We start from the raw sequence: 922,746 nt of genomic DNA, 5'->3' as shown, positions 1-922,746 counted from the left end.
ATTCCATGCTGACGTCGAACTGGTCTGTATAGAAGTACGGGATGGTGTTGAGCGTGGCGTCCTGGCCCATCATCGCCCGGGCTGCCACCTTGCCCCCGTTCAGGGCGTTGGACCAATGCTCGCTGCGGTGGTGTTGGCCGGTGAAGGGATGCATGGCGTTGGCGACGTCGCCGGCGGCATAGATACCGGGGTCGCTGGTCCGCAGTGAGGCGTCCGTGAGGATGCCGTTGTCCAGCGTCAGGCCGGCCGCCTGGGCCAGAGCCGTGTCAGGCACCACTCCCACGGCGATGATGACAATGTCTGCAGGGAGCAGTTCGCCGGCGTCCGTGATGACACCCGTAACAGCTCCGCCCTCTCCTGTGATTTTCCGCGCCGAGGCGGGAAGCCGGAAACTGATACCGTTCGCTTCGTGTAAATCCCGGAAGAAACGTCCGAGGTCCGGGCCGATGGCGCCCGCAAGCGGAATATCCTCCAGCCCCAGCAGGGTGACGTGATTACCGTACGTTGCCGCGGCAGCGGCCAGTTCCATCCCGATCCATCCCGAACCGACCATCACTACATTTTTCCCGCCTGCAGCGAGGCGTCCGCGGAGCTGCCTGCTGTCATCCAAGGTGCGGAACGTCGAGACTCCGGCCAGGTCACTGCCGGGCAGCCGCAGCGTCCGGGGCAATGCCCCGGTGGCCAGGAGCAGGGAGCCGTACGCCAGGGACGATCCGTCGTCCAGCTGCACTGTCCGCTCCGCCGCCCGGATAGCGGTGACCCGGACGCCGAGGCGGAGGCCGACGTCGTTCTCTGCGTACCAGCCGTGCGGCACCACCGGGACGGTGTCCTCTGCGGCCTTGCCCAGCAGGTACTCCTTGGACAACGGCGGACGCAGGTAAGGGTGGTGGTGTTCGGCACCGACAAGTGTCACCTGTCCGGTGAAACCTTCAGCCCGCAGGGTCTTGGCGGCGGTGGCGCCTGCCAGCCCGCCACCTGCTATGACGATGTCCTGAACAGCCATGTCCGCCCGCTTCCGATTTGCTCCACCGATTCTAAAACTGTTTACCCTGACTTTAGAAGCGGGGGGTGTGGCAGTCAAGGTCTTTTGGGTAGCATTCGGCGTGCCGATACAATAGTGCGGCAGGCATTGTGTTACTTGTGCGGCCGCCACTTGAACAGGGGGCCGCCACGGAGGCCTGCGGCCCCCTGATCCCAAAAGAAAGCCAGCATGCGAGTCTTAGCAGCCATGAGCGGCGGAGTCGACTCCGCCGTAGCCGCAGCACGTGCCGTTGAAGCCGGCCACGACGTCGTCGGCGTTCACCTTGCGCTGTCCAGGATGCCAGGCACCCTGCGGACGGGCAGCCGCGGCTGCTGCACCATCGAAGACTCGCGCGACGCCTGGCGCGCCTGCGATGTGCTGGGCATTCCCTATTACGTCTGGGACTTCTCGGAACGCTTCAAGGAAGACGTCGTCCAGGACTTCATCGACGAATACGCTGCCGGCCGTACCCCCAATCCCTGCATGCGCTGCAACGAGCGGATCAAGTTTGCCGCCCTGCTGGAGAAAGCCATTGCCCTGGGATTCGATGCCGTCTGCACAGGGCATTACGCGAAGGTGATCACCGACGCCGACGGGAACCCGGAGCTCCACCGCGCAGCAGACTGGGCCAAGGACCAAAGCTACGTTCTGGGCGTGCTGACCCACGAACAGCTCAAGCATTCCATGTTCCCGTTGGCGGAGACGCCGTCCAAGGCTGAAGTGCGGGCAGAGGCCGAGCGCCGCGGGCTCTCCGTGGCCAACAAGCCGGACAGCCACGACATCTGCTTCATCCCCGACGGCGACACCGCCGGTTGGCTCGCCGAAAAAATCGAGATGACCACCGGTGACATCGTGGATGAGACCGGATCCAAGGTGGGCGAGCATCCGGGTGCGAACGCCTTTACTGTGGGCCAGCGCCGCGGCCTGAAGCTGGGCACGCCCGCAGCGGACGGCAAGCCAAGGTTTGTGCTGGAAATCCGGCCCAAGGAAAACAAGGTAGTGGTGGGGCCTCAGGCGCTGCTGGCCATCGACGAGATCCGCGGCATCAAGGTCTCTTGGGCCGGGCTGCCGATTGCGGAAATCGAAACGGGTGCCGAGTTTGAGTGCCATGCGCAGGTCCGCGCGCACGGCGACCCCGTGCCGGCAACCGCGCGCATGGTGCCCGTTCCCGGCGAGGAGGCGCCACAGCTGCTGGTGACCCTGACCGAACCGCTGCGGGGAGTGGCTCCCGGCCAGACGGTGGTCCTATACCAGGGCACCCGTGTGCTCGGCCAGGCCACTATCGACGCCGCCCGTTCGTTGCAGCGCGCCGAACTTTAGGCTGCTCTGGTCAGCCCGAGCAGAATCTTCTCCATGCTCAGGTAAATTTTGTGTCTCAACTCACAAAAATGCCGGTTGATGAGTCCGGCGTCTGATTGAATCTAGGCATCAGGACAGCGCGCTGCCCGCTCGAGTAAACACCCCTAGGCGGGCGGCAAACGCGTACTCATCGAACAGAAAGTTCACAGATGACCAAGAGCACTAAAGCCTTGCGCAGCGCAATCGCGCTCGCAGGCGTTTCCGCCTTCGCCTTGACTGCCTGCACGGGCCCCTCCGGCGGCGGCGGAAACAGCGCCACACCAGGGGATTCCTCGGGAAGCACCATTACGTACGGCACCACCGATAAGGTCACCGCCCTGGACCCGGCAGGTTCCTACGACAACGGTTCGTTCATGGTGATGAACCAGGTTTACTCCTTCTTGTTGAATTCGAAGCCCGGCGGCGCTGAGCCGGTGCCGGACCTGGCGGAATCGTCGTCGTTCACGAAGCCCACCGAGTTCACCGTCAAGCTCAAGAGCGGACTCAAATGGGCCAACGGGCACGACCTGGATTCCAAGGACGTCAAGTTCTCCTTTGACCGCCAGTCGAAGATCAATGACCCCAATGGGCCGGCATCGTTGCTAACCAACATCGAGTCAATTGCGACGCCCGACGCCACCACCGTGGTGTTCACGCTTAAGCAAGCCAACGATCAGACGTTCGCCCAGATCCTGCAAAGCCCCGCCGCTCCGATCGTTGACGACGAAGTCTTCCCGGCAGACAAGCTCCTCAGCGACGAGGAGATCGTTAAGGCGAACGCTTTCTACGGCCAGTACGTCATCGACTCCTACAGCAAGAACACGCTTGTCAGCCTGAAGGCATGGCCGGATTACAAAGGCGTCCTGGGCAAGCCTGCCAACGCCGGGGCCACCATCAAGTACTACACCGACCAGACGAACATGAAGCTGGAAGTCAAGGGCGGCCAGATCGATGTTGCCAACCGCAGCCTGAGCGCCACGGACATCGACGACCTCAAGAAAGACTCCAACGTCACTGTCAATATCGGCCCCGGCGGCGAGATGCGCTATGTCGTTTTCAACTTCGACACCATGCCCTTCGGAGCGAAGACCGCGGAAGCGGATCCCAAGAAGGCGCTGGCGGTCCGCCAGGCGGTGGCCAACCTCGTAGACCGTCAGGCCATTTCAGACCAGGTGTACAAGGGCACCTACCTGCCGATGTGGTCCAACGTCCCGTCGGGTTTCCTGGGCGCCAATGAGTCCTTCAAGCAGGCCTACGGCGACGGCTCCGGCAAGCCCAGCCTTGACAAGGCCAAGAAGGTCATGTCGGATGCCGGCATCACCGGCCCGGTGACCATCAAGCTTCAGTACAACCCTGACCACTACGGCAAGTCCTCCGGCGACGAATACGGCATGGTCAAGGACCAGTTGGAGAAGAGCGGGCTGTTCACGGTGGATCTGCAATCCACTGAGTGGGTCACCTACAACGCGGCCTCGAAGAAGGACAGCTACCCGGTTTACCAGCTGGGCTGGTTCCCCGACTTTAGTGATCCGGACAATTACCTGACGCCCTTCTTCCCCAAGGGCGGCTACATCAACAACCACTACTCCAACACGGACGTCGAGTCGCTGATCGCCAAGCAGTTGGTCACGGCGGACAAGTCGGAGCGCGAGAAGACCATCCAGGAAGTCCAGAATCAGCTGGCCAAGGACATCTCCACGTTGCCGTTGCTGCAGGGTGCCCAGGTAGCTGTGTCAGGGAAGGGTGTGAAGGGCGTGGATTCCACGCTGGACGCATCGTTCAAGTTCCGGCTCGGCCAGGTTTCCAAATAGCAGGCAGGGTTCTCGTAGCACCAAATAACCAGCGTCAGGAGGTGGGGCTCGACGGCCCCGCCTCCTGCGTTTTGGGTCCACATTTTTCAGTTTCAAACCAAGCAGGGACAGCATGACCACCTTGATTGATGCGCCGCCGCCCACGGTTGCGGCCCCCAAATCCAAATCCGCGGGAGGTGGCCTGGGGAAGTACATCCTGGTCCGCTTCCTGTTGATCTTTCCCACGATCTTCATTCTCGTCACACTGGTGTTCTTCCTCATGCGGATCACCGGCGATCCCATCACGGCTGCCCAGGGCGGCCGACTTCCGCAAGAACAAATTGATGCGCTGGTGCACCAGGCCGGCTACGACAGGCCGCTCTTCATTCAGTACCTCGAGTATCTTGGCCAGATCGCCACTGGAAACTTCGGCCGCACCATTTCTGACGGCAGGCCCGTTATTGAGATGCTCGCCAAATTTGGTGCCGCCACCCTTGAACTGGCCATCAACTCACTTGTTGTGGCACTGCTGGTGGGTATTCCGCTGGGCATGTTCGCGGCACACAAGCGGGACAAGGTTCCCGACGCCTTGCTGCGGTTCTTCGCCATCCTCTGCTACGCCACGCCCGTCTTCTTTGCTGGCCTGCTCCTGAAGCTCACTTTTTCCGTGGGCCTGGGCTGGTTTCCCGTCGCCGGCCGCGCTTCCACCACAACGGAACTGGCCATGAGCCGGTTATCGGCGCCCACCGGAATCTACTGGCTGGACGCCCTGCGGAGCAACGATCTGGCAGCCTTCGGCGACATCGTCCACCATGCGGTCCTGCCCGCCGTCGCGCTGGGGCTTCTGACAGCCGGTGTCTTCCTTCGCCTGGTCCGCACGAACGTGATTGGTACCCTCGGCAAGGATTACGTCGAGGCCGGCCGGTCCCGCGGAGTGAGCGAATACCGGCTGGTGACCAAGCACGCCTATAAGCCTGCACTGATCCCCATCATCACCGTCATGGGCCTCCAGATCGCGCTGCTGCTTGGCGGTGCAGTGCTGACGGAGACCACTTTCGAGTGGAAGGGCCTCGGCTACCAGCTGGCCCAGTACCTGACGGCACGCGACTTTGTGGCCGTCCAGGGCATCGTGATGCTGCTGGCCGTCATTGTGGCGGCCACTAACTTCGTGGTGGATATCCTGGCCGCCCTGATCGATCCGCGGGTGAGGTACTGATGAGCACCGAAGCATTCACGCCAGCCAAAAAGTCCTTGCTGGACAGGCTGCCCGTCTCGTCCCACATCCGGCGCAGCGTTGGCCTGCAGCGCACCATGCTGCTGATCGGCGTCGTCTTGTGCGCCGTGTTCTTGCTGGCGGCCATTTTTGCGCCGCTGCTCGCACCGTACGGCTACTCGCAGATTTCCGACGACGCCGGGACGTTTCCTGCGCAGGCTGCACCGGGTGGCAAGCATCCCTGGGGTACCACCGTGGGTGGCTATGACGTCCTGTCGCGGGTGATCTGGGGATCGCAGACAGCGGCCACGGTGATCGTGGTTGCCGTCCTCATGGCCATCTTCGTGGGGGTCTTCCTGGGCCTGGTCAGCGGCTACTTTGGCGGCTGGCTGGACCGGATCCTGGTTGTGGTCGCTGACGCGATCTACGCGTTCCCGACCCTCCTCCTGGCCATCGTGGTCTCAATCGCTATCAACAAGGGACAGTCCGGCTTCTGGGGCGGAATCCTCGCCTGTGGGTTTGCCATCACCGCCGTGTTTGTACCGCAGTATTTCCGAGTGATCAGGGCTGAGACCATCCGGCTCAAGGCCGAACCGTTTGTGGAATCCGCCCAGGTGGTGGGTGCCTCAAGCGCACGGATCATCGGCAGGCACATCTTTGCCAACGCCACCCGCACGCTTCCCCTGATCTTCACGCTGAACGCCTCGGAGGCCATCCTCACGCTGGCCGGTCTGGGCTTCCTCGGGTTCGGTATCGAACCGAGTTCCGCTGCCGAGTGGGGCTTCGACCTCAACAAAGCGATGTCTGATGCCTCGTCAGGTATTTGGTGGACGGGCGTCTTTCCTGGTGCGGCGATCGTCCTCACAGTCCTGGGCCTGACCCTGGTGGGGGAGAGCATGAATGACCTGAACGATCCGCGCCTGCGTGGACGCAGACGCGCAGGTTCCAAGCGCAAAGGCACAGAAGTGAAGAACCAGACGGAGGTGTCCGCATGAGCGGTCCGGAGATCATCGAAACCAGCGCCGGGCAGCCCACGGGACATGTCCTGGAAATCGACCACCTCAAAGTCACGTTCGCCACCGACGGCGGAGACGTTTACGCGGTTAAGGATGTGAGCCTGGACGTCCGTCCCGGCGAAGTCCTGGCCATCGTGGGTGAATCCGGCTCGGGAAAGACGGTGACAGCGAAAACCATTCTGGGACTGCTGCCGGAGACCGCAACCAGCGGCGGCGCGGTCCTGATCAATGGGAACAATGTGATCACTGTGAGCGCCTCGAAGCTGAGGCAGATCCGCGGCCGCGATGTGGCCATGGTGTTCCAGGAACCGTCCACCGCGCTGAACCCGGTTTTCACCGTCGGCTGGCAGATCGCCGAGGGCATCCGTGCCCACGCCGCCGGCGGCAAGCGCGTCACGGCCAAAGAAGCTAAAGCCCGGGCCATCGAGGCGCTGCGCAAAGTGGGGATCCCCGACCCGGAGCATCGCGTCAACTACTATCCGCATCAGTTCTCCGGTGGTCAAAAGCAGCGCGTCGTGATCGCGGCGGCCCTGGCGCTCAACCCGGGCCTCATCGTGGCGGATGAGCCCACCACCGCCCTGGACGTCACCGTTCAGGCGGAGATCCTGGAGCTCTTGCGCGACCTGCGGGACAAGTACGGCACCTCGATCGTGCTGATCACCCACAACATGGGGGTTGTGGCGGACCTCGCGGACCGGGTGGTGGTGATGTACCAGGGTGACGTCGTGGAGGAGGCGCCTGTGCGCGTGCTGTTCGCGGAACCGAAGCAGGACTACACCAGGAAGCTGCTGGCCGCGGTGCCACACCTGGGCCGGAATTCGGCGTCGGAAGGCTTGACGGAACGCGCCCACAAAAACTCGCCGGTGCTGGTGGACGCTGCCAACCTGACCATCGAGTACCCCGGCCGGTTGGGGACACCGGCCTTCAAGGCCGTGGACGGCGTCAGCTTCACCGTCTCCGAAGGGGAGGTGTTTGGGCTGGTGGGGGAATCCGGCTCAGGGAAGACCACCATCGGCCGCGCCATCGCCGGTCTGAACCGGACCACTGGCGGCAGCCTGAAGGTGCTCGGCTATGAAATGCTGAACTTCAAGGAACGCACGTTCAAACCGCTCCGGAAGGACATTGGCTTTGTCTTCCAGGATCCGGCCGCGTCCTTTAACCCGCAGCTGACCATCGGGGACTGCGTGGCGGAGCCCATGCTCATCCACACCAATCCCAGCCCGGCTCAGGCGCGCAAACGCGTGGGTGAGCTGCTCGAATCAGTGCAGCTGCCGGCGTCGTACGCTGACCGCTACCCGCATGAGCTCTCTGGTGGCCAGCGCCAACGGGCTTCGCTGGCGCGTGCCCTCATCCTGAACCCCAGGCTGCTGATCGCTGACGAGCCGACGTCGGCACTGGACGTTTCGGTGCAGGCGAAGGTGCTTGAACTCTTCAAGGAGATCCAGGCGGAGTTCGGGTTTGCGGCACTGTTCATCAGCCATGACCTCGCCGTGGTGGACATCCTCTCGCAGTGGGTGGGCGTGCTGTACAAGGGCAAGCTGGTGGAACAGGGGATCGGCAGCCAGGTGATGGGGGCCCCGCAGCACGACTACACCAAGCGTCTGATCGCGTCCCTGCCGGTCCCGGATCCGGACGAGCAGGCACGGCGGCGGGCGGCACACCGGGCGCTGCTGGCCACATAGACTTGGACCATGACGCAGCAAAACCAGGATGTTCCCGATGCCGAAACCTACGACGCCACCGCAAGTTCGCTGGCCGGCCAGGTAGACAACTCGGTGATGGCGGAACTGCTGTCAATCCGGTCCAGCATCGACAACATCGATGCCACTCTGGTCTATCTCCTGGCTGAGCGGTTCAAAGCGACCCAGAAGGTGGGCTTCCTCAAAGCGGCGCACCGGCTCCCGGCCGGCGATCCGGGCCGCGAAAGCGCCCAGATCGCCCGGCTGCGGCGGCTGGCTGAGGATGCCCACCTTGACCCCGCGTTCGCCGAAAAGTTCCTGAATTTCATCATCGGTGAGGTCATCCGCCATCACGAAGCCATCGCCGAGGATCACCAGGCCGCTGCAGAGTGGAAGTAACAGCTACCGCGCTGGGGCCCTGGCCGGGGGAAGACCCGGTGGAGGCCGCGCGGATCATCCGCGGCGAACTCGGCAGCCCGCACCTTCCGTTCCTGGCCGAACTTCCGGACCGCGGTGTCGGTTCGGATGCCTTGGGCCGCACGGCTTCACTCCTGGTGGAGCTGGCTGTGGACGTGCAGCCGTATGGTTGGCGGCTCGTGGACCGGCCCGGCAAGGATTTCCGTCGGGCCGCGTCGGCGCTGTCCACGGACATCAATGTCCTGGCGGACGTGGCAGGCGGGGAGGATACTCCCACCGGCGAACTTAAAGTCCAGCTGCTGGGCCCGCTCAGCCTGGCCGCCGGACTGCATCTGCACAACGGCGAACGCGCCCTGATCGACTACGGCGCCCGCCGGGACATCGCAGCCTCCCTGGCAGCCGGCGTGGGCAGCTACCTGTCCCGGGTCGCCAGCGCGGTGCCGGGCGCGAAGCTGGTGGTCCAGCTCGACGAACCTGATATTGCCGCCGTGTTGGCCGGCACCATTCCGACGTCGAGCGGTTACCGCACGTTGCGCGCAGTGGGCGGGCAGGAGGTCACCGAGTCCTGGCAGTTGGTCATTGAGGCGCTCAGGGCCGCCGGCGCCGTCGAAATCGTTGTCGCAGCGCCCGAGGTGGAGGCCCCGATCGAAAGGATCGTAACGGCGGGTGCGGACGGCGTGGCCCTTCCGTTGAAGGCACTGACATCGAGGCAGTGGGAGCAGTTGGCCGCCGCCGTGGAGGCGGGCAAACGGGTCTGGGCCGGTGCACTGGACCCCAACGCCCGCACTTTGCCGAAAGTGGCGGACGCCGTCGAATCGGTGTGGCGGCCGTGGCACCAGCTGGGACTGCCGGCGTCGTCCCTGGGCGGTGTCCGGGTTACGCCGGCCGGGGGACTGGCGGGCCTCACGCCGTCGGCCGCAACTGCCGTGCTGGGCAGGCTGACCCAAATGGCCGACGGACTGAACCAGCGGGCGCACGGGTAACCCAGCGCTGGGATTGGGAGCTACATGCGGTCTTCCCAACGCTCCGGCTGGGCGTAGCGGGGCAGGAAGTTCTGCGCCGAGCTGCCGCCAACGTACGGGCGCAGCCGGTACTGCATGTGGCCTGCGTAGACCAGCACCTCCCCGATCTGCGGCTGGAGGACCTTGACCTGGATCCGGTGCCGTCCGTTGCCGTCGGCGTCCTCCTCCCACCACTGCTCGGCGTAGGCCTTGGCATCCAAGGCTGCGGGCAGCGGCAGGCGAAGATGGCCAAGGAACAGCCGGGAGTCCTCTGACACCCCGCGCAGCCTGCCCTCCTCTGTGACGCTGAGTTTCAGGTCGGTGACCATGCGCCGGAACCTGCCTAAATAGTCCACCAGCCGCGGACCGCCGTCGGATTCCACCAGGCTGGTGGTGTCCTGGAAGATTCTGCTGCGGCTCGGGAAGCGGATCTCGCGCCGCGCGGTGAGGCTGGGGCGTCCGAACGGATCGAGGTGCGCGTGGTTTTCGATCCGGAACGGGATGCTTGCCCCAAATTCCGGGAAGAACGCTTCTTCCCCTGACGTCAGCTTCAGCAGCGGCCGCAACCACGCCTGGCGGCAGCCGGCGACGTCGAAAACGCCTTCGCCAACGCCATAGTGTCCGGAGCCCGGCAGGAGCGAAAAGTACTCCTGCAGTTCCGGTTGCAGTCGGGTGAACTCGTTGCCCAAGGCCTGCTGGTAAATAGGGACGTTCATCAATGACCTCCTGGACGGTGCCGCCGGCGGCGCCGCGGTTGATTCCCAATGTACCGGCCGGGACGCAACGCACTCCCGCCGGCTTCGCCATGCCGGAAGGGCGTTGAACAGGACAAACCCAGTTCAATAAGGGAATATATAACTATGAAGGCACGCATTCTGGTAGTAGATGATGACGAAGCGCTGGCCGAAATGATTGGAATTGTTCTGCGCAACGACGGCTTTGATCCCGTCTTCTGCGCCGATGGCAGTCAGGCCCTTGACGTTTTCCGTTCATCGAAGCCGGACCTCGTGCTGCTTGACCTCATGCTTCCCGGCGTGGACGGCATTGAGGTCTGCCGGCAGATCCGTTCCGAGTCGGATGTACCCATCGTGATGCTCACCGCCAAATCAGACACGTCCGACGTCGTCCGCGGGCTTGAGTCCGGGGCCGACGACTATGTGCCCAAACCGTTTAAGCCCGCTGAGTTGGTTGCCCGCGTCCGGGCACGCCTGCGACCCGGCGATCAGAAGGCGCCCGAAACGCTGCGGATCGCTGACGTCACCATTGACGTTGCAGGCCACACGGTCAAGCGGGCCGACGAACGCATTTCGCTGACGCCCCTGGAGTTCGACCTCTTGGTGGCGCTGGCGCGGAAGCCATGGCAGGTGTTCACCCGCGAGCTGCTGCTGGAACAGGTCTGGGGCTACCGTCACGCGGCAGACACCCGGCTGGTCAACGTCCACGTACAGCGGCTCCGGTCCAAGATTGAGCGGGACCCGGAAGCCCCGGAAGTTGTATTGACGGTTCGTGGTGTCGGCTACAAAGCAGGTTCCTGAGTCCTCGGGACCAGAAGGCGCCCACGACCCGGACCCGGCCGCGGCCAAAGGGCCCGAACACACTGACGCGTTGGCCGCAGAGCTGGCGGCGTTGCCTTTCCGTGCGCGGATCTGGCGGCGCCGTGGCATCATCGTTGGAGTCCGGGTGGCGCGGCTGGTCCGTGTCGGGCTGAGTAGTTTCTTCCCGGCTGTGCGCTATCTGGGACGTTCCCTGCATCAGCGCTGGCGCCGGTCCCTGCAGTTCCGGACAGTCCTCACCACCCTTATGCTGGCCGTGACGTCCTTCGGCGTCGTGGGTGCGTACCTCTCCAATCAGATCGCCAACAACCTGTTCCAGGAGCGGCTGACGCAAGCTGAATCCGAGACCCGCTACAACGTCAAGCAGGTGCAGGAGACGTTCGACGGCGCCCAGGTCACGGACCAATCCAGCGTCATCACCCTGGTGTACGACACCCTGAACGCCGTGGAGGGCCGCGGTTCCGTCATCCAGCGCCGCTACGTCTTCGAAGCCAAGCCCGAGCAGACCAAACCCAGGAACCGATGGGTGGAGTCGCGGGCATCAGACCAGCTGACCGTCAGCGTCATCCCGCCCGACCTGCGGAAGGCCGTCCAGGATTCCGGCAAGGACCAGTACTGGGCATCCACCGTGATTCCCGTGGGTACCGAGGACAGGCCGGGCATCGCCGTGGGCAACCTGGTGACCTTTAACGGGACCGTGTACGAGCTGTACCTGATTTACGACCTCAACACCGCCCAGCAGACGCTTGACGAAATCCAGGGCGTCCTCCTGGCCGGCGGAGCCGTGCTGGTGCTGATGATCGGGGCCATCGCCTGGTACGTCACCCGTAACGTGGTCAGCCCGGTCAGCCACGCGGCCCTGGTGTCCGAGAAGCTCGCGGCCGGGCAGCTACAGGAGCGCATGGTGGTCAAAGGTGAGGACGAAGTGGCCCGCCTCGGTGCATCGTTCAACCACATGGCAGCCAGCCTCCAGGAACAGATCACGCAGCTGGCCACGCTGTCCCAGATGCAGCAGCGGTTTGTCTCCGATGTTTCACACGAACTCCGGACCCCGCTGACCACCGTACGTATGGCCGCCGAGGTGCTTTACGATGCCCGCCACGACTTCGACCCCATCAACAAGCGCTCAGCGGAACTTCTCTACAACCAGGTGGAGCGGTTCCAGTCCCTGCTGGCGGACCTCCTCGAGATTTCCCGTTTCGACGCCGGCGTGGCCATGCTCGACGCCGAGCCCGAGGACATCGTGCAGGTCATCGCCCATGTCATTGAGGGAGCAACTCCCGTGGCAGCGGAATACGGCTCGGAAATCATCCTGCACGCACCCGCCGGCGGCATCGTTGCGGAGATGGACGCCAGGCGAATCGACAGGATCCTGCGGAACCTCATCCTGAATGCGGTGGAGCACGGGGAGGGCAGGCCGGTCACGGTTACCGTCGCGGCCAACCAGACGGCAGTGGGAGTTGCTGTCCGGGACCAGGGGATCGGCATGACGCCAGCTGAAGCGGCCCGCGTGTTTGACCGGTTCTGGCGGGCGGATCCTGCCCGCGCCCGGACCACCGGAGGCAGCGGGCTGGGCCTGTCCATCGCCATGGAGGACACCAAACTCCACAACGGCTGGCTGCAGGCGTGGGGGAACAAGGGCAGCGGGTCCAATTTCCGGCTGACTGTCCCCTTGCGCCAGGGCGAGGAGATCGACCGTTCGCCGGTCCAGCTTGAGCCGGGCGACATCATCCTGCCGGGCGGGCACAACGATAAAAACATCCTGGTGGCTGGACCTGGAATTGTATCCGGACCCGAAGCTGGGTCCGCTTCCGGGCCCGACGACAGTGTCGCGGGAGCCGGCGGTACGGTCGGCAGTACGGCGCCCGGCGCCGCCAGCGCAGCGGCCGGGACCACCTCGACGAAGGACCAGTCATGACACGAACAAGCGTCACCGGTCCGGCAAAGCGCGGGCTGCTCAGAGCCTTGATTCTCCTGGTGGTGTTGTTCCTCCTCGCCTCGTGTGCCCGTATCCCCATCTCGGGACCGGTGGGAAAGAGCGAGGAAGGCAGTGCGGGCAACGTGAATGCCCCGGTGTTCCTGCCGGCCGCGCCTCAGGCCGGGGCAACTCCGGAGAACATCATCGATTATTTCTACCGTGCAGGCACCGGGTACGAGGGGGACTACGCGGTTGCCCGTGAGTACCTGACCCAGGCCGCATCCGTGTCCTGGAAACCCGATCAGCGGGCCCTCGTTTACCGTTCAGCAACCGTGGTGGAGACCGGCGTCGATAACGTTTACAACTACCAGCTGGACGTGGCCTACACCGTGGACGTCGACGGCATTGCCACACAGTCTCCGGAAGGAACCATCGAGAACATTCCGGTGACGCTCACCCAAGTGGACGGTGAGTGGCGGATTTCGGCCATCCCCAACGGGACGGCGATCCCTGAGGAGACGTTCAAGGTCATCTACGGCGCCTACCCCATCTACTTCTATGACCCCAGCTTTACTTATGCAGTTCCGGACGTCCGTTGGTTCATCAAGAACAAGACGGTCAAGGCCATGACCAGCGCCCTGCTGGCAGGTCCCGCACCGTATCTGCGCGGAGCCGTGGTGAGCGCGTTCCCGTCAGGTATGAAGCTGGCGCGCGAGTCCGTCCCGGTGGTGTCCGGGGCAGCCCAGGTGGACCTCTCCGCCAAGGAGCTCACCGAGGCGTCCACGGAGGACCGGCTCCGGATGCAGACTCAGCTGGCGCTTACCTTCCGCAGCCAGCCCGACGTCGTCAACGTTGAGTTGCGTGCCAACCAAGACCTGGTGCGGGTGGAAGACAACGGCTCCGTGCTGCCCCCTGTGCGGGACAAGAACGTGCCCGCGCGGGAGATTGCCATCAGCGGCAACGAACTGGTGCGTTACGAGAACAACAGGGTGTCCCCGCTTCCGGACATGCAGCCTGTGTCCTCGCTTGGCCCCCGCTACCCTGCAGAGTCGCCGGTGTCCCAGACGGTCGCCTTCCTCAATGAAAGCCGGACGACGCTTTACAGCCTGGTGCCGGGCCAGCCGGCGCGCGCCCTGAGCACCCGGAGCACCCTCACACATCCTTCATTCAGCCTTCATGACTGGGTATGGACCGCCGGCCCCGGCGCTACCGGCGGCACTGAGGTGGTTGCCTACCGGCCGGCCGGAGTGCCTGAGGGAGCCACCGTTCCCACTGTCACGATGACGCCGGCGTGGCTGGCCGGCAGGACCGTCAAGGATTTCAGGATCTCCCGGGAGGGCGTCCGTGCCCTGGTGATTTCGGAACAGAACGGCCAGACCAAGGTCCAGGTAACGGGAATCATCCGCAATGCTGACGGAACGCCCCGGGAATTGACCACCCCCATCACCCTCGTGACGGAAAGCAACCCGGAGCAGGGGGTTTGGGTCAGCGACACAACCGTTGCCGTGATGAAGGGGTCCGCCAGCGCCAACGTCACCCCGGAACTGTTGTCCCTCACTTCCGGGCAACCCCAGCAGTTGGCTCCCTGGCCCGGCCTGGTGTGGCTCAGCGCAGGCAACGGTCCCGAGGAAGTCTACGGACAGTCTGCCGAGGGTATTTTCCAGCGGCTGGGGAACGGCTGGTCGCCCCAGCTCAAGGGTCCCATCGATCCGTCCTTCCCGGGATAGCAGTTCTCCACATACGGCGCATGTCAGGTACCTTAGCCGCGGCGACCGGGCGAGCATGGAGGTGTGCGAAATGAACAGTCGCAGCGGCGTCCGGCGGGCAGTCCTGCCAAGGCGGTGGCTGCTCCGGATCCGGACCTCAGGCCGCCCCTGCCGTCTGCCAGGCACCGCGGCGGGCAGCCCCGTACGTGGTTGCGGGCCGCGGACCACGTTGCCGGCGCCGCGGCCGAGCTTCTGGCGCTTGCGGTTCCGGTGGACTGTGTCTGCTGCGGTGCAGAGGACCTGGCACTGTGCGTGGCCTGTGAACGGCAGGTGCGGCTCCTAACCAGGCACCCGTTCAGGGCCGAGCAGCAGGCGCCGGCGCTGATGAACGTCGACGGCGGCATCATCCTCCCCGTAGTCGCGGCCGGGGTGTATCGCGAGGAGTTGGCCCAAGCCCTTTTGTCGTTCAAGCGCCACGGACAGCACCAGCTCAAGGCAGTCTTTGCCAAGGGCCTGGGTCACGGCATTGCCGCAGCAGCTGCCGGGCTCGACGATGTCTGCCTGGTTCCGGTACCCAGCAGCGCCGGCGCATTCATCAAGCGGGGATTCAGTCCTATCCACCTGCTGCTGTCCGCGTGGCTGCACCTCCAGCACCAGAGCCGCACCCGCGCCGCACCGCAGATAGTGGACGTACTCAGGAAATCGCGGCGAGCGGCCTTGCAGCAGCTTCCCGGCGGCCAGAAGGGCCTTGGACGGGGAGCCAGGGCCGCCAGGGTAAGGGGGTCCATGAAGGTCCCGGGACACAAGCGGACGCAGGTCGCGGGACGCCGGTGCATCATCGTGGATGACGTCCTCACCACAGGCGCCACGCTTGCCGAAGCGGCCCGCGCTCTGCACCTCAGCGGAGCCGTTGTTGCCGGTGCCGTGGTCCTCGCGGCGACACGCCCGCCTGATTCAGCCGGGAGCGGAGCTGGAGCCCCGGCGGACGGCGGAATGCCGCCCGTCTTAGGAAAAAATAAACGAATAAAGGATGAATAAGCGGTGGCGATGAACTAACGTCGTTGGTGGGTACCAAGAACAAGTTGTACCTTTCGATGGCGGCTCGGAAAGGGGCTCGACTGTCAATCAGATCGGCCTCTGGCAAGTGCCGTCGTCGTGTCACCGAAGTCATTTGGAGGGCACCATGGAGTTTATGATCAGCGGACGAAATCTGACGGTCTCAGACCGATTCCGCGAATACGCCGGTGAGAAGATCTCGAAGATCGAGTCACTGGGCGACAAGGTCCAGCGGGTGGATGCGAAGGTGTCCAAAGAGACGAACGCACGCCAGACCGGCGACCAACTCACCGTTGAGGTAACTGTTCTGGGCCGAGGACCCGTGATCCGCGCGGAAGCCAGCGCCGCAGACAAATTCGCGGCATTTGATCTCGCCTACACCAAACTGCTTGAGCGCCTCCGCCGGGCCAAGGACCGCAAGAAGGTCCACCACGGCCGCCACACCCCCAAGGCAGTACGCGAAGCAACTGCTTCATTGGAGCCCGCCAGCACCAGTGAACCGCTTTATGTCGAGGCAAGCCATCGAAACGAACCGCAGGCAGCACCTGCCGAATCATCGCCTTATGACCTCGAAAACGACATTCCTGCAGGGGATTCCCCGGTGCTGATCCGGCGCAAGGTTTTCCCCGCTGCCTCCCTGAGCCTCGACGACGCCGTGGACAACATGGAGCTCGTGGGCCACGATTTCTACCTGTTTGTCGACAAAGCCACCAACACCCCCTCTGTCGTCTACCGCCGACGCGGCTGGACGTACGGGGTCATCACCCTCGACCACGAATGCGAACCTGGGGACACCGTGGTCGAAGAGAAGATTCTTGCTTACCGTTCCGACGATCAGGCTGCGAAAGTCTAGGGTGGTTCCCACCCGTCAATGAAGGGACTGATGTGCCAGCAACGCTGAGCCTTGACCAGGCCCGGCGGATAGCACTGGCAGCACAAGGACTCGACAAAGGACGGCCTGCCGGCCCCGTGACCTCACGGGCGGTGGGCCGTACCTTTGCCCGGCTCCAGCTGGTCCAGATCGACTCCGTCAATGTGCTGTCCCGAAGTCACTTGCTTCCCTTCTTTTCGAGACTGGGAAATTACGACCGCACCATCCTGCAGCGGATGTCCGGGACGCACCCCCGGCGCATGATGGAGTATTGGGCGCACGAGGCCAGCTTCATCCGGCCGGAACTCTTCCCGGACCTCGTCCTGTGGCAGAAACGCTCATGGGTGGGCGCCGGAGCGCTGGACCCCGCGCTGCGCGAAGGGGTGACCGGAAAAATCCTTGATGTCCTGGCCGCCGGAAAGCCCCTGACGGCAGCGGAACTGACGGCGAAAATCGGGCATGTCGAGGACCGCCGGACCGAGAACTGGGGATGGAACTGGAATGCCGTCAAACGGGTTCTCGAGCACCTCTTCGAGGACGGCCTGATCTCGGCGGCATCCAGAAGCGAGCAGTTCGAGCGAAGGTATGCACTCACCGAGCGGGTTCTGCCGGACCGGCTGGCGTTAGCGGAGAGTCAGCGGGACCCCGTAGACGCCATGCGCCGCCTCATCGACGCAGCCGCGCAGGCGCACGGTCTTGGCACTGTGCGCTGCTTCGCAGACTACTTCCGCACACCGGTCAAAGCTGCGGCCGCCGCCGTCGAACATCTCGTCAGTACCGGAAGGCTGGAGCCTGTCACCGTCACGGGGTGGGGCCGTAAGGTCTACCTGCACACGGATGCCAGGCTGCCGCGGCGGGCTGCCGGACGGGCGTTGTTGAGTCCTTTCGATTCGCTGGTATTCGAGCGGCGCAGGCTTGAGGAGTTATTTGGCTTTCACTACCGGATCGAAATTTACACGCCCGAGCGCTTACGGCGTTACGGTTACTACGTCCTGCCGTTCCTCCTGGGGGACAGGATCGTGGCGCGCGTGGACCTGAAGGCAGACCGTGCGGCCGGCAAGCTCCTGGTCAGATCTGCGCACGGGGAGCAGGACGCGCCGCCGGGGACCGCCGTCGAACTTTCCGAAGAACTGGAGCTCATGGCCGAGTGGCTCGGATTGGGGGACATCGTGGTCAGCCCGGTGGGGGACCTGGCCGAGCCCCTTGCGGCGGCATTCCGCCACGGTGTCAGGGGCGATCCGCTCTCAGGGAACACCGGCCGCGTGGCCTGTGTCTCTCCCGTAGACTAAAAACGCCAGAATTCGGCAGCATAAGACTGGGAGTATCTTCACGTGGCATCACTTATCGAAAAACTTCTCCGTACGGGTGACAAAAAAACCCTGCGGCAACTTCGGAACTATGCCGACTCCATCAATGCTCTCGAAGAATCGTTCCAAACCTTCACGGACGCGGAACTCCGCGAGGAGACCGACCGCCTCCGCGCCCGCCACCAGGACGGCGAGCAGTTGGACGATCTGTTGCCCGAGGCCTTCGCTGCCGTGCGTGAGGCGTCGTCGCGCACCTTGGGCATGCGCCACTTCGACGTCCAGTTGATGGGTGGCGCTGCCCTCCACCTGGGCAACATTGCCGAAATGAAGACCGGTGAAGGAAAGACCCTCGTGGCCACCGCTCCGGCTTACCTCAACGCCCTCACGGGCAATGGCGTCCACGTGATTACCGTGAACGACTACCTTGCCGAATACCAGTCGGACCTGATGGGCAGGGTCTACCGATTCCTCGGCCTGACCAGCGGCTGCATCCTCTCCAACCAGGATCCCGCTGTGCGCCGGCAGATGTACGCCGCGGACATCACGTACGGCACCAACAACGAATTCGGCTTCGACTACCTGCGCGACAACATGGCGTGGGACAAGTCGGAGCTGGTGCAGCGCGGCCACAACTTCGCCATCGTGGATGAGGTTGACTCCATCCTCATCGACGAGGCGCGTACCCCGCTGATCATTTCCGGCCCCGCCCAGGGCGACACCAACCGCTGGTACAGCGAATTCGCCAAGGTGGTCCAGCGCCTGAAAGCGGGCGAAGATTACGAGGCTGATGAGAAGAAACGCACGGTCGGTGTCCTGGAGAGCGGCATCGAAAAAGTGGAGGACTACCTCGGCATTCAGAACCTCTACGAGTCCGCGAACACCCCGCTGATCGGCTTCCTGAACAACGCCATCAAGGCCAAGGAACTTTTCAAGCGCGACAAGGACTACGTCATCCTCGACGGCGAAGTGCTCATCGTTGACGAGCACACCGGACGTATTCTCGCCGGCCGCCGCTACAACGAGGGCATGCACCAGGCCATTGAGGCGAAGGAAGCCGTTGAGATCAAGGCCGAAAACCAGACCTTGGCCACGGTGACCCTCCAGAACTACTTCCGCATGTATGCCAAGCTCTCCGGTATGACCGGCACGGCCGAGACTGAGGCCGCCGAGTTCATGAGCACCTACAAGCTGGGCGTTGTGGCCATCCCCACCAACCGGGACATGCAGCGCATCGACCAGTCGGACCTCGTCTACAAGAACGAGACCGTCAAGTTCGACGCCGTGGTGCAGGACATCGCCGAACGCCATGAAAACGGGCAGCCGGTCCTCGTGGGCACCACCAGCGTTGAGAAGAGCGAATACCTGTCCCGGCTGCTCGCCAAGGAAGGCATGCGGCACGAGGTCCTGAACGCCAAGAACCACGCCCGTGAAGCCGCCATCGTGGCGCAGGCGGGGCGCAAGGGTGCTGTCACGGTGGCCACCAACATGGCAGGCCGCGGCACTGACATCATGCTGGGCGGCAACGCCGAGTTCACGGCCGTGGCCGAACTGGCCAAGCGCGGGCTGGATCCAGAGGAAAACTCCGACGAGTATGAGGCCGCATGGCCTGCCGCCCTGGAAGCGGCCAAGCAGGCCGTCAAGGACGAGCATGAGGAAGTGCTGAACACCGGCGGCCTTTACGTCCTGGGGACGGAACGGCACGAGTCCCGGCGCATCGACAACCAGCTTCGCGGCCGCTCCGGCCGCCAGGGCGATCCCGGCGAGTCACGTTTCTACCTGTCGCTGACCGATGACCTGATGCGGCTCTTCAACTCAGGTGCCGCCGAGCGCCTGATGAACAGCTCCGTCCCGGACGACGTCGCGTTGGAATCCAAACTTGTCTCCCGCGCCATCGCGTCGGCGCAGGGCCAGGTGGAGGGCCGTAACGCCGAGCAGCGCAAGAACGTGCTGAAGTACGACGACGTCCTGAACCGCCAGCGCGAAGCAATCTACGGTGATCGGCGCCGGATCCTGGAAGGCGACGATCTCCACGAGAAGGTCCAGTTCTTCATTGAGGACACCATCACCGCGCTCATTGACGCGGCCACCGCTGAAGGCAACGGCGACGATTGGGACTTCACCCAGCTGTGGACCAACCTGAAGACGCTGTACCCCGTCAGCGTCACCCCGGAGGAGATCCTCGAGGAAGCCGGCGGCAAGTCCCGGCTCACCGTTGAATTCCTCAAGGAGGAGCTGCTCTCCGACGCCCGCCTGGTCTACCAGGCACGGGAAGAGACCATCGGCTCCGAGAGCATGCGTGAGCTGGAACGCCGGGTGGTGCTTTCTGTGATCGGCCGCAAATGGCAGGAACATCTCTACGAGATGGATTACCTTAAGGAAGGCATCGGCCTGCGGGCCATGGCCCAGCGCGACCCGTTGGTGGAATACCAGCGTGAGGGTTTCACCATGTTCCAGGCCATGATGGAGGCCATCCGCGAAGAGAGCGTCGGCTTCCTGTACAACCTCGAAGTTGAGGTCACCCCGGCGCAGGACGTTGTGGTGTCCGACGCCGCCGGTGGCCACACGGAGCACGTCGAACCGCAGATCCACGCCGCCGGCCTGGAAGCGCCGGAGAAGCCTGCGCAGCTGCAGTACACCGCCCCCGGCGAGGACGGTGCCACGCAGACCCGCGTTGAAGGGCGTGCTTCTTCACGGTCCGGCAACCCCGCCAAGGCAGCATCGCAGGATGCTGCTAAGCGGCAGACAAAGAAGAAGCGCCGCTGACCGCGGCGTGACGACAGGGGAAGTGCCCGGAGCATTAGCTCCGGGCACTTCCTGTTTTTGCCCGCACTCACCTCAGCCGACCACGAGTTCGGTCACACGCCAGACCTGCTTCTCCCGTTCCAGGCGGATCGCGACAGCGCGGGCGCGGACGTCGTCAACCACCACTGCACTTGCCTCGTAGATGCCTGGTGCGACCTCGCACGCGCGGACTGACCGGACCACGGAATTCTTGTGCAGCCGGGCCAGGGTAGGTGACGTGGAGCGGGCCAGTTCCCGCCGGATCAGGGTGGCGCGGTGCTGGAGCACGGCGAGGCAGCGCGGATCCAGTCGCCGGGCGAGCTGGTGGATGGGCCGGATCCCGGCAAGGACCTCCATGGCGGCCTGCACGGTACCGCGTGCAATGGCAAGGACCTCGGCATCGTTGTCCGCTGCCCGCAGCTGCTGGCCCGGTGCGTGGCCCGGTTGAAGGTGGACCTGGCGGACTGCTGCCGCTGGGGCCCCGTTGGCCCTTGCAGGTCGGATGGGCGTAACTGCGTTCATGTGATTCCCCTTGGTTTGTGGGCTGATGAATGTCGGAGTATCGGTTATGCGGTGGAGGGTGCTCTCAGGATCTGCCCGGGCAGCAGGACGTGCGGGTTTTCGCCGATCTGGGCTTTGTTGGCCTCGTACCAACGGGGCCAGTGCAAGGCGACATCGACATCCGAGGCAGTCGGTCCCAACTGCTGCGAAGCAATATCCCACAAGGTGTCCCCCGCCAGCACCGTGACCTCAAGCCCGGCTTGCGGTGAGCCCTGGGCGGCGCGGACGGGTTGGGCCGCCAACAGTCCGGGATCGGTGACCGGTGGACTGGGCCGCCAGTCGGGCCGGACTGCCGCCGACAATGGAACGTGGGGTTCCGGAGCCACCGGGGTGGACTGCAGCTCCGAGGGCACGCCGTGGTTCTCCGGGGCCGGCTGTGCCTTGCCGGTGGGGGCCCATTGGGCGTGGAGCGCCGCTTCCTGGGTCGGGGCCCAGGCCGGCCCGGCGGGCGGTACAGCCGCCTGGGCCATGGGAGAGGCGAGCAGCTGGGCGGACAACGCTGCCACGGCGAGCCGCCGCATAAAAGCCGGGCTAAACCGGCCTGCCCGGTCAGCGGCCCGCTGTCTGCCGCAGCGGGCAAGAACTGCAACTGCCAGGGCCACCAGCGCGGCGAAAATCCACCATGCGACGATGGCCAGCCCTGCGGCCACTGCGACCGCCCCCAGCAGGTCATCGACGCCGGGTGCTTGCCGCCGGGCTGCGGACACGTACCACCGGTCCACCAGGCCCATTCCGGTGACGCATAAGAAGGACCCCAGCAGAATGATGGATACGGCCATCCCGGCGTCTGCGCGAAGAATTCGTGCTGAGTGAACAGTCATGACGACTTCCTATTTGATGTTGTTTAATGCTGTTTGATGTATCTACGCTCAGTTTGACTCGTTTCTGTCGGGTTTGTCTAGGGAACGGAGTGAATTGACCCCCGGTAAAGCCGCCCCCTACGCTTGGGCCCATGCGATGGGATGCACTGTTCGGTGACATGGAGGCACAGTTTTCCGAGGACGCGAAGCTGGCAGTCGAAGCCGAGATCTCGGAACGTGCCAGGGTCGATGCCGCCTCCGTTGTCCTCACCGATAGGCTGCGGGGTGGCCTGGGTAGCCGGTTGGCTGTTCACCTTCTTGGCGGCCGGACGTTCGAGGGAATCCTCAGTCATGCAGGGGCAGACGCCCTGGTCCTGGATGAGGTGCGCCATCAGGTCCTGATTCCCTATGGTGCAGTGGCGCACTATGACGGCCTGGGGCGCATTTCCCTGGGGGAGCCTTCGCAGGTGCGGCGGCGGATCGGGCTGGCGCACGCCTTGCGTGGCCTGGCGCGGGACCGGGCGGGGCTTGCGGTCATCCTGCGGCACAGCCAGGCCGGCGACAGCGGTCTGACCGGAGTGATCGACCGGGTGGGCGCCGATTTCTTGGACCTGGCACTGGTCGGTGCGGGGGAGGTCCGGCGCGCATCACAGGTCCGGCGGGTTGCCACCATTCCCTTTGAATCGGTGGGCGCGGTCCGTTCGTGGCAGGCTGGAGAGATGTAGCAGGGCCCGACGCAGGCCCTCGGAGGGGGCTAGGGACCTGGCTTAGCCTTGCTTGGCTTTTGCTTCCTGGATCATGCGGCTGGCCTCGGCGTAACGCTCCTCGATGTACTGCTCCAGCATTTTCTCCTCCACGCGCCACTGGCCTCGGCCACCCACCTGGATGGCTTTGAGTTCACCGCTGCGAACCAGTGCATAGGCCGCCGGTGAGTTGATCTGGAGCTGCTCCGCAACATCGGCGAGGGTGAGGAATCTAGGCATGCAATCAGTTTGCCACTTAAGACGTCACGTGGTGCTGTTATCCACAGTTTGACACTGTTTGGTCTTATGACTTTTGTTCCGGGGCACGTGCCGCAACAATGAGGTGTCCGGGCGTGGTGCCGCCTGGCTCGGAACTAGGGGGAAAAAGCATGAGCCACGATGCAGGAACCACAGGTGCTGGCAGGCTAAAGCCTCCGTCGTGGAAGGATCCCCGGCTGCTGGTGGGTGTGCTGCTGGTGCTCGCATCCGTGGTGGGCGTCATCTCGCTCGTGGGCAGTGCGGACCAAACCACCGAGGTCTATGCGGCCAGGGACTCCATCGCCGTTGGAGAAAAGCTGACAACGGACAACGTAGTCCGGGCCAAGGTCCGCCTCGGGGATACCGAAGAGCACTACGTCACCGTGGAAGCGGGACTTCCCGAGGGGCTGGTTGCCGTGCAGAGAATCGGGAAGAGCCAGTTGGTGCCTAAGGAAAGCCTTGCAACAGTGGATTCCCTGGACCGCAAGCCCGTGGCGGTGACCATTGGCGAGCCGTTGCCTCCGCAGGCGGTGGCCGGTACCCGCGTGGACGTCTGGGTGGCCCTGCCTGATGCCCGGAACGGCTTCAGCGAGCCAAAGCTGCTGCTGCCCGGCGCGGAAATTGCCCAGGTGACTGCGGCGTCCACCACCCTCGGCTCTTCCCGCAGCACGGTGCTGATGGTGCTGGTCGCTGACAGCCAAATGCCCGCCCTGCTCGGAGCGCAGGCCAACCAAGCCAAGATCTCAGTCGTCTGGAACCCGGGCGGTGGCAGGTCATGAGCATCCCCGTGGTGACCGTGGGGCAGGCCCGGGAGGATGTGGTGGGCGGCCTGGAGCGGCTCCACGGACCCGTCACGGTGGTCCGCCGCTGCGCCGAACTCACGGAATTATTGGCTGCCTGCCAAAGCGGGCTGGCAAGGGCAGCCGTGGTGGCCGACGGCTCCGAGGGCCTCACCGCATCCTTGGTTGACCGGCTCGGGGCAGTGGGCGTGGCGATCATCGCCCTCACGGACAACGCCGAGGAAGCAGCAAGGCTGCGGGGAATCGGTGTGGCGTCCGCACTGACCGGAGTCGAATCGGCCGCTTTGGCAGGCAGGATCGCGGAGGCTGTTTCCCAGCTGACCGGAAGCCCACAGGGCGCCACGTCAGGAAGCGCCCTGGGCGACACGGGTGCCGCGCTGCGCCAGCTCCCCGCCGACGTGGCTGACGTACCGCCCGCCTCCGGGACCGGGAGGATTATCGCCGTCTGGGGACCGGCGGGCTCACCCGGGCGTACCTTCGTTGCAGCCAACATCGCGGGGGAGCTTGCCGCGGATGGGAAGTCCGTGCTGCTGGTTGACGCGGACAGCTACGGCGCCAGCATCGCTGCGGTCCTGGGCCTGTTGGATGAAGCCGCCGGCCTCGCGCAGGCCTGCCGGCTGGCGGACCAAGGGTTGCTGGACGCCGAGGCACTGCTGAAGGTGGCCACGCCGGTAACTACCAAGCTCGGAACCTTCCGCGTCCTGACCGGGATCACCAGGGCGGACAGGTGGACTGAACTGCGGGCAGCAGCTCTGTCCTTGGTTCTGGAGCGCGCCAAGGAGATTGCCGACGTCGTGGTGGTGGACACTGGCTTCTGCCTCGAGGCTGACGAGGAACTCAGCTTCGACACGATGGCCCCGCGCCGGAACGCTGCAACACTTCGCAGCCTGGAACTGGCGGACACGGTTTTCGCCGTCGGGGCCGCCGATCCGGTGGGTGTTCCACGGCTGGTCCGCGGGCTGGCAGAGCTCGAACTGGCAGTTCCGCAGGTGGCGCCCGTGGTAGTGCTGAACAAAGTGCGGGCCGCGGCCGTGGGCAGGTCGCCTGAGCGTCAGTTGAGGGACGCGTGGGAGCGGTATGGGCCGTCGTCGGCACTGAATGTCTTCCTGCCGGCGGACAACGCCGCGGCGGACGCGGCTCTCCTGGCGGGGTCGTTATTGCTCGAAACAGCCCCTGAGTCCAAACTCAGGCGGGCAATCGCAGAATTGGTTTGTGCACCTGTCCAGCGATCCGGCAGATCCTCTGGATTTTCTACCACCGCACTGCGCCGGCTAAAGGGTTAGGCTCGCCGTAGGAGCTGCAACGGTGCAGCGTCAAATTTTTGTGATGGAGGCGTTTGTCGATGTCGTCTGGATCCAGCGTGGAGGATCAGTCCGTAGCAATTGGAGACCAGGAGGGGTTCCTGGGGGACTATTACCAACATCTGGCTGACGAGGATGCCCGGAGCTACTCCCAGGACGTGCTGGCAAGCCGCGCGGCCACCCACCGGAACGTAGCTGCCAGCCGGCGCCCTGGCCAGGCGAACGTTGCCATCGTCAATGAGGAAGACAGCAGCGTCGTTTACGTTGTCACGGACGACATGCCCTTCCTCGTGGACTCGGTCAATGCCGAACTCGTCCGCCAGAAGGCAGCAATCCGTCTCGTGCTGCACCCGCTCTTTGTTGTTACCCGGAACAGGGAAACGGGGGAGCTGGTCAAGGTGGACCGGGTACCCTCCCACATCGGGATCTCCAGCGGTGATACCGCCGCCATGCCTCTGATGTCCCACCTCATCGCCCAAGGCGAGAATGCGTCGCACATGGAGTCCTGGATCGCTGTTGAGATCAACCGCGTTTCGGACGAAACCCAGGCGTCGCTGCTCGAGGGCCTGGACCGCGTCCTGGCAGACGTCCGGGCTGCCGTCGAAGACTGGCCCAAGATGCGGAACAAGGCCATGCAGATTGCGGCAAGCCTGGACCAGGTGGCGAATCCGGCTCAGATCGCCGAGCTGCGGCAGGCGAAGGACCTGCTGCGCTGGCTCGACGACGGCAACTTCACGTTCCTGGGATACCGCGAGTACGACCTCCTCAACATCGACGGCGAGGACGTACTGGAGCTGCGGGAGGACAGCGGACTGGGCCTGCTTCGTGAAAAGGCAGGGGCCCCGCATCTGCAGCACCTGACCGATGCCGGCCGGAAAAAGGCGCGCGAAAAGCGTGCACTGGTCATCACCAAAGCCAACTCCAGGTCCACTGTCCACCGTCCCGCGTATCTGGACTACATCGGCGTCAAGAGCTTTGACGCCGCGGGCAACGTCAACGGCGAGCGCCGCTTCATCGGCCTGTTTGCCACCAGCGCCTATGCAGGGTCGGTGCGCGAAATCCCCATTGTGCGGGAGAAGGTGGATGCGGTCCTGGGCAGCGCCGGGTTCCCGCCGGATTCGCATTCCGGCAAGGATCTACTGGGCATCCTGGAGACGTACCCGCGCGATGAGCTGTTCCAGATCGAAGTGGAGGACCTGGCGGCGACCGCGGCCGGCATCCAGAGGCTGCAGGAGCGGCGGCGGACCAGGCTGTTCCTCCGCCCGGATATTTACGGCCGGTTTATGTCCGCGGTGATCTACCTGCCGCGTGACCGGTACACCACCAATGTCCGGCTCCGCATCGAGCAGGAACTTCGCTCCACGTTCAAGGCGGAGAGTATCGACTACGAGGCCAGGATGACCGAGTCCGCCCTCGCCCGGCTCTTTTACCGGATCCGCCTGCCCAAGGACGCCGACGTCAGCCATGTCAACGCCGAAGAGCTCGAACGCCGGCTGGTCCGTGCGGCCCGCTCCTGGAGCGAAGGCGTCGCCGAAGTGCTGCGCAGCGGCGGGGCCGGCCAGCAGTCAAAGGAGCTCGCCGGCATCTGGTCCGAGGCCTTCCCCGCCGGCTACCGCGTGGATTACGAGGTTGAGGATGCCCTGGAGGACATCGCCAGGTTCGAGAAATACGGCGCTGAAGCGGAGCGCGTGGCCGGTACCCGGCAGGAACGTCCGGGCGTCCACGTCTACCTGCCCAAGGGGGCCGGGGAAGACCTGGAAGAGGACGCCCGCGTCAAGCTGTACATGCTCGAGCCCAAGAGCCTGAGCCAGATCCTGCCCTACTTCCATAACCTGGGACTCGAGGTGCTCGACGAGCGGCCCTTCGAAATCGAGACAGCTGACGGTCGCGACTTCTTCCTGTATGACCTCGGGCTGAAGTACCCTGCGGGAGTCGATCCCATCGCCACCGGCGAACTGCTGGCGGACTCGTTCGGGGCTGCCGTCTCCGGAGCGGTCGAGTCTGACAGCCTTGACCGGCTGGTGCTGCGCGAGGGCATCCATTGGCGCCAGATCACGGTTCTGAGGTCTTACGCGCGGTACTTGAGGCAGATGGGAAACACCAACTCGACGGGCTTTGTGGCGGACACCCTGCTGGCGAACCCTGACGTTACCAAGGCCCTGACGCAGCTTTTCGCGGCCCGGTTCGATCCGGCGCTGGGCGGGGACGAACGGCCCGCTGCCCAGGCAAAGGTCCGTGCGCAACTTTCGGCTGCCATCGAGGAGGTGGCAACTCTCGACGCCGACCGTGTCCTGCGCACCTTCGCCAACCTGATCGAGGCGACGCTCCGCACCAACTACTACCAGTACAAGCCGCACCTGAGCTTCAAGCTTGACCCCGCCATGATTGAGGGGCTGCCGTTTCCGCGGCCGATGTTTGAAATCTGGGTCTATTCCCCGCGGGTCGAAGGCGTGCACCTGCGCTTTGGCAAGGTGGCCCGCGGCGGCCTGCGCTGGTCCGACCGCCGTGAGGACTTCCGGACGGAAATCCTGGGCCTGGTCAAGGCGCAGACCGTCAAGAATGCGGTGATTGTCCCCACCGGAGCCAAGGGCGGCTTCTTTGCCAAGCGGCTCCCGGACCCCACGGCGGACCGGGCAGCCTGGCTGGCCGAGGGCATGGAAAGCTACAAGACGTTCATTCGTGGCCTGCTGGACCTCACGGACAACCTCGTGGCCGAAGGCGGGGCGGAAACTGTAGTGCCGCCGTCGGACGTCGTCAGGCACGACGACGACGATTCCTACCTTGTGGTGGCGGCGGACAAGGGGACGGCCACATTCTCGGACATCGCCAACGGGCTGGCCGCGGAGTACGGCTTCTGGCTTGGAGACGCGTTCGCCTCCGGCGGCTCGGTGGGGTATGACCACAAGGCCATGGGCATCACCGCCCGTGGGGCGTGGGAGTCGGTCAAACGCCACTTCAGCGAGCTGGACGTGGACACCCAGACCCAGGATTTCAGCGTGGTGGGCGTGGGTGACATGTCCGGTGACGTGTTCGGCAACGGCATGCTGCTGTCCCGGCACATCCGGCTGCTTGCAGCGTTCGACCACAGGCACATTTTCCTGGACCCGGCGCCGGACGCTGAAGCCTCGTTTGTGGAACGGCAACGGCTCTTTGAGTTGCCCCGCTCCTCCTGGGACGACTACAACAAGTCACTCATCAGCGAAGGCGGCGGCGTTTATCCCCGCCAGGCAAAGTCCATCCCGGTGTCGCCGCAGGTCCGGGCCGCTATCGGCCTGCCCGAGGGGACCACCGAAATGAGCCCGCCGGACCTCCTCCGGGCCATCCTGCTGGCACCCGCCGACCTGCTCTACAACGGTGGAATCGGGACCTACGTGAAGGCAAGCACCGAGACCAACGCTTCGGTGGGGGACAAAGCCAATGATGCCATCCGCGTGGACGGCAAGGACCTGCGGGTCAAGGTGGTGGGCGAGGGCGGCAACCTGGGCATGACGCAGCGCGGCCGCATCGAGGCGGCACTGCAGGGCGTCATCCTGAACACGGATGCGATCGATAACTCTGCCGGCGTGGACTGCTCGGATCATGAGGTCAATATCAAGATCTTCGTGGACCGGATGGTGGCTGCGGGCAAATTGTCGGCGGAGGAACGCGCAGGCTTCCTCGCGTCCATGACCGATGAGGTGGGGCGGCTGGTCCTTGAGGACAATGTGGATCAGAATATCCTGCTCCTGAACGACCGGCAGCGGGTGGCCGAGTGGAGCCCGAGTTATGAGCGACTGATGGACTGGCTGGAGAAGTCCGCGGACCTGAAGCGCGATCTCGAAGCCCTGCCGAGTACGGAAACCCTGCGCGAGCGGCTGAGCCAGGGCCAGGGGCTGACATCGCCGGAGCTTTCGGTGCTGGCGGCCTACGCGAAAATCGAGCTTGCTTCGGCGCTGCGCGACAGCAACCTGGCCGATGATCCGTGGTTCCGCGCCACGCTGCGCGCGTATTTCCCGGCGCAACTGCGGGAACGGTTCGACGCTGAGCTGGACACCCATCCGCTGCGGCGCGAGATCATCGCCACGGTGGTGGCCAACGACATGATCAACATGGGTGGCATCACTTTCGCGTTCCGGACCATGGAGGAAACCTCGGCGACGGAAGTCGCCGTGGCCAAGGCGTTCGTGGCCCTCCGTGAAGTTTTCGAACTGAACCTCATGGTGGATGAGCTGAACAGCCTCCCGGCGTCGTTCCCCACCGAACACTGGAGCGCCGTTCACCTGGACATCCGCCGCATCCTGGACCGGGCGGTCCGGTGGCTGCTGGCCCAGGGCGACAGTTCGCGTCCCATCGCGGAGACCGTCGCCGAGTTCAAGCCGCTTCTGGATCCGATGCGGGGCCGGTTGCTGGACTACCTGCGCGGCGATGACCGCGAGCGGGTGTCCGGCTGGCTGGAAAAGGCGCGCGGGTGGGAACTTCCGGAAGACCTCGCGGTGCGGTGGGCTGAACTGTTCGAGAGCTTCGTTTTGCTGGACATCGCCAAGATCGTGCACGCCCGCAGAGAACCGGTGGAGGAGATCGCGTCGGTTTATTACACGGTGTTCAACCGGTTCCACGCCGACGCGCTCCTGGAACGGATCACCAAGCTGCCGCGCCAGGACCGCTGGCAGGCGTTGGCGCGGGCAGCGCTGCGCGATGACCTGTATTCCACAGTTACTGACATGACGACGGCGGTGCTTGAGTCGACGGGGTCCGAGGACTCCGCTGAGAACCGGCTGAAGGATTGGGAAGGCCAGAATACCGAGCAACTGGGCAGGGCGAAGAGCATGTTCGATGAGGTCAACGCGCTTGAGGCCGACGACATGGCCTCACTGTCGGTAGCATTGAGGCTCTTGAGGTCAATCGTCCGACGCTAGGGATCCTGGCGTCGCAACTGGAGGTGCAGTGGCAATCTTTACGGACCCTATCAGGGAACATGCTGATTTCGGGCCGGGCGATGCCGAGTGGCTGCACCTCCTGGTGGGGGACTGGCAGATGGTTGCGGACCTGGCGTTCGCGGACCTGGCGTTGTGGTTCCCGCACCCAGACCACGGGTATGTTGCGCTCGCCCACGTGCGGCCGTCCACCACGCATACGGTCTTCCACGGTGACTTTGTGGGGGAACCCATCCGGGCCGACCTGCAGCCGCTGGTGGACAAGGCCTGGGCAAGCCGGGCCATCGAACGGTCCAGCGAGACTAACTGGAGCTCGGACATGGCGCTGCGGGTGGAGGCTGTGCCGATGGTCCGCAATGGCCGGACCCTGGCTGTGGTGACCACTCACATGGACCTGTCCAGTTCCCGGATGCCTTCCCGCCTGGAGCTTACGTACCGGCAGTGCGCCTACGATCTTCTCCGCATGGGAACGCTGGGGCTGTGGCCGGACTTCGCGTCACCCACGGGCTCGCGCCGCGGTGCTCCGCGTGTGGGGGACGGGCTCATCAGGCTTGATGCCGAGGGGATTGTGCAGTACGCAAGCCCCAACGGCGTGTCTGCATTCCGGCGGCTCGGCGACGGCGAGTCGCTGGAAGGCAGATCGCTGGCCGAAGTGACGGCAGGCCTGCTGAAGGATAGGCGCTTGGTGGATGAGACGCTGCCGCTGGTGGTCACTGGCCGGATGCCGTGGCGCAGTGAGATTGAATCCCGCGGCGTGAGCCTGTCCCTGCGCGCCATTCCGCTGCGTGATGAGCAGCAGCGCTTTGGTGCGCTGGTGCTGTGCCGGGACGTTTCGGAACTCCGCCGCCGGGAGATGGAGCTCGTCACCAAGGATGCCACCATCCGCGAGATCCACCACCGCGTGAAGAACAACCTGCAGACTGTCGCTGCCCTACTGCGGATGCAGTCCCGCCGGATGGTCAGTGACGAGGCCAAACAGGGGCTGGAGCAGGCGATGCGGCGGGTGGCCACCATCGCCCTGGTTCATGAGACCCTGTCCCAGGGTCTGGCGCAGAGTGTGGACTTTGACGAACTTATTGGCCGCCAGTTCAGGCTGTCGGCTGAAGTCGCGTCACCCTCCCAACAGGTCAAGACCGAACGATCCGGGCTCTTCGGCGAACTGCCAAGTGACTTCGCCACCCCGCTGGCACTGGTGATCAACGAGTTGGTGACCAACGCCGTCGAGCATGGGCTGGAGGGACGCACCGGGACCGTGTGGCTCATCGCGGACCGTTCCGAGGAGGAAGACGGTGAGGAGCTGCTGACGGTGACCATTGCCGACGACGGCGTGGGGCTGCCGGATACGCCGCACGTTGAGGGGCTTGGGCTGCAGATTGTCCGGACGCTTGTCACCAGTGAGCTGGGCGGCAGCATCCAGTGGCAGCCCCGCGAGGGCGGCGGGACGGCCGTCCAGATCCGCCTGAGCCTGGCTCCAAGGTAACCGAGTGACTTAACGGCGATGGCCGCGACCCGGATGGGGTCGCGGCCATCGCTTTGTGCAAACGATTTGGTGCGGTTTTGTGCTGGCGCCCTCGCATAAGCGCCGGTGGGATTTGTGCTTAGGAAGCGCGGCGGGCCCGGGCGGCGCGGCGCTTGAGGGCGCGGCGCTCGTCTTCGCTCATGCCGCCCCAGACGCCGGCGTCCTGGCCGGACTCGAGGGCCCACTGGAGGCAGGTGTCAACAACCGGGCAGCGGCGGCAGACGCTTTTTGCTTCCTCGATCTGGAGGAGAGCGGGCCCTGTATTTCCAACGGGGAAAAACAGTTCCGGGTCCTTGTCGAGGCACGCCGCGCGGTTACGCCAATCCATGCTGATCAGTTGCTCCAATTCTGGGATAAGCCGTTTGTGAAATTATTCACTAGGGGCTACAAAGGAAAAGGGCCCTGCGGGGCCCCATCGGTCTTCTTCATCAAGATTGTCATGTTAACGCTGTGTAAACAAGGGGTAATACAGCTTGAAATCCCCGGATTCCTGAGCGATACATCACATCCGTGTTGCCGACCCCCACCACTGTCCGACTATGTCCGGTAGGGTGCCAGTGTGTCAAGAGCCCCCCAAAACCCCTCAGATCCGCTGCCCGAACCTGACCGCGGGACGCAGGAGCGGCCGCGCGGAATCCTGGTGATCGCGTTGATTGTCGCGGCTGAAGCCACAGCCCTTTTGGTAGCCGCAGGCTGGTACGGCTACGAGCTGGTGACCGGAGCGCCTGTGCTTTCGTTCTGGGGGGCTGTCTTTACCTTGGGCCTGTTGCTGGCGTTCTCGGCCTGGCTCTATTCAGTAGGGCACTTCCTCTTCCGGGGGCGCCGGTGGACCAGGGCGGCCGCGCTGGTGGCCCAACTGTTTGTCCTGACCATCGGCTTTCCCACGCTCACGGCCGGCGTGGTGCTGGCCGGTCTGGCTATGGTGCTTCCGGCTTTGACCGCGCTGGTGCTTCTCTTTGATAAGCGCGTTATCAGCTACGCCTCCCGGACCGGCGGGCTGCCCCCGGCGCTGTAAAGCTGGAGGGACACTCTCACCTGTCGCGGGACTGCATGCCTTTGCCCCTTGTGGTGGGGACCGTGAGGCGGCCAGCCCATCACAGCGAATCGTCCGGTGGTACCCAGCAGAGCTGGACGGCCAAAGCGCGGCCGTTCTGGATGACGACACTCCGCCCCGGCGGAGGACTCGGTTCGGCCTCAAACCGCACCCCGAAAAGATCGCCGTCCAAGTACGTCCTGGGCGCGATCAGTACGCCAGTGCCAAGATTGCGCGCGTGGAGCGCGAGTGGAACCCGCTGGGGCAGCGCGGGACTGTAGCCGGCAGTCATGACAACGGTGGTTCCGAGGGCATTGAGTTCGACGATTTGGCGGTTTGCTTCGTACGGCAAGAGGTCTGCATCGTCCACCAAGGCCACGGCCCCCTTGGCGAGACTGCCGGCTGATGCCCGTTTCAGGACTTCGGACCAGTAGGCCGAGGGGTCGGTTTGCGGTTCGGGCTGGAGCCAGGGTCCAGCATCGGGTGTGCTGCGCGTCAGCAATCGGAGAAAAGATGACTTCCCCGACGACGGGCCGCCCAACACCGCCAGCACTGCACCTCTTGGTACGCGGACGGAGACCGGTTCGAGTTCATCGCCGCCCACGCCAACCAGGAACAGGCCGGGGTCTTGTCCGGTGTTGGCGGCTGCCCCGTCCGGCGCGCGGCCAGACGTGCCGTCCAGGCCTGGTATCTCCGTCTTACCGAAGATCTTGGACGCCGTGACCATGGAAGGCAGTGGCTCAACGCGGAAGGGCCGGTTGGCCGGGGCAGTTCTCTGCGCCTGGTCCGACAGCCTCCCATCCGTCTCCGCTCTGGCAGTGTAGAACTGGCAGACCGTTGTCTTCCCGGCGGATAGTGCACCAATGGCCACGCCCCGCCCGGCCACCGATGCGGTCGGAGGCAGTTTCGGCCAGGCAATCCGGCTCTCCTCGCTCGACCCCATAGGGAAGTAGACACGGTTGGGAATGGCGGCGAAGAACCTGGCCGTGACGAGTTCCCGCTGTCCGGAGATGATCACCGTGATGCCGGCCCTGCCACCATCGCGGATCAGGTCGTGCACCAGGTCCTCCGCCCAGGCGAGCGGTCCGGAACGAAAGGCTGACGCCCAGGAACCCCAACCGGCGACTACGAGTGTGAGGGGCGTGGTGCCGGCCGTGGGATCGGCTAGCCGGCGCGCTTGCTCCCGTGCGAGCCGCTCCAGAATGCGGACGGCGCGGCGAAGCTCGTGCAGCCCGGCTCTGGCACCCACCCGACCGTGCGAGGACAACCCCACGAACGAGCTGTCCGGATCCAGGATGTACAAGTGCGATTCGTGCCTGTGGGAGGCGAGACGTAGGACTGCCAGCCGCATCCCGTCACCTGCGCCGGATTCCGGTCCCCCCACAAACCCCACGTGTCCATGCGCCGAAGGATCCCAGATGAGCGGTGCCGTCCTCTGTTCCGAGGGCAGGTCCATCAACCCGAGCCTGACGGACCAACTCTCGCCATCCAGCACCGCGAAGTCACTCACCGTCACGTTCTGATCCTCCTTGGCGTCATCGTTAGTGCCGCCAGTTGCCTTGTCGGGACAGCGGGCTGGACTGGCGGACGGTACGGGCAGGACACAAGGGAGCGGGGGAGCAACCGGCTTCCGGACTGGAACGCCGTTCATGGCCTCCCACAACTCGGACATGGAACTAATCAACGGTGAGGTCGCTTGTGCCGGCGTCGGTTCAGTGCCTCCGGATGCGGGTTCACCCATAGCCGGCGGTGCGTCGATGAAGTCCGACGCGAGGTGTACGGAGAGGCTGGTCGGTTCGGACGTGACAGGCCCGCCAGTCAGTGAAGCGGTCTGGAACTCCACCGGTGCTTCGGTGCCACGCACCAGGTAGGCGCGGCCCGGCGTGTCTATGCTGATCCCGGCGGCGGCTTTCGAATTAATGATGTCCATTGACTCCATTTCGGATTGGACGCGCAACGCGATGCTGGTGGTCACGTTTGCGCGGATGTCCGCCGTCAGAGCGCCTTGGGGCCTTTGCGTGGCCATGATGAGGTGTATCCCGAGCGAACGGCCGATGGCGGCGATCCTCATGAGTTCACGGAGTGCTTCCGGGGCGTCTTCCACGAGCATGCGGAATTCGTCGATGACAATCACAAGGTGGGGGAGCGGGGACGCGAGGCCCGCCGGAGTCGCCCGGTAGGACGCCAGGTCGGGTGTCTGCACTGCTGCCAGGACTTCTTCACGGAATCTTATTTCAGCGCGGAGCGACTGCAGGTACCTCTCCAATTCGTAGCTGCTCAGGTCGGTAAGCATCCCTACACAGTGCGGAAGCCCCGTCAAGGGACCCAAACCTGAGCCTCCTTTGAAGTCCACAAAAAGGAAGTTGATGCGGTCCGGCGGGTAGCTGTGCGCCAAAGCAATGGTCAGGCTACGGAGGAGCTCAGACTTTCCCGAGCCCGTGGTCCCGGCAACCAATAAATGCGGCCCGTCGGCCTGGAGGTCCAGCGTCTGCGCGCCGCCCGAACTTAACCCCACGGGAACGGCCAATCCGGGCCGGCTGCTGCTTGTTTTCCACCGTCTGGCTAAGTCGGGTGTGGATGCCGGGAGTATATCCGTGAGCCGGCAAGACAGGGGGATGACTCCGTTGGCAGGGGCGCGCTTGCAGGCATCCCTTGCCTGACGGCGGCAAAACCCCTCGAAGACGTATGCGGGCGCCAGATCCGGCAGGAACCGGATGCTTTCGGTTCCTGTACTGAACACGGAGCTGCGATTATCGAGTTCGACGTCCGCAGCGAGCGGGGCGTCGCCTTCGTTGAAGAAGTGGAGCACCTGCCAATCATGTTCGAGAGCCCTTTCGATGATCGGCGTGTTCTCTTTGCCGTCCAAAAGGATCAGCACGCCATGCCCGTGTGAAGGCCTGAAGCCTCGCTTCAGCAGCTGATGGACCGCGCCCGGGCGGCTGGACAGCGTGACGTCTTTCAGAAAACGGGCGGCGAGAGGTAGTCGGTCTGCTTCTCCGTGGACCACCACAATGCTTCCCGCGCCTAGCGGGTAACCGGCGAATTGCATCAGGAATGAACGCACCAATCCCTCCGTCGCGTCATGCGGCCCGCGAACGATGGTGATAGGCCGTGCGGGATCGAGTGTCACCGGCAGCATGCCGGCCGAGGGCACTGCCCGGCCCGGATCGGGCGGTTCGAACTGGAGGTTTGCCGGCCGGATTGCCTGTCCCATCCGCAGCCAGATGCCATTCCCATCGACGCGTATAGTCGTGTTCCTTTCTGAGGTAACGCTCAGCGTAAGCGTGGACAGCGGCGGAGCGGCCCGTCGTCGTCGTTCCTTATCCATGGCGACGGCGTCCCGCACACCCGCGGCCAGTTCGCGCCGCTGCCGACGGCCGCCGATTATGGGAACAAGGATGGAGATCGCTGACACCGCGGTGAAGGCCAGAAACATCCACATTCCCGTGATGACGGCAAGGCCCACGCCCATGATCACCGGGAGAACTGCTGTCAGGAGAAGCACCGCGCGGTTCGAGGGATCGTCGCGCCGCCTGACGACTAACGGTTCATGGACATCAGTGCCTGCTTGATCCAGTTGGTTGTCCGGCTCCTCCAGGAATACCAGTGACATGGTCGAGTTGCCGCACCGGATCGTTGAGTTGGTCGTGACGACGGCGTTCCGCCGGCGCTCGCCGTCCACTTCAGTGCCGTTGGCGCTGTCCAGGTCTGCCAGCGTGATGGCGGTTTCGGTGACCACCAGTTGCGCGTGTGAGCGCGAAAGGCCGGGGTCGGGGATGCTTACATCGGCGTTGCTGCGGCCAATGGTGTAGGTACCTCGTCGCAGGGGGACCACGAGGCCGGCCCCGGCGCCGCTGTGCACGGCAAGTGCCAGCGAGGCGGGCGTTTCCGGCGTACGTACCCTGGATCGGCGGGCAGTAGCGTTCGCGGAATCGACGAGGATAGCCCCGTGGACCAAGGGAGGCTGCCCGAGAGTGAGGGAATTCACGTCGTACCCGTCGACGGAAACCCTTCCGGCAGCAAACCTGGCGGCCAACTCCTGCTGCAGGTCGGTGCCGGCGGCACCTTCCGGACCATCGATGGTCAGCTCTACGGGTGGTTCCTGCAGGGTTGCGCACGGGCCCCGAACGAGTGTGCAGTGAAGCGGCATGATAAAAAGTCCTAACAGTCAGCTTGCTTCCAAGCTAGCCATCAGACCGGCAGGTGTCCCGGCGTGATTTGTCGTATGTGGATAAAGGAATATGCCTCATGATCGGAGCCTGTCCACAGCCGGCAGGTCTCGGTTAGGATCAGTGGCACTACGCCTCACGCCTAAGCCGAGCCGCCCCGGCAGAAGGAGCGATCCCCATGATTTCAGTGGAAGCAAGCGCCGATGTTTCACCAGACTCGGACGTCGGTCAGGGGTCAAAAGTCTGGCACCTGGCGCAAGTCCGGGAGGGAGCCGTACTGGGGGAGAACTGCATCATTGGCCGGGGCGCCTACATCGGTCCCGGCGTGCAGTTGGGCAACAACTGCAAAGTGCAGAACTATGCCCTGGTCTACGAGCCGGCGGTCCTGGGAGAGGGAGTTTTCATTGGGCCCGCAGTGGTGTTGACGAATGACGTGTTTCCACGCGCGATCAACGCGGACGGGACGCTTAAGACAGAAGACGATTGGGACAAGGTGGGCGTCACCATCAAGGAAGGTGCCGCCATCGGCGCGCGCGCTGTGTGCATTGCCCCGGTGACCATCGGCTCTTGGGCAACCATAGCCGCAGGCGCCGTGGTGACACGCGATGTGCCCGACTTCGCGCTGGTGGCAGGCGTCCCCGCCAAACGCATCGGCTGGGTGGGCAAAGCAGGTCTACCACTGCGTGAAGACAACGGATCGTGGGTGTGTCCGCACACGGGTAGCCGCTACGAGGAGAGCGACGGCGGGCTCCGCGAGGTAGGGGATTAACGGTGGTTGGATGCCCGCTGGGTGAGGGAGCTGACTCGCCGGATTAGTAGGTCACGATGGGGTCTCGGGTAGTCTGGTTCAGCAGGCAATGCCGAACGTTGCGCTGCCCGCTTTCGAACCAGGAGATTTTGTGACCGCTGACCTCGTCATCGTAGGGTCTGGCTTTTTCGGCCTGACAATCGCAGAACAGGCCGCCACCGAGCTCGGCTTGAAGGTTGTTGTCCTCGACCGCCGCCACCACATCGGTGGAAACGCCTACAGCGAGAAGGAAGAGCAGACGGGGATTGAAGTGCACCGCTATGGCGCACACTTGTTCCACACTTCCAACGAGCGTGTGTGGGAGTACGTGAACCGTTTCACCACCTTCACGAACTACGTTCACAAGGTCTACGGCGTTCACAAGGGTGAGGTCTACTCTCTGCCCATTAACCTGGCTACGATCAATCAGTTCTTCCGAGCGAACCTGACGCCGGGCCAGGCGCAGGAGCTGATCCAGGAGCAGGCGGGTGAGCTCGCCGGAACCGATCCGCAGAACCTGAACGATAAGGGCATCCAGCTGATTGGCCGTCCGCTCTACGAGGCGTTCATCAAGCACTACACGGGCAAGCAGTGGCAGACCGACCCCAAGGACCTGCCCGCAGGCATCATCTCCCGCCTCCCGGTGCGCTATAACTACGACAACCGGTACTTCAACGACAAGTACGAAGGCCTGCCGACCAACGGGTACACGGCGTGGATTGAAAAGATGGCGGAACACCCGAACATAGAAGTACGGCTGAACACCGACTTCTTCGACGAGTCGCACGAGTACAGCAAAAACAAAGTTGTTGGCAACATCCCCGTGATCTATACCGGCCCGGTTGACCGTTACTTCGACTTCGCCGAAGGCGACCTTTCGTGGCGGACCATCGATTTCGAAGAAGAAATTCTCGACGTCGGCGACTTTCAGGGAACGTCTGTGGTCAATTACAACGACGCCGATGTGGCCTACACGCGCATCATCGAACCCCGCCACTTCCACCCTGAGCGCGAGTACCAGACCGAAAAGACCGTCGTCATGCGCGAATTCTCGCGCGCCGCCGAAAAGGGTGACGAGCCCTACTACCCGATCAACACCGCCGCTGACCGGGAACGACTGCTTAAGTACCGTGACCTGGCCGCTGCCGAAAAGGATGTCCTGTTCGGGGGCCGCCTCGGCACGTACAAGTACCTTGACATGCACATGGCCATCGGCTCTGCCCTGACGATGTTCGACAACAAAATCCGCCCGCATTTTGAGGGTGGCGCCAAGATTGAAAGCGGAGGCGTGGACGCATGAGTGTCTCGACTAACAGCACAACTGGAACCGAAACCGCTCACTCCAACGACGGCGAAGCTCGGTGGGACACGCTCCAGCGCGTGATTCTCCCCAACTCCAGTCAAATGGATACCGTGCCGCTGTACATGGACATGGGGACGGCCACAGGAATTCAGTTGCCCACTGTCGGGGATCGCGACAATAAGGCGAGCAAGCCTCGGACCATAAGTAGCCCGACGAAGGAAGCTCATGTGGAGGACTTCCTGTCGCGCTTCTCCACGTCAGTGCGATCCGGCGAGCGTGTCTCGTTCGGTAGCTACTTCAACGCCTTTCCCGCCAGCTACTGGCGCAGGTGGACGAGCGTGGAGAAAGTGCGCCTGCATGTCAGGACCCAGGGAACCGGTTCAGTAATCGTTTATAAGTCGAACGCACGTGGTTCGCTCCAGCGCGTGGACACACGCAGGGTGGAGGGGGTCTCTGAGAATCATTTCGACCTTTCCCTCGCTCCCTTCGGCGACGGCGGCTGGTACTGGTTTGACCTTGTTGCCGGTTCGGAGCCCCTCATCATGCTGGAGGCAGAATGGCAGGGGCCCGCCACCGAAAGCCAGCCTGGTTCAGTGACGCTGCAGATCACCACCCTTAACAAGACGGACTTCTGCCTCAACAACCTGCGGCTCCTTGCCGAAAACTCTGAAGCGCTGGAACACGTCGAGGAAATCCTCATCGTGGACCAAGGATCCCAGAAGGTCGCTGACGCGGATGGCTTTGCGGAGGTAGCGGCCTCCCTGCACGGCAAGCTCCGCATTATCAACCAGTCGAACCTTGGTGGCTCGGGAGGTTTTGCCCGGGGGATGTTCGAGGCTGTGGAGAACGGCAGCGACTACGTACTCCTGATGGATGACGATATCGTGGTCGAGCCCGAAAGCATCACTCGCTTGTTGACATTCGCAGACCGCTGCAAAACACCCACAATTGTCGGCGGGCATATGTTTGACCTGTACAACCGCACAGTTCTGCATACCTTCGGCGAAACTGTGAATCCCTACCGCTTCCAGCCGTCGCTGCCCAGCGAAGAGATGATCCTCGGGCACGACTTCATGTCCTCGAACCTCCGCCAGACTTCCTGGCTCCACCGTCGCTGTGATGTGGACTACAACGGATGGTGGATGTGCCTAATTCCCACCAAGGTCATTCGCGATATCGGTCTATCTCTCCCCATCTTTATTAAGTGGGATGATGCCGAATATGGTCTGCGCGCTAAGGCGAAGGGCTACCCAACGGTCTCCTTGCCTGGTTCTGCAGTCTGGCACGTGTCGTGGATTGACAAGGATGACCTGGTCGGATGGCAGGCTTACTTCCATGCCCGCAACCGCTTCATCGTTGGGCTGCTGCACAGCCCCTACGAATTCGGTGGCCGGGTACCGCGGGAGTCACAGTATGCAGATATTAAGCACCTGGTTTCGATGCAATATGCCACTGCTCACGGCCGGCGCTGGGCGCTCGAAGACGCGTTGAAGGGGCCGGAAGGTCTCCGGGACCTGCTTCCCACTAAGCTGCCCCAGATCAGGGAAATGATGTCAGGATACTCTGATTCCGTGTTCCGGCCGGACCCTGATGAATTCCCTGCCCCGAAGATGGACAAGCCTCCTCGCCGCGGCCATGGAATCTCACAACCATCAAAAATTTCCCTCATTCCTTGGGCAGCAAAAACCGTCATCCGGCAGTTGGCATCTCCGGTCAGCGGGTCGAGTTCCGAACGTCCGCAGACCACGGTTGCCCATCAGGATAATCGCTGGTGGCGGATGTCCCAGTACGACAGCGCTGTGGTTTCCAATGCCGAGGGGACGGGCGCCTCGTGGTATCGGCGTGACCCGAAAAAGCTTCGCAAGATGCTGGCGGAAAGCGCACGACTGCACGCCGAGCTCCTGAAGGATTGGCCTGCCCTGAGTAAGAAATACAAGGCAGCTATGGATGATCTCACGTCGATTGAATCTTGGAGGAAGACGTTCGAGCAGCACACTCAGAACGAGATCAAATGAGCGGAGCGAGTGCCGCGGAACTGACTGCGCCGGGGGTAAGCGGCGGACTACGTGACATCAGACAATCGGGCTTCCTGCTGAAACTGTTGGTACGCAAGGAGCTCAAAATTCGTTACCGAGGGTCTGCTCTGGGCCTGCTCTGGTCCTACGTCAAGCCCGGAGTTCAGTTCATCGTGTTCTACGTGGCCTTGGGCGTATTTCTCGGGTTGGAACGCAGCCCTAGGAATCCTGACGGATTGGCGAATTACGCCGTATATCTGTTTTCGGGAATAGTTCTCATCAACTTCTTTTCCGAAGCACTGGGAAATGCGGCGCGCTCAATAGTGAGCAACGGCAATCTTATTAAGAAGATCTACCTCCCGCGTGAGCTTTTTCCCGTGGCATCGGTCTGGGTATCGGCCGTGCATTTCTTTCCACAGTTAGTGGTCCTTGTTGCAGCCTGCCTCTTCGCCGGCTGGCGTCCGGATGCCCTCCAGCTGTTGACTGCACTCTGCGGATTCGTCGTGGTGGCGCTGCTCGCTACCGGGCTGGGCCTGCTGTTCGGGTCCGTGAATGTGTACTTCAGGGATTCCGAAAACATTGTTGACATGTTGCTTATGGTTGCCACTTGGGCGTCTCCGGTGATGTACGCATGGACCATGGTGCACGACAAACTTGGCCCTGTCGGATATACGATCTATCAGGCGAACCCGATCACCATTGGCGTCGAGTTGTTCCACTATGCGTTCTGGTTCCCGACGACGGATGGTTCGTCGGCGATACCGCCGAATTTGTTCGTCCTCTGGTTGCCTGTAGGGCTGGTAGTTTCCCTCGCGGTGCTCGTGTTGGGACAGTTCACTTTCCGGCGGCTTGAGGGCCGCTTTGCTCAGGAGCTGTGAGTGGCAAACGCAATTGAAGTCTCCGGCATAAGCAAGGAGTTCGTCCTTCGCCATACCCGTTCCATCAAAGAAGCGGTCGTCTGGCTGGCGAAGGGGCGACGCGGCGATATGTCCAAGAAGTTCCACGCCCTAAAGGACGTCTCTTTGGAAGTTAAGACAGGGGAGACCGTAGCCCTCTTGGGGCTTAACGGTTCTGGGAAATCCACTTTGCTGAAGCACATTTCGGGTGTCATGCTGCCCGACTCCGGCACTGTGCGCACCCGCGGTCGGGTCGCGGGGCTCATCGAGGTCGGGGCTGGTTTCCACCCCGATCTTTCTGGCCGCGACAATGTATTTCTAAATGGTGCCATCCTCGGCATGACTGAACAGCAGGTCAAGGACCGTTTCGACGATATTGTTGAGTTCTCAGAAATCGGCGAGTTCATCGACACCGAGGTGAAGTTCTATTCCTCGGGCATGTACCTGAGGCTGGCTTTTTCGGTTGCCGTCCATACGGACCCCGAAGTCTTCCTGATCGACGAAATCCTGGCCGTTGGTGACGAGCCCTTCCAGCGTAAGTGCATCGACAAGATTCAAGAGTTGGCGAAGAACGGTAAGACACTTGTAGTTGTGAGCCACGACCTGGACCTTGTCTCGCGCATTTGCTCCCGTGGTGTGCTTTTGGAGCACGGAAACCTTATGTTCGACGGACCGATTAGTGATGCGGTGGCCCTGCTGCGGGCGTGATGCCCACAGCAGGGCCGGCATGTGGATCAATCCGAGTCTGTCCGCGTAATAGCCGTGTGATAGTCGGCGAACTGCGCAGGCCATCTTGCCTGAATATGTTACGACGACGGCAAGGACGTCATTTGTGCTTCGGTTCCTTTAGGAAGCGCCTGATGATACCGAGCTGATAGGTCGTTACAACCAATTCAGAGGCAGTCACCGCCCATGCCACGCCGATAACATCCGTAGTGAGCGCGGCGATGACGATCAGAGGAGCACCGGCAAGCGCTCCGAGTACAGTCGATTTTGCGAGAGCCGCCCCACGTCCGATGACCACGAGGCAGGCCAGACCCAGAATCTGTGAGAGTGCAACTGAAAAGAAAGAAAGGGCAACCGGTGTGCTCAGCGAGGCCGGAATGTTCAACTTTCCATCAGAAAGCAACGACGAAACAGTGGGAGAGAGCAGGAGAATCGCTGCTCCTCCGAGCACGCCGAACATAACTCCGGCCTGAAGGGCTCGCTTCATTCGGTGTCGTAGCCCCTCGCTCCCACCCTCCGGAATCCAGCCCTGGATAAACTGCAGTATCGGCGAAAAGGCAGTGACGCTATACCTGAATATGCGATCAATCATGGCGTAGAGATCCAGTTGGAGCGGCAGCCACGCACTCACCACAATCAACGGCAGGTTGACGTAGAGACTCCCGGTGGCGGCGGTGATCACCCCGTGCCGTTGGTGGGCGAGCCTGCTGAAAGATTGCTTGAGATCCAGGTTGATGCGGAATAGGCCTTTGCCGTTACCCAGCACCACAAACGCGCTGACGATCACGCCGGTCAGGTTGAAGACCAACTGGCAGAGAACCAGCACCTCGATGCGTCCCGTCAGCGAGAGTCCGCCAATTCCAACGAGGGTGCCCAACAATTGTGGTGTGGCATCACAAAAGAACAGTCTCCCGGGCTTGGACTCACCGATGAAATACCAGGCAGCCCCGACAGCCGGCAGCAGGTACGCAAAGGAACCAAGAACGACGAGGTTCAGATAATCCGGTTGCAGTACGACCATCAGTGCCGCCATTGCCGGAGCACCGAGCACGAACAAGTAAAATCTGCTGGCTATTGAGTCAGCGAAGAGTTGGAACCTCTTGTCTGGCGGAGTGCCGGCCACCATTGACGGGCCAGTCGTTCCCCATCCGAATCCGACCAGGACAGCAAACAGTGAGGCCACGGACTGGCATACGGCCTGCACCGCCCATGCTTCGGTACCAGCTATCCGGATGACAATAGGAATGGCCAAGATGCCGACCAGGGTACTGACGCCAACTGTCGCAGCGAAGGTCGTCAACCGCCGTAGTGCGGAAAAAACCTGCTTCATCGGAGCTAGTCCTTCTATCAGTTGCCCGCCATGAAGCGGAATCGTAGATGATTGAGAACGGTCGGGATCTTTGATCGAGGGAGAGGCTCAGCGCCGCCCGGCAGGACGCGGTCCCTCAGCCAAAGTGTGTCCATCGCTGGGTGATATTAATGCTCGGCAGGAACGATTGAATATCGAGACCGAGTCGTAGGGGAAAGCTGCCGACTGACGGGCCTTCGAACATGGCCTTCTCAGTTACAGGCCGTAACTTTGTAAAGCTTTGCCTCTCCCTGATGGTCGATGAGCTTACCCACTCCCGAACTAACCAAATCGTCCAATCCGCGGAAGCCGTGGTCGCCCGCATGGACCTCCTTGTGACCGAAATCCAAGACGTAGTCAGCCCGGAGGTCGCGTACAACAGGGCAAATGCTCGCATCTGACCGCGCGTCCTTCAATCGCTCATAAAGGGCTTCTCCGCCCGCCGGTACTGCGCTGAGGATGTGCAGCTGCAGAGTCTTCCGACCCTCCAGAGCGTAGGCCAAAGGGCTTCCATTCCAAGGGTTTCCCAGCAAGATTGCGTCGGCCGGAACTTCGTCATCCAATCGGTTGAGGAGCGCCAGTTCATCTGAGGAAATCAACGGAGAATCAGCGGTGATTCGATACCCAGGGGCTGCCGCTGCCTGGGCTTCCCGGAGATTGGCTTGCTGGGTACCCCAGACCAGTCCGACCAACAGGACAACCGCTACTGCGTTGTTGACGTGCCTGGCCGCGAGAGTTGGCGCGGGGCCGATGCGCTGTCGGCGGGTTTGAAGAGCATCCAAGGCCGTGCGAACCCGCGAGGCCGCGAAGCCTGCAATTTGCCGCCCCCCGATGACCGCTGCTGGGAGGATGGCCACGGGCAGAAGTGCCGCCAGCCTGGGCGGATCGTTGTACCAAATGCCCGTTATGAACGTCCGGCCGTCTCCGAACGGCATGGCACTTGCAACGACGTAAAGCCAGCCCATAACGACGTACATTCCAACAACCCAAAGGTGTCGGCGGCGTTTCACGAGGGTGCCAAGTCCAACCAACGCCAGAATCGCTATGGCCCATGACACCGGGCGCCCGATCGCAGAACTTGTGATAACTTCGCCGATTGCGCGCCCCGTGGTTTGGAATGGTGGCCAAAATGAAGCGACCTCAGCCGGGCGAACGTATTCCCACGCGGTGATAAGGGCAACAACGCCAAGCAGCAAACCGAAGATCGACAGGCCGAGATACTTCCACTCGCTCCGCCAAGAGGTCAAGCGCGGTCGCACTTTTTCCCACCATAGTCCCAAAAGAACGGGGACCGAGATTATCGCGAGTGCCATGACACAGCTAGTGTGAGCCAGGGCGAGGCCGGGCAATACGGCAAGCAAAAGCAGGCAGCTTACCAGTTTCGGAACTGCACTCGACTTCGATTTGCCCAGGGCCTGCAGGGAAATGCCGACGGCAATGGGCAGCAAGCTAATACCCAGGGCCAAAGGATAGAGGACGCCGAAGTCCATCATCATAATAGGGAAGGCGCCGAATGCGGCCGAAAGAATTCCCGCCATCAAGCTGGCCAGCATTTTTCTTCCCACAATTTGCTGAACCAGAAAGATACATCCGATGGGCCAGACTAAGGCTCCCACCACGAGATTAATGACATTAACACCGACCGGGATCGGGGCCAAGGTGAAGCCAACCAGGAGGGAAACCAGATCGTGCCAGGCCGCGGGGTAGAACCCGGCTCCGCCGGTCATCCCGGCAATGCTGAAGGACGAGGCGGATCCTGTATCGAGGATGTACCGAATGGCATTCAGATGGAAAACATTGTCGAAGGTCTGGGAGAACGCCTCAGGCTCGCCGAAGACAAATATGAGGCGGCGACCTATGAGGATGGCCCCAATAAGAACGGCCGCCAACTCAATTATCGGCAATTTCCAGCCTATTGCTGGTGGGTGTTGTTTGGGCGAACGCCGGCTCAAGGCCAGGGCAACGACGAGTGCCACGACCGCGACGACGAAGGTAGTCACAAGGACTGGGACTAGGGACCAGGTGAGCCCTAGCAGGGGGGCCACCATCCCGGCCACGGCCACAACGCTGACGGTGAGGGCCGGTGCTATCGCCACCAGGCCGAAATCCCTGAGACCGCTGGCCCAGCCGATCAGGACTCCGGGGACGAACAGAATTGCCAACGCAGCAATCAGCAGCGGGAGTGTTGACCACCAGGACACAGAAAACCTTCCGAAAAATGAATATGCAGGCATCCGGAACTTCGACTGACGCCATGTATGTTGGGCGGGCACCCCTTTAAGATCCTACTTGACAATGACTGTGGGGTCGGGTCGTCCCAAGTGAGACCAATATTGCTTGACTCACCTCGCCGCCGATCGGCGGCTCCAGACCTGTCTGCCCGTGCATTGGCTTGGAGGGGCAGCCCGCTTCCAGTCTGCAACGGGCATGCCCTAGGCGATCAGCCCTTCAGCGATTCCAATGAATTCTTCTGCGCGCTTCTTCCAATCGAAGGTTTCGATGAGGCCTGGCGAAGGTGCATCCCAACCGCCTTCCAGGAGATCTCGAACTTCGGCCGACCATGCATTGGCGTCGTGGCTCTGCACGAGTCTTACCTCGGCACCTTCCTCTGCCAGGTACGTTGCAGCGGCCACCGGGGTGCTCACCACAGCAGCCCCAGAGGCTATGGCCTCCAACAAAGTTGTCTGAAATCCTTCAGCCAGGAGGGTCGGATTAAGCAGAATGCCATTTGAAAGCACGTCCCGGATACCAGCCGCGTTGAGGTAACCGTGGAACACGGCTTGGCTGCCAAGAGGTGACGATTCCAATGACTTGAGCAGCTTTTGGCGCTCTATTCCATCGCCGATAAAGTGAACCTCTAGCTCGGGGAAGTCGTTATAAAGTGACTCGGCAACCTTTAGGGTCTGATCCCATCCCTTGCCGGGCACAAGCCTTCCCAGGAAGATCAACCGCTGCCTGTGGCTGCTCGACAGTGGCGCACAAAAGGACTTTGTGTCTATCGCATTGTGAAAGAGCAGGCTCGGGCTCCCGGCGAGCCGCTGGACGAAATCCTTCGCACCTGTCGAGATAGCGAGAACAGTATTGGCACGACGGAGAATGTAACGTCCCATCGTCCGGTCGACGACCCTGCTGATAAAACCCACCAAAGGCGATACGCCTTTGACATGGTCGGAGCCATGCTCAGTATGGACCACCGGTACGTTCAGCGACCGACCCAGCCTCAGTCCCACGAACGACATCGGAAAGAACCTGGTGTGAACTGAGACCAAGGTTACCCCTTGGTCTTTAAGAACTCTCTGGAGAGACTGGGTGGTTCCGGGGAAAGGCGCTGAGAATACGCCTGCGATGGTCCGACTACCGCGCAGGCGATGGACCGTTACTTTGCCGACATCCACACCTATCCGTGAGTTATCGAGCGCAATTACTGTCACTCGATGACCTAGTTCGGCCACGTGGTGTGCCAGTTGCTGCACATGCTGTTCCAGTCCACCGATTTTCGGAGGGTAATTGTTGACGACGAAGGCGATATGTTGCTGACCGTGGTTCACGAACGCTTTAACCTATCTTCAATCTTATGCTTAGACCTGAGAGTTCTTCCGGCCGTCTAAAAGTCGGCGACTCATCTCATCAATATCAGACTGCATTTTTTCCGTAGTGGCACGAAGAATTGCCGTTTCTTCGGCCAACGTTCGCGTCTCATCCTCAACTGTGGACAACTCCCACGACAGATGCAGAGTCACTCCGACCAGAAGAACCAGAGCCATCGAAAAAATGAGGTTCGCTGGCACGACGACCCCAAATTGTTGGCTAGTCCACACTAGAATTTGCGGGAAACCCGTCAAGATGATCGTCAATATGCCCAAAAAGATCCACAGCACGGCATATTTTTCACGAAGCCGTCTTTGGCGAACAAGCCCGATAACCAGCCCCACCGTCAAGACCGCAACGCAAAAAGTGATAGCGCTCCCAATCATTGAGCACCAACTTCCACAATTAATCCTGATCGCTTGCGGGTGAGAGCCAAGAATAAGGCTAGAACGGACCTGGCCAGGTAGATGCTTGATTTAAGGGGATTGTGACTCGGGGTACCACCTTGGCGCACACGCATTTCAACCGGAACCTGAGTTACCTTGCATCCGGAGCGTGCGGCAACTACAAGTGAATCTATGGTATCGCCCAAATATTCGGCGGGATAATGATCCAGATATTGGGATATTGCTTTCGCATTTGCTGCGCGGAACCCGCTGGTCACGTCGGTCAATTTGGTTCTCGCCACTCTGGAAACGACGGCGGCCAAGAACTGCATCGACCACTTCCTCGGACCGGAGACTTGATAGGCTCCGCGCTCGGCAAACCTTGCACCGATGCAGATATCGGCGTGTTGGAGCCCTTCTAGGACGTGCGTTATGTCTTTCGGATCATGCTGGCCATCGGCATCCACTTGGATGACTCGCGTGTAGTTCATGCGGTGGGCGAACTTAAAGCCTGCCCGCATAGCCCCCCCGACGCCGAGGTTGAATGGAAGTACTAAGACCTGCGCCCCGGCTTCGGCGGCTACCTCGGCCGTTCTGTCTGTGGAGCCGTCGCTCACGACCAACACGTCGCACTCCGGAGCATGCTCCTGAACCTCCTGAATTGTGGAACGAATGACAGTTTCCTCGTTCCACGCGGGGATAATGACGAGAGGGTGGGCTTCTTGTGTAGGCACACTGTCAATGGTACCAACAACGATTTCAGACCGGGTGAGACTTCAGCCCGAGCCCCGCCAACCCGCCGTTGATCCTGGTGTCTTCAGAGACGGCTACAGGTCTAATGCCGTGGTTTGGGTATCGCTGGCCCGGCTGCCGTGGGCCACACCGATGCGCGTGGGCCCGTAGAAGTTCGCATCGAGTTTTGGCGGACAGAGTCAGAGCATCGGTGACCAGGCAGAGCGCGCCACGCGGATGCCGGAGAATCCGTAGAGCGGGCGATTCGCCTGCTCAGCTATGATTGGACGAACCCCGTTCTTGTAGGTCAGGAAGAATTTTGTCGGTAGCCGCAGTAGTTGTTTCATTCAATCGTGTTGAATATCTCAAGAAGTGCCTGCTCGCCCTCAGCCAGCAGACGCGCAAACTCGACGAAATCATTGTCGTCGAAAATGGGTCGACCGACGGAAGTGCCGAGTTTATCAAAGCCAACTATCCGAGCTTTACGCTGCACGAAACGGGGAAGAACCTGGGCGGCGCTGGGGGATTCGCCCTGGGCGTGGACCTGGCCATTGCGAACGGCCACGACGCCGCTTGGCTGATGGACGACGACGCGGAACCGCACCATGACGCCGTTGGATACCTGTGCAGCACAATGGATACTGCCCAGCCCAGGCCGGCGTTCGTGACATCACTCGTCGTCAATGACGAGGGCACCGCGAGCCGCGACCATGCCTTGGATGTTTCCAACGACACACGGTCGCAACTGCAAGCGGTGCAGCACAGTGCCATAGCTGTATCAAGTGCCAGCTTCGTGGGCGTGCTAATCGATCTTAAGCTGGCAGCAAGTCAGCCATTGCCTTACAGCGATTTCTTCATCTGGCTGGACGACGTCGAGTACACCCGACGCCTTGCCAGCCAATCCTGGGGTTTATGTGTGCCGTTGAGCAAAATCAAGCACCCCGAGAAGAACAATCGTGCTGACCTCGGAGGCCGACTTTTTTATCTCATTCGAAATTCCATCTGGCTGAGCAAACTCAGTCAGAGCCAACCCACGATCCTCCACCGTCCCACCGCAGTGGTGCTGGCCATGATGGTGTTGTCCCTGAAGCAGTTGAAAGCGGCAGAAGACAAGAGACAGTGGCTGAGATGTTCGGCGGCTGGCCTTTGGCAGGGCATATTTTCAGCGCCGAGAGCCGATATGCCTGGAAGCCTGGCCGATGACACCAAGTCATCGGCCGTGATGTAGGGGATAGGTCACTACTTGAGAGACACATCCGGCACGCCGCGCGTGGTGATTGCGGTTGTCGCAGCGTTCAATCCGGATGCGGACTTCATGACGCGGGTTGCGGACCTCCAGACCCAAGTCGATGAAGTCATTGTCGTCAACGACGGTTCGAGTGAAATGCATGAGGCGACATTTGAGGCGGTTTCCGCGCTGGGGTCTCCCGTCCTCCACCAGCCGAAGAATTCCGGTATTGCCGCAGCGCTGAACGCGGGTGTTCGTCGAGCACTTGAACTGGCGAGTCCGGACTTCATCCTGACGATGGATCAAGATTCGTCCCTTGACATCGATTACGTTCTGAGGGCAGTCGCGACCTACGAAGCCGCCCGGGCGGCGGACCTAAATGTCGGGCTGGTTTCCGCCGAGTCGTTCAATGGCGTTCCTGCGCTTAAGGACGGAACTGCCGGGGGTCGCTTCGAGGTCCCGTTCGATCCCTGGCAGTCGGGAATGTTGATCCCCTCGAGCGTTTTCGAGTCGGGTATTTGTCTCAATGAGGCGTACTTCATTGATAACGTGGATTCAGAATTCGCTTTAAATCTCAGGCTGAATGGCTATACGACCATAATGGGTGAGCGCTGCAACCTCCTCCATAATTTGGGTGAAAAAAGGACTGGCCGGTTGTTCGGGCGGGAGATTTCCTATACCTATCATTCACCGAAACGTATTTATTACATCACTCGGAATAGCTGCTTTCTTGCCCAAGACTACGGGGCAAAGCGCCCAACGTGGTTCCTTCGGAAGACGTTCCACGACATCCTCAATCAGTCAATTCGCTTGGTGCTGTCGGAAGATAAACGGTCCGTTGTGGGAATGATGACCGCAGGTATCAAGGATGGTCTGCGTCGACGAGCGGGGCGATTCGAGGACCGGTACACGCAGGCGAACTAGAACTGCAGCGGAACATGTCCACGAGCACTATGGACGCATCGTAGGTGCTTCGGGATGGGCCACGCGTCAGCTTTCCACTAGTGATAATAGGACTGATTTATGTCAGATGTTCAACATCCGGATCTGCCCGCCCCAACCGGCGCTGATGGAGGCGAAGCCTACGGGGTCGTTGCAATGGCAGCGTATCGTCCGAACAGTGATCTCTTCCGCCGGCAGATCGAGTCAATAAAGGGCCAGACCTACAAGAACTTCCACTGCCTTATCTCCGCCGATGGAGATGCGCAGGCGCTCAAGCGGGAGCTGGAGGGGATTGTTGGTAATGACCCTCGGTTCAAGGTGCTGGGATTTGAGGAAAGACTAGGCTTCTACGGAAATTTTGAACGTGTTCTAAAAAGCGTCCCATCGGCAGCACAATGGGTTGCGCTAAGTGATCAGGATGACTACTGGTATCCCAATAAGATTGAGAGGCTGGTCCCGCTACTTTCGGACTATCCGCTAGTGTCAAGCCAAGCGAGGGTAGTGGAGCACCCAAGTGGCCAGGTACTGTCCGAACGGACGCAACGCCGCAACGTGAAACCGCAAAGTTACTTCGTTGAGAACCAGTACACCGGGGGAGCCATGGTCTTCCGTCGAGACGTCCTGGACGTGGCTCTACCCTTTCCCAGATATGACTCCCCATCGGAGGTCCACGATCACTGGATTGCAGTCTGCGCATCGTCGCAGGGCAAATGTTTGGTTCTCGACGAAATTCTCCAAGATTATGTGCAACACGGGGAAAACGTTTTGGGCGAGGCTCAAAGCGGATTCAGTCCCTTGCGGAGTTATCGAAACCTGATCTCCCTTGCGAAGAAACGCCGGGGATCGACTTCGCCGGCCGACGTCCTACGAACCGTTTATGATGTGGGTGCCGGCTGGCGTGAAGTAATGGCGGACCAGTTGAGGGAGCGGACTCGCGATCTGCACGGCGACATTGCGGACGCCGTCCATATCTTCGGCTCGGGCCGTCACCGTAGGCGCACCTACTGGTCTGTTCTCGAAGGCTGGCGCTCCGGAGAGATCACGGTGCGCGCAGCCCTTGAATATGTTCTGGGCGATGCTGCCGCCTCGCTGGGAAGACGGACAACGTATGTCATGTCGGCTAAGGACGGACAATAGCCTTCCAAGTGGGTGCCCATGCTTTAAAGCTATAGCCGCTCTCTATAGCGCTACGTCCAGTCACCCCGAGTACCGAGCGGGCACGGGAGGAACTTGCCAGCAAGTCCCGGATGGCGTCTTCCCAATCCTTAGCGCCAAGGGCAGGTGCGCCCCCCAATTCGTCGAGGACCTTTTTGTTGGTGCCAACGGGGCTGCCAACAACAGGAAGCCCTGCCGCGGAGTATTGAAGGAGTTTATAGGCGCACTTTCCACGGGTAAATGGGGTATCAGGCAACGGCATTATGCCGATGTCGGCGTCTGCCAACTGGTTGGCGAAACTCTCGGCGTCCCACTGCGTCCGGTCAACGATCTGGTCCAAAGAACCCAAACTCCGGTGTCCACTTGATATTACGCGCAGGCGTATGGGTATCTCGGCGTTGATCCGCAGGAGCGGTTCAGTGAGGATCTCAAGAAAAGGTTCCGTCGAGGGTGACCCCAGCCAGACCAGTGTTGGTACTTCAGGCAGTTCGTAGTTGGACTTCAGCCGGTAGTCACCAGGATTAACGCAGCTCGGGATCATCGTCACCTGATGGCTGAGCTTGGCGGCCTCCTCGGCCAGATAATCGTTGCCCGCAATGATTTGTGTAGCTGCCTGGACTGAACGATGCCAGAGTTTTCCCTTGGGGTACAGGCTGTACGGGAAGGGTGCGCCGTTGTGGAAGATCGCATCGTCAAAGTCGTAGACGGAGAACTGGGCGGAGCGAAGTAGCCGGCTTTCCAAGCGGCCGTTGCTAAGCGGGGATGCCTCCCGACTCATCAGGAGTGTTTCCGTTGTGCCTGCCTGAGCTAAGGTCCGCAGGGATCGCTCCGCCGCTACCACCTGGGGGACGTGCCTGGAGAGCGTGCTGAAGCTGTTTTCCGCCTTGCCTAGATAGGCGTACTCCTGGGTTGCCGCGATTCCCAGATAGTCCAGCCAATCGTGCATCCGAACCCTGGCACTGCTGCCGTTCCTCCCATAGGTGGCGACGGTAATCACTAGGCGAGAGCACCCCGCTTAGCAACCTCAGCCTGCCACGCCGAGTCGACAATTTCAGTCAGTGACCGACGGGCGGTCCATCCCAGCGCTGACTCTATCCTGGCGACATCGGCAATCAACTTGGGAGGATCGCCTGCACGTCGGGGAGCGAAAACTGGCTCGAAACTGTGACCGGAAACATCGCCAAGAACGCTGAGAACCTCACGGACTGAGGCGCCCCGCCCCGTCCCGACATTCAGTACCGCTTCCAGGGGGCCGGTGCCGGCAGTTGAGGCCAAGGCGGCCAAGTGCGCGTCAGCCAGATCGGCGATATGTACGTAGTCACGGATGCAAGTACCGTCCGGAGTCGCGTAGTCGCTGCCGTAAACGACCGGAGGTTGCCCATCGAGAACTCTGTTAATCACGATCGGGATCAGGTTCAGGGCGGCGGGGTCAGCCAATGCAGCGGATTCGGCGCCGGCAACGTTGAAGTATCGCAGGTTTACGTGGCGGAGTCCCCACGCAGCTGCGGACGCAGCGGTCATCCACTCCCCAATGAGCTTACTCTCCCCGTAGGGGCTGATGGGGTGGGTGGGTGTGTCCTCCGTGACTGTTTCTACCTCGGGCATGCCGTACGTGGCGGCGGAAGACGAGAAGACGAAGCGTTTGACGCCGCAGTCCTCCATGGCGGATAAGACGGCGGTCATGCCGCCGACATTCTCTCGGTAGTAAAGCAGGGGATTGGCCATTGACTCGCCGACCTGTTTGAGCGCGGCAACGTGTATGACAGCTTCCACGTTCCGCTCGCGCATGACTCGTGCGAGTCGCTGCCGGGCATCAGGCGCTGCGAGATCTAATTCGACCAGCGAGGCCGTGCCAATCCGGTCAGCACGGCCCGTGGACAGGTTGTCCACGACAACAACATCCTCGTTGCGCTGTGCGAGTAAACTAACCACGTGCGCGCCGATGTAACCCGCGCCGCCGGTAACCAAAATGCTCATTGGCTGCACCTTCCGTTAATTTGCTGATTGGCGGCATCCGAAGACAGTTGGCGCACGTAGTCAGCAAGTCGTGGAGTAACTTCCTGAGTTACATAACCCGTATCGGTGATTTTGCGCAGGTCCAATGTGCTGTTGAGTGGGCGGGGCGCGGCGGCCTTTCCTGCGAAGTACTCGTCAGTGCTGACGCCGGTTACGGATTCCCGTGACGCTCCGAGGAGTTCGTAGACGTCAGCGGCGATGTCTGCCCATGACTGTTCCGGACCGTCGTTGGTGATGTTGTAGACGCCGTAGTCGGCTCCGGTGGTCAGCAGGTGTCGGATTCCTGCGGCGATGTCTGTGGTGAAACTGAGCCGGCCGAACTGGTCGTCGACGACGGATGGGCTGATCCCGCGGGCAGCCAACGATGACATGGTCCGAACGAAGTTGTTGCCCTCTCCGATGACCCAGCTGGTGCGCACAATGTAGTGTTTCGGAACGACACTGACCGCGGCGTCACCGGCCGCTTTGGTCTGGCCGTAAACGCCCAGCGGCGTCGGCGGCTCGTCCTCGCCGTGGGTCTTTGCCGTTCCGTCAAAAACGTAATCGGAGGAGACCTGAACGAGGATCAGGTCATGTTCGAGGGCGATCCGGGCGAGTCGCGCCACGGCGGTGACGTTGACATTCCACGCCGCAGCGCGGCCTTCCGGGGTTTCCGCGGTGTCGACCGCGGTGAAAGCAGCCGCATTGATGATCGTGGAATAGTTTTTCCAGTTGACCTTGGCCAGGAAGTCCGCTTCCGTCAGGTCAATCTGTCCCCGCGTGGCGAACTCAACTGATGTGTCGCCGTCGTAGAGGTCCCGAAGCGCTTTGCCGAGCTGGCCGTTGGCACCCAGGACGAGAATCTTCCTCGGCGGCATTGGCGTGACGTCCTGAAGGCGGGGGTGGGCCTTGTCCTTGTCGGAGAGTTCGGCCTGGTCGAGCGGGATGGGCCACTGGAGGGCCGCCGTTTCGTCGGCAAGGTTCAGGAAGGTGTATCGGCCCTGGGCATCGGCGGACCAGTGGTCGTTGACCAGGTACGTGTAGGCGGTGTTGTCCTCGAGCGTCTGGAAGGCGTTGCCGACGCCGCGGGGGATGAAGATTGCCTGGCTCGGATCGAGCACGGCGGTAAAAACGGCGCCGAACGAGGGGCCCTCCCGCAAATCCACCCAGGCACCGAAAATACGGCCGGTGGCCACCGAAATGAACTTGTCCCACGGCTCCGCGTGGATACCGCGCGTTGTCCCCGCCTTTTCGTTGAACGAGATGTTGTTCTGCACGGGCCGGAAATCCGGCAGCCCCAAAGCCACCATTTTCTCCCGCTGCCAGTTTTCCTTGAACCAACCACGGTTGTCACCGTGCACCGGCAGATCATAGAGAACGACGCCGGGGATGGGCGTTTCGCGGACGGCGAGCTTTTTTGAGAACTCGATGGCCATCGCGCTATTGGCCCTGTTCCTTGTACTTGGCTTCGGTCTGTTCCTTTTGCGGCCGCCACCAGTCTTCGTTGTCCCGATACCAGGTAATCGTGTCCTCGATGCCGGCGTCGAAGTTGGAGAACTGCGGTTCCCAGCCCAGTTCGCTCCGGAGCTTGCTGGAGTCGATGGCGTAGCGCAGGTCATGGCCCGCACGGTCCACGACGTGGTCATAGGCGTCCGGGGCCTCGCCCATGTGCTTGAGAATCAATTCGACGACGTCTTTGTTGTTCTTCTCCCCGTCGGCGCCGATCAGGTACGTCTCGCCGATCCGGCCCTCGGCGATGATGGCCAGCACGGCCGAGGAATGGTCATTCGCGTGGATCCAGTCCCGGACGTTCTCGCCCTTACCATAAAGCTTGGGCCGGACCCCGTCGATCACGTTGGTGATCTGGCGCGGGATGAACTTCTCCACGTGCTGGTACGGGCCGTAGTTGTTCGAGCAGTTACTGATCGTCGCCTGCAGCCCGAAGGAACGCACCCAGGCCCGGACCAACAGGTCAGAGCCGGCCTTCGTAGAGGAATACGGGCTGGACGGGTTGTACGGGGTCTCTTCCGTGAACCGCTCCGCGTCATCAAGCGCCAGATCCCCATAGACCTCGTCAGTGGAAATGTGGTGGAAGCGCTTGTTATGCTTCCGGGCCGCCTCGATCAGCGTGAAGGTGCCCACGATGTTGGTGTCCAGGAACGGGCGCGGGTCATGCAGTGAATTATCGTTATGCGACTCCGCGGCGTAGTGCACCACCACATCGGCGCCGGCGACAAGGCCGTCCACCAGGCCGGCGTCGGCGATGTCTCCCTCAACGAACGTGAAGCGCCCCTCCGGGAGCCCCGCCAGGGACTCGAGGTTGCCTGCATAGGTGAGCTTGTCCAAAACAGTGACGTGATCGCCAGTGTTCTCAAGAACGTAATGGACAAAATTTGAACCAATGAACCCGGCACCACCGGTAACAAGAAGTCGCTGCATAGTTCCCAAGACTACCGGATTTGCCGCGGCCATTAGCGAAGGGAAAGATGGGGGCATGCGCGGAATAATACTTGCCGGCGGTACCGGCTCTCGGCTTCACCCCATTACCCTGGGCGTCAGCAAACAACTGGTTCCTGTCTACGACAAGCCCATGATTTATTATCCGCTATCCACGCTGATCCTGGCTGGCATCCGGGACATCCTTATCATCACCACTCCGCATGATGCCGAGCAGTTCGAGCGACTCTTGGGTGATGGTTCCCGTTTTGGCGTGTCGATCACTTACAAGCAGCAGCCGTCTCCTGACGGACTAGCGCAAGCCTTCATATTGGGCGAGGAGCATATCGGTGATGACAGCGTGGCGCTCGTGCTGGGCGACAACATCTTCTATGGGCAAGGCATGGGCACCCAGCTCCGCCGCTTCAAGGACATAGATGGTGGGGCCGTCTTCGGATATTGGGTGAAGGACCCTGCCGCCTACGGCGTTGTCGAGTTTGACGAAAGTGGGAGGGCTTTGTCTCTGGAGGAGAAACCCCTTAAGCCCAAGAGCCATTATGCGGTACCCGGGCTCTATTTCTACGACAACAGCGTCGTGGACATTGCTAAAGGTCTCGAACCGTCCCCCCGTGGCGAACTCGAAATAACGGACGTCAACCGCATCTACCTGGAGCGGGGCAAACTCCAGGTGGAAATCCTGCCCCGGGGGACAGCCTGGTTGGACACTGGAACTTTCAACGATCTAAATGATGCGTCCAACTTCATCCGGACTGTCGAGAACCGACAAGGGCTAAAAATTGGAGCCCCGGAAGAGATTGCCTGGAGGCTCGGCTTCCTCAGCGACGATGAGCTCCGCACGCGAGCGGAGCCGCTGGTCAAGAGCGGCTACGGAACTTATCTCCTGGAGCTCCTTAACGAACAGTAACGCTCAAGCCTGACACGAGGTGGGGGACGATGCCGAGTGGCTTCGTCCCCCACCTCCTTCTGTTAGTAGCTCAGCGTCCGGCAGCCCAACTGGGAGTTGTTCGAGCTGAGAACAGAGACGGCCACACCATAAGTGCAAACAGTGTATTGCCCCCGTGCACTCACAGGTATGGAGGTGGTGTAACCATGATCCCCTACGGTGTTGAGTGCGGATTTGACGTCCGGACGCGACAGGTTTGCCGTAAAGGGGAACCCCTTCGTGCTGCCGTCCGGGTACGTCACATACACGTGAACTGGATTGGACGTGGCGGGAAATGAAGGGTCCAAGGTCCAGCCCGTGGTCTGGATGGAAGCTGCGCCGCTAGCGACTTGCACCGACGCACCGTCCAAGACGCCCATCGTCGGTGGAGTCGCCGGGGCGGATACGTCCTTGCAGCCGAGCAGAGTCGGGCCAGCCGATATTGGCTCTACCCCGAGTGCCTGGACGCACACGCTATACGTGCCTGCAGCCTTGATGGGAACGGAACCTTGGAACCCGTGGTCGCCGACTGTGTTCAAAGCAGCGTTAACATCAGGCCTTTTCAGACCTGCGGTGAACACTGTCCCCGAACCCACAACCCCGCGGTCGTCTTTGTAGGAAACGGTGACACTTATAGGGACGCTCGTCGCTGGCTGGGTGGGATCGAGGGCCCAGCCTTGGACTTGTACGCTGGCCGCGGTGGGAGCCGCGGTCAGTTTGATTCCGTCGTAGCTGCCGATGGGTGCTGGGCTTGCGTCGACAAGAACGGTCTTGCAGCCCAGTGGTCGGTTGGAGTTTTGACCAATCGCAAAGGTGCATGCCTTGTAGGCGCCAGGCGATGTAACGGGAATCTGACGGTCGAACCCGTGGTTCGTGCCCCACCCAGTGACCGATTGCACATCAGGCCGGGACGTGTTGGCGGTCTCGCGGTACCCCGTCGTGGACCCGTCAGGCGCCGTGATGTAAGTGTCCGCAAACGTAGAAGCACTAGGGTTTGCTAAATCCACAGCCCAGCCTTTGAGCTGTAACGTCACCTTGGTTGACGTACGGACCTGGCCCATGCTGTCGAAGGAACCTGTAGGCGCCTCTACGCCCGCAGCCGTGATGCTTTTGCATCCGAGCGGGGTGTTGCCGAAGCCTCCAATCGAATAGGCGCACACTTCGTACGTCCCGGACGCCGTGATCGTGACTTGGCCGTCAAATCCATGCGAGGAACCAAATCCAAACGCTTGATCGACGTCCGGCCTGGATTTGTTGGCCGTCCAGGGATAGCCGGTTCTGGTTCCATCTGGCCGCTTCACATAGACATGGGTCTCATTCGCCGCTGGCGTGTTGGCCAGGTCAACAGACCATCCCCCAGCTCGGAGCGAGACATCGGTGCCGTTGCGGATGACGGAGAGCTCGTCAAAGCTGCCAGTTGGCAGCTTAGCTCCAGCGAAACGCTGGAGAGATGCGTAGTCCCCGTTCCACACATTCGAATCGCCGGCGAGGGGTCCCGTACTGCTGTATTGCCAGACGCTGTAAGTGCTCCAGCTCCCAGTGGGAACTGCGCCTGCGTCGTTAGTCGGGGAGCCAGGGTACGCCGCAACCCACAGCGGGTAGTCGCCGAAGCCAGGAGGGTTGCCAAGGCACTGGTTCCACCAACCGGTGTTGGTGTAGATAACGGGCAGACGGCCGGTCAGCGACAGCATGGTGTTGCCGAAGTCGCGGACCCAGGATCCGAGCTGTGCTGGGGACATGCCGTAGCAGGTGTTGCCGAAATAGAAACCGTTGATGGTTCGGCCTTCGTACGGATTGAACTCAAAGTCAAGGACCGGCGGCATGGTGTATCCGTCAGCGGACCATCCGCCACCGTTTGCAACAAAGTACCGCGCCTGGTCGGCACCCGAAGACCAGTTTGGAATGGCAAAGTGATAGGCGCCCCGGATCATTCCTACGTTGCGTGATCCTTGGTACTGCGAGTTGAACTGGTCGTTGGTGAAGTAGTTGCCTTCGGAGGCCTTCACGTAGGCGAACCTGGCGCCCATATTCCACTGCTGCTGCCAGTCAACGCTCGGCTGGTGGCCGCTGACGTCGAGTCCCTGGACACCAAACGTTGGCATCCAAGTGCCCTCGGTGCTGACAGACTCCGTCTGCAATTTCTGTATTGAGGCTGACGGCGACGAGGCGGTCACTCGTTTCGACCGCTGGCCCATCTCTGCTCCGGCGGCGCCGATGACTTGCGCCATGGATTCATCCGTGACGGAAGGTATCGGCGCACGCGGGGGCGCCGCCGATGGAGGTGGGGCAGAGGCTACAGGAGCAGCTGCAGGAGGGGGCGCTCCGGCGGCAGGTGGAGGCGAGGGGGGCGTCGTCGGCGCCGATGTTGAGGACGGCGCTGGTGTGGGACTCGTGTCAGCGGCGAACGCGGCGCTCGCCAGTCCGGGGCCACATATGAGCGCGGCAGCCACGACTGCTGACCATAAGAACTGCATGACGGGACTACGGGACTGAGACGGGTTCCGCTTCATTATTGGCTCCGGAGACAATGACACGCTCGTGAAAGCTCATCGGGGTTGCCGTACCGGCGTTTCTCCCAGGAGACGCCGGACGGGAGATTTCTGACAAATATCGCGATCACCATAGCACTGGAGAAACGGGAGTGGCTAGTGATGAGGTTGTGTGGAATGAGGCTGTTGTGACATCTGTGGTCCAAGTAGAAGCAGACAGCTAGCTAGGTCTATGCCGCGCCTTGCAGTCAGGATCGCTATCGCCACGGGTGCCCCGCGTATCGACGCAAGCTCATTTTCGTATGGGAACGCTAATGAGATAACATCTATGCGGCGCAAGCAGCGCCAAGGTCTGCAGTGAAGGCCGTTAAAACCAATCTCGACGTATGCGTCGCATCAGTGGTCAATGAGGGACGATGAAAAGCGACGGCGATTTAGCTTGGAAGAATATCGGCTGGAGAGTCCTTGTAACTCTTGGTGCGGTCCTGGCAGGAACCTTTATCGCGCTTAGCCGGCTCAGCCCTGCTGTGCGGGGGACGGTATGGGCGGAAGATGGTTCAATCTTCCTTCAGGACGCGCTGAGTCGCCGCGGATTATTGGATATATTTGCGCCCTACCAAGGTTACCTTCATGTAGTCCCAAGGGCTGCAACAAAATTTGTGGTTCGGTTTTTTTCAATCGACGATTACGCAGTGGTGATTTCGTTGGTGACGTCTCTCCTGATGTCCCTCATCGCAGTCCTGGTCTTTAATTGCTCCCGAGCACTTACCGCGAATAACCTCGTCCGTCTTGCTTGGGCGTCGATTACTATTCTTGTGGCTCCTGGGGCGCTCGAAACACAAGGCAACTTCGCCAACTTCCATTGGTATCTCTTATGGCTGGTGCCATGGCTTCTAATTAAACCTGCGCAAACGAAGGCTGAAGGTGCCCTGCTGTTTGGCGCGGCGGCACTGGCTTCCCTAACTGAGATCCTGACTCTAATGTTCGTTCCGCTTTTTCTATACCGGCTCAAGGATAAGGCATTCCTTCCAGCTCGGCTCGGGTTGCTTGCGGGCATAACGTGCCAGATCACGGCAACCCTTTCCTTCCCTCGTTCCGCGCCGTTCCAGCCTGCCGATCTCCTGTCGGTAGCTGAGGGGTGGTTCTTGAACAGCTCCTCGGCTGTTGTATTCGGTACGTCGAATCAGATCCTACTCACCATTTTGAACTTTGGAATGCTTCCCATCATTTTGGCCGCCTTACCATTCTTCCTGGTCTTTCTATACCTTCTACTAAAGGGTACAGGGCAGGTCCGTGCACTGGCAGTCTTGTTTGTGGCTGCCTCTGTCGGAGTTTGGTCGGCGGCGACTATTCTAAATTTTTCTTATCACTTCGACTACTCCACCTTTGATGCAACCGAGTGGTCGACTTTTCTCTTAGGAAGATACAGCACAGTACCGTCAATGTTTTTGATTGCTCTGCTTCCATTGTTGGCGCTCAGTCTGGAAAAAGTTTCCAAAACTGCATTCTCTAGCGTTTTGACTGTTTTCCTGGTTCTACAATGCATTTATTTCTTTCCGTCGGCGGCGTTTCGTCAGGATGGACCGGTCTGGGCAAATGGCATTGCGGCAGCTAGGGATGCCTGCGTCGCTGACCCGGCGCTGGGCGAATTGGCCGTCGGAACCGCGCCCGGGACGTGGAAGGTACAGGTCCGCTGCGACGACCTGCGACCATGAAGGTCACGTAACTAAGTATTGTCAACATCGTCCGTTCTGCCTCGAGGAGTCATTGTGCCTAAGAACATCGAACCGCTTCCTTCTTGGGGCCGTCGGCTAGCAGGCATCGAGGGTTTACGCGCAGCAGCAGCCATCTCGGTGTTGGCTTATCACGTGGGCCTTATGACATCCGACCAAGTCCACTCGGGACCCTTGGGTAAGGTCGTACTCCCACTCCTGGGCCAAGGGCTTCCGCTTTTCTTTGTGTTGTCGGGGTTTCTGTTGTTTCGGCCCTTTGCGGCGTGCATCGTGAGCCGTAAAGTTTTTCCTTCGATTCCACGATATGCGGCCAATCGGCTTCTTAGGATTTATCCCGTCTACTTGGTCATTTTCGCGGCAGCCACCTTTGTTATGGGCTCCGTATATATCAAAGGAAGCACTCATGGTTTTGGTCCCGATAACATCGGGCGCCTTACGGAGCCGATAAAGTTCCTAGCCAATGCGTTTCTTGTGCAAATGTTTATTCCACAGTTTGTTATGAGTGGACTCCCTGTGGCGTGGTCACTCACGGCCGAAATTTCGTTTTACGTAGCTGTACCTTTAATGGCGCTGCTATCGGCGTGGCTGGTGCGGCGGGGAATGAACACGGCATTGGCTCTTGCAGTGATACCGGCGGCCTTGGTGGCGGTGGGACTGGGAGTAACTACCTGGGGCAAGGCGGCATCGGATCACTTGCCGTATGCCGCTCGTGTTGATTTTTCCTTTGGTCAAACAGGTTCTGCAGTTCTGCTGAGAAGTTTCTTGGGACAGGCTGACCTTTTCGCCTACGGAATCGCGGCGGCCCTAGTAGTCGTCTTCCTGAACGAGCGCGGAGTTAAGCGCATCACGCCGTGGCCCAAGTTGGGTCTAGTAGTTCTAGCGATTGTCGCAGTTTCCGTCGGAATGGTGGGGACGATGCCTTACCTGTCACACCTGACCGGCGTAGCTTCCGCTCTCATTCTGCTCGCTGTCGTGCTTCCGTCATCACGTGATGGAGGCGCCAACAGGCTCGCTTTGGTATTGGAGTGGCATCCGATACGTTTTACGGGCACCATCAGCTACAGCATCTACCTGTGGCACCTCCCGGTGATTTTTTGGCTTATGACGCACAAACTGACCGTTGGAGATTCTGCGGTGGCGTTTCTCTTTAATATTGTTCTCGTCCTCGGAATTGTTCTGCCGCTGTCTGCCCTTACTTATTATGTGGTCGAGCGCCCGGCCATGATGAGGAAAATGTCTCCCATCCTGGTGTCCGATAGGGTGCGTCAAGAACGTCGCGTTTCGACGGTTTCCTGATTCACGACGATGCCGTGTGCGCGCCTTTGCAAGGGCAGCGATAGCGAAAATACCCGCTCGTAGGGGAGCCGTCACTCTTGTCATCATGTCTGCCATCCATATGTTTGCCCCCTTGTTATCCACAACGCTCCACATTTGACTTGGCGGCATGCCCTAAGCTCCCTAGGCTGTACCCAGTTGAACTGCCTCCACCGGGGGCGGCAGTTGTATTGGGGAACTTATGGATGCCGTGCGCATCGTGGAAGACGAAGTCCGCGAGCTGATCCGCCGTCGGGGCCTGGATCCGCTGCGTCAGGCCGGCGAGGTCCGCCGCCTGGTGGAGGCGGCCGTCAGCGACTATGACGAGCGGGCCCTCATGGGACCGCTGCCGCCGATTGGGCCGCTTGAGACCGCACGCAGGTTTGTTTTCGACGCCGTAGCCGGCTTTGGCGTACTCCAGCCGCTGCTGGACGACCCCTCGATCGAGGAGGTCTGGATCAATGCGCCCAACGAAATCTATGTGGCGCGGAACGGCGAGTCAGAGCTGACGTCGCTGAGCCTCACGGACCAGCAGGTGCGCGACCTTGTGGAGCGCATGCTGAAGAGTTCTGGCCGGCGCCTCGATATGTCGTCACCGTTCGTGGATGCCGCCCTCCCCGATGGCTCCAGACTCCACGTGGTCATCCCGGACGTCACCCGACGCCACTGGGCAGTGAACATCCGCAAGTTTGTGGTGAAGGCCAGCAGGCTGGAACACCTGGTCGAGTTGGGCACTTTGACGCCGCAGTCCGCCCGATTCCTCGGTGCCGCTGTATCCAGTGGACTGAACATCCTCGTCTCGGGTGCCACGCAGGCCGGTAAGACCACCATGCTCAACTGCCTGGCCGCAAGCATCGGCAGCCGCGAGCGCGTTATTACTGTTGAGGAGATCTTCGAACTACAGTTTCCGCTCCGGGACGTGGTGGGACTGCAATGCCGGCAGCCCAACCTTGAGGGCGAGGGCGAGATTCCGCTGCGCAGGCTCGTTAAGGAAGCGCTACGGATGCGTCCGGACCGCCTGGTGGTCGGTGAGGTCCGTGAAGCCGAAAGCCTTGACATGCTTATTGCTTTAAATAGCGGCTTGCCAGGAATGTGCACCGTCCACGCAAATTCGGCTCACGACGCAGTGACCAAGATCTGCACTCTGCCTTTGCTGGCAGGCGAAAACATCTCTTCAGCGTTCGTTGTCCCTACGGTGGCGTCCTGCATCGACTTGGTGGTCCACTGCAGCCGGCACGCCAATGGACGCCGGCAAGTCACCGAGATCCTTTCCTTGGGCCGGCGGGTGGAGAACGGCATCATCGAATCGTCAATGGTTTTCGCGATGGCGGACGGTCAACTGCAGCCCCGGGCAAACTCCATGCCGGCGGCTGAGAAGTTTGCCCGAGCAGGGTACGACGTCGCGGCGTTGCTGGAGCCGCGCTGATGGCGCCGCTGTTCGGGGTACTTGCCGGAATTGGTTTGTTCCTTATCTGGTGGTCGTTCTGGGAGAAGCCGGCGGCGGTGAAGCGTCGCCCCAGGGTCAGTCGCATCGAGGACGTCCTGGCCGCCGCCGGCATCGAGAAAGTCACGGCCGCCGGCCTCGTCGCCTCCTGCCTGGGTCTGGGCGTATTTGTTGCATTGGTCTTCTTTGTCATCTCCGGGTCTTGGCCCATGTCCGTCTGCTTCGGGCTGTTCGGCGGCTGGCTTCCCGTCAGCATTGTTCGCTGGCGGGCCACTAAAAGGAGTGCTGTGTTGCGCCAGCTCTGGCCGGACGTCGTCGACCATTTACGGTCCGCCATCCGCGCCGGACTTTCCCTGCCGGAGGCTCTCATCCAGCTGGGGCAAAAGGGGCCCGAGGAACTCCGGCACGTATTCCGCGACTTCGGCGCCGATTACCGCGCCGGTGGACAGTTCGATCCGTCGCTTAACAAGCTCAAAGATCGTCTTGCCGATCCCGTGGCGGACCGAATCATCGAAGCACTCAGGCTGACCCGCGAGGTGGGCGGTTCAGACCTAGGCAAGCTCCTAGGCACTTTGGCCGAATTCCTGCGCGAGAACGCCCGCACGCGCAGCGAACTGGAAGCCCGGCAGTCCTGGACCGTCAACGCCGCCCGGCTGGCAGTTGCTGCGCCCTGGATTGTGATGCTCCTGCTGGCCACCCGCCCCGAGGCTGTGAACGCTTACAACACGCCGATGGGCGCAGGGGTCCTCCTGGGCGGTCTGGTGGTCTCTCTCATCTGCTACTCAATCATGCTGCGGATCGGCGCTCTGCCCCAAGATCAACGGGTGCTGCGATGAGTGGCATCTCGGCAGCCGCTATTGTTTGCGGCATCGTCCTCGGCGTCGGTCTGTGGATCTTGTTCGTCAGGTTGCCCTTCATGCGCCCACTCACCTTCGTCGAACGCATTGAGCCGCAGCTGAAGTCGCAGAACCTGGAATCCCGGCTGCTGCGCGCCAGCGGACATAACGCCACGCCCTTCGGTCCGTTGGAACGGATAATGCGGCCCCTTCTTCACGACGGACTCGCAGCCCTCGGCCGGCTGAATCTTGGTTCGAAGGCGCCGACCCGCCGGCTGGCGCAGGCGGGCATCAACAAATCACCCGTGGATTTCCGGGCTGAGCAGTTGCTCTGGGCAGCCGCCGGATTTGTTACTGCGCTGGCACTGGTGGTTCTGTACGCCGTGGCCGGCCGCTTCACTCCGTTCCTCGCGGTGGTTGCCGTGCTGGGAAGCGCACTCGGCGGATTCCTCTTCCGTGACTTCTGGCTGGGCGTCCAGATCAGCAAGCGTGAGACCAGGATGATGGCTGAGTTTCCCAGCCTGGCGGAACTGATGGCGTTGGCCGTCGGCGCCGGCGAGAGCGCTACCGGAGCACTGGACCGGGTGTGCCGCAGTGCGCATGGGGAACTGGCCAAGGAATTTTCCAAAATCCTCGCTGAAACCAGGGCAGGGAAACCCTTGGTGGAAGCGCTGCAGGAGTTTTCCGCCCGAACAGACCTTGGCCCGCTGGTCCGATTTGTGGACGGCATCATCGTCGCAGTCGAGCGCGGAACACCCCTTGCCGACGTCCTGAGGGCACAGGCGCAGGATGTCCGCGACACGGCAAAACGGGACCTGATGGAGTCGGCGGGCAAGAAAGAAATCGCCATGATGGTGCCCCTCGTCTTCGGTGTCCTTCCGTTAACGGTTGTGTTCGCCGTGTTCCCCGGCATTGCTGCCATCAGCCTTGGACTGTAGTCATGACCGTCACTCAACCGTCAGATACCCAACGACGTCTACCCTCTCGACAGCCGTACCACTTACTGAATGGAATGGAATGGAAATGAAAAAACTGGGAATCTCAAGCAGCGTGCTGTTCCTTACCTTGCTGGCCGGCTTCTGGGCATGGTCCGGCTCTTCCGTGTCAGGGAGAGGCCGTCGTCAGGCAAAGGCTGGCGTCGCGGCCTCCGATGGCCGGGAGGTGACAAACCACCACCACGTCCCGGACCGCGCAGACCTTCCTGACCACCCGGACCGTGGCGACGTGCCCGGCTGGGTCATGATCACCTTGATGTCAGCCGTCCTCGTGGCCGCATTGCTCGCCCTGGCCGGCCCGGCTCTGGAAGCTATGTTTAACCAGGCTATGGAAAAGGTCGGAAGCTAGGGCATGCCTGACGCTGGCCAGCGCAGTTCCAGTCGACGCCCTTACGGCGCAGGTGAAGACTGTCGCAGGGAGGAACGAGGGTCCGCGGTGGTGGACTTTGTACTGGTGGGCGGGCTGCTCACCATGTTCTTCCTGGCCATCATCCAGCTCACCCTGGTCCTGCACGTCCGCAATACGCTCATTGATGCGGCCGCCTCGGGCGCACGCTACGGAACGCTCGCGGACCGTGGCGCCTCAGATGCGGAAGAGCGGGCGGCAACACTGATAGGAACTGCGCTGAACGACGAGTTCGCGCAAGACATCACCACCGCCGAAGTGACGTTCCAGGGCCTGCGCACGCTCGAAGTGACCATCAGGGCTCCCATGCCCGTCATCGGGCTCATCGGACCACGAGACGTCTTGGAGGTGAAGGGCCATGCGGCCATCCAGCCTTAGCAATTTTTGCGCCTGCCCAAAGATTCGGGCCCGTCTACGCCACAGGTTCCGGGTGGCACTCTCCACGGAACACGGCGACCGGGGAAGTGCCGTCGTCGAATTCACGTTCCTGGCGCTGCTCCTGATGGTTCCCCTCGTCTACTTCATCATCACCGTCGGCCAAATCCAGGGTGGGTCCTTTGCCGTCGTTGGCGCCGCAGATCAGGCGGCGAAGGTATTCGTTGCCCAGCCCGATGCAGAATCGGGCCGCGCCGCCGCCGAGCAGGCTGCCCTCATCGCCCTCGCGGATTTCGGCCATGACGCCGGCACCGCCCGGGTCTCCACACGCTGCGATCCCACCGACTGCCATGCTGCCGGAACAGCCGTCACTGTCACCGTGAACCTCAACGTGCCGTTGCCCTTCGTTCCCTTCAATGACGACTTCAGGCTGCAGGCAAGCGAGGTTGAGGCGTCCTCCACCCAACTGGTCGGCAGGTTCAGGTGACCCCAGGATGAACCGTCACTCCGCCGTCGCAACCGCCCCCACAAGTGCCTCCACGAAGAGCCCGGACCAGCAGACAGAAGACGGGCAGATGATCGTCATGATCGTCGGCTACGTCCTACTCGCCCTGCTGGTGGTCACTGTGGTCATCGGCATCTCCAGTGTCTACCTCGAACACAAGCGGTTGCTTTCCCTGGCCGACGGCGCCTCGCTCGCGGCCGCTGACAGCTACACCCTCGGGGAGGTCGCGGGAGCGACAGGAAGCCCCTCGGCCGTCCTCGGTTCCGGGCGTGTCCGAAATGTGGCGTCGGACTTCGTGGCCAGGAGCCCGGCGTCGGCCCGCTTCGACGGTCTGGCCGTGACGCAGGGAACCGGCAGCCCCGACGGTTCCACGGCCGTCGTGGTTCTCAGCTCGTTGGTCCACCCGCCCGTGGTGAACTTCCTGGTGCCGGACGGGATCCGGATCGAAGCAGCGTCCACGGCCCGTTCCCGGCTCACCCGCTGACCGGAGGCCTCCGGCCGCACCGGGAACCCGACCCGTAACCGCCGCCCACGCCGGGAGCCCGGGCCCCGGCCCCATAGCGTAGGCTTAAACAACCATGGCCAATATTGATTTTTCCGCAGAAATCCGCGCCCTCCGCGCCACGTACAACTCCATCGAGCGCGTCAGCGATGTCGAGGCCCTGAAGGAAGACATCGCCGAACTGAGCGAGCGCGCGGGCGAACCGGACCTGTGGGACGACCCCGCTGCGGCCCAGAAGATCACCTCCCGGCTTTCGCACAGGCAGTCCGAGCTGGAGCGGCTGAACAAGTTGGTCTCACGGATCGACGACCTCGAAGTTCTGGTGGAACTGGGCCAGGACGAGGACGACGCCGACTCCATGGGCGAAGCGGCCACCGAACTTGAGTCAATCCGGAAGTCCCTGAAGGACCTGGAAGTGGTCACGCTGCTTTCCGGCGAGTACGACGAACGCGAAGCCGTGGTGTCCATCCGGGCCGGAGCAGGCGGCGTGGATGCCGCAGACTTCGCCGAAATGCTGATGCGGATGTACCTCCGGTGGGCGGAGCGCCACGGGTACCCCACCACGGTGATGGACACGTCCTACGCCGAAGAGGCGGGCCTCAAGTCCGCAACGTTCGAGGTCAAGGCCCCGTATGCCTTCGGTACGCTGAGCGTCGAGGCCGGAACCCACCGGCTGGTGCGGATCAGCCCCTTTGACAACCAGGGCCGACGCCAGACGTCGTTCGCCGCCGTCGAGGTTATCCCGCTGATTGAGTCCACGGACTCCATAGACATTCCTGACAACGAGATCCGCGTGGACGTGTTCCGCTCCTCAGGCCCCGGCGGTCAGTCCGTTAACACCACGGACTCCGCGGTGCGTCTCACGCACATCCCCACCGGCACGGTGGTGTCCATGCAGAACGAAAAATCGCAGCTCCAGAACCGGGCCGCCGCCATGCGCGTGCTGCAGTCCCGCCTCCTCCTGCTGAAGAAGGAGCAGGAGGACGCCGAGAAGAAGGCCTTCGCCGGCGACGTGAAGGCTTCCTGGGGCGACCAAATGCGCTCCTATGTCCTGAACCCGTACCAAATGGTCAAGGACCTCCGCACAGAACACGAAGTCGGCAACACGTCCGCAGTCTTCGACGGCGAGATTGACGACTTCATCGACGCCGGGATCCGCTGGCGGACCGACAACCGCAACGCAGCGAAGTAGCTCCCTCCCGGCGATCACCGCCGGCAGGTCACCACCGCCAACCCGCGACACACCCCTGAAAGCCCCGAAATACGGCAAAAAGACTGCGTATAGTCAAGGGGCCGGGGCCTCTAATTCCCCAAACGAATGCCCGCGCGCCGGCTGCAGATCTGGGCTGCATCAGCGGTGCCCTGCAGGGTAATTAGGGCCATGATCCGATTCGATAATGTCACCAAGGTCTACGACCAGACGGCCCGGCCTGCGCTGGACGATGTCAGCCTTGAGATAGACCGTGGTGAATTCGCGTTCCTCGTGGGCGCTTCCGGATCCGGAAAGTCCACTTTCCTCCGCCTGGTCCTCAAGGAGGACCGGGCCTCTTCGGGCGCCGTTTACGTGGCCGGCCAGAATGTCGCCAAGATTTCGAGCTGGCGCGTGCCCAGGCTCCGCCGCGGAATCGGCGTGGTCTTCCAGGACTTCCGTCTCCTCCCGCAGAAGAACGTGTTCGCCAACGTTGCCTTCGCCATGCAGGTCATCGGCAAGAGCCGCAGCGTTATTCGTGACACTGTGCCCGAAGTCCTGAAGACCGTGGGCCTCGAAGGTAAAGAGAACCGCCTTCCGCACGAACTTTCCGGCGGTGAGCAGCAGCGTGTGGCCATTGCCCGCGCCGTAGTCAACCGCCCCGGCATCCTCCTTGCCGACGAACCCACCGGCAACCTCGACCCCACCACCTCGATGGGCATCATGGGCGTCCTGGACAAGATCAACCAGAACGGCACCACGGTGGTCATGGCCACCCACGACGACGACATCGTCAACGAGATGCGCAAACGCGTGGTTGAGCTCAAAAACGGCATCGTCATCCGTGACGAAGCCAAGGCGCTCTACACCTCCATGATTCCGGTAGTGGGCCAGTCGCGCCGACTGCGGGACGCCAGCGGCCGGGACGAGGAACCGCCCACTCCGGGGGACCGCCAGCCCGGCGCAGGGGAGGGGCCGCGATGAGACTCGCCTTTATCCTTGGTGAGATCGGCAGCGGCCTGCGCCGCAACGTCTCCATGGTGGTCTCAGTCATCCTGGTCACCTTTGTCTCCCTGACATTCGTGGGTGCCGCCGGCATGCTGCAGCTTCAGATCAACCAGATGAAGGGCTACTGGTACGACAAAGTCCAGGTGGCCATCTTCCTCTGCAGTGACGGTTCGACGGCGGCCGGCTGCGCCACAGGTCCGATCACCCCGGAGCAGCAGGACAACCTACAGACACTGCTGGAATCGCCCGCCGTGGCCCAGTACGTCAACGACTTCCACTTTGAGTCCAAAGAAGAGGCGTACAAGCACTTCAAGGATCAGTTCTCAAACTCACCGATCGTCGATTCAGTGACGCCGGACCAGCTTCCCGCTTCCTTCCGGATCAACATGAAGGATCCGGAGAAGTACCAGATCATCAGCGAGACGTTCTCCTCGCAGCCGGGCGTCGAAACGGTCATCGACCAGCGCCAACTGCTGGAGCGCCTGTTCTCCGCCATGAACGCAGCATCGCTCGTTGCTGTCAGTATTGCCGGCGTCATGATTGTCTGCGCCATCCTCCTGATCGCCACCACCATCCGGCTCTCGGCCTTCAGCCGGCGCCGCGAAACTGGAATCATGCGCCTGGTGGGCGCATCCAAGATGGTCATTCAACTGCCGTTCATCCTTGAGGGCGTGATTGCTGCCGTCATTGGCGCCGCGCTCGCCTCGGGGACGCTGTGGGCCGTAGCGCACTTCTTCCTCGGCGAGTACCTCTCGAAGCAGTATCCGGACACGGCGTTTATCTCGCCCGGCCAGACCCTCATTCTTGCGCCAGCCTTGCTGATCCTTGGCGGATCTTTGGCAGGAATTTCGTCTCTCTTGACCTTGCGCAGATACTTGAAGGTTTAGGCTGTGGAGACCAACCAAGGAATCCTGATGAACGTATTGCACCGAACTGCGCCCCGCCACCGGGCTGAACGCCCGGCAAGCTCACGCCTGGCACCGGCACGCCGTCGCACCGGCCTCATCAGCGGCGTCATGGTCTTTCTCCTTGCTGCGAGCCTGGGCGCCTCGGCCCCGACTGCGTACGCCGATGAGCTCGATGACAAGCGCGCCGCCCTTGAAGCCGAGGCGGCCCGAGTGCAGCAGTCGCTGGAATTCGTGGACTCCCGCATCGCGAAGGCGGCCGGTGACCTGGTGATCTACCAGGGGCAGCTCCCCGGAGCCCAGCAGGCCCTCCTGGAAGCCCAGGGGCGCGTGGCCAGCGCAGTCAAGGAAGTCGAGGCCCTGACCGCAAGGGTTGACCTTGCGCAGCAAAACAAAGCCAAAATTACCCAGCAGCTGGATGCCGATAAGCAGAAGATCGCCGACACCAAAAAGCTCATTGGCCAGATCGCCACCCAGGCCTACAAGTCCGGCGGTGTGCCCTCCAACCTGACCCTGTTGTTCGGTGCCAACAGCGGCGGCAGCCTCACTGAAACCATGGACCTCGCGGACCAGGCCATGCGCAGCCAGAACGCCGCCATGGACAAGCTGTCCCAGCAGAGCGCCACCAACGTGAACTCCCAGGCCAGGCTGGAAGCGGTGGAAGCGGAGATCAAGGACCTCAAGGCCAAGGCGGACGCCGCACTGGAACGGGAAAAGGCTGCCCGCGACGAGGCCGAGGCGAAGAAAACACAGGTCGACCAGCTGATCGCCGACACGACGCGCCTCGACGCCGAGCTGCAGGCAGCCAAGCCAGGCATCCAAAGCCAAATAGCGGCAGTGGAGGCCAGCCAGAATGCCGTGGCCAACGAGATCGCTGAACGCGACCGCAGGCTCCGTGAGGCGTGGGAAGCAGAGCAGCGCCGGGCCGCCGAGGCTGCTGCTGCGGCCGCCGCAGCCAGGGCTGCCGCGCAGGGACAGGCCCCGCCGCCGCAGGTGCCGTACGCTCCGGTGACCGGTTCGCCGTCGGCCTTTGGCTTGCAGCACCCCTTCGCAGGCGGGGTGCCCATCACCTCCGGCTTCGGCTGGCGCTCAACTCCGCCCGGCACCATCGACTTCTATGGCCAGGGCGGCTACGTCCACACCGGCATCGACTTCGGCGCGGCGTGCGGAACCCCTGTCTACGCTGCGGCGGCCGGTGAGGTCTTCTCCTCAGGCTGGAACTCCGCGGACGGCGGCGGCTGGCGGGTGAAGATCTCCCACGGCGTAGTTCAGGGCAATTCCCTGACCACGATCTACTACCACAACAGCAGCATCGTCGTCTCAAACGGCCAGCAGGTATCGCAGGGCCAGCTCATCGCCTACTCAGGCAACACCGGCAACTCCACGGGCTGCCACGCCCACTTTGAAACCTGGCTCAACGGTGCTGCCGTCGACCCGATGCGGCTGCTGTAACGCGCGTCCGCCCCTGCCGTAGACTGGTATGACTCCGCGCCGGACCGGCCGGAGCCAACCAGGATCCAAGAACTGAGGAGTTCCACCGTGCCCAAAGAAAGTGGCCGTAAAGTGGTGGCCACCAACCGCAAGGCCCGGCATGACTACCTCGTGCTGGACACCTACGAGGCCGGCATTGCCCTGATGGGCACCGAGGTGAAATCCCTGCGCGAGGGGCACGCGTCCATGGTGGACGGGTTCTGCACCTTCTACAACGACGAGTTGTGGATGGAGGGTATCCACATCCCCGAGTACAACCAGGGCAGCTGGACCAACCACGCCGCGCGCCGCCGTCGCAAGCTGCTTTTGCACCGCGAGGAGCTCACGAAAATCTCCCACAAGATCAGGGAATCCGGTTTCACCATCGTGCCATTGCAGCTGTACTTTGTAGACGGCCGCGCCAAGGTGGAGATCGGCGTGGCTCGCGGTAAACGCGAATACGATAAGCGCCAGACCTTGCGTGAGCAGCAGGATACGCGCGAAGCGCAGCGCGTGATGCGGGAACGCAACCGCCGGTAAGCAGGACGGATGGAATGATTTCCGGCGCGTGTGCGTTATGATTAAGAGTCCGGCAGGGATGGTGCTCGCACCGCTCGGCCGGTTTGATAACAAAATACGGGGATGATCGGTTTCGACGATGTTAGTCGCGACAGGTGAAGCGGGCCGAGGATGCAGAATTATCTCGTAAACGCTGTCTGCAAAAAAATAATCGCCAATTCAAAACGCGATGACTTTGCTCTTGCTGCCTAAGCAGTAAGACAGTCCGTCAGCCCGAGGTTGCTATTGCCCCGGAACCTGGCGTCATTTAGATAGCCACTGCTGCTTACCCCCGTCATCGGGGTGAGCGGGACTCTTAGATGACTGGGCCCGGATCGGTCAGCTGTTTGCAGCATGACCGGGGCCGAGAAAATCCGACGCAAACTGCGCCCGGAGAAGCCCTGACAACACGACATCGGACGGGGGTTCAATTCCCCCCATCTCCACATTTTGAATGTCGCAAGACATTGCCAAAAGACCCGGACCTTGTGTCCGGGTCTTTTGGCGTTAAGCCTGTCGCCGCGGCCCCTGATTACGTCATGAGCGTCCGACCCAACCTATGCGGTGCCAGAGGTGTTCATCTGCGCGAGTCCGGTGCTGTCGACTTGGTGCATGGGGCCGCGTTAGATCAACGTAGTCGCACAACGTGCCCCGACAAGGAACCCGGAACTCTTCCCCGTCGCATCAAGAGCCTGCCCTCCTCTGAATCTGAGAAGCGAATAGGGTTGCCACGTAAGGCGGCCGACTAGGCCTGGAACCCAGGCCTCAACCGCCTTGTCCTTTGTGTTTTGCACACTACCCGCCCGTCAATAACTCCAGTCACTTTTACTACTTGGTTCCCTCTGGGGGTACTCAGGCTCAGGTTTATCTCCTACGCGCCTCCGCAGTCCCGTTACCTGTCTTTCGATCCATGCAACGTTTTGCGTATCCATTCGGCTTGTTGGGCGATTTTCGCCGTGTCACTCTGATACCAAAGCCGGATCATCCCGCATGGCACCGCAGCCTGGTCCCGCCGCGAAAGCACCAACGCAGCTGATGGGGAATGGAGAGCATCGTGGGGACAACTCCTGATTTGTCAGAGCCAATGTCTGGTTGTCTTAGCGGACTATTCGGGGTGGGGCGCAACAGCGTGCGGCTCGCTGCCGTCGATTTAGACGACTGCAGGATGCGGCGCACTTCGGAAATCCCGCTACGGGATCTCGGAAGCCCCGCCTCCAAACGCCGAATCGTAGAAATCCTTTGGGGCGACCTTGGAGTTGACCGGGACTCAGGAGAATACCGCACCTGCGGAACGGAGCGTTACCACCTGCGGCGTCCTTGCCGCCCAAGGGCAAATCATCGACGAAATCGGTATCGAGGTCCGCCTGGTGTCGCAGGCGTTCGAGCTTATACAGAGTCTGCGATCACTACACGGCGGCGCAACCCGGCGCTGTCACCCATCCGAACAGAACGGAAGTACTCATGACCAGAACCAGATTCGGCTTGCCGCGGGGGCGCGCCAAGCTCGTGCCCGTCGGGTTGGCCGTGGCGGCACTGTCCGCCGCCCTGCTGACGCCAGGAGTGGCGAACGCCGCGGTGGACAACCCTGCGCCCCAGCCGCTCGTGTCCTTCACGTTCGACGACGCACAAGCGAGCGCGATCACGCAGGCGGCGCCCGTACTTCAGAAGTACGGGCTGACCGGCACCAGCTACGTCCCCACCGGCTGCGTCGGCATGACAACCGTGCCGAACACGTGCCGAGCCAACCCTGATGTGCCTTACATGACGTGGGCCCAGATTACGCAGCTGCAGAACACCTACGGCTGGGAGATCGGGTCGCATACGGTCGACCATCAGTGCCTCGTAAGCGTCGGAGGCGACTGCCAGGCAACCAAACTGACGGCGGCCCAGGTTGACGCCGAGCTGGCCAACAGCAAGGCGACGCTGGCTACCAACGGCTTCAATGCGACCGCCTTCGCTGCGCCATACGGCGACTACGACATGTCGACAGTGGCCCAGGTAGCCAAATACTACACTTCGATGCGCGGGTTCGCCGACGTTGGCAACAACATCTGGCCGCTCGGCGATCTCCTGCTGCACAACACTCCAGCCCAAGAGGTGACCACCCCGGTCGCCGCCCTGAAGTTGAAGGTCGACGAGGCGATCACGAACAAGACCTGGGCAGTTTTCACCTTCCACGACATCCGGCCGACGCCAAGCCAGGTCCCGGACGACTACGAGTACGGCACAGCGGAGCTCGACCAGCTGGCCGCGTATGTTAAGACCAAGGTGGATGCCGGCCTCATCAAAAACGTCAACGTCAGCAAAGGCCTCGTGACTGGGACGCCGAACCTGATGCCGAATCCGACGTTCAACAATGGCCTCGGGGACGGTTGGACAACTGATGCTGCGGCGAACATCACGGCCGATGCGGGCAACAACGGCAGCTTCCCGGACTCCACTCGGTCCGTCAAGCTTGTTTCAAATGACGCCGCGCCTACCACCGCGTCGCACCTGTTCTCACCGAAGGTTGCCGTGAAGCCGGCAACAAACTACTTGTTCAAGTCCTTCCTTAACGTGGCGGCGCTCACCACGGGGACGGTCGGGTTCTACGTCGACGAGTACAACTCCGCCGGAACATGGGTCGGCGGAAAGAACTATAAGACGGAGAACTCGAGGTGGGTGGAAGCGATGAACTTCAACTACACACCGAGCTCCACCAATGTGGCCTCGGCGAGCCTGCAGGTTTCGGTGGCCGGAACCGGCGTCACCGCCTATGTCGACAACGTGCAGATGCTTGAGGTCACTGCGGGCACCACCACGCCGCCTACAACTCCGCCAGCTGACGCCACGAGCGCCATCAGTGCGGTGGCGGCAGCCAACCCCGGACTGGGAGCGCCATCGGGCGATATAGTCTGCGGTCTAATCAACGGCGGCTGCTACCGGAACTATGCGGCCGGTGCCGTCATTTGGTCCCCTGCTACCGGGGCACACTACTCCGTTGGTGCCATCCGCCAGGTGTGGGCGGCCACGGGTTTTGAGAGCGGAGGCCTCGGATACCCGACTTCGGATGAAGTTGGTGGACTGGTTAACGGCGGCGTGTACCAGAACTACCAGGGGGGAGCCATTATTTGGTCCCCAGCGACCGGCGCACGATACACCGTTGGTGCCATCCGCCAGGTGTGGGCGGCCACGGGCTTTGAAAGGGGAGGCCTCGGTTACCCGACCACGAACGAAGTTGGTGGGCTCATAAGGGGTGGCGTTTACCAGAATTATCAGGGAGGTGCCATTATTTGGTCACCTGCTACGGGCGCTCACTACACTGTTGGTGCCATCCGCCAGGTGTGGGCGGCCACGGGCTTTGAAAGGGGCGGCCTCGGCTACCCGACCACGAACGAAGTCGGCGGGCTGGTCAACGGCGGCGTCTACCAGAATTATGAGGGAGGTGCCATCATTTGGTCCCCCGCGACCGGTGCACGCTACACTGTCGGGGCCATCCGCCAGGCGTGGGCAGCAACCGGTTTCGAGAGGGGTCGCCTTGGGTACCCGGTCAGCAATGAGTATGTCTCGGGCAGCGGAGTAGCCCAGGACTACCAAGGGGGCCGCATCAACTGGAGCCCTGCCGGTGGCGCAGTTGTCACCTACAAGTAACGCTGAGCGACTAGGCAACCCCGCGGTCAATTAGCAACGGTTGTCACAAGGCACTAATGAACGGCTCCCGGCTTTAGCCCGGGGGCCGTTCATTGCTGTTCACCGACGGCGTAGCCCCCGCGGGACTACCCGCCGCCCCCGCATAGTTGTCGCCAATAGAACCCGGCAGCACCAAAATCCGTTGGCCGGAGTCGACAAAGGCAGCCAGGAGGTGCGCCATGGAACCGGCCCGTGAACCGCATGCAGAAGAGTACGACGACGATGCGCTGGATTCCTATTCGGCCACAGTGATGCGCGTGGCCGAGACAGTCACTCCGCACGTTGCGGCCATCGAGATGACCAGTAACCGAAAGAACGGCCGGTTCCGTGTGGGCGCCGGCTCGGCGGTGCTGTTCACCGAAGACGGTTACCTCCTGACGAATTCGCACGTGGTGGCCGGCACGAACCAGGGCCATGCAGCCTTTGCCGACGGCAGCCGGACCGATCTCGAACTGGTGGGCGTGGACCCATTGTCCGACCTCGCGGTGGTCCGCGGACGGGCCCAGAAAGTCGCCCCTGCACAGTTCGGCGATGCAGAGACGCTGCGGGTGGGCCAGCTGGTCATCGCCGTCGGGAACCCCTTGGGACTTGCAGGCTCAGTTACCGCGGGCGTGGTTAGCGGCCTCGGCCGGGCCATTCCCGTGTGGCAGGGGGGAAACAGGAGAGTCATCGAGGACGTCATCCAGACTGACGCGGCCCTCAACCCAGGAAGCTCCGGCGGGGCGTTGGCCGACTCGCACGGCCGGATCGTGGGCATCAACACCGCAGTGGCCGGCGCCGGGCTGGGCCTGGCCGTACCCATCAACGCCACCACACGGCGGATCATCTCGGCGCTGCTGAAGGACGGCCGCGTCAGGCGGGCCTACCTCGGCGTTGTCAGCACGCCCAGCAGGCTCAGCGCCAGCGCGGTGATCAGGACCGGACAGCGCGACGGACTCCGGATTATGGAAGTGCTGCCCGGATCGCCCGCGGAACGGGCCGGACTGCGGGCTGGTGATTTCATCCTGACAGCCGGAAGCCGCCCCGTCAGCAACGCTGAAAGCCTGCAGAAACTGCTGTTCGCTGACGCAATCGGCGAACCGCTGCCCGTCAGGGTGCTGAGGGACGGCAAAGAACTGGACCTTGTGGCCGTACCGGAAGAGATGGCAGCAAACGGGTAGTTGCTACCGGCGCTTCTTCAGGTGCGCCACGGGATCCTGTGCGCCCTCGAGAGGGCTCTTGGCCTTCTTGTCGGCGCGTTTTTCCTTGATGGTTTTGACCGGCTTCTTGTGCAGCTGCTGGTGAGGTGTTTTGTCCGGCATGGCGTGCTCCTTACGACACGGGACGGGGGCGTCCCACTTCGTAAACTACGCCTGATCGGCGCGGAATGTAATGCCCTGAATCAGGCCGGAGCGGGAACGTCCGCAATGCCCACAAAGCGGGTCCCGACGCCGTCGAATTCGCCCCGGATGAAGCCCTCTTGAAGCCTGGGCACTTCGTTCGGGGCATGGTGCTCGCACACAACATACGTGAATTCCGGCCACCACTTCTTGGGCCTGGCCGCTTCCTCGTAGCCGCAGACGGCGCATTCCAAATGGACCCACACGGGGCGCTTGCCGGTGCGGTTGGCCCGCGACTGGACCAGCCACGCCGGCGGGTTGTCCAGGATTTCGCCCAGCTCCGCCTCGGAGAGGCGTTTGGGAATGCCGTGGCGCTGGGCCATTTCCATCGGTACATCAAGGGCAATTGCCGCGTCGCGTCTGCTAATCATCAGAGTCAACGATACGGGACAGTACCAAACCCGACCCGTTGGCTGAGGAGAGGTGGCGGCGCGCTTACGAGGCGATGGCTATGCCGATTGCCGCCGCAGCAAAGCCTGCGGCCAGGTTGGCGCCCACGTTGAGGGCCGCGGCCCCGAACCGGGACTCACTCAGGAGCCGCACCGTAGCCGTCGTCCACGAACTGAAGGTGGTCAGCCCGCCGGCAAGACCCGTGGCGACGGCGGTCTGCCACTCGGGTGCCAGACCGAGCCTTCCGGTGATACCGATGGAAAGCCCAATGATGAGGCATCCGGTGGCATTGACAACCAGGGTGGCCCACGGCCAGTGCCGCGGCGTGCCGGCGGAACTTTCCGTGCGGTGGCCGGCGCTGCTGCCGCCATGCCGCTGGGTGCGGTGGGCGAACCAACTGTCGACGGCGAAACGCAGCAGGGCGCCCGCCACACCGAATACTCCCACCAGGGCAGCGCCCATCACCGGACTGCCTCCGTCCGGTCCACCAGGAGCCGGCCCGTCCGCCAGCCAGCGGCTGCGGCGCCCACGCCGAGCAGCAGCGACAGTCCCAAATAGATGAGCCACACCGGATGTTCCCCGGCCCGCGCCAGCTGGTCAATCGAGAAGACCACTGCCGAGAAGGTGGTGAAGGATCCAAGCAGCCCAGGGCCCAGGCCGGCGCGGAGCCAGAATGCCGTGTGCGGCCGGGCGATCCACAGCGTGGTGAGGGCAGCCAGGACGAAGCTCCCGGCAACGTTGATGCCCAGCGTGGTCCACGGTACTGCTCCGGCGGCGTCCGGAAATACGAGCCCCAGGCCGTACCGGAGCTCCGTCCCGGCGAGCGCTCCCGCGGCGACGGCCAGCCAGGCACGCCAGTCAGGCATCCCGGCGTGTTTCATTCAGCGGCCGCCGAGGGTGCAGCCTACGTGCGGCTGGTTGGTGTGCACCCAGAGCGCGGCCGTGATTTCGTCGGCGAGATCGTAGTCCCGCGTCCTGCCGGCGTTATGGATCCGCACCACCAGGGCCCCACCGAACGGCTTCCGGCCCATGACCTCCACGTCGGCGTCGAGGTCAATATTCTCTGCCGCAAGATAGCGGAGCAGGTCCGGGTTCTCATCGCTGATTCGGGTGATCCGGCCGGTGTGCCCGGGATCGAGTTCGCCGAGCAGGTGGGCATCGGGCATCAGGACCGCACCGTCCGCCGTCGGGATCGGATCGCCGTGCGGGTCGCGTTGGGGGTCGCCCAATTTGGCTGCCATGCGCTCAATAAAGGTGTCCGACACTGCGTGCTCAAGCAGTTCGGCTTCGTCGTGGACTTCGTCCCAGCTGTAGCCGAGTTCCTGCACAAGGTAGGTCTCAATGAGGCGGTGACGGCGGACCATGGACAGCGCCAGCCGGATGCCGGCGGGCGTCAGGGTGATGGCGCTGTATGGCTTGTGGTCCACCAGGCCCTGGTCTTTAAGCTTGCGGACCATCTCTGAGACCGAGGAGTTGGCCACGCCCAGGCGCTGCGCCAGCTGCGAAGACGTGATGGGCTTGTCCTGCCACTCCGTGAAGCCGTAGATGACCTTGACGTAGTCCTCGATCGAGGAAGAGGGGGCGCTGGTCTTCACGACTTCAAGCCTACCCGGTGGTCCGCGGCCCTCACGCCTTGACGGCCCGCCAGGTGAGGGTCAGATACGGCAGGTTGATGTCCTCGTCGGTGGCGTGTCCAAGGTGCTCGTGGAGGTACCAGTCGAGGTTGGCCAGGACTTTGTTTCGGGTGGCCTCGCCGGCACGCAGGTAATAGCTGCGCGACTTCGTCAGCTCCATGATGTCCGCGGTGCTGAGGCTGTCCTCCCACCGGGTCACGTGGCTTTCCAGGCCCTCGAACTCCGGCCCCACCACCGGCCGGAAGCCCGGCTTGTAGACATCTCCGGCGTGCATGATGCGCGAGAGGCGGTGCACCCAGGGAACGGAGGTGTCCAGCTGGTTCCAGATCACCCCCAGTGTTCCGCCGGGCCGCAGGACCCGCGCGAGTTCGGTGCTGGCCGGCAGCGGATCGCACCAGTGCCACGCCTGGGCAACGCTGACGACGTCGAACGCGGAGTCCGCCAGGCCGGTCGCCTCTGCAGTGCCTTGGGCTGCCGCAACCGTCGGATAGTGGGCACGCAACTGCTTCAGCATGTCAGCGGAAGGGTCAACGGCCGAGACGGCGAGGCCGCGCTCGAGCAGGAGCGCGGCAAATTTGCCGGTGCCGGCGCCCACATCCACGGCATCGCGGGCACCGGCCGGTACCAGCCAGTCGGCAGAGTCGCCGGGGTAGCCGGGGCGTACGCGTTGGTAGTGTTCGCCGCCGTCCTGGAAGCTCTGGCCGAGCTCCAGCCGGCGTCCGTGGTCAAGCCTGGGGCCACCCCGTGCCACGTGCGGCCTCCTTCATCTGTTGTCCATGGGTATCCTTCAAATTCAAACTACCTGATGCCAGTGAACCGTCGGCAGCCGCGCTGGCGGTGTTTACTGGAGGAGTGGGCTTTCCTCCGACGACACGCGCCCAGAGACTCGTCCTTTGGATTTCGATTCTCGCCTCTTTGGTGTCCTTTTTGGACAGCAGCGTCATCAACGTGGCATTGCCTGCCATTTCCCGTGATCTGGGCGGCGGCCTGACCACCCAGCAATGGGTTGTGGACGCCTATCTGATCACTCTGGGGTCACTCATCCTGCTCGCGGGTTCTCTCTCTGACGTACTCGGGCGGATACTCATTCTCCGCACCGGACTGCTGGGTTTCGGGGTGACGTCACTGATGTGCGCGTTCGCCCCCTCCGCTGAAATCCTGATCGTCTCCCGGGCCCTGCAAGGAATTGCCGGGGCTTTGCTCGTGCCCAGTTCGCTGGCGCTCATCACCTCGCACTTTGACGGGCCGGCCAGGGCCAAGGCCATTGGCCAGTGGACCGCCGGCACCACGGTGGCCTTCGTCGCCGGCCCCCTGGTGGGTGGCGTCCTGGTGGATTCTGTCGGCTGGAGGTGGGCGTTTGGCATTAATGTTCTGCCGATTGCGGTGACCTTGTGCCTGCTGGCCGTGCTTCGCGCCTCCGACGTCCGCGAGGCAGGGGTGGGCATTGATTATCCCGGCGCCGTGCTGTGTGTACTCGGGCTGGCCGGACCGGTCTATGCCCTGATCGAACAGGGCACACAGGGTTGGGGAAGCCCTGGCATCCTGTTGCCCCTGATCCTGGGAGTCGTTTGCTTCGCGGCCTTCATCTGGCGGCAGGCAACAGCGAAACAGCCGCTCATGCCGCTGAGTCTCTTCGCTGTCAGGAACTTCGCGGCAGGCAACTTGGCCACCATGTTCATCTATGCCGCGCTCTCCATCGGCGGATTCATCATCGTGCTCTTCCTGCAGCAGGTGGCCGGTTACTCGGCGACACTCGCCGCCCTCGCCCTGTTGCCCGTCAGCCTGCTGAGCATTTGCCTGTCATCGTGGTTCGGTTCACTCGCCGGCCGATACGGCCCGCGCTGGTTCATGGCCCTGGGCCCGGCCGGTGCCGGCCTCGGCTACTTCCTGATGGTGTCGTCGCAAATACCCGTCAATTACTGGAATCAGCTGCTGCCGGGAATCGTCCTCTTCGGGGCGGGGCTCTCGGCAACAGTTGCACCGCTGACCGCGGCGATACTGGGCTCGATCTCTGAGCAGCAGTCCGGCATCGGCTCGGCCGTAAACAACGCGGTTGCCAGGGTAGCGGGTCTGGTTGGCATCGCCTTCGTCGGACTCATCGCCGGGAAGCAGCTTAACCTGGACGGATTCCATCGGGTGCTGATCGCCACCGGCGTCCTCCTGGTCATCGGTGGCGCAGTCTCAGCATTGGGCATCAGAAACCCGGCCCGGATCGTGAAGCCCACAGATAGCGCCACCGCCCAGACCTAGCCGGCGAGGTCAGCCAGCGAGGTCAGTCGTCGAGGCAGGGAGCCGCGCCGGCAGTGCCTGGCGTGTTCGGGGCCCAGTGCGGGTAGGTGCGGGTGTCCTTTGCGGGCACCCAGCGGCCTGAATCAACCACGTAGTCCCAGCCGAGGCCCGTGCGGCGCAGCTGTTCGAGGCCGGTGAGCAGCCGTTCGGCGTCCTCCAGCCGGGAACCCACCCCGAAGCTGGCCCGCAGCGAACCGGAAGGGAGGCCGAGGCGTTTCAGCAGCGGGTGGGCGCAGAAGCGGCCGTCCCGCAGGCCAACGCCATGTTCTGCCGAAAGATAAGCGGCAACCAGTCCAGCGTCATAACCGGCCACCGAGAAGTTCACTACTCCGATGGTGCCGGTGCCGGGATCGGTGTCGGAGAAGATCTGGTGGACCGTCACGCCGTCGATCTTCTGCAGCCCTGCCACCAGGTAGGACCTGATGGCAGCCTCATGGGCGTGCCAGCGTTCCTGGTCCAATGACGCGATGACCTGGGTGGCGCGGGCCAGCGTGGCTGCACCCAGGACATTGGGGGAGCCGCCCTCGTGGCGGGCCGGGCCGGTGGCCCAGCTGACGCCGTCGAGCTTTGCCTCACGGACGGCGCCGCCGCCCGCCAGGTGCGGGGTGCCGGCGTCGAGCCAGTCCGTGCGCCCCACCAGGACACCGGCGCCGAACGGTGCGTAGAGCTTGTGTCCGGAGAAGGCCAGGTAGTCGACGTCGTCGGTGCTGATATTGATGCGCCGGTGCGGTGCGAGCTGGGCGGCGTCCACCACGATGCGGGCTCCGTACTCGTGGGCCAGCGCGGCGAGGGCGCGGATGGGGAGGATCTCGCCGGTCACGTTGGAGGCTCCGGTGACAGCCAGCAGGCTGACCTGGCCCTGCTGAAGTTCGGCGCGCAGGGCTGCGATGGTTCCGGCGATGGTGGGAGCGGCCACCACGCTGCGGTGCGGCACGCCCTGCCACGGCAGAAGATTGGCGTGGTGCTCGATGTCCAGGTACAGGACGTCGCCGGTGGCCTGGCCGTCCCCGTGCGGCAGGCAACCCGCCAGCAGGTTCAGCGAGTCGGTGGTGTTCCGCGTGAAAATGACGGAGTCATCCGGCCGGCCGCCCACGAAGTCCCGCACAATGTTCCGGGCGTTTTCGTAGACGGACGTGCTGATCTGTGACGCGTAGCCCGCACCGCGGTGGACGCTGGCGTAGTACGGCAGGATCTCATTGAGGTAGGCCGAGACAACGGAGAGGGCGGGGGCCGAAGCGCCGTAGTCGAGGTTGGCGTAGCGGATGTGGCCGCCCTGGATCAGCGGAGCCTGGATTTCAGCGCCGGTGACGGCGGACAGCGGTCGTCCGGCAACGGCAGCAAGTTCGCCGGTAAGTGCTGCGCTGTCTGCGGCGGCGGTGTTCTGAACGACGGGGGAGACGGTGGCAGTTGTCACGGAGACCTCACTTTAAAAGGACCCCCGGTACCGGGAATCCGCGCTTGCCGTGTCCATTGAGGACCGGCCTGGTCGTCACCCGGGGCACCCCACCGCGAATGGAGGGTTGCCGGCCAGCAAACCGGGGTTTAGCGCTGGCACTCGTGACCTGTTAAAGAGAGTAGGACATCTCCGCGGCAGCGGAAAAGCCCGGCGGAATGTTAAGACGTTTGTTACGGCTGTTTGATCATCCGCCGATTTGTCGAAGAAACGACGGCGGGCACCCCTTGCGCGGAGGCCCCGCCGTCGATCATTCGGGGATCAGGTTAAAGCAGATCGTCCAGATCCGGGTTCAGACGTTTGAGCACCTCGGAGTGCAGGATGGAGTTGGTGGCCAGCGCGTTGCCGCCGAACGGCCCGTCCTGGCCTTCCAGCGATGTAAAACGCCCGCCGGCCTCGACCACGATGGGGACGAGGGCAGCCATGTCGTAAAGGTTCAGTTCCGGCTCGCAGGCGATGTCGACGGAGCCTTCGGCCACCATGCAGTAGGACCAGAAGTCACCGTAGGCCCGGGTGCGCCAAACGTCCTCGGTCAGGCCCAGGAACTCATCCAGGTTGCCGCGTTCCTTCCAGCCGCCCAGGCTGGAATAGGACAGGGACGCATCGGCAAGGTTGGACACATTCGACACCCTGAGCCGGGTTGCTGCCGCGAGGGACTTGCCCATGTAGGCGCCGGCGCCCTTTGCGGCCCACCAGCGTTTGCCCAAGGCGGGCGCGCTGACCACACCCACCACTGGTTCGCCCTCGTCCACCAGTGCGATCAGGGTGGCCCAGACCGGGACGCCGCGGACAAAGTTCTTGGTGCCGTCGATCGGATCAATGATCCAGCGCCGGGAGCCGTGCCCGGAGCTGCCGAATTCCTCGCCGAGGACCGCGTCCCGGGGACGCGAGCGGGACAGTTGGCCGCGGATGGCCTCTTCGGCCGACTTGTCCGCATCCGTGACAGGCGTCAGGTCAGGCTTGGTCTCGATGTGCAGGTCCAGCGCCTTGAAGCGGCTCATGGTCTGGTCATCCACGGAATCGGCCAGCACATGGGCCAGGCGCAGGTCATCGTTGTAGCTCGAAGCGGGTTGGATCATGCTTCCAAACTACCGTCTAACGGCCGCAGGGTTGGGGACCTCGGCTTCCGGGCGCTAGCTGATGCTGCCCAGTTCCTTGGTTTCCTGACCCTCCAGCCGCGGGTCGGTGCCCAGCAGCCGCCGCAGCGAGGTGAGCCGGGCCGGCCCGGTGGGGCCGGCGTGCCCCTCGGCCACCCACGTGTCCAGCCCGCAATTGACGGCGGCTGCATTGTGTTTGCAGCCCCGTTCGCAGGCGTCCGTGCCCGGTTCCAAGTCCGGGAAGGACCGCAGGATCCGGTCCGGGTCCACGTGGGCCAAACCGAACGAACGGATGCCTGGGGTGTCAATGATCCAGCTTCCGGTCGGTGCGCCTGCGAGTTTCAGGGCAAGGGCCGACGACGATGTATGGCGGCCGCGGCCCGTCACAGCGTTCACGCCACCGGTAGCCCTTTCGGCGCCCGTGAGTGCGTTGACCATGGTGGACTTGCCCACGCCGGAATGCCCCAGCATCACCGTGACTTTGCCGTCGAGGTAGGCGCGGAGCTGCGACACAGCGTCAATGTCCAGCCGGGCCGAAAGGCCGTCGTCGGAGCGCGCATCGATGCCGGAGGCGGCGGAATCCGCTGTCCGGCTGATGATGACCGGAAAGTCCAGGTGCTCGTAGTTGGACAACAGTTCCGCCGGATCCTTGACGTCCGCCTTGGTGATGAGCAGCAGCGGTTCAATGCCGGCGTCGTACGCCGCCACCAGCGCGCGGTCGATGAATCCGGTGCGTGGCTCCGGATTGGCGGCGGCCACCACCACAACCAGCTGATCGGCGTTGGCCACCACAGCACGCTCGATGGGGTCCGTGTCATCGGCGCTGCGGCGCAGCAGGGTGCGGCGGTCCTGAATGCGTACCAGGCGCGCCAGGGTGTCGGGATCCCCGGAGACGTCTCCGACGAGGGACACGAAATCGCCGGCCACCACGGGGGAGCGGCGCAGTTCACGGGCTCGCGCGGCGATGATGATCCGCTCGTCGCCCGAGTCCTCGCCCACGACGGCGGTGTAGCGGCCCCGGTCCACCGTGATGATCCGGCCCGTCACGGCGTCGTCGTGGCTGGGACGGTCCTTGGTGCGGGGCCGCGAGCCTTTTTTGCTGGGCCGGATCCGGACGTCGGACTCGTCCCACGAATCAGTGCTGCGGGCCACCGCTGGAACCTTCCGTCCCGTCAGCGGGACCTGCGCCTTGGGCCACCATGTCCGCCCACATCTGCGGAAACTCCGGCATGGTTTTGGCGGTGGTCCCGATGTCCTGCACTTCAATTCCCGGTACAGCCAAGCCCAGGATGGCCCCGGCTGTGGCCATCCTGTGGTCCGCGTAGCTGTGCACGACGCCGGCATGCAACGTGGCCGGTCGGATCACCAGGCCGTCGGTGGTCTCCTCGGCGTCACCGCCGAGGCGGTTAATTTCGGTGACCAGCGCTGCCAGCCGGTCAGTTTCGTGGCCGCGCAGGTGGGCGATGCCGGTCAGCCGGGACGGACCACTGGCCAGCGCGCAAAGCGCTGCCACGGTGGGGGCGAGCTCGCTGGTTTCATCAAATTCGGCGCCCTTGATCTCGGCGCCGCCGGTGACGGTCAGGACGCCGTTAACCAAGCTGACGTCGGCGCCCATGGCTGCGAGGATGGTGCGCCACTGGTCGCCCACCTGGGTGGTTTCGGCCGGCCAGTTCGGGATCGTCACTGTCCCGCCGGAGGCCAGGGCCGCGGCCAGGAAAGGGCCTGCGTTGGAGAGGTCCTGTTCGATGCGCTGGTCAAAGGCGCGGATGGGGCCCGGGGCCACCACCCAGTGGTTTGGCGTGGAATCGTCCACGGAAACCCCGGCGCCGCGGAGTACAGCCACCGTCATGTTGATGTGGTCCAGGCTGGGCACCGGTTTGCCCACGTGCTCCAGGTGGAGTCCCTCGGTAAACCGCGCCCCCACCAGCAGGAGGGCCGAAACAAACTGGGATGACCCGCTGGCATCGATGACAAGGTGACCGCCGCGGACTTCGCCGGTGCCTTCAACGGTGAACGGCAGCGCAGAGGGGGTTCCGCCGTCGTCCGTTGTCAGGACCACGCCGAGCGCCTGAATCGCCTCGATGATGGCGCCCATCGGGCGCTTCCGGGCGTGGGGGTCGCCGTCGAAAACGCTGGCACCCTTCCGCAGCGCCGCCAGCGGCGGCACAAAACGCATTACCGTTCCCGCCAGGCCACAATCGATATGCGTGCGTGACGACGCCGCCTCCTGGCCTAGCGGCGTAACCTCAAGGTCGGGCCCGTAAGCGCCGTCGCCCGGTACCTCCGTGACGGTGGCTCCCAATTGGCGGAGCGCATCGATCATCAGGGCCGAGTCGCGGGAATGCAGGGGTGCCCGCAGTCGGGAAGGGCCATCAGCCAGCGCGGCCAGCACCAGGAACCTGTTGGTCAGCGATTTCGAACCCGGCACCGTGACGGTGGCGTTGATGGGACGGCTGGCAAACGGGGCAGGCCAGTTCGGGATGAGGTTGTCGGAATCGAGGGATGCTGGCGGGGTGCAACCGGTCATTCGGCCTTATGCCCCCGTTGCGTGCACGGCGCGGCGCACTGCTTTGTCCGCCTCGTGGAGCTTCTTGCCCGTGGTCTTTCGGGCCTCCGCAGCAGTCTTCCGGGCATCAGCAGCAATGTGCTCGGCACGCCAGGCGAGTCCGGGCTTGCCGGCGGTGTCCACCGAGGCCAGCAGGGCGCCACCGCTGAGGGAAACGTTTTTCAGCAGCTGGTTTCGGCGGGCTTCGCGGCCTGCCTTGGTGCTGATGTCAGCGCTGCGCCACTCCACGAAAGTGTTCAGGAGCGAAATGACTGTCAGCACGGTGGCAGAAAGGCGGCTGAACTTGCCCAGCCCAAACAGCACGCCGGCCCCCACCTGGGTCCCGCCGATCACCCGCGCCAGCATCTTCTCGTCAGCCTGGAACGGCAGCGACGCGGCGGCCTTCTGCAGGAGCGGAGAGAGCTGCTGCGCGGTGTCATCGGCGTTCTTCAGCTTGTCCAGTCCGGCGAGAACGAAACTGGAGGCCAGCATGGGCCGGGCAAGGGTGCGGACAAAGGACATGAATTTCCTCCTGGCTGGACGAACCGCGTCGAATGCGGCGAAGTCCGTTCTAGTCTTGCACTTTTGAGGAATATTTGCCCGCCAACCGCCGTTATGGATTTTGGGTCCGCCGAACACCGGCGGCAGTCGGTTTAGCTGGCCAGATACGTTGCCGGGAGCGCTGGCCTATCTCAAGTTGGCTTGGAAGAGAACGGAGTGGCCCTTGAGGTTGCTGAAAGACGGGCTGGAGACATCCGGTCCCCTCATACTGCAGGCTTTGGAATCAGATCCTCCGGAGTACGGCACGCCGCGCGCCAAGGCTGTCACAGTAGACTTGGGCGCAATGAGTACCGTGGATCCGGCCGTAGAGGCCATGTATGGGGCCCCGCAAAGCGGCGCCAAAACCAGCGGCGACGCCCAGTCCGGTTTGCCCGGGGCTGTGGCCGAAACGCCTGCGGCTGGGGCGGCAGCGCCTGTACCTGAAACGGCAGCGCCTCCGAAAGCCGAGCCGGAAGCAGGTGAAGCCGGTTCGGACGAACAGGCTGTGGACGTAGGCACCGAGTCCACCGAAGAACGCCGCATCCGTTTCGAGCGTGACGCCATGCAGTACGTCGATCAGCTCTACTCCGCCGCCATGCGCATGGCCAGGAATCCCGCGGATGCCGAGGATTTGGTGCAGGAGGCCTACACCAAGGCGTTTTCCGCATTCCACCAGTACAAGCCCGGTACTAACCTCAAGGCCTGGCTATACCGGATCCTGACCAATACGTACATCAATCTGTACCGGAAACGGCAGCGCGAGCCGTTGCAGTCCAATTCGGACACCATCGAGGACTGGCAGCTGGCCAGGGCGGAGTCGCACACCTCCCGCGGCCTGCGGTCGGCTGAGGCTGAGGCTCTTGACCATCTGCCGGACTCCGACGTTAAGCGGGCATTGCAGTCCATCCCCGAGGAGTTCCGCCTGGCGGTGTACTTCGCCGACGTCGAGGGCTTCGCGTATAAGGAAATTTCGGACATCATGAACACGCCAATCGGCACCGTGATGTCCCGGCTCCACCGCGGCCGGAAAATGTTGCGGGACCTGCTGGCGGACTATGCCGCCGATCGAGGATTCAAAGGCGCCGTCGAGTCACAGGAAGCGGCCGCGAGTACACAACAGGAGAACAAGAAATGAGCGACTGCCAAGGATTGGGCGACTGCGATGACACGCGGATGCAACGCATCTACGAGTACCTCGACGGAGCCTTGACCCGCGAGGACATTACCGAAATCAAGCACCATCTTGATGACTGTCCTGAATGCACCGAGCAGTATGACCTGGAGTGCGTGATCCGCAACATGGTCAAGCGCTCCTGCACCGAGGCTGCGCCGGAAAACCTGAAGAACGCCATCCTGGACCGGATCCACGCCATCCGCCCGGTGGACGCCTGACACCGCAGCCAGTGGGCAGCCGCGGCTGCCTGAAGCCGCGGTGGCCTGAGCAGCATTAGCAGTCGCAAAGACGAAAGACCCCGGAAGCCAGGTGGCTACCGGGGTCTTTCGCTTAAACCGTTACTCCAAGCATTGGCTTAGGTGTTGGGGCGCTTCCCGTGGTTCGCGCCGCCACGCTTACGGTCACGACGTTTACGTGCACGCTTGCTCATAGCTGGCCTCCTTAAATGTTGGTACTCAAAAGAGCTGCCCTCAAGTCTCCCACACCATGGGACACGCCGCGAAACGCAAAACGCCTCCCGTAACCAATGGCAGCCTGCGGTTCAGCTCGGCATTCAGTCTGGCAGGGAGTTGCGGATGGAGATGCGCGCCTGATCAAGCACGGTCCTGACCGTTTCCAAGGTGACGGGACTGAGCGGGTGCCTGCTGGCCTGAAGGCGAAGTTCCACACGGAGATCGTCCCGGAACGCCTGGAGCAGCATTTCGGCCTCTTTGAGTTCACGGATCCCTTCGGATGGCTGCCGGCCGCCGGCTTTCCGGAAGTCGGCGGCGCGGGCGGTGGACCGGGCTGCCTCGGCCGTGGCGGCGAGATCTGCCCGAAGGCCGCGCATGTTGGCGCGAATGTCCACACGAAGGTTGTCCGCAAGCCGCCGGACCGAGGCGGAAATGTCATTTTCGACGCCGGCAAGTTCGTCCCGGCGCTTGTTCAGTTCCGCGAGCCCCGCCGCAGTGATGCGGTAGTTGGTACGGCGGCCTGCTGTTTCGGTGGCAACCAGCCCTTCCTCCTCGAGCTTGCCCAAGCGCGGATAGATGGTTCCTGCGCTCGGGGAGTAGGTGCCGCCGAACCGCTCACTCAGCGCCTTGATCAGTTCATAGCCGTGCTTAGGCCCGGATTCCAGCAGCGCCAGAAGGTACAGCCGAAGGGCGCCGTGGGCGAACACCGGGGGCATTAGTGCCCCGCTTCCGGCTCTTGCGTAACGTCGTTTCGGGCCGGCTGGCCGTGGAAGATGGACGTCTTGCCGGACACCGAGTTGGTGCGGACCAGCATCAGTTTGCGGTCCGGGCCTGCAATCGTTTCTACCTTGCCGCCGGGCTGGGAGTACTGACGATCATCGATCACCACCACGCCGCTGGCAGATTTCGCCACGATGTCCACGCCGACGTCGTGCGGCAACCGGATGGTGACATCGCCTGAAACGGAGTTGGCACCAAAATCGTTCGTGAAGCTGAGCAGGTCGAAGCTCATGTCACCGCTGACGGTATTGGCCCGGATGTTCGTGAACCGGCCGGAGGCCGTGACCTCACCGGAGACGCTCTTGGCGGTGAGGACGCCGTCGTGGTTCCGGGCGATGACCTCGCCGCTGACGGTATTGACGTGCAACTGACCGGAGGTCCCGTCCGCCATCACAGAACCGGACACTGTGTTGAGCCGGGTGTGCCCGCTGATGCCGGACACCAGGCCGTCACCGCTGACCGTGCCGGCCTCCACCTCGACGCCGGCGGGCACGGCGATGCTGATGACCGCGGAATTGTTGCTGTTGTGGTTGACCGTGCCCATCAGGTTCTTGAACCAACCCTGCGGGCCGTGCAACTGATGGCGGACTTCAAGCCTGCCGTCCGTCAGCGACACGGCGACAGGATCGCCCTGGACGTCGTTGATCTCCAGGCGGACCACGGAGTCCCCGTGGGTGACGATGTCGAATCTCCCGCGGACCATGCCCAGCTTCAGCGACTTGACGTCATCGACGTCGATGACCTGCGGGCCGGTGACGGTCCAGTTGCTTTCTGACATGAATCCTCCAAAGCCGCGATATATCGTGATTGATTACCTCACGGTATATCGGGGTACGGCGAAGGTCAAGATATATCGCGAGTCCGGGAGGTGCCACTTGCGGAGAGTGAGAGAGGGTTCGGTAAAAACCCGCATTAAGTGAGAGAGCGTTGGGCGGCTTACTCGGGGGTGTCGATCTTGAGCCACTGGAACCAGCCCCGGTGCAGGACCAGCCAGGCCATCAGGCCATAGCCTGCCTGGCCCGGGGTCCCGCTGTTGGCGGCGAGGTCCTGGCGCCACTGCTCGTGGTTCAGCAGCGGCGAGAAGGTGTCCACATAGAGGTGTTTGCGCCGCGTGGTCACGTCCGCGAAGGCGGTGTTCAACTCGGCGAGGCGGCGGTTCTGGACGGGGTCCAGGGTGGGCGGCGGCCCCACCACGAAGACCTCGATCCGGTTCTGCGACGCGGTATCCAGGATGTTGGCCAGGTTCAGGCGGCTACGGGCGGTGGAAAGGCCGAACTCGATGTCCCGGCCCGAAAGGCCGATCACCAGCCGGTTCTCATGGGCGGCGCTGAACCGACGCCCGGCTTCTTCCAGCCACCGGGCGGCCAACCCCTCCGTGCCTTCCTGGGGACAGGGGAGGGCGTAGCTTTCCATGGCCACGCTGTCCTTCGGAGTGCGGGCCAGTACACGGCCCAGCCAGCCAAGCGCCCTGGGATCGCCCAGCCCGGCCAGCAGTTCATCTCCAACAGCTGCGAGCCGCAGCTTCCTGTCTTCCACAAGTCCCTCTTTACGTCCGTGCCGACTGACACCAGCCGGCGTGGCTATGATTCATCCCATTAAACAGAACTGCCCGGCCGGAGTCTGGTATTTCGACGTCCGGCCGGGCAGCCATTGGTGTTACTTCCGTGCAAATGCCTGCTTCAGCAGCGTATCCTGCTCGACGGCGTGCCGCTTCATGGAGCCGGCGGCCGTGGCGGCCGAGGCGGGACGCGACACGAGGCGGACGCGCCGGTCCAGCACGTCCGGCAGGTGCAGGCCCATAAACGGCCACGGGCCCTGGTTGGCGGGCTCGTCCTGGGCCCAGACAACCTCGGCGTTGGGGTACTTGGCCAGTTCCGCCGCGATTTCCTCGTGCGGCAGCGGGTACAGCTGCTCCACGCGGACAATTGCGGTGGTCTTGTCATCGGTCTTCTGCCGCGTGGACAGGAGATCGTAGTACAGACGCCCGGAGACCAGCAGGACGCGTTCGACGGCGTTGGCCGCCAGCTGCTCATGGTCACCGATGACGGGGCGGAAGCCGCCGGTGGTGAAGTCCTCCACGGACGAGGCGGCAGCCTTGAGGCGCAGCAGCTGCTTCGGGGTGAAGATGATCAACGGTTTCCGCGGACGGCTGTACGCCTGGCGGCGCAGCAGGTGGAAGTGCGATGCCGCCGTGGTGGGGTTGGCGACGATCATGTTCTCTTCGGCACACATCAGCAGGAAGCGTTCGATGCGGGCCGAGGAGTGGTCCGGTCCCTGGCCTTCGTAGCCGTGCGGCAGCATCAGTACCAGCGAGGAGCGCTGGCCCCACTTCTGTTCGGCCGAGGAGATGAACTCATCGATGATGGTCTGCGCGCCGTTGACGAAGTCACCGAACTGCGCTTCCCACAGCACCAGGGCATCCGGGCGTTCCACGGAGTAGCCGTATTCGAAGCCCATGGCGGCAAATTCCGAAAGCAGGGAGTCGTAGATCCACAGCTTGGCCTGGTTGTCCGCAAGGTTGCCCAGGGGCAGCCACTCGTTGCCGTTGGCACGGTCGTGGAACACGGCGTGGCGCTGCACGAACGTGCCGCGGCGCGAGTCCTGGCCGGCGAGCCGGACAGGAACGCCTTCCATGATCAGCGAGCCAAACGCGGCGATCTCGCCGAAGCCCCAGTCGATGCCACCCTCACGGGACATCTGCTCACGCTTCTCAAGCAGCTGCTTGAGCTTGGCGTGGACGGTGAAACCCTCGGGGATTTCGATGTGTGCCTGGCCGATCCGGGCCAGGGTCTCCGGAGAGATGGCCGTGGAAGCCGGGGCGTTCGTGCCGAAGTCTGCCTGCTGGGCGATGGGACGCTCAATGTCCGAGACCGCGGCCGAATCAGCGGTGATGATCGGGATCGGCGAGGTCTGGGCTGCATGCGTTTCGGCGAAGACCCGTTCCAGCCGTTCCTGGTAGTCGCGGAGCAGCTGCTCTGCTTCTTCCTCGGTGATGTCGCCACGGCCAATCAGGGCCTCGGTGTACAGCTTGCGAACGGAGCGCTTGGCTTCGATCAGGTTGTACATCATGGGCTGGGTCATCGAGGGGTCGTCGCCCTCGTTGTGGCCACGGCGGCGGTAGCACACCATGTCGATCACAACGTCCTTGTGGAAGCGCTGACGGAACTCGTAGGCGAGCTGGCCAATGCGGACCACGGCCTCGGGATCGTCACCGTTCACATGGAATACCGGCGCCTGGATCATCTTGGCGACGTCCGTGGAGTACGTGGACGAGCGCGAGGACGACGGTGCGGTGGTGAAGCCCACCTGGTTGTTGACCACCACGTGGATGGTGCCGCCGGTGCGATAGCCGCGGAGCTGGGACAGGTTCAGCGTTTCGGCAACCACGCCCTGGCCGGCAAACGCGGCATCGCCGTGGACCATGATGGGCAGGACCGGGAAGGCCTCGCCCAGGTCCAGGCGGTCCTGCTTGGCGCGGACGATGCCTTCAAGCACGGAATCCACGGCCTCGAGGTGGGACGGGTTCGCGGCCAGGTAAACCTTGGTCTCGTTGCCGTTTTCAGAGGTGAACGTGCCCTCGGTGCCGAGGTGGTACTTCACGTCGCCGGAGCCCTGCACGGAGCGGGGATCCTGCGTGCCCTCGAATTCACGGAACACCTGGGCGTAGGTCTTGCCGGCGATGTTGGTCAGTACGTTCAGGCGGCCGCGGTGGGCCATGCCGATCGCGACCTCGTCCAGTCCGTCGTCAGCGGCTTCGGAGATGACAGCGTCCAGCAGCGGAATCAGGGATTCGCCGCCTTCCAGGGAGAAGCGCTTCTGGCCTACGAACTTGGTCTGCAGGAAGGTTTCGAACGCTTCTGCAGCGTTGAGCCTGGACACGATGCGCAGCTGCTCTTCGCGGCTGGGCTTCGAGTACGGGTGCTCAAGCTGGTCCTGGAACCATTTGCGCTCTTCCGGCTCCTGGATGTGCATGTATTCGATGCCCGTGGTGCGGCAGTAGGCATCGCGGAGCACGCCGAGGATGTCGCGGAACTTGAGCATGGGAGCGCCACCGAAACCGCCGGTGGGCCACTCGCGGTCCAGGTCCCAGAGGGTCAGTCCGTAGGTCAGGACATCGAGGTCCGGGTGCTTGCGCTGGCGGTATTCCAGGGGATCGGTGTCCGCCATCAGGTGGCCGCGCACACGGAAGGAGTGGATCAGCTGCTGGATCCGGGCAACCTTGTTGATTTCGTCAGCGGGGTCTACCTGCAGGTCGGGGCTCCAGCGTACGGGCTCGTACGGGATGCGCAGGGATTCGAAGATTTCGTCGTAGAAGTTCTGCGCGCCGAGGAGCAGCTGGTGCACCAGCTTGAGGAACTCGCCGCTGCCGGCACCCTGGATGACGCGGTGGTCATAGGTGGAGGTCAGCGTGAGGACCTTGCTGATGGCGTTCTGCGCGATGATCTTTTCGCTTGCGCCCTGGAACTCGGCGGGGTAGTCCAGTGCGCCCACGCCGATGATGGCAGCCTGGCCCTTGGACAGGCGCGGCACGGAGTGGACGGTGCCGATGCCGCCGGGGTTGGTCAGGGAGACCGTGGTGCCCGAGTGGTCGTCAGCAGTCAGTTTGCCTGCGCGGGCCCGCTTGATGAGGTCCTCGTAGGTGTGCCAGAACTCGGAGAAGTTGAGGGTCTCCGCCTTCTTGATGTTGGGCACCATCAGAAGACGCGTGCCGTCCGGCTTGGGCATGTCAATGGCAATGCCGAAGTTGACGTGCGCCGGCTGGACAGCCACGGGCTTGCCGTCGATTTCGTCGTAGTAGACGTTCATGGAAGGGAACTGCGCCAGTGCCCGAATCACGGCGTAGCCGATCAGGTGGGTGAAGGAAACCTTGCCGCCGCGTGCCCGTGCCAGATTGGAGTTGATGACCAGGCGGTTGTCGATCAGCAGCTTGGCGGGAATGGCCCGGACGCTGGTGGCCGTGGGAACCTCAAGGCTGGTGATCATGTTCGTGGCGATGGCCTTGGCCGGGCCGCGAAGGACGGAAACGACGTTCTCTTCCGGGGCGGTGGGCGCCTTAAGGTTCTTGGGCAGCTGCGCAGGGATCGGCTGGACGGTGCTGCCGGGCTCGGCCTTCTTCGCGCCGTCGCGGGCGACCGTAGCGGGGGCTTTCTGTGCCGCTGCGGGAGCGGCCGCCGGTGCTGCAGGCTGTGCCGACGGCGCCGGTGCCGGGGCTGATGCAACAGGCGCCGCAGCTGGAGCTACGGCAGGCATTTCACGAGTGGCGGGATTGACTGCGGCGGCTGCCGAGCTCCCGTTGGAAGACGATTCGCTGCCCGAGTCGAAGGATTCGAACAAGGGCCACCACTTGGTGTCCACGGTGTTCTTGTCCTTTTGGTATTGCTCGTACAGTTCGTCAACGAGCCACTCGTTTCCGCCAAATTCCTCTGGTAGACGGTGGCTAGGCTGCTCTGGCACTTGAAATACGCCTCTTCCATGAGTTTGATGTCCCTCTGGCCGCCAAGTGCCTCAGCACAACAATCGAACCAGTTTCTGCGTCCTGAACCCGGACCTTTGCCAGTCTAATGAGCATTCTGTGTTAACTGCCAATAACGGTGACTCAAATCATGGAATGACATGGAGATCGCGAAATGTGGCGAAAGTTGGGGCCACACGGAAGGCGCAATCCGCTCCTGTAGACTGAACTTCTTATGGACAGTAAATCTAGGTGCCGGCCTGGGGGCTGTCAGCGGAGCATGAATCACAGCCTCGCGCAGTCCACCCGCAGAGCCGGCAAACCCCGAACACGCGCCCATCACTCTCCCTCGGTACACTCCGGCGGAGCCTTTATGGAAACAGGGTCCGCTTCGGCCGACCATCCTCCGCCGGGCAGTTTCCCCCGGATTCACTCCGCTTTCCCCGACCTTCAGGCGGGATGCTGAATGGAGTGGTTGCTCCTCGCGGCAGGCCTCCTGCTGATCGCCGGCACAGGCTTTTTTGTCGCCGTCGAGTTTTCCCTGATTGCCCTTGACCAAGCCACAGTCCAGAAGGCCATCGACAACGGTGACACCGGTGCCGTGCCCTTGCTCAAGTGCTTGAAATCCCTCTCAACCCAGCTGTCCAGCTGCCAGCTCGGCATCACCCTAACCACGCTCCTTACCGGTTACGTGATGGAACCGTCAGTGGGGCGGCTCCTCGAAGGCCCGCTGGCCGCCGTAGGAATTCCCGAGGTCGCTGCTGCCTCCGTTTCGCTGGTCATTGCCATGGCGCTGGCCACGCTGTTGTCCATGCTCCTCGGTGAACTGGTGCCGAAGAATATGGCCATTGCGCTGTCCTTCCCGGTTGGCAGGGCGCTGGCGCGGCCGCAGCTGATTTTTACAGCTATCTTCAAGCCCGCCATCGTGCTGCTGAACGGCTTTTCCAACAAGGTCCTCAACGTCTTCGGCCTTGAAGCCAAGGAAGAGATTTCCGGTGCCCGGACGCCGGCGGAGCTTGCCTCCTTGGTGCGGCGCTCCGCCGCCATGGGAACGCTTGACGCCGGTACGGCCAACTTCGTGGCGCGGACCCTGAACTTCTCGGCCCGGACCGCCGCCGATGTGATGACACCCCGTATCCGGGTGGAAACCATCGACGCCGACCAGCCGGTTTCGGACATCCTGGACGCCGCACGGCGCACCGGGTACTCCCGCTTTCCCGTCATCGGCGACTCCGCCGACGACATCAAAGGCCTGGTTCACGTCAAGAAGGCTGTCGCCGTGCCGTGGGACCGGCGCGCCAACCTGGAGGCGGGCGCCATCATGACCGATGTCCTCAGGGTGCCGGAAACCATCCATCTGGATGCGCTGCTGGCCGAACTGCGCGAAGGAAACCTGCAGCTCGCCGTCGTGCTCGATGAATACGGCGGAACCGCCGGCATCACCACCCTCGAAGACCTCGTGGAGGAAATCGTGGGCGAGGTGGCCGACGAGCACGACAAAGTTCGGCCCGGACTGCTTCAGAGCGCCTCCGGGGACTGGTACTTCCCCGGGCTGCTGCGGCCCGACGAGCTTTTCGAACAGATTCCCGGACTAACTGTCCCGGATGAGGCCGCTTACGAGACCGTCGGCGGGTATGTCATGAGCGAACTGGGCCGTATCGCCGCGGTCGGCGATACCGTCCCGGTTGGCGGCGGCACGCTGAGCGTGACGCGCATGGATGGCCGGCGTATCGAACGGATCTGCTTCCACCCGGCAGCTCCTGAGCCTGAGCACACAGACGACAGGAGCGCATCATGAGTGACTGGGCAGGCATAGCCTGGCTGGTGGTCCTCCTGCTGGGCAATGCGTTTTTTGTCGGCGCCGAGTTTGCGGTGATGTCAGCGAGGCGGAGCCAGATCGAACCCCTCGCGGACGCCGGTTCCAAACAGGCACAGACCACCCTGCGGGCCATGGAAAATGTCTCGCTGATGCTGGCCTGTGCGCAGTTGGGCATCACCGTCTGTTCACTGCTGATCCTGCAGGTCGCCGAACCGGCCATCCACCACCTGATGGCAGCTCCGCTGGAGGCCTTGGGGCTGCCGGTGGAGATCGCGGACGTCGTGGCGTTTGCCATTGCCCTGCTGGTGGTGACCTTCCTCCATGTGACGTTCGGTGAGATGGTGCCAAAGAACATCTCGGTATCGGTGGCTGACAAGGCTGCCCTGCTGCTCGCGCCACCGCTGATGTTCGTGGCCCGGCTGGTGAACCCGGTCATTTTCGTGCTGAACTGGTCCGCCAACCACATCCTCAAACTCCTGCGGATTGAGCCCAAGGATGAGGTGAACTCATCCTTCACGCTCGAAGAGGTCCAATCGATCGTGCAGGAATCCACCCGTCACGGGCTGGTGGATGACGACGCAGGGCTCATCACAGGCGCCCTCGAGTTTTCCGAATACACGGCGGCGGACATCATGGTGCCGGTGGACAAGCTTGTCATGCTGAAAGAGGCCACCACGCCGGTGGAGTTCGAAAAGGCTGTCAGCCGTACTGGCTTCTCGAGGTTCCCGATGGTGGACGAGGACGGCATGCTTTCGGGCTACCTCCACGTAAAGGATGTGCTCTCCATTCCGGACGAGGACTACCAACACCCCATCGCGGAGAGCCGGATCCGCTCGCTGGCCAACCTGGCTTTGGGCGACGAAGTTGAAACGGCCATGTCCGTTATGCAGCGCACCGGTTCACACCTTGCCCGGGTCATCGGCGCAGACGGGCAGACCCACGGTGTCCTGTTCCTGGAAGACGTTATCGAACAGCTCGTGGGGGAGATCCGGGATGCCACCCAGGCCACCGGCATCAGGCGGCTCGGCCAGCCCAACGGCAGCTAACCGCCGGGCTTGGGCAGCCGGGCCGGGAACAGGCGTTCACGGCCCGGCTGATCTAAATAGGAATCATTCCCATTTAGCGCTAGAATTTGGGGAGTCGTAAAAGTCCATCCCGTTTGATCTGAGGTTTCCGTGCGCCACTCCGCTGCCATCCGAACATCCCTCGCCGCCCTCGCGGGCTTCAGCCTTCTGCTGACCGCGTGCGGCACAGGTGGCGGCACACCATCGTCGTCTCCGAGTACTGATAACTCACCAGGACTCATCAATGTTGTGGCGTCCACCAACGTTTACGGGGACATCGCCGCCGTGATTGGCGGCGACAAAGTCAGCGTCACCGCCATCATCACCAAGACCAGCCAGGACCCGCATTCCTATGAGGCCACAGCGCAGGACCGCCTCGCGATCTCCAAAGCTGAACTGGTGATCGAGAACGGCGGTGGCTACGACGGATTCCTCCACAAGATGGCCGATGACAGCAACATCGGGCACGGCAACATCGTGACCGCCGTGGAGGTGGCCGGCCTGGCACCGGAGAAAGGCCACACCGAATCGGCCGCCGCCGATGATACGCACGACCATCAGCACGGTGCATTTAACGAACACGTCTGGTACAGCCTGGAAGCCATGGGCAAGCTGGCCGACTCCCTGGCGGCCAAAATGGGTGAACTGGAACCCGGATCAGCCGCCCAGTTCACCGCCAACGCAGCAGCCTTCAAGTCCGGGGTTGATGGACTGAACGCCAGGCTCGCCGCAATGAAGGCCAAGGCGGCAGGCGCGTCGGTTGCCGTGACGGAGCCGGTTCCGGTGTACCTCCTCGAAGCCGCCGGACTGGTAAACCGGACACCGGAGGACTACACGGCCGCCATCGAGGAAGGCTCCGACGTGCCGCCGGCCGTATTGAAGGCCGCCACCGAACTGGCGGGGTCTGCGGACATCAGGTTCCTTGCCTACAACGAACAGACAGAGGGGCCGCAGACGGAGGCGCTGAAGAAAGCCGCCGAAGCGGCCGGCGTTCCGGTGCTTGATTTCAGCGAAACCCTGCCCCAAGGCAAGACGTACCTGCAGTGGATGACGGACAATGTGGACAACGTCAGCAAAGTTTTGGAGAAAAATAGTTGAAACCGGTGGTGAGCCTCCGCGGGGCGTCCCTGCAGTTCGGCAAACGCACGCTCTGGGAGGATCTCGACCTGGACATCAGGCCCGGCGAGTTCTTCGCCGTGCTGGGCCCGAACGGTAGCGGGAAGACATCCTTCCTCAAGGTCCTGCTGGGCCTGCAGGACCTTCAATCCGGCACCGCAACCCTGGGCGACCGGCCGGTGGAACGCGGGAGCAGCCTGATCGGCTACATCCCCCAGCAGAAGTCGTTTGCTCCGGACACCCCCATGCGGGCCCGCGACCTGGTGGGGCTCGGGGTGGACGGGCACCGATGGGGCCTGCGGCTGGGCATGTCCCGGGTCAACCGCAGGATTGATGAACTCCTCGAACTGGTGGGAGCCACCGACTACGCCAAGGTTCCGGTAGGGCAGCTCTCCGGGGGCGAGCAGCAGCGCCTCCGCGTGGCCCAGGCATTGGCCACCGACCCCAAGGTCCTCCTGTGCGACGAACCCCTGTTGTCCCTGGACCTGCACCACCAGCAGGCCGTCAGCGCACTGATCAACACGCAGTGCCACGAGCAGAACAGCGCCGTGGTCTTTGTCACCCATGAAATCAACCCGGTCATCGATTACGTTGACCGGGTGCTGTACCTGGCCGGCGGCCGCTTCATGGTGGGAACCCCGGAGGAAGTCATGACCACAGAGGTTCTCTCGGAACTCTATGGCAGCCACGTTGAAGTCATTCACGCGAACGGGCGCATCGTCGTCGTCGGCCTGCCCGATGCCACCACGCACCACCACGCCGATGTTCATGCAACGGCCGGGGAGGTGGCCTGATGGATGCGGACAGCATCATCGCAGCGATCTTCAGCTTCGAAAACTACGGCGAACTCCTGGTCCTGGTCCAGAACTCCATTTGGGCCGGTGCCATCCTGGGAGTGCTCGGCGGCCTGGTGGGCACCTTCGTGATGAAGCGCGATTTGGCTTTCGCCGTGCACGGCATCTCCGAGTTGTCCTTCGCCGGCGCAGCCTTCGCGCTGTTGATCGGCGCCGATATTGTGTTTGGCTCACTGATCGGTTCGGTGGCGGCGGCGTTCCTCCTAGGCGTGATGGGGGTCAGAGCGCGGGACAAGAACTCGATCATCGGGGTGATCATGCCCTTCGGACTGGGCCTGGGCATCCTGTTCCTGTCCCTCTACCAAGGCCGCGCCGCCAACAAATTTGGCCTGCTGACCGGACAGATCGTCTCCGTGGACACGGTCCAGCTGCAGGTCCTCGGCGGCGCTGCCGTGGTGGTCATCGCGGGGCTGGTGCTCATCTGGCGGCCACTGAACTTCGCCAGCGTCGATCCTGAACTGGCCGAGGCCCGCGGGGTGCCCGTCCGGACCCTGGCGATCGTTTTTATGCTGCTGCTGGGTGTGAGCGTGGCGCTGTCGATCCAGGTGGTGGGCGCGCTGCTGGTGCTGGCATTGCTCATCACGCCGGCGGCGGCCGCCCTGCGTGTGACGTCCTCGCCCGTGGCCCTGGTGATCCTCAGCGTCATCTTTGCCGTCACAGCCACGGTGGGCGGAATCCTGCTTGCCCTGGGCGGACGCATCCCGATCAGCCCCTACGTCACCACCCTGTCATTCCTTATCTACGTGGTGTGCCGGGTCATCGGTGGCGCCCGTGCCAAAAAGGGCATCAACGGGCGGCTGGTGCACGCCCGCTGATGCGGTGATTGCCGGGGTGCGCCAGAACCGTCAGAGTTTGCCCGCGGCCCTGAGTGCAGTGCAGTCCGGGCAGAGCCCGAAGATTTCCACGGTGTGCGCCACCTCGGTATAGCCGTGTTCGGCGGCGGTCCTGGCAGCCCAGGTTTCCACCGCCGGGGCCTCGACCTCCACGGCCTTGCCGCAGTTGCGGCAGAGCAGGTGGTGATGGTGCCCGGTCTCGGCGCAGCGGCGGTAGACGGCCTCCCCGTCGCCGTTGCGCAGCACGTCCACCAGGCCGTCGTCGGCGAGGGACTGCAGGATCCGGTAGGCCGTGGCCAGGGATACCGAGACGCCTTTGTTCTGCAGGATGCGGTAGAGCTCCTGCGTGCTGACGAAGTCGTCCAGTTCGTCCAAGGCCGTGCTGACTGCCACGCGCTGCTTGGTGACGCGCTGCTCCTTGCCGGCGCCGGGACCGGATCCGGCCCCGGTAACGGCGGTGGAACCAGCGCCGGAGGAAACGTTCGACGGCGTCGCGTCAGCTTTGGTGCCGAACGGCATGGAGATACTCGCTTCCCTAAGGGACGATGGCAATCATCAAGATTACCAGCCGGCGCCGCGCGGCCGGGCCCTTGGAAGTCCCGGAGCCGGAACCTAGGCTGGCGCTATGAAGCTGACAAAATACACCCATGCCTGTGTCCGGCTCGAAAAGGATGGAAAGGTCCTGGTGCTCGATCCGGGAACATTTTCCGAGACAGCCGAAGCCCTGGAGGGAGCGCATGCCGTGCTCATCACCCACGAGCACCCTGATCACGTGGACGTCCCAGCCATGACCCGGGCGCTCGGAACGGAGGCCAGCCTGGCCGTGTTCGCTCCGGCCGGCGTGGCTGCCACCCTGCGGGAGGAAGCTCCGCAGGCAGCTGACCGGATCCACGCGGTTGAACCAGGCTCCACGTTTGACGCCGCCGGTTTCAGCGTTCGCAGCTTCGGCGGCCAGCACGCGCTGATCCATCCGCAGATTCCCATGGTGGCAAACATCGGCTATCTGGTGGATGGGAACGTCTACCACCCGGGGGACTCGTTCATCATCCCGGACGGCCTCAGCGTCCAGAGCCTCCTGGTTCCCATCCACGCTCCGTGGAACAAAGTGGGGGAGGTGGTGGACTTCGTGATCGGCGTCCGGGCGCCGCGTGCCTTCCAGATCCACGACGGGCTGTTGAACGAGACGGGCCTGAAAATGGTGGAAGGGCACGTTGCCCGCCTGGGCGGGAAATACGGCACTACGTTCACGCACCTCTCCCCGCGGGAATCGGTGGAGGTCTGATCGGCTACGCGTTCCAGCTGCCGGTCTCGAAAAACCGGCGGATGACGTCTTCGTGCGGCCCGGGGTCCAGGCCCTGGGCTGAGAGCCACTCCGGGTTGTAGTAGTTGCCCGCATAGCGGTCGCCGCCGTCGCACATCAACGACACGATGCTGCCGCGCTCTCCTTCCGCGATCATGCCTGCCACCAACTGCCAGACACCCCACAGGTTGGTGCCGGTGGAGGGACCGGCGTGCAGGCCGGCGAGGGTGTGCAGGTGCCGCATGGCTGCGATGGAGGCGGCATCGGGAACCTGGACCATGTGGTCGATGACGGCGGGCACAAAGCTGGGCTCCATCCGCGGGCGGCCGATGCCCTCGATGCGGGACGGCAGTCCGGTGACTACACCCGTACCGTTCAGCCAGCCGGGATAAAACGCTGAATTCTCAGGGTCCACCACCGCAAGACGGGTGTCGTGGCCGCGGTACCGCAAGTAGCGCCCGATGGTCGCACTTGTGCCGCCCGTCCCCGCACCCACCACAACCCAGCGGGGGATGGGGTGTTCCTCCAGGGCCAGCTGCCCAAAGATGGACTCCGCGATGTTGTTGTTGCCACGCCAGTCCGTGGCCCGCTCCGCGTAAGTGAACTGGTCCATGTAGTGGCCGTTGGACGTGGCAGCTGCTTCCGCCGCCGCCGCGTAAACGTCGGAGGCATGCTCAACCAGCAGGCACGATCCGCCGAACTGTTCGATCAGTCCAATCTTCTCCGGGCTGGTGGTGCGGGTCATGACTGCGACGAACGGCAAACCCAGGAGCTGCGCGAAGTAGGCCTCCGAGACCGCGGTGCTGCCGCTTGATGCCTCCACGATGGTGGTACCTTCGCGGATCCAGCCATTGACCAGGCCGAAGAGGAACAGCGAGCGGGCCAGCCGGTGCTTGAGGCTCCCCGAACGGTGCGTGGATTCGTCCTTGAGGTAGAGCTGGACGCCCCAGTGCCGGGGGAGCGGCACGGAGTACAGGTGGGTATCGGCGGACCGGTTGCTTTCGGCGTTGATCTTCCTGATGGCCTCATCAGCCCATGCCCGGTCCGCGCGTGCGTTCTTCACCGCACCAACTCTAGCCGCGGCGATCCGTCTGGCCCTTCCGGCCCGGCGCCTCGCCGCGGCTAGAGTTGGAGCAGCAAGTGAACCGAGCACAACAGCCAAGGAGCACCATGGGCCCACTGATGGACGTACCGGGCATGCAGGCCTTGCTGGCCTCGGGCCGGCGCACGGTTCTGCTCGACGTCCGGTGGGCTCTAGGGGACCCGCATGGCCGGGACCATTACCTTGAGGGGCACCTCCCCGGCGCCGTTTTTGTGGACCTTGCCGCGGAACTTGCGGCGCCTGCAGCTCCGGCGCGCGGACGGCATCCCTTACCGCCGCCCTCGGAATTCCAGGCCACCGCCAGGCGCTGGGGAATCAGCACGGGCGACGTTGTGGTGGCGTACGACAACAGCGGCAACATGGCAGCGGCCCGCGCCTGGTGGATGCTGCGCAGCGCGGGTTTCCCGGACGTCCACCTGCTCGACGGCGGCCTGGCCGGCTGGCGGAGCGCCGGGCTCCCGCTGGAATCCGGCCCCGTTGACGCCGTACCGGGCGATGTTTCCTTCAACGGGGTGGGCATGCCGGCCATTGACCTGGCTGCAGCCGCGGGCTGGGCCGGCACCGGCATCCTGCTGGATGCCCGGGCCAGTGAGAGGTACAGCGGCGAGTTAGAACCCGTCGATCCGCGCGCAGGGCACATCCCAGGCGCCCTGTCCGCCCCGACCACGGAGAACCTGGACGGGTCCGGGCGTTTTCTGCCGGCGGCGGAGCTGAGGCGACGGTTCGAGGATCTGGGCGTTCGGGACGACGTTCCGGTGGCCGTATATTGCGGTTCCGGCGTGACTGCCGCCCACGAGGTGGCGGCCCTGGAAATCGCAGGATTCCGTGCCGCGCTGTATCCCGGCTCCTTCTCTGAATGGTCCAACAACCCCGACCTTCCTGTGGCCACCGGAAACGCTCCGGGCACACCCCCAGGAACATGACGGGCCGGCGTGGTGCGCGCCAAGTGGAAAAGCCCGGGCCTGCGGGGGTAGCGTCGCAGGTATGACCCCAGGACGCCCCGTACCGCCGCCGCTTGCCCGCCCCGTGTTGCCCACCGATGCTCCTGTTTCCGATTCCGGCGCCGGCCTGATGGCAGCCGCGTACGGCGCCGTCTCCGCGGACAGCGGTTTGGTGCCGCTGACGCTGGCCCGGCGCGCGCCGAAGGCGGACGACGTGGAGATAGCCATCGAATTCTGCGGCCTGTGCCATTCGGATGTGCACGCCACCCGCGGTGAATGGGGTGCCCAGAATTATCCGTTAGTGCCGGGCCACGAAATCGTGGGAACCGTCAGCCGTGTGGGCGCAGAAGTGGAGGATTTCGCCCCGGGCGACCGCGTGGGTGTGGGGTGCATGGTTGACTCCTGCCGCGCATGCGACAGCTGCCTGGACGGCCTGGAGCAGTACTGCGAAAACGGCATGACCGGAACCTACGGGGCCAAGGATTCCCGGAACGGCGATGCGGTCACCCAGGGCGGTTATTCGTCCTCCGTGGTGGTGGACCGCCGCTATGTGGTGCGTGTGCCCGCGAACCTTGACCCGGCCGCCGTCGCTCCTTTGCTCTGCGCCGGAGTCACCACCTTTTCCCCGTTGCGTCATTTCGACGTCGAGGAAGGCGATGTGGTGGGCGTGGTGGGCCTCGGCGGGCTCGGTCACATGGCCGTGAAGCTCGCCAAGGCCATGGGGGCGCGGGTCTTGGTCTTCACCACGTCCGAAGCCAAGGTGCCGGCAGCCTTGGAACTCGGCGCTGACGAGGTCATCCTGTCCCGGGACGAGGACGCCATGACCGCTGCCGACCGCAGCATCGACCTCATCATCGACACTGTGGCCGCGCCGCACGACCTGAACCCGTATTTCCGTACCCTCCGGGTGGACGGTGCGCTGTTCCAGCTGGGGCTGCCCGCTGATGCGATGCCGCCGGTCAACCCCAGGTCGCTGATGCGGCGTCGGCTGGCATACTCCGGCTCGATGATCGGCGGCATTGCCGAAACGCAGGAGATGCTGGACTTCTGCGCAGAACACAATGTGGTGGCGGACATCGAAATGGTGTCCGCGGACCAGCTGAATGAGGCCTACCGCCGAATGGTGGCGGGCGACGTCAAATACCGTTTTGTGCTGGACACCAGCACCCTGCAGGCCCCGGCCGAGGAGGCAGACGCATGAGCACCCTGTTCACCAAGATCATCAACGGCGAGATCCCGGGACGTTTCGTGTGGCGCGAAGCGGACGTCGCGGCGTTCCTGACCACGGGTCCGCTGGCCGACGGACACACCCTGGTGGTACCCACGGAGGAGGTGGATCGCTGGACTGATGCTTCACCGGAAACCCTCGCGAAGGTGATGGAAGTGGCCCGGCGGATCGGCGCCGTCCAGCTGGACATTTTCCCCGCCGAGCGGGCCGGCCTGATCGTGGCCGGATACGAGATCAACCACCTCCACGTCCATGTGTGGCCGTCCCGGAGCATGGCCGACTTCGACTTTGCCTCGGTGGACCACAACCCGGACCCTGCAGTGCTTGACGCGAATGCGGAGAAGCTGCGTGCAGGGCTCCGGACCGCGGGCTACACGGAGTTTGTGCCGGAAAGCTAAACCGGCGCGAGTGCCTTGTTGAGGACGGCCCGGATGCGCTTTTCGGAGACGGAGTAGGCGGTTCCGAGTTCGACGGCGAAGAGGCTCACCCGGAGCTCTTCGATCATCCAGCGCACCTGGGTCAGCTCGGAGCCGATCCGCCGGCCGGGCAGCAGTGCTGACACGGCGTCGTCGTAGTCGTCCTCGAGCCGCTGGACGGCGGCCATGTTCAGGGCGTCGCGCTGGACGTTGCCGGGCAGGCGTTCGAGGCGTTTTTCGATGGCGGCCAGGTACCGGGGGAGCTGGCTCAGCTGGGCGAAGCCGGTGCGGGCCACGAAGCCGGGGAACACCAGCTGTTCGAGCTGGCTTTTGACGTCGTTGAGCGCACTGATCAACGCCAGGCTGGTGGTTCCCTTGAGCTGCTTTTCGATCCTGCGGGTGCTGACCAGGATGCGCTCTACCACGGCCGTCACGCTGAACACCGTGTCGATCAGTTCCGCGCGGACCTGCTCGTAGAGGGCGTCAAAGGACTGCCGGTCCCACGGGACTTCTGCCGGGGTCAGCTTGTCCACGGCGGCCAGCGCACAGTCGGCGATCAGTGCCGAGACGGAACCGTGCGGGTTCTGGCTGAACGTGAGTTTTTCGGTGTTGTTGAGGTGCTCCAGCACGTAGCGGTCCGGGGCCGGAACGCGCAGTGCCAGGAGCCGGATAACGCCGCCGCGCATGGCCGCCAGCTGTTCCGAGGACGTCTGGAACACGCGCAGCGCAACAGACGTTCCTTCATCCACGAGCGCAGGATAGCCGGTGACGGTGTGGCCGTTGACCGTGTTGCTCACCTGGCGCTGAACGGTGCCGAAGCTCCACTCGGTCAGTCCGGTCTGTTCCCGGAAGCCCGCGCCGTGGCCATTTCCGGCTCCGGCCATGGGTGCCGTCCCGCCCGCTTTGCCGGAGCTGGACTTTCCCGATGACCGGGGCGCGGTGGTGCCGGGAGTTGCCCCCAGGGATTCGGCGATGGCGCGGCGCGTTGCGGGCGCCAGGCGCTCCTGGAGGGCGGCGAGGTCTTTGCCCTCGTCCAGCACCTTGCCCTTGCTGTCCACCACTTTGAAGCTCACCCGCAAATGGGAGGGAACGGCATCCCAGTTCCATGATCCCGGCGGGATGACCTGGCCGCGGATCCGGCGCAGGGCCAGTTCCAGCGAGGCTTCCAGCTCATCGCTCGACGGGTCAAAGTCCGCCTGGAGCGCGGCCACGGCCTGGCGGGCCACGTCCGGGGCCGGGACAAAGTTCTTGCGGATCTGCTTGGGGAGGGATTTGATCAGGGCAGTCACCAATTCCACACGCTGGCCTGGGATCAGCCAGCGGAACGCCTTGTCGTCCAGCTGATTGAGGAAAAGCACCGGCACTTCGGCCGTGACGCCGTCGGACGGGTTGGGCAGTGAGCCCGGGGCCACAGGGTGGAACTCATAGGTCAAAGGAAGCTCGAAGCCCTTGTGCAGGAGCGTTTTGGGGTAGGCGGCCTCGTCGAGGTTATCGGCTTCATCATTGAGCAGCAGCGACTTGTCGTAGTCCAGGAGGTCCGGGTTCTTCTGCCGGGCGTCCTTCCACCATTTGTCGAAGTGCCTCTCGGACACCACATCGGGGCCGATCCTGGCGTCGTAGAACTCGAACAGGGTTTCGTCGTCCACCATGAGGTCGCGGCGGCGCATCCTCGCCTCGAGCTCTTCCACTTCGAGGAGGAGGGCGCGGTTGCGGTGGAAAAATTTGTGGTGGGTTTTCCAGTCGCCTTCTACCAGGGCGTGGCGGATAAACAGCTCCCGTGCCAGTACCGGATCCACGCGGCTGTAGTTGACCCGGCGCTGCGGAATGATGGGCACGCCATAGAGTGTGACCTTCTCATACGCCATGACTGCGCCCATTTTGGTGGACCAGTGCGGCTCGCTGTAGCTGCGCTTTACGAGGTCCGGCGCCACCTGTTCAGCCCAGACAGGATCGAATTTGGCGGCCACCCTGGCCCACAGCCGGCTCGTCTCCACGAGTTCGGCCGCCATCACGAACGTGGGGGACTTCTTGAACAGCGCAGACCCGGGGAAGATCGCGAACCGGCTGCCGCGGGCGCCTGCGTACTCGCGCTTGCGGTCATCGAGAATGCCGATGTGGCTCAGCAGCCCGGAGAGCAGGCTGATGTGGATGCCCTCGTTGTTGCCCACGGGATCAGCCAGGCGCTTGTTGTCCAGGCTGATGCCCAGGGGACGTGCCAGCTGCCGGAGCTGCGCGAACAGGTCCTGCCATTCGCGGACCCGCAGGTAGTTGATGAACTCGTTGCGGCACAGCCGGCGGAACTGGGTGGAGGAGAGCTCCTGCTGCTTCTCCTGGATGTAGTTCCACAGGTTCAGGAAACCGGTGAAGTCCGAGTTCTCGTCGCGGAAACGGGCGTGCTTCTCCGCGGCGAGCTGCTGCTTGTCGGTCGGGCGCTCCCGCGGGTCCTGGATGGTCAGGGCCGCGGCCAGGATCATCACCTCGCGGACACAGCCGCGCTTGCCCGCCTCCACAATCATCCGGCCCAGCCGGGGATCGACCGGCAGTTGGGCAAGCTGCTGCCCGACGGCGGTCAGCCCGCCGCTTTTCGCGTCGCCTGGTCGGACGGCACTCAAGGCACCGAGCTCGCGCAGGAGTGTGACGCCGTCGTTGATTGCCCGGGAGTCCGGCGGCTCCACAAACGGGAAATTCTCCACGTCCTTGGGCCCGCGGGCCACACCCATGGCGGTCATCTGCAGGATGACGGCGGCCAGGTTGGTGCGCAGGATCTCCGGGTCCGTAAAGAGCGGCCGGGACTCGAAGTCCTCTTCCGAGTACAACCGGATGGCGATGCCGTCCGACACGCGGCCGCACCGGCCCGACCTCTGGTTGGCCGAAGCCTGTGACACGCGTTCAATGGGCAGCCGCTGGACCTTGGTGCGGTGCGAGTAGCGCGAGATGCGCGCGGTGCCGGTATCGATGACGTATTTGATGCCCGGAACCGTCAGGGACGTTTCGGCAACGTTGGTGGCCAGCACAATGCGGCGCTTGCTGCCCGGGTGGAACACCTTGTGCTGTTCCTGCAGGCTGAGCCGGGCGAAAAGCGGCAGGATTTCCGTCCCGGCCAGACGGCGGTTGGACTGGATCCTCGCCTGCAGTGCGTCAGCGGCGTCCCGGATTTCGCGCTCGCCGGAGAAGAAGACCAAAATGTCACCGGGCGCTTCGTCAGCCAGTTCGTCCACGGCGTCGCAGACGGCGTCCAGGGGATCGCGGTCCTCCTCGAGTTCGTCATCGGACGAGTTGTCTTCATCGTCATCGGCGGCGCGCGCGCCGCCGGCGGGCTGTGACAGAGGCCGGTACCGGATCTCCACCGGGAACGTGCGCCCGGAAACCTCGATGATGGGGGAGGGCTCTTCGTCGGAGCCGAAGTGTTTGGCGAACCGTTCCGGATCGATGGTGGCCGAGGTGATGATGATCTTCAGGTCCGGGCGCTGCGGCAGGATGCGCTTGAGGTAGCCCAGGATGAAGTCGATGTTCAAGCTGCGCTCGTGTGCTTCGTCAATGATGATGGCGTTGTATTTGCGCAGCAGCTTGTCGCGCTGGATCTCGGCCAGCAGGATGCCGTCGGTCATCAGCTTGACCTTGGTGGCGCGGCTGACTTCGCCGGTGAACCGCACCTGGAACCCGACTTCCTGGCCGATCTCCACCCCGAGTTCCTCGGCGATACGTTCGGCGACCGTGCGGGCTGCAAGCCGCCGCGGCTGGGTGTGGCCGATCAGGCCGTTATCGCCCAGGCCCAGTTCGAGGCACATTTTGGGGATCTGGGTGGTCTTGCCGGAGCCGGTCTCGCCGGCGATGATGGTCACCTGGTTCGCTGCAATGGCAGCCATCAGGTCCTCGCGGCGCTCGGAGACGGGCAGCTCGGCAGGGTAGGAGATATGAAATGTCATGGCTGGTGCCAGTCTACTGGGGGCTGGGCTTGATTCCGGCGCCTGGCCCTCGGCCCGCAGTCCTCAGAGCGCGTAGTAAAGGATCCGGTTCTTCGGAGCCGGGTCCTTGTCAGCTAGTTGATGCCGTTCGGTAGTTTCTACCGTTCAGAAGATACGCAGCGTGTAGTTGGTGCTGGGCAGGTCCAGCGAGGACCATGCCTGGTCGGAGGTGACGGGAGGGGTTTGGCCGCGGCCGTCGCGCAAAAGGGCCGAGACCGCCGCTGCGAGAGCGATGAGGAGGAGGACCACCATGACTATTCCGAAGATTTCCATGCCATTTATGATTCTCCCCTGGCGGGTGCATCGACAGTGGCAGAAATGCCCAAAAAGAGAAGATTTCTGCCATAATTGAGACATGCTGAAATCGGTGGCAGTGATCGTCGTCCCCAACTTTTCGATCTTCGAGTTCGGCACGGCGAGTGAGGTCTTTGGCATTGACAGGTCTGGCCGCGGCGGCGGTGTTCCGGACTTTGACTTCCGCGTGTGCACACCCGTGCCTGGAAACGTCAGCATGACGTCGGGTCTCTCCATGAACGTGAGCCTTGGCTTGGAGGCGGCAGCCGATGCGGACCTGGTGGTCATGACCCCTTACGGCCGCGAAGAGGACGTCCCTGAGGCGGTGATGGAGGCTCTGCGTGCCGCGGCTGCCCGCGGCGCCTGGGTGATGTCAATCTGTTCCGGGGCGTTCGCCTTGGCCCGGGCGGGCCTTCTGGACGGCCGCCGGTGCACCACTCATTGGCGCAACTCCCATGAACTCGCAAGCCGGTACCCGGAAGTGCATGTTGATGAGAATGTGCTCTACGTGCAGGACGGCAACCTGATTACCAGCGCCGGCACCGCTGCGGGGATTGACGCCTGCCTGCACCTGGTGCGGGTGGAGCTGGGCGCGAATGTTGCCGCGGCGATTGCCCGCGACATGGTGGTACCGCCGCATCGCGACGGCGGCCAGGCGCAGTTCATCGACAGGCCCATGCCAGCCTGCGGGTCGGCGCCCATGGAGGAGTTGCTTCGCTGGATGGTGCAGAACCTGGACCAGGAGCACAGCGTCGGTGATCTGGCCAACCGCGTACACATGTCTGCCAGGACCTTTGCCCGCCGGTTCCGGTCCGAAACGGGGGCAACGCCTGCTGCCTGGCTGAACTCCCAACGTGTCCTGCGGGCCCAGGAGCTTTTGGAATCCACAGACCTGAACATCGACGAGGTGGCCCGCGAATCAGGCTTCGGTCATCCGGTCCTGCTACGGCACCACTTTGCCAAAGTGCTTGACACGAGCCCTCAGTCTTATCGACGGGCCTTCCGCGGCCAACTGGAGGCTGCGGTTTAGCCGGCGTCCTCTGACGCGGCCCGTGTGCTGTCGACGAGCACTCTCCACGGTCCGGTGACACTCTGCTCCGGCAGGGCCGCGCGCCGCTGCCCTGCCCGGATGGCGTAGATGAATCTGTCCGGCTGGCTGCCCTCCGCTGCGGCTGCTGCTGCCCGGACGGTCTTGGGTACCGCGTCCCAGGGGCATGCCTCGACGATCGGCTGCCACTGGTCCTTGGCGCGTTCGGTGTCCGCCGTGACCGTCCACACCCGTGTCAGCGCGGCAACCCCGCCGGTGCGCTCCACACTTATTTTCATCGCGCGGTTCCTGGGCTTTCCTGCAGCCTGGCTGCCGGCTGGCCGGCATCCATGCATTGGCTTTAGAGCTTGACCTTTACAGTTTCCCACGCCTTGCGGACGGCGTCATGCTCGGTTGAACCGGATCCGAACAGCTCCACCGCGGCCGCCGCCGTCGCACGCGCAAAAACGCTGAAGGTGGCGGTGGCTGGCAGGGAACCGCCGGTGAGGGTCTCGTACCAGATCCGGCCCGGAGCCTCCCAGGCATTGCCTCCCAGGGATTCCGCGGTGAGATAAAAGGCCCGGTTGGGGATGCCGGAGTTGATGTGGACGCCGCCGTTGTCGGCGCTGGTTCGCACATAGGAGTCCATCGAGTCGGGCTGGGGGTCCTTACCCAGCACGTCGTCGTCGTACGCAGTGCCCGGCGCCTTCATGGACCGCAGGGCTGAACCCTGGACCTGTGGCGTGAATAGTCCCTCGCCGATGAGCCAACTCGCCGTGGTGACGGACTGCTTCTTCACGTACTGCTCAACGAGGGCGCCGAAGACGTCTGACATGGACTCGTTGAGGGCACCGGCCTGGTTCCGGTAGGCCAGCCCGGCGGAGAACTGAGTGACTCCGTGGGTGAGTTCGTGGCCGATAACGCTCAGCGAACGTGTAAACCGTTCGAATACTTGGCCATCGCCGTCACCGAAAACCATCTGCCGGCCATCCCAGAACGCATTGTCGTAGAGCTTTCCGAAGTGCACGGTCGCATCAAGGGGGAGGCCGGCGCCGTCAATCGAGTTGCGGCCGAAGATGTCCGCGAACAGACGGTGGGTGTGACCCAGGCCGTCGTAGGCCTCATCCGCGGCCACATCTCCGGATTCCGGGTCACCTTCCTTGCGCACCAACTTTCCGGGCAAGGTCTCGGAGCCGGCAGCATCGTAAACGCTCCGGATGGGCGGGCCGGGCTGAACGTCGCGCAGGCCCGGCGGACCGGCTGGCCTTGGCGCTGTCCGGGCGGATTGGAACGACCGAACGTGGCTGAGTGCTTCCTTGGCCGCCCGCGCGGCAGCGGAAAATTGCGGCGCATCCTGGCGCGCCAGCCGCCGCAATATGTAGGGCGGGATGATGAAGCAACGGCCCTTTGAATGATCCCGGGCTGGCGAATGCTGGTCTGTCGACTGAATGATGAACCCCCTCGATCGGTGAATTCAGACTACGAGGGGGCGCTGACAATCCGAGGGAGGCGCACTCAATCGGGGATGGGCGATATCCGCCGCCTCGGCATCACCGCCACTCAGAGGCCTTTGACCCTATCGACTGGCCAGCCCGGCGCGGAGGATCGAAGGAACAACAGCAGGAGGCGGAAGGCGTCGATCATGATGTGGGGTTACGGACAGGGCATGGGCTGGATGTGGTTGTGGGGACTCATGACGCTGATAGGGATCGGGCTTCTCGTACTGCTTGCGGTCCGCATGTTTGCCGGCGGCATCCGCGGCGGAAACGCTCCGCAGGGCGGTCCGTGGTCCGGCGCGCCGCCCATGGGAAGGAGCCGTGCGCGGCAGATCCTCGATGAACGCTTCGCAGCGGGAGAGATCACAGCGGATCAGTACCGCGAACACCTCAAAGTGCTCGGCGAAGGTCCGTAGTGCAATCCACCAGCCGGCGCCAGGCGCTGCTGCTGGGAGGCCATGTCCCGGACCACGAAGACCTCGGCATGATGGGCGTCATCGGACGTTAAGGGCGACGTTTCCGGCATGGAAAAACCCCGCCGCTTCGTTGAAGTGACGGGGTTTTTCGCTGTGCCCTCGATAGGATTCGAACCTACGACCTTCTGCTCCGGAGGCAGACGCTCTATCCCCTGAGCTACGAGGGCAATTCAGGGATCCCGCCGATGCTGGCGGGACGTCCTAGAGCTTAGCAGGAACGTGGCCCGCAATGAAAAACGTGGCTTCGCGAGCCTGCCCGGCGCGCCGAAACCCCACGAACCGGAAACCTCAGTAGCCGGAAAACGAGTCCACATGGACCCTGCGCGCACCTGCGTTCCTGGCCGCTCGGCGCAGCGAGGCGACGCTCGCCGGGGACCCGGAGACGTAGACGGTGCGGTCTGCAATATCCGGAACAAGAGCCTTCAGCGATGGCCCGTCCACCCGGGATCCGGGGGCAGTTCCCGCCGGCACCGCTGCCGCGGCGTCAGTAATGAACGACGGCGGGATGGAACCATCGGCGAGGCGGGCAACGATCCGTGCACCTGACGCTTCCAGTTCCCTGGCGTAGGCGATCTCCCCGGCGTTCCGTGCGAGGAGCAGTAGAACGGCATCGCGGTCCCTGCCGGCGCCTGAGGCCAGGTGCGCGAGGTACGGTGTGATGCCGATGCCGGCGGCGATAAGCAGCACCGGAGTGCCGGGGTCGCGGGGCAGCACAAAGTCGCCGCCCACGGATGTCGCCGCCACATGGTCGCCGGGCTTCAGTGCCAGGAGTACTTTCTTTGCGGCCGACAGCGGCTCGGACGTCCGCACGCCGAACGTCACTGTCTCCGAACCCGGGGCACTGGTCAGGCTGAACACCCGGCGTCGGCCTTTGCCGTCCGAAGTGGCGTGCGGCAGGTCCAGCTCCATGTACTGCCCCGGAATAAAGCGGACCGGACGGGACGGTTTGAATGCGAACTCTGTGGTGCTTGGCGTCAACGCCCGGGAGCCTGTGAACGTCAGCTTCAGGCCGCCCCGCTGGCCCACCACAAACGCCAGCAGGTTGCCGACAAGCAGGGCCAGCTCGGGGGAGTTGGCAATGAACCCGAAGTTGTAAGGCACCGCAAACACCACACCAACAACGGCGGCAAGCGTGAGCTGCTGCCAGCGGCGCGGCGGCAGCGTCAGCGGCTCGGTCAGCATAAAGCCGACGAAAAAGAGCAGCGGCCGCTGCGCCAGGGCCTGCCAGAGGGCACCGCCCAAAGTCACTTCCGCCCGCAGCAGTTCCGAGGTAATAATCGAGATGGCCGCCACCAGGAACACAGCCGCCATCAGGAATTTGCGGGTGCGGTACAGCACCAGCAGGATGCCGGGTACCAGGAGCCACAGCATGGCAGGGGTCGCGGCCCACCAGGTGGCGACGTTGAGACCCGTCAGCCCGGTCACGAATGCTCCGGTGACGGCCGGGTTGAAGATGTGCCGGCCCCGCCAGGCGAGCGCGTATTTGGAGGCAGAAGCCAGCACGCAGGCCAGGGCCACACCCGCAACATCCATGGGCACAAACGATGGCCAGAAAAGGAAGTACAGCAGCAGACCAGTGATCAGAGACGACTCTGAATGCGGCCGCACGTGGAAGAGCGCGGCCAGGGCCCGGTTGGACGCATATGTCAGGCCGAGGCACAAGGCCAGGTGCACCAGCATCTGGGGGATGCCGAAGGTCAGCCAGCCCAGGGCGTTAAGAAGGAGGCTGTACACGGCAAGGGCCGCGAGTACCAGCAGGATCAGCCGGTACATCGTGTACTTGCCCAGCACGGTGTCCAGCCGGCCAACGGGTGAAACGGCCGTGGGGGTGTCAACGGGGCTCATGTGAACAGTGTCCCTTCAAATCCGGCCGAATAGGCGGCACTTCCATCCGAAAATACTGTCAGCCAGGAGAAATCGAAGGTGCTCTCCAGGTCGGCGCCGGGGACGAAGAACAGCGCCGTGGCCAGCGCGTCGGCCAGCATGGTGCTATCCGCCATGGTCCACGTGGCCACGGCCGTGGTGACGGGCAGGCCTGTGGTGCCGTCGAGGACATGGTGCAGCCCGTCGCCCCACGCCCGGCGGTTGGAGGCAGAAGCACATAATGCGCCGCCGGAGACCGGAACTGTGCCGATGGCCTTGGTGGGATCGTAGGGGTGCTCCAGGGCGACGGTGATGACGTCCGGACCGCAGTACAAGAGGTCTCCGCTGGCGTCGATGAGGAAGTTCCCGTGGCCGTGTGCACGCAATTCGGCGGCCAGGAGATCCACCAGCTGGCCCTTCCCGGCGGCGCCGATATCCAGGACAACGGGAACATGGTTGGTGAGGACGGTACCGTCCCAATCGAGGGCATCTTCCCAACGGGGTGGCGCCGTGGGGGAGCCCGAAGGCCGCAGCGAGTAGGTGGCGTCGTAGCCCAACCGCTCAAGGCTGCCGCCGATCAGCGGAGTCATCGCCCCCGCCGAGAGGTGGTACAGCGAGCGGTACAGCCCCCCAAGCGCCCCGGCCTCCGCGGGAAACTCATGCCGCCCCGGCTGGCGGGCCATGGCACTGACGGCTGAATCCGGACGGAACCGTGACCACTCGCCGTCGTACGCTTCCACCACGGCGAGAAGCCGTGCGCGGACCCCGGCCTGAAGCGGCCGGGGTGTGGTGATGTCCCAACGGGTGCCGATCCCGTCGAAGCGGAACTCCTCCCAGTCAGGCTGCGGCACGGCCTACTGGGCCTCCGACTTGATCTTTTCTACGGCCTGGTTGAACCCGCCGCTGGTCAGGGAGGAGCCTGCGACCTTGGACACCTTCAGCTCGTCAATGCTCTTGCCCACCACCTGCGACGCGATCCCGCCGGCGAACTCGCCCTGGAACTTGCGGGTGTTCGGGTTGGAGGGGTGCTGGGTGATGTTGACGGCCGTGACCGTCCCGGCGGCGAGCGTCAGCTCCACCCCCACGGTTTCGGTGCCGTTCGGGGAGACGTACGTGCCGTCGGCGCTGTACGTCCCGTCCTGGTAGACGGAACCGCTGCCGGCGAGCGATGACGAGGTGCCGGACGGCGTGGTGGCCCCTGCGGAACTGTCGTCGGCTGAGGGCGGGGTGGCCCCCTGTGTCGCCGTCGGCGCGCAGCCGGCGACTGTTCCGGCAAGGGACAGGCCGGCGATGCCGGCGAAAACACTCTTGCGGACTGACGGTCTCATAACGGGGCTCGTTTCGTGGGCTGGGTGCTTACGGTGTACTCAACGTCGGATTCAGCGTAATGGTTCACCCTGTGAACCCGCCGCGCGGCCGCTGTGCACCGTGATGCTTCCGGCGAAGGCGGCCCGGTCACCCTGCGGGCTCAAATTCCTCCACGTGGCGGGCGCCGGTAGGCTAGAGGGGTGACTCCCGAAGAACTCTCCCTCGCCATATCCGCCTGCCTGAAAGATGCCGTCGCCGCCGGCGAGATCGGACTTTCCGCCTCAGCTGTTCCTGCTGAGGTGCGCGTGGAGCGACCCAAGAACCGGGAGCACGGCGACTGGGCCACCAATATCGCCCTGCAGCTGTCCAAGCAGGCCGGCACCAATCCGCGCGAGTTCGCCACCATCCTGAGTGCCCGGCTGAAGGCCATCGCCGGCGTCTCGGCCGTGGAAATTGCCGGTCCCGGCTTCCTGAACATCACGGTTGACGCTGCCGCCGCCGGTGCCCTGGCACAGGTCATCGTCAACGCGGGAGCGGAGTACGGCACCAATACCGCGCTCGCCGGCCACACCGTCAACATGGAATTCGTTTCGGCGAACCCTACCGGCCCGCTGCATATCGGCCACACCCGCTGGGCCGCTCTGGGCGACGCCATTGCCCGAGTCCTGCGCGCGTCCGGCGCCGAAGTCACGGCCGAGTACTACATCAACGACGCCGGCTCGCAGATGAACACCTTCGCCCAGTCGGTCTACAACCGGCTCCACGGCCTCCCCGTGCCCGACGGCGGCTACCCCGGCCAGTACATCGCGGACCTCGGCCATGAGGTACTCAGCGAACACCCGGACATCCGTGAACTGACTGAAGTGGCTGCGATTCCCGTGATCCGCAATGCCGCCTACCAGGCCCAGATGAAGGACATTCAGGACACGCTCGCGGATTTCGGTGTCGAATTCGATGTGTTCTTCTCCGAGCAGGAACTGCACGACGCCGGCGCGATCGGAAGTGCTGTTGCCCGCCTTCGCGAGCAGGGCCACGTGTTCGACGACGGCGGTGCGGTCTGGCTGCGCACCACGGACTTCGGCGACGACAAGGACCGCGTCATGATCCGGGCCAACGGCGAGCCCACCTACTTCGCTGCCGATGCCGCTTACTACCTGTCCAAAAAGGACCGCGGCTATACGGAGAAGATCTACCTCCTGGGCGCCGACCACCATGGCTACATCAACCGGCTCAAGGCAATTGCGGCCGCGGCGGGCGACGATCCCGAGGTCAACATCGAGGTACTGATCGGCCAGCTGGTCTCCGTCAACGGTGCCAAACTGTCCAAGCGGGCCGGCAACATCATCGAGCTCAAGGACCTTATCGACTGGCTCGGCAAGGACGCCGTGCGCTACTCGCTGGCCCGCTTCCCGGCGGATTCTCCACTGACACTGGACCCGGACCTGCTCAAGAAGCACAGCAACGAGAACCCTGTCTTCTACGTGCAGTACGCCCACGCGCGTACCCGCGGCGCGGCCCGCAACGCCGTGGCCGCAGGTGTGGACCGCAGCGCCTTTGAGGCCTCGCTGCTGGACCATGCCACCGAAAACGAACTGCTCTCCTACTTGGGCAGCTACCCCTCCATCGTGGCCAAGGCCGCCGAGCTGCGCGAGCCGCACCGCATCGCCCGCCACCTTGAGGTCATCGCCGGCGCCTACCACCGCTGGTATGACGCCTGCCGCATCGCTCCCATGGGGGATGAGGCCGTCACCGACGTCAACCGCACCCGCTTGTGGCTCAACGATGCCACCAGCCAGGTCCTGGCCAACGGCCTGGACCTCCTTGGCGTCTCCGCGCCGGAACGGATGTGAGGCCCGTGGCACAAAATCCAGCAGAGAGCACCACAGCGCTTGTGCCCGCGGGTTCCCCGCTGGCCCCCGAATGGCTCGCCGTTCCCGCGGACCTGAACGCGCTCCACGAACCGCTGTGGGCCCAGGGCGTGCAAAGGAACGACGCCGGCGAGCTGACTGTTGACGGCATCACCGTCAGCGACCTCAAGGAACAGTTCGGCACCCCGCTGTTCGTCATGGACGAGGCCGATTTCCGCGCCAGGGCACGGTCCTTCAAGGACTCCTTCGATGAAGCCTTCGCTGACATCTGCGGGGGAGTGGACGTCTACTACGCCGGTAAGTCGTTCCTCTGCACAGCAGTTGTGAAGTGGGTGGAGGAAGAAGGCCTGCGCCTTGACACTGCCTCCGGCGGGGAACTCGCGGTGGCCGCGCGGGCCGGCATCGAGGGTTCACGCGTAGCGCTGCACGGCAACAACAAGTCCGACGCAGAAATCAACCGCGCCCTGGACATGGGACTGGGCCGCATCGTGGTGGACAGCCTGGACGAACTCGAGCGGGTGGCCAAAATTGCGTCCGGCCGCGGCGAGCAGGCCAAGGTCATGCTCCGGCTTACCCCCGGCGTTCACGCCCACACCCACGAGTTCATCGCCACCGCCCACGAGGACCAGAAGTTCGGACTCTCCATGGCGGAGGACACCACCGAGCAGGCAGGCCTGTCAGCAGCGGAGGAGGCCGTGGCGGCAGCAACGAGCTATCCCGGCATCGACCTGCTTGGACTGCACTGCCACATCGGTTCCCAGATTTTCGAGCCCGACGGCTTTGCCCTCGCGGCCGAGAAGCTCCTCCGCTTCCTTGCCGCCATGCAGGAAAAGTACTCCATCACGATGCCCGAACTGGATCTGGGCGGTGGCTACGGCATTGCCTACACCCCTGTGGACACCCCCCGCCCCGCAGCCGAGATCGCGCAGGCGATGGCCGCCGTCGTGCGCTCCACGTGCGCGGACCTTGGCATCAAGGCACCCCGGATTTCCATCGAACCGGGCCGCGCCATCGTGGGCAGTACCACGTTCACGCTGTACGAGGTGGGCACCCTCAAGACAGTGCGGGTGGACGCAGCCGCCGGTGGAACAGCTGAAACAGCTGAAATAGCGGGAACCGAGCCTGAAAACGTTACGCATCCGCGCCGCTATGTGTCAGTTGACGGCGGGATGAGCGATAACGCCCGCCCGGTGCTCTACGACGCGGATTATTCGGCCATTCTCGCCTCGCGCCCCTCCAACGCTGCTCCGCAACTGTCCCGAGTGGTGGGCAAACATTGCGAGAGCGGCGACATAGTTGTTAGAGATGTATATCTGCCCGAGGACGTGGCAGCCGGTGATCTGCTTGCTGTACCGGGTACCGGCGCCTACTGCTGGGCCCTGTCGAGTAACTACAACTATCTGGCCCGGCCGGGCGTTGTCGCGGTGCGCGACGGATCTGCCCGGCTGATTGTCCGCGGGGAAACCGAAGAAGATCTGCTCAACCGCGACATGGGAGTCTGAATGACTGAATTGCGAACCCTGAAGGTGGCCCTGCTGGGCTGTGGCAACGTTGGGGCCCAGGTTGCGCGGATTCTCATTGAGGACGCCGACGCCCTGGCCGCCCGTACCGGAGCACGCCTGCAGCTCAGCGGCATCGCGGTGCGAAACGTGAACGCCAAACGCGACGTGGAACTTCCGCAGGAACTGTTCACCACCGACGCCGAGACCCTGGTCAAGGACGCCGACCTGGTCATCGAACTCATGGGCGGCATCGAGCCGGCCCGCACGCTGATCCTGTCCGCACTCAGCAACGGCGCCTGCGTGGTTACCGGAAACAAGGCCCTGCTCGCCCAGGACGGCCCCACGCTCTACGAAGAAGCGGACAAGGCCGGCGTGCAGCTGTCCTACGAAGCAGCCGTGGCCGGCGCCATCCCCATCCTGCGCCCCATCCGCGACAGCCTGTCCGGCGACCGGATCACCCGCGTGCTGGGCATTGTCAACGGCACCACCAACTTCATCCTGGACCAGATGGACTCCACCGGCGCCCAGTTCGCCGATGCCCTCGCTGAGGCCCAGCGCCTCGGCTACGCAGAAGCGGACCCCACCGCCGACGTCGAAGGTCACGACGCTGCCGCCAAGGCAGCGATCCTGGCCACGCTGTCCTTCCACACCCGGTTCGCCCTGGAAAACGTCCACTGCGAGGGCATCACGTCCGTCACCGCTGACGACATTGCCGCGGCCAAGGACGCCGGCTTCGTCATCAAGCTGCTGGCCATCGCCGAAAAGCTCACGGATGCCGACGGCGTCGAAGGCGTTTCGGTGCGCGTGCACCCCACGCTCCTGCCGCGTGAGCACCCGCTGGCCGCCGTCCGGGGCGCCTTCAACGCGGTGTTCATCGAAGCTGAGAACGCCGGCGAGCTGATGTTTTACGGCCAGGGCGCCGGCGGCACCCCGACGGCGTCTGCCGTGCTGGGCGACCTTGTTTCTGCGGCCCGCCGCCTGGTGCTGGGCGGACCCCAGCGCACGGAAACCACCACCGGCCACATTCCGGCACTGCCCATCGAAGCCGCTACCACGAGCTACTACATCGGCCTGGACGTCGCGGACCAGCCCGGTGTCCTGGCACGCATTGCCCAGCTCTTCGCTGAACACGGCGTGTCCATCGAAACCATGCGGCAGACCATCCACACGGACGCCGAATCCAACACAGATTCGGCCGAACTGCGGATCGTCACGCACCGCGCATCAGAGGCTGCCCTCGCAGCCACCGTCGAGGCCGTCAAGGGACTGGACGTCATCAACTCAGTTACATCCGTACTGCGGGTAGAAGGAGTCTAAGTGGCTCACCAATGGCGCGGCGTTATCCGCGAATACGCTGACCGTCTGCCCGTGACGGAATCCACCAGGGTCATCACCCTGGGTGAGGGCGGCACCCCGCTGGTCCACGCGCAGAAGCTCTCCGAACTGACCGGTTCCACCGTGTACCTGAAGGTGGAGGGGATGAACCCCACCGGTTCGTTCAAGGACCGCGGCATGACCATGGCCATGACCGCCGCCGTGGAATCCGGGGCGAAGGCCGTTGTATGTGCGTCCACCGGCAACACGTCGGCCTCCGCCGCCGCCTACGCCACCGCCGCCGGGCTGAAGTGCGCCGTGCTGGTGCCCGAAGGCAAGATTTCCATGGGCAAGCTCAGCCAGGCCATTGCGCACGGCGCCACGCTGCTGCAGGTGGACGGCAACTTCGATAACTGCCTGGATATCGCCCGGAAGCTGGGGGAGTCCTACCCTGTGTTCCTGGTCAACTCCGTCAACCCTGCCCGCATCCAGGGCCAGAAGACGGGTGCGTTCGAGATCGTTGACGCGCTCGGTGACGCGCCGGACATCCACGTCCTGCCCGTCGGAAACGCCGGCAACATCACGGCGTACTGGAAGGGCTACAAGGAGTACTCGGCACCGTTCGAGTCCGCAACGGCCGGCACCCTTCCCGCCGTGTCCACCAAAACACCGCAGATGTGGGGCTTCCAGGCCGCCGGTGCTGCCCCGTTCGTGGCCGGGCACCCCATCACGGAACCGGACACCATCGCCACTGCCATCCGGATCGGCAACCCCGCATCCTGGGACGGCGCCATTGCCGCGCGTGACGAGTCCGGTGGCTTCATCGATGCCGTGACCGACGAACAGATCCTCGACGCCCACCGCTGGCTGTCGGCCCGGGAAGGCGTTTTCGTGGAGCCCGGCTCCGCCGCCGGTGTGGCCGGCCTGCTCAAGAAGCACGCTGCAGGGGAAGTGCCTGCCGGAAAGATCATCGTCATCACCGTAACGGGCCACGGCCTCAAGGACCCCCAGTGGGCCCTGCGAACGGAGGACGGCAGCGAAGTGCAGCCCGTCAAGGTCTCCAACGACGTCGTCACCGTTGCAGCTGAACTGGGACTGGAAGAAAAGTAGCCTTGGAAACCACCACGCCCACCACCGCTGTCCTGCCCCTCATTGAGGCAGGACAGCGCGTCACCGTCAGGGTACCGGCCACCAGCGCCAACCTCGGGCCGGGATATGACAGCCTGGGCCTCGCGCTGGCACTGCACGACACCCTGACGGTGGAAACCCTCGAAACCGATGAGCTCCTGTTCGAGCTCAGCGGCGAGGGTGCGGATAGCCTGCCGCGCGACGCCAGCCACCTCGTGGTCCGGGCCATGGAGGCTGCTTTCTCACGGCTGGGCTACCGTCACGGCGGGCTCCGGATTACCGCGACCAACGTCAATCCCCATGGTCGTGGCCTGGGGTCGTCAGCCTCTGCCGTGGTGGCCGCAGTGTCCGCCGCCAATGCCATGGTGCCGGCGGCGGAACAGCGTGGGCGGGACTGGATCCTGCAGCTCACCAGCGAGATGGAAGGCCACCCGGACAACGTCGCACCGGCGATATTCGGCGGATTGGCGCTGTCATGGCAGGACAGTGACCAGTACAGGAGCACATGCGCCACCGTTGTTGGTTCGGTCATCCCCATCGTGGCAGTTCCGGACTTTGAACTGTCCACCGAAGCGGCCCGGGCGCTGCTGCCGGCCTCTGTAGGCCACCACGCTGCGGCGATGAACTCCGGCCGGGCTGCGCTGCTCATCCACGCGCTGACCCGGAAGCCGGAGTTCCTGCTCGCCGGCACGGAGGATTACCTCCACCAGAGTTACCGGGCCGAGGCCATGCGCCCCAGCGCCGCCCTCATCAGGGCACTGCGCAGTGCAGGCCACGCAGCAGTGGTTTCCGGTGCCGGGCCCACCGTGCTTGCCCTCGCCGACGGCGAAGCCGAAGCCGCGGAAATACTTGCCCTGATCGAATCCTTCACGGCGGCCAACACGCCCGGCATCGGCTGGCGCGTGATGAAGCTGGCAGTGGACGTCGAAGGTGCTAAGGTGGACTTACACCGGCGGTAATTCCGCCTATCTGATCCGCAACTGCATTTCAGTTGTACCTGGTCTCCTACTGCGCAATATTTTCCGGTGTCACCTGCTTGGTCTGTCGCAGGAATCTGCAGCCTCCACATGTCTGCCCCTGGACCGTCAGCCCGGCGCCCCGCCATTAATCGGTGCGTGAGGTGAATCAGTATCCGGCCCTGCTGGCCGAAATCCAACCGGCAAGGCCGAAAATCCCGGCTGCAGATCTGAACTGCAGCCCAGATCAAATCATCGCGTCCAGCTCCCAGTCTGGACGCCGTCGAGGGGGAAGGATCCTTCGTGACCGAAACCACTGAGCTGTCTTCAGCTGTGGACACAATATCTTCTGCTGCCGGATCGTCAACGGCCGCACCCGCCAAGAGCAGTGGCCTTGCCGGCCTGAAGCTCGCCCAACTGCAGGCGCTTGCCAGCCAGTTGGGGATCTCCGGCGGATCACGCATGCGCAAGGGGGACCTGGTTACGGCCATTTCGGCCCACCGCGCAGGCACTTCGGCCACCAAGGCTCCGGCCAAGGCAACCGATGAAGCGACTGACAACCACATGACCGCTTCCGCGCCGGTGGCAGCCGCTCCCGTGGCTGCTGCACCTGAAACCGAGGCGCCAGCCGCCGAGGGGACCCGCGCCCGTGGCCGTGGCCGCAGCCGGCGCGCTGTCAGTGACGGCGTCGTTGCAGCTCCTGCCGCCGCCGCCGCTGAAGCCCCGGCCGCTGCCCCCGCTGAAGCTCCGGTGGCCGCGCCCGCTGAGTCCGGCGAAGCAGCCGAAGGTGCCGGCGAACGCCGCCAGCCGCGTACCCGCAACCGCCGTCGCGGTGAAGCAGCCGCACAGGCAACCGCTCCGCAGGCCGGCGAGGCCACCGAAGCACCGGCCGAGCAACCCGCCAACGATCACCGCCAGGCGGACCGCGCTGAAACCCAGCGGACCGAAACCCAGCGGAGCGAAACCCAGGGTGCTGAATCCGGCGACGGCCAGCGCACTGACCGTCGTGAAAGCGGCCGCACCCGCGGTGGCCGCGATACTAACGCCCGCGACACAAACGCCCGGGATACTTCCGATGGCGGCCGCGACAACGCCGGCCGCGACAACGCGGGCAGCCGCGACGCTGGCCAGCGTGAAGGCACCCGCCGCGATGACAGCCGCGATAACGCACGCGACAACGATGATTCCGACAGCGGCAGCCGCCGGAACCGCCGTAACCGGCGCGACCGCAACGACCGCAATGACCGCTCCGGCGGCCAGGACAGCCGGGACAACGCCCGCAACGATCGTTTCCGCGACCGCAACGACCGCCGTCGGGGACGCGCCCAGGGACCGGACGTCGATGACGTCGAGTTCACTGAGGACGATGTCCTGCTGCCCGTAGCCGGCATCCTGGACGTCCTGGAGAACTACGCGTTCATCCGCACCTCCGGCTACCTGCCGGGACCGAACGACGTCTATGTTTCCCTCGCCCAGGTCAAGAAGTACAACCTGCGCAAGGGTGACGCCGTGGTGGGCGCCATCCGTGCACCGCGTGAGGGCGAGGACCGCAGCCAGCAGACCGCCCGCCAGAAGTTCAACGCCCTTGTCCGCGTCACGTCCGTCAATGGAAAGACGCCCGAAGAGCTCAAGGACCGCGTCGAATTCGCCAAGCTGGTTCCGCTGTACCCGTCCGAGCGCCTGCGCCTCGAGACCGACCCCAAGAAGATCGGCCCCCGCGTCATCGACTTGGTTGCCCCGATCGGCAAGGGCCAGCGCGGCCTGATCGTTTCCCCGCCGAAGGCCGGCAAGACGCTCATCCTGCAGTCCATCGCCAACGCCATCACCACCAACAATCCTGAGGTCCACCTCATGATGGTGCTCGTTGACGAACGTCCTGAAGAAGTCACGGACATGCAGCGCACTGTCAAGGGCGAGGTCATTGCCTCCACCTTCGACCGTCCCGCAGACGATCACACCACCGTGGCCGAACTCTCCATCGAACGCGCCAAGCGCCTCGTGGAAATGGGCATGGACGTTGTGGTGCTCCTCGACTCGATGACCCGCCTGGGCCGTGCCTACAACCTGGCAGCACCGGCCTCCGGCCGTATCCTGTCCGGTGGTGTGGACTCCGCCGCGCTGTACCCTCCGAAGCGTTTCTTCGGTGCAGCCCGCAACATCGAAAACGGCGGCTCGCTGACCATCCTGGCAACGGCCCTCGTGGAGACCGGTTCCAAGATGGATGAGGTCATCTTCGAAGAGTTCAAGGGCACCGGCAACATGGAACTCCGCCTGTCCCGCCAGCTGGCAGACAAGCGCATCTTCCCGGCAGTGGACGTCAACGCGTCCGGCACCCGCCGCGAAGAGAACCTGCTTTCCCCCGAGGAAGTCAAGATCATGTGGAAGCTGCGCCGCGTCCTCTCCGGACTCGAAACGCAGCAGAGCCTTGAGCTGCTGACCAACAAGATCCGGGAGACCCAGAGCAACGTTGAGTTCCTGATGCAGGTTCAGAAGACGACGCTTGGTGCGAAGTCGGATAACGACAAGTAGGTGCGCTAGGGGTGGGGCCGTCGGTTGTTTCGTCGGCCCCACCCCTTTGTCGTTCGGGCCGCCGGGTATTTTTGCCGGCCCCGCCCCTTCGCGTTGCGGCTGACGTACTGCGTACGTCGGCCGCAACGCTCCGATAGGCCCGATGCCACTCCCTGGCCGGCAAAAATACCCGACGGCGTTTGCCCCGTCACCTATCGCTGTGGGCATCACTAAACTTAGATCCACGGCGTTGAAAGGTAATGAAAATGTTTGAGTCCGTACAGGGCCTGCTTGATGAGCATGACTCCATCCAGGCGCAGCTGGGGGATCCTGCTGTTTATGCTGACCAGCGGCTGGCTCGGAAGTTGGGGCGGCGGTCTGCTCAGCTCAACGGCATTGTGGAGGCGTATCACAAGTGGGAGGGCATCCGTGATGACCTTGCTGCGGCGAAAGAGATGGCTGCGGAGGATCCCGAGTTTGCTGCCGAGGTGCCTGAGTTGGAGGCTGCCCTCGAGACTGCGTCGGCCAAGCTGCGCCGCCTGCTGATCCCGCGCGACCCTGACGACGCCCGCAATGTGATCCTTGAGGTCAAGGGCGGTGAAGGCGGCGACGAAGCTGCCCTGTTCGCCGGCGACCTGCTGCGGATGTACACCCGGTACGCGGAATCACGCGGCTGGAAGACTGAACTTATCTCTGCCACCGAGTCTGACCTGGGCGGCTACAAAGACGTCCAGATGGCCGTCAAGGGCAGCTCGAACGACCCCGCCGAGGGTGTTTACGCGCGGCTGAAGTTCGAGGGCGGGGTGCACCGCGTGCAGCGTGTGCCAGTCACTGAATCGCAGGGCCGTATTCACACGTCCGCTGCAGGCGTCCTGGTGCTGCCCGAGGTTGACGAGCCCGAAGAGCTGGACATCAACCAGAACGACCTCAAGATCGACGTCTACCGCTCCTCGGGTCCCGGCGGCCAGTCCGTGAACACCACAGACTCCGCCGTCCGCATCACCCACCTTCCCACCGGCATCGTGGTGGCCATGCAGAACGAGAAATCGCAGCTGCAGAACCGCGAAGCAGGCATGCGTGTGCTCCGCGCCCGCATCCTGGCACACCAGCAGGAGATCATCGACGCCGAGAACTCGGCCCAGCGGAAGTCCCAGATCCGCACCATGGACCGTTCGGAACGCATCCGCACCTACAACTACCCGGAGAACCGCATCGCGGACCACCGCACCGGCTACAAGGCATACAACCTGGACCAGGTCATGAACGGCGACCTGGAACCGGTCATCCAGTCCGCCATCGAGATGGACGAACAGGCACGCCTGGACGCCATCGGCGACTAGCCAGTTGCTGGAAACTGCACCGATATGACATCCGGCCCGGAACAGTCACTGGCCGCTGCGGTCAGCGAGGCCACTGCGATCCTCCGGGACGCCGGCGTCCCCAGTCCCCGCGTGGACGCTGAGCTCTTGGCGGACCACCTGCTCGGCGTTGGCCTCGGCCGGCTCCGGGCGCTGATGCTGGGGGACTCCCCGGCGCCGCAGGGTTACGCCGAACTCGTCGCCGAGCGCGCGCAGCGCGTTCCCCTGCAGCACATCACCGGGGTGGCGTACTTCAGGTACCTGGAACTCGCGGTCGGTCCGGGAGTCTTTATCCCGCGCCCCGAAACGGAATCCGTTGTCCAGCTGGTCATTGACCATGTCAAGGGTATGCTGCACCCGCGGATTGTGGACCTGGGCACGGGATCCGGCGCCATCGCCGGTTCCATCGCCCACGAGGTTCCCGGCGCCGAAGTCCATGCCGTGGAGTACAGTACGTTCGCCCACGCATGGGCAGCCAGGAATTTGATCCCGCTCGGCGTCACGCTCACCCTGGGGGACCTGCGGGATGCGCTGCCGGAACTTAACGGAACGTTCGACGTCGTGGTTTCCAACCCGCCGTACATTCCCGCCGAGGCCATCCCCAATGAACCCGAAGTAGCCCTGCACGATCCTCCCGAAGCCCTGTACGGCGGGGGAGCGGACGGTATGGAACTTCCGACGGCGGCGGCCGCCTCGGCTGCCCGGCTGCTGGTTCCGGGCGGCTACTTTGTGATGGAACACGCCGAAGTCCAGGCTGCCTGGATTGCCCGCATGATGGAGCGCACCGGTGCCTGGACAGAGATCACCACGCACCTGGACCTCAACGGCAAGGAACGCGCCACCAGCGCCGTGCTTGCCGGTCCGCGCCACGACTGATGAAAGAATAGGCCAGTGACCACAACCTACAACTGCACGTCAGAGGACCAGCGCGCCCTGGGGCTGGAGCATGCACAGCGTGCCATCAGCGAAAAGAAGTGCGTTGTCTTCCCCACCGATACGGTCTACGGGATCGCGGCCGACGCCTTCTCGCCGCAGGCCGTCACCATGCTTTTGGTCTCCAAGGGGCGCAGCCGCGCCATGCCGCCGCCCGTGCTCATTCCCCGGATCAACGCCCTGGACGGGCTGGCCACGGATATCTCAGCAGACGCCCGCAAGCTGGCGGAAGCGTTCTGGCCGGGCGGCCTGACCCTGATCCTGCACGCACAGCCGTCGCTGGACTGGGACCTTGGTGAGACACAGGGAACGGTGGCGCTCCGGATGCCCGCCGATGAAGTGGCCCTGGAAGTCCTCACCCTGACCGGCCCGCTGGCCGTTTCCTCCGCCAACCGGACCGGCCAGGCACCGGCGCAGACCGCTGCTGAAGCGCGCGCCCAGCTCGCCGAGTCCGTTGAGGTCTACCTCGAAGGCGGCTTCCGCCCCGTGGAAGGAACTGACGCCGTACCTTCCACCATCGTGGACGCCACGGGCTCCGTCCTGCGGGTGGTGCGCGACGGCGCCGTGTCCCTCGGCCAGCTTCGGGAACATGTCCCCGGCGTCCTGGGCCTGGGAGAGGTTCCTACCGCTGAGCCTGCGGACGCGGTGCCTGCGGACGCGGTGCCTGCCGAAGACGCGGGAGAAAGCACACCGGACGTGCGGGAACCCGCAGCGCCCGCCGAAAAGGATCCGGAGGCATGATCCTTGGCCGCGACCGCCTAAATCTTTTGGACGTCGACGTCACTGCCGTGCAGGAGCACCGCATGGCAGAGGTTCTCAGCGGACTTATCGCAGCGGGGGGCCGACGCACGGTGGTCGGACATAACCTGCACAGCTGCTACCTCTATCACACGCTTCCGGCATTCAGGGAGCTGTACGACTCGGCAGATGTTGTGCTCATGGACGGTGCTCCTGTGTATGCGCTCTGGAAGCGGCAGGGCCACAGCGCTGCGCCCGACACCAGCTTCCGGGTGGGCTCGACGGACTGGATCCAGCACTTGGGTTCCGTTCAGGGCCTGGACCGCCTGGCTGTTGTAGGAACCAACGGAACCAGCAATGCCTTGGCGTGCCGCAAGCTTGAGACGCTCTTGCCCGGCGCCAAAGTTCTCGGCTGGGCCGGGGAGAACTGGGGCCCGGAAAGGGAAAGCAACGTCGTCGACGAACTTCAGGCCTTTGCCCCGAACCTAGTTCTCGTCGGGCTGGGAATGCCGCTGCAGGAAACCTTCCTGTGGCAGCGCCGCGATGATCTTCCAGCCGCAGTGTACGGTGCCGTCGGCGGAGCACTTGACCAGATTTCCGGACACCAGGTGCTCGCCCCGCGGTGGCTTGGCCGGCTCGGGTTCGAATGGCTATGGCGGCTCATGATCTCCCCCCGGAGGGTTTTCGGCCGCGTGTTCATTGAGCCCTGGAAGCTGGCCGCTGTCCTGGCCGGCAGGAAATTTCGATCCACGGAAACAGGGGCCAGCAAATGACCAAGAACGTCGTCGCCGTGGTTGTCACCTATAACCGGCGCGAACTCCTGGAAACCACCCTCCGCGGCATCACGTCCGGAACGGTGCAGCCTGCAACCATTGTGATCGTGGATAATGCCTCCACCGATGAAACAGCGGATTTCCTGGCCTCCTACGGCGGCCCGGTTCCAACGGACATCATCCGGCTCCAGCAGAACCTCGGCGGTGCCGGCGGATTTGTGGTGGGCATGGAGCGGGCCGTCCTGGACCATGCCGCAGACTATGTCTGGATCATGGACGACGACACGGAACCGCAGCCCGGCGCCCTCGCCGAGGCCCTGGCGGCCTCACTCGCCTACGCCGCTGCCTCCGGGGAGGAGCCAAGCTTTGTGGCCAGCCGCGTGGTCTGGACCGACGGACGGGACCATCCGATGAACCGGATGCGGCCGCGGCTGGGTGCCAGCGAGCAGGAGCGCGCCACCGCGGCCCGGGCCGGGGGAATGCAAATCAGGACCGCGTCGTTCGTTTCGATCCTCATTGACGCCGGTGAAATCCGCCGTCATGGCCTTCCCATTGCGGACTACTTCATCTGGAACGATGATCTGGAGTACACAGCCCGGATCTCCCGCCGCAGGAATGCCATCTCCGTGGAAAATTCCGTGGCGAGCCATCACACCAAGTCCTTTGGGGATGCCGGCGCTGATCCCGGCGCACGCTTCTACTACGAGGTGCGGAACAAGCTGTGGGTCTACACGCGCTCAGCGGCGCTTACCCCGTGGGAGAAGATCCTGTATTCGGGTGCCTCAGTGCGCAACTGGACCCGGACCATCGCCGGCTCGCCGAACAAGCGGCTTCTCCTCCGCGGCCTCCTGCGGGGACTGCTGCACGGCATGAAAGCCCCCCGCAGCAACGAACAGGTACTCAGCGGGATCTATCCGCTCCGCGACGTGCGCCTGACCGGGGGACCCGTCGCATGATCATGTACCTGCTGATGGGGCTGATCGCTGCGGTGGTGTCCTATGGGGCCACCTGGGCCGCACGCGTCGTGGGCAACAGGCTGGAACTCCATATGCCCATCCGCAGCCGTGACATGCACTCGACGCCGGTGTCCCGGCTCGGCGGTGTGGCCATCTTCCTCGGCGTGCTGGTCGCCCTCATCGTTGCCAGCCAGTCCTTCTTCGTCAAAGACATCTACCGGAACAATTTCTCACCCTGGGGCGTCCTGGCCGGCGCGGCGGTGATCGTGCTGGTGGGCGTCGCGGATGACCTCCTGGACATCCGCTGGTGGGTGAAGCTCATTGGCCAAAGCGCCGCGGCCCTGGTTGTGGCCATCTGGGGAGTCCGGATGACCATTGTGCCGTGGGTGCCGGAGCCGATCGTCCTTGAGAACGAGACGCTCCGGATCGTGCTGACGGCCGGGCTGATTGTCACCACGATGAACGCCTTCAACTTCATCGACGGTCTGGACGGCCTGGCAGCCGGCGCGGCCATCATCGGCGGAACCGCCTTCTTCGTCACGGCCTACTGGGTCCACCGCAATGCAGTCCTGTTGGATTACTCGGACCTCGCTACCCTGCTCACGGCAGTTGTTGTAGGCAGTTGCATCGGCTTCCTGCCGCACAACTGGTTCCCGTCCAAGATCTTCATGGGCGATTCGGGTGCCATGCTCATCGGGCTGCTGTTCGCTGCCGCCGGTATCGTTTCCACTGGCCAAATCACTTCAGGCCTGTACGACCGGGCCAACGGTATCTCCACGGTCATCCCAATCCTGCTGCCCTTCGCCGTGCTCTTCCTGCCACTGCTTGACCTGGGGCTCGCCGTCATCCGGCGGACGGCGAAGGGGCGCTCACCCTGGTCTGCGGACCGCGGCCACCTCCACCACAAGCTTTTGGACATTGGCTACTCGCACCGGACAGCGGTCATCCTGATGTATCTGTGGACCGCGGTGGTGTCCTTCGGCGGCCTGGCTTTCGCTGTGTTTCCGTGGCAGCCCGTCCTCGCTGTGGACCTCTTCGCCACGCTGGTTATGGGCCTGGTGACGGCTTGGCCGTACCTGCGTCGGGGGAGCGATGAGCCGGCCACATAGCCGTGTTCGGATTCATTTCTATCTCGTGTAGAATTTAGGGGCAGCCAAAGCTGCCCCTCCACCCAGCCCCAGGGCGCCGACGATTGGGATCTCATGACGTCCAACGCCGACCCCGGACCATCGTCCGGCAACGGATCCGCTGGCGTCTCTGGTCCCACCCAATCACTGTGGCTTCGCCTTCTGGCGCTGAGTTCAGCTTCCGGTGGGGCGGCAATCATTCTGGCCGGTATTCCTGCCGTCATCCTGAACGGGCCCGACGGCGTCATGTCCAGTACGTTGGGCGGCCTCCTGGTGATGGCGTTCTTTGCCATCAGCCTTCTGGTAGGCCACTTCATGGGACGCAATAATCCCTCTGGTGCCATCGGGATGTTCGTGGCCACCTACTTCGTCAAAGTGGTGGGGTTTGCGGTTGTCCTGTTCCTGATCGGAGCCCCCGCCTGGCTGCACGGCCGCTGGTTCCTGATAGGCGCCGTCGCCACTGTTGTCCTGTGGCAGGCCGCTGAACTTTACGGCTTCAGCAAGGCCCGCCTGCAGATTTACAACGACCCCGAGCCGAAGGAGCCAAACAATGTCTGATCGGAAACGAGCAGGGGATAGCGGCTCCTCCGCCTCCAAGAGCACGCCTTCCACACCCGGTGTGTCGGCCGATAACAGCGACGGCGGATACAACGCCGGCATGGCCGTATTCAGCTACATAATTGGCGGAATCATCGTCTGGAGTTTGATAGGGTGGGGTCTGGATAATCTGTGGGGAACCCGCTGGATTGTGCTCGCAGGCGCTCTGCTTGGAGCTCTCGGAGGATTTTATCTTTCCCATATGCATGGCCTTACCAGTTCCAGAAATACAGCCGGTAAGAGCGATGCGGACAGCGGTCCGTCCGCGGACGGAAACACTAATGCCAAATAATTTCACAGGGGGAACTGCGGACCAAAAATCCGTGGCTCCCTGCCCAACGCCCAATGATGGACACTGCAGAGAGGAAACGCGTTGATCGCGCTTGCGCTCCCGGCCCAAGATTCAGGAGAGTTCACTCCTCCTGGAATTGAAGAAATGCACCTGCCGGCAATCCTGCCGTGGGGGGCGGCAGACGGATTCTCCAAGCAGATGCTGCTGGTTATCCTGTCGGTCGTCATTATCGCCACATTCTTTCTGCTAGCTGCGCGGAAGCAGCAGCTCGTCCCCGGCAAGCTCCAGTTCGCTGGTGAGATGGCTTATGGCTTTGTCCGTAACGGCATTGCGAAGGACATTATCGGCGGCAAAGACTTCATGAAGTACGTCCCGCTGTTGTTCAGCCTCTTCTTCTTCATCCTGGTGAACAACATCTACGGCGCCATCCCGGTGCTCCAGCTCCCGAGCTTCTCGCACGTCGGCGGCGCCTATGTCCTCGCAGGCATTGTGTACATCACTTGGATTGCCATCGGCATCAAGAAGAACGGCCTGCGCTACTTCAAGTTGGCTACCGTACCCTCGGGCGTGCCGATCTATATCCTTCCCCTGATCATCCCCATCGAGATCATCTCGAACTTCCTGGTCCGGCCCGTAACCCACAGCCTGCGTCTCTTCGCCACCATGCTGGCAGGCCACCTCATCGTTATGATCGCCGGATCCGGCATCGAGTTCCTGATCATGCAGGAGAGCGTTCTGCTCAAGGGAGCTTCGGTACTCGTCCTGGCCGGCTCGATCGCCATGTACATGCTCGAGGCGCTCATCATGGCGCTCCAGGCTTACGTTTTCACGCTGCTGACTGCGATCTACATTGAAGGCGCGCTGCACGCGGATAGCCACTAAGGCACCCACAATCTTCCCCTCACGGGGATGAAGCAACCCAAACAACCTGCCACATGGGTGGCATCTTGAAAGGAAGAAAAATGGAAGGCTCCATCAACGGCTCCCTCAACCTCATCGGCTACGGCCTCTCCGCTATCGGCGGTGGTATCGGTGTGGGTCTCGTGTTCGCCGCTTACATCAACGGTGTGGCACGTCAGCCGGAGGCCCAGCGCGTCCTGCAGCCGATCGCATTCCTCGGCCTGGCGCTGACTGAAGCCCTCGCCATCCTCGGCCTGGTCTTCGCCTTCGTTCTCAAGTAAACCTTCAGAACCTAGCGAACATCCAGAACCGAGTAGAAAAGGACGGGTGAATTATGAACCAGGTGATCATCTCAGCCGCCACAGAGGGCGAGACTAACCCACTGGTACCCAACGTCTGGGAAATGGGCGTTGTCCTCGTCGGCTTTGCTGTCCTCATGTTCATCGTGGTCAAGTTCATTGTCCCGATGTTCGAGAAGACGTTTGCAGAGCGCGCTGAGGCAATTGAAGGCGGCATCGCCAAGGCTGAAAAGGCCCAGGCAGAAGCATCGGCTGCCCTCGAAGAGTACAAGCAGCAGCTCACGGACGCCCGCGCAGAAGCCAACCGCATCCGCGAGGAAGCCCGTGGAGAAGGCGCCCAGATCCTTGCTGATCTGAAGGAAAAGGCAGCCGCTGAATCGGCCCGCATCACGGCCCAGGCACACGTGCAGATCGAATCGGAGCGCCAGGCGGCAGTTGTGTCCCTGCGGTCCGAGGTGGGCACGCTTGCCACCACGCTGGCAGGTCGCATTGTTGGCGAAGCGCTCAACGATGACGAGCGTTCCGCCCGCGTTGTTGACCGGTTCCTGGCAGATCTGGAGACCCAGAACGCAGGTGCAGCTAAGTAATGTCAGGTGTATCGAGCCAATCGCTGACCACGGCACTGACCACGCTGGAAGCCAAGCTTCCGCTGGCCTCGCTGCAGTTGGCTAGGGAACTCTTCGGAATCCTGGGAACGGTGGACAGCTCGGCTGGCTTGCGCCGTGCCCTGACTGACCCGTCCCGCAGCGGTGACGATAAGTCGGCGCTGGTCAAGCAGCTCGTCGGCGGAAAAGTCTCCGCCGACGCTGCGGACATCGCGGGCGGACTGGCCAGTTCACGCTGGGCATCGGCCCGAGATATCGGCGATGCACTCGAGACGCTTGGCGCGACGGTGGTAATCGCCGTTGCTGAAAACAAGTCGGCCGTTTCTGCCTCCGGTGTCTCTGGGCTGGAAGAACTGGAGAACGATCTGTTCTCCTTCAACCAGGCCGTTGCCTCCAACCACGAGGTACAACGTGCTCTGTCGGAGCCGCAGGCCAGTGCTGCAGCAAAGATCAGCCTGGCTGAGAAATTGGTTCCCGGCGCAAGCGAGGAAGCGAAAGTCCTCATTGCCCAGGCAGTTTCTGCACCACGCGGCATCAAGCCGACCAAGCTGGTAGCCCGGTTCGCCGAGCTGGCAGCCAAACGGCAGCAGCGCTGGATCGCGACGGTCAGCGTTACGCGTCCCCTGACGGCGACGCAGTTTGCCCGCCTCCAGTCAGGGCTTAACTCCCTGTACGGTCGCGAGCTCAAGGTCAATGTCAGTGTTGATCCTGAACTGATCGGCGGAATCCGCGTCCAGGTGGGTGACGAAGTGCTTGACGCTTCGATGGTCACCCGGCTGGGCCAGCTCCACCGCCAACTGGCCGGTTAGCCGGACAAGCACAACTTAACGAAACGAAACCCCGGTCATCGTGAGCAACGATGATCACGAAAACAGGAGAGCAGGGACTGCAGATGGCCGAATTGACCATCAACGCCGACGACGTCCGTAATGCGTTGAACGAGTTCGCGGCGTCCTACGAACCCGGAAACGCTGAGCGCGTAGAGGTCGGCCGTGTAACAACCGCAGGTGACGGCATCGCCCGTGTTGAGGGCCTTCCCTCGGTCATGGCGAACGAGCTGCTTCGCTTCGAAGACGGCACGCTGGGCCTCGCCCAGAACCTCGACGTCCGCGAAATCGGCGTCATCGTGCTCGGTGACTTCACCGGAATCGAAGAAGGCCAGGAAGTTCACCGCACCGGACAGGTTCTGTCTGTGCCGGTTGGCGATGCCTTCCTCGGCCGCGTGGTTGACCCGCTGGGCCAGCCCATCGACGACCTCGGCGAGATCAAGGCCGAGACCACCCGTGCGCTGGAACTCCAGGCACCTGGCGTGACCCAGCGTAAGTCGGTCCACGAGCCGATGCAGACCGGTCTCAAGGCTATCGACGCCATGATCCCGATCGGCCGCGGCCAGCGCCAGCTGATCATTGGTGACCGCCAGACCGGCAAGTCGGCGATTGCCATTGACACCATCATCAACCAGAAGGCCAACTGGGCTTCGGGCGATGTGAACAAGCAGGTTCGCTGCATCTACGTCGCGATCGGCCAGAAGGCGTCCACCATCGCGGCCGTCCGTCAGACCCTTGAAGACAACGGCGCGCTGGAATACACCACCATCGTGGCTTCCCCTGCGTCTGACCCCGCAGGCTTCAAGTACCTGGCACCGTACGCCGGTTCGGCCATCGGCCAGCACTGGATGTACGGCGGCAAGCACGTCCTCATCGTGTTCGATGACCTCTCCAAGCAGGCTGAGGCCTACCGTGCGGTTTCGCTGCTGCTGCGCCGGCCGCCGGGACGCGAAGCCTACCCGGGCGACGTCTTCTACTTGCACTCCCGTCTGCTTGAGCGTTGTGCCAAGCTCTCCGACGAGCTCGGTGCAGGCTCGATGACCGGCCTGCCGCTCATCGAAACCAAGGCTAACGACGTCTCGGCTTACATCCCGACCAACGTGATCTCCATTACCGATGGCCAGATCTTCCTGCAGTCGGACCTCTTCAACGCCAACCAGCGTCCGGCCGTCGACGTGGGTGTCTCTGTGTCCCGCGTTGGTGGTGCTGCGCAGGTCAAGTCCATGAAGAAGGTCTCCGGCACGTTGAAGCTGGAACTGGCTCAGTACCGCGACATGCAGGCTTTCGCAATGTTCGCGTCGGACCTCGACGCCGCATCGCGCCAGCAGCTGACCCGTGGCGCACGCCTGATGGAACTGCTCAAGCAGGGCCAGTACTCGCCGTTCCCGATCGAGAACCAGGTTGTTTCCATCTGGGCAGGTACCAACGGATACCTGGACGAGGTTCCGGTTGAGGACATCAACCGCTTCGAAACCGAGTTCCTGGAGCACCTGAAGCACAAGTCCTCCATCCTGACCACGCTGGCGCAGACCAACGTTATGGACGATGACACCGCTGAAGCACTGAAGACCGCGATCGTGGACTTCAAAAAGGGCTTCTTCGGCGAGGGCGATAGCCAGCTGGTGGGTGCCGGCCACGAGGAGCATGACGCTATCTCGGGAGCCGAAGTCGACCAGGAAAAAATCGTCAAGCAGAAGCGCTAGTTTCGCTGGCAGGGGCTGCCGGGACCTTCAACGGTTCCGGCAGCCCCGGCCACCGGGATCTTAGGAAAGGATAAGTATGGGAGCCCAGATTCGGGTCTACCGCCAGAAGATCAGCTCGACCACGTCGATGCGCAAGATCTTCAAGGCGATGGAACTGATCGCTACCTCGCGCATTGGCAAGGCCCGCGCACGCGTAGCGGCTTCACTGCCTTACGCAAACGCGATTACGCGTGCCGTTTCTGCTGTCGCAAGCCAAAGCGAAATCGACCATCCCCTGGTCACCGAGCCGGAGCAGATCCGCCGGGCCGCCGTCCTGGTCATCACCTCGGACCGTGGCCTCGCGGGATCGTACTCGGCAACGGTGCTTAAGCAGGCGGAAGGCCTGCTTGAGCTGCTGCACGAAGAAGGCAAAGAAGTTAAGACCTACGTTATGGGCCGCAAGGCGCAGGCGTACTTTGACTTCCGGAATCGCCCCTTCGAACGCGCATGGACCGGCAACACGGATGCTCCGGTGTTCGAAGTTGCGCGGGAAGTCGGCGCGGCCCTGCTCGAAGACTTTGCGACCGCCTACGAAGAGGGCGGCGTGGACGAGATCCATGTCGTTTATACCCGCTTCAAGTCCATGGTGACCCAGGAGCCGACGGTTATCCGTCTGCTGCCTCTCGAGGTTGTCGAAGAGCAGGCCGCGTCCGAGTCGGACCTCCTGCCGCTCTACGAGTTCGAGCCGGAAACGGAGCAGGTTCTTGATGCTCTGCTGCCGCGCTACATTGAGTCACGCATTTTCGCCGCCATGTTGCAGGCCGCAGCTTCCGAGCTCGCAGCCCGTCAGCGGGCGATGAAGTCCGCCGGCGACAACGCCACGGACCTCATCAAGAAGTACACGCGTCTGCGCAACACTGCCCGCCAGGCTGAAATTACGCAGGAGCTTTCCGAAATCGTTGCCGGTGCCGACGCCTTGAACGCGTCCTAGCCTGCACGGTCCGGTCCAGCTGTACCTGCACCAAGAACAAACTTAGATTCCACGCCATCTACTGAGTGAAGTGAGAGAGATGACTGCCACTGCTACCGAACACGTAGCCGCAACGTCCGGTGCTACCGGCCGTATTGCACGTGTTATTGGCCCGGTTGTCGACGTCGAATTCCCGGCTGACGCAATCCCCTCGATTTACAACGCCCTCACCACCGAGGTAACCCTCAACGGTGAGACCAGGACCATCACCTTTGAGGTTGCCCTCCACCTGGGCGACAACCTCATCCGTGCCATCTCCCTGCAGGCGACCGACGGACTTGTCCGCGGCACCAACGTAGTGGACACCGGTTCTCCGATCACCGTCCCTGTTGGCGACGGCGTCAAGGGCCACATCTTCAACGTCCTCGGCAAGCCGCTGGACGTGCACGAGTCCGAGATCCAGGCTGCTGACTACTGGCCGATCCACCGCAAGGCTCCTGCCTTCGCAACCCTTGAAGGTTCCACCGAGATGCTGGAAACCGGCATCAAGGTCATCGACCTTCTCACCCCGTACATCAAGGGTGGAAAGATCGGCCTGTTCGGCGGCGCCGGCGTGGGTAAGACGGTTCTGATCCAGGAAATGATCACCCGTGTTGCGCGTAACTTCGGTGGTACTTCGGTATTCGCCGGTGTTGGCGAGCGTACCCGCGAAGGTAACGACCTCTGGGTTGAAATGGAAGAGGCAGGCGTCCTGAAGGACACGGCCCTTGTATTCGGCCAGATGGATGAGCCGCCGGGAACGCGCCTGCGCGTTGCACTGTCCGCGCTGACCATGGCGGAGTACTTCCGCGATGTGCAGAACCAGGACGTGCTGCTGTTCATTGACAACATCTTCCGCTTCACCCAGGCAGGTTCCGAGGTTTCCACGCTCCTCGGCCGCATGCCGTCGGCTGTGGGCTACCAGCCCAACCTGGCTGACGAGATGGGTCTCCTCCAGGAGCGCATCACGTCCACCAAGGGCCACTCCATCACCTCGATGCAGGCCATCTACGTTCCCGCAGATGACTACACCGACCCGGCCCCGGCCACGACCTTCGCACACCTCGACGCGACCACGGAACTTTCCCGTGAAATCGCCTCCCGTGGTCTGTACCCGGCCGTTGACCCGCTGTCGTCGACGTCCCGCATCCTGGATCCGCAGTACATCGGACACGACCACTACAACACGGCCGTCCGCGTCAAGCAGATCCTGCAGAAGAACAAGGAACTCCAGGACATCATCGCCATCCTCGGCGTTGACGAGCTCTCGGAAGAGGACAAGATCGTCGTGTCGCGTGCACGCCGCATCCAGCAGTTCCTCTCCCAGAACACCTACACCGCCAAGCAGTTCACCGGCGTCGAAGGCTCCACCGTTTCCATCAAGGACACGGTTGAAGGCTTCACCGCCATCTGCGACGGCGAGCTCGACCACATTGCCGAGCAGGCCTTCTTCAACGTTGGCGGCCTGGACGATGTCGAGCGCCAGTGGGCCAAGATCCAGGAACAGACCAAGTAATATGGCTGAGCTTGAGGTTGAGATTGTCGCAGCGGATCACTTCGTGTGGTCCGGAGCGGCCAAGATGGTCAAGGCCCGCACCAGCGATGGTGAAATCGGTATCCTGCCCGGCCACTCGCCCCTGCTGGCGATCCTGGCCGAAGGTGAACTGGCCATCGAGCCGGTTTCCGGGGAGCGCATTGCCGTTGTTGTTGACGGCGGATTCTTTTCCGTCGACAACAACCGCGTGGTGATTGTTGCTGACAACGCCCAACTGGGCGACGCGGCTACTGCTGGGATCCGCTAGCACCAACCTGATGGACGCACAGACTCTTTCGTTCATCGCCCTGGCAATCACTTTCGGATTGCTGATATTTGCACTGTGCCTCGTGGGGGTGCGCCGCTTCAACTTGCGGCGCGCCCTCGGCACCGTGGACGCCTCCATTTGCACGGCTGAAAACAGCTGGCAGATGGGGGTTTGTCGTTATCAGGACAACGACCTTGAATGGTTCCGCCTGGCGTCCCTGAGCCTGCGTCCCAAACACAAATTCAAGCGGAGCTCCCTGGAGCTTCTGGGCCGGCGCAAGCCTACCGAGGCCGAGGCAGTTAAAGTCCAGCCCGACGTCGTGATCGTCGAGCTGCGGTACGAGGGCCAGGACCTGCGGCTGGCGATGAAGTTCGATGCGTACACGGGGTTGTCCTCCTGGTTGGAAGCCGGGCCGGTCATCGGCGTGGGCACCTGGCGCTAGCTACGTGGACTGGATCGCGGATATCCGATTGACGGACGGGCCACTGTACTGGTCCGCCTGGGTTCTTGGCGCTGCCGCCGCGGTGCACCTGATCTGGCGCCCGCGCCCCCTTGGCCGCCGCCGCTGGTTCCTCAGCCTGGCCGCCGCGCTGGCCGTCGCCGCCGGCCTGGTGCTCGTAGTCCACTGGATCCTCATTTACCTCACGTCGGTTTTCCCTGAGGAGCTGCCGTCCCCTGTCCTGGCCTGGGTGTTTGCCGGAGTGGCCGCATTGTTGCTTGTACTGTTCCGGCTCCGCTTGGGCTCATGGCGGCGCCGAACCTTCGATGTGATTGCCCTCCTGGCCGTGGTGCTGCTCGCCGCTGTGCAGGTCAACGCCTACTTCGGCCTCAACCGTACGGTTGCTGACCTCACCGGAACGGCGCTGTCGCGCATCCCGCCCCTGGAACCCGAACTCCAGCGCCAGCCGGGACAGTCCGCCCAACCGCTTGCCGGGTGGTCCGCCACCGGCGACCTGCCCGCCGACGGCGTCATCCGCACCGTGTCGATTCCCGGCCCCGCCTCCGGGCTGCAGACCCGCACCTCCTATGTCTACCTTCCGCCGGCGTACTTTGCCGCGAACCGCCCCAGCCTTCCGGTCCTGGTGCTCGTTCCGGGCCAGCCCGGTGGTCCCGCGGACTGGCTCAGCGGCGGCGCTTTGCTGCCACGGATGGCGAGCTTTGCAGAGCGGCACGGGGGAGTGGCGCCCGTAGTGGTGGTGGTTGATCCCAACGGCAGCCAGTCCGCCAATAACCTCTGCATGGACAGCGACCTTGCCAAGGCAGACACCTATCTCTCCGTCGACGTTCCCCGCTGGATCGCCGCCACGCTGGACGTGGATACCGACCCCCGGCAATGGGCTGTGGGCGGCTTCAGCTTTGGGGCCACCTGCGCTATCCAGTTGGTCACCCGCCACCCTGATGTCTACACAGGATTCCTGTCCTTTGCCAGCGAGCGGGAGCCTGCTCTTGCCAAGGAACGCCAGAAGACCGTTGATGCTGCGTTCCATGGCGACACCGCCGCCTTCGATGCCCAGGTGCCGTTGACGCTCCTGAAGGAGCGCCGCTACGACGACAGGGTTGCCTACTTTGCGGCCGGGGCCACGGATCCGGAATTTGTGGCGAACCTGGAAACGCTTGCGACGGCGGCGCGCGCGGCAGGGTTCACCGTGGAGTCCGACGTGGTTCAACGGACGGGCCACTCCTGGGACATGCTGACTCCCGGCATGGACAATGGGCTTGAACTGCTGGCAACGCACTGGGGGTGGGAACGCTGAACGCCGTCCGTGAACGGAGTACCCCGGCGCTGTTTTGGGCCACCGTGGGGCTCCCTGCCGTCCAACGGCTCGCCGCCTACCTTCGCTCGGTGCCGTTGACCCTGGGCATCCTCGGGATCTTCCTGGCGGCGGGCGTGCTGACGGACAGCTTCCTGGACGGCCCACCGGAAGAGCTCCTGCCAGTCGCGGGGGTCAGCGCCCCCGGTTTGCGGGCGGGCAATTGGTGGTCGCTGGTGACATCCCTGTTCTTCGCCACTAATCCGCTGGCGTACCTGGTGGCTTCCCTGATGATTCTCTTGCTGCTGGGCCTCGCGGAAAGGAAGCTCGGCAAGCTGCGGACGGCGGCCCTGCTGCTGGGCGGCCAGTTTGCCGCTGTCACAGTTTTCCTGCTGGTCACCCAGCTGGCGCGGTTCGCCGGTGACGGCTGGCTGGGGCTGATGACGGACAGCGCGCTGATTGGTCCGTACGCCGCCGTCCTGGCTGTCTCCATGGCGTCCAGCGGCAAACTGCCGGTGCTCTGGCGACGCCGGCTGCGGACGGCAGTGCTCTCGGTCGCATTGTTGCTGGTTCTCTACGTGGGGCATGCCGAGACGGTCATTGGGCTGGTAGGTGCCTTGGTAGGTCTTGCCGCGAGCTGGTGGGCTGAGAGTGAGCACGGCCCGCTGCATGCACCCCGCTCGACCGGCCGCGAGACCAGGAACCTGCTCGCGCTCACCGTGGCTGTGTTTGCGGTGGGCCCCATCCTTACCACCATTACCCGGACGCCCACCGGACCGCTGGCGCTGCTGCGGGACGTGCTCCTGAATCCTGTGCCTACCTTGGGCCAGCTCGAAGCGAACTGCGGCTCCACGGTGGAGGCCTCATGCCTGGAAGTGGGGCGCACGGGTTTCGCCGGTCCGTTCGGGCTGGCCCTCGCGGTGGTCCCGGTGGTGCTGCTCCTCATCTGCGCCGACGGCATGCGCCGGGGACGCAGTATGGCACTTCGGATCACGCTGGTCATCCAGGTGGCCATCACAGCCCTGGCCGCCGTGTACCTCGCCCTCTTCGCTCTGATTCCGCACTATCCCTCCCGGCCGCAGACTGCTGCCATGGGCTCAGGCTTTGCCCACATCCTGCCCCTGGTGACAGTGCCCCTCCTGCTGGCGGTGCTGCTGTGGGTCAACCGGCGGCAGTTCCGCGTGGAGACCGTCCCCGCGGCCCGGCACAGATTGGCCTTGGTGGTCGGCGGGGTCTGGCTGGTCCTGGCCGGGGGCTACACCGTGGCCTGGTTGGCGGCCGGTGGAATGATGCGTGACGGCGGACCCCTGGGTTTGCTGGCAGAGCTGTCCAGGCAGTACCTTCCCGTGCCGCTGCCCAACCTCTACCGCAGGGTCTTTGCCGAACGGGACAGCATCGAGGCGTTGATCTTCGGCTATTCCGGCCCCCTCTTCTGGCTGGTGGCGCTGGCCGGTGTCTGGTCAGTGCTGGTGGGACGCCACCACGGCAGCGATTCCGGGCACAATGACAGGACCGCGGCGCGACGGCTGCTGCATCAGGGCGGCGAATCACTGTCATGGATGGCGCTCTGGGAGCCGAACCGGTACTGGTTCAATCCGGATGGACGTGGTGCCGTCGCGTACCAGCAGCATGGAACCGTTGCCCTGACCCTCGCGGGCCCTTTCGGGGCAGCGGAAAGCCGTGGACCGACGGCCCAAGGCTTCATCGATTACTGCGGCAGCCGGGCACTGGCACCGGCCTTCTACTCATGTGACGGTACTTTGTGGCCAATGCTCCGGGACCGGGGATTCCAGCGCGTCCCGGTAGCGCAGGAGACCAGGCTGTCCGTCCGCGAGCTCGACTTCAAGGGCAAAGAATGGCAGAACGTGCGAACGGCGCGCAACCGGGCGGCCAAGCTGGGTGTCACCGCGGTTTGGGGGACATACCATGGCCTGCCGTCGACGCTCCGCGCCCGGCTCAGCGAAGTGTCGGAGGAATGGGCGGCAGCCAAATCGATACCGGAAATGGGCTTCACCTTGGGCGGCATCGATGAACTGATGGACGAGGAAGTTCTTTGTTGCTTGGCCGTGGATACGGACGGGAACGTGCACGGGGTGACCAGTTGGCTGCCCGTTTACGACGGCGGGAAGCTGGTTAGCCGCACGCTGGACGTGATGCGGCGGGGTGCTGAAGGATTTCCCGGGGTGATGGAGTTCCTGATAGCTGCGGCGGTGATGGAGTTGCGGGAAACGGTGGAGGTCATTTCACTCTCCGGGTCACCGCTCGCCAGCCTGCCCGACGGCGACTCGACCCTGGAGCAGGTGCCGGCTGAGAACCTGCTGCGCATCCTCGATGTGGTGGGCCACGCCCTGGAGCCCGTCTACGGGTTCCGCTCGCTGGCCGCCTTCAAATCACGTTTTCAGCCGGAGTACAGGACGCTGTACTTGTACTACCAGGACCCGTTGCAGTTGCCTGCCATCGGCCGTGCTCTGACCCGCGCGTATTTGCCCGGTCTTTCCCTGCGGCAGGGAGCCCGGCTGGTCCGCGAACTGGTGGGTTGAGCAGGACTGGGATAACCAGGCCCGAAAGAACGACTCGGCAAAAGAAAAAATCCCCGGCACGAATGCCGGGGATTTCTTCGCTGGAAGCCGCAGCGCGGCGGCCTCCGGGCAGTGGTACTAGACCAGCGTTACGCCGGTGGCCTGGGGGCCCTTGGCGCCCTGACCGATTTCGAACTGAACACGCTGGTTCTCGTCCAGGGTCTTGAAGCCACCGGTCTGGATCTCAGAGTAGTGAACGAAGACATCGCCATCGGAGTCATCCGGGGTGATGAAGCCGAAGCCCTTTTCAGCGTTGAACCATTTGACGGTTCCCTGTGCCATTTATTTCTCCTCATTGTGGAACTTGTCTAAGTCCGGCACACCTCGTGCCGCACTTGGTCACTCCGCGAGAAGAATCCTTCACTGCCATCCGGAAGGGGACGGGCTGTGCAGGAGCTTCGCGCTCGCAACGTGTCTTGCGAGCATGAAAAAACACCTACACAAAGACTGATCTAAGAATTTCATGCCGACCCCGTCTGGTCAACGGCCTTACCGGGAAATTTTGGCCAAAAACCGAATGAATCCCCTTGTCAGGGGCGGATTCAGTGCCCGGCGGCGGACACGGCGTCAGAAGAGCCGGGATTCAGTGTCGTCCACACCGCGCATGGCATCGTAATCCAGCGTGATGCAGTCAATGCCGCGGTCGTTGGCGAGCACCTTCGCCTGGGGCTTGATCTGCTGGGCGGCGAAGATTCCACGGACGGGTGCCAGCAGCGGGTCCCGGTTCAGCAGTTCCAGGTAGCGGGTCAGCTGCTCGACGCCGTCGATGTCGCCGCGCCGTTTCAGCTCGATGGCCACGGTGGCTCCTGTGGCGTCCCGGGCCAGGATGTCCACGGGCCCAATGGCAGTGAAGTACTCGCGGCGGATCAGCGAAAAGCCGGTGCCGAGGGTTTCGATCTGGTCCGCGAGCAGTCGCTGCAGGTCCGCCTCCACACCGTCCTTGATCAGGCCGGGGTCCACTCCGAGGTCGTGGGAGGACTCGTGCAGATGCTCGTGGATATTGATGATCAGGCGGTCATCTGTCTTGGCGGACTGGACCGTCCACTGCTCTGTGACGCCAAGTTCCAGGTCAACGTCCTCCGGCGTGGACACGCGAAGGGATGCCGGCGGGCTCATCCAGTTCAGCGGCTTGTAGGAACCGCCGTCCGAATGGACCAGCACGGAGCCATCGGCCTTAACCAGCAGCAGCCGGGTGGCAAGGGGGAGATGGGCTTTGAGCCGGCCAACATAATCAACTGAACATCGGGCTATCACAAGTCGCACGCCGTACACACTACCGGGGCTAAGGCAGAATGGAGGCATGCCGCGTTCCAACCGTCCCCGCCGCCCTGCCTCCGGAAAGGGTCCGGCCGCTAAGGGGGGCGTTGCCGGCAAGGTGGCAGGCAAGAAGGGTAACGGCGAGGTCCCTGAGCTGGACCTGGAGCGGGCCCGTGCAGGCGTAGCCCGGCGGGAGAGCGCCCCCGACGGCGAGTGGATGGTCAGGACGATGACCGCCAGGAACGCTGAAAAAACCTACATCTGCCCCGGCTGTTCCACGGCGGTTGTTCCCGGTGTGGCCCACCTGGTGGTGTGGAAGGACGACCACCTGTTCGGCGCCGCGGCCGGACTGGCCGAGCGCCGCCACTGGCACACCAACTGCTGGCTCTCCCGGACGTACCGCTACCGCTGAGCGGCCCTCTGCTGCCGCGAAGGGGCCTGCTGTGCCGCGGCGGGACGGGGCAGCGTCCGGGACTCGCTAAGCTGGCAGGCATGACTTTTGATCCGGCGTCGTACGAATTCACGCAGCCCTCGGGCCCCTCACCAATCCGCGCATCCACGGTCCTGCCGGCGAAGCGGGAGAACATCGTGCTCCACACCGAGGACGGCCACAAACTTGTTGGGGAACTGGCTGTGCCGGAATCCGGACCCATCACCGCGACGCTGATCACCCTGCATCCCCTCCCGACCCATGGTGGGTTCATGGACTCCCACGTCTACCGGAAGGCGTCCTACCGGCTCCCGGCATTGGCCGGCGTGGCGGTGCTCCGGTTCAACACCCGGGGCACGGAATCGCCCCGGGGCACCAGCGCAGGTTCGTTTGAAGAGGGGATCGGTGAACGCCTGGACGTGGAGGCGGCGGTGCGTTTCGCCGTCGAACGCCAACTGCCCAACCGCTGGCTGGTCGGCTGGTCCTTCGGCACCGAGCTGGCGCTGATGTACGGTGCCGTGGAACCGGTGGCAAGCCAGGTTGAGGGTGCCGTGCTGCTGTCACCGCCGCTGCACCGGGCAACTGACGAGCACCTGCGGATGTGGGCGGCTGCCGGCAAGCCGCTGACGGTCCTGGTGCCTGAGCACGATGACTACCTCCAGCCCCCGGCAGCGGCCGAACGCTTCAGCCTGGTGCCGCAGGCCCGGGTGGTAGGAGTGGACGGCGCCAAGCACCTGTGGGTGGGGGAGAAGTACGCGTCCCGTGTGCTTAACGAGATCGTTGACGACGTCACCGAAGCGGGGTCGGGTCCACACGGCCTGCCGCAGGAGTGGAACGGCCCGGTCGCTACGTCGGCTGCCTAAGACCCAGCCGGTTTTAGTGCTTGTCCTGGCGGGCGATGTAGATCTCCTTGAGTAGCAGCAGGATGGCCGCCGCCGTGGGGATGGCGATCAAGGCTCCCAGAACCCCCAGCAGGCTGCCGCCGGCAATGACAGAGATAACAGCGACGGCACCGGGCACGGCCACGGCTTTCTGCATGATTCGGGGGGAGATAAAGTACGCCTCAAACTGCAGGTAGGCAAAGTAGCAGATGGCGTAGATTGCCGCCGTCTGCCAGCCCTCCGTTAGCGAGATCAGCACCACCACCACGCCCGCGATCATGCCGCCCACCAGCGGGATGAACGCCAGCAGTGCCACCACGAAGGCCAGCAGGAGGGCGAAGGGGACTCCCACGATGGACATAACGATGAACGCGAACATGGCGTTCAGTAGGGCCACGCATGCCTGGCCGATCACGTAGTTGCCCACCGAGCGGGTGATCTCCTCGGAGAGGGCGGCCACCCGCGGCCGGCGAGAGCGGGGCGCCAGCCGGTAGCCCCACTTTTTCATGGACGGAAGGGCTGCCAGGAAGTAAAGGCTCAGCACCAGGACAATCAAGGTGCCGAAGAGCCCGTTGGCAAGGGTGGAGCCGAAGCCCACCACGCCGCCGAAAATCCCGCCCATGGCAGCGGGATCATTGACAAATTTGTCCAGCTCTTCGGTGATGCGGTCGCGGATACCGAACTGGTCATCCACGCTCCGGAAGAAGTCGGAGTCCATGAAGTCGCGAACCCAGGTGGGCGCCTGCATCACGATCTCCGTGACCTGTTCCACGATGGTAGGTATGAGGGTGGCGAAGAAACCGGCCACGGCACCTATCAGGACCGCAACGGATACCAGGATGCCGGCCGGGCGCGGAATCTTGTGGTTTTCCAGCCATCCCACCACCGGCTCCAGGCCCAAGGCGATGAACAACGCGGCCACGATCCACAGGAGCAGCTGCGTGGTGTTGGAGCCGATCCAATAGACCAGGAGGGCGAGTCCCACCCCCACTGTGCCCATGAACCCCATGTACAGCGGATGCTGGGGGGAAATGCGAGGCCCGGGCTTGCCGAACTGGGGTGTGGTTTCGCCTGCCGCCGCGGCTTCCTCTTCCGCAACGTGGTACTCGGGCGGCAGGTCAGGCGGCATTTCGAAACGGAGCCGTGGCTGGGCGCCAGGCAACGGCTGGCGCAGGCGCCGCACCACGGAGCCCAAGGCTGCGGCTGCCCGCGCCCTCGGCTTTAGGGATCTCCCCGGCAGGGACGGAGCAGTGCCTGCGGCCGAGTAATTTTCGTGTCCTGTTGAGGACTCTTCGGTCTTGTCAGTCACTGGGTTTTGGGGCCTGTTCCGTGCGTGGCACCGCTTGCGCGGGCCGGTGTGATGATCATCGCAAACACTATCAGCAGCCTTGCTAACTGGGTGCGGGGGCGCCCGGTCCGGGCAACAAACGTTCGCCGCCGGCGTGCGTCCGGCGGACCTTATCCGGGGTTCTGGTAACAAAACGGTTACTATTGAAAGCAAACCCCCGCTGATGATAGGTGTTTCCTTTGCGTTTCAAGACTGCAGTCGCACTCGTGCTGCTCGGCCTCCTGACACTTTTAGCCGGTATCGGCCAGAAGACCATCTGGGCTCCCTCCGAGACCTTTACGGCCTCGGCCCCCTCGGACGCCGCCGTAGCACCCCTGACCGTCATTGACCAGAAACTGCGCACCCAGCAGGGGGGAACAGTAAAGATCAACGTCGAGAGCGACGGCAACTTCCTGCTCGCGGTCGGCCGGCCCGACGACGTGGCTGCCTGGGTAGGCCAGACCGCCCATAACACCGTTACCGGGGTTTCGGAGAAAAAGGACGCCCTCGTCGTGGAGCATGCCGCCGGCGACGCAACGGCCCCGAACCCGGCCGGATCCGATCTTTGGGTTTCCACTGAGAGCGCGAGCGGTGAACTGCAATACTCGTGGACGCCCCCGGCGGATGGCGAGTGGTCGCTGCTGCTGGCAACAGACGGCACCCAGCCCGCGCCGGCGTCGATCTCCATGACCTTCCCCAATGACACCTCCACACCGTGGGCGGTCCCGCTGATGGTCATCGGCGGACTCCTGATCCTCGCCGGCATTGCCCTGGCCATCCTCTCCGCACGCAAGCGCGACGGTGAAGGCGGCGGTCAGGGCAGCCCGTTCGCACGGCGTGCCCGGGCCAAGACTGAGGCGAAGTCCGGCCCCCGGCTTGGCATGGTGTCCGGCAGTATGGTCACCGCCGCCGTGACCGCAGCAGTGGTGGCCGGAACCGGCCTCGCGGCCAACGCCGCCACCACGCCCGCTCCGGCTCCCACCACGGAACCGGCCGCCGCTCCCGCCCAGCCGGCATCGCCCGTGCTCCTGGACGCCCAGTTCCGGCGCATCCTCGAGCAGGTCTCCAGCGCTACGGACGCCGGTGACGGCGCCAAGGATGCGGCCAAACTCGCAGAGCGCGTGGGCGGGACCGAACTTGAGGTCCGCACCCAGAACTACAAGATCCGTTCCCAGGTGGGCACCTATGAGGCCCGGATGCCGGTGCGATCCACCAAGCTCCTCACCACGGTAGTGACCAGTGACCGCAGCTGGCCCCGCTCCGTCCTTGCGGTGACGCAGGGTGACGGCAACGTGGTCCCGCAGCTGCTGACGCTGGTACAGCCCTCCGCCCGGGAGAACTACAAACTGACCGAGACCACTCCGCTGCAGCCGGGAACCACCTTCCCGGCCATCGACCGGAACGGCACGGAGACGCTGGCCGCCAACGACAAAGAGGGTCTGCTGTACAGCGGCGAAGAAGCCCTCGGCGGGCTGGCCGATCGCCTGACAAACCCCGAGTCCAGCTTCAAGGACAAGGTTGTGGAGGGCGAGTCCTCGCCCTACATCGCCGACACTCTCTCCTACCAGGCTGAAGTTGTCGCCTCGGGCGCCAACGGCAACTTCTCCTTCACCCACAAGGTGGTGCCGGAAAGCACCGTTGTGTTCCGCACCGCCGATGGTGGAGCACTGGTGATGGGCCGGATCAACTTCGGATTCGACGGCACGCCCAAGGCTTCCGGCGACAAACTCACCATCGGTGACGACGCCGCAGCGCTCGCCGGCGGCAAGGAAACCACCACAGGCATGGTGCTGAACTTTGCTGAATCGATGGCTGTCTATGTGCCGGCGGCCGGATCAACCGATCCCATCCGGCTGGTCGCCGCTACGCGCGGCCTGGTGGGCGCAAGCTTCAAGTAGCCCCCTAAGCGGTCTTCGTTACTCCTGGCAGCGGCCGGAGTGGCTAGAGTGGAAAGCATGAGTTCGCCAGCTTCCCGCCCAGTCCCTCCAGCCGCTGCCAGCCTGCTTAACCTGCGTGGCGCCGTCGACCTTTCATCCTTGAAGCAGCGCCAGGCACCAGGCGCGGCTGCCGGCAATCCGCCGGTGCCCGGTGGCGTGGGTGCCGGTACCGGTGCTGCCCCTGCCGCCAACGGAACCGCCACCAACGGCACTGCAGATGTGGGGGCCGCGCCGCTGCGGGTCAACGTCACGGAAGGAAACTTCCAGGAGCTCGTGGAGCTCTCCGCGCAGGTGCCGGTTGTCTTCGCCCTGTGGGCCGCCTATTCGCCGGAATCGGCCGCGATGGTGGACTCCCTCGAGCAGGTAGTCAACAGCTTCGGAGGCCGGCTGGTGCTCGGCGCCGCGGACATCGACGCGTTCCCGCAGCTGGCGCAGGCCTTCCAGGTGCAGGCCGTCCCCACCGCCGTGGCCGTGATCAAGGGCCAGCCGGTGCCGCTCTTCCAGGGTGGTGCCGACGAAGCCCAGATCCGCCCTCTCTTGGATGAACTGCTCAAAGTTGCCGCCGCCAACGGCGTGACGGGCAGCCTAGGTGCCGGGGGACCGGCAGATGCCGAACCGGCGCCGCTGCCGCCGCTGCACCAGGCCGCCTTCGATGCCATCGAAGCGGGGGACTACGAGGCAGCCGCCGTTGCCTACCGGCAGGCCCTGCTGGAAATGCCAGCGGATGCCGAAGCCAAGGCGGGACTGGCGCAGGTGGAGCTGATGGCACGCCTGCAGCCGCTTTCCGCCCAGGATACCGAGACCCTGCGCACGCGTGCAGCCGAAGAACCCGACAACCTGGATGCCCAGTTAAGCGTGGCGGACCTGGATGTGGCGGGTGGTCACGTGGAGGATGCCCTGAACCGCGTGGTCAGCTTCATCGGGCGGAACTTCGGTCCCGAGCGGGAGACCGCCCGGGTCCGGCTCCTGGAACTCTTTGACGTTGTAGGCACGCACGATGACCGCGTGGCGAAAGCCCGGCAGGGTCTGGCCAGGGTGCTTTTCTAGATGTCCGCGCTCTTCCAGCCGCTGAATCTCCGGGCTCTCGAGTTAGCACACCGGGGCTGGGTCTCGCCGATGTGCCAGTACAGCTGCGATCCCGACGGCGCCCCGGGGGTTCCGAACGACTGGCACCTGATGCATCTGGGATCGTTCGCCGTAGGCGGTGCCGCGTTGATCCTCACCGAGGCTGCGGCGGTCAACCCGGCAGGCCGGATCAGCCCGCGGGACGCCGGGCTGTACAGCGATGAACAGGCGGAGGCCTGGGCGCGGATCAACTCGTTTGTGCACCGCCATGGTGTCGCTGACACAAAGGTGGGCGTCCAACTGGCGCACGCGGGCCGCAAGGCGTCCACGTACTGGCCCTTCTCCGGCCAGCGGGGGAGCGTGCCGGAGTCCGACGGCGGCTGGGCCACTGTGGGGCCGTCCGCGTCGGCGTTTGAGGGTTATGCCGAGCCCGCCGCGATGACCGGGGAGCAGATCCAAGAGGTCATCGCCGATTTCGCCGCCGCCGCCGTGCGTGCCGTTGACGCAGGGTTCGACACCATGGAGATCCATGGCGCCCACGGTTACCTGCTGCACCAGTTCCAGAGTCCGCTGATCAACACGCGGACCGATTCCTGGGGCGGGGACGAAGCTGGCCGGAACCGCCTGACGCTTGCTGTGGTTGATGCGGTCCGTGACGTCATTCCGGAAGGGATGCCGCTGCTGCTGCGGATTTCGGCCACCGACTGGGCAGAAAACGGGATCGACATCGGGGCGTCGGTGCGCCTCGCCAAACAGGCTCAGGAACACGGTGTGGACCTTATCGATGTCTCCAGCGGGGGCGCAGTTGCGCACCAGGAGATCAAGCCCGGCCCCGGCTACCAGACCGGGTTCTCGGCACGCATCCGCCGGGAAACCGGTGTTCCCACCGGTACCGTTGGGCTGCTGACCACCGCCGGACAGGCCGAACACGCAGTGGCCACGGCCCAGGCAGACGGAGTGTTTATTGCCAGGGCCGCGCTCCGGGACCCGCACTGGTGGCTCCGGGCGGCGTTCGAGCTGGGCCACGACCTCAAGTGGGCTCCGCAATATGAACGTGCCGTCCCGCGGCATTCGTTCTGACGTGCCGGCTGCTTGATGGCAGACCGTCAGCGCGACGAGGCGAAGGCCCTTGGTGACAGGCCGGGGGACAAGATCGACGAGCAACTGGACGCCAGCATCCTGGAACTTTTGGCTGCCAGGGCGGCAACGTCCACCATCTGCCCATCGGATGCGGCCCGTGCTGTTGGTGACGAGAATTGGCGCGACCTTATGGAGCCTGCCCGCAGGGCCGCGCGGCGGCTGGTTGATGCAGGCGAAGTGCAGATCACCCAGGGCGGTTCGGTGGTTGACCCCTCCACGGCCAAAGGGCCCATCCGCATCCGCAAGGCCCGTTAGGAACAGTCGGCCCGGTTCGCCGGCTAAGCGGTCCTACGCCTTTTCTACTACTCCTTCAGGAGGACCCCGTCAGGGAAGCGGCGGGACTAGGCTGGCGGTATGACTGCTCCGCTACCCCACCCGGTGCCACCCGCCGGCCCGGTCCCAGCTCTGTCCATCCGCGGGCTCGCCAAGCGTTTCGGCGAAAAAATTGCCGTGGACGGCCTCAGCCTCGACGTCCCGGCCGGCTCGTTTTTCGGCATTGTTGGACCCAACGGGGCCGGCAAGACCACAACGCTGTCCATGGCCACAGGACTGCTGCGGCCCGACTTTGGCACGGCTGTTGTCCACGGGGTGGACGTCTGGGCCAGGCCGCTGGAGGCCAAGAAGCTTATGGGGATCCTCCCTGACGGAGTCCGCCTTTTTGACCGGCTCACGGGCGAGCAACTGGTCACGTATGCTGGGCTGCTGCGGGGCATGGATAAAGATGTGGTGGCCTCCCGCGTGGGGGAGCTGCTGTCAGCCCTTGACCTTGCGCAGGACGCCGGGAAGCTGGTGGTGGACTACTCCGCCGGCATGACCAAGAAGATTGCCCTGGCCTCCGCGCTGATCCACGCTCCGCGGCTGCTGGTTCTGGATGAGCCCTTCGAAGCCGTTGACCCCGTCTCCGCGGCCAACATCCGCTCCATCCTGGACAACTACGTCTCCTCCGGTGGCACGGTCATCGTCTCCAGCCATGTCATGGACCTGGTCCAGCGCATGTGTGACCACGTTGCCGTGGTGGCCGCCGGCAGGCTGCTGGCTGCCGGGACCGTGGACGAAGTCCGCGCCGGCGCTTCCCTGGAGGAAAGGTTCGTCCAGCTCGTGGGCGGACGCAGCCACACGGAAGGCCTGGAATGGTTGCGCACCTTCTGAGGCTGAAACTGACCCTGCTGCGCAACGGCCTGCGCCGGAGTCCGTGGCAGCTGGTGGGCATGGCCTTCGGCGGCCTCTACGCCCTGGGGCTGGTGGGACTCTTGGTGGTGGCCCTGATCCTGCTGCGCAATGCCGATCCGGAACTGGCACACACTGTTGTGGTGCTGGGTGGCTCGGCGGCCCTCCTGGGGTGGGGCCTCATTCCAGTGGTCGCGTCCGCCGCGGACCTGACCCTGGACCCTGCCCGCTTTACCACGGCCGCCATCCCCATGCGCCAGCTGCTCGCAGGGCTTGCCCTTGGCGGGCTGATCGGAATCCCCGGGCTGGCCACCGCTCTGGTAGCGCTAGCCACCGTGTGGACCTGGGCCCGTGGCCCCCTCCCCGCGGTCGCCGCGCTGGTGGGTGCCGCCGTCGGCGTTCTGACATGCATTGTCCTGTCCAAGGTGGTCACCACCGCCACCGCCAGCCTGGCGTCGTCGCGCCGGTTCAAGGATGTCAGCGCCATCGCGTTTATGATCCCGCTGGTCCTGATGGGACCGATCGTGGCTGGCGTGGGGAGAGGCATTTCCGCTTCTGCCGGTTTCCTGCCGGAGCTGGCTGCCACCCTGTCCTGGACGCCCCTGGGGGCCACCTGGTCCCTCGGCGGTGACCTCGCCGCCGGGCGCCCGGGAGCGGCAACACTGAAACTTTTGATCGCCGTCGCAACGCTCGCAGTCCTGGCCTGGTGCTGGAAACTGCTCCTCGAACGGGCCCTGGTCAACCCCCCTTACGCCGGCAGCGGGAGCCGAAAGGGCGGAAAGCTGGGGCTGTTCGGACTCCTGCCGGCCACCCCCGCCGGTGCCGTCACGGCGCGGTCGCTGACCTACTGGCTGCGCGATCCCCGCTATTCCGGTTCCCTGGTGGTGGTCCCGCTGCTGCCCATCCTGCTCGTCTTCCAGGGCAGCCAGTCCGGTGATTTCGGAGTGCTGGCGGTCGCGGCACCGCTGGCGGCGTTCCTGCTGGCATGGTCCATCTCCGCAGACGTCTCCTATGACAACACGGCGTTTGCCCTGCACCTGGCCACGGGCGTCCGGGGAGTTGACGACCGGCTGGGACGGGCGCTGGCATGCCTGGCGTTTGGACTGCCCGTGGTGCTGATCTTCGCGGTAGGCCAGTACTTCTTTACCGGCGATTGGGAAGCACTGCCGGGCCAGCTGGGCCTGAGCCTGGGCATCCTGTTCACGGGCCTGGGCCTGTCGTCCGTGGTGTCCGCCCGCTACACCGTGGCCGTGCCCCTGCCCGGCGACAGCCCGTTTAAGAAGCCCCCGGGCAACGTGGGCCAGACCCTGGCGGTGCAGTTCGCCGGCATGGGTATCCTGACCCTGCTGGTCCTGCCCGAAGTGGGACTGTTCATTGCGCAGCTGGCCACCGGGAACCAGGCCTTCGGGTGGGCCAACCTGGCCGTTGGCCTGGTGCTGGGGCTGGCACTGTTCGGGGCGGGCATCCGGCTGGGGGGAAAGTGGCTCGATGCCCGCGCGCCCGAACTCCTGGCCCAGCTGACCGTGAACCGCTGATCCAGCGGGACAACCGAAACCAGAACTCCAGAAAGGCGGCCGGCAGTGGAAGTTGTCATCCTCCCGGGCAGCAGGCAGATCGCGAAGCTCGTGGCAGACGCCGTCGAGGCACTGCTCCGGCGCAAGCCCAACGCAGTCCTGGGGCTCGCCACCGGGTCCTCGCCGCTGCCTGTCTACGACGAGCTGGCGGCGCGTCGCGAGCAAGGACTGGACTTCAGCGCAGCGCACGCTTTTGCGCTGGATGAATATGTGGGCCTGGCGCCCGGGCACCGGGAGTCGTACCGGGAGGTCATCGCGCGCGAGTTCACCAGCCGGGTAAACATCCTCCCCGGGAACGTCCACACCCCTGACGGGTCCGCAGCTGATATCCCAGCGGAATGCCGGGCCTACGAGGACAGGATGAAGGCGGTGGGGGGCGTGGACCTCCAGATCCTGGGCGTGGGGACCGACGGCCATATCGGTTTCAACGAGCCCGGCTCCTCGCTGGCATCCCGGACCCGCATCAAGACGCTGATCGAGCAGACCCGCCGCGACAACGCCAGGTTTTTCGCTGGCCTCGCCGACGTGCCCCACCACGTGGTGACGCAGGGACTGGGCACCATCCTTGAAGCCCGCCACGTTGTGCTGGTGGCCACCGGGGCGCAGAAGTCGCCTGTGGTCCGCGACTTCGTGGAAGGGCCGGTGTCCGCGATTTGCCCGGCCTCGGTCCTGCAGTTCCACCCGCACGCCACCATCCTGGTGGATGAGGCCGCGGCGTCGTCGCTGAAGCTCGCCGACTTCTACCGGCACACCTACGACCACAAGCCAACCTGGCAGGGGCTGTAACTCTTGCCACATTCGGGCGCTGCCCACCAGCGGATTCAGACGGAACTGCCGACGGCGGCGTGTGCGGTGCAGGCAAAACGGCACCTCCGGCGTCGAACGTCCACCGCCCCGGGACGCTAAGATGGATGCCATGACTAGCATGACGGACCCTCTCGAAAACGACCCGATGCGCGAGCTTTCCGGGGCTGGAACGTCCACGGCCACCATTGAGCGCGAAGAGCTGCGCCCGGAAGTTGAGCCCGGCGACCGGGAACGCTTCTCGCACTACGTGCGCAAGGAAAAAATCATGGAGTCCGCGCTGACTGGTGAGCCCGTGATTGCCCTCTGCGGCAAGGTCTGGACTCCAGGCCGGGATCCCAAGAAGTTCCCGGTCTGTCCCGAGTGCAAAGAGGTTTATGAAGGCCTCCGCCCGGGCAACGACGGCGGCAAGGGTCCCGGAGGGGACTCAGGCAACAACAAATAGTGACGGAGACGCTCTTCGGCGGCCCCACCCTGCCTCCGGCGTATCCGGAACGCGCAGCCTGGGGCACCGCCCAAAAACTCCGTGCCTGGCAGCAGGAAGCTCTTGACCTCTATTTCAGGGCCGCCCCCCGCGACTTCCTGGCCGTAGCAACGCCCGGTGCCGGTAAAACCACCTTCGCCTTGCGCGTGGCGTCCATGCTTATCGAATCCGGGGCAGTCAACCGCGTCACCATTGTGGCGCCCACGGACCACCTGAAGCGGCAGTGGGCTGATGCTGCCGCCAAGGTGGGAATAGCCATCGACCCGAACTTCAAGAATTCCGACGGCCAGCACGGCCGCGGCTTCGTTGGCGTAGCCGTCACCTACGCGCAGGTGGCCAGCAAACCCATGCTGCACCGCGCCAAAACGGAGGCTGCCCGCACGCTGGTGATCCTCGATGAGATCCACCACGGCGGCGAGGCACTGTCCTGGGGTGACGGTCTGCGCGAAGCGTTTGACCCGGCCGCCCGGCGGCTGTCCCTGACGGGTACCCCGTTCCGGTCCGACACCTCGCCCATCCCGTTTGTGGAGTACGCGGAGGACAAAGACGGCATTCGCCGTTCGAAGGCTGATTACACCTACGGCTATGGCAACGCCCTGCGCGATCACGTGGTGCGCCCGGTCATGTTCATGGCCTACTCGGGCCAGATGCGGTGGCGTACCAGCGCCGGAGAAGAGATGGCCGCTTCGCTTGGTGAAGCCGCGGTCACGAAGGACATCACGTCCCAGGCCTGGCGGACTGCTTTGAACGCGACAGGTGAATGGATCCCCGCTGTCCTGGCCGGAGCGGACAAGCGGCTCAGTGAAGTCAGGCGTTCGGTTCCGGATGCCGGCGGGCTGGTCATCGCCACTGACCATGAGGACGCCAGGGCCTACGCCGGGCAGCTGAAGCGGATCACCGGCGAGTCACCCACGGTTATTCTTTCCGACGATGCCAACGCCTCGGAGAAGATCGAGGAGTTCACCGCGAGCGAGAAGCGGTGGATGGTTGCCGTCCGGATGGTGTCCGAAGGGGTGGACGTACCCCGGCTTTCCGTGGGCGTCTATGCGACCTCCACGTCCACGCCGCTGTTCTTCGCCCAGGCTGTGGGACGCTTTGTGCGCGCCCGGAAGCGAGGGGAGACGGCGTCGGTCTTCCTGCCGTCAGTGCCGCAGCTGATGGCGCTGGCGAACTCCATGGAGATGGAACGCGACCATGCGCTGGACCGCCCGGAAAAAGAAGACAGCGACGGCCTCTTCAATCCCGAGGATTCCCTGATGGCCGAGGCCAACCGGGAGGACAAGGCTTCGGACAGCCTCACCAAGGGCAAGTTCGAGGCGCTCGATTCGCAGGCTTCGTTCGACCGGGTGCTGTTCGACGGCGGCGAGTTCGGCACGGGGGGAGAGGTGGGCTCCGAGGATGAGCTGGACTTCCTGGGCATCCCGGGCCTCCTGGACGCCGAGCAGGTGGGCACTTTGCTGCGGCAGCGCCAGCACGATCAGCTCAACCGGAAGAACCGGCGTGCACCTGCTGCTGAACCTGCCGCCGCGGCGCCGGCCATCCCGGACCACCGGATGCTGATGGACCTGCGCAACGAACTGGCGAAAAACGTGGCGGCCTGGTCCGCCCGGACCGGAACCCCGCACGGTGTGGTGCACACCAAGCTGCGGACCGTTTGCGGCGGCCCTCCCGTGGCCCAGGCCAACGAGGAGCAACTGCAGTCGAGGCTGCGGAAGCTCCAGGACTGGTTCATCGGCCGGAAATAGCAGCGTCCTGGAGCAGGAACGGCCTTAAAGGCGGGTGGCCCGGTGCACAGCACCGGGCCACCCCCGCGGTTAAGCGGACCTCAGGCGACGTCCACGCCGCCGAGCTCCATTTCGGCCACGGCATCGTCAAGGTCCTCAGCGATGCCTGCGGTGAGCGAACGCAGGACCGTCACGGAGTAGCCGGCCTGGACCGCGTCCAGGGCCGTCGCCATGACGCAGTAGTCAGTGGCAATCCCCACCACCACCACGTCTTCCACATCATGGCTTTGCAGCCAGTCGTCCAGGCCGATCGCATCATCTGCAGGGGCGAAGGCGTCTGCGTCAGCTGGCAGGGACCCGGGCTGACGGTCACCGGTGGGCACGGCATCCTCCGGAGCCAGCAGGCCCTCGAACCCGGAATAGGCCGCCGTGAACTGGCCCTTCTGGAAATAGGCCTGGATGTACTCGGTGTCCAGGTCCGGATGGAGCTCGGCGCCACGGGTACCGGCAACACAGTGCGGCGGCCAGCTATCCTTGAAATCGGGCGTTTCGGAGAAGTGCGCGCCTGGATTGATATGCCAGTCCTGGGTGGCCACAATGTGGTCGAACTCGCTGTGGTGGGCATCCACGTACTCGCTGATTGCCCCCGCCACGTCAGTGCCGCCGGCCACGGGGAGGGAGCCGCCCTCGCAGAAGTCGTTCTGGACGTCAACGATGATCAGGGCGCGGGACATCAGTTCTCCTCAGTTTTCTTCATAAAGAGTCGGGATAGCGGGCTCCCCGCGCTGCAGGCGGTTGACCACGGAGGGCAGTTCGGCCATGGTGTCGGCGTGCCGTTGCCTGGCCCGGACCACACCCTCGGGCCCCGTCCAGCCGGGCAGCAGTTCGCCGTTCTTCACGAACTGCTGCAGCAGCGGCCGGTCGTTCCCGTCATCTTCGGGCCGGTGGCCGATGCCCACAATTTCGTGCGTAGCGATGCCGCGCTCATTGAGCTTGCGCAGTGCATACTTCCGGCCGCCCATGCTGGCCTTGTTCTTGGCCGCCTTGGCCACGGACACAAAATCGCCGGCGTCGTCCGTGCGGCTCACCAGCTTGTAGACCATGCTGGCGGTGGGCGCACCGGAACCTGTCACCAGCGATGTGCCCACCCCGTACGAATCCACGGGAGCGGACTGCAGCGCGGCAATGGCGAATTCGTCCAGGTCAGAGGTGACCATGATCCGGGTGTGCTCGTTGCCCAGCTGGTCCAGCAGCTCGCGGACCCAGGAAGCCTGGGCCACGAGGTCGCCGGAGTCCAACCGGACGCCGCCCAGTTTGGGCCCTGCAAGCTCGACGGCGGCACGCACGGCCGCTTCGACGTCGTACGTATCAACCAGCAGCGACGTGCCCACGCCCAGCGACGCGATCTGCGCCTCAAAGGCGTCCCGCTCGGTGTCGTGGAGCAGAGTAAAGGAGTGGGCGGCAGTACCCACGGTCTTGATGCCGTAGCGGATGCCCGCCTCGAGGTTGGACGTGCTGTGGAACCCGGCGATGACTGCGGCCCGGGCGGCCGCCGCTGCCGACTCCTCATGCGTGCGCCTTGAGCCCATCTCGATGCAGGGCCGGTTGCCGGCCGCCGTGATCATCCGCGATGCGGCCGAGGCGATGGCGGAGTCATGGTTCAGCACGGAGAGCACATAGGTCTCCAGCATGCAGGCCTCGGCGAACGTCGACTCCACGATGAGGATGGGGGAGTTGGGGAAGTACGCCTCGCCCTCCGGGTAGCCCCAGATGTCGCCGCTGAACCGATAATTCGCCAGATAGTCCAGGGTTTCCTGGTTGACCACGCCGGTGCGGCCCAGGAAATCGAGTTCAACCTCGCCGAAGCGGAAGTCCGCAATTCCTTCCAGGAGCCGGCCTGTTCCCCCCACAATGCCGTACCGCCTGCCGTCCGGCAGCCGCCGCGCGAAGGCTTCGAAAACCGACCGGCGGTGCGCGGCGCCCGAATGGAGCGCTGCCTGCAGCATGGTCAGCTCGTAGTGGTCGGTGTACAGGGACGTGCGGGGATGGTCCCAGCCGGCAGAGGTACTCACAAAATTCACTCTAGTCCCCACCGGCTCCCACGTCTCGCTTCGCTTCGCCGCGGGGCCCTCGCCGGCGTGGGCCCACCCACCGGCTCCGACGTCTCGCTTCGCTTCGCCGCGGGCCCTCACCGGCGTGGGCCCACCCTCCCCATAGAATGGACAGATGAGCTTAAGCGTTGCGCCCGGCCCCGCTACACGGGAGGGCACCCGGACTGGTACAGAGTCGTCCACAGACTCCCTGACCGCGCCGGACATCCCCTGGAACCTGGTGATCTGGAATGATCCCGTCAATCTGATGAGCTATGTCAGCTATGTCTTCCAGAGTTACTTCGGCTACTCCGAGAGCAAGGCCAACAAGCTCATGATGGAGGTCCACAAGAAGGGCCGGTCCATCGTTGCCCACGGCAGCAAGGAACAGGTAGAACGCCATGCCGTGGCCATGCACGGCTTCGGGCTGTGGGCCACCGTGGAGAAGGCAACCGACGGAAACGGTGGGAATTCCAGGAACTCGGGGAAATCCGGCGGGTCCGGGCAGGGCAAGGGGAAACGTGGCTAAGGCATTCAAATACGGTCTCAAGGGCATCACCGGGTTCCTGGAGCCCGCCGAGCGTGAGCTGCTTCGCAGTCTGATCGGTGATGTCATCTCCATGCTCCAGCCGGCCGAACACACCAGCCAGGACCCCCTCGCGGCCCTGATCGGACTGGACATGGATGTCCAGGAACCTACGGACCGTGCAGTTAAGCGGCTCCTGCCCAACGTGATGAAGGACGACGACGGCGCGTCCCTGGAGTTCCGTCAGCTCACCGAGCGTTCGCTGCGGGAAACGAAGATCGGCGCGCTGCGGGCTGCCGCCCTTGATCTGGACAAGGACGAAGTGGTCCTGACCGCCGATGGCGCCAGGCACTGGTCCATGGCGCTGAACGATGTCCGCCTGGTGCTGGCGGAGCGCCTGGACATCCGGGACGAGGAAGATGCCGAGCACGTGCATTTGATGCAGGACTGGTCCCAGGCCGAGGACGTCGAAAGCTACCTCGCGCTGGTGTACAACTTCACTACCTGGCTGCAGGAGTCCCTGGTGCAGGCCATGCTGCAGTCCCTGGATTCGCGCCCCTGAACTGCGGTCCTGCTCCAGGATCCGTCTGCATGTGACAAATTCGACATGAGTGCAGCGCCACAATGTGATGGCTGCGGCCGCAGGGAAGACCTATCCTCGAATAATCATGACAACAGCCTCGAGCATGGACCCGGCAGCGACTGCAGCAGGGGTGTCCGCAGCCAGCAACAGCGCCGGCCTGGTGGGATCCCGCCCCATCGGCGTCTTTGATTCGGGCGTCGGCGGACTGACTGTGGCGCGGTCCATCATCGACCAGCTGCCCAACGAGTCCATCCTCTATGTGGGGGATACCGCCAACGGGCCTTACGGCCCGCTGCCCATCGCCGAAGTCCGGGCGAACGCGCTGGGCGTGATGGACGAACTGGTGGACTCCGGTGTCAAACTGCTCACCATCGCCTGCAACTCGGCGTCAGCCGCTGTCCTGCGGGACGCCCGCGAACGGTACACCGCCAAGTACGGCATCCCCGTCATCGAGGTGATCCAGCCTGCAGTCCGGCGTGCGGTTGCCGCCACCCGGAGCGGGCGTGTCGGCGTCATCGGAACCTCTGCCACTGTAGGTTCCCGTGCCTACGAGGACACCTTCGCGGCAGCTCCGGACCTGACGATCACTTCCGTGGCCTGCCCCGAGTTCGTCAATTACGTGGAGGCTGGCATCACCACCGGCCCGGAACTTCTCGCCGTCGCAGAGGAATACCTCGCCCCGCTGAAGGCCGCCGGCGTGGACACCGTGGTCCTGGGCTGCACGCACTACCCGCTGCTGACCGGGGTCATTTCCTTTGTGATGGGAGACGACGTGACCCTGGTGTCCAGCGCCGAGGAGACGGCCAAGGACGTGTACCGCGCGCTGGTCACCCACGACCTTCAACGCACCACCGCAGCGCCGCCCGAGCATCATTTCATTGCCACCGGAGACGCCGCCCAGTTCGAGATACTGGCCCGCAGGTTCCTTGGCCCGGAAGTCCTCTCCGTCCAGCACGTGGACCACGTGGCCGCCCAGTACCCCACCGGAAGCCTGGCCCGCATCACCCCGGAAATGATCGAGGCCGCCCAGCGTGCCAGTACCCGTTCCGGCAGCGCCGGCCAACGGATTTCCAACTTTGTGGGCGCCCGCCGGGCCGGAGGTCCTGCCCAGTGAAACTGACCATCGTGGGCTGCACGGGCTCGTTTCCCGGCCCCGGCTCGCCGGCGTCATGCTACCTCCTGACCGCCAATGACGGCGAGCGGACCTGGAAGATCGTTATGGACCTGGGCAGTGGAGCCCTCGGCGCCATCCAGCGTTACACCGATCTCGAGGACATCGACGCCATCTTCCTGACCCACCTCCACCCGGACCACTGCATGGACCTCTGCGGCCTGCACGTGGCTGTTCGCTGGAAGCCCGGCGGCTGGGGCCGCGGGCGGATCCCGGTGTGGGGTCCCGCCGCTACGGCGGACAGGATGGCCACGGCCTACGGGCTGGACCTTGACCCGGGGATGCACGAGGAATTCGACTTCACCAACTGGATTGAACGGGAGCCCGTCACTGTGGGCCCGTTCACCGTGACGCCGTTCACGGTCAACCACCCGGTGGAGGAGGCCTACGCCCTCCGGGTTGACGTCACCGAGCCGGACAAGGCCGGCAACCCGGTCGGACGGGTGCTGACGTATTCGGGCGATACCGATTCCTGTACCGGTCTGGAGGAGGCCGCCAAGGACGCGGACCTGTTTCTCTGTGAAGCCGCTTTTGAGGAAGGCCGGGACGACGCCATCAAGGACGTGCACCTGACCGGAAAGCGTGCGGGGGAGGCGGCGGCCGCCGCCGGTGCCCGCAGGCTCCTGCTCACGCACATTCCAGTGTGGACCTCGCCGAGCACCGTCATGGCCGAAGCAAAGGAAGTGTTCGGGCAGCACGTGGCAGTGGCCGTGGCCGGGGTGCATTACACCGTTTAAGGGCAGCCCTCCATTCTGGCTGGGCTGCCTGTGCCGGGCAGCCCATGGCGGGACGCCCCACAGCGAGTCGATAAGCTAAAGGCATGACTTCTGAAGCAACTGCAGTGCCCGTAGTGCGTGCCGACGGCCGCGCCCCCGACCAGCTCCGCCCCATCAGCATCACCCGCGGATGGTCCAAGCAGGCTGAGGGATCTGCCCTTATCGAGTTCGGCAACACCCGGGTGCTGTGCACGGCTTCGCTGACGGCGGGCGTACCGCGCTGGCTCAAGGGGGAAGGCCGGGGCTGGGTGACAGCTGAATACGCCATGCTGCCGCGCGCCACCAACACCCGCTCGGACCGCGAATCGGTCAAGGGCAAGATTGGCGGCCGGACCCACGAAATCTCCCGCCTGATCGGCCGGTCGCTGCGCTCGATCATCGACACCAAAGCCCTGGGCGAGAACACCATCGTGCTGGACTGCGACGTGCTCCAGGCCGATGGCGGAACCCGCACGGCCGCCATCACGGGCGCTTATGTGGCTCTTGCCGACGCCATCCGCTTTGCGCGCGACAACAAGCTGATCGCCAGGAACGCCCAGCCCCTGGTGGACACCATCGCGGCAGTCTCCGTGGGCATCATCGACGGCGTGCCCATGCTGGACCTGCCCTACGTTGAGGACGTCCGCGCCGAGACCGACATGAACGTTGTGGTCACCGGATCCGGGAAGTTCGTCGAAGTCCAGGGCACCGCCGAGGGCGCTCCCTTCGACCGTGACGAGCTCAACCAACTGCTGGACCTTGCCCTGCTGGGCACCACCCAGCTGGCGGCGATCCAGCGCGAAACCCTCGCGGACGTCCTGTGAGCGTGGCTGCCCCCGGCAGCGCGCTTCCGCGACTCGTCCTCGCCACCCACAACAAGGGCAAGCTGCGGGAGCTCCGCGAACTCCTGCGCGGCCAGGTTCCGGGGCTCGACGTCGACACCCAGGTGGTGGACGCGGCGGCGGCGGGTGCGCCGGACGTCGTCGAAACGGGCGTCACCTTCGCCGAGAATTCGCTCCTGAAGGCGCGTGCCGTGGCGGAGGCCACCGGGCTAGTGGCCATCGCCGACGATTCGGGCCTGGCAGTGGACGTCCTGGGCGGGGCGCCGGGGATCTTTTCCGCCCGGTGGGCCGGGCGGCACGGCGACGACGCCGCCAACCTCAGGCTCCTCCTGGACCAGCTCGCCGATGTGCCGGACGCGCACCGCGGTGCGGCGTTCGTCTGCGCGGCAGCGCTGGCCGTTCCCTCCGCGGACGGCACCGGCGGGGAGGTTGTGGAATACGGACAGCTTGAAGGCACCCTGCTGCGCGAGCCGCGGGGCGAGGGCGGCTTCGGCTACGATCCCGTCCTGCAGCCCTTTGGCGAGGACCGCAGCTGCGCGGAGCTCTCCCCGGAAGAGAAGAACGCCATCAGCCACCGGGGCAAAGCCTTCCGGGCGCTCCTGCCGGCGATCGTCGATGCTCTGGCGCGGCAATAGCGCCAGGCATTGCCGCGCGCCGCTGCGGTAGGCCGCAGCAACCAAATGACTGAGGGAGCCGCACACTGTGCGGCTCCCTCAATCGTTTCCGGGTTTAGGCCGGCTAGTCCAGGTTGGTCTTACGTTCCTCGCGGGGCTCATGCTCTTCGAGGAATTCGTCCACGGGATCCGTGTCGAAGTGCGATGCCTGGCGCTTCGCCGACATGCCCCGGAGTACTTCGATGCCGATCGGGAGCACGGAGATGATCACGATGGAGATAAAGATGATGTCGATGTTGTCGCCTACCCAGCTGAACTGGCCCAGCCACGCGCCCAGGAGCGTCACGCCGCCGCCCCACAGCACTGCACCGATGACGTTGTACAGGAAGAACTTTTTCTTGTCCATCTGTGCCACGCCCACAATGACGGGCACGAAGGTCCTGATGATGGGGACGAAGCGGGCCAGGATCAGCGCCTTGCCGCCGTGCTTTTCAAAGAACGCGTGGGCGCTCTGAACGTTCTCGCGCTTGAAGAGCCTGGACTCGGGCTTGTTGAAGATTGCCGGGCCGGCCTTGGACCCAATGAGGTAGCCGGTTTGGTTGCCCAGAATCGCGGCCACGATGATCAGCCCGCACATGCCCCACAGGTTGAACTTGATGGCGCCGGTGGACACCAGCAGGCCGGCGGTGAACAGCATTGAATCGCCTGGCAGGAAGAAGCCCACCAGCAAGCCCGTTTCGGCGAACACAATGGCGCAGACCAGCAGGACCACCCACGGTCCGAGCGGGGAGTCGCGAAGGAAGACATCGGGGTTCAGCCAGTCGGGCAGGAACGAAGCCAGCTGTGGCTGGATGGGTCCTGCACCGCCCAGCATGGGCACGGCAAAGTCACTGATCGCATGAAAGTTCACCTACTTAGGGTACTTGACACACCCGCGCCGCCCGGCGTCGGACTGGTGATATCCATGACAGAGCCGCCCCCGTGACACGGAAACGGCTTCGTCCGGCGGTAAAGTATGGGCCGTGGGACTGGACTTTACGGCGATCGACTTCGAAACGGCCAACGGCTTCCGGGGTTCGCCGTGCGCGGTGGGCCTGACGAAGGTACGGGGCGGGCGTGTTGTGGAGGAAGCGTCCTGGCTGATGCGGCCACCGGCCAACCACGACCACTTTGAGTATCACAACGTCCGGATCCACGGCATCCGCTCCGAGGACGTTGCCGGCTTTCCCCGCTTCGGTGAGCTGTTCCCGGAGATTGGCGCCTTTATTGGCGGTGACATCCTGGCGGCCCACAACGCGGCTTTTGACCTCGGCGTAATCCGTTCCGGCCTGGAGGTCTCAGGCCTGGCAGGCCCGGCCTACGAGTATGTCTGCACCGTGATGCTGTCCCGGCGCTGTTACTCCCTGGTGTCCAATTCACTGCCGTTCGCCGCTGAGGAAGCCGGCGTCCCGCTGGTCAATCACCACGACGCCGCGGAGGACGCCCGTGCGTGCGCCGGCATCCTGATCGACATCGCTGCCCGGAACAACGCCAACAGCATTGCCGAGCTTTATCTCTCGCTGGGCCTGGAGCTGCCCCGTCAGGACGCGTTCGACCCGGCACGCGGCGACATGTCCAAAGCCAGCCTCGCCGCACTGTCCGCCGCTGCGGCCGGCCTCAGCGGAGCACCCGTGCGCCCTTTTATGTCGGGCTGGCCGGAAGAGGGGGCCAACCCGCTCCCCAATGCGGACGCCGAGCCGTCCCACCCGCTGTACGGGCAGACGGTCGTTTTCACCGGGCAGCTCGCCATGGCCCGGCCGGAGGCCAAAGTCCGCTCGGCCGAGCTAGGCGCCCGGCCGGAAAGCCGCGTGACTGCGCGTACTACGGTATTGGTGGTGGGCGACGGGTTTGTGGCCTCCGACCTGCGGTCCGGAAGGCTCACAGGCAAGGCACGGCGTGTCCTGGAGCTACACGACCGTGGCCAGCCCATCGAAGTTCTTTCCGAAGGCGAGTTCCTGCAGATGGTGGGCGGCTACGCAGGTGCGGCGGCCGTCTAGTTCATCGGGCGCAATAAATCTTCCATGCTGCGGCCGCGGCTCCTAGCCTTGCACGATGAGCAAACTGACGAGCGGCCCACGTAGCGGCATCAACTGGTCCGCCGTGTTTGCCTTTCCCAATCCCGTCAATGAGTATGCGGCCCGGATCACCGCGGGCCTGGTGGTGCTCCTTGCAGGCGCCACCCTCCTCTCGGGTTCGGGCTGGGGGCTCCTCCTGATCGCTGCCGGGTTCTGGCTTCGGGTGCTTTTCGGGCCGCGTTTTTCGCCGCTGGCCCTGCTCTCCGTCAAGGTCCTCGCGCCACGGCTGGGCCCCGCCCGCCTGGTGTCCGGACCGCCGAAGCGGTTTGCGCAGGGCATCGGCACCGTGGTCTCCACCGCGGCCTTGATCCTGTTCGCCGCCGGCGCCGCCCCGGCCGCCTGGATTGTGCTGGCGGTCCTGATCGCGGCAGCGTCTCTCGAGGCTTTCGCCGGGTTCTGCCTGGGCTGCGTGATTTTCGGTGTCCTGCAGCGCCGGGGCCTGATCCCGGAGGACATCTGCGAGGCCTGCAACAACGTGGCGCTCAGGCGGTCGTAACACCCACCAGCAGATCGGCCATCCCGCGGATGACTTCAGGCGCCTCGAGGGCCTCGAGCCATTCCGCGGGTAGGGCTGCCTCGCCGTAAAAAGCGCCGAGGATGTTGCCCGCGATGGAACCGGTGGAGTCGCTGTCGCCGCTGTGATTGACTGCCAGCGCGATGGCTGCCCGGAAGTGGTCCCCGGGAGACGCCGCGGCGTCCACGCGGGGTGCCGTGGCCAGGACGGCGTAAAGTCCGACGGCGAACGCTTCCTCCGCGACCCAGCCCTCGCCGAGTTCCCGCACGAGTTCCTCCGGCGCGAGGACGCCTGATTCCGCCCACCGGATTGCCGCTGCCAGGCGCTCCGGAAGCTCCGCCGCCACATCCTTCAGGCCGCGCGCCTGGTCCAGGACCGCCTCCGCGGCATCCTGCAGGCTGTCCCCGGCGACGAGGCGGTGAATGAGGAGGCTGAAGCTGCCGGCACTTTGCCGGGCGGACGGGTGGCCGTGCGTCAGGGAGGCGGCGTCGGCACTCAACTTATAGACGGCGTCGGGCGCTATATGCGGGATTAGGCCGAACGGCGCCGAGCGCATCACGGTGCCGCAGCCTTTCGAGTCCGGGTTGACCGGCCGGTAAACCGTTCCCATTTCACCGCCGGCCAGCCCGCTGATGCACGCGTTCCCGGGGGCGCGGCGGTGCCGGAGAACCACGTTGCCGTCAATCCAGCGCTTTGGCTGCACCGGGGCCGACGACGGCACCGGCTCACCTTGGGTGTCCAGCCAGCGCAGGTACGCCAGCCACAGGCAGGCGTTGACATCGGCACCCACCCCATCATTGGCCCATTCCAGTGCCTCGACCAGTCCGTCCACCGTGTACAGCGTCATTTGCGTGTCGTCCGAAAAGTGACTGCCGCCGTCGAGCATTGCGAGGTCCGTCACGCCGGCGGTGCCGAAGCGCCCGCGGATCACCTCGATGGAGTCAAACTCCACCGCGTAGCCCAGCGAGTCTCCCAGTGCGCCGCCCAGGAGGCAGCCGTGGATGCGGGACTTCAGTGAGGGCGCGCCGGCGCCCGGGTCAATGCTCATACCAGCCAATTTACCGTGACCCGGAAGCGGACCGCGCCTGCTGCCCCGTGGACCATCAACTAAGCTCAGACTCAGCCAATGCCCAGAATTCCTTGGCACAATGCAGAGGCCGCCGCGGAACACTTCCCGCCGGCAGCGACACTTTGCCGCGCAGCGACGCCCCCAACGATAAGGACTGCCCACCATGACCACGTCTGTTCCCGTCCACCATGATTCCGCCTCCGGGCTGCCGGCCGGCAGCGGTGCCGGTGTCCGGCACGGGCTGGTGTCCAGGCTGTCCGCGGAAGCGTTTGGCAGCCTCTTTGTTGTGGTGGCAGGCCTGGGCGTGCCCCTGTTCTCCATTCCCCAGTCCAGCCCGCTGCCCGCCGCGCTCGCAGCCGGCCTGGCGGTGACCGCGGCCATGCTGGCCTTCGGCTACGTCTCCGGCGGTCACTTCAACCCGGCCGTGACGGTGGGCCACGCCGTCGCGGGGCGGATCCGCCTTGGTGACGCGGCAGCGTACATCGCCGCGCAGCTGGTGGGGGCGTTGCTGGGTGCGTTGGCGCTGTTCGGCATCCTCCGGACCCTGCCGGGCATCCAGGACAGCCGGACCGCGTTCGACACCGTGACCGCCGGCTTCGGCGAGCACTCCATCATTCAGGCCCCCATGGCCGCCGTGCTCCTGCTCGAAGTACTCGGAGCCGCCATCCTGGTTGCCGTCTTCCTGGGCACCACTGCCCGCAACAACCTGAACAAGCCGGCCGCCGCCATTGCCGTGGGGCTGGCCTTCGCAGTGTTGCTGCAGCTCGGCCTTTCCGTGGGCAACGCACCCTTCAACCCGGCCCGCGCCACCGCTTCGGCCGTGTTCAGCTCCAGCTGGTCCCTTGAGCAGCTGTGGCTGTTCTGGGTTGCGCCGCTCGTGGGCGCAGGCATCGCCGGGCTCGCCTTCCGTGGCTTCGCCACCGGGGACGCCCCTGCCGCTTCGTTGGCTGATGGTGCTGATGGTGACGGAATTGACGACTCCGAGGGCCTTGACGAGGCTGACACTTCCGACGCAGTGACTCCCGATGCTGTAACTCCCGGGGCCCCTCGAACGCCTGCAGCTGAAGCGCAGACTCGCCGCGATGAGGCCCAGGAATTCTTCGACGGAAAGCGCGGCTAGGAGCACAGGGGCGGACCCGTCAGCGGAGCCATCAGAGACAGTCTGCTGCGGCGGTTGCCTCAACTGTCGGTGGCAGCCGTTAGCGTAGGAATATGCGGTTATTGCACACATCGGACTGGCATTTGGGCCGGTCTTTCCACGGCGTCGGAATGCTGGACGCCCAGCGGTCATTCGTTGATCAACTCGTCAGCGCCGTCTCCTCGCAGGGGATTGACGTTGTCCTGATCGCCGGTGACGTCTACGACCGCGCCCTGCCAGGGGTCGACGTCGTGGGCCTGCTGGACGACGCCCTGGTACGGCTGACAGAGGCCGGCGCCACGGTGGTGCTGACCAGCGGCAACCATGACTCTGCCATCCGGCTGGGCTTCGCCTCCCGCCTGCTCGAACGCGGTGGAGTGCACCTGCGGACCAGGCTGGCGGACCTGGACCAGCCGCTGATCCTGCCCCTGGAGGCGGAGGGGGCTGCGCCCGCCGGTGGGGTGTCCGGCGGGGAGGCCGACGTCGGTGCAGGCGGCAATGAAGCGCCCGGCGCCGTGCTGGCCATCTACGGAATTCCTTGGCTGGAGCCGCGCCTTGTCGCCGAACAACTCGGTGCGGAGCCGGCAAGCCACTTCGCGGTCACGCGTGCGGCCACTGACCGGATCCGGGCTGACCTGGCCCGGCGCAGCGCAGAAGGAACGGTCCACTCAGTGGTCCTCGCCCACACGTTCGCCAGCGGCGGCATCAGCTCGGACAGCGAGCGGGACCTCAGCATCGGGGGAGTGGGCGCGGTCCCGCTGGACCTGTTCGACGACTTCAGTTACACGGCCCTGGGCCACCTGCACGGCCGGCAGACGCTGTCCCCGACGGTCAGGTATTCAGGCTCGCCCCTGGCCTACTCCTTCTCGGAGGCGAAGCACATCAAGGGAAGCTGGCTTGTTGACGTCGGTCCGGAGGGCGTCACCGGCGTCTCGGAGCTTTCCTGGGAGGCTCCGCGGAAGCTGGCGGTGCTCCGCGGTGGCATTTCCGACCTGCTTGAGTCCGGCGATCATGCGTGGGCCGAGGACGCTTACTGCCAGATCACGCTGACTGATGCGCAGCGCCCCCAGCAGGCCATGGAGCGGTTGCGGGCGCGCTTTCCGGACACGCTGGTCCTGGGTTTTGACCCGCAGGGCGGCTCCGCCAAGGCGTCCCCAAGTTACAGCACCCGGCTTGCCGAGGCCCAGGATGACCTTGCGGTCTGTTGCGGCTTCCTGGATCACGTCCGGGGCCGGGATGCGGACGACGCCGAGCGGCTGGCTCTCACTGCGGCTCTGGACAATGTGCGTCTCCAGGAGGCATCGCTGTGAGGATTCACCGCCTGACCATCTCCGCGTTCGGACCGTTTGCCGGCACCGAAGAGATCGACTTTGACAGGCTCAGCGCCCACGGCCTCTTCCTCCTGAACGGGCCCACCGGGGCTGGCAAAACCAGCGTGCTGGATGCGGTCTGCTTCGCGCTGTACGGGTCCGTGCCTGGCGCCCGGCAGGACGGCAAACGGCTCCGCAGCGATCACGCCGAACCGTCGCTGGAGCCTGCCGTCACCTGCGAATTTTCCGCCCAAGGCCGGCATTTCGAGGTCACCAGGTCACCGGCCTGGGACAAGCCGAGCGCCCGCGGCAAGAACGGCTTCACTACGCAACAGGCCAAAACGCTGCTCCGGGAACGCATCGCCGGGGCGTGGACGGACAAATCCGGACGCAACGACGAAGCCGGCGCCGAGATTACGGCACTGCTGGGCATGGACCGGGAGCAGTTCACCAGGGTGGTCATGTTGCCCCAGGGCGACTTCGCCGCGTTCCTGAGGTCCAAGGCGAGTGATCGCCTGGAGCTGCTGCAGAAGCTTTTCGGTACACAGCGGTTCGAAGCGCTGGAGCAGGAACTGTCGGCCCAGGCGCAGGCCGCGCGGAACGACGTCGCGAAGCTGAACGGGGAGCTTGAGTTGCTCGCGTCGCGTGCTGAGGCAGAAGCCTCAGCACTGATTGATGGCACAGCCGCTGAAGAGGCGGCTACTGAAGCGCCAGGGGCGGCGGGCGGGCCGGCACCTGAGGAACCAGGCGCCCGGATCGGCTGGCTGCAGGCAGCGGTGGCTGGGCGGGCCACAGGACTATCCTCGGCAGCGGAGGCTGCGGCTTCAAGGAGTAAATTCGCGTCAGCCCGGCTCGAAAAGGAAGCGGTGCGGCGCGAACGTCAGCGCCGGCTCACCGCGGCCGAGGCCCGGAAGGCTGCCGTTGAGGCTAGCCTGCCCGGCCTGGAGATGAAGGCCGCGACGCTCGAACGGCACCGCGGCGCCGAGGTGCTCAGCGGACAGCTGCAGGCTGTCCGGTCAGGGGAAACCCAGGTCCGGCACGCTGCAGGGGCCCTCGAAGCCGCCATCACGCTCTTGCGGCTGGCGGCGGGCGAAGACCCCGAACTCGAACAGCTGGACCTGTCCGCTTTGGATGCGGACGGTGCTGTGGACGCCGTCGTCGGTCTTGATCTTGCGGGCGAGCTCAGCCGGATCCGTTCCCTGTTGGCTGTGGTTGAGGCGCGGCTGCCGGACGAAGAGCGGCTCCACACGCTGGCCGCCAGACGCACCTCACTCGGGACCCAGCAGCAGGAACTCAGCCAAACAGATGCTGCGTTGGGCGAGCTTCTCGGAAACCTGCGGGCGGAGCAGTCGGACCTGACGGCCGGACTGCAGCAAGTGGAAACGCTGGCCTCGGCAGCGGTGCTGCATGCGAAGGAAGCAGCTGCAGCGGAAGAACTCCTGGACGTTGTCCGGCGGTACAAAGCGGCAGTCAAGTCGCAGGCGCAGGCTGCGCAGCGCCACTCGGCGTCCCGGGAGTTCCAGCTGGAGACGAAGGCCCGCTGGCTGGACCTGCGCGAAGAAAGGCTTGCCAATGCTGCCGCCGAACTCGCAGCCCAACTGGCCGAGGGGGAGGCTTGCCCCGTCTGCGGCAGCGAAGACCACCCCGCTCCAGCGGAAGCGGCAGCGTCAGCTCTCGGGCTCAGCCAGGCCGAGGAGGCCGCGCAACACGCCAACGAGAACGCGGAGGCCAAGCTGGCAGCGGACAGTACCGCGCTGGGCGACGCAAACCAGTTGGTGGCAGTCCTTGTCGGCCAGGGTGGCGATACCCCGGAGGAGGAGGCGGTGCAGGCGGTGGCGGCAGCCCGTCACGCCGCTGACCAGTCCCAGCAGGCCGTGAAGGAACTGGCAAAGCTCCGGCAACGGATCGACGCCCTGGATGCCCGGATTGCGGCGACGGAAGCTTCCAAGCACACCGGCGCCGCCAGTCTTGCTCAGGTCACTGCCGCGATTGCAGAGGTGGCGGAGAATCTGGCCTCCCTGGACCAGGCCCTGTCCGGCCTGCGCGGTGGCCACCGCAGCCTAGTGCGCAGGCTGCGGTCATTGCAGGAGGCCGCGGCCACGCTGGAGAAAGCCGTGGAAGCCCGGGCCCAGCTGGAGAAGGCCAACGCCCGCGCAGAGGAAGCCCGCCAGGAGCTCGAGCGAGCGTTGCCGGACGCCGGCTTCGGCACCGCCGAAGAAGCCAGGGCACAGTTGCTGGCGGGGGCAGGGGCGGCGGCCCTGCAGGCTGAGGTCCGTGCCGGCCAAGACGAACAGGCGCGCCTTGACGAGCTTTTCGCGTCTGAGGAGCTGGTGCTGGCATTGAAGGAAGCGGCTACAGACCCGGCAGTAGACGACGATCTGGTGGCTGAGCTCCAGGCCGCCGCCACGGGGGCCAGCCAGGAGGCCCGCGACGCCGACCTTGCCGCCGGAATGGCTGCACGCTGCGTCGAGTCGCTGGCTGCAATCGGCAACGAGTACGGACAGCTCGCCGGTTCGGCGCGGGGGCCGAGGGAACACGCCCTTCTACTCACGGCGCTGGCAGACGTCGCCGCCGGGCGCGGCGACAACACCTATCGCATGAGCCTGAACAGCTACGTCCTCGCGGCACGGTTGGAGCAGGTGGCGCTGGCCGCTTCGGAACGCCTTGTAGCCATGAGCGACGGCCGCTACCTGCTGCAGCATTCCGATGCCAAGGCAGCACGCGGGGCAAAGTCCGGGTTGGGCCTGGAGGTGGTGGACCAGTGGACCGGGCACCGCCGCGACACCTCCACACTGTCCGGCGGTGAATCCTTTATGGCGTCCCTCTCCCTCGCCCTGGGTCTGGCGGACGTTGTCCAGCAGGAATCCGGCGGCATCCAGATCGACACGCTCTTTGTGGATGAAGGCTTCGGCAGCCTGGATGAGCAGTCACTGGAACAGGTCATGGATGCGCTGGAAGGCCTTCGCGACGGCGGACGCGTTGTGGGCCTCGTCAGCCACGTGGGGGAGATGAAGCAGCGCATCGGAACGCAACTGCAGGTCCTGAAGGGAAGAAACGGTTCCACTCTCAGGATCTCCGACGCGGCCGACGTCCTGGTGTAATCCCGGTATAATTCGAGGGTTACCGGGTTTCGCGCATCGGGAGGAGGGACGATGCGCATGACTGAATGAGCCCGAAATCTTGAACCCCACACCTCTGTCTTCTGTGTCTGCCCCTGTGTCAATGCCCGCGGAAGCAACTCTTACAACGGCTGTCCCGGCTTCCTCCACCGCCTCGGCCCCGGCGCCTGCCGGCCGCTTCGCCAGGCTTCCGCACCTCGCGGGCCGCAGCTTCATCCCCCTGGGCCTGTTCGCCCGGCTGCCACTTGCCATGCTCACGGTGGGCGCCCTGACTCTTGTCACTTCGGCCACCGGTTCGTACGCCCTGGGCGGCATGGCAGCCGGAGCTGTAGGGATCGGCTCTGCCCTCGGAGCGCCGGTCTTCGGCGCCCTCGCAGACCGCCACGGGCAGCGTCCCGTGCTTCTGGTGGCCGCAGTACTTAACGCTTTGGCCGTCATGGGCCTGATCGGTTCGGCATGGATTCCCGCCAATGAATCCTTCCCCGCCGCGCTGACGGTAGCGGCCTTCCTCGCCGGCGCAACCTGCCCGCAGGTCGGGCCGCTTGCCCGCGTCCGCTGGATGGCCCTGACGTCCCGGGACGGGGGCAAACACGCCGGGCGGGATCTGGACACAGCTTTGTCCTACGAGGGCACGGCCGACGAACTGACCTTTGTCCTGGGCCCGGCCCTGGTGGGCATCCTCGCGAGCCTGGTGGCCCCCTGGCTGCCGCTGGCACTGGCCGTTGTTATGACCGTGACGCTGGTTCCTGCCTTTGCCGTGCACCCTACCCATAAAGCGGTTCCTTTGAAGCGAGCCACCGGAGCCGGGGTGGCGAGGATTCCTGCCGCCGTTGCCGTGCCCGTCCTGGCCATGGTGGCCATGGGGACTTTCTTCGGTTCCACGCAGACGGCCCTGAGCTCTTTTTCCGCCAGCTTCGCCAGCTCCGAAATCGCCGGCTTGCTGTATGCCGTGATGGGCCTGAGCTCCGCCGCTGCTGCCCTGTCTGTGGCCTACTGGTCCAGGCGGTTCAAGCCTGTGGCCCGCTGGATGGTCAGCGCGGCCGTGATGGCGGCCCTCTCCCTGCTGCTTGTGGTGCCTGACTCGCTGGGCGGGATGGTCGGCGTGTTGCTGGTCCTGGGACTGCCGGTTGGGCCCGTCATGGTCACGGTCTTTACCATCGGCGGAATCGTTGGCCCCGCAGAGAGGTTGGGAACGGTGATGACTGCCCTGGCCAGCGGGATTGTGGCGGGCACTGCGCTGGGAGCCTTCCTTGCGGGCCAGCTTGCCCAGGCGCAGGGCTACCAGGCGGCCTTTGTGGTGCCTGTTGTTGCTGCGAGTGCCCTGTTTGTGCTCGGTGTGGCCGCTGCGGCTTTGCTCCGGCACCGCCGGCACCAGGGGTCGAAAGCTTAGGCCCGCAGAAAGCTGATTGCATCCTCGTCGGTCAGCTGTTCGAAGTGCCGGTAGAAGCTTCCCACTGCGCGGAATTTACCTGGCAGATGCAGGCACAGCACGGCATCGCAAACCTGGGACACCGCGGTGTAGGCCTCCACTGACCCGACCGGGGTGGCGGCCACCACACTTGCCGCGCCGGCCGAACGGACGGCCTCCGCCGCGGCGCGCATCGTTGCTCCGGTGGCGAGTCCGTCGTCGATCAGGAGGACCGTCTTGCCCGCGAGATCGTGGCTGATCTCTGGGTACGTTTCCGTCCGGCGTAGGAGTTCGGCCCGCTCACGGGCCTCCACCTCATCCAGCCACTCCTGACGGACGCCGTGCTCAAGGACACGGGCCATAAGCGGACGGTTGAGGAGCCGCACTACGCGGCCCCCGGACCACGCCAGGGCACCGTACGCTGTTTCATCGTGGCCGGGAATGCCGAGCTTTCTGACCAGGACGGCCCCAAGAGGCAGATAGAGGGCCTTGGCCGCTGCGGCCGCAACCGGGATGCCCCCCCGTGCCAGTCCCAGCACGATGGCATCAGGGCGTTCCCGAAACTGCGTCAGCACCGCAGCCAGCTGCTCACCGGCATCGGTGCGGTCTTCAAAACGCGTGTTCATGGGCCCCTCTCCGGCTGTTTCCGCCCCGTTTCCAGCCTACCTTCTGCGGCCGCGGCGGGAGGCGGGTAGTCCGGCTGTGGGTCAGAAGAGGGCGGCGGTCACGGCCTCCGTGATGTCGTGGATCACTGCGGTCCGTTGCGGAACGTCTCCCAAGTCGGTGCCCTTGGTATAAACCACCAGCACGTAGCTCCCTGCTGAGGTTGAAAGGATGGCCGCGTCGTGGAGTTCGTCGTCGAGGAGCCCGTATTTGTGGAACACGGTCACGCCCGCCGGGACCGCCGCCGGAATGAGGTCTTCGAAGTTGGTGTCCTGCATGTAGGACAGGAGCTGTGCCGTGTGTGCCTGGTTGAGAAGCCTGCCTTCTGCCAGTTCCGCGAGGAGGTGCGCCATGTCGGCGGTGGAGAGCGTGTTCACCTCGGCGTCATAGGTGATGTCGAGGGAGGCCGCGTATTCCGAAAGCCTGGCCAGGCCCACGGCATCCATGAGCAGGCTCCATGAGTCGTTGTTGCTGTCCTGGATCATGGCCTGGATTTGGAATCCCGAGGTGAAGTCGCCCAGCTCATCCCCGAGCGAGGCCGAGCCATCCTCCACCAGGCTGTAATAGGCCGCGGCTGTCAGGACCTTCGCCGTGCTCGCTATCTGGAAGGGTTCCCGGACGCCGTACTGATGGAGTTGACCACCGACGGTATCCATCAGCGCGACGCCCACCTGATACTGGCTGTGGGCGGCGATGATGGCTTCTACGGCGTTGTCGAGGTCCGCGTCACTGGCCGCAGCGCCTGCCCCGGCGGCAGAGGCACTTGAAGTCCGCGATGCCCCGCCTGGCGTCGGCAGGGCATGTGCCAGGGTGTAGACGCAGGCAATCAGCGTCACGGCGAGGAACGCGGCGGCGGCCACCAGGACGGAACGGCGCCGCACTGCGGCTGACGCGCCGCGGGAGCGCAGGTGGTGTGGATCGTGCATGTGCCGATCCAAACAGGGGAACCTATGCGGGAGCTAAGAAAAACCTGTCAGGCGTTGGATGGCCGGAAACACTAGACACCCAGGAAGGAGATGGCACCCTGCTTGAATGCCCGGCTGGTGATGGCGTTGGTGTGGTTCCGGCCCAGCAGCACCAGCTGTTCGGCCATCGACCCCACCCCGAGGCCGAGCTCGGCAAGCTGGGGCATGGTGGTGGCGCGTTCGTCCTTGTCGCCTGCCACCAGGAGCATGGGCATATGCGGCACGGCTTCGGCCGGATCGAAGGGCTCGGCCTTGATGGCTTCCACCAATGAAAGCAGCGCGAAGATGTTGTTGCTGGGTAGGAGCATGGCCATTTTCAGCAGCCCGGCCGTGGACTCGTCCGCGATCGGCGTGCCGTCGGCGAGGTAGCGCTGGGCGCCGATGAGATCGAAGGCAGCCAACGGATCTGCGATGTTCGGTCCGCCCAGCACCATGCGGTGGACAAGCTCGGGCTGAGTGGCGCCGAATTCCCAAGCCAGCCGTGAGCCCAGCGAATAGCCCACGACGTCAACCCCGCTGGCGGGGTCGCCTTCGTGCACGGGCCGCACACCGGCGTCGAACACTATTTGCAGCAGATCCGCGCGGATCCGGCTGGGAGTATAGGAGTCAAGGTCCTCCGGGGCGCCGCTGCGGCCATGCCCGGGCAGGTCCACGGTAATCACGCGACGTCCTGCTTCCAGGAAGGCAGCCAGCCAGCCCGTATCCTCCCAGTTCAGCTTGCTGGAGGAGGAAAAGCCATGGAGTAGCAGGACGGGCCGGAGCCCTGCATCGGTGGCCGGATCATGCACCTCCACGTACAGCTGGGGGTCGGTGCCCTCCACGGTGTGCGAATGCATTTCGCCGGTGTGCCTGCCGCTCATAGTGTCAGTCCTCGTCAAATACGGCGCGCAGGCGGACCCGGCGCTTCGGTGCGTCATTCCCGCACCACTTTACCTGCCTGCGGACCGGGCCGTTCAACAGCGGATTTACCGGTTTCCACCCTCCCAACTGGGTAGCAGTAAGTGTCGTTTTGCGGGCTCATAACGACATGTGCTGCTACTTACTTGGGCTGGCGGCTCCGGGCGGCAACCCGGGCACCGAGCCAGCAGGCCCCGGCAATGCAGGCGACCAGGACAAACGTGCTCAGCAGTTGGAGCCGGCTGCTTTCGGCGCTGAAGCCGACGGCGAAGATCAAGGCAAGCAACACCAGTCCGAACACCGTCAGGCCGGGGAAACCCTTCATCCGCAGGGGCAGTCTGGTCCCGTCCCGGTCCGCCCGGCGCCGGAGAATCAGTTGCGAGACCAGGGCCGTGCCCCACACCACCAGGCACGTGGACCCGACAAGTTGGAAGAGTGCCGGCAGGATCCGGTCAGGGAACAGGAGTTCAAGGACGGTGGCGAAGAAACCGAAGGCCACGGAAACGGCCACCGCTGTCACGGGCACGCTGGCACCGCTCAGGCTCGCCAGGAAACGGGGCGCCTCGCCGCGGTCCGCTAGCGAGTACACCATGCGGGAGGCGCCGTAGAGGTTCGCGTTCAGTGCGGAGAGAAGAGCGACGACGGCCACAAGGGTGATGGCTGTACCGGCACCCGGGATCCGGGCCGCGTTAAGCACGCCCGCGAAGGGGGAGGCCAGGCCCTCCGAAGTGACCGGCAGGACGGCTGCGATGACAAAGACGGAGCCGATGTAGAAAATGAGGATGCGCCACAGCACCGTGCGGACAGCCCTGCCCACGCTGTGCTCCGGATCTTCAGTTTCCGCGGCGGCCACGGCCACGATTTCGGTCCCGCCAAAGGCGAAGATCACCACGAACAGTGCCGTGGCGATGCCGCCCAGCCCGGCGGGGGCAAAATCGGACGTGATGTTTGCCAGTCCCGGCGAGGCGACGTCGGGGAGGATGCCCAGCAACAGCGCAGCCCCGACGGCGAGGAACAGGACGATGGCGGCAACTTTGAGGATGGCGAACCAGAATTCGAATTCGCCGAAGTTGCGGACCCCGGTCAGGTTGATGGCGGTGAACGCCACCATAAAGATCAGCGCCAGTGCCCACACCGGGATGACAGGCCAGACGGTAAACAGCAGCCCTGCCGCGCCCAGGGCCTCGGCGGCGATGACCACCACCAGCTGGAGCCACCACAGCCAGCCCACGGTGGCGCCGGCCGTTTTGCCCAAGGCCCTTTCGGCGTACACGGAGAAGGCCCCGCTGTTGGGATTCGCCGCAGCCATCTCGCCCAGGGCCCACATCACCAGAATGATCAGCGTCCCGGCAACCAGGTAGGACACCAGAACGGCTGGCCCTGCTGCATGGACCCCGGCCCCGGAACCGAGGAACAGCCCGGCACCAATTGCACTGCCGAGGGCCATCATGGTGAGCTGCCGGGGTTTCATGTTGTGGCCGAGGTGGGATTCCGGACGCGCTGCTGTGGACTTCGATGTCATGCCTGTGAACCTTCTTGGGGATAGAGGCCCCCTGAAAAGGGACCTCTTGAATTTACCCCCTCCGCCGGTGGTCCGCGAAACATTTTGACTCGCAGGAAAGTGGTCGTAGAATTAGTTCTAGTCAAAGTGACTTTAACTAAGCGACGATGCGGAGCCCGGCAGCAGGAAGTGGGTGAGTAAGCATGTACACGAGTTCTGCCAACGTTTCCGAACGGGCCACGGCGGCACCACTGCTTGCCATCTCCACTGTCATCTTCGCCCTGCGCCCCAGCGAATCTTCGGGCCGCCCCACGCTGTGGATCCCGTTGGTCCGCCGCATTCGTGAGCCGTACAAGGGTTTGTGGGCACTTCCCGGCGGACCCCTGGCCCACAACGAATCGCTGCAGGACGCTGCCTCGCGGAACCTGCGGGAGACTACCGGGCTGGCCCCGAGCTACGCGGAGCAGCTCTACGCATTTGGCGGCCTGCACCGTTCGCCCTCGCAGAGGGTGGTGTCGATCGTCTATTGGGCGCTGGTCCAGCCCACCGAAGCTGCCTTGGCCGACGAATCGGAAAACGTGAAGTGGTTCCGGGCTGACAAGGTTGCGGAGCTGGCTTTCGATCACAACGCCATCGTGGACTACGCGCTCTGGCGGCTCAGGAACAAGCTGGCCTACGGTTCGGTGGCCTACCACTTCCTGGGGGAGTACTTCACGCTCGCCCAGGTCCGGGAAGTCTACGAAGCCGTCCTGGACACCCGCCTGGATCCGGCCAACTTCCGCCGCCAGCTCAAATCCACGCCGGAGATCGAAGAAACCGGCGAATACCTCCAAGGCGGCAAACACCGCCCGCCACGTCTTTACCGCTTCACCGGCCGCCCCGGCCTTGACCCCGATAACAGGAGCACACCATGAGCAGCGTCAACGCAGCCATCCAGCTGATCACACGCGAGCAGGCTGAGACCGCGGTCAACGCCGCGACCGGGCGCGCCGCCGCAGGCAAGGCGCCTGCCACCTGCGGCCCGGCTCTGGCGAAAGGCCCGTGGGAGTACGATCTTGCCGAGGCACGAAGGGGCGCCCCCGCCTACGGCCCCGGCGCCTCCAGCTCGGACGTTGCCCCGGCCGCGACCCCCCGCCAGGGCCAGCTGCCGGAACAGTACAAGCTCGCCAGTGATGCCGAGCTGGATGTCCGCATTCGCGCCGCCAAAGAAAAACTGGGCGACAGGGCAGTGGTCCTGGGCCACTTCTACCAGCGCGACGAGGTCATCCAGTACGCCGACTTCGTGGGCGACTCCTTCCAGCTTGCCAACGCCGCCCTCACCAGGCCCGACGCCGAGGCCATCATTTTCTGCGGCGTGCACTTCATGGCCGAGACCGCGGACATCCTCTCCACCCCGGACCAGGCCGTCATCCTGCCCAACCTCGCCGCCGGCTGCTCCATGGCGGACATGGCGGACACGGACTCCGTGGAGGAGTGCTGGGAACAGCTTGAGGAAATCTTCGGTACCGAGGCCGACGCCGAGGGGCGGGCTCCCGTCATCCCGGTCACCTACATGAACTCCTCCGCAGCCCTGAAGGCTTTCTGCGGCCGCAACGGCGGCATCGTCTGCACGTCCTCCAACGCAAAGCTGGTCCTGGAGTGGGCCTTCGAGCGGGGCCAGCGGGTGCTGTTCTTCCCCGACCAGCACCTGGGCCGCAACACAGCCAAGGCCATGGGCGTGCCGCTGGAGCAGATGCCCATGTGGAACCCGCGCAAGGAACTCGGCGGCAACGACGAACAAGCACTGCTCGATTCCCGCGTCATCCTGTGGCACGGCTTCTGCTCCGTGCACAAGCGCTTCAACGTCGGCCAGATCGAGAAGGCCCGTGCCGAGTTCGCCGGCGTCAACGTCATCGTCCACCCCGAATGCCCCATGGAAGTTGTCGACGCCGCAGACTCTGCCGGTTCCACCGACTTCATCAAGAAGGCGATCGCCGCGGCCACCGAGCCCACCACTTTTGCGATCGGCACCGAGATCAATATGGTCAACCGGCTCGCCGCCGAGTACCCGCAGCACACTATCTTTTGCCTGGACCCCGTGATCTGCCCCTGCTCCACGATGTACCGGATCCACCCCGGCTACCTCGCCTGGGTCCTGGAGGAGCTCGTGGAAGGACGCATCGTCAACCGCATCACGGTGGACGACGCAGTCCAGGACAACGCCAAGATTGCACTCGAGCGTATGCTCGCCGCCCGCCCGCTGTAGTACCGGAAACCGAAACGAGCCAGCCATGACAGCAGAGAGCCGAGCCACCGGGCCGCGTCCCCAGCGGCTGATCGTCGTGGGGAGCGGCATTGCCGGACTGTACGCCGCGCTGCTTGCCGCCGATGCCGGTGCGGAGGTAGTGCTGCTGACGAAGGGCGCGCTCGCGGACAGCAACACCTACTACGCCCAGGGCGGCATCTCCGCCGTCCTGGATGAGCCGGCTCCCGGGGACACCGTGGCCGCGCACATCGCGGATACGCTCAAGGCCGGGTCCGGCCATTGCAATGAAACGGCCGTCCGCGTGCTCTGCACCGAGGCCCGTTTCGACATCGCCGGACTGCAGCGGTTCGGCGTGCGATTTGATCTGGACGACGACGGCGATCCCGCCTTGGGCCTCGAAGCTGCCCATTCCGCGCCGCGGATCCTGCACGCCGGCGGCGACGCCACGGGAGCCCGCGTGGCCCAGGCACTGATCAGAGCTGTCCTCGATGCCCAGGCCGGTGGCCGGATCCAGGTAATCGGCTCCGCCCAAGTGACGTCCCTGCTTCAGAGCGGCGGCCGAGTCTCCGGGGCCAACTTCCTCCTCGACGGGCGGGAACTGGGCGTCCACGGCGACGCCGTCCTCCTCGCCACCGGGGGAGCAGGGCGGCTGTTCGCCCAGACCACCAACCCCGCCGTCGCCACCGCGGACGGCCTGGCCCTCGCCTGGCGTGCCGGAGCCGCCGTGGCAGACCTGGAGTTCTTCCAGTTTCACCCCACCTGCATGGTCCGGCCTGCCGACACCCGAGAACCCGATGACAACTGCGCCGGAACCAACACAGACCCCCTGCTGATCTCCGAAGCCGTCCGCGGCGAAGGCGCCGTCCTGGTGGACGCCCACGGCGAACGGTTCATGCCCGCCTACCACCCCGACGCCGAGCTCGCCCCCCGGGACGTGGTCTCCCGCAGCATCGCCCTGCACCTGGCCGCGCTCGGCGACCCCAACGGTCACGTGTTCCTCGACGCTCGCGTGATCGAGGCCAGCCGGGGCAAAGGGTTCCTCGCCAAGCGGTTCCCCACCCTCAGCGCCCGCACCCGCGAGGCCGGCATCGACTGGACCCGCGAACCCGTCCCCGTCGCCCCTGCGGCGCATTACTGGATGGGCGGGGTTGTCACCGACCTTCACGGGCGTACGTCTGTGCCCGGGTTGTTGGCTGCGGGGGAAGTTGCCTGCACCGGGGTTCAGGGTGCCAATCGTCTTGCCAGCAACTCTCTCCTCGAAGGCCTTGTCTTTGGACGCCGAGCTGTTGAAGCGTTCCTAGAGGACGCGTTGGGTTGGGTGTCGTCCGATGCTGTTCCTCCGCTCGCTGTCTCGGCCGCGGGCGGCCTCCCCTTGACGCTCGCTTCCGGAACACCCTCGGACGACGATCGGCCGCGGTACTTGGGTGCAACCACCGATGAATTGCTCTCCTTGAGTGCCTCGGCGCCCGCGCCGACTTCATGGCGGTTTGAAACTGGCCCGGCACCTGAGCCGGTTGAGATGTCGTTTGTTCAGACTGAACCCTTTTCCCGGGATGCTCTTCGGCGGCTGATGACTGCCAATGCCGGGGTGATTCGGGATGGGTCTTTGTTGCGGGAGGCGTCTGGTTTGTTGGGGGGATGGGCTGCTGATGTTGTTCCTTTGCAGGCGCCCGATTCGTTGGATGTGCCGGAGCATGAGGATGCCAATCTTTTGCTGGCTGCCCAGCTGCTGGTGCATGCAGCCCGGGAGCGGCCGGAGTCCCTTGGCGCGCATCACCGCAGCGACAGCCGGGCGGCCGCTGCCGCCGTCGAACCTTTTGACCAGCGTTACACCATGAGCCGGAAAGCGAGCCTCGTCCAATGACCAGCCTGACCCTCCCCGCCGCACCCGTCCGGGACATCCTGGGAAGGGCGTTTGCCGAGGACGCTCCCAGCGGCGACATCACCTCCCAGCTGCTGATCCCGGCCGAGGCCCGCGCCACCGCAGTGCTCAACGCCCGGGTTCCCGGGGTGTTCAGCGGGGGGACCGTTTTCCGGGATGCGATGACGCTGGTTGACCCGGACACCGAGGTGGAGTTGCTGCTCGCCGATGGTGAAGCGTTCGACGCCGGCACGCACCTTGCGCGTGTCACCGGCAGCGCGCGCTCGGTGTTGCTCGCCGAACGCGTGGCGCTGAACCTGGTCCAGCGCATGAGTGCCATCGCCACCAAAACGGCTGAGTTCGTGGACCTCGTCGAAGGCACGAAGGCCAGGATCACGGACACCCGCAAGACCACCCCCGGACTGCGGGTACTCGAGCGGTATGCCGTGCGCTGCGGCGGGGGAGCGAACCACCGCTACAGCCTGTCCGACGCCGTGCTGGCCAAGGACAACCACCTCGCCGTCATGACAGGGGGAGACCCCGCCAAACTCACTGGCCTGCTGGCTGCGGCGAAAGCACAGCTGGGGCACACCACGCACTTCGAGGTGGAGGTAGACAGTGCTGACCAGATTGAACCCGTGCTCGCCGCCGGTGTGGACACCATCATGCTGGACAACTTCACCATCGATGAGCTTCGCGCCGGAGTAAAGCAGGTCGATGGGCGGGCCATCGTGGAAGCCAGCGGCAACGTGAACCTGGGGACGGTCGCGGACATCGCCGCCGCCGGGGTGGACGTGATTTCGATCGGCGGGCTTACCCACAGCGTCGCCGCGCTGGACCTGGGCCTGGACGTCGAACTGAGCGCCGGCTGACCCGGCCATGATCTTCCTCGATGCCGCCGCCACCACACCCGTCCGCCGGGAGGTTCTGGAGGCCATGTGGCCTTTCCTGAGCGGTGATTTCGGCAACCCCTCCAGCCACCACTCGCTGGGCGAGGCCGCTGCGGCCGCGCTCGCGGATGCCCGCGCGGCAGTAGCCAAGGTGCTGGGCTGCCGGCCCGGTGAGGTCACCTTCACCTCCGGCGGCACGGAGGCGGACAATCTTGCCGTCAAGGGGATCGCGCTGGCCCGGCAGGCGGCGGACCCGTCGCTCAACCGGGTGGTGATCAGCGCCGTCGAACATCCCGCCGTGGAGGAGTCCGCACGGTATCTGGAGCGGTTCCATGGCTTTTTCGTGGACGTGGTCCCGGTGGATAGCACCGGGCTGGTGACGTCCCCAGCGCTCGCTGCTGCTCTTCGGCCGGAGACGGCGTTGGTGAGTATCATGTACGCCAATAACGAGGTTGGCACCATCCAGCCGGTTGCGGAACTGGCGGAACTGGCGCGCGCCCACGGCATCCCGTTCCACACCGACGCCGTCCAGGCCGCAGGGTGGCTGCCCCTGGATGTCAAGGCGCTGGGAGTGGATGCGCTGAGCCTTTCCGGCCACAAACTGGGCGCGCCCAAGGGCTGCGGCGTGCTGTTCGTCCGCGGCCGGACCCGCATCGAACCGCTGCTGCACGGCGGTGGCCAGGAGCGCGGCCGGCGGTCCGGAACCGAGAACGTGGCCGGTGCCGTGGGCCTGGCCATCGCCTTGGCACTGGCGCAGTCAACTCAGCTGCAGACCGCAGACCATGTGACTGCCCTGCGGGACGGCTTCATCCGCGATGTCCTCGGATCCGTTCCCGGAGCTCTCCTGACCGGTCACCCCGCCGAGCGATTGCCGTCCGTGGCGTCGTTCTGTTTTCCGGGGACCAGCGGAGAGTCGGTGCTTCTGGAACTGGAGCGGCAGGGGGTGGTGTGTTCGAGCGGGTCTGCGTGTGCCGCGGGCTCCGACGCGCCCTCTTCGGTCCTGACGGCACTCGGTTTCGAGGCGGAGGTCGCCCAGACGGCGGTGCGGTTCAGCTTCACCTCAGCGGTGACCGCAGCGGAACTGGGGCAGGCGGCGGAAGCCGTGGGCACCGCCGTCGGAAGCGTCCGGAACCTCGGCCGCGGCTAACGCCTCCCGCCGGCCCAAGTAAGTAGCGCTATCTGTCGGTTTGGGCCCTCAAAACGACAGATAGCGCTACTTGGTTGGGAGTGGGAGCTCAGATGTGGCGGGCGCGGCGGAAGATCCAGTGCCGCAGCAATGTGAACCGCACGGCCGTGGCAACAAACCCGGACAATGTGGTGGTCCAAAGCTCGTCGCTGACAGTGGCCGCCGGATGGACCGCGTGCAGGATCCCCAGGCTGCTTCCGGTGATGACCAACGCGATGGCGATGAGAATCAGCCCGTTCAGGTGATCCTGCGCCCGCTTCCGGTCGGACGTGATCTTGAAGGTCAGCCGGCGGTTCAGGGCGGTGTTCATGACGGATGTCACGATGAGCGCTGCTGCGTTGGCGAGCTGGGGATCAATCCACTGCCGGAACACTGCGTACAGTGCCAGCGAGGATGCGGTGCAGATGACACCTACCCCGGTGAAACGGATGAGCTGCCGCACCGCCGGAAACCTGAGGATTCCGCGATAGTGCCTGGTGGCTGGCGCGCGGCGGGCGGACTGCTGCGTCAGCTGGGCGCTGGGCGCAGGAGGGGATTCCATGGGTCCAGCCTGACAGATCAGGCGGCCGTTTCCTCCCAAGACGCAGCTTTGACGGGGTTGGCGAGTTCGCCGATACCCTCCACCCGGCACACCACGGTGTCGCCGGGGTGGATACGGGCGCATTCAGCCGGGAAGCCGGTGAGCACCAGGTCGCCTGCATGCAGGGTCATGAAGGAGCTGAGATAGACCAGAATTTCGTCCACCTTCCAGCCGAGGTCGGCGCTGCTGGCGGGCTTGAGCTCGGTGCCGTTGTGGACGATGCCAATGGAGAGGTTGGCGTCATCGAGTCCGGAGACGATCCAGGGCCCAACGGGGGTAAACGTGTCCTGGCTCTTGGCGCTGATCCACAGGTCATCCGACTTCTGCAGGTCCCGCGCGGAGACGTCATTTCCGATGGTGAAGCCCAGGACGGCGCTCCGGGCGGTTTCCAGCGTCAGGCCGCGGACGGTGCGGCCGACGACGACGGTCAGCTCGGCTTCCGGGTCGACGTAGCCAACGGTGGAGCTCAGCTCAATGGCGTCACCGGGGCCGATGACGCTGGTGGCGGCCTTGTGAAAAGCCTGCGGCGGGAGGTCCCGCCCGGGCTGGCCGGTGTTGTGTGCCATGCCCAGGACATTGGCGGGCACCGAGGGTGCCAGGAAGGTGAACGAGTCCTGCTCCACTACAGTGCCGGCCTCCCAGCCGGAGCGTGCCGGGCTGTTCGCGTTTGCCCGGGAAGCGGCGAAGGGGGACTCGACAACTGTCCAGGACCGTCCGGCCTCCGAACTGAAATCGGGGGCGTCGTTGGCCACGTAAAAATGCTCGTCGGCAGCAGCAGGTGACACTGGGCGGACGCGGGCAACACGGCGGAGGGCGGTGGAAGTCATGAAGACATCCTACGTCCTTGGGGATGTCTGACGGCGGCCGGACCCGAATGCGTGGCCAGCGGGAGCCGGCTCAGTACAGCTCGCCCACCGGGATCTCCACGGCCAGGCGGTTGGAGGGCCCGGGCAGCGGGCAGGCCCAGGCATCGTTGTACGCGCATGACGGGTTGTAGGCGAAGTTGAAGTCCAGGACGAACTCGGCGCCAGGCCCGGAGCCGTGGACTCCATGGAAGGCGCCCTTGATGGTGTCCAGAAGGTAGCGTCCGGCGCCGTAGGTGCCGCCGGGCTTACCGGCGGTGGCATCGCGGAACGGAACGAAAATTCCGCCCCCGTAACCGTGTAGCTTCCATACTCCGAGCTGGCCCAGTTCGGGAAGGTCGAACGTGCCGAGCCGGATGAACCGGATCAGGCCGTCCGTGGTGGTCTCGGCGGTCATCTCCCGCCCTGCCCCTTCAGGAGTCAGCGGAACGTAGAACCGGTAGACAGGATCGTAGTCCGCCGTCTTCAGGCCGGAGAACTGCGCCTTATCCTCAGCCGTGAGGGCTGAGGCCGGGTGCGTCGCGAACATGCGGTCGCGTTCATGCCGCCACAGCGAGTGGGCCTCGGCGGGGTCATCGGCGGCAATTCTCCGCACAGTCTCGTACAGGGCAAACGTCCGGAGCCGCCAGTCCGCGATCTCGAGGGCAGAGATATCCGCCAGGCCAACTTCTTCCGTGCCGTAATGCTCATCCCTCATGCTCCCCAGCCTAGCCCCTTGGCTGCGGGGAATGGCCGACGGCGACACGAGGCACCTGCCCCCGGGTCCCCCCTTCATCTGCCGATAGGCTGTTTGAATGACAAGCAGGGCGACATCCTGGGGCCTTCGGACCGCGACGCTTCTGATGGCCGGGGCGCTGGCTGCCGGATGCAGTGCCCCCGGCGGCAGTGGCCCGGCATGGACTGCGCAGCCGGGGGCGTCTTCCGGCTCCGCGCCCGGCGCGACAGGCGCGGGCAGCAGTTCGCCGGCGTCGGGGCCTGCTCCCGCGCCGAGCGGGTCGGCCCCTGCGACTCCCGGACCGGCCGCCACAGCAGCCGTGTGGAAAACCTTTACGGACCCCGGCCGCGCCATCAGTTTTGACCTCCCTGACGAATGGATCGCCCAGTCTGTCACCCCTGAGGACGGGGCCCTGCCCGGTGCGTTGAAGATCGAGGTGAAAAAGCAGGACGGCACCTTCATGGCTGCCCTGCGAACGGGACTGCCGCCGTCGGATCCGGCGTGCCCTGACGCCGGGAAGAAACCCTACGTTGTCATCAGCAGCGTGCCGGTGGCACCTCCCGGCCTGTCGGGCGAGGGCACCATTGCGCCGCACGCCGTGTACCGGGTGATCCAGGGCTACCGTTACTTCGGCTCGTACGGCATCACCAACATTGTTGGCGGTGCGGACGGGCAGGCCTGCGAACTGCGCAACGTGGTCCGCGGTCCGGCGGGCAAGGGAGACTACTCTTTTGGCGACGTCATTGCCCTGAAAGCCTTTGCCCCTGATGAGAAGGTGGCCCCGGCCAAGGCCTTTGACACCTTGGACCAGGCCGCCAAGTACGTCAATGAGGGTCCGGACTTCGCGAACGTGCAGCGGATGCTAATGTCTCTGGAGATCAAAAACTAGTCCCGCCCCCGGCGCCATCAGCGCCGGGGCAGAGCGGCTGTTCTGCCACTACCTCACACCCCGGAGATACATGGAACGCACCGTTGCCGCACGCATCGTTTTTAAGACCGTGGCTGACACCAAGGCAGCCTTGGCTATCGCCGTAGCCAAAAACAGCGGCTACACCTCCTTCGAAGAATCCCTCACCGTCACGGCTGGCGGGGCCGCTGTTCCGTTCCGGGAACTGGCCGACTATCACGGCGGCCGCCTCCACTACATGGAGTTTGCTGAGCCGGTCGAAGTGACGGTTGAGTACTCTGCGACGGTTGCAGGCAAGGCGGAGCCGGACGAGCCAACCCTGGCCGAGCTCATCCGTTATGTCCGGCCGAGCCGCTACGCGGAGTCCGATCGGCTCCTGCCCACCGCCTACGCCGAGTTCGGCGGCCTGCACGGTGCTGAACTGCTCCAGGCAGTCAGGAATTGGGTCTACGGCGAGTTGAGGTACGTCAGCGGCTCTTCGCGAGGCACCGACGGGGCGGTGGAAACGCTCCTGCACCGCCGCGGCGTATGCCGCGACTTCGCGCACCTGGCCATCGCGTTGCTCCGCTCCAAGGACATCCCGGCACGGCTCGCGGCCGTCTATGCGCCGGGGCTTGCCCCGATGGATTTTCACGCAGTGGCGGAGGCCCACGTCAATGGGGCCTGGCATGTCATCGACCCCACGGGGCTGGCCCCGCGGGAGTCGATGCTGCGGATCACGGCAGGCCGCGACTCATCCGACACAGCGTTCCTGTCCACCGTGGGCGGGCGCCTGACCCTGAACGAGCTGCGCGTCACCGCTGTGGTCAACGGCCAGCTGCCCGTCGAGGATCCGGCCAAGTTGGTGGCTCTGGGCTGAGCCCAGCGTTCACTTGAGTGGTTTGGCACCCACGGAATTGCGGAGCTTTTCGGTCAGCCGCTGAAGCTCTTTTTGCTCGGCAGCTGTCAGGGCCGGCCCCACCAGGCTGGAGATGTCCCGCACGTGCTCGCGGCCGATCTCCTTCTGCAGTGCCGCCCCTTCCTCGGTCAGCTTCAACAGGACGCCCCGGCCGTCGTCCGGGGCGGGCATCCGGTCCACGAGGCCGCGCTTTTCGAGCCTCTCCACCAGCCTGCTGAGGCTCGACTGGCTCAGCAGGACATGGTCATTAAGCTCATTAAGGCGCAGCCACCCGGACGGGCACCGGGAGAGCGTGAAAAGGACGTCGTACTCGTTGATGGCAACATTTCGGAAGGCTTTGCCTGCCTGGAGCCTTCGCATGACCGCAACCTGTGCCCGGAACAAGGACTCCCAGGTTTCCGCCGCCAGGCGGCTCGGAGCTTCCTTCCCTTCAGCGGCCATCATGCCTCCGAGGATGCTGTTTCATTGGCCTGGGACGCCATCAGAGCAGCTACCCGGCCGGCGTGGGTGGGGGGATCCGGCACATGGGCCGGCTTCTTGGCGGCATACTCCTTGCGCAGGACGGGGAGGACTTCCTCGCCGAAGAGATCCAGCTGCTCGAGGACGGTCTTCAGCGGCAGGCCTGCGTGGTCGATCAGGAACAGCTGGCGCTGGTAGTCACCGAAGTACTCGCGGAACGTCAGGGTTTTCTCGATCACTTCCTGCGGGCTTCCCACGGTGAGGGGAGTCTGCGAGGTGAAGTCCTCCATGGACGGTCCGTGGCCGTACACAGGTGCGTTGTCGAAGTAGGGGCGGAATTCCTTGACGGCATCCTGGGAGTTCTTGCGCATGAAGAACTGGCCGCCGAGGCCCACGATTGCCTGGTCTGCCGTGCCGTGGCCGTAGTGCTCGTAGCGTTCGCGGTAGAGGCCGATCAGCTGCTGGTAGTGCTCCTTGGGCCAGAAGATGTTGTTCGCGAAAAAGCCGTCGCCGTAGTAGGCCGCCACTTCGGCGATCTGTGGCGTGCGGATGGAACCGTGCCACACAAAGGGGGCGACGCCGTCGAGCGGCCGCGGCGTGGAGGTGAAGTTCTGCAGCGGGGTACGGAACTTGCCGGACCAGTTGACAGTGTCCTCATCCCAAAGACGGCGCAGCAGGCTGTAGTTCTCGATGGCCAGTTCAACGCCGTCCTGAATGTTCTTGCCGAACCAAGGGTAAACGGGGGCGGTGTTGCCGCGGCCCAGGACCAGGTCCACGCGGCCGTCGGCCAGGTGCTGCAGCATGGCGAAGTCTTCGGCGATCTTGACGGGATCGTTGGTGGTGATCAGCGTCGTGGCCGTCGAAAGGGTGATCCGCTCAGTCTGGGCTGCAATGTACGCCAGCGTCGTGGTGGGCGAGGAGGAGAAGAACGGGCGGTTGTGGTGCTCGCCGATGGCGTAGACATCCATACCGATTTCTTCGACCTTCTTGGCGATCGCCACGGACGCCTTGATGCGGTCGTTCTCCGTGGGCGTCCGGCCCGTAGTGGGGTCAGTGGTGATATCGCTGACGCTGAATACGCCGATCTGCATGGTTGGCCTTCCGTTCCTGGACTTCTCTGGGATTGCTATCAACATACCAGATGTTCATGCATTTGCATGTACCGCCAGATATAACGCAGCACGGAACCGAATATTCCCTGTTTTACTCGGGGTCGCCCGCGGCGGCGCGGCGGCCGCTGACCTTGGGCGTCATGCCGGTGGTCCAGTCGCTGAACTCTGCGTCGACGTCGTCCGCCCCCGCAAACTCGGGGCGCGCCTGCATGGCGCGAAGCAGCGTTTTGCGCTCACGCCGCCCTTCCACGAGCCGGTACAGCACGGGAACCAGAACCAGCGTCAGGGCAGTGGAGGACACCAACCCGCCGATGACCACCACCGCAAGTGGCTGGGAGATAAAACCGCCGCCCCCGGTCAGGCCCAGCGCCATGGGGGTCAGGGCGAAAACAGTGGCGAGGGCGGTCATCAGGATGGGGCGCAGGCGCTGGCGTGCGCCGTGCGTGATGGCGTCCGCCACGGTCATGCCCGGCAGGCCGTTCCGCGGCTGCCGGTATTGGTTGATGAGGTCGATGAGCACGATCGCGTTCGTGACCACGATTCCCACGAGCATCAGCATGCCGATCAGCGACGGCAGGCCCAGGGGAACGCCGGTCGCCAGGAGCAGCGCAACGGCTCCGGTGGCTGCAAAGGGAACCGAGACCAGCAGGATCAGCGGCTGGACCAGGGACTTGAACGTGGCCACCATGATGACGTACACAATGGCGATGGCCGCGAGGAGCGCCAGGCCCAACTGCCGGAAGGACTCCGCCTGCTGGGTGGTGGCGCCGCCGAGTTCTGCCGTAACTCCGGCGGGCAGGCTGACGTCCGCGAGGCGCTTCTGCACCTCTGCGTTCACCGCGCCGAGGTTGGAGCCCGACGGCGTGACTGACACTTTCGCGGTCCGCTGGCCGTTGCTGGCGGTGATGGAAACCGGTACGTCCACCTTCTCAACGGAGGCGATGCTGCCCAGTGTCACGGATCCGGCCGCGGCCGGCAACGCGATGCTGCGCACCGCGTCGATGCTGGTGAACCGGGTCCCTTTGCCGATCTGGACGGGGAAGTCATTGGTATCGATCCGGACCGTGCCGGCCGGGATGGGGCTGATCGTGGCTGCCAGGACGCCGGCCACCTGCTCCTCGTTGAGTCCGGCGGCGGCAGTTTTGGCGCGGTCAACCTTGACCTGTACCACTGGCTGGCTGGCCGCGAGGTTGGTGGTCACCTCACTGGTCTCCGGCACACCGGTCATGGCTTCCACCATGGCGTCACTGGCCGTGCGGAGGTTCTCGGACGTCGCTGCCTTGATGGTGATATCCACGGTGGAGGACGTGCCAAAGCCGCCCTGCTGGGAGCCGACAGTGACCTTCCCGGAATCGGCCACCTCGGCCAGTTTCTTGCGGACCGTTTCCTGAAGCTTTGCCTGGTTCACCTTCTCGTCCGTCACCACGGTGAACGTGGAGTTGGAGGAGCCGGATGAGGTGAGGGCGGCGAAGCCGGCCTGCGCGTTGCCGGAGGTGACCTGGACGTTCTTGACCCCCTCAATGCCGCGGAGGACTTCTTCAAGCTTTACCGCCGCGGAACTGGTGTCGGCAAGGCTCGTCCCCGCCGGCAACACCTGGCGGACCGTCATGCTGTTCTGGCCGGAATCGCCGAGGAGGTTTGTGGCCAGAAGCGGTGTCATGGCACCTGTCCCGCCGAGCACCAGGAGGGCGGCAACAAGGGTCCACACCGGATGCTTCTGGGTCTTGTTTAAGATTGGGAGGTACCCGCGCTGCAGCGGGCTCTTCTGTTCGGACTCGTGCGCCTTGGCCCGGGCGGTGGCAGCAGCTTCACGGGCGGCGGCGGAGCCTGCGGCAACGGCCGGGCTCTTGAGGAACCAGTAGGCGAGGACCGGAACGATGGTCAACGAGACCAGGAGAGATGCCAGCAGCGCCATGGTGACCGTCAGCGCGAAGGGCCGGAACAATTCGCCCGCGAGTTCGCCCACGAAGGCGATCGGCAGGAAAACGGCCACGGTGGTCAGCGTCGAGGCAGTGATGGCGCCGGCCACTTCGCGGATCGCGGTGAGGATGGCGGCCACTTTTTCCTCGCCGTAGCTGAGGTGGCGCTTGATGTTCTCGATCACCACAATGGAGTCGTCCACCACCCGACCAATCGCGATGGTGAGCCCGCCCAAGGTCAGGATGTTCAGCGAATAGCCCGTCGCCGAGAGTCCGATGAAAGTCACCAGGAGCGAAAGGGGGATGGACACCGCCGTCACCAGGGTGGAGCGGGCGGACATCAGGAAAACCAGGATGACGGCAACCGCGAAGCCCAGCCCCAGCAGGCCCTCGGTGGTGAGGTCCTTGATGGACTTCTCGATGAACGGAGCCTGATCAAACACGGCCGTGAACTTGGCGTTGGATCCCAGTTCCGCCTCAAGGGCGGGCAGCGAGTCGTTCACGGCGTGGGAAATGCCCACGGTGTCGCCTCCAGGCTTCTTGGTGACCGAAACCGCCAGCGTTTCCTGGCCGTTGGTCCGGGTAATGGAAGTGCGTTCGTTGTCTTTGAGGCTGACGTCCGCGACCGTCCCGATCGTTGCCGCGTTTTTGGCGCCGCCCAGCGGCAGCGACCTGATGGTGTCCAGGGAGTCCACCGGGCTGCCGATCTGCAGGGACAGGGTCTTGCCCTGTTCCTCGATGGTGCCCGCCGGGATCAATGAGCCGTTGTTCTTCAGCGCGTTCCGGATGGACTCTATGCTGGCGCCGCTGGCGGCCATCGCTTCGGGCCGCGGGAGGACCTCGATGTGCTGGGTCGCGCCGCCGGTCACGTCGGCGCCGCGGACGCCGTCGATCTTCTGGAGCCGGGGGACGGAGAGCCGCTGGAGGTCCGAGTTCAGTTCGCTGAGCGGCTTGTCCGAGGACACCGCGAGGAACACGATGGGGAAGTCGCTGATGCTGCCGGCGAACGCCTGGGGCTGGACATCTGCCGGGAGCGAACGCTTGGCGTTGGAGATGGCCCGGTCGATCTGGTTCCGGGCCCGGTCAAGGTTTGTCCCATAGGTGAAGACCATGGTGATCTGCGACGAGCCGTTGCGCGAGGTCGAGGAGGTTGACTCCAGGCCCTCCACACCGTTCAGAGCCGTTTCCAGAGGCGCACTGACCTGCTTGTCCACCACTTCGGGGGACGCGCCCGGCATGGGGGTCAGTACAGTGATCTGCGGGAACTCGATGGAGGGGATGAGTTCCTGCTTCAGCGATGACATGGTGATCACGCCGAACACCGATGCGAAGACGGTGATCAGCGCGATCAGTGCCCGGTTTGCCAGTGAAAGTTGTGCCAGCCGGAACATCGCTTGGTCTCCTGTGGGATTGACGGACTGCTAGTACCGGACCTGCCCGCCAGGCCGGCGGTGCATCAGTGGTGGGCGGGAACGCTTTCCAGCCGGAGTGCCTTGGCGGTGGCCGCTTCGAGTTCCGCAGCCAGGGCCGGGTTCTCGTCGAGCTTCACGCCGTAGCCGGGCATCATATCCTTCAGCTTGCCCTGCCAGCCCTTGAAGTTCTTCGGGAAGGCTTTCTGCATCAGTTCGATCATGATGGGTACCGCCGTCGACGCGCCGGGCGACGCGCCCAGGAGCGCACCGATCGAACCGTCGCGGCCGGCGATCACCTCAGTGCCGAACTGCAGCACGCCGCCCTTCTTCGGATCCTTCTTGATGATCTGTACACGCTGGCCGGCGGTGATCAGTTCCCAGTCCCCGTCCTTGGCCTCGGGGTAGTACTCGCGAAGCGCCTCCACCTTGTCACCATGGCGCTTGGCCACCTCTTTGACGAGGTAGGCCGTGAGGTCCATGTTGTCCTTGGCCACGGCAAGCATCGGAATGATGTTGCTGGGGCGGATGGACAGCGGCAGGTCCAGATACGAGCCGTTCTTCAGGAAGTTGGTGGAGAAACCGGCGTACGGGCCGAATAGGAGGGAGCGCTTGCCGTTGACGTAGCGGGTGTCCAAGTGCGGGACGGACATGGGCGGGGCGCCCACGGACGCCTGGCCGTAAACCTTGGCGCTGTGCTGGGCCGCGAGGGTCTCGTCCGTGCAGCGGAAAAACTGACCGGAAACGGGGAATCCGCCGTAACCCTTGCTCTCCGGGATTCCGGAGGCCTGCAGGAGGTGCAAGGCACCGCCGCCCGCGCCGACGAACACAAACTTGGCATGGATCTTCCCGTGCTCGCCGGAAGCCGGGTACTTCAGCGAAAGGTCCCAGCCGCCGTCGGACGCTTTGGTGATGCCGCTGACCTCGTGGCCGTAGTTGACCTCGACGCCGTTATTGCCCAGGTAGGTGGTCAGCTCACGGGTCAGCGCCCCGAAGTCGACGTCGGTGCCCTCAGCTGCCCGGGTGGCGGCGATGCGCTGCTTGGGGTCGCGGCCCTTGACGATGAGCGGCGCCCACTTGGCGATCTGCGCGTGGTCCTCGGAGTACTCCATGCTGCGGAACAGAGTGTGGGACTTGAGCGCTTCGTAGCGGGTCTTGAGGAAGTTGGTGTTGTTCTCACCGATCACAAAACTCATGTGCGGGACCGTGTTGATAAAGCCCTTCGGCGAGCCGATCAGCTTCTCGTCCACCAGATGGGACCAGAACTGCCGCGACAGCTGGAACTGTTCGTTGATCAGCAGCGCCTTGGCAGGATCCACCGAGCCGTCCTTGGCTGCGGGGGAGTAGTTGAGCTCGCACAGTGCGGCGTGGCCTGTTCCGGCATTGTTCCAGGGGTCGGAGCTTTCCAGACCCGGCTGGTCCAGGCGCTCAAACAGGGAAATGGTCCAGTTCGGCTCGAGCTGCTTGATGAACGCCCCGAGGGTGGCGCTCATGATGCCGCCGCCAATCAGTACGACGTCGGCATGTTGGGTCTTGGATATGAAGGTCACAATCAGTCTCCGATAGCAGCGGCTCTGGCTGTCACAGAATATCCCTGCCCGGGCCTCATACTGAAATTGGGCCCTGCCGTCAAGGCTTTAGCTGCACCTTCGTGAAAACTTCACTTAGTACCGGGGACGCCGGGTAGCTACTGACGCGGTCCGAGAGAGCAAGTGCCGAAATCGGGAAGGCGATGGGAACAGCCGGGACAGTGGCGGCAATTTGGGCATTGATGGTGTGGTACTGCTCATCACGTTCCTTGCCGGCGGGCAGGCCCCGGGCGCGGTTGATCTTGGAGAAGACCTGTGGATCGTGGTAGCCGAACTCGCCGTTCTTTTCCCCGAAAAGGGGCCCCACGAAGTTTTCGGCGTCTGAATAGGCGCCGTTCCAGCCGAGCAGGTGCAGGGCGTGGTCCCCGGGCGACTGGACCTTTTGGAGGTAGCCGTCGGACCAGTCCACCGGGACCGGCTTGATGTTGAACCCGACGGCGGTTAGTTGCCTGCTGAGCTCCGCATAGATTTTCTCCGGCGTGGGAAGGTAGGGCCGGGTGGCGTTCAGCGGGTAGTAGAACCGGAGCTCTTCCCCGGCGTAGCCCGCTTCGACGAGGTAGGCCTTCGCCTTGGCCGGATCGTGGCCCAATTCCGGGGCTTCGTTGTTGAAGCCGCTGATCTTGGGCGGCACGAACTGCGTGGCCTTTGCCGTGTTGTCGATGAAGAACTTGCGGATCAGGGTGTCCTTGTCGATCGCCAGCTCAATGGCTTGGCGGATCTTCAGGTTCTGGAGGATCGGGACTTCCTGGTTCATGCCCAGGTACATCACCGAGAACGGATCGCGCTGGACGATTTGCATGCCCCGTTTGACGAGTTGGTCGAAGTTCCCCACCGTGACGGCGTCGTAGCCGTCGATCTTGCCGTCCAACAGGGCCTGCAGGCGTGTCTGCGGGTGGTCGTACGTAACGAAATTTATGGTGGCTATCTGCCCGCGGTCACCCCAGTACTCCTTGTGGGTGACCAGGCGGACGCTGGTTTCGTCCCAGGCGGCCAGGCTGTACGGTCCTGTGCCCACGGGGTTGGTCGCAAATGCGGAGACAGGGTTGCCGTACCGCGTCTGGTTGAGCACATCGGCGGTGCCTGTGGTCAGCGCTGCGGGGGAGGCGACGGCAAAGGCCGGCAGGGTGAGTGCCTGCAGGAAGGCCGTGAAGGGCTGCGTGAGGTCGATCCGGACGGTGTCGGTGGATTCTGCGGTGCAGCTCTTGAAAATGGAGAGGGCAGCGTCGTCTGAATGGGCCTTGAACACGCTCTTGAAAGAGATTCCCGGCGCCTGCATGCGCAGTTCCGCGGGGAACGCGAACCAGCGGTTGAAGTTGTGGCATACGGCATCGGCGTTGAATGGCGTGCCGTCCTGGAAGAAAACGCCGGTGCGGAGCTTAAAGGTGTAGGTGCGGCCTTCGTTCGATTCGGTCCATTCCGTAGCCAGCAGCGGGGTGGGTTTTCCGGTGGTCTGGTCGACTCCCACCAGTCCCTCAAGGATCTGGCGGGTGATCCGGTAGCTTTCCACATCGCTTGATAGTGCCGGGTCCAGCCCCAAAGGCTGGGATGCTGTGCCGAAGGTGAACGTTTCGGTGGGCTCGGATGCCGTGGCCGGCGCTGTGGGCGACGTTGACGACGGTGACGGCGAGGGGGTGCCGGTACAGGCTGTCAGGCCTAATGCCATAAGAACGGCGCCGGTCTTGATGACCGTTCGCCGCGATGTACTGCTGGGCACTCGTCTATCACCTCTGGGCTATTTCTGGCCGGCGCCGCCTGCTGCGGGCCAAGGACACAGTCTAATTGACGGTGCCCGGTGTTCCCGGTAACGCTTTGCCCTGGGCATGGTAGCGGCCCGTTCCTGGTGGAAACGGGCCGCTGCGGGTCCCTGGTGCCGCCGGTGGCCGGTGGCAGTTCGGGTGTATTACTTGGGCATCAGCACCGAGTCGATCAGGTAAACGGTGGCGTTTTTGGTTTTGACGCCGCCGCAGATGACGCTGGCGCCGTCGACCTTAAGCGCATCCCCGCTGCCGGTCACGGTAACCGAACCGCCCTGGACTGTGGCGTGGGTGCCGGCGATCTTGTCAGGAGTGATCTGGCCAGGAACTACGTGGTAGGTCAGGATCTTGCTCAGCAGGGCGTCGTCGGTCTTAAGCGTCTCGATGGTTGCCGCGTCGATCTTCGCGAACGCATCGTCCACCGGGGCGAAGACCGTGAACTCGCCGCCGTTAAGCGTGTCCACGAGGTCAACCTTCGGGTTCAGCTTGCCTGAAACGGCGGCCGTGAGGGTGGTCAGGATGGGGTTGTTGGAGGCGGCCACCGCTACCGGGTCAAGGGCCATGCCGGCAACGGAGCCCGCGCCGGTGGGGACCTTCTCGGCGTAGCCGGCGCAGCCCGGTCCCACCAGGTTCGCTGCCGGGTCCATGGCGGCGGCGCTGGCGGTCATTGACGGTGAAGGGGCCATGCTGGACGTCATCGGTGCAGCTGACGGAGCGGAGGAGCTAGGTGCTGTTGTGGTTGATCCGCCACAAGCCGTAAGTCCAAGCAGGGCTGCAGTTGCAACGCCTGCGACGGTGAAGGATGTGCGCTTGAATGACTGCATTTCGGTTCTCCTAGTTATTTGGTTTCTGCCGATTTCTTGCCTGCCGCAGACGTGGCGCCTGCCGCGTGACCTGTTCCGACTATCGGGCACCTGCCCTTGGCTGGTGTCTCATGGGGTATTCGGGCGGAGTTCCGAAATGGATGGGTGGATCGAAAGGAGTTTCTTCAATCAGTCTGTTTTTGGGGTCAGCCGCTTAAATGCAGAGATCCCGGGCCGTAGAGCCCGGGATCTCTGGGTAACTGTGCGCAAGGGGGGACTTGAACCCCCACGCCCGAAGGCACAGGAACCTAAATCCTGCGTGTCTGCCAATTTCACCACTCGCGCTTGGCAGCTGACGGTGTTTTTGCTCCGGCCAGCGGGCTGGACCGGGAACAAAACGTACGACGGCGGATGCCAGTTTCCATTGTAGCCTCGGCCGGGTGCCGATCCTGTCAGCCCCCGGCGCTGTGGCGTTCTTGCAGACGTGTTGCCGCTATGCGTCCAGTTTGAGGTCGCGCCGCAGTTTCGCGACGTGCCCGGTGGCCCGCACGTTGTATTGGGCCAACGCCACCTTGCCGTCTGGATCGATGACGATGGTGGAACGGATCAGCCCTTCGTAGGTCCGTCCGTAGTTTTTCTTTTCGCCCCATGCCCCGTAGGCCTCGGCCACAGCATGGTCTTCGTCGGACAGCAGCGGGAAACTGAGGTCTTCGTTGGCGGCAAATGCGGCGAGCTTTTCGACGGAATCGGGGGAGACGCCCAGGACGCGGTAGCCGGCCGCGGTGAAGGACGCCAGATTGTCGCGGAAGTCGCATGCCTGTTTGGTGCAACCGGGGGTGGACGCCGCCGGATAGAAATAGACGATGGTACCGGCGCCGCGGCCCGGAGCCAGTGCCACGTCCTGACCCGACGAATCCTTCAAAGTGAAGCCGGGCGCCACGGCACCGGGCAGAAGTCTTTCAGCCAATGTTGATCTCCTTGTTGCAGGCGGGACATTCCACCCTAGTAAGCATCTGGAATCGATGCTAACCAGCCTTAGCTATACTTGCAGGTATGCCTGACATGGATCGCTGGCCCACAGGGCGCTTATTGTCCACCGCGGCGCGCCTCGTGGAACACTCCTGGAACGAAAAGCTCGGCGCCATCGGGCTGACGCATGCAGGCGTAATAGCCATTGAAGTGCTCGCAGCTCAGGGTCCTATGACCCAGGCACAGCTCGCCCAGTTTGTTCGGGTACAGGCCCAGACCATGGGGAAGACGCTCACGCGGCTGGAGGCCCACGGCCACATCGCCCGCGTTCGCAGCACCTCTGACCGACGCAGTCAGGTGGTATCCCTCACCGACAGTGGCCGGGAAGCGGCGGACGCCGCCGTTGAGATGGAGCGCTCAGTGCTGGCCGCGGCAACCATCGATCCTGACCTCCTGCGGCATGAGCTCCAGGCTGTTGTCCGCGAGCTGGCCAGTCAGTTCTCATCGCCGGCCACCCGCGCCCTGGTGGACGGCGCCCCGCTGGCCTAGGAGCGCCCGGCGAAAAAATTCGCCGATCCCCGGAAACTCACCGGCATCACTCCTGCAGATTCCGCAGCGGTGGTGCCGGTTTTTAGTTGGAGGATTTCGGGCACAAAAGAAACAGCCCCTGGCAGCGCTTCCGCGTGCCAGGGGCTGTTTTTCCCTTGGTGCACCCCCCGGGACTTGAACCCGGAACCCATTGATTAAGAGTCAATTGCTCTGCCAATTGAGCTAGAGGTGCATCTCTTTGCGGTGATCTTCGTGGCTTTTTCTTTCCCGGTTGATCTCCGCAACGACATGAAACTCTACACGAACTTCCGGTGCATGTGAAATCGACGGGCGGGGGATGAGGATGCTCAGGTCGGCGGGGCCAAAACCAGCACAAAATCAGGGTTTTGATTGTTGCTCAGCAGCCAAAACCCGCCATCGGGGGTCCGGATGACGTCCCGGATCCTGCCGTACTCGCCTGTGAAATAGGCCACAGGCGTGCCGGCGTCCTCGCCGCTGAGGGCAACGGTCCAGAGGCGCTGACCGCGCAGGGCGCCGAGGTAAGCCGTGGAGCCGGCAATCTCCAGGCCGCTCGGTGAGGAATCCGCCGTCGAAGGCCACACGACCTTGGCATCCAGGTACCCTTCGCGGTGTGGTGTGCCTGTTACCGCGGGCCAGCCATAATTGCCGCCCGGCAGGATGAGGTTCAGCTCGTCGTTTACGTCCGGGCCGAATTCGCTGGCCCACAGCCGCCCGTCACTATCCCAGGCGAGTCCCTGGACGTTGCGGTGCCCGAGGCTATACACGGCGTTGCCGAAGGGGTTGCCAGGGGCGGGCTGGCCATCAGCCGTGATCCTCAGGATCTTCCCACCCAGCGCGTTGGGGTCCTGCGGCTGTTCCCTGCGCTGGGAGTCACCTGTGCCCACATAGAGGTAACCGTCCGGGCCAAACCTGATTCTGCCGCCGTTGTGGGTTGATGCCTTGGGGATCCCGGTGAAAACAACCTCCGGCGCATCAAAGGTCAAGGGGCCGCCGGGTGTTTCTGCCAGCTTGACCCTGGCGATGCGGTTGTCCTGAGGAGACGTGTAGTAGAGGTAGAGGTAGCTGTCGGTTCCGAAGTCGGGGGAGAGGGCGAGGCCAAGCAGGCCGCCTTCCCCAGCGGGGCTGACGCCGGGAACCTGGCCCATCGTGGTGGCTCGGCCATCCTTCACGGCCTTGAGCAGCGCAGATTCACGTTCTGAGATGATGGCCGTGCCGTTCGGCAGAAATACGGCTGCCCACGGAATGCTGAGCTGCAGCTCAAGGCGCTTCAGGATTCTTGGGCCGGGGGCCGGGACGGCGGCGCTGCCCGTCCCGCTGCCCGCCCCGGTGGGGGCGGCGCCCGTCTCTGTGATACTTCCTGTTGGGCCGTCGTTTCCACTCCCCGTGCACCCTGAGAGGAACAATGCGAGGCACAGCGCCATGGCCCCGGCAGGGAGTCCTGCAGCCCGGAAGGACCGGGCCGATATTACGGCGCTGTCAGAAGCGGGTCCTCCTGGGGGCCCGGAATCCTGCGGCCTCCGCGTGGGCCGCCGACTCAAACCAGACTTCTGCCGTGGTCTGCTCATAGTCGGGGTGCCCTTCCTCGTAGTAGACCATCGCGCCGGCATCGCCCTTGACCACGTAATCAGCCGGGCCGCTGCCGTCAGGGCCGGGCGAGGCCGAGCCGGCGCCGTAGGGGTGCTCCGCCGCTAGGTGGCCGATCGGTTCAGACGCCGGTTCGTACCCGGTGGCCGACGCCGTTCGTGCCGCCGTCGCGTCATCCAACCGGACCGATTGCTGGCCTTCTACTGCAGAGCCTTCATCCGACAGGCTGCCCGACAGATCGCCCGAGACGTCGTCCGCAGCGGCTGTTTCGGCTCCAGGGAGCGTGGGGGCATGCGGATCGGTGTACTCGGCGTGATGGATGTAGTGGGCACTCTCGGTTGTCTCCGAGACGGACCCCTGACCTGGCGTCGGTTCGGCCAGCGGTGTGGCTGGAGCGCCCGTGGCAGAAGTGCCGGTGGCTGCAGCGCCGGCAAGTCCGGGGCTGGTGGAGTGGGCTGAGTGGGCCGACCCGCCAGCTTCTGACCACTGCGTTTCCCACTCGTCCTCCGCTTGCCGGGCCGCGAATCCCTCTCCGTTAGATGCATCCTCACGCGCCATCGCCTCGATCGGCGAGGTGGGCTCGGGGCTTGCCGCTGGTCCCTGGGCCGCCAGGGGTTCCTGACGAGCGAGAGGTTCCTGGGCCGCCAGGGGCTCCGCAGCAGGCGCGGTTTCCGCAGGAAGCCTCATCTTCTCGGGCTCCAGCGGCTCGGCCGCCCTGAAATCCTGGAGGGCGCCGGCATCCTGTCCTGCCATCGCGTTCTTTTCGCCGACTGCGTTTCTTTCGTCGATGGACTCCGGCGCGCCAACAGGTTGCTGGTGCCCTGGTGCACCCGACCGCTCCAGGTCGTCGTCGGCTGTAGTCGGGGGAGTGGGTTCCGCAGCGCTGCCGAAACCTGCAGCACTGGGGAGGCCGGCAGTGCCGGCCGCTTCTGCTGAGGCCGCCGCGCTTCCGCCGGACAGGCCGCCGTCAGTCCGGCGGGGCGTCGCGCTGCCCTTCTTCGTGGAGTTGCTTCGGTTCAGCAGCCACCACACAACGCCGACAATCAGCACGATCACAATGATCCAGATGACAAAATCCATAGCGGGGCCTTTCAGTCCTGATGGCATGGTTGCCGTTTCATGACGGTACGTCGGTGCGAACGGCACTGTCTAGGTCGCTGGAGGCAGGGCGGGCGGTTCGACGCCGGGACTGGGCTCGCCAGACTAGGCGACCGTGCCCCGTAGCGGCCACAGCCATCCTGAATCTCATTATTTGAGACACGAGTCCACTATTTGAACTGAATATTCTTGAAATAGACCAAAAGCTGCGCCGCCTGGTCGTCCGTATCAGCGTCATAGCCATAGACTTTGAGCCATGAGCGCCGACGCCCCAGCAACAACCGAGAACAAGCCCGACATCAAGCCCCGCAGCAGGGTCGTCACCGACGGGATCCACGCCGCCCCCGCGCGTGGCATGTTCCGTGCCGTTGGCATGGGCGATGACGACTTCGCGAAGCCCCAGATTGGCGTGGCAAGTTCCTGGAACGAAATCACACCGTGCAACCTCTCCCTGAACCGGCTGGCCCAGGGTGCCAAGGAAGGCGTCCACGCCGGCGGCGGATTCCCCATGCAGTTCGGCACCATCTCCGTTTCAGACGGCATCTCGATGGGCCACGAAGGCATGCACTTCTCCCTGGTCTCCCGCGAAGTCATCGCCGACTCCGTGGAAACCGTGATGCAGGCAGAGCGCATCGACGGCTCGGTCCTGCTGGCCGGCTGCGATAAGTCCCTGCCCGGAATGCTGATGGCCGCAGCCCGCCTGGACCTGGCCAGCGTCTTCCTGTACGCCGGCTCCATAATGCCCGGCTGGGTCAAGCTTGAGGACGGCTCCGAGAAGGAAGTCACCCTCATCGATGCCTTCGAAGCTGTTGGCGCCTGCGCCGCCGGCAAGATGAGCATGGAAGACCTCACCCGCATCGAAAAGGCCATTTGCCCGGGCGAAGGTGCCTGCGGCGGCATGTACACGGCCAACACCATGGCCTGCATCGGCGAGGCGCTGGGCATGTCCCTGCCCGGCTCTGCAGCTCCACCCTCGGCAGACCGCCGTCGTGATGAATTCGCCCGCAAGTCCGGCGAAGCAGTGGTTAACCTGCTCCGCCTGGGCATCACTGCCCGCGACATCATGACCAAGAAGGCGTTCGAGAACGCCATCGCCGTGACCATGGCCTTCGGCGGCTCCACCAACGCCGTGCTCCACCTCCTCGCCATTGCCCGTGAGGCCGAGGTTGAGCTGACTCTGGACGACTTCAACCGCATCGGCGACAAGATCCCGCACCTGGGTGACCTCAAGCCCTTCGGCCGCTACGTCATGACCGACGTCGACAGGATTGGCGGCGTGCCGGTCATCATGCGCGCACTGCTCGACGCCGGACTGCTGCACGGTGACTGCCTCACGGTCACCGGCAAGACGGTTGCCGAAAACCTGGCCGCGATCAACCCGCCGGACCTGGACGGCAAGATCCTTCGGGCCATGGACAACCCGATCCACAAAACCGGCGGCATCACCATCTTGCACGGCTCCATGGCTCCGGAAGGCGCCGTCGTTAAGAGCGCAGGCTTCGACGCCGATGTTTTCGAAGGCACCGCCCGCGTGTTCGAACGTGAGCAGGGTGCGCTCGATGCCTTGGACAAGGGCCAGATCCGCGCCGGGGACGTCGTCGTCATCCGCTACGAAGGCCCCAAGGGCGGCCCGGGCATGCGAGAAATGCTCGCCATCACCGGCGCCATCAAAGGCGCCGGTCTGGGCAAGGACGTCCTGCTCCTGACCGACGGTCGCTTCTCGGGGGGCACCACCGGTCTGTGCATCGGCCACGTCGCACCCGAAGCGGCCGACGGCGGCCCCATCGCCTTCGTCAGGGACGGCGACCGGATCCGCGTGGACATCGCTGCCCGCTCCTTTGACCTCCTGGTCGACGAAGCTGAGCTCGAGTCCCGCAAGGTCGGCTGGGAGCCTCTGCCGGCCAAGTTCACCAAGGGTGTGCTCGCCAAGTACGCCAAGCTCGTCCACAGCGCCTCCACCGGTGCCTACTGCGGATAGCACTTTCCGGTGGGCTCACCCCTGGCCGCTGGGTGGGCCCAACTAGGTAGCAGTAAGTGTCGTTATGAGCGCTCAAAACGACATTTACTGCTACTTAGTTGGGGACGGAGCCCAACTGGTGGACAATGGAGTCCATATGGTGAGATGCGCACCACCCTCGTTGACAGGCATCTCACCCAGAGGGAAAACTGAACGCATGATCGCATACGTTACTAGCTGCGCCGCTGCAGATGCAGTCGTCGTCCTTACCAAGCGCGTGGCAGAATAGCCCGACTGGTAACGTACCGTCACGCGCAACCCCTCGAAGAGCCATCAGGCTGAGGGGTTTTTTTATTTTCCGCAGTTTCGAGACAACAAATGATCCACAAGGAAGAGTCCGATGAGCAAAGGATCGCCGATCAGCCCCTCGCTGATGGCTACCAAGTCCGCTGGAGCCCCCAAGGCTCCGGAACGTGCCGACCGAACGGCTGACCACGCCGCTGTCGTCACTGATCTTGCCGCTGTCTCTCCTGTCCTTGGGCCGAACAACGTTGTACCCCCAACGGTGATGACCGGCTCAGAAGCTATTGTCCGCTCGCTCGAAGAACTCGGCGTGGACGATATTTTTGGTTTGCCCGGTGGCGCGATCCTGCCTACCTATGACCCCTTGATGGCCTCCAGGATGAATCACGTCCTGGTCCGTCACGAACAGGGAGCCGGCCACGCCGCGCAAGGCTACGCCATGGTTACCGGGCGGGTGGGCGTCTGTATTGCCACATCCGGCCCCGGTGCCACCAACCTCGTTACCGCCATCATGGATGCCCACATGGACTCCGTGCCGCTGGTGGCCATAACCGGCCAGGTATCCAGCGGTGTGATTGGCACCGACGCGTTCCAGGAAGCCGACATTGTTGGCATCACCATGCCGATCACTAAGCACTCGTTCCTGGTGACGGATCCCAACGACATCCCGCATGTCATGGCCGAAGCCTTCCACCTGGCCTCCACCGGACGTCCCGGTCCGGTGCTGGTGGACGTGGCCAAGGATGCCCAGCAGGGCCAGATGACATTCTCCTGGCCGCCGAAGATCGACCTCCCCGGCTACCGGCCGGTGACCCGCGGACACAACAAGCAGGTCCGTGAAGCGGCCAAGCTGATCGCGGCCGCCAGCAAGCCGGTCCTGTACGTGGGCGGCGGTGTAGTGAAGGCACATGCTGCTGCGGAACTCCGTGAGTTGGCTGAACTGACCGGCGCCCCCGTTGTCACCACCCTGATGGCGCGCGGCGTCTTCCCCGATTCCCACCCGCAGCACGTGGGCATGCCGGGTATGCACGGCACCGTTTCTGCCGTGACGGCGCTGCAGCAGTCGGATCTGCTCATCACGCTCGGAGCCCGCTTCGATGACCGGGTGACGGGCATCCTGAAGTCCTTCGCGCCGCACGCCAAGGTGATCCACGCGGATATCGACCCCGCCGAAATCTCCAAGAACCGCACGGCGGACGTTCCGATCGTGGGATCCGTCAAGGAAATCATCCCCGAACTCACCGAGGCGGTCCGCGCACAGTTCGAAACCGCCGGCACACCGGACCTCACCACCTGGTGGGCGTTCCTTAACAACCTTAAGGAAACCTACCCGCTGGGCTGGACCGAGCCGGAGGACGGGCTCAGTGCCCCGCAACGGGTCATCCAGCGCATCGGCGCCTTGACGGGCCCGGAAGGCATCTATGTTGCCGGTGTTGGCCAGCACCAGATGTGGGCGGCGCAGTTCATCAAGTACGAACGCCCGCACGCCTGGCTGAACTCGGGCGGTGCCGGCACCATGGGCTATGCGGTCCCTGCCGCCATGGGAGCCAAAGTGGGCGCGCCGGACCGTGTGGTCTGGGCAATCGACGGCGACGGCTGCTTCCAGATGACCAACCAGGAACTGGCCACCTGCGCCATCAACAAGATTCCCATCAAGGTTGCCATCATCAACAACTCCTCGCTGGGCATGGTCCGCCAGTGGCAGACGCTGTTCTACGAGGGCCGCTACTCGAACACCGACCTCAACACCGGCCATGAGACCGTCCGGATCCCGGACTTCGTCAAGCTGGCCGACGCGTACGGCTGTGCCTCGTTCCGCTGTGAACGGGACGAGGACATCGATGCAACCATCCAGAAGGCCCTCGAAATCAATGACCGCCCCGTGGTCATCGACTTTGTGGTGAGCCCCGACTCCATGGTGTGGCCGATGGTGCCCGCCGGCGTGAGCAACGACCAGATCCAGGTTGCCCGCAACATGACCCCGGAATGGGAAGAGGAGGACTGAACATGACCCGCCACACACTGTCCGTTCTGGTTGAAGATAAGCCCGGTGTTTTGACGCGCGTCGCGAGCCTGTTCGCCCGCCGTGCCTTTAACATCAATTCCCTGGCCGTTGGCCCGACGGAAGTTCCGGGCATGTCCCGGATGACCGTCGTCGTCGACGCCGATGGTGAACTGATTGAACAGGTCACCAAGCAGCTCAATAAACTGGTCAACGTGATCAAGATTGTTGAGCTCACCCCCGAATCTTCCGTACAGCGCGACCACATCCTGGTCAAGGTACGTGCGGATGCCGCAACTCGTCTGCAGGTGACCCAGGCTGCAGACCTGTTCCGTGCTTCAGTGGTTGACGTCTCCACAGACTCCGTGGTCATTGAAGCAACAGGCCACCCCGAAAAGCTCACAGCACTGCTTTCAGTGCTTGAGCCCTTCGGCATCCGCGAAATTGTGCAGTCCGGCACCCTGGCCGTTGGACGGGGATCCCGCTCCATGAGTGACAGGGCCTTGCGCAGCGCATAACAGGCCGGCGGAGCCCCGCTCCGCCCGTTGCGCAACGCCCGTGCAGTACCGCAGCACCACAGACTATTTACCTCGGAAATCCACTCAAAAGGAGTTACGCAAGTGACTGAAATGTTTTACGACGACGACGCCGACCTGTCCATCATCCAGGGCCGCAAAGTCGCAATCGTTGGCTATGGCTCACAGGGCCACGCCCACGCGCTGAACCTGCGCGACTCCGGCGTTGAGGTTGTCATCGCCCTCAAGGAAGGCTCTTCCTCGATCGCCAAGGCACAGGATGCAGGCTTCACGGTCAAGACTGTTGCCGACGCCGCCGAATGGGCCGACGTCATCATGATCCTGGCTCCGGACCAGCACCAGCGTGCCATCTACAACGACTCCATCAAGGACAAACTGACGGCAGGCAAGGCCCTGGCCTTCGCCCACGGCTTCAACATCCGCTTCGGCTACATCGAGGCGCCTGAGGGCGTTGACGTCATCCTGATCGCTCCTAAGGCTCCGGGCCACACCGTACGCCGCGAATTCGAAGCCGGCCGTGGCATCCCGGACATCATCGCCGTGGAGCAGGACGCCACCGGTTCCGCATGGGACCTGGCAAAGTCGTACGCCAAGGCCATCGGCGGCACCCGTGCAGGCGTCATCAAGACCACCTTCACCGAAGAGACCGAAACCGACCTCTTCGGCGAGCAGTCCGTCCTGTGCGGCGGCGTCTCCCAGTTGGTCCAGTACGGCTTCGAAACCTTGACCGAAGCCGGCTACCAGCCGCAGATCGCCTACTTCGAGGTGCTTCACGAGCTCAAGCTCATCGTTGACCTCATGTGGGAAGGCGGCATCGCCAAGCAGCGCTGGAGTGTTTCTGACACCGCTGAGTACGGCGACTACGTTTCCGGCCCGCGCGTCATCACCCCCGAGGTGAAGGAAAACATGAAGGCCGTCCTCGCGGACATCCAGAGCGGTGCCTTCGCCAAGCGCTTCATCGAGGACCAGGACAACGGTGGTGTCGAGTTCAAGGCGCTGCGGGCCAAGGCCGAGCAGCACCCCATCGAGGAAGTCGGCCGCGAGCTGCGCTCCCTCTTCGCCTGGCAGCAGCAGGACGCTGACTACGTAGAAGGCTCGGCAGCCCGCTAAGGCTGCTCTGCCGGCCCCCCTGTGGGGGTGCCCTCGTGAGGCCGGGTCCACTTAACAATGTGGGCCCGGCCTTTCCGTCCGCCTAGACTTGTTCCATCCCAAGGACTGCAACGCAGAGGATCACTCGTGTCAAAACCCGTAGTACTGCTCGCCGAAGAACTTTCGCCCGCCACCGTTGAGGCCCTGGGCCCGGACTTCGAAATCCGCCAGACTGACGGCTCAGACCGCTCCCAGCTGCTTTCCGCCATCGTGGACGTTGACGCCATCCTGGTCCGTTCCGCCACGCAGGTGGATGCCGAAGCCATCGCCGCAGCCAAAAACCTCAAGGTCATTGCCCGTGCAGGCGTGGGCCTGGACAACGTGGATATCAAGGCCGCTACCCAGGCCGGCGTTATGGTGGTCAACGCCCCGACGTCGAACATCATCTCGGCCGCTGAGCTGACCGTTGGCCACATCCTCAGCCTCGCCCGCCACATTCCGCAGGCAAGCTCGGCGCTCAAGGACGGCGAGTGGAAGCGCTCCAAGTACACGGGCATCGAACTGTTCGAGAAGAAGATCGGCATCATCGGCCTTGGCAGGATCGGCGCCCTGGTTGCGGCCCGCCTCAAGGGCTTTGACACCAAGATCCTCGCGTACGATCCCTACATCACCTCAGCCCGCGCAGCGCAGCTTGGCGTGCAGCTGGTCACCCTGGACGAGCTGCTGGCACAGTCCGACTTCATCACCATCCATATGCCCAAGACGCCGGAGACGGTGGGCATGCTCGGCGCCGAGGCGTTCAAGAAGATGAAGAAGACTGCCTACGTCATCAACGTCGCCCGCGGCGGCCTGGTGGACGAGGAAGCACTCCACGCTGCCCTGAAGGACGGCGAGATCGCCGGCGCCGGCGTGGACGTCTTCGTCAAGGAACCCAGCACCGACCTGCCGTTCTTCGAGATGGACAACGTGGTGGTCACACCCCATCTGGGCGCCTCCACCGACGAAGCCCAGGAGAAGGCCGGCGTCTCGGTGGCCAAGTCCGTGCGTTTGGCTCTGGCCGGCGAACTGGTGCCTGACGCCGTGAACGTGGCCGGCGGCGTCATCGCCCCCGACGTGCGGCCCGGCATCCCGCTGATCGAAAAACTGGGCCGGATCTTCACTGCGCTGACCCACGCGTCCCTGACCCAGTTCGACGTTGAGGTGGCGGGCGAAATCTCGTCCCTGGACGTGAAGGTCCTGGAACTTGCCGCACTGAAGGGGATCTTCGCGGACATCGTGACCGAACAGGTCTCCTACGTCAATGCGCCGGTCATCGCCGAGCAGCGCGGCATCAACGTCCGGCTAATCACCACGCCGGACACCGAGTCCTACCGCAACCTCCTTACCCTGCGCGGCGCCCTCAGCGACGGCTCGCAGATTTCTGTCGCCGGCACCCTTACGGGCCCCAAGCAGGTCCAGAAGCTGGTGGGAATCAATGGCTTCGAGCTTGAGATCCCCATTAGCGAGCACCTCGTAGTGGTCTCGTACGCCGACCGCCCGGGCGTGATCGGAACCATCGGACACATCCTGGGCATGAACAACATCAACATCGCCGGCATGCAGGTGGCACGCCAGGACGAGGGCGGCCAAGTGCTCGCCCTGCTCACCATCGACAGCTCCGTGCCGCAGCAGGTACTGGATGCCATCAAGGCTGGCATCGGCGCCGAGATGGTCCGCGAAGTCGATCTCGAAGACTAAAAGCATCACTAGAGTGAACAACGCGTGACCGGAGCTTAGCCCGGCCACGTATGATTGGCCGGTCTGCTTACAATGGCTAGGTCCTGTTTCAGGACAGCGCCGGCAGACCGGCCAATACTTTTTGCACACCCAGCAGGAAATCCATGATGTCCGCCGCCCGCGGACCGTGGTGTGCGCACGCAATCCAGGTTTCAGGGAGCCCAATGAACGCCGTCCAGAGGTTCATCAGAAGCAAAGTGCTGCTGTTGACCGCGGCCATCTTGATCGCAGCTATGTGCTTGTCGGTCCTCGTCCAAGGCCAGTCGCAGGCCGCGCTCAAAAGGACGGTGGATGAGAACTCGCGGGGACTCTACGACGTCCTCGTGCAAGCCAAGGCAGGGTCCTCGGCGCTTATGCAGCCGGAGATCGCCAACGGCGGGGGAGGCGTCAGCTTCGACCAGCTTGCGGAGATCCGCAAGCTCTCCGGAACCTCAGTTGCGGCTCCGATCAGCCTGGTCTCCCGTGTCACGCAGAACCTGGAAGCTCCCCGGCTCGATGCCATGGACTTCCTGGGCTACAACTCAGGGCTTGCAGGCACAGCCACCACGGACCAGGCAGCCGGTGCCACCGACCCCGCCAAGTGGCCCGCGGCCGAATCTGTCCTGAGCGACACACCAAAGAAGTATCGTCTCACCGCGAGTGCAGTCAGCTCGGACGGCGTGTCCGAGCAGGTGCTGTTCAAGTCCTCGGCCGAGGGATCGCTCGGCAAGGCCAAGCTCGTCGAGGAACAGACGGCCGGCGGCAAGAGTATCCGGATCGCAGCCCCGACAGGGGAGACGGGCATCAAGTTCCCCGCCCCCGCCGGCGGTTCCGAACACAACCTCTTTAACCTGTCGGTGTCCCTGCCTCTGTCACCGGAGGTGACCGAATCCGTCGTCGCCGTAGACCCTGTGGCCGAGCGCGCACTGCTTGGCTCCGCCGGTGACTTCCTCGCACCGCTGGAGAAGGCCCCGCCCGCTGACGCCCGCAACGCCGGAGCGATCGGCCGGCACTTCGAAAGCCTCTTCACTAACGGCATCAGCATGCAAGAGCTCGAAGAGGGACCTGACTTTCTTGGTGTCAAGCTTAAATACTGGGCGCCGCTGATGACCCAGTACCAGCAGGCCAAGCGCACCGGCCAGCTCACCGCTGACTCCCAGGGCATCCCGCTGATTGTGCGCTCCGGAACCTCCCTTGACCTTAAGTACAACGTCAAGATCGAGGAGATCGACTCCGCCGGCAAGGTAGTCAAGGACGTGGGCACGGCATCGCGTTCACTGGACAAGAATTACCTGCCTTTCGTTTCCAAGGACCCGTTCGCTTTGTCCTGGCCAGGCTCCACCGACCATTCATCGCTTTTGGGCGCCCAGGGCAACTTCAACCAGGGCCTCTACACTCCCGCCACATGGAGCACCGACTTTGCCGCCGCGCCGAAGTACACCGACGGCGAGAAGGCTGCCAACGGGGCGGTCGGGAAGACGGCCACTCCGGGGGACTGGGTCACCGTGAACCGCCTGCCGGAGAAGGGCGCCAACGGTGCCCCGGTGGACCAGACCCAGCGTGAACCGGTAGACGAACGGTCCTACCGCGAGGACCTCGCTACGGGTGCCAAGCTCGCCGCTCCGCTGGCCATGGTTTACGGAACGTTCGACCCCGCGGCTGTCGAAGCAGCCGCCGGCGACGTCAACCGGCTGCCCTTGGGCGGCTACGATCCGACGCCCCTGACCCTCACCAAAGATGCCGACGGCAAGGCCGTGGCAGCCACGGACCTCAAACCATCGCTCAGTGCCACGGGACTGGCCAGCCAGTCAGCGGGTGCCATCACGGACTACTACGGCCTTGCAGCCGCCCGCGGCTACAAGGACAACGCCGCGGTGATCGACGCTGTCCGGGTACGGGCCAAGGCCCCCGGCAGCTGGAAAGAAGCCCAGCCCGACGTCGAAAAACTCGCCGGTGAAATCCGTGACATGGGCCTGGAAGCCACCGTGGTGGCCGGTTCAGCGCGCGAAGACGCCAGCATCTTTGTCCCCGGATACTCCAAGGACGACGCCGGCAAGGAGTCGCCGCTGGGCACCGTCCAGCAGTCCTGGGTCCGGCAGAACGCGGCAGACGCCGTCACCGGCTCCCTGACGGGCACCAACGTCACGTTGCTGTTCCTCACCCTCTGTGGAGCCGCCCTGCTGACCGGCGCCTCCACTGTCAGCTACATCCGGAAACGCAAACGCGAAGCCGGCACCCTGCGTGCCATGGGCTGGACCCAGCGGCGGATCCGTACTTGGGTGCTGGAGGAATTCGCTGTCGGCGCGGCCCTGCTCGCAGTCGCCGGCATCGTGCTGAGCCTGGTGAGCTGGAGCCTGACCACGGCAGTGGTGTCCGCCGCCGTCCTGGCCCTTTATGCGGCAGCGGCCTTCTTCGCGGCACAGCAACTGCGGCACCGCGACGAGGTGGATCAGGAACCGCAGCACGATGAGCGGCTGATCCCGGTGGACTCACCGCTGACGTTCGCCAACCGCCAACTGAGCACCAACAAGTTCAACACCTTGTCTCTGGCAGTGGCAGTGGGCGTGTTCGGAGCCGCAGTGGGTGGTCTGGTGGCTTTGCTGATCGACATTCCACGCGCCGCCGGGGCGAGTGCCCTCAGCGGCCTGGCTGCGGCCAGCGTCGCCCTGCCGAGCATGCTGCTGGCCCTGGCCGGGGTCGCGGTCGGCCTGATATTGACCCTGGTGACCGGGAGATTTGAGCTCAACGCCAAACGCCAGTACCTGGGGATCCTCGAAGCGATGGGCTGGAATCCGGACATGCTCCGCCAGGTCCGCCTCTTCGAAAATGCGCTGGTGGGCACCGTGGCCCTGCCACTGGGCGTCCTCGGCGCGCTGGGCATCGGGCTCCTCCTTGCCCCGTATGCCGCACTGTGGGCCGGCGTCGCCGGCCTCGTGGCTGTACTTTGCTGGATACCGATTGCAACGAAAGTGGTCCAATGACAAACCAGACGAATGTTCACCGGAGCCGGAGGTCCGGCGCTGCTGACGCGCCCCTGCAGACCCGTGCCAACACCATCGTCAAGGCCGCGGACCACGAGACCCCGCTGGAACTGAGCGATATCACCATCCGCTACGGCGGCGGCAAGGGCGGTGCGGAAGCCGTCAGCGTCGTCGAGGGCTTCGACCTCACCCTGCACGCCGGCGAGATGCACTGCGTCGCCGGCCGCAGCGGCTCGGGCAAGACCAGCATCCTGACTGTCGGCGCGGGACTGACGCTGCCGACGTCGGGCCGCGTCTTCTGGGAAGGCGATTCGCTCGAAAGCATGGGCGACGACGAAATCGCGGACCGCCGTCGAGCCCTGATCGGTTACGTGGATCAGGGCGGCGCCCTGATTGACGGCATGAGCGCGCTCGAGAACGTCCTGCTCCCCGCGGTGCCCGACGGCGAGGTGGACCAGCGGCGCGACATGGCCAAGGACCTCCTGGACCTGGTGGGCCTCGGGCGCCGGATGCGTCACCGCCCGGCGCAGCTCTCCGGCGGTGAACGCCAGCGTGTAGCCATTGCGCGTGCACTGATCCTGGGCACGCGCGTGCTGGTGGTGGATGAGCCCACCGCCAGCCTCGACAGGGCATCCGCCAACCGCATTATCAGCATCCTCAAGGACACCACCTCGGACGGAATCGCGGTGCTGGTCGCTTCACACGACCATGAACTGGTCCGCCTGAGCGATACGCTGACTGAACTCATCTAGCCCGCCCCTCCGCACCAAAGGTACTGTCCGCACGTGACTGCTTCAGAGAAATCCCCGTTCTACATCACCACGGCCATCACTTACCCGAATGGCGTGCCCCACATCGGGCATGCTTACGAGTACATTGCCACCGACGCCATGGCCCGCTTCAAGCGGCTGGACGGGCATGAAGTGATGTTCCTGACGGGCACCGACGAGCACGGTATGAAGATTGCTCAGGCGGCGGAGAAAGAGGGCGTCACGCCCAAGGAGCTGGTGGACCGCAACGCCGAGGTATACAAAGCTGCGCACGCCGCTCTCGGCATCACGTACGACCGCTTCATCCGGACTACGGACGCTGACCACTACGCCGCCTCGCAGGCCATCTGGAAAAAGATGGAAGCCAATGGGGATATTTACCTGTCCAAGTACGAGGGCTGGTATTCCGTCCGGGACGAGGCGTTCTACGTGGAAGACGACACCGTGGTGAAGGACGACGGCGTGCGGTACTCCAAGGAGACGGACACCGAAGTGACGTGGACAGCGGAGGAGAGCTACTTCTTCCGGCTGTCTGCCTACCAGGACCGCCTGCTGGCGCTTTACGAGGCCCAGCCCGAATTCGGAGCTCCACAGTCCCGGTTCAACGAGGTCATCAGCTTCGTCAAGCGCGGTCTGGAGGACCTTTCCATCAGCCGCACCACCTTTGACTGGGGCGTTCCGGTACCAGGCAACGACAAGCACGTGATGTACGTGTGGGTGGACGCGCTCACCAATTACCTGACCGGTGTGGGCTACCCGGACGTTGAATCGGAGTCCTTCCGCAAGTTCTGGCCGGCTGACGTGCACATCATCGGCAAGGACATCTCCCGCTTCCACGCCATCTACTGGCCCGCGTTCCTGATGAGCGCAGGCATTGAGCTGCCCAAGCGGGTCATGATCCATGGCTTCCTCCACAACAACGGTGTGAAGATGTCCAAGTCCTTGGGCAATGTGGTGGCCCCGGCGGACTTCGTGGCACAGTACGGCCTCGACCAGGTACGCTTCTTTTTCCTCCGCGAAGTCCCCTTCGGTGCCGATGGCAGCTACAACCACGAGGCAATTGTGGGCAGGATGAACTCTGACCTGGCCAACAACTTCGGCAACCTTGCGCAGCGCTCCCTTTCCATGGTGGCGAAGAACTGCGAAGGCAAGGTTCCGGTGCCGGGAGCCTTCACCGCTGAAGACACGGCGATACTCAAGCAGGCCAACGGGCTCCTGGAGACCGCCAGGGCAGCCTTCGAAAAGCAGGAGTTCAGCCGCGCCTTGGAGGCTATCTGGGGCGTACTGGGGGACACCAACGCCTACTTCGCCGAGCAGGCCCCGTGGGTGCTGCGGAAGACCGACGTCGGACGCATGAACACAGTCCTGTACGTCACGCTGGAAGTGCTGCGGATTGTGGCCATCCTGGCGCAGCCGGTGATGCCGAATGCCACGGCGGCTCTGCTGGATACCCTTGGCCAGCCCGAGGGCGAAGCTCGCCAGTTCGCCGCGCTCACCGCGCCGATCGTCGCCGGAACGCCGCTGCCCGCACCCTCGCCGGTATTCCCCAAGTATGAAGAACCCGCCGAAGCCTAGGTAGGTCCGGGCAGACTACTTGTTTGTACCCGAACTGAGTACGGTTCGGGGAAAGACAGTATGAACAGTCCCAAAAAGTGGGTAACGAGTACTGGAGACATGCCCAAGTGCGCTGCATAGCCTTGTCGAGTTAGCAAACTGATGATTCGCATCTGGGAGAACCGTCGCACCGGTGCAATCTGTTTGCCTTTTTCGCCCTTGCATCGAGGCGTCGTTTTTCCTCCCGTCTGATCAGTTTGGACCAGACAATGGATGGAGACGGAAATGAAACGGATCCTTGCCGCCTTGGGCGTCACCGGCCTCGCATTACTCGGTGCCACCGCTCCGGCTGCAGCAGGTGGGGACGCAGAATCTGATCACAAGATCACGATTTGCCACGCCACAGGCTCGGAAAGCAACCCCTACGTGTCGGTGACGATCGACCTGCATGCGCTCAAAGCCCACGTGGACCACCAGAACTGGGACGACATCATCCCGGTAAACGACGTTCTTCCGGCGGGCCGGAACCTTGACAAGCTGGACATTTGGAAGGCTGGCTGCACCGTTGCCGACGACCACGGAAACGGCGACGACCACGGAAACGGCGACGACGACGGCCACAAGATCACGATCTGCCACGCCACCGGCTCTGAAAGCAACCCCTATGTGCAGATCACGGTTGGCTTTAAGGAATTGAAGGGGCACGCCCAGCACGGTGATGACATCATTCCCCCGACCGGCAAGTGGGAAGGCCAGAACTGGGACGATGAGGGGCAGGCCACCTACAACAACGACTGCGTTCCCTGCCCGCCTGAGGTCGTGACTCCGGAGACCCCTCCGGTGGTAACTCCTCCTGTGGAAACTCCTCCAGTGGAGACTCCTCCAGTGGAGACCCCCCCGGTGGTAACGCCTCCGGTCGAAACGCCAGTGGAGACTCCAGTTGAGACTCCCACCGGGGCCGTCGTCGTGGCGCCGCCCGTCGCGGCGGCTGTCGTGGTGGCAAACAATGCCGGATTCAATGTCCAGACCGCAGTGGCACCTGCTGACACGGGGCTTGCTCCCTGGGCTGCAGGGCTGATTGTGATGATGCTGGCAGCTGCGGGAGTGGCCGCCCGCAAGGTGCTGCAGGAAGGCGGCCACGCCGGGAACCGCAAGCACTAATCCCGGTAACTGATGCCCGCGAGGGCATTGCGGAACACCGTGGCAGGCGCCGTGCCCACAACGGCACGGCGCCTGCCGCCACCCAGGCACATTCCCGCCGAGCATGCGAGGGAACCATGGACAGCGACCCCCAGGCGCCCGCTGCAGATCCACCAACGGCCACCCGTCCGTCGGAGCCGGCTCCGGACACTCCGCGGCGGATTTTCCACGTCAGAAGCATCCTGTTTATAGTCCTTTGCGGGCTCCTTGCTTATCTCGCTGTCTCATTCCTTCCCCAGGTAACGGGTCCCGCGACGCCACCGGAAACAAATATTGTCCGGCCAACGCCCACGGCCCTGTCCGTGCCGACACCAACGCAAGTCCACACCCCAACGGCCGCGCCGTCCGTGCCGGCGGCTCCCGTCCCGGCAGGCCCGGCAGCATCCGCGCCCCAGCGGCTGATCTACCCTGCAGCGGACATGGACGTTCCGATCCACCCCTTGGAGCCCAGTGCCGCGGACCAGGCAAACCAGTCCATTGTCCCGCCAGCCACCATGGACGGTTACTGGCTCACCCCCTACGGAGTACCAGGTGCCGGCTCTACGAACACCACCTATGTGGCCGGCCACGACTGGGTGGACCGGGATGCACCTTTCAACCGGCTGAGCACGAAGGCCGCTGTGGGCGACCAGCTCACGGTCGCCACCGCCACCGGCGAACTGGCCTACCGGGTGGATTCTGTGACGACCTACAGCAAGTCAGGCCTGAAGGACAGTCCCATCTGGCAGGTGGCGCCCAACAGGCTGGTCCTTATTTCCTGCTACACGGATGACCCATGGGGCACCAACGTGGTGGTGGTCGCTTCACCGGATCCGAACGTTTCCCTTCGCTGACTCGCACGGATCACCACTTTCATCGCTGTAGTGGCCATCTCAGTAAGTGAGACTGATTGTCCGGCATGCGGATCCAGTTAATACTCTTGAACCATGAGCGCATCCACCATCAATCTCGCAGTTATTCCCGGTGACGGCATTGGCCCCGAGGTCATCGCCGAGGCCCTAAAGGTCCTCGAGAAGGTTGTAGCCGCTGAGGGCGTGGACCTTCAGCAAACCCACTACAAGCTCGGTGCCGAGCACTGGCTGGCCACCGGCGAGACCCTGCCGGACGATGTCCTGGCAGATCTGCGCACCAGGGACGCGATCCTGTTCGGTGCAGTGGGCGCCGCCCCCGGCGACACCAGGATTCCGTCGGGCATCATCGAGCGGGAGATGCTCCTCAAGCTCCGCTTCAGCCTGGACCACTACGTCAACCTGCGGCCCTCACGTTTGTACGGCTCGGTGGGCAGCCCGCTGGCCAACCCCGGCGTCATCGATTTCATCGTGGTTCGGGAGGGCACCGAAGGTCCGTATGTGGGCAACGGGGGCACTCTGCGCGCCGGCACGCCGCACGAGGTGGCCACCGAAGTCTCATTGAACACGGCACACGGTGTGGAGCGCGTAGTCCGCGATGCCTTCCGCCGCGCCAGCGCCCGGGAACGAAAGCACGTGACCCTCGTGCACAAGCACAACGTCCTGGTTTATGCCGGCCACCTGTGGAAGCGCACGGTCGAAGCTGTCGCGCAGGAATTCCCCGAGGTCACGCACGATTACCTGCACGTTGATGCGGCCACCATCTTCATGGTCACCGACCCGTCCCGCTTTGACGTGATCGTCACGGACAACCTCTTCGGAGACATCCTCACCGACCTGGCCGCGGCCATCACAGGCGGCATTGGGTTGGCCGCTTCCGGCAACATCAACATGGACCGCACCGCTCCGTCCATGTTCGAACCGGTCCACGGCTCCGCCCCGGACATTGCGGGCCAGCAGAAGGCAGATCCCACCGCGGCCATCCTCTCTGCTGCGCTCCTGCTGGACCACCTCGGCTATGCCGGGGCGGCACGGAAGATCGAGGCGGCCGTGATCGCCGACGTCGAAAACCGCGACGGCGGTGCCCGCAGCACCAGCGTCGTCGGAGACGCCATCGCCGCAGCGCTTTAGGCACGCACCGGGGGCGCTGCCAACGGGCGTAAGCTTGTTTCGAATTACCAACTGCTGCCCGGCGGTTCAATGCTGAATTTTGCGTCCCAAGGCAGCCGATCGTGGAGGAACCATGACTCAGACTGCCCATGGCGTCGAATTCACCCAGCAGCCTTCGGCAACCCCGAAGTCAGCTGAAGAGCGTGCAGCCATCCTGGCCAACCCGGGATTCGGCAACTATTTCACCGACCACACCGCTGTGGTGGACTACTCGGTCGATGAACAGGGCGCCGGTGGCTGGCACAACCCCCGGATTGAGGCCTACGGACCCATCTCCCTGGACCCGTCCGCAGCCGTGCTCCACTATGGTCAGGAGATCTTCGAAGGACTCAAGGCGTACCGCCATGCAGACGGTTCCGTCTGGACGTTCCGGCCGGAGGCGAACGCGGCACGCCTGAACAAGTCGGCCCGCCGGCTGGCGCTTCCCGAACTCCCCGTTGAGTACTTCCTGGGCGCAATTCGGGAACTGGTTGCGGCGGACAAGGAATGGGTTCCGGCCGGTGACGGCGAAGCCCTTTACCTTCGTCCTTTCATGATCGCCACCGAGGCGTTCCTGGGTGTCCGGGCCGCCCGTGAGGTCTCGTTCCGCGTGATCGCCTCGCCCGCAGGCAACTACTTCGGCGGCGAGCTGAAGCCGGTATCCATCTGGATTTCCCGCGAATACGCCCGCGCCGGCCGCGGCGGAACCGGTGCAGCGAAGTGCGGCGGCAACTACGCCGCATCCCTGATCGCCCAGCAGGAAGCGGAAGCCAACGGCTGCAAGCAGGTCCTCTTCCTGGACCACTTCAACGACGACGCCGTGGAAGAACTTGGCGGCATGAACGTGTTCTTCGTGATGAAGGACGGCTCGCTCGTTACCCCCGCACTGACCGGCACAATCCTGGAAGGCGTCACGCGTTCCTCGGTGATGCAGGTGGCCAAGGACATGGGCCGTGAAGTCGCCGAGCGCAAAATCACGCTGTCCGAGTGGCGCGACGGCGTCGCGTCCGGCGAGATCGCCGAGGTCTTCGCCTGCGGTACTGCCGCCGTGATCACCCCGATCGGAGTCCTGAAGGACACCACGGAGTTCATCGGCTCGGAGGACGCGAAGGCGGGGGAGACCACCATGGCCATCCGTGAGCAACTCCTGGGCATCCAGACCGGAACCGTGCCGGACAGGCACGGCTGGCTCACCCGCCTCGCGTAAGGAAGACCTACGCGCCCCCAGCACCACAACGCGGGGTCACCAAACGCCCGATATCCCCATCGGGACGGGCGTTTAGTGACTCTGCGTTGCTGTTTCCGGGCGGTCAGCGGCGGGCGGCCTTCCTGGCAGCGTTCTTGAGGGCCTTGCGCGAGACGGGCTTCAGCGCTTTTCGCGCGGCTTCATCGGCTAGGGCCTGGTTGCGGCGGGCATCGATGATGTCGTTCCACAGCGTTGTCGCAAAAACCCCGCCGTCCTGGGCGTAGACATCGTAGGGATAAGCCAAAAAAACGGACGACGGCGTGCCAGTGGTCAGTGCCGACCCGGACTTGCGTGCCACGGCATCCCCTAGGGCCCAGGCGCCGGTCAGATGCGGCGTCAGGTTCTCTTGCACGAAGACATTCGCGTCTCCGGACGCGGCGGCGCGCTCCAGCAGGTGTTTCAGCTGCTGCGCCAGCAGGGCAGCGGCTGCGTTCTCAAACGGCGTGCCGTCTTCCGTGGCAGCTTCCAGAAGGGCTTCCTGTTCGGTGACGGTTTTTTCCCAGTCCGACGTTTCGCGGAACTTCTTCCACGTGGGGAACCAGACAATGCTGCCCGTCGCGTGGTTGTGGATGTGCTGGAGTCCGCTGTTCTTCTCCGTTGCAGCATGGTCGTGCCCGGCGGCGTCTGCGCCGGCAAGGAGGTCTGCAAGGCTGATGGGTGTGGCGCTCATGGTGTGTGGTTTCGGCTTCCTGCTGGAGATCGTTCGGTCTTCACTGGTGGTCAACCCCGCCCGTGCTCTGTTCTATTCCGTCTGTGGAACGCCGGCAACGCAACTGGCGATGCAAACAGTCGATGCAAAGATAGGACGGTGACTTCAGCTTCCAACCCCGTCCTGCAGCGCAGCTCCGCCCTGACGCAGTTCCTCCTGGCGCCCAACCCGGGGCCGATGAGCCTCGACGGTACCAATTCGTACGTGATCTCGGCGGCCGATGCCAACGCTTCGGTTGTGGTGGATCCAGGTCCCGACGACGAAGGGCACCTCCGACGGCTCGCGGACCTCGGCCGCGTGGAACTGATCCTGGTGACGCACCGCCACGCAGACCACACTGCGGGCTCGAAACGGCTGCAGGAACTTACCGGCGCCCCGGTGCGTGCGGCGGATCCCCGGCACTGCCACGGCGGCGAACCACTGCGGGACGGTGAAACCATCAGGGCAGCCGGGGTCTCCATCCAGGTATTGGCCACGCCGGGACACACCTCTGATTCGGTGTGCTTCCGCCTGCCCGACGACGGCGCGCACGGCTCCGTTCTGACCGGCGACACCATCCTCGGCCGCGGCACCACCATGCTCGACTACCCGGATGGCGCACTGGGCGATTATCTTGAGTCTTTGGACCTGCTTGAAGCCTTCGGCGAGGCCACGGTCCTGCCGGCCCACGGCGCCGTGCTTCGCTCCGCGGAAGCCATCACCCGTGCCTACCGCGGGCATCGCCTCGAAAGGCTGGGGCAGATCCGGACATCGCTGGAACGGCTTGGCCGGGACGCCACCGTAGCCGCGGTGACAGACGCCGTCTACGCCGACGTCGAACCTTCCGTCAGGCGGGCGGCAGAGATGTCGGTGGCCGCCCAGCTCGATTACCTCCGTGGACGGGCCGAGGGCTGACCGGAACAAAGGGCAACGGGTCAAGACTGTAGGCTGTTCACCATGCGTATTGCCCGGTTTGTAGTCGATTCTGATCCCCTCTATGGCGTTGTTGAAGGCGAGCCCGGCAGTGAGGAGATCACTGTCATCAACGGCGACCCTTTCTTCAATGGCGTGGAACGCACCCACGTCAAGCACAAGCTCGAGGATGTCCGGCTCCTGGCCCCCATCATTCCGCGCAGCAAGGTCATCGGCGTCGGCCGCAACTTCGTGGAGCACGCCGCCGAGCTGGGCAACGAAGTCCCCGCCCAGCCGCTGCTGTTCCTGAAGCCCAACACCGCGGTCGTGGGGCCCAACGATCCGATCGTGCTGCCGGACTTCTCGGAAGAGGTTTCTTTCGAGGCCGAGCTGTGCGTGGTGATCGGGCGGATCTGCAAGGACGTCCCGGAAGAGCGTGTCGATGACGTGATTTTCGGCTATACCTGCGGCAATGACCTCACGGCACGCGATGTCCAGAAAACGGACCTGCAGTGGGCCCGCGCCAAAGGCTTCGACACCTCAGCGCCGCTGGGTCCGTGGATCGAAACCGAGCTGGACACCGAAGACCTCCAGATCCAGGGCCGGCTCAACGGAGAACTGCGCCAGGACGGCAGCACCAGCCAGATGATCCGTGGCGTCCGTGAACTGGTTTCCATCGTCTCCCGGGCCTTCACGCTGCTGCCCGGCGACGTCATCATGACCGGCACCCCCGCGGGTGTGGGACTGGTGCAGGCCGGCGACCGGTACGAAGTCGAGATCGAAGGCATCGGACGCCTCTCCAACCCGGTGGTCCGCCGCTGACCGGTCGCGCATTCAGCCGCGCCCGGTTACTCCGCGGCAAGCGGTAAAGTTGGAGCCACTATGACTACTGCTTCTGCGTCGACTGCTGCTTCTGTCCCGTCCGTCACTGCCGATACCCCGGTGCGTGTCCGGTTTTGCCCTTCGCCTACCGGAACACCGCACGTGGGGCTTATTCGGACGGCCCTGTTCAACTGGGCCCATGCCAAGCACACCAAGGGCACGTTCGTGTTCCGGATCGAGGATACGGACGCAGCACGTGACTCCGAAGAGAGCTACCAGCAGCTGCTGGAGGCCCTGAAGTGGCTGGGCATCAGCTGGGAAGAGGGCGTGGAAGTCGGCGGCCCGCATGAGCCGTACCGGCAGTCGCAGCGGCTGGACCTGTACAAGGACGTCGTCGCGAAGCTCCTTGAGGCCGGTTACGCCTACGAATGCTATTCGTCCCCGGACGAAGTGGAAGCGCGCCACCGTGCCGCCGGCCGCGACCCCAAGCTCGGCTACGACAACTTCGACCGCGAACTCACTGAAGAGCAGCTGACGGCCTTCAAGGCCGAGGGCCGGAAGCCCGTCCTCCGCGTCCGGATGCCTGACGAGGATGTGGTCTTCACCGACCTGGTCCGCGGCGACATCACGTTCAAAGCCGGAAGTATCCCGGATTACGTCATCGTCCGCGCCGACGGTTCGCCGCTGTACACGCTGGTAAACCCGGTTGACGACGCCCTGATGGGCATCACCCACGTGCTGCGCGGCGAGGATCTCCTTTCCTCCACGCCCCGCCAGGTAGTGCTGATCCGCTACCTCATCGAAATCGGCGTCGCCAGCTACCTGCCCCTCTTTGGCCACCTCCCGTACGTCATGGGGGAGGGCAACAAGAAACTCTCCAAGCGTGACCCTGAGTCCAACCTTTTCCTGCTGCGTGATCGCGGGTTCATCCCGGAAGGCCTGCTGAACTACCTCTCGCTGCTGGGCTGGAGCCTGTCGGCCGATGAGGACATCTTCACGGTGGACCAGCTGATTGAGTACTTCGACGTCAAGGATGTCCTGGCTAACCCGGCCCGGTTCGACATCAAGAAGGCCGAGGCCATCAATGGCACCCACATCCGCATGCTCGACCCCGAAGACTTCCGTGCCCGGCTTGTCCCATACCTGCGGACCGCCGGTTTTGTGGGGGACGAGCTCACGGCACGCCAGGAGGAGATCCTGACGGAGGCCGCACCCCTGATCCAGGAACGGGTAACCCTGCTGGGCGAGGCACCGGAGATGCTCGGGTTCCTGTTCAAGGCCGACGACGCCATCGACATCGCCGATGATGCCCGCAAGGGCCTGCCGGCCAACCTGACCGAAGTCCTGGACGCCGCCCTGGCGGCCCTGGAACCTGTCCAGGACTGGACCCCGGAGAACATCCAGGCAGCCTTGAAGCAGGCGCTCGTGGAGGACCTGGGGATCAAACCCCGGTTGGCCTTTGGCCCGGTGCGCACTGGCATCTCCGGACGCCGCATCTCGCCGCCGCTGTTTGAGTCCATGGTGATCCTGGGCAAGGACTCATCCCTGGACCGGCTCCGTACCTTCCGCGGCTGATGACCTTGGCAGGAACGTCAGTGGGCAGCGTCCTGAAGACACGCTTCGGGACCATCCGGGGTGTCCTCTTCGACATCGATGACACCTTGGTTGATCTGGAATACGCCATGACCACCGCCCTGCGGGAGGTCAGCGAACACCTCTTGCCCGGTCTGGACCAGCCCGGGTGGGAGCGTTTCGGCAGGATCTTCACGCATGAGACGACGCACTACTACGACAGGTACCTGACGGGTGAGCTGACCTTTAATGACCAGCGCCTGCTGCGGGGCCGGGCCGCCCTGGGGCACTTCGGGGTGGAACTTGCCGACGGCGAAGAGGCTCACCGGTGGCTGACCGCATACAGCGAGCTGCAGCCGGCGTATGTCCGTGCTTTTGAGGACGTCCTTCCGCTCCTTGACGTGCTGGACGCGGCCGGCATCCCCTACGGGGCCGTCAGCAACAACGTGCACGACTACCAGCGCGCAAAGCTCGACGCCGCGGGGCTGGAACGTGTGGGCCGCCTGGTTGGCACGGACACCGTTGGGGTGGCCAAGCCGGAACCAGCTATCTACCTCGAGGGCGTCCGACTCCTGGGGACCGCCCCGAAGGAGACGCTCTACGTGGGTGACAACAGGCTGCTGGACGCGCAGGGCTCGACGGCGGCAGGACTGGTGGGCGTCTGGCTTAACAGGGTTGGGGAGGCCGTGCCCGGGTTTGAGGGCCATGAGGTCGCCTCGCTAGATCAGCTGCTGGCCTGACTTTCCGCCCCACGTACGGGCTGTGCCCGGCGCCGGTTCCATAGCACCAGGTAGGTGCCGATGGAACCGAACACGAGCACGGCGACCAGTCCAAGTGCCACGGCCGTATCGGACTTACCCGCTACATTCGACGGCGAGACTGCAGCTGCGCCCGTGTACAGGGTGGCGGTTCCATCAGCGAGCCGGGCGTTGCCGTCTGCGAGTTTGTCTGCCCCGGAAGCCAGCTCCGTGGACCCCGAGGCCAATTTCGTATTGCCGGTAGCGAGCTCCGAAGCGCCGGCAGCGAGGGCCTGTGAACCCTTGAGGAGTCCGGGGTTGCCGGGGTCGGCGGGATCGCCCTTGATGCCGTTGTTCAGCGCGGACGTCCCCTCCGCCAGCCGCGAGCTGCCCTCGGTAATCTTGGCGACCGCGTTGATCAATCCTGGACGCTCAGGGTTGCCGGGGACGCCGTCCATGCCCGTCCGGATCTGGGACGTTCCAGCGGCGAGCAGTTCGGTGCCCAGCACTACACCCGGATTTGCAGGATCGCGGCTGTTGAGCTTTTCACCCAGGGTGGCGAACCCTGCGGTGAGGCGGCCCGTTCCCGCATGCAGCTGCACGGAGCCGTCGTTGAGTTTGCCCGCCCCTGCCTGCAAAGCAGAAGCGCCGGCGTCGAGCTTGTGCGCACCAGCCGTTATCTTGGCGATCTTGTCCTTGACGGCGGCGAGCGGAACCAGGCCCTGCAGCGGATCGGAGGCCGCGGCCTCCAGGAGCTCGAGTGCCTGCGCCAGAGCAGCGGTGCCGGTACCTGCCTCGGGGGAATTGTTAGCGCCCCGGTATCCCTTCAGCTGTCCCGTTCCGGCGGCCAGATCGCCGGCCCCTGACGCGAGCCGGGCAGCACCGGCGTCCAGGGCACCGGCGCCGTCAGCCAGGTTGTTCTCGGCATTTCCCGCTGGAGTAGCCGTGAGGGCGGCGGCCAGTTGGGAGGCTCCGGCTGCGAGTTTGCGCGCGCCGTCGTCCACCTTGTAGACGCCAGGCGCCAGCTTGTTGTTGACGTCGGTCTCAATTTTAACGGCCCCGGCAGTGAGCTGACTGGCTCCGACTTCGAGTTTTTCGGCGCCGGGGGCGAGTTTTTCGATGACTCCGAGAAACACTTTGTTGGCACCGGAAGACAGTTTGCCGGCGCCGTCCCCGGCCTTCCCGGCACCGCTTGCCAGTTGACCGGCGCCGTCTTTCAGTTGCTCCGCACCGGTGGCCGCCTGCCCCGCACCGTCCCGTAGTTTCGCGGATCCGTCGGCTATCCGTCCGGTCACCAAGGTGTAGAACCCAAGGAGTGCTATCAGCATCAGGGCCAAGACTGCGACGGCGATCTTTTGGGTGCGGGTCCGGGTGGGGGTCTGGGCGGAAGCTGCGGCACGACTCTGTGGCACGGATGAATCCTCTCGACATTGGTTACTAGTCAGTAACTTACCGAGAGTAAACTTACGAGGGTGCGGATGGCAAGGGTTGGAGCCTCGCTTGGCTGGCGCACGGCTCGGCCCGCCGATTTGTGCCAACGAAAAGTCTCGGGTAGAGTAATTTCTCGTGCTGAGGCGCACGGAGCGCAGGTTGAAGCCTAAAACTCCGGCCCGAAAGTATCATTGGGATATGGTGTAATTGGCAACACTACGGTTTCTGGTACCGTCATTCTAGGTTCGAGTCCTGGTATCCCAGCTCTGGTTCAGGCGCTGAAAATGTGCTGACAATCAGGGGTTTCAGGCCGGTTCGCCGATTTGAAACACTCGCCGAGTATATGAAATACTCACTGAGCAAACCGGCCAAAAACCGGTGGAAGCGCAAGCTTCCTGGAAGTACACGGCCCCATCGTATAGCGGCCTAGTACGCTGCCCTCTCACGGCGGTAACGCGGGTTCGAATCCCGCTGGGGTCACAATATGACGGTCCCGGGCATCAGCCCGGGGCCGTTTTTCTTGCGTTAAAACTTCGTTGAATTTGTGTAGCCAACGTGTGGACCTCCAATACTCTGAAGCCCTTCGACTATCTGGGGACACTATGCTGGGACACCGCTTCGCCGAGACCAAAAATTCGCTCAACGCCATCCGGCTGCTCCTGGCCGCACTCGTGATCGTGTCACATTCGTGGTGGCTGGGCGGCTACGGCCCCGAGCCCCAGCCCGGCGGCATTAAGTTGGGCAGTTGGGCGGTCATAGGGTTCTTCGGCATTTCCGGATACTTGATAACCCGAAGCAGGGTGCGGGCAACAACCTCCGCCAGTTATTGCCTTGCGCGACTGGTTCGAATCATTCCGGGTCTCACCGTCTGCGTGGGCGCGGTTGCCTTTGTGATTGCTCCAGTTACGGCAGGCCTGGCTGGCAACCGTTACTCACTGCCAGATGCGGTGTGGTTTTTCATTACCAATCTCTCGGCAGGGATGCCCGGTGTTGCGGCCCGGGGGATCCCGGGCAGCTTGGATGGCGTGAACGACTCAGGATCCTGGAATGGTCCGTTGTGGACACTCTTCTGGGAGATCGTCTGCTATGCGCTCGTCGGAATCGTCTTGGGAGCGTTGCGGCCTCAACTGGCGCGCATTGCGCTGCTGGTGCCCTTTTTGGCGGGTTCCATATTTGTCTTTACACTTGATGCCGGCTGGGGGCCAGTGCAGACTCCTCCCGACTGGCCTTTGATACCGATTCTTACCTTCTTGGCCGGATCTTTGATTTTTCTGTTTCAGGACCAGATTCCGGCAAATCGAATGTCGCTCGCCTATGTCGCAGCTGTGACCCTTGTTGTTGCCAGTACTGGATTCACGCCGTCGTTGATACACCTGCCGCTTAGTCTCTTCCTCATACTAGGTTCGTTGTATCTGCCGCTCGCCGGTGTCGGCTCACGCTATGACATATCTTTCGGCGTCTACATCTACGGCTGGCCGGTGCAACAGGTGTTGGCGTCTGTTGGATTGCCCGAACACGTGCCGCCGCTGGTATTTGCCGGGACGTCATTGCTGCTCGTGGCCCCGTTGGCCTGGTTGTCCTGCCGGTATGTTGAAGGGCCGTCCCAGCGCTGGCGCATTTCGCGGTATAGACCACAGTTGGCTCCTGAACTGGCATGATGATGCTGTGACCTCTTCCGACGGTTCGCCACCACAGCCTCCTCCGCCCCCGCTGCGCGCACCGCGCAGCCAGCCCGCCCGCCAGGCGGACCACGCTGCACAGGCGGCCGTGCAACTGCTCGAAGCGGTGCGGGAGGACCTTGCCGCCGTGTCACTGCCGCTGGCCCTGACGGACGTAGGGCAGGCCCGTACTGAGGTCCGGAACGCGGTGGCCCAACTGGATGACTACATCCTCCCGCGTTACCGCAGCCTGGACGCCCCGCTGCTCGCCGTCGTCGGAGGTTCCACAGGCGCAGGGAAGTCAACGCTGGTGAACGCCCTCGTGGGGCACCCTGTCACCCGTTCCGGGGCCATCAGGCCCACCACGCGGCAACCCATCCTGTTGCACCATCCCGCCGATGCCGGCTGGTTCGAAGGCCAACGCGTGCTTCCCAGCCTCAGCCGGATCCGGGGAACCATCTCGTCTGAACCACTCCCGGCCAGCCGGGCGGGTGCAACACCGGACGCGGAGGCCATTTCCTCGCTGGTGCTCGTGGCGGACCAGGCAGTTCCGCAGGGCATCGCGTTGCTGGACGCCCCCGACGTCGATTCCATCTCCGATGACAACCGCCGGTTGGCCGGACAACTGCTGGCCGCTGCTGACCTCTGGGTCTTCGTCACCACGGCTAACCGCTACGCGGACGCGGTTCCGTGGAAGCTGCTCCTGGACGCATCCTCGAGGGACATCATGGTTGCCGTCGTGCTGGACCGCGTGCCTGCCGAGGCCGAAGCCGAAGTCAGCGCCGACCTTCGCGGGTTGCTACAGAGGGAAGGCCTCGGAGCGGCCAGGGTGTTTGTGGTGCCGGAGACGGACCTGGATGGCCTGGGCATGCTGCCGCCCCATTCCGTGGAACCGCTGCAGGTTTGGCTGAGGGATCTTGCAGCTGACGCCGCGGGACGTTCAGAGATTGCCCGGCGGACGCTGAACGGGACGGTGAAGGCGTTGGCCGGCAGAGTCAGTGCTGTGGCTGAGGCGGTTCATGGTCAAGAGCGCGTCGCCGCGTCGCTCCGCGCCGACGCGCAGGCCGCCTACCGCGATGCCGTTGCCAGGATCCTGAATGCCACCAAGGACGGCTCGCTGCTTCGCGGCGAAGTGCTGGCGCGCTGGCAGGACTTTGTTGGGACAGGTGAGTTTTTCCGGACGCTGGAGCAGAACGTTGGACGGCTGCGGGACAGGTTGGGGGCGTTCTTCCGGGGCGAGCCCACGCCGGCCGTCCGCGTTGAGGTGGCCATCGAAACTGGACTGCAGGCCGTCATCCTGGATGAAGCCGCCAACGCCGGCGAAGATACGGACCAGCGCTGGCGCTCGGACCCGGCCGGCCGCGCGTTGTTGGGTACCGATGACCTGTCCGGAACCAGCCCCGGGTTTGCCGACGTGACCGCGGCCGAGATCAGGGCCTGGCAGGCCGGTCTGATGGAGCTGATCCGCACGGAGGGGCAGGGGAAGCGCACCCAAGCCCGGTGGCTCTCGTTCGGGATCAACGGGCTGGGCGCCGCTCTGATGATCGTGGTGTTTTCCATGACGGCCGGCCTCACCGGGCTGGAGATCGGCGTGGCCGGCGGCACCGCGATCGTGGGCCAGAGGCTGCTCGAGGCCGTATTCGGTGAGGACGCCGTCCGCAGGCTTGCGCAGACGGCCAGGGACGACCTTCATGCGCGCTGCCAGCGGTTGCTGGAAGCGGAGCAGCAGAAGTTCCTCGAGCGCCTCCCGGCAGGCGTTACGGATATCTCCCATACCCTCGCAGACCATTCCGCAAACCTCGCCCGGCTGGCGGAGCGCATATGAGCCGTCACGGCGCGGCCCGGGAAGCCTCGCAGCTGGATCGAAGGCTTGCGGCCCTCAGTGATGCCCGGGAACTGGCGGAGGGGGTCCTGCCCGATGCTGCCTTGGAGGAGGTGCTGCAGCTCCTCGACCGTGCCAGCTCGCGGCGGTCCCTGTCCGCGGACCACACCGTGGTGGGCTTCTTCGGTGCCACCGGAAGCGGCAAGTCGTCACTGTTCAATGCGGTGAGCGGCGCTGAAATCGCGACGGCGGCTGCGCGCCGGCCCACCACGTCGGAACCTTTGGCCGGTGTTTGGGGAGCGGACGGCAGCGAGCCGCTGCTCGATTGGTTGGAGGTGCGTAACCGCCACCATGCCGTTCCTGTTGCAGGCTTCGCCGATGAAGCCACAGGGCTGATCCTGCTGGACCTTCCCGATTTCGATTCCACCCGCGCGGCCAACCGCGAAATCGTGGAGCGCATGGTGGGCCTGGTTGACGTCCTGGTCTGGGTGCTTGATCCGCAAAAATACGCTGACGCTGCCGTGCACAACGACTTCCTCAAGCCCCTGAGCGCCCACGGGGCCGTGACGCTGGTGGTGCTCAACCAGGTGGACAGGTTGCCGGAACAGGACGTCGAGCCGGTGCTGGAGTCGCTCAAGGGAATCCTCGCACGCGACGGACTGGGCAAAGTACAGATCCTGGGCGCGTCCGCACTGACAGGCAAAGGAGTGGATAGGGTCCGGAGCGCGATCCGGGGGGTGGTCACACAGCGCCAGGCACTTTCGCAAAGACTTGGGGCCGACGTCACGCGCGCCTCCCGGCAGCTCGGTGACGTCTCAGGCGTGGGTGAGGCAGCCGGCGTCAGGCCGTCGTCCACTTCACGGCTCACCGATGAGCTGGCCACAGCAGCCAACGTGCCGCTGGTGGTCGACTCAGTGGCCACGTCCTACCGCCTGGAATCGACACGCCGCACCGGGTGGCCGGTCACCAGGTGGCTGTTGCGCTTCAGGTCCGATCCGCTGCGCCGACTTAACCTGAAGAGTTCCTCGCCATCCCAGCTCAACCGCACCTCGCTCCCGCCCGCCGGGGCCCCTGAACGCGCCCGGACGGATGCGGCAGTCCGCGAGTTCGCGGACGCTGCCAGTGAGGGCGCGCCGGGGCCGTGGCGGGCGGCCATCCGCGGTGCTGCCCGTGAAGGGCGGGATTCGCTGCCGGACGCCCTGGACCAGGCCATCGCGGGCACGGACCTGATGACCTTCCGGAGGTCCTGGTGGTGGGGCATGTTCAATGTGGTCCAGTGGCTGGCGCTGGCCATTGTCGTCGGTGGGTTGGGCTGGCTCGGCGTGCTGGCTGGACTCGCGTACCTGCAGCTGCCCGTGCCGGAAGTGCCGCGGGTCGAAGGGTGGCCCCTTCCCACCCTGATGATCGCCGGCGGCGTGGTTCTGGGGATCTTCCTGGCGCTCACCGGGAAGGTCATCGGTGCGGGAGCGGCGAGGGCGCGGGCGGCCAAGGCAAGGAAACGCCTCCGCGCGGCGGTCCGTGGGGTTGCCGGGGACCTGGTGGTGGAGCCGGTGGAAATTGAGGTGAGCAGGCTCAGTTCCTTCAATACCGCCCTCAAGGCCGCAGGCGGAACGTAGGGCCTATTGCGCAAGGGCTGCCGCGGCATCCCGGACCTTGATCAGGGTCCGGAGGTTCCGGGTGGTGGTGCTTGCCTTGAACTTCGCCTTGGCGGAGATCTTGCTGAAAGGGCTGTCGAGCGTTCCGCCGGCCGGAGCGAGCCAGGCCAGGGCCTCCGGGCCGAGCCGCTTCTGCTCCGTGCCGTCCAGTGCCGCCCCGGCTGCGTCCAGCTCGTCGAGCTTGGCGGTGTCCGAGGACAGCGTGATGTACGTGTGCGTCGCCTTGTCGTCTTCCGGGTACGGGCAGGCGTCCACCAACTCGGCCACGCGTTGTGCGGTGAGGACCACCACCCAGGCGTCGTAGCCGAAGGTCTCGCGCAGGCATTTCTCGAACGTCTGCTTTACAGCTGCCGGTTCATCCGGGCTGGCAATCACTACGTTGCCGCTGGCCAAGAGGGTCTTGACGCCCTCGAACCCCGCGGACGCGAGTGCATCCTTGAGCTCCGCCATTTTGATGTTGATTCCGCCAACATTGATGCCGCGGAGGAAGACTGCGTAGCTGTTCATGCGGACAGCTTAGCCATGGCAGGCCACCATGAGGCCGCTGACACAGACGCTAGCGCTGACGGTGCGGCAACGTGTCAGTCGTTAGTCTTGCGCAGTGCCTCAGTCAGAAGCCGGGCGGCGTTGCAGACCACTTCGGCGTGGAGCCGGCCCGGCTGGCGGGTCAGGCGTTCGATCGGCCCGGAGATCGAGACAGCGGCGATGACACGCCCGGACGGCCCCCGGACGGGGGCGGAGACGGACGCAACCCCCGGCTCACGTTCACCGAGGCTCTGTCCCCAGCCCCGTCGTCGTACGCCTGCCAAAACGGTGGGCGTAAAGCGGGCGGCCTGCAGGCCTTCAAGCAGCCGGTCGTGGTCCTCCCAGGCGAGCAGAACCTGGGCCGCGGAGCCGGCCTTCATGGACAGCTGGGTGCCGACGGGAATGGTGTCGCGCAGGCCGATGGGCCGCTCGGCAGAAGCGACGCAGACGCGCCACTCGCCCTGGCGTCGGAAGATCTGCGAGCTTTCGCCGGTGGCGTCGCGCAACTGCATCAGGATGGGCCCGGCCGAGGCAATGAGCCTGTCCTCACCCGCGGCGGAGGCCAGCTCCACAAGGCGGCTGCCCAGGACAAACCTGCCCTGGATATCCCGGCTGACCAGGCGGTGATGGATCAGGGCCAGGGCAAGCCTGTGAACGGTGGGCCGTGCCAGTCCCGTAGCGGCCACCAGCTGTGCCAGGGTGGTGGGCCCGGCCTCCAGTGCATCAAGCACATGGGCCGCTTTATCAATGACACCGACTCCACTAGAATTGTCCATGTAATGATATTGCCGTCTCATTATCTGAGATGCAAATCTTTTGAGTGGCATATTGTCCAGCCCTGCTGGTTCAGTGGAGCGTAACAGCCAAAACATGCAGTGAAGGGAGATGGTCGTGGCACAAACACTGGCCGAAAAAGTCTGGGACGCACACGTGGTGCGCAAAGGCGACGGTGAGGGAGCCAACGCCCAGCCCGATCTTCTCTTCATCGATCTCCACCTTGTCCATGAGGTGACGTCCCCGCAGGCATTCGAAGGCCTCCGCCTCGCCGGCCGCAAGCTGCGCCGCCCGGACCTCACCATCGCCACGGAGGACCACAACACGCCCACGCTGGACATCGACAAGCCCATCGCCGATCTCACCAGCCGCACCCAGATCCAGACCCTGCGCAACAACTGCGCGGAGTTCGGCGTACGGCTGCACTCGCTCGGCGACGCTGAGCAGGGCATCGTGCACGTGGTGGGCCCGCAGCTTGGCCTGACCCAGCCCGGCATGACCGTGGTCTGCGGCGACTCCCACACCTCCACCCACGGTGCCTTCGGCGCCCTGGCCATGGGCATCGGCACCTCCGAAGTGGAGCACGTCATGGCCACCCAGACGCTGTCCCTGAAGCCGTTCAAAACCATGGCCATCAACGTTGAAGGCACCTTGCGTCCGGGCGTCACCGCCAAGGACATCATCCTCGCGGTCATTGCCAGGATCGGCACCGGCGGCGGCCAGGGCTACGTCCTGGAGTACCGAGGCTCCGCCATCCGCGCGCTGTCCATGGAAGCCCGGATGACCATCTGCAACATGTCCATCGAGGCCGGCGCCCGGGCCGGCCTGGTTGCCCCGGACCAGACCACCTACGACTACATGTCCGGCCGCCCGCATGCTCCCCAGGGAGCGGACTGGGATGCCGCCGTCGAGTACTGGAACACACTGCGTACCGACGACGACGCCACCTTCGACGCCGAGGTGGACCTGGACGCCAACACGCTGGAGCCGTTCGTCACCTGGGGCACCAACCCCGGCCAGGGCGTGTCGCTCTCCGCAACAGTGCCGTCACCGGAAGACTTCGGCGACGAGAACGCCAAGGCTGCCGCCGAGCGCGCCCTGCAGTACATGGGCCTGACTGCCGGAACGCCGATGAAGGACATCCGCGTCGACACCGTTTTCCTGGGTTCCTGCACCAACTCGCGCATGGAGGACCTCCGGGCCGCTGCGGACATCATCCGCGGACGGCAGAAGGACCCCAACATCCGGATGCTGGTGGTCCCCGGTTCGGCCCGCGTGCGCCTCGAGGCCGAAGCTGAAGGCCTGGACAAGGTCTTCAAGGACTTCGGTGCCGAGTGGCGGTTCGCCGGCTGCTCCATGTGCCTGGGCATGAACCCGGACCAGTTGGAGGTGGGGGAGCGCTGCGCGTCAACCTCAAACCGCAACTTCGAAGGCCGTCAGGGCAAGGGCGGCCGCACGCACCTGGTTTCGCCGGTCGTGGCAGCCGCCACAGCCATCCGCGGAACCCTGAGCTCGCCGTCGGACCTTGATCCGGCCCCCGATTCCGCCGCCATCCGCACCAGCGCCGCCTAGGAGACCGCCATGGAAAAGTTCACCACCCACACGGGCATCGGCGTCCCGCTGCGCCAGAGCAACGTTGACACGGACCAGATCATCCCGGCCGTCTACCTCAAGCGGATCACCCGCACCGGCTTTGAGGACGCGCTCTTCTCCGCTTGGCGCAAGGATCCCGCCTTCATCCTCAACCAGGCCCCGTTCAACGCCGGCTCCGTCCTGGTTGCAGGTCCGGACTTCGGCACCGGGTCCTCCCGGGAGCACGCCGTCTGGGCCCTGAAGGACTACGGCTTCAAGACCGTGCTGTCGTCACGGTTTGCGGATATTTTCCGCGGCAACTCCGGCAAACAGGGCCTGCTGGCGGCCGAACTTGCCCAGGATGACATCGAGCTGATCTGGAAAGAGCTGGAGAACACTCCAGGTACCGAAGTCACCGTGGATCTGGTGTCGAAAACGGTCAGTTGCGGGAACATCGTGGCCCCCTTCGAAATCGACGACTACACCCGCTGGCGGCTCCTTGAGGGCCTGGATGACATCGGCCTCACGCTCCAGCACGAAGAGGATATTACGGCTTACGAAGCCACCCGTCCTGCCTTCAAGCCAACCACGCTACCGGCCCGGCTTTCCTAGGCATTCGCCGGGGCAACGCGGGGTCACTCAACGCTGGATAAAGTCGAATTATCGGGCCTGGGGTGACCCCGCGTTGCTTCTGGCGGGACTGGCGCAAAGCCGGAAGACGCGACGCCGCGCCGCAGGCTTCAACGCCGCCGTATTTCGGTTCGGTAACGTGACCTCCTATGCTTAGTTGGAGCCTTTGCAAGGACTTGGGGGCGAGTAATCGTAAGGAAACCGGTATATGAGTAGTGTTCTGACAATCCGAGGCGGAGTCCCGCTTACAGGCCGTGTCAACGTCCGTGGGGCCAAGAATCTTGTTCCCAAAGCGATGGTGGCAGCCTTGCTGGGCAACGAACCGTCGGTGTTGCGGAACGTTCCGGAGATCAAGGATGTCGAGGTTGTCACGTCCCTGTTGCAGCTGCACGGCGTGACGGTGGTCAAGGATCCTTTGAGCGGTGACCTCACCCTGGATCCGAAGGCGGCCAAGACCGCCCCGAGCACCGCTATTGACGCCCATGCCGGGGATTCACGGATCCCCATCCTGCTCTGCGGACCCCTCATCCACGCGATCGGTGAGGCTTTCATCCCGGACCTGGGCGGCTGCAAGATTGGCGACCGGCCCATCGACTACCACCTCAACGTGCTCCGCCAGTTTGGCGCTGTCGTAGAGAAGCGGCCCGGCGGCATCCACATCTCCGCACCGCGGGGCCTGCAGGGAGCCAAGATCTCCCTGCCTTATCCCTCGGTGGGCGCCACCGAGCAGGTACTGCTCAGCGCCACCCGCGCCGAAGGAATCACAGAATTGGCCGGGGCCGCCACCGAGCCGGAGATTATTGACCTGATCGCCGTGCTGCAGAAGATGGGCGCCATTATCAGCGTCCAGACCGACCGCACCATCCGCATCGAAGGCGTCAAGGACCTGGGCGGCTACAACCACCGTGCCCTCTCGGACCGCAACGAATCGGCGTCGTGGGCTTCGGCGGCGTTGGTCACCCGCGGCGACATTTTCGTCGAAGGTGCCTCGCAGCGGGACATGATGACGTTCCTGAACACCTACCGCAAGGTGGGCGGCGGCATGGACATCGGCGAGGACGGCATCCGCTTTTACCACCGCGGCGGAAAGCTCAATCCGCTGGTCCTCGAAACCGACGTGCACCCCGGCTTCATGACCGACTGGCAGCAACCCCTGGTGGTAGCACTGACCCAGGCCGAGGGCGTATCGATCGTGCATGAGACCGTCTATGAAAACAGGTTCGGTTTCACCGAGGCTCTCATCCGGATGGGCGCCAACATCCAGGTGCACCGTGAATGCTTGGGCAGCGTGCCGTGCCGCTTCGGCCAGCGGAACTTCCTCCACTCGGCCGTCATTTCGGGCCCCACCCAGCTCAAGGGCACCGACATCGACGTCCCGGACCTCCGTGGCGGCTTCAGCCACCTCATCGCTGCGCTTGCCGCAACCGGCACGTCCCGCGTGACCGGGATTGACATCATCAACCGCGGCTACGAGCGCTTTACCGAAAAGCTGGCCGGCCTCGGCGCCGACTTCGACATCACCTCGACGAAGTAGCGTTGGGGTCGTGAAGGAAACAGCCAAGAGCCAGGCCACATTCGTTGTGGTCGCAGCCATCGTGCGCACCCTGCTGAACGGCATGATGAACAAAAAGTGGGAGGGCCTGGAAAACCTCCCGGCCGGCGGCTTCATCGCCGCGCCCAACCATTGCACCGAGATCGATCCGCTTATCGTGGGCCACTTGCTGTACAACCAGAAGCGCGCGCCCCACTTCCTGGCCAAAGCCGGGCTGTTCAAGGTTCCCGTGCTGGGTGCCATCCTTCGGGCCACCCGCCAGATCCCGGTGGAACGCTCGACGGCGGGAGCGAACCGCTCGCTTCAGCTCGCCCAGGAGATCGTGGCCGACGGCGGGGCCATCATCATCTACCCTGAGGGGACGCTGACCCGTGATCCGGAGCTGTGGCCGATGAAGGGCCACACCGGGGCAGCACGCCTCGCGCTCGAAGGTGGAATACCCGTGGTGCCGATCGCCCATTGGGGTGCCCACGAGGTCTTCCCGCGTTACGCAAAGAGCTTCCACCTTTTCCCGCGCAAGACGTCCCGGGTAGTGGTGGGTAAACCGGTGGACCTCAGTCCTTTTATGGGCAGGGCGCTGGATAAAGCAACCCTCACCGCTGCCACCGATGCCATCATGGACGCCGTGACGGAACTGCTGGCAGGCATCCGGGGCGAGGTACCTCCGGCCGAGCGCTGGGATCCCGCCAAACACAACCAGGCCACGCACGGCCGCTTCGTTGACCGGAAACGGCCTGACGGCGCAGCGGATGCCACGTGACCGCTGACGGAAGCCGTCCCGGCTCGGCCCGGTCTGTTGCTGTCCTGGGAGCAGGTTCCTGGGGAACCACCTTCGCCAAGATCCTTGCAGACGCTGCCAAGGCGGCGGCCGTGGAACGAAGCATCCGGCTGTGGGGCAGGCGCAACGAGGTGGTGGCGCAGATCAACTCCTCCCATAGGAACGAGCAGTATCTGAAGGACACGGTGCTGCCCGCCAGCATCACAGCGTCCATGGATGTGCGTGAGGTCTTGTCCGGCGCGGACCTGGTGGTCCTGGCGGTGCCCGCACAGTCGCTGCGTCTCCAACTCCGCGAATGGAAAGCCCTGGTTGCCCCGGACGCGGTGGTGGTGTCCCTGATGAAGGGCCTGGAACTCGGAACGGATGCCCGCATGAGCGAGGTCATCAGCGAAGAACTCGGGATTCCCGATCACCGGATAGCGGTAGTCTCGGGGCCGAACCTCGCCTTGGAGATCGCCCGTGAAGAACCTACGGCCTCGGTGGTGGCGTGTACAGATGAGGCGACCGCGGGCTGGATTGCCAGGAGCTGCACCGCTCCGTACTTCCGCCCGTACACCACAGGGGACGTGGTGGGCGTGGAGATTGGCGGCATCGTTAAGAACGTCATCGCGCTGGCTGTTGGCATTTGTGAAGGTAAGCAGATGGGGGACAACACCAAGGCCTCCGTCATTACGCGGGGCCTGGCTGAAACGTCAAGGCTTGCCTTGGCCCTCGGCGGGGAGGCCCGGACCATGGCCGGACTCGCTGGCCTGGGGGACCTGGTTGCAACCTGCTCCTCGCCGCTGTCGCGGAATCATACAGCCGGCCGGCTGCTGGGCCAGGGCCTCACCCTTGATGAGCTGGCCCTGAAGATGACGCAGACCGCCGAAGGAATTAAGTCAGGCCAGGCCGTGAACGATCTCGCGGGCAAGCTGGGCGTGGAGATGCCCATCACCGCCGCTGTTGTAGCCGTCCTCGCCGGCAAACTGTCCGTTGACCAACTGGGCCCGCTGCTGCTGGCCCGGGACCTGAAACCCGAAGGCGATTACTGAGATGTCTGACGAAAACCTGGCCGCAGCGGATCCGGCGCGCCGGGCGAAACCCCGAGTTGCGGTGCTATTTGGTGGCCGGTCCAGCGAACATGCGGTCAGCTGCGTGACGGCTGCCGGCGTGCTGGGGGCAATCAACAAAGACAAGTACGACGTCATCCCTATCGGCATCGCCAAGTCCGGGCAATGGGTCCTGGCCTTGGCGGACACTTCCCAGTGGTCGCTGTCCGCGGCGTCGCTGCCGGAAGTTCCGGCGTCGTCCGAGACTGTGACCCTTGCCGAAATCGGCGGGGAACACCAACTGATTGTGGCCTCGCCGGACGCGGTTCCCCGCGAACTCGGCACCGTTGATGTGGTGTTCCCGCTGCTCCACGGTCCGTTTGGGGAAGACGGAACCATCCAAGGGCTGCTGGAACTCTCTGACACCCGGTACGTCGGCGCGGGAGTGCTCGCGTCCGCGGTGGGCATGGACAAGCACTACATGAAGGTTGTTTTCGAAGCCGCCGGCCTGCGGGTGGGGCCGTATGTCGCCGTCACGGACCGGCAGTGGCTCAACGACGCCGAGGACGTCCGCAAGCAGGTGGACCGTCTCGGCTTCCCGGTGTTCGTCAAACCGGCCCGGGCGGGATCCTCCATGGGCATCTCCAAAGTGGATTCGCTGGAGGAATTGGATGCCGCCGTCGAGGAAGCCCGCCGCCACGACCGCAAGCTGGTCATTGAGGCTGGCATCGTGGGCCGGGAAATCGAGTGTGCCGTCCTGGAAGGGCGCGGAACGTCAGCGCCGCGTACCTCCATGCCGGGCGAGATCTCCGTGGCAGGCGGCGGTCACGATTTCTACGACTTCAACGCCAAATACGTTGAGGACGACGCCGCTTCGCTCAGCTGTCCGGCCGACATCCCCGAGGACGCAATCGCGAGGGTGCGGGAACTGGCGGCAGTCGCGTTCGACGCCGTCGGGGCGGAAGGACTGAGCCGCGTTGACTTCTTCTACACCCCTGAGGGCGAGCTGATCATCAACGAGATCAACACCATGCCGGGGTTTACTCCCAAGAGCATGTACCCGCAGATGTGGGCAGCATCCGGCCTGGACTACGCGGACCTTATTGACGAACTGATCTACCTGGCGCTGAACCGGAAGACCGGCCTGCGCTGACCCCCTACTTGCTGGTCGGCAGGTTCTGCAGGTCTTCCTGGCCCACGCAGTTCCCGGTGGCGGGGATCTTTGCCGCGGCCCCGGAAAGATCAGCAAGGACGGTGGCGGAGCTGATGGTCTCCTGATCCTTCGCGAGGAGGATCTCGGTGGCCGGTTTGCGGCCGAAAGTGGTCAGGGTCCATGCCGCGTCCGCTTCCTTGATGACCCAATCGACGCCGTTGACGCTTACGCAGCGGTCCGTGGTCGGGCCCGGAACGTTAACACCGCAGCGCAGGATCACCTGGGAGGGGTCCCCCCAGGCAGCAGTGGCCTGGCTGTTGGTCTTCCGCAGCTTCGCGTCGCCGATGGCGTCCGGCAGGGCCACCATCATCGGCGCGCACGCGGGGTTGGCCGCGTCAGCGGCCGGGGCCACATCCACGGCGGGGGCGCAGCCGGAGAGAACAGCGCCGGCCAGGGCAGCGGTCAGCAGGCTCAGGGACACACGGACGGGTAAGAGCAAACGCGGATGGTGCATCCATCAAGCCTAGTGCCGCCGCGCAGTGGCGCCGCACGCCTGACGGTGACGCAGGATCAGCATTGTCGGTGCCGGGCTGTAGCGTAGGGGCGTGCCTGAAAAACCCCTGACCGACGAAACCCCCGCAGTCGCCGCCATGTCCGAATCCGGACTGCTGGCCCGGATCTTTCCCCGCCTGGAAATGGGCGGCGGTGCCCACGGCTCGGCCACACTGCTGGGGCCGGGGGATGACGCTGGGCTGGTGGCGGCACCGGACGGCCGGACGCTGATTTCCATTGACACCCAGGTCCAGAATCAGGACTTCCGGCTGCAATGGGCCAATGGCTACCGGACTACCGGTTTCGATGTCGGGTGGAAGGCTGCAGCCCAGAACCTGAGTGACATCAATGCGATGGGCGGCAAGGCCACCTCGCTGGTGGTCAGCCTCACCCTGCCGCCGGAGACACCCGTCAGCTGGGTCGAGGACCTGGCCGACGGCCTCACCGCGGCAATCAAGGAACTGGGGGCCACCGACTGCTCCGTGGTCGGGGGTGACCTGGGCCGCGGAACGGAAATCTCCGTGACCGTGGCGGTGCTGGGCACCTTGGAAGGGGGAAAGCCGGTGTTGCGCTCCGGTGCCCGCCCCGGCGACGTCCTGGCACTGGCCGGCACAGTCGGCCGGGCCGCGGCCGGCCTGGCGCTCCTGGAATCTTCAGCTCCCATGCAGGCCCTTGCCCCGGCGCAGCGTGCACTTGTCGAAACCCAGTGCCGGCCGAGGCCGCCCCTGGCAGCGGGCCCGCGGGCCCGGGAGGCCGGCGCTAGCGCCATGATGGATATCTCGGACGGTCTGCTGCGCGACGGCAGCCGTCTCGCCGCCGCCAGTGGCGTGGTGCTGGACCTGGACCCGCTGGAACTGAAGCGGCAGGCGGAAGGCCTCAGCCCGGCGTCGGACGTCCTCGAAGTGGACCCGGTGGCGTGGGTGGTGGGCGGGGGAGAAGACCACGGACTGCTTGCCACATTCCCTGCCAACATTCAGCTTCCGGCTGGATTCACTGCGATAGGCTCAGTACAAGCCCCGGGAACCGACACTGGCCCGGGCGTCACAATTGCGGGCCGCGTCGCTGGCGCCAGGGGATGGGATCACTTTGCAGACTAAGGTTGCCGCGAATGCCCAAGCGATGAAGCGGTGGTTGGACAAGGCCGAAACGGCCATCGGCAACCACAGCGACCGCATCAATGCCATCAACATTTTCCCCGTGGCGGACGGCGATACCGGAACAAACCTTTACCTCACCGTCCGGGCAGCTGCCCGCGCCCTGCACGGCGGCACGGCAAGCCCGGACTCAGCCGCCCTGTCAGATCCGGGCCAGGCGGATGTGGGAGCAGTGCTGGCGCATGCGGGCCGGGCGGCGATGGAGCAGGCACGCGGTAACTCCGGCACACTTTTCTCCGTGTTTCTCTGCGCCGCCGCGGAGCCGTTGGCCGGGCACACCCGCCTGACGTCAGCGCTGCTGGCCGCGGCGCTGAACCGCGCCCAGATCCGGGCGTGGTCCGCATTAAGCGATCCTGTACCGGGCACCATGCTTTCGGTGATGGAGGCCGCAGCCCGAGCCGCCGCGGCAGTGGACGCGGGTCACAACGGCGACGACAGCAACCTCGCCCTGGGTAAAACCCTGGACGCCGCCGTCAAGGGCGCCCTGCAAGCAGTGGTCAGCACAGAGAGTCAGTTGGCCGCCCTGGAAGCCGCACATGTAGTCGATGCGGGGGGCGTTGGCATGCTGCTCATCCTCGATTGCCTTCGCTCCGCTGTCCTGGGCGAGGGACTGCAGGGTGAACTCCTCGACGGCCTGCACGGCTACGACGTCCAGGACCCGCACATCCACACCAGCATGCCGGATGACGACGGCGTTGAAGTCATGTGCACCATCAGCCTCTCACCGCTGAACGCCGCCACACTCCGGCAGAGGCTGGACGAGATCGGCGACTCCGTCATCATGAGCCAGGTGGGCAACGCCGCGAATCCGGACGGCAACTACCGCTGGCGTGTGCACGTCCACGTCCCGGACGCCACGCCCGCCGTGAGCGTGATCCGCTCCCTGGGGCACCCTTCAGAGCTCACCGTCAGCGAACTTGCCGTAGCCCGAGATCCCGAACCGGCTCCAGCGAGCTCCTATGGGCATGAGCGCTGACCTCGGCCAGCGCCTCGAACGGCTGATCGGAAAACGGTCAGCGTCGGCCATTGAGAAACATTTGGGGATCAGCACCGTCGGCGGCCTGCTGAACTATTTCCCCCGCCGCTACCTGAACCGGGGTGAGCTGACTCCTATCGGCGAGCTGCCCGTCGATGAGGAAGTCACCCTCATTGCGCGGGTTCTCTCCAACAGCACCCGCAAGATGCATACGCGCCGCGGGTCCATTACCGATGTCATCATCACCGACGACGCCGCATCCCATGGCCGTCCGCGCCTTGCCTCCGTAGGGCCCGGCAGCGGGCACGGCACCCTCAAGATCACTTTTTTCAGCGGCTTTCGGGCACAGGCCGAACTCCTGCCCGGACGGCGCGTGATGTTCTCCGGCAAAGTGACCCGGTACGGCGCCTCGCTCGGCCTGACCAATCCGGACTTCAACCTCTTGGACGAAGACCCGGACATGCCGGGTATGGACCCCGAAAAGCTGGCTGCCATGCCCGTCCCGGTGTACCCGGCCACGGCCAAGCTCACCAGCTGGTCGATTCAGAAAGTGATCGACACGCTCCTCCAAACCGTCGATCTGGAGGCGTTGCCCGATCCGTTGCCGGACGACGTCGCCCGCCGGGAAAAGTTCCTGCCGGTGGCCGAGGCCTACCGCCTCATCCACAAGCCCGAAACGCAGGCCGACTGGAAGCGCGCCCAGGACCGGCTCCGGTTCCAGGAAGCCCTGGTCCTGCAGGCTGCCCTGGCCCGGCGGCGTGCACAGCTGGCAGCCGAGGAAGCCACCGCCCGACGGCCGGCAGCCGATGGGCTGCTGACGGCGTTCGACCGGCAGCTGCCGTTCACCCTGACTGGCGGCCAGGCTGCCGTGGGAAAAACCCTTGCCGCCGAACTCGCGCAGGACAGCCCTATGAACCGGCTCTTGCAGGGGGAGGTCGGGTCGGGCAAAACCATTGTGGCGTTGCGGGCCATGCTTCAGGTGGTGGACGCCGGCGGGCAGGCGGCGCTGCTGGCGCCCACCGAAGTCCTCGCAGCCCAGCACTTCGAATCCATCCGCCGCACGCTGGGTTCCCTTTCCCGGGATCCCATGCTGTCCGCGGACGGGCTTCTCGGTAGCCTGGCCGAAGGTGCCGTTCAGGTTACGCTGCTCACCGGTTCCATGCCCGCTGCCGCCCGCAAACGGGCCATGCTCGACGCCGCGTCCGGTGCGGCCGGCATTGTGATCGGCACGCACGCACTGCTGAGCGATAATGTCGCGTTCTATGATCTGGGCCTGATCGTCGTGGACGAACAGCACCGGTTTGGTGTGGAGCAACGTGACGTCCTGCGGTCAAAGGCCAACAAGCCGCCGCACCTGCTGGTCATGACCGCCACGCCTATTCCCCGGACCGTGGCGATGACCGTCTTCGGAGATCTTGAAACCTCCATCCTGGACGAGCTCCCCGCAGGCCGGGCGCCCATTTCCACTCATGTGGTGGGCCTTGCCGAAAACCCTGGCTGGGCAGGGCGTATCTGGTCGCGTTCGCGCGAGGAGATCGACGCCGGGCACCAGGTCTATGTGGTGTGCCCCAGGATCGGAACGGACGACGACGGCGATTTCAGTCCCGGCGAAGCGGAACCTTCCGCAGCTGGCCTGGCAGGCGACGGCGCTGAACGCGAACTCGCGTCGGTGACCGCCGTCGTCGACCAACTGCTCCAGGAGCCGGCCCTGTCCGGCGTCCCGCTGGCACCGATGCACGGCCGCCTGGACACGGCGGTGAAGAATGCCGCGATGGCCGATTTCACGGCCAACCGGACCAAGCTCCTGGTCGCCACCACCGTGATCGAAGTGGGCGTGGACGTCCACAACGCCACGTTGATGGTGATCCTCGACGCCGACCGCTTCGGCATCTCGCAGCTTCACCAGTTGCGTGGGCGGGTGGGTCGTGGCGGCCTCCCCGGAACCTGCCTGCTGGTCACCGGCCTGGAACCAGGGCACCCGAGCCGGCGCCGGCTGGATGCGGTGGCTTCCACCACGGACGGCTTTGAGCTGTCCCAGGAGGACCTCAAGCTGCGCCGCGAGGGCGACATCCTGGGCGCGTCACAGTCAGGCGGCCGATCCACCCTTAAGCTGTTGCGCGTGTTGGAGCATGAGGACATCATTGCCCGGGCAAGGCAGGACGCCCAGGATGTGGTGGGCGCGGACCCGACGCTGGCACGGCATCCCCGCCTCGCTGAGGCCATCAACGAATACCTGAATCCCGAGAAGGAGGCGTTCCTTGAGCGCGGATAGTAGGCGGGCATGAGCCGCATCATTTCGGGCGCCGCGGGCGGGACCCCGCTGGTCAGCGTCCCGGGGTCCATGACCCGGCCCACCACGGACCGCGTCAAGGAGGCGTTATTTTCCCGGCTGGATGCCTTCGGCATCATTGCCGGTGGCCGCGTCCTGGACCTCTACGCCGGCTCCGGAGCGCTGGGCGTGGAGAGCAGCAGCAGGGGCGCCGACGCCGTTGACCTGGTGGAATTCGATGCCAAGGCAAGTTCCGTCTGCCAGCGCAACGCTGATCTCATCAACGGCGTGCTGGCCCGCAAGGTCGTCACGGTCCACCGTTCCAAAGTGGAGTCCTTTTTGGAGCGCACATCAGAGGAGGTCCGCTGGGACCTCGTTTTTATGGACCCGCCCTACCCATTGGACGAGGTTGCCGTCTCGGCGGTTTTGGCCAAACTCGCAGGCCATCTCGCTCCGGCTGCGGTGGTGGTGGTGGAACGGTCCTCGCGCTCGCCGGAACCAGGCTGGCCGGCCGGCCTTGAACGGTTTGCGGAGCGGAAGTACGGGGAAACCAAGCTCTGGTTCGCAGAGCCCTCAGTGCTTCCGGAGGACTGAAATTCAGCCCTCGAGCCTGTCCAGGTCCACGCCCGCCAGGACTTTGGCGGGGTGGGGGCCGCGTGCCGTCAGTTCGGCGGTCCAGCCCTCGGGCCACGCCGTCTGCGTGCCGGTGAGGATGATGTTGCCGGGGTAGCGGCCCGCAAACATGCCCGTCTCCGCGAACGCCGCCACATCGGTCATGGCGCGGCGCATGGCGGCCACCTGGCTGCGGACCAGCGTGAGGCCAGGTTCATCGCCGACGTTGACGATCAGCAGACCTCCGGGGCTGAGCCGTGCACGGGCCTCTTCGTAGAACTCTGTGCAGGCAATGTGTTCCGGGGCGTAGGGCCCGGAGAAGATATCCAGGATGACGACGTCGAACTGAAGGTCCCCATCCAGCTCCGCCAGAGCGTCGCGGGCATCGCCGATGATGGTGTGCAGGTCGGTTCCGTCGGGCAGGGGGAGCTGCTGCAGGACATAGTCCAGGAGCTCCCGCTCCAGCTCCACCGCATACTGGACGGAACCGGGCCGGGTCGCCTGGATATAGCGGGCCAGTGTCAGTGCCCCGGCGCCGAGATGCAGCGCCGCGATCGGCCGGCCTGGGGGCGCGGCGAGGTCCACCACGTGGCCGATCCGCCGCAGGTATTCGTAAAAAATCTCTTCCGGGTGGGCCAGATTGACGTGGGACTGTTCGGCCCCGCCGATGCTGAGGACGTAGGCGCCGTCAGTGAAGGCATCAGGCTCGATGGCGGCATGTTGTCCGGTGGTGCGCAGAAACCTGGTGGACCGTGCACCGCCAGCCTCCGGCATCACAGCTTTCCGCTGAGCGTTGCCAGCCGGGCGGCCGCCTCCTCGAGGACTGCCACCTTTTTGCAGAAGGCGAACCTGAGCAGGCTGCGGGTCCGTTCCGCACCTTGCGGATGGCAGAAGACCGGCACGGGGATTGCGGCAACCCCCACCAGGGCGGGAAGACGGCGGGCAAGGTCCACGGAGTCGGCAATGCCGAGGGGTGCGGTGTCCACGTTGACGAAGTAAGTGCCCTGCGGGGTGAAGACATCGAAGCCTGCGGCGCGGAGGCCTGCGCTGAGGATGTCCCGCTTCTTCTGCAGCGTGGCTGAAATCCCGTGGTAGAACTCGTCCGGCAGTGCCAGTCCGGTGGCAATGGCTGCCTGGAACGGCGTGCCGGAACTGTAGGTCAGGAATTGCTTGACGGTGCGGACTGCCGCCACAAGGTGCTCCGGCCCGGTCAGCCAGCCGATCTTCCAGCCGGTGAAGGAAAAAGTCTTTCCTGCCGAGGAAATGGTGATGGTCCTCTCGGCGGCACCCGGCAAGGAAGCCACCGGGATGTGCCGGGCACCGAAAGTAAGGTGCTCGTACACCTCATCGGTGATGATCAGGCAGTCATGCTTGCGGGCAAGCTCAATGACGCGCTGAAGGACCTGACGGGGGAACACCGCGCCCGTGGGATTGTGGGGATTATTCAGCAATACCACCCGGGTACGGTCGGTGAACGCTGCTTCGAGTGCTGCCATGTCCGGGAAGAAGTCAGGGGCAAGGAGCGGGGCGGTGGTGTGGGTGGCGCCGGTCAGACCAATGACGGCGCCGTATGAGTCGTAGAACGGCTCGAACGTCAGCACCTCATCGCCCGGCCCGGTGAACGCCAGCAGGGCAGCCGCGATGGCCTCGGTAGCCCCGGTGGTGACGATGACCTCCGTCTGCGGGTCCAGGGTCAGGCCGTAGAACCGGCTCTGGTGGGCCGCGACGGCTTCCCGCAGTTCCAGGACGCCCTTGCCCGGCGCGTACTGGTTGGCACCCGCCTCGATGGCGGCCATGGCTGCGGCCTTGATTTCAGCCGGCCCGTCCTCGTCCGGAAAGCCCTGACCCAGATTGATGGCGCCCGTCTGCGCGGCCAGGGTGGTCATCTCCTCGAAGATGGTGACGCCCAGCTGGCCGGCAGGTCCCAGGAGGTTTGCGCCGGCCGCCGTCCGCTGCCACGGAGCCGGTGCTGCGGGCATGGAAAGTTCCCGTGGTGGATGCATTCAGTCATGGTATCCCGGCCTCCATGCGGTAGGTTCGGTGGATGAGACGCGCAGTCTGCCCCGGATCCTATGACCCCATACACAACGGTCACCTCGAGGTCATTGCCCGCGCGGCCGGCCTCTTCGATGAAGTGATTGTGGCTGTTTCCACGAACTACGCCAAGAAGTACATGTTCAGCCTAGGGGATCGCATCGACATGGCCCGGGAAACCCTGGCTTCGCTGCAAGGCATTGTGGTTGAGCCTGTGGGGGAGGGCCTCCTGGCCGAGTATTGCCGCCAGCGTGGTGTGTCCGCGATCGTGAAGGGTCTCCGTTCTTCATCGGATTTCGATTACGAACTCCCCATGGCCACCATGAACCGCCAGCTCAGCGGCGTTGAGACGGTGTTCCTGCCGGCAGAGGCGCACTACCTCCACCTGTCGTCCACCCTCATCAAGGAAGTGGCCAGCCTGGGCGGCAGCGTTTCCGACTATGTACCGCGTTCAGTGCAAAAAAGGCTGCTCTCAGGCGAGTCGGCGTAGGACCAACTCCCAAGAGGGTAGGCTTGTCCGGTACTTCGGCGGCTGTCCCGGCCCGGTTTGAGTCCCTGCGGCTCTTCAGGCTAAGATGGTACGTCGGTCATATGTTCAACAGGAGTTCTCATTAAACGAGATGCTAGTTCGCCCTTGGCGTTCGACGTCAAGGATCTCGGGCGCAGCCCGGGCAGCATGCGGACGCTGAAGGAACATGTACCCGCGCCAAGTGATTTTGGCGTGGCACTCATTGGCGTTCAGGAAGGCTCGGATATCGAGCTGGACTTGAGGCTTGAGGCCGTACACGAAGGAATTCTGGTATCAGGAACCGCGGTCGCCGAAGTTACAGGCGAATGCGGTCGATGCCTGGATCCCCTTGCGTATGACCTTGAGGTCAATGTGCAAGAACTTTTCTTCTATGAGGGCGTCCTGCTTTCAGATGAAGAAGACGAAGAAGAGCAACGTCGAGTCGAGCACGATCTAATCGATCTTGAACCGGTGTTGCGGGACGCAGTTGTAACCATGCTGCCGTTCCAGCCGGTGTGCCGGGAAGACTGCCAGGGCCTTTGCTCCGAATGCGGAGTACGCCTGGAAGACGAGCCGGGGCATCACCACGAGGTCGTAGATCCTCGCTGGGCCGCCCTGGCTGACTTGGCTAAGCCTGACCGGCAAAACTGATCTGTACGTGTTTGTCTAGAGAGAAATGAGTTAGCCGTGGCTGTCCCGAAGCGGAAAATGTCTCGCTCGAATACCCGCGCCCGCCGCTCCCAGTGGAAGGCAACCGCCCCCCACCTGGTGAAGACTGTCGAGAACGGCCAGGTTGTTTACAGCCTGCCGCACCAGGCAAAGGTCGTTACTGACTCGGCTGGCACTGCGCTGTTCCTTGAGTACAAGGGCCGCAAGGTCGCAGACGTCTAATCGGCCCCCAAGGCTGAGATGATATCTTCAACTGAAGAGCTTCTGAAGCGTCTCGGTGTCTCCATTGACGCCGGGACGCTTCGTCTTGCTCTGACACACCGTTCTTACGCCTACGAAAACGGCGGCATACCCACCAACGAGCGCCTTGAGTTCCTCGGCGACTCCATCCTGGGTTTCTCTGTGACGGACGCCCTGTACCGGGACAATCCCACGCTGCCCGAAGGCGACCTCGCCAAACGCCGCTCCGCGGTAGTCAGCACACGTGCCCTGGCCGGTATCGGCCGAAGCCTGGGCATCGGGGACTACATCTATCTGGGGCAGGGCGAAAAGCTTACCGAGGGCAAGAACAAGGCCTCCATCCTGGCGGACACCATGGAAGCACTCATCGGCGCCACCTACGTGTCCAACGACATCGAGACTGCACGTCAGCTGGTCATGCGACTGATCGGCCCGCTCCTGAAGGACGCGGCGGCCCTTGGTGCGGGAACGGACTGGAAAACCAGCATCCAGGAGCTCGCCGCAAGCCGGCAGCTTGGCACTATCTTCTACGCAGTCGAGGGAGCCGGTCCTGACCACGCCCGTACCTTCAAAGCTGTCCTGAACATCGGCGGCAAGCCGTACGGCAATGGCTCGGGCCACTCCAAAAAAGAAGCCGAGCAGGAAGCTGCCGCGGACGCCTGGCGTGTTCTCTCCGGAACCAAGGAAGCCGCGACCGGCGGATCAGCCGGGTCCGGTTCCGGCGCCTAGGTCCAGCCGTGCCCGAACTGCCTGAAGTTGAAGTGGTCCGCCGCGGGTTGGTGCGCTGGGTCCGCGGCCGGACCATCACTTCGGTCGACGTCCTGGACCCCCGTTCGCTCCGCCGCCACACACTGGGCCCCGAGGACTTCATGGGCAACCTCCAAGGCGCCACGGTGGTGGATGTGGTGCGGCGCGGAAAGTTCCTGTGGATGCCGCTGCGCGAAGCCGGGGATGTCGCCACTGCCGGTGGTGTCCCGGCGCCCGCCGAGCCGGCCGTCGCCCTCATGGCGCACCTTGGCATGAGTGGCCAACTGCTGATGCAGGATTCGTCCGTCCTGGACGAAAAGCACCTGAAAGTGCGCCTCCGGCTGAGCCCGGGTGAGGGCTTGCCGGACCAGCTCCGTTTTGTGGACCAGCGCATCTTTGGCGGCCTGTTTGTGACGGATTTGGTTCCCACTGACGACGGCGGTCCCGGCGGCATCGCGGAGTCACCTGTTCCCTTGATTGCCGCAGAGGCAGCGCACATCGCCCGGGACCCCCTCGATCCCGCATTTTCCTTCGAGCTTTTCTACAGCCGGCTCAAAAAACGCAGGACCGGCCTCAAGCGCGCCCTTTTGGATCAGGGGCTGGTCTCGGGCATCGGCAACATTTACGCTGACGAGTCGCTCTGGCGTGCCGGCCTGCATTACGCCCGGCCCACGGACAAGCTGGGCCGATCCGAGGCGCAACGCGTGATCACGTGCGCCCGCGAGGTCATGCTTGACGCGCTTGCGGCCGGCGGGACCAGCTTCGACTCCCTGTACGTCAACGTCAACGGCGCCTCCGGCTACTTCGACCGCTCCCTGAACGCGTACGGCAGGGAGGGGCTGCCCTGCCACCGGTGCGCCGCCGTCGGAATTAACTCCTTGATCCGCCGCGAACAGTTCATGAACCGCTCGTCCTACACGTGCCCCGTCTGCCAACCGCGCCCACGGAACGGACGCTGGTAGGAAGAAGCGAAAAGTGTGCGGATTCTGCGGTTCCGCAATGTGGGTTCCCTTGGCAGACTGAGCCCATGAAAGTCTGGGGTGTTCTTATCGCGGTGGCAGTGGCGGAGCCATGATCACCAAGAAACTGGTCCTCGCGGGAGTTGTAGCCGCTGCCTTGCTGGGCGGCGGAGCTGCGGTGCTTGACCAGGTCGCCCCGGCAGGCACAACCCCGCCTAATGCTGGCACGGGCAGCTCCTCTGCGGACGGCAGTATTCCGCACCCTTCGGGGACAGAGGCCGGCGGCACGGCCGGGTCTGGCGAGGGTACGGAGTCAACACCAGCCGCGGCATCACCGCCGGAAGGAACGCCGTCCGAAGCGGCCGCGCCGGATCCAGCGGGTCGACGTGTCCTGGAAGTTCTGCCGCCGGCCAGTGCCGCACCCACCGGCCTGCCCATGCCATCGCCTCCGGCCGCCTTGATCCGAACTCCGTTGCCGGCCTCGGCGTCAGCCCAAGGCAAGGTCGTGGAGGGCTTCCCCGTCCAGGTGGTGACCTTCCCCGAACGGACTGTCCTGGTGTCCACCAGTGTGGGCTCCGCTGATCGGACGCTCCAGGTCACCGCTGACGGTATCGCGGAGCTGAGCGTCGCGCAGGTAACGGGTCATTTTCAGCAGTCCCTGCTGGCCCTGGGCTTCCAGTCCGAAGCAGTGACATCCGGGGATGGCCGGCAGTCCATTCGCCTGTCGCGCGGAACTGACACCGTGACGGTGGCCATCACGACGACGGGGACCGGAAGCACGCGGTTCACACTGTTAGGCAGCCTCCATGCGTAAACGGACGACCAGCTGATGTATATCTCCGTGTCAGACCGCAACGGCGGCAAGAAGGACGAGCACGTTGCCGACGGCGGTCGAACCCGGCGGCCTGAAACGCGGTTCAAACTCTCGCACACCATCGTGTGGCTTGGCGTTGTCAGCATGTTCACCGACATCTCCTCCGAGTCAGTGGCCGCCATCCTGCCCCTGTACATCACGGGTTTCCTGGGGCTCTCGGTGATCGCGTTTGGTGTACTGGACGGCATCAACCAGGGGGCCAGCGCGTTGGTCAGGATCGCGGCCGGGTGGGCTTCTGACAGGATGGGCCATCCCAAGCGTGTTGCCGTCGCCGGGTATGGGCTTTCGATGGCCGCCAGGATCGGTCTTCTGTTTGCCGGCGGCTTTTGGTCCCTCACGGCGACCATCACCGGCGACAGGATCGGCAAAGGCATCCGCACTGCTCCCCGTGACGCGCTGATCACTGTTTCGGCGCAGCCTGAACATCTGGCAAGGCACTTTGGCGTCCACCGGATGCTCGACAATATCGGCGCCGCGACCGGGCCCCTCCTGGCCTTTTTCATTCTTATGCTCATCCCCAACGGCTACTCAACAGTCTTTGTGGTGTCGCTGGCATTCGCCGTCATTGGCGTGGCCGTGCTGGCACTGCTCGTCCCGGATCTGCGTGCCGGAAGGCCTCGCTCCGGGACGGACAGGCCGAAAATTCCGGCAGTTTCGTTCCGCTGGCCGATGCTCCGGGAACCAGGCCTTGGGCGACTGCTGGTAGTTGCCGGAATCCTGGGGTTGCTTACCGTGGGAGACGGCTTTATCTACCTCGTGCTGCAGGACAAGAATTCGTTCGCCGTGCAGTGGTTCCCGCTACTGTATGTGGGCACCAACCTCGTATTCCTGGTGCTTGCCGTACCGCTGGGCAGGCTCGCTGACCGGTGGGGCAAAGCCAAGGTTTTCATCTCAGGGCACGCGGCGCTACTCGCCTGTTATTTGCTGACAGCTATGCCGTTCGCGGGAATCGGGCCGACGCTCGGCTGCCTTGTCCTTCTCGGCGTGTTCTATGCCGCTACGGATGGGGTATTGGCAGCCCTTGCCAGCCAGCTCACCCCCCCTGAAAGGCTAGCAACGGGTATCGGCGCGGCGCAGACCGTAGTGGCGGTAAGCCGGATGGCTGCTTCAGCCGTTTTCGGGATTCTATGGTTCGCACTGGGTCCGGCGGCGGCGATGGTTGTGGTTGCCTGCCTGTTGACCGTTGCCGTCGTGGCGTCTCCGTTCATCCTTAACGGGATCGGGCATGAGAAGCGCGTGGCATGACCCGGCGCCGCTGGGAGACTGACGGAAAACTCCGTTGGGTCATCCTGTTGGTACTGACCGTGATCGTGGTTGCCGGCGCCGGAACGTATGCCGCTCAAGCGTTCCAGCGGTTCCAGGCTGCAAGCCTTGCGGCATCCTCGGCTGACATCGCGGCCGGCAGCTCTTCCCTGCCGGACCAGCCGTTTGTCCTGTTCCGCAACACCGCCTCCGGTGTGGGCTATGGCCAGGTGGCGACGGTCCTCCTGTCCGCCCCGGGAGCACAAAGGACGGTGGGCGGCGCCGCCTGCGACCGCGTTTACGGGACATCCGGTGAAGTGGTGTGCCTGCGGACCAACCGCGGTCTGATCACCAGCTATGAGGCGGCCATCTATGACAGGAACTGGCAGGAGATCCGCAGCTGGGCGCTGCGTGGGATCCCCAGCCGCACAAGACTTGATGGAGCCGGAAGCACCGCAGCAACAACAGTCTTCGTGACCGGGCACTCGTATGCGGGAACAGGATTTTCCACTGAGACGGTGATCAGTCCCGTGGACGGCGGCACCGGGACAGGAAGCCTCGAGGACTTCGCCTTGTGGGTCAACGGCGCCCAGGTCAGTCCTGCGGACAGGAACATCTGGGGAGTGACCTTTCTTCCGGGCCAATCCGATTCCTTTTACGCCACGGCAGCATCGAACGGCCGGATTTGGCTTGTCCAGGGAAGCATCTCGTCCCGTAAGCTCACCGCAGTCCACGACGGCGTTGAATGTCCGTCAGTCTCTCCCGACGGCAAACGAATTGCCTTCAAAAAGAACATGGCAGGCACCGTGACACCGCTCTGGAACATCGCGGTCCTCGATATTGCCACGGGCACTGAGTCACTCCTTGCGGAGACACGCAACGTTGATGACCAGGTTGAATGGCTGGACAACAACACCCTGCTCTACGGACTGGGCCGGGATGATGCTGCCGGAGACAGCGACATCTGGCGTCTCGGCACCAACGCCGATTCCCGGCCGGAACTCTTCATCGAACACGCCTGGTCTCCCTCCGTGGTGCGCTGAGACCATTTGGCTTCATGAAACAGACTGGCAGCGGGAGAGTAGCCCCTGCTGCCAGTCTGTCCTAAGCCATTCAGCTGGCCGGATCAGGCGCGAACACAACGTCAACGAAGTAGTTGGTGGCCCTGTCTGTCCGGTTAGGGACTGCTGTTCCTGTCCCTAACCGTAGAGCCCGTTCCTGGTGGGTGCGCGGAGGACGCCGCTCGACCAGACCTGGGTGAAGAAGTTGGCCGTGTACGAGTAGCGGCCCACCGGCGCGTTATAGGAAACAACGTACGTGGCGCCCACAGCCAACCGGATAGGGCTGGCCAGGACCGCGGTCTGCCACCCGCTGGCCGTTTCGTTGGCGAAGGCTACCCGGATCAGCCGGGCGCCCACCGGATCCCACAGGGATCCGGTGTGGACCCCTGTGTTGCTGGGACCTTTGTAGAACCTCAGCGCGGTGACCACGCCAGCGGCCGTCGTCTGGAACGCCGTGCCAAGCTCCATGGCACTCGTGTCAGTGGAAGCCGCGACTTGGGGGACCATAGAAGAAAACAGGGTCTGGGCGGCAGGCGCCGCGTTGACTGTGGTGAATTGCCACGAAGTGGGAGCGAGTGAGGCCCCTGTTGTGGAAATGACGTTGCTGGCGCTCGCGGTGATCTGCGCATTCGAAGGTAGCTGCTGCGCAGGGCTGAAGGTGATGGTGCGGGCATCCGCGGATAGTGCCGACGAACCGGCCACGTTGGCGCCTCCTGCCGACAGCACCAAGGCCGACCCGGGCTGCACCGCTGAGGACAGCGTCAGGCTCGGCTTAGCGCTCAGTGCAACACCGGTTGCGTTCGGCGCCGGTGACTGGGATGTGACAGTCAAAGGTGCCGGGGGTGGCGGTGCGGGGGTACTCCCGCCTTGCTCAAACACAAGATCCACCAGGTAGCTGGCATTGGACCCCGACGACGGGAAATCGCCGCTGTAGGAGTAGGAGCCGGAGCCCGCTGCCGTGCGGAGCGGACCGCTCGTGAACCCTGACGCGAACCCTCCAGGCGTGGCCGAGTAGGTGCCGCTGGGGGAGCGGTAGGCGGCGACGTATTCCGTGTCGGCCGCTATGGCCACCGGCTGGCTGAAGGTCGCAGTCTGCCAGCCTGCTGAGGTTTCCCCGGTGAAGGTGACCGTGGCGAGCTGTTGGCCTGTCACGGTGAAGAGGGAACCGGAATGTGTGCCGGTGTTTCCGGCAGCCTTGTAGAACCGGATTCCGGTAATGGTGCCGGCGGCCGAACTCGCGAACCTGACGCCCAGGACGAGCGGGATGCCGTCGTTGGACTCCATTACCGTTGGCGTGACTGTGTCCTGGTAGAGCGTGCAGGGGCAGGTCCCTTCTGTCCTGGGGGACGGGACCGTGGTGAAGCTCCAGGAGCCGCCGGCACCGAGTTGTTGACCCGTTGCGGACGTGGCTGTCAGTGTCGCGGTGTAGGTGGTGGCGGCAGCCAACGGGGCAGATGGCGTGAAGGTCATCTTGGACGTTGTGGCGTCGAAGGCCGTTGTACCGGGGACAGACGCCGTTCCTGGACCCGTGAGGGTGGCCTTCACCGTGGATGCTGTCACAGGTTTGGAGAAGACAGCCGACACCGTGCTGTTCAGCGCCACGCTTGACGAGCCGGGCAGCGGCGATTGGGCGGCGGCGGTGAATGGTGGATCCGGGTACTGGACCACAACATCGACCAGGTAGCTCGCCGTTGAACGGGCGTTCGGGAAATCGTTGGAGTATGAGTAGGCGCCTGCGTCAGAAGACGTCCTCAGGTTGCCGGCGCTTAGTCCTGGGCCAAATCCATTGACCGTCGCTGAGTAGGTACCGGTTGTGGTCTTGTAAGCCATGACGTACTCCGTGTTGGCGCTCATGCCAACAGGCTGGTTGAAGTATGCGGTCTGCCAGCCGGAGGTGCTTTCATTGGCGAACGTCACGGTGGCCAGTTGCTGGCCGGAGGCCGTGAACAGTGTGCCTGTGTGCGTACCGGTATTTCCTGCGGATTTGTAGAAACGGACGCCGGTCAGTGTGCCGCCGGTTGTGCTGGAGAACCGTATGCCCAGGGTGAGGGGTACGCCGTCCCTGACTTCCGGGATGCCCGGGAGCACCGAATCGTCATAGAAGCTGCAGGGACACGTTCCGGGCACCGGCGGAGAGGCAACCGTGGTGAAGGACCACGTTCCGCCCGAAGTTAGGGCTCCGCCGCTGGAAGCGGTGGCGCTGAGGGTCGCTGTGTACGTCGTGCCAAGTTCAAGGCTGGACGCAGGAGTGAACGTGACTTTCCGTGCCACAGCGTCGTAACCCGTGGTCCCGGCGACGTCGGTCCCGCCGGAGGCCGTCAGTTTCAGCTGGACGCTCGAAGCGGTTACCGGCTTGGAGAAGACAGCTCCCACTGTGGTGGACTGCGGAACGCTGGACGAGCCGCCTAGAGGCCACTGCCCTGAAACAGTCAGCGGCGTGGTGTCCGTCGTGTCAAAGACGGCGTCTACGAAATAGTTTCCGTTGCCGTAGCTGCTTGTTGGGTAGGCGTCCGGGCTGCCGTAGACCCCGGCAGGCGGGCTGGCGAAGCCCCCGGCTACAGTCAGGGGCGGATCGTTGAAGCCGAAGCTGTCCCACTGGCGGTCCTTGGCGGCGTAGTGGCCACGCGGGGCTGTGTACGACACGGTGTAGGTCTGGCCGGCCCCCACGGCGACAGGCTGGGAAAAGAGGACCTTCTGCCAACCCGTAGCTGTTTCCGCTGTGAAAGTTGCACTGGCCACACGCTGGCCGGCGGAGTTCCATAGCGATCCCATGTGGGTTCCGGTGTTTGCGGTGCTCTTGTAGAACCTCACGCCCGTGATGAAACCATCCACCGTCGGCGTGATCTTCAAACCCAGTTCGTAAGCTCCGCCATCCCCGGAGTCCGCCACAGCCGGCACCTGGGTGCCGAAGACCGTGTAAGGGCCGGTCAGGGTGAGATTGCGGGTTGCGGCGGCCCCGATATTGGCGGTGTCGTCCACGGCACGGACCTGCAACGTGGCGCTGGACAAGCCCTTCTGGATGTAGGTGTACGTCCAGTTCTGTTTTCCTTGCGCAGGATGCCAGCTGGCTCCGCCATCTGTGGAAACCTCCACCCCTGAAACAATGCCGCCGGTATCGGTGGCACTTCCGGAGGCCGTGACACTGGTCCCTTGCGGTATCGCAGCACCCTGGGCAGGAGAAGCAATGGTGACCACGGGGCCAGTGTTGTCAGTACTGGGAGTGGCCGGGGAAAGACCGGGGTCGCGCGTGCCCGGCTGGGCACCCATATCCGCCAAGAGGTTGATCTGGGCTTGCTGCATGCGGGGATCCGCTGGAGCTCCCGGGCCATCGTGCTCTTGGTCAAGGCCCCAGGTCCACTGGACGGTGCCCGCGGAGAATACCAGGGCCCCGCTGGCCGCACGGTAGAGCGTGACGTTGTGGGTGGTTGTGCCGGCTTTGACGGTGTTTCCGTAGTCCTGGAGGTACTGCTCTACCGGTCCTGTTGTTGTGGACAGCCGGATGAGTCCGGCGGGCCGGAAGCCGTTGTCCAGGTCTTCGTCGGATTCATAGCCCACGGTGTGCGGAGCCAGCTGGGCCGATGTCCCTGCCGCCAGGGTGGCGAGCGACGTGCCACGCCAGAGCCGGGACTTGCCTTCCGCAGCGTTCACGGTAATGGGCAGATCAGAGAAATTCGACATGTACAGGGTGCCGGTCAGGCCGTTCTCAGGCAGGCCGCCGCCATTGGCCTGTGAGGCATACCGGGGATCACGCCACGTGCCGGTCCATTCGTTGCTGGGATCGATCTTGCTGTTGGCCCAGGTTTCCTTGTACGAGGTGATGGTCCGATACGCGGCCCCGTCAACGGCGGACGGTTCGTAGCGAGTCCGCCAGTACATCTCGTTTCCGGAGAGGAACTGAAGGTTCACGCCCGCGTCCCGGGCCGCCGCCACATTGGTGCGCTGCGCACCCGACCAATATTCATCGTGCCCCACCGAAAGGAAGACTTTGTGGTTGAGCAGCAGGCCGCCGCTGCGATCGGTATCCACGCCGCTGATGTAGCTGACGTCGTAGCCGTTTTTCTCCAGGAAGCGGACCAGGGGGTATTCGTTGCTGAAGTAAAAATCCCGGCCGTCCGGTCCACCCCTTGTGTCAACGGGACGGTTGTAGCTGATTTTGTAGGCACGGCCGTTGACAGCGCCTTGATAAAAGTCAGCACCGCCGTAGGTGTTGTAGGCCTGCCACGACGTGTCGGAAGTTTGGAATACAACGTCCGAGTGGCTCGCGTCATTGCGGACAATAAACGTGATGTGGCTTTGGCTTCCATTGTCCGGGCGGGTCAGGAGGGCAAAGTACACGCCCGAGACTGCTGTCGAGGGCACCTGCCATGTGGCTGAAACGGCCCAGTTGCCGCAGTCGTACAGTTCCGTGGTGACGTCTGTGAGGCACTGCGGCTGGTTTTGCCGGAAGGCTGATGGGGTTACGGCGGCGATCTTGCGGGCCCCGAGGCCCTGGTACCAGCCTGTTCGGTAGATGTTGATGCTGTAGTTGGCGGCGTTGGTGTCCACCTTGAATCGGATGGGCTGCCCGGCATTGACACTGATCTCGGTTGCGAAGCCCTGAATATCGGAATCGCCGGCCCCCGAAATGTCCCACTCGGAGGCCGGGCTGCCCGGCTTTGAGTTCTCGCACGAGATGGCATTAATCAGCGGAGCGCACGGGTCCGCGGCCGACGCACTGGTGAGAAAATTCGCTGGAAGACCGACGGGCAACAGCGCAGCTACGAGCGCGAGAATCACCACCACGACGGTTCGCCGCAGGGGCTTCAGGGAACGCTCGGCTGGGTATGCGGGCATGTGAACTCCTGGATTGAGTACGCTGTTGCGAAGCAGGCCCGGAGCGAGTTGCTTCGGGCCGTCGCCGCTCCCCCCAGGGGCAGCCAAACCAAGACATTCAGTTGTCCGCAGGGCCGTGACGTCGGTGCTGCCTCCCCACCGTCTGCACCGGTGATGGATTTAGCATTGGCTGGAACCGGTCCTAAGACCCGTGAGAGACCGCCAAGCTAAGCCGCACAAAACAACCCTGTTGCTGCGATATTAGGCATGACATAAATAGGCAACAAGGAGATTGGCGCGCCTGCAACGAAGTCTGTGGAAACCCGCAGGACGAATCAGGGGGTCCGCAGCGTCCGGCCGCCGTAGTGCTTGGCCAGCTTCGCGAGACCTTCGTCCAGTGTGACGGCCGGGGTCCAGTTGAGGAGCTCGCGGGTCTCGCGCTGATCGAACCAGTGGGCGGTGGAGAGCTGCTCGGCGAGGAATCTGGTCATCGGCGGCTCTTCCTGCAGGGCGGCACGGACCCAGACCTTCTCCACTACCGATCCCGCCGCACGGGCAAACCTGCCCGGTACCCGCCACGATGGCGCGGGCACGCCGCCTGCGGCACAAATGCCGGCCAGCAGCTCACCAACCGGGCGGGGTTCGCCGTTGCTGACCACGAGCGCCCGGCCATGGACGTGGTCCATGCGGTGCAGCCCGGCGACGATGGCCGAGGCGGCATTGTCCACGTAGGTGGTGTCGATCAGGGCGGCACCGGCGTCGAGCAGCGGCAGGCGGCCGCGGCCGGCACGCTCGAGTACCCGTTCCACTAACTGCGTGTCCCCGGGGCCCCAAACGATGTGCGGGCGCACCGCCGCGACCCGGAATTCAGGCGAGTCGGCAGCCAGTGCCAGGAGTTCGGCAGCCGCTTTCGTGCGGGAGTAGTCGCCGTGGGCGCGGGCGGGATCTGCCGGCTCGGCACCCAGTCCGGCGATGGCGGCCCCGGAGTTGGCCACGGAGGGGGAGGAGACGAACACCAGGTCCCGCACACCTGCCTCGCGGGCCGCACGCAGCAGGCGGCGTGTCCCTTCGACATTTACGTCATCGAAGTCAGCGGCGTGGCCGGTGAAGGAGACCTTCGCGGCGAGGTGGATGACGCCCTCGGCGCCGGCAACGGCGCGGCGGACGGCGTCGTCGTCGGTAATGGACCCCGCAAGGTCCGTGGCGCCGTCGACGCCTGCGGCACGGCGCTGGAACGTCGTAACGGTGTGGCCCTGCTTCACCAGCAACCGGGCTACCTCACGTCCGAGCAGGCCGCTCGCGCCGGTGACGAGAACCCTCACGGCATGCCCGGACGGCCGCCGGCCAAAACGCGGGACGCCCACCGGGACAGGCGGGTCCTGTCAATCTTGGCGTTGTGGCGGATATCTGTCGGCTGGGAGGGGACAGCGAGCACGGCGGAGACGCTGACTCCGGCAAGGCGCGCAGCGTTCCGTACACGCCCGGCGAGTTGCGGCGCGGCAGGACCGGTCCGGCGTGCGGGAGGAAGGGTCTCAACGACGGCGACGACGGCCTGCGTCCCGGGGGGACCGACACCCACGACCGCGGCCAGCCCTACGTCGTCCAGGCGTTCGATGGCCTGCTCGGCGCCGACCGGTGTCACCACGGAACCCGGCGCCGTCACAACGTGCGCGAGGCGGCCCTCAACCCAGAGCCGGCCCGCGGCATCAAAGTGCCCGACGTCGCCGGTGCGGTGCCAGCCGGCCGTGCGGACGCTCTCCCGCTGGGTCAGCCAGAGCCTGTCGTAGGCGTCCTTCACATGCGGGGCGCTGACGAGGATTTCGCCGGTTACCCCCGCATCGGTGACGGGGTGGTTCCCCGGGGCGGTCCCGTTTGCGGCGAGGGGGATCAGGGCCACGCGCGCGCCGTGCACTGGCAGGCCCACACACACGCCGTTGCCGGCCCCGGCCACGGTCCCGGCGTCGGCATCCGCCTGCGCAGTGCGGATTTGTTCCAGGCTGATGTCGGTGACAGGCAGCGCTTCGGTCATCCCGTAAGGGGTGTGCAGGGAGGCCCGCGGCAGCAGCCGCTGCGCCTCCATGAGGAGGGGCTCCGGGACGGGCGCGCCGGCAGAGAGCAGCAGTTCCACGCGCTCCAATGCCTGGTGGCCGGCACGGCCCAAGCCATTCTTGGTGCTGAGCACGTTGCGCAGGGCCGCGGGTGAGGCGAAGACTACCGTGGCATCAACGGCAGCGGCCGCGTCTGCCAACGCGTTGGCCGTCAGGGTGCGGGGCGCGGTGACATCCATGGCGGGCGTCACCGAAACGGCTCCCAGTGCCGGACCCAGGAGGGCAAACGGCGCGAAGGCCGCCACCAGGCGTGCGCCCGGACGGATGCCCAGCGTGGCCGCCACGGTATCCCGCAAGGCCACCAGCTGCCGGTGGGTGTAGAGCACGCCTTTGGCGGGCCCGGTGGAGCCGGAGGTGAAGAGCACGGCCGCGGGCGCGTCGGGGCCCGGAGCCGCTGCCGGATCCGGAGCGTTCGACGGCGGTTCGTCGCTGGCGCTGTCCGTGCGGCGGGTGAGGGCGGCGAGCGAGGTCTCGACGCCGAGGAGCCGGCGGCGGGCGGCGGGCAATTCCCGCACGCTGATGCGCCGTCCCGGCCAGCCGAGCACCGAGGCAGCTGCCAGGGCCTTGTCGATTCCGATCAGGAAATCCGGGGTGGCACCCTTCACGGCACGGCTCAGGCCGCGTGTTCCGAGGCCCGCGTCGGCCACAACCACCACCGCACCGATCCGCAGGCAGGCGTAGAGGACCACGGTCAGATCCACACCGGGCGGAACCATGAGGCTGACCCTGTTGCCGGGCCGTACGCCGAGGTGGAGCAAGCCCGCCGCGAGGGCGGCAATGTTCTGTTCCAGTGTCCGCCAGTTGAGCGAACGGGAGACGCTACCGTCGGCGGCCATTTCCGCGACGGCGGTGTCCCCGCCGTTGGGTCCTGCCGCCAGTTCGGTGAGCGGCGCCCACAGAGGCGGAACGCCGGCATCTAGCCGGTGCGTGTCCGCCTCGTCGCGGGCACCGGTCATGACGCCCGTCCGTCGAACACCGGATGCGGTGTCCCGGCCGCGTTCGGCCAGCCATTCGAAGACGGGGGCGGCGATGTCGCGGTCTTCGGCAACGAGATGGCCGGCACCTTCGAAGCGGTGCACCTTCGCGTGTGGCAGCCGGCCGATGAGGTCCTTGAGGTAGCGGTCGGAAAAGATCGGGTCCCGCGGGCCCCACAGCATCAGGGCCGGAACCGTCAGCCCGGGCAGCCCTTCGGCGACGCGGCTGAGTGCCGGGTAGCTGGGATGGGACGGGTCCGCAGGAATGTCGGCGACAAAGTTTCCCACGCCGGCGCGGCGGTCGGCGCTGCGGTAGGGGGCCATGAAGGCGCCGCGTATGTCCGCGGCCAGCGGCGGGTGGGCCAGGGCATGGGTCACCCGCAGGAAGGCGTCCGACGTCGTTGTTCCCCAGCGGTGTACGGCGGGGTGAAGGGCCAGCCGCAGCGCCGGTGGGATGGGAGAACCGGCGGGCTGGTGGACGGCGGTGTTGGTCAGCACCACCCCGGCTAGCTGCTCCGGGTGCGCCAGGGCCCAGCCGAGGCTGATGACGCCGCCCCAGTCATGGCCGACGGTGACCACCGGCCCGTCGAGTTTCAGGGCGGCGGTGAGATCGCCCAGGTCGTTGATGCGGTCTTCCAGGCGCCGGAACGTGCCGGTGCGCTCGGAGAAGCCCATATCCAGCTGGTCTACCGCCACCACGCGCCACGGATGGGCGGGGTCAGCTCCGGCGGCCAGCAGGGTGCGCCAAAGGAAAGACCACGTCGGGTTGCCGTGTACGCACAACAGGGTGCCGGCAGGAACCAGGCCAAGGCGTGAGAGCTGTGGACCGTTATCGAGCAGGTGCCAGCTTCGCACGGCTCCGGGTTCATCCGCGGCGGAGGTGGACGCCACCTGGATTTCCCGGGACCATTCGGGGTCGACGCCGGGCCAGTCGGCGGCTACCACTCGATTTCCAGCAAGGCGGTGTTAAGGCCGGAACCGACGCCCATGCAGAGTACCCGGTCCCCGGTCCCGAGGGTCTGGGCTTCGGCGGCAAGGGTCATGGGGAGTGAGGCCGGCCCCACGTTGCCCCAGTGGGGGAACGTGATGGGGACCTTTGCCGGATCCAGGCCGATTGCGTCGATGATGGCCTGCGTGTAGGCGTTGCTCACCTGATGTGTGACGTAGCGGTCCATCGCGGCCCAGTCCCACTCCGGCTGGGCCTCGTGCCAGGCGTCGACTACCAACTGCAGGCCGCCGTCGAGCAGGCCCTTGGTGTCGGTGGCCATGCCGTCTATGCCGCCCACGCACAGCTCATGGTGCTCGGTACCGGCGCGCATCACGCCCCCGACGATCCGGTGGGCCCCCGGGTGCTGGTCCGCCGGGCCCAAAACGGCCGCGGCGGCTCCGGAACCCAGGGTGAGCGTGGCGAACTCACGGCCAAAGTCCTCGCGGGTGGTCTCCGGCCGCTGCAGCCGGGCGAGGGTGGCCTCCTGTGTGGCCTGGGCGTCTTCACCGTTAACGATCATCGCGTACTTGATCTGGCCGGAGTCGATCATGTTGGCCGCCAGCGTCAGGCCGTTGACGAAGCCGAGGCATGCGTTGGCGAGGTCGAAGTTCATGGCCGACGACGGCAGGCTGAGTCCGTGGTGGATCTTTACGGCCACTGACGGTTCGAGGCTGCGCCGCGTGACAGAGGTGTTGATCAGCAAACCCACCTCCGACGCTTCGACCCCGGACTCGGCCAGGGCCTTCGCGCCGGCCTCGATTGCGGCGTCGTCGAACGATGTACCCGGCGCCCACCAGCGCCGGTGGGTGATGCCTGCGACCCGTTCGAGCAGCCGTGGGGGAAACTTCAAGCGACGCAGGGTGGGGGCCAGCCGCCGGTCGAAATCGGCGGAACTGACGATCTTCGGAGCTTCGACGCTACTCACCGACAGCAAGGCGGTGTTGTTGTGCCGGAATGTTGCATTCCCTGTCAAAATAAAGCCCCTCATTCGTGTCTGCCTGCGCTCCAGCGGCTGACCGCACCATCGAGCACCAGCCCAAGTGCTTAACTATGCCGGGTCCGGGACAATTCCTGCACATGCAGCCGACGGTGGCCTCGGCGCCTTCGCACGGATCTGCGCAGAAATGTCTTAGCCCCGCAGTAGATTGTATGTAGCAGGGGCCGTCCCCCCGATACCCGTGCCCAGCCCGCCAAGCAGGAGACCCGAAACACCTTGCATCTCAAGAGCCTCACCGTCCGGGGATTCAAGTCGTTCGCGTCGGCCACCACGTTTGACTTTGAGCCCGGAGTCACGGCCGTGGTGGGACCGAACGGCTCCGGGAAGTCCAATGTGGTGGACGCCCTGTCCTGGGTGATGGGGGAGCAGGGGGCCAAGACGTTGCGCGGCGGCAAGATGGAGGACGTCATTTTTGCCGGGACGTCCGGCCGTGCGCCGCTGGGCAGGGCCCACGTCTCCTTGACCATAGACAACACTGACGGGGCTCTGCCCATTGAATACAGCGAAGTTACCATCTCCCGGACCTTGTTCCGCTCCGGAGGATCCGAATACGCCATCAACGGGGCCGGCTGCCGCCTGCTCGACATCCAGGAACTGCTCTCCGACTCCGGGCTGGGCCGGGAGATGCACGTCATTGTGGGTCAGGGGCAGCTGGACAAAATCCTGCACGCAACCCCTGAGGACCGCCGGGGTTTCATCGAAGAAGCCGCCGGAATCCTGAAACACCGCCGCCGCAAGGAAAAAACCGTGCGAAAGCTTGAGGCCATGCAGGCAAACCTGCAACGCCTGAACGATCTCACCGGCGAGATCAGGCGCCAGCTGACGCCGCTCGGCAAGCAGGCCGACGTGGCGCGCCGTGCCCAGCGGGTCCAGTTCGATGTCCGGGACGCACGCGCGCGGCTATTGGCCGATGATCTGGTCCGGGAGCAAAATTCCCTGGCACAGGACGTCGCGGACGAGGCAGCCCTGAAAGCCCGCAGGACCGCCGTAGAGCAGGAACTGGAGGTCGGCCGCCGGCAGCAGGCCGCCATCGAACAACTCGCTGCAGAGGCCACGCCAAGGCTCAACGAGGCGCGGGACACGTGGTACCGGCTGAACGCGGCGCGGGAGCGCCTCCGCTCCCTTGGCTCCCTGGCCCAGGAACGCGGCCGGCTTCTCGGCGCGGTTGACGCTGAACCGTATTCGGGCAGGGACCCGGAGCAGTTGGAGCGGCAGGCCGCCCGGGTCCGGGACGAACTGACAGAGCTCGAGCGCCACATCCTCGATCGGCGCAGCGCGCTGGAGTCAGCCACCGCCGCCAAGTCGGAGGCTGAACGGGCCGCGGCCGCCGAGGATAAACGGCTCACTGCAGTCCTCCGCGCCGCAGCGGACCGCCGCGAAGGGCTCGCGAAGCTGGCCGGCCAGGTTGGCGCGGCCAGGTCGCGGGTCGAGTCTGCCCAGGCTGAACTGGGCAGGCTCCGCGAGTCACTAGCAGCCGGGCAGGACCGCCGCAGTAAGGCCCAGTCCGAGTTCACTGCCCTCGAAAACCAGGTAGCGGGCGTTGAGGAAGGCGAGGAGACCCTCGACGCCGACTACGAGGACGCCAGCGCCGAACTCGACGCCGTGGTCCAGGAGATTGCCGGGCTGACGTCCGCGGGACGGGAAGCTGTCCGCGAACGCGACGCGCTGGTGGCCCGGCGTGATGCCCTGCAGCTTGGACTCAACCGCAAGGACGGAGCGGCCCACGTGCTCGGCTCCGGCCTCGACGGCGTTGCAGGCCCGCTCGCAGCGGCGCTCGCCGTTGAACCGGGCTACGAAACGGCCATCGCGGCCGCGCTTGGCGATGCTTCCGAGGCAATTGTGGTCCGGGATCCCGCGGTGGCGGCCACGGTGGTGCAGTTGCTGAAGGACGATGACGCCGGCCGCGCCGCCCTGCTGCTGGAATCGGCCGCACCTCTGGCGCACCCCAACCCCACGACGGCGGGTTCGTTGCCTGCTGGTGCCCGCTGGGCTTTTGACCTGGTCACCGCTGGTGAGGGCTACGGGCCGGCGGTGGCGGCGCTGCTGGCAGGAGCCGCCGTCGTCGACGATCTTGCGGACGCCTGCACGCTGGTCGCTGACCGGCCGGACCTGACTGCGGTGACCACGGCAGGCGACATTCTGACGGCGCTGACCGTCACCGGGGGATCCGCGAAGGCGCCGTCGCTGCTCGAGGTGCAGGCCGCCGTCGACGACGCCGAAACCCGCCTCGCCGCTGTCACCGCAGATCTTGAGCGGAACCGGTTCGCCCTCGCCGGTGCCGAAGCAAGGCGCACCAAGGCGCAAGCCAGGGCCGACGCTGCCCTGGACAGGCTCCATGACTCGGACGCCCGGCTGGCGGCCGTCGCCGAACGGCTGGGGCACCTGAACTCAATCCTGCGCAGCGCCGTCGGCGAAAGCGAGAGGCTGGCCGCTTCACTGGCCAAGGCTGAAGCGAACGTGCGGACCGAGGAGGAGGCGCTTGCAGCCATCGCCGCCCGGTTGGCTGCGGCCCAGGAAGCGCCCGCCGAGGAGGAACCGTCCACGGAACAGCGCGATGCCCTGGCCCGGGAAGCGTCCCTGGCCCGGTCCGCCGAGATGGAGGCGCGCCTCTCGCTCCGCAGCACCGAAGAACAACTGGCAGCCACCCGGAACCGGGCCGTCTCGCTCGAACGTGCGGCCGCCACCGAACGCAAGGCCCGGGAAGAGGCCGCGGAAAGGGCACGCCGCCGGCGGCTGCAGGCGCGGCGTGCGGCCGCAGTGTCGGCAGGCGTGGAACTTGCCATCCGGTTCATCGACGTATCCGTGGAACTGGCGCGTGAGGAACGCGATCTCGCCGAGGAGAACCGGGAGCAGCGGGACGGTGAGCTCCAGTCGATCAGAACGGGCAACGATTCGCTCGCCCGCGAACTGGCGGTGCTGACTGATTCGGTCCACCGGGACGAGCTGGCCCGCGCCCAGCAGCGGGCACGCATCGAAGCCTTGGAAACCCGCTCCATCGACGAACTTGGCATCACCCCGGACGTGCTCCTGGCTGACTACGGCCCCGACGTTCCCGTACCGGTCCCGGCGGAGGAAAAAGGCGACAAATGGGCCGCCCTCCGCGCACCCGTGGATGAGGCCGGCGCGGCGATCATCGAAGGCAAGCCGTTTGTCCGGGACGAACAGGAGAGGCGCCTCCGCAAGGCAGAACGGGACCTGTCTGCACTGGGGAAGGTCAATCCCTTGGCGCTGGAGGAATTTGCGGCGCTTGAGGAGCGGCACCAGTTCCTCAGCACCCAACTCGAGGACCTCAGGTCCAGCCGCAAGGACCTGCTGGACATCATCAAGGAAGTGGACGACCGGGTGCAGCGGGTCTTTGCCGAGGCCTTTGAAGACACCCAGGCACAGTTCGTCCGCGTCTTTGGCCGGCTCTTCCCGGGCGGCGAAGGCCGCCTGATCCTGACCGACCCGTCAGACATGCTCACCACGGGCATCGAGGTGGAGGCGCGGCCGGCCGGCAAGAAGATCAAGCGGCTCTCACTGCTCTCCGGCGGGGAACGGTCGCTCACCGCAGTGGCCCTGCTGGTGGCCATCTTCAAGGCCCGGCCGTCGCCGTTCTACGTAATGGATGAAGTGGAGGCCGCGCTCGACGACACCAACCTTGGCCGGCTCATCACCATCTTCGAGGAACTCCGGGAATCCAGTCAGCTGATCGTGATCACCCACCAGAAGCGCACCATGGAAGTCGCCGACGCACTCTATGGCGTCACCATGCGGGGCGACGGAGTGTCCACCGTCATCAGCCAGCGACTCGGAGTGGACGTCTAGATCGGTGCCGGTTGCGGCCGCAAGCGCCTGCCGCCTTTGTGAGAAGCTAGGGGAGTGAATGACATCCTCCCCATTATTCTGTCCATTGTTGCTGCCCTGGTGGTTATCGGCGGGCTGATTCCGGTCCTGATGAAGACGCGGAAAAATATCAACCAGTACCCGGGAACGCGTGACGCCAATGACCCCGTCGGTGGCGGGGGAACGCTGCTGGAGGACGCCCCCGTGGTCCCGGCGGAGCGGCAGGCTCCGGCCGGCGTCGACCTCGAAGACCTTGAAATCACCGACGTACCGGACGACGCGGCAGGCCTCGAAACCATCCGCGTGGAGACTCCCCTGCCGGTGGCCGGCCGCCTCACCCGCCTCCGTGAGCGCCTGGTCCGGTCCAACAACATCCTGGGCAAGGGCCTGCTCGCCCTGCTCTCCAGTGACAAGATCGACGAAGACGTCTGGGACGAAGTTGAGGAAACCCTCCTGCTGGCAGACCTGGGGACCGAACCCACCATGCAGCTGGTTGACGCCCTCCGGGAACGGGTGAAGGTCCTCGGCACCAGGACCCCCGAACAGGTCAAGGAATTGCTCCGCGAGGAACTCATCAAGCTCGTGGATCCCACCATGGACCGCAGCCTCAATACTCAGCGGCACGGGGACAAGCCGGCCATCGTGCTGGTGGTGGGCGTCAACGGCGTGGGCAAAACCACTACGGTGGGCAAGCTCGCCCGCGTGCTTGTGGCCGAGGACAAGGATGTCCTGCTGGGCGCGGCGGACACCTTCCGCGCTGCCGCGGCCGAGCAGCTGGCCACGTGGGGACAGCGCGTGGGCGTTCCCACGGTGAAGTCCGACGTCGACGGCGCGGACCCTGCCTCAGTCGCCTATGAGGCGGTCAAGGCAGGCATTGACCAGGAAGTCGACGTTGTCATGATCGACACCGCGGGCCGCCTGCAGAACAAGACCGGCCTGATGGACGAACTCGGCAAGGTCAAGCGTGTCATCGAGAAGCTCGCCGAGGTGGACGAGGTACTGCTGGTCCTGGATGCCACCACCGGCCAGAACGGCCTCAACCAGGCCCGGGTCTTCGCCGAGGTCGTGAACATCACCGGCATCGTCCTCACCAAGCTGGATGGCACGGCCAAGGGCGGCATCGTGGTTGCCATCCAGAAGTCGCTGGGCGTGCCGGTCAAGCTCATCGGGCTCGGCGAGGGCGCCGATGACCTGGCTCCCTTTGACGCCGAGGCCTTTGTGGACGCCCTGCTCAACTAAGGGCTGGGCCCGTCGAGGGGTGGGATCCCGCCGCTAAGCGCACGCTTTAGCGCTGGGATCTCACCCCTCGATGCGTTTAAGGGGTTCGCGTGTGACCGACCAGCAGGCGGCTGCTACCACCAGGACGCCGCCGGTGACGCCAAACGCCCAGCCGTACCCCAGCCGATCCGCGAGGAATCCCACCAGAACCGGCCCGGCAATCGCTCCGATGTCTGAGGTCATCTGGTAGGCAGCCAGGACCTTCCCGCCGGACCGCTCGCTCCCGATAACGTCGGCCACGGCGGCCTGCTGAGCCGGCCCCAGGAGGCCCGAGCCCACTCCGGCCACGGCGGAGGCAGTCAGGAACCAGCCGAGCTCCGAGGTGAAGCCGATGGCGGCCGTGGCCACCCCGGCCACAGCGAGTCCAGCGATCATCATCGGCTTCCGGCCCAGGCTGTCGGCCAGCCGTCCGGAAAATGTCAGTGCGGCCGCGTTGCCGCCGGCAAACACGGCCAGGGCCAGGCCCGCGGTTTCAGGGCCTGCCCCCAGCGCGGCAACAGCAAAGAGCGGGACGGTGGCCATCCGCACCCCGAATGTTGCCCAGCCATTGGCGAAGCTCGACACCAGCACCGAGCGGTAGGCACCCACTCCGAGGGCGTCGCCAAAACGCATGGCCGGGGCCCGGTCGCCGGCAGACCGCGCTGAGGACGGTGTGTGGCTGAGCTGGGTCTGCACCACGATGGCAGCAAGGACAAGTGCCGCGGCGTAGCAAAGGAATGGCACCCGCAGCCCGAACCCGGCCAGCAGGCCGCCGACCACCGGTCCCAGGACGCTGCCGACCAGGAAAGCGGAGGCGTAAGCGCCGGACACCCGTCCGCGGCTCTCAGGCGGTGCCAGTCGGACCACAAGCGCCATCGAAGCCACGGTGAACATCACCGAACCCACTCCGCCGAGGCCGCGGAAGATCAGGAGCTGCCAGTAGTTCTGGGCGAACGCACAGGCCGCCGTCGAGACTGCCACGATCAGCAGGCCGGACACATAAACGGGCCGTTCGCCGAGGCGGCCAATGAGGGCGCCCCCGGCCGGGGCGAACACCAGCCGCATGAAGGCAAAGATGCTCACGATCACCGCGGCGGCCGTCGCCCCGACGTCGAATGTGGTGGCAAATTGCGGCAGGACGGGCGCAACGAGTCCGAAACCGAGGGCGATCAGGAAGGCGGCGGCGAGCATCACCTTCACGTCGCGCGGGAGTGCGGGCCGGTCCGGCCGGATGACGGCGAAAATCCTTGAGGTGGCGCGGCTCACAGGGTGGCTGCCGTCATGATACTGGTTTCCTTGCAGGGCATAGGGCCAGGGGCCGGTGGAAGTGGTGAAACATAACCGTAACAAGACAGATATGCACCATTTACTTCCTAGAGGTTGTTGTAACAAACCAGCAATGAAATACCTCAGCGGTAGAAACACGGCGCAGACAAACTCTTTTCAGGACGCAAAAGGCGTTGGCAGGCGGAACATATCCGCAGCATCGATAAGAGGGAGGACGTGCACCATGGAACTTACCGCAGGTCACGTATGGCTCATGGTGGCAGCAGCACTCGTGCTGTTCATGACACCGGGTCTGGCATTTTTCTACGGCGGCATGACACGCGCCAAAGCTGCGCTGAACATGATGATGATGAGCTTCATCTCCATCGGCATGGTCGGTGTGGTCTGGGTGCTCTGGGGCGCCTCGATGAGCTCCGGGGAAGGATTCTTCCAGATCGTCGGAAACCCGTTCGCCACCTTCGGCCTTGAAGGCATCACCACTCCCGACGGCCTGATCAAGGTAGGTTACGCAGCCACCTTCGCCATCATCACGGTGGCCCTGATCAGCGGCGCGATCGCTGACCGCGCCAAGTTCGGCGCCTGGACCGTCTTTGTGCCCGTCTGGGTCACGCTGGTCTACTGCCCCTTGGCTTACATGATCTGGGGTGGCGGGCTGTTCGGCCCCGAGGGTGCCATTGGACAGGCGCTCGGCCCGGCCATCGACTTCGCCGGTGGCACGGTTGTCCACATCAACGCCGGTGTCGCGGCCCTCGTCCTCGTCCTGATCATCGGCAACCGCCGGGGCTTCGGCAAGGACCCGAACCACCGCCCGCACAACATCCCGTTCGTCATGCTGGGTGCAGCCATCCTCTGGTTCGGCTGGTTCGGCTTCAACGCCGGTGCGGCTACCACGGCGGAGCAGGGCGGCCTGATCTGGATCAACACACTCGCGGCTCCGGCCGCAGCCATGCTCGGCTGGCTCGTTACCGAACGCATCCGCGACGGCCACCCCACCTCCCTCGGTGCCGCCTCCGGTGTTGTTGCCGGCTTGGTCGCCATCACCCCTGCTTGTGCAAACGTCAGCCCCGTCGGTGCCCTCGGCCTCGGTGTGGTCGCCGGTGTGGCCTCCGCCTTGGCCGTCGGACTCAAGTTCCGCTGGGGCTTCGATGACTCCCTCGATGTTGTCGGTGTCCACCTGGTATCGGGCATCATCGGCACGGTTGCACTGGGCTTCATCGCCCTCCCCGCCGACGGTGTGGGCGGCGGCCTCTTTTACGGCGGCGGCTTCACCCAGCTTTGGGCGCAGCTCGCAGCAGCCGGCATCGCCATCGCCTACTCGGCAATCCTGACGGCGATCATCGCCCTCGCCATCCACAAGACCATGGGCTTCCGCGTCTCCCAGGAACAGGAAGCAGTTGGCGTGGACCTCAGCCTGCACGCTGAGACCGCCTACGAATTCGGTGTTGGCGGCCAGGGCGGGAGCTTCCAGCCCCTCCACGAACTGATCACCGGAAAGTCACCCTCCAGTGAAGGCGAGCTGTCCGCAGCCAAGAAGACGGAGCCGGCTGCCGGCAAGGAAAGCGTGGAAGCATGAAATTGATCACAGCCATTGTCCGCCCGGAGAAGCTCGAAGCCATCCGGGAAGGCCTGGAGTCCTACGGAGTCCAGGGACTGACGGTCAGCGCGGCCAGCGGTTACGGCCGGCAGCGCGGCTACACCGAGGTCTACCGTGGCGCCGAATACAACGTGGACCTCCTGCCCAAGATCCGGGTGGAAGTGCTCGCCACGGACGAACAGGCTGATGACATCCTGGATGTCATCATCGCCAGCTCCAACACTGGACGCGCAGGCGACGGCAAGGTCTGGACTGTGGACGTCTTCGAGGCGGTCAGGGTACGCACGGGCGAACGCGGCGTGGCAGCGATCTAACAGCCGCTGTCGCCGGGCGTATCGGCGACAAGAACGGACAGAGCGGGCAGGGAACCAGGTTCCCTGCCCGCTCTGTCCGTTGTGGCTTACTCCGCCGGCACAGAACCCGGCCAGCCTGCGGGACCTGCCGACCCGGCGTCGTATTCTTCCAGGGGTACCGTCCCGCGCTGCCAGGCCTTCAGCACCGGCTCGAGGATCCGCCAGCAGTCCTCCGCGGTGTCCCCGCGGACCGACAGCAGGGGATCGCCGTTCAGCACACCTTCCAGCACTTCGCCGTACGGCAACAGCTCCGAATCGCTGAGCTCCGCGTTCAGGGTGACCCGGCCCAGCGAGAAAATATTGCCGGGACCGTTGACGTCGACGTCGAACTGCAGCGTGTCCGGCCCGAAGCCGATCCGCAGCTGGTTGGGGGAGTCCACCCCGGTGAATCCACCCGGAAGGTGCGGGACCGGGAGGAACGTGACCACGGCCTCCTTGCGTTTGGTGCCGAGGGCCTTGCCGGAACGCAGGATGAAGGGCACTCCCTTCCAGCGCCAGTTGTCGATGTCCACCTGGACCTCCGCCAAGGTTTCCGTTTCCCGCGCTGCATCCACACCCTGCTCCTTGGCGTAGTCCGGGACTTTCTTGCCCGCGATCGAACCCGCCGTGTACCTGGCGCGGTGCGTGGACTTGGCGTACGGCGCGCTGATGCTGCTGGCCCGCAGCACCGTTGCCACCGCGTCGCGCAGGTCGCGTTCGCCGATGGTAGCGGGCGGTTCAATGGCCAGCAGCGCCATGATCTGCAGGAGGTGGCTCTGGATCATGTCCCGCAGCGCCCCTGCGGAATCGTAATACCGTGCCCGTCCCTCCAATGCCAGGTCCTCGTCGAAGATGATCTCCACCTTCTCCACGTGTTCACGGTTCCAGACGGGCTCAAGGAAATTGTTCGCGAAGCGCAGGCCCAGGATGTTCAGCACCGTCGCTTTCCCCAGGAAATGGTCCACCCGGTGGATATGGTCCTCCGGCACCAGCCCCGCAAGCGTGTGGTTCAGGGAGCGGGCCGAGGCCTCGCTGGAGCCAAAAGGCTTCTCCATGACCAACCGGGTGCCGGCCGGCACCTGGTCGCGGTGCAGGGACTCGCATGCCAGCTGGCTGATGCGGGGAGGCAAAGCGAAGTAGATGGCGGTGGGGCCTTCCAGCCCGGCCAGCAAAGCAGCCAGCGCTCCGTTCGCGGTGACATCAAGCTGATGGTAAGCCGTGGCTCCCTCCAAAGCCTTGAGCGCTTTCCTTCCGGCGGCGTCCGCCTCCTTCGAAGCAGCAGCGAAGGCGTCGTGGACCCGCGCCTGCCACTGGTCAGGACTCCAGGCATCAGAGCCGGCCCCCACCAGGTTCAGTCCTTCGGCGCGGCCCTTCGCCACCAGCCGGGCCAGGCCCGGAAGGAGCAGGCGGCCGGTCAGATCCCCGGAGGCACCCAGGATGAGCAGGGTTTTTACACTCGTTTGGCTCGTCACCTTGCCAGCATGCCATCATGCAGGCCCGTCTTGGTACCCTAGATAGTCGAGTCCCCCCTGTAACTCCACTGAAAGAAGTGCGCGGCGCGTGTTCAATTCACTCTCTGACCGGTTGACAGCAACCTTCAAGAACCTCCGTGGCAAGGGCCGCCTCACTGAGGCTGACGTTGATGCCACAGTCCGCGAGATCCGCCGCGCCCTCCTGGATGCCGACGTTGCCGTACCCGTGGTGCGCGAGTTCACCGCCCGCGTCCGTGAGCGTTCCCTGGGCGCTGAGGTCTCCGGGGCGCTGAACCCCAGCCAGCAGATCGTGAAGATCGTCAACGAGGAACTGGTGGAGATCCTCGGCGGCGAGACCCGCCGCATCCGCCTGGCCAAGACCGGCCCCACCATCATCATGCTGGCCGGCCTGCAGGGCGCGGGCAAGACCACCCTGGCAGGCAAGCTCTCCAAATGGCTCAAGGCCCAGGGGCACAGCCCTCTGCTGGTGGCGTGTGACCTCCAGCGCCCCAATGCTGTCACCCAGCTCCAGGTGGTGGGCAAACGCGCCGGCGTGCCCGTCTTCGCGCCGCACCCCGGAGCCACCTCCGAACTCGAGCACCCCGCCGGTGACCCTGTCGCCGTCGCCCGTGCCGGCGTCGAGGAAGCCCGCCAGAAGCTGCACGACGTTGTCATCGTCGATACCGCCGGCCGCCTGGGTGTCGACGCCGAGATGATGGAGCAGGCGCGCCAGATTCGCCGCGCCATCGTCCCCAATGAAGTTCTGTTTGTGATCGACTCCATGATCGGCCAGGACGCCGTGAACACGGCGATGGCGTTCGATGAAGGCGTCAACTTCACGGGCATCGTGCTGTCAAAGCTCGACGGCGACGCCCGCGGCGGTGCCGCGCTTTCGGTTGCGTCGGTAACCGGCAAGCCGGTGATGTTCGCATCCACCGGTGAAGGTGTGGACGACTTTGAGCTCTTCCACCCGGACCGGATGGCCTCCCGCATCCTGGACATGGGTGACGTCCTCACCCTGATCGAGCAGGCAGAAAAGAACTGGGACAAGGACGAAGCAGCCCGGATGGCGAAGAAGTTCGCCGACCAGGAAGACTTCACCCTGGACGACTTCCTGGCCCAGATGCAGCAGATCCGCAATATGGGCTCCATGAAGAAAATGCTCATGATGATGCCCGGCGCGCAGAATATCCGCCAGCAGCTCGAGAACTTCGACGAGCGTGAGATCGACCGCGTCGAGGCGATCGTCCGCTCCATGACGCCGCACGAGCGCGTGGCGCCGAAGATCATCAACGGCTCCCGCCGCGCCCGCATCGCCAGGGGTTCCGGTGTGCACGTATCCGAGGTCAACGGCCTGCTGGAGCGTTTCGCCCAGGCCCAGAAGATGATGAAGAAGATGGCCCAGGGCGGCGGCATGCCCGGAATGCCAGGGATGCCCGGCATGGGCGGTCCCGGTGGCGCGCGGAAGAATGGCAAGAACGCCCCGAAGAAGAAGGCGCGTTCCGGCAACCCGGCCAAGGCGGCCCAGGAACTTAAGGATGCCGAGGCCCGGCGCGCCGGTGCGGCCAAGGCCCTGCCGACCGGCGCGGCGTTCGGCCAGCAGTCCGGCGACTTCGATCCCTCACAGCTGAACCTGCCCAAGGGCTTCGACAAGTTCCTCGGCAAGTAACCCTTTCCACTCAACCAGGTAGCAGCAGGTGTCGTTTTGAACGCTCTAAACGACACCTGCTGCTACTTACTTTTGATGTCACTGCCGTGGAATAGGGTTGGGTCATGTTCAAGCAGAGGATAGTGTTCGTGCACGGCGCCGGACCCTTCGGTGCGGCGGCTTGGCCGCGGCAGCACGGCATGGCGCTGAAATACGATGCACTTTTCCTGCGGCGGCATGGTTTCGACCCCGTCGCTGAACCGGTTGAATCCTCCTTTGATGCGGACACCGCGATCGTGCTGAAATCCTTGGCGGATGATGGCCGGGGGGCAGCAGGCGGTCATATCGTAGCGCATGCCGAGGGTGCTATTTCCGCCATGTTGGCAGCCGTCCAACGCCCGGATCTGGTGTACTCACTGACGCTTGTGGAGCCGGCGTGTTTGTCGTTGACTGCTGAGCTGCCCGCCACGGCCGCGCACCGTGCCCTCATGCAACCGCTTTTCGATGTCAGGCATCAACTGGGCGACGACGACTTCCAGCGCGAATACGTCCGGCGCATGTTCGCCGTGGATCTTCACGAGCCTGCGTCCACGGAGGAGCGGCGTTCGGCGCGCCGGCTCCGGTTGCAGGCACCCTCGTGGGAAGCTCCGCTGCACATTGTGCCGGGCGTCGCCACCATGGTGTTGACCGGCGGATGGGAGCCGCTTTATGAGGAGATCGCCGGTTACCTGAAGGAGACCGGCGCCCTGCACCGCATTGCCGCGGGCGGGCACCGGCCTCAGGATTCAGTTGAAGGCGACCGTGCCATCCGGTCCTTCATTGCCGACGTCAGCCGGTCACACTCAGTCCAGGCCTCCTGAGGGCACGGCCCCGGCGGGCCGGGGGACCTGCGGTTCGGGCAGGTATACCTTCGCGCCCCTGGCCAGGAACTCCTCGCTTTTTTCCCGCATGCCGCTGTAAATCCCGGCAATGGCAGCCTGGGCATCAGCGGAGCCGTACTCGTCCCGGATGTCCTGGCTGATCCTCATCGAGCAAAACTTCGGACCGCACATGGAGCAGAAGTGCGCGGTCTTGGCGGGCTCAGCCGGCAGGGTCTCGTCGTGGAACGCCTCGGCGGTCACCGGATCCAGGGACAGCGCAAACTGGTCGCGCCAGCGGAATTCGAACCTCGCCTTGGACAGGGCATCGTCCCGCTCGTGGGCTCCCGGGTGGCCCTTGGCGAGGTCGGCAGCGTGGGCAGCGATCTTGTACGTGATCACGCCGGTCTTGACGTCGTCCTTGTTGGGCAGGCCCAAGTGCTCCTTCGGCGTCACGTAGCAGAGCATGGCGGTGCCGTACCGGGCGATTTCGGTGGCTCCTATGGCCGAGGTGATGTGGTCATAACCGGGTGCGATGTCAGTCACCAGCGGCCCCAGTGTGTAGAACGGGGCGCCCTTGCACAGCTCCTGCTGGCGTTCCACATTCTCCCGGACCAGATGGAACGGGATGTGACCGGGGCCCTCCACCATCACCTGCACGTCGAAGGCCCAAGCCCGCTGGGTCAACTCGGCCAGGGTGTCCAGTTCGGCGAACTGGGCCGGGTCATTGGCGTCCGCCGTCGCTCCCGGGCGCAGCCCGTCACCCAGGGAGAAGGCGACATCGTACTGGGCAAAGATTTCGCACAGCTCATCGAAGTGGGTGTAGAGGAAGTTCTCCTGGTGGTGGGCGAGGCACCAGCCGGCCATGATGGACCCGCCGCGCGAGACGATGCCCGTGACGCGGTTGGCGGTGAGGGGCACATAACGCAGCAGCACGCCGGCGTGGATGGTCATGTAGTCCACGCCCTGCTCGCACTGTTCGATCACGGTGTCGCGGAAAATCTCCCACGTCAGCTTGTTGGCCTCACCGTTGACTTTCTCCAGCGCCTGGTAGATCGGCACAGTCCCGATGGGCACGGGTGAATTGCGGATGAGCCATTCACGGGTGGTGTGGATGTCGTCGCCGGTGGAGAGGTCCATCACTGTATCCGAGCCCCACTGCGTGGCCCACTGCAGTTTGTCCACCTCCTCGGCAATGGAGCTGGTGACGGCCGAGTTGCCGATGTTGGCGTTGATCTTTACCAGGAAGGCCTTGCCGATGATCATGGGCTCGGATTCCGGGTGGTTGATGTTGTTCGGGATGATGGCGCGGCCGGCGGCCACTTCGCTGCGGACCAGTTCCACGTCGCAGTTTTCGCGGAGGGCCACGAACTGCATCTCGGGCGTCACCATTCCCCGGCGGGCATAGTGCATTTGCGTGACGGTTTTGCCGCCGACGGCGCGGCGGGGCACCGGCTGTTCGCCCTTCCACTCCGCGGAGGCGGCGCCGCGGCGGACGGCCGATTTGCCGTCGTCGAGCAGGTTCCGTTCCCGGCCGCTGTACGGCACTGTGTCACCGCGCGCTTCGATCCAGGCGCACCGGAACGGGCTGAGCCCCACCACCGGATCGCTGCCGGGACCGGCCGTGCGGTAGACCCGGAAGGGGCCGTTCTCCTCGCCGTTGGGTGACGGGTCGAGGGCGATTTCGGTGACGGGCACCCTGATTCCGGTACTTCCATCGCTGATATACGCCAGCGAGTGGGATTCCAAGGACCGGCTTTCCACGGGTTGGGCCGGCGTCGATGGGGATTCGGCCCGTGCGGTGCCCGCTTCCGCTCCCGCGAAGCCGGTGGCTGTCGCATTTTGGGCAGGAATGGGCCATGCTTTTTGCGTACTCAAGGGAATACTCACTTCCTTCGCCGGCATTACCCGGACAGGTTCAACGGTCGCAGGCCGCGTCAGCCCGATCTCAGCCCCTGCAAGGGCACCCGTGTGGTCAAGACGAAGCTACCACAGCCGATGCGGGATCCTTCGGAACACTTGAATTAAATTGAAGCTTCAAGTAAATTAGAGGCATAACGGTCTTCAATCCCGAAGGCCGGCGGATCGGGAGCGTTCACATGACTGCAGAAGCCACCAACCAGGATCTTCTACCTGCCGACCTCTCCATGGGCACAGTGATGCTCAAGGTGGGCGACATGAAGCTGATGACGGATTACTACCAGCGCGCCCTGGGCCTGGAGGTGGTCGCCGAAGAGGATGGTGGCGTTTACCTTGGCCGCCTCAACCGCCCCCTGGTCCACCTGGCGCCCGCGCCGTCCCTGCACTTGCCGGGCAGGGGAGAGGCCGGGCTCTTCCATACGGCTCTGCTCTTTGACGACCAGGCTGCGCTGGCTGCCACCGTGGCCACCGCCGCCCAGTTCGATCCCCGGCTTTTCACCGGCAGTGCCGACCACCTTGTCAGCGAGGCCTTCTACTTCAACGACCCCGAGGGCAACGGTATCGAGCTCTACTGGGACCGCCCCCGCAAAAACTGGTCCTGGAACGGCACCGAAGTGGTGATGGACAGCCTGGCGCTGCCGCCGCAGCGCTACCTCGAGCAGCACCTGTCCCAGGCATCCCTGGAGGGCCAGCTGGGTACCGAAGCGGGCGTGGGCCATATCCACCTCCAGGTGGGGGATGTCCAGTCCGCGCACGATTTCTACGTGGGCACCCTGGGCTTCGAAAAGACCGCAGGCTGGCATGGCCAGGCCCTGTTTGTCTCGGCCGGCCGGTATCACCACCACATGGCCATGAATGTCTGGAACAGCCGCGGTGCCGGGCCGCGCAAAGACACTCTGGGCCTTGGCGAGGTGCTCATCGAGGTGGCTTCCGGTGACGACGTCGGAGCCCTCGCTGACCGCTTGAAGGTCGCCGGGGTGGCCTCCCACCACACTGGCGCCGAGCTGCGGTTCGAGGATCCCTGGCGTAACAACATCCGGGTTGCTGTCCGCTGAGACCGGTGGCCGGAAGTGCGGGCTGCCATGCACTAGGCTGATTTCGAACGGCCGGGGCGGCACCCTATGCTGCCCGTCTGGGCCGCACCGTCGACGGAATGAGGGCTGTTCCCATGGGCTTCACTGAAATCTTTGTAGCTACCCACGACGCCGCGCTGAAGCGCGCCGGCGTCCTCGATGCCGGCGGCTCGCCGTCCGGCCCCGCGCTGCGGATACCTGGCGTCAGTGATTTCGAAATCGAACAGCTGGGCGATCTCGCCGGGGCCGCGGTCCACGCCGGTGGTGAGGGGTACGAACTCGCCATGGTTGACGTTTCCAGCGACTCCCTCCTTGGAGTTCCGCCGGCCATGGTCCGGGCTCTCGCGGACCTCCTCACCTATGAGACTGAGGGCGAGGGCAACGTGCTGGATGACGTGGCCGAAAAATGGGCCGCCCAGGACGACATGCCCTTCGGCGCGGCTGACGCCCGGACGTATGTCCAGCAGCTTGCCGAGCTCGCCGGCGGAATCGACGACGCCGATCGCACCGGTTTGTACGTCTGGTCATCCTAGACCCGCAAGAGGCCGCCGCGTCCGCCGGTCTGCCCCATCCCGACGTGTCAAGTCGAAATCCTGGCGCTGATCTGGCACAATAAACAGGTACTCGATCTGCGTGGCCCCTCTCTCCGCGTCCGGATCCTGTCCTTCGAACCCTCAAGTACGGCCCGCCCCACGGGTGCAGAACGTCGGTTCAACCCTTTTCTGAAACAGGAGTGACCACAAAAGTGGCCGTAAAGATTCGCCTTAAGCGCTTTGGCAAAATGCGCGCACCGTACTACCGCATCGTCGTCATGGACGCACGCTCCAAGCGTGATGGCCGTGCCATCGAAGAGATCGGCAAGTACCACCCCACCGAAGAGCCCTCATACATCGAGGTCGACACGGACCGTGCCCAGTACTGGCTCGGCGTCGGCGCACAGCCGTCCGAGCAGGTTGCCGCGATCCTCAAGATCACCGGTGACTGGCAGAAGTTCAAGGGCCTGCCGGGTCAGGAAGGCACCCTGAAGACCAAGGCTCCCAAGGCTGCCTTTGTTGCCCCGGAAAAGGGTTCCGTGATCATCCCGGAAGCCATCACCAAGAAGGCAAAGCAGTCTGACGCAGCCGAGGCTCCGGCCGAAGCAGAAGCCACCGAGGCTGAGTAGATTGCTGGCAGAAGCGCTCGAACACCTGGTCCGGGGAATCGTTGATTCGCCGGAAGATGTCAAGGTCAGCTCGAAGAACAACCGCCGCGGGGACACCCTCGAGGTCCGTGTTCATCAGGACGACCTGGGACGGGTGATCGGCCGCCAGGGCCGCACCGCACGTGCACTGCGCACCGTTGTGGCGGCACTGGCAGACGGCGAACCGGTCAGGGTCGACGTCGTCGACACCGACCGCCGCCGCTAAGCGCTCGGCAGTATCAGTTTTTTGCTCCGGCCCTTCCACCCGTCAAGGTGGAGGGGCCGGAGTGCTTTCATCAGAACACCGTGGATCATCCCACAACCGGAACAGAGGAACAGATGCAGCTTCAGGTGGCACGAATCGGCAAACCGCACGGAATCCGCGGGGAAGTGACGGTCCAGGTGCTCACTGACGCTCCGGCCGACCGGTTTGTTCCGGGTACCGAGTTTGTTGTGGAGCCGGCCTCTGCCGGGCCCCTGACTGTAGAGAGTGCCCGCTGGAACAAGGACATCCTGCTGCTCGCGTTCGAGGGAATCGAAACCCGCAACCAGGCCGAGACCCTCCGCGGCGCGAAATTGTTCATCGAAACCGAAGAGCTGGACGAGGACGATGACGAAGGCTGGTACGAGCACGAGCTGGTTGGCCTCGAAGCCCGTGTGGGCTCACGGGTGGTGGGCAAGGTTGCCGGCCTGCACACCATGCCGGTCCAGGACCTGCTGGTGGTCGAGGACGCCGACGGCAAGGAAATCCTCATCCCCTTCGTGGAGCAGATCGTGCCGGAAGTCAACGTGGCCGAGGGCTTTGTCCTGCTCACGCCGCCGGACGGACTCTTTGACATCAACTCCGACGACGCTGCCGCCGGTGACGCTGAGGGCAACGCGTAGATGAGAGTCGACGTCGTCAGCATCTTTCCGGAGTACCTGGCGCCCCTGGAGCTGTCCCTCATTGGCAAGGCCCGCCAGGACGGGCTGCTGGACTTGCACGTCCACGATCTGCGCGAGTTCACCACGGACAGACACCGCTCCGTGGATGACACCCCTTACGGCGGCGGCGCCGGCATGGTGATGAAGGCGGAGCCGTGGGCGCAGGCTCTGGCTTCCGTGGCCAGCGCCAAAGAAGCCACGGCAACCAAACCGGTCCTGATTGTGCCGTCGCCGGCAGGGGAGCGCTTCACCCAGGCCCTGGCACATGAGCTCGCCGAAGAGGAGCAGCTGGTTTTTGCCTGCGGCCGCTATGAAGGCATCGACGAGCGCGTCATGGAATGGGCAGCGGAACACTTCACCGTCCGGCCCATGAGCCTGGGTGACTATGTGCTCAACGGCGGCGAAGTGGCTGTCCTGGCCATGGTCGAGGCCATCGGCAGGCTGCTGCCCGGCGTTGTGGGCAACCCCGAGTCCCTGGTGGAGGAGTCGCACTCCGACGGACTGCTGGAGTACCCGGTGTACACCAAGCCCTCCAGCTGGCGTGACCGGGAGGTGCCGGCAGTATTACTGAGCGGCAACCACGGGAAGATCGCACAGTGGCGCCGCCACCAGCAGTACCAGCGGACTGCGGAACGGCGCCCGGACCTGCTGGAAACGTTCGACGCCGGCAAGCTGCCACGTGCCGACCGTTCGGCTCTCTACGACCTCGGGTACGACGTCGTCGACGGTCACCTCCATGCCCGCCGCACCGCCGCTACCCAAAACGACGCCGCTACGAGCAGCGATGCCGGAACCGACGTCTCCGCCTGACCTAAAGGCGGCAGTACACGCAATTGGCTGTAGGACTGCGAGTGTGGCAAAATTAGTCTTTGTGTCTGCTGGGTCCGCACCTGCCACAGGGGGAGCGCAACCAACAGCTGGACACCCCGGGTACCTTCAAACATTGAAGGAACCGGACCACTTAACTTTCGGCGGTAATTTCCGGGCGCGTCCTGCGCCCCGGGCTTGACCGCCGTGACCCAAAGTGAATGACCCGTGGCGTTCACCAGGAGTGCAATAATGCATATTCTCGATTCCGTAGATGCAGCCTCGCTGCGCACCGATGTTCCCGAGTTCCGCGCGGGTGACACCCTCAAGGTGCACGTGAACATCATCGAAGGCAAGAACTCCCGTGTCCAGGTATTCCAGGGCTTCGTCCTGGGCCGCCACGGGGATGGCCTTCGCGAAACCTTCACCGTCCGTAAGGTCTCCTTCGGTGTCGGTGTGGAGCGTACCTTCCCGGTTCACTCCCCGATCATTGAAAAGATCGAGGTCGTCTCCAAGGGTGACGTGCGCCGCGCGAAGCTGTACTACATGCGCGATCTGCGCGGCAAGGCTGCCAAGATCAAGGAAAAGCGCGACTTCCAGCCCAAGAAGTAAGTCCCCCGGGACCTACAAAACAGGCCCCAGCCGTACCAGGCCAGCGCCGGAGCCAACAGCAACAGCGCCCCAGGAAATACGGATCATGGACCAGACAAAACGCCAGCCCAGAAAAATGGGCTGGCGTTTTGCGTTCCTGGCGCTTCTCCTCGCCGTTGCAGTCAGCGGACTGGTCCGTTCGCTCTGGCTTGACGTCTATTTCATTCCGTCCGACTCCATGGAGCCCGTGCTTGAAGGCGGCGACCGCATCCTGGTCTCCAGGACCGATTTCCACAATGAACCGATCCGCCGGGGCGACATCGTGGTTTTCGACGGCAGAGGATCTTTTGCCCCGCTGAACAGTGGCAAGGGCCCGGTGCTGGACTCCGCCGCTGCGGCCGGCCAGTGGCTGGGCCTGACCGGCAGCGACACGACCTATGTCAAGAGGGTCATCGGGCTTCCGGGAGATACTGTGATCTGCTGCGACGCCGACGGGAAGATCACCGTGAGCGGGACAGCGCTTGAGGAGCCGTACCTCTTTGCGGGCGACAAACCAAGCGCCCAGGTCTTCACTGCCGTGGTCCCGGAGGGGAGGCTCTGGCTCCTGGGTGACCACCGCTCGGTCTCCGCTGATTCACGCAGCCTGCTCGGCGCACCGGGCGGCGGTATGGTGCCGCTGGCCAGGGTCATCGGCAGGCCGGTCCAAATCATTTGGCCGCTTGATAGATTTGCTGCAGTACCTCGGCCGCTCGCGGCAGGACCAACGACAGAGAACGGACCGTAGATGCCCGAGAACAATGCGCCGACACCTGAGACGCCTCGTGATGGCGCCGCAGAAAGTGCCGCTCAGCCGGTGACCGACGGCGGCGCTGAGGCATCGCCGGCGCCGGCACAGGGGAGGCACTCGGTATCTTCGAAGCCCAAGGACGGGGGGCCCAACCAGATTTTTGTCTGGTTGAAGGAAGTAGCCACAGTCGTGGTGATCGCCGTGGTGCTGTCCTTCCTGATTAAGACTTTCCTGTTCCGGGCGTTCTACATCCCGTCAGAGTCCATGGTGAACACGCTGGACGTTAACGACCGGATCTTTGTAAACCTCCTGGTGCCGGAGCCGTTCGCACTCTCGCGCGGTGATGTGGTGGTCTTCCGCGACACCCAGGGCTGGCTGGCCGCGGCACCGGAGAAAGAGACTGGCCCCTTTACCTGGGTACAGGACGGCCTGACCTTCGTGGGACTGCTGCCGGACAGCTCGGAACAGCACCTCGTCAAGCGCGTCATCGGACTCCCCGGAGACCACGTGATCTGCTGCGACGACGCCGGTAAACTGACCGTTAACGGAACTCCAATTGATGAAACCTACGTCAACACCGCCGAGGTAGCGCAGATCCGCCCCTTTGACGTTGTCGTTCCGGAAGGGAAGGTCTGGGTCATGGGCGATAACCGTAACCATTCGGCTGATTCCCGCTCGCACCTGGATGCCAACGGCGGATTTGTTGATCTGGTGGACGTGGAGGGCAAGGCGGCCGTCATCGCGTGGCCGCTCAATCGGATCTCTGTCCTGGAAAATTACCCCGACGTCTACCGGAACGTGCCCGCGGGGAAATAACTGTGTCTACAGCCACGCCAGCGCCTCCAGCTGCTCCTGCAAAGACGGCGGCCCGCCCAGCCTCGGGGCCCCGTTCCAAAGCCCCTACGCTGCGGCATGAGCGAACGTTCAAGGCCCAGGGTGCCCGCTACCTGGCCGGCGTCGACGAGGTGGGGCGCGGAGCCCTGGCGGGGCCTGTGAGTGTAGGGATTGCCGTCGTCGACCTCCTCAGCCAGAAGCCACTCCCCGGCGTGCGCGACAGCAAACTGCTCAGTCCCGCCGAGAGGGAGCGGCTGGAACCCTTGGTGCGGAGCTGGAGCGTGGCTTCGGCAGTGGGCCACGCCTCCGCCCATGAGATTGATGCCCTGGGCATTATCGCCGCGCTGCGGCTCGCAGGAACACGGGCCTGGCTGGAAATCCTCGCCGCTGGCGTGAGTCCGGACGTGGTGCTGCTCGATGGCAGCCACAACTGGCTCTCGCCGGCAGGTCAGCTGTCCCTGTTCGACGAGCCGGTGCGGGAACTCGGATGCGAGGCGCCGGTCCACACCAAGGTCAAGGCGGACATGCAGTGCCTCAGTGTTGCTGCCGCCAGCGTGATCGCCAAGGTGGAGCGCGATCAGCAGATGCGCGGCCTGCATACCGAATATCCCGGGTTTGGCTGGGACGTCAACAAGGGATACGCCACCGCGACCCACCGCGACGCCCTGCGAGCCGCCGGACCCACCCCTTACCACCGGGTGAGCTGGAACCTCCTCGGCGGCGAGCTCTGATTCCTGGCGCAGGGCGGCAACGCGCGATGCTGCGCCGGGGCGCCCGGGGCCTCCCCGATGGTGCAAGATGGAAGTATGAGCGCTGAGGATCTTGAAAACTATGAAACCGACATGGAGCTGCAGCTCTACCGTGAATACCGGGACGTCGTCGGGCTCTTCAGCTACGTTGTCGAAACTGAACGCCGCTTCTACCTCGCCAACCACGTTGACCTTCAGGCCCGCAGCGCCGACGGTGAGGTCTACTTCGACCTGACGCTGCAGGACGCCTGGGTGTGGGACGTCTACCGTTCGGCCCGGTTTGTGAAGACCGTCCGGGTGCTGACCTTCAAGGACGTCAACGTCGAAGAATTGCCGCGCAACGAGGAACTTGCCCTGCCGAAGGACGTTGACCTCGGCAACTGACGCCGGCCGAAGCCCCACTTCTCCTCCACACTGCTGCCACGGCGGCGGTTTCTGCTGAGGTTACCCACATAGGCGCATAGCTTTCTGCCGCCCGCTGTCCTGCCCCTGCAGGCTTGAGGCGGAGGTAGAAATGAAAGCCAAAGACCTGTTGGGCCAGCGCGGCGAGGAGCTCGCCGCCGGCTATCTTGAATCGCTGGGCATGCTGGTGGTGGAGCGGAACTGGCGTTGCACCGAAGGCGAAATAGACATCGTGGCCCTGGACGGGGACGCCTTGGTGATCACCGAGGTGAAAACCCGGCGCTCCCTGGACTACGGACACCCCTTTGAAGCTGTGGGTGCAGCCAAGCTCGCCCGCCTGCATCGGCTCGGTTCGGCGTGGTGCCGCGACCGGGAACTGCGGATGCCGTTGCGGCGCGTGGACGTCGTCGCCGTGGTGGATGACGGCTGCGGCGAACCCCTGGTGGAACACCTCAAAGGGGTGGGCTAGATGGCGCTGGGCCGGACCTATTCGGTGGCGCTGGTGGGGTTGAACGGGTACATCGTCGAGGTCGAAGCTGACATTGGCCAGACGTTGCCGGCGTTTGTAATCCTCGGCCTGCCGGACGCGGCCCTCAACGAAGCCAAAGAGCGGATACGGTCGGCCGCCAAAAATTCCGGTATTCCCTTGAGCAGACGGAAGATCACCGCCAACCTCATCCCTGCCTCGCTGCCCAAGCGCGGTTCGGGTTTCGACTTGGCTGTCACCATGGCGGTCCTGAGGGCGGCAAACGACATCAAAGCCACCGAGCGGACTGTCTTCATTGCCGAACTGGGTCTGGACGGCAGGCTGCGGCCCGTACGCGGCATCCTGCCCGCTGTGATGGCGGCTGTCAAAGCCGGCTACCCGGATGTGGTGGTGGCACAGGCCAATCTCGCCGAGGCAACTCTGGTGCCCGGGGCCAGCGTCCGGGGTTACCGGACCTTGGCCCGGCTTGCTCTCGACTTCGGAGCGGATCCGCAGGAACTGGCATTGGACTTCGAACCGGAGGATGAACAAGGTCACGGCGATTCCGTACAGGGCACCCTCGCTGCGCCGGACATGGCCGATGTCTCCGGCCAGGGCGATGCCCGGCGTGCGTTGGAGGTGGCCGCGGCCGGGGCACACCACCTTCTGTTGACAGGACCGCCGGGCGCGGGCAAGACCATGCTGGCGGAGCGACTGCCAGGGCTCCTGCCGGACCTGGCTGACAACGAGGCCATGGAAGTTACAGCCATCCACTCGCTGTGCGGGCTTCCCTCATCAAACGCCCAGCTCCTGCGGCGCCCGCCGTTCGAAAACCCCCATCATTCGGCCACCGCGGCCGCGATCATCGGCGGCGGTTCCGGCTTGCCCCGGCCAGGAGCTGCATCACGCGCCCACCGCGGGGTGCTGTTCCTGGACGAAGCACCGGAATACGAACGCAGGGTTCTGGACGCCCTGCGGCAACCCCTGGAGAGCGGGGAGTTGGTGATTCACCGTTCGGCTGGAACGGCCGCCTATCCTGCCCGCTTTCAGCTGGTCCTGGCCGCGAATCCCTGTCCGTGTGGCAAAGCTTCAGGAAAGGGTCTGGATTGCACGTGCACGCCGATGATGAGGCGCCGCTACGTAGCAAGGATGTCGGGGCCGCTTTTGGACCGGGTGGACATCCAGCTGCAGGTGGAACGGGTCTCACTGGCTGACTTTGGCCAGGCAGGGGCGGAGGAGGACACCGCTGCGGTGGCGGATCGGGTGCGGGACGCCCGCGGCCGGCAGGCTGAACGGCTGCGGCCCCTCGGCCTGGAAACAAACTCCCAGGTGCCCGGCCGGACTCTGCGCGGTGCCTTGCGGCTGCCGGCATCGGCCACCCGGATCCTGGACCACTCCCTGGAGCGGGGCGTGCTGACGGCCAGGGGCTACGACAGGGTCCTGCGGCTCGCCTGGACCCTGGCGGACCTGTCGCACCGCGACGCTCCGGACACCAATGACATAGGCCAGGCCCTCGGCCTGCGCCAGGCTGCCTCGGCAGCTGCATGAAGGACGGATACCCATGGATAACGAACGGATTGCCCGGGCCGCGCTGTCGCGGCTCATGGAACCCCAGGACGCCGCGGGCCTGGCGCTCGTGCAGGCGGCCGGCGCCCAGGACGCCCTGCGGATTGCCACGGGCCAAGCTACCCCCGGGCCGGCGCTGGAACAGGAGATCACAGGCCTGCTGGCTGACAACGGCGCCGGTGCCAGCTGGGGCGGCCTGAGGGCAGCACGGCAACGTTGGGCGCCGCGCATCCCCGATCTCGCACCCGAACGCGATCTCGCCACCATGGCCCGCCTGGGTGGCCGCGTGATTGTCCCGTCAGACGAGCTCTGGCCCGGACAGCTGGGCGACCTGGGCATTCAGGAGCCCATCTGCCTCTGGTGGCGCGGCCTGGAACACGAGCTGCCCGCCTTGTCCCGGAGCGTGGCGCTGGTGGGGTCCCGCGACAGCACCAGCTACGGCGCATCGGTGACCGGGGACCTCGCGTACTCCCTGGCGCAGCGGGGCTTCACCGTGGTTTCAGGAGGCGCGTACGGCATCGACGCCCACGCCCACCGGGCAGCGCTGGCCGGGGGATCAGGGCCGTTGCCCACCATTGCTGTCATGGCGGGTGGTGTGGACCGGTTTTACCCGTCCGGCAACGAGGACCTTCTCCGCGCCGTCTGCAACCAAGGGGCGGTGATCGCCGAGGTCCCGCCGGGATCGGCGCCAACCCGCTACCGGTTTCTGCAACGGAACAGGCTAATCGCTGCCCTGGCCGCCGTGACGGTGGTGGTGGAAGCCCGGTGGCGGTCCGGTGCGCTGAATACCGCTCACCACGCTGAAAGCCTGGGCCGGGCGGTCGGGGCAGTCCCTGGGTCCGTCCACAGCGCAAACTCGGCCGGCTGCCACCGGCTGCTCCGGGATGGCGGCGCGGTCTGCGTAACCGATGCCGCCGAGATCGCCGAGCTGGCTTCGCCCAGCGGTGATGGCCTTTCCGAGCCAGGCACGGGGCATGCGGCCGAGCACGACGGCCTGACCTTGGAAGACCTGATCCTCCTCGACGCTCTGCCCCTGCGGTCCACCACCTCGGTGGACAAACTCTGTGCCGTCGCAGGCCTCAGCCTCGAATCCGTTCGCGCCGGGCTGGGCAGGCTCGGCCTGCTGGGGCTCGCCGTGTCGGGACGGGGCGGCTGGAAACGGGCCAAGGATTCCGGCTAACAGCCTGTGTCCCGGACCGGATTTGCGGTGGCATTCTGGGACAGTGGAACGGTGAAGAATCAGGAACTGCCCCCGCCGTTTGAGCGGGCACTTGCCGGCTTCGGCCGGTATCTCGAGGCAGAACGGGCCCGGTCCGAACACACCCGCCGGGCCTACCTCTCTGACCTTCGAAGCTTCCTGGAATACGCCGTCTCGGAAGGAATCACGGATCTGCCGGCATTGGAGTTGGGGACTTTCCGCGGCTGGCTGGGAGCCCAAAGCCAAGCCGGGATGTCCCGTTCCACGCTGGCCCGGAGGTCGGCCACGGTACGGTCCTTCACCACCTGGGCCATGCGCGAAGATCTCATCGCCGTGGACCCCGCCCTCCGGCTCAGAGCACCGAAAGCCGAAAAGTCGCTGCCGGGCGTTCTCCAGTCGCAGCAACTGGTCCGGCTGCTGACAAGCCTGGAGGAAGCTGCCGCCGAGGGCTCGCCTATTCCGGTGCGGAACCGCGCCATGGTGGAAGTCCTGTACGCCACAGGGCTTCGGGTGGGGGAGCTGGCCGGCCTGGACGTGGACGACCTCAACCCGGACCGCCGCACCCTCCGCGTCATCGGCAAGGGAAACAAGGAACGGACCGTCCCCTATGGTGTTCCGGCTGCGGTCGCCGTCGACGACTGGCTCCGCCGGGGCAGGCCGCTCCTGGCAACGGGCCACAGCGGTCCGGCCCTGTTCCTCGGCTCAAGGGGCAACCGTGTTGACCAGCGCCAGGTCCGGACCGTGGTCAAAGACCTCTTCGACGCCTTGGGTGACACCTCAGCAACTGGCCCGCACGCGCTCAGGCACTCTGCGGCCACGCATCTGCTGGACGGCGGGGCGGACCTTCGGGTCGTCCAGGAAATCCTGGGCCACAGCAGCCTCGCCACCACCCAGATCTACACCCACGTATCGGTGGAGCGGCTGCGCAGAAGCTACCAGCAGGCTCATCCGCGAGCCTGACCACCGCCGGACGCCGTCCCAAGAAGACAGCACACCCCCTCAAGGCGCCTGTTCCGAATCGCACTGGCGTAATTACGCGGTGTACGGCACAATAAGAGTCACGTCCGGCAACTTTCAAGTTTCGCTTGAAGCTCCTTCGCTTCGCGCGTTACCGTGAGTCCGGACACAGTTTAATAAGCAGGCAGGAACACCACAGCTGGAAGCACAGCACAGGCAGTTTCATCCAGGCAGAGGTCGTTGGGGAAGACGTACCTACAGCTATGGAGGATGGAATGTCTGTTGCAATGACCCGCGGTGTGCTGTTCGTACACTCGGCCCCTACGGCACTGTGCCCGCATGTCGAGTGGGCCATTGGATCCGTCGTGGACAAGCGAACGGATCTTGAATGGACCCCTCAACCTGCCGCGCCCGGAATGTTTAGGGCCGAGCTTTCCTGGACGGGGACCCCGGGCACGGGTTCCTTGCTTGCGTCCTCGCTTCGTGGCTGGGCACATCTGCGTTATGAGGTCACAGAGGAACCGAGCCAAGGCGTTGATGGTGGCCGTTGGTCCCATACCCCCGAACTGGGAATCTTCCACGCCACCACGGACGTCCACGGCAACATCATGGTCTCAGAGGACAGGATCCGCTACGCCTACGAATCGGGCGCAGGCGATCCCGCCGCGGTGTACCACGAGCTCTCCCTGGCCCTCGGTGAGGCCTGGGATGAGGAACTCGAACCATTCCGCCACGCCGCCGAGGGCGCACCGGTCCGCTGGCTGCACCAGGTGGGCTGACCACCGCCGGACGCCCGACGGCCCGGAAGTCCCGCCGTCGTCCTTGCATCTCCATAGCCAAAGAGGAGGCCCCGCTATTGTGCAGTGCACAATAGCGGGGCCTCCTCTGGTGTCAGCGACGTTGCTGCTAGACACTGCGGACGGCAATGACGGCATTGTGCCCGCCGAAACCGAACGAGTTGCTCAGCGCCACGATGTCGCCGGCGGGCAGGTCCCGGGCCGAGGTGACGACATCCAGCGGGATCTCAGGATCCTGGTTTTCAAGGTTGATGGTCACCGGAGCCTTGCGTTCGTACACGGCCAGAACCGTGAGGACTGCCTCCACCGCGCCTGACGCGCCCAGGAGGTGGCCCATCTGCGACTTGGTGGCGGAGACTGCAACGTTGTCGAGGTGGTTCCCCAGAGCGGCGCGGAGGGCCGTGTACTCGGGCTTGTCCCCGACCGGGGTGGACGTGGCGTGCGCGTTGACGTGGACCACATCCTCGGCCTGGATGCGGCCGTCGAACATGGCTGCCTTGAGTGCGCGGGTTGCGCCCAGGCCCTGGGGGTCCGGAGCCGTGATGTGGTAAGCATCCGCGGTCACGGATGTGCCGGCCAGTTCGCCGTAGATACGTGCGCCCCGGGCGAGGGCATGTTCCTCGGCCTCCAGGACCAGCGCACCGGCGCCTTCGCCCATCACAAAGCCGTCGCGGCCAAGGTCATACGGGCGGGAGGCTCCCTGGGGGTCGTCGTTGCGGCGGGAGAGCGCCTGCATTGAGGCGAACGCAGCCAGGGGCATGGGGTGGATGGCTGCCTCGGCGCCGCCGCACATGACCACGTCGGCCTTGCCGGAGCGGATCAGGTCCAGGCCCAGGTGGAGAGCCTCGGTGCCGGAAGCACAGGCCGAAACGGGAGTGTGGGCGCCGGCGCGGGCACCCAGGTCAAGGCTGACGGCTGCCGCGACACCGTTGGGCATCAGCATGGGCACGGTCATGGGGAGGACGCGGCGGGGGCCCTTTTCCTTCAGGGTGTCCCAGGCGTCCAGGAGGGTCCACACACCGCCGATGCCGGTGGCGAAAGCCACTGCCAGGCGGTCGTGGTCGATTTCCGTGATGCCGGAATCTGCCCAGGCCTCGCGGGAGGCGATGACGCCGAACTGGGTTGAGGGGTCCATGCGCTTGGCTTCAACGCGGCTCAGGACCTCCAGGGCCGGAGTGGTGCAGCGGGCGGCAAAGTGGACGGGCAGCTCGTACTTGGCGACCCATTCGTCTTCCAGGGTGCGGGCACCGGAGACGCCCTTCAAGGCGTTCTTCCACATTGTCGGTACGTCGCCGCCGATGGGCGTGGTGGCACCCAGACCGGTAATGACTACTTTGCGTGTCATTGGATCACTCTCTGTCGGTGGGCAGGCCGTTCCGGTAACTCCGGCGGGGTCCCGCATGTTGGGCAGTTGGCTGCCCGGAAAAATAGGGTGGACTGCCGGCCCCGCCTCAGGGCGGGCCGGCAGTCCCGTCAGCCCTAAGGGCTGAAGCCTTGACTAGGCCTGTGCGCCGGCGATGAAGCTCACGGCGTCGCCCACGGTCTTGAGGTTCTTGACCTCTTCGTCCGGGATGCGCACGCCGAACTTTTCTTCGGCGTTGACCACAATGGTCATCATGGAGATGGAGTCGATGTCCAGGTCCTCGGTGAAGGACTTGTCCAGTTCTACAGCCTCGGGGGCAAGGCCGGTTTCTTCGTTTACGATTTCAGCCAAACCGGCCAGGATCTCTTCATTGCTAGCCATTGACGGCTCCTTTTCTTGTTATTGCCGGCAGGGGATGCCGGAAACGGTTCAGCCCGCGGGGGTGCGGCCTGTGTGGGACGTTTTATGGAAGGACGATTACTTGGGCACCGAAGACCAGTCCGGCGCCGAAGCCGATCTGGAGCGCGAGGCCGCCGCTGAGCTCGGGGTTTTCCTGGAGCAGGCGGTGGGTGGCCAGGGGGATGGACGCAGCCGAGGTGTTACCGGCATCGGCGATGTCCCGGGCCACGATGACGGATTCGGGAAGCTTGAGTTTTTTGACCATCTCATCGATGATCCGCATGTTGGCCTGATGCGGAATGAAGGCCACCAGGTCTTCGGCCTTGACGCCGGCCGCCACGAGTGCCTGCTCCGCCATCTTGGCCATTTCCCAGACCGCCCAGCGGAAAACGGTCTGCCCGTCCTGGCGCAGCGTGGGGTAGAGTTCCTGCGCTTCTTCCAGAAGGGCGAAGTCGCCGGATTCATCAGACTGGCGGGCCGCGATGCTGAGGTCGCGGACATCAAGCATGGATCGTGTCATGCCGATCGCGTCCCACTTGCTGCCGTCCGAGCCCCATACCGAAGGGCCGATGCCGGGGGTGTCCGAAGGGCCGATGACAACAGCGCCAGCGCCGTCACCCAGCAGGAAGGAGATGGTGCGTTCCCGGTTGTCGATGACGTCAGAGAGCTTCTCCGCCCCAACCACCAGGACGTACGTTGCAGCACCGGAACGAACCAAAGCATCAGCCTGTGCGATCCCGTAGCAGTACCCCGCACAGGCGGCCGAGATATCGAAGGCGGGTGCCGGTGTGGCCCCGATCCGGTCGGCCACGGCAGCCGCGGCTGACGGCGTGGCGTAAGGGTGGGTGACGGTGGAGACGATGACGGCGCCGAGCTGGGAGGCTTCGATGCCTGCCTTCTGCAGTGCCTCCTGCGCTGCACCTGCTGCCATGTCGATGACGCTAACGTCGGCGGGAGCACGGTGGCGCGTGATGATGCCGGTGCGTTGGCGGATCCATTCGTCCGAGGAATCAATCCACTGGCAGACGTCCTCGTTGGTGACGATGACATCCGGCCGGAAAGCGCCCAGGCCGAGGATTCGGCTGTACTGGTTGACGGGAAGCTGGTTCAGCGTGGGAACGCTCATGCGTCTCCCTCCAATTCTGCGAAGAGTGCCAGTGCGGCGGAGAGGTCGTCCGGGGTTTTGACTGCGACAGTCTTGACGCCGGGCATGCCGCGCTTGGCGAGACCTGCCAACGTGCCTGCCGGAGCAAGTTCAATCAGGCCGGTGACGCCGCGCTGCACCAGCGTTTCCATGCACAGGTCCCAGCGGACCGGCCGGGAAACCTGGGCAATGAGGCTCTCGACGGCTGCCCCGCCGTCCGTCACTTCGCGGCCGTCGAAGTTGGACAGCAACGGTACCTGCGGCTTCTGCGGCTTGAGGTCCGGCTTCAGTGTTTCGAGGGCACTCACTGCGGGGGACATGTGCGAGGTGTGGAAGGCTCCGGCCACCTTCAGCGGGATGACGCGTGCCTTGGCCGGCGGATTGTCCGCCAGGGCTTTGAGCTGCTCGAACGTCCCCGCAGCAACTGTCTGGCCGGCGCCGTTGACGTTGGCCGGCGTGGCGCCGGATGCTTCGATGGCGGCCAGTACCTCTGCCGGGTCCCCGCCCACCACAGCGCTCATGCCAGTGGGTGTCACGGCCGCAGCGGCGGCCATGCTGTTGGCGCGTTCCCGCACAAACGTCATGGCTTCCTGCTCGGTGAGCACTCCGGCCAGGGCCGAAGCAGTGATCTCACCGACGGAGTGGCCGGCAAGGATCACCGGGAGGGTGCCCAGTTCGACGTCGAACAGGGACTTTGCTGCGACCAGCCCGGCGGCGACAATCAGGGGCTGCGCAACGGCGGTGTCCTTGATGGTTTCCTCATCCGAGGTGGTCCCGTGAGCTGTCAGGTCGATGCCTGCAATCTCGCTGAGGGAGGCCAGCTGGCCTGCTACCGAAGGCAGTTCCAGCCAAGGGGCCAGAAAACCGGGGGTCTGTGAGCCCTGTCCAGGGCAGACTATTGCAAGCACTTAACCAGCTTTCCAAATTACTGTGTCATTCCGCGGTGTTTCTCTGCACCAAGCTCAAGGGGTCAGATTGTAGGAAGTCTACAACGACTCAGGTCTGGTTCCGCGCCGGATGACGTTCGGTGGGGGCTTTTGGCGGCGCCGCCAGACGCCCGACCACAAGGGCCGCCTGCAGCACAAACGCCTCGCGGGGAAGGAGCGGATCCCAGCCGGTGACGTCGCAGACGCGCTTGAGCCGGTACCTGACCGTGTTGGCGTGGACGAACAGTTCCCGCGCCGTCGCCTCCAGTGAATGGCCCAATTCGAGGTAGGTTCCCAGCGTCTCCACCAAGCCGTTGGAGGCGGCGACCAGCGGACGGTAGATGTTCTTGACGAGTGAACGTCGTGCGGCTTCGTCGCCGGAAATGACGCGTTCGGGCAGCAGGTCGTCGGCTGCCACGGGCCGGGGCGCGGAGGGCCAGGCGCGTGCGGCGGTCAGGCCGGCGAAAGCAGACTGGGCTGATCCGCTGGCTTCCAGCAGGGAGCTGGCCTCGGCGCCATAGACCACCGGTCCGGGGGCGAACATTTCGCTGAGCTTCAGGTATGCGGTCTCGCGGTCCTGGACACCGCCGAGGATCAGGATCAGCCGGTCACCCTGGATGCCCACCAGGGCGTCTTCCGCATAGCGGCCTGCCAGGCGTCGGAGTTCGCTGACATAGCTGGCGCTTGGCTCTGACGGGGAATTTCCCACCATGACAGTGAACCGCTCCTGGGCCTTCCAGCCCAGCGCGGCGATCCTGGACCGCAGCGCGTCGGTGTTTTCACCGCGCAGGATGGCATCCACAATCAGGGCCTCCAGCCGCGTGTCCCAGGAGCCACGCGATTCGGCGGCCCTCGCATAGACGTCCGCGGCGGCGAACGCCACCTCCCGCGAGTACCGTAGTACGGCTTCGCGCAGCGAGGGCTGGTCCGCTTCGGGGGCAATGACCGGCACCTGGTCCTCCACCACCTCCACCACGATCCGGATGAGCTGGAGGGCCTTCTGCAGGCTGATGGACCTGGTCAGCTCCGTGGGGGCAGTACCAAAGACGTCGGAGAGGATCCACGACGGCGAACTGGGGCGCTCATACCAGGTGACAAACGCTGCGATGCCGTTCTGCGCCACCATGCCCAGAGCCGAACGTTCGTCGGAGCTGAGCCGGGAGTACCAGGGGAGTGACTTCTCCAACTGCCGGAGGGTGGTGGTGGACAGCTGGCCTACACTCGCCCGGAGCTTTTTCAGGGTCTCGGACTTCTCCGGCGCGGTTCTGCGCGAAGCTGGCTTGCGCTTCGCGGTCGGGGTGGTTGACTCAGGCATCTTCCGAGCATACGGTGCCCGCCGCGCAAGCTCCATTTTGTGCAAAGGCTACAACCGCGGTGGACCTGCATCACACGGGGAAGTCCGCACGGCAAACGCAAGGGAACGACGACGGCGACCCTCACCTTTCGGTGGGGGCCGCCGTCGTCGTTCAGTTCCGCTGACAGCCAGTCAGCGGGAGCGGATCAGGACTCGCCGCCCGCATTGCCGGTGGAACCGGCGTTGACGTTGTTCAGCCGGTACTTTTCGATGGCCTGGACCGGGGCCTGGGCATCAACTTCACCGCGGCGCGCCAGCATCTCCAAGGAACGGACCACGATGGAGTGGATGTCGTTCTTGAAGAAGCGGCGGGCTGCTGCGCGGGTGTCCGAGAAGCCGAACCCATCCGCGCCGAGCGTTGCGAACTCGTTCGGCACGAACTGGCGGATCTGGTCCGGGACTGCCTTCATGTAGTCCGAAACTGCAACCACGGGGCCGGTGGCACCTGCGAGTTGCTGGGTCACAAACGGCACGCGGGCGGGCTTGCCCGGGTTGAGGAACGCTTCTTCCTCGGCGGCCATGCCGTCGCGGCGCAGTTCGTTCCAGGACGTGACGGACCAGACGTCGGCGGAGACGCCCCAGTCTTCGGCGAGCAGCCGCTGGGCCTCAATGGCCCAGGGAACCGAGACGCCGGAGGCCAGGATCTGGGTCCGGGGACCGTCGATCTTTGCCGGGGCCAGCAGGTAGATGCCCTTCAGGACGCCTTCGACGTCGAGATCCTCGGGTTCTGCCGGCTGGGTGATCGGCTCGTTGTAGACCGTCAGGTAGTACATCAGGTTCCGGTCAGTGGATTCCGGTCCGTACATGCGCTCGATGCCGTCGCGCATGATGTGGCCCATTTCGTACCCGTAGGCGGGGTCGTAGGTGACCACGGCCGGGTTGGTGGACGCGAGCAGTGGCGAGTGGCCGTCGGCGTGCTGGAGGCCTTCGCCGGTCAGGGTGGTCCGGCCGGCGGTGGCGCCGATGATGAAGCCGCGGGCCATCTGGTCCCCGGCCGCCCAGAAGGCATCGCCCGTGCGCTGGAACCCGAACATGGAGTAGAACACGTAGACCGGGAGCAGCGGCACGCCGTGGGTGGCGTACGCGGTGCCGGCGGCGGTGAACGCTGCCACGGCGCCTGCTTCGTTGATGCCCGGGTGGATCAGCTGGCCCTGCGCCGATTCCTTGTAGGCGAGCACCAGGTCACGGTCCACCGACAGGTAGTTCTGGCCCTTGGGGTTGTAGATCTTGGCGGTGGGGAAAAACGCGTCCATGCCGAACGTGCGGGCTTCATCGGGGATGATCGGCGCGATGTGCTTGCCGAAGTTCTTGTCCCGCATGAGGTCTTTCAGGAGCCGGACGAATGCCATGGTGGTGGCCGCCTGCTGCTTGCCGGAACCGCGCTTGGCGACTTCATACGTCTTCGCGTCGGGAAGGGCGATGTCCTGGTGCTTGGAGCGGCGCTCCGGCACGGCGCCGCCGAGCTCGGCCCGGCGTTCCATCATGTACTTGATCTCCGGCGCATCGCTGCCCGGGTGGAAGTAGGGCGGCTGGTACAGATCCTTCTCCAGTTGCTCGTCGGTGACCGGAATCCGCAGGTGGTCGCGGAACTTCTTCAGGTCATCGAGGGTGAGCTTCTTCATCTGGTGGGTCGCGTTGCGGCCCTCGAAGTGCGGTCCGAGGCCGTAGCCCTTGACGGTGTGCGCCAGGATGACCGTCGGCTTGCCCTTGAACTCGGTCGCGGCCTTGTAGGCCGCGTAAACCTTGTGGTAATCGTGGCCGCCGCGCTTGAGGTTCCAGATCTCATCATCGGAGAGGTCCGCGACCATGTCCTTGGTCTGCGGGGTCTGGCCGAAGAAGTGTTCCCGGACGAATCCGCCGGACTCGGCCTTGTAGGTCTGGTAGTCCCCGTCGACGGTCTCGTTCATGATCTTCACGAGTGAGCCGTCGTCATCCTTGGCGAGCAGGTCATCCCACTCCCGGCCCCAGACAACCTTGATGACGTTCCAGCCCGCGCCGCGGAAGAACGCTTCGAGTTCCTGCATGATCTTGCCGTTGCCACGCACCGGCCCGTCCAGGCGCTGGAGGTTGCAGTTGATCACGAAGTTCAGGTTGTCCAGATTTTCATTCGCCGCGAGCTGGAGCAGGCCGCGGGACTCGGGCTCGTCCATTTCGCCATCGCCCAGGAACGCCCAGACCTGCTGGTCCGAGGTGTCCTTCAAACCGCGGTTGTGCAGGTAACGGTTGGACTGCGCCTGGTAGATCGCATTCATGGGACCGATGCCCATCGAGACCGTGGGGAATTCCCAGAACTCCGGCATCAGCCTCGGGTGCGGGTAGGAGGACAGCGCATGGCCTTCCTTGGACTTCTCCTGCCGGAAGCCGTCCATGTCCTCCTCGGTAAGACGGCCTTCCATAAACGCACGTGCGTACATGCCGGGGGACGCGTGGCCCTGGAAGAAGACCTGGTCACCGCCGCCCGGGTGGTCCTTGCCGCGGAAGAAGTGGTTGAATCCCACCTCGTACAGGGTCGCGGCACCCGCGTAGGTGGAAATGTGACCGCCGACGCCGATGTTCGCCCGCTGCGCCCGGTGCACCATGATCGCAGCGTTCCAGCGCATGTAGGCGCGGTACCGGCGCTCGTATTCCTCGTTGCCGGGGAACTGTGCTTCCTGGTCGACGGGAATGGTGTTCACGTAGTCCGTGGTGGTCACCATCGGCACGCCGACGCTCTGCGCGCCAGCACGCTGCAGCAGGCTCCGCATGATGTATTGGGCACGCTCGGTGCCCTGTTCCCTGATCAGTGCGTCCAGGGACTCAACCCATTCGGCGGTCTCTTCCGGATCACGATCAGGCAGCTGGTTAGTCAACCCGCTGAGGATATGGGAGGTATCTTCTCCTGCAGCCACGTCCAACCTCTCTTTGCGCGCATGCATCGGCGCCCTCACACCGGGCAGGGTGACTGTCCGGGATGACTGCGACGTGTGCGACGTATCGGTTACAACAGCCCGGTCATGTGCGCCGGGCAGGGTCCTATCACGCCTATGTCTGCATTCAGTTCCAGGCGGTCGCCCCGCAGGCATAGTTGTCACCAGCCACTCTAGCTCTGACTTCAGGGCGATGCGTAGCCGCCCCCATGGCACTGCGGTTGTATTTCGCCGTCATACTGGTTGTGTGACGAAAGCCGCTGCAACGCAGGCTGGAGGCCCTGGATGTGACGCAGAATATGGCGGATCGCGGGGTTGGCAGCTTGAAGCGCAGGCACAAAGGGTGTTGGCTTGGGAGTAATGGAAATCACTATGCGAATTGCATGTATTAGGCATTGGAGGAACACGTGAGCGAGGCCGACGCCGCCACTTCGGTAAATGTGGCGGAAAAATTGGGTTTCAAAAGCGGGGATCTGATTCAGGAGTTCGGTTACGACGATGATGTCGATTTCGACTTGCGTGATGATATTGAGGACCTCACGGGGTCCGAGCTCCTGGATGAAGACGACCATGACGTTGTAGACGCCGTTATTTTTTGGTGGCGGGACGGCGACGGGGATCTGGTGGATACCCTCATGGATTCCCTGACCACCCTGAGTGAGGGCGGCGTCGTCTGGGTGCTGACGCCGAAGTCCGGCCGGCAGGGCTACGTGTCCCCGGCGGAAATCCAGGAAGCGGCTCCCACTGCGGGCCTGCACCTCACAACGTCCGCCGGTGTCTCCAAGGACTGGAGCGCAACCCGGCTGGTCAGCAAGAAGAACAAGTGACGCCGGCACTTTCCGTCGCCGCACCGCCGGTCCCGGCGGTGGGGGAGCCCGCCCCGGATTTTGAGCTGGTAAACCAGTTCGGGGAGCCCGTGCGGCTGTCCAGCCTCCGCGGACAGAATGTTGTCTTGGTGTTCTATCCCTTCGCGTTTTCCGGGATCTGCACCGGAGAACTCTGCGAAATCCGGGACAACCTGTCCGTCTTCGAAGATGCCCGGGCCACCGTCCTGGCAGTGTCCGTGGACAGCAAGTTCAGCCTGCGGGCGTACGCCGAAAAGGAAGCCTACGGCTTCGATCTGCTGGCCGACTTCTGGCCGCACGGGGCAGTGGCAAGCACGTACGGTGTCTTCGATCCTGAGAGCGGGATGGCCAAGCGCGGCACGTTCATCATCGATGCTGCCGGAACAATCCGCTACGTCGTGGTGAATCCGCGCGGGCAGGCCCGTGAGCTCTCCGAATACCGCGATGTCCTGGCAGGTCTGGACCGGGCCTGACGCCGAATGGACCAGCAGCAGCGGAGTGTTGGCGTAGGCCTGACGGGCTTTGCCAGCCTTCCTGCTGCTGGTCCCGCCGCGCTGGCGGATGAACATGTGCGGGAGATGGAAAGCGTCCGGGCGCTGCTGTCCGGCAAGCGCCTGGCATTGCTGACCGGCGCCGGGCTGAGCACGGATTCGGGCATCCCGGACTACCGTGGCCCGGACGCCGTGCCGCGCTCTCCAATGACTTACCAGGAGTTTGTGCGCGATCCCGCTAACCGCCAGCGGTACTGGGCGCGGAACCACATCGGGTGGTCGCATCTGCGTCACGCGGATCCCAACCAGGGGCACCGTGCTGTGGCGGAACTCGAACGGCGGGGGCTGCTGAGCGGGCTCATCACGCAGAATGTGGACCGGCTCCACGAAGAGGCCGGCAGCACCAACGTCATTGACCTGCACGGCCGCTACGACCAAGTGGTCTGCCTGGAGTGCAGACGCACCTACACCAGGCGCCTGCTGGCAGGGGTCCTGGCGGAACTGAACCCGGAATTCCTGGAGCGTGCCACCACATCGGGCCTTGTGGAAATGGCCCCCGACGCCGACGCAACTGTTGACGACGCCGCTCTGATCAGCAGCTTTGTTGTCGCGGCCTGCCCGGCCTGTGGAGGAACGCTCAAGCCTGATTTTGTGTATTTCGGCGAGAACGTACCCAAGGAGCGGGTTGAGGCGGCCTACGCCATGGTGGACCACGCCGGCGCCCTCCTTGTTGCCGGTTCATCACTGACGGTCATGAGCGGGTTGCGGTTCGTCCGTCACGCGGCCAAGGGTAGCAAGCCGGTGGTGATCATCAACCGCGGGGAGACCCGGGGTGACCCCCATGCCACCATCAAACTCCACACCGGTGTCAGTGAGTCACTGACGTGGCTTGCCGCCGAACTTCCTGACCTCTAAACCGAACCTGCGTCGCAAAACCGCGGCCCGGCAAATCCCCAGCCCCAAAGGCGTGAGCCACGGCCACCGCGCGTGGATTGGCTTTTGCTCCTGCACATCAGGTAGAGTTTATGTTCGTTGGTCGACGCGCTGAAGTGCGGAAACTGACGATTTGGGTCTTTAGCTCAGCTGGTAGAGCGCCACGTTTACACCGTGGATGTCATCGGTTCGATCCCGGTAGGACCCACCGCAAAACCCCGTTTGTTCCAAGACCTCACGGTCGGGAACAGCGGGGTTTTTTGTTTCCCCGGCTGTACCCGGGAGGGTCCGGCGTCCCGCCGCTTATTGTCGGTGCCCCTGCCTAGAGTTCCCGCTATGGATTATGTGGTGGTTAAGACGTCACGGGACGGCATCCCGACGGCGGTGGTCAGCGGGGGCAGGGAATGGGCCGTAGGTGCCGAAGCCGTGAGGTGGTTTGAGCGGGTGAGTTGGTGGGAGGAGCAGCGGCGAATGCCCAAGGGCCTGGGCCGTGTGGACGTTGAGGTTCTCCAGGTCCAGGTGAGGCTGGGACGCAACCCGCAGTCCGCGCTGACCACCATGGTCCTGGAACGCGATGGCCTCGGGGGCGGGTGGCGGCTGCGAGAGTCGGCCGCCGATGTTGCCTGACTAGCGGTCCCTGACGTTCCGGGGCATTGGAAAACCCTCCACCGCGACTATTGGGGGATGCCGCGGTGGAGGGTCTGACATGAATATACAGTGAACCGCCGGAAACAAACAAATGCCTCACGTCACGTGTCGGGCGCAGCGGCCGGGCACCATTTTTCTCCGCCGGACCGCCCTGTAGCCATTATGATGGTTACTGTTCAGTGGAATGAACAACCTATACCTTAAACGCTCCCGGCGTGCCGATTGAAGGAGAATCATGGTCGATTCCCGCACCCCCCGTTCCTCCGATGGTCTGGGGAGCACATCGCCGGCGCCGGCAGTCACCCGCGCCGCCGCCGTCATGGATGCCCTCGCGGCCTCCGCTACCGGCCGGCTGACACTGAGCGACCTCGCCCGCGAGCTGGGGATCCCGAAATCATCCACGTCCAACCTGTTGCTGGCCCTCGAAGAGGCCCGGCTCATTAGCCGTCAGGGCGCCGAGTTCACCCTTGGCCGCAAATTGGTGGAACTTGGCGCCGCCTACTTGAGCCGGCTTGACGAGGTGCAGGAGTTCTACCGGTTCTGCGAACAGGCGCCTACCCTCTCCGGTGAGACGGTGCGGATTGCCATGCTCGACGGGACCAACGTGATCTACCTGGCACGCTACGAGGGGCATCCCGCCGTCCGGCTGACCTCCAACATCGGCGACAAGATGCCTGTTTCGCTGTGCGCCGTGGGCAAAGCTTTGATTGCGCGCCTCCACGACCACGACATCGACTCAATGTTTTCCGACCAGGCGGAGCTTCCCGTGCTCACTCCCAAGTCGTTGCGTACCGGCGCGGAGTTGAAGGCGCAGCTGCGCGAGATCCGGGAGCAGGGATACGCCTTCGAAGACGAGGAATCCACCACGGGCGTCGTGTGCCTGGCCGTCTCGGTTCCCACCCGCGGGGCGCACGGTCCCAGCCTGGGGCTCTCCGTCACGGCTTTGAAGGCAACCTACTCGCCTGAGCAGGGCTCCCAGATGGTCAAGGAGCTGAAAGAGCTGGCCCGGTCTTTGGGCAACCCCATGGGCTAAAGGTGCCGTTTGACGCTGTTCCAGTAACAAAAAATGTCGCGGACCTTGCGAGTTGTTCAACTTACTGTACTCTGTTCAGTATAGTGATCTGCACAACAGGCGATTTCGCTATCCCACCACAGGCCAACGGGGGTCTGGAGTGTTCTTGAGGGAGTTCTTGTGACAACTCGTACTAATTCACCGCAGGCTGACGTGGACGGCGCCGCCGTCGATCCGGAGCAGCTGCGACGGGCAACTCTTGCCAGCTCAGTGGGCTCCGCCCTGGAGTACTACGACTTCTACATCTATGGCCTGGCGTCCGCGCTCATCTTCGGCCCGCTTTTCTTCTCACCGTTGGGCGAAAGCGGAGCAGTCATTGCTTCCTTCGCCACCTACGGCGTGGGCTTTGCCGCCCGGCCGTTCGGCGGCATCGTGTTCGGTTACATCGGTGACCGTTTTGGCCGGAAGATGGTCCTGATCCTGACCATTAGCCTAATGGGCATGGCAAGCTTCGCCATCGGCCTCCTGCCGACCTTCGAGCAGGCTGGCATGCTGGGAGCCGTCCTCCTGGTGGCCCTGCGCATCCTCCAGGGGCTTGGCGCCGGAGCCGAGCAGGCAGGTGCCACCACCCTGATCTCGGAAGTGGCCCCGCGCCGCCGTCGTGGTTTCTTCGCGGCCCTGCCGTTCGTCGGCATCCAGCTCGGCACGCTTCTGGGTGCCGGAACCTTCGCCTTGATGGCGCTGGCCGACAAGGAAGTACTGCAGGGCTGGCTGTGGCGCGTGCCCTTCCTGGCGAGCATCATCCTGATTGTGATTGCCGTCTTCATCCGGCTCAAGCTCAAGGAAACGCCGGTCTTCCAGGAACTTGAAAAGCACAAGGCTGTAGTCAAGAACCCTGTGGGCCAGATCTGGAAGCACTCGAAGAAGAACGTGCTCATCGGCATCGGCCTTCGCATGGGCGAGAACGGAAACTCCTCCATCTACTCAGCGCTCCTGGTTTCCTTCATCAGCCTTCCCGCCGGTGTCTTTGCCGGCGATAAGTTCATCGGCCCCACCGGCCTCCTTATTGCCGCCGCGTTCGCAGCGGTTATGGTGGTCACCTTCGGTGCCCTGTCTGACCGTTTCGGCCGGGTTCCGGTCTACCGCTACGGTGCGCTGTTCCAGGCCATCATTGCCCTGCCCGCGTTCTACCTGGTCACCCTGGGCAACGTCACCCTTGTCTGGGTGGTCATGGTGGTGGGTATCGCCTTGGGCGTCCAGTCCATGCTCGGCCCCCAGTGCGCCCTGCTGCCGGAACTCTTCGGCTCGCAGCACCGCTTCACGGGCGTGGCGCTGAGCCGTGAGCTCTCCGCCGTCCTCGCCGGCGGCTTCGCTCCCATGATCGGCGTTGCGCTCCTCGCCGCCACCGGCCACTCCTGGCTTGTCCCCGCGATCTACTCGCTGGTGCTGGCGCTGATCTCCTTTGGAACAACGTTCTTCACCCCCGAGACCAATGGCCGCGACCTGGTCCTCGTGGAGGATGCCAGCTAGGCACAGCCCACCTGCGCAAAATAAAGGCGGCCTTCCCGGTAAGCGGGAAGGCCGCCCTATTTGCTTCGCGGGGTCGCTGGACATCGATGCCCAGCCACTACCATCGAAAGGCCCGCGCCTCTGGCGGGAAGGTGCAGATACGCGAAGAGCCCCTGCCGGATTCCTTTTCAGGAGTCCGGCAGGGGCTCTGTGCGAAAACCCTGCTGGTGCGAACCGGCGGGGAGCCTCAGTAGAAGTGGACCGGGTCCACCAGGTGCGGGAGGTCGCCGCCGTCGAGGAATGTGCGGAGGTTGCTCGCGAAACGCTCGGCGATGAGGCGGTTCTCTGCCGCGCTGAGCGCTGAGGTGTGCGGTGACACCAGGACCTTCGGGTGATCCCACAGCGGGCTGTCCTGCGGGAGCGGCTCCACAGCGAAGACGTCGAGGCAGGCGTAGGACACCTGGCCGTTGTTGAGGGCCTCCAGAAGTGCGTCCTCGTCCACCACGGTGCCGCGGCCCACATTGACAAACACCGTTCCGGGCTTCATCGCAGCAAAGACGTCGCGGTTGAACAGTTTCTCGGTGAACGGCGTGCCCGGCAGGGTGTTCACCACGGCGTCGGCAGTGGCAAGGAGCCCGGCCAGTCCGTCGTTGTCAGCAACCTGTTCGATACCCTCGATGGGTTCCACCGTGCGCTTGGTTCCGCTGACCTTCATGCCGAGGGCCCGTGCAATCCGGGCCGTCTCCAGGCCGATCTCACCAAGTCCCGTGACAACCAGCGTGGATCCGCTGACTAGCCGGGTGGGGGTCCGGAGCTCGGGCCACACCTTGGCGGCCTGGTCCTGGACCAGTTCGGCGCTGCGCTTGAAACCGTTGAGGATGCCCAGTGCGGCGAATTCTGCGAGCGGCAGGGCATGGACACCGGCCGAGGTGGTGACACTGAACTTGCCGAGCGTTTCCTGGTCCAGTCCCGAGGCCTTGACTGCGCCCCCGGCGCCGGCGGCCATGGCGTGTACCCATTGCAGCCGCGGGTTCTCGCGGGCGATGCGCGCCAGGCCGGCCGGACTCTCGTTGGGCAGGCCGTACAGGACCTGCGCCTTGTTGAGCATCTCCCAGTACTGCTCTTCCTGTGCGGGCGTCCGCTTGAAATCCGGATCTCCGGAGTGGTCTGCAGGAAAACGCTCCGGGGGAAGGAGGTCAGGCTCGTAGAGGACGGTGACAGAGGGGTCTACGACGCGGATGCGGTCCACGAGCTCTGCTTCGAGCGGGACGGCGATCGCGACGGTGGTTTGAGTCGTCATGTGTTCATCATACTGAATAGAGGCTAGGATATTGGACAGATTTCCCTACATTAACCACACAACGATGTGAGCGGAGGCTTTGATGGAAGACAAAAGAGCAGGCTTTGTTGGCCTTGGGCTGATGGGGCTGCCCATGGCCCGGAATCTGGTCCGCGCCGGATGGAACATCACCGCCTGGAACCGTTCCGCCGGACCGCTGCGCGATCTGGTGGTGATGGGCGCAGCCGCGGCGCCGGACGTTGCGGCGCTGCGGGACCTCCCGGTCATCGCCTTTATGCTGCCGGACCTTTCCTTCATCGAGGACGCGGCGGCAGGGCTGCTGGCGAGCTGGGCTGAAACGCCGCCGGCGGCCGGTACGGCGGTAGTGGTGATGAGCTCGGTTTCACCCGCCAAGGTCCAGGACTTCGGGCGTCGGGTGCAGGACGAGAGTGGCGGCCGCGCCGTGGTGGTGGACGCCCCGGTCAGCGGCGGAACCCAGGGGGCAACCGACGGCACCCTGGCCATCATGGCTGGCGGGTCGCCCGAAGAATTCCGGCGGCTTCAGCCCTTCTTTGCGGCGATGGGAACCACAGTCCGGCACATGGGTCCGTTGGGCTCAGGGTCGCTGGCCAAGGCCTGCAATCAACTTATCGTGGGAACCACGACGGCGGCCCTCGCCGAGGCGGCCGAGCTCGCCGAGCGTTCCGGTATGGATCCGGCGGCACTCTTTGACGTCCTGGCTGGCGGTCTGGCCGGCAGCCGAGTGCTGGAAAACGTGGGACCACGCCTGGTCCGGAAGGATTACGCACCCACCGGGCCGGCCAAATTTATGCACAAGGACCTTTCCTTTGTGCTTGAGTCAGCGCAGGCTGCCGGCTCTGCGGTGCCGATGGCGAGTGCCGGCGTCGAACTTTACGCCGAACTTAAGCGCCAGGGCCTGGGCGACCAGGACCTGGCCGTGGTACGGCAGGCTATTTCACATCTGAGCGACAACCCCGATGGCGCGGAAACTGCCGATTCGGCGACGAAAGGAACGGCTGCTTCATGAGTGGGCTTTTTGATTTGACGGGGCGGATTGCGCTGGTGACGGGGTCGAGCCGGGGGATTGGGAATGCTTTGGCGCGGGCGTTGGCTGAGGCGGGTGCGACGGTGGTGTTGAACGGGGTGAATGCGGAGCGTTTGAAGGCGGCCGAGGTGGCGTTGGCTGCGGATTTCGGTCCGGGCCGGGTCCACAGTGTCGCGTTTGATGTCACGAGTGATGCCGAGGCTGCCCGCGGTATTGGGTGGGTGGAGGAGCATGTGGGGCCTTTGCAGATCCTGGTCAATAACGCCGGGATACAGCACCGGGTGCCGATGCTCGAGTTGGACGTCGCGGACTGGGAGCGGGTCATCAAAACGGACCTGACCAGTGCGTTCCTGGTGGGCCGGGAAGCGGCCCGGCACATGATCCCGAGGGGCAGGGGCAAGATCATTAACATCTGCTCGGTGCAGACGGACCTGGCCCGGCCCACGATCGCCCCGTATGTGGCGGCGAAGGGCGGGCTGCGGAACCTGACCCGGGCCATGACGGCCGAGTGGGCGGCCTCCGGGTTGCAGATCAACGGGATCGCCCCGGGCTACATCCATACGGAGATGACGCAGAATTTGGTGGATGATGAGCAGTTCAACTCCTGGATCCTGGGCCGGACCCCGGCGGCCCGGTGGGGGACCGTGCAGGACCTGGCGGGACCTGCGGTGTGGCTGGCCTCGGACGGGTCGGACTTCGTGAACGGGCAGACAATCTTTATTGACGGCGGAATGACGGTGGTGGTCTGATGGGCAGCGCAGCGACAACCCAGGGGACGGCAGTGACAACTCAGGGGACAGGAGTGAGTGTGGAGGCTGCTTCCGGCGGGACGGTGTTGCCGGTCTCGGGTCCGGCGGTGGTGGCGTACGCGGCGGGGGATTTGCGGATCGAGGACGCGCCGCTGGCCGTGCCGGGACCGGATGAGGCCGTCGTCGAGGTCGCTTACGGCGGGATTTGCGGGTCGGACCTGCATTACTGGCTGCACGGCGCGGCGGGGGAGTCGATCCTGAAGGCGCCGATGGTGCTGGGGCATGAGATTTCCGGGACCGTGGTGGTGGCCGCGGCCGACGGGACCGGCCCGGTAGCGGGCACACCGGTGGCTGTCCATCCCGCGACCCCCGGCCCGGGCTCGGGGGACATCCGGTACCCGGCGGACCGGCCCAACCTGTCTCCGGGCTGCACGTACCTGGGCAGTGCTGCGAGGTTTCCGCATACGGACGGGGCGTTCGCCCGGTACGTGAACCTGCCCTCCCGGATGCTGCGGGCCCTGCCGGCGGACCTTGACCTGCGCACCGCGGCGCTGATCGAACCGGCCTCGGTGGCCTGGCACGCCGTGGCCCGGGCCGGGGACGTGGCCGGCAAGTCCGCCCTGGTGATCGGGTCCGGCCCGATCGGGGCCCTGGCCATCGCGGTCCTCAAACGTGCCGGGGCATCCCGGATCACGGCCGTGGACATGCACGCCAAACCGTTGGAGATCGCCGCGGCGGTCGGCGCGGACCAGGTCCTGCAGGCAACGGACGCGGACGCCATCGCGGCCGTGCAGGCCGACGTCGTGATCGAATCCTCGGGCAGCCACCACGGCCTGGCCTCGGCCATCCACGGCGCGGCCCGCGGCGGGACCGTGGTCATGGTCGGGCTGCTGCCCACCGGACCCCAGCCAGTCCTCATCTCGCTGGCCATCACCCGGGAACTGGACCTGAAAGGCTCCTTCCGCTTCAACAACGAAATCGACGACGTCATCACCGCCCTCGCCGACGGCACCCTGCAGATCGGCCCCGTCATCACCCACGACTACCCACTCAGACAAGGCCTCGAAGCTTTCGCCACCGCCAAAAACTCCGCCGAATCAGGCAAAGTCCTGCTCAACTTCCAACCGGAATAAGCGGGGGTTCGCCTCGCGTCCCGGCGGGTCCGCCGGACCGGGATGAAGTCAGGTCCGCCGGCCGGCGAATGAAGTCAGCTCCGGCGGACCGGAATAAACACGCGGGGCTGGTCAGTCCAGGTTCCCGAAAGCCTGGACGTGGTGCGGCGCATGATCTGTTCGGAGGCGGTGCGGGCTGCGGCGGCATCACCCGCGGCCACGGCCTTGGCCAGGTCAACATGCCACTGCAGCGCGCCCTCATGGGGGTGCTCCGGCATCAGGCCATGCACCGTGCGGCCGGTGAGGGTCTCGGCCACCTGGCCCATCAGGTTCGCAAACATTTCGTTGCCCGAGCCGGAAAGCAGGACCGAGTGAAAGGCGATGTCCAGCTCCAGGAACTTCTGCGCCTCCCCGTTGTGGCCGGCGTCGCGCATTGCGTGGGCGATGTCCACAAGTTCCGTACGCAGCTGCGCCGGAGCGTTCTTCGCGGCGAGCTCTGCGGCTGCAGGTTCGACGGCGGACCGCAGCTCGATCAGCGACCTTAACTGAGCGCCGCGGCCATCGCTGGAGAGCCGCCAGCGGATCACCAGCGGATCAAAGGGGTTCCAGCGGCTGGGCGGCAGGACTCGGATACCCACGCGCTTGATGGTCTCCACGAGGCCCAGCGACTGAAGGACACGCACAGCTTCACGGACCACGGAACGGGAAACCTTCAGCTCTTCCTCCAACTGCTCGGCCAGCATAACGTGGCCAGTGGGGAGGTCTCCCGTGATGATGCGGGTGCCAACATTCTCGATGGCACGGTGGTGCAGGCTGGTCGACATGGTGTCAAGCCTAGACGCGGATTGACCGGCCGGGTTCCACAAAGTGGGCGCCGCTTCCCCTCGGCGCATTGAATATATATGCTTTAATCGGATCGATCGGTTCGTGAGCGTGTGCTTCGCAACTAACGCGGAGCCCCCAGCACGTCCATTGCACACAATGAATTGGAGTTTTTGATGTCTGCACACATCGGTGTCACCGGCCTTGCCGTGATGGGAGCCAACCTGGCCCGCAACCTGGCCCGCAACGGTTTTACGGTTGCCCTGCACAACAGGTCCGTGGAAAAGACCGACGCACTGCTCGAAAAGCACGGCACGGACGGCGACTTCATCCGCACCGAAACGCTGCAGGAGCTGGTCGACTCCCTGGAGAAGCCCCGCCGCGTCCTGATCATGGTCAAGGCCGGCAAACCAGTGGACTCCGTCATCGAGCAGCTTGAACCGCTGCTGGAAGCCGGCGATATCATCATTGACGCCGGCAACTCGCACTACGAGGACACCCGCCGCCGCGAAGCGGCGCTGGCCAAAAAGGACCTCCACTTCGTGGGCGTCGGCGTCTCCGGCGGCGAAGAAGGTGCCCTGAACGGCCCCTCCATCATGCCCGGCGGCTCCAAGGAGTCCTATCAGGCCCTCGGCCCGCTGCTCGAAAAGATCTCCGCCAAGGTGGACGGCGAGCCCTGCTGCGCCTGGATCGGTACCGACGGCGCCGGCCACTTCGTCAAGATGGTCCACAACGGCATCGAATACGCCGACATGCAGGTCATTGGCGAAGCCTTCGACCTCCTCCGGTCCGGTGCCGGTATTGAGCCCGCCGACCAGGCCAAGATCTTCACCGAATGGAACAAGGGCGACTTGTCCTCCTTCCTGATCGAAATTTCCGCCGAGGTCCTCGGCCACGTCGACGCCAAAACCGGCAAGCCCTTCGTTGACGTCGTGGTCGACGCCGCCGGCCAGAAGGGCACGGGCCGCTGGACGGTCATCTCCGCCCTCGAACTCGGATCCCCGGTTTCCGGCATCGCCGAGTCCGTCTTCGCCCGTGCGCTTTCTTCCCAGGCAGAGCAGCGGAAGCTGGGCCAGGAACTGCTGGCGGGCGGGGAAGCCGCCGTCGAAGTCCCGGAAACCTTTGTTGAGGACGTCCGCCAGGCGCTGTATGCCTCCAAGCTTGTTTCCTACGCTCAGGGCCTGGACATGCTGACCTCCTCCGCCAAGGAATACGGCTGGGACCTCAAGCTGGACGAGATCGCCTCACTGTGGCGGGCCGGCTGCATCATCCGTGCCGAGCTGCTCAAGGACATCACCAAGGCCTATGCCGCGGAAGAGAAGCCCGCAAACCTGCTCTTCGCTCCGGCCTTCACCCAGGCCATTGCGGACGCTCTGCCGGCCTGGCGCCGTGTGGTGGCCACGGCTGTCCAGCTGGGCATCCCGGTGCCGGTGTTCTCCTCCTCCCTCGCGTACTACGATGGCCTGCGCCGCAAACGTGTGGCGGCGGCCCTGATCCAGGGCCAGCGCGACCTCTTCGGGGCCCACACCTACGGCCGCGTCGACTCCGACGGAACGTTCCACACCCTCTGGGGCGAGGACAAGTCTGAAATCGAAGCAGTGGACACGCACTAACACGCCACTTACTGCATCACCCTGCGGCCGGCACTTCCGAGGATATTCTGGGAGCTGCCGGCCGTTGGTGTTTCCCGGCAACCGCGGTGTCCGTCCAGCCAAGGAGTCCAGGTGCCCAAGCCAGTTGCTTTCGTCACAGGAGCGTCAACAGGAATCGGTTTTGAGGCGGCCAGGCTACTCAGCAGCCACGGCTTCCTCGTGTACGCCGGAGCCCGCCGGGTTGAGAGGATGGAGCCGCTGGCGGCGCTCGGCATCCAGGTCCTGGCACTCGACGTGACGGACGAGGACTCGATGCGTGCCGCCGTCGGACGCGTCCTGGAGGAGCGCGGACGGATAGATGTCCTGGTCAACAACGCCGGCTACGGGTCGTTCGGGGCGCTGGAAGAAGTGGACCTGGCCGAGGCCCGGCGCCAGTTTGATGTGAATGTCTTCGGCCTGGCGAGGATGACGCAGCTGGTTTTACCCGCCATGCGGCAGGCGGGCCGGGGGAGGATCATCAACATTTCGTCGATCGGCGGAAAATTCTATGAGCCGCTTGGGGCCTGGTACCACGCCTCGAAGTTCGCCGTGGAGGGCCTCAGCGACTCGCTGCGGCTGGAGCTTAAGCCGCACGGGATCAGTGTGTCGATCATCGAGCCTGCCAGCACCATCTCCGAATGGGGACGTGTCGCCGCTCAGGGGCTGCGTGAGACCAGCGGCACGGGGCCGTACGGGTCCCAGGCGGAGCTCATGGCGGGTGCCCTGGGGTCCACGGACCGGGCCGAAACCTCCACCCAGCCCGCGGTTATCGCCGCGGCGGTGCTGCACGGGGCCTCTTCAGCCAGGCCCCGGACCCGTTACCCGGTTGGCAACGGGGCCAGGGCTATCCTGACGCTGAGGCGGATACTGCCCGACCGGCTGTTCGATCCTGTGGTCATGCTGGTGCTGAAGCGGGTGGCCAGCGGAAAGATGTAGGCGTCAGATCCGGTATTCGATGTCGTATTCAGCGGGGTCCACAGCGGGTTTGGTTTCGCGCTGCGCGTCCCGGTGACGCCACTTGGCGGGGACACCGGTGACGATCGATTCAGGCGGCGCGTCCTTGACCACCACGGCGTTGGCGCCCACGGCGCTGTCCCGGCCGATGGTGATGGGACCCAGGATTTTGGCGCCGGCGCCAATGGTCACCCGGTCTTCAATAGTGGGGTGGCGCTTGACCTTGGCCAGTGACCGTCCACCGAGTGTCACACCGTGGTAGATCATGACGTCCTCGCCGATCTCGGCAGTCTCCCCGATGACCACGCCCATGCCATGGTCGATGAAGAAGCGGCGGCCGATGGTGGCGCCCGGGTGGATCTCGATGCCCGTGAGGAAACGGCCAAGCTGGGACACGAGCCGCGCCGGGAAGCGCAGTCCCGGGATCTGCCACAGACGGTGCGTCAGCCGGTGGATCCAGATGGCATGGAGCCCTGAATAGGCGAAAAAGTTCTCAAAAGAACCTCGAGCCGCCGGGTCGTGGGACCGGGCGGCGTCGAGGTCTTCCTTCAGTCTTGCGAAAAAGCCCACAAAGTTCTTTCTACAGGAAACGGGGCGACAACGGCTGGATCAGCCGCGGATGTCGTCATAGAGCACGGTGGAGATGTAACGCTCGCCGAAGTCGCACACAACTGCGACGATCAGCTTGCCGGCGTTCTCCGGGCGCTTTGCAAGTTCCAGTGCGCCCCAGACGATGGCGCCTGAGGAGATGCCGCCGAGGATGCCTTCCTTGATGCCGAGGTCACGTGCCACCCGCACGGAGTCTTCGAGGGTGGCGTCCAGGACCTCATCGTAGACGTTGGTGTCCAGCAGTTCCGGGATGAAGTTGGCGCCCAGGCCCTGGATCTTGTGCGGGCCCGGGGCGCCGCCGTTGAGGATGGCGGAATCCTTCGGTTCCACGGCCACGATCTGGACCCCGGGCTTGCGCTCCTTCAGGACCTGCCCGACGCCGGTGATGGTGCCGCCGGTGCCAATGCCGGAGACAAAGATGTCTACCTTGCCGTCGGTGTCTGACCAGATTTCCTCAGCCGTGGTTTCGCGGTGGATCTGGGGGTTTGCCTCGTTGGCGAACTGCTGGGCCCAGATGGCGTTCTCGGTGTTGGCCACGATTTCCTGGGCCTTCTCCACGGCGCCGCGCATGCCCTCGGAACCGGGGGTCAGCACAATCTCGGCACCGAACGCACGGAGCATCACGCGACGCTCGGTGGACATGGTTTCGGGCATGGTCAGGATGACCTTGTAGCCGCGGGCTGCGCCCACCATGGCGAGGGCGATGCCCGTGTTGCCTGACGTGCCTTCAACGATGGTGCCGCCGGGCTTGAGGGCGCCTGACTTCTCAGCGGCGTCCACGATTGCCACACCGATGCGGTCCTTGACGCTGTTGGCCGGGTTGTAGAACTCGAGCTTGACCGCCACGGTGGCGTCCAGTCCTTCGCTCAGCCGGTTCAGTCGGACCAGCGGGGTGCCGCCGACCAGCTGCGTTACATCGTCATAGATCCGTGCCATGTACATACGCCTATCTCAAGAAGGATGAATACTGAGGTCAGCCTAACGACGGCCCGCGGCCGCTGCTAAGCATTAAGCCATGCAGAGTAATATTTGCGGGCCTTCGCCAGCTTTGGGTTGATGATCACCTGGCAGTAGCCCTGCTCCGGGTACTTTGCGTAGTAGTCCTGGTGGAAGTCCTCAGCGACATGGAAGCGCGGGAGCCGGCTGACTTCGGTGACGATCTCGTGGGACCACAACGCCTGGTTACGGTCAATGGCTTCCTCGAAGAGGATCTTTTCCTCGGTGGTTTCATAGAACATCGACGAGCGGTATTGCGTACCGACGTCATAGCCCTGGCGGTTGAGCGTGGTGGGATCGTGCAGTGCGAAGAACATGTCCAGGATGATTTCCGGCGGAATGACGGCCTCATCGAAGGTCACTGCCACAACCTCGGCATGGCCTGTGGTTCCGCTGCACACCGAGTAATAGTCAGGCTGCGGATCGTGGCCGCCGGTATACCCCGAAACCACTGATGTGACGCCCTTGGTTTTTTGGTAGACAGCGTCCAGGCACCAGAAGCAGCCTCCGCCCAGAACAAAAGTTTTCATGACCTCTTCAATGGTTGAGAGCCCCGGATGATTCCCTGACCACCCTACGAGACTGTGGCACGTGCAGGCCAAACGGCGTGATGGGGTAAAACTGAGTCTATGGAATCTGCAGACACCGGCGTTACAGATGCGGTTAGCGACGGCACCGGCTCCGGGGACAACACTGAGTCGGAAGCCACGGCTGCCCCCACCTTGGGTGAGGTCCTGCTCGCCGTCGAGGAACTCTGGCCCGAGTCCCTGGCCGAAAACTGGGATGAAGTGGGTCTGGTGGCAGGCCACCCGTCCGCATCCGTGACCCGGGTAATGTTCGCAGTGGACCCCACGCTGGCGGTAATAGACGAGGCCGTCGAATGGGGTGCCGAGTTGCTGATTACGCACCATCCCCTGCTGCTCAAGGGGGTCACGTCAGTTGCTGCCACCACTGCCAAGGGTCAGGCCATCCACCGGCTCATCGAGTCGGGTACTGCGTTGCTGACTGTCCACACCAACGGCGATTCCGCCGTCGGGGGCGTTTCTGACGTCCTGGCCGATGCGCTGGGACTGGAGGATGTTGCGCCGCTGACCGTCGCCGCGAACGGGCTCCCTGAAGAAGGCATTGGCCGCGTGGGTGATCTCGCCGAGGTCATGAGCCTGGGCGATTTCGCCGCGCGCGTTTTCGGCATCCTGCCCTCGGTAGCCGGGGGAGTCCGCGTTGCCGGCGACAAGGACGGCCTGGTACGGCGGATTGCGGTTTGCGGTGGCGCTGGAGACTCGCTGTTCGACGAGGTGCGGGCCAGCAGCGCCGATGTTTACGTCACCGCCGACCTCCGGCACCATCCTGCATCCGAAGCGCGGGAGTCCGCGGCAAACGGCAGGCCGTATCTCATTGACGTGTCACATTTCGCCAGCGAATGGCTCTGGCTGCCGGCGGCCGCCTCGGCACTGGGCAACGTGCTCGCTGACCAGGGCCACGACGTGGAGATCCGCGTCAGCAACACCAACAGCGACCCGTGGGACTTCATTCTGACTCCGGGCGGGCGCTAGAGTCTAGGGAGCGCCGATCGGGTGCCCGGTTCCGGCCGGCAGGATTTAAGCGGAGGTAGCAGTTGGCTAAGGCAGCACCGGCGGAACAGTTGAAGTTGCTCGAACTGCAGGGGCTGGACGCAAAGCTCAAGTCCCTGTCGAACCGCCGCCGCACGCTCAACGGAGATCCGCGGATCACTGATCTCCAAGCTGCGCTCTCTGTCGCCAACGGTGAACTGGGCGGCGCCAAGGTGGCTGTCCATGACGCCGAGGCCGAGCTGAAGCGGGCGGAGGCGGACGTCGAGCAGGTCGCCAACCGGATAGAACGGGACGAGGCCCGGCTCAACAGCGGAACGGGACTGTCGAAGGACCTCGTGGCGCTGCAGAAGGACATCGCGTCGCTGAACAAGCGCCGCTCAGACCTTGAGGACGTGGAGCTCGAAGTGTTGGAACGCCTCGACTCCCTTCGGGCCCGGCAGGCCACCCAGCAGCAGATTGTTGACGACATCCAGGGCTCCTTTAGCGGCATCCGTGCGGAACTCGATGCAGCCCTGGCTGAAGTGGATGCTGAAGAGAATGTTGTTCGCAGCCAGCGGGACGAATTCGCCGCCGGCCTCGACGGCGGGATGCTGGCAGTTTATGAAAAGACCCTCGCCAAGCGCGGCGTGGGCGCAGCCCGGCTTTTCCACGGCACGTCTGAAGCATCAGGGATGAAGCTGAGCCCCGGCGACCTCGCCGAAATCAAAGCCGCCGCCGAGGACGACATTGTGTTCTGTCCTGACTCCGGCGCCATCCTGGTTCGCTCCGCCGAGTGGAACGCGGCCGCCCCCGCCAGCTAGCCCCCAAGTAGGTCGCAGCAGATGTCTTTATGGGCGCTCATAAGGACACCTGCTGTTACTTAGTTGGGCAGGACGATGTTCAGGGCGTGGGGTTTCCGCTCTGAACCGTCCACCAGCTCCGCCTCCCACTTTTCGCGCGTGGCTTTGAGCAGCTGAGCCGGGGTCTGCGGGGCGTTGCCGCGGCGGGACAACAGGTGCCGTGCCAGCTCACCGCGGGTATGTTTCGCGAAGTGGCTCACCACCTTGCGCACGCCGTTCACCTCAGTGAACACGTTCACCGACACAGACTGCGGCGGCGGAGGCGCCCACGCGGCGGCGTAGGTGCTGGAGCGGCAGTCCACCAGCAGGTGCCCGGCAGCCGCCTCAGCGAGGGCCTCGGTAAGCTGCGGCTTCCAGAAAGAGGCGAGGCGGCCGACGTCGGGCAGTGCAGTTCCCATCGACAGCCGATACGCGGGCACCCGGTCAGCGAAGCGGATAGCGCCCCACAGCGCGGAAACCACCAGCACCGATTCATCTGCTTTGCGGCGCTGCGTCGGCGTCAGCGTCTTGTAATCGAGGGCGTCGTACAGAACGCCCGAATAGATTTGGTGGGCAGGCGCCGCCGGTTCGGCGTGGAGCCGGGTGTTGCGTTCGACGTCGCCCTTGAGCGAGGCGCCGACGCCCAGCAGAGCGAGGGCGTCCTCGTGCGCGCTGACTGTTCCCAGGGCTTCGAGGACTTTCGCCCGGTACGTGTTGAGTGCCGGAAAGCTTAGGGCGGGCCAGTCGACGGCGGATCCGCGGACCGCGGGGGTCTTGCCTTCGGAGGGGGGAAGCAGAATCAGCACCGTACGATCCTACCGGCGACGGCGATGCCTCCCTGATCACCCGGTCACAGGTGGCGCGGCCTCTACGCAGCCTTGATGGGAGTCGCGGGCGCCGCCCCGGCGTTGTGGGCCTGGGCCGCCAGGTTTTCGCGTGCAAGGAACGCCGAGAGCTCGCCGATGGTGCTCATCAACGGGGCAGGGAACACCACCGTGGTGTTCTTGTCCACGCCGATTTCCACGAGGGACTGCAGGTTCCGCAGCTGCAGGGCCAGCGGGTGGGCCATCATGGTGTCCGAGGCTTCCCCGAGTGCGGTGGCCGCGATGGATTCGCCTTCAGCGGCGATGATCTTGGCCCGCTTCTCACGCTCGGCCTCGGCCTGCCGCGCCATTGCCCGTTTCATGCCCTCAGGGAGCTGTATATCCTTTAGCTCGACCAGGGTCACCTCCACGCCCCAGGCAAGGGTGAGCGCGTCCAGGATCTCCCGGATGTCGCTGTTGATGCGCTCGGTCTCGGACAGCGTCTGGTCGAGGCTGTGCCTGCCGACCACCTTCCGCAGGGTGGTCTGGGCGATCTGGTTGATCGCCGCTGCGACGTTCTCGATGGCCACTACTGACTTCACGGCGTCCACAACGCGGTAGTAGGCCACCGCAGAGATGTCCACGCTGACGTTGTCCTGGGTGATGATTCCCTGTGACTGGATCGGCATGGTCACGATCCGCAGGCTGACCAGCGGAAGCCTGTCAACCACAGGAATGATGAAGCGCAGGCCCGGCAGCCGGACCCCGGCCACCCGGCCCAGACGGAACAGGACACCCTGCTCGTACTGACGCACAATCCTGACAGACATCCTGGCGAGGATGAACAGCACAAGGAGGACGAGCAGGAGTACAACAACGGCGGTGAGGTCCATACGATCACTTCCCGGTCTCGACGGTTCCGGGCCTTGACCAGGGGCCGGTTCCTACGTCCATTGTCCCACTTGGGCCCCGGAAAGGATCCGGCGACGGCGGTGCCTCCTTCCCCGGTAGACTGGGTTCCGGATGGGTTGACCAGGCGGCCGCGCGTCACGAAAGTGGCTCGAGGAACGTCCGGGCTCCGCAGGGCAGGGTGGTGGGTAACGCCCACTCGGGGTAACCCGCAGGCCAGTGCCACAGAGAACAGACCGCCTGTGTTTTCCGTTTTCGGAAGGCCGCAGGTAAGGGTGAAACGGTGGTGTAAGAGACCACCAGCTTCCCGGGTGACCGGGAAGGCTAGGTAAACCCCACCCGGAGCAAGGCCAGACAGGGCACGTTTGAGGGCAGCCCGCCCGAGTGCCCGGGTAGGCCGCTGGAGGGCGTCGGCAACGGCGTTCGTAGATGGATGGCCGCTACTCCCGCGCTGGCAACGGCACGGGAGCACAGAACCCGGCGTATCGGTCAACCCATCCCACTAAATCCGCAATGCGGAGCATGTGAGTGACTTCACGTCTGCGACGGCTGTCCGGGCCGCGCCCCCAGCCTAGAATAGATAGCGAACGTAGAAGTTCTGCCACCGGGTCTGCGTTCGCAGCCGGTGGTTTTTCTTTACGCTTCTCCACGGCACCCGGGATGAACAGAATCCCGCCGGTGCCAGAGCCCCTGGACAACGTCAGGTGGCCGACAACCGCGTACGAGGACGTAGGCGGCTGAACCGAGGAAGGTAGTTCTGTGAGCCAGACGTCAGATTCTTGTCTTGATACGTGGATGGGCCGGGAGGCTCTCGCTGAGGCCATGATTCCGGTGATTGGCCGGCTGTACCGCGAAAACAACGTGGTGACCAGCATCCACGGCCGCAGCCTGATCAACAAGTCCACCATGAACATCCTCAAAGCGCACCGGTTTGCCCGCCGCATGAGTAACACCGAGCTCCTGCTCGAAGAAACCGCGCCGCTGCTGAACGCGCTGTCGCGGCTCGAGCTCGGCGCAGCGGCCATCGACGTGGCCCGCCTGACCGAGAAGTTCAAGCTTGAAGGCAACGGCGCCTCCCTGGAAGAGTTCCTCCGCGCCGAGTTGGCTGAGGTAGTGGGCAAGCGCGGCGCTGATAACCGGACCAGCACCGACGTCGTCCTGTACGGCTTTGGCCGGATCGGCCGCCTGCTGGCCCGTCTCCTGATCGAAAAGGCAGGCGGCGGACACGGCCTGCGCCTGCGCGCCATCGTTGTCCGCCGCGGATCGGACAAGGACCTCTCCAAGCGCGCCAGCCTGCTCCGCCGCGACTCGGTCCACGGCTCCTTCGAGGGCACCATCCGCGTTGACGAGGAAGCCAATACGATCACCGCCAACGGCGTGCAGGTCCAGGTCATCTACTCGGACAACCCTGCCACGATCGACTACACCGCTTACGGTATCAAGGATGCCCTGGTGGTGGACAACACCGGCCGCTGGCGCGACGCTGAAGGCCTGTCCCAGCACCTGCAGAGCAAGGGCGTGGCCCGTGTGCTCCTCACGGCTCCGGGCAAGGGTGCGCTGAAGAATATCGTGCACGGCATCAACCATGGCAGCATCGAGGATACTGACCAGATCGTCTCGGCAGCATCCTGCACCACCAACGCCATCACCCCGGTCTTGAAGGCCATCAACGACAAGTTCGGCGTGATCCACGGGCACGTGGAAACCGTCCACTCCTTCACCAACGACCAGAACCTGATCGACAACTTCCACAAGGGCGACCGCCGCGGCCGTTCCGCCGCGCTGAACATGGTCATCACCGAAACGGGTGCGGCCACTGCGGTAGCGAAGGCGTTGCCCGAACTTCAGGGCAAGCTTTCGGGCAGCTCCATCCGCGTCCCCACGCCGGACGTCTCGCTGGCCATCCTCAACCTAAGCCTCGAAAACGGCACCACGAAGGATGAGGTGAACGACTACCTGCGCCAGATGTCCCTGCATTCGGACCTGCGCAAGCAGATCGACTACATCGATTCGCCCGAGGTTGTGTCCACGGACTTCGTCGGATCACGCCGCGCCGGCATCGTTGACGGCCTTGCCACGATCTCCAATGACAAGAACGTCATCCTCTACGTCTGGTACGACAACGAATTCGGCTACAGCTGCCAGGTTATCCGGGTCATGGAGGAGATGGCAGGGGTTAACCCGCCGTCCTTCCCCGCGAAGGAAGCTGCTGCCGCGCTGGCCGCAATCGCCGTCTAACTGAGGGCCGCCGCAAGGCAGGATTCCGACTTCCCGGCTGATTCGCTGGAATCAGCCGGGAATCGGTACCAGACTGGTGCCATGGATAACGAGACTCTCCACGAGACCACCCTTGAACATGCCCTTGACGTGGCCAAAGCCAACCACAAGGAGGCCGTCAGGCTTCTTGAGCAGGCCCGTGCTGCCCACGCTGCCGGCGACGCCGGCGAAGACCGCGTTCGGCAGTTGGAAAGCCTCCTCCATTTGGCCGAAGAAGATCTTCGGCGAGTAGCCCGGGAGCAGTAGCTCCGGCCACTCTTCCTCCCCACTGTGGATATCCGTCCGCGTGTCAGTGGGGTGGCCTAGGCTCTTCTGGTGCACGAGATTCCCGGAAGAGTTATTAACCCATGACGGTCAGTTGGGGTGCCTACCGCCGTGCCCGTCGGCGCTCGAGGCAAGCCTGGGCCGTGCTGGTGGTGCTGGCGTTGTCAGTGATCGCTTCCGTGCTGTGGTTCTTCACGGCCGGCCAGTTCGCAGCGGCAGAACCCGCTGTCGCCGGACCGAGCCAGGCGCCCGTGTTCGACGGGACCTGGATGAAGCCGGTGGTGCCCGTATATCCGGTACCGCAGGGGAGTGCCCGGGCTGCCCTGGATGGGCTGGCAGTCAAGGGGCGTGCGCCGAAGGACACCTACCAGCGGGAGGCGTTCGGGCAGGCGTGGCAGGATGTTGACCGGAACGGCTGCGATACCCGAAACGACATCCTCCGCCGGGACCTCACGGCTGTGGGCTTTACGGAGGGGTCCAAGTGCCGGGTTGCTTCGGGCGCCATCGTGGAGCCGTACACCGGGAACGCCGTGGCTTTCCGGCGTGGGCCGGAGAGCAGCAAGGAAATCCAGATAGACCATGTCGTCGCACTCGGTGACGCATGGCAGAAAGGCGCCCAGGGCCTTACCCCGCAGCAGCGCCAAAGCCTTGCCAACGATCCGCTGAACCTGATCGCCGCTGACGGGCCGGCCAATCAGCAAAAGAGCGCGGGCGACGCCGCCACTTGGCTGCCAAAGAATAAGAACATCCGCTGCCACTACGTAGCCCGCCAGATTTCAGTCAAGGCCTCCTACGGGCTGTGGGTCACGCAGCCCGAGAAGGATGCCATGAAGCGCGTCCTGGACTCGTGCCCTGACCAGCCCACCCTCGCGGCAAAATAACCGCAGCAACGGATGGCTTAGTGGCCGAACGGGTCCGGATCCACGCCCGGCATCCAGGTCAGCCCGGGAACGCCCCAACCGCTTTTCTTGGCCAGCTTCATGGCTTTTCTTGAGTAACGGTCCAGCAGCCGGTTGACATACAGCTTGCCGTCCAGGTGGTCGTATTCATGCTGGATCACCCGCGCAAACCAGCCAGTGGCTTCGAAATCGACCGGCTGCCCGTGGCCGTCGAAGCCCTGGACCCGGGCCCACTCCGCGCGCTTGAGCGGGAACTGGCCACCCGGGAAGGAGAGGCAGCCTTCCTCCTCTTCATCGGGGTCGGGCAGCGCACCGGAAACCTTGGACAGCGTCAGGACCGGGTTCACCAGAACCCCGACGGGGGGAGCGTCGTCGTCGTTGGCGAACTTGTAGACGAAGATTCTTTTGCCCACACCAACCTGCGGTGCCGCCAGGCCCACCCCGTTGGCAGCATCGTTGGTTTCGAACATGTCGGCAATCAGGGTGCGCAGTTCGTCGTCGAACACCTCCACCTCGGCGGCGCGGCGGTGGAGCACCGGTTCTCCCCAGATCGTGATCGGCAGAACTGTCATGGCAGGTGACCCTTCGTGCGTGCGGCGTGGCGCCGGCATTTGTGCAAAAAAGAAGGCCGTACCGGATATCCGGTACGGCCTCCAAACTGACGGCTTCTGCTGCCGCCCTATGAGGGTGAGCTACGGGGGTTGAACCCGCGACCTCCTGGACCACAACCAGGCGCTCTGCCAACTGAGCTAAGCCCACCATGTGCCTGCAGCTGAACCGGTGACCCGGTCCTCTGGAAAGGCAACTCAAATAGCTTACCTGCTGTTGGGCGATGGTTGTGCCACTTTTGCCGTTTTCGAGGAAAATTCCCCCGAAACGTGGCGCAGATTACTGTTCGGGGGCGTCCGTAACCCGCTGGGCGATGCCGCGGGCCGTGATGCTGTCCGGGCCGGGGGCCGGCACGAAGACCGCCTCGCGGTAGTAGCGCAGCTCGTCGATGGAATCCTTGATGTCGCCGAGGGCGCGATGACCACCCTTCTTGGCGGGGGCCTGGAAGTATGCCCGGGCGAACCAGCGGCGGGAGAGTTCCTTGATGGTACTGACGTCGATCACCCGGTAGTGCAGGTGTTCAACCACGGCCGGCATGTCCCGCGAGAGGAAAACGCGGTCCGTTCCCACCGAGTTGCCCCCCAGCGGGGCCTTGCGGGGGTCCGGTACCCACTTTTCGATGTATTCCATGACGGCGGCCTCGGCCTCTGCCATGGTCTTGCCGTGCGGCAGTTCCTCGAGCAGCCCGGACCGGGTGTGCATATCCCGCACGAAGTCGTTCATCTGGGCGAGGGCGGCGTCCTCAGGCTTGATCACTACGTCCACTCCATCGCCGAGTATGTTCAGCTCCGAGTCTGTCACCAGCGCCGCCACCTCGATCAGGGCGTCGTTCTTGATGTCCAGGCCGGTCATTTCGCAGTCGATCCAGACGATGCGTTCGTTAGTTATAGGCACCGGACCAGCCTACCGTTTAGCTCAGCCGCAACCGTCCGATGCTAGGATTTCGGGTACAGAGAGGCTGGGATTTCGGCCGCTGTGCTGTGCCTGCGCGGCCCGGGCAGCTACCGCGGCCCACTGGGCCGAAGCGCTGAAAGCAAAGAGATTGGACGATCCTGAGATGACGGCGCCTGTGCCTGCAACGGGAGAGATGGCCGCCACCGTGATCCTTAGGGCCGGTGCGGCCGAAGTGGACAACCCCCGCTCCCCGATCCTGGCCGGGTTTCTCGGCTCGGTCTTTATGGCCATCGGGTCCATAGGGGTCGGTTGGCTGGCGCCGGTCTCCGAACTCCGCCGGGTGCCGATCTTTATCTGGATGCGCACAGAGGCCATCGGGGTGGCCCTGGCAATTGTGCTGGTCGCGATCGGCGGAATGCTCCTGGTGCGCTCCTGGCTACGGCTGGGCCAGCGCGTCCGGGTCTGGGGGCCCCAAGCGCGCAAAGCTACCCTGCAGGCCGTCGCCGCGTGGGGCCTGCCCATGGTGATCAGTGTTCCTCTCTTCAGCCGCGACGTGTACGCCTACATCGGCCAGGGCCGCCTGATGGTGGAGGGTTTCAACCCGTACGAGAACGGCATCTCGGCGCTGTCCAACTACTTCCAGCTCGGTGCCGACCGGCTGTGGACCGAAGCGCCAGTGCCTTATGGGCAACTGTTCCTGTGGATTGAGCAGTTTGTGGTCTGGTCCACCAACGTCCAGCCCGAGGCCAGCGTGATGCTCTTCAGGCTGGTGGCACTGGTGGGCGTGGTGCTCTGCATCATCTACGTGCCGAAGCTGGCGGAGCTTCATGGGGTCAACCCGCACCGGGCCCTCTGGCTCACCGCCGCCAACCCCCTGTTCCTGACCAACTTCATCGCCAGCGTCCATAACGATGCCCTCATGATCGGGCTCGCGCTGGCCGGGCTCTATTACGCTGCCACGCGGCGGGTGGTGCTGGGAATCCTTCTGGTGACCCTGTCCATCGCCGTTAAGCCCATCACGGTGGTGTTCCTGCCGTTTATTGGCCTGATGTGGGCCGGCAAAAACGCCGGCTGGCCCCGGAGGTTCCTTTTCTGGTCCCTCACAGGCGGCCTGAGCCTCGCCATGCTGTACGCCCTGAGCCTGGTCAACGGATTCGGTTTCGGCTGGATCAACGGCCTCTCCGCTCCCGGCAGCATCTTCATCTGGTACGCCCCGGTGGGACTCGTTGGCCTGGTGGTTGCCTCGATTTGCAACGCTTTCGGGCTGGACGGCTGGACCCTGGCAGGCTGGGTGTTCGACGCCGGGAAGTTACTTGCCGTGGGCATCGTCGCCTTCCAGATCTTCAAGGGTGAGCACGAGCGCCTGATCCGGCGCCTCACCCTGGCGTTCGCGGCGGTGGTGGTGCTGGCCCCCATGATCCAGTCCTGGTACGTGGTGTGGCTTATCCCGCTGTTTGCCGTGACGGGCATCCGCAACGACTGGCAGGTCAAGGCCCTCTATTTCATCGTGTCGTTCTTTATGATCTACGCGATTTCGGACCAGCTTGAAGTGTTTCCCTATCTCCAGACCGGGGATCTGGGGTTGGCTCTGGTCTTGGCCCGCTTCGCCGCGGCGATCACCGGCCTGCTGTTTGGCCTGTACTTGATCTTCATGGATCCGCAGACCAGGCGGCTCTTCCGGAAAACAGGGGAGCCTGTTACGGAGCGTCCGGTCATTTAGGGGTTCAGATGCCGTAAGGCTTCTTTCCGCGACAGGGGACTCAGCTGGCCGGCATGTTCGGTCACGAAGTCGCGGACCCATGCGGGATTGGCCTTGGCGAACTCCCGGAGGGCCCAGCCGATGGCTTTCCGGATAAAAAACTCCGGGTCGCCCAAGTTCGCCTCGATCGCTGCGCGCAGCAGGTGGGTATCGGTCGCCGACTTCGCCTTTAACTGGGACGTGATGGCGGCGCGCCTGATCCAAAAGTCCTCATCCGTGCTCCACTCAAGCAGTACGGGCGTCATCATGGCCCGGTGTGCCAACAGCAAACCGCAGATCCTTTGGCTCACGCCGTCCACGAAGTCCCACCAGGCGCCGGTTCGGATGATTTCTTCATACACCGGCAGCATCAGGGCGTCCTTGGCAACCAGCCGTAGCCCGGTGAGGTCGATCGCCGCGTACTGTTCTTCCCGCCACTGCGCTTCCCGCCACAGCACGAGGGTGGTCGCGCGCAGCTGTTCCGGCGACTCGAACGGAAAGGCGGCAGCTGCGGCAACCACACAACGGCGAACCTCCGGAACTCTGACACCGAGGGAAAGGATGGATGACTTCATATAGGCCTGCGCTCCGGCAGCACGCACCGGGTCAGCCCGCTCCATCAGCATCGTGCGGATTGCTGCCACGAGTTCGCGGTTCACCATTTGGCAACTCTAGCCACGCGGGCACCATCCTGTAGTCCCGCCCGCGGGACTACAGGCGTGACACGGCTGGACGGTCACGGCAGGCGAGGGGTGCCGCGTACTGGCGAACCGCCGTCGAACCTCTTGCGGAGGCGGGTGATCCTCCCTAGTTTTATGGGAGAAGGTTTGACATAGACGGTGTTCGCTGCGGGAGAAGCCGGGAATGGCCGAATGGGATGTCGGGAACAGCGCCGGTTCTGCGGGCCCGGGGGCACTCACCTTGGTCCAAGGAACGTCATTCTGCATATCGGCCCCCAACGGGGACATGTCCGCGCGCCTTCCGCACGGCTTGTTCTTCCAGGACACGCGGTTCATCAGTGAATGGACGCTGAAGGTTCAGGGGCTGCCGGTTGAGGCGCTCTCGGCCACCACCCCGGAGCCGTTTCATGGCGTCTTCGTTGGCAGACCCCAGAGGGACGATCACGCCGACACGTCACTGCTCATTGACCGGGAGCGCAAGCTCGGGGAAGGTCTCACCGAGACCGTCACGGTGCATAACTACTCGCAACGGCCGCTGCGATGCCGGGTGGAGCTCTTCCCCGACGCGGACTTTGCCAGCTTGTTTGAAGTCAAGGAAGGCCGGCAGGCCCCACGCGGGCGTTCGTCCCGCCGGTTGACCCCGGGAGGCTTGACGCTCGAGTCAGAGCGGGACGGCCACACAAAGCGTATCCGAGTCGCCTTTGCCGGATCGCGGCTTGAGGAGGAGCGGCTGGTCCTGGACACAACCATCGCCGCCCACGGGCAATGGTCGGGCACCATCTCGGCAACACCGCTGTTGGCGGGTGCAGCCGGCCACGCCAGTGCCGGAGCAGGAGGCCTACCGGGTGCAGAGGCCTTGCGCCGTGTCATGGAGTGGCGCGAGTCCATGCCCACGGCAAATCTGCGCAACGAGGCAGTGGAGAGGGTCATCAGACGCAGCCAGGAGGATCTGGGGTCCTTGCGAATCTTCAACCCCGATCACCCTGGCCGCGCCGTGGTTGCAGCGGGCGCCCCTTGGTTCATGGCTCTATTTGGCCGGGACAGTCTGCTCGCCTCATTCATGTCCTTGCTCCTGGACCCTTCTTTGGCGAAAGGGACCCTTCTGACCTTGGCGGATCATCAGGGAACCAAAGTGGACGCTGCTTCGGAGGAGGAGCCCGGCAGGATACTTCACGAAGTCCGCCTCGGAGCCACCGCCGGTCTCGCGCTGGGCGGCAGCGGGGTCTACTACGGCACCGCCGATGCGACCCCGCTATTCGTCGTTGTCCTGGCCGAGCTCGCCAGGTGGGGACTTGATGATGCGGCGATGCGTCGGCTTCTTCCTGCAGCGGATAGGGCGCTTCGTTGGATGGAGGATTACGGCGACCTGGACGGCGACGGCTTTATTGAATACCAGCGGAAGACGGAAAAAGGCCTGCGCAACCAGGGCTGGAAGGACTCGGGAGACGGAATCAATTTCGCCGACGGCACCCTCGCGGAACCACCCATCGCCCTGTGCGAAGTCCAAGGCTACGCCTACGCCGCATATATCGGCCGTGCTCTGCTTGCCACGGCCGCCGGCGACGCGAAGACAGCCGATGCCTGCGTGGCCAAGGCGTCCAGACTGAAGCGGGCCTTCAACGAACAGTTCTGGCTGCCGGAGCGCGGCTACTTCGCGATTGCGTTGGACAAGGACAAAAAACCCGTCGACGCGCTCGCCTCCAACATGGGCCATTGCCTTTGGACCGGGATCATTGACAACGACAAGGCCGCGCAGGTGGCCGAACACTTGGTGTCCCCTGAAATGTTTACCGGTTGGGGGATCAGGACGCTGGCATCAAGCATGGGCGCCTATAACCCTGCCAGCTACCACAACGGATCCGTCTGGCCCCACGACAATGCCATCGCCGCCGCCGGGCTGATGCGGCACGGGTTCGTTGACGAGGCTCACAAAGTGGCCTACTCGCTGCTGGAGGCCGCAGATCGTTTCAATGGCCGGCTACCGGAACTTTTTTGTGGGCTGGACCGGTCAAGATACCCCGAACCAGTTCCGTACCCCGCCTCATGTTCCCCGCAGGCCTGGGCGTCGGCAGCGCCCGTTCAGCTCGTCAGGACGCTGCTGCGCTTCGATCCAGGGCTTCCTTGGGACGAGGTATGGCTGGCCCCTACGCTGCCCCCGCAGGACACGCGCTTCCATTTCGATAATGTGCCGTTCTCAGGGGACGGACGGCTGTCGATTCACATAGACGGTGATTCTGTCAGCGTCAGGGGACTGCCCGAAAATATCCGGCTGCGCCGTGAACCACGCCCGCCACTCAGTGAACTGTTTAACTTGGGTGGGCAGTGATTAGCGAGGAGAAGTTCTGTTCGGAAACTGCGGCCCTCGCTAGACTTAACTTGCGCCGCAGAAAACGCAGAGCTCCTTTTGGGAAAGGCACGGTCATGACCCACAATAGCGGCTTCGAAGACACCCCCAATGAGGCAGGCCCGGAAGAACAGGCAGTACAACCAGATCTCCGCGGCCGGTACGTCGAAGGAAATTTCGGCAAGGCCGGAGCGCAGAGCGGCCGCCATACGGACGATGAGGAAGGCCAGTACGGCGAAGGGAACTACGGTGCTGCCGGCACCGAAGGCGGGCTGCCCGAACCACTTGGCGACAAGGCCGGCGAGTCGGGACGCTACGTCAAGGGCGACTACGGAGACGCCGGATCGCTGCCGGGCCGCACCGCTGACTCCGAAATTGGGCGGTATTCAGAGGGCAGCTACGGATCGAGCGGTTCCGTGGACCCCGCCCGGAAACCTAGTACCGGGTCGGGGAAAAACAAACAGGAGTAGTCCGGCGCCTGCACTCCTGGTTCCGCAGGCCCGGTCTGGGAATGATGACAGCAGGCGCCCCGGCGCCTAGCCTTAGGAATCCGTTGACAACATCCTTGAGATTCCTTCGGAGGGAAGCACGCTTTCAGTGCTGCGCCGCAGCGTGACATGGCCGGCGATGGTCGACGCCGCGGCTTCCTCACCGATCAGCCCTGCAGCCCTGCGTGTGGCCTGGCGGCCAATTTCCTCAAGCGGCAGGTGCACGGTTGAGAGGGCGGGCCGGAAGTCCCGGAGGGTCTCAATGTCGTCAAATCCGGCGATGATGGCATCCCGGGGTATGCGCAGGCCCTCGGAGCGCAGCGCCGCGGCCGCCCCGATGGCCATGACATCGTTCACGGCAAAGATGCAGATCCGCTTCGTATCCCCGGAGGTGTTCCCTGCCTCCCGGGAAGCCTTGATCCGGGCTGCCAGGGCAGCGCCGGCCTCGAATCCGCCGGAGCGGTTGAACTCGGTGCGGATGATCTCGGCCGGCGGCAAGCCGGCATCCGCCAGACCGCGCTGGAAACCTCGGATCCGGTCGTCGGAGGTGAACAGGCCTGCCGGCCCGCCGATGATGACGAAGTAATCGTCCCGTGAAACGGCCAGCTCGGCGGCGAGTTTGGCGGCCAGTTCCTCATTCGGCACGGTCACCACGTGGTAACCCTCGGTAGAGGAAGCGCCGACGACGGCGTGGCCCACAACGGCCACCTGACCGCCGTTGCGGCAGTAGCGGTCAAGCTCCGCCGCCAGCTCGGTGTTCCCGTCGCCGTCCTCGGGACGGGCCGAGCGGGATCCGGCGATCACGATCGAATCTGCCCGCCGGGCTGCAAAGGCGGCCACCGCTTCCCTCTCGTCCGCCGGGGCCCCGGCAGTCGTTGCAAGCAGAACCATCCTGCCCTGTTCCCGGGCGGCTTCCTGGACACCACGTGCAATGGCCGCAAAGTACGGGTCGGCAATGTCGTGCACTATCAGCCCGATCAGGCCGGAGCTCGATTTGGCAAGCCCCTGGGCCTGGGCATTGGGGATGTAACCCAAGGACTCGGCCGCTGCACGCACGCGCTCAGCGATGTCCTGCCCCGGTGTCCTGGCGGAACCGTTAAGGACTCGTGACGCGGTGGCCGGCGAGACGCCGGCCAGGCGGGCGACCTCTGAAAGGGTACTTGCAACCACGTCGTCTCCTGTTGGGCAAATTTCAGTGCAAATGGGGCTCGGTTCAGTATTGCAGTTCCAGGATATTTGGGAAAGCGCTTGCCAAGGGCGAACCAGCTAGGGCATCATGACATCAGTGGGAATGCGCTTTCCCGACCTGCTCGACTATCACACCGCTCACTCACCGTGGAGGACACATGAGCTTCGAAACAAAGACGATCCGCATAGCCATGAACGGCATTACCGGCCGGATGGGGTACCGCCAGCACCTGCTGCGCTCCATTCTTCCCATCCGCGATGCCGGCGGATTCACGCTGGAGGACGGGACAAAAGTCCAGGTGGAGCCCATCCTGGTGGGCCGGAACGAAGCCAAAATCCGCGAGCTGGCAGAACTTCACAAGGTGGCGGAATGGACCACGGACCTGGACTCCGTCATCAACGACCCCTCAGTGGACATCATTTTTGATGCCTCCATGACCAGCCTCCGCTCCGCGACCCTTAAGAAAGCCATGCTGGCCGGGAAGCACATCTTCACCGAGAAGCCCACCGCCGAAACGCTGGAGGAGGCAATCGAACTGGCCCGGATCGGCAAGGAGGCCGGCGTCACGGCCGGCGTCGTGCACGACAAGCTCTACCTGCCCGGTTTGGTCAAGCTGCGCCGCCTCGTTGACGAGGGCTTCTTCGGCCGCATCCTGTCCATCCGTGGCGAATTCGGTTACTGGGTCTTCGAAGGAGACGTCCAGGCTGCACAACGCCCGTCCTGGAACTACCGCAAGGAAGACGGCGGCGGCATGACCACGGACATGTTCTGCCACTGGAACTACGTCCTGGAAGGCATCATCGGCAAGGTCAAGAGCGTCAGTGCCAAGACCGCCACCCACATCCCGGCGCGCTGGGACGAGGCCGGCAAGGAGTACAAGGCCACTGCCGACGACGCTTCCTACGGCATCTTCGAACTCGAAACCCCGGCCGGCGAGCCGGTCATCGGCCAGATCAACTCCTCCTGGGCTGTCCGCGTCTACCGCGACGAACTGGTGGAATTCCAGATCGACGGCACCCACGGCTCAGCTGTTGCCGGCCTGAACAAGTGCGTGGCCCAGCAGCGGGCGCATACCCCCAAACCGGTCTGGAACCCTGACCTGCCCGTCACCGAATCCTTCCGCGACCAGTGGCAGGAAGTCCCCGCCAACGCAGAGCTGGACAACGGCTTCAAGCTGCAGTGGGAAGAATTCCTGCGCGACGTTGTTGCCGGCCGCGAACACCGCTTTGGCCTGCTGTCCGCAGCCCGCGGCGTGCAGCTGGCCGGACTTGGCCTGCAGTCCAGTGACGAACGCCGCACCATTGACATCCCGGAGATCGCGCTCTGATGACTTCCCTGATCCTCCCCTCCCACGACGGCGGCACCCGCGAGTACCGCCTCCAGGGCGGCACTTCCTGGGCCCGCCCCACCGCCCCGCTCACCTCCCGCCGTGCCTACGCGGCCGCCCATGTGATCCCCGAAGTCCTGGCGGACAATACTCCCGGAGCACCCGCCTCCCTCGACTGGGAAGCCACGATGGCGTACCGCCACGAACTGTGGTCCTACGGACTGGGCGTCGCGGATGCCATGGATACCGCCCAGCGGGGCATGGGACTGGACTGGGCAGCCACCCAGCAGCTCATCAAACGCACCGGCGTCGAGGCCGCCTCGGTGGTCGCCTCGGGTAGCGCCGCCACTGCCGGCAAGACCGTTCGCGACCTGGTTGCCTGCGGGGCCGGAACGGACCAGCTGGAGCTGGAGCAGCTGCCCGACGGAGCCGCAGGCATCGAGGCGGTCATCAACGCCTACCGCGAGCAGATCGCCGTCGTGAGTGAAGCGGGACCCAAGGTCATTCTGATGGCCTCCCGCGCGCTTGCCCGCGTGGCCAACGGTCCGGACGACTACCTGCACGTCTATTCGACGCTGCTGCAGGAAGCGGACCAGCCCGTCATCCTGCACTGGCTCGGGACCATGTTCGATCCCGCCCTTGCCGGTTACTGGGGTTCGGATGACGTCGCCACGGCCACCGAAACGTTCCTGTCCCTGATCCGTGAACACTCGGACAAAGTGGATGGTGTGAAGGTTTCGCTGCTGGACGCTTCGCACGAAGTGGCCCTGCGGGCTGCGCTGCCGGCAGGCGTCCGACTCTACACGGGCGATGACTTCAACTATCCCGAACTGATCGACGGCGACGGTACGCACCACTCGGACGCCCTGCTGGGCATCTTCGCCGCAATCTACCCGGCCGCTTCGGTGGCCCTGCAGAATTACGACGCCGGGGACCCCGCCAAGGCCCGGGCCATCCTTGATTCCACCCGGGAACTGGGCAAGCACATCTTCAGTGCCCCCACCTTCTACTACAAGACCGGGATCGCCTTTATGTCCTGGCTCAACGGCAAACAGCCCGGCTTCCAGATGGTGGGCGGCCTGCATTCAGGCCGTTCCGTGTGCCATCTGTCCAAGACGTTCGAACTCGCTGACCAGGCGGGACTCCTGAAGGACCCTGCCTTGGCTGCGTTCCGGATGTCCGATTACCTGCGAATCAATGGAGTGGGAGTATGACATTCAATTCAGGACCGTCCCCTTTTTCGCGACTGTCCCTCAACAGCGCCACCACCAAAAAGTGGACCCTTGCCGAAGTAGTTGACGGGTGCGTCCGCGCCGGCGTGCCCGCCATCGGCCCGTGGCGGGACCGCATTGAGGAAGTCGGGCTGGACAAGGCCGCGAAGCTGATTCGGGACGCGGGCCTCCGGGTATCGTCGCTCTGCCGCGGAGGTTTCCTCACGGCAGCAGACACCGAGGGGCAAGCCGCTGCGCTGGCAGACAACCGCGCAGCCATCCTTGAAGCGGCTGCGCTGGAGACCAGGGAACTCTTCCTGGTGGTCGGCGGACTCGCGCCGGGGGAAAAGGACGTGGTGGCGGCCCGCCGACGGGTCGCCGACAGGCTCGCGGATCTGGTTCCGTTCGCCGCCGAGAACGGGATCCGGCTGGTGCTGGAGCCGCTGCACCCGATGTACGCAGCCGACCGTGCCCTCATTTCCACTCTGGGGCAGTCGCTGGACCTCGCTGCGCCGTTCGACGCGGAGACGGTTGGCGTCGCCGTCGATACTTTCCACGTCTGGTGGGACCCGGACTTGAAAGCACAGATTGAACGCGCCGGCCGTGAGGGGCGCCTCGCGTCCTACCAGGTCTGCGACTTCAACATGCCCATCGCCGCTGATCCGCTGCTGTCCCGCGGCTACATGGGCGACGGCGTCATTGACTTCGCCACTATCACCACCTGGGTCCGGGACGCCGGGTACACGGGCGACATCGAGGTTGAAATCTTCAACCAGGAGATCTGGGATACCGACGGCGACACCGTCATTGAGACGGTCAAGGCGCGTTTCGCCGAACTCGTACTGCCGTACGCCTGACTGGATTCTGTGGGCGGGCACCGCGGTCCCGGTGTTTTCCCAAGCTTGTTGGCGGATCCGAGCCTTCAGGGCCAGGATCTCAGAACAGGCCCCCGGATTTTCCGAGCACGGTGGCCGGCGCGAGGAAAACGCCCACGCAGACAAGAACACCCTGGTCCGAAGACCGGGGTGTTCTTGTCTGATTCGACTCATCCATCAAGGATGTTCCGACTCATCCCAGTGGTGCCCCAGGAGGGAATCGAACCCCCGACCGGCGGATTAGAAGGCCGCTGCTCTATCCCCTGAGCTACTGGGGCACGTGGCGCCACGACCAAAAATCCGGCGCATGAGAAAGTTTACATTGCCCCGTGTGCCGCTGTGTCAATGCCGCGTCACGCTTGGCACTTGTCCTCAACACAGCAGTTCACGGCGGGGTTGTCCACATACGGAAGCATGTCTCTCGCGGTCTGGTGCTGTCCGCGCGAAGCTGGTTCTGCCGCTAAGGCACCACCTTCCGAGACAGGACAAGACAATGAGCGATTACATGACGTTCCGGGGCTTCGTCGCCACCGACATCAAGACCTCCACTACCACTACCGGAGTGGGAACTGCGTCGTTCCGCCTCGGGTCAACGGCCCGGCGTTTCGACCGCAATACGAGCACCTGGGTGGACACGTACACCAACTGGTTTACCGTCCAGGGCTACCGCCAGCTGGCCGGGAACATGGGCTGCAGCATCAAAAAGGGCCAGCGCGTGATCGTGGTGGGCCGGCTCAAGCTGCGCACGTGGGAGAAAGATGGCCGCATCCACTTCGCGCACGAAATCGATGCAGAGTCCGTGGGGCACGACCTCATGTGGGGCTCGGCCAACTACATCCGCACAGTCAACAATGGAGCGCAACATACAACCGAGGGAGGCACCGCCGATCCCGATGCTGACAGGGAGCCGGACGAAGGGGAGCCAGTCGACGACGATGCGGCGGCGGTCTTCCTGGAAGATTCTGACGGCAACTACATCCCCGTTGACGCAGAAACGGGCGAACTCGTAGATTCTGCCGTCTGAGATGGAGGCGAAAGTCACCGAGCGGGACGCGTACCAGCGGGATGCCGGCGCTCCGCCGGCACCCCGGCGGTTCCATTGCGGGTCTGGCCGCGTGGCAGAATGGCGGCATGAAGCGCGCGACCGAAATCCGGCAGACAACTCCCGTCACCAGCCGGACGGCGCGTACCCGGCAGCGCACACCAGGCGCGGGCAGGACCCTGGCGTTGCTCACAGTCGGCGGGCTGGCCGCCCTTGCGCTGACGGGCTGCACCGGCGGTTCGCAGCCCTTTACACAGCCGGCTGCCAACCCCTCGGATGCGGCACCCACAGCGTCTGGCACCGGTGCCGCAACTGAGCCAGGCAGCTCAAAGCCCGGCACGGCAGGGGCGTCCGGGGCCGCCACCGCGGAGAACGCCGCCACTGCCGCGATGAAGCAGACGGTGACCGATGTGCTGAGCCGGCTTGCGGCGGGAACCCCCAGACCGGCTACGGCGCAAGTGACGGAAGCCCTCACCGGTGCCGGTGTTGCCCCGGCAGTCCTTGAAGTATCGGCGAGCCGCACGCCCACCGGGCTGGAAGCCGACGCGATTGAGTCCGCTGTCCTGCAGGGCACGGACTGCGTGCTTGGCCACATCCGCGACGGCAGCGTAACAGTCACAGTCCTGCCGGTCCTGGCCAGCGGGAAGTGCTTCGTGGGGGCCGGGACCTAAGGCGCCGAATGTGAGTTATGCCCGCCAACCCACTAGATTTGGAACCATGGCGGAATTTATCTACACAATGACCAAGGCCCGCAAGGCCGTTGGCGAAAAACTCATTCTTGACGACGTAAGCATGTCCTTCTTTCCGGGCGCCAAAATTGGTGTTGTTGGCCCGAACGGCGCCGGTAAGTCCACCATCCTGAAGATCATGGCGGGCCTGGACACCCCGTCCAACGGTGAGGCGCGGCTCAGTCCCGGCTACACCGTGGGCATCCTGTTGCAGGAGCCGCCTCTGAACGAGGAAAAAACCGTCCTGGGCAACGTCCAGGAGGGTGTTGCCGAAATCTACGGCAAGATCCAGCGCTTCAACGAGATCTCCGAGGAAATGGCCAGCCCCGACGCTGACTACGACGTGCTGCTCGAAGAGATGGGTCAGCTGCAGGAAGCCATTGACGCCGCGGACGCCTGGGACCTCGATTCCCAGCTCGAGCAGGCCATGGACGCGCTCCGCTGCCCGCCCGCAGACGCTGACGTGACCCTTCTCTCCGGCGGTGAGCGCCGCCGCGTGGCGCTCTGCAAGCTCCTGCTGCAGAAGCCGGACCTCCTGCTTTTGGATGAACCCACTAACCACTTGGACGCCGAGAGTGTCCTGTGGCTGGAACAGCACCTCTCCAACTACGCCGGCGCAGTCCTGGCCGTCACCCACGACCGGTACTTCCTTGACCACGTCGCGGAGTGGATCGCCGAGGTTGACCGCGGCCACCTCTACCCCTACGAGGGCAACTACTCCACGTACTTGGAGAAGAAGCGTGCGCGCCTGGAGGTCCAAGGCAAGAAGGACGCCAAGCAAGCCAAGCGCCTGACCGAGGAACTCGAATGGGTTCGCTCCAACGCCAAGGGGCGCCAGACCAAGTCCAAGGCCCGTCTGGCCCGCTACGAGGAGATGGCTGCCGAGGCGGACCGCACCCGCAAGCTCGACTTCGAAGAGATCCAGATTCCCCCGGGCCCGCGCCTCGGCGGACTCGTTCTGGAGGCCAAGAACCTCCAGAAGGGCTTCGACGACCGCACCCTGATCGACGGCCTGTCCTTCACCCTCCCGCGAAACGGCATCGTCGGGGTCATCGGCCCCAACGGTGTCGGCAAATCCACCCTGTTCAAGACCATCGTCGGCCTGGAACCGCTCGACGGCGGCGAACTGAAGATCGGCGATTCGGTCAAGATCTCCTACGCGGACCAGAGCCGTGGCGGCATCGACCCGAACAAGACGCTGTGGGAAGTCGTTTCCGATGGCCTGGACTACATCCAGGTTGGCCAGGTTGAAATGCCGTCCCGTGCCTACGTTGCCGCTTTCGGCTTCAAGGGCCCTGACCAGCAGAAGAAGGCAGGTGTGCTGTCCGGTGGTGAGCGGAACCGCCTCAACCTGGCGCTGACCCTCAAACAGGGCGGAAACCTGCTGCTCCTCGACGAACCCACCAACGACCTCGACGTGGAAACGCTCAGCAGCCTCGAGAACGCGCTGCTGGAATTCCCCGGCTGTGCCGTGGTGGTGTCGCACGACCGCTGGTTCCTGGACCGGGTGGCCACGCACATCCTGGCCTACGAAGGCGACGAGGAAAACCCCTCCAAGTGGTACTGGTTTGAAGGCAACTTCGAATCCTACGAGGAGAACAAGGTGGAACGGCTCGGTCCTGATGCGGCCAAGCCGCACCGTGTGACGCACCGCCGCCTGACCCGCGACTGATCCGCCCGCGACTGATTCAGGCTAACGAAAGGCCGGCGCCCTGACGGGCGCCGGCCTTGCTGCTGCCTGCGGGAAGTCAGTCCCGAACAGCTTTGCGGATCTGGTGCTGCAGGAGTTTGGACTGCACTGCACCCACCACCTTGTCCTTCAGATCCGTGGGCACGCGGATCATGCCCTCCTGCGCCACGGAGGCGACGTGCTGCCCGGCCTGGTTGAAGATCTTTCCCGTGGCGAGGCCCCGCGCGCCTTGGGCGCTGGGGGATTCCTGGACGTAGAGCAACCACTCGTCCACGCGGGCGGGCCGGTGCCACCACATGGCGTGGTCCAGGCTGGCGACGCTCATGCCCGGGGTTATCCAGCTGAGGCCGTGGCGGCGCAGGATGGATTCGAGCAACGTGTAGTCGCTCGCGTAGGCCAGCGCGGCCCGGTGCAGGTTCGCATCGTCCGGCATGGGGCCGAAGGTCTTCATCCAGACGGCGTTCCGGGGTTCCTGCTTCCCCTTGGCGGAAACATAGAGGGGCGGGTCCACGTGCCGGATATCGAAGGGCCGTTCATAGGCCCAGTGCTGTGCGATGGGATGGTCGAATTTGCCGAGCAGTTCAGCTGTGCTGGGGAGCGACTCCGGATCAGGGATGCCCGCCGGCATCTGTGACTCGTGGTCCGGGCCTTCGTCCAGGTCCTGGAACGACGCGATCATCGACAGGATGGGCACGCCTTCCTGGTAAGCGTGGACGCGCCGCGCCGAAAACGACCGGCCGTCGCGCAGCCGCTGGACCCCGAAAGTGATGGGCTTGTTGGCGTCGCCGGGCCGCAGGAAGTAGCCATGCATGGAGTGGACAATGCGGTCCGGGTCCACGGTACGCATGGAAGCAATCAGTGACTGCGCCAGCACCTGGCCGCCGAACACCCGCTCACGGGGCTGCGGTTGCGACGACGGGCCCAGGAAGATGTCTTCGTCCGTCCTCGCCCCTTCCAACTCACCCAGGTCGAGGAGCTGGATGAGTGTGGACGTAGGGTCGCCGCTGGGCGGCGCCAGCAGTCCGGTTTCGGCTTCAGTCATGGTTCGACTCTAGACGCAGCCCCCGGCACCGCTCAACCAAGGCGCAGCCGGTAGTGTTCATGGTGTGTCTGATCTACTCACCCAGTCCTTGCGGTTCGCTGATCCGCGTGATCTCGCCGATCTCCGCACCTTCGCCACCCGAGCCAAAACAATCGACGACGGCGCCATCCGCCTCCAGGCCTCCGGTTCCGTTTTGGCGGCGTACGTGTGTGTCCTGCGGCCGCGGCTGCTGGGCGAAAGCACGCCCACCATTTTGGGCCTGCGGACGATCGGGCTGGCGGAGCCTTCCACCGTTGACGCCACCGTTGCGTTGTCAGCGGTCCTCGACCGCCTGGCCAGGGCAGGGGAGGACGACGTCGAGCTGCCGGTTCCGCCGTCCACCGTCACCGAATCCTGGACGGGAGTCGGCGCACCGCGGACGGGCTGGGAAGGGGTCGCACCCCTGAAGGATTCCGAACTCCGCCGCGCGGCTGAAGCCGGCATCACCGAGGTGGCAGGAATTGTTCCGGCTCAGCCCGGGGCGCTGATCGTTAACAACGCGCGTGCCGCGGTGTGGGGCCGCGCCCTGGACGACTCCGGCCTCCCGGCAGGAGCTGCCTTCGCGGCCCTCACGCTGGGGTTCCTCGCTGACGGGGAACAGATGCTTTACCGGGCAGGCCGGTGGTTCCGCCTCAGCGGTCCGCGCGGGCACGTCCTGGTGCGTACAGGCAGCGGCCTCTAGGCTTCGGAAGGACTGTTCACCATGGACAGGGCAGCACGTTCCATGTAATCCCAGAGTGTTCCCTCGTACAACGGGGGCAACTCCAGGGAGTCCACCGCCGTCCGCATGTGGAACAGCCAACGTTCCTTTGCCTCCGGGGTGACCCGGAACGGCATGTGACGCATACGCAGGCGCGGGTGGCCGCGTTCTTCGCCGTAAGTGGTGGGACCGCCCCAGTACTGTTCCAGGAACATCCGGAAGCGGCGTTTGGCCGGCCCCAGGTCCTCTTCCGGGTACATGGGCCGCAGCAGCGGGTCCGTGGCCACCCCGTCATAAAACACATCTATCAGCCGGACAAAGGTCTCATGGCCGCCCACGGCATCATAGAAGTTGTCGGTGTAGCCGGGCTGGCTGAAGGGATCGTTCTGCATGAGCTGGCGTGGCCGCTGCGGTTCGACGGGAATGGTCATGGCTCTATTCTCCCGCCTTCTGGTCAGTCTTCTTCGTCTCTGTGTTCGTGGGCGGTTCGTGCAGAGCGGCCTCGGTCCCTACAGCCGGAACCTCGACAGGAACGTAGGTTCCCTGCGACCGGTTGCCCACGCGTAGGATTTCACCGTTGCGCAGGTACCAGATGGCGCCGTCCTCGGAGCGCACGCGGGTGATGCGCAGTCCCATGGACTCCACAACACCAACCACCTCGCTGGTTTCGATGACGTCGCCGATTCCGTACTGGTCCTCGATGGTGATGAAGATGCCCGCGAGGAAGTCGCGGATCAGCTGCTGGGCGCCGAAACCGATGGCCACACCCAGGATGCCCACGCTGGTCAGCAGCGGGGCGATGTTGATGTCCAGGTTCTGGAGCACATACATGCTGGTGATGACCGCCACCAACACACCCACGATGCTGTTGAGGAGGGAACCAATGGTCTCTGCCCGCTGGACACGGCGTTCATGGTCCAAAGCCCGGATAGCGGGGGCGACCCACTTGAAGTGTGCCTTCTTGAAGAAGTTACTTCCCGAAGCAACCCGCTTGCTGATCCGGGATATGACGAACGTCGCCACCAGCCAAATTGCTACGCCCACCCCGAGGCTGATCACGATTCCCGTGATGCTGATGCCGTCAGGCTCACTGGCGGCGGACGGAAGGATCGACAGCATGCTGAACATAAAAGGTGAAACTCCTTGGGGTCTCCGGCGGCGGCCGGGGATAACGAAGGCCTGCGCGGGTTTGCCCGGCGCGTAAGGCTCTGTTCTCCTTCAACATTAGCGCCGTAGCGTGGACCCATGCGCATCCTCGTCCTCGGCGGAACAGCCTTTCTCTCCTCAGAAGTCGCCCGGCAGGCAGTGGCCGCAGGGCATCAGGTCACCTGCCTCGCCCGCGGTTCCGCGGCGGAACCACCGACGGGCGCCCACTGGGTGCAGGCGGACCGTTCACTCGGTGCGGACAGCTACACGGAGGCGGCAGGGGAGTGGGATGCCGTCATCGATGTGGCGCGTGATCCTGTGCAGGCCACGGAAGCGCTGGGAGCACTGGCTAACCGCGCGGGCCACTGGACGTTTGTGTCCAGCTGTTCCGTCTACGCAGACCATGCGACCCGGGACGCCGCCGAGGACGCTCCGCTCCTGCAGCCCCTGGCACCGGGCACCAAATCCACCCCCGAAAACTACGGGGAATCCAAGGCAGCCATTGAACAGGAAACCCTCAAGGCCAGCGGAGGCAAGGCTCACCTCTGCCGCGCCGGACTGATCGGTGGTCCCGGGGACGGGACTGACCGCTACGGCTACTGGCCGGGGAGGTTTGCGCGGGACAACCGGCCCGCCGTCGTCCCTGACATCGCCGGCCATGCCACCCAGGTCATTGACGTGCGGGACCTGGCGGGCTGGATCCTCGCCGCGGCGGAGCAGGGAGTGACCGGCCCGTTGAACGCGGTGGGGGACTCCGTGCCGTTCGGCGACTACCTTGAGGTGTCGCGAACCGCCGCCGGGTACGGGGGCGACGTGCTCAGCGCAACGGAGGACTGGCTCGTGGACCACGGCATCGACTACTGGTCCGGGCCGGATTCTCTCCCGCTATGGCTGCCGCCCGGCCATGACGGGTTCTCTACACGCAGCAATCAGGCTGCCAGGGCCGCCGGCCTGATCACACGGCCCTGGCAGGAGACCCTGGCGGACACACTCGCGGACGAGCGCAGTCAAGGCCTGGAGCGCCACCGGAAGGCAGGCCTCGCACCGGCAACGGAAGCCCGGCTCGCCGAGGAACTTCTCCGAGGCTCTTGAGTCCCGCCCTGGCCATGTAGGTAGCAGCAGGTGTCCTTCTGAGCCCTCAAAACGACAGCTGCTGCTACCCAGTTGGGCTGCCTACCCGGCCGCCGTCACGGGGGAGTGCAGTACCGGGAAGTTCACGCTCCGGGCGATGAAGCAGAGCTGGTTCGCTTCCTGGTGCATTTGCTCTGCGAGAGCCACATGGGCCGGGTCCGCCACCGTGACCTGCGGGGTCAGCGTGACGGTCTCGAACTGACCACTGCCGTCCTGGTTCAGCCGAAGACGTCCCGTAGCCTCGTCCCGGTAATCGGTGACCACCACGCCGTGCTTGACCGCAACGTGCAGGAAGGAAAGCATGTGGCACTGTGCCAGGGCCGCGAGCAGCAGCTGTTCCGGGTTGTACCGGTCACGGTCGCCGTGGAATGTCGGATCCGCCGATCCCTTCAGGACCGGCAGCCCCGGGATCACGATGTCGTGGTCCCGGGAGTAGCCGCGGTAGGACGAGGTCCCGTCCCCCAGGTTGCCGGTCCAACGAACCGTCAACGAATAGTTGTGCTGGCTTAGGCTCATGCCGCCAGCTTACGCATCCCCCGGAAGGACGTCAGCCGCACGTGCCCGCAGGGCCCGGGCCACGCCGTCGCGGTTTTCCAGCATCATCCGCCGCAGCGCGGAACTGTCCGCCGGGAGTCCGGCCAGGAAGGCGTCCGTGCGGTCCACCGTGGCCTGCGTTGTCAGCAGCGCCGGGTAAAGCCCGACGACGACCTTCTGGGCCAGTGCGTGGGTGCGGTTCGCCACGATCCCGGGAACGGCGTCGAAGTACTTTTCCGCGTACGGCTCCAGGAGCGTCCGGTCCAGGACGCGCATAAAGCCAGTGACAGCGGAACCCTGCAGGGCGTTGGAGAGCTCGCCCTTGACCACGATCGACTCCCAGGCAGCCGCCTTGGCCTCCGGGGTGGGGATCGCCGCCGTGGCAAGGGCGGCAGCGTTTTGCCCGCTGGCCGTGTTGTCGCGCTCCAGCTCCGCGTCGATCTCTTCCTGACCCATGCGGCCACCCGCCACCAGTGACGCGAGCAGTTCCCAGCGCAGGTCCTGGTCCACGGCCAGCCCGTCCAGGACTACAGAGCCGTCCAAAAGGCCCGCCACCGTGTCCAGCTGGGCGCCACTGGAAGCCAGCAGGGCAAACGACTTCACAAACTGAAGCTGGGCGTCCGAGCGGCCGGCCGCTGCGCTGGCGAGGTCCCACAGTGTGTCCGCGGCCGCAACGGTGGTGGCTGAGCGGTGCTCCTCGGCAACATAGAAGTTCAGTGTGGTGGCCAGCTGGCGCAGCTGGACCATAATCACGGAGGAATCTGATTCGGCAGCCACATTGGCCAGGACCAGTTCCACGTACCGGCGTGCGGGGGTCTCGCCGTCGCGCGCGGCATCCCAGGCGGAGTTCCAGACCAGGGTGCGGGGAAGGCTGCCGCTGAAGTCCTTCAGGTGGGCCGTGGCCGTGGCCAGCGACTTCTCGTCGAGCCGGACCTTGGCGTAGGCGAGGTCGTCGTCGTTGACCAGGATCAGGTCCGGCTGTGCCAGCCCCACCAGCGCGGGCACCTCCGTGCGCTCGCCGTCGACGTCGAGCTCCTCCCGGTGCACGCGTTCCAGCTTGCCGGCGCTGTCCAGGTTGTAGAACCCGACGGCGAGGCGGTGCGGACGGATGGTGGGCCAGTCCGCGACGGCGGTTTGGACGATGCTGAAGGCGGTGAGGTTGCCGTCGGCGTCCACTTCGAGTTCCGGCGTGAGCGTGTTGACGCCGGCGGTCTCCAGCCAGAGCCGGCCCCACTGGTCAAGGTCGCGGCCGCTGGCCTTTTCCAGCTCCGCCATGAGGTCGCTGAGCTCGGTGTTCTGCCAGGCGTGCTTGGCGAAGTATTCGCGGACGCCGGCCATGAACTGCTCCGGCCCCACCCAGGCCACGAGCTGGCGCAGCACCGAGGCGCCCTTGGCGTACGTGATGCCGTCGAAGTTGACCTCCACGTCCTGCAGATCGTTGATTTCGGCGAAGATCGGGTGGGTGGTGGGAAGCTGGTCCTGGCGGTAGGCCCAGGATTTCTCCACCGAGGCGAACGTGGTCCAGGCACTCGTGAAGGACGTGTTTTCCACCGCGGCAAGGTGCGACATGTATTCGGCGAAGGACTCGTTGAGCCAGAGGTCGTTCCACCAGCGCATGGTCACGAGGTCGCCGAACCACATATGGGCGAGCTCGTGCAGCACCGTGATGGCACGGCGTTCGATCTGCGCGCCGGTGACCTTGCTGCGGAATACATAGCCTTCGAGGATGGTCACGGCACCGGCGTTTTCCATGGCGCCGGCATTGAACTCGGGCACGAACAGCTGGTCGTACTTTTCGAACGGATACGCGACGCCGAACTGGGCCTCAAAGAATTCGAAGCCCTGCCGGGTCAGTTCAAAGATGTTGTCCGCGTCGAGGTACTGCATCAGGGACTTCCGGGCGAAGACGCCCAGCGGGATCACCCGGCCGTCGGAGCTGGCCACTTCGCTGCGGACCGACTGGTACGGGCCGGCGATCAGTGCAGTGACATACGAGGACAGCCGCGGTGTGGGGGCGAACGTCCAGACGGAACGGGCGCCGCCGTCGCCGCCCGGCGTGGTTTGCTCGGGCGCGGGGGTGGGGGAGTTGGAGATGACGTCCCAGTGTGACGGCGCCGTGACGGTGAAGGCGAAGGTGCCCTTGAGGTCCGGCTGTTCGAAGACCGCGAACATGCGCCGGGAATCGGGCACCTCGAACTGGGTGTAGAGGTACACCTCGTTGTCCACCGGGTCAACGAAACGGTGCAGGCCTTCACCGGTGTTCATGTAGGGCGCGTCCGCCACCACGGTGAGTTCGTTGGTGTCTGCGAGGTCCGGCAACTGGATGCGGATGCCGTCGGAGACGCTGGCAGGGTCCAGTGCCCGCCCGTTGAGCGTGATGCTGTGCACAGTGTGGGTGACGGCATCGATGAAGGTGGCGGAGCCGGGCACGGCCGTGAATTTCACCGTGGTGGTGGTCCCGAAGACCTGCCCGCCCCGGGTGAGATCCAAGGTGACCTCGTAGGAGTCAACGTTGATGAGTTCGGCACGCTCGCGGGCTTCGGCGCGAGTCAGGTTCATACCTGGCAAGTGGGGCCTCCAGAAGGGGTCGGTTGCCGGCGGGCGGTGGCCTGCTCCGGCACAAGTGAAGTCATTCTGTCACGGCCCTTGGCCGGAGTAGCGTTAGAGCATGGGAAAGTTCCGGGATTCAGTGGATGCCAGGGCCCTTCGCTTCGCGGTGGGCTTTCCGGTGGTACTTGCCGGGGCTTTTGTGTTCAGCGCCTTTTTCCTGCGTGCCGATCTTCCGAACCCGGTGGCGATCGGCTGGACGGCCGACGGCGGCGCTTACTTTGCGCCGTTCGGCGCCTACGCGTGGGGCGGCGCGGCGCTGATCATCGCCGCCGGCTGGCTGGTGCTGTCCCAGGCGGTGCCCCTGTCCCGGCCCACTGTGATGCGGCGGATTATGATGGGTGCCGGACTGTCCCTGAGCCTGTTCGTCACCGCAGTCCTGGCGGCCGGATTGGTCGGCCAGACCGGCCTCGCCGATGCCCGGGAATCCCACGTGGACGTGATCGTCCTCGCGGTGGGAAGCGGCGCGGCCCTGTCGCTTGGAATCATCATGGGGTTTGTTTTCAAGGCTGACAGCCAGTGGTCGCCCGAGGATGACCAGGCACTGAAGCTTGCCCTCGCCCGTGAGCTGGATCCGGACCTGGCGGGGGACACCTACCGGCTCTGGGTGCACGCCCGGAGTTCCGTGTTTGTCATGATCGCCGTTGCCAGCCTCTTCCCGGCCGCCCTGATCGCCGTGGCACTGCCCTGGCTTGGTGCCCTCGTGGCGGCCGCTGCCGTGGTGGCCGCTGCGTTCCTCTTCGCCCGGGTCAAGGCGGACCGGCGGGGCCTTCGCGTGCTGGTCGCCGGCGTACTGCCGGTCGTGGACGTCCCTGCGGCCGCGATTTCTGCCGCCAGTGCCGCGGACGTCCGCGCAGCCGACTACGGCGGGTGGGGCTACCGGAACCACGGCGGCACCGCAGCGATGCTGGTCAGCAGCGGCCCCGCCGTCGTCGTACGCAAAACTGACGGACACAACGTCGCGGTCAGCGGCGGCAGCCCCGCGAAGGCCGCCCGGCTTGCTGAGGTTCTGACGCGCGTCGCAGCGAGGGCGCAGCGCGGCGGCTCCGGTTCAGGGCCCGCCGGGACCGGATCCTAGTATCCTTGTCGATGTTGATCTGACCCCGGCCCGAAACGAACGGACACTGCTGTGACTTCTTCCCCTGCCTTCCTGCGCGTACACATCGCCACTGACCACGCAGGCATGGAACTCAGCGCCCACCTGGTCAGCCACCTCACTGCCAAGGGCTACGAGGTGGTGGACCACGGTCCCAAGGAGTATGACGCGCAGGATGACTACCCGTCCTTCTGCATCAACGCCGCGCTCGCAGTGGTGGCGGACCAGCAGGCAGGAGTCCACGCACTGGGCATCGTCCTGGGCGGCTCGGGCAACGGCGAACAGATCGCAGCCAACAAGGTGAAGGGCGTCCGCGCCGCACTCGCCTGGAACCACTCCACCGCGAAGCTGGCGCGGGAACACAACGACGCCAACGTGGTGGCTGTCGGCGGCCGCCAGCACACCGTCGATGAAGCCACTGAACTGATCGAAGCCTTCCTCGCCGAGCCCTTCAGCAACGACGAGCGGCACGTCCGCCGGATCGGCAAGATCGCCGCCTATGAGGCCACCGGCGAGGTCATCGAGTAGTGCCGGAGGGGCACTCAGTCCGCCGCCTGGCGCAACAGTTCGGGGACGTTTTTACCGGTGAGACGCTCTACGTCAGCAGTCCGCAGGGCCGGTTCACCGCCGGCGCGGCGCTGCTGGACGGCCAGGTCCTGACGGATTCGCGGGCCCACGGCAAGCACCTCTTCCTGCATTTTGACCACGCTGTGGTGCTGCACGTCCACCTGGGCCTTTACGGCGCCTGGGACTTCGGCGGCGACGCCACCTTCCGGGGCGCGTCCAGCATCGGCGCGCCGCGGAAGATCGGGGAGAGCGAGCTTTTTGCGGACCTGGAGGAGGTTGGTTACGCGGGCCCGCCCGAACCCAAAGGTGCCGTCCGCGTCCGGCTCGTGAGCCGGCACGGCTGGGCGGACCTCCGGGGCGCCACTACCTGTGCCGCCATCACCGAGGCCGAGGCACACGCAGTCCTGGCGCGGCTCGGCCCCGACCCGCTGGGGAACCGTCCCGAAGACAAAACCCGGTTCGTGACGGGCCTGTTGTCCCGTAAGACGCCCATCGCGGCGCTGCTGATGGACCAGAAGGTGATCGCCGGCGTCGGGAACGTCTACCGGGCCGAGGTTCTGTTCCGCCAGCGGCTGGACCCCTGGCTGCCAGGCAACGCCTTATCCGCCGCCGCTGCCGGGCTGTTGTGGGACGATACGGCGTCAGTGATGGCCGACGGCGTCCGGGACGGGCGGATCATCACCACGCCGGCGGCGTATTGGCAGGAAGGCGCCGCGCTCCCTGCGGGGGAAGACGCGCATTACGTCTATAAGCGGGAAGGGCTTCCTTGCAGGGTCTGTGACGGACCGGTGGCCATGACAGAACTGGTTGGCCGCAAGCTTTACTGGTGCCCGGCGTGCCAGCAATAGATGCTCGGCAGCAGCGGAGGAGGCAACAAAAAAGCAGGGCCCCTCGGTGGGGCCCTGCTTGTGTGGAGGGGACGACGGGAATCGAACCCGCGTAATCAGTTTGGAAGACTGAGGCTTTACCATTAAGCTACGTCCCCGGAAAAGCAGATTCACCGGTTTGCCGGGTTACTGCGTTCTTCGGGCTGGCTGTTGAAGCCGGATACAACTAAACCTAATTCATGCCCCACGTGTCAAATGTGCAATCGGGGCCGGTATGACCGTAGACTTGCCTGTGCACTTACGGGGTGTAGCTCAGCTTGGCTAGAGCACCTGCTTTGGGAGCAGGAAGTCGCAGGTTCAAATCCTGTCACCCCGACTCTGCGGCCTCGACCGTCTAGGCGGCCCGGGGAAGAAATGCGTTGCAGATACCCATCCCACAAACCCCAGGAGTACTTAGACCGTGAAGAGCGCTGTCGAGAACCTCACCCCCACGCGGGTCAAGCTCAATGTTGAGGTCCCCTTTGAGGAATTGAAGCCCAGCATCGACGAGGCCTACAAGACTGTTGCTTCGCAGATCCAGGTCCCTGGCTTCCGCAAGGGCAAGGTCCCTTCCAAGCTGATCGACCAGCGCGTCGGCCGCGGCTACGTCCTTGAGACTGCCATCAACGAGGGCCTCAACGGCTGGTACCAGGCTGCAGTTCAGGAATCCGGCATCCGCCCCCTGAGTCGCCCCGAGGTTGAGATCACCGAAGTTCCGGACCCCACCTCCACTGACGGGGAACTGAAGTTCCACGCCGAGGTTGATATCCGCCCCGAGATCGAGCTCCCGGACTACGCCGGCATCAAGGTCGAGGTAGCGGCCGCGGAATCCTCCGACGAAGACGTGGACAAGGCCCTGGACGAGCTGCGTGGCCGCTTCGGCACGCTCAAGTCCGTGGAACGTCCGGCTGCCGATGGCGACTTCCTGACCATCGACATCACCGCCACCATTGACGGCGCGGACGTTGACTCCGCTGCCGGCCTGTCCTACCAGGTAGGCGCAGGCACCATGCTCGAAGGCCTCGACGAAGCCGTGACCGGCCTCAGCGTTGACGAAGATGCCATCTTCGACACCACCCTGGTGGGTGGCGACCACGCCGGCGAGTCCGCCCAGGTCAAGGTTGTGCTGAAGGCCGTCAAGGAGCGCGAGCTCCCCGAGGCCGACGACGATTTCGCCCAGCTGGCTTCTGAGTTCGACACCCTCGCTGAACTCCGTGAAGACCTGGCCAAGCAGGCTGCGGACTCCAAGGTTGTTGAGCAGGGCGTAGAGGCCCGCGACAAGGTACTGGACAAGCTCGTGGAGCTCGTTGAGGTCCCTGTTCCTGACTCTGTGGTTGAAGAGCAGCTCGAAGCCCACTTCAAGGAGGGCAACGGCCACGGTGAAGGCGAGCACGACACCGAGGAACACCGCGAAGAGGTCAAGGCCAACACGGCCCGCGCCTTCCAGAACGAAATCATCCTCGACGCGATCGCCGAAAAGGAAGAAGTCAATGTCAGCCAGAACGAGCTGATCGACTACATCGTCTCCACCGCCAGCCAGTACGGCATGGACCCGAACCAGTTCGCCCAGATCATTGATCAGAGCGGCCAGGTCCCCATGATGGTTTCCGAGGTCCGCCGCCGCAAGGCACTGGCAGTTGTCCTGGGCCAGGCCACTGTCACTGACACCGACGGCAAGGCTGTTGACCTCAGCGACTTCGTCCGCCCCGGCGGCGAGGAAGAAGCTCCCGCTGTTGAGGAGTCCGCTGAGGACGCCAAGGCAGAGACGGAAGCCACTCCCAGCGACGACCCGGCAGCCGTGAAGTTCTAGCACGCCCCCGGCAGCGCAACTGAAGGCAGCCCCTGGACCAGCCGGTCCGGGGGTTGCTTTCGTTAAGGCCGCCGCCTGGGAACGGCATTGCTTCGATGGCTGCACGGGGATCGTGCGCCGTCAGCGAACAGCGCGATTCCGGCGAACAAATCGGTCATCAAACCGGTTAGTGTCCAAGTAGTGAAGTTCAGTGATGTCACCGTCACCAGCGAGAGGTAAGTACACATGTCACAGCACGCAGAGACCCCCCGGATGGCGACTGTCGATCCGGCAGCCCAGGACAACTACATCTACAACCGGCTCCTGAAAGAACGGATCATCTGGCTGGGCTCCGAGGTGCGCGATGACAACGCCAACGCCATCTGCTCGCAGCTGTTGCTCCTTTCCGCGGAGAACCCGGAAAAGGACATCTACCTCTACATCAACTCTCCCGGCGGGTCCGTCACAGCCGGCATGGCCATCTACGACACCATGCAGTTCATCCCCAACGACGTCGTCACCGTCGCCACCGGCCTCGCAGCATCCATGGGCCAGTTCCTGCTGTCCTCGGGCACCAAGGGCAAGCGCTACGCCACGCCCAACGCGCGCGTCCTGATGCACCAGCCGTCCGGCGGCATCGGCGGCACGGCCTCGGACATCAAGATCCAGGCCGAACTGATCCTGCACATGAAAAAGGTCATGGCTGAACTGACCGCGGACCAGACTGGCCAGTCTGTGGAAACCATCCTCAAGGACAACGACCGCGACAAGTGGTTCACAGCCACCGAAGCCCTCGAGTACGGCTTCTTCGACAAGATCGCGGCCCACGCCGGTTCCGTGTCCGGCGGTGGCGGCACCGCCAACGGCACCTCCGGCGAGTCGGCATCCGAGTAGTAACCGGCACTTTCGAACATTCAGATCAGGAGCAACAAAAATGACCTACAACTTCGGATCGACTGCCGGTAACCTTCCGACCAGCCGCTACGTACTTCCCCAGTTCGAAGAGCGCACGCCGTACGGCTTCAAGCGCCAGGACCCGTACACCAAGCTGTTCGAGGACCGCATCATCTTCTTGGGTGTCCAGATTGACGACGCCTCGGCCGACGACGTTATGGCCCAGTTGCTGGTGCTCGAGTCCACCGACCCGGACCGGGACATCACGCTCTACATCAACTCCCCGGGCGGCTCCTTCACCGCCATGACCGCGATCTACGACACCATGACGTACATTCGGCCGGAGATCCAGACCGTGTGCCTCGGGCAGGCCGCCAGCGCCGCCGCCGTGATCCTCGCAGCGGGTACCCCGGGCAAGCGCTTGGCGCTACCGAACGCCCGTGTCCTGATCCACCAGCCGGCCCTTTCGGGCGGCCAGGGTGGGCAGGCCTCGGACCTCGAGATCCAGGCCGCGGAAGTTATGCGGATGCGGGCCTGGCTTGAGGACACGCTGGCCCACCACTCGGGCCGTACGCCTGAGCAGGTCAACAACGACATTGAGCGTGACAAGATCCTGACGGCTGCCGAGGCCCTTGATTACGGGCTCATCGACCAGGTGCTTGATTCCCGCAAGATGAAGCCGCAGGCAATCACCAGATAGCCAGGCTCTCCAGCGGCCGGTGCGGTCCAGTATTTGGGCCGCACCGGCCTTCGCTTTCCACCCTTGCGGGCAATTGTGACCTAGAGTGGAAGGTGTCACGGCCGGTCCTCCCAGGCCCGCCACGATTCCAGCAACGGTGCACAGCTGCCTGGCAGCAAGATTCTAAAGGGGTTCACATATGGCTCGGATTGGCGAGAGCACGGATCTGCTGAAGTGTTCTTTCTGCGGAAAGAGCCAGAAGCAGGTGCGCAAGCTCATTGCCGGGCCCGGTGTATATATCTGCGACGAATGCATTGAACTCTGCAACGAGATCATTGAAGAAGAGCTCGCGGAAGTCGCCGATCTGGGAAGCTTCGAACTGCCCAAGCCCCGCGAAATCTTCGACTTCCTGCAGGAATACGTGATTGGCCAGGAACCTGCAAAGCGTTCCCTCGCCGTTGCCGTCTACAACCACTACAAGCGGATCCAGGCTGGCCACGCACCGAAGAGCGGCAGCCTCGCTGACGGCGGCCACCACGACGACGTCGAAATCGCCAAGTCCAACATCCTCCTGATCGGCCCCACAGGCTGCGGCAAAACCTACCTCGCCCAGACCCTGGCCCGGCGGCTGAACGTTCCGTTCGCCGTTGCCGATGCCACGGCGCTGACCGAGGCCGGCTACGTGGGTGAGGACGTGGAGAATATCCTGCTCAAGCTCATTCAGGCCGCGGACTATGACGTCAAGAAGGCCGAACAGGGCATCATCTACATTGACGAAATCGATAAGATTTCGCGCAAGAGCGAAAATCCGTCCATCACCCGGGATGTCTCCGGTGAAGGCGTCCAGCAGGCCCTGCTGAAGATCCTTGAAGGAACCGTTGCGTCGGTACCGCCGCAGGGCGGCCGCAAGCACCCCCACCAGGAATTCATCCAGATCGACACCACCAACGTGCTTTTCATCGTGGCAGGCGCGTTCGCCGGGCTCGAGGAGATCATCGGCTCACGCTCCGGGCGTAAGGGTATTGGGTTCGGTGCCCCGCTCAACGATGCCAGCAACAAGGTGGACTCCTACGGCGAGGTTATGCCTGAAGACCTGCTGAAGTTTGGCCTGATCCCGGAATTCATTGGCCGCCTGCCTGTGATCACCACCGTCTCGAGCCTGGACCGGGACGCCCTGATCCAGATCCTGTCCACGCCCAAGAACGCGTTGGTCAAGCAGTACCAGAAGATGTTCCAGATTGACGGCGTGGAGCTGGTCTTCGAAGAGGATGCCCTGAATGCCATCGCCGAGCAGGCCTTGGAACGTGGCACCGGCGCCCGCGGTCTTCGCGCCATCATGGAGGAAGTGCTGCTGCCGGTCATGTTCGACCTGCCCAGCCGGGAGGATGTGGCCAGCGTGGTGATCACCGCCGACGTTGTCCTGAAGAAGGCGGAGCCTACGCTGATCCCGCACGTGACCAAGCGTCGCAAATCCGCCTGACCCATCCCAGACTCACGATTTACAGCATTGACGAACGCAGAGGACTCACGCATGACTGAAACCACCACCAACCACGCCGATTTCTGGTTCGATCCGCTGTGCCCCTTCGCTTGGATCACTTCCCGCTGGATCGGTGAGGTTGAGGCTGTCCGGGAGATCAAGACCGTCTGGCACGTGATGAGCCTGGCCGTCCTGAACGAGGGGCGCGACCTCGACGCCGGCTACCGGGAGCTTATGGATAGGGGCTGGGGCCCGGTGCGCGTCATTATCGCCGCCAAGGAGCAGCACGGTGACCAAGTGGTCAAGCCCCTGTACGACGCCATGGGCACGCTGATCCATGTTGGCGGCGAGAAGGACTTCGGTGTGGTCATCAGCAAAGCCCTTGCCGAGTGCGGCCTTCCGGCCAGCCTGGCGGACGCTGCCACCACGGATGATGTCGATACCCAATTGCGGGCGAGCCATGAAGAAGGTATCTCCCTTGTGGGCCAGGACGTCGGAACGCCGGTTGTGGCCTTCAACGGAACCGCGTTCTTCGGTCCCGTGCTGACCCGCATCCCGCGGGGGGAGCAGGCCGGCCAGCTGTGGGATGCCTCGGTCACGCTGGCGTCCTTCCCGCACTTCTTCGAAATCAAGCGCAGCCGCAGCGAGAGCCCTGAATTCAACTGATACGCCCCTCGCCCGGCAGCAAAGAGCCCCTGAAGAATTACTCTCTTGTAGTTCTTCAGGGGCTCTTGCGCTTGCCGAGCCACGGGACCAGAATGGTTCTTACCCACTTCGAAAGAAGTGAGACGCAGGAACCAAAGATTCAGTGATATATATCCGACGCAGCCTTCGGCAAAGTCAGATATAAGCTACCAGTGACGAGGTAGGACGACCTGAAAATCCTAGGATCCGGCCAGACCATCAAGACGTCACCAGATGGCCGCAAAGTCGAAGCCCCACCAACGGCAAAACGCTGATGGGGCTTCCCCTTTGCCCGAAAACAGGCTGATGCTGCTCGGCGCGAGCCTTATAGGCCCCGGCCGAGGTCAGGCGGTCGGCTGCTCCTCGGGGGCTGCCAGGACCACGTCACTGACCATGAGTTCTCCGTCGCCTGCCACCAGGGTCAGTTCGCGGGCGTTCGAGGCCGCCTTCAAGTCGCCCAGCCCGGCCTTCAGCTGAGTGGTCAGGGACTCCGACGCCGTAATGGTGGCGGAGAGGACCTCGGTGCGCTGCTTGACCTTGGCCTCGGACTTCGCCTTGCGCACACCGCTGAGCGCAGTGCCTACAGTAGCCAGCAGGGTGGTGTCGCCGTCCACCTCAACGGCAGCGGGCCATTCTGCACGGTGTACTGAGCCGGTGCGCCACCAGCCCCAGACCTCTTCGGTAGCGAACGGCAGGAACGGGGCGAACAGGCGCAGCATCGTGTCCAGGCTTGTAGCCAGGGCGGCCAGGACAGATGCCTGCTCGGCCTCGCCGGCAGCACCGTAGGCGCGGTCCTTGATGAGCTCCACATAGTCATCAGTGAACTGCCAGAAGAAGCTCTCGGTGATCTGCAGGGCACGGGCGTAGTCGTAGTTATCGAACGCCTTGGTGGATTGCTGCACCACGGCGGCCAGTTGTGCCAGCACGGCGCGGTCCAGGGGATTGGTGAGAACGGAAAGGTCCGTGGAGACCACGGAGTTCTCGGTAGCCCCCAGGTTCAGCACGAACTTGGACGCGTTCAGCAGCTTGATGGCCAACCGTCGGCCGATCTTCATCTGCGCGATCTCGTAGGCCGTGTCCGCGCCGAGCTTGGCCGAGGCGGCCCAATAGCGGACGGCATCCGAGCCGTATTCTTCGAGCACGTCCGTGGGAACGATCACGTTGCCCTTGGACTTGGACATCTTCTTCCGGTCCGGGTCGAGGATCCAGCCGGAGATGGCGGCGTGCTTCCACGGCGCAATGTCCTGCAGGGCATCGGCGCGGACAGCCGTGGAGAACAGCCAGGTCCTGATGATGTCGTGGGCCTGCGGGCGCACGTCAAACGGGTAAACCTTGGCGAAGAGAGCCTCGTCGGTGCTCCAGCCGCCCACGATCTGCGGGGTCAGCGAGGAGGTGGCCCAGGTGTCCAGGACGTCGGCGTCGCCGGTGAAGCCGCCCGGCACGTCGCGCTGGGCTTCCTCATAGCCGGGGGCCACATCCGCGGCGGGATCCACCGGGAGCTGCCCGTCTGCCGGCAGGACCGGGGCGTCGTAGTTCGGGTTGCCGTCGGCGTCGAGCGGGTACCAGACCGGCACGGGTACACCGAAGAAGCGCTGGCGGGATACAAGCCAGTCGCCATTCAGTCCGGAGATCCAGTTCTCGTAGCGTGAACGCATGAACGCCGGGTGGAACTCGATCTCCTTGCCACGGCCGATCAGCCGTTCGCGCCGCTCTTCGTCACGGCCGCCGTTGCGGATGTACCACTGGCGCGAGGTGACCACCTCAAGGGGCTTGTCGCCCTTCTCGAAGAAGTTGACCGGGTGCATGATTTTCTTGGGCTCGCCGTCAATGAGTTCCGCCGCGGTCAGCTGCTCGACCACTGCTTCCTTGGCGCTGAAGACCGTCTTGCCGGCGATCGACTCGAATGCTGCCCGGCCTTCCGCTGTGGTGATCCAGTCCGGCGTCTCGCCGATGATGCGGCCGTCGCGGCCCACAATCGCCCGGGTGGGCAGATGCAGTTCGCGCCACCAGGTCACGTCGGTGAGGTCACCGAAGGTGCAGACCATGGCGATGCCGGAGCCCTTGTCCGCCTTGGCGAGGTGGTGAGCCTTCACCTCCACTTCGACGCCGAACAGGGGAGAAATGACCTTCTTGCCGAACAGCGGCTGGTACCGTTCGTCGTCGGGGTTTGCCACGAGGGCGGCGCAGGCGGCCAGGAGCTCGGGGCGGGTGGTCTCGACGTAGATCTTTTCGCCGTCTTCGGTGAAGAACGGATAGCGGTAGTACGCGCCGGCAACTTCGCGGTCCTCGAGCTCGGCCTGGGCCACTGCGGTGCGGAAGGTCACGTCCCACAGGGTGGGAGCTTCGGCCATGTAGGCGTCGCCCGCGGTCAGGTTGGCCAGGAACGCGCGCTGGGAGATGGCACGGGACTTATCGTCGATGGTGCGGTAGGTCAGGTCCCAGTCAACGGAGAGGCCGAGGGTCTGGAAAAGGTTCTCAAACACCTTTTCGTCCTCGACGGCGAGCTCCTCGCACAGCTCAATGAAATTGCGGCGTGAGATGACGTCGAAGTCGCGCTGGTTCTTGGCGGCCTCGGCGGGCGGCCGGTAGTCGGCGTCGTAGTGGATGGCCGGATCGCAGCGGACACCGTAGTAGTTCTGGACGCGGCGCTCGGTGGGCAGGCCGTTGTCGTCCCAGCCCATCGGGTAGAACACATTCTTGCCGGTCATACGCTGGTAGCGCGCCAGGACGTCGGTCTGGGTATAGGAGAACATGTGCCCAACGTGCAGGGACCCCGACGCGGTGGGTGGGGGAGTATCGATCGAGTAGACCTGCTCCCGGGTGGTGTCCGGGTTGAACTTGTAGGTCCCTTCGGAAAGCCAACGCTGCGTAAGGGCAGCTTCGAGCCCCTCAAGGGCGGGCTTATCCGGAACGTTGATAGGGGCGGTGGAGGGCGTGTCTGTACCCTGAGTGTCTTCAGCCATTTGGCAATTGTTTCATGTTCTGGACTTCATCCGGCGACATCACGCGGGGCACGGCTGCGGCCGGGGCCGTTAGGGTGGTGCCATGACTGACGATTCACACACCAGGACAGCACAGAACCCGGCATCCCAGCAGGATGCACGCCACAACCGGGCGGCAGTTGTTACCGGCGCCAGCACCGGCATCGGCGAGGCCACGGTTCGCGCCTTGACGGCGGAAGGCTGGAAGGTCTTCGCGGTGGCGCGCCGCGCCGACCGGCTGGCTGCGCTGGAAGCCGAGACCGGCGCCGTCGGGATTCCCGCCGACATCACCGAGGACGACGACGTCGCGCGTCTGCTTGCCCGTGTCACCGAAGCAGGGGGCGTGGGAACGCTGATCAACATCGCCGGCGGAGCGAAGGGCGCTGATCTTGTGGGCGCCGCCAACACGGAGGACTGGGAATGGATGTACCGGGTCAACGTCCTGGGCACCCTGAAGCTCACGCGGGCGTTCCTGCCCATGCTGCGAGCCAACGGTGAGGGAACGGTGCTGAACCTCACTTCCACCGCGGGCCTGGTGGCCTACGAGGGCGGCGCCGGCTATAACGCGGCCAAGTTCGCCCAGCACGCCCTGACCGGTGCGCTCCGGCTGGAGGAAGCCGAGAACAACCTTCGCGTCATCGAGGTGGCGCCAGGCCTGGTTCAGACCGAGGAGTTCGCCCTCAACCGGCTTGGCGACGCGCAGGCGGCATCGAAGGTCTACCAGGGGGTGGAGAAGCCCCTCACGGCAGAGGATGTGGCCGACGTCGTCCGCTACGCCGTCAGCGCGCCGCACCACGTCAACCTGGACCAGATCGTCATCCGGCCGGTAGCCCAGGCAGCCGCCCATAAGCTCATCCGCAAAGGCTGATTGCGAGGGGGCGTGATCAGCCCGCGGGGATGGTGAGGACGGCCAGTACGGCTGTGTGGTCTGTGCCCGGCACGAGCTGGACTGGGTACACGGTGCTGCCCATCCGGGCTGTCGTGACCACATGACCGATGGTGATTCCCGGCAGCGGAGGGCCCTCCATCGGCCAGGTGGGGATCAGCAGGGATCCCGAGGCAACGCCCACATCAACAAGCGCTTGGCCGTCCGGCCTGCGCAGCAGCGAACAGCTGGAGTACACGGCACTGCCGGCGCCGTCATCCGTAGGGTCGGTGATCCGGCGGGACCGGAGTTGGTCCAGGCCTTCACCAGCTGGACGGCCAGGACCGGCCATTCGACCGGGACCGCCGGTAGAGGTGCTACCCCGGGAGCACCAGCTCCGCAATCACGCCAGCATGGTCGGTGCCGGGAACTGCGATGGTAGCAAAGCTTCGGATCCCGATGTCGGCCGTGACCAGGACATGGTCCAGGGTAACGAAAGGCGGGATCCGTGAGCCGGCCGGCCACGTGGGCGCCATACCCTTCCCCGCGGCCTGCGCGGCATCCGTTAACCCGGTCGCCAGCAGGTCCCGGAACTCGCGGTGGTCGTAGCTGGCGTTGAAATCGCCCAGCAGGATAGCCGGAGCGGAGACGTGCGCGTCCTGCCGGGCCTCGCCCAACTGACGCAACTCCTGGCGCCAGTTGGGTATCTGGCCGGGACGGGGTGAGTCGATGTGAATAGCGGTCAGGTGGATGCCCCCGGCCGCGCCCGGAATCGTCACAACCCCCCGGCTCTGGTAGAAAGCGGTGTCCGGCATACGCCCGGAGTCCTGCAACGGGAACCGGGAAAAGATCGCACTGCCCACCCCGGCCCAATCGACGTCCACGGCACGGTACGGAAAGACTGCTGCGATTCCGGCCCCCTCCAGGGCTTCCAGGCCGAGGGGGCGCAGTTCGGGGAGCGCCAGAATGTCGACCTTCCGGGTCCGGGCCTCTTTCAGGAGAACCGTGGGGTCAACTCCCTTGGATCCAACGTTGAGGGCCATAACGGTTACCGCGCGTCCCGGGGCTGGGGCAGGGGCACCAGCTGTTCCTGCGGCCTGGGGCGCCGTTCCCGTTGCGTCACCGGGCATAAGGCGGGGAGCGACCATATGCAGCTGAACCAGCAGGAGGGCCGTAACCACAGCGGCGAGGACTGTCTGGCTGGGCCGGGCACCCAACCAAACGGCCAGCACGGCGGCCGCGAGCGCCGCCGTCGTAAGCACAAGGGTGGCTGGAAACAAGGACAGCAGCTGGATCCACGGCGTGCCCATGTCCGCCTGGATCAGGCGCAGGACTGTCAGTGCGGCGCCGGGCAGGCAGAGGATGGCCGCGACGGCCCAGCAGAACCAGGCGCTGACGCGCCGGAAACGTCTCCTTTGCCCGCGTGCACCGGCCTTCTGCATACCGTCCATTATTGGGCGGCAGCGGGCGTCTTCCTGCGAGCCGGGCTCCCTAATCGTCTCCCTAATCTCGGCGCCCGCCGGGGAATGGCGGTGAACTGCCGGGCGATAGTACACTCAAAGGTGGCTACGACCCGGCTATCACCGGCGAGCTTCCGGAAGAACGCACGTCCGCCAGGCAACTGGCAGCGGTGTTAATAGAACCGGACGGGTAAGCCCGTCACAGCAGTAATGAGCGGCCGGCACAACAAAGGCTCCTTCCGGGGAGCTGACGCAGTGCCGGTAAGTGAGGTGGTACCGCGGTAAGTGTGCAGTTTCAGGACTGCATGGGAGCCGTCCTCGCATCCTGAACGGAACCGGCCAGCAGCGGCTGTACGGTTCACCAGCTCAACCCAGGATGTCGAGAATGACGAATTACCCCAAAGCCTCAGCTTCCCCTTCGGCCACTGCCTCGAGCGGTGCTGCCGCCGGCGTCTCTGCCTCCGTGAAGTTCCCGGAGATCGAAGAGCGCATCCTGAAGTACTGGGACCAGGACGGCACGTTCCAGGCCAGCATCGACCAGCGCAGCGCTGATGCGCCAGGCGGCGAACCCGGCAGCAACGAATTCGTCTTTTACGACGGCCCTCCATTCGCCAACGGCCTCCCGCACTACGGACACCTGCTGACCGGCTACGCCAAGGACCTGGTGGGCCGCTACCAGACCCAGCGCGGCCGCCGGGTTGAGCGCCGCTTCGGCTGGGACACCCACGGTCTGCCCGCCGAGCTGGAAGCCATGAAGCAGCTGGGCATGACGGACAAGACCCAGATCGAGGCCATGGGCATCGACAAGTTCAACGACGCCTGCCGCGCCTCCGTCATGAAGTACGCGGACGAGTGGAAGAGCTATGTCACCCGCCAGGCCCGCTGGGTGGACTTCGACAACGACTACAAGACTCTCAACGTCGAGTACATGGAGTCGGTCCTCTGGGCCTTTAAGCAACTGCACGAAAAAGGCCTGACCTACAACGGCTACCGCGTGCTGCCGTACTGCTGGAAGGACGAGACGCCGCTGTCCAACCATGAACTGCGCATGGACGACGACGTCTACAAGAACCGCCAGGACCAGACGGTCACGGTGACCTTCCCCATCACGGCGGGGGAGTCAGAGCTGTCACGGGAGCTGGCCGGTGTGCAGGCGCTCGCCTGGACCACTACCCCCTGGACGCTGCCCACCAACCTGGCGCTCGCCGTCGGGCCTGCCATCACGTACGCCGTGCTCCCCGCCGGTCCCAACGGCATCAAGGCGGCTTCGCCGGACGCGCCCGTCACCGGCAGTTTCCTCCTGGCCGCGGACCTTCTCGCTACCTACGCCAAGGACCTGGGCTACGAGGATGTGGATTCCGCCGAGGCCGCCGTAACGTCCACCCACACCGGGGCGGAACTCGAGGGCCTGCAGTACCAGCCGCTCTGGCACGACTTCAGCGATACCGAAAAGTACGGCACCCAGAACGCCTGGCGTTTCCTTATGGCAGACTACGTCACCACCACAGACGGCACCGGCATTGTCCACCAGGCGCCCGCCTACGGTGAAGACGACCAGAAGGTCTGTGAAGAGGCCGGCATCCCGGTGGTGCTGTCCGTCGACGAAGGCGCCAAATTCCTGCCCCTCTTCAGCCACGGCGACCTGCACGACATTGTTGGCCTGCAGGTTTTCGAGGCCAACAAGCCCATCACCCAGGTGCTCCGCGCCCAGGGCCGCCTGGTCCGCCAGGCCAGCTACGAGCACTCCTACCCGCACTGCTGGCGCTGCCGCAATCCGCTGATCTACCGTGCGGTGTCCTCCTGGTACGTGGAAGTCACCAAGTTCAAGGACCGCATGTCCGAACTGAACCAGGAGATCAACTGGATCCCCGGCAACGTCAAGGACGGCCAGTTCGGCAAGTGGCTGGCCAACGCCCGCGACTGGTCCATCAGCCGCAACCGCTACTGGGGCAGCCCCATTCCTGTGTGGCAGTCCAGCGACCCCGAATTCCCCCGCACCGACGTATACGGCTCCCTCGCCGAGATTGAGGCCGACTTCGGCCGGCTGCCGCTGAACAAGGCCGGCCAGGTTGACCTGCACCGCCCGTTCATCGACGAACTGACGCGCCCCAACCCGGACGATCCCCGCACCCCGGAAGAGGGCCAGTCAGTGATGCGCCGCGTCGAGGACGTCCTGGACGTCTGGTTCGACTCCGGCTCCATGCCCTACGGCCAGGTGCACTACCCGTTCCAGAACGAAGCCTGGTTCGACACGCACAACCCGGCGGACTTCATCGTGGAGTACATCGGGCAGACCCGCGGCTGGTTCTACATGCTGCACATCCTCTCCACCGCTCTCTTTGACCGGCCAGCCTTCCGGAACGTCATCAGCCACGGCATCGTGCTGGGCTCGGACGGGCAGAAGATGTCCAAGAGCCTGCGCAACTACCCGGACGTCTCCGAAGTCCTGGACCGCGACGGCTCCGACGCCATGCGCTGGTTCCTCATGTCCAGCCCCATCCTGCGCGGCGGCAACCTGGTGGTCACCGAACAGGGAATCCGCGACGGCGTCCGCCAGGTCATCCTGCCGCTGTGGAATGTGTACAGCTTCTTCACGCTCTACACGAACGCTTCATCGGGCGGTAAGGGCTACGACGCTAAACTCCGGTACGACGGCTACGCCGACACACTGGACCAGTACCTGCTGGCCAACACCGGCGACCTGGTCAGGAACATGACCGCCCAGCTGGACAGCTACGACATCTCCGGCGCCTGCGACGAACTGCGCAGCTACCTGGACATGCTCACCAACTGGTACGTCCGCCGCAGCCGCCAGCGTTTCTTCGACGAAAGTACTGACGCGTTCGACGCTCTCTACACAGCGCTGGAGACCGTCTCCCGCGTGGCCGCCTCACTGCTGCCGCTGGTCTCCGAGGAGATCTGGCGCGGCCTGACCGGCGGACGCTCCGTGCACCTGGCCGACTGGCCGGACGCCTCGCTGTTCCCGGCGGACGCATCCCTGGTGGAAGCGATGGACCGCGTGCAGCAGATCTGCTCCACCGGATCCTCACTCCGTAAGGCCGCGAACCTGCGTGTGCGCCTACCGCTTCAGGAGCTGACCGTGGTGGCACCCGGTGCAGATGCGCTGGAAGATTTCGCCGCCGTCGTCGCCGATGAACTGAACATCCGTTCGGTGCGCCTGCTCGACGCCGAGAGCGCCTCCCCGGAGGAGTTCGGCATCGAGCAGAAGCTCGTGGTCAACGCCCGCGCTGCGGGGCCGCGCCTCGGCAAGAATGTGCAGCAGGCCATCAAGGGTTCGAAGTCAGGAGACTGGTCTGTTTCCGACGCCGGTGTGGTTGTTGCTGGCGGTCTGGAGCTCGAACCGCAGGAGTACACGCTGGAGACAGTGGTGGCGGGGGCTGAGGGCGGTTCGGCTGCTGCATCTTCTGCTGTCGCGGTACTTCCGGGCGGCGGCTTTGTGGTCCTCAATACCGAGGTCACGCCTGAACTTGAGGCCGAAGGCCAGGCCCGCGACATGGTCCGGGCCATCCAGCAGGCGCGCAAGGACGCCGGGCTGAACGTCAGCGACCGGATCCGGACCACCGTGACAGCCAGCCAGGCTGTCCTCGACGCGCTGCTGGCCAACGCCGAGCTTGTCAAGACCGAAACCCTGACCCGTGAACTGGACACCGTTCCGGCCGAGTCCGGGGACCCCCGCATCACCGTCGAAAAGACAGAGGCCTAGGATATGACCGACGAATTCTCCGTAGAGAGCGTCTACGCCGAGCTGCTGGGCCGTGCGCCCGAAAACAAGATGGAGCCGCGGCTCGCACCGCTGTTCCGTGCCATGGACGTCCTGGGCGAGCCCAACAAGGCCTTTCCGATCATCCATGTCACCGGAACCAACGGCAAGACCTCCACGGCGCGGATGATCGAGGCCGGGCTGCGCGCCCACGGCCTGAGCACCGGCCGCTACACCAGCCCGCACCTGTCCAAGGTCACCGAACGGATCAGCATCGACGGCCACCCCGTTTCCGACGAAACGTTCGTCCGGATCTGGGATGAGATCCGCCCGTACCTGCAGATCGTCGACGACGAACTCACGGCGGCGGGGGAGCCCCGGCTCACCTACTTTGAATGCCTGACCATCCTGGGCTTCGCCATTTTCGCCGACCAGCCCGTCAACGTTGCCGTCATCGAAGTTGGCCTGGGCGGCATCACCGACGCCACCAACGTGGGCGACGGCCTGGTTTCGGTGATCACTCCCATCTCGCTGGACCACACGGACCTGCTGGGTGACACCACCGAAGACATCGCCTACGAAAAAGCCGGCATCATCAAGCCCGGCGGTTACCTCATCAGCGCGTCCCAGCCCGTGGATGCCGCCCAGGTGCTGCTGGAAAAGGCCAAAGAGGTGGCGGTGCCGTTCCGGTTTGAAGGCGTGGAATTCGGCGTCGAAGCCCGGACCGTTGCCGTCGGCGGGCAGGTCGTCAGCATCCAGGGGATCGCCGGCCGGTACCCGGATCTCCTGCTGCCCCTGCACGGGGCGCATCAGGCTCAGAACGCAGCCGTTGCGGTGGCTGCCCTTGAGGCTTTCTTCGGCGGCGAAAAGGAACTCGACGCCGAAGTGCTGCAGGAAGCCTTCGCCTCAGTTACCTCTCCGGGACGACTCGAAGTTGTCCGGACTGCGCCCACCATCATCGTGGACGCCGCCCACAACCCGGACGGCATCCGGGTCTCGGCCGAGGCCATCCAGGAGGCTTTCACCTTCACCCGGCTGGTTCCCGTGGTGGGCGTCCTCAAGGAGAAGGACGCGGAAGAGATCCTGCGCCAGCTCAAGGAGTCCCTGGGCGACCTTGCCGAGGAGTACTGCTTCACCCAGTCCAATTCCCCGCGTGCCGTACCTGCAGCCGAGCTGGCGGAACTGGCTGTGGAGATGGGCTTCGGCGAAGACAATATCCACATCGCGGAGAAGCTCGACGACGCCCTGGAGTGGGCGGTGGAGCGTGCCGAAGCCAACGATGACCTGGCCGGCGGCGTGCTGGTCACCGGGTCCATCACCCTGGTGGCGGAGGCGCGGATCCTGCTCGGAAAGACGGAGGCTTAGCCGTGGCCAAGCTGACCAAAGCCCAGCGCGAATGGCGTCCGGGGATGCCGAAGAAGCGCCGTTCCACCAAAGTAATGTTTGCCTCCACGGTCCTGCTGCTCGAGGCATTTGTGGTCTTTTTTGCCACCCTCGCCGTTTTTGGGCTCAGGCGCGGTGAATTCCCGCCGGCCCTGATCCTGGGGATCGGCATCGCCCTCAGCCTGGTGATGGTCTTTGCCTGTGCCGTGCTGTCCAAACCGTGGGGCGTGGGACTGGGCTGGCTCCTGCAGATCGTGCTGATCCTCACCGGCATCGTTGAACCCATGATGTTCCTGGTGGGGGCCCTGTTCGGCCTGGCCTGGTGGTACGGGATCCGGACCGGCATCAGGATCGACTCGGAGTCGGCCAGGCGCGAACGCGAACAGGCTGTATGGGACGCGGAGCACGGGGACACCCCGCCGGCCTCGTAGACTTGTCCCGAAACCCCCACCAACGCATTGGAGCAACTGTGAGCATTGAGCGCACCCTCGTTTTGATCAAGCCCGACGGCGTGTCCCGCAACCTCAGCGGCGCCATCCTGAGCCGCATTGAGGCCAAGGGGTACACCCTCGCGGCGCTGAAAAAAGTTGACGCCAGCCGCGAACTCCTGGAGCAGCACTACGAGGAGCACGTGGGCAAGCCGTTCTACGAGCCGCTCGTGGAATTCATGCTGAGCGGCCCGGTAGTGGCGGCCATCTTCGAAGGCCACCGCGTCATCGAAGGCTTCCGGTCCCTGGCCGGAACCACCGACCCCACCACTGCCGCCCCCGGCACCATCCGTGGCGACTTCGGCCGCGACTGGGGCCTGAAGGTCCAGCAGAACCTGGTCCACGGGTCCGATTCCGTGGACTCGGCCGAGCGCGAGATCAAGATCTGGTTCCAGGGCTAGCACCTGAACCGACCGCCTCACCGAGGTGACAGTTAAGGCCAATGTCCTCCGCGGACATTGGCCTTAACTGTCACCTCGACGAGGTGCTTTTTGGGTTGGGACCTAAAAGCCGGACGTTCCTGCGAACACCTGGATGAAGGCGAAGAAGATGGTGGCGATGACCGCGACGTAGATCAGCGCGGTGATGATCCAGCCCGAGTCGCCCAGGACCTTGGCTGCGCCGGCGGGCATGGGGATCACGCCGTGGCTGATGTTCCTGATGGTGACCCAGACGAACAGCGGGATCATGGCGGCCCAGACGATCATGCAGAACGGGCAGAGGATGTGGATCGCGTACAGGGCCTGGGACCACAGCCACACAACAAAGGCGAAACCCAAGGTGACGCCGGACTGGAGCCCTGCCCAGTACCAGCGGGCGAACGTAGCGCCGGACAGCAGGGCCATGCCCACGGTGATGATGATGGCGAAGGCCACAATGCCAATAAACATGTTGGGGAACCCGAATACGGAGCTTTGCCAGGTCTGCATGACCTGGCCGCAGGAGATCCAGGGATTCACATCGCAGACGGTGGTGTGGTTGGGATCCTTGAGGACCTCCAGCTTTTCCAGGACAAGCGTTCCCGAAGCCAGCCAGCCGATGACTCCCGTAATGACCATGAGCCAACCGAGGGGCCGGTTACGGGCCATGCGCGGCAGGGCGGCGGCCTTCGTTGCCGTCGCCGTGTCCGACGGCGCTGCAGCGGGGGGCCCGGCGGTGGGGGAGACGTGTGTTGTGTCGGTACCGTGCGGGGAAATGCTGGGCATGGTGTGTGGCGTCCTTTGCTTCGGGTGCTCCTAGCCCGATTGTAACGCCGGCGCCTGAACACGCCCTTCAGCCGGCGCCACAGGCCGGAGTCTGCAGGCGCGGATCCTTTGACCCCGCTTCCGCGGCCTTGAGGCTGCGGTGTGAGAGAATGAACATGGCTGGAGGCCGACCCACATTCGGACTCCGGTCCGGTGGCTTGTTTCAAGACCGCCAATGATGAGCAGGGCAGGCTTTGGATTCTCTGATCCGGCCTCCCGCAATTCCATTGGTCGGCACCTGGTTGTGGCATTTTAGAACAACGGGTTTCAGGACACAGCCGACGGCTCCCACGGGCTGCCGCACCCCAATGCCGGTGCGAACCTGGGAGTATCCACTTGACTTCTGTCAACGCCTGCGGGTTTTGACAATATGTGCCCCAATGGGTGCCGGATGTGGCGGTACGTCAGGGGCAGGAGTGTAGCTACACATGGAAAATGAACACGTACCAGCCGTTAACGCTGAAACAATGACAGCTGAAACCCCCGAGGCGCCCCTGAAGGCCACAAGGGCCCGCCGTAAGGCAGCCCCGAAGGCAGCCGGCGTCGCAGCATCCGCCGGTACCGAGTCCCCGACCCAGGCCGCGGCGCAGCCCGACGCCGGGACCGCTGCGGTCCTCGAGGCAGTGGCCGTAGTCGAGGCCGCACCGGAAGCAAAGGCCCCTGTACGTCGGACCCGTGCGCGTAAGAAGCCAGAAGTTGGGGAACCGCTGCCTGCTTTCGCCGCCGAGGCCACGGATGCACCTGCCGCGGATGCAGCGTCCACGCAAGCATCCGCGTCCGGTCAGGCCGTTGCGCCGAGTGCCTCGGAGCCCGCCGGCGGATCCCCGCTCGCCGAGGCAGACCCGGATGCCAAGCCGGTCCGCCGCCGCCGCGTTGCCACCCGCAAGGCCTCTGCCCCTGACATCGCAGCCCCTGACACTGTTGTGGCTGCCGCAGCCGCCCCCCTTGCGGCAGAGCCTGAAGCAGCCGCTCCCGTGGCGGCCTCCGTTCCCGTAACAGCCGCCGCTGCCGAGGCAACAGCTCCGGTGCAGGCTGACGCCGCCGCTCCCGCTGACGGGCAGGCCGCCGCGGAGCACGCCAGCCCGTTCGGTTCGCTGTTCCTGGAACCGGGCTCAGCCACGTCCGTGCTCTTCCAGGCCCCGGACCTGACAACGGTTGTCCGGCCCGTTCCCGCCGAGGTGGAAGAGCCGGAAGAGGACGACGCCGAAGAGGGCGAAGGGGACGACGCCAACAGCCGTCGCCGTCGCCGCAGCCGTGGCCGCCGCGGTCGAAGCCGCAGCGGTGACAGCGATGCCGGCACTGACGCCGATGGTTCTGACAGCGGCCAGGACGGTGCCGGAGACGACGACGAAGAAGCCGCCGGCCAGAACGATGAAGGCGTGACGTCCCGCCGTCGTCGTCGCCGCCGCCGTGGCGACCAGGATCTTGAACTGACCGGCGGAGAGGGCGACGACCCGCCCAACACGGTGACGCGCGTCCGGGCTCCGCGCGCGGTGACCGAGGCGCCGGTCAATAACCGGGTGACCAGCGTGAAGGGCTCCACTAGGCTCGAAGCCAAGAAGCAGCGCCGCCGCGAATCCCGCGACACCGGCCGCCGCAGGACTGTGATCACCGAGGCCGAGTTCCTGGCCCGCCGTGAGTCAGTGGACCGGCAGATGATTGTCCGCCAGCGCGACGACAGAATCCAGATCGGCGTCCTGGAAGACGGCGTCCTGGCCGAGCACTTTGTCTCCAAGACCCAGCAGGACTCCCTGATCGGCAACGTCTACCTGGGCAAGGTTCAGAACGTCCTGCCCTCCATGGAAGCGGCGTTCGTTGACATTGGACGCGGCCGCAACGCCGTGTTGTACGCCGGTGAAGTGAACTGGGAAGCCGTTAACCTCGAAGGCAAGCAGCGCCGGATCGAAAACGCGCTTAAGTCGGGCGACACCGTCCTGGTCCAGGTGACCAAGGATCCCGTGGGACACAAGGGCGCCCGGCTGACCAGCCAGATCTCCCTCCCGGGCCGTTACCTCGTGTACGTGCCGGGCGGCTCCATGACGGGCATCTCCCGCAAGCTGCCCGACGTCGAACGCAACCGCCTCAAACGCATCCTCAAGGACCGTTTGCCCGAGCATGCCGGCGTGATTGTCCGGACCGCCGCAGAGGGTGCCTCGGAAGAGGAACTCACGCACGATATCAACCGGCTGCGTGCTCAGTGGGAGGGCATCGAAAGCCAGTCCACGTCCACCAAAATCCTGGCCCCGGAGCTGCTTTACGGCGAACCGGACCTCACCATCAAGGTGGTCCGCGACGTCTTCAATGAGGACTTCTCGAAGCTGATCGTCTCCGGTGAAGAGGCGTGGGACACCATCGAGGCCTACGTCACCTACGTTGCCCCGGACCTGGTGGGTCGCCTGGAAAAGTGGACCAAGGACCACGACATTTTTGCCGCGTGGCGGATCGACGAGCAGATCCACAAGGCACTCGAGCGCAAGGTCTTCCTGCCGTCCGGCGGTTCGCTGGTCATTGACCGTACCGAAGCCATGACCGTGGTGGACGTCAACACGGGTAAGTTCACCGGCAGCGGCGGCAACCTCGAGGAAACTGTCACCAAGAACAACCTCGAAGCGGCCGAAGAAGTGGTCCGGCAGCTCCGGCTCCGCGACATCGGCGGCATCATTGTCATTGACTTCATCGACATGGTCCTGGAGTCCAACCGCGACCTGGTGCTCCGCCGCATGGTGGAATGCCTGGGCCGGGACCGCACCAAGCACCAGGTGGCGGAAGTGACGTCGCTGGGTCTGGTGCAGATGACGCGAAAGCGCATGGGCACCGGACTCCTGGAGGTGTTCGGCGAACAGTGCGAAACCTGCGCCGGACGCGGAATTGTCACCCACGACGACCCCGTGGAGCACCGCCGCGCCAACACCGTCGCCGCCGAACACCACGTGCAGCGTGCCGACAACCGCCCGGACGCGCAGCGCCCGGACAACCAGCGCGTCGACACCCGTCCGGACGCCCAGCAGGGCGCGCGGACTGACCGTAAGCGCCGCCGCGGCCGCGGCGGGCAGCCCCTGGACGTAGCGCCTGCAGCTCCGGTGCAGATCCATACGGTCCACCCGGATCCGAGCGACGCCGAGCGCCATGCCAAGGCCGAGGCCACAAGGGCGGCACTCGCCAACATTGCGGCCGCCGCACACGCGGCCCACCTGCACGACGACGAACTAGCCCATGCGGCGGCCGGCAAGGCCTCCGGCCCGGAAGCCCCGGCCCTTGCGCCGGCGCAACCTTCCGAGACGGACAGCACGGGCCGGCCCGCCGCCGTGCTGACGTTCGGTGGCGAGCAGGTAGTGCTGCCGTTTGTGGAGCACCACGAGGAGCGGCCGCAGGCTCCGGCACTGACTCTTGACCGCCTGGCGGAGGCGTTCGCCAAGCTTGGCGAACCGGCACCTGTTGCCGCCAGCGCTCCGGCCGAAAGCCAGGAGGCTGCACGCCAGGACGAAAGCAGGATTGCGGAGCGGCAGCCGGCTGAGCGCCAGCGGACCGAGCGTCAGCAGGCCGCAGAGCCTGCACGTCAGGCACCGGCTCAGGCTTCTGCCCAGGCTCCTGCCGTGGCCGAGAAGGACTACTCCGACCACACCGAGCAGCCCCGTGCCCGCCGTCCGCGACGGAACCGGAGCGCCAGCCGTGCCCAGGGCGCAGCCAACGCCACCACGGTGGAGCACCACGAAGCGGTTCCGGCCGCCGCCGGGCATACCCATGCCGCCAAGGCGCCGGAGCGCACCACTCCTCCGGCGGCCGCAGCACCGGCAGAGGCAAATGCGCCGATTATCCTCGGCGTAGGGGTACCCGCTTCGGAGCTCTGACTCTGCGCGAGGCCACCACCCAGGATGCCCGTACCCGCCCCCTTCCGAGGGGCGCGTGCGGGCATCGTGCGTTCCGGCTTCATCTGAAGCGGCGGCAGCACGGAAACGCTAGGGTGGGTGTCTGACACGGGGTGCCGCGCAAAGAGCCGGCTGAGATCCACACCCGTTGAACCTGTCCGGTTAGTACCGGCGAAGGGATGTCTCCTTTGGCTTCGACCTATGTCCTTCCTCCCGCAACCCCCGAAACTTCCCATGCCCCCCAACCTCAGCAACCATTACAAGGGCGCGCTGCCCAGCGCCCGGTGTCCACTTCGGGGGCAGTGCTGCGTGCTACCCCGCGTGTGCTGTCCATCGCCGGATCGGATCCTTCCGGTGGGGCCGGTATTCAGGCCGATCTCAAGAGTATTGCCGCCCTGGGCGGATACGGCATGGCAGCCATCACCGCACTGACCGTTCAAAACACCCAGGGTGTCCAGGCTGTCCACGTGCCACCCGCTGCGTTCCTGCGCCAGCAGCTTGATGCCGTCAGCGATGACATCACCATCGACGCCGTCAAGATCGGCATGCTGGGAAATGCGGAGGTGATTGACACGGTCCGCAGCTGGCTGGAAGAGGTGCGTCCCGCCGTCGTGGTTCTGGATCCCGTCATGGTTGCCACGAGCGGGGACCGGCTGCTGAAGGAATCAGCGGAGGCTGCCCTGCTCGCCCTGCTGCCGCTCGCGGACCTCATTACGCCCAACCTCGCTGAACTGGCCATCCTTGTGCGCGAACCGCAAGCCCGGGGCTGGGCCGCCGCGCTGGAACAGGGCAAACGCCTCGCCGCGGCCACCGGCGCCACCATCCTGGTCAAGGGAGGCCATCTCGACGGCGGTGCGTGCCCGGATGCCCTCGTCAACGCCGGGGGGCTACTCTCCCGGCCGGTGGTGGAAGTGGCCGGAGACAGAATACCCACCCGCAACAGTCACGGCACCGGCTGCTCGCTGTCCTCCGCGATGGCCACGGCACAAGCCCGGCTGGGGGAATGGGAAGCATCGCTGCGACAGGTGAAGCCCTGGCTTGCCGGCGCGCTGCAGGCCTCGGGCCAGCTGGAGGTCGGGGGCGGCAACGGTCCCATCCACCACTTCCACCACGTCCGGCGGCCCCTCGCCACCGGGGAATTCGCTGCGGCCCTGCGCCAGGCGGCGGCCCCTGACCTGGACGCCATCTACGGGCTTGAATTTATCCGCGGCCTGGCCGCAGGCACGTTGGGGGAGGATCAGTTCGCCTACTACCTCGCCCAGGACGCCATCTATCTCAACGGTTACTCGCGTGCCCTGGCCCGAGCCAGTGCGCTGGCGCCTACGGAAGCCGCACAGCTGTTCTGGGCCCGGTCGGCCCAGCACTGCCTTGAGGTCGAATCCGAACTGCACCGCACCTGGCTCAGCCCACGCACGGTGGAGCACGTCCTGGGCCCGGTCACCAAGTCCTACGTGGACCACCTGCTGGCAACCTCCGCCTCCGGCAGTTACGCAGTGCTGGTGGCGGCACTCCTGCCGTGCTTCTGGCTCTACGCCGAAGTGGGCCAGACCCTGCATGCGCAATTCCTGGCAGCCGGAGCACCGGAAGAGCACCCGTACGCCCAGTGGCTTCGGACCTACGCGGACGAGGACTTCGCAGAGGCAACCGGCGAAGCTGTCGCCATGGCTGACGAGGCAGGCAGGAGGGCATCAGCGGACGAACAGGACGCCATGCTCCGGGCGTTCAGGCACTCATGCCGTTTCGAAGTGGACTTCTTCGACGCGCCGCGCCTGCACGCCTGAACATTTGCGGTGGCTGCAGCCGGTACGATAGTCGGGCACGGTTTCGGATTGTCAGTAGTGATCCCCCTAGTGGGACTTATCACAGACAACCGGCCGTAACCAGCCTCATTTGCAGCCGAAGGCGAAATTAGCGTATTCTAGATCTTCGGTGCTTACGCCAACACTTGGGTTACGACCCCACGGCGTTGAGGCACAGCGGGAAACCCAGCCAGTTTTGGATTCGGGCCCGCACGCAAATTTAGTAATAAACGTCGAGAGAAGTGAGTTCCCAAGTGGTGTACGCGATTGTCCGCGCAGGCGGCCGGCAAGAGAAGGTCTCCGTTGGAGACTTCGTTACCCTCAACCGCGTCGCCGGTGGAGCTGGCAGCACCATTGAGCTGCCTGCCCTGCTCCTGGTAGACGGTGACAAGGTCACCTCCGCAGCTGCGGACCTGGCCAAGGTAACTGTTACGGCTGAGATCCTCAACGACCTCCGTGGTCCGAAGATCGTCATCCAGAAGTTCAAGAACAAGACCGGTTACAAGAAGCGCCAGGGTCACCGTCAGGAACTGACCAAGGTCAAGATCACTGGTATCAAGTAACCTTCGTTACTGTTCAGGTTTTCAGCAGATTCCCCAGAATTTAGAGGCAGGCATTTCAAATGGCACATAAAAAAGGCGCGAGTTCCACTCGCAACGGTCGTGACTCCAACGCCCAGTACCTCGGCGTCAAGCGCTTCGGCGGCCAGGTAGTTTCCGCAGGCGAGATCATCGTCCGCCAGCGTGGCACCCACTTCCACCCGGGCGCCGGCGTTGGCCGCGGCGGCGACGACACCCTGTTCGCACTGACCCCGGGAGCTGTCGAATTCGGCACCCGCCGCGGTCGCCGCGTCGTCAACATCGTTGCTGCTGCAGCTGCAGAGTAACAAATAGTTCTGAAGCGGTGGAGCGGGCCATTTGGTCCGCTCCACTGTTCTTTTAACCGCATTACAATCGTCTTGGCGCCTGCGGGCGTCCAGGAAACAGCACTGAGGAGATCCACGTGGCGAGCTTTGTAGACCGGGTAGTACTGCACGTATCCGGCGGTACCGGCGGCCACGGCTGTGTCTCCGTCCACCGGGAGAAGTTCAAGCCCCTGGGCGGTCCCGACGGCGGAAACGGCGGCGACGGCGGCGACGTCATCCTGCGCGTTGATCACCAGACCACCACCCTGCTGGACTATCACCACGCCCCGCACAGGCACGCCACCAACGGCGGACCCGGCATGGGTGACTGGCGCGGCGGCAAGAGCGGCGAGACGCTCATCCTGCCCGTTCCCGACGGTACTGTGGTCAAATCCAAGGACGGTACCGTCCTTGCGGACCTTGTAGGCGAAGGCGCCGAATACGTCGCGGCCGCCGGCGGCCAGGGCGGCCTCGGCAACGCTTCGCTGTCCTCGCAGAAGCGCCGTGCCCCGGGCTTCGCGCTTTTGGGCATTGAGGGCGACGCCGCCGACATTGTGCTGGAACTGAAGTCCATCGCGGACATCGCGCTGGTGGGGTTCCCCTCCGCAGGCAAGTCCAGCCTGATCGCAGCCATGTCTGCCGCGCGGCCCAAAATTGCCGATTACCCTTTCACCACGCTCATTCCCAACCTGGGCGTTGTCCAGGCCGGTGACGTCCGCTTCACCATCGCCGATGTCCCCGGCCTCATCGAGGGCGCCAGCGAGGGCAAGGGCCTCGGCCACCACTTCCTGCGTCACGTGGAGCGCTGCGCCGCCCTGGTACACGTTCTTGACTGCGGCACGCTCGAAGCGGACCGTGACCCGCTGTCCGACCTGGCCATCATCGAAGCGGAACTGGAAAAGTACGCCGTTGACATGAGCTACGCCGGCACCGACGGCGAAGTGGTTCCGCTGAACCACCGGCCGCGCCTGGTTGCACTGAACAAGGTGGACCTGCCGGACGGCAAGGACATGGCCGAATTCGTCCGCCCTGAGCTGGAATCCCGCGGCTACCGGGTCTTCGAAATTTCGGCGACCAGCCACGAGGGCCTCCGTCAGCTCGGCTTTGCCATGGCCGAAATCGTCCAATCGGCCCGCGAGACCCTGGCCGCTGCGCCCCCGAAGGTCCAGCCGCCCGTCCTGCGTCCCCGTGCTATCAACGCAGCCGGCTTCAAGATCCGCCGCGAAGAGAAGAACCTGGAGCCGCTGTTCCGCGTCCTCGGCGACAAGCCCGTGCGCTGGGTCAAGCAAACCGACTTCACCAACGAGGAAGCCATCGGCTACCTTGCCGACCGACTCGCCAAGCTTGGCGTGGAAAACGAACTGTTCAAGCAGGGCGCCAAGCCGGGCGACACCGTGGTGATCGGCGAGGACGACGGCGTCGTCTTCGATTGGGAGCCCACCATGATGGCCGGCGCTGAACTCCTGGCTGCGCCCCGCGGTACCGATGTGCGCTTCGCCGACGTCGGCGACCGCCCCACCCGCGGCCAGAAGCGCGAGGAACAGCAGGAACGCAAGGATGCCAAGGCCGCAGCGCGCGCAGAGCTTGAAGCAGAGCGCAAGGCCGGAATCTGGACCGAATCTGTCAGCAGCCGCCGGGTCGCCAAGCCGCTCAAGGAGAGTGGACTGGGCGCAGACGATGACGAGTAGCGCCGCCACCGCGGTGCCGCAGCAGCGGGCCGCTGACCGCAGCGTGCTCGCGGAAGCCCGCAGGATCGTCGTCAAGGTCGGGTCCTCGTCGCTGACCAGCATCAAGGGCGGCATCTCCGAGGAGGCGCTTACGGCCCTGGCCGACGCCCTGGCTGCCAAGCGCAATGCCGGTACCGAGATCATCCTGGTCTCCTCGGGCGCCATCGCCGCTGGCCTGGCACCGCTGGGCCTGGCCAAGCGGCCGCGTGACCTTGCTACCCAGCAGGCCGCGGCCAGCGTAGGCCAGGGCCTGCTGATGGCCCGCTACACGCAGGCTTTTGGCGCCCACGGCGTGACTGTCAGCCAAGTGCTGCTCACCGCCGACGACCTGATGCGCCGCAGCCAGCACACCAACGCCTTCCGCGCGCTGGACCGCCTCGTGAACCTTGGCGTGGTGCCGGTTGTTAACGAAAACGACACCGTGGCCACGCACGAGATCCGCTTCGGTGACAACGACCGCCTGGCTGCCCTGGTGGCCCACTTGGTCCGGGCCGACGCACTGGTACTTCTCTCCGACGTCGACGCCCTCTACGACGGCCCGCCCTCCCACGGGGCAAAACGGATTCCCCTGGTGGAAGGCCCGCACGACCTCGACGGTGTCACCATCGGCAAGGCAGGCAAAGCCGGTGTGGGCACCGGCGGCATGACCACCAAAGTCGAAGCCGCCACGATCGCCGCCGGCTCCGGCATCCACGCCCTGGTCACATCAACGGCCAACGCGGCCGCTGCGCTGGCCGGCGAGGATGTTGGCACCTGGTTCACGGTGAATGGCGCACGCAAGCCCGTACGGCTGCTGTGGCTGGCGCACCTGGCCTCCGTCCAAGGGCGATTGATCCTCGACGACGGCGCGGTGAAGGCTGTACGCCACCGCCGCACGTCCCTGCTTCCCGCCGGTATCTCCGCCGTCGACGGTGATTTTGAGGCGGGTGACGCCGTTGAAATGGTCAGCATGGACGGCACCGTCATCGCGCGGGGCCTGGTGAACTACTCTTCGGCTGAGTTGCCGCAAATGCTGGGCCGGTCCACCAAGGAACTGGGCAAGTCGCTGGGCCGAGGCTATGACCGTGAAGTTGTTCACGTTGATGACCTGGTGCTGGTCTGAGTCCCCAACTCGCCTAAACTTGGATCATGACTGAGGCACTGACCCACCCCACCGCTGCGACTTCCGGAGACAACACGGGCGTTTCTGCCGCGCCGGAAGCGACGTCACCGGACACTGCAGTGCCGCTGTCGCCGGAGGATGTCGAGGCCGCAGTCCACGCCATCGCTGACCGCTCCAAGCAGGCAGCCCGGCGGATGTCCCGGGCCAACCGCGCCTGGAAGGACCGTGGCCTCCGCGCCATCGGGGCCGCCCTGGTGGAACGGAAGAGCGTCATCCTCGCTGCCAATGCCAAGGACGTGGCTGCCGGAAAGGCCAACGGGACCTCGGCTGCCATGCTGGACCGGCTGACGCTTACGGACGCCCGAATCACCGGGCTGGTGGATGCCTTGGAGAACCTCGCCACCCTTCCTGATCCTGTGGGCAACGTGGTCCGCGGCCAGACCCTGCCCAATGGCCTCCGCCTGCGCCAGGTCAACGTTCCCATGGGCGTGGTGGCCGCCATCTACGAGGCCCGGCCGAATGTGACCGTTGACATCGCCGGCCTCGCGCTTAAGAGCGGAAACGCCGTCATCCTTCGTGGCGGCACGGCTGCTGCAGCCACGAACGAGGCCCTGGTCCAGGTGCTCCGTGACGCCCTGGACAGCGTGGGTCTGCCCTCCGATGCCGTCCAGACGGTGGACCAGTACGGCCGGGAAGGCGCCAACGCCCTGATGCGGGCCCGCGGCCGCGTTGACGTGCTGATTCCCCGCGGCGGCCGGGACCTGATTCAGTCCGTTGTGTTGAACGCCGCCGTCCCCGTCATCGAAACCGGTGAAGGTAACGTCCACATTTTCATCGACGAATCCGCCAGTGAAGAGATGGCCGTGGATATCCTGTTGAACGCCAAAACCCAGCGGCCCAGCGTCTGCAACACGGTGGAAACGCTGCTGGTCCACTCCCGCTCCACCGTGCTGCCGGCCGTGGCCGCCGCACTCCGCGACGCCGGAGTCACCCTCCACGCGGACGACCGCATCCGCGCCGCCCTGCCTGCTTCCATCGAGTCAACGCCCGCCACGGACCTGGACTGGGAAACCGAGTACATGGACCTCGACCTCGCCGTGGCCATGGTGGACAGCCTGGATGACGCCGTGAAGCACATCCGCACCTGGTCCACCGGGCATACCGAAGCCATCCTCACCAACAACCTCGCCAACGCGGAGCGGTTCATTGCGGAGATTGACTCGGCGGCAGTCATCGTCAACGCGTCCACCCGGTTTACCGACGGCGGCGAGCTGGGCCTGGGTGCCGAGGTGGGCATCTCCACCCAGAAGCTGCACGCCCGCGGACCCATGGGGCTCACCGAGCTCACCACCACCAAGTGGATCGTGCAGGGCGAGGGCCAAGTCCGCGGCTAGCAACGCGGTAACATAGACAGAAGACCGGAACGGCGGGAAGATCCGCTGCCCACATCCTTGAAACCCTAGGGGAGAAAATGCTGCTCCAGCAGATCGCCATGACCGTTGCCGCCGCCACTGAACATGAGGAAGCGGCACCGCTGATTGCGCCGCCGTTCGTGATCGGCGGCGTGATGTTCGTGATACTGCTGACACTCATGTTCGTGACGCTGTCCTACTCCAACCTGGGCAACCGGCACGCCGCAACCGATGAGCATGCCGATCCGCACCGCCAGCACCCCAACAAGCACGGCCAAGGCCACTGACATTTCCCGTGTTCTGCACCGTGAAGGTGCGCAAGGACGGCTGCGCCTGGGCGTGATGGGCGGGACATTTGATCCCATCCATCACGGCCACCTTGTCGCCGCCAGTGAAGTGGCCGCCAAGTTCGGTTTGGATGAAGTTGTCTTTGTCCCCACCGGGCAGCCGTGGCAAAAAACGCACAAGCAGGTCAGCGAGCCTGAGCACCGGTACCTCATGACGGTGATCGCCACGGCATCAAATCCCCGCTTCACGGTGAGCAGGGTGGATATCGACCGTCCCGGCCCCACATATACGATTGATACCTTGCGTGACCTCCGGACCCAGCGCCCGGAGGCGGACCTGTTCTTTATCACCGGCGCGGATGCGCTGGCGCAGATCCTGTCGTGGAAAGACATCGATGAGCTGTGGTCACTGGCTCACTTTGTTGGTGTGACCCGTCCGGGACACGTGCTCGATGGCATGGGCCGGAAGGACGTCAGCCTGTTGGAGGTGCCAGCCATGGCGATTTCCTCCACGGATTGCCGGACCAGGGTGGCAGCGAACAACCCTGTCTGGTACCTGGTGCCGGACGGGGTGGTGCAATACATCGCCAAATATGGACTGTACGCCGCGGGTCTACCTCCCGAGGCTGCGCAAATTACCGAAACAGACGAGCCAGCAAGTACTGAATGAGTTTTCAATGAGTCAGGAACAGCCCCCCGTCCGCAGCCGCCGCGAACTGCGGCAGGCCAGAGATGAGAACACGGCTACCGGGTCCACGGGTCCGGGCCAGGTTTCGCCTGCCTCAAAACAACGCCGCGCGGCCGACGCCCCGGTGGATTCGGTCTCCGAACAAACCCAGGCCCAACGGTCATCGCAGATCCGGGCCCGGGACCGCGCCGCCCTGCGAACCATCAAGGAACTTGAAGAAAAGGAAGGGCAGCTTTCGGCCGGCGGGCCCCCCACCCGCAGGCAGTTAAGGCTCCAGCAACTCAAGGAACAGGCCGTCACCTCGGCTAACCCCATCATCGCCGCCCCGATGGGTAAGCCGCTTCCTGCTGCCCCCGGTTCTCCGGCTGGCGCCAAGCCCGCATCCGCGGGGCCCCGCCCAGCGTCGGGACCACGCCCGGGACCACGCCCGGCATCCGCACCCGGCACGGCAGGACCCGGCGCGGGAACGGGGCTGGCATCAGCACCCGGCACGGCAGGACCCGGCGCGGGAACGGGGCTTCCCGACGGCATGAGCGTGGAGCAGGCCCTTGCGGCCCGTGCCCTCATTGCCGAGCAGGCCAGGAATCAGATTGCCAAAATGGAGCACATAGCCTCCCTGGACCCGGAAGCTGTGGACCCGGACATCCTCGCGGAGCAGATCGCCCTCGCAGAGCGTGCCGCGGTCCTCAACCGCCGGGCCATGGCCAAGCAGAAACTGGCCGAGCAGGCGGCACCCCAGGCCCCGCAGAGCGCACCGCTGCAAGGCCCGCACGTGCAAGGCGCATCCACACAGGGTGGATCCGGGCATCCATTGCCTGGCCGGTCGGCTGGTCAGTCAGGTCCGGCTACAGCTGACAACCTCGCCATGGTGACGCCACTTGAATTCGTCCAGGTTCCGGGCGTTGACCGGCCTGTCATGAAACCCCCGGCAACCTCCTACGTACCAGTGCAGACGCAGTCCGGAGCCAAAGTCCGGGCGGGCGGCAAGAGCCGCCGTCCTTCGTCCGCATCCCGGCCGGCCGCCTCGGCCTCGGCACCGGCAGCAGCGTCAGGCCGTTCCCGGGTCATCGCCCGGGCCGAGGCCGCTGCCCGTGCAGGGACTGAACCGAAGCGCATGGTACCGGTGGTGCCGGACGTCCCGGCGGGGGAGGGTGAGGGTCTTTTCGAGGACCTGCGCGTTCCCGCCCGCTCCGCCCACGGTCTTGAGCCGCTGGATGCGGCCACGGCAGGCCTGACCCGCGCAAAGCGGCTCCGGCTCATGCAGGTTCTTGTCCTGGTTTTCGGGTTTGTGGCCCTCATTTCCGGCGTCATCCTCATTGCCACTGGCATCTCGCGCTGACCAGCGCCCCTGACAAAGCTTTAGAAAACTACAAGGAGTCCCGTGACTGCATCAGATTCATCCATCGCCACAGCCCGCCACGCCGCGAAGGCCGCCGCGGACAAGATCGCCCACGATATTGTGGCGCTCGATGTCAGTGAACGCCTCGCCCTGGCGGACGTCTTCCTCATCGCATCCGCACCGAGTGAGCGCCAGGTCAACGCCATCGTGGACGGCATAGAAGAAGAACTCTCTAAGCAGGATCTCCGTCCGGTCCGCCGCGAAGGCCGCGCCGGCGGGCGCTGGGTGCTGCTCGACTACTCGGACATCGTGATCCATGTCCAGCACGAAGAAGACCGCGTTTTCTACGCCCTGGAGCGTTTGTGGAAGGACTGCCCCGTCGTCGACCTGCAGCTTGCCGACGACACCTCAGCCAAAGCATCTGCCGCTTCAGAAACCGAATAACCGGCCTCGCCAGCCCGAATATGCCCGATTTGGAATTTTCGGAAATGCTGGTCTAAGATATTTGAGTTGCTCCGGAGATCACGGAGCAACAAAGGTCCGGGGCTGTGGCGCAGCTGGTAGCGCACCTGCATGGCATGCAGGGGGTCAGGGGTTCGAGTCCCCTCAGCTCCACCGGATAGTCCGCCGGAATCGAAAGATTCCGGCGGACTTTTTTGTTGCCTTCGCAGTCGCTCGTGAGAGAACGCGATTCCCCCTCGTACGGTCTAGTCCCCTCGTCCTCCGCGGGGGATATGACCCTTCGGCGGGGATTTCTCCAACGTCATGACTCTCTTTTACCGGCAAGCGGCTCCAGATTGGCGTACGGCTCGGATTTCCATTAAGCTAATCAGGTTGCTTCGAGAGGCCTGAAGGGCCAGGAGGGCGGCGGTTTTGGGGCTGTGGCGCAGCTGGTAGCGCACCTGCATGGCATGCAGGGGGTCAGGGGTTCGAGTCCCCTCAGCTCCACCAAACCGGACCACGTGTCCACAAAAAGAGCCACCCGGCTGGGTGGCTCTTTTTGCTTAGCCTGATACTTTTGGCTGCCGCTGCAACACAGCTCAGATCCAGTCCGTCCGGCGCAGCGGCGGCTGGTCACCGCCGGCACGCTGGACCAGGATCTGGTTCACACCCGTCAGGCCGGTTTCAAAGCCCAGGGCGCTTGAGGCCATGTAGAGCCGCCATATCCGGGCCCGCCCCATGCTGGTGAGACCAACCGCTTCATCCCAGTTGGTTTCCAGGCGTCGCACCCAGGCCCGCAGCGTCAGGGCGTAATGCCGGCGCAAGGCCTCAACGTCAAGGACCTCGAAGCCGCCGCTCTCCAGCGCGGTGACCACTTCGCCGAGGCTGAGCATTTCGCCGTCCGGGAAGACGTAGCGCGGGATGAACGAGTCAGGGTCCGGTTTGGTGGGCCCGGCATTCCAAGAGATGGCGTGGTTGAGCAGCCGGCCACCGGGACGGAGCAGCCCGTGCAGCACCTGCGCATAATGCGGCATCTGTCCGCGGCCGACGTGCTCGGACATGCCTATGGAACTGATCGCGTCAAAGGGGCCGTCGTCAATGTCCCGATAATCCTGCACGCGAATGTCAATGTTTTCGGTCAGGCCCACCTCGGCGGCCCGCTTGCGGGCAAACACAGCCTGCTCCGAGGAGAGGGTCACCCCCGCCACCGTCACGCCGTAGCTCTGGGCGGCGTGCAGGGCAAAGCTGCCCCAGCCGCAGCCCACGTCCAGCACCCTCATCCCGGGTTTGAGGCCGAGCTTCCGGCAGACCAGGTCCAGTTTGGCTTTCTGGGCCCCGTCCAGCCCGGCCGGAAGGCCTTTGTTATCCGTGTAGGCGCCCTCACCCCACACAGCGCACGAGTAAGCCATCGACGCTCCCAGCACCAAGGCGTAAAAGTCGTTGCCGACGTCGTAATGGTGCGAGATTGCCGCAGCATCCCGCTGCCGTGTGTGGAGCTGGCCCTTCCGGGTGACCTTTGCCTCTTCCGGCGGCGGGGCAGGATTGGGGCCCACCGCCCCCAGCCGGACGGCAGTACTCAGCAGCGTGGCCAGCTCGCGGGGCGTCAGCGGCCGGAAGGGGCCGGGCTCGGAAAACTTGCCCACCGAGCTCAGGGCAGCGAAGGCGGCGAAGATGTCGCCCGGTGCGTCAATGTCCCCGGCAACGTACGCGCGGCTCAGCCCCAGCTGCCCCGGGGACCACAGGATCCGCCGCAGCGCGCGGCGGGACCTGAACTCGAGTACCGGCGCGTCGGGCGGCCCCGCCTCGGAACCGTCCCATGCGCGCAACCTCAGCGGTATTTCATCAGTACCCAGGACGATGCCCAGCGCTTTCGCCAACAGCGGCGCTGCCCGATTTTCCGTAGCCATGGTCGGTGCCTTTCTTCAGGTATGGCCCAACAGTACGACGGCGGCGGCGCGCCTGTCAGTGCAGCGGCCCGATTATCATGGGGGAGTGAATGAGTCCCTGCCGCCGTGCCCCGAATGTGCCAGTGTTTACACCTATGAGATGGGTTCGCTCTTCGTCTGCCCGGAGTGCGGCCACGAGTGGGCCGCCGAGGCAGCGCCCGCAGTCGAGGAGGCCTTGCCTCGGGTCATCAAGGACGCGGTGGGCAACGTCCTGGCGGACGGCGACACCGTGACAGTGGTGAAGGACCTGAAAATCAAGGGCAGTTCCAACGTCATCAAGGTGGGCACCAAAGTCCGGGGCATCAGGCTCGTGGACGGCGTAGGCGATCACGACATCGACTGCAAAGTAGACGGCGTAGGCCCGATGCAGCTCAAATCCTCCGTGGTGAAGAAGGTCTAGCGGAACCCGGCCAGCAGACATGGAAAACGGAACCACCGGCGTTGTGGTCATCGGCGCGGGGCAGGCGGGGCTATCGGCGGCCTACCACTTGCAACGGCGGGGGCTGGGATACAAGGTCCTCGACGCCGAGCAGGGACCTGGCGGAGCGTGGCGGCACCGGTGGAAAAGCCTCATCATGGAAACCGTCAACGGCATCAGCGACCTCCCCGGAATCGCCAAGCCCGACGTTGACCCGGCGGAACCCAGTTCAGAGTTCCTGAGCAGGTACTTCGACGCCTACGAGCACGAGGTAGGGATCGAGGTCCTGAGGCCAGTCAAGGTCACCTCCGTTGCCCGGGAAGACACGGATCCGGCGGGCAGACTTCGGGTCAGCACCGATCGGGGTGACTGGTCAGCCAAAGCGGTCATCAACGCAACCGGTACCTGGACCAGGCCGTTCTGGCCCATCTATCCCGGTCGCGCCACGTTCCAGGGCCGGCAGCTGCACGTGGCCGACTACGTCTCAGCAGACGAGTTCCGCGGCAAGCACGTCATTGTGGTGGGCGGCGGGATTTCCGCCGTCGGGCTGCTGGACGAGATCTCGCAGGTCACCAGCACCAGCTGGTTCACCCGGCGTGAGCCCGAATGGCGTGACGCGACGTTCGACGCCCAGGCCGGGCACAACGCCGTCGCCCTCGTGGAAGAACGCGTCCGGCAGGGGCTGCCGCCGCAAAGCGTCGTGGCCGTGACCGGCCTCATCTGGACGCCCACCCTGCGGGCCGCAGAAAAGCGGGGCGCGCTGCACCGGCAGCCCATGTTCAGTTCCATAGAGCCCGACGGCGTCCGGCTCACCGATGGCAGCCTCCTCCGGGCGGACGTGATCCTGTGGGCCACGGGGTTCCGCGCGGAGCTCGAACACCTGGCGCCGCTTCACCTCAGGGGACCTGGCGGCGGGATCGCCATGGACGGAACCCAAGTGGCAGCTGAACCGCGGGTGCACCTGGTGGGCTACGGCCCGTCGTCGTCCACCATCGGCGCGAACCGAGCGGGCCGGGCGGCCGTGGCTGCCGTCCTGAAGTTGCCCGCGTTTCAGCAGTGACAGCCCAACCACCCAGCACACTCCCGGACGGCAGGAACCACGTGGCAGAGAACAGCCTTGAGGACATCTTCGGCAGGCTCCGGCGGCACCCCGACGTCGAAGCGCCCAATCTTCAGGCTTGGGACGCCACGGACAAGCTCCTGCTCGAAGCCGCGGCCGGCCTGGGAGGTCCGGACAGCCGCCTGGCAGTAATCGGAGACCGCTACGGCGCCCTCACCTTGGGGGCCTTAGCTTCACTGGGCGTCCGGCACGTCCGCGTGCACGAGGATCTCATCACGGGCGAGCGAGCCCTGCGGAACAACGCAACCGTCCTGGGCCTGGCAGGCTTTGAGCAGCTGCCGCTGGGGGAGCAATTGCTGTCCGGTGCCGGGACAGTGCTGCTGCAGCTGCCCAGGACCCTGGCGGAACTCGAGGAAATCGCCGACGCCGTGGCCCGGTACGCGCCCCCGGACGTTGTGCTCATCGCCGGCGGCCGGATCAAGCACATGTCCCTGGGAATGAACGCTGTCCTGGAGCGCCACTTCCGGACCGTCCAGCCCCAGCTGGCCCGGCAGAAGTCCCGGCTCATCATCGCCAGCGGCCCGAAGCCTGGCCCCTCCGCGGCCCGCCCCGCCGTCGAACACCTGGCCGAGCTGGACCTTGACGTAGCCGCGCACGGCGCTGTCTTCGCCGGCACCAAGCTGGACATCGGCACCAGGTTCCTCCTGACGTTCCTGCCCGAGATGCCCGCAGCCCGGCATGCCGTGGACCTCGGGTGCGGCACCGGCATCCTCGCTGCCATGTACGCGAGGGCGAATCCCGGTGCCCGGGTCACGGCCACGGACCGCTCCGCCGCTGCCGTCGCTTCTGCCGAAGCCACTGCGCGGGCCAACGGCCTTGCGGCCCGGATCACGGCGCTGCAGGATGACGCCATGAGTACCCTGCCCCCGGCAAGTGCCGACCTGGTCCTGCTGAATCCGCCGTTCCACCTGGGCGCCAGCGTGCATGCCGGGGCCGGGATCAAGCTGTTCGAGGCGGCAGCCAGGGTCCTTGCTCCGGGCGGTCAACTGTGGACGGTCTTCAACCGCCACCTGCAGTATCTCCCTGCCCTGGAACGGCTGGTCGGCCCCACTACTGTCAGGGGCAGCAACCCGAAATTCACGGTGGCGGTCAGCACCAAACGGGCTTAGGAGTCCGGCCGCGTCGTGGTCTGCTTCCGGCTCTGGGCGTGCGTCAGGCGGTAACGTACCATTCAGACATCATCTGTACGTTGCCGCAAACTATAGGGGAGACCGTGCCAGACATACGCCAGCCCTCGGCTCCACGGCGCGGGACGAACCTGCCGCGCATGGGGGACTTCAACCTGACGGTGATCCTCGATGCCATCCGCAGGTCATCGGGCGGCCTGAGCCGCGTTGAACTCGCCCAGATCGTGGGCCTTTCGCCGCAGACGATCTCCAATATCTCGCGCCGTCTGCTGGACCAGCACCTGATTGTGGAGGCCGGCAAGGAAGGCAGCGGTCCGGGCAAACCGCGCACCATGCTGCGGCTCAACCCGGCAGGCATGTACGCCGTGGGCGTCCACCTGGACCCCGCAGTCACCACCTTTGTGGTCCTCGACCTCGTGGGCGCAGTGGTGCAGCATTCCCGCATCAAAACCCCCGGCGGAAACGATCCTGCCGCCGTGATCGCCACCATGGCCACCGAAATCGGTCAACTGGTTGCCGCATCGGGTGTGGACACAACCAAGATCGCGGGCCTGGGCCTGGCTGCCCCCGGACCGATCGACCTGGACAACGGCACCGTGGTGGACCCGCCGCTGCTGCCGGGCTGGGACCGGGTTGAACTCCGGGACGCCCTGGCCAAGGCAACCGGGTACTCCGTTCTGGTGGACAAGGACGTTACCAGCGCCGCCGTCGCCGAAACCTGGGCCGGCGGCCCCAGCGGCGCGGGGAGCTTCGTGTTTATGTACATGGGCACCGGCATCGGCTGCGGCATTGTGCTCAACGATGAAGTGGTGCGTGGAACGTCAGGGAACGCCGGCGAGATCGGCCATATCGTGGTGGATCCGGACGGCCCGCCCTGCGACTGCGGCCTGCGGGGCTGCGTGAAGTCTTCTGTTATCCCGAAGGTGCTGGTGGCGGAAGCCGTTGCTGCCGGAATCCTGGATGGCTCCGCGAAGCACACCAGCGGCGCTGAGGTGCAGCAGGGTTTCGCCCAGTTGTGCGACCTCGCCGAGGCCGGAGACGAGAAAGCGCTGGCCATCATCGACAAGTCCGCCGTCCTGGTGGCCCGGGCGGTCTCGGTGGTCACCAACACGCTCGATGTGGAAAGAGTGGTGTTCGGCGGCCCGTTCTGGAGCCGGATCGCGGACCGCTACCTGGAGAAAATCCCGGCGCTGGTGGATGCCAATAGCGCAGCCCGCCTGATCCATACCATCGAGGTTGTGGGCACGGGAGTGGGCGAGGATGTGGGCGCCATTGGCGCCGCCTGCCTCGTCCTGGAACATACCCTCGCGCCCCGGGCACAGCGGCTTCTGCTGGAAGTCTAACCGGGGCTGCTTGCCTGCGGCAGGAGCCCCATCTAGCATGTGCATATCGCCGCGGCTGGGGGCCCGCAGTCAAAAGGGGACAGCAGCCATTGATTGAATGGAGCACCATGCGTCCTCGGGCCTTCAAAATCACGTCACTCATTGCGGCTGCGGCCATTGCGCTCACAGCTTGTTCACCGGCCGCGCCCCAAGCGGAAAGCAAAACCCTCAAGGTGGTCTACCAAAAGACGGACTCCTTCAGAGCGCTGGACAGCCTGTTCCAGTCGGCTAAGCAGGAATTTGAAGCCGCGCACCAGGGCGTCACGGTTGCGCTGGAGCCTATCCAGGCGAACGACGACGATTACGGCACCAAGCTTGCCCTGGCCCTCCGCTCGCCCTCCACGGCCCCGGACGTTTTCTACGAGGACACGTTCAAGGTGCGGTCCGACGTCGACGCCGGTTACCTCCTCAAACTGGACAGCTACCTCGAGGGGTGGAAGGACTGGGGGAAGTTTGAGGAGGGTGCCAAGGCGGCGGGGCTGGGGGACGACGGCGGCACGTACGCGGTCCCGCTGGGCACCGACACCCGGGCCATCTGGTACAACAAAAAGGTGCTGGGCTCGGCAGGCATCAGCGTCCCCTGGGAGCCGCGCACCTGGCAGGACATCCTGGACACAGCCCGCAAAATCAAAGCCAGCAGCCCCGACGTGGTGCCGTTCAACATGTATGCCGGCAAGGCCACCGGTGAAGGCACCGTGATGCAAAGCTTCTACGAACTGCTCTACGGAACCGGGGCCGAACTCTACGACGCCGATGCCAAGAAGTGGGTGCTGGGTTCGCAGGGATTCACGGACTCCCTCGCCTTCCTCAAAACCCTCTATGACGAAAAGCTGGCTGTCTCCCCGGCCGAGGCCCTGGATGCCAACGTGTGGAAGAAGGTTTTCGGGGAATGGCTTCCGCAGGGCAAGATGGCCGCCACTGTGGAAGGTTCCTACACGCCCTCCTTCTGGCAGAAGGGTGGCAGCTACGAATGGCCGGACTACGGCCAGGACATGGGCGTGACCGCTTTCCCCACCCGGAACGGCCAAGCGCCCGGCGGAGTCAGCATGTCCGGCGGGTGGACGCTCGCGGTCGGGGCAGGGACCAAGGACCCGCAGCTGGCGTTCGATTTCCTCGCCACGGCCTTGAACCAGAAGAACTCCCTGGCCTTCAACATCGCAAGCTCCCAGATTGCCGTGCGCAAGGACGTCGCCGCTGATGCCACATACCAGGCGGCCAACCCGTTTGTGAAGGACGTGTCCGAGCTTGTGTCCCTCACGCATTACCGCCCGGCAACAGCCGACTACCCTCGGATCTCGGCGGCAGTCCAGGAGGCCACCGAGGCTGTGATCACCGGGGCGAAATCCCCTGAGCAGGCCGCCGCAGGGTATGACACGGCGGTGAAGGGCATCGTCGGTGACGCCAAAACCGTCGTGAAGTAGCTGGTGGCAATCACCACTCCCCAGCGGCGGCCCCCCGTAAGCCGTCCGCTGCTCCGACGGCAGGCGCGGCTGCTTCCGTTGCTCCCCGCCGTGCTGCTCCTGCTGGTGTTCCTGGCCGGGCCCGTCCTGTGGGCCTTCCACGCTTCGTTCACCAACGCAGCCCTGACCGGCCGCAACGCACGCAGTCCCGGCGGGGTGGGGCTCGAAAACTACCAGAGGCTCTTCACCGATCCAGTCCTGCCCCTGTCCCTTGCCCTGACCGTCATCTTCGTCGCGGGCTCGGCCATCGTGGGCCAGAACCTGCTGGGACTGGCCATCGCCATTCTGATGAAGCGGGCGCGCCGGCCGGTGGCCGCCATCGTCGGAACAGCGGTGGTGGCTGCCTGGGTGCTGCCGGAGATCGTGGCGGCGTTCGCCGCGTACGCGTACTTCAGCCGGGACGGGACGCTGAACCATTTGCTGGGTTCCGTGGGCCTCGGGCAGCCGGACTGGCTGTATTCGTTCCCGATGGTCGCCATCATGCTGGCCAACATCTGGCGCGGGACCGCCTTCTCCATGCTGGTGTACCGCGCCGCCCTGGATGACGTTCCCGGCGAGGTCACGGAGGCCGCGCTGATGGACGGCGCCAGCGGCTGGCAGCGGCTGGCCTACGTGACCGTCCCCCTGATCCGTGGCAGCATCGCCACCAACCTCATGCTCATCACCCTGCAGACGCTGGCTGTCTTCACCCTCATCTGGGTGATGACGGCGGGCGGCCCCGCCAATGCCAGCACCACCCTGCCGGTGCTGGCATACCAGGAAGCCTTCAAATTCGGTGACATCGGGTACGGAACGGCCGTGGCGTCAGTGTTGATCCTGATCGGCCTGGTTTTCGGCGTGATCTACGTCCGGCTCCTCCGGGAGTCCAAGCAATGACGACGGCGGCGCGTGGCACCGCCGGGACCGGCCGGCGGAATGGCGGGGGTGCGGTGTCACGGGCACAGCAGCGCGCCCGGGTCCCGGCGGACGCTGCCCTGATCCTGATCGGAGCCTGCTTTGTCCTGCCGCTGCTGTGGCTGGTGCTGGCCTCCCTCGATGCCTCCGCCGGGCACGAGGCGAGGCTCCCCAGCGAGGTATCGCTAACCAATTTTGCCGCGATCATGACACCCGGGCTGCTGTTCCAGCCACTGTGGAACAGCATGGTCCTCTCTGCCGGGACCGCCGCCGTCAACCTGGCCGCGGCGGTACTGGCCGCCTACCCGCTCTCCCGGTACCAGTCCCGGTTCAACAGGCCTTTTATGTATACGATCCTGTTCGGGACGTGCCTGCCGATCACAGCCATCATGGTCCCGGTCTATGGCCTGTTCGTACAGCTTGACCTGCTGGATTCCATGCCCGCCACGATCTTCTTCATGGCAACCACTACGCTGCCGATGGCCATCTGGATGACGAAGAACTTCATGGACGCCGTGCCAGCATCGCTGGAAGAGGCAGCCTGGGTGGATGGCGCCTCCGGATTGATGGCACTGCGGACCATCGTGCTGCCGTTGATGCGGCAGGGCCTTGGCGTGGTTTTTATCTTTGTGTTCATCCAGGCCTGGGGGAACTTCTTTGTCCCCTTCGTGCTGCTCCTGTCCGAAGCGCGGCAGCCCGCGGCAGTTTCGATCTTCAGCTTCTTCGGACAGCACGGGGCAGTGGCCTATGGCCAGTTGGCCGCTTTTTCCATCCTGTACTCAGTGCCGGTGCTGGCCCTGTACGTCTTCGTGGCCAGGGGCGCGGGCAATTCCTTCGCCCTGTCAGGTGCCGTCAAGGGCTAAACCTGCCGGGCCGAATTAGTCAGTCGATGTCTTCGATGACGGTCCCGAACGGGATTGCATCGTCCAGATGTGCCTGGTGACCGTGGGGCAGGTTGAGCACCCGCACACCGTGGGACTGATCCGCCGCTGACTGCATCAGGATGGGCCGCACGGTGTTGATGAAACTCTCGCTTTTTCCTGCGAGATACTCCTGGTAACTGGCTGGTAGCTGGATCATTTCAACAGGATAGACCGGACGGACCCGCCATGGGGAGGGGTCCCCATTGCGGGCCGCATCGAAGCTGGCTTGGATAGGATGGCGGGCGGAGAGCCGCCGGCCGGCTACACAGTCAGTCCACAGTCACCAGGCAGCAGCCATCAGGGGGAAATCCAGTGCTTCAGACCAGCGCGCCCGCACGCATCGAACCGGCGGAACTGGCCCGTGCACGGCAGGTGGTGGCGAACATTTCCCGCAGCTTCGACGCCAAAGTGGTGGGCCAGGCCCGGCTTCGTGAGTCCCTGCTGGTGGGCCTCCTGACGGGCGGGCACATCCTGCTGGAAAGCGTGCCGGGACTGGCGAAGACCACCGCCGCCCAGACCGTGGCCGAGGCCGTGAGTGCGGAGTTCCGGCGAATCCAGTGCACTCCGGACCTGCTGCCGAGCGACATCGTGGGAACGCAGATCTACGACGCCGCCAAGGGCACCTTCATCACACAGCTCGGTCCGGTGCATGCCAACATCGTCCTGCTCGACGAGATCAACCGCTCCAGCGCCAAGACCCAAAGTGCCATGCTCGAAGCGATGCAGGAACGGCAGACGTCCATCGGCGGGCAGGAGTACAAACTGCCCTCGCCGTTCCTGGTGCTCGCCACCCAGAACCCGATCGAGCAGGAGGGCACCTACCAGCTGCCGGAGGCGCAGATGGACCGCTTTATGCTCAAGGACGTGCTGGATTATCCGTCGCCCGCCGAGGAAACGGAGATCCTCCGGCGGATTGATGCCGGGATCTTCACCGCGGAGCAGAAACCTGCCGCGGCTGCATCGCTGGACGCCGTGGTGGGCGTGCAGGAACTGGTCCGCCGGATCTACATCGACCCGGCCATCACCAACTACATCGTGGGCCTGGTGTTTGTGACCCGCAACGCCGGCCAATACATCGACCGCCGGCTGGCGGGGTTCATCGAGTTCGGCGCCAGCCCCCGCGCCAGCATTGCCTTCAGCCAGGCTGCCCGGGCCGTGGCGCTCCTCAACGGCAGGGACCACGTGATCCCGGAGGATGTGAAGTCCCTCGCCCACCGTGTGCTGCGGCACCGTCTGATTCTGGGCTTTGATGCGGTTGCCGAGCAGGTGCCGGTGGAGACGGTCATTGACGCCATCGTGGCCTCCGTCCAGACGCCCTGAGCACGGCGGTGACCAGCCTCTTCCAGCGCGTGAAGGCGAAGATGGCCATCTTCGCCCACCGCAAAGCCCGCGGCATGCTCGACGGCGAATACGGTTCAGTCTTCCGCGGCCGCAGCCTCGATTTTGACGACCTCCGCGCCTACATCCCCGGCGACGAGGTCCGCGACATCGACTGGAAGGCGTCCGCCAGGCACGGGTCGCCGCTCATCAAACGGTATGTTGCCGTGCGGCGGCAGACCGTCCTGCTGGTGACAGACACAGGCCGGAACATGGCAGCCGAAGCCCGCGACGGCGAACCCAAGAAAGACATCGCCGTGATGGCCCTCGGCGTGGTGGGCTACCTCGCGCAGCGGCACGGTGACGTGGTGGGCCTGGTCTGCGGTGACAGGCATGGCACGCGCACCATCCCGGCCAAGCCCGGCGAGCTGCACCTTGAACGGATCCTTCGGGAGATTGATTCGGCCACAACCCTGGACTCGGCTCCCAGCAGGATCGAGGCTCAACTGGAACACGTGGCCCGCACGGTCAAGGGCAGGTTCCTGCTCTTCGTCGTGGCTGATGAGTTCGCGGCCGGCCCGGACATCGAACAGCTGCTGCGCCGGCTCCGTGCCCAGCATGAAATCCTCTGGTTCACCGTCCGCGACGCGGACCTCGCAAGGGAGGGCGGCGCGGAGGGCGGCGCCGCGCAGGACGCCTTCAGTGTGGCGGACTCTGCGGCGCTGCCGGGGCACCTGGCTGCCTCCCCGGCCATCATCGAAGCGTACGCCAAGGCTGCAGGGGAGCGGGACGCCGGCAGGCAGGCCATGTTCCGCCGCACCGGTATCACCGAAGGCCACGTGACCGGCAGCAGCACGGTGATGACGGAATTGTTCGCGCTCCTGGAAAGGCACCGGCGTGCAGGCTGATCCCGGCCTCATCGGGCCGCTCCAGTACAGCCAGGGCTGGATGTGGGCGGGCCTCGCCCTGCTCACCCTGGTCCTGGGCTGGTACGGCTTCGTGTTCCTCAGCACCCGCCAGCGGCGGTCACCGGCGCCGCCTGCCCGGTTCACGCCGCCGTCGGACCTTCATGACCTCAAGGAGGCCTACTTGCAGCGGATTGACGCCGTAACTGCCGACGCCGCCGCGGGCTTGCTGACAGCCCGCGAATCACACCAGGAGCTGAGCCTGTTGGTGCGCCGGTTTGCCCGGGACGCTACCGGGGTGGACGCGCCGAGGATGACCCTGGCGGAACTGCACCTGCACCCGCTTCCCGGTATCGCCGAGGCCGTCCGCAGGATCTATCCCGGCGAATTCGGCGTGGAGCCGCTGCCGCCACTGACGCAATCGGCCGAGACAGCCCGCCGGGCGGTGTGGCAATGGAACTGATGTTTTGGTGGTTGATCCCGCCTGCGCTGCTCCTGGCGGCCGTGGCGCTCTGGCGTGCCTTCCGCCCGGACCCGCAGGCAAACGCACGACGCCGACCGGTGGCCCATGCGGACCGCCTCACCGCCCTGCCCGAATACCAGGCTGCCCTTCGCCGCCACCGCCGCTGGCTCGCCGTGGCGGCGCTCGCGGCAGGGACCCTGCTGGTGTCCGCCGTGGCCGCGGCGGCGCGCCCGGTAGAACTGACCACCATCCGGCCGGAGCAGCGGAACCGGGACATCATGCTGTGCCTGGACAGTTCCGGCTCCATGAGCAGCGCAGATTCTGCCGTAGTGGAGGTCTTTGGCACGCTCGCAAAAGAGTTCGACGGCGAAAGGATCGGCCTCACCATCTTCGACAGCAGCGCAGTCCAGATCTTTCCGCTCACCGATGACTACGAATACGTGCAGGAACAGCTCAAGGTAGCCAAAGCCGCCTTTGATGGCGACCCCGGCAGTGCGGGCTTCCTGGACGGCACCTGGAGCGGCCGGGGGTCCTCGCTGATCGGGGATGGCATGGCATCCTGCGTCAACGGGTTACCGGACCGGGCCGGCGCCGGTGCAGCCGGCACAACATCAGGAACCGACGGAACTGGCAGCACCGGAGCTGCCAAGCAGCGTTCCCGTTCGGTTGTCCTGGCGACAGACAATTACCTCTCCGGTGCTCCGATCTTCACCCTGGAGCAGGCGGGCGCCCTCGCGCAGGAGCGCGGCGTTCGGGTGTACGCGCTGAATCCCGGTGACTTCGACTACGGGCCCGGACCGGGGCAGCCCGGTGCACGGCTGCGCGCAACAGTCGAAGCCAGTGGCGGGGCGTATTATCCGCTGGACACGACGGATGCCGTGGCGGACATCGTCCGCAGGGTGCAGGACACGGAAGCGGCCGCGATGCGGGGCGCACCCCGCGCCGTGGTCTCGGACCTGCCCGACGTGCCACTGACGGTGGCACTCGTGTCCGGGCTGGTCCTGGCAGGCGCGTCATGGCGGCTGAGGCCATGACCCTGCAACCCATCCTTCCCTGGTGGCTGATGGCCGCCCTCATCGTCGGCGCCGGACTGTTTCTGGCCTGGCGGCTGGTCCTGGCGTCACGGGAGCCCGTACTGGCGTCACGGGCATTCGGTGCCCGCGAGCCCGGTGCCCGCGAGCCCGGTGCCGGCGGCCGGGGCAATGGCAGCCAGCTCCGTGAGTGGCTGTTCCGTAGCGCCCTGGTGCTCCTGCTCCTGGCTGCCGCCCTCAGGCCGGGGGTCCCGGGCGGCAGCGCCCAGGCCGCCGCCGCGGACGTCAACGTCTTTTTTGTGGTGGACACCAGCAGCAGCATCGTGGCCGAAGACTACGGCAATCACATGCCCCGGCTGGACGGTGTCCGTCAGGACATCATGGCAATCGCCGGTGAACTGGCCGGAGCCCGCTTTACCCTCCTGACGTTCGACAGCAACGCCGTGGTCCGAATGCCCCTCACCACGGACACGTCCGCCCTGGACACCGCCGTCGCGGTCCTGCAGCCGCAGGTGACGGCCTTTTCAAAGGGGAGCAGCATCACCTCCGCCAGCAAGCTGCTGACTGAGCGGCTGCGTTCCGCGCGCGACAGCCACCCCGAACGGCCCCGGCTGGTCTACTACCTGGGCGACGGGGAACAGACCAGTGCCGCGGCGCCTGAGGCCATCAAGGTTGACGGTGGCCTGGTCAACGGGGGAGCCGTGCTGGGCTACGGGACACCGGAAGGTGGCCGGATGAAAGAGAACACCGGGCGGCGTTCCGGCGGTGACGGCTCGGCGGGCTACATCCAGGACCGGACCTCAGGAAGTGGCAGGGACGCGCTGTCCATCATCGATGAAGGGAAGCTGCAGTGGATCGCCGGCCAGCTGGGCGTTCCGTATGTCCACCGTTCGGCCGGCGGTGCCGTGGCGCCGATGATGCAGGCGGCGGACCCCGGCAAGCTCGAGCGGGCACCGGAAGGCGCCGGTCTGGACGGCCGTACTGAGCTCTACTGGATCTTCGCCCTGGGCGCGTTCCTGCTGGGCCTGCGGGAGGCGTTCCTGCTGCTGCGCCAGTGGCGGCGGCTCCCAACTGAACGGGCGCTCCCGACTGAACGGGCACTCCCGACTGCACGGGTGAGCCCGGACGCGGCCCGACCCGTAACGGAGGCACGGAAATGAGTAACCCGGCTAAGGCCCGTGCCGGTTACCCGTCCTCAGGTGACCAGTCTCCGGGGAATCGACTGCAGCGCCGCCGTCGACTGCTCTGGTGGTCCCTCCTGCCGGTCCTATTGATCCTGTGCCTGGCCGCCAAGCTGCTTAGCGTCGGGATGTTCGGCGGGAATGCAGGCAGGAGTTTCGACGCCGGCGACTCCCGCGCAGTGGCCGATGCGGCCGCGGGGCTCCGGATCGCCAACTTCACCGAACCGCACAAGGCGCCTTTCGCGGAAGGTGATGGCCTGTTCCTCGCCGGGGACTACGCCGGAGCCCGCCGCAGCTTCGAGCAGGCACTGCTGCTGGCCGGCCAGACCGATGAATGCCTTATCCGGGTCAACCTGGCGCTCAGCGTCGAACGCCTCGGTGATGCCAAGGCCACTGCGGGGGACCTGGCGGCGGCGGCCAGCCTCTTCGCTGAGGGCCTGGCGGTGGTCAAGGCAGCCCCGGACGGGTGCCTGAACGCCAGCGCCGAGAGCGGTGACGGGGCCGGGGCAGGGGCAGTGGACAAGCTGAAGCAGTCGGCGGAGAGGCTGATCCAGAAGTCGGCGGAAGCTGCCGCCGGCACCACCACGCCTGAACCGGCCAAGCAGCCCGGGCAAGCCGGGCAACCGGCCGAACCGGGGAACCAGAGCCAGGTCGACCAACTCAAGGACAGCACCCGGGAGGCTCAGAGCGAGCGGAATTCCGGGCAGGAGCGGGACGAGTACCTGCGGGACGATGACTTCGGTTCCGGGCCGGACCGGCCCTGGTAGGCGAAGAAAATTCTGTACCGTCACGAAACAAGGCGTAAAGGTGCGTCTTAATTCGGTTGTGAACTTGAACGGTGTCCGACGGGGTCCTAGAGTTCTATACAAGTTACCGAGGTAACGTGTCAGCGATCCTCCGATCCGGAGGGTGTGGGTGCCCCCATGTGGGCCTGACATTTGCTCACGGCAAACTTCGTCCAGGCGTAACAGTCGCGGCTGCGTCCCTGTGAAGTTTTTCCGTGTTCCCCAAACTCAATTCATTGCCTGGCTTACGGTCACATCTGCTGACCGTACGCCGCCAATGGCCCAAAGCCAAGGACGCAAATGTCACCGCCAAGCCTTATCGAAACGCATCCAAATCTTTCCGAGACCGCCCCTGTGGCGCTCTCCTATGAACTGTTCCCGCCACGTTCGCCGGCCGCAGCCGAGTCGCTCTGGACCACCATCCGGGAACTGGAAACCACCGAGCCGGACTATGTCTCCGTCACGTACGGTGCCAGCGGCTCAAACCGGGACACCGCCGTCGAACTCATTAACCGGCTCCTGCTGGAGACCACCCTTCGGCCGCTGGCGCACCTGACCTGCGTGGGCAACACGCCGGACGAACTGGCTGAGATCATCGGGGACCTGCTGGACACCGGGGTGCGCGGCATCCTGGCGCTCCGCGGCGACCGCCCCCAGGACGGCGAGCCGCCCGTGGCCGGGTCACTCCGGTACGCGCAGGACCTGATTGAACTCATCCGCCGGGTTGAACAGCGGCGCTCGGCGCTGCTGTGCGCCGGCAAGATCGCCATTGGTGTGGCGGCCTATCCCACGCGGCATCCCGAGTCTCCCAGTGTGGCGCACGACGTGGAGGTGCTGCTGGCCAAGCAACGCTCCGGCGCGGACTTCGCCATCACGCAGGTCTACTTCCACACCGAGGAGTACGCGGACCTCGTCAGCCGGGCCCGCCGTGCCGGAGTCACCATCCCCATCATCCCGGGCGTTATGCCGCTGACTAGCCTGCGCCGCGTCACCCGGCTTGGCGAACTGGCAGGCGTTCAGCCGGCACCGGAACTCCTGGCCCGTCTGGCCGCCGCAGACACCGACGCCGAGCGGCTCCGGATCGGCGTTCGGGCCACCGTTGACCTCGCCAACGCAGCCCTCGATGCTGGCGCACCGGGCATCCACCTCTACACCTTCAACGAACACGTGAGCGCACTGGAAGTGCTGGACAAACTGGCTCTTCCTCGCCACGTACGGTCAGTTGGCCGCCGCAGCGCAGCTGTACGGTCCAACGCCCCGGCCCGCCAGCTGGTCAGCTGACCGCCCGCACCCCCAAACCACTCTTCGCTCCAACATTCAAGGACTTTCCCATGCCTGAAAACACCACCTCCGCCACTCCGTTCCCGTCCGCTTCCCTCCTGGGCTACCCCCGCATCGGCCGCCGCCGCGAACTCAAGAAGGCCGTCGAAGCCTACTGGGCCGGCAAGATCGACGCCGCAGCGCTGGACGCAGTCGCCAAGGACATCCAACTGACCATCGCCAAGCGGCTGCAGGAGCTGGGCCTCACCGAAGCCGCAGCCGTTCCCGGTACGTTCTCCTACTACGACCAGGTCCTGGACGCCACCGCCCACCTCGGCGCCGTGCCGGCCCGTTTCGGCAACCTCCTCAACGCCGGGGGCCAGCTGGACATTGACGGCTACTTCACCTTGGCCCGCGGCAACAAAGAACAGCAGCCGCTGGAAATGACCAAGTGGTTCGACACCAACTACCACTACCTGGTTCCCGAGATCGGCCCGGAGACCGATTTCAGCCTGACCTCCAACCGCATCGTGGAGGAATTCGAGTTCGCCCTCGCCAACGGCATTGAGACCCGCCCGTACATCGTGGGCCCGGTAACTTATCTGCTGCTCTCGAAGGCATCCGACGACGCCCCGGCCCGCTTCGCCCCGCTGTCCCGCCTCGAGGACGTCCTGCCGGTCTACGTGCGGCTGCTCGAAAAGCTCGCCGCTGCAGGTGCCAGCTGGATCCAGCTCGACGAGCCTGCCCTGGTTGTTGACCAGGACACCCCGGCCGCCGAAATCGAAGCGGCAGTGGCCCGTGCTTACGAGGTGCTTTCCGGTGCGGCCAAGCGTCCGCAGATCCTCGTCTCCACTCCCTACGGCGCCCTCGACGGCCAGCTCGGTACACTGGCTGCCACGAACATCGACGCCCTCCACATCGACGCCTTCAAGGGCGCTGTTCCCTCCGCCGCGGCACTTGCTGCCCTGGGGGACAAGACCCTGGTTGCCGGCGTCGTGGACGGCCACAACATCTGGCGCAACGACCTCGCCGTGTCTGCTGCCAAGCTGGGCGAACTGAAGGCCGCCGCCGGAAAGCTCGCAGTCAGCACGTCCACCTCCACCCAGCACGTCCCGCACGACGTCACCGAAGAAGGCCAGCTCACCGACGAGCTCCGCAGCTGGCTGGCCTTCGCCGACCAGAAAGCCGTCGAGGTCAAGACCCTCGCGTCCTACTTGGCCGATCCTTCCACTGCCAAGGCAGCCATCGATGCGGCTTCGGCCGTCATCGCCGCCCGCGCCACTGCTGTCGGCGTGCGCCGGAACGACGTCCGGGCCCGCACCGGTGCCCTGACCGCCGCCGACTTCAGCCGCTCGGACTACGCCATCCGCGAAGCTGCCCAGGAGCAGGCCCTGCACCTGCCGCCGCTGCCCACCACCACCATCGGCTCTTTCCCGCAGACGTCCGAAATCCGCTCCGCCCGTGCCCGCAACAACAAGGGCGCCCTCACCAATGAGCAGTACGAGCAGCTCATGAAGGACGAGATCAAGCGTGTTGTTGAGCTCCAGGAAGAGCTCGGTTACGACGTCCTGGTCCACGGCGAGCCGGAACGCAATGACATGGTCCAGTACTTCGCCGAGAACCTCGAAGGCTTCGACGTCACGGTCCACGGCTGGGTTCAGTCCTACGGCTCACGCTGCACGCGTCCGTCCATCCTGTGGGGCGACGTCACCCGCAGCGCACCGATCACGGTGGCCTGGGCCGAGTACGCCCAGTCGCTGACCAACAAGCCCATGAAGGGCATGCTCACTGGTCCGGTAACCATTCTGGCCTGGTCTTTCGTCCGCGACGACCAGCCGCTGGGCGAGACCGCCAACCAGGTTGGCCTTGCACTGCGCGACGAAATCGCGGACCTCGAAGCCGCCGGCATCAAGGTCATCCAGGTGGACGAGCCTGCACTGCGCGAACTGTTGCCCCTGCGCAAGGCGGACCACGCGGCGTACCTGAAGTGGTCCGTGGACTCCTTCCGCCTGGCCACCGCCGGGGCTGCCGACGCCACGCAGATCCACACCCACCTCTGCTACTCGGAGTTCGGCGTAATCATCGATGCGATCGACGGCCTCGACGCCGATGTCACGTCCATCGAAGCTGCCCGTTCACGCATGGAGGTTGTCCACGATCTCGAGTCCCACGGTTTCGGCCGCGGCGTCGGCCCGGGCGTCTACGACATCCACTCGCCGCGCGTTCCGGGCGAAGCCGAAGTCACCGAACTGCTGGCCACCGCCGTCAAGCACGTCCCGTCCCGCCAGCTTTGGGTCAACCCGGACTGCGGCCTGAAGACCCGCGGCTACGTCGAGACGGAACAGTCCCTGCGGAACCTGGTCAAGGCCACCAAGACGGTCCGCGCCAGCCTGCTGGCAGCAGCCGAGTAAGGGCCTCAGCCAACCGCTGAGTCACGTGCGACGGCGGCCGGTCACCGGGAAGGTGACCCGCCGCCGTCGCGCTTAAACCCATCGCGCGGTTCACTTCGACGCCTTCATCCGCAGGGCACTGACGAGTAACCAGACGGTCCAGGCGATAGTCGCCACAATCCCGATCAGGGTGGGCCACCTGTTCGCGGCCACGAAGCCTTCGGCTCCGATGATCCAGCCCTGAGCCACGTATGCCACTCCGGACAGCACCATGAGATAACCGATGACCCGGGACACCTGGCGCGTGGCCGCCACAACGATTCCGAAAAGTACCAAGGCCGTTCCCAGCAGGAAACTCTGGTAGCTCCGCATGCCCCACTCCAGCCAGCGGATGCCTTCGGCGGTGGCAAAACGCATTGCCTTCTCGGGTTCGGCGGCGGCCGCCCAGGCGTCGACGGCGTGCTTGAGGGCGACACCGTCCACGGCTTGGAGCGCGCCGTAAAGAGCGAGGGCAATGGCGGCGGACAGGGCTCCGAACCGGGCAGTCACGGCGCGGAGGCCCGGCCGGAGAATGAGGGCGGGCAGCAGGACAAACAACCCGCCCGTTAGCAGCGCCATGCCCACAAACTGGGCCAAGTGCACAAAAGTCCAGATCCCGCTGGCGGCATACGCAGCGAAGGAGGCAACGTGATCGTTGGCATCCTCTGATTCAGCATGGAACAGGCCGGCCGCCAGTGAAACCACCACGCCCGCAACCAGCAGCCACGCTGCCAGCCGCCACCTTCTGCGCTTGTCCATGATCCATGGTGGAAGCGTGTCAGCGGAGTTGGCTAGTGCTAAAAGCCCCTAATGAACAGTGTCAGGACTCCCAGACGATTTCGTCGTCCACTACGCCGTCTTCATCGGCCGAAGCCACCAGCACCTCATCGGTGAAGTGGGCACCGAGGGTGAAGTCCAGGACAAAGTAGCGTTCGGGCTGGCCGGGGAAGATGCCAACGTGGCCGAGCTTGAGGGCTTTGAGGAAGACGTCATTGGTGAGCTGGCTGCGTTCCTCGACGCCAAAGATCTTCTGCAGCTGCTCGGTCTTGAGGGCGCTGCAGTGGAAGTTAAGGTATTCCTGCGGGCTGGTGCCTTCCTGCCCCAGCTCCTCGGCGATCATCTCCCGGACTTCGTCCACAAGCTCCGGGAGGAAGCGGAGCCGGTAGTCCACCTTGTGCATGGCTGCTTCGTCGAAGTGGTCGTGGGCGTTGATGTTCAGGTCGAGTTCCAAGGTATGGCCACCGAGCTCATGTCTGGTAGCGACGTTGTGGTCCCTGCCGTGGTTGAGCTCGATTTCTCCAAAGTGCTGGCTCGCTACCCTGTTCATACCTTCAACATAGACCCCAAGCGCCGTGCATTCCAGCGTTCGGAGCTATTTCCCCGCAGTCCCCAGCCCCGCCAGCGTCTCGGCGAGCAGGTCCACAAACAGCTGCACGCGGGCGGTCTTTTTCTCGTTGATGAGCAGGGCGAAGACGTTCCGGGCCAGCCGGATCTCCGGCACGTCCAGGACCACGACGCCGGCGGGCCGGTGCCGCAGCGCCAGCTCCGGTACCAGCGCGGCACCCAGTCCGGCTGCAGCCATTTCCAGACTGGCATGGAAATCGTCGCTGCGCGCCACCACACGCGGGTGCAGGTTGCAGCTGGCAAAGAGCCGGTCGATCACCACGGCGTCCGGACTGCCGGGGTGGTGCATGATCCACGGCAGTTCGGACAGATGGTCTGCGGCCACCTTCGCGTCGGCCCCGAACCCCCAGCCGGCCGGAAGCACCACGCGGAAGTTGTCATCACCGATCCACTGCCGGTTGAGGGTGTGCGGCCACGCCAGCCCGGACTGGCCCACCTGAAAGACCAGCGCCACATCCAGTTCACCGCCGGAGCGCAGTCCCTGGATGGTCTGCGACGGCTCGGCAACGGACACCCTGAGATCAATGCCCAGGTCCTTCCACGCCGGGTTCTTCAGGATGCGCGGCAGGACGTAGGTGGCGAGGCTGGGGAAGATGCCCAGCCGGAGCTCCTGGCTGGCGCTGTCATGGGTTTTAGCGGCGGCAGCCATCAGGGCCTCGATGTCGGTCAGCACTTTCGCGGCGTGCCGGGTCATCACCAGCGCGGCCTCGGTGGGAACCACACTGCGGGCCGAGCGCTGGAAGAGGATTACTCCCGCCTCACGTTCCAGGGCGGACATCTGCTGGGAGACCGCCGACGCCGTATAGCCCAGGCGTGCCGCAGCCGCAGCAAACGAACCCAGCCGGGTAACCTCAAGCAGCGTCTTCAGATGTACGGGATTGACCACCAGCCCACACTACTGCTGCCGCTCGCTGACAAAAAAGTTCCGGCCCATCAACCCATCCAGCAAACCCGCCGTTCCGAATAGCCCTTGACTATCCAACGGCAAATGTTCAGCAGAGGAGCAAAATTGTCACTGACCCCAGCACCGAGGGGAGGCGCGGGCAGGCGCGTCGCCGTCGTGGGCAGCGGAGTGGCCGGCCTGACGGCCGCCTATATTCTGAACCGGCATGACCAGGTCACGCTCTTCGAAGCGGACAGCAGGCTGGGCGGTCATGCGCACACGCACAGCGTCCCGCAACCGGACGGCTCCTCTTTTGGCATCGACACGGGGTTCATCGTCCACAACGAGCGGACCTACCCCACCCTGTTGCGGCTGTTTGCGGAGTTGGGCGTCAAGACCCAGAATTCTGAAATGAGCATGTCCATCCGATGCGACGGCTGCGGCCTGGAATACGCCGGGGCGCGCGACGGCGGGAAGGGGATCATCGCCCGGCCGTCCAGCCTGCTGCGCGGCCGTTACCTGCTGATGCTGGCGGAGATCATGCGCTTCTATCGGCGGGCGCGGGCACTGATCGATGCGGGGACAGCGTCCGACGGCGGACCCGGAACCGGCGGCGCCGAGCTCACCCTCGGCGAATTCCTCGCCAGGGAGCGCTTCAGCCCCTACTTCATCTCCCACTTCATGACACCAGTGGTGAGTGCAGTCTGGTCCTGCGACCCCACAACCGCGCTGTCCTATCCGGCGAGGTACCTCTTCACTTTCCTGGGCCACCACGGCCTGCTGGGCGTCAAGGGTTCGCCGCAGTGGCGGACGGTCACCGGCGGTTCGGGCCAATATGTGGAAAAGCTTGCCGCCACGCTCCCGGACATCCGGCTCAACAGCCCTGTCACCGCCATCCGGCGCCACGCCCTCGGCGTCGAAGTGGACACCGCCGAAGGGATCGAAGACTTCGAGGCAGTAGTCATCGCCACCCACCCGGCCCAGGCCCTCGGCTTCCTGGCCGATCCAACCCCGGCTGAAAAGGAAGCGCTCGGTGCGATGCCCTACTCGGTCAACCAGACGGTCTTCCACCGTGACCCGGCCGTTCTTCCCGCAGCGGACAACGCCCGCGCATCGTGGAACTACCGGCTCCCTGGCTGCGATGCCCGGCCGGACAAGGTCCTGGTCAGCTACGATCTCACCCGGCTCCAGCGCCTGCAGCCGGCGGATGGCCGGCCCTACCTGGTGAGCCTGGGGGAGTCGGAACTGATCGGGGAGGAAAGCGTGCTGGAGCGGATGGTCTACGAGCACCCGCAATACACCCCGGAGTCCCTGCGGGCGCAGCAGCAGATTGCGGCCCTGAGTGACGACCGGATCGCCTACGCCGGCGCCTATCTGGGCTGGGGTTTCCACGAGGACGGGGCACTGTCCGGCGTCCGTGCCGCCGCCAGCCTGGGGCGCACCTGGGACAAGCCCGGTGTGGATGCTCCGGGGATGGCAGGCGAGCCGGAGCTGATGGCAGCATCGGAGGGCGCATGAGCCCAACGGCAGCCATCTACCGCACGTCCATCTCCCACGTTCGGCAGACCCCGCTGAAAAATGCGTTCACCTACCGGAGTTACAGCTGGTTCGTGGACGTGGACCGGCTGCCTACCCTGCCCCGGATCCTGCAGCCGCTGGCAGTCTTCCGGGCCGCCGACCATTTGGGCGATCCCGCGGCCACCATCCGCAGCAATGTGGAAGGTTTCCTGCGTACGCGGGGGATAGAGCCCGACGGCGGACCCATCCGGATGCTGACCAGCGCCCGAGTCTTCGGCCATGTTTTTAACCCCCTCACCCTTTTCTGGTGCTACCGGGCGTCCGGAGAGCTGCAGTGCGTTATCGCCGAGGTCCACAACACCTATGGCCAACGCCACTGCTACCTCCTGGAAACGGACGCTGCCGGCCGGGCCAGCGTCCCCAAGGCGTTCTACGTTTCACCGTTCAACGATGTTGACGGGCAGTACCGGATGAAGGTGCCTGCGCCAGGGGAACGGCTGTCCGTAGCCATCGTCCTGGCGCGGGAGGGGCACCGGCCCTTCGTCGCCACCATGGACGGGGACCGGCGGCCGGCCACCATAGGGAACATCCTGGCAGCGGCCGTCGCCGTCCCGGCCGCGCCGCTGCTGGTATCCGCATTAATCCGTTTTCAGGGCGTTAAACTCTGGGCAAGGCGCCTGCCCGTCGTCAAAAGGCCACACCACCCCTCACAGGAGGCAGTTCAATGACAATGACCGACGAGAACGGAACGGCCGCCGCGCAGGTTCCCGCCGCCAAGTCCGCGCGGCAGCCCCTTAGCGGGCACACCACTGCAGGGAACAACGCCGCCGGGGTACCGGCGTCGCCCGCCACCATCGATCCGGAGGTTTGGCCCGGTGTTGCGCACGCGCCGTCGGGCACTAAAGCCGTTGTAGCGGGCAAGGCCGCAGGCCTGCTTTTCAAGGCAGCCGTCCGCCGGTTGCCCCTGCAGGTAGCGTACCCGGACGGTTCAGTCCTGGGCACCGGCGGCCCCGACGCTCCCGTCATGACTTTGCTGAGGCCCGAGGCGTTCGAGCGGCGCATCGGTGACAACGGCCTGATCGGGCTCGGCGAGTCATTCATGGCGGGGGACTGGGAGGCGTCGGATCTGGCGGGTGTGCTGGAGGTCTTCGCGGGCTCCGTGGGCACGCTGATTCCCAAGCCGCTGCAGACACTGCGGACCCTGTACCTGCCCCGGACCCCGCGGCACGAACTCAACGAAGAGCAGAACACGCGCAGCAACATCTCACGGCACTACGATCTGTCCAACGAGCTGTTCTCGAACTTCCTGGACACCACCATGAGCTACTCCTCGGCGCTGTTCCCGCGGAGCGAGGATGCGCTGGACTCGGTTCCCTGGGACGATTTGGCGGAAGCGCAACAGGCGAAGATCGACAGGCTGCTGGATAAGGCCGGCGTCGGATCCGGCACCAGGCTGCTGGAGATCGGTACCGGGTGGGGCGAACTGGCGCTCCGGGCCGCTGCCCGCGGCGCCACGGTCTACAGCGTGACGCTTTCCAGCGAACAGCGGGACCTTGCGCAGGAGCGGATCGCGGCCGCAGGCTTCGCGGATCAGGTGACGGTGGCGCTGCAGGACTACCGGGCGGTGGAAGGCGAGTACGACGCCATCGTCTCAGTGGAAATGATCGAGGCGGTTGGCTATGAATACTGGCCCATCTACTTTCAGACCATCGACCGGGTGTTGGCCCCCGGCGGAAAGGTGGCCATCCAGGCCATCACCATGCCGCACGGCCGCATGCTGGCCACGCGCAATGCGTACACCTGGGTGCACAAGTACATCTTCCCAGGCGGGTTCCTGCCCTCCGTCCGTGCCATCGAAGGCGTGACCCAGCAGCACACCACGCTCCGGGTCCGCGAGCGGATGGGCATGGGTGATCACTACGCGGCGACCTTGCGGCTCTGGGAGGAGCGGTTCATCGCCCGCTCACAGGAGGTGGGGGAGCTGGGGTTCGACGCCGTGTTCCAGCGGATGTGGCTGTTCTACCTGTGCTACTCCCGGGCCGGTTTTCAGTCGGGCTATCTGGACGTCCAGCAGATTGTCCTGGACCGCCGGGAGGCGCAGCTGTAGCAACGGCACCGTCCAGCGGCGCGTCTCAAGCGGCCCGCCTCAAGCCCGGGCGTGGAGGAGCCTCTCCAAGCACTCTTCCCCCAGCGAAAGTCCGATGTGGAAAAGGTCCGGGTGACCGTGCGGTGATCCTTCCTTCGATTTTTCCTGCGGTTTAGCTTGGTGGGGCCAGTGGGGTGGTTCCCAGTCCTGGTGTTCGCTCTTGTAGTGCCTGCCCGAGGGTGAGATCCAGCCGGGTGGTTCGTTTTTGGTGGCCGGGGTGGGTTTCCAGGAGCTGGTATGTCTGAGGCGGTGGTGTTTGGGGCAGGGCTGGCCCAGATTTGCTATGCCGGTGGTTCCGCCCTTGTGCCAGGCGAGGAGGTGGTCCGCTTCGTTGTCCAGGGACTGGTTGGAGCAGCCTGGGAACGGGCACTTGCCGTCGCGCAGCCGCAGCCATTGCCGCATGGCTTTGGTGAGCCGGTAGCTGGTGCGGCCGATTTCCAGCGGCGCCCCGTCCCTGGGGTCAATCAGGACCCGGTAGAACGAATCGGCGCCGTTCGCTACGAGGTCCCGGGCCATCGACGCCGGGATGGGGCCGTACCCGTCCAGCGTCGCCGGTTCCTCGGTGGCGCCGAGCAGGGAAAACACCGGGACCGTCACCAGCACCTGGGCCCGCGGCGGCGGGACCTGCCCCGGACCGTATTCCGCCAGGTCGCCGTGGCTGATGGTATTACCACTGTCTGCCGGGTGCCCGCTGCTGCCTTGGTTGCCGCCTCGAAGGAGGGCGGCGGCGAAGGCGTCGGTACGGAGCTGGGTGAGGGTGCGGGACTCGTCCGGGCCCTGCAGGCCGCGGGCCACGGCGGTGGTCCGGTTCCAGATGGCTGCTGCCTGGTCCGCGGGGAGGTAGGCCGTGAGCCAGGCCATCCCGTCCTGGTCCGGGCAGTACTCCACGCGACGGTCCAGGACGCCTTTGGCGTGGCGCTTTTCGATGCTCTCGGTGTGGTGGCGTTCGCGCCAGGTGCGGGCCCGGTGACGGAACCGGGATGCTGGCATTTCGCCGGCGGGGCAACCGCTGGCTGAGCCCGGCGTGTCCGGGTCCAGGAAGTGGGCCTCCAGGGCTGCGGCCCCGGCCCGGTCAAGGGTGGCGGCTTCGTCCGCCATGACCCGGGCGTGCTGCCAGGAGATGGTTCCGGACTGCAGGGCGGCCAGGGTCAGCGGCAATCTATTGGTCAGGGCGTGGGAAACGGCCAGGAACGAACCCGCCGCCCGCTCACCGATGGTCAGGGCGCACCCAACCTCCGCGGCGACTGCCATCTCCTGGGCCTGCACCGAAGCGTCCGGCGGGGCCTCGGCCTGGGCAGTGTCCGCGTATGTCACGGCAGTTAGCGCTTTCAACCCGGCCATCTGCGCATCCGCTGCCGCGGCCCCGGTCAGGATATCCAGGCAATCCTCGGACAATTCCTGCAACGGATCGCCCTCCGGAGAAAGACCACCGGAACCGGGTTCGTTCACCACGCCGGTGAGCACAGAAACGGCCGCGGTGATGTCCGCAAACGCCTTCGCCACCACCGGATTTCTCATGCCTTCATCATGCAGCGAGGGTCTGACATTCAAGCGGGACAGCAGTTGAAGTCCCGCTCATCCGTCTGCGCACCGGTAGGATTCTTGCGGCGCGCAGGTACGCTCGCAGACTCCGGCACACTCCAGCGGCAAGGACTGATGATGAAGAGGACCACACGGAAGGCGCCCGACGGCGGGACCGGGCAGGGTGTCGCAGCGCAACCGGGGCGGCCTTGGAGTGATCGCCCGTGGACGAGTTCCTACGGGCCGGGTGTCCCGGCAGACATGATGCTCCCGAAGGGTTCGCTCGTGGACCTGTTGGACCAGTCCGTGCGCCGCTACGGTTCCAAGACCGCCTTGGAGTTCTTCGGCGCCGGCACCAGCTACCGTGAGCTCGGAAAACTGATCAGCCGGGCCGCTGCCGGCTTGAAGAAACTGGGCGTCAAAGCGGGCGACAGGGTGGCCCTGGTGATGCCGAACTGCCCGCAGCATGTCGTCGCCTTCCACGCCGTGCTGCGTCTGGGCGCGGTGGTGGTCGAACACAACCCGCTCTACACGGACCGCGAGCTGCGCCACCTGTTCGAGGACCATGGGGCCGCCGTCGCGATCGTTTGGGACAAGGCGGTGGAGCGGGTCCGTCAGCTGCCGGCCGACGTCGGGCTCCGCACTATCGTCTCGGTGGAACTGATCCCCGCGATGCCGCTGCCGCAGCGCCTGGCGCTGCGGCTTCCGGTGCCCGCCGCACGCAAGGCCCGTGCCGCCCTCACCGTCGGCAGGGGCGAGCCGAAAGGTAGGCCAGCGCCCGTTCTTCGCCCGGTGCTGCCGTGGCGGCAGCTCCTCGAAGCCGGGGAGCTCAAGAAGAAACATCCGCGTCCCGCTGCCCAGGACCTTGCCGTCCTCCAGTACACGTCCGGCACAACCGGCTTGCCCAAGGGCGCCATGCTCACCCACGCCAATCTGCAGGCCAACGCCGCGCAGGGGCGGGCCTGGGTGCCCGGGCTGAAGGAGGGCAGGGAGACCGTCTATGCGGTGTTGCCGATGTTCCATGCCTATGGCCTCACCCTGTGCATGACGTTCGCCCTCAGCATCGGCGCGAAGCTGGTCCTGTTCCCCAAGTTCGACGTGGACCTCGTCTTGAAGGCGCTCAAGAGATCCCCTGCCACCTTCCTTCCCGCTGTACCGCCGATCTATGACCGCATTGCCGCCACGGCGTCTGAACGCGGCATGGGGCTGGAAAGCATCCGCTTCTCCATCTCCGGGGCCATGAACCTCCCCACAACGACGGTGGACACTTGGGAAAAAGCGACCGGCGGCTACCTCATTGAAGGCTACGGGCTGACCGAAACTTCCCCCATCGCCATCGGCAACCCCTTCGGACCGAGCCGGAAGCCCGGCACCGTGGGCGTGCCGTTCCCGCTGACGGACATCCGGGTGGTGGACCCGAAGAACGTGGCCCTGGACCGCGCCCCGGGGGAGGAAGGGGAGCTCCTGATCCGCGGCCCGCAGGTGTTTTCCGGCTACTGGAACCGGCCGGAGGAGACTGAGGATGCCCTGCTCGACGGCGGCTGGTTCCGCACCGGCGACATCGTTTCGGTAGATAACGACTACTTCGTCACCATCCGGGACCGGATCAAGGAACTGATCATCACCGGGGGCTTCAACGTCTCGCCCAGTGAGGTGGAGGACGTCATCGAGACCTTCCCCGGCATTTCGGAAGTCTCCGTGGTGGGGTTGCCCCGGCCCGGCGGGGGTGAGGACGTGGTGGCCGCCGTGGTTCCGATCCCTGGTTCGACCATCGACCCCGATGCGCTGCTGGCCTTTGCCCGGGAGCAGCTGACTGCCTACAAGGTGCCGCGCCGCGTGGTGGTGCTCGACACCCTGCCGCGTTCGCTCATCGGCAAGGTCCTGCGCCGGGAGATCCGGGACAACCTCGTGGCGCGGGATTGAACCGGCGGACTACTTTGACCGGGCGCCCGATGGGTTGAGCCGCGCAATTGCCGTGGAGAGGAATGTGGCAAATCCACACCACGCTGCGTAGGGTGCAAGGGAAATCCCTGCGGCGCGGTTCAGTTTGTACGTCCGCCGCACCAGGTCCGCGCTGCTCGCCGCGAGTACGGCGCACTCCGCCGCGGCCAGCCACGGCCGGCGGGAGCGCCAAAATAGCCAGCTCCACGTCGCGTTGAGAATGAGGTTCACAGCCAGGGCACCCTGATAGGCCTGGATCTGTTGCCGGTTTTCCCCGGTGTCTGGAGTGCCGCTCGCATCATGGCTGTCCAGGGCGACGGCGGAACTCACGGCGAGGTCCGCGTAGAGTGCCGTCCACACAACGGGAAAGACAATGGCGGGCGGCTGCCAGTCCGGCTTGCGCAGCGTCCGGTACCAGCCGCTGTCCGGATCCGTCGCCACCGCTCCGGCTGCTGCGGTAGCGGCCGTTGCGGCCGCAGTCCACGCCAATGTCAATAGCTTCATCGCCTGTCCTCTTTCTTATTGCAGTCGCCGTACCCCGGTTCAAACGTTGCCTACAAACCCGATGGTACGGTCCTGGCCCTCCATTGTCCGGTGTCTTGTGCCACTACATGTAGTGGTCCGGGACGCTTTCCGGAACCCCCGCCACCAGGCGCGACACGCCGTCCAGCAAGCGACACGCGGGCCGTTAAATGTGGCTAAGTACTCCACAGGGTGTGGATGAACTACGCAAAAAACGCTGGAATCCGGGACATTTTGAAGCCCTCGCCTGTGGATTAAAAGTGCATTAAATGACATACTTGTAATACATCATCTTGGGGTTCCGAAGAGCCGTCTGCACTACATGTAGTATCGACGTACAGCTTGGGCGGGACAAAGACGAGCGAAGATTTCGATAAAGGGGACAGGGACTATGACCGTTACGGTTTACACCAAGCCTGCGTGTGTGCAGTGCAACGCAACGTACCGAGCACTGGACAAAAAAGGCATCGCCTACCAGAGCGTTGACATCTCTCAGGACGCCGATGCGCTCGAGCGACTGAAGGCACTTGGCTACATGCAGGCACCTGTTGTGGTCACCGACCAGGACCACTGGTCAGGCTTCCGCCCGGACAAGATCGAGGAACTGGCCCAGGCTGCCGTTTCCTCCGTGGCTTAGCCTCCACTTCCCGCCAGCCGGCAACCTTTCGAACCCACACATGAGGTGACTCCCGTGGCAGCACTGGCAGAGGCCAGGGCCCAGACGGCCCCGTTGCCGCCTGTCACCACGCAGAGCCGGCTCATCTACTTTTCCTCCACCTCCGAGAACACCAGCCGCTTCGTCATGAAGCTGGGCCGCGACACGGCGCGGATCCCGCTCCAGGCAAAGGATGCGCCCCTTCTGGCTACCCAGCCCTACGTGCTGGTGGTTCCGACTTACGGGGGTACCGGGGGAGAGGGCTCAGTGCCCAAGCAGGTCATCCGCTTCCTGAACAACCCGCAGAACAGGCGGCTGGTCCGCGGGGTCATCGGTGCAGGCAACACAAACTTTGGGGATAACTACTGCATGGCCGCGGACATCATCGCGGCGAAATGTCAGGTTCCCCGGCTTTATCGCTTTGAACTTATGGGCACGCCAGAAGACGTTGCCCGCGTAAACAATGGATTGGACACGTTTTGGACACGACTGTCGCAGACACAGAAGTAACCAGGGCCGACGGCCAGGGCACCCGCGCGAGTGCCGCCGTCGAGAAGCACGGCGTCGACCTCGAGAAGCCCGAGATGCCGGCAGCCTACAAGGGCCTGGGTTACCACGAGCTCAACGCCATGCTGAACCTCTACGGCCCGAACGGGGAGATCCAGTTCGGGGCTGACCGCGAGGCTGCCCACCAGTACTTCCTGCAGCACGTTAACAACAACACCGTCTTTTTCCATGACCTGGAAGAGAAGCTCGACTACCTGGTGAAGAACCAGTACTACGAGCGCGAAACCCTCGACCAGTACACGATGAACTTCATCCGCGAGCTCTACAACCGCGCGTACAAAAAGAAGTTCCGCTTCGAGACGTTCCTGGGCGCGTTCAAGTTCTACACGTCCTACACACTGAAGACGTTCGACGGCAAGCGCTTCCTGGAGCGCTACGAGGACCGCGTCTGCATGGTGGCCCTGCATCTGGCCCGCGGCGACGAGAAGCTCGCGCTGCAGATGGTGGACGAAATCATTGAAGGCCGCTTCCAGCCGGCCACCCCCACGTTCCTGAACGCCGGCAAGAGGCAGCGCGGCGAGCTGGTCTCCTGCTTCCTGCTCCGCATCGAAGACAACATGGAGTCGATCGGCCGCTCCATCAACTCGGCGCTGCAGCTGTCCAAGCGCGGCGGCGGTGTGGCGTTCGCGCTGACCAACATCCGCGAAGTGGGCGCGCCCATCAAGCAGATCGAGAACCAGTCCTCCGGCGTCATCCCCGTGATGAAGCTCCTCGAGGACAGCTTCTCCTACGCCAACCAGCTCGGTGCCCGCCAGGGTGCCGGTGCCGTGTACCTGCACGCGCACCACCCTGACATCTACCGCTTCCTGGACACCAAGCGCGAGAACGCGGATGAGAAAATCCGCATCAAGACCCTCTCGCTGGGCGTTGTCATCCCGGATATCACGTTCGAGCTGGCCAAGAAGGACGAGGACATGTACCTGTTCTCGCCGTACGACGTCGAAAAGGTTTACGGCATGCCGTTCTCCGACGTCTCGGTCACCGAGAAGTACTACGAGATGGTGGACGATTCCCGGATCAAGAAGACCAAGATCAAGGCGCGTGAGTTCTTCCAGACCCTCGCCGAGATCCAGTTCGAATCCGGCTACCCGTACATCATGTTCGAGGACACCGTAAACCGGGAAAACCCGATTGACGGCAAGATCATCATGTCCAACCTGTGCTCGGAGATCCTCCAGGTTTCGCAGCCCACCACGTACCACGATGACCTGTCCTACGACCAGACCGGCAAGGACATCTCCTGCAACCTGGGCTCGCTGAACATTGCCAAGACCATGGACAGCCCGGACTTCGGCCTGACCATCGAGACGGCCATCCGGTCCCTCTCGGCAGTCTCTGACATGTCCAACATCACCTCGGTGCCGTCCATCGCCCGCGGCAACGACCAGAGCCACGCCATTGGCCTCGGCCAGATGAACCTGCACGGCTACCTGGCCCGCGAGCGGGTCCACTACGGTTCCGAAGAGGGCCTGGACTTCACCAACATCTACTTCTACTCGGTGGTGTACCACGCGGTCCGCGCCTCCAACCTGCTGTCCATCCAGACCGGGCAGACCTTCGGCGGCTTCGAGAAGTCCAAGTATGCCTCGGGCGAGTTCTTCGACAAGTACACGGAGCAGGAGTGGGTCCCGCAGACTGAGAAGGTGGCGGAGCTGTTCAAGAACATCCACATCCCCACGCAGGAGGACTGGCGCGAGCTGAAGGCGTCGGTCATGAAGCACGGCATCTACAACCAGAACCTGCAGGCTGTGCCGCCCACCGGCTCGATCTCCTACATCAACAACTCCACCTCCTCGATCCACCCGGTGGCGTCCAAAATTGAGATCCGCAAGGAAGGCAAGCTGGGCCGCGTGTACTACCCGGCGCCGTACCTCACCAACGACAACCTGGAGTACTACCAGGACGCGTACGAGATCGGCTACGAGAAGGTCATCGACACCTACGCCGCCGCCACCCAGCACGTCGACCAGGGCCTGTCCCTGACGCTGTTCTTCAAGGACACCGCCACCACGCGCGACATCAACAAGGCTCAGATCTATGCCTGGAAGAAGGGCATCAAGACCATCTACTACATCCGTCTCCGCCAGCTCGCGCTGGAAGGGACCGAGGTGGACGGCTGCGTCAGCTGCATGCTTTAATCTTCAACTAAATCGTGACAGTACGACGGCGGGCGCCCGCCCGCCGTCGTACGCTTAACTTCAAAGAACAACCCAACTTTTAGGGGATGACATGACCGAGAAGGTCAAGCTGCTTAGCCACGTCGAAGCGATCAACTGGAACCGGATCCAGGACGATAAGGACGTAGACGTCTGGAACCGCCTGGTCAACAACTTCTGGCTGCCGGAGAAGATTCCGCTGTCCAACGACGTGCAGTCGTGGGCAACGCTGACCCCGGACGAGCAGCAGCTCACCATGCGCGTGTTCACTGGCCTGACCCTGCTGGACACCATCCAGGGCACCGTCGGTGCCGTCTCGCTGATTCCGGATGCGATCACCCCCCACGAGGAAGCCGTGTACACGAACATTGCGTTCATGGAGTCCGTACACGCCAAGAGCTACTCCTCGATCTTCTCCACGCTGGCCTCCACCAAGGAGATCGACGAGGCATTCCGCTGGTCCACCGAGAACGTGAACCTTCAGAAGAAGGCCCAGATCGTTATGGACTACTACCAGGGCGACGATCCCCTGAAGCGCAAGGTGGCCTCCACGCTGCTGGAGTCCTTCCTGTTCTACTCCGGTTTCTACCTGCCCATGTACTGGTCCTCACGGGCCAAGCTGACGAACACGGCTGACCTGATCCGCCTGATCATCCGCGATGAGGCCGTGCACGGCTACTACATCGGCTACAAGTTCCAGAAGGGCCTCGAAGGCCTGTCCGAAGAGCGCAAGCAGGAGATCAAGGACTACACCTTCGAGCTGCTCTTCGAGCTGTACGAAAACGAAGTCCAGTACACGCACGACCTCTACGACTCCGTCGGCCTGGCCGAGGACGTCAAGAAGTTCCTGCACTACAACGCCAACAAGGCGCTGATGAACCTGGGCTACGAAGCGATGTTCCCGGCTTCCGTCACCGACGTGAACCCGGCCATCCTCTCGGCGCTGTCCCCGAACGCTGACGAGAACCACGACTTCTTCTCCGGGTCGGGTTCGTCGTACGTGATCGGCAAGGCTGTCAACACTGAGGATGATGACTGGGACTTCTAATTTTTTGTGAGATGTCGACCTAATTGGAAGAATGTACACTTCAGCGTGATGGCCGGCTCAAGGCTGGGGCTATGTCGGGTCGGTCTTCGAGGTGATCGGAGGCGGTGCCCGGTCCGCCGCGCCGCTCGGACCCGACTGCCAGGGTCCAAATGAGGTGGAGAACTTGCCTTGGACCGCGATCGGCGCTTGGATCACAGCATGACTGCACCCGGAAGCGGCCCAGTAGCGCCAGAGGGAATCACCATCGACGCGGCCAAAATCCGCAAGGAGAATGCCAACGCGAGGTTCGCCCAGGGCTTCCTCTGCATCCCTGCCCCGGACTCCGAACGACTATCAGTGCCTGACATCGATAACGCCATCTCCGGAATAGCTGTGACCTTGGCGCCCGATCAGCGCTTCCATGCTGTGGAGGTCAGTGCGGGGATAGCCATTTACGTTTTTCCCGTCGATTCCCCCAAGCACGCGGTGCAGATCGCGGAGAGCATCGCCCAAGCCATCCGACCACTGCGCTTTACCGGCACCATCACCGCCTGCGCAGAAAAGGTTGGGCCTAGGCCGCGAGCAGGCCGCTTCGCCTACGGTGCGGCTATCTGCGCCGTTGACGCAGCCCTGGACAACGACAGGGTTCCGTTGGCCTTTCAAACGATCAAAAACAACTGGGACAACTGGGCAGTTCAAAGTCCTGCCTTCAACGACATCGTTGAGATGTTCGCGGGCTGGGCGAAGACCAACGCCACCGGCCCTATCCTGGCCGGGTTCCAGTTCACGATGTCCCGATGCGAACCGCACCAGATAGCAGAGGTCATCACGCGCTGCTGCGACGACATCGGCTGGGCGGAGCTTCTCTTCCCAGCGGCCAACGGAGACTGGTACGTCCATTTCACGACGGAGGGCTGGATCCTGCCCGGCATAGAAGTAAAAGCTGGGACAACAAACGCCTTGGAGTCGCTGACGCGTCTCCTGGAAGATATGGCACCTCTGTACGACTATGCGGCAGTGTCCCGGGTTCATTTCGGGCTCATCACTCCGGTGAGCGTGATCGACCAGCGGGGGTTTACATCCCCGGGCCAAAACGAACTGTCGGCCGACCATGCCGTCATGAAAAGATCGGTTCCAGGGATCTTCGGTGTGCAGGTCCTCGGGCCGGGACACGCTGATCTGCAGCCGGCAGGTTCGTGGCATGTCCGACCACTGAGCTCTGGCCGGCGAATGTTCACCGCCCCGGACCCGGAGCAGTGGTGGTCAAGGCTGGAGAACTTCCCGGCAGAGGGCTTTGAAGCTCTGCGGGAAGCCAACAAAGACCTGTTGGGGAGGTGGGGGTGACAAGCCGGGCGCTGGCGCCCGCCGTCGCCGCACACATAAGATGCGAATCTATCACCGATAGAAAGACCCCCGTGAAGCAGAGTATTTTCGCCCGCGTTGCCCAGCTGGCTAAGGCCAACCTCAACGCCCTCCTGGACTCCGCCGAAGACCCGCAGAAGATGCTCGACCAGATGGTCCGGGACTACTCGGAGAACATCCGCGAAGCCGAGGCCGCCGTCGCACAGACCATCGGCAACCTCCGTGTGGCCGAGGACGAGCACAAGCGCAACCTCGCCGACTCCGACGAATGGGGCCGCAAGGCACTGGCCGCGTCCAAGAAGGGCGACGAATTCCGGTCCGCAGGCAACAACGCTGACGCGCAGAAGTTCGACAACCTCGACAAGCTCGCTCTCCAGCGGCAGATGGCCGCCGAAAAGCTCGTCACCGGCGCCGCACCCGGGCTGGCCGCCCAGAACGAAGTGGTCGACAAGCTCAAGGGCGGCCTGGACCAGATGAAGGGCAAACTGCACGAGCTCACCGCCAAGCGCAACCAACTGGTAGCCCGGTCCCGGATGGCAGCCACACAGTCCCAGGTCATCGACGCCCTCAAGACCCTGGACGCCGGAGACCCGACCAGCGCCATCGGCCGCTACGAGGAGAACATCCGCCGCCAGGAAGCCACCGTCCGCGGCCAGCAGGAACTCGCCGCCTCGTCCCTGGAAGCCCAGTTCGCCTCCCTGGAAGACCTCGGAGAGCAGACCGAAGCGGAAGCACGCCTCGCCGCCCTCAAGTCCATGGACCGGAAGGCCATCGACTACTAAGGCGCCGCGCGTACACAGGATGTCCGGGTGACTGCCGACCGCATCCAGATTCGGGCGCTTCTCAGGTCTGGGAGTCAGGGGTCGAGTAGCTCCTCTGGGCGGACCACCAACCGTAGTCAGACCGGCGCCCTTGTCAACACGCGCACTACCGGCACACCCAGCGCCGAGGTAGCCTTTTGCTAGGGGGGACGGGGAACCTCGTTCGGAGGGGTCGATGAAGGTCGCCATCGTCGGTGGTGGGATAGCGGGCATGTCCTTGGCCCTGTCATTGCACGCGGTCGGTTTCGATGACTTGGACATCTACGAGTCGGCGTCGGGCATCCGCGAATTGGGCGTCGGCATCAACCTCTTGCCTCATGCGGTCCGGGAGCTCACTGACCTTGGTCTCATGACTGATCTTTCGAAGGTGGGCGTGGCGACCGCCGATTTCACGTACTTCTCCAGATTGGGTCAGCCATTTGGGGAGAACCGTTGGGCACCGCGGCCGGATACCGCTGGCCCCAGCTGTCCATCCATCGTGGCGAACTGCTTGGCGTGCTCCATGCGGCGGTCCTTGCGCGCCTCGGCCCGCACCGGGTGCACACCGGCCACCGGCTGGCCAGTTTGGGGATGGACCCGCCGTCTATGTGGGCTGACTTCGTCTCGCACGGTCCGGATCGGGTGATCACCCGTGCTTATCCGGACCTCCTGGTCGGGTGCGATGGGGTTCACTCCACTGTCCGTAGATGCCTTTACCCGGATGAGGGTCCTTTGCGGTGGAATGGCGTCACGATGTGGCGAGGCGTCAGTGTCGGGGAACCATTCCTCTCCGGCCGCTCGATGGTAAACATCGGGTCCAGTGCCCAACGCGCCGTGGTCTATCCCATCTCGGCTGTCCGGGATCATTCGGGAAAGCTGCTGATCAACTGGGTCGCGACCCGCAGGGTCTCGACCGCTGAAATGCCGCCGCAGGACTGGACATACCTTGCACGGCGAGAAGACGTTCTGGAGGCCTTCGCAGATTTCCGGTTCGATTTCCTGGACGTCGTGAGACTCATCCAGGAAACCGAGGTGATCTATCAGTACCCCATGGTGGACCGGGACCCGCTGCCATCGTGGGATTTCGGTTGGGTGACCCTTCTCGGGGACGCTGCTCATCCGATGCATCCTGTGGGGGGAAATGGTGCCTCTCAGGCGGTCCTCGATGCTCGCGTCCTGGCGCGTGAACTCGCGCTGCAGCCCACGATCGAAGCCGGGATCACGGCTTATGACTCCCTACGACGGCCGGCGACGGCGGCGGTCGTCCAATCCAATCGCCGCGCCGGACCGCATCGATGTCAGGATCTCGTGGAGCAGAGGGCCCCAAACGGATTCGAGGAACTCTACGACGTCATCAGCCGCGAGGAACTCGAAGAGATCGCCGACGAGTACAAACGGATCGGGGGCTTCGATGCCGAGCAACTGAACACTCGAGGTTCTTTCTCGGTGCAGGCCACCCCGCCCCCGGCACCCAACGGCGACACCCGGTTCCGCCCGTAGGGCCAGCCGAGCCGGGCAGCGGTGTTCCTGTCAGATTGGGACCCACCCTCCACCGCCCACCACCCGTTGACAGCCTGCCCGGGAAGGGAGTACTACAGCTTTGGACGGCCCATCTCGGGTCGCCGCTAAAAATTGTGCACGCGCCGCCCACGATCCAGGGCAATCGCATCTCCGCCCCAAGGCTGAACCGTAGGAATAGCGCGGCACGCTTCAAGGGAGAAGCCATGACCGTATCAATCATCGTTCACCGAGTCGCCGACTACGACGCCTGGCGCAAGGTCTACGACTCCGTTGGCGACATGCAGAAGGACGGCGGGGTGACCCAGGAGTCAGTACACCGGATGGTCGATGACCCGAACAACGTCCTCGTCATCCACCATTTTGCCGATGTGGAAACAGCCAAGGCATTCTTCGGCCGCGATGACCTGAAGGAAGCCATGCAGCGGGGCGGCGTTCAGGGCGAACCGCGCGTCGAACTCTTCGAGTAGCCACCGGCCCGGAGCGAGCTGATCCGGTGAATCTACTCCAAGACGTCCGCCATCGTGTCCAGGACCAGGTAGTCGCCGTACGCTGACTGGAAACCGAAGCCTTCCCAGTAGCGCCGCAGGGCATCCTTGGCCGCGTCGTGCCCGAGGGTTCCTTCCTCCGGGACATCTTTGGTGAGGAGCGGGGCAGCTTCCACGATGACCAGGGCGGCTGACCTGCCGACAGTGCCGAGGATCGATTTCAGGACCGCGTGGCCGATCTTTTTGCCACGGAACTTCGGCGCAATCTGCAGCGAGGACAGGATGACCAGGTCCCCGCCGAGGGCCATTTCTTCAAGGAGGTCACGACGCTTGGTCGTCAGCATCTCAGCGACGTTCGCGACCTCCTGGTTCACGGCGTCCATGGTCAGGAACAGGTCGATAATCCCCGCGTCGGGCACGACGTAGAGCTCCGCCTTCCCGACGGACACCTCCTGGCCGTCCCCGCCGTCATCCTCGTCGTCCCACACGGTGCCTTTGACCTTGACGGTCCAGAGCATCGGGTAGTCCTCCGGGTCGTGGCGCGCACCGGGTGTCCCGCGGAACTGGCAGCGATAGTCAAAGGTCAGGTATTCGGGAACAAGGTCGGCCATGGAACTCCTTCGGGTTTTTAGGGCAAGCCTATGTCCTGACTCGATGCAGAATCGTTTGCGGCCGCCGGCAAGCGGCCGGTGGACGCCAGCGTCTTAAATCACGACCTGCTGGGCGCGGACGACCCGAAAAGCTTCTTCAGACTTCCTCGCTGATTTGCCTGGAATGAGTCGCGGCCCTTCGACAGCTTCGAACCAGTCCTACTTTGAGAACACGCAAATCTGCAGATAGGCGCGCGTTGCCCCGCCGTTGTTCCAGGCAGCTGCAGTTACAGTCTTCTTAGCCTTCCCAACATAGCCTTTGGCCGTGGATAGAATCTGGCTGGAGAGACCCGTGAGGTCCACGACTTCCTGCACATTGGAGAGCATGTATTGGCGTCTGCGATTGCCTGTGTGAGAGCGCCATAGACCGTATTTAGCGTTGCCGGGCCGTGAGCTCCTAGAAGCGTTCCGGTGTTCTTGGGGCTAACAGCGTTCATCTCGTCATAAAAGGCACCGCAAGCCGTGTCTTTGAGGATGTTCTGGACGGCTTCATCCAGCTTGGCTGCAAACGCATCGCTCGGCTTCTTCCGAAAAAAGCCGCCCGCCAGTAGGACTGAATCCTTATTGATCAAGGCCTTGATGTCGTCGCTCACCGCGAACAGCCCAGCGATTTCATCCAGGATCTTGGCAGTCTGCGCTGCGTTGTCAAGTTGCTGCTGCTCCACCGGTGTGATTGTGGCATTCTCCGGGACATCCTTTAAGATTCCCTTTAGCCGGGTCGAGAGACCAGAAAAGTCGGAGGGATTAGCTTCCCGGGTCACGATGTTAACCACATCGTCCCCGCTACCTTGCAGCGCGGCAATGGCATCTTTGACCGGCGCGCATGACGCGGCAATGGTCAAGAAAGCAATGATGAGGATTGCGGTGAGGAAAACAGATCTGCGCCTGATCATGGGACCCGCCTTTGTGCCGCTGGTTCACCCCGGTATACACCTGAGCAAGAGCCGAGTCCACACCCGCCGCTAAGCTCCTCTGTCATATCACAACGCCTAGCTTGACTGGACACCGTCTTAACCCCGGAAATCCGGGCCTTAGGGGCTTGACTCCCAACCGTGGCCGACATTGCAGTCGGCGAGCCTGTGGTGGGCGAGGGCACTTGGCGAAAAGCGCCAGATGATCTCGAGCTACCTGAGCAAATGCGAGGCATCTGAGGAAATGTAAGATTTCGAACTAGGTGGCCCTGTTCCGTTCTAGTTGACTCGTGCATTCGCCTGACAGCCGCCGCGGACCGGTCAGACCAGCCAGCGCCACCAGCGTGACCGCTCCGGTTCCGGTGTCGGTTCCGGTTCGGGCTCCTCGCCCAAGGCCAGCGCGGCCTCGACGATGTCGTCCGCGGTGAGGGTCATCACGGCCTCACGATCGAGCGCGTCGAGACTTTGTTCCTCGTCGAGCGACAGTCGCAGCGCCTGTCGGTTGAGCGCTTGCTCGAAAAGCGTGCGAGCGAACCGTGCGTTGCCGGAGTCCTCGCCCGCGTGGAGCCCGGTGAAAATGCGGCGCAGCACCTGGTCCGCACCCGGCTCCAGCCTGTACTCGTGCTGGGCCAGCATTCGGTGGAAGATCGTCTGTAGTGCGTCGACGGAGTAGTCGGGGAACGTGATCTCGCGGGCGAACCGGGAGCGCAGTCCGGGGTTCGAGAGCAAGAAGGACTCCATCAGCCGCGGGTACCCGGCCACGATCACGACCAGGCGATGGCGGTGGTCCTCCATCCGCTTGAGCAGGACCTCGATCGCCTCGGGGCCGAAGTCCATCCGCCCGTCCTCCGGGGCCAGCGCGTAGGCCTCATCGATGAACAGGACGCCGTCCAGCGCACGCCGGATCACCCGGTCCGTCTTGATGGCGGTGGTGCCGACATACTGCCCCACCAGGCCCGAACGGTCGACCTCGACCAAATGGCCTTTCTGCAGCAAACCGACCGCGCGGTACATCTCGGCCAGGAGCCGCGCCACGGTGGTCTTGCCCGTACCCGGGTTTCCGAGGAACACCAGATGCTGCGATGTGGCGACCTCCGGCAGTCCGTGCGCCTTACGGCGGGCCTGGACCTGGAGCAGTGCGACGAGCGCCCGCACCTGTTCCTTCACCGTCTCCAGTCCAACCAGCGCGTCGAGCTCGGCCTGCACCTCGGACAGCGGCCGGCCCGGCCCCGGCCTAGGACCCACGAGATCGCCGACCAGGTCGTCGACGCGCTCCGAACCGGGCAGCTTGAGCTGATCGGCCAGACGGCCGATGGTTTCGCGCAGATCGTCGAGCGGATTGCGGCTGGCAGCCATGCATCCACTGTAGTACTCGATTCTCGGCCGGGACGGGGTTGGCTTCTAAAAGTGAATTCGTTAGCCGCACCGAGGGTTCCGCCTCGGGCACGGCCGCGAGCCGGTCTCCCGTCAGAGCTGCCTAGGCGCTCCCGACCTGGTCCATCCACCCAGCCTAACCATCTACTCGACGGCTGTGTTTATCGACACTTGGCTGAAATCGAGGCGACAACCCGGGCCAGATTCAACTCAGGCCCCGGCGGTGAAGGACCTTCCCGGAGGCAATTATCACCCCTTGTCCCCGATGTCCCAGCGCGAGTATCGTGGGCGCCACCGAACCCTTGAACCGGAAAGACGGCGGCCATGGATCACTCGGTTCCGGTCATGCTGATTGCCACCACGGACCCGACCTCTCGGCGCATTCTTGAAGATGAGTTACGTCGACGCTACGGTGCTGATTACGAGGTGGTGGCGTGCGCCGACTACGCCCACGGGCGGGCGGTGCTTGAGGGGCTCCGGCACTGGAATCGCGCGGTCGCCCTCATACTCGGGTGCTACGGACCGGCTGACCGCAGTGGTCTCGATTTCCTGCGGCGTGCCTATGGCTTTCACCCGGCCGCCAAACGTGGTGCTGTGGTGATCTGGGGTGACTTCGCCAGCGCCCCCACCGTATTCCGGGCGATCGCGCAGGGGTACGCCGAATTGGTGATCATACGTCCGGAGCGAGTGCGCGACGAGGAATTCCATGGGTCGATTACCGACGCCCTCGACGACTGGCATCTGGCCCGGGGTGTGGGGTTCGAGGCGGTCCGGCTGATCGGGGAGGTAGGCGACGAGAGGACTCATACGTTGCGCGACTCCTTGAGCCGAAACCACATCCCGGTGGGCTTTTACCCCGCGGGTTCCGAGATGGCGGAACGGACGTTGGAGAGCGCGGGCCTGCGCGACCCAGTGCTGCCCGTCATGGTGCTGGAGTTCACCGCTTCACCAATTGTCCTCGAGAACCCCACTGACCTGGAGATCGCCGAAGCGATGGGGGTGACGCGGGCGCCACCGGCGGACAAGATCTTTGATGTGGTGGTCGTGGGAGCCGGGCCCTCCGGTCTCGCGGCAGCCGTGTATGCCTCCTCGGAGGGTCTCTCCACCATGGTGGTGGAGGGAGAGGCCGTGGGAGGCCAGGCCGGCACCAGTTCGCTGATCCGCAATTACCCTGGCTTCTCCCGCGGTGTGAGCGGCGCCCACCTGGCCTACCGCTCATTTCACCAGGCCTGGACCCTGGGCACGGACTTCCTGTTCCTGCGGAAGGTGAACGGTCTCGGCATGGACGGAGCACTGTACGCTGTGTCGATTTCCGATGGCAGTATCGTGCGGTGCCGCACAGTCGTGGTGGCCACCGGCGTGGACTACCGGCGCCTGGGCATACCTCAGCTGGAGGATCTGGTGGGCAGAGGCGTCTTCTACGGGGCCACAGTCTCCGAGGCGCCGTCGATGGCCGGAAAGCACGTCTGTGTGGTGGGCGGTGGCAACTCTGCCGGGCAGGCGGTTCTGCACCTTGCGAAGTACGCAAAGAAGGTGACGCTGCTGGTGCGCGGACCCACTCTGACGGTCAGTATGTCGGACTACCTCATCTCCCAACTTGAAGCCACCCGGAACGTTGCGATCCGCTGTAGCACGGTGATCGTCGGGGCCCGCGATCGGGACGGATTCCTTGCGGCCGTCGAAGTCGCCGCATCCGGAGCCGGCGACGGAACCCCGAGCGAGGAGATCGAAGCGGGCGGCTTGTTCGTGCTGATCGGTTCGGTGCCGCGGACCTCCTGGCTGCCCGACGCCGTCGAGCGTGACCCGGCCGGTTTTCTGCGCACGGGCACCAGCCGGGAGGTCAGTGACGCCGGGTCCGTTAGGCCGGACAGGGTGCCATTGGCGCTGGAAACCAGCATGCCCGGCATTTTCGCGATCGGCGATGTGCGGGCCGGTTCGATCAAGAGAGTGGCCACCGCAGTCGGGGACGGCGCCACCGTGGTCTCCATGCTCCACACCTGCCTGGCCGAGAACCCCCTGCCTGCCTCGGCCCCTGCCCGTGGTGAGGCAGCCGGACCTGAGGAGTTGCCCGGTGAAATCCACTTCAAGTGACGTCACGCCGTTGATTCCGCCGATGAGGTGGCTACTCTACGTCGCTGCCTTTCTCGTCTTTCTTGCCGGGCTCGTGCTGTTCGTGTTTCCGCTCCGGACTGGGGAATGGTTCGCCTGGACGGTCAAACCGCCTATGACCGCGGTCTTCCTCGGGGCGGCATACTGGTCGAGCGCCGGTCTGGAGGTGACAGGAGCCCGCTCAGCGAGTTGGGATCTTGCAAGGCTGGCAGTCTGGCCAGTGTTCGTCTTCACGACCTTGACCCTCGGGGTCACGCTCTTTCATCTCGATCGCTTCCATCTGTCGTCAGACGCTGGCCCCCTTGCCCATGTGGCCACCTGGGCGTGGCTGGCGATCTATGCCATCGTGCCTGTGGCGATGCTCGTCATCAGCTGGATGCAGATCCGGTCCCGGCGTCCTGCCCCAAGGTCCGTCACGGCAGGACGGCCAGTGCTACCCCGTGCGCTCCGGCTGCTCCTGCTGGGAATCGCCGGGGTACTGCTGCTATTTGGCGTGGCGCTCCTGGCAGCGCCCATTCCTGCCGCGACGTGGTGGCCGTGGCCACTGTCCGAGCTCACAGCGAGGGCCATCGGAGCGTGGCTGGTCGGTCTTGGGTGGGCGGCCGGACAGGGCCAGTTGAGCGGCGACCTCCGCACCGTCCGTCCCGTGGCGCTAACCTCCGTTGTCTTCGTCATTCTGCAGGCGCTTGCCCTGCTGCGGTATGGCGACGCCCTGACATGGCCGAGCGCGCCGGCGATCGGCTTCGTGGCCGTACTGCTTGCCATTGGAGTGGCCGGGGGATGGGCACTCGTACTATCCCATTCGCCGGCAGCACCCAGTGGCTAGATGAATGCTGGCCGCCTGTTTTCAAGTATTCACTGGGCTGGCCTGACGTTAAGGCCGATGGAGCTGGGTTCATGCACGCCGGGACTGGTGACGTTGAGCAGGTAGTCGTATACCCCGTCACTTCCTCTAGATTCACAGACAGTCGTCCGGCCTATGTCGGTGGACTGCCGCTGGCACGTTCCTTTGGTCTTCATCTCAAAGCCGACTCTGGAGGCCACCGACTCGAGGTCACCGAGGTTGAGTTCTCCGCCTGCGTTCCAGCGCCGGGCGATGCTGGGGCAAGGGTTGGTACTTATGCACAGGAACCTCTCCGGCCGAACAACATCGTCCACCCGGGTCCAGGTTGGCGGGATGGAAAACCGGTCGACGCGGGCCACCAGATCCTGCGTGACTCTCCCTTCGGCAGCACTGACCACAAAGAGCCCTGCAGCGACCACCGATAAGAGGGCCAGAACTGTGGCCAGAAAGATTACGGATCTTCGCTTCGCTGTGTTCCCCCAACGCCATCAGTGCATGCACCTTTCGCCAGACTGCAGGCATGGTGCTGGCAGCATCGTATCCTCAGGTTGCCCCGACACCGCTGTTCGTGGTCTAAGAAAGCTCGGCTTCGAGCAGCTCGATACTGGGCAGCGTGGCGGCGAACTCCTCGGGCAGCGACTCCACGATTTCTGTTTTCCACTCGGATACGCCGATGGCATTTGCGATGTCCGGAGCGCGTACTCGGCCACAAGATTGTCCTTCGAGAAGAGAAGATCAGCAAAGAACTCCTGCGCATTGATCTGCAGTCCTACTTGCCGGCCCACGAAGGCAAATCCTTGGCCGAGTTCAAGCAGGAACTTATGGATGTGGTTGACCAGCTGGTTCTCGAGTTCGCGCTCATTTCGCCTGTCCGTCATGGCCACGAAATCGAACACGTAGGGGTCCTTGAACGACTGCTGGGCCAGGTCGGACTCTTTGGGTGGCAACGTCGCCGTAAAGTTCGTTACGGCTTTCCCGGAGCGCTCCATGCGCTGAGTCTCAATGTGATGCACCAGCACGTTCCGCGACCAACCATGCTCGACGGCGGCAGCTGCGTACCAGAGCCGGGCTTCGGGGTCGTCGAGCTTCTGGATTAGGGCAATGTGGTGGTACCAGGGCAATTGTGAAAGCGGCGCTTTCACAATTGCCTGTTCACTCCATGTGGCCGCGAGGGCACGCATAAACATGAGATTTCGGGCCGAGAACCCCTTCGACTCGGGAAAGCGGTCCTGAAGATCCTGGGAAAGCCGGGCGGTCACCTTGGCACCCCAGCCCTTCGCTCCTCGGCCAAGTATGTGGCGACCGATGGCCCAGTATGTCGCCACCAGCTCTTGGTTGGCGGCAGCCACTGCCCTTGCGCGGCCCGACTCCACCTGGTGGGAGACAGATCGAAGTAATTCGGGATACCACTCCGGCATGGTGTTCTGCGCCGGAGTTCCTGGGAACGCGGCAGCGCGCGCATGCTTTCGGGTACCGGGCCCGATGCCCATCTTGTTGGAATCGCTGATGTGGGTTTCGGATTGCTTGCCTTGAAGCTACCGAAGGGGTCCGACATCGTGACCGGGGCCCAACTATCATCTCCGCAGCTCCATGGGAGCCCGGAGACAAGGAACGACGGCGGGCGGCCGCCGTCGTTCCTTTGCCTATTTTCCGTAGGTGGCGAAGTTCTGCGTAGCAACCAACTGCGCACCGTACGGGGAACCGGCGGCGAGCCGGGACGAGCCGAAGCCGAAGTCGGTCAGGCTGGCGTTGAGCATGTTGGCGTTATGGCCGGGGGAGGCCTTCCACGCAGCGAATAGCGCATCGGCGTCGGCGTTCACCGCGATATTCTCCGCGGAACGGGACCAGCCGGACGGGATTTGGGAGGCCGCGTCCGGGTTGTGCCGGAAGCCGGCGCTGCCTTGGGCGTTGATGTCGGCCACCATGGTGTTCGACCAGTTCTGCGCCACGCTTGCGAGACCAGCGTTGTAGCGCAGGGCGGCGAGCCCGTTGGCTACCCGGTACTGATTGATGAGCTCGAAGGACCGCAGGGCTACGGCGTTGGCCGGCGCGCCGCCCGCTGCCGGCGCCGCGGGAGCCCGCGGGGCCGGAACAGGGGCGGGAGCCGGGGCCGGAGCCGGAGCGGGCGCCGGGGCTGGGGCCGGAGCTGCGGGCACCGGAACCTGTACGGGAGCCGGCTCTGCAGGGGCCGGTACCTCAGCCGCGGGAACGGCAGCGGGAGACGACGTCGCCGGCGCGGTCGCAGGAGCGGACGTTGGCTGCGCGGTTGCGGCCGTCGAGGCCGGGGGAGCCGCGGAAGGCTTCGCAGGTGCCGGGGACTGTGCGCTGGCCGTGATCCAGCTCCACCAGTCCAAAGGCCAGGAGGCGGCGCCGGCGGGAGAGGACGCGCCGATCAGCAGTCCACCGGCCAGGGTGAAGGTAATTATGGAGGCAGTGATATGTTTTTTGTCCTTTAGCACCCGGAGAACAGTACCTACTGCTTACGCCACACTGCGTATTGAGTGATCCTGCCCACTAGACAGGAGAGTGCGGCAAGAGGTGCACGGTGTAGTGGCGCCGCTCCCCGGCGGCTTCAGGCTCCTGCTGGTGCTGTCACGGTCACTTGCTACTCTCGGCCTACACTCACGGTATGACCACGCTGACTGTCCGAGCACCGTTCCGCTCCCTTCTCCCGCTGAACATGCGCACCGGTATTCTGCTGCTCGTCCTTTTCGGGCTGGTGCGGGTGGCACTGGTCCTGCAGGCAAACGTGACCGGAAGCTATCAGGCTGTCAGCGTCGTGTTTATGGCGATGATCGCGCTGCCGTGGGTGCTCCTGACCAGGGAAGGGCGTACGCGCATCGGCCTGGTGTGGCCAACACAGTGGCGCTGGATTGTGCCGGCAGTGATGGCCGGCGTGCTGATGGCACTGGCAGTGCATTACCTGGCCGCCGCCGTGTGGGGCCACAGCTTGTCCCACCCGTTCGCGTACATAGCACTGTCGTACTCGAGCGTGCCGGCATCACCCTCCGACGGCGACCGGCTCATCTACTTCATCATCTTCGCCGTCATCGGGATGCTCTTCAGCCCGATCGGGGAGGAGATGCTGTACCGCGGTGTGGCCCACGAGAGTTTCGCTGCGCAACTCGGCGACCGGCGGGCAGCGCTGATTGACGCGGCCGCCTTCGCCATCACCCATCTGGCACACTTCGGGGTGGTGTACGTTGCCGGTGCCTGGGCGTTCCTGCCTCTCCCGGCACTCTTCTGGGTGGCTGCCATGTTCGCGGCGTCCCTGATGTTCTACGGGTTCAGGCGGCTCACTGGATCATTGGCCGGCGCAGTACTGCCCCACGCCGGATTCAACCTCGCCATGAACTGGGTCATCTTCTACGCGCTCACGCCGTGACAACGACGCGGCACCTAAGCCGGCAGACATACTGTCAACCCTGGGTGCGGCGGTCCTCGGCCCGGTCACCAACGCCGTCGGCCTGGTGTGCCTGGGTGACGAAATGCTCAACCCGACGGTCAGGCACCAACCAGATCAGCGCCACCACGGTATAGACCGCAATTCCAAACAACGGCTGGACAATCCCCGATCCGATGCCAACGAGGTAAATCAGCGGCGAGGCCTTGCCCTTCCAGTCCCGGCCGACAGCCTGCGCCAGGGCGCCGTCCCTGCCCTGCTGCCGGATCAGTGCCTGTTGCAGGATGAAGTAGGCAATTGAGGCGCAGAGGAGGTTGAGCCCGTAGATCAGGACCGGAACCTGCACAAATGCAGACTCATCCATCCATCGGGTGGAGAAGGGGAATAGCGACAGCCAGAACAACAGGTGCAGGTTGGCCCACAGGATGGCGCCGTTGACCCGGCCGGCCAAGTGGATCATATGGTGGTGGTTGTTCCAGTAAATTCCCACGTACACAAAGCTGAGCAGGTAGCTGAGGAAGGTGGGCAGGACTGCGGCGAAGCCATGCCACGTCGGTTCGTCCGGCGTATGCAGTTCCAGTACCATAATGGTGATGACAATGGCTAGCACGCCATCGCTGAACGCCTCGAGGCGGTTCTTGTTCACAGGGTTCCCTCCCTCAAAGCAGCATTGTGCACTCCGTCCTGGCGGCGTCTGGCAAGAGCTGTTGCAGCGTACGCGCCGGTGAGGACAAGCATGCTGCCCACCCAGCCGGCCGCCAGGAAGAGTTGACTCAGCCGGTCACCGTCCTCGAAAGGGGTCAGCGACTGCCCTGCGACGACGACCCCGCCCGGCGCCTGCCGCGCCACGACCGCCATCCGCAGGCCCGGCTCAGGCTGCCACGTCACAGCGTCGGATCCCAAGGTCCTTGCGGTCTCCAGCACCCCGGCGGGAACGTCGGGAGGCGCCCCGTGGAGGCTGACTGTTGTGGATGTGGGTTTGTTGTCCGCCCCGAACACCATGACGAAGACCCCACTGTCCGCTGTCAGCTCCAGCGGGGGTTCCGTCGTGGGCCCGGAGCCCATGTGTTGAACCTGTGCGGCGGCGGCCGCAGCGGGGGCCGCATTGGCTGAGTGACGCCCGAACTGCTGGAGCGTGACATAGACACTTCCGAAGATGAGCGTGATGATGATGGCTGCCGCCAGCCACCCGATGATCCTGTGCATGCGACTATCATCCGCCCGAACGGCGCGCGCTGCCCACGTCCCCGGTCAGCAAAATCTGCAAACCACTGGGGCCGCGACGGCCGGCGGTACTTCAGTGATGGTGGTGGCCCGAGCCGTGCACATCGGCGTGGTGGCCCTCAGTTCCTCCGACTAACTGATGCAGCCCCTGTACTGCCTCGGCAAGGGACAGGTCCGGGGATTCGACTATGAAAGGCATCAGAAGGCCATTTTCCTTGTCAAGGTGCAGGGCAAACACACGTTGGATGGTTGCGCCCGCCACTGCGGCAGAGAGTCCGGTGGACGTTCGCAGTTCTTCCACAAGGCCGAGGATTACGCGGTGTTCGGCCAGCATCCCCTCGACCAGCAGCCTCCCCTCCGGCGTGGCGCGGGGCCCGCCATACAAGGGCCCTTCTTCTGCCAAGGCGTGCGGAACAAGCTCGTTCCCGCACCAGTCCAACAGTGTTGCCCGCGCTGTCTCCTCAGCAGCAGTATTCCTTGCCTCAACCGCTTCCATCAGGACGGCTACAAGTCCGTTAAGCTGCTTAAGCATCGCAGCGTGGTGGCTCTCAACTGCCTGGAGTGCCCGAGCTTCAACGGCAGCGTCTTTGCCTTCTTTCATGGTCCCCTCTTCCCAACACTTGTGCGCCGAACTTCCCGTCATCAACCATGCGCCGAGTGGCGGGGCCTGCACGAGAGCCATTAGTCCCTCACGCGTGGGGTATCGGGCCGGATCCAGGCTCGCTAGGCTTTGGCCATGGACGGGAGCCACACATGACCGCACGGACCTACCCGCAGGGAGTCCCATGCTGGATCGACACCGAACAGCCTGACGTCGAGGCCGCCGTCGAGTTTTACGGTGGACTCTTCGGCTGGACATTCGAGGACGCCATGCCGCCGGGAGCGCCGGGCCGCTACCTGATAGCAAAGCTCGACGGCCAGGACGTCGGCGGGATGGCCAGCGCCCCGGAGGTTGCCGCAGTGTGGAGTACCTACGTAGCCGTCGAGGACGCGGATGCCGCAGTGCAGCGGCTGGTCGACGCCGGCGCCACGGTGCGGTCGGCGCCTGCCGATGCGGGGGAGGGCGGACGAAGTGCTGCGCTGACCGATCCGGAGGGCGCCGGGTTCCGCATCTGGCAGGCCAAGCGACGCTTAGGGGCAGAAGTGGCCAACCTGCCAGGCGCCTGGAATTTCAGCGATCTGCACACATCTGACCCGGGCGCGGCCGTTGCGTTCTATGAGCAAGCGTTCGGCTGGGAGGTCGACGACCTCGGCTTCGGGATGATGATCCGCAGGCCCGGTTATGGTGATCACCTTGAGGCCACAGTTGACCCCGGCATCAGGGCGCGCCAGTCAGTGCTGGCTGCCCCGCCCGGCTTCGAGGATGCGATCGCATGGATTGCGACTACCGCCCCCCACGAACCGCCGCACTGGCACGTCTCGTTCACGGTCGCGGACCGCGACCGGACCGTGGTTGAGGCCGAACGGCTCGGCGCCAAGGTTCTTAGCCAAAGTGACACCGACTGGACGCGGACGGCACTGATCCGGGACCCCCAAGGAGCGGAGTTCACCGCCAGCCAGTTCACGCCGTCGTCGGCCTAAGCGATCCAGCAACACGCGGCAGCCCCGGGCCGACGGCGTTGACGCAGGGGCATTTCCGGCCCGGTCAGCCGTGGCGGTTCGTGTCGAGAACGGTGACATCCAAAGGCATGCGGTTGGCGCGACGGAGGCGTCCGGCCAGGACGTTACGCAGCCCTCGGGTAACCATCGTTGTCTTGGTCAGATACCGGAACTCGGCGGCGTCCGACGTGACGAGGTCCAGGAGCGGGCGCGCGGCGTCGTCGGGGTTTTGCCCCCAGAGTCCGACAACCACCTGCAGTCCGCCCAGCCGCTGCTCGTACCCGGGCTGGGACGTGACGTGTCCCAGCATGTCGGTCATCGCGAGCCCCGGGTTCATGCCGTGCACCCGCACGCCGGTGCCCGGGTCTCCCGCCGCAGCGTCTCGGTGAACTGGCGGACCCAGCGCTTGCTCGACGCATACGCATTCTGCAGCGCGACCGGCCCTTGGTCGCCCTGGCCGTAGACGTTGACCAGGTCGCCGTGGCCCTGGCCGAGGAACACGGGCAACGCAACCCTCGAGCCGTGGAACGTGCCCAGGATGTTAGTACGCACCACCCGGGTGAAGTCGTCCACCGGAGTGGTGGCCGTCGGGCCGAAGACACCCGAGGTTCCGGCGTTGTTGACCCAGATGTCGAGCGTCCCTCGGCTCAGTGCCTCGTCACGCAGGTCCTCGACGTCGGCCAAATCACCGGTGTCGCAGTGGCGTCCGGACACCGCGATGCCTTCTGCGTTTAGCCGCTCGACGGCGGCCGCGACGTCGCCGTCCGACCTCGACGCCAGCACCACTGTCGCGCCCTGCCGCCCCAGAAGTCCTGCCATGGCAAACCCCAAGCCGCGCGTGGACCCTGTCACCACCGCCACGCGTCCGCGGAGGTCTTTTCGTTGCGAACCCATGCCTCTCTCATACGCGCAGCGGACGCGGAGAGCAAGAGCGCCGGCATGGTGACAGCCCCCGAGGACGCCTTTCCGCGCCCCTATCAGTGCCGTTCCTCGGAGCGTAAGATCGGCACGTGCCGGCCCTGTCCGCGGGATCCATCTGCCCGGTCGGCAGCCGCCTGATGAGGAGCGCGCCATGGCTGTTCTGGCCAATAACACCGTTACCGGATTGACCCGGGAACAATACGACGGACTCGCAGCCGCTCTTATCGACAAGCTCAAAGCCACCCCGGGATTCATCGCGCACTACGCCTGGGAAAATGAAGGCGGGATGACCGTTGTGGAAGTCTGGGAGAGTGCCGAACAGCACGATGCGTGGTTCGACAACAACGTCAGGCCACACCCGCCGGTGGAGGTCACCCCGGAGAAACACGAACTGGTGAACAAGGTGACGGCGTAGCAAGACTGCCCGTTATGAATGCAAAACTCTTTGCCTACCTCAGCTACCCGGATGCACCGGCCGCTTTGGAATGGATGGAGCGAGTCGGGTTCGACGTCGTCCGCCGCCAGGATGGACCGTCGGGCCAGGTCGTTCATGCGGAGGTCCGGCTCGGTGATGCCGTGCTCATGGTGGCGAGCAACGATGCCGAGTATCAACGGCCGGCGTTGGTCGGCCGGTCTACCGGCCAGGGGGTCTACCTGCTCCTCGACGACGCCGATGAGTTCCATCGGAATGCCGTAGCTGCCGGCGGAACCAGCGTGATCGAGCCCGAAAGCACTGCGTGGGGAGCCAAACGGGCCCGTGTGCTGGACCCCCAAGGGCAGGAGTGGAGTTCGGGACTTACGAGCCCGGCATCGCACCCTAGCTGTATTGACCACGGACGTTAGGAACACCGGCGTGGTTAGGTGACAAAAAGAAGACCTCCGAGTGGAGTTGGGCTTGTCGAGAGTCCAGTTCACAAGGAGGTCTTCAATGTCCCATGCTAACGCGATCCTCACGCCCAAGGGCAGGCTTCGGCTGGCCAGATGCATCGTTGATGACGGATGGCCGCTGCGCCGGGCAGCTGAACGGTTCCAGGTCTCGGGTCACGACCGCGTCGCGGTGGGCCAGCCGCTACCGGGACCATGGTGAGGCCGGCATGCAGGATGCCTCGAGCCGGCCCCGAACCTCGCCGCGGAAGACCTGCCCACGGCGGGAACGGCGGATCATCGCGATCAGAGTCAACCGCCGGTGGGGCCCGGCGCGGATCGGTTTTTTGTTGGGGATCCACCCGTCCACGGTGCACCGGGTCCTGTCCCGGTTCGGGCTGGCCAGGCTGTCCTGGCTGGACCGTGCCACAGGCCGGGTGATCCGCCGCTATGAACACGCCCACCCCGGGGACATGGTCCACGTGGACATCAAGAAGCTCGGGCGGATTCCGGACGGAGGCGGTCACCGGAGCCTGGGCAGGGCCGCTGGCAGGCGGAACAAGACCGGCACGGCGGCGAACCGCAGACCCGGCTACGCGTTCTTGCACAACGCCGTCGATGACCACTCCCGGCTCGCTTATACCGAGATCCTGGCCGATGAAAAGAAGGAAACCGCGGCCGGATTCTGGGAACGCGCCAACGCCTACTTCCAGTCCTGCGGCGTCACTGTCAAACGGGTGTTGACGGACAACGGCTCCTGCTACCGCTCCTACGCGTTCAAGGACGCCTTGGGCCCGGACATCAAGCACAAACGGACCCGCCCCTACCGTCCTCAGACCAACGGCAAAGTCGAGCGCTACAACCGCACCATGCTGGACGAGTGGGCGTACGCCAAACCCTACGCATCAGAATCAGAGCGTGTTGCCGCTTTCACCGATTGGCTCCATCACTACAATCATCATCGAGGCCACACTTCACTCAAAGGTCAGCCACCAGCCAGCCGCGTCACCAACCTCTCAGGTCAATACACCTAGCGGGCGCCACTTTCCCCTAGTGTGCGCCACTTTCCCCTAGTGAGTACCGTGGCGGCGCGGGCTGCGCCGCCACGGACCGCAGGGCTACCGGGCCAGGTACTCCGCGTGCTGCCGGTGCGCCTCGGCTACCTCCTTGCGGATGGTTTCCACGTCCTTGGCCTTGTTGCGGTACTTCGGGTCCATCTCTTCGATCTGCTGAACTTCTTCCAACAGGGCGTTGTAAATACGATCGCGCTCGGCGGGATCCGCGGTGTACCCGAGGTCCAGGTAGCTCACCGCGTGCCGGCGGGCGTTGTTGATAGCGGTTTGTGCTTTGCCTGCCTTGCTCAGCAGCGATGCCACCACCGTGATGACCAGGGCGCCGATGATGACGGTCAGGGACAGGCCCGTGGTGATCTCGAAGACCGGGACCGGCTGGCCGCCGTTGATGAACGGGAGGTTGTTCTCGTGGAGGGCGTGCAGGATCAGTTTGACGCCGATGAAGGCCAGGATCGCCGCCAGGCCGTAGGAGAGGTAGATCAGCCGGTCCAGCAGTCCGTCGATCAGGAAGTACAGCTGGCGCAGGCCCATCAGTGAAAAGGCCGTGGCGGTGAAGACCACGTAGACGTTCTGGGTGAGGCCGAAGATGGCCGGAATCGAATCCAGGGCGAACAGGATGTCCGTGCCGCCGATGGCCACCATGACCAGCAGCATCGGGGTCAGGACCTTTTTGCCGTTCTCCATGGTGAATAGTTTGTCGCCGTCGTAGTGATCGGTGGTGTGGAAGAACTTGCGGGCCAGCCGGATGATGAAGTTATCCGCCTCGCTGCCGTGCTCGGGTTCGGGCTTGAGCAGGTTGCCGGCCGTGAGCAGCAGGATCAGGCCGAAGGCGTAGAAGACCCACGCGAAGGAATTGATCAGTGCCGCGCCGAGGAAAATGAACCCGGTGCGGGCAATCAACGCGAACACGATGCCGAACAGCAGCACCTTTTGCTGATCCTCGCGCGGAACGCGGAAGCTGGCGATGATGATCAGGAAGACAAACAGGTTGTCCACCGAAAGCGCCTTCTCCGTGATGTAGCCGGCGAAATACTCCGAGCCCATGGCCGCTCCGCCGAAGACCAGAACGAGAATGCCGAAGATGATGGCGATGCCCACATAGAGGCCGGACCACATGGCCGCTTCCTTCAGCGTGGGCACGTGGGCCTTGCGGATGTGGAAGAAGTAATCAAACGCCAGGAGGGCCAGAATGACCACAATCGTGATGCCCCAGATCAGGGGAGAGACTGTCAAGGTGTGCCCGCTTTCGTAAGGTGGGTAGCAAAGAGCCGGGTAAGTCTCTCCGCCCGCCGTCCGGCTGGCCGCTGCACCCGGCCAGGCATCTGTGCCTGACGTGTTGACGTATGCAGCGCTTCGGAATACTCCCTTACGTATCTACACTCTAACCGCGATGGCAGCCGAAATCGAACCCGTTCGAGGTCCGCGCTGTGGTCTTATGGATGTGCGAGGCGGAGCTTGGCGGCGCGTTCAACCAGGACGGGGACGTAGTCCCGGATGGGACCGTCATCGAGAAGCTCGTGCTCTTCGGCGACGATCTGCTCAATGTCCGAGCGATCTTTATCGGGAAAGCGTTCGGTCAGGCGGTCCATGACTGCCATGAGCGCCCGGGCTTCGGGTTCTTTGGTCATTCCCAAAGTTTCAACCCCGGCACCCGGGACAGTCAACAGGCATCTGCCCTCCCGGTGCGCCCTGTCCCAGGGGCCGCTAGGCTCGCCTTGTGATGAGCTCGCAGAACGGCAACGAACGCTACGTGGTCCGCCCCTGGTGGAGGGGACGATCACTGCCCTGGGCGGCTTTGGTTTGCGGAGCCATCGTCGTTACGGCCGTTGCCCTGGAACGGACGACGTTGTTTGCCTATGCCCCGACGCCGGAGTTCATTGAGCGGTTGCGCGTGGGGAGGCTGGTCATGCTCGCCGGGGCTGCCATGGCCCTTGCAGCAGCTGTTTGGTCGCAGGTGCGCGGGAACCCGCTTTGGGTGACAGTCTGCGTGGCCTCGCCGGCAGTGCTGGTGGGCATCGCGATCATGATCATGACGGTCCCGTCCCGGGCTCCTCTGATTGCCGGCCTTATCGCCCTGCCGGCAACCCTTGCAGGGCTCATCGGAGGCGTGCGCGCCCCTCCGAGAGTGTGAGGGTGCACAGCGGTGCAAGGTGCGCTCAGGCGGCTCACGAGGCCGCGCCCACGTGAAGGCATCTCAAGAGAAGGCCGGCGGTTTGCTGGTTACATTTCGTGATCGGCCTGAGGGAACGCCGCCAAGGAAGGGTGAAGGGGGCCGACGGTGGCTGGGGGCGGTGCGCACGGTCTCGGTACGAACCACTCACCGCCGACCCCTTTTCCCACACTAGGGGCAGGCGGGGACGGGTACACGAGTAGTCGCTACCTAATTAGCAGGTTTGGGGCTACCCGTTTGTGCGGCAGTTGCGTGGTGCGGCAGTTGCGTGGTGCGGGAGCCCGGTGCGCGCCGCTAGCCGTCTGCGGCCGTGGGGCGGAGGCGCAGCAGGCTGAGGCCCACAGCGATGAACCACGCCCACAGCAGCACCCCGTACGCCCAATAGAACTCCGGCAGCACAAAACGCAGTGACTCACTGAATACGCCGAGGCCACCCGTCACGAGTCCAAGCCAAGCCACTGCACGGGGCAGTACGCCTTTGAGCATGACCAGTGAAATAACAAAGATCCCCACCGGCGAAAGAAGGCCGGCTATGGCAGGAGTGTTGTTCTCGGCGATGATCGCTTCCGCCGCTGTGGCGAAGACGCTCCGCGCACCTTCCGAGCCCGCGCTCGCATACATGTCGCTGAGGTATACGAGGCTCAGGGAACCCCTGCTCGAAACCGGAACGGCCAGTAAGAGGGCCCAGGGCAGACCACCCACGACCGCGGCCAGGAGGGCCAGGCTCCTGCCAAGCGGAGCCAGGGCCACGAAGAGTGCAACGTACACGATGACCGGCAGGATGCTGGGGAGGATCCACAGGAGCTGCTCGGCAATATAGAGCGCCTTGTTGGCGGCAACGAATTCAAGCGTCTCCCTGCCACCGTGCACCGGCGGCGGCGCGATGAAGTCGATGACCAGGGCAGCAATCAGTAGGACCACGAACACGACGGCGGCCGCGCCCGCGAACCGGTACAGGCCACGCCACGAGTGCCCGGCGTCCTCACCCGGGGCAGGGGTGCGCGCGCTGCGGGGACCTTTCAGTTCGCTCATGAAGCGAGACTAGTGAGGACTTTGGCGGACGGTCAGGGCCGAAGGGCCCCGAAGCAGGGCCGAAGGGCCCCGACGCCGGGCCCCGCAGCCGGTGTCCCTCCGCCCGGGATCCGCACTTCCCCAGCCCGGCACCCGGGGATCCCGGAGGCGGTTCCGGGCCTCCGACGTCGTCCGTTGCGGAGGACCAAAGACTCTGCCGGGGCGGGGGCTCCGGATGTTTGAGTGGGCACTGGGTACCGCGGTCAGCGCCCCTCCTCCTGCCGGCGGAGGAAGGGCCGGCGGCTTCCATCGCGTCTGCAGGAAGGTCACGAGGTGATCAGCAATCTTCGATATCAGAGGGGCCTCTGGGCGGCTACCGGACTCCTGGCCCTCGCCGCAGCGCTCCGGGGGGTCGCCGATCCCGGGATCTATTCGGGTGTGGTCACGCCCGACCTCATTCCCGGCGCTTATTCGCAGGACCTCATCTCCGTTGCGGCGTCAGTTGCCCTGATTCTCTTCGCCCTCAGGGCCGGGCACGGGAGGACCAAAAGCCACATTTTGGCGCTGGGCCTCCTTGGCTACCTCTTCTATGCCTATGGCATTTACGTCATTGAGAGGACCTACAACGGGTTCTACCTGGTCTACATGGCAATTTTCGCCCTCTCATTCTGGACGTTGATAGCGGCCGTAACAGGCCTCAGGAGGGACCCCAGCGTCCCGGCGCTTCCCCGTGCCCTTCGGATCGTGTCCGCGTCGGGGGCGCTCCTGCAGCCGCTGATCTTCTATCCGCTCTGGATTGCCATGCTGTTGCCCCTCATGAGCGCCCGGAACCAGATTGATTCCCTGTACTCGGTCTTCATCCTTGACCTGTGCTTCATCATGCCTGCCTTCCTGCTGTTGGCTGTCCTCACCTTTAACTCCCGGCCGCTGGGTTTGCTGCTCCTGCCGGCCCTATACGTTCTGGGATTCACCCTCATCTTTTCCCTGGCTTTGGGTGAGCTCGTGAAGCCGCTGTTTGATGCGGACATCAATTTTCAGGCCTTCTGGCTTTCGCTTGCCCTCTCCACGTTCTTTGGGGTCCTCGGCAGCCTGCACCTGCACAAGCTGGAAATCCCTGCGCAGCCGCCGAATAAGAACCGGCAGCCGCCGAATAAGAACCGGCAGCCGCCGAATAAGAACCGGCGGCCAGCCAAGCAAAGAGCCCAAGATGCCCAAACCGGGGACACTGAACGGGCACGCCATGGCTGACTCGCCCACCGCCTCCGCCGCGTTGTCGCCATTCGATGCTGTGATCTTCGACCTTGACGGGGTGGTGACGGACACGGCAACTGTGCATGAGGCGGCCTGGAAACAACTTTTCGACACCGTGTTGGAAGACCCGCGGATCACCGGGCAAGCCCACAACGGTTCCTTCAGCGCCGCTGATTACTTGGACTACGTGGATGGCAGGCCGCGGGAGGACGGAGTCAGGTCCTTTCTGGCCTCCCGTCACGTGACACTGCCGGACGGCAAGCCGGGCGACGTCCCCGGGGAACTAACGGTTCACGGCCTGGCCAAGCTCAAGGACCGGATCTTCAAGGAACTGCTGGGACGCGATGGTGTTCGTACGTTTCCCGGAACGGTGGCCCTCATCGACAGGCTGCGCGCATCAAGGATCCCCGTGGCCGTGGCAACGTCCAGCCGGAATGCGTCCGCTGTTTTGGCGGCTGCAGGACTCTCCGGCGCTTTCAACCTGGTGATGGGCGGAGTCATTGCCGCCGAGCTGGGACTTCCCGGCAAGCCTGACCCCGCGGTGCTTCTCGAGATCGTGCACCGTTTGGGGGTCCCGCCGGACCGCGCTGTGGTGATCGAGGATGCCGTCGCAGGGGTGGAGGCCGCCCGGCGCGGCGGCTTCGGGCTGGTTGTCGGCATTGACAGGGCCGACAGGCGAGCCGAACTGGAGGCGGCGGGCGCCGACGTCGTACTGACTGATGTGGGGCAGCTGGACCTCGGCCGCGTCCTCACCGACCCGTGGCGGCTCGTTTATGAAGGCTACGATCCCGCTCATGAGGGGCACCGGGAGGCGCTGACCACCCTGGGGAACGGGTACCTGGCTGTCCGTGGCGCTGCTCCGGAGAGCAGGATGAGCGATATCCACTACCCCGGAACTTACCTTGCGGGGGTCTACAACCGACTGGTGAGCAGGGTGCAGGACCAGGATGTGGAGGACGAGCACATGGTCAACGCTCCGAACTGGCTGGTGCTGGACGTTCGGCTGGAGGGAACCGACTGGTGGTCCAGGGGCGGCCTGAAAGTGCTGCGGGAACGGCGGGTGCTGGACATGCGCCGGGCGACTCTCGAACGGGAGGTCGTTCTGGAAGCACCGGACGGGCGGCGGCTGGCGGTGAGCCAGCAAAGGTTCGTGTCGATGGCCCAACCGCACCTGATGGCTCTCAGCACATCCATGACGGCCATGGGGTGGAGCGGCCCGGCAGAGATCCGCAGCGGCGTGGACTGTGGAGTCACCAATGAGAACCAGCCGGAAGACGCGCTCCTGTCCCACCACCACCTGATCCGGCTGGGCGTGTCAGACCCGGCCGATCCGGTCCCGGTTGTGGAAGTGGAAACAAGCCAAAGCCACATCCGGATCGCCACCGCTGTGCGTACCGAAATCTCCGGGAAGTACGACGACGGCGGGCCGGGGGAGGAGGAGTGGCTTTACTACCGCTCGTGGAACCTTGAGCTGACCGACGCAGCGCCGGTGCTGATTACCAGGACGGCGGCAGTGGTCACCTCCCGTGACCATGCAATTTCCTCGCCTGCCGTGGCTGCGAGGTCTGTGCTCCGGACTGCCGGCCACGACTTCGAGCAACTGCTCTCCGAGCACGAGGATGCGTGGGGAAGGCTCCTGGGCCTGTTCGCCATCGAAATTGACGGCAGCCCGCAGGTACAACTCATCCTGAACCTGCACGTCTTCCACGTGCTCCAGACGCTCAGCCCGCACACCGCTGAACAGGACGCCGGCGTACCCGCGCGCGGGCTGCACGGTGAGGGCTACCGCGGCCACATCTTCTGGGACGAACTGTTCGTCCTGCCCCTCCTCACATCAAGGATGCCCTTCGTGGCGCGATCGGTGATCAACTACCGCTGGCGCAGGCTGCCGGCCGCCCGGGAAGCCGCCGCTGCAGCAGGGCTCCGCGGAGCACTCTTCCCCTGGCAGAGCGGCAGCGACGGGAGGGAGGAGACTCCACTCTGGCTCTTCAACCGGCGTTCCGGCCGGTGGGTACCGGACTACTCACATCTTCAGCGGCACGCAGGCCTCGCCGTCGCCTTCAACGCCTGGCAGTACTTTCTCGCCACGCAGGACAGGGAATGGCTCCTGCGCTACGGCGCCGAACTGATCGTGGAGGTGGCACGGTTGGTGACCTCCATGGCCGAACACGACCGGCAGGAGGACCGGTTCCACCTTCGAGGCATCATGGGTCCGGACGAATATCACACGGGCCACCCGGACAAGGACGGGGCAGGGCTCGACGACAATGCGTACACAAACGTCCTGGCCGCGTGGGTATGCGCCCAGGCCTGCGGCATCATGACGACACTCCAGGGACACGACCTCGAAGAGCTCCAGACGCGGCTGGCCATTACGCCTCCGGAAGTGGGCCGGTGGAGCCACATCAGCAAACGAATGTTCGTGCCGTTCCACGACGGCATCATCAGCCAGTTTGCCGGTTACGAACAACTGCAGGAACTCGATTGGGACCACTACCGGACCGCCTACACAAACATCGAACGCCTGGACCTGATCCTGGAAGCGGAGGGGGACAGCACCAACCGGTACCGCCTGGCCAAGCAGGCTGATGTGCTCATGCTGCTCTACGTCCTTGGTGAGAAGGAACTGACGCGGTTCCTGGCCGGGCTCGGCTACGACGTATCCGGCGCCCAGATTGAAGCGACAGTGGACTACTATCTGGCCCGCACGGCGCACGGCTCCACCCTCAGCCGGGTGGCCCACGCCTCCGTGCTGGCGGCCAAGGACCCGGAGCGGGCCTGGAGTACCTTCCGTGAGGCACTGAGCGCAGACCTCGACGACACCCAGGGCGGCACTACGCGGACGGGTATCCACCTTGGCGCGATGGCAGGAACCATCGACGTGGTGCAGCGGAGCTTTGCAGGCCTCAGGTTTACCGGTGAGGGGCTCCTCTTCTCCCCGAAGATGCCTCAAGGGATCAGAACGGTGTCCTTCCAGGTCCGTTACCGGGACCATCTGCTCGCCGTCAATCTGGAACACGGCCTGTTGACCCTGGCAGCGGCTCCCGGAGACGCCCCCGCCATCTGGCTGCAGGTGGGCTCCGACCGCACACTCCTCGCCGCCGGCGAGACACGGCAGTTCCCGCTCGCTGCCGGCTGACCTTAGTTCATGAAGCGGGCTTTTGCGCTTTGGGGGAGTGCACCGCTTTGGGGGAGTGCACCACGAGGACGGGACAGTGTGCGTGGGCAACGCAGGCCGCGCTGACCGATCCGAGCAGCAGGCCGGCGAACCCGCCATGCCCGCGGCTTCCGACCACAACCATCGACGCGCCCTTGCTGCCCTCAATGAACGCTGCCCGTGCCGAGCCGTGGATGAGCCTGGCAGTGACATTGCGTGGTCGGTTCAGCCCAAAGGCTTCAGTGAGCGCAGTTTCAAGATTCTCCTCAGCTTCGTGGCCGAATCCTTCCACGCCCGTAGCGAGATAGCCTTCATAACCCGGATACTCCCAGCAGCCCCACGCCTCCAGCCGGATCCCCAGGGCGTCTGCCAGGCGGGTCCCCAGCCGGAGTGCCTCGACAGATGCCTCCGAACCATCGACGCCGACGATGATCTTTTCCTCAGCGACATTGACCATGATCATCTCCTCGCGCGCGCAGTGTTCCTCAAAGCATGGTGCCGCCGGCCCTGGACGAACAGGGTCCAAGGTCACGGCGCCCCCACCGCGCGACCATCCCGGGCCGCCGGGGCGCGGAATGACCTTTGGCCCTAGACGCTGCTGCCCCTCGGGTAGAGCCTGTCAGCGAACCAGGCTTCGGCGAATATGGAGTAGCAGTGGTGCAACGAGAGGGTCCGCCCCGGTCCGGGCTGGATGCGACCGGTTTGAGCTCCGAACGTGCCGCGGCATTGCTGAGGGAGTGGGGACGCAACGTACTTCCGGAGGCGAAGCCTGTGCCTCAGTGGCGCAAGCTCCTGGGTGAGCTGACGCATTTCTTTGCCCTGATGCTCTGGTGCGCCGCTGTACTGGCCTTCGTCGGAGGGATGCCGGCGTTGGGCGTTGCCATCATCGTGGTGGTGGTTGTTAACGGGATCTTCGCCCACATCCAGCAGGAACGTGCGCAGCACGCGGCCGCCAAACTGCGCGGACTGCTGCCGGCTGAGGTCTCTGTTCGCCGGGACGGGTACCCGCGGCGAATTCCCGCCAGTGAACTGGTTCCCGGTGACGCCGTCATCCTGACCGCGGGTGACAGGGTGCCGGCCGACGTGGTCCTGGTTCTTGGCTCCGGCTGTGCCATGGACGAGTCCCTGCTGACGGGCGAAAGTGAAGCGGTGCAGAAAGCCAGTGGCGAGCCCGCCTGGGGCGGAACGTTCCTCGTTAACGGCGCAGCAGAGGCGGTGGTGACCCACACCGGCGCGAACACCCAGCTCGCCGGAATCGCGAAGCTGACCAGCGGAACCATATCTCCACCAACACCGCTGGCCCGCGAGCTGCGCCGAATCGTCCGGATCATAGCAGCTGTGGCACTGGCCGTCGCCGGCGTTTTCTTCCTCGTGTCACTGCTGGTGGGCATCCCTTGGAGTTCTGCTTTCCTCTTCGCCATCGGCGTTGCGGTTGCCCTGGTCCCGGAAGGGCTCCTGCCGACCGTTACACTCTCCCTCGCCATGGGTGCCCAGCGCATGGCAGGGCGGAACGCGCTGGTCCGCAATCTGGAGGCGGTGGAGACTCTGGGGTCCACCACCTTCATCTGCACGGACAAAACAGGAACCCTGACGCAGAACCGGATGAACGCCGTCGAAGTCTTCACGCCTGACGGCCGGGTCAAGGTGGCAGGAGAGGGTTACGCACCGGTGGCTGAGATCGAGGGAACCGCGGTGGCAGCGGCAACCCGGACCGCGCTCGCAGCCCGCGCAGCCTCCCAGGGCAGGGCCGTCCAGCACGGCGATGAGTGGCGCGCAGACGGTGATCCGATGGAGGCAGCTCTTGACGTCCTCGCCCGCCGCCTCGCAGGGGCAGCCCTCGAGAGCGTGAGGCCGGCCCGGAGGTTCGCGTTCGACCCGAGGCGGCGCCGGGAATCAGTCATTGCCGGCAGCACACTTTTTGTTAAAGGGGCGCCTGAATCGGTCCTGCCGCACTGCGGCGCGGCCACGGACGCGGCGGCGGCGGAAGTCGACGCCATGGCGTCGCGGGGGCTGCGGGTCATAGCGGTCGCCATGCGCGAGCTGCCCGGCCGTGTGCAGGACTGGCTGGAGTGCCCGGCGGAGGAGGCCGAGACGGACCTTGTCCTGCTTGGGCTGATCGCACTTCACGACCCGCCCCGGCAGGGCGTGGACGAGGTGATCCGGACCGCCCGTGAAGCCGGCATCAGGATAGGCATGATCACAGGGGACCACCCGGGAACCGCCGCCGCCATCGCCCGGGAAATCGGACTGGTGGGAACACCCGAACTGGTTCTGGAGGGATCGCAGCTGCCGGAGGATGAACAGATTCTCGGCGCCATGCTGGACCGGGACGGCATCGTGGTCAGCCGGGTCTCCCCGGAACAAAAGCTCCGCGTGGCCAGGGCCCTGCAGAGCCGTGGCCACATCGTGGCCATGACCGGCGACGGCGTCAACGACGGCCCCGCCCTCCAGGAAGCAGACATCGGGGTGGCCATGGGACTCAGCGGAACTGACGTTGCCCGCGAAGCTTCCGATCTGGTTCTCCTGGATGATCACTTCGGCACCATCGTGGCGGCAATCGAGCAGGGCCGTGCCACCTACGCCAACATTCACAGGTTCCTGACCTATCACCTGACGGACAACGTTGCCGAACTGACGCCGTTCATTATCTGGGCACTGTCAGGCGGTCAGTTTCCGCTCGCGCTTGGCGTCCTTCAGATCCTCGCCCTGGACATCGGCACCGACCTGCTGCCTGCCCTGGCCCTCGGCGGCGAACCGCCAGGGAAGGGAGTGCTGAAACGGGCACCGGAACGGCGCCACCTGATGGACCGCCGGCTGATGTTCCGGGTGTTCTGCGTGCTGGGACCGGTGGAAGCGGTGGTGTCCATGACGGCGTTTTCCGTGGTGCTCTTCAGCGGCGGGTGGACGCGCGGAGACCCGCACGACGCGGGTCTGCTGATGACGGCATCCGGCGCCGCCTTCACCGCCGTCGTGCTTGGCCAGTTGGCGAACGCGTTCGCGTGCCGCAGCGCTACCCGGCCGCCGTGGAAGCAAGGGTGGTTCACGAACCGCCTGCTGCTCTGGGCGGTGCTGGCCGAAATCGGGGCTTTAGCTGTTTGCCTCTACGTCAGTCCCGTATCCGCCGCACTGGGGCAACTCCCGCCGCCGGCCATCGGGTTCGCCGTGGCGGCACTGGCAGTTCCTGCGGTCCTGGCAGCGGACTGGGCGCACAAGAAGCTCAGGCGTTCCGCCGGCAGCGGCGTGGGATAACTGCGCCGTCCCCGCCGGGGGTCCACGGGACGCGCGGGACCAAAGACTCTGATGGTGGTGCCGTAGTCCCGGAAGGATCGAGCCATGGCTCATACGACGGCGGCGACTGACATTCCCGTGATGTGGTTCGACGACGTGGGGATGGGTGACGTGCCGGCCGTTGGCGGTAAAAATGCGTCGCTGGGTGAACTGACCCGCTTGCTGCTGAGTTCCGGTGTCCAGGTACCGGAGGGCTTTGCTACCACAGCCTCTGCCTACCGTGCCTATGTGGCCGCCAACGGCCTCAAGGCGCCGATACGTACCGCGATCGAGGACTACCGCGCGGGCCGGGCAACCTTGCGTGAGGCCGGGGAGGCCATCCGCGAGCTTATTCTCGGCGGCCAGTTCCCGTCCGACATTGCCGCCGCCATCCGGGAACATTACAGGGCATTGTCCGAACGCACGGGACAGGCAGCGGTCTCCGTGGCCGTGCGCAGCAGCGCCACAGCGGAGGACCTCCCGGACGCGAGTTTCGCCGGCCAGCAGGAAACGTTCCTGAACATTTCCGGGGAACGGGAGCTCCTGGAGGCTTGCAGGAAGTGTTACGCCTCCCTGTTCACCGACCGGGCCATCACTTATCGGGAAATCAAGGGGTTCGGGCACCTGGAGGTAGCCCTGTCCGTCGGCGTGCAGCGGATGGTGCGCTCGGACCTGGGCGCAGCAGGGGTCATGTTTTCCATCGATACGGAGTCCGGGTTCCCCCGCAGCGTCCTGATTAGTGCTGCGTGGGGGCTGGGTGAAACCGTGGTTCAGGGCAGCATCAATCCCGATAAGTACCAGGTGTTCAAGCCCTTGCTGGCTGACCCGCAACTGACACCGATCATCGAAAAGACCATAGGCGCAAAGGAACGCAAGATGGTCTACAGCCGCGGCGGCCATGCGCGTACCAAGACCGTGGACACCTCTGAGCAGGAACGTCGCTCCTTTGTTCTCACCGATTCCGAGACGGTGGAACTCGCCCGCTGGGCAGTGGCGGTGGAGGAACACTACGGCCGGCCGATGGACATGGAGTGGGCCAAGGACGGTTCCACCGGGGAACTTTTTATGGTGCAGGCCCGGCCGGAAACTGTCCAGGCGCGGCGCAGCGGCTCAGTCTTCAGCGTCTATCACCTCCGCGAGTCCGGCCAGCTCCTGGCGGAAGGGGCCGCGATCGGCGAATCAATCGCACACGGCCTCGCCTGTGTGGTGCAGGATGCCAAAGACATCGAGGATTTCCGGGACGGCTCGATTCTGGTCACCCGGATGACGGACCCGGACTGGGTTCCCATCATGCAGCGGGCCGCCGGAATAGTCACTGACCACGGACGCCCGACCAGCCACGCCGCCATTGTCAGCAGGGAACTGGGAGTGCCCGCCGTAGTGGGTACCGGGAAAGGCACCTCGGTGCTCGGGAACGGCAAACCCATTACCCTTTCCTGCGCCGGGGGAGAGGACGGGGAGGTCTATGCCGGCTCGCTGGCTTTCGACGTCGAGGAGGTTGACCTCGGTGCGCTTCCTGAGACCCGGACCGCCGTCATGGTCAACATCGCAAGCCCATCAGCCGCCTTCCAATGGTGGCGCCTGCCGGCGGCCGGCGTGGGCCTTGCGAGGATGGAATTCATCATTAGCAACCTCATCCGGATCCATCCCATGGCGCTGGTCCACCCGGAACGGGTGAACGATCCCGGCGAGGCCGAGCGCATCAGGGAACTTACCCACGGCTACCCGGACCTGCAGGAGTACTTCGTCGATGTGCTTGCCACGGGCGTCGGCAAAATTGCGGCGCCCTATCACCCGAACCCGGTGATCGTCAGGCTCAGCGACTTCAAAAGCAACGAATACGGCCACCTGATCGGAGGCGGCGCCTTCGAAGTCGCCGAAGAAAATCCGATGCTGGGCTTCCGCGGGGCTTCGCGTTACTACAACGAGCGCTACCGGGAAGGATTCGCCCTGGAGTGCCGGGCGCTGAAGCGGGTGCGCGAGGAACTCGGGTTTTCCAACGTGATTGTCATGGTTCCGTTCTGCCGGACACCCCACGAGGCAGACCTGGTGATCAAGGAGATGGCGGACAACGGACTGACCCGCGGCGAGCACGGGCTGCAGGTCTACATGATGTGCGAGATCCCCTCCAATGTCATCCTCGCCTCCGAGTTTGCCGGCCGCTTCGACGGTTTCTCCATAGGTTCCAATGACCTGACCCAGCTTGTCCTCGGGGTGGACCGTGATTCGGAGCAGCTGGCGGGGCTGTTCGACGAGAGGGACGAGGCCGTCACAACGATGATCGGGCAGGTCATCGGCAGGGCGCACGCAGCGGGGATCAAGGTGGGTATCTGCGGCCAGGGCCCGAGCAACCATGCGGATTTTGCGGAGTTCCTGGTCAAGGAGGGCATTGATTCCATCTCCCTCAACCCGGACACCTTCCTCAAGACCGTCCCGGTGATCGCCGCCGCCGAGAAGTCCCTTCCGTGACCCGCCTGGGCATACTGACCAGCGGCGGGGACTGCCCGGGGATTAACGCGGTGATCCGGGGTGCTGTGCTGCAGGGAACCATTACCTACGGCTACGAGTTTGTCGGTTTCCGCGACGGCTGGCGCGGGGTGCTTGACCGGGACCTGGTTGCGCTGCCACGCCACGCGGTGCGGGGACTCTCCCGCCTGGGCGGAACCGTACTTGGCACATCGCGGACCAACCCGCTCAGGGATGGCGGACCCGGGGCGGTGCAAAGCAACCTTGCGGAATTGGGCGTGGATGGTTTGGTGGCCATCGGGGGAGAAGGCACGCTGGCGGCAGCGCAGGAACTCTCAACTGCGGGGATCAAGGTTGTTGGCGTTCCGAAAACCATCGACAACGACCTTGATGCCACCGATGTCACGTTCGGCTTCGACACGGCGGTCCAGACGGCCACCGAGGCCATCGACAGGCTCCGCACCACGGGCGAGTCGCATCACCGGTGCATGATCGCTGAAGTCATGGGCCGGAACGCCGGCTGGATCGCCCTCCATGCGGGGATGGCGTCCGGCGCCCACGCGGTGCTCATTCCGGAGCAGCGGGTTCCGTTGACGCAGATTGCCCGGTGGGTGGAGTCCGCCCGCGACCGCGGGCGGTCACCACTGGTGGTGGTGGCCGAGGCATTCGTCCCCGAAGGCCGGGAAGCGCCGTATTCACCGCGCGGCCTGGACACCTTCGGCAGGCCACGGCTGGGCGGGATCGGCCTGCTGCTGGAGCAGGAGTTGCAGGAGATTACGGGAATCGAGACCAGGGCCACCGTCCTGGGGCACATCCAGCGCGGCGGGGCCCCCACCGCCTTCGACAGGGTGCTGGCAACGCGAATGGGAATGGCAGCCGTGGCCTCCGCGGCCGAAGGACGCTGGGGAACAATGCTGTCCCTGCAGGGCACCAACATTGTGAACGTCGGTCTCGAAGCCGCACTTGGCCGGCTCAAGACCGTGCCTGAGGACCGCTACCGGGAGGCAGCGGTCCTCTTCGGTTGAGCAAGAGCACGCATCAGCCGCGGGTAACCTGGATCTTCCTGGCGGCAGGCTGCTGGGCCTTCGCCGGAACCGGGCTGCGGACCTCCAGCACACCGTCCTTGTAGGAGGCGGTAATGTCATCCTGCTGGACACCGTCAGGCAGTGCCAGCCTCCGGACGAACGAACCGTACCGGAACTCCGAGCGGTAGCTGTCCTTCTCCTTCTGCTCGGACTGTTCCCTGCGCTCAGCCTTGATTTCGAGTGCGCCGTCAACGATGGACACGCTGACGTCCTTCTCCGGATCGATGCCAGGCAGTTCTGCGCGGACCACCAAGGTGTCGCCCTCAACAGATTCTTCGACGCGGATGCCCGACGCCACGGTATCTCCTTCAAAAAGCCTTTCGATCATTTCGACGGGGGAACGCCGGGTGTCAAACCACTTCATCAAATCAGCCATTGTCTGTCTCCTTGCAATGATGGCCTTTGGGGGGATAAAAAGTGCCTGCCACTTAAGACTCCGGCGCCGGCCCGGACGGACCCAGAGGCTTTGGTCCCGCCAACCGCCGGCCCGCAGCAGCACGCCGCAGTACCCCGGGTGTCCGCGCCGGGGGCCGGGTGGTTGGGGGCTAGGATCAGTGCATGAGCAGCTCCCCCTCAGAGTCTCAAGTCGAAGTTCTCGCCCCGGCCGAGTGCTGGAAGTATCTACAGTCCTCGTACATCGGGAGGCTGGCCGTGATCAACGGTGCGGCACCGGAGATCTTCCCGGTGAACTTTATGGTCGTCGACGAAACGGTGGTCTTCCGCACGGCGCCGGGCACGAAACTCCGTGCCCTCCTCAGAGGTACCGCGGTGGCCTTCGAGGTGGACGGACTGAACCCCTACGGCACCGAGGTCTGGAGCGTTGTGGTCAAAGGGGAGCCGGGCACCTTCGACGGGGATCCGGCGAGCCTGCAGGAGGCCGGTCCCGACCGCGAACCCTGGCAGTCCGGGCTCAAGGAGCATCTGGTACAGATCCGCCCGGCCGATATTTCCGGTCGACGCTTCCCGGTTTCACCTCGCACGCGCTGGTGGCCGCCGCAGGACTTTTCAGCCGACTGGCTCTAGAAGACAGGTCCGGGGAGCGTCACTCAGCGCTGGCCTTCGCTGCGGATCGATCGATGGGGTAGCGCCGCGCGTGGATCCGGCCCAAAACCAGCACGGCCAGGATGGCGGCGGCGGTGGCCGTGAGGGAGGCCGCCAAAAGTTCGAGTGGAGGCCATTCCAGCATAAAGAATTCCGTCAGGAGCGGGACGGTCGTCAGCAGGACAAGCCCGGCACACATGGCAGCCATGACGGCCAGCCGGAGGCCGCTGACGGGGCGGCTGACCGCCGCCAGAATGGAGAGGGCCACCAAGGAAAGTGTCAGAACCGATGCTGTTCGGTTGGCACCGGCGCTGAAGCCCCCCACGGCCATGGAGTACGCCTGCACGGCGAGGACCGCCGTCGTCACAATAGCTCCTGCCGGGATCGCCAGGGACAGCGAGCGCCGAAGAAATCCCGGCCTGTAGCGCCCGGTGTTGCCCATCAGGGCGAGGAAGAATGCAGGGATGCCGATGGTGAGGCCATCCGTGGCGGAGAGTTGCCGGGGCAGGAACGGATAGCTCCACATCAGGGTTCCGAAGATCACTGAGAGGCAGAAGGCGTAGGTTGTCTTGCTGAGGAACAGCACCGAGACCCGTTCAATGTTGGCAATGACCTGGCGGCCTTCGGCGAGCACGGCCGGAAGCCGGTCGAAACGACCGTCCAGGAGCACCAGGCGGGCCACAGCTTTTGTGGCCGGCGCGGCGGTGTCCATGGCTATGCCGATATCCGCTTCCTTGAGGGCCAGGGCGTCATTGACGCCGTCGCCTGTCATGGCGACGGTGTGGCCCATTCTTTGCAGGGCCTGCACCATGTCCCTCTTTTGTGCGGGCGTGACCCGGCCAAACACGGAAAAGCTGTTCAGCGTTTCTTCCATCAGGTGCGGGTCTGCAGGCAGTTGCCGTGCGTCGTAGCCGGCACCGACGTCGAGCCCTACCTCTCGTGCCACGGCCGTCACCGTCCTGTGGTCATCGCCTGAGAGGACTTTCACGTCGACGCCCTGCTGCCGGAAGTACGCGAGGGTTTGCGCCGCATCCGGACGCACCTTCTCCCGGAACGTCAGGAGGCTGGCAGCAGCCAACCCGGCGGGCAGTTGCACGTCATCGGGGTCCTCGTGCGACAGCACGTCAGGCGTGTGGGCCAGCACCAGGGTCCGCAGACCCCGGGACGCCAAGCGGCGGGACTGGACTAGGAGATCCTCAGTGGACGCGCTGCTTCCCGTGGGGTGGCTCCCTGCAAACACCATCTCCGGAGCACCAAGAACCCACGTTCCCGCGGCAGCGTGCGGGCCTTCGAAACTGGCGGCGCTCCATTTCCGGGCGGACGAAAAGGGAACGACGGCGGCCGGGGCGGCGCCGCCGTCGAACGTGAAAGTGGGTGCCAGACAGCGGGCGGTGGCATTGGCGTGGGGGTCGGCGCCGAACCATCCAAGGGCCTCCCGCCAGCCCTGGGGAAGCTGCCGTCCGGTGTCGTGAACGTTATCGAAGACCACCCTTCCCTCCGTAAGGGTGCCGGTCTTGTCGATGCACAGAATATCCACGCGCGCCAGCCCCTCCACAGCGGCGAGTTCCTGAACCAGCACGTTGAGGCGGGCCAGCCGTGCACCGCCCACGGCGAATGCCACGCTGGTCATAAGTACCAGGCCCAGGGGGATCATGGCGATGGCCGCGCCCACCGCGCCGACGAATGCCTCCTGCCAGGCACCGGTTCTGAAGGCAGTGTCCCAGCCGCCCTTCGCCTGCATTTGGCCGTTGGTGATGATGGCCACGACGGGAAAGAGGGCCCAACTGATCCACCGCAGGACGCGGTGGATCGCGTTGCGGATCTCCGAATTGACCAGGGAGAAACGCTTGGCTTCGGCGGTGAGCCGGCTGGCGTACGAGCCCGCGCCGACGGCGACCACCCGTGCCCGTCCCTGGCCGGCCGTGACGGCGGAGCCGGACAGGACGGACGAGCCCCTGTCCTTGCCCACCGGATCTGATTCACCACTGAGGACAGATTCGTCCATTTCCAGACCTTCGTCATCGATGACGATGGCGTCCGCCACAACCTGGTCGCCGGCCTGCAGCACGCAGATGTCGTCCATCACCACGTCGGCAACGGCAACTTCCTGAACGCGGCCGTCACGGAGGACACGGGCCCTGGGGGCATCCAGGACAGCCAGCCTGTCCAGGAGCCTTTTGGCCCGATATTCCTGGACAACTCCGATAATGGCGTTGCTGAGCGCGGCAAAGCCGAAGAGTGCGTCCCTCCATTGGCCCAGGAGGAGCAACAGCAGGAAGCAACCGCCAACAATGCCGTTAAACATCGTCAGCACGTTCGACCGAAGGATCTGCCACAGGCTTCGGCTCGATTCCTCCGGTGCTCCGTTGGCCAGGCCTGCCAGCGTCCGTTCCCTGACCTCCGCGGCGGTGAGGCCGGACCCTGCGGGAGCATCAGCCCCGGACGGACGGGGAGCCGCTGCCGTGCTCACTCAGCTCCTCAAGGTGCCGGCGAGAGAGCTGCGGCGAGCGTTTCTGCCCAACTGGCCGCCTTCTCAAGTTCCCCGCTTCGGAGGGGCCCTTCTGTACCCCGGACGTAGAACGGGGCCGGGTCGGAAATGATGGTGGCGCCGCCCTCCTTCAGCAGCCTCGTCATTTTCCCGCCAGCTTCGCCGTGGATGAAGAAACGGACGCGGGTGTCGAACGCTGCCGCGTTGATGCCCTGCAGATTGCCGTTGCCCAACTGCGCCAGCAGTTCGGTGATTTTGGGTGTGGGGCGCCAGCCATTGATGGGGGACCCGAGGACCAGGAGGTCGCCGCCTGACATGGTTGCAGGGTTGAAGTCTGTCACGGAGACCGCTGCAGCGTGGAGGGGTTGGAGCCCCTGCACCACGGCATCTGCAACGGCCTTGGTGTTCCCGTAGGCGGAGTCGTATACGACGTGGGCTTTCATGCCGAGATGACCACCTTTAAAGCGTTGGTTTCCGCAGCCCTGGCGAAGGTGTCGTAGGCCTCCAGGAACTGATCGAAACTGAAGCGGTGCGTCGCAAATTTTTCCGCCGGCAGCTTCTTCTGGGCCACGAGCTTCAGCAGCATCGGTGTGGTGTTGGCGTTCACGAGTCCCATGCTGATGTTGATGTTCTGGATCCAGAGGCTCTCCACATGGAGTTCCACGGACTTGCCATGGACCCCGACGTTGGCCACGTTCCCGCCCGGCCGGACGATCTCCGTGCACATGCTGAAGGTCGCGGGAATGCCTACTGCCTCGATGGCCACATCCACTCCCTGGCCGTCGGTCAGGGCCAGCACCTGTTCCTTCCAGTCGGCGTCGCCTGACCGGACAACATGGGTGGCGCCGAACTCGCGGGACTTCGCCAGGCGGTTCGCGTCCAGGTCCACGGCGATGATGGTCGCCGCTCCATAGAGACCGGCGGTGGCGATCGCGGCCAGCCCCACCGGACCCGCACCTACTACTGCCACCGTGTCGCCGGGCTTCACGCGGCCATACTGCACGCCGATCTCGAAGCCCGTAGGGAGGATGTCAGAGAGCATAACGGCTTGCTCGTCGCTTACCCCCGACGGCAGCAGGTGCAGGGAGTTTTCGGCGTAGGGAACGCGCACGTATTCGGCCTGTGTACCGTCTATCAGATGGCCGAAGACCCAGCCGATGCCCGCGGCGCCCTCGTCACCCATGCAGTGCGAATAAAGTCCGACCTTGCAGTTGGCACAGTGACCGCAGGACTTGATGCAGGAGATGATGACGCGGTCGCCTGGCTTGAGGCTGGTCACTGACGAACCGACCTCGGTGATGGTGCCCACACCTTCGTGGCCGAGGATCCGTCCTTCAGTCACGGCCGGGACATCGCCCTTGAGGATGTGCAGGTCCGTCCCGCAGATGGTGGTGGTGTCAACCTTGACGATGGCGTCGGATGGATTGCGGATCTGAGGATCTGGCACATCCGTCCATGACTTTTTCCCTGGGCCGCCGTAAACCAAAGCTTTCATAGCCGTTCCTCGCTGTTGTTGTTCATGGCGTTCCACGGGGTGGACCGCGTGCTGCTCCACCTCAACGATGACGCACGCCTGCCGGCGCGGTAAGGGACAAAGGTCCCTGATGTCCGACGGCGGCGCCCAAGCCGGGCAGCTGCCCAGGTGCCGCAGGGCTTCAGGCGCGGGAGATCAGGACTGGGCCCGTGGCGTGGTGCAGGACCGCATGGGCATTCGACCCGACAGTTCCCCTCAGGAGCGTGTGGCCGTTGTTGCCCACGACCAGGAGGGCGGCGCCGCGGGAGGCATTGAGGAGTGCCCGGGGGACGGAAGCATCCCGGACGATTTCCTGGCCGACGGCCATGGTCGGAGCGAGGGCCCTGGCGTCCTCAGCCGCGCTGAGGAGGAGACGACGGGGCGCTTCAAGGCCTCGTTCGGCTGCGTAGGCCGCGCCGTCGTGGGGCCGGATGACGTGGATGATCATCAGTCCGGATCCCGTGGCACTGGCCAGGTCACAGGCAAGCCGAAGCGCTCCCGCGGACCCGGACGAGTCAATCCCCACCACAACGCGTCCCTGGGGGTGCTTATCAAACCGGATCACCGCAACTGGGCAGGAAGCCGTGGCGGCCAGCTCCAGGCTTACGGATCCCACGAGAAGCCCCAGGAAACCCCCGATCCCGCGGCTGCCCAGCACTAGCATGCGGGCATCGTCGGCCATCCGCCGGAGGTGGCCTGCAGGCAGGCCGTACAGGAGGCTGCCTTGGACCGATACCCGTGGCGCCACAGCCAGTGCCTCCGCTTTCCCCTCCTCAAGGATTCCCTGGGCCTGGTGTTGCAGGCCACTGCCTGCAACACCTTTGACCGGTCCGAGGTCACTGGTCAGCAGGGGCCACAGTGAGCAATGAATCACCTGCAGTTCACAGTCCAGATGAGCCGCATGCCGGGCAGCCCAGCGCACAGCCGCCGCCGCCTCGGCCGAACCGTCGTAGCCAACAACCATGCGGTCAGGCGGTGGCATGGCTGGACCCGGTCTGGCCACCGCCTTCTGCGGAAAGCTGCCCGGGAGCAACCGATAATACTGCCGGCAGGTCCGTGCCATGCACCACGAGGACAGGGCATTTTGCGTGCTCAGCCACTGTCGCGCTCACCGCACCCAGCAGCAGGCCTTCAAATCCGCCGCGTCCGCGGCTGCCCACAATGACGATTTGCGCAGTGCTGCTTTCTTCAACAAGGACTTTGGCCGGCGGGCCCTGGGCTGCGACCATTTCCAGCCCGGCGGGAGGGGCGCCGTCGAATGCCTCCGCCACAGCAGCAGCACAGACGCTCCGGGCTTCCTCCTCGGGGTTCCAGAGGAGGGGCGTGAAAGTGCCCACTGCGATCTGGAACTGCCAGCACGTTACCGCCCGGATGTGGGCCTTGAGCAGCGGTGCCAACGCTTGGGCCCAGCGGAGTGCCGTGATGGACGGAGCGCTCCCGTCGACCCCCACCACTATGGCATTCAGGTCAGGGATTTGTTCCATGGTCTTCCCCGGCCTCCTGGCTGACGACCACTACAGGACAATGCGCGTGTGCTGTACAGGCGGCGCTCACCGAACCCATGAGCTGTCCCAGCAAGCCGCCGCGGCCCCGCCGGCCTACTACGAGCAGCTCGGCGTTCCGGCTTTCTTCCACCAGGACCTTCGCCGGCGAACCCACTTTGACAACTGCAGAGAGGTGTTCGGGGCGCTCCTGGCCGAAGGCCCTCTCGATGGCCTGCTCCACCTGGCGGCGGGCAATGGCCTCAAGTTCCGCCGGGGTATCGAGGTCCCCGCCAGGGGGCATACGTTCCGGAAGATAGAAATCGCTGTACCCCAGGCACGTGACAACATGGAGCGGGGCGCCCAATGCGGTTGCCAGCCGGCCGGCGAGGCGCAGCGCCGCGGGGGAATATTCCGAACCGTCAATTCCAACCAGGATGTGTTTGCTTTCACTCATGGCAATACCTTTCCCCAAGACCCGGCCGTGCGCCTAGGGCCGAAGGGCACCAAGGGCCCCGCGGTTCCAGCCGCATCTCAGGACGATCGGAGCAGCACGGCCGCCCCCGTGAATCGGTCCCGGGACAGATCAAGCAAGGCCTGGCCTGCCTCTGTCCAGGGGTAGGCCACAGTGGTGGGGCTGAGGGGGATTCTCTCGGCCAGCGCCAAGAATTCCAGGCCGTCGGCCCTGGTGTTGGCCGTAACACTGCGGAGGTGGCGCTCCTGGAAGAGGTCCTTTTGATAGTCAAGGGCCGGAATGTCGCTCAAATGGATTCCGGCGACCGCGAGGGTTCCTCCGCGGTCCAGCGATCTGAGCGCAACAGGCACCAGCTCGCCCGCGGGAGCGAAGAGGATGGCCGAGTCCAGCAGCTCTGGCGGCTCGGCTTCGGCGGGCCCGGCGAACCGGGCCCCCAATTCCAAGGCAAGCTTCTGCGCCGCCGCCGATCGTGTCATGACGAAGACGCTTGCGCCTTCGTAGATGGCCATCTGGGCCGTCAGGTGGGCTGATCCGCCAAATCCGTAGATGCCCAGCCTGCCGCCGTGGGGGAGTGCGGAGCACCGAAGCGCCCGGTATCCGATGATCCCTGCACAGAGCAGGGGGGCGGCTTTCTCATCGGAGAATACTTCGGGCAGGGGGTACACATAGTCCTGGTGGGCGACCATCAGCTCCGCGTAGCCGCCGTCAGTGTCCCAACCGTTGAACGTGGGGCTGAGACAAAGATTCTCCGACCCGCGCCGACAGAACCTGCACGAGCCGCACGTCCGGGCCAGCCAGGCTGCCCCCACACGATCGCCAAGCCGGAATCGGGAGCTGCCCGTTCCCAGTCCCACCACCTCGGCCACTACCTCATGGCCGGGGATCCTGCGGGCGGCACGGGGACGGAGGTCTCCTTCCGCAAGGTGGAGATCCGTGCGGCAGACGCCACAGGCACGGACGGAAAGCAGGACTTCATCCGGCCCGGGTGAGGGATCAGGCCGCTCGCCCAGCCGCAAGGGTTCGGACGCGATGGGACCGGGCTCCTCCACCCACCATGCCCTCATGCAGGGTCATTCCAGACCGGCGCGGGTGGCTTCATCCAGGGAACCTCCCCAGGTAAGCGGCGCAGCAATCTTGAAACGACGTCCACTCACTTCCTCCGGCACAATACGGAGGAAGTGGTCCTTGCGGCCGGTCTCCCAGGGAAAGAGCAATTGCCCCACAGAGGCCAGGAGCTCGGGTGTGCGGTCCAGCGCTGTGGCTGGCCCTTTCACCACAACACTCCAGGCGACGCCCGCATGAGTGTCAGCACCATCGGCCTCAAGTGCCACCATTTTGCCCAAGGCAGACGCAAGCTTGGTACCGGCACCGGTACGGAAGACCAGTGATTCATGGTGGACCTTGTAGTTGATGGGAAAGATTTCGGGGTGGTCGTGCACCCAGACGGCAAGGCGGCCCACGGAAGCGCCCCGCAGCAGCCGCCAGCATTCCTCCGTTGGTAGTTGGGCGGTCTCCGGTATCGATGCATCTGTGGTCATGCCCACGAGCATAGGAGCGGTACGGTGGGGAACGTAGGGCACAAAGACCCCTAAACCGGTCTGCGGGCATGGAGGAAAAACGCAGGGAGGCGTATTCTGTGGGCAACTGCTGCAGCCGGTCTGCTTGCGTGTGCTTCAAATACCGCGGAAGGCGGTTTCCGTGAGCGAACGCATCCGTCAATCCGCAGAGGGTCAGCAACCTGTTGCCGGCTCCAGGATGGACGAACTTCTGACCGACTTCGTTGACCGTGCCGGGGAGTTGGTGAGCGCCCAACAACGGATGCAAGGCCTTTTGAATGCCGTCGTTGCACTGGCCGAAGACCTGAGCCTGGAGGCCGTCCTGCACAGGGTGGTAGATTCTGCCTGCCACCTTGTGGACGCTGAATACGGGGCGTTGGGAGTCATCGGAAGTGACCGTGGCCTGAGCCACTTCATCACCGTGGGGATCGAGGAGGACCTCGCCCACGAGATTGGCCCGCTCCCCACAGGCCACGGCGTCCTCGGCTTGTTGATCCGGGATCCGAAGCCGCTGCGGCTTCATGACCTGGGTCAACATCCGGATGCCTACGGGTTTCCCAGGCACCATCCGCCGATGAAATCTTTCCTTGGCGTACCGATCCGGGTGAGGGATGTTGTTTTCGGCAACCTTTACCTGACCCAAAAAAGGGGTGGTGGCGACTTCACGGACGAGGATGAGGAGCTCGCGGAGGCACTTGCTGCTGCCGCCGGCGTCGCAATAGAAAATGCCCGGCTCTACGAGGACGCCAGGCGCAGAACAGCATGGCTTCAGGCTTGTATGGACGTTACCGGCAAGATGGGCGACGCGGAGGCTCCGGGAGATCAGAACGGGGGACTGGACATGATCGCCGCGAGGGCACTGCAGGAGTCCAGTTCGTCCCTTGCGCTCATCCTGGTTCCGGAAGGCACTTCCGGCCTGTTCCGCGTCGCGGGGGCGGGAGGAACCGCCGCGGAATGGGTTGGACGGCTTTCGCCGTTTGATTCAGGGGAGATTGACGCCGTTCTTTCCACAGGCCAGGCGGCTGTCATCGAGGACGTTTCGTCGGCACTCGGCGGTGCGCTGGTGCCGGATGGCGGCCAACTGTTGGTCATAGACCTCAGCGCGCGCGGCACCAACTACGGGCTTTTGGTCCTCGTGCGCGAGCATGTCGCAGGGAGGTTCAGTAAGACGGATGTGGAGATGGGCTCGGTGTTCGGTTCGCACGTAGCCCTTGCGCTGGAACTCGCGAGAGCTCACCGGATGCGGGAACAACTTGCGGTGTTCACTGACCGGGACCGGATCGCCCGCGACCTGCATGACCTCGTCATTCAGCGCCTCTTCGCCGCGGGGCTCAGCATCCAAAGCCTCCGGCGCTTGATTACCAGCGACGCCGGCGCCAATACCCTGCAGAACGTTACCGCCGAGCTGGACGAGACCATCCGGGAGCTTCGCAACACGATTTATTCCCTGAATGACTCCGCCCTGGAGAAGGAACTTCTCAGCAGCCGTGTGCTGCAGGCGGTCCGCACCGCTGCGCAGTCGCTTCGGTTTGTTCCCCGGCTTACCCTGACCGGCCCCATCGACGCGATCCGGGACGAGGAAACCGCATCAAACATCCTGGCCGTAGTTACGGAAGGGCTGAGTAACGCCGTCCGGCACTCAGGGGCGGATGCCATCCGTGTGTCCGTTTCCGTAGACGACGGAATCGTGCATGTCCGGGTCCAAGACAATGGCGCGGGATTCAGCGTCCGGACGCCCGGAAACGGAATGACCAACATGCAGCACAGGGCCAGCATGCTCGGCGGCACGTTCGAGGTTTCCGGTTCCCCTGAAACCGGAACAGCACTGACCTGGAAGGCTCCTGTGTTCTAGCTTGGCCATTTTGCTGCTGGCGCAGGTGCTACTGGTCGCGGTGCTGCGCCATATGGACCGCCGCCTGGGTCCGGCGCTCAAAACCCAATTTCGCCAGCAGGGACGAGACATAGTTCTTGACAGTCTTCTCGGCAAGAAGCATATGCTCGCCGATTTGGCGGTTCGTCAGACCCTCTCCAATTAACTCCAATACCCTGCGCTCCTGCCGGGTCAGCACCGCGATCCGTGGGTCCACGTGCTCCGGCTCGGCGAGGCCCTGCACGATTCTGGCCTTCAGGTCGGCATCGAACAGCGATTCTCCCTTGGCGGCGCGGCGCACCGCTCCGATGAGGTCGGAACCGCCTATCTCCTTCAGAACATACCCCGAGGCCCCGGCGAGGACTGCGCCGCGGAGTGCCTGCTCGTCGTCGTAGCTTGTTAGGATCAGGCAATTGATCGTTGCATCGACCGAATGCACATCGCGGCAGACCTCAATCCCTGTGCCGTCAGGCAGCCGGGCGTCAAGAATCGCCACATCAGGACGCAGCGCCGGAATCCGACGAGCCGCTTCAGCGGCAGAACCGGACATGCCGACGACGACGAAGCCTTCGCTTTCCAGGAGATCCTGCAGTCCTCGCCGCACCAACTCGTGGTCGTCCAGGATGAACACCCGGATCCCGTCGTTGGACACTTCGACGGCATGCTCCGGTGCTGTTGAGGCGTTCATCCTGATCCCTTCTGCGCCCCGCTGCAAACCCGCAACGGGGTGCCTTCGTGAGCCTGACTCATTCTTTAGGAACCGGAGGACCGCCACAAGGGTCCAATGACCCGAACGGGGAGCCGTAGTGGGCGTTGGGGCTTCGAGCCGTGACCTTTGGCCCTACTCCCCGGGGCACCGCAGCACGACTCTGGAAGGGACTCATTGCACCGCAAGGGGTGCGGGGCCACGTTGTTGCCACGACGGAAGGACTCCCATGAAAGCCCGTTCCATCACCATGCTCATAGTCGGCATCCTGTTCTCCATGATGGGTGTGGGGCTGCTGTTCGGCGGCATAGCTGCGTCGTGGGTCAATGCACTCCAGAACGACGGCGGATACCTCACCTCTCCGAGGGAGCGGTTTGCGGTGGATTCCACGGCCATAGTCTCCGCCCGGGCAGATGGAATACGGGGCGACTCATACCCGGGACCGCTGCCCTTTGACGTGGGCAGCGTCAGGATAACGGCGGAGTCCGTCAACCCTGGGAAGGACATATTTGTTGGCATTGCAGCCAGGCAGGATGTGGACCGCTACCTTTCCGGAGCCAACTACTCCGAATTGCGGGAAGTCGAGTTCCGGCCGTTCCGTACTGAGTACCGGGAGGTGCAGGGTACAACGCCACTATCAGATCCCGCGGAACAGAATTTCTGGGTGGCTTCCGCGCTTGGTGGCGGCGAACGGAACCTGGACTGGAAGATAGCTGCGGGAGACTGGTCCGTGGTGGTCATGAATGCCGACGCCAGCCCGGGAGTATCAACGGATCTGCAGGCGGGGTTCCGGTCCGAGCTGTTCGGCCCGATAGCTGCGGGGCTGCTCGCAGCAGGAGCCATCCTGCTGGTACTCGGGGTGCCGCTCCTGATCTTCGGCGCGCAAGGGCTGGGGCGCCACGCAGCGCAGCCGGCCGCTCTAATGCCCGGAGCGTATTCGGGCGCCGCGCCCTACGGAGCCCCTCAAGGCCAGCCCAACCAAGTCATGGGCGAACAGTTCACAGGCAATCAGGTCTCAGGTAACCAGCTCACAAGTTTCCAGGCTGCGGCCGAAGTGATGCCCTATCCGGCGCGGCTTCGCGGCGAACTCGATCCCGTGCTGTCCAGATGGATGTGGCTGGTGAAATGGTTCCTGGCCATCCCGCATTTTGTTGTGCTGTTCTTCCTCTGGTTCGCGTTCGTGGTGGTCACCATCATTGCCTGGTTCGCCATCCTTTTTACCGCCCGCTTTCCACGTTCCCTTTTCAACTTCAACGTGGGGGTCCTGCGCTGGAGCTGGCGCGTGTCCTTTTATGCCTATTCTGCGCTGGGAACGGACAGGTATCCGCCATTCACGCTGGCCCGGACTGACTACCCCGCTGATTTTGAGGTTGACTATCCGGAGCGGCTGTCCCGCGGACTCGTGCTGGTCAAGGGCTGGCTCCTCGCGCTGCCACACCTGATCATTATTGGGGCGCTGACAGGCGCCAGCACCGTCCGGTGGAGCGATCCCCAGAACCCGGGAATCAGGTACGAGACGGCAACAGGATTCTCGTTGTTCAACTTCCTGGTACTAGTTGCGGCTGTCATCCTGCTGTTCAGCGGCCGTTACCAGCGCCCCCTGTTCGACCTGCTCATGGGCTTCAACCGCTGGATATACCGGGTCATCACCTACGTGGCCCTCATGCGCGACGAATACCCGCCCTTCCGCCTCGACCAGGGCGCCCGGGATAGCGGCGAGCGGGGGCCGGCTCCGTTGACTGGCCCGGTCCCGCCGGAGGGTACAGCCCCGCGAATCAGTCCGATGCCTTCGGGCAGCCCGGTGCCCACGGAAAGGGCGGTGCCCCCGGGAAGCCCCGTGCCGCCGTCGGACCCTACAACGCCCGCATAAGGCTCCTCTGCAGCATCGAGGGCACCGACTGCCAGCAACGCCACGGCCATGGCGGCAAGAATCCCCAGTTGGGGGTCCGAAGGCCCCTAGCTGCGGATTCCGGACACGCCGTAGGGTCGTAGCCATGAGCCCAACACGCCTCCGCACTGCGATGGTGCGTTTCCCCGTGGTGGCTGCCACCGTGGGGATGGGTGCAGTGGTTACGGTGTTGCTTGCACTGGGGGAGGACCCTGCGGCCCGGTGGACAGCAAGCGCCTACGCTGTCCTCATCGCGGTCATCCGGTCCGGTTCGATGCTCAGGGCGCTGCTCGGCGGCCGGTGGGGCGTTGACCTGCTTGCCGTCACCGCCATCGGCGCCACGGTGGCGGTGGGCGAGTACGTCGCGGCCCTGATCATTGTGCTCATGCTTGCCGGGGGTGAAGCGCTGGAAGTCATTGCCCAGGGAAGGGCAACCCGAGAGCTGAGATCCCTGCTGGAACGCACCCCCCAGACCGCCCACCGGGAAGTGAACGGTGGTCCGCCCGAAGACATCCGCGTCGAACAGGTCAGGCCCGGGGATCTCCTCCTGATCAAGCCGTCGGAGGTGGTGCCCGTGGACGGCGTGCTCATCTCCGCGGCGGGCACCTTCGATGAATCCATGCTGACGGGGGAGAGCCTGCCGGTGGAACACACGGAAGGCGACACGCTGCTCAGCGGCTCAGTCAACGGCGATGACGCTGTGAAGATGACAGCGACGTCCACGGCGGAGGACTCGCAGTACAGCCAGATTGTGGCTTTGGTCCAGGAAGCGGCCTCGAGCCGCCCGCCCGTGGTCAGGCTCGCCGACAGGTACGCCGTCCCTTTCACCATTCTGGCCTTTGTCCTGGCCGGCCTGGGCTGGTATTTCAGCCAGGACCCGGGGCGGTTTGCCCAGGTGCTGGTGGTGGCCACCCCGTGTCCGCTGCTCATTGCAGCTCCGGTGGCGTTCCTTGCCGGCACCAGCCGGGCGGCGCGTTCGGGCATCATCGTCAAAAACGGCGGTACCCTCGAACAGCTTGCCCGGGTGCAGACGGCAGTGTTCGATAAAACCGGCACTCTTACCCACGGCCGGCCCACGCTGCACGGCATCAGGATGCCCAAGGCGGCTGCCGGGCTGATCAGCGAGGACAGGCTGCTGCAGCTTGCCGCTTCGGCGGAGCAGTACTCCTCCCATGTGCTGGCGGCGTCGGTCATGGGCGCCGCCCGTCACCGCGGCCTTGATCTTCTGCCGGGAAGTGACGCGAACGAACACGCCACCCAGGGAGTCGCGGCGACGTGCGGCGGCCACCGGGTGGTGGTGGGTAAGCCCGACTTCGTCCGATCCGTCACCTCCGGCTTCGAGGACGCGCACCTGACCGGCGGGCAACTGGCGGTCTATGTGGGTGTTGACGGACGCTTCGGGGGAGCACTGGTCATGAGTGACCCGCTGCGGGGTAATGCAGTAGGCACCTTGGCCCACTTGAGGCGGTTGGGCGTAGGGGAGACCCTGCTGCTTACCGGCGACTCCCTGCCCACGGCAGAAAAGATCGCCGCCCAAGCCGGGATTTCCAGGGTCCAGGCAGGCTGCCTGCCCGGCGACAAAGTCTCCATCGTGGCCGGACTGCGGATACGCCCGGTGATGATGGTGGGCGACGGCGTCAACGACGCCCCGGTGCTGGCCGCCGCCGAGGTCGGTGTCGCGATGGGCGCCAAAGGATCAACCGCGGCGAGTGAGTCGGCGGACGTCGTGATCATGCTCGACGACCTATCCAGAGCGGCGCTGGCCGTTGACATCGGCCAGCGCACCATGCGGATAGCACTGGCGAGCATCTGGATTGGCATCCTGCTCAGCGTTGGCCTGATGGTCGCGGCCGTGTTCGGTTTCATTCCCGCCGTTGCGGGCGCACTCCTCCAGGAACTGGTGGACCTGGCCACTATCCTCAACGCGCTTCGCGCCCTCCGCGGCGGCAGGAAGGCAAGCACGACGGCGGTGGGAGGCACTCCAGTCAGCGTGGGCGCCGTGAGGTGAGCGCCGTCGTCGTGCGCTGCTCCGTTCCTCCCCGCCCGTCAGTGCCGCCGGTTCAGTGCCGCCCGGCGTCCAGCGGCGGCCACCAGTGCGAGGGGGGATTGATCACGAAGCGCCGGCCGGTGACCTCTGAGGGCGTGACCCGCACCAGATGGTCCTTGCTTCCGGTTTCCCACGGTGAGAGCCCGGCATCCACTGCCTCCTGGAAGTCCTCCTGGGAATCCACAACCGCAGCCGTGCCCTTGACGATGACGCTCCAGGCGATGGTGCCGTAGGTGTTGAGGCCGTCGGCTTCCAACGCGATGGAACCGCCGCCCAGCACGGCATCCAGTTTGGTTCCTGATCCGGTGCGGAATATCACCGTCCCGTTATCGGGAACGTAGTTGACAGGGAAGATTTCCGGCTCACCATTACGGATCAGGGCGATCCGGCAGACCGAGACTGAGCGGAGGTATTTCCAGCAGTCATGTACGTTGAGGACTTCCGTCTGGGATCCCGAAGTGTCGCTTTGCATGCTCGCAGGCTACTACGTCTGGTGCTATCGGCGGTGGATTGGGGTGATGACCGTGGGGCACGGAAGCTGCGTCAGGACCGCGTGTGCTGTGGAACCCAGGAGCAGCCGTTTGAAACCGCCCCTGCCCCGGCTTCCAACCACCAACAACCGGGCACCGGCTGCGGCTTTGACCAGAGCCTCGGCCGGTTCCCGCTTGGTATCCAGGATCTTGTGCACTACGAGGTCCGGGTAGTCCTCGCGGAGGCCGGAGACAGTTTCGGACAGCACCATTTGTTCCTCGTCCTCAATGCGCTGCGTCAGCGACTGGGTGAGCGCTCCACTGTCCACCCATTTGTCCGGTTCCCAGATGGCATAAACCACTGTCAGCTCCTGGCCTTCCCGGTCTGCCTCGGCGGCAGCGAACGCTACGGCCTGAGTGGCTTCCTCCGAGCCGTCCACGCCCACCACCACGCCCTGCCCGCCTTCAGCGTCCGTGACTCCAATGACCGCGACCGGGCACTTGGCCGCCGCGGCGACCTGCAGCGCCCGGTCCGTCAGCGAACCGCCCAAATGCTGAGCGCCTGACCCAACCACCAGCATCGACACCTGGGTGGAGTACTTTCGCAGCGAGCCGGAAACGCCTCCCTCCAGTACTTTGGTGGTGACCTCCGCCGGAATCTTGCCCCGCACGCGTTCTGCAGCGGCTTCCACCAGAATTTCACCCCGCTTCACCAGCTCGCCGGTCCACGGGACGGGTTCCGCCACCCACCGGTCGTCAACAACGTACAGAATGACCAGCGGCAGGTCAGCACCGGCCGCCCGGCGGGCTGCCCAGTCCACGGCGGCCCGGCTTTGCGGAGAGTCATTGGTGGCGACGGCAATGGGTTGAGACGTTCTCACGGCTGGTTTTCCTTTGTTCTCTTGTCGGGGCTGTGAACAACCAGGACGGGGCAGTGCGCATGGGCAACACAGGCTGAGCTGACGGAGCCCAGCAACAGGCCGCCGAATCCTCCGTGGCCGCGCCTGCCAACAATGATCATGTCCGCGTGGCGGCTGGCATCGATGAGGGAGTCCCTGGGGTGGCCCCGGACAACCCGCGGGATGACGTTGGGCGGAATGTCGTCGCCGAAGGCTTGTTGCAGGGCGTCGTTGAGGACGATCATGACGCGTTCCTCGAAGCGGTCTATGCCCATGGCCACGTACCCGGCATAGACCTGCGGATCATCCCAGTAGGCGGTGGCCAGTACTTTGGCCCCGACCGGGGCGGCCAACCACTGGGCCTGCCGAAGCGCCTCCACGGATGCCTCCGATCCGTCTACCCCCACCACAAACATGGCACCCTCTGACGCCGGCTCCGCCATGACGTATCCCTTCAGTGGACGCTTACTGCTCTCCAGCCTGCGGCCAAGGGCAATGGACGTGTAGGGCCGAAAGTCACCTAGAAACTGGAGGAACTGCCTGAGCCTGAGAAGCTTCCCCCGCTGCTCCCGTAGCCGGTGGTTCCGCCGCCGCCCCTGGCAGAGCTGACGCTCCCGACGCCGGTGTTCAGGCCGGAGTTGAAGGCAGGGACGGAGAAGAAATAGTAGGAAGGGTAGACGGTGCCGAGGATGCTGGGCTCGTAGCTCCGCCGGTGGTGGCGGTCGGTGCCTTCCTGGGCGTCCTCCATCCCCCTGCGCATGAGTCTGGCTTCCCGTTCGGTCTTGGCGAAGCCCGCTATCACCGTTTCAGTGTGCTGCTTGAGCAGGTCGGACAGGCGGCTGCGGGCGTCACGAAGGCGGTCCAGCGCTTCTTCCGGTGTGATGGTCCCATCTGTGAGCTGGGCGGTCCACCGTTCGATTTCCGCCAGGCTCTGGTCGCGGAAGAACCTCAGGGACGCGGCGGTGGCGGAGTCGCCTTGCCCGTGACGCTTAGTCAGTAGCTGCTCAAGCCCGGCGAGGTCGCTGCGGAAGGGTGCCAGCTGACGGTCCCAAGCCGTTGGCCAGGTGTTCAACCGGTTCAACAGCGCGTTGCTGTCGGAAATGACGTCGTCCAAGGCATCCAGTTCGGCGGCCGCGTCCGCAAACTCCCGGACCAGCTTGAGGTTTGGCCTGCGGCTCAACGCCCTCGGTGTCAGGGCATGCACCCGGTTGGAAAGCCCGGTGGCGGCGTTGTAGCGGTTCAGGAAGGTGCGGTGCTTCTCCAGGACACTGCTTCCGTACGAAGACGACTCCGGGATGGTGCTCGCATTAAGCTCGGTGACGTCCAGGTCTGTGCTGACGTTGGCGTAGCTTCGGTCTCCCCTCGCCAGCTCCTTGCGGCTGCCCGCCCTGGTGACGGCCCGTACTATCAGCAACGCAGCAGCCCCCGCCGCGGCCAGCGAACCCGTCACCCAGGCTGTGATCACGAAGGCGGCCGACTGGTACCACGGCTGATTAATGAGTTCGGCGCCCCGCCGGACTCCCGCGATGGTGCCGTCCGTCCACTGGGCGTCACGCAGGAGGTCCTTGGCCGCCTCCTGGATGTCATCGCGTTGTCCCAGCGAAACCTTGCGGTCCTCGCCCATGTAGGTGCCCACGTGCCGGCCCACGGGATCGAGCGCAAAGATGAAGAGACCGTCGGCCCATTTCTGACCGTCCGGGCTGATCCAGTCCGGGTGTTCGGCGCGGGCGAACCTGAGCACCTCTTCGTTCAGGTTGTCCGCGGCGCTCCCGTTGTAGGTGTAGACAGCCACCTTGGTGGGCTCATGGAATTCGATGGCGGTGATGGCCGGGACAAGGGTGTTGCGGTCGAGCACGCCGGCCCTGTCCTCAATAACGACGCCGGTGGGTGTGACGGCGAGTGCCGCCGCACCGCCGCCCAGCATCAGCGCAAAACCAGCAGCAGCAACTTGAAGGTCTTGACCATCAGTCGACCGGCCACACTACTTTTGTCTGCCATTTCGTGGGGTCCGGTTCGGACGTTCTGCCACAGCCCCACCACATTTCCTTCGCTGTCGCGGAAATATGCATTCCAGCCGGAGCCGGGAATTACTCCACTCATTGCACTCACCTTTCTGCAGCAGCGGGTTACTAAGACCGTCCTGGTGCTACCAACGGTATGACATCGATCCGCGCTGACCGGCCGTCCGAAGGACCAATCACCAGCAGTATGTGCGCGGCGGTGACACCGGCCAGAGCACTGATCACCCGCTCGACCAGCCCGTCCTCCGAGGGGGCGCCGGCCGGTAACGGCCCGTTGCCTGCGTCGGCCCGCTTCCACACGGAGACTTTGGCGCCGGTCGCGGCAGCAATGGCCTCGGACAGCGGCTTCGAATTGAAAGCCGTCACCAGGATGACCTGATCAACGGTGGGGGCGCTCACCCCTGAGGCGGCCGCCAGCAGGGCATGCTCGCGGCGCCACTGGGCAGAGTGGTACCCGGCAACCAAACCGGCCGACACCAGGAGACCCAGTGGCGCGCGGATCCGCTCCAGAATGCTGCCTCCGGTTGCCTCGCCCAGAAGGGACTCGAAGAGCCGGTACCCAATCACCAGGAGGGCCACGAGGGCCACCACTGCGCTGATGCCGAAGAACACTATGAGGTAAACGCGCCTGCCTGGCGGAATCGCGTCAGCAGTTTGTGGCTGCCGCATCGGCCGCCACGCCCGCCACCAGACGGGACCGCCCACCACAAGGGAACTGATGCCGCCGAGCAGCAGGGTTCGGGTGCCGCCGCCGGCGAGCGGTGTTACCGCCATGGCAAGCGAAGCATTGATGACCACCCCAATGCCGGTTGCGGCAGCCGCCAAGGCAACTCCGGACTTTACCAGCCGGCTCGCACGCCTGGTGCCTACGGAACGCTGAGCTCCGCTGACGCGGTGAAAACGCCAGATTAGAAGGCCGATCGCGGCAGCGGCGAGGGCCGGGCCCAGCGGGGTTAGCAGTTCGTTCATGGGAGCAGACCGGTCGAATGCTGTCCGCAGGACCACAAAAACGACGACGCCGGCGCCGCCGAGTGCCGTGATGCCCGCGGCGAAGATCCCCGCCCCAACGAGGGCCACGTCCACAAGGGCGGTGCCCATTTTTCGGCCGCCGCCCCTGAACCAGTGCCACCACCACACGAGGCTTCCGCCAATTGTCCAAACCACGGCCCTCAGAATGGGCTGCCACCATCCCTCCACCTCCGGGGTCAGGCTCATGTGCCCGCGGATCGCCACATCAAGCAAGCTGCCCAAGGCATTGATGGCGGCGAACCCGCCCACCAGCAGCCCGAAGACCGACCCGATGACGGCCGGGACATCCTCAAGGGCTTCCGGTTGTTTCAGGGGGTGCCGCCACATCCAGCGGTGCCAGATCCAGATGCCTGCCCAGACAATCCCATTCGACAAAGGCGAATACCACAGAGGTTCCCGGCTGCCAATGAAGGAGGCCGCAGTTCCCAGCAGGCCGCTCACAGCTGAGATCAGGGAGACAGCGTAGACGGCAGACAGGTACACGCCCCACCCCGCCGAGCCGCGCTCCGCCGGGTCGTCGAGCCTCCTCCAGACAAGCCACCACAGGAGGGCGGCGAGCGGCCCTCCGATCAGGGTGAACGCCAGCGAACGGGCCACTCCGGCCACATCAGCGGATGCCACCACCGCGCCGGCGCTGAACAGGCGCTCCAGCAGTCCGCTGAGCCCTGTGGCCGCGATGACCACCAGGGCGAGCAACAGCACGTAGAGGATCAGGCGGCGGAGGGTGGCTCGGGCTGAACCTGCCGGGGAACGTGGTGTCAAGGCTGTGGCGTTCACGGCTTGGACAATCCGGTGCACGACACGAGCTGATACGGGGCCTGCTCGATCAGCCAGCTGCCACCGGACTTGACCAGGGCGAAACGATCCTCCATCTCGTACTCAGATGGTCCGAACGGGCCGCCCCCGCCTGAACTGACAAGCGAGACCCGCACCTGGGCCGAGTCGGCCCGCTCTGCGGTGGAGATCAGTACCACCCGGACGGGACGTGGCCCGCTTTCGTAGTAGCCGCGGCACACGGACTTGGCAGCTTCGGTGAGGTAGGAGTTGGCTGTGGCCGTATCGCCGTCGATGACCGCAGTGCTGTAGCGCTGAACCACTCCCTGGGGCGTGGACACGTCCAGGGCCTCCGGGCCCCCGCGGGTAAAAACGACCGCCAGCGCCACGACCACCAGCAGCGCAATCGCTGACAGGATGGCGATGAGTATCCGGTCGGGCTTGCCCGCCGCAGGCTTTGACAGTCTCATGTGACGCTGGCCTGTCGCGGGTCAAGGAGCCCCAGCAGGGTCAGAAGTGAGGACCTACCCATGGCTGCTCCTACGGAGATGACACCCGAACGTTGCCCAGCTTCCAACATGCCCCCGAAACGCGCTAGGGGCGAACGTCCCACGGGGGAAGGCTCATCAGAGATTGACCGGCCTCGCGCCCGGCGCATCGGGGGAGGGCTCGATAGTGACGGTGCCGGCGTCGCCATCGACACTGATCCGTTGGCCGCTGGTAATCCGCTGGGTGGCCACTCCCGTGCCGAGGACAGCAGGGATACCGTACTCCCGGGCCACGATTGAGCTGTGGCTTAACGGGCCGCCAACATCGGTAACCACGGCGGAAGCCATCGCGAACAGCGATGTCCATGCGGGAGTGGTGATGCGGGCCACCAGGACGTCGCCGGGCGACATTAGGGCGAAGTCTTCAGGGCCGTGCAGGACGCGGGCGGTGCCGCTGACCCGGCCCGAGCTCGCACCGGCGCCCTTGATGACGTTGCCCACCTGATGCTGCGGGCCGGCCGGCATCATGGCTCCGAAGGCCTTTTCCATCCACCGGCTCTCCGGGAGCAGTTGCGGAGCGGCAGCCTTGACCTGCCCCCGCCACAGCGTCCTGCGCCCCTCGACGGCGGCGGCGCGGACGGGACGGTCGGCTCCGGTGATGGCCACGGCCGGCGGAGCTCCGGGTGCGGCTGCCGGAGCTTCCGGTGCGGCCAGGCCGAACTCGACGGCGCTTCGCAGCTCCTGGAAGCGGAGCCAGAACACGTCATCTGGTCGGGTGAGCACCGCGGAGCCCACCAGTCGTCGTCCGAGTTCGAGCAGCATCCGCCGCAGCAGCGGCCACGCCAGCCCGACGTCAGCCAGGGCATCCTCGCGGATCGGCCCGGTGCTCTGGGCCCAGCGGAGCAGACGGAGGAACGCGGCACGCCGTCGCGGTCCAAGCCGGGCGGCAACTCGGCTGGTTTGCTCCTCCCGGCGGTCGGCCGAGAGCTGCTGCCGCTCGTACGGGTTAGTGCCCTGCCCACGCAGGTAAAACTTCACTGTCTCCAGCAGCGTCGCGGGATCGTCCGCCGGCACCGGGCTGGCGAAGTCCAGGTTGTAGACCGCATGGCCGAACCGGTTCAAATGGTCCTGGAAGCGGCGATGCCATTGCTGCCAGAGGGCGGCATCCACCCCGGCAGGCGGGGTATCCGACCGCTGGGACTCGGCCAACGCCGTCGTCGATTCATTGAGGATCACCGGTGCCAGCCCGGGCAGTCCACCGGCCCAGGCAGCGAGATCGTACAGCGATTTCTCCGCCCGGATGGGTTCGCTGTCGTAGCCGAGCAGGAACGTCTGGGCCGGTGGATCCCCGTCACGCCGGACCAACTTGTCGTAAAACCCCCGGAAGGAGATTTCGCTGGTGGCCGCGAGCGGGATGATTGACTGCACGGCAGTGTAGTAGACGGTGCCGGCGTCCAGGAGTACCTGCACGCCTTCGAGCAGTTCCTCACCCGAAAGCCCGCGGAGTGGCTTCGCGGACCAGTCGTTGATCACCCGCTCGTAGCGGGGATGCGAATAATCCCGCCATCCGGCCACACCCATGTGCGCCTCGCCGCGGAACAGTGCGCGGAAGGCTGCGGGCGACTTCGCCATCATCCGCCACATGCCCGAGTTGCGGTAGTAGTAATAGGCGTAGCCGTTGACGGTTGGCAGCCGGACGTCGCCTTCGCGGACGGCGCCTTTGCCAATGGCCTCGCCGAAGAGTGCCTGCAGGGACCGGGACACCGAGCCATCAATGAGGTCGGCAAAGAGCGGCGAGAGTGGATCCGGCAGCTGCTCCACGATGCTCGCCCGGAAGTACATCCCCTTCGGATACGGGACAGGCCAGGTCTGCGGGGCATCGGCCGCCGGTTCGGGCAGTGCAGTGATGGCCCGGGACTGGAGTATGGAGAACTCGCCGCCGACCCGCGCCCACTCGATGTCCTGCGGTTCGCCGAAGTGCTCCGTAATCCGCGTTCCATAACCGGCAAGTTCGGCCGCGTCCCGATCACCAAGAACAGGCTCACGACGCCGTGCCGCGGGTACGGGCTGTTCCTTGGTGCCGTGCTCCCCGTAGACGGTCATGACCTCCTTGTCAGCCGTGCGTCGCGACAGCACACGGCCCGTCCCGGCGTCCACCACCATGTCATCCGTGGTGACCGTTCCACTGACCACGGACTCGCCCAGGCCCCACGCGGCACTTATCGCCATCTGGTCGCGGCGCCCGTTGGCCGGATTGGCGGTAAACATCACGCCGGCGGCCTCGGCCTCCACCATCCGCTGGACCACCACCGCGAGGCGGACCGATTCCGGTGCGATGCCTTCGCGGGCGCGATAGGCCATGGCGCGCGCGGTCCACAGGGAAGCCCAGCAATCGATCACCGCCGCGTGCAGCGCCTCGGCCCCCACAACATTCAGGTAGGTCTCCTGTTGTCCGGCGAAGCTGGCCGAGGCGAGGTCCTCCGCCGTGGCCGAGGACCGCACCGCCACGGCCGCGTTGCCGTCGCCGAGGCGGCCGTAGGCGGAGCGCAGTTCTGCTTCGATGCCGGACGGCATGGTGCCCTCACTGAACAGCGCACGGATCCGCGCGGAAGCATCCTCGTAGTCCTGTGGCGACGCCTGGGGTGAGAGTGCGGCCAGTAGGCGGATGTCCGCCTCGAGGTGATTTTGACGCACGAAATCCCAATAGCCCGCAGTGTTGAGAACAAAACCTTGGGGAACCGGCAGCCCTGCCTTGATGAGGCCGCCCAACCCCACGGCTTTGCCGCCTGCGAGGGCGATGTCGTCCCGGCCCACATCACCTAAATTGTTGACGTACGTCATGGTGACCCCTCCATGCCTGCGTGCTTCCCCGCAGACGGGGCATTGTCCACGATATACACCTGTCCTTCCGGCGCTTCCTGGTGGGATTCCGTGGTGTAGAAGCGGATCTCATGGCCGTCCGGATCCGAGAGCCCGGGAAGTATCCACCCTAGAGAGGCGATCCGGACGCCCGAGTGCGTGTCCCCCAGCTGGGTCAGCCGCGCTGCGAGCGCGTCAAGTGCCGCTTTTGTCGGAACGCCGATGGAGAAAAAATCGAATCCGGCAGAGGCGGCTGCTTTGGCCGGATCCAGCCGCAGCGCCAGTCGCGGGCCGCCATTCGGGTGGTTCAGTGCAAGGCCCATGACCTTGCCGTCCTCACGGAACTCCATCGCAGTGGCGTAGCCGAGCCGGCTCCGGAACCACTCACTGCTGCGGTCCAGATCGCGGACCGGGAGTTTGAGGTGATGTACACCATCGAGCTGGGGGACTTGACGGTCCACGGCAAAATTCCTTTGATCGCAGGGTCGTCCTCCAAAGATAGGCCGGAATCGGTCAAGGGAACATGGATGGTGGTCAACTCGGGTGATGAGTTGATCATCAACAGGAACCCCTAATTTCCTGGATGACATTGGGCCGGATGCTGAACCCGCCGATCATGCGGTCGCGTGACTGATGGTGCCCGCTCAGTCACGGCCGTTCAGTGAGCTGCGTGCACATGTTCCACAGGCGTTGGCGGGCTTGCGGGTCCGAACCCATGCCCGGCGTCGGGAGTTCTTTGCGCTTGGACCACAGCTTGCCGGTAGCTCCCGCTGCGTCGCTTGACGTGGCAAGCCAGAGCGCCGTGTCTGCCGCCTTTTCGGCTGGCACCCCAAGAATGTTCGTTATCCAGCGGAACGGGCCCCCGACGTCCTGCAGCAGCGAGGTGTTCCTGATCAGTCCCGGATGAACGGCATTGGCCACCACGCCTGAGCCACGCAGCCGCTCAGCGAACTCCTGCGTGAGGAGCACGCGGGCAAGCATGGTGGACGGGGTGGAACGGAGGTAGCTGTATTTGCCTTTCGCTGTCTGAAGGTCATCAAAGTTGAGCCGGGCATTTCCATACCTGGAGGCCACATTCACGATGCGGGACGTCCGCGTTACCCGGACCGGTTGGTCAGGAGCAACATCCCCCGCCCCGGCAGCGTTCCGGAGCACGTCCAGTAAGAGTTTGGTCAACAGAAAGTAGGCCACCACATTGGTGGCGAAGGTCAGTTCGAGGCCGTCGGGGGTTACGTGGCGCTCTTTGCGGAACACGCCCGCTGCGTTAACGAGCACGTCCAGCCTGTCATGGCGGGAGAGGAAGTCCGCCACTGCAGTATGGATGGAGGCCTGGTCCGAAAGGTCGCAGATCAACGGCTCCAGCTGAGCGGCAGGAACACGCGCGCGGATGGCCTCTATTGCTTCCGCCGTCCGCGTTGTGGAGCGCGTAACGAGCACCACCCGGGCACCCTCGAGCGCAAGGCCCGTTGCGATCGCGTTTCCCAGGCCGCCCGCCGCACCCGTTACCAGAGCCAGGGTGCCATCCATGGATCCCATCCCGCTTCCTGCCCTCCTGAAGTCCTGCCCAACCTCCAGCTTCACTCCGCAGCGGCGAGGAGCGTAGGGCCATCCGACCCCTTCCTACCTGGCGCGCGGGGGAGGAGTAGGCTGGAATGACCGTCAGGCAGAGCGCGGCCGCAAGCAAGACTGGGCATGGAACCCCCAGCATCCGGAAAGGTTGCCCATGGCTGCCCGACTTCCCCGCACCTATCCCGCCGCAGACATCACCGGCCACGTCGAGGACCTCGTTTTGAACTGTCCTGACCTCGCCGGCTTCCTCGAAGACCTCGCCGCATTCTGCGCCGAGCAGCAGGCCTACTTTTCCGGGGATGTGTCCTGCGGGATCACTGTTCTCAGAGCCTCCGGCAGCCCGGATCTGGGTGCCTCCGATGAAGCCACGCGCACTCTTGAGGCGGCTCAGACCGCCAATAGGGAGGGTCCGGCGTTGACCGCCGCAACGGATGAGTCGATGGTCTTTGTGCCCGATCTGAGGACCGAGGAACGCTGGCCCGGCTTTGTTGATGCCGCCAGGCGCCAGAAAGTGCCGTCCGTCCTGGCGTTGGCGGTGCCGCTGGAAGGGGTAGCCAGTGCCGGGATGAGCTTTTACAGCCTCAGGCCACATGGCTTCGGCAGGGAGGCAATCGTCAGTGCGCACGCTTTGGCTGCTGACGCGTCCAAGGGACTGCGCCTTGTACTCAGGATCGCGTCACTGCGGGAGTCGGAGCATAATCTCCGGACCGCTATGGCGGCCCGTCCACCCATAGACACCGCGGTCGGTGTCATCATCGGGCAGGAGCGGTGCAGCCAGGATGTTGCGCTTGAATGGCTTTTCCAGGCTTCGCGGACACGCGGCCTGAGCATTCACGAGCTGGCGGCCGAGATCGTCGCCTCTGCCAGTGCCGCCCATCCGACCAGGATCCATTCGGACAACTGAGCATGCGCCGGTGCGGGAGGACAAAAGATCCTGCTGCGGCCTCGACGCGGCGTGGTTGAGTTGGTGGATGACGGATCACCGCCTGGCACTGAAAGCCGTGAAGGGATTCCATACATTTGCCTGGTTCAGCATCGAGGCATGCATGGTGTTTGTGCTGTATTCCGGGATCCGGAGACGGACCGACCGGCGCGTGGGACAGGCTGCCGCCGTTGTTGCCGGTGAGATCCTGATTTTTGCCGCCAACGGTTTCCACTGTCCGCTGACGCCGCTGGCTCGTCGGCTCGGGGACCCCACCGGTTCCGTGACAGACATCTATCTCCCCAGGTGGTTTGCCCACAACCTGCCGGCCATCCACGTACCGCTGATCGTTATAGCGGTGATCCTCCATGCACAAAACCTCAGGTCCGCCAGAGCCCGGGCAAGGGGAGGGGTGAGGGGCCAGGACGGACTCCACGAAAATCGTTAGCGCAGCAGTCTCATCGCAGCGCTGTTGTGGGTAGCGTTCGGCGCTGCGCTGTTCCCCTTGTGGTTACGGTCCAGGCTCGACGTCGCCGCTCCGCAGGCAGTAGTCGTCCGGGTCCAGCACGCTAAGGATGCGTTTGCCGATGCTGCCGAGCTGGCGCGACTGCGCCTTGGTCAGGGGATCAAATACCAGTGTGCGGACGGCCTGCACATGACCCGGAGCAGTACCGACGATTTTTGCCCAGCCATCATCGGTGAGCGTGGCCAAGGTGATGCGCCCGTCGGTGGGGTCAGGGGAGCGGCGGACCCAGCCCCGCTTTTCAAGCCGGCTCACCACCTGGGACAGGCGGGGGAGGCCGGACTCGGTGAAACCGGCCAGATCGCTCATCCGGCGCGTGCGGTCCGGCGCCTCGGACAGGCCTGCCAGGACCATGTACTCAAAGTGGCTCAAGCCCGCGTCACGCTGCAACTGGGCATCCAATGCAGACGGCAGTTTCATCATCACGCCCACCAGGGTCAGCCACGCCTCGCGTTCGTCGCTGGTTAGCCAGCGGGGCTCCTCGGGTTGTTCCATGGGGCAAGTCTAGGACATTTACTTCATGTGTGAAGTTTTTAGTCCTCCAGATCACTTGCATCGTGAACTCATCGCCACTACTATTTACTTCAACATTCAAGTACTTTCGTTCCGACCTCCCGAGGAGCACATATGACCGTCCTGACCGAGACCGTCGCGCGGCCATGTGAACAACCTGCCGCCGTGCGCAGCCAGGTCACCGTCCCGCTGCGCTTCCCGGACGGCTTCACCGCCACCGCCGAGGTGATGACCTTCCACGGCCTGGCCGACGGCAAGGAACACCTCCTGCTCGGACTCGGCCAGTGGGAGCAGACACTCCTGGACCAGGGGCCCGAAGGCGCCGCACCGCTCGTCCGGCTGCACAGCGAATGCCTCACCGGCGACGTCTTCGGCAGCGAGCGCTGCGACTGCGGTCCCCAGTTGCGCGAGGCTGTCGAGGCGATTGCCGCCGTCGGAGGCTTCCTGCTGTACCTCCGCCAGGAGGGGCGCGGCATCGGCCTGTACTCGAAGCTTGACGCGTACGCCCTGCAGGACACGGGCCTTGACACCTATGAAGCCAATGTGGCGCTGGGGCGCGGGGAGGACGAGCGGGATTACACTGCCGCCGCCCAGATGCTCGGCGCCCTCGGCGCCGCCCGGATCCGCCTCCTCACCAACAACCCGGACAAAGTGGGGCAACTGACCGCCCTCGGCGTTGATGTGACGGAGCAGGTCCCCACGGGTGTGCATGTGTCCGAAGCCAACCGGCATTACCTGGCAGCCAAGCGGAACCATACCGGTCATACCATCGACCTTCCGGCCGCGGACTTCCCGGGGACCTCCGGGACCGCCACCTTGCCGGCCGGGGATTTCTCCGGGACCGCCGCTGCGATTCCGACCCATGACGAGCTGCTGGCCCGGGTGGACGCCCTGATTCCCCGGCTGCGGGAGCGTGCAGGCGAAACCGAGGAGCTCCGCCGCATCCCGGCCGCAACCATTGCCGAACTGAAGGCCGCAGGTGTCTTCCAGATGCTCGCACCGAAGGCTGTGGGCGGATTCGGGATGGGGCTTGAAACCTATGTGCAGGTGGTCCGCCGCCTCGCGCAGGGTGACGCCTCCACGGCATGGAGCGTCGGCCACCTTGTTGAACACGTGTGGATGCTGGCCCGCTGGCCGCAGCAAGCACAGGACGAAGTCTTCGCCAACGGCCCCGCTCCCTTGGCTGCGGCAACCGGAGCCCCTCCCGGATCAGCGGAGACGGTCCCCGGCGGGTTCGCCATTTCCGGCCGCTGGAGCTTTGCCTCCGGCGTGATGCACTCTGACTGGGCGCTCCTTGCAGTCCAGCACGGCGACGTGCGCCTGCAGTGCCTGGTCCCGATGGCGGACCTTGAATTGCTGGACGTGTGGCACACGGCCGGCCTGCGGGGGACCGGCAGCAACGATCTCCGGGCAGAGAACCTCTTTGTCCCGGCGCACCGTGCCCTCGAATGGAATCTGCTGGCAGCCGCTGACAACCCGGGAAGCTTCATCCATCCGGATCCCAGCATCCACATCCCCATGGCCACGTTCCTGAACATGGTTGCCCCGGCGGCCGCTCTCGGTGCTGCGGAGCACGCGCTGGAAGAGTTCCGCAGCCTGATGATGGTGCGCAAGGTGAAGCAGACCGTGGAGAAACGCCAGGCGGATTCGCCCCTTGCCCAGGCCCGGTTCACCCAGGCGTATGGCCAGGTTGCCACCGCACGCCTGCACTGGGAGGAGGCTGTCCGCGTGGTGTCCGCGTCCTTCGGACGCCGGCCTGTTGCATTCACCGATGAGGAGCGTGCACAGTACCGGCTTTCCCTCGGCCTCAGCGGCCAGGCCTCGGCCGAGGCAGTCCGGCTCATCCTGACCGGCTCGGGCGGCAGCGTGCACCGCCTGACGCACCCGCTCCAGCGGATCCAGCGCGACGTCAATGTCCTGCTCAACCACGCCTCGCTGACCATGGACCCCATCCTGGAACAGGCCGGCAGGGGGCTCCTGGACCTCGAGTTTACGATTCCGGCAGAGCAGTTCTAGCCGGCTCGGGTCCGATTTACTGGAAGTCAGCCAGCCACAGGTCCGGGCCGAACACCTCATACTGGATGTCCTTGGCCGGAACGCCCTTGGCGATCAGGGCACTCCGTACCGCCTGCAGGAACGGCAGCGGCCCGCAGAGGTAGTATTCGGCGTCCAGCGGCAGCTCCACGGCATTGACGTCCATGAAGCCTTGGAAGCTTGAACCGGACGGGCCCTGATCCTCTGCCGGATTCACGAACCAACTGTGCAGGGATCCCTCAGGCATCCGGCCGATGTCCTCGGTCACCTGCTGGCGGAGTGGAAACGACTCCGGACTGTCATCAGCGTGCAGGAGCATCACCTGGCGCTGCGAGCCGGCCTTCACCAGGTGGGAGAGCATCCCGGCCATGGGGGTGATGCCGATGCCGGCGCTGGCCAGCACCACAGGCCTGTCGGTGTACTCCAGCACCACATCGCCGAACGGGGCTGAAAGCACCACTTCGTCGCCGACGTTCACGTCCTGGTGCAGGAGGTTGGACATCTCGCCGTCAGGGGTGGCGAGCCCATGGACCCTTTTGACAGAAAAATGCCGGTGCTGCCCATCATCGGCGCGGGTCAGGCTGTACTGGCGCGGCTGGTGTACGCCGTCCTTCATGGGCATCTTGATGGTCACGTACTGCCCGGGCAGGGACGGCTTCACGTCCCGTTCATCAGTCCTTTCCACCACAAAAGTGACCACGTCGGCTGTCTCCTGGATGCGCTGGGCCACCCGCCAGGTGCGCCAGATGGTCTCCGGGGAAAGATGCACCGCGCCGTAGAGCCCGCGTTCCTTGTTGATCAGCATGTTCCCCATCAGCCAGTACACCTCGTCCCAGGCCGCCGCGACCTCGGGGGTGACAGCATCCCCGAGCACGTCCACAATGGCCCAGAACAGGTGGTCGTGGACAATCTGGTACTGGTCCGGGCTCAGGCCAAGCGAGACGTGCTTGTGGGCAACGCGGGACAACAGGTGGTCCGGCAGCTGGTCCGGCTTATCCACGAGGTAGGTGGCGAAGGCGGCGATTGATCCGGCCAGCGCCTGTTGCTGGCGGCCGTCGGCCTGGTTTCCGCGGTTGAACAGGCCGTCGAGCAGGTCCGGCCTCGCCTCGAACATGTGTTTGTAGAACCGTTTGGCGATTTCTTCGATGTTTTCACCCACCACAGGCAGCGTTGCCTTGATGACGGGGAGGGCAGAGTCAGAGAGCATGGTGCGTCCTTCCGTGATGACCGGCTGAACCCAGCGGCGAACCGGCTTGGCCGAGCCAATGTAGCAGTGCCGCCGCGCTCGGAGAAGGGACTTATGGATGTAGCCAGCGCGCAGTGGCACACTCGGTTCCATGCGTGAATTCGTTGCCCTCGGTACAGCTTCCCAGGTCCCCACCCGGACCCGTAACCACAACGGCTACCTGCTGCGGTGGGATGGCGAGGGCCTGCTCTTTGATCCCGGCGAGGGCACACAGCGCCAGATGCTTTACGCCGGGGTGCCTGCCACCCAGATCACTCGCATTTGCCTCACCCACGTGCACGGTGATCACTGTTTCGGGCTGCCGGGCGTGCTTTCCCGGATGGCGCTGGACGGCGTGAGCCATCCGGTCCACCTGCACTACCCGGCATCGGGGGAGGACGTGGTCCGTGCCCTGGTGTTCGTCAGCACCCCCGGAATTGACCTCAGGTTGTACCCGCATGGTGGCGCCGGAACCATAGCGCCGGGGTTGCAGGTTCGGCCCCTGAAGCACCGTATCGATACGTACGGTTACAGGCTGGACGAGCCCGCTGGCCGCAGTCTCCTGCCGGACAAGCTCGCCGCGGCCGGGATCCAGGGCGCTGACGTGGGGCGCCTGCAGCGAACGGGAGTTCTCGGCGGTGTCCGCCTGGAGGACGTGAGCGTTCCCCGGCCGGGCCAGAGCTTCGCGTTCGTGATGGACACGGCACCTTGCGCGGGTGCCGAGGACCTGGCGGACGGGGTTGATCTGTTGGTGGCCGAGTCGACGTTCAGTGACGATGACGGCGAGCTTGCCAGGCAGTACTCCCACCTCACCGCAGGGCAGGCGGGGGAGTTAGCGGCCAGCGCCGCCGTCGGCACGCTGATCCTTACTCACTTCTCTTCGCGGTACGGCGACGACGTGACGCAACTCGAGGACCAGGCACGGGGCCGCGCTCGCGGCTCAACAGTTATGGCAGTCAACGACCTGGACCGGATCGCCTTCCCGAAACGGCGGCGGCTGCCCTAGGCGGGGCCGGAAATGTTGTGTGCCCCTTGCAGGACGGCGTGCTTCGGAGCAGGATGTGAGCCTCACGCGAGGAGGCCTGCCATGGTCCGGCTTGGAAAGTTTGAACGGTACCTGATCGAGGAATTCTTCGATGATTACCGTGCCGGTGCTATGACGCAGCGGACCTTCACGCGGCGGGTCGCCTTCATCACGGGCAGCATGGCCGCCGCGTCGGCCGCGATGTTGCTGGTGGGCTGCACGCCGGAGGAAGTCCCGCGCAGCACCGACCCGATGCCCACGCCGGCGCCCTCAGCCTCGACGGCGGGCACGGGCGCCGCTGCGGGACCGGTACCGGGGGCGAAGAGCCCGCTGTCCGTCCCCGAGGGCGCCGCAGGATTGACGACGGCGACAGTCCGGTTCGCCGCCGGCGGCACTGACATCAGTGGTTGCCTCGCCCGGCCGGATTCAGGTGCAGCGGGCCCGGCAGTGCTGGTCTGCCACGAGAACCGCGGGCTGACACCGCACATCAAGGACGTGGCGCGCCGGTTCGCCAAAGCCGGTTATGCGGCGCTGGCCCTGGACCTGCTGAGCAGGGAAGGAGGCACCGCCAGCCTCGATCCGGACGCGATTTCCGGGGCACTGACCAGTGCCGGGCCAGCACGGCATGTTGCCGACTTCGCTGCGGCCTTTGACTACCTGCAGGGTCAGGACTTTGTGGAGTCCGGACGCATCGCCATGAACGGGTACTGTTTCGGCGGCGGCATCACCTGGCAGACGGCTACCGAGCTGCCCGGCCTGAAAGCCACCGCGGCGTTTTACGGGCCGGCCCCTGACCTGAACAAGGTGCCGGCCATCAAAGCTGCCGTACTAGGGGTGTACGCCGAGCTCGACAAGCGTATTACCGGCGCGATGCCGGCCCTCCGCGATGCCCTCGACGCCACCAGGGTGACGCATCAGCTCACTGTTTACCCGGGCGTGGACCACGCCTTCCACAATGACACCGGGGAGCGCTATAACCAGACCCAGGCGACTGCTGCCTGGAATGACATGCTGTCCTGGTTCGGGCAGCACGTGTGAGTATGCAGCAGCGGCCGACGACGGCGGGCGGCCGGGTGCCGCGCGCCGCCGTCCAACCGGCCGGGATCACGCTACGCGGACGAAGGATGCGCCCTGGAGCCAGCTGATGGAGTGGACCTCGGTCTTGAAACCGTCCACGCCTCCGCTGACAACCTGGCCGTTGCCGGCGAAGACGCCGACGTGTCCGGCGGTGATTACCAGGTCACCCGGGGCAGGTGTGCCAACAACGTTTCCGTACTGGAAGAACTGGCCGGGAGCCAGGTCTCCAACACTCTTGCCGACTGAGCGCAGTGCCTTCTCCACCATGGCGGTGCAGTCCTGCTGTACACCGAGCTGGGAGTAGGCGTTGGCCAGGATTGCGGAGCCTGCTGAGCCGGCCGGGGCCTGGGCCGGAGCCGAGGTTGACGCCAGCTTGATGCCGGTGTTGGTGGGAGCGGCCGGGGCCGCGACGGCCTTGGCTGCCGGTGCTGGTGCCGGAGCCGCTGCGGGTGCCGCAAAGGCCTGCCCGGCGGCGGGGAGCTGGATCTGGTCGCCCGGGTAGATGATCGACGTCAGCGACAGGCCATTGGCGGCCAGGACGTCGTTGAGTGCTACGCCGTTAGCCGCGGAGATCTGGCCGAGGGTGTCGCCGGAAACGACGGTGTGGACATTGGCTGCTGCCGCTGCAGGGGCCGGAGCCACGGCTGCGGCCGGTGCGCTGACCTGGCCCTGTGCAATGGCTGTTCCGGAATCGTCAGGTCCGTGGACGCCGGCGTGAGCCGGTGCGCTGACGCCGAAAAACAGTCCGGATGCGGCAGCGACTACAAGGGCCGGCCGTCCGATCATCAGGGCGCGGGACGTGGTGGTGGTGGCTGCACGGTGGCGTGCGGCAGTGTACTTCTTGGACATGGTTGATTGCCTCTCCCATGCCTGCGGGGTGAGCTGTCGGGTTCGGGTTGGAGAGACCCGGCCGGGATCGCCGTCGTTAGGGACGGGACGAATGCCGACTTAACCCCAAGGCCTCAATAGGCCGTGGAAACGTGGTTCCCCCGTCCCTGCCAGTTGCATTGCGTCTGGGGTCCCGGGTCAGTGGCAGGGCTCGGCATACTGACGGGAATGTCCCGGCTTTGAACCAGGGCACCTATCGACCATAACCGCCGCTTTTCCCGAATGTCACATTCCGATAACGGAATGTAGGGCCGGAATTCACCCAGCCAAGTCGTTGGATTTTTCATCCGTAAGCCACGACCATGCAGGTCACGGCCCGGCATCCGTATATGCCCGGTCAGGTCATCTAACTGATGGTTGTATCTCAAAATAAAGACGCCGGAAGGTCTTCAAAGCACCGATAATGGTTCGTGAGCCCCCATCCCGGTGCCGCGCCGGGACGGCACCAAGGGTGGTTCTGAAGGCGAGAGAGGGACGCCATGAGCGATGTTCTGAATCAGCTCTTTACGGCACTAAATGCCCATGACCTTGAAGCCGCCGCGGCGCTCTTCCACGAAAACTACCGAAGCGAACAGCCCGCGCATCCCGGGCGGGCCTTCACGGGCCGAGCGCAGATGCATGCCAACTGGGAGGCCATGTTCGCCGGAATCCCGGACTTCCGGTCGGAAGTGAGGCGCACTGTTGACGACGGAAACACCACCTGGGTCGAATGGACATGGACTGGCACCCGCACGGACGGCCAGCCGTTTCAGGTGCGCGGGGTGGCGCTGTTCGAAGTGGAAGACGGACTGATTACAGCCGGCCGGCTGTACCTGGAAGACGTCGAACGCGCGTGGATCGATATTGAACAGGCGGTCCAGTCGCTGTCCGGACGCCGGCCCCGCACTGCCGGCGGTTAACTCCCGGGCGGCGGTTTGCCCGGTAAGCTCACGAACTATGTCCCCGTTTGCACAAAAAGTGCGGCTGCCCGGTGTCGCGGCAGTACTCGCCCTGGCTGTGGCCGCATCGTTCTCCTTCCTGCCCGCGCACGCCGCCGACGAGGCGCCTCCCGGTGGGTTTCCTTCCTGGCAGGACGTGGAGAAGGCCAAGCAAAGTGAGGCCGGCACGGCCGCTGAAGTCACCAGAATCGGGGACCTGCTCGGTGGCCTGCAAACCCAGGCCGAGGCGCTGGGCAATGCCGCCGTAACCGCTGCTGCCGATTACGCTGTGGCACAGTCCGCACTTCAGGCGGCCAGCTCCCGGGTGGAGGCCCTGGCTGCGCAGGTGGCCCATGCCCAGGCGGAATCGAGCCGGCACAAGAAGGAGATCGGGGCCCTCGCCGTGCAGTCCTACAAGACCGGTGGCACAAACATGGGATTTTTCATGGCGCTGGACGCCTTGCAGACCAACAGCCTCCACGGCCTGGACATCGTCCGGATCGTCAGTGACAAGACGGCGTTACTGGTCCACAAGTCAGCGGAGTCGGAACAAATCTCGGCAGCGCTGGCCGAGCAGGAGCGTGCCGCAAAGACGGAGCGTGAACGGCTGGCCGGAATTGCCGAAGCAAAGCTTGGCTCAGCACAGGCAGCCCAGCGTGCGGTGTCGCAGCAGGTCGCGGAGCAACAGCAGCACAGCGATGAACTCACCGCCCAGCTCGCCTCACTCAAGGGAACCACCGCAGCAGTGGAAGGAGAATTCCGGCAAGGCCAGGCTGCCCTCGCTGCCTACGAGCTGTCGCAGGCCGCCAAAAGGGCGGCAGCGGAGGAGCAGGCACGCCGGCAGGCTGATGCCGCGGCCAAGGCTGCTGCCCAGGCCCCGGCGAACCCGGCACCCCCGAACCCGGCTCCCGGAGTTCCTGCTCCAGTACCTCCGGCGGAGAGTCCGACGCCGACTCCGCCGCCCGTCGTCGTCGTGCCTTCCATTCCCGGCGGCGCGGTAAATGATCCCGCCGGTGCGAGGAATTACGCCGCCGGGCGGCTGTCCGCCTTCGGCTGGGGCCCGGACCAGTTCCAGTGCCTGGCGCAGCTGTGGACGAAGGAATCCAACTGGCTGACCACGGCCACCAACCCGGACTCCGGCGCGTATGGAATCGCGCAGGCGCTGCCCGCCAGCAAGTACGCGAGCGCCGGCAGCGACTGGCTCACCAGCTACCGCACCCAGGTCGAATGGGGGCTTGCCTACATCCTGAACCGCTACGGATCTCCCTGCGGCGCCTGGAACCACTCCGTGATCAAGAACTGGTACTGACAGCCGCTGCTACCCGTTGAACCGGTTGCGGTCCGTCCTTTTCCCCGCAACCGGCTCCCCGACCACGGGAATGAAGGGACGGGGGCGGGACGGCGATAGGCTTTTCCCATGGCTGATTTTGAGCGGTTCCGGATTATGCTGGAGGAAGAGCGGGGCCGGAAACTGGCGCTGCTTCCGGCACTCCGGGCGGACATCTCGTCGGCCAATGCCGCCCGCCAGGACTCCAATGTGGATGATGAACACGACCCTGAAGGCGCCACCATTGCCTTCGAACTGTCGCAGGCCTCGGCGCTGCTGAACCAGAGCAGCGCCGGACTGGCCGAGGTTGAAGCCGCCCTGCATAGAATTTCTGACGGCACGTACGGGGTGTGCGCCGTCTGCGGTGGTCCCATCGCCGAAGGCCGCCTGGAGGCCAGGCCCTGGACCCCCTTCTGCATCGAGCACGCCGCCGCCGGACGCCAGGGCCGGAGGTGACGCCCGTGAATCAAACAGTGCAGGACGCTGCCGGCTTCATCGATGCCACGCTGCAGAACGAAGGCACCTGGTACCGGGCAGAGGAAGTGGAGTCACGCGTGGGCGGGGCCCTCAGTTCCTATGGAGCATCTGTGGGAGCCGTGAGGGGCACCGTCCGGGACGCCGATACGAAGTTCAAGGGCCTTGGCCACGATGACGTGACAGCGCTGGCCTCGCAGCTCTGGGGCCAGCCCGGACCGGGCAGGCGGGCCGTCTATGAGCGCAGGCTCGCCGCCGTGGTGCTGCTGCAGTCCCGCGTTGTCCTGCTGCGCCATTCCGACCTGACCAGGCTGGAGGGCTTCATCCGGTCAGCGCACACAGCCGAGCTGGTTGACCCCCTGATCGCCGACGTCGTGGTTCCCCTGCTGGCGGCGCTGGACGGCATGGACCGCCAACGTGCCAATGTGGTGATCGCGCGCTGGAGCCAGGACCCTGACGAGTGGGTCCGCCGCGCCGCGGCCCTGACCGCTGACATCACAGCCCGTACGGCCTGAGATCATGACCAACAGAAGGAGAAGCCCATGACCAACCCCTACAACCTGGAACGCTTTGTTGAGGCGCAGAACAGCGGCGGAACCTACGGGCAGGCCCTGTCGGAGCTGCAGCTCGGCAACAAAAGCAGCCACTGGATGTGGTTCATTTTTCCGCAGATCGCCGGCCTCGGCAGCAGTTCCACATCCGTGAAATACGCCATCACCTCCTTGGCGGAAGCCCAGGCCTACCTCAAGCACGACGTTCTGGGGCCACGCTTGCTCGAGTGCAGCACAGCCCTGGCCACCCACACCGGCCGTACCGCCGTCGACATCCTCGGCGGCATTGATGCGAAAAAGCTGCACTCCTCCATGACGCTGTTCCTCCGCGCTGCACCTGGCGAGACCGTTTTCAAGACGGTGCTGGCACAATTCTTCGACGGCGAACCCGATCCCGCCACCGACGAACTGCTCGCCGCGGCCAGGGACTGAGCCGTCGCCGGACAGCAATCACGGCCGGACAACGGTCACGGCGAAGGCGTGCCGCCGCAGCCCCTGTTACTGCTGGCTGCCGAGCCGTACTCTGGGGCTTGGAGGTGATTGCCATGGAGGCAACTCAAGGGGACAGGATCATCGTGCGGGGCAGGACTGTAGGGTCGTCCGACCGGCACGGGGTGATCGTGGAAGTGCGGGGCGACGAAGGCCATCCGCCGTACCTGGTCCGCTTCGACGACGGACACGAAACGGTCATGTACCCCGGCGGTGATTTCGCCGTCGAACGCGGGCACGCAGGCCAGCCAGGCTGACACGGGACGTCGTGCCGCATGCGGGGACGGGCGGTCACCTGTCAGACTTGGGGCATGGACCATTTCCAGGCTGCCACGTCCGCCGATGCAAGTTCCCGCGTTCCCCCCGCCCTGCGTGGTCCGCGGGACCCCGGTGACGCCTGGGTTGAGGGCGACCGCGGCAGGTTCTGGGGCAGGTTCGGTGCCGCCGGTGTGCTGGCGTACGACCCCTACAAGGGGATCCTCCTCCAGCACCGTGCACTGTGGAGCCACAACGGCGGAACCTGGGGACTGCCCGGGGGCGCCCTTCACCACGGCGAGGATGCCGTCACGGGTGCCCTCCGGGAAGCCTACGAGGAAGCAGCAGTTCCGGCGGACGGTGTGGATGTGCTTTTCACCTCCGTGCTGGACGTCGGCTACTGGACGTACACCACTGTTGCGGTCCTGGTGATTGCACCCTTTGATCCCGTGATCAGCGATCCGGAAAGCCTCGAACTCCAGTGGGTACCCCTGGGGGAGATGGGCAGGAAGGAACTGCACCCCGGCTTCGCACAGGCTTGGCCGCACCTGCAGCCACGCCTCCTCGACGGGGCCGTGCGGAGCCAGTAGGGCCAGTCAGTAATCTTTGCCGTACTCCGCATTGACCAGGATGGGCAGGTGGTCCGACTTGCCCCGCGGCAGGGTTTCCACGCTGGCAATGTCCAAACCCAGCGAGGTGGCGAAGTCGAAATGGCCCTTGAACACCTTGTAGCGGGTGTAGGTCCGGCGGTTGCTGAGGGACAAGGCGTAACCCGAGTTCTTCATGTGGACGTGCAGGTTCTTGGTGAAGAACGGATAGTTGAAGTCACCCACCATCAGCGTCATCAGGCCGCTGCCCATGCTGAGCAGCTCCGCGTGGGCGGCATGGATCTGTTTTCTCCGCAGCGAGTTCGATGCAGTGAGGGGAGCCGCGTGGAACGAACCGATCACCAGCTCGTGCTGGGTCTCGTTGTCCATCACGCGGGTACCAATCAGCCGCTCATGGGCCGGTGCCAGGACCCTGTCATGCACTGACTTCTTCAGCGCAAAGGACTGCGTGTCCACGGCGGTGAACCGGCCCGTCCGGTAGTAGATGGCCAGTCCCAGGCGGTTGCCCTTGGTGGTATCCGCGAGGCGTAGGGGACCGAGCGCGTCCGGCAGCTCGCCGGCGTCCACTTCCTGCAGGCAGAGGGCATCGACGGCAAAATTCCGTGCAAGCGCGAGCAGTTCGCCGCTCGCTTTGTGCTTCCGGAGGTTGTAGCTGATGACGCGCATTCGTGGAGCACCTCGCTTCGAGGTCACTGATAGGACCAATTTCCGAGTCTAGTCCGAATGGAAGCCGCGGGCGCCGCAACTTTGTTTCGTTCATCACCCCGGGGCCGGCACGGACTAGGGTTAATGATCATTCACCCAGAAATGTCAGAAGGGGCCAACGTTGACCAAGGAACTGCCTGAACTTGCCCAGGGGGCCTTCTACTATCAATCGCTGGGCGGCGGCCGCTTCCGCTCAACGATTCATGCCCAGGGCGCCTGGAACGAGCACGAACAGCACATGGCGCCTGCCGCCGGCCTGATGGCTGACAGCCTGGAGCGGCATGAACCCCGGGCAGACATGCGGATGGCCCGGCTGAGCTATGAGATCCTCGGCCTGATTCCCGGCGGCGAATTCCACATAGAAACCGCCACGCTTCGTCCGGGCCGGACCATCGAGTTGCTGCAGGCAGAACTGGTTGCCAATGGCCGTGTGGCCATTAGGGCCACTGCGTGGCGGATGATCACCAGTGACACAGCAGCGGTGGCCGCCGTCGAGGATGCCGCCATTCCTGCGCCGGATGAATGCAAACCGTTCGACGGCGCCGCCATCTGGCCAGGCGGGTACATCCGGTCCCTTGAAATGCGCGTCGCGGAGGGGCACCGGGACGGAGCCGGAACGGTCTGGCTGCGAACCCGGCACCCACTGACGGACGTGGCAGACAGCAGCGACTTCACCCGCCTGATGGGCCTGGTGGACACGGCCAACGGGATCGCGGCCAGGGTCGCCCCGGGCGAAAACAGTTATGCCTTTCCGAACCTGGACCTGCAGATCCACATGTACCGCCGGCCCGGGGGCGAATGGCTTGGCCTGGACAACGCCGTTTCCTTCGGCGCTGACGGAATCGGACTGACCTCCACCGTCCTCCATGACCTCCAGGGACCTTTCGGTCGTGCAGAGCAGATCCTGACCCTGCGCCGGACCTGACGCTGCCGGCTACTCCTTAGCCCTCCACTCCCTGTAGGCGCGTACCGCGTTGTGGACTGTGGGGTAGAAGTGGTCTGCGCTGAACCTGGAACTGGCACCGAAGCGGACCAGTCGGTCCTTGATCGGGCCCTTCATTTCGGCGAAAACCAGGCTGACGCCGCCCAGCGCCAATTCATCGTCGAGCTGCACCAGCTCGTCCAGTGCCGTTGTATCCAGGCCGGTGATCGGTTCGGCGGCCACAATCACCCACTTCACCGGCGAGGGTGCGCCGTCCACCAGGCTGCGGATGTGGTCCGCGAATACTTCGCCATTGGCAAAAAACAGGGGTGCGTCAAAGCGTGCGATGACCAGCCCCTCGATCCGCCTGCCCTCAGGGTGCCTGTTGAGGTCGTGGAAGCCGGGCACACCGTCCACACTTGCCAGTTCGGTACGGTAAGGGTCCCAGGCCCGCCGGACGAACGCCACGAGCGAGAGCACGATTGCCACCACAATGCCCTACAGGACTCCCACAAAGGCCACGCCCAGGAACGTGACCACCAGGAGGAGGGTCTCCATCTTGCTCATCCTGATCAGGCGCAGGAGTGTCTTCACGTCAACAAGGGATGCCGCCGCGACGATCACCACGGCAGCGAGCGTCGCGGTCGGAAGGAAAGCCGTGACGCCCGGCACGAGAATCATGAACAGCACCACAAGCAACGCAGCCACCACTCCGCTCAGCGGGGACCTCCGGCCTGCGTCGAGCACAATGGGGGTGCGCGAGGAACTTCCGCTCACCGGAAAGCCGCCGAGTAGGCCCGTGGCCATGTTGGCGATCCCCAGTGCACCCATTTCCTCGTTGCCGTTGACCCTTTCCCCGCGGCGACCCGCGAGGCTTTTGGACAGGGTGGACGTGTCCGCGAAGGCGATCAGGGCGATGCCTGCTGCCGGGCCTATGAGCGTCCTCACCTCGTCCCAGCCGATCCCTCCCAGCGCCGGCGAGGGCAGCCCCTGCGGGAGGGCTCCGACCACCGGTAACTGCCCGGTGAGGTCCAGCGCGGCCACCAGGGCGATGGCCCCGGCCACGGCAAACATGACGCTGGGCACTTTCCACGGCAGGAAGCGACCTGCCACGATCACGGCCAGGCTAGCTGCCCCGACGCCCAGGGCCACGGGGTTGATTTCGCCGCTGAGGACGGAACCGGACAGGGAACCCAGGCGCTCAACCAGGGTCCCGCCGGAGCTGTCGATGCCCAGCAGGCGCGGAAGCTGGCTGACGGTGACAGCCAGCGCAATGCCGTTCAGGTACCCGACGCGGATTGGTTTGGACAGCAGGCCGGTAACAAATCCCAGCTTGAGGATCCGCCCGGCAAACAGGAAGGCGCCAATCAGGATCGCGAGGACTCCCGCCATGGGCACAGCCTGCTCCGGGTCGCGTCCGGCCAGGGGAGGATGGCGGCCGCGATCATGGGTGCCAGTGACGAGTCCGGCCCCACAATGACAACCCGGGACGGCCCGAACAAGGCGTAGAAGATCATGGGTACGACGGAGGCGTACAGCCCGTTCACGGCAGGGAGACCGCTGGCCTCGGCGTACGCCATGCCTGCCGGCACCAGGGCTGCGCTCAGGGCTGCGCCGGCCACCAGGTCAGGCTTCAGCCATGCCTTTTTGTAGCCGCGGGCCACGCGAACGCCCGGTATCGCCCTGCTGATCCAGTCGTGCCGCACGCGGGCCTCCCAAAAAGTCCAGTCAGGCGGCCGGGGGCTCCTGCGCCGGAGTGGAATCCTGACCATATTCGGCGGTCACGAGGATGGGCAAATGGTCTGACGCGCCACGTGGCAGCGTCTCCACGTTCTCGATGTTCAACCCCAGTGACGTGGCAAAGTCGAAGTGGCCCTTGAACACCTTGTACCGCGTGTAGGTCCTGCGGTTGCTGAGCGATAGCTCGTACCCGGAATCCTTCATGTGTTCGGTGAGGTTCTTGGTGAAGAACGGGTAGTTGAAGTCACCCATCATCAGGGTCATCAGGCCAGTCCCCATGCCCAGCAGTTCCTTATGGGCCGCGTTGATCTGGTTGCGCCGCAGCGAGTTGGTGGCCGTTAGCGGCGCCGCGTGGAACGAGCCAATGACCAGTTCATGATCGGTCTCGATGTCCCGCACCCGGGTTCCGATGAGCCGCTCATGTGCCGGCGCCAGGACCATGTCGTGCAGGGACTTCTTCAGCGCAAAGGTATTGGTGCCGTGCGCGGTGAACCGGTCCGGCCGGTAGTAGATGGCCAGCCCCAACCGGTTCCCTTTGGTCGAATCGGCCAGTTGGAGGTGACCTAAGGTGTCCGGCAGATCAGTGGTGTCGCACTCCTGCAGGCACAGGGCATCAACGCCGAAATCCCGGGCTAAGGCCACCAGTTCCCCGCTGGCCTTGTGCTTGCGAAGGTTGTAGCTAATGACTCGTATCAGTGGATTGCCTCTCCTGGAGGAGTGTGGGGGTGCCGCCGGTTTCTGAGTTTAGCCACCCGGCGCCGAACGGCACGTCATAGTCCGTTCGTGTCAGGTAGCTTTTGCCGGGAGCCTGGTCAGGTGGACCGGAACACGAGCCAGCCGGCGAGGGTGGACAGCCCGGTCAGCGCGGCTCCCCAGAGAATGTCCACCACAATAAGCTGCAGCGGCCATGTTTTGAGGGTGGCGGCATTGGTGAGGTCATACGTTGCGAAGGCAAAGGCACCCAGCGCGGCTCCGTAGCCGACGGCGGTCAGCCAGCTGCCGCCGTCGAGCGCCGGCCGCAGGGCGAAGAAGAGAATCCCCGCTATGTACATGACATAGAAAGCCACGGCGTAACCTAAGTGGGGCTTGTCAGCGAGCAGTTCACCGATGTGGCTGCGGTAGAACGGGTTCATCAGCTTGAGCCAGATGGAGTCGATGACCGCGAACGCGGCGGCAACGACAAGGAATTGCATTATGACCATAAGGGAGCTTAGCAACATGCAGGACGTCAAGGCCGACCGGACGCTCACCGTGGTGCGGCAGGATCATACTCTTGGCGCTGAGCGGGACCTGGAATTCGGCCTGGAACTGCTGAACTTGGCCAAGACCGGCGGGATCGGTCCCACCCTCCGGTTGTACCGGCCCGCCCCGACTGTTGCTTTTGGCCAGCGGGACACCCGCCTGACGGGCTTCGAGGCGGCTGCGCAGGCCTGCCGGGACCATGGTTTTGAGCCTCTGGTGCGGAAGGCGGGCGGCCGCGCCGCCGCCTATCACGAGGGCACTTTGGTGGTTGACCACGTCATGCCGGACGCAGATGCCATCGCCGGCTCCAAAAGCCGGTTCAGTTTCTTTGGTGAGCTGCTGGCACAGGCGCTGCGGGACGTCGGCGTGCAGGCCGCCGTCGGCGAGATCCCCGGCGAATACTGCCCCGGCGAGTTCAGCGTCCACGGCACCCACCCAGGGGATCCCACCCACCGGATCAAACTCGTTGGCACGGCGCAGCGTGTGGTGAGCGGCGGCTGGCTGTTCAGTTCGGTGATTGTGGTGGAAAACTCCGCCCCCATCCGCGCCGTCCTGACGGACAGTTATGCGGCCCTTGGCCTGGACTGGGACCCGGCCACCGCCGGGGCGGCAGACGATCTTGTACCGGGGCTGACAGTCCAGGCAGTTGAGGATGCGGTAATTGCCGCCTACGCGGGCCACGCGTCCCTGCAGCATGCCGGCTTTGGCAGCGTGTACGGCAGGGAAGCGTAGCCCGCCTCGCTGGTGCGGCTTTAGTGGCCCCTGGCGATCCACTCATCCAGGTGCGGGGCTTCGGCGCCGATGGTGGTGGTGTCGCCGTGCCCGGTCCGGACCACCGTTTCGGCCGGGAGCGGCAGCAGCCACGTCCTGATCGACTCGATGATGGTGGGGAAGTCACTGTAGGACCTGCCGGTGGCTCCCGGGCCGCCCTGAAACAGGGTGTCGCCGCTGAAGACCGTGCCCTCGCCGTCGGGCCCGTCAGCCAGGTGGAAGGACACCGAGCCCGGCGAATGACCTGGCGTGTGCAGAGCCGTCAGGCTCGCTCCCGCCACTTCGAACACGTCACCGTGGTTGATGCGGACGTCCGGCTCCACGTCCGGGTAGACACTCTTCCAGAGCATCCAGTCGGCCTCGTGCAGGTGGATGGGGGCCTGGACAAGGTCCCAGAAGTCGCCCACCGAACGGATGTGGTCGTCGTGGCCGTGCGTCAGCAGGATTGCCTTGAGCTTCCGGTTACCCACCGCCGCGGCAACAGCCTTGGCATCGTGCGCCGGATCAATCACCACGCACTCGGTGTCGTTGCCCACGATCCAGACGTTGTTGTCCACATCCCAGGTCCCGCCGTCGAGCGAAAACGTCCCGGAGGTGACCAGACGGTCGATCCGCAGCGGACCGCCATCGGTGCCTGCTGCCGGCGAGGAAGCCGCGCTCACAGCTCCACCACCGATCGCAGCACCGAACCGGAGTGCATCTTCTCGAACGCTTCCTCCACCTGGTCGATGGTGATCCGCTCGGTCACAAAGGCGTCCAGGTCCAGCTTCCCCTGCTGGTAGAGGCTGATCAGCATGGGGAAGTCCCGGGACGGCAGGCAGTCGCCGTACCAGGAGGACTTCAGCGAGCCGCCGCGGCCAAAGACATCCAGGAGCGGCAGTTCCAGGGTCATGTCCGGGGTCGGGACACCCACCAGCACCACGGTGCCGGCGAGATCGCGCGCGTAGAAGGCCTGCTTGTACGTTTCGGGACGTCCGACGGCGTCGATCACCACGTCAGCGCCGAAGCCGCCGGTGAGTTCCCGGATTTTCTCCACCGGGTCCGAAGCCGAGGAGTCCACGGTGTGGGTGGCGCCGAGTTCCAGGGCGCGGTCGAGCTTTTTGGCATCGATGTCGACGGCGATGATGGTGGTCGCGCCTGCGAGCGCGGCACCGGCGATGGCGGCCACGCCCACACCGCCGCAGCCGATCACGGCGACCGAATCGCCGCGCTTGACCCCGCCGGTGTTGATGGCGGCCCCGAGTCCCGCCATCACGCCGCAGCCGAGCAGGCCGATGGCGGCAGCATCGGCGTCGGGATCCACCTTGGTGCACTGCCCTGCGGCCACCAGGGTCTTTTCGATGAACGCGCCGATGCCCAGGGCGGCGGAGAGCTCAGTGCCGTCTTCAAGGGTCATCTTCTGGGTGGCGTTGTGGGTGTTGAAGCAGTACTGCGGTTGGCCCTTGGCGCAGGCGCGGCATTCGCCGCAAACAGCCCGCCAGTTCAGGACCACGCGGTCGCCCGGGACGACGTTGGTGACGTCGGGGCCCACGGCGCTGACAACGCCGGTGGCCTCGTGGCCCAGGAGGAATGGGAAGTCATCGCTGATGCCGCCCAGTTTGTAATGCAGGTCGGTGTGGCAGACGCCGCTGGTGAGGATGTCCACCAGGGCCTCGCCCGGCCCCGGATCCGGGACCAGAATGGTCTCCAGAGTGACCGGGGCGCCCTTGGAGCGGGCTACGACACCTTTGACTTTATGGACCACGGAAGGCTCCCTCAATGCAGATAGACAGAACGGGACCAACCCTGGGGTTGGTCCCGTTCTGTCTACCACATGAGCTGCCGGACTTAGGCTGCGAGGCGGCTCTTTACCTCGGCCAGTGAGGGGTTGGTGGCGGCGGTGCCGTCCGGGAAGAGCACAGTGGGGACGGTCTGGTTGCCGCCGTTGAGCTGCTCCACGAGTTCGGCGGTGCCCTCCACCTCTTCGATGTTGATCTCCGTGTAGCCGATGCCCTGCGCGTCCAGCTGCTTCTTCAGCCGGTTGCAGTAGCCGCACCAGGTGGTGGAAAACATGGTGATGGTGCCGTTCTCGGGGGTAAAGTCCACGGAGCTCTCCTGAATTCGTTGTGGGGGGTTCGTTCTCCTCAACGGTAACCCGCGGCGGGCTATTCCCTGTGGCTGCGCCGCCGGATGACGGCACCGGCTGACAAGGCATAACGGTGATGGCATGCTGGTGCCATGTGTGGACGCTATGTGATGGCCCGGGCCGTGGGTGACCTGCTGGCAGAATTTGATGCCCGGCTGGAGGAGGAAGTGCAGCTTCCGCCGTCATGGAATGTAGCGCCAACGGATGAGGTGCCGATTGTCCTGGAACGGCTCATTGATGATGAAGCGGTCCGGCAGCTGCACGTGGCACGCTGGGGCCTGGTGCCCTCGTGGGCGAAGGATCCGGGCATTGGCGCCAGAATGATCAACGCCCGGAGCGAGAGCGTGTTGGAGAAGCCTGCCTTCCGCAAGGCCGTGAAGTCACGTCGCTGTGCTGTGCCGGCGGACGGGTACTACGAGTGGAAGCAGGGGACCGGCAAGGTAAAGCAGCCCTACTATGTCCATCCGGGATCTGACAGTGGTCTGGTGTTTGCCGGCCTGTACGAATGGTGGAAGGACCCGTCCAAGGCCGACGGCGATCCTGGCCGGTGGATGCTCTCCACCTCCATCCTCACCGCGGATACTCCGCCGCCCGGTGCCGAGTCCACGGTGTTCGGCAAGCTCACCGAGCTGCACGACCGGGTGCCGCTGCCCATGGACCGGGCAACCATGGCCTCGTGGCTTGATCCGCAGATCGACGACGCCGCCTTCCTTGTGGATCTTGTCCGCGCCCATGTCAAAGACGTTGCGGCCGACTGGCACGTGGATTCAGTGGGCCGAGAGGTGGGAAACGTGCGCAACAATTCTCCGGAACTCATCCGGCCCGTGGAGGCCCTGTTCTAAAGGGGACACGTCCCGGACGGTGACTGTGGCCCTAGACGGTGACCTTGCCGTCGTCGTCCACTGCCCAGGTGGGGTTGTAGGCAATCTCCCAGCGGAAGCCGTCCGGATCGGCGAAGTACCCGCTGTACCCGCCCCAGGGCTGGGTGACAGGCTCGGCAACGATCTCAGCGCCGGCGGCCCGGGCTTCGTCCATCACCCGGTCCACGTCCTCCGTGCTGGGAAGGTTGTGGCTGAGGGTGATGCACGGAACCGGTCCGGGCGTACCCACTCCCGCTTCGGCGTGCATCTGTCCGGCGTCCCACAGGGACAGGATCAGCCCGTGGTTGGCCTGGATGAACACCACATCGCCGGCGTGTTCCCGGCGCACCGGCCAGCCGAGGCCTTCCACGTAGAAGCGGCGGGAGGCGTCAACACTGCGAACACCTAGTGAGATGAAGTCGACTCTGGGCTGCATGCTTCGATACTCTCAGTTGATGGCAACAATTCAAGGAAACGACCGGGAAGCATTGGCCGACAAAGAACAGCTCGCTGCCGTTCGGATCGCGGTCGACGAAGTTGATGATCAGATTGTCACGCTCATTGCGCGGCGTGAACGCCTGATCCGGATCGCCGGAACCCTGAAGGGGGACGACGCCGAAGTCCGCGCCCCGGGCCGGGTGGAGCGGGTGATTGAGCACGTTCGCGGAGCCGCGAAAAAGAAGGACATTGATCCGGACATCGTTGAATCCACGTACCGGGCCATGATCTCGGGCTTCATCGAACTCGAGATGAAGGTCCACAAAGAAAACAGCTGAAGCTAGAGCGCTTCCTCGACGGCGACGCCCCCCTGAAAATCGCGGCCGTCGGCCTCGCTGAACGCCGTCATGTAGTGCCCTTTGCCCAGGCCTTGAATGGCTGCCATGGGAAAGTTGCCGGTGATGGTGTTGCCCGAATGGGTCACCCCGGAAAGATCATAGTTCTCCTCGGCGGTCTGGTCATGGCAGAACGAGTAGAAGGCGATGGCCTCCCCGTTCAGGAATTCGATGCCCAGCCGTCTTTGGGAGGAATGGTCAGGGCTGGCCGCCACAAGTCCCACAACGTACGCACCTGCCCCCGGTATGTTGCCGTCGATATCAAAGTTGGCCACGAGCGTATTGTCCTGGGCTTTGATGCTTACGTGCTTGAGGAGTGCGTTTTGGGAGCTCATGCCACAATCCTGCCCCCCTGCTGGCCGTCCGTCCACCCCTGTCTAGGTTTTGCCGGGGCACCGTCGTAGACTGGATTTATTCGAACATGTATTCGAACAAATCCGCTTTTGCGTCAGCAGCTCGCATCAGCCCAATTCAGTTCGGGAGGCGCCCATGGGCATGTTCAGCGAGTCCGTGGACGTCGACTGCACCGCTTCCGGCCAACCGCTGAAACTCCAATGGGGCGGGCGGCGCTACACAGTATGCGCCGAGCCTGTGCGGTGGTACGAACGCCGGCAGTGGTGGGCTGAGGAGCGCCGGGCGCCGCTGGGCAGCGGCCCGGGGCTGGTGGACCACGAGATCTGGCGGGTCCAGGTCCGGTTGGACCCGCAGGATACCGGGGAACCGCTCACGCTGGACCTTTCCCGGCATCTCGGCAGCGGCCGCTGGCGGCTGCTGCGGATCCACGACGCCCTCCAGCCCCGAACAGCATGAGCTTCACCCACCTCCACGTTTCCACCGCCTTCAGCGCGCACTACGGGGTTTCCTGGCCTGAGGAGCTCGCCCAGGTTGCGGCGGCGGACGGCGCGTCAGCGCTCGCGTGCACGGACCGCGACGGCCTGTACGGCACCATCAAACACCTCAAAGCATGCATGGCTGCGGGTATCGATCCCATTGTGGGAGTGGACCTCGCGGTCTTCGACGACGACGGTGACCACCGCACCCAGCTCGCCGGCCGGGTGGTGGTGCTCGCCCGCGGCCACAACAACGGGGCCGGCTACCGGGCATTGTGCCGGCTGGTATCCGATGCCCATGCCCGCACCTCAGGCAAAGCCGGGGGAGCGGTGCCCGTGGCGGTCACCCGCGCCGAGCTCGCCTCCCGGATCCTTGACCCCCAGACGCTCAAGCCGGTCCTGACCGTCCTGATCGGACCGGATTCCGACGTCGGACGGGCCATGGGCGGCCGGCGGTACCTGCGGCCCCGCACTCTCTTCAAACGCTGGCTGGACGCCATGCCGGCCGGGAGCCTGGTGGCAGAAGTCGTATCCCAACTCACCACCCCTGGCACACCCCTGAGCACCGCCCACGCAGTACGCATGCTCAAACTAGCCGAAGAACACCATGTCCCGGCGGTGCTTACCAACGCTGTCCGCTATTGCGCCGAGGACGGCGCCGCCACGGCGGACGTGCTCGACTCAGCCCGGACACTGAAGTCCCTGCCGGAACTTGCGGCAGAACCCCTACTCCAGCCCAACGGGCAAGCCTGGCTCAAATCAGCAGAACAGATGCTTCAGCTGGGCAAGGAAATCATCCACGCCGCAGGGTATGGCACGGCGGACCTCAAACAACTGATGGCACAAACTGAGGCGCTCGCCGACTACTGCCGGATAGACCCTGTGAGTGACATGGGATGGAAACAGCCCGTGGTTCCGGAGGCCTCGGTCATCGGCATCAGCCAGGACCCGCACCGTGAACTGGTACAGCGTTGTGAAGCAGGGATAGGCAAGCGGTTTCCCGGCATCTCAGGCCCGGCACACAAGGAAATGCGCTCGCGGCTGGAGCACGAGCTGGGGATCATCCGGAACCTCGGATTTTCCTCCTACTTCCTGACGGTGGCGGAGGTTTCCCGCATGATCCTGGACATGGGAGTGCGGGCAGCCGCCCGCGGTTCAGGAGCCTCCAGCCTGGTCAATTACCTGATTGATGTCAGCCAGGTGGACCCGCTGCAGCATGACCTGATCTTCGAACGCTTCCTGTCCCGGGACCGGGCAACGTTGCCCGATATCGATATCGACGTCGAAAGCGCCGAACGGCACAACGTGTACCGGAAAATCTTCGACCGTTTTGGTGCTGAACGGGTCACCCTGATGAGTATGCAAAACGGGTACCGGGCACGCGGCGCGGTCCGGGATGCCGGCATGGCGTTGGGCATGGACGATGACGACGTCGGTGAGATCGCCAAACAGCTGTGGCGTTTTTCAGCCCGGAAATTCCGTGAAGCCCTGGTTGAAAAACCTGAGCTCCGGGAATTCGCCGGGCGGGTGGAACAGCGTGGTTTCGCCGAAAACCAGCAGCTTGACCTGCTGGTGGACCTCACCGAACGCCTCGACAGGCTGCCCCGGCATATTTCCATGCACCCCTGTGGTGTGATCCTTGGCGACGCCACGCTGCTTGACCGGACGCCCGTCCAGCCCAGCGGGCTGGGGCTGCCCATGAGCCAGTTCGACAAACACGACATGGATCCCATGGGCATGCTCAAGCTGGATGTGCTGGGGGTCAGGATGCAGAGCGCGATGGCTTTCGCCATCCGGGAAGTCATCCGGATCCATCCTTCCAAAGCGGAAGTGGTGGCGGCCGGTGCCCACCCTGCGGGGCCTGACGGCTCCGGGCCCGATTACATTGCTGAGAACGGCCACATCAACCTCAACGCTGTCCCCCTCGATGATGAGCCCACCTTCGAGCTGATCCGCAGCACCCACACCCTGGGCTGCTTCCAGATTGAATCGCCTGGCCAGCGTGAGCTGATCGGCAAGATGGCCCCGCGTGAGTTCAACGACCTCATCATCGACATTTCGCTGTTCCGGCCGGGGCCCATGAAATCGGACATGGTGCGGCCGTTCCTGGAACACAGGCACGGCTTCGCGCCGGAAGTCTATCCACATCCTGACCTGAAACCAGTGCTGCAGGAAACACACGGCGTCACCGTCTTCCACGAACAGATCCTCAAAACCTTTGATGTTATGACCGGCTGCGGGCTGGCGCGTGCGGATGAGTTCCGCCGTGCCCTTGGCAATGAGGTCCTGGAGCTGAAAGTGGAGGAGTTCTTCCGCAGGGAGGCGCGCACCAAGGGGTATTCGCCGGAAGTGGTGGACAACGTCTGGGGGACCCTGAAAGCGTTTGGCAGCTTCGGTTTCTGCAAGGCACACGGCGCGGCCTTTGCCGTTCCCACCTATCAGTCCGCCTGGCTGAAAGCGCACCACCCCGAGGCGTTCCTGGCAGGGCTGTGGGAGCACGATCCCGGTATGTATCCCAAACGGCTGCTGGTGGCCGAGGCCCGGCGGCTGGGTATCCCCATCCTTCCGTTGGACATCAACCGCAGCCAGGCCGAGTACCGGGTGGAACGGGTGGCGGACCGGGCGGATGCCGGCAAGCTGGGGATCAGACTGAGCCTCAACGGCATCTACGGCCTCTCAGGGGCCGAGCTTAAGCGGATTGTTGCCGGCCAGCCCTACGACTCCCTTGCTGATCTCAGGGCCCGGTCCAGGCTGAGCAAGCCCAACATCAAAAGGCTCGCGCAGCTGGGAGCCTTTGATTCCCTGCACCGGGAGTCGGGCGGTGCTGCAAACCGCGCGGACCTCGTCCAGCATCTGCAGAAACTCCAAGCGACAGGGGGCACCCGGAAAGGCTTGGACATCATGGAAGGGCAGCTGGCCTTGCCGTTGGGTGATGTGGAGCTGCGGAACGTCAAACCAGGCCTTCCTGCCCCCACCCTGGTGGACAATGTCCGGGCAGAACTTGACCTGATGGCCATTGACGTCAGCGGCCACCTGATGGACAGCCACCGGCCCATGCTGGACAGGCTGGGAGTCACCACTGCCGACAAACTGCTGGGCCTGCGCAACGGCACAGAGGTTCTGGTGGCCGGGGTGCGCATCGCCACCCAGACCCCGCCGATGCGCGGCGGCCGGCGTGTGGTGTTCATCAGCATCGATGACGGCACCGGCTGCATCGACTCCGTGTTCTTCCACGAAGCCCAGGAACAGGCGGGACTGCTCTTGTTCGGCACCAGGCTGCTGCTCATCCGCGGCACCACGCGGCGGACAGGTCCACGGGGCATCAGCCTGAGCGCCAGCATGGCCTGGGACCTGAGCAAGGTGGAAACACTGCCCTTCCCTGAAAACCAGAGGGAGAGTACCGACGTGCCGCATCCCCTGGACGGGATCAGCCGGAGCCTTGCCATCACCGGAATGGGCGGCTGAGCCCCATCCGGGTGCCCGGACGGTCCGCCTGAACCAGCGGGTCCCGTTGGTCGGCCTCTGGCGAAACCGATAGCATTGACGGTGGCTGGCTGTGGTCCCCGTATGCCGCAAGCTATGAAGCCCAAAACTTTGAATAGGAGACACCCGTGTCAGATGCCCAGCAGATCACCCTCATCGTCGATGGCGAAGAGACCAAGGTGACTACCGGGACAACCGGTGCGGAACTCTTCTTTGAGCGCCGCGACGTTGTTGTTGCCCGCGTCAACGGCGAACTGAAGGACCTGGACCAGGAGCTGACCGACGGCGCCGAGATCGAGGGCGTCACCATCGATTCCCCGGACGGCCTGAACGTGCTCCGCCACTCCACCGCCCACGTGATGGCCCAGGCCGTGCAGCAGCTGCGCCCCGATGCCAAACTCGGCATCGGCCCGTACATCACTGACGGCTTCTACTTCGACTTTGACGTCGCCGAGCCCTTCACTCCCGAGGACCTCAAGACCCTGGAAAAGATGATGCTGAAGATCATCAACCAGAACCAGAAGTTCGTCCGCCGCGTGGTCAGTGAGGATGAAGCCCGCGAGGCCATGAAGAACGAGCCCTACAAGCTTGAACTGCTGGGCAAAAAGAATGAAGCCGCCGAAGCAGGCGAAGGCGTCAACGTCGAGGTCGGCGCCGGCGACATCACCATCTACGACAATGTGGAGCGCAAGGAGGGAACCACCGTCTGGTGCGACCTCTGCCGCGGCCCGCACCTGCCCAACACCAAGCTCATCTCCAACGCGTTCGCCCTGACCCGGTCCTCTTCCGCGTACTGGCTGGGCAACCAGAAGAACCAGCAGCTCCAGCGCATCTACGGCACGGCCTGGCCCACCAAGGACGCACTGAAGGCCTACCAAGAACGCATCGCCGAAGCTGAACGGCGCGACCACCGCAAGCTCGGCGTCGAACTTGACCTCTTCTCCTTCCCGGACGAGCTGGGCTCGGGTCTTCCCGTGTTCCACCCCAAGGGCGGCATCATCCGCAAGGAGATGGAGGACTACTCACGGCAGCGCCACGTCGACGCCGGTTACGAGTTCGTCTACACCCCGCACATCACCAAGGGCCACCTGTACGAAGTCTCGGGACACCTGGACTGGTACAAGGAAGGCATGTTCCCGGCCATGCACGTTGACGCCGAGCTCAACGAGGACGGCACTGTCCGCAAGCCCGGCCAGGACTATTACCTGAAGCCGATGAACTGCCCCATGCACAACCTGATCTTCCGGTCACGGGGACGGTCTTACCGTGAACTGCCGCTGCGGCTCTTCGAATTCGGTGCCGTCTACCGGTATGAAAAGTCGGGTGTGGTGCACGGCCTGACGCGCGTGCGCGGCATGACCCAGGATGACGCCCACATCTACTGCACGCGCGAGCAGATGAAGGACGAACTCACCAAGACCCTGACCTTCGTTCTTGACCTGCTGAAGGACTACGGCCTGAACGACTTCTACCTGGAGCTTTCCACCAAGGACCCGGAGAAGTTCGTCGGCGAGGACGCAGCCTGGGACGAGGCCACCAGGACCCTCGCCGAAGTGGCCGAGGAATCCGGGCTTGAACTTGTCGCCGATCCGGGCGGAGCCGCGTTCTACGGCCCGAAGATTTCCGTCCAGGCGAAGGACGCACTCGGCCGCACCTGGCAGATGTCCACCATCCAACTGGACTTCAACCTGCCGGAACGCTTCGAACTGGAATTCCAGGCGGCCGATGGCACCCGCCAGCGGCCCGTGATGATCCACCGCGCGCTCTTCGGTTCCATCGAGCGTTTTATGGGCGTTCTCACCGAGCACTACGCCGGCGCGTTCCCGGCATGGCTTTCCCCTGTCCAGGTGGTGGGCATCCCGGTGGCCGAAACATTCAACGACTACATGTTCGACGTCGTGGACCAGCTCAAGGCGGCGGGCATCCGCGCCGAGGTGGATACGTCGTCGGACAGGTTCCCCAAGAAGATCCGCACCGCCAGCAAGGACAAGATCCCCTTTGTCCTGATCGCCGGCGGGGATGATGCCGAAGCCGGCGCCGTCTCCTTCCGGTTCCGCGACGGCAGCCAGGATAACGGCGTGCCCGTGGCCGAGGCCGTCAAGCGGATCACGGAAGCCGTCCGTAACCGGACCAGCTAGCGGAAACGGAACAGAACACGGTGCAGGAGAACACAGGCGCAGGATATCCAGGGGATGCCGGCGTGACCGATGACTTTGATCTCGCGGGCGTACCGGACGCATTCCAGCGCCTGTGGACTCCGCACCGGCTCGCCTACATCAAGGGCGGCCAGCACCAGTTCAAGAACGAAAACGACTGCCCCTTCTGTGTGGGTCCGAGCCGGACCGACGAGGAAGCCCTTATCGTCCACCGGGGGAAGACCTGCTACGCGGTCCTGAACCTGTTTCCCTATAACCCGGGCCATCTCCTGGTGTGCCCCTACCGGCATGTCCCGGACTACACGGACCTGACGACGGAAGAGACCGCGGAATTCGCCGAGATCAGCCAGACAGCCATGAGGGTCCTGCGCAAAGTGTCCAACCCCGGCGGCTTCAACCTCGGCATGAACCAGGGCGTCGTGGGTGGCGCCGGCATCGCAGCCCACCTGCACCAGCACATTGTTCCGCGGTGGGGCGGTGACGGAAACTTCTTCCCGATCATTGCCCAGACCAAGGCAATTACGCAGACCCTTGACGAGGTCCGCCAAATGGTTGCCGAGGCCTGGCCAGGGGAGACGAATGCTGAATAGGCACGCGCGCGGCTTCTTTACCGCGCTATTCACCCCGCTTGCCCGCTGGCTCCTGAAAATCGGTGTTTCCCCTGACGCGGTGACGGTCATCGGCACCGCCGGCGTGGTGGTGGGAGCCTTGGTCTTTTACCCCCTGGGCCAGCTTTGGTGGGGCACCCTGTTCATTACGGCGTTCATCTTCTCGGACGTGCTCGACGGCATTATGGCCCGCATGCGGGACAGCGACGGCCGGTGGGGCAACTTCCTGGACTCCACCCTGGACCGGATCGCCGACGGCGCCTTGTTTGCAGGCGTGGCCATCTGGTTCTTCACCGGAGGAGCGGAATACGCGATTGCCGTGGCGGCCATGGTCTGCCTCGTGCTGGGCATGGTGGTCTCGTATGCGCGGTCAAAGGCCGAATCCCTCGGCTTCACGGCAAATGTGGGCATCGCCGAGCGCGCCGAGAGACTGGTTTCGGTGCTGGTGGTCACCGGATTCACCGGCTTGGGGCTGCCCCCGGTGGTCCTGCTGGTGACGCTCGGGCTGCTGGCACTGGCCAGCCTGATCACCATTTGCCAGCGCATAGCGACCGTCCACCGCCAGGCGCTTGCGGAGCCCGCGGCTTCGGATTAAGCGTGATTAAGCCGGTCTTTAGCGTGATTAAGCCCGCCGCCTGCCGGGGGACTAGTATTGTCACTGCCCGGTCAATGGATCCGGCAACCCGGTGCGTGGACTTTCGGCTTCTTGCCGCCCTCACGTCCGGCGAAGGTCATCTATCTACCCATAGGGGTTTTTGTGTCTACACCTGATGTAAGCAGCGAAGCCGGTTCGTCCGCGAACAGCGTCACGGGCAGCAACCGCGTCAAGCGGGGCATGGCTGAGATGCTCAAGGGCGGCGTCATCATGGACGTCGTCAACGTTGAACAGGCCCGCATCGCCGAAGACGCCGGTGCCGTTGCAGTAATGGCGCTGGAACGCGTTCCGGCCGATATCCGTGCCCAGGGCGGCGTGTCCCGCATGTCCGATCCGGACATGATCGACAAAATCATCGAAGCCGTATCAGTGCCGGTCATGGCCAAGGCCCGGATCGGCCACTTCGTCGAGGCTCAGGTCCTGCAGTCCTTGGGCGTGGACTACATTGATGAGTCCGAGGTCCTCACCCCGGCCGACTACGTCCACCACATCGACAAGTGGAACTTCAAGGTTCCCTTCGTCTGCGGCGCCACCAACCTCGGTGAGGCGCTGCGCCGCATCAACGAGGGCGCGGCCATGATCCGCTCCAAGGGCGAGGCCGGCACCGGCGACGTTTCCAACGCCACCGGCCACATGCGCCAGATCCGTGCCGAGATCGCCAAGCTCGCAGCCCTGCCCGAGGACGAACTCTACGTCGCCGCCAAGGAACTGCAGGCCCCGTACGAACTGGTCAAGGAAGTTGCCGCCGCCGGCAAGCTCCCCGTGGTGCTGTTCACCGCGGGCGGCATCGCCACCCCGGCCGACGCCGCCATGATGATGCAGCTCGGCGCCGACGGCGTCTTCGTCGGTTCCGGCATCTTCAAGTCCGGCAACCCGGCCCAGCGTGCAGCTGCCGTGGTCAAGGCCACCACGTTCTTCGATGACCCCGACGTTATCGCCAAGGCCTCCCGAGGCCTGGGCGAAGCCATGGTGGGCATCAACGTCGACGAGATCCCGCAGCCGCACCGTCTTTCCGAGCGCGGCTGGTAATTCGCTTTTTGGGCGCCCGACGGCGCTGATCCTCTGCGCGCTATTCCCCGCGTCCAGCTGAGGCCGCTTCGCGGCGAGCCTGGACGCGGGGCCCCTTTTACGCACGCTGCCGGATCACCCCCGCCGTGCGCTTGGCGCTCCGGATTTACGACGACGGTTCCTCACCTCTTTCGGTGCGGGACCGGCGTCGTACTTTAACTGAGTTCTAGTCGAGGCCGCGGCGCTTTAGCAGGGGCTCCAGTTTGGCGTCGCGTCCTCGGAGGGTGCGGAAGGATTCCAGCGGTTCCCGGCTGTTGCCGCGGGACAGCAGCTCGTTGCGGAAACGTTCGCCGTTGGTGCGGTTCAGGCCACCGTTCTCGGTGAACCAGTCGACGGTTTCCGCGTCCAGGACTTCACTCCAGATATACGAGTAATAGCCGGCCGCATAGCCGTCGCCGGCGAAAATGTGCTGGAAATAGCCAGTCCGGTAGCGCGGCGGAATCAGGGCAAGGGCCACCCCTGCTGCGGCCAGTGATTTCGCTTCGAAGGCCAAAACGTCGTCCGGGATTTCCGTTTCGTCCAGCACATGCCAGGCCAGGTCAAGCAGCGCAGCGCCCAAATACTCGGTGGTCGCGAAGCCCTCGCCCCAAAGCCGCGCCTCGTTAAGCCGGTCCACAACGTCCTGGGGGAGCGCCTCGCCCGTGGTGTGGTGCCGGGCGTAGTTGGCCAGCACCTCGGGCCAGAGGATCCACATCTCGTTGACCTGTGACGGGTATTCCACGAAGTCCCGGGGGACCGCAGTTCCGGAGAAGCGCGGATACGTGACGTTGGAAAACAAGCCATGGAGGGCGTGTCCAAACTCGTGGAACGTGGTGCGAAGTTCGTCCAGCGTCAGGAGCGTGGGTTCGCCTGCCGCCGGTTTGGAGATGTTGAGGTTGTTGATCACCACGGGCCGGGTGCCGAGCAGCTCTGACTGGTCCACGAGCGAGTTCATCCAGGCCCCGCCCCGCTTGGATTCGCGGGTGTAGTAGTCACCCAGGAACAGCCCGAGTCCCGTTCCGTCAGGGTTTCGGACTTCCCAGACGCGGACGTCCGGGTGGTAACCGGCCAGGTCACCGCGTTCGTGGAAGGTGATGCCGTAGAGGGACGTGGCAGCGAAGAAGACGCCGTCCCGAAGAACGCGGTCCAGCTCAAAATAGGGGCGGAGCGCCTGCTCGTCCACGGCGTACTTTTCCCGGCGCACTTTGGCCGAGTAATACGCCCAGTCCCAGGCCTCCAGTGGATGCCCGGCTACCTCGGCCAGGGCAGCAGCCTCGGCATCCGCATTGCGGACAGCCGCGGGGGCCAGCCTGTTCAACATGGACTGGACGGCCTCGAAATCGGGGGCTGTCTGGCGGTCCACCACGAGTTCGGCGTAGTTCGCGAAACCAAGGAGTGCGGCCTTTTCAGCGCGAAGCCGGGCCATCGAGGTGACCAGGTCCAGGACGTCCAGGCTGCCGCCGTTGCTGCCCCGCCCCGTGGAGGCCTCGAACAGCCGACGGCGGACGCTACGGTTTTCGAGGGCAGCCATGGCGGGTTGGTTGCTGGGCTGGATCAATGTCAGCAGAAATTTGCCGTCGTGGCCGGCGGTGCGGGCAGCCTCGGCGGCGCTGGCGATGTCGTCCGCCGGCAGGCCGGCCAACTCCTCTGCGCTGTCCAACACCACAGCTGCCGACTTCATGCCCTCCTTGACCCGCTGCCCAAACTCCGTGCCCAGTTTGGAGAGTTCGGCATTGATTCCCTTCAGCCTGTCCTGCCCGTGCATATCAAGCTGGATCCCGGTTTGGCGGAACTCCTTCAGGTACTCCTCCACGAGCCGGACAGACTCAGGGTCGAGTCCGGAAGTGTCGATTGCCGTGAACCGGTCGAACAGCGCACGGTTGAGGTAGACCTCGTCCTGATGGGCGGAAAATTGAGGTGAGAGTTCGGTCTCCAGGCTAAGGATCTCGGCCGATGCGTCGGCCGAGACAAGCGTGAAGAACGACGCAGCCGCCCGCTGGAGCAGTTGGCCTGACTTCTCCATGGCCACGGCAGTGTTCTCGAACGTCGCACGCACCGGGTTGTCCAGGATGGCCTGGATTTCGGCCAGATGTTCCTCAAGGCCGGCGGTGACGGCCTGGGCGTAATCTGCGGGTCCGATGTTGGCAAACGGCGGCAGCCCGTAGGGCAGGGCGCTGGGACTGAGGAGGGGATTCGTCATCCCGCTAACCTTTCACACCGGCCCGTCCTTCTCAATGCGCGGCTTTCCGGTTTTAGGGGGCGGCCGAACCTACAATGGCGCCTATGGGGAACTTACACGGCAGTGCTGCGCGCCGAATCGGGGCAGCCATCGGGGCTTTCGCGCTGGCGGCGCTGCTCACTGCCTGCGGCCTGATTGCGGAACAAGGCGTGCCGTCAGCGGGCGGAGTGTCAGGCGCGGTGTCAGAAGTGCAGAGCCCGACGGCGGCGCCCACGCCCACCCCCATCCCCACACCTGGTGCGGGGCCGGCATGTCCCACGGTGCGGTGCACGTCCGTCCTGCTCACCGGGGACATGCTGGTCCACGCCCCGCTCTGGCAGCAGGCCCGCGACGACGCCGCAGCGGCAGGAACGCCCGGCCTCGACTTTGTGCCGCTCCTGGAAGGCCAGCGCCGGTACATCCGGCACAGCGATCTCGCCATCTGCCATCAGGAAACACCGGTCGCGGGGCCGGACGGACCATTTTCGACCTACCCGTCGTTCAACGTCCCGCCGCAGATCATTACAGCGTCCAAAAACGTGGGCTACCAGGCCTGCACCACCGCCAGCAACCACACGATCGACCGCAGCACTGACGGACTGCTGCGCACCCTGGACGCACTGGACGCGGCAGGCCTCAAACACACGGGTTCGTACCGGACGGAGACCGAGTCGCAGGGAATCCTGATCATGCAGACGAAGGCCGCAAAGATCGCCGTCATTGAAGGAACCTACGGCCTCAACGGCCTGTCAGCCGAATACGGCTGGCAAGTGGACATGCTGGATGCGCCCACCATGATTGCCAAGGCTGTCAAGGCCAGGGCCCTTGGCGCGGACATCGTCCTGGGTGCCCTGCACGCGGGGGAGGAGTATGCCAGCGAGGCGAATGCCCAGCAGCAGGAAGTGGCCCACGCCCTGGTGGACAGCGGCCAATTCAGCATGATCTACGGCCACCACACGCACTCCGTGCTGCCAATCGAAAACTACAAGGGCACCTGGATCGTCTACGGACTGGGCAATGGCGTTACTGAAGTGTCGCCCTGGTACGTGGTGAACAACGAGGGACTGCTGGTCCGCGCGCAGTTCAGCCAGGACGCGGCCGGCAACTGGTCGGCGTCGGACCTCGCCTGGGCGCCGTCGGTTATTGTCCGTGATCCCTACCGGTGGTGCTCGGTTGCGTCGGACGCACCTCAAGGGGTCTGCGCAACGGCCGAAGCCGATGCGGCCACCAGAGCGCGGACCGCTGCCGTCGTGGAATCCCTGGGATCCGCGGCCGCAGGCGCCCACGAACTCCTGATCACCAAGGAACCGTAGACATGTCCGGCGCACCCGTATCTGCTCACCAAAGGCGCGCGGCAGTCTTCGGCGTACCCGTGCGGCTGCTGGGTCCCCTGGCAATCGGGGTCCTCACTGTGGGATATGGGGCGCTCTGGGTGCTTGCCCGCCCACGGGGCGAGCCTTTGCCGCGCCACCTCGGCCAACTGTTCGGCGGGGAATCCGTCCTGCTCATGTCCATCGCGCTTGTGCTGATCAGCACCCTCCCGCATGTCGAGCGAATCTTTGGCGGCATCGATTACGCCGCCATCTGGCACCGTAGGCTCGCCATTGCCGGCACGGTGCTCCTGCTGCCGCACGTGGAACTTGCCGCCAATCCGGACGCCACCAGCCTGGGTAAAGCGCTGGCGGTTCCAGCCGCTGTAGGGCTGGCCGCCATGATCGTCTGGGCCATCCTGCCGCGTTGGCGCGCCATGCTGCCCGGGGCTTTCCATGGCGTTGTGCTGCGTACCCGCAATACGTGGCCGGTCCTGCTGCTCATCCGGGTCCTCGGCGGCTACGAGCGGTGGCGTGGGTTTCACCGTTTGACAGGCCTGTTCGTGGCCGCCGGCTTCCTTCACGGACTGCTGGACGCGACGGCCTTCGAATCCACACCGGTGCTGCGTTGGAGCTACGTGGTGATCGGCGGAGTCGGACTTGCGTTTTATGCATACCGTGAACTGCTGGCCCGGCACTTCCTTCCGCATCACGATTACCAAGTGAAAGACGTCAGCACCGTGGCGCCCGGGCTGGTCGATGTGCACCTTAAGCCGCTGGGGAAAGCGCTGGCATTCCGGCCGGGCCAGTTCGCCATGATCTACCTGGAAACGAAGGACGGCTGGCAGCGGCATCCGTTCTCGATTTCGGGCGCTCCTGATGGCGAGGACATCCGCATCACGGTGAAGGCGCTGGGAGATCACACCGCCAAGCTCCCCGACGTGGTCCAGCCGGGTATGCCGGCAGTAGTCAGCGGGCCCTATGGCAGGTTTGACCGCCGGATGGGGACGGTCCGTCAGGTGTGGATCGCCGGCGGTGTGGGCATTACGCCGTTCCTGAGCTGGCTTCGGTCCCTCGAGGGTGAACTCGCCGAAACCGTCGACTTCTTTGTCACCTCGGCGGGCCGTTCGCCCTTCGCCGATGAAATCCAAAAGATCGCAAAGAACCATCCCCGGCTGACGGTGCACCTGATTGACACCAGCACAGATGGCCGGCTAACGCCGGATCAGGTGCTGGAGGCGGTGGACGCCGATCCGCGCGAGCTGTCCGTCTTCATGGGCGGTCCAGACCCGATGCTCCGCCAGTTCCGCAGGGAGCTCCGCGCTTCCGGAGTACGCGCCGCCAATATCCACCGGGAGTACTTTCACTGGCGCTGAATCGGAGAAAGCGGCTGGGTTTTAGTTTTTAGCCCGTCAGCGCGGGCGGCGGGTAGCGTGCTCGCGGGCGAGCACGGCGAACCGGTCATCCGGGGCACCCGGCTCAAATGTCCCAAACTTGCGCTCCGCGGCCGTCCGGATGAGAAAGTCGGCGATGGCAGGATTCTTGGGCAGCAGCGAACCGTGCAGGTAGCTGGCCACCACATTCTTGTAGCGCGCGCCTTCATGGCCGTCGCTGCTGTTGTTGCCGGTTCCTTTTGCCGTGGTCCCCAGTGGCCGGACGCCGGGGCCCAGCGTGGTTTGCCCGCTGTGGTTCTCGTAGCCCAGGATCTCGCCGAACTCATCCGTGGCCACTTTGACGTTTCCGATCAGGCGTTCGTCCGTGCCCCGGGTTTCCACGTCCAGGATGCCGATTCCGGGAATGACGGTGCCCAGGTGGGTCTTGAAAAAGCGTCCAAACAGCTGGTAAAGCCCGCAGATCGCCAGCATGGGCGCGCCGTCCTCGGCCAGTTCCTTTAGCAGGCCGGCGCGGGACTGAAGATCGTCCTGAATGACCAGTTGCCCGCTGTCCTGCCCGCCGCCGCCCACGATCAGGTCCACGTCGGCGGGGAATTCGTCGCCCACGTTGTACTCAAGCAGCTCCGGCGTATAACCGTGCCAGCTGATCCGTTGCTTCAGGACCAGGGCGTTGCCCCAGTCACCGTAGATGTTCATGTCCCGCGGATACAGCTGCAGGACGCGGATGGTGCCCTTGCTGCCCGATCCGGCTCCGATTGATTCAGCGGTCATGAGACCACCTCCACTGTGGTGATTTTGGACAGCTCCCGGCGAATGGCCAGCATGGCTGTGTAGGTACAGAAAATCCGCTTCGGCTTGCCGCTGCCCTCGCGGATAAAGGCCGCCAGGGCGGGGGCAATGTCAGGCTGTACCGCGCCAATCCGAACATCGTCATACTGCAGCCGCAGCGCCATGTCGTAGGCCCGTGACCCGGTCAGCTGGTCCACGCCGCCCTCGCGGAGTGAATCAAATTCAACATCCCAGAGCCAGGACATGTCCCTGCCGTCGGCGTAGTTGTCGTTGATGGCGATCATGGTGGCGTAACCGGCCGCCGGGAAGGACTTCAGCCCGAGCCGGAAACCGCTGGGGTTCTTAACCAGCACGAGGTCAAGGGGCTGGCCGTCAACGGTGAGGCTCTCGCCGCGGCCAAAGGCCGGCTCAACCTGGGACAGGGCGGTGAGCAGCGTCGCGTGGTCGGCTGTTGCCGCACCGCTGCCGCAGATGCTGCGCGCAAGTGCCAGCGCGGCCGCGGCGTTAAAGATGTTGTAGACGCCACGGAGCTTCATCGCGGTGGTGACCGTGACGCCGTCGTACTCAAAATCCGCGGTGTCCGGTCCTACCCTGCGCAGTACGACGTCGGCGGGCGGCTTTTGCGGGAGCGCCGCGGGGGCGGGGCTGCCGGGCGCTGCCCGCATGTCGTCGTCATTGGGGAAGGTACTGAGGAGGGAATCGTCCAGGCCGAAGTACTGGACGTCCTGTCCGGTGAGGGTGTCCGCGATGCGCGCAACGCGGGGGTCCTCGCGGTTGAGGACCACCGTGCCCGTGGTTTTCGCCGCGATGTGCTGCAGGAGCTGGGCCGTTTTGTCGATCTCGCCGAACCGGTCCAGCTGGTCCCGCAAGACGTTGAGCAGGAGGCTGTAGCGGGGCGGGACACGGTTGACGAAATGGACCGCGTGGGCCTCGTCGAGCTCCAGGATGGCGACGTCGGCCTTGAGCCTGCCGCGCCAGTCCACCTCGCCGAGCAGGGCGGCCGCCACGCCGCGGGTGAAGTTACTGCCGGTGCGGTTGGTGAAGACCTTCAGGCCCTGGCTTTCGAGGAGCTCCACCACCATCTTGGTGGTGGTGGTTTTGCCGTTGGTTCCGCTCACCACGGCCACGCCGTGGGGGAGCGTGGCGAGTGTCCGCTGCATAAAGCCGGGGTCGATTTTTTCGACCACCAGCCCGGGCAGGGCGGACCCGCCACCCCTGAGCCGGGACACCCGGCGAACGAGCTTGCCGAGCGGAACGCTGATGTAAAGCATGCTCAGTAATATATCCCAGCAACGGCATAGAACCCCGCGCCGGTCACGCCGAACCGCCCGGGTGCGGGCCGGTGGCGCACTATGCTGGGGGGATGACAAACCCCCTTTCTGCCGCTGCCGCACGCCTGGGCGCAGGCCTGCGGATCGGCGTCCTGGCGCTCCAGGGTGACTTCCGCGAACACCTTCGGGCCGTTGAATCATCCGGTGCAGCCGGCGTCGGAATCCGCAGGCCCAAGGAACTCGAGGGCTTGGACGGGCTCATCATTCCCGGCGGCGAATCCACCGCCATCGACAAGCTGGCCCGCGCCTTTGAACTGGCCGAACCGTTGAAGGACAGCATCCGCAATGGCCTGCCGGTGTACGGATCCTGCGCAGGGATGATCCTCCTGGCCAACGACATCGCCGATCCTGCCACTGACCTGGCCGGCAATCCGCAGCAGACCTTTGGCGGCCTGGACATTACGGTGCGCCGTAACGCCTTCGGCCGCCAGCGGGAATCGTTCGAAACGGACCTGGATTTCAAGGGCCTGGACTTCAGCGCCACGGAGTCCGGGGTGGCCCCGGTACATGCCGTGTTCATCCGCGGACCATGGGTGGAGCGTGTCGGCCCAGGCGTGGAGGTCCTCGCGCAGGTGGAGCCGGCCGACCTTGAACACGCGTCCCACGCGGCGAGCCTGCCGGGGACAGCTAGAATTGTTGCAGTGCGTTCCGGCCACCTGCTGGCCACCTCCTTCCACCCGGAAGTGACTGGGGAGAAACGCGTACATGAACTTTTTATCCGCATGATCAGAGGAGAAGCGTAAAGCATGTCAGGCCACTCCAAATGGGCAACAACCAAGCACAAAAAGGCCATCCTTGATAGCCGCCGTGCAAAATCGTTCGCCAAACTGATCAAGAACATCGAAGTTGCTGCCCGCATGGGCGGACCGGACCTGCAGGGCAACCCAGGCCTGGAACTGGCCGTCACCAAGGCCAAAAAGACCTCAGTCCCGGCCGACAACATTGACCGCGCCATCAAGCGCGGCGCCGGCCTGACCGGTGAAGTGGTTGACTACACCGAGATCATGTACGAGTGCCGCGGCCCGCAAGGGTCCGCACTGCTGATTGAGTGCTTGACCGACAACAAGAACCGCGCGGCCTCCGAGGTCCGCCTGGCGATTTCCCGCAACGGCGGCACCATCGCCGATCCCGGTTCGGTCAGCTACCTTTTCAGCCGCAAGGGCGTGGTCTCGCTGCCCAAGAAGGAACTCACGGAGGACGACGTCCTGATGGCAGTCCTGGACGCGGGTGCCGAGGAAGTCAAGGACAACGGCGACACCTTCGAAATCCACTCGGAGCCGACGGACCTCCAGGCTGTCCGCGACGCCCTGAAAGAGGCCGAGATCGAGTATGACACCGATGAAGCGGAGTTCGTACCCTCGATGGTGGTGCCGCTGGACTTGGAAGCCGCCAAGAAGTTTATGAAGCTGGTTGACGCGCTGGAAGAGCTCGACGACGTCCAGAACGTCTACAGCAACGCCGACCTTAGTGACGAAGTCCAGGCCGCCCTGGAATCAGAGTGACGTTCAGCTTTGCCGGCTAGGGCGGTTGTCCCAGGGTGACCCTGCGCGTATTGGGCGTTGACCCGGGCCTCACGCGCTGCGGCATCGGTGTGGTGGACGTGGAGCGGAACAGGCGCGCCACGATGGTGGCCGTCGGCGTGGTGGGGACCTCGCCGGACGAAAGCCTCGACCAGCGGCTGCTGGTGATTGCCCTGGCCATCGACGAGTGGCTGGATCGCTACGAACCCCATGTACTCGCCGTCGAACGCGTCTTCTCCCAGTTGAACGTCAGCACGGTCATGGGTGTGGCGCAGGCTTCCGGTGTGGTGATCACGGCCGCTGCCCGGCGGGGGATTCCGGTGGCGCTGCACACGCCGTCGGAGGTTAAGGCAGCCGTAACGGGCAGCGGCACGTCCAATAAGGACGCGGTGACCAAGCTCGTCACCAAGATCCTGCGGCTCGACGCGCCGCCGCGTCCCGCTGACGCCGCGGATGCGTTGGCTCTGGCCATCACCCACGCCTGGCGGGCCGGCAGCGGGGCCGCGGTGGCCACCACCGGCCCGGGCAGCCTTTCGCTGACGCCGGCCCAACGCGCGTGGGCCGAGGCCGAGGCGAAGGCGCGCCGCGCACGCTGAAGTCGGTAGCACTTGCTAGGGTATTCGTAGATATGTTCGGATAGCCGGTGGTTTCCCTTCAAGGGCCCGGCAGTACACCAGGAGCACGGCCTTGATCAGTTTCCTTCGCGGAACCGTAGCGCATGTGGGCCTTTCCACCGCTGTCATCGACCTCAATGGCGCCGGGATGAGCGTCAACGCCACACCCCAGACGCTCAGCGGACTCCGCACCGGGGAGGAAGGCAAACTCTTCACATCGCTGATTGTCCGTGAGGACTCGCTGACGCTCTTCGGCTTTTCCTCCGACGATGAGCGGGAGGTCTTTGATGTCCTGCTCAGCGTCAGTGGTGTGGGGCCGCGGCTTGCTCTCGCCGTCCTCGCCGTCCACGAACCGGAAGCCATCCGCCTCGCCGCCCACACCGGTGACAGCAAGACGTTCACCAAGGTGCCCGGCATCGGCCCCAAGGTGGCTGGCCGGATCGTGCTCGAACTTGCCGGCAAGCTGGTTCCCCACGGCACGGCAGGTACTGCAGCCCCGGCCACCGCGGCTGAGGCAGCCTGGAAGCCGCAGGTAGTGGCAGCCATGACCAGTCTGGGCTGGTCGGAGAAGGACGCGACGGCCAGCATTGATAAGGCCCTCGCGGACGATCCCGAAGTCTCGTTCCGCGGCAACGTTGCTGAAATCCTGCGGACCACCCTCCGCTGGCTTGGGCAGGACGGCGCGCGGGCCGGCAACCGCGTAGGCAGCCGTGGCTGAGCCTTCGGTTGTAACAGCGGGGGAGGAGCCCGAGGAGCGCGCCATTGAGGCTGCGCTCCGGCCCAAGAACCTGGATGATTTTGTCGGCCAGCACCGGGTCCGCAAGCAGCTCTCCCTTGTCCTGCAGGCCTCCCGCATGCGCGGCCGCAGCGCTGACCATGTGCTGTTTTCCGGTCCTCCCGGGCTGGGAAAGACCACACTAGCCATGATTGTGGCCGCCGAAATGAATGCCCCGCTGCGGATCAGCAGCGGCCCGGCCATCCAACACGCCGGAGACCTCGCTGCCATTCTTTCCTCCCTTTCCGAAGGGGAGGTCCTGTTCCTGGACGAGATCCACCGCATGTCCCGGCCGGCCGAGGAAATGCTGTACATGGCCATGGAAGATTTCCGTGTGGACATCGTGGTCGGCAAGGGTGCCGGCGCCACAGCCATCCCGCTGGAACTGCCACCGTTCACCCTGGTGGGAGCCACCACCCGCGCCGGACTCTTGCCCGGTCCGCTGCGGGACAGATTCGGCTTCACCGGCCATCTGGAGTTCTACAGTGTGGCCGAACTGGAACTCGTACTGAGGCGTTCTGCCGGCCTGCTGGACCTCAAGGTCAACTCTGCAGGTTTCAGCGAAATCGCCGGCCGCTCCCGGGGTACGCCCCGCATCGCCAACCGACTCCTCCGCCGGGTCCGGGACTGGGCACTCGTTCACGGGATTGAGCAAATCGACGCACGTGCGGCCTCTGCCGCCCTTGACATGTACGAAGTGGACAAACGCGGCCTCGACCGGCTGGACCGTGCGGTTCTGGAAGCGCTCATCACCAAATTCGGTGGCGGCCCGGTGGGGCTTTCCACCCTTGCCATTGCTGTAGGGGAGGAAACCGAGACTGTGGAAACGGTAGCTGAACCGTTTCTTGTGCGTGAAGGCCTCCTGGGCCGCACCCCGCGGGGTCGCATCGCCATGGCGCCGGCCTGGACGCACCTCGGTTATGCGGTGCCGGCAGGTGTATTCGGGCAGGAGCCCCTGGACCTGTTCGAAATAGACCCGGACAGCAGCGAAGCTGTGGCCGATTGGGCACCGAACAGCCAATAGGCTTTCCTTTCAGCTTTTCCCTTTAGACTGGTATGAAACCCGGCACGTTCGGGGTCTTTGTTCCCGCCGGCGGCTCCGAGGGGCCGTTGCCGGCCAGCACGAACATCTGCATGGCGGAACGAAGCGGACGCAGCCACACACCAGTTACGCCAGTACAGAACGGATACTTCCCTGTGGATCCCATGAACATCGTCTTGTTTGCAATGCTCGGAATCTTTATCTTCATGATGTTCCGCCGCAACAAGAAGACCAAGGAGCAGCAGGCCACGCTGCAGTCCCAGTTCGAGCCTGGCGTCGAGGTGATGACGAGCTTTGGCCTCTTCGGCCGGATTGTCTCCATGGACGACGCCGAGAACAAAGTGGTCCTGGAGCTCTCACCGGGAAACCTCGCCACAGTCCACCGCCAGGCAGTCACCAAGATCGTTGAGCCTGCCGTTGTTGCCGACGAGGAGCCCACCCTTGTCCCCAACGACGCGTCCTCACTGACCAACCAGGACCTCGGCACCCCGGCGGCCGCCACCGAAACCCCCGAAGAGACCCTGAAGCGCCTCAACGATGAGGGCAAAAAGGACAGCTAGCCCACCGGCTGCCGCTCCGCATCAGGCTTCATAACACCTCTACGGCTGCGGACCTCCGCCGGTGGGAGCAACAGGCTCACACCGGCGGTTCCTCCGTAAATAAGAGAAAGATCGACAATGGCACGAACTGGCCCCAAAAACACAGGCCTGCGGGTCCTGGTGTGGCTCGGCGTAATCCTCGCCGTGCTGACCGCTGTCTTGGCCGGCGGCACCATTGCCGGCCAGGCAAGTTGGGCACCTAAGCTGGCGCTCGACCTCGAGGGCGGCACCCAGATGATCCTGGCTCCCAAGGTTGAGGGCGGTTCGGACATCAATGAAGAGCAGCTCAACCAGGCGGTGGCGATTATTCGCCAACGTGTTGACGGCTCCGGTGTTGCCGAAGCGGAGATCAGCACACAATCCGGGCGCAACGTTGTAGTCAGCCTTCCCGGGACTCCCACGAAAGAAACCCGCGACCTGATCCAGGCCTCCGCGGACATGAACTTCCGCCCCGTCCTGCTCAACGGCGATGCCGCAGCTGTACCTACCGAGGCGCTCACGCCCGAGGACCAGCTTCCGAAACCGACGGCGGCACCGGCCAACGGCAGCGACATCAACTGGATCACGCCCGAGGTATACCGGCAGTTCGAAACCCTGGACTGCAACAACCCGCCGGCGGACAACCCGGCCGCCTCCGATCCCACCCAACCGCTGGTCACGTGCGAGCCCGCCACCGCAAAGACTCCGGCGATCAAATACATCCTGGGCCCGGTTGAGGTCAAGGGCAGCAACATCGTCACCTCCTCCTTCCAGCTGCAGCAAGGCTCCCAGGGCGCAGTGACCAACCAGTGGGCAGTCAATATCCAATTCGACGGCGAAGGCACCACCAAGTTCAAAGAGGTCACCGAACGCCTGAACCAGTTCTATGTGGCCGCCGGCGGCGAATCCGGTAACGATCCGAAAGCCCAGTTCGCTATCGTTCTGGACGACCGGGTCATCTCCGCCCCGAGGTCGCTGGCCATCATTACCGACGGCCGCCCCCAGATCACCGGCAACTTCAATGAGCAGTCGGCCAAGGCCCTTTCGGACCAGCTCCGCTTCGGGGCCCTGCCCATCAGCTTTGAAATCCAGAGCGACCAGCAGATTTCCGCCACCCTCGGTGGTGAGCAGCTGCGGATGGGCCTCCTTGCCGGCATCATCGGCTTGCTCCTTGTGGTGGTCTACTCCCTGTTCCAGTACAGGGCCCTGGGCTTTGTCACCATTCTTTCGCTGGTGGTGGCGGGCGCCCTGACCTACCTGGCCATTGCGATCCTCGGCTGGACGGAAAACTACCGGCTTTCCCTTGCCGGCGTTGCCGGGCTCATCGTGGCGATCGGCCAGACCGCTGACTCGTTCATTGTGTACTTTGAACGAATCCGTGATGAACTCCGCGAAGGCCGCGGCCTGGTTTCGGCGGTGGAGAACGGCTGGAAGCGCGCCAAGCGCACGGTGCTGGCTTCGAAGGCCGTCAACCTGCTCGCCGCGCTGGTGCTCTACTTCGTAGCCGTGGGCAACGTCCGCGGGTTCGCGTTCACCCTTGGCCTGACCGCCATTGCCGACCTCATCGTGGTCTTTATGTTCACGCACCCGACGCTCCAACTCCTGGCGCGGACCAAGTTCTTCGGCGAAGGCCACTCGTTCTCCGGCTTGGACCCCAAGCGCCTGGGTGCCGTTCCGCTTTACCGCGGGGCAGGCCGCCTGCGCACGCCGGAGGCCAAGCCGGCAGTAGTCCGGGCCAAGAACACCGGCGCCGCCGCCGAAGCTGAACGGCGCATGACCATCGCGGAACGCCGCCTCGCGGAAAAGCAGGGGCAGCTTACCGGCTCCTCCAAGAGCGCAGCCAAGGAGAACAAGTAATGTCCAGCTTTGCCACTTTCGGTAACGAGCTCTACACGGGCAAGCGGTCCTACAACTTCGTGGGGGCCAAAAAGATCTGGTTCCTGATCGCCTTGGTAGCGGTTGCGCTCTCCATCGTGATTCCCGTGGTCAAGGGCGGATTCAACCTCGGCATCGAGTTCCGCGGCGGTTCTGAGTTCACGGTTTCCAATGTGAAGGACACCGACCCCACCCTTGGTGAAAATGTTGTTCAGGACGTTGTGGCCGGCAGCGTGCCGCGCGTTGCGAACGTCGCTGGCACCACCATGCGGATCCAGACGGACAAGCTCACGGACGATGAAACGCTCAAGATTAAGGAAGGCCTCACCACGGCCTACGGCGTCACCGACAACGAAGTGACGTCTACCTTTATCGGGCCCACCTGGGGTGCGGACGTCACCAAGCAGGCGCTGATGGGCCTGCTGGTCTTTGTGGGACTGGCTGCGGTGCTGATGGCGCTGTATTTCAGGACCTGGAAAATGTCGGTGTCCGCCCTGACCGCAATGCTCGTGACGATGTTCATCACTGCCGGCGTCTACGCCCTCAGTGATTTTGAAGTGACGCCGTCAGCCATCATCGGGTTCCTGACGGTGCTCAGCTATTCGTTGTATGACACCGTTGTGGTCTTCGACAAGATTCGGGAAAACACGGCCGATCTGGATGCTTCCACGCGCCGGACATTCGCGGAGGAAGTCAACCTCGCCGTGAACCAGACCCTGGTCCGCTCCATCAACACCATGATGGTGGCCATCCTTCCGGTGGGTGCCATCCTGTTCATCGGAGCCGGCCTCCTGGGCGCAGGAACACTGCGCGACTTGTCGCTTGCCCTGTTCGTCGGCATCCTCATTGGGACGGCGGCCACGATCTTTGTGGCGGCGCCTATGTACGCTTGGCTGCGACAGAGCGAGCCCGAGCTGGTCAAGCACGCCAGGAAAGTCGAAAACCGCAGGGCCGACAAAGCTGCCCGGGCGGAAGAGGCTGCGGCCCCTGCCGGGGCCTGACTTCATGCACGGTATCGGGCCGGGCGCCGCGGAAAATTTCGCGCCGCCCGGCCCGTACGCATTTATGGACCGGTTACAGAAGTGAACAGCCGGGGGAATAGACTGGGGTAATTAACAGGGTCGTGAGGGGTGCTTCATTGGAAGAACGTTCGGCATCGGTGCCAATGGCAGGCGGGGATGAGCAGCCGGGCCACGGAGCTCAGGCCGGGCTGACTGCTTCCGCACGCCCTGGAACGGGTGTTCCGGTGGACAACTCCGGCGCGCGGGCCACGTTTCCCGGACGTCGGGAGCGGACGCGTTCCCGTTTGGCCCGCCTTACCGGCCGGGGCGCCACCACATATTCACCGATCCTTGAGCCGCTGCTGCGGACGGTGCGGGCGAACAACCCCAAGGAAGATTTCGACCTCATCCAGCGCGCCTTCGACGTTGCGGAGAGGAGCCACCGCGGGCAGAAACGCAAGAGTGGCGATCCCTACATCACGCACCCTGTCGCCGTAGCCACCATCCTCGCCGAACTGGGCCTCAGTGGGACCACTCTGGCCGCCGCACTGCTTCATGACACCGTTGAGGACACACCGTATACGCTGACGGACCTCAAGAAGGACTTCGGCCCGGAAGTAGCCATGCTGGTGGACGGCGTCACCAAACTGGACAAGGTCAGCTTCGGTGAAGCGGCGCAGTCAGAGACCGTCCGCAAGATGGTTGTGGCCATGGCCAAGGACATCCGTGTCCTGATGATCAAGCTCGCCGACCGGCTCCACAACGCCCGGACCTGGCGGTTCGTCTCCGCCGAGTCGTCTGCCCGGAAAGCCCGGGAAACGCTGGAGATCTTTGCGCCCTTGGCCCACCGGCTTGGTATGAACACCATCAAATGGGAGCTTGAGGACCTGTCGTTCGCTGCCCTCTACCCGAAGGTCTACGAAGAAATCGTCCGGATGGTGGGGGACCGCACGCCGGAGCGTGAAAAGAGCCTGAGCGTCATCCGGGACCAGATTACCGAGGACCTCCGTGCCGCCCGGATCAAAGCCACCATCACCGGCCGGCCTAAGCACTATTACTCGATCTACCAAAAGATGGTGGTCCGGGACAAGGACTTCGACGACATCAACGACCTCATGGGTGTTCGTGTGCTGGTCGATTCCGTGCGGGACTGCTATGCGGCACTCGGCACCATGCATTCGCGCTGGAACCCGCTGCCAGGGCGTTTCAAAGACTACATAGCCATGCCGAAGTTCAATATGTACCAGTCGCTTCACACCACAGTGATAGGCCCGGGCGGCAAACCCGTGGAGATCCAGATCCGCACGCACGAAATGCACCGCCGGGCTGAGTACGGCGTCGCTGCGCATTGGAAGTACAAGGATCAGCCCAACCGTACCGCCGTTGGCCCGGGGAGCCCCCGTGATGGCGACATGGGGTGGCTGAGGTCGCTGGTTGACTGGCAGCAGGAAACGTCCGATCCGGGAGAGTTCCTGGATTCCCTGCGGTTTGAGATCAATGCCCGTGAGGTGTTCGTCTTCACCCCCAAGGGTGAGGTGATGGCCCTGCCAGCCGGATCAACCCCCGTGGACTTTGCCTATGCGGTCCACACCGAAGTAGGGCACCGCACTATCGGTGCCCGCGTCAACGGCAAGCTGGTTCCGCTGAACAGCGAACTGAACCATGGCGACTGGGTGGAAATTTTCACCTCCAAGGCCGAGGGCGCAGGGCCCAGCCAGGACTGGCAGCACTTCGTCAAGAGCGCCCGTGCGCGGAACAAGATCCGCCAGTGGTTCAGCAAGGAACGCCGCGAAGAGGCAATCGACCGCGGTAAGGAACTCCTGACCCGGGCCATGCGGAAGCAGAATCTGCCGCTGCAGCGCCTGATGACGCACGAGGCGCTGGCGGCGGTGGCCGCGGACTTCAAGTATGTGGACATCTCAGGCTTGTACGCCGGTGTGGGCGACGGACACACGTCAGCGCAGTCGGTCATGGAACGGCTGGTTGAAAGCCTCGGTGGCAACGAAAGCACCGACGACGACATCACCGAAGTGAGTATCCCGACGCAGGTCACCAAGACCAAGTTCTCCGACTCCGGAGTGGTGGTGCGCGGTGTCGGCGATGTGTGGGTGAAGCTCGCCCGTTGCTGCACGCCCGTTCCGCCGGACCCGATTCTCGGATTCGTCACCCGCGGCTCCGGTGTGTCCGTGCACCGAACCGACTGCACCAATATTTCCGACCTCAAGGACCAGCCGGACCGGATCGTGGATGTTGACTGGGCTCCAACGCAGTCGAGTGTCTTCCTGGTCGAGATCCAAGTGGAGGCGCTGGACCGGAAGTCCCTCCTCTCGGACGTGACGCGGGTGCTCTCCGAGAACCATGTCAATATCCTGGCCGCCAGTGTGAACACTTCCAGTGACCGCGTGGCCATCTCACGGTTCGCCTTCGAGATGGGTGACCCCAAGTACCTCAGCCACGTCCTCAGCGCTGTCCGGCGCATCGACGGCGTCTTCGACGTCTACCGGACTACAGGGAACAAGCGCCGGAGTTAGCAGCGCAAGCTTTTCCAGGGCCGCCCGTTTGTGCGGGACCCTTGGGGTGGCTTCGATGGCCAGGACTAGCAGGCGGAGCCGGACGTCCTTCTCAGGGCGGGCAAGCAGTCCTGCCAGGGCGGGCAAGGCCCGGTGGGCGTCCACGTGCAGTGCGATGTCCACTGCGGTGCGGAGCGGGCTCGACACCATCAGCCCGCCCATGCTGACCACGTCAAAGGGCCCGAGCCTGACTTCATGGAGTGTGCAGCCCCGGGTGTTGCGGAGACTGGAAACCCGCCGTTTCGCATCCACGAGCAACGCCAGGTTGTCCGGCTCCTCGGCGCAGCCGTAGATCCAGGCCGCCGTCATCCTGCCTGCCACCACCCGCTGCCGCACTGCTGCAGGCACCGCGTTGGCTGCAGCCCTGGCCCTTAGCTGGGCCGAGACCTTAACGTCAGGCAGCGTATAGCCGCGCTGGTGGAACCGTGAAAGGACGCCGTCAGCCGCCAGGGTCTGCAGTTCCGGCCACGTGAAAGGCCGCCCCGGCGAGTAGAGGTCAGGGTGCTGGGGAGGTGACGGGGTGGCCATCCACCCATCCTGCCGCGTGCAAGCTTAAAAGGCACAGGCCCGGTTCCGGTTATGTGGATAACCGGAACCGGGCCTCAACGGCCGGGGGCTAGGTCCTAGGCCAGTTCGCTGGCGGAGCGCTGGATCTGGTCAAGCCAGGCCTGCCGCGCTTCAAGGGCTTCCCTTGCGGCCTTGATCTTTCGCTCGTCGCCGGCCTTCTCCGCCTTCTCGAGATCGTCCTGGAGCCCGGCAATGGCGGCCTCGAGCTGCGACAGTGCGCTGTTGGTGCGGGCCTTGGTCTCGGGGTTGGAGCGCTGCCAGTTTTCCTCTTCGGCGTGGCGGACTGCGTCCTCCACCTTGCGGAGGCCGGCTTCGATCCGTCCCATATCGGCACGGGGGACCTTGCCGGCTTCTTCCCAGCGGTCCCGGACGGACTGGAGCGCTTTCTTCGCGGCAGCCAGGTCCCTGACGGGCAGGATGGTATTGGCCTCAACCAGGAGTTCTTCCTTCACCGTGAGGTTGGCCGCGTACTCCTGGTCGATCTCTTCGTTGGCTGCCTGCCGGGACGTGAAGAAGACGTCCTGGGCGGCGCGGAAACGGGCCCAGAGGGCGTCGTCGTCCTTGCGGCTTGCCCGTGGGGAGGCCTTCCAGTCATCCATGAGCCGGCGGTACTCGCCGGCGGCGAATCCCCAGTCGGTGGAGGAGGACAGTTCCTCGGCCTCAGCGATGAGCTTTTCCTTGGCCGATTTTGCGGCCGAGTTGGTGCTGTCCAGCTGGGAGAAGTAGGCGCGGCGGTGGCGGTCAAACACCGTCCGTGCGGCACGGAACCGCTTCCACAGCGCATCTTCGTTGCTGCGGCCAAGCCGGACTCCGCTCTTCTGGGCCGTCTTCCAGCTTTCAAAGAGTTCGTTCATCCGTGCGCTGGAGGTTTTCCACTGGATCTGGGTAGGATCCTGGCCTGAGATTTCCTCGGCTTCGGCCACGATTGCCTCGCGGGCTGCGAGCTCGGCGGCGCGTACGGCATCGTGCTCTGCCTTCTCCGCCTTCTCAAGCTCGGTGATCTGGGCCGACACGGCATCGAGACGGGCTTCGGCGGACCGGAGGTCACCCACCATGTTCCGCTCTGCCAGCTGTTCGCGCAGGTGGGTGACGGTCTTCTGCATGTCAGTGCTTGGAGCTTTGGAGCTGACGCGCTGCTCGAGGAGCAGGACCTGCGCCACAATGTCGTCATATTTCCGCGCGAAATACCCGAGGGCCTCATCGTTGCTGACATCCGGGTATTGGCCGACCGGGTGTTCCTCGCCATCGATGGTCAGGAACACGTGGCCGTCACCTTCGACGCGGCCCCAACGTGCAGCTTCCGCAAGTGAGGTGGCTGAAGCAACAGGTGCCGCGGCTGCGGCGGGCGCGGCTGCCGCCGGCTTGGGCCGGGCCGCAAAGGCTGCCGGCGACGGAGCGGGACGCGGTGCGGGGGTCGGAGCCGCCAGCTGTGCAGCATCGGGTGAGTCCTGCGCGGAGTCAGCCAGCGGCGCTTCAGCCTGCGGGGCCTCGGGCGCCTCAGGTGCGGAGTCAGCCAGCGGCGCTTCGTCCTGCAATACCTCGGCTGGCGCGGCGTCAGCCTGCGGAGCCGCGGCCTCGTCCGTTACTGCCTCGTCGGTCACTGCCTGGTCAGCTACTGCCTGCTCAGCCTCGGGGGCCGTTGCCTCGGTCAGGTCTGCTGCTGTTTCGTCGGATTTCTGACTGTCTGTCACCGCTAAAAGTCTTTCGCTTGGAGGAAAATACTCACATACCGCACCCCGGCCATGAGGCCGGGCTCCCTACTTCAGAGAAACCGAGTCTATCGTGACTGGTTCCAGGGGCGCGCCGTCCGTGTCGCTGCTGCCGGGAGTGATTCCCGCCGCGGCGATTCCGGACACCACATCCAGTCCGGATGTCACCTTGCCCACCACCGTATAGCCGCCGGCCGTATCGGCCGGAATCACGGTGTCTTTGTAGACAACAAAGAACTGTGTGCCGTTGCCGTACGCGTTGTTGCCCGTCCTGGCTACGGCAATGGTGCCGGCCGGGTAAAGGTTGTCAGCCGGGACGTTTTCCAGCGGGCCCCACGTGTATTCGGGATTTCCGCCGCCCTTGCCATCGGCAGATCCGCACTGCAGCACGCCAAAGCTTTCACTGGTGGTGAGCCGGTGGCAGGTTTTGCCCGTGAAGTAGCCGTCATCGCTGAGGGACTTGAAGACGGCGGCCGCCTGGGGTGCTTTGGTGCCGTCAAATTCGACACCGAGGGTGCCGCGATTCAGGGCAAGCTCGCCGGTAAACACCTTCCCGGCGGCAGTTTCCGGCGACGGGATGTTGGCCGCGTTGGTGGGCGGCGCGGAGGTTGCGGGGGAGGAGGGAGTGGTCAGGCCCGCCTCCAGTGCGGCGAATTCGTCCTCGGTGGGATTACCTGCAAAGGCCGTGAGCTGAAGGACGACGGCGAGCAGCACCGCGGCAGTTCCCGCACCGGCGGCAATGACATTGTCGCGTTTGCGCCGTGACTCCTGGTCCCGCCGCAGCTCGCGCTTTGCCTCCATCTGCTGGATACGCCGTTTGGCTTCGCGGGCACTGCGTGAACTGGCCGCCAAGGGTCCTCCTGTAAGTCGGTCTGCGGCCGGGCGGTCAGCGCCCCGGCACAGTGGTCTGGCGGCAGCCATCCGAGTCTCCTGCCGCCGTATTAGAGATGCGGGCGGATGACGCATAAACTGACTGCCGCACATAGTTTATGCATGAGTTGCTGGACAGCCGCCGTTCCTGGCCCGTTTCGGGCGGAATGCCGGGCAGAGTCCCAGGCGCCTTTCATCAAGAGGAGAACATCCACCATGGCACGCACCGCCTCCCTGTCCGGATTCCCCGAGTGGCTTCCTGAGGAGCGGCTGGTGGAGCTGCACGTGCTGGACACCCTCCGCAACGTTTTCGAGCTGCACGGCTTCGGGTCCATCGAAACCAGGGCAGTGGAAACTGTCGGCCAATTGCTGCGCAAAGGCGAGATCGATAAAGAGGTTTATGGGCTCAGCCGCCTCCAGGATGACGAGGCTGACTCAACCGATGCAGCCAAGGCGGGAAAGTTCGATCCGCATGCCCTCGCGCTGCACTTCGACCTCACGGTGCCCTTTGCCCGCTATGTAGTGGAGAACGCCGGCTACCTCGCGTTCCCCTTCCGCCGCTACCAGATCCAGAAAGTCTGGCGCGGCGAACGCCCGCAGGAAGGTCGGGCCAGGGAATTCACCCAGGCCGACATCGACGTTGTGGGCGACGGCGAGCTGCCGTTCCGCTACGACGTGGAAATCGCTTTGGTTATTGCCGAGGCACTGCGCGCGCTGCCCATTCCGGACTTCCGCCTTCGCATCAACAACCGCAAACTCGCCGAGGGCTTCTACCGTGGCATCGGCCTGGACGATACCGCCGGTGTGCTCCGGAGCATCGACAAGCTGGAAAAGATCGGCCCCGCCAAGGTCGCGGAACTGCTGAAGACCGAGCTCGGCGCAACCGACGAGCAGGCGCAGCTGGCATTGAAGCTGGCGGGAATCCGTACAGAAGACACCACGTTCGTGGCCCAGGTCCGCGCTCTTGGCGTCACCAACGACCTGCTCGAGGAGGGCCTGAACGAACTGGAGCAGGTCATCGAGGCCGCCGTACAGCGTGCGCCGGGCAAGGTGGTGGCCGATCTCAGCATCGCCCGCGGCCTCGACTACTACACGGGCACCGTGGTGGAAACCGTCCTGGTGGGACACGAGCAGCTGGGCTCCATCTGCTCAGGCGGCCGTTACGACGCCCTGGCGAGCAAGGGCAACCGCAAGTTCCCCGGCGTCGGCCTTTCCATCGGCGTTACCCGGCTGGTGTCCCGCATCCTCAGCCAGGACCTTGCCAAGGCTTCCCGTTCCGTCCCCACAGCTGTGCTGGTTGCGCTGACGAACGATGACAGCTGGGGTGCGGCGCAGGATGTGGCTGCCCAGCTCCGCAGCCGGGGCATCGCCACGGAGGTGGCGGCCAAAGCAGAGAAATTCGGCAAGCAGATCAAGTTCGCGGACCGCCGTGGCATCCCGTTCGTCTGGTTCACCGATGACGAAGGCAACCACCAGGTCAAGGACATCCGGTCCGGGGAACAGGTGGTGGCGTTCCCGGAAATCTGGACGCCGTCGTCGGAAGATCTCACCGTGCAGGTGACCACCACCCCCACGGCGGTAGCTGCCCAGCACGCCTGAGCGACGCCACAACGGCGTGAATCAGCGGCGCAGCCGGAGCACCAGAAACCGGACTGCGACGCCGGCGGCCAGCACGGCGGCCATCCCCAGCACAGAGGCCGCCGGCAGTGTGAAGGCAAGCAGCAGGCAGCCGGCGAAGCCGGCCACGTTCAGCCACTTTGGTGCATGGAATGGGTGCTCCTCCAGCGTGAAGGCCGCAGCGTTCGTGACCGCGTAATAGATCAGCACGCCGAAGCTGGAGAACCCCACCACGGTCATCACATCAGTGGTCACGAGAAGCAGGATCACGACGGCGGCCACGGCAAGTTCCGCCACGAACGGCACCGTGTGGCGGCCGCCCACCTTGGCCAGCGCACTTGGCAGGTCCCGCTCGCGCGCCATGGCCAGGCTGGTCCTGCCCACCCCCGTAATGAGCGCCAGCAGGGCTCCGAGGCTGGCGGCCGCCGCACCGGCCTGGACCAGGGGCGCTCCGGCGGCGAGCCGTGAAAGGAGCACGGCGTCCAGCAACGGAACATCGGTGGCCGCAAGCCGGCCGTCTGGCAAATGGCTTTGGAGCAGGAGCGCCAGCCCCAAGTAGATGACAAACGCCGCGCCCAACGCCGCGAGGATCGCGCGTGGAATCGTCCTGGCCGGATCCTTGACTTCCTCGCCGAGCGTGGCAATCCGGGCGTAGCCGGCAAACGCGAAGAACATCAGGCCGGCTGCCGGCAGTACGCCTCCCAGCCCTCCTGCAACGGGCCCACCGGCGACGTGTCCGCCCCCGCCTGGCGCCGCGCCGGCTGGATGCGGCCCGACCACTGCGGCTACCGCCACAAAAACGAGAGTGGCCAGCACCAGGCACAGGAGGACCCTGGTGAGCAGTGCCGTCCGCGTGATGCCGAACATGTTCACCACCGTGAGGGCAACGACGGCCGCAATGGCAACGGGAACGGCGTAGTCCGGGGCCACATAGTGGCCGAAGGTCAGTGCCATGGCTGCGCACGACGCCGACTTTCCGCTGACAAAGCCCCACCCGGCGATAAAGCCCGGCCACTCGCCCAGCCGCTTCCGGCCGTAGATGTACGTCCCGCCGCTCGCCGGATACCGTGCCGCCAACTCCGCCGACGCGACGGCATTGCAGTAGGCCACGGCGCCCGCAACGAGGACAGCCAGGACTAGGAATTCCCCGGCCAGGCCCGCCGCCGGGGAGAAGACCACAAAGACGCCGGCGCCAAGCATCGAACCGAGTCCTATGGAGGTGGCGTCAAACACGCCCAGCCTCCGCTGAAGTTGCCGGTGGGGGTTCATGGGGGAGCGGGGCCTTTCCAGCGGGTAAACTCAGACGGGATTGTTCCCGGAATGATCCTATGCATCTTTAAAGTCTTGAGTTTTCCCTGCTGTCTCTTTCAGAAAGGTGTGCTGTGCTGCGCACACATGACCTCGGATCCCTTCGCTCCGAGCACATTGGACAAACCGTAACTCTGGCTGGCTGGGTTGGCCGCCGCCGCGATCACGGTGGAGTTGCCTTCGTGGATCTCCGCGATGCGTCCGGCGTGGCCCAGGTTGTGGTCCGTGAAGAAGAGGTCTTCCACGGTCTGCGCAATGAGTACGTCCTGCAGGTCACCGGCACCGTCTCCCAGCGGCCCGAGGGCAACGAGAACCCGGCCCTCGCCACAGGCTCCATCGAGGTCATGGCGGACAAGGTGGTCATCCTGAACACCGCCGATCCGTTGCCGTTCCAGATCGATGAGCACGTCGAAGTGGGCGAGGAAGCCCGCCTGAAGCACCGCTACCTTGACCTGCGCCGCCCGGGCCCTGCGCGCAACCTTCGCCTGCGCTCCGAAGCCAACCGGATCGCCCGCGAATTGCTCCACCAGGACGGTTTCGTCGAGATCGAGACCCCCACGCTGACACGTTCGACGCCGGAAGGCGCCCGTGACTTTGTGGTCCCCGCCCGCCTCGCGCCGGGTTCCTGGTACGCGCTGCCGCAGTCCCCGCAGCTTTTCAAACAACTGCTGCAGGTGGGCGGCTTTGAGAAGTACTACCAGATCGCGCGCTGCTACCGCGATGAGGACTTCCGCGCGGACCGGCAGCCGGAATTCACCCAGCTGGACATCGAAGCCAGCTTTGTGGACCAGGACGACATCATTGCCCTGGGCGAAAACATCGTCAAAGCACTGTGGAAGCTGATCGACGTCGAGATCCCCACGCCCATTCAGCGCATCACGTACGCGGACGCGATGGCACGGTACGGCTCGGACAAGCCTGACCTGCGGTTCGGTGTGGAGCTGACCGAGCTCACCGAGTTCTTCAAGGACACCAACTTCGGTGTCTTCAAGGCCCCCTACGTCGGTGCTGTGGTCATGCCCGGCGGCGCCTCCCAGCCCCGCCGCACCCTGGACGGCTGGCAGGAATTTGCTAAGCAGCGCGGCCACAAGGGTCTGGCATATGTCCTGTTCAAGGAAGACGGCGAGCTGGCCGGCCCGGTCGCCAAGAACCTGACCGATACAGAGCGTGCCGGCCTGGCCGACGCCGTGGGTGCGACGCCGGGCGACTGCATCTTCTTCGCTGCCGGCGAGAAGTCTGCTGCCCGCGGTCTTCTTGGTGCCGCCCGCGTGGAGATTGGCCACCGCACCGGCCTGATCGACCCCAGCGCGTGGGCCTTCTGCTGGGTGGTGGACGCGCCGATGTTCGAGCCGGCCGCCGCCGCGGTTGCTTCCGGTGACGTCGCCGTTGGTGCCGGCTCCTGGACTGCCGTCCACCACGCCTTCACTTCGCCCAAGCCGGAGTTCATGGACTCGTTCGACAAGGACCCTGAATCGGCCCTGTCCTACGCCTACGACATTGTCTGCAACGGCAACGAAATCGGCGGCGGTTCCATCCGTATCCATGAGCGCGACGTCCAGGAGCGGGTGTTCGAGCTGATGGGCCTGGACCGGGAAGACGCCCAGACGAAGTTCGGGTTCCTGCTCGAGGGCTTCAAGTTTGGCGCGCCTCCGCACGGCGGCATTGCCTTCGGCTGGGACCGCGTAGTGGCATTGCTCGCCGGCGTTGAGTCCATCCGCGATGTCATCGCGTTCCCGAAGACCGGCAACGGCTACGACCCCCTGACCCAGGCTCCGGCGCCCATCACGGCGCAGCAGCGCAAGGAAGCCGGCGTGGATTTCAAGCCGCAGGCTAAAACGGAAGAGCCCAAAAAGCCGGAAGCCTAGACGGCCGAATAGCTTAGGCACTGCATTTCGAGAGGCTCCCCGGGGTAACCGGGGGGCCTTTCGCCTAGGAAGGGTGACATGACAGCTCCAGCTCTGCCCGACTATGAGGCGCTGATGGACGCTGCCTGGCCCGCGCCGGATCGCTCGGAATCCAACGGCTGGACACTGCGTGCGGCGTCCGGCGTGACGCAGCGCGCCAACTCGGTCTGGCCGCGCGAGCCGGGCCGTGATTCCCATGCCCAGTACGCTGCGCTGCAGGCGGCAAGGCTCTGGTACCGCGGCCGCCGGCTGCCGCTGATCTTCCAGCTGTTTGATGATCCCCGCTACACCGGACTGAATGCAGTCCTGGATGCGGAAGGTTTCACCCGGCAATCCGAAACCCTCGTCATGTGGCAGGACGCGGCAGCGGGCGGTGCGCGGCCCGGGCTCACTGCGCCGAAACCAATAGTGCCGGAACCCGGCGTCGAAACCTCCACCGAGCCCTCGGCTGAGTGGCTGGAGCTGTGGTGGCGGGTGGACGGCAGGGGTGGTGCCACCGAACTCGCCACCGCCCGCAGCATCCTGACGGGCTGCCCGTCGGTATACGCGCTGGTGAGGGACGACGACGGCGCTCCCGCCGCCGTCGGAGGGCTGGCGCTGCCTGCCGATAAGCCTGCCGTTGACGCCCGCGCGCCTGCTGGTACTGGTGGGGCAGTAGGCGGCCGGGGCGGGCTGTACTGTATGGCCACCCGCCCGGACGCCCGGCGTCGTGGCTATGCCCGTCGGATCATGCAGGCTCTCCTGCAGGAAGGCGCCGTCCGCGAGTTGGCAGGATACTGGCTGCTGGTCACCGCTGCGAACCACGGAGCGCAGCAGCTCTACGCCGACGCGGGATTCAGTGAAGCCTGGCGCTACATCTACCGGCAGGACAGGCCCAAACTGCACCTGACCGGCTGTTGAGCTCCAGCCGCCGCCCTTGCATCAGGAGACAGGCCTATGGTTGAACCTTCAATAAAAAGCGGTTACTATGAATTTATGACACAAACACTTGGCCAGCCCCCGGTTCTCTTTCTCAGCCACGGTGCGCCGCCGCTTGCCGACGACGCTACCTGGACCCGGCAGTTGCACGATTGGTCCGGCACGTTCAGCAAGCCCAAGGACATCCTGATGATCTCGGCGCACTGGGAAAATGCGCCCGTGACCCTCAGCGCCACCCAGCGGGATCCTGGCCTTGTGTATGACTTTGGCGGCTTCGCGCAGAAGTACTACGAGGTTCAATACAAAGCACCGCAGGCGCCCGGGCTCGCCGCGGAAGTGGAGCGGCTGGTAGGCGGTCACGGCCACCACGTGGAGCGTGACGAGAGCCGCGGGCTGGACCACGGCGCATATGTGCCACTCAAAGAGCTGTTCCCGGAAGCAGATGTCCCCGTAGTCCAAATGTCCATGCCCACCCTCGATCCGCAGGGCCTGTTCCACCTCGGCATGTCGCTGGCACCGCTGCGCGAACGCGGCACGCTCATCGTCGGCTCCGGGTTCACCACGCACAACCTGCGCTGGTTCAACCCTGCCGGCGGGCCGGACAGCGCTCCGCCGGCAGCCTCGAGCGAGTTTGACCACTGGGCAGAGGAAGCCATGGCCCGCGGCGATGTGGATTCGATCCTGGACTTCCTGAACAAGGCCCCGGCCGCGCGCCAGGCCCACCCCCGCAGCGAGCACTGGGCGCCGCTTTACGTTGCCCTCGGCGCTGCCTATGGGTCCGGCGAGCTGAACGCGAAGACCGCAATCGACGGGTTCTGGTACGGGCTGTCGAAGCGCTCCTGGACCCTGACCTAGGATCCGGGACGGTCTAGTTCCCTGCGTCGGCCACCTGAACCCGCACTGAGAAGATATCGGCCGCGGCCTTCTTGAGGACTGAGCCTTTGGGGTCCGCCACGTCCAGGAAAGCCAGCCGGGGGACTGCGGCGTAAAGCCTCATGGCGGGCTGGTCGAGCACCAGGCCCGCCAGGGTCCGGTCACCGCCCGGGGCGAGGTACTCGATCGGGTGGCCGCCGAGGATCGCTGCCGCCTGGGCTGCCACCTTCTCCACCAGCTCGTCCGCCTGGTTGGCGCGGCGGCGGGCGAACCGCTGCTGGGATTGGCCGCCCGCAGCGGTCCGGCCCTGCACGTATTTGGATCCGGTTTTGGACGCCACCACGGCACCCTCCCGCGCCACCGCCACTCCATAGCCGCCGCGACGCACCAGCACCAGGCCGGCCGTCCGGGGCTGGCCGGCCACGGACGCCAGGCGCTCCAAGGGATCGCTGCCACGCCCGGGGCGTCCGTCCGGAGGCCAGGGCGCCTGGAGCAGCGCAACGGTGCCGTCGGCCGCCAGCAGCCGCACGCCGTCGTCGTCATCGCTCAGCCGGAAGCCGCCGTGGGCGGCACCGAAACGCTCAACCCACCCGGCAAGTCGGGCCGCCGGCACAAAAGCGGTCCGAACGGATCCTTCACGGCCGGACCCCGCCCGGGCTGGTCCGGTATGGCTGACGCCGTCGGAGCTGCGTGCGGTCATGGCGGGTCCTCTTGTGAGCGTGCGGATTGGTGGTGCTGAACTATGAGTAGCCTATCTATGTGGATGATCTCTTCGGCCAGGGGCCCGGCAATGACGACGACGACAGTAACGAACCGTCGTTGTCCGACCGTGCCGGGGCAAGCCGCAGCGCTGCGCAGCGCAGTCCTTTGGCCGTCCGGATGCGGCCACGCACCCTCGATGATGTGGTGGGCCAGCAGCACCTGCTGGGGCAGGGCTCGCCCCTCCGGCAGCTCGCCGCAGGCACCGACGCGGTGGGTCCCGCCGGCCCAAGCTCCCTGATCCTGTGGGGTCCCCCGGGGACCGGCAAGACCACGCTCGCCCATGTGATCGCCAAGGGCAAAGGCCGGAAGTTCGTGGAACTGTCCGCGATCACCGCCGGCGTCAAGGACGTGCGCCGGGTGATGGACGAGGCCCTGACGGCCCGAGACCTCTACAAGACCACCACCGTGCTGTTCCTGGACGAGATCCACCGTTTCAACAAGGCACAGCAGGATGCGCTGCTGCCCGGCGTGGAGAACCGCTGGGTGGTCCTCGTGGCGGCCACCACGGAGAACCCGTCCTTTTCGGTGGTTTCCCCACTGTTGTCCCGGTCCCTGCTGCTGACCCTGAAGCCGCTAACAGACGCGGACATTGAAGGGCTCCTGCAGCGTGCTGTTGCCGATGAACGCGGACTGAACGGGAAAGTGGAGCTCAGTGCCGAGGCATTGGCCCACCTCGTCCGGCTGTCCGGCGGTGACGCGCGGCGCGCACTGACTGCCTTGGAAGCAGCCTCGGGTGTTGCCTTCGGTGACGCCGACGACGCCGATGAGAACTCGCCGGTATCCATCGAACTCAAGCACACCGAACGCGCACTGGATGTGGCCGCGGTCCGCTACGACCGGGCGGGAGACCAGCACTACGACGTAGCCAGCGCCTTCATCAAATCAGTCCGCGGCTCCGACGTGGATGCTGCCCTGCACTACCTCGCCAGGATGCTTGAGGCGGGGGAGGACCCCCGCTTTATTGCCCGGCGCATTGTGATTTCCGCCGCAGAGGACGTTGGCATGGCAGACCCCACCGCGTTGCAGACGGCAGTAGCCGCCGCCCAGGCGGTGCAGCTGATCGGGATGCCCGAGGGTCGGATTGTCCTCGCCGAGGCGGTGGTGCACCTCGCCACCGCGCCAAAGTCCAACGCCGCCTATATGGGCATCAACAAGGCCATTGCGGACGTCCGGGCGGGACTGGGCAACGGGATTCCGGCGCACCTGCGCGACGCGCACTACCCGGGCTCGAAGCAGCTCGGCCACGGCAAGGGGTACAAGTACGCGCATGATGCACCGCATTCCGTGGCCAGCCAGCAGTACCCGCCGGACGACCTGGTGGGCCGGGACTACTACGAACCCACCGCCAACGGCGCGGAGCGCGACATCGCCGTTCGCCTGGAACGGCTGCGGAAGATCATCCGCGGCAGCTGAGCCGGGTGGGGGAGGGTCGGCAAATCCTGCTAAGATAGTTCGTTGTCTGGCAAGGCACGGACGCAATCTCCCACATTTTCCAGTTTTCACTGTTTCTTGTTGGGGTAGCCCTGTGCCCAGTAGCAAAAGGCAGCGGTTGGCCGATGCTCTCCATTATGGAGGCCAGTAACACTGACACACCGCAGATATTGGAAGGACACAAGTGGCTAACAACACTCGTGCTCGCCGTACAGCACGCCTCTCGCGCGCACTCGGCATTGCTCTGACCCCCAAGGCCGCCAAGTACATGGAGCGCCGCCCGTACGGCCCCGGTGAGCATGGCCGTGCCCGCAAGAAGCAGGACTCCGACTACGCCGTACGTCTGCGCGAAAAGCAGCGTCTGCGCGCCCAGTACGGCATCCGCGAAGCCCAGATGACCCGTGCCTTCGAAGAAGCACGCCGCACCAAGGGCCTGACCGGTGAAAACCTGATCGAACTGCTCGAAATGCGTCTCGACGCCCTCGTGCTGCGTGCAGGCTTCGCCCGCACCATCGCCCAGGCCCGCCAGCTGGTTGTGCACCGCCACATCATGGTTGACGGCATCCGCGTTGACCGCCCGTCCTTCCGCGTCGGCGAGGGCCAGCTGGTCCACGTCCACAGCCGCAGCGAAACCATGGTTCCGCTCCAGGTTGCAGCAGCCGGCGCGCACCGCGACGTCCTGCCCCAGGTTCCGGCCTACCTGGACGTCAAGCTTGACGCCCTGCAGGCACGCCTGGTCCGTCGCCCGAAGCGCTCCGAGGTTCCCGTAACCTGCGAAGAGCAGCTCGTCGTCGAATTCTACGCACGCTAAATCCCAGCAGCGTATCCAAAGAAGCCCGTGGCAAGCGCCACGGGCTTCTTTGTATGTAAGGTACTTGGGGGACATCTGCGGAACGCATCAAGGCAGCGTGCGCGGACCGAAAAGATTCACGTCAGTTTCAAGGGAGTTGAACGTCTATGTCTGGTGGCGATATTGCCGGCCTGATCGCGGCCGGGGTGTTTGCGCTCCTGGTGCTGCTGCTCGCCGTACCCATCCTGAAGCTGGGCAGTGTCCTGGAAGAAATACGGACGTCCATCCGATCCATCAGCGACGGCGCCACGCCCCTGATGGACGAAGTCACCGCGACCGTAACCACCACTAACCAGCAGCTGAAGAAGGTGGACGGCATCGCCTCCAACGTTTCTGACGCGTCCGCGAACCTCTCCGCGCTTTCCTCCCTCGTTGCCGCCACGGTGGGCTCGCCTCTGATCAAGGTGGCAGCGTTCAGCTACGGAGTCCGCACCGCCCTCGCCAACCGCAAGAAGCCCGCGGCCGGCCGCCGCAGCCGCTAGCCACCGGAAGAACAGAACATGAAACGATTTGTCTGGATGGGAATCGGCGTCGCGATCGGAGTCATCGCGTTCCGTAAGCTCACTGAAGCCCAAGCAAACCTGGGGCCCGAGGGCCTGAACCGGGCCGTGGGCCGGCTGACCGACGGCCTCTACGACTTCGCGGACGCTGTCCGGTCCGGAATGCACGAGCGGGAAACGGACCTCCGCACGGCACTCGGCGTCGAATCCCCGGTGGTTTCACCGCAGGATGTGGCCCGGCGCTAAAGGCCGGAAAAACGCGAGAGAATTAAACCAGCAGTAGCGGCTTGCCCGGACTGCTCCCTGTATCAAACTGTCACGCACCAGAAACGCGTGAGCCAAGAAGGGTAAGTAATCAGCTCATGAAGTCGCAGGAGATCACCAAGCGCTGGATCGACTTTTTCGTCAGCAAAGGCCATACCGCGGTTCCCTCCGCCTCGCTGGTCTCCAGCGACCCCTCACTGCTGTTCACCGTCGCCGGCATGGTCCCCTTCATTCCCTACCTGACCGCCCGCGAAGAAGCACCGTTCTCCCGCGCCACGAGCATCCAGAAGTGCATCCGCACCGGTGACATCGAGGAAGTGGGCAAAACCGCCCGCCACGGCACGTTCTTCCAAATGTGCGGCAACTTCTCGTTCGGCGATTACTTCAAGGAAGACGCGATTAGGTTCGCCTGGGAACTACTCACCACGAGCGTGGACGACGGCGGCTACGGCCTGCCGCCCGAACTCCTGTGGGTCACTGTGTACCAGGACGACGACGAAGCCCGTGACCTGTGGCTTAAGAACACCGGCGTCCCCGCTGAGCGGATCCAGCGCATGGGCAAGGCTGATAACTACTGGCACACCGGCCAGCCCGGCCCCGCCGGCCCCTGCTCGGAAATCTACTACGACCGCGGCCCTGCTTACGGCGTTGAAGGCGGCCCGCTCGCGGACGAGAACCGCTACGTCGAAATCTGGAACCTGGTCTTCATGCAGTACCAGATCGACAATGTCCGCTCCAAGGACGACTTCGACATCGTGGGTGAACTGCCCAAAAAGAACATCGACACCGGGCTGGGCATGGAACGCCTCGCCATGATCCTGCAGGGCGTCGAGAACATGTACGAGACGGACCAGGTCCGCCCTGTGATCGACAAGGCCGCCGAGCTGTCCGGCCGGGAGTACACCTCCGCCGAAACAGCGGACGATCCCCACCACACGGACGATGTCCGCATGCGGGTTGTGGGCGATCACATCCGGTCCGCCCTGATGCTGATCGCCGACGGCGTGACGCCCTCAAACGAAGGCCGTGGCTACGTCCTGCGCCGCCTCATCAGGCGTGCGGTGCGCTCGATGCGCCTGCTTGGCGTCGAAAAGGCCTGCCTGCCGGACCTGCTGCCGGCCTCACGTGATGCCATGAAGGGCGTCTACCCGATCGTGGCGACGGACTTCGACCGCATCAGCCGGATCGCCTACGCGGAAGAGCGGGCCTTCCTGCGCACCATCGCTTCGGGCACCGCCCGCCTGGAGGATGCTGTGACGGTATCCAAGGCCGCCGGTGCACCGCTGTCCGGCGCCGACGCATTCGCCCTGCACGACACCTACGGCTTCCCGATCGACCTCACCCTGGAAATGGCTGAAGAAGCCGGACTCAAGGTGGACGAGGCCGGTTTCCGCGCCCTCATGCTCGAGCAGCGCCAGCGCGCCCAGGCCGATGCCAAGGGTAAGAAGGGCGGCCACGCGGACCTCAGCGCCTATCAGGAGATCCTGGGTGAGGGCGAGACCGTCTTCACCGGCTACGAAGAGCTGGACGGCGAGGCCCGCGTCCGTGGCCTCCTCAGCGGCGGCCAGCGGGTCGCCCACGCCGCTACCGGTGACGAAATCGAGCTCGTCCTCAACGAGACCCCGTTCTACGCCGAGGCCGGTGGCCAGTCCGCTGACACCGGGCTCATCACCGGTGACGGCTTCGTCGTCGAAGTCCTGGACGTCCAGCGCCCCGTCAAGGGCCTGAGCGTGCACAAGGCGATCGTCCGTGAAGGCGAGATCTCCTCGGACGCCCTGGTGCGCGCCGCCGTCGACCGTGAACGCCGCCATGCTGCGGAGCAGGCCCACACCGGCACCCACATCGTGCACGCCGCCCTGCACCAGATCCTCGGCCCGCAGGCCACCCAGCGCGGCTCCTACAACAAGGCCGGCTACCTGCGCTTCGACTTCGCCTGGGGCGAAGGCCTGAGCACCGCCACGCGTTCGGAAATCGAGGAGGTGTCCAACCTGGCCATCCGCAACAATTACCGGGTGGACACCAAGGTGATGGCACTGGCCGAGGCCAAGTCACTCGGGGCCATGGCGCTGTTCGGCGAAAACTACGGCAGTGAAGTGCGGGTTGTGGAGATCGACGGCGCGTGGTCCCGTGAACTGTGCGGCGGCACCCACGTCTCCAACACGTCCCTGATCGGCAGCCTGTCGCTGCTGGGCGAGCAGTCCGTCGGCTCAGGAAACCGCCGCGTCGAAGCCTTCGTGGGCATGGACGCCTTCCGCCATCTCGCGGCCGAACGCGCCCTGGTGACCGAGCTGACCGAGATGCTCAAGGTACCCTCCGGCCAGCTCGCCGACAGGATCGCCAGCACGCTGAACAAGCTCAAGGCCACCGAGAAGGAACTGGACCGCCTCCGCAAGGAACAGCTCACCGCAGCGGCTGCCAACCTCGTGGGCACCGCCCGGGATGCCGCCGGCATCCGGGTCATCGCGCACGACGCCGGCCAGATCGGTGGTGCCGACGACGTCCGCAATCTTGCCCTTGACCTGCGCAACCGGCTCGGGTCCGAGGCCTCCACTGTGGCAGTGGCCGGCGTCAGCAATGACCGCCCCATGATCCTGGTGGCCACCAATGAGGCCGCCCGGGAAGCCGGCGTGAAAGCCGGAGCCCTGGTGCGGCTCGCTGCGGGGATCCTCGGTGGCGGCGGCGGTGGCAAGGACGACGTCGCCCAGGGCGGCGGCACGGACGCCACCAAGGTCGCCCCGGCGCTTGCTGCCGTCGTGGACGCCATTTCCCGGCGCTAAGGAACCCGTGACTGAACCTGTTGCAGCCGCCGACTACCCCCAGGGCATCAAACTGGGGGTAGACGTCGGCACCGTCCGAGTGGGAGTGGCCATCTGTGACCGGGATGCCATCCTGGCCACGCCATATAAGACCCTGGACCGGAACGCCAAGAAGAACTCCGACGTGCGGGTGATCGCCTCGCTCGCGCAGGAACTCGGCGCCGTCCAGGTCATCGTGGGGCTGCCGCGCACCATGAAGGGGGAAGAACATGCCTCCGCCCGGATGGCCGCCGAGTACGCGGAGCTGCTCGCGGCAGAGCTGGCCGGCCGGGCCCTCGATGTGCCCGTGAACCTCGTTGACGAGCGGCTCAGCAGCGTCACGGCCCACCGTAGCCTGCACGAAGCTGGCATGAGCAGCCGCAACCACCGTAAAGTGGTTGATCAGGTTGCGGCGGCAGGCATTCTCCAGCACGCCATCGACATGCAAAAAGCCAGGGGAACGGACGTTGGGAGCCGCGTGAGCGCGCCGCCCCGTCTGCAGCCTTCCGGAACAGGCGGGTCAGCCCAGGCTGCCGCCTCCGTCGCCGAAGGCAAGTCTCCACCTCAGAACACGGAAGGCCACAGTGAGCCCGTCCAATAACGATGACGCCTCAGGCGCCACCAATCATGATGGCGCCAGGCCGCTGACCCGAAAAGAGCTCCGCGCATTGGAGAAGCACACCGAGGACACCAACGCGGTTCCGGAACAGGCCTATCAAACGGGCCAGGATGTGCCTTTGCCTGCACAGGAGCCTGAAGGTTTCGAGGCTCCCGCGCCGGAGCCCGTCACGCCCGAGCCAGTCACTCCGGTGGTGCCTGAACGCGAGCCTTCTGTGGCGGCCGAACCTGTAGCCGGGCCGGTAGAGCCGGTCGCGGAGCCGGTCCAGGCACACCAACCGGTGGTCCCCATGCAGCCGGACACTCAGCCCTCCATCCAGGACGCGGCGCCCGCCGAGGCACACCACCATCACCAGGATGCTGCCCAGGAGTTCCACGAGGACCCTGACCAGGCCGTGCACGCCCCGGAGGCCGAGCCCTACGAGGGTCACCCGACCGGGTATGCCCATGCCGACGGTCACCGTTACGAGGACCACCACTACGAGGACCAGCATTACGACGGTCACCACTACGAAGAGCAAGATCAGCATGGGCACTACCTCGACGACGGGCATGACGCGCATCCTGACACCCACCCCGACGCCGGCCTGTTCGCCGGGGCAGCTGCGGGATCAGTAGTGGCAAAGCCCTCCAAGAAAGTGCGCCGCAGGCGCCGTCTCCTGGCCCTGTTCCTGACGCTCGTGGTGTTCGTGGCCGCCATTGCCGTGGGCGCGCAGTTCCTGAAGCCCCTGCTGGGAAGCGACAAAGCGAGCGACTACCCCGGTCCGGGCTCCGGCGAAGTCCAGGTTTCGGTCCAGTCCGGTGAGGGTATGCGGTCGGTAGCAGCCAAGCTGGAAGCCGATAAAATCGTCGCCAACGCGGACACGTTCCTGCAGGCATTTGCGGCTTCCGGCGGCACGCTGACACCGGGGGATTTCACCTTCAAGTCGGAGATGAAGAACTCCGATGCCGTCAACGTCCTCCTGGGCCACGACAAAACCAAGGTCATCTACTTCGCCCTGAGCGCGGGCCTGCGGATCGATGAATCACTGCAGGCGATTTCCGAAGGATCGGGCATCAAAGTGCAGCAGCTGAAGCAATTCAGCGATTCCCCGCAGCAGTTTGGCCTGCCGGCAAACGCCAAGAACCTTGAGGGCTTCCTGCATCCCGGCGAGTACCGGTTCCCGCTCGGCACCCCGGCGAAAGACATCCTCCAGGCCCTGGTCAAGACGACCACCGACGAGCTCGTGGCGCAGGGCATTACCGATCCCGCGAAGCAGTACGAGGCAATCATCGTGGCCAGCATTGTCCAGGCCGAGGGCGGCCAGGCCGAGTATGGCGACGTTGCCGGCGCCATCTACAACCGGCTCAAGCCCAACGACCAGACAGGCGGCTTCCTGCAGGTGGACTCGGCCGTCACGTACGGACTGGGCACCAGGAGCTTCAACTTCACCGATGAGCAGCGCCAGGATAAGTCAAATGTGTACAACACGTACGCCAACCCGGGACTGCCCCCCGGCCCCATCGGCTCGCCCGGCAAGACAGCCATCGATGCTGCCGCGAAGCCCAAGACCAACGACTTCCTGTACTGGGTGACCATCAACCTGGACACCAAGGAAACCAAATTCTCCAAGACTCTCGCCGAGCACAATGGTTACGTGGAGCAGTACAACAGCTGGTGCCGGGCAAATACCGGCCGCTGCGCGTGAGCCTTCGGGCGGCAGTGCTGGGCCACCCGATCAGCCACTCCAAGTCACCGGCATTGCATCTGGCGGCCTACGCCAAGCTGGGGCTCGATATCGGCTACACGGCCGTGGACCTGACGGAGCAGGCCTTGCCCGCGTTCATGCAGCGGGTAAGGAATCAGGAAGGGTGGCGTGGCCTCTCGGTGACCATGCCGCTGAAAGCCGGCATGGTCAGTGAAGTGGATGAAGTCCGCGGTGTTGCCCGCACGCTGGGCGTCGTCAACACCGTCGCATTCGAGGAAGCCGGCGGGTCTGTCAGGCGGGTCGGCTACAACACGGACGTCGCGGGGATCGTCAACGCGGTCCTCAACACCGGGGTAGTGGCGAGTCCTTCCGCTGTAGTCCTGGGTGGAGGCGGGACGGCCGCAGCGGCCGTTGCCGCGCTGAAGGATCTGGGCACTGCGCATGCACAGGTGTTTGTCCGCGATCCGTCGCGGGCAGCCGAAGCGCAGGCCGCCGCCCGCGGCGTTGGCTTGGCTATCGACGTCCGGCCGATGACCGAAGCCGCCACTCCCACGGCGAGTGCCGACGTCGTGATTTCCACACTCCCGCCGCGCGCGGCCGACACCCTTGCCGCCGAGATCGCAGCCTTGGGAGTCAGGACGCCGGGCGTTTTGCTTGATGTGGCCTACGAACCCTGGCCGAGCAAGATCGCTACGGTCTGGCAGGCCGGCGGCGGAACTGTGGTCCCGGGCCTGGAAATGCTGCTGTACCAGGCGGTGGAACAGGTGCGCTTGTTTACCGGCCGCGGTGACGAGGTTAACGCAGCAGTCATAGATGTGATGTGTGACTCAGTCGGCCTTCCCCGACGGGCGTTCTGACAGCCATACGTGGCAGGATGGAAATTATGTTGCGTTGGTTGACAGCCGGTGAATCCCATGGTCCGGCTCTGATGGGAATTATTGAAGGCGTCCCCGCCGGTGTGGAAATCACCAGCGGGCAGATTGCCGATTCACTGGCTCGCCGCCGCCTGGGCTATGGCCGGGGCGCCCGGATGAAGTTTGAACAGGACGTGGTCACCATTCTGGGCGGCGTCCGCCACGGCCTTACCCAGGGCGGACCGGTGGCCGTCCAGGTGGCCAACACCGAATGGCCCAAATGGGAACAAATCATGGCAGCCGACCCCGTGGATCCTGAAGTCCTCGCCGACCAGGCACGCAACGCACCGCTGACCCGGCCGCGCCCGGGCCACGCAGATTTCACCGGCATGCAGAAGTACGGCTTCGACGAAGCTCGTCCGGTGCTGGAACGCGCCAGTGCCCGCGAAACGGCAACCAGGGTTGCCATGGGCACCGTTGCCTCCCAGTTCCTCAAGCAGCTTGGTATCGAGTTGGTCAGCCACACCGTCTCCATCGCCAGCGTGACGGTCCCCGAAGGGCGCCCATTGCCCGTTCCGGCTGACGTCATCGCCCTGGACGCAGATCCGTTGCGCTGCTTCGACCGCGAAACCTCTGACGCCATGGTGGCCGAAGTGGACGCCGCGCACAAGGAAGGCGAAACCCTGGGCGGCGTAGTGGAAGTCTTGGCCTACGGACTGCCCCCGGGATTGGGAAGCTACGTCCACTGGGACCGCCGGCTCGACTCACGGCTCGCCGCCGCCCTCATGGGGATCCAGGCCATTAAGGGCGTGGAAGTTGGTGACGGGTTCCTGACGGCCGCTCGCCGCGGCTCGGCTGCCCACGACGAGATTGTCAAGGATTCCGACGGCAGGATTGTGCGCACCAGCAACCGCGCAGGCGGGATTGAGGGCGGCATGAGCATCGGCGATGTCCTCCGCGTCCGTGCCGCCATGAAGCCGATCGCTACCGTGCCGCGCGCCCTGCGGACAGTCGACGTCAGCACGGGGGAGCCCGCCAAGGCCCACCACCAGCGCTCCGACGTCTGTGCCGTACCGGCTGCCGGCGTCGTCGCGGAGGCGATGGTGGCGCTGGTACTTGCGGAAGCCGTCACCGAAAAGTTTGGCGGGGACTCCGTAGCGGAGACCGCACGCAACATCAAGGGTTACCTGGACAGCATTCCGGCCTCCCTGGACTCGATCGGCCACTAGTGCCCCGCGGGATTAAAAGGGCGGTGCCGGGCAACCGGCCCATCGTCCTCATCGGGCCCATGGCAGTGGGCAAGTCCGCCATCGGCTATGAACTCGCCAAGCGCCTTGACGTGCCTTTCGTGGACACGGACGTGCTGATCGTGGACGCCCACGGCAGCATCGCATCCATCTTCGCCGGACGTGGGGAGCACGCCTTCCGGGAAATTGAGGCCCGCACCGTGGCCGCCGCTGTGGAACGCGCCGAGGACACCGCCTCGGTCATCTCATTGGGCGGCGGCGCCGTGCTGGACTCCGGAACCCAGCAAATCCTTGCCCGCTGCACCGTGGTGTACCTCGAATGCGATGAAGGAACCGTGGCATCGCGGATCGCCCGGAACTCCGGACGGCCGCTGCTGGCCGGTGATGCCATGGCCCGCTGGACTACCCTCTTTGCCACCAGGAAACCCGTCTACGAACGGCTGGCCAACCTGGTCCTGGACGTCCGCCACGGGTCGATCACCGAACTGGGGCACCGGCTTGAAGTTGCGCTGCGCGAATACGCGGCCGCCAAACAGGAAGTTGAAAAGTGAGCGTCGATTCAACAGTCATCAAGGTCACCGGCGAATCCGCGGGGCAGAACTACGACGTCGTGGTGGGCCGTAGCCTGCTGGGTGACCTCCCTGCCTTGCTGGGCGAGCGGGTCCGTCGCGTCCTGGTCATCCATCCGCGGGCACTGCGCCTGACCGGCGACACCGTCCGCGACGAACTCGCGGCCGCCGGTTTCACTTCGCTGACCGCGGAAATCCCGGACGCCGAAGAAGGCAAACACATCCAGGTCGCGGCTTTCTGCTGGCAGGTACTGGGCCAGAACGACTTCACCCGCTCCGACGCCATCGTGGCAGTGGGCGGCGGCGCCGTCACGGACCTCGCTGGATTTGTGGCGGCCACGTGGCTCCGCGGCGTGAAGGTCATTCACATGCCAACCAGCCTGCTGGGCATGGTGGACGCCTCCGTCGGTGGAAAGACCGGCATCAACACGGCCGAAGGCAAGAACCTGGTGGGGTCCTTCCACCCGCCGGCCGGGGTGCTGGTGGACCTGGACACCCTCAAAACCCTGCCCCGCAACGAGATCATTTCCGGCATGGCGGAAGTCATCAAATGCGGCTTCATTGCCGATCCGGCCATCCTGGAACTGGTGGAAAAGGATGCCACAGCGGCCACGGATCCGGGATCGGACACCGTCCGGGAGCTCATCGAGCGTGCCATCGCCGTCAAGGCGAAAGTGGTCTCGGAAGACCTGAAGGAATCTGGGCTGCGCGAAATCCTGAATTACGGCCACACCCTGGGCCACGCCATTGAACTGGTGGAGCGCTACTCCTGGCGGCACGGTGCGGCCGTGTCTGTGGGCATGATGTTCGCCGCAGAGCTTGCCCGCAGCGTGGGCCGCCTCAGCGATGCCGACGCCGACCGCCACCGCAGCATCCTCGAGACCCTGGGTCTGCCGGTCACGTACCGGAGGGACCGCTGGCAGGGGCTGCTGGACGGCATGCGCCGCGACAAGAAATCGCGCGGCGACCTGCTTCGTTTTGTGGTCCTCGACGGCATTGCCAAGCCGGGCATCCTGGATGTCCCGGACACATCGCTGCTCTTTGCCGCCTATCAGGAAATCGCCTCCTGATGCAGGGCGACATGGCAGGCACCAGCGACTGGCCCGAGGCCGGCTTCCCGGGCATCCGGATCAATCCGGTGTCCCTGCTGCCCGAGATTGTCAACGAGGAAGTTTGCCGTGCTGCCCTGGCAGCGTCCACCGACCCCGCGGACACCATCTTCGTCCTGCTCGTGGAAGGACACGCAGCCGAGGCAGCCGAGCTGCTGGCCGAAGCACGGTTCAAGGACCCGGAATCCTTCCGGCTCAGGGCTTTCGAAGCCGAGGTGCTGCGCGTATCGCACCGTTCCGACCGCGCCCTGGAGTTGTTCAAGCAACTGCTGGGGGAGGTTCAGGGAACCGATCGTGAAGCCCTCGTCCAGCAGTATCTGGGCAAGACGCACTTCGCCGCCGGACACGCGGCTGCGGCGGTGGTGGCCTTTTCCCGTGCACTGGATCTTCGGGTGTCCCAGTCGGCCGACGCCGCCCAGATCTACTCGTCCACAGTGGCTCTCCGGCGGGCCCGCGACGTCCTGGACCTCGCCTGCTGAGAGGCCCATGGTGTCACTGGACGCAAGGCCGCCCGGATTTACCGGTAGAATAGTTCTTGGATTTTTGACAAACACGCTCTGGCAGGCCGTTCGGCATGCCTGGCCGGCATAGAACGTCTGAGAACACCAGACTTATGAAACCAAAGGAAACCAGTGGCAACCACTAACGACATCAAGAACGGCACCGTCCTGAAGCTCGAGGGCCAGCTCTGGAACGTCATTGAATTCCAGCACGTCAAGCCCGGCAAGGGTGGCGCCTTTGTCCGGACCAAGATGCGGAACGTGATGTCCGGCAAGGTTGTGGATAAGACGTTCAACGCCGGCCTCAAGATTGAGACCGCCACGGTTGACCGCCGCGATTACCAGTACCTGTACCAGGACGGTGCGGACTTCGTCTTCATGGACACCGCTGACTACGACCAGATCACCGTCTCCGGTGCAACGGTTGGCGACGCCACCAACTTCATGCTCGAAAACCAGATGGTCAATATTGCCATCCACGAAGGCAACCCGCTGTACATCGAACTCCCGCCCAGCGTTGTCCTGGAGATCACGTACACGGAGCCCGGCCTGCAGGGCGACCGTTCCTCGGCCGGCACCAAGCCTGCAACCCTGGAAACCGGATACGAAATCCAGGTTCCGCTGTTCGTCGAGAACAACACCAAGGTCAAGGTCGATACCCGCGACGGCAGCTACCTCGGCCGGGTCAGCGAGTAGTGAGCGCACGCGGCAAGGCCCGGAACCGGGCGCTGGATGTACTTTTCGAAGCGGAACAACGCTCCGTTTCGCCTTTCGACGTGCTCAGGGCGCGGCGGGAGAAAACCGATCAGATCGTGAACCCCTACACGTTGGAAATCGTGGAAGGCGTCGTCTCGCAGCAGACCGCCATCGACGAGTTCCTTGAAACCTATTCCCAGGGCTGGACCTTGGAGCGCATGCCCTCGGTTGACCGCATCATCCTGCGGATCGGCACCTGGGAACTGCTCTACAACGACGACGTCCCCGACGGCGTCGCCGTCAGCGAGGCAGTGGCCCTGGCCAAAACGCTCTCAACGGATGAGTCGCCGTCGTTCATCAACGGGCTCCTGGGACGCCTGCAGCAGCTGAAGCCCTCACTCCTGGCCTGATCCTGCCAACCTGGACTGTTCCCGCAGCAGCCAAGCCCCGAGCGAGGCGATGAGTAGCCCCGGCCAGGTCCGCCTGCCGGGGCTCTTCCATGTCCGCAACGATGCCCCGCACCGGCCTGAAGCCTATAGGATTTCACCATGCCACATGCGTTTAGAGTAACCGGTACCGCCACTGGGTCCGCCGACCTGCAGGGGTCAGGCGGGGCTGGCCGGGGCGTCAGCCGTCAAGTGCTTGCCGATCACGTATATGCCGAGTTGCTGGCATCCCTCATGGATGGCCGCCTCGCGCCTGGCGCGGTGGTGAGCATTGACGGGACTGCCCGCGAGCTGGACGTTTCCCCCACACCGGTGCGCGAGGCACTGGCGCGCCTTGAGCATACCGGCATGGTCCGGAGGGTCGCGCTGAAGGGCTACCGCGTAGCGCCTGTCTTTACCAGGGAGGATTTTGCGGAGCTGATGGAGGCCCGCCTGGCAATCGAGCCGGTGAACGCCCGGCTGGCCTGCGAACGGACATCCCGGCACGGCCTGGCTGAGCTTGAGCAGGCAGTTGAGGACATGAAGTCAGCGCCGCGGGGGCCCTCATTTGCCGAGTTCAAGGACTACCTTGAAGCGGACGAGCGATTTCACCAGCTCATTGCCCGGGAGACTGGCAACCAGTTCATGGAAGCCGCTTACTCAGCCCTGGGAGGGCAGGTGCAGCGGTTCCGTCTTTTCAGTGGGGTCGGCATCACAGATGCCGAGTATGCCATCGCGGAGCACCAGGCGGTCCTGGAGGCTGTTGCCTCGGGCGACCCGGACAAAGCCGGCGCGGCCATGGCAGACCATATCCGGAAGGTTCGCTCCCGGGCCATTGCGGACGCCCCCGAAAACTAGCTCATACCGTTCGAAGCAAAAAGTGTGACGTTGACAACTTCTCCTTGGTAGTAGATCCTATAGGAAAGAGGATTCATGAAGGAGTAAAGCATCGTGGCTTACACAGCTGAAAATTGGCCCATTACCGCTGCACTGCTGCAGTTTCCCGGCACCGACGCCCAGGGCACGGACATCAATGACGCCGACGCGTCCGTCTGGACGGAAGTCCTGACTGAGGTCAAGGAAGCCGGCTTCGCCAACGCAGACCTGACGGACAGCTGGCTCCGGCCTGGCGACCTGAGCCCTGCGAGGCTTGCTGAGTTCAAGCAGACGGCAGACACGGTGGGCATAGGCGTCCCCGTGATTTCCGCCATTCGCCGCAGCGTCATTGAGGCAGGCAACTGGGAAGCGAACCTGGCGTACAGCCACCGCACCATCGACGCCGCCGCCGAACTGGGCTGCGAAGTTGTCTCCTTCGGCCTGCACCAGGCCATCACGCCGGAGCAGCAGAAACAGCTCTGGTTCTGGACGGTTGAAGGCTACAAGGATCCTGCCGGGAACAAAGAAGCCTGGGGCAACGCAGTCAGCCGGCTCCGCGAGCTCGGAAGGCACGCTGCGGAAGTCGGTGTCCTGCTGTCCTTGGAAATGTACGAGGACACCTATCTGGGCACCGCGGATTCGTCGGTCCAGCTTGTCCAGGACATCGGCCTGGCCAACGTCGGCCTCAACCCGGACCTCGGCAACCTGATCCGGCTTCACCGGCCCATCGAGGACTGGCGCGAGATGGTGGCCAAGACCTTGCCGTACTCCAACTACTGGCACATGAAGAACTACATCCGGGACGAGGACACGGCCCGCAACATGTACGTCACCATGCCGGCGCCGATGGAAAGCGGTCTCATTAATTACCGCGAGGCCTTCAGGCTTGCACTCTCCGTCGGGTTCCAAGGCATTCTCTGCACGGAGCACTACGGCGGAGACGGACTCAGCGTGACCGCCAGCAACCAGGACTACCTGCGCCGGCACGTCCTGCCGAAGGCCGAAGGCTACGTGCTGGGCCGGAGCCAGGTAGCCCAGGGGCGTCAGGTGCCCGCAGCAGCGGAATTCAGCAACGCCTGACCCAACACTTGACGCGGCCGGCCCGACATTCGGGGGCCGCGCAACGACTCCCGGCATTACTTTCTCCACACAAATTCGATGAGGAAACCATGACCCAGATCTTCGACAACCCCGCTGATTTCGCGGATGAGGCGCTGGACGGCTTTGTGGCAGCAAACCGCGGCTACGTTGCCCGCGTTGACGGCGGCGTGGTCCGCTCCACCGAGGTGCCTGCCGGACAGGTTGCACTGGTGGTAGGCGGCGGCTCGGGCCACTACCCTGCGTTCGCAGGACTGGTTGGCCCCGGCCTCGCCACGGGCTCCGCCTGCGGCAACATGTTTGCCTCCCCGGCGGCCGGCCAGGTCTACCGGGTGGCCAAGGCATCCAACGCCGGCGGCGGCGTGCTGCTCAGCTACGGCAACTACGCCGGTGACGTTCTCCACTTCGGCCAGGCCCAGTTGCGCCTCAATGCGGAAGGCATCGAAACGCGGACCGTTCTGGTCACCGACGACATCGCCAGTGCGCCGCTGGACCAGATCGAAAAGCGCCGCGGCATCGCCGGCGACCTGACAGTGTTCAAGATCGCGGGCGCCGCTGCCGAAGCGGGACTGGACCTCGACGCCGTCGAGCGCCTGGCCATCCGCACGAACTACCGCACCCGCTCCCTGGGCGTGGCGTTCGATGGCTGCACCCTGCCGGGAGCAGACGCGCCGCTGTTCCACGTGCCCGCAGGGCAGATGTCGCTGGGCCTGGGCATCCACGGCGAACCGGGCATTTCCGAACACCCCATGCCCACCGCATCCGAACTCGCCGACCTCCTCGTCTCCAAGCTCCTAGTGGACAAGCCAGAGGACGCCGGGAACCGCGTGGTGGCCATCGTCAACGGTCTGGGCACGGTTAAGTACGATGAACTGTTCCTGCTTTTTGGCAAGATCGAAAAGCTCCTTACCGCTGCCGGCCTGACCGTGGTGGAACCCGAATGCGGCGAGCTGGTCACCAGCCTGGACATGTCCGGGCTCTCACTGACCCTGCTCTGGCTGGACGACGAACTCGAAGAGCTCTGGGCAGCGCCGGCAGACACCCCGGCCTTCCGCAAGGGCAACCTGGCACCGCGGGCCCACCGCGAACTGGCCGCACCGGAAGACGCTGTGGCAGGCAACGTGGAAGACACGACGCCGGCAGCAGCTGACCTGGGCCGGCTGGCAGCCGCCGTGCTCGCCCAAGTACAGGACGTCGTCGTCGAGCACGAAGAGGAACTGGGCAACCTGGACGCCATCGCGGGCGACGGCGACCATGGCATCGGCATGCGCCGCGGCGTGGACGCGGCCGTCTCGGCAGCACAGGCGACTTCCGCGGCCGGGCTTTCGGTGGAGCGCGTCCTCACCTCCGCGGGGGAGGCCTGGAGCGAACGGGCCGGCGGGACGTCCGGGGCGCTTTGGGGATCCGCGGTGATCGCCGCGGGTCTTGCGCTCGGCAACAAGGACGCCTACCGCGGTGCCGATGCGGCTGCAGCCGTCACCGCCTTTGTGGACGCCATTACAGAACTGGGCAAGGCCGAACCGGGGGACAAGACCATGGCGGATGCGCTGCTTCCATACAAGGACACCTTCCTGTCCACGCTCGACGGCGACACCCAGGTAGCCGAAGCCCTCGCCTCCGCGGCGTCAGCTGCACAGGCAGCCGCTGATGCCACCGCTTCGCTCCGGCCGCTCAAGGGCCGGGCACGGCCGCTGGCCGAAAAGAGCGTGGGCCATCCCGATCCCGGCGCGGTCTCCTTCGGACTGATCGCCGCGCGCGTCTCCGCCTACGTCGAATCCCAACTGACCAACTCCCCACTGAATGATTCCCAGCTGGCTGCTTCGGCGGCCGGAAATGGAGCAGAAGCATGAGCAACACCCCCAGCAACTCGGCAGGATGGCGCATTGTCATCGGCAACGACGAAGCCGGCGTCGAATACAAGGAAGCTCTGAAAGCACTGCTCGAAGCCGACAGCCGTGTCGCGTCCGTCGTGGACATCGGCGTGGGCGCGAACGATTCAACTCCCTACCCGCATGTCGCCGTTGACGCCGCCCGCAAAGTGGCCGAAGGCGAAGCGGACCGTGCACTGCTGATCTGCGGAACCGGTCTGGGCGTGGCCATCGCGGCCAACAAGGTTCCCGGGATCCGCGCCGTCACGGCCCACGACGGCTATTCCGTGGAACGCTCGGTCCTGAGCAACAACGCGCAGGTCCTCACCATGGGCCAGCGGGTGATTGGCCTGGAACTGGCCAAGAAGCTGGTTGGTGAATGGCTCGACTACCGCTTCGATGCGACCTCATCTTCCGCCGCCAAGGTGGACGCCATCTGCTCCTACGAACCCGAATACACGAAGGCAGTCTGATCATGACCGAAACAGTAAGCACTCCCAACGCGGCAGCCGTAAACAGCGCCCGGAAGATCGCCGTCGTCGGCTCCGGCTACATGGGCGGCGGGATCGCCCAGGTCCTGGCTCTCGGCGGCGCCCGAGTGGCACTGGCCGACGTGTCCGCCGAAGTGGCGCAGAGCAACTATGACAGGCTCCTTGCCGAATCGGACCAGTTCGTGGCGGACGGCCTGTTCCCAGCCGGCTCCACCGAAATCCTGAAGCAGAACCTCTGGGCAGCGAAGGACATCGAGGAAGCCGTGGCCGACGCGGACTTCATCGAGGAAGCCGTCCCCGAAGTCATCGCCATCAAGCACCAGACGCTGGCCCGCATCAGCGCCGCCGCCCGGCCCGACGCCATCATCGGCTCCAACACCTCCACCATCTCCATCGCTGAGCTGTCCGAGCCGGTCACCAACCCGGAACGGTTTCTGGGCGTGCACTTCTCCAACCCGTCGCCGTTCATTCCGGGCGTCGAGATCATCCCTCACGCCGGCACCTCGGCAACTACCGTAGGCGCCGTCCGCGACCTGGTGCACGCTGCCAACAAGCAGACCGCCGTGGTCAAGGACGTCACCGGCTTTGTGCTCAACCGCCTGCAGTACGCGCTGTTCCACGAGGCCGCGCAGCTGGTGGAGCAGGGAATCGCGACGGCGGACGACGTGGACACCCTGGTCCGCACCACCTTCGGCTTCAGGCTGCCGTTCTTTGGCCCGTTCGCCATCGCGGACATGGCCGGACTGGACGTCTACAACTTCTGCTACAAGTCCCTCCAGACCGAGTTCCCGGAGCGGTTCGCCACCCCGAAGATCCTCACGGACCTGGTGGAAGCCGGGAAGCTGGGCACCAAGACGGGCGCCGGCTTCCTGAACGTGCCGGCAGAGCGCACGCCCGAACTGATCGCGTACCGGAACAAGGCCTACGTGGCCATGCAGAAACTGATCGAAGACCTCGGCCCCGCGCCGATCCACTAGGCACCAGCCCTGCTGGTGCATGACCGCCAGGCAGGGACCCTTTTCGCCATACCCCAGGAGCAATCATGACTTTCCCCGCAGAACGCACGGCCATCGTCACCGGAGCCGTTTCCGAACGCGGCATCGGCCGCGCCACCGTCAACTACCTGGCGGCCCAGGGCTGGAACATCGGCATCATCGACCTCGACGACGCCCTGTGCAAGGCAACCGCCAAGGAGCTTGCCGCGCAGTACGGCGTGCAGGCACACGGCGTGGGCGCCAATGTCGGCGACGAAGCTTCCGTCCGCAAGGCCATTGACGAGATCGAAGCGAACCTTCCGCAAATCGTTGCGCTGGCAAATGTCGCCGGCGTTAGCTCGCCGGTTCCGTACCTGGAACTGGACGCTGCCGAATGGGACCGCGTTTTGAGCATCAACCTCAACGGCGTCCACTACGCCACCCGCCGCGTGGCCGAGTCCATGGTGAAGAACCGGATCGGGCGCATCGTCAATATCTCCTCCGTGTCCGCGCAGCGCGGCGGCGGCACCTTCTCCAAGACTCCGTACTCCGTGGCGAAGGCCGGCGTGATCGGTTTGACCCGCTCGACGGCGCGTGAACTGGGGGAGTACGACATCACCGTCAATGCCATCTCCCCGGGCCCCATCGACACCGACATCATGGGCGGCACCCTCAGCCAGGAACGCAAGGACGAACTCACCAAGGACCTCGTGGTCAATCGGGTTGGATCCACGCGCGACATCGCAGCAGCCATCGCCTTCCTCATCAGCGAGGACTCCGGTTACATCTCCGGCCAGACGCTGAATGTGGATGGCGGACTCTACATGCACTAGGAAGGACCACCATGGGCTCCTGGACCAAGGAACGCAAAATCTACCTGGCAGTCGGCGTTATCGCCTGCCTGGTAGGCGCAGCGCTCATCGCTTTCTCCTTCTAATCGCTCCATCACCCCCATCTGATTTGCTCGCACACTGGCTCAATGAGGAGTTTTGAATGACTGTCAACACTGGAACGTCCGCCACTAAGGAGTTACTGGATTCACCGGTTCTCAAATCGGCGATCTCCAAAGCCTCCTTCCGGCTCATGCCGATGCTCGTCATCCTGTACGTCGTGGCGTTCCTGGACCGCACGAACGTTGGCTTTGCCGAGGCAGCGCTGGAAATGGACAAAGGCATTACGGCCGGCGCATATGCGCTGGGCGCCGGCATCTTCTTCATCGGCTACGCGTTGTTCGAGATCCCATCCAACCTTCTGCTGACTAAATTTGGCGCCAAGGTGTGGCTGGCCCGCATCGCCATCACCTGGGGCATCGTGTCCGCGTGTTTCGCGTTCGTCCAGGGCGAGACCTCGTTCATCATCCTGCGGTTCCTGCTGGGCGTCACCGAAGCCGGACTGTTCCCGGGCGTCATCATGTTCCTGGCGGCCTGGTTCCCCAATAAGGTCCGGGTCAAGATGTTTGCCATCTTCTACCTCGCCCAGCCCTTTTCCCAGATGATGGGCGCACCGCTCTCCGGCTGGCTCATCAACATCGGCGATCAGGTCCCCGGCGTTCACGGCTGGCAGGTCATGTTCTTCGTCGAAGGTTCGCTCGCAGTCGTGGCAGGCATTGCCGCGTACTTCTTCCTGATCAACAGCCCGCAGGACGCCAAGTTCCTGGACAAGGACGAAAAGAAGGCGCTCCTGGACGTTATGGCACTGGAGGACACCGTCAAGGAGGAGTCCGGTCCGCGGGGTGTCCTTGCCGCCATGAAGAACGGCAAGGTCTGGTACTTCACGGCCATCTACTTCTGCCTGCAGATCGCAGTTTATGGTGTCACCTTCTACCTGCCGCAGCAGGTGGCGCAGCTGACCGGGCAGAAAGTGGGCCTCGCGGTCGGCCTGATGGCGGCCATCCCCTGGTTCTTCGGGATTTTTGCCTGCTACTTCATTGGCAAAGCGGCCAACACGATTGTGCGCCGCAGAGTATGGGGCACGGGGCTGTTCCTCTCCACCGGCCTCTGCATCTTCGGCTCCGCCTGGGCGGGCGCCAACCATCTTCCTGCGTTGGGCATCATCTTCATCACCCTCGCAGTATGCAGTTTCCTTTCGATTGGTCCCATCGCGTGGTCCTACCCGACGGCGTTCCTCACCGGGACAGCGGCCGCTGCCGGAATCGGCCTGATCAACTCGCTGGGTAACCTGGGTGGCTTCGTCGCTCCCATCCTCAGGACTACAGTCAACGAGGTCACCGCATCGGACACCGGCACCATGGGCGTCTACGCGCTGGGTGTGCTTCCATTCGTGGCGGCCATCATGATGTATGCCACGAAGAGGTTCAACAACAAGGCGGACGATCTGCTTGACGACAAGTGACCCGGCGCTATGACTGATTGCAGCAACCAAGTCGTTTTCCCGGAGACCCTGTACATCGGCGTCAGCACAAAAATGTACATGGGGTACCGGGACTGCCTGGACTGGCTAGCTCGCATCCAGCATGAAGTGGACTCCCGTCCGGCCCTCTCGGCCGGGCGGGTAGTCCCGTTTGTGATTCCTTCCTTCCCGGTTCTCCCGGCCGCCCGGAGTGTTGTGGAAGGGTCACCCCTCCTGCTGGGCGCGCAAAACTGCGGCTGGGCGGACGGCCCATGGACGGGTGAGGTGTCTCCGTCGCTCCTGGCGGAGCTGGGCGTACGCCTCGTGGAGATCGGTCACGCCGAACGCCGAATGCACTTCAGCGAGGACACGGCCATGATCGCCCTGAAGGTCAAGGCGGCGGACAATGCCGGGACCACCCCCCTCTTGTGCGTGGGCGAGGAATCCCTCGATGACACGGGCGGGACCGGGGCAGATCATGCGGCCGGTTTCGTCTATGAACAAATCGCGGGGGCGGTCGGCAGGGATTGGAACCTGGCGTCCAGGCTCGTTATCGCCTATGAACCGGTCTGGGCCATTGGCGCGGCGGAGTCCGCCGGTGCAGAGTACGTCACCGCCGTCGTGCGTACGCTACGGTCCCTGCTTTCCGCCCATTCGAACGAGGCAGGCAGTGATCTGGGCAAGCTGCCTATCATCTACGGGGGATCGGCGAAGCCAGGGCTTTTGCCAATGCTCGACGGCGTCGCGGGGCTCTTTCTGGGCCGGTTCGCCCACGATGCGCAGAACTTCGGCAAAGTGCTCGATGAAGCATTATCACTGAGTGCATTGCCCGAAGATTCCCAACTGACATAGGCGGGGATGAAGGAGCGGGCTCAGCCCGCGACGGCGGCGCGCAGCGACAGGATTCGCTGCAGCTGCTGCTTCTCCTCGGCCTGATGCAGCGGGACGTCCCGGCCGCTGAGGATACGCTGGCGGATAAAGGCGAGCTGGGTGGCGGCGTGCAGGAAGGCTTTCATCTGCGGCCGGCGGTGGTAGCCGGCCGCCCAGTGCAGTGCCGTCCGCCGCCCGCGGGGTGTGGCCAGCAATTCCACCTCGGCGGGGCTGAACCAGCCGGCGGCCGAGTACTCCATGAGCCGCTGGCGCGTGAGCCGGTTTTCTGCCACGCGCAGCAGGATAATCCCCACCACTGCCAGCACGAAGATCGGCACCTGGATGAGGACATACTCGGCCAGGAATCCAGCGCCCATGCTGTTCCAGCGGTTATGGAGCAGCATCGCCGGGATCAGGCCGATGAAGAATGCCAGCACGGAGGCTCCGGGGTGCCAGCGCCGGGCGGCGAAACCCATGATGAGGCCCGTGGTCCCGGTGAAGATGGCATGCGCGAACGGCGACATCACGCCGCGAAGCAGGAAAACCTGGGCAAGGCCGTTGGCCGGGCTTGCGGACTCGGCAATAGCCCGGCCGAAGTACAGGATGTTCTCGGTGAACGCGAAGCCGCCGGCGATGGTAAACGCGAACACCACGCCGTCTACCGGGCCGTCGAAGTGCTTCCGGGCCAGGAGCAGGAGCAGTAGCAGGCCCAAGGACTTGGCAAATTCCTCCACGACGGGTGCCTGGACCGTGGCCATGTAGGTCGGCAGGTCGGCAACGTCACTGAACTGGAACGTGAGGGCGAAAAACGGCTGGATCAGGAGCGTCACGGCCACCGACACCGCCGCGCCCCAGGTAAAGGCAAAGAAGAGCAGCCGCTTCGGTTCAGGCTCCCAGCGGTCGATCGCGTGCACGGTCAGCAGAACAACGGACAGGGGTATGAGCGACACCACAAAGCCGACCATGAACCCGCCCACACCGGTGCTCGCCACCAGGAAGGGCACCACCAGCAGGAGGCTCAGGAAAGCAAGGGCTGCGCCGCCTATGGTGAGGGCAAGCAGGCCGCCGGACCGCATCCCCGCGCCGTCACGGCGGGGTTCCGGAGGACCCAGGGCGGGCAGGGGAGCAGCTTGGGTGCCGGGCGCGGGCCGGTAGTACTGCGGCTCGATCCGGCCCATCCAGCTGGGGTTGGCCTGGCCCGGGAAAGGTTCGCGGGGTCCGGCAGGCCCGCCGGGCCGGCCGGGGCCCTGCTGATAAGGGTTGGTGGACATAGGGGAAAGCCTAGTGCCCGCCGCCGATGTGGTAATTTTGAACCGCACATGATCCTTTTTTAATTCCGTCCTGTGAGGCGGGGAAAGGGGAGACGAGCGTTGACTTCCGTCACAAGCGCACCGGTTCCAGCCAGGGTTGTCCTCAACCAGGCCGATATTGACCGTGCCCTCACTCGTATCGCCCATGAGATCCTTGAAGCCAACAAAGGTTCAAAGGACCTGGTCCTGCTGGGGATCCCGCGCCGCGGCTACCCGCTGGCGCTCCGCCTTGCTCAGAAGATCGCAGCAGCGGACCCCACCGTGGACGCCGCGGAAATTGTCGGTCAGTTGGACGTCACCATGTTCCGCGACGACCTCTCACACCAGCCAACCAGGCCGCCGTACCCCACCCAGCTCCCGCGCACGGGAATCGACAACAAGGTTGTGGTGCTCATCGATGACGTCCTGTACTCAGGCCGCACCATCCGGGCCGCCCTGGACGCCATCATCGACCTCGGCCGTCCCCGGATCGTCAGGCTTGCCGTGCTGATCGACCGCGGCCACCGTGAGCTCCCCATCCGGGCCGACCACGTGGGAAAGAACCTCCCCACCTCCTCCGCCGAGAAGGTCAGGGTCCGGCTTGAGGAAACAGACTCCGCCGCCGACGGTGCCAAGGTCAACGAAGTGGTCATTGAGGGCGGCGCGTGAAACACCTTCTCTCCACCGAAGACCTCAGCATCACCAACGCCATCCGCATCCTCGACACCGCCGAAGAAATGGCGGCCGTGGGGGACCGCGAGGTCAAAAAGCTCCCGGCCCTGCGCGGCCGCACGGTAGTGAACCTCTTCTTCGAGGACTCCACCCGCACGCGGATCTCCTTCGAAGCCGCCGCCAAGCGGCTGTCCGCCGACGTCATCAACTTCGCCGCGAAGGGCTCCTCCGTCTCCAAGGGCGAATCCCTCAAGGACACGGCCCAGACGCTGGCAGCGATGGGTGCTGACGCCGTCGTGATCCGTCATTGGGCCTCCGGCGCACCGCACCGGCTGGCCGCCACCGACTGGATTGACGCCGCCGTGATCAACGCCGGCGACGGCACACACGAGCACCCCACCCAGGCCCTTCTGGACGCCTTCACCATGCGCCGTCACTGGGCCAGGCTGTCCGGCCAAAAGTCCATCGGTGCGGACCTCAAGGGGATGCGGGTGGCTATCGCCGGCGACGTCCTGCATTCCCGGGTTGCCCGCTCCAACGTGTGGCTGCTCCGCACCCTGGGCGCCGAGGTGACCCTCGTGGCGCCGCCCACCCTGCTGCCCATCGGCGTCGAGCACTGGCCGTGCAAGGTTAGCTACAACTTGGACGAAACCCTCGAGCAGGGGGTCGATGCGGTGATGATGCTGCGTGTGCAGGGGGAGCGGATGAACGCCTCGTTCTTCCCGTCCACCCGCGAATACTCCCGCCGCTGGGGCTTTGATGACAACCGGCTCCGCGCACTGGACACCCTCGGGTTGAAGGACACCATCATCATGCACCCCGGCCCCATGAACCGGGGCCTGGAAATTTCTGCGGCCGCAGCCGATTCGCCCCGCTCCACCGTGCTCGCACAGGTGCGCAACGGCGTCTCGGTCCGCATGGCCGCCCTGTATCTGCTGCTCTCCGGGGACACCCGCGAACCAGCCGCCTCGGTGGGCGAAGCCCGCACCAACACAGCCCGTTCCACAGAGGAGACCAACTAATGGCAGACAACAACGGAACGTACCTGATCCGGGGTGCGGCCATCCTGGGCGGCGACGCCGAGGACCTGCTCATCCGTGACGGCGTCATTGCAGCCAGGGGTGCCGAAGCGGCAAACCACAGTGACGCCAAGGGAGCCACCGTCATCGAGGCTGCCGGCCTGATGGCACTTCCCGGCATGGTGGACGTGCACACCCACCTGCGCGAGCCCGGCCGCGAAGACGCCGAAACCGTCGAGACTGGTACCCGCGCCGCAGCCCTGGGCGGCTTCACCGCCGTCCACGCCATGGCGAACAGCAACCCGGTGGCCGACACGGCCGGTGTGGTGGAACAGGTCCACAGCCTGGGCCGTGCCGCCGGCTGGGTGGACGTGCGCCCCGTCGGCGCCGTGACCGTTGGCTTGGCGGGGGAACAGCTCGCCGAGCTGGGCGCCATGGCCGATTCCCGCGCGCAGGTGCGGATGTTCTCCGACGACGGCATCTGCGTCCACGACCCCGTGCTGATGCGCCGCGCCCTGGAGTACGTGAAGGCGTTCGACGGCGTGGTGGCCCAGCACGCGCAGGAACCGCGCCTCACCGCCGGCGCCCAGATGAACGAGGGTGCGGTTTCCGCTGTCCTTGGACTCACCGGCTGGCCTGCGGTTGCCGAGGAGAGCATCATTGCCCGCGACGTGCTGCTGGCGCAGCACGTGGACTCCCGCCTGCACGTCTGCCACGTCTCCACCGCCGGTTCCGTGGAGATCATCCGCTGGGCGAAGGAACGCGGCATCAACGTCACCGCCGAGGTCACCCCGCACCACCTCCTGCTGACCGATGACCTGGTCCGCAGCTACAACCCCGTCTACAAGGTCAACCCGCCGCTGCGCACTGACGCCGACGTGCAGGCACTGCGCGCCGGCCTGGCCGATGGCACCATCGACGTGGTGGGCACCGACCACGCCCCGCACCCCAGCGAGCACAAGGAATGCGAGTGGGCGCAGGCGGCGATGGGCATGACCGGACTCGAAACAGCCCTGTCCGTGGTCCAGCACACCATGATCGAGACCGGCCTGATGACCTGGGCCGACTTCGCCCGGGTGACGTCCACCGCAGCTGCCCGGATTGGCCGCCTGGCTGACCAGGGCCGTCCGCTGGACGCCGGCGAGCCTGCGAACATCATCCTGGTGGACCCGGCTGCCCGCTGGACTGTGGATCCTGCCAAGATGGCAACCATGGGCCGCAATTCGCCGTTTGCCGGCCTGGAGCTTCCGGGCAAGGTGGTGGCCACCTTCTACAAGGGCCACCCCACCGTCCTGGACGGCAAGCTCAACACGCCTTACCGGGAAGCGGCGCCGGCTGCGGCAGGCGCCTCCTGATGGACACCCAAATGCTCACACTGCTCAGCACCGCGGCGATCATCGCCGTTGTGCTGGTCATGATCGGGTTCGGCTGGCGGAACCGCCTCAGGCGGCAGGCCGAAGTCGAGCCCTTGCCCGAGGTGCCCATGGAACCCGGTGTGCCAAGCGCCCGGGCCGAAGGCCAGTACGTTGTTTCCACCACCGCCGGTGACTGGCTCGACCGGATCGCGGTGCACAGCCTCGGCATCCGGACCAACGCCGTCCTCAGCGTGTACCCCCACGGCGTCCTCCTGGACCGCTCCGGCGCCCCGGCCGTCTACATCCCGGCCGAAAGCTTGACCGCAGTCCGGCAGGAGAGCGGAATGGCGGGCAAGTTCGTCGAAAAGGACGGCCTGCTGGTCCTGACGTGGGACCTCGGGACCCACACCCTGGACACCGGCTTCCGGACCCGCAGGGCCGCCGACAAGGATGCCCTCTATGACTCCCTTCAGCAATTGATCGCCGCAGCTTCCCAGGCCGATCCCCAGAGTGGAAAGTAAGACAGTGACAGACTCCAACGAAGTGTCAGAAGCAGTAGTGACAAAAACAGCACCACAGGCAGAGACCGCGGCCGCAACAGCCCTTCCCGCACCGGCGGTGCTGGTCCTTGAAGACGGCCGCATGTTCCGCGGCACCAGCTACGGCGCGCAGGGCACGGCCCTGGGCGAGGCGGTGTTCGCCACCGGCATGACGGGCTACCAGGAAACCATTACGGACCCTTCCTATGCCCGCCAGCTCGTGGTGCAGACCGCGCCGCACATCGGCAACACCGGTGTGAACAGCGACGACGCCGAGTCCCGCCGCATCTGGGTGGCCGGTTACGTCGTCCGCGACGCCGCCCGGCGGCCGTCCAACTGGCGCTCCGAGCGCTCCCTCGACGAGGAGCTCGTTGAGCAGGGCATCGTGGGAATCCAGGGTGTGGACACCCGTGCGATCACCCGGCACCTGCGCGAACACAAGACCATGCGTGCCGGAATCTTTTCAGGCGACGCAGCCAAGGCCCCGGACAAGGAGCTCGTGGACGCCGTCCTGGCCAGCGCTCCGATGGAAGGCGCCCGGCTGGCTGAGGAAGTCAGCGTCGACAAGGCGTACGTCGTTGAACCCAAGGACCACGGCTGGGACGGCGACGCCCGGTTCAGCATCGCGGCGATCGACCTCGGCATCAAGGCCATGACCCCCATCCGCTTCGCCGAGCGCGGCGTCCGGGTCCACGTGCTGCCCGCCACCTCCACCCTTGACGACGTCAAGGCCGTCAACCCGGACGGCTTCTTTATGTCCAACGGCCCCGGCGACCCCGCAACCGCCGACGCCCAGGTCAAGCTGCTGCGCTCCGTCCTGGACGAGAAACTGCCCTACTTCGGCATCTGCTTCGGCAACCAGATCCTGGGCCGTGCCCTCGGCTTCGGAACCTACAAGCTCCGTTACGGCCACCGCGGCATCAACCAGCCCGTGATGGACCGCCGCACCGGCAAAGTGGAGATCACTTCCCAGAACCACGGCTTCGCCGTGGACGCTCCGCTCGACGGCGCCACCCGGGCCCCCGAGGAACGTTACGGCCGGGTTGAGGTCAGCCACGTCAGCCTGAACGACGACGTCGTGGAAGGCCTCGCGTGCCTGGACATCCCTGCCTTCTCGGTCCAGTACCACCCGGAAGCGGCCGCAGGCCCGCACGACGCCGCCTACCTGTTCGACCGTTTCATCGACCTGATGTCGGCCACCAAGAATGGCGCAAAGAACACCACCGATTCCAAGACTGAGGACAAGAAGTAATGCCGAAACGTACAGATCTCAAGAGCGTCCTCGTCATTGGTTCCGGTCCGATCGTCATCGGCCAGGCCGCCGAGTTCGACTACTCCGGCACGCAGGCCCTGCGTGTCCTCAAGGAGGAGGGCCTCCGGGTCATCCTGGTGAACTCCAACCCGGCCACCATCATGACCGACCCCGAGTTCGCTGACGCCACCTACATCGAGCCCATCACCCCCGAGGTGGTGGAAAAGATCATCGCGAAGGAACGGCCGGACGCCATCCTGCCCACCCTCGGTGGCCAGACCGCGCTGAACACCGCCATCGCACTGGACAAGAACGGTGTGCTGGAAAAGTACAACGTGGAGCTCATCGGCGCCAACATCGCCGCCATCGAGCTGGGCGAGGACCGCGAAAAGTTCAAGGGCGTGGTGGAACGCTGCGGTGCCGAATCGGCCCGCAGCCACATCATCCACACCATTGACGAGGCCCTCAAGGCCGCGGAAGACCTCGGCTACCCGATGGTGGTCCGGCCCTCCTTCACCATGGGTGGCCTGGGCTCCGGCCTGGCCTATGACGAAGGTGACCTCCGCCGCATCGTCGGCCAGGGCCTGCAGTACAGCCCCACCAGCGAGGTGCTCCTCGAAGAGAGCATCCTCGGCTGGAAGGAATACGAGCTCGAGATGATGCGCGACAAGAACGACAACGTCGTGGTCGTCTGTTCCATCGAGAACTTCGACCCCGTAGGCGTCCACACCGGCGACTCGATCACGGTGGCCCCGGCCCTGACCCTGACGGACCGCGAGTACCAGCGTCTGCGCGACATCTCCATCGCCGTCATCCGTGAAGTGGGCGTCGACACCGGCGGCTGCAACATCCAGTTCGCCGTCGAGCCGGACACCGGCCGTGTGGTGGTCATTGAAATGAACCCGCGCGTCTCCCGTTCCTCCGCGCTGGCCTCGAAGGCCACGGGCTTCGCCATCGCCAAGATCGCCACCAAGCTCTCCCTCGGCTACACCCTGGATGAGATCCCAAACGACATCACGCAGAAGACCCCTGCGTCCTTCGAGCCCACCCTGGACTACGTGGTGGTAAAGGTCCCGCGGTTCGCTTTCGAGAAGTTCCCGGCGGCGGACGACACCCTGACCACCACCATGAAGTCGGTTGGCGAAGCAATGGCCATGGGCCGCAACTTCACCGAAGCCCTGCAGAAGGCACTCCGCTCCCTGGAGCAGAAGGGTTCGCAGCTGGACTTCAGCTCCGTCCCCGAATGGGAAGTCCCGGAGCTCATCGAAAAGGCCAAGCGGCCCACCACCGAGCGCCTGCACCAGGTCCAGCGTGCCCTGCTCGGCGGTGCCACCGTGGAACAGCTCTTCGAAGCCACCAAGATTGACCCCTGGTACCTCGACCAGCTCCAGCTGCTCAACGAAATCTCCCACGAGATCCGCAAGGCCGGCTCCCTGAACGTGGAGATGCTCCAGCGCGCCAAGCGCCACGGCTTCTCGGACGAGCAGATCGGTGCCCTGACGCACAACTCCGAAGCCGTGGTCCGCGGTGTCCGCCAGGCCCTCGGCATCCGTCCGGTCTACAAGACCGTGGACACCTGCGCTGCCGAGTTCGCCGCCTACACCCCGTACCACTACTCGTCCTACGACGAGGAGGACGAGATTGCGCTGCACTCCAAGCCGTCCATCCTGATCCTCGGCTCCGGGCCCAACCGCATCGGCCAGGGCATTGAGTTCGACTACTCCTGTGTCCACGCCTCCATGGCGCTGCGCAAGGCCGGCTACGAGACCGTGATGGTCAACTGCAACCCCGAGACGGTCTCCACCGACTACGACGTCTCCACCCGCCTGTACTTCGAGCCGCTGACGCTCGAAGACGTCCTCGAGGTCATCGCCGCTGAGGAGCGCACCGGCGGCGTGATGGGCGTGTTTGTGCAGCTCGGCGGCCAAACGCCGCTCAAGCTGGCACAGCAACTGGCCGACGCCGGCGTCCCCATCTTGGGCACGTCACCGGAAGCGATCGACCTCGCCGAGCACCGCGGCGAATTCTCCCGCGTCCTGGACAACGCCGGCCTGATCGCCCCGAAGAACGGCACCGCGGTGTCCTTCGAGGACGCCAAGAAGATCGCGGACGAAATCGGCTACCCGGTCCTGGTCCGCCCCTCCTACGTGCTGGGCGGCCGCGGCATGGAAATCGTCTACGACGAGCCCAACCTCTCCCGCTACATCGCCAACGCCACCGAAATCACCCCGGACCACCCGGTGCTGATCGACCGGTTCCTCGAGGACGCCGTCGAAATCGACGTCGACGCCCTCTTCGACGGCACGGACATGTACCTCGGCGGCATCATGGAGCACATCGAGGAGGCCGGCATCCACTCAGGTGACTCCGCCTGCGTGCTGCCCCCGATCACCCTGGGCAACAACGTGCTCGAGCGTGTCCGCACCGCAACCCGGGCCATCGCCGAGGGTGTGGGCGTCCGTGGCCTTATTAACATCCAGTTCGCGCTGGCCTCGGACGTGCTCTACGTCCTCGAAGCGAACCCGCGGGCCTCCCGCACCGTGCCGTTCGTCTCCAAGGCCACCGGCGTGCAGATGGCTAAAGCCGCGGCCCTGATCGGCACCGGCGTGACCATCAACCAGCTGCGCACTGCGTACAAGATGCTGCCGAAGACCGGCGACGGCTCCACCCTGCCGCTCGACGCACCGGTCTCGGTCAAGGAAGCAGTGCTGCCGTTCAGCCGCTTCCGCACCCTGGAAGGCAAGGTGGTGGACTCTCTGCTCGGGCCCGAAATGCGTTCCACCGGCGAAGTCATGGGCATCGATAAGCACTTCGACACCGCCTTCGCCAAGAGCCAGGCAGCTGCCAACAACGCCCTGCCCACCGAAGGCAAGATCTTCGTTTCCGTGGCCAACCGGGACAAGCGTGCGGTCATCATGGCCATCAAGCGCCTTTCGGATCTCGGCTTCGAGATTGTGTCCACCGGCGGCACCGCCGATGTCCTGCGCCGCAACGGCATCCAGGCCAGCACGGTCCGCAAGGTCGCCGAAGGCAGCAGCGCCGAAGGCGAAGGCACCATCGCGGACCTGGTCATCGCCGGCGAGATCGACATGGTGTTCAACACACCCTCCGGCGGGGAAGCCCGCAGCGACGGTTATGCCCTGCGTGCCGCCGCAACGTCCATCGGCATTCCCTGCATCACCACGGTGGCCGAGATCAACGCCGCGGTGCAGGCCATCGAGGCCATGCGCACGTACGAGTGGTCAGTGACCAGCCTCCAGGAGCATGCCGCTGCGCTGGCGGCCTCCCAGGCCGCAGACGCACAGGCCGCGGCAGCGCGTGTGGCGCAGAATGCCTGAGTCCGGTCTCACACCGGCAGCCGCCGCAGTCCGGGAGTCCTTCGGCTCCCGGCTGGGGGCAGCCATGGCTGCCCGCGGCCCGCTGTGTGTGGGCATTGACCCGCACCCCGCGCTGCTGAAGAGCTGGGGACTGGACGACGACGCCGCCGGGCTGCGGCGCTTTTCGCTGACCGTCCTGGAGGCGGTAGCCTCGCTCGCTGCCGCGGTCAAGCCGCAGGTGGCGCTCTACGAGCGCCACGGCTCGGCCGGCATGGCAGTGCTGGAGGAAGTGCTGGCCGCGGCGCAGGGCCAGGTGCTCACCATTGCGGATGCCAAGCGGGGCGACATCGGGTCCACCATGGCCGCCTACGCGGACGCCTGGCTGCGGGACGGATCGGCGCTGGCCGCGGACTCGGTGACCCTGAGCCCTTACCTTGGCTTTGAGTCGCTCCGCCCGGCCCTGGACTTGGCGGCGGAGTACGGGCGGGGCGTTTTTGTCCTCGCGCTGACTTCCAACCCGGAGGGGGCCTCCGTCCAGCACGTTGGCGGCAGAGATTCGGTGGCGCGCCGAATCACCGAAGCGGCCGCAGCCGAGAACGGCCGGTACGAAGGGCCACTGGGCTCGGTGGGACTGGTGGTCGGCGCCACGGTGGGCTCCGCATTGACAGACCTGCAGTTGGATCTGGAGGCCGTCCGCGGCCCCATCCTGGCTCCGGGGCTGGGCGCGCAGGGCGCAACGCCGGCCGACCTTCGCCGAACGTTCGGCGCGGCGTACCCGCAGGTGCTGGGAACATCGAGCCGGGACATCCTGGCTGCCGGTCCCGGTATCCAGGGGCTCCAGGCCGCGGCCCGGCGAACGCTGGACGGACTCCGCGAAAGTTAACCCGGGGTTAGGCGGCTTCAAGCTTTTGCGGAGCCGGATAATGCGGGCGTCCATTGATTCGCAGGGCACCAAAGGGTAGTTTCAGGACAAGTCCAATGGCGGCCGCCATGGATGCATCTGAAAATTTCCGGGGGTGTCCTCCATGAGCCTGCGACCCTTATCCGCGTCAGAACGCGCTGATGCCCTGCAGAAAGCTGCCGCCGCCAGGGCAGCCCGGGCCGCGGTGAAGGAACGGCTCAAGAACGGCGAGACGTCGGCCGCGGACATTATCAGCTCCGCGGCCGAGGACGATGCCCTGGCGCGGATGCGGGTCGCTGAGCTGCTGGAGGCGCTGCCCGGCATCGGCAAAGTCAGGGCAGCGGCCATCATGGAACAGCTGGGAATCGCGGCTTCCCGGCGGGTCCGCGGCCTCGGCATCCACCAGCGCCAGGCGCTGGTAGATTTTATAGACGAGAAATAGGGCGAACCACTCTTCGTCTATCCATACACCGCCGCAAAGGAATACGTGAGCAAGAAACCGGGACTGACAGTCCTCGCAGGTCCGACGGCTGTTGGCAAAGGCACCGTGTCCACCTACATCCGGGACAACTACCCCGAAGTCTGGCTTTCCGTTTCGGCCACCACGCGCGCTCCGCGCCCCGGTGAGCAGGACGGCGTCCACTACTTTTTCAAGTCCAAGGACGAGTTCGAATCCCTCGTGGCCGCCGGCGAGCTCCTGGAGTGGGCTGTTGTCCACGGCCAGAACACTTACGGCACCCTCAAGAGCACCGTCAACCAGGCCATCGCGGACGGAAGGTCCGTGCTGCTGGAGATTGATCTGCAGGGTGCCCGCCAGGTCAAGGAAGCCGTTCCGGACGCCCAGTTCGTCTTCCTGGCGCCGCCCACCTGGGACGAAATGGTGCGCCGGCTGGTGGGCCGCGGCACGGAAAGCGCCGAGGAGCAGCAGCGACGCCTGGAAACCGCTAAACTGGAACTTGCCGCTGAACCGGAGTTTGACCATACCGTCATTAATGATGACATTCGCCGGGCAGCGGACGAGCTTGTTTCACTCATGGGGCTGACCCCGCACCCGCACCAGTAACTGGTACCAGTTAGCCCGTTAGAATTTGGAGAATTCGTGTCCACGAACCTTGAAGGCATCATCAACCCGCCGATCGACGAGCTGCTGAAGGCCGCTGATTCCAAGTACGGCCTGGTGATCTTCGGTGCCAAGCGTGCACGTCAGATCAACGCATACTACGCCCAGCTGCACGAGGGCCTGTTCGAGTACGTCGGCCCCCTGGTCGACACCAAGCTGAACGAGAAGTCGCTGTCCATCGCCCTGCGCGAAATCAACGAAGGCAAACTCGTTTCCACGCCGATCGAAGCTGCAGAGTAAGTTTCAAAGACTGCCTGTTGACGGAGGTCACGTGCGCATAGTCCTCGGAGTCGGGGGAGGGATTGCGGCCTACAAGGTCGCATCGCTCCTCCGGCTTTTTACTGAAGCCGGGCACAACGTCACGGTCATTCCCACCGAGGCGGCCACCCGCTTTGTGGGTGTGGCCACGTGGGAGGCCCTATCCGGCAACCCGGTCAGCAACAGCGTCTTCGACGACGTCCACCAGGTCAACCACGTCAGGCTGGGCCATGAGGCGGACCTGATCGTGGTGGCACCGGCGACGGCCGACCTGCTGGCCCGGGCGGCCACGGGACAGGCCGGAGACCTCCTCACCAACACGCTGCTGATGGCCCGGGGGCCCGTTCTCTTCGCCCCTGCCATGCATACGGAGATGTGGCAGCACGCAGCCACCCGCGCCAACGTTGAGACGCTGCGCAGCAGGGGTGTTGCCGTGCTCGAACCGGCCAGTGGCCGGCTCACCGGCACCGACTCCGGTCCGGGGCGCCTGCCGGAGCCGGAAGCGATCTTCGACGCCGCCATGGCCCTCGCGCAGGGCCAGTCCGATTACCAGCTTCCGCTGGCCGGCCGGACGGTGACCATCAGCGCCGGCGGTACCAGGGAACCCCTGGATCCCGTCCGGTTCCTCGGCAACCGGTCCTCCGGGAAGCAGGGCGTCGCACTGGCCGTTGCGGCACGCAACGCCGGCGCCACCGTGCGGCTCATTGCCGCCCACATGGACGTCCCGGCCCCGGCCGGCGTCGACGTGGTGACCGTCGAAACTGCGCTGCAACTTCGGGAAGCTGCCCTGGCGGCGGCAGCCGATTCCGACGTCGTCATCATGGCAGCCGCGGTGGCTGACTTCCGCCCCGCGGAGGTCTCCGGCACCAAGATCAAAAAGCGTGATGACACGGCTGACCCGGTCATCACCCTGATCCGCAACCCGGACATCCTGCTCGAATTGGTGGAGGCCCGGAACGCTCCTGAAAACCAGGCCTCCCGCCACAATCAGCTGATTGTCGGCTTTGCGGCCGAAACAGGCGACGGCCAAGGAGACGTGCTGGCCTACGCCGAGGCGAAGCTCAAGCGCAAGGGCTGCGACCTGCTGGTGGTCAACCACGTGGGAACGGACAAGGTCTTTGGGCAGGACACCAACTCGGTAGTCATCCTCGCCCGCTCCGGCGCCGAACCACAACTGGCGGCCGGCTCCAAGACTGAGGTTTCGGCCGCCGTGATCACGCGGGTCGGCCAGGAGCTGAACCACGTTTCACCCCGCGCCTGACCGAACAGCCGAACAACGTTTCCTTAGCACGGGGACACACGCGGCCGGACGTCCGATTCCCAACCAGTAAGGTAGTTGAGTGACTTTACCGCTGCACATTCCCCACACCCACGGGGCCACGCCCTCCGCACTCCGGCTCTTTACGTCCGAGTCCGTCACTGAAGGCCACCCGGACAAAATCTGCGACCAGATCAGTGACGCCATCCTGGACGCGCTGCTCGCCGTAGATCCGGAGTCACGCGTCGCCGTCGAGACCATGGCCACCACTGGCCTGGTCCACGTTGCCGGTGAGGTCACCACCGACGCCTACGTCGAAATCCCGCAGATCGTCCGCGAGACCATCCTGGGGATCGGCTACGACTCCTCGGCCAACGGTTTCGACGGCGCCCGTTGCGGCGTGTCAGTGTCCATCGGGCAGCAGTCCAACGACATTGCCGGCGGCGTCTTCAACTCGCTGGAAGCCCGCGAAGGCCGCCAGGAAGACGATTACGACCTCCAGGGCGCCGGCGACCAGGGCCTGATGTTCGGCTACGCGAGCGACGAAACCCCGTCATACATGCCGACGCCGATCTGGCTGGCGCACCGCCTCTCCGAGCGCCTTACCGAAGTGCGCAAGTCGGGCGAACTGTCCTACCTCCGTCCCGACGGCAAGACCCAGGTCACTGTGGGCTACGACAAAGACGTGCCGGTCTCCGTGGAGACCGTGGTCATTTCCAGCCAGCACGCTGAGGGCACCAGCCTGGACCGGCTCCGCGCCGACCTCGCGTCCTTCGTCATTGCCCCGGTGCTGGCGGCCGCCAACCTGGACATCTCCCGTGCCGCAAACATCCTCAACCCTGCCGGCGAGTTCGTCATTGGCGGACCCGTGGGCGACGCCGGCCTGACCGGCCGCAAGATCATTGTGGACACCTACGGCGGCATGGCCCGGCACGGCGGTGGTGCCTTCTCAGGCAAGGACCCGTCCAAGGTGGACCGCTCCGCGGCCTACGCCATGCGGTGGGTTGCAAAGAACGTGGTGGCTGCAGGCCTCGCCAAGCGCGCCGAGATCCAGATCGCCTACGCCATCGGTCAGGCCCGTCCCGTGGGCACCTACGTGGAAACCTTCGGCACGGAAACTGTGGACCCGGCCCGGATCAGCGCCGCCATCGCCGAGATCTTCGACCTCCGCCCGCGCGCCATCATCGACGCTCTGGACCTCAAACGTCCCATCTACGCCAAGACAGCAGCACACGGCCACTTCGGCCGCGACGATCCCGATTTCACCTGGGAGCGGCTGGACCGCGTGGATGACCTGAAGGCCTTCTTCAACGCGTAGCCGGCCGTCAACGCCCAGCCAATCACTTGACCCGGCTGAAAATGTCGGGGCCAGGTGATTGGCTGGTTTGTGAAAGGGGGTGGCCGCCATGGTAATGCCTGATACGGCCCACTCCGGGCCTGGTGCCGTACAGCCGTCTCTGCTCCAAGGTTTTCCGGCCCGCGCACCTCAGGCCGGGCCCCCGCTGGCAGCCCATCTCCCGGTAGCCCGGGTTCTGGTCGAGTCATCCCTGCCGCACCTGGACCGGCCTTTTGACTACAGTGTGCCGGCAGAACTGGCTGAGGCGGCGCAGGCAGGTGTCCGGGTCAAAGTGCGCTTCAACGGCCAGGAACTGAGCGGGTTCATTATTGAACGCACCGCAGAGTCCGACGCCGGCCACACCTTGGTGCCCCTGCATAAGGTGGTCTCCCCGGTCGCCGTCCTCTCACCCGCCGTGCGGGACCTCGTATCCGCCGTCGCCGCCAGGTACGCGGGCACTGTCAGTGACGTGCTGCGGGTGGCGGTTCCGCCGCGCATGGCGCGGCTGGAGAAGGAGTTCCTTGCCGCTGCCGTGCCGGAAGCCGCCGGACCGCCGCCCAGCCCGGCAACAGCCGGGACGGGCAACCAGGCAACGTCGGGTGACTCCGGGGTCGTGGCTGGTTCCGTAGGGGGGAGCGGCTGGGCGGGTTACCGCAACGGGGCCGCCTTTGTCCGCCACCTGCAGGTGGGTGGATCCCCGCGGGCGGTCTTTAGCCCCCTCCAGGGCTATGGTCCCGCTGCGTGGCCGCACTTGATTGCTGAGGCGGTGGCCGCTGTCCGCGCCTCCGGCCGCGGCGCCTTAGTGGTGTTGCCCGATTACCGCGACCTCAACCAGTTGGAACAGGCACTGCTGAAGCTGCTGCCGCCAGATGACATCGCCCGGCTGACGGCAGATGATGGACCCACGCCCCGCTACCGAAATTTCCTGCGCCTCCTCTCCGGATCCGCGCGCGTGGCCATTGGTACTCGGTCTGCTGCCTTCGCGCCCGTTCAGGACCTGGGCCTTGTGGCCTGCTGGGACGATGGCAACGACCTCCACATCGAACAGCGCGCCCCCTACGCCCATGCCCGTGAGGTGCTGCTGCTGCGTGCTGACCAGGACGGCACGGCCTGCCTCATGGCTGGCCACGCCAGGAGTACGGAACTGCAGCGGCTGGTGGAGGCGGGCTGGGCCATGCCGGTCGAGGCGGAGCGGGCGTTTGTCCGGCGGACAGTTCCCCGCGTCCTGAATACGGCCGACAGCTTTGAACAGGAACGTGACCCGCTCGCGCTGGTGGCGCGGCTTCCGGGTGCTGCGTGGCGGGCTGCCAAGGACGGGCTGGAGCGCGGGCCGGTGCTGGTTCAGGTGGCCAGGGCCGGCTATGCTCCGTCGCTGGTGTGCGAGACGTGCCGCGAGCCGTCGCGCTGCCAGTCGTGTCAAGGGCCGCTGGCCCTGGCGGGAGCTAGCGGCAGTTCGGCTATCCCGCAATGCCGCTGGTGCTCGACGCCTGCCCCCGACTGGCAGTGTGTCCACTGCTCGGGGCGGAAGCTTCGGAAGGGTGCCACGGGAGTCCTGCGGACCGCGGAGGAACTGGGCCGGGCGTTTCCCGGCAAGGCCGTCATCACGTCCTCCGGCGACCATGTCAAGACTGAAGTGGGTGGCGCGCATGCCCTGGTGGTGGCCACCATTGGCGCCGAACCGGTCGCCGAAGGCGGCTACGCCGCTGCGCTGCTGCTCGACGGCGACTCGCTGCTGCGCCGGGAAAACCTTCGGGCCGGGGAGGACACGGTACGCCGGTGGTTCAATGCCGCGGCGCTGGTGCGTCCCGCATCCGACGGCGGCCTGGTGGTCATCACTGCGACGGAGAGCGTCGCCGTTGGTGCCTTGCTGCGATGGGATCCGGCGGGTTACGCCCGGCGGGAGCTGGAGCTCCGCATGGAACTGCAGCTACCCCCTGCCGTTCGGATTGCGTCGGTGACAGGCCCCCGGGCCGCCGTCGTTCATTTCACCGCGGCGGTGGAGGCTGAGTTGGCGAGGTCCGGCTTAAAGCTGCGGACCGCAGGTCCGGCCCCGGTGGTGCTTACCGGCCGTGCGGCCGCCCAACGCGCCGGGGAGGATGTCCGGACCCTGTTGTTCTTCCCCTACGGACAGGCCGGCGCCGTGGCAAGGGTGTTGCGCGCAACGAAGGCCGCCGCTGCCGCCAAGCGGAGCGAGGAACCGGTTCAGGTAAGGCTCGACGGCGTGGATGTCCTGTAGGCGGGTGCCGTCTACTCTTTGCCGCCTACTGGCGGTGCTTCTGTCCGGAGCGGGCGGCCACAATGTCGTGGGCTACGTCCACCAGCTCCCGGGCGGACTCGTCCCAGCTGAATTCCGCCGCCCGGGCCACGGAGCGGCGCGAAACGTCCTGCCAGTGAGCGTCGTCCCGCAGTGTCTGCACGGCCGCAGCGAATTCGGCGGCGGAGTCGGCGTCAACATACGAGGCGGCGTGGCCGCCCACTTCCCGGAAAATCGGAATGTCGCTGGCAACAACCGGCGTGCCCAGGGACATGGCTTCAACCAGCGGCAGCCCGTACCCTTCGGCACGGGAGAGGCTTACCAGAGCGGTGGCGCGTTTGAGCAGGTCAGCGTATTCGTCGTCGGTGACGCCATTGTGGAACACCACCTTGGCCCCGGTGGGGACCATGATCTCCAGCTCGGCACGCCGTTCGGGTGTGATCCTGCTTAGCAGATGCAGCGTGAAGTCGGGCAGCCCGGACATCCCGGCAACCAGGGTCTCCACGTTTTTGTAAGGCATAAACGAACCCATGTAGACCAGCGTATGGTCAGACCCCGCAGCAGGATCCCGCGGTTCCTGGGCCGGCTGTGGTGCGTTGCTGATGATCCGCACGGGCCGGCTGGTCAGCCGGTACTTGGCCATTAGCGCCTCAGTGGTCCTGCTGATGGTGGCCACGATGTCCGCACGGTCCAAAAGGAGCCTTTGCGGCCAGAAGGCCTTGTGGTACATGCGCCACAGGATGCGCACCGGCGGCGGCAGGAATCCCGGCGGCGCGGGGTGCTCGTAATAGATAAGGTCGTGCAGGGTCAGGACCAGGCCGTAGTTGCGTCCCCAGCTGCCCATGGTCTGCATCGGGCAGACCACCACGTCCGCGCCCAGCGGGTTGACCCTGCGGGCCACAAACAGCTCCGCCGGGGAGAGCGGGCTGTTGATCAGCGTGTAGGGAACATCCGGGAGCAGGGCAAGCTGCCGCGTATCGCTGATCAGCATCGAGACGTCGGCGATCTTCGCGGTCGCTGCGATCAGGCTCGCGCCATAGCGGCTGATGCCGTCGTGGTGGTCGTTCCTGGTGAACCGTGCATCGATGACAATCTTCACGCGGGGTGGTCCTTAAGGAAGTCGCGGATGAAACCGGCGGCCGGTACGGGCGTCTCGTAGTGGATGAGGTGGCCGACGCCGGGAATCACTTTGAGTTCCCCGTCCGGCAGAAGGGCGGCGAGGCGGTGCTGGTCCGGCAACGTAGCGATTTCGTCTTTTTCGCCAGCCACGAGCAGCACCGGCAGTGTCAGCTTCCCGGCCACCTCCGCCACATGGGCGCTGACGGACGCAGTGAATGACTGCAGGAGGCTTTCCCGGTCGGCGAATGCACTGAAGTAGGCGTGGTGCTGGCCGTGGATGAAACGGCGCAGGTCCCGGTTACGGGTCTTGGCCATGGCCTCGCTCATGACCCGAACGATCACCGGGTTGCGCAGCAGTGCGAGGCCCAGTGGGCGGGGGAGACGCGCGGACAGCCGGTAATAGAGGACGGCCAGCCTGGTCATGATGCCCTTAGGGCCTTCCAGGGCGGGCGCGGCGATGGGATTGATGAGGATCAGCGGCGTGACTTTCCCCGGATGCGCGGCCACGAAATGGGACGCGATGATCGAGCCGAAGGAGTGTCCCAGCAGCACGGTGTCCAGGCCCAGGCCCAGCGCAGCCATGAAGGAGCCGATGAAGGCGCCGTACTGTTCCACCGAATGCTCTCCGGCCACGAACGCGGCGGAGCTGCCGAAGCCAGGGAGGTCAGGCATGATGATCCGCATTTCCGGCAGCTGGTCGGCTACACGGAGCAGGCCGTGGTGATCGCCCCGGAACCCATGGATGACCAGGATGGTGCGGGTTTCGGCGGTGGCCTGGACGGGTTCGTACGTCCAGTACGACACGGCGCTGCCGTCGAGTTCGATTTCTGCGGCCTGCGTGCGGGCTGCCAGCCCGGCGCTGAAGTAGGACGGCGCGGCGGATGACTGGTGGGCGGCGGTTTTCATGATTCGGGTCCTAGTTGACGTTGTCAGGGTGGGAGCCGGTGCGCTGGCCGCGTTCAAGCTCCGCAAGGGCCGCCATGTCGCGGTCCGACAGGCTAAAGCCGAAGACGTCCAGGTTTTCCCGGATGCGGGCCTCCGAGCTTGCCTTGGGGATGGCAATGTTACCCAGCTGGACGTGCCACCGCAGGATGATCTGGGCGGCTGTCCGGCCATGCTCAGCCGCCAGGGCGAGAACCACGGGATCAGCCAAAACCTGCCCGCGGCCCAGCGGGCTCCAGGCTTCCGTCAGGATGCCCAGGCCCTCGTGCTTCTCCCTCAGTTCGGACTGCTGCAGCCAGGGGTGCAATTCAATCTGGTTCACCGCCGGCACCACCTCCGCGGTTTCGAGGAGGCGGTCCAGGTGGGCTGGCTGGAAGTTACAGACACCGATGGCGCGCACTTTCCCTTCGCGGTAAAGCGTTTCGAGGGCGCGGTACGTATCTGCAAAAAGACCGCGCCGCGCACAGGGCCAATGGATAAGGTACATGTCCACGTAGTCCAGGCCGAGGTTGACCATGGACGTATCAAACGCCCGCAGCGTCCTGTCGTACCCCTGTTCGTCGTTCCAGACCTTCGTGGTGACAAAGACGTCCTCGCGCCGGAGCCCCGGCGAGGATTCGCCGGAACCGCCGCTCCCGCCGTCGGAATCAACGGCCGCGCCAAGGGCCCGCGCCACTCCGGCCTCGTTGCCGTACATCGCGGCGGTGTCGAAGTGGCGGTAGCCAGTGCCCAAAGCCATGGCCACCAGTGATGACGCGTCCGCCACCGGAACCTTGTAGAGCCCAAACCCCAGCTGATCGATCAGCACACCGTTGTTGAGACTAAGCCGGGGAGAAGGTTTCATACGACTGACTTTACCCATTCGCCGGGGCCACGCCTTCGAAGCCCACCAGCCGGCGCGCGGTGGCTTCATCGAGAATCAGGTCCGTGGCGAGGCCTGCGGTGAGGGCACCACGCAGACCGTTGATCTTGGACGCCCCTGACACCACACAGATCCGGCGGCGGACCTGCCGCAGCTGCGAGAGCGCCGGACCCGTGGAACGCTCGTTCAAAACGATGCCATCCGACGAACCGTCCCGGCGGAAGAAGACCGTGGCGACGTCACCCACCACATCGGAATGGGCAAGCATCCTGAGGTCGTTTTCGTCCAGGTAGCCGCCTGCATAGACATGGCTCGGGTAATCGGCTTCGACCGATCCGACCCCGAAAATGGCGATGCTCATCCGGGCCTGCAGATCCAGGATTCGCTGCACGCTGCGCTCATTCCACATGGCAGCCTTGGTGGCCGCATGGTCAAAGAACGCGGGCACAGGGAACTGCTCCACGCGGGCGCCGTACGCGCTGCCAAAGCGGCGCATGATGTCGCTCGCGTACGTGATGCCGGTGGTGTGCATATTTCCGGCGCCATTGAGTTGGACCACCACGGTGTCGTGAGTGATCTTGCGGGTCAGGTGCCTGCTGACGGCGCTGAGCGTCGAGCCCCATGCGACGCCGAGGATTGCGTTGGAATCCACCAGGGGCCCGATGGTGCGCGCCGCCTGCAGAGCCACGCGGTCAAGGGTTTCAGCCTCGTTGAGTGACTCGAGTACCGGGACAACGTGAACGTCCACGTTGTACTCCCGCCTGATCATGCTTTCAAGCTCCGGGCCGGTGTCCAGCGGATTGCGGATCTGGATTTGGACGAGGCCCGTATCCCTGGCTGCAGAAAGAAGCCGCGACACCGTGGACCGGGACGTCCGGAGCTCGCGGGCGATCGCGTCCATGGTCAGGTCCTGGAGGTAATACATCTGTGCAGCCCGCAGCGCGTCTGAGTGGCGGGAGGGCATCATCGGCAATCCATTCTGCACGTTTGTGCATAGAGCTTGACTAGATTTTCCATTACTTCAAAGAATAGTTGAAGAAGGGCGGCTGACCTGCGATGGTAGGCCCCAAGGACTAAACCCAAGGAGCATTTTTTGGGACTCAAGGACTCATCTGGCCATCCCGGCACCACGCCTGCAACGTCGTCGGTGCCCCGCGCCGCGGCCCAGGCACTGCGGGACCGACCGCAGGCCAAAGTGCTGATCATCGGCGGCGGAATCAACGGGGTAGGCACGTTCCGGGATCTTGCCCTCCAGGGGGTGGATGTTGCCCTGGTGGAACGCGGCGACTATTGCCAGGGTGCCAGCGGCGCATCCTCACACATGATCCACGGCGGCATCCGCTACCTCGAAAACGGCGAGTTCCGCCTGGTCCGGGAGTCCGTGGTGGAGCGCAACCGCCTCCTGCGAATCGCCCCCCACTACGTCAAGCCGCTCCAGACCACGATTCCCATATTCAGCACCTTTTCCGGCGTGCTGTCAGCCCCTCTGAGGTTCCTGACCCACAAACAGCAGGGCAAACCCAAGGAACGCGGTGCATTCCTGATCAAACTGGGCCTGAGCATGTACGACTCCTTCTCCCGCGACGGCGGCACCGTGCCGCGGCACCAGTTCCGGGGCCGCAAGCGGGCGCTGGCGGAACTTCCCCGCCTGCACCCCGGCATCAAGTACGCGGCCACCTATTTTGACGCCTCGGTGCACAACCCCGAGCGTCTGACCCTGGACGTACTGCAGGATGGTGAAAAGGCCGGGCTGGTAAACGCAGGGCAGTCCCGCAGCACGGCCCGCGCCAGTAACTATGTTTCGCTCCAGTCGATGGGCCGCGGGGTTTCAGCCGGAAATGACAGCGCAGCCGGAAACGCACCTACTGGCAGCACTGTTCAGCTGCGCGACGAATTGACGGGCGAGCTCTTCGACTTCACCGCCGATGTCATTGTGAACACCACCGGCGCCTGGGTGGACCTGACCAACGAGGCGATGGGCGCAGCTTCCCGCTTTATGGGCGGCACCAAGGGATCGCACATCGTGCTTGACCACCCGCACCTGCTCGAGGCCTGCCAGGGACGGGAAATCTTCTTTGAACACACCGACGGCCGGATCGTCCTGATTTACCCCATGGGGGACAGGGTTCTGGTGGGAACAACCGATGTTGACGCCGACATGAGCCAGGACGCGGTGTGCACGGACGGGGAGATCGACTACTTCCTCGAGTTGATCGGGCACGTCTTCCCAGACATCCCCGTTGACCGCGGGCAGATCGTCTACACGTTCTCCGGCGTACGTCCGTTGCCCCGCCACGACGCAACCCAGCCGGGATTCGTCTCCCGGGACTACCGGATTGAACGGCAGGCAGCCGGCATGGGCGCCGTCGTCTTCAGCCTGGTAGGCGGCAAGTGGACAACGTTCCGGGCGCTGGCCGAGCATCTGGCCAACGATGTGCTCGCCGAACTGGGCCTGGAGCGGCAGGTATCGACGGCCAAGCTCGCCATCGGCGGGGGCGCCGGTTTCCCTGCTGACGAGGCCGGTGTCCAGGCCTGGATCAAGGCCCACGTGTCCGCGAATCGTGGTGCCGACCGGACGGCCCTCCTGCTCACCCGCTACGGCACCCGGGCTGAGGAGGTCATCAGCTTCCTCGACGGCGGTCCCGACCAGCTGTTGCGCTCCACCCGCGAACTCAGCGTGCGCGAGCTTGAATTCATGGCCCGCCATGAGCAGATCGGTCACCTTACCGATGTACTCATCCGCCGGACCTCCCTCGCCTTCCGGGGGCTGGTGACCGGCGAGCTGCTCAATGAGGTGTCCGAAGTGATCGCCGGTCCGCTGGGCTGGGATGCTGCAGCACAGGCCCGAGAGATCCACCACGCGGAGGAGGTATTGGGGCGGTTGCACCGCGTACAGGTCCACAGTCTGGTCGCCTAGCCGGCCGGCTGCAGCCGGAGCGTCAACGCACTCCGGCTCAACGGTCCTTCAACCCGCGAGGGACCGAAAACAGAAAATAAGGAGTCAATGATGTCTCTTGGAATAGTTTTTCTTTCCGAAGTCTTCGGAACCGCGATGCTCACCCTGCTGGGTTGCGGTGTCGTGGCCAACGTGGCCCTGAAGGGCACGAAAGGCAACAGCGGCGGGTTCCTGATGGTCACGTGGGGGTGGGGCATCGCCGTCTTCTGCGGTGTCTTTGTTGCCGCCAAGTCAGGTGCCCACCTCAATCCCGCCGTGACCCTGGGCCTGCTGGTGAACGGCAAGGCTGAATATGCCCCGGGCGTCAAGGTGGACGTGGCGTCCACGCTGACCTACTTCGGCGCCGAACTGCTGGGCGCCTTCCTCGGCGCAGTTGTCTGCTGGCTCGCTTACAAGCAGCACTTCGATGAGGAGCCGGCGCAGGCCTCCAAGCTCGGCGTTTTCTCCACCGGCCCTGCCATCCGCTCCAACCCGTGGAACCTGATCACGGAGATCGTCGGCACCTTCGTCCTGGTCTTCGTGATCCTCACCCTGGGCGGAACCCCCTCCGGGCTGGGCCCGTTGGCTGTTGCCCTCCTGGTTGTAGGCATCGGCGTTTCCCTGGGCGGTCCCACCGGCTACGCCATCAACCCTGCCCGCGACCTCGGCCCGCGTATTGCGCACGCCCTGCTGCCCATCAAGGGCAAAGGAAGCAGCGACTGGGCCTACTCGTGGATTCCGGTAGTGGGGCCGCTGGTAGGCGGAGCCCTGGGTGGAATCCTCGCCAAAGTTGTCCCCATCATCATCACCGCAGCATCCTGACCGATCAGCCAGCAAACCCTGCATACAGACAAGGACGTCAACATGAACCAGTACGTAATCGCCATCGACCAGGGCACCACCAGCTCCCGCGCCATCATCTTCGACCACAGCGGCAACATCGTTTCGTCCGGCCAGATGGAGCACGAACAGATCTTCCCGCAGGCCGGCTGGGTGGAGCACAACCCCGCCGAAATCTGGAACAACACCCGCGAGGTCATCGGTTCTGCGCTCTCAAAGGCGAACCTGACGCGTCACGATATTGCCGCCGTCGGAATTACCAACCAGCGTGAAACCGCCGTGGTGTGGGACAAGACCACCGGAGAAGCCGTCTACAACGCCATTGTCTGGCAGGACACCCGCACGCAGAACATCGTTGATGAGCTGGCCAAGGATGGCGGCCCGGAACGGTTCAAGCAGAAGGTGGGCCTTCCGCTGGCCACCTATTTTTCCGGCACCAAGATCAAGTGGATCCTGGACAACGTTGATGGCGCCCGGGCCAAGGCAGAGGCGGGCGACCTGGTCTTCGGCAACACGGACTCGTGGGTCCTGTGGAACCTGACCGGCGGCGTGGACGGCGGGGTCCATGTCACGGACGTCACCAATGCCTCCCGCACCCTGTTCATGGACCTCGACACCCTGACCTGGGATGAGGAAATCCTGGGCATCTTCGGGGTCCCCCTGAGCATGATGCCCACGATCAAGTCCTCCTCTGAGGTTTACGGCACGGTCCATACCTCCCAGTTGCTCCGCGAAGTGCCCGTAGCGGGCATCCTCGGTGACCAGCAGGCAGCCACCTTCGGCCAGGCGGCGTTCCAAACCGGTGAAGCGAAGAACACCTACGGCACCGGCTGCTTCCTGATCTTCAACACGGGCGAAGAGATTGTCCACTCGAAGAACGGTCTGCTGACCACCGTGGGGTACAAGCTCGGAGATGCACCGACCCACTATGCCCTGGAAGGCTCCATCGCCGTTACCGGATCCCTGATCCAGTGGCTGCGCGACAACCTGGGCATGATCAGCAGCGCCCCGGAAGTCGAGACCCTGGCAGCCTCAGTCAAGGACAACGGCGGCGTGTACATCGTGCCGGCATTCTCGGGCCTGTTCGCCCCCTACTGGCGCTCCGACGCCCGCGGCGCAATCGTGGGCCTCACCCGGTTCGTCAACAAGAGCCACATCGCCCGCGCCGCGCTCGAATCCACGGCGTTCCAGACCCGCGAAGTCCTGGACGCCGTCAACGCCGACTCCGGCGTCCCGCTCACTGAGTTGAAGGTCGACGGCGGCATGGTGGCCAACGATGCCCTGATGCAGTTCCAGGCGGACATCCTGGGCGTTCCGGTCATCCGGCCCAAGGTGGTTGAAACCACTGCCCTGGGTGCGGCCTACGCCGCCGGCCTCGCCGTCGGATTCTGGAAGGACCTCGGCGAGTTGTCGGCCAACTGGGCCGAAGACAAGCGCTGGGAACCGCAGATGGAGCAGGCCGAGCAGGACCGCCAGATGCGGCTGTGGAAGAAGGCCGTGACCAAGTCCATGGACTGGGTCGACGAGGACGTGAAGTAGCCAGCCAGACAGCAGTTCGTGGTTGCGACGGGCCCCCGTCTCACCACGCAAGGAAGGCGGCCCCTGCCCCGCCCGTCCCCAGCTACTCCCAACACTCGCAAGCTCGTGTTGGGGCCCTCGTAGCTGTGGGCCCCCCACGGGTGCCCACCACACCCGGGCGAGGGGCCGCCTTCCTTGCTTTCGCTGTAGTCACCCTTCATCCAGGAACAGAGCGCCGTCGCTGCTACTTCAGCCGCTCGGGGCGACTTACGTTTGGGCGAGGGGAGGGGTGCGCTAAAGTAGTCCTATGCGTGCGATCCTTCTGCTTAGCTAGCCGCCCGGTATCCGGAAACAACCGGACAGCCGAGCGGCCGCCCCTCCTTGGAGAGGGGCTTTTGTGTGTCCGGGCAAGATCGCCGGGCCGGCAGCAGAGGAGATCAGACCGTTGTGGCAACACAGATGCCGCAACAGAACAGAAGAGGGCAGCAGTGAGCGTTCAGCCGGAGACAGAGACCGGAACACCAGCAGTAGCGGCGGAAACACCCGAAGAGGGTGCCTACAGCTTCGCGGCGATGGAGGCCAGGTGGCCGCAGGTGTGGGAAGACCTAAAGGTCTTCACCCCCGTCGATGACGGCTCCCGCGAGCGCCGCTATGTGCTTGACATGTTCCCCTACCCCTCGGGCGACCTCCACATGGGCCACGCCGAGGCATTCGCCATGGGCGACGTTGTGGCACGCTACCTCCGGCAGCAGGGCTTCGACGTCCTGCACCCGATCGGCTGGGACTCCTTCGGCCTGCCGGCGGAAAATGCCGCCATCAAGCGCAACGCCCACCCCAGCGAGTGGACGTACGCCAACATCGAAACCCAGGCGGCGTCTTTCAAGCGTTACGCCATCTCCGCGGACTGGTCCCGGCGCGTTCACACCTCAGACCCTGAGTACTACCGCTGGACCCAGTGGCTGTTCAAGCGCTTCTATGAGCGCGGCCTGGCCTACCGCAAGGATTCGCCGGTCAACTGGTGCCCGAAGGACCAGACGGTGCTGGCCAACGAACAGGTGGTCAACGGTGCCTGTGAACGCTGCGGCACCCCGGTCACCAAGAAGTCCTTGAACCAGTGGTACTTCAAGATCACCGAGTACGCTGACCGGCTGCTCGAGGACATGGACGAGCTGCGCGGCCACTGGCCCGAGCGCGTCCTGGCCATGCAAAAGAACTGGATCGGGCGTTCCGAAGGTGCGCACGTCAACTTCGTCATCGAGGCCGACGCCGGCAAGGCCGCCAAGGACGTCACCGTCTTCACCACCCGCCCGGACACCCTCTACGGCGCAACATTCTTTGTGGTCGCGGCTGACGCGCCGATCGCCGTCGAACTCGTTACTGACGAGCACGCCGCCGCCCTGGACGCGTACCGCGAGCAGGTCAAGGCCCTGAGCGAAATCGAACGCCAGTCCACCGAGCGCGAAAAGACCGGTGTCTTCACCGGCCGGTACGCGGTCAACCCCCTGAACGGCGAAAAGCTGCCGGTCTGGGCCGCGGACTACGTCCTGGCCGATTACGGCACCGGCGCCATCATGGCCGTCCCGGCGCACGACCAGCGCGACCTGGACTTCGCCAGGACCTTCGACCTGCCCGTCCGCGCAGTCCTGGACACCGGCGAGGACGATCCCGCCGTCTCCGGCAAGGCCACCGCGGGGGAGGGGACCCTGATCAACTCGGGTGTCCTGGACGGCCTGCCCAAGGCAGAGGCCATCCCGGCTGCCATCGAGATTCTGGAAAAGCAGGGCACCGGCGAGAAGTTCGTCAACTTCCGTCTCCGTGACTGGCTCCTGAGCCGCCAGCGGTTCTGGGGCACTCCCATCCCCATCATCCACTGCCCGGCCTGCGGTGAAGTTCCCGTCCCGGATGAACAGCTGCCCGTCACCCTGCCGGCAGACCTCCGCGGTGAGGACCTGTCCCCGAAGGGCACCTCGCCGCTGGCCGCCGCCGAGGCCTGGGTCAACGTGGAGTGCCCCAACTGCCACGGACCGGCCAAGCGCGATACCGACACCATGGACACGTTCGTGGATTCGTCCTGGTACTTCCTGCGCTTCGTTTCCCCGCAGTACACCGAGGGTCCCTTCGACCCTGCGAAGATCAACGAATGGATGCCGGTAGGCCAGTACGTGGGCGGCGTGGAGCACGCCATCCTGCACCTGCTGTACGCGCGATTCTTTACCAAGGTCATCCACGACCTCGGCATGCTCGACGCTGACGAGCCGTTCAGCGCGCTGCTGAACCAGGGCCAGGTCCTCAACGGGGGCAAGGCGATGAGCAAGTCGCTGGGCAATGGCGTGGACCTCGGCGAGCAGCTCGATAAGTACGGAGTGGACGCTGTCCGGCTGACCATGATCTTTGCCTCCCCGCCCGAGGATGACGTGGACTGGGCGGACGTTTCGCCGTCGGGATCCGCTAAGTTCCTCGCCCGCGCCTGGCGTCTGGCACAGGACGTCAGCAGCGAGCCAGGTGCTGATACAGCGTCCGGTGACCGGGCACTGCGGTCCGTGACGCACCGCACCATCGCCGACGCCGCCGCGCTGCTGGATAACAACAAGTTCAACGTGGTGGTGGCCAAGCTGATGGAGCTGGTCAACGCGACCCGCAAAACTATAGATTCAGCGGCCGGCGCCGGCGGGGCTGATCCCGCCGTCCGCGAGGCAACGGAAGCCGTTGCGGTCATCCTGAGCCTCTTTGCGCCCTACACCGCGGAGGACATGTGGAACGTCCTGGGCCACCCGGCCTCGGTGGCGAACGCCGGCTGGCCCGCCCACGACGAAGCGCTGCTGGTCCAGGAGACCGTCACCGCCGTGGTGCAGGTGCAGGGCAAGGTGCGCGACAGGCTCGAAGTTTCCCCGGACATCAGCGAGGATGAACTGCGCGAGCTGGCCCTGGCCAGCGAAAACGTCCAGCGTGCCATGGACGGCCGCGGCATCCGCACGGTGATCGTGCGGGCGCCTAAACTGGTGAACATCGTCCCGGCCTAGCCGGGAACACCGGCCGCCGGGTTCTCCCGGCGGCCGGCCTTAAACCAGGAGGCCCCTTGCCCGACCGTGACGCCGCCGCATGGCTTTGGCTCCGGGAACGACTCGCTGCCCTCCGCCCTGCGGCGCGCGCGGGCATGCCCACGGACGCGTCCGCCGTCGTGGCACGTACCGCCGTGGTGACCGATTCCGCGTCCGCGCTGCCGGCAGAGTGGGTGGGGGCCTGCGCCTCCGACGGGCTGCTGACCGTGATCCCGATGCCCGTGATGGTGGGCGAGGAGATCTACGGCGAAGGCGAAGACGACATCACCGAAACGATTGCGCTGGCCCTCGCCAGCGGCAAGTCCGTCAAGACGTCCCGGCCTTCACCCGGCCAGTTTGAACAGGCCTTCCACGCTGCTGAGCGCGGCGGATACGAGGCGGTTGTCAGTATCCACATCTCCGGGGGCCTCTCCGGCACGGCGGACGCTGCCCGGCTTGCGGCGGGGCGCGTGAATATCCCGGTAGAGGTTGTGGACTCCGGCACGGTGGGCATGGCGTTGGGGATGGGCGTCCAGAGCGCCGTGGCCGCTGCGGCCGCCGGCCTGGAAGCAGCCGCGGTCAGCGACGCAGCGACAGACCGGCTGGCACGGACCAAGGTCTACTTCTACGTTCCCAGCCTGGAGCAGCTGCGCCGCGGCGGACGGATCGGCGCGGCCGCCTCGCTGCTGGGGACGATGTTCGCTATTAAACCCATCCTGGCGGTCGACGGCGGGAAGATCGTTCCGCTGGAAAAGGTGCGGTCAGCAGCCAAAGCCATAGCCCGGCTCGAGGAGATTGCCGCTGAGGACGCCGCGTCACGTCCGAACGGCCTGGCCCGGCTGGCGGTCCACCACTTTGGGAACCCGGCGGAGGCGGAGGGGCTGGCTGCCAGGCTGGGCGCCTTATTGCCGGGCTGTCCGCCGGCCCAGATCAGTTCACTGCCCGCAGTCCTGGCCGCCCACGCCGGCCTTGGTGTGCTGGCGGTCATCGTAGGGGAAAGTGCCCCGCCTCCCGTAGAGCCGGAACTGCTTTCCACATAGGACAGGCCCGGGCTGTCACCTGCGCCGTTGAATCCCTAGCGTTGGGTGCATGTCACGCCGGGACGCTGGAGCACGCCAGTCGGCGCGGCATGCCCGGGAGCGGCTGCAGTCCACGCTGGGAGACGGCAGGGGGCTCCTGACCGACGGTGACGGAAAGGTTTTCGAGTACGACGGCGGCCCCCTCAGTAGTGCGGACGCCCTTCCTGAATCGGTTGTCCAGGACGCGCCCGGCGCGGGCGCGGCGGGTCCGGCCCTCAGGTGGCGGGTGGGACTTCCTGTAGCCCTGCTCATTGCTGCCCTCGCGGTGCTGGGCGGTGCTTGGTTCTGGGTTCAGGTTGCTGCCGGGCAACCGGAAGTGGTCGCCCTCAGCGATGTTTCTCCCCAAGAGAGTGGACCTGCTGGTGATGCCGGGACCGCGGGGCAGGGAACAGACCGTGCAGATCCGGCGGGAGTCCCCGCGGAGAGTCCTCAGACCGGTACGGTCATCATCCACGTGGCCGGGGCAGTGGCCGTTCCCGGAGTTGTCCGCCTGCCGGCAGGCAGCCGGGTGCATCAGGCTATCGCCGAGGCAGGCGGCGCCACACCCTCGGCAGACCTCAACCGGCTCAACCTTGCCGCCATGCTGGCTGACGGGCAGAAACTGTACGTGCCACTACCCGGGGAAAGCATCCCCGCAGAACTTCCGGGGAGCGCCGCAGCAGGCCAGGATCCCGGAGCTGGTACCGGTACTGGTCCCGCGGCGGCTGCAGGGAAGGTCAACCTCAATACGGCCAGCGTCGAAGAACTGGACGCCTTGCCGAAGGTGGGCCCTGTGCTGGCGCAACGGATCGTGGACTGGCGAAAGGAACACGGTCCGTTCAAGTCCGTCGAGGAACTCGACGCCGTCGATGGAGTGGGACCCAAGATGCTCGAAACACTGCTGCCGCTGGTGGGTGTCTGAGATGGCGCCGGAGAGCCGGTGGAGCCGCTTTGTCGATTCGGCGGTGCAGGGGCCGGCCGTGCAGCCGCCTGAGGCGCCAGCGCGGGAATCCACGGCAGCTCCAAGGCGGCTGTCTCCGGACGCCGCATCTCTTCGCCGGTCGGTTCGCCGGAAGGGCGCCGTGCTGGCCGGTCATGTCAGGAAGAAGTTCCGTGGCCAGGAACAGGAGACCGTGCCGGTCGAAAAACCACGCCGTCGCACAGACGTCAGGCTGGGACTGCCTGCGCTGCTTGTCTGGGGCGCCGCTGTGGCCGGAACCTGGCTCACCCCTGCGATGCTCGCGTTGCTGTGCAGCGGATTGCTGGCCGTGGCAGTCCTCCTGCTGGCCCGGGTGACGCGCGGCAAAAAACTCCTTGCGGGTCGCAGGAGCTTCCTGACCACTGCGGCCGTGGCACTGGTCCTGGCCGCAACCGCAGCGGCGCATTCGGCTGTGTCTTCCGCGCAGCGCCACGATGGACCACTCGCGGAAGCAGCGGCATTGGGGAAGTCGGTGGTCGCCATCCTGGAGATTAGCGGTCCCGCGCGCCCCCTCACGGTCCCGGGACAGGCAGGGACGCCCGAGCGGTGGTCGGTGGATGCCCGGACCGAAGAAGTCACTGTCAGCGGCACGGTCATCCGCACCCGCGCTGAGCTCGTGGTGATGGGCGGCCGCGGCTGGGACAACGTGGTCCCGGGGCAACTGGTCCGGGCCGCCGGCAAGCTCAGGCCGCCTGAGCCGGGCCAGCAGGAAACCGCCATCCTGGCGGCGTCGATGGCTCCCGGCGCTGGTGCTGCCGGCGGTCTTGGAGCTGGTGCCGCCCCGGCCGGTGAGGTCGTGGCCAAGGAGCTCAGGGAAAGGTATGTGGCCGCGGCCTCGTTCCTGGCTGCCGATCCCCGTGGGCTCCTGCCGGGCATGGTCACCGGCGACACGTCCGCGCTGGACGAAGGGCTTAACGCGGCGATGAAGACGGTAGGCATGACCCACTTAACTGCAGTGAGCGGGGCCAACTGCAGCCTCGTCCTGGGCGCCCTCCTGATGGCGGCGCGCAGCCTGCGGCTCCCCAGGATCCCTGCGGCGTGCCTCGCGTTGACCGGCCTGGGTATGTTTGTGGTGCTCGTCGGCCCCGATGCCAGCGTGCTGCGCGCAGCGTTGATGGGTTCCATTGCCATTGCCTCGCTGGCCGGCGGCCGCATGGGCCGGGGACTGAGTTTCCTCTGCCTTGCCGTGATGGGCCTGCTGCTTATTGACCCGGGCCTTGCAACGAGCTTCGGCTTTCTGCTCTCGGTGCTGGCGACGCTGGGGATCGTTGTCCTCGGTTCCCGGATGATGGACTGGACCCCTCCGATCGTTCCCCGCTGGGCAGCGGCCGCGCTGGCCGTGCCGCTCTCAGCGCAGCTGCTGTGCGGCCCCGTCATTGTGCTCCTGCAGCCACAGTTCTCCACCTACTCCTTGCTGGCGAACATCGTGGCAGCGCCGCTGGTGGCGCCGGTAACGCTGCTGGGCACATCTGCGGTGCCCTTGGTGTTGTGGATGCCCTGGGTGGCGACTGCCCTGATCGCCATCGCAGGCACGTTCAGCGCCGGCGTAGCCGCTACCGCCCGGACCGCTGCGGGACTGCCAGGAGCGTCCCTGCCCTGGCCCGAAGGGCCGTTTGGACTCCTGACGATGGTGCTACTGTCCGGGCTCACCTTTGCCGCGGTCTGGGGAGCCGTCCGGCCACGCCAAACACTGCGGCTGGTCCTGGGGCTCCACACCCGAACCGTATCCCTGCTGAACACTGCGGACAACTGGCTGCCGGCCTTTACAAGGCCCTCCCGTCGTCCCCTCCATTCACCGCGCAGTCCGCGGCGCTACGTCCGTCGCGGCTTGGAGGCAGGGGCCCGCCGTGGCAGGCTTAGACACTGCACCAGAATTTCCGGGAGGAATCCACCATGGCCGCAGCCCAACCCACACGAACCAGGACAACGCCGTCGAACGTTGCCTCCTGGCGGGACGTAAGCCCCGCGGGAGTCGTCCTGGTGGGCGGACCCGAAGAGTACCTCGGCATCCGTGCCATGGACCACATCCGCTCACAGGTACGGGCAGCCTTCCCCGACGTTGAGGTCACCCGCATGACCGCCGGCAGCTACGAACCGGGCTCACTGGCCATGAACGTCAGCCCCTCCCTCTTCGGTGAGCGCAAGCTGATTGAAGTCGAGGGCGTTGAAAGCATGAACGATGCCTTCCTGGCCGACGCCCTCAAGTACTTGGCGCATCCCGAACCCGACGCGGTCCTGGTCCTGCGCCATGGCGGGGGCGTCCGCGGCAAGAAACTCCTCGATGCAGTCAAGGCTGGAGGCTGGCCGGTGGTTGACTGCCAGCCCCTGAAGAAAGACGCCGACAAGTCTGCATTCGTGGCGGCAGAGTTCCGGGCCGCCGGCCGGAAAATCACCTCCGACGGGGTGCACTCCCTGGTCAACGCCGTCGGCGCCAACCTCTCGGAGCTGGCAGCGGCCTGCAGCCAGCTGATCGCAGATGCGACGGGAGCCGTAACACCCGAGTTGGTGGATCGCTACTACGGCGGCAGGATCGAAGCCACGGCGTTCAAGGTTGCCGATGCCGCCATGGCCGGCAACAGTCCGCTCGCCCTGTCCACGCTCCGCCACGCACTTGCCACCGGAGCCGATCCGGTCCCGTTGGTTGCCGCGCTGGCAGCCAAGCTGCGGACGCTAGCGAAGGTGGCCGGCGCCCAGGGATCGTCGGCGCAGATAGCCAGGGAACTGGGCATGCAGCCCTGGCTGGTGGAGCAGGCCCAGCGGGATGTCCGCCGCTGGACCCCGGATGGTTTGGTTCGCGCCATCCAGGCCACCGCAGAGGCAGACGCGCAAGTAAAGGGTCTTTCGCGTGATCCGGTTTATGCCGTTGAACACGCGGTGACCGTCATCGCCACATCCGCGCAGCGCCACTGACGCAGGCTCGGGCGTCACGGTTTCCGGAATGATGACCGCCTCATGGAAGAGACTTAAAGAGTTGTGGCCGGCGCCCCACTGGGGTGCCGGCCACAATCATCGGTTCAAGTGAACTGGAAACCTTACAGTGCGTTGACCTTCTTGGAGATCGCCGACTTGCGGTTCGCTGCGTTGTTCTTGTGCAGAACACCCTTGCTGACAGCCTTGTCCAGCTTGCGGCTGGCGGCAACCAGGGCAACAGCAGCTGCATCCTTGTCAGTGGACTCAACGGCGGTGTTGACGGCGCGGATGGCCGTCTTCAGCTCAGACTTGACTGCGTTGTTGCGCAGGCGTGCCTTTTCGTTGGTAAGGATGCGCTTCTTCTGGGACTTGATATTAGCCACGTGTGAACTCTCTTTTTAATGCGGAAATGGTCTAGAGGGCTTTCAGATTGGCCATTGACTGAGCGGCGTGGGGATACCTATGGCGACCAACCATGAGTGGCCGTCGACCTGCACGGACACACAGCTATAAAGAATAGCAGACCCGCCGGAAGCCTGGCCATTCTGCCAGGCTACTTCCAGCCGTGTCGTCGGCGCAGCCCCGCGGCCACCTCGTCGAAGCGCTTCCGTTCAAGCACGGCACCTTCGCGTCTGATGCTGTCCGGCGCGATCTGCAGCACCCGTCCCACGTTCGCTTCGCTCGGCCGTTGCTGGCGGTCCCACGCGCCGGTGCCGATATCCACGTAGTCGCCGGAGCCGTGAGCGTCCTGATCGTGGTCCCGGCTGGTCAGCATCAAGGCAAGCAGGTACGGGCCATTGTTCCCGACGAGCAGCACCGGACGGTCCTTCCCCTGCGTGTGGTCCTCCTCGTACGGCACCCACGTCCAGACAATCTCGCCGGGATCGGCACTGCCGTCCGGCCGGGGAGCGTAGCGAACAGTCGAGACGCCCCTGAAGTCCCCCGGATACCCCGCGGGCGGTGCCTCCGGAGCCGGCCGGACCGGGGCCGCCTGGTGGCTGGCTTTGGGCGCGGTCCTTACTGCCGGCCCGGCAGCGCCGGACCGTAGTTTCTGTAGGACCCTTACTGAAGTCCTGACGGCGTTGGCCAGGGAGCGGAAGTTGATAGGCATGGAGAAAACAGTATCGTCGGCCGGCAGGCCGGCAGCAGTTTGCCGAACGATGCAGTGCGTGGCCCCCGGACGTGGGACACTGAAGGTTCAAAATGTGCGGTCCGGCCGCAGGGTGCCTTTGGTGCGTCCTGGTGGCGGCCGCGTGAATGCCAACAGTAAGGACCCTGCGTGTCTCCCATGGCCCGCACCGCCCCGGTGCCCGCCGCGACAGATCCGGCCATCATTCGGAATTTCTGTATCATCGCGCATATTGACCACGGTAAATCCACCCTGGCCGACCGGATGTTGCAGTTGACCGGGGTGGTTCAGCCCCGCGATATGAAGGCCCAGTACCTGGATCGCATGGACATCGAACGCGAGCGCGGCATCACCATCAAATCCCAGGCCGTTCGTATGCCGTGGGAACTCGATGGCAGCAGCTACGCCTTGAACATGATCGACACTCCTGGCCACGTGGACTTCACGTACGAGGTCTCCCGTTCGCTGGCGGCCTGCGAAGGCGCGGTCCTGCTGGTGGATGCGGCCCAGGGCATTGAGGCGCAGACCCTCGCCAACCTCTACCTGGCGATGGAAAACAACCTCACCATCATTCCCGTGCTGAACAAGATCGATCTTCCGGCTGCGCAGCCTGAAAAGTACGCGGCAGAGCTGGCCAGCCTGATTGGCGGCGATCCCGAGGACGTTCTCCGCGTCTCGGGCAAGACGGGCATGGGCGTCGAGGCCCTGCTGGACAAGATCGTCCGGGACCTCCCGGCGCCTGTGGGCGACCCTGACGCCCCGGCGCGCGCCATGATTTTCGACTCGGTGTACGACACCTACCGCGGCGTGGTCACCTACGTCCGGGTGGTTGACGGCATGCTGCACCCCCGCGAACGCATCCAGATGATGTCCACCCGCGCCACGCACGAACTCCTGGAGATCGGCGTGAGCTCCCCGGAACCCACCCCTTCCAAGGGACTGGGTGTCGGCGAGGTCGGGTACCTCATCACCGGGGTGAAGGACGTGCGCCTGTCCAAGGTCGGCGATACCGTCACCAACCTCGCCAAGCCTGCCGCCAAGTCGCTGCCGGGCTATGCCGATGCCAAGCCCATGGTCTTCTCCGGCCTGTATCCCCTGGACGGCACGGACTACCCGGTGCTCCGTGATGCGCTGGAGAAACTGATGCTCAACGACGCCGCTCTCGTGTACGAGCCGGAGACGTCGGCGGCGCTGGGCTTCGGCTTCCGCGTGGGCTTCCTGGGCCTGCTCCACCTGGAAATCACCCGCGAACGCCTCGAACGCGAATACAACCTGGATCTGATCTCCACCGCTCCCAACGTGGAATACGAGGTGACGCTGGAGGACAAGAAGGTGGTCCATGTGACCAACCCCAGCGAATACCCGGTCGGCAAGATAGCGGAAGTCCGCGAGCCGATGGTCTCCGCCACCATCCTGGCCCCGAATGAGTTCGTTGGCGCCATCATGGAACTCTGCCAGAGCCGGCGCGGCGTCTTGGGAGGCATGGACTACCTGTCCGAGGACCGGGTGGAAATCCGGTACCGCCTCCCGCTGGCAGAAATCGTTTTCGACTTCTTCGACATCCTCAAGTCCAAGACCCGCGGCTACGGCTCGCTGGACTGGAAGGCCGACGGCGATCAGGTGGCCGATCTGGTCAAGGTGGACATCATGCTCCAAGGCGAACAGGTCGATGCGTTCTCTGCCATCACGCACCGTGACAAGGCCTATTCCTACGGCGTGATGATGACCACCAAGCTGCGTGAACTTATCCCCAGGCAGCAGTTCGAGGTGCCCATCCAGGCGGCCATCGGCTCGCGCATCATTGCCCGCGAAAGCATCCGGGCCATCCGCAAGGACGTCCTGGCCAAGTGCTACGGCGGTGACATCTCCCGTAAGCGCAAACTGCTGGAAAAGCAGAAGGAAGGCAAGAAGCGCATGAAGATGGTGGGTACGGTGGAGGTGCCGCAGGAAGCGTTCATCGCTGCCCTCACCACGGACGAGTCAAAGGACAAGGCCAAGAAGAAGTGACCACCGCACAGTGGGGGACCCGCTGATGCCTAGCGTTCTTCCCCTCGGTGACCCGGCGCCGTCGGACGGTCTGCTGCCCGCCCAGGCAGCAGACGGTGCGGCGGCCCGGAACTTCGGGCTGTACGTGCACATCCCGTTCTGTGCGGTCCGGTGCGGTTATTGCGATTTCAACACCTACACGGCCACGGAACTAGGCGGCGGCGCGTCCCAGGACGCCTATGCCGACACCGCCATCTCCGAGGTGAGGATGGCCACCCGCGTCCTGACCGCATCCGCGCTGCCGCCGAGGCCCCTGAGTACGGTCTTCTTCGGCGGCGGAACCCCCACGCTCCTCCCGGCCGAGGACCTCGCGCGGATCCTGACGGCCGCCGTCGCGGAATGGGGCCTGGAGGACGGCGCCGAAGTTACCACTGAAGCGAACCCGGATTCCGTCACCCCCGAATCACTGGCGCTGTTGAAGGCCGCCGGTTTTACCCGGGTTTCGTTCGGCATGCAGTCTGCAGTTCCCCATGTCCTGAAGGTCCTGGATCGCACCCACACACCCAGCAGGGTGCCCCAGGTGGTGCAGTGGGCACGTGAGGCCGGACTGGCCGTGAGCCTGGACCTGATCTACGGAACGCCGGGGGAGTCCCTCGACGACTGGCGGTACTCGCTGGAAACCGCGCTGTCCTATCAGCCGGACCACATCAGCGCCTACGCGCTGATTGTGGAGGACGGTACTAAACTCGCCGCCCAGATCCGCCGGGGCGAAGTTCCAGGCATCGACGACGATGACCACGCCGACAAGTACGAACTCGCCGACCAACTCATGGGCAAAGCGGGGCTCAGCTGGTATGAGGTGAGCAACTGGTCGCGGACGCCGGAACAGGCGTGCCGGCATAACCTCGCCTACTGGCGCGGGGACGACTGGTGGGGCATCGGCCCCGGCGCGCACTCGCACGTGGGCGGGGTGCGCTGGTGGAACGTCAAGCACCCCACCGCCTACGCGGGGCGGCTCGCCCAGGGGCTCTCGCCGGCTGCGGGCAGGGAAACGCTCGACGCCGAAACCCGGGACGTGGAACGCGTCATGCTGGAAGCCCGGCTGGTTTCGGGGCTCGCCATCGCAACGCTGGGGGAGTCAGGGCGCCACGCTGTGGCCGGGTTGATGGCTGAGGGCCTCGTGGACGCGCACGCTGCCGTGAAAGGAACGCTGGTGCTGACCCTGAAGGGGCGCCTGCTGGCGGACGCCGTGGTCCGGAGAATCCTGCCGGACTAAAGTCCGGGGACTACTTGATCCAGCGCAGGTTGTACTGGTAGCGGTGCGGCTGGCCCTTGTTGACATGGATACCGGCGGACACCGAGAAGCAGGTCAGGGCGATCCAGATGAGCGTGGCGATGACGGCGAAGATGTTGCCGACCACCGGAATGAATACCAGGATGTTGGCCACCAGCGCGGCGATGGTGGGCGGCAGGCTGAAGTTCAGTGCTTCCTTGGATTCCTGCGCGGTGAACGGTCCGCGCTCTCGGAAGATCAGGTAGATCAGCAGCGACGGTACACAACCGAGGATCCCGCCAAAGTGCGCCAGCGTGGCCCATTGACGGTCTTCGCTGGCCGTGAGGGGCAACGCATTTGCGGGAACGCCCTGATACTCGGAACGGCCTTGGTCGTCCCGGTGCTCGCGTGCGTTTTGTGCCACGGTTTCATCCTTCGAAAGTGCAATGGTGCTGGTTTGGAGAATGCCGGTCTGTTGCGACAACAGCCTCTGCAGTACCAAGAATACTGGTTCGCGCGGCAAATGCCGCCGTCGGGACCGTCCTTCGGCCATTCAAGGGCCGTGGGAGTTACGGCACCGTCAGGAAGTCGATGACTTCTTCCACCCGGCCGAGCAGGGACGCTTCCAGGTCCGCGTAGCTGCGGACCGCACCCAACAGTTTCTGCCAACCCAGGCCGATGTCTTCCTTCGTGGCGTGCGGCCAGCCGAAGGCGGCCAGGATGCCGGTCTTCCAGTCCTGCCCCCGGGGCACCACGGGCCACCGTTCGATGCCGAGCACGGCGGGGCGGATTGCCTGCCACACGTCAACGTAGGGGTGCCCGACAATCAGCACGTTCCCGGCGGCGCCCGGGGAGGCCATCACACCGGCGGCGATGCGCCACTCCTTGGAGTCCGGCACCAAATGGTCCACCAGGATCCCCAACCGCCGGTTGGGCCCGGGACCGAAGGCGGCCACCGCCCCGGCGAGGTCATCGATGCCGTGCAAAGGCTCGACGACGATGCCTTCCACCCGGAGATCGTCACCCCAGACCTTTTCCACGAGTTCGGCGTCGTGCTTTCCCTCCACCCAAATCCTGCTCGCTTTGGCCACCTGGGCACGCTGGCCCGCCACGCGGACTGAACCGGATGCCGTCCGGCCGGCGGGCACCGCCGCGTTCTGCCTGGGCGCCGGCGGCATCAGCCTGATGGGCTGGCCTTCCAACAGGAACCCGAATCCAAGCTTGAACGAACGCGACTTGCCGCGCCGGTCCTCGAGGGCAACCACATGCATGCCGCCGGACTTCTCCACCCGGGTCACCGCTCCCACCCAGCCGGACTGGGCGTCTTCGAGGACCATGCCACGTTCCACCGGAACCTCGGGAAGTTCGTTCCGGACAGGTGCGGTGATCTCCTGCGGACCCCAGTTTTGGTAATGCATGGATTGATTCCGCCTTGCGCTAGATCGTGCCCCCGGATGTTCGCCCGGAGCGGTACCAATGCTAACAACGGGGTGAGTCATATTAGACTGTTAGCACTTAGGCATGTCGAGTGCTAACGAGCCGTGACCATTGCCGTGAAGATTGAGGCGCAACCATGGATGGAGGTGGAGTGTGAGCGAGCCGCGCAAACTGGAAGTACTGCGTGCCATTGTGGAGGACTACGTGCACTCCCGCGAGCCCGTGGGTTCCAAGGCGCTGGTTGAGCGCCACCACCTCGGCGTATCCAGCGCCACCATCCGGAACGATATGGCCGCCCTGGAAGACGAGGGCCTGATCACCGCTCCGCATACCAGCGCGGGACGGATCCCCACCGACAAGGGCTATCGCCTGTTTGTGGACCAGATTTCCGCGGTCAAGCCGCTCTCCCCGGCGGAGAAGAAGGCCATCCAATCGCTTCTGGAGGGCGCGGATGACTTGGATGATGCCCTGGACAGAACCGTCAGGCTGCTTTCCCAGCTGACCAACCAGGTGGCTGTGGTCCAGTACCCGCACCTGAGCCGGGCCACCATCCGCCACATCGAATTTGTGCTCCTGGCGCCGCGCCAGGTCCTGCTGGTGCTCATCGCCACCACCGGCAAGGTGGAACAGCGCGTGATCGACGTCGGCCAGGACCTCGGTGAGGAAGCGATCGCCGCCCTGCGGACTCACTTCCTCGGCTCGCTGGCGGGCACACCGCTGAGCCGGCTGGCGCAGTCACTGCCGGGCGTGGTCTCCTGCGTCGCTCCAGGCCGGCGGGCAGCTGCCCAGGCACTTGCTCACGGGCTGGAAACGCTCGCCCACAGCAGCCGCGAGGACCGCATGGTGATGGCCGGCACTGCGAACCTGGCCAGGTCCAACGTGGATTTCCCCCTCACCATCGGTCCCGTGCTTGAGGCCCTGGAGGAACAGGTGGTCCTGCTCCGCCTGCTCACTGACATGGAACAGGACCCACGCGGTGTGACCGTGAGCATCGGCAGGGAAAACCCCTACGACGGACTGGCCGAAGCCTCGGTGGTGGCCACAGCTTACGGACCGGACAGCACAGCCAAAGTTGGCGTCCTGGGTCCCACGCGCATGGACTATCCCACCACCATGGCCGCCGTCAGGGCAGTAGCCCGTTATCTGTCAAGAATTCTGGGTCCGTAACAACCGGTCCAGGCACCAAGAGCAGTGCCGGCAGCCTCGCTGCCGGCAGTACAACAGGGAAGAGATACGAACTTTGAGCAGCCACTACGACGTCCTCGGAGTCTCGCCGGAAGCCACCGGAGAAGAGATCAAGAAGGCCTACCGCAAGCTGGCCCGCACCCTTCACCCGGACGTTAACCCCGGGGACGATGCGTCGGACCGCTTCAAGGCCGTGACCCATGCCTACGAGGTACTTTCTGACCCCCAGAAGCGCCGTGTCTACGACACCACCGGCAATGAGAACGGTACTGACAACGGCTTCGGCGGCGGCGGATACGCTGGCCAGGGCTTCGCGTTCCAGGACATCTTCGATACGTTCTTCGGCGCCGGCGGATCGTCAGGCCCCGCGTCAAGGGTCCGCCGCGGCCAGGACGCACTGATCAGCGTGCGGATCGAACTGCGCGATGCCGTCTTCGGCGTCAACCGGAAGCTTGAGGTGGACACCGCCGTCACCTGCCCCACCTGCAACGGCTCGTGCTGCCGCGAAGGCAGCCACCCCGAGCGCTGCGACATCTGCGGCGGCAGCGGCCAGGTCCAGCGGGCGGTCCGCTCCATCCTTGGCCAGGTCATGACGGCGGCTCCATGCGGCAGTTGCGAAGGCTTCGGAACTGTCATTAAGGACCCCTGCAACGAGTGCAACGGCCAGGGCCGCATCCGCAGCCGCCGGTCACTCACCATCAAGGTGCCCGCCGGCGTCGCAACGGGAACCCGGATCCAGCTGTCCGGTCAGGGCGAGGCCGGCCCTGCCGGCGGGCCGTCCGGTGACCTCTACGTCGAGATCCGCGTCAACAACGATCCCACCTACGTCCGGGACGGCGATGACCTGCACGCGACGCTCCACATTCCCATGACTGCAGCTGCCCTGGGCACCGAAGTGTCCCTGGAAACGTTCGACGGGCTGCAGGAAATCGACGTCAAAGCAGGGACCCAGGCCGGCGAGGTCATCACGCTCCGCGGGCTGGGCGTCACGCACCTGCGTGGCTACGGTCGCGGTGACCTGATGGTCCACCTCCAGGTGGAGACGCCCGCGAAGCTTGACGGCGCGCAGGAGGACCTCCTGCGGCAGCTGGCAAAGCTGCGTGGCGAACAGTTCACCGAGGGCAAGCTGACGGCCAGCGGCGGGGTTTTCGCCAAGCTGCGGGACCGGCTCGGTAACCTGTAGCGGTGAGCAACCCCGTTTTTTTCGGCGGCGCCGGGTCACTGGACCACATGGTTCCCGGCGCCCGCTACACCCTCCAGGGCCCTGAAGCGCGCCATGCGGTAACAGTTAAGCGGTTGGCACCGGGAGAGTCCGTAGACATCGCCGACGGCGCCGGGAAGCGGCTCACCGGAACGGTTATTGCCGCCTCACCCGCCGAACTCACCGTTGAATGCGCCGAATTGGCGATGGAACAACAGCCTGACATTCGGCTGGTGCTGGTCCAGGCGCTGGCCAAGGGTGACCGCGATGAACTCGCCGTGGAAACCGCCACGGAATTGGGGATCGACGCCGTTGTGCCCTGGCAGTCGGAACGCTCGATTGTGCGCTGGAAGGGTGAGCGCGCCGCGAAAGCGCATGCCAAATGGCAGTCCGTGGTCACGGCAGCAGCCAAACAGGCGCGGCGCGCCTGGATTCCCGAGGTGCGCGCCGCCGTCGAAACCCCCGGCCTGGTTGCAACCGTGGCAGCAGCGGACCTTGCGGTGATCCTCCACGAAGACGCCGTGCGGCCGCTACGGTCCGTGCTGGAGGCATGGCATGCCGCCGCACCTGCGGCTGGCGCCCCCCGGGAAATCCTGCTCATCGTAGGTCCGGAGGGTGGCATCAGTCCCCGCGAAGTAACCAAGCTTTGCGATGCCGGTGCCGTGACGGCACTCCTGGGCAACCACGTCCTGAGGTCCTCCACTGCCGGACCGGCCGCCGTCGTACTTGCGAGCGATGTGTTGGGGCGCTGGAGCGCCGCGCAGGCCTAAGCCAGCGGGTCGCGCTAACTAACCGGTGAAGTGAACTAACTGACGTTGAACTTCCGCGTGTCCACGTTCAGTTCCCCGCTGGTTCCGCCATCGGACTGCGATACGCGGAGCTCGTAGCTCCCTGACGACAGGCTGAGCGCGAGTGTGAACAGTCCGGACTGGGCGGCGTCAGCGCCGGCCGTAGTTTCACCGGTCAGGTACGGCGTCTTGTCCCCGTTCCCCGCGGTCCGCAGGATCTGCCACTTCAGTTTGCCGCCCGGGACGGTGCTGCGGCCGGTGATCTTGACACTGCCCCCGGCAATGTCCGTGCCCTCCTGAGGATCGATGATCCACACGGGTGCCACCATCCCGGCAGCCCGTGACATCGGGGCACCAAGCTGGACATGGCCGAAGGCTACGTAGTCGGTGTGGCTGTCCACCAGGACCCGAACCTGGATCTGCTGGCCCGAGTCGATCAGCCCGGAACTGGCCGCCGCCGCAGTGGCGGTGAAAATCAGCTGCTGGATGGCGCGAACTGCCATGTCGGCGTCGAGATTGCTGTTGAAGGCATCTTCGGACACGTCGACGGTAATGACATTCTTTCCGGAGATCGAGGTGGCCAGTTCGGTGGGACTCTGCCAGGGCGTGAAGAAATCTGGGTCCAGCGGCTTTTCGGACATCATGGCCCGCAGTGCACGGGTCACCGGGTTCTCCTGTTCCGGGACATCCCGGAACTCACGGTAAAGAAAGACGTTGCCGTTGCTGCGGCCGATCCAGTACACCGGAGCCTTGTTCGAGGACTGCGTGGTTTCCAGCGGTGCGCTCGTGGACGGCGCGCCGGGGGAGCCGGTAGCGGCCGCGGTGGAGTTCGCCGACAGTATGGGCTCGGGCCCAGGATCGGCAATGCAGCCGGTCAGCAGGAGGAACGCCGGAAGGAGAGCCACTACGCCCCGCGCACGAAACGGCCGCGCGGCACGTTCGGCCGAGCGGGGGGCGGGTGTTTCCGGCACTCTGATGGCCCTGTCCTTCCTGGCTGTGAATGATGGGGCCTGAGCCCCGTAAGCCGGTCCCCGGACGGCCTGAATTTCAAGCATGGCATAGTGCGGCACAGCTCAAGGGCCCAAACGACCGCACGGGCCCAACTGCAACGGGAACGATATGCGCCTGATATGAAGTTGATATCTAATGTCGCCACGCACCCCGCAGGCACCGGCTCCGGGAATGACCGGTGGGCGGTGCCCCGGCTCGCCACGACGAGGGCCCTGCTGGCGTAAGATGGAAGGAACCGCTGGCTCCTGCGTGCTCGGCAACAGCCCGCCCACGCAGCATCCGGCGGTATTAAGTTCGAACTGGAGGAGACCACGGGCCTGCGGGCCAGCACCATGACTGAATCAACGAACGGAAAGCGCCGGCTGAACACTGAGCGCGCCGCCGGAGAATTTCCCCACTCACTTCCCGGTGTCCGGACGGAGGTGGTTCTCTTTGACAACTCCGATCAGATGGTCCAATCGCTCGGCAGCCATGACGAGGCCCTGCGGTACATCGAAGAACAGTTCCCGGCGGTTAACTTCCATGTCCGCGGAAACGAACTCTCCATCAGCGGCCCGGCGAACGAGGTGCCCCGCATCATGCGCCTCCTGCATGAAGTACGCGGCCTTGTGGCCCGCGGCACCGTGATCAGCCCCGCCGTCCTGCAGCAGCTCGTGGCGTTGCTCCGCAGCCAGTCCCTGCAGAACCCCGTGGATGTCCTCACCCATGACATCCTGTCCAGCCGGGGAAAGACCATCCGGCCCAAGACGCTGAACCAGAAGAACTATGTTGACGCGATCGACGCCAACACGGTGATCTTCGGAATCGGCCCCGCCGGTACCGGCAAGACCTTCCTGGCCATGGCGAAGGCTGTCCAGGCGCTGCAGCAGAAGGAAGTCAGCCGCATCATCCTGACCCGTCCGGCCGTCGAAGCCGGCGAGCGGCTGGGGTTCCTGCCCGGCACGCTCAGTGACAAGATCGACCCCTACCTGCGACCGCTTTACGACGCGCTCCACGACATGATGGACCCCGAATCGATCCCGCGCCTCATGGCCGCCGGGACTATCGAGGTTGCGCCGCTTGCCTATATGCGCGGGCGCACCCTGAACGACGCTTTCATCATCCTGGACGAGGCCCAGAACACCACGCCGGAACAGATGAAGATGTTCCTGACCCGTCTCGGCTTCGGATCAAAGATGGTGGTCACCGGCGACGTCACCCAAGTCGACCTTCCCTTCGGGACGCGTTCGGGGCTGCGCATCGTGGAGGAGATCCTGCAGGGCATTGAGGACGTCAACTTCTCAGTCCTGGACTCCACGGACGTGGTCCGCCACCGCCTGGTGGGCGACATCGTCCGGGCCTACAGCGTTTGGGACGATGTCCAGCGAAACAAGGTCAAACACTCAGTAAGCCGTGAGAAACGGGCGGAGCGCGCATGAGCATCGAAGTGAACAACGAATCCGGCATCCAGGTTGATGAAGCGGAGCTAGTGGCGCTGTCCCGGTACGTTTTCGAACAGCTTTTCATCCACCCCCAGGCTGAGCTTTCCATCCTGCTGGTGGACGAACCCGCCATGGAAAAGCTCCACATTGAGCTCATGGACGAGCCCGGATCAACAGACGTGCTCTCGGTTCCCATGGATGAGCTCACTCCTGGGACACCTGACCGGCCCACGCCGCAGGGGATGCTTGGGGACATCGCCGTGTGCCCCCAGGTCGCACAGGTCCAGGCCGCCAACGCCGGGCACGGCCTGCAGGACGAGATGCTGCTCCTGACGACGCACGGCATTCTTCACCTGCTGGGCTACGACCATGCTGAGCCTGAGGAGAAGGAAGAAATGTTCGGCCTCCAGCGCCAGTTACTGTCCGGATTCACGGGCAAGGACGCACCCGCCGAGACAACGCAGTGACGCCCCTGCTCCTTGTAGGCATGGCCCTGGTTTTCCTTAGCACCGCCGCCCTCCTGACCGCTGCCGACGCCGCGTTCACTTTCCTTCCCCGGCATGACGCCGAGGAAGCGCTCCTCAAAAGCAGGGGCAACGCCATGCGCCGCATCCTTGCCCAGCCGGTGGCGCATATCAGGGCGCTGCGGTTCTGGCGGATCTGGTTCGAGATGGCGTCGGCCGTCGCCGTCGCCGTCCTGCTGCACAGCCTGCTGGACAACGTGTGGCTCGCGGGTTTGGCCGCCACGGGGATCATGGCCCTGTTGGGGTTTGTTATCGTCGGGGTTTCCCCCCGCCAGATCGGCAGGCTGCATTCGGGTGCCGTGGTCCAGTACACGGCGCCCCTCATCCGGTTCCTGACCTGGATCCTCGGCCCCATCCCGAAGTGGCTCGTGGCGCTCGGCAGTGCGGCTGCACCGGGTGCACCGGCGGGCGATGATGCGTTTTTCAGTGAGCAGGAATTCCGCGAACTCGTGGACCGTGCTTCCGAGTCGGACATGATCGAGGACAACGAAGCGGAAATGATCCAGTCCGTTTTTGACTTCGGCGATACCCTGGTGCGCTCGGTCATGGTCCCCAGGACGGACATCCTTAGCATCGACGCCGGTTCCAGCCTCAGGCGGGCCATGTCGATGTTCCTCCGTTCGGGCTATTCGCGCATCCCCGTGATCGGCGACAACACGGACCAGATCCTGGGAATCGTCTACCTCAAGGATGTGGCGGCGACGCTCCACGAACTGGGCCCCGACGACGAACAGCCCCCGGTGGAAGCGCTGGCCCGCGAAGTCCGGTACGTTCCGGAGTCCAAGCCGGTGAGCGAGCTGCTGCGCGAACTCCAGAAGGAATCGACGCACGTGGCCATTGTCATCGACGAATATGGCGGCACCGCCGGCCTGGTGACGCTCGAGGACCTCATCGAGGAAATTGTCGGCGAAATCGTTGACGAATACGACACCGAAAGCGCCGAAGCCGTGGCCCTGGGCGGCGGCGCCTTCCGCGTCAGCGCCCGCATGAGCATTGATGACCTGGGGGAGCTGTTCGACATCGAGCTCGACGACGACGAGGTGGACACTGTGGGTGGACTGCTGGCCAAGGCCCTGGGCCGGGTGCCAATAGTCGGCAGCCACGTGGAAGTGGACGGCATCTCGTTACGCGCAGAACGGCTCGAAGGCAGGCGCAACCGGGTCAGCCACATCATTGCGGCCGCCGTTCCCAAGATAGACACTGACCTTGAAGACCTCTTTGACGAGGCGGAAGCAACCCAGCAGGGAGTTCCACGTGAGCAAGAAAAATAACCGCCCGGCCAGCCAAGGCTCCGATACACCGGACTACGGCGGCTACCGGGCCGGTTTCTCCGTCCTGGTCGGGCGCCCCAACGCGGGCAAATCGACCCTGACCAACGCCTTGGTGGGGCAGAAGGTGGCCATCACCTCCGCCAAGCCGCAGACCACCCGGCATACCATCCGGGGCATTGTCCACCGGGAGGACGCCCAGTTGGTCCTCGTCGACACTCCGGGCCTGCACCGTCCCCGCACCCTGCTCGGCAAACGGCTTAATGACCTGGTGGCCGACACCCTGGCCGAAGTCGACGCGATCGGCTTCTGCCTCCCCGCTAACGAGAAAATCGGCCCCGGTGACAAATACATCGCTGCGCAGTTGGCGCAGCTGGGCAGCAAGCCCGTCATCGCCGTTGTGACCAAGGCAGACCTGGTGGACCGGCAGGCGCTCACCGAGCAGCTTCTTGCCGTCGCTGCGTTGGGCCGGGAAGTCCTCGGCGAGGACGGCTGGAGGGACATTGTTCCGGTCTCCGCCGCCGACGGCTTCCAGGTCGAAACCCTCGCTGATGTTCTCATCAGCCACATGCCGCCGTCGCCGCCTTTGTACCCGGAGGGGCACCTGACGGACGAGCCGGAAGCAGTGATGATCGCCGAGCTCATCCGGGAGGCAGCCCTCGAAGGCGTCCGTGACGAACTGCCGCACTCCCTTGCCGTCGTCGTCGATGAAATAGTTCCGCGCGAGGGGCGGCCCGAGGACCGGCCGTTCCTGGATGTCCGGGTCAATCTTTATGTGGAGCGTCCTTCCCAGAAGGCCATCATCATCGGCAAGGGCGGTGCCAGGCTCCGCGAGGTTGGCACCAACGCACGGAAGGCGATCGAAGCGCTGCTCGGTGCCCGCATCTACCTTGACCTGCATGTGAAGGTCGCCAAGGACTGGCAGCGGGACCCCAAGCAGCTGGTCAAACTGGGGTTCTGACCCAGCAGCACGCCCCGCCCCGGCCGGTAATCGGGAAGTTCCCAGAATTGGCGACTAAAATGGGTCGGATTGAATTTTTCGAGGAAGGTACACCACATGGGGCGAAGCCGCGATAATCGCGAGTACGGCGCTGGCGCGTCAGCCGGAGCCGGTCCGGTCTCCCGGCACGCGGACGCCGGTGCCGTCGGCGTAGCCCGGCACTTCGGGGGACAGTGCCGCATGCCCAGGTGGCTGAAGGTGACCACAGCTGTCCTGACAGTTGTGCTGCTCGGCGGCCTCGGCTTCGCCGGTTACTGGTACTTCCGCCTCCAGTCGAACATCACCACCGCACCGCTCAGCGCGGGCGACGGCACAGACGCAGGGAACGACTCAACGGGCAGGATGCAGATCCTGATCCTCGGCTCGGATACCAGGGACGGCAAGAACGCCGAATATGGCTCCGTGGAGGACTCCAAGGGCTACGGCAAGTCCGACGTCATGATGCTGATGGACATTTCCGCCGATAACAAGCGCGTCAGCGTCATCAGTTTCCCCCGGGACCTGCTAGTGGACATTCCGCATTGCACCGACCAGAAAACCAAAATGTCCTTTCCCGCCCTCAACGGCGTGATGATCAACGAGGCAATGTCGCAGGCCGGCATCGGCTGCGCCGTTGATACCGTCAACAAGCTGACGGGCATGAAGGTTGACCACTTCATGATGGCCGATTTCAACGCCGTCAAGGAGCTCTCCAACACCGTGGGCGGCGTGGATGTCTGCATCAGCGACGCCGTCTATGACCCGGATTCCCACCTCCGGCTTCCGGCGGGCACGTCTTCCGTCCAGGGGGAAATGGCACTCGCGTTCCTGCGGACCCGGCACGCCTTTGCCGACGGCGGCGACCTCGGCCGCATCAAAGCCCAGCAGGGCTTCCTGTCATCGCTCACAAGGAAGATCAAGGACGACGGCACGCTGTCCAACCCGGCGAAAATGCTGAACATCGCGGACACAGTCACCCAGAACCTCACCGTCGATGACGGGCTCTCCTCGGTGCCATCGCTGCTCACCATTGGCAACCGGCTGAAGAACATCGACATCAGCAAGGTGGCCTTCGTAGCGGTGCCCACCACCCCGGCCCTCTCAGACCCCAACCGTCTCCAGATTGCCGAACCGGCAGGCTCCCAATTGTTCACGGCCCTCCAAAAGGACGTTGACCTCACGGATCCCACGGCGCCTTCGGAACCCGCCACGCCCTCGGCGGCGCCGACTGAAACCGCGCCGCCCGCACCGTCCTATAACAAGGCCATCCAGCCGGTTACTGTGGCGAACGGCAGTGGCGTGCCCGGACGTGCCCAGGAAATCGTGCAGGCGCTCGTGACCGGCGGCTTTACGCAGACCGGCCAGTTTGCAGCCACGCCGGTGACGCAAAGCGCGGTGTACTTCGGGACCGGCTTCAACGACGTCGCCGCTGACGTGGCAGCCCTGCTGGGGATTCCAGCCGCACAGGTGCAGTCCGCGCCCGGCGTAGTTGGGGTGCAGGCGTATCTGGGAACCGACTTCACCTCTGGGGTCACCTACGGCGCCGGCGCGGGCACCGTCGCACTGCCGGAGGACATCGTCAACCAGACCGCACGCGACAGCCTGTGCCAGCAGGCCAATCCATTCCTGATAGTCAAGGGCTGACTGCAGCGAAGATGACAAAAGAGGCGGGGCCAACGGGCCCCGCCTCTTTGTGCGACCGGCAGATGGACTACCAGATGCTGACGCGTTCCTGCCGCGACATCCACATGCCGTCCTCTTCGGTCACGCCGAAAGCCTCATGGAAGGCATCGAGGTTTTTGGCGATGGCATTGGTCCGGAACTCGTTGGGGGAGTGGGGATCCGTGGCGAGCCTGCGGATGGCTTCCTCGGGCCGGATCACCTGGCGCCAGCCCGCTGCCCAGGAGGCAAAGAAGCGCTGCTGTCCCGTCAGCCCGTCCAACACCTCCGGTTCCTTGCCGTCCAGGCTGAGCAGGTAGGCCTTGTAGGCGATGGTCAAACCGCCGAGGTCGCCGATGTTTTCCCCCAGCGTGAGCTTGCCGTTGACGTTGTGCCCGGGGGCCGCATAGGGGGAAAGGGCGTCGTACTGGGCCACCAGCTTGGCGGTCAGTTCCTCGAAGGCCTTGCGGTCATCCTCGGACCACCAATTCCGCAGCGCACCGCCGCCGTCGAACTGTGAACCCTGGTCGTCAAAACCGTGGCCGATCTCGTGGCCAATCACAGCCCCGATCCCGCCGTAGTTTACGGCGTCGTCGGCGTCGGCCGTGAAGAACGGCGGCTGCAGGATGGCTGCGGGGAAGACAATCTCGTTCAGCATCGGGTGGTAGTAGGCGTTCACCGTTTGCGGGGTCATGAGCCACTTGTCGTGGTCCACGGGCTTACCCACCTCATCGAGGTGACGGTCGACGTCGGCGTTATGGGCGCGCTCCACGTTGCCGAGGAGATCGGCGGGATCGATCTCCACTGCTGAGTAATCAATCCACTTGTCCGGGTAGCCGATCTTGGCGCGGAAGGCTGCCAGCTTCCGGAGTGCCTCGGCCTTGGTGTCCTCGCCCATCCAGTCCAGTCCGGTGATGCTCCGCCGGTAGGCCTCGGTCAGGTTGGCCACGAGAGTCTGCATGCGCGCCTTGTGCGATTCGGGGAAGTGCTGGGACACGTAGATCTGCCCGACGGCTTCACCCAGTGCGGCCTCGACGACGGCGACTGCACGCTTCCAGCGGTCCTTGTTGCGCGGCGTGCCGCTAATGGTTGTTCCGTAGAAGGCGAAGTTGGCATCCACGAACTCGGCGGACAGATAGGGCGCGGCCGCGTTGATGACCCGCAGCGCCAGCCACTCCTGCCACACCGCCAGTGGCTCGGATTCGAGCAGGGCCGCGGCCCCGCTGAAAAAGTCCGGAGTGCTGACCACAATTTCGTCCCGCTTGGCGGCTGCGATCCCCGCAGCCTCGAACCATGTCCCCAGGAGCGGGAACAGGGCGGCTGCCTCATCGGACGACTTCAGGTTGTACGTCTTTTGCGGGTCCCGCAGCGTGACGTTGTCCCAGTGGTGGGAGGCCAGGCTGGTTTCAAGGGCAACAACGCGGCCGGCCGCCGACTCGGCCTCGTCCACTCCCGCCAGGCTAAACATGTTCCGGACATACCCCTGGTATGCGGAGACCATGGGGGCGAACTTTTCTTCGCGGTAATACGACTCATCGGGCAAGCCAAGGCCACCCTGGCCGGTGTACAGCAGTACGCGGTCCGGATTACCCGCGTCCGGTGCAGGGTAGATGTAGAAAAGCCCTGAAACGTCGGAGCGGAAGAGCCGCCCGGCCAGCGCCACAAGGTCGGACACTGAGGTGGTGGCGAATACCTCGGCGAGCCGGGCCCGGATGGGATCCATGCCCTTGGCCTCCACCGTGGCCTCATCCATGAAGCTGTTGTACAGCTCGCCGACTTTCCGCTCTATCCCGGTGGCGGCCTCGCCTTTGGCGGCAGCCTCCTCAATGATGTCCCGGACCGCGATTTCCGCGCCGTCGCGCAATGCAGTGAATGTTCCCTCGAGCGGCCGGTCATCCGGAATTTCGGTGGCCTTGAGCCAGGACCCGTTGACGTGCTGGTACAGGTCATCCTGAGGCCTGACGCCGTGGTCAATGTTGGACAGATCGATCCCCGAGATGGGCACAGAAGCTCCTTCGTGTGACATGCCGCGGCGGCGCTGGCACCGGTGCGGCGTCTGCATGGTGGACGTTGCTGGAGGTGGTGCTCCTTCATCTTACGCACCCGTGTTACTCTCAAATGGTGCGCGCAGAACTGCTTCTTAGCTGCCGCGGCGAGGCCTCAGACGCGATCTAGCGCAAGGCCCATCCTCGTCGCGGAGTTTGTGTTGCCCGGCCACCCTTTCACATATGAACCACAGAAAAGGCCCCGATAGTAATGCGAAACGCACAGAAGACCTCTGGAATGCCCGCCCACCGGTACCTGCCCTTCCAGGACCAGATCACCGTTGAAATGCCTGACCGCACGTGGCCGGACAAGATCATTACCAAAGCCCCGCGCTGGTGCGCCGTTGATCTGCGTGACGGCAACCAGGCACTGATTGATCCCATGAGCCCCGCCCGCAAGATGAAGATGTTCGACCTGCTGGTCCGCATGGGCTACAAGGAGATCGAGGTGGGCTTCCCGTCCGCCTCGCAGACCGACTTCGACTTCGTCCGCCAGCTCATCGAGGGCAACCACATCCCGGACGACGTCACCATCCAGGTGCTCACCCAGGCCCGCGAGCAGCTGATCGAGCGGACCTACGAATCGCTGGTTGGCGCCAGGCAGGCCATCGTCCACCTGTACAACTCCACGTCCGTCCTGCAGCGCCGCGTGGTGTTTAACCAGGACGAGGACGGGATCCTGGACATCGCGCTGCAGGGCGCCCGGCTGTGCAAGAAGTACGAGGAAACCCTCGTCGACACCCACATCACGTACGAATACTCCCCTGAATCGTTCACCGGCACCGAACTCGAATACGCCGTCAGGGTCTGCAACGCCATAGCTGACGTGTTCGAAGCTTCCGCCGACCGGCAGGTCATCATCAACCTGCCCGCCACGGTGGAAATGGCCACCCCGAACGTCTACGCCGATTCCATCGAGTGGATGCACCGCCACCTGCACCCTCGCGAAGGCATCATTCTGTCCCTGCACCCGCACAACGACCGCGGCACCGGCGTTGCCGCAGCCGAGCTGGGTTACCTGGCCGGTGCAGACCGGATCGAGGGCTGCCTGTTCGGCAACGGCGAGCGGACCGGCAACGTGGACCTGGTCACCCTGGGCCTGAATATGTTCGTCCAGGGCATCGATCCCATGATCGATTTCTCCAACATCGACGAGATCCGGCGAACCGTGGAGTACTGCAACCAGCTGCCGGTCGCCGAGCGCACCCCGTATGGCGGGGACCTTGTGTTCACCGCTTTTTCCGGCTCGCACCAGGACGCCATCAAGAAGGGCTTCGAGGCACTGGAACGGGATGCCGCCGCCGCCGGCAAGGCCGTTGAGGACTTCACCTGGGCCGTCCCGTACCTGCCCGTTGACCCGAAGGACCTGGGCCGCAGCTACGAGGCCGTCATCCGTGTGAACTCGCAGTCCGGCAAAGGAGGCGTGGCCTATCTGCTCAAGAACGAGCACAGCCTGGACCTGCCACGCCGCGCCCAGATCGAATTCTCCGGCGTAATCCAGAAGCGCACCGACACCGTGGGCGGTGAAGTCACCGGATCCCAGCTCTGGCAGATTTTCCAGGACGAGTACCTGCCCTCCAACCAGGCGGACAGCCAGTGGGGCCGTTATTCCCTGGGTTCCTTCAGCACGGAGACCGATCACGACGGCAGTCAGACCACCCTGCACGCCTCCCTCACCGTGGATGGTGTCCAGGCCCGCCGCACCGGCACCGGAAACGGGCCCATCGCCGCGCTGCTGAGCATCCTGCATGACGACGGCGTGGACGTCCGGGTTCTGGACTACAGCGAACACGCACTCTCCGAAGGCGGAAACGCCTCTGCTGCGGCCTACGTCGAGTGCGCGGTGGGGGAGCGGGTCCTGTGGGGCGTCGGTATGGACGCCAACACCAGCACATCCTCGCTGAAAGCAGTGATTTCCGCTGTCAACCGTGCCATCAGGGATTCCCGCGCCTGATCCGGAATAGCGTTGCGCGCCGTAAGTCACGGCGCGCAACGCACCGGCATGGCCGGCTTTCCGGAACACAGTGCGAAGATTAACCGTGGTCCAACAATCCTTTGCTGCGCGGTCCTACCGCGATGACGCCGTGGTGCTGCGTACCCACAAGCTGGGCGAAGCAGACCGCATCATCACCCTCCTGACCAAGCACCACGGCCAGATTCGGGCGGTCGCCAAGGGCGTGCGGCGCACCAGCAGCAAGTTCGGCGCCCGGCTGGAACCCTTCATGGTCGCGGACCTCCAGCTTGTCTCCGGAAAGACGCTGGACATCGTCACCCAGGCCGTTGCCAAAGGCGCCTACGGCAGTAACATCGCCGCAGACTATGGACGGTACACCGTTGCTGCGGCCATGACGGAAACAGCCGAGAAGCTGACCGACGTCGACGGCGAGGCGGGCACCGCCCAATACAACCTTCTGGTGGGGGCTTTGGCGTCCCTCAGCAGGGGTGACCACGCGGCGGGGCTGATCCTGGATTCGTACCTGCTGCGGGCCCTCGCTACCGGCGGCTGGGCGCCGAGCTTCACGGGCTGCGCCCGCTGCGGCCGCCCCGGACCTCATACTGCGTTTTCGGCTCCCCTCGGCGGTATGGTCTGCGCGGACTGCCGTCCCCCCGGTTCACCTGCTCCGGCAGCGGAAACCGTCACATTGTTGGGTGCCCTGCTGACAGGGGATTGGACGACGGCGGACGGTTCGGAAGTGCCGCACCGTCGGGAAGCCGCCGGGCTGGTGGCCGCATACCTGCAATGGCACCTTGAGCGTGTCCTGAAATCCCTCAAACATGTGGAGCGTGGCTGACAGTGGCTTTGGGAAAAAAGAAGAATCCCCCGCGGACACGGACGGCCCCCGTGGTGGCACCGTACCCGCATCCGTCCGGCGCGGTTGCGCCGGCGATCCCGGCCGAATTCATCCCCCGCCATGTGGCTATCGTGATGGACGGTAACGGCCGCTGGGCCAACCAGCGCGGACTTCCGCGGATCGAAGGTCACAAAGCCGGCGAGCCCGCCCTGCTCGATGTGGTGGCCGGCGCCATCGAACTCGGCATCGAGTACGTGAGTGTTTACGCCTTCTCCACGGAGAACTGGCGCCGCTCTCCGGAGGAAGTCCGCTTCCTTATGGGTTTTAACAAGGACGTGCTTCGCAGGCAACGCAACCAGCTGGACGACTGGGGTGTCCGGGTCCGCTGGTCCGGACGCCGGCCCAAGCTGTGGGGATCGGTCATCCGCGAACTCGAAGAGGCTGAGGAGTTCACCGCCGGAAACAGCACCTGTACGTTGACCATGTGTGTTAATTACGGCGGCCGGGCCGAGATCACGGACGCGGTCTCCGCCATCGCCGTCGAAGTGGCGGCGGGCCGGCTTAAGCCCGGGTCAATCTCGGAGAAGACCATCCAGAAGTTCCTGGACGAACCGGACCTGCCCGATGTTGACCTGTTCCTGCGTAGCTCGGGGGAGCAGCGGCTCTCCAACTTCCTGCTGTGGCAGTCGGCGTACGCTGAGTTCGTCTTTATGGACACCCTGTGGCCGGATGTGGACCGTCGGACGCTTTGGGAGGCCGTGGAGATATACGCCCAGCGGGACCGGCGCTACGGCGGCGCTGTGGACGCAGCTTCCACCCAGGGGTAGGACTGCACCCAGCAGGCAACGTCCCGGTAGGCCTCCTCACGGATCCGTCGCTGGGAGAGGAAGACATCGTGGATCGCGCCGGGATATCGAAACACCGCTACCCTTCGCCCGAGTCGAAGGGCCCGGGTGGCGGTCTCTTCAACATCGATCACGGCGTCGGCGTGCATCAGCTCCTCGCCCCATTCAGCCTGGATCCTGGTCCGGTCTGAGAGCAATATGAGTACAGGCGCCGTGATGTCCAGGCCCTTCGCGACGGCGGCGTGCCCGGCCAGGACCGCCTTCGCCCAGCCTGCCCTGATGGGAAACGATGCGGCTGGCCGCCAAACAGGATGGAGCTGCCATTCACCGTGCGCTTCTTTGCTGACGCTTTGCCAGTAGCCGGGCATCTCGGGTAAGCGGAAGGGGAGCTTTGGATCGGCCCGGGCTACCGGCTCCACCAAATGCATGGCGAGGTTCCGTACCAGGCTGCTGCCCTGGAGCTCCAGCCACGGGGCGTTGAGGATGAGGGTGCCCAGCGCGCCCGGATGGCGGTCCGCCCACATTGCTGCGACGAGGCCGCCGAAGGAATGCGCCAACAGGTGGACTGTGGGGGATACGCCAGGCCTGGTTAGATGTGAGAGGTCGGCCCCGATTGCCGTCATTGCAGCCGACAGGTCCTCGTCGTAAACCTTGAGATCCGCCGCGTAGCCGGGGGTCTGCCCCTCACGCAGGCTTCGCCCGAACTTTCTGAGGTCCAGTGCGTAAAAATGGAGACCCCGTGCTGAAAGCCGTTCCGCCAATTCCACCTGTAGAAAATAGTCGGCCCAGCCGTGCAGGTAAAGCACCACCTGGACGTCGGGCCGGTCGTTGTGGTCCGTAGCGTCCGCCGCCGCTTTGGCGGTGTGCCGGATGAGGGTGGCAACAACGTCCCCTTCGTCGTCGGGAGCCAAGGACAACGGTCGAAACTGAAAGGAAGGGCCCAGGAAATCTTCGGCCCAGGGGTGTGCGCCCGGTTCTGGATCGGGTTCCGTTGCCGGTTCAACGCCAGGCATCGGTCCAATGCCGGATATCCGCTCGATGCCAGAGATCGGCCCGGTCATGCGACGGGTCCGGGATCTGTGACGTCGGGTGCAGGGGTGCCGTAGCCGCGCAACCACCGGGAAAGCCGGGCATATGCGTCCGCCCGCACTTCGGCAGGTGAGAGGAAGACGTCGTGAAGCGCGCCTTCAATCCGTTCGACAGTAACGGTGCGCCCCAGCGTGAGCGCCCTGAGGGCGATGATGTTCACGTCCAGTACGGCGTCCGTCCGCCGCATCTCCTCGGTCCAGAATGGCCCCGTGGCGCTGCCCCGCGAGAGCAGGACCAAGATAGGGATGTCAATGCCCAGTCCCCGGGCCACCTGCGCATGGCCGGACAGGACGGCGCTCAGCCAACCGGCGCGCAGCGGGAAAGCCATGGGCGGCCGGAATCTGTCGTCAAGGGCCCACTCTCCATCCGCTGAACTGCTGATCGTCCGCCAATAGAATCCCCGTTCGGGCAGCCTCAGGATCGCCTCGGGCCGGAAGCGCGCCACCGGTCGCACCATAGTGGACGCTGCATAGCGGACGAACGCGCTCCCATGCATCTCGAGCCACGGGCTGTTTAGTATCAGGTGCGAGACTGTTCCGGGGTGGTGGCTGACCCACAACGCAGCCACCAGGCCGCCGGTGGAATGGCCCATGAGCGTCAGTTGTGGTTGATTCGGGCCGCCTGGATCGGCCCGGATGATGGCCATGGCCTGGCCGATTTCGGCGTCATAGTCTGCCAGATCTGCCACGTAGCCGCCCGGCGCCTCGGGGCGCAGGCTACGCCCGTGGTTGTGCATGTCCAGCGCGTAGAACTGGTAACCGTTGCTCGTCCAGAAGCGCGCAAGGTCAACGTTGAAGAAATAGTCGCTCCAGCCGTGCAGGAACAACACCGTCCGTCGTGGTGCCTGGTGTGTGCCGGGGTGCTGCTTGGCGCGCTGATATGTGTCGGGCTCGCCCACGCCGGGGCGAAATCGGACGAGTGTAGCGGTCCGCCGGACGCCGTCGGCTCCCGATGCTTCGAACGTGCAGGCTTCGAAGCCCGTACCGAGGATGTCAGGCTGCCACTCCATGGCTTTATGGTAGCCGGGCAACCATCTATAACGGCCTGGTTTGGTCTGCACCGCCCAAGAAGGAAAACTAGAGCCATGCGCGTATATCCGACTTTCTTTAAGCTGGCCTTTTCATGGATGGACGCCGAACGCGCCCACAAGATCGGATTCAAAGGGATCAAACTTGCCCACCGTTCCGGTGCGGGGCGGCTGCTTCAGCGGTTTATGGCGCCTGCGCCGTCCCTGCAGACCACTGCCTTTGGCGTGACCTTCCCGTCCCCTTTCGGCCTTGCAGCCGGTTTCGACAAAGAGGGACTGGGCATCGAAGCCCTGACGGAACTCGGCTTCGGCCATGTCGAAGTAGGCACCATCACGGGCCAGGCGCAGCCCGGCAACGAAAAACCGCGCCTCTTCCGCCTGATCGAAGACCGCGCGGTCATCAACAGGATGGGTTTCAACAATGACGGTGCGGCCGCCGTCGAGCCACGCCTCAAAGCTGCACGGGCAGCACTCCAGCGTAAGCACCCCACCATTCGCCCGGTGATCGGGGTGAATATCGGGAAGAGCAAGGTGGTGGAACTGGGCGATGCCGTGGCCGACTATCTCATCAGCGCCCGGAGCCTCGCCCCGGCTGCCGACTACCTGGTGGTCAACGTCAGCTCGCCCAACACGCCCGGGCTCCGTCTTCTCCAGGACGTCCAGACCCTTCGTCCGTTGCTGGCCGCGGTGGGGGAGGAAGCCGACAAAGCTGCGGGGCGCCATGTCCCGCTGCTGGTGAAGATTGCCCCTGACCTGAGTGACGAGGACATCGACGACGTTGCGCGGCTCGCGCTGGACCTGAAGTTGGACGGAATTATCGCCACCAACACCACCATCGGGCGCTCAGGCCTTAAGTCACCGGCAGCAAAGGTGGAGGAATGCGGTGCCGGCGGCTTGTCCGGGGCACCGCTGAAGCAGCGGTCCCTTGAAGTCCTCCGCCGGCTCAAGGAAGCCACCGGCGGCGAGATCACCCTGGTGGCCGTGGGCGGGGTCGAAACGGCGAACGATGTCCAGGAACGGCTGGCGGCCGGGGCAACCCTGGTCCAGGGCTACACGGCGTTCCTCTACGAAGGTCCCTTCTGGGCAGCGCGGATTAACCGTGAACTGGCCACAATGCGCCGGCGCTGACCGCTGAGCGGCAGAAAAAAATCCCCGGCGGTCCGTCCGCCGGGGATTCTTTTTGCTCACGAGGAGCTGACAGGTCAGGCTGACCGATCAGGAGGGGTACTGCCCGCGCTTCACAAGGGGCTTGGGCAGCCGCAGTTTGCGGAACTGCATCGAACGCATTGAGCCGTACCAGACGGTACCGCGCTCAACTTCACCAAACTTAGCCGTGAGTTTCTTGCGGAGCTGGCGGGACAGAATGAACACATCAACAAATACGGCCAGGAACATTACCCAGAAGCCGCCCAGGACATAGACCATCTGCTCGCTGGACGCCGGCACAATCAGGGAGATAATCACAAACACCAGGGCGCCGAACATCAGGTACTCGCCGAGGCTGAAGCGCGCATCAACGTAGTCGCGGGCATAACGCTTCTGCGGGCCTTTATCGCGAACCGGGAGGAATTTCTCGTCACCGGTGTCCAGGGCCTGGCGCATTTTGGCCCGCTGGTCCTGAACAGCTTGGCGCTCAGCCGCTTTGGAGGCCTTCCGGTCCTCCGGCACCAGGGGCCTCTTCCGGGCCGCCTCCTGATCCTTGCGTTTGGGAGTTGGCGCACCCTTGCCAAACGCGGCATCCTGCCGGGCTGCCGCTTCAGCGGCCTGCTGGTCTATTGATTCCTGCGCCGTAGGCGCTTCCTTTTTACGTCCGAACACTTGAACAGAATACCTTGCGGCCTAATGGATTCCGCGCGGGTATTGTGATCGCCATGACACCCAATCCAGCGCCAACACCCTACGACGCCAGAACTCCCGACGCCGGCACCCCCGGTTCAGGCCCCTCCATCCGGTCCGTCGACGGGACCGGGCTGCGCCAGGCCGTAGCCAGTTCCTTCGATACCACCCTTAACCGACTCAAAGATCTGGTGGCCATCCCCGGCATCGCGTGGCCAAGTTTTGATCCGGCACCTTTGGATGCCAGCGCCGCTGCCGTGGCAGACCTGCTCCGCAGTGCGGGGCTCGACGACGTGCAGATCCTCCGCAGCAACAAGGAGGACGGCACCCCGGGAGGCCCCGCCGTCGTCGCCCGGCGTCCGGCCGCGGCAGGGAAACCGACCATCCTCCTCTACGCCCACCATGACGTACAGCCGCCCGGGGATCCCGCGCTCTGGGAGTCCGAGCCGTTTGCCGCCGTCGAACGCAACGGACGGCTGTACGGGCGCGGTGCAGCTGACGACAAAGCCGGGATCATGGCCCACGTGGCGGCCTACACTGCGGTGTCCGAGGTTGTGGGCAACGAGTTCGGCCTCGGCGTCACGTTCTTTTTCGAAGGCGAAGAGGAAGCCGGCTCACCGACCTTCCGCACGTTCCTCGAGACGCATCAGGAGTTGCTACGGGCAGACGTGATAGTCGTTGCAGACTCCAGCAACTGGAAAGTGGGCGTACCCGCCCTGACCACCAGCCTGCGCGGCCTCGTGGACGGCACCATGGAAGTCCAAGTGCTCGAACATGCTGTCCATTCAGGAATGTTCGGCGGCCCGGTGCTGGATGCGCCCACCCTGCTGTCCCGGCTGATCGCCACACTCCACGATGCTGAGGGCAACGTGGCCATCGATGGCCTGGTCTCCTATGACAACGCCGGTGTGGACCTCACGGAAGCGGAGTACCGTGCCGATTCGTCAGTGCTCGACGGCGTCCGCCTGGCTGGCACGGGAAGCATCGCTGCGCGGATGTGGACCAAGCCGGCCCTATCCATTATCGGGTTCGACGCGCCGGCAGTTGACGTGGCATCCAATACCCTCCTGCCGCGGGCCCGTGCAAAGTTCAGCCTGCGGCTGGCTCCCGGCCAGGAGCCGGCAGCGGCCATGGATGCCGTACGGCGGCACGTCGAGGCTAACGCACCCTTTGGTGCGAAGGTGGTGTTCACACCGGGCGAGAGCGGCAATTCGTTCCTCGCCGATACGTCGTCGGCGGCGGCGAAGTCCGCCATGTGGGCGTTGGGGGAGGCGTGGGGCGTCCCTGCGGTGGAGATGGGCATCGGCGGATCGATCCCGTTCATCTCCGACCTGGTGGACGTGTACCCCGAGGTCCAGATCCTGGTCACGGGCGTGGAGGACCCGGATTCACGCGCGCACAGCGCCAACGAGTCGCTGCACATCGGTGACTTCAAAAACGCCGTAGTGGCCGAAGCGCTGCTTCTGGCGCGGCTCAATGCCGACGGCCTCGCGTGAGCAGCCGCGGCTGATGCTGCTGAACCGCGGCCGTCGGGAACAAATGACCGGATACCAACGGTTACATTTGCAGTTAGAGCTACACGTCTGACCGAAGTAGCATGTAGCTATAGCCCATACCGTATCTGTAGGGGCAGGCGCCGCTGACGCGGAGCCGCCAGGACCGTCCAAAGGTAGGCCAAATGAGCACCGCAACCAACGAGAACACCACCGAAACCGCAGCCGCTGCCAGCGAAGAACTGGCCGCGCACGAGGTCAAACTGACCGACGTCGCTGCAGGGAAGGTCCGCAGCCTGCTGGAGCAGGAAGGCCGAACAGACCTCCGCCTCCGTGTGGCCGTCCAGCCCGGCGGCTGCTCGGGACTTATCTACCAGCTCTACTTTGACGAGCGTCTGCTCGACGGCGATGCCGTCCGTGACTACGACGGCGTTGAAGTTGTGGTGGACAAGATGAGCGTGCCTTACCTCAGCGGTGCGAGCATCGACTTCGAAGACACCATCTCCAAGCAGGGTTTCACCATTGACAACCCCAATGCCGGAGGCTCCTGCGCATGTGGTGATTCATTCCACTGACCCGGTCCTTTCGCCCGATGCCGGCGCCTGCTTTTCGTCCGCCAAAAACGGCACGACGGCACGGCGCCGACATGTGGGCGAAAAGCCCGGCGGAGCGGTAAGCTCTACACCGAGTAGTAAAACTTTTAGTGTGCCCGGAAGGCGATAGAGCCGCCGGGCAACAGCAACAAGTAGGAAGGGCCGTCTGTGAGTTCGCAGAACCGAACCGGCAGCCGACGCAAAACGATCACATCGATCTCAGGCTTGGCAGTTGCCGGCGCGTTGGTTTTGACTGGATGTTCGCCAGAGGTATCGAGGGGGTGGCTGCCCACCGAGCGTGGCACCACCAATCACACTGACCGGATCATGGACCTCTGGGTCAACTCATGGATTGCCGCCCTCGTTGTGGGCATCATTACGTGGGGCTTGATCGTCTGGTGCCTTGTTGCCTACCGCCGCCGCAAGGGAACCGTAGGGTTCCCGAAGCAGATCAGCTTTAACCTCCCGCTTGAGGTGTTCTACCTGACCATTCCGATTTTCATGGTCCTGGTGTTCTTCTACTTCACTGACCGCGACCAGCAGGCCATCGATGACCGCTCACAGCCGGCAGATGTCGTTGTTGACGTCCGTGGCAAGCAGTGGGCATGGGACTTCAACTACAAGTCCGGCAACGTCATCGAGGAAGACCTCTACGAAGCAGGCGTTCAGGCGCACCTGACGGGCAACACCATCGACAAGGAAGCTCTTCCGACGCTCTACTTGCCGGTTAATAAGTCCGTTGACCTGGAACTCAATGCACGCGACGTCATCCACTCTTTCTGGGTTCCCGCCTTCCTTCAGAAGCGCGACATGATCCCGGGTAAGACCAACTACATCCGGTTCACTCCCACTAAGGAGGGAACCTACGACGGCAAATGCGCAGAACTCTGCGGCGAGTACCACTCCGAAATGCTGTTCCGCGTCAAGGTTGTCTCCGAAGCAGAATTCCAGGCTCACATGGACAAGCTCAAGGCCGCAGGAAACACGGGCCTCCTTGGCGCAGAGTATGACCGCAACCCGAACCTGAACGAAACGAAGTAGGGGGAGCGACGTGGCTACTTACACCCAATCCGCACCTGTGGGGACCCTTGAGGCTCCCGTAGTTCCGAAATCCAAGGGACGCATCGTCGTCAACTGGATCACCTCCACAGACCACAAGACCATCGGGTACATGTACTTGATCGCGTCCTTTGTGTTCTTCTGCCTGGGCGGCGTCATGGCGCTCCTGATCCGGGCTGAGCTGTTCGAACCGGGCATGCAGATCCTGCAGACCAAAGAGCAGTACAACCAGTTGTTCACCATGCACGGCACTGTCATGCTGCTGATGTTCGCAACGCCGCTGTTCGCCGGCTTCACGAACGTCATCATGCCCCTGCAGATCGGCGCCCCGGACGTTGCGTTCCCACGGTTGAATGCACTGGCGTTCTGGTTCTTCCTCTTCGGCTCCACCATTGCCGTCTCCGGCTTCATCACCCCGCAGGGTGCTGCTTCCTTCGGCTGGTTCGCCTACGCCCCGTTGTCCAACACCACCTTCAGCCCCGGCATCGGTGGTGACCTGTGGGTCTTCGGCCTGGCACTGTCCGGCTTCGGAACCATCCTGGGTGCGGTCAACTTCATCACCACCATCATCTGCATGCGCGCTCCGGGCATGACCATGTGGCGGATGCCGATCTTCACCTGGAACGCACTGATCACGTCCATCCTGGTCCTCATGGCCTTCCCGCCGCTGGCGGCGGCTCTGTTCGCGCTGGGTGCGGATCGCAGGTTTGGTGCGCATATCTTTGACCCTGAGAACGGTGGCGCGGTTCTTTGGCAGCACCTGTTCTGGTTCTTCGGGCACCCCGAGGTGTACATCATCGCGCTGCCGTTCTTCGGGATTGTGTCGGAGATCTTCCCGGTCTTTAGCCGCAAACCGATCTTCGGCTACAAGGGCCTGGTCTACGCAACCATCGCCATCGCCGCCCTGTCCGTGACCGTGTGGGCACACCACATGTACGTCACCGGTTCAGTGCTGCTGCCGTTCTTCGCCTTCATGACCATGCTGATTGCCGTGCCTACCGGTGTGAAGTTCTTCAACTGGATCGGCACCATGTGGCGGGGGTCGTTGACCTTCGAAACCCCCATGCTGTGGAGTATCGGCTTCCTGGTCACATTCCTCTTCGGTGGCCTGACCGGCATTATCCTGGCCTCACCGCCACTGGACTTCCACGTCTCGGATTCCTACTTCGTGGTTGCTCACTTCCACTACGTGGTCTTCGGCACCGTGGTGTTCGCGATGTTCGCCGGGTTCTACTTCTGGTGGCCGAAGTGGACGGGCAAGATGCTCAACGAGCGCCTGGGCAAGATTCACTTCTGGCTGCTGTTCCTGGGCTTCCACGGAACGTTCCTCATCCAGCACTGGCTGGGCGTAGAGGGCATGCCGCGCCGCTACGCTGACTACCTGGTGGAGGACAACTTCACCTGGATGAATCAGTTCTCCACCATCGCGTCGTTCGTACTGGGCGCCTCGCTGATCCCGTTCTTCTGGAACGTCTACATCACGTGGCGCAGCAACGAAAAGGTTGAGGTGGATGACCCGTGGGGCTTCGGCGCTTCGCTGGAGTGGGCCACCTCGTGCCCGCCGCCGCGCCACAACTTCACGTCCCTGCCGCGCATCCGGTCGGAGCGTCCCGCCCTGGACCTGCACCACCCGGAGCTCTCCCAGGTACACACCGTCGAGTCGCCTGCTCCCGCAGCAGCTGTGCTCGGTAACGCCGACCAGAAGGACACAGCCAAGTGAAAATCGAGTCGTGGATTTTTGGAGGCGGCGTTTTCTTCTTCGTTCCGGTCGCCTTGGTTTACGGTTTCCTGACGAACTGGATGGAGCCGGTTGGCCTGCTCGGCGTCTTGCTCATCGCGGGCCTGGCAGGCATGATCGGTGCCTACCTGGGCTTTACCGGCCGCCGCGTTGGCCTTCGCCCTGAAGACCGAAGCGACGCCGAGGTCCACGAGGGCGCCGGCGAACAGGGGCACTTTAGCCCTTGGAGCTGGTGGCCGCTGGTACTGGGCCTTGCATGCGCTGGCGGCTTCCTCGGCCTGGCAGTCGGATGGTGGGTCATGTTCATCGCTGCCGGCCTTGCCGTGGTTGCACTCGTGGGCTGGGTCTTCGAATACAGCCGTGGCGACCACGCCCACTAGGATCTGCTGATCCGGTCTCGGTACACGTCGCATAAGACAAAGACGCTGGGCCCCACCTTCGGGTGGGGCCCAGCGTCTTTTGCTTTGCCGCGGGCGGACATCGCGGCGCCTTTCCAGCTGACCGGCGTGGCGCCAAGCCAGGCCGCGCAGCGGCCTAGGCAGCCCCCTGCGACTCAATCAGCGACACCAGCAGCCGGAGGGCATCTTCCACCTCTTCGCCCGCGGTGGCGCCGTTGAGGGGGTTTTCAGGGACCGAAAGCTCAACCTCGCATCCGAACGGAAAATCAGCGGTCATCACTTCGAGCAGCGATCTGGCATCGACGCCCTCGATTCCCGCTTTCCGGATGGTAACGGGAAGGCCTGTGGCTGTGACGGCCCGGACGAATTCCGCCGCTGGACGGGCATGCAATCCGATCGCAGCCGAAACCACGGCCTTGTGAACTGGCAAAGCGTCTCCTCTGTCCTGGCGGCCCCATCCGCCACCTGCTGAAATTTCCAATCCAATATAGCGCCCTCCCGTCACACTCACTAACGCACCCACTTCCTGTGGCTGGTCTAGACCTCCCAAACGTTGGCTTAAGATTGGAGGGTGAAGAGCGAAGCAGGAATGACACGCCGTGGCCACTAAAGCTGAGGGCATTCGGGGCGAGATAGACCGAAACAGCGGGGCAGCCATCTACATCCAGCTCCGGGAAATCCTGCGGGCTTACATCAGTGAATCCTGTCCGCCAGGATCTGCGTTACCGTCAGAGCGCGATCTTGCCCTGCGGTTCGGCCTCGCGCGCATGACAGTCCGGCAGGCCATCGACGCCCTTGTCGGTGAAGAGGTGATCGAGCGGGTAGTTGGCCTCGGCACTTTCGTCCGCAAGCCAAAACTCGATCTGCAGGTCAAGCTGACCTCGTACAGCGAGGAGATGCAGCGCCGTGGCATGGTTCCAGCGGCGAAAGTCCTCAGCTTCGAGCAGATCGGTGCGAGTGCCTTCCTCGCCCGGGAACTTCAGGTGGAAGAGGGGACGCCCCTTGTACGCTTCCGGCGGCTGTTGCTGGCTGACGGCGAGCCCATGAGTGTGGATGAGAACTTCATCCCCGCCCAGCGCGTCCCGGGGTTGCTCGACAGCGAGCCTCCCACTTCCCTGTACAACGTCCTGAGTGAGCAGTTTGGTCTGGTCATGGAGTGGGGGGAGGACATGATCGAGGCGACGGCTTCGTCCCCTTCCACGGCCCGCCTGCTCAATGTCGACGTCGGCACGCCGCTTCTTAAGATCCAGCGGCACGCGTTTGTGGCGCGTGCCATGGTGGATTATTCGGTTTCCTATTATAGGGCGGACCGCTACAAACTCTGGGTCCCGCTCCAGCGGCCGGGAGCCCGTACCGCCCGAAGTCATTCCTCCGGGTACCGCAGCCACTGACGGCAAGGGGAAAGGCCCCGGTCCAATGGACCGGGGCCTTTCCCCTTTAGTGCCTGGCTGACTAGCGGCTGAGGGTCTTGCTTTCCTCTGCCGCTTCCACTGCCGGGTGAGCGTGGTGCCCGTGTGCGGCTTCCAGCTCTGCGGGGGTGGCAGGTGCAACGCGGTCCTCGAAGAACCACTTGGACAGGAATGCCCGACGCTTTTCCTTGCTTGTCACGATGCCGTGTTCGTTAGGAACTGCAGGCAGGGGAGTCGGCGATTCGAAGCCCACCAGCTTGTAGCGCTTGTACTCATCAAGGGGTGCATGGACCTCGATGAATTCACCGTGCGGAAGGCGCACGATACGGCCGGTCTCACGGCCGTGGAGCGCGATTTCGCGGTCCTTGCGCTGGAGAGCCAGTGCTACACGCTTGGTGACGATGTAGGCAATGATCGGGCCGACGAAGAACAGCGCCCGGAGCCAGTACGTAACGTCGTTCAGCGAGACGTGGAAGTGGGTGGCGATGAGGTCCGACCCGGCGGCAGCCCACATGACGCAGTACCAGACGAAACCTGCTACGCCGATGGCTGTGCGGGTGGGGGCGTTCCGCGGACGGTCCAGCACGTGGTGTTCGCGGTCGTCCTTGGTGATCCACCTTTCAATCCACGGGTACATGAACATCACGGTGAACAGGATGCCTGCGGGCACCAGGGCCGGGAGGAGGACGTTCAGCGTGAGCGTGTATCCGAAGATGACGTACTCGAAGTGGAAGTCCCCAATAACGCCCGGCATCAGGCGCAGGGCGCCGTCAACAAAACCGATGTACCAGTCAGGCTGGGTACCGGCGGAGACGGGGGAGGGATCGTACGGTCCGTAGTTCCAGATCGGGTTGATCGTGAAGAAGGCCGCCATCAGGGCGATGACGCCGAAGACGATGAAGAAGAAGCCGCCGGCCTTTGCCGCGTAAACCGGACCCAGCGGGTAGCCGACGACGTTGCCGTCGTTGCGTCCCGGGCCGGGGTACTGGGTGTGCTTGTGCACAACCACCATAAAGAGGTGGAGCACGATCATCAGAAGGATCAGTGCGGGCACAAGCAGAATGTGGAGCATGTACAGGCGACCGATAACTGCAGTGCCAGGGAACTCGCCGCCAAAGAGGAAGAACGAGATGTACGTGCCCACCACGGGAATGGCCTTGATGACGCCGTCGATGATGCGCAGGCCGTTGCCGGAGAGCAGGTCATCCGGAAGCGAGTAACCGGTGAAGCCGGCCGCCATGGCGAGGATCAGGAGGACGCTGCCAACAACCCAGTTCATTTCTCGCGGTTTGCGGAATGCTCCAGTGAAGAAGACACGCAGCATGTGCACGGCAATGGAAGCCACAAACAGCAGCGCGGACCAGTGGTGCACCTGGCGCATGAAGAGCCCGCCGCGGATGTCGAAGGAGATGTTCAGCGAGGAGCTGTAAGCAACCGACATTTCCACGTTCTTCAATGGCACGTAGGAACCCGTGTAGTGGGTCTCAGCCATGGAAGGATCGAACCAGAAGGTCAGGAAGGTGCCTGACAGCAGCAAAATGACGAACGAGTAGAGCGCCACTTCACCGAACATAAACGACCAGTGGTCGGGGAAAACCTTCCGCCCAAACTCGCGGAGGATACCGGAACCGCCGACGCGGGCGTCAACGAAATCAGTGATGCGTCCGGTCTTGGTCTTGGCTACGAAGGCGGGGGCTTCAGCTGTTGACGCTGCGCTCATGCTCATCACGCTCCCAGTAACTCGGTCCTACAGGTTCTTTGAAGTCGCTTGTCGCGACCAGGTAGCCCTCGTTGTCGACCGCGATGGGCAGTTGGGGGAGGGGCCGGCTGGCCGGGCCAAAGATCACCTTGCACTCTTGCGTGAGGTCGAAGGTGGACTGGTGGCACGGGCACAGCAGGTGGTGCGTCTGCTGCTCATAAAGGGCAACAGGGCAACCGACGTGGGTGCAGATCTTGGAGTAGGCAACGATACCGTTGTAGCTCCAGTCCTCGCGTCCTGCCGAAGGCTTCAGGGACGCAGGATCAAGACGCATGAGGAGCACAACAGCCTTGGCCTTTTCGTTGAGCTTGCCCTCGTGCAGTTCGTTCAGGCCTTCCGGAATGACGTGGAAGGCTGATCCCAGGGTGACATCGGCGGCCTTGATGGGCGTACCGTCGGGGTCCCGGGTGAGGCGCTTGAGCTTGCCTTCCTGGGGAGCCCACATGGTGTGCGCCAGCTTGTTGTCCGGGCGGGGACCAAGGTCACCAAAAACCGCGATGGCGGGCAGAGGTGCCAGGGCAACGGCGCCGAGCAGGGTGTTGCGGATGAGCGGCCGGCGCTTGATGCCCGTCTCCTCCACGATGTCGTCCACGATGCGCACAGCGGCCTGGCGGTCCTCTTCGGTGCGGATCGCGTGGCGTTCCTCGGAGACTTCGTGGTCCGGCATGAGGGCCTTGGCCCAATGCACGATGCCAGTGCCTATGCCGAGCATGGCGAAAGCCGTGCCAAGACCCAGGAGGGCGTTCTGCAGGCGGATCGTGGCAATGCCAGCCCCCGACCCAGCGCCCAAATCGATGGCGAAGTACGCCACCAGGAAGATCAGGGTGCCAACAACGGAGAGGCCGAAAAGTATTGCGACCTGCCGTTCTGCCCGTTTGGCGGCCTTCGGGTCCGTGTCAGCCAGGCGCAAACGATGCGGGGGAAGTCCAGGATCCTGGAATTTCTCCACCTCATTCTGACCAGCCGTAGCTACGGTGCCCGAGTGGTTCGGACTGCCGTCACTATGGTTGCCCATAATTCGCCTCATCCTTCTCTCGTCCCGGCGTCTGCCGGGTTAGTTTTCAATGTCAAACTGCTGACTGGGCAGCAGAAGTTTTAGGGATCCCGATCGTCCTAGGACGATCGGGACGTCAGCCAGATCGTAAAGGCGATGATGACGCCGAGTCCTGCGATCCAGACGAAGAGGCCTTCGGCGACCGGGCCAAGGGAGCCCAGATCGGCGCCGCCCGGGGAGCCGTTGGATTCGATCTGCTTGAGGAAGGTGATGATGTCGCGCTTGCCTTCGGGCGTCACGTTCGCGTCACTGAAGACGGGCATGTTCTGCGGGCCGGAGACCATCGCTTCGTAGATGTGCTTGCCGGAAACGTCCGCGAGGGCCGGGGCGAACTTGCCCCGGGTCAGGGCGCCGCCGGCAGCAGCTGCGTTGTGGCACATGGCGCAGTTCACGCGGAAGAGCTCACCACCTGCGGCAGCGTCACCCTTTTCATCTAACAGGTGTTCCTCAGGAATTGCCGGGCCGGCACCCAGGGAAGCAACATAACCTGAAAGCTGGTGGGTCTGGGTGTCGTTGAACTGGGCAGGCTTCTTGTAGGCCTGGGGTCCGTTCATCTGCATCGGCATGCGGCCGGTACCGACCTGGAAATCGACAGCTGCTGCTCCGACACCGACCAGCGAGGGGCCGGCCTGGGTGCCGCTGGCGCCCATGCCGTGGCAGGTGGCGCAGTTCGCCTCGAAAAGCTTTTGGCCCTCGGCGGTGTCACTTGCGCTGTAGCTGGTGGTGGAAGCCTTCGCCTCGTTGACGGTGGTGGCAACGGCGTAGAGCCCCCCAGTGACGAGTAGTCCCATCAGTAGCAGCGCTATTACTGCGAGTGGGTGACGCCGCTTTTGCGAGAGAGCCTTCACGTGGTGGTTCCTTTATTCGATCCTGCGCCGGCTCCGTGAGCCGCTTCTTGAAATTCTGCCTCTTGTAGAAAAGGAATCAAAGCTTGACTACTTCAGTACGTAGATGACAAGGAAGAGTCCGATCCAGACAACATCCACAAAGTGCCAGTAGTAGGACGTGACAATTGCGGACGTCGCCTCAAAGTGGCCGAACTTCTTGGCCGCGAACGAGCGTCCGATAATGAAGAGGAAGGCTACGAGCCCGCCGATAACGTGGAGGCCGTGGAAGCCCGTGGTGATGTAGAAAGCCGAGCCATACGCGTTGGATGAGAGCGAGACGTGCTCTGACACAAGCATGGCGTATTCGGTGCTCTGGCCTGCGACGAAGATTGCGCCCATGATGAAGGTCAGGGTGAACCATTCGTTCATGCCCCACCGGGCGAACTGGAAAGTTCCACCCGTTTTGCGGGGCTGCAGCCGTTCGGCGGCGAAGACGCCCATCTGGCAAGTAAAGGAACTGGCCACGAGGACGATGGTGTTAACGAGCGCAAAGGGAAAGTTGAGCTTGGCTGTCTCTTCGGCCCACAGCTGTCCGCTTGTGGAGCGCAGTGTGAAGTACATGGCAAAGAGACCGGCGAAGAACATCAACTCGCTGGCAAGCCAAACAACGGTTCCTACAGAAACCATGTTGGGGCGGTTCAGCGTCGGGTGCGCCGGGGTACTGGGGGCATGGGTCGCAGATGTCACATAGACATTATGTCTATAAAAGTCCGTACTTCCCAACGCGAACCGCCTTTTCGGGGGACTTTTTCTACAAAGACGCGAAATCGCCCTGAAAAGTTCCCGGAGAGGTTCACATTGGTCAGGGCTTAGGCGGCTCGATAGCATCAGGAGGTGACTTCTCAGGCAACCGCGCCGGCGGACAGCAACACCTGGCCCCGGCTCATCTCAGCGCTCATCACCGGCACCGACCTCACAGCGGACAACACCGCGTGGGCCATGGACAGGATTATGTCCGGTGAGGCGACGCCATCCCAGATAGCCGGATTCCTTGTTGCCCTCAGCGCCAAGGGTGAAACCGTTGATGAAATTTCAGGCCTGGTGGAGGCGATGCTGCGCCACGCCACGCCCATCAGCATCCCCGGGGAAAAGCTGGACATTGTGGGCACTGGCGGCGACCAGCTCAACACCGTCAACATCTCCACCATGGCAGCCCTGGTGGCAGCCGGCGCAGGGGCAAAGGTTGTCAAGCACGGCAACCGTGCAGCTTCGTCATCCTCCGGCTCCGCCGACGTCCTGGAGGCTCTGGGCGTCAGGCTGGACCTCCCGGTGGATCACGTGGCACGCAATGCGGGGGAGGCCGGCATAACGTTCTGTTTCGCGCAGGTCTTCCACCCCTCCTTCCGCCATACCGCAGTACCGCGCCGGGAACTGGCAATCCCCACTGCCTTCAATTTTCTGGGGCCGCTGACCAATCCCGCCCAGGTGCAGGCATCCGCTGTGGGCGTTGCCAATGCCAGGATGGCTCCGCTTGTTGCCGGTGTCCTGGCCCGGCGGGGGAGCCGCGGCCTTGTTTTCCGGGGCGACGACGGGCTGGACGAACTGACCACAACGGGGCCATCCACGGTCTGGGAGATCCGTGATGGCGCCGTCACGGAGTTGACCTTTTCACCAGCCGATCTCGGCATCCGTCCGGCGACTGTGCAAGAACTCCGCGGCGGAGACGCCAAAGCGAACGCCGCCGTCGTGCGTGATGTCCTGGCCGGAAAGGCCGGAGCGGCACGGGACGCCGTGCTGGTCAATGCGGCGGCCGGACTGGTGGCATTCGATGCCACGGCGGATGGTCCGTTCCTGGACCGCATGCGTTCAGCGTTGGGCCGTGCTGCAGAATCGATCGACTCGGGTGCCGCCGCCACTGTCCTGGACAAGTGGGTCGCACTCACCCGGCCTTAGCGGCTTCTCAACCAAGAATGGCGGGCCCGGCTGATTTGCCGGGCCCGCCATTTTTCGTTCAGCGACGTGCTACTGCTCGAAACCCAGCGCAAACGCGGCGTCGAGGTCGTGCTGGGAGTATGCGCGGAAGGCGATGTGGGTGCTGGTGTGCACCACCGCCGGAACCTTCGAGAGTTTGTCGGCAATGACATCGGCAAGATCCTCGTGGCGGGCCACGCGGGCGACGGCGATCAGATCCCACTCTCCCGTCACGGAATAGACCTCGCTGATTCCCTGGATCGCAGAAATCTCCTCGGCGGTTTCCGGGATGCGTGCGGCGTCGGTCTTGATCAGAACGAATGCGGTGATCACTGGTTCAATCCTTCCGGATCTGTAGGCCGTAGCGGTGCCCCGGCAAATCTCTGTGGTCTTGCCAGCCTATTACATGGCCGCACCGGTGAGGCCTGGTGGCGGCGCGTGCCCTGTGCGGCGTCAGGACTTCCGTAGCCTGCGCACGAGCGCCAGGAGTGCACGGTAGCCCACCAGGAACAACCCCAGGCTGAGGAGCGCCACAATGACGAACGCCAGTACCACTGTCTGGCCCGTTACTGCACGCAGGATCATGCCGCCCGCAACCGCTCCGAGCCAGACTGCCACGCCCGTGGGGAGTGACAGGGGGCGCCGCCAGGCCCTGGCCGCGAGCCAGGCGAGGGCGGCGCCGGCGAGGAATGGCCAAGCCGTGAGGAAGACCCCGATGATGACGTCAGAACGCTGGTGCGCGTCCCTCCCAATCGCGGCGAAAACGAGGATCAGGACGGCGTCGGCCAGCGCGGCGGCCGCTATGGCGGGCGCGCTGCCGCGGACGGATTGCTGCCGGGTGGGGGAACTCATAGCTTCGAGCCTAGCGCGGTTGGCCGCCCGCGCAGGTACTACTGCACCCGGCGTACCAGCCAGTTGGCCTCCCACCGGACGTGGTGCTCTTCCTCCGTGTCCCACTCAACCAACACATGCGTGACCGTATAGGCGATGGCGTTTCCGATAATTGAACGCACCCTGACGGGAGCCGGCCTGAGCATGATCACAGGCCTGCCCGGGGCGTCTTGTAGTGCTTGCTCCCGGGATTGGGGGTTGAGGGTCTGCAGCATATGACGTCCTAAAGCCAGGAACCGAACAATGCCGCTGTCTCCATCTAACGGAAAGATCGACACTGACCTGCCCAGTGATGCGTGGGTAGCAGACATCCCAGCGTGCCGCCATGCAACGACACTAAGGTTCCGGCGTCCTCTCAGCATCCGTAGGATGTACCCGACTTTTCCGCGCAGACTACTTGTTCCGACAATGGTTTTCAGACGTTATTTGGCGGGGCGCCGGCAAGGTCGCGATGCCGCTTTTCCTACCCACGCCAAGGCGTCTGGCCGCGCCTGAACCGTCGGAATAGGATGATTTGATTCCGTTCCACATAAGGAGTGGTTTTGATGGAAGCTGCTGAAATCCGCCAGCTTTTCCCCGGGCTCCAGGACACCATCTATTTCAACACGGCAAGCGTGAACGTCGGCTCCACGCCGGCACGTGAAGCCTATGAACGGGCCGTTGGGCTTTGGGCTTCGGGCCGCTTTGACTGGACCGAGGCGGAACGGGCGGGGGAGGACGCCCGGGCCTCCTTCGCAGCGATAATCGGTGCTGCAGCCGGGGAGATTGCCATCGTTCCGGCGGTGAGCGCGGCAGCCGGGATAGTGGCGGCCAATCTGCCTCCAGCGAAGCGTGGAGAGAATGTGGTGGTGGCCGCGAACGAGTTCACCTCCAACTACTACCCGTGGCTCATGCTCCGGGAGCGTGGCTACGAAGTGCGCACGGTGGCGCCCGGGGGAGGGGGAATGTCGGCCGAGGAGTTCAGTCAAGCGGCCGACGGCGGTACGCGCCTTCTCGCTGTGAGTGCAGTTCATTCGGCAAATGGATATCGCACCGACCTGAGTGCCATCAGCAACGTAGCGGCAAACTCCGGAGCCTGGCTGTTCGTCGATGCCTGCCAGGCAGCCGGGGCCGTTCCGTTGAACGTTGTGCGCGACGGAGTCGATTTCCTTGCCTCGGCGAGCCACAAATTCCTGCTTGGCTCCAGGGGAATGGGCTACCTCTATGTCAATCCCGGCCTGCTGCACCGAATCCAGCCGATTGGCCCCGGGTGGAAGGCAGCCCGAAAGCCGGCAGAGAGCTTTTATGGTCCAGCCATGGACTTGTCACCTACTGCCTCGAAGCTCGATACCTCGCTGGCGTGGTTTCCTGCCATGGCCGAGAAGGCTGCACTTAGCATCTTTAGCCGGTTCGGCACTGACAGGCTGCTGGACCGCAATTCGCAACTGACGCTGCGCCTGCAGGACGCGCCCTCGGCGCAAGGCTTGTCCTTCCATCGCTTCCCGGACGAGAACCGCTCAACCATCGTGTCCGTACAGGTCGGCGATACCGAAGCAATCCTGGCTCGCTTTCACCAGGCCAACGTACGTGCCGCCGTCCGTGCCGGAAACATCCGCCTGTCCGTACATTTCTATAACTTGGAGGAAGAAATCGATCGAGTGGCCGAGCTGATCGGCCGTTCTTAGGTGTCGAAACCTTCAGGGCAGCCGGTGCTTGGAAGTGCGGTGGGTGCCGGATGGGGCAGGACCGGAAAAGGTTTACTTTACATAATGTAGATTATCGGCGTTATTTACCATCTGCTGAAGCGGGCAATTCGTGACCGTTCCGCAAACAGTTGCGGCCCGCACCGAACCGTACTTCTGCAGGCCAGGCCATTGTCATATCCCTGATGCTCGCCAAGAATGAACCAATGACGGTCTACTTGCGCTCACTGGAAACTGCTGTCCCGCCGACTGTGCTGATCCAGGCCGAAGCTCGGGACGTCTTCGCAGCTCAGCCTGGCCTGACCCGGCTGGGCTCGCGCCTGGTGAGCACGTGCTTCGATTCGGCGGCCATCGACACCCGGCACACTGCGGTCGAAGAAATGACCATGGCCTTCCGTTCGGACGATCCGCAATTCTTTGATCCGGCCACGGGCCTTCTACTGAATCCGTCCACCAAGGTGCGCAATGAGATCTTCGCCGAGCAGGTTACGAAGCTCTTCATCGAGTCTGCGCATGCTGCCCTCGACGCCTGCCCGGATCTCACATTACTTGACATAACTCATGTCATTACCGTTTCCTGCACAGGATTCTTCAACCCTGGTCCCGACTACAAGATTGTCCGGGCGCTGGGCCTGGACCCTGCTGTCCAGCGGTATCACCTCGGATTTATGGGCTGTTACGCTGCCTTCCCGGCGCTGCGGGCCGCCAAATCGTTCTGCGAGGCGGATCCGCACGCCGTGGTGCTGGTGGTTTGCGCTGAGCTCTGCTCCCTGCACGTGCGGACGTCCAACGATCCGGACACCATCATGGGTTCCGCACTGTTTGCCGACGGCGCGGCCGCGGCCATCGTCACCGCCCGGAACCCTCCGGATGCACCGGCACTCCTCCAGCTGGACCACTTCGAGACAGTCCTGACTCCGGTGGGTGAAGAGTCCATGGCGTGGAACATCGGTGACCACGGCTTCGAGATGGTCCTGGGCAATTACGTGCCGCACATTATCGATGACCACATCATTGGTGCGCTCGAACCGCTCCTGTCCCGCGACCAGTCGCTGCTTGGCCTCCCCTACCGCGATATCCGCCACTGGGCCATTCATCCCGGCGGCCGGAGCATCCTGGACAAGGTCCAGTCGCGCCTCGAACTCACCCACGAGCAGCTGGTCCCCGCACGGGAGACGCTGCGGAGGTTTGGCAACATGAGCAGCGCCACCGTGTTGTTCGTTCTTAAGCACATCCTGGAGCAGCCGCCGATGGACGGCGATGAACGTATCTGCTCCATGGCGTTCGGTCCGGGTCTCACTGTGGAAACCGGGCTCTTCACCAAACTCCGCCAAGCCGGCGGGCCTAAATCCGCGGCCGAGCCAAGCAACGTACGCCGCGAGGTACGGATCGAGGACCGGGCGGCGGCAGCCTCACGGGCCTGATCCGGTGGTGCTGATGCAGCGCCGGGCGGCGGATGTTGTCGAACTGATGGATGCGCCCGACTGCGATCCCGTAAAACTGGACCGGACATACCGGCAGTTCGGGCTGGTCAACCGCCTCTTTTCCGGCTGGCGGCTGCTTTACGTCCGGGAACTGCGGCCCCTGCTTTCCGCAAACACCGTCACCACCGTCCTAGACATCGGCAGCGGCGGAGGTGACCTGGCAAGGCTGCTCGCGCAGTGGTCCCAACAGGACAAACTGAAGCTCGACGTCACCGGCATCGACCCGGACAGCAGAGCCCACAGCTTTGCAGCCAGCCGCCCCCACAACTCGAACGTCAGGTTCCTGCAGGCAGGCAGCGGCGAACTGGTCCGCGAGGGGCGCCTGTTCGACGTCGTGATTTCCAACCATGTCATCCATCACCTGCAGCCGCCGGAGGTGGCACAGTTCCTTACAGACTCGCAGGCGTTGGCACGGCGGATTTGCCTCCATAATGACCTGCGCCGAAGCATCGCAGCCTACGGCCTGTTTTCACTCGCGGCACTGCCTTTCCGCGGGTCCTTTATCCGCTCCGACGGCCTGGTCTCCATCCGGCGCAGCTACACACCGGCTGAACTTACTGCCGCCGCTCCCCCGGGCTGGCGCGTCCAGCCCCACCGCCCCTTCCACCAGGTCCTCGTCCATCGTCCGGGGGACCAGCCCTATGACTGACGTGGTGATCGTGGGCGGCGGGCCGGTGGGGCTGTACCTCGCTGCCTTGCTTCTCCAGGGAGGGGTGAAGGTCCGGGTCCTGGAACAGCGTCTCCAGCGTGAACAGCATTCCCGCGCCATCGGCATCCACCCGCCTGCCCTCGAGGCCCTGGACAAGGTGGGCGTGGCCGGCGCCATGGTGGATGCCGGCGTGCCGATCCGCAGCGGAACTGCGCTGAGCCGGGGCAGTACCGTCGGCTCGATGTCGTTCGCCACCGTGTCGGACCGCTTTCCATTTGTGCTGTCCCTCCCCCAATTCACGACGGAATCCATACTTGAACAGCGCGTTCAGGACCTGGACGGCACCGCCCTGATCCGGGGAGCCCGGGTTACGGAAGTAACGGACGACGGCGGTCTGGTCACCGTTGCGGTTGCGGCACCGGACGATGGTGGTGCCGGTAGGCAGCTGAGCGCACCACTTCTTGTTGCCGCGGATGGGGCCCGGTCATCGGTGCGCAGCCTGCTGAACGTCGCGGTGAGCACAAAAGCGTATCCAGACCACTACGTCATGGGTGATTTCGCGGCGGATGGTGATCACGAGGAGCAGGCCGTCCTCTACCTGGAAGCCGAAGGGATCGTGGAATCCTTCCCCCTTCCCGGTGGGCTCCGCCGGTGGGTGGTCCGCACGAACAGGCCTGCCTCCAACCTGGACGCCGGCGGACTGTCCCGGCTGGTTCACCGCCGCACCGGGGTCCGGCCTGATCCGGCGACGAACACCATGCTGAGCGCCTTCAGCCCGCGGTCGTCGGTGGCGTGCAGCGTCGTCGCGGGGCGGGCCGTGCTCGTCGGCGACGCAGCACACGAAATCAGTCCCATTGGCGGGCAGGGCATGAACCTCGGCTGGCTCGACGCCGCAGAGTTGGCGCCGATTATCTGTGCAGCCTTAGCGGGCAGGCCCGTCGGCAATGACCTCCATGACTATGCCTCGCGGCGCCGGAAAGCCGAACGCCGCGCGCGCTGGCAAGCGGGGGTGAACATGTCCTTGGGCCGCCCGGTGGCGCTGCCCCTTCTGGGCCTACGCAATCTGGCGTTCGGCACGGTGGCCGGACTTCCGCCCGCGAACAGGCTGGTGGCCCGGCGCTTCACCATGCAGTGACCCCCGCGCAGCACGGCTTTGGCTCAGGAATTCAGGAAGTAGCAGTCGTAACTGTCCTGTGTGACGATCAGGCCCTCGCGGACCTCAAAAACTGACGACGTCCGGGCCTGAATCGTCTCGCCGGCGTCCCAGTATTTCAGGTCCATCAGGACGGTCGCCGACCAATCCGCCTCCAGGACAACACGGCCACCCTCGCAGGTGGTGCGCCGGATCTCGAACTTCTGGTTGGCTACCACCTCGCCGCTTTGGTCGGCGCCCGCAAGCACCTGTTCCCGAGTACGGGCGGACCCTTCGGGAGCGAGCAGATGCGGCGCCTCGCACAGCCGAAAGTCCGCCGCGAGGAAGGGCTTGATGGCGTCGCCGCCGCCTCCGGCCTCGAGGGTCCGGACAAAGTCCAGGACGCGTTCCAGTGCTTCGGGTTCCGACGGGTTCAGGTCTGCCATGGCATCGACACTAGCCGACCCGCCCGCTGCCGCAGGTCTGCTGCCGGTTAGGCTTTCCCCATGATTGCCGTATCGCCGCTCACTCCGTTTACGCCTGCGCAGCTCCGAGAGCGGGTCCAGGGGATCCTTGCCGCAGGTGCCTTGCCGCCCATCGTGCAGGCCGGGCATCCCGTGCTTCGCCAGCATGCCGCCGCCGTCGAGGGCCAGATCAGCGACACCGAGCTCAACCAGCTGATAGTACTCATGCGCAATGTCATGCATGAGGCGCCGGGCGTAGGACTTGCTGCTCCCCAGATTGGGATTCCGCTCCAGCTGGCGGTCCTTGAGGACCAGTTCGACGTCGACCCGGAGGCGGCGGCAATGCGGCACCGCACGCCGCTGGACTTCCTGGCCGTCCTCAACCCGCGTTATGCGCCCTTGGGCACCGAAACGGCGGCCTTCTTTGAGGGGTGCCTCTCGGTCAGCGGACTGCAGGCTGTGGTGGTGCGCCACGAGCGGGTGCTGCTCCAGTATGAAACCCCTGAAGGCCGGGGCACGGAGCAGGCGTTCGAGGGCTGGCAGGCCCGGATCGTCCAACACGAAACCGATCATGTGCAGGGCACCCTCTACGTGGACCGTGCCGAGCTGAGGTCCTTGAGCAGCAATGCCGAGTATGCGGCGAACTGGGCTGAGCCGGGCATTGGCAAGGCCCGCGCCGCCTTGGGATTCCTGCCCGGGCATCCCTGAGGGTTGGCCGTTTACCCCAGCGGTACCTCGGCGGGGTTCGCGGCTGTTGGAAGGAACCGGGACCACCAGCGGAGGACGTGCTCGAACCGCTGCAGCCGGTGCAGCGGCCGTCCTGACCGTGAAAGTTCGTGGTCTTCACCAGGGAATATCAGCAGTTCAGCTTCCACTCCGTGCCTCTTCAACGCCGTGTAGTACCGCTGGCCCTGTTCCAACGGGCAACGAAGGTCATTTTCGCTGTGGATCACCAAGGTTGGTGTACGGACCTGAGCTACGTGGCCGAGCGGGCTCTGCGCAGCCATAGCATCCGCAGAGTCGCCGAGATACTCGCCGCCGAAGTACCAGCCAATATCGGCAGAGCCCTCAAAACTGATCGGGTCCAGGAATCCCCGCTCCACGATGGCGGCCTGGAATCTGTGATGGTGCGCGATGGTCCAGGCGGTGAGGTAGCCGCCGTACGAGCCGCCCATGATCCCCAGCCGCCCGGCGTCGAGCGCGGGAAATTTCGCCAGCGCGCCGTCGAGGAACGCCAGCACGTCTTGCATGTCATCCGTCCCAAACCGACCCTTGATGGCCAGCCCGTGGTCCCTGCCATAGCCTGCGGAGCCCCGCGGATTACACATCAGCACCGCGTACCCGGCCGCCACGTACACCTGGGCCTCGTCGAACAGAGTCACGTTGTATTGGGTAAACGGTCCGCCGTGGATGTTCAGCAGGACGGGGTGGGGTCCCTGACCGGCGGGCCGCAACACCCAGCCGTGCACCGGATAGCCGTCGGGCGCGTCAAAGGTGACTTCCTGTGGCACCACGATGTCTGTCCTGGTCCGCAGGTCAGCCGAAAAGTCCGTCAGGATCCGCAACTGTCCGTCCTCCAGCACGGCAAGGTCCCCGCTGGTGGAAGGGTCGGCAAAAGCCACGAACAGCGAGCCGCCCGCCCACGCGGCTCCGGTCACGGTTTTGTCCCCGTGCACCGGCAACGAATGGCCGCCTGTTGCCCCCAACTCGAGGAGCTCCACGGTGCCTTGCGCATTGTTAAGGACCAGGGCGCGGTCCGGACCGCGAAGTTCAATCCGGCTGCCCGGCGCGGAAACGTCCATCATCTCCGGGTCCGTCAACGGCACCGGCTCGCCGCCTCCGCCGGGCACGCAGAACAGCACGGCATTTTGCGCCACAAAATCCCTCCCGGAAGCGCCCAGGTCCCGGGCAGTGTAGAACAGCCATCGGCCGTCCTTGGATTCGCGGACGTCCACCACTGACTGCGCCGTCGTGGCGGCCAGTTCAACAGCCACGGGCTCGCCTCCCGCGCCTGGCACCCGGTAGATGGCGGTGGCCAGTCCGTCGTCGTCGGCCGGGAGCGATGCTGTGAAATAGACCGCGGACCCGTCCGCGCTAAAGGTCCCGGTGCCGGCATCCGTGGCCAGCGAGGTTAGTTGGCGGGCTTCAGGCCGGGGCGCACCAGGCTCGCCCCCGAGCTCGGGGACCTCTACGACAAACAGCTGCCGGGGCCTGTCGCGTGTGTAGCCCACGCCGTTAAGCCTGTACTGGTGAGTGGAAATCAGGCGTGGCCTTTCTGCCTCGGCCGCGACGTCAGCAGCGGTGCCGTACCGTCCGGCCTCCGGCTCGCGCGAGCTGAAAACTATCCGGTGTGCGTCAGGAGACCACGAGAAAGTCTCCACACCCAGAAGCCTGTCGCTGATCACCTGCGGTTCGCCGCCGTCGGCCTCCACCACCCAAAGCTGCGCCTTCGACGTCGGCCCGTCGGTCCGCAGGAACGCCAGCACCAGTCCGTCTGGCGAAAAGGCCGGAGCGGTGTCCCGGAAGCCCCGGGTGATCCGACGCGGCAGCTTCTCCTGATCCAACTGGACAGTCCACAACTGACCGACATATGAATCAACGTTCAGATCCGGCCTGTTCACCGACACAACAGCGCGGCTTCCGTCCGGATGCACTGCCGGCGGCGAAACGGAATTCAACAGCGATAGGTGTTCTGGCTTCACCCACGTGAGCCTAACCTGCGCCAACCCACAGCGGACAGCGGCGCGTCGCGCCATGTGCGTCGGACCATGCCCGGCGACGGGTCCGGCACCGCCCTAAGATAGTGGCTATGCCGTCCTCCCCTCCCCCTCTGCTGCGCTGCCCGCTGTGCGGCGCCCCGTTGACGGTCCGTTCCCTCGCCGGGGAAGGGTCCCGTCCAGCACTGATGTGCGGAGCCGGGCACAACTTTGATGCGGCCAAGCAGGGGTACTTCAACCTGCTGGTGGGCAGGGGCACAGTGTTCGAAGCTGACTCGGCGGACATGGTGGCGGCCCGGTTCAATTTCCTCGACGCCGGCCACTACCGCCCCTTGGCTGAGGCCGTCGCAGCTGCCGTCGCCGCCCAGGTCTCCGCCGGGACACCCTTCACGGTGCTCGATTCGGGAACCGGGACCGGCCACTACCTGCGGGCAGTGCTCGACGTCGCCAGGCGGGTCAGCGACGACGTCACCGCCGTCGCGCTGGACATCTCCAAATTCGCTTTGCGGCGCGCCGCCCGCCTCAACCCGGAAGCCGTCAATCTGGCCTGCGACGTGTGGCAGCCGCTACCGGTGGCGGACGCCGCCGTCGACGTGGTGACTGTCATCTTTGCGCCCCGCAACGCCGCCGAATTTGCCCGGGTCATGCGCCCCGGCGGCCGGTTGGTGGTGGTGACGCCGCGGCCGGGGCACCTGGCGTCCCTGGCCGCTCAAACCGGGATGCTGGCGATAGAAGAGGAGAAGGATGCCCGGCTGGCAGAGTCCCTGGCCCCCTACTTCCTCCCGGAATCAGCCCGCGACGTTGATATCCGGTTGATGCTGACCCCGAGTGAGATGGCTGACCTGGCGTTTATGGGCCCGGCGGGGCATCATCTGGTCCGGGCAGCAATTGCCGCCAAACTGAACATTTCAGAGCCGTCCTCGGCGGTGGAAGCCCTCTTCAGGATCACGGTCTTCCGCCCGGGGGAGCCTGCCGCGTAACGACTTGGCCACGTTCGGCGGCCCCCTTCCCCGCCACCTGCCGTGCGGCATTCCGGCGGACTAGGATAAATAGACAGCTACCGGATGGTCAAGGGGGACGGAATGTTTGAATGGCTCGGTGAAAACTGGTGGGCTTTGTGGCTCACGGCTTTCCTCGCATTCGCGGTGATCGAGATGATCACCCTTGACCTGTTCTTCATCATGCTCGGCGGCGGAACACTCGCTGCCATCGTTGCGGATTTTGCCGGCGCAGACCTGTGGCTGCAGATCGTGGTTTTCTGTGTGGTGTCCCTGCTGATGATCGCTTTTGTCCGCCCGGTCGCCCTCAGCCACTTGAAGAAGGGCCCCGCCGAACAGCGCACCAATGTGGACCGGCTCATCGGCGAGCAAGCCCTGGTGATGGAAGCAGTCAGCTCCACCGGCGGCCTGGTCAAAATCGGCGGCGATGTGTGGAGCGCCCGGTCCGCCGGCGTTGTACTCCCCGCCGGCCAAAAGGCCGTGGTTTCAGCCATCGACGGTGCCACAGCCGTGGTGACCGCACCGCAGGAGCAGACAGACCCGTCGTAGTTTTAACGTCGCTAACAGTGTTGGATACAGCCTAATTATTGGGGATAGGGAGATGTATGGATAACGCAGGAGGAGTCGCCTTGGCCATTGTGCTGGTGGTCCTAATCGTGTTCGTGATTATTGTTCTGGTCCGTTCGGTGCGGATCATTCCGCAGGCGAGGGCCGGCGTCGTTGAACGCCTTGGTAAATACCAGCGCACCCTCAACCCGGGACTCACCATCCTGATCCCGTTTGTGGACCGGCTCCTGCCGCTCCTGGACCTCAGGGAACAGGTGGTCTCCTTCCCGCCGCAGCCGGTTATCACCGAAGACAACCTGGTGGTCTCCATCGACACGGTGGTCTACTTCCAGGTCACCGATCCGCGCGCGGCCACTTATGAAATCGCCAACTACATCCAGGCCGTGGAACAGCTCACCACCACCACCCTCCGTAACGTCGTTGGTGGCTTGAACCTCGAAGAGGCACTGACCTCCCGCGACCAGATCAACGGTCAGCTGCGCGGTGTCCTGGATGAGGCCACCGGCCGCTGGGGCATCCGCGTTTCGCGCGTCGAGCTGAAGGCCATTGATCCGCCCCACTCGATCCAGGACTCCATGGAGAAGCAGATGCGGGCCGAGCGCGACCGCCGCGCTGCGATCCTCACCGCGGAAGGCACCAAGCAGTCGGCCATCCTGACGGCCGAAGGCCAGCGGCAGGCATCGATCCTCGCGGCAGAAGGTGACGCCAAGGCGGCCATCCTCCGCGCGGACGGTGAAGCACAGGCCATCCAAAAGGTCTTCGACGCCATCCACAAGGGGAACCCCGATCAGAAGCTGCTCGCCTACCAGTACCTGCAGACACTCCCGAAGCTTGCGGAAGGGTCCTCCAACAAGCTGTGGATCATTCCCAGCGAAGTCGGGGAAGCACTGAAGGGCATCGGCAACGCGCTCGGGGGTACCAATCCTGATCCGCGCACCGGTGGCGGACTCTTCGACGAGGAACCCGCCAAGCAGCCCTGAGGCCGACCCGGAATTATTTCGGGTAGTGGCCGCGCCGCCATTGAGGCGGTGCGGCCATTACCTTTTGCTACCCAGGCCCGCTGCCTCGTTTGGTAGCGGGGACTCCGACCGGTATAATTGAGTGTTTGTCCGGCCGGACCAGATCCGCTGGAACAAGAATGCTTCGCAATGCGTTGAATCTAAAGATGCATCACAGTGCACACAGTAGTCCGGGGCGGTTGTATTGCACCGGCTTGCGTGGGGCCCTTGCTCCGCGAACCGACCAGAGGGAGAAAACATGAGCGATCGCAGCCTGCGGGGTATGCGGCTTGGCGCGCAGAGCATGGAGACCGAGTCCGGCGTAGAGCCGGCCCCGCGTCAGCGTGTGGAATACCGGTGCGAGGACGGCGAGCAGGTTTTCGTCACGTTCTCTTCCGAGGCTGAAATTCCTCCTGTGTGGGTTTCCAAGACTGGCAAAGAAGCGCTCCTGGTAGACGGCGAACGGCCCGATACCAGCAACGAAAAAGCTGTCCGTACCCACTGGGACATGCTCCTGGAACGGCGTTCCCTCCCGGAGCTGGAGCAGATTCTCGAGGACCGGCTGACCATCCTGCGCGAACGCCGCGGTGAACGGCGCAGCGCCTGACCCACTGGCGGTCACAGCCTCTCTGACCGAGGCACACTGAACAAGTTAAAAAAGGGCCGGCCCGGCAACGTAATTCACGTCGCCGGGCCGGCCCTTTCTGTATTCCCCGCAAGTTCCGTTGAGGAGAGCTCCCTGGGAGCGATCCCGCTGCCTTGCGAAGCGGACCGGGGGTCAGCCCTGGGCCGGCTCCTTCTTGCCCCGGAGCTTATTCCAGCGTGCCTGCAGGCCCCAGCGGGTGACGTTGATCATGGCCTCAACCACAATGTTGCCGCTCATTTTGGAGGCGCCCAGCTCGCGTTCAACGAACGTGATGGGTCGCTCCTCAATCCTGAGGCCCATCTTGGCTACCCGCCATGCCAGATCCACCTGGAACCCATAACCCACCGAATCGACCGCGTCGAGGTTGAGTTTTTCCAACGTGGACCTCCGGAAGGCACGGTAGCCACCGGTGACGTCCTTGATCTTCAGGCCCAGCATGAGCCTTGCGTAAGTGCTGCCAACGCGTGAAATCGCCTGCCGGTACAGCGGCCAGTTGACCACGCTGCCGCCCGGGACCCAGCGGGAGCCCATCGCCAGGTCGGCGCCCTGTTCGACGGCTTCCAGCAGCTGGGGCAGTTGTTCGGGCTGGTGGGAGCCGTCGGCATCCATTTCCACCAGGACTTCATAGCCAGCCTCAAGGCCCCACTTGAACCCGGCAATGTAGGCGGCGCCCAGGCCCTCCTTGCCCTTGCGGTGAAGGACGTGAACCTGTGCGTCATCGGCGGCGATGCTGTCCGCCAGTTGCCCGGTACCGTCCGGGCTGTTGTCGTCCACCACCAGTACGTCCGAGGCGGGTACGGCTGCCCGCAGGCGCTGGAGGGTCTTGGGCAGCGATTCCAGCTCGTTGTAGGTCGGAATAATGGTAAGGACGCGCACTAAGGGGCCTTTCCTGGACGGGAGCGGTCGGAGCACCTGATCATCAGCTGAGCAGCTGGCTGGCAGGCGCAACTACCCATTATAGGGCGCTGACCTGCGTATCGGATCAGGAACGCAGAGCCGGACTGGAAAAGAGCTCCTGGCCGTCCCTGACGGTCTGCAGGCAAACGGGGTCGGTGCCGGTGTCCAGCGCAGGAAGCAGCGGCGTGCGGGCCCTCGGATCCGTGCTCCACGACTGGACGCGCCCGTCCGACACCTGGACCATCAGTTCTTCAACGTCCCAGACGGCGAAACTCGCCGGCGCGCCGGGAACCAGCTGTCCGGCCATCGGGTTCTGGTACTTGGCCGCACGCCAGCCAGCCCGCGTGTGTCCCAGGAAGGCTGCTCGCGCAGAGATCTGTTCGTTATGGTTGTGGTGTTCCAGGCACGCACGCACACTCGACCAGGGCCGTAGCGGCGTCACCGGGCTGTCGCTGCCAAAGCAAATGGGAACGCCGGCGGAATAGAACGAGGCGAATGGATTCATGGACCGGCTGCGGTCGCCGAGGCGCTGCTGGTACATCCCGCCGTCGTTCCCCCAGGCCGCGTCGAAGCGGGGCTGGGCGCTGACCGTGACGGCGTACCGGGCAAGCTGCTGGACGGCGTTGGCGTCTGCCAATTCCACGTGTTCGAAACGGTGGCCCGCAGCACGGATCCGCTGCTCCCCCACTTCCGCAGCGGCGAGCTCCAGTGCCTCCAGTGCGGCGTCGAGCCCGGCGTCGCCAATGACATGGAAACCACCCTGGATGCCCAGGAGGGAGCAGGCTGCCAGGTGGGCACCGGCCTGCGCGGCGGTGACGTACAGGCTGCCCCGCTCCCCCGGCACGTCTGTATAGCCTTCCCGCAAAGCTGCCGTCCGGGAACCCAGGGAACCGTCAATGTTCAGGTCACCGGCAAGGCCGCGCACAGGGACGCCGAGACCGTCCAGCAGTTGCCTGGCGTGTTCCTCCGAGGTGGCCAGTTCGCCCCAGTACGGCAGCACCTCCGGCACAGCTCCCTCAGCGGCGTCAATGTTCCATGCGGCGGCGAGCCGAAGATCGGCGACTCCGCTGATGTGGGGCGCCGCCATCTCCGCGACGGCCACATAGCCGTTTTCAGCCGCCTCCTTGAGTGCCCGTTGCTGGTAGCTGCGGACACGGGAGTCGGGCAGGCGCCGCGCCTGCTGGCGCGCCGCAGTGTGCGCGGCGCGCAGGACCCGTGCACCCGAGTCATAGCCGTCGAGGCCGGCCAGCCCGGCGTCACCGGCAAGTGACGAGGACACCAGGGCCGAATGCGCGTCCACCCTGGACAGGAAGACAGGACGGCCGCCGGCGGCCTGCTCCAGTTCTTCGGCTGTGGGCAGGGCGGGATCTTCCCAGGCCGAATCATCCCAGCCGTGACCCAGGACCGGGCTCTCACCCCGGGAGGCAGCCACGGCGTCGAGGAGCTGCCGGGCGGAACGGACACCGCCAAGTTGCAGGGCATCCAGCGCAATACCGGTCTCCGTGAGGTGTACGTGCGAGTCCACAAACCCCGGCGCGACGAGGGCACCGCGGAGATCGATGATCTCCATGGAGGAGTCGGCAATCGAGGACGCTGCCTGTTCGGATCCCACCCAGGCAACGGTGTCGCCGTCCACCACCATGGCGGTGGCCAGCGGATCCGCTGCGGAGTACACCGAGCCGTTGCGGTACAGGATTACCTTCCGTTCGGACGGGGTGTGCACGGTGGATCGTTCAGTCATGGGGCAAAGCTCCTGGATAAGGGACGCAGCAAATGCTGCCGGTACATGAAAACTGCATTTTTGGAATGGCCTGCTGGCTGTTGCCTCAGAGGACCGAGGAGTAAGCCACAACGCCGCGGCGGATCAGGGAAATGGCTTCCGAACACAGCCGGGCCAGACGCGGATCCAAGCCGGGAATTTTGGCCAACTGGTCCAGGAGATCGATGACCTGCTTGACCCAGCGCACAAAGTCACCTGCCGCCAGGTCCGTGCCGTTCAGCACCTCCTGGAGGTGCCGGCCCTTCGCCCACTTGTACATGGGCCACACCAGCCCCAGCTCCGGTTCACCGGTCAGCGGCAGCTTCTTTTGTTCTTCCACGTCTTCCAGTGCCGACCATTCACGGACTACAAGGTCCACCGACATTTCGAGGGAGATGCTCGGCATCCGCGGGCGGAGGCCCCTGTCCTCGCGTTTGGCCTGGTAGACCAGCACGCTCGCCAGGGCGGCAACCTCGACGGCGTCGAGGTCATTGAAGGCGCCCAGACGCAGCGACTGGGAGATCAGAAGATCCTTCTCGCCGTAAATCCGGCGGAGGCGCTGGCCGTCGGTGCTGATGGACAGGCGACCATCCGCGCCGGCCTCAAGGTAGCCATAGGCGGACAGTACGTCGCACACCCGGTCGAAGGTCTTGGCGATGGTGTTGGTGCGGCCTTGGATCTGGCGGACCAGACCATCCGTTTCACGGCGCAGTTTCCACCAGCGCTCGGACCAGCGGGCATGGTCCTCACGCTCGCTGCAGCCATGGCACGGGTGGGCCCGGAGTGCCCGGCGCAGATCCGTGATCCGTTTCTCCTGGTTGGGCATGACACTGCCCAGTCCAAAGTCCGTGCTCCGGCCGGGCGCCGGCGGGCGGTTTTCGCGCAAGGCATTACGCGCCGACGAGGCGAGGTCGCGGCGGGACTTGGGGACTTTGGCGTTGAACGCCTTGGGAATCCGAATCCGGGTCAGCGGAGCAATGGGGCCTTCCAGGTCTTCGGTGCCGATCCGGCGAAGCTGGTTATCGAGTGTCAGGACTGCCGGCCGTGGCTCCCGGCCGCTGTGGTCCGAACTGAGCACAACGGCCAGCCCGGGAGCCCGCCCTCCCGGCACGTCCACCACGTCACCGGGCATCAGCCGGGCCAAGGAGTCCTCGTTCAGGGACTTCCGGGCGCGTGACTTGGTGCGTGAGGTGACGTCTTCGGCGTCGGACAGTTCGCGGCGCAGCCGGGCGTACTCGGTGAAATCGCCCAGGTGGCATGTCATGGATTTGGCGTACCCCGTGAGGGACTCTTCCCTGCTGCGCACCTGCTTGGCGAGGCCCACCACGGAGCGGTCCGCCTGGAACTGCGCGAACGAGGACTCGAGGATTTCCCGGGCACGGGACCTGCCGAACTGGGCCAGCAGGTTGATGCTCATGTTGTAGGTGGGCCGGAAACTGGAATTCAGCGGGTACGTCCGGCGTGAGGCAAGGCCTGCCACCGCCGCCGGGTCCGTACCTGGCTGCCAGAGGACAACGGCATGGCCCTCGACGTCGATGCCCCGGCGGCCCGCCCGGCCGGTCAGCTGGGTATATTCGCCCGCAGTGATGTCCACGTGGGCTTCGCCGTTGAATTTGTCCAGCTTCTCCAGGACCACAGAGCGGGCTGGCATGTTCACGCCCAAGGCGAGAGTTTCAGTGGCGAAGACAGCCTTAACGAGCCCCTCGACGAAGAGTTTCTCCACCACTTCCTTGAAGGTGGGCAGCATGCCCGCGTGGTGGGCGGCGAATCCCCGCAGCAGGCCTTCCCGCCATGTCCAGAAGCCGAGGATGTCCAGGTCATCGGACGGGATGTCCTGCCCGGCCTCGTCAACGCGCTGGGCGATGATCCGCTGCTCCTTCTCCGTGGTCAGCCAGAGACCCGAGGAGACACACTGGGCCACGGCGGCGTCGCAGCCGGCCCGGGAGAAAATGAACGTGATGGCGGGCAGCAGGTCCTGCCGGTCCAGGCTGGCGATCACCTGGGGCCGGCTGGCTCTCCGGGCGGCGCCGGGCTGGGCCCCCTGTGTAGGGCGCCCGTCCGACCGCTGCCTCTGCTGCCGCCGCTGGCTTCGCCCACCGTGGCCGAACCGCCCACGGAAGCTCTCCTGGCTTTCGCTGCGGGCCATGGCCAGCAGGTCAGGATTGACTTCGAATCCCCGGCCGGCGGCGCCACCGCCCGTGGTGGAATCCCGTCCCGGCTCCAACTCTTCCCGAACCGGCATGGGTGCACCTGTCTCAGCGTCCGCCGGCGGCGCGATTTCGTCGAAGGTGGTTTCACCGGCGAACAGGTCCACGATCTCCCGCCCCACCATCACGTGCTGCCACAGGGGCACGGGCCGGTGCTCTGAGACGATGATGTCCGTGTCGCCGCGCACGGTGTCCAGCCACGCGCCGAACTCCTCTGCATTCGAAACCGTGGCGCTGAGTGAGACGACCTGGACTTCGCTGGGAAGGTGGATGATCACTTCCTCCCACACTGCGCCGCGGAAACGGTCCGCGAGGTAGTGGACCTCATCCATGACCACAAAGCCAAGGTCGTCCAGGGTGGCGGAGTCGGCGTACAGCATATTCCGGAGTACTTCGGTGGTCATCACCACCACCGGGGCGTCGCCGTTGATGCTGGTGTCACCGGTCAGGAGCCCGACATTCTCTGCTCCGTATTTTTCAGCGAGTTCGGTGAATTTCTGGTTGCTCAGCGCCTTGATGGGCGTGGTGTAGAACGCCTTGAGGTTGCGCTCCAACGCGAGGTAAATGGCAAATTCCCCGACGATGGTTTTGCCGGCGCCGGTCGGTGCGGCCACCAGCACTCCCCTGCCTTCCTGGAGGGACCGGCAGGCGAGGCGCTGGAATTCGTCGAGTTCAAAATCGAGGGTGCGGACAAACCCGCCGAGGTACGTGCGCGCCTCGGCTGTGCGTTCCGTGCTGGCCCGGTAACTTTCGGAGGGCGAGAGCGGCCCGGAAATAGAGGACATGCTTCAAGCCTAGTGCGCTGCGCGCTACAGGTTATTCAGTTCACTGCCGGGGGTGGGGATGTCGGCTGTTGCGTCCGTCTCGGCGGCCCGTTTGGCCTGCCGCTTGTCTTTGCGATTGTCGTTGACAATACACAGCCCGATCGCGGCGAAAAACAGGACCAGCAGCGGAGCAGCCAGCAGGAACATGGACAAGGCGTCCGTCCCTGGTGCGGCCAGGGCGGCCAGGACGAAGACCAGGAAGACGATGATCCGCCAGGCTTTGAGGATGGTCCGGCCCCGCACCACGCCCGCCATGTTGATGCCCACCAGAATCACGGGCACCAGGAACGAAATGCCCAGGATCAGCAGCATCTGCGTGGCGAAGGTGAGGTAATCGGTGGCGGAAATGTTGTTGGCACCGGTCTGCGGCGTGAACTGGAGCAGGGCCCGCACTACCGTGGGGAACACCAGCCAGGCCACAAATACGCCGGCAAGGAACAAGGGTACGGCGGCGGCCATAAAGCCGAGCGTGTAGCCCCGTTCCTTCCTGGTCAGCCCGGGGGTGATGAACGCCCAGACCTGATAGATCCACACCGGGCTGGAAATCACCAGCCCGATCTGGATGGCGATCTGGATCTTGAACGCGAACGGGTCCGCGATGGTTGCAAAGTTAAGGACCGCCGTCCTGCCGGTCTCCTGCGCGATGGAAATCAGCGGAGCCGACAGGCTGGTGACGACGGGGTCGTAAAGGAACCAGCCGCCCACGGCAGCGACCAGCACAGCAATTGCCGATTTAATCAGCCGGTTCTTGAGCTCTTTGAGGTGATCCCAAAGTGCCATCCGCCCCTCTGGGTTGGATTTACGGCCCCGCGTCAGTGCCACTTTGCGTTATGCGCGGTTCGACGGCGGAACGTCGGTGCCGTTGGTCGGCTCACCGGGCTGAGTCGGTGCAGGATTCGCCTGCGGGTGATTAACGATCTTGCCTTCCACGGGTCCTGACTCGGTGTCGGTGGAATCGGCCTTGCCGTCGTTCTTCATTTCCTTGACTTCGGATTTGATGATCCGCATGGACTGCCCAAGGCTGCGGGCCATGGCAGGGAGTTTCGGCGCAGCAAAGAGCAACAGCGCAACGACGATGATAATGACAATTGGCCACGGGCCATCAAAGAGTCTTCCCACGGGAATTCCTTTCCTCTAACAACATCCTACGTCTAACTGAGATCCAGATCGCGAAGTGACTGGGGCTGGCCCCGATCGCTCTTTCGCTGCACGCGCCTCTGGCGGCGGTTCTCCCGGCGGGATGACTTGGATGCGTCGTAATCATGTCGCATCTGGGCGGGCGAGGCAAAAACGGCGGCGCCCGGCTGATCGGCCGTGGCATGCTGCAGCTCGCTGGTGGCGGAGGCCATGACCGGTGCCAGGTGCCCGAGCTTGGTACTGGCGGCGCCAAGGTCCTTCAGTACGGCCATGGCCTGGCGGTACAGCCGGATGCCCAAAAGGACATAAAAGAGTAGGGACACCGCAACAAGCGCTATCCAGATCAGGATCCAAGACCACCAAGGCATGCTGACGAGTCTAACTGCCGTACCGCGCGAGGGCCGCCTCGATCCAGCTCCGCGCTGCAGCCGCAAGCCCTGAAGGTTCGAGAATCCGGGCGGCGCCGCCATGCTGTGCCACGAACATGGGCAGCCAGGTGGTGTTGCCGAACCGGATTTCGGCCACCAGCCCCCCGCCCGGCAGGGGCGCCACCCTTTCCGCATAGTAATCATCGGCAAGGCCCGCGCCCTGTCTGGTGAGCTGCACCAGGACGGTGATGTCGTCGTCGTTGGGCGTGAACAACTTGGCCGGGAAACCTTCCTCAGGCCGGACCTGTGTGGAGGCGGGCCGGCCGTTCGGCGCAATCGATTGGACCCGGTCCAGCCTGAAGTTCCGCAAACCCCCGGCAGAGTGGCAGTACGCCTCGAAGTACCAGGTGTTGTCCAGGGAGTACAGGCGGAGTGGGTCCACGTCCCGTTCGGAAAACTGGTCCCGCTGGGGGGACAAATAGACCAGCCGCAGTTGGGACCGGTCCTGGATGGCGTTCCGGACGACGTCCAGGACGGCCGAATCCGTGGGCCCGACTTCCGGACCTGCCAGCGAGGCCGCGCGCAGCCCCTCCTCCCCCGCCGCTGCCATCAGCTTGAGGGTGACGGACTCCAAGGCGCCGCCCTCGGCAAGTTCAGGCAGGCCGTTGAGTGTCTCCAGGCCGGTCAGGAGGGCGCAGGCTTCGTCCACGGTGAAGCGGACGGGCCGGGTAAGGTCCAGATCCTGGGTGATGAAAACGTGGCCTTCCTCCCAGTGGATGTCCAAAAGGTCATCCGGGTACCCCTCAGGCAGCCCCGAACAGATGAGTATCCGGAGGTCACTTTCCAGCTCGCCGGGTGTGATCCCGAAGCGTGCGGCGACGTCCTGGATGTGCAGGCCCTGGTTGTGGACCAGGAACGGCACCAACTGCAGCATCCGTTTGAGCTGGTCCTCAGAGGTACGTTTCCGGACGGACCGGCCGGGTGGGGAGTCGGCAAACCGGTAGTCCGGCACCGGAGCGGCGGAGAAGGCTGCAGCGTTGTGCAGGCGGTGCCGCACGGCCGCCACCAGTCCTTCGGGCTCACGGGCCACGGCGTCCGGACCGTAGGAGGCCAGCTCCTCGGCAAGTACCTCAACGTCCCTGAAGTCCACCTGCAGCCGCTCGTCGCCGCCGTCGGGCGTTCCCGCGATGGTGGCGGCCGCCGGCGTCGCGCGCCTTCGCAGGCCCAGGAGACGGCCCTCCCGGACGTCCACGACGGCGGTGCGGAGCGGGAGTTCGGGAAGCCGGTCCAGTTCCTTACGGATGTTGAAGTTCGGCGGCGGCGAGTAGGTTTCTCTGTCCAACACGGAGACGGGACCGGTGAAGCGGGAGAGCCTGAAATGACGAGGCGCCTGGCGGGACCGGTCAAAGCCGGTCAGATACCACTGGCCAAAACGGCTGCCGAGGCCCCATGGTTCCACCGTCCGCTGCTCTTCCTTGCCCGTGGTACCGGCCAGGTAGGGGAAGCTGACCGGGTGCTGGGCGTGCATGGCCGCCACCACGTCATCGAACGCCTGTCCGGCCGGCCTGATCCGCGGCTGCACACCCAGGGGAAGTTCGACGTCGGAGAGCGTGCCGGAGGCCTGGAGCTTGCGGAGTGCGTTGGCAGCGGCGGTGCCCAGCGCGGCGCGCTCCCACAGCTGGGAAGCCAGGAGCAGGACCGTCCACTCCCCCGGGCTGAGCTGGACGTCGGGCAGGCGGTTTGATTCCTTGCCGATGCGATAGCGGGTGGTGGCCGGGTCATCCTCGCTCCACCCGTGGTCAGTCACGGTTTCCACATCAAAGCCAAACTGGCGAAGGTCGTTCTTATCCCGTTCAAACATCCGGCCGAACGCGACGTCGTTGCCGGAGGTATCGTGATAGACCTTCACCCGCAGCTCCGCGCGGCGCAGGCCATACTTGGTGTTCAAAAGGGCTATGAGCAGGTTCAGCAGGCGTTCAGTACGGGATACGGACACTCTGGCTACGTTACTAAACTCACCCGCGGAAAGCAGAAAGCGCGGCAACAACAGGAAAACAGCTCCTGATTGTTACCGCGCCTTCCGGCCTTTCGGCGACCTTACGGTGTTCCGGTCAGCGTACGCCGACGAGATCCACCACAAAGATCAGTGCTTCGTTGGGGCCGATTGCTCCACCGGCCCCGCGGGACCCGTAGGCCAGCTCGGAAGGAATCTCCAGGCGACGGCGGCCGCCCACCTTCATGCCCAGCAGGCCCTGGTCCCAGCCCTGGATGACCTGGCCGACGCCGACGCGGAAGTCCAGCGGCGCGCCGCGGCCCCAGGAAGCATCGAATTCCTCGCCGGTGGACCAGGCCACGCCGACGTAATGGGTGGAGACGGTATCGCCCTTTTTGGCCTCCGCACCGTCACCTTCGATCAGGTCGGTGATGACAAGTTCCGTGGGGACGTCACCCTGCGGGAAGTCAATTTCGGGCTTCTGGCGGTCGAAATCGCGCTGACCAAATGACATGGTTGCTCCTTTTGTTTGAGTGCGTGACGGTTTGGAAGTTACTTGACGCCGAGGATATCCACAACAAAGACGAGGTCACCCTTGGCTTCGCCCTGGCCGGCATCACCGTATGCGAGGTCCTTCGGGACGACCAGGAGGACCCGGGAGCCCACCGTTTTGCCTGCGAGACCCTGGGTCCAGCCCTTAATCACTTGGGTCAAGGGGAAGCTGGCAGTCTGGCCGCGGTCGAAGCTCGAATCAAATTTGGTGCCGCCGACGAGGTTCACGCCGACGTAGTTGACGGTGAGCGTGTCGGTTTCCTTGACTGCGACGCCCTTGCCCTTGATCAGGTCCTGGGCGATGAGGGCTGTCGGCGCAGCGGCGCCGTCCACGGAGATCTCCGGAATACCCTTGTCGTTGTCCTTAACGGTGGGGAGGCCGGCGGGCGGGTTAACTGTCTCGCCTTCGGGCTTTTCAAGCGGTGGCGTGACGTCCGTCGCGGAGATCAGCTTGATCAGCAGCAGCTGCGTTGGCTGGGCAGCGCTGCTCGGCGTGGTGCCGTCCGGTGCGGCACTGGCGGGCGCGGCCGCCTGACCGGGAACGGCGAGAGCCAGGGTGGAACCGACCTTGGCGCCCACGAAAGCGTTGTAGATGAGAGAGTTTCCGCTCTTCATGTCATCGCTGAGCTCGAGTGCTTCCGGTTCGCCCGCGAAGGTGTCTTCGAGCGTTGAACCATCTGCGCCGCTTACGGCGAGGATGGAGATGTTGGCGACCTGATTGGCTTTGACTGCGTCGCCGTCGCCTTCGGTGACCACTTTGACAGTGGGCTCCGTAACTTCCAGCGGCTTGGAGAACTCCACGCCGGGAGCCTTTTTGTCCCCGTTGTCCGTCAGTTTCAGGGAGTCGAACTTGGCAGTGTCACCGGCCGACTGGCTGGTGGGTTCCGGTGCCGCGGGCGAACCGCCACAAGCGGTAAGCAGCAGCAGACCGGGGAGAAGGATTGCTAGGAGTCGGCGCACGTAAGAGAACTTTCGTCGGGGCAGGGTGGACGCGATACCGGAACAGGCGCCCGGCACCGCTGCAGGGCCAAAGAATGGCCCTGTCAAGGATAGCCCCTGAACCTGAACGTCAGCCCATAGAGCCGAGGAGAGCCTCCACCCGGTCATCGACGCTGCGGAAAGGATCCTTGCACAGGATGGTCTGGTGGGCGCGGTCGTTGAGCTTCAGGTGCACCCAGTCCACGGTGTAGTCCCTGCCCAGTTCCTGCGCCCGGCGGACGAAGTCGCCCCTAAGCTTCGCGCGGGTGGTCTGCGGCGGTGCGTCCACGGCGTCCTTGACAACGGTGTCCTCCACAACGCGGCGGACTGCTCCCCTGGACTGCAGCAGGTAATAGAGGCCACGCGTCCGCGAAATGTCATGGTACGTCAGGTCCAACTGGGCGATCCGGGGTGCGTCCAGGCCCAGGTTGTGCCGCTCGCGGTAGTTGTCCATTAGCTTCTTCTTGATGGCCCAGTCGATTTCCGTGTCGATGGTGCTGGTGTTGCCACTCTCGATGGCCTTCAGCGTCCGTTCCCAGAGGTCAAGGATCATGGGGACGTGCGGGTTGTGGGCGCCATGCTCCTGAACAAAGGCCGTGACCTTCGTCAAGTACTCCTGCTGGATCTCCAGTGCGGTGAGCTGGCGGCCGTTTGCGAGCCTGACCAGCGCACGGCCGCTGAGGTCATGGGAGATCTCCCGGATGCTGCGGATGGGGTTTTCCATCCGCATGTCCCGCATGATCACTCCCGCTTCGATCATGCGGAGAATGAGGTCCACGGTGCCCACCTTAATCAGGGCGGTGGTTTCGGACATGTTCGAGTCGCCCACAATGACATGGAGCCGCCGGAAGAATTCAGCGTCAGCATGCGGTTCATCCCTGGTGTTGATGATGGGACGCGACCGGGTGGTGGCCGACGAGACCCCTTCCCAGATGTGGTCTGCGCGCTGCGAGAACGCGAAAGTTGCGCCATGCGGTGTCTTCAGGATCTTGCCTGCGCCGGCGATCAGCTGACGGGTGACCAGGAAGGGTATGAGGATCTCTGCCAGCCGGGAGAATTCGCCCCGGCGCGGAATCAGGTAGTTCTCGTGGCTGCCGTAGGAGTTCCCGGCAGAATCGGTGTTGTTCTTGAAGAGGTAGACGGTGCCGTTGAAACCCTCGGCCGCCAGCCTCGCCTGCGCCTCATCCACGAGGTCGTCAAGGATCAGCTCGCCGGCCCGGTCGTGCGCAATGAGTTGCGCGAGGTCGTCACATTCCGCAGTGGCGTACTCGGGGTGCGAGCCGACGTCGAGGTACAGCCGCGAACCGTTGGTCAGGAACACGTTGGATGAACGGCCCCAGCTGACCACTTTGCGGAACAGGTACCGGGCCACCTCCTCCGGCGCCAGCGGCCGTGAGTCCGGGCTCGAATACGAGATCCCGAATTCGGTTTCAATACCGAAGATTCTCTTGTCCATCTCAGTCCTCCTCCGCCAGCAGCGCCGTGATATCGGCGTCGTTCAATCGCCGGAAAGCCCGGCGGAACCCGCGGGCCGTTTCCGATTGCCTGTCCAGGACGGCGACCTCCACGGCCTTCGCCGGAAGGGTTGCTCCTGCCTCGCCCTGCTCAGTACCGCTGGCAAGGCCGCCGATTGCCAGCCGGACGGCGTCGGTGAACCGCAGCGACGATCGCCAGCCCTCGGCAATGACGGCCGAGACCCGCTCTGCCTGGCCGCCCATCACGATGAAGCCTTGTTCGTCCGCGATCGACCCGTCGAACGTCAGCCGGTACAGGTGGTCCTGTTCCGGGGTGGGGCCCACTTCGGCCACGGCAAGTTCCACTTCGAAGGGTTTCTGCTCAGCGGTGAAAACCGCGCCGAGGCTTTGCGCGTACACGCTGGCCAGGCCGCGGGCTGTGACGTCCTCGCGGTCGTAGGAATAGCCGCGGACATCGGCGTACCGGACACCTGCCTGGCGCAGGCTTTCAAATTCGTTGTATTTGCCAACAGCTGCGAAGGCAATTTTGTCGTAAATCTCACCGATCTTGTGAAGCGACGGGGACGGGTTCTCCGCCACCAGGGCGATCCCGTCCTGGCAGCTGATGACAACCACGGACCTGCCCCGGGCGATGCCCTTCCGTGCGAAGTCCGCACGGTCCTTCATCAGTTGTTCGGGCGAAACATAGAACTGCTGCGTCATCTCAGGCCTCCCGTCGTTCGGCGGACCTGGCTTCGATGATGCTGCCCGCAACCGCCGCGAGCTCCGATTCAGGAATGCGCCTTGCCCCGTCGCGGTTCACTGCATAAACCACCGGCCACAACTGGCGGACCGGGTCCGGGCCACCGGTGGCGGAGTCGTCGTCGGCCGCGTCATAGAGTGACTCCACGGCCACGGAGACCGCCTCGGCTTCTGACAGGCCCGGGCGCCAGAGCTTCTTCAGGGCGCCCCGGGCAAAAACCGAGCCGGAGCCCACCGTATGGTGCTCGCGTTCCTCGTACCGGCCGCCGGTGACGTCGTACGAGAAAAGGCGGCCCACCCCCGCAGTGGTATCAAAACCCGCAAACAGGGGAACCACTGCGAGTCCCTGCAGGGCCATGGGCAGGTTCCCGCGGATCATGGCGCCAAGCCGGTTGGCCTTGCCATCCAGGCTAAGGAGTGTGCCTTCAATTTTTTCGTAGTGCTCCAACTCCACCTGGAAGAGCCGCGTCAGGTCGATGGCGATACCGGCCGTGCCCGCGATGCCCAGTACCGAGTACCGGTCCGCCGGAAAGACCTTTTCGATGTGCCGGCTGGCAATGACGTTGCCCATCGTGGCGCGCCGGTCCCCGGCCATCAGCACCCCTCCGCCGTAGCTCATCGCCACGATGGTGGTGGCGTGCGGCACTTGCAGCGGCGCGGCCGGCGCTGTTGACGCGTTCAGTGAACGGTTGTACGGGAGCAGGTCCGGCCGGTCCCGCTGCAGATGCTCGGTAAATGACGACGTCGCGTTGCCGGCTACCTGATTGGCGGTTGATTCCTGCACTGGTGCACTCCTTGAACGTGGTCCGTCTACGTCGTTACAGCTTCCGGCCGGTGCGGCTACCGCCCCGCTGGGATCCGGGTTACTGGCCGCCTTTTTGGACGAAGGCGCGGACGAATTCCTCGGCGTTGGACTCAAGCACGCCGTCGATTTCATCCAGGAGGTCATCGACGCCCTGGGTGGCGGCCGAAGCCTGCGCATCGGGGGCCGCTGGTGGCGCCTCGGGGATGTCTTCTTCGACTTCGCTGTCCCGCGACTGTGGCTGCTGCTGTTCCTGGCCTGCCATCTTAATCTCTCCTTCTGCAATCATCGGATCCGGGCGGATCTGCTGATACGCCCATATTGCCACGCTCCGCGCCCGTCGGCGCGGTTTACGCCGGAGGCGGAGCGGTGTTGTGGCCAAGGAGTTCAGCGAGGAACGGTCCGGCCGTGCGGTGGCGGGTGAAGAGTCCTCCCGTGAGGGCCTTGGTGCCCCGCAGCGGCTCCCTCGTCGGCACTCGCTGCAGCCGGCCGTAGCCCGGGACATCGAAGATGACAGAATCCCAGCTGGCCCCCACCACGTCCTTGCCGAAGCTGCTGACACAGCGTCCGCGGAAGAATGCACGCGTGTCCGGCGGCGGTTCGGTCACGGCCGCGGCGATCGCGGCGTCGTCGACAATCCGCTGCATGCGGTTCCTGGCCAGGAAGCGGTAATACAGCCCCTTTTCGGGCCTGATATCGGCCCACTGCAGATCCACCAGGCCAAGCCGGGCATCATTCCAGGCGAGGTTGTCGCGGTCCCTGTAACCGTCCAGCAGGGAGAGTTTTGCGAGCCATTCAACGGAGGTGGCAGCCACGTTCCGGTCTGAATCGAGCTGCGTCAGGGTGGTGGCCCAGCGTTCCAGAACGTCGTGGGTGTGGCCGTCCCCGTCAACGGCGTCGGCAACGCCTGTGTCCTGCGCCAGTTTGGCCGCTGCCTCGTGGTACATCCACTGCAAGTCCAGAGCCGTCACCCGGCGGCCGTCCATCAGCCTGATCTTGGCGGTGAGTGAAGTGTCGTGGCTGACCGCCTGAAGGGCCTGCACCGGCTCGTAGACCTCCACCTTGGGCGCCAGGCCGGCCTCGATAAGGCTCAGGACGAGAGCTGTGGTGCCGAACTTGAGGTAATTCGAGGACTGGCTGAGATTGGCGTCCCCGATGATGACATGCAGGCGCCGGTATTTGTCGGCGGTGGCATGAGGTTCATCGCGGGTATTGATGATGGGACGGCGGATGGTGGTCTCCAGCCCCACTTCGGCTTCGAAAAAGTCCGCCCGCTGACTGATCTGGTAGCCGGGCGTGGAACTGTCCTGCCCGAGGCCTACCCGCCCCGCGCCACAGATAATCTGGCGTGTGACGAAGAACGGTGTCAGCCCACGCACGATGTCCCCGAAAGGCACGGAGCGGGGCATGAGGTAGTTCTCGTGGGAGCCGTACGAGACTGACTTGTTGTCAGTGTTGTTTTTGTAAAGGTTGACCGGCGGGAGCTCGGGGTCCGAAGCGAGGCGGCGGACCGCTGCCAGTGCCACCAGGTCCCCGGCCGCATCCCAGATCACTGCGTCCCGGGGATTGGTCACCTCGGCGCTGGAATACTCCGGGTGGGCGTGGTCCACATAGAGCCGGGCGCCGTTCCCGAGCACCATGTTCATGAGCAGGCTGCCGGCCTCGTCCTCGCCGTCCAGTTCGAGCTCCTCGCGCCCGTAAGCCAACGCCACGGCCTCGGCGTCGAGCACCGGCGGTTGGTCCGTGAGCTGGCTGGGGTGGGCAGAGGCGCGTTCAAGGGTCCAGCCGCGGGCATCGTGCAGCGGCTCCTCGTCGGTGTAGTCCCACCGGGTTTCGGCCCCACCAGCTGCGCGCTGCCGCGTCACCTGGGCGTACGCCTGGACAACCCGCGCGGACATCATGGTGGCGTTGGCTCCCGGTGCGGACGGCGCGTGGATGCCGTACTCCGTTTCCGCACCCATGACGCGCATGGCACCGCCGGCGGGGAGTGCGTCCCCGATGCGGCGTTCCGGGACTGCGGTCATAGGTACTGTCCCGTGCTGGGCATCGTTTCGATGGACTTACCCGGCTCCTGTCCGGCCTTGCCCTGCACAATGGTGCGGATGTAGGTGATCCGCTCCCCCTTCTTACCGGAAATCCGTGCCCAGTCATCAGGATTGGTGGTGTTTGGCATGTCCTCGTGTTCGCGGAATTCGTCCACCACGGCGCGCAGCAGGTGCTCGATCCGGAGGCCCTTCTGATGCAGGGTGAGCAGATCCTTGATGGCGTACTTCTTGGCCCGGTCCACAACGTTTTGGACCACGGCGCCGGAGTTGAAGTCCTTGAAGTAGAGCATCTCGGTGTCACCGTTTGCGTAGGTGACCTCCAGGTACTCGTTGGACTTCTCCGTGGAGTACATGGCTTCAACCGTGCGCTGGACCATGGCGTCCACCGTGGCCTGGACGTCGCCGTCATGTTCGGCGAGGTCCGACTCATGGAACGGCAGGTCGGTGGTGATGTATTTGTTGAAAATGTCCGCAGCGGCTTCTGCATCGGGCCGCTGGATCTTGACCTTCACATCGAGACGGCCCGGGCGGAGGATGGCGGGATCAATCATGTCCTCACGGTTGGATGCCCCAATGACAATGACATTGTCCAGCCGCTCCACGCCGTCGATCTCGCTTAGGAGCTGCGGCACGATGGTGGTCTCGACGTCGGAGGAGATCCCGGTGCCGCGCGTGCGGAAGAGTGAGTCCATCTCGTCAAAGAAGACCACTACCGGGCTGCCGTCCGAGGCCTTCTCCCTGGCCCGCGAAAAGATCAGGCGGATGTGCCGTTCCGTCTCCCCCACGTACTTGTCCAGGAGTTCCGGGCCCTTGATGTTGAGGAAGTAACTCTTCAGATCCACATTGCCGGTCCGCTCCGCCGCCCGCGCAGCAAGGGAGTTGGCAACGGCCTTGGCAATAAGGGTCTTGCCGCAGCCTGGCGGGCCGTACAGCAGAATGCCCTTGGGGGCCTTCAGGCCATGTTCCCGGTAAAGGTCCGGGTGCAGGAACGGCAACTCCACAGCATCCCGGATCTGCTCGATCTGCGGACCGAGGCCGCCGATATCCTCATAGGTGATGTCGGGGACTTCTTCGAGGACGAGGTTTTCCACCTCGGAGCGGGGCACTTTCTCGAGCGCGTAACCGGTGCGCGAATCGATTGACAGTGCGTCGCCCACTCTGAGCTTTTCGTTGAGGAGGGCGCCGGACAGCCTAATGACGCGTTCCTCATCCGCCCGGCCAACCACCAGCGCGCGGTCCGTGCCCAGCATTTCCTTGAGGGTCGCCAGCTCGCCGGCCCGCTCATAACCGAGGCCGGCAACAATCAGGAGTGCCTCATTGAGCAGGACTTCCTGGCCGACGGACAGCTGGCTGATGTTCACCAGCGGGCTGATTCCCACGCGCATCTTCCGGCCGGCATTGAAGATATCCGCGGATTCCTCGGTGGCTGCCTGCCCGCTGTTGCCAGCTGATGGCATGCGCCTGGGATTGAGCTGGAGGATGGTGCCGAAGCTGTAGGGGGGCTGGCCCTCCTGATCCAAGGCGTTCTTCAGGCGCAGGATCTCGGCTTTCGCCGCTTCCAGCATGCTGACCAACTTGGAATTGTTCTGCGTTGCAGCGGCAAGCTGGCGGTCGATGTGCCTAAGTTTGTCCCGAAGGACATTGACCTGCCTGTCCGCAACCGACAGCTCGTTGGCAGCAGACTGCTCCGCCGGTGTCCGTCCCGAGTCCTGATTCGGCGTCTCCATGATGCATCAGCCCCTTCCTGCGCTTCTTATTAAGACCTTAGCCCCAAGTTGGCAGGTACTGCTGGAGACTCCCGAAATGTGGACTAGTTCGTGATCTCCGGGCCGTCCTTGACGTTGGTGCCGGCGATGGCATCACGTGCTGCCCTGCGGAGTTTCTTGTCGGAGACCAGCCGTTCGCCAACGGCGCCGGGAGTCCAGGCGTTGACATCTTCCTCGTTGAAGCCTGTCTTCGAGGGACGGCGTTTGACTGAAATGCCGGTAACGCCGTCGGCCAGCCGGCGAGTGACCAGGAGGAACCCGGTGTGGGCCACCATACGGTGGTCCGGGCGCACGGCCAGGCCTTCCAGGTGCCAACCGCGGACCATGGACTCCCAGGCGTCCGGTTCGGTGAAACGGCCATCAGCGCGGATGGCCTCCGCGGTCCGGGACAGCTGGGTAACGGTGGCGACGTAGTTGATCCAGACGCCGCCGGGTGCCAGCACAGTGGCTACGGCGTCGAGGCACTCCCAGGGTGCCAGCATGTCCAGGACCACGCGGTCCACGGAACCGGGAGCCTCGCTGCGGACTACTTCTTCCTGGAAATCGCCCAGCGAGATCTTCCAGGCGGGATGGGGGCCACCAAAGATGGTCTCCACGTTGCCGCGGGCAATGTCTGCGAACTCTTCACGGCGTTCGAAGGAGTGCAGGTAGCCGTTGTCGCCCACGGCGCGGAGCAGCGAGATGGACAGTGCGCCCGAACCCACGCCGGCTTCAACAACCCTCGCGCCCGGGAAGATATCGGCCATCGTGACAATCTGTCCGGCGTCCTTGGGATACACCACTGCGGCACCGCGGGGCATGGAGAGGACAAAATCCGAGAGGAGCGGGCGCAGCGTCTGGTACTGCTGGCCAACATTGTTCACTACAACCGAACCGTCTGCCTGACCGATGATTTCATCATGGTTCAGGAAACCGCGGTGCGTGTGGAAGGCGCCCCCGCTTTCGAGAGTGATGGTGTTCATGCGGCCGCGCTCGTCGGTCAGCTGGACCCGCTCGCCTTCACGGAAGGGACCGCGGCGGCGGGCAGCCCCTACCGGCTGTACACCGTTCGCAGCCCCACCTGTGGTGGTCAGCGCTGTGGTGGACGGTGTTGCGGTGTCGGCGGCAGATTCGCTGCTCATGAAATTTCCTCGCTCCTGTAAGACTGTGGGGCCACGCAGGCAAAATGTCCGCCCGGCTCGTTCAGGTCCCGGGCGGCCTTCCGGCGGCAGTGCATGGCCGGCACGTAACTCTACCGGTTTTGGCCCTGCGGGTGTTTCTTTGGGCGGACCGCTTTGCCAGTGATGGCGCTCACTATCGCGTTTTGCGACAACAGTCCTGTCACAGCACCGCGGTGGTCAACCACGGCATATTCACGGCCCTCCAGCTGGGAAAGATACTGGATCAGCTCCTGCCCCTGGGACCATTCGGGTACATAGGCGCCTGCCACAAGTGCATACGATACCGCCGTCGCAGGGGTGGAAGCCGCAGCGGAGTCGGGAACCGCAGCGAGGGCACGCACGTCCACCACACCCTCCGGCCGCCCCTCCGGCCCGCACGTAACAACCGCAGTCCCCTCCGTTAGAAGGCGGCGGATCTCGGCCACAGTGGCGGTCGCAGGTATTCCGACGGCGGGAGTCGCCAAAGCGGTTGCGCTCACCAGGTGCAGCCTGCCGCGCAGGGTGCCCTGCTGGATTGCTGCGCTGGCGCCCATCCACAGGAATCCGCCCACGAGGACGGTGATCATCAAGAGGCTGAAGTCAGGTGTCACGCCGGCCAGCAGCGGCATCGCAATGAACCAGAAGCCCAAAGCCACCACAATGACGCGACCCGCCCAGCCCGCGGCGACAGTGCCCTTGGCCTGGCTGCCAGTGGCCTTCCAGACGGCAGATTCCACAATCCGTCCACCGTCCAGCGGGAGTCCGGGAAGGACGTTGAAGATTCCAATGACGAAGTTGGCCCACATGAAGATGTTGGTCAGGGTGTCCCCCACAATGCCCAAACTGCTGCCGGACAGGACCAGCCAGGCACCGCCCGCCAGGACCAGGTTGGCTGCCGGTCCAGCCAGCGCCACGATGACGGAGCGGGCCGGGGTGGCCGTGAAGTTCTCGAACTGGGTATGTCCGCCCCAAAGATTCAGCACGATCTTCTGCGTGGGCCAGCCGTAGATCTTGGCCGTGAGGGCATGGGCCAGCTCGTGGACAAGAACCGAAATAAGCAGCAGCAGCGCATAGGCGAAGGCCACGTAGTAGGCGGTAATGCCGAATCCCGGATTTCGCTGCAGCAGGACGGGTCCGTAGACAATGACCGTAAAGGCTGCAATCACAAACCACGAGTAGGCCAGGATGACGGGGATCCCGGCGATCCGGCCGAGCCGGATTCCCTCCCTGCGGGCGGGGGCGGGCGTGTCGCTCAAGACAGGCTCCCAAACGTCGGCGCCTGGCCTGCCGGGGCTCCCAGGCTGCCGGCCGCAATGGCCTCCAGCTCTGAGACTGTACGCCCCGCAAGCGAAGCCCAGGTTGTGTGCCGGGGATCGTCGGGGAGGGGAACGATATGGGGTATGGCCACCGTGGCCACCCCTGACGCAAGGGCCGCAGCGACCCCGGGCGCCGAGTCTTCCAGTGCAACACAATGATCGATGGTCAGCCCTGGATCAGCCTCCTGGAGCAGTTCCACCGCTTTCAGGTATGCCTCCGGATGGGGCTTGCCCTGCGTAACGGTGTCTCCCGTCACCAGGAACTCGAAGTAGGGCTTCGGCAGGCTTGCCACGATCTCGCGGGCCAAAGGCCCCTCGGACATGGTGACGAGCGCACACCGCACACCTGCCTGGTGCAGGTCATCCAGCAGCTCCCTCGCGCCGGGACGCCACGGGACGGCACGCTGGACGCTCTCGATGACCTCCGCGGTCAGTGCGTCGATGATCTGCCTGGTGTCCAGCCGGACACCCGCCTCCTGCAGGACGCCGGCCGAAAACGTCAAGGCCTGCCCCACCAGTTGGGTGGCCTGCGCGTGGGACCACGTGCCTCCGTGAGCTTCCACAAGGGCGTGTTCCGCGGCGATCCAGTACGGTTCTGTGTCCACGATGGTGCCGTCCATATCCCAAAGAACGGCGCGGAGTGGTGAATCGGAGGGTGAGGATCGCATGCGTTCAGTCTACGGTGCAAGGCTGAACGCCAGCGGGGGGTACGCCCTTGGCGAATATCGTCGGGCGTTCACGCATGGAATCGCGACAGGCACACTTTTTGGGCCGGCATTCACTGCATCGCCCCGGTGCTTGGACGTAGGGTGAAGAAATGAATAGCTTCGACGGAGACACCACGGAACCAGGTGCCGCGCCTGAACAGGAGCAGTTCCTGCTACCAGTGGCCGATGGGGAGCGCATCACTGTGATGCTGGCGGCTTTTGAGGGCTGGAACGATGCCGGCGAGGCCGCCAGCGACTCGTTGCGCTACCTCAACCAGGTGTGGGGCGGCAAGAAGGTCGCGTCCATCGATGCCGACGAATACTACGACTTCCAGTTCACGCGTCCCACTGTCCGCCGGAACGCTTCGGGGGAACGCAAGATCAAATGGCCTTCCACCCGCATCTACAAGGCGGCCGCGCCGGATTCGAACGTGGACGTCATCTTCGTCCAGGGTATTGAGCCGTCGTACAAGTGGCGGGCATACACCGCCGAATTGCTGGTCCATGCCGAGGCGCTGAAAGTGGATTACGTGGTTCTGGTGGGTGCGCTGCTGGCCGATGTCCCCCACAGCAGACCGATCCCCGTGAGTACGTCCTCGGATGATGCCCCGCTGCGGGAACGGCTCAATCTGGAACCGTCCCAGTACGAAGGCCCCGTTGGCATTGTGGGGGTCCTGTCGGAGGTGGCGTTGCTTGCCGGCATTCCCACCCTTTCCTTATGGGCCGCGGTCCCCCATTACGTGGCCCAGGCACCGTCGCCCAAGGCGCAACTGGCCCTCCTCCACCGGGTAGAGGAACTACTCCAGGTGCCGCTGGACACCCACGAGCTGGCGGAGGAGGCAGCCGCTTGGGAGCGTGGAGTGGATGAGCTGGCTACCGAGGACCCGGAAATCGCCGCGTACGTCCGCCAGCTGGAGGAAGCGAAGGACACTGCCGACCTTCCGGAGGCCAGCGGCGAGTCCATTGCGCGCGAATTTGAGCGCTACCTCAAACGCCGGGGCCGCGACAAGCCTTGAAGCCAGTCGCTTCAGTGACCGCGGCCGCGACGCTGCCGCGGTCACCGGGTTAGAGTGCGGTCACTGACTTAGAGAACGACGCCGAGCAACGCCTCGACTGCGTCGCTCACCAGGGCTTGATCCTGCTGGGCGCCTGTTTCTGCCGCCGCGTTTGCGCTGGCGGCCCACCGGTCAACAGCTGCCAGCGCCGCCGGCGCGTCGAGGTCGGTGGCCAGCGCAGACCTCATTTCACCGATGACAACTGCGGCTGAGCGAGCCGGTGCCGCGGCAAGGGCGCGGCGCCAGCCAGCAAGCCTGGTTTTGGCTTCCTCGAACCCCTCCTGGGTCCAGGACCAGTCTGAACGGTAGTGGTGGGCCAGGATGGCCAGCCGGATGGCGGCCGGCTCCTCGCCGTCTGCCCGGAGCCTGGATACCAGCACCAGGTTTCCCTTGGACTTGCTCATCTTTTCACCGTCCAGGCCCACCATGCCGGCGTGGGCGTAGTGGTGGGCCAGCGGTACGCCAGCCAGCGAATAGGCGTGGCCGGCACCCATCTCGTGATGGGGGAAGATGAGGTCCGAGCCGCCGCCCTGGACGGTAAATGGTGCCGGCAGGTACTTTTGGGCAATGACCGTGCATTCGATGTGCCACCCCGGCCGGCCCTGGCCAAGCTCGCCGCCGGGCCAGCTGGGCTCGCCGGCCCGCTCCACCCGCCAAAGCAGGGGGTCCAGGGCCTGTCGCTTGCCGGCCCTGCCGGGGTCGCCTCCGCGTTCGGCGAACAGCTCGAGCATTTCGGCCTCCCCGAGGCGCGAGATCGAACCCAGGGTCCACGCATCAGGGGAGACCGACTGTTTTCCGGCGGCTTCGACGTCGTAGTAGACATCGCCGTCGGGCTCTCCCGCGGCACCGGCCACGCGGTAGGCGAGGCCCAGGTGGAGCAGCCGCTCAATGGCGGGAACGATCAGGTCCACGGACTCGACGGCGCCGACGTAGTGGTCCGGGGCAATCACGTTCAGGGCTTCCATATCCGTCTGGAAGAGGTCAATCTGGCTCGCTGCCAGGTCACGCCAATCCACACCGGTGGCCGTAGCGCGCTCCAGCAGGGGGTCGTCCACGTCGGTAACGTTCTGAACGTAAGCGACTTTAGAGCCGGCGTCGCGCCAGGCCCTGTTCAGGAGATCAAACGCCACGTAGCTGGCAGCATGTCCCATGTGGGTGGCGTCATAGGGGGTGATGCCGCAGACGTACATTGACTGCTCGCCACTGACTGGCAGGCTGACCTCACGTCCGAGGGCAGTGTCGAACAAACGTATGGCCGGCATGGTGCCGGGCAGCACAGGAACAGGGCGGGAAGTCCAGGATTTCACAGCCCAAGCCTACTTCTAGGCGCTGATGACATTGAAACCGAGCAAAAGATAGAGCGCCAGGCCAAGGATGATCCGGTACCAGACGAACAGTCGGTAGCTGCGGGTGGAGATGAATTTGAGGAACCAGCCAATAATCACGTAGCCCACCACAAGGGCGATGACGGTGGCCAGCGCCGTCTCCGGAAGTCCGAACGGGCCGGTGATGCCATCTTTGGAGACCACTTTGTAGAGCTGGTAGAGGCCACTGCCGAACACTGCCGGGATGGCGAGGAGGAACGAGTAGCGCGCCGCGGCCTCGCGGGTGTAGCCCATCAGGAGGCCTGCGGTGATGGTGCCGCCAGATCGCGAGACGCCCGGGATAAGGGCCATGGCCTGGGCAAACCCGTACAGGATGCCATGCTTGTAGCTGAGCTCGGTCAGGTCCCTGTCCTGCTTTCCCACGGCGTCCGCCACGGCCAGGATCAGGCCGAAAACGATCAGCATGGTGGCGACGATCCACAGGCTTCGCAGCACCGACTCGATCTGGTCCTGGAACAGCAGGCCCAGCACGATGATGGGCAGGCTGCCGAGGATCACCAGCCAGCCCATGCGCGCGTCGGGGTCCTGGCGGGAGACTCTTCCCGCCAGCGAGCCTGCCCAGGCCTTGACGATCCGGACGATATCGCGCCAGAAATAGATCACCACGGCCGTTTCGGTTCCGAGCTGGGTGATGGCCGTAAACGCCGCCCCCGGATCCGACGAGTTGGGCAGGAACTGTCCCACAATCCGCAGATGCGCGCTTGATGAAATCGGTAGAAATTCGGTCAGACCCTGTATCAGGCCCAGCAGGGCCGCCTCAATCCAGTTCACGGTAAGACACTACGTCATGCACCCTGTTGATTCCCCGTAAGCTTGCAGCTATGCAGCAGCGTTACGTCGGCAACAGTGGATTGCGAGTCTCCGCCCTTTCCCTTGGCACCATGTCCTGGGCCAACGAAACCGACGAACAGGACGCCTCGGAGATGTTGCGCACCTTTGTTGATGGTGGCGGAAAGCACATCGACACGGCAGCGTCCTACTCCGAGGGCGGCGCCGAAGCGATGATCGGCTCGCTGCTGGGTGACGTGGTCTCCCGCACCGAAGTTTCCCTGTCCACCAAGGCGGGCACATCGACGTCGGACGGCCGGCGGTCCGTGGACACCTCCCGCAGCGCGATGCTCAGCGCCCTGGACGCCAGCCTGGCCAGGCTGGGGACGGACTATGTGGACGTCTGGTTCGCCCAGGCATGGGACGGCAACGTCCCCTTGGACGAAACGTTGTCAGCCCTCGAATTCGCGGTCCGCAGCGGCCGTGCCCGTTATGCGGGCATTGCCAACTTCAACGGCTGGCAGAGCGCCAAAGCAGCCGCGATTGCCGGGTTTCCGCTCGTCGCCGCACAGGCCGAGTACTCCCTGGTCCAGCGGAAACCGGAAGCGGAACTGGTCCCCGCCGTCGAAGACGCTGGCCTGGGCCTGATGGCTTGGGCCCCCCTGGGGCGCGGGGTACTGACGGGCAAATATCGTGGCAGCATCCCGGCTGACTCCCGGGCCGCACGCAGCGATACCGCGCCCTACGTGGAGCCCTATCTTGAGCAACAGCCGTCGAGCGTTGTGGAAGCCGTGGCTATGGCCGGGAAGGGCCTGGGCAGAACACCACTGGATGTTTCGCTGAGCTGGCTACTGGCACAGCACGGCGTGGCCACCGCCATCGTTGGCCCCCGGACACCGATCCAAGCGAAGGAGATCCTCGCCGCCCAGCTGACCCGGCTTCCGCCGGAGATAGCGCGTGCGCTGGAGGATGTGTCCCAACCCGCCTGAGGTTGCGGGAAGTGCCGCCGCTGAGGACACTGAAGGGGCGACGTGCTTCATTCCTCGACGATCTCGAGGTCCTCATCATCGTCGATGCCGGATTCCTCGTCCTCATCCTCGTCGTCGTCAAAAACCTGAAGAGGCGTCACTTCGCTGTAGGCCTCGTAGAGAGCGTCTTCATAAACTTCGAAGGCATCTGCGACCGAAAAAAAAGCCGCTTCGACGGCGGGATCCCCATCCCCACGCCTGTTGGATGCTGCTATAAGGTGTTCTTCCAAGGCGGAGGTCAGGGACTGAAGCGCGACACGCGGATCGATGCTCATGACTTCACGTTAGCCGGAAAAGGACGAAAATGGAGAGCAATGAAGGAACAATTTCTCACCAGCTCGGTCCGTCGGGAGCGGGACATTCTGAAGCAGTACGAGTACCTCGTACTGACCGTCAGCCCTGTGGATTCACTGCCTGAGGCCAGGCGCCGGCTCGTTGAGCATTCCGAGTACGGCAAGTGGGAACTGGAACGCAGCGTGCTGTACATGGGCGGCGGCAGGCGCTTTTGGCTCCGACGGCGGGTCATGCAGGTCCAGCGGACCGTCTAGGTAACGGAGTCTGGCGGACAGTCCAGGTGCGATGGCCAGCGGACAGTCCAGGTGCGATGGCCAGCGGACCGTCCAGGTGCGATGGCCGGCGGACCGTCCAAGCCTCCAGCGGGCCCAGTCAGGCTGTTGCCCCCAGTATCTGAAACGCTCTCTCACTTAATGCGGGAAATCCATAAGCGCTCTCTCACTTTCCTGAGGAAAGTGAGAGAGCGCTTGTGAGAAACCCGCATTAAGTGAGAGAGCGTGTGAGGGTGTTGCACAGCCCAGCCGGTTTTGCGCAGGCCGGCTGCCGCGCCGTGACGGTGATCAGCGGACCGTTCAGGTAACGGAGGCCCAGCGGACCGTTTAGGTATCCAGCGGGCCCAGCCAGGCATTCGCCACCGTGTTGTGCGCAGATTCGTCGTCCGACGGGTGGAAGATGCCGGCAAGGACGTCCCGGTACAGGCGCTCGAGTTCGGAACCGCGGAAGTAACTGGAACCGCCGCTGACCCTGATGGCCAGGTCCACGACGCGGCGTGCGGTCTCCGTCGCATTCACCTTCAGGCCAACAAGTTTCGGGAACCACTGAGCGCCGTGTTCGGCGAGGTTGTCGACGTCGCGGGTTACAGCCAGTAACTGGGGGTAGAGGGCGTCCATGGCCATGGCTGCCTCGGCGACCTTCCAGCGGATGTCCGGGTCCTGTGCGTAGCTTCTGCCGCCGTTCTTGAACGACGTCCGCCGCTTCACGGCTTCCACCCCGAGGGCCAGGGCCCTCTCGCCAATCCCTGTGTAGACAGCAGCCAGCAGTGACTCGAAACAGGCAAAGATGGCGAAGATCAGCGGATCGGCATTGGGTCCTACCGGCAGTTTGCGGAAGATCCTCTCCGGGCGGACCTCGGCCCCGTCAAGGACCGTGGTGTTCGACTGGCTTGCCCGCATGCCCAGGGTGTCCCAGTCTTCCAGTACGGTGTAGCCGGCAGAATCCCGGTCGATGAAACCGTGCACCAGCTCACCCTCCCCTCCCCTGCCCGCGGTGTCCTTGCCGAAGATACCCAGCCGGGTCCAAGCGGGTGACAGGCTGGTGAAAATTTTCGTCCCGGTGAAGCTGTACCCTCCGCCAGGCAGCCGGGTAGCCGCCGTTTTCGAGTCGAACAGCACGGAGTCGTTTCCGGCCTCGGAGTTGCCGAAGGCGAAGATCTCGCCCCTGGCGGCGTCCCCGAGGACAAAGTCCAGCGACTGGTCTCCCCTGGCAGCCAGGACGTGGGCGACGCCGGTCCAGACCAAGTGCATGTTGATGGCCAGAGCGGTGGCTGGGGCCGCCGTTGCCAGCCTGCGCTGGCACTGCGCCGCCGCTTCGAGCCCAAGCCCGAGGCCGCCGTCGGACGCTGGAACAAAAAGCTTCAGGTAACCGGCGGCGGTCAGTTGCTCAAGGTCCTCGACGAAGAAGGCATTGTCCCGGTCGTAACCCGCGGCGCGGCCGCGAATGGCTTCCAGCAACTGGTCCGGGAGGACTTCCTCGGGCGTCATCTCCAGGGCCCTAGTAGTTGGTGAGGAGGGTGTTGAGGACCCGGGCACCGAACTTCAGGGAGTCCACCGGGACGCGTTCGTCCACACCGTGGAACATTCCCGTGAAGTCAAGATCGTCGGGCAGCATGAGGGGCGCGAAGCCGTAACCGGTGATGCCCAGCCGGCTCAGGGATTTGTTGTCCGTGCCCCCGGAAAGTGTGTAGGGCAGGACTTTGGCACCCGGGTCCTCTGAGTGGAGTGCGTCGATCATGGAGTCCACCAGGTTTCCGGCGAACGGCACCTCCAGCGAAACGTCGTTGTGCACGTAGCTGACATCAACGCCGGTGCCCGCGAGTTCCCGCACGATTTCCAGGACCTGTTCCTCCTGGCCGGGCAGGGTCCGGCAGTCCACCAGGGCTTCCGCGGACTCGGGGATGACGTTGTGCTTGTAGCCGCCCTTCAACAGTGTGGGATTGGTGGTGTTCTGGAGGGTGGCACCAACAAAGCGGGCCACCGTGCCGAGCTGGTCCAGCAGCCGGTCCGGGTTCTCCGGATCGAATTCGACGCCGGTGAGTTCTGTCACGCCGTCCAGGAACTGCCGGGTGGTGGGTGTGAGCTCAATCGGCCACTTGTACTCACCGATTCGGGTCACGGCAGCTGCCAGCCGGGTCACGGCATTGTCCGTATTGATCTGCGAACCGTGTCCTGCCCGGCCGTGGGCCACGAGACGGAGCCACGAGATGCCTTTCTCGGCCGTCTGCAGGAGGTAGGTGCGGTGCCCGCCGATGGTTGCCGAGAACCCGCCCACTTCGGAGATTGCTTCTGTGGCGCCCTCAAACAGCTCAGGCCGCTTGTCCACGGCGTAACGGGCGCCGTATTCGCCACCAGCCTCCTCGTCGGCGAAAAAGGCGAAGACAATGTCCCGCTTGGGCTTCCGTCCGGATCGGGCCAGATCCCGCATCACTGACAGGATCATGGCATCCATGTCCTTCATATCAACGGCACCACGGCCCCAGATGAGTCCATCCTTCAGCTCCGCACCGAAGGGATCCACGGACCACTGATCGCGCAGGGCGGGAACGACGTCAAGGTGCCCGTGCACCACCAGCGCACTGGCTGAGGGATCCTCGCCGGTCATGCGGGTGACAACGCTTGCCCGGCCAGGTGCAGATTCGAAGATTTCCGCCGCCAGGCCCACTTCCTCGATCAGCCCGGCGGTGTACTCGGCGGCCGCGCGCTCCCCCGGTCCGGAACCGTCTCCGTAATTGGAGGTGTCTATCCGGATTAGTTCCTGGCAGATCCGGACAACTTCATCCTCGGGACGGATTTCGGTCATTGGGCTCTCCTCATAAAGATGGGCGGTGGCTGGGAACCAAGGGCGGATTCGCGTGCCTTCAGCCTACCCATCCGGCCCGATTTCATGTTCCAGGAAAGTTCATGTAGAGTCTTTCTCGCTGCTTCGGAGAAAAGCGAAACGCTGAAAGGCGGAAACGATCTCTGAATTACCACCTGCGCGGGTGGCGGAATGGCAGACGCGCTAGCTTGAGGTGCTAGTCCTCGAAAGGGGGTGGGGGTTCAAGTCCCCCTCCGCGCACAAATGGGAAAGCCCCTGGAATCTGATGATTCCAGGGGCTTTTTCTCTTTCCACTGAGCGAACCGGTTCCACTCACCTTGGGCGCCGGAACCATGGCATGGGCAGCGATTTCCCCGCTGCGTGGGACCTTGCGTCGCGGCGCCCGCCCGTCGTGATCGGCGGCATCGCGATGCGGTCCTTGCCCGGCCGGCAGCACTGTCCTTAGTTTGGTGCCGTCCATTTCGGACACTTTCACCGGGGACGGTACCGAGAGAGGCCGGGATGACCGATGCGAACGGCCGGGTGACCAACGCCTCCGGCAATTTGTCCGGCTTGGAGGGCCCTTCGGGTGGGTGGCGTGGCTGAATTGGCGTACTCTTATGGTTCTCCAGTGGAACATCCGGTAAAGAACGCCTGAATTTTCAGGCACTCTTGGCCCAGACACACGCCGAGGCGGGTTCCGAGTCCCCTCCGTGCACTGTGGTGCAATCCCTTTGGGCCTCGGATCCCGGAGTTTGTCTTTCTACGCCTATGGCGCCACAGACAAATTTTTTCCGCCAGCCTATTGGGGAATAGTAGGCGGATGCTGTACGTTGCATACGCGACAGACGAACCAAAGAAAAGAGATACACCTAAGTGGCAACCGATTACGATGAACTTCGCTCCGACGTCAAGGAGTCGCAGGACAACTCACTCGAGGCACTGCAGTCCGCCAACGCACCGGACGCACGTAGCGTTGTGCTCGAGCTCGATGAGGCAGACGGACTGGACGGCGCCGGTGTCCCGGGAGGCGAATTCGTTGCCGAGGAACTGGTCGTTCAGGTTATCCCCCAGGCCGAGGACGAATTCACCTGCTACTCCTGCTTCCTTGTACGGCACCGCTCGCAGATCGCACGGCAGAAGGACGGCCACAGCTACTGCACGGACTGCGAAGGCTAATTCCAGAGCTTCGCCGCATCACCCGTTCGGGCTGGATCGCCAGCCAGCAGGACCAAGGCACGCCCACATACAGTCGGCGTGCCTTTCCTGTTTCCCTGAACGGGGAATTAACCCAGACGGCTACGGACGATCTCGCTGACGGCTTTGCCGTCGAAGCGGCCGGCAATCTTGGCCGTTACCGGCTTCATGACGGCCCCCAACTGACGCAGGCCGGGTTCCACGCCTTCGGACCGTAGCCCGGCAATTACCTCATCCACGATCGACTCTACTTCCGCGGCCGTCAGAGCACGGGGCAAGTAGGTCTCGATGACTTCGGCCTCGGCGATCTCGGCGGCAGCGCGCTCAGCTTCGCCGGCGTCGGTGTAGATCTTTGCCGTGTCGCGCCGCTTGGCCGCCTCCTTCTGCAGCAGCGAGGTCACTTGGGCGTCGTCCAGCTCAATCGGCGTTTTTCCCGACTTTTCCCGCGTTTCGATCTCGCCCAGGACGTTGCGCACGGTTGTCAGGGCGGTCTTGTTCCGCTCTTTCATGTGCGTCACGACGTCAGCGTGCAGACGGTCTTTCAGGCTGGTCACAGTGTTCCTCGATTCATTCAGCGACCCAAGGGCAGCAGGACAGTGGTGAACCATCCCTCTAGTACGGTAGAGGCCTATGGCTGACAATTACTACCTCCAGTCCGGCAGGCAATGAATTTGAGTTCCGAGGAACTGTGGCAACGCGTCACAGAGGTCTTTAGCCGGACTGCCGTCCCCGAGGTCACACTGATCGAATTGGTTGTGGTTTTCGCCCTGGCAACTGCGCTGTCCATCCCGCGGGCAACCTGGAAGTACTTCGGGCTCCTCGCCACCGCAACCCACGAACTGGGCCACGCCTTCGCCGCCGTCATGAGCGGCCAACGGCTTGGCGGAATCCGGCTTCAACTGGACCACTCAGGCACAACCACCAGTTACAGCCGTGGACGGCTTGCGGCCGTATGGTCAGGATTCTGGGGATATCCCGTTCCCGCCGTGACCGGCGCTGCCCTGGTGACCTCAGGTTTCGGAGGTTGGGGCCCTGCAGCCCTGGCCGCCGGAACGCTGATCCTCGTGGCGTCACTGGTGTTCATCCGGAACTTCGTAGGCATCATCATCACCGGCGCCGCAATCGCAGGCGGCGCTGCCCTGGTCATCTTCGTCCCGAGCGCTTTCACCGGGCACGTGGCAATCGGCTTGGGTGTGGCCCTCCTGGTTGCGGCGGTCCGGGACCTCGCCAAACTTACAAACGTCCATCTTCGGCGCAGGGACAGGCTGGCCAGTTCGGATGCCTATATCCTGTACCGCGCAACCTCCGTCCCTTCCGGCATTTGGATCGCGCTCTTTCTTGCGGTTGTTGCCGGTTGCTGGCTGGTGGCGTGGCAACCGATATCTTCGATTCTGGCTGCGGGAGCCTAGGCTGGTCCGCATGACCACACGCACCGCAGACAGCATGGATCGCAACCCGGAGCACGCCAGCGCCCACAGCACCAAAGGCGCCTACGTGACCGGTGGGGCCGAGTTCAACCGGGACACCAACTACATCGAGGACCGGATCACCCGGGACGGCCGCCCGGGCGACAACGGCGAACCTGGCTGGCCGGTTCAAGCCGGCCGTTACAGGCTCATCGCCGCACGGGCGTGCCCGTGGGCAAATCGGACGGTGATCGTGCGCAGGCTTCTGGGTCTTGAGGAAGCCATCTCCCTTGGCCAACCCGGGCCCACCCACGATGTTCGGTCCTGGACCTTTGACCTGGATCCGGACGGTACGGATCCCGTCCTGGGAATTGAGCGGCTCCAGAGTGCCTACTTCCGCCGGTTCCCGGATTACCCCCGCGGCATCACCGTGCCGGCCATCGTGGAGGTATCCAGCGGTGAAGTAGTGACCAACGACTTCCCGCAAATCACGCTGGACTTCGCCACCGAGTGGACGCAGTTCCACCGGCCCGGAGCGCCGGACCTCTATCCGGAACAGCTCCGGCAGGAAATTGATGCCGTCAACAAGCGCGTCTTCACCGAAGTCAACAACGGCGTTTACCGTTGCGGCTTCGCAGGCTCCCAGGAGTCGTACAACTCCGCGTATGCACGGCTCTGGACGGCCTTGGACTGGCTCGAGGAACGCCTGACGGGCCAGCGGTACCTCGTGGGTGACACCATCACCGAAGCCGACGTCCGTCTGTTCACCACCCTTGCCCGGTTCGACGCCGTTTACCACGGCCACTTCAAGTGCAACCGGCAGAAACTCGCCGAGCTTCCGGCCCTTTGGGGCTATGCGCGGGACCTTTTCCAGACTCCCGGCTTCGGCGACACGATCGACTTTGTCCAGATCAAGCAGCATTATTACATCGTTCATGAGGACATCAACCCGACGGGAATAGTGCCGCAGGGCCCGGACCTGTCCGGCTGGCTGGAGCCGCACGGCAGGGAATCACTGGGCGGCAGGCCCTTCGGCGACGGCACTCCCCCGGGGCCTGTGCGGCCCGGCGAGGAGGTCGCCCCGGGCCACGGTGCCTCCGCACACCCGGAAAGCGGTCTCTGACGGTCCCGGGGGGCCGGTAACGGCGGCTGCCTTGTCCCAGCGCGCGGTGGCACCTAACGTGGGCGGAATGGGTGATACAAACACAGATCCGGGCCAGCCGCGGTCGAGAGGGACCCGGATGCTGCGAAACGCCATCGCGGGTGTCGCCACCGCTTTCACCCTCCAGCGCCTGCAACTGGCGGCGAAGTCAGCGCTGGCAGCAGGTGTGGCGTTTGCCATCGCGCCGCTGATGCCCGGGTCCGCCGCGGAGTATCCGTACTACGCGCCCCTGGGAGCGCTGGTGGCCATGTACCACAATGTGGCCGGATCGGTCCGGCAGGGTCTTCAAACGCTGCTCGGGCTCGCCATCGGCATCGGGCTGGCCTTTATGCTGGTCAGCCTCAGTGGTCCGTCTCCGGTGGCCGTCGCGGTTTTTATGGGCATGGGAGTCATCCTTGGCGGACTCCCCCGGCTTGGGTCCGGCAGTGATTGGATCCCGACGGCGGCGCTGCTGGTTCTTTTGGTGGGTGGAAGTAATCCGGACGACTTTTCCTTTGGCTACCTGATCCAGATGGGCGCCGGAGTCGCGGTTGGCATTGCCGTCAATTTCCTCATATTCCCGCCACTGCACTTTGCCGCGGCCGCCAACAGCCTGGGCCAGCTGCGGCTGGCGCTCGGCAAACAGCTCACTGATATGGGGGCTGCCCTGACGGAAGAGTGGCCGCCGGAACATGAAGACTGGTCCCGCCGCTCCCAAGATCTGGCGGAAGCGGCACGCACGGTCCGCCATCTCGTCCAGGAAGCTGACGAAAGCCGGCGCGCCAATCCGCGCCGGCGGTTCCATCCGCGGGATCTGGACCTCGACTACCGCAACCTGCGCGACCTTGAGCGGGTAACCTTCCACATCCAGGACATGACCGAAGTCCTGTCGGATGTCATCTGGGCGGAGGACGTCCCGTACGAGGTGCCATTCGAGGACAGCGAACCGCTGGCCGTCGCGTTGGACACCACCGGGCAATTGCTGGCCTCGTTCCATACTGGCGATGAGGCGGAGCAGCGGCGACTCTTCGCTGCGGCAAAATCGGCCGTGGAGCTTTGTATGGCCGGGTCGGAGGGTGGCGGCTCGGACGGTGCCGTGACAGCGTCCGAGTCCATCCTCCTGAGCCTGCACCGGATTCTCCGGGCAGTTCGGCCTGCCCCCTAAAGCGGCGCCACGGAACCGCTGAAGTGCTTGCGGCCGGAGCGGGGATTCCATGCCACGTAGTCGGACCGTTTCCAGCCTCCGTCCGGTGCCTGCCCTGTGGTGATCTCCAGCGCAACCCGGCCTGGCAGGAAAACGGGCGCGTCGAATGTCACGGCCCAGCTGAATGTTTCACCCTTCATGGGCCCGACGTCTGCGAGGGCCCTGGAGGCAAGATACATCCCATGGGCGATGGAGCGCCTCATGCCCAGCGCCTTGGCCGACAGGACGCTCAAGTGGATCGGGTTGAAGTCACCCGAAACGGCGGCGTATGCGCGTCCCGTGTCGACCCCAAGGTGCCACACCGCCGTCGGGTCCGGGGCCGTGAAGTCGGGCCGGCCATTATGGGGTGACGGTACGTCGATGCCCGGCAGGAAGACACCTTTGGCCAGGTACGTGGAACGCCCGGTCCAGCGGATGTCCGGCGTACCCGCGCCCCTGATCTCGGCGATCACGTCCAGTTGAGTTCCGGCCCCGTGTCCGCGGAGGTTCTCCACTCTGGCCTCGACGTCGAGGAGATCCGTGAAGACCACCGGCGCGCGCTGCTCGACATAGTTGCTCAGATGGATCATGCCCAGCAGTGGCAACGGAAAATCGTCCCGGTTCAGCACGCTCATGGCGAGCGGGAAAGCCAACGCGTGAAGATAGCCCGCAGGCAGGGTGTCCCGCGCCGACAGCCCGATCAGGTGCTGGTAGGCGGTGAGATTTCCGACGTCGGCCCTGACGCCGCGCACCTCGTGGCCAGTGTCCGGCAGGGTTGAGCCGCCGTGGGTCCCCAGCACCCGGCGGCGCGCCGCCTGCGCGGCGGCATTGACGTACAGCTTGGAGAGCGAGGGCATCTCCCCCAGGATGACCGGCTGCGCGGTGCTCATGCTCCCACCAGGTTCTGGCCGCAGACACGCAGGATGTCCCCGTTGATGCCACCTGCGGCATCGCTGGCGAGGAAGGCGATGGCCTCCGCGACATCCGAGGGCAGGCCGCCTTGCTGCAGGGCGTTGAGCCGCCGGCCCACCTCTCTGACGGCAAAGGGAATCCGTGCCGTCATTTCGGTTTCGATAAAGCCGGGAGCCACCGCATTAATGGTTCCTCCCCGGGCAGCAAGCAAGGGCGCTGTAGCCCGGACCATTCCCATGACGCCGCCTTTGGAGGCGGCGTAGTTGGTCTGGCCGCGGTTGCCGGCGATGCCACTGGTGGAAGCAACCGAAACGATGCGGGGTGCGCCGCGGAAGTGGTCCGAAGCCAGCAGGGCGTCGTTGATCCTGAGCTGCGCGGCGATGTTGATGTTCAGTACGGCGTTCCAGCGCGCGTGGTCCATGTTGGCCAGCAGCTTGTCCCTGGTGATTCCGGCATTGTGAACCACAATATCCAGGTGCCCGTGCCGCTGCAGGGCGTGCTCAAGGATGCGCTGGCCCGCGTCCACGCGGCTGATGTCCAACTGCAGGGCCGTGCCGTGGACCTCGTTGGCCACTGCGGCCAGATGGTCGCCGGCCGCCGGGATGTCCACGAGCACAAGTGTGGCCCCGTCCCGGTGAAGCGTCCGCGCAATCGCCGCCCCGATGCCGCGGGCCGCCCCCGTCACCACCGCCACCTTGCCGGCGAGCGGCTGGTCAGAATCGGCCGGGAGCGTGCCGTTCGCACTGCTGACCGTCAGGAACTGGCCATCGACGAACGCCGAACGGCCGGACAGGAAAAACCGCAGCGCCCCCAGGGTGCTCGGGCTCGTGGTCTCAACATCGTCGGCTAAAACTATGCCGTTTGCCGTTGCGCCCGCCCGGAGCTCTTTGGCCAGGGACCGCACGAAGCCGTCAACACCCTGGCGCGCCGCCGCCCCGGCTGGAGTGCCGGCTTCTGCGGCCGGCCGGGAAACGGTGATGAACCGTGCGCTCAGGCCGAGGTCGCGGAGCGAGGCAGCAGCTGACAGCACCGGCTTTTCAAGGTCTTCGGGCGTAGTCAGACCGTCGAGGACAAGAATGATGGCACCGAGTTTTTCGCGGGGCACGGCGTGCCGGCGTACGTCCAGGTTCCAGGACAGCAGCGTGGCAGCCAGCTGGTCCGCTCCGGGCGTGGTGCCCTGGACCAGGACGGGGCCGTTGACCAGGGCCTGGCCCGGCGTGTGGCGGCGCAGCACGGCAGGCTGCGGAAGGCCGAGCCGCTTGGCGAGGTCTTTACCCAATCCCTGGCTGACCAGGCGGATGTATGCGTCTGCCATTCAGTGCTCCTACGCTGCTTCGAGAATTGCGACGACGCCCTGGCCGCCGGCGGCGCAGATGGAGATGAGCCCGCGTGCGGGCCTGCCCTTCACCCGGCCTTGGGCCTGCAGCATCTTGGCGAGGGAAGCGACGATGCGCCCGCCGGTGGCAGCAAACGGGTGGCCCGCCGCAAGGGAGGAGCCGTTGACGTTCAGCTTGGCGCGGTCGATGCTGCCGAAGGCGCCATCGAGCCCCAGCCGCGTGCGGCCGAATTCCTCGTCCTCCCACGCTGCCAGGGTGCTCAGGACAGTCCCGGCGAAGGCTTCGTGGATCTCAAAGAAATCGAAATCGGCCAGGGTCAATCCGTTCCGGGCCAGCAGCCGCGGGACCGCGAATGCCGGTGCCATCAGGAGACCGTCCTTGCCGTGGACGAAGTCCACCGCTGCGGCTTCCCCGTCCACCACCGTTGCGAGCATGGGCAGGTCATGGGCTTGGGCCCACTCTTCCGATGCCAGCAGGACCGTGGATGCCCCGTCCGTCAACGGAGTGGAGTTTCCGGCGGTCATGGTGGCCTCGGCGCCCAGGCTCTTCCCGAAGACCGGCTTGAGGGTTGCCAGCTTCTCCAGTGTGGTGTCGGCCCTCAGGTTGGAGTCCTTCGCGAGCCCCCGGTAGGGGGTCAGAAGGTCATCGAAGAACCCGGCATCGTAAGCGGCAGCGAGGTTCCGGTGGCTGTTGAAGGCCAGTTCGTCCTGGGACTCACGCGAAATGTTCCACTGCGCGGTTGTGAGGGCCTGGTGTTCACCCATGGACAGGCCAGTGCGTGGCTCTCCGGTGCTGGGCGCGTCAGGGGCGAGGTCCTTGAGCCGCAGCCGGCTGAGTACCTGCAGCCGCTGCGGAAGGGTCTTGGCCCGGCTGACGTCCAACAGCACCCCGCGCAGGCCTTCGCTCACCGCGATGGGAGCATCGGAGGCCGAGTCAACACCGCCGGCGATTGCAGAATCGATCTGGCCCAGCTTGATCTTGTTGGCCAGGCTCAACACTGTTTCCAAGCCGGTGGCGCACGCCTGCTGGAGATCGTACGCGGGGGTCTCCGCCGACAACGCCGAGCCCAGGACAGCCTCACGGGTGAGGTTGAAATCCCGGGAGTGTTTCAGGACCGCGCCGGCGGCGACCTCCCCGATCCGCTCGTCCTGGAGGCCAAACCTGGCAATCAGGCCGTCCAGCGCAGCAGTCAGCATGTCCTGGTTGGAGGACTTGGTGTAGGCCCCTCCTGCACGGGCAAAGGGGATCCTGTTGCCGCCCACGATCACCGTCCGGCGGATTGAAGGCGTTGCACCCGTTGCAGCCGGGCTGGCGGGTTCCTGGGGTCCGGTGGCGGACTGTCCGTTGACGGACATGGGTGTCTCCTCTGATCTGCGACGGTTACCGATACTCAGCGTACCTGATACGCTGAGTATCGTGAACAACCTCCCCACCGAACCGACGACGCCGGCTGCCGGCCTTAACGCCGACGGCCGCTCGTCCCGGTGGCAGACCCACCGGGAGGAACGTCGCCGGGAACTTATCAAGGCCGCCCGCCGGGCAGTCCACGCATTGGGCAGCGACGCCTCCATGGAGGAGATCGCAGCAGCCGCGGGCACATCGAAGTCGGTCTTCTACCGCTACTTCGGTGACAAAGCCGGCCTGCAGCATGCTGTCGGTGAGGTGGTCCTCAGCCAGATGCAGCGCAAGATCCGCGAAGCAGCGCAGGCTGCCCAGACGCCCAGGGAAGGCCTGCTGGCCATGATCTCGGCATACCTCCAGATGGCGGAAACCAGCCCCAATGTGTATAGCTTCGTCACCCGCTACACACCCGTGGACGCCGATAACCAGCAGGGATCAGCAGCAATTTCGGGGGCCTTGGGACATTTTTTCGACTCCATTGCCGAAATGATCGCCGCCCCGATGCGGACGCATCTGGGCGATGGCCGGGCAGCGGTCATCGGCTACTGGCCCACCGCCGCCATCGGCTTGGTCCGGAGCGCCGGGGAACAGTGGCTCAGCACCCCCGATTCCGCTGCGAAACCGGACCAGGCAGCCATGGCCCAGCAGATTACAGCGTGGCTGTGCGTGGGGATCGCCCCGGAACTCTTGGAAACACCTGTCAGAACCAACGAAGGACATTGACATGACCGAAGTAGTGGACCGCCGCGGCGGCGCCGGCACGGCCGCAAACAACAAAGCCGTAAAAACGGCCGCGCACGCGGGCGGCACCAAGGCACCGTCAGCGGGGGCTCGCGCCAACGCGCGGCCAACCTCGCCGCCCGCCGTCGACGTTGCGGCCCTCGGCGAGCAGCTCCTGGGCAAGTGGGCGGACGCCCGCCGCCACTCCCGTGCGCTGGCAGGTGACCCGGCACTGCATAAGACAGAGGGCCTCACACACACTGAACACCGCGCCCGGGTCTTCGGGCAGCTGAAGTACCTGGTGGACCACAACGCCGTGCACCGGGCCTTCCCCGCGGCGCTGAATGGTGCCGATGACCATGGCGGCAACGTTGCCGGATTCGAGGAACTTGTCACTGCCGACCCGTCCCTGCAGATCAAGGCCGGCGTCCAGTGGGGTCTCTTCGGCTCGGCCGTGATGCACCTGGGCACAGCGGACCACCATGCCAAGTGGCTGCCGGGCATCATGAGCCTGGACATCCCGGGCTGTTTCGCCATGACGGAGACCGGCCACGGCTCGGATGTTGCCAGCATCGCCACCACCGCGACTTTCGACGAAGCAACCGGGGAATTTGTCATCCATACGCCGTTCCGGGCCGCGTGGAAGGACTACATCGGCAACGCAGCCATCGACGGCCTGGGCGCCGTGGTTTTTGCCCAGCTTGTGACTCAAGGCGTGAACCACGGCGTCCATGCGTTCTACGTCGACCTCCGGGATCCCAGCACCAAGGAGTTCCTGCCCGGCATCGGCGGTGAGGACGACGGCGTCAAGGGCGGCCTGAACGGGATCGACAACGGCCGCCTGCACTTCACTAACGTCCGCATCCCCCGGACCAACCTCCTCAACCGGTACGGCGATGTCGCCGCCGACGGCAGCTACACGTCTCCCATAGCCAGTCCCGGCCGCCGCTTTTTCACCATGCTCGGAACCCTGGTCCAAGGGCGCGTCTCGCTGGACGGCGCGGCCGTCGCAGTGTCCAAGATCGCCCTTGCCGCCGCCATCCGCTACGCCACCGAACGCCGCCAGTTCAACGCGTCTTCCCACACGGACGAAGAGGTCCTGCTGGACTACCAGCGGCACCAGCGCCGGCTGTTCACCCGGCTGGCCACCACGTACGCCGCGGGCTTTGCCCACGAGCAGCTGCTGCAGAAGTTCGACGACGTCTTCTCCGGCGCCCATGACACCGACGAGGACCGCCAGGATCTGGAAACGCTGGCGGCCGCGCTGAAGCCGCTCAGCACCTGGCACGCCCTGGACACTCTGCAGGAGTGCCGTGAGGCCTGCGGCGGTGCGGGCTTCCTGATCGAAAACCGCTTCGCCTCACTCCATGCGGACATGGATGTCTACGTCACGTTCGAAGGCGACAACACGGTGCTGCTCCAGCTCGTGGCCAAGCGGCTCCTGGCCGACTACGCCAAGGAGTTCAGGAACGTCGACTTCGGCGTGCTTGCCCGCTACGTGGTGACCCAGGCAACCGGCGTGGCGATCCACCGCACCGGGCTGCGGCAGGTAGCACAGTTCGTCGCCGACACGGGGTCAGTGCAGAAGGCCGCCATCGCGCTTCGGGACGAAGAGGGCCAGCGTGCCCTCCTGACTGACCGCGTCCAGACCATGGTGTCGGACGTCGGAGCAGCCCTGAAGGGTGCCGGCAAGCTTCCGCTCGAAAAGGGTGCGGCACTGTTCAACCAGCACCAGAACGAGCTGATCGACGCGGCCCAGGCCCACGCTGAACTCCTGCAGTGGGAGGCCTTCACCGACGCTTTGCGCGACGTCAGCGACCCTGGCACCAAGGTAGTGCTGACCTGGCTCCGTGACCTGTTCGGCCTGTCACTGATCGAAAAGAACCTCTCCTGGTACCTGATGAATGGCAGGCTCTCCATGCAGCGCGCACGCACAGTGGGCGACTACATCAACCGGCTCCTCGTCAAGATCCGGCCACACGCCCTGGATCTGGTGGACGCGTTCGGCTACGGGGATGAGCACGTTCGCGCCGCGATCGCCACTGGCGCCGAAAGGGCACGGCAGGACGAAGCCCGGGCGCATTACAGGGCGCAGCGGGCCAGCGGCACCGCGCCCGTTGACGAGAAAGTGCTACTGGCACGCACCGCGGCTGCCGCCCGCAGCCAGCGAAACTGACCGCCGAAGGCACAGTCAGCAGCCCGTCAACGCACGACGGCGCCGCTCCCCCTTGGGTGGGAACGGCGCCGTCGTGCGTTGTCAGTCAGTTACTGCGGGGCGTTAGGAAAGCACCGAGCGGTAGACCTCAAGGGTGGTCTCTGTGATGGAATCCCAGGAGAAGTGCTCCTCGGCGCGGCGGCGGCCGGCCTGTCCCATGGCGCGCGCCCGCTCAGGATCGGACACGACCTCGGTCAGGGCCGCGGCGAACTCGGTCACGAACTTCTCCGGGTCCAGCGGCGTTCCCGTGCCGTCCGTGACTTGCTCCAGGTCCACCAAAAGGCCGGTCTCACCGTGCTGGACCACCTCCGGAATACCTCCGGTAGCGCTGGCCACCACGGCTGCGCCGCAGGCCATGGCTTCCAGGTTCACAATGCCGAGCGGCTCATAGATCGACGGGCACGCAAAGGCGGTCGCGTGGCTCAGGACCTGGATCAGCTCGTGGCGTGGAAGCATTCGCTCGATGAGGATGACCCCGGTCCGCTGCTGCTGCAGCTCCTCGATGAGGCGGGCCGTCTCAGCAGCGAGCTCAGGGGTGTCCGCTGCGCCCAGGCAAAGGACCAGCTGGACATCCGCAGGCAACTTGGCGGCGGCCCGCAGCAGGTACGGAACGCCCTTCTGGCGTGTGTTCCGGCCAACAAAGACCACGCTGGGCTTCTGCGGGTCGATGCCGAGGGCCCGCACCGCGTCGTCGCCTTCATCGCGCTGCCACAGGTCAACGTCGATGCCGTTGTGGACCACCCTGACCTTGGCGGGATCAACATCCGGATAGCTGCGCAGGATGTCCTGGCGCATGCCCTCCGAGACGGCGATGATCGCTGCCGCTGCCTCATACGCGGTCTTTTCCACCCAAGAGGACAGCGCATAGCCGCCACCGAGCTGCTCAGCCTTCCAGGGCCGCAACGGCTCCAGGCTGTGCGCGCTGAGCACGTGCGGGATGCCGTGCAGCAGTGACGCCAGGTGTCCGGCCATGTTCGCGTACCAGGTATGGGAGTGGACGAGGTCTGCCCCCTCGATGTCCGGCACGATGCGCAGGTCGACACCCAGGGTCTGGACGGCGGCGTTGGCCGAGCCGAGGTCCTCGGGCACGGCATAGGAGGTCACCCCGGCACCGTGGTAGTCAGCGTCGCGGGGAGCCCCGAAAGCACGAACCTGCAGGTCAACATGCTTACTAAGCACCCTGCTCAACTCGGCCACGTGGACTCCGGCGCCACCATAGATCTCCGGCGGGAACTCTTTAGTCACAATGTCTATTCGCACGTTACCCAAGGTAGTCGTTCCGCCGTATCTGTTCTAGTGTGAAGGAGTCCGGGCATGCCGGACTGTTTGGGGAGTTACGAAGGCGTACAGGAGCGACCACAATGCCGTTAAACAAAAAAGTCCTGGCCATTGTCCTTGCAGGCGGCGAGGGAAACCGGCTTATGCCACTGACGGCGGACCGGGCCAAACCTGCTGTGCCGTTTGCAGGCAGTTACCGCCTCATCGATTTTGCGATATCCAACCTGGTGAATTCGCGGTATCTGCAAATCGTGGTCCTCACGCAATATAAATCCCATAGCCTTGACCGGCACATTTCCGAAGCATGGCGGATGTCCACCCAGCTCGGCAACTATGTGGCCTCCGTTCCCGCACAGCAGCGCGTAGGCAAGAGCTGGTTCCTGGGCAGCGCAAACGCCATCTACCAGTCCTTGAACCTTATCCATGACGCCAACCCCGACATCGTCGTCGTTGTTGGCGCGGACCACGTCTACCGGATGGACTTCGCCCAGATGGTGGAGCAGCACGTGCTGAGCGGGGCCAAGGCCACCGTGGCCGCCGTGCGCCAGCCGCTGAGCATGGCCAACCAGTTCGGTGTGATCGAAGTGGACCAGAACGACGCGCAGAAGATTGCGGCATTCGTGGAGAAGCCCGCCACCACGCCCGGCCTTGCTGCCGATCCCAGCCAGTTCCTGGCTTCCATGGGCAACTACGTCTTCGATGCCGACGCCTTGGTGGCGGCCTTGCATGTGGACGCCGAACGGCTTGATACCAAGCACGACATGGGCGGTGACATCATCCCCTACTTCGTCAGCCAGGGTGAGGCCGGTGTCTACGACTTCACGCTCAACGACATCCCCGGCTCCACCGAACGTGACCGCACGTACTGGCGCGATGTCGGCACCATCGACTCTTTCTACGACGCGCACATAGACCTCATCTCGCCGGTGCCGATCTTCAATCTGTACAACTCGGAATGGCCCATCTACACGCGGCAGAGCATCTCGCCGCCCGCTAAGTTCGTCCGCGGCGAGGGCAATACAGTGGGCTCGGCATTGGATTCCATTGTTGCGAGCGGGTGCGTGATCTCCGGCGGCATCGTGGAAGGCTCGGTGCTCTCTAATGACGTTTTTGTCGGCAGGTCCAGCCGCGTGCTCGACTCGGTGCTGATGGACAAGGTCAATATCGGTGAAGGTGCCGTCGTCAAGCGCGCCATCCTCGACAAAAACGTCAAGGTCCCGGCGGGCGCCACGATCGGCCTCGATCACGACCTCGACCGGGCCCGCGGCTTCAAGGTCACAGACTCCGGCATCACCGTGCTGTCGAAGGGTCAGTTCGTCCCCGAACCGGACGACGCCGAGCGCGCCCTGGCCGCGGCCAATCTCGTCCTCGTGCCGGACGCAGTCAGGGCCGCCACGGAAAAGTGGTCCGAGTTGCGGGAGTCGGTGGACAAGGTCGCCGAAGTACAGGCCGCCGCCGTCGGCGTCTCCGTGCACGGCGGCTCAACAAAGTCGTAGCTCCCGTCAGGAGCCCGGTCGTCCCACCGTTGGGCCGGGCTCCTTTCAGGCTGTAAAATTGGGGCAATGAGCTCCCCCGATCTGTCAGCCGGGCTGACGCCTGAGGAAATCCAGGCCTGCCTGAAGGTTCTGAACACCATCCACGTCTATGACGAGGAACACCCGGACTACGTTTCGGTGCGCCGGGCGACCGGGAAAATGTTCAAGGCAGTAAAGCGCCACCGCCGCGTCACCAAACGCGACCTGATCTCCGAAGCCGACCGGGCGGTCCTCGCCCAGACAGCCACTGCAGCGCCGGACCGCATTGACGACGAAACGCGCGGCAACAAACTGGCCACCTCGGCGACCGGCGAAGTTGCCGGCCACCTGATCAGGTCCCGGCCCTGCTACATCTGCAAACAGCATTACACGCAGGTGGATGCGTTTTACCACCAGCTCTGCCCCGAGTGCGCGGCTTTCAACCATGGCAAACGGGACGCCAGGACAGACCTCACGGGCCGGCGCGCACTGCTCACGGGCGGACGCGCCAAGATCGGCATGTACATTGCCCTGCGCCTGCTTCGAGACGGCGCACACACCACCATCACCACCAGGTTCCCCAAGGACGCTGCGCGCCGTTTCGCTGCCATGGAAGACAGCAGCGACTGGCTTCACCGGCTACGGATTGTGGGCATCGACCTGCGCGACCCCTCACAGGTCATGGCACTGACGGATTCCCTGAATGCTGCGGGCCCGTTGGACATCATCATCAACAATGCGGCCCAGACGGTGCGGCGCTCCGGCAATGCGTACAAGCCGCTGGTGGACGCCGAGGACGAAGCGCTGCCCGCCGAACTGGAGGCCGCCAACGGCGGCCCGGAGCTGCTGACCTTCGGCCATGCCCACGACAAGCACCCGCTCGCCCTGGCCGGCACCGTGACCGATCATCCGGTCCTGGCCGGCGACGCCATCACCTCACTGGCACTGTCCACCGGTTCGGCTTCGCTGGAACGCATCGCGTCAGGCACGGCGATTGACGCCGGCGGGCTGGTTCCGGACCTGGCCACCATCAACAGCTGGACCCAAGTGGTGGATGAGGTGGATCCGCTGGAGATGCTCGAGGTCCAGCTCTGCAACGTCACTGCACCCTTCCTGCTGGTCAGCAGGCTCCGGGACGCCATGAAGCGTTCCACTGCGCACCGGAAGTACATCGTGAACGTCTCCGCCATGGAAGGGCAGTTCTCCCGCGCCTACAAGGGCCCGGGCCATCCGCACACCAACATGGCCAAAGCCGCCCTCAACATGATGACCCGGACCAGTGCCCAGGAAATGCTGGACGCCGACGGCATCCTGATGACGGCCGTGGACACCGGCTGGATCACCGATGAGCGCCCGCACTTTACCAAGGTCCGCCTCATGGAGGAGGGCTTCCATGCTCCGCTGGACCTGGTGGACGGCGCTGCCAGGGTCTACGATCCGATCGTGATGGGCGAGAACGGCGAGGACCAGTACGGGGTTTTCCTGAAGGATTACAAGCCCAGCCCCTGGTAGGCAGAAGGACACTGTCCTGACTCGGGCCGCACAGCGTAGGCTCGGCGTCATGAGCAGCGAATCAATTACCGAAGTCCACAACCTGGAACACCACGAGTGCTGGGAGCTCCTCCGGACAGTCTCCGTGGGCCGGCTTGCCGTCCTCGTGGACGGGCATCCGGACATCTTCCCCATCAACTACACCGTGGACGGCGGAACGATCGTCTTCCGCACCGGCCAGGGGACCAAACTGGCAGCAGCGTCCGGAGGTTCCCACGTCGCAGTGGAAGCCGACGGTGTGGATGCTGTCAGCGGCCTTGCCTGGAGCGTGGTACTCAAGGGCCCTGCCGCCGCCATCAAGGGCACGGAAAGCATCCTGGACACCGCCGCGCTCTACCTGTTCCCGTGGCAGGCCGGCAAGAAAGACACGTTCATCCGGGTCAGCCCTGACTCCCTGACCGGACGCCGGTTCAAGGTCACCGCCCCGATGACCTGGTGGACGCAGCTTAGTGGAGCGGCCAAGGCCTCGCCCGAGTGATCCGTGTGCTTGACCGGCCTACGCCAGGCGGGTGATCTCCACACTCACGCTCAGCGCAGACCCGCCGCCGCCGGAGAGAATGCCCTTCAGCGGCGGCACATCGCGGTAGTCCCGGCCCCTGGCCACGGTCACGTGGAAATCCCCCGCGGGCTTATGGTTCGTGGGGTCCCAGCTGCGCCAGGCCCCGTCCCAGAACTCCAGCCACGCATGCGACTGCCCTGCGACCGTCTCGCCGATCGCCGCCGTCGACCTCGGGTGCAGGTAGCCGGACACATACCGGGCCGGGATCCCGCAGCTGCGCAGTGCACCGATGGCAAGGTGTGCAAGGTCCTGGCAGACGCCCTGCCGCTGCCCCCATGCTTCCTCCGCGTTGGTGGTAACCGCTGTGGAGCCGGACATGTAGGTCATCTCGCCGCGCATCCACTCGAAGACCGCCATGGCGGCCTCATGCGGGTTCTTGCCTTCAACCACGCCTGGAATGATGCCGAGGACTTCGTCGCCCGGCCTGCTCAGCTGGGACTGCGGCAGCCAATCGCTGAACGAATTCAGCGTTTCCCCTGATGCCAGCACATCCCACCCCACGATGTCGGCCTCGGCGGGGATTTTTTCTGCCCGGTACACCTCGACCGTGATGTTGGAAACGACCTCGAGGTGCTCATGCGGCATCTGCATATCGAAGGCGGTCACCCTGGTGCCCCAATAGTCCCGGTAATTGCTCACGGCCGCTTGCGACGGCGACACCTTGAGCACCGACTCAAGAACCACCTGCTGGGAGTCCGTCAGGGGCGTCATGCGTGCCTCGTTATATGACAGCGTGACGCGCTTGTTGTACTTGTAGGCCGTGGTGTGGATGATACTCAGCCGGGTCATGAAACTTCTCCCACCCAGGCCAGTTCGTCCGCCTGATTGAAGTACTTACGGGAAATGGCGTCCGAGGCCTGGGCCACGGCCTTCTGCACGCGCTCCATGTGCTCGGGCAGCTCGGACATCAGATCGTCCGTGCGGTGGAACTCGAGGAAGGTGCGGGCCTGGCCCACGATGCGGCGGGCGTCGTTAATGAAGCCCACGCGCTGTGCGGACGGATCCAGCTTGGCGAGGCACTCATCAGCGTCACGCAGCGCGTAAACGATGGAACGCGGAAACAGCCGGTCCAACAGCAGGAATTCGGCTGCGTGCTGGTCACCGAAGGCTGCCCGCCGGGTGCGCAGGAAAGACTCATAAGCCCCGGCGCACCGCAGCATGTTGACCCAGGACATGCCCGCAGATAGGACATCGCGGGTGGAGAGCATCCGGGCCGTCATATCCGCCCGCTCCAGCGAACGTCCCAGCACCAGGAACAGCCAGCTTTCGTCATGGCTCACGGTGGTGTCGGCCAGGCCACTGACCATTGCGGTTCGTTCAAGAGTCCAGTTGCAGAACCGGTACGTCCCCACCACATCCTTGCGGTGCTGGCTCAGCCCGTAGTAAGTGGTGTTGAGGCTCTCCCACAGTCCCGAGGACACGGTCTCGCGGGCACGCCGTGCGTTCTCGCGTGCGGCGCCAAGGGACCCCGCGATGGAGGTGGCGCTGGTTTTGTCATAGGCCAGGGCATGCAGCAGTTCGGGCAGCCCGAAATCTTCGCTCTGCGGCCTCGCACCCATCACCGCGAGCAGTTCCTGCGCGACGCGGCGGCGCTCGTCCATGGGCAGGTGGTTGAGGCGCTCCAGGTGGACGTCCAGGATACGCGCAGTACCGTCGGCGCGCTCCACATAGCGGCCGATCCAAAATAGGGACTCAGCAATACGGCTAAGCATTCGCGGTGACCTCCTGTGCGTCCGAAATCTGTGGGGATGAACCCGTTGCTGTTACTGCCGGGGCCAGGCCGCGGCTCACTGCTGCTGCTCCGGCTGGCGGTCCCGCCAGTTGCTTTCAACCGGCCAGACGGACACGCGTTCGCGGATGGAAATCGTAGGCCGCGGAACCGTCTCCACCGGCACCTGCGGCGAACCGGCCAGCACCCACGTGTCCTTCGACCCGCCGCCCTGGCTGGAATTCACGATCAGCGAGCCTTCCTTCAGCGCTACGCGGGTCAGGCCGCCGGGCAGTACCCAGACGTCGTCGCCGTCGTTCACTGCGAAGGGGCGAAGGTCCACGTGGCGGGGCCCGAACTTGTCCCCGCCCAGGGTGGGCACCGTGGACAGCTGAAGGACAGGCTGGGCGATCCAGCCGCGGGGGTCGGCAATGACCCGCTGGCGAAGGGCTTCGAGCTCGTCCTTGGACGCGTCAGGGCCGATCACCAGGCCCTTGCCGCCGGAACCGTCCACGGGCTTGACCACGAGCTCTGCCAGGTTGTCCAGGACGTACTCCCGGGCTTCCTTTTCCTCGAGCCGGAAGGTGTCCACGTTGGCGATGACGGGTTCTTCGCTGAGGTAGTAGCGGATGAGGTCCGGAACGTAGCTGTAGACGAGCTTGTCGTCGGCCACACCGTTGCCCACGGCGTTGGCGATGGTCACGCCGCCGGCGCGGGCAGCGTTGACCAGGCCGGGGCAGCCGAGCATGGAGTCCGAACGGAACTGCAGGGGGTCCAGGAATTCGTCGTCGATCCGCTTGTAGATCACGTCAACGCGCTGCTCGCCGGCCGTGGTGCGCATGTAGACGCGGTTGCCGCGGCAGATGAGGTCCCGGCCCTCCACGAGCTCCACGCCCATCAGCCCTGCCAGCAGGGTGTGTTCAAAGTAGGCGCTGTTGAAGACACCTGGAGTCAGGACCACCACGGTGGGATCGTCGACGCCGGCCGGCGCCGTTTTGCGCAGCGCCGACAGCAGCCGCCGGGGGTACTCCTCCACCGGCCGGATGAGCTGCTGGCCGAAGGCCTCAGGCAGGCCTTTGGCCATGGCGCGCCGGTTCTCCAGGACATAACTGACGCCCGAGGGCACCCGCACGTTGTCCTCCAAGACACGGAACGTTCCTGCGGCGTCGCGGACCACGTCGATGCCGGAAATGTGCACCCGGACCCCGCCTGCAGGCTCGAAGCCGTGCACCTGGCGGTGGAAATGGGCGCTGGTGGTGACGAGCTGGCGCGGGATGACGCCGTCGGCCACGACGTTCATTTTGTCGTAGACGTCGTTCAGGAAGGCTTCCAGGGCACGCACGCGCTGCGCCACACCCTTTTCCAGCACGGTCCATTCATCGGCAGGGATAACGCGCGGGACGATGTCGAGCGGGAACGGCCGTTCCTCCCCCGCAAAGTCAAAGGTCACACCACGGTCCAGGAACGTGCGCGCCATCGAGTCCGCCCGCGCGCTGACATCGGCGAGGGAAAGCTTCCGGAGCGCGTCCGCCACCTCCACGTACGAGCCGCGGGCCTCCTGGCCGGGGGCGAACATCTCGTCGTAGGCGCCGGTCCGCCCGGCGGCCTCGGAGTAATCCTGGAATAGGTCTGACATGTCCTTTAGCCAACCATCTTTTTGTTTCGAATTCATTACCGCCATCCATTGTGGCGTGTTGCACCGCTGCCGCCGGTTCGTTGAATACGCGCGACATCCGGCAAGGTAGGTGAGTGCCAGAGAAGACTAACAAAGGGAGCTCCGCAAGCGGAGGGAACGGTGGCCGCCGGGGAGGACCCCCCGGCTGGCTGCCACGGGATGCCGACAGGCTCGTCCCGGGCCTCCTGACGGCGGCCGTCGCCCTCGCCGGTGCCTTTGCCCTGCACGCCCTGGTGCCCGCCCTTCCCGCCATGACGGTTGCCGTGGCCCTGGGGCTGCTCGCTGCGAACCTGCCCGGCACGGCAGTGTGGATCGCGGGCCGGGCAAGGCCCGGCCTGGACTTCGCCGGCAAGCACCTGATGAGGGGCGGGATCATCCTGCTCGGCCTCAAGGTCAGCATCATGGACATCCTGGGGCTGGGCTGGCTGGCCATGATCCTGATAACCGGGGTGGTGCTGCTGGGGTTCGGCGGTACCTACTTCCTCGTGCGGCTCTTCCGGTTGCCCAGGGAGACCGCATTGCTCGTGGCCACAGGCTTTTCAATCTGCGGGGCATCCGCCATCGGCGCCATGGCAGCGGTGCGCCGCATCCGGCACGTGGACACCGTCCTGCCCGTGGCGTTGGTTACCCTGTGCGGCACCCTGGCCATCGGCCTGCTGCCGCTGTTGATGCACCCCCTGCAACTGAGCCCCCTCGCTTTCGGGGCCTGGACCGGCGCGTCCGTACACGACGTCGGCCAGGTGGTGGCCACAGCTCAGACCGCGGGCACAGCGGCCCTGGGGATCGCCGTCGTCGTCAAACTCACGCGCGTACTGCTCCTGGCGCCGGTGGTGGCTGTGGCGGGCCTGCACCACCGCGCCAGTACGGCCGGCCGGCAGCACGCGCTGCCACCAGTAATCCCCCTGTTCGTGATCGGGTTCGTGGCCATGGTGGCGCTCCGGTCCACGGGCTGGCTGCCTGCCGGCGTGCTCGACGCCGGCGCCGGGCTCCAGGACGTCCTGCTGGGAGCGGCGCTGTTCGGGCTTGGCTCCGCAGTGCGGATCCGCACCCTCCTGCATACCGGGGCCCGGGCGCTGCTCGCGGCGCTCGCGGCGTGGCTCCTGATCGCCCTGTTGGGCTTGGCAGCAGCCCTGCTCATCACCGCCTAGCCGCCGGGCCGCCGTCGTGGTTCCCGGTGCGGTCCACCGTGATTAGATAGCTGGGTGTCACATGAGAATCTGCAGCGCAATGAAGCCGCTACCCGTTCAGCCCTGATCACCACGCACAGCTACGACGTCTCCCTGGACGTGCGGCACGCCGCGGATCCGGAGGTGGCCGGGTACACCAGCCGCAGCGTCATCACTTTTGCCGCCGCGGATCCAGGGCAGGGGCTGCCGGCGTCAACGTTTCTGGATTTCATCTCCGACGAGGTGCACAGCGTGATCCTCAACGGAGATCCGCTGCCGGTGGCGGACATTGTGGAGGGTTCCCGTATCCGGCTGGACAACCTCCAGGCAGAGAACCAGGTGACGGTCACCGGAACAGCCCTGTACAGCCGGACGGGCGAAGGGATGCACCGTTTTGTGGATCCCGCGGACGGCCAGTGCTACCTCTACACGCAATACGAACCTGCCGATGCTCGCCGGGTGTTCGCCAACTTCGAGCAGCCGGACCTCAAGGCGGAATTCACTTTCCACGTGATGGCACCGTCAGGCTGGGTGGTCGCCTCCAACGGAGTGGAAGCCGCCCGCACCCGGCTGACTGTTGATCCGGACACCAGCCGCTGGGACTTTTCCCCCACCAAGCCCATGTCCACCTACATCACCACCGTCCTCGCCGGCCCCTACTTCAAAGCCGAGGACAACTGGAGCGCAACGCTCGACGACGGCACCCGGCTGGACGTGCCGCTGGCCCTTTACTGCCGGGCGTCCATGGCCAAATCCTTCGACACCGCTGAGCTGTTCGGCCTCACCAAAAGCGGGCTGGAGTTCTTCAACAACCTTTTCGGCTTCCCCTACCCCTGGGGCAAATACGACCAGGCTTTTGTGCCCGAATACAACCTTGGCGCCATGGAAAACCCCGGACTGGTCACGTTCACCGAAAACTACGTGTTCACCTCCCGGGCCACGGATGCCCAGTATCAGGCGCGCGCCAACACGCTGATGCACGAAATGGCGCACATGTGGTTCGGGGACCTCGTCACCATGCAGTGGTGGGATGATCTCTGGCTCAAGGAATCGTTCGCCGACTACATGGGCACCCTCGGTGTGGACCGGGCGACGGGCTGGAAGACCGCGTGGGTGAACTTCGCGAACAAGCGCAAGTCCTGGGCGTACGTGCAGGACCAGCTCCCCACAACCCACCCCATCGTTGCCGACATCCCGGACCTCGAAGCCGCCAAACAGAACTTCGACGGCATCACGTACGCCAAGGGCGCGTCGGTGCTCAAGCAGCTCGTGGCGTACGTCGGGTTCGATGCGTTCATCGCCGGCTCACGGCAGTACTTCCGCGACCACGCTTATGGAAACACCACTCTGGCCGACCTCCTGTCCGCCCTGAGTGCGGCCTCGGGCCGGGACCTGGCAGGCTGGGCAGCACAATGGCTGCAGACTTCCGGCATCCCGACGCTCTCCTTGGACATAACAGCCGACGACGGCGTCCTCAGCAGTGCGGCAATCGTCCAGGATGCGCTGGACCCCGTCACCGGACGGGAAGAACTGCGCCCGCACCGGCTCCGCGTGGGCCTCTACAACTTCGACGACGGCGGTGCCCTGGTCCGGACGGGCAGTGTTGAAACTGACGCGGCAGGCCGCAGGACCGAGGTTCCCGACCTGGCCGGCCAGCGCCGGCCAGCGTTGCTGCTGCTGAACGACGACGACCTGACCTATGCCAAGGTCCGGCTCGACCCGGTTTCTGAAGCCACCGTGCTGGCATCCCTGAACCGGATCACCGATCCCATGGCCCGGGCCCTGTGCTGGACCGCACTATGGAACTCTGCCCGCGACGCGGAAAGCCCGGCTACCCGTTACGTGCATGCGGTCACCGCTTTCGGACCGTCCGAGACCGGGATCGGCGTGCTCCTGAACATCCTCGACAACGCCGAGACCGCCGTCGAACATTACACCCCGGCGCCTGAACGCGGTACCGTGCGCCGGGACTTCCTGACGGCCGCGGCCGGCCAACTGGAGCGGGCAGCTCCGGGTTCGGACCACCAGCTGGGATGGGCCAGGACGGTGGCTGCCGTCAGCCGGCACGACAACGCACTGCTGCCCCGGCTCAGAGGCCTCCTGGAGGGAACGGTCCAGGTGGAGGGACTCGCGGTGGACGCCGAGCTGCGCTGGAACTTCTGGCGTGCCCTGGCAGCGCACGGACAGGCCACGGCCGAAGAACTGGACGCCGAGCTGGCGCGGGACACCACAGCTTCAGGCCGTGCGGGCCGCGCCACGGCACTGGCCGCGCGGCCGGATGCGGACGTCAAGGCGGCCGCCTGGAAAGCCGCCGTCCACGGGGTGGAGTTGTCCAACCAGCTCCTGAGCGCCACCATCACCGGCTTCACCACAGCGCCCCCAGCACTGCTGGCACCCTATGTGGAGCCGTATTTCGAGTGCCTCCGCGACGTCTGGGAGAACCGGAGCATCGAGATCGCCACCCGCATAGTGCGGGGCCTGTATCCAGCGTCCCAGGACCTTCCGGCCGGCACCCTGCCGGAGCAGCACCCCGTGGTGGAGCGCACCGACACCTGGCTGGCGGCCAACGCCGATGCGCCACGCGCCCTGCGCCGGATCATCGTGGAACAGCGAAGCCACCTGCTGCGGGCCCTCACCGCACAAGCTACTCCATCCATTGCTCCGTAAAGGACGTTTAGACGCCTGAAAGCGACTCTTACGGAGCAACCGATGGGTTAGGGGACGCGGTGTAGCCACTCCTCGGTGCCGAACTTGGTGGCCACGCGCTCATGGGCGGCGGCCAGCTCAGCAGCGGTCAGTTCCGACGCAGTGGCTGAGTACCGTTCGGTGAAGACGTCCATCATGGCTGCGATGATCTCGGTGCGCGCCAGACCGGTCTGCCGCCGCAGCGGGTCCACGCGTTTTTTGGCACTGCGGGTGCCCTTGTCCGAGAGCTTCTCCTTGCCGATGCGCAGGACCTCAACCATTTTGTCGGCGTCGATGTCGTAGCTCATGGTGACGTGGTGCAGCATGCCGCCGTTGGCCAGGCGCTTCTGCGCGGCGCCGCCGATCTTGCCCTGGGGGGTGGCGATGTCATTCAGGGGGACATAGAAGGCGCTGATGCCGAGCTTTTCCAGCGCGGCCATCACCCACGCGTCCAGGAAGGCGTAGGAGTCGGCGAAGCTGATTCCGTCCACGAGCGTCTGGGGCACATAGAGGGAATACGTGATGCAGTTACCGGCCTCCATGAACATCGCGCCCCCGCCACTGATCCGGCGAACCACGCTGATGCCGTGGCGGGCGACGCCGTCGGGGTGCAGCTCATTCCGGACCGACTGGAAACTGCCGATCACCACGGACGGTTCCTCCCAGTCCCAGAACCGCAGGGTGGGGTTGCGTCGGCCGGCGCCCACCTCTTCGGTCAGGACTTCGTCCAGGGCAACGTTGACGTGGGTGGGCAGCACCGTGGGCGCGATGACGTCCCAGTGGTGGTCGGTCCAGGAGGTTGCCTGTGCCAGGGCACGGCGGACAGTGATGGCGATGGCGTCGGCCGAGAAGCCGAACAGGACTGCGTCGGGCGGCAGCGAACCGGTGACGGCGGCGGACAGGTCTGCCGCCGTCGCGCTTTCCGGGAGACCGGTGAGGGACCGGTTGAGGGCCTGGAGCGCTTCATCCGGTTCCAGGAAAAAATCGCCGCTGAGGGAGACGTCGGAGAGGGCCCCGTCCACCACATCGAAGTCCGCCACCACAAGTTTGCCGCCGGGGACTTTGTACTCGCCGTGGTGGCTGCGGGGACGGTCTTCAGGCGCAGAGGGTGTGGCAGTCATACCCTCCATCCTCCCCCACGCCCCAGGCTCCCGGAAACAACAAAGCCCGCACCGTTGCCGGTGCGGGCTTTGCTGGAAGAACCTTGGAGGAAGTGAGTTACTTCTTGCCGCCGAAGCCCTTGAAGCGAGCGTTGAAGCGCTCGACGCGGCCTGCAGAGTCCATGATGCGCTGCTTGCCCGTGTAGAACGGGTGGGACTCGGAGGAGATTTCGACGTCGATGACCGGGTAGGTGTTTCCGTCTTCCCACTCGATGGTCTTCTTGGAAGACACGGTGGACTTGGTCAGGAACTTGACGCCGGAAGCCAGGTCGTTGAAAACAACAGCTTCGTACTTCGGGTGTGTATCAGACTTCATAATGGGGCCTTTGTTCGCACAACTGGATTTTGCCAGCAGCAGGTATGAATGGGATGGCTGGTGCCCGCATCATTGCCGCGAGGCAGAAAGTGCAGGACAGCCAGCTATCAATAATAGCCGATCAGCGCGGACCCTGCGAACTGCGCGGACGGAGCTCCCAGAACGCCACAGCCGAGGCCGCAGCCACGTTCAGGGAGTCCACGCCGGCGCGCATGGGGATCTTCACGGCGAGGTCGACGGCAGCGAGCGTCTCCGCGCCCATTCCCGCACCTTCGGTGCCCAGCACCAGGGCAAGCCGCTCCGGGTTGCGGGCGGCGAGCTGGTCAACGTCGACTGCGTCCCCGGTCAGTTCCAGTGCGGCCACGGTGAAACCATTCTGCTTCAGGACCGAGATGTCCTGCGGCCAGGACTCCAGTCGCGCCCAGGGAACCTGGAAGACGGTGCCCATGCTGACGCGGACGCTGCGGCGGTAGAGCGGGTCGCCGCAACGCGGCGAAATCAGGACGGCATCGATGTCCAGCGCAGCGGCCGATCGGAAGATGGCCCCGACGTTGGTGTGGTCCACAATGTCTTCCAGGACCGCCACCCGGCGCGCGTCCGCAAGCAGGTCGTGGAGCGGCACCGGTGCCGGCCGCTGCATCGCGGCCATGGCTCCGCGGTGCAGGTGGAATCCGGTGATCTCTTCGAGCAGTGCCGCGCTGCCGATGAAGGCTGGCACGTCCGGGTAGGCGGCCAGGACGTCCTGCAGGTCCGCCAGCCATTTCTCGGCCAGGAAAAACGACCTGGGCCGGTGGCCGGCGGCCAGCGCACGGCGCAGGACCCGGGACGATTCGGCGATGTACATGCCTTCCACCGGCTCACGGAGCTTGCGCAGGTGGACGTCCGTGAGCTGCGTGTAGTCGGACACACGCGGATCCGCGGCGGATTCAAGATAGTGGACTGTCACCGGCTGATTATTTCAGCAGATTGGCGATCATAAAGCCCAGCGCCACCAGGCCGAGCGCGAAGATCACGCCGCGAAGTACCGGCGGGGACAGCCGGCGGCCCACCTTGGAACCGATGAGGCCGCCGATCAGCGAGCTGACCGCGATGATGGCCACCACCGGCCAGTTGATGCGTCCGAACGCGAACAGCAGGTAGGAGGCCGCGGCCACAATGTTTACGCCCAGGACCAGGATGTTCTTCATGGCGTTGGCGTTCTGGATGGTTCCCGCCATAAATACGCCCAGGATGCCCACCAGCAGAATGCCCTGTGCCGCTACGAAGTAGCCGCCGTAGACTCCGGCCAGGTACACCAGCACGATCAACAGCACGCCGTGGTTCTTGTCCTTGAGGGCGTGCTCGGGGTTTTCCTCCCGGGCCCGCACCCACTGCTGGAGCCGGGGCTGGAAGACCACCATCAGCAGGGCCAGAACAATCAGAACCGGAGCGGCAATAAAAAACACCTTTTCCGGCAGGTGCAGCAGCAGCCAGGCGCCGCTGATACCGCCGAGCAGCGAAGCCGGCAGGAGCCTCATCAGCTGCGGGCCCCGGCCCTTGAGTTCCTTCCGGTATCCCCATGCACCGGCCGCGTTACCGGCCACCAGCCCCATGGCGTTACTGATGGAGGCTGTCACCGGCGTAATGCCCAGGGCGATGAGGACAGGAAAGGTGACGAGGGTGCCGGAACCGACAACGGCGTTGATGGTGCCTGCCCACAGGCCGGCAAAAAACACAAGGATGCTGCTGAGAAGCTCCACCTGAACGGAGCGCCCTAGCGGCGTGCAGTGGCCGTGTACCGGCCGGCGTTTTCGGTGACGTCCAGGGACAGCCCGAAAGTGTTGCTGAGGTGCTCGTCAGTGAGCACATCCTTGATGGGGCCCGCAGCGACAACACCGCCGTCACGCAGCAGCATGGCATGCGTGAAACCGGGCGGAACCTCCTCAAGGTGGTGCGTCACCAGGACCATGGCCGGGGACCCTTCATCGCTGGCGAGTTCGCCAAGCTTATGGACCAGTTCCTCGCGGCCGCCGAGATCCAGTCCGGCAGCAGGCTCATCAAGAAGGAGCAATTCGGGGTCCGTCATAAGGGCTCGGGCGATCTGGACCCGTTTGCGTTCCCCCTCGGAAAGCGTGGCAAAGGTCCGGTTCAGCAGCGGGCCCATGCCCCAGTCATTCAGCAGGCGAAAAGCACGCCGTTCGTCCGGCCGCTCGTACCCCTCGCGCCAGCGGCCGGTAACGCCGTAGGCTGCGGTGACAACAACGTTCAGGACATTCTCGGACTCCGGAATCTGGCTGGCCAGTGCCGCTGAAGAGAGTCCAATCCGGGGACGGAGTTCGAACACGTCCACCCGGCCCATGGTTTCGTCCAGAATCCCTGCCGTGCCGCTGCTGGGGTGAAGACGTGCTGCCGCGACCTGCAGGAGAGTGGTCTTGCCGGCGCCATTGGGTCCCAGAATGACCCAGCGTTCCCCTTCATTGACTTGCCAGTCCACCTTGTCCAACAGGGTCTTTTTGCCTCGGACTACGCTGACGGAAGCCATTTCAAGAACATCACTCATGGTGTAGACACTAGGACAAAAGAGGGACCGACTGATAACCGGAACCATCCCGGTCATCCCGCGTGTATCCGCAAGTGGTGCGCAGCGCAATGAATTCGGGCCGCCGTGCCGCGCTGGCTAAGATTGCAGTCATGACTCCGAACGTAACTGCGGTCAGCTATGGCCCGAAACTGACCGACTCCGGGCTGCTGCGGCTTCGTTCCCTGTGGGCCGCGAACGGTGCCACCATCGAGTCGGAATCACGGAGCGGGGACACCCGGTTTGAGGTCCACACGGCCGGGCTGGCAGTCGCCGACGGCACCGCAGCCGGCGTCACCGCCCTCCGCCACGCCGTCGCGGAGTCCACCCTTGCCGGGCTGGACACGGCCATCGTTCCCGCCGGACTGCGCGAAGCTCCACGGAAGTTCCTGATCATGGACGTGGACTCAACACTGATCCAGCAGGAAGTCATTGAACTTCTGGCCGCCTACGCAGGCAAACGCGAGGAAGTGGCTGCCGTCACTGAAGCCGCCATGCGCGGGGAACTGGACTTCGCGCAGAGCCTCCACGCGCGGGTGGCGGTGCTTGCGGGGCTGCCTGCCGCCGTCGTCGAGTCCGTCCGGGCCGAAGTGAAACTGAGTGAGGGTGCCGCCGATCTCGTGGCCGCATTCAAGGCCGCAGGCCACGTGGTGGCGGTGGTTTCCGGCGGTTTCAACCAGATCCTGGGTCCCATCGCCGAGGAGCTCGGCCTCGACTACTGGATCGCCAACGAGCTCGAAATCGTCGACGGCGCCCTGACCGGCAAGGTGCTCGGGGCGGTGATCGACCGGGCAGCCAAGGAGAAGTACCTGCGCGAATGGGCCGCAGCCGAAGGAATTGCCATGGAGCACACCATTGCTGTGGGCGACGGCGCCAATGATCTCGACATGCTCGGAGCCGCCGGCATCGGGGTAGCGTTCAACGCCAAACCGGCTGTCCGGGCCGTGGCGGACTCCGCCATCAACATGCCTTACCTGGACGCAGTCCGGCACATCGCCGGCGTCTGAAACTCAAACGAAAGGGCAGTTCGCGGCAATGTTCCCCGGGAACACTGCCGCGAACTGCCCTCTCGCGTTACTTGCCCTTGCGTTACTTGGCGCTCTTGCCGAAGTAGTCCGCGCCGCCTGCGTACTCCGTGTGTCCGGACTCGACGTCGGCGGTGGCCATCCCGGCCACCACCTCAGCGAACTCCTCCACGGAGTAGAGCTTGCCGGCCTCGGCGCGGCGGGCTTCGATGGCGCCCGGGGTGGACCGGTCGAGCAGCGTGGCGGTGACGGTGCCCTCGATCATGTCGCCGGAAACAACCACCAGCGAGATGCCCTTGTCCGCCAGGTTGGGGATGAGTTCGCGCAGGGCGTCCTCGCCGGCACGCTTGCTGCGGGCGACGGGCTCGTAGTCGGGCATGGTGGGCACCGTGTTGATGAAGTGGGCTTGGTGGCTGGTCACGAAGACCACCCGGGACCCTTCCTTCATCAGCGGCACGGCAGCGTTGAGCATGTTCACCTGCGCGTCGCGGTTCAGCTTCAGCGCGTAGTCATCCGCCATGCCGGATTCCATGCCGCCTGACGCGTTAAGCACCAGCACATCCAGCGAGCCGAAGTTCTCCATGGCCGCACTGGCCAGAGCCTGAACACCCTCGAGCGTGGTGAGGTCTGCTCCGACGGCAGTGGCACGGCCGCCGGCGGCCTCAATGCCCGCCACCACCTTGTTGGCGCGCGGCGCTTTCTGGCGGTAGTTAACGACGATGGCGGCACCCTCGCCGGCCAGGATCTTCGCCACTTCGGCGCCGATCCCGCGGGAGGATCCGGTCACGATGGCTGTCTTGTTGTCCAGCAGTCCCACAAGGGCTCCTTTGTTCGATACGTCTAAATCGCTTGGGGTCTGCAGTCCATCATGCCAGCGCCGGCCCCGAGTTCCCTTGTGCGACCCCAACAAAGATGCACCGTCCGGCTAGTTCAGCACGGGCGTCCTGTTGGCCCGGTTAGTGACCCATTCCGAGGCCGCCGTCGACCGGAATGACGGCACCGGAGATGTAGGCAGCTTCGTCGCTGGCAACCCAACGGACCACATTCGCCACCTCGGAAGCTTCGGCGAACCGGCCGGCCGGGATGCTGGAGAGGTAATCCTTCTGGGTTGCTTCCGGAAGCTCGGCCGTCATATCCGTGTTGATGAAGCCGGGCGCCACAACATTTGCGGTGATGCCGCGGGAGCCAAGTTCCCGGGTCAGCGAGCGGGCCACGCCCACGAGCCCGGCCTTGGACGCGGAGTAGTTGATCTGGCCGGGGGCACCATACAGCCCGGACACGGAGGAAATCAGGACCACGCGGCCTTTCCGCATCCGGATCATGCCCTTTGACGCCCGCTTGATTACGCGGAAAGCACCTGTGAGGTTGGTGTCAATCACGGAGGTGAAGTCGTCCTCGCTCATGCGCAGCAGAAGGGTGTCCTTGGTAATCCCGGCGTTCGCCACCAGCACCTCCACCGGCCCGTGGGCTGCTTCCACCTCTGTGAAGGCCGCGTCCACGGATGCTTCATCAGTGACATCGGCCTTGACGCCCAGGATTCCTGCCGGCAGCTTGGACTCGCTCCGGTAAGTCACAGCCACCTTGTCGCCGTTGGCCAGGAAGGCTTCGGCTATGGCCAGCCCGATGCCGCGGTTGCCTCCGGTGATCAGGACGCTGCGGGGGGTGGTGGCTTCAGACATAGGACGCTCCGGGATTCTGCGGCAGGAAGCACCGCTGTAGAAACGGGTGGGATTTTTACTGCCTCCGATCTTAGCCTCCGTTGGGGTCCTTCTACGGATAGGTTTGGGTGCTTCTGCCGATAGTGGGAGAATGGAGGCAAGCCTTTGGAGCGTGATCAAACAGCCGTGACCCCTGAAAACAATGCTGGACAGTTCGTGCCCGGAAACCCCCCACGGTTCTCCGGCGATACTGGAGTCCACAGCATTACGGACGCCGCCACAGCCCACTCCGAGGACATGCACCGGCGCATGATGAAGTATGCGCTGGCCATGGGTATCCGCATGGTCTGCCTCATCCTCATTTTCGTGGTGGACGGGTGGTTCAAGCTCCTCATGGTGGCCGGCGCGGTATTCCTCCCTTGGATTGCGGTGGTCATCGCCAATGGCAGCGACAAAGCAGAAGTCCACAGCGACTCGCTTCTCGACTACGCTCCCCTTGCTGAGTTGGAAAGCCCTGGTTGGCAGCCGGACCAGGAAGAAGACCCGTCAGCTGTGCTCAAGGGCGAACTTATTGAGGACGACGACGAACCAACGCATGGACAGGAACGACGCGCTTCATGAACATTTTCGACCTGGCCGCAGGGACCGCCGGTCCCCCGCCGGCCACGGCTGCCATGTGCTCCCGGAAGGCTTGCCGCTCGGAAGCTTCCTGGCAGCTGCTGTGGAACAATCCCAAGATCCACACCCCGGAGCGCCGCAAAATCTGGCTGGCCTGCGCGGAGCACCGCGACTGGCTGGAGGACTACCTGCAGGTCCGTGGCCTGTGGAAGGAAACGGTCGTCCTGGTTTCGGGGCACGAGTCCGGCCAGGCGCCGGTGGGGCAGGACGGCTGAATGTACCGCTTTCTCTTTTCCAGCAAGTGGATGGGTTACCTCCTGCTGGCCGCCATCTTCGCCGCCGCCTGCGTGTTCCTGGGCAGGTGGCAGATGGACCGCCGCGCCGAGACCCTCGCTGAGATCAACCGCGTCCTCACCAATTATTCGGCCACGCCCATATCCTTCGACCAGGCCAAAGAAGAATTTTCTGAACTGGACCCCGCCAAGGAATGGACGCAGGTGGAACTGCAGGGCACCTACGACGTCGACGGCCAGCGGATTGTCCGCAACCGACCACTGAACGGGCAGCCCGGGTACGAGGTGGTTGTCCCGTTCAAGCTCGAGTCCGGCCAGACCGTGGTGATTGACCGCGGCTGGCTACCCATCGGCAACAAGAACCCGGGAAGCCCGGATTCCATCCCATCGCCCCCATCGGGCACCGTGACAGCGATTGTCCGGCTCAAACATAGCGAGCCGAAGCTGGACCGCGGCGCGCCCGACGGCCAGCTGGCCTCCATCGACCTGCCCACCTATGCCGACCAGCTGCCCTACCCCCTGCTGACCGGCGCCTACGGCCAGCTGGCGTCTGAATCGCCGGCCCCGGCCGAGGTGCCGTTCCCGTTCCCGAAGCCGGCCACGGAGGAGGGTACGCACCTGTCCTATTCGCTGCAATGGTTCGCGTTCGGGGTGCTGATGTTTGTTGGTTTCGGCTACGCGGCCCGGCAGCAGGCCCGCAACGCCGCCATCGACGCCGAAGATGAGGACGACGCTGAGGACGGGTCACGCGATTCGGGCAGCCCGGTCCACTCCGCTGCCGCGGCAGCCCGCCGTCGTGCGCCGGCCGCCCGTAAACGCAAACACGCCACATCCGAGGAAGAGGAAGACGCCCTCCTGGACGCGCAGGGGTACTGAAACGTGGAGCCCCGGAAAGTGCCCGCGCCCGTGGCCAACGTCAAGAAGGCACTGATCACATCCGGCCTCCGGGACACGGTTCGGGTCTTCGGTACGAAGGTCCCAACCGCGGCTGCCGCGGCCGCCGTTTTGGGGTGCGACGTCGCGGCGATCACCAACAGCCTGGTATTCACGCTCGACGGCGCCCCGCTCCTGATTCTGGCCAGCGGCGCGGCCAGGGTGGACACCGCGCTGGTAGCCAACCGTTTGGGACAAGGAAAGATTCGCCGCGCCTCCCCGGCGTTCGTCCTCGAACACACCGGGCAGGAGGTGGGCGGAGTGGCTCCAATCGGCCACCCCGCCAAGATCAAAACCCTCCTGGACGAATCCCTGGCCGCGCATCCCGTCCTCTGGGCAGGAGCAGGTGACCACAATTCGATGTTCAGCATCACCTACGAGGAGCTAAAAATCATCACTGCAGCCCAGGAACTCAAGGTGCGGTAGGTATATTGCAGCGTATCTGCCGTTGGCTAGAGGAAGGCGCCACATGATCGAGATACTGAACCCCACAGAGGTCAGCCGGGCACAACAGACGGGGACGCTGGTCGCCGACATCCTGCAAGCGCTGAAGGGCCGTGCCACGGTGGGCACCAACCTCCTGGACATCGACCGGTGGGCCAAGGAGATGATCCTCCAGGCCGGCGCTGTCTCGTGTTACGTCGATTACGCGCCGTCCTTCGGACGCGGACCGTTCGGACATTACATCTGCACGGGCGTGAACGACGCCGTACTTCACGGGCTGCCACACAACTACTCGCTGGCCGACGGCGATCTGCTGACTCTGGACCTTGCTGTCTCCAAAGCCGGGATTGCGGCGGACGCTGCCATCAGCTTCATTGTGGGCGACTCAAAGCCCGCCGAGAGCGTGGCGATGATCAGCGCGACCGAGCGCGCACTGAGCGCAGGAATAGCCGCTGCCGGGCCCGGTGCCCGCGTCGGCGATATCTCCCATGCAATCGGGGAGGTCCTCAGCGAAGCCGGATACCCCATCAACACCCAATTCGGAGGCCATGGCATCGGGTCAACGATGCACCAGGACCCGCACGTGCCAAACACCGGACGGCCGGGCCGCGGATTCAAACTACGCCCCGGGCTGCTCCTCGCCCTTGAACCCTGGGTCATGGCAGACACCGCCGAACTCGTCACCGACGCAGACGGGTGGACGCTCCGAAGCGCCACAGGCTGCCTGACGGCACACACGGAGCACACCATTGCCATCACAGACGACGGCGCAGAGATCCTTACACTGCCCAGCGCCGAGGCCCAGGCCTAGGGCTAGGCCAGTGTGATCAGGTCCAGATAGTCTTCGTTCCAGTGGTCCTCGACGCCGTCCGGGAGCAGGACAACGCGCTCAGGGTTGAGGGCTTCGACGGCCCCTTCATCGTGGCTGACCAGGACGACGGCGCCGCTGTAGTTGCGGAGCGCGCCGAGGATTTCGGCGCGGCTGGCCGGGTCCAGGTTGTTAGTGGGCTCGTCGAGCAGGAGAACGTTGGCGCTGGAAGCCACGATGGTGGCAAGGGCCAGGCGGGTCTTCTCACCACCGGAAAGAACGCCGGCGGGCTTCTCAACGTCATCGCCGGAGAACAGGAATGAGCCAAGGATGCCGCGGACTTCGGCGTCCTTCATGTCCGGGGCGGAGGAGCGCATGTTCTCCAGCACCGTCCGGTTCACGTCCAGGGTGTCGTGCTCCTGGGCGTAGTAGCCAACCTTCAGGCCATGGCCGGCCACAACTTCACCGGTGTCGGGCTTGTCAACGCCGGCGAGCATCCTCAGAAGCGTGGTTTTGCCGGCACCGTTGAGGCCCAGGATGACAACCTTGGAGCCGCGGTCAATCGCGAGGTCCACATCCGTGAAGATCTCCAGCGAACCGTAGGACTTGCTGAGGCCTTCCGCAGTAAGCGGGGTCTTGCCGCAGGGGGACGGATCCGGGAACCGCAGGGCGGCAACGCGGTCGTTCTCCCGGACTGCTTCCAGGCCGCTGAGCAGGCGCTCCGCCCGCTTGGCCATGTTCTGCGCTGCGACAGCCTTGGTAGCCTTCGCGCGCATCTTGTTGGCCTGGTCGAAGAGGACCTGTGCCTTCTTCTCCGCGTTGGCGCGTTCACGCTTCCGGGCGCGCTCGTCGGTTTCGCGCTGGGTGAGGTAGCGCTTCCAGTCCATGTTGTAGAAGTCGATCTGCGCACGGTTGGCGTCCAGCAGGAACACCTTGTTAACCGTGGCTTCCAGCAGTTCGGTGTCGTGGCTGATCACGATCAGGCCGCCCTGGTGGTTCTTGAGGAACTCGCGCAACCACGCGATGGAGTCCGCATCAAGGTGGTTGGTGGGCTCATCGAGGAGCATGGTCTCGGCGTCCGAGTAGAGGATCCGCGCCAGTTCGACACGCCGGCGCTGACCACCGGAGAGGGTCTTCAGCGGCTGGTTGAGGATGCGGTCCGGCAGGGCCAGGTTGGAGCAAATTGCAGCTGCTTCAGCCTCGGCCGCGTAGCCGCCGGCCGCGAGGAATTCAGATTCCAGCCGGTCATAGCGGTTCATAGCCTTGCGCTGGACGTCAGCGTCTTCGCTGGCCATCTCGTCGTGCGCCTTCCGGAGCTTGCCGACAGCTACGTCCAGGCCCCTGGCTGCCAGGATGCGGTCGCGGGCGAGCTGTTCCATGTCCGGGGTGCGCGGATCCTGCGGGAGGTACCCGATCTCGCCGGTGCGGGTCACCTTGCCACCCGCCGGGAGTCCTTCGCCGGCGAGGACGCGTGTGAGGGTGGTCTTGCCTGCTCCGTTTCGGCCCACGAGGCCGATCTTGTCGCCCTTGTCGATGCGGAAGCTCACCTGGTCCATGAGGAGCCGGGCGCCGGCGCGCAGTTCAAGATCCTGGACAGTAATCACAGCAGGTAAGGCCTTTCACAACAGGGAAACGCCGCAGCTCTACGGATGGTGTCTGGAGCAGCCGGGCAGAATGGCCGGACAGAACGGCCTGTCCAAGTCTACCGGCCCCAGCTTCTGCCCGTAACCGCGGGCACGGCAACGCGGCCACTGCGTCCTTTGTACCCTGCCTTCAGACTCCCGGCACCGGCTTAGTAGATCCCCTACAAAATAAGGCCCGACGGCGGCCGGTAACGTCAGGATCACCCCATGCTTCGCTTGTACAACCACGACAGGACTACCCATGAGCCAGACTGACACTGCCGTCACCGGCCCCGCCTCCCCCGCACGCAGCCGCTGGGACGCCACCGACCTCGGCCTGATCGCCGTCTTTGCTGCCCTCGTTGCCGGTGCCGCGCTGGTTCCAGGCATTTCGGCCAATGTTTTCGGCGTTCCCATCACGTTCCAGACCCTCGCCGTGATGCTCACCGGGCTGATGCTTGGCCCCGCACGCGGCTTCGCCGCTGTCGGCCTTTACACTCTGCTTGGTCTTGCAGGCCTGCCGATCTTCAGCCAGGGCCGCAGCGGGCTCGGCATCCTGGCCGGCCCTTCGGCGGGCTACATCATCGCTTTCCCCCTGGCTGCAGCCCTGGTGGGCTGGCTTGCCACTATCGTCATCCGGCGCACATCACGGGCACGCGCACTGTGGTTCTTCCTCGCGGCAACCGTGACCAGTATCTCCCTGGTCCACACCCTCGGCGTCCTGGGGATGGCAATCAATTCCAAGGCAACCATCGGCGACGCCTTCCTGGCCGATCTGGTCTTCTACCCAGGCGACATCATCAAGAACACCGTCGCCGCGGTGATCGCCGTTGCCCTGCACCGCGCTTTTCCCGACCTGCTGGTCCGCCGGGTCAAGCGCATCAGCGCCTAGGAAGCCATGGCAACGATCTCCTTCCTGCAGACGTCCGTGGCGGTGGCCCTCGACAACCGGCCGGAGCCCAAAACACTGCTGGCCAACGTCAGCCTGGAGCTGACAGAACTGCGCATCGGCGTGATCGGGGCCAACGGCTCCGGCAAGTCCACGCTGCTGCGGCTGGTCAACGGTCTGGTCCAGCCGACGTCGGGCACTGTGACGGTGGACGGCGCTGATACCGTCCGGGCAGTGCGGGCCGTCCGCCGGCAGGTGGGGTTCGTCTTTACCGATCCGCTCTCGCAGCTGGTCATGCCCACGGGGCGCGAGGATGTTGAACTGTCGTTGCGGCGTTCGGTCCGGAACGGCCCGGAACGCCGGAGCCTGGCCGAGGCAGCCCTGGACCGGTTCGGGCTGCTGGGCCTCGCGGAGCAGAGCATCTACGAACTCTCCGGCGGCGAACGCCAGCTCATGGCACTGGCGGCCGTCCTTGCCGTGGACCCGTCGGTGCTGGTGCTCGATGAGCCGTCCACCCTGCTGGACCTTCGGAACCGGGAACTGCTCCGCCGCACGCTGTCCGGCCTCGAGCAGCAGATCATCATGTCCACCCACGACCTGGACCTGGCGCTGGAAATGGACCGTGTGCTGGTGGTTGAAACAGGGCGTGTGGTGTTCGACGGCGGCCCGGCGGCTGCCGTCGAAACGTACCGGGCGCTGTGCGCCACCGGGCTGGCCGCGCCGTGAGAGGGCACGGTTTCCTGCTCGCCAACTACGTCCCCGGCGATTCAGTCATCCACCGGGCGCCGCTGGCGCTGAAGTTCTTGCTGGTGGTGGGCTGCGGCCTGGCATCGTTCCTGGTGCTGGACTGGCTGGTGTCCGCCGCGGTCCTCGCCGTGATGAGCGGCCTGTTCCTGCTGACGGGGGCCGGGCCGCGCCGGCTCCTGGCTGCCGTCCGGCCCCTGCTGGTTGTTCTGCTGGTCATCGGCCTGTTCCAGTGGTGGCAGCTCGGCGGACCCACCGCAGCCCGCATTGTCCTGAACATCCTCGTATGTGTGGTGGCGGCATCCCTGTTGACGGCCACCACCCCCATGCAGCGGCTCCTCGACGGCGTCGTATCCCTGGCGATGCCCTTCCGGCGCTTCGGTGCCGATCCCGAGCGCTTCGCCCTGACCATCGGAGTCATGCTGCGGAGCATCCCGTACGTTGCCGGCGCGTTTGCGGACGTCAGGGATTCTGCCCGGGCCCGCGGGCTCGAGCGAAATCCGCGGGCGCTGGTGCTGCCTGTCTTCATCACTACGGTGGCGTACGCGCGCCAGACCGGCGAGGCATTGGCGGCCCGGGGGCTCGGCGAGGCAGAGGACTGACGGTTCCCACCATCGAGCGGGGAGGTCCAGGCGCTATGGCGGCTCCTGAGCGCTGACACGTCACCCCTCGAGCCGCCCGTTGTATTCGAATGCGGGCAGGGCTTAGCTGGTGATGGCCTCGTAGCGCAGCAGCGCAGCTGTCCCCATGCCGCCCGCGATACTGATGAGGGCCAGCGCAAGGGAACCATGGTTGCCGGCGCGCCGGGACTGGGCCAGCAGCCGGGTCACCAGCACTGCTCCCGAAGCTCCATAGGCGTGACCCAGCGCCAGCGCACCGCCGTCGAGGTTCACCCGTTCCGGATCGATGCCCAGCTGGTCCAGGCAAGCCAGGGCCTGCGAAGCGAAGGCTTCGTTGAACTCCACCAGATCCACGCTGTCCGCAGAAATTCCCCGGGCCGCCAGCAGGCGCTTGGCAGCAACCGCAGCACCGATGCCAAGGAGCTCCGGGTCAACGCCTGCCGTATCCGTAGCCAGCACCAGCAGTCCGTCGGCCGCACCGAGTTCCCGCGCCGCCTGCAGCGACGTGATGAGGACGGCGGAGGCGGCGTCCGCGTCGAAGCATGAGTTCCCGGCGGTGACAGTTCCGCCGTCCACGAAGGCAGCGGGGAACCGCGCCAGGACTGCCGCATTGAGTCCGCGCCGCGGCCCGTCATCCGTGCTGACGGTTCCCGCCGGGGTATCCAGCCCCGTGATCTCGCCGCTGAAGTGCCCCGCCGCGGCCGCCGCCAGGGCACGCTGATGGCTTCGCAAGGCCAACGCATCCTGCCGCTGCCGACTGACTGCGAAGCGGGCAGCCACGTTCTCCGCAGCCACCCCCATGTCCGGATCGCCGAAGCTGTGCGGCACAAACTGGGCCCGCGCGAAAAAGTCAGGTTCGCCGTCGTCGTTCCGGTGTGCCCGCAAGGGTGCGGTGCTGATGCTTTCGACTCCCCCGGCGAGGTACACAGGGCTTCCGCCCGCGGCCACCAGCCGGGCCCCGAGCGCAATCGCATCCAGTCCCGAGCCGCACTGCCGGTCCACGGTCAAGCCGGGGACGGTGACGGGAAGTCCGGCTTCCAGCAGGGCCAGCCTGGCCACGTTGCCGCCGCCGCCCACAGCGTTGCCGATCACCACATCGGCTACGGCGTCCGGGGAAATACGGCTCTCGGTCAGGAGCTGTGCCAGCACAGGCGCCAGCAGTTGGTGCGCCCGGAGGTCCTTGAGTGACCCGCTGGCCCGGCAGACCGGTGTGCGCCGGGCCGCGATGATCACCGGTTGCCGGTCTGCCGGCAGCACGTCAGCGGTCAAGTTGACGCACCCTGGGGTCGCGGGATCCGATCCATTCAAGCAGGATATTTCGGCTGATTTTGCCGCGGTCAGTGGTGGGCAGCTCAGTCAGGGAGAAGTACTGCACCGGGCGTTTGTCGCGCGACAGGATGTTTTCGACGCCGGCCTTCAGCTGCGTCGCGCTGATGCCGCCATGGGCCGGAACCACGCCGGCCACCACGCGCTGGCCGCGGATGTCGTCAGGCATCCCGGCGGCAATCGCCGCCGCCACTCCGGGGACGCACGCCAGCGCGAGCTCCACCTCGTGCGGGTAAACATTCTTCCCTGAGGTGAGGATCATGTCCGCGCGCCGGCCGAGGATGTGCAGCTCACCGTCGGAGAGATACCCTTGGTCCCCCACGGTGAGCAGCCCGCCGAAGGAACGGAGGGCCTGGCCGTCGTCACCCCACAGGTAGCCGTTGCTCACCATGCCGCTGCGCACGCAGATGTTGCCGATCTCGCCATCCGGCAGGTTGGAACCGCCGTCGTCGAGGATCCGGACCTCCACCCCGGGGAACGCGCGGCCGATTCCGGTGCCGCCGGCGTCGAGCTTCCCGGCGGGCAACCCCATACCGGACACAAAGCTCAACTCCGACGCACCGTAGTACTCATAAATGGTGGCGTTGGGTGCCCAGCGCCGCGCGGCTTCGAGCGTGCGTGCATCAAGCTTTGAGCCGGCGCAGATGATGGCCCGCAATCCGGCGGCGTCCACACCGCCGGCGAGGCCGCGCTCACTGAGCAACCGCAACATGGTGGGCACAAGCACCAGGCGGGTGACGCCGTCGTGCGTGATGGCCGCGTGGACATCACCGACGTCGAAACCCTCCAGCGTCTGGAACTCCGAGCCTGCATACAGGCACTCGGCCAGGGCATAAAGGTTAAGGCTCGCTGCGAGGGGTCCAGGTGCCAGCGTCACGTCGTCCTGACGCAGGCCAAAGAACTCGATGGAGGCCTCAAAGGATTCGCGCCAGGACTGCCGCGACCTGGTGAAGGCCTTGGGCACAGACGTGGTGCCTGAGGTGAGGCCGATCAGGAAGGTCGATTCCGGCTGCCCGTCAGCCAGCGCATCCGCCGGGGAGACCGCGCCGGCCCGGGCTGCCGCCTTGAGCCGTTCCCTGATCTCCCGGCGCAGTCCCTCCGGCCAGGCCGGGTCCAGGACGGCGCACTGACGCTCCCCGGCCAGCGCCGCCGCGAACCGCACAGCAAAGCCCACCGAGTTGGCTTCCGCCAGGACGGTGACAGCTGTTGTGCCGGGGATGGCCACTGTGGCGGCATCGCGAAGCTCGGCCCAGCGCATGCGGCGGCCCGCAACCACGACCGCGGTGTCATGGGGGCGCTCGTCGGCCCAGCGCTGGATGTTGTCGAGAAAAGGCATCTCTCAACTTTACCGGTGGGACCCGCTTCAGCTGCTCCGGCAAGCGCTATTGTGACTTCATGAGCTTCAATGACAACGTCCAACTGGACCCATCGCAGGTGCAGGACCGTCGCGGCATGGGCCGCGGCGTCAAAGTCGGCGGCGGCATCGGGGGCGGGCTCATCCTGCTCATCGCAGCCCTGCTCGGCGTGAACCCCGCCCTGCTGGAGGGCCTTACCGGCGGCGCAGGTACCCCTGACCAGAGCCAGGGCACGGCACCGGCGTGCAAAACAGGCGCCGACGCCGATGCACGGCTGGACTGCCGGATCACTGGAACGGTCAACAGCTTGAACGCCTTCTGGCCGGCATACCTGAAGGACTACGGGGTGCAGTACCCCCAGCCTAAGACGATCATTTTCGACAACGGCGTCAGTACCGGTTGTGGCACCGCCTCCAGTGCGGTGGGCCCGTTCTACTGCCCCACTGACACTACGGCCTACTTCGACCCCGGCTTCTTCCAGGAACTGGTGGACCGGTTCGGCTCCTCCGGCGGACCCCTGGCCCAGGAGTACGTGGTGGCGCACGAGTTCGGCCACCATGTCCAGAACACCTTGGGCTACCTGGACCGTGCCCAGCAGGATCCGCAAGGGCCGGAGTCAGGCGCGGTCCGGTCTGAGCTGCAGGCTGACTGCTACGCAGGCCTCTGGGTGCGGCACGCATCAACCCAGCCAGGACCGGACGGGCAGCCGTTCCTGGAACCGATCACCCAGCAGGACCTGAACGACGCCCTGTCAGCGGCCTCGGCAGTAGGCGATGACCGGATCCAGAAGGCGGCCACCGGTCGCGTCTCGCCCGAAGCCTGGACCCACGGCTCCAGCGAACAGCGGCAGAAATGGTTCTACACCGGCTACCAAAGCGGCGACATCAACCAGTGCGACACGTTCTCGGCTGCCAACCTTTAGATGGGGCCGGTGGGGTACGACGACGGCCGGTCACCTTCGCGCAGAAGGTAACCGGCCGTCGTCGTACGTTTTTCCCGCGGTAGGGAGGGGAATTAGATGTTGAAGCCGAGGGCCCGCATCTGGTCCTTGCCGTCGTCCGTGATGCGTTCCGGACCCCACGGCGGCATCCACACCCAGTTCAGGCGCCAGTCATCCACAACGCCGTCCAGGGCCTTGCCCACCTGCTCCTCGATCACGTCGGTGAGCGGGCAGGCGGCCGTGGTGAGCGTCATGTCGATCAGCAGGGCGCCGTCGTCGTCTGAGTACTTCAAGCCGTACAGCAGCCCCAGGTCAACGATGTTCACGCCGAGCTCGGGGTCGATGACGTCCTTCAATGCCTCTTCGATATCCTCGAGGCCCGTCTGGGCCGCTTTGATTTCGGTCATGGCGTAAGTCCTTACTAGGCCTGTGCTGCAGCGATGGTGGCTGCGCCGGCGCCCGTGGCGTAACGGTCGTAGCCTTCTTCTTCAAGGCGGTCAGCCAATTCCGGGCCGCCCTCTTCGACAACCTGGCCGTCAACGAACACGTGCACGAAGTCAGGCTTGATGTACCGCAGGATGCGCGTGTAGTGCGTGATGAGCAGCGTACCCATGTTGCCTTCGGCGTGGGCGCGGTTGACACCTTCGGACACAACCTTCAGCGCGTCGACGTCCAGGCCGGAGTCAGTCTCGTCCAGGATGGCGAACTTCGGCTTGAAGAGCTCCAGCTGAAGGATCTCCACGCGCTTCTTCTCGCCGCCGGAGAAGCCTTCGTTGACGTTGCGCTGGGCGAAGTCGGCGTCGATGCGCAGCTTGCCCATGGCGTCCTTGACTTCCTTGGTCCAGGTACGCAGCTTGGGCGCTTCGCCGTCAATGGCAGTCTTGGCGGTGCGCAGGAAGTTGGTCATGCTGACACCGGGAACCTCCACGGGGTACTGCATGGCCAGGAAAACACCGGCACGGGCGCGCTGGTCCACGCTCATCGCGAGAACGTCTTCGCCGTCGAGCGTGATGGTGCCGCTGGTGACGTTGTAGCGCGGGTGCCCGGCGATGGTGGACGCGAGGGTGGACTTGCCGGAACCGTTGGGGCCCATGATGGCGTGGGTCTGGCCGGTTTTGATGGTCAGGCTGACGCCCTTCAGGATCTCCTTGGTGCCCTGCTCCGTGTCAATGCTGACGTGCAGGTCCTTGATCTCAAGAGTAGACATATGTCTTGTTCTCCTCTGCACCGGGCCTTTCGGCGGCGGTGCGGTCTGTATCTGGAAGTTTGGTTCTGTTGCTTGTGTCCGGCTGGCACCGGGTGATGCTGCTAGCTGAAGTTCGGGGCTTCGGCTCCGTTGAGGACGTTGGTGAAGTCCACGTAAACCTCGTCGCCGACAATTTCGACAGCGAACACCGGCACGGGATCGTAGGCGGGCAGCTGGAGCGGTTCACCGCTGCGCAGGTCGAACTGGGAGCCGTGGCCCCAGCATTCGATCTTGCACCCCTCCACTTCGCCCTCGGACAGGGAGATGTCCGCGTGCGAGCAGGTGTCCCCGATGGCGTGGATTTCTCCCATGGAATCCTTCACGATGGCTACCGGGTAGTCGTCGATCAGGATCCGCAGCGCCTGCTTGAGCTGGATTTCATCCGTCTTGCAGACAAGTTCGCCCTTTGGCTGGTCAGTCATCTGTTGGTCCGCGCCCTCTAGTTGTTCGTTACGGCGAGTTCGCGCTCAACAGCCTCGGTCAGCCGCTCTTCGAGGGCCGGTACCTTGATCTGCTGGATGATCTCGTGCAGGAAGCCACGGACTACGAGCCGGCGGGCGACATCTTCTGGGATTCCGCGGGCCTGCAGGTAGAACAGGTGCTCGTCGTCCAGGCGACCGGTGGCGCTGGCGTGGCCGGCTCCCTTGATCAGGCCGGTCTCGATTTCCAGGTTGGGAACCGAGTCGGCGCGGGCACCGTCCGTAAGCAGCAGGTTGCGGTTCGCCTCGTAGCTGTCGGTGCCTTCGGCTTCCTTGCGGATCAGGACATCGCCCACCCACACTGCGTGGGCGTTGCGGCCCTGCAGCGCACCCTTGTACAGCACGTTGGACGTGCAGTTGGCCACTGCGTGGTCAACGAACAGTCGCTGCTCAAGGTGCTGTCCGGCATCGGCGAAGTACAGGCCGAACATTTCCGCTTCGCCGCCGGGAGCGGTGAAACGGGCAGACGGCGTCACGCGGACAAGGTCGCCGCCGAGGCTGACGACGACGTGCTTGAGCTTGGCGTCACGGCCGATCCTGGCCTGCTGCGAGGAAGCATGCACGGCGTCCTCGTTCCATTCCTGGAGCGAGACAACCGTGAGGTCGGCGCCGTCTTCAACAACGATTTCGATGTTCTCTGCCACCACGGCTGAACCCTGGTGGTCGAGGACCACAACGGCCTTGGAGAACTTCTCCGCCACGATCACCAGGTGCTGGGCGGCGGCCGCGGTGTGCTGGCCGGTGATGAGGACGGTGACCTCGGTGTCTGCTTCAAACTCCGCCGGGATGGTGAGGACGGTGGCTTCGCTGAAGTTCTCCCAGGCATTGGCGGACACGCGGTCCTCCGGGATGCCGGCAGAACCGATGCGCTTGTCATCGCGGGCCACGGTCTCCACCGTCACCCGGTCAGGACCGCTGACGGTGACGGTGGGGGCAGCACCCGCGAGTACCTCGCTGTGCAGGCCGCGCAGGCGTTTGAGCGGGGTGAACCGCCAGTCCTCTTCGAGCCCGGTCAGCGGTTTGAAGTCCGCCAGGTTGTACGAGGTCAGTCGGCCGGCGCGTGAGCTGTCCGGAATGCCCACGCCGCCGCCGTGCGAGTGGCTCTTGACCGCTTCGCCGGCCAGCGGGGCCTTGGACGTGGCCGAATTGATCGGAGACAGGCTTTCGCCTTCTTCCGTGAAACCGTTAATAAACGGCTGGGCCGAGGGCGCGCCGATGCGGGCCTTTTCAGTAGTGATTTCAGTCATCGTTATCCGACGGACCCTTCCATCTGCAGTTCAATCAGGCGGTTCAGCTCAAGTGCGTACTCCATCGGGAGTTCGCGGGCGATGGGCTCGATGAAGCCACGGACGATCATCGCCATGGCCTCGTCTTCGCGCATGCCGCGGGACATCAGGTAGAAGAGCTGCTCTTCGCTGACCCGGGAAACAGTTGCCTCATGGCCCATCACCACGTCATCCTCACGGATGTCGATGTACGGGTAGGTGTCCGAACGGCTGATGGTGTCTACCAGCAGCGCATCGCAACGGACGGTGTTGGCAGAATGCTTGGCGCCTTCGCGTACTTGGACCAGGCCGCGGTAGGCAGCACGGCCGCCGCCACGGGCTACGGACTTCGAGATGATGGAGCTCTTGGTGTTCGGTGCGATGTGCACCATCTTCGAGCCCGTGTCCTGGTGCTGGCCGGCACCGGCGAAAGCGATGGACAGGGTCTCGCCCTTGGCGTGCTCGCCCACCAGGTAGACGGCCGGGTACTTCATGGTGACCTTGGAACCGATGTTTCCATCGACCCACTCCATGGTGGCGCCCTCTTCGCAGATGGCACGCTTGGTCACCAGGTTGTACACGTTCGTGGACCAGTTCTGGATGGTCGTGTAGCGGACGCGGGCGCCCTTCTTCACGATGATTTCCACGACGGCGGAGTGCAGCGAGTCCGAGGTGTAGATCGGCGCAGTGCAGCCTTCGATGTAGTGGACGTAGGAGTCCTCGTCGGCGATGATCAGGGTCCGCTCGAACTGGCCCATGTTTTCCGTGTTGATGCGGAAGTATGCCTGCAGCGGGATGTCCACGTGGACGCCCTTGGGCACGTACACAAAGGAGCCGCCGGACCAGACAGCCGTGTTCAGTGAGGCGAACTTGTTGTCGCCCACAGGAATGATGGTGCCGAAGTATTCCTGGAAGATCTCAGGGTGTTCACGCAGGGCGGTGTCGGTGTCGAGGAAGATCACACCCTGCCGTTCAAGGTCCTCACGCAGCTGGTGGTAGACGACCTCGGACTCATACTGGGCGGCGACGCCGGAAACCAGGCGCTGCTTTTCGGCCTCGGGGATGCCGAGCTTGTCGTACGTGTTCTTGATGTCCTCGGGGAGTTCCTCCCAGCTGGTGGCCTGCTTCTCGGTGGAACGCACGAAGTACTTGATGTTGTCGAAGTCGATGCCGGAGAGGTCTGCACCCCAGGTGGGCATGGGCTTGCGGTCGAAGTACTTCAGGCCCTTGAGCCGGAGATCAAGCATCCATTCCGGCTCGCTCTTCTTGGCCGAGATGTCACGGACGACTTCTTCATTGATACCGCGGCGGGCGTTGGCGCCGACGTCGTTCTTGTCGGACCAGCCGTACTCGTAGGTGCCAATGCCGTGGAGCTCGGGATTCTTTTCCAGAATCTCCGAGATCACAGTGTCTTCGGCTACCGCTTTCTCTGATAGTTGGTCCGTCATCACGGCCTTTCTTGCTGATGGTTGGTTACTTCATTCAGGCTGGCGGGGGCTGCCTGCGGGACCTGGGGTCCGCCGGCAGCCAGCCGGCCTGTGGGTATGTGGGTGGTGCAGACGTGCCCGCCACGCGCAAGGGTGGAGAGGCGACGCACGTCTACGCCCACCAGCCGGGAGAACACTTCGGTCTCCACGTCGCAGAAAACAGGAAAATGGGCGGCGAGCTGCTGGATGGGGCAGTGCCCCTGGCACAGCTGAACGCTGGACAGTGCCGCTGGAAGCGGGGCCTTGGCCTCGATGGAGGCTGCCGAGGCCACAAAGCCGTCCCGGCTCAGGGCTGCGGACAACGCCTGCGCCCGGGCCGTGATGTCCGTACCGGCATTTTCAATTTCGGGCGTATAGCGGCGTTCCATGTCCGCGAAACGCTCGACGGCGAATGCGCGGACGGCGTCGTCGCCCGCCATCTCGTGGAGCTGCTTGAGCGCCAAGGTTGCGATGTCGAGGTAGTCGTTGCCGAGAGTGGACTGGCCCTGTGAACTTAGGACATAGCGGCGTGCAGGGCGTCCCGCGCCGGCGCCGGCTTTGGCAACGCGCTTGACTTCGATGACACCGCTGCGGTCCAGATGGTCCAGATGCCTCCGGACGGCGGCAGGTGTGAAGCCCAGCATGTCGCCGAGTTCCGCGGCACTGATGGGGCCATGCTCCAGAACTGCACCGAGCACGCGGTCCCGGGTACGCTCGTCAGGGTCCGCCACCGGCGAAACGGCGACGTGGCCGCGGTCCGTGGTGATGCGCGGCGCTCCGTGCCCGGCGACGGGCACAACAGTAGCGTTGGTCATGGAATACACAACACAATCATGTCGTAATTTAGTCCCCTGTTCCAGTAAGGCGAGGCTGACCTGAGTCAGGGTCCGGGAATCGGCCGAAGTACTACATCCCGTAGAATGCTGGGGTGCGATCCCCCGAATCCCCGGTTCTGTCCATCAGCGGGCTTATTAAGGATGTTGGTCCGCTGGCCAGCCTGGATGGAAAGATGCTCCGGGTGGTGAGCGGCGTCTCCCTTGTCGCCGAACGCGGCCAGGTGACCGCCCTGCTGGGCGCCAACGGGGCAGGAAAAACTACCACCATCGAATGCGCCCAGGGTCTCCAGGCGCGCAGCGGTGGAACCATCTCGCTGCTGGGGCAGGATCCCGGCCGTTCGGGGGCAGACCTGCGCTCCCGTGTTGGCGTGATGCTTCAGGACGGTGGGCTCCCGCCGTCGGCCAGGCCCATTCCCCTCCTGCGCCACATTGCGGGGATGTACGCCCGCCCGCGTTCCGTTGACGAACTCGTTGAACGACTCGGCATTGATTCCTTCGCCAGGACGTCGGTACGCCGGCTCTCCGGCGGCCAGAAGCAGCGTCTGGCCCTGGCAGCGGCCCTGATCGGCAATCCGGAGGTCCTGTTCCTGGACGAGCCCAGCGCAGGTCTGGATCCGCAGTCGCGGCAGCTGGTTTTTGAGCTCATTGCAGAGCTGCGGGACGCCGGGATGGGAATCATTCTCACCACCCACCTCATGGACGACGCGCAGCGCCTGGCCGACTACGTCTACATCATCGACGCCGGCCGCAACGTCGCGGAAGGTACCGTTGCGCAGCTTCTCCAGCGGGAGCCCGCCGTCGAGTCCGGCGAGCACATCCGCACTCTCCTCTTTGAAGCCGAAGCCGGGCTCAACCTCACCGGGGTCCTTCCCGAGACCATTACCGTCAGCGAAACACGCGCCGGCAGCTATGTTGCCAATGGACCGCTCACACCCCAGGATCTGGCCGCCCTCACCTCGTGGTGGGCCGCCCACGGGGTGATGCCCACATCGCTGAGCCTCGCGGCGCGAAGCCTCGAAGACGTCTTCCTCGATGTTTCGGGAAAGGAAATCCGATGACCGCTCCGGACGCCGTCGTGCGCCAGCAGCCCGCGACCCTCGCCCGCCGCATCCTGCTCCAAGGCAAATACGAAGCAGTCGCGATGCTCAGGAACGGCGAACAACTGATCCTTGCGGTGGTCCTGCCGCTGCTCGCCCTGGTGGGCCTGACGGTTACACCGCTCCTGGACGGACTTGGCGGCAGCCGCATCAACATCGCAGTCCCCGGCATCCTGGCGCTCTGCGCACTGTCCACCGCCTTTACCGGCCAGGGCATCGCCACCGGGTTCGACCGCAGGTACGGGGTCCTCCGCTTCCTCTCCACCACGCCCCTGGGGCGTCCCGGCCTGATTGCGGGCAAGGTCCTTGCCGTCCTGGCCGTGCTCGCGCTTCAGGTGGCCGTCATCACGGCGGTGGCACTGCCCCTCGGCTGGAGTCCGCCCGCGGCCGGCTGGCTGCCGGGCCTGACGTTGCTGGTCCTGGGCGCGGCGGCGTTCACCGCGCTCGGACTGCTGGTTGCCGGCACTGTCCGGCCCGAAGCGACGCTGGCCATCACCAACCTGCTGTGGATCCTGCTCGGCGCGCTAGGCGGCATTGTGATTCCCGCCGATCGGCTACCCGCCGTCGTCCAGGGAGTGGTGCACTACCTCCCGTCAGGCGCACTGGGTGCGGCCTTGCGCGAGGCCTTCCTCTTCGGCACCGTTAATTTTGGTGCTGCCCTCATACTGCTGATCTGGACAGTCCTTGCCGGAGCAGCAGCCATCCGTTGGTTCAAGTGGAATTGAGATATCCGTGAGCACGGCTTCACGCCTCCCTGAGTTTGCCGGCCGCCTGACGTCGCGGCTGCCCCGTATCGTCGACGCCCGCGTTCGGCGCCTCGCCGTGGCCTCGCTCGTTGGCCAGACCTTGCTAGTGGTCACCGGCGGCGCGGTCCGGCTGACCGCCTCCGGGCTGGGCTGCCCCACCTGGCCGCGCTGCACCGACACGTCCCTGGTCAACACCGCTGAAATGGGTATCCACGGGTTCATCGAGTTCGGCAACCGGCTCCTGACCTTCGCCCTGGCTGCGATCGCGGTGCTGATGCTGGTGTACCTGTGGAACCTGCGTAAGGAGCGCCGCGACCTGTTCCTGCTGGCATTGGGCCTGTTGGCCAGCATCCCAGCCCAGGCCGTGATCGGCGGCATCACCGTCCTGACCAACCTCAATCCCTGGGTGGTGGGCCTGCACTTCCTGGTGTCCATGGCGCTGGTCGTCATCGCTACCCTGCTGGTGAACCGGGCCTACGGGCGGACCGGACGGTTTGCCCCCGTCTCACTGCCCGCCTTGCCGGGCGTACTGCGCCCGGTGACCGCCGCCGTCGCGCTTTTCTCGGCAGCGGCCGTCATCCTCGGCGTCGTGGTAACCGGCGCCGGTCCGCACGCTGGAGATGCTGACGCGCCGCGCAACGGGCTGGACTGGGACCTGTTCTCCCACATCCACGCCGTACCGGCCTACCTGGTCACGGCCGGAACCCTGTTCGCGCTCGTGTTGGTGTTTACCGGCCGGATACCGGGCTCTTTCAGGACGGCAACTGTCCTGCTGCTGGCTGTCACTCTGCTGCAGGCGGTCATCGGCTTCACGCAGTACTACAACGGGATTCCCGCCCTGCTCGTGGGCGCCCACATGCTGGGTGCGGCACTGTTGATGAGCGCCTCAACGAACGCCGCCGACGTCGCGCATTCCAGCCCCACGAAGTAGCCCCCGCGAAGTAGCCCCCCGCGAAGCAGTCCCGCCTCCCCATGCTCGCAGCGCCGAAGTGCCACGGTTCCCGGAACCGTGGCACTTCCCCCTTAACCCTCTCTCACTTGCTGCAGGAATTTCACGAACGCTCTCTCACTTGATGCGGGAAATTGAGGAACGCTCTCTCACTTGATGCGGGAAATTGAGGAACGCTCTCTCACCTGCATCAGAGACAAAAGGACCCTCCCTCACCGGTGGCGAGAGAGGGTCCCTGAGAATCCTGCACGTACTGCGAGAGCGTTCACTATGCCGGTACGAATCCGCATTAAGTGTTAAGTGAGAGAGCGTCCGTCGAAAACCCGCATTAAGTGAGAGAGCGTCCGGGGGGCGGTGGCGGGACTAGCCGATGATGGCGGACCCGATGAACGGATCCACTGCCAGGGCGATGAACAGCAGGGTCAGGTAGCTGATGGAGCCGTGAAACACCTTCATGGCGCGCTTGTCCGGGATGTCCTCGCGCTGAGCCCGGCTGTACAGGGCATGCGACTCGTAGAGGAACCAGGCCCCGGCAAGGACGGCCGTCACGGTGTAGACCCAGCCGGCGCCGCCCGCCGGGACCATCAGCAGCGAGCAAACCACCATGGCCCACGCGTAGAGGACAACCTGGACGGAAACCACCTTGGCACCGGCAATGGCGCCGAGCATGGGCACGTTAGCGTTGCGGTAATCCTCGCCGTAGCGCATGGACAGGGGCCAGTAGTGCGGCGGGGTCCACAGGAAGATCACCATAAACAGGATAATGGCGGGCCACTCCACGCTTTCCGTGACGGCCGCCCACGCAATCACCACCGGGAAGCAGCCCGCAGCCCCGCCCCACACGATGTTCTGTGCGGTGCGGCGCTTGAGGATGAGTGTGTAGATGACCACGTAGAAGAAGATCGCAGCGACCCCAAGCCATGCGGCCAGTGGGTTGGCCCCGAACCAGAGGATGGCGATGGCGGCCACACCGAGCAGCCAGGAGAAGATCAGCGCCTCACGCGGAGTCACCTCGCCGGTGACCAGGGGCCGGTTTTCGGTGCGGTGCATCAGTTTGTCGATGTCGCGGTCAAAGTAGCAATTGAACGCTCCGGCACTTCCGGCGGCAAAAGCGCCGCCCACCAGTGTGGCCAGGATCAGTCCGATCGACGGGAAGCCGCGTTCGGCGAAAATCATGGTGGGCAACGTACTGACGAGCAGCAGCTCGATGACGCGTGGTTTGGTGAGGGCGAAATACGCCTTGGCCTTTCGGGCCAGCCCGGCTCTCCCTCGGGCGGGGGCAGCATTTAGCGGCGTATCGGTTGTGCTCACGGTGGCAGTCACCCGTTCTTGTTGGCAGTTCTGTCTGTCAGTGCAGCTGGATCTCGCGGCCGTTTGCCCTGGTACCCGCCATTGTCATAGGTCAAGGGTCCCGGCAGTACCGCTGGCCCGCAGCCCCCGAAGGGCACGGCCATCCGGCGTCGGCCTCCAAATATCATACCGTGCGCATTTGCAACAGATCCCCGCGTAATAGGCCCAGATGATCGCTCACAGTCCGATTCGAGCAGATTAACTCAACCTCACGGAACACGCATTCACATAAAGCGAAATTGCGTCCAAAACGTGAGATTTGCGCTGCCCGCAGAATGGAATAGAGCTAAGCTGTCACCAGATCAGCACACCAAAAGAACGCAGTGGAAACCGCGTTCCCGTTGGTCAGTGTCTGAGTTATAGATCCACGTTTCGATGGTGAACGGCTGATACACACCGCAGCGGCGCCTCAGCGTGCCACGGACGGGATCCGCCGTGCCGCCATCAGCCTAGAGAGGGGCCCGGTTTTCGTGCCACATTTGGAAGAGCAAGAACTGTCATGGACCAGCTTGGACCAGCGCGCGGTGGACACAGCCCGTGTTCTGGCCGCAGACGCTGTGGAGAGGGTCGGCAACGGCCACCCCGGTACGGCCATGAGCCTGGCCCCGGCCGCGTACCTTCTCTTCCAGAAGCTCATGCGCCACGACCCGCGCAACCCGGACTGGCTGGGACGTGACCGCTTCATCCTGTCACCCGGCCACACCTCGCTGACGCTGTACATCCAGCTGTTCCTGTCCGGCTACGGCCTGGAACTGAAGGACCTGGAAGCGCTGCGTACCTGGGATTCCCTGACACCGGGCCACCCTGAGTACAAGCACACTGCGGGCGTGGAGATCACCACTGGCCCGCTGGGCCAGGGCCTTGCCTCCTCGGTCGGGTTCGCCTACTCACAGCGCCGGATGCGCGGCCTCTTCGACGCCGACGCCGCCGAGGGCAGCAGCCCCTTCGACCACACCATCTGGGTCATCGCTTCCGACGGCGACATGCAGGAAGGCGTCACGTCCGAGGCTTCGTCGCTGGCCGGGCACCAGGAACTGGGCAACCTCGTGGTGATCTACGACGAGAATCACATCTCCATCGAGGACGACACCGACATCTCCTTCACCGAAGATGTCCTGAAGCGCTACGAGGCCTACGGCTGGCACACCCAGCGCGTTGACTGGACCAAGACCGGCGAATACAAGGAAGACGTGCAGGAGCTCTACTCCGCGCTGCTCGCCGCGAAGGCTGAGACCTCCAAGCCGTCCATCATCTCGCTGCGCACCATCATCGGCTACCCTGCCCCGAAGAAGCAGAACACCGGCAAGATCCATGGTTCAGCACTTGGCGCAGAGGAAGTGGCAGGCCTCAAGGAGGTCCTGGGCTTCGATCCGGCCAAGTCCTTCGACGTTGACCAGGACGTCCTGGCCCACGCCCGCGCCGTAGTGGACCGCGGAGCCGCTGCCCGCAAGGAATGGGAAGAGTCCTTCAACGCCTGGCAGGCAGCCAACGCCGAAGGCGCAGCACTCCTGCAGCGCATTGAGGCCCGCGAGCTGCCCGCAGGCCTGGACGCAGCCCTGCCGGTCTTCGAAGCCGGCAAGGACGTCTCCACCCGCGCGGCATCGGGCAAGGTCCTGAACGCTCTGGGCCCGGTCATGCCTGAACTCTGGGGCGGCTCTGCTGACCTGGCCGAGTCCAACAACACCACCATCGAGGGATCGCCGTCGTTCGTCCCGGCGTCCAAGCAGACCGATGCGTGGTCCGGTAACCCGTACGGTCGCGTCCTGCACTTCGGCATCCGCGAGCACGCTGCGGCCTCGATCGTGAACGGCATCTCGCTGCACGGCCGGACCCGCGCCTTCTCCGGCACGTTCCTGATCTTCTCCGACTACCAGCGCCCGGCCATTCGCCTCGGCGCGCTGATGGGTGTCCCCTCGCTGTACGTGTGGACGCACGACTCCATCGGCCTGGGCGAAGACGGCCCCACCCACCAGCCCGTGGAACAGTTGGCCTCCCTGCGCGCCATCGTGGGCCTGGACGTTGTCCGTCCCGGTGACGCGAACGAGGTCGCCGTTGCATGGAAAACCATGCTGGAGAACCACGAAAACCCGGCGGGCATCGTCCTGACCCGCCAGAACATCCCCACCTACGCACGTGGCGAAGGCACGGCCGACGGCGACACCTTCGGTTCCGTTGCCGGCGTCGCCAAGGGTGGCTACGTGCTTGCAGAAGCGGCCAAGGACGGCGCCACCGTCCCCGCCGACGTGATCCTGATCGGCACCGGTTCCGAGGTCCAGCTGGCCGTCCAGGCCCGTGAAGCCCTCCAGGCCGAAGGGATCGCCGCCCGCGTGGTCTCCATGCCGTGCGTCGAGTGGTTCAACAAGCAGGACGCCGCCTACCGCGAGTCCGTCCTGCCCGCCGCCGTCAAGGCCCGCGTCTCCGTCGAGGCCGGGCTGGCCCTGGGCTGGCGGGAGTTCGTCGGCGACGCCGGCCGCTCCATCAGCCTCGAACACTACGGCGCTTCCGCCGACTACAAGCGCCTCTTCAAGGAGTTCGGCATCACCGCGGAGGCAGTCGCCGCCGCCGCCAAGGACTCCCTCGCCGGCCTGCAGGCCTAACCCAGAATTCAGGAGATAACACCATGACTACCCCTACGCAGCAGCTCTCCGACGCCGGAGTATCCATCTGGCTTGATGACCTTTCCCGCAGCCGCCTCGAAACCGGCACGCTGCGCAAGCTCATCGAAGAAAAGAACGTGGTTGGTGTGACCACCAACCCGTCCATCTTCCACGCCGCCATCACTTCGGGCTCGGACTACGACGCCACCATCGCTTCCCAGGCAGCGGCCGGGGCAACCATCGAGGAGACCATCTTCGAAATCACCACCACCGATGTCGCCGACGCCTGCGATCTGTTCGCCCCCGTGGCAGCAGCGACCAAGGGTGTTGACGGCCGCGTGTCCATCGAAGTTGACCCGCGCCTCGCCTGGGACACGGCCGGCACCATCGCCGAAGCCAAGCACCTCTACAAGAAGGTCAACAAGGACAACGTCCACATCAAGATCCCGGCAACGATCGAAGGCCTGGAGGCGATCACCGCCACCCTCGCCGAGGGCATCAGCGTGAACGTGACGCTGATCTTCTCGCTGGAGCGCTACCGGGCTGTCATCAACGCTTTCCAGTCCGGCCTGGAGCAGGCCAAGGAGAACGGCCACGATCTCGCGAAGATCCACTCCGTCGCCTCGTTCTTCGTCTCCCGCGTGGACTCGGAAATCGACAAGCGCCTCGACGCCCTCGGCACTGACGAAGCCAAGGCACTCAAGGGCAAGGCAGGCGTTGCCAACGCCCGCCTCGCCTACCAGGTCTACGAAGAGCTGTTCGCCACCGAGCGCTGGACGGTGCTGGCCGAAGCCGGTGCACTTCCCCAGCGTCCGCTGTGGGCTTCCACCGGCGTGAAGGACCCGGCCTACCCGGACACCCTGTATGTCACCGAACTCGTCGCCCCGGGCGTAGTGAACACGATGCCGGAGAAGACCCTCGACGCCACGTTCGACCACGGAGTGGTCACCGGTGACACCGTCTCCGGCACCTACGCGGACGCCAACGCCACGCTGGACGCACTGGAAGCGCTGGGCATCTCCTACAACGAGGTTGTTGCCCTCCTCGAATCCGAAGGCCTGGACAAGTTCGTGGCGAGCTGGAAAGAACTGCTGGCCGACGTCGAAGGCGCCCTTGCCTCTGCACGGAAGGTTTCCTAACCCACCATGAGCACACTCAGCTACGACGCCACCGGTGCCGCACAGCAGGCACTCGAGCAGCACCTGCCCACCCTTGTGGCGGACCGCATTGCCACCCGGATCTTCGCCAAGGACCACACTCTGTGGGGTCCCGACGCCGAAGCCGAGTCCGCTGTCCGCCTTGGCTGGGTCGAGGCGGCCACCGTCTCGCAGGCCCTTGTGGGCAGCATCCTCGAGCTCCGCGATGCCCTGAAAGCCGATGGCGTGAGCCGCATCGTGCTGTGCGGCATGGGCGGATCCTCGCTGGCTCCCGAGGTGATCGCGGGCACCGCTGGCGTCGAGCTGACTGTGCTGGACAGCACGGACCCCGACCAGGTCCGCGCCGCCCTCGCCGACCGGCTGGCCGAAACCGCGATTGTGGTCTCGTCCAAGTCCGGTTCCACGTTGGAAACCGATTCCCAGCGGCGCATCTTCGAACACGCCTTCAACGAGGCCGGTATCGACGCGAAGAGCCGGATCATCATCGTCACCGATCCCGGTTCCCCGCTGGACAAGGCATCGCGTGAAGCCGGCTACCGTGCCGTCTTCAACGCAGACCCGAATGTCGGCGGCCGGTACTCGGCCCTCACCGCCTTCGGCCTGGTTCCTTCGGGCCTGGCCGGTGTTGATATCCAGGCGTTCCTGGATGAGGCCGAGGAAGCCGCCGAGATCCTCAATGACGACGCCCCGGAAAACATCGGGCTGGCCCTCGGGACGGCCCTCGGCGGAACCAACCCGCTGCGCAACAAGATTGTCATCGCCGAGGACGGCTCCGGCATCGTGGGGTTCGCCGACTGGGCTGAACAGCTCATCGCCGAATCCACTGGCAAGCTCGGCACCGGCGTCCTGCCGGTGGTGGCCGGTCCCAACTCCCCGGAGGTCACCTCCGGCGCCGGCGACGTCCTGGTAGTCCGGCTGGTAGCCGCCGATGCCGACGTCGAACTCGGTGAAAACGAAGTGGCCATCGCCGGTGGCCTCGCCACCCAGATGATGGTGTGGGAGTTCGCGACCGCCGTTGCCGGACGGTTGCTCGGGATCAACCCGTTCGACCAGCCTGACGTTGAAGCGGCGAAGGTGGCCGCCCGCGGCCTGCTGGATGCCCAGCCCGCGCCCACGCCGGCTGCATTTGTTGACGGCGCCATCGAGGTCCGCGGCGGCGACTGGCTCCGCGGTGCAGCCACTGCGGAGGAAGCCGTGGGCGCCCTCCTCGGGACGCTCGATGACGACAGCTACCTCAGTGTCCAGGCCTACTTTGACCGGTTGGCGTTCGCCGGGCTGGAAGGCATCCGCGATCAGCTCGCCGACGCGAGCGGCCGCCCTGTCACGTTCGGGTGGGGACCGCGCTTCCTGCACTCAACCGGTCAGTTCCACAAGGGCGGCCCCGCCATCGGCGTCTTCCTCCAGGTCACCGCGGCCCCCGCAGAGGACCTTGCCATCCCGGACCGTCCCTTTACTTTCGGCGAACTGATTAGCGCCCAGGCCGCCGGCGATGCCCAGGTCCTGGCCGGTCACGGCCGGCCCGTCCTGCGCCTGCACCTCACCGACCGCGCCGCCGGCGTCGCACAGCTGCAGGGCATCATCGCAGCCCTGGGCTCCCGGTCCGCATCCGTCACCGACAACTAAGGTTCCACAGCAACCATGCCAGAAACTGAAAACGGCAGAACGTCCGGGCTGCGTTCCGGAAAATCGGGGCGCAATCCGCTTCGGGATCCGCGGGATCGCCGCCTGAACCGGATCGCCGGTCCGTCCTCGTTGGTGCTCTTTGGAGTGACCGGTGATCTTGCCCGCAAGAAGCTCATGCCCGCCGTGTACGACCTGGCGAACCGGGGCCTGTTGCCGCCGAGTTTCGCGCTGGTCGGTTTCGGCCGGCGCGGCTGGAGCCATGAGGAGTTCGCCGCGCAGGTGGAGGAATCCGTGCGGGCTTATGCGCGGACGCCGTTTGATGAGGCGGTGTGGAACCAGCTTTCCGAGGGCATCCGTTTTGTCCAGGGCGAGTTCGACGACGACGACGCGTTTGAGCGTTTGGGTGAGACGATCGCTGAGCTCGATGAGGTCCGCGGAACGCGCGGTAACCACGCCTTCTACCTCTCGATCCCGCCGAAGGCGTTCGAGCAGGTCTGCCGGCAGCTCTCCAAGCATGGCCTCGCGCAGGCCGACGGGGAGAAGTGGCGCCGCGTGGTCATCGAGAAGCCGTTCGGGCATGACCTGGAGTCCGCCCGGCAGTTGAACGACATCGTTGAGTCAGTGTTCCCGCCGGATGCGGTGTTCCGCATCGACCACTACCTGGGCAAGGAGACGGTGCAGAACATCCTGGCGCTGCGTTTCGCGAACCAGCTGTTCGAACCGTTGTGGAACGCGAACTACGTGGACCACGTCCAGATCACCATGGCTGAAGACATCGGCACGGGCGGGCGGGCCGGATATTACGACGGCGTGGGCGCGGCCCGGGACGTGATCCAGAACCACCTGCTTCAGCTGCTGGCCTTGACCGCGATGGAGGAGCCCATTTCCTTCAACGCCGATGACCTGCGCGCGGAAAAGGAAAAGGTCCTTGCCGCGGTCAAACTGCCGGAGGACCTGTCCACGCACTCAGCGCGCGGGCAGTTCGCCGGTGGCTGGCAGGGCGGGGAACAGGTCCAGGGCTACCTGGAGGAAGAGGGCATCCCGGCCGATTCGAAGACCGAAACCTTCGCGGCGATCCGGGTGGACATCCACACCCGCCGCTGGGCGGGGGTCCCGTTCTACCTGCGGGCCGGCAAGCGCCTGGGCCGCCGCGTGACTGAAATCGCTGTGGTGTTCAAACGGGCCCCGAACCTGCTGTTCCGTGACCACGGCGAGGATGACTTCGGGCAGAACGCCGTGGTCATCCGGGTCCAGCCCGATGAGGGCGCCACGATCCGGTTCGGGTCCAAGGTCCCGGGCACCCAGATGGAAGTCCGCGATGTGACCATGGACTTCGGTTACGGGCATTCCTTCACCGAATCGTCCCCGGAAGCCTATGAGCGGCTGATCCTGGACGTGCTCCTCGGTGAGCCGCCGCTGTTCCCGCGGCACGAGGAAGTGGAACTGTCCTGGAAGATCCTGGACCCGTTTGAAGACTACTGGGCCGGGCTCGACGAACAGCCTGAACCCTACGCCCCGGGCAGTTGGGGCCCCGCCTCCGCGGATGAACTGCTGGCCCGCGACGGACGAACCTGGAGAAGGCCATGATTGTAGATTTGCCGGACACCACCACCTCCAAGATCTCCAAAAAGATGATGTCCCTGCGTGAGCAGGGCGGCGTCATTGCCTTGGGCCGGGTCCTGACCCTCGTGGTCGTCACCCGGTCGGGGCTGGAGGAGGAAGCAATTGAGGCCGCGAACGAGGCCAGCCGGGAACACCCTTGCCGGATCATCGTCCTCGCCGACGCCGGCTCCGAGGCGCCCAACCGGCTTGACGCACAGATCCGCGTGGGCGGCGACGCCGGCGCCTCGGAAGTCATTGTGCTCCGCGGCTACGGCGAACTCGCCCACGAGTCCGAATCCCTCGTTGCCGCACTGCTGCTCCCGGACGCCCCGATCGTGGCCTGGTGGCCGCACGGGGCGCCCGAGAACGCCTGCGAAACCTCCGTGGGCCGGATCGCGCACCGCCGGATTACCGACTCGGCAAACGAACCGGACCCCCAAAAGGCGCTGGAGAACATCCGGAACACCTACAAGGCCGGGGACACCGACCTCGCCTGGACCAGGCTGACGAACTGGCGGATCCAGCTCGCGGCCGTCCTGGACCAGGTGGACTCCTCCCCCGTCACCGCCGTCGCCGTCGAGGGGGCCTCGGACTCACCGAGCACCATCCTGCTCGCGGCGTGGCTCACCCTGGCTTTGGAGGCGCCCGTGACCATCGTCGCGGACCCGGCCGGTACCGGCATCCGCCGCGTCCGGCTCAGCCGCCGCAGCGGCGACGTCCAGCTCTTCCGGCCCGGCCTGTCCATCGCGGAACTGACCCAGCCAGGCCAGCCCGCGCAACGCATCTCACTGCCCCGCCGCAGCCTCAAAGACTGCCTCGCCGAAGAGCTCCGCCGCCTCGACCCCGACGAGGTTTTCGGAGAAGTGATTACTATTGGACTTCCACGTACCAATCTAAGGAGCGTCCGGCCAAGTGAGCGTTGAGCCCAGAGTAAGCATCCACCCTGATTCGTCCGTCCTGATGGCCGCCATCGCAGCGCGCCTGATCACCAAGCTCGTGGACGTGCAGGACAAGTACGGTGAGGCCACAGTTGTGCTGACCGGCGGCACAGTGGGCATCGGTACGCTGAAGGCTGTGGCGGACTCGCCGGCGGCGCCCGCCGTCGACTGGTCGAAGGTCAATTTCTGGTGGGGTGATGAGCGCTTCGTCGCGGCGGACGATCCCGACCGCAACACCAGGCAGGCATTTGATGCCCTGCTCGCGCACATTCCCGTTGACCCGGCCAGGATCAACCAGCCCGCGTCCACGGACGACTTTGGCACCCCCGAGGAAGCCGCGGAGGATTACGCGCGGCGGCTGCGGGAGGCAGCCGCGGCTGAACACGCTGCAGACATGTCAGATGACCGGCCCGATGAAGCAGGTCAGCTCCCCCGGCTGGACGTGGTGCTGCTTGGTGTCGGCCCGGACGCCCACGTGGCCTCGCTGTTCCCTGAGCAGGGCGGAATCCGGGAAAAGGAACGGACGGTGGTGGGTGTGCGCAACTCGCCCAAGCCGCCGCCGCAGCGGATTTCCCTGACCCTGCCCGCCATCAACACGGCCGCTGAGGTCTGGATGGTGGTGGCCGGGGAGGACAAGGCCGGAGCCGTTGGCCTGGCGCTGGCCGGCGCCAATCCGGTGCAGGTGCCCGCGGCAGGGCCGCGGGGAACGTCCCGTACGCTCTGGCTTATCGACGAAAACGCTGCCTCAAGGGTCCCGCAGCAGCTCGTCCGGAAGGACGCGGCTGGCGCGTAGTTTTTCGAGCGCTCCGGCCAGGACGTCTTCGGCGTCCTGGTCGGAGCGCCGCTCTTTAACATACTCAAGGTGGCTCTTGTAGCCCTCTTCGAACTGTTCGTCCCGGGCAGCTTCCTGGCCGTCCCGCGACGCCGGGGCACCGCACCGCCGGCAGTCCCAGCTGGAGGGGATCTGCTCATCAGGCAGTCGGAGAAAAACCAGCTGTGTCTCATGGCCCTTGGCACACCAGTATGTGACCTGGATCCGGGGTACTCTTTCGCCCGAGGCAGCTTCGGACTGGTTCTTGGGACCGGAGCCCTCTGTCACACCCACCCGGGTGCCGCGGAACGCTGACGCACTATGTACCATCGGGACTCCTGGCTGGTTAAACGAAACTGTGGCTGTTGGAACCCAACAGCCACAGTTTAGTTCGGAGACTCCCGTGGCGGCAGTGCCGGACCACGATCAGTTGAGAGGCTAGGAGTCGCCTGCGCCGCTGAACCGCATCAACAGTCCCAGGGCGATGATCACGACGCCCCACGTGATGCCAAGGACCACGGTAAACCTGTTGAGGTTTCGCTCCGCTACGCCTGAAGAGCTTAGGCCGGAACTCATACCGCCGCCGAACATGTCAGACAGCCCGCCGCCCCGTCCCTTGTGAAGCAGGATAAGGAAGGTCAGCAGAAGGCTGGTGATGCCCAGGAGAATCTGCAGAATGACATGAAGAACGTCCACGACGGCCTTTCAGAAGATTGGAATTGCGGGAGCCAGGTGCTGCTGACGGACTAGTCCGTCAGCGGGTGACTCTCGAACCTGACAATATTAGCAAACTCCGCAGGGTCCAGGCTGGCCCCGCCCACCAACACGCCGTCAACGTCGCGTTCGTTCAGGATCGCAGCAACGTTGTTTGCCTTGACCGAACCGCCGTAGAGCAGCCGGATCTTCGCCGCGACGTCGTCCCCGAAGATGGTGGCGAGTTCGGCGCGGATGGCTGCGCACATTTCCTGGGCATCTTCCGGTCCGGCAACTTCCCCGGTGCCGATGGCCCAGACGGGCTCGTAGGCCACTACGAGCCCAGTAGCCTGCTCGGCGCTGAGTCCTGCAACGTCGGCGCGCAGCTGGGTCAGGGTGTGCTCAACGTGTGTTCCAGCCTGCCGGATTTCCAGCCCTTCGCCGACGCAAAGGACGGGGGTGACGGCATGCTTGTACGCTGCCTGGACCTTGGCATTAAGCACCTCGTCTGATTCGTTGTGGATGGTGCGGCGTTCGCTGTGCCCCACCAGCACGTACCGGCACCCGAGCTTGTTCAGGAACTGGCCCGAAATGTCGCCGGTATAGGCTCCGGAGTCGAACTGGGACAGGTCCTGCCCACCGTAGGCAATGTCCAGTTCGTCGCCCTGGACCAGGGTCTGCACACCGCGGAGGTCGGTGAATGGCGGAAAGACCGCAACCTCCACACGGTTGTAGTCGTGCTTGGCGTCGGACAGCGTCCAGGCGAGTTTCTGCAGGAGGGTGATGCCCTGGACATGGTCCATGTTCATCTTCCAGTTGCCCGCAATGAGAGGCGTGCGGTCAAAAGCGCCGTTCGTTGACGTAGTCACGTGTTCTCCAAAGACTTGATATGTGTGCGGCCGGCAGGGTGCCCGCGGGCTCCCTGCCGGCCGGAGGACTTGGCAGTCCGGATTCCTAGCGGTCCAGGACGCTCAGTCCCGGGAGTTCCTTGCCTTCAAGGTATTCCAGGCTGGCGCCGCCGCCGGTGGAAATGTGGCCAAACTGGTCATCAGCAAAGCCCAGCGTGCGGACGGCCGCGGCGGAGTCGCCGCCGCCAACCACAGTGAACGCCTCGGCTTCGGTCAGCGCCTTGGCCACGGCACGGGTTCCGCCGGAGAACGCTTCGAACTCGAAGACGCCCATGGGCCCGTTCCAGAAGACCGTCTTGGCACCCTTGATCCGGTCAGCGAAGGCCGCCGCAGAGTCCGGGCCGATGTCCAGGCCAATGCCCTGCGCGCCGAAGCTGCTGCCCTCGATGCCGTCCGCGGGGACGGTTTCGTGGTCCGCGTCTGCGGCGAACTTGCCGGCCACCACAACGTCGGTGGGCACGATGAACTCCGTGCCGGCGTCCGCTGCCCGCTTGAGGTAGTCCTGGACGACAGGGATCTGGTCTTCCTCCAGGAGGCTGCCGGCCACGCTGTGGCCCTCCGCTGCGAGGAAGGTGAACAGCATGCCGCCGCCCACCAGGATGGTGTCGGCCTTGCCGATGAGGTTGTCAATGACTGCCAGTTTGTCGGAAACCTTGGAACCGCCGAGGACAACAACGTACGGGCGCTGCGTGTCGGTTGTCAGCTTCCGCAGTACCTCCACCTCGGTGTGCACGAGGTCGCCCTGGTAGGACGGCAGCCGCGTGGCGACGTCGTAGACGCTGGCGTGCTTGCGGTGCACGGCACCGAAGGCGTCGTCAACGTATGCGCCGTTGTCACCGGTCAGTGCCACCAGTTCGTCTGCGAAGGCTCCGCGCTCGGCGTCGTCCTTGCTGGTTTCGCGGGCGTCGAACCGGACGTTCTCCAGCACAAGCACCTGGCCGTCCGTCAGGGAGGCGGACAGCTCTTTGGCGGAGTCGCCTACCGTGTCACCGGCGAGGGTGACACTGAACGGCGCAAGCTCCGCCAGCCGCGACACGGCAGGCTTGAGTGAGTATTTTACGTCCGGAGCGCCCTTGGGGCGTCCGAGGTGGGCTGTTACCAGCACGCGGGCACCGGCGTCCGTGAGCTTCGTCAGCACTGGCAGGGAGGCCTTGATGCGGCCGTCGTCAGTCACTGTAGAGCCGTCGAGCGGCACATTCAGGTCACTTCGAACCAGAATGTACCGCCCGCGGACACCTTCAGCGATCAGTTCGTTGAGGGTGTGGAATGTCATGTGTCTAACCCTAGCCCAGCTTGGCTGCGACAAGCTCCGTCAGGTCCACGAGGCGGTTGGAGTAGCCCCATTCGTTGTCATACCAGGAAACAACCTTGACCTGGTTGCCGATGACCTTGGTCAGGCCGGAGTCAAAGATGGACGACGCCGGGTCCCCCACGATGTCGGAGGAGACGATCGGCTCGTCCGTGTACGTCAGGAAGCCCTGGAGCGCCTCGGATTCGGACGCCTTCTTCAGTGCTGCGTTGACCTCTTCAACGGTGGTCTCGCGGGAGACGGTGACGGTGAGGTCGGTGGCGGAACCGGTGGGGACGGGTACGCGGATGGCGTAGCCGTCCAGCTTGCCCTTGAGTTCCGGCAGGACCAGGCCGATTGCCTTGGCCGCACCGGTGGAGGTGGGGACCATGTTGATGGCAGCGGCGCGGGCGCGTCGGAGGTCCTTGTGCGGGCCGTCCTGGAGGTTCTGGTCGGCAGTGTAGGCGTGGATGGTGGTCATCAGGCCACGCTCGATGCCGAACTCGTCGTTAATAACCTTGGCCAGCGGGCCCAGGCAGTTGGTGGTGCACGAAGCGTTGGAGATGATGTGGTGCGCGGCGGAGTCGTACAGGTTGTCGTTGACGCCCATCACGATGGTGATGTCCTCGTCCGAGGCGGGCGCGGAGATCAGGACCTTCTTGGCGCCGGCATCGATGTGCTTCTGCGCGTCGGCGGCCTTGGTGAAGAAGCCGGTGGACTCGATGACGATGTCTACGCCGAGTTCGCCCCAGGGAAGCTTGGCAGGATCGCGCTCCGCGAGGACCTTGACCACATTGCCGTTAACGACGATGTTGCCGTCCTTGACCTCGATGGTTTCCTTCAGGCGGCCGCCTACGGAGTCGTACTTGAACAGGTGGGCCAGGGCCTCCGGGCTGGTGAGGTCGTTGACTGCCACGATCTCGAGGTCAGCGCCCTGTGCGAGTGCTGCGCGGAAGTAGTTGCGGCCGATGCGGCCGAAGCCGTTGATACCAATACGGGTCGTCACTTTTTCAGTCTCCTTGGTGCTTGATGAAGCACAACTAGTTGAGCGGGCGTTGAAGCCAACTAACAGATCCCGCACGCCATTGGGCAGAGATGATTAACAGAACGGAGGGCGACCAGCCACGTTGCTGAAGGCTGACCGCCTTCCGTGATCCATCTTACGTTTAACTAGGTCCGCCCCCGCAAGTGCGGGGGCGGACCTTCCACAATCCAGCCGAAATCACGCCGAAATGTGAAGTTTGTTACAGGCGCATGTACCGCGCGTCACTACGGCAGGGTGATGAGACCCGTGGCGTTGGCGCGTGCAGCGTCGAAGCGCTTGGCGACGTCGGCCCAGTTGACGATGTTCCAGAAGGCCTTGACGTAGTCAGCCTTGACGTTGACATAGTCCAGGTAGAAGGCGTGCTCCCACATGTCGAGCATGAGCAGCGGCGTGGTGCCGAGTGCCACGTTGCCCTGCTGGTCGTAGAGCTGTTCGATGACCAGGTTGCCGCCGATGGGTTCGTAGGCCAGGAAGCCCCAGCCCGATCCCTGCAGGCCGAGTGCGGCTGCTGAGAACTGGGCGCGGAACGCGTCAAAGGAACCGAACGCGTCGTCGATGGCTGCGGCCAGTTCGCCTTCGGGCTTGTCGCCGCCGTCCGGGGACAGGTTCTTCCAGAACACCGAGTGGTTGACATGGCCACCGGTGTGGAACGCGAGATCCTTGGACAGGCGGTTGATGTTGGCGAAGTCGCCCTTGTCGCGTGCTTCGGCCAGCTGCTTCAGCGCGTTGTTGGCGCCGGCAACGTAGGTTGCATGGTGCTTGCTGTGGTGCAGCTCCATGATGCGCGCCGAAATGTGCGGCTCAAGCGCGGCGTAGTCGTAGTCAAGTTCGGGCAGTACGTACTCGGTCACAAAATCCTCCAATATCGTGGACGGGTTCGTCCGGTTTGCTAACTCTCGGATTGTGCATCCGGATGACAGGCATCCGGAAAATCGTGGTGAACGCTCTGATTCTAGGGCGCTGCTACTCGTCCAGCATTTCAGGCGTCACATTGGCGTCCGTGCCGGGGATGCCGAGGTCGATGGCCCGTTTGTCCGCCATGGCCAGCAACCGGCGGATCCGGCCGGCGATGGCGTCCTTGGTCATGACAGGATCGGCCAGTCGCCCCAGCTCATCCAGGCTGGCCTGCTTGTGGGCCACCCTGAGTTCGCCGGCGTATTTGAGGTGGTCCGGGACGTCGTCGCCCAGGATCTCCAGGGCACGGTCCACCCGGGCGCCGGCGGCCACGGCCGCCTGGGCGGAGCGGCGCAGGTTGGCGTCGTCGAAGTTGGCGAGCCGGTTGGCGGTGGCACGGACTTCCTTGCGCATCCGGCGTTCCTCCCAGACCATCAGGGCGTCGTGGGCGCCCATGCGGGTGAGCAGGGCAGCGATGGTGTCGCCGTCGCGGATCACTACGCGGTCCACTCCCCTGACTTCGCGCGCCTTCGCCTGGATGCCAAGGCGGCGGGCAGCACCCACGAGGGCCAGAGCGGATTCGGGTCCCGGGCAGGTGACTTCCATGGAGGATGAGCGGCCTGGTTCGGTGAGTGAACCGTGGGCCAGGAAGGCGCCGCGCCACACGGCCTCCGCGTCAGCGGCGGAACCGTTGACAACCGCTGACGGCAGGCCCCGCACCGGACGCCCGCGGCCGTCAAGTAGCCCCGTCTGCCGGGCCAGTGATTCACCGTCCCGGACTACCCGCACCACGTAGCGGCTGCCGCGGCGCAGGCCGCCGGCGGACACCACGATGATTTCACTCTGGTGGCCGTAAACCTCGGCGATGGCTGCGCGCAGGCGGCGGGCGGTGGACGCGAGGTCCACTTCCGCCTCGATCACGATCCGGCCGGAGATGATGTGCAGCCCGCCGGCGAACCGGAGCATCGCGGAAACCTCAGCCTTGCGAACCGAAGATTTCTTGATGTCCAGCCGGGACAGTTCTTCCTTGACCGATGATGTCAGTGCCATGGCACCTTCCTAACTGTTCCCAAAAATGTCGTGGTACGCCGCTGCCAGACGCAAAGGGTCATGGACGGGTCGGCGGCCCGACGCCCCCACTTTACCCAAGACAACCTCGGCGCCGATCATCGCAGCAGCTTTCTCGAATTCCTGCCGGTCGGGCACGGACGCGGGATCGGCCAGGACGACGTCGACGCTGAAGTCCGGTGCGTACCGGCGCAGGGCATGGAGGTGGTCGGCTGCCGTCATGCCGGTGGTCTCTTTGGTGTCGGTGGCCAGGTTCATGGTCAGGCAGCGTTTCGCGGCCGTTGCACTGAGGGCATCACGCATTTCCGGGAGCAGCAGGTGCGGGAGCACAGAGGTGTACCAGGACCCCGGCCCCAGGATGATCCAGTCGGCCAGTTCGATGGCCGTGAGCGCCTCGGTGCATGCGGGTGCCTGTTCCGGCAGGAGCCGGACGTGCTCGAGCGAACCGGCCACGGCGCAGCGCGCCTGCCCGCTGACCGTCTGCAGGACCGATTCGCCGTTGGCTGACGTGACGCGGATGTCGCCCTCGATGGTGAGCGGCACGGTGGACATCGGCAGGACCTGCCCGCGCGCCCCCAAGAGTGCACCGGCCCACTTGAGGCCCGCCACGGCATCGCCAAGCAGTTCCCAGAGGGTGACAATGAGGAGGTTGCCGGTGGCGTGGTCATCGAGGGACCCGCCGCCGCCTTTCCCGGGCCGGAAACGGTGCTGCATCACATCGCGCCAGGTCCGCCCCCAGTCGGTGTCGTCGCACAATGCGGAGAGCGCCATGCGCAGGTCTCCGGGCGGGAGGACGCCGTACTCTTCGCGCAGACGCCCGGAAGACCCGCCGTCGTCCGCCACTGTGACAATGGCGGTCAGTTCGGTGGTGAGCAGCCGCAGGGCCGACAGCGACGCTGACAGGCCGTGCCCGCCGCCGAGTGCCACCACGTTGGGACCCTTGTCCTGCTGGCCGCCTGCCGTTCCGCTGGTAAGCGGTATCAACGGCAGCGGCCCGGTAAGCATCCCCATTACTCGCGGCCCAGGTCCCGGTGTGTTGTGGTGACGGTCACACGGGGATACTGCGCAAGTTTCTTGGAAAGCTCGACGGCGACCGCCACCGAACGGTGCTTGCCGCCGGTGCAGCCCACGGCGATGGTGGCGTAGTGCTTGTTTTCGCGTCGGTAGCCGTCCAGGACCGGTTCAAGCGCCAGCACGTAGCGGTCCACGAAATTCTTGACACCTTCGGCCTCCAGGACGTAATCGCTGACGTCCTTGTCCAGGCCGGTGTGGGGGCGCAGCTGCGGCACCCAGTGCGGGTTTGGAATGAACCGGACGTCCGCGACGTAGTTGGAGTCAACCGGCAGGCCGTACTTGAAGCCGAAGCTCATCACGTTGAGCCGCAAGGCCACGGGCCCGGTCTCGCTGAAAAGTTCAGTAACGGCCGTCGCCAGGCCGTGGACGTTGTAATCGGAGGTGTCCAGAACGACGTCGGAGCTTTCCCGCAGCTCCTTAAGGACCTCACGTTCGGCTGCTATGCCGTCCAGGATCCGGCCGCCTTCCTGGAGGGGATGGGGCCTGCGGCCCTGCTCGAAGCGGCGGACCAGGACGTCGTCATTGGCGTCCAGGAACAAGACCCGGAACGTGACCCCGCTGGCCGCCAGGGCGCCAAGCGTGGCCCGCATGTCGGCAAAGAGGCCCTTGCTGCGAACGTCCATCACCACGGCCAGGCGCGGAATGGACTGCGGCGCGTGGGACACCAGTTCGGCGAGGGTGCCCAGCATTTGCGGCGGCAGGTTCTCGACGACGTACCAGCCGTGGTCCTCCAACGCGTCCGCGGCGGTGCTGCGCCCCGCGCCGGACATGCCTGTGACCACCAGCAGTTCCGCTTCGACGGGTTTGATCGGCGTCATGCCGTCCTGGCCCATCCCGGATTCCGCCGTAGAGTCTGTCATTCGTCCTGCCCCGTTTCTTTCCTGATCCAGCAAGCAACCGCGTCGGCGGAAACCTGCGTTTCTTACCCTACCTAGGTTTCAATGATTTCGCCGGTGGTCATGTTGACGGCCGGAACCGTCTCGCCGGCAGTTTCCTCGGTATTGAAGTGGGACACGATGGCGCTGGCCAGGGACGGACCGATGCCTTTAGCGGCCGTGAGCTCAGCGGCGGTGGCCGCCTTCACGCCCTTGATGGAGCCGAAGTGGGCCACCAGGGCCTTGCGCTTGGACTCCCCCAGGCCCGGCACTCCATCCAGGGCCGAGAGGGTCATGGCCTTGCCGCGCTTCTGCCGGTGGAAGGTGATGGCGAAGCGGTGTGCTTCGTCACGGATCCGCTGCAGCAAGTAGAGCCCCTGGGACGTCCGCGGCAGGATCACCGGGAAGTCGCTGTCCGGGAGCCAGACTTCCTCCAGCCGCTTGGCGAGGCCCACAACGTACACATCGTCGATGCCGAGCTCCGCCAGCGCCCGGGCTGCCGCGTTCACCTGGGGCTGGCCGCCGTCGACCACCACCAGGTTTGGCGGGTAGGCGAACTTTGCCCGCGGGGCCGCCGTGGTGGTGTCCAGGACCGCGGCGTCCGCCGCCGCATCCAGCGCCGCCTGGTGGCCGGTGAGTGCCGCTGCTTCGACCTGCGCCACCTTGTCCTGCACGTAGTAGCGGAACCGCCGGGTCAGGACATCGTGCATCGCCGCGGTGTCGTCTGCCGCCGCAGCTCCGGTGACAGAGAACTTCCGGTAGTCGGACTTTTTAGGAAGGCCGTCTTCCACCACCACCATGGAGGCCACCACGTTGGTGCCCTGGACGTGGGAGACGTCGTAGCACTCAATCCGCAGCAGCGGCACGGGCAGGTCCAGGGCTTCCTGCAACTCCTGGAGTGCCTGCGAACGGACTGTCAGGTCGCCGGCCCGCCGGGTCTTGTGCAGTTTCAGGGCGTGCTCGGCATTCTCGCGGACGGTGGACATCAGCGCGGCCTTATCGCCGCGCTGCGGCACCCTGACGTCCACCTTGGCTCCACGGAGGCCGCCCAGCCATTCGGTCAGCTCGGCTGCGTTGCTGGGCGCCACGGGGACAAGGACTTCGCGCGGGAGCCTGCCGTGACTGTCGCTGTCCTCGCCGTAGACCTGCTGGAGCAGGTGCTCCACCAGGTCGGGGGTGGTGGAGTCCTCCACCTTTTCCACAACCCAGCCCCGTTGGCCGCGGACCCGGCCGCCCCTAACGTGGAAGACCTGCACTGCGGCCTCGAGCTCGTCCTCGTGCAGGGCGAAGACATCGGCATCGGTGTCTTCGGCAAGCACTACCGCGTTGCGTTCAAAGACCTTCCGCAGGGCAGAGATGTCGTCCCGGAGCCTTGCCGCACGCTCGTAGTCGAGAGTGGACACTGCTTCGGCCATTTGTTTTTCGAGTTTTGAGATGAAGCGCTTGGCTTCGCCGCCCATGAAGGAACAGAAGTCCTCGGCCAGGGCGCGGTGTTCCTCCGGGGTCACGCGGCCGACGCAGGGCGCGGAGCATTTGTCGATATAACCCAGGAGGCAGGGGCGGCCGCTGGCCTGGGCCCGCTTGAGCACTCCGGCGCTGCAGCTTCGGACGGGGAAGACGCGCAGGAGCGTGTCCATGGTTTCCCTGATGGCCCCGGCCGTATAAGGGCCGAAGTACCGGGTGCCCTTGCGCCGGTCCCCCCGCATCACCTGGACCCTCGGGAGCTTCTCGCTCATGGTCAGGGCCAGGTACGGATAGGTTTTGTCGTCGCGGAAAACCACGTTGAACCGCGGCTTGAATTCCTTGATCCAGGTGTATTCGAGCTGCAGGGACTCCAGTTCGCTTCCCACCACGGTCCACTCCACGCTGCTGGCCGCATAGACCATTGCATGGGTTTTCGGCAGCAGGCCTGCCGGGTTCGCGAAATAGGAGTTCAGGCGGGAGCGGAGGTTCTTTGCCTTGCCGACGTAGATGACCCGGCCATGGGGATCGCGGAACCGATACACCCCCGGGTTGGTGGGAATTTCACCCGTCTGGGGCCTGTAAGTTACTGGATCTGCCACTACTTCAGTCTACTGATCCTTAGTCCGTGGCCTTGCTCTGGTTGTAGCTGGTGGAACGTTCCTGGCCGCTGAGTTCGGCGATGGCGTCCATGATCCGGTCCGTCACCTGCCGGCGTGCGGGCAGTGAGTGGTCCGGGCCGGTCTTGTCGAAGTACAGCGGTTCCCCCACCTTCATAGTGAAATGGTGCGGCTTAAAACCCTTCTCACCGGCAGGCTGCAGGTTCTCCGTCCCGATCAGTCCAACCGGGATCACCGGAGCTCCGGTTGCCAGTGCCAGCCAGCCCACGCCGGTGCGCCCGCGGTAGAGAATGCCGTCCCGCGAGCGTGTGCCTTCAGGGTAGATGCCGATGCCCTTGCCCGCCTCCAGGATGTCCATGAGGGTTTTGAGCGCCTGGACACTTGCTGCCTGCTCGCCGCGCTCCACGGGAATGGAGCCCACGGACTCGAAGAAGGACTTCATGACCTTCCCCTTCACGCCACCGGTGGTGAAGTACTCGGCTTTGGCGAAGAAGGCCACCGGCCGAGGCATCAGTGCCTGGACAATGACGCTGTCAAAGAAGGAAAGGTGGTTGGGGGCCACGATGAAGGGCCCCTCTTTGGGAACATTTTCCAGGCCGACGACCGTGGGCCGGCAGGTGCCGGCGACCAGCCCGCGAAAGGTCCAGCGGACTGCCTCAAACAACGCCATCGTTGCGCACCTCACTCATCGCCGCAGTGTGGATGGCTTCGAGCCGCTCGATGGCAGCAACCATGTCACCAGTGTTTTCTACTACCGTGACGGCGCCGGCCACCTCCAGTTCGCCGGCGGGGGCGAAGCCCCAGCCCACTCCGATGCAGTCGAGCCCGTTCGCGATGGCGCCGGCAACATCTTGAGCCCGGTCCCCCACCATCACGGCGTGGTGGGTGGACAAGTCAGCGAGGGCGGCAGCGATGATGTCAGCTTTGCCAACCGGACCCTCTGTTGAGGTCTCGTCGTCCGCGGATCCCCTGATCGTCTGGAACAGGTTGGCGATGCCGTGGTGTTGCAGCACAATCTGCGCCAGCCCTTCGGGCTTCTGGGTTGCGACGGCCACGGGCCTGCCCGCTTCCGCGAATCCCTCCAGCACGGCCTTGACCCCGGGGTACAGGCGGCTCTGCGCGATGCCCGTCGCCAGGTAGTGCTGCCGGTACAGGCGGATGACGCCATCCAGCTGGTCCGCCGGCACCATGGCAACAGTGAGAAGCGAGTCGCTGAGTTTAGGGCCGATCATCGCGGCCAGCAGGTCCGGGTCAGGAACCGGGAGGCCGGAGGCCACCAGGGCCGCTGCGATGCCGTCGGTTATTCCGCCTGCCGGATCGACAAGAGTGCCGTCCAGGTCAAAGATCACGGGCACTGTTGTTTGAGTCACCGGCTTAGTTTCTCACGACACCGCGGATGGCAGAAACTCGCATTCCCGACACGGCATACTTCCTCGCCGACGGGCCCTTAGGCCAAAATGTCAGCGAGGAACGACGCCGTGTGGCTCGTGGTCGATTTCGCCACCTGTTCAGGAGTGCCGGTGGCGACCACCTGGCCGCCGCCTGAGCCGCCGTCCGGGCCAAGGTCCACGATCCAGTCCGCACTCTTGATGACGTCCAGGTTGTGCTCGATGGTGATGACGGTGTTCCCCTTGTCCACAAGGCCCTGCAACACCATGAGGAGCTTCCGGATGTCCTCGAAGTGCAGGCCCGTGGTGGGTTCGTCGAGGACGTAGACGCTGCGGCCGTTGGAGCGCTTCTGCAGCTCCGCGGCCAGCTTGACACGCTGGGCCTCGCCGCCTGACAGCGTGGTGGCAGGCTGTCCCAGCCGGACGTAACCCAGGCCAACGTCCACCAGGGTGTTCAGGTGCCGGGCGATGGGCGAGAAGGCCGCAAAGAACTCCGCTCCCTCCTCGATGGGCATGTTCAGGACATCCGCGATGGTTTTGCCCTTGTAGTGGACCTCCAGCGTTTCCCGGTTATACCGGGCACCGTGGCACACCTCGCACGGCACATAAACGTCCGGCAGGAAGTTCATCTCGATCTTGAGCGTGCCATCACCTGAGCACGCTTCGCAGCGACCGCCCTTGACGTTGAATGAGAACCGGCCCGGCAGGTAACCCCGGACCTTCGCCTCGGTGGTCTCCGCGAAGAGCTTGCGGATGTTATCAAACACACCGGTGTACGTTGCCGGGTTGGACCGGGGGGTGCGACCGATCGGGCTCTGGTCCACGTGGACCACCTTGTCCAGGTGCTCCAGGCCCTGGATGCTCTTGTGGCGTCCGGCAACCTGCTTGGCGCCGTTGAGCTTGTTGGCCAGCACCTTGTAGAGGATTTCGTTGACCAGGGTGGACTTGCCGGAGCCGCTGACGCCGGTTACCGCCGTAAAGAGCCCCAGCGGGAACGCCGCGTCAACGTTCACCAGGTTGTTTTCCCGCGCGCCGACAACCTTGAGCTCTCGCTTCTTGTCGTATTTGCGCCGCTTTTTGGGAATTTCGATTTTCTTGCGGCCGGACAGGTAGTCGCCGGTAAGGGAATTGGTGTTCTCGAGAAGATCTTTGTAGGAACCCGAATGCACCACCTGGCCGCCGTGTTCGCCCGCGCCGGGACCGATGTCCACGATCCAGTCAGCCACATGGATGGTGTCTTCGTCGTGTTCCACCACAATGAGGGTGTTCCCCATGTCCCGCAGCCGGGTCAGGGTTTCGATGAGCCGGCGGTTGTCCCGCTGGTGGAGGCCGATGGACGGCTCATCGAGGACGTAAAGCACGCCCACCAGGCCGGAGCCGATCTGCGTGGCGAGGCGGATGCGCTGGGCTTCGCCGCCGGACAGAGTGGCGGAGGGCCGCTCGAGGTTGAGGTATTCGAGTCCGACATCGAGCAGGAAGGTCAGCCGGGCCTGGATTTCCTTAAGTACCTGATGGGCGATCTGGGCTTCCCGGCCGGTGAGGACCAGGTTGTTCAGGAAGTCTGCGCACGCCCGCATGGGCATGGCGGCGACGTCGGCAATGGACTTGCCATTGATCAGCACGGACAGGGATGCGGGGTTCAACCTGGCGCCGTTGCAGGCCGGGCAGGGGATCTGCCGCATGTACTCTTCGTAGCGGTCACGTGCCCAGTCCGAATCCGTTTCACCGTGCTTCCGGTGGACATACTGGATGGCACCTTCGAAGCCGGTGCTGTACTTCCGTTCACGTCCGAACCGGTTCTTGTACTGCACCACCACCTTATGGTCCTTGCCGTGCAGGACGGTCTGGCGGACGTCCTTGCCCAGCTTCTCCCACGGCGTGACCATGGAGAAGCCCAGTTCCTTGGCAAGCCCTTCCAGCAGGCGGTTCCAATACTCAGTGGTTGCCGTTCCCAGCGACCAGGGCGCGATGGCGCCTTCAGCCAGCGACAGTTCCGGGTTGGGGACGATCAGTTCTTCATCCACCTCCAGCCGCGTGCCGATGCCACTGCAGGCCGCGCAGGCCCCGAACGGATTGTTAAAGGAGAACGAGCGCGGCTCGATTTCGTCGATTGCCAGGGGATGTTCGTTGGGGCACGCAAGGTTCTCCGAAAACGCACGAAGCCTCTCCGGGGCGTCCGCATCCACGTCCACGAACTCCGCCAGCACGCGGCCCTCGGCGAGGCCCAGTGCCGTCTCGACCGAATCGGTGAGGCGCTGGCTGATGCCCTCCTTGACCACCAACCGGTCAACAACCACTTCAATGGTGTGCTTGAACTGCTTCCCGAGTTTCGGCGGATCACTGAGCTGGACGAGCTCACCGTCCACGCGGGCCCGGGAGTAGCCCTTGGCGGTCAGTTCCTTGAAGAGGTCGACGAATTCGCCCTTGCGTCCCCTGACTACCGGCGCCAGGATCTGGAACCGGGTGCCATCTTCAAGCTCGAGCAGCTGGTCCACAATCTGCTGCGGCGTCTGCCTGGCGACGACCTCGCCACAGACGGGGCAGTGCGGCCGTCCGACGCGCGCCCACAGCAAGCGCATGTAATCGTAAATTTCGGTGATGGTACCCACCGTGGAGCGGGGGTTCTTGCTGGTGGACTTCTGGTCGATGGATACGGCCGGAGAGAGTCCCTCGATGAAGTCGACGTCCGGTTTATCCACCTGGCCCAGGAACTGGCGGGCGTAGGCCGACAGCGACTCCACGTAGCGCCGCTGACCCTCGGCAAAGATCGTGTCGAATGCCAGGGATGATTTCCCGGATCCGGACAGCCCGGTGAAAACGATCATGGCGTCGCGGGGCAGGTCCAGGTCCACGTTCCGCAGGTTATGCTCCCGCGCCCCCTTGACGACAAGGCGGGAAAGGTCAGGACGGGCAGGCGTGGCTGCGCCCCGGGCAATGGTGACGGGCACTGACTGGACTGCTGATTCTTCAGCTACGGCTTTAGGCACCCACTAATGCTAATCGAAAACTTCTTCGAATATCCATGCGGGTGGTTCAGTGGGCGTCGTAGGCGGCCGCCAGCAGCTTGACGGCCTCCGCAAACGTGGCCCCCTGGGCCCTCGCCATCGACGCATAGGTGCCGGCGGCGGCGGAGAGCGCGTCCGCCCGCTCATCACGCGCGCTGACGACGGTGCCGTTCCGGCCCTTGGTGGACACCACTCCGGCCGCCTCGAGCTCTTTGTAGGCGCGTGCCACAGTGTGCGGGGCCACGTCAAGCAGCTCTGCCAGTGCACGGACCGCCGGGAGCTTGGTCCCGGGCGGCAGGTCACCGCTGTCCGCGAGGCGGATCACCTGCAGCCGCAGCTGCTCAAAGAGTGCCACAGTGCTGGCCTGGTTGGGCTTCCAGGTCCCGGGGAACGCAGCCACGGCAGTCACCGTCCTGCCTCCAGTGTTCCTGCCCGGCCGGCGAACTGGGCCTTGTAGAGCCGTGAGTAGTGGCCGTTGGCAGCCAGCAGGTTCTGGTGGGTACCCTGCTCTGCGATGCGTCCGTGATCCATGACCAAAATTAGATCAGCGTCCCGGACCGTAGACAAACGGTGAGCTATGACGAAACTTGTTTTGCCCCGCCGCAATCTCTGCATGGCCTGGCGAATCAGGACCTCAATCCGCGAATCGACTGAACTGGTGGCCTCATCGAGGATTAGCACCCCCCGGTCCGCGAGTTGTGCCCGGGCTATCGCGATGAGCTGGCGTTGCCCGTGGCTCAGCGGCTCTCCGCCGCTGTCCAGGATGGAGTCGTAGCCGGCCGGCATCGACCGCACAAAGTGGTCCAGGTGGCTGGCCTCCGCGGCCGCGGTCACCTCAGCGTCCGTTGCCCCGGGCCGGCCGTACTCGATGTTCTCCTTGATGGTGCCGGCAAACAGCCACGCATCCTGGAGCACTACCCCGAAACCCTCGCGCAGGGTATCCCGGGGGATGGCGGCAATGTCGGTTCCACCGATGGTGATCCGGCCGGCGTCAGGTTCGTAGAACCGCATGAGGAGATTCACAATAGTGGTCTTGCCTGCCCCGGTGTGCCCGACGATCGCCACGGTCTGGCCAGGCTCCACCGTGAACGAAAGGTCCCGGATAACGGGTTCCTGCGCGTAGCCGAAGGTGATGTGGTCGAAAACGATCCGTCCGCCCAGCCTGGCACGTTGGCCGGCTGTTTCGGGCTCCGCAGGAATTTCCTCGGCATCAAGGAGTTCGAAGACGCGGTGCGCCGAAGCCGCGCAGGACTGGATGACGTTCAGCATTCCGCCGATCTGGCTCACGGGCTGCGTGAACAACCGACTGAACTGGATAAACGCCAGGATTCCGCCGATAGTCATGGCGCCGAGGGTGACCTGGAAGGCGCCCACCACTGCGACCGCAATGTACGTCAGGTTGGAGATCAGGATCATCAGGGGCTGGACAAGCCCCGAGGAATACTCGGCAAGGGCGGAAGCCCGCGCCAGGCGACCGTTGCTCGCCCGGAAGACCGCCGCTGCCTGGTCCTGGTGTCCGAAGGCCATAATGACCTCATGTCCGGTAATGAATTCCTCCACGTGCGCATTCAGGGCGCCGGTTTCGGTCCACTGGCTCGCGAAATGTGCTTGGGATTTACGGGCCACCAGGACCGTTATCAGGGTGGACACCGGCACGGAGACGAGGGCAATCAGAGCCAGGAGCGGGGATATCCAGAGCATCATGGCCAAGGCGCCGGACAGCATCAGAACAGAGATGATCAGTTGAGTCAGGACCTGGCTCAAGGATTGCAAATGTTGTCGATGTCGTTGGTGACCCGGCTCAGGACGTCGCCGCGGGACTTCTCCTGAAAGTAGGTGGAGGGAAGCCGGTGCAGCTTTTCCTCCACGGATGCCCGCAGGCTGTACATCAGGCCCTGGACCGAGCCCGCGGTCAGCTTTCCCTGGATCCAGTTGAAAAGTGAAGCCCCGACATACATAAAAGCGACGACCGCCAGCAAACGTCCCAGCCGGTCATGCTCGAACACGCCGCTGTAAACCCCGTCCACCACGATATCCGTGGCGTCACCGAGGTAATTCGGTGCGGCCACGTTCAGGCCGGCAAAACAGCATGTGGCTGCCACGGCACCAAGCATCCGCCATCTGAACGGGCGCAGCAGGCCGAGCAGTCGGCGCGTCGCCGGCCAGAACGTTTTGCGAACTCCTTCCGGGAGCGGCTCGGTCACGGCAGGCTCTCCAAGGCCAATTGGGACTCCGCGATTTCCCGGTAGGTTCTGGAAGTCTCCAACAATTCAAGGTGGGTACCCTGCGCCACCAGCCGGCCGTCGTCGAGCACCAGTATCCGGTCCGCGCCCGCGACGGTGGAAATCCGTTCCGCCACCACGATCACGACGGCGTCGGTGAGTGTGTCCGCGAGGGCGTCCCGGAGCCGGTTCTCCGTGCCGAAATCGAGCGCGGAAAAGCTGTCATCAAAAAGGTAGATCGGCGCCCGCCGCACCAGGGCGCGCGCGATGCAGATACGTTGGCGCTGGCCGCCGGAGAGGTTTGTTCCACCTTGGCCGACTTCAGTGGCCATCCCGAGGGGCAGCTCGCGGACGAACCCTGCGGCCTGGGCCGTTTCCAGCGCCTCCCATAACTGACTGTCGCTGGCCGACGGGTCGGCGATCCGCAGATTGTGGGCAATGGTCCCGGTGAACAGATAGGACCGTTGCGGGACCACAGCCATCGCCCGGCGGAGGACGTCCAACGGCACTGTGCGGATGTTCCGGCTGGCGACGGTGATGGTACCGGCAGTGGTATCGAGAAACCGGGGCAGCAAACCAAGAAGAGTTGATTTACCGCTGCCGGTGGAGCCGATGATGGCAACGGTGCTGCCGGGACTTGCCGTAAAACTGATGTTTTGCAGCACCGGACTTTCGGCACCGGGATAGGCGAAACGGACATCCGTGAAGGTGATGCCGCCTCCGCCGAAGGCTCCCCCGCCGCCCGCCGCGTCCTTTTCGTGCCCGGTGCCTGCGGCGGCCTCACTGTCCCGGACGGACGGCTGGGTGTTGAGCACCGCGTTGAGCCGCTCTGCGCACGCCGCGGCACGCGGGGCCGTGGTCAGCACGTACATGGCCATCATGATGGCGAGGAGAATCTGCATGATGTAGGCGATGAAGGCCGTGAGGGCCCCGATGTTCATTTCTCCCGAATACACCCGCTGTCCGCCGAACCACACCACGGCCACCGATGACAGGTTCACCACGATCATGATCAGCGGGAGCATTGCGGCGATGAGCAATGCCGACTGGAGGTTGTTTCCCGTCAGGCTGGTGTTTGCCCGGGCAAAACGGCGTGTTTCATGTCCTTGCCTGACAAAGGAACGGATGACGTTGGCACCGATAATCTGCTCGCGCAGGATCTGCCCGGTACCGTCCAGCAACTCCTGGCCGTCGCGGTAGAGAGGCACCAGGCGGCGGACGATCAAATACATGATGAGAAGGAGCGCGGGCATGATGATGATGACAATGCTCGAAAGCACAATGTCCTGCTGCCAGGCAAGGTAGACGCCACCCACGGCCATGACCGGCGCCGCCACCAGCATGGTAAACACCAGGACCGCGAACGACTGGATCTGCTGGGTGTCGTTGGTTGCCCTGGTGACGAGGCTCTGGGTGCCAAAGGCCGCCACCTCCTGGGAAGAAAGCGACTGGATTTTCGTGAAGACCTCGGCCCTCAACTGCTGGCCGAGCGTCATGGCCACCACGGCGCCGAGATAGCCCGCGGCCACGGCGGCTCCCGCCTGGACAGCCGCCACGACGGCCATGTCGACGCCCAGCCGGAAAATTTCGGGGGTGTTCCCGGCCACGATGCCGTCATCAATGATGGCGGCGTTGATGGTGGGCAGGAGCAGAATGCCCGCGGTCTGAACCAGCTGCAGGGCAATGATGGCGGCAACCCGGCCCTTGTGGGCCGCCAGCAACCTCATCAGTAAGGCGAAAAGCACGGCACCTCCTGAAGTGGTGTGGAGGCTGGATCGCTCGGGAGTCCCATGAGGTTGCAGCGAATGACCATCCCCCAGAATCCCCTTCTTCATCATCACATGGTGTCGAATTCCACTATTAGTCACATGACTATACGGACCTTGTAAAGAACATCGATCGAATGGAGTTTAGGCGGTAAGTCGCTTTTGCGCTACGGCAAAGATCCGTCGGAAGGGGAAAACCGTGCCGTGGGGTGTCCCCGGGTAAGCCACCCGGAGCGCCTCAGCATATTCAGCTTCAAAAGCCTGTCCCTCCTCGGCTGACAGAACCGACAGCACCGGCCGCAGCGCCGTGCCGCGCACCCACTCAAGCACGGGATCCGTCCCGGGGAGGACCTGCTGATAGGTGGTTTCCCAGGCGTCCGCCGTGCAGCCCGCGTCCAGCATGATGCGGAGATAGTCGGCCGGCTCCCCCACCGATTCCCCGCCGCGGAGCACGTCCTTCAACAGGGGCCGCCAGCGGGCCGTGGCCGCCAGCTCCCGCATCAGCGCATGGGACGGGGCGTTGAAGTTACCGGGCACCTGCATGCCAAACCAGGTCCCGGGCCTCAGCGCCGCCAGCCAACGTCCCAGCATTTCCTGGTGGCCGGGCACCCACTGCAGCGCGGCATTGGTAACCACTACGTCGGTTTCGGCGGCGGGCATCCAGTGGGCGATATCGGCCAGTTCAAATGTCAGGCCGTGCTGCCCGTCGGACTGCATGGCAGCCTTGGCCAGCATCTCGGCTGACGAATCGAGCCCTACGACTTGCGCGTCCGGCCACCGCTGGGCGAGGGTGGCCGTCAGGTTGCCGGGACCGCAGCCAAGGTCCACCACCTCGCGGGGGTGGTCGGCATGGATCCGTCCTGTGAGGTCAAAAAACGGCCTGTCGCGATAGTCGCCGAACTGGACGTACTTCAGGGGATCCCACTTCACGTTCGTCTCCATGATCTGTGCTGCCGGTCACTACCCGCGAGCCTAACCCCGTCCGGCCCGGATTTCGGGCACCTGCGGGGCACTAAGCTGGAAATCAATGAAACTCGTTGACCAGCTGTCTGTCCTGTCCGCCTCGAACCGCCCCGGCGCAGGCATCGACCCGGACGCGCTCTACTCCCGGTTCCTTGAGTGGACCGAAAGCCGTGGCTTGGAGCTGTACGCGGCCCAGGACGAGGCCGTGATGGAGCTGGCCACCGGCGCCAACGTCATTCTCGCTACGCCCACGGGGTCGGGGAAATCGCTGGTCGCCATCGCTGCGCATTTCCAGGCCATGGCACGGGGGCAGCGCAGCTACTACACGGCCCCGATCAAAGCCCTGGTCTCCGAAAAGTTCTTCGCCCTGTGTGACATCTTCGGCGCCGAAAACGTCGGCATGATCACCGGCGATTCAGGCGTCAACCAGGACGCGCCCATTATCTGCTGCACGGCGGAAATCCTCGCGAACATCGCCCTGCGGGAAGGCGAGAGCGCGGACCTCGGCTCGGTGGTCATGGATGAATTCCATTTCTACTCCGACCCGCAGCGCGGCTGGGCATGGCAGGTCCCCCTGCTGGAGCTCCCCCAGGCCCAGTTCCTCCTGATGTCCGCCACGCTGGGTGACGTCAGCCGTTTTGAGGAAGGAATCACCGAACTCACGGGCCGTCCCACCACCACCGTCAGTTCGGCCGAGCGCCCCATTCCGCTGCATTACTACTACCACGAGACTCCGGTCCACGAGACGCTTGAGGAGCTGCTCTCCACGCGACAGGTGCCGGTGTATGTGGTGCATTTCAGCCAGATCGAGGCCATTGACCGCGCCCAGACGCTGATGAGCATCAACGTCTGCACGCGCGAGGAGAAAGACAAGATCGCGGAGCTGATCGCGAACTTCCGGTTCGCCGCCGGGTTCGGCAAAACCCTCAACCGGCTTGTCCGGCACGGCATCGGCGTCCATCATGCCGGCATGCTGCCGAAGTACCGGCGGTTGGTCGAACAGCTCGCCCAGGCCGGGCTGCTCAAGGTGATCTGTGGAACAGACACCCTCGGGGTGGGCATCAATGTGCCCATCCGTACCGTCCTGCTCACCGCGCTGAGCAAGTACGACGGCGTACGCACCCGGCTGCTCAACTCCCGGGAGTTCCACCAGATTGCCGGCAGGGCCGGGCGCGCCGGGTACGACACCGCCGGGACGGTGGTGGTGCAGGCACCCGAGCATGTGACCGAGAACGTGAAAGCCATGGCCAAGGCCACGGCCAAGTTCGGCGATGACCAGAAGAAGCTCCGCCAGGTAGTCAGGAAGAAGCCGCCCGAGGGGTTTGTGTCCTGGGGCGAACCAACGTTCAAGCGGCTTGTCGAGTCCGTGCCCGATCTGCTGAGTTCGAGTTTCAGCGTTACGCACTCAATGCTGATGAACCTGATGGAACGGCCAGGGGATCCGTTCACCGCGGCACGCCGGCTGCTGACCGAGAACCACGAGCCGCGGTCCTCGCAGCTGAGGCTGATGAAACGTGCCCTGGGAATATACCGCGAGCTCCTCGCTGCCGAGGTGGTGGAACGCATTCCCGAGGCGGAACAGGGCGCAGACGGCAGGACAGTCCGGCTCACCGTCCACCTGCAGGCCAACTTTGCGCTGAACCAGCCGCTCTCGCCGTTTGCGCTGGCGGCACTGGAACTGCTTGACCCGGACTCGCCGTCGTACGCCCTGGACGTGGTATCCGTGATCGAGGCGACCCTGGAAAAGCCCCGGCAGATCCTCTCCGCCCAGCAGAAAAAGGCCCGGGGCGAAGCCATCGCGGCGATGAAGGCGGACGGCATCGAGTACGACCAGCGGATGGCGATGCTGGAGGAGGTTACATACCCGCAGCCCCTCGCCGAAATGCTGGGCGAAGCGTTCGAGGTCTACCGCAAGGCCGCCCCATGGGTGGGCGACTTTGAACTGGCACCCAAGTCAGTTGTCCGGGACATGTACGAACGTGCCATGAACTTCGGCGAGTTCGTCCAGTTCTACGGCCTTGCCCGCTCCGAAGGCATCGTGCTGCGTTACCTTGCGGACTGCTTCAAGGCGCTACGCCAGACGGTGCCGCAGGACATGCTGCGGGAGGATCTTGAGGACCTCATTGCCTGGCTGGGCGAACTGGTGCGGCAGGTGGACTCGAGCCTCCTTGACGAATGGGAGGAGCTGACCTCCGGCGCGGCACCCACGCCGCACGACGCTCCACCTCCCCCGCCGCCGTCGCTGACGTCCAACATCCGTGCCTTCCGAGTGATGGTCCGCAACGAAATGTTCCGCCGGGTGGAACTGTTCGCCGATGAGGACGCGGCCGCGCTGGGCGAGCTCGACGCCGGCGCGGGCTGGGATGCCGACCGGTGGGAAGACGTCCTGGACGACTACTTTGACGAACACAATGACATCGGCACCGGGCCGGACGCCCGCGGCCCCGGCCTGCTCATCATTACCGAGGAACCAGGGCTCTGGAAGGTCCGGCAGATCTTCGACGATCCGGCGCGCAACCATGACTGGGGCATCTCAGCCGTGGTGGACCTGGCGGCATCGGACGAGACCGGAACCGCCGTGGTCCAGGTCGCCGACGTCAACCGGCTTTAGGGTGCCCGCGCCGTGGAAACAGTCCCCGACCTGACCGCCAGCCTGCGGGTTCTGGACGCCCTGAGGCCCGAGCCTGCGGCACAGTGGGACGGACCACGGCAGTGGTGGCACGGCCCCCTGGATGTTGAAGGCCTGGCCTTGGGCGCAGTGCAGGCGGCCGCCACAGCCCTGAACGCCCTGACGGCTGCTCCCGGACGATATTCGCTGGCCGCGGGTTCCACGGCCGCTTCCTTCGATTCACTGGGGCACCTGCGGATCGGCGGCAGGAAACCGGAAGGTTTCGCTCCGCTGTCGGGGTTCCGCCCCACCTCGGACGGCTGGATCCGCCTGCATGCCAACTATCCGCACCACGCGGCCCGGATCATGGCCGCGCTCTCCGCCGGCACGCCACCGGACGTGGATCATGCCCTGCTACGCATGACGTCCCTCGAAGCGGAGGAAGCCATCACGGCGAACAACGGCGTGGCTGCTGCCGTCCGCAGGCGCGGGGAATGGCTGGCGACGCCGATGCACGCGGCGGCCAGTGCCGGGCCGTGGATCCGCATCTCCCGGCCGCCCGAGCAGTCCGGGGAGTCCGGGCAGCCCTGGCAGGACGTCCCGCTGCCGTTGTGGAAGCCGTCGCCGTATGCCCTCCGTCCGTTGGCGGGCCTCAAGGTGCTGGACCTGACCCGCGTCATCGCCGGCCCTACCGCCACGCGCCTGCTGGGAGCCCTCGGCGCGGATGTCCTGCGCATCGACCCGCCGCATCTCCCCGAGCTGATCGATGCGTTCATTGACTCGGGCTTCGACAAACGCAGCGCAGTGGCGGACATCCGGAACCCCGCCGCATTGGAGACCCTGAGAGGCTTGGTTGATGCTGCGGACGTGGTGGTGACCGGATACCGCGGCGGCGCACTCGAACGGTTCGGGCTGGGGCCTGAGTCGATGTTGCAGGCCCGGCCCAGCCTTGTGGTGGTCGCCCTCAGCGCCTGGGGTGACAGCGGCCCGTGGGACGGACGGCGCGGTTTCGACAGCCTGGTGCAGGCAGCCTGCGGGATCGCTGAAAGGTGCGGCCACGCCGCCGTCAACGGGTGGATGCCCGGCGCACTCCCGGTGCAGGCACTGGACCACGCCACCGGGTACGGCCTGGCGGCAGCAGCCCTCGCGTTGCTGGCCGAGCGGCTCAGAAGCGGAAAGGGCGGCTTGGCCCGGCTGTCCTTGGCCCGAACCGCTGAGGAATTGCTGCGGCTCCCGGACGTACCCGCCTCTGGTGGCACCCTGGCCGGACCGGACTTTCGCGTGATGGAGAGCCCTTACGGGAGCCTGCGATTCGTGGGGCCGCCCATTCTGGCGGACGGTGTGCCGCTTGCATATGCGGCGAGCCCGGTCCGGTACGGCAGCTCCCAGCTCCGGTGGCAGTAGGCAGTCCGGCGGCACCCGGTTCAACGGACCCCTTGTAAACTCAACCCATGAGTGTAATCCGCCCCGCCACCCGGCAAGACGTCCCCGCCATCCTGCAGATGATCCATGAGCTGGCCATCTACGAGAAGGAACCCGACGCAGTCCGAAACACGCCGGAGATGCTGGCCGAAGTCCTGTTCGGCGCGAATCCCAGGGTGTTTGCCACCATGGCTGAAAATGCCGGGGGCGAAGTCCAGGGGTTCGCGCTCTGGTTCCTGAACTACTCCACATGGGAAGGCGTCCACGGCATCTACCTCGAGGACCTCTACGTCAGCCCGCACGCCCGCGGCGAGGGCCACGGCAAGGCGCTCCTGAAGCACCTGGCCGCCACCGCCGTCGAAAGCGGCTACGCCCGGGTGGAATGGAGCGTCCTGGACTGGAACGAGCCGTCCATCAACTTCTACCGGAGCCTGGGCGCCAACCCCATGGACGGCTGGTCCACGTTCCGGCTGACCGGCAACGCACTGGAGAGCTTTGGCACCAACGCTCCGGCAGCCGCACGTGCCTGATCAGGCCGCGTCCGCCGGAATCACACGCACGGCGTCTCCGGTCCGCCATACGGTCAAGGCCCGCCACGAATTCCGGGGCATGCGCACCGCCGAGCATTACTTCACCGTGCCCCTGAACCATTTCGCACCGGCAACGGGTGACCGCGGCGCCGGGCCGGAGACCATCACTGTCTTTGCCCGTGAGTACGTCTCCTCGGACCACTCCAGCGCTGAGGCCGAAGAGCTTCCCTGGCTGCTCTTTCTCCAGGGCGGTCCGGGCGGCCGCGGGAACAGACTGGCTTCGCTGGGCGGCTGGAGCAAGGCAGCCGCCCGGGACTTCCGGATCCTCATGCTTGACCAGCGCGGCACCGGCCTTTCCTCACCCATCGACCGGAACTCCCTGCCGGTACGGGGAACGGCAGCGGCCCAGGCTGCCTATCTGGAGCACTTCCGCGCAGACTCCATCGTGGCCGATGCGGAGCTCATCCGCGCGGCGCTCGGTTCCGGGCCTTGGAGCATCTACGGACAAAGCTATGGGGGGTTCTGCGCGCTCACCTACCTTTCCTTTGCATCGGAAGGCGTCAAGGAAGCCCTTATCACCGGTGGCCTGGCGCCGCTGTCCGGGCATGCCGATGACGTCTACCGCGCCACTTTTGCGCGCGTCGCGGCGCGCAACACCGAATACTTCGACTGGTATCCGGAAGACCGGGCTACGGTACAGCGGATCGCTGCCCACCTGAGCCACGCTGAAGAGTTCCTTCCCGACGGCGGCAGGCTGACCGTGGAACGCTTCCAGATGGTGGGCGCTTTCCTCGGCGGAAACACCCGCGTCGACGGCCTGCACTACCTCCTCGAGGGAGCCTTCAGTGATACACCGGACGGACCCAGGCTGTCCGATGCATTCCTGGAGCAGGTGCAGGGACTGGTATCGCGCCTGGGCAATCCGCTCTATGCCCTGATGCACGAGTCCATCTATGGGCAGGGCGGGCCCACCGATTGGGCCGCCTGGCGTGTTTTGGGCGAGTATCCGGATTTCCGACCAGACGCGGAGCCGCTGCTGCTGACCGGCGAGATGGTGTACCCGTGGTACTTCGAGCAGGACCCGGCGCTGAAACCTCTGCAGGAGGTGGCCCGACTGCTCGCCGCCAAGCCTGACTGGAAGCCGCTGTATGACCGCCCGCGCCTGGCCGCCAACAGCGTGCCGGCAGCCGCGGCGGTCTACCGCGACGACATCTACGTGGACCGCGATCTGTCGCTGGAAACCGCTGCCGCCGTGCGCGGCCTCCAGGTCTGGGAGACGGCGGAGTTCCACCACGACGGCATCTCCGACGACGGCGAGGCCATCTTCAGCCGCCTCCTGGGGATGGTGCGCTCGGCCGGCAACGGAACCGGCGTTCCGGGTGGCGGCTGAGCCCCGGCAGCGGCGGCCGCTCAGCTGCCAACCGGACCCGGGGCTGAGCCACGCCGCCGTGCCACCACGGCCACCGCGGTGGCTGTCAGTACAGCTGATCCGACCAGCGCGCCTGCCAGGTTCAGCCCCAGATAGCCCGCCCAGCTGAGGATCAGGCCGGACGTGGCCCCGCCCACCGCTCCGGCGGCGCCCATCAGCATGTCGGACAGTCCCTGGACCACCACGCGGGAATCCGCGCCGACGCTCTCAGCCAGTAATGTGGACCCGGCAATGGTGGCGGCCGACCAGCCCATGCCCAGCAGCACAAGTCCCACGGCTACGGCGACCGTGGACGACTGGCCAAAGCCGGCGATCATCACGGCGATGACCAAGGTGGCGAAGCCGATGATGATCGTCTCCGGCCTGCCTGCCTTGTCGGTGAGCCAGCCCATGACCGGCGACAAGGCGAACATGCCGGCGATGTGCAGGGAGTTGGTGAAGCCGATGATCACCAGCACGTCCCCGGAGGCGGCATGACCGGCGTGGGTTGCAGCGGGCCCGGCCACGAGTTCCTGCAGATGCAGTGGGGTCATGGACATCACACCCACCATCACCATGTGGGCACCGACGACTGCGGCCAAGGCCACGCGTGCCTGCCGGGACTGGCGGACGGCCCGCAGCCCGCGCACCAGTGAGCCGCTCGTCGCGCTGCGCGGAGCGGGGCCTGCCTGATTCGCGGAGCCATGGCTGGATTCCTGGCCTGCAGATTCCTGTCCGGCGCGGTCCCTGCCGGCAAGATCCCGGCCGGCGAGTTCCCGAGCGGCAAATTCCCGGCCGGCGAGTTCGCGGGCGAACAGCAGCGGATCGGGCCTGAGGCCGGCGGACAGCAGCACGATGGCCAGCAGGAGTCCGGCCGCTGAGATCACAAAGGGCCCGGCGACGGGCGGCAGGCCAAGAGCCTGCCCCACCAAGGTGCCGGGCTGGATCAGGTTGGGGCCGGCTACGGCGCCCACGGTCACTGCCCACACGACGGCGGACAGCGCCCTGCCGCGGTGTTCAGCGTCCGCGAGGTCCACGGCAGCAAACCGGGCCTGCAGGCTGGCAGCTGTCCCAACGCCGATGCCCACCGCCCCCAGCACCAGCAGGCCAAAGACGCCGGAGACGATGGCCCACACGATCAGCACTGTGCCCGCGAGGGCCGCGGAGAGTCCCCAGACCTGGCCTATCCGTCGGCCGCGGCGGTCCGCCAGGGAAGCCAATGGCAGCGCGACCAGGGCGGCCCCCAAGGTCATGACGGTGGCCACTGCCCCCGCCCATACGCTGGATCCCGAGAGCTCCACGGCAAGGATTGAACCAATGGAAACGGTTGCGCCGGTTCCGATGCCGCCGAACACCTGGGCCGCGCTGAGGAGCACCACGGTGCGCCGCTGCACCTGGCGCACTCCCCTTTCCGTCATGAGGATGCGGGCCATGGTCCGAGCATAGTCCTCACCGGTCCGGTCCTGCAGGGGGAATAACGCCGGCAGTCCCGGCCGCTGGGCGGCCGGGACTCCTGTGACATGCGGGGTTGGGCGGAAGGGCCTACTCGGCGTCGCTGAGGCTCTTCCTGGCGTCTTCCTCGAGGCGGGGGTCCAGGGGGGTCGACTCTGCCTTGGAGCTCATGAGGCTGGCGATGACGGCAACGATGATGGTGCCGACAATAACGGCCAGGGAGACAAAGGTGGGGATCTCCGGAGCCCACTCGATGTGGTTGCCACCGTTGATGAACGGCAGTTCGTTCACGTGCATCGCGTGCAGGACCAGTTTCACACCGATGAACGCCAGGATGAAGGACAGTGCATGCTTCAGGTAGATGAGGCGGTTCATCAGGCCACCGAGCAGGAAGTACAGCTGGCGCAGGCCCATCAGGGCGAACAGGTTCGCTGTGAACACGATGAACGGGCTCTGTGTGAGGCCGAAGATCGCGGGAATGGAGTCAACGGCGAAAAGTAGGTCGGTCAGGCCGATGGTGACGAACACCACCAGCATGGGGGTGAAGACCTTCTTGCCGTCCACGGTGGTGCGCAGTTTGCCTTCGTCGAACTTCTCCGACATGGGGATGACTTTGCGGATCTGGGCGATGAGGGGGTTTTCCTTGTCCTCCTCGTCCTCGCCTTCGTCCTGGGCCTGCTTCCACGCGGTCCAGAGCAGGAACGCGCCAAAGATGTAGAAGACCCAGCTGAACTGCTCGATCACGATGGCGCCGAGGAGGATGAAGATGCCGCGCAGGATCAGGGCGATGATGATGCCCACCATCAGGACTTCCTGCTGGTATTTCCGGGGTACGGAGAACCTGGCCATGATGATGATGAAGACAAACAGGTTGTCGATGCTGAGGCTGTATTCGGTGACCCAGCCGGCAACGAACTGCCCGCCGTGTTCAGCGCCGGTGAAGGCGAACATGGCGCCGGCAAACACCAGGGCCAGGCTGACGTAAAAGGCCACCCACAGGCCGGCTTCCTTCATGGACGGTTCGTGGGGGCGCCGGACAACGAGCAGAAGGTCCAGGAGAATAATCAGGCCGAGGACAACAAAAGAGCCGACCTCAAACCATACGGGTAAATCGAGCACGAGTAGCCTTTCGCAGGGCACAGAGAAATGGTGTAAGTCTCTCCGGCCGGCCTGTGCACTTGGTGCTGAGTTGGCGACCCGCTACGCCCGGCGAGGCAACTATGCCTGGCGTGTTGACGATCGTAGCACTTGGGATACTCCCCTACGTGACGTTAACTGTACCGCAGCTACGCGTGGCCGGCCGCCTGCATCTGGCGGAGTTCCTTCTTCAGATCACTGACTTCATCGCGGATCCTCGCGGCAACCTCGAACTGCAGTTCGGCGGCAGCGCCGTGCATTTGTTCAGTCAGCTGTTCGATCAGGCCAACGAGGTCTTCGGCCGGGGCCGCGGCCAAACCGTCCTTGCGGACCTGCGCTGCGCCCTTCGCTGCGGACTTCCCACGCTTAGCGCCCTTGGCCAGGCGGTTGTTGTTCAACAGCTCCTGGGTGTCCGCGTCTTCCTTGGCCAGCTGATCCGTAATGTCAGCAATCTTCTTCCGCAACGGCTGCGGATCGATGCCTCTTTCGGTGTTGTAAGCAACCTGGATAGCACGGCGCCTGTTGGTCTCATCGATGGCGTGGGCCATGGAATCGGTGATGCGGTCCGCGTACATGTGGACTTGTCCGGACACGTTTCGGGCGGCGCGGCCGATGGTCTGGATCAGGGACGTGGAGGAGCGCAGGAAGCCTTCCTTGTCCGCGTCCAGAATGCTCACCAGCGAGACCTCCGGCAAGTCGAGGCCTTCACGGAGCAGGTTGATGCCCACCAGGACGTCGAAGACACCCATCCGGAGCTCACGGAGCAGCTCCACGCGCCGCAGGGTGTCCACGTCAGAGTGCAGGTATTCCACCTTGATGCCGTGGCCCAGCAGATAATCGGTCAGATCCTCCGCCATCCGCTTGGTGAGGGTGGTGACCAGCACGCGTTCGTTCTTCGCCGTCCGAGTCTTGATCTCACCGAGGAGGTCATCGATCTGGCCCTTGGTGGGCTTGACCACCACCTCGGGGTCGATCAAACCGGTGGGCCGGATGATCTGCTGCACGAAACCGTCGGCCTTGCCGAGCTCATACTTGCCCGGGGTGGCCGACAGGTAGACGGTCTGGCCGACGCGGTCGAGGAATTCATCCCACTTGAGGGGGCGGTTGTCCATCGCCGAGGGCAGGCGGAAGCCGAAGTCCACCAGGTTCCGTTTACGGGACATGTCCCCTTCGTACATGGCGCCGATCTGCGGCACAGTCACGTGGGATTCATCGATGACCAGCAGGAAGTCGTCCGGGAAGTAATCGATGAGGCAGTGCGGAGCTGTGCCGCGGGCGCGCCCGTCGATGTGCGACGAGTAGTTTTCGATGCCATTGCAGAAGCCCATCTGCTGCATCATTTCAAGGTCATAGGTGGTGCGCATGCGGAGCCGCTGGGCCTCCACGAGCTTGTTCTGGCTTTCCAGTTCCTGGAGCCGTTCGGCGAGTTCGTCCTCGATGCGCTTGATGGCGCGGGCCATCCGCTCGGGCCCGGCAACATAATGCGAGGCCGGGAAGACGTACATCTCCTCTTCGTCCCGGATCACTTCCCCGGTCAACGGATGAAGGGTATGGATGTTCTCGATCTCATCGCCGAAGAATTCGATCCGGATGGCCAGTTCCTCGTACATCGGAATGATTTCCACGGTGTCCCCGCGGACCCGGAACGTGCCGCGGTGGAAGTCCATGTCGTTGCGCGCGTACTGCATGGACACGAATTTCCGGAGCAGGTCGTCGCGGTTCATCTCGGCACCCTTGCGGAGCGTGACCATTCCCGCGATGTACTCTTCCGGGGTGCCCAGGCCGTAGATACAGGACACGGTGGCGACCACGATGACGTCGCGCCGGGTCAGCAGGGCATTGGTGGCGGAGTGCCGGAGCCGTTCGACTTCCTCGTTAATGGAGGAGTCCTTCTCGATGAAGGTGTCCGTCTGCGCTACGTACGCCTCGGGCTGGTAGTAGTCGTAGTAGGAGACGAAGTACTCGACCGCATTGTTGGGCAGGAGTTCCCGGAATTCGTTGGCGAGCTGCGCCGCGAGGGTCTTGTTCTGCACCATCACCAGGGTGGGCCGCTGGACCTGTTCGATGAGCCAGGCGGTGGTGGCGCTTTTGCCTGTACCGGTAGCGCCGAGCAGGACAACATCCTTTTCGCCGTTCTTGATGCGCTCCGTCAGTTCGGTGATGGCGGCGGGCTGGTCCCCCGCAGGCTGGAATTCACTGATGACCTCAAACGGGGCCACAAAACGGTTGATCTCCTGCGCAAGGCTCATGCATCTAATCTACAACCGGGGACCGACAGCCAGGCCCGGGATCCGTTACAGGCGAACAATCCGCTTCAGGGGCGGGGACTTTCAGAGATGTACGACGGCGGCTGCCAGCCTGTATGCGCAGCCCACGCGTCCATGCGCGGCCAGGCTACCTCCGTGAACCACGGCTCCTTCGCCTCAGCGTAGGCGTGGGTGCCTTTGGCGTCGGCAAACTGTTCGGTCAGAGAGCGTTTATGCTCCGCATACAACGCGGCGGCTTCGGGGTCGCTCCTGAGCCAGTCGCGGAACAGCAGCGCGTAGCGCCACCCGGACGATCCGGCCGGCCTGACGTGCACGTTCACGGCGCGGCCGGGGTCCGCATTGGCGTGGAATCGTTTCTCCCAGTCCGCCCGTTCCGGCGCGGCCGGCTTCGGGGTGTCGAAATTGGCCCCCTGAACGGCCGGGAACCCGGCAGCCGAGAGCAACGGCGCAATCCTGTCCGCGACGTCGAGGCCTGCCACCGTGGCTTGGAGATCGATCACGTCTTTGGCTGCCAGGCCCGGCACCGCGGTGGAGCCAATATGGTCCACGGACAGAATGGCATCCGGTGCTGCGGCCATGATCCGGGCGCCGAGCCGCGCCGCCTGGGCCACCCAATCCGCCTGCGGGGCTGACAAGACGGCTGAGCCTGCCCTCGCCGCCCTGACACCGCGCCGGACATTGTCCGCGAACGGAACCAGCCGTTCGGCCCAGAGCTTGTCCACGTCCGCCAGCAGCGCTTCCAGGGAACCGGAATTGTCCAGCACCACGTCCGCGGCAGCCAGCCGGTCGGCACGCGTGGCCTGGGCCGCCATGCGTGACAACGCCTCGTCCCGGGTCATCCCCCGGTGTTCGAGCATGCGGGCAATTCGAACGTCATCGGGCGCGTCCACTACCAGCACCAGATGGAAGGTGCGGCCCTGCCCCGTCTCCACCAGCAGCGGGATGTCCTGGACCACAACGGCACCGGCCGGAGCTGCGGCAATAATGCCGGCCGCTGCCTGGCGGACCAGCGGATGGACGATGCCATTGAGTACGGCCAGCTGGGCGGGGTTGCCAAAGACCACAGCACCCAGCCTGGCGCGATCAAGCCTGCCCCCGCCGTCGAGCATGTCCGTCCCGAAAGCCTCCACCACCCGGGCCAGTCCAGGCGTACCGGGCTCAACCACGTCCCGGGCCAGGGCGTCAGCATCCACCAGCACAGCACCCAGCCCCGCCAGGCGCGAGGCCACCACTGACTTCCCTGAGGCGATGCCGCCCGTCAAACCGATCTTCAGCACGCCCTCAGCCTACCCAACTGCCCCTGCGTGCCTTCGTGCCTGCGCCCACCCTATGGGCGGTGGCGCCTAGACTGGGGCGGTGCAAGAGCAAGAAAGCCGGGCGACCTCCTACACCACCCTTGCAGCAGGACCTGACTTCCGGCACGAGATCGAAATCAAACGCTCCAGATTCATTACCGTGCTGCGCCGCGCCGACAACGAGGACGCTGCCAGGGACCTCGTGGCGGGGTTGCGACGCGAATTCCACGATGCCCGCCACCACTGCTCGGCCTTTGTCCTGGGCCCGGACCGCGGCCTCCAGCGGTCCAATGACGATGGCGAACCGTCCGGCACGGCCGGGATCCCCATGCTCGACGCAATCCTCAAGCGGGAGACCACACCGGGAGTTGCGGACCTCAGCGACGTCAGCGCCGTCGTCGTGCGCTATTTCGGCGGCGTCCTGTTGGGGGCCGGCGGGCTGGTGCGCGCCTATTCTGAGTCGGTGTCCACGGCCATCGAACGCGCGCCGCTTGTCCTGCGCCGCAGGCTCCGGATCTGCGCGGCTACAGTTCCGCATTCCGCCGCGGGCCGGCTAGAGAACGATCTGCGGGCTGCAAAATTTGTCATGGCGGACACCAGTTACGGCGCCCTGGACACTGTCCTGCGCGTGGCCGTCACCGACGAACCCGCAGAGATTGCCGCGGCCACTGAGCGTGTCTTGTCCCTTACCGCCGGGGCGGCGGAACTGCTGCCAGGCGGGACGGAGTGGATCGATGTCCCACTCCCCTGAGGTAAGGCTGGCCGACGTCAACGAACGCATGCTGGAGCTGCTTGTGGCCTTGGCGCAGCAGGACGCTGCACCGGACGAGGTCACGCCGCCGCTGGGCGACGGGGCCGGGTGGAACACGAACCGGACCGAGTGGTTCGTTGCCTACCACCGGGCGGCGTCGGCAGGCCTGGACGGGCCGGCGGGCGAGAAGAGCTGGGCTGTGTTGTTCGACGGAATCCCCGCGGGTTCTATCCGTCTGAAGCGGGCGGCGGACTACGGCACCGCAGAGACTGGTATTTGGCTCGGACGAAGGTACAGGGGCCGGGGCGTCGGCGCCGCCGCGCTGCAACTGGTCCTGGCAGAGGCCCGGCGGGCGGGCCTGCGGCGCGTCGTGGCCCACACGACGGCCGGCAACGCCGGCGCCCGAGGTCTGCTCACCGCGGCGGGCGCGGTGCTGACTGACGACGGCGGCGGCGGGGTGAGTGCCGTCGTCGTACTTTCACCCGACTTGCCGTAGACGCACTGAAACGCACGTTGGCAGCGCCTGCTGCCAACCGGATGGGGCGTTAAGCACCACGGGCCCCTGCTTTCGCAGGGGCCCGTGGTGTCGGCCCGGGAAACCCGGGCTGGTGGCAATTAGTTGCCGGTCAGCTTTTCGCGCAGAGCGGCGAGAGCCTCGTCGGATGCAAGCGTGCCTGCACCGGCGTTGGACTCTGCAGCCGGCTCCGAGGAGTAGCTGGTGGTGCCGGAATCACTGTCACCGGACGTTGCAGCTGCAGCGTCGTCGGCAGCGTGCTGGGCAACCTGCTTCTTGTGCGCTTCCCACTTGGTCTGGGCGTCAGCGTACTGCTGCTCCCAGGCGGCGCGCTGGTTCTCGTAGCCTTCAAGCCACTCGTTGGACTCCGGATCGAAGCCCTCCGGGTACTTGTAGTTGCCCTCTTCGTCGTACTCAGCGGCCATGCCGTAGAGAGCCGGATCGAATTCGGTGGACTCGGCGTCGACGCCCTCGTTGGCCTGCTTGAGGGACAGCGAGATGCGGCGGCGTTCCAGGTCGATGTCGATGACCTTGACGAACAGTTCGTCGCCAACGGAGACAACCTGCTCGGCCAGTTCAACGTGGCGGACAGCCAGCTCGGAGATGTGCACGAGGCCTTCGATGCCGTCTTCGACGCGAACGAACGCACCGAACGGAACCAGCTTGGTGACCTTACCCGGAACAACCTGCCCGAGGGCGTGGGTGCGGGCGAAGGTCTGCCACGGATCTTCCTGCGTAGCCTTGAGCGACAGGGAGACGCGCTCGCGGTCCAGGTCCACCTCGAGAACCTCGACGGTGACTTCCTGGCCAACTTCGACAACCTCGGACGGGTGGTCGATGTGCTTCCAGGACAGCTCGGAAACGTGAACGAGGCCGTCTACGCCGCCCAGGTCCACGAACGCACCGAAGTTGACGATGGAGGAGACGACGCCGGGACGGACCTGGCCCTTTTCCAGCTTGTTGAGGAACGTGGAGCGGACCTCGGACTGGGTCTGCTCGAGCCAGGCACGGCGGGACAGCACAACGTTGTTGCGGTTCTTGTCCAGCTCGATGATCTTGGCTTCGATCTGCTGGCCGATGTACGGAGCCAGGTCGCGCACACGGCGCATCTCGACGAGGGATGCGGGCAGGAAGCCGCGCAGACCGATGTCGAGGATAAGACCACCCTTGACAACCTCGATGACGGTACCGGTGACAACACCGTCTTCTTCCTTGACCTTCTCGATGTCGCCCCAGGCGCGCTCGTACTGAGCACGCTTCTTGGAGAGGATCAGGCGGCCTTCTTTGTCTTCCTTGGTGAGCACCAGGGCTTCGACCTGATCGCCAACGGAGACGACGTCTCCGGGATCAACGTCGTGCTTGATGGACAGCTCACGGGAGGGGATGACACCTTCGGTCTTGTAACCGATGTCGAGCAGAACTTCATCGCGGTCGACCTTGACGACGGTACCTTCGACGAGGTCTCCGTCGTTGAAGTACTTAATCGTTGCGTCGACTGCTGCGAGGAAGTCCTCAGCGGTACCGATGTCGTTAATCGCGACTACGGGGGTACCGGGCTTCTCGGTGGAGGTGATGGTCATGTAGTAGGGGCTCCGTTGTGGATAGTTAGTTGTTCAGGCGAACCGCTGCATCCGCGTCATGGAACGCAGGCGCAGTTGGCGGCGGATCACGGGGATCCGCCGGGTTATCCTGATTTTTGGATTCTAGAAAACGTGCACGTAGTACGCGCCCACTTATTCTAGTCGCAGCGGCCAACACGGGTCAAAGTCAGGGCAGGTCATAATGCAGGACCGCCCCCAGCTTTGCAAACGTTGCACCTTGGCCCAGGAGCCGGGGCAGGGTCTGGGCAAGCCCTGCGGCGGTGCCGCTGCCAGGCTTGTTGAAGTGGGCAATCACAATGTCCCCGGTCCGGGCCCTGCCGACCTCGGCCGCCACGGTGGACGGTGCGAACGTGGCACCGCCGTCACCATTGATCGAGAAATTTACCGGCACCACGCCCATACGGCGCGTAATGGCGGCAGCAACGTCGTCGTAATACGCCGTTCCTGGCCGGAAGAAAGCCGGAACGTGGCCGATGATGTCCTGGAGCACAGCCTGGTTCCCCATGACCTCGTCATAGACCTGGCCTACGTCCGTTGTTCCGGCGATGCCATAGGCAGATTTCCCGCTGACGGACAGCGGACGATGCAGGAATCCGTGGTTTGCGAGTTCAAATATGGGGTCGCGGGCCAACTCAGCCGTCAGGGCCGGGTTTGCCTGGATCCACCGTTCGTTGAGGAACAGGGTGGCCGGAACATTGAGCTTCCGCAAGGTCGTCAGCAGTTGCTGATCGCACCCGGTGCCGCCCGGGCCGCCGCAGGCATCCAGCGTCAGCGCAATGTCCCGGGCCGCGGACCTGCCCACGGTACCCGTGACCTGCAGCCCCCACTCGCGGGGTTTGCGGGAACCGAATTCAGCAATGATCTGCTGTTTCGTCGGGGGCGTGGGCCGGTAGGGCTCATCCGTGGGGGCTTCCGCCGGTGCGGTGCGTGAGGGCGCGGGTGCCGCCGGATCCACCAGGATGGTTTCCTCCGGAGTTGGGAGGTCCTCGTGCTGCGCCGCATCCGCCGTGGCCATGCACCCCGAGAGTGCCACTGACGCCAAACCGGCCATTCCGAGCAACAAAGCCCGGCGGCCGGGCATTTCCGGCGCGTGGCTATCCCCCACAGGTATTCCTTCGATGACGCAGGAGCCCCTAGAAATGGGTCAGGCAGTGGGCGGCGCGTTCCACCGCGAACAACCCACGGGCCTGGAGCGACGCGCCCTGCTTGTGTTCGCGGATCCGCCCAGCCGCCGTCAGCGTAACCGGACAGACCGCACCCAAATAAATTGATGACAGCGCGGAGACATCCAGTGTCAGGTCCGGCTCCGCGTCAACGCGTTCGACGGCGGCCTCACCGCCGTTGGCTGCGAGGGCGAAGGTTCCTGCCGTGAGGCCAAGGGAGTCAAGGACTTTCAGCACCAGCCGGCCGTCCGCCGGGTAGTGGCGCGCCGCGAGGGCCTTCTCCACGTCCAGGATGCGGAGCCAGAGCATGTCCCGGGCCTCTGACGCATCAATACAGCGGGGATCCTCGAGTGCCCACGGCAGCGGATCGTCCACCGGCGCTTCCTCCCACGTGACGCGCTCAACCAGGTCGATCGCGCCTAAGTACTGCCACAACTCCAGGTAAGCGGCCGGGGTGGCCGCCACCAGGTCCACCACCTCCATGGTGTATGGCGTGCTGGACCAGCCACCGAACTTGTACGAGACGTAACCGTCAACATCGCCGCCAGGGCCGTAGTGCAGCGCTACCTTAACCTTCGGGTCCTCGTCTGAGTCGCGGCTGATGGAGCCCGACGCGAACTGGCGGTAGAACTCGTGCCGGTCAACGGAACCGGGGGTGAGGCGGTGCAGGCGTTCGAAGACCGCCGGGGCCACCTCCAAAAGCACCTTCGGGTCAGCCACCTCCACCCTGCCCACCGGGGTGTGGTTCACCCTGAACCGGGCGCTGGTGTCCACCTTGATGGATTGTTCCGAGGTTGCTACGCCGTAGCCGAAACGGCGGTAGATGGAAGCCTCAGAGGCGGTCAGGGCCGCCATCGCCAGGCCATCCCGGCGCGCCAGTTCCAGTTCTTCGGACATCATGCGGCGCAGCAACCCCCGCCGGCGGTGCGAGGTCCGCACCGTCACGGCGGTGACCAGCCGGGTATCCAGCAGGCACCCGAAACCGATGTTCAGCGTCTTGTCCATGGTCCCGAAGGTCGCGACGGGGACGTCGGCGCCGAGTGAGTGGCTGGCTACGGGTCCGCGCTGGTAGGCGCCGGTCATGACGCGCCCGTCCGCGCGCTGCATTTCGATGCCCCGGTCCACGCGTTCGTCGCTGCGGCGGGCATCGTGGAATCCGAAGGCTACGGCGCGCATCCACGTAACAGCCGCGGGGTAGGCGGGGTGGTCCTTGGCCGCCGGTTCGAAGCGCCGGATTTCATAGTCATCACTCAGTTCAGCCACAACGCCGAGCCTAACCAATGAATCCGGCGCCTGGCCAGCAGCAACACGCCGACCGCTCCCCCGCTGCGCCCCGCCCTCCCGGTGCTAGTGGCCGGCGTCGTACCAGCTGGGTCCGACGCCGATCTGCACGTCCAGCGGGACGCTGAGGTCAGCTGCAGACCCCATTTGTTCGGTGACGAGCTTCTCCACCGCTTCCCGTTCCCCGGCCGCGACTTCCAGTACCAGTTCGTCGTGGACCTGCAGGAGCATCCGCGATTTGAGGCCCTGGGCGGCAAGTTCAGCCTGCACTCCCAGCATGGCGCGCTTGATGATGTCCGCGGCGGAGCCCTGGATGGGAGAGTTCAGCGCGATGCGCTCAGCGTTTTCGCGCAGCTGCCGGTCCGTGCTGGTGAGGTCCGGGAGGTAACGGCGCCGGCCTTCGATGGTGGCCGTGTAGCCGTCAATGCGGGCCTGGTCCACCACACCGCGGAGGTAGTCGCGCACGGCGCCGAACCGGTCGAAGTAGTCCTTCATGAGCGTGCGGGCCTCGTCCACGGAAATTTCCAGCTGCTTTGACAGCCCGAAGGAGGTCAGACCGTACGCGAGCCCGTAGGACATGGCCTTGACCTTGGAGCGCATGGCACTGGTGACCTGGTCCGTGGGCACGTGGAAGATGTTGGAGCCAACAAAACGGTGGAGGTCTTCGCCGTCCCTGTACGCCTGGATCAGGCCGGCATCCCCGGACAGGTGGGCCATGATGCGCATTTCGATCTGCGAGTAATCCGCGGACAGAAGGCACTCATAACCATCGCTGACCACGAAGATGCCGCGGACGCGCCGGCCCTCCTCGCTGCGGATGGGGATGTTCTGCAGGTTGGGGTTATTGGAGGAGATCCTGCCGGTCGCAGCGACATTCTGCGCGTAGGTAGTGTGGATCCGGCCGTCTTCCGTCACGGACTTCTTGAGCGACTCCAGCATCTGGCGCAGCTTCGAGGACTCCCGGTGCGCCATCAGCTGGACCAGGAATTCGTGGCCGGTCTTCTCCAGCAGGTTCTTCAGCGAGGCGGCGTCGGTGGTGTACCCGGACTTGATCTTCTTGGTCTTGGGCAGCTGAAGCTCGTCGAAAAGCACCGTCTGAAGTTGCTTGGGCGATCCGAGGTTGACCTCGTGGCCGATGGCGGCGAAGGCCAGCTCCTGGGCGTTGTCGATGACCTTGGACAGGTCAGCGAGCTGCTCGTCCATGCGCTGCATGTCGACGGCGATTCCGGCGGTCTCCATGTCGGCAAGAACGCGACTGACGGGCAGCTCGAGCGTGGTGAGGAGGTCACCCGCCTTCCGCTCGATCAGTTCCGATTCGAAGTGCCGGCTGAGGGCCTGCACAACTGCCGCCACCTGAACCAGGGCGTCCGCAGCTGCGGCGTCATCGCCGTCGAACGCCAGCTCAAGCTGGCCCGCCTTGGACGTCTCGGCCGAGATGCTGACGTTGAGGTGGTGCTGGGCCAGTTCGGCCAACTCATAAGTCCGGCGGTCAGGCTGGATCAGATACCCGGAAATTGAGGTGTCATCCACCACGCCTTCCAAGCCAAGGCCGCGGCTCGAGAGGGCTTTCAGGGCGGCTTTGTAGCCGTGCATGACCTTCGGAGAGGCAGGATCCCGCAGCCAGTCCGCCAGGATGTTTTCGGCTTCAGCGTCCTGGGCCGCCAAGTCGATATAAACGGCCGCGTGGTCACGCACGATGGCGACGGCTGCGGCGTCCTCGCCGATCCGGCCCGGCACGAGGTCGACGGCGACTGCCGAGCGTTTCCCGGCTCCGGCGGCCAGGAAGTCCCCGAGTTCGGCTGCGCCGGCGGGTGTCACATACTCCGGGATGTCCACACTTTCCCGTTCGGCCGGTTCCAGGTCCTTGGTGCCGTAGAGGGCGAACAACCGGGCACGAATGGTCTTGAACTCAAGCTCGTCGAACAGCTGCTCAAGAGCGGCTTCGTCCGGCCGCGGGTCCGCGAGGTCCTCCAGCGTCACCGGAAGCTCCAGATCCGTGTGCAGCCTGTTGAGGCGCCGGTTGCGCTTGACGTCCTCGACGTTCTCGCGGAGGGAAACGCCGACCTTGCCACCAATGGCGTCCAGGTTTTCAAGGACGCCTTCGAGGCCGCCGTACAGGTTGATCCACTTTGCCGCGGTCTTGGGCCCGACTCCAGGGACGCCGGGGAGGTTATCGGCAGTCTCCCCCACGAGCGCGGCGAGGTCCGAGTACTGCGGCGGGGTCACGAAGTACTTTTCCTGGATGGCCGCCGCGTCCATGCGCGGGATGTCGCTGACGCCCTTCCGCGGGTAAAGCACAAAGACGTTCTCGGTGATGAGCTGGAAGGCGTCACGGTCGCCTGAAACCAGGAGCACCTCGTAGCCGGCCTTTTCACCCATGGCGGCAAGGGTGGCCAGGATGTCGTCAGCTTCGTAGCCGGGCATCTTGATGGTGGTGATGCCCCAGGCCTGCATGACCTTGTCAATCAGGTCGATCTGGCCGCTCATTTCGCGCGGCGTTTCGTTGCGGCCGCCCTTGTATTCGCTGTATTCGGCTTTGCGGTGAGTGGTTTCATCCGAAACATCGAAGGCGACGGCGACGTGGGTGGGCTTTTGTTCCTTGATCAGGTTGATCAGCATGGACGTGAAGCCGTGGATCGCGTTGGTGTGCTGGCCGTTGGCGGTGGAGAATTTGTCCGCCGGGAGGGCGAAGAACGCACGGAAGGCCATCGAGTGCCCGTCCAGCACCAGCAGGCGCGGCTGGTCGGTCAGGGGGATGACGGGAGCTTCGGTGGCGGAAACCCGGCCCTCGGCCGACGGCGGGACGCTGATGCCCTGCAGGGCGGCGTCTGCGTCAAGCACAGCGGTTTCAGACGGGAAAGGGGCCGGTTTGGTAGTTTCACTCACAGGTGCCAGCCTAGTTCCCATGATGGACAATTTCACGCCCGGCCCCTTCACTGAGGAATTAGTCACAGCGGGCGTCCCGGAGCACCTTCATGACTGGCTTGGCCCGTTCGGCATCGGCGCCCTGGTGGTCAAGATGGGGATCCACTTCCTGGAGATGAGCCCGGAACTGACCGTGGCCACCATGCCGGTGGACGGCAACACGCAGGTGGCTGGCATCCTGCACGGCGGCGCCCACGTGGTCCTTGCTGAAACGCTGGGTTCATTCTCCGCCGGAATGCACGCGGGAGCGGGGCGGCATGCCCTGGGCATCGAAGTCAGCGCCACCCACCACCGCTCGATTGCGGCAGGCACCGTGACAGGCACCTGCACCGCCATCCACCTGGGCCGGACTCTGACCACGCATGAGATTGTGATGACCGACGAACAGGGCCGGCGCCTCTCGACGGCCCGCATCACCAACATGCTGCGGGACAACACGCCGTCAGACGGCTGACCGCTCCCGGGAGCCAAAACTGTAGCGGAGCTCCACAATCCCCCGGCCCAGGGTGCGGGACGCCGTCAACTCGAGCGGCGGCGTCGGGCCTTCCACAGGCAGCAGGCGCTTACCGTCACCCAGCACCACGGGGATGACGGACAGGATGATGTCATCGAGGCGCCCGGCGGCAGCGAACTGCGCGGCGAGGTTGCCGCCGCCCACCACCCAGACGTTCTTGGTGCCGGCGTCGGAGATGAAGTCAGCGATGAACTCCTGCACCGGGCCGCGCACGAACGTCACGTCCGAACCCGGCGGTGGCGCGAATTCATGGTGGGTGAAGATGTAGCAGGGCGTGGCGGAGTATGGCCAGTTGTCCGGCTCATGCTCCATCAGCCAGGCGAACGTCTCCCCGCCCATCACAATGCAGCCGACCTCGTCCATAAAGGACTCGTAGCTTTCCTTGCCGCCCTCAAAACCGTCAAACTCAAGCAGCCAGGCGAGGTCATCCTTGGCTGTGGCGATGAAGCCGTCGATTGAGGCCGCGACAAAATACTGGATCCTGGACATGGACCTAGGGTAGCCGTGCCGGCGCAGAGTTGCTAAGGAACCCTTAGCTGCTGAAGTACGGGATGATCAGGTACAGGCCGAACAGGACGGCCACACCGCAGAGCCCGAAGCAGATGTTTGCGAAGGCGCGCTTACTGCGGGGTGAGCCCTGCCGGGCGTCTCCGGCAATGGCCGTCAGCCGGACGCCCAGCGAATACAGGACCACCACGGTCACGGCAGCCACGAGGGTGGCGCCGCCCACGGTCAGGAGTTCCAACCACTTCATCGCTGAGTATCCTTCTGCTGGTTCACGTCCGCCGGGGCCGGCGGCGTGGGCGTTGGCGTGTGCGTTGGCGTGGCCGTGGTCTCCGACTTTGTCTTGGCCTTGGTCTTGGCCTTGGCGCGTGCACGGGCCAGCGCTTTCTTCTTGGCGAACCGGACCGCCTGCCCTGCCTCCTCGACCTCCACTGCGTTGTGGTGGCTCACATGGGACTTGCGGGAATAGACGAACATAAACATCACGGCGGCTGTGCCTGCGACGGCGGCGATCACGAGGCCCACCACCCCGGTCTTGACGAGCAGTGCCGTCAGCGCACCCACGATGCCCGCGGCCGGCAGGGTGAACAGCCAGCCGAGGGCGATCTTGCCCACCATGTTCCAGCGCACGGTTGTGCCCCTGCGTCCCATCCCCGAGCCGATGACGGAACCCGAGGCCACCTGCGTGGTGGAGAGGGCGAAGCCCAGGTGCGAGGATGCCAGGATGGCGGAGGCGGTGCTGGTCTCGGCTGCGAAGCCCTGGGCCGGCTTGACCTCGGTGAGGCCTGAGCCCATGGTCCGGATGATGCGCCAGCCGCCGGCATAGGTGCCAACGGCGATCGCCAGGGCGCAGGCTGCGATGACCCATAGCTGCGGGCCGGAACCCGGAGCCTGCGTGCCGGCGGAAATCAGCACCAGGGTGATGATGCCCATCGTCTTCTGTGCGTCGTTGGTGCCGTGGGCCAGGGCAACGAGGCTGGATGTGAAGATCTGGCCGGTGCGGAAACCGCCGCGCTTCTGGGTGAGCTTGCTGCCGGTTTCGGGGTCATGGCGGGCCGTCAGTGCGTAAGCGAGCCTGGTGCAGATGTAGGCAACAATCCCGGCAATCAGCGGGGCGAAAACGGCCGGCAGGATGACCTTCTGAAGGAGGGTCTCCAGATTCACGGAATGGAAGCCGATCCCGGCAATGGCCGCGCCGATGAGTCCGCCGAACAGCGCGTGGGAAGAACTCGACGGCAGGCCCTTTAGCCAGGTGATCATGTTCCACAGAATGGCACCCATCAGGCCGGCAAAGATGATGTCCGGGGTGATGAGGACGCCGTCGGATCCTTCCCTGATGATGCCGCCGGAAACCGTCTTGGCAACTTCCGTTGACAGGAAAGCTCCCACCAGGTTCAGGATTGCGGCCAGAGTCACGGCGGTCTTCGGTTTAATGGCACCGGTGGCGATGGGCGTGGCCATCGCGTTGGCGGTGTCATGGAAGCCGTTCGTGAAGTCGAAAAATAGTGCCAGTCCGATGACCAGCGCCACCATTAAGGTGATATCCACCTGTTGCCCAATCTGCAGAGTTCGACGTTCAGCAGTTCCTTAACCCCCGCCTGCCCTGCACAGCATAATTCACCTGAAGTTCACGTGGAGTGACTCGCGGTGTTAACAGGACCGGCTTGAAACCCTACCGATCGTACGCGCCCGCGGCAGGACGTCAAAACACGGGCTCCGCGACGAAGGCGCTGATGGCGTTCAACTCGGCGGGCGAAATTCCGCGGCGCGGATCGGGCGAGATGGCAAGGATGCGCGCGCCCAGGATGGCCGCCCAGTCCTGGGCATCCTGCTCATACCGCAACTGGTCATCAATCCACACGATCCCGTTCGGGGTGGTAGCGGCAACATCTTCCTGAAGGGCAGCAAGTTTCCACCAGCCCTCCCCCGCGCCGGCCCCCTCTAATGCGAGCCAGGGCCAGCGGCCGCCGGCCAGGCCGATAGCCGGACAGAGGTAGTGGGGAGCCATGTCCTCCCAGCTGGTCAACCAGACGCAGCGCAGGCCCGGAAGCCGGGCAAGGCCGTTTAGTCCGGCAACCAACTCCCCGGCGTACGCAACTTCGAGCATGCCGGCGTTCGCGAGGCGCCATTCGCTACCCCACGGGGTGGTGCCGGTCGCGCCAAACGGGCACACGACGCCGTCGACGTCCAAATACAGGGCGACATTCAGCACAGGGATCCCCTTCATCAAAGCCCCTTACCGCTGTTCCGGGCCAGCCGTCAGATTCCTGACCGGCCCTTAAATGCAGGAGGGGCTGCACGCATCAATGGTCGCATTGCGTGCAGCCCCTTCTCAAGGACTCATGGCCTTCCGGCCGGCCCGGCTGGATTGGAGCTCAGGTCAGCTGGAGCAACTCAGCTCAGACAGAGGCCGTCGCCGGCCGGGAAGCCTCGCGGCGCTCCGGAGAGCCGGGCTGGTCCTGGCCGTACAGCCAGTCGTTGTACTGGAAATCCCCGTCCTTGCGGCTCTTGAACAGCAGGTTCCGCAGCGTCCGGGCCAGGCCGGAAACGTGCCAGGACTCGCCCCAGACGCGCGCGGTCCGCTGGACCCGGGCGGTGCGGCCGGCACGGATGCCGTTGAATTCCTTGATGGCCGTGTCCCAGGCCTCGGGGTTGACGCCTTCGGCGGTAAAGACCGTTCCGTTGGTGGCGTCCTGCAGCACGGCAGCATCCTCGAGGGCCTGGCAGGCACCCTGGGCGAGGTACTGCAACATCGGGTGCGCGGCGTCACCCATCAGCACCATACGGCCGGCGACCCAGTTCTCGATGGGGTCGCGGTCGTACATGGGCCAGCGGATGCCCGTGGCCAGGTTCTTGAGCGCTTTCTGAACGGCCGGAACGCAGTCCTTGTAGGCTGCCTCAAGCTCGTCCACCCCACCGTACTGCTCAACGCCAGCCTCGAAGGACGGGGACTTGAAGACGGCAACGGTGTTCAGCAGTTCGCCCTTGCGCAGCGGGTACTGCACGAGGTGGCAGTCCGGTCCGAGGTAGACGATGACATCTTCAAGGTCAGCCTTGGGGGTGTTCTCGGTGATCGGCACGGTGCCGCGGTAGGCGACATAGGCCGACGAGACGGGCTCGTCATTGGCCACGAGCGGGCGCAGGGTGGACCGGAGACCGTCGGCGCCGATCACCACGTCAGCTTCGTAGTCCACGCCTGCGGCGGTGTGCGCCACGCCGCGGCCGTTCACGGTTTCAACGCTTTCGACCATGACGTCGTTGACGAGCTTGACGCCCGCAGCCTCGCAGCCCTCCAGCAGGACACGGTGCAGGTCGCTACGGTGGATGACGACGTAGGGGGCGCCATAGCGCTCAGCAAATTCGCCGCCGAGGGTCTGGCGGGTGAGTTCCTCGCCGGTGACTGCATCGCGGAACACCAGGTGCTTGGGCTGGACACCGATCTCAAGGGCCTTCTCCAAGAGGCCCCAGCGCTGAAGAACCCGGGAAGCGTTGGGGGCCATCTGCAGCCCGGCGCCCACCTCACCGAATTCAGGGGCCCTCTCCACCAGGGTCACCTCGGCGCCGTTTTCACGCAGCGCGAGGGCACCGGCCAGCCCGGCCATTCCTCCGCCGATGACCAGGACATCAGTGGATGTGGCGTGCTCAGACATTGTTTACTCCTTGAGATGTTGCGAGTTTTGACTTGAGGTTGATGCCGACGGCGGCCAGCAGGACCGCCGCGATGGCGGCTGCACCGGCGAAGGCCAGGAAGTTGGAATTGACGCCCAGCCCGGCAGCCAGCAGGAGGCCGCCGATCTGGGGAGCTGCAACGGCACCGATGCGGCCGGTCCCGAGTGCCCAGCCAAGCGCCGTTCCCCGGAGGTGTCCGGGATAGTGGCTAGCGACGGCGGCGATGATGAGGCACTGCGTGCCGTGCGTTCCGACGCCGGCGAGGACCAGCATGAGATACACGACGGCGACTGGCGGCCCCGTGACCAGGACCAGCAGCGCGGCGGCGGCGACGGCGGCTGCCGCGATGGCGGTGGGTACCGGCCCGAACCGCGTTCCGGCCCAGGCGGTGATCACCGAACCGGCCACCGCACCGAGGTTCAGCGCCAGGGCGAACGTCAGTGCAGAACCCAGGTTGTAGCCGGCAAGCTGCATCAGGTTCGGCAGCCAGGTGCCCAACCCGTACCAGGCAAACAAGGTGGCGATGGTTGCAACCGCGAACAGCAGGCTGATGCCCAGGTAGGGGGCGCGGAGCAGGGAGGAGAAGCCGGCCGGCTGCTGGCGTGCATTGTCCGGGCCGGCCGCCTTGCGGGCAGCCTTCTCCGTTGCGCTGGCCGGGGCCAGGGTCTCAGGAAGGTACTTCAGCCCCAGCGGCACCACGATCAGCAGGGCCAGTACGGCCACGAGGAACATCGATTGCCAGCCAAAGGCGGGAATGAGCTGGATCCCCACGAGGGCAGCGATGGATCCGCCGATCGGGACACCGGACATCATCAGGGTGGCGATGATGGACCGCCATTTGGCCGGGACAAGCTCTGCAACCAGGGCGTTCGCGGAAGGCACCAGTCCACCGAGTCCGATGCCGGCCAGGAGCCGGAGGACGCCGAAGATGGCCGCATTGGGAGCGAACGCACAGAGCACAGTGAAGACGGAGAAGACGACAGCGCAGCCGAGGATGGTGCGGCGGCGGCCCCACGAGTCGGCCATGCGGCCGGCGAAGATCGCCCCGATCATCATGCCGACGAAGGCCATGGAGCCGATCGTTCCGGCCGTGGCCTTGGTCAGGCCCCAGCCGGTTTCGGCGATGAGCGAGGACTGGACGGTGCCGTACACGATGAGGTCGTACCCATCGAAGACCACCAGAAGCCAACAGACGAGGACGGCCGCGGCCGAACCTTTGGAGAACCGCGTGCCAGGACCGTCGGCGGCAGCGAGGCCGGCAGCCCCCGGCGATGGCCGTTGCGGCACTGCAGCGGGAAGTGTGTGATTCATCCCACTACTGTCATGGCAGCTGAAGGTGAACCACAATACAATTCTGATGTGCAGAACAACACCCCTTCACGGTCAGCAGCCAGCCCGGCAGCCAGGTCAGCCCGAAAGCCAATGCAGAAGCGGCCCACGTACTCCATCGAGGCGGTCGACAATGCTTTGCTGCTGCTGCAGCTGCTGCGCGACGGCGGGAGCTTGCGCCTCAAGGACGCCGCCGCGGAGCTGGGTGTCGCGCCGTCCACTGCCCACCGCCTGCTGGCGATGCTGGTCTACAGGGGTTTTGCGATCCAGGATGAAACCCGCCGGTACGTTCCCGGCCCCGCCATGGGGGTTGGTCCGGCCGGGCTGAGCTGGACCCGGCTGCTCCGCACGCTTGCCCAGCCGCACATGGAACTGCTCTCCTCCCGCCTCAACGAGACGGTCAACCTCATGGTGCGCGTGGGAACAAAAGTGCGCTTCCTGGCCACCGTGGAGGGGAACAACGTGTTGCGGATTGGCGACCGGCAGGGAACGGTGATGCCGGCCGACAAGACCTCCGGCGGGAAGGTCATGCTCGCGGAGCTCGAACCCCAGATGATTGAACAGCTCTTCCGCAGCCACAACGCGGAGATCGGCGGCGACACCATCCCTGCCGAGGACTACCCGGCATTTCTGCGGGAGCTCGAGTCCATCCGCAGCAACGGCTTCGCCGCCAATTTCGAAGGCACCGAGGAGGGCGTGAGCGCCTTGGGGATGGCGCTGCACAACCGGCACGGGAACGTGGTCGGTGCACTCAGCGTGGCCACTCCCGCCACGCGCTTCCGTAAGGTTTTCGACGCTGGCCTCGTCCCGGCACTGCGGGAAACGTGCCGGCAGCTGGAGATCGACATTGCCGCCAATCCGGCCGATCCGGACTGACGCAAGCGCAGACCCTGCGGCCGTAATTCTGACTGGCAGAATATGTTGGGAGTCACACGTCCGTATCCGTAGAGTCTGACTACGCAGAATTAGTGTTTGACCTTAAAGGAGGCCGACGTGTCCATCAGCGCCGAGAACACGACCCATGAATCAGTGGCCGCAAGGCACGCCTTGCCGGAGCCGACGCCTGAAGAGGCTGCCCAGCTGGAGAAGCTGTACGCGGATTTCGAGACCGAGAACCTGGTTCCGTTGTGGACCGAAATCGCGGATCTGATGCCCATGGTCCCGTCGCCGAAGGCTGTGCCGCATGTGTGGCGTTGGAGTGATCTGTACCCGCTGGCCGAACGTGCCGGTGACCTGGTGCCGGTGGGCCGGGGCGGGGAACGCCGCGCGATCGCCCTGGCCAACCCGGGCCTGGCCGGGACCCCGTATGCGACCCCGACGTTGTGGGCTGCGATCCAGTACCTGGGTGGCCGCGAGACGGCCCCGGAGCACCGCCATTCCCAGAATGCTTTCCGTTTCGTGGTCGAGGGCGAGGGTGTTTGGACCGTGGTGAACGGGGACCCGGTGCGGATGTCCCGCGGGGATTTCCTGCTGACCCCGGGCTGGAACTTCCACGGCCACCACAACGACACCGACGAGCCGATGGCCTGGATCGATGGCCTGGACATCCCGTTCGTGCACTACGCCGACGCCGGTTTCTTCGAGTTCGGCACCGAGCGCGTCACCGACGAAGCGACCCCGGACATTTCCCGGTCCGAGCGGCTCTGGGCCCACCCCGGCCTGCGCCCGCTCTCCGGCCTGGATAACACCACCAGCTCCCCGATCGCCGCATACCGGTGGAAGTACACCGACGCCGCGCTGCGCGAACAGCTCCTGCTTGAGGACGAGGGCCACCCTGCCACCGTCTCCCAGGGCCACGCCGCGGTGCGGTACTCGAACCCGACTACGGGCGGGGACGTGATGCCCACCATCCGGGCCGAGTTCCACCGCCTCCGCGCCGGCGCGTCCACCGAACCGGTCCGCGAGGTCGGTTCCAGTGTCTGGCAGGTCTTCGAAGGCACCGGCACCGTGGTCCTGAACGGCGAGGTCAGGACCCTGGCCAAGGGCGACCTGTTTGTGGTCCCGTCATGGCAGGAATGGTCCCTGCAGGCCGACGCTGGTTCTCAAACGGAGTTTGATTTGTTCCGCTTCAGTGACGCCCCCATTTTTGAACGGCTGAACTTTAACCGCACCTACACCGAAGGACGCAAGAACGCATGAAACTCCTGACCCTCCGCACTGAAAACGGAACCGGAATCAAGGGCACCGTGGCTGTCCGCCAGGACGGGACCACCCTGACCGAGATTGACGGGTTCTCCGACGTCGGGGCGCTCCTGAAGGACGCTGCGTGGGAGTCCATCGCCGCCGGGGCCAACGGTGCGACGCACCCCCTCGAAGGCGCCGACCTCGAAGCTGTTGTCCCGTTCCCGGGCAAGATCATCTGCGTGGGCCACAACTACCGCAACCACATCAAGGAAATGGGCCGGGAAGTTCCCGAGTACCCCACCCTGTTCGCCAAGTACCAGGAATCCCTGATCGGCCCCAACGATGACCTGGCCCTGCCGCAGGAATCCGACACCGTGGACTGGGAGTCCGAACTCGCCGTCGTGATCGGCAAGAAGGGCCGCCGGATTTCCGAAGCCGACGCCGCGGACCACATCGCCGGCTACGCCGTCCTGAACGACGTGTCCATGCGCGACTACCAGTTCCGCACCATCCAGTGGCTCCAGGGCAAGACCTGGGAAAACTCCACCCCGTTCGGCCCCGCCCTGGTCACCAAGGACGAGTTCAGCGGCGGCCTCATGACCACCGCGGTGGACGGCGAAATCCAGCAGCAGACGCCGACGAACGACGTCGTCTTCACCCCGGAATTCCTGGTCTCCTACATCTCCACCATCATCACGCTGAACCCGGGCGACGTCATCGCCACCGGCACCCCCGGCGGCGTGGGCCACGCGCAGGACCCGAAGCGCTACCTGCAGGAAGGCCAGCTCCTGGTCACCACCATCGAGGGCCTGGGCCAGCTGAACAACCGCGTGGTCAAGGAATCCTGATGGTCGCACGCCACGACCAAACGACGGACCCGCAGCTGCTCGAATCGCTGCTGCAGGCCCGGCGCGGGACCGCGTTCTTCGCGCGGAAGCTCAACGAGCTCACGGACGCGGACCTCGACGGCCCGTCGTTGCTGCCGGGCTGGACCCGCCGCCACGTGACCGCGCACATCGGCTACAACGCCCGCGCCATCGCCCGGCTCATCGAGTGGGCCGCGACCGGGGTGGAAACACCCATGTACGCGTCCACCCAGATCAGGGACCACGAAATCAATTTCGGGGCCACCCTCCCTCCGATCGCGCTGCGGCACCTCTTTGACCACTCAGCGGTGCACCTGAACGTCGAATGGCGCGACCTTCCCGCAGACGCCTGGCACCACAAGGTCAAAACCGCCCAAGGACGGATTGTCCCGGCCGAGGAAACAGTCTGGATGCGCACCCGCGAGGTCTGGACCCACGCCGTGGACCTGGACAACGGCGCCACCTTCAACGACATCCCCGCCACGGTGCTCGAACGTCTCCTTAAAGACATCACCGGAGCGTGGAAGATCCGCGGCACCGACACCGGACTGCTCGTCAAGGTCACCGGCCAGCAGCCGGTGCTTGAGCTCGGCAGCGCCGGTACGGACGCTCCCCTGGTGGTCTCCGGCCCGCTCGCCGGAGTCACCCGGTGGGCCACCGGCAGGGGCACCGACGGCGTCACTGCCACCCAAGGCGGAGCACCCCTGGACACAGTTCCAGCCGCTCCGAAATGGATCTAGGACCGGGTACTGACAAGTAAGGCTCCCTCAACCGAGGGGGCCTTACTTGTTGACCGGCCTTCCCTCCCACCGCAGGCGGCCGGGCTTGAAAGCATTCGGCCGGGCCGGGCCGAAAGCCCCTCACTCCCCCAGCGATCCCCGGTTAGCCTCGGATCATGGACCAGGAGCCAGTCCGCCGGGCCATCACGTGGCTCGCGGGGTCCCCGAGCCGGCAGTGCGGCGGGCAGCCCACCACGGGCGCAGACGCTCCGTTGCTGCTTCCGGCAGCGGGGACAGTGCTGGACTGGCTGCACAGCGATCAGCACCGCAGCCAGATCAAGACCATCGACGGCCTGACCCGCCGCTGCGCATCGCAGGAAGGCAATGCCCTCTACGTCTGCAGCCGACTGGGCATGACGGCAGATCCGCGGGTGGTCCAGCTCGCGCACGACCTCGCGGCGTGGCAGTGACCCGACGGCGGCTGGAATTGCGACGTGCACGCGAGCGGCCGCCGGTCCTCGTTCCATGAAACGCTGCCTGCCGCCAAGGGGCTCCACGAGTTCTGGCGGGCCACCGGATCGCCGGTGGCCCGGACCGGCGCTGAGCGGGCGGCCGAATTGCTGCTCGAGCACCGGCTGTTCAAGGCCTCCTCGACTGGCCGGACCATCGACCCCCTCTGGGTCAAGCTCCGCTATCCGGAGTTCTGGCACTACGGGATCCTCCCCGCTCTGCTTCTCCTGGCCAGGATGGGCCTGGGCGCTGATCCCCGTACTGATGAGGCGGCCGGCATCCTGTGGCAAAAGATGCTTCCCGACGGCCGGTGGCCGGTCGAGGGAGCCTGGTGGCGCCCGGCGGGTCAACCGGACAGGCAGCCAGCCAGGCTGACGTGACTGATTGGGGCCGGGAAGGTCCCAACCAGTTCGTCACCCTCAGCGCCGTGCGGATCCTGACGGCAGGTAAAACACATCCCGTCTAGGACGCGGGAGCCGCAGCTGCGCCGTTGACGTTGACCAGCCAGGCAGTGCCGAACCGGTCAGTGCACATGCCGAAGACGTCGCCCCAGGGCGCAGGCTCCAGCGGTACGGTCACGGTGCCGCCGTCGCCGGCCAGTTTGTCCCAGTAGCCGCGCAGTTCAGCTTCGTCATCGCCGCTGAGCGAGACCGAAATGGTGCTGCCGGGCGAGTAGTCCATGCTGTTGGGAGTGTCAGCCCCCATCAGGACCAGGCCGCCGGTGGTGGTCAGCATGCCGTGCATGATTTTGTCTTTTTCGGCAGGATCTTCGCTTGCATGGAATTCCCCGAAGGTGCTGAGGGCCAAGTCGCCGCCGAAGACAGAGTGATAGAAGGTCATGGCCTCCCGGGCGTTGTTGCGGAAACCAAGGTAAGGATTGAGGGTCGTGGGCATGGCCGGTTCTCCTTGCAGAGTGGACAGAAGGGTGTTGGAACAGTCCCCATCCTGCCGCAATTCCGGCCGCGTTTACAGGGTGCTTTTCGCGTCAGAGGGGCTAACCCATGTGGCGCCAGGACCGGTCGTGGGGTGCACGATGCCATGACTGCCGCGGGCCCTCCCACTCGCGGGCCATCTCCGTTAGCCAAATGGTGCTGTCCGGGTCCCATCCCGCGATGACTGTCGCCGTGCCGGGGCTGACCGGAAGGGCGCGCCCTGCGCCGCTGAGGTAGCCGAGGACCGTCAGATGCACGGCGTCCCACTCCTCCGCCACACGTTCCCAGTCGGGGATCACCCATCGCCCATCGCGGCCGGTGGTACGGAACCAGTCATGGCGCCGGGAGGCCGTGACGTCGAGCGGAAATTCGCTGCACAGCGATGTCCAGTCATGCGGGCTTCGGACCTCCAGTGTCCGGCCCGCACCTCGGACAGGAATCGTGGTTGCAACCTCCCAGCCGAGCGAGTCCTCCACGAGGCTTAAACCGGCCGGAATGCGCCCTACAGTTCGGAGGGGGCCGGGCGGAACGGACCACCAGCCTCCGGACACGGGAGCGTACGGATCGGCGGGGAGTTCATGCATCGCACGTTCCTCCCCGTCGCGTACCCGCGCCACCCATTCGGCCAGAGTTGGCTGCGGAACCTTCAACGGGGCCGGGTCCTCCGCCGACCGCCAGTCGATGGCCCGCTGGTCCACGCCCCGGGCGTCACCCCACCACTGCACTCCCGGTGCGAGAAGGACCTGCTCAGCCAGAGGACGCAGGGCCGCACGGATCACCGGCAGTCCTGCAAGCACATCCTCGCCGTCGGGCTCCTGCCAGTACCTTGCGGAATCAACCGATCGCTCAAGGGCCTCCTGCAGCAGCGAATCCTCAAGCCCGGTGGGATCCAAGGCAGCGAGCTCCGCTGCCACCTCCTCAGGTGAGGGACTGAACCGGGGACCTCCGGCGTCGTCCGGGGAAACAGCGGTGAGCAGCACCCGGGAGGTTCCGCGGCCCGAATCAAGGTCGTATCCAAGCTGGAACACCGCCCTCCTGATGTCCGGGTCCAACCCCATCGCCAACTCGAGGCACAGCCGCCGGCCCCGAGGCCCCTCCAGAAGCGATTCCCCAGCAAGCGTCATGAGCCCATCCTCGCACCCATCTGATGCACCAATCGGCTGCCGGGACGTAGGCTCAGGAGCATGGCCCGATACTTTGATGTTCATCCCCACGATCCCCAGCCCCGCGCGATCACGCAGGCGGTCAAGATGCTGCTCGACGGCGGGCTGATCGCCTACCCCACGGACTCCTGCTACGCGCTGGGCGCGCAGCTGGGCAACAAGGACGCGCTGGACAGGATCCGCGCCATCCGCAAGCTGGATGCGAAGCACCATTTCACGCTGGTCTGCAAGGATTTCGCCCAACTGGGCCAGTTCGTGAACATCGGCAACGACGTCTTCCGCAGCATCAAAGCCGTCACCCCCGGCAGCTACACGTTCATCCTGCCCGCCACCAAGGAGGTTCCGCGCCGGCTGCTGCACCCCAAGAAGAAGACCGTGGGCGTGCGCATCCCGGACAACCGGGTGGTTCAGGCCCTGCTGGCTGAGCTGGGCGAACCGATTCTCTCCAGTACGCTGCTGCTGCCCGACGAGGAGGATCCGTTGACGCAGGGGTGGGAGATCAAGGAGCGGCTGGACCATGAGGTGGACGCCGTGATTGATGCCGGCGACTGCGGGTCGGAGCCCACCACGGTGGTTGATTTCTCCAGCGGGGTGGCCGAGGTGGTGCGCCGCGGCGCGGGAGATCCGTCCCGCTTCGAATAGGCGGCCCCACCGGACTTAGTCCGGTTTGCGGGCCCGGCTCGGCTGCACCCGGGGCGGCTCGCCCGGCATCTTCGGATAGTCGGGCGGGAAAGGCAGCTCACCGAGCCCGGACTTCACATCGCGGTCCCACCACCCCAGCAGCGTGTCAAGGGTGCCGGGGTTGGCGTTAATCTCCGCCCAGGGATCGCCCACTGTTTTCAGCCGGTCCGGGACAGTGAGGATGGTGAAGTCCTTCGGGCTGATGCTTTCCAGTTCGTCCCAAGTGATGGGGCAGGACACGGGTGCGTGGGCGAGGGCACGGGGGCTGTACGCGCCGGCGATGGTCCGGTCCCGGTTGGCCTGGTTGAAATCCAGGAACACCCTCTCGCCCCGCTCCTCCTTCCACCAGGCCGTGGTGACTTTGTCAGGCATGCGCCGCTCCAGCTCACGGCACGCGGCGATCACGGCATGCCGGACCGCCAGGAATTCGCGCGCCGGCGTGATCGGCGCGTAGACGTGGAGCCCGCGGTTTCCGGAGGTCTTGATGAAGCACTCCAGGCCGGCCTCCGCCAGGACTTCCTTCAGCGCCAGCGCGGCGGGAACTGCGTCGTCGAAGTCCGTCCCCGGCTGCGGGTCAAGGTCGATCCGGAGCTGGTCCGGGTTGTCGGTGTTCTCCGCACGCGAAGGCCACGGATGGAACACCACCGTGTTCATCTGGACGGCCCAGACCGCGGCGGCGGGCTCGTCCAGGACCAGCATGGGGTGCGAGCGTGCGCTGGGAAAAGTTACCTTGACCGACCGGACAAAGTCCGGGGTTCCCTTGGGCGGGTTTTTGGAAAAGAACTGCTCGCCCTCGACGTTGTCCGAGTACCGCTGCAGGGCAACGGGCCGGTCGCCGTTGGCAGCAATGAATGCCTCCCCCACCGCAACCGTGTAGCGAGCCAGGTCAAGCTTGGTCAGTCCCAGCTCCGGCCACAGCACCCTGCTGGGGCTGGAAATGCGCATCTCGCGCTCGCCGTTGGGGCCTGGGACAGTGATGGTGGTCTGTTCGCTCGCCATGGGGACAACCTACCCTGCACCGCCCGCCGCGTCAGCACCCGGCGCGCGCGGCCGCTGCTGATCCGGCATCATGGACCTATGCCCGCAGTTGAATCCCCTGTCACCATCCGCGCCGGCGACCTCGAGGTCTCCGGGGTTTACGCCCGCCCGGAGCACCCCGTCGGCACGCTCGTCCTGGCACACGGGGCTGGCGCGGGCATGGAGCACCCCTTCATGAGCGGGTTCACCCGCGGACTGAACGACGACGGCGTCGCCACCTTGCGCTTTAACTTCCCCTACCGCGAGGCGGGGCGGAAGTTCCCGGACCGCCCGCCGGCGGCAATCGCCACTTGGCGCGCGGCCATGGCCGAAGCCGCCCGGCAGGCGCAGTCCCACGGTGATACGGGCCCTGTCTGGGCCGCAGGCAAGTCTTTCGGCGGCCGGATGGCTTCCATGGCTGTCGCGGAGGGAATGTCCGCTGCCGGGCTCGTCTACCTCGGGTATCCGCTGCACCCACCGGGCAAGCCAGAGAAGCTCCGCGACGAACACCTCTATGGCCTCACGCTGCCGATGCTGTTCCTGCAGGGTTCCCGCGACACGTTCGCGACGCCGGAGCTGTTGGAAGGTGTGGTGGCACGGGTCGGTCCGTCAGCGGTGCTGCAGTGGATCGACGGCGGCGACCATTCCTTTGCCGTGGCGGGAAAGAAGCGAGACGCTGCAGAGATTGGCGCGTCCCTGGCGCCGGCGGTCGCAGACTTCATGCGGACCCGCGACTGAACCACTGGGCACCAGGCACCCCGAATCTTTCGGCGTCAGGCCTTCCCCTGCGCCGGTTAAGCCGCGTCCTCGTGCCACCAGCCTTCCCAGGCCGTGGAGGTCAGCTGTCCGGTGGGAAATTCGTTCTCCCCGCTCCCGCCGACGCGCTCGCGGTGTCCAGCATCAAACAGCAGGTTCAGGCTACTCAAAAGCAACATTGGTGCATCCCTTCGTATGGTGACTGGACCACGGTGTCCCAGTGGGAACGAGCCTAACTGCGTGATGTTTCAGGGGGTCGACGCAAGGTTTCGGCCAGGTATCGGACATCTCACGCATTACTCCCGGCCAACAATGAGTGGCTCTCATAACGCTGCCCGGCTGTCAGGAGCACCGTCGTGGGGCACATTGACCGTGACCCGACCCCGAAGAAGCTCAATACGCGGCGGGTCCGTGTCAAAGTGCCCCAGTTCGGCCCCGGCGGCCGCGACGACGAAAAAAGCCGCCGGCGTCACATCCTGGCTTTGGTCCTGGCAGTTGCCTGCGCTGTCCACGGATCCTCCGGCCAGGGGTGCCGCGGATAGCGTCCCCGCATCTCCGACCTCACCTGCGCATACGGCCCCGCCCAGAACGACGCGAGGTCATCCGTCACCGCCAGCGGCCGCCTCGCCGGCGACAACAGGTGAAACAGGACCGGCACCCTGCCGTCCACCAGCCGCGGGGTCTCGGCCCAGCCAAAGCACTCCTGCAGCTTGACCGCCACAACCGGCCGGCCGGTGTCGTCCGCGCCGGGTCCTCCGGCGCCTCCCGGCCCTGCACTCTCCGACACGTCCGGGTACTCGATCCGTACCATCGATCCGCTGGGCACCTTCAGCGACTCCGGGGCCAACTCGCCCAGGCGGACGGCCTCCGGCCAAGGGAGCAACCGCCGAAGGGGGTCGGTGAGGTCAATGCCGCTGGCGGCAGCGCCGCCGGCCATCTTTTCGAGCTCAGGCCCCAGCCAGCTGTCGAGGTCCGCGAGCAGCGCCCGCTCGGAAACGTCCCGCCAGGGCGCGCCGAGTTCGCGGTGCAGGAGGGCGAGACGGCGGCGCAACGCGTCTGCCGCCGTCGACCATCCGATGGTTCCCAGCCCCTCCTCAGACAGCGCGCGGGCCACTGCTGCCCGCCCCTCGGCGGGCGAGGGGCGGACAGGGGTGGACGACAGGCTGATGGCTCCGAGCCGCCGTTCCCGGCGGGCCGTGACCCTGCCGTGGCTGAACGTCGCCTCGACCGTGTCGCTGAGTAAGTGCCCGGCGGCCTCCTGCGCGAGATCCGCGCTCAGCGGGGCGGCGGAGCGTATCAGCGCACCGGTGCCGGCCGCGTCCCGTCCGGCGGCGCGCGAAACCTCCGCCACGGCCAGCCATTCGTACCCGGACAGCGGGCTGCCGGCCGGCAGCCCCGCGCGTGTACCGGAGGACAGCAGGTAGCGCGCCGGGCCCGCACCCGGCACCCGCCGGGCCACCCGGTCAGGGAACGCCAGCGCGACGACGGCGCCCGGGGATTCGGCGGAGGCCACCGAAACAGTGATAACGGAAGGGCCGACGGCGGCGCTTTCGTTCCGCGCGATCGTTTCCAGCCGCCGGACGTCCTCCGCCCAGCGCCGGGCGGCAGGCTCCCTGCCGCTGCGGAGGGTGGCAAGCAGAGCGGTGAGATCGGCGCCCGGGGCGCGCTGGTCCCCCGCCACGACTGCCACTATTTCAGCCGCTTGGTGGTGCCCCACCGCCACGGCACCGTCAAGGAGCGCGCGGGCCAACCTCGGATCGGCCGGGATCCTGGCCAAGGTCCGGCCCAGGCGGGTGGGATGCCCGTCGCCGGTCACGGCGCCGAGTTCCCTCAGCACTTCGATGGCGTCCGCCATGGACGCCGCCGGCGGCGCATCCGGCAGTGCCAGGCCGTGGCCGCCGGGCGATCCCCAGCAGGCCAGGGTCAGGGCGGCGCCCGTCAGGTCGGCGACGTTGATTTCGGGCGTCACGTGCGCCGGCGCAGCACCGTAGCTTTTTTGGTCGTAGCAGCGCACTACGCGACCCGGTCCCTGCCGCGCGGCACGGCCGGCGCGCTGCTCCGCCGAGGCCCGGGAGCAGGAGACGGTCACCAGTCCGGACATGCCCCGGTTGGCGTCCCGGCGCGGTTCGCGGGTCAGGCCGGAATCGATCACCAGCCGCACGCCGGGAACTGTCAGGGAGGATTCGGCGAGGTCGGTGGAGACAATGATGCGCGCCGGACCACCCTGCCGGCGCCCGGAGACGGCCCGGTCCTGTTCGGCCGGGCTGACCTGGCCGTGGAGCTCCAGCACCTCCGTCCCCGGGGCAGCCCTGCTGCGGAGGCGGGCCGCAACGTACGAAACTTCCCAGGCTCCAGGGACAAAAACCAGGGCATCGGTGCCGGGATCCCGTGATAGTCCGGCAGCGTGGGCGTCCGCCGTCACATCCGCCACATGGTCCAGGAACCCGCGCGCCACGCCGCGGCCGTCGAGCCGGGGGACGGCCGCAGGAGCCCACTGAACCTCCAGCGGGTACAGGGCTGACGGGCAGTCGACGACGGGAGCCGGCCCGCCGCCGTCGTGCGCTGCTCCCCTTGCTGTTCCATGGGGTGCAGCCCCTCCGATCAGGGCGGCGAAGCGGGGCGCGTCCAGCGTGGCGGACATGGCCACCAGGGTGAAATCCCCGCGGAGCTGGCGGACCTCGCTGAGCATGCCCAGCAGCAGGTCGGTCTCGAGGCCGCGTTCGTGCACCTCGTCAAGGATGACAGCACCGGTGGTCTCCAGTCCGGGATCGTCCAGGAGCCGGCGCAGCAGGATTCCGGGAGTGACGAACTCCACCAGCGTGCCGGGCCCGGTCTTGCGTTCGCCGCGGACGGTGTATCCGACGCGGTCCCCCACCTGTGTGCCGTCCAGGGCGGCCAGGCGACGGGCGGCCGCGCGGGCGGCGACGCGCCGTGGCTGGGTGACCATCACACGCAAGGCCCGGGGTGTGGACGCGAGCCCGTGGGTGGACGCGAGGTTGGCAAGCAGCGGCGGGACCAGCGTGGTTTTGCCCGTACCCGGAGGGGCCTGCACCACGGCTGTCCCTGCCGGCCCGCCCGCGCGCAGCACCTCAGCCAGCTCCGCAAGCGAGGCTGCGAAAGCCAGGCCCGTGCCGATGGTTCCGAGGTCAAAGGTGCCCTGATCAGAGGCGTCAGCCGGGGCGGCGTCGGGGCTGCTCGATGAAGTCACCCGTCCATTGTCGCCGCTATCCGAGGAACGGCGTGATTGCAGGCGCAGGCGGATGCGTCAGACTGGAAGTCATCGAAAAATGAAAGCGGGACCCCCTTGATCCACCTCCAGCAGGACTCCGAAGGCTTCATCCGCATGAAGAGGCACTTTCCAGCCAGCACTCCCGTGACCATCACCTTCAGCGATGGCTCACAGGAAGAATTCAAGGGCAGCAGGCTCAACGCGATCTACGATGAGGCTTTGGCGGTGTACCGGGCGCAGAACCAGCTTGATGCCAAGGGCTTTTCGCGGGGACCGAAGAAAAAAGTGCAGGCCGGAATCGAGTTCGTTGCTGTCCGCCCCGGGATGGGGCAATAACGCCGGCTGGCAGCCCGCTTCAAGGTGCCGGCGTGACCACCATCGCCGAACCTCCGCCACGACGGGCAGGTTCCGCTGCAGCTTCCATGCGTCCGTGCCGGTCGAACTCGATGGCCGTGGCGGCGCCGATCTCAGCTGCTGAGCTGAACGCGTCGCCGGCCGGCACCAACTTGTGCCCGTACGGCGTGAGACCGCTTCCATAGGCACTGATGAACCCCGGCTCGGCTGTGACATTGACGGTGTTCCGCTGCGCGGCGCGCGGAGCCGCGATTGCCTCGGACACGGTCATGCCCAGGTCCACACGGTTGAGAATCGTCTGCAGGACGGTGGTGATGATGGTGGATCCGCCGGGTGAGCCGAGTGCGAGGAACGGCTTTTCATCCTTGAGGATGATGGTGGGCGACATCGAGGACCGAGGGCGTTTGCCGGGTTCCACCCGGTTCGGGTCTTCCGGGTTCGTGGAGTCGTAGGAGAAGTCCGTCAGCTCGTTGTTCAGCAGGAACCCGCGGCCGGGAACCACGATGCCGGAACCGCCGGTCTGCTCGATGGTGAGGGTGTAATCCACCACGTTGCCCCACTTGTCTGCGACCGTCATGTTAGTGGTGGAGACATTCTCGGTGTCCGTCTCGTGGGCAGCAGCCGCGGGCGTAACCGGGCAGACGCCGTCGTAGGCTGACACGTCCCCTGCTGCAACCGGCTTGGTAGCCGCCGTTGCGGGGTTGATGCTGCAGGACCGCTCCTTGCCGAACAGCGGATCGGTGAGGGCATCGGCGGGGACGTCAACAAACGCCGGATCCCCGACGTACTTGCCGCGGTCCGCAAAGGCCAGCGCGGTGGCCTCAAGGTAGTGATGCAGCGCCGCCGGCGTCGACATTTCGCCCAGGTTGAACGGTTCCAGGATGTTCAGCGCCTCACCCACGGTGGTGCCGCCGCTGCTGGAAGGCGCCATGCCGTACACGTCGTAGCCACGGTACTCAACATGCGTCGGGTCCTGGTCCAGCGTCGTGTAGGCGGCGAGATCCGCCGTCGTCAGGTAACCGGGAAAGGCCGGGATGCTGGTCGCCGGAGCGGTGGCAGGCGGTACCCAGGCCGGGTCCTTCGGCGGAGCCTGCACCGCGGCCGCCATCTCTTCGGCCAGTGGGCCGGCGTAGAAGGCGTCAGTCCCCTTCTTCGCGATGAGGCGGTACGTGGCGGCGAGGTCGGGGTTGCGGAAAATGCTTCCGACGGCGGGAGCGTCGCCGCCGGGCAGGAAAAGGCTGCTCGTGGGAGTGAATGCCGAGAACCGGACCTTGTTGTCAAGGGTCTGCTGGCGGAACGTGTCATCGACGACGAAGCCGTCCTGGGCCACGTCGATGGCAGGTTGCAGGGCGTCGCCAAGCTTGAGGGTGCCCCACCGCTTCAAGGCCCTTTCCCACGTGGCGAGCGAGCCGGGGACGCCGACGGAAACGCCGCTGGAGACAAGCTCGGCGAAGGGGTAGGGCTTCTGCGTGGCGGCATTGATAAATGCGTCGGCGGGCATGGTCTCCGGGGCCGTCTCACGGCCGTCGATGGTCTGGACCTCGCCGGACTTGGCATCGTAGAAAACAAAGTAGCCGCCACCGCCAATCCCGGCGCTGTACGGCTCGGTCACGCCCAGGGTAGCGGCCGCGGCCACTGCAGCATCCGCTGCGTTGCCGCCGTGGCGAAGAACCTCGATGGCGGCTGCGGACGCGTCCAGGTCAACGGTGCTCACAGCTCCGCCGTACCCGGTGGCAATCGAAGTTTTCCTGGCCTGCCGGTCGTCGCCCGCGAAGGCCGGGGGGCCAACGGCGCCAGCCGTCACGCTCAAAGCCAGAACTGCCGTGACGGCAGCCACTTGACGTCGCAAAGTAGGCATGATGACCCCTTGTCAGAGTTTTTTGCGAAGTGTGGTTTGCGTCACATTACTCCCCCTGAATGCCACTCTCAAGGCTAAATCAAAGCGGCGCCACAACTGCGTCAGAGGGATGTTTCGGTGGCCGCGGTAGCGGTGTCGGCCGGCGAGCGCCGCCGGCGGCTTGCCAGCAGGAACGGCACCGCGAACAGCTCGATCACGCCGCTCATGGCCAGCGACAACGGGTAGCCGTACACGTCGGCCGCCCGGCCCATCAGCGGCTGCACCACGATTCCGCCGCTGGATCCCATCAGGGAATCGAAGCTCAGTACTGTTGCCCTCTGCTTGGAGGAGATCATGTCGTTGAGGTAGGCCTGCCGTACAGGGGTGGCCGCTGCGGTGACCAGCGCCCACAGTGTCAGCAGCAGCAATGCCACCCAAAACAGCCGGGTGAACCCCAAGGCCATCAGGATGAGCCCGCCCAGGGCGCTGGTCGCCACCAGGACACTGGTCCGCTTGCGGACCAGTCGCCTAAGCGTCGGCGCCAGCCAGCCGCCCACCACCTGGGCACCGGCAACAATGGCTGCCGCGAGGCCCGCAATGGAGTAAGCCCGGGGGTCCCCGAAGAGTTCAAGGAGGAAGGGCTGCAGCGCGTAGAAGACGTAAATGCCGACGCCGGCGCTGAAAGGTGCAGCAAGCATGATGTACCGGACGGGCGGGTTCTTGAGCCCGCCGTCGATGGATGCGGTCAGCACTGCCCTGGTTGCCTGCAGCGGATGCGGGGAGCGTTCCGGTGTGAACCCAACATCATGCATCAGCAGAAACGCCACGGCGAACATCGCCAGGAGCACCCCGACGCGCATCAGGAACGGCACGCCCAGGTTGGTTACCTGGGCAATCACGCCGCCGGCGGCGGAGCCCACCAGCATGGCGATGCCTGACACCATCTGTCCCCGCCCCAGGACGGTCTCCAGGTCGCCCTCGTAAGCCGAGAAATGCAGGGCGTCCACGAGCCAGGCTTCAACCGCCCCTGAAAAGAACGTAAAGCCCAGGCCCAGCAGCACCGACACCACCGCCCACGCCCAAAACGGAGCGGAGAGCTGCCACAGGAGATAGTAAAGGTACGTGGCTGCCGCCAGTGTCACCGTGCCAAGGAGGAACGAGGCCCTGCGCCCCCAGCCGTCGGCAACCACACCCGTGGGTACTTCAAACAGCACCATGCCGGCGGTGAAGAACGCGTTGGCCGTGAAGGCTTCAAGGTTGGTGAGCCCGGCGTCCAGCAGGAACAGCGTATTGATCCCCCAGATGAACGAGGCCGCCAAGGTGTTGCCCAACGTCAGGGTGAGGTACATGCGCTGGATCTTGCGGGCGGCGGGGTTCATGATCTGCCCTGGTCAGCTGCTGGGCACTGGCTCATGCCTGAGGTAGCGGCGGCGGAAGCGGCCCGTGCCGGCAGTCAGCGCCCGCAACTCGACGGCGTAGCGCAGGAGTTCCTGATCCGGCACGTCGGCGCTGATTTCGGTCAGTTCACCCTCGGCGGACGCTGTGCCGGTGAGGCGGCCGCGGCGTCCGGAGAGGTCGCTCATGACCGCACCCACATGCTCGTCCGACACGGTGATGCTGACCGAGGAGACAGGCTCGAGCAGCTGGATGCGCCCCGCGGCTGCCGCCTCCCGCAGCGCCAGGGCACCGGCAGCCTGGAAGGCGGCATCGGACGAGTCAACGCTGTGGGCCTTGCCGCCCAGCAGGGTCACGCGCAGGTCCACCACGGGGAAACCGGCGGCCAGCCCCTTCTGCATCTGGGCCCGCACGCCCTTCTCCACGGAGGAGATATACGTTCCGGGGATCACCCCGCCCACCGTCTTGTCCACAAATTCAAACCCGCCGCCCCGGGCAAGCGGTTCCACGTTGATATCGCAGACCGCATATTGCCCGTGGCCGCCGGACTGTTTGACGTGCCGGCCGTGGCCCGCTGCCGGGGCGGCGAAAGTTTCCCGCAGGGGCGTCACCACGTCCTGGGTATGAAGTTTCACGCCCTGGTCCCGCAGCCTGTCCAGCACCACGTCGGCATGCGCCTCGCCCATGCACCAAAGGATCAGCTGGTGCGTTTCCGCATTCCGTTCCACCCGCAGCGTCGGATCACCCGCGGCGACCTTGGCCAGGCTCCGGGAGAGGGCATCCTCGTCACTCCGCGAGTCAGCCTCGATGGCCACCGGCATGAGCGGCTCCGGCATCTCCCACGTGGACAGCAGCACGGGCTGGTCCCTGGTTGAGATGGTGTCGCCGGTCTCGGCACTTCCCAGCTTGGCCACGGCACAAATATCGCCGGCAACGCATTGTGCCACCGGCCGGAGATTGGCACCCAGCGGTGAATACAGGTGGGTGACGCGCTCGTCGGTGTCATGATCCTGGTGGCCTCGGTCCGCCAGTCCGTGGCCGGCCACATGAACCGGGGTGTCCTCCCGCAGCGTGCCCGAAAAAACCCGGACCAGGCAAACGCGGCCTAGGAAGGGATCCACCGTGGTGCGGACAACCTCCGCGGCCAGTGGCCCGCCGGGATCACAGGAAAGGCCTCCCGCCGGAGCGCCGGCCAAGTCAGTCACCTCCGGCAGCTCCCGCTCCAGGGGTGAGGGGAAGGCCCTCGCCAGGACTTCCATCAGCTCGGAAGCCCCCAGCCCGGTCACCGCCGAGGTGGGCAGCACGGGGAAAAACGAACCGCGGGCGACGGCGGTTTCCAGGTCCGTGACCAGAACGTCAGTATCGATGTCCTCGCCACCGAGGTAGCGGTCCATCAGGGTCTCGTCCTCGCTTTCGGCGATGATCCCTTCGATGAGCTGGCCCCGTGCCGCCTCGGAGCCGGCGAGCTCGCCGGCGACGGCGTCCCGCGCCTTCCCGCCGGGCTCTCCTTCGGAGTACTCGGACACGGTCCCCTGCAGCAGTCCGAGCAGGCCCGTTATCTCGCCGCCGGTCCGGACCGGTACGTACAGCGGCACCACCGCATCGCCGAACGCCTGCTGGCAGGCGGCTAGGACGCCGTCGTAATCCGCCCGGGGGTGGTCAACCCTGGTGATGGTTACAGCACGCGGCATCCCCACCCGTTCGCATTCGCCCCACAGCCCTGTGGTGGTGGCATCAATACCGTCCACGGCTGAGACCACAAACAGGGCCGCATCCGCAGCGCGCAGGCCTGCCCGCAGCTCGCCGATGAAGTCCGGGTAGCCGGGAGTGTCCAGCACATTCACTTTGATGCCGTTGATCAGCAGCGGCACCACGGCCAGCCCCACCGAACGCTGCTGCCGGACGGCCGAGGAGTCCGAGTCGCTGACGGTGGTGCCCTCGGCGATGGACCCCTTCCGCGAAATCATGCCCTGGGCGGCCAGCAGCGACTCGATGAGCATGGTTTTCCCGGCGCCCGAATGCCCGATGAGTGCCACGTTCCGCACCTGGGCCGGCCCGTCCGCCTCGATGCCTGCGGCCGCGTCACCCCGCCGCGCCTCAGGCCCGCCCCGGCCCGGCGTCCGTGCTGCGTCCTTTGCGCCCTTCACTGACATGGGAACCTCCTGGCGTCTTGCCGTGCACCGGGCCGAATCGTGTCCTTTGATTCGACACCTTTGCGCACCGAACGGCAATAGGTTCCCCCGCGGGGAGGGTCCCGCGCCGGAGGATAATGGCACTGAACACCGGCCTGAGGAGGTCCGCATGCAAGCGCCGCCCCGCATCACCGTGGAGGTTCCCGTCATCGCGGTCGGTTCCGGCCCGGCTGACTACGAGTCACTGGGCAACTTCGTCGAGGCGCTCCGCAGGCCGCAGGGACTGCACCTGACCCTGCTGCATGTAGGCATCCTCGACGACTTCGGCCAGGACGTTGAGGACTGGACCAAGGGCATCACCCCTGCCGGAGATGCGATCCGGGCGACCGTGCGCTGGCTGCATTCCCTGCCTGAACTGGAAGGCTTCGGCGGAACCTCGGACCGGCTGATCGTGCTGGGCGGCGGCCGGATTTCCGGACTCGAAGTGCAGGTGCCACAGCACGTGCACGACTACCAGGTTTCCCTGGTGGAGGGCCTACGAACCCTTTTGGACGGACTCCTGGTGGACAATGTGGACGACTTCATCCTCGGCTCACGGGCCCTCGGCTTCAGGTATCCGCACTGGGTGCCCCATGTCGCCGTTGGCCGGCCGCCGCTGCGGGAACGCGGGCCGTGGAACATTCCGCCGGTCGCCGTGGCCTGCGGGCCGTCCCGCATCAGGAACGGCCAGTTCCTGCCCGCCGCCGATGAGCAACCGGCCGCCGATGGGCACACAGCTAATTAGGTCACACGACTGGGCCTTTTTGATCGTGTTCCGCAGCGTTACCGTGGGCAAAGGGAGCCGCCCGTCCGGGCAGCCTGAACACGGAGGATTCCATGACAACGCACGTCGCAGACTGCAGTGTTGCCAACTGTTCTTTCAACGACCACTCCCACTGCAACGCCGCCGCGATTACGGTGGGCGGGGCTGAAGACCACGCGTCCTGCGCCACTTTCATCGATACCGGCGTACACGGCGGCCTGCCGAAGGTTCTGGCCGACGTCGGAGCTTGCCAGCGCGGCGAGTGCGTCCACAACGACCACCTGATGTGCAAGGCACCGGAAGTCCATGTGGGCCCCGGCCGTGACAATGCGGATTGCCTCACCTACGCGCACACGTAGACCGCGCACATGTAGACCGCGCACATGTAGACGCCGTCACTGACGAAGGTCGAGGGCGGCGAGGAGCCGGGTCATCGAGCCGCCCAGGTTCCATTCACCGGCAAGGCGCTCCAGTTCCGTCCGCGGTTCCCCGACGACGGGCTGCAGTTGCGCGCCCGCCTGCTCCAGCGACGGCAGCGCAAGATCACGCACCACGTTCACCACAGTCGGCGCGACTTTGAGGTAGTCGCTCGCTTTGCCAAGCTTGGACCGCACGGAGGCGGACAGCCCGCTTCCCGGGTCCGCCGCCGCCGCAAGCAGCACGTCCAGCGTGCCGTATTCGCCAAGCAGGGCCGCTGCCGTCTTCTCCCCTATGCCGGCAACACCCGGCAGCCCGTCCGAGGCGTCCCCGCGGAGGGTCGCATAGTCGGCATACTGTTTGGGCAGCACCCGGTATTTGCCGACCACAACGGCGTCGGTCAGGACTTCGAGGTTCCGCATGCCGCGCGCGGTGTAGATGACCCGCACCTGGCGGTCGTCGTCGACGAGCTGGAAGAGATCGCGGTCGCCCGTCACCACGTCGACGGGAAGGTCAGCCCCGCTGGCGTAGGTACCCACAACGTCGTCGGCCTCGTGGTCCGCGGCCCCGACCACCGCGATGCCGGCGAGCTCCAGGACCCGGCGGATCATGGGAAGCTGTGCCTCGAGCGCGTCCGGGACCACTTCAAGGTCAGGGGCGTTGGCCACCACCTCTGCGACCCTGTGGGACTTGTAGGTCGGGATGAGGTCCACGCGCCACTGCGGACGCCAGTCATCGTCCCAGCACGCCACCAGATGCGTTGCCCGGTAATCGGTGGTGAGCCGCGCGATCATGTCCAGGAGGCCGCGGACCGCGTTGACCGGCGTGCCGTCAGGGCGGCGGATCGTGTCGGGCAGGCCGTAGAAGGCGCGGAAGTACAGGGACGCGGTGTCAAGCAGCATCAGGCGTTCGGACATACCTGATCCTGACACGGACGCGGTTCCCTGAGACAGAGGCCCGCCACACCGCCGCGCTTGTTTGCGGAGTTGGCGGCATCGGGCAGAATGTGCTTCATGGGGCGATGGAGCGAGGAGCAAGTGATCAGCGCCGCGCCCGACCCCTCTTCGTTTGCGGCCGCCCGAAAGCTGGCACGGCCAGGCCCTTGGTCCGAGACCGGCAGCAACGATGCCCTGGTCTGGGGCAAGTGCCAGGGCAGTGGCAAGACTCCGTATCAGGTGAGCGTGGACGTTGCCGCCCCGGCGTACCGGTGTTCATGCCCCAGCCGCAAGTTCCCGTGCAAGCACGCCCTGGCCCTGCTCCTGATGTGGGCACGGGAAGAAATGGCCGACGGCGGTGCGGAGACTGCCGCCTTCGCCGCGGAGTGGGCAAGCCAGCGGGCTGATCGGGCCGCCACCAAGGAGCGGCGTCAGGCAGAACAGCCGGCGGATCCGGCCGCACAGGCCAAACGGCTGGCGGACAGGCTCTCAGTGATGGACGCCGGGATGGCCGACTTCGCCCGCTGGCTCACCGATTTGGTGCGGACCGGCCTGGCCGCCGCCCATAACCAGCCATATTCCTGGTGGGACGGAGTAGCGGGGCGCCTGGTTGACGCCCAACTGCCGGGCCTGGCGGAACAGGTGCGGTCCATGGGATCGGACGTCCACGCCCGCGCCGACTGGGCCGACCACTTGCTCTTTCGTACCGGCCGGTGGTGGGCGATCAGCAAAGCCTGGGGCAAACGGGAAGAGCTGACCACCGAAGAGCTGGCGGACCTGCGGGTGGCCCTGGGCTGGCCGACGCCGTCCGCCGACGTCCAGGCCACGGAAGCCATTCCCGGACCGTGGCTGGTGCTCGGCGCCCATCGTGGTGACGACGGACGGCTTCAGCAGCAGCGCACGTGGCTTCGCGGCCCTGATGGCACCGTGGTGGTGGTGCTTGACTTTGCGGCGCAGGGCGAAGCGCTCGCCACACCGCAGCTGGCCGGCGCCGTGCTGGACGTGGCACTGGCCCGCTATCCCGGCACCGCACCGCGGCGGGCGATGTTCACCCGTTCGATCACCCCGCGCGGACTGGCCAACACCTTAGGTGAGGGCTGCAGCATCGCGGACGTGCTGGAAACGGAAGCGGCCGCCGTCGCGCTTTCCCCATGGCGTGAGCGCCACCCATCATTGTTCGCCGGCGTCCGCGTCTGCCCGGGCACACCGGGATCCCTGCAGGACAGTGCCGGCCACTCCCTCCCCCTGCTTGATGCGCCCCTGGATTCCCTGCTGGCACTCACCGGCGGCCATCCGGTCGAGGTGTTCGGCGAACTGGAGGACGGGCGCGTCCGGCCCCTGTCCGTCGTCGTCAACGGAACGGTGCTGACGCCATGACCTGGGTGGCGGATCTTCGCAGTGCAGCACTCATCGGCACGGGACGGCATCCCGTGCCGGCGCCGATGCCCGGGCTGGGGTTCCGCCCTCCGGACGACGTGGCACCCGAGGAGCTGTTGCTTGACCAGGCAGCCTTGGCCGATGTCATCACCCGCGCGGCCCGCCGCCCGGGCACGGCGGAAGCCGGCAGGATTGCTGATCCGGCGCCGGCGGATGATGCACCACAGGCCACGGGTGAAGCAGCACGCCTCCTGGACCTGCTGCTGAGCCAGCCGCCCGTTGGCCAGGAGCTGCGGACGCGGCTTGTCATTGACTGGCTGCAGTTCGCGGCCCATGCCGGGCTCTGCGTTCCGCACCGTTCGCTCCCCGCAGTGCTTGCCCTGGCCGAGGCACGGCCGGCGGTGGCAGCGCAGCTGTTTCCGGCCGCCGGCGTCCGGGGCCGCTGGCTCCTGGACATCGGGTCCACGGCCCCCGGCTCGGTTTCCGGAACCGCAACCACCGGGGCAGCGCCGAAAGCAGCCGACGCTGCAGCGGAACGTGAACGGCTCCGGCGCAGCGACCCGGGTGCTGCGCGGGACCGGCTGCGCGAAGAGTGGGATGGACTCAGCGCCCGGGAACGCGCCGCGCGTCTGGGTCTTCTTGCCACTAACCTCAGCCCGGATGACGAGGACCTGCTGGAACCGGCACTGGACGAGAAGGCCAAGATTGTCCGGGACGCCGCCGCCGCGCTGCTTGACCGGCTCCCAACCAGCGCCCGGGCGCAGCGGATGGCCGCCCGGCTTGCGCCCTTGCTCCGCGTCAAAGGGCTGCTGCGCAAGCAGTTCGACATCGACCTGCCGCCGGATCCGGACCCCGCAGCCGTCCGCGACGGGATCGCCCCTACACCCCGCACCGGCGAACCCGACCGGCTGGCACGGCTGGACGTCATCGTCAGGGGCGCCCCGCTGGACGTATGGACGGCCATCAGCGGGCGGAACCCGGCGGCGACATTGGCAATGCTTGACCGTGAACCCCGCGTGGTCGAAGCCATCTTCACGGCCGCGGCCCTGCGCTCCGACCCGGAATGGGCGCGCGCCCTGCTCGATCTTCGTGCCGATGCACGCCTGCTGGGCTGTTTGCCGGCCGCCGAACAGGAGCCCGCACTTCTGCGCCACATCAACGGCGGCACGCTGCAGCCCATGGCCCTGGCCGCGCTGCTGCGTGACATGGTGAGGCCGTGGGGACTGCCACTGGGCAACGCCGTTCTGGAACTGCTCGCGGCCAAGGACGGCGGCTACCTGGCGGAGATGGTGTCCGGGTTCCTGCCGCTGGCGCTGCCGCCCGCCGCGGCAGAGCACTGCCACCGCCTGCTGCAACGTTCGGACGACGACGCCAGCCGGCGCCGCGTGTTCCGGGATGTGGTGCAATACCAATCATTCCGACAATCCCTGACGGAGGCCTTCCAATGACCGATGCCCAGACCACCGCCCCGGACATTCTGCGCGCCCATGCGGAAACCGCTTACGCCGATGAGCTGCTGGCCCTGGCTGCCGCCGACGACAGGCCCCGGCCGCCCAGCTGGCAGCTTTCCCCGTGGGCAGTAGCCACGTACATCCTCGGCGGCACCCTCTCCGACGGCACCGTGGTCACCCCGAAGTATTTAGGCTCGGCCCGGCTGGTTGAAATCGCCGTGGCGTCACTGGCCACCGACCGGGGCCTGCTGCTGCTCGGAGTGCCGGGCACCGCAAAAACCTGGCTCGGCGAACACCTGGCCGCGGCCATCTCCGGCACGTCCACCTTGGTGGTGCAGGGCACCGCCGGCACACCGGAGGAGGCGCTGAGGTACGGCTGGAACTACGCCCGCTTGCTCGCCGATGGCCCGTCACGGGCGGCGCTGGTGGCCGGTCCGGTGATGCGGGCCATGGAGACCGGCAGCCTGGTCCGGGTCGAGGAGCTCACCCGGATCCCGTCGGATGTGCAGGATTCCCTGATCACGATCATGAGCGAGAAGACACTGCCGATCCCTGAGCTCAATGCTGAAGTGCAGGCGCGCAAGGGATTCAACGTCATCGCCACCGCAAATAACCGCGACAAAGGCGTCAACGACCTGTCCTCGGCATTGCGCCGCCGGTTCAACACCGTGGTCCTGCCGCTGCCCGACAGCCTCGACAAGGAAGTGGAGATCGTCACCACCCGCGTGCGGAGCCTCGGCGCGGCCCTGGACCTTCCGGCGGACCTGGCCGCTCTGTCCGAGATCCGCCGGGTGGTCGCGGTGATGCGGGAACTGCGAGCCGGCCTCACACAGGACCAGCGCACCACCATCAAATCCCCGTCCGCCACACTGTCCACGGCCGAGGCGATCTCGGTAATGACCAATGGCCTGTCACTGGCAGCCCACTTCGGCGACGGCAGCGTCCGTGCCCACGACGTGGCGGCCAGCCTGGTCGGGGCGGTGGTGAAGGACCCGGTTCAGGACCGGGTCATCTGGCAGGAGTACCTGGAGACCGTTGTCCGGAACCGGCCGGAGTGGAAGGACCTTTACCGGGCCTGCCGCGACCTTGAAAGCTCGAACTGATCCATGACGGACGTCCATGTCCTGGGGATCCGGCACCATGGGCCGGGCTCGGCGCGTTCGGTGGCCGAGGCCCTGGCCACCATCCGGCCGGACCTGGTGCTGGTGGAGGGACCGCCGGAGCTCGACCCGGTCATCCCGCTGGTTGCAGATGCCGGGATGGTCCCGCCGGTGGCGGCGCTGATCTACGCCGCTGACCGGCCCCGCCTGGCAACGTTCTACCCGCTGGCAGACTTTTCCCCGGAGTGGGTGGCGATCAGGTGGGCCCACTCAGCAGGGATACCGGTACGGACCATCGACCTGCCGGCGGCACACAGCTTCGCACTGCACACGGCCCGCGATGAGGCGGGCGACGAGACCGGCAACGAAGCCGGGGATGAGCCCGGCGGCGAGGCCGGGCCCGTTCAGCCATCACCTCCGCAGCAGCCCTATCGGCCCGATGCGATCTCGATGCTGGCCCAGGCCGCCGGGTACAGTGACGCCGAGCGCTGGTGGGAGGACGCCGTCGAGCACCGAACCTCCGATCCCCTCGAACGGTTCGCGGCCATTACGGACGCCATCGGGGAGATCCGCGCCGTGGACGACCGGCCCGCCGGGCACCCCGACGTCGTCGAGAACGCCCGCCGCGAAGCCGCGATGCGGCGGCTCCTTCGGGCCGCCATGCGAGAGGGGCACGCACGGATCGTGGTGGTGTGCGGGGCCTATCACGCCCCCGCCCTGGTCCCGGCGAATTTTCCACCGGCGTCGGCGGACAGCAAGCTCCTGGCCGGATTGCCCAAGACCAAGGTGCAGGTCACGTGGGTGCCGTGGACAGCGGACCGGCTTCGCCTGGAAACCGGTTATGGGGCCGGTGTCACGGCACCCGGCTGGTACCAGCACCTGTTCGCCCACTGGACTGCCCAGGGCCCCGTGGCTGATGTGGCCACCACGTGGCTGGTCCGCGTCGCCCGTACTCTCCGCCAGGAGAACCTCGACGCGTCGCCGGCTTCCGTGGTGGAGGCGAGCCGCCTGGCGGCCGCCCTGGCCTCCGTCCGCGGCCGTCCCAGCCCCGGCCTGGCTGAACTGGACGACGCCGCCCAGTCCGTTCTCTGCGACGGGTCCCCGCTTCCCCTCGCCCTGGTACGCCGCGAACTTACCATCGGGCTCGCGTTGGGAACCGTCCCGGAATCCGCGCCCACCGTTCCCCTCGCCGCCGATTTGGCGGCTACCCAGCGCCGGCTGCGGCTGCAGCCCAAGGCGATGGAAGAGGTCGTGGCAATCGACCTGCGCAAGCCTGCTCAGCTGGCCCGTTCCGTATTGCTGCACCGGCTTGCCCTGCTGGGGGTGGACTGGGGAACGCCTGCTGACACCGGACGCACCACCGGTACGTTCAAGGAGGCCTGGACACTCAGCTGGCAGCCCGAACTCGCCGTTGCGGTGGTTGACGCCGGCCGCTATGGGACCACAATCGCCGCGGCCGCCGCAGCATGCGTGGCCGAACGCGCCCAGGCTTCGGGGAGCTTGGCGGACCTCAGCCAGCTCCTCGAAAGTTGCCTGCTCGCTGACCTTCCGGATGGCATCGGCTCCGTAGTGTCCGTCCTCGCCGAGCGAACCGCAGTGCAGCAGGATGTTGCCCCGCTGCTGGAAACCATCGCCCCGCTGGCCCGGACCTGCCGGTACGGGAATGTGCGCGGGGTGGATGTCACCGGTGTGCACACGATCCTCGACGCGACAGTGGTGCGGGCCTGCGTCGGCCTGCCTGTCGCCTGTGCCGGGCTGGACGATACCGCGGCCGGCGCCATGCGGCACGCCATGGATTCGGCTCACCACGGCTTGTCGCTGCTGCCGGACCTGCCCCTGGACGACTGGCACCAGGCCCTGGCCGCCGTCGCCGGTTCGGACCGGATCCACGGTTCTGTCGCCGGCCGCGCCACCCGCCTTCTGCTGGATGCCGGACTGGTGGAACGGGATGAGGTGGCCGCCCGGCTCAGCCGGCGGCTGTCCATTGCCACGCCGGCACCCGAGGCCGCGGCCTGGCTGGATGGTTTCCTGTCCGGCGACGCGGTGCTGCTGATCCACGACCGGCGCCTCCTGCAGATCGTTGATGACTGGGTGGCGGGCGTCCAGGACGGGATGTTCGACGACGTCCTGCCGTTGCTGCGCAGGACGTTCTCCGCCTTCAGCCGGCCTGAGCGGCGCGAGATCGGCGAACAGCTCAGCCGTGCACCCGGGCCTGAGCAGGGGCCGGACGCCGCCGAGACGGACGTCAGCGGCGCGGGCCCCGCAATCCACACAATGGCTCGGATCCTGGGATGGGAGGCGATCGCATGACCGACATGAATCCTGCGGGCCGCGACAGGCTGAGCCGGTGGCGCCTGGTCCTCGGCGGGCATGAGGCCGATGGCATCATGCGGGACGGCGGCGAAAGCGTTGTCCTCTCGGCCGATGACGCCCGCCGGGACAGCGTGCTGGAGGCGCTCTACGATGCCCCGAACAAGGGCCCGGGAGGCCTCGGGGCGTCCAGTCCGCGGGTTGCCCGGTGGCTCGGCGACATTCGGGGCTACTTCCCGTCCACCGTGGTGCAGGTGATGCAGGCCGACGCCATGGACCGGCTGGGCCTTCGGCAACTGCTGCTCGAACCCGAGATGCTCCGCACCGTACAGCCCGACATCAGCCTGGTGAGCACGCTCATCGGACTGGGCCGGGTGATTCCCGAACATTCACGCGAGACCGCCAGGACGGTGGTCCGGCAGGTGACCAGGGAGCTGGAGGAGAAGTTGCGCGCCAAGACCGTCCAGGCCGTTTCAGGGGCGCTGAACCGGGCCGCCAGGACCCGGCGGCCCCGGCACCGGGACATCGACTGGAACCGCACCATCGCCGCCAACCTCAAGAACTATCAGCCGGAGTACCGCACCGTGGTGCCCGAGCGGCTGGTCGGCTACGCCCGGAGCAGCCGCGAGGTGCAGCGCGAGATCATCCTGTGCATCGACCAGTCCGGTTCAATGGCCGAATCGGTGGTGTATTCCAGCGTTTTCGGGGCGGTCCTCAGTTCACTTCGATCCGTACGCACCCGGCTGGTGGTTTTTGACACCGAAGTGGTTGACCTCACCGAGGACCTCGAAGATCCGGTGGATGTGCTCTTCGGTGTGCAGCTCGGCGGCGGAACGGACATCAACCGGGCGCTCGCCTACTGCCAAGGCCAGATCACCCGGCCCGCCGACACGATCCTGGTGCTGATCAGCGACCTCTACGAGGGCGGGATCGCCGAGGAGATGCTGCGGCGCGCCGCCGCCATCGTCGGATCAGGAGCCACCATGATTGCCCTCCTGGCCCTCAGCGACAGTGGCCACCCCAGCTTCGACTCCAACCACGCCGCCGCGCTCGCGGGCATCGGCGTCCCGGCCTTCGCCTGCACTCCGGACCTGTTTCCGGACCTGATGGCGGCGGCGATCGAACGCAGGGACGTCAGCGAATGGGCCGCCACGAACAACATTGCGACGTCCCACACATCGTGATGTGTCCCGGCTGCTAGGCGCGCTCTGTCACGTCAAACGTTTGGATGGTGCGACGCTCCAACCTCGGGATGATCTGCGAAGCGCCAATACGTTCAATGTGCTCATAGTCGCGGTGCGCGGCAAAGCCGGCTGCGTCCCGGTAGCGTTCCAGGATGACGATCTGCGTCGGGTCCTCCACCCCCTGGAAGAACTCGTAGGACAGGTTCGCTTCTTCCGTGCGGGTAGCAGCGGCCATCTCGCCAAGCAGCCCAAGGACGGTTTCCGTTTCCTCAGGCTTGACCGTGTACCGGACAACTACCTGGAAGTATGACTGTGCCATCTCAGCGTTCCTTGCTCTTGAGTCCTGCGGCCGGGTTGGGACCGGCAGCCACATCATCGTAGCCCGGTGGCGGCATTCCGGCCGGAAGGACGACGGCGAGTGTCAGGTCCTGCACCCGCGGCGGAAATGCAGGGCATCAGGCTTCGGGGCATCGTGCGGACCCCTGTAGAATCCGGGATCATGAGCTCCACGCCAGTCACCTCCACAGCAGGCACCTCCACAGCAACCGTCCGCGCCATCTTCCTCGATGTGGACGGCACCTATGCGGACTACGGGGTTGTCCCGGATGGTCATGTGCGGGCGGTCCGTGCCGCACGGTCGGCCGGACACAAGGTCCTGCTCTGCACCGGACGTCCGGTGTCCATGCTGCCCCAGAGCATTCTGGCCGCCGGCTTTGACGGTTTGGTGGCAAGTGCCGGTGCCTACGCAGAGGTGGACGGTGAAGTCCTGCTGGACCGCAGCTTCCCGGCCGACCTGGCAGCCAGGACGGTGGCTGTGCTCGATGGCCACGAAGCCGTCTACATTCTTGAAGCCCAGGATTCGCTGCACGTTGCCCCGGAGGCCGAGCCGCGGCTCCGCGCCATCATCGAAGAACACTTCCGCCGCGCGCCGGACGGCCGTTCGACAGGCTCCTCGGCCATCCTGGGCTCCGTGCGCGCCACAACAAACCGCGCAGCCACTGCCTTCGCCAAGATCTCGGTATTCGAAGCCCCGGTCTCCATGGAGCGCATTGCCCGGGAAATTGGCGAGGGCATCGCCGTGGTGGCTAATTCGATCGCCAACGAGGGGCGGCACGCGGGCGAGTTGTACCAGCACGGCATCAGCAAGGCCGACGGCGTGGCGGCCGTCATTGCCCGCTTGGGCATCGAACAGGCAAACACCATTGCCGCAGGCGACGGCCAGAACGACCTGGAAATGATCGCGTTTGCGGGTGTGGGCATCGCCATCGAGGGGTCCTCACCGGAACTCCTCGCGCTGGCTGACCGTGTTGCCGCGCCGCCGCACCGCGAAGGACTGGTTGCCGCGTTTACTGACCTGGGCCTCATCTGAGGACAGGACCGCTGCGCCGACCGGCTGCACGCGCGGCGCTGGTCAGGTGAGCGCCGGCTTCCTGCCCGGGATGGCGCCGATCAGCTGGCGCGTGTACTCGTGTGCCGGGTTTCCCAGCACCTCCGCCGTGGTGCCGATCTCCACCAGCTTCCCGGCGCGCATCACCGCGACGCGGTCCGATATCTGCTCCACCACGGCCAGGTCGTGGGACATGAACAGGTAACCCAGTCCGTCCCGCTCCTGCAGGCCGTGAGCAGGTCCAGGATCTGGGCCTGTGGGCACACAGCATCAGGTCCGGCTAAGGCGCCATTCCATACCCAACCCCGCAAGACGCCGTCGGACTGCCGGCACTGGAACCCTGCCGAGCGTGACCTGGTCCGGGACAGGCTGGACACCCGGTTCGTCGGCGACCCCGCGCAGATGACTGCCGCGCAGGCTGCGCACCCTGCCGCGGGTCACCGGCGCCGACGAAATCCTGTTCACCACCAATACCCACAGCCACGCCCACCGCATCCGCTCCCAGGAACTCCTGGCGGCTGCGTGCGGGCCGGGCTGAGATTTTCCACGATTCCCAGCTGATCAGTGCCGACGAAGCGGCCCGGCTTATCGGGGACGGCGTCCAGCTGGTTGACGGGCGCATCACGTGGACGGCGGCTTCCTGGCCCTGCGCGATGCAGGCGCGACCACCACAGGACCCGCTGTGAGACCGGCGGCCGTTTAGGCCGCGGGCGGTTGCGGTGGCTCCACGCGGGACAGGAGGCTGCCGATCATGTGTGGCCTGACCGATGATTTCGCGCCGTGCCGGTCTGTACAACGAATACCAACTCAAGGGAGACTGACGCCATGCGCAACCTGACCTTCGGCATGAACCTGAGCGTCGACGGCTACATCGCCGCGCCCGGCGACGACCTCGGCTGGAGCGCACCGAGCGACGAGCTGTTCCAATGGTGGTCCGACCGGGTGGGGGCAACGGGCCTGGCGCTGTACGGCCGCAAACTGTGGGAGACAATGAGCTCCCACTGGCCGACCGCCGACAAGCAGCCTGGCGCCACACCGGCGCAGATCGAGTTCGCCCGCCGCTGGCGGGACATGCCTAAAGTGGTGTTCTCTTCGACGAGCAGGACGGTCGACTGGAACACCCGTCTGGTCACCGGCGACGCCGTCACCGAGATCAGCCGGCTCAAGGCCGACGACGGCGGCTCCATGGACATCGGCGGTGCCACACTCGCCGCGGCGGCCATGCGGGCCGGACTGATCGATGAGTACGTGATCGTCACCCATCCGGTCTTGGTGGGCGGCGGCACACCGTTCTTCACAGCCCTGGACAACTCGGTGAACCTGGACTTGGTGGAGACGCGGACGTTTCCCGGCGGTGTGGTCCTGACCAGGTACGAGACGAGGCGCTGAGCGCGATTCCTCCGCAGTCAGTGAAGTACCGTAATTCCTCTAGAACAGCGGCCAGGGCACCGCCGACATCTCACCGCTCGGGGCCGGGAACCGACGCGCCAAGCGCAACCGGGCGCAGCGCGCGGCGACCGACGCAATTTCTTCGTCGCTGAGCAGGTCCGCCAGGTTTCGGCCCAGCTCACCGTCCAGTCCGTGGCTGACACGATCGATGCCCTCAAGTTCCTCGGCGGTCAGAGCGTCTCCCAGCCACCCCCACAGCACGGTGCGCAGCTTGTGGTCACGGTGAAAGGTAAGCCCGTGGTCCACGCCGTGCCGGTGTCCGCCCGTCATGGCAAGGATGTGATCGCCTTTGCGGTCGGCGTTGTTCACAACGACGTCGAACACTGCCATGCGTCTGAGCGCCGAAGAGTCCTCGTGAATGAGGGCGACCATCCGCCCATTCTCATCCTGACCCTCGAGGACGTGTTTCCAGCCGATCTCCGGCACGTCGTCCGACGCAACGAGGTCCACCACGTTCTGGTCGGGGTCTGTCTCCTGCCACAGCTGCACCATCCCTTCGCCGAACGGACCATCGCGCAGCCAGGTGCGTGGCACCACGTTCCAGCCGAGGACCTCCGAAACCAGGTAGGAGGCAACCTCCCGGTGGGCAAGGAAGCCGTCGGGAAAATCCCACAGTGGTTTCTCCCCGGCTATCGGCTTATAGACGACTGTCGTGTCCCCGATGCTGCCCAGGAATGTAGCGTTTGAAGCCGTCCTGATGCGCCCAGTGAGCGTCAGCTCCGCCGTCAACAGGTCTGGCGCCGGCATCAGGCCTCGGGAAGAGTGCAGACGTGCCCGTCGGCGTCTACGGGATAACCGCAGAGCGGGCACGCGGGACGCCCAGCGCCCACGATCTCACGGGTTCGCTTGGCGAATGCGCGGGCGGTGCCGACCGGCATCCGCACCAGCAGCATTTCGGGCACGTCAGCGCCGTCCTCATCAAGCGTCTCGTCGTTGTCATCAGCATCGACATCGATGATCGGGTGGGCCTCCAGTACGACCTGGGCCGTGGTTGGGTCCCAACCTAAACTCATGGCGCCGGTGCGAAACTGCTCCTGAACGCCCTCGAGCTGGTCATTGTCAACCAACTCAATGGGAGTACTCGTGGGAACACTGAAGGGGTTGCCCTCGACAGTAAGAAGCTGGTCGAGAATTTCGTCGATCTTTTCCGCGAGCAGAGCCGACTGCTGCTTCTCCAGGGCAATACTCACGATCTGCGTCCCTGCGCGCACCTGCAGGTAGAACGTTCGCGCCCCCGGAAGGCCGATAGTGCCAACGACGACCCGATCAGGCCAGGCAAACTCGTGAATAAGTGTAGGCATGTCAGTATTTTAGGCACATGAGGCTCATGGCGCCTTCTGCCCTGCACCGCCGCCCACCGGCGCATCGCCGGCGTGGATGCCGTTCGACAGCCACGCCAGATCACCCGCGTCGGTGTTGGTAGCGTAGACGCTCGGCCGACTGGCTCCGTACCGCACGATCGATACGGAGGCAGGGCCAACGTTAATGCGTTGGAACAGGTCGAGGTGCATGCCGAACGCGTCGGCGAGGATTGACTTGATGATGTCACCGTGACTCACCGCCACCCATACGGCTCCTGGCCCGTATTCGGCTTCGAAGGCTGCATCGTGGCGTCGAATTGCCGCTACCGCCCGCGCCTGCATCGCGGCCATGGATTCACCACCGGGAAAGACGACGGCGGACGGTTGCGACTGCACAACCTGCCACAAATCCTCGGTTGCGAGATCACTGAGCGTGCGGCCCTGCCACTGGCCGTAATCGCACTCGGTAAGATCGGATTCCAACGGCGCGTACGGAGTGCCAGCCTGGCGATCAAGGATGAGCTGGGCGGTCTGCTGACAACGCTCAAGAGGGCTCGACACCACCCCGACTACGGGCACGGCCGCGAGTCGGTCTCCGGTCAGAGCCGCTTGGTCGCGTCCGACCTGGTCCAGGGTGACGCCGACGGCCCGACCGGCCAGCAGTCCGGTGGCATTGGCTGTGGTGCGGCCGTGCCGCACGAGAATAACTGTCGCCATCCACCCAGCCTAACCACCCGCTCGATGGCGGGGGTACCGTACCGGGTCGTGTCGATCAGGCAGAGAAAGTCGTCCTCCAGCGACAGCAGGACGTCTATCCTGCCCGTTTCCGCTGCAGGCGCGATTTTCTTCGCGTTGTAAACGGGGCCGCCAATCGCGCAACCGGATGCAGGTGCATCGCGACGGAAATCATGAAGGCGGCAGCCTCCCCCGCGGGGGAGTGGCAAAACAGACCACGTCCACGCTGACGCCGTGGTTAACGCAGGACGGCTTGCGGGCCATGGCCGTTGCGGCGCCGTCCACCGCGCCTTCGTGGATATCCTGCCGGGCGAGCGCGTACATCTGCCGACGAAGCAATGAGAGCTCGTCGCCGCAGATCATGTGGATCCTATGGGTGAGTGTCCCGATCATGCGCGTACTTCCTTCAGGTTTGGATGTTGGTTCCGACGCCGGCGGTCAAGAGCTGGCCGACAGCGCCGCCCCCCTGTCATGCGACGCTTTCCAGCAATTCAGCCCGGGACGGCACGCCTTCGAAGTAGCCGCCCTTGAAGAAGAGCAGCGGCTCGGCGCCTTCCCGCGCGCCGAGAGCGTGTACCGCTCCCACCACAATGGTGTGGTCGCCGCCGTCGTACTCCTCGTGAAGCTCGCAGTCCACCCAGGCAAGCGCCTGGTCCAGCACCGGATTGCCCAGCGGCGACGCGGAGTAATCCACGCCAGCAAACTTGTCGGTGCCCGAACGGGCAAACTGGGCGGCCAGGTGCTGGTGCTCTGCCGGCAGGATGTTCACCGTGAAGCGTCCCGCGCTGCGCAACAACGGCCAGGTACTGGAGCTCCGGGCGGGGCTGAAAGTCACCAGTGCCGGGTCCAGCGACAGGGAAGAAAAGGATTGGCAGGTGAACCCGGCCGGACCGTTGTCAGTTGCTGCGGTGATCACTGTCGGCCCGGACGCAAAGTGGCCCAGGACGTGACGCAGACGCTGTGGAGTGAGATCAAAATGTTCCGTCATGTTCTTTCCTTTCAAAGCCGATACGTCCAAGCAACCACCCGCCCGGACCCCTTTCAACCGGGGGTGAAATGCGCCGACGCGTGACGCAACGTGGCTTCACGGTCCGAAGCACGGGGTAACGAAATGGCTCGTCCACAGGGGGCTGACCTGCGCCTTAACCCTTCTTAGGGTCCCAGCATTAAGCGGTGCGTAGACGTGTTGCGGCCTGGTGGAAAGGGCCGGGCGGTCATGACTAGCCTGACCTTGGACGCCAGCCTCCAAACAGAATTTTCGACGACGGGATCCCACCATGAGCACTACAGCACTGGCCGCCAGATACCGGGTCCGCCCGGGCACTGCCAGCCTGCTCCCGTTCGGGTCCCCGCTTGCCCGCCAGGCCACGGAAGGGGAAACGGAACTCCGCCTCCTGGCCGTCCTTCCAGAAGCGCGGCGTTCCGGTATCGGATGGAAACTGCTCGAAGAGTCAGTAACACAATCCATCGAGCGCGGTGCGCGCCGGATGGTGCTGGACACGGGCTTGGAAAATGAGCGGTCCCAGGTGCTCTACCGGCGCTTCGGGTTCGTCCGGCGCCCAGACCGCGAGAAGCCCCGGCCGGCTCCGTTGGTTCAGATTGTCGTCTTCACCCTGGACCTGCCCTGACAAGCGGGGTCTGTCTGCGGGCGGTGTTGGACTTCAGTCGTGCAGCACCACCTGGTAGAGGTTGTGGTCTTGCCATTGTCCCGCAATCCGCAAGTACCGCGGGGCCATGCCAATGTGCTGGAAGCCGGCCTTCTGCAGCACCCGCTGCGAGCCAGCGTTGTGCAGAAGCGTGCTCGCCTCGATGCGGTGCAGCCCAAGCTGATCGCGTGCCACTGCGACGATCCTCTGGACTGCAGCAGATGCTAGCCCGCGGCCTGCATAGTCGTCGTCCACCCAGTACCCCAGCCCCGCGCTCTGGAACGGGCCGCGCACGATGCCGGCCAGGTTGAACCGGCCCACGAGTGTGTCGCCGGCAAACAGGCCGAAGGGACACCCCTCACCGGCTTCATGCGCAGCGATGCGGTTGGCGGTGTCGGCACGCTGCCAGGTCTCGGTGAAATACTCGTCGGGCCGCACTGGCTCCCAGGCGGAGAGGTACACCCGGTTGCGCACATATGCAGCAGCGAGCGCAGGCGCATCGCTCAGGCGCAGTAATCGCATGCTGACGCTCTCGCTGAGTTGGTGCGATTCAATCATCGCTAAACATTAGTCCAACATCGGCCGACTCCCATCAGGCCCGGCCGGTCGATCAGCGAGCGCCAACTGAGACAGGCCCTGTTAGTGCTACCTACAGCAGGGACTCCCTCGCGGCCCTGAACTCCGGTTGACTGGAGCGCAGCCCGGCACGAACCTCTTCCAAGCCGAGAGAAGGATCATCATGACTGACCAACCCAAGCAGCTCGGTGGCGGCCGAAAGATGTTCGGCGACTTCGCACCGAAGCTTGCCGAGCTCACCGACGACGTGCTGTTCGAGGACGTGTGGAACCGGCCGGAACTCTCCGCACGGGACCGCAGCCTCATCACCGTGGCTGTGCTCACCGCCGGCGGGAACACCGACCAGCTGGGATTCCACCTCGGCCGCGCCATCGAGAACGGCGTGACCCAGGAGGAGCTCATCGAAGCCATCACCCACGTCACGCTCTACGCCGGCTGGCCCAAGGGCATGGGGGCGATGGTCGTAGCCAAGCATCACTTCACAGATTCCAAGTAAGGAACTTCATGAATATCGAACCTTCGGTTCCTACCTCGAAAAACCCCGCTGCCCAGTTCGCCGGCGACGTGTGGCTCGACCCGATCGCACTGCCTCACGAGCCCGGCCAGACCATGGTGGTCGCCACCGTCCGGTTCGCTCCCGGCGCCCGCACCGCCTGGCACTCCCACGAGCACGGCCAGTACCTTCGGGTCACCCAGGGCGTCGCACGCTTCGGCGGCCGGGACGGCACCATCATCGAGGTTCACGCCGGCCAGACCCTCTACACCCCGCCAGGCGAGGAGCACTGGCACGCTGCCGCCCCCGGTTGCTTCATGGAACATATAGCCATGCTCCAGAACGGTGAGGACCCCGCCAAGACCACCACCTGGCGTGAGCACATCACCGACGACGACTACAACGGCACCGCCCGGAACTAGCCCGGCCTGCCGTCGTCGTCCCGATCGGCACATTGGCTGCCGCTCGTAACCCAAGCAGCGGATAGCTTTCAACCAATGAAAATCCGTCTCCTTTCAGCGGGGAATATCGGGGAAACTTCTTCATGACCCCCATTTGGGCGAACACGAAAGAAGGAACCGATGTCCCTCAGCGTTGAGGAAATGAACCGGCAGCTGCCGGTGTCCAATGCCTTGCCCGGCGAGGCAGTGCCTTACTACATGGCCTCGGGGGAAGGTGCCCGCTTCGAGATCAACGGCCAGCTGGTCACCGTGATCGCCCGCGCAGCCGACACCGGCGGAATATTCAGCGCCGCGTACATCTCAGGCGGCATGGGGGCGGAGTCACCTTTCGTCAGCCACAAGGTGGAGCACAAGACCCTCTACGTCTTCGACGGAATCCTGCACGTCTGGCTGCCCGGCGAGAGCCGCATCCTCACGCCCGGCGACTCCGTGGTTATCCCGCCGGGAACGCCCCACGCCTACCGCATGGCCAGCCACTACACCCGCTTCCTGAACTGGATGACCCCCGGCGGTGCGGAGGCCTACTACGAGCGCGTGGGCACTCCCATCGACTCCCACGTCCCTCCCGTCCGTGCCGGCCACAAGGCCAGCATCCAGGAACAGGCAGAAGTGGGCGCGGAGTTCGGCATCACCTTCCCGGACGTTGAGCGCGTCACCCCCACGTTCAAGCACGACGCCGGCCTGCCGCCCGCGCAGAGCCCGTACTTCCTCAGTGCCCACGAGGGCGAGCGCCTGGCCAGCTACCAGACGATGTTCACCTACCTCTCCCGGCCGGCGAACACCGGCTCCAATTACTTCGCGGTGCACACCAAGGGAGCCAAGACGCCGTACATCCCGCTGCACTTCCACTCCGAGCACACCGAGAACTTCCTGTGCACCGAGGGCCGGATGTGGCTGTACGCGAACGGCCGCGAGATGCTGCTGACCAAGGGGGACTTTGTGCATGCCCCGGCCGGCACCATCCACTCGTTCGCTTTTGATTCCCACAACACGCAGATGGTGGGGTTCCTGACGCCGTCGGTATTCAACGGGTTCTTTGAGTACTTCAACAAACCCACCGAGGACTACATGTACACCGAGGGCGGCACGCCCTACATGGACATGGAAGGCTTCGGCCGGGCACAGGCGGAGATGGATCTCACCGTGGTGGGTCCTCCCCCGCAGCGGCGTACCGCCCTGGAGATCTTTTAGCTCATCCCTAGGCAACCAGATGGCCCGGACCTCCGAAAGGAAGTCCGGGCCATCGGGCTTATGGACCCCATCGACTGCCGAGACGATGCCGTTTTGAACCCCGAAAAGGGCGCTTACGGAGCAATCGATGCGTATTGCTTGACCAGCGTCCGGCCGTAGTCGTTGCCGTTGGGTGTCCGCACCACGGTGTGCATGTGGAACGGCGCGGGCGTGTCGTTGTCGAGGAAGACTCCGGTGTGGTGGTCGAGTTCGAGGATGACCACCGGGCTTTGGATGCGGAAGTAGAAGGCGTCCGCGCCCTGCCAGCCGCCGATCCATGAGAACCAGGTTTCGGCGTAGTGCGCCTGGATTTCCCGGCGCCGGGCAGCGCGCGGCCCGGCCGGAAGGTAAGCGATGGAGTCCTCCACAATCCTGTCCAGCAAGGCCAGTGCGGACGGCGGCATCGACCTGACTGCAATGCCTTCGTAGGGGATCACGCGGTTGTCCTGGAAGCAGCCGGCCAGGTGCCGTTCGTCTCCGGGATGCAGCCGCCCGTCGGGCATGGCGGGATCCTCCATGTGTTCGAACACCACGGCGCCGGCGCGCAGTTCGGCCGGCAGTTCGGCCATGAGTTCCCGGGCCCACTGGATGCGTTCCTTGAAGACTTTTACGCCCTGGTGGGGGCCGGCGTCGATGATGTCCGGCTCGGCACCGAGGAACACCGGCGAGACCACCAGCTGGCTTCCGGCCACCAGGCAATTGAGCGCCACATGGTGCCCGAACAGCTGCCAGCCCCACGGTTCGGTCTCGGAGGGCACCCCGTAGAGGGCGAAGTTGTAGCTGTACTCGTTCATGAGCAGCGGCAGGTCCACCAGGTCACCCAGGAAGCCGTTGATCCGCATCAGGTTCCGCATCAGCGCGAAACCTTCCGGGCTGAGGCTCGCTTCCACCACGGACAGCGCGGCGTCGCGCAGGGCCGGATCCAGTTCGTCCAGCCGCAGGCCCGTATCGTGCTGCATGAACTCGGGGTTGGCCCAGCTCTGCCACTCGCGAGCATCCACGGGGTAGCCCAGCCGGCTTATTTGTTCCAGCGAGGCCAGAGCCAGGAGCTTTTCGGCCGCTGCCACCATGTCCGCCGTCGGCGCCTCCTCCCCCGGCAAGGCATCAGCCAGGGGGAACAGGCCTTCACGGACCACGCCGTCGCTGGTCACCCCGGTGAACGGCTGGGGGTAGAGTTCCTTCCAGCCCTGGATCATCGGGCCGGCGAACGGATCATCCTTGGCCGCCTCCGCGTAGGACCGCGCATCCAGGCCGCGGACCTTGGCGACGCGCGGATGGTCGGGCTGAAACAGGTAATCACGAAATGACGGCGCTGACATGGGCGTTCTCCTCTGGTTCCAAAGATTGGGTGTGGGTCCAGCCGGCGGCGATCCGCAGGGCACTGGCGGCAGCACCGGCGGAGGCTCCTCGCCACGCCACATGCTGGTCAGGACGGACCAGAACGGCATCGGCAGCCCAGGTATCGGCGAGGGGGACGCCGTTCCGGTCCGGGCCCACCGCGGCAACTGTCAGGGGAACACGCAGTGCGGCTGCTGTGGCCAGGACTGGCGCAAACGAGTCCCCGACTGCGGCGCCGGCCAACGTCGCGGAGTCGACCAGCAGGGTAAACCCAACCCCCAGAACGTCGTAGACCGACGTGGAGTCATCGAGCCACACATGCGGCAGGAGCGCGCCGGGGGCGGCCGACGGGGTGTAGCGGATGGGATCCTCCACCGGAAGGGGGGACCCGTCCGGGACCACCAGCGGTGACGCCGCGTAGCTGTAGCCGAGCACCAGTCCGAGGGAATCGAATTCACTTTGCTTGACGCCCAGCGCCGCGTGCGCGCTGGCACGGGCGGCAGCGCCGCTGGTCCCTTCGGCCTCGAGGTCCGGGTCGGCGAAGTGGTAGGCAAGTGCCTTGCCGTTGGCCGCGGCATCGTTGATGGTGCGCCCGGCCACGGGACGCCGCTCGAGTTCATAGCTGTCCAGCAGGCCGGGCCCGGCCCAGCCGTCCAGGACGCCCGCGATTTTCCACGCGAGGTTGGCGGCGTCGCCGATGCACGTGTTGAAACCGTGGCCGCCCCAGGGCGGGTTCTGGTGGGCGGCGTCGCCTACCAGGAAGACGCCGTCGTGCCCGTAGGAGGGTGAGAGGAGCATGCGTGCCGTCCACGGGTCGGTGGCAATGACATCAACCTCGACGTCGGCCCCCACCAGGGAACGGACCAACGCCACGGCATCCAGGTCAGGCGGACCGCCGTCACCCTGGGCCTCGACGCCCTGGATGATGGCCCACCACGTCTGGTCCAGGTCCATGCGGCCCACCATGCCGGCCGCATCTTCACCCAGGACCCAGTACTGGACGGCGGCGTCCAGGCTGATGGTTGCGGCCAGGTCAGCGGACCGGAACAAGATACTGATGTTGGACAGTGCTGCTGAGCCGCCCTCCAGCCGCAGTCCCAGGCCGCGGCGTACGGTGGAGGATCCGCCGTCGGCCCCCGCAAGGAACGTGCACCCCACTGTGCGGCGACGGCCTGCGGCGTCTGCCACCGTTACCTGCTGACCTGATCGCGAACCGTCGAATGACTCAACCCGGAGGCCGGTCAGCAGAGTGGCATGCGCCGACGCCGCCACGGCTTCACGAAGCACGGATTCCAGGACCGGCTGCGGTACCTGCTGCCCGCATTCGGGCTGCGCCTCATACCGGCCGGATTGGAGCTGGAAGGCGTTGGCGAAGCGTCGGATTTCGCGTCCCGTCAGCGACGTGCAGAAGATGATGTCCTGAGCGAACTCCACCGGAAGGGGTGCCGCGCCGCGCAGTGCCGTTGACAGGCCCAAGCGCCGGAGGTGTGTCATGGTGCGCGCGTTGGTGGTCTTGGCACGCGGCCGGTCGGGATCGATGGAGGTCCGCGGCTCGATGACAACACTGTGAATCCCCCGCTGGGCGAGGTCAAGGGCGAGGAACAATCCGCTGGGGCCTCCGCCGGAGATCAGGACCAGAGTGTCATCCGGAAGATCCTCCAACCGGGCATGGGCCATGACAGTCATCAGGCCCTCGCCCGGAGCGCCGGGCCGCCGATGGGGGTTGTCAGCGTGCCCAGCCGATCAATCTCGACTTCCACGGTGTCGCCGGCCTGCAGGAGCCACTGCGGTGTGCGGGCGTAGCCGACTCCCTCGGGGGTGCCGGTGGCGATCACGTCGCCGGGGTGGAGCGTGAGGGTTTCGCTGATCAGGGAGATGATGGCCGGCACGGAAAAGATCATGTCCCGCGTATTTCCGTTCTGGACTTCGGTGCCGTTCACCCGGGTCCGGACCTGAAGGCCATCCCGGAGGTCGCCCGCCTCGTCGCGGCTCACCAACGGGCCGAGCGGGCCGGTGAAGTCACCGTTCTTGCCCAGCGTCCACTGGGACGTCAGCTTCTGGGCGCGCCGCGCGGTGAGGTCGTTGAAGGTGGAGTAGCCGAAGACGGCGTCCTCCGCGGCGGCTTCATCAGCGGACTCGACGCGCCTGCCGATGTAGGCGGCAACTTCGCCTTCCCAGTCCAGCCCTGCTTCGCCGCCCGGTACGGGGACCGGGACGTTGCCGACGGACAACGACGCCGTCCAGCGCCCGAAAAGGGTGGGGTACGGCGGCAGGTCCTGGTCCTTGTAGCTGCCCTCGGCAGCGTGCGCCCTGTAGTTGAGCCCGACGCAGATCACGCGGGCGGAGGCGGGGACCAGCGGCACTTCGGTGACGGTTCCGCGCTCAAGCGAGGTGCCGGCGTCGGCCGTTAGCGTGACTGCCTTGTCCTGCCAGCCCGTCGGGTCGGTCCAGAACTCGGCGACCGGTGCGAGCGGGAAAAGATGCGGGTCCACGAGGACCGCAGCCCACGACTCGCCACGGTGGTTGATACCAACAAACTGCATAAGGGGCCTTTCAATTCTTGCCGGGGCACGGGTGCCCGGGATGTTTAGGTCAGGGCTTGTGCGCCTGGCGGCGGAAAAAATCGATGGTGGCGTCAGCTGCCTTGGCGGCCGCGGCAGGGTCCTGCCCCGGCAGCTCCCACATGTGGTCGGCACCCTCAATGAGCAAAAGTTCGACGTCGGTGCCCGCGGCTTCCAGCGCCGCGGCCAGCGTGGCGGACTGGGCCGCCGGGACGAAACGGTCTGCGGTGCCGTGCGCCAGGAAGAACGGCGGAGCGTGGTCCCCCGTGTAGGTGATGGGGCTTGCCGCTGCCGCCTTGTCCGGCGCTTCGGCCGGCTGGGCGCCGAGGAGGAGCGCCTCCCGGGAGCCGGGATCGTCGGCGCTGGCGACGGCGTCGGGCAGGCGCTGTTCCCCCATACGGAGGAGGTCCGTGGGCGGGTACCAGGCGGCCACGGCGGCAACGACATCGCTGACATCCGTCGGCCCGCCGGAATCATCCCGGCCGGGCCACTCCGGCGACCCGCCGGTCAGCCCCACCAGGCTGGCGAGATGCCCACCAGCCGAATCGCCCCAGGCGTAGATCCTGTCCGGGTCCACGTTGTAGTCAGCGGCATGGGCCCTAAGCCAACGGACGGCAGCCTTCGCGTCCAGCAGTTGGGCAGGAAAGGAGGCCACTGAACTCAGCCGGTAATCCGCCGAGGCCACCACGAACCCGGCGTCCACCAGGCGCTCGATAGGGCTCAAACCCAGCGCGTCCACAGTGGGGCCGAGGGAGGATCGGGCGCCTACGCGCCAGCCGCCGCCGTGGTAGTGGATGACGGCCGGCAAAGCCCCGGACCGCTTCGGTGCCGCGGGGAGGTAGAGGTCAAGCAGCAGCGGGGCTGATCCGTGGGGGTGGGCAAATTCGATGCCCTTCAGAACCCGCCCTGCCGTCATCGTTGACTCCATGTTGTACCGCGCCGTTTCGTTCATGCGCCGGGCCACCCATGTGGACCGCGTCACTACTCAACTCTGGCGTACAGGAGTCCGTCCTACGTGGCCGGTTTCACTCAATGAAACAGCATTGGGGCTGAACTACTTCGGGACTACAGAAGGGGCCGGTCAGCCTTTGGTGTCCTCCAGCGGGCGCCGGGCCAGCCAGGCGGCGACGATCGCGCCGGAAACGTTGTGCCACAGCGAGAACACGGCCGACGGCAGGGCAGCCAGGGGGCTGAAGTGGGTGGTGGCCAGCGTCGCCGCCAAACCCGAGTTCTGCATTCCCACCTCAAAGGCGAGGGCCCTGCGTGCCCTGCTGTCCAGCCGTCCGATCTTTCCGGCGAGGTAGCCCAGTCCGAGCCCGAAACCGTTGTGCAGCACCACGGCCAGGAACACGATGCCGCCCGCTGCCACGAGCTTGCTGGCGCTGCCGGCCACCACGATGGCCACGATCAGGGAGATCACGACGGCGGATGCCCAGGGCAGTGCCGGCAGGACCTTGGCCACGAGCTTCTTGAGGAACAGCCGGGCCAGCAGGCCGGCCACCACCGGCAGCAAGACTGTTTTGGCAATGTCCAGGACCATGCCGGCGGCGTCGATTTGGAGGTAGGAGCCAGCAAGGAACAGGACCAGCAACGGGGTGACCACCGGGGCTATGAGCGTCGAGACGGAGGCTACGGCCACGGAGAGGGCAACATCGCCCTTGGCCAGGAAAGCCATCACGTTGGAGGCAGTCCCGGACGGCGCGCAACCCACCAGGATCAGGCCCACGGCCAGCTCCGGCTCCAGGTTCAGGGCGACGGCGATCAGCCAGCCGGCCCCGGGCATGATCACATAGTGCGCCACGATTCCCAGGGCAACGGCCCAGGGGCGCTTGGCAACGGCGGCGAAGTCGGGCGGGGTCAGCGTGAGGCCCATGCAGAACATGATGATGCCCAGGAGGTACGGGACGCTGGGCGCCATCGGTTTGAACACGCCAGGGGCCAGGAAACCAACGATGCCTGCAACCACCACCAGGAGCGGAAACACGGTGACCGCGACGCGGGCAATCCTGCTTTCCGCTGCCAATGCCGGGTTGATGGGCGCTTCGCCCTGGGGATTCTGGTGTTTTGTTGCCTCAAGCATCCAATAATGCTGACACTCCGCGGCGGGTCAGCGCGAATTCATGACCGGCCCGGGTAACAAGCAGCAGGCCCTGCCGGGTGAGTTTTTGTCCAGATAATCGCTCCAAAACGCTTTTTCCGCGCGATTATCTGGACAAAAACTCGGGGATGGGAAGAAGGAGGGAGGGCGGGACAGAGGGAGGACGGGCCCGGACGGAGCCTTCAGACAGCCTTTGCCGAGGCCAGCTCCCGTGCCAGAAAATCCAGGACGGGCTGCGCCTCCGGGCTGCCCGCCGCGTGGTTGAGGTGGCCGTGGACTGCGCCGCGGGCCAGGAAGAAGGATACCGGGACCCCGGCGCGCTCCAGGTTGGCTGCGAAGCTCTCCGAGGAGCCGCGGGCGTCATCGTACTCGCACGCGACGATGGCCGCCGGCGGCAGCCCGGAAGGATCGGCGTAGCCAGGCATGGCATATGAAGACGCCATGCTCACCGGGCCGCCCACGTAGTTTTCAGCCTGCCGCAGGCCGTCCTCGGGGGTGAAGCGCAGGTGCCTGGGCAGTGTCGCCATCACGTCCTCGTCCAGTCCGCCGGCAGGCGGTGGCAGCTCGGCGTGGAGGAAGGGGTAGGCCAGCAGGAGCTTCGCGGGGAGGGCTTTTCCGGCGTCGGTCAGATACAGCGCTGCCCCCACGGCGAGGTTGCCGCCCGCGCCGGCTCCGCCCAGGCACAGGAGTGCCGGATCCACGCCAAGTTCCGCGGCATTCCGGCGGGCCCAGAACCAGCCGGTAAGGGCGTCGTCGTGTGGCACGGGAAAATGCACCCCGTCGCGGGCCAGCCGGTAGTCCACGGACAGGACCGGCGTCCCGGCGGACGACAGCACCCGTGCCAGATAGTCCGATTCGGGCATGTCCAGCCCGCCGCTGACGAAACCTCCGCCGTGCAGCCACACCAGCGCCGGTCCAGACGCGCGGCCCGCCTCGCCGTAAATCCGGATCGCTACCGGCCCGTGCCGGCCGTCCACGGTGACGGTCCGGATGGGAACATCGGGGCCCACTTGTCCCGCGATGGTTTCCGGTCCCTCCGGAGCCGCCAGGTACTGCGCGAAGCCCGCGTCGGGCGCCAGCGTCCCGCCGTCTGCAGGAGCGGATGCCTCCCGCTGCCGGGCTGTCACGGCGTGCCCAGCTTTTCCGCGAAGAAGCCGACGGCGGCAGCGAGGATGGCGTCCAGCTGGTCTTCCGCCCCGAAGAAGCAGTGGTCCGCGCCCTTGATGGTGACGACCTCATGCTCCACCCCGGAGCCTGCAAGGGCGGCGGCAAGGAGGTCGGTCTGCTCGTGGGGAACCAGGCCGTCGCTGTCACCGTGGATCAGCAGGAACGGCGGCGCGCCGGCGGTCACGTAACTCACCGGGCTCGCCGCGGCCAGGAGCGCGGGGTCGTCCACGCCGCCCACCAGCATGGGTCCGGGCTGAAGGGGCATCCCGGCAGGTACGGCGGCAGTCAAGGCGGGCGGGAACAGCCCGGCCAGTTCGTCCCTCGGCGGGATCTGGGCGAGTGAGGAGGTTCCGTAGAAATCAACGACGGCGCTGATGGCACTGGGGTGCCCCTGCACGCCGAGGCCGCCGTGCAGGTCTTCCCGGTTCCCGGTCAGTCCCAGCATCGCGGCCAGCTGGCCGCCCGCGGATTCGCCCCACGCCCCGAACCGGTCCGGATCGACGCCAAGGTCCCCGGAGACTTCGCGCAAATAGCGGACTGCGGCCTTCGCATCATGCAGCTGGGCCGGGAAGGGCGCCTCGAGGGAGTGCCGGTAGTCAATGGTCGCGCAGGCAATCCCGGCCTCGTTGAGCAGCCGGAACACCGAATCCGGGGCGAAGGTGGGCGGCAGTTCGCGCCGGTCCCCGAGCTGGAACGCGCCGCCGTGAACCCACACCACCAGCGGGACAGGTCCGGCGGCCCGGCGGGGAAGCCAGATGTCCATCTTGAGCGGCCGGAAGCCGATGGTGCGGGCATAGGTGACTTCCCGGTGGACCGCGGAGACGTCCGAGACGGTTTCGGGAACACCCGGGGCGTCGTAGACGGGGAACGGCGGAACCTTCACGCCGCCCGGCCGGGCAGCATCGGGCAGCCCGGTTTCGTAGACCTCGGTGGCTTCGTTGACACTCATGGCGCGCTCCTTACAAGCTGGGGACGTTCGGTGGTTTGGCGGGTGGCGGGGGCAGTGAAACGGTGAGTTCCTGGTCCGACGACGGCGGCAGTCGGGCCGGGGAGGCGGACTTCGGCGGTGGTGCCCGGGGGGACGGTCGCGCGAAGCTGCAGCCCGCCGTCGTCCGTTGCCCACTGCACCTCAATCAGGCCCTGCGGGCCGCGATGCGAGGTGGCCGCGGACGTCAGACCTGCACCCGGGCGAGGCTCGATGATGATCCGCTCGTAGCCCGCGCTGCCGGGAGCCTGCCGAAGTCCCGCCGTGTAGCGGTGGAGGAAGGACACCACGGCGCCCTTGCTGTAGTGGTTCAGGGACTGGTGCGGGGTGCCGTCGGCGTCGGTGCCGTTCCACAGCTCCCACATGGTGGTGGCGCCGCGGTCCACCATGGCCAGCCACGACGGTTCCGAGTCCTGCATCAAGAGTTCGTACGCCAGGTCCAGTTCACCGTTGTCCGCGAGGACGGGCAGAAGGTAGGGCGTGGCCAGGAACCCGGTCCCCACGTGCGTGCCGGCGGCCCTGATCAGCGCGACGAGCTGGGCGGTGACAGCGGCGCGCTGCTCCGGGCCAAACAGCTGGAACGCGAGGGCACGGACGCAGTTGGCCTGGCTCGGTTCAGTGACCTGCCCGGCGTTGTCAAGGTATTCCGCCTCCCAGGCCTGCCGGACCTTTTCGGAGAGTTCAGCGACCTGCCCGGCGTTGTCCACGTATTCCGCTTCCCAGGCCTGCCGGACCTTTTCGGAGAGTTCAGCGAGCGCCGCGGCTTCCTCGTTGAGGCCAAGGGCGCCGGCGATCTTCGCCATCAGCGCGGTGGTGTGCCGGTAATACGCGGTGGCCACGATGCCGTGATCGGCGGTTCGGGCCGCGAAGAGGTCCGGCTCCGGGCCGTCCGGTTCCATCCATTCGCCCCAGTGGAAGCCCGTGTCCCAGAGGTACTTCTCGCGCTCCGCGGGGACCTGGCTGGCAGCAGCGCGGACCGGGTGCCGGTGAGATTCGGCGGCGGTCCGGACAAAATCCAGCCAGCGCCTCATGGCATCCCAGTTCTCGGCGAGGATCCCGGCGTCTCCGGTGGCCAGGTAGAGCTCCCACGGCACCATCACGATGGCGTCGCCCCAGCCCGCCGAACCGTTGACGAAGGCCATGAAGTCCGCCGCGGTGGTTTCCGGGCCAGGCGACGGCGAAATGTTGGCGATGACGCCGTTCGCCCACTGGTCGGCGCGGACGTCGTTGAGCCATTTCCGGGAAAAGCCGGTCACGTCGTAGAGGTACGCAGCGGTGGGGGCGAACAGCTGCCAGTCCCCCGTCCAGCCGGCCTTTTCCCGCTGCGGGCAGTCGGTGGGGACCTCGCAGGCGTTGTCGCGGAAGCTCCACTGCACAATTTCGTGGAGCTTGTTCAGGCGGTTGTCGCTGCAGGTGAACGTTCCGATCGGTTCCAGGTCGGTCTGGACCAGGCAGGCCGTGATGTCCTCCGGCGCCAGGTCCACGGCGAGGCCCTGCACGGACGCGTACTGGAAGCCGTGCGTGGTGTGCCGCGGCTCGAAGACTTCCCCCGTGGTGCCGGACGCCGTCACCTCATCAACCTGCCCGGCGGCCAGGAACTGGCCGGGGCGCTTGAAGTCGTGCGGGCGCAGGTGGTCCTGGGTCACGTCGCCGCGGGCATCCAGCGCCTCGCCGTAGACGAGGGTTATGGTTTCGCTGGCGGCGCCGAGCCTGGTGAGCCGCACCCAGCCGTGGATGTTCTGGCCGAAGTCCACCACCTGGTGTCCGTTGGCCAGGCGGTTGATGGAGACCGGCGTGAGCTCTTGCACGATCCGGGTGGGCGGCGCCACCGGACCGGTCAGCGTTCCGTAGCTGCCTTGGCGGACGACGGCGGCGCTCCCCGTGGGTGCGCTGCCTTCTGGAGCTTGCGGCACGCGGAAGTCCACCCGCTGCCCGCTCATCAGGTCCGCACTGACGATTTCCGTTCTCGATACCAGCCAGGACTCATCGGTGCCGATGACCGTCTTGCTGTCCCCGGACTCCAGTTCCAGCTGCGCGAGGAATGCCGTCTGCGCGCCGTACATGTCGGCGTCGCGCGTGTATCCGAAGGTTCCGCGGTACCAGCCGTCGGTGAGGACTGCACGAACCGTGTTGCTGCCCGGCCGCAGCAGCGGGGTGATGTCGTAGGCCTGGACCTGGAGGGTGGTGTTGTAGCTGGTGGAGCCGGGGGTGAGCTGCTGGTCCCCCACCCGCTCGCCGTTCAGGAACAGTTCGTAGATGCCGTGGGCGGTGGCGTAGGCGCGGGCTGTTTCCGGTGCTGCATCCAGGGTGAAAGTCTTGTGCAGGGCATAGCCGGGGCGTTCGCCGGGGGCAGGAACGTCCGGTTCGTCCGGGCCGATCCATTGCGCCGTCCAGTCCGCGGCGTGCAGGAATCCCAGCTCCACGGGCATGGGCTCCGACCAGCCGGAGACGCTGTCGACGCCTTCCGAACCGGTGTTCCAGGTGCTGACTCGCCACTCGAACCGGCTGCGTGACTGCAGCGCCGGGCCGGAGTATGAAACCCGGCGCCGCCCGGACGTCACCCGGCCCGTGTCCCAGCCGTTGGTGGCTGTGATGCGGTACGCCGTCTGCTCCGTTGTTCCTGCCGGAGGGGTCCAGCTGAGCCGGGGCTCGGACACGGTGACGCCCAGGGCTTCCCGGAGGTTTTCGGCGCGAAGCCTGGTGGGGGCGGTCATGCGGAAGGGCTCCTGAACGTGGGGTACCTGGGGTTCCAGCTTCGTATCCGGCAAGGTAAAGCCCACAGGGTTCTTTCATTGGTTGGAATGGTATTGTGCTCTAGCTCACGGACTGCGGTCCGAACTCGTAACGGCGCAAGGACCACAGGCCATGACTGTCCAACCGGACACCGACACCAGTCCCACCCGCGGGAAGCGGCCCAAGCAGGGCGAACCGGTGATTGACCGGGCGCTGAGCCTGCTCGCGGTCTTTTCCGACCGCCGTCGGGCGCTGACCCTTTCGGAACTGGCGCGACATGCCGGGATGCCCGCGCCCACCGCGCTGCGCCTGATCGCCCGGCTGGTTGCGTGGGGTGCGCTGGAGCGGCTCGACGACGGCCGGTACGTCGTGGGGGTCCGCCTGTGGGAGGTGGCGTCCCTGTCGCCGAGGGGCCACGGGGTGCGCGAGATCGCGCTGCCCTACCTTGAGGACCTCTTCGAGGTGACCCGCCATCACGTGCTGCTTGCCGTCCGCGACAACGAAGAGGCCGTGCTGATCGAGCGGCTGTCCTCGAAGGAAGCCACCGAAGTGGCCTACCGGGTGGGCGGGCGCGCGCCGCTGCGGTCCACCGCCGTCGGGCTGGTGCTGCTGGCCGGCGCCGACCAGCAGTTCCAGGAGGCCACGCTCCGGAAACCGCCGGAAAACGAACCCGGAGTTGACCATATGCCCGAAGGCCAGCTGCGCCGCACCCTGTCCGACGTCCGGCGCACCGGAATTGCCATGATCCGCCGCTCAGCCCCCTCGCGGACAGTGTCCGTGGCCTCGCCGATCTTTGACGCGCAGGGATCCGTGGTGGCTGCGCTCTCCATCGTGGTCCCCGACGGTTCCACCCCGCCCAACGTCCTGGCACCGGCGGTCCGCGCCACGGCGCGCGCAGTCTCAAGGAATCTCGGCCACCTTGCCGAGGTCAGCCCGGACGTAAGGACGCACTCGGAGGGGTGATCCGGAGGATGTGCGTGCGGCAGCCCTCTCGGCGTTGCACTTTGTGGTCAGCGGGAACAGCCGGAGCTGCTCATGCGCATTTTGGCTGCGGTACTCGTGGTCGTACGGCTGACCAGTCCCCACCACCACAGGCCGGGTCTACAGTCCGCTATCCGCCATGCTTCACGCAGTGGCCCGCCGCAGGGTCTCGCCGGGAATCACCTGCGAGCTTGAGAAGTGCACCCAGTCATCGGTCCGGCCCTCATCGAAAAGGCGGCGTGCCGTCATCTGGCACTCCTGCATGTCCCGTCGTGTGCCGCGCGGGTCGTAGCCGACGGCACCACCCAGAAGAGTCGAATCCACCAGGCGGCTCAGGCCAGGCGCGGTCATCACCTCGTACATGGTGTGTCCGCGCCGGAAGGGCCACTTGCCAGTTGGGACCTCCACCAGGCGAAGGTAGGTGTAGCCATGGGCGAACATGGTGTTCCCCATCTGCTGGAGCAGCGACAATGACTCATCAGCGCCAAGTGCGAAGTCGGTCATTTTCTGCAGTAGCTCCTGATACTGCTGGTTGAGCACCTCGTCCACCGCCCCGTCCGCCTTCTGCACGTACCTGTCGCCGAGTCCACCAGCACCTCCCTGGAGTGTCAGGCGAACCCATGCACGGGTTTCCTCAACATCTTCGGCTGCAGGATTGGATAGAAGATACTTCGCCCGTGCCTCATAGTTCTCTGCCAACTGGGGCTGACGGATGATTCGAAGCAGCCCGGAAAACGTCAGCATATCGAGGGCCAGCGAATTTACGTCCGTCGTCATCTCCGACTCCATTTCAAGTGTTATGCGCTGAGGCGCAGGTCGAATGCAATATCTGCCGTGTCCCACTCCGGACCGAGTGACGCTGCGGTCGGATTCTTCAAGAACTCTTTCAGGGCCTCGTCAACGGTCCCAATGTCGTTGACATAGCGGGAGGGAATAAAGCCTTCAACTCGTCCGATCGGGACCTCTACCGACAGGTCCCCTACGCGCCCGTGGCTTTGCATGACCGCCCATGAGAAATCATTTTCCGCATCATGGTTGCGGTGGCACACCAGCTTCGATGGCAGGCTTCCGGCGACTTCGAAACGGGCGGGCCCATGTTCCACTACCAAGCGGTGGTGGTGTTCCCCGTCCAACATACCCAGCTCCTGCTGGGCAACCTTGCGAGCCTCAGTCAGGGTGTCGATTCCCCTCCCGTTTACAGTCCACGTGGCTTTCATCTCGGACTTTTTACCCACGAGCCTCCAGGCAACACCGAACTGGGCCCCTGCAAGATAGCCGCCCATCCACATGAGTCCGGGTTGCCCCAGGAGCATGCCGACGATAAGGAACGATGCAAGGAACAGGAAGTTCAGCCACTTCCAGGGCAAGCCGAAGCGGAATACATAGGTGCTGAGAGCCAGCCCTGCAAGAAGCGGCCCGATGTCCGCTGACACCGAAGAGTTCACGCCGAACATCATGAGGGCAACAGTTCCGGCCAGCACTACCGAACCGAAGATGGAGTAAGACCAGATCTCCTTCCGGGTATTCTTCCCCGCCATGCTCAACCCTTTTCCTAGCCCTGATGGTGTTTCCCGCTCATCGCCCAATCTACTTGGCACTCCAACTCGGACACCCAATCCAGGGTGTACGGCGAGCCCATGGTTGTGACCGTTGGCGGTAAATGGCGGTCTTTTTGCGGCGCTAAATGTCGCCCTGCTAGTCGGCAAGCGCTCGTGACCGCCTGTAGAACGTCGCTCGGGACATACCGAAATCCCGTGCAACCTGCGCCGCGGGCTCCCCACCTTTGACCAGGCGAACAGCGTTTCTGATCTGACTCTCAGTGACCCGGCGGGGCCGGCCGCCAAGGTCCTTGCCAGCTTCTCTTCGCTTGATTATGTAATCAGTGACGCGTTCGCGCTTGATCTCGTGTTCCATCTGCGCGAGGGCGGCCATGATTGTGAACAACATAGAGCCCATCGGTGTTGCTGTGTCGACGTTGCCTCCGCCCAGGTTCAGGACGCGCAGACCCGCGCCGCGGCTGCGGAGTTCGTCAGCGAAGGCGAGCATGTTTTGGGTGGACCGCCCGAGCCCGTCCAAGGTTGTGATGACGAGGGTGTCGCCCTCCATGAGCGCGTCAAGTGCTTCATCGAATTTTGGCCGTGAAGCGCGGGCTCCGGATACGCCGTGGTCAACATAGAGGTCATCGCGTCGAACGCCGGCGGCAAGTAGATCCGCAGTTTGTCGGTCGGTGGACTGCTGCCGCGTCGAAACCCGTGCGTACCCAATCAGTTTCGACATGCCCGTCTCCAATGTGTCGCATAACTAATGGTTGATACGCCGATTCAAGCAGAAGGTTTAGAGACATAGTTACAAGAATCTTGTCAGTTTCAGAAGTCGTCTGCACGAAATGTCAGAAGTCGTCTGCACTCATCCAGATTGGGACCAATCCGACGCAACGCACCTAACTACGGAATGACAGTCAGAGGTCCTTCCTCCTCGTCGGGACTTCAAAGTGGTCGAAATACTCGGCCGCCACCGCTTCACTCAGACGGAAGTCATCGGGGGTCACTATGCCTGCCGGGCCCGAACGCGGGCGAGGGCAACTTCTCACGGGGCGGCAAATGGATGGTCTCGGGTTCGACACCAAGCGGCCTAACCAAGCGGCGGTAGTCTTCACGGATGCTTAGCGACCAGAAGGAGAGTCGAGCACGACATCTTCGCCTGCCTCGACAAGAGCGACGAGGCGAGCCTAAGGGATGTCTCGATCTCGCCTTGAGTCTCTGGCTCCAATGGCACGCATCGGAGCCCCCGGCCCATCGAAGCGCAAGTGAATAGGTAAGCCCCCTCCCCGCAGGCTACTGCACATATGTGCTGTAACTACCTTTAGAATGTGTGTGTGGCACAGCATGGACGTAGTCAGGCCCGCATGACCCGGAGAGAATCGACCGATCCTCGGGCGATCACATCGCAACGCCGTCTAGTCGAAGCGCTGACGGCGGTCGTTAAGGCGGAAGGCTTCGGTGCTGCGTCCGTGACCCGCATCGCGCGCGAGGCGGGACTCAGCCGGAGCGGGTTCTACGAGCAGTTCGCCAGCGTCGACGAGCTCGCATTGTTCATCCTCGACGACTTGGTCACCGAGATTGGTGCCCTCGACCTTGAGGCCCGGACCGTGCACGGCGCCGAGGGACAAGCTGTCTCCGAGTTCGCTCTCGAGCTCATTCTCCAGTCAGTCTTCGAGCACCGGGAACTTTACGGGCACCTGCTGCTCTCCGAGGGCACCGGCGCCACAGGTAGCGAGAGCCATCAAGGGGTTCGCCCGGGGCGCCCGTCCGATCATGGCGATCGCCCGACCACAGTGGCCGGACGCGAGAATTGACCTCATGGCGAGCTCGATCGGCGGGCTAATCGTGAGTGGAGTGATGCACGCCTTCAGCACGGGCCAGCCCTCCACCGCGCACGATCTTGCACGCGAACTCGTCAGCTTCATGCCGCCGTGGCTCTTCTACGCGGACGGCAGGGGTGCCCTTACAGAGCGCTGCCCGGGTGAAACCGTAGACGGCGAGCAGCCAGCCTCTTCTTCGCTTCGGGCCAGCCATCCCGGTGACGCGAGTCCCGGCGAGGTCCATGGCCGTCCGAACCAACTAATCCAGACGCGCGTTTCGGCAGCTGCCGGACCCGTGAACCTCGACCTCTGAGGAGTACCAGTACATGACGATCATTACCAACAAGCCTGATGTTTCCGGGGACGATGCCCCCACGAAGAAGGCACCGGGTGCGGCGAAGATCCGGCCCGGCGCTCTCGCCGAGTCCGGCGGACCCACGCTGAGGCCGCCGTCCGCGGCGCACCTCTCTGACGAGCAGGTCGCCGAGCTGGGCCGGGAACTCGACGCCATCCGCGACAACATCCTGGCCAAACGTGGCGCTGTGGATGCCGCTTATATCCGGCGGATGATCAAGATCCAGCGCGGGCTGGAGATTTCCGGCCGGGCGGCACTGCTGGTCAGCAAGAACAAGGCGGCGTGGGTCGCTGGCACCACGCTGCTGAGTCTGGCCAAGATCCTCGAGAACATGGAACTGGGCCACAACATCCTGCATGGCCAGTGGGACTGGATGCGGGACCCGGACATCCACTCGACCACCTAGGAGTGGGACTTCGTCACCCCGTCACGTGCCTGGCAGAATACCCACAACGACTCGCACCACCGCTGGACCAACGTGGTGGGCAAGGACAACGACGTCGGATTCAACCTGCTCCGCATGGACGAAAACCAACCCTGGACGCCGTACAACCTGGGAAACCCGCTGTACAACGCACTCCTGGCCCCGGTCTTCGAGTGGGGCATCGCCATCTACGACCTCGAGCTGACCGAGTACAAAGAAGGCCAGAAGTCCAAGGAAGCCCTGCTCAAGGACCTCAAAGCCCTGGGCCGGAAGGTCGTTACCCAGTTCACCAAGGACTACGCCGCGACCCCCGCCGTGGCCATGCTTACCGGTTCGGGCAAACAAGCCCTCTACGGCACCCTGACCGCCAACGCCGTCCGCAATCTCTGGGCGCATGCCGTGATCTTTTGCGGCCACTTCCCCGAAGGTACGGACACCTTCACCGAGGAAATGGTGGAAGGCGAAACCCGCGGCGACTGGTACGTGCGCCAGATGATCGGCTCAGCCAACATCTCCGGGTCCAAGTTCATGCACCTCATGACTGGCAACCTCTCCCACCAGATCGAGCACCACCTGTTCCCGGACCTGCCCTCCAACCGGTACGCCGAGATCGCGCCACAGGTCCGCGAAATCTGCCAGCGCTACGGCCTGATCTACACCACCGGCCCCATCTGGAAGCAGGTCGGCTCCACCTGGGCAAAGGTCTGCAAACTCGCACTGCCGCCCCGGAAAGCCTGACTGAGCGAGTCTGCAGTGGGGGCTCCACTCAGGCCTGTCTGGACCATACCGGCTGCGGCTTTCCTCGCCGAGGACAAACGGCTTGGTCTGAACCAGCCCGCGCTAAGTGAGCCAGAGCAGTCAGAATCACGGTCTCGACACGGCACAGAAAGCCAGCCTTTCTAGAAGCTGCAAATTAACCGCCATCCACGGCGAACAATCACACACTGCGGCCATGATCCGACTTCTCACAAACGGAGGATACGGAGAGTGATTCAAATCGAGAATCAGCGGCCCGACGTTTGCGCGCCGTTTATTCTCTTGTTCTTGGCAGGGTGACTTTGCGAGGGTTGAACTGCCGCTGAGGGGCTGCTTAACGGCCTCCGGGTCGCGGCTAGGTCCACACAGTAGGAATTCTGGCTATCACCAAGTTCCCCATGACAGCGGCGAGTGTCAGGTCAATCTCGGGTTCAGTGATCTGGAGATCGTCGCCGCCAATAAGGGTCACTTCCCTGGTTTGCGCGGCGGTAAGCCAGAGGGCGGTCTCAGCGTCTTTTGGGTCGAACCGCTGGGACCATACTGGTTTGTTGTCGAACACCAAAGAGATAAGGCCGTCAGTAGTAGCACGGCACTGAATGCTGCCGTCGGCAGGCTGAGCTCTAAGCGCGATGTCTCCATTATCGGTATTGCACGCTGGCCTGAACCCACGTTTCAGCAGATCCGCAGTCAGCGAATAGTGCGGATGCTCGGCGCCAGTTTCGCTGCTGGTCGTGTTGGCCGCGGGCGCCACGGCCAGGAGTGGATGGTACAGAGTTCCGAACGATCCGTCTATTCCGACGGTCAGTCGGGCTCCCAAGTGTTCCAATAACATAGGCCGTTCCCCCAATAAAAATTCCGCCCGAACAGACGCCGGACGGCATTATGATCCTAGACCAGGCCGGTCACCGAGCAGCCTGGGGGAGGCACGCAAGATGCAGTTGGAGCGGTTCAGGGCCACTCTGAAGGTTTGAATGGCTGGGGCTGCCGGCGTGCCAACAGGGGATCGTCCGTCCAGTCATCCAGTGGTCGATGCCCCGCAGCGGATGGTTCCGGAGAGGCGGATACTTGCAGATCCTCGTGCTCCGATTTATGGACACTTGCCTCTGAGTTCATCATTGCTCCCTTTGGACCCGAACGTGCAACCATATCAAGGACAAATTGGACTCGAAGGAAGAGTAGTTATCCTCAGACGCGATTACGGCAGCATTTCGGCGTCTTGGTCCTCTCCGCACCCCGGTCCCATGTAAGGGTGACCGGTGGCTTCGACCATCTCCTGAATCGGGTTCAGGTCTCCCTGGGAAAGCGTGAGATTCCACGCCAGGCCAACCGGTAGACGAGGTCGCTGGCTGTATCCAGATCCAGATTTCCTTTGGTCTCCAGCCAATAGCGTGCGCTCACCAGTGCCAAGCCGGCCAGACCTCTGGCCAGCAGTTCCGCTTCTATGAGCGGCAATTTTGTATCTTCGCTGATAATCCGGGCAAGTGCACCGGCAAAGGCCTTGTTGAATGCTTCAAGGCGCGAACTTACGCCAGGGTCGTTTATGAGGCCGGATTCGAAGACGAGGCGGTGTGCCCGATCGTCACTGTCAATAAAGCGGAAAAAGGCGCGCATGGCTGCCTGCACCCGTTCCTTATTGTCCTTCGTGGAGCTGAGGGCCCCCAGCAGAAGATCGGTCAGGGTGCTGAGGTTAAGGTCCAACAGCTCAATGTACAGATCGCGCTTGGATGGAAAGTGCTGGTACAGCACTGGCTTGCTCACTCTGGCCATCCGGGCAATTTCATCCATGCCGGCGCTGTGATAGCCCTTGGCTACGAAGACTTCCTGAGCCGCGGCCAAGAGCTGGGCGCGTCGTTCATCCCGCGACAGTTTCTCCGGACCGTGCCCGGAAGCCGGCGCACCACTCGCACCTGGTTGAGAGACCTTTGGATGACCAACCACTGCCTGCCTTCTTTCCTGCGTCAGCCTACGAAAGCAGGCAGCCATCCCTGCCCCGGCAAGGGCAATAGTGCTCATGGCGATGTCCATGGCGGCCGCGCGGGTCTAACCCTGCCACAGGCATTGCCGTGGCGTGAAAAAGGCTTCACGTCCTACCAAGGTCCGAACCGGCGCGTTCCAGTGGCGTGGCACCGCGGACAGTCCGCTTCGAGTCCAAGCACACGGGGCGGGCGGCCTTGGATCGGATTGCTTGTTACCCCGCCGCTGCAGCCGGGGAAGGGCTCGGCTCCTCCGGCACCCCTTCACCGGGGCTGGGGACCGGGCAAAGATCCTTGATCAAACCCGTTCCAGCACACTCACGGACGACATGTATCCCGTCAACGGCAGACGCTTTATCCGGATACGGTCCGGATACCGCTACGACCGTCCCATCGGGAGCCTTCAACCTAAACATGAAAGAGACGTCTCCGTCATGAATAACCTCGAACGTTCCGGCCATGGCTACCCCCTTGTAGTCGCCCAAGCCGATGACTTGCTCAACTCGTATGCATATACATCTATCCTGTCACTAGGGCTTGAATGTCAACCAATCGTGTGTCGCCTCATGTCAGCGCAGGCCGGACTTGACCGTCCCGGCACGTTGAGCCAGTGCACTCCGTCCCGGACGCTGCGGATCGGCAATGCCTGAAGCGTGCAGGCCGCACTGCAAGGGCGGTAAAAGGAATCTCACAAACGAATGATTTCGAGAAAAGGTCGAATCGAGAATCCCGGGGCCGATCGCTGATTGAAGTGCGCGACGTCCTGGCGCGGAAAATTGGCTGAATGAAGAAAAGCGGCAACCCCGCCCTGGTTCTCACAAATAGTTCTCGAATCGGTACAGTCGAACTAGGACCCCGAACCGAGTTTTGAGAAGAGAACACCCCATGGTCACGCACCGCATCGGCTACGCCCGGTGTCAGTTTCAGAAGTCGTCTGCACGGGATGTCAGAAGTCCTCTGCACGCAGCGCGACTCCGACGCCAGGCCTGAGAATGTCAAATCTGATTTGAGCCCAGTTTGGCGTTAAACCGCAGTCTCATTGGGACCCATGTTATACGGGGTCCGGTGAGAGCCCGGCTGCGCCAGCGGCCGGCGGTATTCTGGTGGGAGAAGGTTTGGTTTCGCCGTTCTAGCTGTCAAGCTCAAAGGAGATGCAGAGATGGTTGAACGTCAGACGCTGACTGTTCCCGATCTTGTTGGGCAGCCTGTGCATGTTGCACAAGAGATGGCGGCGAACATTGGGCTTGGTCTCGCAGCCGGGGGTCCCGCAGGAACATTCACCGGGGGCGGAGGCTGAGGTGGATTTCGGTGAAGTCTGGGTGGTCCTGAACGGTGTGAAGACGAAGTGCCACATGTTCATCTTCCGGCTGTCCCACTCCGGCAAGGCCATCCACCGGATTTATCCGACGCAGGCCCAGGAAGCGTTTCTGGAAGGCCACATCGAGGCGTTCAATGAGATCGGTGGCGTGCCGGTCAGGCACATCCGCTATGACAACCTCACCAGCGCTGTCACTGCTGTGGTGTTCGGGCAGGGCCGTCAGCGGCAGGAAAATGACCGGTGGGTGCTGTTCCGCTCGCACTATGGCTTTGATGCCTTCTATGCCAGCCCGGAATCGCCGGGGCTCATGAAAAGGGCGGGGTTGAGGGCGAGGTGGGCTGGTTCCGTCGCAACCGGCTCTCCCCGATGCCTGTCGCCGGGTCCCTGGATGAGCTCAACGACCGGATCCGCAGATGGGAAGCCCGGGACGATGTCCGGCGGATCGATGACAGGATCCGCACGATCGGCCAGGACTTCGCCGCCGAGCAGCCGTTCCTGGCACCGTTGCCGGCGGAGGACTTCAATCCGGGCCTTGTGTTGAACCCCAGGGTGGACAGGTCCTCGATGGTCACGGTGCGGATGGTGAAGTATTCCGTCCCGGCACGGTTCATCGGCCGGAAGGTCCGGGTCTCGCTGCGGGCGTCCGAGGTCGTCGTGTTTGACGGCCGTGCCGTGGTTGCCAGGCATCAGCGGGTAGCGGCCCGGTCGGGGCAGTCGGTCCAGCTGGATCACTATCTGGAGGTCCTCAAGACCAAACCCGGGGCGTTGCCCGGTTCCACCGCCCTGGCCAGGGCCCGGGAGTCCGGGGCGTTCACCAGCGCCCATGAGGCGTTCTGGGCCGCCTCCCGCCGGGTCAACGGCGACGCGGACGGCACCCGTGAACTCATCGACGTCCTGCTGCTCCACCGGTCCATGGACGCCGGCGACATCAAGGCAGGGATCACAGCGGCCCTGGGAGTGGGCGCTGTCAGCGCCGACGTCGTCGCGGTCGAGGCCCGCAGACACGCAACGATGTCTTCAGGGGGTGGGTCCGGTCCGGACCTTCATCCCGCTGCTCACGATGAGGTGAAAGTGCAACGGGTTGTCAGTCTTACCCAGCGCCGGCTCATGGATCCGGCAGCAGTCATCGCCGGGCTCCCGCCGGACATCCGGCCGCTGCCATCGGTCAGTGCCTATGACGGGCTGCTGGCCAAACGCACCGAACACCCCGCAGGAACAGCGTCGAAGGAGAACATCTCATGAGCCCCATCGCCCCAACCACCACCATCACCCCGACCCTACGCAGGCGGCGCGGCCTGACCGAGCAGGCAGCCGTCGCGGCCGTGGACCAGGCCTGCCGCCGGCTGCGCCTGCCCACCGTCCGGGCGGTCCTGGACGAAGCCTTGACCGTCGCCGGGAAGGAACAGCTGAGCTACCAGGGATTCCTGGCCGAGCTGCTGCTGGCCGAGTGCGATGACCGTGACCGGCGCTCCTCCATCCGCAGGGTCAAAGCAGCAGGCTTCCCGCGGGACAAGTGGCTCGGCGATTTCGATTTCGACGCGAACCCGAACATCAACCCCGCCACCATCCACACCCTCGCGACCGGGGACTGGATCCGTAAAGGATCGCCCCTGTGCCTGATCGGTGACTCAGGCACAGGCAAATCCCATCTGCTCATCGGACTGGGGACGGCGGCCGCGGAGAAAGGCTTCCGGGTCAGATATACCCTCGCCACCAGGCTCGTGAACGAACTCGTCGAAGCTGCCGACGAAAAGATGCTGGCCAAGACCATCGCCCGCTACGGGCGGGTGGATGTGCTTTGCATCGACGAGCTGGGCTATATGGAACTGGACAAACGCGGAGCGGAGCTGCTCTTCCAGGTCCTCACCGAACGAGAGGAAAAAAACTCCATCGCCATCGCCTCCAACGAGTCGTTCTCCGGCTGGACGAAGACCTTCACGGATCCGCGCCTGTGCGCCGCGATCGTGGACCGGCTCACGTTCAAAGGCACCATCATCGAAACGGGTACCGATTCCTACCGCCTCGCCCACACCCTTCAACAGCAATCCGGCCTCTAAAACAGCTTCGTGGAGGACCGGATTCAGGCCGTCACAGCGGATCCGGGATGAAATCCCGGTATAGGCACTTTGGTGCAGGTGGAGCTGACCCGGTCGAGGAGCCGGGCGGCTTCCCGCGCGGCCGCAGCGTCACCGTCATCCTGTGCTCGCTGCTGATGCTCAACGCGCCGTGCGGCAGCAGCGTCAGGGTCCGGGCAAGCCGGTCCGGTTCGTCGGCTCCCCCGGCCCCGACCTGATCGGCCTGCCTGTGCGCGCTCCCTGCCTGAACCGGCTCGGCTCCGGGCCAGGCTGTCTTCGCTGGCTCGACCAGGCCTGTCTGAGCGTGCACTCACGTGACAAAATAGGCGTAGTAGACCACCACATCTGTGCTTGCGTTTGCGCTAGGGATCGGAAATGAAGAGAGAGCTGAAGGACGCGGCGAACGCGGTCGAGGATGCATCGAACTCGAGGGCTCTTGTGATTGCCGCCAGGGCAGGTTTTGCCGTCAGCGGCCTGTTGCACTTTCTGGTTGGGTTCGTCGCTATCCAGTTGGCATTAGGCACGGCGGGAAAGGCGGGACCGGCGGATCAGGCCGGTGCCGTCGCCCAACTCGCCGCCCAGCCGCAGGGGCTGCTGTTGCTGTGGGCCGGATTCGCCGCCTGTGTGGCTCTGGCTCTCTGGCAAACCAGTAACGCCGTGTTCGATTACGGTCAGCTGGAGGCCAAGAAGAAGGTGGGCAGGAAGCTTGCCGCAGCCGGCAAGGCGGTGGTGTTCGCTGTCATCGCACTGACGTTTGCTGCCTCCGCCAGCGGCAACAGCAAGAACAGCGGTAAGACCACCAGCGATTTCACCGTCTCCATCATCAAAGCACCCGGGGGTGCGATCCTGCTGATCGCCATCGGAGCCGCGATCGCCGTCGTCGGCCTTGTCTTCGTGGTCCTCGGAGTCAAGGGATCGTTCAAGAAGGATCTGCGGCTGCCGCCCTCTGGCATCGCCCGGTCCGTCGTGACGGGGCTGGGCGTGGTCGGCTACATAGCGGAGGGCGTTGCACTGTTTCTGGTGGGATTGTTGTTCATCATTTCCACCGTTAACGCCAACCCTCAGGAGTCCACCGGCCTGGATGGCGGGCTGAAGGCGCTGCGCGAGCAGCCGTACGGGGTGTACATGCTGACCGCCGTCGGAGCAGGTCTGATCTGTTACGGGTTTTACCTGATGGTGAAGGCCAAATTCGCGCGGATGTAAGCTCCCCGCCGACGCGGCCAGCTCCGCTTCAGAATCGTCTCCTCCTGGGGTTCAGTCGCCGATTTGGCGCACACCTATTTGCTGAGGGTGGACCTGAATCAGACCGTCATGGTGGTCCTGAATGAGATTGACATAGACAGATGCTGCCGAGTCGACGACTAAGACCTATGCGGGCGCGGTCGCATTGTATCTGTCGTGGTGTGCGGCCACCGGGCAGGATTGGCGGGCCGCTGCGGGGAAGATGCCGGCGTTCGTATTGTGGCTCCGCCACTCCCCGTCGCAGCCGGGGACAACGACCGGCGGTCCGGTCGAGGCTGCGGTCCGAGGACCGCGGCGGATTAACTGCGTGCTCGCAGGGGTGCGGGGCTTCCTGGCCTTTGCGGTGGATCACGGCGACGCTCCGAGAGGAGTGCTTGGTCGTCTTTATGAGCTTGCCAATAGCCAGGATCTGCCGGCTGAGGCGCGCGGCGAGGACGGCGCCTGGAGGCTGCGGGTGAAGGCCCGGCACCGGGTTCCGGCTATCAGACTACGGCCTGACCGGGCCAGCAATAAAGACGTCCTTGCGCTGCTGAGGGCATGCCTCTCGGCGCGTGACCGGCTGCTGGTGATGCTGCTCGCGCGGGCGGGGCTGCGTCGCGGCGAGCTGGTGGGGCTGCGGCGTGAGGACGTCCATTTCCTGGTTGACTCGTCGTCCTTGGGTTGTGGCTTTCCCGGATCTCACCTGCACGTGGTGCGGAGGCAGAACACGAACGGCGCGTGGGCAAAATCGCGGCACTCCCGGATCGTCCCGGTGGATTCACTGGTCGTGTATGCCCACGACCAGTACTTCACCGAGAGGGCCATGAATCCCGCGGCAGGTGGGAGCGATTTCGTGTTCGTGAACCTGTTCCGGGCCCCCATCGGCGCACCGATGACTCCCGCTGCGGTAAACGAATTGCTGGCCGCAGCCTCCCGCCGTGCGGGTCTGGATCCGGCCGTGCACCCGCATGCGCTGCGTCATGGGTTTGCCAGCAACGTCCTGGACGCCGGCGGGAGCATCGACGAGGTCCAGGAGCTACTCGGCCATGCCTCGATCAGCTCGAGCCAGGTGTATCTCCATCCGGCACCGGAGCGGTTGCGCGCGGCGGTGGAGCGGGTAGCCCGGGCCGCCACGTCACCGGGAACGTGACGAGGTGACCGCGGTGCCAGCCCGTGCTCTGGTCACGTTGTCGCCCGAGGGCCAGTTGGATGCAGAACAGGCCAAGGACATCTGGGCGATGTCCTTGTTTGGCCACAGCGGGCGGTTGGACTTCACGGCGATCAGCCAACCCTGGTTACGCGAGGGTGCGAAACGGTGGGCGATACACGACCTGATACGTCGTCGGGGCGAGGGCGCCACCACGGTGTTGAGGGCCCACGTGGCGGCATTGGCGGGTCTCTCAGAGAGTTTGCGCGCCCATCGAAGCGACCGCGGCCTGATCATCCGTGACCTCGGCCGCCCTGACATTGAGTTGTTTCTGCAGCGACTCGCCTACCTGGAGCATTGCGGGAAGATCACCGCGTTGTCCCCGGTCCCTGAGCTGTCGAAAGGCTCATCATGCGCTGCGTCAGATGCGACTGCTCGGCCTGACCCGGGCCGGTGACCCGCTCAGCGGGCTGCCTGACGACTTCGCGTTCCGCCGCGAGGACGTTCCCCGGCGCCCCGACCGGCAAGCTCCCAACCGGTCGCTGCCTCCCGAGATCCTTGCCCAGCTCTGCGATGCCCTGCCGCTGCTGCGCAGCCGGGCGCCCAAAGAGTTGGCCGTTGCGATCGAGTTGCTCATCGACACGGGCCGCCGGCCCGGCGAGATCCTGAACCTGCCTTGGGAGTGCATAGACCGCGACCACGACGGGAACTATGTCCTGGTCTACGACGATCTCAAGAACAACAGGCCGGGCCGGCGGCTTCCGATCACCCAGGCGACCGCCGAGCTAATCACCGCCCAACAAAAAGCAATGCGGGAGCAGTTCCCCGGCAGCAACCCGGCGTCCTTGGTTCTGCTGCCCTCAGACGAAGACCCCGACGGTCGGCGCCCGATGGCCCGGCATCGCATCGGCCGGGCCCACCGCGGCTGGCTCGCTTCGCTGCCCTCACCTCTCCGGCGCTCTGACGGCAGCAACTACGACCTGACCACGATCACGCCCTACTCCTATCGACACACCTACGCGCAACGGCATGCCGACGCCGGCGTCGCGCTCGATGTACTCGCCGAGCTGATGGGCCACGAGCTGTTGAGCTCGACCCAGGCCTACTACCAAGTCGGCGAGAAACGCCGCCGTGCCGCGGTCGACCGGCTGGCCGACCACCGGTTCGACCGGCACGGCAACCACCTCTGGCGAGACACCCAGGCTCTACTCGAAGACGAGCACGCGCGCCACACACTCGGCCAGGTATCGGTGCCCTACGGCAACTGTCACGAACCCTCCAACGTCCAGGCAGGCGGTGGCGCCTGCCCATTCCGGTTTCGCTGCGTCGGCTGCGATCACTTCCACACCGATCCTTCGCATCTGCCGGAGTTGAAGGCATACCTGCATGACCTGCTCCGCGACCGCGAACGCGTGCTGGCCACCACCGATCTCGAAAACTGGGCCAGAACAGAAGCTTTACCCTCAGAGGAGGAAATCCGCCGGGTGAAAGAACTCGTGCACCGGGTCGGGGAACACCTTGAACAGCTCGCCCCCGCCGAACAGGCCGACATCGCTGCCGCCGTTTCGGCCGTTCGCCGCACCCGCCAAGTGACCAATCTGGGCATGCCCGCGATCAGGGGCAAGCCCGATCCCAGCACGGGACCGGAGAAACTGTGAACAGCAACACCAACGGCATCGCCGCGGCCCGGCAAGCCCACAGCACACGATGCCGGCAACGTGTCCTCGCCGCGCTCGAGCAAGCTGTCCATCTGGGCGCCGAAATCAGCATCTCCGCGATCGCCCGCCGCGCCGGGGTGGACCGCAGCTTCCTCTATCGCCACCGCGACCTTCACGCCGCGGTGCTTCTCAAGGCCGCCGAACCGACCACCGCCAAGGCCGGAGGACCGGGCGTTAGCAGGCCATCCCTCATTGCAGACCTGGCCAACGCTCATGAGCACATGGCCCGTCTGTCCCGCGAAAACGCCCAACTCCGCCAGCGCCTGTCCGAGCATCTCGGTGAAGAGGTGTGGCGCGAGTCCGGCCTCGGGGCCCCCGACGACGTCGACCGTCTCCAGCGCCGCCTCAACGAACTGGAACAACACACCGCAGAACAACGTCGGCAACTCTCAGAACGCGACGACGAGCTCGACGCGGCACGGGCCGCCAACCGAGAGCTCATGACCCGGCTTAACCGGCCACACCCCGAGGGTAGCAACCGCTAGGCATTCCCCAAACGGGACCCGAGCGCAACAGTCAGAACTGTTACAGACGACTTCGACTTTTCCTGAAGGCGACTTCTGAAATGGCACTGGCCGTCCCAACCTGACCGTATGATTGCACTTCCCTGACGTCCAAATGGGGAACCACTAGCGGACATATTTGAGCACCGCTTTCGTTGTTGGGGGCGATGCTGAAGCTCCCCGTAGCGGCTGATACGGTTTCGCAACATTGTTATCTGAGCCGCAGGCGCGCGAACCTGGAAAGCGTGGGATTAGACTCAGGCCATGTCAGCTCATTGGGGGATGCAGACTCTGCCGGGAAGAGTTCTGTTTTTGACCGTACTCGCCTTTGCCCTGGTGGGTTGTGAGTACGTTGGCATGGGCGAGGAACTACCTAACCCCGCGTCGCAGAGCGCAACGGGGCGGCCGCGGTCTGTCCAGGACAACATTGACGATGTGGCGCGTTTGCTCCTGGTATCCAAGACCGATCCTGGAATGCCATCGGAAGCCAACCCCGCGGGGGAGCTTACGGTGGATCTCGCCCCGGGAGATTATGAGATCGCTGTCGCCTGTGCTGGGGTACTTACGGCTACGCTCACCGTGGTGAGGGGCGGGGGCCCGCCGGAAGAAATGGAATATCCGTGCGACTCCACCGCCATGAGGCGATTCGAAAGGCACGCGGGCGGTCCCCTCACCGTCCGTGCGACTCCGTTCCCGGGCGACGCGGCTGTAGCCGGTGTTACGGTAGGCCCCAACAGCAACCCGGGTATTTCAAGGTCAAAAGATCTGTTGGAGTGGTCGCGACAGAAGCTGAAACCCGAGTTGCCCGGTGAAGTGTTCGGGGCACGGGAATCGAACACAGCCACCAGCTACGCAAGTGGAGAGCCGGCTGCACCCGGGAAGTACGAATTGCATTTCCTCTGCGAAGGACCACCCGATGCAGAGATCTCGGTGTCGGCGGCCTGGGACGGCGCCGAAGTTCTCGCTCCCATGCAGGTCCCATGCAATGGGGAGGTCTTTAGAACAACAGTGCAGCTGGCCACTGAAGGAGCAGATATGAAGGTGGAGCCCGCTGCTGGCCCAGACTGCCGTTACGCCTTCAGGCTTGTTCCATCCCCGTAGGTTTGCCCCCACTACTCCAGAGCCTCCAAAATTGTCCCATTAGCCGGGGTCGGTCACGTTATGTGGGAGCCTGCCGTCGCGTTCCTCGTGGTGCCCGTAAGCCGAACCTTGACCGGGCGAAAAATTCAGGCCTTTTCGGACCCTGTCCCGCCGGTGCGGAAGACGCCCGAGATGTCGCCGCCCCGGCTGGACCCGTTCAACGCTTGCCCTTAACCTGGTCGCACGTCGGAGCGCGGATCTCAAACTTTTTCGGATTCGGTGAAACCTTTTGGGCTTTGCCGGACACTAAAGGGCATGGGGAAGAACGGAGACGGTGAAGAGGGGCTGTGGCACCAGAGCCTTCTGGGTCAGGGCGATGCGTTTGGCGCCCTGTACGACCGGCATCGGGACAGGGTTTTCCGCCACGCGTACCGGCTGTGCGGGAACCACCACGACGCTGAAGACATCATGGCTGCCTCCTTTCTTGAGCTCTGGCTGCGGCGAAAGAAGGTCCGGGTGGTGGAAGGATCGATCCTTCCGTGGTTGCTGGTGACGACCACGAACATGGCACGCAACAGCACCCGCTCAGCGCTCCGCTATCAACGTCTCCTAAACTCCCTTCCCCGAACCGAGGACCTCAGCGACCCATCAGCAGATTCTTACCGCTCTTACCAGGACACTCTTGACCAGGACCTTGCAAGGGCTCTGGCCACATTGACTGCCGAGGACCTGCACCTGGTCACCCTGGTCGTTTTCGAGGGGCACACCATCGCCGCTGCCGCCGCTGTCCTGAATCTGACCCCTGCCGCAACGAAATCACGGATCCACCGGGCCCGCCAGCGGCTCAGAGCAGCCCTCGCCCCTGATGCATCACCTAACCCGCCCACCGCTCCAACCCCGGTGTTGGAAGGAGAACGGACATGAACCAGCTCCACGTCGATGATCTGTTCAGTGATGCCCTACGGACGGAACTCGTATCCCAAGTCAACGAGGGAGCACTAGTTGCGAAACGCAGGCGTACCAGGGTCTGGCTTGGTACCGGCGCTCTGGCCGCGGCGGGACTGCTTGGTATCGGAGCAGCGGCGGCAGGTCTTTTCTTCATCCCTGGAGGCGAAACGGTGACACCGTTGGCTTCGCCCGTGACCACAACCTACACCGGCACAGCAACCGTTGAGCTGGGCACTCCTCCCGACGGAACGACGGGGATTCAAATGGAACTTAGGTGCTTGACCCCTGGCTGGTTTGAGTTTCCCGACGGCGCATCGAGCAGCTGCTCGGAAGTGGATGCGGCCAGCGACAGACTGGGTTGGAGCGGCTACACCATCAACCTCGTCCCCGGCCAGGACAGTGTCACGATCAAGACCGACCCCGAGGCCCGCTGGCAGCTTACCGCCGAGTACGTAAAGCAGGAACGAACACCCCTGGGTGTCAATGCCAAGGGTGAAACCTACGGCGTCGAAAGCCAGGAGAACGGAACCCCCGACCTGATCGCTGTAATGGCCACCAACGGGCAATCCGGGTACGCCCACGCCCGTGACCTGTACGGAGGTCCCATGCCTACCAGCCCGGAAGATGCCGTCAAGAACTTCAGTACCCCGCGCCCTCCGCGCCAGGTCCCCGTCTTCAAAAGCGACGGAGAAACCCAGATAGGTGTCTTCATGGCCGCCGGCTCCGGCGGAGGGATACCCTCCTACCCAACGCGAAGTGCCCCGCCAGGGTGAACCAATCATTCGCTGGTATCCCTGCACTCAGCCGCATTCCGCCGTTCCGGGAGCGCCATCCGTGAGTGCGGGTACGCACCCTCTGTCCTCCATTAGGTTGTGGCGATGCCTGATTCCATCCCTACTTCTCACCATGCTGCTGACATCATGCAGCGACACGGTGACGGGCGGACCGGGAACTGCCGAACCCACGACGAACTCCACCAGCTCAATCCCTGGTTCTACCAGCAGCCCCGTTCCAAGCGGTGGCCCCTTCGCGTGCGTTGAGTGGGTCCGATTCGCGACCCCTCAGGATCAATACGACAACGCCGGCATGGTGCTCATCGGAAAATCAGTAAGCCGGGCCGGCGAAACCAGCATTTACGGTCACAAGGCCACGACCCACCTTGTAGAAGTCGAGAAGGTACTCAAAGGGAATCCAGGAGAGGGGAACCTGCGCATCACCTCCACACCCCCGACCTGCACTGTAGGAGGGTCCTACCCGGACGGCGATCCGCTCGATACAGCTCAAAGAGTCATCATTTTTGCCTCCAAGCAGGGCGACGAGTGGTTCACCAATACACCAGCACAAGGAGTCCTGCCTTTCCCCCAAGGCTCAAAGCTTCCCTTTCAGTAGTGAGCCCAACCCTTGCCCATGAACTCCCGATGAATCCCTTAGCCACCCCCCCCAAGCCCCGAACCTCAGCGGACGGTTGCAGCCCTCAAGGGGATCCTTCACCGGACGCCGCCCGACCTCCTTTTCCGGTTTTGGCTTACGGGTGATTGTTGCGGCTTTCTTAGAACTTTTGGCAGCGGCATACCCAGGTGCCATGCTGAAGGCACGAGCGTTACTTTCAGCGGTTGCGGACATCGGGGGAACAGAACATGCAGCGGAACCAGTCGAAATATGCAAGACAATCAACTGCCCACAGGATTGCTTCCTCATTCTCAGTCTTAGCTCCGGCTACTGTTGCCCTGCTGGTCAGTGGTTGCTCACCCTCCGCTCCGCAGAAGGCACCCAGTACTGCTACGCCGACACAAGCGATCGTCAGCCAGGCTGCTGCAGCCCCTGACTCCATTCCCAGCGCAACCAATGGGCTGGACAAAACTGCGGACTTCAAGACAGCCAAGAAAGACGCGCCTTGGTTGGACAAGATCAAATCCTTGACTGAAGCCGAGCCGGGCAGGATCCGCATCGAGACCAGTGTCGTGGACCCGCGCGGCGCCGATGGTAGCGAGGAGGCAAAGAGCGCGATTGCTATTTGCGAATCCGCCATTACTCTTTTCGGGCCGAGCTACGTATCTGTTCTGGAGGACGACGGCACGAACTTCGTCCTGTTCGGACACCCCTCAGTGCCTAAAGGGGCTTGCACTGAGGTCTGACTAGCGCGTTGCTGGGAATCGCGTCCAGTAGACATTGGGCCGCCCGTTGGGGGAACCCTCTACGGGACACTCCGCCTCAGTTTGGATAGTTAGGCATCACGGAACCCCGGGCATTGGTTGTGGAGAGGCACTTCTCATTCGTTCGGGGGTCCACTCTCGCTGCTCTCCCTCTTTCGGCGTCGTGACCTGCGAATCTGCCGAGTTCCCGTCGGAGCTGCGGGTTGGTGGAAGGGGCATGGGTAGAGGAGTGGCATTGCGCATCTGTTCCTCGGTCAGTGGGACGAAGGTTGTGCCGCAGCTGGATGCAGTCGCAGAATCAGCGGAAGGGGCTATCGATTCTGTTGACTTGGTCAGAAGCCGGACTGTCTCCTGGCACTCGCTTCGGTCGGCTATTTCTGTACCCTCAGTAACTTCGGGGGAAGGCTCTGCAGATGGCAGTGGCGGCTCCTGGCGCCATTCTCCCTGCCCGTTATTGCCAACGCTTCCGCAGGCGGTGACGGAGAAAATCAGAACGCATGCAGCAGTGAACCCGCGGATTTCTCTCGAACGTCCCATGCCCTGATTGTCCCGATACGCGGGCCACAAAAATAGTGGTCCAGTCTGAACCACTAGTTTCAATCCGATCAATATTTCTTTGGCTGTGATCTCAATAAAAAGCTGGAGCAGCATGCTCGGCTGCTCTGCCGTCCCATTTGGGGAACCCTGAGCGGGCGCCCTCTCGATTCGTGTCAGCTGTGCGCGGCTGCTGCTGCAACAGTCAGCGGATCCACCAGGTCCCTTCCCAGAATATGTGTGATGTCGGTTGCGGTTCCGTCGAGGAATCCGTGAGCGGCAGCGGTGTGGATGGACAACAGCATTGGGGGCTGGAACGGCAACAGCCCTGCCGTGTCCAGGGTGTCCCTAAGATCCTCCAATGTGCCCGGCCGGTACGCCGACCCCAGGCGGTCCGCGACGTCCTGGCCCGTGATCACCCTTTTCCCGACCAGGTTGTAGGTCTGGCCGCTGTGCGGCCGGGGGTTCTGGGCGACGATTGACGCCGCTTCGGCGAGGTCCTGCCGAGCGACGGCCGCTACCCCGCCGCGGCCGAACGGAGCTGTAATCACTCCATCTCGTGGCGTAAGGAGTTGACCGATCAGCTCGGCATACAAACCGTTCCTCATGACCGTCCACGGGAGCTCTCCGTTCCGGAGGCGGCGTTCGGTCCACCGGTGGGCCAGAGCGAATCCGAGGTGATCGCCGTCATCGGCGAGGCTGGTGTAAACGATGTGCCGTACTCCGTCGCGTTCCGCGGCCGTGATGGCGTTCTCATGCCGGCCGATGACGACGTCGTCTTCGGCCGTCCCGGCAGAGATGAGGACCAGCGTGTGCACGCCGGCGAAGTCGAGCGTTCCGGGATCGTCAAAGTCCAGCTGACGGAGCTGCCCGTTACCGGCAGGGTTGCGGGTTCCCCCGACAGCCGGCGCACCGGATTCCGTGAGGTGTTCGAGGACTGCTGTGGCGAGGTGGCCGGAGGCCCCGGTAACGAGAATCATGCATGCGCTCTTTTCGCTGGTACTTTTCGGTAACTAGACTCATCCTCGGTAACCACCTGAATATGCACAAGGAGGCACTCTGGTGTCAGGCAGTCACACGGAAGTAACCGCCATGCTTGAGCCGTGCGGTGATGCCGATCATCCGGACTGCGGTATCCGTGACGTACTGGACCGGATCGGCGACAAATGGTCAGTGCTCGTCATCGTAGAGCTGGCCTCCGGCACGAGGCGTTTCAGGGAACTGCAGCGCGCGATCGACGGAATCTCCCAGCGCATGCTGACCCTCACCGTCAGGCGGCTCGAACGCGATGGCCTGGTCACCCGGACCGTCTACCCCACGGTCCCCGCGCAGGTCACCTACGAACTCACGCAGCGCGGAAGCAGCCTCACCCATCTGGTCAAACAGCTCGCGGACTGGTCACTGGAACATAAGGATTCCATCGGGCAATCACGGGAACTGTACGACCAGCAAAACCCGGACCACGCGATCCGGTAACCGTGAAAAGCCAGAGGTGGTGGTCAAGACAGGCCCGCTCTGGCGGCCTGGGGTCCGTTGGGGGAACGTTGAGCGGACGGAAAGCAGCCATCTCAGATAGTCGCGGAAGAAGGCTGTTGACGATCAGGGTCAGGGTGACTCGTCGGCTTTCAAAGCAAGGCCAAGCTTGGCGCAAACGTCTTCATCACCGGGGATTACCGCGGCGCGGCCGTCACTCAGAACACATACGGTCAGTGGGTTCGGGATCGGGTAGGAGAAGCTGCGGTCATAAAGGCTGGGATGTGCCCTGCCATTCGGGCTATCGGGGTCGAGCCCGTGGTGGGCCCACATGTCCCGGCAGAGAGTCAACGCGTCCTCGATAGGAATCGGGTTGCGTTGCGTTGATGGTTCACCAACCCTGGTGCCTTCTCCCAAGACAGCTGTGGTGCCGGGGAATTGGTTGCCGCTGAGCTCGGCGCGTGCGAAGCAAGCGATTGAACTCTTATCCGTGACGGGCATTTGCAGCGCTATAGCCGCTCCGCTTACTGCCACGGCGACCACAACGGCGGAGAGCAGAATCCGCTTACCCTTTGTGTTTTGAAAGTGACGGTTTTCCGGGGTTCCATCCTGGGCAACGTTGGCGAGGAGCTGTTCGATGGCTTTGCTGCGTTCCTCGTTGAAGGGCTGTGGACGGGTGGTGTCATTCATGGTGTGCCCTCTTCAGGGGTGAGTGGGTTGGCCGGTCGCAATCCGGCTTGTGGTTTTATCAGCTGGGACAGTTTGTGTTTGGCGCGCGAGAGCCGCGACTTTACTGTGCCAGGCGGAATACGCAGCAGCTGGCTTACTTCAGCGGTACTCATCTCCTCGAGAACGCAGAGGGCGATGATTTCCTGGTCTCTGCGGCCCAGTGAACGGTAGGCCCGGTACAGGAGCTGAGAGCGTCGGTCCTGGTCAACGGCGTCGGCCACGGAGTCGCCGTGATCCGGTGCCGTCTCTGGCTGCGGAAGTTTCCGGATGAGTTGCTCATACCGGAGAGTGGACCTGAGCCGGTTCCTGGCGACGTTGGTGGTCGTGACCAGCAGCCAGCCGATTAACGAATCGTTGACCAACCGGACCTTTGCTCTGCAGCGCCAGGCTTCGAGGAACACCATCGCAGTGACGTCTTCAGCCTCATGGGGCGTTCTGACCACGCGCAGGCTGTGACCGAAGACTCTGTCCCGGTGGAGAAGGAAGAGTGCTGCGAAAGCGGAACCGTCACCTTCCAGGACGCGCAACCACAGTTCACTGTCCGTATGTGCCTTCCCCTGGTTCCCCATACCCATAAGTGTCCGGCAACCCCTCCCCGGTTCCATCAGGACTAAGAGTAAGAACTTCCCAGGCTCAATGCGCCATGATCGCCGTCTGCGTGAACGCCAGAAGACCCCGGCGCCTGGCATTCTGCCGTCCGTTTGGGGAACCCCCAACGCGACGTCCATCTGTAGGCTGGGCCTATGGCGTTGGGGGACGCGGTACAGCCGCAAGCAGTTCCGTCGTACAAGGTGGTCTTGGATGCCTACGGGTTCATCAAGGGCTGCCGCGCTGGACAGCGGACCGGGTTCGGGCCTGTTGCCGGCAGAGGTGGTCAACGGAGAAACACTGAACCTGCCGGGGCGCGCCTATTACCTCTTCAATGCTGCGCCCCAGTTTTACCTTGACCCCGGGTGGGTGAATCATGTGCCGTGGCACCATTCCCCGCAGTCACCGAGCATTCTGTGGCCGGCGGACAGAAGCTGGGTCATGGTGTCAGAAATAGACTTCGATTCCACGGTGGTGGCCGGCAGCCATGAGCTCATATCGGCGCGCTGGTCCTGGACCCTGCCATCGAGGCGCTGCCTTTGGATGAAGGAGCAGACCTAACGTGGGACGCCGACGTTGCCAACCGGCCGATGCAGTAGCCAACCCGTTACGAGGCGCTGCTGATGCAGCGACTATTCCGTGGTCCAAAACAACGAGTTACATCCATGCGTCTGACTGTCCTCTTAGCGGAGTATGCAGTCACGTGACTAACGAACCGAGGTGGCGAGTATCCGGGGTCTACTTCCAGCCCTTCTTGTTTCGCATGCGCTAACAACCCGTGATTCCCCTTACCGGCTGGGCGGCCACAAGTTGAGAGTAACACCAGGGTTCACGTGCCAGATCTAAAGCAGCACCGGACCGAATGGGAACCCTCTATGGGACAACCCTCAGCGCTACGCCAACTACTGCGGTTGCGTCGTGAGTCCTGAGGCTAGGCTAAGCGAATGGACCCGGAGGCAGCCAAAAGCGGCAACAAGTATGAATGGCAATCCTGGCCTTCCGATTCGCGAGAGGGCATGCCGCCGAAGCGACGGCGACTTGTTGTATGGGGTCTGTGGTGGTTCCTTTTCCTAGGGGTGCTGCTGGGTAGCGTTTTGGAAGCTGCCAATGTTCCGCAACCCTGGCGTACTTTATTGGCCATTGCTGGTTTAGCTGCGCTCTTCGGTCCATTGATTCGCGGGGCCATGATTGAAACCCGCAAACTCCGCGCCGAAGGCATCGTCCTGCCGTCCTATCCTGTCACCCGCAAATCACTTATCTCCATCGCTGTCATCACCGCTATTCTTTGGGCGATTTTCGCCTTCCTCGCCGCTACGGGCCGACCCACGTTCCCTCTTCTGCCAATCGTCGGAACGATTTGGCTGGCGTACCAATTGCTCAGGCTTCGTTCACTGCCCATTGAGGAAGACAACTAGACACTCCGTCTCTCAGGCGCGTTGCCCAACGCTATTCGTTCGGTTGTCGTCTGATGGCTCGGATCAGCCGGACAAGCTCGCCAAAATCTTCAACGCCGCAAGCTGAGGATATTCGTCTCGTGTCATTTCGGATTGATAATCATCTAGCCAATAACTTGCCGCTCTCTGCTCGGTAAGGCTGATGAACTGAGGGTTCTCATCGGAAAACTGCCTGTAAGCCCGTCGAAGAACTGGCCGGTCCGGCAGGTCCTGGTCCAAGAAGGCCAACACGTCCTTACCTAACTCGATGACATACTCGCCGCAGAGTTGAATAACGAAAGGTATGGTCCAGGGGGTGTTTGAAGCGAGGATCAGGGAAAGCGCCTTTTGCCGTACCCGGCCATCGTGGTGCCGTGACATCCAGCAGGCCAGGACGAGATGTTCTTATGGTGTGAGCTGCGAGGTCTTGGCCTCGGCTGGCCAGGAGTAGTACATGCGGTAGGGGATCTGCAGAAGGTCCGCGGCGACATGAATCTCCGGGTAGTCGGCCACATGCCAGTTGGTGTCTTGAATCAAGCGGGCTGACGTCGGGATTTCCGGGCGTTCTAGGATCCGCATCGTCTGCTGAGCTGCGGGACGGGCATTCCGCGGGATCGCACGCAGCAAGAGTGGGTCTTTGAACGAGGACACTTTCACCGGCTCCATTCAATCACCTCTGCAGCAATCGGTTTTAGTCCCTTGACCAGCGCGGTGCCCTCACGTTTAGTGCTCCGGGCGGCTGAGCCGTAAATAGACTTTAGACGGCCATCTATAAGAAGATTGCAATTCAAAGCTTGAGGATATATATCGGAAGACGCCCGCATGGAGCTGCTTGAATTCTTATGCGGAGCCCAGCCAGCGTTTCCATCTGCCGGGGTATCCGCCCGGCCGCGGGCCTAGGTCGCGCATCATCTTCTTGTACCAGCGGTACGCGAAGTACAACGCGATGATGTAGAGGACAAACAGAACGGCCATGATGATGAGGAGCTCATCCTTTGCGGCATGGTATTCGTAGTATCCGGGCTGGCCGTATGCCAGCTCGCCGGACATCAGAGGATTCACAATGTCTATGAAGTAAAAAAGAGCGACAAAAAAGGGGAGCATTAGCAGGCACGTTGTCGGCAACACCACCGCGCCGTACTTGAGCTGCGTCTTCCAGCATCGTTTGTCCCAAGCTGCGGTTTGTTCTTTCTGGTCGCTCGCTGTCGTCTGCGTCATTCTCTCCCCCATATATGCCTAGTGCCGTTCCTAGCCTAGGGCCCGGGAACTGGTGCATTGCAAAGGCAACCCTCTACGGGTTGCTCCCTTTCCCTCAGACAAATCTTGGGAACGGATTCAACGCGTTGTCTGGAACCGGCAACAGGAGTGCTCAGAGTCGTCTTCCCCGACGCTCCAAATCCGCCCGACGAACCTCTTCCTCTTCCCAAAATGGGGCGTCATTTCGGTAGACCGGACCATGTAAAGGACTTGGCCGGCGCTTAGCAAGAACCACACGGCGTAAAGGCAGAAGAACGCAATATCCCAACCGTTGTTCAATCCCCTTGTGAACTGGTTGACGGCGAGGAGCGCACTGCCGGCGACTTGGCCGCTATAGGCCCACATACCGAACCGCCAGCCCCCCACGCCCCATTTTCGGCTGGAGACGCTTGCGACCCTCTGTTTCCGACATATCCGGAGCCTACAACCGCTTTGAGGTGCATGTCATTGCGTCTTACGCTGCTCTTGGCTATCAGCCCTTGAACACTCCGTGGGGGAAGTACCGCTTATGGATCTTGGCGCACGGGAGGAAACCCTCTGGGGGCTGCCGGGACACCCAGTAGCCCTTTTCATTATCGGCGTGAACCAGGGGTGTTACTCGATAGTCTGGCAATATGCCCATTCAGACACACGGCGCCACGCGCTCTCCTGTAGTCGCGGCTTGCGTCGTCCTTCTAGGCCTGCTTGTCCTTTGGATGGCGCAGCCTATTTTGCCTAGTTGGGGATGTGCGGTCAGCCTTTCGGCGATGTGCCCGCCGCATTTGCTGCCTGTTCGTGCGTCGCTAATTAGTGCGGGCATCCTCGTGGCACTGCTCGCGACTGTCATCATCGGACTATTGCTTCGGCCGTCTCAGGCAAGCACCTGGCTGGGTGGCATGTACCGAAGCGTCGTCCTCGCAGTGCCTGTAATCCTGGTCCTGACAGTCGTCGCGCACTTCGTGATACCGCAGCCCTGAGTCGATCCTGCTGATCGCGGATTGCTGTTGCGGCGTCGAAAACATCTGGATGCAAGCCGGTCTATCCGAGGAACCTCTGCAGGAACCCGTAGAGTGCTCCGGTTCCCCTGGTCTGTGTCATCGCCGTCCCATATTCAGGGCGGACCGCAGCCACGAGGTCTTTTTCGGCTTCTTTAGGCTTGGGTGCAGCTCCCGGTCCAGATCCGCGGACTTCACTTCCCATTCCTCCCACATCCCGAGCAGATCGTCCGCTCGGTTGCCGTGCCGGAACTCTGCCTCTTCAGGGAAAACCGGCAGCGCGTCGAGGAAAGTGATGTGGCGTCCGTCCTTCAGCTGCAGGTCCGGAATGAGTTCGTCCGGTCGTTCTGTCAGGACCCAGCCGGTGAACTTTCGGCCTTCGATCACTTGCCAGTTCCCGGCGACAAATACGCCGTGGCGGGCAGGGTGGGGCGTGGTGCTGCAAACCATGCTGGTGATGAGGTTGGCGAATGCCTCTCGAACTTGAGGAAAGTCCTGCTTGATGCCGGTGAAGACTTCCACTGTGTGTGAATGGCCGCGGCCGCGGGGACCGGGGACGCTGATGCCGGCGGAAGCATATACGTGGACCCCCATCCGTGATGATGCCTTAGGCCAGTAGAAGATGCCGGCGGTGTTGCCCTCCAACGAGGTCATCGTGCCGAACTCAGGTTCGGCGCCGACAGCGGCCGTATAGTGCGCTTTCAGCTCCTCCAGATGCCTCACGGGGCTTCAACTCGACCAGGCGCCTCACGCACATCGGCGACGGTGCCGTCGGGAGTTAGTCCAAGCATGCCGTTGGTTTTGCGGACCCACCGATTGAGCATGATGGTGCCACCGCAATAGAGAAACAAAGCCAAACTGACAAGAACCAGCGCCACATCTGAGCCTGTGCGGTAGTCGTAGTATCTGGGGTGGCCGAAGGCAATGTCGCCGCTGATCAATGGGTAGAGCATTGCGGCCAGGTATGCGGTCCCAACGATCAGGAGGATACCGAAAACTCCGCCAACCCATGACACCGCGCGTTTACGTGCCCGCATGTAGTTTTCGAACTTTGCTTCCCATTCATCCCGGTTGGGCACAAAAAGCACAAGTTCCGCGTTTTTCATTTCCATCTCGTTCCCCCACAGATATTTCGGTGCTCAGAAAAGCTTAGTTCCCGTGAGCGCGTAGCGAAGTAGCCGTGCAGCAAAGCAACCCTCAACGGACGACCCCTATCGTATGAGTAAGCTATCGCTGATTTTGCTCCAACCATCTTCAGTCGCGTGCTGCAACCGGCCTTCTGTCAGGCGGGTCAACTTTTGGCGTTCACCGGAAAGGTCTCACTTCGGGAGAAGCTGAAAAGTTCGGCTGGTTCGGTGTCGAGCGCTTCGCAGACAGCCGTGAGGGTCGAGAAGCGGATAGCCCTGGCCTTGTTGGTTTTGAGGATGGACAGGTTCGCCATCGTGATCCCGGTCCGCCGGGCAAGCTCGGTCAAGGTCACCCCGCGGTCGCGCAGTACGTCGTCGAGATGGCAGGCGATGCGGTGCTGTTCTTCCTTTCGCTCAGACAATGCCGACAACTTCCTCCCTCAGATTCGCGCCGTCGCGGAACGCGACCCGGAAGGCAGCAGCCAGTATTCCGATGATCAGGAGCGTCACCGGCCAGTCGGGAAAAGGCGGCCGACCGTAGACGAGATCATTGATCGGCAAGGTGCTGACCGACTCCAGCCATGGCTTGCAAATGGTCCAGGCAAGCAATCCCACGCCGAAGTGGACCAGGGCGCCGCCCACCGCGGTCACACTCAGGAGCGTCAGCGAGCTGCGGACAGAGGGAGCGAACGAATCACCGCCGGCGATCCCGGCCAGGAGGCGGGCCATTGCGAAGGTCAGGACGGCGAGGATGACTGCCTGCAGAATAGGCGGCGCCGCTTCCAACAGCACGATGTGCGGAGGCGTATTTGCAACGACAGGCGCAGACGTAAAGAGGCCCTCGATGGGATAGCCGAACACACCCTGGACGAAGTTCCCGATCGGTGAGTTCTGGCCGAAGTACTGGTTGGAAAGCATTGGCCAGGGCGGTAAAACCGATCCCGCGATCATGGCACCCCCTAGGACGGTGACTCCGGTAATCGCGGCTGTAGTTGCTCCGCGGCGCTTCCAGACTGCTTTGTCCATGATGCTCCTTTATTGATTACCGATGTTATTGATAGACGATATGATGGTGAATAGGGTCCCACAAGAGGTCGGCTCAATTTGTTATCTCGAGTCAGAACGCGACGCGGTGCATGCCAATCTCACTGGGGACGAGTGGGCTCCGACTCGACGACTTTGGGGTGAATGTAGAAGAGCTCAAGTCGACACTGACCGTCTGGCGTTTGGGGCATCGCTGTTGAGTAGGTCAACTTGATTCAGGACCACTGAGAGGGCCTGATCCAGGACTATCTGCTGTTCCGTTGCTCAAACCCTGGACGGGACATCTTCCAAGTCATGGGTACAGCTAGGCCGTTCCAAGCGGGCGTGTGGGGAGGCGCCCATACTTAGGTCGCTGTCTCGCGCCCAAGCCATGGAGTAGCGTCGCTGAGTAAAGGGCATGCTTTGCGGAGATCGAGGGGGCGAAATGGAAGGCATTGTGTTCATGCTGGTGGCGGCTGCTTGGTTCGTTTTCCGCAGGCGCATCGCGGCATATCAGGTGTACATCATCACGGAGAAGTACAAAGTCCTGCCTCCTAGGGACAAAGCCGAGCAAGTCCGGGGCATGGAAGTTGTAGGCACCTTGTTTTGTGCGTTACTTTTCAGCGCCGGTGCGCTGATGGTGGTCCTCCGGATGCTGCTTGCCTAGGGCTATGTCTCGCAACCCAACCCTCAGCGGGACAGTTTGGTGCTGGTGCTCGTTCCAGTGGCTGTTCACGTCACTTGTGATCACACCATGCGGTCGGGGCACTTACTGCCGAGGCCTAGACTTATGCAAATGTCCGACTCGTAGGAATGCTAATCACGATGTTTGAAACTTTTGCCAAGAGCTTTACGCCATCGTCCCGAGAGTCCGCCGCCTCAAGAAATACGCCCGATGATGCGGTTCCAATCCTCCAAAACCTCTTCGAGACATACGGCGGTACAACTTTCGAGGGTGGCCTTTACCGCGTTCACGACGTCGGCTCGTCCAGGGAAGCCTCTGAAGCCGCTGCATTTGCATTTCCCGCCCTCAAGGCACCCCTGCTTTGTTTCGGATTCGACTGGTTGGGGCGCCAATTTGCCCTCGACTTCCGGAGAGGCTCGGCTGAGAAACCTGGGGTAGTGCTCTTGGAACCAGGAACCGGAGAAGCATTGGAGGTACCCGTTGCCTTCTCTGACTTCCACGACTACGCACTCTTCAGATACAGGGATTCCTGCTTGTTTCCCGAAGCTTTTGAGGATTGGTGCGCCGGGGGCGGGCCCGCACCTGAGTTCAATCAGTGCATCGGCTACAAAACGCCCCTGTTTCTCGGAGGTAGCGACGATGAATCAAATTTGGAACTAACTGACATCGACGTCTACTGGTCAATCATGGGACAGCTCATAGTCGCCACCCGCGATCTTCCGGATGGCGCTTCAATTTCAAGCTTGAGGATAGGTAACTGAGGCAGGGCTTCCTGCGGTGAAGTTAATAGAGGGGATACGTTTTCCTCCGGCCCGTACGAAGTCGTTACTGCCCAGCCGTTCCGAAGGGTTAGGCCCTGCATAACTTCTGTCCCCGAAGGGGAACCCTGACCGACACCTCTTGGCGCCCATGCAGACCTGTATGGTCGTGTCTACTGTAGCCATGCGTGCATGAAGAATGAGGCAATTCCCGCGGCGCACAGTGCGATGAAGAGTGAGTATTGTCCGCGAGACATCGACTTCTTTTCCCGGACTAATTGTCGAAGAGCCACACCGAGAACCGCCACTGCACCTAATGCCAGCAGGATTCCAAGGTAAAAGAACAAATCGACCATTAGTTCCTCTCATTGCGGTGTGCTTGCCCATGATACATGGACGTCCAATTACCAGCCGCCAAGAGGAAACGGGTGTCCCGTTGAGGGTTCCTCTATCGAAATGCAGGTGCGTCCTTTGGGCCACCGTCTTGCTGACGCACTCTTCCACAAGCACCCTGCTGCTATTTGGTTTCAACCTGAGCGGTCCCAGTCCTTGACTATAAGAAGGTATCTTCCTATTCTTTGGCTATGGGCCGTAGAAAGCAGGGAACGCTACTTCCACTGGAGGTGCACATCCTGGAGATCGTTGAAGAGTCGAAACTCGCTGGCCGGCCGGCTTACGGCTTTTCTCTCGCCAACACGCTCGCAGCAAAAGGCGGAACGATGCTGGCAGCTCACGGGACACTCTACAAAGCTCTATCGAGACTGAGTGACGCGGGTTTTTTGGAAGCCGAGTGGGAAAGCCCAGAGATTGCAGAACGCGAAGGACGTCCCCGACGCCGCCTTTACAGCATCACAGCACCAGGGAAAGCTGCACTCCAGTTAGCGCAAGTGGCGCCAGCGCGGAACCCCGTTCCGACTCAAATGAGGCCGGCGCGCGCATGAGTGAGTACCTGGAATCGTGGACAGCAAAAGCTGTTCTGTGGTGGGTCACCACCTACACCCGCTCAGTTCCAAAACAGATCGCTGAGGGCCGGCGGGAGGAGCTGCTGTCGGACCTTTACGAGCAATACGCAGCAGCAGCCCGCAGCGGTCTTACGCGGAAGGCGGCCAGCCGATCCATTGCATGGCGTGCGCTCCGGGGTGCATTGGCAGATCTGCGTTGGGGCAGAGTCCATAACCAGCGAAAGGCAGGAGCTATGCACGCGACGACAGGAGGCCCTGGAAAGAGCCGGGGCTTTTTTCGAGGCATGAACACAGTCTGGGCCCTTTTCGCCGTAGCCTTTGTCGTCAGCTTTGGCGCCTGGCTCCTCGAGTACTTCATCTTCCATGGTCACCTGCTGGGACACGTAGTACTCGAGGATGGGTCGGGCTATGGCATCTCCGGTCTCCTCATCCTGGGAATAGCGATTGCCTTCGTCATCGCGCGATATGCCCAGATCGTGGCTCAGCTAATAGTCCGCAAGCGGCATTCACAGAATCCAAACCTTCCCTAGTTCACTTCAGGGGCCCTGCTGACAGGCCCGTAGGTAACGGCATCACGTCCTTGCAGTCGGGTCTGCCAGGGTGCGGGTGTCCGGTGAAGGATCCCTACCGGACGTGGCATCGACGCAGGCTAGCCGTCTTACTCAGCTTTGGATTCGAAACACGGCGGTTCGAGACAGGATGCGTGGCCTTCTAGCTCCCGGCGTCGTCTTCGGCCTCGTATCGGTACTCTTCCGGAAGTCTTCTCAGCACTTTTATGGCCAGGACTAATGCCGCTGCGCCGACCGCCACGATAAGGGCGGAGATGAGGATGTGCTCGCCCGTGGGCTCGCGCAACAACAGAAGTGGCCCCAGAATCATGACGATCACTACGACGGGGATCTGAATCCACCAATAGATCCTGGATCGTCTCTCCTGTGGGTGAATCCAAGGCTTCATCAGTCAGCACTCTCGTCATCGGTAATGCATTGTGTCGCCAGCGTAGCAGCGGGTTGTTCCGGCAAGGGATCCCCCACCGAACGTTGCGCCGGCCATACCGCCGAAAGATTCAGAGGTCAGTAGCGTGTGGAGCAGGCGCGAGAACCGACCGGCAGTGACCGAGTCGTTGCTCGCTTACCCTACTTCAAGCTCCCAGTTTGGCGGCTCCCTTGCTCTTCCCGTTTTCCCCAGAGTGCGGCGTAGCTGGCCAATTGTTCCTCCGATAGTTGCAGATCGCCCTCTACGACGAGCAAGGTCGTATCCCACGGCCGAACGTCATCTAGGCGTGGGGTGAGTAGGACTGCGATCGACCGAGCTCTTGTGATGTCTTCGGTCTGTGCGCGCTCAGTATGACGAAACATCAACCATGCCTTGAATGCATCCGCTGTCGCTTCGTTGTAGGCCGAGCAAACAACGAAGGAGACTTGATAACCGCCCGGCGCGGGCGGCAGGAATGTCCGGGATCTCCATCGAACGCCGTTTGCCCCGTGCTTTGTGTCGAGCTCACTGTAGAGGAGGGTTCCAAGCTCTACTCGTGAAGCTACCGGAAGTGCATCGATAGAGGCGAGGACTTCGACTTCCATTTCGGGCGTGACTTCATTGCCGTCGATGCTGGCGATGTCCTCGCAGATAAGACGGGTGAGCCCAAATTCGGTAGGGTACTGCGCTCCCGCTGGCTCCATCGGCAACAAGGGGTAGCTGAACCGTGTCCCTAGTGCTTCTACCGTCGCGTCGGCTGGATCGGAATCGGTTTCTGAAACGGCGGCATCAAGTGATGCTAGATCGAAGTAACGATGAGGTTCCTCGCCCAGGTACTCGGTCGAGGTCTCAACTCGGATCAGGTAGCGAATGACAGCGCTGGTGGACTTGAGCTGCTCGAAGAGAAACTCCCAGTCGCGCCGAGCGAGCACGATTGTAGGGAGTGGTCCCTCGGCCGTGGAGAGGGGGTGTTTCGTTGGAATTTGAGGGTGGTCAATGATGACGACGCCGACCCATTTCACTGCTCGACCGTCGAGGCGTAGCAGGCGCCCGCGACCATTTTCAAGATCGACGGGTGATTGCTGGAGACGCCGATAAGTGCCTTGAACCTGCTTTAGCGCCTTCTCGACGTTCTTGTTGATCCATCGGGCTTCTTTGTCTGGCACCGAAATTTCAGCGCTGCGACCCTTAACTTGAACGATTGCGCCAATGTCGCCAGCCATGAGGAGCCCGTCGCCAATTTCTCGCACGCCGGACCCTTTACGTTCGACCTGAGGTTTCATCACAAAATCTGGGAGACCCCAGGTTGCAACGGCTTCATGCACTGCGCGTTCTGCTGCAAGGCCGACGGTGTGTGACGCCCGGAGCTGTGTGGCATTGGGGATTCGTCGTTCAAAGACCCCGCTTGCGGTGGGAATAAGTAGTACGAGCTCGCCAGGGTCTGGATCGATGACGACAGCGACCCGAGCACCAGTTTCCGTTAACTTCGCAAGCTCTGATTGCTGCCAACGGCGGGGAGAGGCCGCCGCATCGTTCCAAAGATTCTGCCGGCCGACAACCTCGATGGGGAGCGCACGAGTGCCGCTTACCTTGCCTGTAACTGCTGCGAAATGAGCATGGAGCAGGGCGATGACCTCAGTAACCTCTCTTAGCCGCGATTCGAACGTGTCGTCTGTCCCGACTGGAATGAATCCTGGCGCAAACCCCAGGTCCAACAATGTGCCTGGACGGGCGTCTACCTGCATGCCTCGTTGGTAGGCAGGCACACGGAAGGTCGCAACTACTCCATCTGGGCTGCCTCCAAGATCGAAAGAGGGGCGAGGTAGGCATTCAATTCCCTCACGATGGGGTTTCGTGAAAATTATTGGCTCAGTTGGAGTTGCCCAAACGGTGATGTTTGAGCCGGCTTCCAGGGCTTCAGACCAACTTAGAAGTTGTCTTAGGCCCGCTTGTAATCGTCCTATCTGCTCGATACCTGAATCAGGAAGGAATGGCTGCGTACTACAGACGATGTCCGCGTGAACACGCAGCACCCCATTGATACAGGCCTTCTCCAGTAGAAGACTGAGATTCTCCTCGGAATCCGCAATTGGCCAGTATCTTTCAACGTCCGGGTCCCGTGGGGTGCGCGAGGACGAGAAGAGCTGCACCGTCTCGATAATGAGAGCGTCCAGCGCTGACCATAGCTCGCTTACGCAGCTCGAAAACCGCCGCGTCAGATCACTCTGTAGGGTTCCGGGCCACTCCACTGAAGCGGTAATAGTCCCCGACCCCTCGTCATTGACGATCACAGTCGCACCCATGAACTGCTCGTCAAAAGCCGCGCTCCAAGCCGCAGCCATCTCGGATGCGCATCGCTGGGCAGAACGAAGGTGGGAGACCGCCTGCGGGTAGCTTTCCTCAATCACACTCGCACTGTAAGCGCTGGTACCGACTCATCGAGGGAGGGCGCGGTAGGAGCGTCCGTAAGCCGGTGGCCTTACGGACTATCCAGCGTTCGATAGGGGAACGCTAAACGGAACACTCTTCCCCGTCAGCTTTGGGGTGCAGGCGAACTGCAGGTAAATGGGGGCGTGCAATTGCCACGGCCGCCTCTGGTGGAAACCACCAGATGGCAGCTGAGCTAGGCTCGCCGTATGAAGCTCCGCAGGTCAACGTGTTCTGCCTGAAACTGAGAGCCCCGCGATGTTGCGCGGGGGCGGTTCGACCATGTGGCTGCAGACTGATGGAGCGGCCGCCTTGCGGCCTGACGAAATAGGGGCATCGGTATGGACTTCTTTGAAACAATCATGTTTCCGTTCAAATGGTTTGTCTCCATCATCATGGTGGGCTTCCATGAAGGCCTGAGCACCATAGGGATGCCTGACGCTTCCGGCTGGACGTGGACCCTGTCCATCATTGGGCTGGTGTTGGTCATTCGTGCCGCCCTGATCCCTGTTTTCGTCAAACAGATCAAGGCGCAGCGCGGTATGCAGCTCTTGCAGCCGGATCTGAAGAAGATGCAGGACAAGTACAAGGGCAAGACCGACCAGCTCTCCCGCCAGGCGATGGCGCAGGAGCAGATGGCCATGTATAAGAAGCACGGAACCAATCCGTTCTCGGCCTGCCTTCCGATGCTGATTCAGATGCCGTTCTTCTTTGCACTGTTCCAAGTGCTTTCCGGGATCAGCACGGCGAAACAGGGTGGCCGAGGCGTCGGTGCAATGAGCATCGAGCAGGTGAGACAGTTCGATGAGTCCAGCATCTTTGGCGCACCGCTGTCTGCGGTGCTACTGCGCAATGACTCCGGCAATGTCGCAGTCACGGTACTAACCATCGTGATGATTCTTGCCATGACGGCCTCGCAGTTCATCACCCAGAAGCAGATCATGGCCAAGAACATGTCCGAGGAGGCCATGGCCAGCCCTTTCATGCGCCAGCAGAAGATGATGCTCTATATCCTGCCCGTCGTATTCGGGGTAGGCGGCATCAACTTCCCCATCGGTGTACTGATCTACTGGACCACCACCAACCTCTGGACCATGGCACAGCAGTTCTTCGTCATCCGCCGCATGCCGACCCCGGGTTCCCCCGCCGCCAAGGCCCTCGCCGAGCGACGTGCCGCCAAGGGCCTGCCAGCGCTGCCCATCCTGGGTGGAAAGACGGCCGATACCGACGCTGAGGACGAGGCGGCTGCGGCTGCGGCTATCGCTGCCAAGACCCAGCGCATACAGCCACAACGTAAGAACAGAAAAAGAAAATGACCTTCTCAAGGGGCGATCTTCGCCCCAGGAATCACAGAACTTCCTCGGCCGAAACTGTAGCTATCTGAACAAAGTGCTGGTTGGGGAACCCCTAAACGCGACATAACGGCGGGAGTACTGTGGATGTTGGCGCTTCGTGGCGGCGTTCTGTGATCGCTCGGCGTCGCACCCGTTCCCGTACGCCGATCCTCTAGCGGGCGTCGACCTGGCCTGGCAGAGCTCAAATCCCGTCTCAGCGGATGGGCCGAGGAGCTGCGCACGAACCCGCCGACATTAGGCCAGCACCCGATGCAGAAAGACCAGGAACAATCCGTCGTCATGGATCCCAGGATGGAACAGGTCATGAAACTCGTGCACGCCTCCTACCCGGTTTCGGCGCGTCATGCGCTGTGGCCACCCACCGAAGCACCGGCATCCGAAGCGTCAAAGCACACCAAGGGGCAAGGCCAGCAACAGGACAGGGCGCTGTGACTACGGCCTAGCGTTCCTTTGCCTTTTTTGCTGCCTCGTGTCCGTTCAGAACCTGCCGAAATTCTTTGGCGTAACGCTTTGGGTTGGACGCCACCCCTTTGTCCTGGATGCGGATAATCACGGCAGAATCAGCCTGGAACGAAGTCCCGTCGCTGGACAAGAGATCTTGATCAGGCTCCATGGTCCCGTCGTTGACTTCCACCTCGTATACCCATCCGCCGCCTTCTATACCCGTGTCCGGATTGATCCAAGCGCTGGCATAGCCGCGGGCTAGATTAACCCGAGAGGTCATGTACACCTTGTCTGGGCGTTGGGCTATTTCCGTCAGGCCCTCCTGCAGACTGGACTGAAGAGTTGTTGACGTGGTTTTAGTGATGGTTGGGGGAAGTATTGACTCGCTCACAGCGAGTCCGGGTACGCCGCCATGGAAAAGAAAAAGTCGTGACATTGGCTCAGGATACCCACGGCCATCCGAGTGTCCCTTGGTAAGCCATGCCAAAAATCGATCATTTGTTTGCGCGTGGCCGGGCAGCGAGCCCGGCCCCTGTGAATCGCAGCGATAAGTGGTGGCTTTATTCGCGGCGCTTAATGCACCCCTGGTGCACGTAAGCCGAACCTTCAATGGGACGGTTTCATCGTTCGTCAACCGGTGGGTAAGAGTGCGAACGTGATCGGCAACGCTGCTTCAATCGATGACGGCGGCGATTGCTTCGATCTCCACGAGCTGGCCTTCATAGCCGAGCACGGTGACACCCATCAACGTGCTCGGAGCATCGTGGTCGCCGAAGGCCTCGCGAACCACATCCCACGCCGTCACTAGATCCGCCCGCTCTGTCGACGCCACAAGGACCCGAGTGGAGATCACGTCCTCGAGGCAGGCACCGGCGGCTTCCAGGGCAAGGTGCATGTTCTCGATAGCCTTCGCAGCTTGGGCTGCGTAGTCCCCCACGCCTGCGGTCGTTCCGTCCTCGTTCAGCGGGGAGGAACCCGCCAGGAAGATTAAGCGCGCTCCGCTGGGGGATGTCGCGGCGTACGCGTACTGCGCGATGTCGCTGAGGGCGTTCGAGCGGACGAGGGTGACAGCACGCGGCATGTTTTCCCTTTGTTGAAGTGAGGACTGACCATTTCCCACTCTACCGGCGCCCCTGAGACGGGCGTCGTGGACCGTAAGCCGATCCCTCAGCGAACGCTTTTTGACTGGCTAGTTGCGGGGGCGGGGCACAATGCCAGCGCACTCGTTGAGTTCAATTTATGGCCGATGGTGTGCGAACCCTGCCGACTCTTCAGCGATTCTTCATCGCGAAGCTGGGCGTTAGGCCCCCGTGAAAGATTCAGTCAGCTTCGTTGGATTGGATCATGACCTCATATGGTGGTGCCATGACTGAGGCGATCGCTTGGAACCTGGCATTTCGTTGCGGCAATGGAGTTGGCAAGGCGCCGGGGCGAACTGCCGAGGCTGCCCTTCCCAGCCAGCCACCGTCCGGCTGGACAGGAAGCCTTGGGCCGGGCGTTCGTTGGGAACAGTGGCCACGAAGCCTCAACACTGGTTTGCCCATGATGCATGTGCTGACGCTCTGGCTACCCGGTGACTTTCAAAGGCGTGGTCCACAGTTTCCTGGAATCGCCATATTTGCTGGTGAGGGACAATTCGCAGACAACAGCAAATCTCCCATCCCCAGCGCCGAATCAACCGATCCGTTCCTACGCGACCTTGCCGCAACCGAGGACCATCCCGGTCTGCTTAGGCGCAGAGACGTGATCGACGGAGAATTCGCGATCCTCTGGCTCACAGATGATGAGTTGGCCGCCGGCCCGACGGCGCCTCGTCCCGATGTTCGTGCCGCGGGGGAGCACGTGGACGATTCAGAAGGTACGAATGCTTGGGATATCGTCGAGCCGACCATCGACATTTGGTTGATTCCGCGCGTCGATCCAAATGCCGGCAAGGCCCCGGTGGAACTCTGGGGGGATGAGGTCGGCGCCGATGCGTATGTCAATCCCTCAGCAGGTGGGAGCAGCCTTTCGGACTGGGCTGAACCGCTTTTCGCCATAAGCCACTTGGGCGGAACGGCCTTCCCCGTCCAGGCGATGCCTGACGGCCTTACTCCCTGGTACCTCGAACTGGAAGAGATCTCGGGGCTGAACTTCGGCGGTGGCGGCAACGCTCAATTCGATCTGGAATCTGATACTTTCGACTGGGCTTGCGGATAGCGCACTAGGGGTAATTGGCGATCGGTCCTGATCGCCTAGACAAAGCCACATTCGTCAACGAACTTGTTGCGCAAGCCGGGTGCTCATTGGACGACGATGCGTCCGATTACGGATACTTCACCGGGCGCCCACCCTCTACCCGGCAGTTAACCTCAAAGGCGGACTGGAGTGAGGGGTTTGGCCGTGGTTTAGGACTGCTTCTACAGGTAAACCACGAGCATTCCGGCCAATCCGAAGGCTCCGGAAACAAGGATCAATGGAAGAAAGAAGGCCTTCCGCTTAACAGCTCACCGGTGCGCTCCCTGTCGATGTGCGCGTATATGACCGTGGCTAACAGCCCGATGATCCTATACCGAAAAGCGTCAGTCCGAGGGGGCTCACTGGCCTTTCTCCTTGGTGGGGACTCTTCGGATCCAGACGAGCATAACTACCCCTACCAGGACCGTCCCAGCTGTCCATGGCCATTCGCTATTGCTCGTTGCCACAAAAGAAATGCATCTAATGAGCGCCAAGACTGTGAGGATTGATGTGCCTACGGTCAGAATCAACTTTTGCTGCGGTGAAAACGGCCCTACGTTGAACATTCCCCACCTCGTCATATGGAATCCTGGTAAACCACGGCAAACATCAATTGACCGTGACACTACGGGATCGCCGGGGAGCCTTCCATAGTCGTCGCCCAACAAAGCTTGTTCATTTCTTTGCTCCCCGAGGCTGCACGAAGCAGCTGGTCCTACTCCAACTGCGTCTTTTCAGGGGATCGGATTCAGGGCGGCGGTGCGCAGCCGAGGCGGATTAGTCCCTGGGGCTGGTGGGCCTCACGGTTTCTCTTGGTGCTTGACCTACTGCTTAGAGCGTCGTTTGAATAGCATCACTGCGAAAACCACACCGAGCACGACGAATCCTACAGCGGCAATGATGATAACGAGGAGTGCGGTAGTTCTGTCGTTTGACCCGCCCATTTGCCCCGTGACGAGCGAGTAGATGACAGTGGCCACCCCCGCCAGAACCATAAAAATGGCGCCTATACCAAAGTACTTAGCGGTTCCGACTTCTGCGGCCATCTCACCCGGTTTGCCCAGACGCTCATTCCAACCGCGATTCAGTTGGGAAATCCTGTCCCGCTGCCAGAATCCCAATGCTCCGATGACGATGGCAGTTACCCCAATGAGAATGTTCATGGCCTGATCAAATCCGGTATCGGCGTCAATCACAAGGGTACTGCTGCCCTTACCGAAGTCATGCCTGTGCTGAGACCAATAGCGAGCTAGCGGCACAGCCAGCCGGCTGTCCCCTCCGCGACTCAGAGCACACACATGGGAGCTCCTTTGAGGCCACCTTTAGCCGCGCCCGTTAGCCGGTGGCCGGCCGCGACGCTTCTATGCCCCGGTTGAGGAACCCCTAAACGCGACATAACGGCGGGAGTACTGTGGATGTTGGCGCTTCGTGGCGGCGTTCTGTGATCGCTCGGCGTCGCACCCGTTCCCGTACGCCGATCGTCTCACGGCCATGCCTCCATCGACTTCGTTACACCGACACGAATAGCGACAAGATGTTCGCTGCTGTGCCTAATGCCAGACCAGCTCCAACAAGCCAGACCTGCAAACCAAGGCCGCTAACAGCGTGGCTGTAGATAAGATGCTTGACCAGCTCAGGCATGTTGTCCATATCGCTGTACGTGAACATTGTCTTCCCGGCCGCGCGCTGCTCTGCTCGCATCTCCTCAGTGCGCGACCCACCGCCAAAGATCGAAGGGGGCTCGTTGGAGTACCGCTGCTCAATCTCCTTCAGCCGAGCAAATAATGCGGAGTTCTCACGCATGTCCTTGTGGACAATGAACCAGGCCCACAGAATCGCCCCGAACGAGATAACAAAGGCCAGGATATTGATCACTACAAGCAATGTCTTCATGGGAGATGAGTATGGCATCGAGGTTTGACACCCGATTTCTCAAGCCATTCTTTGCTGGGACTCCGCAAACTATGAGGCCTCGATGCCTAGACGGCGTAGGCCAGGCCGGCGGCCCGTCCCCTGCTTGTTCACGGCGTTCCGCCCATTTAGCTTCGGCATCCCGTGGCTTTGTTCTCGTCCTCGGACTCGGAAGGCTCCTGGTGTCCGCCTAGGGATCGGCTTGCGCGCGGTGTAACTGCAAGTACCGAGGCAGAATGTAGGTCATGGGGAACGATGACGCGGCGGCGAGGCTTGTACAGCTAGGGAACTGGGAAATCGAGCAGTCATTGTTAGAGGGACCGGGTTCTGACTGGGACGACGTCGCCTTTGCTTGGTTGCCGGCGGCTAACAGGCTGCCACCGAGGGCTCCCGATGACTTTCCATCGAAGGGCTGGAGAATCATTCACGCCTTTCATCCGGTATGGGCGCACGAGGTCATAATCCTTGGCGCCCCTTCCCATGGGGAACCCAATAGGTGGGTGCTCGTTCAGCTGTCCAGGGACGACAACGGGTGGCAGTTTGCGACACCGTACTCCAGCTTTGGGCCGATTCCCACGAGAGAAGAACGCCGTTCTGGACTGCGCCTGGAATGGGCAAAACCAACGTTTTCAATGGCGAAGGGATCTGTGCCCGAGATCAATGTCGTCCTCGTGAACGAATCATCGCGGGAGTGGACGCCCAGCGAGGAAGACTCTTCCCATGTTCAGGGGTTGGTGCTCAAACAAAACGGCGAGCAAATCGGGAGTGGCTGGTATGTCACGGGAAGCAAGCCACGGTTACCGAACCTTCGACCAGGGCAGGAAACGACTCTGCCCGTGTTCCGGAACAATCCCGAACTCGAGGGCCTGCCAACGGGTCAATACCAAATAGTGGCCTTCCTGGCGGCGTTGAACCTTCGCACTGTCACCCCGGCCAATCTCACCCTCGAGTGAGCAATAGGCAGCAAGAACCCTGACGGTGGGAGCGCCCCATGAAGGATCGGCTATCGGGCAGACGTGCCGAGAATTTGATCGCTCCGTGGCGGCATTCTGCGATTGCTCGGTGTCGCAGCAGCCATAGCTGAAAAGCGGCATGGCCAGAGGTCATCGCGTAGTCCACGGCTGTACGTTTCCAGTGCCCGTAAGTTGGTTCCTTGCCGGACGCCTCCGAGAAGCCAGGATGAGCGCCGGGGCTGTATACGGAACTCAACGAAGCAGCCTTCCGGAGCTTTGCGATGCCTAGGTTGTAAGGAACTGGCCTTAATGGAATTCTTTACGCCATGCGCCTTTTCCGCAGGAGAGACCCCTCCGCTCCCGTGCACCCGATCTCTGCCTTTTGGGAATGGTGGGTAAGCGAGGGCCACACGATCGATCCCCGCCAGCAATCGCCTGCTCTGGAACAGCTGAGCCAAAGGGTTGCAGCGATCCACCCAGACCTGACGTGGCACTTCGGCGCGGGCAGCAAGTCTGAACACCGACTCACGGTTTCAGCGGGCGGAACCGCGGAAGTGCGCCCGTCGGCCCAACGCTGGCTCCGTGCCGCACCTCCCGCGGATGTGATCTGGGAGTTCCGTTCGAGTCAAGAGGCCGACCCGAACGCTCTCGGCACTGTGTTGGAGATCGCCGGGAGCAAGCTCGATCTGTCGAAAATGGAGTTCCGTGTAGAACCCGTGGAGCAGGAGCTCAGGGTCCACGTCGGGGTCCACCACCCGGTGTTCCCGGACCTTCCGGAGTCCGCGCGACTGCAAGTGACGTTCCTCGTTCTCGACTGGCTTCTCGGCGAGGATGACGTCGAGCGCTGGCTGGGCCAGGTTGAGGCACTAGAGACGGTTCCGGTTGGGTCCACAGACGGCGACGGCCTGCTTCGCGCTGTCGAGTCGATCGCCGATCAGCACGACCCGGACGAGTGGACTCTGTCCCACTGGGAAGACGCGAACGGCACTGCCGTATTTGCGAGCTTTCGTCGAGCTCTGCGTTGGATCGACCACCCGACTCTTGACATACACCACGGCGTCCATGCTGCGTTCGCAGGGCAGCACAACGGTCTTCCAGCGGACGGGGCGGCGCTCGACTCACTTCGAAGGCTCGAGGACGAGCTGGAAACGCTTCTTGGCTCCCGTGGTCTGCTAATAGGGCACGAGACCGCCTCCGGCCGTCGAACCTTCCACGTCTACACCGACGGCGAAGACCAGAACGTTGCAGCCGGGCTGTCCGACTGGGCCCGCTCCCGCCACCTCACCATCGAGTCCGCGCCTGACCCCGCTTGGCGCCGGGTGCGCCAGTTCACTGGTTGAGAACCGCAACGAATCTACCGGCGACGGCTCTTGCCCCCGCCCCGAGGCTACCTGAGCGCGCCCGCTAAGGGATGGCTGGTGCGACGTTTACATGCAGCGTTTGAGGAACCCTCTACGGGTTACTCCCTTTCCCTCAGACAAACCTTGGGAACGGATTCAAGGGGTTGTCTGGAACCGGCAACAGAGTGCTCAGAGTCGTCTTCCCCGACGCTCCAAATCCGCCCGACGAACCTCTTCCTCTTCCCAAAATGGGGCGTCATTTCGGCGCACCCGGACCATGTCAAGGACTTGGCCGGCGCTTAGCAAGAACCACACGGCGTAAAGGCAGAAGAACGCAATATCCCAACCGTTGTTCAATCCCCTTGTGAACTGGTTGACGGCGAGGAGCGCACTGGCGGCGACTTGGCCGCTATAGGCCCACATGCCGAACCGCCAGCTCCCGCGCCCCATTTTCGGCCGGAGACGCTTGCGACCCTCTGTTTCCGACATATCCGGAGCCTACAACCGCTTTGAGGTGCATGTCATTGCGTCTTACGCTGCTCTTCGCTATCAGTAGCCCTTGAACACTCCGTGGAGGAAGTATCGCTTATGGATCTTGGCGCACGGGGAGGAACGCTGAACGGGACGGTGCCTGAAAAAGTTCTCGAAGTTTTTCTGAACTTATGTAACCTTTTTGATGTTCCCGGACAATACAGGGCATGGGGAACGTTGAATCGGACGATGGTGTCTTGTGGTTGCGCAGCCTCCAGGGAGAGGGTGACGCTTTCGGGGTGTTGTTCGATCGGCACCGTGACCGCGTTTTCCGCCATGCGTACCGGTTGTGCGCTGACCGCCATGATGCCGAAGACATCATAGCGACAGCGTTCCTTGAACTCTGGCGCAGACGGCTGACGGTGCGGCTGGTGGAGAACTCGGTTCTTCCCTGGCTACTCGTGACCACGACCAACGTGGCCCGCAACAGCGGACGGGCAGCGTCCCGCTACCGCAACCTCCTCAATAATCTCCCTCGCGCAGGGCATGCAGCCGACGATGAAGAGGCATCGCCTTTCTCGCAGGATGCCCTGGACAAGGATGTGTCCCGTGCCCTTGGCAGCCTGAACGCGACTGACCTGCACCTGGTGAGCTTGGTGGTGTTTGAGGAGTACACCCTTGCCGCCGCTGCAGCGGTCCTCAACCTCACGCCTGGCGCCGCCAAGACCAGGATGCACCGGGCGCGTCAGCGCATGAAAGCAGCAATACATGGGGACGCCGAAACGGGCCCGTCCCGGGTACTGGAAGGAGAACGGTCATGAATCAGCTACGAGTCGATGACCAGTTCAGCAACGCCCTGCGCGCAGAACTCGTCTCACGGGTTCGAAAGGCCTCGCCAAGCAGGCGTCGGGCTCGCAGCAGGCTTTGGCTCGGTGCCGGAGTGCTTGCCGGGACGGGTCTCCTTGGTGGAATAGGTGCCGCTGCAGCTGGATTGTTCGTAACCCCTGGCGGGCAGCAGGTAACACCGCTGTCCTCTCCCATAGAAGGGACGTTCACGGGCACCGCCACAGTAGAACTGGGAAAGGCCCCCGAAGGCGCCACCGGCATTCATATGGAGCTGGCCTGCCTTACCCCAGGTCGCCTCGAAATAGGATCCGCCGGCGAGAGCCTTACCTGCAACGCTGCTGACGTCGGCCCCACCCCAAGGTCTCGGCCTAACTCCTGGGGAGTAAGCGAGCTTCTCCCCGGCCAAGATTCCGTGACGATTACAGCGGATCCCACAATGAGCTGGCGGATCAGCGCTAAGTACGTCAATGAGGAGACCACTGACTGGGGCGTCAACGCCGACGGCGACACCTACGGCATGGAGAACGAAAACGGCTCACCCGACATGATCGCCGTCATAGCGACCAACGGTAAGCGGGGGTACTCCTACAGGACCGAACTGGAGGAAGCGGACGGTACCGCGGCGATGAAGACCTTCAAGAGCCCTGCCGATGCGGTGGCCTGGCAGGAGTCCGTGCGCGGCAAAACATTCTCCGTCCGTGTCTACGACGTGACAGGCAAAACTGTCATCGGCGAATTCGTCATAGAGCGGTATTAGGTATTTTCCCTGTCCGAAAATCTGTTCCTGGAAGGTTGCGTGTCCCGCTGAGGAACCCTGAACGGACAAGCTCGAGTGCACGAAAGGAATCCAGAGGTGGCCCCAGTGTTCTGATTCGTTCTCAGGCTGCCCTAAGCCGGTCGCCTCCATGCCACTATCGGAGGGTGCTGGCCGCTCCAGGAAGCCGCCATCGGGTCCTAGGTGATGCTCGGCCTGTCCCCGTCGGGTTGGGTTGGAACACTTCGCTCACGACGTTTCAGTTCCAACCAAGCAAGCGTCGCTTGGTAGAAGCAGACGAGGGCGCAGGCAAAAGCTGCTACAGCTACCCATGTGTTCAGCGAGGTGTTCCACTCGAAGAGCAAGACGCTGCCGAGAACGAGGCTAGTACCAATGAGAAAGCGGCTCAATCTCAAGGAACTCAGTTGAGCAATTGACGATCGCCGAATCTTTTCTCGATTCATGCCTAAAGATAACAGGGCTGTTCCGGAACTTCGACTGCTTCTAGCGGCGACGGGTTAGGTGACCAGTAACCCAGTGGCGCCTACCGTCCGAAAAGTCGGCAGCCCGCAGGTCGTCCAAATGGAGGTCCCATTAGAGGGTCCCCCTCCGGGGCAACGGACACGCGAAATTTCCGGAGCACGATTCGTCGCGTTTCCGCGGCCGCCCGATTCCCGTAAGACCCGCCCGAGAAAATGCCCGGTGACGGGGGGATAAACGGTACGTTCAGGACCATGACCGGACTGCTGATCGGATATGCGCGCGTATCCACCAACGACCAAGACCTCACCGCGCAGAAGAATGCCTTGGCCGCTCTGGGGGTGTCGTCGGAGAAGACCTTCACCGACCAGGGCCTGACCGGCGCCAACCGGGCACGGCCGGGACTCCGGGAAGCGCTGGCCGCCTGCCGGGCGGGGGACACCTTGATCGTGACCAAACTCGACCGCCTGGCCCGGTCACTGCGCGATGCAAAGGACATCGTCGACGAACTAACCCGGCGCGAGGTCAAGCTGAGCATCGGCGGCTCCGTCCACGACCCGACCGATCCCGTGGGCCGGCTCCTCTTCAACGTCCTCGCCATGGTCGCTGAATTCGAAGCCGACCTGATCCGGGCCCGAACCCGTGAAGGAATGGCGGTCGCCAAGACAAAGGGCCGCCTGCGGGGCAAGCAGCCCAAGCTCTCGAAAAAACAGGAAGCACACCTGGTCTCCGTTCACCGGGCAGGAACACACACGACGGTGGAACTTGCCGAACTCTTCTCGGTAGCGCGTTCAACCGTCTACCGGGCCATTCAACGAGCCGGCGACAGCAAGTAACCCCCTTGTCAGACCCGGAGTAACCACTAGGCCCACACCTGTGGCTCACGCTAGAGAAACGCCCTACGGCGCCTGACATGCACAAACGACGCCGTTCCGCGCCGGAGTCTCGTCGGACCCCAATAGAACCTTGGTTACGCGACGCAGCTGCCGCCAGATCTCTTGAGCCAGTTAGACCCGGGCGGAGAAAAGCTGCCACCAAATTTGGCATTTCATCAACACTGCCTCAGGGCGGTTCTGTCATTTCGGGGGATGGCATGAGTCGAAACTGATCTCCGTACAACTCTTCATTGTCACGGGTTCTGTGCCGGAGGAGACTTGAGACGACGGCCTCCCATTTCGGGCCGCCCGCGGGGCCACCCGGCTGCGGGGCCTCACAGCACCCTGTAGCGGCCTTGGTGGATCGATGAGCTCCATGACACCCCTCGAAAAGGCCGCTCAGCGGCCTCGCCACGTCTTGCCCCTGGTGGCTATCGCACTGATTGGATTTCTCGGGGGGTGCCAGTATGAGTCCAAGGACGTCCCCCTCCCGTCCGCCAGTTCTCCGACTACGGAGGCTCACACGCCCCCACCGCTGCCGGACGGCGGCGACACTCCCACGGTCCCACCGCTGCCGAAGAGTGGCGCCATCGACGCCGGCACATACCTCGTCACCAGCTTTGCAGAGAATTTCGAGATTACCGTCCCAGACGGCTGGTCGGCCGACGGCGATGGCCTGGGAAAGGACGACCCGAATCACCCGGATGCGATGGGGGTCTTCGTCGGTTGGTGGCCCTCCAACCATGTGCCGAGGGACGCATGCAAGTGGCAGGGCTCGCTCGTCGAGGTCAATCCGTCGGCTAAGGCCTTCGTCGACGCGATGACGGCGCAGACGTCCACGGCCAGCACCCCTCCCGTCGAGGTCATAGTGGGCGATTACTCCGGCGTCGAGTTCGACCACTCCGTCGAGGGCGCCGTGGACATCAAAGCCTGCGACAACGGTCAGTTTTGCGTCCACTCAGAATATTCGAACCTATGCACACGCTGGTACTCGAGCGTCGCTGAGCGCGAAACCTACAGGGTGGTCAACCTGAACGGCAAGCGCGCCATGTTCTGGATGGTTCAATTCCACGAATCGATCAATCCGGACCTGACGAGCGAGGCACGCACCGTCTTCGACTCGATCGTGTTCAAGCTCCGACAAGTGACCAGCTGATGCGATAGGCGATCCCGCCCCCGGGCGCCGGCTCCTTCTCTGAAATTAAGCTGCGAAAAGACCGCCATTCTGAATCAACAGTCAGAGATATACTGTCTCTGGTTCAGGCTGCCCCCGGTCAGTCCCTGCCGCGGTAGTGAAGGCGCCGAACCAGGAGCTCACCTTCCAAGGCGTAGACGCCGACGGCCCTGCCGGTGAACGCCTTGGCGGTTTCGAATGCCCAGTGCCTTCCGTCGAGTTCGGCCAGAAGCACCGCCTCCCCCTTATCGTCGGCCCCTGCAGCCCTGGCGAGGAGGCGGATTCTGTCGCCACCGACGGCCACGGCGCTGAAGTCCCTCGAGGGCGGGGTTGTCAGGATCACCAGCTCAATGTCACCACCGGAAACTACCGCCTCCCACGTACGTGCAAAACTGGCGACGACAGCATGCGCGGTCACCCTCACGGAGTCCCCGTCCTGTTTGGCTTCGAGGCCGAACCAGTTGTCCTCGGCGTTGCGCACGGCGAGTCCGCCCATGCCGGAACTGACATCGAGCACCGCCCGGCAGTCGATGCCGAGGTGGCGCTGCCGCTGGGCCAGGAAGCTGGGCCGGGGCGAATCCAGGCTGTTCCCCTCCCCCTTGAGAACAAGACCGTCGGGGGTGCGTGCCGCGAATTCCGAAGGCATCCGGCGCACAGCGATCCACGCAGGGTCTTCCAGGCCCGCGCCGTTCGTGAAGTCGTACTCGACCTCCTCCGAACGCACACCGGCCGGCTGCGGCGTCCGGGGATGGGGCCAGCCATCAATCCAGTCCACCGTGGTCAGGAACGTCTCGCGGCCCAAGGGTGAGAACGCCTGGGTGAGGCCCACCGGACGCACGCCGAGCAGGACCATCCCAGTGCCGCCGTCTGGCAGTTCGAAGAGGTCTGCATGCCCGGTGTTCTGGACCGGCGCGCCTGTCCCCGCAGCGGTGAGGATGGGGTTGTGCGGTGCCGGGCGGAAGGGCCCGTCGGGCCGATGTGAGCGAGCAACAGTCACCGCATGACCCCGGTCGGTCCCGCCTTCTGCCGCAATCAGGTACCACCAGTCGCCGCGCCGGTACAGGTGCGGTCCTTCAGGGGAATAGAGCCCGCTGCCGGACCACAGGGGACGCGGCTTTTCGAGCGCTTCTCCCGTCGCAAGGTCCACCCGGACCTGCCGGATCGCGTCTGGGTGCCGGGCAAACGTCACGTACGCGGTACCCTCGTCGTCCCAGGCAAGATCGGGATCGATGCCGTCCACTGCCTTGATGACGGTCCCGTCGCTCCACGGCCCGGCGGGGTCTGTTGCAGTGAACAGGACACACCCCCGGCCGCCGAGGAAGACCGAGACGATCAGGTAGAACACACCGTTCCGGAACCTGAGGGTCGGCGCCCAGACACCCCCGGGCGTGGGTACGTCCGCAAGTTGGACCTGCTCTTCGCGCGTCGCCACGTGGCCCACCAGCTGCCAGCTTTCCAGATCCTTGCTGTGATAGATGGGCAGCGCCGGCAGGTATTCGAACGACGAGGTAACAACGTAGTAGCCCTCTGGCGTACTGACGATGCTGGGATCCGGATTGAACCCGGAAAGAATGGGGTTGGATTTCATCGGTTGCGGCGTCTCTCAATCAGTCGTTGCAGTGGCCTTATTGGCCAACAACCGCAAACTGCAGATGCCTTCGCCGCTACTGGCCTTCCCTAGATCCTTCCGCCTCCCGGAGAGACCCGCAGGGGCTGATTCCATTCTTTGGAAAACCTTCAGGCACTGGCCTCAGTGCTGGCCCTTGATCACAAAGTAGGAGCCGCGGATGGTGCCGGCGAGCTTTGACTTTTGGCGCGCGAACTTGAAGCTTGACGCAAGCTCCTCCGGAACTTCCATGCCGTCGGAGAGCTTGAACCCGACGGCCCGCTTGCTTCCGTCCTCAATCCCGTACATCACGTTGATGGACAGGCCGGACTCGTAGAACACGTAGGCCATCCGCGTGCCGTCCACCTCGAAGGATGTCACCTCAAGCGGGCGGGAGGAGATGGCGATATTGCGTTCGCTCGAGAGAATCCCGTGGATCCAGTCGAGCGTCTCCGGTGCCTCGTCTGCTGGCGTAACGGTGAAATCGTGATCGTACTTGTTTTTGAAGTAGCGCGCCTCGTTGGCGCGCAGCCCCGCCAGGGCCTCCGCGACTGGTGACGATTCCAGACCAACGGTGGACACGTTCTTGAAATCAACGGTGTACGGCATGCATCCTCCTGGGAATTTTCGTTTCGCACATCGTCGCAGATTCAGGCCATTCGCTGCACTGTCGACGCGCCCGCGAGCTGACGGATCAAATCGGCCCACAACCCGGCGCTATCAACCTGGTTGTGGACTACGATTCCAGGGGCAGCCTGGAGAGCATGCGAGTGTTGGCCCGGCCCAAACGGCACCAGAACACTGTCACCGAGAATCAGCGTTGCACCCAGTTGCACGAAGGGCGGCACGTCAAGCAGCCGCTCCGCCAGCCAGGAACCCACCGGCGAGGCGGCAGCAAGGTCATTCTTCACCGCGTCCACCGCAATGGCCATTTGGGTGTACTCCTCGTACGGGATCCGGACAAGCGGCATTCCGGCAGCCAACACCTGGGTGGCCGAATCGAGGTCGGTATCCGAGTTGTACTCTCCCCCGCCCGGCTCAGCCAGCGTGCCGCCCACCCACACCAGTGTTGCCCTGTCCGCGAGCGAAGGGTCCAGCCGAAGCGCAGCAGCAACGTTTGTCAGTGGTCCCCCGCACAACACTGTGGTCCGGTCGAAGCGGCCGGACGTCTCAACGATCGCCCGCGCCGCAGCGCTGACCTGCTCCTCAGTCACCCCGGTGGACTCCGCGCCGGCGATCACCCGCACGTCGTGGCGCTCCATCAGCTCGACGAGGTGCCCGGCGAGTTCCCGGCCACGGGTCGCCGTGGTTGCCGGGTCCGCTCCCGCCAGTGAGGCCAGTCCCGGATCCAAGGGTGATGCGGTGACCAGCACGGCCGCGTCCGGCCCAGACCGCACGAGGATGTGGGCCAGGGCAACGAGCCCGTCGGGGTCTCCGGCGTAGTCATTGTCCACAACGAGCAGTTCCGCAGAGGCCTTCCCCGACACCGTCACGGCGCCGATGCCCCTGCCGGGACAGCCAGCGCTGCGGGCGCGGTAATGGAGTGCGTGCCGCCGCCGACGCTGCGGCGCTCGCCGCCCGGAAGTACGACGTCGGCCTCCACTCCCTCAGGTACCGTCGCCTCAACGTGGAGGGCGCCGTCGTCGAGCTTCCATTCCACGCGGATGGTTCCGTGCGGGGTCTGCAGCGACGTCTTCGCCCAGTCGATACCAACGCCGGGCACCGGCGCGATCAGGACCCTGCTGTAGCCCGGTGCCAGCGGCCTGATCCCGCCGACCCCCTTGTGCAGCCAGTCCGCCACGGCACCCAGGGCGTAGTGGTTGAAGCTGGTCATCTCGCCCTTGTTGATGGTGCCGTCCGGAAGCATGGAATCCCAGCGCTCCCAGACAGTGGTGGCGCCCATGGTCACCGGGTACAGCCAGGAGGGGCAGCCCTCCTCCAGGAGCAGGCGGTAGGCCTCCTCGCTGTGGCCTGTATCCGTCAGGGCTCCGGTGATGAACGGGGTCCCGGCAAACCCGGTGGACACACGGTAGTTGTTCTTTCGGACCAGCTCGGCAAGGCGCCCCCCGGCGAAGTCCACATGCTCGGCGCTGGGCAGGATCCCGAAGGCGATCGCGAGGGCATAGACCGTGGTGCAGTCGCTGTGGATGGTGCCGTCTGTGGCCACGTAGTGCTCCAGGAACGAGGCCTGGACCCGTGCAGCCAACTGCTCGAAGTACTCGGCATCGTCCCGGTGTCCCAGGAGCCGGGCGGTCCTGGCCGTGATGGAGGCGGTGCGGAACATGCACGTGGTGGCCACAACGCCGGTGTCCGCCTTCGCATCCCACGGCTTGTCCGGATCGGCGTCGGGGTCCAGCCAGTCACCGAACTGGAAACCCGTGTCCCAGAGCCCGGCGGGAGACAGCAGGCCCTCCACACGGCGGGTGTGCGAGGTCATGGATTCGTACTGGTTCTTCAGGACGCTGTCATCGCCGTACGCTTCCCACAGCGCCCACGGCACCCAGACGGAGGCCTCGCTCCACAGCGCGGAGGATTCCGGTTTCGGGAACTCGGGCGGCTGCGGGCAGTATTTGAGGGCGTCCGGGACGGTGATGGGCACCAGGCCGTCAGCCGCTTTCTGCTCGGCTGCGAGGTCCAGGAGCCAGTCCTGGAGGAAGCCCTTGACGTTGTAGAGGAAGGCCGCGGTGGGCGCGAAGACGGCGATGTCTCCGGTCCAGCCGAGCCGCTCGTCGCGCTGCGGGCAGTCCGTGGGGAGGTCCAGGAAGTTGCCGCGGAGCCCCCAGACGATGTTGCGGTGGAGCTGGTTGACCAGCTCGTTGGAACACTCGAAGGTGCCGGTGCGCTCGAGCTCGGAGTGGACCACCACGGCCTCCAGTGACTCCTGTGTGAGTGTGCCGGGCCAGCCGGAGATCTCGGCGTAGCGGAAGCCGTGGAACGTCTTGGTGGGCTCGAAAGAGTCCTCGCCGCCGGACAGGATGAACGTGTCCGTGACCTTGGCCGAGCGTAGCGGGCGGACCCCGAGTTCGCCATCCTCCAGCACCTCCGCGTGCCGGACCGTGATGGTTTCCCCCGCCGCGCCTTGGACGGTGAACCGCAGCCAGCCCACCAGGTTCTGGCCGAAGTCCACGAGCGTCCTGCCGGACGGGGAGGCGAAGATTTCAACCGGTTTGACGACGCCGGTGCGCACCACGGGCGGGCCCACCGGCTCGGCCAGCCGGCTGACGTCGAACTCCACCGTATGCACCCCGGACCAGGCGCCGCCAGCGGACGTGCCGGCGTGGAAGCTTGGTTCCGCCCAGCCGGGCTGGTTCCGGCGGGCGTCGATGGTCTGCCCGTCATAGAGGTCGTTCGCGGTGGTGGCGGACGGGCCGGACTGCCAGGTGCTGTCGGAGGCGACAGATTGCACGTAACCGTCCGCGAACTCGACGTCCAGCTGCCCGTAGAAGCCCAATTCACTGCCGTAGAGGTTGGACATGCCGTGCCAGGCCAGCCGCCCGCGGTACCAGCCGTTCCCCAGCTCGACACCCAGGACGGTGGACGGTGCCACGAGGTGGGTCACGTCATAACTGCGGTACCGGAGGCGCCATTCGTAGGAGCTCCAGCCCGGGCTGAGCACGTCATCGCCAACGGGAACGCCGTTGATGAAGGCCTCGTAGACGCCGAATGCGGTGGCGCGGAGCGTCGCCCTGGCCACGGGGCCGTGCCCCTCCGCCAGCTGGAATTCCTTGCGCAGGAGCGGGGCGCCGTCGAACTCCTCATCAGGGGTGATCATGGCTGCGTGCCAGGGTGCCAATGGCATGGGGTGGTGTTCCATTCTGCTGGGCCGTCAGGACGTGACGGAGGGAAAGGTCAGGGGTTGGGGAGAAAAGGGTCAGGAAGCGTAGTGGCAGGCAACCTCGGAAGCGCCCACCAGCCGCAGCGCCGGGCGCTCGTCGCGGCAGAGATCCGTGGCCAGGGGGCAGCGGAGCCTGAAGGGGCACCCTCCGGGACCGGGGGTGGCGGCCGCTCCGGTCCGGACGCCGAGCGACTCGCGGGCCTGGCGGCGTGCGGCCTGCTCGGCAGGCCGTGGCACCGGGGACGCCGCCACCAGGGCCTGGGAAAACGGGTGCTTGGGGTTCTCTGTGACGGCGGCGGCAGGTCCGCTTTCCATCACCTGCCCGCGGTAGAGGACCACCACGCGCTGGGCCAGAAACTGGACCACGGCGATGTCGTGGGCGATGAAGAGGTAGCCCAGGCCGCGCTCGTCCCGCAGGTCGGCCAAGAGGTTCAGCACCTGGGCCTGGGTGGAGAGGTCCAACGCGCTCACGGCTTCGTCGCAGACCACCAGGTTGGGGTCGCAGATGAGGGCGCGTGCCACGGAGATGCGCTGCCGCTGGCCGCCCGAGAACTGGCTGGGGTACCGGTCCACGGCCTCTCGGGGCAGGCCCACCCGTTCCAGCATGTCCTCCGCGCGCTGCCGGGCCTCGGCCGCGTTCACGCCGCGGAGCCGAAGCGGTTCCGCCAGCGAGGAGCCCACGGTGTTCCGCGGGTTCAGCGACGAGTTGGGGTCCTGGAAGACGGCCCGCAGTTCTCCGCCCAATGCCCTGCGCTGGGAGGCACCGGCTGACGTGATGTCATTGCCCTGGTAGGTGATGGACCCGCCGGAAACCTTCTGCAGGCCCAGGATCGCTTTGCCGATGGTCGACTTGCCCGAGCCCGACTCCCCCACGAGCCCCACGGTTTCGCCGGCGGCGATGCTGAAGCTCACGCCGTCGACGGCGGCGGGTGCAGCAGTTGCCTTGCGGCCGCGTCCGTAGCGGACCACCAGGTCCTTGACCTCCAACAGGGGCTGGGCGGGAGCGGGCCGCGACGCTTCGGGGCGGACCGAGGTTGCGGTGCTCATGCGTGATCCTTTTCAACAGTCCGGGTTTCAACAGCCAGGGTTTCAGACAGGGTCAATACGCGGCGGGCGGGGACGTCCGTTGGCACCCAGTCCAAGCCCTCGACGGCGAGTTCGTCGGCTTTGACGCAGCGCACCACGCCGTCGCCGGTGCCGGAGGGAAGCAGCGGAATGGGGACCGTGCAGGCGGAGCCGGCGAACTGGCAGCGGGCGGCGAACCGGCACGAGCTTGGCCAGTCCTTGGGCTGCGGAACCTGGCCGGTGATGGTGGCCAGCCGTTCGGGCATGTCCGCGGCATGGTTGGCATGCGGATCCGCGGCCAGCAGGGCCAGGGTGTAGGGGTGGCGCGGGTTGTCCAGGATGTTGTCCGTCCGGCCGTTCTCCACCACCTGGCCCGCGTACATAACGGCCACCTGGTCGCAGAGGTCGGCCACCACGCCGAGGTCGTGGGTGACCATGACCACCGACATTCCGGTGTCCTTCACCAGGCTGCGCAGCAGCGAGAGGATCTCGGCCTGCACGGTGACGTCCAGTGCGGTGGTGGGTTCGTCTGCCACGAGCAGGCGGGGCCGTCCGGAGAGCGCTAGGGCGATGGCCACGCGCTGGGCCATGCCGCCGCTGATCTGGTGCGGGTAGGTCTTGAGGATGCGCGCGGCGTCCACGATACCCACCTTCTCCAGCAGGCCCAGGGCTTCGGCCCTCGCTTCGGACCTGCCCGTCCTGCGGAGCCGGCGGATAGCTGCGGTGAGCTGGTAGCCCACCGTGAACATGGGGTCCAGGGCGCGCATCGGTTCCTGCGAGATGAGGGCCACCTCGCGTCCGCGGATGCCTTCCATGTCCTTCTCGGTGGCCGCGGCCAGGTTCTTGCCGTTCCAGAGGATCTGTCCTTCAGCCGCGGAGACTCCGGAGGGCAGCAGTCCCAGCAGCGAGAGCGCCGTCATGGTCTTGCCGCAACCGGACTCGCCCACCAGGCCCAGGACCGTGCCGGGTTCGACGTCGAAGGAGACGTCCGTGACCAGGCGGACCCCGTTCTCCACACCTACGGAAAGGTTCCGGACGCTGAGCGTGTCCTTCGCTGAGTCTTTCGGAGCCGGCGCAGCTGCCGCGATCGCGGCGACGGATTTGGCGCGCTGGCGCCGCGCGGCGGCGGAGGGCAGGTGTGAGGCAGTGGCGTTGGGTGCCTTGCCGAGGGCGTTACCGATGGCGTTGGCGGCCAGGACTGTCAGCGCCAGCACGGCACCGGTGGGGACCATCAGCCAGGGGGCGTCGTAGACGTGCTGCGAGGCGCCCTGGATCATGCCGCCCCAGCTGGGTTCGGGAATGGGCGGGCCGAAGCCGATGAACGCCAGGCCGGCCTGGATGAGCATGCCGACGGCAAAGATCAGGGCCGCCTGGACCACGATGGTGTTGGTCAGGCCGGGCAGCACGTGGCGGAGGCTCATCCCGGCCGTGCCCATGCCGTCCACTTTGGCGGCGTCCACGTAGAGCTGGGACTGCAGGGATTTCGCCTGGCCCAGCATCACGCGGTAGATGCCCGCCGAGATCAGCACGCCCAGGATTCCCATCACCAGCGGGATGTTGGTTCCGACGGCGCCGATGACGGCGAGGATGATCACCGTGCCGGGCAGCGACATCATGATTTCGGTGGCGCGGCTGATGACGTTCTCCACACGTTCCCCGGCGGCCGCCGCCAGCATCGCCAGGAGGGTTCCGAGGCCGACGGCGACAATCACCGTGATCATGGATGTCCCCAGTGTGCCGGCTGCGGAAGCGAAGATGCGGCTCAGGAGGTCCCGGCCCAGTTCGTCGGTGCCGAGCCAGTGTGCGGCAGTTGGTCCGGACAGGACGGCGGTGAAGTCCTGGTCCTCGGTCTTGAACGGCAGCCACAGCGGCGCCGTCAGGGAGGCGGCCACCAGCGCGGCCAGCCAGATGACGCCGGCGATGCTCGCCGGAGAGCCGAACAGCTTGCTGCCGGAGAACTTCTTCGCCGCGCCTTGGCGCGGGGCCCCGGGAAGGACGGCAGCCGCCGTCGTACTTGCTGTCTGGTCCGCGTCCGCGGGGACGGGGGCAACGTTGGGGATCATGAGGCACGCAACTTCGGGTCGAGGAACTTGGTGGCGAGTTCGAGCACCAGGTTCACGGCGACCACCACAACGGTGGCGATCACCACCACGCCCTGGACGGACGGGGCGTCATGGGTGCTGACGGAGTTCTGGACGGCCTGGCCCAGGCCCGGCATGGCGAACAATTGCTCGGCGATGACGGAGCCGCCGAAAAGCTGGATGAACTGCAGCGCGATGGCGGCCACGATCGGGAGGCTGGCGTAGCGCAGGGCATGGACGTACAGGATTTTCCAGGTAGGGGTGGCGGTGGCCCGGAGGGTACGGATGTGCTCCTGCTGGAGCGCCTCGAGCATGGAAGCCCTGGTCTGCCGGGCAATGAAGGCCCCGCCACCCACGGCCAGGGTGATCACCGGCAGCGCGAGGGACAACGCCCAGTCCTGCGGGGAGTCCTCGAACGGAACATAGCCGGTGGCGGGAAAGACGGAGGACTGGACTGCGAGGAGGTAGACGAAGATGATGCCGATCCAGAAGGCCGGGAGTGCTACGGCCATGCCCGCTACGCCGCCGATGATGCGGTCAACCAGGCCGCCCCGGACAGCCGCTGTGACGCCCAGTGCGATGCCGAGGATTCCGCTGAGCAGCGTGGCGCCGGCAGCGAGTGACGCGGTCACGGGAAGCCTGCTGGCGAGGTCCGCGCTCACCGAGCGTCCGTCGATGAGGGAGATGCCGAGGTCACCCTGGACTGCGCCGCCGAGCCAGCTGAAGAACTGGACAAGGAGCGGGTCAGTCCAGCCAAGCCGGCGGTTGACCTCATCGATCGCCTCCTGGGAAGCACCGGCGCCGAGGGACACGGCACCGGGGCTGCCGGGCATTGCGTGCACCAGCAGGAATGCCAGCACCGCAACCACCAGCACGGTGGCCAGCGCCATGAGCAGGCGCTTGGTGATGAATAGTGCCATGGTGACCTCCATCGGTCAGAGCTTTCCGGGCGGCCGTCCCGCTAAAGGCGGCCGCCCGGAGAGTTTGGGGGTATTAGCTGGCCGGCTTGTAGGACGAGAGGAGCGGGTAGGCGTTGGTGCCGGCGAACTGCACCGGGGCCACCTTTTTGGTGTTGTAGCCCTGATTGGTGAGCGCTTCGTACAGCGGGATCATCCAGCCCGATTCCACCAGCCGGGTGTTCAGCTTGGTGGCCGCTGCCTTGGCAGCGGCGTCGTCCTTGGCGGCTGCCAGTTCGCCGGTGGCTGCACTCAGCTTCTCGTCGGTGGCCTTCTGCACGTTGGTGAAGCCGTTCAGGATAGCTCCGTACATCACGCCAACCGGGTTGTCCCAGTTCAGCGGCGCGTATCCCAGTGGCGTGGTGGCCACGGCGGCGAAGGCTTCATCCGTTGAGGAGGCCATCTTCACGTTCATGGTGATTTCGACGGCGGCGAGATCCTTCTGGACTGCCTGCAGGTCCGTCTGGGTCTGGGCGCTGGCAATGATGGTGAACTCAAAACCGTTCGGGTAGCCGGCTTCGGCCAGCAGGCTCTTGGCCTTGTCCGGGTTGTAGGCGAACGTGGTTTCAATGTCCTTGGTGAAGCCTGCGGAATCCTTGGGCAGGGCGTTCCAGGCGGGGATGTCACCCTTGTGCAGTGCGTCCACCAGGGCCTGGCGGTTGATGGCGTACTGGATGGCCTGCCGGACCTTCTCCTCCGCGAACGCGGGGGCGGTCTTGCCGATCTTGTCGAAGGAGATCATGGTGTTGACGGTGCCGCCGATCTGGGAGACACCCACGCCCTTGGATTTGGCGAAGTCAACGGTGTTCGAGGTCAGCATGGCAACGTCGGCTTGGCCGGAAACCAGGGCGTTCGCCCGGGCCTGCGGGTCCTGGACCACGCTGAAGATGACCTTGTCGAACGTGTACTTCGAGGCTTCCGGGCTCTTGCTGTTCTTCACCAGGACGTATTTGTTGCCCTTCACCGTGCTGGGATCAAGCGTGTAGGGACCGGACCCGTCCGGGTTGGCGGCGAGGCTGGCCGTGTCCGTGACGCCGTTCTTGCCCACAATCATGCCGGTGGTGGAGGCCAGGTTCTTCTCGAAGCCGGGCTGGGGCTTGGTGAAGGTCAAAGCCACCTGGGTGGGGCTGACCACGGCAACGGAGGCGATTTCCTGGGCGCCGCCCTTGGCTACGGCGGAGTAGGCGCTCAGGGCAGTATCGGACCGGCGGTCGAGGTTTGCCTTGACCAGCTCGGCGTCGAGCTTTGACCCGTCGGTGAACGTCACACCGTCCTTGAGCGTCAGCGTCAGGACGGTGTTATCGGCGTTGTAGCTGAACTCCTTGGCCAGGCCCGGACCTGCGGAGCCGTCCGGCTGAAGCGTCATCAGGCTCTCGTAGAGGCCTTCAAAAAACTGCCGCTGGGCAGCTGAGACGCGCAGCGGGTCAAAGCCGAACGATGCCGAGTCGCTGTCGACGGCGAGGGTCAGGGAGCTGGTGTCCGCTTTGGCGGCTGACTGGCCGGAGCCGCCGCAGGCGGTCAGCGATCCCAGCAGGAGCGCGCCGGCCAGAACGGCGGAGCTCGCACGGGCGGTGGAGTTCAGTTTCATGTAGTGCGCCTTTGCATTCTGATGTGACAACGGAGATTCAAGAGTTGGGGGCCGGGCTGGTGGCCGGCTCCCCTCAAGCATCGGCCGGGGAGGTTTGGCGCTCACATGAGAATGTCATTGATTGAAAAGGTATTGTGTCCCCGGTCACGCTGCAGGAAAGGATTGAAAGCCAGGGCAGAGAGGCCCCGTGCGCTGTTCTTAAGCGCTGAACCGAAAGGAACTACATGACTACCGCAACACCATTCCCGCAGGACTTCCTCTGGGGCGTCGCCAGCGCCGGGCACCAGGTGGAGGGAAACAACGTCAACAGCGACACGTGGTTCCTCGAGCACCTCCCGGGCAGCATGTTTTCTGAGCCGTCGGCTGACGCCGTGGACCACTACCACCGCTACCGCGAGGACATCGCCCTCATCGCCGGGCTCGGTTTCACCACCTACCGCTTTTCCGTTGAGTGGGCCCGGATCGAACCGGAGGAAGGCCACTTTTCAAGGGCCGAGCTGGACCACTACCGGCGCATGCTGGAGGCCTGCCACGAGCACGGCCTCACCCCTGTGGTCACGTTCCACCACTTCACGTCACCGCGCTGGCTCCTCGCCGTGGGCGGCTGGGAGGGCCCCCGGACCGCGGAGCTCTTCGCGCGCTACTGCGACCGCGTCATGGCGCACCTGGGCGACCTTATTGGCGTTGCCTGCACCCTGAATGAGCCCAACCTGCCGTGGCTGCTGGAGTCGTTCGGGATCGGCGGCGTGGCACCGGAGAACCGTGGCTCAGTGCCGGTGTGGGCCGCGGCCGCGGAACGCCTCGGCGTGGACGCCAGCACGGTGGCGCCGTTCCAGTTCTGCTCCACGGAGGCCGGGTTCGCCGTGAAGCTGGCGGCACACCGCGCCGCCGCCGCCGCGATTAAAGCCCGGCGGCCGGAACTTCCGGTGGGCTGGACGCTCGCGAACTCGGACATCCAGTCGATTGACGGCGGCGAGGAACTTGCCGGCCGGGTGCGCCGCGACGTCAACGAACGCTTTCTGGAGGCATCCCGCGGTGACGACTTTGTGGGCATCCAAACCTACGGCCGCACCGTCTACGGCCCGAACGGCCACGCCCCGGCGCCGGAGGGCGTGCCCACCAACCAGATGGGTGAGGAGATCTACCCGCAGGCACTCGAAGCCACCATCCGGGAAGCTGCCAGGATTTCCGGTATTCCGGTGATCGTGACGGAAAACGGCCTGGCCTCCGAGGACGATGCGCAGCGCGTGGACTACCTGCGGGCCGCAGTGGACTGCGTCGCGTCATGCCTGGCGGACGGCATCGACGTCCGCGGCTACATCGCCTGGACCGCCTTCGACAACTACGAATGGGTGTTCGGCTACGGTCCGAAGTTTGGCCTCATCGCTGTTGACCGCGAGACCCAGGAAAGGACGCCCAAGGAGAGCGCGCACTGGCTTGGCCGGCAGGCGCAGGCGCACGCGGCCCAGGCGCACGCAGAACGGGCCTATGAGACCCAGTCGGCGTCGTCGTAGGGGCGGTCGCGGAAATGGGCCCTGAGGTACTCGCCCACAACGGCGGCGCCGAGATCCCCGGCTTCGGGCGCAACCACCCGGCCGTCCACCCGGCGGGCCATCCGCTGGACGAACCGCTCGAGCCCCGGGTCGTCGCCTAGCCGGAAGAAGGTGGCTTGTGTGCCGGCCCGCCCCAGGCGGTCGAGTTCGGCGATGGTGACACGGATGGTTTCGGGGTCGGGTGGATAGTCGAACCATGAGTCTCCGTCCGGCAGCAGGTGCGCGGTTGGCTCGCCGTCGGTCACCACCAGGAGGACGTGCTGCATCGAGGGGTGCCGGCGGAAGAAGCGGCTGGCCAGCAGCAGGCCGTGGTGCAGGTTTGTTCCCTGCTCCCGCCGCGAGGCCAGCGCGGTGAGTTCGCCGATGTCCATGTTCTGTGCGTAGCGGCCGAAGGTGATCAGCTGCAGCCTGTCGCCCCGGAAGCGGCTGGAAACCAGGTGGTGCAGGGCAAGCGCGGTCCGTTTCATCGGCACCCAGCGTCCCTCGGCCGCCATCGAGAATGACACATCCACCAAGAGGACAACGGCGGCCTGGGTGCGCGCCTCTGTCTCTGCTACCTCGATGTCCGCCGCGCTGAGCCGTAATCCGCTGCCCGGGTCGCCGCCGTCGGCCATGGTCCGGCGGATGGCGTTGGTGACGGTGCGGGTGACGTCCCAGGGCTCCGCGTCCCCGAACTCCCACTGCCGGCTGGAACCGGTCTGCTCGCCGGCGGCGCCGGCCACCCGGGTGTCGCGGCGCCCCTGCCTCCCGGAGAGCTGTTTGGCGGTGTCCCGCAGCAGGGACCTGCCAAGCCGCCGCATCGCCTGCGGGGACAACCGGAGGTCGCCGTCGGTCCCGCGCCGCAAATAGCCCCCGTCCTGCATGGCCCGCTCGATGTCGGCCAGGGTGCGGGCTGTCACGGCGGCGTTCTGCCCGAGCTGCCGCGCGAGGGCATCCAGGTCCAGATCGTCCAGATGTGATCCGTTGTAGGACTGGGAGAGCTGTTCGGACAGCTCGTCGAGCTCGGCGAGGTCCTGGAGCACGCCCGTGCCGTCACCCAGGCCGAGGCCTTCCTGTCCCTCGAACCGTTCGGAGCCGGTCCAGTCTTCGCCGGGGCGCAGGGCACGCAGGCTGTCGTCGAGTTGGTCGAGCTGTGCCATGAGTTCGGGTGAGCCGAACGCCTGGGCGGACAGGCGCATCAGCTCGTCCCGCTGCTCGGGGGACATCGACTGCATGAGCCGCTGGGCTGCCGCCGCACGCTGGGCGAGGGCATCGATCAGCTCTTCGACAGATTGCGGGTTCTCCGGGAAGAACTGGCCGTGCTTGGCCATAAAGTCCTGGAAGTCCGCGTCAGTGTCCTCGCCGCGTCGGTGTTTGTCCAACAGCCCGTTCAGGTCCTGCAGCATCTCGTTGACGGCCGCGCGGTCCTCCTCCGTGGCGCCCTCAAGTGCCTGCTTCATGCCAGCGAAGCGCTGGTCAAGGACTTCACGGCCCAGCAGATCCTTGATCTTTTCGTAGGCCTCGCGCGCGGTGCTGGACTGCCAGTCATAGGAGGCCAGATCGTTAACAGCCGCGGCCGTGGACTGCGGCAGGTTTTGCAGCTGCATCTCCCGGAAGGCGCGGTCGGTGTTGTCCATCATGGCGTCGCGGGCCAGTTGCTTGCGCTCCTCCAGGACGGCAGTGTCCAACAGCTTTTTGACCTCGTTCAGCGTGCCGTCCAGCCGGTGGCGGCTGAGCAGTTCGGTGCGGCGCTGCTGAACCCGCCTGGCGAGGTCATCCAGCCCCTCCCGGTTCCGGCCGCCGCGGCGAAGGTACTCCTGCAGGGCATGCCGGGGCGAGTAGCCTGCCATAACGTCCTCGGCAATTGCGTCCAGGGCCTCCGCCAGGTCCACCGGAGGCGCAAGCGGGTCCGGCCCTCCCGCGTACCGGCCGTACTTGGAGGATCGGTGGTGAAGGCTCATGGTTCGCCTCTCTCCGGGTTTGCTAGCCGTAGATGGTTTCCTCGTCGTCGGACTCTTTGGAGATCCGCCGGGCGAGGTAGAGGCCTTCGAGGGCGAGTTCGATGGCGGCGGCGCGCTGACCGTCGTTTTGTGCGCCCAGCCTGCCGCTGATCTCGTCGTAAAGGGCTGATCCGTTGAGGGATGGCAGGTTTTCGAGGAACTCGCGGGCGGTGACCTGGTCCCCGGTGGTGACGGTCCGGTGCCCGTCCAGTGCGGCCACAAGTGGTCCAAGGTCCAGGCCCTGGTAGTGCGCCAGCACCGCTTCCGCGGTGGCCGTGCGCAGAAGGTGCTCAAGGACTGCCTCCTCGCGGCCTTCCTCCCCTGATTCAAATTCGATCTTGCCGGTGAGGACTTCGACGGCGGTGTCCAGGTCGATGATCCGCGCTACTGCCTGCTCCTCGCCGCGCACGCTGGCCCGGCGCAGGGCCGCCGCGGCAACCGTTTCGGCACCCGCGATGGCGAACCGTGCCGAGACGCCCGAGGTCTGGTTGACCGCCGGCGACAGCCTCAGTGCGCGGGTGTACCGGGCCAGTATCTCAAGGATGACGGGCGGGACGTCAGCCACGAGCCGGCCCTCCTGCCGGATCACGGAGACCTCGTCCTCCAGCTCCAGGGGGTAGTGGGTGCGGATCTCGGCGCCGAAGCGGTCTTTGAGGGGCGTAATGATCCGGCCGCGGTTGGTGTAGTCCTCCGGGTTCGCGGACGCGACCACCAGCACATCGAGCGGCAGCCGCAGCACGTAGCCGCGGATTTGGATGTCCCGCTCTTCCATCACGTTCAGCATGGACACCTGGATCCGCTCGGCGAGGTCCGGCAGTTCGTTGATGGCGACGATGCCACGGTTGGAACGCGGGATGAGGCCGTAATGGATGGTCTCCGGGTCCCCGAGCCGGCGGCCCTCGGCCACACGCATGGGATCGACGTCGCCGATGAGGTCGGCAACAGAGGTGTCAGGCGTCGCCAGCTTCTCGACGTATCGCTCCGAGCGGTGGCGCCATGCCACCCGCAGGCGGTCCCCTTCGGTCAGGACCTGGGCGCGGGACTGCTCGGTAATCGGTTCGTACGGGTGTTCGTTCAGTTCGGAGCCCTCGATCACCGGCGACCATTCGTCAAGCAGGCCTGCCAGGGTACGGAGGAGCCGCGTCTTGCCCTGCCCACGTTCACCGAGCAGGACGACGTCGTGCCCGGCGATCAGGGCGCGCTCCAGCTGCGGCAGGACAGTCCGGCCGAACCCGTAGATCCCCGGCCAGGGGTCGCGGCCTGCGGCGAGCGCAGCCAGCAGGTTTTCACGGATTTCGAGGCGCAGGTCCTTGCGGGCATGGCCGGCGGCACGCAACTCACCAACGGTGAAAATATCGGGGCGATCACTCACCCCTCTACGGTAGACCCCGAACCAGCGGGGAATCGAGCGATTCCCAAGAATTCCTGCCCGGGGGCGACCGGTGAACGATACGCTGGATCCTGATGATTGCAGCCACTCCAACGGGACAATCGGCCCCGGCGTCGGAACCGCCAGGCACGCTCCTGCTCCTGGTGCGGCACGGTGAGACGCCCACCACCGGCATGGTGCTGCCCGGCCGGGCCGCCGGCCTGCATCTGTCCGACCGGGGCCGCGACCAGGCCGAACGCCTGGCGGACCGCCTCGCCGGCCTGCCCCTTGACGGCATTTACTCCTCGCCGCTCGAACGCGCCTGCGAGACGGCCGCGCCGACAGCCGCCCGCAGCGGGCTGGAAGTGCACGAACATGCCGGCCTGCTCGAGTGCGACTTCGGCGACTGGACGGGTGCCGCGCTCGCGGAACTGGTGGGGCTGCCGCAGTGGCAGACCGTCCAGCACACCCCCTCGGCGTTCCGCTTCCCGAATGGGGAGAGTTTCGTGCAGATGCAGGCACGCATGGTGGGGACGCTGGAGGCGCTCTGCACTGCGCATTCAGGGGGCGTCGTCGTATGTTTTTCGCACGCCGACCCCATCAAGGCAGCCCTCGCCCAGGCGCTGGGCACGCACCTGGACCTGTTCCAGCGGATACTTATCAGCCCCGGCTCGGTGTCGGCCATCTCCTTCATGGAGGGCCGGGCACCGGCGGTGCTGATGGTGAATTCCACCGCCGAACCGCTGAGTGGACTGAGGGCGCCGTGAATGTGGGACCGATGGTGAAAAGGGGCGGCTGGTGCCTGGCAGGGAGCTGACCTTGCTGAGCGAAGGCCGGGTGGAGCTGCTCGGACGGATCCTCCGCAGCAGCAACGAGACGTTCCTCGTCAGGATCTCCAACGGGGCCGACTCCGCACAAGCGGTCTACAAGCCTGAAGCCGGGGAACGCCCGCTCTCCGATTTCGAGCCCGGGCTGTTCCGCCGGGAACGCGCGGCCTATCTGCTTAGTGAGTACCTGGAGTGGGGGCTGGTGCCGACGACGGTGATCCGAGAGGACGCCCCTCTGGGGATCGGTTCGCTGCAGTGGTTCGTCGAGTGCGACTTCCGTGAGCACTACTTCACCCTGTACGCCGACGCACCCGAGACCCACCGTTTCCTGTCCCGGATCGCCCTCTTCGACTACGTCACCAACAACACCGACCGGAAGAGCGGGCACGTGCTGCGCGGTGACGACGGGCGGATCTGGGGCATCGATCACGGGCTGTGCTTCTCCGCGCCCTTCAAGCTGCGGACCGTCATCTGGGACTTCGCGGGCGAACCGATCCCCGGCGCCCTGCTCGAGGACATCATCCCGCTCGCCGAGGCCGTACCCGCCAAGGTGGCCGAACTCCTCGACGACGCCGAGGTTGCAGCACTACAACGCCGGGTTCGGCGGATACTGCATGACGGCGTGCTGCCGGTGGACCATACCGGCATGCGGTATCCGTGGCCGCTGGTGTGAGGGGCGGCTCCGCGATCGGAAAATGACCAACCAAATGCTAAGGTTACTTATTATTTTGGGAATACCGAGCGGAAGGTAGGACGCGTGGCGCCGGAAGACAGGCACGCGCCTCAGGGCGGCGTAGAAGGCGAAGTGCAACACGACCGCTTCATCGGTGGGAATGACCTTACCCGCTGGGACACCCGGCTCGGGCAGTTCCTGGCCTTCGTCGTCGGGCGTGTCAGCCGTATTCTCGGCCCGCACGCAGCGCTGATCCTGACCCTGGCCGTTGGTGCGGCGCTGGCTGTGACACTCACCGCAGTATTTGCGCAGGTCTACGAATCCGTGGTCGAAGCCGACGGTGTCGCCGGCTTGGACCATCCGGTCCTGGATACTGCCAAGACGCTTCGCTCCCCCGCCTTGAATATCATCACGACGGCATACACGGATGTTGGCGGAACCATCGGCATGCCGCTCCTCGCGCTGGCCGTCATGGCAACGTTGGCTGTCCGACGCCGGTCCTGGACCCCTGTGATCCTTATCGTCATTGCCGGCGCCGGGTCATTGCTCATGACCATCGCGGGCAAGTCGCTCATCGGGCGGACCCGGCCCCCGCTGGTCGACGCCGTTCCGCCTTACGAGTACTCGGCATCCTTTCCTAGCGGTCATTCTTTGAACTCTGTGGTCATCGCCGGGATCGTTGCCTACCTGATCATCCTCCGACTGAAGTCGCCGCGTGCCAGGATCATCACAGCGATCCTGGCAGGGCTCTTTGCCTTTACCATCGGTTTGAGCCGGGTATATCTGGGCCACCACTGGCTCACAGACGTCCTCGCCGCGTGGGCACTCGGGGCGGCCTGGCTAGCGTTGGTGATCACAGCGCACAGACTCTACCTCACCGCCCGCACCCGCCGCGCGGGTACGGCTGCAAGCGAACTCGCCCCCAGGTAGGCCCGCTGAACTTCGCCGGAACCCATGGGTCACACGGCGTCCGTCGGGGCGGCGCGGTGATCAATCCCGGCGGTCAGGGTGTCGATGCGCTCAAGCGCGGCGTTGAGCCGCTCGACTGTTTCCCACAGCGCCGGGTGCTGTTCACGGACCTGTTCGAGCGTGCCGCCCGCGGACGTGAGCGCGGCGAGATCGAAACTCACGTTGGTGCGCGCCCCGGTCACCGCTGCCCTGAGGGCACCGAACGCGACGACGACATCCGCTATCAGCGCAGGGTTGCCGTTGGCCGCAAGCCAGCCCAAGTCCCCTATGGCGGCAATGGCCTGATCGCCGAGCACGGCGGATGCCTTCGCTGCCTCGATGGATGCCCGGTGGATGGCCTCCTCGCGCTCCGGTCCACGCTCCAAACCGAACGCGGCGCCGAAGGCCTGGGAAGCCGAGGCGTCCTCGTCCGCAAGCCGAAGCGCAGTCTGGCGAAGCAAACCAGCCCGCTCATGGATGCCAACGAGCTCCGTACGCTGGTGCGGGTCTAGCTCGGTATAGCCGGCCACCATGGACGTCAGCGAAGCGGCGATGGCGAGCATGACTCCTGTCCCGGCGCCGCCGCCAGGCGAGCCGGTGGACTCTGCCAGCGCCCGCGTCCAATCCTCCACCGTCGAGCGTTGGGTAGTTGCGGCCTCAGCATCATCCATGACACTAGTTTGCCCGCTCCTGACCTCAGCCGCCCACGTGATGGATGGTGAGGGCTGTCAGGAAGCCAACGGAGGCCGTGAACCCGGTCAGGTTGTGATGTTCTTCGAAGGCTTCGGGGATCATGGTGTCCGCGAGCATGGCCAGGATTCCCCCGGCGGCAACGGCGGTAATGAAGGCAACAACTTCACCGGATGCGTTCTCCAGCGCTGTGAAGCCGATGAGCGAGGCCAGCCCGGAAAACACGGCAATGCCGGTCCACGTCCCGAAGACGTACACCGGGCTCCTGCCCGCCTTCTTCATCCCGGCGGTGCTGGACAGACCCTCGGGGACGTTGGAGATGAAGACGGCCGCGAGCATGGCCGGGCTGACCGTTCCGGTCGCCACCAGGCCAAGTCCGAGGACCACCGATTCAGGAATCCCGTCAATCAGCGCACCGACCGCGATGGCTGTGCCGCTGCCGGGTGATTCCTGCTCGGAGGGCTGCCGCTCCCCTGACCGCTTCCGGTGCTTCGCCCCACGCCGCGTAAGCAGGATGTTGGAGCCGACAAAGATCAGCGCACCGAGCAGGAATCCGCCCACGGTCGGCAGCAGCCCGCCGCCTTCAACAGCGTCGTCCACCAGTTCGAAGGCAAGGGCGGAGATCAAAACCCCCGCACCGAACGCCATCACCGTGGACACCAACTTCGACGGGATCTTCCAAAGCCAGGCGACACCGGAGCCAATGACCAGCGCGCCGCCGGCAACCGTCCCCCACATGAGCGCCTGGAACCACATCGGCATGACTTCTCCCCTTCAACTGCTGGCAATGCTACTAACAGTGCCTTACGTCGGCGCCGAACCCGGGATGGTGCCGTTGGCGAAGGGCATTTTGTGCAAGGCTGGTGGCATGGATCTGGAGGTGTCGCCCGCGCTCACCATTCCCGCCACGGAACTGGCCTGGCGGTTCTCGCGCTCGTCGGGGCCAGGCGGCCAGCACGTCAACACCACGGACAGCCGGGTGGAACTCTTGTGGAACGTCAGTGACTCGGCGGCGCTCTCAGAAAGCCAGCGGCAGATGCTCCTGGCACGTCTCGGACCACGTCTGATCTCCGGGGTGATCACGGTGACTGCTTCGGAGCAACGGTCCCAGCTGCGCAACCGTGAGATCGCCCTGGCCAAGCTGGCCGAGCTCGTGCAGGTTGCCCTTGCGCCGGCAGGCCCTCGCCGCCGGCCCACCAAACCAACCCGCGGCTCTAAACACCGGCACCTCGCCGCCAAGCAACAGCGGTCAGCAACCAAACAGCAACGACGGCGGCCCAGCGCGGAGTAGCGCGGGTTTCACTCCGCTGCGGCTGCTTCTGCCGGTCCTGCCCAGACCTGTTCCGCAAGCGCGAGGACCAGGCCGAGCGCCGGGTTGTCCGTTGCGAGCATGACGCGCTTGCGGCCGAGGCGGCCACCGAAGTGTCCCATCACCGCCGCGCCGACAGGCCGGGCCACGTAGCCGACGGCAAAAGTGGCAAACGAGGCGATCAGGGCCACGGTGGGGTCGCCCGACGGAAAGAACAGTACGTTGAAAACGAGGGCTGCTGCGGCGCCGTAGACGAAAAAGTCGTAGTACTCGAGCGCGCTGCCAAGGAGTGCGGTGGTGGCCGCTCGGCGGGGCGTCATCGCGGGCGGCGACGTGGTGCTGCTTGTCCTGTGTTTCTCCCTTGAAACAGGCTCATTGGTCAGACTGTGATCCAGACCACTGTCTCTGCATTCAGACTGAGGTGTTTGGCGCAGGACACAGTGTTCCAATGTGAAACAGCCCCTGTCGCCGTCGACGGAAATGTCAGGCCGGCGATCTTGAGCAAACCTTTCGCTTAGCTAGGCCGATTGCTGATTCTTTTGCTGCAGGATCGGGGAAGCCTCAGCGAACTTCCACTCACTGGGAGCCCGCCGAATGAGAGTAGGGTGAAACGCGATGACACAGGACGATCCGCCGTCAGGAGTCTCCGCCGAAAACGAGTCAGACCCGGCAATGGCTGCCTTGGTTATCCGCACGTGGAACGAGCCGGACCAGGCGCCGGGGTTCCGCGCCAGGCTAACCTACAGCCAGGCACCGGACGACGATCCTCGCACCATTTCCACTGCTGATCCGGATGAGGTCCTGAGGTTGGTCCGGCAGTGGCTTAACGCCCGATCGGCGCCACTACGTGATCTCTGAATTCGTCTGGCGGCTGGCCCTCACGACATGTCCGAGACAAGCTGCCGTATGGCCCCCGATGGCACCAGCCCCATGTCCGCTTTCAGTTTCGTTTCGTATTTGTTGAAGGCGCGCAGCGCGGCAGCGTTGTTGCCGCGCTGCCGTTCAGCCTCGATGAGGAGGCCAACGGCACTTTCGTACAGCGGTTCGACTTCCAAAGCCGCCTCCGCGGCCTCGAGGGCGGACTCATAATCACGCCGTAACAGCGATTCGCGGGCAATGATGTGGTACGCGTGGAGCCTGTCCTGCTGCAACCTGCTCTGTTCAAAGAGCACCCAATCGTCATACCAGCCCGGGAGTAGCTCGGAGTTCCGCAGCTGCTGGAGACAGGAAGGGACGTTTCCATTGAGGCCGGCCCGGCTCAGCTCCCGGATTTGGTCCCGGAGCCGGTGCAGGTCCACATCGACACCTTCGCCAAGCGACAGCATGGGCCCGTTGTTGACCAGCAGGCCAGGAACCTGCCGGGAAATGAGATGCAGGGCAACGCGTAGGCTTTCGAGCGCCCTGGACTCGGGGGTCTCCGGCCAGAGCAGACCAACAAGGTAGCTTCGGGTGCGGGGCCCGTTGATGGCCAGCGCTGTGATGAGCCGTTGTTGCCGCACTGCGACATGGACGACGTCGACGTCCCGGCGTAGCTGCCACGACTGAAGCAGCCTCAACTCAAAACCATAGTCGCCATTGCCCATGGGTACCCCCGAAAGATGTAAGAACCACTTTCCGCAGTCCCGAGCGGGCTGTCAATGGCCTTCGTCTTCGGTCAGATTTGTGACCCGTAACACCTGAGTAACGGGGTGCAATTAGGCTGACCCAATGACCACTGACATATCCAGAGAGGCAGCGGCGGGGACCATGGGATACTCGGCTGAGTTTCTGGGGCAGCGGGTGGACCCGCCAACCAGCGACGATGCTTTGCTCGAAGACGCAGTCCGGCTCGACGGCTCGGAGATCATCCCGTACACACACTTCTCGCTGGCGCTCAGCAAGTCCAGGCGCTTCGCCCGCTGGGTCGCCTGGAACATCGACGGCGGGACCCTCAAGAAGATCAACCGCAGCGGCATCCCCTTCATCAAGGACCCGAGAATTCCGGCCGAATTCCAGAGTGGCGACGAGTTGTACAACGCTAACCGCCTCGACCGGGGGCATATCGCCCGCCGGGCCGACTTGTTGTGGGGGCCCTTGCCCGAGGCGAAGAGTGCAAACAGTGACTCGTTCTTCTTCACGAACATCACACCGCAGATGGATGACTTTAACCAAAGCAGCAAGGATGGCGTGTGGGGGCGGCTGGAAGACGCGGTCTTTGCCGACGTTGATGTCCAGGACCTGAGGGTGAGCGCATTCGGCGGGCCGATTTTCCATGATGATGACCGCGTGTACCGGGACACGCGGCTGCCCCGGGAGTACTGGAAGGTCCTCGCCTACGTGGAGCAGGGACAGTTCAAGAACCATGCATTCCTGCTGACCCAGAACCTGAATGTGTTGGAAGCGATCGACTTCGACGAGTTCCGCGCCTTTCAGATCAGCACGGCCGAGTTGGAGGAGCGAACGCACCTGCAGTTCGCGGAGGCGTTGCGCACCGCTGATGCTTTCAGGGCACCCGCAATCAGCGGGGACCGGGAACCGCTCAACAGCGTCGCAGACATTCAGTGGTGAGCAGTCACTTTATGGCATATGCCGGTACACAGCCCCATAGTTGGAAGCCTACCGGGCACCGTCGCTGAGCGCCGTTCAGATGATTCCGACGAGCTGGTAGGCCTTCCGGATTGCGGCGATCTTTTCCGCTTTGTGGAGGTCGCCGCCGAAGTACGTTTGCCCGACGTCGACCACTGACTGCAGTGCCTGAGTAAAGGTGGCGCGTGGCGTCAGACGGGCCATGCCCAGATACGTCAGCACCGCCACGTCTTCGACGCGGAAAACCCTGGCACCGTTTTTGGTCATGGTCAGCAGGTTGTGGACTGCTTTGTTGTGGATGTTGCTGTTGAAGTGGACCCAGCCCTGATCGTTGGACCGGCTTGGCAGCTCGCCCGGGCTCAGCGCGCGGAATTCGTCCATGTGCTTGGGGTGACCGGTGTGGGAGGGGTCGGCGAAGTCCCGGAGGGGGCGTCCGTCAGCCCTGAGCCCGGGGCCGATCTCCCAGTCCCAGGTGGCCACATCGTTCCGGTCCGGTGCCTCGTACCAGTTCTTGATGATGACCCCGGCACAGTCGGCGAAGGATTCGTTGAGCGCCCCGGACTGGGTGGCGTAGACCAGCTGCGAGGTCGTTTCCACCACGCCGTGGGTGAGCTCGTGGCCGATGACGTCCAGGAAGCGCGAGAGGCTGACGAGCCGGCCGTTCTTCTTGATTTGCCCGTACCACATGCGATGGTTGAACCAGAACGCGTTGAGGAGGCTCGGCGGAGCCTGCATGGTCGCTGCCGTGACGTTGACCAGCGAGACGAGGTCCATCCCGTTATCGTCGATCCCCTTGCGCTGCAGGACAACGTTGTAGAAGTCCAGCACCCGGGAGGCGTTCATGTGGGCGGAAACAGCGGCACGGTTCGTGGTGCCATAGTCACTGTCCGGCGCCTCCACCGGGGCGGCAGGGTCGGGAGGATCGTTGTCGATGTCAGCGAACTCCAAGTCGTAAGTGCGGGCCATGCGTCGGGGGTCGTGGAGCCGGCAGGCCGTTCCCGTGGGTGCGACCAACTCCCCGAAGAACGCCTGCTCCTCCTCGTTCTCGTCAATGCCGGTGCACCGGACGGGGATGGGCAGGGCAGTAGGCGCGGCGCTGTAGCAGAAGAGGATCTCGCCGTCGTGTGCGTCCACGAGGTAGTTGAAGCTGGGAGGGACAGGCCGCCTCCCCAAGCCGTGGCCGAGCATCGCCTCGTCGTCGCTGGCGTCATCGTCATTGGCGGGCGGCTCGGCCGGTAGTTCCTGGAGGAACCACGCTAAGTGCCAGGACCCGTCGTCGTCCTTCTTGTAGAAATTGAGCTTCGCACCCACGCCGGCGTCGGGCGGAATCTCCGCGCCGGTAAAGTCGGCCACCCTCGCCAGTGCCTCCGCACGGCTAAGGGATTCCACGGGATCCACCTCAGGGGCTTCTCCGAGCTGCCCGTTGACGCTCACAAGATCCCGCGAGTCCGTGAGCTCCACCAGTGCCATGGCCCCGAAGATCGGGATGTCCCGGTAGGTCTGCGAAAAGCGCAAAGCGTGAGTACCCAAAGCAGGCAAATCCCGTTCACTCTCCACCACCAGGCTGGGGACGCGCTCGGGCCGTTCGGGTTCGGTCAAGGACCGCATACCTTCACGGTGGTCCTGCTGGAGCAGCTGGTCCAAGTAGTATCTCGCCGCCCCCTCATTGCTGTTGAAGGTCAGGGCAGGAGCGTCCTCCGGGCCTGCCGGGGAGCGGCCAAAGGATTCGGGCGAACGCGCCGCCGTGTTGTCTTCCCCTGCCTGGTAGTGAAGGCCCTGCAGTGATTCAGACATCTCCTGCCTCTTCCCATCCGGTCCTGGTGGCTCTTGGCCCGGCACTCGCCGCACCCGATATTCCACCCGCGAGTTTACGGAGGGCGGCGTTACAGGGCCGTTACTCCGGATTTGTAGCGGCAGTAACGCGCCAGTAACGCATCATGATCAAGACTCAGGACGAGGAGGCCGGGTACGGACTCTCCCGTGGTGGGCCCGAATGTGGGAGTCGGTTGTGAAACTCGTCCTGTTCGATCTTGGTGACACGCTTGAGAGCGGTGGTGTCCTCCTGCCCGGCGCCGTGGAGACGCTTGAGGCGATTGCTTCACTCCGCACTGACGGGCAACCGGCAGCCGTGCTGGGTCTCGTGTCAGATTTTGACATGCCGGCCGCACCCTCGGACGTGGGCGCCATCCAGCAGCAGTACTACAGCCTGCTTGACGACCTCGGCATCCGGCAATTCTTCGAGCCCGTCTCGGAGCGCGTCACCTTGTCCACGGAGGTGGGTGTGTTCAAACCGGATCAGGCCGTTTTCCGCGCGGCAGCCTCAAAGGCCGGTCCCGCCGTCGAATTTCGCGACGTACTTTTTGTCACCGAGAACCGCAACCACGTGCTTGCAGCCCGTCGTCTCGGTCTGGAGGCTGTCCACCTCCGCGGGCCGGGCCAGCCGCACGGTGAGATCGACACGCTGGCCGGCGTTGTGCCGCTTGTGCAGGCGTTCCTTGACGCCGGGGAACCGGTGGAGACCATCGTCCTGAACATTCCACCAGGCGGTCAGGACGAGGAGTTGAACCGCCTCCGGGCCGCCAGTGCCAGGTGGACCAGGCTCGGTGACGTACTTGTGGTGCGCTCCCGCGCCGGCCACCCCGGACAGACCACTGCCCGCGGCGGACCCGCTGATTCGGCCGATCGCCTGCTGGTTCCCGAACGGCATCTTCATGTGGTCACCCAGACCGCCCGACTTTTCCAGGCGGACCATCCTGACGTTCGGGTGGTGGTGGACAAGGGCCGTTACCTGGTGGTCGAATTCGATCCTGCCGCGGGCTCCCCCGCCGACGGACCGCATGCGTCCTGTTACCGGGTGAGCCCCCTGCCGGACGACGCCGTGGTGTTTGACCAAAGGGCTGCCGGGTCCGGGCACCCGGGGCAGCCAGCCGCGGAGGTGGGCACCGACGCCGCCGCGCTGTCCCAAACAGCGTTTGAGGACGACGTCGGTACGCTTGCCCGCCTGCGCACGCGCCACTCCCGAAGTACCGAGTTCCTCGGGGCTCTGGAGTGGGCGGAAAACCGGCTGTCCGGACTTGGATATGCCACGCAGATCCAGACCGTGGCGGTGCCTGGCGGCACAAGCCGAAACCTCATTGCTGACCGTCCCGGTGACGGTGCGGATCGTGACCTGGTGCTGGTCACTGCGCATCTGGATTCCGTGAATATCACTGGGTTCTCCGCCGCCGCGCCGGGTGCGGACGACAATGCGTCCGGCAGCGCCGGCGTGCTGGCCATCGCCCGGGCGCTGGCGGGCCGGCCAGCGAAGCATGACCTGCGACTGATCCTGTTCGGAGGCGAAGAACAGGGCCTGTTCGGCAGCACACAATACGTGAGCGGCCTCAACGCGGCGGAACGCGCGCGGATCAGCGCCGTCATCAACATGGACATGATCGCCTGCAAAAATACCGGCACGGCCACGGTGCTGCTGGAGGGGGCACCCGTGTCGAAGGGCATGATCGACGCCCTGGCAGATATTGCGCAGGCGAATACGGCGCTGGCCGTTCAGACCAGCCTCAAGCCATTCAACAGCGACCACGTGCCCTTCATCGATGCGGGCATCCCAGCTGTCCTGACGATCGAAGGGACAGACTCTGCAAACGACCGCGTCCACACTGATCGGGACACCCTCGGGACACTCGACATCAGCCTCGCCCTGGAGATTTTGCAGATGAACGCCATCTTCGTGGCGCAGGCTCTGAACAGCGGCACCAGTATTGCGCAACCCATCAGGTGAAGGAGAACCAGCGATGCATGACACAAACTTAGTGAACCTCCCGGAGCAGCGCGGCCGGGAACTGTGCGGGACCATGGAAGTTCACCGCCGGCTGCTGAACGTGAGCGTCACCTACCAGGAACGCCGTGCCCAGATCGACAACCGTGCGCTGGCATACGAGGCCCGGACACGCGCTATCGCGCGGAGCGGGCTGCTCACCCTTCCGGTCGTCGTCCACGTGGTGCACAATCCGGCTGACCCTGCCCAAGACGTCAGCGTGGCGCAGATCGAAAGCCAAATCGACGTCCTTAACGAGGATTTCCGGGCAACCAACCCTGACGTGACCAAGGTGCCGGGAGTGTGGACTAACCGGGTGGCCGACTGCAATATCGAGTTCCGGCTCGCGTCCCAGGACCCGGACGGTGATCCCACCGACGGCATCACGTGGACCGCCTCCACGGTCCCTTTCTTCACCACCGAACTGGACGACGTCAAATCCAGTTCAACCGGCGGGGCAGACGCCTGGCCCAGCGACGACTACCTGAACCTCTGGGTCTGCCATGACCTCCGTGACTCAATCGGGAGGTCACTGCTCGGCTACGCACAGTTTCCCGGCGGGCCGCCGACCACCGACGGTGTTGTAATCGCGAGCTTCTGCTTCGGCAAAGGCGGAACTGCGCAAGCTCCTTTCGACCTCGGCCGGACCGCGACCCACGAGATTGGCCACTGGTTGGACCTGCGGCACATTTGGGGTGACGACCGCGGCTCATGCAGCGGCAGCGACATGGTGGAAGACACGCCCAACCAGGCCGACGCCACCTTCAACAGTCCAACGTTCCCGCAAATCAGCTGCAACAACGGGCCTGACGGCAACATGTTCATGAACTACATGGACTACACCGATGACGCCGCCATGTTCATGTTCACCGAGGGCCAGTCGAGGCGGATGGACGCATGCCTGGATGGTGCCCGGGCTTCCTTCCTGATGGCACCGGCATTCGCCCTGACTGGCGGCGGGACGGGGGCTGCTCCTGCTGCTCCATCCGCGCCCCCGGCGGCGGCCCCCGCTCCTGCGCTCGCTGGCCAGGCGATGGCCGCGCCAGCACCGGCCGCCCCGGCGCAGGCATCAGGCGACACGGAACTGCTCCGGCTCCGGAAGGAAGTCGAGCAATTGCGCCGGGACAACCGAAAAGCCTTGATGATCCTGGAGGGCCTGCGCGCGGCGCTCAACAGTGACAACGTCAATGCTGCGGGTGGATGATGGGCTAATGATGACACCTGCCGGGCGGTGGAGGCCATGACCGGACCCCCACCGGAGATCACCGGCATGTGGCTGCACTGCCACGAAGAAGATACTGCCTCCGCGATGATCTTCCGCCGCCGCGAATACCCGTTGCCGCCCGCTCGCTGGCGGGATGCAATTGAGTTGCGTCCCGACGGCACCTGCGTCTGGCACGGCAGCAGCCCGGATGACCGGGGGCAGGCCACACCGGGCCGCTGGCAGGATCTTGGAAACGGGCAGGCAGAGATCAGCAGCCTTACGGCCGCGGGCGGTTCCCGCCGCCGGATCGTTCACTCGTGGGCCCCTGACAAGCTGGTGATACAGAAGGAACAGGACTGGCCCACGGCCGGCACGTAAGCGCCGGAGGTTCCCGCCGATGGCTGAACCTGTTCACGCGCCCGGCACAGGGGCATACATGACCAGGTGCAGTTCCGGCGCGTCCGATGGAACCAGCCGGTGCTGCTCATAAACCAACCTGCCTGCCTCGGGGTGCAGAAAGACCCGTTGCCGGGAGGCGAACCGTTCCACCCCGCGGTCAGCCCAGAGCTGGGCAAACTCGGGGCTGGCCCCGGCCAGGCGGGCGATCAGCGCCGTGTGGGCCGCGGATCCTAGACGCGCTCCTGCTTCGGCGCGGAATTCAGCAACGAAATGCCGCGACGTTTCTTCCCAGTCGGGGAGCATCTCGCGCAGGTGCGGGTCCGTGAAAATCAGCCAGAGCAGGTTCCGGTCAGCCGGCCCGACGGCCGCTATGCGCGAATACAGGCCTGCGTAAGCCCGGTTCCAGCCAGCGATCCCCCAGTCCGGGGCCACGGCGAAGGCCGGGAAGTCCAGGGAGTCCAGCAGCCGCTGCACGTGTGCGGGCGCTTCCTCGATCGGGGCGATGTCCGCGACCGGAACGGGGGTGTAGCCGCCCAACGCCAGAAGGTAGGAGTTCTCGGCGGCTGTCAGTTGAAGTACCCGTGCGATGGCCTCGAGGACCTGGCGGGAGGCGTTGATCTCCCGGCCCTGTTCGAGCCACGTGTACCAGGTGACGCTGACGGCGGCGAAGGAGGCAACCTCCTCACGGCGCAACCCCTGGGTGCGGCTGCGTCCGATGGGCGGCAGCCCCAGCTCCGCGCGAACCAGGTTTCCGCGCCGGTCACGCAGGAACTGCCCCAGCTCCCGCCGTCGTTCATCACTCATCCCAAGAATCTAGCACTCCCACTACTAGTACCAGCACCGTCTTCCACCGTCGCACGCCCACTGGTTGACTGCTTACATGCCTCCTCTACGCTCACGAACAGTCACCCACGGCCGCAACATGGTGGGCGCACGCGCCTTGCTCCGGGCGGCCGGCGTCAACGGATCCGACTTCGGCAAGCCGATCATCGCCGTCGCCAACAGCTTCACCGAATTCGTCCCCGGCCACACACACCTCCAGCCGGTCGGGCGCATCGTCTCGGACGCCATCATCGAGGCCGGCGGCATCCCGCGCGAGTTCAACACCATCGCCGTCGACGACGGCATCGCCATGGGCCACGGCGGCATGCTCTACTCGCTGCCCTCGCGCGACCTGATCGCCGACTCGGTGGAGTACATGGTCAACGCGCATTGCGCCGACGCCCTGATCTGCATCTCCAACTGCGACAAGATCACCCCCGGCATGCTGATGGCCGCGCTGCGCCTGAACATCCCCACCGTCTTCGTCAGCGGAGGCCCCATGGAAGGCGGCACCGCCGTCCTGGTGGACGGCACCGTCCGCAAGCGCCTGAACCTGATCTCGGCCATCGCCGACGCCGTCAACGACTCCGTCTCCGACGAGGACCTGCTGCGCATCGAGGAAACGTCCTGCCCCACCTGCGGGTCCTGCTCGGGCATGTTTACGGCCAACTCGATGAACTGCCTCACCGAAGCGCTGGGCCTCTCGCTGCCGGGCAACGGCACCACACTGGCCACGCACACCGCCCGCAAGGAGCTGTACCAGGACGCCGGCAAGGCAATCGTGGACATCACCAACTCCTACTACGACGGCGACGACGAGTCGGTGCTGCCGCGGGCCATCGCCGGCCGCGCCGCATTCGAGAACGCCATGACCATGGACATCGCCATGGGCGGCTCGTCCAACACCATCCTGCACCTGCTCGCCGCCGCCCAGGAGGCCGAACTCGACTTCACGCTTGAGGACATCGACGCGATCTCACGCAAGACGCCCTGCCTGACCAAGGTTGCCCCCAACGGCGACTACCTCGTCGAGGACGTCCACCGCGCCGGCGGCATCCCGGCCATCCTGGGCGAACTGGACCGCGGCGGGATGCTCCGCCACGATGTGCGCTCCGTGCACGGCCCGGACCTGCGCTCCTGGCTGGACGACTGGGACATCCGGGGCGGCAAGGCCACGGACACCGCCGTCGAGCTGTTCCACGCGGCGCCGGGCTGCGTCCGCTCCGCGACGGCCTTCTCCCAGTCCGAGCGCTGGGACACCCTGGATACCGACGACGCCAACGGCTGTATCCGGTCGGTCCCGAACGCGCACACCGTGGAGGGCGGTCTGGCCGTGCTGCGGGGCAACATCTCGGTGGATGGCTGTGTGGTGAAGACCGCCGGCGTGGACGAATCGATCTTCACGTTCTCCGGCCCGGCCGTCGTGTTTGAATCGCAGGACGACGCCGTCGAAGCCATCCTCAGCAAACGGATCGTCGCAGGCGACGTCGTTGTCATCCGCTACGAAGGCCCGCGCGGCGGACCCGGCATGCAGGAGATGCTCTACCCGACGTCGTTCCTCAAGGGCCTGGGTCTTGGCGCGAAGTGCGCGCTGATCACCGATGGCCGCTTCTCCGGCGGAACGTCAGGACTCTCGATTGGCCACGTCTCCCCCGAGGCCGCCGCGGGCGGAGCCATCGCGCTTATCGAGAACGGCGACACCATCTCCATCGACATCCCTTCCCGTTCCATCAGCGTGGAAGTGCCCGACGACGAGGTTGACCGCCGCCGGGATCTGCTGGAGGCGACCACGGGGTACCGGCCCCGCGACCGTGAGCGCGCCGTCTCCCCCGCGCTGCGGGCCTACGCGGCCTTCGCGCTCTCCGCAGACAAGGGCGCAGTGCGCCACGTGCCGCTGGAGCCGTTGCCGGTCGCCGTCGGATAGGGGCGCGCGCGGAGGCGGCGGGTCACCCGACGGTGTCCGCCGCTTCCTCGGCTTCTGCAGCTACCTGCGCGTAGGACGCCGAGACGCGGCGGTACACGGGGGCCAGGAAGGCCAGCAGGGCGCACCTCCTCGGCGGTCCCCCGAGGTCCGCCCCGTTTTCGCGGCATCTATCCTGCCAGGAAAGCCCATATGGCCCGACCTTCGGGCAGTCGAAATGATCCAATAACGCGTCAGTAACGCTCGCCCGGGTTAACTGCTGGGACCAGCCCTAATGTTCGGAGCGCGTCATGTGGCGAGAACTTTTGTGAAGAAGGCAGATCGTGGCGTGCCTGCCGGATGCGCTCGTTAGGGCCTCAGCCATCAGCGTCTGCCACAGGCCCCCGGCGTGTCTCAAACATCGGGAACCGAAACTGTAGGAAAGCAGGACGGTATGGTCGACCCGCATCTTGAACGTCTCTCCAAGGCACCTTCAGCATTTGGATTGCTGCGCCCCCGCCTGACCACAGACCTCAACGATCGACACAGCCCGCGACTGGTACTGGCAGTCGGCCCCCCTGGCACTGGAAAGACAACCCTTCTCACGCAGTGGGCAGCGCAATGTTCAGGCCATGTGGCCTGGTACCGGTCGAGCAGGCGCGACGCGAAACAGGAAAGTATGTTTTTATGTTTCGCAATTGCTGTGGCTCGAGCCATCAACGGCGAACCTGCCGGCTCTTTCCCCGCCTTGGCACGGGCCGCCGAGCGGCTGGAACGTCCACTGTATTTTGTCGTGGACGATTTCCATCTCTTGGCAGATGCAGGCGCGGAGGCTGAACTTGAACAGCTGATAACCCTCGACTCGCCGAATTTGCGCTTCCTCGTTGGAAGCCGCCGATCGCCTCATCTTAATCTGGCCAGATCCGAGCTGCAGACAGCACTATCCGTGCGCGGAGACGATTTGAGGTTTCGCATTCCCGAAATTGATGAGCTTTTCCGCAAGACTTACAGGCAGCCGCTCAGCCCCGACGGCGTCTCAAATCTGGCTCAGATGACCGAGGGCTGGGCCGCAGCACTGCAGCTCTTCCACCTCGCAACGAAGAACCGGACCAGTGCAGAACGGCGGCGTTCCGCGGAATCTCTCGGCGCGACGTCACGATTTGCCCGGGACTACCTGACCCACCACCTCCTGGCCGGAATCTCAGCCGAGATGGAGGAATTGCTGCACGTCTCGTGCCTGCTTGAAGTCCTCACGCCATCCCGTTGCGATGCGCTTCTCGATAGAAACGACAGCCAGGTGCTGCTCCAGCAGCTCGAGCGCCTTGGGGTCCTATCCATGGACGACGACGGAGCGGCGTTCCGGACGCCGACGGTCCTGCGGCAGTACCTCCTTGCCGGCCTCAGCGATGCGGGGGCAGATGCGCAGGTCGGGCTCCGGCAGCGAACCGCGGCCATTCTGGAACAGGAAGGTGCGGTGGGCGCAGGGCTTCAGGTCCTGGCCGAGGGTAATGACTGGAAGGCAGTGGGGCAGTCTCTTCGGCGGGCCGGCACGTCAGCGGTACTGCCCGGAATGTGCAGGTGGGCGGCATCGCTGCCTGATTCCGTTTTGCGGGACGACGCTTGGACAATGCTGGCGCGCTCCCGCCAAATGGTCGACGACGGGCTCGCCGCTGCGGCGGAGCGTGCCGCCGCCCGAGTACCCGAACTAACGGCCGACAGCGATTGCCGGCGCGTTGCCCGGGATCTTCGTCTGACAGCAGCCGTGTGGGCGGGTGAGGCTGCCCCGCCGCCCGTCATCGCCCCGCCGTCCGAAATTGCCCCGTCGTGGGAGTTACGGAATGCCGTCCACAGTAATCCGTGTGCTGCTGCAGCACGCTCGCTGGAAAACCAGCGCCAGCCCGAAACCATGCTGGCCGCGGGATTGTCCCTTCTGGTGGCGGGAGACCAGAAATCCGCGCTGCCACTGCTAATTGTGGCTGCCGAGCGGCCCGACACCTGCCCCGGGTCGGCCCTCGCGGCGCAACTTGTCCTGGCCGTATTTGGGCACGACAACTCAGGCACGGCCTCTGGTGCCGCCGCCGCTGAGGTCGACGCGGTCCTGGTCCAGACAGAACGGCGGGGCCTAACGTGGCTGTGCCGACTGGCTCACGGCATCCAGGCGGCACTGCGCAGGACCCCTGCGGGTGTCAAGGCAGTGGACGCTGTCATTGCAGCCTGCGAGGACCGGGGCGACGAATGGGGGGCGGCGCTCGTCGCCGCTGCCGCAGCGCTCATACGTCTGCGGGCGGGAGCCACAGATCCTGAGCAGCTTGAGGCCCTAGCTTTGCGCTTCCGCCGGCTTTCGGCTGGCACGCTCGAAGCTTGGGCCCGCTCCGCGCAAGCACTTGTCGACGCAAACCTCGACATCCCGGGAGCCCTCGACACCGTGCAGACCGCCGAAGCATTCGCACGTGCCGCTGCCGTGCCCGGTGCCCTTGCCATCGCATACGCAGCCATGGCACTCCAGGAGCCTGACGAGTATGAAGAGCTGATGCGGCAGGCCACGCAAACCGGGCAGTCTGCAGGCATGCTGTGCCGTCCTTGGACCTGGCTGGTCCCGAAGGTTCAGCAGCGGGGCCTTCCGGCCCGTATGCAGCGGGCTGTGGCCACCGACCTGCCGCCTTCAACAAGTCAGGAGCCCGGCCGAACAGAAGCACCGCGCCGGGGCGCCCGGCTGCCATCGCTGGACGTTGCGTGTTTCAGTGGGTTCGCCCTTCGCCGTGACGGCATAGCGGTGGACCTCGCCAAGATCCGGCCCCAGGCACGTACCGTGCTGCGGATTCTTTCGCTCAACGCGGGCCGGTTGGTGCACCGGGAGAAGCTCGCAGGCGTACTCTGGCCCGACTTGGACCCGCCAGCTGCTCTTCATGCCCTGCAGGTGAGCGTGTCCTGCCTTCGGGGCGCACTGCAGCCTGAAGGGACGTCCGACTGCCCGCAGCTTCTGGCCCGACAAGGCGAGGCCTATGCACTGGTGCTCGGGACAGGGTCCACCTTTGACCTTGCTGACTTCGACGACGCACTCTGTGCCGCCTCGAAGGCTAGGTCGGCCGGCGACAACTCCGGCGCGGCAGTGGAACTTCGCCGCGCCGTGGAGCTCTACACGGGCGAGGTGCTCCCCGAGGATGGGCCGGCCGAATGGGCCGCCGGGACGCGCGAAAGGTACCGCATGCGGGCTGCCGAAGCTGCCGCATCGCTCGCAGGGGTGGAGTTTGGTTTAGGGAACTCGGCCGCAGCGGCCGCCGCCGCAACGCGGAGCGTTGAAATCGATCCTTGGCGGGATGAATCGTGGCGGACCCTGGTTGAGACGTTCCGACAGTTAGGGGATCCGGCCGCCGCACAACGGGCGCAGAGGAGATACGACGTCGTGCTGAACGCGTTGGGAGTCCCGGCCGGCCCTGGCCGCACAACGCCTGACAACGTCATCGTCGGCTTGAGAACTGAATCTCTGCGACGGCCACGGGTGCTTCCTCCGGACCCGACGAGTCGAGGATCCTGAACCGAACCGAAGAAACCCGGTCTGCGCCGACGTAGACGTCCTGCCTTGCCGACACGTCCATCAACGCGAACGTTTTGATGGGATGCTCGCCGTCGGCTTCAAGTGCAATAATCTCCACACTCCGCGGACGCCGTTCGCTGTCTGGCACGCCGGTGACGTAGATGTACGTCAAGCGGATTTCCCGTTCGAAAGTAATGTCAAGGTATTGGTCTGCCGTATTGCCCGTCACTCCCGCGGCCCATGACGTGTTCTTGAAGGTGTCTATCGCCAGATCGGCCCCCCGGTCACGTGCTGAACTCGATGCAGTGGCCTTAATGGCGCGTTCATCTCCGCTGAACAGGATGTCTTGGACACGTTCCACACCACCGGCAATCGCATCCTTGCCCGCGTAGGCTGCGCCGCCAAGAACGCCGAGCACCGCCAGAAAGGATACGAGCCTGACGGGGAACCGGCGCCGTTTGCGTTTCGGCCGGGTCCCGGCGGGCAGGGAAGGCTTCGCGCGTTTCGATGCGAGCCGACGCCACCACGGCGGTGGCGGAACAACGGCGGCCTCCTTGAGGCTCGCTGCACACCGTCGGCAGAAGTTGCGGTCGGATTTGTTCCCTGTCCCGCATCGACCGCAAATCAGCTCGCCCGGAGCTGGCGGCGGCTCATTACCGGGAGGAAGGGCGGCCGCCGGAGGTGGGGTTGTCCGCTTGCCCGGTTTTACCTCACCGGGCCCGGTGCTGCCATCGGTCACGGGTACGGCAGGCTTCCCTGCCTTGACGGCACCTGGAGCATCGTCCTCACGGGAGCCGCCGGCCATGAGGGTTACCCGCGGCACGGGGGGAAGAAGGCTGGCGACCTTGCCAGCCCGTGGTGCCGGGCCCGGTGTAGAGCCGGGCCCTTGGGCCGGCGCATGACTCGGGGCGTGGTCCGGCGGCGGAGGAAGCTTTGGCAAGAGCACCGTTTTCATGGCAGGGCCGGGATCTGACCCGGGCTTTTCTGTTGCGCTTTGCCGTGGTTCCCCCGGCTCACCCTGCCAAACGAGATAGGCACCGCAATTGCTGCAGAAGCTCTCGCCGTCGTTGTTCCGGGCACTGCAATCTCCGCAGATCAGCACCTTGGGCTCCTTAGGAATCGTCCGGCAACAGGGTGACTCGGGGCACAATCTCCAGCTTGTGAAATACGTGGGCCGGTTTCACAGCGTTGATAACCCCCTCCAGGCGTCGAACGTTGACATCCTCCTGCGAAGGGGCGAACACCCGGACATGAAGCAATGCAGCCGGGCTGCCCGGAAGGTCCGCCCCGGGAGTCGATGACCACGACGCACCACCGCTGTCCTCGATCTGCACATCCAGGGCCCCGCCAACTGCAAGCCGAACGGCGTCGGCCACCCCGGGGACGGTACCTCGGCGGCGGTGGATCATTGCCGCGTTGGCGACCACGGCGCGCCGCTGGTCCGTCTGCCACGACTCGTCCAGCCGGATACCCACCCAGTCCGCGAGCCAATCCAGGAAATCCTCGGGGGCCAGGCGCGGGTCAAAGTAGGAGTCCAGTCCGTCCAGCGTCGTGAACACCGGCGCGAGGGCATCGTCGAAAGCCCTTAGGAACTGCCGGAGGAAATCGTCCTCCTGGAGGACGGCGGGCAGCCGGGGCGCCAGCGGTACGGCGCTGGTAAGTCCGTTCACCATGCCGCGCATGTCAGGCCCCTTCCACAACACGAACACGGTGGTCGAAGGAAAACACCAACGCGTTCCGTTCCACATCCACCCGCTGCAGTGGTTCTCCCCGCCGGCCCGTGATTGGATCCGCGGCGAACACCAGCACCTCGTCCACAATCTCGGTTCCGGCCAGCCCCTGAAGCACCGCGTGGACTTCGCCGGTGTGAACGGGACGGCCAAAGGGCCATCCGTCACCGTCAGGACCGCCGCTGATCGGATCGAAATACTGGTAGAGCGCCTGCAGGGCATCCCGTTGCAGGACCTCACGCGAGATCCGGGGACGTGCCGTGAGCCGGGCAACCACGGTAACACCGCGGTAGAAGGGCGGTTCCACCAGTACCCGGGCCCCTACGGGTCGGCGTGCATCCAGATAAGAGGCCACCTCAGCGAGGGTCTGGTCGTCCGGAACCAGATCTTCAAAGGCGATGCGTTGTTCCTTGTCCCGAACGGCGGCGGGGACCACCAGCACACGCACCCCGCCAGCATCGTCCGCTGCCGTGGCCGGGATGCAGCGGACCCGGGCAATGTCCGGCGCTGCTCTCTTCGCCAACTGTTCGTAGTCCTCAGCGGTGATGGCACGGTCCCTGGTGCGCAGTGCCAACGGGCCGCGGACCTTGGCCTGTTCAATCGTTTCCGGAGCCACACCGCCGTGGGCCGCGCGGCGGTTCTCGACGCTGTTGACAAATGGAATGGTGGACCGCAGCACGGAAATGGCGCGGGTGGCGACATTTCCCTTTGGACCGCCTCCCGTACGGTAATGCGGAACGCGGACCAGGCTGCCGGCCGACGGCACTGCCCCGTAGTAGCGCAGGGTCCCGTCCGGTTCGCGGGTGGCGGGCGGGAAGTGCACCGTGCCGGCCGTGCGGTCAAGTACAAAGACCATGTCATCCGGTTCACATCCGGCGAACGAATCCACTTCCGTCCAGGAATCCCAACCGGAGCCGGAAGCTATCTCAATCACGAAATCCTGGCCGCCAGGCACCACAGGGTGCCTGCCCAGTTCAAAGGACTCCCCCGGAACGCCCTCCGACATGCCGATCACCTCATCGGCTATGGTCTCCGCATGAATGGCCGGCACTGACCCGCCCATGATGAAAGCGCTCGCGGACCGCACAGTGGGTGACGCGCTGTATGAGGGGTAGCCGGTGTCGGGCTCCACGACGCGGCAGCGCAACCAGCCACCCCTGGAGCCGGCTAGTACGGAGGCCGTGTGGTTGTGTGGCAGGTGGATAACAACGTCACCTGGTCGGTTCAGGCCGCCGGTTCCGTCACTGTCCAGGTCGCAGGAAACCCAGGCAGTGCCGTCCCACGCTTCCCACACCAGCGGCGGGTTCTGCGGGTTGACTCCAACACCCCTGACCTCGCAGTCGAAGCGCAGGACCGTTGCGCATGATGGCGCCGGGTCGTTGAGCCCGAGCAGCAGGACGTCCCCCGGCACCGGCGGGGTGTTGAAGCAGGCGAAACCGCCGTCCCCATGCATAGCCTCCGGATGTGGCACTGGGACCCCGCCGTCGGTCTGGGCCATGATGTGGGCCAGGCGGCGCGGAGGAATGGTCAGCGTCCGCGTAGTGGCGAACACTACGGCTTCGTCCTCCTCGGTGCGCCGGGTGGACGCTTCAGTCCCCTGCGGAATCTTGACGGCGTCGGGTTGGGGTGCTGAGAGCCACATCAACAGCTCAACTGAGGCGGCCGTCGGTGGGTGGAGTGTGACGCCCAGCAGATCCAAAAAAGCGACATACAGGCGGTCCGGCACGCGGTTGAGCCGGTAAAACAGCTGATCAACCATAAAAGCGAACGATTCTATGAGGGTCACCCCAGGATCGGAGACATTGTGGTCAGTCCACTCCGGGCAGTAGTTTGCGATCAGGCGCTTTGCGTCATCCACAAGGTCCTGGAAGCGGCGATCGTCAAGGTTGGGTGAGGGCAGCATCAGTAGTCACGTTCTTCCCCGCTACGCGGGATGACATAGAAGGGGAACACAAGGTTCCGGGGGTCGTTGGTGCCCCTGATGGTGTACTGAATGTCGATCAGCATCACGCCGTCGTCGGCCCCATCGAGGTGGACCAGCACGTTTTCAACATCGATCCGGGGCTCCCAGCGGTTCAGTGCTACGCGGACCACGTATGCGATGTCTCCGGCTGTTGCGGCATCCGCTGGCGCAAAAACGTAGTCGTGGACAGCGCAACCGAATTCCGGACGCATGGGCCGCTCCCCCGGTGATGTCGCCAGGATGAGATGGATGCTTTCCTCGATCTCACGCTGATCCCGAACCAGCGCGATGCCGCCCGTCCTGTCGGTTCGAAGCGGGAACGCCCAGCCGGCACCGATGAATTCCTGTCCCACGTCATTCCTCCTGTCGTCGGCTGGTGTTCGCATTCAGTTGATGCGGACCAGACCGCCCTTGACCGTTGTAGTAGCGCCGCCGCTCAGTTCGGCTGTTGCGTCTCCCGCAACCTTGACGTTCGGTGCCTTGAGTTCAGCCGACATGCTGCCAGTGATCTTTACGGTGGCACCTTTCAGTTCGAGGCCAGTCGACGCTTCCACGGTCACCTTCTTGCCCTTGATCTTCACCTCGCCCGTTGCCGTCGTGACTGAAACGTCCTTCTTCGCGGTGATGTTGACCGGCCCTTCGGAAAGGACCTCAATAGCGGCATCTGGTTTCTGGACAAGCGTGATCCTTTGTCTTCCGCCGTTGGTGCTGACGGTGAGTTGTTCGCCGTCAGAAGATTCAAGGAACTCTACGAGCATGCCGGACCGGGACACGAAGGCGCGGCGCCGGACAGCACCATCGGTGGAACCCACATGGTCTGCCCACTGCTTGTCGGGTTTGTCCTTGCCGTTGTACAGGCCTCCCAGGACAAAAGGCTGCTGGAAGCTGCCGTGTCCGAAGGCGACGAGGACCTCGTCGCCCACCTCCGGGAGGACCACTGCGCCGCGCGACGCGCCCGCGCCGGCCTGAACGGTGCGCGCCCACCAACTCTCGTAGTTATCCGACAGGACGGGAAACTTCACCTTGACCCGGCCTTGGTTCTCGGGATCCTTTGCGGCGGTCACCACTGCATTGACGACTGCGGGAACGGAGGCCCTGCTGTTCGCTCCGGCCGCAACTCCGTAGAGTGAACGCTCGGATTCGTGGCTCACTGCGAACGTGGTGAGATAGCCGGTATCGGGGCTGAAGTCGTGCCGCGATGAGCTCAGAGTGTAGCTCCCGTCGAATGGCCTCCCGGCCCCCTTCAGGGAGACAGCCGTACCGGCCCGCAGCTTGGGGTTTCCGCGGGCAACACCTTCCAGTTCGGCGAACGAGCCGCTCAGGCGGGAGGCGAGGGCCGCAGCTGTAGCGTCGCACTGTGCCGCCTGGTCGAAAGCTGTGGCCGGAGCAACATAGCGCGGGCTGTTGAATTTCTTGGCGAGCGCCACGGGGTTCACGTCCGGCAGCTTGGCGCTACGTGTCTTTGCCGGTGCGACGGCTACAATCGCCCGTTTCGCCGCAACGTCCCAGCCCCTGACCTCCACGTCCGGAACCTGTTCAGCGGACGTGACAGTTCCATGCAGGGACACAAGGTTCACGCCCCTTTCGAGCACAAGCGGCTCGTTTCTCGCACCGCCGGAATCCGGCGGGGCTGTCGCTGCATCAGTCGACGACGTGAAGTGCAGCGAGCCGCCAGACACGGACAGGACCACGCCGGCCTCGGCGGCCAGTCTGTGCAGGAAGTCCCAGTCGCTGATGCCGTCCTGGGCCACGTGCTGCAGCACAGGGCCTTTGGCGTCGATCGTGCCGGCCTCGATTCCGGCGCGACGCGCCACCTTGCGGACGATGTCCGCGGCCGTGCATTGCAGGTATGCCTCTACCCGGCGTCCCCGGAACAGGCGGTGGGAATGGTCCAACCCCCGGACGATGGTGTGCATGCCGTCGTGATCCATTTCCGTTTCCACGGCGGTGACCTCGCCGGACATTAAAGGCGCAGGGCCGCCGGGGCCGCTCTGTTGGACCATCAGCTTGACCGGCACCCCGATGCTGATTCCTGCTTTGTCCAGCACCGTCGAATACTCATCGCTGAACCTCAGCAGGAACAGGTCCGGTACATTGCTGCTGTCGTCGATGTAGCCGGACACGAGCCGTGCGGCAATCTCCGGAGGAAGCGGCTGGCCGGCGACTTCCACCAGCAGCATGTTGCTGAATTCGTCACCGTGCGCCACGGAGCACCCCCCGCCCGTCGGGCAGGTCGTCCTGCAGTGCCGCTGACGGCAGCTCATCCACCGCGGGCAGCAATATGGACAGGCCGGACCGCAGCCGCATCGGATCATCAATCCCGTTGGCTGCGGCAACTGCCCGCCACAGGGACGGGGTTCCGTACTCGTTGTAGGCGATGCCGGCGAGCGTCTCCCCCTCGACGAGGACATGAACGCGGCGCGGCACCAGACCGCCTGACGTCGGGTTCTGCTTCGGCGGTTCCCCCGCTATCTCTTCAAGTGCCACGGTGCAGGTGGCACGCACCGGAAGCCCTGCAGCGGTGAACAGGGTGTACTTGACCTGCACGCTGGCTATATAGGAAAGCGACCCGGTCAGATCCCCCCAGCGGAACAGCACCCACGGCGGGGATCCCTTGTTCTGCTTCAGGGATGCGGGAGTGGGAGTACAGCAGGAAATCAGCTGCTCCACCCGCTTGACCACTTCACCGTCCTGCTTTGCGGATGCGTCAAAGAACATCTCCAAGGAGAGCTTGGAGGGCATTGGTCCGTTGTACTGCGGCGGCCCCGCCTTCTTGTTGCCCTTGGCAGTCTGCCGACTCCAGGACGCCGACTTGCCCAGTGTCAGTTCCTTGGGGTTGAACTGGAATTTGATGCGGCCTATCGGCGGCCCGCCTTTGTCCAGCGATCCATCTTTGGACGGTTCGCGGAGTTCCAGGTACGCGTGCGACAGCTTGAGCGCTTCTTCGCCTCCGTCATGGGCTTTGCGGCCGGCAGCGATTGCGGCGGCCGCCGCCGGATTGGCATCCTCCGCGTCCGCCGCCTTTGCAGCCCGGGTCTTGGTTGTCATGGCCGGCCCCTACCGGTCCAGCTTGGAGACAAATCCGTGGTGCGCGATCTCCAGTGACTCCATGATCACTTTCGGCTGGTCCGGGTTGAGTGAGGGACCTTTCCAGCGCACCGGGACCACGTCGTAGAGTTCCCAGCCAGCGATCTTATTGCCGTTGGCAGACATGACCTCGATGATGCCGGTACAGCGGGTGTAGCCGGACGCTATCCCGGCAAACCACTTGGCAATTTTTTCGGTATCCTTCCCCAACGGCCTGGTCAGGGTGATATTCGGATACTTAAGCCGGGTGGGCAGTTGCCAGACAAACGAGTTGTTGCCACCTTCCTCCCGGGATTCGATGACCACTTCGCATCCCAGTCCCTCGCACGTGCTGAAGGTTCCCAAGCTCACGTTATCCAGGGCCACGGTGTAGCGGACGCTGACCGCGGTATCTATGTCTTGCAGCATGATTTCCTCAGTTCACATCGGTCCGCAGGCCGCGGCGCTCGCGGTCCAGCAGCATCTCAGCTTTGATGCGACGAATCAGCGGTCCGGTAAGCCGCTTGGCTAGCTCTTCCAGCTGTTCTGGCGTGGCTGCCGGAGCACCCGGGCTCTGCGGCTCTGGCCCTGCCCGGCCGTTTCCGCTCGCGGCTGGCGCCTGCCGGGCGTCTCCGGCCGGAGCAGACTCGGCGTCGGTCTGCACGGAAGCCGCGAAACCTGCAGTATCCGGCGCTGCGGTTGGGAGTCCAGCGGCGGGCGCAGGACCTGCCACAGAAGCCCCGGATTGGGCTTCCGGTGGAAAGGGGGTGACCTCCCGCTGAGCAACGGCGCTTGCTGTGGCCTGGTCGGCGGGCTGAGCAGCGGGGCTCAGGACAAGGGCAGGCGAAGAGTACTCATTGGCAGGCGCGCCGGTAGGGACCGCCAGTCCGGCGGTGCCGGCAGGGCCCACCTGTCGAGAAGCTACGCCGGCAGTCGCCAGTTCGACGTGGCGAGGGAACACGGCCGAGAATGCAGCCGAGCGCTGGATAATGCCGCCACCCCGTCCTGCGGATTGTGTTCCTGCGCCATTCGTTGCGGACACCGTTTCAACGGCCCAGTGAGAGGGGGCAAGCGTTCCTGGCCCGGCGTCGGCAGTGGACCATACGCCGTCCAGGGCAACTGTTCTCTGAATGGAACGTCCGACGGCGGCACTCTGCCGCGGAGGTGCCGCAGGCACCAGATCGACGGCGGGAGCTGCTGCCGCGGGGCCGGGGACCATGTCGAAGTCGGAGCCGCTTTTGGTGTCGCCGTGGAAGCCGGCAGCACCGTATGTGCCGGAATCACCGTGAATGCCGGCATTCACTCGTGTGCCGGCATCTCTGATGACTCCCACTGGCATCGGCGGCGGTGCAGCAGGGTCGCTAATCAAGTTCATGGCCAGCCCGGGCAGTGTGGCAGCGTCACCAATTTCGTCAATGTCCCGTCCGCCCGGGCTTAACGCCGGCGCGGGAAGGGGAAGCGTCACGGCATACACAGGTTGCGCCGCGGCGGGCAACGCGATGAGGCGCTGCCACGTTTCGGGCCTGGTTCCGGGGGAAGCCGTGCGGATAACCCGCAGGACAACCGGAGTGGTGGCTGTGGGGAGGGTCAGGGACGAAGTTGATTCAGGGCTTCCCCCGCGGCGTTGGCCGCTGTCGCCCGGTCCGGTAGTCGTTGGACCGTACACATCCCGGATGCCGGGTACGGGATCCTGCGCCAACAATTCAGCGCCCGACCCCGGTTCTGCTGGCGCGTCGTTCCCGGCATCGCGTTGGACCGAGGCCTCTCCGGTGGAAGCGGCGCCGCGTACGGAAACGGGAGTGAGTGGCAGGGACGGGCGGGTTGAGGCTTCAGCGAAGGGTTCGGCGACAACTTCGGCGCGCTGCGTGACGGGTGAGAGCGCAGCGTCCGCCACGGCGGTCCGGGCGCTCGCATCGCCGTTTCCAGAAAAGTCTGCCGCCGAACCGGCGCTCGCCAAGTGCTTGGAGTGGGCTTCGCGTACGTCGGGATCGACTCCGACCTCCTGGACGGCGGGCGTTCCGCTAACGATAGGCCCGAACCGGGACACGATCGGCATGTTGGGTGCGGTGGTATCGCCGACTGCGGCGAGGAGCGTCTTCTGCGTAGCGGCGGGGCCTAAATGGTCAGCTGGTTCGTCACGAACCTGGCCCGATAACAACGGGACCGGCGTCTCGTCGGCTGGCGGCCAAACCTGTGGTTCGCCCTCCCTGAGGGCGGCCGGGCCGGCTGGCTCGTCTTGTGGCTCCGGCGCCTGGACAGGTGCCAGGTCCAGGGTGTCAGAGGAACCGCGCGGACTTGTTGGCGAACGCTGCACTGCCTTCTGTGACGGCCCGTCCGAAGCCGTCGGTTCCGAGGGCGTGACGGGTCCGGAAAAGGACAGCGGCATTCCGAGCCCCAGCTTGGACGGATGCGGCACGTGCTGGTACTGCTTCGAGGCCCCGCCCGTCCCGGACAAGGCCCGTTGCACGGCTGGTGCCGAGGGCAGCGGAACATAGGTGGCGTGCCCATCGGATGTGCTGCCCTCGGGGCGGCCGGAAGGGCCCGGTTGCGAGGGCACGCTGGCTCGGAAAGATTCTCCTGCCGCCTCTGAGAAGGGCGGTTCGGACGTTCCGGGGTCCGCCGGAGTGGCGGACGCAGCGGGCATATCGGCCGCCGAAGGCGGCTGGAGCGGGATGGCGTCAACGTGAAGCACCGGAAATGCCTCTGGTTCAGCGGCCAGGAGGGAGGCACCGGCGGGAGTGCCGCCGTCGGACGCCGTGCGCTGAAGCGAGCCAGCGCTTCCCGCTCTGTTCGGCGTCGTGCGAATGCGTGGCGCCGGCGGCGGTAGCAGCGTCATCTCCACTGGCGACGGCGAGTACGCGGCGTTTCCCGAAACAGGGCCGCCGCCGTCGACATCAATAAATCCCGGGGGTGCTGCTGCGCTGACCAGATGAGTCATGGGGCCGGTGAAGGACGGATCGTTCCACGAGGCAAGGGCTCCTGCGAAATGCCCGGGATCCGAAGTCAGCTGAATATTTCCGACGGTGCGTTGCAGTGGCGGCAGGAAGGCCCAGCCGGAGGGCGGAACGTGGGAACCGGGCGCAGCCGGTTCCGTGGGCCCGCCGCGGAGCGTGCCAGCCGGGGGTCCGGTCCGCTCGCGTTGCCAAGGCCACCGCATGGTTCACCGCTCCTGGGACAGCCGGGTGTTGATTCCGGCGATTTCCTTGACGTAGCGGAGGCGCTGGCCGTGTTCCAGGTCCAGGATGTCGTTGAGCGGCCAATGAAAGTGGTAGGCCACGTACGCCACCTCCTCATAGATCCGGTCCGGGGCGTACGTCATGATTCCCCCAGGCGGCCACCGGCAAGGTCGGCAGTGAACCGGTGGGAGCACTCAGGGCACGTCACGGCGATCCGGGTGTGGCCCTCGGCATTGATCCGGCGGTAGAAGTCCTGCAGGAAGGCGACGTCAGAGGCGAACATGCTCTCGACGACGGCGGAGGAAACGGCTCCGAGCGTGCCGAGCGAGGTGATGACGCGGCCCAGGAGGACCACTGTGGTGTAGGCGGCGTTCTCCTGGACGCGGGCATCGTAAAGGGGCAGCAGCTCGTCCCGGGCAGTCGCCAGCCGCATGACTCCGTCTTTGTGGATTGCTCCGTCCTGGTCCATGTACCCTCGCGGCAAGGTGAAGCTGAACTCCGTGCGGAGCTCTTGGCGGTCCGCTGGCCCTCCCCTGTCGGCGCGCCGATCCGACTGGTGCCCGTTCTCCAGGTTCGGTTCCGCGAACACCCCGCCGCCATGTGTCCGCTGCATCACGAGATGGTTGATTCGTCGTAGCAGATGGTGAATTTCTCTGTGGCCTGCTCGGTGGCGCCTGCCTTGAGCGAGTTCAGTTCAACACTCTGCACCCAGCAATTGACGAAGTTGTAGGTTTTCAGCGTGTCGCCTTTGTAGTCGAGCAACGAGACGGCGGCCGTCTTGCGGGCACCGGCAACGTCGCCATCCATGACGATCCTGAGCCAGTCAGTGACGGTCTTGCTGTCCGTCAGTCCTCTCGTGACCGAGAATGTTCCCGCCTTCGGCCGCCCGATGAGTTGGCGGACAACGTACTTGCCGTCCTGCATCTGCTGCTTCAGCTCAATCTTGTCGACCTCGGTCTTCAGGCCGCTGACCTCTATCACGCGTGGAACCTCAATGCCGTCGATTGTGACTGAGAAGGCGTTGGCTGATGAGTTGTCAAAATCGCCGAGGGCCATGGTCTTGCTCCTTTTGAACTGTACTTACTCACTCACGAGGCTGGTGCCGCCGGAGAACTGGGATAGCTGGAAAATGACAAACTCGGCCGGCTTCACGGGGGCAACTCCCACCTGGCACACAACCTGACCTGCATCGATGCCTTCGGCCGGGTTGGTTTCGAAGTCGCACTTCACAAAGAAGGCCTGCTCGGGGGTCAGCCCGAAGAGCGCACCCTTGCGCCATTCATTGGTCAGGAAAGCGCTGATGGTACGGCGGATGCGGGCCCACAGGGCGGGGTCGTTCGGTTCGAAGACCGCCCACTGTGTCCCCTGCAGGATGGACTCCTCCAGGTAGTTGAACAGGCGCCGGACATTCAAGTACCGCCATTCGGCGTCGCTGGACATCGTGCGGGCTCCCCAGACGCGGATCCCCCGGCCCGGGAAAGTGCGGATGCAGTTGACCCCGATGGGGTTCAGCAGCTCCTGCTCGGTCTTGGTGATCTGGGTCTGCAGGCTGGTGACGCCACGGATGACCTCATTGGCCGGAGCCTTATGGACGCCACGTGTGTCATCGTTCCGTGCCCAGACACCGGCCATGTGACCTGACGGCGGAATGAACCTGCTGGTTCCCGTGGAGGGATCGAAGGTTTTCACCCATGGCCAGTAGAGGGCCGCGAACTTGGAGTCGTAGCCGCCACCGTCCATGCGCCAGTTCTTAATCTGCTGGGCATTCAGGTTCGGTGGCGAGTCGATGATGGCGATCCGGTTGCCCATCAGTTCGCAGTGGGCAATGGCGGCGAGCTGGACCGCTTTGACGGTTTCAAGGTCAATGGAGCCCTGTTCATAGGCGGCCATCAGATCGGGGACGGACACCATGGTTACTTCGTCGACGGCTTCCAGGCCGCTGAATCCGGTCCGGTCGGCTGCGTCGCCGACGTAGTCGTCCACGTTTAGTTCGTCGGTGCTGGGCGGTTCGGGCTCAGGTTCGGGTGCGACCAGCTGGATAGTTCCTTTGTCGGGCTTTACGAGGGCCCCGCCCGTGGCGACTTCCTCAATGGTGACGATCTTGGATTCCGCGCTGACCTTGGTTGCTGCGTTGTTGTTGCCACGTTTGGTGGTCACGTTGTCCCAGACCTCGGGCGGTTTGCCTTCAACCGAGACGACGATCTTGAACTGGTCCTCGGGAGGGTTCTCGCCTCCTGGGTCGGCGATTTCCACCGTCACCGGCTTGGGGTTGGCCGCGTTGGACTTCGCCGTCAGGCGGTATCCGCCAAGTTCTGCCATGGGGGCTGCGGTTACGGCCTTGTGCTGCTGCTTTGGCTTTTCCTCGCGCGTTCCGTTGGCGCCGATCCGGACGACGTAGCAGTTGCCTCCGCCGTTCAGGAAGTAGCCGTAGACCGAATGGGCCAGGTAGGAGCCGGGGATGAAGTCCCCGAACGTCTCCGAAAACTGGGTCCAGTTGGACACGAGCGTGGGCTCGTTGTCCGGGCCTTTGGCGGCGAGCCCGACGAAGGCGGCCACCGCAGTGCCCACGCCCTCGATCGGACGCGTCCCCGCTTCGACCTCATGGACGTATACACCTGGCGAAAGATAGCTTGGCATTTTTGTCTCCTCGATGAACCGAAACGTGATTCAAGGGTCCAGCGGGGAGGCCTGTGGCGGTACGGCTATGCGGATGCGCTGACGGGAAGGATGGGGTGCACGAAGGGGCAGGAGTTTCACTTCCGCATCCCCGATGGGACGCTAAGACGGCGCTGTGCTTCAGCGAGTACGCCACTCAGGATACCTGCGGCAGCTTTATTCCTCTTCAGCACGTTGGGATCGAGACCGGCCAGCCTTTCATCCCCCTTAACTACAGCTTCACCAATTTCAGCCCATATGTCCCAGACACCAAGTTTGACGCCCCGAGCTTGGAGAGAGGCCAGATTCTCGAGCGAGCTCCTGAGAATGGGCACCGGGATCCGCGGATCCTCAGGATGCTGCGCCAGCCACTTTTCCCATCTAGTACCTCCGTATGCGCTCGTGGATAATATTGTTAGTTCGACACGCCTCCCTTGGATGGTTGCAGATTTGAGGTGATCGAGGACCAACATACAGGTATCACACGGGGTTCGATTTATCCGCATTGTTAGTGGAATTACGCTCCCATTCTTATACTTTCGCCCGTCCGAGTTTTTCAGCAAGTTAGCACGGACATCCTTGTCAAATTGCCACTCCGCGTGGGCTCCGTTTTTGTTCGTGTACGTTTTCATGCCCTTCGGAAATGTCACGAAGGCATGCGTTTCCGGCGACAAATAATCCAAAGCAATGACTAGATTCTGCAGTGGCGGCTCGCTAAGATGACGCAGAATCTCGTCAAAGCCCAAGCCGATGTCCAGATCCGATTTTTTGATAGATTCTGGGTTTACCTTCCCATGAACGCCCCATTTTTGTCCTTGCTTCACGGGTTCAAGGATCGCCATTCCGTAGCGGATACGGATAGCCGTCAGGAGTGGCTTAAGAATCTGCTCACCCACAGCCTTGCCCTTGAGCCGATTCACGGCCTTCACCCCGGCAGCCACACCTTTGTCTAGCCGGTCCTGCTTCTCCTTCGCGATCTGCTCGGACGTCTTCTCTTTGATCCCGAGTTTCTTCTTCGCCTTACCGAGCAATTCCGTGCCTTTGGCTTTGAGTTTACTGCCCACCTTCTTTGCAAAGCCCAGGAACTTCTTGCCGTACTTGATCGCATTTGTGACCACCCAGTCCACGACAGCATTCATGGGCTTTTGAAGGGTCTCAAGGAGCTTCTTGATTTTTCCGGAGATGCCACCCAGGCCCAGGAGCGAAGCAAGGAAGCCAATGAGGACCGGCAGCATTTTGGCCAGCGTCTTTTCGATGTAACCCGCCACGGCACCCACTCCGCCAGCGGCAATCGACTCCACGGAATCGAGCACTGCGTCGACAAATTCCTTTATCTGGGCAGCCTTCTCCACGAAGAACATCACGACGTCGTAAATCATTTTGCAGGCTTTGACGAACGCGGATGCCGGGTTCAGCAAAGAGATTAGCCAGACGATTCCGGCTTTGATGATCTCCACCGAGACCATCTGCTGGATCTGGGTCATGATCATCTCTTTGACATTCCCGACTTTTTCCTGCACCCACTTCCAAATGCCACCAATACCTTCGGCGACCAGGATCTTGATCACGGTAAAGCCGTCCATCACCTTTTCCATGGCGGGCGCACCAATTTTTGCTATTATCCGCGCCTTGATGTGCTCTAAGGTCAGACCGAAGATCGACATCAGCAGCTGGACAACACCCTTGATATCGAACTTCTGCGGCAGTTCAATCCCGCCCTCCGCCAGGGCACCAAGAAGCCAGCCCTGCAGGCCTTTCCTGAGGTGTTCGGCGATGTTCTGTCCAAACTGGACGATCCCGCCTTTGACGGCACTGACGAAGTTGCCAAGGAACCCAATGGGATCCTTGATGATCTTTCCCACGGCGTTTGCAGCGCGGGCCAAAACGTTGAAAAGCATGTCCTTGAGCTGCAGGACTGTCTTGATCGCCCCGCCCACGGCATCCTTTGCCTGATCCCAGAGGCCCTTGTTTTCGTCTTGCATCGCCGTGATCTCGGCATCCACGGCTGTCCGGGATTCGACGTACTTCGCCGCGAGGTCCTGCACCAACGAGTCCTTCTTCGAGTCGATGTCACTTTCCAACTGGTTGAACTGCGCGGCAAACTGCGACGCCGCGTCTTGCGCGACTTTCTGCAAATTCTTCGGCTTGGAGTCTACGTAGGCCTTGATCTCTGAACGGCCCTTGACAATGCGGTCCTTGGCCGCCGAGAGACGCTCGCCAATGGTGTCGGCAATACGGCCGATCAATGCCGCCATTTCGCTCTCATACTTCAGCCGCGCAGCGACGTACTCTTGGTCCGCTTCTTTGGGCAGGTTGAAGATTTTGTCCTTGGCCCAGAGCAGGTCACCGCCCAACCCCGAGTAGCGGCGTTTCTTGTAGTCGGCCATGCGTTTTTTCACGTCGGCCGTGAACGCATCGCGGATGGTCTTCTCACCGTCGGTGAACTCTTTGGAAACAGCCCCGTCAAGGGATCCGAGAATGGCGTCGACGTCTTTCTTGGTCGCGTCGAATATGGCTTTGACCTCGCTGGCCACCTTCGCCCGTTCGGCTTCATCCTTCGCTTTCGCCGAGCCTTTGGCAGCGCCGGCTTTGCCCAGTGCGCCCTTCTTCGCGGCGAGCATACCGCCCAGCCCCACGGCACCAGCGCCCTGCGCCGCCTGTCTGGCAGATCCGAGCCGGGCGGCCTCAGACTCCCTAAAGGCTGCTGGGGCCGACATCGAGTGCTCTTCACCGGCCTTCTTCGCGGCGACAGCCCCGACGAACTCGGGTTCGTTTGCGGCCGCCAGCTGCTGTTCGGAGACGTCTGCGTCGGCCATGGCCGCATCAGTATCCCGTTTACCGCCACTTAAATCTGTCTGTTCAGCGGGGGCAGGTGCCGGCATGCCGGCCGCAGTATCTACGTGCACTGCGGCAGGTTGTTTGTCCGGCGCAAGCGGCGTCACCGGCTTATCGACAGCCTTCGATTGATCGGGTGCGGCGGCAGTCTTATCTGCGATGTCCTTCGCGGAGGCAGCTTTCCCATCCGTTACCTTGCCGGCTACCTGACTTTTAACTGCCTCCGTTTTTCCAGAACTGCCAAATTCCTCCGCCTCCTCAAAGGACTTCGGGGTCTGGGCCGCGATAGCACCTTTCACTGCAGCGATGAATCCCGCCTTGTCGAAACCTCCGGGTTTGGCCCCGGCCATCGTTGCAGCTTGGGCTTCCTTTGCCTGCGCTTCCTTGTCCCCTGCCGGCGGGACGGCAGCGTTCTTGACCTTTTCGACTTCGGCCCGCGGTGGTGGGTGTTGACGGAATGAGTTCCCTTGGGAAGCTACCTTTGACGTGACCGCGAGAAAGCGCGGGTCACTGCCGGGCGCCAGTCCTGATGGGCGGACCGGTCCGGGGCTCTCAGCCAGCCTTTGAACGTAGGAGGCAACAGCCGCGTTACCGGCGCTCCGCTGCATCATTTGGAGCATACTTGGTGCCCTCTGAGGCTGGCGCGCCACTGTTGGGCCGGCGCGTTGCGCTGGCACCTTACCCGGTCCGCCCCGAAAAGTCGTCGCCATGGACCGCTCCCGCCGGGATCAGCCCGACTCTTCCTCTTCCGCCTCGTCGCGCTGGACGGACCGCGCATCCATGAAGGAGCCCTGGGCAGTTTCCTCTTCCTCCTCTTCGCGCTGCACGGAGGCACCGTCCACAAACGCCCCTTGGGCCGTGTCCTCATCCGCGTCGCGCTGCACGACGGCGGCGCCACCGGCCCGCTGTACCGTCGCCGCAGCTGCCGGTGCGGACATCGCCCGCTCCGCTGTTGCTGCGGCCTCGCGCTCAAAGCGATCGGACGGATCGCTGACCCGCACCCCGCTGCCCGTCGCGGTTCCGTCCACCGGCCCGCTCCGCTGCTGGACAACATGCGTCAGCTCGTGGGCAATCATCGTCTTGCCGGCATCCGAACCGGGGTCGTATTTGTCCCGCTGGAAAACGATGTTGGACCCCACCGTGTAGGCATGGGCATTCACGGATGCGGCAGAATTGTGCGCCGCCTCCCCCGTGTGGACCCGGACGTCCGAGAAGCTGTGGCCCAGCCGGCCCTCCATGTCGGCGCGCACCGGTTCCTCCAGCGGCTGGCCGCCGCCCGACGAGACGACGTCCAGTACGGGTGATCGGTCCTCTTCCGTCATCGCGCGGACGCCGCTGTTCCCCACGGCGCGCTGCAGCGCCAGCATCCCGTGGGACCCGACAACGTCCGTCCGGCCGGCAGCGGCAGCCCGGAACAGCACGGCCGGGTCAGCGGCTTCCTTCCGGGCGGGCTTGCTGAGCAGCCCGTCGACGTCGGACTGGTCGTGGTCGTGGCTGTGCATGGTGGACCCCTTTCATCAGACCTACACCGACGATGCGCCCCGCAAGTACGGCCCGCAAGCTCCGCCACGGCGTCCAAACGGGCAATTGGCCGTGCCCCGAGGGGCAAAACCCGGCCTACCCCCCGGTGCTTCGCGGCATCGTGAGCATCCCCCAGTACGTGCCGAACTCGCTCTGCAGCGTCAGACGCCCCAGCTTGCGGTACTCACGCTGCACCGCGGTGACCAGGTGGGTCATGGTGACAGTGCCGCCGTCGTCCGCTGCCAGATAGGCGGCAGTGACCGCGGCGGAGCGGATGGCTCCGCCGGCAAGTTCGAAGGCCTGCCCCAGGAAGGGGAGGTCGATGTCCCCCGCCCGGTCCAGCGTCCGTCCCAGGCAGCGGTCCCACAGAATCCGGCGATGCGCGGCATCCGGGAGCGGAAAATCGACGACGACGTCCAGCCGGCGGGTGAACGCCTCGTCGATGTTGGCGCGCAGGTTCGTCGCGAGGATGGCCAGGCCGTCGAACGTCTCCATCCGCTGGAGCAGGTAGGCGCTTTCGATGTTGGCGTAGCGGTCGTGGGCGTCCTTCACCTCGGAGCGGCGCCCGAAGACGGCGTCGGCCTCGTCGAAGAGCAGGACGCCGTTGATGCCTCCCGCTGCCGTGAAGATCCGTTCCAGGTTCTTCTCGGTCTCGCCCACGTATTTGTCGACGACGGTGGCCAGGTCCACCACGTACAGGTCCAGTCCCAGCGCACGGGCCACAACCTCCGCGGACATGGTCTTGCCGGTGCCCGAATCCCCGGCAAACAGCGCCGCGACACCGTGTCCGCGGCCGGCACCGGGCCGCATTGCCCAGTCACCGAGGACCTGCTCACGGTGCTTGGCCCGCAACGCCACTTCCTTCAGCGCCAGCAGCACGGCATCCGGCAGGACCAGGTCCTCCCAGCCCACCACCGGCTCCACGCGACGGGCCAGGCGGTCCAGGGCTGAACCGTTTTCCGCCCTCGCCCCCGCGCCGAGGTGAGACGCCGTGATGTGTCCGTCCGGGGTCAGCGTGGCCTGCACCCGCGCGGATCCTGCAGCCCGGGCAACCTGCTCGGGCCGTAGCCGGAACGTCGACGTGGCGGCCTCAACGTCGAGCCCGTTCATGACGCCGAGCGCCCTGCGCCAAAGGGTTGACCGTTCCGCCGATGTGCTGGCAGGAACCTCCACCAGCAGTGGGGGCCGGGTTGTCCATGCAGGATCCCAGGCGGCGTCTCCCACAAGAATCACAGGCTGCGGTTCCGCATGCAGGGATTCGAGCACTGCCGGCCGGTCCGACACTGCAGCAAGCGGCCCCGCCACCAGCCCGGCGCCGCGGAGCCGCGCTTCCCGCACGGCAGCGTCTACGAGTTGGAGCGGCTCACGCTCGGCGGCCAGCCGGGTCAGGTCGAACAGGACTGCGCCGTAGCCCGCAGCGCTCAGGGCGCCCGCGGCCAGCACCCGGCCCGAGCCTGTGGCCGGCTCCCGCAGGTAAGCAAGGCGGACACCCGCCCGGAGCGCCCGTTCCAGCGGCACGGTATCTCCCCAGGCAACCGGCGGCGGTTCGGCCAGCAGGCCTTGAAGGGACAGTTCGGGCGTATCACCGCCCAGGAGATGCCCGACGACGCGGTCCGGCACCCGCAGCGCCCTCCCCGGCAGTGGACGGTCGGGGTCCTCGACGACGAGCAGGCCGCCGGTGATCAGCGGACCGGACAGCACCCGTGCACGTCCGTCGGACGCTGACAACGGGGTGCCGCACAGCGCCAGCGCGACGGCGACGGACGGACGGCGCCGGGTGACGTCGTCGTTCAGGTAGCCGAACAGCTGCTCAAAGCGCGGGTCAAGGTCGGCTGCGAGCGCAACCAGCAGCAGATCGACATCCAGATCCGACAGGCCGAAGGTGGCGGCCAGTTCACGCAGCCTCAGCCGGTGCCCGGTGGCCTCGGCGGCGTCCGCCCGGGCCTCGCATTCCTCGAGGCGCGGTGAATGCCGCTCCTGACCTGAATCCGTCCCGTCGTCGCCCTGCTCCGCAGATTCCTGCCCGAGCAGACGGTCGACGGCCTCATCGCTGAGGTAGAGCCCGCGGAACGGGTCATCAGGCTGCGGGTCGTCGGCGCGGCGCAGCGCTACGAGGAGACGGATTCGCTCCTCCACCACCCCCACGCGGCCAAGCACGTGGGCGAGACTGGAATCGCCTGTCATCGAACCCGCGCCACCGTGGTCACCGTGCCGGGCGGCGGGACCTGCCCAGCGCCGCGGGTGGCGGGATGTGCTGGTGGCGGCCGGAATCGGAGCCCCCGCCGATCAGATCGGACATATCCACATGCGTGCCCTGGGAAGCCGGCGGTGCCGCCACGTAGACGATGCCCGTGGCAACCGGAGCGATGACGACGATGTCGAGTGACGGCTTCAGTTCTCCCCCCAGCGCGGACCACACGTCCGCGAACGCGCGGTCCTCCGGAGGAGGCAGACCCACCGTCAGTGGAACGACGAGTCCCGTCTCCGCGAGCGGGCCGATAACCAGTTCGTCCGGCAGTGCCTCGTGCCTGATGAAGCACCGCAGCAGCTGGTCCAGCAGACGGTGCTCGTCTTCAGGCCGCTGCGTCCAGGCTGTGACGAGGTAGGAGAGCTTGAAATGGCGAGGAGCCGGGCGGCGTGTCCGGACGTACCCGTCATCTCCGCGATCTTCGGACAGTCCCCGTTCCCTCCGACGCAGGTCTTCCCGGATGTCGTAGAGGTACAGATTGACGGTAGGGGCGTTGCGCCGGCTGGCCCAGTCCTTGGTGGGCGCGTCGAAGACCACGTCCACCTCCGAGCCGTCCAGCGCCTCGGTTCGTACCAAGGTCCGCAACGCGTCGTCGATCTGGGCGATCACGGCCTACCCCCTCCCAATGAAGTCCGGCATCGGGGCTACCGAGCGGGCGACCACCAGAACGGGCGCGCGGATTTCTCCGAAAAGTTTCTCTTGGTCCGCGCTGGTGACGATGATTTCCCGCGTTCCAAGTTGGTCGCGGCGAACCAGCAGCACGCCCCTGCGGAGCTCAGTGCCCGCATGCTCTATTGCCGCTGAGTACGGCGGGATACCCTTCGACCAGGCAAACTTCACCGGGGCGCCCTGTGGCAGGCCCTCCACCACTACGGTGACCACGTCCCCCGGTTTTCCGACGGCGGGGTAGACGGTGACGCCCGGTTGGCGGACGGTGAACCCTTCACGGTCCGTGTTGTTTTCTCGCTTGGGGTCCGTGGTGGACGCGTTGACCTCGACGCTGATCTCTGCCGGGCGGGAAGTTACCCCTCCGGCCGGCTCACTCGCCGGCATGGCAAACTTCAGCTCGACTTCGCGGCTGGCTCCCGGCTCAAGCGAGTCCATCGAGCACAGTGAGTCGCTGCACCCTCCGGCTGGCTGGAGGGTCAGGGGACCTGTATTGGACACCTTGATGCTGATACCGGAGGCGGCGGCGGGGCCGTTGTTGGTGACTTTGGCTTTTGCCGTCGCCGGCCTGCCGCCGGTCCAGCCTTCGCGTTGGCTCAGGGTGAGGTCTACGGCTATGTCCGAGGCCACTTCTCCCGGGGTCCGCGTACCCGTCCGGGACTGGTTGTCTGGTGGGCGTGGGTCAGGGGTTTCAGCAGTGACGGTTGCGGTGGCGACGTGTTCGCCTGCGGCTTCGCCTTTCACCTGTATCTCGATGGTGGCAGTGGCGCCCTTTTCCAGCCGCTTGTCGAGCCTGCACTCCACGGATCGTGCTGACACGTCACAACCCTTGGTGGTTGCGCCTAGGGCGGTCAGCCCATCCGTCGTTTCGAGCAGGAACTTCACCGCCGCCGCCGGCGAGGGCCCGTTGTTGACGGCAGAGGCCTTGAGTGTGGCAGTGTCCCCTTTGGATATGGTGACCGGATCCGCAGGCAGTCGGACAGCAAGATCAGCCCATGGTTGAAGGGCGGGCTGTGTTTCCGGACCGCGGCCCTGGACGACTGTCCGGAGTTTGCTGCCATCCGGGGAAACGGCATAGATTCCGCGATGGTCCGGTTGGCCCGCGGCCTGTCCGGTGAAATAGATTTCGGCGCCGTCCGGGGACCAGGCAGGGTCTTCCGCTGAAGTAATTTCACCCCGGCTGGCACTCGGCGCGCCTGCCGCATCGAATCCGGTGACGGCGGCAAGGGACGCGGCGGCGTGAGGAACGTCCGGCCCGCCGGCCGCGTCGGCGTCTCTAAGCACTACATCTTTAAGCGTTCCGCGGTCGGTGACGACAATCCTGGTGCCGTCCGGTGACCAGGCCGGGTGCGCGCCGGTGACCGGGCACGGGGCCGAACAGGGCTTGGGGGCTGTCACCGGATTCGCTTGTCCGGTGCTGGAATTCAGCACCCACAACTCCTGCGGTGACGTGATCGGCTCACGCAGCGGCTTCAAGGCAAGCAGCGATTGAGTTTGCAGTGCGTTCGCTGTGGCAACGGTCGGAGCACTGCTCGGCGAGGAGATGAGGCGGAGGTTGATTACGGGGGGCGGAGACTGCGGCACAGGGGGCCGCGACGGCACCCCACTCTCCGAAGGACCCCGGCTGGGAATGATCTGCTCAAGGGTCACTTCTAAAGTTGTCGTGTTGTTGTCGATAATCAACTCGTCAGCGTCTTTCGATACGGCGCCGGTGATGGTCCCCTTCCCAGTGGTGGCGGCCGTTAGGACGACTTTCCGGGTCGCAGTGGCCGTCGGGGCCAGTGCCTCGATACGGCACGTGACAGCGGTCCCCGTGGACGGACACGGGTCAGCGCAGGGACGCTTCGTGGTACAGCGTGGGGGCAGGGCCAGGACTCCGTTAGCGGAAAAGGTCAGGGTGCTGGGGCCTGCACCCAGTTCGCCGCGGTTCGTGACCGTAGCTGTGACGGTCACTTCGTGGACGGGTACCTCCGACCCTGATCGGATCCGGGTCTCGGATTTGAGGTTCACCTCGAGGTCGGATGCTCCGGTAACGGTCAGAGTCGAGGTTGCTCTGTTGTTTGCGGGGTTGGAGTCGGAAGGTTCCAGCACCTGCGCGGTGATCTCCCAGCCGCCGGGGGTGTTCGCGCGCAGTGTCCAGACTTGAACCGAAGCCGCTCCAGGGGTCAACGTGCCCACCTGGCACCTGACCTCAGCCTTCCCCAATTTGCACCCCTCGGGAACCGGCTCCGCTGCCAATCCCGGTGGGAGGGTGAGGGTGATTTCTGTCGGGTCCGTAGAGACTTTCCCGGCATTCGTTATGGTTGCTTCTATTTTGATGTCCTGCCCCGCCCGGACGGTCGGGGATGCCTTTAACTCGATTTTGAGATCCGGCGCGTAGCGCCGGTCGACTGCAAGGAAGGAGCCGTCCGGGGACCAAACCGGGTTCTCTTCGCCGTAGCGCACGTCCTCCGGTGGCACCTTGCTGGCCCGGCGGCTGGGAGCCCGGGCACCTTCATCGCGTTTTGCCTCCAGGTCCACAACCCAGGTGGCCGGGTCACTATAGCCTTTCTCCGTCCATAAATATCGGGTAAAGGCAATACGCCGCCCATCGGGGGACCAAACCGGATCAACGTCCACGTCGCGGTCACCGCGCTCATAGTTCAGCGGGCTGGCATTCCCGCCGTCCGCCCGGCCACGGATCAGCTGCCAACCGGCTCCCCTGTCGAGCTCCTGGCCCCACACAATCGACGTTCCGTCCGGGGAATAGGCAGGTCCGGCGTCGTCCAATGTTGCCGCAGCAATGACACGCCGCGCCGAACCGTTGGACGCATTGGCGTCGGAGATATCCGCCGTTGCAGTGTGGCGGGTGTACCCAATGGATGCGTACTCGCCGTCAACGCCAAGCCAAGCGGCGTGGGACTCGGATGTGCCCGAAACTGCGGCGGCCTCCACTATCCGGGCCGGATCAATTCGGAAGGAATCGTCACCGAACACCAGCCCGGCTATTAACACGTCGCCGCGCGGATCATCGCGTCTCGACGTGAAGGCGATCCGGTTGCCGTCCGGAGACCATGCAGGCTCCGATGTTCCATAGCCCTGGGCGAGTGGGCCACCGGCTTCCGTTGCTGTGGGCCAAAGTGGAAATACTTCCGGCACCTTGGCACCGGCGGGCGGAAGCTTCAGCGCGGCCAGACTTCCGGCTCGTTCGTACCGGGTGGTGGTGAACGCGACCCAGGTCGGCCCGGACCCTGAATCTGCGTCCACGGACTGATACGCAGCCGGCTGGGTATCAGCGTCAGGTCCACTTGTGAGCTGGATGAGGCCAGCCTCTGAAGCTCGGTCAGAAGTTTCGCTCAGGTCCGGAACAGGCAACTGGAACAGGTCGCCGAGAGAATCCTCCCGTCCGCTGCTGAAGATGATGGAGGACGAGTCCGGAGCCCAGGCGGGCCAGGTGTCGGCAGCCTTGGAGAATGTCAATTGCCGGGCCTGCGAGCAGGCCTCCCCCAGCCGACTTATCCAGATATCAAGGTTTCCCTTTCCATCCGATGCATATGCCAGCATTTTGCCGTCCGGGGAAATCACCGGATGAAATTCGGCCGCGCTGTTGTCGCACGTCGCGCGCTGATGACTCGCACCGTCGGATTTGGAGACGTACACGTCCCCCTGCGCACTGTCCTTGGTACTGACATAGGCCAACTGGCGCGTACCGTAGGCGGCGGACAGTTCCGCCCTGTACGGGGTTGGATCCTTCTGCTGTTCCCACGGTTTGGGCGCAGCCGCACCGGGAAGGGAGACCTGGTATATCTCGGCCCGACCTTCGGTAAAAGCCACCTGGGGTGCAACCGGTTCGGGGACTCTGACCGCAGTTCCCACCACGTCCGAGGACGGCAGCATGGTGCCGGCAGACGGCAACACCAGCCCCGCAAGCGCGATTCCCCACGCCGCGAGCGACGCTGCCGCCCATCTTGGTTGTTGCACTGGCCCTCCTGCGCCATCGAACCGGCGGCGAGCCTTCGGCACACCCCCACACCCTAAGGACCACAGTGATGCCCGGGACGGCGGTCCGGCACGCGGCGCCGGGCACACGTATGGGCACCGGATCCTGCCCCTTGGGGCAACGGCCTAAATCAATCCCTCCCGCAACGCGTACGCCACCGCATGCGAACGGTTGCGGAGCTGCAGGCGCGTCGTCACGTCATGGACAACGTTTTTGACGGTCCGCTCTGAATACGCGAGTCTGTGCGCTATTTCGGCTGTGTCCAGGCCGTCGGCCAGCAGGCGGAGTACTTCCACCTCACGCGGCGCGAGGCCGGTGAACATGATTCCCCGCGGTCCCAAGACATGCCGCTGCAATTTCCCCACTTGGTCCAGGAGCCTTCCAAGCAGATCCGGCGGCACACTTCCCTCGCCGGAGGCGGCCGCCGCGATGACTGAAACCAAACGATCAGGGGTAGCTTCGCTGCGGCGGACCAGTCCCACAACACCGGTTTCGACCGCCTTGACGAGATCGCCGTCGTCCAAGTTGCCCGCAACCAGGACAGCGCGGGACAACCCGGTTCGCTGGACAACGCGGAGTAACGTCAGTGCGTCGTCGTCCACTGAATCCGTGACCACGACGACGACCCTCGCCTGTTCGGCGTCGTGCACTTTTACCACCCGCACCTCGGGGCGCGCCCGCAGTTCGCTGGCGACGCCAGCTTCCGATATCGGGTCACGCGCGTGGACCCGAACAGTTATAGGTTCCATGAATCCTCCATCGACTCCCCGGGCCGGTGTAGGCCGGCATTGCCTGCCCGGTGTGGTCCGTAGTCATGAACATAGCGGTGCATGCTCTTCGTGCAATCAACAAGGGCTCAACGGGCAACACCTTTGCCCGTAAGACCGCCCGGCCGATGTGCTGCCACCACCAACACCGGCCCTAGCCTCGGAATACCTACGAGCGCCGCGGGTCCCCGGACGCTGCTCAGTTTGTGAGGAGAGGCCATGAGCACCACTGCAACTCTGGATTCGCGCCCCATCAGTCTTGAGGCCGGCGCTGAGGCGTTTGTACCCCTGCACATACGCAATGACGGAGAAATCGTTGAAGAGTACCGGCTTGAAGTGGTGGGGCCAAGCGGCGCCTGGTCTCAAGTCGTTCCTGGACTGGTCTCTCTGTACCCAGGGCAGGATGCGACCGCGTCCGTGGAGTTCCGGCCCCCCCGGTCCGCAACCGTTCAGGCAGGGGAATTCCTGTATGGGGTCCAGGTCCTCCCGACGGAACATCCAGAAGATGCCGTAGTGCCTGAAGGGGTGGTGAATCTCCTCCCCTTCTACGAAACCACTGCTGAACTCATGCCCCGAACATCGCGGGGAAGATTCGGGGCACTACACCGACTCGCTGTGGACAACCGGGGAAACGTCCCCATCACAGTTACGCTGGCGGGCGCCGACCCAGGGGAAATGCTGAACATAGGCCTGCCCGAGCAGGCACTGACCGTCGAGCCGGGAACGGTTCAGTTCGGCCATGTTCGGATCCGTCCCGTCAGGAAAATCTGGCGCGGTATGTCCGCCACCCACACCTTCGCCATCACTGCCACACCTGCCGATGGGACCCCGGTTGTCCTGGATGGAACCCACCTGCAAGAACCGGTGCTGCCTAAGTGGATCGTCAAGGCCATCGTCGCCCTGCTGGTGTTGGCGCTGGGCCTCGCTGCACTCTGGTACCTGTGGTTCAAACCTGCGGTCGAGGCGACTGCCAAGGCTGCCGTCCAGGAGTCTGTCACGAAGGCCGATCAGAGCGCTTCGCAAGCTGCTACCAAGGCAACTGAGGCCTCAGCCGGTGCTGCCAATGCAGGGGTGGCAGCACAGTCGGCACAGGATTCGGCCACAAGTGCGGCAACAGATGCAGCCAAGGCAAGTGTGGCCACAGGGGCGGAGCCCCCGCCCGACCTAGTCACTTCCATTGCCAAGCGCCTGGAAGTTACCGCGGCCGCAGGCGCGTCCAGTTCGGCACCCTTCGTTTTCGAGAATCCGAACGGAACCTTGAAGCTGACGGACCTGGTCCTTAACAACCCCCAGGGCGACTCCGGGCGGCTGCGGTTGGAACTTGATGGTGCTCCCCTTCTGGACATGGCCCTGGAAAACTTTCGCGACATGGATTACCACTTCCTGACCCCTGTAAGGGTCACGGCTGCGCAGAATCTGAGCCTGACAATGTCCTGCATCCGGGGTGGCGCGCCCCCCGAACAGACCGCACCTGCCCAGTGCAAGTCTGCGGCGTTCCTCAGCGGCACGATAAGCATTCCGGCCCCACGGTAAGAGACGCCCGTGCCTGCCGGACCTGCCCTTAGGGTCGGAGATACGTCCCTTTGCCCGCTTTTCGACGGTCCAAAGCCGCATGGTGGCGGTCCGGTCACGCCCGCAGCTGCTGCGGTGACCGTGCTTATAGGTGGCATGCCGGCCGCTGTCGCCAACTCTGCTCCCGGTGGAATCCTCTGCGTTTCGCCTGCCCCAAACGGAATCGCTTCGGGGAGCCTCACCGTACTGATCGGCGGTTTTCCGGCGGCCCGGCTCGGGGACCTCACCCTGCACGGAACACCAATTGCCCCGGGCCCTGGCTGTCCTACTGTTATCATCGGCGGATAAATCCGCATCCCCGCTAACGCCGTTCCTTCGGATCCGCAGACGAGATCGCCGGTGCCTGGGGGCCTGCCGTGGTCGATGGTGCCTGAGGTTTCGGCGCCGACTTGGATGCTGGCGGGGGGTCCGGCTGCCGCGATGTGGCCGGCGGCGGCTGCGGCTGCGATGACGACGTTTTGGCCGGCCCGGGCGCGGGCGACGACGTTTTGGCCGGCCCGGGCGCGGGCGACGACGTTTTGGCCGGCCCGGGCGCGGGCGACGACGTTTTGGCCGGCCCGGGCGCGGGCGACGACGTTTTGGCCGGCCCGGGCGCGGGCGACGACGTTTTGGCCGGCGCCGGCGACGATCCGCCGGTCGGAGACGCCGTTGCCGACGCCGATGACCCACTCGACGCCGACGATCCGCTGGACGGGGAGGCCGTTGCCGTTGCCGGCGACGATCCGCCGGTCGGAGACGCGGTGCTCGTAGGCTCTGCTGTGCTTGTTGCCTTGCCGCCGGTCTCGGGCGGTTGGAGCGCAGGGCCTTCATTTGTTCCGCCAGTAACTCCGCGGTTGACGGCATTCTTCCGCGGTACAGCCCAGACTGGGGCACGATCGGCCTCGGTACCGCTGCCTGGATCGAACCTGAAACGCGGGATTTCATCAAGGCGGTCCAGTTGGGAGACCGGGATTAGCGTCCAGTGAAGGGGATCGGTGTGAACCCCATTCTCAATAGTTTCGAAATGGAGATGGCATCCTGTGGACGATCCCGTGGTACCGACGTACGCAATGACCTCGCCCACCTTTACGGACGCTCCCTGTCTAACTGCGATGGACTCCAGATGGTTGTACGTTGTAATAATCCCGTTACCATGATCGATTTCCACGCGATTGCCGCCGCCCCAAGGATGCCATCCGACGGCCCGGGCCACGCCCCTGTCTGCTGAATAGACACGGGTCCCGCATGGTGCCGCGAAGTCCTGGCCCCAATGAAACTCCCCCGGAGCGCCAGTAAGTGGATTGAATCGAAATCCGAATTTTGAAGACGGGCTGAGAACTTCCAAGGGCGCGAGCAGCTCTCCTTCGGGAGGACGTGCAAGGCCATGGGAGGCAACCGTCATCCGCCGTGTCCCGTCCGCCCCGATGCTTTCCACGTCCACGCGATCGAAATAAAGGAACCCCGCAGGATCAGCGACCACAGGAGATCCCTCCCGTGTCGGGGACGGCGTCACCTCGATTCCGCCAGCCAATTTGGACGGCGTCGGCGCCGTCCGTAGGGACTGCGTTTGGTTCGTCGCAGCTGCTGAGTCCATGACAAGAAGGGGGCCAACCATAGCACAGGAGCCGAGCACCGTGAGCATGATTGAGCCACTAAACGTCCTGTGCGGCCGCCGCAGCAAGATCCGCGCCGTCGGTCGGCCGGACCCAAACTCTTGTTGGCTGTTGGTCACAGTTTTCTCGTCCCATGCCTATGAACCCTTTTAAGGCTATATTTTCGAAGCGCCGAGCTGAAAAAGGGCGCCCATAAGGGCAGCCAAGAGGGCACTTTGCGGCCAACTGTGCCGGGGTTTTTGGCCAATGAGTTAGGTGGCTGGCTTGATGTCCGTCGGCTTGCGCGGCGACACTGCGTGTCCAACCGTTGGAAGACTGCTATTTCTTCCGGGCTTCGAACCCGACAGTTTTATTGGACTTCTTGCGGCACGAGACATCTGGGAGCCCGTCCTGTTTCGCCGTGGCTCCAGCATAGGAACACAGGTAGTCGGGTGTCTCGCGATTTCCGGCGCCGTTTACAGTCCCAGTCTTCTCGACGCGGTCAAGGATCAATATCGCTTCACTGCAACTTAGCCCTGAGATCTTGTCGTAGCGATACCTGAAGCCGAAACAACGTACCTGCGCTACCTTGTCAGCGTTCAGTTTAAGAGACGTGATGACTTTGGCCGTTTGCTGGAATTCGGGGGACGCTGAGAACTCTTTCGCTGCCGTGAGGAGCCCCTGTTGATCCCCTGGTTGTAGCTGTTTCAGCGGTACGCTGCCGCCAAACTGGAGATAATATCCGCCCTGCCTGACTTCGACGGATGCGTTGCCTAGGGGTTGGCTGCTGCCTGCCGTCGTCACGGCATAAATGGCCGTTTGCGTTCCAGGGCCCTTCCCGGATGAACCCCGCACAGCCAGTTCGATGGTCTCCCCGTCAGGTCCTTTTACACCTGGAACAGAAGCCCGGAACCCCGTGTCGGTTCCCCCGGACACGCTCCGATCGGCCACGCCAGGCACTTTATCCCTCAGCGTGGCACGTGTCGCCCCCGACTCATCCTGGATTACGTAATCGTCGCCGTCGCCCGACGACTTCGGAGTGACACGCCAAGTCGGCGGATAACTGAAGCTGAGCGATCCGTCAGGTGTGGCA

Annotated in this window: 838 protein-coding genes, 13 tRNA genes, 2 other RNA genes, 7 pseudogenes and 4 riboswitches (1 of these 864 only partly in view); of the genes and pseudogenes, 497 read left to right on the top strand and 363 right to left on the bottom strand. The window is 64.7% G+C overall.

The annotated features are described in order from the left end of the window. A protein-coding gene (locus AC1MCD_RS13075) for an NAD(P)/FAD-dependent oxidoreductase (protein WP_498672571.1) crosses the window boundary here: on the bottom strand, positions 1-1,003 show its 5' portion. 254 nt of this gene lie to the left of the window's left edge; the window shows 1,003 of its 1,257 coding nt (coding positions 1-1,003); its start codon is at positions 1,001-1,003; its stop codon lies off the left edge, out of view. 207 nt (positions 1,004-1,210) lie between these two features. Between AC1MCD_RS13075 and mnmA the strand changes: the two genes are divergently transcribed. The 7 genes from mnmA (at position 1,211) to AC1MCD_RS13040 (ending at position 9,457) form a co-directional block, all read left to right on the top strand. Next, the gene (gene mnmA / locus AC1MCD_RS13070) at positions 1,211-2,341 is read left to right on the top strand and encodes a tRNA 2-thiouridine(34) synthase MnmA (protein WP_498672569.1); all 1,131 of its coding nucleotides are present in this window, start codon (positions 1,211-1,213) and stop codon (positions 2,339-2,341) included. Between the two features lie 188 nt (positions 2,342-2,529). Beyond that, positions 2,530-4,170, top strand: coding sequence for an ABC transporter substrate-binding protein (locus tag AC1MCD_RS13065; RefSeq protein WP_498672566.1), 1,641 nt, complete (start codon positions 2,530-2,532; stop codon positions 4,168-4,170). 112 nt (positions 4,171-4,282) lie between these two features. Continuing rightward, positions 4,283-5,365 carry an ABC transporter permease gene (locus AC1MCD_RS13060; RefSeq protein ID WP_498672564.1) on the top strand — a complete coding sequence of 361 codons (1,083 nt, stop codon included), beginning with the start codon at positions 4,283-4,285 and terminating at the stop codon, positions 5,363-5,365. Next, entirely contained in the window at positions 5,365-6,357 is a 993-nt protein-coding gene (locus tag AC1MCD_RS13055; protein WP_498672562.1) for an ABC transporter permease, read from the top strand. Before AC1MCD_RS13060 ends, AC1MCD_RS13055 begins: the two co-directional genes overlap by 1 nt. Continuing rightward, the gene (locus tag AC1MCD_RS13050) at positions 6,354-8,060 is read left to right on the top strand and encodes an ABC transporter ATP-binding protein (RefSeq protein WP_498672560.1); all 1,707 of its coding nucleotides are present in this window, start codon (positions 6,354-6,356) and stop codon (positions 8,058-8,060) included. Before AC1MCD_RS13055 ends, AC1MCD_RS13050 begins: the two co-directional genes overlap by 4 nt. Before the next feature lie 9 nt (positions 8,061-8,069). Continuing rightward, positions 8,070-8,456, top strand: coding sequence for a chorismate mutase (locus AC1MCD_RS13045; protein ID WP_498672559.1), 387 nt, complete (start codon positions 8,070-8,072; stop codon positions 8,454-8,456). Further along, the gene (locus AC1MCD_RS13040; protein ID WP_498672557.1) at positions 8,447-9,457 is read left to right on the top strand and encodes a uroporphyrinogen decarboxylase/cobalamine-independent methonine synthase family protein; all 1,011 of its coding nucleotides are present in this window, start codon (positions 8,447-8,449) and stop codon (positions 9,455-9,457) included. Before AC1MCD_RS13045 ends, AC1MCD_RS13040 begins: the two co-directional genes overlap by 10 nt. A gap of 20 nt (positions 9,458-9,477) precedes the next feature. Here the strand turns inward: AC1MCD_RS13040 and AC1MCD_RS13035 are convergent, their stop codons facing one another. Further along, on the bottom strand, positions 9,478-10,191 hold the full coding sequence (locus AC1MCD_RS13035) for a DUF4166 domain-containing protein (RefSeq protein ID WP_498672556.1): 714 nt from the start codon (positions 10,189-10,191) through the stop codon (positions 9,478-9,480). Positions 10,192-10,335: 144 nt separating this feature from the next. On the opposite strand from AC1MCD_RS13035, the gene mtrA reads away from it, so the two are divergent. The 7 genes from mtrA (at position 10,336) to secA (ending at position 20,649) form a co-directional block, all read left to right on the top strand. Beyond that, positions 10,336-11,010, top strand: a complete 675-nt coding sequence (gene mtrA, locus AC1MCD_RS13030) for an MtrAB system response regulator MtrA (protein ID WP_498672555.1) — start codon at positions 10,336-10,338, stop codon at positions 11,008-11,010. Continuing rightward, positions 10,982-12,946 (top strand): MtrAB system histidine kinase MtrB, encoded by a 1,965-nt coding sequence (gene mtrB / locus AC1MCD_RS13025; protein ID WP_498672554.1) that lies wholly within the window; start codon positions 10,982-10,984, stop codon positions 12,944-12,946. The genes mtrA and mtrB overlap by 29 nt, the downstream gene beginning before the upstream one ends. Then, the gene (locus tag AC1MCD_RS13020; protein ID WP_498672552.1) at positions 12,943-14,673 is read left to right on the top strand and encodes an LpqB family beta-propeller domain-containing protein; all 1,731 of its coding nucleotides are present in this window, start codon (positions 12,943-12,945) and stop codon (positions 14,671-14,673) included. The genes mtrB and AC1MCD_RS13020 overlap by 4 nt, the downstream gene beginning before the upstream one ends. Positions 14,674-14,736: 63 nt before the next feature. Continuing rightward, complete coding sequence (locus AC1MCD_RS13015) at positions 14,737-15,690, top strand: ComF family protein (RefSeq protein ID WP_498672550.1); 954 nt, start codon at positions 14,737-14,739, stop codon at positions 15,688-15,690. A 145-nt stretch (positions 15,691-15,835) separates the two neighbouring features. After that, entirely contained in the window at positions 15,836-16,561 is a 726-nt protein-coding gene (hpf, locus tag AC1MCD_RS13010) for a ribosome hibernation-promoting factor, HPF/YfiA family (protein ID WP_498672548.1), read from the top strand. Between the two features lie 32 nt (positions 16,562-16,593). After that, positions 16,594-17,868 carry a winged helix-turn-helix domain-containing protein gene (locus AC1MCD_RS13005; RefSeq protein WP_498672546.1) on the top strand — a complete coding sequence of 425 codons (1,275 nt, stop codon included), beginning with the start codon at positions 16,594-16,596 and terminating at the stop codon, positions 17,866-17,868. Positions 17,869-17,910: 42 nt separating this feature from the next. Further along, positions 17,911-20,649 (top strand): preprotein translocase subunit SecA, encoded by a 2,739-nt coding sequence (gene secA / locus AC1MCD_RS13000; protein ID WP_498672544.1) that lies wholly within the window; start codon positions 17,911-17,913, stop codon positions 20,647-20,649. A gap of 72 nt (positions 20,650-20,721) precedes the next feature. Here the strand turns inward: secA and AC1MCD_RS12995 are convergent, their stop codons facing one another. Both AC1MCD_RS12995 and AC1MCD_RS12990 read right to left on the bottom strand, forming a co-directional pair. Next, entirely contained in the window at positions 20,722-21,189 is a 468-nt protein-coding gene (locus AC1MCD_RS12995) for an Rv3235 family protein (protein WP_498672541.1), read from the bottom strand. A gap of 44 nt (positions 21,190-21,233) precedes the next feature. Continuing rightward, positions 21,234-22,049 (bottom strand): LysM peptidoglycan-binding domain-containing protein, encoded by an 816-nt coding sequence (locus AC1MCD_RS12990; RefSeq protein ID WP_498672538.1) that lies wholly within the window; start codon positions 22,047-22,049, stop codon positions 21,234-21,236. 131 nt (positions 22,050-22,180) lie between these two features. On the opposite strand from AC1MCD_RS12990, the gene AC1MCD_RS12985 reads away from it, so the two are divergent. After that, on the top strand, positions 22,181-22,753 hold the full coding sequence (locus tag AC1MCD_RS12985) for a hypothetical protein (RefSeq protein ID WP_498672535.1): 573 nt from the start codon (positions 22,181-22,183) through the stop codon (positions 22,751-22,753). 42 nt (positions 22,754-22,795) lie between these two features. On the opposite strand, the gene AC1MCD_RS12980 is transcribed toward AC1MCD_RS12985, so the two are convergent. Next, positions 22,796-23,011, bottom strand: a complete 216-nt coding sequence (locus tag AC1MCD_RS12980) for a helix-turn-helix domain-containing protein (protein WP_104062208.1) — start codon at positions 23,009-23,011, stop codon at positions 22,796-22,798. Positions 23,012-23,160: 149 nt separating this feature from the next. Here AC1MCD_RS12980 and AC1MCD_RS12975 point away from each other — a divergent pair, with 149 nt between their 5' ends. The 4 genes from AC1MCD_RS12975 to AC1MCD_RS12960 are packed head-to-tail and all read left to right on the top strand — an operon-like array spanning position 23,161 to position 31,523. Beyond that, the gene (locus tag AC1MCD_RS12975; protein ID WP_498672531.1) at positions 23,161-23,808 is read left to right on the top strand and encodes a hypothetical protein; all 648 of its coding nucleotides are present in this window, start codon (positions 23,161-23,163) and stop codon (positions 23,806-23,808) included. Next, on the top strand, positions 23,805-25,112 hold the full coding sequence (locus AC1MCD_RS12970) for a CpaE/TadZ family protein (protein ID WP_498672528.1): 1,308 nt from the start codon (positions 23,805-23,807) through the stop codon (positions 25,110-25,112). Before AC1MCD_RS12975 ends, AC1MCD_RS12970 begins: the two co-directional genes overlap by 4 nt. Before the next feature lie 59 nt (positions 25,113-25,171). After that, positions 25,172-30,025, top strand: a complete 4,854-nt coding sequence (locus tag AC1MCD_RS12965; protein WP_498672526.1) for an NAD-glutamate dehydrogenase — start codon at positions 25,172-25,174, stop codon at positions 30,023-30,025. Positions 30,026-30,053: 28 nt separating this feature from the next. Beyond that, complete coding sequence (locus AC1MCD_RS12960) at positions 30,054-31,523, top strand: sensor histidine kinase (protein WP_498672524.1); 1,470 nt, start codon at positions 30,054-30,056, stop codon at positions 31,521-31,523. Positions 31,524-31,641: 118 nt separating this feature from the next. Here the strand turns inward: AC1MCD_RS12960 and AC1MCD_RS12955 are convergent, their stop codons facing one another. Then, entirely contained in the window at positions 31,642-31,890 is a 249-nt protein-coding gene (locus AC1MCD_RS12955; protein WP_003804966.1) for a WhiB family transcriptional regulator, read from the bottom strand. 231 nt (positions 31,891-32,121) lie between these two features. Between AC1MCD_RS12955 and AC1MCD_RS12950 the strand changes: the two genes are divergently transcribed. After that, entirely contained in the window at positions 32,122-32,577 is a 456-nt protein-coding gene (locus AC1MCD_RS12950; RefSeq protein WP_498672522.1) for a hypothetical protein, read from the top strand. A 79-nt stretch (positions 32,578-32,656) separates the two neighbouring features. On the opposite strand, the gene AC1MCD_RS12945 is transcribed toward AC1MCD_RS12950, so the two are convergent. Next, positions 32,657-36,745, bottom strand: coding sequence for an FtsK/SpoIIIE domain-containing protein (locus AC1MCD_RS12945; RefSeq protein ID WP_498672520.1), 4,089 nt, complete (start codon positions 36,743-36,745; stop codon positions 32,657-32,659). A gap of 197 nt (positions 36,746-36,942) precedes the next feature. Between AC1MCD_RS12945 and AC1MCD_RS12940 the strand changes: the two genes are divergently transcribed. The 5 genes from AC1MCD_RS12940 (at position 36,943) to AC1MCD_RS12920 (ending at position 42,473) form a co-directional block, all read left to right on the top strand. Further along, a complete protein-coding gene (locus AC1MCD_RS12940; RefSeq protein ID WP_498672518.1) occupies positions 36,943-37,533 on the top strand; it encodes an acyltransferase in 591 nt (196 codons plus the stop codon). Between the two features lie 130 nt (positions 37,534-37,663). Then, positions 37,664-38,851: a UDP-galactopyranose mutase gene (glf, locus tag AC1MCD_RS12935; protein WP_498672516.1), complete on the top strand. Its 1,188-nt coding sequence runs from the start codon at positions 37,664-37,666 to the stop codon at positions 38,849-38,851. Continuing rightward, the gene (locus AC1MCD_RS12930; protein ID WP_498672515.1) at positions 38,848-40,869 is read left to right on the top strand and encodes a glycosyltransferase; all 2,022 of its coding nucleotides are present in this window, start codon (positions 38,848-38,850) and stop codon (positions 40,867-40,869) included. Before glf ends, AC1MCD_RS12930 begins: the two co-directional genes overlap by 4 nt. After that, on the top strand, positions 40,866-41,747 hold the full coding sequence (locus tag AC1MCD_RS12925) for an ABC transporter permease (RefSeq protein WP_498672513.1): 882 nt from the start codon (positions 40,866-40,868) through the stop codon (positions 41,745-41,747). The genes AC1MCD_RS12930 and AC1MCD_RS12925 overlap by 4 nt, the downstream gene beginning before the upstream one ends. Beyond that, a complete protein-coding gene (locus AC1MCD_RS12920; RefSeq protein ID WP_498672511.1) occupies positions 41,748-42,473 on the top strand; it encodes an ABC transporter ATP-binding protein in 726 nt (241 codons plus the stop codon). 118 nt (positions 42,474-42,591) lie between these two features. On the opposite strand, the gene AC1MCD_RS12915 is transcribed toward AC1MCD_RS12920, so the two are convergent. The 5 genes from AC1MCD_RS12915 to AC1MCD_RS12895 form a co-directional block, all read right to left on the bottom strand. Continuing rightward, positions 42,592-43,821, bottom strand: coding sequence for a lipopolysaccharide biosynthesis protein (locus tag AC1MCD_RS12915; protein ID WP_498672509.1), 1,230 nt, complete (start codon positions 43,819-43,821; stop codon positions 42,592-42,594). A 230-nt stretch (positions 43,822-44,051) separates the two neighbouring features. Next, on the bottom strand, positions 44,052-46,040 hold the full coding sequence (locus AC1MCD_RS12910; protein ID WP_498672508.1) for a DUF6541 family protein: 1,989 nt from the start codon (positions 46,038-46,040) through the stop codon (positions 44,052-44,054). Positions 46,041-46,271: 231 nt separating this feature from the next. Beyond that, positions 46,272-47,387 carry a glycosyltransferase family 4 protein gene (locus AC1MCD_RS12905; RefSeq protein ID WP_498672506.1) on the bottom strand — a complete coding sequence of 372 codons (1,116 nt, stop codon included), beginning with the start codon at positions 47,385-47,387 and terminating at the stop codon, positions 46,272-46,274. A gap of 30 nt (positions 47,388-47,417) precedes the next feature. After that, positions 47,418-47,813 (bottom strand): DUF2304 domain-containing protein, encoded by a 396-nt coding sequence (locus tag AC1MCD_RS12900; protein ID WP_498672505.1) that lies wholly within the window; start codon positions 47,811-47,813, stop codon positions 47,418-47,420. Further along, complete coding sequence (locus AC1MCD_RS12895; protein WP_498672503.1) at positions 47,810-48,547, bottom strand: glycosyltransferase family 2 protein; 738 nt, start codon at positions 48,545-48,547, stop codon at positions 47,810-47,812. Before AC1MCD_RS12895 ends, AC1MCD_RS12900 begins: the two co-directional genes overlap by 4 nt. Positions 48,548-48,864: 317 nt before the next feature. Here AC1MCD_RS12895 and AC1MCD_RS12890 point away from each other — a divergent pair, with 317 nt between their 5' ends. The 3 genes from AC1MCD_RS12890 to AC1MCD_RS12880 all read left to right on the top strand — a co-directional run bounded on the left by AC1MCD_RS12890 (position 48,865) and on the right by AC1MCD_RS12880 (position 51,852). Then, positions 48,865-49,773: a glycosyltransferase gene (locus AC1MCD_RS12890; RefSeq protein WP_498672501.1), complete on the top strand. Its 909-nt coding sequence runs from the start codon at positions 48,865-48,867 to the stop codon at positions 49,771-49,773. A 15-nt stretch (positions 49,774-49,788) separates the two neighbouring features. Then, positions 49,789-50,697 (top strand): glycosyltransferase, encoded by a 909-nt coding sequence (locus AC1MCD_RS12885; RefSeq protein WP_498672499.1) that lies wholly within the window; start codon positions 49,789-49,791, stop codon positions 50,695-50,697. A gap of 99 nt (positions 50,698-50,796) precedes the next feature. Continuing rightward, a complete protein-coding gene (locus AC1MCD_RS12880) occupies positions 50,797-51,852 on the top strand; it encodes a glycosyltransferase (RefSeq protein WP_498672498.1) in 1,056 nt (351 codons plus the stop codon). Here AC1MCD_RS12880 and AC1MCD_RS12875 read toward each other — a convergent pair. Genes AC1MCD_RS12875 through rfbB form a run of 4 tightly spaced genes read right to left on the bottom strand, consistent with a single transcriptional unit; the run spans position 51,836 to position 56,304 of the window. Beyond that, entirely contained in the window at positions 51,836-52,867 is a 1,032-nt protein-coding gene (locus AC1MCD_RS12875; RefSeq protein ID WP_498672497.1) for a glycosyltransferase family protein, read from the bottom strand. The two genes, AC1MCD_RS12880 and AC1MCD_RS12875, sit on opposite strands and share 17 nt — an antisense overlap. After that, positions 52,867-53,847, bottom strand: coding sequence for a UDP-glucose 4-epimerase GalE (galE, locus tag AC1MCD_RS12870; protein ID WP_498672495.1), 981 nt, complete (start codon positions 53,845-53,847; stop codon positions 52,867-52,869). Before galE ends, AC1MCD_RS12875 begins: the two co-directional genes overlap by 1 nt. After that, positions 53,844-55,301 (bottom strand): sugar nucleotide-binding protein, encoded by a 1,458-nt coding sequence (locus tag AC1MCD_RS12865; protein WP_498672492.1) that lies wholly within the window; start codon positions 55,299-55,301, stop codon positions 53,844-53,846. Before AC1MCD_RS12865 ends, galE begins: the two co-directional genes overlap by 4 nt. A gap of 4 nt (positions 55,302-55,305) precedes the next feature. Then, positions 55,306-56,304, bottom strand: a complete 999-nt coding sequence (gene rfbB, locus AC1MCD_RS12860) for a dTDP-glucose 4,6-dehydratase (RefSeq protein ID WP_498672490.1) — start codon at positions 56,302-56,304, stop codon at positions 55,306-55,308. Between the two features lie 55 nt (positions 56,305-56,359). Between rfbB and rfbA the strand changes: the two genes are divergently transcribed. Further along, entirely contained in the window at positions 56,360-57,226 is an 867-nt protein-coding gene (gene rfbA, locus AC1MCD_RS12855; RefSeq protein ID WP_498672488.1) for a glucose-1-phosphate thymidylyltransferase RfbA, read from the top strand. A gap of 62 nt (positions 57,227-57,288) precedes the next feature. Here rfbA and AC1MCD_RS12850 read toward each other — a convergent pair whose 3' ends face one another. After that, positions 57,289-59,346 (bottom strand): lysozyme, encoded by a 2,058-nt coding sequence (locus tag AC1MCD_RS12850; RefSeq protein WP_498672485.1) that lies wholly within the window; start codon positions 59,344-59,346, stop codon positions 57,289-57,291. An 803-nt stretch (positions 59,347-60,149) separates the two neighbouring features. On the opposite strand from AC1MCD_RS12850, the gene AC1MCD_RS12845 reads away from it, so the two are divergent. The 17 genes from AC1MCD_RS12845 to AC1MCD_RS12765 all read left to right on the top strand — a co-directional run bounded on the left by AC1MCD_RS12845 (position 60,150) and on the right by AC1MCD_RS12765 (position 77,802). Further along, positions 60,150-61,448 (top strand): hypothetical protein, encoded by a 1,299-nt coding sequence (locus AC1MCD_RS12845; RefSeq protein ID WP_498672483.1) that lies wholly within the window; start codon positions 60,150-60,152, stop codon positions 61,446-61,448. A 54-nt stretch (positions 61,449-61,502) separates the two neighbouring features. After that, on the top strand, positions 61,503-62,762 hold the full coding sequence (locus AC1MCD_RS12840) for an acyltransferase family protein (RefSeq protein ID WP_498672481.1): 1,260 nt from the start codon (positions 61,503-61,505) through the stop codon (positions 62,760-62,762). Between the two features lie 220 nt (positions 62,763-62,982). After that, positions 62,983-64,206, top strand: a complete 1,224-nt coding sequence (locus tag AC1MCD_RS12835; protein WP_498672479.1) for a TadA family conjugal transfer-associated ATPase — start codon at positions 62,983-62,985, stop codon at positions 64,204-64,206. Further along, entirely contained in the window at positions 64,206-65,060 is an 855-nt protein-coding gene (locus AC1MCD_RS12830; RefSeq protein WP_498672477.1) for a type II secretion system F family protein, read from the top strand. Before AC1MCD_RS12835 ends, AC1MCD_RS12830 begins: the two co-directional genes overlap by 1 nt. Further along, positions 65,057-65,998 carry a type II secretion system F family protein gene (locus tag AC1MCD_RS12825; RefSeq protein ID WP_498672475.1) on the top strand — a complete coding sequence of 314 codons (942 nt, stop codon included), beginning with the start codon at positions 65,057-65,059 and terminating at the stop codon, positions 65,996-65,998. Before AC1MCD_RS12830 ends, AC1MCD_RS12825 begins: the two co-directional genes overlap by 4 nt. A 223-nt stretch (positions 65,999-66,221) precedes the next feature. Further along, positions 66,222-66,404: a hypothetical protein gene (locus tag AC1MCD_RS12820; RefSeq protein ID WP_498678331.1), complete on the top strand. Its 183-nt coding sequence runs from the start codon at positions 66,222-66,224 to the stop codon at positions 66,402-66,404. Between the two features lie 123 nt (positions 66,405-66,527). Further along, positions 66,528-66,839: a TadE/TadG family type IV pilus assembly protein gene (locus tag AC1MCD_RS12815; protein ID WP_498678329.1), complete on the top strand. Its 312-nt coding sequence runs from the start codon at positions 66,528-66,530 to the stop codon at positions 66,837-66,839. A gap of 52 nt (positions 66,840-66,891) precedes the next feature. After that, positions 66,892-67,323, top strand: a complete 432-nt coding sequence (locus AC1MCD_RS12810; protein ID WP_498672472.1) for a hypothetical protein — start codon at positions 66,892-66,894, stop codon at positions 67,321-67,323. Positions 67,324-67,411: 88 nt separating this feature from the next. Next, entirely contained in the window at positions 67,412-67,825 is a 414-nt protein-coding gene (locus AC1MCD_RS12805) for a pilus assembly protein TadG-related protein (RefSeq protein ID WP_498678328.1), read from the top strand. 94 nt (positions 67,826-67,919) lie between these two features. Continuing rightward, a complete protein-coding gene (prfB, locus tag AC1MCD_RS12800; RefSeq protein ID WP_498672471.1) occupies positions 67,920-69,035 on the top strand; it encodes a peptide chain release factor 2 in 1,116 nt (371 codons plus the stop codon). Positions 69,036-69,224: 189 nt separating this feature from the next. Then, complete coding sequence (ftsE, locus tag AC1MCD_RS12795; RefSeq protein ID WP_498672470.1) at positions 69,225-70,016, top strand: cell division ATP-binding protein FtsE; 792 nt, start codon at positions 69,225-69,227, stop codon at positions 70,014-70,016. Then, on the top strand, positions 70,013-70,927 hold the full coding sequence (gene ftsX, locus AC1MCD_RS12790) for a permease-like cell division protein FtsX (RefSeq protein WP_498672467.1): 915 nt from the start codon (positions 70,013-70,015) through the stop codon (positions 70,925-70,927). The genes ftsE and ftsX overlap by 4 nt, the downstream gene beginning before the upstream one ends. A gap of 27 nt (positions 70,928-70,954) precedes the next feature. Beyond that, positions 70,955-72,397: a peptidoglycan DD-metalloendopeptidase family protein gene (locus AC1MCD_RS12785; RefSeq protein ID WP_498672466.1), complete on the top strand. Its 1,443-nt coding sequence runs from the start codon at positions 70,955-70,957 to the stop codon at positions 72,395-72,397. Positions 72,398-72,484: 87 nt separating this feature from the next. Next, the gene (gene smpB / locus AC1MCD_RS12780) at positions 72,485-72,955 is read left to right on the top strand and encodes an SsrA-binding protein SmpB (RefSeq protein ID WP_498672464.1); all 471 of its coding nucleotides are present in this window, start codon (positions 72,485-72,487) and stop codon (positions 72,953-72,955) included. Positions 72,956-73,053: 98 nt separating this feature from the next. After that, positions 73,054-73,422, top strand: a transfer-messenger RNA (tmRNA) gene (gene ssrA, locus AC1MCD_RS12775). A gap of 1,012 nt (positions 73,423-74,434) precedes the next feature. After that, positions 74,435-76,603, top strand: a complete 2,169-nt coding sequence (locus AC1MCD_RS12770; protein WP_498672463.1) for a polysaccharide deacetylase family protein — start codon at positions 74,435-74,437, stop codon at positions 76,601-76,603. A 218-nt stretch (positions 76,604-76,821) separates the two neighbouring features. Further along, positions 76,822-77,802 carry a S1C family serine protease gene (locus AC1MCD_RS12765; RefSeq protein WP_498672461.1) on the top strand — a complete coding sequence of 327 codons (981 nt, stop codon included), beginning with the start codon at positions 76,822-76,824 and terminating at the stop codon, positions 77,800-77,802. Positions 77,803-77,805: 3 nt separating this feature from the next. Here the strand turns inward: AC1MCD_RS12765 and AC1MCD_RS12760 are convergent, their stop codons facing one another. From AC1MCD_RS12760 to AC1MCD_RS12735, 6 genes are all read right to left on the bottom strand, one after another. Further along, a complete protein-coding gene (locus tag AC1MCD_RS12760) occupies positions 77,806-77,943 on the bottom strand; it encodes a hypothetical protein (RefSeq protein ID WP_498672459.1) in 138 nt (45 codons plus the stop codon). A gap of 80 nt (positions 77,944-78,023) precedes the next feature. Then, positions 78,024-78,392, bottom strand: coding sequence for a hypothetical protein (locus AC1MCD_RS12755; protein ID WP_498672458.1), 369 nt, complete (start codon positions 78,390-78,392; stop codon positions 78,024-78,026). A 64-nt stretch (positions 78,393-78,456) separates the two neighbouring features. Then, positions 78,457-78,873: a fluoride efflux transporter FluC gene (locus tag AC1MCD_RS12750; RefSeq protein WP_498678327.1), complete on the bottom strand. Its 417-nt coding sequence runs from the start codon at positions 78,871-78,873 to the stop codon at positions 78,457-78,459. Further along, complete coding sequence (locus AC1MCD_RS12745; protein WP_498672456.1) at positions 78,873-79,277, bottom strand: fluoride efflux transporter FluC; 405 nt, start codon at positions 79,275-79,277, stop codon at positions 78,873-78,875. The genes AC1MCD_RS12750 and AC1MCD_RS12745 overlap by 1 nt, the downstream gene beginning before the upstream one ends. Positions 79,278-79,292: 15 nt before the next feature. Next, on the bottom strand, positions 79,293-80,006 hold the full coding sequence (locus tag AC1MCD_RS12740; protein WP_498672455.1) for a metal-dependent transcriptional regulator: 714 nt from the start codon (positions 80,004-80,006) through the stop codon (positions 79,293-79,295). Positions 80,007-80,037: 31 nt separating this feature from the next. Then, complete coding sequence (locus AC1MCD_RS12735) at positions 80,038-80,796, bottom strand: class I SAM-dependent methyltransferase (protein WP_498672453.1); 759 nt, start codon at positions 80,794-80,796, stop codon at positions 80,038-80,040. 167 nt (positions 80,797-80,963) lie between these two features. Here AC1MCD_RS12735 and AC1MCD_RS12730 point away from each other — a divergent pair, with 167 nt between their 5' ends. Beyond that, positions 80,964-82,295: an MFS transporter gene (locus tag AC1MCD_RS12730; protein WP_498672450.1), complete on the top strand. Its 1,332-nt coding sequence runs from the start codon at positions 80,964-80,966 to the stop codon at positions 82,293-82,295. Between the two features lie 22 nt (positions 82,296-82,317). Here AC1MCD_RS12730 and AC1MCD_RS12725 read toward each other — a convergent pair whose 3' ends face one another. From AC1MCD_RS12725 to AC1MCD_RS12705, 5 genes are all read right to left on the bottom strand, one after another. Beyond that, a complete protein-coding gene (locus AC1MCD_RS12725; RefSeq protein ID WP_498672448.1) occupies positions 82,318-83,748 on the bottom strand; it encodes an aminotransferase class V-fold PLP-dependent enzyme in 1,431 nt (476 codons plus the stop codon). A gap of 35 nt (positions 83,749-83,783) precedes the next feature. Then, positions 83,784-83,897, bottom strand: a riboswitch (SAM riboswitch). A 156-nt stretch (positions 83,898-84,053) separates the two neighbouring features. Then, on the bottom strand, positions 84,054-84,866 hold the full coding sequence (gene hisN / locus AC1MCD_RS12720) for a histidinol-phosphatase (RefSeq protein WP_498672446.1): 813 nt from the start codon (positions 84,864-84,866) through the stop codon (positions 84,054-84,056). Between the two features lie 54 nt (positions 84,867-84,920). Further along, positions 84,921-86,036 (bottom strand): ribosome small subunit-dependent GTPase A, encoded by a 1,116-nt coding sequence (gene rsgA, locus AC1MCD_RS12715; protein ID WP_498672444.1) that lies wholly within the window; start codon positions 86,034-86,036, stop codon positions 84,921-84,923. After that, the gene (gene aroA, locus AC1MCD_RS12710) at positions 86,020-87,411 is read right to left on the bottom strand and encodes a 3-phosphoshikimate 1-carboxyvinyltransferase (RefSeq protein WP_498672442.1); all 1,392 of its coding nucleotides are present in this window, start codon (positions 87,409-87,411) and stop codon (positions 86,020-86,022) included. The genes rsgA and aroA overlap by 17 nt, the downstream gene beginning before the upstream one ends. A gap of 6 nt (positions 87,412-87,417) precedes the next feature. Beyond that, entirely contained in the window at positions 87,418-87,951 is a 534-nt protein-coding gene (locus AC1MCD_RS12705) for a DoxX family protein (protein ID WP_190989681.1), read from the bottom strand. A gap of 322 nt (positions 87,952-88,273) precedes the next feature. On the opposite strand from AC1MCD_RS12705, the gene AC1MCD_RS12700 reads away from it, so the two are divergent. Beyond that, entirely contained in the window at positions 88,274-89,104 is an 831-nt protein-coding gene (locus AC1MCD_RS12700) for a sigma-70 family RNA polymerase sigma factor (protein WP_498672440.1), read from the top strand. Further along, entirely contained in the window at positions 89,101-89,361 is a 261-nt protein-coding gene (gene rsrA / locus AC1MCD_RS12695; RefSeq protein ID WP_498672438.1) for a mycothiol system anti-sigma-R factor, read from the top strand. The genes AC1MCD_RS12700 and rsrA overlap by 4 nt, the downstream gene beginning before the upstream one ends. A gap of 137 nt (positions 89,362-89,498) precedes the next feature. On the opposite strand, the gene AC1MCD_RS12690 is transcribed toward rsrA, so the two are convergent. The 5 genes from AC1MCD_RS12690 to AC1MCD_RS12670 form a co-directional block, all read right to left on the bottom strand. Further along, the gene (locus AC1MCD_RS12690; protein WP_369299106.1) at positions 89,499-89,573 is read right to left on the bottom strand and encodes a 50S ribosomal protein bL37; all 75 of its coding nucleotides are present in this window, start codon (positions 89,571-89,573) and stop codon (positions 89,499-89,501) included. 123 nt (positions 89,574-89,696) lie between these two features. Then, complete coding sequence (locus AC1MCD_RS12685; protein ID WP_498672436.1) at positions 89,697-90,311, bottom strand: PadR family transcriptional regulator; 615 nt, start codon at positions 90,309-90,311, stop codon at positions 89,697-89,699. Then, positions 90,311-91,153, bottom strand: a complete 843-nt coding sequence (locus tag AC1MCD_RS12680; protein WP_498672434.1) for a DUF4097 family beta strand repeat-containing protein — start codon at positions 91,151-91,153, stop codon at positions 90,311-90,313. Before AC1MCD_RS12680 ends, AC1MCD_RS12685 begins: the two co-directional genes overlap by 1 nt. A gap of 158 nt (positions 91,154-91,311) precedes the next feature. Next, positions 91,312-91,911 carry a GDSL-type esterase/lipase family protein gene (locus AC1MCD_RS12675; RefSeq protein ID WP_498672432.1) on the bottom strand — a complete coding sequence of 200 codons (600 nt, stop codon included), beginning with the start codon at positions 91,909-91,911 and terminating at the stop codon, positions 91,312-91,314. A gap of 120 nt (positions 91,912-92,031) precedes the next feature. Beyond that, positions 92,032-95,829, bottom strand: coding sequence for a multifunctional oxoglutarate decarboxylase/oxoglutarate dehydrogenase thiamine pyrophosphate-binding subunit/dihydrolipoyllysine-residue succinyltransferase subunit (locus AC1MCD_RS12670; protein ID WP_498672430.1), 3,798 nt, complete (start codon positions 95,827-95,829; stop codon positions 92,032-92,034). Between the two features lie 464 nt (positions 95,830-96,293). On the opposite strand from AC1MCD_RS12670, the gene AC1MCD_RS12665 reads away from it, so the two are divergent. The 5 genes from AC1MCD_RS12665 to AC1MCD_RS12645 all read left to right on the top strand — a co-directional run bounded on the left by AC1MCD_RS12665 (position 96,294) and on the right by AC1MCD_RS12645 (position 101,495). Beyond that, positions 96,294-97,625: a hemolysin family protein gene (locus AC1MCD_RS12665; protein ID WP_498672429.1), complete on the top strand. Its 1,332-nt coding sequence runs from the start codon at positions 96,294-96,296 to the stop codon at positions 97,623-97,625. Continuing rightward, a complete protein-coding gene (locus AC1MCD_RS12660; RefSeq protein WP_498672428.1) occupies positions 97,622-98,692 on the top strand; it encodes a hemolysin family protein in 1,071 nt (356 codons plus the stop codon). The genes AC1MCD_RS12665 and AC1MCD_RS12660 overlap by 4 nt, the downstream gene beginning before the upstream one ends. A 129-nt stretch (positions 98,693-98,821) precedes the next feature. After that, positions 98,822-99,808, top strand: a complete 987-nt coding sequence (locus tag AC1MCD_RS12655) for a metal ABC transporter solute-binding protein, Zn/Mn family (protein ID WP_498672426.1) — start codon at positions 98,822-98,824, stop codon at positions 99,806-99,808. Next, the gene (locus AC1MCD_RS12650; protein ID WP_498672425.1) at positions 99,805-100,620 is read left to right on the top strand and encodes a metal ABC transporter ATP-binding protein; all 816 of its coding nucleotides are present in this window, start codon (positions 99,805-99,807) and stop codon (positions 100,618-100,620) included. The genes AC1MCD_RS12655 and AC1MCD_RS12650 overlap by 4 nt, the downstream gene beginning before the upstream one ends. Continuing rightward, positions 100,620-101,495 (top strand): metal ABC transporter permease, encoded by an 876-nt coding sequence (locus tag AC1MCD_RS12645; RefSeq protein ID WP_498672423.1) that lies wholly within the window; start codon positions 100,620-100,622, stop codon positions 101,493-101,495. Before AC1MCD_RS12650 ends, AC1MCD_RS12645 begins: the two co-directional genes overlap by 1 nt. Positions 101,496-101,525: 30 nt before the next feature. Here AC1MCD_RS12645 and AC1MCD_RS12640 read toward each other — a convergent pair whose 3' ends face one another. Further along, positions 101,526-102,032, bottom strand: a complete 507-nt coding sequence (locus AC1MCD_RS12640) for a Fur family transcriptional regulator (RefSeq protein ID WP_498678325.1) — start codon at positions 102,030-102,032, stop codon at positions 101,526-101,528. 106 nt (positions 102,033-102,138) lie between these two features. On the opposite strand from AC1MCD_RS12640, the gene AC1MCD_RS12635 reads away from it, so the two are divergent. Further along, on the top strand, positions 102,139-102,795 hold the full coding sequence (locus AC1MCD_RS12635) for an MBL fold metallo-hydrolase (RefSeq protein WP_498672420.1): 657 nt from the start codon (positions 102,139-102,141) through the stop codon (positions 102,793-102,795). 4 nt (positions 102,796-102,799) lie between these two features. Here AC1MCD_RS12635 and AC1MCD_RS12630 read toward each other — a convergent pair whose 3' ends face one another. After that, positions 102,800-103,876, bottom strand: a complete 1,077-nt coding sequence (locus tag AC1MCD_RS12630; RefSeq protein WP_498672418.1) for a PLP-dependent cysteine synthase family protein — start codon at positions 103,874-103,876, stop codon at positions 102,800-102,802. A gap of 107 nt (positions 103,877-103,983) precedes the next feature. Between AC1MCD_RS12630 and AC1MCD_RS12625 the strand changes: the two genes are divergently transcribed. The 3 genes from AC1MCD_RS12625 to AC1MCD_RS12615 all read left to right on the top strand — a co-directional run bounded on the left by AC1MCD_RS12625 (position 103,984) and on the right by AC1MCD_RS12615 (position 106,482). Further along, complete coding sequence (locus AC1MCD_RS12625; RefSeq protein WP_498672416.1) at positions 103,984-104,838, top strand: sulfurtransferase; 855 nt, start codon at positions 103,984-103,986, stop codon at positions 104,836-104,838. A 61-nt stretch (positions 104,839-104,899) separates the two neighbouring features. Continuing rightward, entirely contained in the window at positions 104,900-106,057 is a 1,158-nt protein-coding gene (locus tag AC1MCD_RS12620) for an NAD(P)-dependent alcohol dehydrogenase (RefSeq protein WP_498672413.1), read from the top strand. Then, positions 106,054-106,482 (top strand): HIT family protein, encoded by a 429-nt coding sequence (locus AC1MCD_RS12615; protein WP_498672410.1) that lies wholly within the window; start codon positions 106,054-106,056, stop codon positions 106,480-106,482. The genes AC1MCD_RS12620 and AC1MCD_RS12615 overlap by 4 nt, the downstream gene beginning before the upstream one ends. Here AC1MCD_RS12615 and hrpA read toward each other — a convergent pair. After that, on the bottom strand, positions 106,479-110,426 hold the full coding sequence (gene hrpA / locus AC1MCD_RS12610) for an ATP-dependent RNA helicase HrpA (RefSeq protein ID WP_498672407.1): 3,948 nt from the start codon (positions 110,424-110,426) through the stop codon (positions 106,479-106,481). The genes AC1MCD_RS12615 and hrpA overlap by 4 nt on opposite strands. Positions 110,427-110,570: 144 nt before the next feature. Next, positions 110,571-110,738 (bottom strand): hypothetical protein, encoded by a 168-nt coding sequence (locus tag AC1MCD_RS12605; protein WP_498672405.1) that lies wholly within the window; start codon positions 110,736-110,738, stop codon positions 110,571-110,573. Positions 110,739-110,820: 82 nt separating this feature from the next. On the opposite strand from AC1MCD_RS12605, the gene AC1MCD_RS12600 reads away from it, so the two are divergent. Further along, positions 110,821-111,789: a GlxA family transcriptional regulator gene (locus tag AC1MCD_RS12600; protein ID WP_498672403.1), complete on the top strand. Its 969-nt coding sequence runs from the start codon at positions 110,821-110,823 to the stop codon at positions 111,787-111,789. Here the strand turns inward: AC1MCD_RS12600 and AC1MCD_RS12595 are convergent. Then, the gene (locus tag AC1MCD_RS12595) at positions 111,786-112,085 is read right to left on the bottom strand and encodes a protealysin inhibitor emfourin (protein WP_498672401.1); all 300 of its coding nucleotides are present in this window, start codon (positions 112,083-112,085) and stop codon (positions 111,786-111,788) included. The genes AC1MCD_RS12600 and AC1MCD_RS12595 overlap by 4 nt on opposite strands. A gap of 62 nt (positions 112,086-112,147) precedes the next feature. Beyond that, the gene (locus AC1MCD_RS12590) at positions 112,148-113,236 is read right to left on the bottom strand and encodes a M4 family metallopeptidase (RefSeq protein WP_498678324.1); all 1,089 of its coding nucleotides are present in this window, start codon (positions 113,234-113,236) and stop codon (positions 112,148-112,150) included. Between the two features lie 192 nt (positions 113,237-113,428). Between AC1MCD_RS12590 and AC1MCD_RS12585 the strand changes: the two genes are divergently transcribed. Beyond that, positions 113,429-113,698 (top strand): SHOCT domain-containing protein, encoded by a 270-nt coding sequence (locus AC1MCD_RS12585; RefSeq protein WP_498672399.1) that lies wholly within the window; start codon positions 113,429-113,431, stop codon positions 113,696-113,698. Positions 113,699-113,852: 154 nt separating this feature from the next. Here AC1MCD_RS12585 and AC1MCD_RS12580 read toward each other — a convergent pair. The 4 genes from AC1MCD_RS12580 to AC1MCD_RS12565 form a co-directional block, all read right to left on the bottom strand. Beyond that, positions 113,853-113,925 (bottom strand) — tRNA-Arg (locus tag AC1MCD_RS12580). A 121-nt stretch (positions 113,926-114,046) separates the two neighbouring features. Next, a complete protein-coding gene (locus AC1MCD_RS12575; RefSeq protein ID WP_498672397.1) occupies positions 114,047-115,603 on the bottom strand; it encodes a ferredoxin--NADP reductase in 1,557 nt (518 codons plus the stop codon). Next, entirely contained in the window at positions 115,600-116,472 is an 873-nt protein-coding gene (locus tag AC1MCD_RS12570; protein ID WP_498672396.1) for an FAD:protein FMN transferase, read from the bottom strand. The genes AC1MCD_RS12575 and AC1MCD_RS12570 overlap by 4 nt, the downstream gene beginning before the upstream one ends. 3 nt (positions 116,473-116,475) lie before the next feature. Beyond that, positions 116,476-116,949, bottom strand: a complete 474-nt coding sequence (locus AC1MCD_RS12565; protein ID WP_498672394.1) for an FMN-binding protein — start codon at positions 116,947-116,949, stop codon at positions 116,476-116,478. A gap of 180 nt (positions 116,950-117,129) precedes the next feature. On the opposite strand from AC1MCD_RS12565, the gene argS reads away from it, so the two are divergent. The 25 genes from argS to AC1MCD_RS12440 all read left to right on the top strand — a co-directional run bounded on the left by argS (position 117,130) and on the right by AC1MCD_RS12440 (position 144,394). Beyond that, complete coding sequence (gene argS / locus AC1MCD_RS12560; protein WP_498672393.1) at positions 117,130-118,779, top strand: arginine--tRNA ligase; 1,650 nt, start codon at positions 117,130-117,132, stop codon at positions 118,777-118,779. Between the two features lie 5 nt (positions 118,780-118,784). After that, positions 118,785-120,299: a diaminopimelate decarboxylase gene (gene lysA, locus AC1MCD_RS12555; RefSeq protein ID WP_498672391.1), complete on the top strand. Its 1,515-nt coding sequence runs from the start codon at positions 118,785-118,787 to the stop codon at positions 120,297-120,299. Further along, a complete protein-coding gene (locus AC1MCD_RS12550) occupies positions 120,300-121,616 on the top strand; it encodes a homoserine dehydrogenase (protein ID WP_498672390.1) in 1,317 nt (438 codons plus the stop codon). It begins immediately after the preceding gene. Then, positions 121,617-122,723 (top strand): threonine synthase, encoded by a 1,107-nt coding sequence (gene thrC, locus AC1MCD_RS12545; protein ID WP_498672388.1) that lies wholly within the window; start codon positions 121,617-121,619, stop codon positions 122,721-122,723. A gap of 2 nt (positions 122,724-122,725) precedes the next feature. After that, positions 122,726-123,700, top strand: a complete 975-nt coding sequence (gene thrB / locus AC1MCD_RS12540) for a homoserine kinase (RefSeq protein ID WP_498672385.1) — start codon at positions 122,726-122,728, stop codon at positions 123,698-123,700. A gap of 300 nt (positions 123,701-124,000) precedes the next feature. Continuing rightward, positions 124,001-126,226, top strand: coding sequence for a transcription termination factor Rho (gene rho, locus AC1MCD_RS12535; protein WP_498672383.1), 2,226 nt, complete (start codon positions 124,001-124,003; stop codon positions 126,224-126,226). A gap of 245 nt (positions 126,227-126,471) precedes the next feature. Beyond that, entirely contained in the window at positions 126,472-127,545 is a 1,074-nt protein-coding gene (prfA, locus tag AC1MCD_RS12530; protein WP_498672381.1) for a peptide chain release factor 1, read from the top strand. Positions 127,546-127,569: 24 nt separating this feature from the next. After that, positions 127,570-128,439, top strand: a complete 870-nt coding sequence (gene prmC / locus AC1MCD_RS12525; protein ID WP_498672379.1) for a peptide chain release factor N(5)-glutamine methyltransferase — start codon at positions 127,570-127,572, stop codon at positions 128,437-128,439. A gap of 15 nt (positions 128,440-128,454) precedes the next feature. After that, positions 128,455-129,237: an L-threonylcarbamoyladenylate synthase gene (locus AC1MCD_RS12520; RefSeq protein ID WP_498672377.1), complete on the top strand. Its 783-nt coding sequence runs from the start codon at positions 128,455-128,457 to the stop codon at positions 129,235-129,237. Beyond that, a complete protein-coding gene (locus tag AC1MCD_RS12515) occupies positions 129,234-130,007 on the top strand; it encodes a WecB/TagA/CpsF family glycosyltransferase (RefSeq protein WP_498672375.1) in 774 nt (257 codons plus the stop codon). Before AC1MCD_RS12520 ends, AC1MCD_RS12515 begins: the two co-directional genes overlap by 4 nt. Then, complete coding sequence (locus AC1MCD_RS12510) at positions 130,004-130,963, top strand: glycosyltransferase family 2 protein (protein WP_498672373.1); 960 nt, start codon at positions 130,004-130,006, stop codon at positions 130,961-130,963. The genes AC1MCD_RS12515 and AC1MCD_RS12510 overlap by 4 nt, the downstream gene beginning before the upstream one ends. Next, on the top strand, positions 130,960-132,072 hold the full coding sequence (locus AC1MCD_RS12505) for an MraY family glycosyltransferase (RefSeq protein ID WP_498672371.1): 1,113 nt from the start codon (positions 130,960-130,962) through the stop codon (positions 132,070-132,072). Before AC1MCD_RS12510 ends, AC1MCD_RS12505 begins: the two co-directional genes overlap by 4 nt. A 93-nt stretch (positions 132,073-132,165) precedes the next feature. Next, positions 132,166-132,648: a Cg1360 family ATP-synthase-associated protein gene (locus AC1MCD_RS12500; protein WP_498672369.1), complete on the top strand. Its 483-nt coding sequence runs from the start codon at positions 132,166-132,168 to the stop codon at positions 132,646-132,648. After that, on the top strand, positions 132,641-132,979 hold the full coding sequence (locus AC1MCD_RS12495) for a hypothetical protein (RefSeq protein WP_498672366.1): 339 nt from the start codon (positions 132,641-132,643) through the stop codon (positions 132,977-132,979). Before AC1MCD_RS12500 ends, AC1MCD_RS12495 begins: the two co-directional genes overlap by 8 nt. Positions 132,980-133,060: 81 nt before the next feature. After that, positions 133,061-133,861 carry a F0F1 ATP synthase subunit A gene (gene atpB / locus AC1MCD_RS12490; protein ID WP_498672364.1) on the top strand — a complete coding sequence of 267 codons (801 nt, stop codon included), beginning with the start codon at positions 133,061-133,063 and terminating at the stop codon, positions 133,859-133,861. Positions 133,862-133,941: 80 nt separating this feature from the next. Beyond that, positions 133,942-134,160, top strand: coding sequence for an ATP synthase F0 subunit C (gene atpE / locus AC1MCD_RS12485; RefSeq protein ID WP_003804776.1), 219 nt, complete (start codon positions 133,942-133,944; stop codon positions 134,158-134,160). Between the two features lie 53 nt (positions 134,161-134,213). Further along, the gene (locus AC1MCD_RS12480; RefSeq protein WP_190989719.1) at positions 134,214-134,765 is read left to right on the top strand and encodes a F0F1 ATP synthase subunit B; all 552 of its coding nucleotides are present in this window, start codon (positions 134,214-134,216) and stop codon (positions 134,763-134,765) included. After that, positions 134,765-135,592, top strand: a complete 828-nt coding sequence (locus tag AC1MCD_RS12475; protein WP_498672361.1) for a F0F1 ATP synthase subunit delta — start codon at positions 134,765-134,767, stop codon at positions 135,590-135,592. The genes AC1MCD_RS12480 and AC1MCD_RS12475 overlap by 1 nt, the downstream gene beginning before the upstream one ends. An 83-nt stretch (positions 135,593-135,675) precedes the next feature. After that, positions 135,676-137,313, top strand: a complete 1,638-nt coding sequence (gene atpA, locus AC1MCD_RS12470; RefSeq protein ID WP_498672359.1) for a F0F1 ATP synthase subunit alpha — start codon at positions 135,676-135,678, stop codon at positions 137,311-137,313. A 76-nt stretch (positions 137,314-137,389) separates the two neighbouring features. Next, positions 137,390-138,283 (top strand): F0F1 ATP synthase subunit gamma, encoded by an 894-nt coding sequence (locus AC1MCD_RS12465; RefSeq protein WP_498672357.1) that lies wholly within the window; start codon positions 137,390-137,392, stop codon positions 138,281-138,283. A gap of 79 nt (positions 138,284-138,362) precedes the next feature. Continuing rightward, positions 138,363-139,817 (top strand): F0F1 ATP synthase subunit beta, encoded by a 1,455-nt coding sequence (gene atpD / locus AC1MCD_RS12460; protein ID WP_498672355.1) that lies wholly within the window; start codon positions 138,363-138,365, stop codon positions 139,815-139,817. Between the two features lies 1 nt (position 139,818). Further along, a complete protein-coding gene (locus AC1MCD_RS12455) occupies positions 139,819-140,103 on the top strand; it encodes a F0F1 ATP synthase subunit epsilon (RefSeq protein ID WP_498672353.1) in 285 nt (94 codons plus the stop codon). Between the two features lie 10 nt (positions 140,104-140,113). Further along, positions 140,114-140,545, top strand: a complete 432-nt coding sequence (locus AC1MCD_RS12450) for a DUF2550 domain-containing protein (protein WP_498672351.1) — start codon at positions 140,114-140,116, stop codon at positions 140,543-140,545. Between the two features lie 28 nt (positions 140,546-140,573). After that, complete coding sequence (locus AC1MCD_RS12445) at positions 140,574-141,857, top strand: alpha/beta hydrolase (protein WP_498672350.1); 1,284 nt, start codon at positions 140,574-140,576, stop codon at positions 141,855-141,857. After that, positions 141,845-144,394, top strand: a complete 2,550-nt coding sequence (locus AC1MCD_RS12440) for a bifunctional lysylphosphatidylglycerol flippase/synthetase MprF (RefSeq protein ID WP_498672348.1) — start codon at positions 141,845-141,847, stop codon at positions 144,392-144,394. Before AC1MCD_RS12445 ends, AC1MCD_RS12440 begins: the two co-directional genes overlap by 13 nt. A gap of 117 nt (positions 144,395-144,511) precedes the next feature. Here the strand turns inward: AC1MCD_RS12440 and AC1MCD_RS12435 are convergent, their stop codons facing one another. Both AC1MCD_RS12435 and nucS read right to left on the bottom strand, forming a co-directional pair. Continuing rightward, positions 144,512-144,715, bottom strand: a complete 204-nt coding sequence (locus AC1MCD_RS12435) for a cold-shock protein (protein WP_011692441.1) — start codon at positions 144,713-144,715, stop codon at positions 144,512-144,514. 285 nt (positions 144,716-145,000) lie between these two features. Further along, on the bottom strand, positions 145,001-145,696 hold the full coding sequence (nucS, locus tag AC1MCD_RS12430; RefSeq protein ID WP_190989727.1) for an endonuclease NucS: 696 nt from the start codon (positions 145,694-145,696) through the stop codon (positions 145,001-145,003). A 37-nt stretch (positions 145,697-145,733) separates the two neighbouring features. Here nucS and AC1MCD_RS12425 point away from each other — a divergent pair, with 37 nt between their 5' ends. Beyond that, the gene (locus AC1MCD_RS12425; RefSeq protein ID WP_498672345.1) at positions 145,734-146,102 is read left to right on the top strand and encodes an Rv1322 family protein; all 369 of its coding nucleotides are present in this window, start codon (positions 145,734-145,736) and stop codon (positions 146,100-146,102) included. Positions 146,103-146,182: 80 nt separating this feature from the next. After that, the gene (locus AC1MCD_RS12420; RefSeq protein WP_498672344.1) at positions 146,183-146,983 is read left to right on the top strand and encodes an alpha/beta hydrolase; all 801 of its coding nucleotides are present in this window, start codon (positions 146,183-146,185) and stop codon (positions 146,981-146,983) included. A 13-nt stretch (positions 146,984-146,996) separates the two neighbouring features. Here AC1MCD_RS12420 and AC1MCD_RS12415 read toward each other — a convergent pair whose 3' ends face one another. Further along, positions 146,997-148,241, bottom strand: coding sequence for an AI-2E family transporter (locus tag AC1MCD_RS12415; protein WP_498678323.1), 1,245 nt, complete (start codon positions 148,239-148,241; stop codon positions 146,997-146,999). Positions 148,242-148,528: 287 nt separating this feature from the next. Here AC1MCD_RS12415 and AC1MCD_RS12410 point away from each other — a divergent pair, with 287 nt between their 5' ends. The 9 genes from AC1MCD_RS12410 (at position 148,529) to AC1MCD_RS12370 (ending at position 158,244) form a co-directional block, all read left to right on the top strand. Further along, a complete protein-coding gene (locus tag AC1MCD_RS12410) occupies positions 148,529-150,226 on the top strand; it encodes a DUF8094 domain-containing protein (RefSeq protein ID WP_498672342.1) in 1,698 nt (565 codons plus the stop codon). Between the two features lie 57 nt (positions 150,227-150,283). Then, a complete protein-coding gene (locus tag AC1MCD_RS12405) occupies positions 150,284-151,312 on the top strand; it encodes a co-chaperone YbbN (protein WP_498672340.1) in 1,029 nt (342 codons plus the stop codon). After that, on the top strand, positions 151,313-152,410 hold the full coding sequence (locus AC1MCD_RS12400) for an NADH:flavin oxidoreductase/NADH oxidase (RefSeq protein ID WP_498672339.1): 1,098 nt from the start codon (positions 151,313-151,315) through the stop codon (positions 152,408-152,410). 15 nt (positions 152,411-152,425) lie between these two features. Further along, entirely contained in the window at positions 152,426-152,725 is a 300-nt protein-coding gene (locus AC1MCD_RS12395) for a DUF3253 domain-containing protein (protein WP_498672337.1), read from the top strand. 99 nt (positions 152,726-152,824) lie between these two features. Beyond that, a complete protein-coding gene (locus tag AC1MCD_RS12390) occupies positions 152,825-153,619 on the top strand; it encodes an ABC transporter ATP-binding protein (RefSeq protein WP_498672335.1) in 795 nt (264 codons plus the stop codon). Next, positions 153,601-155,172, top strand: a complete 1,572-nt coding sequence (locus AC1MCD_RS12385) for a transporter (RefSeq protein ID WP_498672333.1) — start codon at positions 153,601-153,603, stop codon at positions 155,170-155,172. The genes AC1MCD_RS12390 and AC1MCD_RS12385 overlap by 19 nt, the downstream gene beginning before the upstream one ends. 45 nt (positions 155,173-155,217) lie before the next feature. After that, positions 155,218-155,997, top strand: a complete 780-nt coding sequence (nagB, locus tag AC1MCD_RS12380; RefSeq protein WP_498672331.1) for a glucosamine-6-phosphate deaminase — start codon at positions 155,218-155,220, stop codon at positions 155,995-155,997. A 121-nt stretch (positions 155,998-156,118) separates the two neighbouring features. Next, positions 156,119-156,460: a DUF3039 domain-containing protein gene (locus AC1MCD_RS12375; protein WP_498672329.1), complete on the top strand. Its 342-nt coding sequence runs from the start codon at positions 156,119-156,121 to the stop codon at positions 156,458-156,460. Beyond that, positions 156,460-158,244: a DEAD/DEAH box helicase gene (locus AC1MCD_RS12370; RefSeq protein ID WP_498672326.1), complete on the top strand. Its 1,785-nt coding sequence runs from the start codon at positions 156,460-156,462 to the stop codon at positions 158,242-158,244. Before AC1MCD_RS12375 ends, AC1MCD_RS12370 begins: the two co-directional genes overlap by 1 nt. Positions 158,245-158,324: 80 nt before the next feature. On the opposite strand, the gene AC1MCD_RS12365 is transcribed toward AC1MCD_RS12370, so the two are convergent. Next, positions 158,325-158,957, bottom strand: coding sequence for an isochorismatase family protein (locus tag AC1MCD_RS12365; RefSeq protein WP_498672325.1), 633 nt, complete (start codon positions 158,955-158,957; stop codon positions 158,325-158,327). Positions 158,958-158,966: 9 nt separating this feature from the next. Continuing rightward, entirely contained in the window at positions 158,967-160,295 is a 1,329-nt protein-coding gene (locus AC1MCD_RS12360; protein WP_498672323.1) for a nicotinate phosphoribosyltransferase, read from the bottom strand. Positions 160,296-160,449: 154 nt separating this feature from the next. Between AC1MCD_RS12360 and clpS the strand changes: the two genes are divergently transcribed. From clpS to rdgB, 6 genes are all read left to right on the top strand, one after another. After that, on the top strand, positions 160,450-160,842 hold the full coding sequence (gene clpS / locus AC1MCD_RS12355; RefSeq protein WP_498672321.1) for an ATP-dependent Clp protease adapter ClpS: 393 nt from the start codon (positions 160,450-160,452) through the stop codon (positions 160,840-160,842). Then, positions 160,835-161,401, top strand: coding sequence for a DUF2017 domain-containing protein (locus AC1MCD_RS12350; RefSeq protein ID WP_498672317.1), 567 nt, complete (start codon positions 160,835-160,837; stop codon positions 161,399-161,401). Before clpS ends, AC1MCD_RS12350 begins: the two co-directional genes overlap by 8 nt. A gap of 67 nt (positions 161,402-161,468) precedes the next feature. Then, complete coding sequence (gene murI, locus AC1MCD_RS12345; RefSeq protein WP_498678321.1) at positions 161,469-162,536, top strand: glutamate racemase; 1,068 nt, start codon at positions 161,469-161,471, stop codon at positions 162,534-162,536. Next, a complete protein-coding gene (locus tag AC1MCD_RS12340) occupies positions 162,533-163,330 on the top strand; it encodes an MBL fold metallo-hydrolase (RefSeq protein ID WP_498672315.1) in 798 nt (265 codons plus the stop codon). Before murI ends, AC1MCD_RS12340 begins: the two co-directional genes overlap by 4 nt. A gap of 83 nt (positions 163,331-163,413) precedes the next feature. Then, positions 163,414-164,172 carry a ribonuclease PH gene (rph, locus tag AC1MCD_RS12335; protein ID WP_498672311.1) on the top strand — a complete coding sequence of 253 codons (759 nt, stop codon included), beginning with the start codon at positions 163,414-163,416 and terminating at the stop codon, positions 164,170-164,172. Further along, positions 164,169-164,825 carry an RdgB/HAM1 family non-canonical purine NTP pyrophosphatase gene (rdgB, locus tag AC1MCD_RS12330; protein WP_498672310.1) on the top strand — a complete coding sequence of 219 codons (657 nt, stop codon included), beginning with the start codon at positions 164,169-164,171 and terminating at the stop codon, positions 164,823-164,825. Before rph ends, rdgB begins: the two co-directional genes overlap by 4 nt. Before the next feature lie 103 nt (positions 164,826-164,928). On the opposite strand, the gene AC1MCD_RS12325 is transcribed toward rdgB, so the two are convergent. Then, entirely contained in the window at positions 164,929-165,699 is a 771-nt protein-coding gene (locus AC1MCD_RS12325; protein ID WP_498678320.1) for a DedA family protein, read from the bottom strand. 127 nt (positions 165,700-165,826) lie between these two features. Between AC1MCD_RS12325 and AC1MCD_RS12320 the strand changes: the two genes are divergently transcribed. Continuing rightward, a complete protein-coding gene (locus AC1MCD_RS12320) occupies positions 165,827-166,840 on the top strand; it encodes a 3'-5' exonuclease (protein ID WP_498672308.1) in 1,014 nt (337 codons plus the stop codon). 55 nt (positions 166,841-166,895) lie between these two features. Continuing rightward, positions 166,896-167,414, top strand: a complete 519-nt coding sequence (locus AC1MCD_RS12315; RefSeq protein ID WP_498672305.1) for a DUF4395 domain-containing protein — start codon at positions 166,896-166,898, stop codon at positions 167,412-167,414. On the opposite strand, the gene AC1MCD_RS12310 is transcribed toward AC1MCD_RS12315, so the two are convergent. After that, a complete protein-coding gene (locus tag AC1MCD_RS12310; RefSeq protein WP_498672303.1) occupies positions 167,401-168,480 on the bottom strand; it encodes an ADP-ribosylglycohydrolase family protein in 1,080 nt (359 codons plus the stop codon). The genes AC1MCD_RS12315 and AC1MCD_RS12310 overlap by 14 nt on opposite strands. 184 nt (positions 168,481-168,664) lie before the next feature. On the opposite strand from AC1MCD_RS12310, the gene AC1MCD_RS12305 reads away from it, so the two are divergent. The 4 genes from AC1MCD_RS12305 to AC1MCD_RS12290 all read left to right on the top strand — a co-directional run bounded on the left by AC1MCD_RS12305 (position 168,665) and on the right by AC1MCD_RS12290 (position 175,458). Further along, positions 168,665-169,621 carry an MIP/aquaporin family protein gene (locus tag AC1MCD_RS12305; protein WP_498672301.1) on the top strand — a complete coding sequence of 319 codons (957 nt, stop codon included), beginning with the start codon at positions 168,665-168,667 and terminating at the stop codon, positions 169,619-169,621. Positions 169,622-169,713: 92 nt separating this feature from the next. Further along, entirely contained in the window at positions 169,714-170,949 is a 1,236-nt protein-coding gene (locus AC1MCD_RS12300; RefSeq protein ID WP_498672299.1) for an exonuclease SbcCD subunit D, read from the top strand. After that, positions 170,946-174,050: an AAA family ATPase gene (locus tag AC1MCD_RS12295; protein WP_498672296.1), complete on the top strand. Its 3,105-nt coding sequence runs from the start codon at positions 170,946-170,948 to the stop codon at positions 174,048-174,050. The genes AC1MCD_RS12300 and AC1MCD_RS12295 overlap by 4 nt, the downstream gene beginning before the upstream one ends. A 121-nt stretch (positions 174,051-174,171) precedes the next feature. Beyond that, on the top strand, positions 174,172-175,458 hold the full coding sequence (locus AC1MCD_RS12290; RefSeq protein ID WP_498672294.1) for an MFS transporter: 1,287 nt from the start codon (positions 174,172-174,174) through the stop codon (positions 175,456-175,458). Here the strand turns inward: AC1MCD_RS12290 and AC1MCD_RS12285 are convergent. From AC1MCD_RS12285 to AC1MCD_RS12270, 4 genes are all read right to left on the bottom strand, one after another. Next, a complete protein-coding gene (locus tag AC1MCD_RS12285) occupies positions 175,455-176,102 on the bottom strand; it encodes a phosphoribosyltransferase (RefSeq protein ID WP_498672292.1) in 648 nt (215 codons plus the stop codon). The two genes, AC1MCD_RS12290 and AC1MCD_RS12285, sit on opposite strands and share 4 nt — an antisense overlap. A gap of 81 nt (positions 176,103-176,183) precedes the next feature. Beyond that, positions 176,184-177,065 carry a serine hydrolase gene (locus AC1MCD_RS12280; RefSeq protein WP_498672289.1) on the bottom strand — a complete coding sequence of 294 codons (882 nt, stop codon included), beginning with the start codon at positions 177,063-177,065 and terminating at the stop codon, positions 176,184-176,186. A 71-nt stretch (positions 177,066-177,136) separates the two neighbouring features. Continuing rightward, on the bottom strand, positions 177,137-177,964 hold the full coding sequence (locus AC1MCD_RS12275) for an alpha/beta fold hydrolase (RefSeq protein ID WP_498672288.1): 828 nt from the start codon (positions 177,962-177,964) through the stop codon (positions 177,137-177,139). A 179-nt stretch (positions 177,965-178,143) separates the two neighbouring features. Continuing rightward, complete coding sequence (locus AC1MCD_RS12270; RefSeq protein ID WP_498672286.1) at positions 178,144-179,523, bottom strand: amino acid permease; 1,380 nt, start codon at positions 179,521-179,523, stop codon at positions 178,144-178,146. 182 nt (positions 179,524-179,705) lie between these two features. Here AC1MCD_RS12270 and AC1MCD_RS12265 point away from each other — a divergent pair, with 182 nt between their 5' ends. The 5 genes from AC1MCD_RS12265 to AC1MCD_RS12245 are packed head-to-tail and all read left to right on the top strand — an operon-like array spanning position 179,706 to position 185,645. After that, positions 179,706-180,416, top strand: a complete 711-nt coding sequence (locus AC1MCD_RS12265) for an NUDIX hydrolase (protein ID WP_498672283.1) — start codon at positions 179,706-179,708, stop codon at positions 180,414-180,416. Further along, the gene (gene nadA, locus AC1MCD_RS12260) at positions 180,413-181,747 is read left to right on the top strand and encodes a quinolinate synthase NadA (RefSeq protein WP_498672281.1); all 1,335 of its coding nucleotides are present in this window, start codon (positions 180,413-180,415) and stop codon (positions 181,745-181,747) included. Before AC1MCD_RS12265 ends, nadA begins: the two co-directional genes overlap by 4 nt. A 25-nt stretch (positions 181,748-181,772) precedes the next feature. Beyond that, positions 181,773-183,611 carry an L-aspartate oxidase gene (locus tag AC1MCD_RS12255; protein ID WP_498672279.1) on the top strand — a complete coding sequence of 613 codons (1,839 nt, stop codon included), beginning with the start codon at positions 181,773-181,775 and terminating at the stop codon, positions 183,609-183,611. Further along, the gene (gene nadC, locus AC1MCD_RS12250; protein WP_498672278.1) at positions 183,608-184,480 is read left to right on the top strand and encodes a carboxylating nicotinate-nucleotide diphosphorylase; all 873 of its coding nucleotides are present in this window, start codon (positions 183,608-183,610) and stop codon (positions 184,478-184,480) included. The genes AC1MCD_RS12255 and nadC overlap by 4 nt, the downstream gene beginning before the upstream one ends. A 7-nt stretch (positions 184,481-184,487) precedes the next feature. After that, entirely contained in the window at positions 184,488-185,645 is a 1,158-nt protein-coding gene (locus tag AC1MCD_RS12245; RefSeq protein WP_498672277.1) for a cysteine desulfurase family protein, read from the top strand. A gap of 88 nt (positions 185,646-185,733) precedes the next feature. On the opposite strand, the gene AC1MCD_RS12240 is transcribed toward AC1MCD_RS12245, so the two are convergent. From AC1MCD_RS12240 to AC1MCD_RS12230, 3 genes are all read right to left on the bottom strand, one after another. After that, a complete protein-coding gene (locus AC1MCD_RS12240) occupies positions 185,734-186,225 on the bottom strand; it encodes a GtrA family protein (RefSeq protein ID WP_498672276.1) in 492 nt (163 codons plus the stop codon). A 17-nt stretch (positions 186,226-186,242) separates the two neighbouring features. Next, positions 186,243-187,091, bottom strand: a complete 849-nt coding sequence (locus tag AC1MCD_RS12235; RefSeq protein WP_498672273.1) for a fumarylacetoacetate hydrolase family protein — start codon at positions 187,089-187,091, stop codon at positions 186,243-186,245. 70 nt (positions 187,092-187,161) lie between these two features. Beyond that, a complete protein-coding gene (locus AC1MCD_RS12230; RefSeq protein WP_498672271.1) occupies positions 187,162-187,824 on the bottom strand; it encodes a DUF1684 domain-containing protein in 663 nt (220 codons plus the stop codon). A gap of 97 nt (positions 187,825-187,921) precedes the next feature. On the opposite strand from AC1MCD_RS12230, the gene AC1MCD_RS12225 reads away from it, so the two are divergent. Continuing rightward, positions 187,922-188,731, top strand: coding sequence for a hypothetical protein (locus tag AC1MCD_RS12225; RefSeq protein WP_498672269.1), 810 nt, complete (start codon positions 187,922-187,924; stop codon positions 188,729-188,731). Between the two features lie 70 nt (positions 188,732-188,801). Beyond that, positions 188,802-189,608: a transglutaminase-like domain-containing protein gene (locus AC1MCD_RS12220; protein WP_498672267.1), complete on the top strand. Its 807-nt coding sequence runs from the start codon at positions 188,802-188,804 to the stop codon at positions 189,606-189,608. A gap of 9 nt (positions 189,609-189,617) precedes the next feature. Here AC1MCD_RS12220 and AC1MCD_RS12215 read toward each other — a convergent pair whose 3' ends face one another. The 8 genes from AC1MCD_RS12215 to bcp form a co-directional block, all read right to left on the bottom strand. Continuing rightward, positions 189,618-190,088 (bottom strand): MarR family winged helix-turn-helix transcriptional regulator, encoded by a 471-nt coding sequence (locus tag AC1MCD_RS12215; RefSeq protein ID WP_498678319.1) that lies wholly within the window; start codon positions 190,086-190,088, stop codon positions 189,618-189,620. Then, positions 190,088-191,197 (bottom strand): LLM class flavin-dependent oxidoreductase, encoded by a 1,110-nt coding sequence (locus tag AC1MCD_RS12210; RefSeq protein WP_498672265.1) that lies wholly within the window; start codon positions 191,195-191,197, stop codon positions 190,088-190,090. The genes AC1MCD_RS12215 and AC1MCD_RS12210 overlap by 1 nt, the downstream gene beginning before the upstream one ends. 112 nt (positions 191,198-191,309) lie before the next feature. Then, positions 191,310-194,528 carry an efflux RND transporter permease subunit gene (locus AC1MCD_RS12205; protein ID WP_498672263.1) on the bottom strand — a complete coding sequence of 1,073 codons (3,219 nt, stop codon included), beginning with the start codon at positions 194,526-194,528 and terminating at the stop codon, positions 191,310-191,312. A gap of 65 nt (positions 194,529-194,593) precedes the next feature. Next, complete coding sequence (locus AC1MCD_RS12200) at positions 194,594-196,096, bottom strand: malate:quinone oxidoreductase (RefSeq protein WP_498672262.1); 1,503 nt, start codon at positions 196,094-196,096, stop codon at positions 194,594-194,596. A gap of 79 nt (positions 196,097-196,175) precedes the next feature. Further along, positions 196,176-197,798, bottom strand: a complete 1,623-nt coding sequence (locus tag AC1MCD_RS12195) for an ABC transporter substrate-binding protein (protein WP_498678317.1) — start codon at positions 197,796-197,798, stop codon at positions 196,176-196,178. Positions 197,799-198,035: 237 nt separating this feature from the next. Beyond that, entirely contained in the window at positions 198,036-198,713 is a 678-nt protein-coding gene (locus AC1MCD_RS12190) for a fasciclin domain-containing protein (protein WP_498672261.1), read from the bottom strand. Positions 198,714-198,955: 242 nt separating this feature from the next. Continuing rightward, a tRNA-Leu gene (locus AC1MCD_RS12185) sits at positions 198,956-199,037 on the bottom strand. 148 nt (positions 199,038-199,185) lie between these two features. After that, positions 199,186-199,659, bottom strand: a complete 474-nt coding sequence (bcp, locus tag AC1MCD_RS12180; RefSeq protein WP_498672259.1) for a thioredoxin-dependent thiol peroxidase — start codon at positions 199,657-199,659, stop codon at positions 199,186-199,188. A gap of 95 nt (positions 199,660-199,754) precedes the next feature. On the opposite strand from bcp, the gene AC1MCD_RS12175 reads away from it, so the two are divergent. Further along, a complete protein-coding gene (locus tag AC1MCD_RS12175) occupies positions 199,755-200,210 on the top strand; it encodes a MarR family winged helix-turn-helix transcriptional regulator (protein ID WP_498678315.1) in 456 nt (151 codons plus the stop codon). Positions 200,211-200,366: 156 nt separating this feature from the next. On the opposite strand, the gene AC1MCD_RS12170 is transcribed toward AC1MCD_RS12175, so the two are convergent. From AC1MCD_RS12170 to AC1MCD_RS12160, 3 genes are all read right to left on the bottom strand, one after another. Next, a tRNA-Lys gene (locus AC1MCD_RS12170) sits at positions 200,367-200,442 on the bottom strand. A gap of 115 nt (positions 200,443-200,557) precedes the next feature. Beyond that, the gene (locus tag AC1MCD_RS12165) at positions 200,558-201,652 is read right to left on the bottom strand and encodes a PQQ-dependent sugar dehydrogenase (RefSeq protein WP_498672257.1); all 1,095 of its coding nucleotides are present in this window, start codon (positions 201,650-201,652) and stop codon (positions 200,558-200,560) included. A gap of 55 nt (positions 201,653-201,707) precedes the next feature. Beyond that, complete coding sequence (locus AC1MCD_RS12160) at positions 201,708-202,895, bottom strand: sunset domain-containing protein (protein ID WP_498672255.1); 1,188 nt, start codon at positions 202,893-202,895, stop codon at positions 201,708-201,710. 274 nt (positions 202,896-203,169) lie between these two features. On the opposite strand from AC1MCD_RS12160, the gene ilvD (AC1MCD_RS12155) reads away from it, so the two are divergent. The 12 genes from ilvD (AC1MCD_RS12155) (at position 203,170) to AC1MCD_RS12100 (ending at position 220,264) form a co-directional block, all read left to right on the top strand. After that, the gene (gene ilvD, locus AC1MCD_RS12155; RefSeq protein WP_498672253.1) at positions 203,170-204,891 is read left to right on the top strand and encodes a dihydroxy-acid dehydratase; all 1,722 of its coding nucleotides are present in this window, start codon (positions 203,170-203,172) and stop codon (positions 204,889-204,891) included. A 379-nt stretch (positions 204,892-205,270) separates the two neighbouring features. After that, on the top strand, positions 205,271-207,178 hold the full coding sequence (locus AC1MCD_RS12150; RefSeq protein WP_498672251.1) for an acetolactate synthase large subunit: 1,908 nt from the start codon (positions 205,271-205,273) through the stop codon (positions 207,176-207,178). A gap of 2 nt (positions 207,179-207,180) precedes the next feature. Next, on the top strand, positions 207,181-207,693 hold the full coding sequence (gene ilvN, locus AC1MCD_RS12145; RefSeq protein WP_190989779.1) for an acetolactate synthase small subunit: 513 nt from the start codon (positions 207,181-207,183) through the stop codon (positions 207,691-207,693). Between the two features lie 102 nt (positions 207,694-207,795). Beyond that, on the top strand, positions 207,796-208,821 hold the full coding sequence (gene ilvC, locus AC1MCD_RS12140) for a ketol-acid reductoisomerase (RefSeq protein ID WP_498672247.1): 1,026 nt from the start codon (positions 207,796-207,798) through the stop codon (positions 208,819-208,821). Positions 208,822-208,947: 126 nt separating this feature from the next. Continuing rightward, positions 208,948-210,537, top strand: a complete 1,590-nt coding sequence (gene serA / locus AC1MCD_RS12135; protein ID WP_498672244.1) for a phosphoglycerate dehydrogenase — start codon at positions 208,948-208,950, stop codon at positions 210,535-210,537. Between the two features lie 203 nt (positions 210,538-210,740). Then, on the top strand, positions 210,741-213,536 hold the full coding sequence (locus tag AC1MCD_RS12130) for an FtsX-like permease family protein (protein ID WP_498672242.1): 2,796 nt from the start codon (positions 210,741-210,743) through the stop codon (positions 213,534-213,536). Further along, positions 213,533-214,288: an ABC transporter ATP-binding protein gene (locus AC1MCD_RS12125; RefSeq protein ID WP_491350323.1), complete on the top strand. Its 756-nt coding sequence runs from the start codon at positions 213,533-213,535 to the stop codon at positions 214,286-214,288. The genes AC1MCD_RS12130 and AC1MCD_RS12125 overlap by 4 nt, the downstream gene beginning before the upstream one ends. 33 nt (positions 214,289-214,321) lie before the next feature. Further along, complete coding sequence (gene metG / locus AC1MCD_RS12120) at positions 214,322-215,881, top strand: methionine--tRNA ligase (protein ID WP_498672240.1); 1,560 nt, start codon at positions 214,322-214,324, stop codon at positions 215,879-215,881. Between the two features lie 264 nt (positions 215,882-216,145). Continuing rightward, positions 216,146-217,021, top strand: coding sequence for a hypothetical protein (locus tag AC1MCD_RS12115; protein ID WP_498672238.1), 876 nt, complete (start codon positions 216,146-216,148; stop codon positions 217,019-217,021). Positions 217,022-217,137: 116 nt separating this feature from the next. Next, complete coding sequence (locus AC1MCD_RS12110) at positions 217,138-217,893, top strand: class F sortase (protein WP_498672236.1); 756 nt, start codon at positions 217,138-217,140, stop codon at positions 217,891-217,893. 93 nt (positions 217,894-217,986) lie between these two features. Then, positions 217,987-219,039, top strand: coding sequence for a 3-isopropylmalate dehydrogenase (locus AC1MCD_RS12105; protein WP_498672235.1), 1,053 nt, complete (start codon positions 217,987-217,989; stop codon positions 219,037-219,039). A gap of 112 nt (positions 219,040-219,151) precedes the next feature. Continuing rightward, the gene (locus tag AC1MCD_RS12100) at positions 219,152-220,264 is read left to right on the top strand and encodes a branched-chain amino acid aminotransferase (protein WP_498672232.1); all 1,113 of its coding nucleotides are present in this window, start codon (positions 219,152-219,154) and stop codon (positions 220,262-220,264) included. A 103-nt stretch (positions 220,265-220,367) separates the two neighbouring features. Here the strand turns inward: AC1MCD_RS12100 and AC1MCD_RS12095 are convergent, their stop codons facing one another. Continuing rightward, positions 220,368-220,973, bottom strand: a complete 606-nt coding sequence (locus AC1MCD_RS12095; protein ID WP_498672229.1) for a hypothetical protein — start codon at positions 220,971-220,973, stop codon at positions 220,368-220,370. A 138-nt stretch (positions 220,974-221,111) separates the two neighbouring features. Between AC1MCD_RS12095 and AC1MCD_RS12090 the strand changes: the two genes are divergently transcribed. From AC1MCD_RS12090 to AC1MCD_RS12075, 4 genes are read left to right on the top strand one after another with little or no spacing between them, the layout of a single operon-like run. Continuing rightward, positions 221,112-221,906, top strand: coding sequence for an MBL fold metallo-hydrolase (locus AC1MCD_RS12090; protein WP_498672227.1), 795 nt, complete (start codon positions 221,112-221,114; stop codon positions 221,904-221,906). A 42-nt stretch (positions 221,907-221,948) separates the two neighbouring features. Then, on the top strand, positions 221,949-222,725 hold the full coding sequence (locus AC1MCD_RS12085) for a fumarylacetoacetate hydrolase family protein (RefSeq protein WP_498672225.1): 777 nt from the start codon (positions 221,949-221,951) through the stop codon (positions 222,723-222,725). Positions 222,726-222,785: 60 nt separating this feature from the next. Further along, positions 222,786-224,300 (top strand): glutamate--tRNA ligase, encoded by a 1,515-nt coding sequence (gltX, locus tag AC1MCD_RS12080; protein WP_498672224.1) that lies wholly within the window; start codon positions 222,786-222,788, stop codon positions 224,298-224,300. Beyond that, positions 224,300-225,037, top strand: a complete 738-nt coding sequence (locus AC1MCD_RS12075; protein WP_498672223.1) for an HAD family hydrolase — start codon at positions 224,300-224,302, stop codon at positions 225,035-225,037. Before gltX ends, AC1MCD_RS12075 begins: the two co-directional genes overlap by 1 nt. Here the strand turns inward: AC1MCD_RS12075 and AC1MCD_RS12070 are convergent. Continuing rightward, positions 225,022-226,446, bottom strand: a complete 1,425-nt coding sequence (locus tag AC1MCD_RS12070) for a hypothetical protein (protein WP_498672221.1) — start codon at positions 226,444-226,446, stop codon at positions 225,022-225,024. The two genes, AC1MCD_RS12075 and AC1MCD_RS12070, sit on opposite strands and share 16 nt — an antisense overlap. 211 nt (positions 226,447-226,657) lie before the next feature. Here AC1MCD_RS12070 and AC1MCD_RS12065 point away from each other — a divergent pair. The 5 genes from AC1MCD_RS12065 to AC1MCD_RS12045 all read left to right on the top strand — a co-directional run bounded on the left by AC1MCD_RS12065 (position 226,658) and on the right by AC1MCD_RS12045 (position 231,561). Next, positions 226,658-226,729 (top strand) — tRNA-Gln (locus AC1MCD_RS12065). A 143-nt stretch (positions 226,730-226,872) separates the two neighbouring features. Beyond that, positions 226,873-226,945: transfer RNA gene (locus tag AC1MCD_RS12060), tRNA-Glu, on the top strand. Positions 226,946-227,067: 122 nt separating this feature from the next. Beyond that, positions 227,068-228,123: an acyltransferase family protein gene (locus tag AC1MCD_RS12055; protein WP_498672219.1), complete on the top strand. Its 1,056-nt coding sequence runs from the start codon at positions 227,068-227,070 to the stop codon at positions 228,121-228,123. Between the two features lie 52 nt (positions 228,124-228,175). Further along, a complete protein-coding gene (locus AC1MCD_RS12050; protein ID WP_498678314.1) occupies positions 228,176-229,948 on the top strand; it encodes a dynamin family protein in 1,773 nt (590 codons plus the stop codon). After that, the gene (locus AC1MCD_RS12045; RefSeq protein WP_498672217.1) at positions 229,945-231,561 is read left to right on the top strand and encodes a GTPase; all 1,617 of its coding nucleotides are present in this window, start codon (positions 229,945-229,947) and stop codon (positions 231,559-231,561) included. The genes AC1MCD_RS12050 and AC1MCD_RS12045 overlap by 4 nt, the downstream gene beginning before the upstream one ends. A gap of 3 nt (positions 231,562-231,564) precedes the next feature. Here AC1MCD_RS12045 and AC1MCD_RS12040 read toward each other — a convergent pair whose 3' ends face one another. Together AC1MCD_RS12040 and AC1MCD_RS12035 are read right to left on the bottom strand one after the other, a co-directional pair. After that, entirely contained in the window at positions 231,565-232,107 is a 543-nt protein-coding gene (locus AC1MCD_RS12040; RefSeq protein ID WP_498672214.1) for a DUF1697 domain-containing protein, read from the bottom strand. Between the two features lie 74 nt (positions 232,108-232,181). Next, on the bottom strand, positions 232,182-232,901 hold the full coding sequence (locus AC1MCD_RS12035; RefSeq protein WP_498672212.1) for an IclR family transcriptional regulator: 720 nt from the start codon (positions 232,899-232,901) through the stop codon (positions 232,182-232,184). A gap of 115 nt (positions 232,902-233,016) precedes the next feature. Here AC1MCD_RS12035 and leuC point away from each other — a divergent pair, with 115 nt between their 5' ends. The 6 genes from leuC (at position 233,017) to AC1MCD_RS12005 (ending at position 239,612) form a co-directional block, all read left to right on the top strand. Next, complete coding sequence (gene leuC, locus AC1MCD_RS12030; protein WP_498672210.1) at positions 233,017-234,471, top strand: 3-isopropylmalate dehydratase large subunit; 1,455 nt, start codon at positions 233,017-233,019, stop codon at positions 234,469-234,471. Positions 234,472-234,480: 9 nt separating this feature from the next. Further along, positions 234,481-235,083, top strand: a complete 603-nt coding sequence (gene leuD, locus AC1MCD_RS12025; protein WP_498672208.1) for a 3-isopropylmalate dehydratase small subunit — start codon at positions 234,481-234,483, stop codon at positions 235,081-235,083. Positions 235,084-235,309: 226 nt separating this feature from the next. Beyond that, a complete protein-coding gene (murA, locus tag AC1MCD_RS12020) occupies positions 235,310-236,635 on the top strand; it encodes a UDP-N-acetylglucosamine 1-carboxyvinyltransferase (protein ID WP_498672205.1) in 1,326 nt (441 codons plus the stop codon). Positions 236,636-236,645: 10 nt separating this feature from the next. Then, complete coding sequence (locus tag AC1MCD_RS12015; protein ID WP_498672203.1) at positions 236,646-237,413, top strand: lysophospholipid acyltransferase family protein; 768 nt, start codon at positions 236,646-236,648, stop codon at positions 237,411-237,413. After that, complete coding sequence (locus AC1MCD_RS12010; protein ID WP_498672201.1) at positions 237,410-238,462, top strand: NAD(P)H-dependent glycerol-3-phosphate dehydrogenase; 1,053 nt, start codon at positions 237,410-237,412, stop codon at positions 238,460-238,462. The genes AC1MCD_RS12015 and AC1MCD_RS12010 overlap by 4 nt, the downstream gene beginning before the upstream one ends. 1 nt (position 238,463) lies before the next feature. Beyond that, entirely contained in the window at positions 238,464-239,612 is a 1,149-nt protein-coding gene (locus AC1MCD_RS12005) for a D-alanine--D-alanine ligase family protein (protein WP_498672199.1), read from the top strand. A 4-nt stretch (positions 239,613-239,616) separates the two neighbouring features. On the opposite strand, the gene AC1MCD_RS12000 is transcribed toward AC1MCD_RS12005, so the two are convergent. After that, positions 239,617-240,126, bottom strand: coding sequence for a DUF3515 family protein (locus AC1MCD_RS12000; protein WP_498672196.1), 510 nt, complete (start codon positions 240,124-240,126; stop codon positions 239,617-239,619). 136 nt (positions 240,127-240,262) lie between these two features. Here AC1MCD_RS12000 and thiL point away from each other — a divergent pair, with 136 nt between their 5' ends. The 4 genes from thiL to rsmD are packed head-to-tail and all read left to right on the top strand — an operon-like array spanning position 240,263 to position 245,157. After that, positions 240,263-241,261 carry a thiamine-phosphate kinase gene (gene thiL, locus AC1MCD_RS11995; RefSeq protein WP_498678312.1) on the top strand — a complete coding sequence of 333 codons (999 nt, stop codon included), beginning with the start codon at positions 240,263-240,265 and terminating at the stop codon, positions 241,259-241,261. A gap of 22 nt (positions 241,262-241,283) precedes the next feature. Next, complete coding sequence (locus tag AC1MCD_RS11990; protein WP_498672194.1) at positions 241,284-242,294, top strand: DAK2 domain-containing protein; 1,011 nt, start codon at positions 241,284-241,286, stop codon at positions 242,292-242,294. Beyond that, complete coding sequence (locus tag AC1MCD_RS11985; protein WP_498672190.1) at positions 242,284-244,566, top strand: ATP-dependent DNA helicase RecG; 2,283 nt, start codon at positions 242,284-242,286, stop codon at positions 244,564-244,566. Before AC1MCD_RS11990 ends, AC1MCD_RS11985 begins: the two co-directional genes overlap by 11 nt. A gap of 9 nt (positions 244,567-244,575) precedes the next feature. Next, positions 244,576-245,157 carry a 16S rRNA (guanine(966)-N(2))-methyltransferase RsmD gene (gene rsmD / locus AC1MCD_RS11980; RefSeq protein ID WP_498672187.1) on the top strand — a complete coding sequence of 194 codons (582 nt, stop codon included), beginning with the start codon at positions 244,576-244,578 and terminating at the stop codon, positions 245,155-245,157. Between the two features lie 3 nt (positions 245,158-245,160). Here the strand turns inward: rsmD and AC1MCD_RS11975 are convergent, their stop codons facing one another. Both AC1MCD_RS11975 and AC1MCD_RS11970 read right to left on the bottom strand, forming a co-directional pair. Continuing rightward, positions 245,161-245,949, bottom strand: a complete 789-nt coding sequence (locus AC1MCD_RS11975; RefSeq protein ID WP_498672186.1) for a spermidine synthase — start codon at positions 245,947-245,949, stop codon at positions 245,161-245,163. Continuing rightward, the gene (locus AC1MCD_RS11970) at positions 245,949-247,178 is read right to left on the bottom strand and encodes an aminotransferase class I/II-fold pyridoxal phosphate-dependent enzyme (RefSeq protein WP_498672184.1); all 1,230 of its coding nucleotides are present in this window, start codon (positions 247,176-247,178) and stop codon (positions 245,949-245,951) included. Before AC1MCD_RS11970 ends, AC1MCD_RS11975 begins: the two co-directional genes overlap by 1 nt. 41 nt (positions 247,179-247,219) lie before the next feature. Here AC1MCD_RS11970 and coaD point away from each other — a divergent pair, with 41 nt between their 5' ends. The 8 genes from coaD (at position 247,220) to AC1MCD_RS11930 (ending at position 253,491) form a co-directional block, all read left to right on the top strand. Beyond that, positions 247,220-247,699, top strand: coding sequence for a pantetheine-phosphate adenylyltransferase (coaD, locus tag AC1MCD_RS11965; RefSeq protein WP_190989808.1), 480 nt, complete (start codon positions 247,220-247,222; stop codon positions 247,697-247,699). Between the two features lie 144 nt (positions 247,700-247,843). Further along, the gene (locus AC1MCD_RS11960; protein ID WP_498672183.1) at positions 247,844-248,368 is read left to right on the top strand and encodes a YceD family protein; all 525 of its coding nucleotides are present in this window, start codon (positions 247,844-247,846) and stop codon (positions 248,366-248,368) included. A 36-nt stretch (positions 248,369-248,404) separates the two neighbouring features. After that, positions 248,405-248,608 carry a 50S ribosomal protein L32 gene (gene rpmF / locus AC1MCD_RS11955; RefSeq protein WP_056738282.1) on the top strand — a complete coding sequence of 68 codons (204 nt, stop codon included), beginning with the start codon at positions 248,405-248,407 and terminating at the stop codon, positions 248,606-248,608. Positions 248,609-248,629: 21 nt separating this feature from the next. After that, the gene (gene rnc / locus AC1MCD_RS11950) at positions 248,630-249,355 is read left to right on the top strand and encodes a ribonuclease III (RefSeq protein ID WP_498678311.1); all 726 of its coding nucleotides are present in this window, start codon (positions 248,630-248,632) and stop codon (positions 249,353-249,355) included. 8 nt (positions 249,356-249,363) lie between these two features. After that, on the top strand, positions 249,364-250,335 hold the full coding sequence (gene mutM / locus AC1MCD_RS11945) for a bifunctional DNA-formamidopyrimidine glycosylase/DNA-(apurinic or apyrimidinic site) lyase (RefSeq protein ID WP_498672181.1): 972 nt from the start codon (positions 249,364-249,366) through the stop codon (positions 250,333-250,335). Positions 250,336-250,444: 109 nt separating this feature from the next. Then, positions 250,445-251,146, top strand: a complete 702-nt coding sequence (locus AC1MCD_RS11940) for a hypothetical protein (RefSeq protein ID WP_498672179.1) — start codon at positions 250,445-250,447, stop codon at positions 251,144-251,146. Positions 251,147-251,161: 15 nt separating this feature from the next. Further along, positions 251,162-252,451 (top strand): MFS transporter, encoded by a 1,290-nt coding sequence (locus AC1MCD_RS11935; protein ID WP_498672178.1) that lies wholly within the window; start codon positions 251,162-251,164, stop codon positions 252,449-252,451. Then, positions 252,448-253,491, top strand: a complete 1,044-nt coding sequence (locus AC1MCD_RS11930; RefSeq protein ID WP_498672177.1) for a TolB family protein — start codon at positions 252,448-252,450, stop codon at positions 253,489-253,491. Before AC1MCD_RS11935 ends, AC1MCD_RS11930 begins: the two co-directional genes overlap by 4 nt. Before the next feature lie 156 nt (positions 253,492-253,647). On the opposite strand, the gene AC1MCD_RS11925 is transcribed toward AC1MCD_RS11930, so the two are convergent. The 4 genes from AC1MCD_RS11925 to AC1MCD_RS11910 form a co-directional block, all read right to left on the bottom strand. Next, positions 253,648-258,342 (bottom strand): DUF4082 domain-containing protein, encoded by a 4,695-nt coding sequence (locus AC1MCD_RS11925; protein WP_498672175.1) that lies wholly within the window; start codon positions 258,340-258,342, stop codon positions 253,648-253,650. 314 nt (positions 258,343-258,656) lie between these two features. After that, positions 258,657-259,643 (bottom strand): NAD-dependent epimerase/dehydratase family protein, encoded by a 987-nt coding sequence (locus tag AC1MCD_RS11920; protein WP_498672173.1) that lies wholly within the window; start codon positions 259,641-259,643, stop codon positions 258,657-258,659. Further along, positions 259,640-262,348 (bottom strand): alpha/beta fold hydrolase, encoded by a 2,709-nt coding sequence (locus tag AC1MCD_RS11915; protein ID WP_498672171.1) that lies wholly within the window; start codon positions 262,346-262,348, stop codon positions 259,640-259,642. The genes AC1MCD_RS11920 and AC1MCD_RS11915 overlap by 4 nt, the downstream gene beginning before the upstream one ends. Continuing rightward, positions 262,342-263,364, bottom strand: coding sequence for a 3-oxoacyl-ACP synthase III (locus AC1MCD_RS11910; protein ID WP_498672170.1), 1,023 nt, complete (start codon positions 263,362-263,364; stop codon positions 262,342-262,344). Before AC1MCD_RS11910 ends, AC1MCD_RS11915 begins: the two co-directional genes overlap by 7 nt. Positions 263,365-263,604: 240 nt before the next feature. Here AC1MCD_RS11910 and smc point away from each other — a divergent pair, with 240 nt between their 5' ends. Continuing rightward, a complete protein-coding gene (gene smc / locus AC1MCD_RS11905; RefSeq protein ID WP_498672168.1) occupies positions 263,605-267,195 on the top strand; it encodes a chromosome segregation protein SMC in 3,591 nt (1,196 codons plus the stop codon). A gap of 54 nt (positions 267,196-267,249) precedes the next feature. Beyond that, the gene (gene ftsY, locus AC1MCD_RS11900; protein WP_498672166.1) at positions 267,250-268,452 is read left to right on the top strand and encodes a signal recognition particle-docking protein FtsY; all 1,203 of its coding nucleotides are present in this window, start codon (positions 267,250-267,252) and stop codon (positions 268,450-268,452) included. A 60-nt stretch (positions 268,453-268,512) separates the two neighbouring features. Here the strand turns inward: ftsY and AC1MCD_RS11895 are convergent, their stop codons facing one another. Beyond that, the gene (locus AC1MCD_RS11895) at positions 268,513-269,661 is read right to left on the bottom strand and encodes an MFS transporter (protein ID WP_498678310.1); all 1,149 of its coding nucleotides are present in this window, start codon (positions 269,659-269,661) and stop codon (positions 268,513-268,515) included. Between the two features lie 319 nt (positions 269,662-269,980). Between AC1MCD_RS11895 and AC1MCD_RS11890 the strand changes: the two genes are divergently transcribed. Further along, a complete protein-coding gene (locus AC1MCD_RS11890) occupies positions 269,981-271,330 on the top strand; it encodes an ammonium transporter (protein WP_498672163.1) in 1,350 nt (449 codons plus the stop codon). After that, complete coding sequence (locus AC1MCD_RS11885) at positions 271,327-271,665, top strand: P-II family nitrogen regulator (protein ID WP_056349123.1); 339 nt, start codon at positions 271,327-271,329, stop codon at positions 271,663-271,665. Before AC1MCD_RS11890 ends, AC1MCD_RS11885 begins: the two co-directional genes overlap by 4 nt. A gap of 86 nt (positions 271,666-271,751) precedes the next feature. On the opposite strand, the gene AC1MCD_RS11880 is transcribed toward AC1MCD_RS11885, so the two are convergent. Next, positions 271,752-273,155, bottom strand: coding sequence for a glucose-6-phosphate dehydrogenase (locus tag AC1MCD_RS11880; RefSeq protein WP_498672162.1), 1,404 nt, complete (start codon positions 273,153-273,155; stop codon positions 271,752-271,754). Positions 273,156-273,243: 88 nt separating this feature from the next. On the opposite strand from AC1MCD_RS11880, the gene ffh reads away from it, so the two are divergent. Together ffh and AC1MCD_RS11870 are read left to right on the top strand one after the other, a co-directional pair. Next, on the top strand, positions 273,244-274,824 hold the full coding sequence (ffh, locus tag AC1MCD_RS11875; protein ID WP_498672159.1) for a signal recognition particle protein: 1,581 nt from the start codon (positions 273,244-273,246) through the stop codon (positions 274,822-274,824). A gap of 104 nt (positions 274,825-274,928) precedes the next feature. Then, positions 274,929-275,663: an alpha/beta hydrolase gene (locus AC1MCD_RS11870; protein ID WP_498672157.1), complete on the top strand. Its 735-nt coding sequence runs from the start codon at positions 274,929-274,931 to the stop codon at positions 275,661-275,663. On the opposite strand, the gene thiC is transcribed toward AC1MCD_RS11870, so the two are convergent. Beyond that, positions 275,646-277,424, bottom strand: coding sequence for a phosphomethylpyrimidine synthase ThiC (gene thiC / locus AC1MCD_RS11865; protein WP_498678308.1), 1,779 nt, complete (start codon positions 277,422-277,424; stop codon positions 275,646-275,648). The two genes, AC1MCD_RS11870 and thiC, sit on opposite strands and share 18 nt — an antisense overlap. A gap of 109 nt (positions 277,425-277,533) precedes the next feature. After that, positions 277,534-277,641: riboswitch (TPP riboswitch) on the bottom strand. A gap of 118 nt (positions 277,642-277,759) precedes the next feature. Between thiC and AC1MCD_RS11860 the strand changes: the two genes are divergently transcribed. The 16 genes from AC1MCD_RS11860 to AC1MCD_RS11785 all read left to right on the top strand — a co-directional run bounded on the left by AC1MCD_RS11860 (position 277,760) and on the right by AC1MCD_RS11785 (position 289,893). Continuing rightward, positions 277,760-278,635 carry a VOC family protein gene (locus AC1MCD_RS11860; protein WP_498672155.1) on the top strand — a complete coding sequence of 292 codons (876 nt, stop codon included), beginning with the start codon at positions 277,760-277,762 and terminating at the stop codon, positions 278,633-278,635. A 113-nt stretch (positions 278,636-278,748) separates the two neighbouring features. Beyond that, entirely contained in the window at positions 278,749-279,186 is a 438-nt protein-coding gene (locus AC1MCD_RS11855) for a hypothetical protein (RefSeq protein ID WP_190989826.1), read from the top strand. A gap of 212 nt (positions 279,187-279,398) precedes the next feature. Beyond that, on the top strand, positions 279,399-279,815 hold the full coding sequence (gene rpsP / locus AC1MCD_RS11850; RefSeq protein ID WP_190989827.1) for a 30S ribosomal protein S16: 417 nt from the start codon (positions 279,399-279,401) through the stop codon (positions 279,813-279,815). A gap of 1 nt (position 279,816) precedes the next feature. Beyond that, positions 279,817-280,059 (top strand): RNA-binding protein, encoded by a 243-nt coding sequence (locus AC1MCD_RS11845; protein WP_056349097.1) that lies wholly within the window; start codon positions 279,817-279,819, stop codon positions 280,057-280,059. 113 nt (positions 280,060-280,172) lie between these two features. Then, positions 280,173-280,718, top strand: coding sequence for a ribosome maturation factor RimM (gene rimM, locus AC1MCD_RS11840; RefSeq protein WP_498678306.1), 546 nt, complete (start codon positions 280,173-280,175; stop codon positions 280,716-280,718). Then, positions 280,719-281,567: a tRNA (guanosine(37)-N1)-methyltransferase TrmD gene (gene trmD / locus AC1MCD_RS11835; protein WP_498672154.1), complete on the top strand. Its 849-nt coding sequence runs from the start codon at positions 280,719-280,721 to the stop codon at positions 281,565-281,567. It begins immediately after the preceding gene. A gap of 249 nt (positions 281,568-281,816) precedes the next feature. Then, positions 281,817-282,176, top strand: a complete 360-nt coding sequence (gene rplS / locus AC1MCD_RS11830; protein WP_164199238.1) for a 50S ribosomal protein L19 — start codon at positions 281,817-281,819, stop codon at positions 282,174-282,176. An 85-nt stretch (positions 282,177-282,261) separates the two neighbouring features. Further along, the gene (gene lepB / locus AC1MCD_RS11825; protein ID WP_498672153.1) at positions 282,262-282,939 is read left to right on the top strand and encodes a signal peptidase I; all 678 of its coding nucleotides are present in this window, start codon (positions 282,262-282,264) and stop codon (positions 282,937-282,939) included. Then, positions 282,940-283,758: a signal peptidase I gene (gene lepB, locus AC1MCD_RS11820; protein WP_498672152.1), complete on the top strand. Its 819-nt coding sequence runs from the start codon at positions 282,940-282,942 to the stop codon at positions 283,756-283,758. A 2-nt stretch (positions 283,759-283,760) separates the two neighbouring features. Next, entirely contained in the window at positions 283,761-284,507 is a 747-nt protein-coding gene (rnhB, locus tag AC1MCD_RS11815) for a ribonuclease HII (RefSeq protein ID WP_498672151.1), read from the top strand. Positions 284,508-284,582: 75 nt separating this feature from the next. Then, positions 284,583-284,909, top strand: coding sequence for a DUF2469 domain-containing protein (locus tag AC1MCD_RS11810; RefSeq protein ID WP_111909356.1), 327 nt, complete (start codon positions 284,583-284,585; stop codon positions 284,907-284,909). A 130-nt stretch (positions 284,910-285,039) separates the two neighbouring features. After that, positions 285,040-285,396, top strand: coding sequence for a YraN family protein (locus tag AC1MCD_RS11805; RefSeq protein ID WP_498672150.1), 357 nt, complete (start codon positions 285,040-285,042; stop codon positions 285,394-285,396). Continuing rightward, a complete protein-coding gene (locus AC1MCD_RS11800) occupies positions 285,397-286,941 on the top strand; it encodes a YifB family Mg chelatase-like AAA ATPase (RefSeq protein WP_498672149.1) in 1,545 nt (514 codons plus the stop codon). Positions 286,942-286,954: 13 nt separating this feature from the next. After that, positions 286,955-288,139 carry a DNA-processing protein DprA gene (gene dprA / locus AC1MCD_RS11795; RefSeq protein ID WP_498672148.1) on the top strand — a complete coding sequence of 395 codons (1,185 nt, stop codon included), beginning with the start codon at positions 286,955-286,957 and terminating at the stop codon, positions 288,137-288,139. 51 nt (positions 288,140-288,190) lie between these two features. Beyond that, entirely contained in the window at positions 288,191-289,117 is a 927-nt protein-coding gene (locus AC1MCD_RS11790) for a tyrosine recombinase XerC (RefSeq protein ID WP_498672147.1), read from the top strand. Positions 289,118-289,389: 272 nt separating this feature from the next. Beyond that, positions 289,390-289,893, top strand: coding sequence for a DUF3145 domain-containing protein (locus tag AC1MCD_RS11785; protein ID WP_190989835.1), 504 nt, complete (start codon positions 289,390-289,392; stop codon positions 289,891-289,893). Positions 289,894-290,020: 127 nt separating this feature from the next. Here AC1MCD_RS11785 and AC1MCD_RS11780 read toward each other — a convergent pair whose 3' ends face one another. The 6 genes from AC1MCD_RS11780 to aceE form a co-directional block, all read right to left on the bottom strand. Continuing rightward, positions 290,021-291,256 carry a beta-ketoacyl-[acyl-carrier-protein] synthase family protein gene (locus AC1MCD_RS11780; protein WP_498672142.1) on the bottom strand — a complete coding sequence of 412 codons (1,236 nt, stop codon included), beginning with the start codon at positions 291,254-291,256 and terminating at the stop codon, positions 290,021-290,023. Between the two features lie 153 nt (positions 291,257-291,409). After that, positions 291,410-291,655 carry an acyl carrier protein gene (locus tag AC1MCD_RS11775; RefSeq protein WP_009359314.1) on the bottom strand — a complete coding sequence of 82 codons (246 nt, stop codon included), beginning with the start codon at positions 291,653-291,655 and terminating at the stop codon, positions 291,410-291,412. An 82-nt stretch (positions 291,656-291,737) separates the two neighbouring features. Then, positions 291,738-292,799, bottom strand: a complete 1,062-nt coding sequence (locus tag AC1MCD_RS11770; protein WP_498672138.1) for a beta-ketoacyl-ACP synthase III — start codon at positions 292,797-292,799, stop codon at positions 291,738-291,740. Next, positions 292,796-293,725 carry an ACP S-malonyltransferase gene (locus tag AC1MCD_RS11765; RefSeq protein WP_498672136.1) on the bottom strand — a complete coding sequence of 310 codons (930 nt, stop codon included), beginning with the start codon at positions 293,723-293,725 and terminating at the stop codon, positions 292,796-292,798. Before AC1MCD_RS11765 ends, AC1MCD_RS11770 begins: the two co-directional genes overlap by 4 nt. Before the next feature lie 88 nt (positions 293,726-293,813). Further along, positions 293,814-295,058: a PucR family transcriptional regulator gene (locus AC1MCD_RS11760; RefSeq protein WP_498672133.1), complete on the bottom strand. Its 1,245-nt coding sequence runs from the start codon at positions 295,056-295,058 to the stop codon at positions 293,814-293,816. Positions 295,059-295,243: 185 nt separating this feature from the next. Beyond that, entirely contained in the window at positions 295,244-298,012 is a 2,769-nt protein-coding gene (gene aceE, locus AC1MCD_RS11755) for a pyruvate dehydrogenase (acetyl-transferring), homodimeric type (RefSeq protein WP_498672130.1), read from the bottom strand. A 398-nt stretch (positions 298,013-298,410) separates the two neighbouring features. Here aceE and AC1MCD_RS11750 point away from each other — a divergent pair, with 398 nt between their 5' ends. From AC1MCD_RS11750 to AC1MCD_RS11720, 7 genes are all read left to right on the top strand, one after another. Further along, positions 298,411-298,830, top strand: coding sequence for a DUF3052 domain-containing protein (locus tag AC1MCD_RS11750; protein ID WP_190988108.1), 420 nt, complete (start codon positions 298,411-298,413; stop codon positions 298,828-298,830). After that, positions 298,827-299,321, top strand: a complete 495-nt coding sequence (locus AC1MCD_RS11745) for a peroxiredoxin (RefSeq protein WP_498672128.1) — start codon at positions 298,827-298,829, stop codon at positions 299,319-299,321. Before AC1MCD_RS11750 ends, AC1MCD_RS11745 begins: the two co-directional genes overlap by 4 nt. A gap of 6 nt (positions 299,322-299,327) precedes the next feature. Further along, positions 299,328-300,254: an NAD-dependent protein deacetylase gene (locus AC1MCD_RS11740; protein ID WP_498672126.1), complete on the top strand. Its 927-nt coding sequence runs from the start codon at positions 299,328-299,330 to the stop codon at positions 300,252-300,254. 153 nt (positions 300,255-300,407) lie between these two features. Continuing rightward, positions 300,408-300,480, top strand: a tRNA-Val gene (locus AC1MCD_RS11735). Positions 300,481-300,608: 128 nt separating this feature from the next. Further along, positions 300,609-300,899 (top strand): hypothetical protein, encoded by a 291-nt coding sequence (locus AC1MCD_RS11730; protein WP_498672124.1) that lies wholly within the window; start codon positions 300,609-300,611, stop codon positions 300,897-300,899. Between the two features lie 256 nt (positions 300,900-301,155). Then, the gene (locus AC1MCD_RS11725; RefSeq protein ID WP_498672121.1) at positions 301,156-301,953 is read left to right on the top strand and encodes an IclR family transcriptional regulator; all 798 of its coding nucleotides are present in this window, start codon (positions 301,156-301,158) and stop codon (positions 301,951-301,953) included. Between the two features lie 159 nt (positions 301,954-302,112). Continuing rightward, positions 302,113-303,462 carry an MFS transporter gene (locus tag AC1MCD_RS11720; RefSeq protein ID WP_498672120.1) on the top strand — a complete coding sequence of 450 codons (1,350 nt, stop codon included), beginning with the start codon at positions 302,113-302,115 and terminating at the stop codon, positions 303,460-303,462. Positions 303,463-303,688: 226 nt separating this feature from the next. Here the strand turns inward: AC1MCD_RS11720 and AC1MCD_RS11715 are convergent, their stop codons facing one another. Continuing rightward, the gene (locus AC1MCD_RS11715) at positions 303,689-304,741 is read right to left on the bottom strand and encodes a D-2-hydroxyacid dehydrogenase (protein WP_498672118.1); all 1,053 of its coding nucleotides are present in this window, start codon (positions 304,739-304,741) and stop codon (positions 303,689-303,691) included. 82 nt (positions 304,742-304,823) lie between these two features. On the opposite strand from AC1MCD_RS11715, the gene AC1MCD_RS11710 reads away from it, so the two are divergent. Genes AC1MCD_RS11710 through AC1MCD_RS11700 form a run of 3 tightly spaced genes read left to right on the top strand, consistent with a single transcriptional unit; the run spans position 304,824 to position 307,668 of the window. Then, a complete protein-coding gene (locus tag AC1MCD_RS11710; RefSeq protein WP_498672116.1) occupies positions 304,824-305,768 on the top strand; it encodes an NAD(P)-dependent oxidoreductase in 945 nt (314 codons plus the stop codon). Continuing rightward, positions 305,765-306,535, top strand: coding sequence for an SDR family oxidoreductase (locus AC1MCD_RS11705; protein ID WP_498672114.1), 771 nt, complete (start codon positions 305,765-305,767; stop codon positions 306,533-306,535). Before AC1MCD_RS11710 ends, AC1MCD_RS11705 begins: the two co-directional genes overlap by 4 nt. A 59-nt stretch (positions 306,536-306,594) precedes the next feature. After that, positions 306,595-307,668: an L-idonate 5-dehydrogenase gene (locus AC1MCD_RS11700; protein ID WP_498672113.1), complete on the top strand. Its 1,074-nt coding sequence runs from the start codon at positions 306,595-306,597 to the stop codon at positions 307,666-307,668. Positions 307,669-307,742: 74 nt separating this feature from the next. Here AC1MCD_RS11700 and AC1MCD_RS11695 read toward each other — a convergent pair whose 3' ends face one another. Continuing rightward, positions 307,743-308,471 carry a FadR/GntR family transcriptional regulator gene (locus tag AC1MCD_RS11695; RefSeq protein WP_498672111.1) on the bottom strand — a complete coding sequence of 243 codons (729 nt, stop codon included), beginning with the start codon at positions 308,469-308,471 and terminating at the stop codon, positions 307,743-307,745. 174 nt (positions 308,472-308,645) lie between these two features. On the opposite strand from AC1MCD_RS11695, the gene gnd reads away from it, so the two are divergent. Both gnd and AC1MCD_RS11685 read left to right on the top strand, forming a co-directional pair. Further along, a complete protein-coding gene (gene gnd / locus AC1MCD_RS11690; RefSeq protein WP_498672109.1) occupies positions 308,646-310,082 on the top strand; it encodes an NADP-dependent phosphogluconate dehydrogenase in 1,437 nt (478 codons plus the stop codon). Between the two features lie 111 nt (positions 310,083-310,193). Further along, positions 310,194-311,036, top strand: a complete 843-nt coding sequence (locus tag AC1MCD_RS11685; RefSeq protein ID WP_498672107.1) for an oxidoreductase — start codon at positions 310,194-310,196, stop codon at positions 311,034-311,036. A gap of 3 nt (positions 311,037-311,039) precedes the next feature. On the opposite strand, the gene epsC is transcribed toward AC1MCD_RS11685, so the two are convergent. The 3 genes from epsC to msrA form a co-directional block, all read right to left on the bottom strand. Next, a complete protein-coding gene (gene epsC / locus AC1MCD_RS11680; RefSeq protein WP_498672105.1) occupies positions 311,040-311,624 on the bottom strand; it encodes a serine O-acetyltransferase EpsC in 585 nt (194 codons plus the stop codon). A gap of 39 nt (positions 311,625-311,663) precedes the next feature. Further along, positions 311,664-312,599 (bottom strand): cysteine synthase A, encoded by a 936-nt coding sequence (gene cysK / locus AC1MCD_RS11675; protein WP_190988122.1) that lies wholly within the window; start codon positions 312,597-312,599, stop codon positions 311,664-311,666. Positions 312,600-312,664: 65 nt separating this feature from the next. After that, on the bottom strand, positions 312,665-313,189 hold the full coding sequence (gene msrA / locus AC1MCD_RS11670; RefSeq protein ID WP_498672103.1) for a peptide-methionine (S)-S-oxide reductase MsrA: 525 nt from the start codon (positions 313,187-313,189) through the stop codon (positions 312,665-312,667). Between the two features lie 99 nt (positions 313,190-313,288). Between msrA and AC1MCD_RS11665 the strand changes: the two genes are divergently transcribed. Further along, positions 313,289-314,212, top strand: a complete 924-nt coding sequence (locus AC1MCD_RS11665) for a Nif3-like dinuclear metal center hexameric protein (RefSeq protein ID WP_498672101.1) — start codon at positions 313,289-313,291, stop codon at positions 314,210-314,212. Between the two features lie 62 nt (positions 314,213-314,274). Further along, positions 314,275-315,030 (top strand): zinc ribbon domain-containing protein, encoded by a 756-nt coding sequence (locus tag AC1MCD_RS11660; protein ID WP_498672098.1) that lies wholly within the window; start codon positions 314,275-314,277, stop codon positions 315,028-315,030. A 59-nt stretch (positions 315,031-315,089) separates the two neighbouring features. On the opposite strand, the gene AC1MCD_RS11655 is transcribed toward AC1MCD_RS11660, so the two are convergent. Further along, complete coding sequence (locus AC1MCD_RS11655) at positions 315,090-315,854, bottom strand: YaaA family protein (protein ID WP_498672095.1); 765 nt, start codon at positions 315,852-315,854, stop codon at positions 315,090-315,092. A gap of 62 nt (positions 315,855-315,916) precedes the next feature. Further along, a complete protein-coding gene (locus AC1MCD_RS11650; protein WP_498672094.1) occupies positions 315,917-316,744 on the bottom strand; it encodes a slipin family protein in 828 nt (275 codons plus the stop codon). Positions 316,745-316,875: 131 nt separating this feature from the next. Here AC1MCD_RS11650 and rnpB point away from each other — a divergent pair. From rnpB to AC1MCD_RS11630, 4 genes are all read left to right on the top strand, one after another. Further along, positions 316,876-317,261: RNase P RNA component class A (gene rnpB, locus AC1MCD_RS11645), an RNA gene on the top strand. 294 nt (positions 317,262-317,555) lie between these two features. Then, a complete protein-coding gene (locus AC1MCD_RS11640; protein ID WP_498672092.1) occupies positions 317,556-318,998 on the top strand; it encodes a glyceraldehyde-3-phosphate dehydrogenase in 1,443 nt (480 codons plus the stop codon). A gap of 81 nt (positions 318,999-319,079) precedes the next feature. Beyond that, positions 319,080-319,283, top strand: a complete 204-nt coding sequence (locus AC1MCD_RS11635; protein ID WP_498672089.1) for a hypothetical protein — start codon at positions 319,080-319,082, stop codon at positions 319,281-319,283. A gap of 101 nt (positions 319,284-319,384) precedes the next feature. Beyond that, on the top strand, positions 319,385-320,182 hold the full coding sequence (locus AC1MCD_RS11630) for an HNH endonuclease family protein (protein ID WP_498672087.1): 798 nt from the start codon (positions 319,385-319,387) through the stop codon (positions 320,180-320,182). Positions 320,183-320,199: 17 nt separating this feature from the next. On the opposite strand, the gene def is transcribed toward AC1MCD_RS11630, so the two are convergent. From def to orn, 3 genes are all read right to left on the bottom strand, one after another. Beyond that, positions 320,200-320,772 carry a peptide deformylase gene (gene def, locus AC1MCD_RS11625; RefSeq protein WP_498672085.1) on the bottom strand — a complete coding sequence of 191 codons (573 nt, stop codon included), beginning with the start codon at positions 320,770-320,772 and terminating at the stop codon, positions 320,200-320,202. 114 nt (positions 320,773-320,886) lie between these two features. Beyond that, positions 320,887-320,959: transfer RNA gene (locus AC1MCD_RS11620), tRNA-His, on the bottom strand. A gap of 129 nt (positions 320,960-321,088) precedes the next feature. Then, the gene (orn, locus tag AC1MCD_RS11615; RefSeq protein WP_498678304.1) at positions 321,089-321,661 is read right to left on the bottom strand and encodes an oligoribonuclease; all 573 of its coding nucleotides are present in this window, start codon (positions 321,659-321,661) and stop codon (positions 321,089-321,091) included. 205 nt (positions 321,662-321,866) lie between these two features. Between orn and mptB the strand changes: the two genes are divergently transcribed. Continuing rightward, positions 321,867-323,423: a polyprenol phosphomannose-dependent alpha 1,6 mannosyltransferase MptB gene (gene mptB, locus AC1MCD_RS11610; RefSeq protein ID WP_498672083.1), complete on the top strand. Its 1,557-nt coding sequence runs from the start codon at positions 321,867-321,869 to the stop codon at positions 323,421-323,423. Here the strand turns inward: mptB and AC1MCD_RS11605 are convergent. Further along, on the bottom strand, positions 323,420-324,103 hold the full coding sequence (locus AC1MCD_RS11605) for a DNA alkylation repair protein (protein ID WP_498672082.1): 684 nt from the start codon (positions 324,101-324,103) through the stop codon (positions 323,420-323,422). The two genes, mptB and AC1MCD_RS11605, sit on opposite strands and share 4 nt — an antisense overlap. Before the next feature lie 202 nt (positions 324,104-324,305). Here AC1MCD_RS11605 and AC1MCD_RS11600 point away from each other — a divergent pair, with 202 nt between their 5' ends. Together AC1MCD_RS11600 and AC1MCD_RS11595 are read left to right on the top strand one after the other, a co-directional pair. Then, positions 324,306-326,447, top strand: coding sequence for an amylo-alpha-1,6-glucosidase (locus AC1MCD_RS11600; protein WP_498672080.1), 2,142 nt, complete (start codon positions 324,306-324,308; stop codon positions 326,445-326,447). 95 nt (positions 326,448-326,542) lie between these two features. Continuing rightward, a complete protein-coding gene (locus tag AC1MCD_RS11595) occupies positions 326,543-326,935 on the top strand; it encodes a hypothetical protein (RefSeq protein ID WP_498672079.1) in 393 nt (130 codons plus the stop codon). A gap of 72 nt (positions 326,936-327,007) precedes the next feature. On the opposite strand, the gene AC1MCD_RS11590 is transcribed toward AC1MCD_RS11595, so the two are convergent. Further along, entirely contained in the window at positions 327,008-328,123 is a 1,116-nt protein-coding gene (locus tag AC1MCD_RS11590) for a LacI family DNA-binding transcriptional regulator (RefSeq protein ID WP_498672077.1), read from the bottom strand. Positions 328,124-328,299: 176 nt separating this feature from the next. Here AC1MCD_RS11590 and AC1MCD_RS11585 point away from each other — a divergent pair, with 176 nt between their 5' ends. From AC1MCD_RS11585 to AC1MCD_RS11575, 3 genes are read left to right on the top strand one after another with little or no spacing between them, the layout of a single operon-like run. Next, positions 328,300-329,469 (top strand): Gfo/Idh/MocA family protein, encoded by a 1,170-nt coding sequence (locus tag AC1MCD_RS11585; RefSeq protein ID WP_498672075.1) that lies wholly within the window; start codon positions 328,300-328,302, stop codon positions 329,467-329,469. Further along, entirely contained in the window at positions 329,469-330,683 is a 1,215-nt protein-coding gene (locus AC1MCD_RS11580; RefSeq protein WP_498672073.1) for a dihydrodipicolinate synthase family protein, read from the top strand. The genes AC1MCD_RS11585 and AC1MCD_RS11580 overlap by 1 nt, the downstream gene beginning before the upstream one ends. Beyond that, positions 330,680-331,537, top strand: a complete 858-nt coding sequence (locus tag AC1MCD_RS11575) for a sugar phosphate isomerase/epimerase family protein (protein WP_498672071.1) — start codon at positions 330,680-330,682, stop codon at positions 331,535-331,537. The genes AC1MCD_RS11580 and AC1MCD_RS11575 overlap by 4 nt, the downstream gene beginning before the upstream one ends. A gap of 220 nt (positions 331,538-331,757) precedes the next feature. Here the strand turns inward: AC1MCD_RS11575 and AC1MCD_RS11570 are convergent. Continuing rightward, positions 331,758-331,833: transfer RNA gene (locus tag AC1MCD_RS11570), tRNA-Arg, on the bottom strand. Between the two features lie 215 nt (positions 331,834-332,048). Here AC1MCD_RS11570 and AC1MCD_RS11565 point away from each other — a divergent pair. The 3 genes from AC1MCD_RS11565 (at position 332,049) to ettA (ending at position 334,997) form a co-directional block, all read left to right on the top strand. Next, complete coding sequence (locus tag AC1MCD_RS11565; RefSeq protein WP_498672069.1) at positions 332,049-332,579, top strand: single-stranded DNA-binding protein; 531 nt, start codon at positions 332,049-332,051, stop codon at positions 332,577-332,579. Between the two features lie 107 nt (positions 332,580-332,686). Beyond that, positions 332,687-333,268 carry a DUF6993 domain-containing protein gene (locus tag AC1MCD_RS11560; protein ID WP_498672067.1) on the top strand — a complete coding sequence of 194 codons (582 nt, stop codon included), beginning with the start codon at positions 332,687-332,689 and terminating at the stop codon, positions 333,266-333,268. 46 nt (positions 333,269-333,314) lie between these two features. After that, positions 333,315-334,997 carry an energy-dependent translational throttle protein EttA gene (gene ettA, locus AC1MCD_RS11555; RefSeq protein ID WP_498672065.1) on the top strand — a complete coding sequence of 561 codons (1,683 nt, stop codon included), beginning with the start codon at positions 333,315-333,317 and terminating at the stop codon, positions 334,995-334,997. A gap of 76 nt (positions 334,998-335,073) precedes the next feature. Here the strand turns inward: ettA and AC1MCD_RS11550 are convergent, their stop codons facing one another. Then, positions 335,074-336,057 (bottom strand): acyl-CoA thioesterase, encoded by a 984-nt coding sequence (locus tag AC1MCD_RS11550; protein WP_498672064.1) that lies wholly within the window; start codon positions 336,055-336,057, stop codon positions 335,074-335,076. Between the two features lie 64 nt (positions 336,058-336,121). Between AC1MCD_RS11550 and AC1MCD_RS11545 the strand changes: the two genes are divergently transcribed. Then, positions 336,122-336,778: a DUF8185 domain-containing protein gene (locus AC1MCD_RS11545; protein WP_498672061.1), complete on the top strand. Its 657-nt coding sequence runs from the start codon at positions 336,122-336,124 to the stop codon at positions 336,776-336,778. Here the strand turns inward: AC1MCD_RS11545 and AC1MCD_RS11540 are convergent. Further along, complete coding sequence (locus AC1MCD_RS11540) at positions 336,775-337,227, bottom strand: globin (RefSeq protein ID WP_498672058.1); 453 nt, start codon at positions 337,225-337,227, stop codon at positions 336,775-336,777. The two genes, AC1MCD_RS11545 and AC1MCD_RS11540, sit on opposite strands and share 4 nt — an antisense overlap. 4 nt (positions 337,228-337,231) lie before the next feature. Next, positions 337,232-337,924 carry a mechanosensitive ion channel family protein gene (locus AC1MCD_RS11535; RefSeq protein WP_498672055.1) on the bottom strand — a complete coding sequence of 231 codons (693 nt, stop codon included), beginning with the start codon at positions 337,922-337,924 and terminating at the stop codon, positions 337,232-337,234. Between the two features lie 117 nt (positions 337,925-338,041). Here AC1MCD_RS11535 and AC1MCD_RS11530 point away from each other — a divergent pair, with 117 nt between their 5' ends. Then, positions 338,042-339,034 carry an NAD-dependent epimerase/dehydratase family protein gene (locus tag AC1MCD_RS11530; RefSeq protein WP_498672053.1) on the top strand — a complete coding sequence of 331 codons (993 nt, stop codon included), beginning with the start codon at positions 338,042-338,044 and terminating at the stop codon, positions 339,032-339,034. A gap of 81 nt (positions 339,035-339,115) precedes the next feature. Here AC1MCD_RS11530 and AC1MCD_RS11525 read toward each other — a convergent pair whose 3' ends face one another. Continuing rightward, entirely contained in the window at positions 339,116-339,589 is a 474-nt protein-coding gene (locus tag AC1MCD_RS11525) for an OsmC family protein (protein ID WP_498672051.1), read from the bottom strand. A 9-nt stretch (positions 339,590-339,598) separates the two neighbouring features. Beyond that, complete coding sequence (gene pepN / locus AC1MCD_RS11520; RefSeq protein WP_498672049.1) at positions 339,599-342,166, bottom strand: aminopeptidase N; 2,568 nt, start codon at positions 342,164-342,166, stop codon at positions 339,599-339,601. A gap of 109 nt (positions 342,167-342,275) precedes the next feature. Here pepN (AC1MCD_RS11520) and AC1MCD_RS11515 point away from each other — a divergent pair, with 109 nt between their 5' ends. From AC1MCD_RS11515 to AC1MCD_RS11505, 3 genes are read left to right on the top strand one after another with little or no spacing between them, the layout of a single operon-like run. Next, positions 342,276-343,292 (top strand): hypothetical protein, encoded by a 1,017-nt coding sequence (locus AC1MCD_RS11515; RefSeq protein WP_498672047.1) that lies wholly within the window; start codon positions 342,276-342,278, stop codon positions 343,290-343,292. 51 nt (positions 343,293-343,343) lie between these two features. Then, positions 343,344-343,838 (top strand): ribose-5-phosphate isomerase, encoded by a 495-nt coding sequence (locus tag AC1MCD_RS11510; RefSeq protein WP_498672045.1) that lies wholly within the window; start codon positions 343,344-343,346, stop codon positions 343,836-343,838. Beyond that, on the top strand, positions 343,838-344,725 hold the full coding sequence (locus AC1MCD_RS11505; RefSeq protein WP_498672043.1) for an Fpg/Nei family DNA glycosylase: 888 nt from the start codon (positions 343,838-343,840) through the stop codon (positions 344,723-344,725). The genes AC1MCD_RS11510 and AC1MCD_RS11505 overlap by 1 nt, the downstream gene beginning before the upstream one ends. A 63-nt stretch (positions 344,726-344,788) precedes the next feature. Here AC1MCD_RS11505 and AC1MCD_RS11500 read toward each other — a convergent pair. Further along, positions 344,789-344,862, bottom strand: a tRNA-Gly gene (locus AC1MCD_RS11500). A 143-nt stretch (positions 344,863-345,005) separates the two neighbouring features. Between AC1MCD_RS11500 and AC1MCD_RS11495 the strand changes: the two genes are divergently transcribed. From AC1MCD_RS11495 to AC1MCD_RS11470, 6 genes are all read left to right on the top strand, one after another. Beyond that, positions 345,006-345,080 (top strand) — tRNA-Pro (locus tag AC1MCD_RS11495). 84 nt (positions 345,081-345,164) lie between these two features. Further along, entirely contained in the window at positions 345,165-346,553 is a 1,389-nt protein-coding gene (gene tig, locus AC1MCD_RS11490) for a trigger factor (RefSeq protein ID WP_498672042.1), read from the top strand. A gap of 252 nt (positions 346,554-346,805) precedes the next feature. Then, positions 346,806-347,426, top strand: a complete 621-nt coding sequence (locus tag AC1MCD_RS11485; RefSeq protein WP_498678302.1) for an ATP-dependent Clp protease proteolytic subunit — start codon at positions 346,806-346,808, stop codon at positions 347,424-347,426. A gap of 40 nt (positions 347,427-347,466) precedes the next feature. Continuing rightward, positions 347,467-348,126, top strand: coding sequence for an ATP-dependent Clp protease proteolytic subunit (locus tag AC1MCD_RS11480; RefSeq protein WP_056340578.1), 660 nt, complete (start codon positions 347,467-347,469; stop codon positions 348,124-348,126). 178 nt (positions 348,127-348,304) lie between these two features. Next, entirely contained in the window at positions 348,305-349,585 is a 1,281-nt protein-coding gene (gene clpX / locus AC1MCD_RS11475; protein WP_498672039.1) for an ATP-dependent Clp protease ATP-binding subunit ClpX, read from the top strand. 51 nt (positions 349,586-349,636) lie between these two features. Next, complete coding sequence (locus AC1MCD_RS11470; RefSeq protein WP_498672037.1) at positions 349,637-350,251, top strand: mycothiol-dependent nitroreductase Rv2466c family protein; 615 nt, start codon at positions 349,637-349,639, stop codon at positions 350,249-350,251. Between the two features lie 362 nt (positions 350,252-350,613). Here AC1MCD_RS11470 and valS read toward each other — a convergent pair whose 3' ends face one another. Next, entirely contained in the window at positions 350,614-353,232 is a 2,619-nt protein-coding gene (valS, locus tag AC1MCD_RS11465; protein WP_498672035.1) for a valine--tRNA ligase, read from the bottom strand. 82 nt (positions 353,233-353,314) lie between these two features. Here valS and AC1MCD_RS11460 point away from each other — a divergent pair, with 82 nt between their 5' ends. After that, positions 353,315-354,118 (top strand): SDR family oxidoreductase, encoded by an 804-nt coding sequence (locus AC1MCD_RS11460; protein WP_498672033.1) that lies wholly within the window; start codon positions 353,315-353,317, stop codon positions 354,116-354,118. Between the two features lie 16 nt (positions 354,119-354,134). Here the strand turns inward: AC1MCD_RS11460 and AC1MCD_RS11455 are convergent, their stop codons facing one another. Together AC1MCD_RS11455 and AC1MCD_RS11450 are read right to left on the bottom strand one after the other, a co-directional pair. Then, a complete protein-coding gene (locus AC1MCD_RS11455; RefSeq protein WP_498672030.1) occupies positions 354,135-354,467 on the bottom strand; it encodes a hypothetical protein in 333 nt (110 codons plus the stop codon). Positions 354,468-354,492: 25 nt separating this feature from the next. Then, the gene (locus AC1MCD_RS11450) at positions 354,493-355,557 is read right to left on the bottom strand and encodes an endonuclease/exonuclease/phosphatase family protein (RefSeq protein WP_498672029.1); all 1,065 of its coding nucleotides are present in this window, start codon (positions 355,555-355,557) and stop codon (positions 354,493-354,495) included. Positions 355,558-355,960: 403 nt separating this feature from the next. Between AC1MCD_RS11450 and ileS the strand changes: the two genes are divergently transcribed. Genes ileS through ndk form a run of 4 tightly spaced genes read left to right on the top strand, consistent with a single transcriptional unit; the run spans position 355,961 to position 361,568 of the window. Next, the gene (ileS, locus tag AC1MCD_RS11445; protein WP_498672027.1) at positions 355,961-359,299 is read left to right on the top strand and encodes an isoleucine--tRNA ligase; all 3,339 of its coding nucleotides are present in this window, start codon (positions 355,961-355,963) and stop codon (positions 359,297-359,299) included. 3 nt (positions 359,300-359,302) lie between these two features. Continuing rightward, on the top strand, positions 359,303-360,661 hold the full coding sequence (locus AC1MCD_RS11440) for a bifunctional folylpolyglutamate synthase/dihydrofolate synthase (protein WP_498672026.1): 1,359 nt from the start codon (positions 359,303-359,305) through the stop codon (positions 360,659-360,661). A 2-nt stretch (positions 360,662-360,663) separates the two neighbouring features. Beyond that, complete coding sequence (locus tag AC1MCD_RS11435; protein WP_498672024.1) at positions 360,664-361,110, top strand: DUF4233 domain-containing protein; 447 nt, start codon at positions 360,664-360,666, stop codon at positions 361,108-361,110. Positions 361,111-361,148: 38 nt separating this feature from the next. Continuing rightward, positions 361,149-361,568, top strand: coding sequence for a nucleoside-diphosphate kinase (gene ndk / locus AC1MCD_RS11430; protein ID WP_498672022.1), 420 nt, complete (start codon positions 361,149-361,151; stop codon positions 361,566-361,568). Positions 361,569-361,670: 102 nt separating this feature from the next. On the opposite strand, the gene AC1MCD_RS11425 is transcribed toward ndk, so the two are convergent. Then, positions 361,671-362,372, bottom strand: a complete 702-nt coding sequence (locus AC1MCD_RS11425) for a vitamin K epoxide reductase family protein (protein ID WP_498672019.1) — start codon at positions 362,370-362,372, stop codon at positions 361,671-361,673. Positions 362,373-362,839: 467 nt separating this feature from the next. Here AC1MCD_RS11425 and AC1MCD_RS11420 point away from each other — a divergent pair, with 467 nt between their 5' ends. From AC1MCD_RS11420 to AC1MCD_RS11360, 13 genes are all read left to right on the top strand, one after another. Beyond that, positions 362,840-366,259, top strand: coding sequence for an Rne/Rng family ribonuclease (locus AC1MCD_RS11420; protein ID WP_498672016.1), 3,420 nt, complete (start codon positions 362,840-362,842; stop codon positions 366,257-366,259). A gap of 117 nt (positions 366,260-366,376) precedes the next feature. Next, positions 366,377-366,474, top strand: a riboswitch (TPP riboswitch). Further along, positions 366,457-368,058: a bifunctional hydroxymethylpyrimidine kinase/phosphomethylpyrimidine kinase gene (gene thiD / locus AC1MCD_RS11415; protein WP_498672013.1), complete on the top strand. Its 1,602-nt coding sequence runs from the start codon at positions 366,457-366,459 to the stop codon at positions 368,056-368,058. It overlaps the preceding riboswitch by 18 nt. 272 nt (positions 368,059-368,330) lie before the next feature. Beyond that, positions 368,331-368,639 (top strand): 50S ribosomal protein L21, encoded by a 309-nt coding sequence (gene rplU / locus AC1MCD_RS11410; RefSeq protein ID WP_255769572.1) that lies wholly within the window; start codon positions 368,331-368,333, stop codon positions 368,637-368,639. A gap of 59 nt (positions 368,640-368,698) precedes the next feature. Beyond that, positions 368,699-368,962 carry a 50S ribosomal protein L27 gene (rpmA, locus tag AC1MCD_RS11405; RefSeq protein WP_009372867.1) on the top strand — a complete coding sequence of 88 codons (264 nt, stop codon included), beginning with the start codon at positions 368,699-368,701 and terminating at the stop codon, positions 368,960-368,962. A gap of 116 nt (positions 368,963-369,078) precedes the next feature. Continuing rightward, a complete protein-coding gene (gene obgE / locus AC1MCD_RS11400) occupies positions 369,079-370,668 on the top strand; it encodes a GTPase ObgE (RefSeq protein WP_498672009.1) in 1,590 nt (529 codons plus the stop codon). Next, positions 370,658-371,809: a glutamate 5-kinase gene (gene proB, locus AC1MCD_RS11395; protein ID WP_498672007.1), complete on the top strand. Its 1,152-nt coding sequence runs from the start codon at positions 370,658-370,660 to the stop codon at positions 371,807-371,809. Before obgE ends, proB begins: the two co-directional genes overlap by 11 nt. Positions 371,810-371,835: 26 nt before the next feature. Further along, positions 371,836-373,203, top strand: a complete 1,368-nt coding sequence (locus AC1MCD_RS11390) for a glutamate-5-semialdehyde dehydrogenase (protein WP_498672005.1) — start codon at positions 371,836-371,838, stop codon at positions 373,201-373,203. A gap of 77 nt (positions 373,204-373,280) precedes the next feature. After that, positions 373,281-373,508, top strand: a complete 228-nt coding sequence (locus AC1MCD_RS11385) for a hypothetical protein (protein WP_498672003.1) — start codon at positions 373,281-373,283, stop codon at positions 373,506-373,508. A 55-nt stretch (positions 373,509-373,563) separates the two neighbouring features. Next, positions 373,564-374,178, top strand: a complete 615-nt coding sequence (gene nadD / locus AC1MCD_RS11380; protein ID WP_498678300.1) for a nicotinate-nucleotide adenylyltransferase — start codon at positions 373,564-373,566, stop codon at positions 374,176-374,178. Between the two features lie 7 nt (positions 374,179-374,185). Then, positions 374,186-375,535: a hypothetical protein gene (locus tag AC1MCD_RS11375; RefSeq protein WP_498672001.1), complete on the top strand. Its 1,350-nt coding sequence runs from the start codon at positions 374,186-374,188 to the stop codon at positions 375,533-375,535. 42 nt (positions 375,536-375,577) lie between these two features. Continuing rightward, positions 375,578-375,979: a ribosome silencing factor gene (gene rsfS / locus AC1MCD_RS11370; RefSeq protein WP_498671999.1), complete on the top strand. Its 402-nt coding sequence runs from the start codon at positions 375,578-375,580 to the stop codon at positions 375,977-375,979. A 98-nt stretch (positions 375,980-376,077) separates the two neighbouring features. Next, a tRNA-Ala gene (locus AC1MCD_RS11365) sits at positions 376,078-376,150 on the top strand. A 260-nt stretch (positions 376,151-376,410) separates the two neighbouring features. Next, a tRNA-Ala gene (locus tag AC1MCD_RS11360) sits at positions 376,411-376,486 on the top strand. A gap of 89 nt (positions 376,487-376,575) precedes the next feature. On the opposite strand, the gene AC1MCD_RS11355 is transcribed toward AC1MCD_RS11360, so the two are convergent. Further along, entirely contained in the window at positions 376,576-377,883 is a 1,308-nt protein-coding gene (locus tag AC1MCD_RS11355; RefSeq protein ID WP_498671997.1) for a class I SAM-dependent methyltransferase, read from the bottom strand. Positions 377,884-377,968: 85 nt separating this feature from the next. Here AC1MCD_RS11355 and AC1MCD_RS11350 point away from each other — a divergent pair, with 85 nt between their 5' ends. From AC1MCD_RS11350 to AC1MCD_RS11320, 7 genes are all read left to right on the top strand, one after another. Beyond that, entirely contained in the window at positions 377,969-378,322 is a 354-nt protein-coding gene (locus AC1MCD_RS11350) for a zinc ribbon domain-containing protein YjdM (RefSeq protein ID WP_498671995.1), read from the top strand. A 19-nt stretch (positions 378,323-378,341) separates the two neighbouring features. Beyond that, positions 378,342-379,400, top strand: coding sequence for an FAD-dependent oxidoreductase (locus AC1MCD_RS11345; RefSeq protein ID WP_498671993.1), 1,059 nt, complete (start codon positions 378,342-378,344; stop codon positions 379,398-379,400). 41 nt (positions 379,401-379,441) lie between these two features. Then, positions 379,442-380,569 (top strand): class I SAM-dependent methyltransferase, encoded by a 1,128-nt coding sequence (locus AC1MCD_RS11340; protein ID WP_498671990.1) that lies wholly within the window; start codon positions 379,442-379,444, stop codon positions 380,567-380,569. A gap of 158 nt (positions 380,570-380,727) precedes the next feature. Further along, positions 380,728-381,930: an ROK family transcriptional regulator gene (locus AC1MCD_RS11335; RefSeq protein WP_498678299.1), complete on the top strand. Its 1,203-nt coding sequence runs from the start codon at positions 380,728-380,730 to the stop codon at positions 381,928-381,930. Between the two features lie 107 nt (positions 381,931-382,037). Then, positions 382,038-383,390 carry an extracellular solute-binding protein gene (locus tag AC1MCD_RS11330; RefSeq protein WP_498671989.1) on the top strand — a complete coding sequence of 451 codons (1,353 nt, stop codon included), beginning with the start codon at positions 382,038-382,040 and terminating at the stop codon, positions 383,388-383,390. Between the two features lie 3 nt (positions 383,391-383,393). Further along, complete coding sequence (locus tag AC1MCD_RS11325) at positions 383,394-384,305, top strand: carbohydrate ABC transporter permease (protein ID WP_498671988.1); 912 nt, start codon at positions 383,394-383,396, stop codon at positions 384,303-384,305. Continuing rightward, the gene (locus AC1MCD_RS11320) at positions 384,302-385,186 is read left to right on the top strand and encodes a carbohydrate ABC transporter permease (RefSeq protein WP_498671986.1); all 885 of its coding nucleotides are present in this window, start codon (positions 384,302-384,304) and stop codon (positions 385,184-385,186) included. The genes AC1MCD_RS11325 and AC1MCD_RS11320 overlap by 4 nt, the downstream gene beginning before the upstream one ends. Positions 385,187-385,205: 19 nt before the next feature. Here the strand turns inward: AC1MCD_RS11320 and AC1MCD_RS11315 are convergent, their stop codons facing one another. After that, the gene (locus tag AC1MCD_RS11315; RefSeq protein WP_498671984.1) at positions 385,206-385,403 is read right to left on the bottom strand and encodes a hypothetical protein; all 198 of its coding nucleotides are present in this window, start codon (positions 385,401-385,403) and stop codon (positions 385,206-385,208) included. A gap of 155 nt (positions 385,404-385,558) precedes the next feature. On the opposite strand from AC1MCD_RS11315, the gene AC1MCD_RS11310 reads away from it, so the two are divergent. The 8 genes from AC1MCD_RS11310 (at position 385,559) to metE (ending at position 394,599) form a co-directional block, all read left to right on the top strand. Next, complete coding sequence (locus tag AC1MCD_RS11310) at positions 385,559-386,566, top strand: AAA family ATPase (RefSeq protein WP_498671982.1); 1,008 nt, start codon at positions 385,559-385,561, stop codon at positions 386,564-386,566. 8 nt (positions 386,567-386,574) lie between these two features. Further along, a complete protein-coding gene (locus tag AC1MCD_RS11305) occupies positions 386,575-387,471 on the top strand; it encodes a DUF58 domain-containing protein (RefSeq protein WP_498671979.1) in 897 nt (298 codons plus the stop codon). Next, entirely contained in the window at positions 387,461-387,931 is a 471-nt protein-coding gene (locus AC1MCD_RS11300; RefSeq protein WP_498671977.1) for a hypothetical protein, read from the top strand. The genes AC1MCD_RS11305 and AC1MCD_RS11300 overlap by 11 nt, the downstream gene beginning before the upstream one ends. Beyond that, positions 387,922-388,965, top strand: coding sequence for a VWA domain-containing protein (locus tag AC1MCD_RS11295; RefSeq protein ID WP_498671975.1), 1,044 nt, complete (start codon positions 387,922-387,924; stop codon positions 388,963-388,965). The genes AC1MCD_RS11300 and AC1MCD_RS11295 overlap by 10 nt, the downstream gene beginning before the upstream one ends. Then, the gene (locus AC1MCD_RS11290) at positions 388,962-390,122 is read left to right on the top strand and encodes a VWA domain-containing protein (RefSeq protein WP_498671973.1); all 1,161 of its coding nucleotides are present in this window, start codon (positions 388,962-388,964) and stop codon (positions 390,120-390,122) included. Before AC1MCD_RS11295 ends, AC1MCD_RS11290 begins: the two co-directional genes overlap by 4 nt. Then, positions 390,119-390,910, top strand: a complete 792-nt coding sequence (locus AC1MCD_RS11285; RefSeq protein WP_498671971.1) for a hypothetical protein — start codon at positions 390,119-390,121, stop codon at positions 390,908-390,910. Before AC1MCD_RS11290 ends, AC1MCD_RS11285 begins: the two co-directional genes overlap by 4 nt. Before the next feature lie 318 nt (positions 390,911-391,228). Further along, positions 391,229-392,209, top strand: a complete 981-nt coding sequence (locus AC1MCD_RS11280) for a methylenetetrahydrofolate reductase (protein WP_498671969.1) — start codon at positions 391,229-391,231, stop codon at positions 392,207-392,209. Between the two features lie 50 nt (positions 392,210-392,259). Further along, on the top strand, positions 392,260-394,599 hold the full coding sequence (gene metE, locus AC1MCD_RS11275) for a 5-methyltetrahydropteroyltriglutamate--homocysteine S-methyltransferase (protein ID WP_498671967.1): 2,340 nt from the start codon (positions 392,260-392,262) through the stop codon (positions 394,597-394,599). 90 nt (positions 394,600-394,689) lie between these two features. Here the strand turns inward: metE and AC1MCD_RS11270 are convergent, their stop codons facing one another. The 3 genes from AC1MCD_RS11270 to AC1MCD_RS11260 all read right to left on the bottom strand — a co-directional run bounded on the left by AC1MCD_RS11270 (position 394,690) and on the right by AC1MCD_RS11260 (position 396,907). Next, complete coding sequence (locus AC1MCD_RS11270) at positions 394,690-395,376, bottom strand: DUF4386 family protein (protein ID WP_498671965.1); 687 nt, start codon at positions 395,374-395,376, stop codon at positions 394,690-394,692. A 61-nt stretch (positions 395,377-395,437) separates the two neighbouring features. After that, positions 395,438-395,944, bottom strand: a complete 507-nt coding sequence (locus tag AC1MCD_RS11265) for a DUF2004 domain-containing protein (RefSeq protein ID WP_498671964.1) — start codon at positions 395,942-395,944, stop codon at positions 395,438-395,440. 45 nt (positions 395,945-395,989) lie between these two features. Continuing rightward, the gene (locus tag AC1MCD_RS11260; RefSeq protein WP_498671962.1) at positions 395,990-396,907 is read right to left on the bottom strand and encodes a LysR family transcriptional regulator; all 918 of its coding nucleotides are present in this window, start codon (positions 396,905-396,907) and stop codon (positions 395,990-395,992) included. Between the two features lie 123 nt (positions 396,908-397,030). On the opposite strand from AC1MCD_RS11260, the gene AC1MCD_RS11255 reads away from it, so the two are divergent. From AC1MCD_RS11255 to AC1MCD_RS11245, 3 genes are read left to right on the top strand one after another with little or no spacing between them, the layout of a single operon-like run. Then, positions 397,031-398,422, top strand: a complete 1,392-nt coding sequence (locus tag AC1MCD_RS11255; RefSeq protein ID WP_498671960.1) for an NAD(P)/FAD-dependent oxidoreductase — start codon at positions 397,031-397,033, stop codon at positions 398,420-398,422. After that, a complete protein-coding gene (locus tag AC1MCD_RS11250; RefSeq protein ID WP_498671958.1) occupies positions 398,419-399,150 on the top strand; it encodes a DUF1365 domain-containing protein in 732 nt (243 codons plus the stop codon). Before AC1MCD_RS11255 ends, AC1MCD_RS11250 begins: the two co-directional genes overlap by 4 nt. Continuing rightward, complete coding sequence (locus AC1MCD_RS11245; protein WP_498671956.1) at positions 399,147-400,529, top strand: class I SAM-dependent methyltransferase; 1,383 nt, start codon at positions 399,147-399,149, stop codon at positions 400,527-400,529. The genes AC1MCD_RS11250 and AC1MCD_RS11245 overlap by 4 nt, the downstream gene beginning before the upstream one ends. Positions 400,530-400,568: 39 nt before the next feature. Here AC1MCD_RS11245 and AC1MCD_RS11240 read toward each other — a convergent pair whose 3' ends face one another. Further along, positions 400,569-402,086 carry an HNH endonuclease signature motif containing protein gene (locus AC1MCD_RS11240; RefSeq protein ID WP_498671954.1) on the bottom strand — a complete coding sequence of 506 codons (1,518 nt, stop codon included), beginning with the start codon at positions 402,084-402,086 and terminating at the stop codon, positions 400,569-400,571. A gap of 141 nt (positions 402,087-402,227) precedes the next feature. Here AC1MCD_RS11240 and AC1MCD_RS11235 point away from each other — a divergent pair, with 141 nt between their 5' ends. Continuing rightward, on the top strand, positions 402,228-404,012 hold the full coding sequence (locus AC1MCD_RS11235) for a long-chain-fatty-acid--CoA ligase (protein WP_498671952.1): 1,785 nt from the start codon (positions 402,228-402,230) through the stop codon (positions 404,010-404,012). A 9-nt stretch (positions 404,013-404,021) separates the two neighbouring features. Here the strand turns inward: AC1MCD_RS11235 and AC1MCD_RS11230 are convergent, their stop codons facing one another. Next, on the bottom strand, positions 404,022-404,534 hold the full coding sequence (locus AC1MCD_RS11230; RefSeq protein WP_498671950.1) for a TspO/MBR family protein: 513 nt from the start codon (positions 404,532-404,534) through the stop codon (positions 404,022-404,024). A gap of 409 nt (positions 404,535-404,943) precedes the next feature. Here AC1MCD_RS11230 and nrdH point away from each other — a divergent pair, with 409 nt between their 5' ends. The 8 genes from nrdH to AC1MCD_RS11190 all read left to right on the top strand — a co-directional run bounded on the left by nrdH (position 404,944) and on the right by AC1MCD_RS11190 (position 413,107). Next, positions 404,944-405,189 carry a glutaredoxin-like protein NrdH gene (nrdH, locus tag AC1MCD_RS11225; protein ID WP_190988196.1) on the top strand — a complete coding sequence of 82 codons (246 nt, stop codon included), beginning with the start codon at positions 404,944-404,946 and terminating at the stop codon, positions 405,187-405,189. A gap of 54 nt (positions 405,190-405,243) precedes the next feature. Beyond that, positions 405,244-405,717, top strand: coding sequence for a class Ib ribonucleoside-diphosphate reductase assembly flavoprotein NrdI (gene nrdI, locus AC1MCD_RS11220; protein WP_498671948.1), 474 nt, complete (start codon positions 405,244-405,246; stop codon positions 405,715-405,717). 74 nt (positions 405,718-405,791) lie between these two features. Further along, the gene (gene nrdE, locus AC1MCD_RS11215) at positions 405,792-407,912 is read left to right on the top strand and encodes a class 1b ribonucleoside-diphosphate reductase subunit alpha (protein WP_498678298.1); all 2,121 of its coding nucleotides are present in this window, start codon (positions 405,792-405,794) and stop codon (positions 407,910-407,912) included. A gap of 91 nt (positions 407,913-408,003) precedes the next feature. Further along, on the top strand, positions 408,004-408,978 hold the full coding sequence (nrdF, locus tag AC1MCD_RS11210; protein ID WP_024368367.1) for a class 1b ribonucleoside-diphosphate reductase subunit beta: 975 nt from the start codon (positions 408,004-408,006) through the stop codon (positions 408,976-408,978). A 198-nt stretch (positions 408,979-409,176) separates the two neighbouring features. Beyond that, positions 409,177-410,301, top strand: a complete 1,125-nt coding sequence (locus AC1MCD_RS11205) for a hypothetical protein (RefSeq protein ID WP_498671946.1) — start codon at positions 409,177-409,179, stop codon at positions 410,299-410,301. Positions 410,302-410,372: 71 nt separating this feature from the next. Then, positions 410,373-411,101, top strand: a complete 729-nt coding sequence (locus tag AC1MCD_RS11200; protein ID WP_498671945.1) for a PspA/IM30 family protein — start codon at positions 410,373-410,375, stop codon at positions 411,099-411,101. Between the two features lie 471 nt (positions 411,102-411,572). Next, positions 411,573-412,619, top strand: coding sequence for an FAD-dependent monooxygenase (locus AC1MCD_RS11195; RefSeq protein WP_498671943.1), 1,047 nt, complete (start codon positions 411,573-411,575; stop codon positions 412,617-412,619). A 224-nt stretch (positions 412,620-412,843) separates the two neighbouring features. Further along, complete coding sequence (locus AC1MCD_RS11190; RefSeq protein WP_498671942.1) at positions 412,844-413,107, top strand: hypothetical protein; 264 nt, start codon at positions 412,844-412,846, stop codon at positions 413,105-413,107. Between the two features lie 32 nt (positions 413,108-413,139). Here AC1MCD_RS11190 and AC1MCD_RS11185 read toward each other — a convergent pair whose 3' ends face one another. From AC1MCD_RS11185 to AC1MCD_RS11175, 3 genes are all read right to left on the bottom strand, one after another. After that, positions 413,140-413,736: a hypothetical protein gene (locus AC1MCD_RS11185; protein WP_498671940.1), complete on the bottom strand. Its 597-nt coding sequence runs from the start codon at positions 413,734-413,736 to the stop codon at positions 413,140-413,142. Positions 413,737-414,002: 266 nt separating this feature from the next. Next, complete coding sequence (locus tag AC1MCD_RS11180) at positions 414,003-414,668, bottom strand: hypothetical protein (protein ID WP_498671938.1); 666 nt, start codon at positions 414,666-414,668, stop codon at positions 414,003-414,005. A 339-nt stretch (positions 414,669-415,007) separates the two neighbouring features. After that, complete coding sequence (locus tag AC1MCD_RS11175; RefSeq protein WP_498671935.1) at positions 415,008-416,042, bottom strand: AAA family ATPase; 1,035 nt, start codon at positions 416,040-416,042, stop codon at positions 415,008-415,010. 342 nt (positions 416,043-416,384) lie between these two features. On the opposite strand from AC1MCD_RS11175, the gene AC1MCD_RS11170 reads away from it, so the two are divergent. Together AC1MCD_RS11170 and AC1MCD_RS11165 are read left to right on the top strand one after the other, a co-directional pair. Then, positions 416,385-418,151 (top strand): NAD(P)/FAD-dependent oxidoreductase, encoded by a 1,767-nt coding sequence (locus AC1MCD_RS11170; protein WP_498671933.1) that lies wholly within the window; start codon positions 416,385-416,387, stop codon positions 418,149-418,151. Then, a complete protein-coding gene (locus tag AC1MCD_RS11165) occupies positions 418,132-418,995 on the top strand; it encodes a hypothetical protein (protein WP_498671931.1) in 864 nt (287 codons plus the stop codon). The genes AC1MCD_RS11170 and AC1MCD_RS11165 overlap by 20 nt, the downstream gene beginning before the upstream one ends. 29 nt (positions 418,996-419,024) lie before the next feature. On the opposite strand, the gene AC1MCD_RS11160 is transcribed toward AC1MCD_RS11165, so the two are convergent. The 4 genes from AC1MCD_RS11160 to AC1MCD_RS11145 all read right to left on the bottom strand — a co-directional run bounded on the left by AC1MCD_RS11160 (position 419,025) and on the right by AC1MCD_RS11145 (position 421,359). Further along, the gene (locus AC1MCD_RS11160; RefSeq protein WP_498671929.1) at positions 419,025-419,432 is read right to left on the bottom strand and encodes a hypothetical protein; all 408 of its coding nucleotides are present in this window, start codon (positions 419,430-419,432) and stop codon (positions 419,025-419,027) included. Between the two features lie 69 nt (positions 419,433-419,501). Then, positions 419,502-420,362, bottom strand: a complete 861-nt coding sequence (locus AC1MCD_RS11155; RefSeq protein ID WP_498671928.1) for a PDDEXK nuclease domain-containing protein — start codon at positions 420,360-420,362, stop codon at positions 419,502-419,504. A 294-nt stretch (positions 420,363-420,656) separates the two neighbouring features. Further along, positions 420,657-421,169 carry a CAP domain-containing protein gene (locus AC1MCD_RS11150; RefSeq protein WP_498671927.1) on the bottom strand — a complete coding sequence of 171 codons (513 nt, stop codon included), beginning with the start codon at positions 421,167-421,169 and terminating at the stop codon, positions 420,657-420,659. Positions 421,170-421,209: 40 nt separating this feature from the next. Next, positions 421,210-421,359: a hypothetical protein gene (locus tag AC1MCD_RS11145; RefSeq protein ID WP_498671926.1), complete on the bottom strand. Its 150-nt coding sequence runs from the start codon at positions 421,357-421,359 to the stop codon at positions 421,210-421,212. Between the two features lie 283 nt (positions 421,360-421,642). Between AC1MCD_RS11145 and AC1MCD_RS11140 the strand changes: the two genes are divergently transcribed. Continuing rightward, positions 421,643-422,398, top strand: a complete 756-nt coding sequence (locus tag AC1MCD_RS11140; RefSeq protein ID WP_498671925.1) for a CPBP family intramembrane glutamic endopeptidase — start codon at positions 421,643-421,645, stop codon at positions 422,396-422,398. A gap of 34 nt (positions 422,399-422,432) precedes the next feature. Here AC1MCD_RS11140 and AC1MCD_RS11135 read toward each other — a convergent pair whose 3' ends face one another. The 3 genes from AC1MCD_RS11135 to AC1MCD_RS11125 all read right to left on the bottom strand — a co-directional run bounded on the left by AC1MCD_RS11135 (position 422,433) and on the right by AC1MCD_RS11125 (position 424,241). After that, complete coding sequence (locus AC1MCD_RS11135; protein ID WP_498671924.1) at positions 422,433-423,062, bottom strand: TMEM175 family protein; 630 nt, start codon at positions 423,060-423,062, stop codon at positions 422,433-422,435. Beyond that, positions 423,059-423,622, bottom strand: a complete 564-nt coding sequence (locus AC1MCD_RS11130) for a hypothetical protein (protein WP_498671923.1) — start codon at positions 423,620-423,622, stop codon at positions 423,059-423,061. Before AC1MCD_RS11130 ends, AC1MCD_RS11135 begins: the two co-directional genes overlap by 4 nt. Before the next feature lie 91 nt (positions 423,623-423,713). Further along, positions 423,714-424,241 carry a hemerythrin domain-containing protein gene (locus AC1MCD_RS11125; RefSeq protein ID WP_498671922.1) on the bottom strand — a complete coding sequence of 176 codons (528 nt, stop codon included), beginning with the start codon at positions 424,239-424,241 and terminating at the stop codon, positions 423,714-423,716. Between the two features lie 152 nt (positions 424,242-424,393). Between AC1MCD_RS11125 and AC1MCD_RS11120 the strand changes: the two genes are divergently transcribed. Beyond that, positions 424,394-425,221, top strand: coding sequence for a VOC family protein (locus AC1MCD_RS11120; protein WP_498671921.1), 828 nt, complete (start codon positions 424,394-424,396; stop codon positions 425,219-425,221). Positions 425,222-425,285: 64 nt separating this feature from the next. Here AC1MCD_RS11120 and AC1MCD_RS11115 read toward each other — a convergent pair whose 3' ends face one another. Beyond that, positions 425,286-425,576: a hypothetical protein gene (locus AC1MCD_RS11115; RefSeq protein ID WP_498671920.1), complete on the bottom strand. Its 291-nt coding sequence runs from the start codon at positions 425,574-425,576 to the stop codon at positions 425,286-425,288. Then, complete coding sequence (locus AC1MCD_RS11110; RefSeq protein ID WP_498671919.1) at positions 425,573-426,133, bottom strand: SDR family NAD(P)-dependent oxidoreductase; 561 nt, start codon at positions 426,131-426,133, stop codon at positions 425,573-425,575. Before AC1MCD_RS11110 ends, AC1MCD_RS11115 begins: the two co-directional genes overlap by 4 nt. A gap of 178 nt (positions 426,134-426,311) precedes the next feature. On the opposite strand from AC1MCD_RS11110, the gene AC1MCD_RS11105 reads away from it, so the two are divergent. The 3 genes and pseudogenes from AC1MCD_RS11105 (at position 426,312) to AC1MCD_RS11095 (ending at position 428,058) form a co-directional block, all read left to right on the top strand. Further along, positions 426,312-426,575 (top strand): antibiotic biosynthesis monooxygenase family protein, encoded by a 264-nt coding sequence (locus AC1MCD_RS11105; protein ID WP_498671918.1) that lies wholly within the window; start codon positions 426,312-426,314, stop codon positions 426,573-426,575. Positions 426,576-426,589: 14 nt separating this feature from the next. Continuing rightward, positions 426,590-427,003, top strand: coding sequence for a VOC family protein (locus AC1MCD_RS11100; RefSeq protein WP_498671917.1), 414 nt, complete (start codon positions 426,590-426,592; stop codon positions 427,001-427,003). A gap of 85 nt (positions 427,004-427,088) precedes the next feature. Next, a pseudogene (locus AC1MCD_RS11095) lies at positions 427,089-428,058 on the top strand (IS481 family transposase). Positions 428,059-428,142: 84 nt separating this feature from the next. Here AC1MCD_RS11095 and AC1MCD_RS11090 read toward each other — a convergent pair. Continuing rightward, positions 428,143-429,330 carry a TerC family protein gene (locus AC1MCD_RS11090; protein WP_498671916.1) on the bottom strand — a complete coding sequence of 396 codons (1,188 nt, stop codon included), beginning with the start codon at positions 429,328-429,330 and terminating at the stop codon, positions 428,143-428,145. Positions 429,331-429,530: 200 nt separating this feature from the next. After that, a complete protein-coding gene (locus tag AC1MCD_RS11085; RefSeq protein ID WP_498671915.1) occupies positions 429,531-429,725 on the bottom strand; it encodes a three-helix bundle dimerization domain-containing protein in 195 nt (64 codons plus the stop codon). 92 nt (positions 429,726-429,817) lie between these two features. Here AC1MCD_RS11085 and AC1MCD_RS11080 point away from each other — a divergent pair, with 92 nt between their 5' ends. Beyond that, entirely contained in the window at positions 429,818-430,228 is a 411-nt protein-coding gene (locus tag AC1MCD_RS11080; RefSeq protein WP_498671914.1) for a hypothetical protein, read from the top strand. Between the two features lie 333 nt (positions 430,229-430,561). Here the strand turns inward: AC1MCD_RS11080 and AC1MCD_RS11075 are convergent, their stop codons facing one another. Further along, the gene (locus tag AC1MCD_RS11075) at positions 430,562-431,299 is read right to left on the bottom strand and encodes a DUF4386 family protein (RefSeq protein WP_498671913.1); all 738 of its coding nucleotides are present in this window, start codon (positions 431,297-431,299) and stop codon (positions 430,562-430,564) included. Positions 431,300-431,611: 312 nt separating this feature from the next. Here AC1MCD_RS11075 and AC1MCD_RS11070 point away from each other — a divergent pair, with 312 nt between their 5' ends. Beyond that, positions 431,612-432,526 carry a hypothetical protein gene (locus tag AC1MCD_RS11070; protein WP_498671912.1) on the top strand — a complete coding sequence of 305 codons (915 nt, stop codon included), beginning with the start codon at positions 431,612-431,614 and terminating at the stop codon, positions 432,524-432,526. After that, positions 432,486-435,668: an HAD-IA family hydrolase gene (locus tag AC1MCD_RS11065; RefSeq protein WP_498671911.1), complete on the top strand. Its 3,183-nt coding sequence runs from the start codon at positions 432,486-432,488 to the stop codon at positions 435,666-435,668. Before AC1MCD_RS11070 ends, AC1MCD_RS11065 begins: the two co-directional genes overlap by 41 nt. 7 nt (positions 435,669-435,675) lie before the next feature. On the opposite strand, the gene AC1MCD_RS11060 is transcribed toward AC1MCD_RS11065, so the two are convergent. Continuing rightward, positions 435,676-436,143: a universal stress protein gene (locus AC1MCD_RS11060; RefSeq protein ID WP_498671910.1), complete on the bottom strand. Its 468-nt coding sequence runs from the start codon at positions 436,141-436,143 to the stop codon at positions 435,676-435,678. Positions 436,144-436,373: 230 nt separating this feature from the next. On the opposite strand from AC1MCD_RS11060, the gene AC1MCD_RS11055 reads away from it, so the two are divergent. The 3 genes from AC1MCD_RS11055 (at position 436,374) to AC1MCD_RS11045 (ending at position 442,444) form a co-directional block, all read left to right on the top strand. Further along, positions 436,374-438,935, top strand: coding sequence for a cation-translocating P-type ATPase (locus AC1MCD_RS11055; protein ID WP_498678296.1), 2,562 nt, complete (start codon positions 436,374-436,376; stop codon positions 438,933-438,935). An 84-nt stretch (positions 438,936-439,019) separates the two neighbouring features. Next, positions 439,020-441,422: a phosphoenolpyruvate synthase gene (gene ppsA / locus AC1MCD_RS11050; RefSeq protein ID WP_498671909.1), complete on the top strand. Its 2,403-nt coding sequence runs from the start codon at positions 439,020-439,022 to the stop codon at positions 441,420-441,422. Next, on the top strand, positions 441,419-442,444 hold the full coding sequence (locus AC1MCD_RS11045; protein WP_498671908.1) for a 6-phosphofructokinase: 1,026 nt from the start codon (positions 441,419-441,421) through the stop codon (positions 442,442-442,444). Before ppsA ends, AC1MCD_RS11045 begins: the two co-directional genes overlap by 4 nt. A 13-nt stretch (positions 442,445-442,457) precedes the next feature. Here the strand turns inward: AC1MCD_RS11045 and AC1MCD_RS11040 are convergent, their stop codons facing one another. Next, complete coding sequence (locus tag AC1MCD_RS11040; RefSeq protein ID WP_498671907.1) at positions 442,458-442,880, bottom strand: Hsp20/alpha crystallin family protein; 423 nt, start codon at positions 442,878-442,880, stop codon at positions 442,458-442,460. Positions 442,881-443,062: 182 nt separating this feature from the next. On the opposite strand from AC1MCD_RS11040, the gene AC1MCD_RS11035 reads away from it, so the two are divergent. After that, a complete protein-coding gene (locus tag AC1MCD_RS11035) occupies positions 443,063-443,527 on the top strand; it encodes a pyridoxamine 5'-phosphate oxidase family protein (protein WP_498671905.1) in 465 nt (154 codons plus the stop codon). A gap of 19 nt (positions 443,528-443,546) precedes the next feature. On the opposite strand, the gene AC1MCD_RS11030 is transcribed toward AC1MCD_RS11035, so the two are convergent. The 8 genes from AC1MCD_RS11030 to AC1MCD_RS10995 all read right to left on the bottom strand — a co-directional run bounded on the left by AC1MCD_RS11030 (position 443,547) and on the right by AC1MCD_RS10995 (position 451,040). After that, complete coding sequence (locus tag AC1MCD_RS11030; RefSeq protein ID WP_498671903.1) at positions 443,547-446,015, bottom strand: HAD-IC family P-type ATPase; 2,469 nt, start codon at positions 446,013-446,015, stop codon at positions 443,547-443,549. A gap of 8 nt (positions 446,016-446,023) precedes the next feature. Next, positions 446,024-446,476 carry a flavodoxin family protein gene (locus AC1MCD_RS11025; RefSeq protein WP_498671900.1) on the bottom strand — a complete coding sequence of 151 codons (453 nt, stop codon included), beginning with the start codon at positions 446,474-446,476 and terminating at the stop codon, positions 446,024-446,026. After that, on the bottom strand, positions 446,473-447,528 hold the full coding sequence (locus AC1MCD_RS11020) for a zinc-dependent alcohol dehydrogenase family protein (RefSeq protein ID WP_498671899.1): 1,056 nt from the start codon (positions 447,526-447,528) through the stop codon (positions 446,473-446,475). Before AC1MCD_RS11020 ends, AC1MCD_RS11025 begins: the two co-directional genes overlap by 4 nt. Before the next feature lie 160 nt (positions 447,529-447,688). Next, positions 447,689-448,528: a universal stress protein gene (locus AC1MCD_RS11015; protein WP_498671898.1), complete on the bottom strand. Its 840-nt coding sequence runs from the start codon at positions 448,526-448,528 to the stop codon at positions 447,689-447,691. Further along, a complete protein-coding gene (locus tag AC1MCD_RS11010) occupies positions 448,515-449,030 on the bottom strand; it encodes a universal stress protein (protein ID WP_498671896.1) in 516 nt (171 codons plus the stop codon). The genes AC1MCD_RS11015 and AC1MCD_RS11010 overlap by 14 nt, the downstream gene beginning before the upstream one ends. Further along, entirely contained in the window at positions 449,014-449,484 is a 471-nt protein-coding gene (locus AC1MCD_RS11005) for a universal stress protein (RefSeq protein ID WP_498671895.1), read from the bottom strand. The genes AC1MCD_RS11010 and AC1MCD_RS11005 overlap by 17 nt, the downstream gene beginning before the upstream one ends. 77 nt (positions 449,485-449,561) lie before the next feature. Next, entirely contained in the window at positions 449,562-450,566 is a 1,005-nt protein-coding gene (locus AC1MCD_RS11000; RefSeq protein WP_498671893.1) for a zinc-dependent alcohol dehydrogenase family protein, read from the bottom strand. A 6-nt stretch (positions 450,567-450,572) separates the two neighbouring features. After that, complete coding sequence (locus AC1MCD_RS10995) at positions 450,573-451,040, bottom strand: pyridoxamine 5'-phosphate oxidase family protein (RefSeq protein ID WP_498671891.1); 468 nt, start codon at positions 451,038-451,040, stop codon at positions 450,573-450,575. A 160-nt stretch (positions 451,041-451,200) separates the two neighbouring features. Here AC1MCD_RS10995 and AC1MCD_RS10990 point away from each other — a divergent pair, with 160 nt between their 5' ends. Continuing rightward, on the top strand, positions 451,201-452,910 hold the full coding sequence (locus AC1MCD_RS10990; RefSeq protein WP_498671889.1) for a sensor histidine kinase: 1,710 nt from the start codon (positions 451,201-451,203) through the stop codon (positions 452,908-452,910). Positions 452,911-452,938: 28 nt separating this feature from the next. On the opposite strand, the gene AC1MCD_RS10985 is transcribed toward AC1MCD_RS10990, so the two are convergent. Next, complete coding sequence (locus AC1MCD_RS10985) at positions 452,939-453,616, bottom strand: response regulator (RefSeq protein WP_498671887.1); 678 nt, start codon at positions 453,614-453,616, stop codon at positions 452,939-452,941. Positions 453,617-453,863: 247 nt separating this feature from the next. On the opposite strand from AC1MCD_RS10985, the gene AC1MCD_RS10980 reads away from it, so the two are divergent. Further along, positions 453,864-455,504 carry a DUF4389 domain-containing protein gene (locus AC1MCD_RS10980; RefSeq protein WP_498671886.1) on the top strand — a complete coding sequence of 547 codons (1,641 nt, stop codon included), beginning with the start codon at positions 453,864-453,866 and terminating at the stop codon, positions 455,502-455,504. Positions 455,505-455,628: 124 nt separating this feature from the next. Next, a complete protein-coding gene (locus tag AC1MCD_RS10975; protein WP_498671884.1) occupies positions 455,629-457,530 on the top strand; it encodes a heavy metal translocating P-type ATPase in 1,902 nt (633 codons plus the stop codon). Between the two features lie 52 nt (positions 457,531-457,582). Here AC1MCD_RS10975 and AC1MCD_RS10970 read toward each other — a convergent pair whose 3' ends face one another. The 10 genes from AC1MCD_RS10970 to AC1MCD_RS10925 all read right to left on the bottom strand — a co-directional run bounded on the left by AC1MCD_RS10970 (position 457,583) and on the right by AC1MCD_RS10925 (position 467,645). Beyond that, positions 457,583-458,041: a pyridoxamine 5'-phosphate oxidase family protein gene (locus AC1MCD_RS10970; protein WP_498671881.1), complete on the bottom strand. Its 459-nt coding sequence runs from the start codon at positions 458,039-458,041 to the stop codon at positions 457,583-457,585. A gap of 24 nt (positions 458,042-458,065) precedes the next feature. After that, positions 458,066-458,920, bottom strand: coding sequence for a universal stress protein (locus AC1MCD_RS10965; RefSeq protein ID WP_498671880.1), 855 nt, complete (start codon positions 458,918-458,920; stop codon positions 458,066-458,068). Further along, the gene (locus tag AC1MCD_RS10960) at positions 458,917-459,381 is read right to left on the bottom strand and encodes a universal stress protein (protein WP_498671878.1); all 465 of its coding nucleotides are present in this window, start codon (positions 459,379-459,381) and stop codon (positions 458,917-458,919) included. Before AC1MCD_RS10960 ends, AC1MCD_RS10965 begins: the two co-directional genes overlap by 4 nt. Before the next feature lie 77 nt (positions 459,382-459,458). Beyond that, positions 459,459-460,862 carry a DUF5129 domain-containing protein gene (locus AC1MCD_RS10955; protein WP_498671876.1) on the bottom strand — a complete coding sequence of 468 codons (1,404 nt, stop codon included), beginning with the start codon at positions 460,860-460,862 and terminating at the stop codon, positions 459,459-459,461. Continuing rightward, entirely contained in the window at positions 460,862-461,038 is a 177-nt protein-coding gene (locus AC1MCD_RS10950) for a hypothetical protein (protein WP_498671875.1), read from the bottom strand. The genes AC1MCD_RS10955 and AC1MCD_RS10950 overlap by 1 nt, the downstream gene beginning before the upstream one ends. A 29-nt stretch (positions 461,039-461,067) precedes the next feature. Next, the gene (locus tag AC1MCD_RS10945) at positions 461,068-462,765 is read right to left on the bottom strand and encodes a DUF5671 domain-containing protein (protein WP_498671872.1); all 1,698 of its coding nucleotides are present in this window, start codon (positions 462,763-462,765) and stop codon (positions 461,068-461,070) included. After that, on the bottom strand, positions 462,762-463,232 hold the full coding sequence (locus AC1MCD_RS10940; protein WP_498671871.1) for an LpqB family beta-propeller domain-containing protein: 471 nt from the start codon (positions 463,230-463,232) through the stop codon (positions 462,762-462,764). Before AC1MCD_RS10940 ends, AC1MCD_RS10945 begins: the two co-directional genes overlap by 4 nt. Before the next feature lie 156 nt (positions 463,233-463,388). Then, the gene (locus tag AC1MCD_RS10935; RefSeq protein WP_498671869.1) at positions 463,389-466,091 is read right to left on the bottom strand and encodes a PEP/pyruvate-binding domain-containing protein; all 2,703 of its coding nucleotides are present in this window, start codon (positions 466,089-466,091) and stop codon (positions 463,389-463,391) included. Next, complete coding sequence (locus AC1MCD_RS10930) at positions 466,088-466,570, bottom strand: VOC family protein (protein WP_498671865.1); 483 nt, start codon at positions 466,568-466,570, stop codon at positions 466,088-466,090. Before AC1MCD_RS10930 ends, AC1MCD_RS10935 begins: the two co-directional genes overlap by 4 nt. Before the next feature lie 187 nt (positions 466,571-466,757). Continuing rightward, positions 466,758-467,645, bottom strand: a complete 888-nt coding sequence (locus tag AC1MCD_RS10925) for an SDR family NAD(P)-dependent oxidoreductase (RefSeq protein ID WP_498671862.1) — start codon at positions 467,643-467,645, stop codon at positions 466,758-466,760. A 187-nt stretch (positions 467,646-467,832) separates the two neighbouring features. On the opposite strand from AC1MCD_RS10925, the gene AC1MCD_RS10920 reads away from it, so the two are divergent. After that, positions 467,833-468,582: an ANTAR domain-containing protein gene (locus tag AC1MCD_RS10920; RefSeq protein WP_498671860.1), complete on the top strand. Its 750-nt coding sequence runs from the start codon at positions 467,833-467,835 to the stop codon at positions 468,580-468,582. Positions 468,583-468,649: 67 nt separating this feature from the next. After that, positions 468,650-469,048 (top strand): hypothetical protein, encoded by a 399-nt coding sequence (locus AC1MCD_RS10915; RefSeq protein ID WP_498671858.1) that lies wholly within the window; start codon positions 468,650-468,652, stop codon positions 469,046-469,048. Positions 469,049-469,111: 63 nt separating this feature from the next. Here the strand turns inward: AC1MCD_RS10915 and AC1MCD_RS10910 are convergent, their stop codons facing one another. Next, entirely contained in the window at positions 469,112-469,618 is a 507-nt protein-coding gene (locus AC1MCD_RS10910; RefSeq protein ID WP_498671856.1) for a MarR family winged helix-turn-helix transcriptional regulator, read from the bottom strand. 132 nt (positions 469,619-469,750) lie between these two features. On the opposite strand from AC1MCD_RS10910, the gene ribA reads away from it, so the two are divergent. Next, positions 469,751-471,652, top strand: a complete 1,902-nt coding sequence (gene ribA / locus AC1MCD_RS10905; RefSeq protein WP_498671854.1) for a GTP cyclohydrolase II RibA — start codon at positions 469,751-469,753, stop codon at positions 471,650-471,652. Positions 471,653-471,668: 16 nt separating this feature from the next. On the opposite strand, the gene AC1MCD_RS10900 is transcribed toward ribA, so the two are convergent. Beyond that, positions 471,669-472,877 (bottom strand): globin domain-containing protein, encoded by a 1,209-nt coding sequence (locus AC1MCD_RS10900; protein WP_498671852.1) that lies wholly within the window; start codon positions 472,875-472,877, stop codon positions 471,669-471,671. Positions 472,878-473,007: 130 nt separating this feature from the next. On the opposite strand from AC1MCD_RS10900, the gene AC1MCD_RS10895 reads away from it, so the two are divergent. Both AC1MCD_RS10895 and AC1MCD_RS10890 read left to right on the top strand, forming a co-directional pair. After that, positions 473,008-473,901 carry a ribonuclease Z gene (locus AC1MCD_RS10895; protein ID WP_498671850.1) on the top strand — a complete coding sequence of 298 codons (894 nt, stop codon included), beginning with the start codon at positions 473,008-473,010 and terminating at the stop codon, positions 473,899-473,901. An 81-nt stretch (positions 473,902-473,982) separates the two neighbouring features. Beyond that, complete coding sequence (locus AC1MCD_RS10890; RefSeq protein ID WP_498671848.1) at positions 473,983-474,957, top strand: dienelactone hydrolase family protein; 975 nt, start codon at positions 473,983-473,985, stop codon at positions 474,955-474,957. A gap of 66 nt (positions 474,958-475,023) precedes the next feature. Here AC1MCD_RS10890 and AC1MCD_RS10885 read toward each other — a convergent pair whose 3' ends face one another. Then, positions 475,024-475,845 carry a LysM peptidoglycan-binding domain-containing protein gene (locus AC1MCD_RS10885; protein WP_498671846.1) on the bottom strand — a complete coding sequence of 274 codons (822 nt, stop codon included), beginning with the start codon at positions 475,843-475,845 and terminating at the stop codon, positions 475,024-475,026. A gap of 3 nt (positions 475,846-475,848) precedes the next feature. Beyond that, positions 475,849-476,013: riboswitch (cyclic di-AMP (ydaO/yuaA leader) on the bottom strand. A 350-nt stretch (positions 476,014-476,363) separates the two neighbouring features. Between AC1MCD_RS10885 and AC1MCD_RS10880 the strand changes: the two genes are divergently transcribed. The 7 genes from AC1MCD_RS10880 to AC1MCD_RS10850 all read left to right on the top strand — a co-directional run bounded on the left by AC1MCD_RS10880 (position 476,364) and on the right by AC1MCD_RS10850 (position 480,487). Beyond that, entirely contained in the window at positions 476,364-476,783 is a 420-nt protein-coding gene (locus tag AC1MCD_RS10880; RefSeq protein WP_498671845.1) for a nuclear transport factor 2 family protein, read from the top strand. 37 nt (positions 476,784-476,820) lie between these two features. Next, the gene (locus AC1MCD_RS10875) at positions 476,821-478,110 is read left to right on the top strand and encodes a coiled-coil domain-containing protein (protein ID WP_498671844.1); all 1,290 of its coding nucleotides are present in this window, start codon (positions 476,821-476,823) and stop codon (positions 478,108-478,110) included. Positions 478,111-478,218: 108 nt separating this feature from the next. Next, positions 478,219-478,584: a TraR/DksA family transcriptional regulator gene (locus tag AC1MCD_RS10870; protein WP_498671842.1), complete on the top strand. Its 366-nt coding sequence runs from the start codon at positions 478,219-478,221 to the stop codon at positions 478,582-478,584. Continuing rightward, complete coding sequence (locus AC1MCD_RS10865) at positions 478,581-479,117, top strand: DNA alkylation repair protein (RefSeq protein ID WP_498671841.1); 537 nt, start codon at positions 478,581-478,583, stop codon at positions 479,115-479,117. The genes AC1MCD_RS10870 and AC1MCD_RS10865 overlap by 4 nt, the downstream gene beginning before the upstream one ends. Before the next feature lie 27 nt (positions 479,118-479,144). Next, entirely contained in the window at positions 479,145-479,585 is a 441-nt protein-coding gene (locus tag AC1MCD_RS10860; protein ID WP_498671839.1) for a DUF1810 domain-containing protein, read from the top strand. 113 nt (positions 479,586-479,698) lie between these two features. Continuing rightward, positions 479,699-479,899, top strand: a complete 201-nt coding sequence (locus tag AC1MCD_RS10855; RefSeq protein WP_498671836.1) for a DUF1918 domain-containing protein — start codon at positions 479,699-479,701, stop codon at positions 479,897-479,899. A gap of 54 nt (positions 479,900-479,953) precedes the next feature. Continuing rightward, a complete protein-coding gene (locus tag AC1MCD_RS10850) occupies positions 479,954-480,487 on the top strand; it encodes an NUDIX domain-containing protein (RefSeq protein WP_498671834.1) in 534 nt (177 codons plus the stop codon). Between the two features lie 6 nt (positions 480,488-480,493). Here AC1MCD_RS10850 and AC1MCD_RS10845 read toward each other — a convergent pair whose 3' ends face one another. Next, the gene (locus tag AC1MCD_RS10845) at positions 480,494-481,171 is read right to left on the bottom strand and encodes an endonuclease/exonuclease/phosphatase family protein (RefSeq protein WP_498671832.1); all 678 of its coding nucleotides are present in this window, start codon (positions 481,169-481,171) and stop codon (positions 480,494-480,496) included. A 160-nt stretch (positions 481,172-481,331) separates the two neighbouring features. Here AC1MCD_RS10845 and AC1MCD_RS10840 point away from each other — a divergent pair, with 160 nt between their 5' ends. Next, positions 481,332-482,135 (top strand): thioesterase family protein, encoded by an 804-nt coding sequence (locus AC1MCD_RS10840; protein WP_498671830.1) that lies wholly within the window; start codon positions 481,332-481,334, stop codon positions 482,133-482,135. A gap of 9 nt (positions 482,136-482,144) precedes the next feature. Here the strand turns inward: AC1MCD_RS10840 and AC1MCD_RS10835 are convergent, their stop codons facing one another. The 5 genes from AC1MCD_RS10835 to AC1MCD_RS10815 all read right to left on the bottom strand — a co-directional run bounded on the left by AC1MCD_RS10835 (position 482,145) and on the right by AC1MCD_RS10815 (position 485,065). After that, complete coding sequence (locus AC1MCD_RS10835; protein WP_498671827.1) at positions 482,145-482,621, bottom strand: STAS domain-containing protein; 477 nt, start codon at positions 482,619-482,621, stop codon at positions 482,145-482,147. A 9-nt stretch (positions 482,622-482,630) separates the two neighbouring features. Then, complete coding sequence (locus AC1MCD_RS10830; protein WP_498671824.1) at positions 482,631-483,524, bottom strand: SulP family inorganic anion transporter; 894 nt, start codon at positions 483,522-483,524, stop codon at positions 482,631-482,633. Beyond that, entirely contained in the window at positions 483,500-483,838 is a 339-nt protein-coding gene (locus AC1MCD_RS10825; protein ID WP_498671823.1) for a SulP family inorganic anion transporter, read from the bottom strand. The genes AC1MCD_RS10830 and AC1MCD_RS10825 overlap by 25 nt, the downstream gene beginning before the upstream one ends. Positions 483,839-483,860: 22 nt before the next feature. Then, positions 483,861-484,565, bottom strand: coding sequence for an endonuclease/exonuclease/phosphatase family protein (locus AC1MCD_RS10820; protein WP_498678294.1), 705 nt, complete (start codon positions 484,563-484,565; stop codon positions 483,861-483,863). A gap of 119 nt (positions 484,566-484,684) precedes the next feature. Further along, positions 484,685-485,065, bottom strand: coding sequence for a DUF2177 family protein (locus AC1MCD_RS10815; RefSeq protein WP_498671822.1), 381 nt, complete (start codon positions 485,063-485,065; stop codon positions 484,685-484,687). 1 nt (position 485,066) lies between these two features. Between AC1MCD_RS10815 and AC1MCD_RS10810 the strand changes: the two genes are divergently transcribed. Next, positions 485,067-485,846 (top strand): lipoate--protein ligase family protein, encoded by a 780-nt coding sequence (locus AC1MCD_RS10810; protein ID WP_498671820.1) that lies wholly within the window; start codon positions 485,067-485,069, stop codon positions 485,844-485,846. 20 nt (positions 485,847-485,866) lie between these two features. On the opposite strand, the gene AC1MCD_RS10805 is transcribed toward AC1MCD_RS10810, so the two are convergent. From AC1MCD_RS10805 to AC1MCD_RS10795, 3 genes are all read right to left on the bottom strand, one after another. Beyond that, positions 485,867-486,547: an MBL fold metallo-hydrolase gene (locus AC1MCD_RS10805; protein ID WP_498671818.1), complete on the bottom strand. Its 681-nt coding sequence runs from the start codon at positions 486,545-486,547 to the stop codon at positions 485,867-485,869. Next, positions 486,544-487,629, bottom strand: a complete 1,086-nt coding sequence (locus AC1MCD_RS10800) for an S-(hydroxymethyl)mycothiol dehydrogenase (RefSeq protein ID WP_498671816.1) — start codon at positions 487,627-487,629, stop codon at positions 486,544-486,546. Before AC1MCD_RS10800 ends, AC1MCD_RS10805 begins: the two co-directional genes overlap by 4 nt. Positions 487,630-487,712: 83 nt before the next feature. Further along, positions 487,713-487,970 (bottom strand): mycoredoxin, encoded by a 258-nt coding sequence (locus AC1MCD_RS10795; protein WP_108599279.1) that lies wholly within the window; start codon positions 487,968-487,970, stop codon positions 487,713-487,715. A 150-nt stretch (positions 487,971-488,120) separates the two neighbouring features. Between AC1MCD_RS10795 and AC1MCD_RS10790 the strand changes: the two genes are divergently transcribed. Beyond that, a complete protein-coding gene (locus AC1MCD_RS10790) occupies positions 488,121-488,852 on the top strand; it encodes an SOS response-associated peptidase (protein ID WP_498678291.1) in 732 nt (243 codons plus the stop codon). 31 nt (positions 488,853-488,883) lie between these two features. Here AC1MCD_RS10790 and AC1MCD_RS10785 read toward each other — a convergent pair whose 3' ends face one another. Next, positions 488,884-489,306: a VOC family protein gene (locus tag AC1MCD_RS10785; RefSeq protein ID WP_498671814.1), complete on the bottom strand. Its 423-nt coding sequence runs from the start codon at positions 489,304-489,306 to the stop codon at positions 488,884-488,886. A gap of 19 nt (positions 489,307-489,325) precedes the next feature. Here AC1MCD_RS10785 and AC1MCD_RS10780 point away from each other — a divergent pair, with 19 nt between their 5' ends. Continuing rightward, complete coding sequence (locus AC1MCD_RS10780; RefSeq protein ID WP_498671812.1) at positions 489,326-489,646, top strand: chorismate mutase; 321 nt, start codon at positions 489,326-489,328, stop codon at positions 489,644-489,646. Positions 489,647-489,648: 2 nt separating this feature from the next. Here the strand turns inward: AC1MCD_RS10780 and AC1MCD_RS10775 are convergent, their stop codons facing one another. After that, positions 489,649-490,038 (bottom strand): hypothetical protein, encoded by a 390-nt coding sequence (locus AC1MCD_RS10775; protein WP_498671811.1) that lies wholly within the window; start codon positions 490,036-490,038, stop codon positions 489,649-489,651. Positions 490,039-490,192: 154 nt separating this feature from the next. Here AC1MCD_RS10775 and AC1MCD_RS10770 point away from each other — a divergent pair, with 154 nt between their 5' ends. The 6 genes from AC1MCD_RS10770 (at position 490,193) to pdxS (ending at position 498,464) form a co-directional block, all read left to right on the top strand. Then, positions 490,193-490,513, top strand: a complete 321-nt coding sequence (locus AC1MCD_RS10770; protein WP_498671810.1) for a DUF6504 family protein — start codon at positions 490,193-490,195, stop codon at positions 490,511-490,513. Further along, positions 490,510-493,998, top strand: coding sequence for a DNA polymerase III subunit alpha (locus AC1MCD_RS10765; RefSeq protein WP_498671808.1), 3,489 nt, complete (start codon positions 490,510-490,512; stop codon positions 493,996-493,998). The genes AC1MCD_RS10770 and AC1MCD_RS10765 overlap by 4 nt, the downstream gene beginning before the upstream one ends. Positions 493,999-494,144: 146 nt before the next feature. Beyond that, positions 494,145-496,154 (top strand): threonine--tRNA ligase, encoded by a 2,010-nt coding sequence (gene thrS / locus AC1MCD_RS10760; RefSeq protein WP_498671806.1) that lies wholly within the window; start codon positions 494,145-494,147, stop codon positions 496,152-496,154. A 20-nt stretch (positions 496,155-496,174) separates the two neighbouring features. Then, a complete protein-coding gene (locus tag AC1MCD_RS10755; RefSeq protein ID WP_498671804.1) occupies positions 496,175-496,762 on the top strand; it encodes an HIT family protein in 588 nt (195 codons plus the stop codon). Next, positions 496,752-497,375 (top strand): phosphatidylinositol phosphate synthase, encoded by a 624-nt coding sequence (gene pgsA / locus AC1MCD_RS10750; RefSeq protein WP_498671802.1) that lies wholly within the window; start codon positions 496,752-496,754, stop codon positions 497,373-497,375. The genes AC1MCD_RS10755 and pgsA overlap by 11 nt, the downstream gene beginning before the upstream one ends. 162 nt (positions 497,376-497,537) lie before the next feature. Beyond that, complete coding sequence (gene pdxS / locus AC1MCD_RS10745) at positions 497,538-498,464, top strand: pyridoxal 5'-phosphate synthase lyase subunit PdxS (protein WP_354214317.1); 927 nt, start codon at positions 497,538-497,540, stop codon at positions 498,462-498,464. 205 nt (positions 498,465-498,669) lie between these two features. Here the strand turns inward: pdxS and AC1MCD_RS10740 are convergent, their stop codons facing one another. Further along, positions 498,670-500,682: a M3 family metallopeptidase gene (locus AC1MCD_RS10740; protein ID WP_498671800.1), complete on the bottom strand. Its 2,013-nt coding sequence runs from the start codon at positions 500,680-500,682 to the stop codon at positions 498,670-498,672. Between the two features lie 83 nt (positions 500,683-500,765). Between AC1MCD_RS10740 and AC1MCD_RS10735 the strand changes: the two genes are divergently transcribed. Next, the gene (locus AC1MCD_RS10735; protein ID WP_498671798.1) at positions 500,766-502,013 is read left to right on the top strand and encodes a CapA family protein; all 1,248 of its coding nucleotides are present in this window, start codon (positions 500,766-500,768) and stop codon (positions 502,011-502,013) included. 2 nt (positions 502,014-502,015) lie between these two features. Further along, a complete protein-coding gene (locus AC1MCD_RS10730; RefSeq protein ID WP_498671796.1) occupies positions 502,016-503,386 on the top strand; it encodes a ferredoxin reductase family protein in 1,371 nt (456 codons plus the stop codon). Between the two features lie 36 nt (positions 503,387-503,422). On the opposite strand, the gene AC1MCD_RS10725 is transcribed toward AC1MCD_RS10730, so the two are convergent. Continuing rightward, positions 503,423-504,175, bottom strand: a complete 753-nt coding sequence (locus tag AC1MCD_RS10725) for a type 1 glutamine amidotransferase (RefSeq protein ID WP_498671794.1) — start codon at positions 504,173-504,175, stop codon at positions 503,423-503,425. Then, entirely contained in the window at positions 504,172-505,464 is a 1,293-nt protein-coding gene (locus AC1MCD_RS10720) for a DUF1727 domain-containing protein (protein WP_498671793.1), read from the bottom strand. The genes AC1MCD_RS10725 and AC1MCD_RS10720 overlap by 4 nt, the downstream gene beginning before the upstream one ends. Before the next feature lie 92 nt (positions 505,465-505,556). Between AC1MCD_RS10720 and pdxT the strand changes: the two genes are divergently transcribed. The 9 genes from pdxT to AC1MCD_RS10675 all read left to right on the top strand — a co-directional run bounded on the left by pdxT (position 505,557) and on the right by AC1MCD_RS10675 (position 515,460). After that, positions 505,557-506,267 (top strand): pyridoxal 5'-phosphate synthase glutaminase subunit PdxT, encoded by a 711-nt coding sequence (gene pdxT / locus AC1MCD_RS10715; protein ID WP_498671791.1) that lies wholly within the window; start codon positions 505,557-505,559, stop codon positions 506,265-506,267. 3 nt (positions 506,268-506,270) lie between these two features. Further along, positions 506,271-507,026, top strand: coding sequence for a YebC/PmpR family DNA-binding transcriptional regulator (locus tag AC1MCD_RS10710; RefSeq protein WP_498671789.1), 756 nt, complete (start codon positions 506,271-506,273; stop codon positions 507,024-507,026). Between the two features lie 35 nt (positions 507,027-507,061). Beyond that, on the top strand, positions 507,062-507,640 hold the full coding sequence (gene ruvC / locus AC1MCD_RS10705) for a crossover junction endodeoxyribonuclease RuvC (protein ID WP_498671787.1): 579 nt from the start codon (positions 507,062-507,064) through the stop codon (positions 507,638-507,640). A gap of 91 nt (positions 507,641-507,731) precedes the next feature. Then, the gene (ruvA, locus tag AC1MCD_RS10700; protein WP_498671785.1) at positions 507,732-508,376 is read left to right on the top strand and encodes a Holliday junction branch migration protein RuvA; all 645 of its coding nucleotides are present in this window, start codon (positions 507,732-507,734) and stop codon (positions 508,374-508,376) included. Beyond that, the gene (gene ruvB / locus AC1MCD_RS10695; protein ID WP_498671783.1) at positions 508,369-509,457 is read left to right on the top strand and encodes a Holliday junction branch migration DNA helicase RuvB; all 1,089 of its coding nucleotides are present in this window, start codon (positions 508,369-508,371) and stop codon (positions 509,455-509,457) included. Before ruvA ends, ruvB begins: the two co-directional genes overlap by 8 nt. 182 nt (positions 509,458-509,639) lie before the next feature. Beyond that, positions 509,640-510,035: a preprotein translocase subunit YajC gene (gene yajC, locus AC1MCD_RS10690; RefSeq protein ID WP_498678289.1), complete on the top strand. Its 396-nt coding sequence runs from the start codon at positions 509,640-509,642 to the stop codon at positions 510,033-510,035. A 117-nt stretch (positions 510,036-510,152) separates the two neighbouring features. Further along, positions 510,153-511,910, top strand: coding sequence for a protein translocase subunit SecD (secD, locus tag AC1MCD_RS10685; RefSeq protein WP_498671781.1), 1,758 nt, complete (start codon positions 510,153-510,155; stop codon positions 511,908-511,910). Then, positions 511,910-512,929, top strand: coding sequence for a protein translocase subunit SecF (secF, locus tag AC1MCD_RS10680; RefSeq protein ID WP_498671779.1), 1,020 nt, complete (start codon positions 511,910-511,912; stop codon positions 512,927-512,929). The genes secD and secF overlap by 1 nt, the downstream gene beginning before the upstream one ends. A 137-nt stretch (positions 512,930-513,066) precedes the next feature. Continuing rightward, complete coding sequence (locus AC1MCD_RS10675) at positions 513,067-515,460, top strand: RelA/SpoT family protein (protein WP_498671775.1); 2,394 nt, start codon at positions 513,067-513,069, stop codon at positions 515,458-515,460. Here AC1MCD_RS10675 and AC1MCD_RS10670 read toward each other — a convergent pair. From AC1MCD_RS10670 to AC1MCD_RS10660, 3 genes are all read right to left on the bottom strand, one after another. After that, the gene (locus tag AC1MCD_RS10670) at positions 515,341-516,027 is read right to left on the bottom strand and encodes a type IV toxin-antitoxin system AbiEi family antitoxin (protein WP_498671773.1); all 687 of its coding nucleotides are present in this window, start codon (positions 516,025-516,027) and stop codon (positions 515,341-515,343) included. The genes AC1MCD_RS10675 and AC1MCD_RS10670 overlap by 120 nt on opposite strands. Positions 516,028-516,122: 95 nt before the next feature. After that, the gene (locus AC1MCD_RS10665) at positions 516,123-517,757 is read right to left on the bottom strand and encodes a DUF349 domain-containing protein (protein ID WP_498671771.1); all 1,635 of its coding nucleotides are present in this window, start codon (positions 517,755-517,757) and stop codon (positions 516,123-516,125) included. Between the two features lie 66 nt (positions 517,758-517,823). Next, positions 517,824-518,627 carry a peptidylprolyl isomerase gene (locus AC1MCD_RS10660; RefSeq protein ID WP_498671769.1) on the bottom strand — a complete coding sequence of 268 codons (804 nt, stop codon included), beginning with the start codon at positions 518,625-518,627 and terminating at the stop codon, positions 517,824-517,826. A 234-nt stretch (positions 518,628-518,861) separates the two neighbouring features. On the opposite strand from AC1MCD_RS10660, the gene hisS reads away from it, so the two are divergent. Further along, the gene (gene hisS, locus AC1MCD_RS10655; RefSeq protein ID WP_498671767.1) at positions 518,862-520,244 is read left to right on the top strand and encodes a histidine--tRNA ligase; all 1,383 of its coding nucleotides are present in this window, start codon (positions 518,862-518,864) and stop codon (positions 520,242-520,244) included. Positions 520,245-520,265: 21 nt separating this feature from the next. Here hisS and AC1MCD_RS10650 read toward each other — a convergent pair whose 3' ends face one another. Beyond that, positions 520,266-521,531: an APC family permease gene (locus AC1MCD_RS10650; RefSeq protein ID WP_498671764.1), complete on the bottom strand. Its 1,266-nt coding sequence runs from the start codon at positions 521,529-521,531 to the stop codon at positions 520,266-520,268. Positions 521,532-521,644: 113 nt separating this feature from the next. On the opposite strand from AC1MCD_RS10650, the gene aspS reads away from it, so the two are divergent. The 3 genes from aspS (at position 521,645) to AC1MCD_RS10635 (ending at position 525,247) form a co-directional block, all read left to right on the top strand. Next, positions 521,645-523,435, top strand: coding sequence for an aspartate--tRNA ligase (gene aspS / locus AC1MCD_RS10645; protein ID WP_498671762.1), 1,791 nt, complete (start codon positions 521,645-521,647; stop codon positions 523,433-523,435). Between the two features lie 78 nt (positions 523,436-523,513). Further along, positions 523,514-524,374 (top strand): GNAT family N-acetyltransferase, encoded by an 861-nt coding sequence (locus AC1MCD_RS10640; RefSeq protein ID WP_498671760.1) that lies wholly within the window; start codon positions 523,514-523,516, stop codon positions 524,372-524,374. Between the two features lie 75 nt (positions 524,375-524,449). Next, positions 524,450-525,247, top strand: a complete 798-nt coding sequence (locus AC1MCD_RS10635; RefSeq protein WP_498671758.1) for a dioxygenase family protein — start codon at positions 524,450-524,452, stop codon at positions 525,245-525,247. Positions 525,248-525,260: 13 nt separating this feature from the next. Here the strand turns inward: AC1MCD_RS10635 and AC1MCD_RS10630 are convergent, their stop codons facing one another. Next, a complete protein-coding gene (locus AC1MCD_RS10630; RefSeq protein ID WP_498671756.1) occupies positions 525,261-525,965 on the bottom strand; it encodes an acVLRF1 family peptidyl-tRNA hydrolase in 705 nt (234 codons plus the stop codon). Between the two features lie 59 nt (positions 525,966-526,024). On the opposite strand from AC1MCD_RS10630, the gene AC1MCD_RS10625 reads away from it, so the two are divergent. From AC1MCD_RS10625 to AC1MCD_RS10520, 22 genes are all read left to right on the top strand, one after another. Next, the gene (locus tag AC1MCD_RS10625) at positions 526,025-527,440 is read left to right on the top strand and encodes a replication-associated recombination protein A (RefSeq protein ID WP_498671754.1); all 1,416 of its coding nucleotides are present in this window, start codon (positions 526,025-526,027) and stop codon (positions 527,438-527,440) included. 202 nt (positions 527,441-527,642) lie between these two features. Beyond that, complete coding sequence (rpsD, locus tag AC1MCD_RS10620) at positions 527,643-528,269, top strand: 30S ribosomal protein S4 (RefSeq protein ID WP_190988295.1); 627 nt, start codon at positions 527,643-527,645, stop codon at positions 528,267-528,269. A gap of 146 nt (positions 528,270-528,415) precedes the next feature. Next, positions 528,416-528,790 (top strand): DUF948 domain-containing protein, encoded by a 375-nt coding sequence (locus AC1MCD_RS10615; RefSeq protein ID WP_164199570.1) that lies wholly within the window; start codon positions 528,416-528,418, stop codon positions 528,788-528,790. A gap of 18 nt (positions 528,791-528,808) precedes the next feature. Then, a complete protein-coding gene (locus AC1MCD_RS10610; RefSeq protein WP_498671751.1) occupies positions 528,809-529,054 on the top strand; it encodes a DUF6167 family protein in 246 nt (81 codons plus the stop codon). 116 nt (positions 529,055-529,170) lie between these two features. Further along, positions 529,171-531,849 (top strand): alanine--tRNA ligase, encoded by a 2,679-nt coding sequence (alaS, locus tag AC1MCD_RS10605; protein WP_498671750.1) that lies wholly within the window; start codon positions 529,171-529,173, stop codon positions 531,847-531,849. A 7-nt stretch (positions 531,850-531,856) separates the two neighbouring features. After that, positions 531,857-532,468, top strand: coding sequence for a Holliday junction resolvase RuvX (gene ruvX / locus AC1MCD_RS10600; protein WP_498671748.1), 612 nt, complete (start codon positions 531,857-531,859; stop codon positions 532,466-532,468). Next, entirely contained in the window at positions 532,452-534,173 is a 1,722-nt protein-coding gene (mltG, locus tag AC1MCD_RS10595; protein WP_498671746.1) for an endolytic transglycosylase MltG, read from the top strand. The genes ruvX and mltG overlap by 17 nt, the downstream gene beginning before the upstream one ends. Then, positions 534,170-535,030: a shikimate dehydrogenase gene (locus AC1MCD_RS10590; RefSeq protein WP_498678288.1), complete on the top strand. Its 861-nt coding sequence runs from the start codon at positions 534,170-534,172 to the stop codon at positions 535,028-535,030. Before mltG ends, AC1MCD_RS10590 begins: the two co-directional genes overlap by 4 nt. Before the next feature lie 26 nt (positions 535,031-535,056). Continuing rightward, positions 535,057-536,256: a chorismate synthase gene (aroC, locus tag AC1MCD_RS10585; RefSeq protein WP_498671744.1), complete on the top strand. Its 1,200-nt coding sequence runs from the start codon at positions 535,057-535,059 to the stop codon at positions 536,254-536,256. Positions 536,257-536,315: 59 nt separating this feature from the next. Continuing rightward, positions 536,316-536,825 (top strand): shikimate kinase, encoded by a 510-nt coding sequence (locus tag AC1MCD_RS10580; RefSeq protein ID WP_498678287.1) that lies wholly within the window; start codon positions 536,316-536,318, stop codon positions 536,823-536,825. Further along, positions 536,822-537,913: a 3-dehydroquinate synthase gene (aroB, locus tag AC1MCD_RS10575; protein WP_498671742.1), complete on the top strand. Its 1,092-nt coding sequence runs from the start codon at positions 536,822-536,824 to the stop codon at positions 537,911-537,913. Before AC1MCD_RS10580 ends, aroB begins: the two co-directional genes overlap by 4 nt. Then, complete coding sequence (locus AC1MCD_RS10570; protein ID WP_498671739.1) at positions 537,913-538,431, top strand: tetratricopeptide repeat protein; 519 nt, start codon at positions 537,913-537,915, stop codon at positions 538,429-538,431. The genes aroB and AC1MCD_RS10570 overlap by 1 nt, the downstream gene beginning before the upstream one ends. A gap of 153 nt (positions 538,432-538,584) precedes the next feature. Further along, positions 538,585-539,148: an elongation factor P gene (gene efp / locus AC1MCD_RS10565; protein ID WP_190988303.1), complete on the top strand. Its 564-nt coding sequence runs from the start codon at positions 538,585-538,587 to the stop codon at positions 539,146-539,148. Beyond that, positions 539,148-539,558: a transcription antitermination factor NusB gene (nusB, locus tag AC1MCD_RS10560; protein WP_190988304.1), complete on the top strand. Its 411-nt coding sequence runs from the start codon at positions 539,148-539,150 to the stop codon at positions 539,556-539,558. Before efp ends, nusB begins: the two co-directional genes overlap by 1 nt. A 138-nt stretch (positions 539,559-539,696) precedes the next feature. Next, positions 539,697-540,431: a GntR family transcriptional regulator gene (locus AC1MCD_RS10555; RefSeq protein ID WP_498671737.1), complete on the top strand. Its 735-nt coding sequence runs from the start codon at positions 539,697-539,699 to the stop codon at positions 540,429-540,431. A 93-nt stretch (positions 540,432-540,524) separates the two neighbouring features. Further along, entirely contained in the window at positions 540,525-541,529 is a 1,005-nt protein-coding gene (locus tag AC1MCD_RS10550; protein WP_498671736.1) for a sugar phosphate isomerase/epimerase family protein, read from the top strand. 89 nt (positions 541,530-541,618) lie between these two features. After that, entirely contained in the window at positions 541,619-543,397 is a 1,779-nt protein-coding gene (dhaL, locus tag AC1MCD_RS10545) for a dihydroxyacetone kinase subunit DhaL (protein ID WP_498671734.1), read from the top strand. Then, complete coding sequence (locus AC1MCD_RS10540) at positions 543,394-543,888, top strand: ribose-5-phosphate isomerase (protein WP_498671733.1); 495 nt, start codon at positions 543,394-543,396, stop codon at positions 543,886-543,888. Before dhaL ends, AC1MCD_RS10540 begins: the two co-directional genes overlap by 4 nt. 2 nt (positions 543,889-543,890) lie before the next feature. After that, entirely contained in the window at positions 543,891-544,883 is a 993-nt protein-coding gene (locus AC1MCD_RS10535; RefSeq protein WP_498671731.1) for a 3-hydroxyacyl-CoA dehydrogenase family protein, read from the top strand. Positions 544,884-544,948: 65 nt separating this feature from the next. Next, a complete protein-coding gene (locus tag AC1MCD_RS10530) occupies positions 544,949-545,713 on the top strand; it encodes an SDR family NAD(P)-dependent oxidoreductase (RefSeq protein WP_498671730.1) in 765 nt (254 codons plus the stop codon). A gap of 160 nt (positions 545,714-545,873) precedes the next feature. After that, the gene (locus AC1MCD_RS10525) at positions 545,874-547,232 is read left to right on the top strand and encodes an MFS transporter (protein ID WP_477708961.1); all 1,359 of its coding nucleotides are present in this window, start codon (positions 545,874-545,876) and stop codon (positions 547,230-547,232) included. Between the two features lie 9 nt (positions 547,233-547,241). Then, positions 547,242-548,081, top strand: a complete 840-nt coding sequence (locus AC1MCD_RS10520) for a triose-phosphate isomerase family protein (protein ID WP_498671728.1) — start codon at positions 547,242-547,244, stop codon at positions 548,079-548,081. Positions 548,082-548,101: 20 nt separating this feature from the next. Here AC1MCD_RS10520 and AC1MCD_RS10515 read toward each other — a convergent pair whose 3' ends face one another. After that, positions 548,102-549,370 carry a PrsW family intramembrane metalloprotease gene (locus tag AC1MCD_RS10515; protein ID WP_498671726.1) on the bottom strand — a complete coding sequence of 423 codons (1,269 nt, stop codon included), beginning with the start codon at positions 549,368-549,370 and terminating at the stop codon, positions 548,102-548,104. Positions 549,371-549,469: 99 nt separating this feature from the next. On the opposite strand from AC1MCD_RS10515, the gene pyrR reads away from it, so the two are divergent. The 13 genes from pyrR (at position 549,470) to AC1MCD_RS10450 (ending at position 564,651) form a co-directional block, all read left to right on the top strand. Then, positions 549,470-550,057 (top strand): bifunctional pyr operon transcriptional regulator/uracil phosphoribosyltransferase PyrR, encoded by a 588-nt coding sequence (gene pyrR, locus AC1MCD_RS10510; RefSeq protein WP_190988306.1) that lies wholly within the window; start codon positions 549,470-549,472, stop codon positions 550,055-550,057. Continuing rightward, positions 550,054-551,082, top strand: coding sequence for an aspartate carbamoyltransferase catalytic subunit (locus AC1MCD_RS10505; RefSeq protein WP_498671724.1), 1,029 nt, complete (start codon positions 550,054-550,056; stop codon positions 551,080-551,082). Before pyrR ends, AC1MCD_RS10505 begins: the two co-directional genes overlap by 4 nt. After that, entirely contained in the window at positions 551,082-552,434 is a 1,353-nt protein-coding gene (locus AC1MCD_RS10500; RefSeq protein ID WP_498671722.1) for a dihydroorotase, read from the top strand. The genes AC1MCD_RS10505 and AC1MCD_RS10500 overlap by 1 nt, the downstream gene beginning before the upstream one ends. Beyond that, entirely contained in the window at positions 552,434-552,955 is a 522-nt protein-coding gene (locus AC1MCD_RS10495; protein ID WP_498671720.1) for a PH-like domain-containing protein, read from the top strand. Before AC1MCD_RS10500 ends, AC1MCD_RS10495 begins: the two co-directional genes overlap by 1 nt. Then, complete coding sequence (gene carA / locus AC1MCD_RS10490; RefSeq protein WP_498678285.1) at positions 552,936-554,225, top strand: glutamine-hydrolyzing carbamoyl-phosphate synthase small subunit; 1,290 nt, start codon at positions 552,936-552,938, stop codon at positions 554,223-554,225. The genes AC1MCD_RS10495 and carA overlap by 20 nt, the downstream gene beginning before the upstream one ends. Next, positions 554,225-557,563 (top strand): carbamoyl-phosphate synthase large subunit, encoded by a 3,339-nt coding sequence (gene carB / locus AC1MCD_RS10485; RefSeq protein ID WP_498671718.1) that lies wholly within the window; start codon positions 554,225-554,227, stop codon positions 557,561-557,563. The genes carA and carB overlap by 1 nt, the downstream gene beginning before the upstream one ends. Then, complete coding sequence (pyrF, locus tag AC1MCD_RS10480) at positions 557,556-558,425, top strand: orotidine-5'-phosphate decarboxylase (protein ID WP_498671716.1); 870 nt, start codon at positions 557,556-557,558, stop codon at positions 558,423-558,425. Before carB ends, pyrF begins: the two co-directional genes overlap by 8 nt. A gap of 142 nt (positions 558,426-558,567) precedes the next feature. Beyond that, on the top strand, positions 558,568-558,885 hold the full coding sequence (gene mihF, locus AC1MCD_RS10475) for an integration host factor, actinobacterial type (protein ID WP_498671714.1): 318 nt from the start codon (positions 558,568-558,570) through the stop codon (positions 558,883-558,885). A 45-nt stretch (positions 558,886-558,930) separates the two neighbouring features. Then, positions 558,931-559,506 carry a guanylate kinase gene (gmk, locus tag AC1MCD_RS10470; protein ID WP_498671712.1) on the top strand — a complete coding sequence of 192 codons (576 nt, stop codon included), beginning with the start codon at positions 558,931-558,933 and terminating at the stop codon, positions 559,504-559,506. A 36-nt stretch (positions 559,507-559,542) separates the two neighbouring features. Further along, entirely contained in the window at positions 559,543-559,803 is a 261-nt protein-coding gene (rpoZ, locus tag AC1MCD_RS10465; protein ID WP_090581074.1) for a DNA-directed RNA polymerase subunit omega, read from the top strand. 31 nt (positions 559,804-559,834) lie between these two features. Next, positions 559,835-561,082, top strand: a complete 1,248-nt coding sequence (gene coaBC, locus AC1MCD_RS10460; protein WP_498671710.1) for a bifunctional phosphopantothenoylcysteine decarboxylase/phosphopantothenate--cysteine ligase CoaBC — start codon at positions 559,835-559,837, stop codon at positions 561,080-561,082. Positions 561,083-561,161: 79 nt separating this feature from the next. Continuing rightward, on the top strand, positions 561,162-562,397 hold the full coding sequence (metK, locus tag AC1MCD_RS10455) for a methionine adenosyltransferase (RefSeq protein ID WP_190988315.1): 1,236 nt from the start codon (positions 561,162-561,164) through the stop codon (positions 562,395-562,397). Between the two features lie 88 nt (positions 562,398-562,485). Then, positions 562,486-564,651 (top strand): primosomal protein N', encoded by a 2,166-nt coding sequence (locus tag AC1MCD_RS10450; RefSeq protein ID WP_498671708.1) that lies wholly within the window; start codon positions 562,486-562,488, stop codon positions 564,649-564,651. 25 nt (positions 564,652-564,676) lie between these two features. Here the strand turns inward: AC1MCD_RS10450 and AC1MCD_RS10445 are convergent, their stop codons facing one another. The 4 genes from AC1MCD_RS10445 to AC1MCD_RS10430 are packed head-to-tail and all read right to left on the bottom strand — an operon-like array spanning position 564,677 to position 568,559. Next, the gene (locus AC1MCD_RS10445; RefSeq protein ID WP_498671707.1) at positions 564,677-565,768 is read right to left on the bottom strand and encodes a glycosyltransferase family 4 protein; all 1,092 of its coding nucleotides are present in this window, start codon (positions 565,766-565,768) and stop codon (positions 564,677-564,679) included. Beyond that, complete coding sequence (locus tag AC1MCD_RS10440; RefSeq protein ID WP_498671705.1) at positions 565,765-566,694, bottom strand: alpha/beta fold hydrolase; 930 nt, start codon at positions 566,692-566,694, stop codon at positions 565,765-565,767. Before AC1MCD_RS10440 ends, AC1MCD_RS10445 begins: the two co-directional genes overlap by 4 nt. Positions 566,695-566,704: 10 nt before the next feature. After that, complete coding sequence (locus AC1MCD_RS10435; protein ID WP_498671703.1) at positions 566,705-567,574, bottom strand: aldo/keto reductase; 870 nt, start codon at positions 567,572-567,574, stop codon at positions 566,705-566,707. Positions 567,575-567,584: 10 nt separating this feature from the next. Beyond that, the gene (locus AC1MCD_RS10430) at positions 567,585-568,559 is read right to left on the bottom strand and encodes a sugar-binding transcriptional regulator (RefSeq protein WP_498671701.1); all 975 of its coding nucleotides are present in this window, start codon (positions 568,557-568,559) and stop codon (positions 567,585-567,587) included. A 180-nt stretch (positions 568,560-568,739) separates the two neighbouring features. On the opposite strand from AC1MCD_RS10430, the gene AC1MCD_RS10425 reads away from it, so the two are divergent. The 8 genes from AC1MCD_RS10425 (at position 568,740) to holA (ending at position 580,870) form a co-directional block, all read left to right on the top strand. Further along, complete coding sequence (locus AC1MCD_RS10425; protein WP_498678283.1) at positions 568,740-570,509, top strand: glycerol-3-phosphate dehydrogenase/oxidase; 1,770 nt, start codon at positions 568,740-568,742, stop codon at positions 570,507-570,509. Between the two features lie 90 nt (positions 570,510-570,599). Then, the gene (locus tag AC1MCD_RS10420; protein ID WP_498671699.1) at positions 570,600-571,349 is read left to right on the top strand and encodes an MIP/aquaporin family protein; all 750 of its coding nucleotides are present in this window, start codon (positions 570,600-570,602) and stop codon (positions 571,347-571,349) included. Between the two features lie 42 nt (positions 571,350-571,391). Then, the gene (glpK, locus tag AC1MCD_RS10415) at positions 571,392-572,906 is read left to right on the top strand and encodes a glycerol kinase GlpK (RefSeq protein ID WP_498671697.1); all 1,515 of its coding nucleotides are present in this window, start codon (positions 571,392-571,394) and stop codon (positions 572,904-572,906) included. A 467-nt stretch (positions 572,907-573,373) separates the two neighbouring features. Beyond that, the gene (gene leuS, locus AC1MCD_RS10410; protein WP_498671695.1) at positions 573,374-575,905 is read left to right on the top strand and encodes a leucine--tRNA ligase; all 2,532 of its coding nucleotides are present in this window, start codon (positions 573,374-573,376) and stop codon (positions 575,903-575,905) included. Between the two features lie 56 nt (positions 575,906-575,961). Next, positions 575,962-576,963: a DegV family protein gene (locus tag AC1MCD_RS10405; RefSeq protein WP_498671693.1), complete on the top strand. Its 1,002-nt coding sequence runs from the start codon at positions 575,962-575,964 to the stop codon at positions 576,961-576,963. Positions 576,964-577,012: 49 nt separating this feature from the next. After that, entirely contained in the window at positions 577,013-577,903 is an 891-nt protein-coding gene (locus AC1MCD_RS10400) for a ComEA family DNA-binding protein (protein ID WP_498671691.1), read from the top strand. A 58-nt stretch (positions 577,904-577,961) separates the two neighbouring features. Next, positions 577,962-579,920 (top strand): ComEC/Rec2 family competence protein, encoded by a 1,959-nt coding sequence (locus AC1MCD_RS10395; protein WP_498671689.1) that lies wholly within the window; start codon positions 577,962-577,964, stop codon positions 579,918-579,920. Next, positions 579,854-580,870 (top strand): DNA polymerase III subunit delta, encoded by a 1,017-nt coding sequence (gene holA / locus AC1MCD_RS10390; protein WP_498671688.1) that lies wholly within the window; start codon positions 579,854-579,856, stop codon positions 580,868-580,870. The genes AC1MCD_RS10395 and holA overlap by 67 nt, the downstream gene beginning before the upstream one ends. Before the next feature lie 122 nt (positions 580,871-580,992). Here holA and rpsT read toward each other — a convergent pair whose 3' ends face one another. Together rpsT and AC1MCD_RS10380 are read right to left on the bottom strand one after the other, a co-directional pair. Then, on the bottom strand, positions 580,993-581,253 hold the full coding sequence (gene rpsT / locus AC1MCD_RS10385) for a 30S ribosomal protein S20 (RefSeq protein WP_066291556.1): 261 nt from the start codon (positions 581,251-581,253) through the stop codon (positions 580,993-580,995). Positions 581,254-581,423: 170 nt separating this feature from the next. Further along, the gene (locus tag AC1MCD_RS10380) at positions 581,424-581,981 is read right to left on the bottom strand and encodes a type II toxin-antitoxin system PemK/MazF family toxin (RefSeq protein WP_498671686.1); all 558 of its coding nucleotides are present in this window, start codon (positions 581,979-581,981) and stop codon (positions 581,424-581,426) included. A 168-nt stretch (positions 581,982-582,149) separates the two neighbouring features. Between AC1MCD_RS10380 and lepA the strand changes: the two genes are divergently transcribed. Both lepA and hemW read left to right on the top strand, forming a co-directional pair. Continuing rightward, complete coding sequence (lepA, locus tag AC1MCD_RS10375; protein WP_498671684.1) at positions 582,150-584,006, top strand: translation elongation factor 4; 1,857 nt, start codon at positions 582,150-582,152, stop codon at positions 584,004-584,006. A gap of 25 nt (positions 584,007-584,031) precedes the next feature. Beyond that, the gene (gene hemW / locus AC1MCD_RS10370; RefSeq protein ID WP_498671682.1) at positions 584,032-585,261 is read left to right on the top strand and encodes a radical SAM family heme chaperone HemW; all 1,230 of its coding nucleotides are present in this window, start codon (positions 584,032-584,034) and stop codon (positions 585,259-585,261) included. Between the two features lie 10 nt (positions 585,262-585,271). Here the strand turns inward: hemW and AC1MCD_RS10365 are convergent, their stop codons facing one another. After that, positions 585,272-585,682 (bottom strand): DUF4870 domain-containing protein, encoded by a 411-nt coding sequence (locus tag AC1MCD_RS10365; protein WP_190988332.1) that lies wholly within the window; start codon positions 585,680-585,682, stop codon positions 585,272-585,274. Positions 585,683-585,827: 145 nt separating this feature from the next. Beyond that, positions 585,828-586,676, bottom strand: a complete 849-nt coding sequence (locus AC1MCD_RS10360; protein WP_498671680.1) for a DUF3097 domain-containing protein — start codon at positions 586,674-586,676, stop codon at positions 585,828-585,830. A 172-nt stretch (positions 586,677-586,848) separates the two neighbouring features. On the opposite strand from AC1MCD_RS10360, the gene hrcA reads away from it, so the two are divergent. From hrcA to AC1MCD_RS10345, 3 genes are all read left to right on the top strand, one after another. Beyond that, complete coding sequence (gene hrcA, locus AC1MCD_RS10355; RefSeq protein WP_498671679.1) at positions 586,849-587,862, top strand: heat-inducible transcriptional repressor HrcA; 1,014 nt, start codon at positions 586,849-586,851, stop codon at positions 587,860-587,862. A gap of 73 nt (positions 587,863-587,935) precedes the next feature. After that, positions 587,936-589,063 (top strand): molecular chaperone DnaJ, encoded by a 1,128-nt coding sequence (gene dnaJ, locus AC1MCD_RS10350; RefSeq protein ID WP_498671678.1) that lies wholly within the window; start codon positions 587,936-587,938, stop codon positions 589,061-589,063. A 2-nt stretch (positions 589,064-589,065) separates the two neighbouring features. Beyond that, a complete protein-coding gene (locus AC1MCD_RS10345; RefSeq protein WP_498671676.1) occupies positions 589,066-589,851 on the top strand; it encodes a 16S rRNA (uracil(1498)-N(3))-methyltransferase in 786 nt (261 codons plus the stop codon). Between the two features lie 35 nt (positions 589,852-589,886). Here AC1MCD_RS10345 and AC1MCD_RS10340 read toward each other — a convergent pair whose 3' ends face one another. Next, positions 589,887-590,774, bottom strand: coding sequence for a GerMN domain-containing protein (locus AC1MCD_RS10340; protein ID WP_498671674.1), 888 nt, complete (start codon positions 590,772-590,774; stop codon positions 589,887-589,889). A 438-nt stretch (positions 590,775-591,212) separates the two neighbouring features. Between AC1MCD_RS10340 and AC1MCD_RS10335 the strand changes: the two genes are divergently transcribed. From AC1MCD_RS10335 to AC1MCD_RS10315, 5 genes are all read left to right on the top strand, one after another. Next, on the top strand, positions 591,213-592,298 hold the full coding sequence (locus tag AC1MCD_RS10335; RefSeq protein WP_190988338.1) for a PhoH family protein: 1,086 nt from the start codon (positions 591,213-591,215) through the stop codon (positions 592,296-592,298). Continuing rightward, complete coding sequence (ybeY, locus tag AC1MCD_RS10330) at positions 592,295-592,768, top strand: rRNA maturation RNase YbeY (protein ID WP_498671672.1); 474 nt, start codon at positions 592,295-592,297, stop codon at positions 592,766-592,768. The genes AC1MCD_RS10335 and ybeY overlap by 4 nt, the downstream gene beginning before the upstream one ends. Next, positions 592,765-594,096, top strand: coding sequence for a hemolysin family protein (locus AC1MCD_RS10325; protein WP_498671670.1), 1,332 nt, complete (start codon positions 592,765-592,767; stop codon positions 594,094-594,096). The genes ybeY and AC1MCD_RS10325 overlap by 4 nt, the downstream gene beginning before the upstream one ends. Beyond that, on the top strand, positions 594,080-595,054 hold the full coding sequence (era, locus tag AC1MCD_RS10320) for a GTPase Era (protein ID WP_498671668.1): 975 nt from the start codon (positions 594,080-594,082) through the stop codon (positions 595,052-595,054). Before AC1MCD_RS10325 ends, era begins: the two co-directional genes overlap by 17 nt. Positions 595,055-595,150: 96 nt before the next feature. After that, positions 595,151-596,716 (top strand): LCP family protein, encoded by a 1,566-nt coding sequence (locus AC1MCD_RS10315; RefSeq protein ID WP_498671666.1) that lies wholly within the window; start codon positions 595,151-595,153, stop codon positions 596,714-596,716. 67 nt (positions 596,717-596,783) lie between these two features. Here AC1MCD_RS10315 and AC1MCD_RS10310 read toward each other — a convergent pair whose 3' ends face one another. Next, complete coding sequence (locus AC1MCD_RS10310) at positions 596,784-598,736, bottom strand: M13 family metallopeptidase (RefSeq protein WP_498671663.1); 1,953 nt, start codon at positions 598,734-598,736, stop codon at positions 596,784-596,786. A gap of 251 nt (positions 598,737-598,987) precedes the next feature. Here AC1MCD_RS10310 and leuA point away from each other — a divergent pair, with 251 nt between their 5' ends. From leuA to AC1MCD_RS10295, 3 genes are all read left to right on the top strand, one after another. Next, on the top strand, positions 598,988-600,730 hold the full coding sequence (gene leuA, locus AC1MCD_RS10305; protein ID WP_498671661.1) for a 2-isopropylmalate synthase: 1,743 nt from the start codon (positions 598,988-598,990) through the stop codon (positions 600,728-600,730). An 85-nt stretch (positions 600,731-600,815) separates the two neighbouring features. Next, positions 600,816-601,568: a DNA repair protein RecO gene (gene recO / locus AC1MCD_RS10300; protein ID WP_498671659.1), complete on the top strand. Its 753-nt coding sequence runs from the start codon at positions 600,816-600,818 to the stop codon at positions 601,566-601,568. Positions 601,569-601,570: 2 nt separating this feature from the next. Beyond that, entirely contained in the window at positions 601,571-602,395 is an 825-nt protein-coding gene (locus AC1MCD_RS10295) for an isoprenyl transferase (protein WP_498671657.1), read from the top strand. Here AC1MCD_RS10295 and AC1MCD_RS10290 read toward each other — a convergent pair. Together AC1MCD_RS10290 and AC1MCD_RS10285 are read right to left on the bottom strand one after the other, a co-directional pair. Next, positions 602,356-603,330 carry an alpha/beta hydrolase gene (locus AC1MCD_RS10290; RefSeq protein ID WP_498671655.1) on the bottom strand — a complete coding sequence of 325 codons (975 nt, stop codon included), beginning with the start codon at positions 603,328-603,330 and terminating at the stop codon, positions 602,356-602,358. The two genes, AC1MCD_RS10295 and AC1MCD_RS10290, sit on opposite strands and share 40 nt — an antisense overlap. A gap of 140 nt (positions 603,331-603,470) precedes the next feature. Further along, positions 603,471-604,511, bottom strand: coding sequence for an alpha/beta hydrolase (locus AC1MCD_RS10285; protein WP_498671653.1), 1,041 nt, complete (start codon positions 604,509-604,511; stop codon positions 603,471-603,473). Positions 604,512-604,586: 75 nt separating this feature from the next. On the opposite strand from AC1MCD_RS10285, the gene AC1MCD_RS10280 reads away from it, so the two are divergent. Next, positions 604,587-605,657, top strand: coding sequence for a quinone-dependent dihydroorotate dehydrogenase (locus AC1MCD_RS10280; RefSeq protein ID WP_498671651.1), 1,071 nt, complete (start codon positions 604,587-604,589; stop codon positions 605,655-605,657). Positions 605,658-605,744: 87 nt separating this feature from the next. Here AC1MCD_RS10280 and AC1MCD_RS10275 read toward each other — a convergent pair whose 3' ends face one another. Further along, positions 605,745-606,347: a DUF3043 domain-containing protein gene (locus AC1MCD_RS10275; RefSeq protein ID WP_498671649.1), complete on the bottom strand. Its 603-nt coding sequence runs from the start codon at positions 606,345-606,347 to the stop codon at positions 605,745-605,747. A 53-nt stretch (positions 606,348-606,400) separates the two neighbouring features. On the opposite strand from AC1MCD_RS10275, the gene AC1MCD_RS10270 reads away from it, so the two are divergent. From AC1MCD_RS10270 to AC1MCD_RS10250, 5 genes are all read left to right on the top strand, one after another. After that, positions 606,401-607,861 carry a dipeptidase gene (locus tag AC1MCD_RS10270; protein ID WP_498671647.1) on the top strand — a complete coding sequence of 487 codons (1,461 nt, stop codon included), beginning with the start codon at positions 606,401-606,403 and terminating at the stop codon, positions 607,859-607,861. Between the two features lie 182 nt (positions 607,862-608,043). Continuing rightward, positions 608,044-608,433 carry a HesB/IscA family protein gene (locus AC1MCD_RS10265; protein ID WP_498671645.1) on the top strand — a complete coding sequence of 130 codons (390 nt, stop codon included), beginning with the start codon at positions 608,044-608,046 and terminating at the stop codon, positions 608,431-608,433. 186 nt (positions 608,434-608,619) lie between these two features. Next, positions 608,620-609,492: an aa3-type cytochrome oxidase subunit II gene (gene ctaC, locus AC1MCD_RS10260; protein WP_498671643.1), complete on the top strand. Its 873-nt coding sequence runs from the start codon at positions 608,620-608,622 to the stop codon at positions 609,490-609,492. A 10-nt stretch (positions 609,493-609,502) separates the two neighbouring features. Then, positions 609,503-611,230, top strand: coding sequence for an aa3-type cytochrome oxidase subunit I (gene ctaD / locus AC1MCD_RS10255; protein WP_498671641.1), 1,728 nt, complete (start codon positions 609,503-609,505; stop codon positions 611,228-611,230). After that, on the top strand, positions 611,227-611,628 hold the full coding sequence (locus AC1MCD_RS10250; protein ID WP_498671638.1) for a cytochrome c oxidase subunit 4: 402 nt from the start codon (positions 611,227-611,229) through the stop codon (positions 611,626-611,628). Before ctaD ends, AC1MCD_RS10250 begins: the two co-directional genes overlap by 4 nt. Before the next feature lie 154 nt (positions 611,629-611,782). Here the strand turns inward: AC1MCD_RS10250 and AC1MCD_RS10245 are convergent, their stop codons facing one another. Then, on the bottom strand, positions 611,783-612,076 hold the full coding sequence (locus tag AC1MCD_RS10245) for an HPr family phosphocarrier protein (protein ID WP_498671636.1): 294 nt from the start codon (positions 612,074-612,076) through the stop codon (positions 611,783-611,785). Positions 612,077-612,245: 169 nt separating this feature from the next. Here AC1MCD_RS10245 and AC1MCD_RS10240 point away from each other — a divergent pair, with 169 nt between their 5' ends. Beyond that, a complete protein-coding gene (locus AC1MCD_RS10240; protein ID WP_498671634.1) occupies positions 612,246-613,037 on the top strand; it encodes a GntR family transcriptional regulator in 792 nt (263 codons plus the stop codon). A gap of 61 nt (positions 613,038-613,098) precedes the next feature. Here AC1MCD_RS10240 and qcrB read toward each other — a convergent pair whose 3' ends face one another. The 4 genes from qcrB to ctaE all read right to left on the bottom strand — a co-directional run bounded on the left by qcrB (position 613,099) and on the right by ctaE (position 617,478). After that, the gene (qcrB, locus tag AC1MCD_RS10235) at positions 613,099-614,775 is read right to left on the bottom strand and encodes a cytochrome bc1 complex cytochrome b subunit (RefSeq protein WP_498671632.1); all 1,677 of its coding nucleotides are present in this window, start codon (positions 614,773-614,775) and stop codon (positions 613,099-613,101) included. Beyond that, positions 614,753-615,829: a cytochrome bc1 complex Rieske iron-sulfur subunit gene (gene qcrA / locus AC1MCD_RS10230; RefSeq protein WP_498671630.1), complete on the bottom strand. Its 1,077-nt coding sequence runs from the start codon at positions 615,827-615,829 to the stop codon at positions 614,753-614,755. Before qcrA ends, qcrB begins: the two co-directional genes overlap by 23 nt. Positions 615,830-615,927: 98 nt before the next feature. Continuing rightward, the gene (gene qcrC / locus AC1MCD_RS10225; protein WP_498671625.1) at positions 615,928-616,716 is read right to left on the bottom strand and encodes a cytochrome bc1 complex diheme cytochrome c subunit; all 789 of its coding nucleotides are present in this window, start codon (positions 616,714-616,716) and stop codon (positions 615,928-615,930) included. Positions 616,717-616,803: 87 nt separating this feature from the next. Then, a complete protein-coding gene (gene ctaE / locus AC1MCD_RS10220) occupies positions 616,804-617,478 on the bottom strand; it encodes an aa3-type cytochrome oxidase subunit III (protein WP_498671623.1) in 675 nt (224 codons plus the stop codon). A gap of 111 nt (positions 617,479-617,589) precedes the next feature. Between ctaE and trpD the strand changes: the two genes are divergently transcribed. Further along, a complete protein-coding gene (gene trpD, locus AC1MCD_RS10215) occupies positions 617,590-618,648 on the top strand; it encodes an anthranilate phosphoribosyltransferase (RefSeq protein ID WP_498671621.1) in 1,059 nt (352 codons plus the stop codon). Positions 618,649-618,717: 69 nt separating this feature from the next. On the opposite strand, the gene AC1MCD_RS10210 is transcribed toward trpD, so the two are convergent. From AC1MCD_RS10210 to AC1MCD_RS10200, 3 genes are all read right to left on the bottom strand, one after another. Further along, positions 618,718-618,999, bottom strand: coding sequence for an Lrp/AsnC family transcriptional regulator (locus AC1MCD_RS10210; protein ID WP_190988362.1), 282 nt, complete (start codon positions 618,997-618,999; stop codon positions 618,718-618,720). Between the two features lie 120 nt (positions 619,000-619,119). Next, positions 619,120-619,518, bottom strand: a complete 399-nt coding sequence (locus AC1MCD_RS10205; RefSeq protein WP_498671619.1) for a DUF3054 domain-containing protein — start codon at positions 619,516-619,518, stop codon at positions 619,120-619,122. Between the two features lie 38 nt (positions 619,519-619,556). Beyond that, entirely contained in the window at positions 619,557-619,772 is a 216-nt protein-coding gene (locus AC1MCD_RS10200) for a hypothetical protein (RefSeq protein WP_498671617.1), read from the bottom strand. 330 nt (positions 619,773-620,102) lie between these two features. Here AC1MCD_RS10200 and AC1MCD_RS10195 point away from each other — a divergent pair, with 330 nt between their 5' ends. The 4 genes from AC1MCD_RS10195 (at position 620,103) to AC1MCD_RS10180 (ending at position 624,507) form a co-directional block, all read left to right on the top strand. Further along, complete coding sequence (locus AC1MCD_RS10195) at positions 620,103-621,221, top strand: aminotransferase class V-fold PLP-dependent enzyme (RefSeq protein WP_498671614.1); 1,119 nt, start codon at positions 620,103-620,105, stop codon at positions 621,219-621,221. A gap of 224 nt (positions 621,222-621,445) precedes the next feature. Then, positions 621,446-622,663: a type III polyketide synthase gene (locus tag AC1MCD_RS10190; protein ID WP_498671612.1), complete on the top strand. Its 1,218-nt coding sequence runs from the start codon at positions 621,446-621,448 to the stop codon at positions 622,661-622,663. A gap of 13 nt (positions 622,664-622,676) precedes the next feature. Continuing rightward, entirely contained in the window at positions 622,677-623,372 is a 696-nt protein-coding gene (locus AC1MCD_RS10185) for a class I SAM-dependent methyltransferase (protein WP_498678280.1), read from the top strand. Then, entirely contained in the window at positions 623,365-624,507 is a 1,143-nt protein-coding gene (locus tag AC1MCD_RS10180; RefSeq protein WP_498671610.1) for an FAD-dependent oxidoreductase, read from the top strand. The genes AC1MCD_RS10185 and AC1MCD_RS10180 overlap by 8 nt, the downstream gene beginning before the upstream one ends. A 23-nt stretch (positions 624,508-624,530) precedes the next feature. Here the strand turns inward: AC1MCD_RS10180 and AC1MCD_RS10175 are convergent, their stop codons facing one another. Continuing rightward, complete coding sequence (locus tag AC1MCD_RS10175; RefSeq protein WP_498671608.1) at positions 624,531-624,950, bottom strand: nuclear transport factor 2 family protein; 420 nt, start codon at positions 624,948-624,950, stop codon at positions 624,531-624,533. Between the two features lie 60 nt (positions 624,951-625,010). On the opposite strand from AC1MCD_RS10175, the gene AC1MCD_RS10170 reads away from it, so the two are divergent. Beyond that, positions 625,011-625,676 carry a peptide deformylase gene (locus AC1MCD_RS10170; RefSeq protein ID WP_498671606.1) on the top strand — a complete coding sequence of 222 codons (666 nt, stop codon included), beginning with the start codon at positions 625,011-625,013 and terminating at the stop codon, positions 625,674-625,676. Positions 625,677-625,687: 11 nt separating this feature from the next. On the opposite strand, the gene AC1MCD_RS10165 is transcribed toward AC1MCD_RS10170, so the two are convergent. Then, a complete protein-coding gene (locus AC1MCD_RS10165) occupies positions 625,688-627,670 on the bottom strand; it encodes a S9 family peptidase (RefSeq protein WP_498671604.1) in 1,983 nt (660 codons plus the stop codon). A 107-nt stretch (positions 627,671-627,777) separates the two neighbouring features. Here AC1MCD_RS10165 and AC1MCD_RS10160 point away from each other — a divergent pair, with 107 nt between their 5' ends. From AC1MCD_RS10160 to AC1MCD_RS10145, 4 genes are all read left to right on the top strand, one after another. Continuing rightward, positions 627,778-628,665 carry a putative RNA methyltransferase gene (locus AC1MCD_RS10160; protein WP_498671602.1) on the top strand — a complete coding sequence of 296 codons (888 nt, stop codon included), beginning with the start codon at positions 627,778-627,780 and terminating at the stop codon, positions 628,663-628,665. A 102-nt stretch (positions 628,666-628,767) separates the two neighbouring features. Next, positions 628,768-629,232, top strand: a complete 465-nt coding sequence (locus AC1MCD_RS10155; RefSeq protein ID WP_498671601.1) for an NfeD family protein — start codon at positions 628,768-628,770, stop codon at positions 629,230-629,232. Between the two features lie 56 nt (positions 629,233-629,288). Beyond that, positions 629,289-630,230, top strand: a complete 942-nt coding sequence (locus AC1MCD_RS10150) for an SPFH domain-containing protein (protein ID WP_498671599.1) — start codon at positions 629,289-629,291, stop codon at positions 630,228-630,230. A gap of 277 nt (positions 630,231-630,507) precedes the next feature. Further along, on the top strand, positions 630,508-630,855 hold the full coding sequence (locus tag AC1MCD_RS10145) for an RNA polymerase-binding protein RbpA (protein ID WP_003802221.1): 348 nt from the start codon (positions 630,508-630,510) through the stop codon (positions 630,853-630,855). A gap of 171 nt (positions 630,856-631,026) precedes the next feature. Here the strand turns inward: AC1MCD_RS10145 and AC1MCD_RS10140 are convergent, their stop codons facing one another. From AC1MCD_RS10140 to AC1MCD_RS10055, 18 genes are all read right to left on the bottom strand, one after another. Then, the gene (locus AC1MCD_RS10140) at positions 631,027-631,770 is read right to left on the bottom strand and encodes a polyprenol monophosphomannose synthase (protein ID WP_498671596.1); all 744 of its coding nucleotides are present in this window, start codon (positions 631,768-631,770) and stop codon (positions 631,027-631,029) included. A 106-nt stretch (positions 631,771-631,876) separates the two neighbouring features. Continuing rightward, positions 631,877-633,532 (bottom strand): amidohydrolase, encoded by a 1,656-nt coding sequence (locus tag AC1MCD_RS10135; protein WP_498671594.1) that lies wholly within the window; start codon positions 633,530-633,532, stop codon positions 631,877-631,879. A gap of 85 nt (positions 633,533-633,617) precedes the next feature. Next, positions 633,618-636,542 (bottom strand): DEAD/DEAH box helicase, encoded by a 2,925-nt coding sequence (locus AC1MCD_RS10130; RefSeq protein WP_498671591.1) that lies wholly within the window; start codon positions 636,540-636,542, stop codon positions 633,618-633,620. A gap of 24 nt (positions 636,543-636,566) precedes the next feature. Further along, complete coding sequence (gene tatC, locus AC1MCD_RS10125) at positions 636,567-637,361, bottom strand: twin-arginine translocase subunit TatC (protein WP_498671589.1); 795 nt, start codon at positions 637,359-637,361, stop codon at positions 636,567-636,569. Positions 637,362-637,409: 48 nt separating this feature from the next. After that, positions 637,410-637,700, bottom strand: a complete 291-nt coding sequence (tatA, locus tag AC1MCD_RS10120; RefSeq protein ID WP_498671586.1) for a Sec-independent protein translocase subunit TatA — start codon at positions 637,698-637,700, stop codon at positions 637,410-637,412. Between the two features lie 32 nt (positions 637,701-637,732). Then, positions 637,733-638,086 carry a hypothetical protein gene (locus AC1MCD_RS10115; RefSeq protein WP_498671585.1) on the bottom strand — a complete coding sequence of 118 codons (354 nt, stop codon included), beginning with the start codon at positions 638,084-638,086 and terminating at the stop codon, positions 637,733-637,735. A gap of 10 nt (positions 638,087-638,096) precedes the next feature. Next, on the bottom strand, positions 638,097-640,082 hold the full coding sequence (locus tag AC1MCD_RS10110; RefSeq protein ID WP_498671583.1) for a helix-turn-helix transcriptional regulator: 1,986 nt from the start codon (positions 640,080-640,082) through the stop codon (positions 638,097-638,099). Between the two features lie 115 nt (positions 640,083-640,197). Continuing rightward, positions 640,198-640,593 (bottom strand): FKBP-type peptidyl-prolyl cis-trans isomerase, encoded by a 396-nt coding sequence (locus AC1MCD_RS10105; protein WP_056340002.1) that lies wholly within the window; start codon positions 640,591-640,593, stop codon positions 640,198-640,200. A 38-nt stretch (positions 640,594-640,631) separates the two neighbouring features. Next, a complete protein-coding gene (locus AC1MCD_RS10100; RefSeq protein WP_498671581.1) occupies positions 640,632-641,591 on the bottom strand; it encodes an FKBP-type peptidyl-prolyl cis-trans isomerase in 960 nt (319 codons plus the stop codon). A 109-nt stretch (positions 641,592-641,700) separates the two neighbouring features. Then, positions 641,701-643,065 (bottom strand): Pup--protein ligase, encoded by a 1,365-nt coding sequence (gene pafA / locus AC1MCD_RS10095; RefSeq protein ID WP_498671580.1) that lies wholly within the window; start codon positions 643,063-643,065, stop codon positions 641,701-641,703. 1 nt (position 643,066) lies between these two features. After that, the gene (gene prcA / locus AC1MCD_RS10090) at positions 643,067-643,786 is read right to left on the bottom strand and encodes a proteasome subunit alpha (RefSeq protein WP_498671576.1); all 720 of its coding nucleotides are present in this window, start codon (positions 643,784-643,786) and stop codon (positions 643,067-643,069) included. A 1-nt stretch (position 643,787) separates the two neighbouring features. Continuing rightward, a complete protein-coding gene (prcB, locus tag AC1MCD_RS10085) occupies positions 643,788-644,609 on the bottom strand; it encodes a proteasome subunit beta (protein ID WP_498671575.1) in 822 nt (273 codons plus the stop codon). A gap of 79 nt (positions 644,610-644,688) precedes the next feature. Continuing rightward, positions 644,689-644,892, bottom strand: coding sequence for a ubiquitin-like protein Pup (locus tag AC1MCD_RS10080; protein WP_498671573.1), 204 nt, complete (start codon positions 644,890-644,892; stop codon positions 644,689-644,691). Between the two features lie 85 nt (positions 644,893-644,977). After that, positions 644,978-646,651 carry a depupylase/deamidase Dop gene (gene dop / locus AC1MCD_RS10075; RefSeq protein ID WP_498671571.1) on the bottom strand — a complete coding sequence of 558 codons (1,674 nt, stop codon included), beginning with the start codon at positions 646,649-646,651 and terminating at the stop codon, positions 644,978-644,980. Continuing rightward, positions 646,648-648,399 carry a proteasome ATPase gene (gene arc, locus AC1MCD_RS10070; protein WP_477709046.1) on the bottom strand — a complete coding sequence of 584 codons (1,752 nt, stop codon included), beginning with the start codon at positions 648,397-648,399 and terminating at the stop codon, positions 646,648-646,650. The genes dop and arc overlap by 4 nt, the downstream gene beginning before the upstream one ends. An 83-nt stretch (positions 648,400-648,482) precedes the next feature. Next, a complete protein-coding gene (locus tag AC1MCD_RS10065; RefSeq protein WP_498671569.1) occupies positions 648,483-649,559 on the bottom strand; it encodes a tRNA (adenine-N1)-methyltransferase in 1,077 nt (358 codons plus the stop codon). Between the two features lie 110 nt (positions 649,560-649,669). Then, positions 649,670-650,833, bottom strand: coding sequence for a site-2 protease family protein (locus AC1MCD_RS10060; RefSeq protein ID WP_498671568.1), 1,164 nt, complete (start codon positions 650,831-650,833; stop codon positions 649,670-649,672). After that, positions 650,830-651,561, bottom strand: a complete 732-nt coding sequence (locus tag AC1MCD_RS10055) for an HAD family hydrolase (RefSeq protein WP_498671567.1) — start codon at positions 651,559-651,561, stop codon at positions 650,830-650,832. Before AC1MCD_RS10055 ends, AC1MCD_RS10060 begins: the two co-directional genes overlap by 4 nt. A gap of 149 nt (positions 651,562-651,710) precedes the next feature. On the opposite strand from AC1MCD_RS10055, the gene AC1MCD_RS10050 reads away from it, so the two are divergent. Then, the gene (locus tag AC1MCD_RS10050) at positions 651,711-652,616 is read left to right on the top strand and encodes a PAC2 family protein (protein ID WP_498678120.1); all 906 of its coding nucleotides are present in this window, start codon (positions 651,711-651,713) and stop codon (positions 652,614-652,616) included. A 68-nt stretch (positions 652,617-652,684) separates the two neighbouring features. Here AC1MCD_RS10050 and mshC read toward each other — a convergent pair whose 3' ends face one another. Both mshC and AC1MCD_RS10040 read right to left on the bottom strand, forming a co-directional pair. Then, entirely contained in the window at positions 652,685-653,962 is a 1,278-nt protein-coding gene (gene mshC / locus AC1MCD_RS10045; RefSeq protein WP_498678119.1) for a cysteine--1-D-myo-inosityl 2-amino-2-deoxy-alpha-D-glucopyranoside ligase, read from the bottom strand. A 15-nt stretch (positions 653,963-653,977) separates the two neighbouring features. After that, a complete protein-coding gene (locus AC1MCD_RS10040; RefSeq protein ID WP_498678117.1) occupies positions 653,978-654,811 on the bottom strand; it encodes an undecaprenyl-diphosphate phosphatase in 834 nt (277 codons plus the stop codon). 50 nt (positions 654,812-654,861) lie between these two features. On the opposite strand from AC1MCD_RS10040, the gene AC1MCD_RS10035 reads away from it, so the two are divergent. After that, positions 654,862-655,797 carry an aldo/keto reductase gene (locus AC1MCD_RS10035; RefSeq protein ID WP_498678113.1) on the top strand — a complete coding sequence of 312 codons (936 nt, stop codon included), beginning with the start codon at positions 654,862-654,864 and terminating at the stop codon, positions 655,795-655,797. Between the two features lie 47 nt (positions 655,798-655,844). On the opposite strand, the gene AC1MCD_RS10030 is transcribed toward AC1MCD_RS10035, so the two are convergent. Continuing rightward, entirely contained in the window at positions 655,845-656,111 is a 267-nt protein-coding gene (locus AC1MCD_RS10030; RefSeq protein ID WP_498678112.1) for a hypothetical protein, read from the bottom strand. Positions 656,112-656,150: 39 nt separating this feature from the next. Between AC1MCD_RS10030 and AC1MCD_RS10025 the strand changes: the two genes are divergently transcribed. Next, entirely contained in the window at positions 656,151-656,384 is a 234-nt protein-coding gene (locus tag AC1MCD_RS10025; RefSeq protein ID WP_190988403.1) for a DUF5703 family protein, read from the top strand. 345 nt (positions 656,385-656,729) lie between these two features. Here the strand turns inward: AC1MCD_RS10025 and AC1MCD_RS10020 are convergent, their stop codons facing one another. Both AC1MCD_RS10020 and AC1MCD_RS10015 read right to left on the bottom strand, forming a co-directional pair. After that, a complete protein-coding gene (locus AC1MCD_RS10020) occupies positions 656,730-657,890 on the bottom strand; it encodes an acyl-CoA dehydrogenase family protein (protein ID WP_498678110.1) in 1,161 nt (386 codons plus the stop codon). A gap of 10 nt (positions 657,891-657,900) precedes the next feature. Further along, entirely contained in the window at positions 657,901-659,205 is a 1,305-nt protein-coding gene (locus AC1MCD_RS10015; protein WP_498678108.1) for a M20/M25/M40 family metallo-hydrolase, read from the bottom strand. Positions 659,206-659,380: 175 nt separating this feature from the next. On the opposite strand from AC1MCD_RS10015, the gene AC1MCD_RS10010 reads away from it, so the two are divergent. After that, positions 659,381-659,463: transfer RNA gene (locus tag AC1MCD_RS10010), tRNA-Leu, on the top strand. 615 nt (positions 659,464-660,078) lie between these two features. After that, positions 660,079-660,381 (top strand): DUF4193 domain-containing protein, encoded by a 303-nt coding sequence (locus tag AC1MCD_RS10005; RefSeq protein WP_056339942.1) that lies wholly within the window; start codon positions 660,079-660,081, stop codon positions 660,379-660,381. A gap of 107 nt (positions 660,382-660,488) precedes the next feature. On the opposite strand, the gene AC1MCD_RS10000 is transcribed toward AC1MCD_RS10005, so the two are convergent. Continuing rightward, positions 660,489-660,953, bottom strand: coding sequence for a GatB/YqeY domain-containing protein (locus tag AC1MCD_RS10000; protein ID WP_498678104.1), 465 nt, complete (start codon positions 660,951-660,953; stop codon positions 660,489-660,491). Between the two features lie 117 nt (positions 660,954-661,070). On the opposite strand from AC1MCD_RS10000, the gene AC1MCD_RS09995 reads away from it, so the two are divergent. From AC1MCD_RS09995 to AC1MCD_RS09985, 3 genes are all read left to right on the top strand, one after another. Continuing rightward, a complete protein-coding gene (locus AC1MCD_RS09995) occupies positions 661,071-661,808 on the top strand; it encodes a M50 family metallopeptidase (protein ID WP_498678102.1) in 738 nt (245 codons plus the stop codon). A 10-nt stretch (positions 661,809-661,818) separates the two neighbouring features. Next, the gene (locus AC1MCD_RS09990) at positions 661,819-662,928 is read left to right on the top strand and encodes a glutathione S-transferase family protein (protein ID WP_498678100.1); all 1,110 of its coding nucleotides are present in this window, start codon (positions 661,819-661,821) and stop codon (positions 662,926-662,928) included. Positions 662,929-663,046: 118 nt separating this feature from the next. Continuing rightward, a complete protein-coding gene (locus AC1MCD_RS09985) occupies positions 663,047-664,111 on the top strand; it encodes an FUSC family protein (protein ID WP_498678099.1) in 1,065 nt (354 codons plus the stop codon). On the opposite strand, the gene AC1MCD_RS09980 is transcribed toward AC1MCD_RS09985, so the two are convergent. From AC1MCD_RS09980 to AC1MCD_RS09970, 3 genes are read right to left on the bottom strand one after another with little or no spacing between them, the layout of a single operon-like run. Then, positions 664,108-665,019 carry a MaoC/PaaZ C-terminal domain-containing protein gene (locus tag AC1MCD_RS09980; RefSeq protein WP_498678097.1) on the bottom strand — a complete coding sequence of 304 codons (912 nt, stop codon included), beginning with the start codon at positions 665,017-665,019 and terminating at the stop codon, positions 664,108-664,110. The genes AC1MCD_RS09985 and AC1MCD_RS09980 overlap by 4 nt on opposite strands. Further along, positions 665,016-666,356: a 3-oxoacyl-ACP reductase gene (locus AC1MCD_RS09975; protein ID WP_498678093.1), complete on the bottom strand. Its 1,341-nt coding sequence runs from the start codon at positions 666,354-666,356 to the stop codon at positions 665,016-665,018. The genes AC1MCD_RS09980 and AC1MCD_RS09975 overlap by 4 nt, the downstream gene beginning before the upstream one ends. A gap of 9 nt (positions 666,357-666,365) precedes the next feature. Then, positions 666,366-667,733: an acetyl-CoA C-acetyltransferase gene (locus tag AC1MCD_RS09970; RefSeq protein WP_498678089.1), complete on the bottom strand. Its 1,368-nt coding sequence runs from the start codon at positions 667,731-667,733 to the stop codon at positions 666,366-666,368. Here AC1MCD_RS09970 and AC1MCD_RS09965 point away from each other — a divergent pair. Together AC1MCD_RS09965 and AC1MCD_RS09960 are read left to right on the top strand one after the other, a co-directional pair. Continuing rightward, positions 667,732-668,502, top strand: coding sequence for a TetR/AcrR family transcriptional regulator (locus AC1MCD_RS09965; protein ID WP_498678087.1), 771 nt, complete (start codon positions 667,732-667,734; stop codon positions 668,500-668,502). The genes AC1MCD_RS09970 and AC1MCD_RS09965 overlap by 2 nt on opposite strands. A gap of 1 nt (position 668,503) precedes the next feature. After that, positions 668,504-670,675 carry an acyl-CoA dehydrogenase family protein gene (locus AC1MCD_RS09960; protein WP_498678084.1) on the top strand — a complete coding sequence of 724 codons (2,172 nt, stop codon included), beginning with the start codon at positions 668,504-668,506 and terminating at the stop codon, positions 670,673-670,675. A 102-nt stretch (positions 670,676-670,777) separates the two neighbouring features. Here AC1MCD_RS09960 and glgA read toward each other — a convergent pair whose 3' ends face one another. Next, positions 670,778-671,974: a glycogen synthase gene (gene glgA, locus AC1MCD_RS09955; RefSeq protein WP_498678082.1), complete on the bottom strand. Its 1,197-nt coding sequence runs from the start codon at positions 671,972-671,974 to the stop codon at positions 670,778-670,780. Positions 671,975-672,075: 101 nt separating this feature from the next. Here glgA and glgC point away from each other — a divergent pair, with 101 nt between their 5' ends. From glgC to AC1MCD_RS09940, 3 genes are all read left to right on the top strand, one after another. Then, positions 672,076-673,488: a glucose-1-phosphate adenylyltransferase gene (gene glgC, locus AC1MCD_RS09950; RefSeq protein WP_498678080.1), complete on the top strand. Its 1,413-nt coding sequence runs from the start codon at positions 672,076-672,078 to the stop codon at positions 673,486-673,488. A gap of 66 nt (positions 673,489-673,554) precedes the next feature. Further along, the gene (locus tag AC1MCD_RS09945) at positions 673,555-675,018 is read left to right on the top strand and encodes an SDR family NAD(P)-dependent oxidoreductase (protein WP_498678078.1); all 1,464 of its coding nucleotides are present in this window, start codon (positions 673,555-673,557) and stop codon (positions 675,016-675,018) included. Positions 675,019-675,067: 49 nt separating this feature from the next. Continuing rightward, complete coding sequence (locus tag AC1MCD_RS09940) at positions 675,068-675,535, top strand: pyridoxamine 5'-phosphate oxidase family protein (protein WP_477709070.1); 468 nt, start codon at positions 675,068-675,070, stop codon at positions 675,533-675,535. Between the two features lie 18 nt (positions 675,536-675,553). Here the strand turns inward: AC1MCD_RS09940 and AC1MCD_RS09935 are convergent, their stop codons facing one another. From AC1MCD_RS09935 to AC1MCD_RS09925, 3 genes are all read right to left on the bottom strand, one after another. Then, entirely contained in the window at positions 675,554-676,405 is an 852-nt protein-coding gene (locus AC1MCD_RS09935) for a transglutaminase family protein (protein ID WP_498678076.1), read from the bottom strand. Beyond that, complete coding sequence (locus AC1MCD_RS09930) at positions 676,402-677,328, bottom strand: alpha-E domain-containing protein (protein ID WP_111909491.1); 927 nt, start codon at positions 677,326-677,328, stop codon at positions 676,402-676,404. The genes AC1MCD_RS09935 and AC1MCD_RS09930 overlap by 4 nt, the downstream gene beginning before the upstream one ends. Positions 677,329-677,403: 75 nt before the next feature. Continuing rightward, positions 677,404-678,960 carry a circularly permuted type 2 ATP-grasp protein gene (locus AC1MCD_RS09925; protein WP_498678074.1) on the bottom strand — a complete coding sequence of 519 codons (1,557 nt, stop codon included), beginning with the start codon at positions 678,958-678,960 and terminating at the stop codon, positions 677,404-677,406. A 188-nt stretch (positions 678,961-679,148) separates the two neighbouring features. Between AC1MCD_RS09925 and AC1MCD_RS09920 the strand changes: the two genes are divergently transcribed. Together AC1MCD_RS09920 and pepN (AC1MCD_RS09915) are read left to right on the top strand one after the other, a co-directional pair. Next, a complete protein-coding gene (locus tag AC1MCD_RS09920; RefSeq protein WP_498678277.1) occupies positions 679,149-680,147 on the top strand; it encodes a YeiH family protein in 999 nt (332 codons plus the stop codon). Between the two features lie 54 nt (positions 680,148-680,201). Continuing rightward, a complete protein-coding gene (gene pepN, locus AC1MCD_RS09915) occupies positions 680,202-682,832 on the top strand; it encodes an aminopeptidase N (protein ID WP_498678071.1) in 2,631 nt (876 codons plus the stop codon). A gap of 47 nt (positions 682,833-682,879) precedes the next feature. Here pepN (AC1MCD_RS09915) and lplAB read toward each other — a convergent pair whose 3' ends face one another. From lplAB to AC1MCD_RS09890, 5 genes are all read right to left on the bottom strand, one after another. After that, on the bottom strand, positions 682,880-683,971 hold the full coding sequence (lplAB, locus tag AC1MCD_RS09910) for a lipoate-protein ligase LplAB (RefSeq protein WP_498678070.1): 1,092 nt from the start codon (positions 683,969-683,971) through the stop codon (positions 682,880-682,882). 97 nt (positions 683,972-684,068) lie between these two features. Continuing rightward, on the bottom strand, positions 684,069-684,326 hold the full coding sequence (locus AC1MCD_RS09905) for a type B 50S ribosomal protein L31 (protein WP_024365679.1): 258 nt from the start codon (positions 684,324-684,326) through the stop codon (positions 684,069-684,071). 121 nt (positions 684,327-684,447) lie between these two features. After that, positions 684,448-685,272 (bottom strand): TrmH family RNA methyltransferase, encoded by an 825-nt coding sequence (locus AC1MCD_RS09900; protein ID WP_498678066.1) that lies wholly within the window; start codon positions 685,270-685,272, stop codon positions 684,448-684,450. Between the two features lie 7 nt (positions 685,273-685,279). Next, on the bottom strand, positions 685,280-686,065 hold the full coding sequence (locus tag AC1MCD_RS09895; protein WP_498678064.1) for a sulfite exporter TauE/SafE family protein: 786 nt from the start codon (positions 686,063-686,065) through the stop codon (positions 685,280-685,282). A gap of 14 nt (positions 686,066-686,079) precedes the next feature. Then, the gene (locus AC1MCD_RS09890; protein ID WP_498678062.1) at positions 686,080-686,865 is read right to left on the bottom strand and encodes an ABC transporter ATP-binding protein; all 786 of its coding nucleotides are present in this window, start codon (positions 686,863-686,865) and stop codon (positions 686,080-686,082) included. Between the two features lie 131 nt (positions 686,866-686,996). Between AC1MCD_RS09890 and serB the strand changes: the two genes are divergently transcribed. Beyond that, the gene (gene serB / locus AC1MCD_RS09885) at positions 686,997-687,890 is read left to right on the top strand and encodes a phosphoserine phosphatase SerB (protein ID WP_498678060.1); all 894 of its coding nucleotides are present in this window, start codon (positions 686,997-686,999) and stop codon (positions 687,888-687,890) included. 82 nt (positions 687,891-687,972) lie between these two features. On the opposite strand, the gene AC1MCD_RS09880 is transcribed toward serB, so the two are convergent. Together AC1MCD_RS09880 and AC1MCD_RS09875 are read right to left on the bottom strand one after the other, a co-directional pair. Beyond that, a complete protein-coding gene (locus AC1MCD_RS09880) occupies positions 687,973-688,725 on the bottom strand; it encodes an SDR family oxidoreductase (protein ID WP_498678058.1) in 753 nt (250 codons plus the stop codon). 139 nt (positions 688,726-688,864) lie between these two features. After that, the gene (locus tag AC1MCD_RS09875) at positions 688,865-689,587 is read right to left on the bottom strand and encodes a beta-ketoacyl-ACP reductase (RefSeq protein WP_498678057.1); all 723 of its coding nucleotides are present in this window, start codon (positions 689,585-689,587) and stop codon (positions 688,865-688,867) included. A 165-nt stretch (positions 689,588-689,752) separates the two neighbouring features. Here AC1MCD_RS09875 and AC1MCD_RS09870 point away from each other — a divergent pair, with 165 nt between their 5' ends. The 5 genes from AC1MCD_RS09870 to map are packed head-to-tail and all read left to right on the top strand — an operon-like array spanning position 689,753 to position 692,665. After that, positions 689,753-690,187 carry a DUF3099 domain-containing protein gene (locus tag AC1MCD_RS09870; RefSeq protein WP_498678054.1) on the top strand — a complete coding sequence of 145 codons (435 nt, stop codon included), beginning with the start codon at positions 689,753-689,755 and terminating at the stop codon, positions 690,185-690,187. Then, positions 690,184-690,459, top strand: coding sequence for a hypothetical protein (locus AC1MCD_RS09865; RefSeq protein WP_498678052.1), 276 nt, complete (start codon positions 690,184-690,186; stop codon positions 690,457-690,459). Before AC1MCD_RS09870 ends, AC1MCD_RS09865 begins: the two co-directional genes overlap by 4 nt. After that, positions 690,460-691,353 carry an SURF1 family cytochrome oxidase biogenesis protein gene (locus tag AC1MCD_RS09860; RefSeq protein ID WP_498678050.1) on the top strand — a complete coding sequence of 298 codons (894 nt, stop codon included), beginning with the start codon at positions 690,460-690,462 and terminating at the stop codon, positions 691,351-691,353. An 18-nt stretch (positions 691,354-691,371) separates the two neighbouring features. After that, a complete protein-coding gene (locus AC1MCD_RS09855) occupies positions 691,372-691,836 on the top strand; it encodes a YbaK/EbsC family protein (RefSeq protein ID WP_498678048.1) in 465 nt (154 codons plus the stop codon). A 43-nt stretch (positions 691,837-691,879) separates the two neighbouring features. After that, a complete protein-coding gene (map, locus tag AC1MCD_RS09850; protein ID WP_498678046.1) occupies positions 691,880-692,665 on the top strand; it encodes a type I methionyl aminopeptidase in 786 nt (261 codons plus the stop codon). A gap of 2 nt (positions 692,666-692,667) precedes the next feature. Here map and AC1MCD_RS09845 read toward each other — a convergent pair whose 3' ends face one another. Then, positions 692,668-694,266 (bottom strand): ABC-F family ATP-binding cassette domain-containing protein, encoded by a 1,599-nt coding sequence (locus tag AC1MCD_RS09845; RefSeq protein ID WP_498678044.1) that lies wholly within the window; start codon positions 694,264-694,266, stop codon positions 692,668-692,670. Positions 694,267-694,546: 280 nt separating this feature from the next. Here AC1MCD_RS09845 and AC1MCD_RS09840 point away from each other — a divergent pair, with 280 nt between their 5' ends. The 3 genes from AC1MCD_RS09840 to AC1MCD_RS09830 are packed head-to-tail and all read left to right on the top strand — an operon-like array spanning position 694,547 to position 696,519. Next, positions 694,547-695,176: a biotin transporter BioY gene (locus AC1MCD_RS09840; RefSeq protein WP_498678043.1), complete on the top strand. Its 630-nt coding sequence runs from the start codon at positions 694,547-694,549 to the stop codon at positions 695,174-695,176. Between the two features lie 6 nt (positions 695,177-695,182). Beyond that, the gene (locus AC1MCD_RS09835) at positions 695,183-695,899 is read left to right on the top strand and encodes an energy-coupling factor ABC transporter ATP-binding protein (RefSeq protein ID WP_498678040.1); all 717 of its coding nucleotides are present in this window, start codon (positions 695,183-695,185) and stop codon (positions 695,897-695,899) included. Next, entirely contained in the window at positions 695,896-696,519 is a 624-nt protein-coding gene (locus tag AC1MCD_RS09830) for an energy-coupling factor transporter transmembrane component T family protein (RefSeq protein WP_498678038.1), read from the top strand. Before AC1MCD_RS09835 ends, AC1MCD_RS09830 begins: the two co-directional genes overlap by 4 nt. 102 nt (positions 696,520-696,621) lie before the next feature. Here the strand turns inward: AC1MCD_RS09830 and AC1MCD_RS09825 are convergent, their stop codons facing one another. Further along, the gene (locus tag AC1MCD_RS09825) at positions 696,622-697,806 is read right to left on the bottom strand and encodes a thiolase family protein (RefSeq protein ID WP_498678036.1); all 1,185 of its coding nucleotides are present in this window, start codon (positions 697,804-697,806) and stop codon (positions 696,622-696,624) included. Further along, complete coding sequence (locus AC1MCD_RS09820) at positions 697,796-699,199, bottom strand: class I adenylate-forming enzyme family protein (RefSeq protein ID WP_498678035.1); 1,404 nt, start codon at positions 699,197-699,199, stop codon at positions 697,796-697,798. The genes AC1MCD_RS09825 and AC1MCD_RS09820 overlap by 11 nt, the downstream gene beginning before the upstream one ends. Before the next feature lie 59 nt (positions 699,200-699,258). On the opposite strand from AC1MCD_RS09820, the gene ypfJ reads away from it, so the two are divergent. Continuing rightward, positions 699,259-700,140: a KPN_02809 family neutral zinc metallopeptidase gene (gene ypfJ / locus AC1MCD_RS09815; protein ID WP_498678033.1), complete on the top strand. Its 882-nt coding sequence runs from the start codon at positions 699,259-699,261 to the stop codon at positions 700,138-700,140. 92 nt (positions 700,141-700,232) lie between these two features. On the opposite strand, the gene AC1MCD_RS09810 is transcribed toward ypfJ, so the two are convergent. The 6 genes from AC1MCD_RS09810 to AC1MCD_RS09785 form a co-directional block, all read right to left on the bottom strand. Then, entirely contained in the window at positions 700,233-700,565 is a 333-nt protein-coding gene (locus tag AC1MCD_RS09810) for a metal-sulfur cluster assembly factor (RefSeq protein ID WP_309817448.1), read from the bottom strand. A 14-nt stretch (positions 700,566-700,579) separates the two neighbouring features. Next, a complete protein-coding gene (gene sufC / locus AC1MCD_RS09805) occupies positions 700,580-701,365 on the bottom strand; it encodes a Fe-S cluster assembly ATPase SufC (RefSeq protein WP_190988447.1) in 786 nt (261 codons plus the stop codon). 101 nt (positions 701,366-701,466) lie between these two features. Then, positions 701,467-701,826, bottom strand: a complete 360-nt coding sequence (locus AC1MCD_RS09800) for a non-heme iron oxygenase ferredoxin subunit (RefSeq protein WP_498678032.1) — start codon at positions 701,824-701,826, stop codon at positions 701,467-701,469. Positions 701,827-701,843: 17 nt separating this feature from the next. Continuing rightward, positions 701,844-703,130 (bottom strand): Fe-S cluster assembly protein SufD, encoded by a 1,287-nt coding sequence (sufD, locus tag AC1MCD_RS09795; RefSeq protein WP_498678031.1) that lies wholly within the window; start codon positions 703,128-703,130, stop codon positions 701,844-701,846. 2 nt (positions 703,131-703,132) lie between these two features. Next, positions 703,133-704,596 (bottom strand): Fe-S cluster assembly protein SufB, encoded by a 1,464-nt coding sequence (gene sufB / locus AC1MCD_RS09790; RefSeq protein WP_190988450.1) that lies wholly within the window; start codon positions 704,594-704,596, stop codon positions 703,133-703,135. Then, on the bottom strand, positions 704,596-705,438 hold the full coding sequence (locus AC1MCD_RS09785) for a helix-turn-helix transcriptional regulator (protein WP_498678028.1): 843 nt from the start codon (positions 705,436-705,438) through the stop codon (positions 704,596-704,598). Before AC1MCD_RS09785 ends, sufB begins: the two co-directional genes overlap by 1 nt. A gap of 104 nt (positions 705,439-705,542) precedes the next feature. Here AC1MCD_RS09785 and AC1MCD_RS09780 point away from each other — a divergent pair, with 104 nt between their 5' ends. The 3 genes from AC1MCD_RS09780 to AC1MCD_RS09770 are packed head-to-tail and all read left to right on the top strand — an operon-like array spanning position 705,543 to position 708,224. Next, a complete protein-coding gene (locus AC1MCD_RS09780) occupies positions 705,543-706,508 on the top strand; it encodes an ABC transporter ATP-binding protein (protein ID WP_498678026.1) in 966 nt (321 codons plus the stop codon). Continuing rightward, the gene (locus AC1MCD_RS09775) at positions 706,505-707,272 is read left to right on the top strand and encodes an ABC transporter permease (RefSeq protein WP_498678025.1); all 768 of its coding nucleotides are present in this window, start codon (positions 706,505-706,507) and stop codon (positions 707,270-707,272) included. The genes AC1MCD_RS09780 and AC1MCD_RS09775 overlap by 4 nt, the downstream gene beginning before the upstream one ends. A gap of 7 nt (positions 707,273-707,279) precedes the next feature. Further along, positions 707,280-708,224: a COX15/CtaA family protein gene (locus tag AC1MCD_RS09770; RefSeq protein ID WP_498678024.1), complete on the top strand. Its 945-nt coding sequence runs from the start codon at positions 707,280-707,282 to the stop codon at positions 708,222-708,224. Positions 708,225-708,605: 381 nt separating this feature from the next. Here the strand turns inward: AC1MCD_RS09770 and AC1MCD_RS09765 are convergent, their stop codons facing one another. Continuing rightward, on the bottom strand, positions 708,606-709,565 hold the full coding sequence (locus AC1MCD_RS09765; protein ID WP_498678022.1) for a heme o synthase: 960 nt from the start codon (positions 709,563-709,565) through the stop codon (positions 708,606-708,608). A gap of 506 nt (positions 709,566-710,071) precedes the next feature. Between AC1MCD_RS09765 and tkt the strand changes: the two genes are divergently transcribed. From tkt to pgl, 6 genes are read left to right on the top strand one after another with little or no spacing between them, the layout of a single operon-like run. Beyond that, a complete protein-coding gene (tkt, locus tag AC1MCD_RS09760) occupies positions 710,072-712,189 on the top strand; it encodes a transketolase (protein WP_498678274.1) in 2,118 nt (705 codons plus the stop codon). Between the two features lie 23 nt (positions 712,190-712,212). Further along, a complete protein-coding gene (tal, locus tag AC1MCD_RS09755; protein WP_498678020.1) occupies positions 712,213-713,328 on the top strand; it encodes a transaldolase in 1,116 nt (371 codons plus the stop codon). Positions 713,329-713,334: 6 nt separating this feature from the next. Further along, a complete protein-coding gene (locus AC1MCD_RS09750) occupies positions 713,335-714,969 on the top strand; it encodes a glucose-6-phosphate isomerase (RefSeq protein ID WP_498678019.1) in 1,635 nt (544 codons plus the stop codon). Positions 714,970-714,984: 15 nt separating this feature from the next. Continuing rightward, positions 714,985-716,556 (top strand): glucose-6-phosphate dehydrogenase, encoded by a 1,572-nt coding sequence (gene zwf, locus AC1MCD_RS09745; protein ID WP_498678017.1) that lies wholly within the window; start codon positions 714,985-714,987, stop codon positions 716,554-716,556. After that, on the top strand, positions 716,553-717,494 hold the full coding sequence (locus AC1MCD_RS09740; protein ID WP_498678016.1) for a glucose-6-phosphate dehydrogenase assembly protein OpcA: 942 nt from the start codon (positions 716,553-716,555) through the stop codon (positions 717,492-717,494). The genes zwf and AC1MCD_RS09740 overlap by 4 nt, the downstream gene beginning before the upstream one ends. Before the next feature lie 37 nt (positions 717,495-717,531). Continuing rightward, positions 717,532-718,302 carry a 6-phosphogluconolactonase gene (gene pgl, locus AC1MCD_RS09735; protein ID WP_498678272.1) on the top strand — a complete coding sequence of 257 codons (771 nt, stop codon included), beginning with the start codon at positions 717,532-717,534 and terminating at the stop codon, positions 718,300-718,302. Here pgl and AC1MCD_RS09730 read toward each other — a convergent pair. The 17 genes and pseudogenes from AC1MCD_RS09730 to AC1MCD_RS09650 form a co-directional block, all read right to left on the bottom strand. Continuing rightward, the gene (locus AC1MCD_RS09730; RefSeq protein WP_498678015.1) at positions 718,255-718,650 is read right to left on the bottom strand and encodes an RNA polymerase-binding protein RbpA; all 396 of its coding nucleotides are present in this window, start codon (positions 718,648-718,650) and stop codon (positions 718,255-718,257) included. The two genes, pgl and AC1MCD_RS09730, sit on opposite strands and share 48 nt — an antisense overlap. A gap of 108 nt (positions 718,651-718,758) precedes the next feature. Then, the gene (gene secG, locus AC1MCD_RS09725; RefSeq protein ID WP_498678013.1) at positions 718,759-719,016 is read right to left on the bottom strand and encodes a preprotein translocase subunit SecG; all 258 of its coding nucleotides are present in this window, start codon (positions 719,014-719,016) and stop codon (positions 718,759-718,761) included. 50 nt (positions 719,017-719,066) lie between these two features. Further along, positions 719,067-719,882 (bottom strand): triose-phosphate isomerase, encoded by an 816-nt coding sequence (gene tpiA / locus AC1MCD_RS09720; protein ID WP_498678012.1) that lies wholly within the window; start codon positions 719,880-719,882, stop codon positions 719,067-719,069. An 85-nt stretch (positions 719,883-719,967) separates the two neighbouring features. Then, entirely contained in the window at positions 719,968-721,194 is a 1,227-nt protein-coding gene (locus tag AC1MCD_RS09715; protein ID WP_498678010.1) for a phosphoglycerate kinase, read from the bottom strand. A 10-nt stretch (positions 721,195-721,204) separates the two neighbouring features. Continuing rightward, entirely contained in the window at positions 721,205-722,215 is a 1,011-nt protein-coding gene (gene gap, locus AC1MCD_RS09710) for a type I glyceraldehyde-3-phosphate dehydrogenase (protein WP_498678008.1), read from the bottom strand. Between the two features lie 263 nt (positions 722,216-722,478). Next, positions 722,479-723,105, bottom strand: coding sequence for a superoxide dismutase (locus tag AC1MCD_RS09705; RefSeq protein ID WP_498678007.1), 627 nt, complete (start codon positions 723,103-723,105; stop codon positions 722,479-722,481). A gap of 112 nt (positions 723,106-723,217) precedes the next feature. Further along, complete coding sequence (gene whiA, locus AC1MCD_RS09700) at positions 723,218-724,198, bottom strand: DNA-binding protein WhiA (RefSeq protein ID WP_275215064.1); 981 nt, start codon at positions 724,196-724,198, stop codon at positions 723,218-723,220. 9 nt (positions 724,199-724,207) lie between these two features. Next, positions 724,208-725,227, bottom strand: coding sequence for a gluconeogenesis factor YvcK family protein (locus AC1MCD_RS09695; protein ID WP_498678005.1), 1,020 nt, complete (start codon positions 725,225-725,227; stop codon positions 724,208-724,210). Continuing rightward, positions 725,227-726,150, bottom strand: coding sequence for an RNase adapter RapZ (gene rapZ / locus AC1MCD_RS09690; protein WP_498678003.1), 924 nt, complete (start codon positions 726,148-726,150; stop codon positions 725,227-725,229). Before rapZ ends, AC1MCD_RS09695 begins: the two co-directional genes overlap by 1 nt. Positions 726,151-726,221: 71 nt before the next feature. Continuing rightward, a complete protein-coding gene (gene uvrC, locus AC1MCD_RS09685; RefSeq protein ID WP_498678001.1) occupies positions 726,222-728,228 on the bottom strand; it encodes an excinuclease ABC subunit UvrC in 2,007 nt (668 codons plus the stop codon). Between the two features lie 19 nt (positions 728,229-728,247). Continuing rightward, the gene (locus tag AC1MCD_RS09680) at positions 728,248-728,916 is read right to left on the bottom strand and encodes a lysophospholipid acyltransferase family protein (protein ID WP_190989014.1); all 669 of its coding nucleotides are present in this window, start codon (positions 728,914-728,916) and stop codon (positions 728,248-728,250) included. Continuing rightward, on the bottom strand, positions 728,903-729,616 hold the full coding sequence (locus tag AC1MCD_RS09675) for an HAD hydrolase-like protein (protein WP_498677999.1): 714 nt from the start codon (positions 729,614-729,616) through the stop codon (positions 728,903-728,905). Before AC1MCD_RS09675 ends, AC1MCD_RS09680 begins: the two co-directional genes overlap by 14 nt. A 77-nt stretch (positions 729,617-729,693) precedes the next feature. Further along, a complete protein-coding gene (gene uvrA, locus AC1MCD_RS09670) occupies positions 729,694-732,621 on the bottom strand; it encodes an excinuclease ABC subunit UvrA (protein ID WP_498677997.1) in 2,928 nt (975 codons plus the stop codon). A gap of 46 nt (positions 732,622-732,667) precedes the next feature. Continuing rightward, positions 732,668-733,048 carry a GntR family transcriptional regulator gene (locus AC1MCD_RS09665; protein ID WP_498677995.1) on the bottom strand — a complete coding sequence of 127 codons (381 nt, stop codon included), beginning with the start codon at positions 733,046-733,048 and terminating at the stop codon, positions 732,668-732,670. Continuing rightward, positions 733,045-734,753 (bottom strand): annotated as a pseudogene (locus tag AC1MCD_RS09660) (ABC transporter ATP-binding protein). Before AC1MCD_RS09660 ends, AC1MCD_RS09665 begins: the two are co-directional and overlap by 4 nt. An 86-nt stretch (positions 734,754-734,839) precedes the next feature. Further along, on the bottom strand, positions 734,840-736,588 hold the full coding sequence (locus AC1MCD_RS09655; RefSeq protein WP_498678268.1) for an ABC transporter ATP-binding protein: 1,749 nt from the start codon (positions 736,586-736,588) through the stop codon (positions 734,840-734,842). Positions 736,589-736,771: 183 nt separating this feature from the next. Next, on the bottom strand, positions 736,772-737,557 hold the full coding sequence (locus AC1MCD_RS09650; protein ID WP_498677993.1) for a trans-aconitate 2-methyltransferase: 786 nt from the start codon (positions 737,555-737,557) through the stop codon (positions 736,772-736,774). A gap of 97 nt (positions 737,558-737,654) precedes the next feature. On the opposite strand from AC1MCD_RS09650, the gene AC1MCD_RS09645 reads away from it, so the two are divergent. The 4 genes from AC1MCD_RS09645 to AC1MCD_RS09630 all read left to right on the top strand — a co-directional run bounded on the left by AC1MCD_RS09645 (position 737,655) and on the right by AC1MCD_RS09630 (position 743,540). Further along, positions 737,655-740,201: a DEAD/DEAH box helicase gene (locus tag AC1MCD_RS09645; RefSeq protein WP_498677991.1), complete on the top strand. Its 2,547-nt coding sequence runs from the start codon at positions 737,655-737,657 to the stop codon at positions 740,199-740,201. Positions 740,202-740,213: 12 nt separating this feature from the next. Then, positions 740,214-741,602 (top strand): CoA transferase, encoded by a 1,389-nt coding sequence (locus AC1MCD_RS09640; protein WP_498677990.1) that lies wholly within the window; start codon positions 740,214-740,216, stop codon positions 741,600-741,602. 47 nt (positions 741,603-741,649) lie between these two features. Further along, positions 741,650-742,150 carry a GNAT family N-acetyltransferase gene (locus AC1MCD_RS09635; RefSeq protein ID WP_498677988.1) on the top strand — a complete coding sequence of 167 codons (501 nt, stop codon included), beginning with the start codon at positions 741,650-741,652 and terminating at the stop codon, positions 742,148-742,150. Positions 742,151-742,229: 79 nt separating this feature from the next. Further along, positions 742,230-743,540 (top strand): alpha/beta fold hydrolase, encoded by a 1,311-nt coding sequence (locus AC1MCD_RS09630; protein WP_498678266.1) that lies wholly within the window; start codon positions 742,230-742,232, stop codon positions 743,538-743,540. Positions 743,541-743,560: 20 nt separating this feature from the next. Here the strand turns inward: AC1MCD_RS09630 and AC1MCD_RS09625 are convergent, their stop codons facing one another. The 4 genes from AC1MCD_RS09625 to coaE form a co-directional block, all read right to left on the bottom strand. Further along, complete coding sequence (locus tag AC1MCD_RS09625) at positions 743,561-744,991, bottom strand: MFS transporter (protein ID WP_498677986.1); 1,431 nt, start codon at positions 744,989-744,991, stop codon at positions 743,561-743,563. A 109-nt stretch (positions 744,992-745,100) separates the two neighbouring features. Beyond that, entirely contained in the window at positions 745,101-746,129 is a 1,029-nt protein-coding gene (locus tag AC1MCD_RS09620; protein ID WP_498677985.1) for a TerC family protein, read from the bottom strand. A gap of 167 nt (positions 746,130-746,296) precedes the next feature. Then, a complete protein-coding gene (gene uvrB, locus AC1MCD_RS09615; protein ID WP_498677983.1) occupies positions 746,297-748,396 on the bottom strand; it encodes an excinuclease ABC subunit UvrB in 2,100 nt (699 codons plus the stop codon). A 65-nt stretch (positions 748,397-748,461) separates the two neighbouring features. Beyond that, positions 748,462-749,691, bottom strand: coding sequence for a dephospho-CoA kinase (gene coaE, locus AC1MCD_RS09610; protein WP_498677981.1), 1,230 nt, complete (start codon positions 749,689-749,691; stop codon positions 748,462-748,464). A gap of 79 nt (positions 749,692-749,770) precedes the next feature. Between coaE and AC1MCD_RS09605 the strand changes: the two genes are divergently transcribed. Together AC1MCD_RS09605 and AC1MCD_RS09600 are read left to right on the top strand one after the other, a co-directional pair. Then, a complete protein-coding gene (locus AC1MCD_RS09605; protein WP_498677979.1) occupies positions 749,771-750,460 on the top strand; it encodes an IMPACT family protein in 690 nt (229 codons plus the stop codon). Next, a complete protein-coding gene (locus AC1MCD_RS09600) occupies positions 750,444-750,956 on the top strand; it encodes a GNAT family N-acetyltransferase (RefSeq protein ID WP_498677977.1) in 513 nt (170 codons plus the stop codon). The genes AC1MCD_RS09605 and AC1MCD_RS09600 overlap by 17 nt, the downstream gene beginning before the upstream one ends. Before the next feature lie 119 nt (positions 750,957-751,075). Here AC1MCD_RS09600 and rpsA read toward each other — a convergent pair whose 3' ends face one another. The 4 genes from rpsA to polA form a co-directional block, all read right to left on the bottom strand. After that, positions 751,076-752,554: a 30S ribosomal protein S1 gene (gene rpsA / locus AC1MCD_RS09595; RefSeq protein ID WP_164199925.1), complete on the bottom strand. Its 1,479-nt coding sequence runs from the start codon at positions 752,552-752,554 to the stop codon at positions 751,076-751,078. 187 nt (positions 752,555-752,741) lie between these two features. Beyond that, positions 752,742-753,680, bottom strand: coding sequence for a polysaccharide deacetylase family protein (locus AC1MCD_RS09590; protein WP_498677975.1), 939 nt, complete (start codon positions 753,678-753,680; stop codon positions 752,742-752,744). Between the two features lie 28 nt (positions 753,681-753,708). Beyond that, complete coding sequence (locus AC1MCD_RS09585) at positions 753,709-754,992, bottom strand: GNAT family N-acetyltransferase (RefSeq protein ID WP_498678265.1); 1,284 nt, start codon at positions 754,990-754,992, stop codon at positions 753,709-753,711. A 93-nt stretch (positions 754,993-755,085) separates the two neighbouring features. Then, positions 755,086-757,728: a DNA polymerase I gene (gene polA / locus AC1MCD_RS09580; RefSeq protein WP_498678264.1), complete on the bottom strand. Its 2,643-nt coding sequence runs from the start codon at positions 757,726-757,728 to the stop codon at positions 755,086-755,088. A 196-nt stretch (positions 757,729-757,924) separates the two neighbouring features. Between polA and AC1MCD_RS09575 the strand changes: the two genes are divergently transcribed. Then, positions 757,925-758,398, top strand: coding sequence for a hotdog fold thioesterase (locus AC1MCD_RS09575; protein WP_498677972.1), 474 nt, complete (start codon positions 757,925-757,927; stop codon positions 758,396-758,398). Here the strand turns inward: AC1MCD_RS09575 and AC1MCD_RS09570 are convergent. The 6 genes from AC1MCD_RS09570 to AC1MCD_RS09545 form a co-directional block, all read right to left on the bottom strand. Continuing rightward, a complete protein-coding gene (locus tag AC1MCD_RS09570) occupies positions 758,387-758,947 on the bottom strand; it encodes a dihydrofolate reductase family protein (RefSeq protein ID WP_498677970.1) in 561 nt (186 codons plus the stop codon). The genes AC1MCD_RS09575 and AC1MCD_RS09570 overlap by 12 nt on opposite strands. Before the next feature lie 43 nt (positions 758,948-758,990). Then, positions 758,991-759,212, bottom strand: coding sequence for a hypothetical protein (locus tag AC1MCD_RS09565; RefSeq protein ID WP_498677968.1), 222 nt, complete (start codon positions 759,210-759,212; stop codon positions 758,991-758,993). Then, entirely contained in the window at positions 759,209-760,510 is a 1,302-nt protein-coding gene (locus tag AC1MCD_RS09560) for an inorganic phosphate transporter (RefSeq protein WP_498677966.1), read from the bottom strand. Before AC1MCD_RS09560 ends, AC1MCD_RS09565 begins: the two co-directional genes overlap by 4 nt. 154 nt (positions 760,511-760,664) lie before the next feature. After that, on the bottom strand, positions 760,665-761,189 hold the full coding sequence (locus tag AC1MCD_RS09555) for an HAD domain-containing protein (RefSeq protein ID WP_498677964.1): 525 nt from the start codon (positions 761,187-761,189) through the stop codon (positions 760,665-760,667). A gap of 172 nt (positions 761,190-761,361) precedes the next feature. After that, entirely contained in the window at positions 761,362-762,612 is a 1,251-nt protein-coding gene (locus tag AC1MCD_RS09550) for an FAD-dependent oxidoreductase (RefSeq protein WP_498677962.1), read from the bottom strand. After that, the gene (locus AC1MCD_RS09545; protein WP_498677961.1) at positions 762,605-763,942 is read right to left on the bottom strand and encodes an MFS transporter; all 1,338 of its coding nucleotides are present in this window, start codon (positions 763,940-763,942) and stop codon (positions 762,605-762,607) included. Before AC1MCD_RS09545 ends, AC1MCD_RS09550 begins: the two co-directional genes overlap by 8 nt. Before the next feature lie 111 nt (positions 763,943-764,053). On the opposite strand from AC1MCD_RS09545, the gene AC1MCD_RS09540 reads away from it, so the two are divergent. From AC1MCD_RS09540 to AC1MCD_RS09515, 6 genes are all read left to right on the top strand, one after another. Next, a complete protein-coding gene (locus AC1MCD_RS09540) occupies positions 764,054-764,836 on the top strand; it encodes an IclR family transcriptional regulator (protein ID WP_498678262.1) in 783 nt (260 codons plus the stop codon). Between the two features lie 117 nt (positions 764,837-764,953). Further along, positions 764,954-766,099 carry a cupin domain-containing protein gene (locus tag AC1MCD_RS09535; RefSeq protein ID WP_498677959.1) on the top strand — a complete coding sequence of 382 codons (1,146 nt, stop codon included), beginning with the start codon at positions 764,954-764,956 and terminating at the stop codon, positions 766,097-766,099. Continuing rightward, on the top strand, positions 766,096-766,932 hold the full coding sequence (locus tag AC1MCD_RS09530) for a fumarylacetoacetate hydrolase family protein (protein WP_498677956.1): 837 nt from the start codon (positions 766,096-766,098) through the stop codon (positions 766,930-766,932). Before AC1MCD_RS09535 ends, AC1MCD_RS09530 begins: the two co-directional genes overlap by 4 nt. Further along, positions 766,932-767,690 (top strand): maleylpyruvate isomerase family mycothiol-dependent enzyme, encoded by a 759-nt coding sequence (locus tag AC1MCD_RS09525; RefSeq protein WP_498677954.1) that lies wholly within the window; start codon positions 766,932-766,934, stop codon positions 767,688-767,690. The genes AC1MCD_RS09530 and AC1MCD_RS09525 overlap by 1 nt, the downstream gene beginning before the upstream one ends. A 155-nt stretch (positions 767,691-767,845) precedes the next feature. Continuing rightward, complete coding sequence (locus tag AC1MCD_RS09520) at positions 767,846-768,139, top strand: hypothetical protein (protein WP_498677953.1); 294 nt, start codon at positions 767,846-767,848, stop codon at positions 768,137-768,139. A gap of 24 nt (positions 768,140-768,163) precedes the next feature. Beyond that, the gene (locus AC1MCD_RS09515; RefSeq protein ID WP_498677951.1) at positions 768,164-768,559 is read left to right on the top strand and encodes a hypothetical protein; all 396 of its coding nucleotides are present in this window, start codon (positions 768,164-768,166) and stop codon (positions 768,557-768,559) included. A gap of 82 nt (positions 768,560-768,641) precedes the next feature. On the opposite strand, the gene AC1MCD_RS09510 is transcribed toward AC1MCD_RS09515, so the two are convergent. Together AC1MCD_RS09510 and AC1MCD_RS09505 are read right to left on the bottom strand one after the other, a co-directional pair. Then, positions 768,642-769,073, bottom strand: coding sequence for a VOC family protein (locus AC1MCD_RS09510; protein ID WP_498677949.1), 432 nt, complete (start codon positions 769,071-769,073; stop codon positions 768,642-768,644). A gap of 100 nt (positions 769,074-769,173) precedes the next feature. After that, positions 769,174-770,235 carry a hypothetical protein gene (locus AC1MCD_RS09505; protein ID WP_498677947.1) on the bottom strand — a complete coding sequence of 354 codons (1,062 nt, stop codon included), beginning with the start codon at positions 770,233-770,235 and terminating at the stop codon, positions 769,174-769,176. Between the two features lie 60 nt (positions 770,236-770,295). On the opposite strand from AC1MCD_RS09505, the gene AC1MCD_RS09500 reads away from it, so the two are divergent. Beyond that, on the top strand, positions 770,296-770,916 hold the full coding sequence (locus tag AC1MCD_RS09500) for an L-threonylcarbamoyladenylate synthase (RefSeq protein ID WP_498677946.1): 621 nt from the start codon (positions 770,296-770,298) through the stop codon (positions 770,914-770,916). A 15-nt stretch (positions 770,917-770,931) separates the two neighbouring features. Here the strand turns inward: AC1MCD_RS09500 and ligD are convergent, their stop codons facing one another. Further along, the gene (ligD, locus tag AC1MCD_RS09495; protein WP_498677944.1) at positions 770,932-771,954 is read right to left on the bottom strand and encodes a non-homologous end-joining DNA ligase; all 1,023 of its coding nucleotides are present in this window, start codon (positions 771,952-771,954) and stop codon (positions 770,932-770,934) included. Between the two features lie 78 nt (positions 771,955-772,032). On the opposite strand from ligD, the gene AC1MCD_RS09490 reads away from it, so the two are divergent. After that, entirely contained in the window at positions 772,033-772,710 is a 678-nt protein-coding gene (locus AC1MCD_RS09490) for an alpha/beta hydrolase family protein (RefSeq protein ID WP_498677942.1), read from the top strand. Positions 772,711-772,766: 56 nt separating this feature from the next. Here AC1MCD_RS09490 and AC1MCD_RS09485 read toward each other — a convergent pair whose 3' ends face one another. Further along, the gene (locus AC1MCD_RS09485; RefSeq protein ID WP_498677940.1) at positions 772,767-772,907 is read right to left on the bottom strand and encodes a hypothetical protein; all 141 of its coding nucleotides are present in this window, start codon (positions 772,905-772,907) and stop codon (positions 772,767-772,769) included. Between the two features lie 290 nt (positions 772,908-773,197). Next, positions 773,198-775,936: an ATP-dependent helicase HrpB gene (gene hrpB, locus AC1MCD_RS09480; RefSeq protein WP_498677939.1), complete on the bottom strand. Its 2,739-nt coding sequence runs from the start codon at positions 775,934-775,936 to the stop codon at positions 773,198-773,200. A gap of 96 nt (positions 775,937-776,032) precedes the next feature. On the opposite strand from hrpB, the gene AC1MCD_RS09475 reads away from it, so the two are divergent. After that, on the top strand, positions 776,033-776,293 hold the full coding sequence (locus AC1MCD_RS09475; protein ID WP_498677937.1) for a hypothetical protein: 261 nt from the start codon (positions 776,033-776,035) through the stop codon (positions 776,291-776,293). Between the two features lie 19 nt (positions 776,294-776,312). Here the strand turns inward: AC1MCD_RS09475 and AC1MCD_RS09470 are convergent, their stop codons facing one another. From AC1MCD_RS09470 to AC1MCD_RS09460, 3 genes are all read right to left on the bottom strand, one after another. Beyond that, on the bottom strand, positions 776,313-778,169 hold the full coding sequence (locus tag AC1MCD_RS09470) for a gamma-glutamyltransferase family protein (protein ID WP_498677934.1): 1,857 nt from the start codon (positions 778,167-778,169) through the stop codon (positions 776,313-776,315). A gap of 101 nt (positions 778,170-778,270) precedes the next feature. Continuing rightward, on the bottom strand, positions 778,271-779,527 hold the full coding sequence (locus tag AC1MCD_RS09465; RefSeq protein WP_498677931.1) for an MFS transporter: 1,257 nt from the start codon (positions 779,525-779,527) through the stop codon (positions 778,271-778,273). Between the two features lie 12 nt (positions 779,528-779,539). Next, entirely contained in the window at positions 779,540-781,696 is a 2,157-nt protein-coding gene (locus tag AC1MCD_RS09460) for an elongation factor G-like protein EF-G2 (protein ID WP_498677930.1), read from the bottom strand. 148 nt (positions 781,697-781,844) lie between these two features. On the opposite strand from AC1MCD_RS09460, the gene AC1MCD_RS09455 reads away from it, so the two are divergent. Next, positions 781,845-782,459, top strand: coding sequence for a hypothetical protein (locus tag AC1MCD_RS09455; RefSeq protein WP_498677929.1), 615 nt, complete (start codon positions 781,845-781,847; stop codon positions 782,457-782,459). A 92-nt stretch (positions 782,460-782,551) separates the two neighbouring features. Beyond that, positions 782,552-782,836, top strand: coding sequence for a DUF1540 domain-containing protein (locus tag AC1MCD_RS09450; protein ID WP_498677927.1), 285 nt, complete (start codon positions 782,552-782,554; stop codon positions 782,834-782,836). Positions 782,837-782,872: 36 nt separating this feature from the next. On the opposite strand, the gene AC1MCD_RS09445 is transcribed toward AC1MCD_RS09450, so the two are convergent. Next, positions 782,873-783,811, bottom strand: coding sequence for a 5'-3' exonuclease (locus AC1MCD_RS09445; protein WP_498677926.1), 939 nt, complete (start codon positions 783,809-783,811; stop codon positions 782,873-782,875). A 96-nt stretch (positions 783,812-783,907) separates the two neighbouring features. Here AC1MCD_RS09445 and AC1MCD_RS09440 point away from each other — a divergent pair, with 96 nt between their 5' ends. The 5 genes from AC1MCD_RS09440 to AC1MCD_RS09420 are packed head-to-tail and all read left to right on the top strand — an operon-like array spanning position 783,908 to position 791,251. Continuing rightward, complete coding sequence (locus tag AC1MCD_RS09440; RefSeq protein ID WP_498677924.1) at positions 783,908-785,206, top strand: SWIM zinc finger family protein; 1,299 nt, start codon at positions 783,908-783,910, stop codon at positions 785,204-785,206. After that, a complete protein-coding gene (locus AC1MCD_RS09435; RefSeq protein WP_498677922.1) occupies positions 785,203-786,654 on the top strand; it encodes a DUF5691 domain-containing protein in 1,452 nt (483 codons plus the stop codon). The genes AC1MCD_RS09440 and AC1MCD_RS09435 overlap by 4 nt, the downstream gene beginning before the upstream one ends. Further along, a complete protein-coding gene (locus tag AC1MCD_RS09430; RefSeq protein WP_498677920.1) occupies positions 786,651-787,760 on the top strand; it encodes an ATP-binding protein in 1,110 nt (369 codons plus the stop codon). Before AC1MCD_RS09435 ends, AC1MCD_RS09430 begins: the two co-directional genes overlap by 4 nt. A 3-nt stretch (positions 787,761-787,763) precedes the next feature. Next, positions 787,764-790,067 (top strand): DUF5682 family protein, encoded by a 2,304-nt coding sequence (locus tag AC1MCD_RS09425; RefSeq protein WP_498677918.1) that lies wholly within the window; start codon positions 787,764-787,766, stop codon positions 790,065-790,067. Continuing rightward, on the top strand, positions 790,064-791,251 hold the full coding sequence (locus AC1MCD_RS09420; protein ID WP_498677917.1) for a VWA domain-containing protein: 1,188 nt from the start codon (positions 790,064-790,066) through the stop codon (positions 791,249-791,251). The genes AC1MCD_RS09425 and AC1MCD_RS09420 overlap by 4 nt, the downstream gene beginning before the upstream one ends. A gap of 13 nt (positions 791,252-791,264) precedes the next feature. On the opposite strand, the gene AC1MCD_RS09415 is transcribed toward AC1MCD_RS09420, so the two are convergent. After that, complete coding sequence (locus AC1MCD_RS09415; protein ID WP_498677915.1) at positions 791,265-791,570, bottom strand: putative quinol monooxygenase; 306 nt, start codon at positions 791,568-791,570, stop codon at positions 791,265-791,267. A 180-nt stretch (positions 791,571-791,750) separates the two neighbouring features. On the opposite strand from AC1MCD_RS09415, the gene AC1MCD_RS09410 reads away from it, so the two are divergent. After that, positions 791,751-792,620, top strand: a complete 870-nt coding sequence (locus AC1MCD_RS09410) for an HAD-IIB family hydrolase (protein ID WP_498677914.1) — start codon at positions 791,751-791,753, stop codon at positions 792,618-792,620. 42 nt (positions 792,621-792,662) lie between these two features. Here AC1MCD_RS09410 and AC1MCD_RS09405 read toward each other — a convergent pair whose 3' ends face one another. Continuing rightward, the gene (locus AC1MCD_RS09405) at positions 792,663-792,833 is read right to left on the bottom strand and encodes an ABC transporter ATP-binding protein (protein ID WP_498677911.1); all 171 of its coding nucleotides are present in this window, start codon (positions 792,831-792,833) and stop codon (positions 792,663-792,665) included. A 630-nt stretch (positions 792,834-793,463) separates the two neighbouring features. On the opposite strand from AC1MCD_RS09405, the gene AC1MCD_RS09400 reads away from it, so the two are divergent. Next, positions 793,464-794,027 (top strand): dihydrofolate reductase family protein, encoded by a 564-nt coding sequence (locus AC1MCD_RS09400; protein ID WP_498677910.1) that lies wholly within the window; start codon positions 793,464-793,466, stop codon positions 794,025-794,027. Positions 794,028-794,066: 39 nt separating this feature from the next. Here the strand turns inward: AC1MCD_RS09400 and AC1MCD_RS09395 are convergent, their stop codons facing one another. The 5 genes from AC1MCD_RS09395 to AC1MCD_RS09375 all read right to left on the bottom strand — a co-directional run bounded on the left by AC1MCD_RS09395 (position 794,067) and on the right by AC1MCD_RS09375 (position 797,111). After that, positions 794,067-794,834, bottom strand: coding sequence for an SCO1664 family protein (locus AC1MCD_RS09395; protein WP_498677909.1), 768 nt, complete (start codon positions 794,832-794,834; stop codon positions 794,067-794,069). Then, positions 794,834-795,388: a DUF3090 domain-containing protein gene (locus AC1MCD_RS09390; RefSeq protein ID WP_498677908.1), complete on the bottom strand. Its 555-nt coding sequence runs from the start codon at positions 795,386-795,388 to the stop codon at positions 794,834-794,836. The genes AC1MCD_RS09395 and AC1MCD_RS09390 overlap by 1 nt, the downstream gene beginning before the upstream one ends. A gap of 24 nt (positions 795,389-795,412) precedes the next feature. Continuing rightward, on the bottom strand, positions 795,413-796,105 hold the full coding sequence (locus AC1MCD_RS09385) for an MSMEG_4193 family putative phosphomutase (RefSeq protein ID WP_498677907.1): 693 nt from the start codon (positions 796,103-796,105) through the stop codon (positions 795,413-795,415). A gap of 189 nt (positions 796,106-796,294) precedes the next feature. Next, entirely contained in the window at positions 796,295-796,516 is a 222-nt protein-coding gene (locus AC1MCD_RS09380) for a hypothetical protein (protein ID WP_498677905.1), read from the bottom strand. Between the two features lie 76 nt (positions 796,517-796,592). Continuing rightward, the gene (locus tag AC1MCD_RS09375) at positions 796,593-797,111 is read right to left on the bottom strand and encodes a flavin reductase family protein (RefSeq protein WP_498677903.1); all 519 of its coding nucleotides are present in this window, start codon (positions 797,109-797,111) and stop codon (positions 796,593-796,595) included. 289 nt (positions 797,112-797,400) lie between these two features. On the opposite strand from AC1MCD_RS09375, the gene AC1MCD_RS09370 reads away from it, so the two are divergent. Next, complete coding sequence (locus AC1MCD_RS09370; protein ID WP_498677901.1) at positions 797,401-797,751, top strand: GNAT family N-acetyltransferase; 351 nt, start codon at positions 797,401-797,403, stop codon at positions 797,749-797,751. A gap of 33 nt (positions 797,752-797,784) precedes the next feature. On the opposite strand, the gene AC1MCD_RS09365 is transcribed toward AC1MCD_RS09370, so the two are convergent. Then, positions 797,785-798,327 carry a GNAT family N-acetyltransferase gene (locus AC1MCD_RS09365; RefSeq protein WP_498677899.1) on the bottom strand — a complete coding sequence of 181 codons (543 nt, stop codon included), beginning with the start codon at positions 798,325-798,327 and terminating at the stop codon, positions 797,785-797,787. Positions 798,328-798,508: 181 nt separating this feature from the next. On the opposite strand from AC1MCD_RS09365, the gene AC1MCD_RS09360 reads away from it, so the two are divergent. The 3 genes from AC1MCD_RS09360 to AC1MCD_RS09350 all read left to right on the top strand — a co-directional run bounded on the left by AC1MCD_RS09360 (position 798,509) and on the right by AC1MCD_RS09350 (position 800,490). Next, positions 798,509-798,841: a carboxymuconolactone decarboxylase family protein gene (locus tag AC1MCD_RS09360; RefSeq protein WP_498677896.1), complete on the top strand. Its 333-nt coding sequence runs from the start codon at positions 798,509-798,511 to the stop codon at positions 798,839-798,841. 8 nt (positions 798,842-798,849) lie between these two features. Beyond that, positions 798,850-799,260: a cupin domain-containing protein gene (locus AC1MCD_RS09355; RefSeq protein ID WP_498677895.1), complete on the top strand. Its 411-nt coding sequence runs from the start codon at positions 798,850-798,852 to the stop codon at positions 799,258-799,260. A 159-nt stretch (positions 799,261-799,419) separates the two neighbouring features. Next, entirely contained in the window at positions 799,420-800,490 is a 1,071-nt protein-coding gene (locus tag AC1MCD_RS09350; protein WP_498677893.1) for a quercetin 2,3-dioxygenase, read from the top strand. Positions 800,491-800,603: 113 nt separating this feature from the next. Here AC1MCD_RS09350 and AC1MCD_RS09345 read toward each other — a convergent pair whose 3' ends face one another. The 8 genes from AC1MCD_RS09345 to AC1MCD_RS09310 form a co-directional block, all read right to left on the bottom strand. Next, positions 800,604-801,848, bottom strand: coding sequence for a DUF3500 domain-containing protein (locus AC1MCD_RS09345; RefSeq protein ID WP_498677892.1), 1,245 nt, complete (start codon positions 801,846-801,848; stop codon positions 800,604-800,606). Continuing rightward, a complete protein-coding gene (locus AC1MCD_RS09340; RefSeq protein WP_498677891.1) occupies positions 801,826-803,553 on the bottom strand; it encodes an FAD-dependent monooxygenase in 1,728 nt (575 codons plus the stop codon). The genes AC1MCD_RS09345 and AC1MCD_RS09340 overlap by 23 nt, the downstream gene beginning before the upstream one ends. Next, positions 803,553-804,410 carry a fumarylacetoacetate hydrolase family protein gene (locus AC1MCD_RS09335; RefSeq protein ID WP_498677890.1) on the bottom strand — a complete coding sequence of 286 codons (858 nt, stop codon included), beginning with the start codon at positions 804,408-804,410 and terminating at the stop codon, positions 803,553-803,555. Before AC1MCD_RS09335 ends, AC1MCD_RS09340 begins: the two co-directional genes overlap by 1 nt. 49 nt (positions 804,411-804,459) lie before the next feature. After that, a complete protein-coding gene (locus tag AC1MCD_RS09330) occupies positions 804,460-805,410 on the bottom strand; it encodes an alpha/beta hydrolase fold domain-containing protein (RefSeq protein ID WP_498677888.1) in 951 nt (316 codons plus the stop codon). Between the two features lie 99 nt (positions 805,411-805,509). After that, positions 805,510-806,508 carry a bile acid:sodium symporter family protein gene (locus AC1MCD_RS09325; protein ID WP_498677886.1) on the bottom strand — a complete coding sequence of 333 codons (999 nt, stop codon included), beginning with the start codon at positions 806,506-806,508 and terminating at the stop codon, positions 805,510-805,512. Positions 806,509-806,708: 200 nt separating this feature from the next. After that, positions 806,709-807,653 (bottom strand): alpha/beta hydrolase, encoded by a 945-nt coding sequence (locus AC1MCD_RS09320; RefSeq protein WP_498677885.1) that lies wholly within the window; start codon positions 807,651-807,653, stop codon positions 806,709-806,711. Continuing rightward, entirely contained in the window at positions 807,650-808,642 is a 993-nt protein-coding gene (locus AC1MCD_RS09315) for an alpha/beta hydrolase fold domain-containing protein (RefSeq protein ID WP_498677884.1), read from the bottom strand. The genes AC1MCD_RS09320 and AC1MCD_RS09315 overlap by 4 nt, the downstream gene beginning before the upstream one ends. Then, positions 808,639-811,392, bottom strand: a complete 2,754-nt coding sequence (locus AC1MCD_RS09310) for a family 78 glycoside hydrolase catalytic domain (RefSeq protein WP_498677881.1) — start codon at positions 811,390-811,392, stop codon at positions 808,639-808,641. The genes AC1MCD_RS09315 and AC1MCD_RS09310 overlap by 4 nt, the downstream gene beginning before the upstream one ends. Positions 811,393-811,543: 151 nt before the next feature. Here AC1MCD_RS09310 and AC1MCD_RS09305 point away from each other — a divergent pair, with 151 nt between their 5' ends. Then, positions 811,544-812,374, top strand: coding sequence for an IclR family transcriptional regulator (locus AC1MCD_RS09305; protein ID WP_477709863.1), 831 nt, complete (start codon positions 811,544-811,546; stop codon positions 812,372-812,374). 162 nt (positions 812,375-812,536) lie between these two features. On the opposite strand, the gene AC1MCD_RS09300 is transcribed toward AC1MCD_RS09305, so the two are convergent. The 3 genes from AC1MCD_RS09300 to AC1MCD_RS09290 form a co-directional block, all read right to left on the bottom strand. Next, entirely contained in the window at positions 812,537-813,169 is a 633-nt protein-coding gene (locus AC1MCD_RS09300) for a hypothetical protein (RefSeq protein ID WP_498677877.1), read from the bottom strand. A 20-nt stretch (positions 813,170-813,189) separates the two neighbouring features. Then, positions 813,190-813,936, bottom strand: coding sequence for a hypothetical protein (locus AC1MCD_RS09295; RefSeq protein WP_498677875.1), 747 nt, complete (start codon positions 813,934-813,936; stop codon positions 813,190-813,192). Between the two features lie 151 nt (positions 813,937-814,087). Continuing rightward, complete coding sequence (locus tag AC1MCD_RS09290; protein WP_498677873.1) at positions 814,088-814,669, bottom strand: recombinase family protein; 582 nt, start codon at positions 814,667-814,669, stop codon at positions 814,088-814,090. A gap of 598 nt (positions 814,670-815,267) precedes the next feature. Here AC1MCD_RS09290 and AC1MCD_RS09285 point away from each other — a divergent pair. The 3 genes and pseudogenes from AC1MCD_RS09285 to AC1MCD_RS09275 all read left to right on the top strand — a co-directional run bounded on the left by AC1MCD_RS09285 (position 815,268) and on the right by AC1MCD_RS09275 (position 817,270). Then, on the top strand, positions 815,268-815,747 hold the full coding sequence (locus AC1MCD_RS09285; protein ID WP_498677872.1) for a TetR/AcrR family transcriptional regulator: 480 nt from the start codon (positions 815,268-815,270) through the stop codon (positions 815,745-815,747). A 4-nt stretch (positions 815,748-815,751) separates the two neighbouring features. Then, positions 815,752-816,066, top strand: a complete 315-nt coding sequence (locus tag AC1MCD_RS09280) for a hypothetical protein (protein ID WP_498678511.1) — start codon at positions 815,752-815,754, stop codon at positions 816,064-816,066. Positions 816,067-816,079: 13 nt separating this feature from the next. Next, positions 816,080-817,270, top strand: a pseudogene (locus tag AC1MCD_RS09275) (fatty acid desaturase family protein). 373 nt (positions 817,271-817,643) lie between these two features. Here the strand turns inward: AC1MCD_RS09275 and AC1MCD_RS09270 are convergent. From AC1MCD_RS09270 to AC1MCD_RS09260, 3 genes are all read right to left on the bottom strand, one after another. After that, positions 817,644-818,120 carry a hypothetical protein gene (locus tag AC1MCD_RS09270; protein WP_498677870.1) on the bottom strand — a complete coding sequence of 159 codons (477 nt, stop codon included), beginning with the start codon at positions 818,118-818,120 and terminating at the stop codon, positions 817,644-817,646. A gap of 452 nt (positions 818,121-818,572) precedes the next feature. Next, entirely contained in the window at positions 818,573-819,301 is a 729-nt protein-coding gene (locus AC1MCD_RS09265; protein ID WP_498677869.1) for a TetR/AcrR family transcriptional regulator, read from the bottom strand. Between the two features lie 175 nt (positions 819,302-819,476). Next, positions 819,477-819,677 (bottom strand): YegP family protein, encoded by a 201-nt coding sequence (locus AC1MCD_RS09260; protein ID WP_498678259.1) that lies wholly within the window; start codon positions 819,675-819,677, stop codon positions 819,477-819,479. An 846-nt stretch (positions 819,678-820,523) separates the two neighbouring features. Between AC1MCD_RS09260 and istA the strand changes: the two are divergent. The 11 genes and pseudogenes from istA to AC1MCD_RS09205 form a co-directional block, all read left to right on the top strand. Continuing rightward, positions 820,524-821,821 (top strand): annotated as a pseudogene (gene istA / locus AC1MCD_RS09255) (IS21 family transposase); the annotation flags it as partial. After that, the gene (istB, locus tag AC1MCD_RS09250; RefSeq protein WP_498677867.1) at positions 821,818-822,636 is read left to right on the top strand and encodes an IS21-like element helper ATPase IstB; all 819 of its coding nucleotides are present in this window, start codon (positions 821,818-821,820) and stop codon (positions 822,634-822,636) included. The pseudogene istA and the gene istB, both read left to right, overlap by 4 nt. Before the next feature lie 47 nt (positions 822,637-822,683). Next, a complete protein-coding gene (locus AC1MCD_RS09245) occupies positions 822,684-822,872 on the top strand; it encodes a hypothetical protein (protein ID WP_498677866.1) in 189 nt (62 codons plus the stop codon). A gap of 157 nt (positions 822,873-823,029) precedes the next feature. Continuing rightward, complete coding sequence (locus AC1MCD_RS09240) at positions 823,030-823,857, top strand: DUF1206 domain-containing protein (RefSeq protein WP_498677864.1); 828 nt, start codon at positions 823,030-823,032, stop codon at positions 823,855-823,857. A gap of 346 nt (positions 823,858-824,203) precedes the next feature. Next, positions 824,204-825,025, top strand: a complete 822-nt coding sequence (locus AC1MCD_RS09235; protein ID WP_498677862.1) for a tyrosine-type recombinase/integrase — start codon at positions 824,204-824,206, stop codon at positions 825,023-825,025. Between the two features lie 422 nt (positions 825,026-825,447). Further along, on the top strand, positions 825,448-826,680 hold the full coding sequence (locus AC1MCD_RS09230; RefSeq protein WP_498677860.1) for a tyrosine-type recombinase/integrase: 1,233 nt from the start codon (positions 825,448-825,450) through the stop codon (positions 826,678-826,680). Next, the gene (locus AC1MCD_RS09225) at positions 826,677-827,225 is read left to right on the top strand and encodes a DUF6262 family protein (RefSeq protein ID WP_498677858.1); all 549 of its coding nucleotides are present in this window, start codon (positions 826,677-826,679) and stop codon (positions 827,223-827,225) included. Before AC1MCD_RS09230 ends, AC1MCD_RS09225 begins: the two co-directional genes overlap by 4 nt. 1,413 nt (positions 827,226-828,638) lie before the next feature. Further along, positions 828,639-829,247: an RNA polymerase sigma factor gene (locus AC1MCD_RS09220; RefSeq protein WP_498677855.1), complete on the top strand. Its 609-nt coding sequence runs from the start codon at positions 828,639-828,641 to the stop codon at positions 829,245-829,247. Further along, on the top strand, positions 829,244-830,044 hold the full coding sequence (locus AC1MCD_RS09215; RefSeq protein WP_498677854.1) for a peptidase M56 family protein: 801 nt from the start codon (positions 829,244-829,246) through the stop codon (positions 830,042-830,044). The genes AC1MCD_RS09220 and AC1MCD_RS09215 overlap by 4 nt, the downstream gene beginning before the upstream one ends. Before the next feature lie 313 nt (positions 830,045-830,357). Further along, positions 830,358-830,660 carry a hypothetical protein gene (locus AC1MCD_RS09210; protein WP_498677852.1) on the top strand — a complete coding sequence of 101 codons (303 nt, stop codon included), beginning with the start codon at positions 830,358-830,360 and terminating at the stop codon, positions 830,658-830,660. A gap of 248 nt (positions 830,661-830,908) precedes the next feature. Beyond that, on the top strand, positions 830,909-831,406 hold the full coding sequence (locus tag AC1MCD_RS09205) for a hypothetical protein (RefSeq protein ID WP_498677851.1): 498 nt from the start codon (positions 830,909-830,911) through the stop codon (positions 831,404-831,406). Positions 831,407-832,134: 728 nt separating this feature from the next. Here AC1MCD_RS09205 and AC1MCD_RS09200 read toward each other — a convergent pair. Next, on the bottom strand, positions 832,135-832,938 hold the full coding sequence (locus AC1MCD_RS09200) for an NAD(P)H-binding protein (RefSeq protein WP_498677849.1): 804 nt from the start codon (positions 832,936-832,938) through the stop codon (positions 832,135-832,137). An 82-nt stretch (positions 832,939-833,020) separates the two neighbouring features. Here AC1MCD_RS09200 and AC1MCD_RS09195 point away from each other — a divergent pair, with 82 nt between their 5' ends. Next, positions 833,021-833,434 carry a winged helix-turn-helix transcriptional regulator gene (locus AC1MCD_RS09195; protein ID WP_498677847.1) on the top strand — a complete coding sequence of 138 codons (414 nt, stop codon included), beginning with the start codon at positions 833,021-833,023 and terminating at the stop codon, positions 833,432-833,434. Between the two features lie 129 nt (positions 833,435-833,563). On the opposite strand, the gene AC1MCD_RS09190 is transcribed toward AC1MCD_RS09195, so the two are convergent. Both AC1MCD_RS09190 and AC1MCD_RS09185 read right to left on the bottom strand, forming a co-directional pair. After that, positions 833,564-834,121, bottom strand: coding sequence for a hypothetical protein (locus AC1MCD_RS09190; RefSeq protein WP_498677845.1), 558 nt, complete (start codon positions 834,119-834,121; stop codon positions 833,564-833,566). Continuing rightward, complete coding sequence (locus AC1MCD_RS09185) at positions 834,118-834,729, bottom strand: RNA polymerase sigma factor (protein WP_498677841.1); 612 nt, start codon at positions 834,727-834,729, stop codon at positions 834,118-834,120. Before AC1MCD_RS09185 ends, AC1MCD_RS09190 begins: the two co-directional genes overlap by 4 nt. Positions 834,730-834,961: 232 nt before the next feature. Between AC1MCD_RS09185 and AC1MCD_RS09180 the strand changes: the two genes are divergently transcribed. Both AC1MCD_RS09180 and AC1MCD_RS09175 read left to right on the top strand, forming a co-directional pair. Continuing rightward, a complete protein-coding gene (locus tag AC1MCD_RS09180; protein ID WP_498677840.1) occupies positions 834,962-835,309 on the top strand; it encodes a hypothetical protein in 348 nt (115 codons plus the stop codon). A 383-nt stretch (positions 835,310-835,692) separates the two neighbouring features. Then, positions 835,693-836,163 carry a hypothetical protein gene (locus AC1MCD_RS09175; RefSeq protein WP_498677838.1) on the top strand — a complete coding sequence of 157 codons (471 nt, stop codon included), beginning with the start codon at positions 835,693-835,695 and terminating at the stop codon, positions 836,161-836,163. Positions 836,164-836,226: 63 nt separating this feature from the next. Here AC1MCD_RS09175 and AC1MCD_RS09170 read toward each other — a convergent pair whose 3' ends face one another. The 8 genes and pseudogenes from AC1MCD_RS09170 to AC1MCD_RS09135 all read right to left on the bottom strand — a co-directional run. Then, positions 836,227-836,562, bottom strand: coding sequence for a hypothetical protein (locus AC1MCD_RS09170; RefSeq protein WP_498677836.1), 336 nt, complete (start codon positions 836,560-836,562; stop codon positions 836,227-836,229). A 24-nt stretch (positions 836,563-836,586) separates the two neighbouring features. Further along, positions 836,587-836,847 (bottom strand): hypothetical protein, encoded by a 261-nt coding sequence (locus AC1MCD_RS09165; protein WP_498677834.1) that lies wholly within the window; start codon positions 836,845-836,847, stop codon positions 836,587-836,589. A gap of 174 nt (positions 836,848-837,021) precedes the next feature. Then, positions 837,022-837,399 (bottom strand): hypothetical protein, encoded by a 378-nt coding sequence (locus AC1MCD_RS09160; protein ID WP_498677832.1) that lies wholly within the window; start codon positions 837,397-837,399, stop codon positions 837,022-837,024. A gap of 1,112 nt (positions 837,400-838,511) precedes the next feature. Further along, positions 838,512-839,135 carry a suppressor of fused domain protein gene (locus AC1MCD_RS09155; RefSeq protein ID WP_498677830.1) on the bottom strand — a complete coding sequence of 208 codons (624 nt, stop codon included), beginning with the start codon at positions 839,133-839,135 and terminating at the stop codon, positions 838,512-838,514. Continuing rightward, the gene (locus tag AC1MCD_RS09150; protein ID WP_498677828.1) at positions 839,132-839,524 is read right to left on the bottom strand and encodes a hypothetical protein; all 393 of its coding nucleotides are present in this window, start codon (positions 839,522-839,524) and stop codon (positions 839,132-839,134) included. Before AC1MCD_RS09150 ends, AC1MCD_RS09155 begins: the two co-directional genes overlap by 4 nt. Before the next feature lie 179 nt (positions 839,525-839,703). After that, complete coding sequence (locus AC1MCD_RS09145) at positions 839,704-839,961, bottom strand: helix-turn-helix domain-containing protein (RefSeq protein ID WP_498677827.1); 258 nt, start codon at positions 839,959-839,961, stop codon at positions 839,704-839,706. Further along, complete coding sequence (locus tag AC1MCD_RS09140) at positions 839,954-840,565, bottom strand: hypothetical protein (RefSeq protein ID WP_498677824.1); 612 nt, start codon at positions 840,563-840,565, stop codon at positions 839,954-839,956. The genes AC1MCD_RS09145 and AC1MCD_RS09140 overlap by 8 nt, the downstream gene beginning before the upstream one ends. A gap of 94 nt (positions 840,566-840,659) precedes the next feature. Continuing rightward, a pseudogene (locus tag AC1MCD_RS09135) lies at positions 840,660-840,777 on the bottom strand (VOC family protein); the annotation flags it as partial. Positions 840,778-841,007: 230 nt separating this feature from the next. On the opposite strand from AC1MCD_RS09135, the gene AC1MCD_RS09130 reads away from it, so the two are divergent. The 4 genes from AC1MCD_RS09130 (at position 841,008) to AC1MCD_RS09115 (ending at position 843,497) form a co-directional block, all read left to right on the top strand. After that, entirely contained in the window at positions 841,008-841,229 is a 222-nt protein-coding gene (locus AC1MCD_RS09130; protein ID WP_498677822.1) for a hypothetical protein, read from the top strand. 158 nt (positions 841,230-841,387) lie between these two features. Continuing rightward, a complete protein-coding gene (locus AC1MCD_RS09125) occupies positions 841,388-842,008 on the top strand; it encodes a T6SS immunity protein Tdi1 domain-containing protein (protein WP_498677820.1) in 621 nt (206 codons plus the stop codon). A gap of 581 nt (positions 842,009-842,589) precedes the next feature. Continuing rightward, positions 842,590-842,946: a PadR family transcriptional regulator gene (locus AC1MCD_RS09120; RefSeq protein WP_498677818.1), complete on the top strand. Its 357-nt coding sequence runs from the start codon at positions 842,590-842,592 to the stop codon at positions 842,944-842,946. 305 nt (positions 842,947-843,251) lie between these two features. Continuing rightward, positions 843,252-843,497, top strand: a complete 246-nt coding sequence (locus AC1MCD_RS09115) for a hypothetical protein (RefSeq protein ID WP_498677816.1) — start codon at positions 843,252-843,254, stop codon at positions 843,495-843,497. A 181-nt stretch (positions 843,498-843,678) separates the two neighbouring features. Here AC1MCD_RS09115 and AC1MCD_RS09110 read toward each other — a convergent pair whose 3' ends face one another. Together AC1MCD_RS09110 and AC1MCD_RS09105 are read right to left on the bottom strand one after the other, a co-directional pair. Further along, the gene (locus AC1MCD_RS09110; protein WP_498677814.1) at positions 843,679-843,924 is read right to left on the bottom strand and encodes a hypothetical protein; all 246 of its coding nucleotides are present in this window, start codon (positions 843,922-843,924) and stop codon (positions 843,679-843,681) included. 179 nt (positions 843,925-844,103) lie between these two features. Next, positions 844,104-846,350, bottom strand: a complete 2,247-nt coding sequence (locus tag AC1MCD_RS09105; protein ID WP_498677812.1) for a hypothetical protein — start codon at positions 846,348-846,350, stop codon at positions 844,104-844,106. A gap of 360 nt (positions 846,351-846,710) precedes the next feature. Between AC1MCD_RS09105 and yidC the strand changes: the two genes are divergently transcribed. Continuing rightward, a complete protein-coding gene (gene yidC, locus AC1MCD_RS09100; protein ID WP_498677811.1) occupies positions 846,711-847,685 on the top strand; it encodes a membrane protein insertase YidC in 975 nt (324 codons plus the stop codon). Positions 847,686-847,973: 288 nt separating this feature from the next. Beyond that, complete coding sequence (locus AC1MCD_RS09095) at positions 847,974-848,156, top strand: hypothetical protein (protein ID WP_498677810.1); 183 nt, start codon at positions 847,974-847,976, stop codon at positions 848,154-848,156. 7 nt (positions 848,157-848,163) lie between these two features. Here AC1MCD_RS09095 and AC1MCD_RS09090 read toward each other — a convergent pair whose 3' ends face one another. Together AC1MCD_RS09090 and AC1MCD_RS09085 are read right to left on the bottom strand one after the other, a co-directional pair. Further along, entirely contained in the window at positions 848,164-848,604 is a 441-nt protein-coding gene (locus AC1MCD_RS09090) for a hypothetical protein (RefSeq protein ID WP_498677808.1), read from the bottom strand. Positions 848,605-848,841: 237 nt separating this feature from the next. Next, the gene (locus AC1MCD_RS09085) at positions 848,842-849,249 is read right to left on the bottom strand and encodes a RidA family protein (RefSeq protein ID WP_498677807.1); all 408 of its coding nucleotides are present in this window, start codon (positions 849,247-849,249) and stop codon (positions 848,842-848,844) included. Between the two features lie 284 nt (positions 849,250-849,533). On the opposite strand from AC1MCD_RS09085, the gene AC1MCD_RS09080 reads away from it, so the two are divergent. Further along, positions 849,534-850,367, top strand: coding sequence for a hypothetical protein (locus AC1MCD_RS09080; RefSeq protein ID WP_498677806.1), 834 nt, complete (start codon positions 849,534-849,536; stop codon positions 850,365-850,367). Between the two features lie 842 nt (positions 850,368-851,209). Here the strand turns inward: AC1MCD_RS09080 and AC1MCD_RS09075 are convergent. Together AC1MCD_RS09075 and AC1MCD_RS09070 are read right to left on the bottom strand one after the other, a co-directional pair. After that, positions 851,210-851,581, bottom strand: a complete 372-nt coding sequence (locus AC1MCD_RS09075) for a hypothetical protein (protein ID WP_498677804.1) — start codon at positions 851,579-851,581, stop codon at positions 851,210-851,212. Between the two features lie 313 nt (positions 851,582-851,894). After that, positions 851,895-852,278: a hypothetical protein gene (locus AC1MCD_RS09070; protein WP_498677801.1), complete on the bottom strand. Its 384-nt coding sequence runs from the start codon at positions 852,276-852,278 to the stop codon at positions 851,895-851,897. 263 nt (positions 852,279-852,541) lie between these two features. Here AC1MCD_RS09070 and AC1MCD_RS09065 point away from each other — a divergent pair, with 263 nt between their 5' ends. From AC1MCD_RS09065 to AC1MCD_RS09040, 6 genes are all read left to right on the top strand, one after another. Continuing rightward, entirely contained in the window at positions 852,542-853,249 is a 708-nt protein-coding gene (locus tag AC1MCD_RS09065) for a hypothetical protein (RefSeq protein ID WP_498677799.1), read from the top strand. A 326-nt stretch (positions 853,250-853,575) separates the two neighbouring features. Continuing rightward, the gene (locus AC1MCD_RS09060; RefSeq protein WP_498677796.1) at positions 853,576-854,589 is read left to right on the top strand and encodes a hypothetical protein; all 1,014 of its coding nucleotides are present in this window, start codon (positions 853,576-853,578) and stop codon (positions 854,587-854,589) included. A 698-nt stretch (positions 854,590-855,287) separates the two neighbouring features. Then, positions 855,288-855,881, top strand: coding sequence for an RNA polymerase sigma factor (locus AC1MCD_RS09055; protein ID WP_498677792.1), 594 nt, complete (start codon positions 855,288-855,290; stop codon positions 855,879-855,881). Between the two features lie 461 nt (positions 855,882-856,342). Beyond that, entirely contained in the window at positions 856,343-856,663 is a 321-nt protein-coding gene (locus tag AC1MCD_RS09050; RefSeq protein WP_498677789.1) for a hypothetical protein, read from the top strand. Positions 856,664-857,394: 731 nt separating this feature from the next. Then, positions 857,395-857,976 (top strand): recombinase family protein, encoded by a 582-nt coding sequence (locus AC1MCD_RS09045; RefSeq protein ID WP_498677788.1) that lies wholly within the window; start codon positions 857,395-857,397, stop codon positions 857,974-857,976. Positions 857,977-858,382: 406 nt separating this feature from the next. Then, the gene (locus tag AC1MCD_RS09040; protein WP_498677786.1) at positions 858,383-859,171 is read left to right on the top strand and encodes a hypothetical protein; all 789 of its coding nucleotides are present in this window, start codon (positions 858,383-858,385) and stop codon (positions 859,169-859,171) included. A gap of 118 nt (positions 859,172-859,289) precedes the next feature. Here AC1MCD_RS09040 and AC1MCD_RS09035 read toward each other — a convergent pair whose 3' ends face one another. The 8 genes from AC1MCD_RS09035 to AC1MCD_RS09000 form a co-directional block, all read right to left on the bottom strand. Then, positions 859,290-860,777: a glycoside hydrolase family 43 protein gene (locus tag AC1MCD_RS09035; protein ID WP_498677785.1), complete on the bottom strand. Its 1,488-nt coding sequence runs from the start codon at positions 860,775-860,777 to the stop codon at positions 859,290-859,292. 162 nt (positions 860,778-860,939) lie between these two features. Next, complete coding sequence (locus AC1MCD_RS09030) at positions 860,940-861,404, bottom strand: DUF8821 family protein (RefSeq protein ID WP_498677783.1); 465 nt, start codon at positions 861,402-861,404, stop codon at positions 860,940-860,942. A 41-nt stretch (positions 861,405-861,445) separates the two neighbouring features. Further along, positions 861,446-862,288 (bottom strand): nucleoside hydrolase, encoded by an 843-nt coding sequence (locus tag AC1MCD_RS09025; protein WP_498677780.1) that lies wholly within the window; start codon positions 862,286-862,288, stop codon positions 861,446-861,448. Next, on the bottom strand, positions 862,285-864,594 hold the full coding sequence (locus AC1MCD_RS09020; RefSeq protein WP_498677778.1) for a family 78 glycoside hydrolase catalytic domain: 2,310 nt from the start codon (positions 864,592-864,594) through the stop codon (positions 862,285-862,287). The genes AC1MCD_RS09025 and AC1MCD_RS09020 overlap by 4 nt, the downstream gene beginning before the upstream one ends. A gap of 72 nt (positions 864,595-864,666) precedes the next feature. Further along, positions 864,667-865,677, bottom strand: a complete 1,011-nt coding sequence (locus tag AC1MCD_RS09015; protein WP_498677776.1) for an oligopeptide/dipeptide ABC transporter ATP-binding protein — start codon at positions 865,675-865,677, stop codon at positions 864,667-864,669. Beyond that, the gene (locus tag AC1MCD_RS09010; RefSeq protein ID WP_498677774.1) at positions 865,674-867,758 is read right to left on the bottom strand and encodes a dipeptide/oligopeptide/nickel ABC transporter permease/ATP-binding protein; all 2,085 of its coding nucleotides are present in this window, start codon (positions 867,756-867,758) and stop codon (positions 865,674-865,676) included. Before AC1MCD_RS09010 ends, AC1MCD_RS09015 begins: the two co-directional genes overlap by 4 nt. Further along, positions 867,755-868,708: an ABC transporter permease gene (locus AC1MCD_RS09005; RefSeq protein WP_498677772.1), complete on the bottom strand. Its 954-nt coding sequence runs from the start codon at positions 868,706-868,708 to the stop codon at positions 867,755-867,757. Before AC1MCD_RS09005 ends, AC1MCD_RS09010 begins: the two co-directional genes overlap by 4 nt. A 61-nt stretch (positions 868,709-868,769) precedes the next feature. Further along, positions 868,770-870,320, bottom strand: a complete 1,551-nt coding sequence (locus AC1MCD_RS09000) for an ABC transporter substrate-binding protein (RefSeq protein WP_498677771.1) — start codon at positions 870,318-870,320, stop codon at positions 868,770-868,772. Positions 870,321-870,544: 224 nt separating this feature from the next. Between AC1MCD_RS09000 and AC1MCD_RS08995 the strand changes: the two genes are divergently transcribed. Then, positions 870,545-871,834: a glycoside hydrolase family 1 protein gene (locus AC1MCD_RS08995; RefSeq protein WP_498677770.1), complete on the top strand. Its 1,290-nt coding sequence runs from the start codon at positions 870,545-870,547 to the stop codon at positions 871,832-871,834. Here AC1MCD_RS08995 and AC1MCD_RS08990 read toward each other — a convergent pair. Both AC1MCD_RS08990 and AC1MCD_RS08985 read right to left on the bottom strand, forming a co-directional pair. Beyond that, entirely contained in the window at positions 871,807-873,813 is a 2,007-nt protein-coding gene (locus AC1MCD_RS08990) for a vWA domain-containing protein (RefSeq protein ID WP_498677767.1), read from the bottom strand. The genes AC1MCD_RS08995 and AC1MCD_RS08990 overlap by 28 nt on opposite strands. Before the next feature lie 22 nt (positions 873,814-873,835). After that, positions 873,836-875,224: a sigma 54-interacting transcriptional regulator gene (locus AC1MCD_RS08985; RefSeq protein WP_498677764.1), complete on the bottom strand. Its 1,389-nt coding sequence runs from the start codon at positions 875,222-875,224 to the stop codon at positions 873,836-873,838. A 92-nt stretch (positions 875,225-875,316) separates the two neighbouring features. Here AC1MCD_RS08985 and AC1MCD_RS08980 point away from each other — a divergent pair, with 92 nt between their 5' ends. The 3 genes from AC1MCD_RS08980 (at position 875,317) to AC1MCD_RS08970 (ending at position 877,651) form a co-directional block, all read left to right on the top strand. Further along, the gene (locus AC1MCD_RS08980; RefSeq protein WP_498677762.1) at positions 875,317-875,988 is read left to right on the top strand and encodes an MSMEG_4193 family putative phosphomutase; all 672 of its coding nucleotides are present in this window, start codon (positions 875,317-875,319) and stop codon (positions 875,986-875,988) included. Between the two features lie 31 nt (positions 875,989-876,019). Beyond that, positions 876,020-876,721, top strand: a complete 702-nt coding sequence (locus AC1MCD_RS08975) for an SCO1664 family protein (RefSeq protein WP_498677761.1) — start codon at positions 876,020-876,022, stop codon at positions 876,719-876,721. Positions 876,722-876,853: 132 nt separating this feature from the next. After that, positions 876,854-877,651 (top strand): phosphatase PAP2 family protein, encoded by a 798-nt coding sequence (locus tag AC1MCD_RS08970; RefSeq protein WP_498677759.1) that lies wholly within the window; start codon positions 876,854-876,856, stop codon positions 877,649-877,651. 29 nt (positions 877,652-877,680) lie between these two features. On the opposite strand, the gene AC1MCD_RS08965 is transcribed toward AC1MCD_RS08970, so the two are convergent. Together AC1MCD_RS08965 and AC1MCD_RS08960 are read right to left on the bottom strand one after the other, a co-directional pair. Next, entirely contained in the window at positions 877,681-878,340 is a 660-nt protein-coding gene (locus tag AC1MCD_RS08965; RefSeq protein ID WP_498677757.1) for a cyclodeaminase/cyclohydrolase family protein, read from the bottom strand. 25 nt (positions 878,341-878,365) lie between these two features. Next, positions 878,366-879,121, bottom strand: coding sequence for a ZIP family metal transporter (locus AC1MCD_RS08960; protein ID WP_498677755.1), 756 nt, complete (start codon positions 879,119-879,121; stop codon positions 878,366-878,368). A 106-nt stretch (positions 879,122-879,227) separates the two neighbouring features. On the opposite strand from AC1MCD_RS08960, the gene arfB reads away from it, so the two are divergent. Continuing rightward, positions 879,228-879,650, top strand: coding sequence for an alternative ribosome rescue aminoacyl-tRNA hydrolase ArfB (gene arfB / locus AC1MCD_RS08955; protein ID WP_498678257.1), 423 nt, complete (start codon positions 879,228-879,230; stop codon positions 879,648-879,650). A gap of 8 nt (positions 879,651-879,658) precedes the next feature. Here the strand turns inward: arfB and AC1MCD_RS08950 are convergent, their stop codons facing one another. Beyond that, complete coding sequence (locus tag AC1MCD_RS08950) at positions 879,659-879,988, bottom strand: MFS transporter (protein ID WP_498677754.1); 330 nt, start codon at positions 879,986-879,988, stop codon at positions 879,659-879,661. Positions 879,989-880,283: 295 nt separating this feature from the next. On the opposite strand from AC1MCD_RS08950, the gene AC1MCD_RS08945 reads away from it, so the two are divergent. Then, the gene (locus tag AC1MCD_RS08945; protein ID WP_498677752.1) at positions 880,284-880,526 is read left to right on the top strand and encodes a hypothetical protein; all 243 of its coding nucleotides are present in this window, start codon (positions 880,284-880,286) and stop codon (positions 880,524-880,526) included. A gap of 20 nt (positions 880,527-880,546) precedes the next feature. Here the strand turns inward: AC1MCD_RS08945 and AC1MCD_RS08940 are convergent, their stop codons facing one another. Then, positions 880,547-881,224: an AfsR/SARP family transcriptional regulator gene (locus AC1MCD_RS08940; RefSeq protein WP_498677750.1), complete on the bottom strand. Its 678-nt coding sequence runs from the start codon at positions 881,222-881,224 to the stop codon at positions 880,547-880,549. 151 nt (positions 881,225-881,375) lie between these two features. Between AC1MCD_RS08940 and AC1MCD_RS08935 the strand changes: the two genes are divergently transcribed. After that, complete coding sequence (locus AC1MCD_RS08935; protein WP_498677748.1) at positions 881,376-882,215, top strand: DNA/RNA non-specific endonuclease; 840 nt, start codon at positions 881,376-881,378, stop codon at positions 882,213-882,215. Between the two features lie 75 nt (positions 882,216-882,290). On the opposite strand, the gene AC1MCD_RS08930 is transcribed toward AC1MCD_RS08935, so the two are convergent. Next, positions 882,291-884,027 carry a M4 family metallopeptidase gene (locus AC1MCD_RS08930; RefSeq protein WP_498677746.1) on the bottom strand — a complete coding sequence of 579 codons (1,737 nt, stop codon included), beginning with the start codon at positions 884,025-884,027 and terminating at the stop codon, positions 882,291-882,293. Between the two features lie 214 nt (positions 884,028-884,241). Between AC1MCD_RS08930 and AC1MCD_RS08925 the strand changes: the two genes are divergently transcribed. From AC1MCD_RS08925 to AC1MCD_RS08915, 3 genes are read left to right on the top strand one after another with little or no spacing between them, the layout of a single operon-like run. Beyond that, positions 884,242-886,008 carry a M20/M25/M40 family metallo-hydrolase gene (locus AC1MCD_RS08925; protein ID WP_498677744.1) on the top strand — a complete coding sequence of 589 codons (1,767 nt, stop codon included), beginning with the start codon at positions 884,242-884,244 and terminating at the stop codon, positions 886,006-886,008. A 13-nt stretch (positions 886,009-886,021) separates the two neighbouring features. Beyond that, a complete protein-coding gene (locus AC1MCD_RS08920) occupies positions 886,022-887,248 on the top strand; it encodes a zinc metalloprotease (RefSeq protein WP_498677742.1) in 1,227 nt (408 codons plus the stop codon). 36 nt (positions 887,249-887,284) lie between these two features. After that, positions 887,285-887,626 (top strand): hypothetical protein, encoded by a 342-nt coding sequence (locus AC1MCD_RS08915; protein WP_498677740.1) that lies wholly within the window; start codon positions 887,285-887,287, stop codon positions 887,624-887,626. A 33-nt stretch (positions 887,627-887,659) separates the two neighbouring features. On the opposite strand, the gene AC1MCD_RS08910 is transcribed toward AC1MCD_RS08915, so the two are convergent. Continuing rightward, positions 887,660-888,451: a helix-turn-helix transcriptional regulator gene (locus AC1MCD_RS08910; RefSeq protein ID WP_498677738.1), complete on the bottom strand. Its 792-nt coding sequence runs from the start codon at positions 888,449-888,451 to the stop codon at positions 887,660-887,662. Between the two features lie 76 nt (positions 888,452-888,527). Between AC1MCD_RS08910 and ilvD (AC1MCD_RS08905) the strand changes: the two genes are divergently transcribed. The 3 genes and pseudogenes from ilvD (AC1MCD_RS08905) (at position 888,528) to AC1MCD_RS08895 (ending at position 893,904) form a co-directional block, all read left to right on the top strand. Further along, on the top strand, positions 888,528-890,393 hold the full coding sequence (gene ilvD / locus AC1MCD_RS08905; RefSeq protein WP_498677737.1) for a dihydroxy-acid dehydratase: 1,866 nt from the start codon (positions 888,528-888,530) through the stop codon (positions 890,391-890,393). A gap of 430 nt (positions 890,394-890,823) precedes the next feature. After that, positions 890,824-891,183: pseudogene (locus AC1MCD_RS08900) on the top strand (AAA family ATPase); the annotation flags it as partial. A gap of 237 nt (positions 891,184-891,420) precedes the next feature. Beyond that, on the top strand, positions 891,421-893,904 hold the full coding sequence (locus tag AC1MCD_RS08895; protein WP_498678253.1) for an AfsR/SARP family transcriptional regulator: 2,484 nt from the start codon (positions 891,421-891,423) through the stop codon (positions 893,902-893,904). Here the strand turns inward: AC1MCD_RS08895 and AC1MCD_RS08890 are convergent. The 18 genes from AC1MCD_RS08890 to AC1MCD_RS08805 all read right to left on the bottom strand — a co-directional run bounded on the left by AC1MCD_RS08890 (position 893,828) and on the right by AC1MCD_RS08805 (position 918,492). Beyond that, positions 893,828-894,322, bottom strand: a complete 495-nt coding sequence (locus AC1MCD_RS08890; protein WP_498677734.1) for a discoidin domain-containing protein — start codon at positions 894,320-894,322, stop codon at positions 893,828-893,830. The two genes, AC1MCD_RS08895 and AC1MCD_RS08890, sit on opposite strands and share 77 nt — an antisense overlap. A gap of 694 nt (positions 894,323-895,016) precedes the next feature. Next, positions 895,017-895,586 (bottom strand): phage tail protein I, encoded by a 570-nt coding sequence (locus AC1MCD_RS08885; protein ID WP_498677732.1) that lies wholly within the window; start codon positions 895,584-895,586, stop codon positions 895,017-895,019. A gap of 1 nt (position 895,587) precedes the next feature. Further along, the gene (locus AC1MCD_RS08880; protein WP_498677730.1) at positions 895,588-897,537 is read right to left on the bottom strand and encodes a putative baseplate assembly protein; all 1,950 of its coding nucleotides are present in this window, start codon (positions 897,535-897,537) and stop codon (positions 895,588-895,590) included. Then, the gene (locus AC1MCD_RS08875; RefSeq protein WP_498677728.1) at positions 897,537-897,950 is read right to left on the bottom strand and encodes a GPW/gp25 family protein; all 414 of its coding nucleotides are present in this window, start codon (positions 897,948-897,950) and stop codon (positions 897,537-897,539) included. The genes AC1MCD_RS08880 and AC1MCD_RS08875 overlap by 1 nt, the downstream gene beginning before the upstream one ends. A 33-nt stretch (positions 897,951-897,983) precedes the next feature. Continuing rightward, positions 897,984-899,804, bottom strand: a complete 1,821-nt coding sequence (locus AC1MCD_RS08870; RefSeq protein WP_498677723.1) for a VgrG-related protein — start codon at positions 899,802-899,804, stop codon at positions 897,984-897,986. Continuing rightward, complete coding sequence (locus AC1MCD_RS08865; protein WP_498677721.1) at positions 899,791-900,645, bottom strand: CIS tube protein; 855 nt, start codon at positions 900,643-900,645, stop codon at positions 899,791-899,793. The genes AC1MCD_RS08870 and AC1MCD_RS08865 overlap by 14 nt, the downstream gene beginning before the upstream one ends. A gap of 9 nt (positions 900,646-900,654) precedes the next feature. Beyond that, positions 900,655-901,092 (bottom strand): phage tail protein, encoded by a 438-nt coding sequence (locus AC1MCD_RS08860; protein ID WP_498677719.1) that lies wholly within the window; start codon positions 901,090-901,092, stop codon positions 900,655-900,657. Positions 901,093-901,099: 7 nt separating this feature from the next. Beyond that, entirely contained in the window at positions 901,100-903,601 is a 2,502-nt protein-coding gene (locus tag AC1MCD_RS08855) for a hypothetical protein (RefSeq protein WP_498677717.1), read from the bottom strand. A 222-nt stretch (positions 903,602-903,823) separates the two neighbouring features. Next, positions 903,824-903,982 carry a DUF6760 family protein gene (locus AC1MCD_RS08850; RefSeq protein ID WP_190989140.1) on the bottom strand — a complete coding sequence of 53 codons (159 nt, stop codon included), beginning with the start codon at positions 903,980-903,982 and terminating at the stop codon, positions 903,824-903,826. After that, positions 903,979-904,452, bottom strand: a complete 474-nt coding sequence (locus AC1MCD_RS08845; protein WP_498677715.1) for a hypothetical protein — start codon at positions 904,450-904,452, stop codon at positions 903,979-903,981. The genes AC1MCD_RS08850 and AC1MCD_RS08845 overlap by 4 nt, the downstream gene beginning before the upstream one ends. Continuing rightward, a complete protein-coding gene (locus tag AC1MCD_RS08840) occupies positions 904,452-904,895 on the bottom strand; it encodes a phage tail protein (RefSeq protein ID WP_190989141.1) in 444 nt (147 codons plus the stop codon). The genes AC1MCD_RS08845 and AC1MCD_RS08840 overlap by 1 nt, the downstream gene beginning before the upstream one ends. Before the next feature lie 24 nt (positions 904,896-904,919). Next, the gene (locus tag AC1MCD_RS08835; protein WP_498677712.1) at positions 904,920-906,476 is read right to left on the bottom strand and encodes a phage tail sheath family protein; all 1,557 of its coding nucleotides are present in this window, start codon (positions 906,474-906,476) and stop codon (positions 904,920-904,922) included. A gap of 116 nt (positions 906,477-906,592) precedes the next feature. Next, positions 906,593-909,940 carry a phage tail protein gene (locus tag AC1MCD_RS08830; protein WP_498677709.1) on the bottom strand — a complete coding sequence of 1,116 codons (3,348 nt, stop codon included), beginning with the start codon at positions 909,938-909,940 and terminating at the stop codon, positions 906,593-906,595. A gap of 117 nt (positions 909,941-910,057) precedes the next feature. Then, positions 910,058-910,831: an eCIS core domain-containing protein gene (locus AC1MCD_RS08825; protein ID WP_498677706.1), complete on the bottom strand. Its 774-nt coding sequence runs from the start codon at positions 910,829-910,831 to the stop codon at positions 910,058-910,060. A gap of 115 nt (positions 910,832-910,946) precedes the next feature. Next, complete coding sequence (locus AC1MCD_RS08820; RefSeq protein WP_498677704.1) at positions 910,947-913,034, bottom strand: ATP-binding protein; 2,088 nt, start codon at positions 913,032-913,034, stop codon at positions 910,947-910,949. 19 nt (positions 913,035-913,053) lie between these two features. Further along, a complete protein-coding gene (locus AC1MCD_RS08815; protein ID WP_498677702.1) occupies positions 913,054-913,707 on the bottom strand; it encodes a Pvc16 family protein in 654 nt (217 codons plus the stop codon). A 3-nt stretch (positions 913,708-913,710) separates the two neighbouring features. Further along, a complete protein-coding gene (locus AC1MCD_RS08810) occupies positions 913,711-917,724 on the bottom strand; it encodes a hypothetical protein (RefSeq protein ID WP_498677700.1) in 4,014 nt (1,337 codons plus the stop codon). A 144-nt stretch (positions 917,725-917,868) separates the two neighbouring features. Continuing rightward, positions 917,869-918,492, bottom strand: a complete 624-nt coding sequence (locus AC1MCD_RS08805) for a helix-turn-helix transcriptional regulator (protein ID WP_498677698.1) — start codon at positions 918,490-918,492, stop codon at positions 917,869-917,871. A gap of 693 nt (positions 918,493-919,185) precedes the next feature. On the opposite strand from AC1MCD_RS08805, the gene AC1MCD_RS08800 reads away from it, so the two are divergent. From AC1MCD_RS08800 to AC1MCD_RS08790, 3 genes are all read left to right on the top strand, one after another. Beyond that, the gene (locus tag AC1MCD_RS08800; RefSeq protein ID WP_498677697.1) at positions 919,186-920,043 is read left to right on the top strand and encodes a hypothetical protein; all 858 of its coding nucleotides are present in this window, start codon (positions 919,186-919,188) and stop codon (positions 920,041-920,043) included. 9 nt (positions 920,044-920,052) lie between these two features. Further along, positions 920,053-920,370: a PAAR domain-containing protein gene (locus tag AC1MCD_RS08795; protein WP_498677695.1), complete on the top strand. Its 318-nt coding sequence runs from the start codon at positions 920,053-920,055 to the stop codon at positions 920,368-920,370. A 101-nt stretch (positions 920,371-920,471) separates the two neighbouring features. Continuing rightward, positions 920,472-921,047, top strand: coding sequence for a hypothetical protein (locus tag AC1MCD_RS08790; RefSeq protein ID WP_498678509.1), 576 nt, complete (start codon positions 920,472-920,474; stop codon positions 921,045-921,047). A 62-nt stretch (positions 921,048-921,109) separates the two neighbouring features. Here AC1MCD_RS08790 and AC1MCD_RS08785 read toward each other — a convergent pair. Continuing rightward, a pseudogene (locus AC1MCD_RS08785) lies at positions 921,110-921,463 on the bottom strand (M23 family metallopeptidase); the annotation flags it as partial. A gap of 529 nt (positions 921,464-921,992) precedes the next feature. Then, positions 921,993-922,604, bottom strand: coding sequence for a hypothetical protein (locus AC1MCD_RS08780; protein ID WP_498677693.1), 612 nt, complete (start codon positions 922,602-922,604; stop codon positions 921,993-921,995). Between the last annotated feature and the right edge of the window lie 142 nt (positions 922,605-922,746).

Source organism: Arthrobacter sp. BF1, from assembly GCF_056680215.1.
This window is presented reverse-complemented; position numbering and strand designations above follow the sequence as displayed.

Coding starts and splice junctions, on each gene's coding strand:
- mnmA (WP_498672569.1), top strand. CDS start 1,211: ATGCGAGTCTTAGCAGCCATGAGCGGCGGAGTCGACTCCGCCGTAGCC.
- AC1MCD_RS13065 (WP_498672566.1), top strand. CDS start 2,530: ATGACCAAGAGCACTAAAGCCTTGCGCAGCGCAATCGCGCTCGCAGGC.
- AC1MCD_RS13060 (WP_498672564.1), top strand. CDS start 4,283: ATGACCACCTTGATTGATGCGCCGCCGCCCACGGTTGCGGCCCCCAAA.
- AC1MCD_RS13055 (WP_498672562.1), top strand. CDS start 5,365: ATGAGCACCGAAGCATTCACGCCAGCCAAAAAGTCCTTGCTGGACAGG.
- AC1MCD_RS13050 (WP_498672560.1), top strand. CDS start 6,354: ATGAGCGGTCCGGAGATCATCGAAACCAGCGCCGGGCAGCCCACGGGA.
- AC1MCD_RS13045 (WP_498672559.1), top strand. CDS start 8,070: ATGACGCAGCAAAACCAGGATGTTCCCGATGCCGAAACCTACGACGCC.
- AC1MCD_RS13035 (WP_498672556.1), bottom strand. CDS start 10,191: ATGAACGTCCCTATTTACCAGCAGGCCTTGGGCAACGAGTTCACCCGA.
- mtrA (WP_498672555.1), top strand. CDS start 10,336: ATGAAGGCACGCATTCTGGTAGTAGATGATGACGAAGCGCTGGCCGAA.
- AC1MCD_RS13020 (WP_498672552.1), top strand. CDS start 12,943: ATGACACGAACAAGCGTCACCGGTCCGGCAAAGCGCGGGCTGCTCAGA.
- hpf (WP_498672548.1), top strand. CDS start 15,836: ATGGAGTTTATGATCAGCGGACGAAATCTGACGGTCTCAGACCGATTC.
- AC1MCD_RS12995 (WP_498672541.1), bottom strand. CDS start 21,189: ATGAACGCAGTTACGCCCATCCGACCTGCAAGGGCCAACGGGGCCCCA.
- AC1MCD_RS12990 (WP_498672538.1), bottom strand. CDS start 22,049: ATGACTGTTCACTCAGCACGAATTCTTCGCGCAGACGCCGGGATGGCC.
- AC1MCD_RS12985 (WP_498672535.1), top strand. CDS start 22,181: ATGCGATGGGATGCACTGTTCGGTGACATGGAGGCACAGTTTTCCGAG.
- AC1MCD_RS12980 (WP_104062208.1), bottom strand. CDS start 23,011: ATGCCTAGATTCCTCACCCTCGCCGATGTTGCGGAGCAGCTCCAGATC.
- AC1MCD_RS12975 (WP_498672531.1), top strand. CDS start 23,161: ATGAGCCACGATGCAGGAACCACAGGTGCTGGCAGGCTAAAGCCTCCG.
- AC1MCD_RS12970 (WP_498672528.1), top strand. CDS start 23,805: ATGAGCATCCCCGTGGTGACCGTGGGGCAGGCCCGGGAGGATGTGGTG.
- AC1MCD_RS12965 (WP_498672526.1), top strand. CDS start 25,172: ATGTCGTCTGGATCCAGCGTGGAGGATCAGTCCGTAGCAATTGGAGAC.
- AC1MCD_RS12955 (WP_003804966.1), bottom strand. CDS start 31,890: ATGGATTGGCGTAACCGCGCGGCGTGCCTCGACAAGGACCCGGAACTG.
- AC1MCD_RS12945 (WP_498672520.1), bottom strand. CDS start 36,745: ATGCCGCTTCACTGCACACTCGTTCGGGGCCCGTGCGCAACCCTGCAG.
- AC1MCD_RS12940 (WP_498672518.1), top strand. CDS start 36,943: ATGATTTCAGTGGAAGCAAGCGCCGATGTTTCACCAGACTCGGACGTC.
- AC1MCD_RS12930 (WP_498672515.1), top strand. CDS start 38,848: ATGAGTGTCTCGACTAACAGCACAACTGGAACCGAAACCGCTCACTCC.
- AC1MCD_RS12925 (WP_498672513.1), top strand. CDS start 40,866: ATGAGCGGAGCGAGTGCCGCGGAACTGACTGCGCCGGGGGTAAGCGGC.
- AC1MCD_RS12915 (WP_498672509.1), bottom strand. CDS start 43,821: ATGAAGCAGGTTTTTTCCGCACTACGGCGGTTGACGACCTTCGCTGCG.
- AC1MCD_RS12900 (WP_498672505.1), bottom strand. CDS start 47,813: ATGATTGGGAGCGCTATCACTTTTTGCGTTGCGGTCTTGACGGTGGGG.
- AC1MCD_RS12880 (WP_498672498.1), top strand. CDS start 50,797: ATGTCAGATGTTCAACATCCGGATCTGCCCGCCCCAACCGGCGCTGAT.
- galE (WP_498672495.1), bottom strand. CDS start 53,847: ATGAGCATTTTGGTTACCGGCGGCGCGGGTTACATCGGCGCGCACGTG.
- AC1MCD_RS12865 (WP_498672492.1), bottom strand. CDS start 55,301: ATGGCCATCGAGTTCTCAAAAAAGCTCGCCGTCCGCGAAACGCCCATC.
- rfbB (WP_498672490.1), bottom strand. CDS start 56,304: ATGCAGCGACTTCTTGTTACCGGTGGTGCCGGGTTCATTGGTTCAAAT.
- rfbA (WP_498672488.1), top strand. CDS start 56,360: ATGCGCGGAATAATACTTGCCGGCGGTACCGGCTCTCGGCTTCACCCC.
- AC1MCD_RS12850 (WP_498672485.1), bottom strand. CDS start 59,346: ATGCCAACGTTTGGTGTCCAGGGACTCGACGTCAGCGGCCACCAGCCG.
- AC1MCD_RS12845 (WP_498672483.1), top strand. CDS start 60,150: ATGAAAAGCGACGGCGATTTAGCTTGGAAGAATATCGGCTGGAGAGTC.
- AC1MCD_RS12835 (WP_498672479.1), top strand. CDS start 62,983: ATGGATGCCGTGCGCATCGTGGAAGACGAAGTCCGCGAGCTGATCCGC.
- AC1MCD_RS12830 (WP_498672477.1), top strand. CDS start 64,206: ATGGCGCCGCTGTTCGGGGTACTTGCCGGAATTGGTTTGTTCCTTATC.
- AC1MCD_RS12825 (WP_498672475.1), top strand. CDS start 65,057: ATGAGTGGCATCTCGGCAGCCGCTATTGTTTGCGGCATCGTCCTCGGC.
- AC1MCD_RS12815 (WP_498678329.1), top strand. CDS start 66,528: ATGTTCTTCCTGGCCATCATCCAGCTCACCCTGGTCCTGCACGTCCGC.
- AC1MCD_RS12805 (WP_498678328.1), top strand. CDS start 67,412: ATGATCGTCATGATCGTCGGCTACGTCCTACTCGCCCTGCTGGTGGTC.
- prfB (WP_498672471.1), top strand. CDS start 67,920: ATGGCCAATATTGATTTTTCCGCAGAAATCCGCGCCCTCCGCGCCACG.
- ftsE (WP_498672470.1), top strand. CDS start 69,225: ATGATCCGATTCGATAATGTCACCAAGGTCTACGACCAGACGGCCCGG.
- ftsX (WP_498672467.1), top strand. CDS start 70,013: ATGAGACTCGCCTTTATCCTTGGTGAGATCGGCAGCGGCCTGCGCCGC.
- AC1MCD_RS12785 (WP_498672466.1), top strand. CDS start 70,955: ATGAACGTATTGCACCGAACTGCGCCCCGCCACCGGGCTGAACGCCCG.
- AC1MCD_RS12770 (WP_498672463.1), top strand. CDS start 74,435: ATGACCAGAACCAGATTCGGCTTGCCGCGGGGGCGCGCCAAGCTCGTG.
- AC1MCD_RS12765 (WP_498672461.1), top strand. CDS start 76,822: ATGGAACCGGCCCGTGAACCGCATGCAGAAGAGTACGACGACGATGCG.
- AC1MCD_RS12760 (WP_498672459.1), bottom strand. CDS start 77,943: ATGCCGGACAAAACACCTCACCAGCAGCTGCACAAGAAGCCGGTCAAA.
- AC1MCD_RS12755 (WP_498672458.1), bottom strand. CDS start 78,392: ATGATTAGCAGACGCGACGCGGCAATTGCCCTTGATGTACCGATGGAA.
- AC1MCD_RS12750 (WP_498678327.1), bottom strand. CDS start 78,873: ATGGGCGCTGCCCTGGTGGGAGTATTCGGTGTGGCGGGCGCCCTGCTG.
- AC1MCD_RS12745 (WP_498672456.1), bottom strand. CDS start 79,277: ATGCCTGACTGGCGTGCCTGGCTGGCCGTCGCCGCGGGAGCGCTCGCC.
- hisN (WP_498672446.1), bottom strand. CDS start 84,866: ATGATCCAACCCGCTTCGAGCTACAACGATGACCTGCGCCTGGCCCAT.
- aroA (WP_498672442.1), bottom strand. CDS start 87,411: ATGACCGGTTGCACCCCGCCAGCATCCCTCGATTCCGACAACCTCATC.
- AC1MCD_RS12705 (WP_190989681.1), bottom strand. CDS start 87,951: ATGTCCTTTGTCCGCACCCTTGCCCGGCCCATGCTGGCCTCCAGTTTC.
- AC1MCD_RS12700 (WP_498672440.1), top strand. CDS start 88,274: ATGAGTACCGTGGATCCGGCCGTAGAGGCCATGTATGGGGCCCCGCAA.
- rsrA (WP_498672438.1), top strand. CDS start 89,101: ATGAGCGACTGCCAAGGATTGGGCGACTGCGATGACACGCGGATGCAA.
- AC1MCD_RS12685 (WP_498672436.1), bottom strand. CDS start 90,311: ATGCCCCCGGTGTTCGCCCACGGCGCCCTTCGGCTGTACCTTCTGGCG.
- AC1MCD_RS12680 (WP_498672434.1), bottom strand. CDS start 91,153: ATGTCAGAAAGCAACTGGACCGTCACCGGCCCGCAGGTCATCGACGTC.
- AC1MCD_RS12665 (WP_498672429.1), top strand. CDS start 96,294: ATGGAGTGGTTGCTCCTCGCGGCAGGCCTCCTGCTGATCGCCGGCACA.
- AC1MCD_RS12660 (WP_498672428.1), top strand. CDS start 97,622: ATGAGTGACTGGGCAGGCATAGCCTGGCTGGTGGTCCTCCTGCTGGGC.
- AC1MCD_RS12645 (WP_498672423.1), top strand. CDS start 100,620: ATGGATGCGGACAGCATCATCGCAGCGATCTTCAGCTTCGAAAACTAC.
- AC1MCD_RS12640 (WP_498678325.1), bottom strand. CDS start 102,032: ATGCCGTTCGGCACCAAAGCTGACGCGACGCCGTCGAACGTTTCCTCC.
- AC1MCD_RS12635 (WP_498672420.1), top strand. CDS start 102,139: ATGAAGCTGACAAAATACACCCATGCCTGTGTCCGGCTCGAAAAGGAT.
- AC1MCD_RS12625 (WP_498672416.1), top strand. CDS start 103,984: ATGGGCCCACTGATGGACGTACCGGGCATGCAGGCCTTGCTGGCCTCG.
- AC1MCD_RS12620 (WP_498672413.1), top strand. CDS start 104,900: ATGACCCCAGGACGCCCCGTACCGCCGCCGCTTGCCCGCCCCGTGTTG.
- AC1MCD_RS12615 (WP_498672410.1), top strand. CDS start 106,054: ATGAGCACCCTGTTCACCAAGATCATCAACGGCGAGATCCCGGGACGT.
- hrpA (WP_498672407.1), bottom strand. CDS start 110,426: ATGACATTTCATATCTCCTACCCTGCCGAGCTGCCCGTCTCCGAGCGC.
- AC1MCD_RS12605 (WP_498672405.1), bottom strand. CDS start 110,738: ATGGAAATCTTCGGAATAGTCATGGTGGTCCTCCTCCTCATCGCTCTC.
- AC1MCD_RS12600 (WP_498672403.1), top strand. CDS start 110,821: ATGCTGAAATCGGTGGCAGTGATCGTCGTCCCCAACTTTTCGATCTTC.
- AC1MCD_RS12595 (WP_498672401.1), bottom strand. CDS start 112,085: ATGAAAATAAGTGTGGAGCGCACCGGCGGGGTTGCCGCGCTGACACGG.
- AC1MCD_RS12585 (WP_498672399.1), top strand. CDS start 113,429: ATGATGTGGGGTTACGGACAGGGCATGGGCTGGATGTGGTTGTGGGGA.
- AC1MCD_RS12575 (WP_498672397.1), bottom strand. CDS start 115,603: ATGAGCCCCGTTGACACCCCCACGGCCGTTTCACCCGTTGGCCGGCTG.
- AC1MCD_RS12565 (WP_498672394.1), bottom strand. CDS start 116,949: ATGAGACCGTCAGTCCGCAAGAGTGTTTTCGCCGGCATCGCCGGCCTG.
- AC1MCD_RS12550 (WP_498672390.1), top strand. CDS start 120,300: ATGACTGAATTGCGAACCCTGAAGGTGGCCCTGCTGGGCTGTGGCAAC.
- prfA (WP_498672381.1), top strand. CDS start 126,472: ATGTTTGAGTCCGTACAGGGCCTGCTTGATGAGCATGACTCCATCCAG.
- prmC (WP_498672379.1), top strand. CDS start 127,570: ATGACATCCGGCCCGGAACAGTCACTGGCCGCTGCGGTCAGCGAGGCC.
- AC1MCD_RS12515 (WP_498672375.1), top strand. CDS start 129,234: ATGATCCTTGGCCGCGACCGCCTAAATCTTTTGGACGTCGACGTCACT.
- AC1MCD_RS12510 (WP_498672373.1), top strand. CDS start 130,004: ATGACCAAGAACGTCGTCGCCGTGGTTGTCACCTATAACCGGCGCGAA.
- AC1MCD_RS12505 (WP_498672371.1), top strand. CDS start 130,960: ATGATCATGTACCTGCTGATGGGGCTGATCGCTGCGGTGGTGTCCTAT.
- AC1MCD_RS12500 (WP_498672369.1), top strand. CDS start 132,166: ATGACGTCCAACGCCGACCCCGGACCATCGTCCGGCAACGGATCCGCT.
- AC1MCD_RS12495 (WP_498672366.1), top strand. CDS start 132,641: ATGTCTGATCGGAAACGAGCAGGGGATAGCGGCTCCTCCGCCTCCAAG.
- atpE (WP_003804776.1), top strand. CDS start 133,942: ATGGAAGGCTCCATCAACGGCTCCCTCAACCTCATCGGCTACGGCCTC.
- AC1MCD_RS12480 (WP_190989719.1), top strand. CDS start 134,214: ATGAACCAGGTGATCATCTCAGCCGCCACAGAGGGCGAGACTAACCCA.
- AC1MCD_RS12475 (WP_498672361.1), top strand. CDS start 134,765: ATGTCAGGTGTATCGAGCCAATCGCTGACCACGGCACTGACCACGCTG.
- atpA (WP_498672359.1), top strand. CDS start 135,676: ATGGCCGAATTGACCATCAACGCCGACGACGTCCGTAATGCGTTGAAC.
- AC1MCD_RS12465 (WP_498672357.1), top strand. CDS start 137,390: ATGGGAGCCCAGATTCGGGTCTACCGCCAGAAGATCAGCTCGACCACG.
- atpD (WP_498672355.1), top strand. CDS start 138,363: ATGACTGCCACTGCTACCGAACACGTAGCCGCAACGTCCGGTGCTACC.
- AC1MCD_RS12455 (WP_498672353.1), top strand. CDS start 139,819: ATGGCTGAGCTTGAGGTTGAGATTGTCGCAGCGGATCACTTCGTGTGG.
- AC1MCD_RS12450 (WP_498672351.1), top strand. CDS start 140,114: ATGGACGCACAGACTCTTTCGTTCATCGCCCTGGCAATCACTTTCGGA.
- AC1MCD_RS12435 (WP_011692441.1), bottom strand. CDS start 144,715: ATGGCACAGGGAACCGTCAAATGGTTCAACGCTGAAAAGGGCTTCGGC.
- AC1MCD_RS12425 (WP_498672345.1), top strand. CDS start 145,734: ATGCCGCGTTCCAACCGTCCCCGCCGCCCTGCCTCCGGAAAGGGTCCG.
- AC1MCD_RS12420 (WP_498672344.1), top strand. CDS start 146,183: ATGACTTTTGATCCGGCGTCGTACGAATTCACGCAGCCCTCGGGCCCC.
- AC1MCD_RS12405 (WP_498672340.1), top strand. CDS start 150,284: ATGAGTTCGCCAGCTTCCCGCCCAGTCCCTCCAGCCGCTGCCAGCCTG.
- AC1MCD_RS12400 (WP_498672339.1), top strand. CDS start 151,313: ATGTCCGCGCTCTTCCAGCCGCTGAATCTCCGGGCTCTCGAGTTAGCA.
- AC1MCD_RS12395 (WP_498672337.1), top strand. CDS start 152,426: ATGGCAGACCGTCAGCGCGACGAGGCGAAGGCCCTTGGTGACAGGCCG.
- AC1MCD_RS12390 (WP_498672335.1), top strand. CDS start 152,825: ATGACTGCTCCGCTACCCCACCCGGTGCCACCCGCCGGCCCGGTCCCA.
- AC1MCD_RS12385 (WP_498672333.1), top strand. CDS start 153,601: ATGGTTGCGCACCTTCTGAGGCTGAAACTGACCCTGCTGCGCAACGGC.
- AC1MCD_RS12375 (WP_498672329.1), top strand. CDS start 156,119: ATGGATGCCATGACTAGCATGACGGACCCTCTCGAAAACGACCCGATG.
- AC1MCD_RS12365 (WP_498672325.1), bottom strand. CDS start 158,957: ATGTCCCGCGCCCTGATCATCGTTGACGTCCAGAACGACTTCTGCGAG.
- clpS (WP_498672321.1), top strand. CDS start 160,450: ATGAGCTTAAGCGTTGCGCCCGGCCCCGCTACACGGGAGGGCACCCGG.
- murI (WP_498678321.1), top strand. CDS start 161,469: ATGGCTGCGGCCGCAGGGAAGACCTATCCTCGAATAATCATGACAACA.
- rph (WP_498672311.1), top strand. CDS start 163,414: ATGACTTCTGAAGCAACTGCAGTGCCCGTAGTGCGTGCCGACGGCCGC.
- AC1MCD_RS12315 (WP_498672305.1), top strand. CDS start 166,896: ATGAGCAAACTGACGAGCGGCCCACGTAGCGGCATCAACTGGTCCGCC.
- AC1MCD_RS12310 (WP_498672303.1), bottom strand. CDS start 168,480: ATGAGCATTGACCCGGGCGCCGGCGCGCCCTCACTGAAGTCCCGCATC.
- AC1MCD_RS12305 (WP_498672301.1), top strand. CDS start 168,665: ATGACCACGTCTGTTCCCGTCCACCATGATTCCGCCTCCGGGCTGCCG.
- AC1MCD_RS12300 (WP_498672299.1), top strand. CDS start 169,714: ATGCGGTTATTGCACACATCGGACTGGCATTTGGGCCGGTCTTTCCAC.
- AC1MCD_RS12290 (WP_498672294.1), top strand. CDS start 174,172: ATGCCCGCGGAAGCAACTCTTACAACGGCTGTCCCGGCTTCCTCCACC.
- AC1MCD_RS12285 (WP_498672292.1), bottom strand. CDS start 176,102: ATGAACACGCGTTTTGAAGACCGCACCGATGCCGGTGAGCAGCTGGCT.
- AC1MCD_RS12280 (WP_498672289.1), bottom strand. CDS start 177,065: ATGCACGATCCACACCACCTGCGCTCCCGCGGCGCGTCAGCCGCAGTG.
- AC1MCD_RS12275 (WP_498672288.1), bottom strand. CDS start 177,964: ATGAGCGGCAGGCACACCGGCGAAATGCATTCGCACACCGTGGAGGGC.
- AC1MCD_RS12270 (WP_498672286.1), bottom strand. CDS start 179,523: ATGACATCGAAGTCCACAGCAGCGCGTCCGGAATCCCACCTCGGCCAC.
- AC1MCD_RS12265 (WP_498672283.1), top strand. CDS start 179,706: ATGTACACGAGTTCTGCCAACGTTTCCGAACGGGCCACGGCGGCACCA.
- nadA (WP_498672281.1), top strand. CDS start 180,413: ATGAGCAGCGTCAACGCAGCCATCCAGCTGATCACACGCGAGCAGGCT.
- AC1MCD_RS12255 (WP_498672279.1), top strand. CDS start 181,773: ATGACAGCAGAGAGCCGAGCCACCGGGCCGCGTCCCCAGCGGCTGATC.
- nadC (WP_498672278.1), top strand. CDS start 183,608: ATGACCAGCCTGACCCTCCCCGCCGCACCCGTCCGGGACATCCTGGGA.
- AC1MCD_RS12245 (WP_498672277.1), top strand. CDS start 184,488: ATGATCTTCCTCGATGCCGCCGCCACCACACCCGTCCGCCGGGAGGTT.
- AC1MCD_RS12240 (WP_498672276.1), bottom strand. CDS start 186,225: ATGGAATCCCCTCCTGCGCCCAGCGCCCAGCTGACGCAGCAGTCCGCC.
- AC1MCD_RS12235 (WP_498672273.1), bottom strand. CDS start 187,091: ATGACTTCCACCGCCCTCCGCCGTGTTGCCCGCGTCCGCCCAGTGTCA.
- AC1MCD_RS12230 (WP_498672271.1), bottom strand. CDS start 187,824: ATGAGGGATGAGCATTACGGCACGGAAGAAGTTGGCCTGGCGGATATC.
- AC1MCD_RS12225 (WP_498672269.1), top strand. CDS start 187,922: ATGACAAGCAGGGCGACATCCTGGGGCCTTCGGACCGCGACGCTTCTG.
- AC1MCD_RS12220 (WP_498672267.1), top strand. CDS start 188,802: ATGGAACGCACCGTTGCCGCACGCATCGTTTTTAAGACCGTGGCTGAC.
- AC1MCD_RS12215 (WP_498678319.1), bottom strand. CDS start 190,088: ATGGCCGCTGAAGGGAAGGAAGCTCCGAGCCGCCTGGCGGCGGAAACC.
- AC1MCD_RS12210 (WP_498672265.1), bottom strand. CDS start 191,197: ATGCAGATCGGCGTATTCAGCGTCAGCGATATCACCACTGACCCCACT.
- AC1MCD_RS12205 (WP_498672263.1), bottom strand. CDS start 194,528: ATGTTCCGGCTGGCACAACTTTCACTGGCAAACCGGGCACTGATCGCG.
- AC1MCD_RS12195 (WP_498678317.1), bottom strand. CDS start 197,798: ATGGCATTAGGCCTGACAGCCTGTACCGGCACCCCCTCGCCGTCACCG.
- AC1MCD_RS12190 (WP_498672261.1), bottom strand. CDS start 198,713: ATGCAGTCATTCAAGCGCACATCCTTCACCGTCGCAGGCGTTGCAACT.
- AC1MCD_RS12175 (WP_498678315.1), top strand. CDS start 199,755: ATGGATCGCTGGCCCACAGGGCGCTTATTGTCCACCGCGGCGCGCCTC.
- AC1MCD_RS12165 (WP_498672257.1), bottom strand. CDS start 201,652: ATGGCGCTGTGCCTCGCATTGTTCCTCTCAGGGTGCACGGGGAGTGGA.
- AC1MCD_RS12160 (WP_498672255.1), bottom strand. CDS start 202,895: ATGGATTTTGTCATCTGGATCATTGTGATCGTGCTGATTGTCGGCGTT.
- ilvD (WP_498672253.1), top strand. CDS start 203,170: ATGAGCGCCGACGCCCCAGCAACAACCGAGAACAAGCCCGACATCAAG.
- AC1MCD_RS12150 (WP_498672251.1), top strand. CDS start 205,271: ATGAGCAAAGGATCGCCGATCAGCCCCTCGCTGATGGCTACCAAGTCC.
- ilvN (WP_190989779.1), top strand. CDS start 207,181: ATGACCCGCCACACACTGTCCGTTCTGGTTGAAGATAAGCCCGGTGTT.
- AC1MCD_RS12130 (WP_498672242.1), top strand. CDS start 210,741: ATGAACGCCGTCCAGAGGTTCATCAGAAGCAAAGTGCTGCTGTTGACC.
- AC1MCD_RS12125 (WP_491350323.1), top strand. CDS start 213,533: ATGACAAACCAGACGAATGTTCACCGGAGCCGGAGGTCCGGCGCTGCT.
- AC1MCD_RS12115 (WP_498672238.1), top strand. CDS start 216,146: ATGAAACGGATCCTTGCCGCCTTGGGCGTCACCGGCCTCGCATTACTC.
- AC1MCD_RS12110 (WP_498672236.1), top strand. CDS start 217,138: ATGGACAGCGACCCCCAGGCGCCCGCTGCAGATCCACCAACGGCCACC.
- AC1MCD_RS12105 (WP_498672235.1), top strand. CDS start 217,987: ATGAGCGCATCCACCATCAATCTCGCAGTTATTCCCGGTGACGGCATT.
- AC1MCD_RS12100 (WP_498672232.1), top strand. CDS start 219,152: ATGACTCAGACTGCCCATGGCGTCGAATTCACCCAGCAGCCTTCGGCA.
- AC1MCD_RS12095 (WP_498672229.1), bottom strand. CDS start 220,973: ATGAGCGCCACACCCATCAGCCTTGCAGACCTCCTTGCCGGCGCAGAC.
- AC1MCD_RS12085 (WP_498672225.1), top strand. CDS start 221,949: ATGCGTATTGCCCGGTTTGTAGTCGATTCTGATCCCCTCTATGGCGTT.
- gltX (WP_498672224.1), top strand. CDS start 222,786: ATGACTACTGCTTCTGCGTCGACTGCTGCTTCTGTCCCGTCCGTCACT.
- AC1MCD_RS12075 (WP_498672223.1), top strand. CDS start 224,300: ATGACCTTGGCAGGAACGTCAGTGGGCAGCGTCCTGAAGACACGCTTC.
- AC1MCD_RS12055 (WP_498672219.1), top strand. CDS start 227,068: ATGCTGGGACACCGCTTCGCCGAGACCAAAAATTCGCTCAACGCCATC.
- AC1MCD_RS12045 (WP_498672217.1), top strand. CDS start 229,945: ATGAGCCGTCACGGCGCGGCCCGGGAAGCCTCGCAGCTGGATCGAAGG.
- AC1MCD_RS12040 (WP_498672214.1), bottom strand. CDS start 232,107: ATGAACAGCTACGCAGTCTTCCTCCGCGGCATCAATGTTGGCGGAATC.
- AC1MCD_RS12035 (WP_498672212.1), bottom strand. CDS start 232,901: ATGGACAATTCTAGTGGAGTCGGTGTCATTGATAAAGCGGCCCATGTG.
- leuD (WP_498672208.1), top strand. CDS start 234,481: ATGGAAAAGTTCACCACCCACACGGGCATCGGCGTCCCGCTGCGCCAG.
- murA (WP_498672205.1), top strand. CDS start 235,310: ATGAGTAGTGTTCTGACAATCCGAGGCGGAGTCCCGCTTACAGGCCGT.
- AC1MCD_RS12005 (WP_498672199.1), top strand. CDS start 238,464: ATGTCTGACGAAAACCTGGCCGCAGCGGATCCGGCGCGCCGGGCGAAA.
- AC1MCD_RS12000 (WP_498672196.1), bottom strand. CDS start 240,126: ATGCACCATCCGCGTTTGCTCTTACCCGTCCGTGTGTCCCTGAGCCTG.
- thiL (WP_498678312.1), top strand. CDS start 240,263: ATGTCCGAATCCGGACTGCTGGCCCGGATCTTTCCCCGCCTGGAAATG.
- AC1MCD_RS11990 (WP_498672194.1), top strand. CDS start 241,284: ATGAAGCGGTGGTTGGACAAGGCCGAAACGGCCATCGGCAACCACAGC.
- AC1MCD_RS11985 (WP_498672190.1), top strand. CDS start 242,284: ATGAGCGCTGACCTCGGCCAGCGCCTCGAACGGCTGATCGGAAAACGG.
- rsmD (WP_498672187.1), top strand. CDS start 244,576: ATGAGCCGCATCATTTCGGGCGCCGCGGGCGGGACCCCGCTGGTCAGC.
- AC1MCD_RS11975 (WP_498672186.1), bottom strand. CDS start 245,949: ATGCCGGAGGCTGGCGGTGCACGGTCCACCAGGTTTCTGCGCACCACC.
- AC1MCD_RS11970 (WP_498672184.1), bottom strand. CDS start 247,178: ATGCATCCACCACGGGAACTTTCCATGCCCGCAGCACCGGCTCCGTGG.
- coaD (WP_190989808.1), top strand. CDS start 247,220: ATGAGACGCGCAGTCTGCCCCGGATCCTATGACCCCATACACAACGGT.
- AC1MCD_RS11940 (WP_498672179.1), top strand. CDS start 250,445: ATGATCACCAAGAAACTGGTCCTCGCGGGAGTTGTAGCCGCTGCCTTG.
- AC1MCD_RS11935 (WP_498672178.1), top strand. CDS start 251,162: ATGTATATCTCCGTGTCAGACCGCAACGGCGGCAAGAAGGACGAGCAC.
- AC1MCD_RS11930 (WP_498672177.1), top strand. CDS start 252,448: ATGACCCGGCGCCGCTGGGAGACTGACGGAAAACTCCGTTGGGTCATC.
- AC1MCD_RS11925 (WP_498672175.1), bottom strand. CDS start 258,342: ATGCCCGCATACCCAGCCGAGCGTTCCCTGAAGCCCCTGCGGCGAACC.
- AC1MCD_RS11895 (WP_498678310.1), bottom strand. CDS start 269,661: ATGCTCGCCGCCGCCTTCCTGATCGCCCTCGGTTTCGGACTCGTTGCG.
- AC1MCD_RS11890 (WP_498672163.1), top strand. CDS start 269,981: ATGGAACTTACCGCAGGTCACGTATGGCTCATGGTGGCAGCAGCACTC.
- AC1MCD_RS11885 (WP_056349123.1), top strand. CDS start 271,327: ATGAAATTGATCACAGCCATTGTCCGCCCGGAGAAGCTCGAAGCCATC.
- AC1MCD_RS11870 (WP_498672157.1), top strand. CDS start 274,929: ATGTTCAAGCAGAGGATAGTGTTCGTGCACGGCGCCGGACCCTTCGGT.
- AC1MCD_RS11860 (WP_498672155.1), top strand. CDS start 277,760: ATGACTGCAGAAGCCACCAACCAGGATCTTCTACCTGCCGACCTCTCC.
- AC1MCD_RS11855 (WP_190989826.1), top strand. CDS start 278,749: ATGGGCTTCACTGAAATCTTTGTAGCTACCCACGACGCCGCGCTGAAG.
- rimM (WP_498678306.1), top strand. CDS start 280,173: ATGCAGCTTCAGGTGGCACGAATCGGCAAACCGCACGGAATCCGCGGG.
- trmD (WP_498672154.1), top strand. CDS start 280,719: ATGAGAGTCGACGTCGTCAGCATCTTTCCGGAGTACCTGGCGCCCCTG.
- rplS (WP_164199238.1), top strand. CDS start 281,817: ATGCATATTCTCGATTCCGTAGATGCAGCCTCGCTGCGCACCGATGTT.
- lepB (WP_498672153.1), top strand. CDS start 282,262: ATGGACCAGACAAAACGCCAGCCCAGAAAAATGGGCTGGCGTTTTGCG.
- lepB (WP_498672152.1), top strand. CDS start 282,940: ATGCCCGAGAACAATGCGCCGACACCTGAGACGCCTCGTGATGGCGCC.
- AC1MCD_RS11810 (WP_111909356.1), top strand. CDS start 284,583: ATGAGCGCTGAGGATCTTGAAAACTATGAAACCGACATGGAGCTGCAG.
- AC1MCD_RS11805 (WP_498672150.1), top strand. CDS start 285,040: ATGAAAGCCAAAGACCTGTTGGGCCAGCGCGGCGAGGAGCTCGCCGCC.
- AC1MCD_RS11800 (WP_498672149.1), top strand. CDS start 285,397: ATGGCGCTGGGCCGGACCTATTCGGTGGCGCTGGTGGGGTTGAACGGG.
- dprA (WP_498672148.1), top strand. CDS start 286,955: ATGGATAACGAACGGATTGCCCGGGCCGCGCTGTCGCGGCTCATGGAA.
- AC1MCD_RS11785 (WP_190989835.1), top strand. CDS start 289,390: ATGTCTGTTGCAATGACCCGCGGTGTGCTGTTCGTACACTCGGCCCCT.
- AC1MCD_RS11780 (WP_498672142.1), bottom strand. CDS start 291,256: ATGACACGCAAAGTAGTCATTACCGGTCTGGGTGCCACCACGCCCATC.
- AC1MCD_RS11775 (WP_009359314.1), bottom strand. CDS start 291,655: ATGGCTAGCAATGAAGAGATCCTGGCCGGTTTGGCTGAAATCGTAAAC.
- AC1MCD_RS11770 (WP_498672138.1), bottom strand. CDS start 292,799: ATGAGCGTTCCCACGCTGAACCAGCTTCCCGTCAACCAGTACAGCCGA.
- AC1MCD_RS11760 (WP_498672133.1), bottom strand. CDS start 295,058: ATGCCTGAGTCAACCACCCCGACCGCGAAGCGCAAGCCAGCTTCGCGC.
- aceE (WP_498672130.1), bottom strand. CDS start 298,012: ATGCATGCGCGCAAAGAGAGGTTGGACGTGGCTGCAGGAGAAGATACC.
- AC1MCD_RS11740 (WP_498672126.1), top strand. CDS start 299,328: ATGGACCAGCAGCAGCGGAGTGTTGGCGTAGGCCTGACGGGCTTTGCC.
- AC1MCD_RS11730 (WP_498672124.1), top strand. CDS start 300,609: ATGGATTATGTGGTGGTTAAGACGTCACGGGACGGCATCCCGACGGCG.
- AC1MCD_RS11725 (WP_498672121.1), top strand. CDS start 301,156: ATGGTCGATTCCCGCACCCCCCGTTCCTCCGATGGTCTGGGGAGCACA.
- AC1MCD_RS11715 (WP_498672118.1), bottom strand. CDS start 304,741: ATGACGACTCAAACCACCGTCGCGATCGCCGTCCCGCTCGAAGCAGAG.
- AC1MCD_RS11710 (WP_498672116.1), top strand. CDS start 304,824: ATGGAAGACAAAAGAGCAGGCTTTGTTGGCCTTGGGCTGATGGGGCTG.
- AC1MCD_RS11705 (WP_498672114.1), top strand. CDS start 305,765: ATGAGTGGGCTTTTTGATTTGACGGGGCGGATTGCGCTGGTGACGGGG.
- AC1MCD_RS11695 (WP_498672111.1), bottom strand. CDS start 308,471: ATGTCGACCAGCCTGCACCACCGTGCCATCGAGAATGTTGGCACCCGC.
- gnd (WP_498672109.1), top strand. CDS start 308,646: ATGTCTGCACACATCGGTGTCACCGGCCTTGCCGTGATGGGAGCCAAC.
- cysK (WP_190988122.1), bottom strand. CDS start 312,599: ATGGCACGGATCTATGACGATGTAACGCAGCTGGTCGGCGGCACCCCG.
- msrA (WP_498672103.1), bottom strand. CDS start 313,189: ATGAAAACTTTTGTTCTGGGCGGAGGCTGCTTCTGGTGCCTGGACGCT.
- AC1MCD_RS11665 (WP_498672101.1), top strand. CDS start 313,289: ATGGAATCTGCAGACACCGGCGTTACAGATGCGGTTAGCGACGGCACC.
- AC1MCD_RS11650 (WP_498672094.1), bottom strand. CDS start 316,744: ATGGACCTCACCGCCGTTGTTGTACTCCTGCTCGTCCTCCTTGTGCTG.
- AC1MCD_RS11640 (WP_498672092.1), top strand. CDS start 317,556: ATGGGCCGGGAGGCTCTCGCTGAGGCCATGATTCCGGTGATTGGCCGG.
- AC1MCD_RS11635 (WP_498672089.1), top strand. CDS start 319,080: ATGGATAACGAGACTCTCCACGAGACCACCCTTGAACATGCCCTTGAC.
- AC1MCD_RS11630 (WP_498672087.1), top strand. CDS start 319,385: ATGACGGTCAGTTGGGGTGCCTACCGCCGTGCCCGTCGGCGCTCGAGG.
- def (WP_498672085.1), bottom strand. CDS start 320,772: ATGACAGTTCTGCCGATCACGATCTGGGGAGAACCGGTGCTCCACCGC.
- orn (WP_498678304.1), bottom strand. CDS start 321,661: ATGACCGGCCTGGACATCAAGAACGACGCCCTGATCGAGGTGGCGGCG.
- mptB (WP_498672083.1), top strand. CDS start 321,867: ATGACGGCGCCTGTGCCTGCAACGGGAGAGATGGCCGCCACCGTGATC.
- AC1MCD_RS11605 (WP_498672082.1), bottom strand. CDS start 324,103: ATGGTGAACCGCGAACTCGTGGCAGCAATCCGCACGATGCTGATGGAG.
- AC1MCD_RS11600 (WP_498672080.1), top strand. CDS start 324,306: ATGGCCGAATGGGATGTCGGGAACAGCGCCGGTTCTGCGGGCCCGGGG.
- AC1MCD_RS11595 (WP_498672079.1), top strand. CDS start 326,543: ATGACCCACAATAGCGGCTTCGAAGACACCCCCAATGAGGCAGGCCCG.
- AC1MCD_RS11585 (WP_498672075.1), top strand. CDS start 328,300: ATGAGCTTCGAAACAAAGACGATCCGCATAGCCATGAACGGCATTACC.
- AC1MCD_RS11580 (WP_498672073.1), top strand. CDS start 329,469: ATGACTTCCCTGATCCTCCCCTCCCACGACGGCGGCACCCGCGAGTAC.
- AC1MCD_RS11575 (WP_498672071.1), top strand. CDS start 330,680: ATGACATTCAATTCAGGACCGTCCCCTTTTTCGCGACTGTCCCTCAAC.
- AC1MCD_RS11565 (WP_498672069.1), top strand. CDS start 332,049: ATGAGCGATTACATGACGTTCCGGGGCTTCGTCGCCACCGACATCAAG.
- AC1MCD_RS11560 (WP_498672067.1), top strand. CDS start 332,687: ATGAAGCGCGCGACCGAAATCCGGCAGACAACTCCCGTCACCAGCCGG.
- ettA (WP_498672065.1), top strand. CDS start 333,315: ATGGCGGAATTTATCTACACAATGACCAAGGCCCGCAAGGCCGTTGGC.
- AC1MCD_RS11550 (WP_498672064.1), bottom strand. CDS start 336,057: ATGACTGAAGCCGAAACCGGACTGCTGGCGCCGCCCAGCGGCGACCCT.
- AC1MCD_RS11540 (WP_498672058.1), bottom strand. CDS start 337,227: ATGACCATTCCCGTCGAACCGCAGCGGCCACGCCAGCTCATGCAGAAC.
- AC1MCD_RS11535 (WP_498672055.1), bottom strand. CDS start 337,924: ATGTTCAGCATGCTGTCGATCCTTCCGTCCGCCGCCAGTGAGCCTGAC.
- AC1MCD_RS11530 (WP_498672053.1), top strand. CDS start 338,042: ATGCGCATCCTCGTCCTCGGCGGAACAGCCTTTCTCTCCTCAGAAGTC.
- AC1MCD_RS11525 (WP_498672051.1), bottom strand. CDS start 339,589: ATGAGCCTAAGCCAGCACAACTATTCGTTGACGGTTCGTTGGACCGGC.
- pepN (WP_498672049.1), bottom strand. CDS start 342,166: ATGAACCTGACTCGCGCCGAAGCCCGCGAGCGTGCCGAACTCATCAAC.
- AC1MCD_RS11515 (WP_498672047.1), top strand. CDS start 342,276: ATGGGAAAGTTCCGGGATTCAGTGGATGCCAGGGCCCTTCGCTTCGCG.
- AC1MCD_RS11485 (WP_498678302.1), top strand. CDS start 346,806: ATGGCGACTGTCGATCCGGCAGCCCAGGACAACTACATCTACAACCGG.
- AC1MCD_RS11480 (WP_056340578.1), top strand. CDS start 347,467: ATGACCTACAACTTCGGATCGACTGCCGGTAACCTTCCGACCAGCCGC.
- clpX (WP_498672039.1), top strand. CDS start 348,305: ATGGCTCGGATTGGCGAGAGCACGGATCTGCTGAAGTGTTCTTTCTGC.
- AC1MCD_RS11470 (WP_498672037.1), top strand. CDS start 349,637: ATGACTGAAACCACCACCAACCACGCCGATTTCTGGTTCGATCCGCTG.
- valS (WP_498672035.1), bottom strand. CDS start 353,232: ATGGCTGAAGACACTCAGGGTACAGACACGCCCTCCACCGCCCCTATC.
- AC1MCD_RS11460 (WP_498672033.1), top strand. CDS start 353,315: ATGACTGACGATTCACACACCAGGACAGCACAGAACCCGGCATCCCAG.
- AC1MCD_RS11455 (WP_498672030.1), bottom strand. CDS start 354,467: ATGGCCGGTCCTGGCCGTCCAGCTGGTGAAGGCCTGGACCAACTCCGG.
- AC1MCD_RS11450 (WP_498672029.1), bottom strand. CDS start 355,557: ATGCAGAAGGCCGGTGCACGCGGGCAAAGGAGACGTTTCCGGCGCGTC.
- ileS (WP_498672027.1), top strand. CDS start 355,961: ATGACGAATTACCCCAAAGCCTCAGCTTCCCCTTCGGCCACTGCCTCG.
- AC1MCD_RS11440 (WP_498672026.1), top strand. CDS start 359,303: ATGACCGACGAATTCTCCGTAGAGAGCGTCTACGCCGAGCTGCTGGGC.
- AC1MCD_RS11425 (WP_498672019.1), bottom strand. CDS start 362,372: ATGCCCAGCATTTCCCCGCACGGTACCGACACAACACACGTCTCCCCC.
- AC1MCD_RS11420 (WP_498672016.1), top strand. CDS start 362,840: ATGGAAAATGAACACGTACCAGCCGTTAACGCTGAAACAATGACAGCT.
- thiD (WP_498672013.1), top strand. CDS start 366,457: ATGTCTCCTTTGGCTTCGACCTATGTCCTTCCTCCCGCAACCCCCGAA.
- rpmA (WP_009372867.1), top strand. CDS start 368,699: ATGGCACATAAAAAAGGCGCGAGTTCCACTCGCAACGGTCGTGACTCC.
- proB (WP_498672007.1), top strand. CDS start 370,658: ATGACGAGTAGCGCCGCCACCGCGGTGCCGCAGCAGCGGGCCGCTGAC.
- AC1MCD_RS11390 (WP_498672005.1), top strand. CDS start 371,836: ATGACTGAGGCACTGACCCACCCCACCGCTGCGACTTCCGGAGACAAC.
- AC1MCD_RS11385 (WP_498672003.1), top strand. CDS start 373,281: ATGCTGCTCCAGCAGATCGCCATGACCGTTGCCGCCGCCACTGAACAT.
- nadD (WP_498678300.1), top strand. CDS start 373,564: ATGGGCGGGACATTTGATCCCATCCATCACGGCCACCTTGTCGCCGCC.
- AC1MCD_RS11375 (WP_498672001.1), top strand. CDS start 374,186: ATGAGTCAGGAACAGCCCCCCGTCCGCAGCCGCCGCGAACTGCGGCAG.
- AC1MCD_RS11355 (WP_498671997.1), bottom strand. CDS start 377,883: ATGGCTACGGAAAATCGGGCAGCGCCGCTGTTGGCGAAAGCGCTGGGC.
- AC1MCD_RS11345 (WP_498671993.1), top strand. CDS start 378,342: ATGGAAAACGGAACCACCGGCGTTGTGGTCATCGGCGCGGGGCAGGCG.
- AC1MCD_RS11335 (WP_498678299.1), top strand. CDS start 380,728: ATGGGGGACTTCAACCTGACGGTGATCCTCGATGCCATCCGCAGGTCA.
- AC1MCD_RS11330 (WP_498671989.1), top strand. CDS start 382,038: ATGCGTCCTCGGGCCTTCAAAATCACGTCACTCATTGCGGCTGCGGCC.
- AC1MCD_RS11320 (WP_498671986.1), top strand. CDS start 384,302: ATGACGACGGCGGCGCGTGGCACCGCCGGGACCGGCCGGCGGAATGGC.
- AC1MCD_RS11315 (WP_498671984.1), bottom strand. CDS start 385,403: ATGATCCAGCTACCAGCCAGTTACCAGGAGTATCTCGCAGGAAAAAGC.
- AC1MCD_RS11295 (WP_498671975.1), top strand. CDS start 387,922: ATGGAACTGATGTTTTGGTGGTTGATCCCGCCTGCGCTGCTCCTGGCG.
- AC1MCD_RS11290 (WP_498671973.1), top strand. CDS start 388,962: ATGACCCTGCAACCCATCCTTCCCTGGTGGCTGATGGCCGCCCTCATC.
- AC1MCD_RS11285 (WP_498671971.1), top strand. CDS start 390,119: ATGAGTAACCCGGCTAAGGCCCGTGCCGGTTACCCGTCCTCAGGTGAC.
- AC1MCD_RS11280 (WP_498671969.1), top strand. CDS start 391,229: ATGTCACCGCCAAGCCTTATCGAAACGCATCCAAATCTTTCCGAGACC.
- metE (WP_498671967.1), top strand. CDS start 392,260: ATGCCTGAAAACACCACCTCCGCCACTCCGTTCCCGTCCGCTTCCCTC.
- AC1MCD_RS11270 (WP_498671965.1), bottom strand. CDS start 395,376: ATGGACAAGCGCAGAAGGTGGCGGCTGGCAGCGTGGCTGCTGGTTGCG.
- AC1MCD_RS11265 (WP_498671964.1), bottom strand. CDS start 395,944: ATGAACAGGGTAGCGAGCCAGCACTTTGGAGAAATCGAGCTCAACCAC.
- AC1MCD_RS11250 (WP_498671958.1), top strand. CDS start 398,419: ATGAGCCCAACGGCAGCCATCTACCGCACGTCCATCTCCCACGTTCGG.
- AC1MCD_RS11245 (WP_498671956.1), top strand. CDS start 399,147: ATGACAATGACCGACGAGAACGGAACGGCCGCCGCGCAGGTTCCCGCC.
- AC1MCD_RS11240 (WP_498671954.1), bottom strand. CDS start 402,086: ATGAGAAATCCGGTGGTGGCGAAGGCGTTTGCGGACATCACCGCGGCC.
- AC1MCD_RS11235 (WP_498671952.1), top strand. CDS start 402,228: ATGAAGAGGACCACACGGAAGGCGCCCGACGGCGGGACCGGGCAGGGT.
- AC1MCD_RS11230 (WP_498671950.1), bottom strand. CDS start 404,534: ATGAAGCTATTGACATTGGCGTGGACTGCGGCCGCAACGGCCGCTACC.
- nrdH (WP_190988196.1), top strand. CDS start 404,944: ATGACCGTTACGGTTTACACCAAGCCTGCGTGTGTGCAGTGCAACGCA.
- nrdE (WP_498678298.1), top strand. CDS start 405,792: ATGCCGGCAGCCTACAAGGGCCTGGGTTACCACGAGCTCAACGCCATG.
- nrdF (WP_024368367.1), top strand. CDS start 408,004: ATGACCGAGAAGGTCAAGCTGCTTAGCCACGTCGAAGCGATCAACTGG.
- AC1MCD_RS11205 (WP_498671946.1), top strand. CDS start 409,177: ATGACTGCACCCGGAAGCGGCCCAGTAGCGCCAGAGGGAATCACCATC.
- AC1MCD_RS11190 (WP_498671942.1), top strand. CDS start 412,844: ATGACCGTATCAATCATCGTTCACCGAGTCGCCGACTACGACGCCTGG.
- AC1MCD_RS11185 (WP_498671940.1), bottom strand. CDS start 413,736: ATGGCCGACCTTGTTCCCGAATACCTGACCTTTGACTATCGCTGCCAG.
- AC1MCD_RS11180 (WP_498671938.1), bottom strand. CDS start 414,668: ATGATCAGGCGCAGATCTGTTTTCCTCACCGCAATCCTCATCATTGCT.
- AC1MCD_RS11175 (WP_498671935.1), bottom strand. CDS start 416,042: ATGGCTGCCAGCCGCAATCCGCTCGACGATCTGCGCGAAACCATCGGC.
- AC1MCD_RS11170 (WP_498671933.1), top strand. CDS start 416,385: ATGGATCACTCGGTTCCGGTCATGCTGATTGCCACCACGGACCCGACC.
- AC1MCD_RS11140 (WP_498671925.1), top strand. CDS start 421,643: ATGACCACGCTGACTGTCCGAGCACCGTTCCGCTCCCTTCTCCCGCTG.
- AC1MCD_RS11130 (WP_498671923.1), bottom strand. CDS start 423,622: ATGCACAGGATCATCGGGTGGCTGGCGGCAGCCATCATCATCACGCTC.
- AC1MCD_RS11125 (WP_498671922.1), bottom strand. CDS start 424,241: ATGAAAGAAGGCAAAGACGCTGCCGTTGAAGCTCGGGCACTCCAGGCA.
- AC1MCD_RS11120 (WP_498671921.1), top strand. CDS start 424,394: ATGACCGCACGGACCTACCCGCAGGGAGTCCCATGCTGGATCGACACC.
- AC1MCD_RS11115 (WP_498671920.1), bottom strand. CDS start 425,576: ATGAACCCGGGGCTCGCGATGACCGACATGCTGGGACACGTCACGTCC.
- AC1MCD_RS11110 (WP_498671919.1), bottom strand. CDS start 426,133: ATGGGTTCGCAACGAAAAGACCTCCGCGGACGCGTGGCGGTGGTGACA.
- AC1MCD_RS11105 (WP_498671918.1), top strand. CDS start 426,312: ATGGCTGTTCTGGCCAATAACACCGTTACCGGATTGACCCGGGAACAA.
- AC1MCD_RS11100 (WP_498671917.1), top strand. CDS start 426,590: ATGAATGCAAAACTCTTTGCCTACCTCAGCTACCCGGATGCACCGGCC.
- AC1MCD_RS11085 (WP_498671915.1), bottom strand. CDS start 429,725: ATGACCAAAGAACCCGAAGCCCGGGCGCTCATGGCAGTCATGGACCGC.
- AC1MCD_RS11080 (WP_498671914.1), top strand. CDS start 429,818: ATGAGCTCGCAGAACGGCAACGAACGCTACGTGGTCCGCCCCTGGTGG.
- AC1MCD_RS11075 (WP_498671913.1), bottom strand. CDS start 431,299: ATGAGCGAACTGAAAGGTCCCCGCAGCGCGCGCACCCCTGCCCCGGGT.
- AC1MCD_RS11065 (WP_498671911.1), top strand. CDS start 432,486: ATGCCCAAACCGGGGACACTGAACGGGCACGCCATGGCTGACTCGCCC.
- AC1MCD_RS11060 (WP_498671910.1), bottom strand. CDS start 436,143: ATGGTCAATGTCGCTGAGGAAAAGATCATCGTCGGCGTCGATGGTTCG.
- ppsA (WP_498671909.1), top strand. CDS start 439,020: ATGGCTCATACGACGGCGGCGACTGACATTCCCGTGATGTGGTTCGAC.
- AC1MCD_RS11040 (WP_498671907.1), bottom strand. CDS start 442,880: ATGGCTGATTTGATGAAGTGGTTTGACACCCGGCGTTCCCCCGTCGAA.
- AC1MCD_RS11035 (WP_498671905.1), top strand. CDS start 443,063: ATGAGCAGCTCCCCCTCAGAGTCTCAAGTCGAAGTTCTCGCCCCGGCC.
- AC1MCD_RS11025 (WP_498671900.1), bottom strand. CDS start 446,476: ATGAAAGCCCACGTCGTATACGACTCCGCCTACGGGAACACCAAGGCC.
- AC1MCD_RS11020 (WP_498671899.1), bottom strand. CDS start 447,528: ATGAAAGCTTTGGTTTACGGCGGCCCAGGGAAAAAGTCATGGACGGAT.
- AC1MCD_RS11015 (WP_498671898.1), bottom strand. CDS start 448,528: ATGCCACCGCCTGACCGCATGGTTGTTGGCTACGACGGTTCGGCCGAG.
- AC1MCD_RS11010 (WP_498671896.1), bottom strand. CDS start 449,030: ATGGAACAAATCCCTGACCTGAATGCCATAGTGGTGGGGGTCGACGGG.
- AC1MCD_RS11005 (WP_498671895.1), bottom strand. CDS start 449,484: ATGAGTGAAAGCAAACACATCCTGGTTGGAATTGACGGTTCGGAATAT.
- AC1MCD_RS11000 (WP_498671893.1), bottom strand. CDS start 450,566: ATGAGGGCATGGTGGGTGGAGGAGCCCGGTCCCATCGCGTCCGAACCC.
- AC1MCD_RS10995 (WP_498671891.1), bottom strand. CDS start 451,040: ATGACCACAGATGCATCGATACCGGAGACCGCCCAACTACCAACGGAG.
- AC1MCD_RS10985 (WP_498671887.1), bottom strand. CDS start 453,616: ATGAACGCCTCAACAGCACCGGAGCATGCCGTCGAAGTGTCCAACGAC.
- AC1MCD_RS10980 (WP_498671886.1), top strand. CDS start 453,864: ATGAAAGCCCGTTCCATCACCATGCTCATAGTCGGCATCCTGTTCTCC.
- AC1MCD_RS10975 (WP_498671884.1), top strand. CDS start 455,629: ATGAGCCCAACACGCCTCCGCACTGCGATGGTGCGTTTCCCCGTGGTG.
- AC1MCD_RS10970 (WP_498671881.1), bottom strand. CDS start 458,041: ATGCAAAGCGACACTTCGGGATCCCAGACGGAAGTCCTCAACGTACAT.
- AC1MCD_RS10960 (WP_498671878.1), bottom strand. CDS start 459,381: ATGGCGGAGCCGGCGTCAGAGGGTGCCATGTTTGTGGTGGGGGTAGAC.
- AC1MCD_RS10955 (WP_498671876.1), bottom strand. CDS start 460,862: ATGCTGGGCGGCGGTGCGGCGGCACTCGCCGTCACACCCACCGGCGTC.
- AC1MCD_RS10950 (WP_498671875.1), bottom strand. CDS start 461,038: ATGAGTGGAGTAATTCCCGGCTCCGGCTGGAATGCATATTTCCGCGAC.
- AC1MCD_RS10940 (WP_498671871.1), bottom strand. CDS start 463,232: ATGAGACTGTCAAAGCCTGCGGCGGGCAAGCCCGACCGGATACTCATC.
- AC1MCD_RS10935 (WP_498671869.1), bottom strand. CDS start 466,091: ATGACGTACGTCAACAATTTAGGTGATGTGGGCCGGGACGACATCGCC.
- AC1MCD_RS10925 (WP_498671862.1), bottom strand. CDS start 467,645: ATGGGATCCATGGATGGCACCCTGGCTCTGGTAACGGGTGCGGCGGGC.
- AC1MCD_RS10920 (WP_498671860.1), top strand. CDS start 467,833: ATGGCTGCCCGACTTCCCCGCACCTATCCCGCCGCAGACATCACCGGC.
- AC1MCD_RS10915 (WP_498671858.1), top strand. CDS start 468,650: ATGACGGATCACCGCCTGGCACTGAAAGCCGTGAAGGGATTCCATACA.
- AC1MCD_RS10910 (WP_498671856.1), bottom strand. CDS start 469,618: ATGGAACAACCCGAGGAGCCCCGCTGGCTAACCAGCGACGAACGCGAG.
- ribA (WP_498671854.1), top strand. CDS start 469,751: ATGACCGTCCTGACCGAGACCGTCGCGCGGCCATGTGAACAACCTGCC.
- AC1MCD_RS10900 (WP_498671852.1), bottom strand. CDS start 472,877: ATGCTCTCTGACTCTGCCCTCCCCGTCATCAAGGCAACGCTGCCTGTG.
- AC1MCD_RS10895 (WP_498671850.1), top strand. CDS start 473,008: ATGCGTGAATTCGTTGCCCTCGGTACAGCTTCCCAGGTCCCCACCCGG.
- AC1MCD_RS10890 (WP_498671848.1), top strand. CDS start 473,983: ATGGTCCGGCTTGGAAAGTTTGAACGGTACCTGATCGAGGAATTCTTC.
- AC1MCD_RS10885 (WP_498671846.1), bottom strand. CDS start 475,845: ATGTCCAAGAAGTACACTGCCGCACGCCACCGTGCAGCCACCACCACC.
- AC1MCD_RS10880 (WP_498671845.1), top strand. CDS start 476,364: ATGAGCGATGTTCTGAATCAGCTCTTTACGGCACTAAATGCCCATGAC.
- AC1MCD_RS10875 (WP_498671844.1), top strand. CDS start 476,821: ATGTCCCCGTTTGCACAAAAAGTGCGGCTGCCCGGTGTCGCGGCAGTA.
- AC1MCD_RS10870 (WP_498671842.1), top strand. CDS start 478,219: ATGGCTGATTTTGAGCGGTTCCGGATTATGCTGGAGGAAGAGCGGGGC.
- AC1MCD_RS10860 (WP_498671839.1), top strand. CDS start 479,145: ATGACCAACCCCTACAACCTGGAACGCTTTGTTGAGGCGCAGAACAGC.
- AC1MCD_RS10855 (WP_498671836.1), top strand. CDS start 479,699: ATGGAGGCAACTCAAGGGGACAGGATCATCGTGCGGGGCAGGACTGTA.
- AC1MCD_RS10850 (WP_498671834.1), top strand. CDS start 479,954: ATGGACCATTTCCAGGCTGCCACGTCCGCCGATGCAAGTTCCCGCGTT.
- AC1MCD_RS10845 (WP_498671832.1), bottom strand. CDS start 481,171: ATGCGCGTCATCAGCTACAACCTCCGGAAGCACAAAGCGAGCGGCGAA.
- AC1MCD_RS10830 (WP_498671824.1), bottom strand. CDS start 483,524: ATGGCGGGAGTCCTCGCGATCCTGATTGGCGCCTTCCTGTTTGCCGGG.
- AC1MCD_RS10815 (WP_498671822.1), bottom strand. CDS start 485,065: ATGCAATTCCTTGTCGTTGCCGCCGCGTTCGCGGTCATCGACTCCATC.
- AC1MCD_RS10810 (WP_498671820.1), top strand. CDS start 485,067: ATGACCATAAGGGAGCTTAGCAACATGCAGGACGTCAAGGCCGACCGG.
- AC1MCD_RS10790 (WP_498678291.1), top strand. CDS start 488,121: ATGGCCCGGGCCGTGGGTGACCTGCTGGCAGAATTTGATGCCCGGCTG.
- AC1MCD_RS10785 (WP_498671814.1), bottom strand. CDS start 489,306: ATGCAGCCCAGAGTCGACTTCATCTCACTAGGTGTTCGCAGTGTTGAC.
- AC1MCD_RS10780 (WP_498671812.1), top strand. CDS start 489,326: ATGGCAACAATTCAAGGAAACGACCGGGAAGCATTGGCCGACAAAGAA.
- AC1MCD_RS10775 (WP_498671811.1), bottom strand. CDS start 490,038: ATGAGCTCCCAAAACGCACTCCTCAAGCACGTAAGCATCAAAGCCCAG.
- AC1MCD_RS10770 (WP_498671810.1), top strand. CDS start 490,193: ATGGGCATGTTCAGCGAGTCCGTGGACGTCGACTGCACCGCTTCCGGC.
- AC1MCD_RS10765 (WP_498671808.1), top strand. CDS start 490,510: ATGAGCTTCACCCACCTCCACGTTTCCACCGCCTTCAGCGCGCACTAC.
- pgsA (WP_498671802.1), top strand. CDS start 496,752: ATGCTGAATAGGCACGCGCGCGGCTTCTTTACCGCGCTATTCACCCCG.
- AC1MCD_RS10740 (WP_498671800.1), bottom strand. CDS start 500,682: ATGACGAATCCCCTCCTCAGTCCCAGCGCCCTGCCCTACGGGCTGCCG.
- AC1MCD_RS10735 (WP_498671798.1), top strand. CDS start 500,766: ATGGGGAACTTACACGGCAGTGCTGCGCGCCGAATCGGGGCAGCCATC.
- AC1MCD_RS10730 (WP_498671796.1), top strand. CDS start 502,016: ATGTCCGGCGCACCCGTATCTGCTCACCAAAGGCGCGCGGCAGTCTTC.
- AC1MCD_RS10725 (WP_498671794.1), bottom strand. CDS start 504,175: ATGACCGCTGAATCAATCGGAGCCGGATCGGGCAGCAAGGGCACCATC.
- AC1MCD_RS10720 (WP_498671793.1), bottom strand. CDS start 505,464: ATGCTTTACATCAGCGTTCCGCTCGGCAAGCTCGTTCGCCGGGTGTCC.
- pdxT (WP_498671791.1), top strand. CDS start 505,557: ATGACAAACCCCCTTTCTGCCGCTGCCGCACGCCTGGGCGCAGGCCTG.
- AC1MCD_RS10710 (WP_498671789.1), top strand. CDS start 506,271: ATGTCAGGCCACTCCAAATGGGCAACAACCAAGCACAAAAAGGCCATC.
- yajC (WP_498678289.1), top strand. CDS start 509,640: ATGAACATCGTCTTGTTTGCAATGCTCGGAATCTTTATCTTCATGATG.
- secD (WP_498671781.1), top strand. CDS start 510,153: ATGGCACGAACTGGCCCCAAAAACACAGGCCTGCGGGTCCTGGTGTGG.
- secF (WP_498671779.1), top strand. CDS start 511,910: ATGTCCAGCTTTGCCACTTTCGGTAACGAGCTCTACACGGGCAAGCGG.
- AC1MCD_RS10670 (WP_498671773.1), bottom strand. CDS start 516,027: ATGGCCACCCCGTCACCTCCCCAGCACCCTGACCTCTACTCGCCGGGG.
- hisS (WP_498671767.1), top strand. CDS start 518,862: ATGGCACGCACCGCCTCCCTGTCCGGATTCCCCGAGTGGCTTCCTGAG.
- AC1MCD_RS10650 (WP_498671764.1), bottom strand. CDS start 521,531: ATGAACCCCCACCGGCAACTTCAGCGGAGGCTGGGCGTGTTTGACGCC.
- AC1MCD_RS10640 (WP_498671760.1), top strand. CDS start 523,514: ATGACAGCTCCAGCTCTGCCCGACTATGAGGCGCTGATGGACGCTGCC.
- AC1MCD_RS10635 (WP_498671758.1), top strand. CDS start 524,450: ATGACACAAACACTTGGCCAGCCCCCGGTTCTCTTTCTCAGCCACGGT.
- AC1MCD_RS10630 (WP_498671756.1), bottom strand. CDS start 525,965: ATGACCGCACGCAGCTCCGACGGCGTCAGCCATACCGGACCAGCCCGG.
- AC1MCD_RS10615 (WP_164199570.1), top strand. CDS start 528,416: ATGTCTGGTGGCGATATTGCCGGCCTGATCGCGGCCGGGGTGTTTGCG.
- AC1MCD_RS10610 (WP_498671751.1), top strand. CDS start 528,809: ATGAAACGATTTGTCTGGATGGGAATCGGCGTCGCGATCGGAGTCATC.
- alaS (WP_498671750.1), top strand. CDS start 529,171: ATGAAGTCGCAGGAGATCACCAAGCGCTGGATCGACTTTTTCGTCAGC.
- aroC (WP_498671744.1), top strand. CDS start 535,057: ATGTTGCGTTGGTTGACAGCCGGTGAATCCCATGGTCCGGCTCTGATG.
- AC1MCD_RS10580 (WP_498678287.1), top strand. CDS start 536,316: ATGGCAGTGGGCAAGTCCGCCATCGGCTATGAACTCGCCAAGCGCCTT.
- AC1MCD_RS10570 (WP_498671739.1), top strand. CDS start 537,913: ATGCAGGGCGACATGGCAGGCACCAGCGACTGGCCCGAGGCCGGCTTC.
- AC1MCD_RS10555 (WP_498671737.1), top strand. CDS start 539,697: ATGCCACATGCGTTTAGAGTAACCGGTACCGCCACTGGGTCCGCCGAC.
- dhaL (WP_498671734.1), top strand. CDS start 541,619: ATGACCCAGATCTTCGACAACCCCGCTGATTTCGCGGATGAGGCGCTG.
- AC1MCD_RS10540 (WP_498671733.1), top strand. CDS start 543,394: ATGAGCAACACCCCCAGCAACTCGGCAGGATGGCGCATTGTCATCGGC.
- AC1MCD_RS10535 (WP_498671731.1), top strand. CDS start 543,891: ATGACCGAAACAGTAAGCACTCCCAACGCGGCAGCCGTAAACAGCGCC.
- AC1MCD_RS10530 (WP_498671730.1), top strand. CDS start 544,949: ATGACTTTCCCCGCAGAACGCACGGCCATCGTCACCGGAGCCGTTTCC.
- AC1MCD_RS10525 (WP_477708961.1), top strand. CDS start 545,874: ATGACTGTCAACACTGGAACGTCCGCCACTAAGGAGTTACTGGATTCA.
- AC1MCD_RS10520 (WP_498671728.1), top strand. CDS start 547,242: ATGACTGATTGCAGCAACCAAGTCGTTTTCCCGGAGACCCTGTACATC.
- AC1MCD_RS10515 (WP_498671726.1), bottom strand. CDS start 549,370: ATGTCCACCAACCCTTATCAGCAGGGCCCCGGCCGGCCCGGCGGGCCT.
- AC1MCD_RS10500 (WP_498671722.1), top strand. CDS start 551,082: ATGGCAGACAACAACGGAACGTACCTGATCCGGGGTGCGGCCATCCTG.
- AC1MCD_RS10495 (WP_498671720.1), top strand. CDS start 552,434: ATGGACACCCAAATGCTCACACTGCTCAGCACCGCGGCGATCATCGCC.
- carB (WP_498671718.1), top strand. CDS start 554,225: ATGCCGAAACGTACAGATCTCAAGAGCGTCCTCGTCATTGGTTCCGGT.
- pyrF (WP_498671716.1), top strand. CDS start 557,556: ATGCCTGAGTCCGGTCTCACACCGGCAGCCGCCGCAGTCCGGGAGTCC.
- mihF (WP_498671714.1), top strand. CDS start 558,568: ATGAGCCTGCGACCCTTATCCGCGTCAGAACGCGCTGATGCCCTGCAG.
- AC1MCD_RS10450 (WP_498671708.1), top strand. CDS start 562,486: ATGGTAATGCCTGATACGGCCCACTCCGGGCCTGGTGCCGTACAGCCG.
- AC1MCD_RS10440 (WP_498671705.1), bottom strand. CDS start 566,694: ATGAAAACCGCCGCCCACCAGTCATCCGCCGCGCCGTCCTACTTCAGC.
- AC1MCD_RS10435 (WP_498671703.1), bottom strand. CDS start 567,574: ATGAAACCTTCTCCCCGGCTTAGTCTCAACAACGGTGTGCTGATCGAT.
- AC1MCD_RS10430 (WP_498671701.1), bottom strand. CDS start 568,559: ATGATGCCCTCCCGCCACTCAGACGCGCTGCGGGCTGCACAGATGTAT.
- AC1MCD_RS10420 (WP_498671699.1), top strand. CDS start 570,600: ATGTCTCTTGGAATAGTTTTTCTTTCCGAAGTCTTCGGAACCGCGATG.
- glpK (WP_498671697.1), top strand. CDS start 571,392: ATGAACCAGTACGTAATCGCCATCGACCAGGGCACCACCAGCTCCCGC.
- AC1MCD_RS10400 (WP_498671691.1), top strand. CDS start 577,013: ATGTCACGCCGGGACGCTGGAGCACGCCAGTCGGCGCGGCATGCCCGG.
- holA (WP_498671688.1), top strand. CDS start 579,854: ATGGCCGCAGCCCAACCCACACGAACCAGGACAACGCCGTCGAACGTT.
- AC1MCD_RS10380 (WP_498671686.1), bottom strand. CDS start 581,981: ATGCCTATCAACTTCCGCTCCCTGGCCAACGCCGTCAGGACTTCAGTA.
- hemW (WP_498671682.1), top strand. CDS start 584,032: ATGCCTAGCGTTCTTCCCCTCGGTGACCCGGCGCCGTCGGACGGTCTG.
- AC1MCD_RS10360 (WP_498671680.1), bottom strand. CDS start 586,676: ATGCATTACCAAAACTGGGGTCCGCAGGAGATCACCGCACCTGTCCGG.
- AC1MCD_RS10335 (WP_190988338.1), top strand. CDS start 591,213: ATGACTGAATCAACGAACGGAAAGCGCCGGCTGAACACTGAGCGCGCC.
- ybeY (WP_498671672.1), top strand. CDS start 592,295: ATGAGCATCGAAGTGAACAACGAATCCGGCATCCAGGTTGATGAAGCG.
- AC1MCD_RS10315 (WP_498671666.1), top strand. CDS start 595,151: ATGGGGCGAAGCCGCGATAATCGCGAGTACGGCGCTGGCGCGTCAGCC.
- leuA (WP_498671661.1), top strand. CDS start 598,988: ATGCGAAACGCACAGAAGACCTCTGGAATGCCCGCCCACCGGTACCTG.
- AC1MCD_RS10285 (WP_498671653.1), bottom strand. CDS start 604,511: ATGGAGTGGCAGCCTGACATCCTCGGTACGGGCTTCGAAGCCTGCACG.
- AC1MCD_RS10280 (WP_498671651.1), top strand. CDS start 604,587: ATGCGCGTATATCCGACTTTCTTTAAGCTGGCCTTTTCATGGATGGAC.
- AC1MCD_RS10270 (WP_498671647.1), top strand. CDS start 606,401: ATGACACCCAATCCAGCGCCAACACCCTACGACGCCAGAACTCCCGAC.
- AC1MCD_RS10265 (WP_498671645.1), top strand. CDS start 608,044: ATGAGCACCGCAACCAACGAGAACACCACCGAAACCGCAGCCGCTGCC.
- qcrB (WP_498671632.1), bottom strand. CDS start 614,775: ATGAGCGCAGCGTCAACAGCTGAAGCCCCCGCCTTCGTAGCCAAGACC.
- qcrA (WP_498671630.1), bottom strand. CDS start 615,829: ATGGGCAACCATAGTGACGGCAGTCCGAACCACTCGGGCACCGTAGCT.
- AC1MCD_RS10205 (WP_498671619.1), bottom strand. CDS start 619,518: ATGAGTTCCCCCACCCGGCAGCAATCCGTCCGCGGCAGCGCGCCCGCC.
- AC1MCD_RS10200 (WP_498671617.1), bottom strand. CDS start 619,772: ATGCTGCAGACCCTCAACCCCCAATCCCGGGAGCAAGCACTACAAGAC.
- AC1MCD_RS10195 (WP_498671614.1), top strand. CDS start 620,103: ATGGAAGCTGCTGAAATCCGCCAGCTTTTCCCCGGGCTCCAGGACACC.
- AC1MCD_RS10190 (WP_498671612.1), top strand. CDS start 621,446: ATGACGGTCTACTTGCGCTCACTGGAAACTGCTGTCCCGCCGACTGTG.
- AC1MCD_RS10185 (WP_498678280.1), top strand. CDS start 622,677: ATGCAGCGCCGGGCGGCGGATGTTGTCGAACTGATGGATGCGCCCGAC.
- AC1MCD_RS10180 (WP_498671610.1), top strand. CDS start 623,365: ATGACTGACGTGGTGATCGTGGGCGGCGGGCCGGTGGGGCTGTACCTC.
- AC1MCD_RS10175 (WP_498671608.1), bottom strand. CDS start 624,950: ATGGCAGACCTGAACCCGTCGGAACCCGAAGCACTGGAACGCGTCCTG.
- AC1MCD_RS10170 (WP_498671606.1), top strand. CDS start 625,011: ATGATTGCCGTATCGCCGCTCACTCCGTTTACGCCTGCGCAGCTCCGA.
- AC1MCD_RS10160 (WP_498671602.1), top strand. CDS start 627,778: ATGCCGTCCTCCCCTCCCCCTCTGCTGCGCTGCCCGCTGTGCGGCGCC.
- AC1MCD_RS10155 (WP_498671601.1), top strand. CDS start 628,768: ATGTTTGAATGGCTCGGTGAAAACTGGTGGGCTTTGTGGCTCACGGCT.
- AC1MCD_RS10150 (WP_498671599.1), top strand. CDS start 629,289: ATGGATAACGCAGGAGGAGTCGCCTTGGCCATTGTGCTGGTGGTCCTA.
- AC1MCD_RS10145 (WP_003802221.1), top strand. CDS start 630,508: ATGAGCGATCGCAGCCTGCGGGGTATGCGGCTTGGCGCGCAGAGCATG.
- AC1MCD_RS10135 (WP_498671594.1), bottom strand. CDS start 633,532: ATGACTGAACGATCCACCGTGCACACCCCGTCCGAACGGAAGGTAATC.
- AC1MCD_RS10130 (WP_498671591.1), bottom strand. CDS start 636,542: ATGTCCTCTATTTCCGGGCCGCTCTCGCCCTCCGAAAGTTACCGGGCC.
- tatC (WP_498671589.1), bottom strand. CDS start 637,361: ATGGCACTTTGGGATCACCTCAAAGAGCTCAAGAACCGGCTGATTAAA.
- AC1MCD_RS10115 (WP_498671585.1), bottom strand. CDS start 638,086: ATGCCTTGGTGGTCTTGGATCCTGATCTGGATAGCGCTTGTTGCGGTG.
- AC1MCD_RS10105 (WP_056340002.1), bottom strand. CDS start 640,593: ATGTCATTTGGTCAGCGCGATTTCGACCGCCAGAAGCCCGAAATTGAC.
- pafA (WP_498671580.1), bottom strand. CDS start 643,065: ATGGACAAGAGAATCTTCGGTATTGAAACCGAATTCGGGATCTCGTAT.
- prcA (WP_498671576.1), bottom strand. CDS start 643,786: ATGACGCAGCAGTTCTATGTTTCGCCCGAACAACTGATGAAGGACCGT.
- AC1MCD_RS10080 (WP_498671573.1), bottom strand. CDS start 644,892: ATGGCAGGCCAGGAACAGCAGCAGCCACAGTCGCGGGACAGCGAAGTC.
- dop (WP_498671571.1), bottom strand. CDS start 646,651: ATGACCGCAGTCCCGGAACGCCGCATCGGGGACGCACTCCCCGCCGGC.
- arc (WP_477709046.1), bottom strand. CDS start 648,399: ATGGAGACGCCGAATCAGGACTCGGGACGGACACCGGCGGAGCAGTCT.
- AC1MCD_RS10065 (WP_498671569.1), bottom strand. CDS start 649,559: ATGAGCAGCGAATCTGCCGCCGACACCGCAACACCGTCCACCACAGCG.
- AC1MCD_RS10055 (WP_498671567.1), bottom strand. CDS start 651,561: ATGCGATCCTCACCCTCCGATTCACCACTCCGCGCCGTTCTTTGGGAT.
- AC1MCD_RS10050 (WP_498678120.1), top strand. CDS start 651,711: ATGAATAGCTTCGACGGAGACACCACGGAACCAGGTGCCGCGCCTGAA.
- AC1MCD_RS10035 (WP_498678113.1), top strand. CDS start 654,862: ATGCAGCAGCGTTACGTCGGCAACAGTGGATTGCGAGTCTCCGCCCTT.
- AC1MCD_RS10030 (WP_498678112.1), bottom strand. CDS start 656,111: ATGAGCATCGATCCGCGTGTCGCGCTTCAGTCCCTGACCTCCGCCTTG.
- AC1MCD_RS10025 (WP_190988403.1), top strand. CDS start 656,151: ATGAAGGAACAATTTCTCACCAGCTCGGTCCGTCGGGAGCGGGACATT.
- AC1MCD_RS10020 (WP_498678110.1), bottom strand. CDS start 657,890: ATGACGCCCGAGGAAGTCCTCCCGGACCAGTTGCTGGAAGCCATTCGC.
- AC1MCD_RS10015 (WP_498678108.1), bottom strand. CDS start 659,205: ATGACCGAAATCCGTCCCGAGGATGAAGTTGTCCGGATCTGCCAGGAA.
- AC1MCD_RS09990 (WP_498678100.1), top strand. CDS start 661,819: ATGACCACACGCACCGCAGACAGCATGGATCGCAACCCGGAGCACGCC.
- AC1MCD_RS09985 (WP_498678099.1), top strand. CDS start 663,047: ATGCTGCGAAACGCCATCGCGGGTGTCGCCACCGCTTTCACCCTCCAG.
- AC1MCD_RS09980 (WP_498678097.1), bottom strand. CDS start 665,019: ATGAGCACCGCGCAGCCGGTCATCCTGGGGGAGATGCCCTCGCTCTCC.
- AC1MCD_RS09975 (WP_498678093.1), bottom strand. CDS start 666,356: ATGGCAGACGCATACATCCGCCTGGTCAGCCAGGGATTGGGTAAAGAC.
- AC1MCD_RS09965 (WP_498678087.1), top strand. CDS start 667,732: ATGGGTGTCTCCTCTGATCTGCGACGGTTACCGATACTCAGCGTACCT.
- AC1MCD_RS09970 (WP_498678089.1), bottom strand. CDS start 667,733: ATGTCCGTCAACGGACAGTCCGCCACCGGACCCCAGGAACCCGCCAGC.
- AC1MCD_RS09960 (WP_498678084.1), top strand. CDS start 668,504: ATGACCGAAGTAGTGGACCGCCGCGGCGGCGCCGGCACGGCCGCAAAC.
- glgC (WP_498678080.1), top strand. CDS start 672,076: ATGCCGTTAAACAAAAAAGTCCTGGCCATTGTCCTTGCAGGCGGCGAG.
- AC1MCD_RS09945 (WP_498678078.1), top strand. CDS start 673,555: ATGAGCTCCCCCGATCTGTCAGCCGGGCTGACGCCTGAGGAAATCCAG.
- AC1MCD_RS09940 (WP_477709070.1), top strand. CDS start 675,068: ATGAGCAGCGAATCAATTACCGAAGTCCACAACCTGGAACACCACGAG.
- AC1MCD_RS09935 (WP_498678076.1), bottom strand. CDS start 676,405: ATGACCCGGCTGAGTATCATCCACACCACGGCCTACAAGTACAACAAG.
- AC1MCD_RS09930 (WP_111909491.1), bottom strand. CDS start 677,328: ATGCTTAGCCGTATTGCTGAGTCCCTATTTTGGATCGGCCGCTATGTG.
- AC1MCD_RS09925 (WP_498678074.1), bottom strand. CDS start 678,960: ATGTCAGACCTATTCCAGGATTACTCCGAGGCCGCCGGGCGGACCGGC.
- lplAB (WP_498678070.1), bottom strand. CDS start 683,971: ATGACTGCCACACCCTCTGCGCCTGAAGACCGTCCCCGCAGCCACCAC.
- AC1MCD_RS09905 (WP_024365679.1), bottom strand. CDS start 684,326: ATGAAGTCTGATACACACCCGAAGTACGAAGCTGTTGTTTTCAACGAC.
- AC1MCD_RS09890 (WP_498678062.1), bottom strand. CDS start 686,865: ATGAGTGATGTTCTTGAAATGGCTTCCGTCAGCGTAGTCCGAGGCAAA.
- serB (WP_498678060.1), top strand. CDS start 686,997: ATGACTCCGAACGTAACTGCGGTCAGCTATGGCCCGAAACTGACCGAC.
- AC1MCD_RS09875 (WP_498678057.1), bottom strand. CDS start 689,587: ATGTCTGAAGCCACCACCCCCCGCAGCGTCCTGATCACCGGAGGCAAC.
- AC1MCD_RS09865 (WP_498678052.1), top strand. CDS start 690,184: ATGAACATTTTCGACCTGGCCGCAGGGACCGCCGGTCCCCCGCCGGCC.
- AC1MCD_RS09860 (WP_498678050.1), top strand. CDS start 690,460: ATGTACCGCTTTCTCTTTTCCAGCAAGTGGATGGGTTACCTCCTGCTG.
- map (WP_498678046.1), top strand. CDS start 691,880: ATGATCGAGATACTGAACCCCACAGAGGTCAGCCGGGCACAACAGACG.
- AC1MCD_RS09840 (WP_498678043.1), top strand. CDS start 694,547: ATGAGCCAGACTGACACTGCCGTCACCGGCCCCGCCTCCCCCGCACGC.
- AC1MCD_RS09835 (WP_498678040.1), top strand. CDS start 695,183: ATGGCAACGATCTCCTTCCTGCAGACGTCCGTGGCGGTGGCCCTCGAC.
- AC1MCD_RS09820 (WP_498678035.1), bottom strand. CDS start 699,199: ATGCCTTTTCTCGACAACATCCAGCGCTGGGCCGACGAGCGCCCCCAT.
- ypfJ (WP_498678033.1), top strand. CDS start 699,259: ATGAGCTTCAATGACAACGTCCAACTGGACCCATCGCAGGTGCAGGAC.
- AC1MCD_RS09810 (WP_309817448.1), bottom strand. CDS start 700,565: ATGACCGAAATCAAAGCGGCCCAGACGGGCCTCGAGGATATCGAAGAG.
- sufC (WP_190988447.1), bottom strand. CDS start 701,365: ATGTCTACTCTTGAGATCAAGGACCTGCACGTCAGCATTGACACGGAG.
- AC1MCD_RS09800 (WP_498678032.1), bottom strand. CDS start 701,826: ATGACTGACCAGCCAAAGGGCGAACTTGTCTGCAAGACGGATGAAATC.
- sufD (WP_498678031.1), bottom strand. CDS start 703,130: ATGACTGAAATCACTACTGAAAAGGCCCGCATCGGCGCGCCCTCGGCC.
- sufB (WP_190988450.1), bottom strand. CDS start 704,596: ATGACGGACCAACTATCAGAGAAAGCGGTAGCCGAAGACACTGTGATC.
- AC1MCD_RS09775 (WP_498678025.1), top strand. CDS start 706,505: ATGACCGCTCCGGACGCCGTCGTGCGCCAGCAGCCCGCGACCCTCGCC.
- tal (WP_498678020.1), top strand. CDS start 712,213: ATGACTACCCCTACGCAGCAGCTCTCCGACGCCGGAGTATCCATCTGG.
- AC1MCD_RS09750 (WP_498678019.1), top strand. CDS start 713,335: ATGAGCACACTCAGCTACGACGCCACCGGTGCCGCACAGCAGGCACTC.
- zwf (WP_498678017.1), top strand. CDS start 714,985: ATGCCAGAAACTGAAAACGGCAGAACGTCCGGGCTGCGTTCCGGAAAA.
- AC1MCD_RS09740 (WP_498678016.1), top strand. CDS start 716,553: ATGATTGTAGATTTGCCGGACACCACCACCTCCAAGATCTCCAAAAAG.
- pgl (WP_498678272.1), top strand. CDS start 717,532: ATGGCCGCCATCGCAGCGCGCCTGATCACCAAGCTCGTGGACGTGCAG.
- AC1MCD_RS09730 (WP_498678015.1), bottom strand. CDS start 718,650: ATGGTACATAGTGCGTCAGCGTTCCGCGGCACCCGGGTGGGTGTGACA.
- AC1MCD_RS09715 (WP_498678010.1), bottom strand. CDS start 721,194: ATGACATTCCACACCCTCAACGAACTGATCGCTGAAGGTGTCCGCGGG.
- whiA (WP_275215064.1), bottom strand. CDS start 724,198: ATGGCACTGACATCATCGGTCAAGGAAGAACTGTCCCGGCTGGACATC.
- AC1MCD_RS09695 (WP_498678005.1), bottom strand. CDS start 725,227: ATGGGGATGCTTACCGGGCCGCTGCCGTTGATACCGCTTACCAGCGGA.
- rapZ (WP_498678003.1), bottom strand. CDS start 726,150: ATGACAGACTCTACGGCGGAATCCGGGATGGGCCAGGACGGCATGACG.
- AC1MCD_RS09680 (WP_190989014.1), bottom strand. CDS start 728,916: ATGGCGTTGTTTGAGGCAGTCCGCTGGACCTTTCGCGGGCTGGTCGCC.
- AC1MCD_RS09655 (WP_498678268.1), bottom strand. CDS start 736,588: ATGAGGTTGCTGGCGGCCCACAAGGGCCGGGTTGCCGCCATCATTGCC.
- AC1MCD_RS09645 (WP_498677991.1), top strand. CDS start 737,655: ATGAAACTCGTTGACCAGCTGTCTGTCCTGTCCGCCTCGAACCGCCCC.
- AC1MCD_RS09635 (WP_498677988.1), top strand. CDS start 741,650: ATGAGTGTAATCCGCCCCGCCACCCGGCAAGACGTCCCCGCCATCCTG.
- AC1MCD_RS09630 (WP_498678266.1), top strand. CDS start 742,230: ATGCGCACCGCCGAGCATTACTTCACCGTGCCCCTGAACCATTTCGCA.
- AC1MCD_RS09625 (WP_498677986.1), bottom strand. CDS start 744,991: ATGGCCCGCATCCTCATGACGGAAAGGGGAGTGCGCCAGGTGCAGCGG.
- uvrB (WP_498677983.1), bottom strand. CDS start 748,396: ATGAGCCTTGCGCAGGAGATCAACCGTTTTGTGGCCCCGTTTGAGGTC.
- AC1MCD_RS09600 (WP_498677977.1), top strand. CDS start 750,444: ATGTCCCACTCCCCTGAGGTAAGGCTGGCCGACGTCAACGAACGCATG.
- rpsA (WP_164199925.1), bottom strand. CDS start 752,554: ATGACCATCACCTCCACCGAGAAGCCCGGTACCCCCGTAGTCGCGATT.
- polA (WP_498678264.1), bottom strand. CDS start 757,728: ATGGCCTTCCGTGCGTTCTTCGCCCTCCCGGCGGACAAATTCTCCACC.
- AC1MCD_RS09575 (WP_498677972.1), top strand. CDS start 757,925: ATGATGGACAATTTCACGCCCGGCCCCTTCACTGAGGAATTAGTCACA.
- AC1MCD_RS09570 (WP_498677970.1), bottom strand. CDS start 758,947: ATGTCCAGGATCCAGTATTTTGTCGCGGCCTCAATCGACGGCTTCATC.
- AC1MCD_RS09565 (WP_498677968.1), bottom strand. CDS start 759,212: ATGAAGTGGTTGGAACTCCTGACCGTGGGCGGCGCCACCCTCGTGGCT.
- AC1MCD_RS09555 (WP_498677964.1), bottom strand. CDS start 761,189: ATGAAGGGGATCCCTGTGCTGAATGTCGCCCTGTATTTGGACGTCGAC.
- AC1MCD_RS09550 (WP_498677962.1), bottom strand. CDS start 762,612: ATGTCTGAGCACGCCACATCCACTGATGTCCTGGTCATCGGCGGAGGA.
- AC1MCD_RS09545 (WP_498677961.1), bottom strand. CDS start 763,942: ATGAATCACACACTTCCCGCTGCAGTGCCGCAACGGCCATCGCCGGGG.
- AC1MCD_RS09540 (WP_498678262.1), top strand. CDS start 764,054: ATGCAGAAGCGGCCCACGTACTCCATCGAGGCGGTCGACAATGCTTTG.
- AC1MCD_RS09530 (WP_498677956.1), top strand. CDS start 766,096: ATGAAACTCCTGACCCTCCGCACTGAAAACGGAACCGGAATCAAGGGC.
- AC1MCD_RS09525 (WP_498677954.1), top strand. CDS start 766,932: ATGGTCGCACGCCACGACCAAACGACGGACCCGCAGCTGCTCGAATCG.
- AC1MCD_RS09520 (WP_498677953.1), top strand. CDS start 767,846: ATGGACCAGGAGCCAGTCCGCCGGGCCATCACGTGGCTCGCGGGGTCC.
- AC1MCD_RS09510 (WP_498677949.1), bottom strand. CDS start 769,073: ATGCCCACGACCCTCAATCCTTACCTTGGTTTCCGCAACAACGCCCGG.
- AC1MCD_RS09505 (WP_498677947.1), bottom strand. CDS start 770,235: ATGACGCTTGCTGGGGAATCGCTTCTGGAGGGGCCTCGGGGCCGGCGG.
- AC1MCD_RS09500 (WP_498677946.1), top strand. CDS start 770,296: ATGGCCCGATACTTTGATGTTCATCCCCACGATCCCCAGCCCCGCGCG.
- ligD (WP_498677944.1), bottom strand. CDS start 771,954: ATGGCGAGCGAACAGACCACCATCACTGTCCCAGGCCCCAACGGCGAG.
- AC1MCD_RS09490 (WP_498677942.1), top strand. CDS start 772,033: ATGCCCGCAGTTGAATCCCCTGTCACCATCCGCGCCGGCGACCTCGAG.
- AC1MCD_RS09485 (WP_498677940.1), bottom strand. CDS start 772,907: ATGTTGCTTTTGAGTAGCCTGAACCTGCTGTTTGATGCTGGACACCGC.
- AC1MCD_RS09470 (WP_498677934.1), bottom strand. CDS start 778,169: ATGCCTACTTTGCGACGTCAAGTGGCTGCCGTCACGGCAGTTCTGGCT.
- AC1MCD_RS09465 (WP_498677931.1), bottom strand. CDS start 779,527: ATGAACCCCGCCGCCCGCAAGATCCAGCGCATGTACCTCACCCTGACG.
- AC1MCD_RS09460 (WP_498677930.1), bottom strand. CDS start 781,696: ATGTCAGTGAAGGGCGCAAAGGACGCAGCACGGACGCCGGGCCGGGGC.
- AC1MCD_RS09455 (WP_498677929.1), top strand. CDS start 781,845: ATGCAAGCGCCGCCCCGCATCACCGTGGAGGTTCCCGTCATCGCGGTC.
- AC1MCD_RS09450 (WP_498677927.1), top strand. CDS start 782,552: ATGACAACGCACGTCGCAGACTGCAGTGTTGCCAACTGTTCTTTCAAC.
- AC1MCD_RS09445 (WP_498677926.1), bottom strand. CDS start 783,811: ATGTCCGAACGCCTGATGCTGCTTGACACCGCGTCCCTGTACTTCCGC.
- AC1MCD_RS09440 (WP_498677924.1), top strand. CDS start 783,908: ATGGGGCGATGGAGCGAGGAGCAAGTGATCAGCGCCGCGCCCGACCCC.
- AC1MCD_RS09435 (WP_498677922.1), top strand. CDS start 785,203: ATGACCTGGGTGGCGGATCTTCGCAGTGCAGCACTCATCGGCACGGGA.
- AC1MCD_RS09430 (WP_498677920.1), top strand. CDS start 786,651: ATGACCGATGCCCAGACCACCGCCCCGGACATTCTGCGCGCCCATGCG.
- AC1MCD_RS09425 (WP_498677918.1), top strand. CDS start 787,764: ATGACGGACGTCCATGTCCTGGGGATCCGGCACCATGGGCCGGGCTCG.
- AC1MCD_RS09420 (WP_498677917.1), top strand. CDS start 790,064: ATGACCGACATGAATCCTGCGGGCCGCGACAGGCTGAGCCGGTGGCGC.
- AC1MCD_RS09415 (WP_498677915.1), bottom strand. CDS start 791,570: ATGGCACAGTCATACTTCCAGGTAGTTGTCCGGTACACGGTCAAGCCT.
- AC1MCD_RS09410 (WP_498677914.1), top strand. CDS start 791,751: ATGAGCTCCACGCCAGTCACCTCCACAGCAGGCACCTCCACAGCAACC.
- AC1MCD_RS09405 (WP_498677911.1), bottom strand. CDS start 792,833: ATGTCCCACGACCTGGCCGTGGTGGAGCAGATATCGGACCGCGTCGCG.
- AC1MCD_RS09400 (WP_498677910.1), top strand. CDS start 793,464: ATGCGCAACCTGACCTTCGGCATGAACCTGAGCGTCGACGGCTACATC.
- AC1MCD_RS09395 (WP_498677909.1), bottom strand. CDS start 794,834: ATGCCGGCGCCAGACCTGTTGACGGCGGAGCTGACGCTCACTGGGCGC.
- AC1MCD_RS09390 (WP_498677908.1), bottom strand. CDS start 795,388: ATGCCTACACTTATTCACGAGTTTGCCTGGCCTGATCGGGTCGTCGTT.
- AC1MCD_RS09385 (WP_498677907.1), bottom strand. CDS start 796,105: ATGGCGACAGTTATTCTCGTGCGGCACGGCCGCACCACAGCCAATGCC.
- AC1MCD_RS09380 (WP_498677905.1), bottom strand. CDS start 796,516: ATGATCGGGACACTCACCCATAGGATCCACATGATCTGCGGCGACGAG.
- AC1MCD_RS09375 (WP_498677903.1), bottom strand. CDS start 797,111: ATGACGGAACATTTTGATCTCACTCCACAGCGTCTGCGTCACGTCCTG.
- AC1MCD_RS09370 (WP_498677901.1), top strand. CDS start 797,401: ATGAGCACTACAGCACTGGCCGCCAGATACCGGGTCCGCCCGGGCACT.
- AC1MCD_RS09365 (WP_498677899.1), bottom strand. CDS start 798,327: ATGATTGAATCGCACCAACTCAGCGAGAGCGTCAGCATGCGATTACTG.
- AC1MCD_RS09360 (WP_498677896.1), top strand. CDS start 798,509: ATGACTGACCAACCCAAGCAGCTCGGTGGCGGCCGAAAGATGTTCGGC.
- AC1MCD_RS09355 (WP_498677895.1), top strand. CDS start 798,850: ATGAATATCGAACCTTCGGTTCCTACCTCGAAAAACCCCGCTGCCCAG.
- AC1MCD_RS09350 (WP_498677893.1), top strand. CDS start 799,420: ATGTCCCTCAGCGTTGAGGAAATGAACCGGCAGCTGCCGGTGTCCAAT.
- AC1MCD_RS09345 (WP_498677892.1), bottom strand. CDS start 801,848: ATGTCAGCGCCGTCATTTCGTGATTACCTGTTTCAGCCCGACCATCCG.
- AC1MCD_RS09340 (WP_498677891.1), bottom strand. CDS start 803,553: ATGACTGTCATGGCCCATGCCCGGTTGGAGGATCTTCCGGATGACACT.
- AC1MCD_RS09335 (WP_498677890.1), bottom strand. CDS start 804,410: ATGCAGTTTGTTGGTATCAACCACCGTGGCGAGTCGTGGGCTGCGGTC.
- AC1MCD_RS09325 (WP_498677886.1), bottom strand. CDS start 806,508: ATGCTTGAGGCAACAAAACACCAGAATCCCCAGGGCGAAGCGCCCATC.
- AC1MCD_RS09315 (WP_498677884.1), bottom strand. CDS start 808,642: ATGAGTGTCAACGAAGCCACCGAGGTCTACGAAACCGGGCTGCCCGAT.
- AC1MCD_RS09310 (WP_498677881.1), bottom strand. CDS start 811,392: ATGACCGCCCCCACCAGGCTTCGCGCCGAAAACCTCCGGGAAGCCCTG.
- AC1MCD_RS09305 (WP_477709863.1), top strand. CDS start 811,544: ATGACTGTCCAACCGGACACCGACACCAGTCCCACCCGCGGGAAGCGG.
- AC1MCD_RS09300 (WP_498677877.1), bottom strand. CDS start 813,169: ATGACGACGGACGTAAATTCGCTGGCCCTCGATATGCTGACGTTTTCC.
- AC1MCD_RS09290 (WP_498677873.1), bottom strand. CDS start 814,669: ATGTCGAAACTGATTGGGTACGCACGGGTTTCGACGCGGCAGCAGTCC.
- AC1MCD_RS09280 (WP_498678511.1), top strand. CDS start 815,752: ATGGCGAGCTCGATCGGCGGGCTAATCGTGAGTGGAGTGATGCACGCC.
- AC1MCD_RS09270 (WP_498677870.1), bottom strand. CDS start 818,120: ATGTTATTGGAACACTTGGGAGCCCGACTGACCGTCGGAATAGACGGA.
- AC1MCD_RS09265 (WP_498677869.1), bottom strand. CDS start 819,301: ATGAGCACTATTGCCCTTGCCGGGGCAGGGATGGCTGCCTGCTTTCGT.
- AC1MCD_RS09260 (WP_498678259.1), bottom strand. CDS start 819,677: ATGTTTAGGTTGAAGGCTCCCGATGGGACGGTCGTAGCGGTATCCGGA.
- istB (WP_498677867.1), top strand. CDS start 821,818: ATGAGCCCCATCGCCCCAACCACCACCATCACCCCGACCCTACGCAGG.
- AC1MCD_RS09245 (WP_498677866.1), top strand. CDS start 822,684: ATGAAATCCCGGTATAGGCACTTTGGTGCAGGTGGAGCTGACCCGGTC.
- AC1MCD_RS09240 (WP_498677864.1), top strand. CDS start 823,030: ATGAAGAGAGAGCTGAAGGACGCGGCGAACGCGGTCGAGGATGCATCG.
- AC1MCD_RS09230 (WP_498677860.1), top strand. CDS start 825,448: ATGCGACTGCTCGGCCTGACCCGGGCCGGTGACCCGCTCAGCGGGCTG.
- AC1MCD_RS09220 (WP_498677855.1), top strand. CDS start 828,639: ATGGGGAAGAACGGAGACGGTGAAGAGGGGCTGTGGCACCAGAGCCTT.
- AC1MCD_RS09215 (WP_498677854.1), top strand. CDS start 829,244: ATGAACCAGCTCCACGTCGATGATCTGTTCAGTGATGCCCTACGGACG.
- AC1MCD_RS09210 (WP_498677852.1), top strand. CDS start 830,358: ATGGTGCTCATCGGAAAATCAGTAAGCCGGGCCGGCGAAACCAGCATT.
- AC1MCD_RS09205 (WP_498677851.1), top strand. CDS start 830,909: ATGCAGCGGAACCAGTCGAAATATGCAAGACAATCAACTGCCCACAGG.
- AC1MCD_RS09200 (WP_498677849.1), bottom strand. CDS start 832,938: ATGATTCTCGTTACCGGGGCCTCCGGCCACCTCGCCACAGCAGTCCTC.
- AC1MCD_RS09190 (WP_498677845.1), bottom strand. CDS start 834,121: ATGAATGACACCACCCGTCCACAGCCCTTCAACGAGGAACGCAGCAAA.
- AC1MCD_RS09185 (WP_498677841.1), bottom strand. CDS start 834,729: ATGGGGAACCAGGGGAAGGCACATACGGACAGTGAACTGTGGTTGCGC.
- AC1MCD_RS09180 (WP_498677840.1), top strand. CDS start 834,962: ATGCCTACGGGTTCATCAAGGGCTGCCGCGCTGGACAGCGGACCGGGT.
- AC1MCD_RS09175 (WP_498677838.1), top strand. CDS start 835,693: ATGGACCCGGAGGCAGCCAAAAGCGGCAACAAGTATGAATGGCAATCC.
- AC1MCD_RS09170 (WP_498677836.1), bottom strand. CDS start 836,562: ATGTCACGGCACCACGATGGCCGGGTACGGCAAAAGGCGCTTTCCCTG.
- AC1MCD_RS09165 (WP_498677834.1), bottom strand. CDS start 836,847: ATGGAGCCGGTGAAAGTGTCCTCGTTCAAAGACCCACTCTTGCTGCGT.
- AC1MCD_RS09160 (WP_498677832.1), bottom strand. CDS start 837,399: ATGACGCAGACGACAGCGAGCGACCAGAAAGAACAAACCGCAGCTTGG.
- AC1MCD_RS09150 (WP_498677828.1), bottom strand. CDS start 839,524: ATGGAAATGAAAAACGCGGAACTTGTGCTTTTTGTGCCCAACCGGGAT.
- AC1MCD_RS09140 (WP_498677824.1), bottom strand. CDS start 840,565: ATGGACAAAGCAGTCTGGAAGCGCCGCGGAGCAACTACAGCCGCGATT.
- AC1MCD_RS09130 (WP_498677822.1), top strand. CDS start 841,008: ATGGAAGGCATTGTGTTCATGCTGGTGGCGGCTGCTTGGTTCGTTTTC.
- AC1MCD_RS09125 (WP_498677820.1), top strand. CDS start 841,388: ATGTTTGAAACTTTTGCCAAGAGCTTTACGCCATCGTCCCGAGAGTCC.
- AC1MCD_RS09120 (WP_498677818.1), top strand. CDS start 842,590: ATGGGCCGTAGAAAGCAGGGAACGCTACTTCCACTGGAGGTGCACATC.
- AC1MCD_RS09115 (WP_498677816.1), top strand. CDS start 843,252: ATGAACACAGTCTGGGCCCTTTTCGCCGTAGCCTTTGTCGTCAGCTTT.
- AC1MCD_RS09110 (WP_498677814.1), bottom strand. CDS start 843,924: ATGAAGCCTTGGATTCACCCACAGGAGAGACGATCCAGGATCTATTGG.
- yidC (WP_498677811.1), top strand. CDS start 846,711: ATGGACTTCTTTGAAACAATCATGTTTCCGTTCAAATGGTTTGTCTCC.
- AC1MCD_RS09095 (WP_498677810.1), top strand. CDS start 847,974: ATGCAGAAAGACCAGGAACAATCCGTCGTCATGGATCCCAGGATGGAA.
- AC1MCD_RS09090 (WP_498677808.1), bottom strand. CDS start 848,604: ATGTCACGACTTTTTCTTTTCCATGGCGGCGTACCCGGACTCGCTGTG.
- AC1MCD_RS09085 (WP_498677807.1), bottom strand. CDS start 849,249: ATGCCGCGTGCTGTCACCCTCGTCCGCTCGAACGCCCTCAGCGACATC.
- AC1MCD_RS09080 (WP_498677806.1), top strand. CDS start 849,534: ATGACTGAGGCGATCGCTTGGAACCTGGCATTTCGTTGCGGCAATGGA.
- AC1MCD_RS09070 (WP_498677801.1), bottom strand. CDS start 852,278: ATGAAGACATTGCTTGTAGTGATCAATATCCTGGCCTTTGTTATCTCG.
- AC1MCD_RS09065 (WP_498677799.1), top strand. CDS start 852,542: ATGGGGAACGATGACGCGGCGGCGAGGCTTGTACAGCTAGGGAACTGG.
- AC1MCD_RS09060 (WP_498677796.1), top strand. CDS start 853,576: ATGCGCCTTTTCCGCAGGAGAGACCCCTCCGCTCCCGTGCACCCGATC.
- AC1MCD_RS09055 (WP_498677792.1), top strand. CDS start 855,288: ATGGGGAACGTTGAATCGGACGATGGTGTCTTGTGGTTGCGCAGCCTC.
- AC1MCD_RS09050 (WP_498677789.1), top strand. CDS start 856,343: ATGAGCTGGCGGATCAGCGCTAAGTACGTCAATGAGGAGACCACTGAC.
- AC1MCD_RS09045 (WP_498677788.1), top strand. CDS start 857,395: ATGACCGGACTGCTGATCGGATATGCGCGCGTATCCACCAACGACCAA.
- AC1MCD_RS09040 (WP_498677786.1), top strand. CDS start 858,383: ATGAGCTCCATGACACCCCTCGAAAAGGCCGCTCAGCGGCCTCGCCAC.
- AC1MCD_RS09035 (WP_498677785.1), bottom strand. CDS start 860,777: ATGAAATCCAACCCCATTCTTTCCGGGTTCAATCCGGATCCCAGCATC.
- AC1MCD_RS09030 (WP_498677783.1), bottom strand. CDS start 861,404: ATGCCGTACACCGTTGATTTCAAGAACGTGTCCACCGTTGGTCTGGAA.
- AC1MCD_RS09020 (WP_498677778.1), bottom strand. CDS start 864,594: ATGCCATTGGCACCCTGGCACGCAGCCATGATCACCCCTGATGAGGAG.
- AC1MCD_RS09015 (WP_498677776.1), bottom strand. CDS start 865,677: ATGAGCACCGCAACCTCGGTCCGCCCCGAAGCGTCGCGGCCCGCTCCC.
- AC1MCD_RS09010 (WP_498677774.1), bottom strand. CDS start 867,758: ATGATCCCCAACGTTGCCCCCGTCCCCGCGGACGCGGACCAGACAGCA.
- AC1MCD_RS09005 (WP_498677772.1), bottom strand. CDS start 868,708: ATGGAGGTCACCATGGCACTATTCATCACCAAGCGCCTGCTCATGGCG.
- AC1MCD_RS09000 (WP_498677771.1), bottom strand. CDS start 870,320: ATGAAACTGAACTCCACCGCCCGTGCGAGCTCCGCCGTTCTGGCCGGC.
- AC1MCD_RS08995 (WP_498677770.1), top strand. CDS start 870,545: ATGACTACCGCAACACCATTCCCGCAGGACTTCCTCTGGGGCGTCGCC.
- AC1MCD_RS08990 (WP_498677767.1), bottom strand. CDS start 873,813: ATGAGCCTTCACCACCGATCCTCCAAGTACGGCCGGTACGCGGGAGGG.
- AC1MCD_RS08980 (WP_498677762.1), top strand. CDS start 875,317: ATGATTGCAGCCACTCCAACGGGACAATCGGCCCCGGCGTCGGAACCG.
- AC1MCD_RS08965 (WP_498677757.1), bottom strand. CDS start 878,340: ATGGATGATGCTGAGGCCGCAACTACCCAACGCTCGACGGTGGAGGAT.
- AC1MCD_RS08960 (WP_498677755.1), bottom strand. CDS start 879,121: ATGCCGATGTGGTTCCAGGCGCTCATGTGGGGGACGGTTGCCGGCGGC.
- arfB (WP_498678257.1), top strand. CDS start 879,228: ATGGATCTGGAGGTGTCGCCCGCGCTCACCATTCCCGCCACGGAACTG.
- AC1MCD_RS08950 (WP_498677754.1), bottom strand. CDS start 879,988: ATGACGCCCCGCCGAGCGGCCACCACCGCACTCCTTGGCAGCGCGCTC.
- AC1MCD_RS08945 (WP_498677752.1), top strand. CDS start 880,284: ATGACACAGGACGATCCGCCGTCAGGAGTCTCCGCCGAAAACGAGTCA.
- AC1MCD_RS08935 (WP_498677748.1), top strand. CDS start 881,376: ATGACCACTGACATATCCAGAGAGGCAGCGGCGGGGACCATGGGATAC.
- AC1MCD_RS08930 (WP_498677746.1), bottom strand. CDS start 884,027: ATGTCTGAATCACTGCAGGGCCTTCACTACCAGGCAGGGGAAGACAAC.
- AC1MCD_RS08920 (WP_498677742.1), top strand. CDS start 886,022: ATGCATGACACAAACTTAGTGAACCTCCCGGAGCAGCGCGGCCGGGAA.
- AC1MCD_RS08915 (WP_498677740.1), top strand. CDS start 887,285: ATGACCGGACCCCCACCGGAGATCACCGGCATGTGGCTGCACTGCCAC.
- AC1MCD_RS08910 (WP_498677738.1), bottom strand. CDS start 888,451: ATGAGTGATGAACGACGGCGGGAGCTGGGGCAGTTCCTGCGTGACCGG.
- ilvD (WP_498677737.1), top strand. CDS start 888,528: ATGCCTCCTCTACGCTCACGAACAGTCACCCACGGCCGCAACATGGTG.
- AC1MCD_RS08895 (WP_498678253.1), top strand. CDS start 891,421: ATGACCGAGGGCTGGGCCGCAGCACTGCAGCTCTTCCACCTCGCAACG.
- AC1MCD_RS08885 (WP_498677732.1), bottom strand. CDS start 895,586: ATGCGCGGCATGGTGAACGGACTTACCAGCGCCGTACCGCTGGCGCCC.
- AC1MCD_RS08880 (WP_498677730.1), bottom strand. CDS start 897,537: ATGCTGCCCTCACCCAACCTTGACGATCGCCGCTTCCAGGACCTTGTG.
- AC1MCD_RS08865 (WP_498677721.1), bottom strand. CDS start 900,645: ATGACAACCAAGACCCGGGCTGCAAAGGCGGCGGACGCGGAGGATGCC.
- AC1MCD_RS08860 (WP_498677719.1), bottom strand. CDS start 901,092: ATGCTGCAAGACATAGATACCGCGGTCAGCGTCCGCTACACCGTGGCC.
- AC1MCD_RS08855 (WP_498677717.1), bottom strand. CDS start 903,601: ATGACTCATCTGGTCAGCGCAGCAGCACCCCCGGGATTTATTGATGTC.
- AC1MCD_RS08850 (WP_190989140.1), bottom strand. CDS start 903,982: ATGACGTACGCCCCGGACCGGATCTATGAGGAGGTGGCGTACGTGGCC.
- AC1MCD_RS08845 (WP_498677715.1), bottom strand. CDS start 904,452: ATGCAGCGGACACATGGCGGCGGGGTGTTCGCGGAACCGAACCTGGAG.
- AC1MCD_RS08840 (WP_190989141.1), bottom strand. CDS start 904,895: ATGGCCCTCGGCGATTTTGACAACTCATCAGCCAACGCCTTCTCAGTC.
- AC1MCD_RS08835 (WP_498677712.1), bottom strand. CDS start 906,476: ATGCCAAGCTATCTTTCGCCAGGTGTATACGTCCATGAGGTCGAAGCG.
- AC1MCD_RS08830 (WP_498677709.1), bottom strand. CDS start 909,940: ATGATGCAGCGGAGCGCCGGTAACGCGGCTGTTGCCTCCTACGTTCAA.
- AC1MCD_RS08825 (WP_498677706.1), bottom strand. CDS start 910,831: ATGCACAGCCACGACCACGACCAGTCCGACGTCGACGGGCTGCTCAGC.
- AC1MCD_RS08820 (WP_498677704.1), bottom strand. CDS start 913,034: ATGACAGGCGATTCCAGTCTCGCCCACGTGCTTGGCCGCGTGGGGGTG.
- AC1MCD_RS08805 (WP_498677698.1), bottom strand. CDS start 918,492: ATGGAACCTATAACTGTTCGGGTCCACGCGCGTGACCCGATATCGGAA.
- AC1MCD_RS08800 (WP_498677697.1), top strand. CDS start 919,186: ATGCTGAACATAGGCCTGCCCGAGCAGGCACTGACCGTCGAGCCGGGA.